Consider the following 906203-nt stretch of genomic DNA (forward strand, 5'->3'; position numbering starts at 1 on the left):
AGAGCACCGGCCACCGATCATGGTAGCTCTTGCCGTCCTCCACGGCACACGGCTCTACCAGCAGACATTTCTCGGCGAGATCTGGCGGCTCGGGAACGGGAACGGGTACAAAGCGGACCTTGCCAAACTCACCAGCTCCAGCTTGGCAACGAGGAGGGACGAGCTGGACAGGCTGGCTGATCTCGGCGCTCCGGAAGCCTCGCTGGATGACGCAATCAACGAATGGTGGCGTGCCAAGGCGGTGGTTGATCGTGCCAAGGAACTGCTCGGCGAAGCCGGGGCGATCGCGATGCTCCGAACCGACGGGTGGACAGTGAAACGCCGCCCCAGAGGTTCGGGCACCCACGACATCGTCGCCGTCAAGAACGGTGAAGTCATGGTGATCGAAGCAAAAGGCGGTGACCCAGGCACCCCGCGGCCAGGCAAGGGGGCGACCGTCTCCGCCGGGCCCGGTAGCGACGAAATCCTTTCCCAGCAGATGACCGACCCGTATCTCTGGCATAAACTCAAGCAGGACGCCAAAAACGATCCCGAGTTCAAGCAGTGGCTTGTCGATCACGGGGTGTGGACAGCCATTGACAGCGAAGACCCTTCCAGGGTGGGTTATCGGCTGATCAAGGTCGAAACCAAGCCCAATGGGATGATTAAGACTATCGTTTATGGCTCCGAGCAGATCCCGACAGAGCATGGTATCCCCGCCGAGACGGTTATCGGCCAAACTACCGGTAATGGACCTGGCCCTAGGCTGCGCGGGGTCGCACTGCCGTTATCGCGGGCCAACACCTTCGTGGGGGCGGGGAACTTCCCGGTCGGTGTGCTCGGTCAGGCCGGTAGCTGGCTCGGTGGCCTGATCCAGGCAGGGTTGCACGATGTCGCCGCGATCGGGCAACTCGCTGTTCCAGTACCTGCGGTGCCTGCCCTGCTACCCGGGTTCCGGCCCCCTCGAACACCGGCAAACGAATCATTGACAGTCAACGTCGTGCAGCACACGCCGCCGCCCGGACAGATCGTCTCGGACGACGAACGACTCCGCGGCATGACTTACCTGTGAGGACTTGGCCCCGTCGTGATGTGGGAGGCTACGACCGCCGTGACGGCCACGACCGAACCACCCACTCTGACTACGAGAAAGAGCTGTAAAAGATGCGAGCAGATATCGAACGCGCTGCCCAGGCGGTGCGCGCGGCCGCTGAGTTCGACTGGACGTGGACCGTCCATGACCTGCCGCCGTTCTGCGGTCAGGTCGGCTGGCAGTTCAGCGGCCTCGATGAGCAGGTGCCGGCAGCGGTGACCAATCTGGAAGTCAATCGCCCGGATGTGAGGGTGTCCGTCGCGGACAGATCGACAACCGACTTGTCGCGAGCGATCAATGAGATCTCCTTCCGTGCCAGTGATGTGGTTCTCGGTCGGAGCGACTTGAAGCCTGAGCTGGATGAAGTTTTCGATGCACTCGTGCAGCGGATGTTCGAACTGCTCGGGCAGCGGCCCACGGATTGGTGGATCGAACCGACCCGCGGCCTGCGCTGGGACCTTCCGGGCGTGGTGGTTACGGCCCAGATCGGCGTCTCATCGGTCAGGGTGTATCTGGTCAGTCCTGCGTACCAGCAATGGTGCGACGAAATCGAGCAGAGCGCCGAAGATGAGTAGACGTGAGGTCGGTTGAGGCTGCGGCCGGCCCGACTCGCTGTCATTCCTGAAAATCGATAGCTTGCGCAGCTCGCACTAGCCTCGATCTTTCGTGAGTCCCGCGTGCTGGCCTGAGCGGCTAGTACATCGCCAATCGGCCCGACGGGGAACTCTGGGTTTGGGGCCACTTGATTTGTGAGGAGGTGTACACGCAGGTATCGCGACGCCACGCTGTCCGGCCTACCTGTGTGCTCCGCCCACCCCGGGCTGATGGGACTGCCCCCGGTTTGGTTGACATCTTGACCTGCCACGCGGGGTGTGTAGTTTCATGCCGCGAGTGGAGCCTGATTGAGGGTCTCATATTCGACCGGGGTCAGTCGCCCGAGCCCCCGTTGACGACGTCGCCGATTGTAGGTCCGCTCGATCCAAGTGGCGATCGCTAACCGCAACTCGTCCCGAGTGTCCCACCGGCGGCAGCGTCGGAGGTCACGTCGGCGCGCTGCCCCGAATCGACCTGCGCCTTGCGGGCCCAGTTGTGGAGCGTCTGAGCACTACCTATCCCGAGCTTGCCTGCGACGGACTAGATTGCCGCCCACCCCGAGCTGTGTCCGTGGCGGATCTCGGCGACCATCCGCATGGCCCGATCACGCAGCTCAGGCGGGTACCTCGTCGACGTCCCTGATGACATGACTCCATCCTTCCCAAGGAATGAAGCCTCCGGATACCTCGGGGTGGTTCAAACCACTATTTACCTGCACTGTTGGTCGTTTTCCGGCCGGTTGTCACACACCCCGTTGTAGGCTTGAGCCACAGGCAAGAAACGAATCGGAACTCCTTCCAACGTTTCTCACCTCTCGATTGCAACAATCTCGACGGGTCTGATAGCCCGTCACTCCCAGCCCATGCGGCTCGCCCCCGAACAACTATCTGGTTGAAAAGCGGGTTGAGAGCGTTCCGCATGCCCCGCCCCTTGCGCGCCCGTCTCCTGCGGGTAGCCCGCGGTCGCAGACGTCGTCGCAGCGCAGGGGCGTCATGGTCCCGCCCCCGGAGCATTCCCCTCGACTCCGGGGGCGGGACTTCTCCAACTCATCGAATGGATTCCCGCACAGGGAGTTCCGCAACACAGAAAGGTCGATGGCGTGATCACTGTTCTGACGTGTAGCGGCACCGGAGAGCGTGTGAGGCGGACCGGGTGAATATGCTCTCGTGCATCACGCGCCGGCTCGACAGCAGCAAATACCTGATCGGCCCCGGCGTCGACTACCCGGCCAGTGTCGGTCCTGCCAATCCGCGGAACCTCTTTGCCGGTCGCTCCGAGGAACAGTCGGTCGCGATGGGCGTTCGGGCGCTGGTCGCGGAGATCCGCGCTACCCCGAACCGTGTGGGGATCCTCGGATACAAGTAGCCCACCACGCAGATGAAATCACCTGCTGCCCTGCCAATTCGCCGCTTCGAACGCTTGCCGACAGCACGTCGGCTTCAGCTTCGCCGTCCTGGGCGGGTGGGGGGAGCGCACTGGCCGACCGTATCCGCTTCGCCCACAACGTCAAATAACGAACTGACGGTTACTGCGACCGGCTCGCCGCGCTGCTCAATGCGCACCGACCCGCGGTCACCGCCTGGAACCAAATGGATGGTCGACAATGTCTTTCGAAGATGTACGAGATGACGCACAGTTCGTGCGTTTCGCCGACGGCGAATGGGAAGGCCGCCGCACCGGCTATGACGATGGCGCACTGTCGGTCTCACGACCCAGCCGCCTGCTTCCCTTCCTCCAGTGGGCGTCGATCGCCAGCAGTGCGCTGAAGGGCCCGACCAAGGCGATGGTCAATGTGAAGGCCTACGCTTCCGGTGGCGAAGTGGAGGACGAACACGGTCCCACCGACGCCGGCGGCTTCCTCTCCACGGCTCCGGTCGGCTCGCTCTTCCCTTTCCTGCAGTGGCACAACTGGTACAACATCTACAAAGGCACGCGGGACGAAATCGTCTCCGCAGGTGGCGAAGCTGCCATCACGGCTATGGTCGGTGCCGTCACCGGCCCGGCCGTAGCCGCCACCGCGGGCGCGGCCACCGCGTTGACCAGCACGGTCAGCACCGTGGTGCAGACCCTGTCTTCCGCATCGCAGAACCTCCGGCAGGACGCCCCGAAGCTGGTGCAGCCCCGATTTCGCACGCCCGTAGGGCGTATGAGCCCGGAGATAGACCGGAGCACCACCATCAACGTGATCAAGACCGCCCCTGACGGCGCGACTTTCACCAACGACCCGTTGCGCGAGCGGATCGCAACCTATCTGAGTCACGTGCGCTGAAGCGCTCCCGCTCGCACGAGCGAAAGGGGGTGATGAGAAATGCTCAGTACCGTCGTCGATGTCCTCGAGACTGTCAGCGTGCTTCCGCTGTTGCTGCCGCTGCTCGGTCTGTAACCCGAAGTGTCAGAACGGGGTTTGTGGAAGCCCCGCTGGGTCCAGTAGTGCAGTCGATGCCGCCGGACCGAATCCGAACTATTCGTTTCCACGGACTACCCGTGAACCCAACATTTGGAGAATCTCGTGCCCAGTTCCGATGATCCCAGCGGTCTCGCCGAACGTATCCAGACCGAAGTGCAGGCCGTGGTCGCGCGACTCGCGATGTTGAAGGCCGATGTCAATGTGCTGTCCGACCTCGCCCAGGGCGTCGCGATGACAGTGGCCGCGGCCATTCCGCCGCCGGAGACCCCCGAGGGTGCGCCCGAGGGCGCTCTCGGCGCCGAGGTGACAGTCGGCCTGGCACCGGAAGCAGCGTAATGCCGACCTATCCCGCACCGGGGGAGTTCCCCGACTTCGAGCAGTTCATGGTCGACCTGTTCACCCCGACCGCGACCACCGTCACCACCTTGCCCGCCACCTCGGCAGACCTGCAGTCCAAGCTGCCCTTGATCTGGGTGCGGACCACCGGGGGAACGCTCGACATCAACGCGATCACCTACAAGGCGAAGGTTAGCGTGGTGGCCTTCGGCACCACTCGCGCTCAGGCGCAGCAGCTTTCGGTGCAGATCCGAACGGCGATGCTCGATGCCCCGGCCAACCGGGTCAACGGTGTGCTCGTCGACTATACCGAGGAGATCGCGGCCGAGGAACCGAAGTTCCATCCGCCGATCTTGCGTCGTGGCCGCGGTCTCACCGAGGTGCCCGACCTCGACCCGCTCAACCAGATGGTCGAGGTTGCGTTCTCGATCGAAGCTCGCCGCCAGTAGGCGGTGGGTGAATCCCGTCCTTGACGGGGCTTTCACCGGCGCCACTCGGTGCCGATTCCTGTTAACCATGCCTGCATTCGCGGGCGCTCGATTGGAGACACATGCCTGCCACCAACCTCACCGCGCTGAAGAACGCGCAGCGGTCGCTGCTGCTCAAGCCGCTCGACGCGGCCGTTTTCATCGCACCGCACTACACCCCGGCGCCGTCCGCGCTGACCGACGCCTCCGGCGTCCTGCAGACGCTGCCGCCGGCCTACCAGCCTGTCGGCCTGATCGACAAGAAGACCGGTGTGGCCTTCGCTCGTGGCATCACCGCCGCGCCGATCGAGTCCTACGGTGAACTGCAGCCGGTGCGCAACGACGTCACCAGCGATATCACCACCATCGAGTTCCAGCCGCAGCAGACGACCGCGCTGACGCTGAACCTGGCCACTGGCACCGCGCTGTCGGCGATCAAGGCCAATGCCGCCTCCGGTGAAGTGTTCTTCGCCCAGCCGGCCTCGGAAGAGATCACCTACTACTCGGCGATCATCATCGGCAAGGACGGCAACGACGCCAACCCGATCTACGTCTACAAGGTGCTGCCGAAGGTCGCGGTCAGCAAGTACGGCGGCGAGCAGTGGAACCCCACCGAGGTCCTCGCCCAGAAGTTGACCATGGTCGCCTTCAAGGACGACACCGCCGGCTACGCCATCGCCCATGGCTTCGGCGGCGCGGGCTGGAAGAAGATCCTGACCCAGACCAACATCCCGAACGCTGCGTAAAGCACCCCCAACCGTCTCCTGACGGTTTCTCGATCTCCCAGGTCCACGGACTTGGGCGTGGGGCGTGTCATGTGTCTCCGGTCATGGCACGCCCCACACATTCCTTATCCATTCTTGCCGGAGAAGAAAGCGGGTCCACCGTGTCCGCCATCCCCACCGAGTACCCCGTCACCATGACCGACGGCGTCGACGACTACATCGTTGCCAACGCGACCGAGTACGTCACCGCGGTCTTCAAGCTCGGCCACGCCGAGAAGGCCGAGGTCGAAGCCGTCGACAAGCCGGCCCGCGGCCGCGCTTCGAAGTCCTAGTAGCACAACACCACCCGGAGAAATAGCATCATGGCATCCACACCCGAAGCGGCCGACCAGGCCGAGGTCGGCGGTCGTTTCTACGAGCTGCAGCAAGAGCTCGCCCCGCGCCGACGCGCGCCCTACCGCCTGACCGACGACATCGCGATCGCACCGGTCACCCGCAGCCAGGTCCTGGCCTTGCGCCGGACCGCCAGCGATGACGAACAGATGGTCATCGTGCTGGGTGACCAGTACGAAGCCGTCGAAGAACTGTTCGCCGATCGGCCGCTCGACGAGTGGTTCGCCTTCCAGAAGGACCTCTACGCCCACCTCTTCGGCCAGGGCTCCTCGGAGCTGCCGGGGGGATCGCAGGGCTCGTAGAGTTCTGGGAACGTTTCGGTGCCGCGCTCGACTACGACTTACTCGAGCGCGGCATCGACATCCGGGAATGCTTCGGGCCCCACACCATTCGCAACCGTGATTGGCGCACGATCTGGTCCCTCAAGGACAGACTGCCGCACGGTTCACAATATCGCTCGGCGCTGGCGATGGATCGCGAGCTGGCCGAGCAGATGCTCGCCGCCGAACAAGCCGAGGCCGATCTCGACCTGTACGAAGAGAAGACCGAACCCGCCGGCCCGACTCCGGAGGGATACACCATCGACAGCTATCTGCTGCTGTCGATCATCGACGCGCTCCAGGGCGTGCAGGCCGCGGTGATCGCCGCCGCCGGTGGCGATCCGCCCCGGATGACGCCGATGCCCCGACCGGTCACCGCGGTGGACATCGTCCGCGACGCACAACGAGACGAGTCGATGCAAGGCCTCATCGACCAGTTCACCGGATCCACCTGGGAGGACGAATGATCTATTCCGCAACGCTGCCGGCCCAAGCCGCCGGCGCGGCCGACACCACAACCCTGGCCGGGGTCTATTCCCCGGCCTTCTACAGCGGCGACACCGTCACCGACGTCCAGCTCGTCGCACCGCCGGGGTTTGCCACTGTCACCGGCGCCGCGACCAGCAACGCCACCATCTCTGTCCGCCAGCTCCGCGATGGCGCTGTGCTGCAGACCTTTGCGAGCCTCACGCTGACCGCCGGCCTGAATCTGGCCGCGGAAATCCCCGTCACCATTCCGCTCACCGCGCCACCGGTACTACGCTCCGGCGATGTGCTGGACGTGCGAATGCACCAGAACGGCACGGGGCAGGCCATCGGCAGTGGACTGTTCGTGTCGGTCTTCGTGAGCTGACGCGCAGACGATGGCAAACGAATCGATATGACTATGAACGAAAATAGTGACGCGAGCAGCAGGCTGCAGAGCTTCTTGCGACAGAGCGGAAATGTGCCCGCTTACGCCTCCGGCGGCGATATCAAGGGGCCGGGATCGTCGATCGGCGACAAGATTCCGGCCTACCTTTCCGACGGCGAATTCGTGATGAACGCCCGATCGACCGCGGCAAACCGCCCGTTCCTGCAGGCATTGAACGCCGATCCGTCCTTCTTGCAGAAGATGCTGGCGGCACGTTCGCCGGGCGGTGGATCCGGCGGCGGTAGCGGCCCGGCCCAGCCGGCCCCCGGTGGGCAGCCTGCGACGGTGAACATCTCGATGTCGAGCAACGAAGACATCATCGGACGATTGAAAATTCTCGCGGCGCAATGGGAATTGTCTCATTAGTCGCCGCCGTAATGATATGGATTGAGGTGAATCTGTGGCGTCCAATGCTGCGATGATCACGGTGACCGGAGTCGATGGTTCACGATGGACCATCGCCGGTCAGGGGAGTGGTCGTGAGGGTGTAGAGCTGGCTACGTCGCCGACCGGGTTGTACGACGCGCCGGTGACGACGATTTGGAATCAGTCGGCGTTTCAGGCCGGTTCCTCGTTCGGTGGTTACCGGACGAACAAGCGCGATGTCGTTTTCGCGGTCAATGTCTTTCAGACCGCGGGTAGTTCGTGGGAAGCGGTGGATTCCGCGTGGCGCAAGGCCTGGGCCTACGACCGCGACGCGACGTTGACGATCACGACCGATTTCGGCACGCGAACGCTGAAACTGCGGATGTCGGAGCAACCAGACTTCAAGCCGGACAAGGATCCGCATCTGAAGTCGATCGGCAAGGTCGTCATGACCTGTACAGCGGGCAATCCGTGGTGGGTCGAGTCCGATGTGACCGGATCCTGGACCTCCACGATCGATACCACCGGCACGAACAAGAGCCAGTCCGGCACGATCACCATCGCCAACCCGACCGATCAGCCGATGTGGCTCAAGTGGGTGTGTTCGGCGCCGGGTCAGTGGACACTGCCGGACTTCTCGTGGGGGGCGGTCGATGGCGACGGCGCGCGGACGATCACCTTGCCGCTGACCGCCGCGGGCAAGGATCTGACGGTCGACACCGACCCGATGGAAGAGATGATCGTCGCCAAGGACGGCTCCCAGATCTGGGCGCTGATGAACGGCGTCAGCTTCCTCTATCCGGTGCCCCCGTACACGCCGGCCACCGCGGTACCGGTCAAGGTGAGTGGTGCGCCGACCGGCGCGTCGGTGCTGGTGGTGCAGCCGCGCAACTGGTCGCGACCGTGGGGGCTGCAGTGACTTCGGTGCTGGACCTCCCCGCGATCTACGCGGATGCGCAATCGGCCAAGACGGTTCGCAAGCAGCAGCGGTTCTCGCGGCCTCTGATCCGCCTGTGGGATGGCGACTGGAACCTGCGCGGTGTGTGCGGCGCGGAGATCAGCGCTGATTTCCGCTGGATTCTGAACCAGGCCGGCACCGGTCTGCTGGTGCTGCCCTACGACTACTACTTGGCGAAGTGGGCGGTCGATATCAATGGCCGCACCAAGAAGAACGTGCACATCACCGTCGACAAGGACGGCGCGCGCTGGGACGGGCGGCTGGAGAAGGCTGTCATCAAGACCGACGGCCACGGTGTCACCACCGTCGAGCTGCTGTTCATGCACTCGTACCAGGATCTCAAGCACATCTACTGTTGGTCGAATCCGTTTCTGCCGGAAGCGGTTCAGTTCCCGCGGCAGTTCCTGCTCGCGGGGCCCAGCGTCTGGGTGCTCAAGACTGCGTTGCATCTGAATCTGCTCCGCCTGCAAGGCGGGCTGTGGACGTTGCCCGACGATCCGATGGACCCCAGTCAGTGGGGCAGCCTTGATCAGTCCACGTGGGGTGTCGTGGTGAAACCTGGTGAGTTCCGATCTGATACGTCGATGTGGACGATCTTCAGCTCTCGCTTCCAGAACTTCCACGAAGCCTCGGCGGGCACATTGGAAACGGCGCAGCTGGCGGTCGTCACGCGGCGCTGGTTGCAGGGTGATCCGCCACCGTGGGAGGGCGCGAAGGTCCGGCACGGCTGCCTGGTTGTCGACATCGTCGACAAGTCCGGCTTTTGGACCGGTACCAGCACCGGCGGCAACATGTGGGATGGGCTCAAGCGCACCAAGCAGGTGCTCGACAACACCATGCTCGACTACAGCCCGGATGAGCTGAAGGATCCGAATGTGCCTGAGCTGTACAGGAACCCGGACAGTCGGGGCTGGATGGGCACGCTCCCGTCCAATCCGTGGGTGGTCTACCGGCAGAACGACAACACTGGCATCCAGACCTCACAGTTCATCGTCAACCCCTCGTCGGCGGTGCAGGTTCTCACCGGCGGTCACTCGATGCCCGGCGTGAACGAGGCGATCTCCTCGGCGATCCAGGTAGTCGGCATGCTGGTCGCCGGCGCCCTCGGTGAGATTCCGTTCGGTGGTTCCATCGCCGGTGGTGTGGTGAACGCCGCCACGGCGGTCGCCAACACGATCGCGACGTCACTGTTGTCGGACACGCTGCTGGCCTGGCAGAAACACAAATCGGGACAGCGCGTCAGCGACGCGGGCTGGTCGCACTACTGGGAGCACTTCGAAAACAGTGCCGACCGGGCCTACACCCTCGGCTCGTTGCTGACCCTGGGTGAGGGGATGTGGAAGACCCGTCAGCACTTCACCCACAAGTTCATCGTCGCCAACGGCGAACCGTATCTGATCGGCGACCAGGGTCAGGGGCACTTCTTCCTCGGCGATCGTGTCGGTTCCACCGTCAAGGGCATGCCCGAAGGCTCGGTGTACGTCGACCAGGTCACCGAACTCGAACTGGCTTGGTCGCGGACCGCGAGCCCGGCCTGGCAGGTCACCGTCGGCTCGGAACGTGACCACGATATGCCCTTCGCCAAGTCCATGCGCGTGGTCGCCGACATTGTCGACGACATCCACGCACTGGCTGTCCAGATGTAGTTCCGCCCGCCGAATCCCTATCGAAACCCTCCGGAGAGAACATGTCCATCCCTTACCTCGAGCAGTGCAACCCCGACGATCCCAGCGAGGCCTTCGTGTGGGCGCTGGTCGGCCTGCCCGGCCCCCAGAACTCACCACTTCTCGTGCACCCCGACGTGCTACGGCAGTGGTCGAAACACCTGTGGGACCTAGGATTTCGCCACTACGCCAGCGAGCAGACCAAGGAATACCACCCGCCCGCGCGCGGTCTGTCGCATTGGCTCAACGGCGCCGGCCAGTGGGCGGAGAAGGGCGCGCCGCGTCCGCCGGAGAGTTCGGCACCGGATGTCACCGAGCTGACGCCGGACGAAAGGGCTCACCTGGTAGAGCAGCTCAGGGAATCCGGTGAACTCAAGCACCTGGTGGACCCGCGTGATCTCGACCTGAACACCGCGAAAGTCGGTTCTGCCGACGAACTCCCGGACGGCAGCTGAGGACAAGCCCGGATGAATCAATTCCCCCGGGTGCGTAAACCGGCGGCTCGATCCGGAACTTGAAGAAGGTCAGCTCGGACTCGGCGCGGGCATCGGCCCTGTCCAGTGTCAGCGCGTCTTTCGTCGGGGTGGAAGCGATCGGTTCGAATCTCAATTCGGCGACCAACCGCGCTCTGAATACGGCCAATACGGCTCGAGTCGGCGCGGCGGGTGCACAATCCACGGCGACCTCCGCGCAGAACACCTCGACGGCGAACGCCGACCTGCAGACCAACCAGACCCGGGAACAGGTGGATGGTGCATCGGCTCAGACAACCTTCAGGCCAGGTAATCCACGAAACTGGCTGTGGACCAGTGGAAACCCGGCGGAGCGAACGTTTCGGGGATCGCTGTTGTCGCGGATCAGGGCCGCCTCCAATTCATTTCTCGCGCCTTCCGGCGCAATTGTCTTCCTAGGAGTTGCTCATGGCTCAGAACGTTGGAGCTTTCGTCGCTCGCAACGCGAAAGCGGTGGTGTCGCTGATCGGCGGCATCATCAGCGTGCTCACCGTTGCGGTGGCATTGCTGCAGTACGCGCCGGCTTCCGCGGTCGGCGTGGGCGTTGCACTGCTCACCGCACTCGAAGTGCTGCGCACCGTCAACGTGTGGATCGTCAAGAACGAGCCGGTACTGGAGGCCGCTGCGGACGCTGCGGCCGAGCTGGTGGAATCGTTCACCGACGCGGTCGGAGTCTCGGACTCCGACCATGCGGTGGCGGGACACCTTTCGACGGGCGGTGCCCGATGACCAGCCCGGACGGGTGGGTACCGTCGGGCGCGTATACCGGCGGCTCGATTCGCAACCTGCAGAAGGTGACCTGGGACTCGGCCCGGGCGCAGATCCTGTCCAGCGTCACAGCGTCGTTCGCCGGTGTGGAAGCGATCGGCTCGAATCTGAACTCGGTGACTAAGCTGGCGTTGAACACTGCCACCGCCGCGCAGTCCGGCGCCTCCCAGGCGCAGGCGTCGGCTGTGGCCGTGGAGAATACCACGGCCCAGAACGCCGTGGACCTGGCGGAGCTGGTCGCCAATCAGTCCGGCCAAACCACGGGCGGTACAGCGTTTTCCGACGCATTCAGCCGCGCTGAGTTGGGTCTGGACTACACCACATTCAAGACCGGCCCGGTGGCGGATCTGGTGGTCATCGACGGCCAGGTGCAACTCAATCGCGTCGGTGACAAGAACACCGGCGATGTTGTCGCCCTGTCCAAAACCGTGACGGGTACCGATGATCAGCGCGTGTCCGTGGTGGTCGGCCGGATTCAGGAGGCCTACAGCGCCGCTGCCCGGATCGTTGTCCGTTCCGCGACGGACCTGTCGACTTTCGTGTACGTCCATGTCTATCGAGACAAGGTCTTTATCGGCCGGGGCACGCGCAGTGGCAACACCACCGTGTACAACAATTGGAAGCCCCCGGTATCGACCGCGGTCAATACCGGCGATACCGTCACGGTTGAAGCCGTGGGTCGCAACTACAAGGTCCTGGTGAACGGCGTTCTCGTCACCGGTCACACGGATAGGGCTACCGACGTACCCCCCGAATCTCCGATCGGAGCGAACAACCGGTCCTTCGGCTTCGGCTGCCAGTACTACTGGACCGGGCTGTTCGGATTCTTCTCGTTCGCGATCAACGCACTCGCCGCGGCCGATCTCTCCTCGCCGCCGATTGTCGGCACCGGGTGGTCGCTGTACCGCCTCAGCCCCACCGCTGTCGCCCAGCCGGCCGGTGAAGCACGCTTGGCGGCAGACACTTTCGATTCCATCGGCCCCAACAAAAACATCGCCGTACCCGATCTCGGACGCGGCCAGGTGCAGATCGAGAAATCGGGCTGGTACGCGATCACGACCGCGTATGCGCTGTCTTCGCCTACCACCGGAGCGCGGGTCGGACTGTGGACCGCGGCGGCGCCCGACGGAACCTGGTCGTTGTCGCGGGTCGGCGCTCGCACGGCCAACGACACATTGTCCAAAAGCGTCGGCAGCTCATTCACCGTCTTTCTGCAGCAGGGATCGGTGGTGGCGCCGGGCTACTACCTCAGTGCCAACAACGGGTTCGTCGGCACGGCAACCTATTTCGATGGCGCCTTGCTGAGCTACTGATGGAGCCTGACTGTGACCTCACCTGACAAATCGGTCCCCGCCGGCGCGTACGTCGGCGACGCGGCGGCCTCGAACAACATCGGCAACCTCCAGAAGCTGACCTGGGAGGGTGCCCGCGAGTCGATGGTTTCCGGTGTCATCGGCTCGTTCGCGGGCGTGACCGCCATCGGCGGCAACTGGAAGGCGATCACCGACAAATCCCAATCCGCCACCACAACGGCGCAAACGCGGTCCTCCGAGGCCAAGTCCACCGCCGCCAGTGCGCAGGTGGTTGCCGATGCCAACAAAGCCACTATCGAGGCACTGAAACCGCCGCCGCCTGGCGAACAGCTCAGTGGCACCACGTTTTCTGATGACTTCGAGCGCACGGCGCTCGGATCCGGCTACACCACCTATAAATTCGGTCAAGTTGCAGACCTGACCATTGTCAGCGGTCAGGTTCAACTGAACCAGCAAGGTGACAAGGGCACCGGCAACGTCGTCGCACTGTCGAAGATGGTGCTGCGAACCGACGACCAAGCGGTCTCGGCGGTCATGGGCCGCGCGAATCAAGCCGGCACAGTCGCCACCTCGCTCTTCATTCGTGCCGCGCCCGACTTGGCCACCTTCGTCTTCGCCGACGTACTTGCCAATGAAGTGCGGCTCGGACGAGGCACCCGCACAACCGGGCTGAACTACATCCGATGGGGCACCGCGGCGGTTACCGTCCGAACCGGCGATACCGTCACCCTGAGCGCGGTCGGAGCGAACTACCAGGTGCTGATCAACGGGGTCGCTGTCTTGGCTTACAACGACAGTGCCAAGAGCTCACCCGTCGGGGTGGGGAACCGGTCTTTCGGATTCGACAGCCAGTACTACTGGTCGGGCTTGTTCGGGTATTTCTCCTTCGCCGTCGCCGCGTTGACGGCTAGCGATCTCGCGTCCCGGCCGGTCACCGGTATCGGCTGGGCGCTGGCCCGCATCAGTTCCACGAACGCGCTCCAGCCAGCGGGGTCCCGTGCCGTCGCGGCAGGTACCTTCGACACCGTTCGGAATAGCTCGGCAGTGACGGTCTCCGCCCTGGGGCTTGGACAAGTTCAGGTGCCGGTCTCAGGCTGGTACCGGATGAGCCTCGGCCTGACCTACGCCAAGGCGCTGACCACCGAGATCGGGGCCGACCTCTGGTGGGCCCCGAGCTCCGGCGCGACCTGGCAGCAGTTGCGCGCCGGGCCCAAGACCGTTCAGCTTCGGATCGAGACCACCCAAAGCGGCGTCGACGGTGACGGCAACCCGATATACACGACCGATTACTACGGGTACGCCTCGAGCGTCGAGGCGACGTTCGTCGTCTACCTGCCCGCGGGGGCAGTCGTCGCTCCTGGCTACAGCTCCAATCTCAACAACAATCTCGTCGGCTCCAACACCTATTTCGACGGGGCCCTGATCAACCGCGCCTAGCCGGTGCCCAACTCAACCCCGATGCCTTCGCAGGGCCGACTTGGTCGAGCCCTCTCCCGTTGGCGACCCTACTAACCCCCTGGAGTCCACAATGGCGCAGAGTCATCACCAGCCGACCGTGCCCAGGTCCGAAGGGACCTGATGCCTCTTCTCGAAACCACGCTGATCAGCGCCGCCACCTTTCTGGGCGGCTCCGGCGCCACCAGCTTCTACTCCTGGCTTCGGGCCCGGAAAGCGCAACCGGCACAAAATATTCGCCACGAAGTGTCCGCTGCCAAACAGGTCAACGATATCGCCTTGGCGACCCTGTCCCGTGTGTCGGAAGAACTGCGGGTCGTCTCCCTGCGGCTCGACGGGGTAGAGGCCGCGCAGGCGGCGTCCATGCAGGAATTGGACCGTGTCACCGGCCTTTTCCGCGAGGCGCTCGCCGTACTGCGCGGCGTAATCGAAGCGGCCCAGCACGGCCGCATCCCGGAACTGAACCTGTCCAGAGAACTCATGGACGAGGTCGAACACAGCGAAGGAATCACATGACATCACCGATCGATCCCGGATACCTCGGCTACCAGCCGAAGATCGAACCACTCAAACTCACCACCGGCGCCGGCTTCGTGCAGACCATTCAGCCCTCCGATGGGGCCGTATTCCCCGCCGGAACAACGGTTTCCATCGTGCTCATCGCGCCCGGCGGCGCATCGCTGGGTACCTGGCCCGCCACCGTCACCCCGACCGCGGCCAGCTGGACCGTACCCGCAGCCACGTCCGATCCGATCCCCACCAACTCGCGCTACACGATGTTGGTCACCTACACGACCACCCCGGCCACCACCTACGCCTGGTACGTCGGCTCCGTCATCCGCAACTGACCTCTTTCGCCGCTCGACAACGGCGCAATTCATTGCAAAGAAACATTTCTCAAGGAGAACATCATGGCTATCGCTGTTACGTCAACCAAGAACGCTCTGTGCACCGCCTACGCCAATACGGGGACCACTCCGACCACTATGTATGTTTCGGTCCATACCAGCGACCCGGGCCCCACCGGCCTCGCTGAAGCCTCGGGTGGTGCGCCGGCCTATGCCCGTGTGGCCACCACCTGGGGTGCGCCGGCCAACGGCCAGATGACCGGCAGCCAGGTCACCGTGAACCTGCCCGCCGGCACCTACACCCACGCCGGTCTGTGGAGCGCCGCCACCGCAGGCACGTTCATCGACAAGGTCGCGATCACCGAGATGAAGCTGAGCGCCCAGGGCACCCTGCTGATCACCCCGACCTTCGCCGTGAGCTGATTCACCTCTTCGATTTGGAGGCTGCTATGCCAGCACCAGCACAGGCGATCGTGGCCGCACTGCCCACGCAACCGACAGTGCTCACCGCGGTCGCGGCGCCACCGACGATGGTGGTGGCACTGCCGGGGTCGCCGGTCAGCCGGGTCGACGGTGCGCAGGTCCCGGTCATCCCGGCATTCGTCTACGCCGCGTTCGGCGGAACCGCCACCCCAGCCGTGACCTTCAAGCCCTCGGCCAAGCTCGCCGCCGAGGCGACCGGGCTCGGGTCTTTGACCTTCGCTACGAAACCCATACTGCGGGAGACTATTTCGCTCGGCAGTGAAGGATCGGCTACGGCTGGTGTCGCTGTCGGGTCCGGCGGCCAGGTTGTCCTGGCCGCGGGCTTCGGCGCCGCGGTGACGGCCCGTACCGCCAACGCGGTCGCCACCGCCACCGGCGAGCTTTCGGCCGTCGCGATCAAACCGTAACTCGGTGCTCATTCCCGCACACCGCGCACTCGGGCGGCACCACATCTAATGGTGTAAAGCCATTCCCGATATCGGGGATCGTGTTCTACATGTGCCGCGCTCAACCTTTGGTTGAGCGCGGCACATGTCTCTTCTCGACTTGTCACAGACCGGTCGACAACTCTCTGCGCGCGCACGCCGAATTGCTCGCCGCCGCTACCCATCCGGGTGCCGCGTAGCTTGCAGCATTTCGAGTCCGGTCGCGACGCGCCTGAAATCTTTGAGGAGGCGACGAGCCGTGTCAGATATCTACGGTCTGCCCGACACCAATGGCCGCCAGGAGGGCGATACGTGGACTACAACGTTGCCCGACGGGCGAACCGTCAAGAACACCATCCCGAAAGGAAACGGCAATCAGACTGTCGATCAGGAAATCACGAATCCTGATGGCAGCACGACCAATTCGCGTGTAGTCGACAACGGAGATGGCGGGTGGCAGCGGTGGAACGACGACTCCACCGGCACCTCCTCCTACGCCAGCAAGGACACGCAGGACTCCGAGGTCTACGGCCAGCACTTCGATCCCGGGACATCGACTACGGGCCAGGCCAGCCACGAGTTCGGGATGTCCAGCGACTACAACAATACCTATACCGCTTCGTACGACGAAGACGGGAACCGGGTGGGCACCGATGTAGGTGTCGCGAACCAGAGCGGTCTGTACGACAACGTTCATGTCGACAACTACGGCAACAAGACATTCTCAGAGACCACCCGAAACGAGGAGGGGGGCTCGTCAGCACATTCACCGGTCAGGTCGATAGCGAAGGCTACGGCTGGCGGGACATCTCGGGTAAGGACGGCCCGCAGCGATGGCAGGTAAGCCCGGACAGCCAAGGCAAGCGGGTCCTGACGCGTACCGAAGAGACCGACTCGCGCGTACACCACTACCGGATGGACGAGAACGGCAAGCTCACCGACGAGTTCCGTGGACCCATGCCTGAGCCTACGTGCCTTGTCGCCGACACCATCTGCCGAACCGTCGAACTCGGGGTGACCATCACCGGCGTCGCGATCGGCGAGAAACTCACCCACATCGAATGTCGGCCTGTCGAGATGGATCCGACGTGCCCGGTGTGCGGACGGACAGGGCAGCTGCGGGACCACGTCGTGCGAGTTTTGACGGACCTGCCTGTGGTCGGGCACCCGACCCGCCTGCAGGTGCGTCTGCCACCGGTTCACCTGCGAGGACCAAGCCTGCGAGGTGACGATCTTCCGGCAGTCCCTCGACCGGGTCGCCGCACCGAAAGCGTCGACGACCAGGCGGTGTGCCCGCTGGATTCTCCAGCGGTTGGCGATCGGCAAAATGCCGGTGTCCGCGGTCGCCCGCGCTCTCGGGTTGGGTTGGGACACCGTCAACGCGTTCACTTACGCAACGCCCTGCACAAGCTCGGATTCACATCCCGGCGTCAGCTGCGGGGAGGCGCCTTGACGGCGACGCCGGCGATCTGGGTGTTGACCTGCAGGAAGGGTGAGCGCAGCCGGTAGGCCTCGACGGTCGTCCCGGCGAATCCGGCGGCCTCGACGTCTGCCCGCAGGTCCCGCTCGCAGGAGCAGCCCTCGAAGGTCCAACTCCACGGCCGGCGCGTGGCCCTCTGCAGGCGGCGGAGCGCTGTGCCGTCCGGAGCGGCGACGTGTTCCAGGAATGCGTAGCGTCCGCCGGGGCGCAGGACGCGGTGGACCTCGGTGAGGACGGCGACGGGGTCGGACACGGTGCAGAGCAGAAGGCTGGATATCACCGCGTCCACCGACTCGTCGGGCAGATCGAGCCGTTCGGCGCCGGTGTTGTGCAGTTCGAGATCGATCCGGGCGCGGGCGGCTCGCGCCCGCAGACGATCGTGCATGGCCGGATTCGGCTCGACGGCGATCAGCCGGGTGCCGGGGCGGAGGTAGCGCAGGTTGGCCCCCACACCGGGCCCGAGCTCGACGACCGTGGGGGGAAGGTTGTCGAAGAGGGATCGTTTGTGTGGCCGAAGCAAGTGATCCAGGTACCGGTCGAGCGCGGTGAAGAACAGCGCGTTGAACGGCCCGCGGAGCGGGTGGGGCCGAAACGTCTCCGGTGTCGGCGCAGGCTCCTTCGGCTCGAAGGACAGCACATCGTGGCTGGTGTCCATCGCTGGCGCTCCTTTCGGGGTTCGCGGTCATCGATGTGACTACGAGCCTCCCGGAGGGGCGCAGCGGTGGATAGGCGGGAATCACCCCTGCCGATACCTCAATCCGGTACCTCGACGTCGGTTCCCGAACCGGCAGAGATGCGTCGGCCCCACCAGGCGGCAACCTGCGCGCGGGACGTCACGCCGAGCCGCAGACGGATCCGCTCGACGTGCCCCTCGGCGGAGCGCTCCTCGATACCCAGCCGCTGGGCGATCTGCCGGTTTGTCATGCCCTCGGCGACCAGCGCCGCCACCTGCAGCTGCCGCGCGGTCAGCTCGCCCGACGGCGGGCCCGGCCGCTCCGCCGACGGCGGGGCGGGGCTGCTCCCCAGGAATTCCAGGATCGCTCGGACGATGGCGGAGGAGTCGCCCACGAACGGGAAATGGCTGGTGCCGGGCAGCGAGAGCAGCCGGGCGCCGGGGATGTGCGCGGCCACCTCGCGGCCCGCGCGGTAGGGGATTGCACGGTCTCCGCGCCGGTGCACCACCAGGGTCGGGGCGGCGACCCGGGCGAGCAGATCATCGACGTCGATTTCGTAGCATTGCGCGAGCAGATCGACGGCGAGGTCGGGCGACGCCGCCTCCCGCTGCAGCCGGGCGAAGAGCGCCTTGGTCGCGGCACTGCCGTCCGGGAGGAAGACGTCGGCCAGCAGCTCCGACCCCAACCCCCAGTGCGCCCGGATCATCCCCAGCATGGCGGTCCGGACCTCCGGCGTCGCGATCTGCGAGCCGTCGGCGTAACCGCCGTACAGGATCAGCCTGCCGACCCGCTGTGGGAACTGCGCCGCGAAGGAGACCGACACCGGTGCGCCCAGGGAGATGCCCAGCAGATCGAAGCGCTCCAGGTCCAGGTGATCGGCAAGGGTCCGAAGCACCACTACATCGGCATCCAGTCCCTGCGTCCCCGGCGAGGGGTCGGACAGCCCGCAGCCGGGCCGGTCGTACTGCACCACTGTCCGGACCGCCGCCAGCGGCGTGAAGAAGGCTCGGTAGGCCGGGTCCTGCCACAGCAGTTCCAGATGGCTGATCCACGCCGCGGGAACCAGAAGCGCCTTTCCCCGTCCCATGCAGGTGTACGCGATCCGCGTGCCGGTCGGCGCCGTGCAGAAGCGGACCGGGCGGCGCGGCTCGAATGCCTCCCGCGAGGACGGTTGGCCCATGTGGGCCTCCAGCCTGTGATGCCTACGTCAAACCATCATGCCCGGTCGCCGACGATCGAGCGGGCCACCGCCTCGACCGAGTCGACGATCCGTCCGGCGCGGGCGCCGCCGGCGGCGAGCGGACGCGCCGCCCCGGCGACCATCGCGAGCAGCAGCACGGCGGTCCCGTCCGGGTCCATGTCCGGCCGCACCTCGGTGATCAGCGCGCTCAGGTGGTCGTACCAGAACCGGTGCAGGTCGTCGGCGCGTTCGTCGGCATCGGAGGCGTCGTATGCGGCGGTGAGTGCGGGGTGGTCGACGATCAGGTGCGCGAAGGCGACGAGGAATGCGACGAGCCGCGCGTCCGCGGGCGCTCCGGGACCGAGTGGCGGTGGCGCGTCGAGGACCGCCTGGCGCAGCGCGTTCGCCTGTTCGTACACGACCGCGCGGACCAGTTCGTTGCGACTGCCGAACCGGTGGAACACCGTCGCCTTCCCGACACCGGCGGCCGCGGCGATCTGGTCGACGGACACCCGGTCCGGGTCGTGCTCGGTGAACAGACGCTGCGCGGCGGCGAGAATCGCGCGCCGGTTTCGGGCGGCGTCGGCGCGTTCCGGTCGCGCGTCGGGCATTACATCTCCTGGAAGCCGTTGTACGAGGGTGACCGAATATATCTTGACCGCCGGTCCAGATCGACGCATGCTTTAACTGAACCGATGGTCCATTTAAGGGGTGATGTGATGCGTGGGGTTCTGTGGTCACAGGCGGGCGGGCCGGACACGCTGGCGGCGCGAGACGGCGACGATGTGCATGCCGCCGGTGGGCAGGTGCGGGTGCGCACCGAGGCCAGTCCGGTGTTGTGGGTGGAGACGCAGATGCGGGCAGGGCTGGTGCCGTCGCCGGCCGCGCCGCCGACGGTCTTCGGCTCCCAGGCCGTGGGGCTGGTCGATGAGGTGGGCGACGGCGTCGATCCGCAACTGATCGGCACCCGGGTCGCGGTGAGTGGTGTGGGGATCGGCGCACACGCCGAGTTCGTCTGCGCCGCGGTCGAGCAGTGCGTGGCGGTGCCGGACGCGATCGGGGCCGTGGATGCGGCCGTCGCGCTCACCGGGCTCCCCGTCGCGCTCGCACTGCTGGAACGGGCGGGTGATCTGAGTGATGCGACGGTGCTCGTGGAGGCGGCGGGCAGCGGGATCGGTGCGTACCTGACGCAGCTGCTGCGAGGCCGGGCGGGGCTGGTGGTCGCAACCGCGGGGAGCGATGAAAGCCGCACCCGTGCAGCATCCTTCGGTGCAGATGTCGTGCTCGATCATGCCGACCTGGACCGACCGGGCGCACTCGCGGCGGCGGCCGGTGGGCGCACGATCGATGCGGCGTTCGACTCGATCGGGGGATCGACCGCACGGCGTGTGCTCGACGCCCTCACGCCGCTGCGCGGACAGTTGCTGTCGTACGGGATGCTCTCCGGGGAGGCGCCCCGGATCGCAGCGGCGGATCTGTATGCCGGTGGGTACACCGTCACCGCCTGCGCCGGGCCCGCCTGGCTCGACCGCGTCGCCGCGCTTCGTTCGATCGCGCTCGATCGCGTCGCCGGCGGCACGGTCCGGCCCGTCTTCGATTCCACGATGCCGCTCGATGCGGTGGCCACGGCCCACCGCCGGATCGACGAGCGAGCGACCAGCGGAACGATCGTGCTCGTGCCGTGACGTTGTGTCAGCCTGCCTCGGAGGCCCTCTCGGTTCGATCCTGAACCGAGACGGCATCCGTCGTCCCGGCCTGCGTGCCGCGACTGATCAGCCAGCCGACGGCCGCGGCCAGTGGGAACATCACGACGCCGTACACGGCGGCGGGGATCGCGATGTCGACGCTGTCGAGGACGCTGATGGAGATCGCGATCGCCAGGGTGCTGTTGTGGACGCCGATCTCCATCGAGCACGCGATCGCCTGACGCTGCCCGACGCTGAGCAGTTTCGGGATCCAGTAGCCCACGGCGAGACTGATGAGGCAGAACAGGATCGTGATCACGCCGACGTCCGCGAGATACGACGGCACGTTCTCCCGCTCGGCCGCGATGGTGCCGACGATGACGAGCACCAGGACGAGGGCCGACGCGATCCGGACCGGGCGGTCCATCCGCTGCGCGAAGTCCTCGCGCTTGGCACGCACGAGCATGCCGATCGCGACGGGGATCAGCACGATCGCGAACACCTGCAGGATCTTGGTGAAGTCGAGGCCCATCGACGTGCCGGTGTCATCGGGGTCGAAGTGGCCGAGCGCGAAATTCGTGATGAGTGGCAGCGTCACGACGGCGATCACCGAATTGACCGCCGTCAGTGTGATGTTGAGGGCGACGTCGCCGCGGTAGAGGTGGCTGAAGAGATTGGCGGTGGTGCCGCCGGGGGAGGCCGCGAGCACCATCATGCCGACCGCGAGCAGCGGCGGCAGGTCGAACAGCAGCACGAGTCCGAACGCCACCGCCGGCAGAATCAGCAGCTGGCAGGCGAGAGCGATCGTCACGACGCGGGGATGTCGTGCGACGCGGGCGAAGTCGGCGACCGTCAGCGACAGGCCGAGGCCGAACATGATGATCGCGAGGGCGGCCGGCAGGGCCACCGTGGCCAGGGCTGAGTCCATGTTGTTCGCCGTTCTGGTGTGCGGATGTGACGCGAACGGTAACGACACTGCACTGCGCGGGTGGGCGAAATGCCCGAATAGATACTGGCGGAATCAGTCTCGACGCCGCCGCAGCGACAGCGTGAACCCCGTAGGCATCAGTGTCAGTCGCTCCTGGATGCGCAACTGGTAGTCGGGGTCGGCGGAGAAGTCGTAGCGGCGCAGGATCGTGCCCAGCACGAGGACCGCCTCGTGCAGTGCGAATTGCCGTCCGATACAGGCGCGTTCACCGGTTCCGAACGGCTTGTAGATGTGCGGTGCCCGGCCGCGAACATTATCGGGGGCGAATCGGTCCGGGTCGAAGCGTTCCGGATCGTCGCCCCATGAAGGATCGCGGTGCAGCGACGGGATCAGCACCAGCACCCAGTCGCCGGCCCGCATCGGGTAGCGGCCGCCCAGCACGGTGTCCTCACGGGCCTCCCGCGCGTAGCCGGGCGCGGTGGGCCACAGTCGCAGTGTCTCGTCGAGCACACGTCGGACGTAGCGCAGCTTTGCGACCTTCTCGAACGGCGGCGTCTCGTCGCCCCACACGGCGTCCACCTCGGCGCGGGCCTTCGCCAGGACGTCGGGGTTGTGGGCCAGGTAGTACAACGCGAACGACAGCGCGCCCGAAGTGGTTTCGTGCCCGGCGACGAGGAACGTCACCACCTGGTGGCGGATGTTGACGTCGTCGAGGCGGTTCGGATCGTCCTCGCGGGCAGCGCGGAGCATGATCTCGAGCAGGTCCTCCGGGCCGGCCGCAGCGGTGTCGCGGCGGCTGCGGATCACCTCGTCCACCACGTCGGCCAGGTACGCGGTGTCGGCGGCGTTCTGTCGATCGGACCTGCGGTAGAGAGCCTTCCCGAGGACCGGAACGGCCCGGAACGTCCGGCGCTGCGCGTGTGTGAGGGCGCGGACCATCGCCTCCACGAACGGGTGCGGCCGCTCGCGGCGGAACGAATCGAACGAGTAACTGAAGCCGGTCCGTCCGATCGTCTCGAGCGTCAGCTTCGTCATGTCCGACGAGACGTCCACCGGTGCGCCGCCGGCGAGGCCGTCCCAGTGCTCGGTGAGCTCGTCGGCCACCTGCACCATGATGTCGTGGTACGACCGCATCGCAGACTGGGTGAATGCCGGCCGCAGCAGGTTGTGCGCCCTGCCCCAGTTGGGTTCCTCGTTGTAGGCGGTGAACAGGCCGTCGCCGCCGATGCCGCGCAGTTCCGCGATCCCGGGTGCGACGTTCTTCGCGAAGCGCGACTCGTCGGACAGTTCCGCGACCATGTCGGCGCCCGAGACGAACACGAAGCGGTGCCCGAGCGCGTTGCGCTCGAAGATCGGCCCCAGCTGTCGACCGATCCTCATCGAGTCCTGCACCGGGGTGTGCAGCGAGACGCCCAGGACGTCGCCGAGCAGAGGAAGGCGCCGGGGCGGATGCGGGACGGCCGTCGCTGCGGTTTCCAGGTTCTCCTCGACGCGCATCCCGCCCCCGTTCGACCGTCCGGTGTCTGATACCGAAAGTACGCGGTAACCGGACCGGGGAACAGCCTTTTGCGCGGCCGGACGCGGGATTACCGTTCGAGGCATGTGCCGAAACATCACTGAGCTGCGAGGGCTCGAGCCGGCCGCCACCCCCGAGGAAATCGAGGCTGCCGCCCGACAGTACGTCCGGAAGGTCAGCGGCATCCACAAGCTGTCCGACGCCAACCGCGCCGCGTTCGAGCGGGCCGTCGAGGAGGTCACCGCGACCACGGCGGAACTGCTCGGGGCGCTGCCGCCGCGCAAGCAGCCGCCCCCGACGGTGCCGCCCCTGCGCCGGCCCGAGGTGCGGGCGCGGATGGCGGCGGCGAAGGGTGCGGCCGCGGGATCCTGACCGTCAGCTGAGACGGTGGGCGAAGAACGCCAGGATCTCGTCGCGGGCCGCGATCGTGGGCTGGCCCGCGTCGTCGATCAGGTGGGCCGTCACCACGCTGTGCGGGCTCCCGATCACGTGCTCGAAGAACGGCGAGGTCGCCGGATTGGCCGCCTCGTCGGGAAGTTCGCGCGCGACGAAGCGGTCGCCCAGCGCCTCGGCGTACGCCGCGAACCGCTGCGCCCGGCAGAATCGATCGCCCCGGAACCGGTAGGCCAGCACCGTCAGATCGTCGTTGTCGAGACGTTTCCGAACGGCGGCGAGCTCATCTGCGGGACTGGCCGTTGCGTCAGGATCGTCGAGCGGGAGCGACGGCTGTGACAGGACCGGCGCGAGCATCGCGGGCTCGAGCATCATCGTCAGCGCGAAGTTGCCCGTGAAACACATTCCGATCGCCCCGACGCCCGGGCCGCCGCATTCCGCGTGGGCGAGCCTGGCGAGGGACCGCAGCCACACGGTCACCGGACTCTGCTCGTCCGCCGCGAACGCGCGGAACTCCGCGCTGACGCACGCCCGCCGTAACACTGCGGTGCCCTCGTCGACGGTGGGCACCGCGCCGTCGCGACCGAACAGCGACGGCAGGTACACGGTGAAGCCCGCGTCCCGCACCCACCGGGCGAAGCGGGCCACGTGCGGGCTGATCCCCGGCATCTCCGGCATGACGATCACCGCCGGTCCCGCGCCGGCCACGTGCACCACCTTCGTCACGCCTTCGAGGTCGATCTGCCGACGCGTGAAGTCCTCGAGGGGATCGTCGACGTTCATGCTCCGGTGCGGCACCGCCGTACCTCCTCATCCCGTGTGTGCGAACGAGATCAGTCTCTCCTCGCCGCGTCGACGGGACGAGAGGCGCGATCGCCACGTTCGGGGGCATTCTCGCCACCTCGCGTGTCGGCGCGGAACCGTCGGCGGTAGTCGGCGGCGCTGACACCCACCTGCTCGACGAACAGTCGACGGAACGTGCCGGCGTCCCGATAGCCGACGAGGCTCACGATCTCCTCCAACGGCCGGTCCGTCGTCTCCAACAGCCGTTTGGCGGCGCGGACCCGCGCCCGCCGCAGGAATGACAGTGGCGACTCGTCGGCCTCGGCACCGAACCGCCGCAACATCGTTCGGGTGCTGACGTGAAACGCCGCCGCGAGACGAGGCAGGTCGTAGGGGTCTGCCAGGTGTTCGACCAGCCATCGGCCGACGTCCTCGACGAACTGCCCGCGGCGCGGCGGGAGCATCGATTCGACGATGTACGGCGCTTGGCTCGAGCGGTTCTCGGCGACGAGGGTGATGCGGGCCGTGGCCCGGGCGACGTCGTCGCCGAGATGCTCGCGGATGATGACCGTCGCGAGATCGAGAGCGGCACTGAACGCCGCCGTCGTGGTGACGCGGTCGTCATCCACGATCAGCGCCTCGCCGCGAACGCTCGCGCGTGGATACCGTTGGGCGAGTTGTGAAGAAAACAGCCACGACGTGGTGCACCGACGCCCGTCCAACAGGTCGGCCTCCCCGAGTAGGAACGCTCCGACACACACCGATGCGATACGAGTGCCTCGGGCCTCGGCGGCGCGCAGGAACGCGGTCTCGCGGCTCAGGCCGGACAGTCGGGCGTCGAGATCCGCCGACGGCGCGAGCTCGAAACCCGGCACGACCAGGCGGTCGAAGTCGTGGTGCCACGCCTGCGCCCCGATCGGGAATCCGCCGGCTGCCGTGACAGGGGATGCCGACGAAGCGATGACCGACACCTGGAACGGATCCTCCGACGCAACACCCGTTTCCCGCGCTACGCGGTTCGCGATGAGCAGCAGATCGGAGAAGAGGAAGATCTCGGCCGCGAGGCAGCCGTCGTAGGCGAGGATCCCGATCCGCATGCTTCCCGTCCCGTCTCCAGGGGTGTACCGAAGTCACCCTGAACCCCTGTTATATTGCCCAATGCAAAGGACCGACCGGGGGCATCGGGTCGGTGGGGGAGGACTTTCGCGATGGGGGCGGCTTTGTTGCCGAGGGGGACGAACGGGCACGTGTGTGCCCACGATCGTGTGTGGGCAGCGTCGGCGCCCGCGATCTCCGAGACATACCCGGCCACGACATCGGTGTACCTCGCGCCCGCCGGCCTGCGGTTCTTCCAGGCCTGATCATCCGCGACGTCTCAGACTCGAGTCAGCTCGACATATCACTAGGGGGTTTCACAGATGGGTAAGCACCGCAAGAGCCGGGCGAGGACGATCGCTCGGGTGGCGTTGGTTCCCTCCGCCGCGGCCGCAGTGGTCGTGGCGGCATCGGGCGCGGCGTCGGCTGCGCCGGACCAGTTGCCGTCGCAGGGCGGTGTCACCTCCGCTCCGCAGACGCAGGGCGGCGTCACCTCCGGACCGTCGTCGCAGGGCGGCGTCACGTCCGCGCCCGCGCAGCCGGAGCCGGTCTACTGGGTGGAGCCCCCGGCCCAGTACCAGAACATCGAGTACCAGCCGCTCGACAACTACGACTACGACACGAACACCTACAACGCGCCCGACAACTACTACGTGGCGCCCGTCCAGTTCGAGGACCTGCACCTGCCGACGTATGTCGAGCCGACCGCGCCGATCATCGCGCCGCGCGAAACCCTGCGCCTGGGTACCTTCCACACGCCGCAGCCCAACTGGATCACCGACGGTGACCTCGCGCGCACCAACAACACGTCCGCCGTCATCGAGGCCGAGGTGTCGACGTTCTGGCGCTCGCTGGGCGTCGAGACCACGCGCGCGAACCGGTTGGCGGCGGCACAATTGGGTATGGGTGCGGCGGGCGCGATCGGGACGGGTGTTGTCGGCGCGCTGGTCGGCGGGACGATTGGCGGCGGCATCGGAGCAGGAATGTGGGGCGGAACCGATCTGCTCATTCCAGGTGGGCAGGTCGTCTTCGTCACCAACGGTGTGGCCGGCACCGCGATCGGTGCTGCCGTCGGCGGAGTGCTCGGCGCTGTGCCGGGCGCTGTGACTGGTGTTATCGCGGGAACCACCATCGGCACTGGTGATCTCGGCGAGCCGCAGGAGCTGCCTGCCGAGGTGCGTAGCTACTTCAACGACGTCGACCAGCCCGCGGTCACGGCGCAGACGCAGGAGACCCTCGCGCAGTGGGAGACCACGCCGATCGGCGGGGCCACCGCGTCGGCCGTGCGGGACGTCGTGAACGCCGCACCCGGAATCGACCGTCAGGCACGTGATTTCGTGGCCGCGCGGCCCGGCGGCTCGCAGGTGCTCGACCAGATCGACGGGGCGCTCACCACATTCGTCGCCGAGTCGTCACTCGGCGTTGCCGCGAACATGATCAGTGGAGCCGTCGGGGGCGGCATCCAGGCATGAGCCACGGGTGGGGCGGACCGGTGTCCGCCCCATCCGTCGACTTCGGGGAGGACATATGGCGACGGACAACCGAGCGGACAATTCGCTGTTCCCGGACGTCACCGAGCACTACGGGACGGAGTCGGTCCCCGAACGCCCGGTGACCGAAGAGATTGCGGCGCTGCCGGTTCCGTCCGAACCGGACCTCGGGCGCCCCTCGGGGCAGGCGCACCCGGCGCCCGAGCCCGCCGTGGTCGCCGAGCCTGTTGCAACTCCCGAGTCGGCCACAACCGCCGAATCGCTCGCCGTACCCGAGCCCATCGAACCGCCCGAGTCCGACGCTGTACCTGAACCGGTCGCCGAGTTCGACCAGTTGCCGACGTGGCTGGTGACCGCCCCGGCGGAGTCACCGGCGGAGAAGCCGTCCGCGAAGAGGAAGCCGCTGCTGATCGGTGGCGGCGCCGCCGCGCTCCTCGTCATCGCTGCGACCGCGACGATCGTCGGGTTCCGCGGCGCAAGCGACGCGATCGCGGGCTCGCCGAATCCCGTCGCCGGCTCCACTGCGGCGTCGTCGTCGGCGGCGGCGGACACGACGGTCGCGGTGGCGCCGGCGCAGTCCGCCGGGTGGTGTGCGGATTCTGTCGCCGACGGGCGGAGCGTCGGTCGCGGACCGGGAAGTGTCGACGACGGCCCGGGCGCGATCAGGGCGTTCGACCACGCGTACTACGTCGACCGCGACGGCGCCAGGGTCGCGTCACTGATGGTGACGCCCAACGCCGTTCCGGACATCCAGAAGTGGATCGACGAGGTTCCGCTCGGTACCGAGCACTGCGTCACCGTCGTCCCCACCGCCGACCCGAACGTATTCGAGGTCGATCTGGGATTGCGGTCGCCGACCGGTTCGGACGGCGTGATCCGCCAACGTGTCACGGTCGCACCGTCGCCGGCGGGATTCAAGATCGCCAAGGTGGAGGACCTGCGATGAACAACGTGGTCTCGCTGCGCCGCACCCCCAGGGTGCCCGAGCCGGAGCGGGTGTCCGCGATGGTGGTCGCCGGATCGGGTGGGGCCGCGACCACCACGACGGTGTACGGGTTGGCCACTGCGCTCCGCCTCGGTACCGGCAAGGACGTCTCGGCGGTCGACGCGACCAGCGACGGCGGAAACCTCCTCGCGCGTGCCGGATTCGGCGCTGTCGATCCCGCCCGATCGATCCGGCAGCTCGAGTCGCGCATGGCGCTCACGTCCGCCGGTGTGGTGGTGGTGGGCAGCGGCAACGCGCAGGCGAGCGACCCCGCGATCGTCGACGAGCTGCTCGCGGCCCGGCACAGCGCTCGCGTCCACGACGTCGGTACCGCGCTGCGCTCGCCGCGACTGGCGCCACTGATCCGCTCCGGTGCGGCACTGGTGGTGGTCGCGCCCGCTCGTTCCGAACCGCTGAGCCGGATGCGTGACGCCCTCACCTGGGTGATGTCGACGTACGGTGCGCAGGTGCTCGGCGGCACCACCGTCGTCGTCTCGCACCAGATGCCCGACGCGCCAGTCGATCTGGGGCCGATCCGGGACGCACTGTCACCGCGGATCGCAGGATTCGTCGAGGTGCCCTTCGACGCGGCCCTCGCGCAGCCCGGAGTCATCGACCACCGCCGTCTGGCGACCTCGACGATCGACGCCTGGACCGACGTCCTGGACGTGCTCGGCGGACTGTTCTCCCGGCCGGAGCAGCCGGGGGAGGCGAGCGAGGAACTCGCCTGAACGGACGAAGGGACCCTTCACGCGCTGGTGGCGCATGATGGGTCCCTTCAGCTGGAGGCCGGCCGATCAGGCCTTGAGGTCTCCAAGTGCATCGATGCGCGCCGTGGCGTCGGCCATGATGCGGTCGATCAGTTCCTGGCAGCTGGGCAGGTCGTCGATCATGCCGACCACCTGACCGGACGCGAGCACACCGGCCTCCGTGTTGCCCTCGACCAGACCGGCCTTGAGCAGCATCGGGGTGTTGGCGGCCATGATGATCTGCTGCCACGTGCGGTCGCCCGACTTCTTCATGGCGAGTCCGTCCTTGGCGAGCGTGGACCACTTCATGCCCGTCATCGCCTTGAACTTCATGGCATTCTTGGTGGCCGCAACGAGTCCCTTTGCGTAGCTGGACTTCTCGAGTGCATTGACCAGTTCGGTGTTGAGCACGCGGTGCGGCATGCCGTCGACCTTCACCGACACCGTGGTGTCCGTCAGGCTGCGCTTGAGGTACTCCTGCTTGACCGAGTCCGGCACCGCCGAATCGCTCGTGAGCAGGAACCGGGTGCCCATCGCGACGCCCGCGGCACCGTAAGACAGCGCCGCGGCCAGGCCGCGACCGTCGAAGAAGCCGCCGCCGGCGACAACCGGGATGTCGACTGCGTCGAGCACGGACGGCAGCAGCAGCGTCGTCGCGACTCCGCCGGTGTGGCCGCCGCCCTCACCGCCCTGCACGATCACAGCGTCGGCGCCCCACGAGGCGACCTTCACGGCGTGCTTGGCGGCACCGATCGACGGGATCACGACGATCCCGTTGTCCTTGAGCTTGGCGATCAGTTCCTTCTTGGGCGCCAACGCGAACGAGGCGACCTTGACGCCCTCGCGGATCAGCAGATCGCAGCGCTTCGAGGCGTCCGACGCGTCGGCGCGCATGTTGACGCCGAACGGCTTGTCCGTCAGCTGCTTGGTCTTGAGGACCGCTGCCTCGAGCTCCTCGTAGGTCATCGTCGCCGAGGCGAGGATGCCGAGGCCGCCCGCGTTGGCGGTGGCCGCGGTGAGGCGCGGGCCGGACACCCAGCCCATACCCGTCTGCACGATCGGATGCTCGACACCGACCAGCTCGGTGAACGGCGTCTTCAGCACGGCGGTCACGCCGAGACCTCGCGGTCACGCAGGCTCTTCGGATCGATGACCTCGCGGATCAGGCGCAGCTCCTCGGCGGTGGGCTCGCGGGTGATGCCGGCCTCGGCCAGGCCCGCGATCTCGAAGGAGGTGTTGGCCTTGACGTCCTCGGCGGTGACGCCGGGGTGCAGGCTCACCGCACGCATCGTCTGGTTCGGGCCCTGGAAGTCGAACACACCGAGGTTGGTGACCACCTGGTGGTTCTTCAGGAAGCGGAACGCCGGGTTCTCCGGGTCCACCTTGTCGTAGCCGACGCCGCACACCACGTCGACCTGCTCGGCGAACACGCGGGTGGAGTGCTTGCCCACCCAGTAGCTGGTGGCGTGGTTGATGGTGTTGCCGGGGGCGCCGCGCAGGCCGAACATCTGGCGGGTCGGCTTGTCCAGCGGGCCGAACGCGGAGAGGTTCTGGTTGCCGAACTTGTCGATCTGGTTCGCGCCCATCACCACGTGGCGACGGCCGGATGCGACCACGTCGAACACCTTGGAGAACGGGATGTAACCCTCGATCGGCGCGCTCGCGCCGATGGCCGGTGCGTCGGCCAGGATCAGGGCCTCACCGTCGGTGATGATCAGGTCCGGCTCGGTGGTGAGCTTGGCCAGGCGGGCACCGATCAGCGGCAGCGTCGCCATGGGGGAGGCGAAGATCTCGCCGGCGTCGGCGAACAACTCGGCGCACGCGATGGCGCAGTACTCCGCGCGGGTTACCTCGGTCATGACTTCTGCTCCTCTGCGAACTTGCGCACGGCGGCCTGGTAGTCGTCCTCGCTGCCGGACAGGTAGGTGTCGGCGAAGGCCTGCCACGCCTCGGGGGTCTTGGCGGACTCGGCGTAGTGGCGCTGGAACTTCTCGTCGCGCTTGTACTCGCCGGCGAAGGTGAAGTGCGCGCCGCCCGGGGCCTCGGTGACGGTGTCGACCATCGCGCGGTTCAGGATCAGGGCCTGATGCGGGACGGACTTGACGAGTTCCTCGGTCGAGACGATCTTGTCGACGCTGAGGATGCGCTGCTCGGCCGCGAGGCAGAACAGGTCGTCGAAGTAGGGGTCGACGCCGGTGTAGGCGGCGTTGCCGCGCTCGTCGGCCAGGTCCAGGTGGACCAGGGCGGCGTCGAGGTTCAGCGCGGGCATCGCGATGAGGGACTCGATGCGGCCGTCGGCATGCGGGTACGGGGATGCGACGGTCTTGAGCTCGTCGCCCCAGACGGTCTGCGCATCCGAGCCGAGGCCGGCACGGATCGGCATGAACGGCAGGCGCGCGGCGGCGGCCTGCAGGCCGGCCTTGACCATGCCCTCGTCCATCTCGCGAGACTCGATGGTCCCGGCGACGCGGGCCTGTGCGAACCAGGGGTCGTAGAACGGCGCCGAGTCCAGGGACACGAAGCCGTAGTAGGCGCGCTTGACCTTGCCCGCGGAGATCAGCAGACCGAGGTCCGGGCCGAGGTACCCGACGACGGTCAGGTCCTTGACGTCGCTCCGCAGCAGCGCGCGCACCAGTGCCATCGGCTTGCGCCGCGAGCCCCAGCCGCCGATGCCGATGGTCATCCCGCTCTGGATGCCGGCGACGGCCTCATCCAGTGAGCGGCGCTTGTCGCGCTTCTCAGCCATTACTTGCTGTCTCCCTTGGGTGCGGTGGTGTTCGACTTCGGCTTGCCCGTGGCGACGAACTCGTCGCGGTGCTCGTCGGCGACGCCGGCGAGGTTGAGCTCGAACGTGAAGCCCTGCTCGATCCGGTAGCTGGTGTGCACGTCCATCACGTCGATGCGGTTGATCGCTTCCTTGGCGCGGCGGATCACTCGGGTGTCCTTGGCGGCGATCTCGCCGGCGATCTTCAGCGCGCATGCGTCGAGCTCGGCGCGCGGGACCACGTCGTACACGGAACCGAAGTGCTTGAGCGTCTGGGCGTCGACGTTCTTGGCCGTGTAGTACAGCGTGCGCATCATGTGCTGGGGGACCAGGCGGGCGAGGTGCGTGGCCGCACCGAGTGCGCCGCGGTCCACCTCGGGCAGGCCGAAGATCGCATCGTCGGACGCGACGATGACGTCCGCGTTGCCGACCAGGCCGATGCCACCGCCGACGCAGAAGCCGTTGACGGCGACCACGACGGGCACCTCGCAGTCGTAGACCGCGGAGAAGGCTGCGGCGCAGCCGCGGTTGGCGTCGATGAGCGCGCCGTGACCCTCGGTGGCCTGCATTTCCTTGATGTCGACGCCGGCGTTGAAGCCGCGTCCCTCGGCGCGCAGGATCACCACGTGCGTGCTGGGATCCTTGCCCGCTTCGAGGATGGCGTCGGCCAACTCGAACCAGCCCTTCGAGGGGATGGCATTCACGGGCGGGTAGTCGACGGTGACCGTGGTGATCCCGGCACCGTCCGAGGTCGAAGTGATGCCCATGGCATGTTCCTTACGTCTGTTGACCGAACCAAGCGATTGCTTGGTAAGTTATCACAGACGGGTGCGAATGACTCGTGCCGCTTCAGGGAGGATGAACGTGGATCTCGGTCTCGAAGGCAAGGTCGTGCTGGTGACCGGCGGAGTGCGCGGAATCGGGGCCGGCATCAGCCGGTCCTTCATGCGTGCGGGCGCGACGGTGGTGACGTGCGCGCGTCGCCCGGCCGACGAACCCGTCGAGGTCGCGGGTCCCGGAGGCGAACTGCGCAGCATCGACTTCATCCCGTGCGACGTGCGCGACGCGGACCAGGTGCAGTCGATGATCGATCAGATCGTTGCGAAGTACGGCCGGCTCGACACTGTCGTGAACAATGCCGGTGGCGCCCCGTTCGCGATGGCCGCCGACGCGAGCCCCAAGTTCCACTCGAAGATCGTCGAGCTGAACCTCCTCGCTCCGCTGCTGATCTCGCAGATCGCGAACGCGATCATGCAGAAGCAGGAGGACGGTGGGTCGATCGTGATGATCTCCAGCGTCAGCGGCAGCCGACCCTCCCCGGGCACCGCGGCGTACGGCGCCGCGAAGGCGGGCATCGACTCGCTCGCGGCCAGCCTGTCCGTCGAGTGGGCGCCCAAGGTGCGGGTCAATTCGATCGTCGTCGGCCTCGTGCAGACCGAGCTGAGCCACCTGCACTACGGCGACGAGGCCGGCATCGACGCCGTCGGCGCCACCGTCCCGCTGGGTCGGATGGCATTGCCCGAGGACATCGGCAACTGTGCGACATTCCTGGCATCACCGTTGGCGGCCTACGTCAGCGGTTCGACCCTTACCGTCCACGGCGGCGGCGAGCGCCCGGCCTTCCTGGCCGCGGCAACAACTTAAGGAGAATCAAGTGAGCGGATTGCTTGACGGCCGAGTCGTCATCATCACCGGCGCCGGCCGTGGAATCGGTCGCGCGCACGCGCTGGCCTTCGCGGCGGAGGGCGCCAAGGTCGTCGTCAACGACATCGGTGTCGGCGGCGACGGCTCCAACACCGGCGAGACCCCTGCCGAGCAGGTTGTCGCCGAGATCAAGGCCGCCGGCGGCGAGGCCGTCGTCAACGGCGACGACGTCGCGTCGTGGGAGGGTGCCCAGAACCTGATCCAGACGGCTATCGACACGTTCGGTGGACTGGACATCCTGGTCAACAATGCGGGCTTCCTGCGTGACCGCATGCTTGTCGGCATGAGCGAGGAAGAGTGGGACGCGGTCATCCGCGTGCACCTCAAGGGCCACTTCGCCCCGCTGCGCCACGCCGCCGCGTACTGGCGTGCCGAGTCCAAGGCCGGGCGCCCGGTGGACGCCCGCATCATCAACACCAGCTCGGGTGCGGGCCTGCAGGGCTCCATCGGCCAGGGCAACTACGCCGCGGCCAAGGCCGGCATCGCTGAGATGACGATCCAGGCTGCCGCCGAGCTGAAGAACTACGGCGTCTCCGTCAACGCGATCGCCCCCGCGGCCCGTACCCGCATGACCGTCGGCGCCGGTGGCGCGATGGCCGAGGCGATGGCCGCTCCGGAGGAGGGCTTCGACGCGATGGCGCCGGAGAACATCTCCCCGCTGGTCGTGTGGCTGGGCAGCGCCGAGGCGAAGAACGTCACCGGCCGCGTGTTCGAGGTCGAGGGCGGCAAGATTACCGTCGCCGAGGGCTGGCGCCACGGCCCCACCCAGGACAAGGGTGACCGCTGGGACCCGAAGGAGCTCGGACCGGTCGTCGCCGACCTGCTCGAGAAGGCCGAGACCCCCACCCCGGTCTACGGAGCCTGAGCAGCGGCATTCTCGCCTGACGAAAACCGCCCGTGCGCTCGATGCGCACGGGCGGTTTTCGCGTTTCGGCGTGTTTATGCCGGGGTACGGATGATCAGGACCGTGCCGGGGAAGTAGGCGGCGAGTTCGCTGCGCGCCTGCTTGAGCGCCGCGGTCCCGTAACCCTGCTTGCGGGCGTCGGGCGCCACCCAGACCGCGACGTCCACCTCGTTGCCGGTGAGCTCGCCGAACACCAGGCCGACACTGCTGGGCTCGTCGCCGGTCGTGCATTCCGCGACGAACCACCCTGCCGACTCGTCGTCGATGCGCTCGAGCCCGTCCCGACGCTCCTGCTCGACGCGGTCCGGGCTCCACGGCGCGCCCGAGTCGTCGAAGCGCTCGGCGGACCGCTTGCGGAACAGGTCGGTGTCCCCGTCCGAATCGGTGAAGGGGCGCAAGCGAACTCCGGCGCCGGTGCTGAACGGACGCTGCTCGGGCAGCCACTGCAGGGTGGCGTCGAGGTCCTCGAGCTCGGTGCGGATCCGGTCGCGTTCCGTGACCGTCAGCCGGTCGAAACGCAGGTTCAGCACGGCCTCGGCGCAGAAGTCGGACGTCTCGAGCAGGTCACGGACGGCCGCGACGGCGGCGGCACGGTCCTTGCTCTCGACGATTGCGTCCAGGACCTCGTGACGACGGTCGAGTGCCTTCAGCAGGGCCGAAGCGATCTCGCGCCGGTCGATCACCTGGTCGTGGTTCTTCACTGTCATGGTGCGACATTCCTCCTCGAGAACGGGGGTCCCGGCGCCGATGTGCCGGGCGTCGACCCTCATTATTCCCGTCTGTGCGCCTGCGGGGGAGTGCCGCGCGCTATTCGCAGACGACGACGGGGATCTGCCGATCGGTCCAGGCCTGGTAATCATCGAACTCGGGATACATCGCCAGCAGCTTCGGCCACAGCTGCGCGCGCTCGTCGTCGTCGGCGACACGGGCTACCAGATTGCGTACCTGTGAACGGATCTGGATCGTCACTTTCGGGTCGGCCTTCAGGTTCAGGTACCACATCGGGTTCATCGGCTGGCCGCCCTGCGAGGCGACGAGGACGATGCGGTCGTCATCCTCGAGGAACACCAGGGGGGTCACCCGTGGCTCGCCGGTCTTGCGTCCGGTGGTGGTGAGCAGGCAGATCGGCAGGCCGTGCTTCGCGGCGCTGCCGATCCGCCACTTGCCGCCGATGCGCCCACCCGTGACCCGGTACACGACGACGTTCGTTTTCGACATCCACTTGACGAGGGATCGGGTGAACTGCGTATCGAGCAACGGTGGGCGCTTCATCGTGGCGTCAGATCCGCTCGATGATGGTGCCCGTCGCGAGTGCGCCGCCCGCGCACATCGTGATCAGGGCGGTCGAGCCGTCGCGGCGCTCGAGTTCGTGCAGCGCGGTGGTGATCAGGCGAGAACCGGTGCTGCCCACGGGATGTCCGAGCGCGAGCGCGCCGCCGTTGACGTTGACCTTGTCCATGTCGGGGCCGTGGACCTGGGCCCAGGACAGGGCGACCGACGCGAACGCCTCGTTGACCTCGAACAGGTCCAGATCGCCGATCTTCATGCCGGCCTTCTCGAGCACCCGCGCGGTGGCCTGTACGGGGCCGTCGAGGTGGTACTCGGGCTCGGCGCCGACGAGGGCCTGGGTGACGATGCGGGCACGGGGCTTGAGGCCGAGCGCGCGGGCGCGGTCCTCGTCCATGAGCATGACCGCGGCGGCGCCGTCGGAGATCTGCGACGACGTGCCGGCGGTGTGGATGCCGCCCTCGAGGACCGGCTCGAGCTTCGCGAGCGACTCCGCGGTGGTGTCGCGCAGGCCCTGGTCGCGGCTGACGACGTTCATCTCGGACGTCGGCTGCTTGTCCTCGCCGATGACCGGTGCGGTCACCGGGACGATCTCGCGGTCGAAGCGACCCTCGGCCCACGCCTGCTTCGCGAGCGCCTGCGAGCGGACACCGAGGGCCTCGATGTCGTCACGGGTCAGGCCACGGCGCTTCGCGATGCGTTCGGCGGCGTCGAACTGGTTGGGCATGTCGATGTCCCACGACGCGGGACGGCGCGGCCCGGCCTCGGTGCCGACGTTGGCGCCCAACGGAACCTGGCTCATCGCCTCGACGCCGCACGCGACGCCGATGTCGATGGCGCCGGTCGCGATGAGACCCGCGATGAGGTGGTTGGCCTGCTGCGCGGAACCGCACTGGCAGTCGATGGTGGTGGCGCCGGTCTGCCACGGCAGGCCCGCGGCGAGCCACGCGGTGCGGGTGACGTTGTTGGACTGCGCGCCGGCCTGCGTGACACAGCCGCCGATGACCTGTTCGACCAGTACCGGATCGATCCCCGCGCGATCGACGATTCCCTTTTGTGCGGCACCGAGGATCTCGGCCGCGTGCAGGCCCGACAACCAGCCACCGCGCTTCCCGATCGGTGTGCGAACTGCCTCGACGATTACTGGTGTGCCCACGGCGGGCTCCTTTCACTCTCTTCTTCGAAAAGTAGAACAGGTTCTCCCGACAGGGCAAGGGGTCCTGCGGCAGATATTTGCCTAGTCTTTCCCTGATCGGCGCTCTGTGATTCAATGCATGTAGAACGTGTTACACATCACTTCGCGGGCTGACCGCGAGGGCAGGAGACAGCAGTGGCGCAGCCCAATATTCCCGCAGGGTTCGACTTTACGGATCCTGACATCTACGCACACCGTATCCCCGTCGAGGAGCTTGCCGAGGTCCGCAAGACTCAGCCGGTCTACTGGGTCGACCAGCCGGACGGCGTCGGTGGCTTCAACGACGGTGGCTACTGGCTGGTCACCCGGCACGAGGACATCCGGGACGTCTCGCAGCGCAGCGACGTGTTCTCCACGTGGGAGAACACCGCGATTCCGCGGTTCGCGGACGACATGCAGCGTGAGGCCATCGAGCTGCAGCGGTTCGTCCTGCTGAACAAGGACGCGCCGGAGCACACCAAGCTGCGCAAGCTCGTCGCCCGCGGCTTCACGCCCCGCGCGATCAACGGGCTCAAGGCCGAACTGAAGTCCCGCGCCGAGGCCATCGTCAAGGCCGCCGCTGCGGAGGGTAGTGGCGACTTCGTCACCCAGGTCGCGGCGGAGCTGCCGCTGCAGGCCATCGCCGAACTCATCGGTGTGCCGCAGGAGGACCGCGGCAAGGTCTTCGAGTGGTCCAACCAGATGACCTCGTACGACGATCCCGAGTTCGCCGACGTCGATCCGGCGGCCGCGTCGATGGAGATCCTCGGGTACGCGTACCAGATGGCCGAGGCCCGCAAGGAGAATCCGGGCACCGACATCGTCACCACGCTCATCGAGGCGGACGTCGACGGCGACGTGCTCAGCCCGGAGGAGTTCGGCTTCTTCGTGATCGTGCTCGCGGTGGCCGGTAACGAGACCACCCGCAACGCGACCACGCACGGCATGAAGGCCTTCATGGACAACCCCGACCAGTGGGAGCTGTTCAAGAAGGAACGTCCGAAGACCATGGCCGACGAGATCATCCGCTGGGCCACCCCGGTCGCGTCGTTCCAGCGCACCGCGCTCGCGGACACCGAGATCGGCGGCGTCGCGATCAAGAAGGGTCAGCGCGTGGTGATGAGCTACGTCTCGGCCAACTTCGACGAGGACGTGTTCGAGAACCCGCACACGTTCGACATCACGCGTGACCCGAACCCGCACCTGTCGTTCGGTGGCACCGGTGCCCACTACTGCCTGGGTGCCAACCTCGCTCGCATGGAGATCGAGTTGATCTTCAACGCGATCGCCGACGTCCTCCCGGACATCACCGAGGCCGGCGACACCCGCCGCCTGCGGTCCGGCTGGCTCAACGGCATCAAGGAGTACCAGGTCGACTACAAGACCTCGGGTTGCCCGGTCTCCCACTAGGTTCGAATCTCTCCCTCCGGCTCGAGCGGAACACCAAGTCGGGCCACACGGACGCAGTAGCGTCAGCGAGATCCCTCATCCCTCGCTGACGCTACTGCTTTGTGTGTAGGAGGGTTTCGTGGGTGGGGCGGGTGTGCCGGTCCCGGTGGTGGGTACACGGCAGCGCGCACACGAGAATGGGGCGGTTACCGGATCCGGTAACCGCCCCATCGCTTTTCGGGAACTGTCGTCGTTTCGGTGAATCAGACCTTCTTCAACGTCTTCATGGCCCGGTCGACCTCCCAGAAGGCCCGCAGCGACTGCAGCTTGCCCGCCGCGTTCACGCGGTAGATGAAGACTCCCTCGGCGTCCACCTGGTTGCCGGCGATCACCGAGCGGATGAAGCCGATGTTGACGTTCTCGTCACCGCACACCAACGAGTCCTTGACGATGAACTCGAGCGAGTCGGTGTTGGCGATGGTCATGTCGTAGAACTTCGAGATCGCCTCGCGCCCATGATGACCCTTGCCCTCCGGATCGAACCCCGACGGACCGACCGGATCCTCGACCCAGCCGTCCTCGGCGAACAGATCCAGCCACTCTTCCTTGCGCTTGCCGCTCGCGGCGGACTGCGACGCGCGTGCCGCGATCCGTGCGGGATGCTCGGCGGTGGACGATTCGGTACCGGCCTGTGTGCTCACGTGCTGCTCCCTCCCTACTTGATGTACTGATCGGCGAACTTGCGCAGCGAGTCCTGCTTGGCCTCGAGCGGTGCGTCGAAGCCGAGGCCGTCGAAGATCCACGGGACGACGATGTTGTCGGTGATGCCGGCGTCGGCCATCTGGGCGTAGCCGTCCTTGCCGAATCGGTCGATGCACACCGCCTGGATCTCGAAAGGCTCCTCGGCCCGGCCGTATTCGGCACGGAGCTCCTTCAGACGGGCCATCGTTGCCACCAGATCGTCGAACTTCATCATCGCCGACGTCCAGCCGTCACCGATGCGCGCGGCGCGGCGCAGCGCGACATCGGTGTGGCCACCCACGTAGAACGGCACCGGCTTGCTCGGTGCCGGGCTGATCTGCAGGCGGCCGAAGTCGAAGAACTCACCGTGGTACTCGACCATGCCACCGGCCAGCACCATCTTGATGATCTCGATCATCTCGTCGACGCGGGCGCCGCGCTTCTTGTAGGGAGCGCCGCACCACTCGAACTCCTCCGGCGCCCAGCCGATTCCGACACCGAAGCCGAACCGGTTGCCGGTGAGGTTCGCGACCGAACCGACCTGCCGCGCGAGCAGCAGGGGATTGCGGGAGCCGAGTTTGAGCACGTTCGTATAGAAGCCGATCGTGCTCGTGACCGCGCCCATGGCGGCGGCGGCGATCAGTGGATCCACCCACGGTGTCTCCTCGTTCCACATCCGGGAACCGTCGGGAGTGTAGGGGTAGTCCGCTGCCGCCGTCTCCATGAAGAACAGTGAGTCGGGCAGCGCGATGTTCGAGAACCCGCACTCCTCGGCGGTCTGGGCGAGCGCGGTGAGCTGGTCGAGCGGGCTCATTGCGATGCCGACGGTGAACTTCATGGCGTTACCCTTCTAGTTGGTCGGACGGTCGGAACTGACCACCCACATCGCGAAGTACTGCGAGCCGCCACCGTAGGCGTGGCCGAAGGCCTTGCGTGCGCCGTCGACCTGGTGGTCACCGGCGCGCTCCATGACCTGCATCGCGGACTCGGCGTAGCGGATCATGCCGGACGCGCCGATCGGATTGGACGAGAGGACTCCGCCCGACGCGTTGACGGGCAGCTGGCCGCCGAGCGCGGTCTCGCCGGCCTCGGTGAACTTCCAGCCCTGGCCCTCCGGCACGAACCCGAGATTCTCGAGCCACATCGGCTCGAACCACGAGAACGGTACGTAGATCTCGGCCGCGTCGATCTCGGTGAGCGGGTCGGTGATGCCCGCGGCCTTCCACAGTGCGGCCGCGGCGTCGCGGCCGGCCTGCGGGTTGGCGACGTTGCGGCCGGCGTACGCCAGCGGCTCGGTGCGCATCGCGGTCGCGTGGATCCACGCCACCTTGCGGCCTTCCGCCAGGACAGCTTCGGCGGCGTCTTCATTGCCGATGACGATGGCGCAGGCGCCGTCCGACGAGGGGCAGGTCTCGTCGTACCGGATGGGGTCCCACAGCATCTGGGACGCCTGCACCGACTCGATGGTGATGTCGGGCTGCTTGAGGTGCGCGTACGGGTTCAACGCGCCGTTGCGGCGGTCCTTGACGGCGACCATCGCGCCGATGTGGTCGGGGGCGCCCGAGCGGCGGATGTACGAGCGCACGTGCGGTGCGAAGAAGCCGCCCGCGCCCGCGCCGACCGGCATCGTGAACGGCACCGGGGTGGACAGCGCCCACATTGCGTTGGACTCGGACTGCTTCTCCCACGACACCGCGAGCACCCGCTTGTGCACGCCGGCCTGCACCAGGCTGGCCGCGACGTTGCCCGTCGACGCACCGACCGATCCGGCGGTGTGCACGCGCAGCAGCGGTTTACCGTTGGCGCCCAACGCATCCGACATCGCCAGTTCAGGCATCATCGAACCCTCGAACAGGTCGGGGGCCTTGCCGATGACGATGGCGTCGATGTCGTCCCAGCCGACGTGGGCGTCGGCCATCGCGCGGTCGACCGCCTCGCGGGTCATGCCGGCCATCGTGACGTCGTGACGCTTGGCGACGTAGTAGGTCTGACCGGTGCCGAGGACCGCGGCGAGTTGCTTGGCCATATCAGTTGCGTCCTTCCATGACGGCGACCAGGTTCTGCTGCAGCACAGGGCCACTGGTGGCGTGGGCGAGGACGCGCTGCGCGTCACCGCTGAAGATCTGTCGGGCCGCGTAGCCGATGCGCTCGAGACCGCCCGCGAACATCGGGTTGCCGGTAAGCGGGCCGCCCGACGGGTTGACGGTGGTGGCGTCGGTCAGGCCGATCGCCTCGCGCAGGATGATCTCCTGGTGCGTGAACGGGGCGTGCAGCTCGGCGATGTCGAGGTTCGAGACGTTGCCGCCGGTCGCGGCACGGGCCGCGGCGGCGGTGGACGGGGACGTCGTCAGGTCGCGCGATCCGAGGCTGGGGGAGTCGATGCGGTGCTCGATCCCGGTGATCCAGGCCGGCCGCTCGCGCAGCTCGCGGGCACGGTCGCCGCGGGCCAGGATGATCGCGGCCGCACCGTCGGTGATCGGCGCGCAGTCGTGCGTGCGCAGCGGGTCGGCGACGTACTCGGACGCCAGCAGCGTCTCGATGTCGACGTCACCGGAGATCTGCGCGTTGGGGTTGCTCATGGCCGACGCGCGGTTGCGCTGCGCGACCCGGGCCATGTCCTCGGCGGTCCACTTGCCGGCGTCGAGGCCCAGACGGGCCTGCAGGCCCGCGACCGAGACCGAGTCCGGCCACAGCGGGGTCACGAGGTACGGGTCCATCTGCATGGACAGGATCTGTCGGAGGTTGCCGGCGGACGACTTGCCGAAGCCGTACACGAGGGCGGTCTCGACCTCACCGGTCATCAGTTTGACCCAGGCCTCGTAGAGCGCCCACGCGGCATCCATCTCGACGTGCGACTCGTTGATCGGCGGCACGGCGCCGATCGAGTCGATCGCGGAGATGAACGAGAAGGAGCGGCCGGCCAGGTAGTCGGACGAGCCGGAGCACCAGAAGTCGATGTCGGACTTGGTGATTCCGAGCTCGGAGTACATCTCCTGGAAGCAGGGGACCAACATCTCGACACCGTTGGTGGTGCCGGTGGTCTCGCGCACATGGGGGGCCTGTGCGAAGCCGACGACTGCAATGTCTGTCATGGTTCTCGAGGCTCCTAGAGGTGGTGCTTGTAGGTGTCGTATTCCGCGTCCGGCTCACCGCTGGGGCGGAAGTGGGAGATGTTCTTGAGCGAGTACTCCCACTCCTCCTTCGGCCGCCACACGGCCTCGACGCGCATGCCCATCCGGACCTCGGACGCGTCGACGTCGAGGATCAGGTGCAGGAACGGGATGTCGGCGCCGTCGAGCAGCACGTAGGCCGCGACGTACGGCGGCTTGATCTGCTGGCCCAGGAACGGCACGTTGACGATGCAGAACGTGGTGATGGTGCCCTTGTCGGACACCTCGACCTGTTCCTTGGTGGGGGCGCCGTCGGTCGGGTTGGCACCGCGCGGCGGGACGTACACCTTGCCGTTCGCGTCGGTGCGGCCGCCGATGATCTTGCCCTCCATCAGGCCGCGCAGGTAGTAGGTCTCCTCGAGCGACGCGGTGTGCGTGTAGTGCAGGTCGATCGGGGTGGTGATCATCGTGACCGGCTCGCCGCCGGAACCGGTTGCGGCGGAGTCGGAGTCGCTCTCGCCGGGTTCGAAGCACGCGATGTCCTGGATGCGTCCGCTGCGCTCGTCGGCCCAACGCACCCGCACCCGCATGCCGGTGCTCATCGCGTCGGGGGAGCCGGCGTCGACGGCGTGCAGGATCGAGGTGTCCGCGCCGTCGAGCTTCACCAGGGCCCACGCGAACGGGTGCGTCAGGGGCTGACCCTCGATGGGCTCGGCCATCCACGACCAGCTCACGACGCTGCCGGTGTCGGCGACGTCGACGAAATCGGTCATCGGATCGTGGGTCACCGGGTCGAACTCCGGCGGCGGCACGTGCACGCGGCCGTCGGATCCGCGGGCGCCGATGACCTTTCGGTCTCGAAGCGCTGTCACGAAGGCACCGATGGTCGGGCCCACCGATCGGGTGTAGTCGAATTTCAGATTAAGTGGTGCTCTCAGTGGCTGCTCGGCCACTCCGCTCTTGCTCGCTGTCTTTCCTTGGGTCACGGATTCGAGTAGAACAGGTTCTTATTACTGTGGCAAGAGTCACTGCGGATATGGGAAAACACGGAGGCAGGCAATGAAGCTCGGGTTACAACTCGGATACTGGGGTGCGCAACCGCCGGCCAACGCGCAGGAACTCGTGAACGAGGCCGACGCGTCGGGATTCGACGCCGTGTTCTCCGCCGAATCGTGGGGTAACGACGCCTTCACGCCGCTCGCCTGGTGGGGCTCGAGCACGGAGCGCATCCGGCTCGGAACCTCGGTCGCGCAGATGTCGGCGCGGACGCCGACCAACTGCGCGATGCACGCACTGACGCTCGACCACCTGTCCGGGGGCCGCGCGATCCTCGGACTGGGCGTCTCGGGCCCGCAGGTCGTCGAGGGCTGGTACGGCCAGCCGTTCAAGAAGCCGCTCGCACGCACCCGGGAGTACGTCTCGATCGTGCGTCAGGTCCTCGCGCGTGAGGCCGCGGTACGCAACGACGGGCCGCACTATCCGTTGCCGTACGCCGGTGCCGGCTCGATGGGGCTGGGCAAGCCGCTCAAGCCCATCACCCACCCGCTGCGCGCGGACCTGCCGATCTGGCTCGGTGCCGAGGGGCCCAAGAACGTCGCGATGACCGCCGAGATCGCCGACGGTTGGCTCGCGATCTACTACACGCCGCGACTGGCGCCGATGTACAACGAGTGGCTCGACGAGGGATTCGCGCGGCCCGGTGCTCGGCGCAGCCGTGAGGATTTCGAGGTCGCCGCGACCTGCCAGGTGGTCGTCACCGACGACCGCGCCGCCGAGATCGCGAAGCTCAAGCCGATCACCGCTCTGTACGTCGGCGGGATGGGCGCACCCGAACTGAACTTCCACGCGCAGGTCTACACCCGGATGGGCTACGGCGAGGAGGTCAAGGAGATCGGCAAGCTGTTCCTGTCGGGCCGCAAGGAGGAGGCCGCCTCGATCGTGCCCGACGAGATGGTCACGGACACAATGATCATCGGCAACATCGACGAGGTGCGCACGCAGGTCAAGCAGTGGGAGGACGCGGGTGTGACGATGCTGCTGGTGACCTGCCGCAGCACCTCGCACATGCGTGAGTTGGCTGCCGCGGTCGGCACCGCCTGACAGATCCGGAACGCGAACGGCGCGGGCCGTGAAGGGATTTCCTTCACGGCCCGCGCCGTTTCTACGCTTCCGGGATCAGCGCGGGATCAGCGCGGGGCCATTCGGATGGCGCCGTCGAGGCGGATGACCTCGCCGTTGAGCATCGGGTTGGACACGATGTGTGCGGCGAGTGAGCCGTACTCGGCGGGGTCGCCCAGGCGCGAGGGGTGGGGCACCTGCTGGCCGAGGGAGGCCTGTGCGGCCTCGGGCAGCGAGCCGAGCAGCGGGGTCTTGAACAGGCCGGGTGCGATGGTGACGACGCGGATGAGCAGCGATGCCAGGTCGCGGGCGATGGGCAGGGTCATGCCGACGACGCCGCCCTTGGATGCGGAGTAGGCGGCCTGGCCGATCTGGCCGTCGAATGCGGCGACGGAGGCGGTGTTGATGATGACGCCGCGTTCGCCGTCGATCGGCTCGTTCTGGGCGATGCGCTCGGCGGCCAGGCGCAGCACGTTGAAGGTGCCGACGAGGTTGACGTTGATGATCTTGGTGAAGTCGGCGAGCGGGAATGCGCCCTTCTTGCCGACGGTCTTGATGGCGTTGCCGATGCCGGCGCAGTTGACCGTCACGCGCAGCGGGCCGAGGGACTCGGCGAGGTCGAGGGCGGCGGTGACGGAGGCCTCGTCGGTGACGTCGCCGGCGGCGAAGCGGACGCGGTCGCCGAGTTCCTTGGCGACGGTCTCGCCGTTGGACGAGGGCAGGTCGAGGATGACGACGCTGGCGCCGTCGGCGAGCAGGGCCTTGGCGGTGGCGAGGCCGAGGCCCGAGGCGCCGCCGGTGACGAGGGCGACGCTATCGTTGACGATCATGTGGGTTCCTTCCGGATGTTCTTGTGCTTCAGGGTCGTTCGATGATGGCGCGTTGGCCGTTCCCGCGCCTTCGCGGATGGTCTGCAGACCGTACCGCTCGCCTGCCGCTTCGAGGTGAATGACGAGTGGCGGGTCCCTTTCCCAACAATCTTACTTATCGATCGCTAAGTGTTAGTACCACGGGGGCCGAGGGAGGTCAACGTGTGGGTCAGTGCTGTTCGACCCCGACCATCTTCGACGCGATCGCCGCGTACTTGGCGGCCACGGCCTGGGGTCCCAGTTTTCCCTCGGTGTGGTACCAGCGGGGAATCGCCTGGCACATGCCCAGGATGGCCCGGGTCGTCTCGGCCGGGTCCTCGACGTCGAAAGCGTCCGCGCGGTTTCCGTCCCGGACGATTCCCAGTACAAGGTTCTCGATGCCCTTGCGGACGGTCCGGTAGCGCTCGTAGGCCTCGGGGCGCAGGTAGCGCGCCTCGCCCTCGACGGCCGCCAGTCGCGCCCGATCGGTCATCCGCAGCACGATTGCGGACACCACGTTCTCGAGCCGACGGGCGGGGTCGTCCTCGCCGGCGTCGTCCGCGGCGTGTGCGCGCGTCAGCACGTCCCTGGTGGACAGCTCGGTCAGGGCGACGAGCAGGCCTTCCTTGCTCTCGTAGTGGTAGTACAGCGCCGGCACCGTGACCCCGACCCGGCGGGCGATCTCGCGCACGGATGCGCCGTGGAAGCCCTTCTCGTAGAAGGCATCGAGCGCCGCTGACAGGATCGGCGTGAGCTCCAGCGGCTCGAGGCGCTGCCACTGAGGCTGAGGTGCGTCACCAGCTGTTGTGCCCATCTACGGTCTCACCTGTCGATCGTCGGTCAATGCTCGTCGAGAATACGCACGGTGCGGGTGTCCCGGGGCGCCCCGCCCTGAGCGCCCCGCGGAAGCGGAAGGGTCCCTTCACGCGCTGACAGCGTGTGAAGGGACCCTCCGCTCGAGCGGTGACCGCTTACTTGCCGGTGAAGTTGGGGGAGCGCTTCTCTGCGAAGGAGCGCGGGCCCTCCTTGGCATCGTCGCTCTTGAAGACCGCCATGCCGATCTGGGCCTCGAGCGCGAACGCCTCCTCCTCGTGCATGCCCTCGGTGACCCGGATGGTCTTCAAGATCGCCTGCACCGCGATGGGGCCGTTGGCGGCGATCTGCTCGGCGATCTCGAGTGCCTTGTCGAGGGCCGTGCCGTCGGGGACGACATGGCCGATGAGGCCGAGTTCCTTGGCCTCGGGGGCGGGAACCGTCCGGCCGGTCAGCAGGATCTCCGCGGCGACGGTGTACGGGATCTGGCGCACCAGTCGGACCGCGGATCCGCCGAGCGGGAACAGTCCGAGTCGCGCCTCGGAGACGCCGAACCGCGCGCTCTCGCCGGCGACGCGGATGTCGGTGCCCTGCAGGATCTCGGTGCCGCCGGCGATGGCCGGGCCCTCGACCGCGGCGATGAGCGGCTTGGTGAGGCGGCGGCCTTTCAGCAGTGCCGGCAACCGCGTCACGTCCATCCCGGCGCCGAACTTGTCGCCCGGGGCGTTGCGGTTCATCTCCTTGAGGTCCATTCCGGCGCAGAACGTGCCACCGGCGCCGGTGAGGATCGCGACGCGAATGTCGGGATCGGAGTCGATCCGGTCCCAGGCGTCGGTCATGATCGCCATCATCTCGCCCGAGAGCGCGTTCCGGGCCTCGGGGCGGTTCATCGTCACGATCATGACGTGGCCACGCTTCTCGATGAGGCAGTGGGGCGATTTCGCCGAAACGTCTGTGTTTTCCGTAGTTTCGGTGGACACTGAGGGCTCCCGCTATGTGTGTGAGTTGAGTCTCAAATTGGGTCTTGTCACCGACAGTAACACGTTCTACTTTGTTGACGTGGCCATTAATATCGCAGATCTCGTAGAACACTCGATCGACCTCAACCCGGACCGCCTCGCCCTCGTGGACGCCGACCGTGAGCTGACGTTCGCGCAACTGGAGGAGAAGGCCAACCGTCTGGCCAACTACCTGCGGGATCAGGGCGTCGAGCCGGGTGACAAGGTGGGCATCTACAGCCGGAACACCATCGAGGCCATCGTGTCGATGGTTGCCATCTTCAAGGCCCGCGCGATCATGGTCAACGTCAACTACCGGTACGTCGAGAACGAGTTACAGTACATCTTCGAGAACTCGGACATGGTCGCGCTCATCCACGAGCGCCGCTACAGCGACAAGGTCGCGGGCGTCCTGCCCGAGACCCCTCTCGTCAAGACGGCAATCGTCGTCGAGGACGGCACGGATCTCGACTACTCGTCGTACGGCGGCGTCGAATTCGAGAAGGCGCTGTCCCAGGGTTCGCCCGAGCGCAACTTCGGTGAGCGCAGCCCCGACGACATCTTCATCCTCTACACCGGCGGCACCACCGGCATGCCCAAGGGCGTCATGTGGCGGCACGAGGACTGGTGGCGGGTGCTCGGCGGCGGTGTCAACTTCGTCACCGGTGAGTACCTGCAGGACGAGTGGGAGCTGGCGAAGCTCGGTGCCGCGCACCCCGCGATGGTCCGCTTCCCGATTCCCCCGATGATCCACGGCGGTTCGCAGTCGGCGGTGTTCCACAGCCTGTTCGGTGGCGGCACGCTCGTCATGCACCCGGAGTTCGACGGCCACGAGGTGTGGCAGGTCATCGACCGTCACAAGATCAACCTCATCTTCATCACGGGCGACGCGATGGCGCGTCCCATGATCGACGCGCTCATTGCCGGCAACCCGGAGACCGGTGAGCCGTACGACCTTTCGTCGCTGTACGTAATCGCCAGCAGCGCGGCCCTGTTCTCGCCCGCGCTCAAGGAGCAGTTCCTCGACCTGCTCCCGAACCGTCTGCTCACCGACTCGATCGGCTCCTCGGAGACCGGATTCGGCGGCCTTGCGACCATCACCAAGGGCTTCGAGCACACCGGTGGCCCGCGCGTGAAGATCGACGCGGCCACGGTCGTCATCGACGACGACGGCATCCCGGTCGTGCCCGGTTCCGGCCAGGTCGGCATGCTCGCCCGCAGCGGCCACATTCCCCTCGGCTACTACAAGGACGAGGAGAAGACCAAGGCGACGTTCAAGGTCCTCAACGGAACTCGCTACTCGATTCCGGGCGACTACGCCACGGTCGAGGAGGACGGCACCGTCACGATGCTCGGCCGCGGATCGGTCTCGATCAACAGTGGCGGCGAGAAGATCTACCCTGAGGAGGTCGAGGGCGCCGTCAAGACGCACCCCGACGTCTTCGACGTCCTGGTCGTCGGTGTGCCCGACGAGCGCTGGGGCAACCGTGTCGCGGCCGTCGTCGCACCGCGCCCCGGAACCAACCCGAGCCTGAACGATATCGTCGAGGCAGCCCGCAAGGAGATCGCCGGCTACAAGGTGCCGCGCAGCCTGTGGCTCGTCGACGAGATCAAGCGCTCGCCGGCCGGTAAGCCGGACTACAAGTGGGCCACCGCGGAGACCCAGTCGCGCGACGCCGACGATCACTACACCAACGGCAAGGACGCTTGATGCACACCGATCTCGCCGAGAAGTTCGGCATCCAGTACCCGATCTTCGGTTTCACGCCGTCCGAGCATGTGGCAGCAGCAATCTCGCGGGCCGGTGGACTCGGTGTCCTCGGTTGCGTCCGGTTCAACGATCCGGAAGAGCTCGAGGCCACCCTCACCTGGATGGACGAGAACACCGACGGAAAGCCGTACGGCGTCGACATCGTGATGCCGGCCAAGGTCCCCACCGAGGGCGCGGCGGTCGACCTGGACAAGCTGATCCCGGCCGAGCACCGCGCATTCGTCAACCGGACTCTCGAGGAGCTCGGGGTCCCGCCGCTGTCGGACGATGTCGAGCGCGCGACGGGAACGCTCGGCTGGCTGCACTCGGTGGCACGCTCGCATGTCGATGTGGCACTCAATCACCGGATCGCGTTGATCGCCAACGCTCTCGGCTCGCCGCCGAAGGACGTCATCGACCTCGCTCACGAGAAGGGCGTGCCGGTCGCGGCCCTCGCCGGGGCCGTCGGGCACGCGCGCAGCCACGTCGAGAACGGTGTCGACATCGTCATCGCGCAGGGCTACGAGGCCGGCGGCCACACCGGTGAGATCGCCTCGATGGTGCTCGTCCCCGAGATCGTCGACGCCGTCGGCGACTCCGCCGCCGTCCTGGCGGCGGGCGGCATCGGCAGCGGCCGTCAGATCGCCGCCGCGCTCGCGCTCGGTGCGTCCGGTGTGTGGATGGGGTCGTACTGGCTCACCACGTCGGAGTACAAGCTCGGCAGTGCCGCCGACGGTCCGTCGTCGATCCAGCGTGCCCTGCTCGGTGCCACGTCGGCCGACACGGTCCGCTCGCGGATCTACTCCGGCAAGCCGGCCCGGCTGCTCAAGACCAAGTGGACCGAGGCGTGGGCCAAGCCCGACGCCCCCGATCCGCTGCCGATGCCGCTGCAGAACATCCTCGTCAGCGAGGCACACCAGCGCATCTCGGCGGGTGACGACCCCGAGGTCGTGGCCATGCCGGTCGGACAGATCGTGGGCCGGATGAACGAGATCCGCCCCGTCGCCGAGATCATGGCCGAACTCGTCGAGGGCTTCGAGTCGACGGTGGCCAGGCTCGACAGTCTGAAGTAGCCTTCGCGGTCACAGAAGAACTGGAGCCCGGAACGACGAAAGTCGTTCCGGGCTCCAGTTCTTCGTCGGAGCTAGGCGTCTGCGGTCTGACGCTCCAACGTGAGCGCGAGCTCCGGTGTGAGGAGTGCGAATTCGTCCTGGCCGCGCTCACGGATCCACACGGGCTCGGGGCAGTGCCAGCGCTCCGCACTGAGCGTGCGGGTGACGACCTTGAACGTTGCGGTGCGCGGGAACTCGCTGCACACCCGCAGCAGGGTCGGGCGCTGCTTGGGCCCCAGATCGGGCTGCCCGTCCAGGAACTCGGCGAAGGCGACCGGATCGAAGTCTGCCGCATCTGCGGTGGGGATGACGGCGGCCATCACGCGGTCGCCGACCTCCCGATCCGGTACCGCGTACACCGACACCTGCGCGAAGCCGGGATAGCGCACCAGGATCCGTTCGATCGGCGCGGCGCCCAGGTTCTCGCCGTCCACCCGGAGCCAACCGGAGCTGCGTCCGGCGAAGTAGACGAAGCCGTCGGCGTCGCGGTAGGCGAGGTCGCCGCTCCAATACATGCCGTCGCGCAGGCGCTCGGCGTCCGCCTCGGGATTCTTGTAGTAGCCGGCGAACGCGCCCGCGCCGGAAACGTTGACCATCTCGCCCGTCGACTCCTCGGCGTTCACGAGGCGGCCGGAGGCGTCGAATTCTGCAGGCGGGCAGACGGCGCCGGTGTCCGGGTGGCGGATCTCCACGTTGTCCGGGAGGAGCCCGAGGGCGCCCGCCGGGGAGTCGGGGTGCGCCGAGATCGACACGCCGCCCTCGGTGCTGCCGAAGCCGTCGATCACGCGCGCCCCGAAGCGACGCGAGAACTCCTTGACCACCGGCGCGGAACCCTCGTTGCCGTACATGATCTTCAGCGTGTTGTCGGCGTCGTCGGAGTGCTCCGGGGTCGCCACGATGAACGACAGCGGCTTGCCGACGTAGTTGGCGTACGTGACGCCGTAGCGGCGCACATCCGGCAGGAAGCCGGACGCGGAGAACTTTCGTCGCATCGCGATACCGGACCGTCCCCGCAGGGCGACGGCCCACGCGGCCATCATCGCGTTGGAGTGGAACATCGGCATCGACATGTAGACGACGTCGTCGTTGGACAGGCCGAACCGGTCCGCGAGCATCACTCCGGGATCGGCGATCTTGGCGTGCGTGCACCGCACGGCTTTCGGATCGCCACTCGTACCCGACGTGAAGATGAGCATCAACAGGTCGTCGGGCGCGGCCGTGGGCGGGATTGCGGGGCTGCCCGCGAAGGGGGACAGGATCTCCGCCCAGTCCGGGGAGTCCACGTTGATCACCCGGACATCGCCGAGGTCGATGTCGTCGAGAAGGTGGGCCTGGGTGTTCTCGGTGAACACGATCTGGCAGTCCGACAGTGCGATGTCGCGGGCCAGGGCCTCACCGCGCCGGGTGGTGTTGAGGCCGGCGAGAACGGCACCGGAGAACGCGGCGGCACCGAGCAGGGAGGAGAACTCGGGGACGTTGTCCATGAGGACACCGAAATGCCGCGGTCGCGCCGGATCGAGGAGGTGGTTCAAAGCGGATGCACGGTCGTACATTCCGTGGACGTGGTCCGTCCACGGAATGTACGCATCTTCGAATCGGATTCCGTGCGTATCGATGTGGCGGACCTGCGCGAGCAGGTCCGCCACCGTGGGAGTCGCTGTCATTCCCACATCATGACGATTGTGACGCCCGTCATGTTTCCCGATTTCACTGTGTGGGACCGATCCGAGTCGTTCGTTTCGGACCGCTTGTGTCCGTGGTGCTTACGCCGGAGTCGTGGCCAGGACGGCGCCGAGGCGGCGGAGTTGATCGGTCGCGGAGCCGAGCAGGAACTCCTGGCGCTTCGCGGCCAGGAAGTATCGGTGCGCCGGATGGTCCTCGTCGAGACCGACACCGCCGTGGATGTGCACGACGGAGTGGGCGACGCGATGGCCCGCATCCGCGGCCCAGAACTTCGCGATCTCGATCTCGCCCTCCGTCGGCAGTCCCTCCGCGAGACGGAAAGCGGCCTGCCACAGGGTCAACCGCACACCCTTGACATCGATGTACCCGTCGGCGAGTCGCTGCGCGACGGCCTGGAAGCTGCCGATGGGCCGATCGAACTGGACGCGTTCGCGCGCGTAGTCGGCAGTGATCTTGAGCCCCTGGTCAAGGACGCCGAACTGGAAGGCACTCGAGCCCACTGCGCCGCGGTCGAGGATCCACTCGACGATCTCGCCGCCCTGCTCGACGGTGCCGAGCACCCGGTCGGCGTCCAGCTGGACGCCGGACAGCTCGACGATGCCGGTGCAGCCGAAGTCCGTCGTCTGCTGGCGCGTGATCGTGACACCCGCGTCGCCCGGCTGGACCAGCAGCAGCACGGTGCCGCTCTCGGTGGCGGCCGGCACGAGGATCAGGTCCGCGATCGGTGCCGCGTCGACGACGATCTTGGTGCCGCTCAGCGTCCACCCGTTCGCCGTCTGCTTCGCCCGGGTGACCGGCGCCGCGGGGTTGTCGTTGAGCTCCTCGGCGAGCCCGACGGCGATGATCTTCGATCCTGCGGCCGCGGGTGCACCCCATTCGGCACGCTGGGCATCAGAACCGAATTCGGCGATCGCGCCGGCGCCCATCACGATCGACGACAGGTACGGCACCGGCGCGACGCCGCGACCGAGTTCGATGAGGATGCTGCACTGCTCGAGAATGCCGAAGTCGTCGCCGCCGACCGACTCGGGCAGTGCTGCGCCGAGCACGCCGGACGACGCGAGCGCGTCCCACAGCTTGCGGTCGAACCGGTCCTCCGCGGAGTCGAGTTCGCGCAGGTGCTCGTTGGTGACGATGTCGGAGACGATGCCCTTGGTGAGACCTGCCAGGTCCTGCTGGGCCTCGGTGAGAGAGAAGTCCATGGTGTGGTCCTTGCTTATCGCTTGGCGTGGGGCTGGCCGAGGGCGGTCATGGCGATGATGTCGCGCTGGACCTCGTTGGTGCCGCCGCCGAAGGTGAGGATCAGTGCCGAGCGGTGCCACCGCTCGAGCCGGCCGCGCAGGACGGCGCCGGGCGAGTTCTGCCGGATGGTGGCGGACGGGCCCATGATCTCCATCAGCAGTCGGTACGCCTCGGTGGCGAACTCGGTGCCGTACACCTTGTTGGCGGACGCGGCCTCGGGGCCGGGAGCGTGGTCGGTGGCCGACGCGATCTCCCAGTTCATGAGCTTGAGGTACTCGGTCTTGGCGTGCACCCGAGCCAGATTGATCTGGACCCATTCCTGGTCGATCACCCGGCGGCCGTCGGCCAGCTTGGTGTTCTGTGCCCACTCGCGCACTTCCTGCAGCGCGGTCATGATCACGCCGGCCGACGTGAGCGCGACGCGCTCGTGGTTGAGCTGGTTGGTGACGAGCTTCCAGCCGCCGTGCTCCTCGCCGACCAGCGAGCTCTGCGGCACGCGGACGTCCTGGTAGTAGGTTGCGCTGGTGTCGGGCCCGGCCATCGTGTGGACCGGCGTGTACGAGAATCCCTCTGCGGTGGTCGGCACGATCAGCATGCTGATGCCGCGATGCTTCTTCGCGGCCGGATCCGTGCGGCACGCGAGCCAGACGTAGTCGGCGTACTGGATGAGGCTCGTCCACATCTTCTGGCCGTTGATGACGTAGTCGTCGCCGTCCTTGACCGCGGACGTGCGCAGCGACGCGAGATCGGTGCCGGCGCCAGGCTCGGAGTAGCCGATCGCGAAGTGCAGTTCACCCGCGGAGATCTTGGGCAGGAAGAACGCCTTCTGTTCGGGCGTACCGAAATGCATGATCGTCGGCGCGACCGAATTGATCGTCAGGAATGGCACCGGCGCACCCGCAATCGCGGCCTCGTCGACGAAGATCAGCTGATCCATCGCGGACCGCTCCTGGCCGCCGTACTCCTTGGGCCAGCCGAGGGTGAGCCACCCGTCCTGGCCCATCTGCTGGACGACCTCGCGGTAGACGTTTCCTGCGCCGTACTCGCCGGTGGTCGCCATCAGTGCTTCGCGACGTTCCGGAGTCATCAATTTCGCGAAGTAGCTTCGCAATTCCTCGCGCAGCTTCTGCTGCTCCGCGGTGTAGGTGATATCCACTTGGTTTCTCCAATCCAGGCTATCGTCGGCGCGGAATCGCGGAATCGCGGGATTCGGCACGGTTTCTGGAAAGATCGCGGGCCACGGCCGTGGTGTTCGAGGCCGTGCAGCGGGCTGTCCGTCACCGAGGCGGAGCCGTGCAGCAGCCGCGTCGAGGATGGTTGTCCGAATCATTGCACAGCAGTGAAACGGGTTCTAGTCTTATGACCGAAGTCGTTGGACCACAGCCCGGTGCAACGCGCTTTCCGCGAGTCTTTCGAACGAATGTGAAAAGAGGAATGGTCATGGAGGTCAGGGTCGACAGGGATCGCTGCGAGGCGAACGGCGTGTGCGTCGGAATCGCTCCCGACATCTTCGATCTGGATGATGACGAGGAGTTGATCATCTCGGCGCCCGTGCCCCCGGCCGACCGGGAGGCCGACGTGCGTTCGGCAATCGCGCAGTGCCCGCGCGCTGCACTGACCGAACACTAGACCGAGCCTTGCGGCCAATGTAGAACACGTTCTACATTGGCCGCGTCGCCGGCAGCCGCAGCGACGAGGCACCGATCGGCACGAGGCCGGTCGACGTCACGGGTACGGGAGTGCGTTCATGAGTGCAGTCAACAGTCGCGAGGTCAGCCTGGAGGGCAAGGTCGCAATCGTGACCGGCTCGGGTTCCGGCCTCGGCCGGGCCGAGGCGATCGGCCTGGCGCAGTCCGGGGCGGCGGTCGTCGTCAACGATCTCGGTATCAACGACGCGGTCGAGTCCACGCTGGACGAAATCCGCACTCTCGGTGGAAAAGTCGAGTTCGTCGCCGGTGACGTCGGCGAGCGGTCCACTGCGGACGCGCTCATGGCCGCGGCGCAGGGCCTCGGCGGCGTCGACATCGTCGTCAACAACGCGGGCATCGTCCGCGACCGCATGCTGTTCGGTATGTCCGACGAGGAATGGGACCTCGTCCTCAAGGTCCACCTGCGTGGACACTTCCTTCTTTCCCGCAACGCCGCCACGTTCTGGCGGGACCAGTCGAAGGCGGCCGGTGCGCCCGTCTACGGCCGGCTGATCAACACGTCATCCGAGGCCGGACTACTCGGCCCGGCCGGACAGCCGAACTACGGCGCCGCGAAGGCCGGAATCACGGCGCTTACGCTGTCGGCAGCGCGTGGCCTGTCCCGGTACGGTGTGCGCGCCAATGCCATCTGCCCCCGTGCCCGGACGTCGATGACGGAGTCCGTCTTCGGTGACGCTCCCGAGGGCGAGATCGATCCGCTGTCGCCCGAGCATGTTGCCGCGCTTGTGTCGTACCTGGCGTCGCCGGCGGCGGACAAGGTCAACGGTCAGGTATTCGTCGTCTACGGCCCCATGGTCGCGCTGATGGCGGCCCCCGTCGTGGAACAGCGGTTCGACGCGGCGGCGCAGTGGACGCCTGCCGATCTCGCGAACGAGATGGGCGCGTACTTCGACGATCGCGATCCCGAACGCATGTTCTCCGCATCCGAGGCGCTGAAGGGTCTCGGCTGATCGAGGCCGCTCCTCGCAACCGTGTCCCGCAATCTCCCCTGTAACGGGAGATTGCGGGATTTTCGATACATGCAGGACGAATGCGGACGAAGATGGGGCGGACGCGCGCGACGTGAGTCGGTGCGTCGGGGGAGTAGTACTTCGGGGGCATGCCGCCGCAGAACGCTGTACTGGTGTCTAGAACGCGTTCCAGTTTTTCTGTCGGCTCCTGCCGGTCCGGGGCGCTCGGGGATGGGGTTGATTGCGGTTCTGGATGAGCGCGGCGATCGGAGTGGGTTGTCGATCCGGGCTATTTCGGGACGTCGGATCGTGGCGCCGGACGGCCATGGCGTCTCCTTCACGGCCGCGGCGAAGGCGCTGTTCAGGCTCGTTTATGGGGTGGATCGACGTTCCGGGCGTTCAGTCGCTCGGCGTCCCGGCCGGCCGTGTGCAACGTCCGGTGTCGCCGCTTCGGGGCGTGGCGCGCGTCGGGGTTTCGGGTCCCGCGAGTGGAATTCTGAGACTCGGACACGGTGGACCTTTGACAGGTGAACACGTTCTAGTTAATATGACCTGGATCACAGGGCGTTTGTGCTGTTCGGGCGCTCTGGGGGATGTGTTGCGTCGCGGAAGCGATCGGCGCACACGCGATCGACAACGTCGAGTTACGAGTACTGGTGAGGAGGAAGAGTGGTCGACCTCCTCGAAGTACCCCTGAGAGCGGCCGGCGGATTCTTCGCGATGTCGGCGGACACGCTCAAGGCCGTCTTTTCGCGTCCGTTTCAACGGCGGGAGTTCATCGATCAGGCATGGTTCGTCGCCCGCGTGTCGATGATTCCGACCGTGCTTGTCGCGATCCCGTTCACGGTGCTGGTGAGCTTCACGATCAACATCCTGCTGAGGGAGATCGGTGCGGCCGACCTCAGCGGCGCGGGTGCGGCCCTCGGCGCGGTCACGCAGGTCGGCCCGATCGTCACGGTGCTCATCGTTGCCGGTGCCGGCGCGACCGCGATCTGCGCGGACCTCGCAGCGAGAACCATCCGCGAAGAGATCGACGCGATGCGCGTGCTCGGCATCAATCCGATCCACCGACTGGTGGTGCCGCGAGTGCTGGCCTCCACCGCGGTTGCGCTCCTGCTCAACGGCCTGGTCTGCACCATCGGTATCCTCGGCGGTTTCCTCTTCTCCGTGTACGTGCAGGACGTCAATCCGGGTGCCTTCGTCAACGGCATCACCCTCCTCACCGGCTTCGGCGAGTTGATGATCTCGATGCTCAAGGCCGGTCTGTTCGGAATGATCGCCGGTCTCATGGCCGCGTATCTCGGGATGAATGTCCGGGGCGGCGCCAAGAGCGTCGGCGACGCCGTCAACCAGACCGTCGTGTTCTCGTTCATGGCGCTGTTCGTGGTCAACGTGCTCATCACCGCCATCGGTATCAAGCTGACGTCCGGATGAGTGACAGGGGGGTGAAGTAGATGGCTCTGGTGGCATCGGGGCGTTTCGTCCGCACTCGGCGGCGGATCGCAAGAACGTCGCGGTCGGTGGACAAGGTTGGCGAGCAGGCGCTGTTCTTCTGGCGCGCGCTCGTGGGGGCGCCGCGCGCGCTGGTGCACTATCGGAGGGAAGTAATCCGCCTGATCGCCGAGATCGGCATGGGTACAGGCGCGCTCGCCGTCATTGGCGGCACCGTCGTCATCGTCGGCTTCCTGACGCTGTTCACAGGCGGTGTGATTGCCGTCCAGGGCTTCAGTTCGCTCGGGAACATCGGCGTCGAGGCCCTCACCGGCTTCTTCTCCGCGTTCATCAACGTGCGCATCGCTGCTCCGGTCATCGCGGGCATCGGCCTGGCCGCCACCATCGGCGCCGGCTCCACCGCACAGCTCGGTGCCATGCGCGTCTCGGAGGAGATCGACGCGCTCGAATCGATGGCCATTCCGTCGGTTCCGTACCTGGTGTCGACACGTGTGATGGCCGGCATCATCGCGATCGTCCCGCTGTATTCGCTCGCCGTGATCGCGTCGTTCGTCGCGAGCCGGTTCGCGACCGTTGTGTTCAACGGGCAGTCGGGCGGCGTCTACGACCACTACTTCTCGACGTTCCTCATACCGACAGACATCCTGTGGTCGTTCGTGCAGGCGATCGTGATGGGCGTGGCCGTGATGTTGATCCACACCTACTACGGCTTCAACGCAAGCGGCGGTCCCGTCGGTGTCGGTGTCGCGGTCGGTAACGCGGTCCGCGCCTCGCTCATCGCCGTCGTGACCGTGACCCTGCTGATCTCGCTGGCCATCTACGGCCAGTCCGGCAACTTCAACCTCTCGGGATAGGGGGGACGATGCCCGAAGCAAGGTGGAAGACGAAACTCGCTGCGGCCGTGATGGTGCTCGGCCTCGTGGCGATCGTCGTGGTGGCGCTGACGATGTTCGTCGGTGGATTCACGAAGAGCGAACCGGTCACGGTGACAGCCTCACGCTCAGGCCTGGTCATGGAACCCGATGCCAAGGTCAAACTCCGTGGTGTCGAAGTCGGTCGGGTGGCTTCGATCGACGAGGTCGACGGCCAGGCCCGGATCAAGCTCGACATGGATCCGTCGCAGCTGCACCTCATTCCCGCGAACTCTCCCGTCGAGATCAAGTCGACCACGGTGTTCGGCGCCAAGTACGTCAACTTCGTTACTCCGAGCGATCCGTCGCCCAAGTCCCTTCAGCCGGGCTCGGTGATCGGCGCCGAGAGCGTCACCGTCGAGTTCAACACGCTGTTCCAGAACCTGTCGACGCTGCTGCAGCAGATCGAGCCGGAGAAGCTCAACGCGACGCTCGGTGCCATCTCGTCGGCGCTCAACGGACGGGGTAACGAGCTGGGAGAGCTGTTGGGCGAGACGGATGCGTACCTGAAGAAGATGAATCCGACTCTGCCGCAGCTGAAGCAGGACCTCAACGCGGCGGCCACCGTGACCAACACGTACGCCGACGTCACACCGGACCTGATGACATTGCTCGGCAATCTGACCGCGACCAGCGGCAGCATCGTCGAGGAGCGGGAGAACCTGCGAATGACGCTGGAGAACGCGGTGGCGCTGGCGAACAACGGCAACCAGTTGCTCACCGACAACGAGGCGAACCTGACTCGGGCACTCGACCTGCTGGAGCCGACCACGGCCCTGCTGTCGGGCTACTCGCCCGCCATCTCGTGCCTCATTGTCGGCCTCAACAAGGCCCGCCCGATGGCCGAGCAGATCGAGGGCGGCGGCCAGGCAGGCTTCGCGATGAGTTCGAGCTTCCTGGCTGGCCTCGAGCCGTACACGTACCCGCGGGATCTGCCGAAGGTCAACGCCACCGGTGGTCCGAGCTGCTGGGGCCTGCCCGACTTCGATCCAAAGCGTGACGGCAACGCGCCGTTCGTCGTGACGGACAACGCGAACACCCCGTACATGCCGTCGACGAAGAGCACCATCAGCATGCCCACTCTGTTCCAGATGCTCTACGGAGGAACCCCGGTTGCGGAGGGTCGGAACTGATGCGCGCGACCACAGTCAAGTTCCTCGCGTTCACCACTGTCATGGTGCTGATCTTCGCCGGTCTGGCAATCGTGTTCAGTCAGGCCCGATTCAGCAGCACCGACGGCTACCGTGCGGTGTTCACCAACGCGTCCGGTCTCAAGTCCGGGGAGAAGGTGCGGATCGCGGGTGTCCCCGTGGGCACGGTCAAGGGCGTCGAGGTGAACTCCGACAACCTCGCCAAGGTGACGTTCGACGTCGATGCGAAATACCCTCTGGTGCAGAGCACCCGGGCCACGGTCCGCTACGAGAACCTCGTCGGTGACCGGTACCTCGAACTGCTCGAGGGCGAGGGCTCGACGGCGCCGCTCGACACGGGCGGGACCATCCCGGAGTCGCAGACAGCGCCGGCCCTCGACCTCGACCTGCTGCTGGGTGGCTTCAAGCCGCTGCTCCGGGGACTCAGCGCCGAGCAGGTCAACGATCTGAGTGGCGCGCTGCTGCACGTCCTTCAGGGACAGGGCGGCACGCTGGTGTCGTTGCTCGGCAACACCAGTTCGTTCACGTCCACGCTCGCCGACCGGGACAAGCTGATCGGTGACGTCATCACGAACCTGAACACCACGTTGACGACCATCAACGACAAGGGTGACCAGTTCTCGTCGACGATCGACCAGCTCCAGCAATTGGTGAGCGGCTTGGCGCAGGACAAGGACCCGATCGGCGCCGCGATCCCGAAGATCGCTACGGCGACCGACGATCTCGCGCAGCTGCTCCAAGGAGCGCGTCCGGATCTGCAGTCGACGATCGCCCACGCGAGCGATCTCGCGACGAACCTGCAGAACGGCCAGGACGACATCAACTGGGTGCTCGAGCGGTTGCCTGAGGCGTACCGGAAGCTGATCCGCACGGGTTCATACGGCGCGTTCTTCCAGTTCTATACGTGCGAAGTGGCGTTCAAGTTCTCCGGGCCCGACGGGAAGGAACTGCGGGTGAACCTGCCGACCACACCGCTTCAGACGACGGGGAGGTGTGCATTCGATGGCCAAGGGTGAGCGGAATCTCACGCGCATCGGCATCATCGGTGTCGCTGTATCGGCGTGCCTGGTGCTGGCTGGACTGCAGTACGACAGACTGCCGTTCCTGTTCGGCAACGTGCGCTACGAGGCGCTGTTCGAGGACGCGGGCGGGCTTATGCCCGGCGACTTCGTGACCCTCGCCGGCGTCAACGTCGGCAAGGTGGAGAATATCGAACTCGACGGTGCCGAAGTGCGGGTCGCCTTCTCGATGAACGAGGGTATTCGCCTCGGCGGCAGTTCGGGCGCTGACATCAAGACCAACACGATCCTCGGACGCAAGTCGCTTCAAGTGACCTCCGAGGGCGAGGACGTCATGAAGGTCGGCAGCACCATTCCGTTGGAGCGCACCAACTCTCCGTACTCGCTCAACGATGCGCTCGGGGACCTCACCTCGACCGTCTCGGATCTCGACACGAACCAGCTCAACGAGTCGCTCAACGCGGTGTCGGAGACGCTCTCCGACACCCCGCCCGAATTGCGCGCCGCGCTCGACGGCGTCACTCGCCTGTCCCAGAGCATCAACTCGCGAGACGAGTCCCTGAAGGACCTGCTGGGCCGGGCCGAGGGCGTGACGAAGATCCTCGCGGACCGCAGCGACCAGATCAACACGCTGATCCTCGACGGCAACCAGTTGCTCGGCGAACTCGACCGTCGTCGCAACGCGATCAGTGAGCTGATCACGAATGTCTCGTCGGTCTCGCAGCAGCTCACCGGTCTGGTTCAGGACAACGAGCAGCAGATGAAGCCGACGCTCGACAAGCTCAACGCGGTCGTCGCGAACCTGCAGAACAACAAGGACAACATCGGCCAGGCGCTCGAGGGGCTGGCGCCGTACGCGCGTTCGCTGGGCGAGGCCGTCGGCAGTGGCCCGTTCTTCATGGCGTATGTCGCCAACTTCAGCGTCAGCGCGCTCACGCAGACGGCGGTCGATCAACTGTTGTGGCCCGAGCATGTGCCGCAGGACCTCACCCAGCTCCCGCCATTGACGACCGAGCTCAAGGACCCGAACCGATGAGCGACCAACAGCAGCAGACAAGTACCAGGAAGAAGTGGCTGACGATCGGCGGCGCTGCCGTCGTCGTGGTTGCCGTTCTCGTGGCCGGGGTGATCTACCTGTTCCCCGGGCTCGGAAAGACCACCATCACGGCGCAGTTCCCCTCCACCACAGGCTTGTACGCCGGCGACGACGTTCGAGTGCTCGGTGTGAAGGTGGGCTCGATCGAGAGCATCGACCCCAACGGAACCGGCGCGACGGTCGTCATGAACGTCGATCGCTCGGTGGACATCCCGGCCGACGCCAAGGCGGTCATCATCGCGCCCAGCCTCGTCGCTGCGCGGTTCGTGCAGATCACCCCGGTGTACACCGGGGGAGAGGCAATGACAGACGGTGCGGAGATTCCGATGGAGCGCACCGCTGTTCCGGTGGAGTGGGACGAGATCAAGACGGAGCTGACGAAGCTGTCGGACGCCCTCGGTCCACAGGGCGGCGCCGATCAGGGCTCGCTCGGTAACTTCATCGACACCGTCGGGGACAATCTCGACGGCAACGGTGACGCACTGCGCAGCACGCTGCGCGAGCTGTCCGACACGATGAAGACCCTGTCCGACGGGCGAACCGATCTGTTCGCGACCATCCGCAACCTGCAGGTGTTCGTGTCGGCACTCTCGTCGAGCAACCAGCAGATCGTGCAGTTCGGCGGACGCCTGCAGTCCGTGTCGTCGCTGCTGGCCGACACCAGTGACGAACTCGGTACGGCGCTGCAGGATCTCGACGTCGCGATCGGCGACGTGAACCGCTTCGTCACCGAGAACCGCGCCTCACTCACCGAGCAGGTCGGCCGGTTGGCGGACGCGACCTCGGTGCTCGTCGAGAAGCGCCCGCAGCTCGAGCAGGTTCTGCATGTCGCACCGAACGCGCTGGCGAACTTCAAGGACATCTACACCCCCAAGCAGGGATCAGTGAACGGTGTTCTGGCCGCGAGCAACGCAAGGAACCCGATCAACATGGTCTGTGGCCTCATCGCGGGGCTCGAAACCAACGATTCGGATCGATCGGCAGATCTTTGCGCTCAGTTCCTCGGCCCGGTGCTCAACTCGATCACGACGAACTACCCGGCGATCCTGACGCGTGTTGCGGATTCCCAGGGTGCTCTGCCGGAGCAGATCGAGTTCAGCCCGCCGAGTCTCGCCGGCCAGGTGCCGGCGCGGGCGCCGTCCGGACCGTCATCCTCCGAGATTGCGCCGCTCTTCACTATGCCGTCGGTCCAGGTGCCCAAGGACCTCGGCGAACTGCTCAATCCGGGAGGTGGGCGATGACCCGGAACCGCAAGCGAACCCGAGTGCTGGCCACGTCGGCCATCGCCCTCACCCTCACCATGGCCGTGACAGGCTGCGAGTGGAACGGTCTCAATTCGGTTCCGTTGCCGGGCACCGAAGGCCGAGGAGACGACTCGTACACCGTTCAGGTTCAGATGCCGAACGTGACGACCATGTCGCAGAACTCACCGGTTCGGGTGAACGACGTGACGGTCGGCGCGGTCACCGGCATCGAGGTACAGGACTGGCACGCCCTCGTCACGGTGTCGCTCAACAAGGATGTGCAGTTGCCGGCCAACACGACGGCGAAGATCGGGCAGACCAGCCTGCTCGGTTCGCAGCACCTCGAGTTGTTGCCCCCGGTGGGCATCGCCCCGCAGGGAACCCTGAAGGACGGGGACGTCATCCCGCTCGAGCGAGCGGGCGCATACCCCACGACGGAGCAGACGCTCTCGTCCCTGTCGGTCGTGCTCAATGGCGGTGGCCTGGCGCAGATCAACGACATCACCCGGGAACTCAACGCGGCCCTCGGCGGGCGCGAGGATTCGATCAGGGACCTCCTACCGCAACTCGATCAGCTTGTGGGCAGTCTCGACGATCAGCGCACGCAGATCATCTCCGCCATGGAAGGGATCGATCGACTGGCCGGCACGGTGAACCAGCAGACCGACACGCTGAACCGCGCTCTGGACGGGATTCCGCCTGCCCTCGAGGTGCTGGTGGCGCAGCGTCAGAACCTGACGAATGCGCTCGTGGCACTGGGTAACTTCAGCGACACCGCGACGCGCGTGATCAACGCGAGTGGCGACGACCTGAAGGCGAATCTTGCTTCGCTGTCACCGCTTCTGGAGCAGCTCGCCGGCACGGGTAACAACCTGACCGAGGTGCTGTCGCTGATGCTGACCTTCCCGTTCACGATGAAGTACATGGATCAGGTGTTCCAGGGCGACTACGCGAACCTCAACATGATGATCGATCTGACCAACGAGCGCCTGACCAGCAACTTCATCGACCAGACGGGCCTCGGTTCGACACTCGCAGGTGTCGAGGGCGCGCTCGGGACGTTGGCGGGCACGGCCGGCCAGACCAACGATCCGCTCAAGATACCCGAGCCGAAGAAGCCTGATCTGATCCAGCCCCAGCCCAAACCTGCGACGGCGAACGATATTCCGTCGCTGCAGATTCCTGGCCTTCCGCAACTAGGAGCGCCGACGCCATGATGCTCTCGAGGTTCGTCCGCATTCAGTTGGTGATCTTCTCGATCCTGACCGTCATCGGTCTGGTCGTGATGGCCACCCAGTACGTGCAACTGCCCGCGCTGTTCGGCATCGGGCAGAACCGGGTGACCGTGCAGCTGCCCTCGAGTGGTGGGCTGTACGTCAACGCCAATGTCGCGTTCCGCGGCACCAATATCGGCAAGGTCGAGGACGTCGTGCTCACCGAGGACGGTGTGGACGCGAAGCTGTCGATCAGCGACAGCTACGACATCCCCGCGGACCTCGACGCGGCGGTCAAGAGCGTGTCCGCGGTCGGTGAGCAGTACGTCGACCTGATTCCGCGCACAGATTCGGAGCCGTACCTTACCGACGGGGACGTGATTCCCGTGGGCCGCACGAGTATTCCGCAGGACGTCGGCGCGATGCTCGACCAGGCGAACACACTCGTTCAGAGCATCTCGAACACACAGTTGCGCACCGTGGTCGACGAGTCGTTCAAGGCGTTCAACGGCGCCGGTCCGGATCTGCAGCGACTCATCGACTCGGCGCGACTGTTCGTCCAGGAGGCCAACGCCAACTCGGACGCCACCAAGACACTGATCGAACAGGCCGAGGGCTTGCTCGACACGCAGGTGGTCACGAGCGACGCGATCCGGGCGTGGACCCAGGACCTGGTGACATTCTCGAACCAGTTGCGTGCCAGCGATCCTCAGATCCGCAGCGTGCTGGCGCAGACGCCGAACGCGGCGAACGAGGCCAACGCCCTGTTCCAGGAGTTGAAGCCGACCCTGCCGCTGCTGCTCGCCAATCTGGTGAGTGTCGGCGAGGTCTCCACGATCTACCACAAGAGCATCGAGCAGGTGCTCGTGATCTATCCGCCGCTGGTGTCTTCGTTGCTGACCATCGCGATGAAGGGACCGATCGACGACGGAGCGATCGTGAACTTCGCGCTGCAGGTGAACGATCCGCCGCCGTGCACCACGGGCTTCCTCCCGGCCGACCAGTGGCGTGCACCGAACGAGAGGACGACTCCGCCCACGCCGTCGGACCTCTTCTGCAAGGTGGCGCAGGACGACCCGACCACAGTTCGCGGTGCGCGCAACTATCCGTGCATGGAGGTCCCGGGCAAGCGGGCCGCTTCGCCCGAGGAGTGCCGTAGCGCAGGTGGATACGTTCCGCTGGGCAACAACCCGCCCAGTGGGCCGCCGCAGGATCCGTCTGTACCCTCGTACACGACGGCTCCGGCGAGCGTCGGGAGCGCGAATGTGCCTGCCACAGCGCGCCCCTACGACCCGACGACGGGCAAGTACGTCGGGCCCGACGGCCTGCTGTACTCGCAGCCGGGGCTTGCGGGAGGAACACCGAGAGAGGACACGACGTGGCAGACGATGATGACACGTCAGCAGGGCTGACACCCGACGAGTACAAGCGGCCGACACGTCGGCGTGCCAGTCGCAGTGCGGGACCGGCGAACGGCGACGGCGCACAGTCGGTGAAGAACGTACAGTCTGCCGACTCGGGTACCAGCCCCACAGGCATTATCACGTTGGAGAAGGCCCGGACGCCGGTCGTGGATGCCTCGGCGACGGAATCCTCCGCGGACACCGAGGCAGCAAACCTCTCGGGTCCGGCGGGGGAGGCTGCGTCGGACGATCGGAACCCGGCCGCCTCGACCGACCCCGGTCGGAGCCGCGGTGCGCTGGCGGCCATGATCGCTGTGGGCTTGGTGATCGTGGCGCTTCTCGGGGTCGGTGGGTGGTTGGTGTTCGAGCGGATGGCCGCCAATGATCGTGACGCCCGGCGAGAAGCCTTCATGGGAACCGCTCAGCAGACGGTCCTCAATCTCACGACGATCAAGCCGGAGACTGCCAAGGAAGATGTCGAGAAGATCCTGGCGGGGGCGAGCGGCGAGTTCAAGTCCGAGTTCGATGGCCGCGAGGACCCGTTCGTCAGCATCGTGAAGGAAGCCGGCGTGACCACGGTGGGCCGGATCGTCGCGTCCGGAATCGAGAGCGACAGCGAGGACACCGCAAAGGTTCTCGTGTCCGCGCGCGCCGATGTGACTACCCCCGACGGAGCGCAGAACGGTACGCGTGACTTCCGGATGCGAGTCACGGTGACCGACAACGACGGGACGTTGACCGCTTCGAAAGTGGAGTTCGTGCCGTGACCGACAAGAGTGTTGAGAACGAGGGCGCTGGTATGAGCACCGACACAGGTTTGCCGCCGACCGAGCTCGCGTCCGAGTCCTTGTCCGTGAAGTCCTCGTTGCCGATGGCGCTCGTGGCCGTCGCCGGCGTGGTGGTTGCAGCCCTGCTGGTGGGCGTCGGGTTTCTGGGCTGGGGCTACCTGCAGGATCGCGCCACCGAACAAGCCAGGACCGACGCGGTCCAGGCGGCAACGGCTCAGGCTACGGCGATGCTGTCCTACAACTTCAACGACGTCGACCAGCAGTTGGCTGCCGCCGGTGACGGTCTCACCGGTGACTTCAAGGCCGACTACGACAAGTTGGTGAAGGAAACGATCGCGCCGGGCGCCAAGGAGAAGAAGATCACCGTCGAAGCCACAGTGCAGGCGGGGGCGATCGAATCGGCGAGCCCTGACGACGCGGTGGTGCTGCTGTACGTCAACCAGATCACAACCAGTGAGGACATGCCGGACGCCGCCACCACCGGCAGCCGGGTGCGGATGGAGATGCACAAGGACGGCGATCGCTGGCTGACAGGGCGACTCGCGCCGGTGTAGCGATCGAACCGAACGACCGAACGACAATGGGCTCCCGCACAGCGCGGGAGCCCATTGTCGTTCGGTGGCAGTCCTATTCGGTGTACTCGCCGTCCGCGGGCAGCAGAGCCGCCCCGGCGACGCCCTGCCGGCTGAGTGCGTCGAGGAAGGATCGGGCCCACCGGTCGACGTCGTGCGCGAGAACCTGGCGGCGCAGGGCGCGCATGTGGCGTCGGCCGTCCTCCCGGTTCTGGTTCAGTGCTTCCTCCATCTTGTCCTTGACGTCGTCGAGGTCGTGGGGGTTGCAGAGGAAGGCCTGGCGGAGTTCGGCTGCGGCGCCGGTGAATTCGCTGAGCAGTAGGGCGCCGCCGAGGTCGCTGCGGCACGCGACGTACTCCTTGGCGACGAGGTTCATGCCGTCACGCAGCGGCGTCACGAGCATGACGTCGGCGGCGACGAAGAACGCGATCAGCTCGTCGCGGCCGATGGGCCGGTGGATGTAGTGCACCACCGGGCGGCCCACCTCGGCGTACTCGCCGTTGATGCGGCTGACGGTCTGCTCGATCGCACCACGCATCTGGACGTAGCTCTCCACACGCTCCCGGCTGGGGGTGGCGAGCTGCACCATGACGGTGTCGGCCGGATCGACCCGGCCCTCGTTGAGCAGCTCGTACAACGCGTCGAGTCGGACGTCGATGCCCTTGGTGTAGTCGAGGCGGTCCACGCCGAGCATGATGTGCTTGGGGTTGCCGAGTTCCTTGCGAATCTGCTTGGCGCGGTCGCGAATCGACTTGCGCCGGGACAGCTCGTCGAGCTTGCCGGAGTCGATGGAGATCGGGAAGGCGCCCACCCGCACGGTGCGGAATCCGACCTGGACGACGCCGAGCTTGGACCGCACACCGACCGTGCCGCGCGAGGTCTGCTGGCCGGCGAGACGGCGCGCGAGGAACATGAAGTTCTGTGCGCCGCCGGGCAGATGGAAGCCGATGAGGTCGGCACCGAGCAGTCCCTCGACGATCTCGCGCCGCCACGGCATCTGCATGAACAGCTCGACCGGCGGGAACGGGATGTGCAGGAAGAAGCCGATGGTCAGATCGGGGCGCAGCATCCGCAGCATCTTCGGCACCAGCTGCAGCTGATAGTCCTGGATCCAGACGGTGGCACCCTCGGCGGCCGCCTCGGACGTGGCCTCGGCGAAGCGCCGGTTCACCTCCACGTAGGCGTTCCACCATTCACGCCGGTACTCCGGCTTGACGATGACGTCGTGGTACAGCGGCCACAGGGTGGCGTTGGAGAAGCCCTCGTAGTAGTCCGCGACCTCCTGCGAGCTCAGCCGCACGGGGTACAGGTCGAGGCCGTCCTCGACGATGGGCTCGAGGTCCACGTCGGGGACGCCCGGCCAGCCCACCCAGGCGCCCTTGTTGTTGCGCAGGATCGGCTCGAGGGCCGTGACGAGACCGCCGGGGCTGCGCTTCCAGCGCGTGGTGCCGTCCGGCAGCTTCTCGAGATCGACCGGCAGACGGTTTGCGACGACGACGAAGTCGGATCCTCCGCGCTCCGCGTCATCGGAGTCGGCGCCCGCAGCGCCCTCGGAACTGTTCGATAATTCCGAGAGCTCAGCCACGGATTTCCTACTCTTTCTCAGTCGTCGTTCGTCAGTCGAGCTTCGCGGCAGGTCCGATGCCGAGCATCGAGAGCAGCATGCGGCACTCGTCGGCGTCCGTGGCATACGCAGCGACGACGCGCTGGGCCTGCCGGGCGGTCTCGTCGGCTACGGGCTCGAGGTCCTCGTCCGCGATCTCGTTCTCGGCGGTCGTCTTCGCGGCCATCTTGTTCCTTCCGGCTTGCTGCTACTTCACGAGCAGGTAGTTCCTGACTGCGACTCTATGAGAACTGCCCCGGTCAGCGCCACTCACCACCGGGTTAGGGTCTACTAACACACGCTGTGGTCGAGGGCTGGAGGGTTGATGGCAGGTGGTACCGCGGTGCTGCGCCGCACGTTGGCACGGAATCGTGCGCGTCTGATCGCGGGCACGGTCCTGGTGAGCCTGCATCAGGTGGCGGAAACGGCGGTGCCGATCGCGATCGGCGTGATCGTCGACCGCGCCATCGAGACCGGCGACGTCACCGCGGTGGTGGTGTGGCTGGCCGCGCTCGCCGCGCTGTTCGTGGTGCTGACGTCGGCGTGGCGTTTCGGTGCCCGATTCATCGTCGTCGCCGTCCAGCAGGAGGCGCATCGCCTCCGCGTCGAGGTCGCAGGACGGATCCTCGATCCGCGCGGGGTCCGCACCGACCTGCGGGCCGGTGAACTGCTGACGGTGTCCACGTCCGACGCGGACCGCGAGGCCTGGATCCTCGACGTGGTCCCGCGCGTCGCGGCCGCGCTCACCGCGTTGATCGCGTCGGCGATCGCGCTGCTGTGGATCGACGTTCCGCTCGGACTGGCGGTGCTGATCGGCACCCCCGTCGTGCTCGGCCTGCTGCAATTGGCGGCGCCGTTGATCACCCGTCGGGTGACGGCCCAGCAGGAGACCACCGCGCGGGCGGTGGGCATGGCGACCGATCTGGTCAGCGGTCTGCGGCCGCTGCGGGGCATCGGCGCGGAGGCCACCGCCGCGCGGCGCTACCGCGACGTCAGCCGCGGCGCGCTGGCCGCGACGATGCGGGCCGCGAAGGCGACCGGTGTGTTCGTCGGGGTGTCGACGACGGTCAGCGCGCTGCTCGCGGTGGCGGTGGCCGGGTTCGCGGGCTGGTTCGCGCTCGACGGCCGCATCTCGGTCGGCGAGCTGATCACCGTCGTCGGCCTGGCGCAGTTCATCTCGGAACCGCTCGGCATGCTCGCGCGGGTGCCCGGCTACTACGCGAACGCGCGGGCGTCGGCGGATCGTCTCGCGTTGGTGCTCGACGCCGAGCCGCTGCTGCCGACCGGGACCGTCGAACCCTCCGGCGCGAGCGACGTGCGGCTGCGGTCGGTCGCGTACTGGTCCCTCGACGGCGTCACCCTCGACGTCGCACCGGGCGAGCTCCTCGGAATCGTCGCGTACCGGCCCGAGGATGCCGAGGCGCTCGCCGAGGTCCTGTCGGGGCAGGTGCCGCCCGACCGTCGCGCGGGCGAGGTGCGGATCGGCGGCGTCGACGTAACGGAGCTGGGGCTCGTGCACGCGCGCCGCACGATCCTCGTCGAACCTCACCACACGGATCTGTTCGCCGGCACCGTGCACTCCAATGTCACGGCCGGGGCCGCGGACGCCGACCACGACGTCGTGCAGCACGTGCTGCGGGCGTCGGCCGCCGTCGACGTCGTGGACGCGCATCCGGACGGTCTCGATCACGAGGTGGCCGATCGGGGCGCGAGCCTGTCGGGTGGTCAGCGGCAGCGGGTCGCGCTCGCCCGGGCGCTGGCGGCGCAGGCCCCGGTGCTGGTGCTGCACGATCCCACCACCGCGGTCGACGCCGTGACCGAACACGCGATCGCCGACGGCATCGCGGCCGGCCGTCACGGTGGCACCCGCGCGCACTCGACGATCCTCATCACCAGCAGCCCGGCTTTGCTGTCCGTCACCGACCGCGTGGTGGTCCTCGCGGACGGCCGCAGCGCCGCCGAGGGCACCCACGCCGGGCTGTCGGCCACCGACGAGAACTACCGGAAGGCGGTGCTGCGATGAGCGCCCCGGAGCGGCAGTTGCTGCCGATCGCGTCGGCCTCGGAGAGCTGGCGCTGGCTGCGCGGCGAACTGGGCCGGCGCAAGGGCCTGGCGACACTGACCCTGCTCGTCGGGCTGATCGCGGCGGCGGCCGCGGTGGTCCCGGTGTACGTGTTCGGTGTCCTCGTCGATCGGGTGCGTGAGGGCGCCCCGGCGTCGACGATCGTCGGGGTCGTCGCCGTCATCACGGCCGCCGCGATCGTGGCGGGCGCGCTCACCGGGTTGGGTTCGTATCTCATCGCGCGCCTGGGCGAGGGCACGCTGGCGCGGCTGCGGGAGCGGGTGGTGGCGCGGGCGCTGCGGCTGCCGATCCCGACGGTCGAGCGCGTCGGCAAGGGGGATCTGCTCTCCCGCGTCGGCGACGACGTCTCGGTGATCGGCAAGGCCGTCGCCGACGTCGTGCCGGGGCTGGTGTCCGCGCTGCTGCTGGTGGTGCTGAGCATGGTGGCGATGGTCGGCATCGACTGGCGGCTGGGTCTGGCCGGGATGGTCGCGCTGCCGATGTACGCGCTCGCGCTGCGCTGGTATCTGCCCCGGTCGGGCCCGCTGTACGCCGAGGAGCGCGTCGCGATGGGGCGGCGCTCGCAGGCGCTGATCAGCAGCATGCAGGGTGTGCGCACGGTCCGTGCGTACGGCCTCGAGGACCGTCATCTCGCGGACATCGACCGGGCGTCGGCGGAGGCGCGTGATGTTGCCGTCGGGGTGTTCGGGCTGTTCACCCGCTTCGCGGGGCGTGGCAACCGAGCCGAGTTCGTGGGACTGGCGGTGATCCTCGCGGTCGGGTTCGCGCTCGTGAAGCAGGACGTTGTCACCGTCGGTCAGACCACCACCGCGGCCCTGCTGTTCCATCGTCTGTTCAACCCGATCGGCACGCTGCTCTTCACGTTCGACGAGGTGCAGTCGGCCGGCGCGAGTCTCGCCCGACTGGTGGGCGTGCTGCGGATCCCGGAGTCGGACGACGAGGGCAGGACCACCGACCCTGCCGATGCGTCACTCGAGTTGGTCGATGTGCGGCACGGCTACGACGACGACCACGAGGTGCTGCACGGCGTGAGCGTGCGGATCGAGCCGGGGGAGCGGGTGGCGCTGGTCGGTTCCACGGGCGCCGGCAAGACGACGCTCGCGGCGCTGGCGGCCGGTTCGCTGCTCTCGACGTCGGGCGCGGTGCGGCTCGGCGGCGTGCCGATCGCCGACCTCGGGGACCGGCTGCGGCGTCACGTCGCGATCGTCAGCCAGGAGGTGCACGTGTTCGCGGGCCCGCTGATCGAGGACCTGCGGCTGGCCCGGCCGGACGCGACCGTGGACGACGTCACCGCCGCACTCGACGCGGTCGGGGCGCTGGTGTGGGTGCGCGCGCTCGACGCCGGCCTCGACACCGTCGTCGGCGAGGGCGGCCATGCGCTGACGGCGGCACAGGCGCAGGAGCTGGCACTGGCCCGGTTGGTGCTGGCCGATCCGCCGGTCGCGGTCCTCGACGAGGCGACCGCGGAGGCCGGCAGCGCCGGCGCCCGCGAACTCGAACGGGCCGCCGATGCCGCGACCCGGGGTCGGACGACGCTCGTGGTGGCGCACCGGCTGACCCAGGCGGCGGCCGCCGACCGCGTCGTGGTGCTCGAGCACGGCCGGATCGTGGAACAGGGCACTCCCGCCGAATTGGTCAGCGCAGGTGGCCGTTACGCACAGCTGTGGGCGGCCTGGGAGGGCGCCGGTTCAGGCGAGCAACTTGGTGCGCAGGGCGTCGACGGTCTGCTGATCGACACCTAGCCCCTTGCGCACATAGTTCTCGACGCTGCCGTACAGCCGGTTCACCTGCGCGAAAGAGGCGTCGAGCCAGGACTTCTCGACGGCGTCGGAGCGTCCGAGGTAGGTGTTGCTGGCGAGGAAGTCGGCGTACACCGTCTCCTTCGGGACCCCGAGCAGCGTCAGCAACACCGCGGTGCCCCAGCCGGTGCGGTCCTTGCCGGCGCTGCAGTGGTAGACCGTGGCGCCGTCGGTGTTGCCGGCGATAGCCGTCAGCAGGTCGCGGAACGCGACGTCGGAGCCGCGGTAGGTGACCATGAACGGGTAGCCGATGGACTGGCCGATGTCGGACGATCCGTTGACCGCCGCGTCGATCAGCGCGCGGCCCAGCGTGAGCGGCACGAACTCGTGGAATGCGATCCCGTGCTCGAACGAGACGACGTCGGCCACCTGATAGCGGACGCCCTCGGGGATCCGGTCGGGGTCGTCCTTGCGCTCCCACATGTTTCGCAGGTCCACGTCGAGCGTGACGTTCGCGGCGGTCAGCGCGGCCTGATCCGCGTCGGTGAGCGAGCTGAGCCTGTTCGAGCGGAACACGAGGCCGGTGCGGACCCGCTTGCCGTCGGACGTCTCGTAGCCGCCGATGTCGCGGAAGTTCTTCGCGCCCTCGAGGCGGATCGCGGTGGTGGGCTCGGTAGCCGGTTCGGCGGATGCGAGCGGAGCGACGAAGGCCGGCGCCACCAGGGCGAGCACGCCCACCACGAGCAGCAGTAGGCGGTTGACGGCGGAGCGGACGGAGCGTGTCGATCCCATGGGGTCCTCACGTCAGACGGGGTAGGTGAGCGGCCCAGTGCCCCTCGCCGATTCGGTGGGAGGGTAGCCGGTCCGGGGCGGTGGCAGCAGGCGAATCGTCGAACCCGGCAGCCTGCCGGCCACATCCGGACCGCGACGCGCTCGATGTTCACGCGTCCTTCACCCGGCGGCCAGCGGGGGCGCACCTCGTACTATCCGGCGCCACCTAGCTTAATTGGTCCAGACCAATTATCGGATCGGGTCTGGTGACCGCGCCGAAGACAAAGGAATTCTCGTGAGACGCAAAACTATCGTGATGGCTGCCGTGGCTGCGGCGCTCGTCGGACGAAGGTGGTCTCGTCGAAGGTGCTCTCGGACTTCTACTTCATGCCGCGCCCCAACGTCCTGGACATCCCCGTCCCGGATGCGGTGGCGGGCAACACGTACGAGGCCAAGGTCGTGGCGGTGGACGCGTACGGCAATGCCTCCCCCGAGGAGACGCTGACGTTCACTCGCTGACCTTCGACCGGAACGTTCCGAACTGGGGAAGACTGTTGCCGCAGGGGTTGTCGTGCTGTCGCACGGGTTGTCGGTACTGAATCGACATGCGGCACTCGCACAAACCCTGCGGCAACTAGCCTGTGCGCGACTCGACGGCGGCTTCGATCACGACCAACTCGACGGATCGGATGATCTGGGCCGCATGGAGACTCCCGACTTCGACGGCGACGTGTGCTGATCGTGTCGAAACAATTCCGCCGCGTGGGGCCGGGATTCGTGGCACACTGGGCGCCCGGAAGTCAGCCACGCGATCAGGAAGGAACAGTCGGATGCGCATCAATGCGTACTCGCAGTGCATGTTGCATCCGCTGATTCAGTGCATGGACCGGCACTCCGAGAATCCTGTCGCCACAGCCGGATTCCGCGTCCTCTGACGCCCCACTTCTCGGGGCGTGCGCGCCCCGACGGTGAAGTCGCCTTCCGGTGATCCACTGGCCGATTCAGGCCGCCACGGGCCGTGCATACCTCGAGAACCCGCCACTCCCTTTGTGAGAGAACGAGGTTGTCGATTGTCATGGCCCGTATATCCCCCAACGCAGTCACCGCGCGCACCTGGATGAACACCCACGTTCGGGTGCTCAACGTCACGTACGAGGACTTCGACGTAGTACCAGCAGCGCGCGCAATCGTGCTGATCGCCGAAGGGCTCGCCGTCACGCTGGTCGAGCGCACCCCGCGATTCGTGGTGCGCTCCCAGCACGTCGCGTTCCCGCTCCCGTGCACGATCCAGCTGCTCGAGTACGTCCACACACCGCCGCGTCCGGTCGTCGACGACGACTCCCGGGCCGCGTTCCCGGCGATCCTGGTGCGCGATCACTACCGGTGCGCGTACTGCGGCCGGACCGGCGCTCGCACGGTCGACCACGTGTTCCCCCGCAGCCGCGGCGGTGGAGACACGTACGACAACCTGGTCGCAGCGTGTGCGGACTGCAACGGCCGCAAGGCGGACCGGACCCCCGAAGAAGCCGGCATGCCACTGCTGTGGATCCCCCGGGCGCCGCGCGAGGACCTCAAGCGTCAGCGTGCGATCTGGCGCGATCTGACCCCGACGGCGTGAATCACCCTTTAAGGAGGCACAACCGATGACCACCGTGATCTTGGCCGATCTGTTGCCGGTCACCGACGACAGCGACGACTGGGATGTCGCCGCCTGCCGCGGCGACAAGCACCCTGACCGCTGGTTCCCGGACCCGAGCGAGCCGCTCGACTACGCCGCCAGCGTCTGCGCATGCTGCCCCATCGCGGCCGCGTGTGGCGACTACGCCGTGGCCACCCACCAATCCGGTGTGTGGGGCGGACGGGAGTACCGGCGCGGCACCATGGTGCGGTAGCCCGGCGGTGGCGCCGGCGGTTTCGAGGCGGTCGCCGGGTGGCCTCGCTGATCACGGGAGTGTTCGTGCACGGCTCAGTCTCGAAACAGCGCCGCGGCCGCGAGTCCGTCGTCCAGGTGCTCGTAATCCCCGATCATCGCAGCGCGAAGGATCGCTTCGTCCATGTCGGACCCGGCGGCCAGCAGTGTCTCGAGTGCCGTGTCGTCTCCGCGCACCGCTGAACCGAACAGGTCCTCGGATGCCTGCTCGAGGAAGTCGGCGAGGGTGGAGAGCGCGGACGTGGGCTCCCGTGACGGGCCCGGTGCCAGCATCATCGGCGCGATGCGCATCGGGTCGTGGCCGACCGCAAACCACCGTCCACTGTCGTACCCGTACGCGAAGTTCGAGATGGCTTCGCTGCATGCTGATTCGAGCCACCAAGGAGTGGATCCGAGGTCCTGCAGCACCTGGCGATTGTCCTCGAGGGGGGGATCGGGGCAGGCGCGATCGAAACCGAAGATCGTCGCCCGACCGTTCGAGAGTCGGGCGAAGTGGAAGTGGGAGCCGCCACCATCGTGGTAGGTGACCCGACCAGCCTCGATGGAGAAGGCGCTCTCGAGTTCCGGCAGGGAGAAGATTGCCGCGTGGACGGCAGCCCATCCCGCGAGCATCCGATGAACTGAATCCGGATCCGGTAGTTCGACCTGAATCTGTTCCATGGGGTGTGCTCTGTCGGCCGGCCCGGACCTACTGGGCGGCGGGGGGCTCGTGCGCGGCGCTCGACGCGGCCAGCAGCTGGTCGAGCAGCGCCGGGATGGCGTCCTTGGGCTCGAACCCGAACAGGCGGCCGATCGAGGTGAGCATTCCCATTCGTGTCTCCTGAGGTCTCGGCCCGGCCGAAGCCGTGCCCGGTGGGGGGAGAGGTGATCTCCGCGGTGCCGTCGGGGACGGTATCAATCGGGTGGGCAGCGCCGACGCGATTCGGCCCAAACCGGGTGTGCGGTGTATTCGAGCAGGGTGACGCCCGGCACCGCCTCACGATCCGGGTCCGGGACGGACTGCGGGGTACCGTTGCCCCAGGATTGGTAGCCCCAGCCCGATCGCAACTAGCCGGAACGTCACGAGGAAGGCCGACATGCCCATCGCCACCATCAACGGGATTCCTCTGAACTACCAGGTCAAGGGTGACGGCGACCTGGTCGTGATGATCATGGGCACCGGAAGCCCCGGCCGGGTGTGGGACCTGCATCAGGTTCCGGCCCTGTTGTCCGGGGGATATCGGGTGTGCACGTTCGACAACCGTGGGATCGCCCCGTCTGGGGAGAGCGTCGACGGCATCACGATCGAGGACCTGGTGGCCGACACGGCGGGGCTGATCGAACTGCTCGGCGGCGGCCCCGCGCATGTCGTCGGCACGTCGATGGGTGCCCGTGTGGCGCAGGAGCTGGCGCTCGCGCGTCCGGAGTTGGTGCGCAAGGCGGTGTTCCTTGCGGGCCACTCCCGGATGGACCAGTTCCAGCGGACCCTCAACGAGGGCGAGCGCGAGCTCGAGGATGCCGGGATTACGCTGCCGTCCAAGTACCGCGCCGCCGTCACGGCCGTCATGAACCTCTCGCCCGCGACGCTCGCGGACCAGCATGCCGCGCGGGACTGGCTCGACGTCTTCGAGTTCTCCGGCGGCAAGACGTCGGCCGGTGTGCGGGCCCAGCTCGCGATGGACCGCGACTTCGACCGGGCCGACGCCTACCGCGGCATCACCCGTCCGTGCCTGTCCGTCGGATTCGCGGACGATCGGATGATTCCGGCCTACCTGTCGAAGGAACTCGCCGACGCCATCCCGAATGCGGTGTACCAGGAGATTCCGGACACGGGGCACTACGGTTACCTCGAGCGTCCCGAGGCCGTGAACAAGGTGGTTCTGGACTTCCTGGCGGACTGAGACCGACGGGCTGAAGAAAGCTGCAGGACATGACCGGCCTATCGGTGACCGCTGCGCAGTCCCGGATCCTGATCGCACAGCAACCGGATCCGCAGAGCCCCGCACACAACCTGTCGCTTGTCGTCGAGGTCGCCGGTCCGATCGATCTGGATCGGACCGCGGAGGCGATCCGCCGCACCGTCTCCCACGCCGAGGCGCTGCACGTGCGGTTCCGGGCGGGGGAGGACGGCACGCCGCGGCAGGTGCCGGTCCCGGCCGACGCCTGGCCGCTCGATGTGGTCGACCTGCGCGAGGCCGCCGATCCGGAGGCGGCGGCGCAGGCGTGGATGGACCGCGACGCCCGCACCCGCGTCGACGTCGCCGGGGCCGACGCGCTCTTCGCGCACGCGCTGCTGCGGCTCGCCGACGACCGCACCGTCTGGTACCAGCGCTACCACCCCGCCCTCGTCGACGGTTACGGGATCGCGCTGCTCGTCGCCGACACGGTCGCCCGCTACGACGACCCGGACCTCGAATCGAATGCGGGGGAGTGGGCGCTGCGCGATCTGGTCGACGCCGACCGCGACTACCGCGGCTCGGCCCGGTTCGCCGCGGACCGCGACTACTGGCTCGCCGAGGTCCTCGGATCGCCCGAGCCGCCGAAGCTGTGCGCCGGTGCCACCGACGCGTCGGCGTCCCCCGAATCGACGACCGTCCACATCGACGCCGGCATCGCGGATGCGTTGTCCGCGTTCGCCGCCGACGTCGGTATCCGCCGCAGCCGGCTGCCGATGGCGCTGCTCGTCGCCTACCTGCACCGCATCACCGGACTGGGCGACCTCACGGTGTCCGTGCCGATCGCCGCCCGCGTGGGACGCGGGATCCGTCGCACGCCGGGCGCCGTGTCGACGGTCCTGCCGGTGACGTTCCACGTGGATCCGGACGCCACCGTCGGCGAACTCGCCCGCGCGATCGACGTCCGACTGGTGGCGGCGCTGCGCCACGGCCGCTTCCCGGGCGGGGATCTCGAGCGCGAGGTCCAGGCGATCGACCCGGACCGCCGGGTGTTCGGCCCCGGCATCAACTCCATGATGTTCGAGCATCCGCCCGCGCTGGGCGGTTCGCCCGCCGGCGTTCGCGACCTGGTCACCGGGCCGGTCCGCGACCTCGACTTCTCCATCCTCGGCGGCGGGGACGGTGAACCCGTCCGCATCGATCTGCGGGTTCCCGCTGGGCGGCGCGCCGACCTGCTCCGGCACCAGGATCGGTTGGTGCACTTCCTGTCCCAGTTCTTCGCCGACCCCATGGCCACGGTGGGCACGCTCGACCCGATGACCGACGACGACCGCAGCCCCGCGCTGGTCCCGGCGGACGGGTCCGGGCCGGTCCCGCTCGCGCCGTCGCAGCGCCTGCACTGGCTGCGGCATCGCGCGGCGGGCAGGTCGGCCCGTGCCGACCACGCGCTGGCGCTGCATTTCGCCGGATCGGTGGATCCCGAGCACCTGTCCCGCGCGCTGGACGACGTCATCGACCGGCACGCCCCGCTGCGGACGGTGTTCGCAACGGACGGGCGGGAGGTGCTCGCGTCCGACGGCCCGCGACCGCGCCTCGAGGTGATCGAGATCGGTGACGACGACCTGCAACGCCGGGTCCACGGACTGGCGCAACTGCGGATCGACCTCACCGAGGAGGCGCCAGTGCGGCTGCACCTCGTGTGCGACGACGCCGGACGGCAGGTGCTGCTCCTCACGATGCACTACCTGGCGGTCGACGACCGGTCGGTGGGTCTGCTTCTCGCGGACCTGTTGTCCGCGTACGCGGCTCGATCCGGTGGCGGCCGTCCGCAGTGGGCGCCGCTCGAGGTGGCGTACCCGGACTACGCCCTCTGGCAGGACCGGTTGCTGGGCGATCCCGCCGACCCGGACAGCAGGCATGCCCGGCAGCTCGACTACTGGCGGAATCGGCTGTCGGACATGCCTACCCGGCTCCACCTACCGGCCCCGGCCGGTGTCCGCGAGCCCCGGCGCGAGACGATCCGGGTCGAGATCGGCGCGGCGCTGCGCGACGGCATCGACCGCCTCGCGGACCGGACGGAAACCAGCACGTTCATGGTGCTGCAGGCGGCGCTCGCCACGATCCTCACGAGACACGGTGCGGGGAACGACATCCCGATCGGTTCGCTGGTCGCGGGTCGTACGGAGGACGCGCTCACCGGCCTGGTCGGGTGCTTCTCCAACCTGGTGGTGCTGCGTACCGACACGAGCGGCTCGCCGAGATTCGACGAGTTGCTCTCTCGCATTCGAGCGTCGAACCTCGAGGCTTTGGATCATCGGGATGTCGGATTCGCCTATGTTGCAGCCGAACTCGGTGGTCGGGCGGGCACCCGCTACCCGCAGGTGCTGCTCGTCCACGACGAGCAGCCCCGGGTCGACGCCCCCGACGGTGTCCTCGACGGACTTCTGCCGGTTCCGGTCGGGATGCCCTCGGCGGAACTGACACTCGGCTTCCGCGAGCCTGCGGGCGCAGGTCCCGTGCACGCGTACTTCGAGTTCTCCACGGGAGTTCTCGATCGGGATACCGTCGAGCGATGGGCGCGAGAGGTGCCGGTACTGCTGGAAGTGGTTACGGACGCCGAAGCGCGGGCCTGAGCGGGGGCGCGAGCGACGAAGCGCGCGGTCGGTCCTCAGTTGGCCACATCCCTGGGTGAGGATAGCCTTTGCTATCTTCTGCAATGCGCCCGACGTGCGGATCACCGCACGCTTCTTCGAGAAGCAGGATCAGTTCGGCTGGCACCAGGGCATGCTGCTCGACGGCGCCACGATGCAGATCGCGTCTCCCGAAGGACCTGGTCACGTTCCGTAATCCGTGCAGCGGAGCGGGTCGAGGCCGACGTCCGCTACGGCACGGTCGACGAACTGCACGCCGCTCCGCCGGAGGAACGCGCCCGACTGCTCGAACTGCACCGCAGCACCAACTATTCGGTGGTCGACATCGAACTGATCAACGAGCTGTACGCGACCGAGTACCGGGAACGGGTCCGCGGTGAGCGGCGCCTGTTCATGTGCCGCGCCTCCGAGATCGACGGCGTCCGCGAAGTAGAGGACGGCATCGAGGTGTCGGTGCGCAGCGCGGTCGACGGGCTCACCGACACGCTGACCTGTGACGCGCTGATCCTTGCCACCGGGTTCTCGGCCGCGCCGCTCGAGTCGCTGTTCGGGAGTTCCCTCCCCGAGGTGAGCGTCGATCGTGGTGTCTGCCGGGACTACCGACTCGAGGTCGGTCCGGCTGTTCGCGGCGGCATCTACCTGCAAGGTGGGACCGAGAAGACCCATGGTCTGACAGCATCACTGTTGTCCGATGTTGCGGTGCGCGCAGGAGAGATTCTCAATTCGATTCTCGCTCATCGAGATCTCGGCGGCAGCCTTGCTAGGCTGAACGCAGACAACCCGTACGCGACAAGCGAGGTTAGATGAGCACCAATCCGTTCGACGACGAAGACGGCCGCTTCTACGTGCTGGTCAACGACGAAGACCAGCACTCACTGTGGCCCACATTCTCCGAGGTCCCGCAGGGCTGGAGGATCGTTTTCGGTGAGGATTCGCGTCAGGCATGCGTCGAATACGTCGAGAAGAACTGGACCGACATGCGGCCCAAGAGCCTGCGTGAGGCGATGGAGCAGGACCAGAAGAACGCCGGGAAGTAGCCACTTCCGGCCCGCCCCGTCGACCTACTGCGTCACGGAATCGGGCACCGAATCGCTCATCACGACGCTGCGTCGTCCGAACCTCGGACGGCGCAGTGTCGTGTTTCGGCGAACTATCGCATTCCGGCGCATCCGGGGCGGCCGCCGTAGCGTCCGGGCGCCCCATTCTCCGAGCGTGACCCCCGCCGCCAGCGCACACCCGATGCCGAACGCGGACAGCAAGGCGCTCAGCCCGATGATCAGTTCGTCGTTCAGCAGCGCGTACAAACCCCGGTAGAGCGACAGACCGGGCAACAGCGGGGTGATGCCCGCGACCGCGACCACGAGTGGCGGTGTCAGGGCGCGGCGTGCCATCAGGCCACCCGCGAAACCGACCACCGTCGCCGCGATCGCGGACGAGATGACCGGGCCGATACCCACGCTCTGGGCAATCACGAAGAAGAGGAGCCCGGCGGCGCCGCCCAGTCCGGCCGCTGTGAGTGCCCGACGCTCGGCGTAGCAGGCCAGCGCGTAGAACATAGAAGCCAGCGCGCCCGCGGCCACCTTGACCGGAAGCTGTGTGAGGTCCGGTTGCGCGGCGTTGCTGATCACCGGCAGGTCCGCCCCCAGCGCCGACGCCACCCGCAGCGACAACGCGACGCCGGCAATGATGCCTCCCGTCATCATCACGACCTCGAAGAACCGGGCGGCCGCCGTGATCGGAGCCCCCGTGATCGCGTCCTGCACCGAGCCGACCAGCGACAGCCCGGACAGCAGCACCACCACACCGGCGGCGATGACCTGGGAGGGTCTGATGACGACCCCCAGGTGGTCCTGGACCGTGTACAGCGCGGTCGCCGGCGCCGCCGCGATCAGTCCACCCATCATCTGTTGGAAGAAGTACGGAAGGCCGAAGCGGTTGAGGACCCGGTTGACGCGGTCGATGACGACGGTGGTGAGGAACGCGACGGCCATGATGAGCGGACCACCGCCGAGCAGCACGGCCACCGCGGCCGCCAGTCCGGCCCAGCCCAGCGTCGCGATCCACCGGTTGTAGGGGTGCGGCGCGGAGACGATCGCGTCGAGCGCGGCGTGCGCCTGCGCGGGGGTGATCGCCTCGAGGCGGATCCGCCGCGTCAGGCGGTCCGCGGCGGCGAGGCGGGTGAAGTCCATCGACCGGTAGTGCACGATGCGCATCGTGCCCGCCGGCGGGATCAGCGGACCGCGGTGCGCGGAGACCACGATCGAGTTGTAGGTGACGTCCACGTCACACTGCGCCAGCCCGTAGGTCGCCGCGATGAACTTCACCTGTGTGGCGGTGTCCATCGCGGCGGTGCCGGATGCGAGCAGCACCTCGCCGACCCGGACCGCGAGATCGAGCACTTCGGCCACTCGCGCATCGTCGGTGAGGTCGATCGGCTGCAGCGGGGTCGGCGCGGCGGTGACCGAGTCGACCGTCGCCCGGCGGTCCTTGACGAGACTGCCGATCGACGCTGCAAACCTGCGCACGTCAGATGTCGGTGACGAGATCCTTCTCGCTGAGATCGGTGGCCTCCAGTGCCTCTTCGAGGGTGTCGTGCCGGAAGACGGTGGTCACCTGGTCGTTCACGACACGGAAGGCGGTCGCCACGGTCTTCGACTGGTCCGGCTGAGAAGCCCAGGTGGCCTGCTCCTCGACGACGATCACCCCGTCGTGCATGAACATCCGGCCGGGAACCAGTGTAAGGCCGGACGATGAGGCCCATTCTCGGAGCACCGTGAGCCCCTGCGCCGCGCCCTCCTCCCCGGCGATGTCGATGTCGTCACTCGAGACCGCGAGGAGAGTGTCGATGTCGGACGAGTTGAGAGCGTCGTGCCACGCGAGGACAGTGGCGATCTCCGAGATGCGCATGGGACAACGCTAACGAAAACGGGCGGTCGCGGCACGGTTACGCACACCACTGTCGGCTATGGATATGATGAGCGCGCTCGAATGCCTCCTTAGCTCAGTGGTAGAGCACTCGCCTTGTAAGCGAGCGGTCGTCAGTTCAATCCTGACAGGGGGCTCCACCAGCGGAAACGCGTCGAAGCAGGTCAGGGGTCGGTACCGGAAACGGGACCGGCCCCAGCCCACTTCTCGCCCACACGTGGGCCTCAGGGGTGCAGTGGCGCCTGGAGGAGCACGTGGTCGTTGCCGGGGGCGCTGATTCCGAGCGTCGTCGCGTCCGACATCGGTAGTGCCACCGCCAGTTGCATCGACATCGTCCGATCGCCGCCCGCGATGAAACTGCCTGCATTCATGCGACTTCCGTCCGGGCGCTGCAGCCAGACGTTGTAGGTGCCCCCTTGCGGGAGTCCGGTGACGTCGAGGCTGATGCCGGTTCCCCAGGCCCGGTTCTCCACCCGTGCGGACGCCTCCACTCCCGGGGACAGCGCGGTGAACGCCACGGCCTGTCCGGGCGGACCGCCCGCGGTGGCGCCGCGGAGCAGGAACCCTGCGGTCACCAGGCCCACGGCGATCACGGCGGCCGCGGCGACCAGTCCGATCCGGCGGTACCGCTGCCGTCCGCGTTCGCGGTCGAGGGCTCCGAAGATCGTGTCGGGCAGAGTCGGTGGCGGCAGTGGCGGCGGCTCGGCGAGCCGATCCGGGTCGGCCTCGGACAGGGCCGCCGCGACGGGCGCCAGCTGGCGCAGCTCGGAGCGGCAGTCCGGACATCCGTCCAGGTGGGCGCGCAGCGCGACGGTCTCGCGGCCGTCGAGGTGCCCCAGCGCGTACATCCCCAGCAGGGGACGCGTCTGCCGGCAGTGCTCACTGGTCACCGTGCCACCCCATTTCCTCCAGTACGAGTCTCAGTGCCTTCAGCCCGTAGTACACGCGACTGCGGACGGTGCCCACGGGTATGCCCAGTTGTGCCGCGACCTCGGCGGCGGGACGATCGCGCAGATGGATCTCCACGAGCACGAACCGATGCTGATCGGACAGCCGTCGCAGCGCCTCCTCCAACTGCAGTCCCACGAGGAGTTGTTCGAGCGGTCGTTCCGCCGTCGGCAGGTCCGGGGGCTCGGCGTCGGCCAGGCGTGGGCGGGCGGCGAGGGCACGACTTGCGTCGATGACGACGTTGCGGCAGATGGCGTACAGCCACGTCCGGACCGTCGAGCGCCGCGGGTCGTATCGGTCGGCGCCGCGCCAGGCCCGGAGAAACGTCTCCTGGACAGCCTCTTCCGCGCGTCCCCGGTCCCCGAGCGAGCGGTAGGCCAGGGCGAAGAGTTCGCCGCCGTGGTCGTCGTACGCGGCCCGCAACACCGTGCCGTCGGCCAAACTGCCGACCGACTCGTCCGTTTGCCGACGCGACCTGCGTAGCCGCACGCCGTCACCTCCTGCCTCAGCGGAAACTCGTCGGTGCGCCCGACGTCCACCGAGGAGTACGTGACCGAGAGCCGCGGCGTTCACGGTCGATCCTCGCATCGGTCCGAGTTGCCGCGTCGAGTTACCCGTGAACGGTCCGGGTGGACGGTCCGTACTCCTGTGCGGCGCCCGCAGCGAGTGGGTGACTGCCCCGAAACCAGACGATGGAGACCCTGATGAAGTCCAAGAAGTCGATCATTGCCGCGGTCTGTGCCGGTACCGCCCTCGTATTGACGTCGGGGTGCGGCGCGAACACCGACGAGCAGGTGGCCGCCCCCGCGACGGTCAGCACGAGCACCGCGCCGGCGGTGACGAGCACTACCGCTGCGCCGACGGGCGGCCTCGAGATCGGCACCGCCGAGACCGCGCTCGGCACCGTGCTGACCGATGGCGACGGCTTCACCCTCTATCGATTCGACGAGGACGTGCCGGGCGCCATCAAGTGCACCGGTCAGTGCGCCGAGATCTGGCCGCCCGCGATCGGGGCACCACAGGCCGCCGGGCCTCTCTCGGGTGCTCTGGGAACTGCCGCGCGTCCCGACGGGGCCACACAGGCGACCTACGACGGCCAGCCCCTCTACAGGTTCGCGAAGGACACCGCGCCGGGCCAGACCAGTGGCGACGGGGTCAAGGGCACCTGGCACGTGGTGAGGGTGGACACCGCCGACGAGTGACGTGGCGGAGCGCTCGCGTTACAGGGCGAAGCCGTCACCCACGCTCGATTCCGCGACGGCGAACAGTGGGTACTTCCCGCCGGCGTCGTGCTGCAGGAGTTGGACGCGCACACCGGACTCGCAACGCCGTCGTCCGACGATCCTGCCGAAGCACCAGTTGCCGCTGTCGAGAGCAACGAGCGTCTTACGTCCGCGACGCATCATGAACTGTTCACCTCAACCGTCGTCCTGAATTGGTCTACTACCAGGGTCTCTCGGGAGGGGATCCGGGGCCACGTCAGAACTACCTGTTCCACTACCTGTATTCGGCCCGTAGGCAGGGGCTTTTCCGGGCCGCGCCGCGCACCGACATGCGCGCGGCGCGGCCCGCCCGACCGGGCGTCACCGAACGAGGACGAATCCGTTCAGGCCACCGGTCGGCTTGATGACCTCCAGAGCTTCGGGCAGGTACGGATCGACATACGTGCGACCGGGGCGAGTGACGTCGTGGTCATGACGCCGAGGGTGGCGAACATGCGTCCGTCGGGGGCGATCGCGAGAATGCCCTCGGTGGTGTCGGTCGCGAAAGCGACTTTACGGCGGCCCTTTCCGTCGCCGGTGAGCCCATAGATCGACCCGTCCGGGGGGCAGGCCCGGGCTCGATCCGCTGCCCGGGCCCATCTGCGCGGCGAAGGCGATGTCGACGCTGCCGGGGGTGGTGCCGGCGGGCGGCGTGACGTCGCCGTACAGCGCGCCCCGGTCCCCGTTCGGTGCTGATGCTGAGCACCACGATGCTGTCCCCGCGTGCACAGGACCTGGCCGGTCGACGCGGGTTGCCGCTCAGCGCAGTCGATTTCGAGAAGAACCTCGTATCGATGGTGACGGCGGCCCTGACCGCGCCGGCGGACGGGTAGCAGGAGTTACGTCGCCGGACCGCGTTCGATCGGATTGCGCGGGTTCGCCGACCACTGCGACCACGACCCGGGAAACAGGGTGATGTCGAGTCCGGCCGTCTCGGCCGCGGCGAGGACGACGGCGGCGGTCACCCCGGAACCGCAGTAGGCGCCGGCTGGCCTCGTTCCGTCCAGGCCGTGCTCGGCGAACAGTGCGCGCAGTTCCTCGCTCGACTTGAACCGCCCGTCGGCCGCCAGCACCCAGGTCGACGGGACGTTGCGGGCCCCGGGGATGTGCCCCGCCACGGGATCGACGGGTTCGACCTCGCCCCGGAAGCGTTCGGGCGCACGCGCATCCAGCAGCCGGCCCGAGCGTGCGAGGGCCGCGGCCTCGCTCTCGGTGAGGGTGCCCGCATACAGGTCCCGACGCGCGAGCGATATCGTTCCGGCGGGCGGTGTCACCTCCCCGGTTTCCACCCGACCCGACGCCTCCCGCCACGCCGACCACCCGCCGTCGAGGATCCGGACATCGCCGAGCCCGGCGGCGCGCAGCACCCACCACGCCCGCGACGATCCGGCGGCGTTCCAGTCGTCGTAGACGACGACCGTGTCGCCGTCGTCCACGCCCCACCGGCGCAGGGCCGCCTGCAGGTCGTCCGCGGAGGGCAGGGGATGGCGGCCCCGATCGGCGACGGCATGGTCACTGAGTTCTCGCTCGAGGTCGACGTAGACCGCGCCCGGGACGTGCCCGGCCGCGTGGGCGGCGCGGCCGTCGGGCTCGGGCAGCGACCATCGGACGTCGAGGACCCGTGTGACTGCGCCCGAGGCCAGTCGGGCGGCGAGGTCCGGTGCGGAGATCAACGTCATGCTGGGTCCTGTCTGAGGTGCTGCCGGATGGATTGCCCTGCCGGGGTGGATGATTAACGCTGTCCGGCCAACTCTGCGGGGGTCGTCAACGGTGGGATCGCGGGTACTCTGCACGGTACCCGTGCCCGCACTGCAAGGAGTGACGAGATGATGCCGACCAGTGGACTGCAGCCTCCTGCGCTGCGCACGGTCTGGCACAGCTGGCGGTTGTATGTGGACCTGTGCCGAGTCGGCGCCCTGCGCTGTCGTAGCTGATCCTTCCCGATCGCCGAGGTGATCGGGGCATTCGGCTCCCGCGTCATCCCGACACACGAAGGTATCTCGTCATGTCCGCTACGTCCTTGTCGTTCCATTGGTTCCTGCCCACCTCAGGCGACAGCCGCAAGATCGTCGGCGGTGGCCACGGCGCAGATCTGCGCTCGTCGGCCGGCGACCGGCCCGCGACGTTGGAGTATCTCGGCCAGATCGTGCGTTCGGCCGAACAACTCGGCTTCGAGGCGGCGTTGACCCCGACGGGCCTGCAGTGCGTGGATGCCTGGGTCACCACCGCAATGCTCGTTGCGACCACCGAGCGGCTCAAGTTCCTGGTCGCGTTCCGCCCCGATGCGCTCTCACCGACCCTCGCCGCGCAGATGGCGACGACCTATCAGCAGCATTCGCAGGGACGCCTGCTGGTCAACATCGTCACTGGCGGCGAGAGCGCCGAGCAGCGGGCCTTCGGTGACTTCCTCGACAAGGACGATCGCTACCGCCGCACCGACGAGTTCCTGTCGGTGGTCCGGCGCCTGTGGCGCGGCGAGCGAGTCGACTTCCACGGCAACCATATTCGGGTCGAGGGAGCCGAGCTCGAGCAACTGCCCGATCCGGCGCCGCAGGTGTACTTCGGTGGCTCCTCGGCGGCGGCGCTGCCGGTGGCGGGTGCGCACTCCGACGTGTACCTGACGTGGGGCGAGCCGCCGGCCGCGGTCGCGGCGAAGATCGCCCGCGTCCGGGCCGCCGCGGCGGAGCGCGGCCGCACCCTCCGGCTCGGTGTGCGCCTGCACGTGATCAGCCGCGACACCTCGGCGCAGGCCTGGGCGCAGGCGCAGCTGCTGCTGGACGACATGGACCCGGCCGACGTCGCCCGGGCGCAGGCCGGGATGGCGGCCAGTGAGTCCGAGGGTCAGCGCCTGATGCGGGAGTTGCACGGCGGGGCCACCTTCGGAGACGGAGACGCCCGCTCCCTCGAGATCTACCCGAACCTGTGGAGCGGTGTCGGCCTGGTCCGCGGCGGTGCCGGGACGGCCCTGGTCGGCAGCCACGCCGAGGTCGCCGCGCTCATCGAGGAGTACCGCGCCGCCGGGATCGACGAGTTCGTGCTCTCGGGTGCGCCGCACCTCGAGGAGGCGTACTGGTTCGGGAGGGCGTGCTCTCGCTCCTCGAACGCAAGGGGCTGTGGACACACCCCGCCTCCGCCACCGCTGTCCCGACCACGGTGCGGCGGCTGGCGGGGGTGTCGGCGTCGTAGGGCCGAGGCCGGAGCACAGGCGGTGGCCCGGTGCTCCGGCCAGGGCCAGGCCGGCGTCAGCGAAGGCGCTGCGCGCGGACGACGCTGTCGTGGATGGTGACCTCGTGGCCGTCGTGCTCGACGGTGCGCGACGTCGCGGCCGCGGTGACGATCTTCCATTCCTTCGGATCGAGCCGGGACACAACGTCTTCCGGCGTGAAGTACAGATCGGCGTGGCGTGGACGCTGCAGGTGGGTATCCAGATCCGACGGGTGATGTCCCACGATCAGCAGGGTGCCGCCCGGCGCGACGAAGTCGGCGAGGCGGTCGTACAGCGCCTCGCGCGGACCGCTGGGCAGGTGCACGTACTGCGACGTCACGAGGTCGTACCGGTCGGTGCCCGGATCCCATTCGAGCAGGTCGGCCTGCTGCCAGGTGATCCGGCCGGCGATGTCGTCGCCGGAGCTCGCTACGTGCTCGGCGGCGCGCTCGACCGCCACGATGGACAGGTCCAGGGCCTTCACCTGCCATCCGCGGCCGGCCAGCCAGATCGCGTCGGCGCCCTCGCCGCAGCCGACGTCGAGTGCCGTTCCGGGATCGAGGTCCGAAACCTCGTTCACGAGACCGCCGTTCGGGTTCCCGCTCCACACACGGTGGCTCGATCGGTAGCGCTCGTTCCAGAAATCCTCGTCGAACTGCACGGTCATGCGTCCACTCCCTTCGATTCGCTTGCGCGGTGTTCCGCGACGGCAAGCTGTGTGTCCTCGGCGATCAGATCGTTGTTGATGGCGACGGCGGCGATCGCGGCGCCCGCCGCGGCCCCGAGCACCTGCAGCTTGGCGTCGGCGACGTTGCCCGCGACCCAGACCCCGGGCACCTTCGTCAGTCCCGACCAGTCGCCCGGCACGAACTGGCCACCACTCATCGGCTCGACCTCGGTCTCGAGGCCCAGCGAGGTGAGCGCGTCGACGCGTGCCACGAACCGCGGCGCCACGACCAGCGCCCGACGGGCGACGACGGTGCCGTCGTCGAGACGGACCCCGGTGAGGCGTCCGTCGTCGGTCACCAGCGACTGCACGTGTCCGGGCACGACGCTGATGCCGCGCGCCGCGAGCTGCTCGTGCTCGTCGGCCGTCGGCTCGGGGCCGGTGTGCTGGAACAGGACGACGTCGTCGCTCCACTGCCGGAACATCAGCGCCTGGTGCACGGACATCGGTCCGGTCGCCAGCACGCCCACCGGCTGATCGGCGATCTCCCACCCGTGGCAGTACGGGCAGTGCAGCACGTGGTGCCCCCACAGTTCCCGCAGGCCCGGGACGTCCGGCAGCTCGTCGACCAGCCCGGTCGTCACCAGTACGCGTCGCGCCTGCACGGTCCGGCCGTCGGCGAGCGCCACGGTGAACCGGGACCCGTCGCGGCGGATGTCCGCGACGGTGCCGTCCACGATGTGCCCGCCGTAGCCGCGGACCTCTTCCCGGCCGATCCTCGCCAGCTCGGCGGGCGGGACGCCGTCCCGGGTCAGGAAACCGTGCACCCCCTCTGCCGGCGCGTTGCGCGGATCGCCCGCGTCGATCACCAGCACGCTCCGGCGGGACCGAGCCAGCATCAACGCCCCCTCGAGCCCGGCCGCGCCGCCCCCGACCACTACTACGTCGTATCCGTCCGACATCTGTTCGCTCATCGATACCTCCCTTGGTGCCACCACCATGCCGACCCTCGGCCGGATCGAGCAAGCTTTATTGCCGAAGTGGCAACTTCCGGGCAGTCTGGAGGGCATGGACGACGTCGAGGACATGGACCGGATTCTCGGGGCGGTGGGCCCGCGGTTGCGGGATCTACGGCAGCAGCGGGCGGTGACGCTGGCGGATCTGTCCGCGGACACCGGGATCTCGGTGAGCACGCTGTCGCGGCTCGAATCGGGTCAGCGCAAGCCGAACCTGGAACTGCTGTTGCCGCTGGCCAGGGCGTACGGGGTGCCGCTCGACGAGCTCGTCGGCGCACCACCGACCGGTGACCCGCGGATCCACATGCGTCCGGTCACCCGGGGGGACAAGACCATCGTGCCGCTCACCCGGCGACCGGGCGGAATCCAGGCGTACAAGCACGTCATGCCGGGCGTCACCGGCCGGCAGGAACCGGATCCGCGGGTGCACGAGGGCTACGAGTGGCTGTACGTCCTCAACGGGAAACTGCGACTGGTGCTCGGCGACCAGGACATCGTGATGCTCCCGGGCGAGGCGGCCGAGTTCGACACGCGCGTCCCGCACTGGTTCGGGGCCGCCGACACGAACCCCGTGGAGTTCCTGGGGCTCTTCGGGCGCCAGGGCGAACGCGCGCACATCCGGGCGCGTCCGGCGCGGGACGAAACGGGGGAGTGATCGAATTGGGAAGGGGCCGGGACTACTTGTCCTGATGGCCGGCGGGGGCGTCTCCGAACATTGCCGCGATGCGTGACTTGATCTCTTCGGTGCTGATGGATCCGGTGCTGATACCGCTCGCGGTGGTCTGGCGAGAGTTCGAGATGAGGTTCATCGACTGCTTCCGTGCCTTTCCAGGTACTTCCAATGCCGTCCGGTGCATTTCGCACCGGTATGACCGGCGGCGCCGCATCCGAGGTGGAGCAACTGCGCCAAGGCCAGGCTAGCGACGGAACGACCCCGCGGGAGGGCCTCGGCGAAGTGGTTACGCAACCGGAATGAAATGGCGGCAGCGGCGGTCGAATCGTTACGAATCCACCGTGTATCCGGGACCGAGGACCCTAGTCTCGGAGGATGTCCACGGTTTCGCTGCCCACACCGGACGGTCCGATCGACGCGGTGCTCGAGACACCCGGGCACGACGGACCGTGGCCCGGCGTGGTGGTCGTCCACGACGCGCTCGGGGTCGGCCGCGACGTCCGCGAGATCACTGCCCGTGTCGCCGCGCGCGGATACCTCGCGCTCGCCCCCGACCTGTATTCCCGTGGGGGTCGAACCCGATGTGTCACCCGGGTCTTCCGCGAGTTGATCCGGCGGCAGGGGCGCGCGGTGGACGACCTGCTCGCCGCGCGGGACCTGCTCGCCGCCCGACCCGACTGCACGGGACAGGTCGGCGCGGTCGGGTTCTGCATGGGCGGTGGGTTCGCACTCGTGCTCGCGCCCAAGGGGTTTGCGGCCTCCGCGCCGTTCTACGGGCCGCTGCCTCGGCACCTCGAGGAGGCCCTCGGCGGGACGTGCCCGATCGTCGGAAGCTACGGCGCACGGGACCCGATCCTGCACGGTGCCGGACGCAGACTCGACGCGGCCCTCACCGGCTTGGGCGTCGCGCACGATGTCGAAACGTATTCCGGGGTGGGACACAGCTTCGCCAACCGCATCGTCTCGGGTCGGGCGAACACGCTCGCGCGGATCGCCGGGATGGGGTACGACCACGAGACGGCCGAGGACGCGTGGCGTCGGGTGTTCGCGTTCTTCGACGCGCACCTGTCAGGCGGGTCCGAGGGTTAGGTCGGGTCCGCGGCCGCCCTTGAGCCAACGTCCGGGCAGGCGTCCGGCGAGGTCGCCGAGCGGTCCGACCGCGGCACTGAGCACCCCCACGGTCTCCTGGAGCAGATCGATGCTCGCGCTCATCCGCTGCAGGTTCGGGGCCAGCGCCGTGAGTGTCTCCGACAGCGCGACGATCTGGTCGAGCGGACCGCCCTCCGCGATGAGTCGCTCGAAGGCGCCGTCCTCCGCGAGCAGCGTCTCGAGGATGCCGTCCTCGGCCAGCGCGCGGTCGACGATCCCGTCCTTCTTCGTGAGCCGTTCGACCGCGCCGTCCTGCGCGGTGAGCCGCTCGAGCGGGCCGTCCTCGGCGGTGAGCCGGTCGAGCAGACCGCCCGGTGCGAGCAGGCGTTCGAGCGGGCCGTCCTCGGACAGCACGCGGTCGAGCGGGCCGTCCTCCGACGTCACGCGGTCGAGCGGACCACCCGGTGCCAGCACGCGATCGAGCGCTCCGCCGGGCTCGAACAGCCGCTCGAGGGTGCCGCCGTCGGACGTGAGCCGGTCGACGACCCCGCCCGGCGCCAGCAGTCGATCGAGCGGACCGCCGGGATGCAGTGCCTGGCCCAGCGGGCGGTCGTCGGAGGCCAACGCCGCCAACTGCTGCACCAGCTGCAGCGGTCCGCGAGGATTGGCGAGTGTTGCCGCGCTGACGCTGGTGACGGTGGTGCTGGACAGCGCCAGCCGGGTCGTGGCCAGCGCCGTCTCGGCGACCTCGAGCGCCGCGTCCGTGATGGCGAGGCCGGCACGGACCGGGAACGTGATCGCTGACACCAGGTTCATCCGATTACTGTAACCCCCGCCACACAGTCAAACGGGGTGTTCGGTACGCGGGGCGCGGGTCCGTCGGGCGGTCAGTGCAGGACCTTCAGGCCGACGACGCAGCCGACGATGCCGAGGATCAGCAGGACCTTGACGAACGAGGCGCTCTCGTCCCCGCTGAGCATCGCGTAGGCGACGGTCAGGGATGCGCCGATGCCCACCCAGACCGCATACGCGGTACCGGTGGGCAGGGTGCGCATCGCGTAGGCGAGTCCGGCCATGCTGAGCGCGATGCCGACGGCGAACACGATCGAGGGGGCGAGGCGGGTGAAGCCTGCGGACTTGCCGAGGGCGGTCGCCCACACGGCTTCGAGAACGCCGGAAATTACGAGAACGATCCAGGCCATGGTGTTTCAACTCTCCAAACACCGTCTTGTCGCTGGCCGGGTACGGTGTGCTCGTCCGGGTGTCGTCTGACCGGTACCAAGGTACCGAATTCGCGCACCGATTCCGAGTTCGGTGGCCGCTCTCACCACCCGTTCAGGCGCTCGCCGGGCATTCACAGGAATCTCGCAGGGAACGTCCAGCATGCGACCAGACATGTGGGGGAGTCTGGAGCTGTGAGTGAGATGTCGCAGGTCCGGGTGCTGATCGTCGACGACGAGCCGTCGCTCGTCGAACTGCTGTCCGTCAGCCTCCGCTTCCAGGGGTTCGAGGTGGAGACCGCGTCCAACGGGGCCGAGGGCCTCGACAAGGCGCGCATCTTCCGACCCGACGCGCTGATCCTCGACGTCATGATGCCCGGCATGGACGGGTTCGGGATGCTGCGCCGCCTGCGGGCGGACGGCATCGACGCGCCGGTGCTGTTCCTGACCGCCCGGGACGCCGTCGAGGACAAGGTCACCGGATTGACGATCGGCGCCGACGACTACGTCACCAAGCCGTTCAGTCTGGAGGAGGTCGTGGCCCGGCTGCGGGTGATCCTGCGGCGCTCCGGTCACGGCGACCAGGACAAGCAGCCCGCCCGGGTCCGGTTCGCGGACATCGAACTCGACGACGACACCCACGAGGTGTGGAAGGCGGGCGACCAGGTCTCGTTGTCGCCCACCGAGTTCACGCTGCTGCGCTACTTCATGGTCAATGCGGGCACGGTGCTGAGCAAGCCACGGATCCTCGACCACGTCTGGAACTACGACTTCGGCGGCGAGGTGGGCGTGGTGGAGTCCTACGTCTCGTACCTGCGCCGCAAGGTCGACACCACCGAGCCGCGCCTGATCCATACCCTGCGCGGCGTCGGCTACGTGATGCGCGAACCTCGGTAGGCGGACGGATGAGGCGCCTGCGCGCGTTACCGCTGCGGATCACCCTGGTCGCGGCGCTGCTGCTGTTGGCCGCGGCCGGGCTGCTCGCCTCCGGTGTCGCGGTGACCTCCGCGATGGAGAGTTCGCTGATCGCCCGCACGGACCGGCAGTTGTTCGACGCGGCGCACGGGTGGGCGAAGCCGCGGGACTCGCGCCCCGGTCCACCAGTCGCCGAGCCAGGACCGAATCGGCCGCCCAGCCCGTTCTACGTCCGCGTCACCGCCCCGGACGGCACGGTCCACCTCGAAGTGAACGACGAGAGCACCAACGCGACACCACAACTCGTCACCGACCCCGGACCGGTGACCGTCGGATCCGCCGGTGGTGGCGACATCCGGTGGCGGGAGATGACGGTCACCACCCCCTCCGGGACGACGACGGTGGCGATCAAGCTCACCGACATCGACGAGACCGTGGACCGGTTGGTGGTGCTGCAACTCGGAATCGGCATCGTGGTTCTGGCGGTACTCGGATTCGCGGGGTACTTCGTGGTGCGTCGCAGCCTGCGACCGCTGCAGGAGGTGGAGGAGACGGCGGCCGATATCGCCGCGGGCGATCTGCACCGACGGGTGCCGGAGCGGGACCAGAGCACCGAGGTGGGTCGGCTGTCTTCGGCGCTCAACGGGATGCTCGCGCAGATCCAGTCGGCGTTCGCCGCGACGGAGGCATCGGAGGAATCGGCGCGTCGGTCCGAGGAACGGATGCGGAGGTTCGTCGCCGACGCCAGCCACGAACTGCGCACGCCGCTGGCCACGATCCGGGGCTTCGCCGAGTTGTACCGTCAGGGCGCGTCGACGGATGCCGAGATGGTTCTGAGCCGGATCGAGAGCCAGGCCACCCGGATGGGTCTGCTGGTCGAGGATCTGTTGATGCTGGCGCGGATGGATGCGCAGCGACCGTTCGAGCGGCATCCGGTGGACCTGCTGACGGTCGCGGCCGACGCCGTCCACGACGCGCGCGCGCTCGCGCCCCGGCGGCGGATCACGTTGGAGGTCTTGCCCGGTTCGGAACCCGCCCAGGTGATGGGCGACGACGCCCGACTGCGGCAGGTGCTCGGCAATCTGATGGGAAACGCGCTCGAGCACACCCCCGGCGCGGCGTCGGTGACGGTGCGCGTCGGCACCGACGGCACCGACGCGGTCCTCGAGGTGTCCGACACCGGACCCGGCCTCGGTGACGAGGACGCGGCCCGGGTGTTCGAGCGGTTCTACCGCGCCGACGAGTCCCGGACTCGGGCGAGCGGCGGCAGCGGACTGGGGCTGTCGATCGTCGCCGCGCACGACGGCACGGTCACCGTCGACAGCGCACCCGGGAAGGGTGCGACCTTCCGGGTGCGGCTGCCGAGAGGCTGACCGGTCAGGCCGGGACGTTCTCGGCGTGGCCGAGGTCGCGCAGCGCGGCCTTGATCTTGGTGGCGGCCTCGTCCATGGACTCGGGCGACGGGTCGGTGTCGGCGCCACTGATGTCGAAGTTCCCCATGGTGTACGCGGGAAAGACGTGCATGTGCAGGTGCGGAACCTCGAGGCCCGCGATCAGGAAGCCGGCGCGGGGCGCGTCGAACGCCTTGCGGACCGCCTTCGCGATCGTGCGGGAGACGGTGGTGCACTTGGTGAACAATTCGTCGTCGACGTCCTGCCACTGGTCGACCTCCTTGCGGGGGACGACGAGGGTGTGGCCCTGGGTGACGGGCGCGATGGTCAGGAACGCGACCACGTCCTCGTCCTCCCACACGAAACGACCCGGCAGATCTCCGGCGATGATGGCGCTGAACACAGAAGGCATATGGCGAGGATAGGTCCCGGCCGTGGCCTCCGGTACTCGGACCGCGATCGCGGCCGCGCACCCGGGCGTGCCCGCCGGCGACCCGGGGAAAATCACGGTTCGTGATGTGCGAGCGCATTGCGTGGGTCACACTGTAATCCGTCTTTCACATCTCGGTCGGGGGACCGTTACGCCAAGGAGCGTCATGTCCGTCCGTTCGTTACGCCCCCGCCGGATCCTCGTTTCGGCCGTCATCGCGGCGGCCGCCGCCGGACTCGCGCTGCCCGGCCAGGCCGGTGCCGAGTCCTCGCTCGGCATCGTCAATGCGGTGTCGCCCACCACGCTCGTCAACGGTGCGCTCTCCGTCGTCGGCGGATGCCAGACGCCGGTCCGGGACCTCATTGTCAGCTGCACCCGGCTCGAGACGCTGACCACGCAGGTCCCGGTGATGCTGGCGATCAATCCGTTCACCACGAACATCGTCGTGCTCGGCGCCGGACTGTTCCCGGACGGCACTATGCGGCCGGTGCTCGAATCCCGTCTGCGGGCGGCCCTCCAACTGGCGCAACAGTATCCGCTCGCGCCGATCATCGTCAGCGGCGGCGTGCCGCAGTCGGGTGTCACCGAGGCGCAGGCGATGCGTCAGTGGCTCGTCGCGAACGGGGTCGTGCCGTTCCGGATCACGGAGGAGAACACATCCCGCTCCACCGTCGAGAACGCGGCCAACACCAACGTGATCCTGCAGCAGCGCGGGGCGGTCGGCGCGGTGGTCGTGACCAGCCCCGACCACTTGCAGCGGGCCATGGTCGACTTCCGGGTCGCGGTGGCCGGCCGCATTCCGATCGCGGGCGTCGTCGCACCGTAGGCGGAGTTCCCCGGAGGTTCGTGGCCGCTTCGCGCAGGCTTCCGTGAAATGTTGACACCCATCACGCGCTGAGCCACTATGTGCACCGAGCGATCGATCGGTCGGCTCGGTGGTGAGGATGGAAGAGGATCGCTTTATGGCGCCGTCGGCGCGTGCTCGGCAGGCTCCGGATGCTCGCGACAAAACTGTCATCGACCGTCCGGAAGGGTGAAACATGCAGCTGCTCATCGTGAGACATGCTCTGCCGGAACGCATCACGGTTGCGGAGGGGCCTGCTGATCCCGGGCTCGCCGAGCTCGGACATCGGCAGGCGGGCCGCCTGCCGCAGGCACTTGCCGAGTACGACATCGCACGGATCGTCACGAGTCCGCAACGTCGGGCACGGGAGACTGCCGCGCCGATCGTCGAGGCGACGGGGCTGACACCCGAGGTCGACGAGGAACTGGCCGAGTACGACTCCCAGATGGACCACTACATCCCGATCCACGAGGCGCGGGACAGGGCTCCGGAGGTGTTCGAGCGGATCCGCGGCGGTCTGCTGCCCGAGTTCGTCGACGAGGACGCCTTCCGGGGCCGGGTGGTCGGTGCGATCGAGCGGGTGGTGGCGGGCTCGCGGCACGAGGACACCGTGGCCGTCGTCGCGCACGGTGGCGTGACGAACGTCTTCCTGCAGCAGGTTCTCGGGCTGCCTCGGCCGTTGACCTTTCCGCTGGACTACACGTCGATCACGCGGGTGCTCGTTTCGCGCAACGGCAATCGACGTGTGGCCTCGGTCAACGAAACCGGACACGTGCGGGACCTGCTGCACCACTGACGGCCGTCCCCGGCACGACCGCCCGCCGTCGCTGTCGGGGTCCGATTGGCAGGTACCTCACAGCTGGGCTCCCGCCGGGCCGCAGGCGCGAGCGCCAACCTGGGCTCCATGACGACCGAACCCCAGCCCTCGGTTGACGTGCAGCGGCCCGAGGCGGTGACGACTGCGCCGGCCCTCGACGTAGTGGAGCCGGTGTACAACGAGCAGCAGTCACTCGAGGGATGCGTGCGGCGCCTGCGCGCCTACCTGTCCACCGAGGTGCCCTTCACCGCGCGAATCACGATCGCGGACAACGCCAGCACCGACCGCACCCTGGAGATCGCGCGGACACTCGCCGACGAGTTCGGCGACGTCCGGGTGGTGCACCTCGCCGAGAAGGGCCGCGGTCGCGCGCTGCGCACCGTGTGGAGCGGCTCCGACGCCCGCGTCCTCGTCTACATGGATGTGGACCTGTCCACGGGACGGTATGGGCGGCGGTCGCGACGGCGTGGGCACGGCGTCGCAGATCTCCGAATGGGTGCAGGCGAACTTCACCGCGACCACCGTCGACGGGATCACGATCTACGACCTGACGCGGTAACCGGACAGCGCTGCCGATCCGGTTTACCCTGAGGTGGGAGGCACACCATGTCCGAGCACGACATCATCGAGAGCATCGACGAACTCGTCCGTGAGGAAAGGGAATTGCGCTCACGGGCCGAGAGGCAAGGGCTCTCGGACGAGGAGAGTGCCCGCCTGACATTCCTCGAGCAGCGGCTCGACCAGTGCTGGGACCTGCTCCGGCAGCGCCGTGCCAAGGTCGAATTCGGCGAGGATGCAGCGCGGGTCGCTCCGCGACCGGTCGACGAGGTCGAGTCCTACCGTCAGTAATCGGCCGGTCGGGATTGTCCGATCGATGAAAGCGGCTGCGCACCAGGATTTCCGGTGCGCAGTCGCAGTGCGCGGCGGTGTGCCTGCCGGTACGGAACGAAGAATCGAACTGCTTGGTGGTGATTGCCATATGACTTTGGTGGAAGACGTGTACACGACCCGGGTTTCGGATGAGCCGCAGGTGATCGGCCGCCCGGATCCGGTGTTCTGGGGCGATCCCATCACCGCGGAGTATGCGGATTTCGACCGACGCGGATATCTGCAACGGGAGAACGTGATCGGCGACGCGGACGTCGGGGCCTGCCTCGCGGAGATCGACCGGATCCAGCACGATTCGACGTTGCGGGATGACGAACGCATCGTCCGCGAGGACGGCTCCGATGCGGTGCGCTCGATCTTCGACATTCTCGAACTCAGCGATGCCGTTCGTCGGGTCGTCGAGTTGTCCGGCGCGTACGACATCGCGCGCGACGTTCTCGGCTCGGACGTCTACGTCCACCAGAGCCGGCTCAACTACAAGCCGGGATTCCAGGGCGGCGCGTTCTACTGGCACTCGGATTTCGAGACCTGGCACGCGGAGGACGGCATGCCCCGTCCGCGCGCGGTGAGCGCCTCGATCGCGCTCACCGGAAACACCGAGTACAACGGCCCGCTGATGATCATGCCCGGCACCCAGCGGTCCTTCGTGCAGTGCTCGGGGGCCACACCGGACGACTTCTATCGCGAGTCGCTCGTGACCACGACGCCCAGGATCGGGGTGCCGTCGGAGCGCGTCATCACCGACATGTGGCAGCGGCACGGCATCGAGGTGCTGACCGGCGGCGCCGGTTCGATGACGATGTTCGACTGCAACGCCCTGCACGCGTCCGGTGGGAACATCTCGCCGATGCCGCGGGCCAACGTGTTCGTCGTGTTCAACAGCGTCGAGAACGTCGTGCAGGCGCCCTACTCGGGTTCGGCACCGCGGCCCTCGTTCCTGGCGAAGCGCCCCCGCTGACGAGGGTGGGGGTGGTCGAGGCGTCGGCGTCCGGCCCGTAGTCTGAGACCCGTGCGCGTACTCGTGATCGGCTCCGGAGCCCGTGAACATGCCCTCCTGTTGGCCCTCGCCCGTGACCCGGGCGTCGACAAGCTGATGTGTGCCCCCGGCAATGCCGGCATCGCCCGCATCGCCGAGACACATGGGGTCGACGTCGCGTCCGGTGACGCCGTCGTCGAGCTCGCGAAGTCGCAGGCCGCCGACCTGGTCGTCATCGGCCCCGAGGTGCCGCTGGTGCTCGGTGTCGCCGACGCCGTCCGCGCCGCGGGGATCGCTTGCTTCGGCCCGTCCGCCGAGGCCGCCCGCATCGAGGGCTCCAAGGCGTTCGCCAAGGACGTCATGGCCGCCGCCGGTGTCCGCACCGCGCACAGCGAGGTCGTCGACACCCCGGCCGATCTCGACGCCGCCCTCGATCGCTTCGGCCCCAACTGGGTCGTCAAGGACGACGGACTGGCCGCCGGCAAGGGCGTCGTCGTCACCACCGACCGCAGCGCCGCGCGCGACCACGCCGCCGAGTGCCTCGAGATCGGGCACCCCGTGCTGCTCGAGTCGTTCCTCGACGGCCCCGAGGTGTCCCTGTTCTGCCTGGTCGACGGCGAGACCGTGGTCCCGCTGCTGCCCGCGCAGGACCACAAGCGCGTCGGCGACGGTGACACCGGCCCCAACACCGGCGGCATGGGCGCCTACACGCCGCTGCCGTGGCTGCCCGCCGAGGCCGTCACCCAGATCGTCGACGACGTCGTCAAGCCGGTCGCGGTGGAGATGGCGAAGCGTGGTTGCCCGTTCACCGGCCTGCTGTACGCGGGTCTGGCCATGGGCAAGAACGGCCCGGCCGTCGTCGAATTCAACTGCCGCTTCGGCGACCCTGAGACCCAGGCCGTGCTGGCGCTGCTCGAGTCGCCGCTCGGCGAGGTGCTGAACGCCGCCGCGACCGGCACCCTCGCGTCGGTCCCGCCGCTGCAGTGGCGCGATGGCTCCGCGGTCACCGTCGTCCTGGCCGCCGAGAACTACCCGGCCACCCCGCGCACCGGTGACGTCATCACCGGGTCCGACGCCGAGCGCGTCCTGCACGCCGGTACCGCCGCCCGTGAGGACGGCGCGATCGTCTCCGCCGGTGGGCGCGTCCTGAGCGTCGTCGGCGTCGGCGCCGATCTGACCGAGGCCCGGGAGGATGCGTACGCACGCCTGTCCGAGGTCAAGCTGCCCGGCGGCCACTTCCGCACCGACATCGGCCTCGCCGCCGTCGAGGGTCGCATCTCGATCTGACGATCGGCCGTACGGCGGTCGTCTGGCCCGCCGCTCTCTTCCTTGTCGTGCCGCGCCCCCGAATGGGGGATCGGCACGACTGTTTCTGGCGCGGCAGCGGGGCCTCCGCCGGTGCGCGGCGGGGCCTGTTCACCCATCCGATCAGCAGCCCTGGTCTCGGAAGATGTACGGGGGAACCCCGGCGGCCTCACCGCGCACAGTCCGATCGCCGCGAGCCGCCGCGTCCTGCTCGACGACTGACCTCGCGACGTCGAATTCCGGTACCTCGTTGCACAAGTTCGGGCCGTTGCTAGCGTCGAAGATGTGCGTACCGAATCCCAGCGATCGTCCATCCCCGCCTTCCACGTCATGGACGTGTGGAAGGCCGCCACCGAGCGGCAGCGCACGCACGGCGATGTGCTCACGCTCGCGGCCGGTCAGCCGTCGACGCCGGCCCCGCAGCCGGTACTGCGCGCCGCGCGGGAATCGCTGGACAACCACCTGCTCGGGTACACCGAGACGTTCGGCATCGAGCCGCTGCGCGAGGCCATCGCGGGATACCACAGCAGCCGGTCCGGGATCTCCGTCGACGCCGACGACGTCGTGGTCACCACCGGTTCGTCGGGCGCGTTCACGCTGCTGTTCCTCGCGGCGTTCGACGCCGGCGACACCGTCGTCGTCGCCCGGCCCGGCTACCCCGCGTACCGCAACACGCTGACAGCGTTGGGCTGCAACGTGATCGAGATCGACTGCGGACCCGAGACCCGGTTCCAGCCGACCGTCGCGATGCTCGAGCAGATGGACACCCCGCCCGCCGGGCTGATCGTCGCGAGCCCCGCGAACCCCACCGGCACCGTCATCGACCCTGCCGAGTTGGCCGCGCTGGCCCGCTGGTGCGAGGAGCACGACACGCTGCTGATCTCCGACGAGATCTATCACGGGATTGGGTTCGGAGCGCAGGTCACGGCATCGGCGTGGGAGACGTCGCGGCAGGCCGTGGTGATCGGGTCGGTGTCGAAGTATTTCTCGATGACGGGCTGGCGTCTGGGTTGGATGCTGGTGCCCGAGAGCCTGCGCCGTCCACTGCAGCGGCTCGCGTCGAACATGACGGTGTGCCCGCCGGCGATCTCGCAGTACGCGGCCGTCGCGGCGTTCACCGACGAGGCGCGTGCCGAGCTCGACGGTCACGTGCAGCGGTATGCGGTGAACCGGGAGCTGCTGCTGACCGGGCTACCCGAGCTGGGGCTCACCGAGCTGGCGCCCGCCGATGGTGCGTTCTACGTGTACGCGGACATCGCGCACCTCACCGACGACTCGACGTCGTGGTGCGCGCGGCTGCTGGCAGACACGGGTCTCGCGCTGGCGCCGGGCATCGACTTCGACACCGTGCACGGCGACCACACGGTGCGGTTGTCGTTCGCGGGTTCCACCGCGGAGATCCGGGACGCGCTGGCCCGGCTCGAGCGGTGGCTGCCCGCGCCGAAGTAGGACCGAGATAGGTCGAGAAGGGTCACTGCCTGCGCTGTTTGGTCGAATTCACTCGGGCGTGTCGCCGTGGCTGGCACGATGGAGGGATGACGTCCGCGGCGACCCCGAAGGGTGAGAGGCGCCGTCAGGCGCTCGTCACCGCCGCGGCCGACCTGCTCCTCGAGGGCGGCTTCGACGCGGTCCGGCACCGTGCGGTGGCCTCCCGTGCGGGTCTGCCGCTCGCGTCCACCACCTACTACTTCGGCTCGCTCGACGAGCTGGTGGCCCTCGCCGTCGAACACAACGGCAACCGGGAACTGGACGCGATGCGCGAACGCATCGACGACGTCACGCAGCGGCGGCGCGGCGTCGAGGCGACGGTCGATCTGATCGTCGACCTACTGATCGGTCCCGACGAGGTCGGCGACGGTGCCCGGGAACGGCTGATCGCACGGTACGAGCGGTTCGTGGCGTCGGCGCGACATCCCGAGCTGCGGGACGTGCAGCTGCGGCTGCGGGCGCAAACCGACGACCTTCTCGCCGAGGTGCTGCGCCGGTCCGGCCGCGTCGTGCGCGAGCCGCAGCTGCGTCGCCTGGTCGCCGTGGTGGACGGGGTGGTCGTGGGCGCGCTCAGCGAGGTGGACCCCGATCCGCGGGGGATGGCGCGCGCGATGCTGCTCGACCTGATCGACGAGTTCGCTCCTCCGAGCACGCACTGACGAGGGGCTTGGGGTCTCGCCGTAAACTGGGATCTCGTGAGCCGCATCCCGAATGTCCTTGCCAACCGTTACGCCAGCCCCGAGCTGAAGGCGCTGTGGTCGCCGGAGTACAAGATCGTGCTCGAGCGTCAGCTGTGGTTGGCGGTGCTGCGGGCGCAGGCCGAGCTGGGGATCGACGTTCCCGCCGAGGCGCTCGCCGACTACGAGCGGGTGCTCGAGAGCGTCGACCTGGACTCCATCGCCGACCGTGAGCGCGTCACCCGCCACGATGTGAAGGCCCGCATCGAGGAGTTCAACGCCCTCGCCGGCCACGAGCACGTGCACAAGGGCATGACCAGCCGCGACCTCACCGAGAACGTCGAGCAGCTGCAGGTGCTCCGCTCGCTCGAGCACGTGTACAACCACGGTGTCGCGATCGCCGCCCGCCTGGGCGAGCGGGCCGCCGAGTACACCGGTTTCGTGATGGCCGGACGCTCCCACAACGTCGCCGCGCAGGCCACCACGCTGGGCAAGCGTTTCGCATCGGCCGCCGACGAGCTGCTGGTGGGTCTCACCCGGCTGCGTGAGCTCATCGACCGCTACCCGCTGCGCGGCATCAAGGGCCCGATGGGCACCGCGCAGGACATGCTGGACCTGCTCGACGGCGACGCCGCCAAGCTCGAGCAGCTCGAGAAGAAGGTCGCCGAGCACCTCGGCTTCGCGCACGTGTTCACCAGCGTCGGCCAGGTGTACCCGCGCTCGCTGGACCACGACGTGCTGTCCGCGCTGGTCCAGGTGGGTGCCGCGTCGTCGTCGTTCGCGCACACCATTCGCCTGATGGCCGGCCACGAGCTGGTCACCGAGGGCTTCCAGCCCGGCCAGGTGGGCTCGTCCGCGATGCCGCACAAGATGAACACCCGCTCGTGCGAGCGGGTCAACGGCCTGCAGGTGGTCCTGCGCGGCTACGCGTCGATGGCGTCCGAGCTGGCGGGTGCGCAGTGGAACGAGGGCGACGTGTTCTGCTCCGTCGTCCGCCGTGTCGCGCTGCCGGACGCGTTCTTCGCGATCGACGGCCAGATGGAGACCTTCCTGACGGTGCTCGCCGAGTTCGGTGCGTACCCGGCCGTCATCGAGAAGGAGCTCACCCGCTACCTGCCGTTCCTGGCGACCACCAAGGTCCTCATGGCCGCGGTCCGCGCCGGTGTCGGACGCGAGACCGCGCACGAGGTCATCAAGGAGCACGCCGTCGCCGTCGCGCTCGCGATGCGCGAGCAGGGCAAGGAGCCGGATCTGCTGGATCGTCTGGCCGCCGACGACCGGCTGCCGCTCGACCGCGCCGCGCTCGACGAGGCCCTCGCCGACAAGTCCGCGTTCATCGGTGCCGCCGGCGCGCAGGTCGACTCCGTGGTCGCCGAGGTGCAGAAGCTGGTCGACGCCAACCCGGATGCTGCGCGCTACGCGCCGGGCGCCATTCTGTGACAACGGGTTCCACGGTGAGGTCACGGACCGTCACGGTCGGTGACCTCACCGCGCACCTCGCGCAGCCCGACGGCGGCAGCGATACCGTCATGCTGCTGCTGCCGATGATCAACGGCGTCGATGCGCAGGTGCGCGATTACGCCGCCGACATCGCCGCGGCGGGGATCACCGCACTGGTGTGGGATCCCTGGCACGGACCGAGCCTGGATGACACCCCGAAGGAGCGCCTCTTCGAGCTCATGGGGCAGCTCGACGACGAGGAATGCCTGTCGGAGATGGGCGCTCTGCTCGACTACGCCCGAGGTGAGCTGGGCGCACGGCGCGTCGGAGTCATCGGCTGGTGTCTGGGCGGCCGGTTCTCGCTGCTGCTCGGCGCGCGTGACCGTGAACTCGCGAATGTCGTTGCCTACCATCCGTCGATCTGGGATCCGGCCGCGGCGAACCACGCGCTCGACACGGTGGCGCTGGCTCCGGCGATCGCCGCACCGGTCATGGTGCTGCACGCCGGCGCCGACACGATCCTGTCGGCCGGAACTTTCGGGGCCTTGCAGTCGGCGCTGCAGTCCCGCGACAGCGGCGCGACGATCGTGCACGCGTATCCGGGTGCCGCGCACGGCTTCAGTGCCCGTGCGCGCCAAGACGATCCGGTGAACAAGGCCGCGTGGGACATCTCCTGGCCGCAGGTGCTCGCCTTCGCTTCCGCATCGATGGCCCGGTAGCGGTCGGGACGTCTGCACCACGCCAGGCGGATCAGCCGGAAGTCGGCGGAGTCAGGGTGCCGTCGACGACTTCAGCGGCAACGTCGTGGAGCGGTCGGCCATGGGTGCGGGCGTAACGGCGGAGCGCGTCGAATGCCACCGCCGGGGTGCATCCGGCACCTTCGGCGAGCATCCCCTTGGCTTGCTCGATAATGATTCGGCTGGTCAGCGCCTGCCGCAGTTGTGCGGCCTCTTCCTGCGCGTTGCGCGCGGTGCGATTGTGCAGTAGCCCGATGGTGGCGATCCGCGCCAGCGCCCGGCTCGTGTCGACGTCCTCCGCTGGGAGGCTGCCGGTGGCGACACAGAACATGTTGAGCGACCCGATCACCTGGTTTCCCAGCTGCAACGGAACGGCATGGACGGCCCCGAAGCCGACCTCTCCGGACAGGTGCTGAAACCGTGGCCAGCGCGCCGAGGTCGCGTCGCGGCCGAGGTTGACGAGGGGGCGCCCCGTGGTGAAGCAGTCGTAGCAGGGGCCACGTGCGTCCGCCACCTCCAACTGTTCGAGGGTGTGCGCCGGCTCGGTGGTGGACGCCACCGAAGCAAGGTGCCCGCGTTCATCGGTCAGCAGGATGCCGGCAGCGTCGATCGCGACCAGTGCCACTGTTCGGTCGGTCAGAGTGTGGAGAAAGTCGGTGGTGTCGAAGCCGGGTACGAGGGCGTCCGCCAGTTCCTCGAACACATGGACCAGTCGTTGTTCACTCATGAGTTTCCGGTCTTTCTGGCGGCTTGTCGCCGCAGTCGGTTCCAGGCTAGCCACGTCTGGCGTTGTCGGCACGGAGCACTTCGAGCGGTTGGCGCGTGTCGAGTGGCTCTGGCAGGATGGGTGAGCGGCCACCAAGTGGCCCGAGACGTCACAGGCGTCATTTCGCCACCCCGGACCCGGTGGCACGGTCGGCACGTTCGAGCGAGAAGACTCCACCGCAGCTCCGATATCGGGCACTCGCCGAGCAGGTCGGCGTCACCGCGCGTCGGCGGTTCGTCCCTCGGGACGTGGTGCGTGACGCGCCACTGCGCCCGCTTGTTCACGGGCCGGTTATTCCACCCGCGACAGCCAGGTCGCGACGACACGACCAGATTGCACTCTGATGGACGAACAGGCGGAGTCGACGTCAACCGGATTCGGGACATCTTCCATGGAAGTTGCTGCTCTGAAACCCTTTCCGCTGTCGTCGGCGCAGTACGAGGTCTGGCTCGCGCAGCGACTGGCCCCGCACCTTCCGTACTGCATCGCTCAGTACGTGGAGTTCCACGGCGACCTCGATCTCGACCTGTTCCGATGGGCGGCCGTGACCGCGGGACGTGAGACCCAGGGCGCCTTCCTCCGGCTGGTCGAGGTCGACGGGGAGCCCAGGCAAGTTGTTGATCCGTCCTTGGATAACTCGTTGGGGTTCATTGATTTTCGTGGAGAGAGTGATCCGGTGGCGGCCGCGGATGGGTGGATGCGCGAGGACCGGTCGAGTCCGGTGGACCCGATGCACGACCCCCTGGGGGTGTCGACCATATTGCAGGTCGGCGATGCGCAGTACCTGTGGTACAGCCGTGCTCACCATGTCGCGTTGGATGGGTACGCCGCGATGACGTTGGTCAACCGCATCGCGGCTCTGTACTCGGCTGCGGCGTCGGGCCGGGACCCGGAACCCAGCAGAGCTGCCGATCTGCGAACGTTGTACGAACTCGACTGTCGGTACCGTGCCTCGAGTCGGTTCGAGGCGGACCGTGCGTACTGGATCGAGCGGTTCCAGGGGCTGGCGGAACCCGTGAGTCTGGCCGACCGAGACGGCACTGCGGTGGCCCGCGACATGCTGGTGGCCACATCACTCGACGAGGACACGGCCACCCGGCTCGAGGACTCCGAGGGTCGGGCGAGCAGAACGTCCGCTGCGGTGATCATCGCGGCGTTCGCCTGCTACCTCTCACGGATGACGGGCCGGGAGGAGGTTCGCGTGGATGTCCCGGTCTCCGGGCGGACCACTGCGGTGTTACGCAGTTCGGGTGGGATGTTCGTCAACGTCGTTCCGCTCCGGATTCGGGTCGGTCCCGGCGACACCGTGGGCGATCTGGTCGAGCGGGTGAGTCTGGAACTGATGGGCGCGTTGCGACACCAGCGCGGCAACCTCGCCGAGATTGCGCGAGAGGTGAGCGTCGGTGCCGAGGCCCACCGGACCGCCGCGCCGATGGTCAACGTGATGCTCTTCCGTCAGGAGCTCGATTTCGGTTCGGTGACGGGTGAATTTCATGTGCTCACCTCCGGTCCGATCGCGGACCTGCTGATCAATGTCTACCAAAGCGGCACACCCGCAAAGACGTTCGTCGAGTTCCGCGGAAATCCGCTGCGATACCGCATCGACGAGCTGAGGCTCCATCACGAGCGGTTCGTCGGCGTGGTCGAGGACTTCGTCGCGGCCGGTCCGGAGTCGCTGATAGCGACGATCCACCCTGACAGTGCCAGGGAAGGCGAGCGCCGGCTGGAGGCGGCCCGGGACCTGGACTATTGGCGACGGACGCTGGCGGGGTTGCCGGTACTGCTCGGGCTGCCGACAGATCGGCGGCGACCGAAACAGCGGTCCCTGGACTCCGGAAGCCTGCAGTTCACGCTCGGCGCGGAGCTGCATCGCAAGCTGCAGCAGCGCGCTCGCGAGTACGACTCGACGATGTTCATGACGATGCATGCGGGGCTGGCCGCACTGCTGGCCCGGGTGAGCGGCTCCGACGACATCGCGGTCGGTGCGCCGATTGCCCGACGGGCCGACGCCGCGCTCGACGACGGGGCGGACGCGTTCGTCGATGGCGTGGTGTTGCGGACCCACGTGGATCCGGGACTCTCGTTTGCGGACCTGTTGGAGCGGGTGAAGCATTGTCAACTCGGCGCATTCGCGCATACGAGGGTGTCGTTCGACCGGTTGGTCGAGGCGCTCGCCCCGGACCGCACGACGCCCTGCCCGCCGCTCGTCCAGGTTGTCCTCGGCCCCACTCGTGCCGAGCCGACCGCGGTCGCCGACGTGTCCGTCACGGCACCCGAGAACTGTTGTCCCGAACGCTGCGATCTGCAGATGACCGTAGGTGAAAGCTTCACCGACTCCGGCCGACCGTCGGGACTGTCGGTCGACCTCGTGTTTGCCACCGATCTGTTCGACTCGGCGACAACGCAGGCATTCGCGGATCGGCTGGTGCGGATTCTCGAGTATGCGGCGGCAGATTCGTCGGCTCCGGTCGGCGACGTCGATGTGCTTGCCCCCGAGGAGCGTGAGCAGTTGATGCCGGTGTCCGGGGCAGCGGCGTTGCCCGCGTTGACTTTGCCGGGGCTGTTCGCGGCATCGGTGGGCGCGGACCCGAATGCGGTCGCGGTTGTATACGGCGACCGGAGCTGGACGTACGGCGAGCTCGACAGCCGGTCGAACCGTCTGGCGCGCTGGCTGATCGGTCATGACGTGGGGCCGGAGAAAGTCGTGGCGGTGGGACTGCCGCGGTCGCTCGAGTCGGTCCTGGCGGTGTGGGCCGTCACAAAGACCGGTGCGGCCTTCGTTCCGCTGGATCCGGGGTATCCGTCGGCTCGGCTCGAGTACATGCTCACCGATTCGGGCGCCGTCCTGGGGCTGACGACGGAGGACGTGTCGAGAGACCTGCCACCGACCGTGCCGTGGCTGGTGCTCGACGACGAAGCGGTCGAGGCGGAGGTGGCGGGGACTCCCTCGACGGCGGTGACCGACGGCGAACGGGTCTCGGCACTGACACCCGACCATCCGGCATACGTGATCTACACATCCGGGTCGACGGGGGTCCCGAAGGGCGTGGTGGTGCCGCATCGGGGTTTGGCGGACCTGGCGGCCGAACAACGCGACCGTTTCGCGACGGGGCCCGGTGCGCGGGTCCTGCACTTCGCATCCCCGAGTTTCGACGCGTCGGTGTTCGAGCTGGTGTGGGCGTTCGCGGCGGGCGGGTGCCTGACGATCGCACCACCGACGGTGTACGGCGGCGACGACCTGGCGGCGCTGCTCGATCGTTGCCGCGTGACCCATGCGATCCTGACACCGTCGGCGTTGTCGTCGGTCGATCCCACGGGTCACGGCTGCTTGCGGTGTCTCGTGGTGGGGGGTGAGGCGTGTTCCCCGGAGTTGGTAGCGCGGTGGGCGCCGGGGCGCGCGATGTTCGACGCCTACGGCCCGACGGAGTCGACAATCATGGCGAATCTCGGAGTGATCGGGTCGGCGGAAGAGCCGGTGACACTCGGCGGCCCGATCCGGGGTTTCGAGGAGTTGGTGCTCGACGGGCGGCTGCGACCGGTGCCGGTCGGTGTGGCGGGGGAGCTGTACCTGGCCGGTCCGGGCCTGGCACGTGGGTATCGGAATCAGGCCGGTCAGTCGGCCGCTCGATTCGTCGCCGATCCGTTCGGTGCACGGGGACAACGCCTCTACCGCACCGGGGATGTGGTGAGGTGGCTGCGCGATCGGGAGGGGGACCTGACGCTCGAGTACCTGGGCCGGACCGACTCCCAGGTCAAGATTCGTGGCTTCAGGATCGAGCCCGGCGAGGTGGACGCGGCGCTGACGGCTCACCCCCATGTGAGATTCGCGGCGACACTCAGTCGTGCCGGCCCGACCGGCGACCCGGTCCTGGTGTCCTACGTGCTTCCCGCCGCCGAGCACGTCCCCGACCCCGCCGACCTGAAGGCCCAGGTTCGTGTGGCGGTACCGGACTACATGGTGCCCGCGGCGATCACAATGATCGACGAGATTCCGCTGACCCCGGTCGGCAAGCTCGATCGCACCGCACTACCCGCACCGGACTTCGGGACGAGGCCCACCGAGTCCCGGCCGCCACGCACGCCGACCGAGGAGACAACCGCAGTCGTCTTCGCCGAGCTCCTCGCGGTCGACCACCTCGGTGTCGATGCAAACTTCTTCGATCTCGGCGGAAACTCCCTCATCGCGACCAAGGTGGTCACGCGGATCAACTCGGCGCTGGATCGGAACATCGATATCCGCGACCTGTTCGAGGCGCCCACCATTGCCGCGCTCGCGGCCCGGATCGACGGGATCGACGGCATCGACGATCGATCGTCGGCCCGACCGGCACTGACCACGGGCACTCGGCCCGACAGTGTTCCGACCTCCCCGGCGCAGCACCGAATGTGGGTCGTCAACCAACTGGATACGTCGTCGCCTGCCTACAACATTCCCATCGCGCTCCGGTTCTCGGGCGATCTGGACACCGGTGCCCTGCGGTTGGCGCTTGCTGACATCGTGGATCGGCATGTCACGCTCCGGACCGTCTACCCCGACTCCACGGACGGTCCCCGCCAGGTGGTGGTCCCGACGGGACAGGTGCATCCCGACCTCACGCCGATGTCCGTGTCCGGCGCGGCAGACCTGCGGGCGCACCTCGTGCGGGGTGCCGCCGCCGGATTCGACGTCACCGACGAGACGCCCATCCGAACGGCACTGTTCCGGAACGGTCCGCAGCAGCACGTGCTGATGATCGTGGTGCACCACATCGCGGCGGACGGTGCGTCGATGGCGCCGCTCGCCCGGGACCTGACGGTCGCATACACCGCCCGCCTGCACGGGCGGGCACCCGACTGGGCGCCACCGGCAGTGCACTACGCGGACTACACCCTGTGGCAGCGCCGCATGCTCGGCAGCGAGTCCGAGCCCGATTCGCCGATCGCACGCGAGTTGGCGTACTGGCGGTGGGCGTTGTCAGGGATGCCTGCGACCGTCGAACTGCCGACGGACCGACCACGACCGGCGCAGCGATCGATGCAAGGGAAGAAGGTTCATTTCGAGATCGGTTCGGATCTGCACGAGCGACTGCAATCCCTTGCTCACGAACATCATTCGACAGTGTTCATGGTCATGCACGCGACGCTGGCCGTGCTGTTGAGCAGGGTGAGCGGGAGCACGGACATTGCGGTGGGTACGCCGACAGCGGGGCGAGGCGAGGCTGCACTCGACGACGTGGTGGGCATGTTCGTCAACACCGTCGTGCTGCGGACGCCGGTGGAGCCCGAGTCCACGTTCGCCGACCTGCTCGATCGGGTGAGGGAGCGCGATCTCGGCGCCTTCGCCCACGCGCAGATGCCGTTCGAGCAGGTCGTGGAGGCCATCGATCCCGTGCGGTCGACGGCGTACTCCCCGCTCTTCCAAGTGATGTTGGAGTTTCGGAACGCCGAGTCGCCACGCCTGGACTTGCCGGGGCTGACGGTCGAGCCTGTCGACATCGATCTCGACGTCGCCCGGTACGACCTGCATCTGAGCCTCGCCGAGAAATTCGACACCGGCGCCGGCGCTCCCCTCGGGATGTCGGCTTCCTTCGGCTTCGCTGCCGACATCCTCGACGCGGACACCGTGCAGCGCCTTGCGGACCGATTCGTCCGCATTGCCGAGGAAGTCGTTTCCTCGCCCTCGATTCGGGTCGCGGACATCGATCTGCTTTCCCGGGCTGAGTGTGGGGAGTTGGTGCCGGTGTCGGGTGGGTCGGGGGTGTCGGGGCGGGTGTTGGTGGAGTTGTTGTCGGCGTCGGTGGTTCGGGATCCGGGTGCGGTTGCGGTGGTGTGTGGGGGTCGGGGGTGGACGTATGGGGAGTTGGATGAGCGGTCGAGTCGGTTGGCGCGGTTGTTGATCGGTCGGGGTGTGGGTCCGGAGTCGTGTGTGGCGGTGGCGGTGGCGCGGTCGTGCGAGTCGGTGTCGGCGGTGTGGGCGGTGGCGAAGTCGGGGGCGGCTTTCGTGCCGGTGGATCCGTTGTATCCGGCTGGTCGGATTGGGCGCATGTTGTCGGATTCTGCTGTGGTGGTTGGGGTTACGGTGGCTGAGTGGCGGGATCGGTTGCCTGGGTCGGTGGGGTGGGTGGTGCTCGATGATCCGGTGGTCGAGGTGGAGTTGGCGGGGTTGTCGTCTGGGCCGGTGAGTGACGGGGAGCGGACGGCGTGCCTGGGTATCGATCATGCGGCGTATGTGATTTATACGTCGGGGTCGACGGGGGTGCCGAAGGGTGTGGTGGTGACGCATCGGGGGTTGGCGAATCTGTTGGCGGAGCAGGGGGTTCGGTTCGGGTTGGGTCCGGGTGCGCGGGTGTTGCATGTTGCGTCGCCGAGTTTCGACGCGGCGGTGCTCGAGCAGTTGTGGGCGTTCGGGTTCGGTGGGCGGTTGGTGGTGGTGTCGCCGGCGGTGGTCGGTGGTGTCGATTTGGCGGGGATTCTGCGGCGGGAGAGGGTGACTCATGCTGCGTTGACGCCGACGCTGTTGGGGACGGTGGATCCGGTGGGGCTCGACGATCTCGGGACCGTTGTGGTCGGTGGTGAGCGGTGTCCGCCGGAGTTGGTGGCGCGGTGGGCGGCCGGTCGGCGGATGTTCAACACTTACGGTCCGGCGGAGGCGACGATCCAGTCGAATGCCAGTGTGTGCATGACGGTTGCGGGTGGGGTGACGATCGGTGGTCCGATTCGGGGTGTCGGGGAGTGTGTGCTCGACGGTTGGTTGCGGCCGGTGCCGGTGGGGGTGGTCGGGGAGTTGTATCTGGCGGGTTCGGCTCTGGCGCGTGGTTATCGAAACCGGGCGGGATTGACGGCGGCGCGGTTCGTTGCGGATCCGTTCGAGGGTTCGGGTCGGCGGATGTATCGGACGGGGGATCTGGTGCGGTGGTTGCGGTTGCCCGGTGGGGGTCTGACGCTCGATTACGTCGGTCGCGCGGATCTGCAGGTGAAGGTTCGTGGTTTCCGGGTGGAGTTGGGTGAGGTCGAGTCGGTTCTGTCGGCGTGTGTGGGGGTGGCGCGTGCGGTGGCGGTGGTGCGTGGGGACGATGGTGCCGGTGATCGGTTGGTCGGGTATGTGGTGCCCGGGGTGGGTGTGGATCTGGATGTGCGTGAGGTTCTTGCGTTTGCGGGGGAGCGGTTGGCTCCGCACATGGTTCCGGCGGCGGTGGTGGTGGTCGAGGCCGTGCCGCTGACGCCGAATGGCAAGCTTGATCGTGCGGCTTTGCCGGCGCCGGATTTTGCTGCGGGCCGAGCAGAGTACCGGGCACCGGACACCGAGATCGAGAAGGTACTCACCGGGCTGTTCGGGGAGGTGCTCGGCGTCGACGTGGTGGGCGTGGAGGATTCGTTCTTCGCGCTCGGTGGCGACAGCATCATGTCGATCCAGTTGGCGGCGCGGGCGAAGGCGGCGGGGGTGGTGTTCTCGCCTCGGGACGTGTTCGAGTGCAGGTCGGTGTCAAGGCTGTCGGAGGTTGCCGTCCGCGGCGACAGTGGTTCGACGCAGTTACTGGAGGAGCTTGCCGGTGGCGGGGTAGGGGAGACCCCGTTGACGCCGGTACTGAGGTGGTTGCTCGAACGCGGAGAGTCCGGGTTCGGTCGTTTCTCCCAGGCCGTGATGCTGAATCTGCCGGAAGGCATCGGAGCCGACGGCCTGGTGAACACAGTGCAGGCGGTGCTCGATCACCATGACATGTTGCGCGCACGGTTGCGCCAGGATGCCGATGGGGTGTGGGCGTGGGAAGTGTTGCCGCGCAGTACGGTCCTCGCCGACGGGCTGATTCGTCGGGTGCCCCTCGACATGTCGCCGGGAACGGTCGAGTTCCACGAGCTGGCGGCGGCGGAGTTGAACGCCGCGGCGGATCGGCTCGACCCGGCGGCCGGGATCGTGGTGCAGGTGGTCTGGTTCGACCCCGAGGACGAGGCGGAACGGGGTCGGGTCCTGGTGGTGGTCCATCATTCGGCGGTCGACGGGGTGTCCTGGCGGGTGCTGGTGCCGGACCTGGCGGCAGCGTGGTCGCGGATCGAGGCGGGTGAAGCGCCCGATCTGGCCCCGGTGGGGACGTCGATGCGCAGGTGGGCGCACGGGCTGGCCGAGGCGGCGCACCGGCCGGAGCGGGTTGCGGAACTCGAGATGTGGCGGGCGCTGGCTGCGGTGGACGATCCGGTGATCGGGTCCCGACTCCTCGACCTCACGATCGACCTGGTCGCCACCACCCGGAGCGTGGAGGTCGACATACCGCCGGAGGTAACCGAGGCCCTGTTGACCACAGTCCCGGGGGCGTTCCACGGCGGGGTGGGCGACGGGTTGCTGGCCGCGTTGGCGGTGGCGGTGACGAAGTGGCGGCGCGAGCGTGGAGATGGTGTTGACGGGTCCCTTCTCGATGACGCGGTGATCCGGCTCGAGGGGCACGGGCGCGAGGAGAGTGTGGCCGCTGGTTCGGACCTGACTCGCACGGTCGGGTGGTTCACCACGAGCTTTCCTCTGCGCCTGGATCTTTCCGGAATCGATCTCGACGATGCGTGCGCCGGTGGGCCGGCCGCGGGGGCGGTGGTCAAGTCCGTCAAGGAGCAACTCCTCGCGGTCCCGGACCACGGGATCGGCTACGGACTGCTGCGCTATCTCAACGAGGACACCGGACCGGTGCTGCGGGACCAGCCTGCGCCGCAGATCGCGTTCAACTACCTCGGCCGCGTCGCCGGCGGGATCCCCGACGGCGGGCGTGGGGCAGGCTGGCTCCCGGTCGACGACGCCAGCGATCTCACCGGTGCGCAGAACCCAGACATGCCGGTGCCGGCGGTGCTCGACATCAACGCTTTCACCCTCGACGACGGAGGCCGACCGAGGTTGCGGGCGATCTGGTCCTTCCCCAGCGGAGTGCTCACCGCCCGTGAGGTGGGTGCGGCGGCCCGGATGTGGCGCAATGCGCTGGTCGCGCTGGTCGCGTATGCCGCGACGCCGGGGGCGGGCGGGCGGACCCCGTCCGATCTCGACCTGGTCGGGCTCGGGCAGGCGGAGATCGAACGGCTCGAGGACCGGTATCCGAACATGACGGATGTGTGGCCGCTCTCGCCGCTGCAGGAGGGGTTGCTGTTCCACACGTCGGTGTCCGAGGAGTCGGTGGACGCCTACGTGGTGCAGTTGGTCGTCGAGCTGCGCGGGGACGTCGACCCGGCGCGTCTGCGGCGCGTGGGACAGGTGCTGCTGGAACGGCATCCGAACCTGCGGACCGCGTTTGTCCCCGGCGTCGCCGGGGGCCCGGTACAGGTGGTTCAGGACCACGTCGTGGCCCCGTGGTCGGCGAGCGACCTGTCGGGTTCGGACGACGATGAACGGAATTGTGCGTGGGATCAACTGATGTCTGCCGACCGGGCGACGCGGTTCGATCCGGCCCAGGCCCCACTGCTGCGCTGGATGCTGGTCACCACCGGACCCGAGCGTCACCGACTGGTGCTGACCAATCATCATCTGCTGCTCGACGGTTGGTCGACGCCGCTGCTGTTGCGCGAACTGTTGCTGCTCTATGCCACCGACGGCGACGGCGCGATGCTGCCTCGTATCCATCCCTATCGGGACTACCTGACCTGGGTAGGTGGGCAGGATGAGCCGAGGTCACTCGAGACCTGGGCTCGCGCGTTCGACGGCGCCGACGAGCCGACCCTGGTGGCGCCGGCCGACCCGGGCCGTCGATATTCGGAATCGCGGGAGGTGCTCGGTGGGCTGACCGAGGAACAGACCGCGGCGCTCACCTCCCTCGCGCGCGCCCGCGGAATCACCCTCAACACCGTGGTCCAGGCGGCGTGGGCGATCGTGTTGGGCACGTGGACATCCCGGGACGACGTGACGTTCGGTGCGACCGTGTCCGGGCGCCCTGCGCAGGTTGCAGGCGTCGAGTCGATGATCGGGCTGTTCGTCAACACACTGCCGGTCCGGGTCCGGCTCGACACCGCAGACAGTCTGGGACAGCTACTCGACCGGGTCCAGGCGGAGCAGGCCGGACTACTCGATCACCACCACGTGAGGCTGGCCGACGTCCAGCGGGCGGCCGGGCCTGGAGCAGTTTTCGACACGATGACCGTGTTCGAGTCCTATCCGGTCGATCGGGGTGGGCTCACCGCCGAGACCGACATAGCCGGAATGCGGGTGGTGGATGTGAGTGGGATCGACGCCTCGCACTATCCGATCGGTCTCGTTGCGCACGTCGACACGCGACTGCACCTGCGAATCAGCTACCTGCCCGAAGTCTTCGACCGCGACACGATGGAGGCGATCCTGCAGCGGGTCCTGCGCGTGATCGATGCCGTCGTCGCCGACCCTGACCTGCCGCTGGCCCGGCTCGATCTGCTTTCCCGGGCTGAGTGTGGGGAGTTGGTGCCGGTGTCGGGTGGGTCGGGGGTGTCGGGGCGGGTGTTGGTGGAGTTGTTGTCGGCGTCGGTGGTTCGGGATCCGGGTGCGGTTGCGGTGGTGTGTGGGGGTCGGGGGTGGACGTATGGGGAGTTGGATGAGCGGTCGAGTCGGTTGGCGCGGTTGTTGATCGGTCGGGGTGTGGGTCCGGAGTCGTGTGTGGCGGTGGCGGTGGCGCGGTCGTTCGAGTCGGTGTCGGCGGTGTGGGCGGTGGCGAAGTCGGGGGCGGCTTTCGTGCCGGTGGATCCGTTGTATCCGGCTGGTCGGATTGGGCGCATGTTGTCGGATTCTGCTGTGGTGGTTGGGGTTACGGTGGCTGAGTGGCGGGATCGGTTGCCTGGGTCGGTGGGGTGGGTGGTGCTCGATGATCCGGTGGTCGAGGTGGAGTTGGCGGGGTTGTCGTCTGGGCCGGTGAGTGACGGGGAGCGGACGGCGTGCCTGGGTATCGATCATGCGGCGTATGTGATTTATACGTCGGGGTCGACGGGGGTGCCGAAGGGTGTGGTGGTGACGCATCGGGGGTTGGCGAATCTGTTGGCGGAGCAGGGGGTTCGGTTCGGGTTGGGTCCGGGTGCGCGGGTGTTGCATGTTGCGTCGCCGAGTTTCGACGCGGCGGTGCTCGAGCAGTTGTGGGCGTTCGGGTTCGGTGGGCGGTTGGTGGTGGTGTCGCCGGCGGTGGTCGGTGGTGTCGATTTGGCGGGGATTCTGCGGCGGGAGAGGGTGACTCATGCTGCGTTGACGCCGACGCTGTTGGGGACGGTGGATCCGGTGGGGCTCGACGATCTCGGGACCGTTGTGGTCGGTGGTGAGCGGTGTCCGCCGGAGTTGGTGGCGCGGTGGGCGGCCGGTCGGCGGATGTTCAACACTTACGGTCCGGCGGAGGCGACGATCCAGTCGAATGCCAGTGTGTGCATGACGGTTGCGGGTGGGGTGACGATCGGTGGTCCGATTCGGGGTGTCGGGGAGTGTGTGCTCGACGGTTGGTTGCGGCCGGTGCCGGTGGGGTTGGTCGGGGAGTTGTATCTGGCGGGTTCGGCTCTGGCGCGTGGTTATCGAAACCGGGCGGGATTGACGGCGGCGCGGTTCGTTGCGGATCCGTTCGAGGGTTCGGGTCGGCGGATGTATCGGACGGGGGATCTGGTGCGGTGGTTGCGGTTGCCCGGTGGGGGTCTGACGCTCGATTACGTCGGTCGCGCGGATCTGCAGGTGAAGGTTCGTGGTTTCCGGGTGGAGTTGGGTGAGGTCGAGTCGGTTCTGTCGGCGTGTGTGGGGGTGGCGCGTGCGGTGGCGGTGGTGCGTGGGGACGATGGTGCCGGTGATCGGTTGGTCGGGTATGTGGTGCCCGGGGTGGGTGTGGATCTGGATGTGCGTGAGGTTCTTGCGTTTGCGGGGGAGCGGTTGGCTCCGCACATGGTTCCGGCGGCGGTGGTGGTGGTCGAGGCCGTGCCGCTGACGCCGAATGGCAAGCTTGATCGTGCGGCTTTGCCGGCGCCGGATTTTGCTGCGGGCCGAGCAGAGTACCGGGCACCGAAAGCGGGCGTCGAATCGGCTGTGGCGGCTGCCTTCGCGGTCGAACTCGGTGTGGCGAGGGTCGGTGCAGACGACAACTTCTTCGCCCTCGGCGGCAACTCGTTGACGGCCACGGGGGTGGCTGCGCGACTGCGGGAATCGACCTCCACGGAGGTACCGGTCGAGTGGATCTTCACACATTCGACGCCCGAGTCGCTGGCACACCGGATCGAGACGCGCGAGGCCGAGACCGTCGAGAACGACGGCGCCGGTTCAGTGGTCGAGGTGCTACTCCCGCTGCGTGCCACGGGCAGTCGGAATCCGCTCTTCTGCATACATCCCGCCATCGGGCTCGCCTGGTGTTACAGCGGCCTGGTGCAGCACGTCGACGACGACCGACCGATCTACGGAATCAATTCCCCCGCGCTGACCGATCCCGATGTACGTTTCGGATCGCTCGACGACCTTGCCCACCGCTACGTCCGGGAGATCCGGTCTGTGCAGCCACACGGTCCTTATCACCTGCTCGGCTACTCGGTGGGCGGGCAGATTGCGCACGCGATGGCGGTCCAACTTCGTCGAGAAGGTGACGACGTGCTCACCCTTGCCATGATGGACAGCCGCGCGCCGTCCGGAGCCGAGACCGACGGTGAGATGCCCACGGCTGCAAGGTTGGTCGCCGAGTTCGGTGGGGTGGAGTTGGCCGACGAGGGGGAATCGGACATGACGACCGAGCAGGCCGCACGGCTGCTGCGTGCGAAGGGGGGACTCTTTGCATCACTGACTCCTGATCACCTCGACACCCTCTACCGGGAGTACCAGGACCTCGTCCATGGCGCTCTCGCGCATCGGCCGTCGACCCTCGAAGGTACCGTGGTCGCGTACTTCAGCGCGGCGACAGACTCGGACGACGATCACGGTCTCGACCGTGAGGCCGGAGCAGCGGGCTGGAGAAAGTACATCATCGGTGAAGTACGCGAGTACCGAATCCCTACGCGTCACGAGCAAATGACGAGCCCGCAGGGCCTTTCGGTCGTGGGCCCCCTCCTCAACCGGCACTTGAATCTGGTCGACCGAGAGCGGGGGGCACCCGAGTAATGCGCAGCACTACACAAACCGTGCACCCGTTGCCCGACTCTTCAGCGCGGACTACCGTGGTGTCGAGCGGGCCGAATGGATGTACAGGTCGTGCTCGATGCCCTTGGCTGCCCCGGACCCGGCAGTCCCATTGGAGGACAGCGATTCGCCGAGAGGGTTCCTCAGGACTGCAGCTGTTCACGGCACTCGCCGAAGCAGTGTCTCTAGTCGGTCTTTCGCCTGATCGCCAGGTGCGGACGCACCGCAGTCGACCCGGAAAGCATGCTTTTGCGTATGGCGCGGAGCGCCACCGGTCCCTTCCTCTCGTCGGCGCCTTTGCGCGTCGGATGGTGGTGCGATGCGAATCGGGTAGGAGGACAAATGACCGCGATTCGGCTCGAGAAGTTGTTCGGAGAGGACGCGGTCGTGGGCTCCGAGCATCGGTGCTCCGAGGTGCTGCGTAGTTGGGTTTGCGACTACCTGATCCGACCGCATCCGGATCTCGGCAGATCGGGTCCGGTCTGCCCGTTCACCAATCCGTCGATCTCGCGAGGACTGTTGTGGGTCGGATTCATCGATGGCTGCGACGTCGGTGTTCAGCAGATGACCGAGGCGGTGGACGAGATGTTCGCTGCTTTTCGCGAGTTGCCGCCGGTTGACGGCGACGATGCGCTCCTGAAGGCCGTGCTCCTCGTGTTCGCCGATGTCTCGGACTACTCGCTGATCGAGGAGGCGCAACGCGAAGGTAAGTCCAAGTTCGTCCAGGAAGGACTCATGCTCGGCCAGTTCTATCCGGGATGCACCACGTCCGGGCTACGGAACAAGGCGTTCCCGGCACTGGACGCGCCGCTTCCCATTCTGGCGGTGCGCAGTATGGTCGGCTCCGATTTTCCGTTCCTGGCGGAGCGGAGCGAGTGGGTCGACGCCTATCTGAAGAAGTTTGCAGACCGGATCCCAGGTCCGGTCCGGAGCAGCATCACAGAGAAGGTGGTCGGGGAATTCGCGGTGGACACCTGCCCGGACCGGTAGACGAGACAGGATTGATCGGGTGTGACAGGTGACTGCCGCGACGCGGTGGCAGAGCGGAGTGCCGGTCACAGAGTCGACAGGTTGCTCCCGAGGGCTGCGTCCCATAATCGGAGTATGGCGATCACCATGCGACGATCCGGGCCGCAGGACCGGGAGGCGATCCTCGCGCTGATGGCGGCCTCGCGCGGTGACGGCCTGTCCGCCCAGGAGCGCGCCGAGCGCGGCTTCATCCAGGGGCGCATGGACGCCGATGTCCTCACCCGGTTCCAGGAGGGCACCGGCGTCTTCATCGCCGAGGAGACCGGCCGACTCGCCGGGTTCGCGATGACGTCGGAGCCCGGCGCGGTCGCCTCGGGTCCGCCGCGCTTGGCGCTGGATGCGCTGGGGGACGGGGACGGCCGCTTGTTCCTGTACGGGCCGGCGGCCGTGGACCCGGGCTTCCAGGGGCGCGGGGTGTTGACGATGCTGCTCACCGCGCTCAGTCGTGAGCTTCGGGACCGCTTCGATCTCGGCGTCGCCTTCGTCGAGGCGGCGAACGCGAAGTCGCTTGCGGTGCACCGGCATTACGGGATGACCGAGGCGGCGACGTTCGTGTTCGACGGGCGCGACTACTTCGTGTTCACGTTCGACCCGGCCGAGTTCGCGGCCCGCCCCAACCCCTGAACGGGAGTTCAGCACACGCCGTCGCGCTCGAACCGTGCCGTGAACTCCCGTTCAGGGGTTCGCGGGGCGCGCGCGGGGTCAGCCGTCGCCGGCGGTGAGCTTGCCGAGGATGCGGCGCAGCTGCGCGCGGTCGTCGGCGTCGAGCGGGGCGAAGAAGTCGGCGGCCTGGGCGTCGCGGGCGTCCGACATTTCGGCGATCAGCTTGCGGCCGGTGTCGGTGAGCTGGACGCACACCGCGCGCCGGTCGCCGCCGTCGGAGACGCGCTCGACGAGCTCGCGCTTCTGCAGCCGGTCGACCACCTCGGTGGCCGACCGGGGCGCGATGCGCAGCGCCTTCGCGACGTCGCCGAGGCGGGGGCGGCCGTCGGACTCGGTGCCGATCACGCGCAGCGCGCGGAACTCGTGGGGAGAGAGCTCCCATGGTTCTAGCGCGGTGAACCACTTGCGCCGCAGGGCGCGGGACGTGGACATCACGAGGTCGCGGAGCTGTTCGGACGATGCCTCGGTCATGGTTTCGGAGCTTACCTCACTTGACAGTCACCTCATGTTGAGGCAACCTCAGTAAAGGCTTGCCCCGACTTCTGAGAGGGGTGGTTAGATGACAAGCCCACCATTCGGTGGACCCGGTGGGGGTCCCATGCGTTCCCGCAAGATCGATCCCGCCGACCGCGCCCAGCTCGAGGATTCCCCCGTGAGTCTGCGCCGGATCGGCTCCCTGTTCGCGCCGTACCGCTGGCAGATCGCCGTGGTGATGGCGCTGATCGTGGTGTCGTCCACGATCTCGCTCGCCAACCCGTTCCTGGTCCGCGAGGTGATCGACCGCGCGATCCCGGAACAGAACGTCAGTCTGCTGGTGTGGGCCGTGCTCGGCATGCTCGCGATCACGGTCGCGGGCTCGGTGCTGGGCGTGATCCAGACCTGGATCTCGACGACGGTCGGCCAGCGGATCATGCACAACCTGCGCACCCGCGTGTTCACCCATCTGCAGCGGCAGTCGCTTGGCTTCTTCACCCGCACCCGTGGCGGCGAGATCCAGTCCCGGCTCACCAACGACATCGGCGGCATGCAGACCGTCGTCACGTCGACCGCGACCTCGATCGCCTCCAACGTCACCACGGTCGTCGGCACCGCGATCGCGATGGCGGTCCTCAGCTGGCGGCTGTCACTGCTGTCGCTGATCGTGCTGCCGCCGGCGATCTGGCTCACCCGCAAGGTCGCGCTGATGCGCCGCGAGATCACCGCGCAGCGCCAGCGCGCGCTCGCCGACATGCAGACCCAGATCGAGGAGAGCTTGTCGATCAGCGGTGTGCAGCTGGGCAAGACGCTCGGCGCCGGCCCGGCGATGTCCGACCGCTTCACCGACACCTCGCACCGGCTGGTGGATCTCGAGGTCCGCTCGCAGCTGTCCGGACGCTGGCGGATGGCGACGATGAGCATCATCTTCTCGGCGATCCCCGCGCTGCTGTACCTGGCCGCGGGGCTGCCGGCGACGTCCGGCGGCATGACGATCGGCACCCTGGTCGCCTTCACCGGACTGCAGACGACGCTCTTCCGCCCGCTGATGGGCCTGCTCGACGTCGGTGTGTCCGTGACGAGTTCGCTCGCGCTGTTCAGCCGGATCTTCCAGTACCTCGACCTGCCCGTCGAGATCGACGACCCGGCGAAACCGGTGCCGATGCCGTGCGAGAAGGTCGACGGCGGCGTGCGGTTCGAGGACGTCGGCTTCCGCTACGAGAACGCCGACCGCGACGCACTCACCGGCATCGCCATCGATGTACCGGCCGGATCGTCGCTCGCACTGGTCGGTGAAACCGGTTCGGGCAAGACCACTCTGGCATCGCTGGTGGCGCGGCTGCACGATCCGACGTCCGGCCGGGTGACCATCGACGGCGTCGACCTGCGCGACATCTCGCTCGCGGAACTGTCCGAACTGGTCGGTGTCGTCTCGCAGGAGACGTACCTGCTGCACGCGACGATCCGGGAGAACCTGCGGCACGCGAGGCCGGAGGCGAGCGACGCCGAGATCGAGTCCGCGGCACGGGCGGCTCAGGTGCACGAGCTGATCGAGTCGCTGCTCGACGGCTACGACACCGTCGTCGGCGCCCGTGGCCACCGGTTCTCCGGCGGCGAGAAGCAACGCATCGCGATCGCGCGAACCCTGTTGCGGGACCCTCGGATTCTGGTGCTCGACGAGGCCACCAGCGCGCTCGACAACGAGACCGAGCGGGCCGTGCAGACCGCGCTCGACGTCGTCAGCCGCGGCCGCACCACGATCACGATCGCGCACCGGCTCTCCACGATCCGGGACGCCGACCAGATCGTGGTGCTCGACCACGGCCACGCCGCCGAGCGCGGCACCCACGAGGAGTTGCGCGTGCTCGGCGGCCGGTATGCGGCGCTACTCGCCCGCGGAAGCGGCGATGCCGGAGCGGCGGCCGAAGAACGTGCCGTCGCCGAGCGAGGTGCCGCTGATGTAGCCCCACGAGTGCAGGCCCGACGTGGCGCGGCCGGCCGCGAAGAGTCCGGGGATCGGGTCGCCGTCGAGGTCTAGGACGCGGCCGTCGACGGTGGTCCGCAGGCCGCCGATCGTGAACACCTCGGCGCCGCCCCCGCCGGTCTCGCCGTCGCCGTACTCCGGCGGGGCCATGCCGCGCTGGACGTCGATCGCGGCGAACGGGGACTGCAGCGGCCGCAGCCACCGGGCGGACTTGTGGAAGTAGGGGTCCTCGCCGTCGGCGGCGAAGCGGTTGTACTCGCCCACGGTGCTGCACAGCGCGCCCTCGGGCATCCCGATCTCGCGTTCGAGTTCCTCGAGTGTTTCGGCGACGAAGTGCGGCTGCACGCCCCAGCGTTCGTCGACCGGGACCTCCTCGTACGCCTGCTCGTCGAGGATCACCCACACCTTCAGGTTGTGCTTGAACAGCGCCGCCTGGCCGACCAGGCCGGGGTAGACGTCCTCGTTGATGAACCGCTGGCCCACGCCGTTGACGATCATGCCGCGCACCATCATTCCCGGCACCAGCGAGATACCGACCTGGCCGGCGGACATGTGCTTGACGGCCGCGCCCACGGCCTGGGCCATGACGATGCCGCGGCCGTCGTCGCCGCCGTCGCTGTTGACGCCCAGGCCCACCAGTTGCGGCGCGTGCTGGGCGAGCATCTCCTTGTTGTCCGCGAAGCCGCCGGTCGTGATGATCACGCCGCGGCGGGCCCGGTACGTCACGGTCTCGTTGAAGTGCCGGGCCACGACGCCGACCACGCGGTCACCGTCGAGGATCAGCCGCAGTGCGGTGGTGTCGGCGTGCACCGCGATGTCGCTCTTACCGACGGCCTCGCTCAGCACCGCCATCAGGACCTTGCCGCCGAAGCCGTCGGAGGTGACGCGGTGACCACGCGGGGCGGGCTTGGCGATCTCGTAGAACGGATAGGCGTTCTCGCCCATCCACATCAGACCGTCGTCGGTGGGCGGCACCCAGGTGGGGGAGTCCCACAGCGACGGCTTGAACGGCACGCCGTGATCGACGAGCCACTGGTAGTGCCCGACGCTCTCGCGGCTGTAGAGGCCCACCTTCTCCTGGTCGGCGTCCGGGCCGAGCGCGGCGAGGAGGAACTTCTCCATGTCGTCGGCGGTGTCGACGAATCCGCACGCCTCCTGGATCGGGGTGCCGCCGCCGAGGTACATCTCGCCGCCGGACAGCGCCGACGACCCACCGCCACCGCTCTGCCGCTCGAGCAGGATCACCTCGGCCCCGGACTCGACGGCCTCGAGCGCGGCCGACGCGCCGGCGCAGCCGTAGCCGACGATCAGGACGTCGGTTTCGTGGTCGTAGGTGTCGATCTCCGCGGCGTCGATCGGTGTGACGGGTACGCGAGCGCTCATCCAGAACTCCTGTGTCCTCGGGGCTTGACCTGCCTGTGGTGCCCGTCATACTAGGGTAGGCGTCCGTGGTCGAGAAGGTGGTTGTCCGTTGAGCGGGACACCGGGTATCGATTCGAATTCGTCTGGGCCGCTACTAATCTCCGCTTCCACAGATCGGTCGAGTTGGCGTTCGGTTCCGGGAGTGGCCTTGCGGTTCTTGCAGCCCTGAGAACGCCCGACGTAGCGACAGTCACCACCGTTGGGGATGTTGCCGAGTTTCTTGACGTCGACGTGGATCATCGAACCCGGATACGGGTGTTCGTAGCGGCGGATCACTTCGCCGGTGCGGATGTCGATGTGGGACAGGCGATTGAGTCGGCAGCGGACCAGGACGGCGTGCACGGTCGAGGCCGGCATGTCCAGCCGCGACGCGATCGCTTGCGGGGACAGTCGGCGTCGCCACCGCAGATCGACGATCTTGCGTTTGGTCGGTTCCGGAGTGCGATTCGGGCTCCGGTGCGGCCGGCTGGATCGGTCGACCATGCCGGCCTCGCCCATCTCCTGATAGCGGCCCGCCCATCTCTTGGCGGTCGGCCGGGACACGTTGAAGTGTTCCGCGGCCGTGCTGATGGGCCAGCCCTCGTCGACGATGCGGCGGGCGAGCAGCAGTCGCCCGCGTGGGGTCAGTGGTGCGTTAGCGTGGACCACGAAGGTCTCCTGTCGGTGAGTGGGCGTCTAACCTCGATCTTTCGTGAGCGCGGCGTGCCGGCCTGATCGAGTTCGGTTTTCTTGTCCCGGTGATGGTTCCGGTTTCCGGACGTGGCGGGGTGGCCGACGCGGTCGGGTTGCGTCGGGGTCCACGGCCCCGAATGATGGTGCTCCTTTCGTCCCGGCGGGGAAGATTTCCGCTGGTCAGGTCACTGTTTTTGGTGTCGTCACGCGTGTGATCGCGGCGACGAGCAGGTCGACGTGGGGTGCGTGGGCGGCGAGTTTGAGGTGGATGCGTCGGGCGTGACGGACGATGCGGCCGGCGATGTGGAACAGCCGGAGTCGGAGTCGTTTCGGTTCCCAGCGTCGGGCGGTTTCGGTGTCGAACGCGAGGAGTTGTGTCCAGGCGATCAGTTCGCCGGCGAGTTGCACGATCTGCAGCCAGATCCGGTTCTGGTCGAACCCGTGTAGCGGAAGGTTCTGCAGGCCAGTGTCTTTCGCGCCCCGGATCCGGTCCTCGCAACGGGCCCGGCGGCGGTGCCGCAGCTCGAGATCCGGGAGTTGGCCGCGGGTGGTGTTGGTGGCGAACGCGGTCAACCGCAGACCCTCGTGGTCGGTGAACCGCAGTTGCGCGCCGGGGTGCGGCCGCTCCTTGCGGACGATGACCCGCATCCCAGCGGGCCAGGTAGACAGGTCGATCAGCCCGGTGAGCTCGGCGACCCAGGCGCCGTCACGGACCTTCCCGTCGGCGTCGTAGGCGGGCGTCCACACGGTCTTCGGGATCAGGTCGATCGCCGCGGTCATGGTGTCGGTGAGCCCGAACCCGATCGAGTACGCCAACCGCCGCTTGGTCAGGTAGTCGAGAAAGTCGTGCGTGCCGCCGGCGCCATCGGTGCGGATCAACACTTTCTTCCCGACCCGGTAGCCCGGATCGAACGGCAACTGCGCCAACGCATCCTTGACCACGGTCACATGGTCTGCAGCGGTGTTCGAGCCGGCATTTCCGGGCCGCAGGAGCATCGCCACCGGCTCACCGGTCCCGCCATCACCGTGGTCGACGAACGCGCACAACGGATGAAACCCGAAGCCACGCTTGAATGTCGGGGCTGCGGATTCCTTCTCCGAGTGCGCGGTCACCAGGGTGGCATCGATGTCGACGACCAGCGGATCCTTCTCGTCGATCCGATGATCGGGTGTCCGGTCTCCGGCCGCGGCCCATGCACGGCGTCGGGCCGCAGCGCGAGCACTCCCGATCGCCGCGAGTGCGGCGCCGGGGTCCGCGGCCAGCGCGGTGACCAGCCTCGATACGGTCGGGTCGGAGGCGACCGGACCGAACACCTGCGGGTGCGCCCGCAACTGCGCGATGTCGGCCAGGCAGTCACCGCCGAGCGCGAGCGTGACCGCGAGATCCAACACGATCTTGCCCGGGTCGTGCGTCGCGAGGGGCTTGCGCCACGGCTCGAGCGCGGCCGACAGGGCGGTGGTCAGGCCTGTTTTCTCGGCGGTACGCAGCAACAAGACCGTCCCGGCATGCGACACGACGCCGGTTCCGGTGGCCGATGCGGACAGGTGTGGGTACGGGGACGTAGACTTGGCCACCTGAAAGGTGCTCCTTGATCACGCGATTGTTCAACCTTAGACAAGTCGAATTGTCGCAGGTCGGAGCACCTTTCTTCGTCAGTGACACAGGTGTTCAGCCGAATTACCGTGAAAGCGGCAGGCTAAGCAGCTCCACATCCGCGACAGGAGACCTTCTTCGTTCAACGACCGGCTACAGCGTGTCGTCGCAATCGTTCAACCAACCTGCCTGGGCAGTACAGCTAGATCGGTCGGTTGGTGACCTGCCTATCTCGGACGTTGACGTCGATGACGTCTATCGGCATTCGCCCAAGCACTTCGTGCAGGAGAGATCTCCACCAGATACACGGGCTGGAGGCCGCCCCGGCTTGCCGGAACTGCACCTAGCGATGCGATTGTGCCGTCGGTGGCCGCGTCAGCTCCTGCAGTCGAGGAGGACTTTGCCGAGGTGTCCTTTGCTGTCGAAGTATGAGTGTGCCGCAGCGACTTCCGAGAGCGGGAACACGTGATCGGTCGTGGTGCGAATCTGGCCGTTCTCGAACAGTGGCCAGACGATCCGTCGGGTTTCGGCCATGATCTCAGCCTTCTGTTCTGCAGACCGGTCCCGTAGGAGCGTTCCAGTGACGGTGGCTTTCTTCTTCAGCAGGAGGCTGAAGTCCAGTTCGCCTGTCCGGCCGCCCTGCATACCGATCGTCACTACCCGTCCGAATGGCCGCAGGGCTTCGATGTTGCGTTGTAGATAGGGGCCTGCAACGGTATCGAGGATAATGTCGGCGCCGCCATGTGCCATCATCCGTTCCGCGAAGTCTTCTGTGGTGTAGTTGATAAGGATGTCGGCGCCGAGTTCTTCGGCGGCGTGGAGCTTTGCGGAGGTTGACGCGGTGACGGCAACTGTTCCTCCCAGCGCCTTGACCAGTTGGATGCCGAAGAAACCAATGCCGCCGGTGGCGCCGTGGATGAGTACGGTCTGCCCTTGCTGGAATCGACCCGTCATGAAGATGTTGGCAACCACAGTTGCTGCGACTTCCGGGATGCCTGCCGAATCGAGCAGGGGTACGCCGGCGGGGCGCGGCAGTACATGTCGGGCGTCGACGGCGACCTTCTCCGCGTAGCCGCCTGAGGCCAGGAGCGCAACCACCTCGTCGCCGACTGCGAAGCTGCTGACGTCGTCGGCGACGTCGCTCACCCTTCCTGAGATCTCCATACCGAAGATGTCGGATGCGTCGTCAGGCAGGTTGTATCGGCCGCGGCGCTGTAGCGAGTCGGCCCGGTTCAGCCCAGCACCGACAATGTCGATGATCAGCTGGCCGTCACTGATCTGTGGATCGGGTAGTTGTTCGACATGTAGCGTTTCGGGGCCGCCTGGCTGGCGGGAACGTACGGCTCTCATTCGGTGATTCCTTTGTGTTCGCACAGTGGAAGGTAGTCGTCGCGGACGGGGGCAAATACGTCGATGTTCAGTGCTCGCTCGGTGCCGATCGGTTCGGCGCAGTGAGGGACGTCGCGTGGGATGTGCAGGACCGCCGGAGCGTGCAGTTCGAACACGTCGTCGCCGACGTAGAAGCGCATCGCACCCACCGCGACATAGCTGAGCTGGTCGAAAGGATGTGAGTGTGGCCCAACGGTCGTGTAGCCGGGCTCGAACCAGTTGACCGTTGTCACAGCGCCGTCGGAGCGGATGCCGCTACGGGAGAAGCCTGGACGGACCTCGTTGAGGACCATTTCGTCAAGCTTGAACGCTTGGGCACCCGAGGGGGAGTTGCCGCCACGTTCCCCGGTCACTGCGCAGCACCGCTGACGGACCGCGAGGCAGCAACACGGAATCCCCGGCGGATGATGCGGCGACGGATCTTCCACCGTCCGTCATCGAGCACGTACTCGTCGTCGTAGTCTCCGACCATGAACGGGGATGTGTTGGTTGTATCGGGGCTGTCGCTGCGATAGACGGTTGCGTAGAGGGTGCCGTGCAGGATGCCGTCTCGCCATTCGAGCCGATGATTCGTTTCGATGTGTCTCGCCGTCCGCGTCATTCGAGCGCGTTGTTCACCCCACTGGGCGATCGCAGCATTCCCGATGAGATCGCGGGGTGGTAATCCGATCAGCTCGCCGTCGTGCGAGTACAACTCATGCAGCGTGTCCGCCGATCCGTGGTCGAGGCGATACGCGTGTTCGGCGGTGAGCGCTTGGATGGCCAATCGTGTTTCGATGTCTGGGACAGTGCTGTCCGATGCGAGGTGCATCTTCAGTTCTCCTGTACTGCGGTCATGATGCCGAAACCGGTCATCCATTCCTTCACTGGCCAGTACCAGCGATTGGTCACGGTGTACGGCCCGCTGGCAGCCAGCGCACTGAATGCCGCTACCCACGTACGGATCTCATGGGCGGAATGTCCGCCCTCCTTTTCCATCCACTCGTTGGACCAGTCGTCGACCCCACCGAGGACACCGGAAGCGAGGGTGTTCATCACTGCAGCGTCAAAGTCGGGGTTGATCTCCTGATAGGTGGTGTTCCCCGCCGCGAACGCTTTCCCGGCCTCGATAACACGCAATTCGCGTTCGGCGCGTAGTTGCGGCGACGGATTCCGGCCGTCGATCAACCGTGCCACGACGTCCGGGGAGGCCTCCTCCAACCGGGGAATGGGCGGATCGTGGGACAGCCCGCCGGATCCGACGACGAGTATCCGCTTGTTCCACGACGACAGTTCACGCCCGATCGACTCGCCGAGCAGGCGGACACGCTGCATCGGCCCTAGCGGCAGTCCAACAGCATTGACGAAGATCGGAACTACCGGGTGGCCGTACCCCTTGCCGAACAAGAACTCGAGCGGCTGGGAAATGCCGTGGTCGACGAGCATCTCTTCGGACTGAGCGGCGTCGAGGCCATCGTTCAGGACCGCTATGGCGAGGTCTCGGGCAGCACCACGATCAACCGTGAGTGCACCTGGACTAGTGCCCCAATCGCCGACCGCTCGTGCTCCGGACCCAATGCAGAATGCCGGCATCATGTCGTAGAAGACCCCGTTGAAGTGGTCCGGACCGAAGACGACGGTCAGCTCGGGATCGAAATCCTCGACGAATCGACGGGCAGTGTCGAATGCCGAGTTCACAGCCTCGAGGGTCTCCGATCCGGGGTCGTTGATCCCGTACAGCGGCGAGTGAGACAAGGTGCAAAGTGCCAAGGACATGGTTCGAATTCCTTCACTTTCTATTCGATGCCGAGGCGGTCAGGGGTGCTTGATGATTCGACTGCCAGATCGGCCTCAGCGACGGAACGAGTCCATCGAGGGTGGTGAAGACCTCGTCTTCTCGCCCGGCCTGGACGACGGCTGCGACGTACCTGTCGGGTCGAACGAGCACGGTGTACCGGTCGCGTACGAGCTCCTTGAAGATGCCTGTGTCATCGTGGACAACCACGCGAGACGAGGCGGCCCCGCCGAGGGGTGTGACCTCGATGGCGCTGGATGCGCCGCCGAAGCCGAGCGAACACCATCCTCTTCCCATCACTTCGTCCAGCGGTACTGCACTTCCGTCGGACGACCGCACTGTCGGTTGGGGCAGTGCACTGCCGACGATATCCGCGACTGCTGTGGGGAGGCCCGTCGCCGGTGGAACGATGCAGCCCTCAGTGAAGCGGGGACGCTTGAGGAATTTCATTGAAGCGATCCAGGACTGCACCGACGGAACTGCTCCGGCGGCGGTGATGATCAGATCACGCAGGAAGGTCACCTTCCGGTCTGTGCTCATCACGATCTGCCCGATTCGGTGGGAGAGCTTCACCATGTCCGCGGCATGCGGTCGACGCTCGGTCTGATAGGTCGAGACCAACTCGTCGGTCCCCGCACCGTGCACGGATGAGGCGACCTTCCATGCGAGGTTGGCGGCGTCGCGAATGCCGGCGTTGAGTCCCTGCCCGGCGAACGGCGGCATCATGTGTGCGGCGTCGCCGGCCAAGAGGATGCGGCCGTGCTGGTATTGCAGAGCGACGCGTTGGTGTGCGACGTAGACCGATGCTCGTCGAATGTCCTCAGGACGGACCGGCTGAGACAGGTACGGTGCCACCAACGCGGCGACTGACGACGGTGTGGTCATCTGTTCGGCAGTCTCGCCGGGCAGGAGCATGAACTCGAATCGGCACCGTCCCTTGACGCCGGGAACGACGACGCTGGGTCTGACTCCGTTGCAGTAGAACTCGGCGAACTTCTCCCGCGCGTTGGTGTTGATCACATCGATGACGATCCACTTCTCGACCTGTGTGGAGCCCTCCATCGCTATGCCGAGCTGAGTGCGAATCGGGCTACGCCCACCGTCACACGCGATAAGCCAGGCAGAACGCACCGTCGCTTTACCGTTCGGACCCAGGACGGTCGTCTCCACATGGGTGCCGTGATCCTTCACCGAGAACGCCTCGGTCTCGAATCGCACCTCAACACTGTCACGACCACGGGCAGCGTCGAGGAGCAAGGACTCCATGACTGGCTGGTCGAACTGGGATTTTCCCGGATGCCCTAGTTGCGAGTTCGCGGGTCGGACTTCTGCCAGTAGTTGGCCCTTTCGGCCGAAGTAGCGCGCTCCAGTATTCATCAGCATCTCTGGACCGAGGCGGTCCATGATGCCGATCTGTTGCATCACCCTGAGGGTTTCGTCCGTAACACTGATCGCGCGGGGTTCATCACTTGTGCTCAGGTTCTTCTCCACGAGCAGTACACGTACACCGTAGTCCGCCAGAAGATTCGCGGCCGCCAACCCGATTGGGCCCGCCCCGATGACAACAACGTCAGTGTCAATTACAGGATCCATCGACTGTACTACTTTCCTTTCACCCGAACGTGATTCGATATCTCGTCGAGTCAGTGTTCTGTCGCCACGGTGTTGCGCAGGACGCCCAGGCCGGTGATCTCCACTTCGACGACGTCTCCGTCCGAGAGCAATCCTTGCGGCTCCATGAAGAACCCAACTCCTCCGGGGGTTCCGGTGACAATCACATCACCAGGCGCAAGCCGGGTGAAGCCTGTGATGTGGGCAATCAACTGGGGGATGGAGAAATACAGGTCGGCAACTGACGCCTTCTGGCGGATGTCACCGTTGACGCGGGTTTCGAGCGTCAACTCGTTGATGTCGCCCAGGTCGTTGGCCGGGACCAGGTACGGTCCGAAGGCGCCGGTTTCGGGGAAGTTCTTGCCCGGGATCCACTGGGTGGTGGCGCGCTGCCAGTCTCGTGCAGTGAAGTCGTTGTAGGCGGCGTATCCGGCGATGTAGTCCCACGCCTCGTCTTCGTTGATGTGGAAGGCCTCCTTGCCGATGACCAACGCCATCTCGCCCTCGTAATCGAACTTCGTTGTCGAAGCAGGCATACGAGCAGGCTGTAGGTGTCCGGTCTGGGTGTCGGCGAAACGCGTGAAGACAGTCGGTGCCTTCTGCTCAGCCCGGTGCTCGGCTCGGCCCGTCTCCTTCTGGTGGCTTCGGTAGTTGACACCAATGCACAAGATCTTCGACGGATTCGTCAGAGCCGGCAGGAATTCGATTTCGGACTCTGGGCGAGAGGGAGCAGTGAGGTACTGAGACCCGACCTGGCCGAAAAGGCCCGACTCGATCGTCGCCTTCAGATCAGGAGCGAGGGCAAGGCCGGACGGGCCGAGGTCGTAGGCGGTGCCGTTGACGATGACACCCCACGTGGGAGATCCGTCGATGGCAGCGAAGCTGGCGTAGTGCACGAGGTTTCCTTTGTTGTTGGTGGGTGGTGTTGCTCGAAGAGCGCAGGAAATCAGGCTGCGATGTCCTTGCGGAATGACTCGCGCGTCAGCATCACAGCGGTCGCGCTGACGGCGAACGCTGCGGCGACGAATGCAGCGACATAGGTTGCGCTCGTGCCACCGGTGGCGTCGAGGAGTGCGACGGCGATCATCGGAGTGAAACCGCCGAAGGTTCCAGCGAGTTGGTAGCCCAGCGATGCGCCTGTGTATCGCGAGGTCGTGCTGAACTGCTCGCTGATGAACGAGCTCAAGGTGCCGAAGAGGGTACCGACGATGCAGCCGTACCCGAGTACGTACCCCAGCATCAGCAGGACAAGATTTCCGCTGCCAACCATCTGCAAGATGGGGTAGACGAGCACGATGCCCGTACCAAATCCCGCCAGGAGGACGGGCCGCCGCCCGATTCGATCCGACAAGGCGCCGGACAGCGGAATGGTGAACACGTTGATCACTGCCCCAACGGAAGCAGCGAACAGGGCGCTGGAGCGGTCAATGCCGCCGAGCGTGGCGTAAGTCAGGCCGAAGGTGGCCATGAGGGATTGGAAGGCCAAGGCTCCAGCGCCGGACAGCGAGGCCAGGATGACCACCTGGGGTCGTCGAAGCACGGCGATCAACGGCAGGGTGCTCGGCTTCGCTCCTTCCAGATCGGTAGCGTCTTGGGCGTGCTTGAACATCGGAGATTCCGAGATACTCAGGCGGATCCAGAGGCTGATGGCCACGAGGACTGCACTGAGCAGGAACGGCACGCGCCAGCCCCAGGAAATGAAGTCGTCCTCGGGCAGCAGTGAGAACAGGCCCATCACTGTTGCAGCCAGTACCGCGCCAGTAGGCGCGCCGGAGTTGACGATGGCGGCGGCAAAGCCGCGCTTGCGCATATCGGAGTGTTCCAGTGCCATGAGCGTGGCGCCGCCCCACTCGCCGCCGACCGCGATGCCTTGGATTATGCGTAACAACACCAGCAGCAACGGTGCGAGTACACCGATCTGCGCTTGTGTGGGTAGCAAGCCGATGAGGGTCGATGCGACTCCCATGAGTGACATCGTCAGCACCAGCATCTTTTTTCGGCCGAGTCTGTCGCCGAAGTGGCCGAAGACGATTCCGCCGATCGGGCGTGCCACATAACCCACGGCCAAGGTGCCGAATGACGCGATTGTCCCCACAACGGGGTCGAGGTCCGCGAAGAAGATCTGGCCGAAGACCAGGCTGGCGGCCGTGCCATAGACGAGGAAGTCGTAAAACTCGACGGCACTTCCGAGATAGCTCGACAACAGAACTCTGCGCATGTGCTTCCGGTCATCGGCCGCCGCCGGCGGCGGCGCAGTTGACCTCGAAACAGGTGAAACCTGGGACATAGATCCACGCTCCGGTGAATGGGCCCGAGAAGTCGGGGAGACGGGTACGCCCTCGGCCCGTATTGGCCGGAGGGCATCGTTGCGTCGATGTGATTGCAGTCACCACAGTAGGAGGCAAAAGTACACAAGTCAATCAAGAATATTTTTTTCTTGATTGGTAGACTATCTGCATGGGAACTGACCAGGGGAAGGGCAAGTCGGAGATTCGACCCATCGATGAGGTTCGCCGGGCGATCCTTGATGGCGAGTGGCGGCCCGGTGAGAAGCTTCCGACGGCAGCCTTGGCCGAACGGTTCGACACCAGTACAACGGTCATGCGCGAAGCGTTAACCCGACTGGCCGGAGATGATCTCGTCGTGGCCAAGCTCAATCGGGGCTTCTTTGTCCGCGATCTGAGCATCCGGGAGCTGTCCGATATCACCGAATTACGTTGCGCCACAGAATCTGTGGCCGTTCGAATCTCACTCGAGCGTGGAGGTCTCCAGTGGGAGTCCGATCTGATCTCGGCTCATCACCAGATGACTCGCATCCCCCGCCGCGACGGATCGGACCCTGCGCACATCAATGAGGAGTGGGCAGCCGCCCATCGTAGGTTCCATCAGACGATAATCGGTGCCTGCGAGTGCGATCCGATGATCAGACTGTCGGCTAATCTCGCCGACTCCACCGAGCTCTATCGCAGGTGGGCTGCACCTTCGACTGCCGCGACGATCCGCGATGTCGAACGCGAGCATCGAGAGATCCTCGACGCTGCATTGGCTCGCGACACGGCGCGTACCGCGGAGTTGGTTTGTGCTCACTACAAGGCCACGGTACAGGTCGTGCTCGACTCCGGCCTGGCGGATTCAGTCGTATCGAGTGCGTCGCACGGATAACCAGGGGCTGGCGATGCCCCCGACTGGTGGGTCCGCGCGACCGTCTACGACCTGATGATGCGAAACCCGCTGCGCTACATCGACCGATCCGAGATCACGCCCGATGAGCGCACTGCAGCTGGGGATGAAGAACGTCGCAACGGTCAGGAAGGTGCCGTCCACCAAGGCGGACTGGGGAAAGAAATGTGTGCGCATCTAGATCGGCGTCGACCCGTATGGGACTGCCCCCACCTTGGTTGACTCGTGGGGTTGAGTAGTTCAGGCCGCGTATGCGGCTCTGTTGATTGTCTCAAACTCGATCGGAGTGAGCTTTCCGAGACGGCGTTGCCGGCGCTTGCGGTGGTAGGTCCGCTCGATCCAGGTCACGATCGCCATACGAAGTTCCGTTCGTGTCGACCAGCGCTGTCGATCGAGGACGTTCTTCTGCAGGAGGGCGAAGAACGACTCCATTGCGGCATTATCGCCGCATGCTCCCACGCGTCCCATCGAGCCACGTAACCCATTGTGCGAGAGTTCATGTACGAACTTCCGTGACCGAAATTGGGCGGATTCAACCGGTCGATGCAACACCGGGCTGTTGCAGTGATCGTAACTGCTCGTCGAGAGCTTCGGCGGGGGTCTTCCACCCGAGTGTCTTGCGGGGTCGCGTATTGAGCGTATGGGCGATCGCGGCGATCTCCTTTCCGGTCCATCGGGACAGATCTGTTCCCTTCGGGAAGTATTGGCGCAGCAGACCATTGGTGTTCTCGTTGGTGCCGCGTTGCCACGGGCTCTTCGGGTCGGCGAAGTAGACCTTCACCCCGGTATCGGCGGTGAAGCGGGCGTGATCGGAGAGCTCCTTGCCTCGATCCCAGGTGACGGAGCGACGCAGGTGGTCAGGAAGCGCTGTGATCGCCTGTGAGAGAGCATTCGTCATCGTCACGGCTCCGTAACCGGCAAGTGCAGGCCCGTTCTTCGTGCGTGGGATAAGCCCGTAGCCGTCCTCGCGGGGCAGAGGGATGAGCATCGTGAACCTCGTCGACCGTTCGACCAGGGTGCCGATCGCGGAACGGTGTAATCCGATGATCAGGTCGCCTTCCCAATGCCCGGGAACGCCACGGTCGTCCACCTCGGCGGGACGTTCGCTGATAAGGGTGTCCGGTGTGACATGCGCCCAACTGCGCTGCTTCGCCCGTGCTCTCGGCGCTCGCAGCGCACGTCCGGTGCGCAGGTGCACGACCCATTCTCGATCGAGTCCGCCACGGCTGTGACGTATAGCGCCTGGTGAATCGCCTCATGGCTGATGCGCATAGACTCATCGTCAGGGAAGTCCACCTCGAGTCGGCGCGAGATCTGTTCCGGGCTCCACGCGGTCACCCACGCCCGATCACCCCGATGTGGCTTGTTTCGGCCCTTCCACTCCGGTGCAGCAGGACCGGCGACCACGCTGCCGTCGACGTCGCGGACTACACCGGCGAGCTTGTCTTGCACGTACTCCCGGAGCTCGTCATTGGAAGCGAGCTTTGCTGTCTTCGGGCGCCGGGCAACGAGTTCGGCTTTCCACTGCGCCACCGAAGCCCGGTAGTCGAGTTTGCCGCCGCGGGTTGCCGCGTTGCGACGCAGCTCCCGTGAGATGGTCGACGGATCCCGTCCCACCGCCCGGGCGATCTCACGCACCCCAGCTCCCTGCGCCTTCAGTAGCGCAATCTCCTCACGCTCCTCGAAGGACAGATACCGACCGATAAGCGGTACGGTCATGAACGTCGGCATCCCGCCACGATCCCGGAACCACCTGGCACCGGCCGCCGGCGACACGCCGACCGCTGCCGCTGCTGCCTCACTCGTCACACCTGTCGCGATCTCACGCCAGAACTGCCGCTCGACCTCCCGTCGATGCGACGGAGCGCCAGGCGACTTCATCGGCGACCGACCCGTGAGTTCCTTCATCCATCCCGCTGGCCTGCCCACCAACACCTCCGTCATCAAGGTGTTGCGACCACCGGTTGAATCCGCCTTGACTCCCTCTGTCGGAGTGGACAATCGTTCCGGCCGGGTGGCGTTGCGCGATGGCATTGCGCAACGCCGTGACTGCCAGAGACGCCTTCATGCGGGAGTCGATCGAGTATCCGACGATCTTGTTCGAGTACACATCTTTGATCGCGCAGAGGTAGAGCTTGCCCTCGTCAGTGCGGTGTTCAGTGATGTCGGTCAGCCAGAGCTCGTTGGGCTGCCCAGCGGCGAACTGGCGGTCGACGAGGTCGTCGTGAACTGGCGGGCCGGCCTTTCTGTTCACGCCTCGCTTCTTCGAGAACACCGACCAGATGCGCTCTTGTGAGCACAGTCGTGCGACGCGGTTCTCGCCGGCGGTGATGCCTCGATCGGGGAGTTCGTCTGCGATGAATCGGTAGCCGAAGGCGGGATCATCGGCGTGGATCTCGCGAGCGGCATCGATCAGATGCGCATCGTCCCAATCACGTTGTGTTACGGGCGCTTTCCTCCATTTGTAGAACGCCTGGGTAGAGAATCCGAGAACCCGGCAAGTCACCGTGACGGGGACACCGTCAGCGGCAAGGTCGAGGACCAGCGGGAACATCATTTTGGGTTGACGTCCCGGGACAAATAGGCGACGGCACGGCGCATGACCTCGGCTTCCTGCTCGAGGAGCTTGATCCGCTTACGTGCTTCTCGCAGCTCCGCCGACTCATCCGAGCTCGTGGACGTGCCAGTGTCTATGCCGTCCTCACGGTTGGCGATCTTCAACCAGCGGTGCAGACAGCCCTCGGAGATTCCGAAGTCCTTCGCGATCTGGCGCAGCGGGGCCTCGCCTTTACGAGCGACCGCGATGACGTCGCGGCGGAACTCCTCAGGGAACGCTTTCGGCATGGGAAACATCCTTCCACCTGTGACGAGCAGTCCTCACAGGTCAAGATGTCAACCAAACCGGGGGCAGTCCCTATCGGGTGACGTCTGTGCAGTCCAGCAGCTGTAGATGACACAGCGCATCCGCCGCGGCGACCTCGTGCTGATGTGGGGCGACGTCACGGAATGGGAAGGGTTCGTGCAGATGCTGGGCGCGCTGATCGTGCCGATGCGCAACGCGATCGCCCTGTTGGTGCCGGTGTACCCGCAATCCTGCAAGCAAGAGGTGTCAATGTGGACGCTGCACCGCGCGGTCCTCAACGCGCTGCGCCGACTTCTCGCGCTCGACGACCCGATCCCCGACAACACCGCCGACGCCACCGCGTGCCGGGGCCGCCTCACGTACGACGCGCTACTCCGAATGCGGCGTTGAACTGCACATATGCGGTGTCTCATGTCGGCACCAGCGGTGCGATGTCCGTGCAGGTGAGCGGGCCGCCGGTGCGGTGCTCGTTGTAAGCATCGTGGCCAGGCGGACTCGCTATGAGAGCGAATCGAGATCCATGATCGGAGGGGGACCGGTGGCGGAGCGGTACGACTAGCTGACGGGTGGGAACCGTCGGGCGCTCGCGGTCGAACGGATCACGGACGCCGCGACCGAGTTGTTCGTCGAGCGTGGGTTCGATCAGGTTGGGGTCCACGACATCGCCGAACGGGCCGGCTGTTCGCGCGCAGCGCTCTATCGCTACGTCGGTGGCAAGCCCGCACTGGTCGCGGCGGTTCGAGCGGATGCGACGTTGTCCTACTGGTTCGCCCACACCCGCACCGGTGACGCCGACGACTACCTGGCGTCCTCGCCGGATCTGAGCCGGGTGGCCACCGCCCTCACCGGTATCGCGCCCGACGAGGCGGGCGGGCAGTGGGTCGTCCGCGTGGTGCTCACCCTGCTCGCGTGGCCCGCCGCCGACACGCGCATGGAGCGACAGATGGTACAACGCTTCGTTGCTCCGGCATTCGACACATAACATCAACCAGTATGAGCCACTGCGTCTTCTGCGCCATCGTCGCCGGCGAGGCCGAATCGAGCCTCGTGTACGAGGACGCGCGCACGATCGCGTTCATGGACATTCGTCCGTTCACGCCCGGCCACCTGCTCGTGGTGCCGAAGAAGCACGCAGCGGATCTCGCTGAGTTGGATCCCGATGACGGAGGACGATTGTTCCAGGTGGGGCAGCAGATCGCGGCAGCGTTGCGAGACAGTTCGGTGGCCGCGGAGGGGGTGAACTTCTTCCTCGCCGACGGCGTGGTGGCCGGCCAGGAGGTGTTCCACGTGCACCTGCATGTCGTTCCGCGGACGGTGGGGGACGGGTTCGGGCTGCGGGGCCGGCCCACGGTTCCACCGAGGCCCGACCTCGATTACCTCGCCGGATCGATCCGCGGTCGGGCTGGGTTCGCGGGATGCCTGACGTGACCACGGCACCGCTTCTGCATCAGCGCTTTCCCGAACTCGCAGAGTCGCTGCCCCATGTTCCCCTCGGTGTACCGCCCACCCCGGTCCGCAGGCTCGACGGGCTGGGCACGCGAAACCGGATCTGGGTCAAGGACGACAGCACGTTCGGCTCCGGTGGCTGGGGCGGCAACAAGGTCCGCAAACTGGAGTGGATCATCCCCGACGTTCTGGCGCGGAAGTCGCGGCGGATCATCACGGTGGGCGGGCTGGGGACCAACTGGGGTCTGGCGACCGCGTTGTACGCCAGAGAGTTCGGCATCGAAACGGCGATCGCGCTGATCGATCAGCCCGTCGACGACCATGTGCGGGCGCAACTGGCCCGGCTGCAGCGCTCGGGCGCGACCCTGCACTTCACCCGGAACAAGGTGCGGACGTTCGCGTCCGCACCGTGGTTGATGCTGCGGCACATTCGCGGCGGACGGCTGCCGTACTACCTGCCGCCGGGCGGTTCGTCCCCGATCGGTGCGCTCGGATACGTCGAGGCCGCACTGGAGTTGGCTGCGCAGGTCGAGGCCGGGGATATTCCGGAACCGGCCCACATCGTCGCGCCGGTCGGATCGGGTGGCACCGTGGCGGGTCTGCTGCTGGGTCTGCAATTGGCGGGCCTGCGCACTGGTGTCGTCGCGGTCGTCGTCAACGACACCCTGCCGCTGGGCGCCGCCGAGATCCGGGACCTCGCGGGTCGGGCCGAGTCCCTGCTGCGTCGTCGTGGCGCGCAGCTGGGCGAGATCGACCTCCGCTCGGCCGGTCTGACCGTGACGCGGGAATATCTGGGGCCCGGTTACGGATACGCCACCGCGGAGGGTCGCGCAGCGCAGCGCGTCGGTACCGAGTACCGCGTCCCGCTCGATCCCGTGTACACGGCAAAGGCATTCGCCGGGTTGCTCGAGATCGACGCGAAGACGCGGGTCGACGACGGTCCCATCGTCATGCTCGACACCTTCGGGCCGCGGCCGGACTGACCGATACCGTGGCGCCATGAAATGGTGGCTCCTGTCCGGTGCGATCGTGTGCGAGGTCGCGGCGACGTTGTCGTTGCGCGCCGCGACCGAACACCCCGCGTGGTACGTCCTGGTGGTGACCGGGTACCTCGCGTCCTTCGCGTTCCTCGCGGTTGTGCTGCGTCACATGGCGGTCGGTGTCGCATACGGGATCTGGGGTGCATGCGGGATCACCCTGACGGCGGTACTGGCCACCGTGCTCTTCGGCGATGCACTGACCGCGCTCATGGGCGTGGGCATCGCCCTGGTCATCGCCGGCGTGCTGACCGTCGAACTCGGTTCGCAGGCCGCCGAGAAGGACAGGGTCGGCGACGGCCGGGAGTTGGAAGCGACGCCGTGACCTGGGTGCTGCTCGTCGGGGCGATCATCGCCGAAGTGACCGGTACCTTGTGCCTCAAGGCATCCGACGGCCTCGCCCGGCGGTGGTGGTTGATCCCCACCGGGGTCGGCTATCTGGTGGCGTTCGGCCTCCTCGCCGTCGTCCTCGACCGTGGCATGGCCGTCGGTGTCGCGTACGGCGTCTGGGCGGCCTGCGGTGTGGCGCTCACGGCGCTCCTCGGTCGCGCGATCTTCAAGGACCCGTTGACGCCGCGGATGGGGTTCGGGATCGCGCTCATCGTCGCGGGGGTGCTCGTCATCGAACTCGGTGCCTCAGCGACCTGATCTGTACCGATTCCACCTGGACCCATGTCCAGAAAGGTGTCGTGGAACGCCCCGGTATGTGGTAGAACACGTTCCAGTTCGTTGTTCGTCCGTGGTGGGTGCGTCGTGTGCTCGTGCTGTACCGGCCACGTCCACCGAAGGATCTCGATGCACTGGTACACCGGCAACACCGTCTACGACACCGTCCTCACATGTGCGTTCGTGTTCGCCGCGTTCGTCATCGTCGGCGGGTTCTTCGCGCAGAGTTCGTACGGCAGGTTCTCCTCGACCAACCTCGGTTTCAACCTCAACCCGAAGCTCGGGTGGTGGCTGATGGAGATCCCCGCCACCGTCGTCTTCGCGATCTTCTACCTCACCGGACCCGACCGGTTCGAGCCCACGTCGATGGTGCTCGCCGCGGTCTGGCTGCTGCACTACGCGAATCGTGGCTGGTTCTTCCCGCTGTCGATCCGGCAGGTGCCGGGCAAGCGCAGCACCTTCAACATCTCGGTCATCGCGATGGGCGTCATCGTGACCTCGATGCACGGCTACCTCAACGGCGCGTTCTTCAGCCACGACTACATGCACCAGTACGACACGGCGTGGCTCACCGATCCCCGGTTCCTGATCGGCCTGGCCGTCTACCTGTGCGGGTTCGCGCTGCTGGTGAACTCCGAATCCATCGTCCGCAACCTCCGGGACAAGAAGAACCCCGGCGCGACCGAGTACCGCATACCGGAGGGCGGAGGCTTCCGATTCGTCTCCAGCCCCGCGTATCTCGGCGAGCTGATCGCATGGGCCGGCTTCGCCCTGCTGACGTGGTCGCTCGCGGGCGTCGTCATCTTCCTCATCACTGCCGGCAACCTCATCCCGCGCGCCCTCGCGACGCACAAGTGGTATCGGGACAAGTTCGTCGAGTACCCGACCGACCGCAAGGCGTTGATCCCGGGCCTCGTCTGATCGATTCGTCAGCCCACGTACAGTGCGTCGATCTCGCGGGCGTACTTGGTGTCGATGGGTTTGCGCCGCAGCTTCATCGTCGGCGTGAACTCGTCGCCGCCGGGCTCCCAGATTGTCGGCAGCAGCGTGTACTTCTTGACCTGTTCAACGCGGGAGAGTTTTGCGTTCGCTGCCGTGACGGCACGGTCGATCTCGCCGCGCACCAGTGGATTCGACGCGAGGTCGCCGGGCGACCCGTCCTCGATACCGTTGCGGGTCGCGAAGGTGGCCGCGGCGTCGGGGTCGAGGGTCAGCAGGGCGGTGACGTAGGGACGGTCGTTGCCGATCACCACCGCGCCGCCGATCAGCGAGCTCGCCGCGCGGATCGCGCCCTCGATATTCGATGGCGACATGTTCTTGCCCGCGGCATTGATGATCAATTCCTTCTTCCGGTCCACGATCCGGACGTAGCCGTCGGCGTCGATGGTCCCGATGTCGCCGGTGTGCAGCCGTCCGTCGGCGTCGATGGTCTCGGCGGTCTTGGCTGGGTTGTTCCGATAACCCTTCATGACGACCGGACCGGAAATCAACAGTTCGCCGTCGTCGGCGAGCTCGAGCGTCACGCCCTTTGACGGCCTGCCCGACCGTGCCGATCCGGACAGCATCCGGTCGGTTGATCGAGACTGCTCCGGTGGTCTCGGACAGGCCCCATGCCTCGAGGCACGGAATACCGAGCCCGAGCACGAACTCCAGCGTGTCCGGTGACAGCGGGGCGGCTGCCGATACCGCGACGCGTACTCGGTCCAGCCCGAGTTTCGTGCGGACGGCGCGGAGTACCAGCCTGTCTGCAACGGTGTGCTGGATGCGAAGGGTCCGCGGCACCGGAGCGTGGTCGGACTCCAGTCGGGCCATGCGGCGGCCGACGCCGATGGCCCAGTCCGCCAGACGCCTCTTCGCCGTGCTCGGTTCGTCGGTGAGCGCCAGCTCGATTGCTGCCTTGACCTTGTACCAGACCTGCGGCACGGCGACGAGCACGGAAGGCCGAACCTCCGGCAAGGCCGTAACCGCCTGCTTCGCGTCCGCGAGGGTGGTGACTTGGAGTCCGCCGACGAGGTTGGCGTAGTGAAAGAGCCGGTTCGCGATGTGTGCGTCGGGCAGGTAGGACACGTACCGGTCGTCCGGACCCAAGTCCACGAAGTCACTCACCGCGTCGTACTCGGCGAGGATGTTCGCGTGCGTGAGCTCCACACCCTTCGGCGGTCCAGTGGTGCCGGAGGTGTAGATGATGGTGAGCACATCGCCCGGTTCGACTGCCCGCCAGGAGGCGTCGAAGTCGAAATCCGGGTCGCCGTTCGCCTCGAGATCCGCCAGGTTCATCGTGCCCTCGGCGTCCGCATCCACGCAGACGATCCGCTCGACGGCGGTGCCCTCGACCGCCTCTCGCACGACCGGCAGGAACTGCTCCTCGCAGACCATGACCTTGTTTCCGGCATTGCCCAACACGTATTTCAACTGCTCGGGGGCGAGCGGGTTGTACACGGAGAACGGGGTCGCACTCGCGTGCAGCGCGGCGGTGTCGACGAGATGGAATTCGGGTCGGTTGGTCAGCATGATGCCCACGGTGTCGCCTTGGCGGACACCGAGTTTCGCCAGACCGGAGGCGATCCGGCGGACCCGCTCGCCGTACCGGCGCCAGGTGATGACGACACCGTCGTCGGGGGTGCGGAGCGCCACGGCGTCCGGGTCGGTCGCGACGGTGGACTGGAATGCCTCACACAGTGTCCGAGGTTTCGTACCAGTGACTGGGGGCATCGTGATCCTCCTCGATGTCGTCGACCCCAGCTTTCTCAGGGCCGGTACAGCCTGCGAATCAGCTTGGCCGCGCGGTCGGTGTAGGGCGGGTAGGCGATCCGGAGATCGGGCTTGAACAGCTTGACCAGCACGGCCTTTCGATGGCTGAGTTCATCGAACCCCCACTTGCCGTGGTACCGCCCCATCCCGCTGGATCCCACGCCTCCGAACGGAAGCTGGGGTGCCACGCGCTGGTAGGTGAGGTGATTGACCACCGCTCCGCCGGAGCTGACTTCGGACAGCACCCTGCGGCCGGTCCGGGTGGACTTCGTGAAGACGTAGGCGGCCAGGGGTTTCGGTCGCGCGTTGACGAAGGCGATCGCCTCGTCCAGCGAGTCGACGGCGAGCACCGGCAGGATCGGCCCGAAGATCTCCTCCCGCATGACCGGCTCGTCGGGGCTCGGGTCCATCAGCACGGTGGGCTCGATCGTCAGCGCGGCTCGATCGGATCCGCCGCCGTGCGCAACCGTGGCCTCGGTGTCTGCGAGGTACCCGGCCAGCCGGTCGAACTGATGCTCGTTCACGATCCGCACGCCTCGCCCAGGTGGTCCCGCCCGGAACTCCTCGAGGCTGCGCACTATGTGATGCACCAGCTCGTCCCGGGCGGCGCGCTCGACCAGCACGTAGTCTGCCGCGATGCAGGACTGGCCGGAGTTGAACACCTTCGTCCAGGCGATGCGACGGGCGGTGACGGCGAGGTTCGCGTCCCGCATCACGATCGCGGGGCTCTTGCCGCCCAGCTCGAGGGTTACCGGCGTCAGGTGCGGCGCGGCCCCCGCCATGATCTTCCGGCCGATCTCGGTCCCGCCGGTGAAGACCACGTGATCGAGGCCCTGAGCGAGCAGGTTCTGGGTGGTGCGCCCGTCGCCCTCGACCACGGCGACGGCATCCGGGTCGAGGTACTCGGGCAGCAGTCGGGCCAGCAGGCGCGACGACGCGGGTACCAGCTCCGAAGGCTTGATCACGGCACAATTGCCTGCCGACACGGCGGCGATCAGCGGTCCCAGCGTGACCGTCAGCGGGACGTTCCACGCCCCTATGATCAGCACCACCCCGAGCGGCTCGTACTGCACCCACCCCAGTGCCGGCATCTGGTGCAGCGGCAGTCGCCGCGGCCTGCTGAGCATCCACCGGCGTACCCGTCTGCGTGCGTACGCAGCCTCGAGCCTGACGTCGAGGACGTCGATCATCCAGGACTCGAAGGTGTCGCGGCCCAGATCCTCGGCGAGGGCGCGGGTGATCTCGTCCTCGCGCTCGTTCAGCATTCGTTCGATGCCGCGGAGCTGTTCGATCCGCCACTGCGCGGTTCTGGTGCGTCCGCTCGCGTGCACCTTCCGAAGCCTGGCGACGACTCCCGCGATCACATTCGTGGTGTCCGAATCGGTTGCGCCGGTTTCTGCCTGATCGGTGGTCATGACGGCCTCAGCTCCATTGTGCGGTGGCACAGCTGTATCAGTGCGGCCGACGCGCGACGGGATCGGCCGTTTCACGGGGTGCGGTATCGCCCCATATGTCTCTGATCAACAGTGGTCGCTGATCGAGTGACCGTCAAGACCTCGAGCTCAGTTGTTGTGCTTGCGATCTGCGTGCCCGAGGTCCCGGTCCGGCACGACCGCGTCACGCACCAGCTTCTTGAGTGTCACGATGTCGGGAAAACCGCTGTCGCGCTTACGATCCCACACCAGTGTGTCGCCCGCGGTGACCTGGAAGATCCCGCCGGTACCGGGAATCATTGCCACCTCGCCGAGTTCGGTGCCGAACGTGTTCAGCAATTCCTGTGCCATCCATCCGGCTCGGAGCAGCCAGTTGCATTGCGTGCAGTACGTGATCGTGACGCGGGGTGAGGCGGAGGTCATGGCTCCAGGGTGGCAGACGGACCGCCGGCTACGATCCCGAGCGCGTTCAACCACAGAGTCGTCAGGTGCTCGGACGCCTCCTCCAACGCCGGGGGCTCGCCGAAGACGAACCAGATGTACGCGCATCGTTCCGTCATGGCGCCGAGCATCGCGGCAGCGGCATCGACGTCGAGATTCGCGTCGATCAGGCCCTCGTCCTGCCAGCGAGTGAACGCGCGGCGGGTTCGCCCTTGGTAGTAGCGGCGCCGGTCGGTGAGCGCCCGGCGTGCCTCTGCGCTGGAGAGTGCGGCTTCGCCGAGTACCTTCCAGAAGTCGGAATTGCGTTGGAAGGCTTCAAGGTACAGCAGGTTCGTCTCGGCTATTCGGGCACGCGGTTGATCCGGTCCGGCGACTGGGGACGAGAGTTCGCCGTAGACCTCGTCCTCGACGTCGATGATCAGATTCGTGAACAGCTCGTTCTTGTCCTCGAAGTACCGATAGAACGTACCGACGGAGACGCCTGCTTCTGCGGTGATGTCCGCAACGCGTGCCTGATGGAAGCCCCTTTCGGAGAAGACACGCCGGGCTGCGCGCAGGAGCGATCCGCGGGTGCGTAGCCCCTGGCGGGTCATGGACGTCTTGTCGCTCATTTCGTCAATCCCTCGGTGGCAGCGACAACGACAACGCGGCACCAGAGGTCGGTCAACTGGTCCGCGGCGGCATCGATCGCTGGAGGGCGGTCATCGAGCACGAACCACTGGAAGGCGCATTGTTCGGTAGTTGCGACGAGAGCGAGTGCGGTGAGGTCGACGGGGACGCCGGGCGTGACCAATCCGGCCTCGACCCAGGCGGCGATCGTGTCGCGCACGTGGGCGACATAGACCTCTCGTCGTGCGGCCAGCATGCGGCTGATGTCGCGATTTCCGAGTGCCGCCTGCTCGACTCGTCGCCAGAAGTCGGCGTGGCGTGCGAACTCCTCGAGATAGTGGTGGGCATTCGTGCGAATCCACTGGTGGACGCCGTGTTCCGGTGACCAGGATGCCGGCATGATCGCGGCGTCCAGTTCGTCGAGCATGGCTTCGAAGACGAGTTCCTTCGAACTGAAGTACGTGTAGAAGCTGCCCGACGCGACTCCGGCTGCCGTCGTGATGTCGGTGATGCGTGTGTCGAAGAAGCCGCGATCGACGAAGACGTCTCGGGCGGCCGTCACGAGGAGAGTTCTGGTGGGCGTCGATCCGGTGGTGGATTCGGCCGCACGGGAGTTGCGCTTGTTGTCCATACCCCGCCCTGGTTTGCGCCCCGATCAGGGGCGTTGTCTGTTGCCGGTGCCCGATCCTACTCGGCGGTTCGCTGCCGACCGCCCGGCCCGATGGGTGCTGAGGTGAGGAATTGTTCAACGTGGCTGGAGGCTCCTCCGTGCAGAGTGACGCGGATGGTTCGTGTCCTTGAACGCTGATGTTTAACACAGTGATTCGGCTACACGTGCAAGATCGCATCGAATTCGTCCAGTCGTTGACAACCGTCGACTCCGGGTGGATAGTCGCCTCACCTGAATGGTTCTTCAATAGGCTCGAATGACCCTGGATGTGAGGGCGGTTCAATTGAGAGATCTAGAGGGATCCGTCGCTGTTGTCACAGGCGGCGCCCGCGGTATAGGTGCAGCGATCGCCAAGCGGCTGGCGGCGGCCGGTGTGGATGTCGCGATCTGGGACGCGCCTGAATGGAACGATCCGCCGCTCGGATACGCCCTCGGCGATGAGGCTGACCTGCGGGATATCGAAACGGAAGTCCGTGCGCACGGGCGCCGTGCGCATGCGATCGCCATCGACGTGCGTGACCCGGACGCCGTCGAGTCCGCGGTGGCCGAGACCGTGTCCGCGCTCGGCGGGCTCGACATACTCGTATGTGCGGCGGGCGTGCGGAGTGCTGTACCCGTTGCCGAGATGACCGACGTGCAGTGGGAGTCGGTGGTCGATACCAATCTGCACGGTGCATATCACTGCATCCGGTCGTCGCTCGCGCACCTCGAGTCGTCCGGTTCGGGCCGCGTGGTGATCGTGGCCGCGGAGGAAGGCAGACGCGGTGCTGCCGGACTCTCCCACTACGCCGCAGCAGCGTGGGGGTTGATCGGGCTGGCCAAGTCGTTGGCGCTCGAGTCCGCGGAGTTCGGGCTCGCGGTCAACGTCCTCGCTCCCGGTCCCGTCGATACGACGATGTCGCGGACCTCCGACTTCTGGGCCCTGGCGCAGGCCGGGCGTGCTGGAAACGACCCGGTGGGAGAGGTGAACGAGGAGTCCGCCCGTAGCGCCCTCGAGCTGATTCACCCCAGCAGATCCGCGTACGTGTCGATCGAATCCATCTGTGATGCGGCGATGTTTGTGATCGGGGCAACGGGGCTGGATATGACGGGATCGGTGCTCGATGTCTCGGCCGGATTGGCCGCAACCAATACGGCGTGAGGAGAGGTGATGAGGAGCTTCGAAGGACGAGTCGTCGTCGTGACCGGTGCCGGCAAGGGCCAGGGAGGTTCCCATGCGCTGTCGTTCGCGCAGCAGGGCGCGTCGCTGGTGCTGTGTGATCTGGGACAACAGATCCCGTGCGCGTCGCCGATGTCGACTCCCGAGCAGTTGTCGGAGACGGCCCGGATGGTCGAGTCGGTCGGTGGTCAGTGCATCTCGATGCTGGCGGATACCCGTTCGAGCGCCGACATGGACAAGTTGGTCGGCGCTGCCGTCGAACGGTTCGGCAGGGTCGACGTCTTCGTCGCGAACGCCGGCCTCGCATCGTTCGGCCCGCTTCGCGACATGTCTTATGACGTTTGGCGTGAGGTGGTCGACGTCAACCTCACCGGCGTCGCGACGAGCATTCGAGCGGTTGTGCCGCAGATGATCGAACAGGGGAGCGGGCGGATCATCGCGACGTCGTCGTCGGTCGCGCGAGAGGGCGGGCCCAACAACGCGAACTATGCCGCCTCGAAGTGGGGTGTCATCGGGTTCGTCAAATCACTGGCGATCGAGCTGGCACCGCACAACATCACGGTCAATGCTTTCGCCCCGATGTCGGTGTCGACAGACATGTGTCACAACCAGTTGACCTATCGGCTGTTCCGGCCGGACCTCCGAGAGCCGACGACCGACGACGTGCGTGAGGTGTTCGCAGGACTCAATCCCATGGGTGTTCCGTGGCTCGAGGTGGCCGATGCGAGTGCGGCAGTGCTGTTCCTCGCCTCGGACGATGCCCGGTACGTCACCGGCAACGCCTTCGACGTCGCCGCCGGATGGAACGCATTCCACGTCGCGTAATCACTTCTCGTGCTCCCCCCCGAATTCAGATCTCAGCAACAACGAAGGAGTTCTTCGATGACGATCGACCCGAAGCATCTTCTGTCGGACCTCGCTCAGGGCGGACCTGCCCTGTTCTTCCCGGACCCGCCGACTGCAGTCACGTTCAACTTCGACCAGGGCATCGCCGCCGAAGAGACGTTTCCCATCGAGGACTTCAAGGAGCTGATGGGTGATGTGCTCGACCGTGACGGCGGGTTGGCGCTGGAGTACATCTCGTTCGATTATGACAAGTCCAACGACCAGATCGTCTATCTGCCCTCCTACATCGAACTGATGCTCGGCCACACCGGTCTTCGGGCGGAGCTGGCAACGTGGCTGGGCCGGACCCAGGGGATCGGCGGTCTCGGCGCGGACAACTTCATCCTGACCTCCGGGTCGGTCCAGGCAATCGCTTTGGCGGTCAATGCATTCGTCAACCCCGGCGACGGCGTTCTCGTCGAAGCGGCAACCTTCCCGTATGCAATGCGGTTCATGCAGATGCGGGGTGCCGACATTCGAACGGTCGACATCGACCAGGACGGCCTTGTCATCGAGTCCCTGGAGGCACGTCTGGAGGAGTTCCGCCGGGACGGCGTGAAACCGAAACTGCTGTATGTGATTCCGACATTTCAGCTTCCGACATGTGTGGTGATGCCGGAGGAACGCCGTCGGCGCCTCCTCGAGATCGCCGAGAAGTGGGAACTGATCGTTCTCGAGGACTCGATCTACGCCGATCTGCGCTACGGCGGAGATCCGGTGCCCTCACTCCGAAGCATGGACACCTCCGGTCTGGTCATCCAGTCTCACGGGTTCTCGAAGGTCCTCGCCCCTGCACTGCGTCTCGGGTGGATGTGCGCATCCGAGCAGATGATTCACGCGTTGGCCTCGGTCCGGCAGGACCTGGGCGTCAGCCAGTGGATGTGCCGGATGATGGCCGACTACCTTGCCCAGAACAAGCTCGATCCGCACATCGAGAGGGCAAACGCCGTCTATCGCCGCAAGCGCGACATCGCGGTGCAAGCCGTGCGTGAGCATTGCGGCGGTCTGGTCGACTTCGATGTGCCTGACGGGGGCTTCTATCTGTGGTTGCGGATCGACGACTCGGTGGACTGGGATCGAGCCCAGCACGCCGCTGCGATGAGTGGCGTCTTCTGTCGACCCGGCGAGAAGTTCCTCGGAAGGGAAGCGGGGCAGGGCTATCTGCGGCTGGCGTACAGCCATGCCCCCGACCACGAGATCGAGCGCGGGATCAAGGCGCTCGGTGACGCCATCACCTCCAACGTCCGGGCCACCGCATAGTCCGAAAACTCTGGAGCCTGCCCCGAGTTCTGCGGTGGGCACTCCATCGACCGAGTGAGAGGGATTGACATGACCGTGTCGGTAACACAGCGATCCACGCGCCGTCGCCTGTCGAGGATCATGCTCGGCGTTCTCGGGGCGGTGACGGCGACCGTCATGCTCGTCGGATGCGCCGGCGCCACCGGTGACACCGCAACCGATCCGGGTTCTGATCCGGCTGGTAGCGAGTGGTTGGCCGCCGCTCAGGATGCGGCGCAGGCCGCCACCACGGTTCCCACCGTCATCCGAGCGGCCCAGCTCGGTCCGGTGACCCCACCTGCGACCCGCACCATCTTCTTCGTCGGGTGTGACCAATCGATACCCGGATGCGTTGCACAGGTGGCAGGGGTTCAGGAAGCGGCCGCTGCCCTCGGATTCACCGTGAAGGTGTGCGACGCGAAGGCCGACGTCGCGTCCTTCCAGAACTGTATGAGCCAGGCGGTGAACGCCAAGCCCGACGTGATCGTCAACAATGCCCGGCCCGCGGCGGATGCCGCCGAGGCGTACGCCGGGGCGCACGCCGCCGGGATTCCCGTCATCGGCCAGTTCACCTCGGAGCAGCCCGATCCCGCCAAGGGAAACACCGTCGAGGTTGGCAACGTCTGCCGTCAGGAAGGCGAAATGCTCGGCAACTTCATCGTCGCCGAAAGCGGTGGTAAGGCCGACGTCGCAGTGTTCGCCGACACCGTCTACGGGTGCAACGGGCAGCGCGCAGAGGGAATCGAGGCCGCCCTCGACAAGTGCGACTCGTGCAAGACCACGATCAAGCGATTCTCGGCGGCCACGGCGCAAACGGACCTACCTCCCGCACTCCAGGCGGCCATCCAGTCGAATCCGAAGCTGAACTGGATTGTAGGAACACCCGGATTCTCCGGTCTGATGGCATCGGACGCGGTTCGTCAGGCGGGCAAGGCCGACTCCATCTCGGTCGGAACCTTCGACGGCGACGAACCGTCACTGGCGCTGGTGCGCAAGGGTGACATCATCAAGGCCGACGTTGCCTCGGGTGTGTACGAGAACGGGTGGACTGTCGTGGACGCGGCCGTGCGTCTCGCCGCCGGTCAGTCGATCCCGGACGGGATCTCGAACCCGACCCAGCTCCTGATGACCCAGTCGAGCGTTCCCCAGAACGGAACCTACGAGGGTGCAACGGGTTTCCGAGAGCAGTTCGAGACGCTGTGGGGTGTCGCGTGATCTCGGATGCGCCGGGTAGAGGTGAGGGTGCGTGATGACGGCTCTCGAAATGGCCGCTATCACCAAGACCTATCCGGGACAGCGCGCGCTCGACAATGTGGACTTCGCGGTCGCAGCCGGGGAGATTCATGCCCTGCTCGGCCACAACGGATCGGGAAAGTCGACGCTCATCAAGGTGATGTCGGGATATCACCTACCGGATTCGGGAGCGGGAGGTTACTCGGTAGCCGGGAAGCCGATCAGGTTCGGCGACGTGGCCGGGATACGCAACGCGGGAATGCGGTTCATCCACCAGGACATCGGGATGGTCGAGGGCCTGACCGTCCTCGAGAATCTGAGGCTCGGTGTCGGGAACTACGACGCCCGCCGCCTCGGTCGCATCAAATGGCGCCGTGAACGTGAACTGGCGAGACGCAGCCTCGAAGAACTGGATCTGGGCCACATCGACCTCGACGCCCCGCTCTCGGATCTGACCGCCGTGGAGCGGACCGAGGTCGCGGTCGCCCGAGCCCTCGGGGACCAGAGTTCGGTGACGGTGCTCATCCTCGACGAGGCGACGGCGGCGATGCCCTCCGAGCAGGTCGGCAACTTGTTCCGCCTGGTCCGTCGGCTCGTCGAGCGCGGCGTGGGAGTCGTCTACGTGACCCACCGGCTGGAGGAGGTCCTCGAAATCGCGGACCAGGTGACCGTCCTCCGGGACGGCAAGGTGGCCCTGCGCTCGCGGGTTGCCGACCTGACGGGAGCGGAACTGGCGCGGGTGATCGCGGGCACGGAGTTGACGCCCGTGCGAAGCCCCCGGAACGAGGGCCGGGTGCGGGGCGATACTCGTCTCGAGTTCGTCGACGTGATTGCAGGCAGGGAATTGAAGGGCGCCAGCTTCTGTGTGCGAGCCGGCGAGGTTGTCGGCATCGCGGGACTCACCGGATCCGGAGTGCACGAGGTAGTGCGACTGCTGCAGGGCGGTGCCCGAGTGGTCTCGGGGGAGGTGAGGGTGGAAGGGCGACCCGTGGGTCGATTCGGAACCCGGCCGATGCGCGAACACGGAGTGGCAGTACTGCCCGGCGAGCGGCGCCTCAAGGCGATCTTCACGATGTCGGTGGCCGAGAACATGACGATATCGAGGCTCCGGCCGCTGTGGCGCAGGGGAATCCTCAGCCGGCGAGCGGAACGGACCGAGGTACTCGCCGGGATCGATCGCTTCGGCATCCGCCCGGGAGACCCGGACCGGCCGATCGAACTGCTCAGCGGCGGCAACGCCCAGAAGGTGTTCGTTCTCCGCTGGCTGCGCATCGATCCGCGTGTACTCGTCCTCGAAGAACCTACGCACGGTGTCGACGTCGGAGGATCAGCGGAAATACTCCGAGTCGTGTCCGAATCGGCAGCGCGGGACGGCATCGCAGTCCTGCTCTGTTCGTCGGATACCGACGACCTCGCAGCAGCGTGTGATCGCGTCCTGGTGTTCCGGGACGGGTCTGTCCAAGCAGAGCTACAGGAGGAGGAGATCACTCGTGAAAGAATCGTTGGACTCTGTTACGCCCCGTCCTGATCTCTCGGCGCGCGACATCGCCGGGACTCGTGCCAGACGCACGTCCGTGAACTCGCTCGCATCGAAATGGGCCGGCCCGGCGCTGCTGCTCGCGATGATCATCGGATTCACGATCGCCCTCCCCGGCGTATTCCTCACCAGCAGCAATCTCGTTGCGGTGGTGAACAACCAGGCGATCGCCGCGATAGTTGCGCTGGGGCTGCTGTTCCCGCTCGCTGCCGGTGTCTTCGACATCTCGATCGGAGGTGTGATCACGCTGTCGGTGATCTCCTCCGCGTCGATGTTCCAGGCGACCTCCGGCAGGATGCCGGTGATCGCGGTCATCGTCGTCACCCTCCTGGCCGGATCGCTGGCGGGATTCGTCAACGGCCTCCTCGTGGTTCGACTCCAGATCGATCCATTCATCGTGACTCTGGGAACCGGCTCGGTCTTCCTCGGGCTGTCCCAGCTCGTCGCGAACGGCAAAGCGGTATCGGAGAACATCCCGACCGCATTCACCGACCTCGGGCGGGGTGAGATCCTCGGGATACCCAACCCCATCGTGTGCGTCATCGTGCTGGCGGCGATCGTGTACTACGTCCTCGAACACACCCCGCTCGGGCGCATGATCTATGCGACCGGCGCCGGTCGTGAGGCCTCGCGGTTGGCGGGGGTGCCGACGGATCAAATTCTCTACCTTGCATTCTGGGCTTCGGCATTCTGCGCAGCCCTGGCCGGACTCGTGTACACGGCCCGCATCGGCACGGGGCAGCCGGATGTCGGCGGACAGTATCTGTTGCCGTGTTACGCGGCCGCCTTCCTGGGATCGACCATGATCAAGCCGGGACGATTCAACGTCCCAGGTCTGCTCGTCGGTCTCGCGATCATCGCAATCGGAATCAACGGACTGCAGCTGTGGGGCATCCCCTTCTGGGTCATCTCCACCTTCCAGGGCGGCGCTCTTGTCCTCGCCGTGGTCCTCACCAAGATTCGCAAGACCCCGAAGACGACCTGACCGGAACGACAGAAGGTACGAGAGGAGAACCCGATGGGCAATCTGGATGGCAAGGTCGCTTTCGTCACGGGAGCCGCACGCGGGCAGGGGCGCTCACACGCGCTGGCCCTCGCGCGTGCGGGTGCAGACGTCGTCGTGTCCGACATCTGCCGCGACCTCGATTCGATCCGTTACGCACTCGCCACCGAGGATGATCTCGCCGAGACGGTCCGCCTCGTCGCAGAGGTGGGGCGGAAATGCCAGCCCTTCGCTCTCGATGTGAGGGACGGCGACGCGCTCGACGACGCGGTGTCCGAGACGGTCGACCGTTTCGGCTCACTCGACATCTGTGTCGCGAACGCGGGAATCTGTGGGCATGGAAAGTTCTGGGAGATAACCGATTCCATGTGGGATGAGATGATCGGAGTCGATCTGACCGGAGTGTTCAAGACGCTCCGTGCCGTCACGCCCACGATGGTGGGGCAGGGACGCGGACGGATCGTAGCGACCGCCTCGATGGGCGGTCGCATGGGCAACCCGAATCTGGCCCACTACGTGGCCGCGAAGTGGGGCGTCATCGGCCTGGTCAAGACCCTGGCGCTCGAAGTGGCCGAACACGGGATCACCGTCAACGCGGTGTGCCCGGCAACTGTCGACACGCCGATGGTGCACAACGCATCGATGTACGAGTTGTTCTGTCCAGGGCTCGATTCCCCGGACCGCAGCGACGTCGAGCCCATCTACTCACGGATGAGTCCCATGCGGACACCGTGGGTCGATCCGCAGGACGTCTCGGACGCAGTGCTCTATCTGGTCTCGGACCAGGCGCGCTACGTCACCGGGTCGACGCTCGACGTCTGTACCGGCGCAACGGCCGGGATGCCCTGATGACGCAGATCTCCGAATCGAGCGGGGTGCAACGAGGGTTCAGCCCACCGCATCTGACGTTTGCCGGGATGTCGCAGTCCGTCCGGTGTGGGGGACTCGTCCTCGTCTCCGGTCAGGTCGCACTGGGCGACGACGGAACGGTGGTCTCCGACGATCCGCGCGATCAGGCCGAACAGTGCTTCGCCAACATCGAGTCGGCCCTCAGCCTTGCCGGTGCGCGCGTCTCCGATGTCGTCAAGCTCGTCTGCTACCTCACCGACGCCTCATATTTCGGTGCCTACAGCGACGCCAGGGCGAAGTGCCTCGGTGACAATTCGCCTGCCGGTACGGCCGTCGTGGTGGCGAGTCTGCTGGATCCGGCGATGCTGATGGAGGTGGAGGCGTGGGCTGTCGTACCGCAGCCCGATTGAGTGGTGACGCGGAGCTACTCGGCGGGGTCCAAGGATCGCCGCGCACCGTGCCACTCGGTGACGGGACGTCCCTCGACGAGGTGCTCGTCGACGAATCGCTCGACCCGGTCGGCGTGCAGTGCGGCGTACCAGGTGTTGTCGGGGTACACCACGGCGACCGGGGCCTGCGAGCACGGGAACAGGCAGCCCGTCTGGGTGACGAGGACGTCGTCGTCACCCAGACCGCGGGCCTCGAGCGCGTGGTCGAGCGCCTGCGCGGCCTCCGGACCGCCGCGGGCCGAGCACCGCGGACCCCGGCACACCAGGACGTGCCGTGCGAAGCCGGGCACCTCGTCCCAGGCAGGGGAGGTCAGGGGAGCGGTGGTGGTGCGCGCCGGGGTGGTGGGGCCCGAGATCGCGGCGTCGAGCAGGTCGGCGTAGTTCGCGTTGTCGGAGAGCGGATTCGCGACCCGCACGTCGGGAATCCGTTCCTCGGAGTGCTCGCGGGAGTGCTCGCGCAGCCAGTGCCCGATGACGCGGCGGAACCACGCGTCGATCTTGCGGTCCAGCACCGTCTGGGCGCTCACCACGACGACCTCGGTCGCGCCGGACGCGGTCGCCTCGTCGAGCGCCGTGGTGACGGATGTTCCCGAGCCGCCGAGCACCGCCGTCACGAAGACGGTGTCCGGGTGCCGGTCCTGCAGGGTGCGCAGCGCCCCGAGTACCTGGTCGCGGGGATCGGCGCCGCGATCGGTGGGCGCGGTGACGACCACCCACCGGTTCTGCGCAATCGTGTTCATGAGAAAGACCTTTCGGCTGCCGCGTCGACGGTGCCGCACAGCACCACCATCGGACGGCCCGTTCGTGGATGGGGTTGCACCAGGGCGTCGAGGCCGTACACGTCCGCCAGCAGTTCGGCGGTGAGTACCGACTCCGTCGGGCCCTCGGTGACGACCTGGCCGTCGCGCAGCACCACAAGGTGATCGCAGTACATGGCGGCCAGGTTCAGGTCGTGCATCGCGGCGACTGTGGTGAGCCCGCGGGCCCGGATCAGTTCGAGCAGTTCCAGCGACGCCGAGACGTCGAGGTGGTTGGTGGGCTCGTCGAGTAGCAGCACACAGGGGCGCTGCGCGAACGCGCGGGCCAGCTGGGTCTTCTGCTTCTCGCCGCCGGACAGGCTCTGCCACAACCGGTGTCGCAGGTCGGCGATGCCGGCCGTCGCGAGGCAGTCGGTGACGAGTTCACCCGTGCCGAGTGCGGCGGGGCGGGCCCAGCCACCGCGGTGCGGAATGGCGCCGAGTTCGACGATCTGTTCCACCGTCAGGTCCAGTTCGGTGGCCGAATGCTGTTCCACCAGTGCGACGGTCCGGGCGAACTCGCGCCGGTGCATCGCGGTCGCCGGGACGTCGCCGATCAGCACCCGTCCGCTGTCGGGACGTTCGAGCCGGGCGATGGCCGACAGCAGCGAGGTCTTGCCCGATCCGTTCGGCCCGATCAGCCCGGTGACCCGACCGTCCGGGGCCGTGCACGACACCCGGTCGAGGATCCGCGTGCCTCCGGCCGACCAGGTGACGTCCTCGACCCGGATCTCGGGAGAGTGGTGCGTCATGAGGTGGCTCCCCGTCGTCGGAGCAGCCACACGAACGCCGGCACCCCGACGACCGCGGTGACGATACTGATCGGCAGTTCCCGCCCGGGCATGACCGTGCGGGCGGCGATGTCGGCCCACACGAGCAGCAGGGCGCCCACCAGAGCGACCACCGGGAGCAGGCGCGCGTGCAGCGGCCCGACGAGCATCCGGGCCGCGTGCGGCACCACGAGCCCGACGAAGCCGATGATGCCGGCCTGCGCCACCAGCGCCGCCGTGCACAGTGACGCCACCGCGTACAGCACCCAGCGCGACCGCTCGACGTTGGTGCCGAGGCTCGCGGCGGCACGCTCACCGAACGCGAACGAGTCCAGTACCCGGCTGTACGCCAGGAAGATCGTCATCGTCGCGGCGACGACGACGACGATGCCGACCAGACCCGACCAGCGCACGCCGGCCACCGAGCCCAGGGTCCAGTTCAGCACCCGGTGGGCGGAGTCGCGGTCGCCGAACAACACCAACGCCGACGTCAGTGCCGCGGTCAACTGCCCCACCGCGATACCGGCGAGGACGAGTCGACCGGGCAGCAGCGCCCCGGACCGGGACGTCGCGATGACGAACACCAGCAGCAGGCTCCCTAGGGCACCGAGGAATGCGGCGGACGACACGGCGCCGAATCCCAAGGCGCCCACCGCGCTCGCGCCGGTCGTCAGTGCCAGGACCGCACCCAGTGACGCGCCCCCGGACATGCCGAGCAGGTAGGGGTCGGCCAGCTGATTGCCGGTCAGCGACTGCAGCACGGCGCCGCACAGGGCGAGCCCCGCGCCGATCGCCGCGGCCGCCAGCACCCGCGGCATCCGCAGGTCCACGACGATGTGGGTGGTGAGCAGATCGGTGCCCGGGCCGATGCCGAGGCGTCCGGCGATCGACTCGACGACCGTGCCGATCGACAGGTCGGCCGCACCGATCGCGACCCCGGCCGCGCAGCTCACTGCGAGCAGCGCGACCAGGATCACCGACCAGCCGGTGCTGGTCGTCGCGGCTACCCGGGCCGGCACCCGGGTCGTCGGACTCATGCCCCGTTGTCGCCCAGCTGTTCGGCGACCAGGCTCGCGCCCTCGATGGTGCGCGGTCCCGGCGTGCTCGCCGAGAACGGGACCACGACGAACGCGTCGTCGCGAACGGCCTTCAGATCCTTCAGGGCCGGGTCGCTCCGCATGTAGTTCTTCTTCTCCTCGGCCGTGTCCCACGACGCGTCCGCGAGGACGATGACGTCGGGGTTCGCGGCCAGCACCGTCTCCCAGCTGCCGTCGAGCCACGCGCCGTCGGCATTCGCGAAGATGTTGGTGCCGCCGACCGCATCGATGATCAGCTGCGGTCCGCCGGCGTTGCCGCCGACGTACGGGGTATCGGTGTTGCTGTCGTACCAGAAGATGCTCTTGCCCTTCGCGGGCGCCGCAGCCTCGATGCCGCTGAGGGTCTCGCGCATCTGTGCGACGACGGCGTCGGCCTCGGAGTTGCGGCCGAACAGGGTCCCGTAGTCGGTGATCTCGGTGCCGATCGAATCCCAGGACACGGCGGGACGGGTCGACTTGTCCTTGCAGCCGAACGGGGAGACGTAGGTGGCGACACCGAGGGCGTCGAACGACTCGTGCGAGCCGACGGCCTTGTCGTCGAACGCGCTCGAGTACGACGCGAGCACCAGGTCGGGCTTGACCTCGAGCAGGGCCTCGCGGCTCGGGTAGTCCTTCTCGTCGAGCGCCGGGACCTGCGCGTAGGCGGAGGCCCACTGCGGCGCGATGGTGTCGTCGAGGTAGGCCGTGCCGGCCATCCGGTCCTGGGCGCCGATCGACAGCGCCGTCTCGGTGGCGCCCTGGTTGAGGGTGACGCCCCGCTCGGCGGGGCCGTCGAGGGTGACGGTCCGACCGCAGTTCTGCAGGGAGATCGCAGCGGTGTCGGCGTCGGAGTCCGACGATCCGCCGCACGCGGACAGCGTGAGTACGGCAGTGATCGACAGTGCCGCGGAGGAGATGACTCGGTGTGAAACAGGGGTACGCAAAGCGACCCGCCTTCCATGACTCGTGGAAAACGTGCTGGTGTGCGTCACGGCCGGTCTCCTGGCTCGGCAGGGATAGCCGCCGGCTACGCCTTCCCGGATGCGTGCGCATCCAGTGGCTGGGGTCGAACCCCTAGTAGTCGACGTACCTGCCCACAGTGGCGAGTACCGCGCCGGCTTCAACCGGACTTCCCGAACACCGTGACAACATCGTGAAGAATAGACGACGGGTCAGGCGGCGCTGTCCGCCTTGTCTGCTTCCTCGGCCTCCTCGGCCTCCTCGGCTTTCTCGGCCTTCGGCATCAGCGCCGACGACACGGTCAGCAGCACCGCGATCCCGAACAGGCCGAGGAACACCAGATGGATGGCTTCGGACAGGTCGCCCGGATCCGGTTCGGCCGTGTCGCCGACCCGCGAGTTCACCAGCGCTCCGAACACCGCGACGCCCACGGCGCTGCCGATCGAGCGCGCGAACATGTTGGTCGAGGTCACCACGCCGCGTTCGGTCCAGTCGACGCTGGTCTGCGCCGCGATCAGCGTCGGGGTGGCGATCAGGCCCATCCCGGATCCGATGACGAAGCATGTCGCGCCCACCTGCCACACCGGTGAGCCGTCCGAGAGCAGCAGCAACAGCGCGGTGCCGACGAGTGCGAGGGCGCTGCCGATCAGCGCGGTGGTGCGGAACCCGACGCGCAGGTACAGCCGTCCGGCCTGGGATGCGGCGATGGGCCAGCCGATGGTGAGCACTGCGAGCGCGAAGCCCGCTACGAGCGCGCCGGTGCCAAGCACGCCCTGCACGAACGTCGGCACGTACGACGTGAGGCCCATCAGGATCGCGCCGACGGACAGCGACACCAGGCTGCTCGCGACCAGCACCCGGCGGGTCAGCATGTGCAGCGGCAGGATCGGTTCGGCGACGCGGCGCTCGACGAGGACGAACCCGACGAGCAGCAGCGCCCCGACGACGAAGATGCCGATACCCATCGGGGACAGCCACTCCCACGACTGGCCGCCCTCGAGCAGTCCGAGGATCATCAGCGCGGCGCCGCCGGTGAGCAGGATTGCGCCGGGGTAGTCGATGCGTCGCCGCGCGGCGGTGGTCTTCTCGGTGAACTTGCGATGCAGCATCCACGCCGCGATCGCGCACAGCGGAAGGTTGACGAGGAAGATCCAGCGCCACGACAGGTACTCGGAGAACACGCCGCCCAGCGTCGGGCCCAGGACGGCGGACATGCCCCACACGCTCGCGATGTAGCCCTGCACCTTCGCGCGTTCGGCCACGGTGTAGATGTCGCCGGCGATGGTGAGGCTCATCGGCTGCACCGCCCCGGCGCCCAGACCCTGGATCGCGCGGAAGACGATCAGCGCCGGCATGCTCCACGCGAGGCCGCACAGCAGAGAACCGATCGCGAACAGCGCGATGCCCAGCAGCATGATCGGTTTGCGGCCGAACACGTCGGACAGCTTGCCGTAGATCGGCACCGAGACCGCCTGCGCCAGCAGGTACACCGAGAACAGCCACGGGAACTGCGAGAACCCGCCGAGATCGCCGACGATGGTGAGCACCGCGGTCGCGATGATCGTGCTGTCGAGCGCGACGAGGGACGTGCTGAGCATCAGCGACAACAGGATCGGGCCGCGTTCCGAGCGCAGTCCCACCGATGCCCTGGCTGCGGCGGTCGTGTCGGTCGCCATCACTCTCCTGTAGATCGATGCCGAGGTGGATCAGCCGACCGTGTCCCGGCGCACACCAAGTCTGAAACAAGGCTAACGATCTTCGGTGCGGTCCTATTCCCGACGCCACCCACCCCGCGTTTCGCGCACTTATCGTGCAAATCCGGTCTCGGAAGGCGCGACAAGTGCGCAAAACGCGGGAGAACGGGGGACGGGGGAGTCGGGGTCGGTCGTCGTGTTCGGTGAAGTCGCGGTCGTGGTCGGCGGCCTTGCCGTACCCGGTCTCGCTGACACCGCGCTTCCAGTGGCCGATGACGAGCGTCGACTTGCGGTCGAGGCCGACGTTGTGGCGCAGGTGGCGGCGCAGGTCGAGCACGACGGCCGACTCGGCGGACACCCACGCGAACACCTTCTCGTCCGGGGCGTCGGGGAACGCGTGACGCCACCACCGGCCGCGGCGCCGATCGTGTCGCCCGGTCGCGCCCGCTCCGCCCAGGCGCTCGCTAGCCCCTCGTCGCCGTCCCGGACCGAGGCGACGGTGATCTCGGCGGGCAGTCGGTGATAGGAGGACGGCATGTTCTGCAGACACTGACCAAGCGGTTGCGTGCTGTGGGGCGCGCCGATTCGCCGGACCGATAGGGTAGCCACGTGCGTCCTTCACTCGATTCCTACACCCACCTGGCCGGCGGCAAGGTCCGCGATCTGTACACGATCGACGACGAGCACCTGCTGCTGGTCGCGAGTGACCGGATCTCGGCCTACGACCACGTGCTGACCACCCCGATCCCGGACAAGGGGCGCGTGCTCACCGCGATGAGCGTCTTCTTCTTCGAGAAGTTGGGCGGCACCAACCACCTCGCCGGTGACCCGCTCGACGAGCGCATCCCCGAGGAGGTGCTCGGCCGCGCGTTGGTGGTGCGCAAGCTGAACATGGTCCCCGTCGAGTGCGTCGCCCGCGGCTACCTCACCGGTTCGGGGCTGCTGGACTACCAGAGCACCGGCGCCGTGTGCGGCGTCGAACTGCCGGAGGGCCTGGTCGAGGCGAGCAAGCTGCCGGATCCGATCTTCACGCCCGCCAGCAAGGCCGACCTGGGTGACCACGACGAGAACATCGACTTCCAGGCCGTCGTCGACAAGGTGGGTCGGGATCTCGCGGTCAAGCTGCGCGAGGACACCCTCGACATCTACTTCCGAGCGTCGTCGTTCGCGGCCGACCGCGGCATCATCCTCGCGGACACCAAGTTCGAGTTCGGTCTCGATTCCGACGGCAACCTGGTCCTGGCCGACGAGGTGCTGACGCCGGACTCGTCGCGCTACTGGCCGGCCGACGGCTACGAGCCGGGCAAGGTGCAGCCGAGCTTCGACAAGCAGTTCGTGCGCAACTGGCTCACCAGCCCCGCGTCGGGCTGGGACCGCGCCTCGGACACCCCGCCCCCGCCGTTGCCGCAGGAGATCGTGGACGCGACCCGCGCCCGCTACATCGAGGCCTACGAGCGCATCTCGGGTCTGTCCTTCGAGGATTGGGTGGGCTGAGATGAGCGCGCTGACTCCGCCGGTCGCCAAGCGGGTGCCGCTCGAGCGGACCCATCACGGGGACACGTTCGTGGACCACTACGAGTGGCTGCGGGCCAAGGAGGACCCGGAGGTCATCGAGTACCTCGAGGCGGAGAACGCGTACACCGCGCAGCAGCTCGAGCATCTGGAGCCGTTGCGGGAGAAGGTGTTCCAGGAGATCAAGTCGCGGACGCAGGAGACCGACATGTCGGTCCCGACGCGGCTGGGCAACTGGTGGTACTACGCGCGCACCGCCGAGGGCAAGCAGTACGGCGTCAACTGCCGGTGCCCCATCTCGGGACCGGACGACTGGACGCCGCCGGAGCTGTCGGCCGACACCGCGATGCCGGGCGAGCAGGTGCTGCTCGACGGCAACATCGAGGCGGAGGGCCACGAGTTCTTCTCCGTCGGCGCGTTCTCGGTCAGCCACGACGGCACGCTGCTGGCGTACTCGGTGGACGTCATCGGTGACGAGCGCTACACGCTGCGGTTCAAGAATCTCGAGACCGGTGAGCTGCTCGCCGACGAGATCCCGAACACCGCACCCGGTGCGACGTGGGCCATCGACCACCAGCACATCTTCTACCTGACGGTCGACGAGTCGTGGCGTCCCGACACTGTGTGGCGCCACAAGCTCGGCACCACACAGGACCAGGACGTCCAGGTCTTCCACGAACCGGACGAGCGGTACTGGGTGGCGGTCGGGTCCACGCGCAGCGAGAAGTACCTGATGATCTGGCTCGGGTCCAAGGTGACCACCGAGGGCTGGATCCTCGAGTCGGCGAACCCCGAGGGCGAGTTCCGGGTGATCCTGCCGCGCCGCGAGGGTGTCGAGTACTCGGCCGAGCACGCGGTGATCGCCGGCGAGGACCGCTTCCTGATCCTGCACAACGACGTGGTCGACGGCGAGAAGGCCGAGAACTTCGTGTTGGCGCAGGCCCCGGTGTCGGAGCCCGGTGCGATGGAGATCCTGATCCCGCACCGCCACGACGTCCGACTCGAGGACATCGACACGTTCGCCGACCACCTGGTGCTCAGCTACCGGCGGGACGTGCTGACGCGCCTGGCGATCTGGCCGCTCACCGCGGACGGCTACGGCTACCTGGTCGAGATGGAGTTCGACGAGGAACTGTTCTCGGTGGGGCTCGGCTCCAACCCGGAATGGGACCAGCCGATGCTGCGCCTGGGGTACACCTCGTTCATCACACCCTCCCGTGTGTACGACTACGAACTGGCGACCGGCGCGCTGCTGCTGCGCAAGTCGCAGCCCGTGCTCGGCGGGTTCGATCCCGCCGACTACGAGCAGCACCGCGAGTGGGCCATCGCCGAGGACGGCACCCGCATCCCGCTGTCGATCGTGCGGCGCAAGGGAATCGGTGGCGACCCCGCGCCGACACTGCTGTACGGGTACGGCTCGTACGAGGCCAGCATGGACCCGGCGTTCTCGGTGGCACGGCTGTCGCTGCTCGACCGCGGCATGGTGTTCGCGGTCGCGCACGTGCGCGGCGGCGGCGAGATGGGTCGGCACTGGTACGAGAACGGCAAGACGCTCACGAAGAAGAACACCTTCACCGACTTCGTCGCGTGCGCACGACATCTCGTCGACGAGGGGCGTACGACACCGGCGCAGTTGGTCGCCGACGGGGGCAGCGCGGGCGGCCTGCTGATGGGCGCGGTCGCGAATCTCGCGCCCGAGTTGTTCGCCGGCATCCTCGCCAACGTGCCGTTCGTCGATCCGCTCACCTCGATCCTGGACCCGGACCTGCCGCTGACGGTGATCGAGTGGGACGAGTGGGGCAACCCGCTCGAGGATCCGCAGGTGTACGAGTACATGCGGTCCTACAGCCCGTACGAGAACGTCGCCGCCAAGGAGTACCCGGCGATCCTCGCGATCACGAGCATCAACGACACCCGTGTGCTGTACGTGGAGCCCGCGAAATGGGTTGCCGCGCTGCGTGCGACGAAGTCGGGTGAGGCGCCGTTGCTGCTCAAGACCGAGATGAGTGCCGGTCACGGGGGCGTCAGCGGACGCTACGAGAAGTGGAAGGAAGTTGCCTTCGAGTACGCGTGGGTGCTCGACACCGCGGGCGCGGCGTAGAGCTTCTTCCGAGGCGAGGGGCGTGGGCACCGACGGTGCCCACGCCCCTCGTTCGTTCAGGCCGGGACGGGTCTGCTGTACGCAGCCCCTGCGGTGGGTGCGGTACGGGGCTCGCTCACCAGCGGCTGGACCGGCTCCGTCCGGTGGTCGGGCCACGCTGCTCTTCACGGTGCTGCGGCAGCTGCGGCGCTTCGACGAGCACGCTCAGCCGGTGGTGGCGACCCAGGCGTAGCGCACCTGGGGTCGTCCAGCCTTGCCGTACTCGGTCTCCCGGCCCACCGCACCGTCGTCGGCGAGCCGTTCGAGGTAACGCCACGCGGTCACCCGGGACACCCCCACAGCCGCGGCGACCTCCGCCGCGGTCAACGGGCGGCCGGCGTCGCGGACGCACGCGCCGATGAGGTCCGCAGTCTGCGGTGCAACACCTTTCGGTGCAGTTGCGCGCTCGTCGGCGCTGCGCAGCACCGCCATCGCGCGGTCGATGTCGCGCTGGCTGGCGGCGGTACCGCCCCGCGACATCGTGGCCCGGAACTCGCGGTAGTGCTCGAGCTTGTCGCGCAGCGCGGCGAACGTGAACGGCTTGAGCAGGTACAGCAGCACGCCGCGGGTGACCGCCGTCCGGACCACCGCGAGGTCGCGGGCCGAGGTGACGGCGATGATGTCGGGGCGGGGCCGCAGCCCGCTCAGCGCGTCCGCCAGATCGAGTCCGTTGGCGTCGGGCAGTCCGATGTCGAGCAGGACGAGATCGATCGGGTCGTCGCCGGCCGCGGCACCCGCGACCGCCCGCATCGCCGCGTTCGCGGTATGGGCGACGGAGTGGACCGAGAAGCCCTCGACCCGTTCGACATACGAGCGGTGCGCCTCCGCGATCAACGGCTCGTCCTCCACGATCAGGACGCGGATCATCGGGTGCCGTCCCGTCGACCCGGCGTGTGCAGGGGAATCTCGACGACGAGCATTCCGGCCAGCGACGGCTCGGTGCGCAGACGGCCGCCGTGCCGGGCCACCACCTGCGCCACCAGCGCCAGGCCCAGTCCGCGTTGCATCGCCGGGCGGCCGTCGACCTGCTTGGTCGAGTATCCGCGGGTCATGGCTCGTGTCAGCGCGTCCGGATCCATCCCCGGCCCGCTGTCGGCGACGCGGATCACCAGGTTCGAATCCTCCTCCGCGACGGTCACTTCCACCCACGGGGCGGTCTCGTCGGTCTCGGTCGAGCGGGCCGCGTCGATCGCGTTGTCGATCAGGTTCCCCACCACGGTCACCATCTCCAGCGGCGTCAGCATGGTCAGCGGACCCATGGCTGTGTCCTCGGTGACCGTCAGTTCCACACCCTGCTGCGCGGCCTCGGTGACTTTCCCCAGCAGCAGCGCCGCCAGCGCCGGTTCGTGCACCGCCGCGATGAGCCGGTCGATCAGCTGCTGCGACGTCGCCAACTCGGCCGTGGTGAACGCGACCGCCTCGTCGTGGTGGCCCAGCTCCACCATCGTCACGATCGTGTGCAGCCGGTTCGCGTACTCGTGGGCCTGGGCGCGAAGGGACTCGGCGACGCTGCGTGTCGAGTCCAGCTCACCCAGCGCGTTCTGCAGGTCGGTGTGGTCGCGCAGGGTCACGACCGTGCCGATGCGTCTGCCGTCCCACAGCACGGGTGCCCGTCCCACCACCAGGATGCGGTCGGCGGTCACGTGCACCTCGTCGTGTTCCTCGTCGGCGTCCGGTCCGATGCGGCGGAGGGTCTCGGGCAGTTGGTCGACGGTGATCGGACCGTCCGGCAGCCACAGCAGCCGGCGGGCCTCGTCGTTGACGACGTCCACGCGAACCCTCCCGTCGCGGTCCCGTCCGAACACGATCAGCCCCTCGCCGATCGAGCGGAGCACCGCGTCGTGATGCTCGTACATCCGGCGCAACTGGTCGGGGTCCAGGCCCAGGGTCTGTCGTCGGATCCGGTTGCTGACCAGGGTCGCGCCGATCGCGGCGATCCCGACGGCGATCGCGGAGATCCTCAGCAGCGACGGCAGGCTGTTCGCGAACTGCTGGCCGATCCGCTCGCGGGTGACACCCACGGAGACAAGACCGACGATCTCGTCGCCGTCGCGGACCGGGGTCACCGCGCGAATCGACGGGCCGAGCGACCCCGTATAAGTCTCGGTGAACGTCTCCCCGGCCAGTGCGCGATCGATGTGACCCCCGAAACGTTGCCCGATCAGTGTCGGATCGGGGTGGGTGTACCGGGTGCCGTCCGGTGCCATCACCACGATGAAGTCGGTGTCCGTCGCCGCCCGGATGCGTTCGGCCTCGGGCTGCAGCAGTGCGGTGGGATCCGGACTGCGCAGCGCCGCGATCGTCGACGCCGACAACGCGTAGGTCTCTGCGATACCGGTCACCTCCCGACGGCTGGCGTCGTCGGAATCACGTCGCTCGTCGAGTGCGATGAGCACCGAGAGCGCGGCAATGACCAGCGTCAACACGACGAGCTGCAAGATCAGCAGTCGCGTCGCGACGCTCATGGGCTTGCGGGTCACGCCCCGGCGCACCTCGGTCCTCTCGTGAAACTAATGAACACAACCTTCACCGGTGCTCGGATCGGTACCAACATTCTCTGACGAGTCGACGTGACCCCGATCACCTGTATCGACTCGTCGAGAATCCACCCGATCAAGAGGACACCCGATGAGCACGAGTGCAACAGGGAGACCCGGCGCAGCGCAACCCGCCCGGGACAAGAAGTCACGTGACCGCACCCACTGGCTGTACGCCGGTGTCGTCGTCGCGGTTATCGCCGGCATCCTCGTCGGCTGGCTGGCACCCGAGGCGGGCAAGTCTCTCGGCGTGCTCGGCACGATGTTCGTGAGCCTGATCAAGATGATGATCAGCCCCGTCATCTTCTGCACCATCGTCCTTGGCATCGGGTCGGTGCGTGCGGCCGCGAGTGTCGGCAAGGTCGGCGGTCTCGCGCTCGCGTACTTCATCGGTATGTCCACCGTCGCCCTCGGGATCGGCTTGGTGGTCGGCAACCTGCTCAGCCCCGGCAGCGGCCTCGACATCACCGCCACCGCGAACACCGGTGCGGCCCTCGCCGAGAAGGCTCATGCGTCCGGCGGCACGATGGACTTCGTCGCGTCGGTCATCCCGACGTCGTTGCTGTCGTCGCTCACCGAGGGCAGCGTCCTGCAGACCTTGTTCGTCGCGCTGCTCGTCGGGTTCGGCGTGCAGGCGATGGGCAAGCAGGGCGCGCCGATCCTGCGCGGCGTCGGCCACGTGCAGAAGCTCGTGTTCAAGATCCTGTCCATGATCCTGTGGCTCGCGCCGATCGGTGCGTTCGGTGCGATCGCGAACGTCGTGGGGCAGACCGGACTCGGCGCCGTCGTCCAACTCGGCGCGCTCATGCTCGGCTTCTACCTGACGTGCCTGATCTTCGTCTTCGGCGTGCTCGGCAGCATCCTGCGCGCCGTCGCCGGGGTCTCGATCTTCAAGCTCGTGCGCTACCTGGCGCGGGAGTACCTGCTGATCTTCGCGACCTCGTCGTCGGAATCGGCCCTGCCGCGGCTCATCGCGAAGATGGAACACATCGGCGTCGAGCGCACCACCGTCGGTGTCGTCGTGCCCACCGGCTACTCGTTCAACCTCGACGGGACCGCGATCTATCTGACGATGGCGTCGATCTTCATCGCCGACGCGATGGGGAAGCCGCTGTCGCTGACCGAGCAGCTCTCGCTGCTGGTTTTCATGATCATCGCATCGAAGGGCGCCGCCGGAGTGAGCGGTGCGGGACTGGCGACCCTCGCCGGCGGCCTGCAGAGCCACCGCCCCGAACTGCTCGACGGCGTCGGCCTGATCGTCGGCATCGACCGGTTCATGTCCGAGGCCCGCGCGGTCACCAACTTCTCCGGCAACGCCGTCGCGACGCTGCTGGTCGGCACGTGGACCAAGTCCGTCGACACCGATCGGGTCCGGGCCGTCCTGGCGGGTGAGCTGCCGTTCGACGAGGACAGCATGGTCGACGACGATGGGCCCGACGAGCCGCAGTCGGCTCCGGTGGAGGGGCAGGTGCATTCCACGCCGATACCCGCTCCCGACAAGCGAGAGTTGGCGAGCGCCTGATGTTCGTGGGACGGATGGCATTTCCGACGCAGGGTGCCCGCGCGTGGCCGAAGCACGAGTCCGAGGCCTTCGCTAGGTTGGTGCACATGACGAGCCCCCTGCAGAACATCACGATCAACACCCTCGGTGGTGTGCCGACCAGCCTCGGTGAGTACGGCGGCCGCGCGGTCCTCCTGGTGAACGTGGCCTCCAAGTGCGGCCTGACCCCGCAGTACACGGCCCTCGAGAAGCTGGCCTCGGGGTACGCGGAGCGCGGCCTCACCGTGATCGGCGTGCCGTGCAACCAGTTCATGGGCCAGGAGCCGGGCACGCCGGAGGAGATCGCGAGCTTCTGCTCCACCACCTACGGCGTCACCTTCCCGCTGACGGAGAAGATCGAGGTCAACGGCGACAACCGGCACCCGCTGTACGCCGAGCTCACCCAGGCCGCGGACGCCGACGGCGAGGCCGGCGACATCCAGTGGAACTTCGAGAAGTTCCTGATCGCCCCCGACGGCACCGTCGCCAACCGGTTCCGTCCGCGCACCGAGCCCGACGCCCCCGAGGTGATCGCGGCGATCGAGGCCGTGCTGCCCCGCTAGGTCTGTCCCCCTCAGGACACCCGACGGCGCCCACACGCACATTCGACCACCGAATGTGTGCGTGGGCGCCGTCCGGCGTTCACCTGCAGCTGCCACCCTCGATGCATGACCGGACAGGTGATCGTGTCGGTGTCGGGGATCAGGGACGAGACGCTCGACGTCGTCGCCGAGTTCGCGGCGGAACTGGACCGCAGATCCGTGCCGCTGTCGCTGCTGGTCGCGCCGCGGCTCAAGGACAAGTACCGACTGGTCTCGGACTCGCTCACGCAGGAATGGCTTCGCGGCCGGCGCGACCGTGGTGACGCGATCGTCCTGCACGGCTACGACCAGGCCGCCACCAAACGCCGGCGGGCCGAATTCGCGCTGCTGCCCGAGCACGAGGCACGGCTGCGGTTGCTGGCCGCGGATCGGGTGCTCGAGGAGGTGGGGCTGCGGACGCGGTTGTTCGCGGCGCCGCGCTGGGTGGCCTCGCCCGGTGCCGTCGCGGTCCTGCCGACCAACGGTTTCCGGCTGCTCGCCGGGATGAGCGCGGTCCGAGACCTCGCGAACGGGACCAGCGTGCGCAGCCACGTGATCGGTCTCGGCGACGGCTTCCGCGCCGAGCCGTGGCGGTGCCGCGCCATGGTGCTCGGCGCGTCCCGCGGCGCCCGGCGGGGACGCCTCGTCCGGCTGGCGGTCTCCGCGAAGCAGTTGGGCAAGGTCGGGCCCCGGCAGGCCGTGCTGGACGCCGTCGACCTGTCGTTGCACCACGGCGCCCGGCCGGACGTGTACCGCTGGCCGCTGCGCGAGGGCGTGCGCGAGGTGGCGTGAGGCGTCAGATCCCCATCGACCGGGCGATCATCGGCCAGTTGTTGTGGAGGTCGTCCTGCCAGTACCCCCACGAGTGGGTGCCGCCCGGCTTGAAATCGAACGTGGCCGGGATGTTCAACTGCGCGAGACGATTCGCGAGGTTGTGGGTGCAGTAGTTGGTGGCCGCCTCGATCACACCACCGACGATCATCTGGTTGGCCAGTGCGATCGGCCGGCCGTCGATGCCGGGCCCGTCCAACGTCTCGTGGTGGCCGGGCAGTCCGGAGCCGGTGGTGATGTAGAGCTCGGTTCCGCGCAGACCTTCGGCGTTGACGACGGGATCGTTGTCGATCCACCCCTGCCCGTCGAGGGGGCCCCACATGTTGGTGATGTCGACGCCGCCGCGCACGCCGGTGACCACCTTGATGGCGTTCTGGCCCGCCCAAGTGCTGGTCTCGGCGCAGCCGCTGTACGAGCCGACGCTCTTGTAGAAGCCGGGCTTGGCGATCGCGTAGTTGAGCACCGAGGTCGCGGTCATCGAGATCGCGGCGATCGACTGCACCCGGTTGGTGTCGAAGGCCTCGTCGATGACCGGCGGCAGTTCCTCGAGCATGAAGGTCTGCCACTTCTGGCGACCGAGTTTCGGATCGTCCTTCACCCAGTCGGTGTAGTAGCTGAACGCACCCTCGAGTGGGGTGACGACGTTGACGTTCTTGTCCTCGAAGAAGTTCATGACATCGGTCTGCCGCTGCCAGGTGGCCCGGTCCTCACCGCCGCCGGTGCCGTTGACGAGGTAGAGCGTCGGGCGCGGCTGACTGGTGTCGGCGGGGAGGATGACCTCGAGTGGGATGTTGCGATCCATCGCAGCCGAGTACACCGAGATGGTGACCTTGCGGTCGGAGTTCTTCGTGGTGCTCACCAGGTAGGGAGCCGAGACGTCCGATGCGGCTGCGGTCTTGACCGAGGTGTCGCCACCGGCGGACGCCGTCGCCGGTACCGCAAGCAGTGAAGCGGACACGACCGCCGCGGCGGCCAGGACGCGGGCGCATCCGAGCGTCGAAGTCCCCATGCGAATTTCCTCCCCTGAGAGCCGAATTCGCCGTGCATCACGAAAGTGCCCACGGCCGGTAGTCCACCGAGATGCCGAACGTCCCCCTGAGCGCGGCATTCGTGCAGCACAGTACCGACGGACAAGCCCCGGGTGTCCCGATCGGAGATACCGGTTCGAGATTCACCCGGGGCTTCACACCATGGCGACCGACGCCTCAGGACACCTCGACGCTCGACTCCTCGGGCAGGACGCGGAATTCGGTTCCGCCCGGGCCCATTTCGGTGAGCCGCCCGTAGTAGATGCCGCGGGCCTCCTTCGCGATCACACCCTGATGGATCGGGACCGCGACCCGCGGGTGCACCGCGCGCAGGTAGTCGACGGACTCGGAGATCTTGAGCCACGGCGCCGCCGCCGGCACCGCGAGAACGTCGACCTTCTGCTCGGGGACGAACAGCGAGTCGCCCGGGTGCATCAGCTTGGCCGGGTTCTCGGCGTCGCCGAGCAGGTACGCGGTGTTGTCGATCAACGGGATCTCCGGGTGGATCACCGCGTGGGTGCCACCGGTGCCGGTGACCTGCACCTCGCCGACGTTGAACACGTCGCCGGGATACACCGCGGTCCACGCCTCGCCCAGCAGCGCCGTCGTCTGCGGGTCGGCGTACAGCCCGGCGCCGGGATTCGCGTCGACCAGCGCGGGCAGCCGCGCCGGGTCGGCGTGATCGGGATGCTGATGGGTGATCAGGATGGCGTCGAGGCCCGTGATCCCTTCGAATCCATGCGAGAAGTTGCCCGGATCGAACAGGATCTTCGCGCCGTCGAGCTCCACCAGGACACAGGAATGGCCGAAGTGCGTCAGTCGCATGAGACGAGTATGCGGGATCACACCGGGCAGCGGGGTGGCGTCCGACGTTCACTCGATGCGGAGTCGCACGGGGCAGCCCGGTAAACTCCTGGATGCCCGGTGCGATCCCGGGCGCAAACCAGCCATAGCGAGGAGCAGCACGTGGCCCGTGTCGTTGTCGATGTCATGCCCAAGGCCGAAATTCTCGACCCGCAGGGGCAGGCCATTGTCGGGGCCCTGTCCCGACTCGGTCATGCCGGTGTGTCGGATGTTCGCCAGGGTAAGCGTTTCGAGCTCGAGGTCGACGACACCGTCAGCGACGACGAGCTCGCCAAGATCGCCGAGTCGCTGCTGGCGAACACGGTGATCGAGGACTGGAAGGTCACGCGAGTCCAGTGAGCGCGCGCATCGGAGTCATCACCTTCCCGGGCACGCTCGACGACGTCGACGCCGCCCGCGCAGTCCGCCTCGCCGGTGGCGAGGCCGTCAGCCTGTGGCACGGCGACGCCGACCTCAAGGGTGTCGACGCGGTCATCGTTCCTGGTGGCTTCTCCTACGGCGACTACCTGCGCTGCGGTGCCATCGCGCGCTTCGCGCCCGTCATGGGCGAGGTCGTCAAGGCTGCGGACGGCGGCATGCCGGTCCTCGGCATCTGCAACGGCTTCCAGGTGCTGTGCGAGGCGGGTCTCCTGCCGGGCGCACTGACCCGGAACGCGGGCCTGCACTTCATCTGCCGCGACCAGTGGCTCAAGGTCGAGTCCAACTCGACGGCGTGGTCGTCCCGCTACGAGGTCGGCGCCGAGATCCTCGTGCCGCTCAAGTCCGGTGAGGGCCGCTACCAGGCGTCCGAGCAGGTGCTCGACGAGCTCGAGAGCGAGGGCCGCGTCGTGTTCCGCTACGCCGGCGACAACCCGAACGGTTCGCAGCGCGGCATCGCCGGCATCGCATCGGCCAACGGTCGCGTCGTCGGCCTCATGCCGCACCCCGAGCACGCCACCGAGTCGCTGACCGGCCCGAGCGACGACGGCCTGGGCATGTTCTACTCCGCGCTCGAGAGCGTGCTGACGGCCTGAGCCGCCGACTTATCGAGACCTGAAGGGACCCTTCGGCCGCTGCGAGCGGACGAAGGGTCCCTTCGTCTGTGCGGAAGTGGGTACGCGAGTCGACCTGGTTCGCTAGCGTCCCGCGCATGATCACCACTGTCGTATGGGGCACCGGCAACGTCGGCCGCGCGGCGATCCGCGCGGTGCACGCCAACCCGCATCTGGAACTGTCCGCGGTCGTCGTGCACAACCCCGACAAGGTGGGACGCGACGCCGGCGAGTTGGGCGACGTCGGCGAGCAGCTCGGTGTCGCCGCGACCGCCGACATCGACGACGTGCTCGCGACTCGCCCCGGCGCGGTCGTCTACGCGGCATCCGGCGAGGTCCGGCCCGACGACGCACTCGCCGACATCGTCCGCGCGCTGCGCACCGGTGCGGTGGTGGTGACGCCGTCGCTGTACGCGCTCTACGACCACCGCAGCGCGCCGCCCGAGCTCCGTGACCCCGTGCTCGAGGCGATCCGGCTCGGCGGCGGGTCGCTGTTCGTCTCCGGGGTGGACCCGGGCTGGGGCAACGACGTGCTGCCGCTGCTGATCAGCGGGCTCGGTTCCACCGTGGATGTGATCCGCTGCCAGGAGATCTTCGACTACGCGGACTACGACCAGCCCGACTCGGTGCGCTACCTCGTCGGGATGGGCCAGCCGATGGACTACGAGCCGCCGATGATCGCGCCGACCGTCCCGACGATGGTGTGGGGCGGCCAGATCCGGCTGATGGCGCGGGCGCTCGGGCTCGAACTCGACAAGGTGGGCGAGACCGTCGAACGGCGCGCCCTCGAAACGGACGTCACGACCACGTCGATGGGGGACTTCTCCGCGGGCACCCAGGGCGCTCTGCGGTTCGAGGTGCAGGGCATCGTCGCCGGCATCCCGCGGATCATCGTCGAGCACGTCACCCGGATCCACCCGTCGTGCGCCCCGGACTGGCCGACGCCACCCGACGGCGGCGCCGGCGCGCACCGTGTGATCGTCGAGGGGCGGCCGCGGATCGAGGTCACCGTCGAGGCCACGGACGAGGGCGGCAGCCGCGCGGCCGGTGGCAACGCCACCGCCGTCGGGCGCCTGGTCAACGCGATCGACTGGCTCGTCGCGGCCGAGCCCGGCCTGTACGACGCCCTCGAGGTTCCGCTCCGTCCGTCTCCGTCGATGCTGCCGCGCCGCTGACCCGCCCCAGATCCACAGCGGGAACGTCAGGATCGACAGGCCCCACACCCACATCGACGCCCGCGGGTGGGACCGCATGTAGTGCACGACGGCCCGCAGGATCGCGCAGAACGCGAGCATGGAAAGTGCCGTCACCCGATCGGCCGTAGGGCCGTTGGTCCTCGTTCCGGCGGCGCCCGCCCGAATCCCGACGCAGTCCGGACTCGATTGCCGAGTGGTGAGAATCTGCACCACACGACGGCTTCGGCGGAGCACACTGGGCGCCATGAACATCGACATTCCAGAGGGCAAGGACCCGGTCGGCTACGTGTGGGGCGAGATGGTCCCCGGAATCGGGATCCCGGCCTCGAAATTCTCGCTGTCCGTGTACGCGAACTCGACGCTCGACCTGCGGGAGTTCGAGGCTGCCCGACTGCGGATCGCGCAGATCAACGGCTGCATCGTCTGCATGGACTGGCGCACCGAGCGCGACGGGCAGAAGGTGGAGGACGACTTCTTCGAGGCCGTCGAGAACTGGCGCACCACCGACGCCTTCGACGACCGTGTCCGGCTCGCCGCCGAGTACGCCGAGCGGTACGCGCTCGATCACCACAACCTCGACGACGAGTTCTGGGCGCGGATGAGTGCTCGGTACAGCCAGGCCGAGATCGTCGAGCTGTCGATGTGTCTGGGCTCCTGGATCGCGTTCGGCCGGCTCAACCACGTGCTGGGACTGGATACCGTCTGCGCGTTGCCGGGCAGCTGAGCCGGGTAAGACGGCCGGGTCAGACGGCCGGGTCAGAGGGCCGGGGTCGGCGGCAGCGCGTCGAGGAAGTCCTCGCTGGGTGCGAAGAACAGCGAACCGGTGACCGCCACCGAGAAGTCCAGCAGCCGATCGTAATTGCCGCGCGGGCTGCCGAGGAACATGTTCTCGAGCATCCGCTCGGTGATCGCGGGCGTTCGGCAGTAGCCGATGAAGAACGTGCCCATCTCGTCGCCGACCCGGCCGTACGGCATGTTGGCGCGCAGGATCTCGAGCGCGTTGCCGTCGTCGTCCTTGATCGCATTGAGGGCGACGTGCGAGTTGGCGGGCTTGACGTCGTCGGTCATCTCGACGTCGTCGGGCTTGCTGCGACCGATCACCCGCTCCTGCTCGTCGACCGGCAGCGCCTCCCAGTCGGCCATCGTGTGCACGTATCGCTGGATGTGCACGTACGAGCCGCCGGCGAACCCCGCGTCCTCCGCGCCGACGGTGACTGCCGCGACCGCCTGCTGTCCGCTGGGATTCTCGGTGCCGTCCACGAACCCGATGAGGTCGCGGTTCTCGAAGTACTGGAATCCGTGCACCTCGTCCACCACCGTGGCCGCGCCGTCGAGACGCTTGACGATCTGGTGGGCGAGCTCGAAACATGCGTCCGGCGTCTGGGCCCGGATGTGGAACAGCAGGTCGCCGGGGGTAGCGGGCGCGACGTGCTTGTCGCCGCGCAGTTCGACGAACTCGTGCAACTGCGCCGGCCGCGGCCCGGTGAACAGCCGGTTCCACGCAGCGGATCCGATCGCGACCACCAGTTCGAGGTTGGAGCCGGGAACCCGCAGGCCCACGGCACGACCCATCCCGGTGACATCGGTGAGTAGGTCCCGGACCGTTGCCTCCCCGCCGGGTGCCACGGTGGCGACGAGGAAGATCGCGGCAGGGGACAGCGGGGTGGCCACCGGCTGGGACTGGGGGAGGGACACGTCGTTCATCGGACTCCGGTTCGTGCGGCGCGGCCGCACGTGCGACTGCAGTCGATCTTGGGGGCGTGGCCAATCTAGCGTCTGCTTCCGACGGCCGAATGTCGGTCCCACGCGCTAACGTCCGGGCATGACGCTGACACTGGGCATGATCACGTTCGATTCGACGGATCCCGGGCCGCTCGCGCGCTGGTGGGCGGACCTGACGGGCGGCACGATCGAGGCGGAGAACGACGGCTGGTTCTACATGGTCGGGGTTCCCGGCTGGGGACAGAAGCTGGGATTCCAGAAGGTCGACGACCCGACCCCGGGCAAGAACCGGCTCCACATGGACATGACCTCTCCCGATCTGGACGCGGAGGTCGAGCGGGTAGTCGCGGCGGGCGCCACCGAGGTGCACCGGGAGAACATGGACGGCTTCCGGTGGGTGGTGTTCGCGGACCCGCAGGGCAACCAGTTCTGTGTCTCGGGAGCACACTGATCCGGGTACTGCATGATTGTCGGTATGCCATCGATTACGCAGGCTGACGCCCAGGGATTGTGTGCCTTCGTCGACGCGTCGCCGTCCCCGTTCCACGTGTGCGCGACGGTCGCGGCCGAGCTGACCGACAACGGTTTCACCGAGCTGCGGGAAACCGAGGCGTGGCCGTCCGCGCCCGGGCGCTACTACCTGATCCGCGGCGGGTCGTTGATCGCATGGAGCACCGAGGACGGGACAGCCGGCGGCGCGTCAGTTCCCTCGTGGCCGTTCCGGATCGTCGGCGGGCACACCGACAGCCCGAACCTACGGGTGAAGCAGCACCCGGACCTGGTGTCGGCCGGCTGGCAGATGGTGGGCCTCGAGCCGTACGGCGGCGCGTGGCTCAACTCGTGGCTCGACCGCGATCTCGGCATCTCCGGCCGGCTCAGCGTCCGCTCCGGGGACGCGGTCGAGGAGATGCTGGTCCGTGTCGATCGACCGATCCTTCGGGTGCCGCAGCTGGCGATCCACCTGTCCGAGGAGCGCAAGGGCGTGCAGCTGGACCCGCAGCGGCACGTCAACGCGGTGTGGGGGACCGGGACCGAACTACGATCGTTCGTCGGTTTCCTCGCCGGTGAGGCGGGAGTGGCGGCCGAGTCGGTGCTCGGTTGGGAGCTGATGACCCACGACCTGGCGCCCAGCACGGTGGTCGGCGAGGACGAGTCCCTGATCAGCGCGCCGCGCCTCGACAACCAGGGCACCTGCTACGCCGGAACGCAGGCGCTGCTCGCCGCGGTCGCCGAGCCGGGCGAGAGCACCCCGGTGCTCGCGCTGTTCGACCACGAGGAGGTCGGCAGCATGTCCGACCGCGGCGCCTTCTCCGATCTGCTCAACTCGGTCCTCGAGCGGATCGTCCTGCTCCGGGGTGGTGGTCGGGAGGACTTCCTGCGGGCGATGTCCGGCTCGGTGTGCGCGTCGGGCGACATGGCCCACGCGACGCACCCGAACTACCCGGACCGGCACGAGCCCGCGCACCGCATCGAGATCAACGGCGGCCCGGTCCTCAAGGTCAACCAGAATCTGCGCTACGCCACCGACGCGAGCGGGTCCGCGGAGTTCGCGCTCGCGTGCGACCGCGCGGGAGTCCCGTTGCAGCGGTACGTGCATCGCGCCGACCTGCCCTGCGGCTCGACGATCGGACCGATCACCGCGTCCCGGACCGGGCTGTCCACGGTCGACGTCGGCGCCCCGCAGTTGGCGATGCACTCGGCGCGAGAACTGATGGGTGCCCGCGACGTCGGCATGTACGCGGACGCACTCGCGGCGTTCCTCACGCCTGTGCAGTAAGAGCGAGTTCTCGCGTTCTGCTGCGAACTGGACAGCGGTTCAGTAAGAAGGATGCGCGACTGTGCCGAGCTGAACCGCTCGGCGCACCGCATGTCGGCTCTGCGGGGAGGTCCGACACGCAGCCGTTACCCCCTTCGATCGGAGATCTGCATGTCTCGTCCTTCGCTGCGCCGCCTTGCGGCCGCCACCGCCGCTGTCACCCTCGTCGCCACCGGAGTCACCGTCGGGCTCGGAGCCTCGGTGGCCCAGGCCGCGCCCGCATGCGCGCTCAACCAGTCGGTCACCGACAGTTGGGCCGGCTCCCTCTGGACGCCGTACACCGTGAGCAAGGAGGTTGTCGGCGACGGCACGGTCGCACCGGGACACACCGTCACGTACCTCACCAAGGTGTCCGGTTCGGGAGCGCTCGTCAACCAGATCCGTGACTTCCACCCGGCAGGTTTCCAGCTGGTGAAGGCTCGCCTGAACGTCAAATGGCTGATCGGGGATCAGCAGTGGGAGGACGTCACCGGTACCGCCGTCGTCGGCAACAACGCCGTCATCGCCAAGGGTGGCGGGTGGACCACCGCGGGTGGCGGCGTGATCGCCTTGGAAACCACCTACAAGGTCCCGGACAACGCCACGGTCGGCTCCAAGCTCGACAGCGGCGCCGGCACCAACATCGTGCTCGCTGCTGGTGACTGGAACATCAACCCGATGGGCGTGTGCGTCACCGTTCGTCCGCCGAACCCCATCGAGGCCGGCTCGGGCAGCCTCGAGGATCTGGGCTTCGGTTCGGTGAACACCGGATCGGGCCAGGTCTTCGGATCCATCACCGATCCGCAGGGTTCGATCACCAACGTGGTCGGCGGAATCCTGGGCAATGTGCTCGGCAACCTGAGCTGACCCAGCGCGCCCGTGACGGGCGCGCTCGGCGCGTGACGACGAGGACCTCCGGTTCGAGCGTGTCGTGTCCCGGACACGACGGTCGACCGGAGGTCCTCGCGTTCGTGTGCGCTGCCTCGGACGCGCCTCGACGGCTCACAGTCGACTGCGAATCAGCTTTCCGGTGACGGTTCTCGGCAGAGCGGCCACGAACTGGACTTCACGCGGATACTTGAATGCGGCCATCGAACGACGGCCGTACTCGATGAGATCCAGCTCGCGGAGTTCCGAGCCGTCGCGGACGACGACGAAAGCCTTCACTGACTCGCCTCGGTAGTCGTCCGGAATGCCAACCACCGCAGCTTCTTTCACGTCGGGATGGTTCAGCAGAACCTCTTCGACCTCGCGCGGCCAGATCTTGTAGCCCGATGCGTTGATGACGTCGTTCTTGCGGTCCAGGACGTAGAACCATCCGCCCCGGTCCATGAACCCGACATCGCCGGTCGGAAACGTGGTTGTGCCGGGGACAGTTTCGCCGTCGTCGGGGTTCGGCCAGTATCCGTGGGCCACCTGTGGCCCCGTGGTCACCAGCTCGCCCACGTCGCCTACCGGAACGTCCTGGCCGGAGTCGTCCACCACGCGTACATCCGTGTTGTACACCGGAATTCCGACCGAGAGCACCCCGGTCTCGGCGTCCACCGGTGCTCGCCGGCCGAACGGTACGGCGTGCGATGGGGAACTCGTCTCGGTCTGGCCGTACATGTTGTGGATGTACTTGCCGAATACGGTTTCGAGTCGGCTCAGAACGGTGGGGGAGACCGGTGCACCGCCCGAATAGAGCGCGGACAACGAGTCGAGGTCGGTGGCGTCCGCCCCGGCATCGGCCAGCGCGATGTAGGCGGTGATCGCCGCCATCGCGAACGTCGGTCGATGCTCTCGAACGGAATCGAGCATCACCTCCGGGTGGAAGCGGTGAGTCAGCACGAGCGGTGATCCCAGGAGAAATCCCACCATCACGTGTCCGACCAAGCCCGAGACGTGGAACAGCGGCGAGAGCCCGAGCACACGGTCGCCCGGACCCAGTTGCGCCCAGTCCCGGTACACCTGCGCGCTGAAGACGAGGTTGCGATGCGACAGCATGGCCCCCTTCGGAAAACCGGTGGTTCCGGAGGTGTACATGATCATCGCCAACTCTCCCGGCGCCGGGCTGTCGGTGATCGTCGGACGGTGCGCGCGGTCGTGGGCGGCAACCAGTTCGTACAGGTCCGTGGCGCCCGTCGCGATCCGGAGGCTCGCGGCGAACAGGCGGGCATCGTTGCGACTCTGGCCGTCGAGTGCCGACACGGTGACGATGTTGTCGATGGGGCATTCACGAAGCGCTGCCTGAGCAACGGTCTCGAACACGTCCTCGAGGATCAGAATTGCCTTGGGACGGCAGTCGTTCACGAAATGGGCGAACTCCCGTTCCTTGCACATCGGGCTGAGCGACACGGATGTGCCGCCCGCTCGCCACGCCGCGACGACACCGATCAGGAACGCCGGGTTGTTCTGCGTGCACACCGCCAGGCGGTCTCCACGGCCGAATCCCCGCTCTTGGAGGTGACAGGCCAGAGCATCCGCCGCCGCGGACAGTTCACTGTAGGTGAGCGTGCCGTCGAAGTAGTGGATGGCGACGTCCGCCGGCGCCCGTTGCACCGCGGCGTCGAACATCGCCAACGCGTTGTCGAAGTCGGGAGTGATCGAATCGGGATGCTCGGCGGGGAAACTGGCGAGCCACGGCCTGTTCGGGGATGTCACCTTCTCACCTCTCTCGATCCCGCACTGCTTGCCGCCCCGGAGGACGCTCTGCGAGACGCACTAAACCCTACGACACGGAGACATCATCGGACGCGGTGATCCGATCGCTACGATGTTCAGCATGGCTGAACGAGCTGCTGTCGCTGTGGGCCCGAATGTGCGCCGCGAGCGAAACCTCGTGGGCGTGACCCTTCGCGAGTTGGCGGCACGGATCGGCGTCAGCGTCGGAACGATGAGCGCGATCGAGAACGACAAGGTCTCGCCCACGCTGATGCGCCTTCAGGAGATCGCCGACGAACTCCAGATTCCGATCAAACGGTTGCTCAGCGGGCCGGTCGCTGATCCGTCGCCGTCGGTCCCGGATCCGGCCGCAACCGACGCGAGCGCGTGGCGTGAGTTCGCGCCGTTGTCGGTTGATCCGGTGTTGCGTTCGGCAATAGATGTCTTCACGGAGACCGGCTACCACGCCGCGACCATGCGGATAATCGCCGACGGCGCCGGCATCAGTGTGGCCGGCGTCTATCACCACTACCGCAGTAAGCAGAGCCTGTTGGTCGCCATCTTCGAGCTGATCATCGAGGAGGTGCGGGTCCGCTTGATCCGAGCCAGGGACGAGGGCGGAGCGGATCCGGTCGAGCGCTACTCGAACATGGTGGAGGCACTCGCGCTCTATTACGTGGTGCGCAGCGACATTGCGGTGGTGGGCACCAACGAGACACGAAGCTTGGAAGAACCGGCAGCTGGCCGCATCGCTGCGGAGCGCCGCGGGATGCAGGACCTGATGGACGCCGAACTCGATCGGGCGGCCGCAGCGGGTGCGGTCATACGTCCCCGGCCGCACACGACCGCGCGGGCCGTCACGACGATGTGTGCTGCGCTGCCCCAGTGGTTCGACCCGACCGGGCCCCTCTCCCCGGAGCAGATCGCGCAGGAGTACGCCGGTCATGCGCGCGCGATGCTCGGCATGCGACCGGCGTACTCCTAGCGTCGATCAGTCGACTTCGGAGTCGGTGACGCGCCGATGTCGCTGCATGCCGGAGATCCAGCGCTCGATGTCGGCGGCTTTCCGGGCTCGGAAGTCGGCCACCTCGGCGTGGGGAAGAACGAGGAACTGGTTGTGAGCGACACCGTCGACCGCTTGGCGGGCAACCTCTTCCGGTGTCATCACTTCCCCCGCACGGGTGATCGTGGCGGCGGCCGATCGCATCTGCCGGTCCGATGATTCGGAGGCGTCACCGATCATCGCGGTCGCGATGCCCATCGGGCACACGCAGGTCACCGATACGCCCAGGTCGCCGTACGTCACGGCGAGCCACTCGGCGAAACCCACGACGGCGTGCTTGGTCACCGAGTACGTCGGCGAACCCAACTGCGTCAGCAGGCCCGCCGCCGAGGCGATGGACACGAACCGACCGCCGCCTCGCTGCAGCCACGACGGGACGAGAAGGCGGGCGGCACGTACGTGTGCCTGTACGTTGACCTCCCACGAGGTACTCCACTCCTGCTCCGTGGCATCCAGGCCGAAGCCTTGGAAGACACCGGCATTCGCGACGTACAGGTCCACCGGGCCGAATGTCGAGTCCGCGAGCGCCAGGGTTCGTTCGATGTCGTGCGAGTCGGCGGCGTCGCCGGCGATCCACTCGACCCGATCGCCGTGTACCCGACGCAGCGTTTCGCCCGCCACCTGCAGGCCGTCTTCGTCCCTGTCGGCCAGGACCACGCGACATCCGCGACCCAGCAACTCGCGCCCCAGTGCGAACCCGAGGCCGTGGGCAGCGCCGGTGACAACGGCGACCGACCCATTCAGTTCGGGCCCCATCACAGCGCTCCCGCCGCGGGAATTCCGTTGTCGCGGAAAGCTCGCCGCAGGATCTTCCCGGTAGCGGTCTTCGGTAGCTCGGAGACCACCACGATCGAGCGCGGATACTTGTATGCGGCCATGCGCTCGCGACAGAACTGGATCAACTCCTCCTCGGTCGCCGACGCGCCCGAGGCCAACGACACGAATGCCTTGACGGTCTCGCCGCGGTACTCGTCGGGAACGCCCACGACCGCTGCCTCCCGCACGGCGGGGTGCCCGTACAACACGTCCTCGACCTCGCGCGGCCACACCTTGTAGCCGGAGGCGTTGATCATGTCCTTCTTGCGGTCGACCAGATAGAACCATCCGTCCGCATCCATGAATCCGACATCCCCGGTACGCAACTCACCGCCCGGCATCGACGCGGCGGTCGCCTCCGGATTGTTCCAGTAACCGGGGGCCACCTGGGGGCCGCTCGCGGCGAACTCCCCGATCTGTCCGGCGGGAACCTCGTTGCCGTTCTCGTCGAGAACCCGTACGACGGTGTTGAACACGGGCACGCCGACCGAGAGGGCGCCGGATTCGTGATCGACGGGTGCACGCATCCCCGCGGGCACCGCGTGCGTGGGCGAACTGGTCTCGGTCAGCCCGTAGATGTTGTGGATGTAGGTCCCGTACATCGATTCCAGGCGGTCTGCGACCGCCGGTGCTACAGGTGCACCGCCCGAGTAGATCGCCCGCAGCGACGAGAAGTCGTCGGGACACGCGCCGTCCGCGCCGGCGAGTGCGATCAGGGCGGTGATCGCTCCGATGGTGAACGCCGGACGGTGCTCTCGGATCGAATCGAGCATGACCTCCGGCTGGAAGCGGTGCGAGAGGACGAGCGGTGACGCGGTCAGGAACGCCACCATGATGTGCCCGACGAGTCCGGAGATGTGGAAGAGCGGGGCGATCCCGAGCACGGGATCGCCGTCACGCAGATGGGCCCAGTCGCGGTATGTCTGGGCGTTGAACGCAAAGTTCGCGTGAGTGTTGACGGCGCCCTTCGGCTTGCCGGTCGTACCCGAGGTGTAGGTGAGGATCGCGAGTTCGTCGCCCTCGATGCTCACCGGGTCGGGCTTCCGTCCGTCGTGGTTGCCGATGATGGCGTACAGGTCATCGGTGGCGAGGCTTCTCCGGGTCGCTCCACCGAACAGGCGACCGTCGTTGCGGCGCTGTCCGTCGAGCGCCGACGTCGTCACGACCAGTTCTACCGCCGTTTCCTCCTGCGCGAGTACGGGTTCCGCCACCGACTCGTACAGGTCGTCGAGGACGAGCAATGCACGCGCGCCCGAATCCTGCAGCAGGTACGTGACCTCGCGCTGCTTGTTCATCGGATTGACGGCGACGGCGGCACCGCCGCACTTCCACGCCGCCAGCAGTCCGATGACGAACGCCGGGTTGTTCTGAACGAAGAGCGCCAGGCGATCGCCACGGCCGAAGCCCCCGCGCTGCAGGTGGTTCGCGAGTGCATCGGAGGCGGCATCGAGTTCGCCGAACGTCGCCGATCCGTCGAAGTACCTGACGGCGGGCATGGCCGACGCGCGCCGCACCGCCGATCCGAACATCTCGAGACCGTTGTGGAACTCGGGGGTGATCTCGGGGCCGAGTCCCTCCGGGTAGAGGCGCAGCCAGGGGCGGTCCCGGTAGGTCACTTGATCACCACCGGGTTGACCGGGGCGCCGGTGGCCTGATGAATCTTGAGCGGGGCCGCGACATAGAAGAACTCGTAGGTTCCGTCCGCGGCGCAGTCGGCGGCGAGACTCTCGAGATCGCAGATCTCGGTGAAGGCCACGCCGAGGTTGCGCATCAGGGCGTTGTGCAGGACCAGCGCCATCCCGTTGTGGGGATCGGTGGTCACCTCGTTCGCGATGGTGTCGGTGACCAGGTTGGGAATCTCCTTGTCCCGGAACCATTCGACGAGTTCGGGGGAGTAGACCAGGCCCGGCTCGCAGAAGTCCGCGTAGAACGCCTCCCGGTCGCGGAAGAACATCTCGAGATGGTTGGTGCGGATGATGATGATGTCGCGGTTGCGGATCTCGATGCCCTGTCGTTCCGCGCAGGCCTCGAGGTCCTTGTGGTCGAACGTCTCGCGTTGCCCGAGGTACTCCTTGTCGAAGTGTCGCGCCATGTCGAGCAGGATCGCTCGGCCGACGATTCCGCGCTGGGCGATCGGTTCCACGCTGGCCTTGGACATGCCGCCGACCGTGCTGCGGGCGTCGTAGCCGTTCCAGATCTTGCCGTCGTACCAGACGTGGCCGAGGGCGTCGTACTGCGTCGAGCCCTGCAGGAAGGCCTCGATCTTGTCGTCGGCGTAGTGGAGTCCGCCCGGGAAGCATGGGCCCGAACCGCCTTCGTCCCAATCCGATTCGTCGTAGATCATCTCGCGCTCGGCCGGCTCGCGGCCGGGCCACACCGGATCGCCCTTCGGGTCGCCGATCAGCCGCTGGAGGGTGAAGACCGACCCCCGTCGGATCAACGCCGCACCGGCGAGGACCTGCTGCGCGGTCAGGTAGTTGAGGCTTCCGACTTCGTCGTCGGCCCCCCACTTGCCCCAGTTGCTGGGCGATGCTGCCAGCAGATCCGTGAGATCTGACAGTTCGATGTCGGTCGACATGCGCTTTCCTTCCTCCCAATGAACTGAACCGAGCGAGCGTTCAGGCGGTTCAGTCAGAGGGTGGCAGGCATGAGGCGGCGTAGTCAACCCCCAAAATTCGTGTCGGGGCCGATGGGCTCCGGCGCGGTGTTCAGGCAGGGTGAACACGTCGCGCCGCACTTGCCGCATGGGCGGTACGGCGTCCCGGGGCGTCCGCGTGCTCGGCAGGGTTCACTGGTGACGCGGGCGTGGGCGGTGTCGGACCGGTCGTGCGCAGCGCGTCGGTGCGCCCGGCTAGACTTTGCCCTGGCAGCGCGCCGCCCGGCCTGCCGATTCGATCCCAGAGGGAAGGGACCATAAGCCCCGTGTCTCCGCAGGTAGATACCGTCACGCACGCTTCCGCGACTCCCGACGTCGCCCAGCCGTTCAAGGAGCTGGGCCTCAAGGACGACGAGTACGCCCGCATCAAGGAGATTCTCGGCCGCCGTCCCACCGACGCCGAGCTCGCGATGTACTCGGTGATGTGGAGCGAGCACTGCTCCTACAAGTCCTCCAAGGTGCACCTCAAGTACTTCGGTGAGACCACCACCGACGAGATGCGCTCGTCCATGCTCGCCGGCATCGGCGAGAACGCCGGTGTCGTCGACATCGGTGACGGCTGGGCGGTCACCTTCAAGGTCGAGTCGCACAACCACCCGTCGTACATCGAGCCCTACCAGGGCGCGGCCACCGGCGTCGGCGGCATCGTCCGCGACATCATGGCGATGGGCGCGCGTCCGATCGCGGTCATGGACCAGCTGCGTTTCGGTGCGGCTGATGCCCCCGACACCCGTCGCGTCGTCGACGGTGTCGTGCGCGGCGTCGGCGGCTACGGTAACTCCCTCGGCCTGCCCAACGTCGGCGGCGAGACCGTCTTCGACGCCTCCTACCAGGGCAACCCGCTCGTCAACGCGCTGTGTGCCGGCGCGATGCGCGTCGAGGACCTGCACCTGGCGTTCGCGTCCGGCGCCGGAAACAAGATCATCCTGTTCGGTGCGCGCACCGGCCTCGACGGCATCGGCGGCGTGTCCGTCCTCGCCTCGGAGACCTTCGACGAGAGCTCGGGCGGACGCCCGAAGAAGCTCCCCGCCGTGCAGGTCGGCGACCCGTTCACCGAGAAGGTACTCATCGAGTGCTGCCTCGACCTGTACAAGGCCAAGCTGGTCGTCGGTATCCAGGACCTCGGCGGCGCCGGGCTGTCCTGCGCCACATCGGAGCTGGCCGCGGCCGGTGACGGCGGCATGCACATCGACCTCGACCTGGTCCCGATGCGTGCCACCGGCATGACCGCCGCCGAGGTGCTCTCCAGCGAGTCGCAGGAGCGCATGTGTGCGGTCGTCACCCCCGAGAACGTCGACGCGTTCATGGAGGTCTGTAAGAAGTGGGACGTCCTGGCCACCGTCATCGGCGAGGTCACCGACGGTGAGCACCTCGTCATCGACTGGCACGGCGAGACCGTCGTCGACGCGCCGGCGCGCACCATCGCCCACGAGGGCCCGGTCTACGAGCGCCCCGTTGCCCGTCCCGACACACAGGACGCGCTGATCGCGAACACCACCGCGGGTCTGAAGCGTCCCGAGACGGCGGACGAGCTCAAGGCCACGCTGCTGAAGATGATCGCCTCGCCTGCGCTGTGCAGCCGCAAGTGGATCACCGAGCAGTACGACCGCTACGTGCGCGGCAACACCGTGCTCGCCGAGAACGCCGACGGCGGCGTGGTCCGTATCGACGAGGAGACCGGACGCGGCATCGCGCTGGCCACCGACGCGTCGGGCCGCTACACCATGCTCGACCCGTACGCCGGTGCTCAGCTGGCGCTGGCCGAGGCGTTCCGCAACGTCGCCGTCACCGGTGCCACCCCGAAGGCCGTCTCCAACTGCCTCAACTTCGGTTCCCCCGAGGATCCGGGCGTCATGTGGCAGTTCCAGCAGGCCGTGCGTGGCCTCGCGGACGGCTGCGCCAAGCTCGGCATCCCGGTCACCGGCGGCAACGTCAGCTTCTACAACCAGACCGGATCCACTGCGATCCTGCCGACCCCGGTCGTCGCGGTCCTCGGTGTGATCGACGACGTGCACCGTCGCATCCCCACCGGCCTGGGCCTCGAGCCGGGCGAGACGCTGATCCTGCTGGGCGAGACCCGGGACGAGTTCGACGGGTCCATCTGGGCCCAGGTCGAGCACGATCACCTCGGTGGCGTGCCGCCGAAGGTCGACCTCGAGCGTGAGCAGCTGCTGGCCGACATCCTGCTGGCCGGCTCGCGTGACGGCCTCATCTCCGCCGCCCACGACCTGTCCGAGGGTGGCCTTGCGCAGGCCGTCGTCGAGGCAGCGCTGGCCGGCGAGACCGGCTGCCGGATCCTGCTCCCGGAGGACGCGGATCCGTTCGTGACGCTGTTCTCGGAGTCGGCCGGCCGCGTGCTGGTCGCAGTACCCCGCACCGAGGAGACCCGCTTCACCGGAATGTGCTCCGCACGGGGTCTACCGTGGGTCCGTATCGGCGTCGTCGACGAGGGTTCCGACTCCGTCGAGGTCCAGGGTCAGTTCTCGGTCTCCATGGCCGAGCTGCGTGAGACGTCCGAATCGACCCTCCCGGCACTGTTTGGGTGATGTGTGACGGACTCGGGGGTCGAGCGGGAGGCGGTCGCTGAGCTGCGGGAGGATCCGCGGCCGGTGACACCTGTCCTCACCCCCGGGTTCGATCAGCGTCACCCGTTCGTCCTGTGGGCGTGGGGCCTGCTCAAGCTCGACTTCACGGGCATCGCGTTCGCTTCACTGTTCTTCTGCTGGTCCCTGACGCCGTCGCTGCTTCCGCGCGACTGGCTGTTCCAGGGACTCATCGGCGGTATCAGCGCTGCAATCGGCTACGCGGTCGGCGCCGCCGTCGGGTGGGTGGTCTACGAGTTCGGCCTCGCACGCCGCCCCTGGTGGCCGCTGCCGGACCGGATCATGCTCGCCGTGAAGGTGTTCGTGCCGGTCGCGTCCGCGCTGGCCGCGGTGATCATGCTCATCTACGCGGCCGGATGGCAGCGTGAGCTGTCGGCGCTGATGAACGCCGAGGGCACCACCACCACGGGATACATCCGCACCGGCGGGCTCAGCCTGCTCGTGGCGGCCGCGCTCATCTCGCTGTGGCGGGTGCTGCGCGACCTGGTCCGCTGGGTCGCGCGCCAACTGAACAAGCGGCTCAAGATCCCGCCACCCGCCGCGTCTGCGGGCGGACTGGCCGTGGTGCTCGTGCTCGTCTTCATGCTTGTGGACGGAATCCTGCTCCGCGCCGGGTACGCCGCCGTGAACTCGATATTCAGTCTGCAGAACAACGAGACCCGGCCCGGTGCCGTGCAACCCCTGCTGCCCGAACGGTCCGGAAGCCCGGCATCGCTGGCATCGTGGGACACCCTCGGGTTCGAGGGCCGCAACTTCGTCTCCGGCGGCATCCACGCCGGCGAACTGACCGCCGCGAACGGCAAGCCCGCCAAGGAACCCATCCGGGTGTATGCGGGTCTCGAGACCGCCGACGACACGGCCGCGCGGATGAACGTCGTGCTCGACGAACTGGAGCGGACCGGCGCGTTCGAACGCAAGGCCCTCGTCATCATTCCCACCACGGGGACAGGATGGGTCAATCCCACCGCGGCGCAGGCCATCGAACTCGTCGAGAACGGCGACAGCGCACTGGTGGCGGCGCAGTACTCGTACCTGCCGAGTTGGATCTCGTTCATCGCCGACCGCGGGAAGGCGGCGGTGGCCGGGAACGCGTTGATCCACGCGGTGCACGACCGTTGGCTCACGAAACCGGAGGCCACCCGCCCCAAGCTGTACGTGTACGGCGAGAGCCTCGGCACCCAGGCCGGCGAGGGCGCCTTCGACGGTCTCGCCGACATCCGCGAGACCGTGGACGGTGTGCTGTGGGTGGGTCCGCCCAACGCCAATCCGCTGTGGAGTGCGCTCACCGACCGGCGTGACCCGGGCACCCCGGAAGTGCAACCGGTGTACGCGGACGGTCTGGTGGTCCGGTTCGCGGACGACGCGTCGGCGATCCCCGGCGATCAGGGGCCGTGGCTCGAGCCGCGGGTGCTCTACATCCAGCACCCGTCGGATCCCGTGGTGTGGTGGTCCACCGATCTCGCGTTCACCCGCCCGGACTGGCTGTCCGAGCCACCGGGATTCGACCGGTTGCCGTCGATGAAATGGTTCCCGTTCGTGACGTTCTGGCAGGTGAGCGCCGATCTCGCGAATGCCGCGGGCGTCCCGGACGGGCACGGCCACAACTACGGCACCGTGATCCTCGACGGCTGGGTCGCCGTCACTGCGCCCGAGGGCTGGACGCCTGCCGACACCGAACGGGTGCGCGCCACCCTCGAGGACCTGCGCGGGCACGACGGGCCCGAGAAGTGAGCCGGGCGGCCGGGCCGGCCACCGCGGCCGCGCTCGTCGCCTGGAACAACGCGGTGCTGCCCGCGCTGCGGCTGTCGTCGCGGGGCCGGGCGACGTCCGGAACCCTGGTGGCGCTCGGCGCCACGGCGGCCGGGCTGGCGCGCGGGCTGCACCGCGACGAACTGGGGCTCGGCAACGTCCGCTCGGGGCTGGCGTGGGGGAGTGCCGCCGCCGCGGTCCCCGTCGTCGGTTATGTGGGCGCGCTCGCGATGCCGTCGCTGCACAGCCGTTTCACGGTGCCCGACGAGGTGCGGCACGACTTCGCCGAGTGGGTGTCGGCGCACATTCCGTTCGGCACCGTCGTCACGGAGGAGTTGCTGTTCCGGGGCGTGCTGACCGCGTTGACCGACCGCGCGTTCCCGCCGGCCGCCGCGACGGCGGTCCGGGCGACGGCCTTCGGGCTGTGGCACGTGCACCCGGCACACGTGGCGGGCGACTCGGTGGTCGGCACCGTCGCTTTCACGGCCGCCGCATCGATCCTCTTCGACCGGCTGCGCGCGGTCAGCGGCAGCGTCCTCGCGCCGGCACTGCTGCACCTGGCGGTCAACGTCGGTGGCGCGCTGCTGCTGCGGCGCATCCGGGTCGTCACCGGCCCGGTCGAGGTGCCGCTGCCGCCGGTGTGACCGGCGGTCAGGGCAGCTGCGCCATGCCGTAGACGTGGTCGGCGCGGACCCGCAGGACCAGACGCCGCTCGGCGACCATCGCCCGACGGAACTCGTCCCAGTCGTCGTGCTCGCCCCCGGTGGCGGCGCGGTAGACCGCGATGAGTTCGTCGACGGTCGCGTCGCCCGGATCGGCGGCGACGGGCGTCAGCTCCGCGTCGCCCTCGATCACCGCGTAGCTCCAGAAGTCGGCGGCGCTCACGTGAAGCGACACCCGCGGATCGCGGGACGCATTACGGGTCTTCGCGCGATCCGCGGTGACCGAGATCCGCGCGGTGCGCGACTCGGGGTCCCACGCGTAGATGATGTTGGACAGTTGTGGCCTGCCGTCGTGCTTGAGGGTCGCGAGGATCGCCCGGTTCTGGGACGCGACGAGATCGAGCAGCGGTCTCTGGGTGTCGGCTGCGATGCTCATGGACTGTGCAACTGCGCTGCCCGGAGGCTTGTTCCGCCGCCGCGGACGGGCTCAGTAGATTTGATGCTCATGCCAGCCCGCCGTGCCGTCGACCCCGCCGAACTCCGCAGTGCGCTGCTCGCCGTCGGGCCGTGGCTGCGCGGCGAGGACGAGACGAAGCCGGCCCGCGCGGACCTGGCCGCCGCGGTGCGGCTGAGTGCCCGCACCCTCGAACAGATCGCGCCCGGGTCGAGTGTCGAGGTCCGGGTGCCGCCGTTCGTCGCGGTGCAGTGCATCGAGGGCCCGCGACACACCCGGGGGACCCCGCCCAACGTCGTCGAGACCGACCCGCGGACGTGGCTGTTGTTGGCGACCGGACGACTCGGATTCGACGACGCGGCGGCCGGCGGGTCGCTGAGCGCGTCGGGCAGTCGGGCCGGCGAGATCGCCCACTGGCTCCCGCTGATCCGCTTGTGAGTTCATGTGACGTGGGTCGCATCGACGTGATCCGACGCACCGACCGTCGAGTGTGCCTGGATCGGTAGTTAGAATGGGGCACGCCCCCCTCACCGAATCCCCTTAGGGAGCGCTTGCCGTGACTCGTGCCGAACTGTCGGTCAACAGTCGGAATCTTCTCGCTACGACCGCACCAGACGAGGACGAGAACGAACCTCGTGAAGAGTGTGGCGTCTTCGGTGTCTGGGCGCCGGGCGAGGACGTCGCCAAGCTGACGTACTACGGGCTGTACGCCCTCCAGCACCGTGGCCAGGAGGCTGCCGGCATCGCCGTCGCCGACGGCGCGCAGGTGCTGGTGTTCAAGGATCTGGGCCTGGTCAGCCAGGTGTTCGACGAGCAGACCCTCGGTGCCATGCCGGGGCATGTCGCCGTCGGCCACTGCCGCTACTCCACCACCGGGTCCACGACCTGGGAGAACGCGCAGCCGATCTTCCGCACCACCGCCGCCGGCACCGGCGTCGCGCTGGGCCACAACGGCAACCTCGTCAACACCGCCGAACTGGCGCAGCGCGCCCGCGAGGCCGGCCTGATCAACGACAAGCGTCCCGGCGCGGCCACGTCCGACTCGGACATCGTCGGTGCGCTGCTGGCGCACGCCGCCGCCGACAGCACGCTCGAGCAGGCCGCGATGAAGCTGCTGCCGACGCTGCGCGGTGCCTTCTGCCTGACGTTCATGGATGAGCACACGCTGTACGCGGCGCGCGACCCGCACGGCATCCGCCCGCTGTGCCTCGGTCGTCTCGACCGCGGCTGGGTGGTCGCCAGCGAGACCGCCGCCCTCGACATCGTCGGCGCGTCCTTCGTGCGCGAGATCGAGCCCGGCGAGCTGCTCGCGATCGACGCCGACGGTGTCCGGTCGTCCCGCTTCGCGAACCCGGAACCCAAGGGCTGCGTGTTCGAGTACGTGTACCTGGCCCGCCCGGACAGCGTCATCTCCGGTCGTTCGGTGCACTCGACCCGCGTCGAGATCGGTCGCCGTCTCGCCAAGGAGCACCCCGCCGAGGGCGATCTGGTGATCCCGGTGCCGGAGTCCGGCACCCCGGCCGCGGTCGGCTACGCACAGGGTTCGGGTATCCCGTACGGCCAGGGGCTGATGAAGAACGCCTACGTGGGCCGCACCTTCATCCAGCCGTCGCAGACCATCCGTCAGCTGGGTATCCGCCTCAAGCTCAACCCGCTCAAGGAAGTCATCCGCGGCAAGCGCCTCGTCGTGGTCGACGATTCGATCGTCCGCGGCAACACCCAGCGCGCGCTGATCCGGATGCTCCGCGAGGCCGGCGCCCTCGAGATCCACGTGCGCATCGCCTCGCCGCCGGTCAAGTGGCCGTGCTTCTACGGCATCGACTTCGCCTCGCCCGCCGAGCTCATCGCGAACGGTGCCGAGGGCAGCGGCGTGAACGCCACGTTCGACGAGATGCTCGACGGCGTGCGCCGGTCGATCGGTGCCGACTCGCTCGGCTACATCTCGATCGACGGCATGGTCGCCGCCACCGAGCAGCCCCGCTCGCGTCTGTGCGCGGCGTGCTTCGACGGCAACTACCCGATCGCGCTGCCGGACGGGGGCATCGGCAAGAACGTCCTCGAGGGGATGTTGGAGTCGGCCGCGGGCGCCGCGGTCAGTCATGACAACGACAACGCGGACGCGCTGTCTCGTCCCTAGTTCGCAGGACCGTCCGGGGATGCCCGAGCAACTCCGGTAGCGTAAGGGCGCAATCGAGGTGATTGCGCATGCGCACATGCATTCGCGACCGCTGCGGATGCTGCAGTTGAGACGTTCACCGAGTATCAAGGCTGGAGCCAGAACCCAATGACCGAGGACAGTACCCGCACGCAGGGCGCTTCGTACGCCGCCGCCGGAGTGGACATCGAAGCGGGCGACCGGGCAGTCGAACTGTTCGCCCCGTTGGCGAAGAAGGCCAGCCGCCCCGAGGTCATGGGTGGTCTCGGTGGTTTCGCCGGCCTGTTCTCCCTCAAGGGTGGATACAAGGAGCCGCTGCTCGCCGCGTCCACCGACGGCGTCGGCACCAAGCTCGCCGTCGCGCAGGCCATGGACAAGCACGACACCGTCGGCCTCGACCTGGTCGCGATGGTCGTGGACGACCTCGTGGTGTGCGGCGCCGAGCCGCTGTTCCTGCAGGACTACATCGCGGTCGGCCGGGTCGTCCCCGAGCGGGTCGCCGAGATCGTCGGCGGCATCGCCGAGGGCTGCATCCAGGCCGGCTGCGCGCTGCTCGGCGGCGAGACGGCCGAGCACCCCGGGGTGATGGCCGACGGTGACTACGACCTGTCCGCCACCGGTATCGGCGTCGTCGAGGCCGACCAGGTCCTCGGACCGGACCGTGTCCGCCCGGGCGACGTCGTGATCGGCATGGGCGCGTCGGGTCTGCACTCCAACGGTTACTCGCTGGCCCGCAAGGTGCTGCTCGAGATCGACCACATGTCGCTGACCGGGCACGTCGACGAGTTCGGCCGTACCCTCGGCGAGGAGCTGCTCGAGCCCACCAAGATCTACGCCAAGGACTGCCTGGCGCTGGCCGCCGAGACCGACGTGCGCACGTTCTGCCACGTCACCGGTGGCGGCCTCGCCAACAACCTCGCGCGCGTGATGCCCAAGGGCCTCGTCGCCGAGCTGGACCGTGGCACCTGGAGCCCCGCTCCCGTGTTCACCATGATCGCGCAGCGCGGTCGTGTCGAGCGCGCCGAGATGGAGCAGACGTTCAACATGGGCGTCGGCATGGTCGCGATCGTCGCGCCCGAGGACGTGGACCGCGCCCTGGCGGTGCTCACGGCCCGCCACATCGACTGCTGGACCCTCGGCAGCGTCAAGAAGGCATCGGACGCCGACGCCGCACGCGCCCTGCTGCTGGGCGATCACCCTCGCTTCTGAGCGGCCGTCCCGAGCCGGGACCGCACGTAGGCGTCGTCCCCGGAACCTCCACGAGGTTCCGGGGACGACGTCGTTCTAGGCGGTGTCGGCCGGTTAGGGCCGGAGATGCCAGAGGCGCCAGACGTGCACCCGGGATGCCGGAGATGCGACGGCATTGCACGCGCGGGCAGGCCGCGAAGTACTCACGGAGATACCACGAATGAGGGGGAGCCGGTCGGGCTCCCCCTCATTCGCGTTTGTCCGACTGGGTCAGGACGACAGTCAACGACGCCAATCGTCGTAGTCGTCGTCCTCCCAGGGAGGGCGGTTGTCCTCGTCGGAGCGCTTGTCGGCGATGACTCCGCCGTTACGGGACGAGCCGGATCCACCGCCGCTCGAGAGCTCTCGTTGCAGGCTGTCGAAATCCGTGGACGGAGAGCTGTATTTGAGCTCCCGTGCAACCTTGGTCTGCTTTGCCTTAGCCCGGCCGCGGCCCATGGCTGACCCCCTCGCGCTTTCGCGGGGCGGCCTGGGGAATTTGGCGGCCCCGCGTGAGTGTTGATGTTTTCCTGACCCACACTCTAGCGTGCAAATGTCGCTTCCGCCTCCACGAATGGTTCCCGGTGGTGTCTGATTTGTCTCAGAGGGCCCGTGAGCTGGAGTGATGGCGAATTTCTGCAGGCTAGAACACACCCGGGACGGCGCGTATCGTCCCCACTCGGGCGCCGCCGCCGAGGACGGGCTGGGACGCCAGTGCGGCGTGGTCCTCCGACCACGTCACGCCGAGCCGGTGGAGCAGCGCCGCGGTCAACGGCAGCCGGGCCCGCTCGTGCCCATCGTCGATCTTGAACGCGAAGGCGGTGCCGTCGGGCAGCGCGCCCGCATGGACTCCGTCGGCGCCGGCCTTGCACAGCAGCCCCGGCACCGCCGGCATCAGGCGGGCGTCGTCGCGACCGGTGCCCGACACGAGGTGCGGGTGCGCGCGGATCGCGTCGGCGACGGATCGCTCGGCCGATCCGGGTTCGGCCGTAGCCAGGCGGGAGAACGCCCGCGCGAGGTTGGTCAGCGACACCGGAATGATCGGCAGCCCGCAGCCGTCGATGCCCAGTTCGGTCTCGGGTTCGCCGCTGAGTTCGGCGATGGTCCCGATCACGGTGCGCTGGAGCGGGTGGGCGGGGTCGAGGTACGTGTCCATCGGCCAGTCGTTGGCCGCGCATGCTGCGAGCATGGCCGCGTGCTTGCCCGAACAGTTCATGTAGACCGTTCGGGGCGGCCGGCCCGTCGCGAGCACCTCGGCGCGCGCCAGTTCGTTCGCCGGCAGGTCCGGAGGGCACTGCAGCTGCCGCTCCTCGAGGCCGTGGCGGTCGAGTAGCTGCTCGACGAGTTCGACGTGCGCGAGCTCGCCCTCGTGCGACGCCGACGCGATCGCCAGCTGCTCGCTGGACTCGGGCACGAACCCGCTGCGGAGCAGTGCGACCGCCTGCATCGGCTTGTTCGACGACCGCGGGTAGATCGGCGTGTGGACCTCGCCGAGGGTCAGCGTGCTGGTTCCGTCCGGCGCGAGCACCACCAGGGAACCGCGGTGCACGCACTCGCGGAATCCGGATCGGACGACCTCGACCAGTTCGACGCTCACGACGGCACCTGCTCTTCCAGACGGTTCAGGAACTTGCGGACCCGGGCTTCGACCGTGTCCGCGAGATCGGGTTGTTCGGCGAGCAGGCGCGCCAGCCGGGCGGCGTCGTCGCCGACGAACACGTCGCGGACGGTCACCCCGTGTGCGGGCACCGACAGGATCTCGACGGCGTCGCCGGCCTGTATGCGGCCGGGGGTCAGCACCCGCATGTACGCGCCGACGTCGGCGCGTTCGGTGAACCGCTTGACCCACCGTGGCTCGCCGGACCAGTGCGCGAACGTCCCGCACGGCACGCGCGGCTCGGTGATCTCGAGTTCGACGTCGCCGATGCGCCAGCGGGTGCCGATCACCGCGTCGGTGGTGGGCACGCCGACCACGCGCATGTTCTCGCCGAACCAGCCCGGCGCGAGGGGCCGGCCCAGTTCCGACGCCCAACGCTCGGCCTCTTCCGTGGAGTAGGCGTAGACCGCCTTGTCGCGCCCTCCGTGGAACTTCGTGTCGCAGACGTGGTCTCCGGTCACCCCGCCGGTTTCGACGCGCACAGGGCCCGTCACGGGCCGTTTGTCGATGGCCGTGCGCGGCGCCCGCTTGCTGGGTGCGTCGCGGTCGGCGAACACGACGCACACCGCATCGAGGCGGCCGGTCGACGCGCCCGTCACCGGCCGCGCAACCGGTCGACGGCCGCCCGGCCCGCCTGCACCTCGTCGTGCCGCGGCACCGAGTCCGCGTCGATCGAGGCGGCGCACGGCCCGGCGACGAGCGCGGTCTCGACGGGCACGGTGCGCTTCACCAGCGCCAGCGCGATCGGTCCCCACTCGAAGTGGTCGACGACGGTGCCCACGCGGCCGACGGTGCGCCCGTCCGCGGTCACGGACTCGCCCGCCTCGGGGCGACCCTCGGCGGAGCCGTCGAGGTGCAGCAGCACGAGGTGGCGCGGCGGCTTGCCGAGGTTGTGGACCCGGGCCACCGTCTCCTGGCCGCGGTAGCAGCCCTTGTCGAGGTGGACGGCGCCGTGCTCGGCCGGCCCACCGATCCAGCCGGCCTCGTGGGGGATGGTGCGGTCGTCGGTGTCGACGCCGATCCGCGGGCGCAGCGCTGCGACCCTCAAGGCCTCGAACGCCCACGAGCCGGCCGGACGCGCGCCGGCCGCGGTGAGGACGGTCCACCAGCGGCTGAGTTCGCTGCGCGGGATCACCAGGTCGAACGAGTCCACGGTGGGCCACGGCATCCGGCGCACGAATCCGCCGCCGGCCAGCGGGACCGCGTCGTACACGCCGGGCAGTGCCGACACGCCGAGCGCCTCCAGGAAGGCGGGGGAGGATGCGACGTCGGGGCCGAGCAGGCTCAGCACGGCCATGTCGTTGCCGTCGCGCGGCTCGGCCTTGGACCAGAACACCATCTTCTGCAGGAAGGTCAGCAACTCCGGGCCGTGGTCGGCCTCGGTGTCGATCCACGTCACGCTGTCGATGTCGGTCTGCACGAAGTGGTGCTCGATGCGGCCGTTGATGTCCAGGCTCAGGTTCTCGGCGCTGGACCGGTCCGGGAGCGCGGCGACGTGCTGGCTGGAGATGGTGTGCAGCCACGTGAGCCGCTCGTCGCCGGAGATCGCGATGACGAACCGGTGGGAGCGGTCGACGACGGCTGCGGAGCGGACCGCGGCGCGTTGCTCGGCGAACGGATCGCCGTAGTGCCATGCGACGCCGGCATCCGGTGAGCCCTCGGGCGGAGGGACCGCGCCGGGCGTGGACAGAAGTGGACTGGGTGCAACGTGCGGAGTGTCGGCCACGGCCCCATTCTAGGAGCGGTGAGCGACGGTGCCGCGTGACACAGGGAACTGCTGGTCGCGCCGAGTTCTGACTATGGTGGGCGGCATGGCTGAGCAGGTTGGACAGGTGCTGGTGACACTGGACGGGCAGGTGCGCGACGCCGACGCCCCGCTCCTGCACGTGGACGACCTCGCCGTGGTGCGCGGCGACGGCGTGTTCGAGACGCTGTTGGTCCGCGACGGGCGGGCGTGCAAGGTCGGGCTGCACCTGGATCGTCTGGAGGCGTCGGCGACCGCCCTCGAGTTGCCCCTGCCGGGCCGTGGGTTGTGGCGCCGCGCCGTCGAGGCGGCGGCCCGGGAGTGGGGACGCGACCGGGAAGGCTGGATGCGTCTTCTGCTCAGTCGTGGCCGGGAGACCGGGGGACCGGCCACCGCGTTCGTGTCGGTGGGTCCGGTCGCGGAGCGTGTCCTGCGTGCTCGCCGCGACGGGGTCTCCGTCATGACGCTGCCGCGCGGGTACTCGGTCGACCTTGCGGCGTCGGCGCCGTGGCAGCTGGCGGGGGCGAAGACTCTGTCGTACGCGACGAACATGGCGGCCCTGAGGCATGCCCAGGCGCAGGGTGTCGACGACGTCATCTTCACGAGCAGTGAAGGACGAATTCTGGAGGGTCCCCGGTCGACGGTCGTGATCGCCCGGGGTAAGACGTTGATCACTCCGCCGCCCGAGCACAGCATCCTGCCGGGCACCACGCAGCGGGCCCTGTTCGAGGTCGCCGGGGCCAAGGGATACACGTGCAAGTACGAACCTCTGAATCCCGTGGATCTTGTTGTCGCGGAGGGAATCTGGATGGTCTCGAGTGTTACCCTGGCGGCGCGGGTGCACACCCTCGACGGGCTCTCGTTGTCGGTGTCGCCGGCGGCCGAGGACGTGGCCTCGATGGTTCAGTTGGCCGTCGAGACGGTGGGGTCGGACTAGATCGGGTTAGGCGCCGACCGAAAGGTCTACTACATTCCGTAGTAGCAATCCGCTGCGGGGAGCTTCTGCCCGCAGTAGCTTTGTGAACAGGGATCGAGCGGACGCCCACGTCTCGACCCCGAAGCCTGTCCTACGGGCCGACTTTTCGGAGTAGCCATGGATGTCTTGGATGTCTCCCGGTGGCAGTTCGGAATCACCACCGTCTACCACTTCATCTTCGTTCCCCTCACGATCGGACTGGCTCCGCTGGTCGCGATCATGCAGACGATGTGGGTGATCACGAAGAAGGATCACTGGTATCGCCTCACCAAGTTCTTCGGCAAGTTCTTCCTGATCAACTTCGCGATCGGTGTCGCGACAGGCATCGTGCAGGAGTTCCAGTTCGGTATGAACTGGAGTGAGTACTCCCGGTTCGTCGGCGACGTCTTCGGTGCCCCACTGGCGCTCGAGGGTCTCGTCGCGTTCTTCCTCGAGTCGACGTTCCTCGGCCTGTGGATCTTCGGCTGGACCCGACTGCCCAAGGGTGTCCATCTCGCGACGATCTGGTTGGCCGCGATCGGTGTGAACGCCTCGGCGTACTTCATCATCGTCGCCAACTCGTTCATGCAGCACCCCGTCGGCGCGCGTTTCAATCCGGAGACCGGACGCGCCGAGCTCGAGAGCATCTGGGCCCTGCTGACCAACAACACGGCCATCGCGGCGTACCTTCACGCGGTTGCAGGTGGCTTCCTCACCGCCGCAACGTTCGTGGTCGGCATCGCCGGTTGGTGGATGGTGCGCAACATGCGCAAGTCCAAGACCTCGGCTCCGGAGGAGGCCGAGACGCTCGTCGAGGACGCGCGTGGAATGTTCCGGCCGGCCGCGCGGATGGGCATGCTCGTGATGATCATCGCCGGTATCGGTCTCATCTACACCGGTGACGTCCAGGGCAAGCTGATGTTCCAGCAACAGCCGATGAAGATGGCGTCTGCAGAGTCGTTGTGTCACACCGAGACCGATCCAGACTTCTCGATCCTCACCGTCGGTACCCACAACAACTGCGAGGGTGTCACGCACGTGCTCGAGGTGCCCTTCGTGTTGCCGTGGCTGGCCGAGGGCAAGTTCAGCGGCGTGACACTGCAGGGCGTCGAGGATCTGCAGGCTCAGTACGAGCAGCAGTTCGGTCCCGGCAACTACCGTCCCAACCTGTTCGTCACGTACTGGTCGTTCCGCGCGATGATCGGTCTGGCTGCCGGGTCGCTGGCGCTGGCGCTGGCCGGACTGTGGGTCACCCGTCGGGGCCGGGTCCCGGACCAGAACTGGTTCAAGTGGTTGTGCCTCATCGCGATTCCGATGCCGTTCCTCGCGAACAGTGCGGGCTGGATCTTCACCGAGATGGGCCGTCAGCCCTGGGTGGTGCATCCCAACCCGACCGGCGTCGACCTGATCCGGCTCACCGTCGACCAGGGTGTCTCCGATCACCCGACCGGGCTGGTCGTCACCTCGCTCGTGGTGTTCACGCTGCTGTACGGCGCGCTGGGTGTCGTGTGGTTCTACCTGATCCGCCGGTACGCGGTCGAGGGACCGTCGCCGCACGATCTGCATCCGCCGGGTCGAGGGCCCGCGCCGAAGGCCGGCGGCCCGGGCGAACCGGGCGAGCCGGAGGCCGAAGAGCAACTGTCGTTCGCGTACTAGGAGACCGTCATGGGACTGCAGGAATTCTGGTTCATTCTCATCGCGGTGCTCTTCGTCGGGTACTTCGTACTCGAGGGGTTCGACTTCGGTGTCGGAATGCTGATGCCCGTCCTGGGCAAGACGGAGAACCGTCGTCGCGTGCTGCTCAACACGATCGGGCCCGTCTGGGACGGCAACGAGGTGTGGTTGATCGTCGGTGGTGGTGCGCTGTTCGCGGCGTTCCCCGACTGGTACGCGACATTGTTCTCCGGGTTCTATCTACCGCTGCTGATCATCCTGGTGGCGTTGATCCTGCGAATCGTCGCGATCGAGTGGCGCGGCAAGATCGACGACGACAAATGGCGGCGGCGTGCCGACTGGGGCATCATGATCGGCTCCTGGGTGCCGGCAGTGCTGTGGGGTGTCGCATTCGCGAACATCGTCCGCGGTGTCGCGATCAACGCGGACAAGAAGGTGACGTCAACCTTCTTCGACCTGCTCAACCCGTACGCGCTGCTCGGTGGCATCACCACGGCGCTGGTGTTCGCGCTGCACGGCGCGGTGTTCATCGCCCTCAAGACCGCCGACGACGTGCGGATCGACGCCGCGGACCTGGCGAAGAAACTCGCCATCCCGACGGTCCCGATCGCCGGTGGGTTCGTGCTGTGGACCCAGCTGGCTCACGGCAAGGGCTGGACGTGGATCCTGGTGGCACTCGCGGCAATTGCCGTGATCGCGGTGGTGTTCCTGACCCGGGCCGAGAGCGAGGGCTGGGCGTTCGCGTTCACGACGCTCGCGGTGATCGCCACCGTGGTGCTGCTGTTCGCGTCGCTGTACCCGAACGTGATGCCGTCGACGACGAGCGAGGCGTACAACCTCACGATCGAGAACGCGTCGTCGAGTCCGTACACCCTGAAGGTGATGAGTTGGGCGGCAGTGATTCTCACGCCGATCGTGCTGTGCTACCAGGGCTGGACGTACTGGGTGTTCCGTAAGCGGATCTCCACCAAGCACATCCCGCCGTCGATCGGGCTGTCCCGCAAGGCTGGATCTACGAAGGTCGGATGAGTACTGATATCGATCGCCCCGCCCGATCGAGTCGACGGGCGGGGCGGCGCGGGGGTCCGGTGGATCCCCGCCTGTGGAAGTACTCCGCGTCGGCGCGCGGCTACCTGATCCTCACGGTCGTCCTGTCCGCGATCAACGTCGCGATGGTGATCGTCTCGGCCGTGCTGATCGGCACGATCCTGGCCGGGGTGATCACCTCCGATCGGCGCAGCCTCGCGGACTGGCGTACCGACCTGATGTGGCTCGCCGTGGCGGTGGCCGTGCGGGTCCTGGCGGCCTGGCTGCACGCGCGGTACGCCCACCGCTCCGCCAACCGGGTGGTCGCCGAACTCGAGGTCGAGGTCCTGCAGGCGGCCGTGCGGATGCCGCCGCGCACCCTCGACCCGCGCCGCGACGAGATCGCGACCGTGCTCACCCGGGGGGTTCGCGCGTTGGCGCCGTATCTGACGGGCTATCTGCCCGCGCTCATCCTGGCGGCGACGCTCACCCCGGCGACGCTGGTGGTGATCGTCATGCAGGACCTGACGGCGGCGATGATCGTCGTGATCACGCTGCCGCTCATCCCCGTGTTCATGATCCTGATCGGCCTGCTCACGAAGGGGAAATCCGAGCAGACGCTCGCCGCGTTGACGCGCCTGTCGGGGCAGCTCCTGGACCTGTTGGCCGGCCTGCCGACGCTGCGGGCGCTCGGCCGCGAACACGGCCCCGCGACGCGGGTGCGCGAACTCGGGGACGCGCACCGCAAGACCACGATGTCGTCGCTGCGGGTCGCGTTCCTGTCGTCGATGGTGCTCGAACTGCTCGCGACGCTGTCGGTGGCGCTCATCGCCGTCAGCATCGGCCTGCGTCTGGTCTTCGGCAACATGGAACTCGAGCCGGGCATTGTCGCGCTGATCCTCGCGCCCGAGGTCTACCTGCCGCTGCGCATGGTCGGTGCCCAGTTCCACGCCGCCGAGGACGGTGTCGCTGCCGCAACCAAGGCGTTCGGAGTGCTGGACGAGGCCGCGGAACAGCGGCCGACCGGCACTCGCGCGGTGGTGGCCGAGGGTGCCGTCGTCGAACTGGCGGGCGTAAGCGTGCGGTCCCGGTCGGGGACGGCGCCGGACCGGTTGGATGCGAGGTGCCTGCCCGGCGCGGTGACCGTGCTGACCGGTGCCAACGGGTCCGGAAAATCCACTGCCCTGCAGGTGGTTCTGGGACTGACCGAGCCCGACGCCGGATCGGTGCGGATCGACGGGACCGACGTCCGTGACCTGGACCCGGCCGGATGGTGGGCACAGATCGCGTGGCTGCCCCAGCACCCCGTGATCGTCCCGGGCACTCTCGCCGAGAATCTCGCCCTCGTCGGCGACGTCGACACGGACGCCGAGCGATTGCAGCAGGCATGTCGGGCAACCGGATTCGACGATGTCCTCGCGGAACTGCCGCGCGGATGGGACACCGTCGTCGGTGCCGGGGGACTGGGGCTGTCGCTCGGTCAACGCCAGCGACTGGCCCTCACCCGGCTGTTGGTGTCCTCGCGGCCGGTGCTGTTGCTCGACGAGCCGACGGCGCACCTGGACGAAGAAACCGAACGGACAGTGTTGAACTCGCTACGTGAGCTCGCCCGCCACGGCCGCACCGTCGTGGTCGTGGGACATCGCCCGACCGTGCTGGCGGCGGGGGACCAGGTGATCGAGGTGGCGGCCCGACACGACGTCGTGGCCGACGAGGACGCGGGAGCGCAGCACCATGAATCGTGACCTGGTGCGGGCGATACGGCTGCTGGATCTGCAGCCACGGCGGGTGCTGGCCGCGATCGCCGCGGGTGTCGCGACGCTGGGCAGTGCGCTGGCGCTCGCGGCGCTGTCGGCGTGGCTGATCACGAAGGCGTGGCAGATGCCGCCCGTGCTCGATCTGACGGTCGCGGTGGTCGCGGTGCGTGCGCTCGGCATCTCCCGCGGCGTCTTCCGCTACCTCGAACGCCTCGCGACGCACGACGCCGCGCTGCGCGGCACCACGTCGGCCCGGACGAAGATCTACCGCCGCCTCGCGGACGGTGATCCGGCGGCCGCCGCAGGACTCCGGCGCGGTGACCTGCTGGCCCGGACCGGCGCCGACGTCGACGCACTCGGCGACGTCGTGGTGCGGGCGCTGATCCCGATCGCCGTCGCGGCGATCATGGCACTGTCCGCCGTCGTCGTGCTCGGGCTGATCTCGCCGCCCGCCGCGCTCGTTCTCGCCGTCGCCCTCGCCCTGTCGGGGGTGCTGGCGCCGTGGCTGTCGGCGCGCGCGGCTCGGATTGCGGAGTCCCGCAGCGCGGCCGCGACGGCACTGTTCAGCGAGACCGCGGTGACCGCACTCGACCATGCCGCCGAGTTGCGGGTGGCCGGACGCCTCGACGACGTCCTCGCGAGTGCGGAGGCCACCAACCACGACGCGGTTCGGGCCACCGACCGGGCCGCCCTGCCCTCGGCGTTCGCCGCCGCCGCGACACCGCTCGCGATCGGGGCCAGTGTGCTGGGGTCGCTGCTGATCGGAATCACGCTGTACGGGCTGGACGGTGGTACGCCGGGCGCGATGACGCCGATGTCGTTGGCGATCCTCGTGCTCGTGCCGCTCGCCGCATTCGAGGCGACCGGTGCCCTGCCGGCGGCCGCGCTCGCGCTGACCCGGGCTCGGATCGCGTCGGGTCGGATCCTGGCGTTGCTGGATCGGGCCGGTGAGCCGCTGCCCGAGGGCGCCGAGGTGCCGTCGGGTCCCGGACGGGTTCGTGCCGAGGGCTTGCGGTGCGGGTGGCCTGGAGGCGAGAGGGTGACCGCGCCCGTGGATCTGGATCTGTCCCCGGGGGCGCGTGTCGCCGTGGTCGGCGGGAGCGGTGCGGGCAAGACCACGCTGCTCATGACCCTGGCCGGGTTGCTGCCGCCGGTCGACGGCACCGTGTCGCTCGACGGCACACCGATCGCACGATTCCAGCCCGACGCGCTGCGCCACGAGATCGGGTTCTTCGCCGAGGACGCCCATCTGTTCGACACGTCGGTCCTCGAGAACCTGCGTGTCGCCCGTGGCGACCTCGACGAGGACACCGCGCTCGAGGCGCTGCGCACCGTGGGGCTGGGGGAGTGGGTGGCGCAGTTGCCGCGCGGCGTGCACACGTCGCTGGGCGGTGGGGCTCGGGCGGTCTCCGGTGGCCAGCGCCGACGCCTGCTGCTCGCCCGCGCGCTCGTCTCCCCTGCGCGGGTGCTGCTGCTCGACGAGCCCACCGAGCACCTCGACGCGGCGGACGGCGCGAGGATCCAGCGGGCCCTGCTCGACCGGGAAGGTGGGCTGGTCGATCGGGAACGGACCGTGGTCCTTGTTACGCACCAGTTGCCGCCGGACGCCCGCGCCGATCGCAACGTGACCGTCGGTAACGGAATCGGCCGGGATGTGGATTGTGTCAGGGAGTCCGCGGGTCTCGACTCGGCTCGGCCCGCCTGACCACGGACGACGCGTCGGCAAGCGCGGTACCCAGATGTGGAACGCGTTCTAATTGTTCGGCCAATCGCGGCTACCGGCCGCGCCGTTACAGGTCGGTGAACCCAAAAGTTGATGCGCCACCTCGTAACTGCCCTGCTGGACGAACGTCCGAAAAACCGGTTAGTATGTGATCGTCTTCACTGCTGTATGGGCGATTTGCCGTGACTTCACGGTCTAAATTGAAACGCGTTCTACATAGAACTGCCTCCCCTCAGGAACGATCGAAGGAGCATCTACATGTCACGCCGCTCACTACGCCACGCCGTAGCCACAACCGCCTCTGTGGCCCTTCTCGCCGCCGGCGTTACCGTCGGACTCGGAGCGTCGGCGGCCCAGGCCGCGCCCGCATGCGCGCTCAGCCAGTCGGTCACCGACAGTTGGGCCGGCTCGCTCGGGACTCCGTACACCGTGAGCAAGGAGGTTGTCGGCGACGGCACGGTCGCACCGGGGCGCACCGTCACCTACCTCACCAAGGTGTCCGGTTCGGGGGCGCTCGTCGACCAGATCCGTGACTTCCACCCGGCAGGTTTCCAGCTGGTGAAGGCTCGTCTGAACGTCAAATGGGCTATCGGGAATCAGCAGTGGACGGACGTCACCGGTACCGCCGTCGTCGGCAACAACGCCGTCATCGCCAAGGGTGGCGGGTGGACCACCGCGGGTGGCGGCGTGATCGCCTTGGAAACCACCTACAAGGTCCCGGACAACGCCACGGTCGGCTCCAAGCTCGACAGCGGCGCCGGCACCAACATCGTGCTCGCTGCTGGTGACTGGAACATCAACCCGATGGGCGTGTGCGTCACCGTTCGTCCGCCGAACCCCATCGAGGCCGGCTCGGGCAGCCTCGAGGATCTGGGCTTCGGTTCGGTGAACACCGGATCGGGCCAGGTCTTCGGATCCATCACCGATCCGCAGGGTTCGATCAGCAACGTGGTCGGCGGAATCCTCGGCAATGTGCTCGGCAACCTGAGCTGACTCGGCTCCGGCAAGAATGCGGGCAGGGCTACCAGCGCATGCTGGTAGCCCTGCCCGCATCGGCATTGTCGAAGAGAGCTTTGATCGTCATCAGCTAGTCCATCCCGAACGGGAATCGTCGGCACGCTGCGCGCGTGAATCCGTGCCGTGAACTCCCATGAGCACTTCGAAAACGAGCCCCGCCCTGGACATCTCCGGGGCGGGGCTCGCTTCGTTGCGCTGAGGGCACCTTCGACCGAAAACCCGTTGCCGAGCGCCGTGACCGGGCGTAGCTTCGGGCGTACACGAGGAAGGAGGTGGTCTGAAGTTGATTGACAAACGGACACGTGAGGTGGCTGTCACCTAGCCACGATGCTCTCGGAATTCACTGACCGCCTCGCGGCTGGCGAATCCCAGGCAGCTACCCGACCCCCGAGCCCTCCGGTCACGTCCAGATCGGAAACCCACGACAAACGAAGCCCCCGGGCATCGTCCGTGGACGGGCCCGGGGGTCGTTGCTGTGTATGAGGCTGTCTCAGCCGATGTAGCGCGACAGACGCGCGGAGAACCGCGGCGCGAGGGGGCCGTCGGCGACGACGCGCTCCTCGACGTAGGCCAGATCGCCGCCTTCGACGATCCCGTACAGGCGCTTGGCGCCGCCGATCAGCTCGCCGGACTCGCTGCGGATGACGACGTCGGTCGCGAGTTCCCACGACGACTGCGTGAGAGCCTGGCCGTAGAACAGCTCGACCACACCGGAGGCGTGCGTGAGCAGGAGCTCGACGACCTCTTCGTTGGTGCTGCCGGGGATGCCGTCACCGGCGACGCGCCAGTAGCCGCTCTCGCGCTGACCGGGTCCCACGTATTGACCGTCGGCGTCCAGGCGCCAGGAACGGGATTCCCACGCCAGGTAGTTGCCGCCGTCGTGTGAGACGACGATCTGCTGACCGAACGGGTAGTCGCCGGTCTCCGGATCGTGTCCTTCACCCTCGCCGCGCCACACGCCGACCAGCGGCAGCAGTGCGAGCAATCCGGGATGCAGGTCCGGCCCGAGGCGCAGATTCGCGGTGTCCTCGGGCAGGGGGAGATCGGGCAGCGTCGGGATGTTGCGTCCCGCCGTTTCCTTCGCGCGCTCTACGGCACCCGCGACCGCGCGGTCGCCGCTGCCACGAGCAACGTGCGACTCGGTGTCGTCAGGCTGCGTTTCCGAGCCCGCGTCCGGATCCTGACTCACGGCTTGTCGGTGACCAACCGGTACACGACGTACAGCGAGAACCAGGTGATCAGGATGGCGGCAAGAACCAGGAGAACCTCGAAGAAGATGACCACGCGCCCATCTTAGACCGCACCCCCGAGGCGTTCGAAATCGGCAGCAACGCGGCAGTTCCGGGCACTGATCTTGTCGATTCCCGATCCGTACCGGATTTGCGGTATACGGTGCTCGCGGAATCGCGAACGAATCACGAACTGTCACGCCTGCGGGGGTGCGCACGGTCGGAGGTGTCGATGGCTCGTCGAGGAATCGTGTCCGCGCTCGGCGGGGTGATCGCGGCGGTGACGCTGCTGTTCTGCGCGGGTCCGGCGGTGGCAGAAGGTTCCGCGGGGGCCGGGGGCTCGGGGGGATCCGGCTCGGGGTCACTGCGCCCGCCCGTGAAGGACCCGAACAACTTCGGCGACGGCTGCCCCGACGTCCTGGTGGTCGCGGTGTCGGGCGCCGGTGACTCGACGGTGGATCGGGACCCGTTCGACGACGGGGAGCGGGTGCCGTGGTCGAACTGGCTCCCCAACATCACCGTCCCGCTCGGCGAGGCGAATCGGGATCAGCCGGGCACGGTGGGCTGGATGTACGTCCCGTACCCGTCCACCTTCGGGCTGGGTCTGCTCGAGGACGTGCCCACCTACCAGGACTCGGTGGCTGCTGGTGTCGCGTCGATGAACCGGATTCTGGACGAGAAGAAGACACAGTGCGGCGACGCGACCCAGTTCGTGCTGCTCGGCTACAGCGTCGGCGCCGAGGTCACCGAGCGGGTCGCCCGCGAACTCGGCCACCGCGGCGGCTCGGCGACCGTCACCGCCGACGATATCGCCGGGGTTGCGCTCGTCGGGGACCCGTACCGTCCCGCCGGCACCCCGTCGCTGGGGGCGCCCGGACCGCGCGGCGGCGGATTCATGTCGTCGGAACCGGCCGACTACGGGGCCCTCGACGGCAAGATCCTGTACGCCTGCCGGCCGTACGACATCGCGTGCGACGCCCCACCGGAAATCGCGGTCCTCGAACTCGCGCTGGGGGTGCTCGGGCAGATGCGGTTCACGGTGCTCAATCCGGTGCAGACGTTCGCCGACTTCGGTCGAGTGATGTCCGAGATGTCGGCGCGGACCATCGCGCACATCGTCACGCGGGACGACTGGTTCACCTCCGACGAGTCCCTGCTCGACGTGCTGCGCAAGGTGGCCGACCAGACCTACCGCGACGGCGCGGCGGCCGCGGAGGCGACGCCGGAGCGCATCGCCGCGATGATGGACTGGGCGCGCGGCCCCGGTGCCGACGTGGTGCGCGCGAAGCTGCGTGCCGAGGGCGCCGGTTTCGTCGAGGACAACCGCGGCGTCGCGAACCTGATCGTGGAGCCGTACATCTTCCTGGGCTTCATCCAGCACATCCTGTACTGGAACTCCAACCCGAACGACCCGTGGTACTGGGACAGCGAGAAGGTGGTCGACTGGATCAGCGGTCTCGCACGCGAGGACGCGCCGGTGACCCCGACGTCCGGCGGATCGACCGGCTCGTCGCTGTCGTCCGGTTCCTGACTACTGGTAGCTCCGGTCCCAGTCACCGGACGGGCACACGGCCTCGAAGGCCTCGCGCAGTGGCCGCCGTCGGACGACGAAAGGGGCGTCACTCCAACAGGAGTGGCGCCCCTTTCGAGGGTCTGGATCTACTTGGCGACCGTCACGTCGACGGCGTAGACGCCGGCGCTGTCCGGGCTGATCGTCACGTCGCCGTTGCCGGAGCTGGAGAGTGCACGCACCTTCCAGGTTCCGGGGGCCGCGAAGAAGCGGAAGTCGCCGGTCGCGGAAGCGACGACCTCGGCGGTGAACTCGTCGGTGCCGTCGAGCAGGCGCACGAACGCGCCGCCCACCGGCTGGCCGTCAGCGGCCAGGACGCGGCCGGTGATGACGGTTTCCTTCTCGACGTCGACGCCCGCGGGCAGGGTCTGGGTCTGAACAGGTGCTCCGCACATATCTCTTATGCTCCCAACTCGATCGGTGCGCCGACCAGCGAGCCGTACTCGACCCAGCTGCCGTCGTAGTTCTTTACGTTCTGCTTGCCCAGGATCTCCTGCAGCACGAACCAGGTGTGGCTCGAGCGCTCGCCGATGCGGCAGTAGGCGATGGTGTCCTTGGTTTCGTCGAAGCCCTTGTCCGCGTACAGCTTCGCGAGGTCCTCGTCGGACTTGAAGGTACCGTCCTCGTTGGCGGTGGTGCTCCACGGGATGTTGATGGCGCCCGGGACGTGGCCGCGCTGCTGCGCCTGCTCCTGCGGCAGGTGCGCCGGCGCGAGGATCTTGCCCGAGTACTCGTCGGGGGAGCGGACGTCGACCAGGTTCGCGGAACCGATCTCGGCGATCACGTCGTCGCGGAACGCGCGGATCGAGGTGTCGGGCGCGGCGGCCTTGTACTCGGTGGCCGGGCGGGTGACGGTCTCCTTCGACAGCGGACGGCCGTCGAGTTCCCACTTCTTGCGGCCGCCGTCGATCAGCTTGATGTCCTGGTGGCCGTACAGCTTGAAGTACCAGTAGGCGTAGGCCGCGAACCAGTTGTTGTTGCCGCCGTAGAGGACCACGGTGTCGTCGTTGGCGACGCCCTTCGCGGACAGCAGAGCGGAGAACTGCTCCTGGTTCAGGAAGTCGCGGCGGACGCCGTCCTGCAGATCCTTGCGCCAGTCGAGCTTGATCGCGCCCTCGATGTGGCCACCGTCGTACGCGGCGGTGTCCTCGTCGACCTCGATGAAGACGGTCTTCGGGGCGGTGAGGTTCTGCTCTGCCCAGTCTGCGGAGACCAGGACGTCGGAGCGAGCCATGGGTTGTCCTTTCGGTGTGGGAACGGCGTGTGTGGAGCGTGGGAGTGCTGTGCGGTTGAGGGCCCGCACGGGTGGAGCGAAGTACTGCGGCTCAGGCCGCGCTGGGGGTCGCGCCGCCGCGCAGGCGGTTGGCGAGCGGGTAGATCTGGCAGCCGAGGCAGATCCCGAACGCGGCGTTGAGCAGGGCCGCGAACAGCGCGAAGCCGGTGGCGATTCCGCCGACGAGGCCGGCGCCGAGCAGGAACGCGACGGTGCCGACGGCCGCGAAGACCAGACCGACGAGCTGCGCGAACCGCAACGGTGCGACGGACTCGCGTTCGACGGTGGGGCTCAGACGCGGCGCGACCAGCGTCGCGAAGAGCCGCCCGTACGGGCTGCGACGCGGGCCGGCGACGGCACCGATCGCGAACACGACCGCCTGTGCTGCCAGCAGCAGGCCGGCGGCGAGGGTCGAGACGGTCGACAGCACCAGCGCCGCGACGAGGACAGCGGTGGTGATCCATGCGGCAAAGCGTGGACCGCGGACGTCGACCTGCTGGTTCTGGAGTGTGGGAGTGGACATCTGGGTGTGCTCCTGCGGGCTACCGAGTGCTGACATGCCGACGTGGGAACGCGGCAGGGACCGGATTTCGGGGTTTCACCGATCACGGACGGGTCCGTCAGCGAGAACGCTGGGAAGAAAGATCGACCGTCTGCGTGATCAACAGCAGGGACAGCAACAACCACCGAGGCGGCACAGATCGACTGCGCGGCGACGGGTGAGCATCAGCTCATGGTTGGCGTACACGTGGTGCAGCGTACCCGGTTTCTCAGGAAATTGAATCCCCGGATGTGAGGAGGGTCTCGATCGACGACTGGAGGTCCGTGGCCGACGGCACACCGGAAATTCGGAAGCGCTCGACCAGTGCTCCGTCGAGAATGAACGTCGTCGGCAGGGACAGGACACCGAGTGTCTTTGCGAGGGAAGGGTGCTCGTCGATATCGAGCTCCACCTCGGTGGCGGTGGGGGAGTCGGGTGAGTCGTCGGTGTCGGCGTCGAGGCGCTCGAGCACCTGCCCGATCACGCGGCGCACCGCGGCGCACGGCCCGCACCAGTCGGCCGAGAAGTGCAGAACGATCGGTCGCCCGGTGGCCGTCACGCCGGCCGCGGCGAGCTGTGCGGTCCACGCGTCGTCCACCGCGTCGGCCGTGGGGGCGGGCGTGGATGCGCGGACCTTACCGGCGCGGCCGCGCAGGATCAGCCCGACGGCGAGCGTCGCGACGACCGCGATGACCAGGATGGTGATTGCGGTCACTGCTTCGTCTTCAATTCGTCGAGGTTGACGACGACGTTGTCGCCGGACCCTTCGATGACGATCTGCGAGCCCTCCGCGTAGACCTCGGTGGGCATGACACCGAACGGGAGCGACTGCGGATCGATCGTCTTGGTGAACAGGTCGAGCACCCCCTGCCGGAGCGGTGCGGGCACCGTGAAGTCGGCCTCGCCCTCCGGCCCGAAATAGAAGTCCGTCGCCACGATCACCAACTGCTCGCCGCGCAGCACCAGGTCGGCCTGCACGCTCACCGACGTCTGCAGCGGACCCACCGGCACCGTGCCGGTCAGCACGATCCCGCCGGTGGTGGGGGAGCCGGAGCCGCCGGAACCCCCGGTGCCGTCCGACTTGCTCGCCGGGGGTGCGGAAACCTGCAGGTCAGGGATGCCGAGGAACCGCCCCAGGTCGGTGGCGTCGATCATCATCCGGCCGTCGAGATGATCGACCGGGACGGTGCGGACCGAGCCGTCGAGCAGGGCCGACGCCGGCACCGACACGCCGTTCAGGGTCGCCTCGATGGTCACCTCGCCGATCATGTCGTTCGGCACCTGCCGGGCGCGGACCTCGACGTTGTCGTACTTGCCGTTCCGCGCCTGGGTGAGGAACGGGAAACCGTGGATGGTGACCTCGGGATCGGCGGTGAGGGAGCCGCCCTCGCGGAGCGCGCGCGAGACGCGGTATTCGGAGTAGGCGGCAGCGCCGAAGTCGACGACGACGACGAGTCCGACGAGGCACACCAGTCCGATGATGAGTTTCCGCACCACATCATTCTTACCGGCCTCGCCGAGGACCGGTGCGGCGGTCCTGCGCAAACTCGCGCTAATCTGTCCCCGAAACAAGAACGTCGGTCCACTCGGTGTCGGCTCTTCCGCCGGCATTCGTGCCGCGAGAGAGGGAGGTGGAGTGGAGCTACTGCTTCTGACCTCCGACCAGAACCCCGAGGCGGTGCTGCCCTCGTTGGCGCTGCTGTCACATTCCGTTCGCCCCGCTCCGACGGAGGTGTCGTCCCTGCTGGAGGCGGGATCCGCGGATGTGGCGCTCGTCGACGCCCGCACCGACCTCGCGGCCGCGCGCGGCCTGTGCCGACTGCTCGGCAGCACCGGGTCGGCGGTCCCGGTCGTGGCGGTCCTCACCGAGGGCGGCCTGGTGGCCGTCAACTCGGACTGGGGTCTCGACGACATTCTGTTGCCGACCACCGGCCCGGCCGAACTCGACGCGCGACTGCGGTTGCTGGTCGGCCGCAACGGGGGTGTGGCGAGTCCGGAATCCGCCGGCAAGATCACGCTCGGCGAGCTCGTGATCGACGAGGGGACGTACACCGCACGACTGCGGGGTCGTCCCCTCGATCTGACTTACAAGGAGTTCGAACTCCTCAAGTACCTCGCGCAGCACGCCGGTCGGGTGTTCACCCGGGCGCAGCTGCTGCAGGAGGTGTGGGGCTACGACTTCTTCGGCGGCACCCGCACGGTCGACGTCCATGTGCGACGGCTGCGCGCGAAGCTCGGCTCGGAGTACGAGTCGCTGATCGGCACGGTCCGCAACGTCGGCTACAAGGCCGTGCGTCCCGCGCGGCCGTCGAACCGGCCGGGGCAGGCCGCCGCCGCGGACGACCTCGGCGACGCCGACTCCGACGACCCCGACCTCACTCCCACCAACGGATCGGCGTATTAGATGGCCACGCAGCAGCTCGACTGGATCGATTCACCGCCGGCGGAGGCCGTGCGGGCGATGATCGAACGGGCCACCGCGGCGGACGGTACGGCGCCGGTGTCCGAGCACGCCGTGCGCGCGCTCACCGCGGCCGGCTCGGTCCGCCACCTGGTGTCCACCTCGGACGGTCGGGTCGTCGGGTATGCGCAACTCGAGCCCGGTCACGGTGAGCATCCCGCGATGGCGGAGGTCGTGGTCGACCCCGCCGAGCGCGGGGCCGGGATCGGTGGACGGCTGGTGGCCGAGGCTCTGGAGGCCGGTGGTCCCGGCACCCGGGTGTGGGCGCACGGCAACCTCCCCGCCGCGGTCGCGGTCGCGCGCCGGCTCGGACTCGTCGGCGCACGTGAGCTGCTGCAGCTGCGCCGGCCGCTCGCGACCCCCGAACTGCCCGACGTCGTCGTGCCGGACGGGGTCACGCTGCGCACGTATCGCGGACCGGAGGACGACGCGGAGCTGTTGCGGGTCAACGCCGCCGCCTTCGCGTGGCATCCCGAGCAGGGGAGCTGGACGCAGCGCGACGTCGACGAGCGCCGCGCCGAACCGTGGTTCGATCCGGCGGGGCTGTTCCTCGCCTACCCGGCAGAGGGGGCTGCGGGGGACCCGAACCGCCTCCTCGGTTTCCACTGGACCAAGGTGCACGCACCCGAGAACGACACCCCGGCGCTCGGCGAGGTGTACGTGGTCGGCGTCGGCCCCGACGCGCAGGGGCGTGGCCTCGGCCGGGTGCTGACGCTGGCCGGGCTGCACTACCTGCGCGACCGCGGCCTGGAGACGGTGCTGCTGTACGTCGAGGGCGACAACACCGCGGCGCTGCACACGTACGAGCGGCTCGCATTCGAGCGGTTCCACGTCGACGTCGCGTACGCCACCCCGTCCCGATAACGGCTGTTCGTGCAGGTTCGGGTGGGTGTGACGATCCCCTCCGAAGATTTCTCTCGGGAGTTCACCTTCCGTTCACCGAACCGGGTCCAGTTGGCTACCGGCGCCCCTTACGTTTCTGGCCTGGGTGGCAGTCGGTCGCCCGGTGCGAGTCACGCGTGATTCGCGCTTCCCATGCCGCCCGGAGTCGGGCGAGACGCTAGACCAGCGGAGGACAAGGGTGAACCTCAAGCGAAACGGCGCACTGCTCGGAATGGTGGCAGTCGGTGCCGTGACGGCGATGTCTCTGACGGCGTGCGGCAGCGACAACAATGCCGCGTCGTCCACCGTCGACACGTCGGCGTCGACCGCCCTGTGCGACGGCAAGGACAAGCTCTCCGGTGCGGGTTCGTCCGCGCAGAAGAACGCGATGGACGAGTTCACCTCGGCCTACATCGCGGCTTGCCAGCAGAAGGGCAAGAACGTCAACGTCGCCTACAACCCCAGCGGTTCCGGTGACGGCCGCACGCAGTTCATCGCGAACCAGATCGACTTCGCCGGCTCCGACTCCGCCATCAAGGGCGAGCAGGCCGATCAGGCGAAGGCCCGCTGCCAGGGCAACGACGCGTGGAACCTGCCGCTCGTGTTCGGCCCGGTCGCGATCGCCTACAACCTCGACGGCGTCGACAACCTGGTGCTCAACGGCGAGACCATCGCCAAGATCTTCAACGGTGGCATCACCAACTGGAACGATCCGGCCATCGCGGCGCTGAACTCCGGCGTCAAGCTGCCCGACGAGAAGATCAGCCCGATCGTGCGTTCGGATTCGTCCGGCACCAGCGACAACTTCCAGCAGTACCTCGAGGCTGCTTCCAACGGTGCGTGGACCGCCGGCGCGGGCTCGGACTTCAAGGGTGGTGTCGGCGAAGGCGCCAAGGGCTCCGCCGGTGTCGCACAGGCCGTGGCCACCGCGCCCGGTTCGATCACCTACGTCGAGAAGTCCTTCGCGGATCAGCAGAAGCTGCCGTCCGCCCAGATCGACACCGGCTCCGGCCCGGTGAAGCTGTCGCAGGAGACAGCGTCGAAGGCCATCGCCAACGCGTCGTTCAAGGGCTCGGGCACCGGTGACCTCACGCTGGACCTGAAGTCGATCTATGGCACCACGGAAGCCGGCGCCTACCCGCTGGTTCTCGCGACCTACGAGGTCGTGTGCTCCAAGGGCTACGACGCCGCGACCACTGCGGCCGTGAAGTCCTTCCTGACCAGCGCCGCCAACGAGGGTCAGCAGACCCTCGCCGAGCAGGGCTACGTGCCGCTGCCGGAGTCGTTCCGCGCCAAGATCAACGAGTCGATCTCCGCGATCGCCTGATCGGACCCGTCGCCATTCGGACCGCCCATCTATATTCAGACAGAGAATGTGAGCGCAGATGACTGACGCGAGCACACGGTCAACACCACGCGCCTCCGGCCCCGCGGACGGCGGGGCCGGGGTGGGCGGTCCGAACGGCACCCCGGAGGTCCCGATCACTTCCCCCGAGACAACGAAGCGCAAGACGGTCACCCGTCCCGGCGACCGGATCTTCGGATCGCTGGCGTCGGGGTCGGCGGTCTTCATCACGTTGCTGGTTGCCGCTGTCGGCTTCTTCCTGATCTGGCGCGCGATTCCGGCGCTGCAGCGCAACGAGGTCAACTTCCTCACCAGCCGTGAGTGGAACACCGACAACATCAACTCGATGGCGTTCGGTGTCCTGGACCTGCTGCAGGTGACGGTGATGGTCTCGCTCGTCGCGCTCGTGCTGGCGATGCCGGTGGCGCTCGGCATCGCGATCTTCCTCACCGAGTACGCGCCGAAGAAGGTGGCTCGACCGCTGGCCTACGTCATCGACCTGCTCGCCGCGGTGCCGTCGATCGTGTACGGCCTGTGGGGCCTGCTGATCTTCGCCCCGGCGATCGCCCCGGTTGCGGTGTGGCTCAACGAGAACCTCGGCTGGATCCCGATCTTCGCGGACGGCTCCGGCTCGATCCGCGGCGGCGGCACGATCTTCACCGCCGGCATCGTGCTCGCGGTGATGATCCTGCCGGTGATCACTGCGGTGACCCGCGAGGTGTTCGGGCAGACGCCCAAGGCACACATCGAGGCCGCGCTGGCGCTCGGTGCCACCCGCTGGGAGGTGGTGCGCACCACCGTCATCCCGTTCGGCAAGTCGGGTTACATCAGTGGCTCGATGCTCGGCCTGGGCCGCGCGCTCGGCGAGACCATGGCGCTGTACATGATCCTGCGCACGACGTCGCAGGCGTTCAGCTGGTCGGTGTTCGACAGCGGATCGACGATCGCGTCCAAGATCGCCCTCGGTTACGCCGAGTTCAACAACAACATCCAGGCGGGCGCCTACATCGCCGCCGGCCTGGTCCTGTTCGTACTCACCTTCTTGGTCAACGCGGCGGCCCGCGCCGCGATCGCCGGAAAGAGGGACTGACCGATGACCAGCGTTCTCGACAAGCCCATCAAGGCGCCCGCATTCCAGGGCGTCGGATTCCGCCGCCGTTTCACCGATGTCGCCGCCACCGTGCTGGTGACCCTGTCCGTGCTCGTCGCGCTCGTGCCGCTGGTGTGGGTGCTGTGGACGGTGATCGTCAAGGGCATCGGTGCCGTCACGTCGCAGACGTGGTTCACGAACTCGCTCAGCGGTTTGTCCGCCTCGGCCGAGGGCGGCGGTATCTACCACGCGCTGATCGGCACCCTGATGCAGGGACTGGTGTGTGCGGCGCTGTCGGTTCCGCTCGGCCTGTTCGTCGCCGTCTACCTCGTGGAGTACGCGGGCAACTCGCGGCTCGGCAAGCTCACCACTTTCATGGTCGACATCCTCTCCGGTGTCCCGTCGATCGTCGCGGCCCTGTTCATCTACGCGCTGTGGATCGCGACGTTCGGCTTCCCGAAGTCGGCGTTTGCGGTGTCGCTGGCGCTGGTGCTGCTGATGGTGCCGGTCGTGGTGCGCAGCACCGAGGAGATGCTGCGAATCGTGCCGAACGATCTGCGCGAGGCGTCGTACGCGCTGGGTGTGCCCAAGTGGAAGACCATCGCGCGCATCGTCGTTCCCACCGCGCTGCCGGGCATCATCACCGGCGTCATGCTGGCCCTGGCCCGCGTGCTCGGCGAGACCGCGCCGCTGCTGATCCTGGTGGGCTACGCGCCGTTCATCAACTTCAACCTGTTCGGCGGGGAGATGGGCACGCTGCCCGGCGTGATGGTCGCGGAGATGAACAACCCGACCGATGCCGGCTCCAACCGGATCTGGGGTGCGGCACTGACCCTGATCCTGTTGATCGCGGTCCTCAACATCGTCGCGAAGACGATCGGTCACTTCGCTTCGGTGCGCAACAAGTGAGCACCGAATCGGAGGCGATCGCCGCGATCGTCGCATCCCCCGAATCTCGTCAGCACATACTCGAGCTAGCGCTCACATCAGTAGGGAGCCGGTAATGGCCAAGCGTCTGGATCTCAAGGACGTCAACATCTACTACGGCAAGTTCCACGCCGTCGCCGATGTCGGGCTGTCGGTGCCCCCGCGCAGCGTCACCGCGTTCATCGGCCCGTCCGGTTGCGGCAAGTCGACGGTGCTGCGCTCCCTCAACCGCATGCACGAGGTGACCCCGGGCGCGCGCGTCGAGGGCTCGGTGCTGCTCGACGGCGAGGACATCTACGGCTCGTCCGTCGATCCGGTGGGCGTCCGCAAGACGATCGGCATGGTCTTCCAGCGGCCGAACCCCTTCCCGACCATGTCCATCCGGGACAACGTCGTCGCCGGCCTCAAGCTGCAGGGCGAGCGCAACAAGAAGAAGCTCGACGAGGTCGCGGAGGAGTCGCTGCGCGGCGCCAACCTGTGGAACGAGGTCAAGGACCGGCTCGACAAGCCGGGCGGTGGCCTGTCCGGTGGTCAGCAGCAGCGTCTGTGCATCGCGCGCGCCATCGCGGTCTCGCCGGACGTGCTGCTCATGGACGAGCCGTGTTCGGCGCTGGATCCGATCTCGACGCTCGCGATCGAGGACCTCATCACCGAGCTCAAGAAGGACTTCACGATCGTCATCGTCACGCACAACATGCAGCAGGCGGCGCGCGTGAGCGATCAGACGGCGTTCTTCAACCTCGAGGCCACCGGCAAGCCGGGCCGGCTCATCGAGATCGACGACACCGAGAAGATCTTCTCCAACCCCACCCAGAAGGCCACCGAGGACTACATCTCCGGCCGCTTCGGCTAGGCCCCGGTCCGCGTTCCGTTCTGCGGCGCAGGGACGGCCGCGGGAACGGCCAACCGGACGTCGGCGACGAGTCCGTGGTGGTCCGATCCGACGATCTCGATGCGCTCGAGGGCGGTCACCGCGGCGCCCTTGGTGATGATGCGGTCGATGCCCGTGAACGCGGGGAGCCGACGGTTGGCCGGCATGGTGGGCAGCAGCCCGGCGCCCACCTGGTCGGCCGCGTCGGTGTAGCCGTCGGTGAGCAGCTCACGGTACTGGCGCTGGGTGTAGCTCGCGTTGAAGTCTCCGCTGACGATGACGTTGTCGCGCGGCGCGTCCGCGAGCATCTCGCCGTGCAGGCCGCGCAGTTCCGCCGCCCACAGCTGCGCCGGGAACAGGTAGGCGGGCGCGGGGTGAACCGCCAACAGGGACACGGGTTCTCGTAGCCCCACATCGAGATCCGCGGTGAGGTTCGCGGACAGGTAGCCCTCCAGATTGCGGGTGTTCGACAGCGGGAAGCGGCTGTAGATGCCGCCGCCCTCGCCACCCGGGCCGTACGACACCACGAACCGGTACGGCAGCAGGTCGTCGAGGCCGGCGGCCTGCAGTCCGTCGATCGACTCGTCGGTGAGTTCCTGGACGGTGAGGACGTCGACGCCGCGGTCGCGCACGGTACGGACCAGGGACGCGGGATCGGCGCGGCCGATCTTGGTGTTGGCCTGCATGACTCGCACCGACGGACCGGACGGGTCCGGCGTCGCGGCACCGTCCGCGCCGGGGATGTACAGCGGGGCGAGAACCCCGACGCCGACGGCGCAGACGACCAGGCAGGCCGCCTGGACGGCCCAGTGCCCGGCGAACGCGGCGACGGCGGCGCCGACCAGTGCGATGACGAGCAGTGTCGGCGTCTGTCCCGCCAGCAGGACCACGAACCGGTTCTCCACGCTCACGGCCGAGGCCAGCAGGCCGAGTGCTCCCGACAGTCCGCAGATTGCAGCGAAGACTCCCGCCGCCAGGCGCGCGGTCCGGTAGTCGATCACCTCTCGATCATGCCCGCCGCCGGCGAGGTCGGCCGCAGTGTTGGCGGGCCCGGAGCGTTCGAGGTGATAACCGAGGATAAGCCTCATGTCTTACTCGGTCGTTTGCAATGGCAGCTATCTGCGCATTCACTGCAATTGTCCGAATCGCCCAAACATTGCTCGAAGTTTCACTACGCTCCTGCGGCAAGCCGGATAGGAGGTGCGGACAGCGCCGAGGGGGACGGTTTCGCGATCCGTGGCTCCACATCTCGTCCGGAAGTGCAGCGCCTATCGAGAAGGACATCACGTGAAACTGAAGACCCTTGCTCCGGCGATCGCAGCCCTCGCCACCGTCGGCCTCGTGGCCTCGGGTTGCAGCAACGACAGTTCCGCCGACGCCGCCGAGAATGCCGCGACGGGCGATCCGATCAAGGTCGGCCAGATCCTCGCGATCGAGGCGGGTGGCGTGTCGGTGGCCAGCCAGGCGGCCGGCATGACGGCGTCGATCCAGGCCCTCAATTCCCGCGGCGGCGTATCAGGTCGGCCACTCGAGCTGATCCAGTGCGACTCGATGGGCGATCCCAACAAGGAGGTCGACTGCGCCAACGACATGGTCGGCAAGGGCGTGACCGCCACGCTGGCCGACTTCACCCCGGCGTCGCCGGAGGCGGTGTCGCAGATCCTCGCGGAGGCAGGTATCCCGCGCATCGGCATGAACCCGATGAACATCGCGGACTTCACCGCGGCCAACGTGTTCACGCCGTTCGCGGGGTCGCTGCTCACGCTCTACGCCAATGTCGACGCGCTCGTCGCGCAGGGCAAGACCAAGCTGTCGCTGATGCGCCCGGACGTCCCGGTCGCGGCCATGCTCAGCCAGATGCTCACGCCCGCGGTGAAGGCGAAGGGGGCCGAGATCGTCAACGAGGTCGCGGTGGGTGCCGGTGCGACCGACTACACGCAGTTCATCGCGGCGGCCGAGCGCAACGGAGCGCAGGGCGTCATCATGGCGCTGCCCGCCACCGAGGCCAACCAGATGGCCGACGCGTTCGAACAGCTCGGGTCGAAACTCGGATTCGCGCTGGCGGCAACCGGATTCACGCAGGCCGACCTGCAGGACCTGGGTACGTTCGCGACGTCGTCGATCTACACCAGCCCGGTGCCGGCGCCGTCGTCGAGCACCGACCAGTTCCCGGGGCTGGTCCCGTTCCTCGACGACATGTCCGCGTCCGGCGAGGAGAACCTGGAACGCGCCAACCTCAACGGCACCGAGATCTTCTCGTGGCTGTCGGTGCGCGCGTTCGGTGAGGTCGCCCAGACCCTCGACACGATCGACGCGTCAGCGGTGATGCAGGGATTCCAGAACGCCACGGACATCGACATGCTGAGCCTGGTCCCGGCGTGGACACCGAACGCGGTGGAGCCGTTCGGCATCTTCCAGCGCGTGTCGAATTCGATGATGTACCGGATGACGTTCGACGGTGACGTCGTCGTCACCGATCCGAACATGTTCGATCTGCGGACCCGGTAGCGCAGACGGCGCGGGGTCCGGCCGGTGCCGGGCCCCGCGCCGATCGTGCTGGGGGGCTCTACAGCTCCGGGTACGACGTGAGGTCGTCGGAGTCGTTGCTCGGTTCGACCGGCATCTTGCCGGTGACGAGGAAGATGACCCGGCGCGCGACCTCGACGGTGTGGTCCGCGAAGCGCTCGTAGAAGCGGCCCAGGAGCGTCACGTCGACGGCGGCTGCGACACCGTGCGACCACTCCCGGTCCATGAGGACGCTGAACAGGTGGCGGTGCAGGTCGTCCATCGCGTCGTCCTCTTCGTGCATCTTCGCTGCACGTTCGGGATCGCGGGTCTCGAGGACTTCCTTGGCGCCGGCGCCGAGCGCGACGGCGATCCGGCCCATCTCGGCGAAGTAGCCGTTGACCTCTTCGGGGAGGACGTGGTTGGGGTGCCGGCGGCGCGTGATCTTGGCGACGTGCAGCGCGAGCGCACCCATGCGGTCGATGTCGGAGACGATCTGGATACCGCTGACGACGGACCGCAGGTCGCCGGCGACCGGGGCCTGCAGGGCAAGGAGGGCGAACGCCCGTTCCTCGGCCACGACACTCAGCTCGGTGATCTTCTCGTGCTCGCCGATGACCTGCTCGGCGAGACCCAGATCGGCGTGGAGGAGGGCCTGGGTGGCCTTCTCCATGGCCGCCCCGGCCAAGCCCGCCATCTCGCCGAGGGTGTCGGCGAGCTCGGTCATCTGTTCGTTGTAAGCGACGCGCATGAGGTCACAGCCTACGGTGCAGCGGAAACCAAGTCACCACGGTCAGGTGAACGGTGGGTGAATGCCAGGCGCAGTTCCGGCGGTCAGGTGCAGGGATTGTCCGTCGCGTTGGTGACTGCGAGGTCGGCGGGCAGCTCGATCTCCTCGTCGGCGCCGACCCGTGCGTGCCCGGCGTCGACGGGCGTGCCGGCCTCGACGGGGGCGACGAGGGTGCGGTCGAACTCGCTGCCGAGAACCACCTCGACGATGTTGCCGAGGCCGGATACCGATTCGAGCACCGCACCGGGGATGGACGACGCCACGGTCGCAGCCTCGGCCTCGCGGCCGGGGGAGAACCGGACGACGGTCTGGCTGCTGGTGCCGGTGTAGTTGCCGACGCTGTAGATCTGGAACCCATACGCGGCGAGCTGGTCGGCGGTCGTGGCGGCCAGCCCGGAGACGCCCGAGCCGTTGGATACCTGGAGCGTCACCTCTTCCGGACTCAGCGCGAGCTGGTCGACGGCGTGGTCCGGGGCGGGCGCGGCGTCCTTCTTGGTGTCCTCGGTGCGCTTCTCGCCCGGGAGGGGCTCGTCGTCGATGATCGCCTTGAAGATGTCCTTGATGTCGTCGAGTCGGGGGATCTCGTTGCCCCACTCGTTGGTTCCGGCGGTCGGGACGGTGATGAACGTGACGGCGCCGGCGTCGACGTTGCGCAGCGACTGGCCGAGCGTGAGTAGCGACTTGGTGTCGATGTTCTCGACGAACGTGGCCCGGGTGAACGCGTTGATGAAGCCGTTGAGCTTGGTGGGATCGAACAGCACCTTGCTCGACATCGCCTCACGCAGCAGCGCCGACAGGAACAGTTGCTGGCGTTTGATCCGGCCGTAGTCGCCGTTGCCCTCCGCCTCGACGTGACGGGCGCGCACGTAGTCGAGCGCCTTCTTGCCGTCGAGGGTCTGGGTGCCCGCCGTCGGCAGGATCGTGCCCAGCTCACCGTCGATCAGTGGTTGCGGGACGCACACCTTCACGCCGCCGACCTCGTTGACCATGTTCTCGAAGCCCGCGAAGTCCATGCCGACGAAGTGGCGGATCTTCACACCGGATATCTTCTGGATCACCTTCACCAGGCACTTCGGTCCGCCGAGTGCGTAGGTGGCGTTCAGCTTGTCGCCGTCGGCGGCGGGGTACGTCTCGTCGGTGTATTCGCCGGTCGTGCTGTCCCAGCCCTGACAGACCGGCCGCTCCACGTCGAGGTCACGGGGGAACGACACCGCGACGACGCGGCTGCGATCGGCCGGGACGTGGACGAGCATGACGGTGTCCGCGCGGGCGCCCTCGGCGTCCTCGACGGTGCCGGCGCCCACCGCTCCGGCGGCTCCGGCGCGGGTGTCGGTGCCGACGATCAGATACGTCTCGTCGCCGGTCTGCCCGCCGGGGTCGATGATGTCGGTGGAGTCGGTGTCGAGTGCGGCGATCTGCGAGAACCGGCCCTCGGTGGTCCTCAGGTATCCCCACACGACGCCGGTCGCGAGCAGCGCCATGACCGCGACGAGCGCGACGGCGGACCGTCCGAACAGCAGTAGCTTGCGTTGCCTGCGGGTCTTGCTCGCGGCGAGCCTGGTCGGCTGGGGGTTGCCGACGGCCTGGGGTGGCGCGGTCGTCACGGCCTCTTCCACCCAGTTCGGGGCGGACGGCTCGGGGTCGTCGTAGGGATCCTCTGTGAACAGGTAGTCGTCGTCGGTGACGGACGGGATGATCTCGGTCGGGTCCTGATCGTCCATCGGGTCGACGTCGGAACCGTAGCCGGCGACTCGGGCGTCGTCCTCGTCCGCTCGGGCGCGCCGCCCGCGGGAGGCCCGGCCCGCGGGCCGGCCCATCTTTTCCATCAGTTCGGCGACGGACAGCCGTTCACTCGTGTCGCCGTCGTCCGCGCGTCGGCCCGCGGATCCGGGCGTGTCGATCGCTCCCGGATCGGACTCGTGACGCCCGTGTCTGCGGGCCTGCGCTTCGCGATAGGTGCTGTCGGCGAGAGGGCGCTCCCAGGGCGCTCGGCCTTCCGGCGCGGCGTGACCGGGATTGTGCTCGTCACCCACCGATTCGCCCTGACCTCTCCGCCTCCAAAAAAGTACCGTCGCTCGACGACGTCGCAATGATACTGATGGATGACCTCCGTGGCATCAGTGCGCGCGCGGGAGTTCGGTTGTCGCAGTTGGAGGCGGGCGCGCGAAGATCAGCGGCTCGAACGCCACCGCCGCGGATCGCACTCGAGCGCGGCGCGATCCCAGTCGGCGTTGTCGGCGGCCGCCTCGTATGTGGTCTGCAGGAATCGTTGCAGCGTCGCGTCGGGGTCGTCCGCGGTCCGGACGGCCTCGTAGGGCAGCAGGAACTGGCGGTGCTCGGTGCTGTAGAACGCCTGGTCGGGCGCCACCGGGTAGTCGGCGAAACCGTCGGGCTCGGGGTAGGCGTACGAGTAGAACGCGCCTTCCTCGCCGCCTCCGGGCCACCACCCGCAGCTCGACAGCTCGTGTGAGTAGCCCTCCACCATCACCCAGTCGCCGCAGTGGGGTGCGCCACCCGGATGCTTCGGCGCGGTGCGTCCCGAGAATCGGGTGCACGCCATGTCGAACGAGCCCCAGAAGAAGTGCACCGGACTGACCTTGCCCAGGAAACGGGACCGGAACTCGTGGATCCCGCGGTCGACCTGGATCAGCTGCCGCCAGAACAGGTTGGCCGCGTGCGCGTCGTAGGACGCGTGCGCGGTGTCCTCGGCGAACGGGATCGCCGTGACCACCTCGTTAGGGGTCGCCGTGATGTGTGTCTCGATGCCCAACTCGTCGAGCGCGCCGGTGATCAGGGTGTAGAACTTCGCGACCGGCATCGGTTCGAGCGCGAATCCCCGCGCCGATCCGTTGCTGTCACGGATGGTCAGGCGGTGGTCGCAGAAGTCGAACTCGATGTCGAAGACGCGGTTGCGGTACGGGATCGCCGACGTCGTCAGTCCCCGCGCGCTCACGTACAGCGGCACCTGCCACCAGTGGTTGACCAGCGGGGTGTGGGCCAGACGGACCTTGCCGACGATCTGCGTCCACATGTGCAGGGTGTCGCGGGTGGGTTCCCAGTCCGAGACCCGCAGTGCGGGCCAGGCATCGGAATCGGTGGGTGAAGCGGCCACGACGTCTCCCTCCGGAAGAATCCTCGAGGATCTGCAGCTTCTCCGGAGTCTAGGCGTCGGTGGTGATCGGCCGGGGCTATCCGCCGGAATGCATGATGTCGGCACCCTCGGGGACGAGGGTGTCCTCGGGGTCGTCGAGCCAGCCGTCGGGCAGCGCGACGGTGCCGGGCGAACCCTGGCGGCCGCGCGGGCCCTCGGCGTCCTTGGGGAAGGGCACCGTCGGGTCGAGCTGGCCGAGGAAGCCCTCGAGTTCGGCGAGCGAGGACACCCGGGCCATCCCGTTGCGCAGTTCCGAGCCGGCCGGGAACCCGCGCATGTACCACGCGATGTGCTTGCGCATCTCGCGCATACCGCGGTCCTCGCCGTGGTGGTCGGCCAGCAGCCGACCGTGCCGCAGCATGATCGCGGCGACCTCGCCGAGCGTCGGCGGCGTCGGGATCTGCTTGTCGTTGAGGGCGGCGCTGAGCTCGGCGAACAGCCACGGTCGGCCCAGGCAGCCACGTCCGACGACGACACCGTCGCAGCCCGTCTCTGCCATCATCTTCGCGGCGTCCTCGGCAGCGAAGATATCGCCGTTGCCGAGCACCGGGATGTCGGTGACGTGTTCCTTGAGCCGGGCGATCTCGCTCCAGTCGGCGGTGCCCGAGTAGCGCTGCGACGCGGTGCGGCCGTGCAGCGCGACGGCGGCGGCACCCTCCGCGGCGGCGATGCGTCCCGCGTCGAGGTGCGTGTGATGCTCGGCGTCGATGCCGATGCGCATCTTCACCGTCACCGGGATGTCGGTGCCCTCGGTCGCCTTCACCGCGGCGGCGACGATCTGCCCGAACAGGCGGCGCTTGTACGGCAGCGCCGAGCCGCCGCCCTTGCGGGTGACCTTGGGGACGGGGCAGCCGAAGTTCATGTCGATGTGGTCGGCCATGTTCTCGTCGACGATCATCTTCGCGGCGGCGTACGTGATCTCGGGGTCGACGGTGTACAGCTGCAGCGACCTGGGCGTCTCGGTGGGGCCGAACGTGGTCATGTGCATCGTCACCGGATGCCGCTCGACCAGTGCGCGCGCCGTCACCATCTCGCAGACGTACAGGCCCGACGTGCTTCCGGCGCGCTCGAGTTCGAGTTCACGGCACAGGGTGCGGAACGCGACGTTCGTGATGCCGGCCATGGGGGCCAGCACGACCGGGCTGCCCAGCTCGAGGGGGCCGATGCGAAGGGGTGACATGAAGACCTCGGGATAACTACTACGGGAGAAAAGACTGTGCCCGGTACCGAATCCGGTACCGGGCACAGGATAGCTGCAACGGGGCAGGTGGCGACCTGTCAGGAGGCCTTCTCGGCGCGCGCGGCCTCGCGGGCCAGCGACCGGTCGCGCATCTCCTCGAACTTGGTGGCCTGCTTCTCGAGATCCTCGAGGAATACCGCCAGTTCCTCGCGGGTGTCCTCGCCGCGCGCAGTGAAGTCGGTGCGATCGAAGACGTTCCACTTGCGGAGCACCGGCATCACGACCTCTTCGAGGTGCTGACGCAGGTCGTAGATGCCGTGCTTGGCCATCAGCACGCCGTTGCGGCGGAAGTTCGGCATACCGGCGCCGGGCATCTGGAAGTTCTTGATGATGTCGGTCACGGCCTTGAGTGTCTGATCGGGTGCGATGTCCATCGCCGCGCCACAGATGTTCCGGTAGAAGATCATGTGGAGGTTCTCGTCGGCCGCGATGCGCTGGAGCATCTTGTCGGCGACCGGGTCCTGGCAGGCCTTGCCCGTGTTGCGGTGCGAGACGCGGGTCGCGAGTTCCTGGAACGTCACGTACGAGACCGAGTGCAGCAGGCCTACGCTGTCGCCGGCCGGTGAGTTGTAGCCGTTGGTCATGTGGATCATGCGGGCGTTCTCGAGTTCCACCGGGTCGACGCCGCGGGTGACAACGAGGTAGTCGCGCATCACGATCCCGTGGCGGTTCTCCTCGGCGGTCCACCGGCCTACCCAGGTGCCCCAGGCGCCGTCGCGCGAGAAGTTCTCGGCGATCTCGCGGTGGTAGGAGGGGAGGTTGTCCTCGGTGAGCAGGTTGGTGATCATCGCGGCCTTGGCGACCTCGCCCAGGCGAGACTGCTCGGGATCCCAGTCCTCGCCGCCCATCGCGGCGAAGTTACGGCCCTCGTCCCACGGGACGTAATCGTGCGGATGCCAATCCTTGGCCATCGAGAGATGCCGATTGACGTTCTCTTCGGCAACAGGCTGCAGCTCCTGCAGCAGCTCGAGCTGGGTGAGATCCCGCGACATCCGATTCTGCCTCCGTAACGAGTTGGGGGACACGCATTCCTCGGGGAACGTACTGCAAACCTACGGTACCGTAGGTTCGAAGGGAAGGGGGCCGGGTGGCAGTGGATGCCGCTGCGTAATCCCCCTGGGGCGGCACGTCCCCTGTGGCCTCGCCGATACCGAGTTCACCGTGTCGTCTGTGTCGGACGTTACACGTCGGTGACCTTCGGGGAGCCCGTTTTCCACGCTTCTCCCCACTGTGAATCTGCTGTGAATCGGAGGAACCGCTCCGCGGCGAGCGGCAGTGGCCGTCCGCTCGCCCAGACGATGCCGATATCGCGTCCGGCGCCGCGCAGGGGGACGAGCGTCACGCCCTCGGGCCAGGCGTGCGGCTCCTGCCACGGCATCACCGCGACACCGAGCGACGCCGACACCAGGCCGCCGATGGTGGCCAGCTCGCTCGACTCGAAGACCACGGTCGGCACGACGCCCGCCTCGGCGCACAACTCGTCGAAGATGCGACGCATCCCGTAGTCCTCGTGCATCCCGATGAACGGTTCGTCGGCCGCGGCGCCGAGGTCCAGGGAGGTGCTGCTGCTCAGCGGGTGACCGGCCGGGACCGCGAGGGCGAGTCGCTGGTGTGTGACCGCGGCCCACTGGACCTGCGGCGTCCGCGGCCTCGGTGACACGAACGCCAGATCGTCGCGGCCCTCCACGACGCGGTCGACGAGGGCCTGGGCGGCGTCCTGGTAGAGGGAGAACGTGACCTTGGGGCGCTCGTCGCGATAGGCCCGCAGCACCTCCGGGACCAGCCAGGTTCCGAACGAATGCAGGAAGCCCAGCCGCACGGTTCCACCGTCGGGGCTGCCCAGTGTCGCGATCTCCCGCTGCGCTGTCGACAGCTCGGTGAGGGCCCGGCGTGCGTGCTCGAGGAGCACCCGCCCGCTGTCGTTGATCTCGAGCCGGCGTCCGTGGCGGTCGAACAGTGCGACGCCCAGGTCGCGTTCGAGCCGGGCCAGGCGACGCGACAACGTCGGCTGGGAGATGCGCAGCATGTCCGACGCGGCCGTGACCTGCTCGGTCTCGGCGAGTGCGACGAACCAGCGCAGGCTCTCGATCAGTTCCACCCTGCAAGCTTATGCACAGGATGCATCACCAGCTGTTGAGAAATGCATTTCCTTTGTCTACGTCGCATCGCGAAGATGGTCGACGGAGGCAGATGCATGAAGAACACGGTCGCGGGGGCGACGAACCCGCGCGACGATCGCCCGACCCGAGGATCGCGGGAGTACCGCGCGATCACCCTCGCGCTGTTCGCGGCCGGACTCACCACGTTCGTCTCGATGTACTCGGCGCAGGCGCTGCTGCCGGCGCTGACGGACGACTTCGGGGTGGCCCCGGCGGTGGCCGCGCTCGCGGTGTCGGTCACGACCGGCATGGTGGCCGTCGCGATCATTCCGGCGAGCGTGCTGTCGGAGCGTTTCGGCCGGACCCGGGTGATGGTGACCTCCGCGGCGGTGTCGAGTGTGCTCGGGGTGCTGGTGCCCCTGAGTCCGAGCATCGAGGTGCTGTTGGTCGGGCGGGCCGTGCAGGGGATGGCACTGGCCGGGATTCCGGCGGTCGCGATGGCGTACCTCGCCGAGGAAGTGGGCTCCCGCGATCTGGGATCGGCGATGGGTCGGTACATCGCGGGCACCACGATCGGCGGTCTCGTGGGCCGGCTCGTCCCGTCGGCGGTGCTCGACGTCGCGTCGTGGCGCTGGGCGATGGAGGCGGCGTCGGTGCTGGCGTTGGTGCTCGCCGTGGTCATGACCCGCAAGCTCCCACCGTCGCGCAACTTCCGGCCGCAGCGCGTGCATCCGCGCATCGTGCTCGCGAATCTGGCTGGACACCTTCGTAATCCGGCGCTCGCGACGCTGTTCTCCTTGGGGTTCCTGCTGATGGGCGGCTTCGTGTCCGCCTACAACTTCCTCGGCTTCCGGCTGCTCGCGGAGCCGTTCTCACTGCCCGAGGCGCTGGTGGGTCTGGTGTTCCTGATGTACCTCGCGGGCACCTACACGTCGGCTGCGGCGGGCGCCGCCGCGGACCGATTCGGGCGTGCGACGGTCCTGCTCGGTGCGGTGGCGGTGATGGCGGCCGGGCTGGTGATCACGCTGACGCCGTTGCTGCCGCTGGTCCTGCTGGGGATGCTGCTGTTCACCGGCGGCTTCTTCGCCGCGCATTCGGTGGCCAGCGGATGGGTGGGGTTGCTCGCCACCGAGCATCGCGCGGAGGCGTCGTCGATGTACCTGTTCTCGTACTACCTGGGGTCGAGTGTCGCCGGGGCCGCGGCGGGTGTCGCCTATGCGTGGGGCGGCTGGCCGGCGACGGTCGGGTTCGTCGGTGTGCTGCTGGTGATCGCAGTAGCGGGAGCCTCAGGGATGTTCCGGCAGTCGCGCCCCGGACCGGGTCGACGCGTCCGGGCGTCGGCCGGCGGGCCGGGACGTCGCGAGCACCGCGACGGCAGCGACGAGTAGCAGCAGTCCGGCGCCCGGTCCGGTGACGGTGCTCGGTGCGACGTCGGTGGCCAGCCCGACGACGAGCGCCACCACCGCGATCGCGGTGACTGCCACGCCCAGCGGGACCAGCCACAGGTCGCCGAACATTCGGGCCAACGGGAAGAAGTGGATACCGACACCGGCGCAGATCCACACCGCGGTCCACGCCCCGAGCCCGAGCGATCCCAGCAGAATCGCACCGGCGAAGAGGACCCCGAACTCGGCGCCCACGACGACGTTGTACCGCCGTCGTACCTGTGGATCGGCCATCGGAGTGTGTTCCCCGGTGCTGCGGACCGCCGTCATGATGCCCACGATCACGACGAGTCCGGCGACCACCTGACCCACCAGGAGCACCGTGCGGAGCCAGTCGGGCGCCTCGGCCGATCCCCAGCCGAACCACATGAAGGCGAAGAACCCCTCGATGACGGCGGTGATGCCGCGAGTGCGCGTGTTCGTGGTCGCCGGTGTTCGAGTCACCGCCCCATCGAACCATCGAGAGACCGCATCGTCCCGTCGAAAGTCTTGCGGCCGTGCGTGCGGGAGGCACACAATCGCGCCATGGTCGCGAACATGAGCCGACTGCAGCGGATCGTCGACGAACTGCCGGAGGCTCAGCGGGTCGATATCGAGGAGTGGGGTGGGCACCCCAGTTTCCGCGTGCGGGGCAAGAACTTCGTCTTCAGCGACGCCGACGCGACGAGCCTGTCGTTCAAGTTGCCTGTGGACGAGGCCGCAGCGGTCGTGGCGACCGAGTCCGGTATCGAGCCGGCCGGCTACGGACTGGGTCGACACGGCTGGGTCTCCACCGCGGTGCCGCCCGACGGCGGCGAGGAATGGTGGGCTCAACTGCGTGAGTGGCTACGCACGTCGTACACGCTGATCGCGCCGAAGACCCTGGCGCGCATCGTTCTCGCCGAGGACGGGGCGCCGACGACGGGAGGACCGAAGTGAGCGACACCTCCACCACCACACCGTCCAAGGCAGGGATGCCTCCGTGGGCGAGGAAGGCGATCTGGGCCGGGGTGATCCTGGCGGCACTGGTCGTCGCGTACTTCATCCTGGCCGCATTCCTGCCGCGCTGGTGGGCGCAGCGTGTCGGCTCGCTGTCGTCGGGCAGCTTTGCCCAGGGCATCACGTGGGGGCTGCTGTACGGGGCGCTGTGCACGGCGGTTCCGCTGCTGCTGTTCTATCTCGCGTGGCGCTCGCGTCATCGCAAGCACGCGCGGGTCTGGGTGTTCACGAGTCTGGTGCTCGGCCTCGTGTTCGCGATCCCGAACCTGCTGACGCTCACAGTGGTCCTGGGTGGCAGCAGTGCCGCGCACGCGGGTGAACGCACGCTGGACGTCGACGCGCCCGGGTTCCGCGGAGCGTCGCTGTGGGGAGCGATCATCGGTGTTCTCGTGTTCGCGGCCGTCGTGTTCCTCAACGTCCGGTACCGCAAACGCGGCGAGGAGTTGACGGAGTTGCGCGCCGATCTTCATCAGCGGGAGCCGGAGTCGTCGGGGGAGGCGCCGGGGCCAGAGATGTGATCGCCCGTCGCGCGAGGTCGGTCGGCGCGCCCTCGTCTTGCACCGAACCCGTCGTCGGCGCAGTCTGGGCAGGGGGCGCGTTTGTGAGGTAGAGCCGTGGATACCGAGGCCACTGAGATCACCGAGATCGCAGCCGACATCTTCCGTCTGTCGACGTTCGTCGACGACGCGAATCTGGTGATGAACCAGTTCCTGATCCTCGGCGAGGAGCCGTTGCTCTTCCACACCGGTCTGCCCGTACTGTTCCCCTCCGTCTCGGTCGCGGCCGCCCGATTGCTACCTGTCGAAACGCTGCGCTGGATCACGTTCGGACACGTCGAGGCCGACGAGAGCGGCTCGATGAACCGTTGGTTGGCAGCGGCTCCCGATGCCGAGGTGGCGCACGGTGCGATGGGGTGTTTCGTCCAGGTCGGATACCTCGCCGATCGCCCGCCCCGACCACTGCAGGACGGCGAGGTCATCGACATCGGTGGCCGCCGGGTGCGGCGTATCGAGACCCCGCACATTCCGCACGGCTGGGACGCCGGCCTGATGTTCGAGGAGACGACGTCGACGTTGCTGTGTGGGGACTTCTTCACCGCATTCGGCAAACTGCCCGCACAGACCGAACACGACATCGTCGAACCGGCGTTGGCCGCGGAGGACCTCGGGCACGCGACGGCGCTGACCCCGGCGCTCGGGTCGACGCTGTCCGAACTCGCCGACCTCGACCCGGCCGTGCTGGGACTGATGCACGGTCCGGCCTTCCACGGCGACTGCCCCACGGCGCTGCGCGAACTGGCGGTCGCGTACGACGAGCGCTTGAACGCCGAATTGGCTCGCCGGCGGCGCTGAGCCGAAATCGTCCGGGACCGTGGGCCCTTCGTCCCTCGTTCGTGGGTCCTTGCTCCCGATATCCGCGTCAGGCCTTCCGTGACCCGGTGCGGTGTGGTGATCTGTTGATGCCTCTTCGCGCAGAGGTCGACCGTCGGTTTCGGGTGCTGTCGACGGTTCTGCTGGACGCCCCGTCAGTCTGGAGACGGGGCGTTCGCCATTTCTTCCCGATGAGGGCCCTTCGTCGAACCCTCGGGGGAGGGCGGTCGTCGGTGTACGGTGCGGCACACTCTCCCTCGCCGGTACACCGACGGCCGGATACTCCGGCGCTGCACCGATCCTCGTCGTGATCGCGATTGTCGGGGGCGAAGTTCCCACGAGCCGGCGGATCCCACTAGACTGCTGCCCGCACGCCCCTATAGCTCAGTTGGTAGAGCTACGGACTTTTAATCCGCAGGTCGTAGGTTCGAGCCCTACTGGGGGCACTCAGACCCCCGCCAGGATCTTCCTGGCGGGGGTTTTCTGCTCTCGGTGTTCCGGGTGATGCGCGGCATCGGTCGACGAGTTGATTCGACGCGCGGTGCGGCCGCTTCCGCGGCCGGAGCTTTCCGCTGCCCGGATACGAGATGCCCGTATGTGCGGCGCCGGGGAATTCCGGCTGTGGAACGGCTCGGGTGCGCACCCCCTGCAGCACACCCGAGCCGGGAAAATTATACCATTCGGTGTGTTTTTGGGCCTGTGTCGTCGAAGCCCGAGGTCAGGGCATTGCTGTTTCGGACCCGGGCACAAGGGGACTAGTCTGGTTTTCGGGCGGGTGGCAGCTGGCCGATCAATCGGCCGGCGTTACGGCTTTCGGAGGCGAGTAGCGCAATGGCACGTCAACAGGAACGTGCGCGGCGGACTCGCGCTGCGATCGTGGAAGCGGCCGCAGTCGAGTTCAGCAAGCGCGGATACGCGGCAGCGTCGGTGAATGCAATCCTCGAGGGTTCGCACGCGACCAAGGGCGCGATGTACTTCCACTTCGAATCGAAGGAGGAGCTCGGGCGCGCGGTGCTGGGCGCCGCTCTCGAAAAGTTCAAGGAGACGACGGACCGGTGGATGAGCCGGACGGATCTCGACCCCTTCGAGGTACTGCACGGTCTCATCGACGACGTTGCGCGGATGTTCCTGTCCGACGCGATCGTGCAGGCGGAGTTCCGGTTGATCATCGAGCCGGAGTTCTACTCCGACGTGCAGAACGGCGGGGCGAGCGTGTGGGGTGGTTCCGCTCACGAGTTGGTGGAGAGGGCCAGCCGCGAGGGGTTGGTCCGGGAGGGCGCCGACGCGGAGAAGTTCACGCGGGTCCTCGCGGCCGGTCTGGCCGGCCAGCGGTACATGTCCGACCTCACGGCGCAGGAGGTCGACCTGCGGGCAAGGTTCGAGGAGACGCTCGAGGTGGTTCTCGCGGGGATGGCGTCGGAGGCGTGGCTGGAGAAGTGGCGCCGTGAGGGATGGCCGGTGGAGACGGTTGCCGCAGGGCCGGAGTGATTCCGCCTTTGCGGCCCCTGATCAGGCGATTTGTGGTTTGCGAAATCGGTGCCCTAAGCTATGCAAGCTCCCAACGGAACGCCGTTGAGGGTACTGGCCGGAGCAATCCGACGGGCCCCCTTCGTCTAGCGGCCTAGGACGCCGCCCTTTCAAGGCGGTAGCGCGGGTTCGAATCCCGTAGGGGGTACGCTTCGCTCGTTGAAGTACGCAGTACAGTTGAATAGCAGTAACAGCAAGGCCCTGTGGCGCAGTTGGTTAGCGCGCCGCCCTGTCACGGCGGAGGTCGCGGGTTCGAGTCCCGTCAGGGTCGCTTTGTCTCACCGGAAACGGTGGGGCGCGATAGGCATTCGGTTCGGGTGCCGTCCGGCCAGGTAGCTCAGTTGGTACGAGCGTCCGCCTGAAAAGCGGAAGGTCGCCGGTTCGATCCCGGCTCTGGCCACCACAGGAAGTCGACAGACTCCGCAACGAGGATGACAACTCGATCGCGGAGTCTTCGCATGCAAGCCCTTGCATGTGCCGGCTCCCGTGGCAGCAGTACAGTTCCACCAGCAGTAACAGCAAGGCCCTGTGGCGCAGTTGGTTAGCGCGCCGCCCTGTCACGGCGGAGGTCGCGGGTTCGAGTCCCGTCAGGGTCGCTCATTCGAGTCGGAAACGGTTCGATGCGACAGACATTCGTTCGGGTGTCTTCCGGCCAGGTAGCTCAGTTGGTACGAGCGTCCGCCTGAAAAGCGGAAGGTCGCCGGTTCGATCCCGGCTCTGGCCACCACTTCGAGTACCGAGCTTGTCCTCGGTCTTCTTCCCTCATCCCTCGGCGATTCGTGCCGAGATCATCCGTGTCGCCCCCGCGAGCAGCGGCAGGGCCCGCTGCAGCTGATCCGTGTGGACCCGGCCGCGCAGCGAGATGCAACCCAGTTGGGCCGAATCGGTTTCGCCGGAGCACATGGCGGCGGCAACTGACAGCACGCCGGACGGATCGGTGTCCCAAGCCCGGCCGCTGCGGGTCCTGATGATCCCCAGTTGCCGATGCAGGTCCGACAGCGCCGCCGGCGCCAGCGCACCCCGATACAGCGCGTCGACGTGCTCCGGGGGCAACAGCGCGAGCATCGAGCGCCCCTCGACGGTGCGATCCGCTCGGCTGCGGTCACCGACGCGTGTGGCGATGGAGTCTGCGCAGCGTCCGCCGACCTTGTCCAGCCACACGATGTCACGGCCGTCGAGCACCGACAGGTGCGTGATCAGTCGCGTCCGCAGATGGAGTTGATGCAGGTGTGGGGCGGCGACGGCCCGAAGTTCGTCGCGTTCGGTGCTGCGCCCGAGGGCGATCGCCCGCCAGCCGAGGCGGTATCCGAAGCGGTTGTGGCGAAGCCAGTTCAGTTGGGTGAGCTGGTCCAGGATCCGATGTGTGGTGGACCGGGGGATGCGGGTCAGCTGGACCAGTTCTTCCGCGGTCAGCCGGGTGCCGGCGCCGTCGAACTGATCGAGGATCAGCGTGATCCGCTCGGCCATGGTCGGTGGCACGCTCGAAGCCGAGACATCCAGGTTGTCGTCGATGACAGTCACGTGTCCTCCAATCGCCGGCCGAGTCGGAGATCCGGTCCATTGAGTAATACCGAGTAATACCGAGTAATACCGAGCAATACCTGAGTTATACCCACCCCGCCGCTGCGGCGCCAAGCTGGGGGCGGCCGCGAGTGTCCGGTCGCCGGTTACTCCTTGGTACGAATTGGTTGTCGAAACCCTCGATGGTGAACAGTGTTTCAGAGTAAACGAGAACATTGTTTCAAATCTAGAGGCTGGGGCGCAGGCGTCGCGCGGGTTGTGTGTCGGCTACCGTGGCCGGGTGCGACCTGAGTGCGAGGCTCCGATGGCGACCGCGGAGATGACGTCGAGCCAGCGGGCGCGGCGAGCGGCGCTAACGGACGCGGTGATCGAGTTGCTGCAGGAGGTGGAACCGGACCGCATCCAGATGCGGGAGGTGTCCGAGCGGTCGCGGGTGGCGCTGGGCACCCTGTACAGGTACTTCCCGACCAAGGCGCACCTGATGGCCGCGTCGATGGTCGCCTGGAACGATCGGCTGTCGCGCAAGCTGGCCGCCGAGCGTCGACGTGCCCGCGAGTCCGACACGAGGGATCCCCGCAGCGTCCGTGATCGCGTGGTGTCGTTGTATCGACGGCAGATGCGGGCATTTCAGCGCGGGCCCAACTTTGCGCGACTCGACCTGGAACTGACGACGTCGTCCGACCCCTACGTGCGCGAGTCCATGCGGCGTCGGGCCGCGGACAACCATGCCGCGATGCTCGAGTTGATGGACGGGGTCCCGGAAGACGTGGCGCGCACGGCGATCCTTGCCATCGACGGGGCCATGCTGTCGGCCATGGCGCTCTGGATCGCCGGGCGCATCAGTTACGCGCAGGCCATGCGCAATGTCGAGGACGTCGCCGGGTTGGTACTCGCCGACTACGGCTGAGCGGCAGACCGGGCGAACGCCCTCTCCTCGGGCGAGAATCTAGAACAGATTCCACCGCTTTTCCGGGACGCGCCCGAGCCGCGACCCGGGGAGACGGTTCCGCGCGCTGAAATGGCTATTTGACCAGTTTGGGTGATGTGTCGAGTGGCTGGTCGGTGATTCGCGACGGGCGCTCGCCGAGCGGTTGCCCGCTCCGATGATCGACAAAATCTGTACCCTGTTCTAATCTCTGGGCCAGTGGAGGTGATCGTCCGAGGTATCGGTCGGTTCGGACGTGGCCGGGATGACCTCGGCGGGGATTGGGGCTCGATGGGTGACCGGCAAGTCGCGGATGTACTGCGCGACATCGAGGCGCTCCTGCCGGAGTTGCGCGAACGGGCCCAGGATGTCGAGGACGCTCGGGAGGTCTCCGTCGGCGTGATCCGCGCACTCACCGATGCCGGGCACTTCCGGTTGCTGCAGCCGAGTCGATTCGGCGGCCACGAGGCCGATCCGCGCGACTACTACGCGGCGGTGCGGGCGCTCGCGAGTGCGTGCGGTTCCACGGGATGGGTCGCATCAGTCGTGGGTGTACACCCGTGGCACCTGGCGCTGTTCGATCCCCGCGCACAGGACGACGTGTGGGGCGAGAACCCGGACACGCTGATGTCCTCGGCGTACGCGCCGATGGGCCGCGCCATCGCTTCCGACGGTGGGTACTTCTTCTCCGGGCGGTGGAGTTATTCGTCCGGGTCGGTGCACGCTGACTGGGTTCTGGTGGGTGGTCTGGTCGTCGACGACGCCGGGGACCCGATCGACTTCCGCACGTTTCTCGTGCCGGCTCGTGACTACACGATCGACGACGTCTGGGACACCGTCGGACTCCGGGGCACCGGCAGCAACGACATCGTCATCGAAGATGCCTTCGTTCCCGAGTACCGCACCCTGAGCTTCGCCTCGACCGTGCAGTGCGTCGGTCCTGGTCAGGGTGTGAATCCTGCTCCGCTGTACCGTCTTCCGTTCTCCGTCGTCTTCTCCACTGCCATCTCGGCGCCGATCGTGGGGATGGCCGACGGTACGTACTCCGCGTTCACCGCGTTGACCGCGGAACGGGTGCAGATGCTGATCGGCGGGCGACTCAACGCCGACGGGAACCACGTGCACACGGCCCTCGCCGAGTCCGCCCGCGACATCGAGCTCGCCTGGATGCAGTTGGACAGCAACATTTCCCGGCTGTCCCTGCTCGCGGAGAACGGTGATCGACTGCCGTTGTCCCTGCGGGCCAAGGTTCGTCGTGATCAGGTGAGCGCCACCGGAATGGCGGTCGCGGCGATCGATCGGTTGTTCGATCATGCCGGTGGTGCCGCGCTGCGGCGGGGGACCCCCATGCAGCGGTTCTGGCGCGACGCGCACGCGGGCCGGGCGCACGTGATCAACGACCCGCATCAGGCTCTGGCGCTCTTCGGGCGCAGCGAACTGGGGCACGACATTCGCGACGCGTGGGTGTGACGCGCCGCGCGAGCGGATCGAGGAGGAGGCGGAACATGCAGGTGCACACTGGGTCCGATCGCTGGGACGGTGAGGCGGACGTGGTCGTGGTCGGCTTCGGTGCGGCCGGCGCGAGCGCGGCGATCGAGGCGTCCGACCGGGGCGCACAGGTACTGGTGGTCGAGCGGTTCGACGGCGGCGGTGCCACGGCCATCAGCGGCGGCATCTACTACGCGGGCGGCGGGACGGCGCACCAGAAGGAGGCCGGATTCGATCACGACACTCCGGCCACGATGTTCGACTACCTGAAGCTCGAGACGTCGGGTGTGGTCTCGGACGAACTGCTCGACGATTTCTGCGAGCGCAGTGTCGAGAACCTGCAGTGGCTCGAGCGGCTCGGGGTGCCGTTCGAGGGCAGCATGGCGCCGCGGAAGACGTCGTACCCGACGAACGATTACTACCTGTACTACTCGGGCAACGAACTCGCGCCGCCGTACAAGGATGTCGCCGAGCCGGCGCCGCGCGGACACCGCACCAAGGGGCGGGGGACGTCGGGCAAGGTCTTCTTCTCCGCGATGGAGAAGGCCGCGCGCAAGCGGCGGATCGACGTACGCCGACAGACCACGGTCACGTCGCTCATCACCGACGACGCCGGCACCGTGATCGGAATCGAGTGCCGGGAGGTGGATCCGGGGGCCACCGCGCGCCGCGCTCTGCACCGGCTGCTCGGCTCGTGGAACCGCAAGATGAACCTGTACTACCGGCCGATCGGCCGGCTCATGGACGGTCCGATCCGCCGGATCGAGCGCGAGCACTCGGTGGTGCGCCGGTACCGGGCCCGCAAGGGCGTCATCCTCGCCGCCGGCGGGTTCGCCTTCAATCGAGAGATGTTGAAGGAGCACGCGCCGCGGTATCTGGGCGGCACCGCGCTGGGCACGATCGGTGACGACGGCAGTGGCATCCGACTGGGGCAGTCGGTGGGCGGCGCGACCGACCGCATGGAGCGGGTGTCGGCGTGGCGGTTCTTCAATCCGCCGATCGCGATGACCGAGGGCATCCTCGTCAACAAGGAAGGCGAGCGTATCTGCAACGAGCTGTACTACGGCGCGAAGATCGGCGAGCACATCGCCGAGCAGACGGATGTGGCCGCGTACCTGGTCGTCGACTCCCGCGTCCTGGCCGACGCCAAACGGCAGGTGCCCGAGCAGACGCTGTGGTTCCAGCGGTTGCAGACCACGTATCTCTTCAGCACCGGACACAAGAAGGGTGCCACCGCCGAGGAGTTGGCCCGTCGTTCCGGGATCGATCCCGCGGGGCTCGCGCGCACACTCGAGCGGTACAACGCGGACCGTCGCGACGGTCGACCCGACGCGATGGGCAAGGACTCCGCGCATGTCACGCCGCTGGTCGACGGCCCCTTCGACGCGTTCGACTGCTCGATCCGCGTGCAGGCAGGTTTCCCGTGTCCGGTGCTCACGTTGGGCGGTCTCGTCGTGGACGAGGTGACCGGCGCGGTGACCGGCGAGGACGGCCGCCCGATCCCGGGACTGTACGCGGCCGGCCGCAACGCGGTGGGGATCTGTTCACAGTCGTACGTCAGCGGTCTGTCGATCGCGGACTGCGTGTACTCGGGCCGTCGAGCAGGGGCCGTCGTCGCGCGGAATTCCACCGTCGCGTAGCCTCCGGACATGTGTCTGGCAATTACGAATCGACCCGCCGCCGTCTGACGTCCAAGCAGGCGGAGACGGTCTCGCGGCTCACCCGGTGCGCGGTGGAGGTGCTACGGGAGAACGGTTTCGCCGGATTGACCGTTCGTTTGGTGGCGGCGCAGGCGGGTGTCGCGCCGGCCACGGCGTACACCTACTTCTCGTCGAAGGAACACCTGGTCGCGGAGGTTTTCTGGCGCCGGCTGTCCGCCATGTCGAGCGACCATGCGCCCTCGGACGACCGCACGACGCGGGTCGTCGAGGTGCTGCGCAGCGTCGCCCTCCTGGTGTCGGACGAGCCCGAACTGGCGGCCGCGGTCACGACTGCGCTGCTCGGCCGCGACCCGGACGTGGTGCATCTGCGGGCGCGGATCGGACTCGAGATCCGGAAGCGACTACTCGACGCCCTCGGCCCCGAGCCCGACGAGGAGCTGCTCGAGGCGCTCGAGATGCTCTACGCGGGCGCGCTGCTGCGGGCCGGCATGGGGTACGACTCGTACGGGCATATCGCGGACCGGCTCGAGGGCTCGGCCCGGATGATCCTGCCGTGATCCAAGGGCCGGTCCCGGGCTCAGACGGTGTAACCGCCGTCGACGTTGAGCTTCTGGCCGGTGACGAATCCGGCCTTGTCGCTCGCGAGGAAGCAGACGGCCTCCGCGATGTCGACGGCAGTCCCGAACTTCTGCAACGGAATGCGGCTCATCGTGACATCGAGGGCCCGCTGGTCGAGGCTCTGCGAGCTGATCAGGCGCTCGGCCATTCCGTCGGTGAGCATGCCTGGGCCGACGGCGTTGAAACGGACACCGTAGCGGCCCTCCTCGGCCGCGAATCCGCGCACGAGTGCCTCGACCGCGCCCTTGGTGCCGGCGGACAGGCCGTCCCGCACCGGGTAGCGGTCGGTGGCGGCGGTGGTCACCGCGACCACGGAGCCCGACGCCTCCCGCAAGGCCGGTAGGCAGGCCTGCACGACGGCGAAGAACGCGGTCGCCTCGTCGTTGAGATGCTGTGCGTACGTGGATGGTTCGACGCGGGACAGGTGGACCATCGGAACGTGCGGTCCGGCCGCGTGGACCAGGATCGAGAGGTCGCCGAAGTCGGCGGTGGTGTTGCGGGCCAGGTCGCCCAACTGGTCGACGTCGCACAGGTCGACGCGGTGCGCGGCGCCGCGCACCCCGAGTTCCTCGATCTCGGTGACGAGCTTCGCGGCGGCCTCGGCATTGGACCGGTAGGTGAGCACCACGTTGTGGCCCTGCGCGGCGAGTCGACGGACGATGGCTGCGCCGATGCCGCCGGTACCGCCGGTGACGAGGGCGGTGGTGGGCGTCGAACTCGGCGATGAGGTGGTCACGGCGTGCTCCTGGGTGTCGTGGTGAATGGCGTTCTCGTGAATCTCCAGGCAACCTAGCACTTGCTTGGTATGGCGGGCCCGGGTTCGCCCGCGGAGTGGGAGAGTGCCGCGTTCAGGCCTCGAGCGCGCGACGGCTCTCGAAGCGGCGTCGCGCACCCGAGAACGGGTCGTCGAACTCGATGCTGCGCGCGAGGAGCTGCAGGGGCGTCGAGTAGTCGTCGCCCGCGACGTCGTAGAACTCCGGGTAGAAGTTGTCGCCGAGGATCGGGAGGCCCAGGGAGCTCATGTGCAGTCGCAGCTGGTGGGTCTTGCCCGTGTGCGGCAGGAGTCGATAGCGGCCGATGCCGTCGCGCGTTCCGATGAGTTCGATTCGGCTCTCGGCGTTCGGCGGGCCGGGAATCTCGCGGGCCTGTAGCACCCCGCGCTCCTTGATGATTCGGCTGCGGACGGTGACGGGCAGCTGCACGGTCGGATCGTGGCGCGCCAGCGCCTCGTACTCCTTCGTCACGCGACGTTCGTCGAACAGCGACTGGTAGGCCCGTCGCGCCTCCCGTCGGATGGTGAACACCAGGACCCCCGCCGTGATCCGGTCCAGGCGGTGGGCGGGAGTGAGTTCGGGGAGGTTGAGGTCGCGGCGCAGGCGGACCAGTGCTGATTCGACGACGTAGGCCCCGCGAGGGGTGCTCGCGAGGAAGTGTGGCTTGTCGACGACGAGGAGGTTCTCGTCACGGTGCAGGATCTCGATCTCGAACGGCACCCGCTTCTCGACCGGGGGGTCGCGGTAGAGGTAGACGAACCCGTGCGGGCGGTACCCGGTGTCGCGGGTGATCGGGGAGCCGTGCTGGTCGACGATCTCGCCCGCGTCGACCTTCTCGAGCAGTCGCGCCGCGTCGTCGGGGAAGCGGTCCAGCAGGTAGGCGAGGGCGGTGGGCCAGGTCTGGGCGTTCGGCAACCGGAGGCGGGTGGGGTTGAGGCCGTCGCGGACGGGCAGGGGGGGCGGCGGGCACATTCCGACGGTACCCGCCGGCGCGGGGGCAGACGTCGACGCCGACGCGAGTTGTGCGCAGGTCGTTGACGTGCACACCTCCTTAACTTACCCTTCAGTAAGTTACGGTGTCCACCGCTCTCGAGGGGTGTGTGGTGGCGCTGTCGTCACGCCGGTGCGCTGCGGTCGCGGATCCGCGCCGCACGCGCCGCCGGCGGCCCGGCAATGGGTAGCACGAAAACGGCCGATTCCGTGAAATCCATCTTGATTCTCAGAGAACTCTCACGAATATGAATTCGAGAGCTTCGCCACACCCTGCGGGTGTTAACGCCGCGACGCGTATCTAAGATCAACACGGTGATCGGATTCAGTTTGTTCGTCGAGATCGGCGGCTCGTGTAGGAAGAAGCATTGATGTATTTCGCCGGAGATCGACAGAGAATCTGGAAGAACCCCGTAGCGCTGGTGCTCGCCGTGCTGCTCGCGTTCGCCGGGGTGGCGGCGGGGGCGGCGCCGGTTGCGGCCGCCGAGCCGAGCCGTCAGGTGCAGCGGGGCGGCTACCAGGAGTTGTGGGTTCCTTCCTCGATGGGGGACATCAAGGTTCAGGTCCAGTGGGCTGCGCGGGGTGGCGGCGCGTCGTTGTACCTCCTGGACGGCATGCGGGCCCGGGACGATCGCAATGCCTGGACCTTCGAGACCAACGCGATGGAACAGTTCGCGCTCGACAACGTCACCGTTGTCATGCCGGTCGGCGGCGAGGCGAGTTTCTATTCGGACTGGTACAACCCCAGTAATTTCAACAACCAGAAGGTCACCTACAAGTGGGAGACATTCCTGACTCGTGAATTGCCGGATTATCTCGCCAATTTCGGCGTGGACCGGACCAATACCGGGATTCTGGGACTATCGATGGGCGGAACGGCCGCGATGACGCTCGCCGCCTATCATCGCGATCAATTCAAATTCGCCGGTTCGTTGTCGGGCTACCTCCACACGACGGCCCCCGGAGGTCGGGAGGCCATCAGGCTGGCGCTGTACGACGCCGGCCGCTACAACGCCGATTCGATGTGGGGCTTCCCCTGGGATCCGGCGTGGCTCCGTAACGACCCGTTCGTATCTGCGCCGCAATTGCAGGGATTGTCGCTCTACGTCTCGGCGGGCAGCGGAATCCCGGGTATGTACGACCATCCGTCCGACCCGGTCGGGTACTGGAATACCACGATGGGCATGGGCCTCGAATTCATCTCGATGATCACCTCGCGGGCATTCCAGGTTCGACTCCACACCCTCGGAATCCCGGCGACTTTCAAGTTCAACGCCACGGGCATTCATGCCTGGCCGTACTGGTCGGCCGAACTGTGGCAGGCCCGGCCGCAGATCCTGAATGCACTGAACGCGTGGTGAGAGAACAACACGCGTAGGTCCGCCTCCGCTGATCGTGATTTCCGTAGTCTGTGGCCATGACCACATGGACCACGCGGGACATCGTCGATCAGCGGGGCCGGACGTTCGTCGTGACCGGCGCGAACAGCGGCCTGGGTGCCGAGGCCGCCAAGGCGCTCGCGAAGGCCGGTGCGCACGTCGTGCTCGCGTGTCGTGACGTCGACAAGGGGAGCGCCGTCGCGGCGGAACTGGGGGAGAACGCCGAGGTTCGCAGGCTCGACCTCGCGGACCTGGCGTCGGTACGCGAGTTCGCGGACTCGGTCGACGGCCTCGACGTTCTGGTGAACAACGCCGGGGTCATGGCGGTTCCGCTGCGTCGCACCGTCGACGGGTTCGAGATGCAGATCGGTACCAACCATCTCGGCCATTTCGTGTTGACCGGGCTGTTGCTCGACAAGGTGCGCGACCGGGTCGTGACGATGTCGAGCGCGATGCACAAGATCGGCACCATCGACCTCGACGACCTCAATTGGGAGCGCAGGTCGTACCGGCGCTGGCCGGCGTACGGGCAGTCGAAGCTCGCGAATCTGTTGTTCGCGTACGAGTTGCAGCGGCGGCTGGCGGCATCGGGGTCCACCGTCAAGTCGCTCGCGTCGCATCCGGGGTACGCGTCCACCAATCTGCAGTCGCACACCGAGTCGATCTCGAGCCGGGTCATGGCCCTGGCCGACCCGTTCATCGCGCAGTCCGCGGAGATGGGCGCGCTGCCGATGCTGTACGCCGCGACGGTGCCCGACGCGATCGGCGGCAGCTACCTCGGCCCGTCGTCGATGTTCGAGACGCGGGGCTATCCCAAAGTGGTTTCCTCGAACCGGAAGTCGCACGACCGGAGCGTTGCACGACAATTGTGGACGCTGTCGGAGCAACTGACCGGCGTCAACTACAACTTCGGAGGCTGACCGCGTTGGCGATCGAGCGACTCAACCATGCCGTGCTGTTCGTGTCGGACCTGCAGCGCAGCCTGGCGTTCTACCAGGATGTGCTGGGGTTCAAGGCACTTCCGGGTGCGTTCCCGGGTGCGGCCTTCCTGCAGGCGCCGGACTCGGCGAACGATCACGACCTGGGCCTGTTCCAGAGCCCGAACCCGAGCAGCGGCGTCACGCCGGGCAACGTCGGTCTCTACCACCTGGCGTGGGAGGTCGACACGCTCGCAAACCTGGCGGAGATGCGGGACCGATTGATCGCAGCGGGCGCGCTGACGGGCGCCAGCAACCACTGTTCGACGAAGGCACTGTATGCGCAGGATCCGGACGGCATCGAGTTCGAGGTGTGCTGGTTGGTGCCGGACGAACTCGCGATCGACGAGTTGGTTCCTGCTCAGCCGCCGACCCGTCCGCTCGACATCGCCGCCGAGATCGCCCGCTACGGTGCCGACACGCACGGCGGCCCGCGCACCGATCGGCATCTGTGGGAGCGGGTGCACGCGGCGCGCGCTCGCCGCTGATCAGCCGGCGGTTGCCTCGACGGCGCGACGGGCCGCCCGGTTCGGCCGGGCGTCCCGCGGCGCGGCCCGCCACGCGGTCCCGCCGCCGACGAGTGCCAGCGCTGCGAAGCTGAACAGCAGCAGCTGCGCCGAGCGCAGCTCGGACTGTCCGCCGAGATTTACCAGCACACCGGCCAGCGCGGTGCCGAATGCATTGGCGATCAACTGCACGGTGTTGATCGCGGCGGAGGCACGGGCACCCTCAGCGGGTTCGGCCACGGCGCTCATGGCACCGACCGCAAGGTGCGGCCACGCGATGCCGATGCCCGCGCCGGCGATGATCAGCCCGGCCGCCCAGAGCGCGACGCGTCCGCTGCCGGCCTGCTCGGCCAGGGCCACCGCCATGATTGCGAGCCCGGCCGCGGCGAGGATCGGTCCGGACCGCACGATCCGGCGGACCACGTCAGGCGCGGCGGCCGACGCGCTCGGAATCTCGCCCACCGTCCAGCCGAGTGCCAGTGCGGCACCGAGGAATCCGGCCACAACGGGGGCCAACCCCGCGAGTTGCTGCCCGAACAGCGGGACGAACGTCTCGACCGTCGACGCCATCGCGAGGACTGTGATGGTCAGGTAGACCCACTTCAGGGGCGACCGGGTGAACGTCGACGGTGGCAGCACCCCGTGCGGGCTGCGCCGGTCCGCCGCGACGAACCACACGACCAGCGCCACCGCACCGGCGACGGCGACACCGGCGATCGCGGCGTCGGCCAGGAGGCCGGCGACGCTCACCAGGAGAGTTGCGGCGGTGAGCAGCGCCAGCGGGACGACCGGCACGGGCGCGACGACGCGGTCGCGATCGCCCGTGCGCCGTGGAAGGACCATCGGTACGAGGACGGTCACCGCGACGGTGCACGCGATCAGCGCACCGAAGGCCCAGCGCCACGCGCCGAACTGGGCGAACACCCCGCCGACGGCGGGACCCACCAGAGTGCCGACACCCCACATGGTGGAAACCAGTGCGGTGGCGCGGGTCCAGAGGTGCCGGGGCAACGCGGAGTTGATCACCGCGTAGCCGAGACCGGCGAGCAGACCGCCGCCGAAACCCTGCACGGCCCGTCCGGCCAGTAGCAGTTCCATCGTCGGGCTCAGCGCGCACACCGCGGTTCCGAAGGCGAAGAGCGCGAGGCCGATCAGGTAGGCGCCGCGGGGGCCGCGGGCGGCGAGCGTGCGGCTGACGATCATGGAGGAGAACACCGATGCGATGAGGAAGACGGTCGACGTCCAGGCGTAGTAGCGGAGCCCGCCGATGTCGTCGATCGCGGTGGGTAGCAGGCTGCTCGTGAGGTAGACGTTGGTCGCGTACAACGCCTCGCCTCCGGCCAACACGGCGGCGGCACCGAGATGTCGTCCGGTCAGCAGCTGATGCCAGGTACCGGAGGCCTCGGTTCGGGTGTTCATGGACCCGAAGGTAGAAGCTCGAGTGCGCTCGAGGTCAAGGCGAGTTCGGCTCGGGCGCCCACGGCCTGTCCGAGGTTCGGCGCCATTCGGTCGGCTCGTCGTCGATGGTGATGACGCCGTCGCGCAGCCAGAAGGTGGCATCCGGGTCCCAGCCGGCGAGCACGGTTGCGCCCGAGTTCGCGACGAGCGGGATCGCGACTCCGGGTGTGCTGAGGTAGCCGTGCACGGTCAGGTGCACCCCGTCGTAGTCGGCGGCGACGGCAACCCGGTCCGGGATGAACCAGTCGAGGTACTGCCCGGTGGTGGAGTACCAGTCGGAGCGCCGCGACGCCGGTACCGGAAACGGATACGTGTCGACCAGGTGTGCCCAGTCCGCCGGACCCCCGATCTCGTACACCCGGGGTGTGCCGTGGACGCGAACGGGCCGGACCCGGGCGCGCGCCTGGGCGATCGAGCGCAGCGCCGCGACGACGTCGGGTGGGCGAACAGTAGATCCTCCTCGTCCGGTGGCTGCCAGTAGCGCGCGAAGTCCACGGCGAGGGCATCGAGCAGTTCGGCTTCCGGCAGTGCGGCCACTGCCCGGACGTCGACCTTGTCGAGGACGGCCAGCACGGCGTCGTGTGTCCGCGGCCGAAAGTGCAGAGAAACCTGCTCCTCGTCGCTGCACAGGTAGCCGACGTTGGCGGCGAAGAACCTTCCGCGCGGGCAGCCCAGAAGCTGCGGCACCGTGGCGAGACCCCTGTCCATGGGTCGACGGTACTTCCGCGCGCAGCCGAAAGTGTGTCGGCTCTCACAGCCGTCGGGTCGTCGGTCGTCGTTGTGGAGAAGCATCGAGGTCAGAGGGCTGGCGGGTTCGGTGGGTGCGGTGTGCGCGGGTGGTCGGACGCTCTCGTGCCAAAGATTCTGGACGGTCGGGAATTGAATCCGATCGAGGCATGTTCCATGAGTCGATAAGACTCAACTTTGGAGGAGGCTGCGAATGCCGGCATTCTTCGGGCCCGAGGGGCCCGGGCGCATCGACATCACCCGGCTCATGAGCAACGAAGCTCAGGTGCTCATGGCGGAGGCCGCGCAGTACGCGGCCGGACGCGGTGATGCGGGCCTCGACGCACTGCATATCCTGCACGTGGCCGCGGTCAAGGACCCGGTGCGCGACATGGTGAAGCGTGTGGGCGGGGACCCGGAGGCGATCTCGAAGGCTGCGGAGGCCCACCTGCCGCGCGGCCGTGAGGCGATCTCGACCCCTCCCGCGGTGACTGCCGCGGGACGTCGGGCACTGCTCGACGCTCACCAGATCGCACGCGCACTCGGCTCGACCTACATCGATCCCGAGCACATCTTCCTGTCGCTGGTCTCCAACGGGGACTCCGCGACCGGACGTGTCCTGGCGTCGGCCGGCGTGACACCCGAGTCGATGCAGTCCGCTGTGAACGCGGGTCCTGCCGAACCCCAGCAGGATTCGGCCACGCCAATTCTGGACAAGTACGGCACCGATCTCACCGAGCGCGCTCGCTCCGGCGGCGTCGACCCGGTGATCGGACGTGCCGACGAGATCGAGCAGACCATCGAGATCCTCGCGCGCCGGACCAAGAACAACCCGGTGCTGGTCGGCGAGGCCGGCGTCGGCAAGACCGCCGTCGTCGAGGGGCTGGCGCAGCGCATCGTGGACGGCGACGTCCCGGAGGTGTTGGCGGACAAGAGGATCGTCCAGCTGGACCTGGCGGGCATGCTCTCCGGTACCCGCTACCGCGGCGACTTCGAGGAGCGGCTGACCAAGGCCGTCGACGAGATCGTCGCGCAGAACGGCCAGGTCATCGTCTTCATCGACGAGATCCACACCATCGTGGGTGCGGGTGCCGGCGGTGAGGGTGCGATGGACGCCGGGAACATCCTCAAGCCCAAGCTGGCCCGGGGTGACCTGCACATCGTCGGCGCCACCACGCTCGACGAGTACCGCAAGCACATCGAGAAGGACTCGGCCCTCGAACGACGCTTCCAGCCGGTGACGGTGAACGAGCCGAGTCCCGAGGACGCCGAGGCGATCCTGACGGGCCTGCGGGAGCGGTACGAGGAGCATCACCGTGTCCGCTACACCGACGAGGCCATCACCGCCGCGGTCGAGTTGTCGTCGCGATACATCGCCGACCGGTTCCTGCCGGACAAGGCGATCGACCTCCTCGACCAGGCGGGCGCGCGAAAGCGCCTGCAGCTCGGCGCATCCAATCCGGATGCGAAGGCGCTGCAGCAGCGGATCGCTCGGCTCGAACAGGACAAGGACAGCGCGGTGCAGGCCGAGCAGTACGAGCGTGCGTCGCAGCTGCGGGACGAGATCGCGGGTGTGGAGAAGCGGCTGGCGGAGGCTCGTGACGGCGAACCCGTCGCGACGGAGGTTCCGGCCGTGACGGCCGAGGACATCGCCGAGGTGGTCGCCCGGGCCACCGGTATCCCGGCCAGCCAGATGACGCAGAAGGAGAAGGAGCGTCTGCGCCGGCTGGAGGACGAGCTGCACCAGCGGGTCGTCGGCCAGGAGGACGCGGTCAAGGCCATCGCACGCGCGGTGCGCCGCAGCCGGACCGGCATGGGCGATCCGCGTCGGCCCGTCGGCAGCTTCCTGTTCCTGGGGCCCACCGGCGTCGGCAAGACCGAGCTCGCGAAGGCGTTGGCGCAGTCGCTGTTCGGTGACGAGAGCAAGATGCTGCGGCTCGACATGAGCGAGTTCGGCGAGCGGCACACCGCGAGCCGACTGGTCGGCGCCCCTCCGGGGTACGTCGGCTACGGCGAGGCCGGTCAGCTCACCGAACAGGTGCGCCGGCACCCGTACTCGGTGATCCTGCTCGACGAGATCGAGAAGGCGCACCCGGACGTGTTCAACGTCCTGCTGCAGGTGCTCGACGACGGCCGGCTGACCGACGGTCAGGGTCGGACGGTGGACTTCAAGAACACCGTCCTGATCATGACGAGCAACCTCGGCTCGGGCATCATCTCGAGCAAGGGCGGGGCGCTCGGCTTCACCACCGGTGACGCCGCCGCGGCCGAGAAGCCGTTGCGCGACAGGGTGATGGGGCGCCTTCGGGAGTCCTTCCGGCCGGAGTTCCTCAACCGGATCGACGAGATCGTGACCTTCCGGAAGCTCGAGGCACAGCCGTTGCACCGGATCACCGATCTGCTGCTGAGCGAGAGCCGTGATCGGCTGCGGGCCAAGGACATCGACATCGAGTTCACGCCCGATGCGGTGGACTGGATTGCCGAGCACGGGCACCAGCCCGAGTTCGGTGCGCGGCCGCTGCGCCGGACCATCGCCCGGGAGGTCGACGATCGCATCGCCGATCTGCTGCTGGACGACGTGCTCGACGCGGGTGGTCGGATCACCGTGACCGTCGCGGACGACGAGCTGGACCTCGTCGTGAGCTGATCGCGGTAGAAGAAGGGGCGGTACAGGCGAATTCGATTCGCCTGTACCGCCCCTTCGTGTGTCTAACGGACCCGCAGTCCGTCGATGAAGATCGACGTGATCTCGTGTGCGAACTGTGCGTTCGACTTCGTCGGGGACTTCCGGAACCACCGGCTGGTGAGCCACACCGCGTCGCGCATCAGCTGGTAGAAGGTGGCGGACTCGACGTCGCTGCGGAGATCGCCCGACGCCTGCGCCTCCTCGATGCACTGCAGCCATAACGTCGCCGCGAAATCGCCCTTGTCGTCGAGGCTGGCCTCGAGCATCTGATCGCGCATGTAGTCCGTCTCGACCTGCCAGATCGCGGTCGCGTGACGGTGGTTCTCGGCGGAGTCGATCGCGACCAGGACGAGGGCCTCGAGCCGCTCGATCGGCGGAAGGCCCTGGCCGATCACCTCGGAGCACTTCTCGTACAGCTCGTCGACGTACACCCGGATGATCTCGGTGACGATCGCGTCCTTGGACGGGAAGTAGTGGTAGAGCGTGCCGGAGTAGACGCCGCACGCGTCGGCGATCTCGCGGACCGTCGTCGCGGAGATGCCCTTCGTTGCGAAGATCTCACCGGAACGTTCGAGTATCTGACGCCGACGTTCCTGCGGATCCATTCGGACTTCCCCCTGTACCTGGGTCGATTCTGTGTCGGTCGAGGCGCCTCATGCTACCTGTGCCCGCACAGCCCGCGCCCGACCCGGCAAGGCAATCCTACATTGATTGAGCGTTTGCTCAATTCGGTGTCTTGGATCACAATGATCGGCGACTTGTGACCGAGTGAGCAGCAGCAGGAGTGATTGATGGGTGTACTCGAGGGTGACGTCGCGCTGGTGACGGGCGCCGGACAGGGGATCGGGCGGGGAATCGCGCTCGCCCTCGCGGTCGACGGCGCGCGCGTCGCGGTCGTCGGCCGGACCCTGTCCAAGGTGGCCGACACCGCCGACGAGATCGTCCGCAGGGGAGGCGACGCGGTCGCCCTCCGGTGCGACGTCACCGACCCCGAACAGATCGACGCCGTGGTCGCCGACGTGGTGGCGCGGTACGGAAGCCTGTCGATTCTGGTGAACAATGCCCAGACGCCGGCGCACGGTACGCTGCTCGAGGTCAGCGAAGACGACTACCGCGGCAGCATGAACTCGGGACCGCTGGCGACCCTGCGGATGATGCGGGCGTGCCACCCGCACCTGAAGGGCCGTGGGTCGATCGTCAACCTGGGGTCGGCGGCCGGGCTGAAGTGGGATCCCACCGGGACAGGCGCGTACGCCGCGGCGAAGGAGGCCGTCCGGGTGCTCACCCGGACGGCGGCCTGCGAGTGGGGCGCCGACGGCATCCGCGTCAACGCCATCCTGCCGCTGGCGTCGACGCCCCTGATGGACGAGTGGGCCGATCTCAATCCGGAGGCGTACGGCGAGTACCTCCGGAGCGTGCCGCTGGGGCGTCTGGGCGACGCCGAAACCGATATCGGGCCGGCCGTGGTGTTCCTGTGCAGCGCCTCCGCGCGGTACATCACCGGCCATTCGCTGCCGGTGGACGGAGGACAGGCTTTCCTGAGGTGATGATCGGTCGAATTCTTTACCGCTCAACGGAAATGGACCAGGAAGAGCGCACTGCCTACTCGTACGCTCGCTGAATACAGTTCCAACGGAAAGGTCGCACAATGCAACCGATCGAATGTGGATCGTGCGGTAACCGGGTACTCGTCGAGAAGTTCAGCCCGACTCACACCAGTACCCAGTGGGTCGACGACGCGGAGAGCAACTGCGCCGAATTCCGCGCACAGGCCGAGAAGGGCGTGCACAGCATGTACGTCCGCACGTGCTACTCGCTGCGTAACACCATCGACGAGGCGGTCGAGAACGGCACCATCGCGGAGTCCTACCGCACCGTGCCGGTCGCGGGATCGACGCAGGAAGTCCGCTCGTACACCTAGTCATCGGAACCAGATTCTCTGTGGTTCCGGGGGTTTTCATGCGGCTTGCACAAGGGCGAGCACGCGAACACATCATTTGAGGAGGCAAGATGACCGAGATCGCCGACGACGTCGAGGTTCGGGAGATCGAGGCGGGCAAGAACCCCGATCGTTTCGCGCGTGGCTGGCACTGCATCGGCCGTGCCAAGGATTTCCGCGACGGGAAGCCGCACCAGGTCAAGATCTTCGGCACCGACCTGGTCGTGTTCGAGGACAGCAAGGGCGAGCTCCAGGTTCTCGACGCGTTCTGCCGTCACATGGGTGGCAACCTCGCGATGGGTGAGATCAAGGGCGACAACATCGCCTGCCCGTTCCACGACTGGCGTTGGAACGGCAAGGGCAAGTGCACGGAGATCCCCTACGCTCGCCGCGTTCCCCCGGTCGCCAAGACCAAGGCGTGGGTCAAGCTCGAGCGCAACGGCCTGTTCTTCGTGTACAGCGACCCGCAGGGCAACCCGCCGCCGGCCGACGTCACGATCCCGCAGATCGAGGGCTTCGACGAGGGCGGCTGGAGCGACTGGAGCTGGAACACCTACTACGTCGAGGGCTCGCACTGCCGCGAGATCGTCGACAACGTGGTGGACATGGCGCACTTCTTCTACGTGCACTTCCAGATCCCGACCTACTTCAAGAACATCTTCGAGGGTCACGTCGCGACCCAGGTGATGCGCTCGGGTGGTCGTGACGACATCCAGACCGGCGTCCAGCTGGGTATGGCCGAGGCCGAGACGATCTCGGACGCTTCGTACTTCGGTCCGTCCTTCATGCTGGACACCGTCTACACGGTTGCCGGCGACATCAAGGTCGAGACCAAGCTGGCGAACTGCCACTACCCGATCACGAACAACTCGTTCCTGCTGCAGTGGGGCACCGTCGTCAAGCGGACCGAGGGTCTGTCGGACGAGGACGCCAAGGCGATGGCGGAGCAGTTCACCGAGGGCGTCGAGCACCAGTTCAAGCAGGACATCGCGATCTGGAACCACAAGAGCCGGATCGAGAACCCGCTGCTGACCGAGGAAGACGGCCCGGTCTACCAGCTGCGTCGCTGGTACCAGCAGTTCTACGTCGACGTCGAGGACGTCACCGAGGACATGACCAAGCGGTTCGAGTTCGAGGTCGACACCACCCGCGCACAGGAGAACTGGCGTGACGTGGTCGCGGACAACGTCGCGAAGGGCGTCAAGCCCGTCGAGCTGGTCGCGGACGTCTAGGTCTGCCGACTGCAACGCCTGTGCCCCTGCCGAATTGTTCGGTAGGGGCGCAGGAGTTTTCAGGTTCGGTGGGGGAGCGGTGAAGATCTACAGCGAGGGTGCGGTTCTCGAAACCCGAGCCGTCTGAGTCGCATCCGTCGCCCGTCTCGCCGCCACCGCCGCAACGAGACGCACCAGGTCGGGTGCTGTCCCGACGTCCAAGCCGGTGAGGGTAGCGACTTTTCGCAGCCTGTAGGCCACCGTGTTCGGGTGTACGTGCAACGCAGCGGCCGCGGCGGAGCGGTCGCAGCCGGTGTCGAGGTAGGACTCCAGCGTTTCGAGCACGACCGGGTTGGACTGCAACGGTGACAGAAGGTCTGCCAGCAGCGGCGTCGCTGCGCTCGGCCGGGTGAGCTGATATTCGAGCGCGACGTCCCGGAGTCGCACGGTGCCGTTGCCGCGCCCGCATCGGCGGGCGACGTCGAGGATCTCTCGAGCCTGCTCGTATGCCTGTGGCACCTTCTGTGGCGCTGCCACCGACACTGCCGTCAGGACCGCGGCACCGATCGTCCGCTCCATGTCCCGCAGGTTCCGACTCAGTTGCGCGTACTGTGCGCTGTCCTGCCAGTCGTCCACCCCAGGGGTGGGCTCGAGAATCGGGATCAGGACACCGCCGCCACTGCTCGTGAGCATGCTCAACGCGTTGTCGCGGCCGACGTTGTCCAACTCGCGCTGTAATCGCCGAACCTTACGACGTTCTGCCACCACCGCGTCGATACCGGCCGACCGCTCGTCCGGATGGGGTTCGACGTGGAGCGACAGCACCCAGTACAAGCGGGGAAGGTCGATACCGAACCGTTCCGCTGTCCCCGTGGTATTCGGGCCGGACGTCAACTCCAGGAACAAGTCTCGCCGCGCTGAGTCCTCCTCGCCGTGAACCGCTGGATCGGAGCCGTATCCTGCCAGCACCGCGGTTGTCGCTGCCAGCAGGTGCCTGTGCAGCAGCGTTCCGGCCCGCGACAGGTCAGTGGTGTCCTCGGGGCCGGCGAGGTCACCGATCACTTTCCACCAGTGATCGACAGCGAGGTGATACGCGTGCAGCACCTCCGCGAGCGGAACCAGTTCCTCTGCCCGCCGCTGCGCCGACGCGCGGATCCGCATCAATCCCTCGTCGTCCGTCGTCTGCAACGACCGCAGGCTCGCGATGAGCACCTCGAAGTTGCACCGGATGATCACCGTGACGTCGCTGCGTACTGCTTCTTCGGGCAGTGACCGATAGAACGGCACCTGCCTCCATACCAACTCGACCGTCGCCGCCACGATTGTGTGGGTGCGCTGGGCGAGCTGATCGGCTATCGGTCGGCCACCGATGGCGATGGGTTTGTCCACAGGCACAACACTCCTCCGATAGTCGGTTTGCTCAAACAACGACGACCTGTCGCTTTCCGGTGAATATGTAATACGCATCACTCCGAAATCGACAAGTCCGACCACAGTGAGCCTGCCCGCCGACCGAAGGAGGTGTCCGCCGTGCGTTCCTTGATCCAGCTAGAAGCGCTGAGCGCGGACACCGACCTCGTCACCGTCACCATCGGCGCCAACGACATCAATCTGGTCACCACTGCACCCCGCTGCCTCAATCCGCTTCCGGAGCGGTACGGCACCTCGTGTGCAGACGCGTTCACCGCCGGTGGTGTCGACCAGCAGCGCCCGCTCGTCGACCAGGTCGCCCCGCAGTGGGGAACGGCGCTCGACGAGATCCGGGCACACGCGCCGAACGCCGAGATCGTCGTCGTCGGCTACGGCACCTACACGCACCCGGGTGGATGCCCAGACCGGCAACCGATGTGGCCGCGCGACGCTGACTACCTGCAGAACGTCATCGATTCCGTCGACGATGCCATGGCGGCCCAGGCACGTTCCCGTGCAATGGCATTCGTCGATATCCGAACGGTGCCCTCCGGGCACGACATCTGCGCCGACGTGAGCCGGGCGCACTATGCCGGCGTCGTGCCCGCTGAATCCGCTGTACCACTGCACCCGACCGCACTGGGTATGCAGGCGATCGGCGCCTACGTCGCCGAACAGATCCGCTGATCCGCCCTTTCGGCCTACACGCCACCCTTCCCCTTCGACACTGAGGACTCCCATGTCGCTGCCTCGAACCGTGACGGGCGCCCCTGCCCCGGACACCGGCCGCACCACAATACTCAGCGGGGCGCTGGTCGCCCTGTTCCTCGCCAACCTCCTCAACTTCTTCGACCGGTCGATCCCTTCGGTCGTCGCCGAGCCGATCAAGCACGAATTCGCCCTCAGTGACTTGCAGTTGGGCCTGATCACGTCAGCCTTCACCGTTGTGTACGCGATCGCGGGACTGCCACTCGGGCGCCTTGCCGACCGCGGAAACCGCCCGGGGATCATCGGTGTCGGACTGCTTGTGTGGAGTGGTCTGACCGCAGCCACCGGGGCCGCTGGCAACTACATGCTCTTTGTCCTCGTCCGACTCGGCGTCGGTGTCGGAGAGGCCGCCTTCACCCCAGCCGCGAACTCGATGATCGGCGACCTCTATCAGGCCGATAGGCGTTCTCGTGCCGTCGGTATCTTCATGCTGGGACTCCCGATGGGGCTGATGCTCGCCTACTTCACGGTCGGCAGGATCGCCGAGGCCTTCGACTCGTGGCGGGCACCGTTCTTCGTCGCCGCGGTCCCGGGCGTCATCCTCGCGCTCGTGATGCTTCGGATGCGCGATCCCGAACGCGGTGGTGCTGAGCAGGTCTCGATCACCGAATCAGGCGCGATTCGGCGTCCGATCCGCCTCCTGCTGTCGATCCCGACCCTGCGCTGGCTGATCCTCGCCGGCCTGACCTTCAACTTTGCGGCCTATGCGGTCAACTCCTTCACAGTCCCGCTCCTGATGCGACAGTACGAACTGAAACTGACGTCCGCGGCCGTCGTCACCGGCGTCATCGTCGGGCTCACCGGGTTGTTCGGCCTGCTGCTCGGGGCTCGCTACGCCGACCGGGCCTCGGCCACCTCGCCGCGGTCCCGGCTGATGATCGGCGTCGTCGCCAGCGCCGTCGCGGCGCCGCTCACCGCGTTGGCGCTGATGCAGAAGGGCGGCAGCGTATTCCTGTTCGCCCTGCTGTTCTCGCTCGGCTGGCTGCTCGCCTACGGCTTCTACATCAGCGTGTATCCCGCGATTCACGACGTTGTCGTTCCGCAGCTACGTGCCACCGCAACCGCGTTGTTCTTCGCCGCGATGTACCTACTCGGAGGATTTGCCGGACCGGTTGTGGTCGGCGGCATCTCCGACTGGTTCGCCGAACGTGCGGCACACAGCGCCGGCGTGCAGGGCGTCGCGCAGTTCGCAGGCCAGGGTCTCAACTCCGCGCTCTACCTGGTGCCGTTGATGCTCGCACTGACCGCGGGTTTCATCTACCTCGCTAGCCGTCGGGTGGATGTGGACTCAATTCGTATGCGGTCCAGTCTCGCCGACTGACCGTGCCGATCAAATTCGAAAGGTAGACCTTCATGCGAAAATCCCTCAATCTGTTCGCGAATGCTGCAACGACGGTTGCGCTGTGCGCGACACTCGGGCTCACGGGCCCGGCCGGAACGGCGGCCGCCGAGACGCCCGGCATCCCGAGCGTCGGGCACGACTGGGCGGGTGCAGGGCCGTACACGCCGAACGTCTCGATCGGGCTGGTACATACTCTGTACTACCCGGGTGAGCTCGGCGCACGCGGCGAGAAGCACCCCGTGGTGATTTGGGGGAACGGGACCGGCGTGCTCCCCGGTGCGTACGCCTCGTTGTTGCGCCACTACGCCAGCCACGGATTCATCGTGGTCGCCGCCAATACCCCGGCGAGCAACTTCGCCGTCACCATGCGGTCGGGAATTGACCTCATCGCAGGCAAGGCAGCCAACCCATCGAGTGTCTTCTTCGGCAAGGTCGACCTGGAACACATTGGTGCGGTAGGGCATTCACAGGGCGGTTCGGCAGCGATCAATGCCGCGATCGACGACCGCGTCGACACCGCCGTCGCGATCCAGCCGGGCCCGCTCAACGATGTCGACCTCATCGACGAGCCCGTTCTCTATCTCGCAGGTGAGGCCGACGCAATCGTCTGGCCGGCAGTGGTGCGGGCGATGTACGAGGACGCCGACCACGTGCCCGCCGAGTATCTGGAACTGCGCGACGCTACGCACTTCGGCACATCGATCACCGGCGGCGATATGCGCGGACCGAGCACGGCGTGGCTGCGGTACTGGCTACTCGACGATCCGAACGCCCGCACCGAGTTCTTCGGCGCGAGCTGCGGGTACTGCACTGACACCCAGCAGTTCTCGGACTTCGACCGCAACGATCTGGCCCGGCAGATCCCGGGCTGACGGTCGAGTCCCGCGCTGGAGGCACTGTGTGCGCTGCGCATGGCGGATGTCACCCCGTCGAAGGCATGGCCTTCGGCGGGGTGACATCCGCTTCGATCAGGCAGCCGTGGTCACCGGATGCCGCTCCACAATTGCCGTCGCTGTGCATGCGGATCCGTCTGCACGGCGGAGACGGTATCGAAGCGCATAGTTGCTCGGTCACGAACGGTGTAAGGCGCCCAGCCGGGATCACCGTGTGTCGCGAATGCGATCCACGCGGCGTGCATGGTGTCGGCCAAATCCTGCGGCGGGCGTGCTCCCACCACGTTCTCGAACCCCTCGAGGCCGAGGTTGTCGAAGACGAACGGGATCTCGGCGGTATGGCAAGCGCCCAGTCGGCCATCGAAGGTCGGTGGTTGCCAAGCGAATTCGTAGGCGTAGGTGCGTCCCCGGCCGTTGTCGGCATGTGCCTCTGCCAGCCGGATGGCGGGTATCCGGTAGAACCAGTCGGTGCCGACGGCCGCGAGTAGGTCTCCGGGACCTGCATTCGGATCGGCTTCTCGGTAAACCGGCAGTGCGACATCGGGGTCGAGCCCGTACGCGGCAACCGCGCCATGCGTCAGCTCGGCTGTGACCGCGTCGATCGCGCCGACCGGAACCAGGAAGTAGCGGAACTCCTCGGTGTTGCATCCGATCAGCACGTCGACGTCGCCGCCCGCGCCGTCCGCTATCGCTTCGGGCGGCGTTACCGGGAGCACTTCGCCGTCCACCACGGGCTCGAACGGCATGAGGTTTCGCGTCACCTCACCCCACCGTTGCGGATTCGGGTCGGCTGACACCGCGGCCCGCAACTGTTGCTGGGCGGCCAGCACCCGGTCCGCGGGCACAGCGGCGAGGGCTTCCTGGGTTGGCGAAATCCCCAGCAGGGAAGCCAGTTCTTCCGAGATCCGCTCGGCGGTCTCGGGCCGTATCGTGTGGTGGGCCGCGCCACTCTGCAGGATTGCGCGCTGGAACAAGCCTTCGGCTGGTGGGGAGGCGAGTAGCGCTCCGATGCTCATGGCGCCGGCGGATTCGCCGAATACCGTCACAGCCGTGGGGTCGCCGCCGAACGCTGCGATATTGTCGCGAACCCAGCGCAACGCCGCGATCTGGTCGCGCAGGCCGAGATTCGTGACCTGCCCGCGTAGCTGTCCGAACCCGTCGACGCCGAGCCGGTAGTTGATGGTCACCAGCACGACACCGTCGCGGGCGAATGCGGTGCCGTCGTAGGCGGTGGTCGAACCGGAGCCGTTGGTGAACGCACCACCGTGGATCCATACCATCACCGGCGCCGTGCCGTTCGGATCCGGTGTCCACACATTGAGGTTCAGGTAGTCCTCGCCCGGGATGAACACTTCGGAAATCAGCGCATCATAGGGAGGTGCATAGGGGGAGGCCGGTGCGGTGGGTCCGTACTCGCTCGCGTCTCGCACTCCGTCCCACCTGGGACATAGCTGGGGTGGAGCGAACCGGCGTGCACCGACCGGTGCAGCTGCGTAGGGAATTCCCTTGAAGGAGACCACACCCGTGGTCGGATCCGTCCGGCCGCGTACCGCTCCGTCGGTGGTGGTGACGACAGCACTCTGCGCGGCGCGTGTCATCGCACTGCTCCTTCGTCCGCTCCGGCGATGCGCAGGGCGTAACGCACATAATTGTCGGCCACCTCGTCCGGGGTGAACGGCTCGTCCGGCCCGAACCACTGAGCTACCTGCATGGCCATCCCGCCGATGGCTATCGCACCCAGTTGGAGGTTCTCGATTCGGAAGACGCCTTCGGCGACGCCGATTTCGAGCGCATCGACCAGCAGTCGGCTGCACGATGACCGCAATTCCAAAGCGGGCGCGGCCACTTCTTCAGGTAGCGCGTGTAGCTCTGAGTTCGTCACCACGGCCAGCAGGGGGAAATCGGTGTGCAGCAGCACATGCGCGCGTACCAGCGCCGACAGCTGGGCCACCGCTGTGGGCTCGGCGGCAGCGAGTGCGTTCGTCAGCCGTGCGTGCAGCGCGCGGTGCCCGATCAGCACCAACTCCGCCAGGATCTGTTCCTTGGATCGGTAGTGCGCGTACAGGCTCGCCGAGGTGATCCCGACCTGGTTGGCGATCTTGCGGATGGATACCGCGCTGTATCCGGATTCGGCGAAGAGTGCCAGCGCGGCTCGAAGTATCGTCCCCCGCGTTCCGGCAGACGCGACGCCCTCGGGTAGTTCCACGGGCACTGATGCCACCCGCCGCGGTTTCCACACTGACATATCCACCTCGGACTCCTTCGTTCTGCTCCGACCGGTTGCCTACCGATCGATCGGTTGACATCGTACGCGAGATGGATCGATAGTTAGGCGATTCTCAGCGACAACCGATCGATCGGCAGGGAGATTAAGTGACGAATCTGGCAACCACGCTGACGGACTCGGCCCGACGGCATCCAGACCGGATCGCGGTGATCTGCGGCGAGCAGCAACTCACCTACGCCGAATTGGAGACAGCCAGCGCCGCACTGGCGCTCGAACTGCGCGAGCGCGGGGTTCGGTCGGGCGAGCGCGTCGCGATGATGGTGCCGAATGTTCCGATGTTCGCGATCGCCTATTACGCGATCCTGCGATCCGGCGCGATTGTGGTACCGATGAATCCGCTGCTCAAACCCCGCGAAGTCGCCCACCAACTCGCCGACAGCACCGCAGCGTTGTTGCTCGCCTGGCACGACGCCGCCGAATCGATCCCCGGTGCGGCGCTCGCTGACGTCGAATGCCTGACGGTGCATCCGGATTCATTCGTGAACCGGTCGCCGGTGCAGGAGCATCAGGGCGCCGTTGCGCTCCGAGATCCGTCGGACACCGCGGTCATCCTCTACACCTCGGGCACCACCGGCAAGCCGAAAGGCGCTGAGCTCTCCCATCGCAACCTCATGCGCAATCAGCAGGTCACGAGCACCAGCCTGCTGCAGCTGACCGAGGACGATGTCGTGTTCGGAGGCTTGCCGTTGTTCCACGCGTTCGGGCAGACCGTAACCCTGACCTCGGCCATCGCTCACGGCGCATGCCTCACTCTTCTGCCCCGTTTCGACGCCACCGATGCACTGCAGGTCCTGACCCGGGACCGCGTCACCGTCTTCGCCGCCGTGCCGACCATGTACGCCGCGCTGCTCGCGCATCCCGATCGTGGCGACTACGACCTGAGCGCGCTACGGGTCTGCGTGTCCGGCGGCGCGGCGCTGCCGGTGGAGACACTGCACGCCTTCGAGGAGCAGTTCGACACGGTGATCCTCGAAGGCTGGGGGCTGTCGGAGACCTCGCCGGTGGCGTGCTTCAGCCATCCGGATGCGCTGCGCAAAGCAGGCAGTATCGGTACGCCGATCGCCGGCATCAGCATGTGTGTGCTCGGCGACGACGGGCGTGAACTGGGCGTTGGGGAGGTCGGAGAAATCGCGGTGCACGGCCACAACGTGATGAAGGGCTACTGGCGTCAGCCCGCCGCCACCGCAGCAGTGCTCTCGGACGGCTGGTTCCGGACAGGCGACCTCGGCCGGGTCGACTCCGACGGCTATTACTGGATCATGGACCGGAAGAAGGACCTGATCATCCGCGGCGGATTCAACATCTATCCACGCGAAATCGAAGAAGTCCTCTACGAACACCCCGACGTCGAAATGGCTGCCGTCATGGGCATTCCCGCACACGCCCTGGGCGAAGAGGTCGGTGCTGCCGTCGTACTTCGGCCCGGCTCGCGAACTACGCCCGAGGAACTGCGGACCTTCGTCCGCGAGCGCGTCGCCCCCTACAAGTATCCGCGCCACATCTGGCTGGTCGATGAACTGTCCAAGGGCGCCACCGGGAAGATTCTCAAACGCGCGATCGTCATTCCCGACAGCGTCGTCGCTGCTGTCTCGGCGTGAAATCACCCTCGCCGGCGGGCGAATGACAACTGAGGGTGGTCGGTCAGGCGGGGATGGGTCGCAGCGTGCGGCTGCTGGTCATGTGCCGCCATGTCGCGAGCGCGGCCATCCGCACCGGTGCGACGAGTGCCGAGCTGTTCATGCCCTTGGTCGGTCCGCACACCGAGATCGCACCGACCGCGTTCTTACCGTCTCCGATAGCTGCTGCGACACAGGAGACTCCGATGGTCGTCTCGTCGCGATCGTGCGCGATGCTCTGCTCCCGGATGCGGGCGAGTTCGATCCGCAGGCGCGCCGGATCGCTGATCGAGTTCTGTGTGGGCCCCGAAATCGACTCGGGAAGAATGGTTTCGGCATCCACGCGCGAGTTCGCGAGCAGTGCCTTGCCGATCGCGGTGCGGTACGCGGGCTGGCGTCCGCCGACGCGGGAGGGGACCGAGAGCGTGAATCGCCCGCCGATCTTCTCGAGGTAGAGCGCGTCGGATCCGTCGAGTACCGCGAGGTGGACGACGAGGCCGGTGGCGTTGTGCAGTTCGTGCAGCACGGGCAGTGCTGCCTGGTGTACGCGGTCGTGGTGCTGTGCCAGCGAGCCGAGTTCGAGCATCTTCATGCCGAGTTCGTATGCATGCCCGTGGCGACGGATCCACCCGATCCGAACGAGCTGGAGGAGCATGCGATGTGTCGAGGACCTGGGGAACCCGGTGCGACGCGACAGCTCCGAGAGCGTCAGTCGTTCCGCTTCCCTGAACGCGTCCAGTAGGAACGCGACGCGGTCGATGACTGCGATCGGGGAGCTTGCATCTGCCGTCGTCATGACGTTCTGAACCTCCATGGGTACGCGTTCCGAGTATATTGAGCAAGCGTTCAATCAAGTGATGCGAACTGTATCAGCGTGAGGCGCGGCGCTCCAGCGCCCTCGCGGAATTCGTTGCATCGCGCGCTGTGTGTACGCAGACGACGACGCCGGGGCCGCGGTGGGCGGCCCCGGCGTCGGGGGGAGGGGTGTCGGTGCAGAAGGCGTAGCCGTCCACGACGGTCGCGACGTGCGAGTTGAGCACCGCGAAGGCGACGACCGGGAACACCGAGGAGATGAGCGACTGGGACACCTGGACCATCGACGACATCGATGCCTGCACCGATGCGGGCACCGACGCGATCACCAGATTCGGGATCGACGCGGTGAACGCGCCCATGCCGAGGCCGAAGATCAGGACCCACACCAGCAGGGGCGCCTTGTCGGTGTGCCAGAACGCGGTGAGGATCGATGCGGCCAGCATCAGCGAGACGCCGACGAACTTGGTTATCGCCGGGTTCACGGTGCGGATCATGCGTCCGACGGCCAGGCCGCCGATGACGCTGCCGACGCCGATGGGGGCCTGCAGGATTGCGAACTGCTTGGCGTCGATGCCGGAGCCGTAGCCCATGCCGGCCGCGGAGCAGATCTTCAGCATCGGACCCTCGCGGAAGAACCGGAGGTCGATCAGCGGCTCACGGCCGCGCAGGCTGGTCAGGACCCACACGACCAGCGGTGCCACGCCGCCGACGAGCAGGCCGAGTGTGCAGGTGGCCGTCCAGCCCCACGTCGGGCCGAAGCTCACGCCCAGTCCAGGTGGTGAATTACCGTTTGCAGCAGGCGATTTCCCTCGCGTGACGGCCGCCGGCCCGTTCGGATGTCCGAGTGTTCGGGCGGACATCCCTGAGGTGAGTCTTTCGATTCGGAACACTTTTCCGCTCACCGGGAAACGATGGAGGTGAGTCGCGTCTCACCTCCTAACGTGCTTGCGGTCACTGTTGGGCACACGACTGGAATGTAGGTAGGAAATGTCAGTCACCGTCTCAAAGGGCGACGAAGCCCCCGTGCGGGACGCCGGTGATCCCGGCGGCTCGACCGGGTACTGGATCCGCGTTCTGCTGATCCTCGTCCTGCTTACCGAGCAGGCGGCACTGGCCTTCGCCCTCTTCACCCCCGCACTGCCGAAGATTGCCGTGAAGTACTCGACGACGCAGGTCGTCTGGGTCATGACTGCACTCGTTCTCGCCGCCGCTATCGCGTCCCCGATCCTGGGCAAGCTGGCCGACGTCTACGGCAAGAAGCGCATTCTCGTGGTGACCGCGGCGATCGCGAGCCTCGGTGCGCTCATCTCGGCCATCGCGCCGACCTTCCCGATCCTGCTGGTCGGCCGCTTCCTGTCCGGTGTCGGCTTCGCCTTCACCGCGCTCGGCTACTCGCTGATCCGTGACATCTTCCCGGCCCGCCTGCAGGCGATGTCCATCAGCATCGCGAACACCGGCGTCGGTGTCGTCACCGTCGTCGCCCCGCTGATCTCGGGCTTCATGCTCGATCGCACCGACGTGTCCTCGGTCTTCTGGTTCTCCTTCGCTCTGTGCGCCGTCGGCGGCCTCCTGACTCTGTTCTTCGTCCCGGAAACTCCGCTGCGTGCAAAGGTTTCGGTCGACTGGCTCGGCGCGTTCCTGCTGACGGTCGCCCTGTTCACCGTCATGCTGGCGCTGTCGCTGGGTGCCGGCTGGGGCTGGCTGAGCGGCAAGACGCTCGGCACGCTTGCCGTCACCGTCATCTTCGCGGTCGCATGGGTGGTCTGGGAGCGTCGCTGCCCCGAGCCGCTCATCAGCATCGATGTTCTGGCCAGCCGCAAGGTCGGCATCACGCTGCTCGCGGGTGGTATCGCCTACGGCGCAACGACGCTCACAGCGACGCTGATCCCGATGCTGCTGCAGACGCCCAAGGAGGCGGCGGACTACGGATTCGGTCTGTCGGTCACCGACATGGCGCTGTGGATGCTGCCCGGTGGCATCCTGATCGTCCTCGGCGGCGTGTTCGTCGGCGCCACCTCGAAGCGAATCGGCTTCCGTCAGCACCTCATCGGCGGATCGGTCCTCATCGCCCTGGGCGCGGCCCTGCTCGCCACCACCCCGGACCAGGCCTGGCAGGTCGTGTTCGGCTACGGCCTGATCGGCTTCGGCTCGATGATCTACGCCGCCATCCCGAATCTGGTGATGATGGCCCTGCCGGCCGACCAGCGCGCGATCGGTGCCAACTTCACCGGACTGTCCCAGTCGATGTTCGGCGGAATGCTGTCGTCGGTGGGCTTCGCCCTGCTGGCCCAGCATGTGATCACCGTCGGTCCCGCCGGCCCGGTGTACAGCTCGGACGGCTTCTTCGTCGGCTTCATGGTCGCCGCCGGCGCGGCCCTGCTCGGTGCAATTTTGGCCTTCGGCATCACCGTCGGACGGCGCGGCCAGGACCTGTAGTCCCACACGCTTGGACGGCCCAGGCACCGAGCCGATTCTCGTGCTGCGACGGTCAGGCCACCACCGAGCGCTGTGGCACGCCGGTGTATTCGCTGAGCGGTCGGATCAGGGCGTTGGACTCGCCCTGCTCGATGATGTGCGCGGTCCATCCGGTGATGCGGCTCATCACGAAGACGGGGGTGAAGACCTCGATGTCGAAGCCCATCAGGTAGTAGGCGGGCCGGGTGGGGAAGTCGAGATTGGGCTCGAGTCCGGTGGCCTCGTTCATGGTGCGCTCGAGGATCTCGTACATCTGGACCCACTTCTCGCCATCGGTCTTCGCGGCGACATCGAAGAATGCCTGACGCATCGTCGGGACGCGCGAGTCGCCGTTCTTGTAGACGCGGTGCCCGAAGCCCATGACCTTTTCCTTGCGGGCCAGCTTGTCCCTCATCCAGGCCTCGGCGCGCTCGGGCTCACCGATCTCGATCATGTCGTGCATGACCGCCTCGTTGGCACCGCCGTGCAGCGGGCCCTTAAGGGTGCCGATCGCGGCGGTGACGGCGCTGTAGATGTCCGACAGCGTCGAGGTGACCACGCGGGCGGCGAAGGTCGACGCGTTGAAGCTGTGCTCCGCGTACAGGATCAGCGAGACCTCGAACGCCTTCACGATCTCCGGCTCCGGGATCTCACCGAAGCACATGCCCAGGAAGCTCTCGGCGAACCCGAGGTGGCTGTGCGGGGCGATCGGATCCAGGCCGTGCCGGCGACGGTGATCGGCCGCGACGATCGTCGGCAGCACCGCCATCATGCGAAGCGCCTTCTCGCGGTTGGCCTTCGGCGAGTTGTCCCACTCCTGCGGGTCTTCCGCGCCGAGGAAGCTGATCGCCGTGCGGACCACATCCATCGGATGGCAGTTGTCCGGCATCTTCGCCACGAGCGAGAGCAGCGACCGGTCGGCGCGGCGGGCCGCCCGCTCACGCTGGCAGAACAGCTCGAGCTGGGCGTCCGAGGGCAGTTCGCCGTTCCACAGGAGGTACGCGACCTGCTCGAAGCTGCAGTTCGCGGCGAGATCCTGGACCGCGTAACCGCGGTAGGTCAGCGAGTTGGTCTCGGGTACGACCTTGGAGATCGCGGTGGTGTCGACGACGACGCCGGCCAGGCCTTCGCAGATCGTCGGGACTGCATTCGTCATTGGTTCCCTCCGAGCATGAAGTTGAAGACTCCGGAATCGAACTCGTTGTAGCGCTCGTACTCGAGCAGTTCGTACAGCCGGGAGCGGGTCTGCATCTGCTGCCGTACCCGCCGGCGTCGTGACCACCCCCACTTCAGGCGCTGACCGGTTGAATGTCTGATTCGATATCTGTCAATATTGAAGGATGTCGAATCAAGATCCGGGCGACGCATGCTGTTCGCCGCTCGCGCGCACGCCACTGACCGAGGACCGGGCCGGTGACCTGGCCCGTATGTTCAAGGCGCTCGGTGACCCGGTGCGGCTGCGGTTGCTGAGCCTGGTGGCCAGTCACGCCGGCGGCGAGGCATGCGTGTGCGACATCTCCGATACGTTCGACCTGTCGCAGCCGACCATCTCGCACCATCTCAAGGTGCTGCGCGAGGCGGGGCTGCTCGATTGCGAACGCCGCGGAACCTGGGTGTACTACTGGGTGATTCCCGCTGCGTTGCGGCAGCTGTCGGAGGTACTCGTGGCGCAGGGTGGGCCGTCGCGGGCCTGTGCGGAGGTCACGGCGTGAGCGGGGCGACCAGCGTCCCGCAGCCCGCCGTGGTCGGCAGGCTCTCGACCCTGGATCGTTTCCTGCCGGTGTGGATCGGCGTCGCGATGGTCGTCGGCCTGCTGCTGGGCCGGATGATCCCGGGGCTCGGCGACGCGCTCGGCGCCGTCGAACTCGACGGGATCTCGCTGCCGATCGCGCTCGGCCTGCTGATCATGATGTACCCGGTGCTCGCGAAGGTGCGCTACGACCGCCTCGACACCGTGACCGGCGACCGCAAGATGCTGATCGGTTCCCTGCTGCTCAACTGGGTGCTGGGGCCGGCGCTGATGTTCGCCCTCGCCTGGCTGCTGCTGCCCGACCTGCCCGAGTACCGGACGGGCCTGATCATCGTCGGACTCGCCCGGTGCATCGCGATGGTCATCATCTGGAACGACCTCGCCTGCGGCGACCGGGAGGCCGCCGCCGTCCTGGTCGCGATCAACTCGGTGTTCCAGGTGCTCATGTTCGCCGTCCTGGGCTGGTTCTACCTGTCGGTCCTGCCCGGCTGGCTGGGACTCGAGCAGACCACGATCGACACCTCGCCGTGGCAGATCGCGAAATCGGTGCTGATCTTCCTGGGCATCCCGCTGCTCGCCGGATTCCTCACCCGTCACTTCGGGGAGAAGACGAAGGGGCGCGAGTGGTACGAGTCGACGTTCCTGCCGAAGATCGGCCCGTGGGCCCTCTACGGTCTGCTGTTCACCATCGTGATCCTCTTCGCGCTGCAGGGCGACCAGATCACCTCCCGGCCCCTGGACGTCGTGCGGATCGCGCTGCCACTGCTGGCGTACTTCGCGATCATGTGGGGCGGCGGCTACGCCCTCGGTGCCGCGATGGGTCTGGGCTACGAGCGCACCACCACGCTCGCGTTCACCGCTGCCGGCAACAACTTCGAGCTCGCCATCGCCGTGGCCATCGCGACGTACGGGGCGTCGTCCGGTCAGGCGCTGGCCGGTGTCGTGGGGCCTCTGATCGAGGTGCCCGTGCTGGTCGGCCTCGTCTACGTGTCCCTCGCGCTCCGCACACGTTTCGCGGGGCACGTGCCCGCAGCAGCCCGGAAGGAGTCCTGATTCGTGTCCACGACCCCGAGTGTGTTGTTCGTCTGCGTCCACAACGCCGGAAGATCACAGATGGCCGCAGCGTTCCTCGTCTACCTGGCGGGGGACAGGATCGAGGTGCGGTCGGCGGGCTCGGCTCCAGCCGAGTCGGTCAATCCCGCTGCCGTCCAGGCGATGGCCGAGGTCGGCATCGACATCTCGCGGCAGAGCCCGAAGATTCTCACGCCCGACGCCGTCGAGTCCTCCGACGTCGTGATCACGATGGGGTGCGGCGACACCTGCCCGGTGTTCCCCGGTGTCAGCTACCGCGACTGGATGCTCGACGACCCGGCCGGGCAGGGCGTGGACGCGGTGCGCCCGATCCGCGACGAGATTCGGGCCCGGGTCGAGGCGCTGATCGCCGAACTGCTTCCGGGATAGCCCAAGTCGTCCATTGATCCCGGTGCACGACCAAACCTCTGCTACCTTACCAAGCAAGTGCTTGCTTTGGGAGATCGAGGGGGATGGGATGCTCACGCTTGTCCGTGCAGTCGTGATCGGGTCGGACGTGCGCGTTCGGGTGGCTGAGGGGGTGCGGTCGTGACACTGAAGACGAGGATCACCGAACTGGTCGGCGTCGAGCATCCGGTCGTGCAGACCGGCATGGGGTGGGTGTCCGGATCCCGACTGGTCACCGCGACCGCTCGGGCCGGCGGGCTCGGCATTCTCGCGTCGGCGACGATGACCTACGACGAACTGGCCACGGCGATCCGGGATGTCAAGGAGCGCACCGATGCTCCGTTCGGTGTCAATCTGCGCGCCGACGCCGAGGATGCACAGAAGCGGGTCGACCTGATCATCCGCGAGGGCGTGCGGGTCGCGTCGTTCGCGTTGGCCCCGCGCGAGGAGATGATCGCTCGGTTCAAAGAGGCCGGCGTGGTGGTGATTCCGTCCGTCGGCGCCGCGCGCCACGCCGAGAAGGTGGCGCGTTGGGGTGCAGATGCGGTGATCGTGCAGGGCGGCGAGGGTGGTGGCCACACAGGTGGTGTCGCCACCAGCCTTCTGTTGCCCTCGGTGCTGGACGCCGTGGACATACCGGTGATTGCTTCGGGAGGCTTCTTCGACGGCCGCGGTCTCGCGTCCGCGTTGGCCTGCGGTGCTTCGGGTATCGCGATGGGGACGCGATTCCTGCTGACGAAGGAGAGCACCGTCCCGGAGTCCGTGAAACGGGAGTATCTGGCCCGTGGGCTGAATGACACCGTCGTCACGACGAAGGTCGACGGGATCCCGCACCGGGTGTTGCGCACCGAACTCGTCGATGCACTGGAACGCACCCGGGGCGCCCGCGCGTTGGCGCACGCGGCCGTCAACACCGTCAGGTTCCGGAAGCTGACCGGCATCTCGTGGCGATCGATGATCGCCGAAGGCCTCACCATGGTGCGATCCGGTGATCGCACCCTGTCCCAGCTGATGATGTCGGCGAACAGTCCGATGCTGTTGCGGGCAGGGCTCGTCGAGGGCAACGCTCGCGCGGGCGTCCTCGCCTCCGGTCAGGTGGTCGGAATGATCGACGATCTTCCGAGTGTGGCCGAGTTGATCGACGAGATCGTGAGCCGAGCCGAGCGATGCCTCGACGAACTCGAGAAGGTCCGCTAGGTCCAGGGAAACCGGCGGTGATGCGATCCGGTCCGATACGTGTTCAGCAACAGGGGGATTCGCCAGCCGGCGCCTCGTCGGCAGAGGTGCCGCAGCACACCCCGCTGTCGGTGTTGGACGGATGCTGCGGGCTCGAGCCGAAGGTGTCCGAGTCGGCGAGGACCGTGTAGACCTCCCACTTCTCGCCCGCCGGACCGGTGACCCACACCTTGTCCTGCGTGGCGAAACAGCAGGTGGTGCCGATCTCCTCGTCGGTGAACAGGCCCTCGCCGGTCAGTCGGGCGATCTCCTCGTGAACCTTGGTGCTGGACTCGACCTCGACGCCCAGGTGGTTGAGGGTGCCGCCCTTGCCCGGATTTTCGAGCAGTACCAGCTTGAGTGGGGGTTCGACGATCGCGAAGTTCGCGTAGCCGGGCTTGACCTTCGCGGGCTCGGTGCCGAACAGCTTGGAGTAGAACGTGATCGCCTCCTGCAGGTCGTCGACGTTGAGAGCGAGCTGGGCGCGTGACATGACAGCCTCCACTTATGCGACATATATCGAATTACCGACTTCGAGAGTGCCCACCTTTTCGACATAAGTCAAGTAAGTGGTTACGATCGTTGTCATGCCCAAGACGCTGCCGATGGTCGATGTCAGTGCCCCGATCTGCTGCGCTCCCGTCTCGGCGGGCCCGATGGGCGACGAGGCGGCGCTGCAACTCGCACTGCGGCTGAAGGCTCTCGCCGACCCGGTCCGGATCAAGCTCATGTCGATCCTGCTCACCGCGGACGGCGGCGAGGTGTGTACGTGCGACCTGGCCACCGGTGTCGGCCTCGCGGAGTCGACCGTCAGTCATCACCTCGGCCAGCTCAAGAAGGCCGGGATGGTCGAGCGCACCCGCCGCGGCATGAATGTCTTCTACCGTGCACAGGCCGAGGCGCTCGACGCGCTGCGAGTGGTGCTGGACCCGAACTGCTGCGTTCGGCCCTGACCGCGGGGTGCGCGCGATCGGGGAGCCCCGGCGCTGCAGCGCGCGTTACAGTGGACCGAGCCGTGTTACCGCGTTTCTCGATCGCGAGGAGTCTGCCGTGGACGTCGGATTTCTGGGCATGGGCACGATGGGGCAACCGATGGCGCGCAATCTCGCCCGCGCCGGACATGCCGTGAAGGTGTGGAATCGCACTCCCGGTAGGGCTGCGGGTGTGGTCGACTACGGAGCCACCGAAGTGTCGGCGGTGTCGGATGCGCTGCACCAGCCGGTGGTGTTCAGCTCACTCGCCGACGACCGGGCGTTCGCGGACGCGGTGCTGTCGGTGCCGTCGCTGCAGGCCGCGCAGCCCGGTTCGGTGCACGTCAATCTGGCGACCGTGAGCCCGGGGATGTCGACGGAGGCGGTATCGGCGTTGGGGGAGAGGGGGATCCGCTACGTCGCCGCGCCGGTGTTCGGCCGGGCGGAGGTCGCCGAGGCGGGAGAGCTCACGGTGCTCGCCGCCGGTGATCCCACCGCGGTGGACGAGGTGGCCCCGCTGCTCGCGGTGATCGGGCGTCGGACGTGGCGGATCGGTGACGATCCGAAGCAGGCCAACGTCGTCAAGATCCTCGGAAACTATCTGATCGCCAACGCGATCCAGGCGATGGCCGAGGCGACGACGGTGGCGGAGAAGGTGGGCGGTTCGCCCGAGCTGTTGATGGAGGTCATGAACGACAGCCTCTTCCCGGGCGGCGTCTACGGCGGTTACGGGAAGATGATCGCGCAGCGCAACTACGAGCCCGCCGGTTTCCGGCTCACGCTGGGCCTCAAGGATGTTCGACTGGCGCTGTCGGAGGCGCGCGATGCCCGGATCGGCCTGCTGTTCGGCAGCGCGCTCGAGAATGTGTTCCTCGACGCGCTCGCGCACGGGCAGGCCGACCAGGACTGGTCCGCGATCACCGAGTCCACCCGGCGCCGGGCCGGTTTGACGAACGACTGAGGCGGTCGCTCAGCCGACGGCCGCGGCCTGCCCCGCCCATGCCGACGCCGGCCCCTCGTCGCCGTGGAGCACGAAGTCGATGTCGATCTCCTGCACGTCCGGGCGGTGCGCGCGAATCGTGTAGGCGCGCATCCACGGACGGATGTCGTCGGGCATCGCGAGATACGTGCGGTGCCAGGTCATGATGTCGTCGTCATCGGGTCGCGGCGGCACCTCGGGCTCGCTGTCGGTGCGGGAGAAGAACAACTTGACCTGCTGGTCGGGGGAGACCGAGCTGAAGCGGTGGAGGTCTGTGCCGCAGAAGGTGAGCCTGCCGTAACTGGGTGTCCGGGCGCACCCCCGTCGGATCGGGGGTGCGCCCGGAGCTACCTAGATCGCGGCGCGCACCACGTGCGCCGCCTCGACGAGGTTGCGCAGCGACGCCTCCACCTCGACGGGCCCGCGGGTCTTGAGGCCGCAGTCCGGATTGACCCACAGGCGCTCGGACGGCACCGCCTTGAGCGCGGCCCGCAGCGACCCGGCGATCTCGTCGACCGACGGAACGCGCGGCGAGTGGATGTCGTAGACGCCCGGCCCGACACCGAGGTCGAAGCCGACCGCGTTGAGGTCGTCGAGCACCTCCATGCGCGAGCGAGCGGCCTCGATCGAGGTGACGTCGGCGTCCAGGCCGGCGATCGCCCCGATCACCTCGCCGAACTCGGAGTAGCACAGGTGGGTGTGCACGGACGTCGAGTCCTCGATGCCCGACGTCGCCAGCCGGAACGCCCCGACCGCCCAGTCCAGGTAGGCCGGCTGGTCCACCGCGCGCAGCGGCAGCAGTTCGCGCAGCGCCGGCTCGTCGACCTGGATGACCTGTGCGCCCGACTTCTCGAGGTCGACCGTCTCGTCCCGAATCGCGAGCGCGATCTGATCGGCCGACTCCGCAAGCGGTTGGTCGTCGCGCACGAACGACCATGCCAGGATCGTCACCGGGCCGGTGAGCATGCCCTTGACCGGCTTTGCGGTGAGGGACTGTGCGTACGACGTCCAGTCGACGGTCATCGGCCGCGGACGGCGGACGTCGCCGAACAGGATCGGCGGACGCACGCAGCGGCTGCCGTACGACTGCACCCACCCGTTCACGGTCGCGGAGAAGCCGTCGAGCTGCTCGGCGAAGTACTGCACCATGTCGTTGCGCTCGGGCTCGCCGTGCACCAGCACGTCCAGGCCCAGCTTCTCCTGCAACGCAACCACATCGGCGATCTCGGACTGCATCCGCCGCACGTACTCGGCGTCGTCGATCTCGCCTTTGCGCAGCGCCGCGCGGGCGACCCGGATGGCGGTGGTCTGCGGGTACGAGCCGATCGTGGTGGTGGGCAGCGGGGGCAGCGGCAGCACCGCGGACTGGGCCGCACGACGCTCGGCGGCCGGGCTGCGCCGACGGTCCGCGTCGGACAGTGCGGCGAGCCGGTCGCGGATCGCCTCGTCGTGCAGACGCGGGTCGGCTACGCGGGTGGCCGCCGCTGCGCGGGCGTCGGTCAGCTCGGCGGTGATGGCGTCGCGGCCCGACTGCACGCCGGTAGCCAGTGTGGCGACCTCCTTGATCTTCTCGGCACCGAAGGTCAGCCACGACCGCAGCGCGCGATCCAGGCCGTCCTCGCCGTCGAGGGTGTACGGGACGTGGAGCAGCGAGCACGACGTGGAGACGGCCACCGAACCGGCGCGCTCGCGCAGGGCCTCGAGGGCGTCGAGCGAACCGTCGAGATCATTGCGCCAGATGTTGCGGCCGTCGACCACACCGGCGACGACGTGCTTGCGCTCGAGGCCCGGGGTCGCGATCACGGAATCGAGCGAGCCCGCGACCAGGTCCACGGCCAGCCCCTCGACACCGGTCTCGGCGAGTACCGGCAGCGCCGGACCCAGGTCGCCGAAGTACGACGCCAGCAGGATCGCCGGACGGCGATCGAGCGCCGACAGGCGGTTGTACACCGCGCCGACCGCGGCGATCTCGGCGTCGGTGCGGTCCGCGACCAGGGCCGGCTCGTCGATCTGCACCCACTCGACGCCCGCGTCCTCGAGACGCGCCAGCAGATCGGCGTACAGCGCCACGATCTCGTCGAGGCGATCCAGCGGAGCTCCGCCCTCGAACTTGGACAGCAGCAGGAACGTGACCGGTCCGATCACGACGGGTCGGACCGGAACACCCAGCGCCAGTGCCTCGTTCACCTCGCCGAGCACCTTCGACGGGTCGAGCGTGAAGACGGTGTCCGGGGTGATCTCGGGGACCAGATAGTGGTAGTTGGTGTCGAACCACTTCGTCATCTCGAGCGGCGTCACGGTCGCGTTGCCGCGGGCGGCGGCGAAGTAGCGGTCCAGTGCGTTGTCGATCCCGGCGACCCGCTCCGGCAGCGCGCCGAGCATGACGGCGGTGTCCAGCATCTGGTCGTAGTACGAGAAGACGTTGACCGGCACGGAGTCGATGCCGGCGTCGACCAGTTCGGTCCAGGTCTGCCTGCGCAGATCCTTCGCCACGGTCTCGAGTGCGGCGGCGTCGAGGTTCCCGGCCCAGTAGGACTCGACGGCCTTCTTCAGTTCGCGCCGGGGCCCGATGCGCGGGGAGCCCAGCACGGTTGCGGTGAAAGCGAATGTCACGGTGTTCTCCAGTTGCTCACAGCGTGGATGGCCACCACCGGCAGACGAGAACAGACCGAGCCCCTGGTGTGCGTCCGCCAACGGGGCAGCACGAAGTACCGAGCTGATCTACTCGCCTTTTCCTCGAGGCGGTGGACCGTCGGGCACGGCGTGCCCGACACAGTCGGCAGGTCTTCGGACTCGTGGACACTTCGGACAGCGCCGAAACCTACTGGCCGTCGCTTCCCAGACCTTCTCGGTCCAGTGCATGTGACGGCGGTCGTTCCCACTCACCGCTGCGGGACAGTCCCGGATTCTCACCGGGTTCCCTCTCACCCCCGTGGTCTCGTGACCGCGGATGCTTCGACGCCGGGCGGTGGTCTTCGGGGCTCCTCACGACCGCGCCTGGCGAACCAGCTGCACCGCCCAGCATAAGCCCTCGAAACACACCGATCGGGCGGGCCCGGTGACAGGCCCGCCCGATCGGGGACGGAATGTTCGCTTGTCGCGCCGCCCTACGACTCCGAATCCTCGGTGAGCCAGGCGTCTCCGAAGAGCAGGATGCCGTCGGCGCTGGGCGTGATCCCGTGGACGTTCTTGCTCCACGGGATGAAGTACTTGCCGGCGCCGGTGACGACCATCGGTGCCGTGTCGTTCACGAGGGTCTGGATCTCCTGGACGACCCCGAGCCGGGCCTCGTCCGTCGGGGCGGTCTGCAGCTTGCCGAGCAGCGCGTCCATCTGCGGGTTCTTGTACCCGAGGGCATTCGAGGGTGATTCGCTGAAGAGATTGCCGTACAGACGCACGAACGGCGACTCGTCGAGAACGTTGAACCCCGAGTACGAGACGTCGTAGTCGTACTGCACGAACGTCTTCTTCACGAGATCGTTGATGTTGGTCGCCCACACGATCTCGACGGTGAATCCGACCGCCTGCAGCATCGACTGGAAGGCCAGGGCGCCGCGCTGGGCCGCCGGATCGTTGAGCCCGACGTAGGTGAGCTTGCCGTCGTATCCGTCGGCCTTGGCCTCCGCGAGGTACTTCTTCGCCGCTTCCGGGTCGTAGGCGGGGCCGGCCACGTCGCCGTGCCACTTGGACCCCGACTGGAACATGTCGCTGCTGGGCAACCCGAAGCCGCCCTCGTAGCGTTCGTTGTAGGACTCGGGGTTGAACGAGGCCACGATCGCCTTGCGAACCCGCTCGTCCGAGCCTGCTCGACCCTCGCGCTGATTGATCAGACCGATGCCACCCATGTTGGCGGTGTAGACGTATCCGGGGTCGCCCGCTTCGAGGGCGCCGTGCACGACGTCGGCCGCTCGCAGGTAGGCCGCCTGGATGCCACCAGTGTGCAGGGCGTCGACCTTGGCCTGCTCATTGACGATGGCGGGGAAGCGCAGCTTGTCCAGGTGCGGCTTGCCGTTCCAGTAGGTCGGGTTCGCGGTCAGGACCAGTTCGTCCTGGGAGGCGAACTTCTCGACTTGGAACGGGCCGGCACCGACCGGAGTGAAGGTGCCGGTCGCCGTCGAGGCCGGCGAAACGATCATGCCGGGCCCGGTGGTGAACATGATCGGGAACTCGTTCCACGCCTGCTTGAGCGTGAACACCACCGTCGCCGGATCGGGCGAGGCGACGTCGGCGACACTCGCCTTCCACACCTGGCTGTGCGTGCCCCTCTTCTCCAGGTAGTGGTTGATGCTCCACTGCACCGCCGCGGCATTCACCGGGGTTCCGTCACTGAACTTCGCGTCGGGCCGCAGCTTCAACGTCCACACCGTGTTGTCGGCGTTCGCGGTCAGCGACTGCGCGAGTTGTGGCTGATACTCCTTGCTTTCGGAGTCGTAGCGCATCAACAGGTCGTAGATCGCCGCCATCTCGCTGCCACCGGTGGCGCCGCCGTCCTGGCGGTCGGCCGGATCGAGACTGCTCACACCGTTGTACGTGGCGTACGAGACCGTTCCGCCGGACTGCGGATCGCCGCCGTCCGGTTGCTCTCCCACGATCCCGGTCCTCACGTCGGAGGCGTCGGTCGACGAACCCGACTCGCCGGCACACCCGGCCAGTAGCACGGTGGCGGTGGCGAGTGCCGTGAACATCGTTCCGGCGCGGGCGAGAGACGATCGTTTCATTCGAACCTTCTTCCGTTTCGAGGCTGAGAGGACCGGGGACCGTGAGCGTGCTACGGCGCCATGGTCTGGGCGGTGAGGAATCCGGACGGGTCGTGGCGGCCGGCGACACCGTGCTCGAACATGCCCCAACCCACGTCGCCGTTGCAGGTGGCGCGGGCGATGTGTTCGACGGTGCCGTGCGGAATCCGGGGCGCGAGTGCGGGATCGGTCAGGTCGTACAGCGAGGAGGAGCTCCAGCTGCGGCCCTTCCACTGCCCGTGATTCCACTCGGGATCACTGCCGTACCCGGAGCCGATCTGCAGGACGACGAATCCGAGCGGGTCGATGTCGACCACGAGGGGATCGCCGGTCGGCGTGGTGAGATGAATGCGAATCGATTCGGGGGTGCGGGTTCCGCTGCGGTAGGTGATGTCGAATCGCGGCCAGCCCAACTGCTCGATTCGACCGTCGGGGAAGATTCTGGTGGCGTGGTTGAGCGTCCGGTGTCCGTCCGGTCCCTCCTGCGCGATGATCATCAGCGCGTAGTCGTCGAATCGCAACGGAACGTACGCCCACCAGAATCCACCGACCGGCTCGTCGGCCATTCGGCCGAGCGGTTCGCGTTCGCCCACCGGCCGGATGCCCCAGGAGCGGTCGCGGGTGCCCGTCCACACCGAGGGATCCACGGTGAGGTCCGTGCCGTCCACGCTGATGGTGCCGGCCCAGCTTCCGACCTGAGCGAAGCGGCTGGCGTCGAGCGACGGCCGGTTGCCCGCCATGAGCTCGTGATGCTCCTCGAGCACCGCGGGGAAGGCGCCCTCCCAGACGAGGTCGGCCGACAGATCCGCGTGGTCACAGATCAGGCGGACGGTCTGCAGGGGTTTGACGACCTCGAGGCGGTACCCGCCGACCTCGGCTTCGATCGAGCGGGCGTCCAGCGCGTCGGAGAACCGGACCGACCTCTGAGTGTCACCGCGGCGGACGGTGACGAACGCGTCGCGGACACCTAGATTGGGGTACACGCCGAAGCCGGACACGAGGAAGATGCCTCCGGTGCGGTCGTGACCGTTGAAGTAGAAGCGGTCGTAGAAGTTCCGGTCGCTGCTGGCGACCCGCGCCATGGACAGCGGCGACTGATGGATGGGGTATTCGTCGAGCGGATCGGGGTTCACATTGTCTCCCAAGAGTATTCGTTGTCGATCAACCGTCGGAGCATTCGATGGTGCAGGACGTATTCGTCGGGGTCGTCGGGCGCAGGGCTGTCGCCGAAGTGGATGGACCGCCGTTTGATCCGGGACATGATGATGCCGTGGCGGATCGCCGCGTACCCGAGGTAGAAGTCGAGGTCGCGTAGCTCGACTCCGGTCGTATTCTCGTAGTGGGCAACCACGTCCGCGCGTTGCAGGAAGCCGGGTAGCCCCGGCCGGCCGAACTGCTCGGCCATGTCCTGGTACATCCGGTGGAAGAAGACGAACCAGCCGACGTCCAGTTCGCGTGGGGCCAGCGTGGCCAGTTCCCAGTCGAGGACAGCCGCGGGTGCGAAGTCGCGGTACATGATGTTCCCGATCCGGGAGTCGCCCCAGCACAGCACCGGCTCGGACGGACTGCTGGGCCAGTTCTCCTCCAGCCAGTCGAAACCTCTCTCCAACAGCGGGATACGCAGTCCGTCGTCCTTCCGCGTCCATTCGTAGTACGCGCGTTCGCCGTCGACGTGCCGACGCAGCGCGTCGTCTGCTGTACCGACACCGAGTTCCGGCAGCAGAGAACGGGGATCGGGAATGGAATGAATGCCGGCCAGTACGTCGACCGAGCCGTGCTGCACGACGTCCAACTGTGCCGCCGTGGCCTCGTGCAGCCAACCGCCGAAGACGTACGGCGGGTTGTCGACCGGGACCACGCCGTCGACGCGATCCATCACCACGAACGGCCGCCCCAGGACTGCGGGCGACGATTCGATCCATCTGACCCGCGGTACGGGCACCGTGCTGTGGTCCGCGACGGTCCGCATCACCGCGGCCTGACGGTCGAGGTCGTAGCCGGGAAACACCGGAAGCGCCGTGGACTCCGGCGCCAGTCGCGCGACGAGATCGGCGCGCTGCCGCGATCCGTCCAGGTCCCACTCGACGGTGAACAGCACGGAGATGCTGGACATCCCGGACTCGGATGGCTTCCTCAGGTCGGAGATCCGGGCGGTCGGGGTTGCGAGCCGGTCCCGGATCCAGCCTTCGAGGCTGCGCTGCAGGCCGGTGACATCGGTAGCGGTGGTGGTGACGGTCGTGTTCACTCCGCGTGGCGGAGCCGGATGGGTGGTCAGCTTCCCTTCTGTCCCGGTCACTGTGCGGCGCTCATAGCGGGTGCGACCAGGGTTCGGAACACGAGAGACCCGTAGCCGCCGTCGACCGGGAGGTCGACACCACTGATCCAGGAGGCCTCGTCGGACGCGAGATAGACGATGGCGTCGGCGATCTCCTCCGGTGCCGCGTGCCTGCCGGCCCAGGCCGCCGCACCGTTGATGACCGCCTCGCCCATTGTCGCGGTGAACTCCGGCAGCAGTGGCGTTCCCACCGTGCCGGGGGAGACGGTGTTGGAGCGCAGGCCGAGGGTCTTGCAGTCCACCGCCAGGTTGCCCGAGTTCACGATGGCCGCTTCCTTGGACAGCGAGTAGCAGAGTTGGTCGATGCTGGGCAGATCGGCGAGCGAGTCCAGGGCCTCGTCCCAGTCGTCGATCGCGAGGAATGCGTTGGCACGGGCAAAGTTCCGCTGCCACTGGAAGCCGGCCTGCGACGCGGTGGTGACCACGACCGGTCGCGGACCGAATTTGGGGAGCAACAGGCGGGTCAGGTCACGAGGTGCGAGCGCGTTGACGGACAGGACCGTCCGCCACGGCTGGGTTGCCGCGACGCCGGCGTTGTTGACCAGGACATCGATCGGTCCGTCGATGGCGTCGGCGACAGCGCGCACGCCGTCGGAGGTGGAGAGGTCGCCGACGACGGTGCGGGCCACGAGCGGCCCGGAATCGGCGGCGGCGCGGTCGACACCGATCACGACAGCGCCGAGTTCGGTCAGTTGGGCGGCCGTCGCCGCCCCGATGCCCGACGCGTGGCCGGTGACGACGACGGTCTTGCCGTTGAGACTGTGCACGAGGGGTCTCCTTGTCGATTCAGTGGGCGACCGGGCAGGAGCCGTAGTCGACGGGCAGTGCCTTGATGCTGTTGAGCCACCCCGAGTGCATTCGCACCGGAGGGCCGAGAACGCTGATGTCGGGAAGGTGGTCGGCGATCGCGTTGAACATGAGATCGACCTCCAGGCGGGCGAGGTTGGCTCCGACGCAGTAGTGCACACCGGTGCCGCCGAAGGACAGGTGCGGGTTCAGGGAACGCGTGATGTCGAATCGCCGGGGATCGTCGAAGACCTGCTCGTCGTAGTTCGCGGATGCGTACAGCATCACGACGCGGTCGCCCTTGCGGATGTGCTGCCCGCCGAGTTCGGTATCGCAGGTCGCCGTCCGCTGGAACGACAGCACCGGGCTCGCCCAACGGATGATCTCGTCGACTGCGGTCGTGGGTCGCTCGCGTTTGTACAGTTCCCACTGCTCGGGGTTGTCGACGAACGCCATCACCCCCTGGGTGATCGAGTTCCGCGTAGTCTCGCTGCCGGCCACGATGAGCAGGATCACGAAGTGCGCGAACTCCTCCGGCGTGAGGGAGCCGTCCGCGATCTGCGCCTGGACCAGTTTGGTGACGATGTCGTCGGCGGGCCGCGCGCGCCGATCGGTGGCCATGGCGTGGGCGTATTCCATGACCTCCCGCACCGCGACGAGGGGGTCGTCCACGACGTCGGGATCGTCGCGGCTCGTCATCGTGTTGGACCAGTCGAAGATCTTGCGTCTGTCCTCTTGCGGAATACCGAGGAGGTCGGCGATCGCCTGGAGCGGTAGTTCACACGCGGCCTGCTCGACGAAGTTGCCGCGGCCGAGAGTCGCTGCCGTACGGGCGATGTCCTCGGCCCTGACGCGCAGGGCGTCGCGGAGGCTCTTGATGGCTCGCGGTGTGAACCCGCGTGTGATGATCCGGCGAAGTGTCGCGTGTTCCGGCCCGTCCTTGTTCAACAGGGTCAGCCGGCCGGCCTCGACCTGGGCCCGGGGGCAGTCGTCCTCGTTGCGCACCAATGCGGTGTTCTCCCACGAGGAGAACACCCCGTCGGAGCGGGACACCTCCTGGACGAGGTCGTGGGTGGACACCACCCAGAATCCGTCGTCCTGGTAGCCGGCGGCGCCGCGGCGCTGGGGATTCCACCACACCGGCGCCGACCGACGAAGTTCGGCGAAGAGGTCGTGCGGTATCCCGTCCTCGAATGTCGACGGATGGGTGAAGTCGATTCCTTCGGGAAGATCTATTGGTGCTCGAAGATCCATTTGCTGATCCTTCAGAGTCGTCGGAGAAGGGACCGTGGAGTTTGGGAACAAGCGTGTGGCGCGGGATCTACGCAGGTGAGAGCGTCGAACCCGGAAGAAAGATCCAGTTAACGGAACCTGTTAAGAGTGATGCGGAACACACTAACGGAGTTTGTTAGGCTGTCAAGCATGGTGGCGGACATTCCCGCGAAAGAGCGATTGATGCGAGCCGGGGAGTACCTGTTCGCGCGCGAAGGTATCGATCGGGCCCGCATCCGGGACCTCAATGATTTGGCCGAGGTTCGCAACGACTCCGCGGTCCACTACTACTTCGGCTCGCGGGAGGGTCTGCTCGAAGCAATCGTTGTTCGCCACATGGGGGACATCAAGGAGCGCATCGAAGAGATGGTCGAGCGATACTGCGTGGGCCGGGAGCCTTCGAAGTCCGCTCTTCGCGACTCGATCGGCGCGCTGACGGTCCCGTTCGCTGCGAAGCTCCTCGACGATCGCGGACGGGACTTCATGCAGATCGTGGCCGAGGTGTACGAGCGGCGCGGCGGTCTGGCCGACGCGCAGTACATACCGACCAGCGAGATCGCGAAGGACCTCGTCCGCCGATCGATGGTCGGTATGAGCGACGCCGTGCGGGAGGAACGCTATCGCCTGACGATCAACTTCATGGTCTCCGGTATGGCCGCGCGGGCCCGAGCGTACGACGCCGAACGTGAGTTTCCGCTCGACCACGACACTTTCGTCGTCAACCTCGTCGAAATGGGCACGATGGCGTGCCTGGCCGAACTGCCCGACGGCCCGCTCTTCCCGGGCTAGAGCCAGCCGTTCGCGTCGGCGATGCGCGCGGCCTCGGTGCGGGTGCCTGCGCCCGTCTTGCCGATCGCCGAGGACAGATGGTTGCGGACGGTGCCCGCGGACAGGAACAGCGCCGCCGCGATCGATGCCACCGGCGCTCCGTCGCGCGCGGCCCGCAGCACCTCGGTCTCGCGTTCGGTGAGCGGCGACTCGCCGCTGACGAGGCTGTCCGCGGCCAGCGTCGGGTCGACGACACGCAGCCCCGCGTGCACGCGCCGGACGGCGTCGGCGAGTTGACGGGCGGGGGTGTCCTTGACGACGAAGCCGGACGCCCCGGCCTGCAGTGCGCGTCGCAGATAGCCCGGCCGGCCGAACGTCGTGACGATCAGCACGCGGGTCGACGGCATCGCCTCCCGCAGCGCCGCGGTGGCCGAGATACCTTCCAGCCCCGGCATTTCCACGTCGAGCAATGCGACGTCCGGGCAGTGTTCGACGGCGGCCGCCACCACCTCGTCACCGCGACCCACCTCGGCGACCACGTCCAGATCGGGTTCCAGGTCGAGTAGAGCGGCCAACGCCCCCCGGACCAGCGCTTGATCGTCGGCCAGCAGCAGTCGGATGGTCACGGGGCCTCCTCGGCGATCACCTGCAGCGAGAAACCGTGCGGCTGGGGATGGGTCATGATCACCCGTGCCCCTGCGGCGGCGGCGCGTTCGCGCAGCCCGGTGAGCCCGTTTCCGCTCCCGGTTCCCGTGGCGCCCACTCCGTCGTCGAGGATCGTGATGCAGCGTTCGTCGACCGTCACGGTGCACTGCCGGGCGCCGCTGTGCCGCAGCACATTCGTGACTCCCTCCCGGACCGACCACGCGAACAACTCGCGCAGCCGTGACGGCACGGCGTCCGTGCTGTTCGGTAGGTCGGCCTCGATCCCCGCGACGCGCAATGCCTCACGGGCGCGGGCAATCTCGACAGGGAGCGAGACCCCGCGGAATCCTTCGACCGTCGAGCGGACGTCGGTGAGGGCGTCCCGCGAGAGCCGCTCGAGGTCGTCGAGTTCGGCCCGGGCTCTGCCGAGGTCCACGTCGAGCAGTCGATTCGCCAGCTCGGCCTTGACGGTGATCACGGTGAGGGAATGCCCGAGGATGTCGTGAAGGTCGCGAGCCATGCGGGCACGCTCCTCCTGCACCGCACGGCGCTCGTCCTCCTCGCGCTGGTTCAGCAGGACGATGTTGCGGTTCATCAACGCGATCACGCCCGCCATCGCGAAGGCGGCGGCGCACACCGCGAGCGGCAGGCTCGACACGTTCCACCCGGCGCGCGACGCGAGCAGTTCCACGACGCCCGCGACGGCGAGCGCGAAAGCGCCGCCGGCGATGGTAGGCAGCAGCGTCACCGCGGAGACGGCGAGGAACACCGTCGAGGCCAGCCCGGATTCGCCGAGCGTGACGGTCATGACGACTGCGAGTCCGGTGAGCACCGCCATGTCGACGACCGCCCGGCGCAGCGGCGGCCGGATCTGGCGCCGCCGGGTTCGGCCGAGCCGGGCGTCGGAGAAGACACGCAGGAAGTACACGGCGAAGGAAACGGTGGCCACGATCCCGAGCCATCCATTCGGCTCGTCCCGCTGCTCCCATCCGCGGGCGAGCGGTTCGAGCAGGAACACCAGCCATACGGCCGCGAAGACGATGCCGAAACGACCCCACCGCTGGACGACGGTGGGCTGTTCGGTGTTGTTCACGCGGAACACGCTATACACGGGCGGTGTCGCGCCGGAACCGCCACACGGCACCGCCGACGAAGATCGTCAACCACACGACGACGTTGACGATCCACGTCCACTGCACCGCATCTCCGGTGAGCGGGGCGTGCACGAGGTTGCCGATGCCGTACATGGGGGTGAACCGGGCGATCGTCGCCCACACCGAACCGCCCTGCAGTGGCACGAACAGGCCGCCGCCGAACGCCAGCAGCGCCAGCCCGGGGCCGAGGATCTGCATGACGTTCTCGCTGGGGAGCAGGTAGCCCATGAACAGTCCGAAGGCCGCGAAGATCGACGAGCCGAGCCACGCGATCGCCGCAGTGGTCAACCACAGCGTGCCGTCCATGTGCGCCGAGGTGAACGCGCCGACCGCGTAGACGACCACGAGCGCGGCCAGTCCGAGCGTCATCGCGACGACGAGCTTGACGGCGATGTATGTGACGGGGGACAGGGGCGTCAGGCGCAGCTGTCGACTCCAGCCGGAAGCACGTTCCACCGAGACCATCGCGCCGCCGCCGGTGGTGGCGATCATCGCGCCGTACAGCGCCATGCTGATCATGATGTACGCGGTGACGTTTCCGCGCCCGGCACTCTCGTCCGCGTAGTCCTGGCCCAGCCCGAAGACGAGGAAGAACACGACCGGCATCACCAGTGTGAAGATCATGGTGCGGCGGTTGCGAAACAGGCGACGCAGTTCCAGGCGCAGCAGTGTGGGGTTGCAACCGCCCCAGCGGACGTTCCGGCATTCGGCGGCGAGGATGGTCATCGAATCTGTCCTTCGGCATGGTCGGTGGTGAGCGCGATGAATGCGTCTTCGAGCCCGCGGGAGACGATCTCGAGATCATGGGCATCGGTGTGGGTGAGCAGGAATCGGGCGACGCCGTCGGTGTCCGACGAGTGCACCACGACGGACTGACCGCGCAGTTCGACGGCGTCGGCGTGCGGGATGGACTGCAGCAGTTCGGTGCTCGCGCCGGGGAGCGTCGCGCGCAGGATACGGCCGGCCGTCAGCGCCTTGATCTCGGCGGTGGCGCCGTCCGCGACCACCCGGCCCTGCCGCACCAGCACGATGCGGTCGGCGTAGGCGTCGGCCTCCTCGAGGTAGTGGGTCGCGAATACGACGGTGCGGCCCGCGTCGGCGTCGGCACGGATCGCCGACCAGAACTCGCGGCGCCCCTCGGCATCCATGCCGGCCGTCGGTTCGTCGAGCATGATCAGCGACGGGTCGGGCAGCAGCGCCATCGCGAACCGCAGACGCTGCTGCTGTCCACCGGAGCACTTGCGGACCGGGCGGGACGCGATGTCGAGGATCCCGGCCCGGCGCAGCACCTCGTCCACCGGGCGAGCGTTCGCGTACAGGCTCGCGGTCAACTGCACCGTCTCGCCGACCGTCAGCTCGGGAAGTAGGCCACCGGTCTGCATCACCGCCGACACCAGCCCGCGTGCGATGGCGGCGCGAGGGGTCGTCCCGCACACCTCGACGGTTCCCGAATCCGGTTGCGAGAGCCCGAGGATCATGTCGATCGTCGTGGTCTTCCCGGCGCCGTTGGGGCCGAGGAACGCCACCACCTCGCCGGGGCGGATCGCCAGGTCCAGGCCGCGAACGGCATGCACCCGGCCGAAATGCTTGTGGACGCCGGCCAGGTGCACCGCGTCGCTGCGGTGTGGGTCCCGTCGGGGCGTGGAGATCGGCTGCGCTGTGGTCATGCCTCCAATCTGCGCAATGCCGACCCGATCGCCCTCACACTTCCGTCACGAGCTACCCATGACATTTGTCAGGGATCGTCGGTAGCTCACCGACCTGCACCTCGGTGGGTCGCGGGAGTGTGATCGTCGTCTCGTTCGAGGGGGTCGGTGTGCGGCCGGCCGGGGCTGCCGCTACCCTGGCAAACGTGTCAGCGACCTATTTCTGGTTTAGCAGGCCGGCCCCGGGTGGGTCGGTCGGCGTAACCACGCGCTGACAATCCACCCCAGAGCCGGATGACAGACCGGCTCGCTGGGATTCTTCACAGTCTTCGAGGGTCGGCCTGAGAACAGGAAACCGAACCCCATGACCGTTATCGCCAATGATCAGCGTCTCGATGATCAGCGCACCGTCAGTATCAGCCCACTGGTCGCGCCGTCCGTCGTGCGTGCCGAGCACACCCCCGACGAGGTGGCCGCCGCCACCGTGCGCTCGGGCCGTGCCGACACCGTCAACATCCTCAACGGCGACGACGACCGCCTCGTCGTCGTCGTGGGCCCGTGCTCGGTGCACGATCCCGAGGCTGCGATGGACTACGCGCGTCGTCTCGCCGCGAAGGCCGAGGAACTGCGCGACGACCTGCAGATCGTGATGCGCGTGTACTTCGAGAAGCCGCGCACCACGCTGGGCTGGAAGGGCCTGCTCAACGATCCGCACCTCGACGGCACCTACGACATCAACACCGGCCTGCGGATGGGCCGCAAGCTGCTGCTCGACATCTCCCGGCTGGGCCTGCCGGTCGGCTGCGAGTTCCTCGACCCGATCATCCCGCAGTACATCGCGGACCTGGTGACCTACGGCGCGATCGGTGCCCGGACCGCGGCCAGCCAGGTGCACCGTCAGCTGTGCAGCGCGCTGTCCATGCCGGTCGGCATCAAGAACTCCACCGAGGGCGACATCCAGGTCGCGGTCGACGGCACCCGCGCGGCGGCCGCCAGCCACGTGTTCCCCGGCACCGATCTCGAGGGCCAGGCGGCGCTGATCCACACGGTCGGCAACCCGGACTGCCACGTGATCCTGCGCGGTGGCACCGACGGACCGAACTACGACGCCGAGACGGTCGCGGACACCCTTGCGCGCCTGCGTAAGTCGGGTCTGCCCGAGCGCGTCGTGGTCGATGCCAGCCACGGCAACAGCCGCAAGGACCACAACAAGCAGGTCGACGTGGTCACCGACATCGCCGAGCGTATCGAGGCCGGCGAGAAGGGCATCGTCGGCATCATGCTCGAGAGCTTCATCGAGGCCGGGCGTCAGGACCTGACCCTCGGGCAGGCCGACGAACTCACCTACGGCCAGTCCATCACCGACGCGTGCATCGACTGGGACACCACCGCAACGACCCTGGATCGACTCGCTGCCGCGGTGGCCGCGCGCCGCTGAGCCGAACACCGCACGCCACGCACCCACCCCGTGCCCGGGGTGGGTGCGGCGGGTGTCTTCCGCACATGGTGGCGGATGCCACCATCGGCGCTTCGCGCGGCCGAGGCCAGCAGGTATCGGCGGTTCGGGGTGGTCGGTATCCCGATCGAGTCGGGCGAATGCCGCGAAGGACCCCTACGTTGGACAAGTGCCTTCTGCCGTCTGCACCCGATTCCGGCGCGCAGATAGCGCGGAAGGGAGTTCGCAGAAGTGAATCTGCGCAATGCTTGGCGTGCGATGAAGAAACCGGTGTTCGTGCCGGCCTCGATCGTGATCTTCGCGATGATCGCGTTTGCGGTGGTGTACTCGAGCGCCGCGGAGGGTGCGTTCGAATCGCTCAATCGGGTGATCTCCGACGGTGTCGGATGGTGGTACATCCTCGCCGCCACCGGATTCGTGGTGTTCGCGCTGTACTGCGGGGTGAGCCGGATCGGCAACATCCGACTCGGGCGGGACGACGAGGAACCTGAATTCTCGGTCCTGTCCTGGTTCGCGATGCTCTTCAGTGCCGGTATGGGCATCGGTCTCGTGTTCTACGGTGTGGCAGAACCGCTTTCACACTACGTGAAACCGCCGGAGGCCGGTCGGGTCGCCGGCTCGTCCGACGCCGCCGCCAACCAGGCCATGGAACTGACCCTGTTCCACTGGGGCCTGCACGCGTGGGCCATCTACGTCGTCGTCGGCCTGGGTCTGGCGTACATGACCTACCGCAAGGGCCGTCCGCTCTCGGTGCGATGGCTGCTCGAGCCGCTTCTGGGTCGACGCCGTATCGAGGGCCCGATCGGGCACGCGATCGACGTGGTCGCGATCGTGGGCACCCTGTTCGGTGTCGCGACCTCGCTCGGATTCGGGATCCAGCAGATCACCGCGGGTCTCGAGTACCTGGGGTGGGTGGAGGTCGACAACTGGCTGATCATTGCGCTGATCGCCGGCGTCACCGCGCTCGCGACGTTCTCGGTGGTGTCCGGGGTATCCAAGGGCCTCAAGTGGCTCTCCAACATCAACATGCTGCTCGCGGTGGCGCTCGCCGTGTTCGTCCTGCTGCTGGGGCCGACGCTGTTCATCATGCAGTCGTGGGTCCAGAACCTCGGCGGCTACATGCAGGCCCTGCCGAAGATGGCGCTGCGGACATCTCCGTTCGCGGAGGACGGATGGGCCGGGGCCTGGACCATCTTCTACTGGGGTTGGTGGATGAGTTGGGCGCCGTTCGTCGGCATGTTCATCGCCCGTATCTCCCGGGGCCGCACCATCCGCGAGTTCGTCTTCGGCGTGCTGCTCGCCCCCACCCTCGTCGGCTCGCTGTGGTTCACGATCTTCGGCGGCTCCGGCATTCTCCGCCAGCGCAACGACGGCGACATGCTCGGCGCCGACGGCGTCGTCGACACCAACACGAGCCTGTTCACGCTCCTCGGCGGACTGCCACTGGCGACCGTGACCTGCCTCCTGGCGATCGCGATCGTGATCTTCTTCTTCGTGACCTCGGCCGACTCGGGTTCCCTCGTCATCGACATCCTGTCGACGGGCGGCGACATGGGCACGCCGGTGCTGACGCGCGTCTACTGGGCGGTGCTCCAGGGGGTGGTCGCGGCGGTGCTGCTGCTGGTCGGCGGCAGCGGATCGCTGACGGTGTTGCAGACGGCGTCGATCGCGACGGCGGTGCCGTTCTCGGTGGTGCTGGTCCTCGCCTGCATCTCGATGCTCAAGGCGTTCCGATACGAGGTGGCCGCCGCACCGCGGTACGTCCGGATCTCGTCGGCCGGCGGGGACCGACCGGCCGAGGAGCGCGGGCGCCGGTCGGGCGTCTCGGCGACGCTGGCAGGGCTGACGGCGCCCCCGGCCGGGCGATCCGGCCCTGCCGGCGCACGGCACCGGGTCTTCGCGGTGCACGAGGTTCCGACCGGTGCGGTGAGCGTCGACCCGGACTCGGGTGCGGTGACGCTCGACGACGCCGCGCGGGCGACCGACCCGCTCGGCGGCGAGGTGTTCGACACCCCGGAGTTCGCGGACTCGGCCGAGGGGCAGTCGCGGCAGCCTGCACGCGCAGAAACGCCGTAGCCCACCACCGGGAGCGACCGGCGTAAGGTGAGCGGCGTTCGGGTCTGTCGACTCCACGGAGTGCGGGCATCACCGATCTCGTGCCCACGCATCCGTGATTCGGAAAGGATGCACTGTGGCGGAAAGTAAGCGGACGATGCGCGCGGCGCGATTTCATGCGGATACGAAAACCAATGTGGTGGAGGATGTTCCGATCCCCGAGCCGGGTCCCGGTGAGGTCCTGGTCAAGGTCGCATTCTGCGGCATCTGTCATTCCGACCTGAGCCTGCTCGACGGTACCTTCCCGGCGATGCTGCCGGTGGTGACCCAGGGGCACGAATCGTCGGGCACCATCGCCGCGCTGGGTCCCGGCGTCCAGGGCTGGCAGGTGGGCGACCGGGTGATCCCGTCCGCCGGCAAACCGGACATGAAGTGCCGCAACTGTCGTCGCGGCGACTTCACCAATTGTCTGAACATCCAGCTGATGGCCTTCGCCTACGACGGCGCCTGGGCCGAGTACACGGTGGCGCAGGCGGGTGGGCTCACGAGGGTGCCCGACAACGTTCCGCTCGAGCAGGCGGCACTGTTGGCCGACGCGGTCTCCACGCCGTTCGGCGCCGTGGTGGGGACCGGCCAGGTCAAGGTCGGCGAGTCCGTCGGAGTGTGGGGTGTCGGCGGGATCGGCACGCACATCGTGCAACTCGCGCGCCTGGTCGGGGCGGTCCCCATCATCGCCTTCGACATCAATCCCGTGGTCCGTGAGCGGGCCCTCGAACTCGGCGCCGACTTCGCATTCGACTCGCGTGACGAAAACCTGCGGGAGAAGGTGAGGGAGGCTACCGGCGGCAAGATGCTCGACGTCGCGTTCGATGCGGCCGGCCTCAAGGTCACCTCCGAGCAGGCCCTGAGCTGCCTGGACGTCGGCGGCCGGCTGGTGGTTGTCGGCATGAGCGGACAGGACGTCTCGCTGGGATCGACCGCGGCGTTGGTGCTGTCCAAGAAGCACGTCATGGGGCACCTCGGCTACAACGTCGCCGACATCGAGACGCTGGCCCAGCTGGTGTCGCGCGGACGCCTGGACCTGTCCCGGTCGGTGAGCGAGATCATCCCGCTCGAGGATGTCGCGAAGGGCATCGAGAAGCTGCTGGGCCACGAGGGGAGCCCGATCCGAATTCTCGTGCAGCCCTGAGTATCGGTCCCGTGCGCCGGATTCTGTCGGTGCCCGGCAGTAGCGTCGGCGCATGGGATACGAAATTCAGATCACAGTCGATTCGAAGGACCCGCACCTGCAGGCCAAGTGGTGGGCGAACGCGCTGGGCTGGCAGGTCGAGCCCAGCGACGAGCAGTTCATCCGAGGTCTCGTGGCGGCCGGTCACGCGCAGGAGTCCGACACCCTGGTGTTCGAGGGCGTACTCGTCTGGAGGGAGGGCGCGGCGATCCGCGACCCCGAGCATCCGCAACGCCCGCGAATGCTCTTCCAGTTGGTTCCGGAGAGCAAGTCGGTGAAGAACCGGCTGCACCTCGATCTCCGCGTGGGGGATCGTCGCGAGGAGGTGGCGACCGAACTCGTCGCCGCCGGGGCGTCGATCCTCCACCGCGGGCAGCAGGGGCCGAGCATCTGGATCACGATGACGGACCCGGAGGGCAACGAGTTCTGCGTGAGCTGAGCGGTCAGGCGGTCAGTCAGTGGCTTCCATGGGGCGCGAACGACAGACCCACCCGCAGGGCGCCGGCCGCCTCGAGCAGCGCGTCGACGCCGGCGCGACCGTAGCCGGTGAGGTTCACGAAGGCGTGGACCAGTCCGCGGTGGACGCGCAGGGTCGTCGGCACCCCCGCTGCGCGGAGTCGCTCGGCGTACTCGAGGCCCTCGTCCCGCAGCACGTCGAAGCCCGAGATCGCGACGTAGGCGGGCGGCAGCCCGGTGAGGTCCGCGGCGAGGATCGGTGATGCGCGCGGATCGGTGCGGTCCTGTTCGTCGGGAACGTAGTGGCCTGTGTACCAATCCATCTGGGCTTCGGTGAGGAAGAAGCCGTCACTGAACAACCCGTACGACGGCCGCTTGGCCGTCATGTCCAGCCACGGGAAGAACAGCATCTGGAACGCCGGCCGGGTCGCGTCGGCGCGGGTGATCTGGGAGACCACCGCGGCGAGATTGCCGCCGGCGCTGTCACCGGCCACCGCAACACGGCCCGGGTCGATGCCGAGCGTGGACGCGTTCTGCACCGCGAAGCGGAATGCGGCCACCGCATCGTCCGCCGCGGCGGGAAACGCGTGTTCGGGCGCCAGTCGGTAGTCCACCGCCAGTACCGCGATCTCGGCGTGCCGGGCGAGGAACCGGCACAGCGAGTCGTGGCTGTCGAGGCTGCCGAGAACGAAACCGCCACCGTGGAAGTACACGAGGAGCGGCGCCGCCGCGGGCAGGCCCGCCGGACGGTACAGACGCGCGGGGATCGGTCCCGCGGGACCGGGAATCGTCACGGTCTCCACCGACGCCATCGGGATCGGGCGCCCGCTGACCAGCCTTGCCTCCATGTCGATCTGGGCACGGGACTGCTCGAGGGGCAGTTCCTCGAAGTCCGAGTCCGGGATCAGCGCGAGCATGCGCAGCATCAACTGGATCTCGGTGTTCAGTTCCTGGCCGTCGACCCGGATCGGACGGCCGGCGAGGGCCCGCTGGATCGGGGAGGGCAGCGAGCCGGCGATCGTGGCCGCGGTGCGGACCGCCGATTCGAGCAGCGACTCCAGCAGTGTCGTCTTCATCGATGTTGGTCCTCTCACGGCGGGGCCCGAACGTCCGGCGTGCGGGTCTGCAAGCGAAGTCTGTCAACTGACCGACTTGGAAACAAGGGTGAAAGTGGACATCGGTCGAGTCGGCACATTCATTGCGCTTAACTCTGGTCCCCGGCGGGACCGGACACTACGCTGCCGACAACATTTGTGCGATGGTCGGGAAGGGTTGCAATGCCATACGTTTCGGTCGAACAACGACGCAGAGACCTGATCGATGCAGCGATCCGCGTGACGGCCGACGTGGGGCTGGCAGCCGCCAGCACCCGGGCGATCTGCGCCGAGGCCGGCGTGCAGCAGAGCGTGTTCCACTACTGCTTCTCCTCGAAGGAGGAGTTGCTGCGAGAACTCACCCGTGAGGTGGTCGCGGGGATGGTCGAGACCGCGGTCGCGACCCTGCCACCCGGTGTCGACGTCCGGGAGTCGATCCACAAGGGGCTCTACGGGTTGTGGCGGATGGTGAGCGTACAGCCCGAGAAACAGTTGGTGTTCTACGAATTGACGGTCGGGGCACTGCGTGAACCCAATCGCAGCGACATCCCCGAGTGGCAGTACCGCGAGTACTACGCGTCGACCGGCACGTTCCTCGAGCGGCTCGCGGAGACTGCGGAAATCGAATGGACCGTACCGATTCCCGTGCTCAGTCGGATGGTTACGACGGCCATCGACGGTCTCATCCTGGGATGGTTGGCAGACCGCCGGGCCGACGAGGTGGAGGCGTCGCTCGAGGCGTTCGCCGAGATGTTCGCCGGGCTGGCGGTTCGGCCCGTGGTGGTCGCCTAGCCGTGTTCTGGGAACGTTGTGATCAAGCTGTCGTGCAGCAGGATTCGGTCGGTGCCGCGACTGTTGCTGTTGCGGGTCGTGACGTTGTTGACGAGAAGGTGCGTACATGCGAGCTCAGCTTGCTGGTCAACGTCCGTATGCGGCGAGGAAGACATCCACGCCCTCAGTAACAACGTGCTCGATATCGGTTGCGGAGGCGATTGAGTTGACCGTGCCGGCGGTGAGTTGGATCAGGTGAACGGCAGCGATCTGGCCATCCTCCACCCTCAGTAGGCGTTGGCTGCTCATGACGAGTAGATGTTCGGCGATGGCGGACCGGACGCGCTCCGGACCGGCATGGCGCCACGCCGCCAGGACGTCCGGGTCGATGTGATCGGCGTCGGCGGCCACCTGCCGGATCATGGCGAAGTGGGACTGCGATGCCGGATCCGGTGTCGCCCAAGCGACACCGAACGCGATCAGGTCACGGCGGAGGTCCGCGATGCGGCCGAGTAGCCGATCCGCCAGTGCGATCTCACGCTCGGCGACGCGGTTGGCGCTGTCGAGGATGACCGCCAGGAACAGCGCTTCCTTGCTGCCGTATCGGTTGTAGATCGTCCGAGTGGAGACGCCGGCCTCGGTCGCCAACGACTGGATGCTTGCCCTGCTGTAGCCATCGCGCGCAAATACGCGCAGGGCTCCGTCGAGCAATGCCCGCTCCTTGTAGCCACTCACACTAGACCTCCCAATCGGGTACAACGAGCATTGTACTAAGTGCAATGTTCGTTGTACTTTGGGTGCATGGATACCCATACCGCAACCACGTCCGTACCCCGAATCGCCGTCATCGTCGGATCCACCCGCCCCCACCGGCGGGCGAGACTCGTCGCCGACTGGGTGCACGAGAACGCTGAAGAACACCTTCGTGGGCGCGCCAAGGTCGAGATGGTGGATCTCGCCGAGTACCACCTGCCTCTGTTGGACGAACCGGTGCCCGCCGCCATTGGCGCCTACGCGAAGCCGCACACTCGTCGCTGGGCCGAACGGATCGCTACCTACGACGGTTTCGTGTTCATCACTCCCGAGTACAACCACTCGTTTCCGGCCGCGTTGAAGAACGCCGTCGATTTTCTGTTCTCGGAGTGGAACGACAAGGCGGCGGGCTTCGTGAGCTACGGCCTCAATGGCGGTGTGCGCGCGGTCGAACATCTGCGCCTGACGCTCGCCGAGGTCAAGATTGCGTGTGTCCGCAGCCAGGTCGCGCTCAGTCTCTTCACGGACTTCGACCTCCCGGAAATTCAGCAGCCGGGCCGGCTCACTCCCGCGCCCCACCACGAGGAGATTCTCGAGCGGATGCTCGAAGAGGTCGCGGACTGGTCCGAGGCACTGGGCGCGCTTCGAGCGGGGCGCAGGCCGTGACCTCGGCGGCGGTGAGCGGCGCCGGAGAGCAATCCGATCGTATCGATGCACGGACGTGGCGGCTGTGCTGGGTGATCGTGCTCGGCGCGTTCGCGAGTGGCCTGGATGCCTCGATCGTCAATGTCGGCATGGACTCGATCAGCCATGCGTTGGGATCTTCGCTGGCGGCCACGCAATGGGTTGCGAGCGGTTACCTGCTGGCTCTGGCTGTCTCTCTTCCACTGGCGGGATGGCTCGCCCGTCGCTTCGGCAGTAGGCGACTGTGGCTGGCATCCCTCGCGGCTTTCACTGTGGCGTCCATCGGGTGCACCGCTGCGCCCACAATCGAGCTCCTCATCGTGGCGCGCGTGCTCCAAGGCCTCGCCGGAGGTGTCCTCATTCCGACCGGCCAAACTGTCCTGGGTCAAGCAGTCGGACCCGACCGTCTGGGGAGGGTGATGGGCACCCTCGGCATCGCCGTCAGCGCGGCGCCCGCAATCGGGTCCCTATTGGGTGGATTCATCCTGCATAGCGCCGCCTGGCCGTATCTCTTCCTGATCAACATCCCCATTGGTGTGGCCGGGCTCCTACTGGGTAACCGCCTGCTCCCCCGAGACGTCGGATCATCGACGACCTCCCCGATACACCGGACCGGGCTCGGGCTGATCAGCGTCGGGCTCCCCGCCCTGGTGTTCGCGGCCAGCCGGTGGGGAGACGCCGGCCAATTGGCCCCCGACATCGTCGCGGCCGCAGGTTTCGCGGCCCTCGCGTTGACGGCGTTTGTCGCTGTCACCCTCACATCCACCCATCCGCTACTCAACCTCAAGATGTTCCGGGTGCCAGGATTCCGTGCCGGTGCCGTGACCGCGTTCTTCTCGGGAGCGCTGATCTTCGGAAGTGGTGTCCTGTTCGCCCTGTACTTTCAGGTCGGTCGCGGGCAGACACCACTCGATGCCGGGGTCAGCCTCCTCGGCTTCGCAGGCGCAACTGCGGTCACTGCCCCGATCACCGGCCGCTGGATCGACCGCAGCGGTCCCAGTCGCGTGGCGCTCGCCGGTGGTGTGCTGGCTGCAGCCACCATCACAGTTCTGACGGCTCTGCCCTTGAATGCGCCGATCTGGGTGCTCCAACCCCCACTCATCGTCTTCGGCGCTGCTGTCAACATGGTGGCGATGCCGGCTGGCATCACTGCCTACAAGTCCGTCAGCGCTACGCATCTCCCCGACGCGATCGCCCAGATCAACATCCTCCAACGTATCGGCGGATCCCTCGGCGGAGCGATCTGCGCGGTACTCGTCGCCAGCAATCAGACAGGTCTCGCAGCAGCTTTCACTCGCGCCCATCTGGCGCTTCTGGTCGCTTCCCTGGGAGCCACCACCGGAGCTTGGCTCATCTACCGCGCAACAAGACCAGCCCGGACCCCACAACCATCGGACAAGGATCACTGGTGACGAGATTGCAAGCAAACGCACCACTGTCAGTCGAGGGACGCAGGCTGCTGATCGAGCGATGCAAAACCAGACCGATCGCACACGTCGCCGCGGAAATGGGCATCTCGCGTGCCTGCGCGAGCAAGTGGGTGGGCTCGGCGGTCGATGGCTTCTCCCGCCTCGCCTACATCGAATCACTGCCCGATGAGAAGTCAGTCACCGCAATCGGTTTCATGCACCGCGCCCGCGCATTCTTCACAGCCCACGGGCATCCTGCACATTCAGCGGATCGTCACCGACAACGGCAGCTGTTATCGGGCCAAGGACTTCGCCAAGGTCCTCCACAGGCCACACTCTGCCGTCGGCGACCGTCCGCCGACCTCGAAACTCCACGTTCGGTGTAACCAACGTCCTGGCTTCATACAACTAGCCGGACTTGTCGGTCACGAGTCGGTAGATCACGTAGACGCAGAACCAAGTCGTCATCAGAACGGCGAGTGCGAGGAGAGCTTCGATCACAATCGCGAGCATGGTTGCCTCCAGGGCATCGGTTGGATTGTGGACTCCGGATGTGGTGTGTGCTGTGGACGGTGCCGGAAGGCCGTGAGACTGGTGGGGCGGAGTCGCGACCACGTGTGCATTCACGACCTCAGTCCCTTCCCGAAACGGCCTCCGATACCCCTGTGGCAGCCGACGCTAGATCCCCGAATCCGATATCTCCAATGCATTCAAACCATCGACCTAATGCATTTACGCTATGGGCGTGACCCTGGATCAATTGGCCTGCTTTGTTGCAGTCACGAGAAGTGGGCATTTCACCCGGGCAGCCGACGAGGTCGGCATCGCTCAGCCGTCCCTCAGCCGCCAGATTGCCGCACTCGAAAAGGATGTCGGCACCCGACTGTTCGACCGAGGGGCGGGAACCGTCACACTCACCGATGCCGGCGAAGCACTGCTGCCCGTCGCTATTCGCATGCTCGAAGACCGCGCGGAGGCATATCGGCAGATCGCGGAACTCAACGGATTGATCAAAGGCAGGCTCCGGCTGGGGGCGACCCCAAGTCTGTGCATCAGCCTTGTCGCCGACGTACTCAGCCAGTTCCATGCGAAGTACCCCGGCATCGAGCTACACCTCACGGAGGCCGGATCGCGCACCCTCGTAACCAAACTCGATCAGGGCGAGCTCGACCTGGCGCTGGTTGTCGCGGAACGAACCGACAAGGGGTCCGGACTCGTCCTGACACCCCTCCTGAGCGAGGAACTTGTGATTGTCTCCTCTGCGAGCAAACCACCGTTGACATCCCACCATTCGATGACGCTCGCGGAGCTCGCCAACGAAGGACTCGTGGCATGTCACGACAACTACGACCTGCGCGTCACCGTCGACCACGCCTTCGCCACCGCTGGACTGCAAACGCACACCGTCGTGGAAGGTGCCGAATTGGATGCAGTTCTACGATTCGTCGCCCACGGAATAGGGGTGAGCGTCGCACCCATGATGGCGGCCCTCCACTACCCGGGCTTGAGGATTACGCGCCTGACCGCACCACAACTGACTCGCACTGTCAGCCTCGCGCACCGCTCGAACCTGGCTCCGACTCGCGTGTCCGCCGCGTTCCACGCCCTGCTCGACGACGCGATCGCTGAAAACACCGCTCGAGCGATCGCGTCGTTCTCGCCGGCATCGTCGTAGTGTGTGGGCGTCAGGGGGAACGACTTTCACGGCATCTTCGGAGATCCCAGCAGCGCCTCGGTTAACCTGTCTTGATGTTCCTCACCAGGATCGTCGCCGGGCGCATGCCGAGTCGGTTGTTGTCTGTGTTCGTACGCAACGCGGAACTGTTGAAATTCCTGACAGTGGGATCGATCGCGTTCGTCGTCACGTGCGTGCTGTTCTTCGGTTTGAAGTGGACGATCCTGGACGGCAAGCCGGTAACAGCCAATGTTGTGGCGGTGCTGCTGGCCACCGTGCTGTCATACGTCCTCAATCGAGAGTGGGCATTCACCGCCCGCGGAGGTCGAGAGCGTCGGCACGAGGCAGCCCTGTTCTTCGTCGTAGCAGCTGTCGGGCTGGTGATCAACCAGCTACCGCTGGCGGTGTCGCGGTATGTCTTCGCTCTCCAGACACCACATGTGTCGCTGGTCGTGGAGAACCTTGCCGACTTCATCAGCGCCATAATCGTGGGCACCCTCCTCGCGACAGTGTTCCGTTGGTGGGCAATGCGCAAGTTCGTGTTCCCGGATCCTGTGACGCCGCAACAGGAGTGTGACGAACCGGTGCTGGAAGCCGGACGCTGACGTCGTCGCCGCAAGCGGCATCGGGGCCGGGGCCGCGGGGGATTCAGTATCGCCTGGCTGTACGACGCGATGAATTCCGTGGCCGGCCCGGGTCAGTACCCGGTGGACACGGGAGCACCCCCGTGCCGTGAATCGAGGAGGCGCGGTCCACATGATCGTCATCGAGGTAGGCCGACCACGCCACGGGAACTGCTCACTTCCCGTCGGACCGGGGACCGGCGGGGCAGCCGACCGGAAGTTACCCTGCAGGGCAGGTGATCCCGATCTGTGGTTCGCCGAGTCGCCGGCCGATCTCGAACGTGCCAAGGGGCTGTGTGGGGGATGCGCTGTCCGTTCCCGCTGTCTGAGTGACGCGCTCGATCGCGCCGAGCCGTGGGGTGTGTGGGGTGGTGAGATCTTTCGACAGGGGGTTGTCGTCGCCCGCAAGCGGTCCCGAGGTCGACCGCGCAGGAACACGGTGGTCGGATGCAGTCGAGTCGGAAGGTCGGGTGTCTCTCACTGCGGTGGCGACTCGGGATCGAGCGGCATCGTGTCGGCGTCCCCGTCCCGAACGGATCGGCGGTAGCGGTCGAGGTACTCGTCTTCGAGTTCCTGCGCGGCGGATTGTCCCTCCCATCGGTCCGGCACGGGAACGCCGTCGTGGGTGCAGCGGGTGCGCCGCGCGGCATCCAGGCTGGGCAGGGAGCCGCGAAACTCGCACCGGTCGAACGTGGTCAGCGGCGAGACGGTGACCCCGTCGAACGTGCAGTCCACGAAGCGCCCGCCGATGAGCGTGGCGTCGGTGAGGTCGGCCGCGTCGAGGGAGCACCGCTCGAACACGGTGTTCTCGCCGAGGGTGAGCTTCCGGAGCGACGCTCCGGTGAAATCGCAGTCGACAAGTCGACGCCCGATCCGCGACTTCGAGAGGCGGGCCGAGCGGAAGCTGCATCGCTCGAATAGTCGGTCCAGCAGGCTGTCCGCCGCCGAGATCCTGTCGAAGCAACTGTCTCGGACCTCCGTCTCGAAGACGTGCAACCGTCCCCGTGCGTGACTGAGATCGAGACGCTCCACGGACAGGTGCCTGATGGACAGATCGTCCACGGTCCCCGGCGTCAGGCCACGCAGGTCCAGCAGGCCCTGCGGTGTGGTGCCCTGTGGCGACGCGATCAGGTGCGGACCCCGGACGATGCGGGCCTGCAACTCCAGTTGCCGCCGCACGTCGGCCAGTTGATCCGGGTCCCACCGGCGGCGAAGCACCGCAGCGCTTTCGCCTGCACTCCTGCGCGTCGTCACGCGCCCACTATAGGAGTCGGAGCGGGATCTAGCGGTAGGCGCCGGGCGTCGATCCGGTCCAGCGTTTGAACGCGCGGCGGAAGGCGCTGGGCTCCGAGAAGCCGAGGCGGGTCGAGAGTTCGTCGACGGGTTCGCCGCGTCGCAGCGCGGCGATGGCGGCGTCGCGCAGCACTTCCTCACGAAGGGTGTTGAGCGAGGTGCCCTCCTGGCGCAGCAACCGGCGCAGGTGCGGCACGCTGATGGAGAGCATTTCCGCGATCTCCTCCGCGGTGCACGTCCGCCCGCGCACACCCATCTCCAGGACCCGGCGGACCTGTGCGGACGCGGTGCTGTCGTAGTCGCGTGCGGAGAGAAGGAGATTCGGCGACTCGCGCAGGTACTCGGCGAGGCTCTGCTCGTCCTGGATGAGCGGCGCGCGCAGGATCGCGTTGTCGAACTCGAGTGAGGCCACGCTCGCGTCGAACGTGACGGGGACACCGAAGATGGTGTCGTAGTGCTTCGCGAACTGAGCCTCGGGCTGCGGGTAGGGGATGAGCACGGACCGCAGCTTGACGCGCCGGCCCACCAGCCAGGCTGCGAACCGGTGCAGCAGGATCAGTTCGAAGTCCGTGACCAGCCGGAAGGCCTCGTCGGCGAACTCGGGGGAGACGGCGCCGTCGCGGACCTCGACGCGTACCTCGAGACGGGTCGACTCGTCGCCGGGGACGAGGGTGAGTGGCGGCACCGGCAGCGCCCGTGTCACGTCGGCCATCCGTTCGAGGGCACTACCGAGATCGGGTCGGTGGATCAGCGACAGGCAGATCAGCCGGAACGTCCCGCGCGGCACCGGCGACACGCCGATACCGAACAGTTCGTCGTCGGTGAGTTGCCACGTGGCCTGGGTGAACGCCGTGACCTGCTCCGGTGTCAGTCGGGTGCGGGGATCCTCGAGCGAGGCCACGTCGATCCCCGAAGCCTCGAGCATGCCGGCCAGGTCGGCCCCGGCCGTTTTGGCGAGATGCAGCGCACGACGGAGGAAGTCTGCCGGGATCGTTGCCAGACTCACCGCGGCACCTCGAGCCGGCGCAGGCGCGACACCGCCTCCGACAGCACGTCCTCGCGCTTGCAGAACGCGAAGCGCACCAGGTGATTCCACTGATCGGGGCGGTCGGTGAACGCACTGATCGGCACCGCCGCGACCCCCACCCGCTGCGGCAGCGTCCGGCAGAACTCGACGCCGTCGCGGGTACCGAACGCGCTGATGTCGGCGCACAGGAAGTACGTGCCGCCGCCCGAATAGACGTCGAATCCGGTGTCCCGCAGCGCCGTCGCGAGCAGATCGCGTTTGCGCTGCAGTTCGTCGCGCATGGACCGCACCCATGCCTGCTCGTGCTCGAGCGCGTACGCGACGGCGGGCTGGAACGGGCCGCCGGCGACGAACGACATGAACTGCTTGGCGGCGCGGACGGCGTCGATCAGTTCCGCGGGCCCGAGCGCCCAGCCGGTCTTCCAACCGGTGACGTTGAACGTCTTCGCGGCGCTCGATACGGTGACGGTGCGCTCGTACATCCCCGGCAGCGACGCCATCGGGGTGTGCGTGCGGCCGTCGAAGACCAGGTGTTCGTACACCTCGTCGCTGATGACCAACAGGTCGTGCTCGCACGCCAGTTCGGCGACCGCCATCAACTCGGCCTCGGTGAGCACCGTCCCGGTGGGGTTGTGCGGCGAATTGACCACCAGCATCCGGGTGTTCGGGGTGATCGCGGCCCGCAGGGCGTCGAGGTCGAGGGCGAAGCTGTCGCCGTCCCGCACCATCGGCACGGCCCGGCGGACCGCCCCGGCCAGCGCGACGGCGGCGGCGTACGAGTCGTAGTACGGCTCGATCAGCACCACCTCCTCGCCGGGCTCGACGAGCCCGAGGATCGCGGCACTGATCGCCTCGGTGGCGCCGACGGTGACCAGGACCTCGGAGTTGGGGTCGTGCGAGATGCCGTACCGGACGGCGCGGTCGGCGACGATGGCCTGCCGCAGCACCGGCATGCCCGGACCCGGCGGGTACTGGTTGAGGCCGTCCGCGATGGCACGGCGCGCCGTCTCGAGCATCGCCGCCGGGCCGTCGGTGTCCGGGTAGCCCTGGCCCAGGTTGATCGCGTCGTGCTCGGTGGCCAGCGCTGTCATCTCGGCGAAGATGGTGGACGCGAACGGTTGCAGTCGCGAGACGGTGCGGGAACGTGGCGCTGCGGGCATTTGTCCAGCGTAGCGGCGTGGACGTCGTCGAACGAACTCGGTGTGTCACGTTCTCGGGTGCTGCATCGTCCTAGGGGTGGACGGGCGCGCACCGGCGCCCGACGACGGTCGAGACCACGGAGGAGATCATGCCTCGTATTGCCCCTGTGTCCCCGCAGGAAGCCGGCCCCCTGATCAAGGCCGCGTACAAGTACGTGGGTCGCCGGTACGGCGAGGTGCCCGAGCCCTTCGCGGTGGTCGCCAACCATCGCAAGCTGTTCGCGGTGTCGGCCGCTCACGAGATGGGCGCCCAGAAGGCCTCGACCGTGCTGCCGCCCAATGTCCGCGACATCGCGGTGTACCGGGTGGCATGGACCGTCGGCTGCTCGTGGTGTATCGACTTCGGCACGATGCTCCAGCGGTTCGAGGGACTGGACGTGGAGCGCCTGCAGCACATCGCCGACTATGCGGACTCGCCCCTGTACACCGAGGACGAGCGGATCGCGATCGCGTACGCCGACGCCATGACCGAGACTCCCACGACCGCGACCGACGAGCAGGTGGCCGAGCTCGAACGGCGGTTCGGACGCGACGGCGTCGTGGAGCTGACCTACCAGATCGGGCTCGAGAACATGCGGTCGCGGATGTACTCGGCGCTCGGCATCCACGACCAGGGGTTCGACTCCGGCGATGCGTGCCGGGTGCCCTGGGCGACGGATCAGGGGACGGCGGATCGGGAACGGAAAGCCTGATCCCGCGCAACTTCTCGCGGTTCGCGATGTCTTGGGCGGCCCACACCCTGCCATCGCCGGCCGTGAACGCGGTGACCAGCCCCGGAGAACCGGGGTGGACGTCGTCGCCGGGGGAGCCGTGGCCGAGGACCCCGGTTGGTCGTCGACCGATACGGGTGCAGCGCGGCGACGACCGCGTCGAGGTCGCCGGCCGCCATCGCGGAGAGCAGTCGGGTGACGACCTCCGCGTGCGCGGCATCGGGGACCGGCGGCGGTGCGGCGGCGACCGCGCGCCGGGCGCGGGACGCGAGCTGCCGAGCGGACGGAACGTTCACCGACAGCACGCCCGCGATCTCGTCGAACGGCACCGCGAAGCCGTCGTGCAGGACGAACGCCACCCGCTGGGCGGGGGAGAGGGCGTCCAGCACGACCATCGCCGCCATACGGTTTGCTTCTTGCCGGACAACCGATTCCAGTGGATCCGGCGGGTTCGACGGCGTCAGGTCGGTGCCGATCGGCTCGGGCGGCCACTGTCCGACGTACCGTTCGCGGCGCGCCGTCGCCGACCGGAGGCGGTCCAGGCAGATTCGGTCGACGACGGTGGTCAGCCACGCGCGCAGGTCGCGGATGGCCGCGGTGTCGGCAGCGGCCAGTCGAAGCCAGGCGTCCTGCACGGCGTCCTCGGCGTCGCTCACGCTGCCGGTGAGGCGGTACGCCGCGGACAGCAGGTGGCTGCGGTGCGACTCGAACGACTCCGCGAGTGGCGCGACGCTCATGCCGTGATCCTACGTCCGCCCCCATGTTGGACAAATGTCCACTTTGTAAGCCCGATCACATTAATGTGAACATCGGTAACGGCTACCGCTAGCGTGTTGTCCGGGTAACAGCAGGGCGGTTCCGGTGATCTCGCCGACATGCTTTGAGTGGCGAGTGGTGGAGGGCCGTCGACGTTGAACACGGTGTCGAAGCTGGCCAGGTGGCAGCTGAGCGCGTTCGTGGTGCTCGCGATCCTGAGCGTGATCTTCGTGGGCGGACGCTATGTTCGGCTCGACAACCTGATGGGTTTCGGGCAGTACTCCGTCTACGTGGACCTGCCGTCGTCGGGTGGCATCTTCACCAACGCCGAGGTGACGTACCGGGGTGTGCCGGTGGGCCGGGTCGGCGACCTCACGCTCACTGCCGACGGGGTCCGGGTGGAACTGCACCTCGACAACGACGGGCCGGACGTGCCCGCGTCCGCGGCGGCGGTGGTCGCCAACCGGTCGGCGATCGGTGAGCAGTACGTGGATCTGCGGCCCGACCGAGACTCCGGGCCGTACCTGCGGGACGGGTCGGTGATCGACGTCGACGACGCCGCAGTCCCGATCCCGGTCGAGGACCTCATCGCATCGGTCGACTCGCTCGCGCGATCAGTCCCGACCGACAGCCTGCACGCCGTCGCGACCGAACTCGGGAAGGCGTTCGACGGCCAGGGCGACAACCTGCGGACCGTCGTCGACTCGCTGGCCGACTTCACCCGCGTGGCCTCCGCCGCGTTGCCGCAGACCCTCGACCTCGTGTCCGACGGTCGCACCGTGCTCGACAGCCAGGCGGACCAGGCGTCGTCGATCCGTTCGTTCAGTTCCGACCTCGACGCGCTCACCGCGCAGTTGCGCTCGAGCGACCCGGACGTGCGCCGGCTGATCGGCACCGGCGCCGCCACCAGTGAGCAGGTGGGGGCGCTGGTCCGTGACAGCGGCGCCGACCTCACCGAGGTGCTGTCGAACACCCGGCAGATCGTCTCGCTCGCGCCGGGGCGCGAGGCCTACCTGCGGACCGCGCTGCAGTTGCTGCCGGCGCTGCCGGTGGCGGCGCGTGCCGTGGCGCCGGGCGACGGCACCATCCACTTCGGCCTCGTCCTCGAGACCAACAACCCGCCGGCGTGCACCCTCGGCTACGAGAGCACCCACGAGACGCTCGCCGAGATGAAGCGTCGCGACCCGGACTTCGGCGACACCCGCGACGACTTCCCGTTCTCCTCCGATGTCCGGTGCCTCGTCCCGCAGGGTAGCGCCACCGGTGTCCGCAACGCCGAGCGTGCGGTGCTCGCCGACCCGACGGTGTCGCAGCCGTGGGACGCGAAGCCCAAGCAGGCCCCGGATGCGTTGAACCTCAACCCGATTGCGTCCGTGCTCGCGACCGTCATGGGCATCGCTCCGCCGCACTGATGACCCGATCCGTGAACGGGACACAGTGGGAAATGCGGAACCGGCCTGCGAAATCCGCCGATGTGCGAGAGACTGAGCTGACCCCCTAGTAGGAGGTCACCTCGTATGGAACTCCGATCGAACGGGTCTCTACCCGGGGAAATTCGTCCAGCCTTGTTGCAGGACTTCGATCTTCGGAGGTCGAACACGATTCCGGCCGTGCTGTGGTGGGTCGTTCTGATGCTCATGGTTGCCGCGGTGCCGGCTGTCGCGACGGTTCTGCTGATGGGTTCGGTGACCCTCGCAATGACAATGGCTCTCGTTACCGTCGGCGGGGTCGGCCTTGCGGCGCTGATGATCTGACGACGTCACCATCCGAATTGGGGTGGGGTGAATCCCATCAGTGCAATTCATTCGGCGGCCCGGCCGAGACCAGTGCAACCAATTGGTTGTTCGATGCCGGAGCGTGGCGCTCACAGTGCGATCGAGTCGAGTCCGTCCGCCTCTATGCCGATGGAGGCTCGATCCAAGGTCGCGTCGAGGACCCGGAAGAGTCGCTCGGCGTCACCGGCCGGCCAGTTTTCTGGAAGCAGCGACATCGGCAACAGTGGGTCGGTCTGTGTGATGGAGAGCCACTCGGCCTGGACCCGGATTCGGGTGGCGAAGGCATGTTCGCGACTCGATCCGGACGTTTCGTCGTTCTGCCACCGCGACGTGAACCCGGTATAGCGGGCAGCGATCTCGTCGAGGTCGAATGCCGAGGTCACGAGCGCTTCGTCGGTGGTGGGCGGGAGGACCCGCCCGACCATCACGGTGAGGTCCACGTCGGCGAACTCGGGGCCGAGGATCGTCGCTACGTTATGCCGGCGGGGTGCCACCCACAGTCCAGAGGCGGTGTTCCCGAAGCCGGCCCAGCTCAGTCGCGACCGTGCCCGGTGGCGAAGATGGCGCGAGTCCTCGGGCACCGACAGCGCGACCGTCGTCCACACGCCGTCCCAGTCCGCGCCACCCATGCTGCGCCAGATCTTCTTCGAGCCTTCCTCGAACACTGACGTTCCGTGTTCGGTGAGGGCGTAGTAGGTCTTGCGACCCACCTTGTGCCGCTCCAGCAGGCCTCGGTCCGTCATTCGGGCGAGCAGCGACCGAGTGGCCGACTGGCCGACATCCAGCCAGCCGAACAGCTCGACAAGGGACGCGCCACTGATGGCGATCGGTTTCCAGAGAAGGTGCATTCCAAGGAACGCGAGAAGGAGCGACTTGGGGGTGATGTCGACCTTGTCGACGGGCTCTGCAGTGAGGTTATACCGCATGCCGTGGAGTCTAGTTGTCGCCTACTGGGGGTGGCCCGCCAAGTCAATTGCAACTCATCTTATTGACGCAACGCAATGAAGATGCATAGTATTCGGCCCGTCAGATGAGTGAGGTGGATCACGGTTCGGCCCGGATTCGCCGTCCGTTCAGAGCACTCCCAGTGAGGTTTTCCCATGGATCAGAGCTATCCCGAGGCTGCAAAGGATCCGGCGATGCTCAAGCGCGCCGCCGCATCCAGCTTCCTCGGCAGCGTCATCGAGTACTTCGACTTCTTCGTCTACGCCACCTGCGCTGCGGTGGTCTTCAAGGACGTCTTCTTCTCCAACATGAGCCCGCTGGCGGGCACCCTCGCGAGCCTGGCCACGTTCGCTGCGGGCTACCTGGCGCGGCCCTTCGGCGGTGTCATCTTCGGCCACTACGGCGACCGACTCGGCCGCAAGCGGATGCTCGTTCTGACAATGTCGATCATGGGCATCGCCAGCGCCCTCATCGGCGTCCTGCCCACGTACGCCACGGCCGGAGCGATCGCACCGATCCTGCTCGTGCTTCTGCGCGTGGTCCAGGGCATAGCGCTGGGCGGCGAGTGGGGCGGCGCGGTACTGATGTCGGCGGAGCACGCAGATTCCCGACGCGGCTTCTGGGCAAGTTTCACCAACGCGGGTGCCCCGACTGGCACGCTGATCTCCACCGTCGTCATCACCTCGACCATCGCGATCCTGGGCAACGACGCCTTCGTCGAGTGGGGCTGGCGTCTGCCGTTCCTGTTCAGCCTCCTGCTTCTCGTGCTCGGTCTCGTGGTCCGTGCCAAGGTCGACGAGTCGCCCGAGTTCATTGCAGCCACCGATCGCGCGCCGGACACCGGCATCCCGCTGCTGCGGCTGCTCAAGGCGCAGCCCAAGGTGCTGTTCCTCTCTGTCGGAGTCGGGCTGGGGGCCTTTGTCTTCCAAGGCGCCTTGACCACCTACTCCATCGCCTACGGCGTACAGTCCGGGGTCCCGCGCCAGGAGATCCTCAACGCGCTCACCATTTCGTCGTTCCTGTCGATCTTCGGCATCATCGGGTGGTCGGCCCTGTCCGACAAGATCGGCCGGCGGCCGATGGTCATCGCCGGCTCCGTCGGCATCATCGCGTGGGGATTCGCGCTCTTCCCCCTGATCGGATCGAAGAGCTTTCCGTTGATCGTCCTCGCCATGGTGGTCGGCCAGGCGATCGTCCACCCGATGGTCTACGGCCCCCTCGCCGGCCTGTACACGGAGCTGTTCAGCACCGAATACCGATACACCGGAGCTTCGCTCGGTTATCAGCTCGCCGGGATCGGTGCGGGTGTCTCCCCGGTACTGTTCGCCGAGATCATGCGCTCGAACGGCGGCACGAGCACCCTCGGGCTGTCTGCGGTCATCGCACTGACCGCCCTGGTGAGCATCGCCTGCATCATCAAGCTCGGTGAGACCAAGAACCGAAGACTCTCGCGCGTCGCCTCCGACGGGGCTGACACGCAGTCCGTCGCCGCCGATGTATCCGCGGCGGGGGTGGCGTGATGCGGGGCGGCTACCGTCCGGGCCTGGCCACACTGTCCGAGCGGCGGGCTCGGATGAGCGGTGACTCGGTGGCGCTGGTCTACCGGGACACCGCGCTCAGCTACCGCGAGGTCCACAACCGCGTCCTCGTCCGGGCCGCACAGCTCGCGCGGTGCGGGGTGGGACAGGGGGACCGGGTCGCCTATCTGGGTCCCAACCACCCGGCATTCGTCGAAACGATGCTCGCGGTGGTCCGGCTCGGGGGCGTCTTCCTTCCGCTCAACCACCGCCTCTCGGCTCCCGAGCTGGACTACCAGCTGACCGATGCCGGGGTCTCTGTGCTCCTCGTCGCCCCCGAGTCGCGGGCGACCGCGGGTTCGCTAGGAGTCGACGGCGTCGTCGTCGAGGACGTGGTGTGGTCGACCGAATCGGTGGATACGCCCGGTGATCCGATCGGCGCCGCCGAGGTCGGCGGGCACGATCCCGCCTTCGTCCTGTACACCTCCGGCACGACGGGTCGTCCGAAGGGCGCGATCCTCACCCACGAGAACCTGTTGTGGAACAGCTTCAACCTCCTCCTCGATCTCGACGTCGCCTCCGACGAGGTGACCCTGGTGTCGGCTCCGCTCTTCCACGTGGCGGCGCTCGACCAACTGGTGCTGACGGTGTACCTCAAGGGCGGTACCAGCGTCCTCGTCCCGAAATGGGAAGTCGATCTCGCCTTCGATCTCATCGAACGTCACAGGGTCACGTGGATGTTCGGCGTCACCACGATGTACGCCGACCTCGCGCAGTCGCCGCGCTGGCCGCAAGCCGACCTGAGCTCCATCCGTAGCGTCATGTCGGGCGGTGCGCCGATCCCGGTGCATCTCATCGACACCTACCGGGCGAAGGGTGTCACCTTCTGTCAGGGGTACGGCCTCACCGAGACCGCGCCCGGCGCAACCTTCCTCGCTCCCGGGGACGCGGTCCGCAAGGCCGGTTCGGCGGGACAGCAGGTGATGTTCGACGAGGTCAAGATCGTCGACGACATAGGTGTGGAGTGCCCCCGCGGCACCGCCGGCGAGGTGATCATCCGGGGCCCCAACGTCACGCCCGGCTACTGGCGGAACGACGCGGCGACCGCTGCGGCCTTCACCGCCGGCGGCTGGTTCCACTCCGGCGACATCGCGTACATGGACGACGACGGGTTCGTCTTCGTCGTCGACCGCATGAAGGACATGTACATCTCGGGCGGTGAGAACGTCTACCCGGCCGAGGTCGAAAGCGTGCTGTTCCAGCACCCCGACGTTCTCGAGGCCGCGGTCGTCGGCGCCCCGGACGACCGTTGGGGCGAGGTGGGTCATGCCCACGTCGTCCGGCGGGAGGGCTCGGATCTCGACCGGGACGCCCTCCTGGCCTTCGCGACCGAGCGACTGGCCCGGTACAAGGTCCCGAAACTGGTGTCGTTCGTTCCTGCCCTACCTCGCACCGGCTCCGGAAAGGTGCGCAAGCAAGACCTCCGCGCCGGCACCGCGCTCGGCGCTCACTCCGATTCCGTACAACAGATCTGCACGATCAGCAAGGCGATGAATTGATATGACCACCGCCATCTCCGAATCCCTCGTCTTCGACCAGCGCGGCGACATCGGCATCCTCACCCTGGATCGACCGCACAAGCGAAATGCCCTCGACGACAAGACCGTTCTCTCCCTCGGCGACTTCTTCCGGACGCCCCCCGAGGGTGTGCGTGCCATCGTCCTGACCTCGTCCGGCGATCACTTCTGCGCCGGCCTCGACCTCTCGGAGCTCTCGGACCGGGACGCCGTCGCCGGACTCCATCACTCCCGTATGTGGCACAAGTCGCTCGGCGAGATGGCGGGCGGCACGATCCCCGTGGTCGCGGTCCTGCGCGGTGCGGTCGTCGGTGGCGGACTCGAACTCGCCAGCGCCGCGCACATCCGAGTGGCGGAGCGAAGCGCGTTCTTCGCGCTGCCGGAAGGACAGCGCGGGCTGTTCGTGGGCGGCGGGGCCTCGGTGCGGGTTCCGCGGTTGATCGGCGTCGCCCGGATGCAGGACATGATGCTCACGGGTCGGGTCCTCACCGCAGACGAGGGCGAACGTGTCGGCCTCGCAACCTATCTCGTCGACAACGGTGGTGGCGACAACCTGGCCTGCGAGCTCGCCGAGAAGATCGCCTCGAACTCTCCTGTCACCAACTACTCGGTGATGCACGCCCTTCCACGGATCGCCGAGGTCGGCCCGGACGAGGGGCTGATGATGGAGTCGCTCATGGCCGCCGTCGCGCAGTCCAGCCAGGAAGCCAAGCATCGGATGAACGAGTTCCTCACCGGCCGTGGGCCAAAGGTCCGCACCGCGGACGGAGGGGCGAACTGATGGCGGCGATCCTGCGGTCCGTGCCCGCCGACGCCCGGGACACCACGCGGGTCGGGGCCTTCATGGACTGGCTCGGAGCCGAGCGCGGTGTGCGGGTGGAGAACTGGGACGACCTCTACCGGTGGTCGGTCGAGGACGTCGAGGGATTCTGGGCGGCGATCTGGGACCATTTCGGCGTCGTCACCCACCGCCCGTACCGCCAGGTGCTCGAGGCCCGGGTGATGCCCGGCGCGCGGTGGTTCACCGGCGCACTCCTCAACTACACCGAGCACTCTCTCGGAACCGAAGTGGACCTGGACGCGGTCGCCGTGGTGGCCACGTCGCAGACCCGCGCCGACATCACGATGACCTTCGGTCAACTGCGCGACGAGGTCCGCCGCGTGCGGGCCGGCCTCGTCGACCTCGGGGTGGGCCGCGGCGACCGGGTCGCCGGCTACCTGCCCAACGCCCCCGAGGCGCTCGTCGCGTTCCTCGCCACGGTGAGCCTCGGCGCGATCTGGGCGGCATGCGCACCCGAGTTCGGCGCCCACAGCGTCGTGGACCGGTTCGGTCAGATCGGCCCCAAGGTGCTGTTCGTCGTCGGCGGCTACACATACGGATCCAAGACCGTCGATCGTCGTGACGAGGTCGCCCACATCCGCGAGAATCTCCCGGGGGTCTCCACGGTGGTCTCGGTCGCCTACGGCGAGCACGTCGTCACCGACGACGTCGTGGCCTGGAACGACCTCGGGCGCGGTGAGGCCGGTGCACCGGGGTCGATGCCCGATGTCGAGCCGGTCCCGTTCGACCACCCGCTCGTGGTGCTGTTCTCGTCCGGCACCACCGGCAAGCCCAAGGCCATCGTGCACGGCCACGGCGGCATTCTGCTCGAGACCCTCAAGAACCACGCCCTCCACTTCGATCTCGGGCCTGGGGACACGTTCTCCTGGTTCAGCACCACGGCGTGGATGATGTGGAACTCCCTGGTCGGCGGACTGCTGGTGCGGTCGTCGATCGTCATGATCGACGGCAACCCCATGTACCCGGACTCGGGTCACCAGTGGCGGGTGGCCGCTGAGACCGGGGCGACGGTGATGGGCATGAGCCCGGGCGTGGTCATGGCGTGCCGACGCGAAGGTCTCGATCCCGCAACCGAATTCGATCTCTCGGCCGTCCGGCAGTTCGGCGCCGCCGGCAGCCCGCTGCCGCGGGAGGGCTACGAGTGGATCTCCGACCGCTTCGGCCCCGGCGTGCTCCTCAACGTCGGTAGCGGCGGCACGGACGTGTGCACCGGCATCATCCAGGCCTCGCCGATGACCCCGGTCTACGCGGGCGAGATGTCCGGGCCGAGCCTCGGTTTCGCGGCAGCCGCGTACGACGGGGACGGCAACGAGGTGGTCGGTGAGCTCGGCGAACTCGTCATCACGCTGCCGGTGCCGTCGATGCCGGTGAAGTTCTGGGGCGACGACGACGGCTCCCGATACCGAAGCGCATACTTCGACACCTATCCGGGGGTGTGGCGGCACGGCGACTGGATCCGCTTCGACCCGGAGGGCGGTGCAGTCATCACCGGCCGGTCCGATGCGACCCTCAACCGTGGTGGTGTCCGGCTCGGCACCGCCGAGTTCTACCGCGTGGTCGAGGAGCTGCCCGGCATCGCCGACTCCCTCGTCGTCCACCTCGAGGGCGCCGACGGCGGGATGGGCCGCCTGGTCCTGTTCGTCGTCACCGACCCCGGCGTGGAGGTCGACGACGCGCTGAGGAGGACCGTCTCGACGACTCTGCGAACGGCGCTGTCGCCGCGGCACATCCCGGACGAGATCCATCCCGTCGCGGTGGTGCCGTACAACCGGACCGGGAAGAAGCTCGAGATCCCGGTCAAACGGATCCTTCTCGGGGCCTCGCCGGACAGCGTCGCGGCACCCGGTTCGCTGGCGCAACCGGAGGCCCTCGACGCGTTCGTCGCGTGGAGCGTCACGGGAGCGATCGGATGAGCGCCCCGGCTGCGGCGCAGATCCGGACCGTCGCGGTGATCGGGACCGGCGTCATCGGCGCGGCGTGGGTGGCAGGCTTCCTCGCCGCCGGTCTCGACGTCGTCGCCACCGACCCGGCCGACGGAGCCGAGGCGCGGCTCCGGTCCTATCTCGACGAAACCAGCGATCTCGTCACCGAACTCACCGGATCCGCGGTGTCCGAGCGTGGTGAGCTCCGGTTCGTCGCGACCGCCGCCGAGGCTGCGCGCGACGCCGATTTCGTCCAGGAGAACGGCCCCGAGAGACTGGACGCGAAGGGTGCGCTGCTCGCGGAGATCGACGCCGCGGCGCGCCCGGGCGTGATCATCGCGTCGTCGACGTCCGGTCTCGAGCCGAGCGCGCTGCAGGCCGCGTGTTCGGTCGATCCCGGCCGTGTGCTGGTGGGCCACCCGTTCAACCCCGCGCACATCATTCCGCTCGTCGAGGTGGTACCGGGCGGGGCCACGCCGCCCGAGACGGCGCAGGTGGCGCTCGACTTCTACCGCCTGGTCGGCAAGAAGCCGATCCTCGTCCGCGCCGAGATCCCCGGGCACGTCACCAACCGGTTGCAAGCCGCCCTCTGGCGCGAGGCCTACTCGCTGGTGGACCGCGGTGTGGTATCCGTCGCCGACATCGACACCGCCATCTCGAACGGGCCGGGACTGCGCTGGGCCATCATCGGACCACTTACCGCACAGCACCTTTCCGGTGGGAAGGGCGGCCTGCGGCATCTGCTGGAACACCTGGGCCCACCCACCCAGAAGTGGATGGACGACCTCGGGACGCCGCAGCTCACCCCGGAACTCGCCGACAAACTCGTCGCCGGCATGGACGACGAGATGGCGGGGGTAGACCAGGCAGGCCTGGTCGCGGACCGCGACCGATTGCTGGTCGACATCATGCGACTCAAACGCGCCGGCCGAAACCTGCCCTGACAGTTCCCACCCGATCCACAGAGGATTAACGATGTACTCTCCCGCAATCGATCTCGACGCCATCACCGCCATCGACGTGCACACCCACGTCGAAGCGGACGGTGCGCACCACTGCTCGCTCGACCAGGAACTGCTCGACGCCTCGGCCAAGTACTTCAAGCCCGGGGTCAACCGCACGCCCACCGTCGACGACCTCGCCGAGTACTACCGCGAGCGCAACATGGCCGCCGTGGTGTTCACCGTCGACGCGCGCACCGCACTCGGCGGGCACCCGCCGGTCTCCAGTGAGGAGATCGCGGCGAAGGCCGCCGAGCACCCCGACGTCCTGATCCCCTTCGGATCCGTGGACCCGCACGACGTCGGCACTGCCGTCGCCCGGATCACGACCCTGGCGAGGGACTACGGCGTTCGGGGCATGAAGTTCCACCCCAGCCTGCAGGGATTTCTGCCCAACGACCCGATCTACTACCCGATCTACGAGGCGTGCGCCGAGCACGGGCTCGTGACGCTCTTCCACACCGGGCAGACCGGGATCGGTGCCGGTCTGCCAGGTGGCCGCGGCATCAAACTGCGGTACTCGGACCCGATGCTGCTCGACGACGTCGCAGCCGACTTCCCGACGCTGACGATGATCCTCGCCCACCCCTCGGTCCCGTGGGTCGACTCCTCGATCTCCATGGCCACCCACAAGGCGAACGTGTACGTCGACCTGTCGGGTTGGTCGCCGAAGTACTTCCCGCCGCCGCTCGTTCGCAACATCAACTCGCTGCTCAAGCACAAGGCGCTCTTCGGATCCGACTATCCGGTGCTGACGCCGGATCGGTGGATGGCCGACTTCGCGGAACTGGGCATCAAGGACGACGTCATGCCCCTGGTGATGAGGGAGAACGCTATCCGGGTGCTCGGACTCGACCGACCCACGGGGCGGTGATGCAGCGGTGAGGACGAGTGCCGAGGCCGAATGGCTCCTCGACGACGAGCACCGGGACCTCCGGGAGATGGCCGCCGAGATAGCGAATCGTCAGGTGGCGCCGCACGCCGCCGCGGTAGACGAGTCGGGAGAGTTCCCGGAGCGGTCACTGGCGGCGGTGACCGCGAGCGGGTTGCACGCGATCGGCATCCCCGAGGCGTACGGCGGGCAGGGCGGAGACCACCTCGCCTCCGCGATCGTCGCCGAGGAGATCGCCCGCGCGTGCGCAACTACGCAGCAGGTCGCCGGCGGCAACGAACTCTTCGCCATCCCGCTCCTGCTCGCGGGCTCGGAGGAACTCAAGGCCCGGTACCTGCCGAGGATCGCGTCCGGCGAGCATCTCGGGGCCTTCGCGCTGAGCGAGCCCGAGGCCGGCAGCGACATCGCGAGCATCAAGGTCCGGGCCAGGCAGACGGACGGCGGCTGGCTGCTGAAGGGCACGAAGCGGTGGATCACCAACGCGGGCCGTGCCGACGTCTACGTCGTGTTCGCCTCGACCGATCCGGCCGCCGGCGCCAAGGGGATCTCTGCGTTCGTCGTGGAGGCCGCGGACGAGGGGATCGTGTTCGGGGCGCCGGAGCGGAAGATGGGCCTGAAGGGATCTCCGACCCGGGAGGTCACGTTCGAGGACGTGTTCGTTCCCGGCGACCGCATGGTCGGTGAGCCCGGCCGTGGCATGCGCATCGCCCTCGGGACGCTGGACCGGACCCGGACGGCCGTGGCGGCGCAGGCAGTCGGTATCGCACAGGGCGCCCTGGACGCCGCGGTGTCCTACGCGGCCGAACGTGAGCAGTTCGGTTCCCCGATCTCCGAGTTCCAGGGCATCCAGTTCATGGCGGCCGACATGGAGACGAAGGTCCGGGCGTCGCGGCTGCTCACGTGGGCTGCCGCGATCGCCTGCGATCGTGGACACCGGGAGATCGGGTCGGCGGGCGCGATGGCCAAGTGCTTCGCCTCCGACACCGCCATGGCGGTGACCACCGACGCTGTTCAAATCCTCGGTGGCGCAGGGTATGTCAAGGACTTTCCGGTGGAGCGAATGATGCGCGACGCGAAGATCACCCAGATCTACGAGGGAACCAATCAGATCCAGCGGATCGTCATCGCCCGCCACCTCTTCCACGGACGAGCTCGATAGCACACAGAATGGAGCAACCAATGTCAGGTACGGCGCAGCACGCACCATCGGCCGTCGCCAAGGCGGCCGTCGCCTTCTCGGTCGCGGCCTTCACACTCACCGCCTGTGGCGGCGCGAACGCATCCGAGCCCGAGTCGATCTCGCTGTCCGCGCCCGCGGGACCGGCCGGGACGACCTTCTGGGACGTCGGGGAGCAGCCGCCCGCCGACGCGAAGCCGGGCGATGTTCACTCGGTCCAGCCCCGGTCCGACGCTCCGGAGGGAAGTCAGGGCTGGAACATCGTCTACGTCTCCGAAATCCAGCCCGGAGTCCGGAAGTACGTATCCGGGGAGATCTACGTTCCGCTGTCCAAGGGCGACGGTCCCCGCGACATGGTGCTGTGGAACCACGAGACCACCGGGCTGGCCGACAACTGTGCCCCGTCCAGACGGAGCTTGGGGGAGGGGGATCAGTCCCGCGTTCCGGCGATCGGCGAACTTCTCGACCAGGGATATGTGGTCGCCATGAGTGACTATCCGGGACAAGCCCTTCCGGGGCCGTCCTACTACATGGCCGGTGAGGTCAACGCCCGGGCTTCTCTCGACGTCCTGCGCGCTGTGCACAACCTCCCCGAGATCGACGCCTCGAACCGGTTCGTCGAATACGGCTGGTCGCAGGGCGGACAGACGACGATGCACGTCGAATCGATCCTGGATTCGTACGCCCCCGAATTCGACGGTGTGGGAGCTGGATTGATCGCGCCGGCGGTCCGCATCCGTGAACTGACCCTCAACTCGATGCAGAGTCCGGAGTTGGCGGGCTACGTCATTTCCACCCTGCCGGGCATCAAGGCGGCCTACCCGGATCTGCGTTACGGCGACTTCCTCACGGCCCCGGCGATGGAGCAGCTTCCGGTGCTCAGTGACGGCTGCTTCGACATCTGGAGCAGCGCTGCATCTTTGCGTGACGCGTACCAGCCGGGCGCGATGTCGCCGGACGGTAGTTGGTGGAAGGCCTTCACCGCCGTCGACGACTTCCGGCCCGCAGGGTCCATGCCGTTCGTCATCTATCAGGGATCGGACGACACGACCACCCCCGTTGCACTGACGTCACGCGAGCAGGAGGGACTGTGCCGCACCGGAACCGAGTCCGACTACCGCGAGTTCCCCGGGCTCGACCACGAGTCCGTCGTTCCCGAGGCGGCGAAGCAGTTCCCCGCATGGGCCGCAGACCGGTTCGCCGGGAAGGCCGCACCGAGCAACTGCCCGCAGCCGTGATCGCCGGTCCCGGACCCGGTTGCTGACGCCCGGTCCGCCCCGTGCCTCTCGGGGGCGGGTCGGACCGGGCTATCCGCGCAGTTCGTTCGGCAGCTCTGCCGGATCGACCAGGACGAACTGGTTGCTCGACCCGCGCACCTTCTCCGACATCGAGATGTTCTTGCGCAGCAGATTCCACTCCACATCGTCGATGCGGGCGGTGGCCTGCGTGAGCACCTTGCTGTCGCGGGTGCCCCAGGCGATCGGCATGAAACTCACCATCTGCCACGTGTCGCCGTTGCCCCGCGAGCTGCGGTCGCCCAGCACCGACACCGACGGGATCTTCTTGCCCACGGTCCAGCCCCGGCCGGGCAGGGCGCGGACGGTGCGGGTCGCGAGCGCGTAGTGCGGTTCGGTGGCGTCGGGCTTGGCGATGTCGAGCAACGAGAGCAGCGTGTACCCGCGGGGGTGGATCTCCGACACCACGGCCGGCACCAGGTTGCCCTTGGCGTACAGCTCGTCGATGCTGCCGACCTTGCGCGGCGTCCACACCACCATCCACAGCGACGTCACCGCGCACACCGCGAGGACGGCGCCGAGGATGTACGACCACGGCTGGCCCAGGACGAACAGTCCGGCGGCGCCGGCGCCGAGGGCGACCGCCATCACCGCGGCCGACCACTGCAGCCGCCGGAGATCTGCGAGGGTCTCGTTGACGGACTTGGCGTGAAGCTTGTCGACGGGGAACTCGAAGCGTCGCACGGGGGTGAAGTCCTATCCGATGGTCGGGCCGAGCAGGTCGTCGGCGTCCGTGATGCGGTACGCGTAGCCCTGTTCGGCGAGGAAGCGTTGGCGGTGGGCGGCGTACTCGGCGTCGAGCGTGTCCCGAGCGACCACCGAGTAGAAGTGTGCCTGACCGCCGTCGTGCTTCGGCCGCAGGAGTCGGCCCAGCCGCTGCGCCTCCTCCTGCCGGGAGCCGAACGTGCCCGACACCTGCACCGCCACCGATGCCTCCGGCAGGTCGATGGAGAAGTTCGCGACCTTGCTGACCACGAGGGTCTGGATCTCGCCGGCACGGAACTTGTCGAAGAGGAGCTCGCGTTCCTTGTTTCGCGTGGAACCCTGGATGACCGGGGCGTCGAGTTCCTCGCCCAGCTCCTCGAGCTGGTCCAGGTAGGCGCCGATCACCAGGGTCGGCGCACCGGGGTGCCGGTCCAGGATCGACTTCACGACGGCGTGCTTGGTCCGGGCCGTCGAGCACAGCTTGTAGCGCTCCTCCGGCTCGGCCGTCGCGTACGCCATGCGTTCGGCGTCGGTGAGCGTGACCCGCACCTCGATGCAGTCGGCGGGCGCGATCCACCCCTGCGCCTCGATGTCCTTCCACGGCGCGTCGTACCGCTTGGGGCCGATGAGGGAGAACACGTCGCCCTCGCGGCCGTCCTCGCGGACCAGCGTCGCGGTGAGGCCGAGGCGTCGACGCGACTGTAGGTCGGCGGTCATCCGGAACACCGGGGCGGGCAGCAGGTGCACCTCGTCGTAGATCACCAGGCCCCAGTCGCGGGAGTCGAACAGCTCGAGGTGCTTGTACTCGCCCTTCGACTTGCGGGTGATCACCTGGTAGGTCGCGATGGTGACCGGGCGGATCTCCTTCTTCTCGCCCGAGTACTCGCCGATCTCCTCCTCGGTGAGCGACGTGCGCGCGATCAGCTCGCGCTTCCACTGCCGGCCCGCGACGGTGTTGGTGACCAGGATCAGCGTCGTCGCCTTGGCCTTGGCCATCGCCGCCGCGCCCACCATGGTCTTGCCGGCGCCGCAGGGGAGCACGACGACGCCGGAGCCGCCGGCCCAGAACGAGTCGGCCGCCATCTCCTGGTAGTCGCGCAGGTGCCAGTGCCCCTCCTCGAACGCGAGGTCGATGGGGTGGGCCTCGCCGTCGACGTACCCGGCGAGGTCCTCGGCGGGCCAGCCGATCTTGAGCAGCATCTGCTTGAGGTGCCCGCGCTCGCTGGGATGCACGATCACGGTGTCGTCGTCGACCATGGCGCCGAGCATCGGGGCGATCTTCTTGTGCCGCATCACCTCGGTGAGCACCGCCCGGTCCAGGCTGATCAGCGTCAGCCCGTGCACGGGACTCTTCACCAGTTGCAGGCGGCCGTACCGGGCCATGGTGTCGACGATGTCGACCAGCAGCGGCTGCGGCACCGCGAAGCGGGAGTAGCTGACGAGGGCGTCCACCACCTGCTCGGCGTCGTGCCCGGCGGCGCGGGCATTCCACAGCGCGAGCGGAGTGATCCGGTAGGTGTGGACGTGCTCGGGGGCGCGCTCGAGTTCGGCAAACGGGGCGATCGCCTGCCGGGCGTCGTTCGCGCGCTCGTGATCGACCTCGAGCAGCAGTGTCTTGTCGGACTGGACGATCAGCGGGCCGTCGGTCACGTGCGCCTCCTAGCAACGGTAACCAGACCATTGTCCAGACGGCGGCGCTGTCCCGCCATACGGCGGTGCCTCGGCGGCCGCGGATCGTGAAGGATTTCCGTCGGCAGCCGCCGGAAATCCTTCACGATCGGATCAGCGTCCGGCGGTGAGGGATTTCTTGGTCTCCATCACCTGGACGAGTGCCTCGGAAATTCCGGCGCGATATCCGACGTCCCGTTCGCTGTGCACGGCGGTGGTGTCGAGCTCGTTTTCCAGTCGCGCCTGAATTTTGTCCAGGGCGAGCAGGGTCCGCTTCACGATAGGGGGTCCTTCACTTTTTTTCGTGCGTCGGCGGGAAAGGAAATCCGGAATGCTGGGCGCGCTCGTCGAGAACGAAAAGTTTCGCCGACGCGATGCCGGACCGGAAGCCGTCGGCGCGGGGTTGCGGCAGGGTGCTGTCGCCGAGCAGATGGTCCAGTTTCCGGTGCAGGTGGTCCAGCACACCCGGTGCGTCACGCGCCGGTGCCTCGCGGGTCATGGCGAGGTCCGTCAGTGGCGCTTACGCTTTTTGATCAACTCACCGGCATCAACAGCGCGCTCGCGCTTTTCCGCCCGCTTTTCCTTGATCGACTGACTTGGTTTCTTCAGATTTTTGCCAGGTTTCTTGTCGGCCATTGTCGCTCCTAATTCGAAGTGGCAATCACTCGATCGAGACCATACGTCATTTCCAGGAAAATGCCAGTCGTGCAGTTCGGAGCTTTTTCCGGGGCGGGAGAAAGTCAGTCGACGAGCGCGACGGAGGTGATGCGGTGCAGTGTGAAGCGACGCATCTCACCGGTCGCCGGGTCGAGCGCGTCGAGCTGACCGCCGCCGACGCTGACCGGTTCCACGATGCGCTGCGACGCGATGCCCTGCGCGTCGACGTAACCGATCGACACGCTGCGCCGGACCTGCGCGGCGGTCTGCAGCAGCGTCATCGTCGCCGCGCTGGACGCGCGCGTGCCGTCGCTGCGCAGTCCGGCACCGGTGGACGCGGCGGCGCGGTCACCGGCGCGGAGCGAGCGGACCAGCGTCGCGAGCTGCTCGTCGGTGGGGACGGCCGGGGTGCGCAGCCGCGGCACCCGGGCCGCCGGCACGCGGGCCCCGCGCGGGCGCAGGTCGACGATCGCGCCGGACGAGTCCTCGCCGGCCGGGGCGAACCCGACCGCACGCAGCTCGGTGAGGACCTCCTTGAGCGGGGCCTGCGAGATGACGACGGTGGGAGCCAGGGCCCGCAGCGCCAGCTGCTCGGCCACGGGGGAGGCCAGAACCTCCGCGAGCAGCGCCGGGTCCTCGCAGCGGATGAACGACGACGCGACCCCGGCCCGCAGCCGGCCGTGGCGGCGGGCGACGTCGTCGATGAGGTAGCTCAGCGACTGCGGCACCGGCGTCTTGGAGCGGGTCGAGAACAGCGTCTGCAGCTCGGACGCTGAGAGCCCGGCGTCGAGCGCGCGCCGGATGCTGTTCTCGCTGACCCGGTACATCGACGCCGCGCCCGCGGACTCGATGTCGGCGACGAGCGTGATCTGATCGAGCAGCTCCGGGATGAGCGGCCCGGGCGCGACGACGGTGAGGTCGGCCTGCACCAGGAAGTAGTCGATGGGCGCGGGCAGCGCGGCGTCCATCTCGGACTCGGGGTCGCCGCCGTGCAGCAGCGCCTTGCCCGGCGAACTGAGGACGCCGTGCGCCACCAGCCCGAGCGTGCGCGCCTCCCCGAGGGTCCGCTCCACGACGCGCGGCCCCAGCCGACCCGCCCAGCGCGGACGACGCCACGCGAGCAGCCGGCTGGCCTCGGACGCGGACACCGACTTCCCGCCGCCCGCCTCGGTGAGCAGTTCCAACAGCAGCCGGCGTTCCAGGGCGGCGCCCGGCGCGCGCACCTCCTCGGACAGCGCCGAGATGGGCTTGTCGGTGGCGTCGCGGCTACCGATGATCCATGGCCGGCGCGGCAGCGTCAGCCATGCCCCGGCGAGGGTGGCCCAGCGCCGGGCGGTGCCCGAGTTGAGCCAGCCGTCCACGGCGACGGTGGGGGCCCAGTAGTCGTCGATGTCGGTGAGCGGTGCGGGGTCGGGGCTGCCGCTCGCGATCAGTCCGGCACCGGCCAGCAGTTCGAGCAGCAGGCCGATGCGGGCCTCGTCGATGCCGGTCGACTTGGACAGCCGCCGCACCTCCCGCACACCCAGGCCGCCGGCCTTGAGCGCGGGCGCCGGCCCGTCACCGAGCGCGGCCACCAGGTCCTCACAGTGCCGCACCAGTTCGAGGGCCTCGCCCGCTGCGGTCGCGTTGACGTCGGAGAGCTTCTGCTTGCGTCCGGTGAGCGGGGGCGGGGTGGGTGACGCGGGATCGAAGACGGCCTCGCCGCGCAGCACCTGACCCACCTGGACGGGCAGCTCCACCGTCTCGGCGTCGATCCAGTGCAGCAGCCCGCGGGCGAGCAGACGTTGGACGGGGCGGTCCGGTGAGGTGCCGGGCGCGGCGTCGCGGGTGCGGCCGATGGGCGACGACCGGGCCAGCGTGGTCAGCAGGTCGCGCTCACCCGGTTCGATCCCGTCGAGCGCGGCCCGGATCTCGTCCTCGGTCATCGCCTCGGACTCGGCGGTGATACGGCCGATGCGCCACGGGATGGCGTCGGCCGCGGCGCGCACGATCCGCAGCCGGTCGTCGTCGCCCCACGTCAGCGCCAGGGCGCGCAGCCGGTCCAGCGCCTTGTCGACGGTCTTGGCCGGCACCCGGCCGCCGAGGGCGTCGTCGACGTGCCGGCGCGCGACCGGCATCTGATCGGCCTGTTCCAGCGCCAGGACCTCGAGGACGGTGAATTCGAGGGATCCCAGGGTGTCGGCGGCCCGCATCACCGACGCGCGCTGCTCGGCGCGCCCGGCCAGCACCGCGGCCGTGGCGGGTGGAGGCACGGCGAGATCCGGGCGCAGCCGCAACAGGTCGGTCAGTTCGGCGTCCTTGCGGGCGCTCAACCAGCCGGTCAGTGTGGGTGCTGCCACGGGGTTTGCGGTTTCCGGGGCGCCCTCGGTGCCATGCGTGGAGGTCATCGACTATGAGATTAGTGACCTGGGCTGTACGGCGGCGAACGCTCCTGTCAAAATGGGCGCGTGGCTAACAATTCGAAGAAGCGCTATGTCGATCCAGGGTGGCCGGAAACTGCGGATGGAGATCACGCGGTGACCGAGTTGTCTTCCAGCCGTGCAGGCAATCTCTCGCCGTTCGGCGAGGACACGGAGTTCCCGCTTCCGGTGGACTCGCTGCCCTACGTGCACCCGCACACCGTGATCAACCGCTGACGCGCAAACACAGAAAAGTGGGCCCCTCGCCATCGGCGAGGGGCCCACTTCGTGTTTCGGGGGGGAGCGGCTCAGCTCTGCGAGAGGTTCGCCACGCCGGCGACGTCCTGCAGGTTCAGCTTGCTGAGGTCGATCGTCTTCGCGACGTCGTAGGCGTCGAGGATCGGCTGGCCGATGACGATGCCCTGATCGGCGGCGGCGTCGATGAGCGAGTCGATCTGGTCGAAGACGCCCTGCGCGGGGTGCACCGGTGCCTGGGCGACCGGGGCGGGAGTGACGACCCGCGGGGCCTCGGTGGCTGGGGCGCTGCGCTGCGACGGCGCGCTGCTCAGGCCGAGCTTGGACGAGCAGGACGGCCAGGCGCCCCAACCCTGGTTGGCGAGCACGCGCTCAGCGACGACGATCTGCTGCTCACGGGTGGCCTGGTTCGCGGTGGCAGCGAACTGTCCGCCACCATGGCTGGTCCAGGTGCTCGGCGAGAACTGCAGGCCACCGTGGTAGCCGTTGCCGGTGTTGATGCCCCAGTTGCCGCCGGCCTCGCACTGCGCGAGCTTGTCCCAGTCGGAGTCGGGGGCCGCGCTGGCCGTGCCGGCGAAGGCGACACCGCCCACGCCCATGATGGCGCCGGTGACGGCGACCTTGGCTACGGTGCGGCCGGTGGTAGACGGCTTGCGATGGCGTCCGCTCATGTCGGTTGGTTCCTCTCCGCACGCGCCTGCGAGGTCAGCTGTCGGGTTCGGACTGAGAGGTCGCCCGGCCTCGCCGCTCATGGATGGAGCGGGTCTGGCTTCACCCCCAGGGAGATTGCTCTCCCGATGCCCTGCGGGGTTGTCCCTTTCGGGACCTTCTACCCCGGAGGACCTTTGGGTCCCCCGTCCCCGTCCATGGATGGTTCGTGGGTGTTCCGGACCCACTGGACGGGGTTTGGCGCGGCGGGCCCGGATGTGGCCGAAGTTCCGGCCGGACACGACGGTACGACGATCGAGCGCCAAACGTCACCGGTTGATAACGCGGCGCGTCTTGTGTTGCTCGACTGCGGGATTCGACTGAGACGGCTTAGCCCCAGCTAGTCGCGTTGGGGCAGGGTTGATCACGGTTCGACACCGCTCCGTTATCGGGGCGTAATGTGAGTGAGATCACACTCTGAACGGGCGGTCTGTCCCACTTTTCGGAACGGTCAGGCCGTCGACCACTGGGCCTGATCGCGGCGGTCGACGTCCACGATCTCCTTACCGAGCGGCATCAGACAGACAGGGATCATCTTGAGATTGGCGATCGCGAGCGGGATACCGATGATCGTGATCGCCATGGCGACGGCGGTGACGATGTGGCCGATCGCGATCCAGACGCCCGCGAGGATGAGCCAGATGACATTGCCGATGAGCGACCCGACGCCTGCGGTGGGTTTGTCGACCACCGTCTTGCCGAACGGCCACAGCGCGTACACCCCGATCCGGAAGGACGCGATGCCGAACGGGATCGTGATGATGAGGATGCACATGATCACGCCGGCCAGGAAGTAGCCGAGCGCCAGCCACAGGCCACCGAAGATCAGCCAGATGATGTTCAGCAGGATCCTCATGGTGATTCCTTCCAATGGTTGGGGAGCCTCCGGCTCAGCGACTCCGGCGTCCGGAGCGGAGGGCGTAGGCGATCGCGAGCACGAAGCCGAGCGGGCACGCGAGCGTGAGGAAGTACAGAACCAGGCCGGGGTCGCCCTCGGAGAGTGAATGGACGAAGAAGATGGCGACGATCGCCGCGATCCCGATCAGGAAGCTGGCGACTGCTGCGTAGAACAGTCCTTTGCCGGCCCGGCCGGGGGTGTCGGTGTCGCTGCGGTTCGAATCGTTCGTCACAACACAACGGTAGGCCACCCGCGGGCGTGAGGCGCACGCGCTTCCCGAAGTGGCGGCCGGAGAAATATCTCCGAATTGGACGTTTGATTACATTCGCTGCCCTAGGCTCCGCGCCATGACTGCTTCCACTCGTGTGCCCGGATCGCTGGCGTGGCAGGGCAAGATTCTGGGTGGGGTGCTGCTCGCGCTCTTCCTCGCGGCCGTCGCCGTGATCGCGGTGCCGTCGCTGGCTCGCGCCGACGAGCCGGCCCCCACCGTCGAGTACTCGTCCGACAACAGTGTCACCTGGGGCGGCATCGGGGAGATCGACTGGAATCTCGGTGAGCTGGTCCCCGGGCGGGAGCTCGCGACCACCTTCCAGGTCCGCAACATCGCCGGCGTGGAGGGCTTCGTCGGCTTCTCGGTGGGCCCGTACACCCTGTCCCAGGGCATGACCGCGACCGCGCGTGTCGACATCGACGGCAAGGCCGGCGACGCAGTGACACTGACCGAGCCCCGCGTGGTGGCTCCCGGAACGCGGATCGGCTCGGTCCACCTCGGTCCGAACGAGACCGCCGCGATCTCTCTGGTCGTCGGAATGCCCTCCAACGTAGGTAACCAGGCGCAGAACGGCCACGTGAAGCCGATGTGGGCGGTCGGCTTCGTGCCCGGGCCCGGCCCCGCCTCCACCGGTCCCCTCGGCTCCCTCGGCAGCGGCAGCTTCGCTTCCTGACCGGGTGCCGGTAGCCCCGACGAACGAACGGGCGGTTGCCTGACTCGGCTCTCGGCCGATGGTCGGACAACCGCCCGTTCGTGTTCCGATGCGAGTTGCCGGCACCGCTGACCGAGAAGCGCCGGCTGTTCTCCGTCTGCGGGAGAACAGCCGGCGCTGTGCGGCGTGCGTCGATCCGGAACGCACGTGCCCGTTTCCCCGCGCACGTCGTCCACCCGACCTCCGGTGCAGGATCGGGGAGTTGCGGGAAGTGGGGGATCAGGGCCGCCCGATGGGAGGGGGGACCGACGGTGGCCCTGAGATTGTGGGGGGGGTTAGGAGAGGACCTGCTCGAGACGAATTCTGAAGTCGCCGAATGTTGCCGAATCCGACTGCCCGACAATGCCTGACGTCTGCGGATCGAAGATGAACCTGGCTGCCACGTCGACAACCGCGTTGTTCTGTGCGGTGTCGACCACGATGCCGGCAGGGCCGGACGGGACGACGGTACCCCCGATGGTCGCGGTGACCTGAGGCTGTAGCTTGCCCTTGAGCTGGCCGCCGCCGGTGAAGGCGATGTCGTCGGCCGTCAGCCGCGCCTGCAGACCGGTGCCGTTGACGGTGAGCCGGTAGCTGCCTCGGTACGTCAGAACGTCGCCGGGTACCACCCGGAACGTCGCGATGTCGATGGGACCGTTCCGGTCGCTCCAGCCCGGCGTCGTCACCTGGGTGAGAGCGAGGGAGCCCGAACCGTTGCCCCCACCACCGATCGTGGTGGGGGGTGCGGTGGTGGTGGGCGCCGACGGCGTCGTGGTCGTTGCGCCACCGGCGCTACCGCTGCCGAGGCTGCCGAAGTCGCACGCGGACAGCATCAGTGTGGAGCCGAGTGTGGCGGCCGCGACGGCGACCCTGAAGCCCTTGGTCTGTGTCTTCATCGGACTACTTTCATTCCCCTCGTGCAAGATTCGCCGGCCCCGACCCGATTGGACTTCCCGGCGGTGAGGCCGGGCAGCAGGAGCGTCATTCGATCAGGGCCGCGATGTCGGCCGGCACGTCGGTGGACGACGGGTCGACGGCGGTCTTGTTCCATGTGGAACCCGTTGCCTTGTAGAGCTTCCCGTTATCCACAATCCACAGGGCGTCTGTGGATGAATCCCACTCGTAGTGGGCCGATGCCGACGCTGGAATCCGCTCCAGTTCTTCACCGTTCGCGTCCTCGATCACGATCGCGGTCTCCGAGGTTTCGGCCGAGTTCACCAACAGCGCCGAGTAGTCGCGGGACTGCGACTTCTCCGACGTGCCCAGGGGGGTGTCGGCGGCAGTGGCCGTCGTAGCCGGAGGCGTGGTTGTAGTGGTAGTGGTTGTCGTGGATTCCGATGTCTCCGACGCCGTTGTCGGAGGCGTGGTTGTCGTGGTGGTGGTGCTTGCCGTCGTGTCGGACGTCGTCGGAGCGGTCGTTGTGGTGCTAGTGGTGGTCTGAGGCGACGTCGTGCTCGACGGTGCGGCGGTTGTCGAGGACGGCGTCGTGGTGGTCTCGACGGGTCCCGCCATCCGGGCGTTCAGCGCTTCGGTTCCGGCGGTTAGTCCCTGCACCTGGTTGCCGTCGGAGGTAGCGCCGTCGCACTTGATGTTCCAGAGGGTGAACGCCCACATGTTCTCGCCTACCCAGCCGGAGCCAATCTGCCCGTCTCGCTTCGCGCGCACCTCGATTCGGGAGGACGAGGCCGTCTCGTAGACGTTGTCGTATGCGCTCACGCTGATGGAGACTACGTCTCCCTTGTTCTGCGGGATCGTGGGATTCCAGGATCCGCCCCATCCGCTCACCAGCTTGACATCATAGGTGTACCCGGGTCCGAGATGCGCCCACTTCATCGTGACGGAGCCACCGCTACCGCTGCACCCCAACCACTTCGGTGCCGCCAACATATCGGCGGGCGTCGAGAACGACGCTGCCGCCGTGGCATTGTCGGTGAGCGCCGCAGCGGTCATCGTGGCCTGGGTGATGCCGAGGACAGACAGGGCGGCGGCGCTGATCGCAAGTATCGATCGAGCGGAGGGGACCGAGAATCGCTTTGTGGGAGACATGGGTTCGACCTTCGACTCGATGACTGGCACGAATTCGGTGGTGGCAGCGTCCTCGATAGACGAACCCGGGCCGGTCGCCTGGTCGTCGTCGCTGTCGTCGTCATTCTTCTTGGCTGGGCGTACCACGATCATCAGTAGAGCGCCGACGAAAGCGCCGCCGAGGAGGAGTGCAGCGGGGCTCGACAGCCACGCCACCACGTAGCCGAGTCCGCCGACGCTCGTGAAGACGCGATCGGCTTCGGTGATTGCGTAGGGTTCGATGTCGGGGTCCTGGTTGGCATCGCCCTTGAGTGTGACGAGCACGGTGCCACCGGCCTGTGGATCGAGCGCGTGCACGCGGTGCGTGATGCGGGTGCCCTGCGTATTCTCGACGCTGACAACGTCACCAACCTTCAGATCGGTGGCTGGGACGTTGCGAGACAACGCGAGTGAACCGGTTGTGATCTCGGGCGACATCGAACCGGACCGGAAGATCAGCGGCTTGACGCCGAACACCATTGCGGCGACGGTCGCCACTATGCAGATCACGCCAGCGACGGCACCGATGGTGAGCGCGGTTTCTCGGCAGAGCCAGCTGATTGATCTTGGCCGGCGCGAAGCCTTCTCATTGTCAGACATTGCTACCTCACGCCGTGGTCGCCGCAAAGGCGAATGAGACGTTGACCGTCTTGTTCTGCGAGGCGACTGTCACGGTGGGGTCGAGTGCGACGCGGAAACACAGTGTCTCCGAACCGGTCGACGGGGCGAGGTTGCGGCCGACGGTGATGATCGGCTTGGCTGCGCTGGTGGACAGGGCCGTGGGGGCGATGATCTGGTTTGCGCACGCGGCGTCGAGGACAGTGACCTTGAGGAATCCGGCCAGGGTGGCGTCGCCGGTTGCAGAGGCCGACATCGTATAGCTGAACGGGGCAGTGCCCTTGTTCTGGATCGGCAGGGCGGCCTGGACACTGTCGCCCGGCATCATGTCGGTCTTGTTCAGCGTTGTGAACGCGTACGCGGGATTGCCCTGATTGTTGTTGAGCTGCAGGTCGATCGAGGCAACGCTGAAAACACCCGACGTCGCGGTTGCGGTGTCACTCCACGCGGCCATAGTGCCGACCGCACCCAGACCGAGCACGATTCCGAGGGAGAGTGCGGCGCGCACTCGGCCGCCACCTAACGCCTTGCGCACGCGGGTACCGGAGGTGGGAGTCGATGAGGAGTGCTCGGGGCGAGGCATCGCGGTCCTTCTTACTTCGTCGTGGCCGGCGCGTCGGCGTCGACAACGGGGATTACGGCAGTGACGGTGGAGTCGTCGTCGGAGGCCGACTCGGGTCGGCGCTTGCGGGCCTTGTCCAGGCCTGAGCTGACGAACATCGACACCGCGTAGATCAGCAGACCGCCGACGACCACCACGAGGAGGACCGAGCGCTGCTTGCCGGTGATGTAGTTGTTGACATACCCCACATAGGACACGGAGTACCAGACCTTGCCCCGAACCTGCTCGGGTACAACCGGTCTCTCGTCGGGTGACGGGTTGTTGTCGCCGTGCGTCACAAACGTCAGTTCGCCCTGAGACGTGCGCCGCACCTGGGTGATCCGGTGGGTCACAACATCCGGCTTGCCGGACTCCCACTGAAAGGTGATGGGGTCGCCGACCGCGAGTGTCTGCGGGTCCTGCGGTCGCACAACGATGAGCGTTCCCGGAGGATACGTGGGCTTCATCGAACCGGTCAGCACCGTATATGGGGTGGCGCCGACGATTCGTGGAATCACGATCGTCAGCGCCAGGATGCCGACCATCGCGATGAGCAGCAGCCAAGAGACGACGGACTTCACCCACCACCAAATGGTGGTGGGCTCGTCCCTCCCGACCGCGTTACTCATCAGGACTCCGAAGCGAAGGTGAATGTTGCCGTGGTGCTGGCGCCTTGAATTGCTGCAGCGCCGACTGTGCCGCGAAGACACAGCACCTCGGACGCACCTGAGCCGAGAGTGCGCCATTGCGGCGACGTGGGAGTCTGCGCACCGACCATCGCCCCGCTGTAAAGCTGCGTTGCCCCAGTCGGGTTGGCGTCTGCGGGGCATGCCGCCTCTGAGCCGACGGTCGATACCGTGAGCGTCAGGGGCACAGCAGCATCGGATTGCGCGACGTTCTGCAGTCGGTACTTCATTGGCACGTTGCCGGAGTTGCGCACCGTCAGCGGAGCCTGCGCGAAGCCTCCGGGTATCAGGTTGGTCTTGCCCAGGGCCGAGAACGCGAAGTTGCTCTGCGTCGTGCCGCCGGCACCGACACCGATGTCGAGGGTTCCGGAGGTGATGGTTCCCCCGGCGAGGCTCTTGGAGTCACTCCACAGGGCGCCGGTCTGCTGGGTGGAGAAGAAGATCAGACCCAGGGCCGGCACCGCTGCGAGTGCCCACCAACGGTGGTTTTTGGACAACTGTCAGGAATCCTGCGTGAGGGTGAGGTTGAAGTTTGCGAGGTTCACGCTCTGGGTCTGCGCCGTCGTGCCGGTCGCGTTGAATGTGAAGGTGACCTGGACGTCGACCGTCTGGCCGTCGTTGTCCTGGTTGATCGCCACTCCCGTGGCACCGGTGGCCAGGGCGTCGCCGTTAAGGGTTGCGGTGGTCTGAGGAGCGAGGGCGGCAAGAAGCTCTGGGTCGCCGGTGATGCTGCTGGCATCTGCCTTGAGCGTCGCGTGCAGGTTGTCGCCAACCGCGCCGATCTTGGCCTTTGCGTTGTAGACGAGGACATCGCCGGGAACGGCCTTGTAGCTGGAGATGGTGACCGGGCTTCCGCCCTTGGTCCAACCGGGAGTTCCCACGGTCTCGAGGGAGAGCTTGCCGGAGGAGATCGTGCCGCCGTTGAGCGTCTCGGTGTCGCTCCACAGCGCGAATGTGCCGGCACCACCGGCGAGGAGCAGCGCCGCTGCGCCGGCGGCGATTGCGCCCTTGGTCTGCTTGTTCATGCGGGTGTTCTCGTTTCTTCTGGCCCCAGGACAGGGGTCGTTACAAGGGGTGGTGCGTCGGCACTCAGACACTTGGACCAGTCAAAACTTTGTTTCACGCATACACCTGGTCGGCGCTTGTCCGGCGCTGGCAGAGCTGGTGGAGCAGATGAACTGGTGGAACAGATCGGCACAACCCCCGCGCTGCGCCGGAGTAATTTGTAGCACCTTCTGCGCCTGGTTGAAGGTGAAACTGGTCAAATGTCCAGTAGAAAGGTTTGTCCTGATCGGTTCAGCTGGTGCGGCAACGCCGACCAGCACCGACAGCCAGCACTGAACCCCCGTCAGTGCCCCTTGAACGCCTCGGCGAGCCACCACGCGCCGCCGTCGGAGGCGACCTTCGCGTCGATCAGCAGCGGACGGGTTCGCGGACCCGCGACCCATGCGCGCACCGCGTCGAGGTCGCCGACCGACCGCACCGTGACCGCCTCGGCGCCGTACCCACGGGCGATGGCCGCAATGTCGGTGTCGGGGAAGGTGACCGCCGAATGGTCGGTGCCGGGAGAGTCGAAGTGGTGCACCTCGGCGCCGTACGCGCTGTCGTTGTAGACCACCAGCACCATCGGCAGTCCCAGGCGCACCACGGTCTCCAACTCGGAGATCCCCATGAGGAATCCGCCGTCACCGAGCGCCGCGACCGGCAGCCGATCCGGTTGTGCCAGTGCGGTGCCGACCGCCGTGGCCAGGCCCAGCCCGATCGACTGGAACGCCTGCGTGAAGCAGAAGCCGAACTCGTCCGGCACCGACAGGTACGCGCTGGGGTAACCCATGAAGTTGCCGGAGTCCACCGACACCGTCCGCTCCCGCGGCAGGATCACGTCCAGCTCCCGTGAGAGCAGGCGCGGGTCGATCGTCGTCGCGGTGGACAGGTCGTCGAACGGCACGTCGTTCCAACGGCCCTGCGCCGCAATGCGCGAGTGCACCTCGTCGCTGCGGTAGCCGCGACCGCCCTCACGCACCCGCTCGAGCGCGACGGCCGCGGTCTCCCCCGGCAGTCGCCCAGCACACCGAGGTCGATCGGCCGGTTCGCGCCCAGCGCCGAGTCCTCGATGTCCACCTGCACGACGGTGGCCTCCGGGCCGATGAGCGACCCGTGCCGCATGGTCCACATGTTCAACGCGCAGCCCCAGCCCACGATCACGTCGGCGCCGGCGATCAGTTCCGCGGTGAGCGGGCTCGAGAAGCCGCCGGAGATGCCGAGCGAGAACGGATCTCCCTCGAACAAACCGTTGGCCACCGCCGACGTCGCGACCAGCGCGCCGACCTCATCCGCGAGCGCCGCGATCTGCGGGCCGGCATCGCGGGCGCCGCGCCCGGCGACGAACACCGGCCGCTGCGCCTTGTCCAGCACCGACACCAGCGCGTGGAGCGCGTCCACGTCGGGTCGGATGCGCTGCACCGGCGGCAGCAGCGGAACCGTCCACGAATCCGGCGCCGGCGCCTCCTGCACGTCCAGCGGCAGGCTCAGTACCACCGTCCGGCGCTCCCGCACCGCCGTGCGGTACGCGCGGACGGTGTCGGCCACCGCCGACGCCGCCGAATGCACCCGCTCGGCGACGGCACCGACGCTGCGCGCCAACGCGTCCTGGTCGATCCGGAAGTTCGACCGCACCGCCGCGCCCGCGGTGTCGGCGGTGCGCACGATCAGCGGCGTGCGGCTCTTGGCCGCCTCACCGATCCCCGTCAGCGCATTGGTCAGCCCGCACCCCTGGTGGGTGGTGACGACCGCGGGCAGCTCCGACATGCGCGAGTACGCGTCGGCCATGGTCGCGGCCCCGCCCTCGTGCCGGGCCGCGACGAACGGCACCCCCGCCGCGATCAGGGCGTTGGTGACCGCGAAGTTGCCGCTGCCCACCACCCCGAACGCGTGACCGATCCCGAGGTCGGCGAGGGTGCGACCGACCAGCTGCGCGACGGTGGAACTCATGCGCGCTCGACCAGTGCGAACACGCGTGCCGGGCTGCCGGTTCCGCCGACGATCGGCAGCGGCGACGCCACCAGCACCGCGCCCAGCGTCGGCAGCTTGTCGACGTTGCGCAGCTGCGTCAGGCCGTACTTGTCGTGGCCCAGCAGGAAGTAGTGCGCTGGGAACATCGGGTCGAAGCCGCCCGCGATGCCGGCGTCGATGCCGACCGTCTCCACACCGAACCCGGTGATGGGGCTCGACTCGGCCAGCCATTTGGCCGCCGCCACCGACAGGCCGGGGGTGTGCGGGCCGTCGGCGTCCGCGTTCGCGAAACGCACCGGGTCGCTGCCCCGCTCGCCCCAGCCGGTGCGCAGGATCGGCCACGCGCCGTCGGGCAGCGGGCCGTGCTCGGCCTCCCACGCCTCGATGTGTTCCACCTCGAGCACGAAGTCCGGGTTCGCCTCCACCTCGGCGGTGACGTCGATGACCGCGACCGGACCGATCAGCCGCTCCGGCGGAATCTGGTCGACGCTGGCGCCGTCCCGCCCGGTGATCCAGTGCGTCGGCGCATCCAGATGGGTGCCGGTGTGCTCGCCGGTGTGCAGGTTGTTCCACGCCCACATCGGGCCGTCGTCGTCGAAGTTGCTGACCGTCTCGAGCGCCGCCGGAATGGTGTTGGCGAACGGCTCCGGCAGATGCAGGACCGGGGTGTCCGAGCAGAGCGGCGCGGTCAGGTCGAGCACCTCGATGCTCTTGGAGCCGATCTTGGTGAGCAGGTCGGTCAGCGTCGTCACTATCTCGTCCCATCGGTCGTGGAGGGGTCGTCGGAGGGGTCGGGCCCGCCGAGCACCCCGACCATCTGCACAGTATCGAGCACGACGCCGACGAACCGACCGCCCGGTCACTCGGTCGAGAGGCCGCCGCGTGCTGGGAAAGGAGGATGCCGGGCAGCTGGCCAGGCGGGTACACTCGGCCATTCACGCGTCCCGCACTCCGAGTGGGGCGCGTTGTTTTGCATGTATCCACGCGCGCGCTCAACGACGAGTGCGGCAGGCAGATGAGCGGGTGAACACGGTGCCTACCGGCAAGGTGAAGTGGTACGACGTCGAGAAGGGTTTCGGCTTCCTGTCCCAGGAAGAGGGGGAGGACGTCTACGTCCGCGCAGCGGCGCTGCCCGAAGGCGTCGAGGGCCTCAAGGCCGGCCAGCGCGTCGAATTCGGCATGGCAGCCGGACGCCGCGGCCCGCAGGCGCTGAGCGTCAAGGTGCTCGATCCGGCGCCGACGCTGCGTCAGAGCGGCGGCGCGCGCAAGGAGGCCGTGGCCCGCAAGCACTCGCCCGACGAACTGCACGGCATGGTCGAGGACATGATCACGCTGCTCGAGGCCAAGATCCAGCCGGACCTGCGCAAGGGCAAGTACCCGGACCGCAAGACCGCGCAGCGGATCTCCGAGGTGGTGCGCGCCGTGGCGCGCGAGCTCGACAGCTGAGTGGACTCACTGCGGTAAGCAGTCGCTGACAGACGAAACGGGAGCCCTCCGATGATCATCGGAGGGCTCCCGTTTCGTCGTTCCTGGGGTCAGGAGGCCGGGGCGACCTGTCCGCCGCCGGGCATCGGGATGGTCTGCAGGGCCCACACCGGTGCCAGCCCGCCCTGCGCGGGAAGCTGGATGATGGCGCTGATCAACTGCTCGCCCGGATTGCCGGGCACCGTCACCGCCCACGCCTCGCCGGGGGTGTAGTCGCGGTAGCCCTCGAAGATCTCGCCGGTCTTCGGGTTACCGATCTGGACGTTGAGACGCCAGTCGGAGTCCGCGACCTCCTTGGGCAGCGACAGCTGCAGCGGGTAGCCCTCGGGCACGTGGAGTTCGACGATCTCGAGCCCCTCGCACTGCAGCGTCTGGTCGCAGAACCCCGGCGTGGCCGAGACGGTCTCCTGCTTCGAGTACGCGGTGATGGTCGGCAGCTTCTCCTCCGACTGACCGACGAGGTAGGCGACGACCCCTGCAAGACCGGCCGCCGCGACCACCACTAGGGCCGCGATCAGCGCGACAATCTTTTTCGTCCGGTCCTGCATCATGGAATCCGTTTCTCGTTCGGTGGATCAGTCGGCACGAGGGCTGTGGCCGACGGTGGTCTCCTGGTTCACGTGCTCCGGTCGCTTGCCGCCCAGTCCCGGCAGCAGCGAGGCGCCGCGGTACGTGAGGACGGTCTGCACCAGCCCGATCGTAAGCACCACCGACACGACCGTGAAACCGATCCACAGTTCGGTGGGCAGCAGGACGCCCATCGCGCCGCCGATGACCCAGCTGAGCTGCAGGACGGTCTCGGACCGGCCGAAACCGGATGCGATGGACTCTTCGGGCAGGTCTTGCTGCAGCGACGCGTCCAGCGACACCTTCGCCAGGGCGCTGGCGGCCGATGCCACGAGCGCTGCGAGCGCCGCGGTGAGCAGGTTACCGGTGACCGCCGCGATGATCGCGACGACCGTCACCGCGATCGTGCAGCGCAGCACCATCACCGCGGGCCGCCCCAGCTCCAGCCGGGCGCCGGCGGCATTGCCGGCGAAGTTGCCGATGCCGGCGGCCGCGCCGACCAGGCCGAGCATCGCGGCCTGCATCAGCGCCGCGTGTTCGGTGCTGGCCTTCGCGACGAACGCGATGTACAGCGTCAGGAATCCGGTGAGCACGCGGATGGTGCCGTTGCCCCACAGTCCGGTGACCACCACGCGGCCCAGGGGTTGGCGTCGCTTGTCCGGTTTGACGCTCGCCACGGCGGACACGTCGATCAGTTCGGTGGGGGAGTCGTCGCCGTGGAAGGTCAGCGTGGCCGGCACCTCACCCTCGGTGACCTCCACCCACGCCGGGATCCGCATGCTCAGGTAGGCGCCGAACGCGGTGATGAGCGCGGCCAACCAGAGCGCCCCGGTGGACCCGGTGACCAGCGCGAGGGCGCCGGCCAGCGCGCCCGCGCCGATGGTGCCGCCGAGCAGGCCGAACACCGTCAGCCGCGAATTGACCCGCACCAGATCGATTTCCGGTGGCAGCACACGAGGGGTCACGGCGCTCTTGAGGACCGAGAACGATTTGCTGAGCACCATCATGCCCAGCGCACACGGGTAGAGCGCCCAGCTGTCGAAGTTGAAGACGAGGACGAGCGCGAGCACCGTCCGCAGCGCGAACGACGACGCCAGCGCGATCCGGCGACCCCGCTGCAGGCGGTCGAGCGCCGGGCCGATCAGCGGGGCGATCACCGCGAACGGCGCGATCGTGATCAACAGGTACAGCGCGACCTTGGTCTTGTCCTCGCCGGTGGCCGCCGAGAAGAACAGCGTGTTGGCCAGCGCCACGGCGATCGCGGCGTCGGTCGCGAAGTTCGCCATCACCGCGTACGTGAGGGCGGTGAGCCCGGACTTGTCGGCGCCGTCCGCGGTCGCAGCCCGCCGGAACGTCGCGATGCTCTTGTTGGTCAGCTCGCGGCTGCGCATCGCGGCGACCCGGGTGACCGTCAGCTTCCGCGGCATCGGCCGCGGCTTGGGTGCCCCGTCGTCGGTGTCGGCCTCGAGCGCCTCCGCGTCCTGCTTGGAGAACCGTCGGGTCGACTGCTCCTGGTGTTCGGGCGGCTGCTCCACGCGCGCGGTCTCGTCGGGGCCCGGCGCGGCCTGCCCGTTCCGGTCCTGCCCGGTGCGGCTCGGCTCGCCCTGGCTGTGTCCGTTCGGTCCCGGCGGGATCCGATCGGTGGGCGCGGACCGGTCGACGGGATGCAGCGGGGGCAGCGGAGTGCGCCGGGCGGTGGCACGTCGCGCGGGCGGATAGTTGTCGTAGCCGGGGTGTCGCGGGGGCGCGGGGATACGCGGGTCCTGCCCACGCCGGTCGGCGTCGTGGGGTTCGCGAGGTCCGGTCACCCCCCAATTCTGTCCTAGTCCCCGGACATTGCACGACACGGGCGGTCTGTTCCAGCTAGTTCGGACGTGTCGGATGCGTCACGCGCTCGTCACGTCCGCCCTCAGGCGACGAACCGGACCTCGAACATGCGCGGCCACAGCTTCCCGGTCACGAGGAAGCGGTCGGTGCCCGGAATCTGGGCGATGCCGTTGAGGACGTCGATGTCGCGGCTCTCACCGGACGGCAGGGCCTCGCGCAGCGCGGCGGCATCGATCCGGCCGACCGCCACTCCGGTCGCGGGATCGATCCGCAGGATGGTGTCGGTCTGCCACACATTCGCGTATACGAAACCGTCACTGCTGCATTCGAGTTCGTTGAGCTGATCGATCGCCCGGCCGTCGAGCGTGACATCCACCGACCCCGTCGGCTCGAACGTCGCGGGATCACGGAACGTCAGGGAGTCCGAGCCGTTGCTCATCACCAGGCGATCCGGTTGCGCGCACAGCCCCCACCCCTCGCCGTCGTACCGGACCTGCTGCTTTTGGGTGAGCGTGTCCCGGTCGCGCGCGACCGCGACACCGTCCTTCCAGGTGAGCTGCCACACCGTGTCGCCGACGACGGTGATCCCCTCGCCGAACATCGGGCGCATCAGATCGGCACGCGCCCGCTCGGCGCCGGTGTCGAACTCGGTGGCCCGCACCCACGACCGGCCCACCCGGCCGGTGCTCTCGTACAGCGTGCCGTCGGAGATCTCGAGGCCCTGCGTGAACGCGTCCGGGTCGTGCGGAAGCTCGCGGACGATCTCCGGGCGCAGCGATTGGGCGATGGTCGCGCCCTCCGGCGGGGTGCCGTCGTCGGTGCTTGCGGTGCAGCCGGCGAGCAGCGCAACAGCCAGCACGGACACTCCGACAGCGACGGGATACGGGGTGCGACGCCGATTCACCGGACCAGCATGACAGCCCGCACGAGCACGGTCCGGACCCAGTGCGGCAAGATGGACATTGTGAGTGTTACGTCGTCTCCAGAGAGCGCCGTCGTGCGCCCCGTCCTCGCCGAAGCCGTCGAGCCTGCCCGAGCGGCACTGACCGCGCTCGGTGAGGGTGGTGTGGGGAAGCACCTGGGCGTGACCGGGGAGGACTTCTGCGCGGCCACCCACCGGTTCGAGGCCGAGCTTCCGGGCTATCGCGGCTGGCAGTGGGCCGTCGTGGTGGCCGCAGCCCCCGACTCCGATCGGGTGACGATCAGCGAGTTGGCGCTGCTGCCGGGACCCGACGCGCTCGTCGCCCCCGAATGGCTGCCGTGGGATCAGCGAGTCCGTCCCGGCGACCTGTCGCCCGGCGACCTGCTGGCGCCGCCCGCCGGCGACCCCCGTCTGGTGCCGGGGTACGTCGCGACCGGCGATCCCGAGGTGGACGACGTCGCGCTCGAGATCGGGCTGGGCCGCAAGCAGGTCATGAGCCGCGAGGGTCGACTGGAGTGCGCCGAGCGTTGGCACGACGGCGACTTCGGACCGGACTCGGACATGGCGAAGGCCGCGCCGTCCACGTGTGACCTGTGCGGTTTCTATCTGCCGCTGTCCGGTTCGCTGCACGCGGCGTTCGGCGTGTGCGGAAACGAGATGGCCGCCGACGGTCACGTCGTGCACGCCGCGCACGGCTGCGGCGCGCATTCCGACACCACCCTGCCGACCGGTGCCGGCACCCCGCGCTACGACGCGTACGACGACGCCGCCGTCGAGGTCGTCGAGATCGAGCGCCCGGTCGCGCCCGAGGCACAGGCCGAGGCGACCGCCGAGATGCAGGCCGACGAGCCCACCGATCCCGAGCCCCCGCTGGACCCGGCATCGACCAGCTGACGGATCCGTTCGGCACCGCGGCGCTGCAGGAGGGGACGCTCCTCGCGTGGCGGAACTCGCCGACGCGTCTGCGTGAGGACGCGGCGGCCGAGGCCGACCTCGTCCGCGCCGGCTACCGCGACCGGCTGCTGACCGAACTGGCGCAGAACGCGGCCGACGCCGCCGCCCGCACCGGGATCCCCGGCGCCCTGCGGGTCCAACTGCACGACGACGTGCTCCGGATCGCGAACACCGGTGCACCCCTCGATGTCGAAGGCGTGCACGCGCTCGCCGCGCTCCGTGCCTCCGGGAAGACCGGAAGCTCCGGAGCGTTCGCGGGGGTAGGACGATTCGGCGTCGGATTCACCGCGGTCCGGGCCGTCAGCGACGAGGTGGAACTGCGGTCCACCAGCGGCTCGCTGCTGTTCTCCGCCGCCCGCACCCGTGCCGCCGTCGCGGAGGAGGGCCTGGAAGTGCCCGACGCGGGTGTCCCGGCGCTGCGCCTGGTGTGGGCCACCGACGAACGGCCGCCGTCCGGATTCGACACCGAGGTGGTGCTGCGGCTGCGCCCCGATGTCGATGCCGCGGCCCTGGTGGCCGGATTCGCCGCCGAGGCCGTCGACCTGCTGCTCGAGCTCCCGGGAATCGCGACGATCGAGGTCGGCGACACGGTGCTGCGCCGTACCGAGCGTGAACTCGACGGTGACCGCGCCGGGCTCACCGAGATCACCGTCGGCGACCGCACGTGGTGGCAGTTCCGGGCCGATGCCGCGCGGTGGCTGGTGCCGGTGGTCGACGGGCGGGTGCGCACCGTGACCGCCGACGTCCTGCGTGCCCCCACCCGCTCCGACGAGGAACTGTCGATCCCGGCGCTGCTGATCGCCGACGTCCCGACGCAGCCCGACCGCCGGCGCGTGCTGCCCGGCGCGCCGTTGGCCGCCGTCGCCCGCGGCTACGCACGGTTCGTCGCGGCGCTCCCGCGCGACCAGCGCCCGGATCTGGTGCCGCAGCCCGGATTCGCGCGCAGCGAGGTGGACGCGGCCCTGCGCGAGGAGTTGCTGCGCGAGTTGCGCACGCAGCCGTGGGTGCCCGCCGCCCGCACCGCTGCCTACCCGGATGCCGCCGACCTGGTCCCGACCCGCGCCACCGTGATCCCCGCACTGACCGACGAACTGGCCGATGCGCTCGCCGATGTCGTGCCCGACCTGGTGGACCCGGAGCTGTCGGGGCCGCGGCACGCCCCGGCGCTGGCGGCGGTGGACGTGCACCGGGTGGGACTGGCCCGTATCGCCGAACTGCTGGGCGGCCATCACCGGGAACCGTCGTGGTGGCACGCCCTCTACGACGCGCTCGAACCGCTGGTGGTGGATGCGCTGGCCGTCGAAGAGCTTGCCGCCGTTCCGGTTCCGCTCGCGGACGGTCGCACCGTCACCGGCCCGCGCACCACCGTCACCGGCACCGACCTGGGGCATGCGGTGGATGCGGCCGTCGCGGCCCTGGACTGGGTGCGGCTGGTGCACCCGGACGCCGCCCATCCGCTGCTCAACCGGTTGGGTGCCGAGCGGGCGACCGCGGGGGACCTGCTGTCCGATCCCGCGCTGCGCGCCCGCATCGAGGACGTCGACTACGACGACCCCACCGCCGCAACCGAATTGGCGACCGCAGTGCTCTCGCTGGTCGGACTCGCGCCGCCCGACGCGCGGCCGGGTTGGCTGGGTGAGCTGCCGCTGCCCGACGCCGACGGCGAACTGGTGCCCGCCGACGAACTGCTGCTGCCGGGCGCCCCGCTCGCCGAGCTGCTCGACGACGACTCGCCGTTCGGCACCGTCGACGCGGCACTGGTCGAGCGGGTGGGGGAGGAGTCGCTGCGCGCGCTCGGCGTCGGCTGGGGCTTCTCCGTGATGCGTGCCGAGTTGCCCACCGGCCCCGAACACGACCTCGACGACGAGCCCCGCTGGTGGGACACCCTTTCCGAGGACCCCGAGACGCTGGTCGCGGTGCGGGACCTGGACCTGGTCGATCCCGCGCGGTGGTCGCAGGCGCTGACGCTGCTCGCCGGCGACCCGCTCACCGCGGCCGCGCTCGCCGACCGCGACGGCTACACCGCGTGGTGGCTGCGCACGCACGCCGAGATCGACGGACGGCGCCTCGGCCTGCTGCGCGCACCCGACGACGACACGTTCGCCGGACTGCTCGACGTCTTCGACCACCCGGCCGCACCCGCGCTGGCCGGTGCGCTGGCACCCACCGCGGTCGACGACACCGGGCTGGCCCGGGTGCTGCTCGACCGGCTCGCCGACCCCGAGCGCACCCCCACCCCGGACGTCGTGACCCGCACCCACCGGCTGCTGGCCGCGGCCGCGGACCGCGGCGTGCTGGATCTCGACGAACTGGGCCTGCCGTCCGGCGTGCGCAGCCTCGCGGGCGCCGTCGCCGATCCCGACGTCGCGCTGGTGCTCGACCGCGCGCACCTCGGCGCCGTCGTCCCACCGGGGCGCCTGGTGCTCGGTGCGCTGGACACCGCCGCCGCCCTCGCGGATCTGCTGGATCTGCCGCTCGCGTCGGCCGCGGTCCACGCACAGGTCCTCGGGGACGGCGAGACCAGCACGTGGGATCGCGAACCGGGGGCCGTGCTGGCGTGCACGGTGCTGGGGCTGCCGCTGCCGAGCGGATCCGTCGTCGTGCACGACGAGCTCGTCGTGCGGCTCGGCGGTGCGCTCGACGGTGACGTCGCCGTCGCATGGTGGGTGGACACCGACGGCCGGACCCACTGCCGTCGCCGTCCGTGAGGGGAGAGACATGACGTTCGACCAGTCGGTACTGGACTGGATGCTCGACATCCGCACGCCCGGGCTCACGGACGCCGTCACGGTCGTCACGAACAGCGGCGGGACGCTCGCGGTGTTCGTCATCTCCGCGGTCGTGACGACCGCGCTGCTCGCGCGGCGGTACACCGCGGACGCCGTGATGGTCGCCGGCGCGATGCTCTCCGGCTGGGCGGCGATGAGTTTGCTCAAACTTTTGTTCGGGCGTGAACGGCCGCCCCTGCCGGAGCGTCTCGTGATGCTCGAGAGCTATTCGTTCCCGTCCGGACACGCGATGATGTCCGCGATCCTCGCGTGCGTCCTGGGTGCGGTGGCGGTGCGGATCCTCGCCGCCGGCCTCCGGCGGAACCTGCTGCTGGTGCTGCTGGCGTGCTACACCCTGGCCGTCGGGCTCTCACGGGTGTACCTGGGCGCGCACTGGCTCACCGACGTGCTCGCCGGCTGGGCGTTCGGTGTGGCGTGGGCCGCACTGTGGATCTGGGCGATCACCCGTCGAAATACCCGTTTGACGCGCGCGAACTCCGTGTGAATTCCCTCACCCCGCGGATCGGGCGGCGGTGACGACGTCCGAGGCTCAGGCGAGGCCGCGCTGCGCGCCCCGGCTGCCGCGCCGCGCGGCCCGGCGCTGAACGAGGAACAACGCGAATCCCAGGAGGCCCAGGGCGGTTCCGGCATAACAGACCGGAAGTGCGTCGCTCCACCGGTCGCCCACCAGTAGCACCACGACGGTCGCCAGAACCCACGCTGCCGTGCCCACCGCGAGCACCGGGCGGGGATCGGACAGGCGGGCCACGAGCGTCGACGTGCTATGGATTTCGGTCACACGATTAAGTTACCCCTGCGTCGGTGCCCTAATCTGCCAGGTGCGAAACCCCACTTCCCGGCGATTGGACCGAAACTCGACATGGCGGTTACCGACAAAACGACCGAGCCCACGCGGCGGTCGGCGCCCTCGCGGTTGCTCGACACCTACTTCAAGATCACAGAGCGTGGCTCGACCATCAGCACCGAGGTCCGCGGCGGCCTGGTCACGTTCGTGGCCATGGCGTACATCGTCGTCCTCAACCCGCTGATCCTCGGTAGCTTCTCGGCCGACGACGCCGCCGCCAAGACCGACGTCCTCGGCAACATCCTGCCGATCAGCCAGGTCGCGGCGGTGACCGCGCTGGTCGCCGGTCTGATGAGCATCGCCTTCGGCATCATCGCGAACTATCCGTTCGGTATCGCCGCGGGTCTGGGCATCAACAGCCTCCTCGCCGTGTCGATCGCGCCGCAGGTCACCTGGCCCGAGGCGATGGGTCTGGTCGTCATCGACGGCATCATCATCGTGGTGCTGGCCGCGACCGGTTTCCGCACGGCGGTCTTCAACGCCATCCCGCGTGAACTCAAGGCCGCGATCGCCGCCGGTATCGGCATGTTCATCGCGTTCATCGGTCTGGTCGACGCCGGATTCGTCCGCCGCATCCCCGACGCCGCCGGCACGTCCGTCCCCGTCGGCCTCGGCATCAACGGTTCGATCGGCGCGTGGCCGACCGCAGTCTTCGTCTTCGGTGTCCTGCTCATGGGCGTCCTCGTGGTCCGGAAGGTCCGCGGCGGCCTGCTGATCGGCATCGTCGTCACCACCGTGCTCGCCGCGATCATCGAGGCCGTCTTCGATGTCGGCGCCTCCAAGGGCGTCGACCCCAAGGGCTGGAACCTCAGCGTTCCCGTGCTGCCCGACGTCGTCGCGCAGCTGCCCGACCTGAGCCTCGTCGGCGACGTCAGCCTGTTCGGTGCGTTCACCCGCATCGGTGTCCTCGCCGCCAGCCTGCTGGTCTTCACCCTGGTGCTCGCCAACTTCTTCGACGCGATGGGCACCATGACCGGCCTCGGCAAGGAAGCCGGGCTCACCGACAAGGACGACAACCTGCCCGGCGTCGGCAAGGCCCTCGTCGTCGAGGGCGCCGGCGCGATCGTCGGCGGCGGCGCATCCGCGTCGTCCAACACGGTGTTCGTCGAGTCCGCCTCCGGCATCGCCGAGGGCGCCCGCACCGGCCTCGCCAACGTCGTCACCGGTGTGCTGTTCCTGGCCGCGATGTTCCTCACGCCGCTGTACTCGGTGGTCCCGATCGAGGCCGCGGCCCCGGCGCTGGTCGTGGTGGGCGCGTTGATGATCGGCCAGGTGCGCGACATCGACTTCGGCAAGTTCTCGATCGCGCTGCCGGCGTTCCTGACGATCGTCACGATGCCGTTCACGTACTCCATCGCCAACGGCATCGGTGTCGGCTTCATCTCCTACGTGGTCCTCGCGGCCGCGGGCGGCAACGCCAAGAAGGTGCACCCGCTGCTGTGGCTCGTTGCGGCACTGTTCGTCGCGTACTTCGCAGTCGGCCCGATCACTGACGCCGTTACGTGATTGGCGGGGCGCGAGTTCCCGTATTGTTTGATTCTGTGACATCGGATACTCGCGCCCTGGCCAGCGACCTGTCCTTAGCGGTTGTGCGTCTCACGCGCCACCTGCGGGGACGGCGTGCGGAGGCCCAGGTCTCGCTGACGCAGCTGTCGGCGCTCGCCACCCTCGCCGCCGAGGGGTCGATGACGCCGGGCGCTCTGGCCGCGCGCGAGAAGGTCCAGCCGCCGTCGATGACCCGGGTCATCGCGTCGCTCGCCGACCTCGGACTGGTCGATCGCACACCGCATCCCACCGACGGTCGGCAGATCATCGTCTCGCTCTCCGATGCCGGTCACGCCCTCATCGAGGGCGAGACCCAGGCGCGCGAGGCGTGGATGACCGAGAAGCTGTCGGGCCTCGACGACGAGCAGATCGAAACCCTGCGCAACGCCGTCACCATCATCTCCGGTCTGGTCTCCGAGAACGGCTGACTCGACCGATTGCGGCCCCGAAGTCGTTCACGCACAGCCTGATCGGGTCCGCGTCATCGCGAAGGTGATGCGGCGCTCGGTATCTTGTCGAGGTGTTGATCGGCGCGGGGCTCCACCGAGACGGTCCGCGCTTCCAGTGTCGTCTCGCAGTGATCGCACACGAGCCGCGGCACGAACGGCCTCCCGCACCCAGTGTGTGTGAAGACGATCGCCTCGCCCTCGGGTGCAGGAAACCAGTGCTGTCCCCACGTGATCATGCACAACACCACGGGGAAAAAGGCTCGACCCTTCTCGGTCAGGTGGTAGGTCACCCAGTCCGTACGGGCGGTGCTGGGCGATTCGCGAAGGACACCGAGTTCGAGGAACGTCCGTAGTCGATCCGCCACAATCGTGGGTGACGCCTGCATCCGCTCTGCGAACTCGCTGTAGCGCTGCGCCCCGAAGAACGCCGCTCCGAGCATCGCCGCGGACCACCGATTGCCGAGCAACTCCATGGTGTGCGGTAGTACTCGCGGCGGCCGGGCCGCGCCGCTGGACCGCCGCCGACTCGACGCCGCGGGCACGCTGCGGGTCCAGCCGCCACTGGGGCCCATCTCGGCGACAACGTCGCGGGCGCTGGCCGGACGACCGCACGCGGCGCAGTGCGTTACCGGTGTGAACTGGTGTCCACAAGGGGAGTGCCGCATGCTCGGCAGAATGCCCTCGTCCGGTGCCCACTGGAGTTCCCACGACCACACCGAGAGCAGAATCGGCCACACGGCGTGCCCGCACTGGGTGCGCCGGTACTCGTAACGCGCGGGTCTCTCCTGGTAGCAGACCCGATCGAACAGTCCGGCCTCCGTGAGCGCGGCCAGTCGGGCCGACAGGACCGCGTGCGAGATCCCGCCCACCGACATCCAGTCGCGGTACCGCAGTGCGCCTTGGAACGAATGGCGGAGAATCCACAGGTTCCATTCGTCGCCGAGCAGACCGAGCGTCACCGCGATCGCGTTGTCACCACCCGGTGCGAGCATGCGCCCGGCGGTCGGAGCGGTCTGCGCCGCGCCGGAGGCATGTTCGTCGGACATCCCACGAACTATAGTCCGGGACGGTCCAGTCCCACCGCGTCCGTCGGGCTGTCCGCCGTACGCCAACGGGGGAGCGCCGACCCCGGCGCCCACGTCGAATGCGTGCCGCTCGAGATCCGTTCGGGCAGGCGGATCCGCGCGATCGGTCCGTCGGCGACGCGCGCGGCGTCGAACACGAGGCACTCGGAGATGTCCCGGTTGACGTCCGAGGTAATGGTCACCAGGTAGCCGTCGTCCTCGGACGTCGACCCGATCCGCGGGGCCATGACGGTCTCGCTGCCGAACACGCCCTCCCCGAACGCGAAGTGTTCCTCGTTCCCCGTGACGGTGTCGTGCTTGACCAGGCCGTTGAACAGGAACCAGCCCGGAAGCCCGGTCGCCGCGTAGGTGTAGCGGTGACTGCGCCCCGCATGCGCGGGGTTGATCATGCCGAACTCCGTCACCGTCTCCGAAAGACGTTCCTCCCGAACCTCTCCCGTGCGCATGTTCAGCCGCCATCGGTGCAGGTGCGTGCCCATGCGGTCGAGCGCGAGGAAGCGGAACATCCGCTGGTAGGGTCCGCCGTCTCCGGTGTCTTCGGGCTCCGGATGCTCCTGGTGGAAGCCTTCGAGGATGATCTCGTCGCCGCTCTCGTACGCGTTGGTCCAGTGCAGGACGTACGTCGGGTCCGCCTCGAACCACCGGATCTGATCCGAGTTTCCGCGGCGTGGGATCACGCCCAGTCGTAGCGGGACGTCCGGATGGAACCGGGAGACGTACTTGCCCACCGCGAGGGCCTCCGGAACCCAGAACAGGGGGCAGTCGTTGAGGATCGCGTAGTTGTCGGTGAACGCCATGTCGTGCGGCAGGCGCGGACCCGGCAACTCGATGTCGACGTAGTGCACGAGGCGGTCGTCGGCGTCGACCACGCCGTAATGCATGTACGGAGCATCGGTGCCGTAGTTGAAGAACAACAACTCGCCGGTGCGTTCGTCGACCTTGGGATGCGCCGAGATGCCCAGGGCCGATGGGAAGTCGCCGTGCCACGTGGCCTTCCCCAGGGTCTCGAGCGTCGTCGGATCGAGCCGGTAGAGGTCGCCGCACTGCCAGAAACTGGTCTGGGCGACGCCGCCGTGGACCACGACATCGGTGCTCGACGCATCCTTCATCCGACCCCGGGCGCCCCAGCCGTCCTGCCGGATCGACTTCTCCGGCCGCTCGGCAATGCCCGCCCACAGCGGGCCACCGGCCTCCTGCTCGGCGAGGAATCCGTCGGTCTTGACGAAACGGTTGCGGTAGAAAGCCTTTCCGTCGCGGAAGCCGACGACGTGAATCATGCCGTCACCGTCGAAGGGGTGGTACCGGCCCTCCAAGGCCGGATGCGCCGGGTTCTCGGTGTTGCGGAGGTAGACGCCGTCGAGGTCGCTCGGCAACTCGCCCACCACCTCGAGATCGTCGGCGCTGCGCTCGACATGTTGGGGGCGCCACGCCCCCGTGCGGTACGGATGGTCGTCGTCGGCCGGCAGCGTCGTCAGGGCGCGCCCGAGTACCTCGATCTCCATGTGGTTCCTCCTACTGTCCGATCACGAAACTGGCTGTCGTTGCGGTGCTTCCGCCGAAGTTCAACATTGCGGCGCGGCGCGCGTCGGGCACCTGGTTCGCGCCCGCCCGGCCGGTCACCTGGCGGTGGCAGTCGAGCAGCATACGAATTCCGGTGGCGCCCACCGGATGGCCGACGCCGAGCAGGCCGCCGCTCGGGTTCACGGGGATTCGGCCGCCGATCTCGAGGTCGCCGTTCTCGACGGCGCGCCAGCTCTCGCCGGGCGGCGTGATCCCGAAATGATCGATGGCCAGGTACTCGCTGACGGTGAAGCAGTCGTGGGTCTCGATCAGATCGAGGGCGTCGACACCGTCGATCCCCGCGCGGCCGAACGTATCCCGGATCGTAGCCCGCACGTGGGGAGCCACGTAGGGGTCGTCGGCGCTGCATGAGAGCTTGTCCTCGAGTGACAGCCCCACGGTCCGGTGCCCCCAGCCCAGGATGCGGGACTGGTTCGACGTCGCCCCGCCGGAGCGGAGCACGGGGTGGTCCGCGCGGACCAGGACCACTCCGGCGGCGCCGTCGGTGAGGGGTCCGCAGTCGGCCTTCCGCAGCCGGCCCTCCACCGGCGGGTTGGCCACGAGGTCGTCGGTGAACGACGCCTCGGTCCGGTCCCAGCCGCGGGTCTGGGCCAGCGGATTGCGGGCCGCGTTGCGGGCATTGAGTTCCGCGATCGACCACAGGTGGCGTTCGTTCAGGCCGAAGCGCCGCTCGTACTCGTCGGCGATCTTTCCGAACATGTAGGGCCACATGAATTTTGCGTCGGATCCCTCGTGGCCTACCCATGCCGCGGCGCCCATGTGCTGCGCACCCAGGTCGCCGGGAACGGTCTTCTCGAGTTCGACGCCGACGACCAGCGCGCAGTCGTACCTGCCGGACTCGAGATCTGCCATTGCGGCGAGGAGTGCAAGTGACCCCGACGCGCAGGCGCCCTCGTGGCGGGTTGCGGGTGCGCCCCACAATCCGGGCACGACCGAGGCCGGCATCGCGCCGAGGTGGCCCTGGCCGGTGAAGAGCTGCCCGAATGCGTTGCCGACGTGCACGACGTCGATGTCGGAGGGGGTGACTCCCGCATCCGCGAGCGTGCCCTCCACGACCTCTCGGGTCAGGTCTGCGACATCGAGACCCTCCTTCGTCAGGTTGCGGGCGAAATCTGTCTGGTAGCCACCGATCACTCTGATCGCGTCTGTGTCCATGTCGGCTGTTGTCTCCTCGGGTCTTGCGGTTCCATGCGCGTCAGACTACAACTAACAGAGTGATGAAGGCCACTCATTCTTTCGAAGTGAGGATGACGACGCGATGAAGACCTCGGAGCCGCGACTGAGCGTGAGCCTCCCGTACTGGCAGGACCGCCCGCCGCTCGATGCGCTGGCCGTCGCCGACGAAACCGCCCGCCTGGGATTCGACCGTCTCTGGGTCGGCGAGATGGCGACCTTCGATGCCTTCGCGCTCGCCACGGCGATCGGCGCCAGGGTTCCGGACCTGCCGCTCTGCGTCGGACCACTGGCGGTGGACGTCCGTACGCCGGTGGCGATCGCACTCGGCGCGGCCAGCGTCGCCGCGCTGACGGGCGCGCGTGTCGATCTGGCGATCGGCACGTCCAGCACGGTGGTCGTCGAGGGATGGCACGGTCGTACGAGGCTCAGTCCCGCAATCCATCTGGAGGAGACGGCCCGCATCGTCCGGCAGGTTGCCGCGGGGCGGAAGGCGGACTTCGACGGTCGTGTCGAGCGTGCCCGCGGGTTCCGGCTCAGGTTGCCGGCCACCGACCCGGCGCTCGTCATCGCGGCCTTCGGCCCGCAGGCGCTCGCTGTCGCCGCCCGCGAGGCGGATGGTGTGGTGCTCAATCTCGTTACACCGCAGCAGGTGTCGCGGTGCGTATCCGTCGTACGTGCGGCGGCGGAGTCGGCCGGCCGGCCCTGTCCGCGAGTCTCGGTGTGGGTCACGGCCGCGGTGGACCCCAGTGCCGCGGACCTCGAGTCGTTCCGCCGCGCTGTCGTCGGCTATCTCGCGGCCCCCGGGTACGCCGAGATGTTCGCCGACGCCGGCTTCGCCACCGCGGTCGAGATCGCGCGTAGTGGAGCAACTCCTAAACAGATCTACGGTGCCGTCACCGACGACCTCGCAGCCGTGATCGGCGCCTTCGGAGACGCCGGCGCCGTGGCTCGACGTCTCGCCGCGTACCGAGACTCGGGTGCCGACGAGATCGTGGTGGTGCCCGCGACCTCGGCCGACGACCCGGGCGGAGCCCGGACGCTCGACGTCGTGGCGCGTGCGTGCGCCCCTGCCGCCGAGATCCTCGCGTGAGCCGGGCGCTGGTGTTCGACGCCGTCCGCCTGCCGCGCGGGCGGGTACGGCGCGGCGGCGGCACGCTGGCGGAGATACCGCCGCACGTTCTGTTCGCGCACCTGCTGCGCGCGCTGGAACTGCGCGGCCTCGACCCCCAGCGGGTCGACGACGTCGTGGTCGGGATCGGCACCGTCACCGGCGAGCAGGCAGGCAACCTCGCGCGCGGCGCTGCGCTGTACACGGGCTGGCCCGACGCGGTCGGTGGTTCGGTCGTGACGCGCCTGTGCTGCTCGGGGCTCGAGGCACTCGGCACCGCCGCGGCGAAGGTCGTCGCAGGGCACGCCGACGTGATCGTTGCCGGCGGCGTCGAGTCGATGTCGAGGGTGCCGATGCTCTCCGACGCCCCCGCGATCGCGACGGACGGTGAACTCGGTGAGCGGACCGGCTTCGTCACGATCGGTGTCTCCGCCGATGCGACCGCGACGGTGCACGGATTCACTCGCGATCAGCTCGACGTCTACGCCGTGGAGTCGCACCGGCGCGCGTCGTCGGCGCCGTCGTCGGAGTCCGTGGTGCCGGTGCGTCGTGGTGACGAGGTGATCCTGTCGGTCGACGAGGGTGCCCGCCACGACGCGAGTGCGGCACAGTTCGCGGCTCTGCCGGCATTGTTCGGGGACGACCCGGCCTGGGGGCTGGTGCAGCGCCGACTGCCCGAGATGCAGCCGCCCACCGAGGGTTTGCACTCCATCGCGACGGCGCCGCAACTCGCGGACGGCGCGTCGGCGGTCGTGATCGGGAGCCCCGGTGCGGGGCCGATGCGCGGTCGTCGGCCGGTCGCCGAGATCGTCGCCGTCTCGCACCGCGCCGTCCGCTCGCCGCTGCTCGATGCTCCGGTCGACGCCGCGCGAGATGCGTTGCGCCGATCAGGAATCGGTGCGCACGATCTGGACGTCGTCGAGGCCAACGAATCGTTCGCGGTGAGCCCGTTGCTGCTGACACGGGAGTTGGACCTCGATCCCGCGCGGGTCAATCCCGTCGGCGGGGCGCTCGCCGTCGGGCACCCGCTCGGTGCGACGGGCGGCAACCTGCTGGTGTCGGCGTTGGACGCGTTGCGCCGCGTCGACGGCGAACACGCTCTGATCACGATCCCGGCGGCGCTGGGCCTCGGCTCCGCCCTGGTCGTGCGTCGCCTCCGATGACGAACATCCCACATTCCAGACCCGTTCCCCCGCTCAGTCGAGGAAGGTAGCCATGCCCCGAGAGTTAACCGCCACAACACTTTCCGGATCGAGTAGTCGCGGCGCCGTGCTGTGCCATTCGGAGAGCAAGATCCGCGACTACGTCGAGAAGGGGTGGTGGCGGACCACCACGCTGCTCGACGCGTTCGACGACTGGGTCGCCACTCGACCGCACGAGGACGCGGTGTCCGATCCGGTGAACCTGCCCGCCCTCACCGGCGCCGTGCCGGAGACCGTGACGTGGACCCGGATGGGGGAACGCGTGGACGATATCGCGGCACGACTGTACGAGAACGGGATCCGGCAGGGCGACGTCGTGGTGGTGCTGCTGCCCAACACGGTGTCGCTCGTGGCGACCTACCTTGCCCTGTGGCGGCTCGGGGCGGTTGCGAGCCCGGCCCCGGTCGCGTACCGGCAGCACGAGCTGTCGAACATCTGCCGTGCGACGGGGGCGGTGGCCATCGTGACGGTGGGCCGGCTCACGGACCGCGACCTCGCGGCCGAGGCTCTCGAGCTCGTCGACTCGGGCGTCGGCCTGGAGACGGTGTTCGCGTTCGGGCCGGATGCCGACGTGCGCGCAGTGCCGATGGACCCAGAAGTGAACGACGCCGCGAAGGCGCAGGCCCGCAGCTACATCGACGATCTGCACGTCACGATCGGCGACCGGATCACGATCTGCTGGACCAGTGGGACCGAGGCCGCGCCGAAGGGTGTGCCCCGGTGTCACGCAGACTGGTTCGCGAGCGGGCAAGCCGCCCAGGACGGGCTCGAGACCGACACGTCGTCGGTGATCCTGAACCCGTTTCCGATGGTCAACATGGCGGGCTTCGCCGGCGCGTTCCTGCCCTGGCTGCTCGGCGGCGGTCACCTCGTTCAGCATCAGCCGCTCGACCTGCCCGTCTTCCTGTCCCAGATCGAGCGGCACCGCGTCACCCATACTGCGATGCCTCCGGCGATCCTGACGATGCTGCTGCAGCGCGACGAGCTCCGCGACTCGGTCGATCTGACATCCCTGCAGCGCGTAGGTTCGGGTGGTGCGCCGCTGCCACCCGCCGTGGTGCGTCGGTGGCAGGAAGAGTTCGGCATCGAGGTCCTCAACTTCTTCGGTTCGAACGAGGGTGTGTGCCTGCTCGGCGCACCCTCCGACATTCCGGATCCGACGGTGCGCGCCCGTCACCTGCCGAACTACGGTGCACCGGGTAAGGAATGGGCAACGCGGGTCGCGAAGATGACGGCGGTCCGACTGGTGGATCCGGTCTCGGGTGCCGATGTGCACGCGGTCGGCGAGCGCGGTGAACTACGCCTCGTGGGGCCGACCGTGTTCGGTGGATACCTCGAAGGCACCGCTACCTCGAGCCCGTTCGACGACCAGGGCTACCTCTGTAGCGGAGACGTGTTCGAGTTGGGCGGCACCGACGGGGAATACCTCGAGTTCGTCGACCGGATCAAGGAGATCATCATCCGTGGCGGCATGAACATCGCCCCCGCCGAGATCGAGGGACTGCTCTTCGAACATCCGGCCGTCGGCGACGTCGCGGTCGTCGGGTATCCCGACGAGGTCCTGGGAGAGAAGTGCTGCGCCGTAGTGGTGCCGGCCGGCGCGTCCGACGTGTCTCTCGCCGATCTTGTCGAACACCTACGTTCCCACCAGGTCGCCTCGTTCAAGCTGCCGGAGCGACTCGAGATCGTCGCGAGCATCCCTCGGAACCCCGTCGGCAAGATACTGCGCCGAGATCTGCGCGACAGGCTGCAGTCGAGGACGTGAGCTGCCCGCCGACCGCCCCCTTCTACGTCCGCCGCTCGACCGCCTTCGCCCGTGCCGGGAACACCGTGTAGCTCAGGGCGATGACGCCCCAGATCCCGAGTACGACGGTGAGGGTGTCGATCCAGTCGGACAGGGCTGCGGTGCGGGTCGGGTCGTCGACCATCGCGATCGCCGCGGACAGCAATCCGCACGCGATGCCCCACGCGATCACGGCCTTTCCGAACTCGCGCCACTCGCGGATCGCCCGGCCCGCGCCGTGCCGCGGCGGCTTCACCGGGGCCGGCCCGCCGGCGAACCGGTACGCGAATCGGGCGTCGGCCCAGCGGATGATGCTGTGCCCGAACGCCACCGAGAAGCCGATGTAGGCGGCCGCCAGGCCGTGACTCCACGACGCCGCACTGCCGCTGTGCAGGTCGATCGTGGTGGCGACGAGGAGCACTACGTCGACCAGCGGTGCGCCGATGAGTAGCGCGGCACCCAGGGCGGGGCGGCGCAGCAGGTAGCGGGCGACGAGGCCAGCGCTGAGGAACACCCAGAAGAGGATCTCGCACACGACGATCAGTTGGACGATCATGCTCGACCCCGTTTCTAGTACGACTGTGTTAGTTGTTCGAAAGCTAGCACAGTCGTGTTAGTTTTGCGATGTGGTGAAGAGGTCGAGCCCCGAATGCAGACGCGAGGAGATCGCCGACGCCGTGCTGCGCGTGATCCGCCGCAACGGCATCGGCGCGGCCAGCGTGCGAACCGTCGCCGACGAGGCGGGCATGTCGACCGGGTCGCTCCGGCACTTCTTCGGCACCCAGTCCGAACTGCTGCTCTTCGCGATGGAACTCGTCACCAAACGGGTCTACGACCGCATCGCCGGGATCGAGTTCAGTGGGGATCTGCGGGCCGACGTGCGCGTTCTGGCCGAGCAGTTCGTCCCCCTCGACGACGACCGTCGCGGCGAGATGGAGGTGTGGCAGGCGTTCACCGTCGCCGCCCAGGCCGATCCCGCGCTCGCCGAGGTGCGCGACCGCTCCGACTTCGCGGTGTACGAGGGCTTCCTGGGAGCCACTCGGTTGCTCGCGGAGGCCGGGGTGCTCGCGGCGTCCGCGGTCGAGGTCGAGGCGATGCGGATGCACGCCCTGGTGGACGGCCTCGCGGCACACGGCCTCAACCACCCCCACCGGATCGGTCCCGACCAGATCCACGCCGTCCTCGACGCACACTTCGCCGCGCTGTTCGCGGCGGGCGGGAGCGCCCGCTAGCCGTCGACCACCCATACGGCACGATGGATCCGTGGTTCACGTCATCGACATCGCAGACCCCGCCGATCCCCGGCTGGACGACTTCCGAGACCTCAACTCGTCGGATCGTCGGCCGGACCTGCCCGGGGGCAAGGGGCTGGTGATCGCCGAGGGTGTGCTGGTGGTCCAGCGGATGCTTGCGTCCCGGTACGCGCCGATCGGCCTGCTGGGTGTGGACCGCCGGCTCGGCGAGCTGTCCGCGGACCTCGAGGGCGTGGACGTGCCGTTCTACCGAACCACGGCCGACGTGATGGCCGAGGTGGTGGGCTTCCATCTCAACCGGGGTGTGCTCGCTGCGGCGCACCGGCCGCCTCCGCTCGACGTCGAGGACGCACTGCGCGACGCGCGGACGGTCGCGGTGCTCGAGGGCGTCAACGACCACGAGAACATCGGCTCGATGTTCCGCAACGCCGCCGGCCTGGGTGTGGACGCGATCCTGTTCGGTGCCGCCGTCGCCGACCCGCTCTACCGCCGCGCGGTACGGGTGTCGATGGGGCACGTGCTGCGCGTACCGTTCGCGCAGGTCCCCGAGTGGCCGCGTGGGCTGAACATTTTGCGCGACAAGGGCTTCCAGTTGATCTCGCTCACCCCCGATCCTGCAGCGGTGCCACTGGCCGAGGCGATGACGGGGGAGAAGGTGGCGGTGCTGCTCGGAGCGGAGGGCCCCGGCCTCACCGAGCACGCGATGCGCGTCACCGACGTGCGCGCCCGCATCCCGATGGCGCCGGGCACCGACTCGCTCAACGTCGCGACCGCCGCTGCGATGGCGTTCTACGAGCGCATCCGGACCGGCTCGTGACGGCAGGTCCGGCGTCGCCACCCACCCCGTGGTGCACGGGACTGCTGGTCAGTGGCTTCGCGGCGCTCGTGACGTTGGTCGCCGTGGTGGCCTTCGGGTCCGCGCTGGCGCACATCCACGTGCTGCTCGCGGTCGGCTTCAACCTGGTGGTCGTCGGCGGCGCCGCCCCCACCGTGTGGCGCTGGCGGCACCGGCCGGTATGGCGCTGGGTGGTGTACGGCGTCGGGGCCGGCGTGGTGTTCGGTTGGGCCGCGCTGTTTTTCGGGGCCCTCTGACGTCGGTCAGTGGTCGCGACGGAACAGGCGGGAGAGCAGCGACGGCCTCTTCGGTGACGGCACCGACTCCTGGTCGCTGCCGTCCTCCGGCTGGCTGTGCTCGTTCGGTTCGCTGTGCTCGTCCGGTGCGCCAGGCTCCTCCTGCTCCCGGGCCGGTTCCGCGCGGCGCGCCTCCTCGAGTCGGAGGACCGACTCGGGAACCTGTCCGGACGGGTGCACCGCGAACCGCGAGACCGTGATCGACGCCGGATCCAGGTCGTCGCCCAGCCAGCCCCGGGGTGCCGCCTCCGCGAACTCGCCGGGATTGAACGGCAGCGTCTGCGGGTCCGGTAACACGTCCAGCGAGGGGCGCACCGGATGCTCCCCGGCCCAGAACGGACGCTCCCACACCTGTGGGAGGCCGAGGTCCTCGATGATGTGAACCGGTGTGGCGCTGAACGATCGCTTCAGTTCCCCGTGGTCCCAGTGCGCGAACGCGCCCCACGAACCGGCCTTCGTCACCGGACTCGACGAGCAGAGAAACGTGTGGCGGAAGCCCGTCGGGTGGATCCAGTGCTCCACCAGTGAAGACGGGACCGGCGGCAGGGATTCGCCCGTGCGGACGACGACCACCCCGGGGTACCAGCCGGCGATCACCTCGCCCGCTTCAGGTTTCGCGGCGTCCGTCAACGGTTCGTCGCCGAGATACGACACCTCGAGCCCTGGATGCAACTGCCCGACGAGGTCGCGGGCGGCGTCCCGGTCCGGTTCCGCGTCACGCAGAACCGAGGCGGGCTCGGTGGCGTCGACGTACCAGATGGTGGATGCGTTGACCCCCAGCACTGACGTCAGCCGCGCCCGTTGCTCCGAACGCCCAGCAGAACGTCGTCCCAGGACGGCAGTGCGGGCTTACCGCGCTTGTCCTTGCCGTGGGTGTGCTGGGGTGCGGTCTTCGGCTCGTCGTGCTCGGCCTCGTCGACGGGCTCCGGCGTGTCGACCTGCTCCGCCGATTCCTCTTCGATGTCGTTGTCCGCCAAGATGATCGACGAGTCTTCCGCGGCCTCGTGATCGTGGTCCTGCTCCATGTCGGCCGGGCCGTAGATGCCGTCGCTGGGGACGGGAGTCAGCCCGCGGAGCGGACGCCCGAAGTCGGGGTCGATAAGCTGGACCGCGGCGTCGTCGAGGGAGTTGATGGTGCCGCCGTGCGCGTCCGGCTGGTAGCGCCAGTGCGCGGCGTTGGTGCTCCGTCCGGCCTGCCACTGCAGCTGGGCCACCCAGTGGCCGTCCTCGTCCTTCCACGCGTCCCACGTGGCGGCGTCCATGTCGTGGCCGCGGGCTCGGAAGGCCTGCGCGACGATCTCGGACAGGGTGTCCACGGCGGGGCCGTCCGGGCGGACCGGGTGACCGGCCTGTGCCATCTCGGCCGCGCGACTGCGTTCGAGAAGCACGGGATGTGCGTAGCGCTCCACCTTGGAGTACGGAATGCCCGCCTGCTCGGCGACTTGTTCGATGGATGCGCCGGCGCGGATACGGGCCTGGATCTCTCGCGGGCGAAGCTGACTGTCCATTTCGATCTCAATCTGGCCGAGTCGAGCGATGTCTCCGCGAGAGGCCGCGCGGAGCTTGTCATCGGCGGGGAGCCGGAACTTTTCGCCGGTATCTGGATCCGAACACACTACGTGCGCGCCGCCAGGTTCGAGACCGATCACTCGCAGCTCTCGCACACTGTCCTCCTCATCGCGCCGACTCGCGATCACGCCGGAATCGACTGTAATTCATCTGTGACCCGTGTGCAGGAAAGACACGCGTGTGAATACGTTTCCTCGCGATTTGCGCACGTATCGGTGTTTCGCGGGCGTCCCCGGGACCGATACGTGCGCAAATCGCGGGGCGGCGGGGCGCGCGGACGACGAAGACGAAAGGGAGGGGCGGTCACGCAATTCGTGACCGCCCCTCCCTTCAGAGGTAGTGCGGGATCAGCCGAGCTGCGAGACGACCCAGTCGATGCTCTTGGTGAGCTGCGAGATGTCCTCGGGATCGATCGCCGGGAACATGCCGATGCGCAGCTGGTTGCGGCCCAGCTTGCGGTACGGCTCGGTGTCGACGATGCCGTTGGCGCGCAGGATCTTCGCGACCGCGGCCGCGTCGACCGAGTCGGCGAAGTCGATGGTGCCGACAACCTGCGAGCGGTATGCCGGATCGGCGACGAACGGCGTCGCGTACTCGGAGGCCTCGGCCCACGAGTACAGGCGCTCCGACGAATCCTTGGTGCGCGCGGTGGTCCAGTCCAGGCCGCCGTTGGCGTTCATCCACGCGATCTGGTTCTCGAACATGAGTAGCGTCGCGAGCGCCGGGGTGTTGTAGGTCTGGTCCTTGGTGGAGTTGTCGACCGCGATCGGCAGCGACAGGAAGTCCGGCGTCCAGCGACCCGAGTCCTTGATCTCGGCGACACGCTCGAGCGCGGCCGGGCTCATCAGCGCGATCCACAGGCCACCGTCGGCGGCGAAGCACTTCTGCGGCGCGAAGTAGTAGACGTCGGCGTCGGCGGCGTTGACCGGCAGACCGCCGGCACCCGAGGTGGCGTCGATCGCGATGAGCGCGTTCTCCGAGCCCGCCGGGCGGGACACCGGCACGGCGACACCCGTCGAGGTCTCGTTGTGCGCCCAGCCGATGAGGTCGACGGAGCCGTCGGCGACGATCGCCGGCGCGGTGCCCGGATCGCTCGAGACGACGATCGGGTCACCGATGAACGGGTTGTTCTTCGCGACCGACGCGAACTTCGACGAGAACTCGCCGTACGTGAAGTGCTGCGAACGCTCACGGATCAGACCGAACGCCGCGGCGTCCCAGAACGCGGTGGAGCCGCCGTTGCCGAGCACGACCTCGTAGCCCTCGGGCAGCGAGAACAGGTCGCGCAGGCCCGAACGCACGCGGGCGACGACGTCCTTGACGGGCTTCTGCCGGTGGCTGGTGCCGAACACCGAGGCGCCGACGTCGACCAGGGACTGCAGCTGTTCGGGGCGGACCTTCGACGGTCCGCAACCGAAGCGGCCGTCTACGGGCTTGAGGTCGGCGGGGATGATCGGAGTGCTCATCGGCGTGAGATGTCCTTCTCGGTTGTGCTCGGTTGTGGTGACGGTCCAACTGGTCTAGCTGTGCGAGATCTGGTCCCAGCCCTCGACCGAGTCGGGGGTGCGGGGCTCGGGGCCGGTGTAGATCGCGGCCGGGCGGACGAGCTTGCCCAGACGCTTCTGCTCCATGATGTGCGCGCACCAGCCGGCGGTGCGGCCACACGTGAACATCGCGGGCATCATGTGCGCCGGGACCTCGGCGAAGTCGAGGATGACCGCCGCCCAGAACTCGACGTTGGTCTCGATCGCGCGGTCGGGGCGACGCTCGCGCAGTTCGGCCAGCGCGGCCTGCTCGAGGGCGGCAGCCGCCTCGAAGCGGGGGGCGTTGAGGCGCTTGGCTGTGGCGCGGAGCACGCGGGCGCGGGGATCCTCGGCCCGATACACCCGGTGACCGAAGCCCATGAGTTTCTCCTTGCGATCCAGGATGCCCTTGACCAGTGCGCGGGCGTCGCCGGTGCGCTCGGTCTCCTCGATCATCGGCAGCACGCGGGCCGGGGCGCCGCCGTGCAGCGGGCCGGACATCGCGCCGATCGCGCCGGACAGCGAGGCCGCGACGTCGGCGCCGGTGGACGCGATGACGCGCGCGGTGAAGGTGGAGGCGTTCATGCCGTGCTCGGCGGCCGACACCCAGTAGGCGTCGATGGCCTCGATGTGCGCGGGGTCCGGGTCGCCCTTCCAGCGCGTCATGAAACGTGCTGTGACGGTGGGGCATTCGTCGATCAGCTTCTGCGGGACGGCGGGCTGGTAGATCCCGCGGGCCGACTGCGCGACGTAGGACAGTGCCATGACGGACGCGCGGGCAGCCTGCTCGCGGGCGGTCTCGTCGTCGATGTCCAGCAGCGGCTGGTAGCCCCAGATCGGGGCGAGCATCGCCAGGCCGGCCTGCACGTCGACGCGGACGTCGCCGGTGTGGATGGGCAGCGGGAACGGCTCGGCCGGGGGCAGTCCGGGGCCGAATCGACCGTCGACCAGCAGGGCCCACACGTTGCCGAACGTGACACGACGACCGACCAGGTCCTCGATGTCGACACCGCGGTAGCGCAGCGCGCCGCCGTCCTTGTCGGGCTCGGCGATGTCAGTGGTGAAGGCGACGACGCCTTCGAGGCCGCTGACGAAATCCTCGGGTACTACAGCGCTTGGTGCCATTGCTCCTGGACTCTCCTCATCCGAGTGCGTCCCGGTGAGGGGTGCACTGCCTTGGACCGAATCAGCCTTCGACTACTGCGGTAACTGTCAGGTGCGGGATGCGCCGCCGGGCCTGGTACCCAAACTTTAGCCGGTGTCACCGGTCACCTGGTCAGCGCATACCCGGGGGTAGCGTCTGAGGCTGTGTCACCAGATTCCCAACGCCGGGGTTCCCGGAAGTCCGACCTCTCCGCGATGCGGGTGAGCTACGGCGAGATCGGACCCGAACGGCCCGTCGTCGACCCCGATCTGGAACCGTCGTGGCTCGACGACGGCTGGCCCGCGCTGGCGCGGCACTGGGTGGAGGACGCCGTCCAGGCCGCACTGCCCGAACCCAACGCGATGGTGCTCGGCACCGTCGACGCCGCCGGACACCCCTGCACGCGAACGGTGCTGTGCAAGGGACTCGACGCCGACGGGGTGCTGTTCTTCACGAACTACGACTCCGACAAGGGCCGTCAACTCGCGGCCACCCCCTACGCGTCGGTGACGTTCACCTGGATTCCGCTGGCCCGGCAGATCACCGTCCGCGGCCCGGTGGAAAGAACCAGCGAGAACACGACCTCCGACTACTGGGCCAGCCGGCCCCGCGGCTCGCAGTTGGGGGCGTGGGCGTCGCAGCAGTCGCGGCCGATCGGCTCCCGGGCCGAACTCGAGGCGGCACTGATCGAGGCGGGCGAGCGGTTCGCCGTCGACGGGGACATCCCGGTCCCGGGACACTGGGGCGGATTCCGGATCCGACCGGAGTCGGTGGAGTTCTGGCAGGGCCGACCCAATCGCATGCACAACCGGATCCGCACCCGTCTGGTCGACGGTGTGTGGATCGTCGAACGCCTCCAGCCGTGATGCGGGGACTGCTCGCCGACACCACACCGCTGCGCAATCCCGACTACCGCCGGCTGTGGACGAGCGGCATCGTCACGGTCATCGGCGGTCAGCTGACCGTGGTCGCGGTGCCGGTGCAGATCTACGCGATGACGCAGAACTCGGCGTACGTCGGCCTCGCCGGCTTGTTCGGGCTGGTCCCGCTGGTCATCTTCGGGCTGTGGGGCGGCGCGCTGGCCGACGTCATGGACCGCCGAAAGCTGATCATCATCACCACGCTCGGGCTCATCGGCACGTCGGTGCTGCTGTGGCTGCAGGCCGCGTCCGGGGTGAACAACGTGTGGCTGCTGCTGTGCCTGTTCTCGCTGCAACAGGTGTTCTTCGCGGTGAACTCGCCCACCCGCAGCGCGATCATCCCCCGCCTGCTGCCGCTGAAGGACCTGCCCGCCGCGAACTCGCTCAACATGACGGTGATGCAGTTCGGTGCGATCGCCGGTCCGCTGCTCGCGGGCGTGCTCATCCCGCACCTGGGCTTCGCGACGATCTACCTGCTGGACTCGCTCGCGCTGCTCGCGACGCTGTGGGCGGTGATCAAGCTGCCCGCGCTGCCGCCGACCGGGGAGGCGCGCCGCGTCGGCCTGCGGGTGCTGGGGGAGGGCTTCACGTACCTCGCGACCCAGAAGGTGCTGCTGGCGTCGTTCGTCGTCGACATCATCGCGATGGTGTTCGGCATGCCGCGCGCGCTGTTCCCGCAGATCGCCGAGGACACCTTCGGCGACCCGAGCGGCGGCGGGCTCGCACTCGGGCTGCTGTTCGCCGCGATGTCGGCGGGCGCGGTCCTCGGCGGCGTCTTCTCCGGGTGGCTGCCGCGGATCCGCTACCAGGGCCGTGCGGTGATCGTCTGCATCGTGCTGTGGGGGCTGGCGATGGTCGGCTTCGGCGTGGTCGTCGGGATCTCGACCCCGGGCAGCTCCGCGGTGCTGTTGTGGCTCGCGCTCGGCTTCCTCGCGTTCGGCGGTGCCGTCGACATGGTCTCGGCGGCACTGCGTTCCACGATGCTGCAGCAGGTCGCCACCGACGACATGCGCGGCCGACTGCAGGGCGTGTTCACCGTCGTCGTCGCGGGCGGGCCGCGGATCGGCGACGTGCTGCACGGCGGCGCGGCCTTCCTGTTCGGCACCGCCGTCGCGTCCGCGGGCGGAGGCGTCCTGGTGGTGATCGGGGTGGTCGGGTCGATGCTGGCGTTCCCGGCGTTCGTCCGGTACCGCGTCAGCCGATCGGGTAGCCCCGAACATGTCTGAGTCGCGAATCGTCGTGTGCGGTGAGGCCCTCGTCGACCTGGTGCCGACGGGGGAGACCACGTTCGCGGCGCACCTCGGCGGCGGCCCGTTCAACGTCGCGATCGCACTCGGCCGCCTCGGCAGCCGCGTCGCCTTCTGCTCGAGGCTCTCCACCGACTCGTTCGGGGAACGGCTGCTCGCGGCGCTGGTCGCGGCGGGTGTCGACGTCTCGATCACGCAGCGGGGACCCGAACCCGCGACGCTCGCCGTCGCTGCCGTCGACCCCGACGGCGGTGCCGGCTACACGTTTCATGCCGACGGCACCGCCGATCGTCTCGTCGCCGATCCCGGACCGTTGCCGGCATCGGCGGCCGCGGTGTCGTTCGGCACGCTCTCGCTCGTGTTCGAACCCGGCGCGAGCGTGTACACGGATCTGTTGCGCCGCAGCCACGGCGAGGGGCGGCTCACGATCGTCGACCCCAACATTCGGCCGGACGTGTTCCCCGCCGACTACCGCCGCCGCTTCACCGAGTTGCTGCCGTCGATCGACATCGTCAAAGTCTCCGACGACGACGTCCAATGGTTGGGACGGGGTGTGGACGGCACGACGCCGGCGCAGTGGCTCGACCGCGGGGTCGCCGCGGTCGTCACCACCCACGGCGCCGACGGTCTGAGCGTGCGGACGCGTCGGTTCCGCGTAGAGGTTCCCGGTTTCCGGGTTCCCGTCGCGGACACCATCGGTGCAGGTGACACCGTTCACGGTGCGCTGCTGCATTGGCTCGACGAGCATCGCGCGCTGGATTCGGATTCGGTCGAGGGCCTCGGCGGGGGACAATGGCAGGACGCCCTGGAATTCGCGGCGCGAGCGGCCGCGGTCACCGTTTCCAGGCCTGCGGCGGACCCTCCGTGGGCATCGGAGCTCACGGGCGGCTAGTTTCTACTTGAATGTTACGAAGTTACTCACTGGTCTGAGTTTGAGAGGGATCCTTCCGTGCCCGCTGAGAATGACAACAAACCCACACTCAGCTACCCCGGTGGCGAGCACACAATGTCCATCGCCAAGGCGACTGAAGGCAATGACGGCATCGAGCTGGGCAAGCTCCTTGCCAACACGGGTTACACGACGCTCGACCCGGGCTTCGTGAACACCGCGTCCACCAGTTCCGCTATTACCTACATCGACGGTGAACAGGGCATTCTGCGCTACCGCGGATACCCCATCGAGGAGCTCGCGCAGCGCTCGACGTTCATCGAGGTCAGCTACCTGCTGATCTACGGGGAGCTGCCCACCGAAGCCCAGCTGGAGTCGTTCACGGACAAGATCCGTCGACACACGCTGCTGCACGAGGACCTCAAGCGGTTCTTCGACGGCTTCCCGCGCAACGCGCATCCGATGCCGGTGCTGTCGAGCGCCGTCAACGCGCTGTCCGCGTACTACCAGGACTCGCTGGATCCGGAGGATCCGGAGCAGGTCGAGCTGTCCACCATCCGACTTCTCGCGAAGCTGCCCACCATCGCGGCGTACGCGTACAAGAAGTCCGTCGGCCAGCCGTTCCTGTACCCGGACAACTCGCTGAGCCTGGTCGAGAACTTCCTCCGCATGACGTTCGGCTTCCCGGCCGAGCCGTACGAGGTCGATCCCGAGATCGCCAAGGCACTCGACATGCTGCTGATCCTGCACGCCGACCACGAGCAGAACTGCTCGACGTCGACGGTGCGCATGGTCGGCTCGTCGGACGCCAACCTGTTCACGTCCGTCTCCGCCGGCATCAACGCGCTGTGGGGCCCGCTGCACGGCGGTGCCAACCAGGCCGTGCTCGAGATGCTCGACGAGATCAAGGCCAACGGCGGCGACGCCAAGGACTTCGTGCGCAAGGTCAAGAACAAGGAAGACGGCGTGAAGCTCATGGGCTTCGGTCACCGCGTCTACCGCAACTACGACCCGCGCGCCGCGATCGTCAAGGAGACCGCGCACTCGATCCTCAGCAAGCTCGGCGGTGACGACAAGCTGCTCGAGATCGCGATGACCCTCGAGGAGACGGCGCTCACCGACGACTACTTCGTCGAGCGCAAGCTGTACCCGAACGTCGACTTCTACACGGGCCTGATCTACCGCGCGATGGGCTTCCCGACGCGCATGTTCACAGTGCTCTTCGCGCTCGGCCGCCTGCCCGGCTGGATCGCACACTGGCGTGAGATGCACGAGGATCCGGCCACCAAGATCGGCCGCCCGCGTCAGATCTACACCGGCTACACCCAGCGCGGTTACGTGGACCTGTCGGGCCGCTGACCCGTCCTGCCCGACTACGACTGATCGGACAACACACCATGAGCACCAAGCCCGAGATCGATTTCCAGGAGGGCCCCGCGCCCACCGAACTCGTCATCAAGGACATTGTCGTCGGTGACGGCCCCGAGGCCACCCCCGGCGCCAAGGTCGAGGTCCACTACCTCGGCGTCGAGTTCGACTCCGGCGAGGAGTTCGACTCCTCGTGGAGCCGTGGCGAATCCATCACCTTCCCGCTCGCCGGCCTCATCGCCGGATGGCAGGAGGGCATCCCGGGCATGCGCGTGGGTGGTCGGCGTCAGCTGACGATCCCGCCGGAGCTCGCGTACGGTCCGGCCGGCGGCGGCCACCAGCTGTCGGGCAAGACACTGGTGTTCGTCATCGACCTGCTCGACGTCGTCGTCCCGCCGCCCGCTCCCGAGATCGAGCCGGCCACCGGCCCGGCCCCGGCCGAGCTGGTCATCGAGGACATCGAGGTCGGTGACGGCGCGGAGGCTCAGCCCGGCGGCGTCGTCGATGTCCACTACCACGGTGTCGAGTACGACACGAACGAGGTGTTCGACTCGTCGTTCCTGCGCGGGGAGTCCGTCGCGTTCCCGCTGAACCGGCTCATCCCGGGCTGGCAGGAAGGCATCCCCGGCATGAAGGTCGGCGGTCGCCGCAAGCTCACGGTTCCGCCGGAGCTCGCGTACGGTCCGGCCGGTGCCGGTCACCAGCTGTCGGGCAAGACGCTGGTGTTCGTCATCGACCTGCTGGGCACCCAGTAGTCCTGTAGAGCAACAGAACTCGGGCCCCGCACCGTTCCTCGGTGCGGGGCCCGAGTCGTGTCCGGGCTCGGTCGTCTCAGGACCGGCGGGTCAGCCGGATGACCGGCAGTTCACGATCGGTCTTCTGTTCGTATTCGGTGAACTGCGGCGCCGCCGCCGTGATCGTCGCCCGGGCGTCGTCGCGCTCGGTGTCCTGGAGTTCGCGTGCCGTCACCGGAATCGACTCGCCGCCCACCTCGATCGTCACCCGGTCGGGGTGCGCGGCCAGGTTCATGAACCTGCCGCCGCGCCGGACCCGGCCCATCGCGAACTTGTCGACCCAGCGCACCATGCGTCCGTGCGGTGGGCGTGCTCCCCGGGTTCCACGTGGGTGGCTGAAGGTCATGGCTGCGTCTCCTCGTTCCGGGTCGGTACGGGACACGACCAGTATGAGCCGCTCGCGGGACTCTGCGGGACGAGAGAGGGCGCCCCGGCCGAAGCCGGAGCGCCCTTGTCGCAGCGTGGTGAAGCTACCGCCGGATGACTACCGCGGGGTGCCCATGGCGTCGGCCAGCATCGGCCACGAGTTGTTCAGGTCGTCACGCCAGTAGCCCCACGAGTGGGTGCCGGCCGGCTTGAAGTCGAAGAACGCCTGCTCGCCCATGCCGTTGGCGTTGACCGCGTTGAACAGTCGGTGGGTGCACTCGTTGGTCGCAGCCTCGATGATGCCGCCGACGACGACCTGGTTGGCCAGCGTCCCGACGTTGCCGTTGATGCCCTGGCTGTCGAGGGTGTCGTGCGGGCCGGGCAGGCCGGACGCGTTGGAGACGTACAGCTTGGGGCCGCCCCTGAGCTTGCCGATGTTGATGATCGGGTCGTGTGCAATCCAGTCCGGGCTGCCGACCGGGCCCCACATGTTCTCGGTGTCGGCGTCGCCGCGGGCCGCGATCACGATCTGGATGTAGGTCTGGCCGACCGGAGTCGCGGTGTCCGCGCAGCCGCTGTACGCGCCGACGGCCTTGTACAGCTGGGGGTCCTTGAGCGCGAGGTTGAACACCGAGGTGCCCGACGTCGAGATGCCCGCGAGCGTGTTGACACCGGTGGTGCCGAGCGCCGAGTCGATGACCGGCGGGAGTTCCTCGGTGAGGAAGGTCTCCCACTTGTTGGCGCCGTGGAGAGACGGATCCGCCTTCTGCCAGTCGGTGTAGTAGGTGAACGCACCCTGCATCGGGGTGACGACGTTGACCTGCTTGCCCGCGAAGAACGTGCCGATGTCGGCCTGCTTCTGCCACGAAGCCGAATCCTCGCCACCACCGGCGCCGTTGAGCAGGTAGAGCGTGGGGGCCGGCTTGGAGGTGTCCGCCGGACGGATCACCTCGAGCGGGATGTCCCGGCCCATCGACTCGGAGCGGACGACCAGGGACATCTTGTTGCCCGTGCCCTGCTTGGCGGAGACCAGCTTGGTGCCGCCGTTCGACTGGGCAGCCGCCTCGACCTTGGCTGCGTCGGTTCCCGGCGCTGCGGCCGTGGCCACCCCGGCCCCCAAGAACACGGGAAGTGCGGCGACCGTCGCCGTCGTGGCGCCGATCAACGCTTTGAGCCGGCGGGACTTCTTGGTTACACGCATACTTACTCGCCTTCGGTGGTCGGCCGGGGAGCGCGGCTGTGCTCCCACGGTGCTGGACGTGTGTATATCACTTTCGCTATCGGGTCTACGTCACGATTTGCTACGGGTTGCCCGAAAGTTCTCGACACGTTCCAGAATTATCGAACACAAACCATCAGACCATGTCGTTTTTCTGCAACCAACGCAAGGTAGGCCAGCCACAGAAGACCGGCAGCCAACACGTCAGGACGCGGTACAGCAGTACGGACGGTACCGCGATCCCCACGGGCAGCCCGAAAGCGGTGAGGCCACCGATGAGTGCGGCTTCCACGGCGCCGACACCGCCCGGCGTCGGCGCAGCCGAGGCGAGGGTGCCGCCGATCATCGTGACGATCGTGACGGTGACGAACGTGGTGCCGCCGCCGAACGCCTCGACGCTGGCCCACAGGGCGAGCGCGGCGCCGAGGGTGGTGCCCGCGCTGCCGAGCACGATCAGCAGGAATCGGCCCGGGCTGCGCGCCAGTTGGGTCAGCGACCCCAGCACCTCGGTGAGCTGTGGGCGGACCTCGTCGTTGAGCCAGCGTCGCGCCTTCGGGATGAACATGAACGTGCCGATCGCACCGAGGGCGATGCCCGCGATGAGGTACAGCGTCGTGCCCTTGGGGACGAAGTGCGACAGGTCGGCGTCGCGCCCGGCCGCCACGCTGAAGAAGATCAGCAGCGCGATGTGGGTGACCACCTGCACGGTCTGCTGCAGCGCCACGGCCGCCGTGGCGCGGACCGTGCCGAGACCGCCCTTCTGCAGGAAACGCACGCTCAGTGCGAGCCCGCCGACGCCGGCCGGGGTGGTGGTGGCGGCGAACGTGTTCGCCACCTGCATGATCAGCAGGTCCCGGTAGCGCACGAGCTCGGATGCGCACGCCCACAGTGCCGCCGCCGCCCCGACGTAGGTGAGTGCCGACACCACCAGCCCGGCCAGTGCCCACCACCAGTTCGCCGTCTTCAGTTCGGTGAGGAACGTGGGGACCTGGCTGATGAACGGGTACGCGACGTAGACCAGGCCGATCAGCAGCACCAGCTGGATGATCTGGTTCCGGGTGAAGCGGGTGACCTGTTCGGGCGCGATCTTCTCGATGTCGGTCTGCCGGCCCACCTCGTCGCGGATCGCCGAGAGCATCGCCGACGAATCGGGGACGTGTTTGCGCAGCCGCGACGGCATCGCCGACTTGGTGAGCCGACCCGACGCGGCGAGGATCCGGTCGCGGCCCTGAGCGTCCAGTGCGGCCCGCACGGCCGGTTCCACGCCGAACAACGCTGCCGTGGTCAGCAGCAACTGCGCGGTGTCGGAGAGGACCTGTGCCTCGGTCGGCCCGAGCTCGGCGTACGCGAACCCGTCGAACAGGGCGCGGCCGTCGTCGATCCGGATCTCGCTCGCCCGCAGGTCTCCATGGGTGATCTGGTTGGTGTGGAGTTCGCCGAGCGATCGCCACATCATCTCGAGCAGGGTGTCGCGGGGTTCCGGGTGATCGGTGGCCAGCGTCGCGACGGGGGCGCCGTAGGAGACGGGGTGCGCGTACAGCTGCCATCCACGGTCCAGGGCGGACACCGCGATCGGCTTGGACGCCGCCAGGCCCGCATCGGCGACCGCGATGCCCATCAGGGCGCGGTGCTCGACGGCCCGCGCGAGCGACGCGTGCACCGGTGCACTCTCGCTGCTGCGCAGCGCCAGCCACTGCGAGACCTGTCGGATCGCGCCGCGGCTGCGCTGATTCTGTCCGTACAGTTCGACGATCAGTTCGGGCTCTCCGTCGTCGCGCGAGGCGCCGAGGATCAGCGGACCGCTGCCGGCCGGGGCGATCACCCGGAACGCGGTGATGCGGTGACCGAGCCGCTCCAGCGATTCCACCGCGGACTCGAGCGGCACCTCCAACGCCGGCGTGCCGACCACCAGGACGATGACGGCGCCGACCAGGTAGCCGACCGCCAGCCCCAGCATCGAGCGCGCGGGCACGATGGAGCTGACGATCAGGTGGATCGGCGCGAACGCCAGCAGCAGCGCCCACCACAGTCGCCGCCACCGCTTCGGCAGCCACGGCCCCGACACCGTCAGGACGGCCGCGAGCATCGCGATCCAGCGGGGGTCGTCGAGGAACTGGGACAGGAACGTGTTGAGGCGGTCCGAGACGTCGAGGTGCCACTGCGGAGCGGCCAGCCCGGTCCCGGTGAACGACAGTGCGAGCCCCGCGATCAGCCCGGCCGCGGCGTAGCCGGCCAGCAGCTTCCAGCGGCGTCCGACGATCAGCTGGATCAGGATCGCGAACGGCAGCGCGAGGATCGCGACCCCGTACAGGAGATAGACGGTGTCCGAGACCCCTGGCGACAGGATGCCGACGATGTCGGACACCGACGTCTCGAGCGCGTCCCATTCGCTGCGGGTGATCACCGAACCGGCGATGACCGCGCCGAGCAGGGTCAGCGCGATGACCACCCGCAGGATGTCGCTCGTGCGCCGGACCAACGGCTGCAGGAGGCTGCCGGTGACCGGGATGTCGCGCCCGTCAACTCGCAAGGGACACCACCAGTCGCACGCCGCCGAGCGGGCTGTCCTCGAACCGCGCCCGGCCCCCGTGGAGGTGGGCCTGCTGAGCTATCAACGCGAGGCCCAGTCCGGACCCGCCCTTCGCGGCGCCGCTGCCGCGTCGGAAGCGTTCGAACACCTCGGTTCGTTCCTCCTCGGGAATGCCGGTGCCGTCGTCGTCGACGGTGACGGTGACGGTGCCTGGCGCGTCCCGGCCTGCGCCGATCGACACGTGTCGCGCGCCGCCGTGACGGAAGGCGTTGGCGATGGCGTTGTCGAGCGCCAGCCGCAGTCCCGCCGGCAGTCCTCGCAGCACGAGACCGGGTGGGGCGTCGACCGTCACGGTGAGGCCGGGGTGCTGACGCTGTGCGTCCTCGGCGGCGAGGTCGCACAGCTCCGTCAGATCGGTGTCGACATGGTCCTTCTCGCTGGACAGTTCGCCCGACGCGAGGCGCTCGAGCGCGGTGAGGGTCGCCTCGACGCGACCCTGGGTGCGGATGAGGTCGCCGAGGATCTCGGCGCGCTGGTCGTCGGACAGATCGAGCGTGTCGAGCACCTCGAGGTCGGTCCGCATCGCGGTGAGCGGGGTTCGCAGTTCGTGTGCGGAGGCGGCCGCGAAGTCGCGCGCGGTGTCGAGGGCGGCGGCGGTGCGGGACTGCGCATCGGAGACGTCCTGCAGCATCGCGCCGGCGGCCGCGGCCAGTTCGTCGGCCTCGCGGACCCCGGACGCGGCGGTGGCGAGGTCGCGGTCGCGGCGGCTCACCCGATGGGTCAGTTCGACCAGGGGCCGCACCGCCCGCCCACCGAAGATCCAGCCGAGGCCGCCCGCGGCGACGATCGCGAGCACACCCACGAGCGCGACCTGCTGCTGTTGTTCGGTCGTCGGATCCTGCGCCTCCGCGAGCGGAACGGCCACAGACAGCAGCGCCGTGGATTCGGGCCCGAGCGGGGCGGTGAAGGTTCGGAACGGGGTGCCGCCGACGTCGACGGTGTGCGACCCGAGGTCGAGCGCGGGAAGCCGGCTCGACGTGCTGGAGACGACCTTGTCGCCCGCCCGGATCGTGACCGCGAACGCTCCGCCGTCGCCGAGGACGTTGAGGAACGGTGCGGCGGCGGGCGCGTTGACGACCAGCACCCGCGACGCGGTCTCGAGGCGTCGGTCCAGTTGCTGCAGGTTGTTCCGCGCGATCGCGAGCGCGAGGTAGACGCCGACGGCGGCGACGATGATCGTCGCTCCCAGTGCCGTCGCCATCGCGACCCGCGCGCGCAGCGAATGCGGGCGACTCACGCCGGTTCCCGGAGAACGAATCCCACGCCGCGCACCGTGTGCAGCAGCCTCGGTGTGCCGTCGGTTTCGAACTTGCGCCGCAGGTAGCCGACGAAGACGTCGACGACGTTGGTGTCGGCGACGAAGTCGTAGCCCCACACCAGATCCAGTAGCCGTTCCCGGCTGAGCACGACGCCGGCGTTGCGGGCCAGCACCTCGAGCAGCTCGAATTCCCGCTTGGTCAGCGGAATCTCGGTGTCGTCGAGCCACACGCGGCGGCCCGAGAGGTCGATGGACAGGGGGCCGACGGTCAGCGGCGGCTCGGTGCCGGGGCCGGCGGCGGCCGAGCGGCGTCGCAGCATCGCGCGGATCCGGGCGACGAGTTCGGCCAGGACGAACGGTTTGACGAGGTAGTCGTCCGCGCCGGATTCGAGGCCCGCGATGCGGTCGTCGACCGAGCTGCGGGCGCTGAGTACACAGATCGGGATGTCGTTGCCCATCCCGCGCAGCGCCGTGACCACACCGGTGCCGTCGAGCACGGGCATGTTCATGTCGAGCACGAGAGCGTCGGGCTCGACGTCGGCGATCACCCGCAGCGCGATCGCGCCGTCGGCCGCGGTGAGAACGGTGAATCCGGACAGCCGCAGCCCACGCTCGAGTGAGGCGAGAACATCCTGGTCGTCGTCCACGACCAGGACCGTCGCGGGTGTGGTCACGTGAGCATTGTGCCTGGAACGAGGGTCCGATTCGTGCATGATCGTCACCGGTCCGATTCCGGTGGCTGCAGGTGTCGGTGCGTGATGAGCACGTCCGCCACGCGCACGAATGCCTCCAGATCCGCGGCGGGGACACCGTCGAAAAGGTCGTGCGCGGCCTGCTGCCGCAGTTCCCGGATCCGCGCGGCGTCGGTGTGTCCGCGCTCGGTGAGGGCGACGATGTGGGCGCGGCGGTCGGTCGGATGGGGGTCACGCCGCAGGTGACCGGACTTCTCGAGCGCGTCGACCAGGGCGGTGACCTGGCGGGTGCTGCAGCGCAGGACGCTCGCGAGGTCGCGCTGCGTCATCGGCGGATTCTCGAGGACGTACAGCAGGGCGCGGGTGCGTGCCGTCGTCAGCCCGAAGGTGCGCATACCTGCAGCCGTCGACGACGACAGGTGCTCGGCCAGAAGGTAGGCGCGAGCCAGCGCATCGCGAGTGTCGGGGGTGTCGGGCACGGCGATGATGCTAATTCATTGTGAACACTGTTCACGAACCGTGCCCGACGGCCGGGTCACTGCACGCAGCGCTGCACCAGGGCGCCGATGCCCTCGATCCGAGTGGTGACGACGTTGCCGGGGACGAGGAAGCGCTGCGGGCTGCGTCCCACGCCCACGCCGGCCGGGGTGCCGGTGAACACGATGTCGCCGGGGCGCAGGGTGCACACCGCCGACAGGTGCGCGATCAACTCCGCGACCGGGAACATCATCTGCGAGGTGCGGCCCGACTGGACCGTCTCGCCGTCGATCTCGCACGTGATCGCGAGGTCGGTCGGGTCGGCGAACTCGTCCGGGGTGACCAGCCACGGGCCGGTCGGCCCGAAGCCGGGGTGCGACTTGGCCAGCGAGAACTGCGGTGCGGGGCCGGTCATCTGGGAGGTCCGCTCCGAGAAGTCCTGTCCGACAGTGAGCCCGGCGACGTGTGCCCACGCATCGGCCGCCGCCACGTCGGTCGCCTCGCGGCCGATGACGGCCACCAGTTCCACCTCCCAGTCGACGGTGTCGGTGGGCAGGCGCAGGTCCGTCTCGGGGCCGGTGAGGCAGCTCGCGAACTTGGTGAAGGTGGGCGGCGCGTCCGGCGCGTCGAGGCCCGTCTCCGCCGCGTGGTCCCGGTAGTTGAGGCCGATCGCGAACACCTGACTCGGCGCCGGAGATGGGGCGCCGAGGTCGCGGACCTCGAACGGGGCGCCGGAGGTGGTGACCGTGGCGGTGTCGGCGGCCGCCCACGTCGTGAAGGCCTCCCACTCGGCGTAGATGGCGGGCAGGTCGGGGCCGAAGCGTCCCGCGCTGGCGGTGTGGATGTCGACGGCCAGGTGTCCGTCGACGAGAACTGCTCGTCCGGAGAGGTTGGCGATGCGCACGGTCGTCACGTCCTGTCTGTGGTCGGGTGTGGACAGTAGATCCGAGAAATATCGGAAAAGCAATATAATTTCGAAACTTGACTCTCGATTCGCATCGTCCTGTACTTGCGGAATGGCACGAGCGAGCGGAACCCGCGCTGACGAGATCCACGCGCGGCTGCGAGCGGACATCCTCGGAGGTGTGCTCGCGCCGGGGGAGAAGCTCGCGTTCGGCCAGTTGCAGGCCCGCTACGACGCGAGCACCGGCGTCCTGCGGGAAGTCCTGCCCCGCCTCGTCGAGCGGGGGCTCGCGGTCTCCGAGGCGCAGCTCGGCTTCCGCGTGGTGCCGGTGTCCGTACCGGACCTGTTGGAGCTCACCGAGACCCGCGTGTTCGTCGAATCCGAGGCGCTGCGGCAGTCGATCGCGCACGGCGACGTCGAATGGGAGTCGGCGGTGCTCGCGGCGCGGCACACCCTCGCGCGGACGGCGGCCGTGGACGCGGACGGCAGGGTCGCCGAGGCGTGGCTGTCGGCGCACGGCAACTTCCACGGCGCACTCCTGCGCGCGTGTCCCAACGGGCGCCTGGTCCGAATCGCCGAATCGCTGCGCGACGTCTCGGAGGTGTACCGCTGCTGGAGTGTTCGCAGTGCAGAGTCCGAGAAACGCGACGTCGACGCCGAGCACGGACGGATCGCCGCGGCCGCCGTCGAACGGGACGTGGACCGCGCGGTGGACGAACTGCGACGGCACATCGAGTCGACGACTGCGCTGCTGATCGCCGGGGTGGACGCGTGATCGGGCTCGGCGACCTCGAGACCGCGGTGATGGACGTGCTGTGGAGCGTGGACGAATCGGTGCGGGTGCGGGACGTGATGGATCGACTGCAGTCGCCGCGGCCGCTCGCGTACACCACCGTGATGACCGTCCTCGACAACCTGCACACCAAGGGCATGGCGTCGCGGCAACGCGTCGGACGGGCCTATCGATATCGCGCCACCCGCAGCCGGGAGGAGACCGCGGCCGATCTGGTTCGTCAGGTGCTCCGGTCGAGCGGTGACGCCGAGCAGGTCATGCTGCACTTCGCGAACTCCGCCTCGGAGGACGAGTCGAGGATCCTGCGTCGGGCCGCGCGGCGTACACAGACGCGCCGACCGGGTGGCGTCGGGTGATCGCCGCGATCGGCCTCACGGTCGCCGCGGTGGTGCTCGGGTTCGCGGCGCCGCACTGGCTCGGCCTGCTCGCGGCACCCCACCGGCACCCACGGGTGGCCCTCGCGGCATGGCTGTCGTCGCAGGCGTTGTTCGTCGGTGTGGTGGCGGCCGTGCCCCTCGTCCTCTGGGTGCGGCCGGGGGACCGCTGGCACCTCCTGCCGTCGTCGACGCTGTCGTGTGTCAACTCCCTGCGCCGGAACGGCACTGTTCCTTGGTTTTCCGCGGTCGAGGCAACGCTCTGGGGCGCCGGTCTGCTGGTGCTCGGACGGATCGTGGTCGTCGTCTCGCGGGCTCTGCTCCGCCATCGCCGAGTCACCGAGGAGCACGCGTCGGTGTTGCGTCTGGTGGGCCGGCCCACCGTGACCGACGGCGACGACGTCTTCCACCTCGTCGGGCAGGGCGTCGCGGCGTACAGCATCGGCGGCCGCTCCCCGGCGATCGTGTTGGGAACCGGTGTACGCGAACTCGATCCGTCGGCCCGGGCGGCGGTCCTGGCCCACGAACGCGCCCATCTGACCGGGCGTCACCACCTGCTGGTGGCGTGGGCAGACGCACTGGATGCTGCCGTCCCGTTCGTCCCGGTGGCGCGGGTGGGGGCAACGTGGATTCGTGTGCTGGTGGAGTTGTCCGCGGACCGTCACGCCGCCGCGTCGTGCGGTTCGGGAGCGGTGTGCGCCGCGCTCGAGAGTTGGCACGGCGAGGCGCGGGACCCTCGGCCGGCGGCGATGTCGGCCGCGGGCTTCGTCGAGGATCGGGTGGTGTGGCTCTCGGGACTGCGCGCGCCGCGTCGTGGAGCGCAGGTCCTGCACTATCCGCTCGCGCTCGCCCTGTCGGCGCTGCCGGTGCTGGCGACGTTCTCCGCCCTGGTCGCGGCGCTCGCGGCCTCCTGCGCGATCTTCGGCGGCTGACCCGTACCGGACCGCTCGGCCGGCGCGGTGCAGGCGGGTCCGCAGAGCAAATACCTCCCGCCGCTGAAGGTTTCGGTCACGGTGTGCCGATCCCGCTCGTCGGCGGAGGCCTCGGAACTACTAAGGATGATAGTAGTTCCATGTACGATCACCGATTGGTAGTCGTGGGCGAGTGTGCATGGAACGAACGGAGGACGGATGGCGTCGCGGAGCAAGCTCTTCGGGATCAGGCGGGACGTATGGCTGCTCGGAGCGCTCGGCGTCGTCGCGCTCGTACTGGCCGGGGTTCTCGTGCTGGAACGGATGCGCACCACGGACGAGCCGACCTCGGCGGCGGTGGCAGCCACCGAAGGTCTCGAGGCCGGAATCGGGCCGGTCGGCGACATGGCCCGCCGGGTGGACGGCGACCCGTTGGCGCGCGGACCGGTCGACGCTCCGGTGGTGCTGGTCGTGTACTCGGACTATCGCTGCCCCTTCTGCGCGAAGTTCAGTCACGACACCGAACCCCAGCTCGTCGACAAGTACGTCGAGGCGGGAAAGCTGCGGATCGAATGGCGCGACCTGCCGATCTTCGGAGAGGAGTCGATGGTCGCCGCGCGGGCCGGCCGGGCCGCGGCCGCGCAGGGCAAGTTCTGGGAGTTCAACTCGGCTCTCTACGCCGCCGCGCCGGATCGCGGACATCCGACCTTCGACCAGGCCGCACTTCGGGGGTTCGCGGAACAGGCCGGTGTGCCGGACCTGGATCGCTTCGCGCGTGACGCCGCGGACACCTCGGTGGACACCGAGATCGCGTCGGACGTCATGGAGGCCAACATGATCGGAGTGTCGAGCACACCGTCGTTCGTGGTCGACGGCTATCCCGTGCTCGGCGCCCAGCCGCTGTCGGTCTTCGAGCAGTTGATCGCGAAGACCGGTGGGCAACTTCCGTGACCGACATCGGACTGCTCGGTGCGCTGTTGGGCGGTCTGCTCTCACTGGTAAGTCCCTGTTCGGCGTTGCTACTGCCGTCCTTCTTCGCCTACGCCTTCGACGGTGTGGGACGGCTCGCAGCCCGGACCGCGGTGTTCTACGTCGGCCTCGCGGTGGTGCTGGTGCCGCTCGGCGCCGGCCTCGGGGCGATGGGATCGTTGCTGACCCAGCACCGCGAGACGGTGACGACGGTCAGCGGTCTGGTGCTGATCGCGCTCGGTGTGATGACGGTGTTCGGCCGGGGATTCGCGTTCGCTCCCGCGCAACGCGCGGCGGGATCCGTCCGCATCTCCGGGACCGTGTCGGTGTTCGCGCTCGGAGCGGTCTACGGGTTCGCCGGGTTCTGTTCCGGGCCCCTGCTCGGCAGCGTTCTCACGATCGCGGTGGCCGGGGGCGGTGCCGGCTACGGCGGACTGCTGATGGCCGTCTACGCGCTCGGGATGACCGTGCCGCTCTTCGTGCTGGCGTTGCTCTGGGATCGATTCGAACTGGGACGGCGTCAGTGGTTGCGGGGCAAGCAGATCGCGCTCGGCCCGGTGCGTCTACACACGACGTCGCTGGTGTCGGGCCTGCTGTTCGTGGCACTCGGGGCCCTCTTTCTCGTCACGGACGGGACGGCGAACCTCGGCAGTGTGATGGGCGTGGACGACCAGTTCTCGCTCCAGGTCACGTTGAGTGAATGGGCCCGGAACGTCTCCGACGCGGGGATCCTGCTGGCGCTCGTGCTGGTGCTGTTCACGGTGGTGGCGGTGCGGGTGGTGCGTCGGCGCCGATCCGAGTCCGCGGCGTCGGAGCCGGATCCGGGCCAGGGCGGCTGAACTACCGTGGGTGGCGCACCGCATGCACCATCGACGGAGAGGACGACGTGGCCGAGTCTCTTGTGTGGTTTCGGCGCGATCTGCGACTGGCGGACCTGCCGACGTTGAGTTCGGCGGGGGAGCGCGCGTTGGGGTTGTTCGTCCTCGACGACCGGCTGCTCGGTCCGTCCGGCGGTCCCCGTCGAGACTTCCTGTGCCGCAGCCTCGTCGCGCTCGACGAGCGGATGGACGGGCGGCTGCTGGTGATGCGCGGCGATCCTGCCGAGGTGGTCCCTCGGGTCGCGAAAGCCGTTGGTGCGCGGGAGGTGCACGTCAGCGCCGACTACGGGCCGTACGGGCGGGAGCGCGACGCGGCGGTGGCCGAGCAGGTCGAGTTGGTGGCCACGGGCTCGCCGTACGCGATCGCGCCGGGCCGGGTGACCAAGGACGACGGCACCCCGTACAAGGTGTTCACGCCGTGGTTCAAGCGGTGGCTCGACCACGGCTGGCGCGGGCCCGCGCAGACCGGCGTGGACACCGTCGCGTGGATCGACCCGGATGACGTTGGCGGGCTGCGTGATCGAGTGGCGATTCCGGCACCGTCGGAGCCGGGCCTCGAGGCGGGCGAGAGCGCGGCACTGACGCGGTGGCGGGAGTTCTGCGACGACGACCTGATCCGCTACGACCACGAACGTGACCGTCCGGACCTCGACACCACCAGCCGGATGTCGGTGTACCTCAAGTTCGGCAACATCCACCCGCGCACCATGCTCGCGGATCTGGCGCGCCGGCGCAGCCGCGGCGCCGAGCAGTACCGGCGCCAGCTCGCGTGGCGAGACTTCTACGCGGACATCCTGTTCCAGCGTCCCGACAGCGCGCGCCGCAACTACGACCGCAGATTCGATGCGATCCGGCACGACGCCGGACTCGACGCCGACGCCTTGTTCGATGCGTGGTGCGCGGGCCGCACCGGGTACCCGATCGTCGATGCCGGCATGCGGCAGCTGGCCGTCGAGGGGTGGATGCACAACCGGGTGCGGATGATCGTGGCGTCGTTCCTCGTCAAGGACCTGCACCTGCCCTGGTGGCGCGGCGCGCGGTACTTCATGCAGCAGTTGGTGGACGGCGATCTGGCGTCGAATCAGCACGGCTGGCAGTGGACCGCCGGGTCCGGCACCGACGCGGCCCCGTACTTCCGGGTGTTCAACCCGATCAGCCAGGGCGAGAAGTTCGATCCGACGGGCGAGTACGTGCGGCGGTGGGTGCCCGAACTGCGCGGCGTCGAGGGCAAGGCGGTGCACGCGTTGAAGGCCGGGCGCCCCGACGACTATCCCGGCCAGGTCGTCGACCACGCCGAGGAGCGGCGCGAGGCGCTGGCGCGCTACGGCGAACTGGGCTGATCGCCCGGGTGTCCCACTGGGTGGACACCCCCACTTTCGAGACCGCTGGCTGCGGTATAGCCTCGGCCCGCCCCTCGACGGAAGGTTTCATGGTGTCCCAGATCGCTCCTCCTGACGTGTTCGCGCCGGCCAAGCTGGGCCCGATCACGCTGCGCAACCGCATCATCAAGTCGGCGACGTTCGAGGGACGGACGCCGCAAGCGCTGGTCACGGACGAGCTGATCGAGTTCCATCGCCAGCCGGCCGCGGGCGGTGTCGGCATGACGACCGTCGCGTACTGCGCCGTGCAGCCCGAGGGGCGCACCGAACGCGGGCAGCTGTGGATGCGTCCCGAGGTGGTGCCGGGACTGCGCAGGCTGACCGACGCCATCCACGCCGAGGGCGCCGCGGCGTCCGCGCAGATCGGGCACGCCGGTCCGGTCGCGAACGAGAAGTCCAACCGGCTGCCGGCGCTGGCACCGTCGACGTCGTTCAACCCCATGAGCATGAAGAAGATCCACGCCGCGACCGCCGCCGACATCGCACGGATCACCCAGGCGCACGCCGACGCCGCCAAGTTCGCGATCGAGGGCGGCTTCGACGCCGTCGAGATCCATTTCGGCCACAACTACTTCGCGAGTTCGTTCCTGAGCCCCAAGCTGAACAAGCGCAAGGACAACTACGGCGGATCGCTCGAGAACCGGGCGCGGATCGTGCTGGAGACTGCGCGTGCCGTACGCGAGGCCGTCGGTGACCGGATCGCGATCCTCGCCAAGCTCAACATGGACGACGGCGTGCCCGGCGGCTTCTGGGTGGACGAGGCGATCCAGGTGGCCCAGTGGCTCGAGGCCGACGGCAGCCTCGACGCCCTCGAACTCACCATGGGCAGTTCGCTGCTGAACCCGATGTACCTGTTCAAGGGCGACGCCCCGGTCCGCGACTTCGCCAACGCGATGCCGCAGCCGATCAAGCTCGGCGTGCAAATGGTCGGCAAGGCGTTCATCAAGACCTACCCGTACGAGCCGCTGTTCATGCTCGAGGAGGCCCGGCAGATCCGGGCTGCGGTGAAGATGCCGCTGGTGCTGCTGGGCGGCGTGACCGACAAGGCCGGCATGGACACCGCGATGGCCGAGGGCTTCGAGTTCGTCGCGATGGCCCGCGCGCTGCTGCGGGAGCCGGACCTGATCAACCGCATCGAGGCCGAGTCGCGCACCCGGTCGCTGTGCATCCACTGCAACAAGTGCATGCCGACGATCTTCTCGGGTGCTCGCTGCGTCCTGGTCGATCCGGTGCCCGTCCGCCGCTAGCGTGCCGGGCGAGCCGTCAGATGCACGCCCACGCGTACTCGACGGCCGCCCGGACGTCGGCGGCCCACTCGCTCCAGACGGACTCGTGTGTCAGCAGGTCGGCCACGGAACACAACGCGTCGGTGGCCTCGCGCACGATCTCGAGCACAAGATGGAACTGGTAGCCGCCGACGGTGGCCAGGTGGACGTAGTCGGTGGCGTGCGGCGACGCGTGCAGCGACTGCACGTCCAGCGGGCCGCCGTCACGCGCGGTGGCGGCGCCCAGTTCGACGAGTTCGACCAGCGCGGCGACCGGTGCATGCGGACCGGGCAGTGGCAGCGGATCGGTTTCCGTCGCAACAAGCTCCGCGGACACCAAGGCGGCCGGGAGGTCCAGGTCGACGTTCTCGGACGCCGCCGCCGCGGTGAGCCGGCCACGGGTGCGCGCCGATGCGGCCGCGAGCTGCGCCGCCACCCGCTCGCCCGCGGATGATTCCAGCGCAGCCAGGATGCGGAGTCGTTCGGCGGCCGACCCGAGCAGTGTCCACACGGTTGTCATGCGTCCGGCCTCGAACGGCGCGACGGCGTCGAGCAGCGTGTTCAGGATCTCGTCGTACTGGGCGATCGACGCGATCAAACGTATGCCCGGTCCGTCGGCCCAGTCGGGATCGGTGGACCGCTCCTTGCGTTCCGACTCGCGGAGGGCGTTCAGGTCCCGCTCCAGGCACGCCTGGACCGTCGCGACGAATTCGCGCAGCAGGGCACCCTGGTTCGACAGCTCCACGCCCTCGGTGTCGTGCAGGAAATGGCGCCGCGGGCTGTTCGCGACGAGATCACGCAGGAGGGCGTGGACGGACGGCGTGGCGACTGCGGACAATTCTCCCCCTCGGGCAAATGCGAATCGGTGGCGTCGAATCGAGGATCGGGTGAAACCCTGTCCGTGAACCTACCGTGATTGTACCGTGATGGTCAAGGATGGCGCATGTCCTGACCTGCGGGTTTGGGTGATTGAACTTATATGTCGTTTGGTCGAATTGATTCGACTGGTCCCATTTATCCGAAATAGGAAAGGCTCCGCACCTTGCGGTGCGGAGCCTTTCCGTCGACGGCGGTTCCTATCCGCGCAGCAGCTTCTCGAGCTCCTCGAGGACCGAGGGATCCTCGATCGTGGACGGCACGGTGTACTCGGCGTTGTCGGCGATCTGACGCATCGTCTTGCGCAGGATCTTGCCGGAGCGGGTCTTCGGCAGCGCCTGCACGACGGTGACGTCGCGGAACGTGGCGACGGCGCCGATCTGCTCGCGCACCATCGCGACCAGTTCCTTGCGCAGCACCTCGTCGTCGATCTCCACACCCGCCTTGAGGACGACGTAGCCGCTGGGGCGCTGGCCCTTGAGTTCGTCGTGGATGCCGATGACGGCGCACTCGGCAACCGCCGGGTGCCCGGCGACCACGGCCTCCATGCTGCCCGTCGAAAGCCGGTGCCCGGCAACGTTGATGACGTCGTCGCTGCGGCCGAGGACGAAGACATAGCCGTCCTCGTCGATGTAGCCGGAGTCGCCCGTGAGGTAGTACCCGTCGAACGTCGACAGGTACGACTTCACGTACCGGTCCTCGTCGCGCCACAGCCCGGCCAGGGTGCCCGGGGGCAGCGGCAGGGCGATCACGATGTTGCCCTCGGTGCCGGCCGAGACGGGGGCGCCCTCGCCGTCGACGATGCCCACCCGGTAGCCGGGGACGGGCACGGTGGGGGAGCCGGCCTTGATCGGCATCGGTTCCAGCCCACGCATGTTCGCGCAGATCGCCCAGCCGGTCTCGGTCTGCCACCAGTGGTCGATCACCGGGACGCCGAGCTTCTCGGTGGCCCAGACGTACGTGTCGGGGTCGAGGCGCTCGCCGGCCGCGAACAGCGTCGTCATCGACGAGATGTCGTACTTGGCAAGCTCGTTCGCATCCGGGTCGGCCTTGCGGATGGCGCGGATCGCGGTGGGGGCGGTGAACAGCGCGGAGACGTTGTGCTCCTGGACGACTCGCCAGAACGCGCCGGCGTCGGGCGTGCCGACGGGCTTGCCCTCGTACATCACCGTGGTCGCACCCGCGAGCAGCGGCGCGTAGACGATGTAGGAGTGGCCCACGACCCAGCCGACGTCGGACGCGGTCCACATGACCTGGCCGGGACCGATGTCGTAGATGTTGCGCATCGACCACGTCAGCGCGACGGCGTGACCACCGTTGTCCCGGACGACGCCCTTGGGCTTTCCGGTGGTGCCGGAGGTGTAGAGGATGTACAGCGGGTCCGTGGCCGCAACGGAGACCGGCGCGGCATCGGTTGCGTCGGCGGCAAGTTCGTCCCAGTCGAACCACGCCGCGCCGCGGTCGCGGTAGTCGGCGGCCGAGCCGGGGATCGTCTCGCGGTTCTTGACGATGACGGTGTGCGGCGGGTGCGCCGACATCCCCAGCGCCTGATCGACCATCGGCAGGTACTCGATGGTGCGGCCGGGTTCGAGGCCGCCCGAGGCGGTGACCAGCACGACGGGCTGGGCGTCGTCGATGCGGGTGGCGAGCTCCTTGGCGGCGAAGCCGCCGAACACGACCGAGTGGACGGCGCCGATGCGCGCGCACGCGAGCATCGCGATCGCGGCCTCGGGGATCATCGGCATGTAGATGATGACGCGGTCGCCGGCGACGACACCCTGCTCGGCGAGCACACCCGCGAAGCGCGCGACCTCCGCCAGCAGTTCGGCATAGGTGTACGTGCGCTGGGCCGGAACCATGGCCGAGTCGTAGATCAGCGCGGCCTGGTCGCCGTGGCCGTCGCGCACGTGCCGGTCGAGCGCGTTGAAGCACGTGTTGAGGGCGGCGTCCGGGAACCAGCGGTACGCGGGCGCGTTCGAGTCGTCGAGGGCGCGGGTCGGCGCGGTGTCCCACTCGACGGCGTCGGCGGCGGCGAGCCAGAACTTCTCCGGCTGCTCCACGCTCTGGCGGAAGGCCTCGGCGTACGCGCCTGTTGCGTGCTCGGCTGGGCTCATCGATTCGTGTCCTCTCGGTAACTGACCACGCATCTGTGATGCACACAACACATTATTCGACCGGTGGTCGTTCGACGTGTCGGTCCGCCCTCCGTGGGTTCGGCGTGCGCCGGACGGTGGGGAACGGTCGGTGAACGGCATGGACGGTTGTCCGAGTCACCGTCGGCGCAGGCTCCGGTAGTGCGCGCGCAGGTCGGTGTCGAGATGCTCGGTCGCGTAGCTCAGCGCGGTCGCGCCCATGTCGGCGGCGTGCTCGTCGAGGAATCCGGTGAGCAGGACGCGGTCCACCCGCTTGCCCACCTCCCGCAACATCCACCCGGTCGCCTTCTGCGTCAGGTCGCGCCGATCCCCGAGGACGCGGGCCGCCATCGCGAGGGTGGTCGACGCGTCACCGTTGCGGACGAATCCGAACGTCGTCAGCAGCGCAACCCGGCGGCGCCACAGGTCCTCGTCGGTTCCCAGCTCGAAGACGAGATCGCGAGGACGGTCGTACAGCCAGTCGCCGAGGATGTACGGGGCGGACTGGTCCACCAGGTCCCAGTTGTTCACCCGTCCCCGTCGGACCGCCGCGAGATAGCTGTCCGCGATCCGTCCACGCGCGGCGTCGTCCCGCGTGCGAGCCGCGCTCGCCCGGCCGAACTGTTCGACCAGGATCAGCAGGCCCGCGAGGCGGTGCTCGTGGACGGGGGAGTCGAGCAGGACGTCGACCTCGGTGAGCGGGAGTGCGGCGAACTGCTTCGCGAGCTTGCGGATCGCGGGCACCCGCACCCCGATGAAGACGTCGCCCTCGCCGTACTCACCGGGGCCGGTCTTGAAGAACCGCTGGAGGTGCTGCGCGTCGCCCGCGTCGGCGTTCTCGGCCAGCGCGTCGGCCACCTGGGAGACATCGGGCATGGTCGGACCCTGCCACATCCGGGATCCGTACGGTGGAGCCATGACGCTCATCGCCGAAGATCTGCTGCTGTTGCTGCTCGACGACGAGTCCGGCACCCCGCTCGTGGACGGCACGAAACTGCCCCGCGTGCTCGCCGGCGCCGTGCTGCTCGAGCTCGCCCTCGACGGCTACGTCACGCCCGCCGAGGCGGGGGAGGACGTCAAGAAGGGTCGCCTGGCCGTGCGACTCGACGGGACCCCCGACGATCCGATCCTCGCTCGCACCCTCGACGTGATCCGCGATGTCGGCCGGCCGATGAAGCCCGAGACCGTGATCGAGAAGCTCGACGCCGAACTGCGGATCGCGGTGTTCGAGCGGGTGATCGGCCGCGGCTGGGTTCGCGAGAGCCGCCGCAAGGTTCTCGGGATCTTCCCCACGAAGACATGGCCGCCGGTCGACGAGAGCCACGAGCGTGCGGTCCGGGACCAGCTGTCCGGCGTTCTGATCGAGGGCCTGGACCCCGGTCCCCGCACCGCCGCGCTGGTCTCGTTGCTGTCCGCCGTCGACGCCGCGGCCAAGGCGTTCCCCGACGCCGATCGCAAGGCGATCCGCAAGCGTGCCAAGGATATTGCGGACGGCGAATGGGCGGGAGCCGCGGTGCGCAAGGCCGTCGACGCGATCAACACCGCCGTCATGGTGGCCGTCATCGTGCCGGCGGCCATGATCGGCAGTTCCTGACCCCTGCCGGCCGGGTTCAACTGCCGAACGGCCACAGCGCCACCCCGTCGATGTTCGCGACGTCGGACGTTCAGATCACTCGCGTCCGGCCGAGATCCACTGCGGTCCATTGAAGGTGAGATTTCTGCCGCCTGCGGCCATGTCGGCCGCACCGTCGAGGCACGTCAGCTGTTCGTCGGACAGCGATATCGACAGCGACGCGGCATTCTCGTCGATCCGTGTCGCTCGCCGAGTTCCTGGGATCGGTACGACGGGTATGCCCATCCGCGTGCCGCGGGAGTAGAGCCAGGCCAGGGCAGCCTGAGCCGGCGTTGCGCCAATCTCGTCGGCGATCGACCGGACGATGTCGACGACCGCTTGGTTCGCCTCGAAGTTCTGATCGAATCGCGACTGTCCGGCGCGCATGGAGTTCGCGACGGACTCCTTCGTCAGCGTGCCGGTGAGAAATCCCCGACCCAGCGGAGAGTACGGAACGAATCCGGCGCCGACCTCGATCGCCGCAGGCACCACGTGCCGTTCCACATCACGCGACCAGATGCTCCACTCGCTCTGAACGGCCGCCACCGGATGTACAGCCGCCGCTGCGCGTAACTCGGTGCCGGTCACTTCCGACAGGCCGACGTGTCGAATCTTGCCCTCGCGGACGAGCTCGGCCATAGCGCCGACCGTTTCCTCGATCGGTCGGTCGAGTTCGCGTCGGTGCATGTAGTACAGGTCGATGACATCGGTTCCCAGCCGCCGCAACGACGCTTCGCAAGCCGACTTCACGTAGTCTCGATCGCCCCTGATCGAGTTGCCGCCCGCGCTGCCCCCGACCGTGCCGGTTATTCCGAACTTCGTCGCCAGCCGCACCTCGTCGCGCCGGTGCCTCAGCACTTCTGCGATGAGTTCCTCGTTGGTTCCGGCGGGCCCCTCGGCGCCCGGGCGGGGTTCACCGTACACATCGGCCGTGTCGATGAAGGAGATCCCGATGTCGATGGCGTGGTTGATGGTTTGCAGGGCCTCTGCCGGATCCGACCGGCCGTAGACATGGCTGAATGCCATAGCTCCGAGGCCCATTCGGCTAACCGAGAGACCATCACCGAGTTCCACGGTTGATACGACATCAGGATTGGTGGGGGAGTGTTCTGTCATGCCGGTTGACCTTGTCTCTCGCGGATGGAGGTATCGGTAATCGGGGTGTCGTCGCAGTCGAGGCCGTCCGCTATGAGTCCGCGGTAATGGCGGATCTTGTCGTCGACGGCAGCGAGGTCCTCGCGCAGCTCGGCGAGCTGACTCGCCACTCGCGCGCGGTGTTCCTCCAGCAATGACATGCGCCGACCGTGACTCGCGGCCCCCTCGTCGTACATCGCGAGGAACCGGCGGACCTCCGCCACCGGCATGCCCGTGCGTTTGAGCCGGACGATGAGCTGGATGATCCGAATGGATGCATCGTCGTATCGGCGTCGTCCGTCGGTGTCACGCGCAACGCGTGGAATGAGACCCTCGCGCTCGTACCAGCGAAGCGTGTCCTGCGTGAGACCTGTGACCTCTGCTACAGATGCGATTCCCAGTGAAGCGGTCATGATTGCGACGCTAGGCGCTGGAGTGCACTCCAACGCAAGTTCGCCGATCTCGTATCACCGTGATCCCACTGGAAGTCGATCTCCAGGAGCGCGGTGGGCGGGAGGATTGGGTGCATACCCGGACTCCAGAAGCTGGAGTGGACTCCAGCACAACCGATTACGTCCGGGTCCGTGAGTGACCCTCCTCCGTTCGACCGCTCCTGCGCGTGCGATCGGGGCCGGATGCCTAGATCTTCACCAACATCTTCCCGATGTTTGCGCCGCGCATGAGCTGGAGGAAGGCGTCGACGGAGTTGTCGATGCCGTCGACGACGGTCTCCTCGAACACCACGTCGCCGGATGCCAGCCAGGGGCCCATCTTGGCGGCGAACTCGGGGAAGAAGTGGGTGTAGTTGCCGAGCGTGAAGCCCTGCAGGGTCAGTCCGCGGGTGATGATGTTGGCCATGTTGTCGGGACCGGGGGTGCGCTCGGTCGCGTTGTAGGCCGCAATGGCGCCGCACAGCGCGGCCCGGCCGCCGCCCCGCATCACGTCGAGGGCGGCCTCGAGGTGGTCGCCGCCGACGTTGTCGAAGTAGACGTCGATGCCGTCCCCGGCGATCTCTCGCAGCTGGTCCCGCACGGGCGCCTGCTTGTAGTCGAACGCCGCGCTGTATCCGTAGCGGTCGGTGAGCAGCTCCACCTTCTCGGCGGTCCCCGCGGAACCGATCACCCGGGCGGCGCCCTCGAGTCGGGCGATCTGCCCGGCGGCCGTGCCCACGGCGCCCGCGGCGCCGGAGATGAACACGGACTCGCCCGGCTTCAGGTGGGCGATGTGCATCAGCCCGACGTATGCGGTCAATCCGGTCAGCCCGAGGATGCCGAGGTACGCGGAGACCGGAACCCCCGGAATCTCCTCCACGACACGGAAGCTCGCGGCATCCCCCTGGGCGACGTCGCGCCAGCCGAAATCGTGCACGACGACGGATCCGACGGGGTGGGCGGGCGACGTCGACTCGACGATCCGGCCCACCGCGCCACCGGTCATCGTCTCGCCCAGGGCGAACGGCGGCACGTACGACTTCACATCGTTCATCCGGCCGCGCATGTACGGATCGACGGAGAGGAACTCGTTGGCCACCCGCACCTGGTTGGGAGCGAGGTCGGGCAGTTCGACGGTCACGGTCCGGAAGTTGTCGGGCGTGGGCCATCCCGTCGGGCGGGCGGTGAGCTGGATCTGGGTGCTGGTCGACATGGGTCTGTCCCTTCGGGGGTGTGCGGGGTTCAGAGGATCAGTCCGAGCGTGAGGAGAACGACGGCGAGGAGGGGGAGGGTGCCCTGTGTGATCGCCGCCCGGGCCTTGTCCGGCGACGACAGCAGCAGCACGAGCGCCGCGAGGAACATGGATCCGGTTCCGGCGAACACGAGTGCCGATCCGACCGCGGTCGCGCCGATCAGCACACCGACGATGCCGGCGGCCGTGACGATCGCCAGGAACAGGTTGTAGAAGCCCTGATTGAAGGCGAGTTCCTTGGTCGCGACGGCCTCCTCGGCGCTGGTGCCGAACGTCGCGCGGGTGCGCGGGGCGGTCCAGCGCATGGACTCGAGGAAGAAGATGTAGACGTGCAGCGCGCCGGCGAGTGCGGCGAGAATCAGTCCCGCGACGACCATGGTCACTCCTCCTTATTTTGAACTGATCGTTTCAATATATACTGCAATGGTCGTTCCATAACGAGAAGTGAGGGTCGTCATGCCGCGGACGCAGGAGTTCGACACCGACACGGTGGTCGGTCGGGCACGGGACCTCTTCTGGGACAGGGGGTTCGGGGAGACGTCCGTTCCGGACCTCGAGCGGGCCACGGGCTTGAATCGGTCGAGCCTGTACAACGCCTTCGGTAGCAAGCGCGGTCTGTTCGACGCCGCCGTGCAGGACTACCTGGACCGCGTCGTGCGCCCGCGACTGCGGATCCTCACCGACGAGCCCACCGCCCCGGACGCCGCGACGCGGTACTACTGCGGTGTCGTCGAGGCGCTCGAATCCCTGCCCGACGACTACCCGGGCCGCGGCTGCCTGCTCCTCAACAGCGCCGCCGGCTTCGCCGCGCACGACGACGCCCAGCGGGCGGTGGTCGACGCCTACCGATCGGAGTTGGCCGCGGCGCTGGCCCACGCGCTGCGCGCCCTCGACCCCGGCACCCCGGCCGACCGGATCGTGCATCGCACCCGACTCCTGACGTCGCTGTCGATCAGTGCGCTCCTGCTCTCCCGCGTCAATCGGGACGAGGCCGCGGCCCTCGCGCGGACCGCACTGGACCAGTTGGCGGAGTGGTCCGCGGCACGGAGCTAGCGGAACCGTCCCGTCGTCGCTTCCTGGTGGCCGAGACCATCCACCGTCGGCGGGACCGTTCGAACGGAGCAGCTTCAGCCACTCCTCGCGCTGAGGGGCTGTCCTGGAAGATCGGCGCATCGTCCATCACCGACGCGAAGTCGACGGTGGTGACGGTGGCCCCGAGCGCGCTGCCCCCGGCGGAGAGATCACCGACGCGGGTCATCAGTGCGTCGACGTCCTCGTCCGTGAGATACATCAGCAGGCCCTCGAGGACCCACGCGGTCGGGACGTCGTCGCGGAATCCGGCGTCGTGGAGGGCGGCGGGCCAGTCGTCGCGCAGGTCGATCGGGATCGGCACCCGGGTCGCATTCTCGTTCGGCGCGGCGTCGCTCACGACCGAGGCCTTGAACTCGAGCATGTCCGGGGTGTCGAGTTCGTAGACGGTCACGGGCGCCGGCCAGCGCAGCCGGTCCTCGCGCTGGCTCTCCAGCGCTCTCGCCGCGGCGACGAACACCGCCGTCGCGCCGAGGCCTCTAGGTTGATTCATGGTGTCCCTTCCTCGTTCCCCGTTTCACGGTCCCGAGCGGGTGTTCACCTCCAGTGTCCTCCGGGTCGACCCCGAGGGAGTCAACTCGCGGGCAACCCCAGCGTGCGGTAGCGGGCGACCCGGGCCGCAATCCGGTCGTCGCCCGACATTCCGCCCAGCGCGACCAGCTCACGCGCGATCGCCGCCCCGACACGCCTCGAGAACTCGACCGGTTCGATCGCGGCGTCCGGGCGCTCGGGGATGACGCCGTCGACGACACCGTCGCGCAGCAGGTCCCGCGCCCGAATGCCCTGAGCCGCCGCCATCTGCGGCGCGTGGCTGGTGTCGCGATGGACGATCGCGCTCGCACCCTCCGGGGGAAGCGGTGCGAGCCAGCCGTTCTGGGCGGCGAGGACGCGGTCGGCCGGGAGCAGCGCGAGTGCGCCGCCGCCGGTGCCCTGCCCGAGCAGCACCGAGACGGTGGGGGTGCGCAGGGTGACGAGATCGGAGATGCACCGCGCGATCTCCGGTGCCAGGCCGCGCTCCTCGGCCTCCTTCGACAGCGCCGCGCCGAGCGTGTCGATCACCAGCACCAGCGGCAACCGCAGTTCGGCCGCCATCCGCATGCCGCGGCGGGCCTCGCGCAGCGCGGCCGGGCCCATCGTGTTCAGGGCCGACTGGCCGGCGCGGTCCTGCCCGAACAGCACACACGGCTGACCCTGGAAACGGGCGAGTGACAGTAGGACCGTCGAATCGACCTCGCCCTGTCCGGTGCCGCTCAGCGGTACCCGGGTGGAAGTGGCGTGACGGACCAGCTCGCGAATGCCGGGGCGGTCGGCGCGGCGCGAGATCATGACGGACTGCCACGCCGGGACGTCCGGAACATCCTGTTCTGCAACAGGATCGGTACTCGTATCGAGCGGGTCGGCCGGATCCACCAGCACATGCAGCGCGCGCTCGACGAGGTCCCGCAACTGCGTCGTCGACGCGACACCGTCGATCACGCCGTTGCGGTACAGGTTCTCCGACGTCTGCACCCCCTCCGGGAACTTCTCGCCGTAGAGGGCCTCGTAGACGCGGGGACCGAGGAACCCGACCAGGGCGCCGGGTTCGGCGATGGTGACGTGCCCGAGCGACCCCCACGACGCGAACACGCCACCGGTCGTCGGGTTCCGCAGATACACGAGGTAGGGCAGGTGCGCGGCCTTGTGTGCCGCGATGGCCGCCGCGATCTTCACCATCTGCACGAAGGCCAGCGTGCCCTCCTGCATCCGGGTACCGCCGGAGGTCGGCGACGCGAGCAGCGGCAGCCCCTCCGCGGTGGCCCGCTCGATCGCGGTGACGATCCGCTCGGACGCCGCCACCCCGATGGAGCCCGCGAGGAACGCGAACTCGCACGCGATCACCGCGACCCGACGACCACCGAGCGTGGCGGTGCCGGTGATCACGGACTCGTCGATGCCCGACTTCACTGCGGCGGCGTCGAGTTCGGCCCGATACTTCGGATCGGGCGAGACGTCGATCGGGACGGTGTCCCACGAGACGAAGCTGTCGGCGTCGAACACCTGGCCGATCAGTTCACGAGCCGAGATCTTCTTGGGGGCCACGGATCTTCCTCCACTTCGTTACGAAGCGGCCGCCGCCGCTCGAGGAGCGGCGGCGGCCGTCACGGCTCCAGACTAGTTACCGGGCGAGAGCCTCACGCCACGAGACCGTCTTGCCCATCCGCAGGATCGACCGCTGATAGATGCGGGCGGCGAGGGCCGACATCGCCACGGTGACGACGAGCATCAGCGCGATCGTGCCGGCGATCTGCGCGGGAGACGCGACGCCCGCGGCGATGCGCAGCGGCATCAGGATCGCGGAGAACGGCGGAATCCAGCTGAGCACGTTCGACAGCGTGCCGTCCGGATCCTGCACGGCGGTGAACGCGGAGAAGAACATCGCCATCACGAGGATGGTCAGCGGCATCGCCGTGGAATTGACGTCCTCCTGACGCGAGACCATCGATCCGGTCGCGGCGTAGAGCACCGCGAAGAACGCGAACCCGAGCACGAACCAGCCGAGCGTGCCGGCCAGTGTGCCCCACGCGGTGCCGCCCAGCGTCAGTGCTCCGGTCGCGACGCCCGTGCCGACACCCGCGACGCCGTACGCCGTCAGCTGCGCGAGCCCGACTGCGCCGATGCCGATCACCTTGCCCCACAACAGCTGCAGCGGACGCAGCGTGGACAGCAGCAACTCGACGACGCGGGACGACTTCTCCTCGACCACGCCCATTGCGACGTACATGCCGAACACCAGGATCTGCATGTAGAGCAGGAAGACGACGGCGGTCGAGAGCGCGATGCGCTGTCCGCGCTCGGGGTCCGGCGGATCGATCGCTTCCACGGTGACGACGGCGCCCTCGGTGGCCGCGGCGAGCTGTGTGGCGTCCACGCCCTGGGCGGCCAGCGCTGCCGACTGGGCCTGCGTCGCGACGGCGGCGTCGAGCACGACCCGCAGCGACGAGTCGATCTCGGACTCGGTGATCGCGGTGACGCCGTTGTCGGCGCCGGGAATCAGTGCGACGTCGAGGTCGCCGCTCTCCACCTGGCTGCGGGCAGTCTGCTCGTCGGCGATCTCGGTCACCTCGACCGGGTTACCGGCCGCGTCCCCGGTCGCGACCAGGGCCGCGCTCAGCGACTGGTCGCCCACGAGTCCGACCTTCGCGCGGTCGTCGTCGTCGCCTCCCGAGAAGAGCGACACAGCGAGGATGCCGCCGACGATGGCGATGAGGATGATCGCGTTGCTGATGACGAAGCTCTTCTTCGACACCTGCGTCAGGAATTCACGGCGGGCGACCAGCGCGATCGCGCGGGCCGGGCTGATCCCTCCCCTCTCTCGAGTGCCGCTCATGCGGACACCACCTCTCGGAACAGGTCGGTCAGGGACGGCTTGCGGACGGTGAACTCGTGCACCGGTCCGGTCTTCAGAGCGGCGTCGAGGACGGCCTGGTCGTCGGCGCCCGCGCCGAGGGAGAGCAGGGTCCGCCCCTCGGTATGGCTCACGGTGGTGACGCCGAAGAGATGGTCGGCCCATCCGGGCGGCGCCGCGGGGGCGTGGACCTCGAGTCGGACATCGCCCCGGCCGCGCAGTTCGTCGACGGTTCCGATCGTGCTCATCCGACCCTTGGCGACGATCCCGACCCGGTCGCACAGGCGCTGCACGAGGTCCAGCTGGTGGCTCGAGAAGATCACCGGGACACCGGTTTTCGCCTTCTCGATCAGGACGTTGCTCATGACGTCGACGGCGACCGGGTCCAGCCCGGAGAACGGCTCGTCGAGGATCAGCACCGCAGGATCGTGGACGAGCGCGGCCGCGAGCTGCACGCGCTGCTGGTTGCCCAGGCTCAGCGAGTCGACGGTGTCGTTCACGCGCTCGGCGATGCCGAGGCGCTCGGTCCACCGGCGCACCGAATCGGCGGCGTCGGCGCGGGACAGCCCGTGCAGCTCCGCGAAGTACGCGAGCTGGCGGCCCACCTTCATCTTCGGGTAGAGGCCACGTTCCTCGGGCATGTAGCCGATCGAGCGCCGCACCTCGAGATCGACGGGCTTGCCGCCGAGGCGGACCTCGCCGCTGTCGGCCGCGAGGACTCCGAGCGCGATCCGCATCGTGGTGGTCTTGCCGGCGCCGTTGCTGCCGACGAACCCGAAGATCTCGCCTGGGCGGACCTCGAAGCTGAGGCTCTCGAGGGCTACGAGGTCGCCGTAGCGTTTCGAGATCCCGTCGAAGGTGAGGGTCTGTCCGGTCATTCGGGCTCCAGATGGTCGTCGGGATCGGGGTCGGGGATGGTCCAGGCGAGGATCATTGCGGGCAGGCACCCGCCGAGTAGCAGTGCGGAGAGAACGGTGCCGCCGCCGGAGTAGGCGAGAGCGCGATGGTCGATCCCGTCGAAGCCCGCACCCCAGGTCAGCGCAAAGATCGGCAGCAACATGAGCCACTGGAGCACGGTCAGTCCGATCGACCGGGCGCTGTTTCGTTCGGCGATCTCACGCTCGTCCAACGCGAACCGGGGCGCATCGGACTGCCGGCTGGACACGATCTGCAGGGTTGTCCAGATCGGAAGGAACAGAACGAGGAGGGCGACCCAGCCGAGGACGATCGTGTCCGAGAAATAGGAGCCGACCGCGGTCACGAACATCCCGGTGAAGACGACGGCCAGCGCCACAACGAGGGCTCGACGGCGCGTCCGGGTGCGCCAGCGCGGCAGCCAGCTCGCGGTCTGGGCTTCGCGACGCAGAAATCGTCGCGTGCGGAAGTCCTCGTACCGTTCGAGCATGCCGGCGTCAGGCATGGCTCTCTCCTTCTCGGGCTCGATCGTTTCGGTACAGCTCGGCGCTGAGGGGTCCGAACTCCGTTCGCGAGAACACGGCCTCCACCGGAAGCTCGAACACCGCGCAGATTCGCAACGCCAGGTCGAGGCTGGGGTAGTGGTCGCCCCGCTCGAGCGCGCCGACGGTCTGAGGGTTCACCTCGATCAGTTCGGCGAGTCGAGCCCGACTGATCTTGCGCTCGGCGCGCAGCACGGCGATGCGGTTGTGGATGGGGAGGTTGGCCCCACGTCGCACCGGACTCATGCAACAGATTGTTGGGAAAACCCAACAACCTGTCAAATCGAGCGAACAGTCCGTGGTGCACCGGGGCAGGCCGATACGACGACCTGTAGTAACCTCGGGGCATGCGTATCGGCCCAGGTGAGGAGCTCGCACGTCAAGTGCGTGGCGTCGCCGTCGCCGGGTCCGGAATCGCGCTGGCGATCGGTGCGCACGGAATCGCCGGTGGCGGCGCCCCGCACGGCGTGACCCTGTTGCTGCTCGCCGGTGTCGCCACGGTGCTGGCCGCGTGTGTGGTTGCGGTGCCCGCCCTCGCCGTCCGGCGGATGTGGCTCGTGCCCGTCCTGGCCACCGGTCAGGTGCTCTCCCATACGGCGTTGTCGCTGGGCGACGCGCACGCCGGGGCTCACGCGGGTTCACACCTGACGGTGCCGATGCTGCTCGCGCACTCCGTCGCTGTCGTGCTGTGTGCGGCCCTCATCGCGGGTGCCGAACGCATCGGCCCCCGCGCCTACGCCGCGCTGCGCCGCATCGTGCCGCGGATACTCGCCGCCCTGCCGGTCCGGCTCGAGCCGGCGTCTCCGCATGTCGTCACCGACATCCGCCCGCCCCTGTCGGTGGTGCGCGTCGGTCCCATCGCGCGCCGCGGACCACCCGTCTTCTGCTGATCGCCTCACCTCACTTCACCGCGTCACGGCCGTCTCGCGCCATCGACGCGTGTCCCCCCACACCCTGCGGGCCGCGCCCGCGCGCCTGACGGCTGCCGCGCGCCCGCACACGAAAGGCACAGATTCATGAAGGCATTCACCCGCGCCCGCACCCTCGCGATCGGCGTGGCGGTCGCCGCCGGCCTCGTTCTCACCGGCTGCAGCAGCGACTCGGACGACTCGAAGTCGAGCGGTACCGACACCGCGGCGATCGCGTTGCAGGACTCGTGGGTCAAGGCGGCCGACACGGGCATGACCGCACTGTTCGGCACCATCGTCAACAACTCCGACAACGCGGTCAACCTCACCAAGGTCACCACGACGGCATCGCCGCGCGTCGAACTGCACGAGATGGCGCCCGACGGCACCGGCGCGATGAAGATGCGCGAGAAGGACGGCGGCGTGACGGTGGCGGCACACAGCACGTACGAGCTCAAGCCGGGAGCCGACCACATCATGCTGTTCGACCTGCCCGCACCGGTCCAGGCCGGCACCGACGTCCCGTTCACGTTCGAGTTCGCCGACGGTGCCACCGCCCAGTTCACGGCGCAGGTCCGTGACTTCACCGGCGCCCGCGAGGAGTACAGCGGTGGCGACCACGGTGCGGCGCCCGCGGAAACCCAGGGGATGAACCACGGTGGCTGATATCAGCCGCCGTCGGCTGCTCGGGGCCGGTGCCGTCGCTGTCGGCGGCGTCGGCCTCGGCCTCGGGGCGGGCGCCGTTGTCGCCCGCCCCGCCAGGGCCGAAGCCGTCTCGCCGGTGGTCCCGTTCCACGGGGAACACCAGGCGGGCATCGAGACGACGCCGCAGGCGCACACCACGTTCGTCGGACTCGACCTGCGTCCCGGCACCGACCGGGCCGCGCTGGTCAGGATGATGCGGGTGTGGACCGACGACGCGGCCCGGCTCACCGCGGGGCGCGGCGCACTCGCCGACACCGAGCCCGGCCTCGCGACGGCACCGGCCCGGCTCACCGTCACCGTCGGATTCGGCCCGGGCGCGTTCCTGGCCGCGGGACTCGAGGATCGGCGGCCGTCGTGGTGCAAGCCGTTGCCGCCGTACGAGATCGACCGACTCGAGGAGCGGTGGAACGACGGCGACATCCTGCTGCAGGTGGGCTCGGACGATCCGGTCACCGTCGCCCACACGCTGCGGGTGCTGCTCAAGGCTGCCCGCAACACCGCGACCGTGCGCTGGGTGCAGCGCGGGTTCCGCCGCGCCCGCGGCAGCGAACCGGACGGCACCACGATGCGGAATCTGATGGGGCAGGTGGACGGCACCGTCAACCCGCAGGCCGGCAGCGACGACTTCGCGCAGGTGGTGTGGAACGACGGTGCGGAGCAGCCGTGGCTGGCCGGCGGGACGTCGGTGGTGATCCGGCGCATCCACCTCGACCTCGACGGGTGGGACGAACTCGACGGTCCCGGCCGTGACGTGGTGATGGGCCGACGGATGTCCGACGGCTCGCCGCTCACCGGTGAATCCGAGCACGACACACCCGATTTCGAGGCCACCGGACCTGGCGGGCTCACGATCATCTCCGAGTTCTCGCACATCGCTCGGGCCCGTCCCGTCGACCCGCGGGAGCGGTTCCACCGCCGGGCGTACAACTACGACGAGGCGCCGGATGGTGTCGGAGTCTCCGACTCGGGGCTGATCTTCGTGGCCTACCAGGCCGACGTCGACGCCCAGTACCTGCCGGTGCAACAGCGCCTCGCCGAGTTGGACATGTTCAACCAGTGGTCGACGCCGATCGGGTCCGCGGTGTTCGCGATCCTTCCGGGATGCCGTGAGGGCGAGTACCTGGGGCAGGTTCTGCTGGGCTGACGCCCAGTCGGTGGCCGGCTCAGCTCTCGCTGAGTCGGCCGCCGTCCATCCGCCACCGTCGGGTGCTGCGCGTCGACTCCAGCATCCGCCGGTCGTGGGTGACCAACAGCAGTGTGCCGGTGAAGGATTCCATCGCCTGCTCGAGCTGTTCGATCGCCGGCAGGTCGAGGTGATTGGTGGGTTCGTCGAGGACCAGGAGGTTCACGCCCCGAGCCTGTAGCAGCGCGAGGGCCGCACGGGTACGTTCGCCCGGCGACAGCGACGACGCGGGCCGCCGCACGTGGTGCCCCTTGAGGCCGAACTTGGCGAGCAGGGTGCGGACCTCGGCCTCGGGCCAGTCCGGGACCTGCGCACCGAACGCGTCGGACAGCACCTCGTCGCCCTCGAAAAGTCCACGTGCCTGGTCGATCTCGCCGACCGCGACACCCGATCCCAGGGTTGCCGTGCCCTCGTCCGGGGCGAGCTTGCCGAGGAGGACGCTCAGCAGCGTCGACTTGCCGGATCCGTTGGGGCCGGTGATGAGGATGCGGTCACCCCAGTCGACCTGCGCAGTGACCGGGCCGAACGTGAAGCCGTCGCGTCGGACCACGGCGCCACTCATCGTTGCCACCACCGCACCGCTACGCGGCGCGGCGGCGATCTCCATCCGTAGTTCCCACTCCTTGCGGGGCTCCTCCACCACGTCGAGTCGTTCGATCCGGCGCTGGGTCTGACGGGCCTTGGCGGCCTGCTTCTCGGTGGATTCCGCGCGGGCCTTGCGTCCCATCTTGTCGGAGTCGCCGCCCTTGGCCTTGCGGCGGGCGTTGCGGACACCGTGCTCGAGCCAGTTGCGCTGCATCTGCGCGCGATCCTCGAGCGCGGAGAGGTTGCCGGCGTACTCGTCGAACGCCTCGCGGGCGTGACGGCGAGCCACCTCCCGTTCCACCAGATAGGCCTCGTAGCCGCCGTCGTACACCGCGATCTGCTGCTGCGCGAGATCCAGTTCGACGATGCCGGTCACGGTGCGCGCCAGGAACTCTCGATCGTGGCTCACCACCACCAGCGCGGTCCGGGTTTCGGCGACGAACTGTTCCAGCTGCTCGAGGCCGGGCAGGTCCAGGTCGTTGGTGGGCTCGTCGAGCAGCAGCACGTCGTAGCGGGACAGCAGCAGCGACGCCAGCCCGGCGCGGGCGGCCTGGCCGCCCGACAGGTCCGTCATGTGGGCGTCGCCGGTGACGTCGAGGCCGAGGTCGGAGAGCACCTTCTCGGCGCGCTCGGCGAGGTCGGCACCGCCGAGGGCGAGCCAGCGGTCGAGGGCGGGGGAGTAGAGGTCCTCACCGCCGTCCGCGAGCGACTCGGCGGCGGCGTTCATCGTGGACTCGGCGGCGGTGACGCCCGTCCGGCGCCCCAGGAATTCGAGCACCGTCTCACCGGCGATCCGATCCGGTTCCTGTGCGAGGTATCCGACCGTGGCGTCCGGCGGGCTGAGCGTGACGGTTCCCTCGACGTCGGCGCTCCCGACCCCGGCGAGTGTGGTCAACAGCGTCGACTTGCCGGCTCCGTTTGCGCCGACGAGTCCGATCACGTCGCCGGGCGCGACGGTGAGATCGAGGTCGGTGAAGAGGGTGCGCTCGCCCCGAGATGCGGACAGGCCGGAGATGCGCAGTGTTGCAGTCACGTGGGAATTATCCCCGGTGGCGGGGTGCCATCGCGGGCCGGTACCGACTCGGGCACGCTGTCCGCACCAGTTCCGCGATTTCGCCGCGAAACAGCTACATAACGTCCTAGCATGAAACGTAATGAGTGAGCGTACGCAGCGGGTGGGTCGACCGCGGGACCCCGGCAAGGATCACGCGGTGCTGGTCGCTGCCCGTCGTCTGCTCGCGGACGTCGGCTACCAGCAGACGACCATTGCCGCGATCGTGCGCCGGGCGCAGGTCAGTGCGCCCGCGATCTATCGGCGCTGGCCCACCCGGGAGGCGCTGATCGAGGAGGCCGTGCACGGCCCCGGCCGGTACGACCTGCCCGCGGACACCGGGGATCTGCGTGCGGACCTGGCGACCTGGGCGCGGGCGTTCCTGGTGCGTGCGGCCAGTCCTGCCGCGCGGGCCGGAGTCCCGGGGTTGCTGTCCGACATGCAGGCGGACGCGGACCGCAGCCGTCTGCTCGCCCGGCAGGCACCGGTCCGCGATGCGTTCGTCGCGCGACTCGACCGGGCCGCCCAGACCGGTGAAGTCCCCGGACCGGTCGATGCGTCGATCCTCTTCGAGATCCTCACCGGCGCGACGTCGATCCGCGGCCTCACCCAGGGCTACGCGGACGCCGAGGCGTTCGTGGAGTCCCTCACCGACGCCCTGTACACACTCGCGTGCCGCGGGGTCGCGGCCGCGTCCGAGACGAAAGCGAGTCACTCGTGAAGATCGACGTGCAACTGGACGGGCGGCCCGAACATGCCGCCCAGCGAGCGCGGGAACTGGTCGACCTCGGGGTCGACGGTCTGTTCACGTTCGAGGGCGCGCACGACGTCTTCGTGCCGCTGGTCGCCGCCGCGTCGGTGGTGGAGGCCGACCTGATGACGAACGTCGCGATCGCGTTGCCGCGCAGTCCGATGCACCTGGCGAACACCGCCTACGATCTGCAGCTGCTGAGCCGAGGACGGTTCCGGCTCGGTCTCGGCTCCCAGGTTCGCCCCCACATCGAGAAGCGGTACGGCTCGCAGTGGTCTCGCCCCGCCGCTCGGATGCGCGAGACGGTACTCGCGATCAAGGCGATCTTCGATGCGTGGGAAGGGAATTCGCGCCTGCGCTTCGAGGGCGAGTTCACGACGCACACGTTGATGCCGCCCACCTTCGATCCCGGGCCCAACCCGTACGGCCCACCGCCGGTCTGTCTCGGTGCCCTGGGCCCGATCATGACCCGCACCGCCGCAGAGGTGGCCGACGGCCTGCTCGTGATGCCGTTCAACAGCGTCCGGCACTTTCGGGAACGGACCCTGCCCGCTGTCGAGGAGGGGCTCGCCCGCGGCGGCCGCACCCGCGCGGACCTCGCGATCTATCCGCAGATCATCGTGGGCGTCGGGCGCACCCCGGACGAACTCGCCGCGGCCTCGCTCGGGGTGCGCGGACTCCTGGCGTTCTACGGTTCCACGCCTGCGTACCGGCCGGTGCTCGAGGTGGAGGGCTGGGCGGACCTGCAGCCCGAGCTGAACGTGCTGTCCAAGCGGGGAGAGTTCGCCGCGATGCGCGACCTGATCGACGACAAGATGCTCGCGACCCTCGCGGTGCACGGTACCCCGGAGGAATGCGCGGCCGAGATCGTCGCGCGCTTCGGTGACCACAGCGACCGGGTGTGCTGCTACTTCCCCGGGTACGACGTCGACGACCGGCACATCGCCGACCTCGTCGCGGCGGTCAAGGCGCTGACGTCGTGAGCGACGTCCTGGTCGAGATCGTCGACGGCGTGGCGGTTCTCACGCTCGACCGGCCGCAGCAGCGCAACGCGTTCACCGGGGCCATGGGACGCACGCTCGGCGATCTCTACCGCGCCCTGGACGCCGACGACGACGTCCGAGTCCTGGTGCTCACCGGAACCCCGCCGGCGTTCTGTGCCGGGGCCGACCTCACCGCCGGCACGGACACCTTCGCCGCACCCACCCACGACGGGTTCTCCGCGTCGCCGGTGAACCCGCCGGCCTTCGACCTCCGCAAACCGGTGATCGCCGCGGTGAACGGCCACGCCATCGGTATCGGCCTCACCCTCGCGATGCAGGCCGACATCCGCATCGTGGCCGACGACGCCAAGTACGCGATCCCGCAGGTGCGGCGGGGGGTGGTCCCGGATGCGATGTCGCACTGGACCGTTCCGCGTGCGGCCGGGATGGCCGCGGCCGCCGAGATCCTGCTGACCGGGCGCACCTTCGACGGCCCGGAGGCGGTGCGGCTGGGAATCGCGAGCCGATCCCTGCCCGCCGACGAGGTGCTCCCCGCGGCGCTGGCGATGGCGCGGGACATCGCCACCAACGTCGCACCGATGTCGGCGGCGCTGTCGAAGCGACTGCTGTGGGACACCGCGCGGTACGGATTCTCCCCGGAACGGGTGGCCGAGTTCGAGACCGAGCTCCACCACCGCGTGATGGGCAGCGCCGACGCGTCCGAGGGTGTGCGCGCATTTCTCGACCGGCGCGACCCGGACTGGTCCGCGCGCGTGTCGACCGACTGGAAGGAACTGCCTTGGGAATGAACGGTTTCGGGCCCGATACCACGACCGACGAGGTCCTCGCCGGGATCGACCTGCGCGGGCGAACCGCGGTGGTGACCGGTGCGACCAGCGGGCTCGGCACGGAGACCGCCCGTGCGCTGGCGGCCTCCGGTGCAGCAGTGATCCTGGCGGCCCGCGACGGTACCGCGGCGGCAGCCGTCGCCGATCGGATCCGAGGCGAGATCCCGGACGCCGAACTGCATGCCGTCGCCGTCGATCTGGCCGACGTGCGCACTGTCCGAGCGGCGGCCCGGCGCATCGACGAGATCGGGAGGCCCCTGGATCTGCTGCTCAACAACGCCGGGGTGATGTACACGCCGTTCGGGCGCACCGCCGACGGGTTCGAGCTGCAGTTCGGCACCAATCACCTGGGCCACTTCCTGCTGACCACCCTGTTGTTGCCACACTTGCAGGACGGGGCCCGACGCTCGGGGACACCCGCCCGGGTGGTGACGGTGTCGTCCGACGCGCACCGGGCCCACGCCGTCGATCTGGGGGACCCGAACTTCGTGGAGCGTCCCTACGACAAGTTCGTCGCGTACGCACAGTCCAAGGCCGCCAACGTCCTCATGACCGTCGAACTCCAGCATCGCTACGCAGACAGTGGTATCCAGGCGTTCGCGGTGCACCCGGGGGTGTGCGCGACGGGTCTGTCGCGGTACATGTCCCGCGACGACTTCGCGGAGATGAAGCGGATGAGTGCCGGAAAGCCCGGCCTGCTCGCGAATCTCAAATCGATCCCGGCCGCGGCGGCCACCTCGGTGTGGGCCGCGACGTCCGCCGACCTGGACGGCGCGGGCGGGGCGTACCTCGCCGACTGCGGCATCGGCCGGGCGTCGGCCCATGCCGCCGACCCGGTCACCGCGGCCGCGCTGTGGGAGCTGTCGGAACGCCTGACGGCCCGCTGACCGAGCGCCGATCCGGGGCCGCCCACGAAGTCGACCCCGGATCGCGTTGTGTTACTTGGATTCCGGCGGCAGCATCGCCTTCGATGCGGCCTGGGCGGCGAGCAGCAGTTCGGCCCGGTTGCCACCACTGCGCTTCTCCACCGCGCCCTCGTTGCCCTTCGCGACCACCACCGGGCCGTTCGACAGGTTTGCGAGAGCCTGCGCCGCCACGTCCGCGGGCTCGGAGACGTTCAGGCCGGGGATGTCCATGTTCAGCCCGGCGCGGGCCATCGCGGGGGTCCGGGTGACACCGAGGACCATCTCGAGGACGTCGACGTCGTACTCGCGCATCTCGAGCCACAGGCCCTCGGCGAAGGTGCGGCAGAACGACTTCACACCTGCGTAGATGCTGATCTGGGCGGAGCCGAGGAATCCCGCCATCGAACCGACCAGCAGGAGACCGCCGCGCCGGCGGTCCTTCATCGGTGCGCCGAAGTGCTGGACGAGCTCGAGCTGGCCGGTGATGTTGAGATCGATGACCTGCTGGAAGCGGTCGAGGTCGCCGGTGACGAACTCGTGGCCGTAGGTGTTGGCGCCGGCGTTGTAGACCAGCAGTCCCACCTCGAGATCGTCGGTGACACTGCGGATCTGGTCGAGCATGTCCGCCGCGGTCAGATCCACGGACAGCGTCCGGACCTCGACGCCCTTGGCTCGGGCCTTCTCCGCGGTCGCCTCGAGCGGCTCCGGCTTGCGCGCCAGCAGCACCAGGTTCAGACCGGCCTCCGCGAGTTGGACGGCGAACTCCTCGCCGACGCCCTCCGAGCCGCCCGCGATGACGGCCCACGGCCCGTACTTGGTCTTGTCGATCATGTATCGATCTCCTCGTCGTTCGTATCCTGTGCGACAGCATCTTTCGTGGAACTGTCCGCGACCCGGTGGGCGCCGGCAACGGCGCAAGGCGGGTCGAGCACTGCGAGTATCCGTCGACGTGGCCTGGATCACATCGCCGATTCCACCGGCCGGGACTTTCCGGACCGATCGGCTCGAGGCTGCTGCGGACGTGACTACGCCGCGATCAGCCGTTCCTGCTCCGGCGTCAGCGGGTTCGCGGCAGCCTCCTCCGGGCTCGGGAACCGGCCGGGATCGCCCGCCCGCAACCGCGCCATCGACAGCTTCATCGGGGCGGCGAGGTAGCGGGCGCGCTCGTCGTCGTCGGCGGCCATCACCGTGACCGTCAGCATCGCGTACGGCTCGTCGAGTACCTCCGACGGCCGGAACGATTCCCGGTACACGCGCAGTGCCGGCATCGTCTGGGCGGGGGAGAAGTGCCGGGCGAGCGCGAACGGCAGACCGAGGATCCCGGCGACCTGCGCGCTGTACGTGCTCGAGCCGAGCAGCCACACCGCGACCTTCGCGCCCAGCCCCGGGACGGCGGTGATCGCCGCGTACGGGTGGTCGGCGGGGAAGTCGTCGTCGAAGAACGCGCGCAGGTGCGCGAGCTGCTGCGGGAACTCGTCGGCGCCCAGCGCGTCGGTTTGGCGGCGCAGCGCGTGCGCGGTCACCTGGTCGGTGCCGGGTGCGCGGCCGATGCCGAGGTCGATCCGCTCCGGGTACAGGGCGTCGAGCGTGCCGAACTGCTCGGCCACCACCAGCGGTGCGTGGTTGGGCAGCATCACGCCGCCGGAGCCGACGCGAATGGAATCGGTTACTGCCGCGACCTGGCCGATCATCACCGCGGGTGCCGAACTGGCGATGCCGGGCATGGAGTGGTGTTCGGCGAGCCAGAACCGGTGGTAGCCGAGTTCCTCGGCGCGTCGAGCCAGCTCGAGCGTGTTGCGGAGGGCCTGGCCGACGGTGGAACCCTCGGCGATGGGGGACAGGTCGAGTACGGAAAGCTTCGGCATCACCCCGACGGCAACCCGTTTGCATTGCGAATTGTTCCGGTCTCGTTCCGGTCGACGGTGGTCAGTCGCGGACGAGTCGGAAGAACCGCGGCTCTGTCTTCGCGAGGATTACCGGCGCGGCCGTGGTGTCCATGGCGTCGTCCCCGACGACGGTCCACTTGCCGAGCGCCCGCTCGACGTCGGAGCGGGACGCGCCGCGTGGCAGTGGACCGCGGTGGCCGGGCGAGAACGAGAACATCAGCAACTGCGCGCCGGATTCGGTGACAGCGGTCAGGCCGTTGCCGTACACCCTGCGCTGCGCCTCACCGAGCCCGTGGAAGCAGCCGACGTCGAGCGCCAGAACGTACCCGCTGTCCACGTACGCGGGCAGATTCGTGACGTCGCCGAGCACGAACGTCACATCCGCGTTCGCGATCGGCAGCTTCGCGCGGGCCCGCTCGATCGCGAGCGGGACGGTGTCGACGGCGGTGACCGACCACCCGCGGATCGCCAACTCGATGGCATGGTCGCCCGTGCCGCAGCCGAGGTCGAGGGCCTTCGCGGCGGTCGCGTCGGTCGGGGCAGGTGCTGCGTCGAACAGTTGGCCCAGTTGGTCCCCGAAGACACTGCGCCCGGCGTTCTCCCACGGTGTGAAGCCGAGCCGATACGCCAGCCGGTACCCGAGGTTCATTGCCCGCCCCTTCCGGGAGATCAGACCACCTGGATCGAACGTATGCCTGCCCGTGCGCGCCGCGCAACGACATCGCGGTGTCCACGTTCTGGGACGCCGGGAACATGTCGGCGCGCCGCCGTGGTTGCCCCGATATGACCTCCACAAGTTCTGTACCTGCCGTTGCTCTCCATGACGGCAACACGATTCCGCAACTGGGCTTCGGGGTGTTCCAGGTGCCCGACGATCAGGCGTATGACGCCGTCGGTGAGGCGCTACGGGTGGGGTATCGCAGCATCGACACCGCTCGCATCTACGACAACGAGGCCGGTACCGGACGTGCCCTCGCCGACTCCGGCGTCGCTCGCGACGACCTGTTCGTCACCACGAAGCTGTGGAACGACGACCAGGGTTACGACTCGACGCTGCGCGCGTTCGACGACAGCCTCGCGCGAATGGGACTCGAGTACCTCGACCTGTACCTCATCCACTGGCCGGCCCCGGCGAAGGGCCGGTATATCGACACGTTCAAGGCGCTCCAGCAGTTGAAGGCCGACGGGCGGGTGCGGTCGATCGGTGTCTCCAACTTCACCGCGGAGAATCTCGAGCGCCTGGTCGAGGAGGTCGGAGAGGCGCCCGTTCTCAATCAGATCGAACTGCACCCCGGCTTCGGGCAGGCGCACCTGCGCTCGGTCCACGCGGACATGGGCATCGTCACCGAGGCGTGGAGCCCGCTCGGACAGGGGACCACGATCGGCGACCCCACGATCGGTGCGATCGCCGAGGCACGCGGTCGCACCCCCGCGCAGGTGATCCTGCGCTGGCACCTGCAGTTGGGCAACGTGGTGATCCCCAAGTCGGTGACGCCCGAGCGGATCGCGAGCAATTTCGACGTGTTCGACTTCGAACTCACCGCCGACGACATGTTCGCGATCGGTTCCCTGGACTCCCCGGACGGTCGTCTCGGACCGGACCCGGCGACGTTCGGCTGACGGCGACTCGCGGCAGTGTTCCTGGTCACAGGCCTCGCAGGGCATTGCCGGTGAAGCCTCCACGGCCGTATATTCCACGCGGAATATTTGGCGCGGAAGTGGGGTGACAGGAATTGCTGCCGCGATCAGTCACACCCCTCGGGGTGTCCGTCCTCGCGCTCCTGTTCGAGCGGCCCATGCATCCGTACGAGATGTACCAACTCCTCGTCACCCGCCGGAAGGACCGGATCGTCAAGGTCCGGCCGGGCTCGCTGTACCACGCCGTCGACCGTCTCGAGCGCGACGGATTGGTGGCGGTGGTGGGTACCGATAGGCAGGGCAACCGCCCCGAGCGGACCACCTACGAGATCACCCCGGCCGGACGTGCCGCGGTCCGTGAGCGCGTGGCCGAGATGGTGGAAGTCCCGGCCTCCGAGTACCCGCAGTTCACCCTCGGCCTGGCCGAGTTGCACAACCTCGGATCGGCTGAGGCCCTCGCGCTGCTCGAACGCCGGATCGCCGCGCTGGCAACCGAGATCGAGGAGCTCGATGCTTTCGCCGAGGCTGCTCGGGGGCGCGAGGTTCCCGACCTGTTCACCATCCCGTTCTCGTACACCCGGGCCATGGCACAGGCCGAACTCGACTGGCTGCGCGCGTTCGCGGCCCGGGTCCACAGCGGTGAGATCCCCTGGGTGACCGACGAACACCTCGAAATCTTGAAACGTGCGGACCAGAAACTCGCAGATCAGAAGGGCAACCAATGAAAACCGAAGTCAAGCCCTGGCCGGCCCTGTGGGCCCTGTGTCTGGGGTTCTTCATGATCCTGGTCGACAGCACGATCGTCGCGGTCGCCAACCCGGTCATCACCGCCGAACTGGACGCCGACGTCAACGCGGTCATCTGGGTGACGAGCGCCTACCTGCTCGCGTACGCGGTGCCGCTGCTGGTGACCGGTCGGCTCGGTGACCGGTTCGGCCCCAAGAACATGTACCTCATCGGCCTGGTCGTGTTCACCCTCGCGTCCCTGTGGTGCGGCCTGTCCGGCGGCATCGAGATGCTGATCGTCGCCCGCGTCTTCCAGGGCCTCGGCGCGGCGATGATGACGCCGCAGACAATGGCCGTCATCACGCGAATCTTCCCGCCGGACAAGCGCGGAGCCGCGATGGGCCTGTGGGGCTCGGTGGCCGGCGTCGCGACTCTGGTGGGTCCGATCCTCGGTGGAGTCCTCGTCGACAACCTCGGCTGGGAGTGGATCTTCATCGTCAATGTCCCCGTCGGTGTCGTCGCGTTCGTGCTCGCGTGGCGTCTGGTCCCGGTGTTGCCGACCAGCAACCACAAGTTCGACCTGGTCGGTGTCGCGCTCAGCGCAATCGGCCTGTTCTGCATCGTCTTCGGCCTGCAGGAGGGCAACTCCTACGACTGGGACGCACGGACCTGGGTGCTGATCGGTGTCGGCGTCGTGGTCATGATCGCGTTCGTGTGGTGGCAGAAGGTCAATCGCAGCGAACCGCTGGTACCGCTCGCCCTGTTCCGCGATCGGAACTTCTCGGTCGCCAACCTCGGCATCATGACGATGGGCTTCTCCATCACCGCAGTCATGTTGCCGTTCATGTACTACGCGCAAAGCGTCACCGGTCTGTCGCCGACACGGTCGGCCCTGCTGATGGCACCGATGGCGATCGTCACCGGCATCCTCGCCCCGTTCGTCGGACGGCTCGTCGACAAGGCACATCCGCGCTTCATCGCGGGACCGGGCTTCCTGACGTTCGCCCTCGCCACCGCCTGGTTGGCGACGCGACTGACCCCGACCACGCCGATCTGGCAGATCCTGGTCCCGATGGCCGTCATCGGTGCGTCCAACGCATTCATCTGGGCTCCGGTCTCCGCGACCGCGACCCGGAACCTGCCCATGGCGCATGTCGGTGCCGGTTCGGGCGTCTACAACACCACCCGCCAGGTCGGAGCCGTGCTCGGTAGCGCCGCGATGGGCGCGTTGATGACGTCGCGGATCACGGCCGAGCTGTCCTCGGTCGGAATCAGCGGCGGTGCCTCGGCAGGGGAGGGCCACTTCATGGGCGGACAGTTGCCCGAGATGGTCCGCGAACCGTTTGCGACCGCGATGGCGCAGTCGGCGATGCTGCCCGCGGCCGTGCTGATGCTCGGCTTCGCTGTCGTGCTGTTCTTCGTCAATCCGCGCAAGGGTGAGCCGGTGCGCGAGGTCGTGGCCGACACCGAGTCGGCCGCTACTTCCAGCTGACGGATTCGGTCGTCGCTCCGGCCGTCGACGGTGCTTTCGCGCCGGTGGCGGCCGGAGCCGTCTCTGTGGGCCGCGTCTGCAACTGTCCGAGCCGGCTCAGGATCCGGTCGATGTCGACGGGCAGATGCTCGGCGCCGGCGAGCGAGTCGACCGTTCGGCCGGCGAGGAACGTCACCACGACGTCGCGGTCGTACAGGACGTCGACGAGATTGGCGAAGCGTTGCGCCGGTTCGCTTCCCGCGTGCACGAGATCGGGGATGTCGCTGATCACCCAGCGTTCGTGCCGTGCGGTGAGCTCCAGATAGTCCGCCGGCGCGGTGGTGTGGCCGCACAGGTCCGCGAAGTCGAACCACAGGCAGTGCGCGTCGGCGCGGAGCGCGACGAGCGGGTGCCCACACGGTGACATCGTCCGTCGTTCGGTCGGTTCGGGGCGCTCGAGCCCGAGTAGAGCGAGTTGCTCAGCGTCTGCAGGGACCACCCAGTGCCCGGCCGCGAATCCGGCGGCGTGGTCCGAGCCGGTGCGATAGTCACGGGGCCCGTCGACCGCGACGACGGCCAGAGACCGTTCGATCAACTCGATGGTCGGAACGAAAGCGTCGTGGAACAGCGGATTGGGCATCAGGCGGTGCGGCGGATAGTTCGACGTCACCACGAGGGTGACGTCGCGGGCGAGGAGCGCGGGCAGCAGTCGCGCGACGAACGTGGCATCGCCGACGTCGTGGACGTGGAACTCGTCGAAGCACAGCACCCGGACGTCACGGAGCAGGTCGTCGAGCGCGGCGTCGAGGTTGTGGCCGCGTCGGCGGATGGCGACGTGGAGGTCACGGAAGAACTCGTGGAAGTGCACGCGCAGTTTGTGTTCCGTCGGCAGGCCGTCGAAGTACGTGTTCAACAGCCAGCTCTTCCCGCGGCCTACGGGTCCCCACAGGTACACGCTGCGGCCGTCGGCTGCAAGCAGGTCGGAGATCGCTTGCCGCTGAGCGTGATCGAGTGCGAATCCGCGATCGGCGGCCGCAGTCTCGAACACTGCGGCGGAAACGTGCAGGGCGGGGAGGGGCGCGCGCCGGAACCATCTCACGGCCGAAACTCTAGCATCGTAGAGTCTGGGAGAATGGGAGACATGAATCACCGTCCCTCACGCCGCGAATCGATCTGTGACGCCGCGCTCGAGCTCGCGGCCGAGGGCGGCAACCACGCCGTCACGCACCAGGCGATCGACAGGCGACTCGGGCTCGCGAAGGGGTCCACGTCGTACTACTTCCGGACCCGTGATGCGCTGGTGGGTGCTGCGGTCCGGCGCCTGTCCGAGCGGTCTCGGCAGGCCTTTGTGGAAGCGCACGCCGTCGACGTGGACCTGTCGGTCGACAGTGCCGCCGATCTGATTGCCGGCCAGGTCGGTCTCTTGCTGACCGATCGGCGCCGTGACGTCCTGGCGCGCTACGCGCTCGCCGTCGATGCCGCCGGCGACGAGGAGCTTCGACCTGCACTCGCTGGGTGTCTCTACTCGGTGGAGAAGGCGACGGGGTTGATGGACGCGCTCGGTGCGAGTGATCCGCGCATGGCGGCGCACGACCTGATCAGCCTGCTGGAGGGGCTGGTGTTCGACGCTCTGTACGGGTCTCGATCGGTGCTCGGCAGCGGATCGGCGTTGGGCGCCGATCGACTTCGGTCGACGGTCCGGTTGTGGCTGGCCGCGCTTGCCGAGTCCTGAAATGCAACCCGCTGTAGCCGGCACCCGATTTGGGCGCCGGTTACAGCGTCATGCGGCGAGTGGTCCTGCGCGATTGTGCGCCGGGATGGGCTTCTTGTAGGGGTCGACCGAACTCGGTGGGGTGAACCACGGATGTCGGTCGGGGCCGATCTCGACTTCCCAGTGCGAGTGGTGGAGTAGTCGGTGGTGGTAGCGGCACAGGAGTACGAGGTTGTCGAGGTCGGTGGGTCCGCCGTCTGCCCAGTGTTCTATATGGTGGCCTTCGCAGTGGGCGGGTGGTTCTCCGCAGCCGGGGAAGGCGCAGCCGTTGTCGCGGGCGGCGAGGGCTCGGCGTTGTTTCTTCGAGACGGTGCGGGTGGTGCGGCCGAGGTCGAGCGGTACCCCGTCCTTCATGACGATCGGGGTGAGGTCGCAGTCGCAGGCGATGCGGCGGGCGGTTGCGACGGTGAGCGGCCCCATCCACGGCATCCAGGCGACGTCCTTGTCTCCCACCATGTCCGCGTGATCGGCGGGCGTGCTGCTGCCTGTGTCGGCGTGGCCGTCAGCGTTCGGCTCGGTGCGTGCGAGGTCGCGTGCGTTCACGTGTAGTGACAGGTGCGGCCGTTCGCCGCCTTCGACAGGAGCTGCGCCGGAGTTGAGGTAGTGGCGCAGGATGTCGGTGAACGCTTCGGCGCGGCGTTGTCCGGGGGTGCGCATGCCGGCGGGGTCGTCGACCGGGTTCCTCGGCTTGGTGAGGGCCGATAGCGCGGTGAGGAGCATTTCGCCTGTGACCGAGTCGAAGTCGCCTTTGACGGCGACGCGCCCGTTCAAAGTTTTGGAGGCGTGGAATTCGTTGCGGTCGGTGTCTTCGCTGGCCGGCAGGTCGTCGGATTCGAAGATGCGCTCGAGTTTGGCGATGGTGCCGCGCAGGGTGTCGGTGGTGGCTGTGGGGCCGGTGGCGCAGTCGAGCAGCACGTTGCGGCAGGAGTCGAGTGCTTCGGCGGGCATGCCGCGGGGCGGGCGCTCGCAGAACTTCGCAATCAGGCTGGCGTGGTCGGCGGAGATGCGGCCTCCTTCGAAGGCGTCGGCGATCTCGGGTTGGCGTCGGAGGGCTTTACCGAGGGCGAGGATCCGGGCGGCGGCGGGTACTTCGAGGAGGGTCGTCGATGCGAGCCAGAGTTTGACGCTGCGGAACCCGAGTGTGTCGAACGAGACTGCGCGCTCGTCGATTTCGGCGACCGCGGCGACGCGGAGTGTTTCGAGTCGTTCGATCTCGCGGGAGATGTCGACCGCGGCGGCGAGGAGTTCGGATTCGGGGAGTCGGCGCACGTCCTTGACGTGCAGCGGTAAGGCTGCTGCGCCTGACTCGATGATTCCCCCCGGATTCATACTGAAAGTCTAGTTCGAACTGATGTTCGAGTCAATGGATTTCTCGTGCGTCAGACTTTCTGGTAGGGGCGACAGCGTCTCGGGGAACAGCCATCCGGCTCGGCCGAGCAGCGGAGCACGCTCGAGGAGCGTCGCCTGCGCAGCGAGAACGGGCAGCTGAAGTTGGCGTTGGCGGAGGCCGACGGTGCAACTGCGGATCTGTCAGCACAGCGCGAAGCTGGTCGATCAGGTCCTTTCCTGGGCCTCGAATCCCTGAGAGAGGCGTCCGGGCTGTCAGTTTCGAGGTTCGCACCACTCGCGCACATTCCCGAACGCACCTACCGACGCCGCCTCGCCCGCGCATCCCTGGGCCTTAGGATCGCGTGCATGGCTCTCGGTGCTGAACTGGTCGCACGCATCGAACGCGCGGTGGCCACCTACGGACCCGGGCGGCCCATTCCCTCCGGCGAGCTCCGGAACGGATTGAGTGCTCTGGGTCTCGTTCCCGACCCGGACTACGAGGAGTTCGTCGGCCGTTGGGGTGGCTGTTTCGTCGGTGTGCCCGTACACGCGTGGGACAACGCCTCGATCCTCGGGCGCGAGAGCAGCATCGAGTTGACCACCTGGGCGCGTGAGGCGTACGGAACCGTTGTCGACGGTGTCGTCATCGCCGACGACGGTTCCGGTAACCCGATCTGGATCGCTGCCGACGGAAGCGTTTGCCTCGTCGATCACGACAACGGTGGCGAAACAGTGGAACTCGCTCCCGATTTTCGAACTCTCCTCGCCGACAACGTCCACGATTGACCCGCCGAGGACGAATCGCGGATGCGACCCATCAGTACTGCGATGGCGACGACATCGGGTACTCCTGGCCTTCGAGGCGGAAGTCTGCGAAATCGAAGCCGGGAACGACGACGCAGCTGACGAGGCCGGCCTCGTCGTCGGCTGGGCGGGCCCGCTGCCATGTGCGTGGCGGCACCACGATCTGCGGGCTCTGCCCGGCCGCGATGTCCGGCCCGACGACGTGCGTGGTCACCGCGTCGGGTGTGTCACCGTCGCCGCCCAGCTCGAGGAGGATCGGGCTACCACGGTGGTACAGCCAGATCTCGCTGCCGCGCACACAGTGCCACGCCGACTGCTGTCCGGGCTCGAGCAGGAACAGGATCGCCGTCCCGGCGGAGCGTGCGCCGCCGTACATGTTCGGCAGCGCGACGCCCGGTAACTCGATATCGCTGCGCCACGTCTCGCGGTACCAGCCGCCTTCCGGATGGGGAACGAGGTCGAGCGAGCGTGCCCACGCGGGGAATTCGGTCACCAGACCATGATGAACCCAAAGTTCGCGGATCGCGAGCGAAGGTGCGCCAACGGTGGTGGAATGAGCCATGACCAATCCGAGCAGCGATTCGGCAGTCAACGTCGAGTCGGCAGTCATGGCGTTCATCTACGGTTTCGCTCCGGTGTTCAACCTGTCCCAAGTGCAACGATTCGTGACGACAGGGGTCGGGGCCAACGCGGCGGCCCCGTTCAATTCCTTCAGCCATGCGACGGATCTGGCGGGTCCCGAGGACACCTTCGTCTCGATCAACAACGACACCGTCTATTCGATGGCGCAACTCGATCTCGGTGTGGGGCCGCTCCTGCTGGACGTGCCCGACACGGCGGACGCGTACTTCGTCCTCCAGTTCGTCGATGCGTGGACCAACAACTTCGCGTACATCGGTAAGCGGGCGACCGGAACGCAGGCGGGAACCTACGTACTGGTTCCGCCGGGCTGGCCCGGCGAACTGCCGGCGGGTGCGACGCCCGTGCACTGCTCGACGCGCATCGTGTCGGTCGTCGGCCGGTGGGCGTGCGACGGACCCGGTGATCTGCCGCGGGTGCAGAAGCTGCAGGATCAGACTTCACTCAGCGCGATGACGTCCACCGATCCGGAGGGACTGCCGGAGCCGGATCCCGCAGTGCCGGAAGAGCTTCTGTTCTGGGAGAAGCTGCGGCTGTATCTGCAGGCTTTCCCGCCGGCACCGCGCGACCTGGCGCTGCAGCACGCCTTCGCGTCGCTGGGACTGCTCCAGACGGGACCGTCGCCCTACGTCGGCGCCGACCCGGCTCTCGCCCAGATCCTGATCGAGGGCGCCGCGCAGGGCCGCGCGAAGGTGGAGGACGCCTTGAAGTCGGGTGCCGGCGACGCCGTGGTGAACGGCTGGCACCAGACCTTCCACGTCTTCGACTACAACGACGACTTCTTCGAGATCGGGACGATCGACGCGCCGGAATGGCGAATCTCGGATCGTGCCAAGGCGATCGGGCTGCGTGCGGCGGCGGCGATGGGTGGGCTGTGGGGTAACCACGGGTACGAGGCTGCCTACAGTCCCATTTACACGGACTCCGACGGCGACCAGTTGACCGGCGACCACACCTACACGATCACCTTCGCGCCCACCCCGCCGGTGGAGGCGTTCTGGTCGATCACCATGTACAGCATGCCGAACTACTACCTGGTGGCGAACCCGTTGGAGCGGTACTCGATCGGTGATCGCACCGACGGCCTCGTCTACGGCGAGGACGGTTCACTCACGGTCACCCTGAGCGCGACCGAACCGGCCGACCCGACGGCGCGTGCGAATTGGCTTCCCACACCGACGGGTTCGTTCCGGCCGTTGCTGCGCATGTATATCCCCGACGAGGCAGTGCTCGACGGCAGCTACCGGATACCGCCGATCGTGAAGTCCGACCGCGGCTGACTCACCCCTTCAGGTATTGCGTCAGCTCCCGGGCCGCGGCGCGCCCCGCGCGATTGGCTCCGATCGTGGAGGCCGACGGCCCGTAGCCGACCAGGTGCACGCGGGGATCGGCTGCCACCTGCGTCGCGAGCCGGCCGGTCATCGTGATGCCGCCGCCGGGGCCGCGCAGGCGCAGCGGTGCCAGGTGGTCGAGCGAGGACCGAAAACCGGTGCACCACAGGATGACGTCGGCGCGTTGCTCGGAGCCGTCGGGCCAGCGCACGCCGGTCTCGGTGATCTCCGCGAACATCGGCAGTCGGTCCAGTACGCCGCGTTCGCGCGCGGCCCGGATCGCGGGTGTGACGGGCAGTCCGGTCACCGACACCGCCGATCCTGGCGGCAGTCCGCGGCGCACCCGTTCCTCGACGAGCGCTACTGCGGCCCTGCCGATCTCGGGCGTGAACGGTTCCTCGCGGAACTGTGGCTCCCGGCGGGTGACCCAGGTGGTGGTGGTGACGCAGGAGATCTCGTCGAGCAACTGCACCGCGGAGATGCCGCCGCCGACCACGATCACGTGCTGCCCCTCGAACTCGCGCGCCGACCGGTAGTCGCGGGTGTGCAACTGGCGTCCGGTGAACCGCTCGGCGCCGGTGACGGCGGGCACGAACGGACGCTCCCATGTGCCCGTCGCGTTGACGAGCCCGCGGGTCAGATAGGTGCCGTCGGGTGTCTCGACGGCCAGCCGCTCGCCGCGATCGCACACGACGGTGGCGTGCGTGGGGCGGTGGACGGGCAGCTCGAAGCGCTTCTCGTAGAGCCCGTAGTAGTGGGGGACGGCGTCGGCCGCCCGGACCGTGTCGGTGTCGGGCCCGAGGGTGTCCGCGAACGGCATCCCCGGGAGGTCGTGCACCCCGTTGACGGTCCGCAGCGTCAGCGACGGCCAGCGGAACTGCCACGCCCCGCCCGGTCCGGGCGCATGGTCGAGCACCACGAACTCCCGTTCGGGGGCGAGCCCGAAACGGCGCAGGTGGTACGCGGTGGACAGGCCCGCCTGCCCCGCCCCGATCACGACAACCTCGAGGTCGGTGTCCATCACGCTCCGATCTGTCATAGCCTGAATCTGCCGCAACGCCTCCGACGGGTCCGTTGTTCCATCGAACTCGGTGTGTCTGTGGATGCTGCGTGACAGGTACTGTTCGGAGCGCACCCGCCGGGGCCCGTCCACACGCGGACGGGGTCCCCGCACCCGAGAAAGCGAGTGGAGCCACATGATCGGGACCAGCCGTGACGGCCACGTAGTCACGCTCGAGCTACAGCGTCCGGATCGACGCAACGCCCTCAACTCCGAGTTGTGCATCGCGCTGCGCGAGGGCCTCGAGAAGGCGGTCGCGGAGGAGGCCCGGGTGGTGGTGCTCACCGGTCAGGGCACCGCGTTCTGTGCGGGTGCCGACCTGTCCGGCGACGTCTACGCCGAGGGATTCACCGACACGCTGCTCGAGATGCTGCACACCATCGACTCGATCCCGATCCCGGTGATCGCCGCGATCAACGGCCCCGCGATCGGGGCCGGTACCCAGCTCGCACTGGCGTCGGACCTGCGCGTGGTCGCGTCCGAGGCGCGCTTCGGGATCCCGGCGGCGAAGCTCGGGATCACGGTGGACAAGTGGACGGTGCGCCGGTTGGTGTCGCTCGTCGGCGGCGGACCGGCGCGGACCATGCTGCTCGGCGCCGAGATGCTCTCGGCGGAAGAGGCTTTCGCGCGCGGACTGGCGAACAAGATCGGTGACCTCGTCGCGGCGCAGGAGTGGGCGCGCACCATCGCGGAGCTCGCTCCGCTGTCGGTTCGGCACCTCAAGCTCGTTTTCAACGACGACGGGACCCGCGAGCCGCAGACCGAGGAGCAGCTCGCCGCGTTGTTCGCGGCCTGGGGCAGCGACGACGCGCAGGAGGCCCGCGCGGCCCGCGCGGAGAAGCGCGCACCGGAATTTCGGGGTAGGTAGAACCAGCGCAGGCAGGGGAGCGGAATGGTCATGATCGGCAGAGGTGTCCTGGTCGCGGCAGCGGCAGCGGCCGCGGGATGGGTGGCACGGGCCGCGTGGGGAGCGGTGCCGGCGCTGGGTGCGTCGCGAGCCGCGATCAAGCCGTATGCCGCGGCGTCACCGCGGTACCGGGACAGCCGGTTCCACAACTCCGATCCCAGTTCATCCCTGCCGGCGGGCTCCCAGTCCGGGCTCGCGAAGGCGTTCCTCACACGCGGAACCACGGGACGCCCGCGCCGGGAGATCCCGCTCGCGACGCCTCTCGCGCCGGCCGCCGCGGGCGAACTCGCGGTGACGTGGTTCGGGCACTCGAGTGTGCTCGTCGAGGTCGACGGTCGTCGTGTATTGGCGGACCCCGTATGGAGCGAACGGGTTTCGCCGTCGTCCGTCGTGGGCCCGGCGCGCATGCATCCGGTGCCGATGTCGTTGGCGGACCTGCCCGCGATCGACGCCGTGGTGATATCGCACGACCACTACGACCACCTGGACCAGGCCACCGTCACCGCCCTCGCCCGCACACAGGAGACCGTGTTCGTGGTTCCGCTCGGGGTCGGGGCGCACCTGCGGCGCTGGAACGTCCCGGACGAACGGATCGTCGAACTCGACTGGGACGAGCTGGCCGAGGTTGCGGGACTGACCCTCACCTGTACCGAGGCCCGGCACTTCTCCGGACGCGGGATCGCCCGCGACACGACGCTGTGGGCGTCCTGGGTGATCGCCGGGCCGCAGCGGAAGGTGTTCTTCGGCGGCGACTCGGGCTACACGCCGCGTTTCGCGGATCTGGGCCGCGCGTACGGGCCGTTCGACGTGACGCTGCTGCCGGTCGGCGCGTACGACGAGCGCTGGCCCGACATCCACATGAACCCGGAGGAGGCCGTGCGGACCCACCTCGACGTGGGCGGCGCGCTGCTGATCCCCATCCACTGGGCCACCTTCAATCTCGCCTTCCACCCGTGGGGGGAGCCGATCGCCCGCGTCGCGGATGCGGCCGCGGCGGCCGAAGTCACGATGGCGGTGCCCATGGTGGGGCAGCGCATCGACGCGCTCCGGCCGCCGACCCAGAAGACGTGGTGGGACGAACTGGGCTGACCCCGGCCCGGACGCGGGGCTACTTGCGGCGCAGGGCCGACACCAGCTTCCGGGTACCGCGCAGCAGTCCACCGTTGCAGATGTCGACGAAGGCCCGCGTCGCCTCGGGCGTGACGGCGCCCTGCGAGAGCATCGTCATCATCCGCGGCGGCAGCTCCTGCAGCGACCGTGCGAACAGCAGCGACAGCGGATCGTCCTCGTCGGTGGCCGGGATCATCGCCGCGACCTTCCGTCGCATCACCGTCGTCAGCAGTGTCGCCGCGGGGTGGCGGATGTCGGCGAGCGGGGTGTCGACGGTGTAGTGCCCGGGCGCGTCGACGACGTTGTCGGGCAGCGGGCGACCGTACAGTTCGGCGAACGCGTCGCGGTCGAACGCCGGTGACCCGTGATACCCGGCCGGGCCGGGTGCGAAGCCCGTGCGGTCCGACTCGAGCGTCACCGTCGCCGACGCCCGGATGTCGCGGGACGACGCTCCGACGCGGATCTCGAAATCGCCGGATTCGATCGACCAGTCGTCGACCGTCGTGTCCCAGAACGCGAATGCTCGGCGATCCAGTTGCACTGTGACGCGGCGTGATTCGCCCGGGACCAGGTGCACCTTGGTGAACCCGGCGAGTTCCTGATCGGGCCGGAAGACGGTGGACTCGACGTCCCGCACGTAAACCTGGACCACGTCGCTGCCCGGCCGGTCGCCGGTGTTGGTCACCCGGACGCTGACATCGAAGCGCTGCTCGGACGCGTCGTCGTTCTCCACTTCGATGATCTCGAGTTCGGTCCAGTCGAACGTCGTGTAGCTCAGTCCGTGGCCGAACGGGTAGCGGACGTCGACGTCGGCGGCGTCGTAGTAGCGGTACCCGACGTACACGCTCTCCCGATACTCCACCTGCGCCGGCCCCGCGGGCCACACGTGCACCGGGTTGTCGGTCACTCGCAGCGGGAACGTCTCGGCCAGTCGGCCGCCGGGCTCGGCGTCGCCGATCAGGACCCGGGCGACCGCGCTACCGGAGGCCTGTCCGCCGAGGTACCCCTCGAGGATCGCGGCGACGTCGTCGTGCCACGGCATCGTCACCGGGGCGCCGTTCGCGAGCACGACCACCACGCGCGGACAGGCCTCGGCGACCGCGGCGATCAGTGCGTCGTGACCGGCCGGCAGATCCAGGTTCGCGCGATCGACACCCTCGGTCTCGTAGCTGTCGGGCAGGCCCGCGAACACCACCGCGACGTCCGCCGCCCCGGCCACCCGGCGAGCCTCGTCGAGCAGCGCGGGTTCGGTGCGGCCCGAGCCGCGCACGTAGCCCGGCGCGTAGGACAGGCGGTCCGCGCCGACCTGCTCCGTCAGGTCGGTCCATGCGTCGTCGACGCGATGCGGGTTGATCCCGGAGCTACCGGCGCCCTGGTAGCGCGGCTGCTTGGCGAACTCGCCGATCACGGCGATGCGTTCGGTGGAGCCGATCGGCAGCACGCCGTCGTTCTTCAGCAGCACCGTGCCCGCCTGCGCCGCACGCCGCGCGAGGGTGTGGTGGGCCGCATGGTCGTAGCCCTTCTCTGCGGTGCGCGCCGGGACCGTGCGCTCGATCAGCCGCCGCACCGACTCGGCGGCCCGGTCGAGGGCGGCGGCACTCAGTTCGCCGGTGCGCACCGCCTCGAGCACCGCGTCGTCGCCGCGCCCGCCGTAGCCGGGCATCTCCAGATCCAGGCCCGCCTCGAGGCAGGTGGACCGCCGGGTCACCGCGCCCCAGTCGGAGACGACCAGACCGTCGAACCCCCAGGCGTCGCGCAGGACGTCGGTCAGCAGGAAGCGGTGCTCGGCGCAGTGGGTGCCGTTCACCCGGTTGTAGGCCGCCATCACCGTCGCCGGCCGGGCCGCGACGACGGCGTGCTCGAAGCTCGCCAGGTAGATCTCCCGCAGCGCGCGATCGTCGACGAGCGCGTCGACGCTGTAGCGGCGGAACTCCTGGTTGTTGACGGCGAAGTGCTTGAGGGAGGCGCCGACGCCGGTCGACTGCACGCCCCGGATCCAGGCCGCGGCCATCCGGGACGACAGGAACGGATCCTCCGAGAAGTACTCGAAGTTCCGCCCGCACAGCGCGCTGCGCTTGATGTTCGCGCCCGGGCCGAGCAGGACGCTGACGTCCTCGCTGCGGGCCTCGGCGCCGAGCGCGACACCCACCTCCTCGAGCAGTTCGACGTCCCACGTCGCCGCGAGGGCAGATGCGGTGGGAAAGCAGGTCGCCGGAACGGATTCCATGGCGTACCCGGCATCGGTGCGCTGCTTGCGGAGGCCGTGCGGCCCGTCGGTGAGCATGATGGCGGGAAGTCCCGTCCCAGCGGGAGCCTGGGTGTTCCAGAAGTCGGCACCCGATGTGAGGGATACCTGCTCGTGTGTCGTCATGTGACCAGCATGCCCGTGGCGCCTCACACAGCGGACTGTCTGTGGCAAACGGGACGGCTTGGAATAGCCTTCGTGTCATGGCAACGGACGACCCCACCGAAGGCGGCGCTGTCGGCACCCTCGAGACCGACCCCCGGCACATCGAGAACGGTCTCACGGCCGTCGAGGTGGCGACGCGGGTCGCGAACGGGCAGACCAACGACGTTCCCGACCGAGCGAGTCGCTCGGTCAAGGACATCATCCGCTCGAACGTGTTCACCCGGATCAACGCGATCCTCGGTGTCCTGTTGATCATCGTGCTGTCGACGGGCTCGATCGTGGACGGAATGTTCGGTCTGCTGATCGTCGCCAACAGCGGGATCGGCATCATCCAGGAGATTCGCGCCAAACGAACCCTCGATCAGCTGGCGATCGTGAGCCAGGCCAAGCCGATCGTGCGCCGCGACGGCACGGCCGCCGCTCTCGCCCCGCGCGATGTGGTGCTCGACGACATCGTCGAGCTCGGGCCCGGCGACCAGATCGTGGTCGACGGCGTCGTGGTCGAGGCGTCGGCGCTCGAGGTGGACGAGTCCATGCTCACCGGCGAGGCCGACCCGGTGCACAAGCCGAACGGTTCGCTTGTGCTGTCGGGCAGCTTCGTCGTCGCCGGCAGCGGCGCCTACCGCGCGACCAAGGTGGGCCGGGACGCGTACGCCGCGAAGCTCGCCGAGGAAGCCAGCAAGTTCACGCTGGTGCACTCCGAACTGCGTTCGGGTATCGACAAGATCCTCAAGTTCATCACCTACCTGATGATTCCGGCGGGTCTGCTCATCATCTACAACCAGCTGTTCTCGAGCGGTCAGGACATCGGTCCCGCCCTCAACGGCATGGTCGCGGCGCTCGTGCCGATGGTCCCCGAGGGACTCGTGCTGATGACCTCGATCGCGTTCGCGGTCGGTGTCGTCAGGCTGGGTCAGCGCCAGTGCCTCGTCCAGGAGTTACCGGCCATCGAGGGCCTGGCCCGGGTCGACGTCGTGTGCGCGGACAAGACCGGCACGCTCACCGAGAACGGTATGCGGCTGTCCGAGGTGCGCACCGCCCGATCCGACGACACCCAGGCGTCGCGCGCACTCGCGGCGATGGCGGCCGACGATCCGCGCCCCAACGCGAGCATGCTCGCGATCAAGGAGGCGCTCTCCGACGATCCGGGCTGGGAGCCCACCGCGGTGGCACCGTTCTCGTCGGCGAAGAAGTGGAGCGGGCAGTCCTACGGCAACAACGGCAACTGGCTGCTCGGCGCCCCCGACGTCCTGCTCGACCCCGACAGCGACATGGCCCGGCAGGCCGAGGAGATCGGCGCCCAGGGCCTGCGCGTGCTGCTGCTCGGCAGCAGTGACCGGGCCGTCGACGCTGCGGACGCGCCCGGCGTCGTCACCCCGCGCGCCCTCGTGGTTCTCGACCAGAAGGTGCGCCCCGACGCCCGCGAGACCCTCGAGTACTTCGCGAGCCAGAAGGTGGATGTCAAGGTCATCTCGGGCGACAACGCCGTGTCGGTCGGTGCCGTCGCGAGCTCGCTGGGACTGGCCGGCGGCGAGCAGGCAATCGATGCCCGGCAGCTGCCCGAGGACCAGGACGAGCTGGCCGACGTGCTCGACGAGTCCACCACCTTCGGTCGCGTGCGACCCGATCAGAAGCGCGCCATGGTCGGCGCGCTGCAGTCGCGCGGGCACACGGTCGCGATGACCGGCGACGGCGTCAACGACGTGCTCGCACTCAAGGACGCCGACATCGGAGTCGCGATGGGCTCGGGCAGTCCCGCGACCCGTGCCGTTGCGCAGATCGTGCTGTTGGACAACAAGTTCGCGACCCTGCCGTACGTCGTCGGTGAGGGCCGGCGGGTGATCGGCAACATCGAGCGCGTCTCGAATCTATTCCTGACCAAGACCGTGTACTCGGTGCTGCTGGCGTTCCTCATCGGCATCTCCGGCGTGGTGGCACAGATCTTCGGTTTCGATCCGCTGCCGTACCCGTTCCTGCCGCGGCACGTGACGATCGCGGCCTGGTTCACGATCGGTATCCCGGCATTCATCCTGTCGCTCGCACCCAACAACGAGCGCGCCCGCAGCGGGTTCGTCGGGCGGGTCATGCGGTTGGCGATCCCGTCCGGCGTCATCATCGGCGTCGCGACGTACGTGTCGTACCTGCTCGCCTACAAGGGCGTGAATGCCACCGAACAGGAGGTGGAGCAGGCCGGCACCACCGCTCTCATCACCCTCATCATGATCGCGCTGTGGGTGCTGGCCGTGGTCGCCCGCCCGTACACGTGGTGGAAGATCGTGCTGCTCGTGGGCTCGGTGCTCGGGTACGTCGTCCTGTTCGGATTCGATTTCACCCGCGAGTTCTTCAAGCTGGATCCCTCCAACGTGGCGGCCACGACCGGTGCGCTCGGGATCGGGCTGGTCGGTGTCGTGTTGGTCGAGATCGCCTGGTGGGTGACCGGCCGGATCCACGGTGAGCACCGGCGCCTGTTCGCGTCGAGCGACGATCTTCCCGGCGTGCACGCAGCGTGATCGGAGGGTGACACGACGGTTCCCGAGTGCGTCTCGGGAACCGTCGGACCGGCTGTTCGAACTATGTTGCGCAATCCCGACAAATTCCGTGATCTCTGTCGTAAAGTCCACCGCGCAGACACGACGGACCAATGGATTTCGGTCGGGATGAAGGGGACAGCCATTTCAGCGCAACTGTTGTCGGAGAAGCATGCCGAAGTGATTCGGGCGACGTTGCCCGTGGTGGGCGAGAACATCGGCGCCATCACTGGGCTGTTCTACACCAAGCTGTTCGATGCGGCTCCGGCGCTCGAGCGCGACGTGTTCAACAGGAGCAATCAGGCTCGGGGCGAACAGCAGAAGGCGTTGGCCGGTTCCATCGCCAATTTCGCGACGCTTCTGATCTCGGAGACCGACGAGGATCCTCGTACGACGATCGGTCGGATCGCGCACAAGCATGCTTCGCTCGGCGTGAGCGAACCCCAGTACGACGTGGTGCACACTTTCCTGTTCGAGGCCATCGTGGAGGTGCTCGGCGACGCGGTGACTCCCGACGTCGCGGAAGCGTGGGACGCCGTGTACTGGCTCCTGGCCAATGCCCTGATCGACGCCGAGAAGCAGCTCTACAAGGACGCCGACGTCGACCCCGACACCGTCCTGCGAGAGGTTCAGGTCCTGGAGGTCGTCAGGCGTACCGAGGACGTGGTCTCGCTCGTCCTCGATGCCAGTGGGTTCCAGGAGCCCGTTCCCGGTCAGTACCTGTCGATCGGCGTGGAACTGCCCGACGGCGCGCGTCAGATCCGCCAGTACTCCATCGTCGACTTCGGCAACGGCAGGATCGAGGTGGCGGTCAAGCGGGACAAGAGCGATCCGCGGGGCGAGGTGTCCAACTTCGTCCATGACCATGTCGCCGGGGGATCCACGGTGATCGCGTCGCCGCCCTTCGGCGATGTCGCCCTCCCCGAGGGCGCCGGCCGAGTCTTCTTGCTGTCCAAGGGCATCGGCAACGCCCCGTTCGTCGGGATTCTCCACGGTATGGTCGCCCAGGGCCGGAAGAATCCGGTTGTCGTGATCCATGCCGATCCGGACAGCGCATCCCACGCCTTCGCCGACACCACCGCGGACCTGGTCGAGAAGCTGGGTGGGGAACACGTCTTCTGCTACTCGGAGTCCGACGACACATTCGCTCGAGCGATCGAGGACCTCGCCGTCGAGGACACCGACAGCGCTCTCATCTGTGGCTCGGTGGACTTCGTCGCCGCCACCCACAAGCTGCTCGACGTCGCCGGCGTCGCGGACTCCCGGATCCATTACGAGGTCTTCGGGCCGGATTCCTGGCTCCGATCCTGATCACTCCATAGGCGTGAATACGTGGTGGGGCCATTCCCGTATGGCCCCACCCGTATTCTGTTCAGCCCTTTCCAGCAGGGGTGGAAGCTCTTTGTGGCAGAGAACGAAGGACTAGAAGGATGACCCTGACCCGGTCTGGGGTGGGTGCGGAATTAGATCATCGAGAATCCCTTCGCTACGAACCGTTCACGAAAACTCGCGAGGTCGCGTCGCTGATGCGGGACGCAGAAATGTGGGGTTCGACGACGTCCGACCTCGATTCGTACCTGGAATCCCTGGAGCTCCAGTACTACCTGAAGGGGGTTCTGGGTGTCTTCCAGGAATCCGACGCCCTGTACCGCCCCCATGTCGCCTCTCCCGACGTTTCCGGGCCGGTCACCCGTCTGATCATCGCCCTCCAGGACAAGTTCGGTCCTCGATTCCACGATGGGGTTTCCGACTCGTCCGTGGAGGTCGCCTTTCATCAGGGGGTCGGCGATGGATTGTCCGCCGTTTTTCATTGGTCTCGAAAGGTCGTGACTATCTGATGTCCGAAGCCGTTGTTGCGCCGAATTCGTCGCTCCTTTCGCCTGCATCCCTGCCCGTCATCGAGGCGACGCTGCCCGTGGTGGGCGCGAATCTGGGCCGGATCAGCAGTGTCTTCTACAAGAACCTGTTCGACAGTCTCCCTGCGCTGGAGAAGGACCTCTTCAACCAGACGAACCAGGAGAGCGGGGAGCAGCAGAAGGCACTGGCCGGCGCGATCGCGGCCTTCGCCACCCTGCTGGTCACCGAGGATGCGCCGCCGGTCGACCACGTCATGTCGCGAATCGCCGCCAAGCACGCCTCGCTGGGCATCGCCCCGGTGCACTACGACATGGTTCACCGCGCGCTGTTCAAGGCCATCGTCGAGGTGCTCGGGGACGCGGTGACCGCGGAGGTCGCCGCGGCGTGGGACGAGGTCTACTGGCTCATGGCCAACTCGCTCATCAGGCAGGAAGCCGCGGTCTACGAGAGGGCCGGGGTGCCCACCGCGCAGATCTGGTCCGCGCTCACCGTCGTCGGTCGCCGCGAGGTCGCCCCGGGCGTGTGGACGTTCACCCTCGCCGGAGACGAGAACTCCCCGATGCATCAGTTCGAGGCCGGCCAGTACATCTCCGTGTCGGTGATCTACGAGGACGGCAGTCGCCAGATCCGTCAGTACACCGCGATGAAGGGCCAGGATCCGGGAACCTGGGAGTTCACCGTCGGTGCGGTGCCGGGCGGCCGCGTGTCGAACAAGTTGATCGCCGAGATCGGCGTCGGGTACCCCCTCGTGGTGTCGATCCCGTCGGGGACGTCGTATCCGATTCCGGCGGACGGTCCGATCGTGCTCGGTTCGTCCGGTGTGGGTTCCGCGCTGACGGTCGCCGTCCTCCAGAAGATGGTCGAGGATGGGGACACCCGCCCGGTGCACGTCTTCCATGTCGACTCCGGCGAGGCGTCCTTCGGCCACCGTGGCCAGGTTCGGGAACTGCTGTCTGCGTACGCGGGCAGGACGTCGATCGAGACCTTCTACGCCGGTGCCCTCGAGGAAGGCATCGCGCAGCTGCGCAAACACGACTGGGATCGCAACGCCGACGTGTACCTGTGCGGATCGCCCCAGTTCATGCGGCAGGTTCGCAAGATCGCGGTGGTCAAGGGGGTCCGTCCGGAGCGCATCCACTACGAGGTGTTCGCCCCGGATTCGTGGCTCGGCTTCGACTGACGGGGAGCCGGTCGACGGTGTCGCTCACATCACGTGCATGATGCATATCGCGTGTGGTCCGTAGTGGGAGTGAGGCAGAGTGACCGATTCGACCGAGCAGCAGAAGCTCCTCTACGTCTTCGACGGGTTGACCGACGACGAGATCGCCCGCGAGGCGGATCTCTACGGCCCGTTGACCGACAGCGTCCGTGAACTGATCGAACTGACCCTCGCCACCGAGGTCGAGGCCGCGGACATCGCCCGGGCCCGCGAGCACATCGAGGCGGCGAAGGAGTTGCTGGGCAAGCGCACCCGGCCCACCCCGTTCGGCGTGCGGTGGGGTGCGTCGGGGACGAAGCGGACGTGGGGCAACGCCGCGGTCGGATTGCGCAACGCCGTCGCGCCGCCGCTGACCGTGAACCGCGACCCCGACGGCCGCGTGTGGGCGGACTTCCACCTCGGGATGCCGTACGAGGGTCCGGCCGGCCTGACCCACGGAGGTGTGTCGGCCCTCGTGCTCGACCAGGTTCTCGGTGAGGCTGCGGAGGCCGGCGGCGCCCCGGGTATGACCGCGACCCTGACCCTGCGCTACCTCCGGCCGACCCCGCTGGGCAAGCTCCACGCGGAGGCGCGCATCGACCGGGTCGAGGGGGTCAAGACCTTCGTCACCGGCCACCTGGCGGGTCCCGACGGCGTGTGCATCGAGGCCGAGGGCATCTTCATCCTGCCGCGCTGGGCGCGTGGCGGCGACGGATCGGGACCGGTGCCGGTGCCGGTGCCGGGACCGGCCTGAGCGGCCGGTGACGGCACCCGCTGTGGAAAACACCGCGACCAGGGTGTGAAACTGGTTGCGCGGCGCAGTGGCCGTGGACGAACCCGAGGAGGATGTCGGTATGGGATTCATGGATTCGGTCAAGGGACTGGTCGACAAGGGGCAGGAGCTGGCTGCCGAGCACTCCGACAAGGTGCAGGACGTGATCGACAAGGCGGCCGACATCGCCGACGAGAAGACCGGCGGCAAGTACAGCGACAAGATCGACAAGGCCGCCGAGGCGGCCAAGAAGGTTGTGCCCCCGAAGGAATGACGGTGTGAGCCGGCCTGCCGGCGCAGGGCGGCGCGGCAGCGAGTGACGGGGGCCCGGTCGGCGGCACAATCGTCGTGTGAACGGAACCCTCGTACTGCTCGTCATCATCGTGTCGATCGCGGTGACGAGCCTGGCCAAGCGGCGGGACCTGCAGGTTCCCCTCATTCTCGTGGCCGTCGGCTCGGCGGCGTCGTTCATCCCGGGCATGCCCCGGCTGGAGCCGTCGTATCGCCGACCGACGCCGTCAGCGCGGTCACCGTGGGACGCAGGCTCGGGCTGCCGAAACGCCTGCTCGCCATCCTCACCGGTGAGGGCCTGCTCAACGACGCGACCGCGCTGACCCTGTTCACCGTGGGTGTCGCGGCCGTCGCGGGGACCCGCGTGGTCGTGGAGCAACCGGTGCTGTTCTTCCTCTACGAGGTGGTCGGCGGTGTCGTCATCGGCCTCGTGACGGCCACCGTCGTGCGCTTCGTGCGCGCGCGGATGTACGACTCACCGCTCGAAACCGTTCTGGGACTGGTCCTGCCGTTCGCGGCCTACCTTGCCGCCGAGGAGATCCACACCTCCGGGGTGCTCGCCGTCGTGGTCGCCGGATTCGTCATGGGCCACCACGCGACCAACGTGTCGATCCCGACCCGGCTGCAGGAACGCTCGCTGTGGGCGACGCTCGACATGCTGCTCGAGATGTTCGTCTTCGCCTACATGGGCCTGCAACTCGAGTTCGTCATCGACGACGTCGCCGACGAGGGACTGCCCGTCCACCACGTCTTCGCGTACGGGTTCGCGGTGCTGGTCGTCGTGATCCTGGTCCGCCCTATGTGGGTGTTCCTGAACTGGGGCGGGATACGGATGCGGTTCGATCCACGACACGGCACCACCGCACAGACCGGAATGAACTGGCGTCAGAAACTCGTCGTGTCGTGGGCGGGCATGCGCGGTGTCGTCACCCTCGCGGCCGCCGGCGGTGTCCCGGTGCTGACAGCGTCGGGGGAGCCGTTCCCGGGGCGCGGCGTCATCCAGGCGATCGCGTTCGTCGTCGCGGTGGGCACCCTGCTGATCCAGGGGTCGACGATCCCGTTCATGATCCGGCGCCTCGACGTCGCCGACCCCGCCGAACTCGAACGCGGGCGGCAGCAGACACTGCTCGCGCGCACGATCGCCGCCGACGCGGCCGACCGTGCGCTCGCCGAGGTCGCCGCGAGGCCGCCGGCCGGTGCGGATCCCGACCAGTTCGAGAAGGCGCTCAATCGCGTCCGGGTCTCGGTCCGCGCCCAGGCCCAGGTCGAGGAGGCCGAAGAGGACGACACCGGCACCGCGTCCAAGATCGAGCGCGCCGGCGCAATGTTCGACGCGGTCCGGCGACGGGCGCTGCAGGCGCAGCGCAGCGCGCTGATCACGGCCCGCGACGACGGTGTCCTCGACGACGAGGTGCTGCGCGCGGAACTCGAATCGAGGGACATCGAGGAAGCCGCCGCGGAGCAGAGAGTGCGCCGCAGGCGTGGATGACGGGCACAATCGAGCCGTGACCCGAACCCGGATGGCGCTCACCGCGCTCGCGTGCGCGGTGCTGGTGGCGGGCTGCTCGGCGACCGCCGACTCCCCGGAACGCGTGACCCCGTCGGCGGCCCCGACGACCTCCGCGATCGCGCTGCCCGATCCCGCCGACCGCGGCAACGTGACCCGTGACGAACCTTTCGCCGGGACCGGGCTGTCCGGCCACCGCATCCTCTACCGGTCCACCTCCGGCATCGACGACCGCGGCACCGAGGTGTCGGGGACAGTGTTCGCGCCGCCCGGGCAGGCGCCGCCCGGTGGTTGGCCGATTGTGACGGTGGGGCATCCGACGACGGGCCTGCTCGACGAGTGTGCGCCGTCCGGGCATCCGAACCTGCTGGGTTCCGACGGGCTGGTCCGGGATCTGCTCGCGCGCGGATTCGTCGTCGCCGTCACCGACTACGAGGGCCTCGGCACCGACGGCCCGCACCCTTACCTCGAGCCGGTCACGGCCGCACGCAACCTGATCGACGCGGTCCGTGCCGCGCGGAACCTCGTGCCCGACACCTCGACCCGATGGACTGCGATCGGGGTCTCGCAGGGCGGTCAGGCGTCGTGGGCCGCCGCGGAACAGGCGGCGCGGTACGGCGACGGACTCGAGTTCCTCGGCGCCGCGAGCCTGTCCCCGCCCGCGGACCTCACGCCGATCGTCTCCGACGGCCCGGTCACCCTCGACGTGCCGCAACAGTTCTTCCTGCCGATGCTGCTCGACGGTCTGTCGGTGTCCCACCCCGACCTGGACGCGAGCGCCTACATCCGGGGCACCCTCGCCGACAACCGCGACGTCATCAGGTCCTGCACCGGGGAGTTGGCGTCACGGAAACTGTCCGTGGCGCTCAATCTGACACCCGCCGACACGCTGCCGCGCAGCACCAGCGACGTCGCGCGGATGCGTCAGTGGCTGGCACACGACGCCCTGCCCCAGCAGCCGGCCGCGGCACCACTGCTGGTGGTGGTCGCGGGCCGGGACAACCTGATCCGGCCCGACTGGACCGTCGCCGCGGTCGGGCGCGCATGCGGGCAGGGGGATGCGATCGAACTGCGGTACCGCGCCGACGACGTGCACGCCGATTCCAAGGCTCTGCCCGGTGCCATCGACTGGGTCGCGGACCGCTTCGCCGGCGCACCGGTCGTGAACACGTGCGCCGGGCAGGCGGCGCCGTGACCGCCATCGTGTGGACGGTGACCGTCGTCGCGCTCGCCGTTGCCCTCACGATCGTCGCGATGCGGACCAGACGCGTGCTCACCACACCGGCCGAACGCGCGGTCCACGACACCCTGCACACGGCGTCGCTGGCCGCACGACCGCTGCGGCGCGGTCTCGACGAGACGTCCGCGCGGGAGGCGGCGCCGCACCTGCGGCTGCTCACCGGAGCGCAGTCGCTCGCCATCGCCGGCCCGGACGGCCATCTGCTGGCGTGGAACGGCCCGCACGACGGGCTGGCGGGGCAGTTCGTGGCCGCCGCCGCCCGCGCGATCGACGGCGAACGCCGGGTCCTCGTCGACCGCACCGACCTCGACCGGAACGGCGACGACCACGACGTGCGGGCACTGATCGCGCAGCCGCTGTCGGTCGAGGGCACCGGCGTCGTCGGGGTGCTGGGGGTCGTGACCACCACCGAACCCGGGCCGGCGATGCTCGGGGCGCTCACCGAAGTCGCGCGGTATGCGTGCAGCCAGATCGAACTGGCCGAACTGGACGCGTCCCGCGCGCGCATCGACCGCGCCGAGGTCCGCGCGCTGCGCGCCCAGATCAGCCCGCACTTCATCTACAACGCGCTCGGGACCATCGCATCGTTCGTTCGCACCGACCCCGACCGTGCGCGGGAGCTGGTGCTCGAGTTCGCCGACTTCACGCGCTACTCGTTCCGGTCGGCGGGCGAGTACACCGTTCTGGCCGACGAGCTGCGCAACGTCGACCGGTATCTCACCCTCGAGCGCGCGCGGTTCGGCGACAACCTGCAGGTGCGACTGCAGGTGGCGCCGGAAGTGCTCAGCGTCGTGCTCCCGTTCCTCGCGCTGCAACCGCTCGTAGAGAACGCGGTGCGGCACGGGCTGTCGGGTAAACGGGGTGGGGGAACGGTCACGATCGTCGCCTCCGACGAGGGCACCGACTGCGTGATCAGCGTCGAGGACGACGGGGTCGGCATGGACCCCGAGTTGCTGCGCTCGGGGGAACTCGACGCCGTCGAGGCCCGTCCCGGCGGGCCCAGTGTGTCCGAGGCCGCCCACGTGGGCCTCGCCAACGTCGACGACCGGCTGCGGGCGGCGTTCGGCAACGACTACGGGCTGGTGGTGGAGACCGCGCCCGGGGCGGGCACCAAGGTCAGCATGCGGGTGCCGAAGTTCCGGCCCGGCATCCGGGCCTGATCACGAACGAGTCGATCGGCCCGCCATGGTCCGACTCGCCGCGGCGACATGGCACGATGGATTCGTTGTGAAAGAGACCTCTGACGGGCCCTCGGATGGCCTCCTGACCGTGCTGGCAGTCGACGACGAGCGCCCCGCCCTCGACGAGCTGGCGTACTTGCTGCGCGCCCGTGAGGACATCGGCGAGGTCCTCACCGCCGGGGATGCGACCACCGCGTTGCGGATCCTGCGTGACGGCGCCGTCGACGCGGCGTTCCTGGACATCAACATGCCGGGCCTCGACGGACTCGAGCTGGCCGGCATCCTGACGCAGTTCGCGAATCCGCCGTCGGTGGTGTTCGTGACCGCGCACGAGGACCGGGCGGTGGCGGCCTTCGATCTCGGTGCCGTCGACTACCTCCTCAAGCCGCTGCGCGAGGAGCGTCTCGCGGAAGCGGTGCGCCGGATCGTCGAGCGCCGCCGCCGCAGCGCCCGCGGCGAGGCCGACGACACGTCGGCGGCCGACGAGGTGATCCCGGTGGAACTGGGCGGGGTCACGACGCTGGTGCCGCGCTCGACCGTCAAGTGGGTGGAGGCCGACGGTGACTACGCCCGCCTGCACACCGCGACCGGATCGCACCTCGTCCGGATCCCGATCTCGTCGCTCGAGAGCCGCTGGACCGACGCCGGATTCCTGCGGGTGCACCGCTCGTATCTGGTGTCGCTGTCCGAGGTGACGGGTATCCGGAGTGTCGGCTCGGGCCTCGTGGTGTGTCTGCGTCCGCAGGGCGGCGCTCCCGCCGTCGAACTCCCCGTCAGTCGCCGGCACACGCGCGAACTGAAGGACAAGCTGATTCGCGGCCCGCGGCAGAACTGGATGTCGAGGTGACATCGCCGGGCGCCGTCCCACCCGCACGCGAGCGGGTGGTGCTCGCGCAGCGGCGCGGGGCCCGGATCGTGCGCACGCGCGTCGAGGTGCAGGAGCAGACCGAGGTCGGCGACGCGATGATCCGCGGGCTGGTCCGGGCCCAGCTCAGCCTGGCGCTGCGGGTCGCGGTCGCGGTCGGATTGGCGTTCGGCGCCGTCCCGGTGCTACTGCTCCTGTTTCCCCGCGTCGCCGATGTCGCGGTGTTCGGCATCCGTCTGCCGTGGTTCCTCGCCGCCGCGCCCCTCCCGATCCTGCTGGCGGCGGGCTGGTTCTACATCCGTGCCGCCGAGCGCAACGAGCAGGACTTCACCGACCTGGTCGACGACTGAGCCGCGGCGCCGATGACCGGACAGCCCATTCCGCTCCTGACGGTGCTGGCGCTCGTCGCCGCGGCGGTGGCCACCGTCGGCATCGGTATCTACGGGGTTCGCCTGGCGCGCACCACATCCGACTTCCTCGTCGCGTCCCGCAGCGTCGGTCCGGGATGGAATGCGGCCGCAATATCGGGTGAATATCTTTCGGCGGCATCGTTTCTCGGAGTCGCAGGCCTGATCGCGAAGTACGGCGCGGACGCGCTGTGGTATCCGATCGGCTTCACCGCCGGCTATCTGGGGCTGCTGCTGTTCGTCGCGGCCCCGCTGCGCCGGTCCGGTGCGTACACGGTGCCCGACTTCGCGGAGTTCCGGCTCGGCTCGGTGCGGGTCCGCCGGATCGCGATGGTGGTGGTCGCCCTGGTGTGCGGGCTGTACATGGTGCCGCAGTTGCAGGGGGCCGGGCTGACGCTGAACATCCTGCTGGGCGTGCCCGGTTGGGTGGGCGTCGTCGTGGTCGGGGTGATCGTGATCGCCAACGTCGTGGGTGGCGGCATGCGCTCCATCACGTTCGTGCAGGGATTCCAGTACTGGCTCAAGCTCACGGCCGTCGCGGTCCCGGCGCTGGTGCTCTCGGTGCATTACTTCGCCGACGCGCGGCCGGTGGGCGCGCCCGCACCACCGACCGTCGCCGCGCAGACGTCGGTGGACATCACCACCGATGTGGTGGTGCAGGTGGCGACCCCGACCGACGTCACGGTGCACGGACAACTCGACGGCCGAGAGGTGGCGGGCGACGTCCAACTCGGCACCGGCCGGCACGAATTCGGCACGGGGACGACGCTGGTGCTGCCCGCCGGATCGCCGGTGCCCGTCGTCGCGGGCGCTCCCGCCGACGGCGCCGGGTGGGCCGATCCGGGCGGCGGTTTCGGTGGTCCGCACCCGCTGTTCCAGGTGTACTCGCTGATCCTCGCGACCTTCCTCGGCGCGATGGGCCTGCCGCACGTGCTGGTCCGCTTCTACACCAACCCGGACGGGCGGGCGGCGCGGCTGACGTCGCTCGTGGTGATCGCGCTCGTGGGTGTGTTCTACCTGTTCCCGGTGCTGTTGGGGGTGTTCGCCCGGCTGTACGTGCCGCAACTGCTCATCACCGGGACGTCCGACGCCGCGGTGCTGCTGCTGCCGGTGTCGGTGTTCTCTGGATGGGGTGGCCAGTTGCTCGCGGCGCTCGTCGCGGCCGGCGCGATCGCGGCGTTCCTGTCGACGTCGTCGGGACTGCTGGTGAGCATCGCCGGCGTGCTGAGCACCGACCTGTTGCGCGGCCGGATCCGTGACTTCCGGGTGGCCGCCGTCCTGGCCGGTGCGGTGCCGCTCGTGCTGGCGTTGGGCGCGACGTCGCTGGACCTGTCGCGTTCGGTGGGCCTGGTCTTCGCGGTCGCGGCGTCCACGCTGTGCCCACTGCTGATCCTCGGCATCTGGTGGCGCGGGCTGACGGCCGCCGGGGCCGCGGCGGGACTGATGGTCGGTCTCGTGGTGGGCGGGGGAGCGGCGATGCTCGCGGTGCTCGGGGTGCCGTCGGACGACGTGTGGCACGGGTGGCCGTCCGTGCTGATCGGGTATCCGGCGGCGGTGAGCGTCCCGCTGTCGTTCGCGGCAATGGTGTTCGTGAGTGTCGCGACCCGACGGCAGGCGTCGGCCGATATCGGCCGGATCTTCACCCGCATGCACGCGCCCGAGCGGCTGGGGATGGGCCGCGACCGCGAGGACGACCTTCGTTCGTTGTGACGCCGGTTCCGGTGGATGGGTCCCGCGATTGACGTGCATCGTCGGTATCGGCGAGCGTGGCCGAGTCTGCGTGCGCTCGGGTGTGCACGCCCGGAAGAAGGAGACCCTGTGTCGGACTGGTACTGCCTCGGATCGGCCGACGACTATCGCGACGGCAAGCCGCACGCCGTGCGGGCATTCGACACCGACCTCGTGGCCTTCTCCGACCGCGCCGGCGTCATCCACCTCCTCGATTCGCGCTGCCCGCACATGGGCGCCGATCTGAGCCGAGGCCGGGTCGTCGGCGACAACATCGACTGCCCGGCCCATCTCTGGCGCTGGAACGGCAAGGGGAAGTGCGTCGGCGGCTCGCCCAAGCTCCTCCCGATCCGCGCGTGGACGACGGAGGAGCGGGAGGGCCTGCTGTACGTGCAGAAGTCCGACGCTGCGCCGACCGGTCGGCCGGTCAGGGCTTCCAACGCCTGGTGGTGAGCGCCGCGGTGACGACACCGAGCGCGGTGCTGATCGCGATGCCGATGGCAATGTGGCGCGCGGCGCCCCGCCGTTCGTCGCGCCCGGGCGACCGTTCGGCGCACACGCCGACAGCTCGGCGTGTGACTGGCGCCACATGCTTCTCCTGTGACCTGGCTCTCACTAGCGTCGCTTCGCACACCCCGCACGAACTAGGAGCGCGCAGTGACCACAACAGATCTCAGCTCGGGAGCGCCGCCGCAACGGCCTGCCCCCGATGCGCAGGCCTTCGTCGAGATGCAGGCGAGCCCCGAGTTCCAGGATCTGCGACGCCGCCTGCGGCGCTTCGTCTTCCCGATGACCGCGTTCTTCCTCACGTGGTACTTCGTGTACGTCCTGCTCGCGACGTACGCGTCGGACTTCATGGCCACCAAGGTCTTCGGCAACGTCAACCTCGGCATCGTGCTCGGCCTCGGCCAGTTCGTGACGACGTTCGTCATCACCGCCCTGTACGTGAAGTTCGCGAACCGGGAACTCGATCCGCGCTCGGCAGCGATCCGCGAGGAACTGGAAGGACCGGCACAGTGATCACCACCCTCGTCCAGGCGGCGCCTGCGGCACCGGCCGCCGATGTCGGCAACCCGCTGTTCAACATCGCGATCTTCGTGACGTTCGTCGTCGGCACCATGACGCTGGTGATCCGGGCCAGTCGGACCACGAAGAAGGCGTCGGACTTCTATACCGGCGGCGGCCAGTTCTCCGGCCCGCAGAACGGATTCGCGATCGCCGGCGACTACCTGTCGGCGGCGTCGTTCCTCGGTATCGCCGGCGCGATCGCCGTGTACGGCTACGACGGCTTCCTGTACTCCATCGGCTTCCTCGTCGCATGGCTGGTCGCGCTGCTCCTGGTGGCCGAACTGCTGCGCAACACAGGACGTTTCACGATGGCCGACGTGCTCAGTTTCCGGCTGAAGCAGCGACCGGTGCGGATGGCGGCGGCGCTGTCGACGCTCGTCGTCTCGCTGTTCTACCTGCTCGCCCAGATGGCCGGCGCGGGCGGACTGGTCGCACTCCTGTTGAACATCAAGGACTTCGCGGGCCAGGCGGTCGTGGTCGCGGTGGTCGGTGTCCTGATGATCGTGTACGTGCTGATCGGCGGCATGAAGGGCACGACGTACGTGCAGATGGTCAAGGCCGTCCTGCTCATCGCCGGCGCCGGAATCATGTTCGTGCTGGTGCTGTTCGCGGTGAAGGGCAACTTCTCGCAGTTGCTCGCCGACGCGCAGAACATGGTCAACGGCTCGGCCAACGAGGCCGTCGCCGGCCGGGACGTGCTCGCGCCCGGTGCCAAGTACGGCATCAGCGACATGTCGCGGCTGGACTTCCTGTCGCTGGGCATCGCGCTGGTCCTCGGCACCGCGGGTCTGCCGCACGTGTTGATGCGCTTCTACACGGTGCCGACCGCGAAGGAGGCCCGGCGCTCGGTGACGTGGGCGATCGGCTTGATCGGCGCGTTCTACCTGTTCACGCTCGTCCTCGGGTACGGCGCCGCGAAGATGGTCGGCCCGGACAAGATCCTCGCCGCCCCGGGCAAGGAGAACTCGGCGGCGCCGCTGCTCGCCTTCGAACTCGGCGGCACGATCTTCCTCGGCATCATCTCCGCGGTCGCGTTCGCGACGATCCTCGCCGTCGTCGCCGGACTGGCGATCACCGCGTCCGCATCGTTCGCGCACGACATCTACGCCAGCGTCATCAAGCGCGGCAAGGCGTCGGAGGAGGAGCAGGTCCGGGTCTCGCGGATCACCGTGGTGGTCATCGGCGTCGTCGCGATCGTCCTCGGCATCCTCGCGATGGGGCAGAACATCGCGTTCCTCGTCGCCCTGGCCTTCGCGGTCGCCGCTTCCGCGAATCTGCCGACGCTGCTGTACTCGCTGTTCTGGAAGAAGTTCAACACCACCGGCGCGCTGTTCAGCATCTACGGTGGACTCATCAGCTGCCTGCTGCTCATCGTGTTCTCCCCGGCGGTCTCGGGTGCCAAGTCGTCGATGTTCCCGGACGCCGACTTCGCATGGTTCCCGCTGGCCAACCCCGGCATCGTGTCGATCCCGCTCGCGTTCGTCCTCGGCATCGTCGGCACCTACGTCGGCCGCAACAAGCTCGAGGACCCGTTCAAGCAGGCCGAGATGGAGGTCCGCTCGCTCACCGGCGTCGGCGTCGAGAAGGCCGTCTCGCACTAGTTCCACCCCGCTGTGCCTCGTGTCGCGCTCGCGGCACGAGGCACAGCTGTCGTGTACGTCACCTTTCTGATTGGTTACGATCCGTCAATGGCGAAGCTGAAGGTGTCGATCGACGTCCCCATGAGTCCCGAGGACGCGTGGACCAAGGCGTCTGATCTCGACGGATTCGAGCAGTGGCTCAGCATCCACGAGGGATGGCGCAGCGAACTGCCCGCCGAGCTGAGCGCCGGCACCACGATCAGTTCGGTCGTCACGGTCAAGGGACTGCGCAATCGGGTGAAGTGGACGTTGAAGCAGTACAACCCGCCACGCAGCCTGGTCCTGAAGGGGGACGGCAAGGGCGGCGTCAAGCTGGGGCTGGTCCTGAGTGTCGATCAGGCGGCCGCGGGTGCCAAGGTCGCCCTCGACATCGATCTCGGCGGTGCGCCACTGTTCGGCCCCATCGGCTCCGGCGTGGCGAAGGCGCTGCGCGGCGACATCGAAAGCTCCCTGCAGAAGTTCGTCACCCTGTACGCCTGATTCGGCGGTACCCGTCCGTTCACCCCGCCCACCAGCGCTCCCTGTGCTTTCCCTGGAGGTCTCGAAGCCATGGCCGGTCGTCACAGCGCGTCGCGCACGAAATCGAAATCGAAATCGAAATCGACATCGCCCGTCGTCAAGTACGGCGCGGTCGGTCTCGCCGCGCTGGTCGTCGTGGGCGCCGGCGGCTACTTCGTATTCGACCGACTGGGCGGCGGCGGATGCGACTCGACCACCGAGTACGTGGTGGCGGCCGACCCGTCGATCGCCCCCGTGCTCACCGCCGTCACCACCGAGGCGTCCGCGGAGGACCTCGGTTGCCGCAGCTTTCGAATCGAAGCGGCGTCCGGCATGGATCCGCTCGGGGCGCCCGGACAGCAGGGCGGACCGGATCTGTGGATTCCGGATTCGACGCAGTGGGTCGCCAAGGCCAGCAGCGGAACGGGAACCCTGTTCGACGTCGCGGCCACATCCGTCGCGGCCACTCCGGTGGTCATCGCGGCGCGCGAGTCGGAAATGCCGTTCTTCGCGACGTGGACGAGCGCGCTGCAACTGCCCGGGCTGCGGATCGGTGATCCGCTGACGAGCAGCGTCTCGGTCGCGCCCATCGTCGGGGCGCTCTCGGAGGCGGCCGCCGGTACCGTCGCCGCCGACGCCGTGCCCGGCGCACTCGTCCCGATCGCACAGGCGCAGGCCGCCAACATGCACCAGACCGACGCCTCCGCGCGGTTCGCGGCCGTCACCGCAGACGGCGGCATCGCGATCGCTACCGAACAGCAGGTGGCGGCGCACAACCAGGACGACGCGCCGACGAAGCTGGCGGTGACGGTCCCGAACACGGGTGCGGTGTTCCTCGACTACCCGGTGGTGGCGACGGCATCGGGCACCGAGCACGCCGACGCGCGAGCGGCCGGAGTCGCGCTGGCCGAGGTGATGGGGACAGAATCGGGACGGGTCGCCTTGTCGCAGAGCGGGTTCCGTGGACCCGATCGGGCTCCGCTCGACGCCGGTCGCGGCGTCGGGGAGGCCACCGTACTGACCGTCTCCGATCCCGCCGCCACGGCCCAGGTGCTCCGGCGCTACGCCGTGCTGGCGCTGCCGTCGCGCGCACTGGTGGTCGAGGACGTCTCGGGTTCGATGGCCGAGACGGCCGGCCCCGACACCCGGATCGCATTGACGGTGCAGGCCAGTGAGACCGGCGCCATGCTGTTCCCGGACAACGCGCAGCTGGGTCTGTGGGCGTTCTCGATCGGGCTCGGCGGAAACGGGAAGGACTACAAGGAACTGGCGCCGATCCGGCGGATGGACGAGATGGTCGACGGGGTGAGTCACCGGCAGCGGATGACCGACGCCGTCCGGATGCTGCCGTCTCTGGTCAAGGGCGGGACCGGGCTCTACGACACCACACTCGCGGCGTTCCGGAACGTCAAGGAGGGGTACGACCCGAGCGCGATCAACAGCGTCATCCTCCTCACCGACGGCGCCAACGAGGATCCGTCGAGCATCTCGCTCGACGAATTGCTGGCGACGTTGAAGCGGGAGCAGGATCCTGCGCGTCCGGTCATCATCGTCACGATCGGCATCACCGACGACGCCGATGCGGCGGTCCTGCAGAAGATCTCGGCAGCGACCGGCGGAACCAGCCACATCGCGCGTACCCCGGCCGAGATCCCCGGGGTCTTCGTCGACGCGATGCGCAGTCGCGCCACGAGCTGAACGCGCGCAGGGTGGGCGGCGAGGGATCGCCGCCCACCCTGACGTCACGCGAGTGGCGCGTCCGTCGCGGCGCGAACCTGCTCCTCGTCGACCCCCGGAGCGCATTCCACGAGAACCAGCCCGGACTCGGTCACGTCGATCACCGCGAGGTCGGTGATGATCCGGTTCACCACCGCACGCCCAGTCAGCGGCAACGTGCACCGTTCGACGATCTTCGACGAGCCTTCCTTGTCCGTGTGCTCCATGAGCACAATGACCCGGCGCGCGCCGTGCACGAGATCCATCGCGCCGCCCATGCCCTTGACCATCTTCCCGGGCACCATCCAGTTCGCCAGGTCGCCGGTGGCGGAGACCTGCATCCCGCCCAGCACGGCGGTGTCGATGTGACCGCCGCGGATCATGCCGAAGCTGGTAGCGGAGTCGAAGAACGACGCACCGTCGTTGACGGTGACGGTCTCCTTGCCGGCGTTGATCAGGTCCGCGTCGACGGCGTCCTCGGTGGGGTAGGGGCCGGTGCCCAGGACGCCGTTCTCGCTGTGCAGGGTGACCTCGACGCCGTCGGGCAGGTGGTTCGGGATCAGGGTCGGCAGACCGATGCCGAGATTGACGTATTCACCGGTGGTCAGTTCCTGCGCGGCACGCGCGGCCATCAGCTCGCGGGTCCACCCGACGGTCTCCACGACTGCGGTCATCGTGCGTCCTCCTTCACGGCCGAGACGGTCCGCTTCTCGATCTTCTTGTCCTGCTGTCCGATATGCACGATGCGGTCGACGTAGATGCCCGGCAGATGTACCTGCTCGGGGTCGAGCTCGCCGGCCTCGACAATGACCTCCACCTGCGCGATACACACCCGGCCCGCCATCGCAGCCAGCGGGTTGAAGTTCATCGCGGCCTTGTTGAAGACGAGGTTGCCTTCCGTGTCCGCGACCATGGCGTGCACCAATGAGAAGTCGGCGACGATGGACTCCTCCAGCACGAACTGCTTGCTGCCGAAGGCGCCACCGAACTCGCGAACCTCCTTCGGGGGAGAGGCGATCGCGACGGAACCGTCGGCGGCGTACCGCCACGGCAGCCCACCCTCGGAGATCGGCGTGCCTACCCCGGACGGTGTGAAGAAGGCCGGGATTCCGGCGCCGCCGGCACGGAGCTTCTCCGCGAGGGTGCCCTGCGGGGTCAGCTCCACCTCGAGTTCACCGGACAGGTACTGCCGTGCGAACTCCTTGTTCTCCCCGACATAGGACGCTGTGACGCGCCGAATCCTTCTGTCTTCGAGGAGTATCCCGAGTCCGTGCCCGTCGGTTCCACAGTTGTTCGAGAACACCTCGAAGTCCGTTGCCGTGTGTGCCGCGAGGGCGGCGATCAGCACGTCCGGGATTCCGCACAGTCCGAACCCACCGACGGCTAGGGACGCCCCGGACGGGATGTCGGCGACAGCGTCGGCCGCCGATGCGTAGATCTTGGTCATGAGTACCTTTCCGTCTCCGACTGTCTCGGTGGTCGCTGGGTCAGGCGGACGCAGTGCTCTGCGATGCGAGCTTGCGCATTCCTGCCGGGTAGAGGCGCTTGCCGACGAGCAGCGCGACGATGGCAGCGATGTAGAAGAGCGGGGCCAGGCTGAGGGACTCGAGAAGTCCCAGTCGATCGGCGAGGATGCCGATGACGAAGGGGCCCAACGCCAATCCGAGAACATTGTTGGCGATGGTGAGTGTACCGAGTGCCGACGAGCGGACAGATTCGTGGGTGAGGCTGGCGACCATGGCCGCAGTCGGGCCCGAGCAGCCGGCCGAGAAGAAGGCGCCGATGCCGAGCAGGATCAGCTGGGGTGCGCCGGTGCCCAACCGGAAGGCGACACCGAGCGCCACGAGTGAGATGACGCAGAACGCGACTGCGGTCATCCACTTGCGTGCCGGGTTGTTACGGCTCACCCGGTCGGTGATCATGCCGCACACGACCATTCCCGTGCCGACCAACAGGACGAACAGTGCGGCGACCCCGGCCGCCTTGTCGAGCGCCATACCGTAGTACCGGTTGAAGAAGCTGGGCGTCCACGACAGCAGGACGGCCGCGGTGAACATCTGGAATCCGCCGGCGAGGTAAGCACACCACACGGCAGGGTTCGTGAACAGCGTGGACACGGGGACCCGGATCACCGGGGCGGACGGCGCGGAGCCGTCGGACGGGGCGACGGGTTCGTCGTGCACGGCGTACTTTGCGAGCCGGGACTCGGTGACCACGGCCCGGAACAGTGCGACGAGGATGAGTCCCAGCACAGCCATCGCGGTGAACGACCAGCGCCACCCGACGTTGACGGCGATTACACCACCGAGCGAGACGCCGACCACAGAACCGAAGGATCCGCCGGCCATGAAGGCGCCGCTCAACGACGAGTGCAGACGCGGGGAGAACACGCTCAGGACGACCGCGATACCGACGCTGCCGTATGCGGCCTCGCCCACCCCGACGAAGAACCGCGCCGCCAGCATCTGCTCGAAGTTGGACGCGATCGCGCAGCACAGGGTTGCGATGCTCCACATCACGGCCATCAGCACCAGGCTTCTGACTCGTCCCCACCGGTCGGCGAGCAGCGACAGCGGGAAGGTCAGGAGCCCGACCATCAGAGCAACCACGCTCGTGAGCGAGGCGAGCTGGGAATCGGACAGCGACCAATCGGCCTTCAGCATCGGGAAGACAGCGCTGAGGACCTGTCGGGACATGTAGTCCGACAGCAGCAACGCGAAGGCGAGGCCGGCCACGATCCACGGGTACATCCGGCTGCGGCGATTGCTACGTCCGGAGTCGACGGTCTCGGTGTGCGGTGCGTTGGTGCTTTCGACCGGCTGGTCGGTCAGAGTGGGAGGCAGTCCCATGGGTGCTCCTAAAGCGACAGGAGTGGTGGAGGCGGGTGTGCGCGACGACGGACGGTTACGTCGGCGGGGGCACGGGAGCGGCGGTATCGGCTGCGGACTCGAAAGCCGCCAGCTGCTGCATACGGTCGATCGCCGGAGGGGGTGTCGGCTCGGGGTTCGTGGTCATGGCGGCACTCGTTTCACGGCGGTCGAAATGGATGTGATGCGAGATACGGCTCGCTTGAAAGGTGGCGCAGATCACGTTATCCGGACTTGGCGGTTCGTGGTTATCCCTCGGGGACGCAGTTCTTTGCATTTCGGGACAGATGTCGGATTTGTCGCGCGCTGTCAGCCGTTTGCCGGCGCTTCCGCCGGCGTGAGGGACTGTCTGCGCCATTCGCGTGGGCTGACGCCGAATTGCTGATGGAACCATCGCGAGAAGCTACTCGGCGTCGAAAACGAGAGCATCTCCGAGATCTCGGTGAACGAGTACCGCTGACCGCTGACCATGCGATTCGCGAGTTCGGTTCGCGTGGCATCGAGCACGGACGAGAACGTCTGCCCCGACTTCGCGAGGTGGCGGTGGACCGTCCGGCGGTCGACGCCGAGGCTGCGCGCAACCTGGTCGATGGAACACCGGCCGGTCGGTAGGAGAAGTTCGACGAGTTCGCGCACACGGTTGGCGATCGTGGGTTCCTCGGGCGTCGTCAGAGTGTCGAGGAACTGTTGCGCGTACGAGCGAAGGTGCGGGTCGGACATCCGGTTGGGTTCGTTCAGATCGGCTGTGTAGGTGATGATTCCGCTGAAGTCGTTGTCGAATGTCAGTGGTGCGCCGAACATCTGTCGGTGCGTCGAATCGTCGATCGGCCGGGTGTGGTCGAAGCAGACCGACACGGGGCGCCAGCGCTCGCCGAGCATGTTGCGGAGCAGTTGGTGGGTGACCGCCACTGCCAGTTCGACTGCCTGTCGGACGATCATCGGTTCACCGGGTTCGATCCGGATCCTGATCGCGGTGAGCCCGTCCTTCTCCGACATGCGGATGTGAAGCGATTCGTTGTACATGTGCTGGTAGCGGATCAGCATGCGAAGTGCGCTGCGTGCGTCGGGTTCCTCCCGGATGCTCACGCTGAGGGGGCCGAGTGTGGAGAACCGGCGGCGCTCGGCGAGTTTGAGGGCGAAATCCTGGCGCCCGGTCGCCGCTGACGACAATTCCAGGAGGCGAGCGACGGACGATGCCGGAATCCACCGATCCTGGAGGTCGAGGCTGGCCGAATCCAGGCCGACGGCCCGCAGGAGTTGGACCGGATCGATGCCCAATGTCCGGCTGACCTCGATGTATCCGGTCAACGCGGCATATCGCGCGAGGGGTCTGGCCACGCTTGTCACCTCGTCTCGACTGTGCCCGACTGCCCCGCAAGGGTAAGTGTGCGGCGGGTCACGTGTCACGGACGGTGTGGTCTGAATCCCGGTTGTCCCGAAATGACAAGAAATATGTCCCTGAGAGGTAAGTGTGATGCCCTCCGAGTCGATACTGTCGTGTCAGCTGAATCACATCGGAACCGAGTTCCGGTTCCAGCGCCGAGTCGAACCGGGACGGCATGGATCGTCCCCGGGGAGGCGGGGTACATGTTCGAAAAGGTTGCGGTCCAGAAGATCCGGCAGCCGTGTGTGCGAGTTCGTCCACTCGGACGAACTCGCGAACAAGGAGATAGCAATGGCAAAGGCGATTCGCTTCTACGAAACCGGTGGTCCGGAAGTCCTGAAGTGGGAGACGGTGGAGGTCGGCGATCCCGGCCCCGGCGAGGTGCGTATCCGGCACGAGGCCGTGGGCCTGAACTTCGCGGACACCTACTTTCGGACCGGCCTCTACCCGGCCGCACTCCCGGCCGGTATGGGTGTCGAGGCCGCCGGCGTCGTCGAGGCCGTGGGCGAGGGCGTCTCCGGCTTCCAGGAGGGTGACCGGGTCACCTACACCGGCAGCCCGCTGGGTGCGTACAGCACCGAACGCGTGATGCCGGCCGAGCATCTGATCGCACTGCCGGACGGAATCGAGTTCGAGACCGCCGCGGCGATGACGATGCGCGGGCTCACGACGTCGTACCTGCTGCGCCGGATCTACCCGTTGAAGGCCGGTGACACGGTCCTGTTGCACGCCGCAGCGGGAGGCGTGGGACTGATCTTCTGCCAGTGGGCGAAGCTGCTGGGCATCAATGTGATCGGGACGGTGTCGACCGACGAGAAGGCGGCTGTCGCCAAGGCGCACGGCTGCAGCGAGGTGATCGTCTACAAGCGTGAGAACGTGGCCGAGCGGGTGCGTGAGCTCACCGACGGCGCGGGTGTACCGGTCGTCTACGACAGCATCGGTGAATCGACCTACGAGTCCTCGCTCGACTCGCTGGCACGCCGCGGTCTGCTCGTCGCGTTCGGCACCGCATCGGGACCGATCCCGCCCATCAACGCCATGCAGTTGGCGGTCAAGGGATCGTTGTTCGTCACCCGCCCGGCACTGGCCGACTACATTGCGGATCCGGCGGAGCGCGCCGAGTTGGCGAACGAGTTGTTCGGCCATGTCGCCGCCGGCCGTATCTCCATTGAGATCAACCAGCACTATGCGCTCGAAGAGGCCGAGGCGGCCCATCGAGACCTCGAGTCCGGCAAGAGCATCGGTTCTTCGGTGTTCTCGTTCTGACCTGAAAAACCCATTCAGCCAACGTCGTTCGGCGTGCCGACGTAGCACGTGACGGCGCTACGACCTACCACTTCCAGCTTGTACAGGAGAGTGCCATGACCACTGTCGAACTTGCGCCAGGAGCCCGGACGACCGTCTCGCCCATGGACGCCCGCCCGCTGACCTGCAGCATCGGTGCGGAACTCCACGGTGTCGACCTTGCCGATGTGTCCCGTGACGCCGACCTCTTCGCCGAACTGCGGTCGCTGCTGCTGAAGCACAAGGTGCTCTTCTTCCGGGATCAGGACATGAGCCGGGCCGAGCACGTCGCGTTGGCGGAGCGTTTCGGCTCGCTCGAGGACCATCCGGTGGTCGGCAGCGACCCCGATCATCCCGGTCTCGTGCAGATCTACAAGGACCTCGACAGCCCGCCGGAGGCGTTCGAGAACTCCTTCCACTGTGACGCGACGTGGCGTGTGAATCCTCCGATGGGGTGCGTCCTCCGCTGTGTCGAGGGCCCTGCCGTCGGTGGAGACACGATCTGGGTGAACATGGCTCTGGCCTACGAGCGGCTGCCCGAGCGAGTCAAGGAGCGGATCGAGGGGCTGCGCGCGCGGCACAGCATCGAGGCGTCGTTCGGCGCGCGACTGCCGATGGAGAGGCGCCTCGAGCTCAAGGAACGCTTCCCGGACGCCGAGCATCCGGTGGTCCGTACCCACCCGGAGACGGGGGAGAAGATCCTCTTCGTCAACAGCTTCACCACGCACCTGACGAACTACCACACCGCCGACAACGTCCGGTGTGGCATCGACTACGCCCCGGGCGCCGGTGAGCTGCTGCGGTACCTGCAGAGCCAGGCGACGATCCCGGAGTACCAGGTGCGCTGGCGGTGGACGAAGAACAGCGTCGCGATCTGGGACAACCGATCGACCCAGCACTACGCGGTCCAGGACTACTGGCCCGCCGTTCGAAAGATGGAACGCGCCGGGATCATCGGCGACCGCACTTTCTGATATCCGCTTTCCCTACCTCACATCTGTCCAGAAACGGAGTTACACAATGCATTTCCACGATGACGCACTGTTCCCGGAGAACCAGGAGAAGCTGGTTATCACTGTCGCGCCGTACGGCCCGGAGTGGGCGGTGGAGGACTTCCCCGAAGACCTGCCGTTGACGATGGACGAGCATGTCCAGCAGGCGGTGGACTGCTACGAGGCCGGCGCGACGGTGCTGCACATCCATGTCCGTGAGGAGGACGGTAAGGGCTCCAAGCGGCTGTCGAAGTTCAACGAGCTCCTCGGTCGCCTGCGTGAGGCGGTGCCGGACATGATCCTGCAGGTCGGTGGTTCGATCTCGTTCGCGCCGGAAGGTGAAGGCGCGGATGCGAAGTGGCTCTCGGATGATGTCCGGCACATGCTCGCCGAGTTGGATCCGAAGCCGGACCAGGTCACGATCGCGATCAACACCAGCCAGATGAACATCATGGAGTTGATGACGCCGGGTGACATCAAGGGCACCTCTCTGGAGAACGCCGAGCTCGCCTCGACCTACCGTGAGATGACGGTTCCCGCCGGCCCCGAGTGGGTCGAGGAGCACCTGCGTCGTCTGCAGGCGGCGGGGATCCAGCCGCATTTCCAGCTTTCGTCGATTCCGCAGCTCGAGACGGTGGAGCGGTTGATCCGTCGGGGCGTGTACACCGGTCCGTTGAACCTGACCTGGGTGGCGATCGGTGGTGGCTTCGACGGCCCGAACCCGTACAACATGATGCAGTTCATCAATCGGGTTCCGGACGGCGCGTGCCTGACGCTGGAGACGCTGATGCGCAGCGTGTTGCCGGTGAACACGATGGCGATCGCGATGGGTCTGCACCCGCGCTGCGGTAACGAGGACAACCTGTGGGCGCCGAGCGGCGAGGTCAAGATCACCTCGGCCGAGCAGGTCCGTCAGCTGGTGCGGGTTGCCAAGGAGCTCGGCCGTGAGGTTGCCACGGGCAAGGAGGCTCGCGACATCTACAAGATCGGCACCACCTACGCGAACGCCGACGAGACCCTCGCCGAGCTCGGTTACGCCCCGAACCGTCGCCCCGGCCAGGTCGGCTTCACCCAGCACTCCTGACCCGCTGTCTCACGTCTGCGACAGCACCTCTCGATGGAGCGGGGACGCCCACAGGCGTCCCCGCTCCGTCTGCCCGCCTCGAGATCTTTTGGAGGAAATGCCTTGAGCAGCTCCGTTTCCCCGACCGTCGTGATCGTTCCCGGACTGCGTGACCACGTCGAGGACCACTGGCAGACCCTGTTGGCCGCCGGCCTGGACAAGGTCCGTACCGTCCCGCCGCTCGAGCACGACAAGCTCAGCCTCGACGCCCGTGTGGCCGCGCTCGACGCCGTCCTGGCCGACATCGACGGCCCCGTCGTGCTCGTCGCGCACAGCGCCGGCGTGATGATCACCGTGCACTGGGCCGCCCGGCACGACCGCCCGGTGGCGGGCGCGATCCTGGCCACCCCGTCGGACCTCTCCACCCCGCTGCCGGCCGGATACCCGGCGCTGGCGGACCTCGAGGCGAACGGCTGGAACCCGGTGCCGCGCAGCCCGCTGCCGTTCCCGAGCATCGTCGCCGCCAGCACCAACGACCCGCTGGCCGATTTCGCCGTCGTCGTCGACCTCGCACACGCGTGGGGCGGCCGTCTCGTCGACCTCGGCGAGGTCGGACACCTCAACCCCGCCTCGGGCTACGGCGAATGGCCCCGCGCGACCGAGCTTCTCGACGAACTGTTCACCACGATCGGCGTCCAGACCGCGCCGAGCCACTGACCTTCACGACCGCTGCCCGAGAGAGACGCCCCGATGCTCAATCTGTCCATGTTCCTGGAAGACTCGGCCCGCAAGTACCCGAGCCGCGACGCGCTGGTGCTGGGGGACGACCGGTTCACCTACGCGGAGACCGACGGTCTCGCGAACCAGGTCGCCAATCTCCTCGTCGCGTCGGGCATCGTTCCCGGTGACCGCGTCGCCATCTCCTGCCCCAACCTGCCGTGGTTCCCGATCGTCTACTACGGGATCCTCAAGGCGGGCGCCGTGGTCGTGCCGCTCAACGTCCTGCTGAAGGGACGGGAGATCGCCTACCACCTGCAGGACTGCGGGGCGGTCGCCTACTTCTGCTTCGAGGGCGGACCGGATCTGCCGATCGGCGAGTACGGACGGGACGGCTTCGACGAGGCGCCCTCGTGTCGAACGATGTTCGTGATCGGCGGCGACGGCAGCGTCGCAGCCGGCAGCGATGTGGGAATCACCGCGCTCTCGACGGTGCTGCCCGACCAGCCGTCGACGTTCGAGTCGGTGGCGCGGGAAGCCACGGACACTGCGGTCATCCTCTACACGAGCGGGACGACCGGCCGGCCGAAGGGCGCCGAGCTGACCCAGTCGAACATGGTCATGAACGCCATCGCCTCGAACCGGTTGTTCGACAGCAGCCCGAGCCTGCACGACACCCACCTGCTGACGCTTCCTCTGTTCCATTCGTTCGGGCAGACGATCAACATGAACGCCGGTTTCTCGGTGGGCGCGACGCTCGTGCTGCTCCCGCGTTTCGAGGCGAGCGCGGCGCTGGACATCATGGAGCGCGAGTCGATCACGATGTTCGCGGGCGTGCCGACGATGTACTGGGGCCTGCTCGGAGCCGTCGACGACTCGGTCGACGTGGGCCGGATCGCCGCCAACCTCCGCAAGGCGATATCCGGGGGCGCGGCGCTGCCGGTGGAGATCCTCGAGCGCTTCGCGAGGCGATTCGGGGTCCAGATCCTCGAGGGATACGGGCTGTCCGAGACCTCACCGGTCGCCCTGTTCAGCGATCCGGAGCAGGCACCGCGAGCGGGATCGATCGGGATCCCGATCTGGGGCGTCGACGTGCGCCTCGTCGATCGTGACTGGAACACCGTCGACGAAATCGGCGCCGTCGGCGAACTCGCGATCCGCGGACACAACGTGATGAAGGGCTACTACGGTCGGCCGGAGGCCACCGACGAGGTGATGCGCGACGGTTGGTTCCGCACGGGCGATCTGGCCCGCCGCGACGACGACGGTTTCTACTACATCGTGGACCGAGCCAAGGACATGATCGTGCGCGGTGGGTTCAACGTCTATCCGCGGGAGATCGAGGAAGTCCTCATGACACACGAGGCGGTCTCGTTGGCGGCCGTGATCGGAGTGCCGCACGAGAGCCACGGCGAGGAGGTCCGCGCCTACGTCATCCCGCACGAGGGCTCCGGGATCTCGGCCGACGAGTTGATCGCCTGGTCGAAGGACCGGATGGCGAGCTACAAGTACCCGCGCGAGGTGCGGATCGTGGATCAGCTCCCGATGACCGGCACGGGGAAGATCCTCAAGCGCGAACTGGTGTGAGCAACCGCAACCGTCCGAAAACTCTTACCTGAGGGTGAGTTTCACGGTTCAGACTCCTGCACGGAGGGTCTGAGCCTAGGCTCTCGGGCACTTGGACGGTTGTACAGGAAGGCTCACCGTGCGCGCGTTGCTGTTGCTTGCCCTGACGGCTCTGACCCTGCAGGCAGTCCCGGCTGCGGAAGCGGCTCCGCTCGGCGACGGGTGGACGCTTCCGCAGCTGACGGTCGACGATCGGACGATCAAGGACGTCGAAGGTCGGACGGTGCTCCTGCGCGGCGCGAATGTGAATCAGCTCAACGACTACGCGCAGAACGGAACCGACCTCCCGACGGTGGCTCCGCTGGATCGAACGGACTTCGCGCGGATGGCCACGCTCGGGTTCGACGTGGTGCGACTGAACGTGTCGTGGTCGGCGCTGGAGCCGACCCGGGGCGCGTTCGACCAGGCCTACGTCCAGCGGATCCGCTCCGCCGTGCAGGACGCGAAGGACCACGGCATCTACACCGTGCTCGACATGCATCAGGACGCGTGGGGTCCGTTCGTCGGAACCCCCGCCGGGCAGACCTGCCCACCGTTGCTCGAGCCGGGTATCGGGTGGGACGGCGCACCGGAATGGGCCACGCTGACCGGCGGATGGACGACGTGCAACATCGGGGGACTGCGCGAGGCGTCACCCGCCGTTGCGCGCGCGTTCCAGGCGTTCTACGACGACGAACAGGGGATCCAGGGCCGCCTGGTCGCGACGTGGGCGCGGCTGGCCGCCGAGTTCGCCGACGAGCCCGCGGTCGCCGGCTACGACCTGCTCAACGAGCCGAACCCGGGACTGCGGGACCCGTTCACGGCCGCCGACCAGATCGGCCGTTTCTACCAGCGCGCGATCGCGGCCATCCGGCAGGCCGAATCCGGCGGCTTTCCGCACCTGATCTTCTTCGAACCGAGTGCCGTCTGGTCGGCGTTCGGGATCGACGCGCTCCCGCCGCGTCACTACCTCGCCGATCCGCTCGTAGTGTTCTCGCCGCACCTCTACAGTCAGTCGATCACCGTCAGTAGCGAGTTCCCCTCCCTGGAGACCGGATTCCGGATCGCCGCCGCGGGAGCCGACTGGTACGGCGCACCGCTGTGGACGGGCGAATGGGGCTGGTTCGGTGAACCCGACGAGCAGTCCTCCGCCGTCGACCGGTTCGTCGACGCCACGAACGAGCATCGGATGGGCGGCGCGTGGTGGTCGTGGACGCAGGCGTGCGGCGATCCGCACGCCGTGCGCGACGGCAACACCGAGAAGCCGCAGGGCAACCTCAATCGGATCGACTGCCCGTCGGGCCGGTCGCTGGGGATGGTGGACGGATTCGTGACTCCGCTGGCCCGGGCGTACCCGCGCGCGACGCCCGGATCTCTGACCGACGTCACGTCGGAGGGCTTCGCCGGCAGCGGTCGCGGACGGGTGGAGGCGTGGTATCCCGGCGCCGAGCAGCCGCAACTGGACACCGTGAATCTCGCGGATGTGGATCTTGCGCGGGTGGACGGCGGCTGGCGCTTCACGGCACACGCCGACGGTGACTACTCGGTGAGCAGCCGCTGAGTCGACTCGGATGGAGCTCGGCCTGAGCGATTGCTTAGGAGGTGGGCGGATGTGTGTTGTCACACATCCGCTTTCACCATTCGTTCCGCGAAGGCCGCGAACGACGCGCCCACCGACTCGGGGGTATGCAGCTCGCGGGACGGGTACCACCGCACCGTGTCGATACACAGCGACAGAACCGCGAGGGTGGTGACGTCGATGTTGTCCACCGCGAACTCCCCGTCACGCGTGCCGTCCGAGATGATCGAACGGACGGTGGCGACGATGTCCCGGCGTAGTTGCACCACCCGCGCGTGGTTCTCGTCGTCGAGCGCGGCGAGTTCGTACTGCACGACCCGGGCGGTCCTGTGGTTCTCGGCGTGCCAGTGAGCGAACGCGTAGACGGCGGCACGCAGGCGTTTCGTCGGAGATCCCGCGGTCTCGGCGCCGGCGCGCAGGGCCGCGTACGCCGCGATGTGCCCCTCGAGGCTCAGCCTGGCCAGCACGTCCTGCTTGGACCGGAAGTGGATGTACATCGCGGCGGGGCTCATGTTCGCCCCCGCGGCGATCTCGCGCGTGCTGGTCCCGTGGTAGCCCTTCGCGGCGAACGCGTCGCGCGCGGAGTCGAGTAGCCGCTGCTCGGCCTCCCCGATGGGGCGGTCCGCGCGCGGTCCTGCTGATTGCGATGACATCTGTCTCCGACCTCCGGCGCATCCGCCGACCCGATGTCGGCGTTTCCGCATTGACTTTCCCACACTCTCGTCGCAAACTAAGCGAGCGCTTAGCCGATGGAGGTTGAGTCGGAAAGGGTACGAAGTGAAGAGAGCAGTTTTCACCGCCGATCACGAGCAGTTCCGCGCGGCGGTCCACGACTTCCTGGCGCGGGAAGTGGTCCCTAACGTCGAGTCCCACAGCGAGAACAAGCTGATCGCGCGCGAGGTGTGGCGTGAGGCCGGCAAGCAGGGCATCCTCGGCCTCGAGATTCCGGAGGTCTACGGCGGCAGCGAGGCCGGTGACTACCGGTTCAACGCGGTCGCGACCGAGGAGTTGGCCGCCGTCAACATGGCCCTCGCGTCGAGCTTCGGGATCCATTTCGACATCGTGACGCCGTACGTGGTCGACCTCGCGTCGGAGGAGCAGAAGCAGCAGTGGCTGCCGCGGATGGCGTCCGGTGACGCGGTGGCGGCGATCGGCATGACCGAGCCGTCTGCGGGCTCGGACCTGGCCAATCTGAAGTCGTCCGCCGTTCGCGACGGCTCCGACTGGATTCTCAACGGATCCAAGACCTTCATCACGAACGGCTACACCGCCGACGTGGTGGTCGTCGCGGCGCGAACCGACCCGACACAGCGTTCCAAGGGCATCAGCCTCTTCCTCGTCGATGCGTCGCTCCCGGGCTTCGAGCGGGGACGCAAGCTCGACAAGGTGGGCCAGCCCGAGTCCGACACCGCCGAACTGTTCTTCGACAACGTCCGTCTCCCGGCCGACGCGCTGCTGGGCGAGCCCGGCACGGGATTCGTGGCGATGATGGAACGCCTCCCGCAGGAGCGCATCGGCGCCGCGGTGACCAATGTCGCGCACGCCAAGCAGATCCTGCTGGAGACGATCGAATACGCCAAGGATCGCAAGGCGTTCGGGAACTCGATCGGTTCGTTCCAGCACAACAAGTTCCTGCTGGCCGAGCTGGTCACGAAGATCGAGGTGGCGCAGGCGTACATCGATGCGGCGGTCGCCCAGCACTCCGATGCCGGGCTCAGCGCCGTCGACGCGGCCAAGGCCAAGTGGTGGTCGGCGCAGGTGCAGAACGAGGTGCTCGACCACTGCGTGCAGCTGCACGGCGGCTACGGCTACATGCGCGAGTACCGCGTCGCGCGCGCCTGGATGGACGCGCGCGTCACGAAGATCTGGGCCGGATCCAACGAGATCATGAAGGAAATCATCGGGCGCGATCTCGCGCTGTGATCCTCGCCCTCCCGATCCGTGGGGCTCGTGCGCCCCGCGGATCGGGAGGCCGGCACCAGTGCGTGTCTCCTGTTCGGCGGCGAGTCCCTCTCCACCTGTGAAAGAGGCCCCCCGCGACAATCGAGGGCCACTGTCGGCCGTCGTATCCCTACATGAAGTTCGCCCCGGCGAAAGTGTGTGAGTCGCCACCGCTTCGGTACCCGATTCGATCCTTCTCGATGGAGAAGGCGTATGCGAGGTCGGCCAGGGAGAAGAAGGCCGCGTGGACCGCCGCCCACCCGGCACGTCTACGGCCGCATCGTCGATGACGCGATACTGCCCGTGCGCCGACAATTTCGTCCCCGCACCGGAATTTGCCTTCAGCGCGCCTTGTGACGGCCGGTGGCGCATCCACCGATCAATAAGCGATTGCTTATTCTGGTGGAGCACATCTAGCTGCTGCAGTGCGGCCCTGGCCGACTGCCCCTCGAGGCGTGACCTCCGTGTTGCACGCGCAAGATCAACTGTTCGAACTGTTGTCGTGCTCGGCCAGAACCAGATTCGGTCCACCTGCTTCCGTCTCCGCGGCTGGGATTGACTTTCGCGAGCAACCGCCCCAAACTAAGCGAACGCTTAGCGATCCGCCCTATGGGCGGAGGTCGAGGCGGAACGGGGACCGACCGCGCGGGCAAGCGCCGCGTCGCGCGCGTGGATGACATGTCTGCCCGCGACGACGCTCCCGGCCGGTTCGACCGAGTTCACGTAGGAAGTCACTCTGGCGCGAGTTGGCGCTGTTACCTGTGCCGGCTGCGGCCGGCGGAACGGGAGTTACGAATCATGACCGAAGCAGTCATCGTCGCAACCGCACGTTCGCCGATCGGGCGTGCGGGTAAGGGATCGTTGGCAGGGGTCCGGCCGGACGACCTTGCCGCGCAGATGGTTCGAGCAGCTCTCGACCAGATCCCCTCGCTCGATCCGAACACCGTGGACGACCTGTACCTGGGGGCCTGGGAGCACACCGGTGAGCAGAGCGAGAACATCGCCCGCCGCGTTGCAGTCCAGTTGGGTATGGATGCAGTTCCCGCCGTGACGGTGAACCGGGCGTGCGCGTCGAGCGTGCAGACCACGCGGATGGCGTTCAACGCGATCAAGGCCGGTGACGGTGACGTGTTCGTCTCCGCCGGTGTCGAGTGCGTCTCGCGGTACCCGCAGCAGAACGGCGTCGGGGCCGGCGACGTCCAGTTGCAGAACCCGCTGTTCGCGCCGGCGCAGGAACGGACCAAGCGGCTGGCGGAGACCAACGAGACCTGGACCGACCCGCGCACCGCGGGCCTGCTGCCCGATGTCTACATCACCATGGGGCAGACCGCGGAGAACATCGCCACCTACCGCGGGATCAGCCGGGCCGAGCAGGACGAATTCGCCGCCCGCTCACAGCAGTTGGCGGAGAAGGCGATCGCCGACGGGTTCTTCGAGCGGGAGATCACCCCGGTCATCCTCGCCGACGGAAGTGCGGTCCGCACCGACGACGGACCCCGAGCGGGCACCACGTTCGAGAAGCTGTCCGGACTGCGAACCGTCTTCCGGGAGGACGGCACCGTCACCGCCGGAAATGCGTGTCCACTCAACGACGGTGCCGCCGCGCTGGTCGTGATGAGCGACCACAGGGCCGCCGAACTCGGGCTCACCCCGCTCGCACGCGTGGTGTCGACCGCCGTGAGCGGCCTGTCGCCGGAGATCATGGGGCTGGGCCCGGTCGAGGCGTCGCGTCGGGCTCTCGCGAAGGCGGGCCTGTCGATCTCCGACATCGACCTCGCCGAGATCAACGAGGCGTTCGCGGCGCAGGTGATCCCGTCGTACCGGGATCTCGGCATCGACATCGACCGACTCAACGTCAACGGCGGCGGCATCGCGCTGGGGCATCCGTTCGGTGCGACCGGTGCCCGCATCACGACCACGCTGCTGCACTCGCTGCAGGAGCGTGACCTCCAGTTCGGACTGGAGACCATGTGCATCGGTGGCGGCCAGGGAATGGCGATCATCTTCGAGAGGCTGAGCTGATGACCGAAACGATTGGGACACAGACAACGTCGAACGTGTCGTTCGACTTCACCGGCCAGTCCGTGATCGTGACCGGCGGTGGACGCGGCATCGGGCTCGAGTTGGGGCGCTTCTTCCACGAGACCGGTGCCACCGTGTACCTCGTCGACTTCGACGGCGATGCGGTGACCGAAGCGGCTGCCGAGGTGGGGTGCCGCTGTGCCGTAGCCGACGTGAGCAACAGCGATTCGGTCCAGTCCGTGGTCGATCGCGTGATCGCCGAGACCGGTCGGATCGACGTGCTGGTCAACAATGCCGGCATCCTCCGCGACCGAGTCCTCTGGAAGCTCACAGACGACGACTACGAGCAGGTCATGGCGGTCCATGCGGGCGGGACGTTCCGGTTCAGCCGCGCCTGTGTGCCCCATTTCCGCGAGCGCGGTTACGGCCGCATCGTCAACGTCACCTCCTACACGGGTCTGCGCGGCAATCCGGGCCAGGCGAACTACGCCATGGCCAAGGCCGGGATCATCGGTTTCACCAAGACCGCCGCGAAGGAACTCGCCCGATTCGGTGTGACGGTCAACGCGATCTCGCCCAACGCCGAGACCAGGATGATCGCCTCCATCCCGGAGGACAAGAAGGCCGAGTTGATCGCACAGGTCCCGATGGGCCGCTTCGCCGATCCCCGCGAGATGGCGGCGGCGGTCGCGTTCCTCGCATCGACGAACGCCGGATACATCACCGGCACCGTGCTTCCTGTCGACGGCGGGATCTCGATATGACGGCTCGCTTCGTCGGCCGCGTCGCCGTCGTCACCGGGGCGAGCCGCGGCATCGGTCTCGCGGTGGCGCAGCGCCTGGTCGACGAGGGCGCGCGCGTCGTGATCACGGCGCGCAACCAGGACGCGCTCGACGCCGCCGTCGAACAGTTGGGCGGCCCGTCGGTGGCGCTCGCCGTCGCTGGGCGGGCCGACGACGAGACCCACCAGGCCGAGACGATCGCGCGGGCCGTCGAGGTCTTCGGCCGGTTGGACGTCCTCGTCAACAACACCGGCATCAACCCGGTCTCGGGGCCGGTGCTCGACACCGACCTGGACGCGGCGCGAAAGATCCTCGGGGTCAACGTGCTCGGCGTGATCGGTTGGGCCAGGCACTTCCGGAAGCAGTTGGATGGGGCGGTCGGCGCGGTGGTCAACGTCGCCTCGGTGGCGGGGCTCCGGCCGGCGACCGACATCGGCGTCTACGGAGTCAGCAAGTCCGCGGTGATCGCGTTGACCGCGCAGCTGGCGGCCGAGAACAGCCCGACGATGCGAGTCAATGCCGTCGCGCCCGCGGTCGTGCGGACACGGTTCGCCGGTCCGCTGTACGAGGGGCGTGAGGAGCAGGTGGCCGCCGACTACCCGCTGGGACGGCTCGGCGAGCCGGAGGACATCGCTGCCGCCGTGGCGTTCCTCGCGTCCGACGACGCGGCGTGGATCACGGGGCAGACTCTGGTCGTCGACGGTGGCCTGACCCTGGCGGGAGGAGTGTGATGGCGGTATTCACCTCTCTCGACGAGTTGCGCTCCGCGGTCGGCACCGACCTCGGCGCCAGCGACTGGGTGACGGTCTCCCAGAACCGGATCGACACGTTCGCAGACTGTACCGAGGACAGGCAGTGGATTCACATCGATCCGGTGCGCGCGGCGGACGGTCCGTTCGGCGGTCCGATCGCCCACGGTTACCTCACGCTGTCGTTGCTGTCACGGTTCTTCGATGATCTGATCCGCGTCGAGAACGTGACCGCGGCCGTGAACTACGGACTCGACCGGGTGCGGTTCCCCTCTCCGGTCCCGGGTGGTTCGCGCGTGCGCGGCCACGCACGGGTGGCGTCCGTCGACGACGTTCCCGGCGGCGTGCAGGTCGCACTCGACGTCTCCGTCGAGTGCGACCGGGCCTGCAAGCCGGTTTGTGTGGCGCGGTCCCTCGCCCGATACCTGGTGGAATAGCCGGGTGGGGCCACGAGCACGTGGGCCTGCCGCGCACGTCGTGCGCGGCAGGCCCGTGGTTCGTTTCGGGGTGTCCCCGGATCAGACCATCATGACTCCGACGAGGGCGATGGCCGCGACCCAGACGGTGGACGCCGCGGCGAGGATGAACGGCCGGATTCCGACCTTCTTGATCGTGGCGATGCGGACGCCTGCACCCAGCGCGAACATTGCTGCGGTCAGCAGCGCAGTCTGCAGTGAGCTTGCAGCCGAAAGAAGTCCGGTCGGGAGGACTTCCGTCGAACGGATGACGACCAGTCCGAGAAACGCCAGGACGAAGAGCGGAATCAGTGGTGGGCGTTTGGTCGTGGTGCCCTGGCCGATGGTCCGTCTGCGTTGCATGATGCTGAGGGCAGCCATGACCGGGGCGAGCATGAGGACCCGGGCCAGTTTCACGATCGTTGCCACGGTGAGGGCTGCACCGCCGATGATGCCGCCGGCGGCGACGACCTGAGCGACCTCGTGGATCGATCCGCCGGCCCACAGCCCGGCTTCGGTGTCGTCGAAACCGATTGCACTCGAGATCAAGGGGATCGTCGGGATCATCAGGGTGCCGAAGATCACGACCAGTGCAACGGCGGTGAGGACCTCCTCCTCGTCGGCTTCGACGACGCCGTCCGCTGCGGCAACTGCCGCGGCTCCGCAGATCGAGAAGCCGCAGGCGATGAGCACCCGCTGGGTCCAGGAGAGGCCCAACAGGCTGCCCACGAACATGGTTCCGACGATTCCGAGGACGACGATCGCCACGACCATTGCGATGACGCCCCACCCGAGGCCGAGGATGTCGCCCAGCACGAGCTGCAGTCCGAGCAGGGAAATGCCTACGCGCAGAAGCTTCTTGGACGAGAAAGTGATTCCGGCGCCGAAGCTCGCCGGCAGAACGACGAGATTGGCAGTGAGGGCGCCCAGCACGATTGCGATCAGCAGCGGGCTCAGCGTGGGGACGAAGTGCCTGACGCCCATGGCGACGACGGCAGCGCCGGCGGACAACGCAATGCCCGGCACCAAGGCGCGCGCCGAGTCCAGACGTGATGGGCCGGATGGGGATGGAGACGCAGCGCTGGAGGCGTCGGATTGGCCCAGTACGGATTTCATACTACGACAATCCTTCGTCGACCGGCTGTTCGGTAGAGACCGATTGAGCAACGGGTCATACCGAATTGATATGTAAGCGCGGTCGGCCATACAGTTGTCGCATGTCGCGTCGGTCGCTCGATCACACTGCTCTCGAGTTGCTGGTCGGCATCGCCGACAGTGGAAGTTTGAGTGCCGCAGGCAGGCTGGTCGGGATGGCGCAACCGAATGCGAGTCGCCATATCACCCAGTTGGAGCGCAAGTTCGGGATGACGTTGGTGCGGCGCAGCACTACCGGTTCGGTCTTGACGTCGAATGGCCTGGTGGTTGCGCACTGGGCCCGAAAGATATTGGCCGACATGGACAAGTTGCTCGAAGCCGTCGACGGCCTGCGGGCGGAGCGATCGCGCGGACTTCGGGTCAGCGCGAGTATGACCGTCGCCGAACATCTGATGCCGCTGTGGCTCGTCCGCTTTCGGCAATCGCATCCCGATCTGACAATTCATCTGGAAGTGCAGAACTCGTTGCGGGTGTTCGAACAGGTCTCGGACGGATCGTGCGAGTTGGGGTTCGTGGAGTCGCCCGAGATTCCCAAACAGATCAGGAGTGTTCCGGTTGCCCGGGATCGTCTGGTGGTGGTCGTCCATCCCGAGCATGTGTGGGCCACACGCGGCCGACCGGTCGGTGCTGCTGAACTGGCCACGACACCGTTGATCGTCCGAGAGCCGGGTTCGGGAACCCGCACCACCCTGGATGTGGCACTCGAAAGGTATCCGCGCTGTCCTCCGCTCCTCGAGTTGGGTAGCTCGGGTGCGATTCGCAGTAGCGTCCTGGCTGGAGTGGGGCCGGCGGTGCTGAGCGCGCTCGCTGTCGCCGACCGCGTCGCGTCGGGCGGCCTCGTGGTGGTCGACGTCGAGGGGCTCGATCTCGAACGGACACTGCGCGCGGTGTGGAGTTCGCAAGGCCCACTGCACCCCGCTGCGGGCGAGCTGATCGGGCTGGCAAGCGATTTCGGTGGGCGTCGCCGCATCGACAGTCGGCGGTGACAAAGCGGATCCGTGCACTCGGGACGAGGTCGCGGACGGGGTGGCCCTGGTCGGTGGAGGAAAGAGCAGGACATGGTGCCTGTCGGCGGCGCACAATGTGGGTATTCCGTGACGGGAGGTACCCCGGATGCCGACGCGCACGATCGACGGTCGACGCTTGACGGTGAGCCGGCTCGACAAGGTGCTGTACCCGGCCACCGGCACCACCAAGGGCGAGGTGATCGACTACTACACTGCGATCGCGCCCGCGCTGCTCCCGCACGCGATCGACCGTCCGGTCACCCGGAAGCGTTGGCCCAACGGCGTGGACGAGCCGTCGTTCTTCGAGAAGAACCTCGCCGAGTCCGCCCCGGAATGGCTCAGCCGAAGGGCGGTGCATCACAAGGATCGGACGGTCCGCTACCCGCTGATCGATTCGACAGCGGCGCTCGCGTGGATCGGCCAGCAGGCCGCGCTGGAGGTGCACGTGCCGCAGTGGCGGTTCGTCGACGACGAGCCGGGGCCCGCGACCAGGCTGGTGTTCGACCTCGACCCCGGTGACGGCGTCGGGCTGGCCGAGTGTGCGCGGGTGGCCTTCGCGGTCCGTGACCTGGTCGCGACCCTCGGGTGGGCGGCGTTCCCGGTCACGAGCGGCAGCAAGGGAATCCACGTCTACGTCCCGCTGGACCGGGCGCTGGCGCCGGGTGGTGCGTCGACGGTCGCGAAAAAGGTGGCGACGAGTCTCGAGCAGATGCACCCCGACCTGGTGACGGCGACGATGGCGAAGTCGGTGCGCGGTGGACGGGTGTTCCTGGACTGGAGTCAGAACAACGCCGCGAAGACCACCATCGCGCCGTACTCGATGCGCGGGCGTTCCGCGCCGACGGTGGCGGCGCCGCGCGCATGGGAGGAACTCGAGGATCCGGATCTGCGGCACCTGCGGTTCGACGAGGTACTCGACCGGTTCCGCCGCGACGGCGACCTGCTCGCCGGCCTGGACCCGCCACTGGATCCGCTCGCCGAGTACCGCCGCAAGCGCGACCCCGACCGCACACCCGAGCCGATACCGCGGACGGAAGAAGAAGGCGGCGAAGGAAACTCGTTTGTCATCCAGGAACACCACGCTCGGCGGCTGCACTACGACTTCCGACTCGAGCACGACGGCGTCATGGTCTCGTGGGCGGTGCCGCGGGGTGTGCCGACGTCGCCGAAGGAGAACCGCCTGGCGGTGCACACCGAGGACCACCCGCTCGAGTACGCGAGTTTCTCGGGCAGCATTCCCCGCGGGGAGTACGGCGGTGGCACCGTGAGCATCTGGGACGCCGGAACGTACGAACCGGAGAAGTGGCGGGACGACGAGGTGATCGTCCGACTCTTCGGCAGCCGAGTGCAGGGCCGGTACGCGCTCATCCGCACCGAGGGTGACCAGTGGCTGATGCATCTGATGAAGAGCGACGGCAACGGCGACGGCGCCCGCACCGATTTGCCGCGCGGACTCGCCCCGATGCTCGCCACCGCGGGCACCCTCGATGGTCTCGACCCCGACGAGTGGGCGTTCGAGGGGAAGTGGGACGGCATCCGGTTGATCGTCGAATTTGACGGCGACGCAATACGATTGCGGGGGAGGGAGGGAAACGACGTCACCGATCGGTACCCGGCACTGCAATCCCTTGCGCGGGCGCTGGACGGGCACCGGGTGGTGCTCGACGGCGAGGTCGTGAGTCTGGACAGCCAGGGGCGGAACAGCTTTCCCGCGCTGCAGGCTGGGGGAGCGCCGCAGTTCTGGGCGTTCGACGTGCTCTACCTCGACGGGATCTCCCTGGTCCGCAAGCGCTACGACGACCGGCGTCGCATCCTCGACGCGCTGGCCGCGGCCGTCGACGGGTTGGTGGTGCCGCCCCAGCTGACCGGGTCGGTCGCCGAGGTCCGCGAGCGCAGTCGTGACCTCGAAGGCGTTGTGGCGAAGCGGCGCGACTCGGTCTATCTGCCGGGCAAGCGGGGATCGGCGTGGATCAAGACGAAGAACTGGCTCACCCAGGAGGCGGTCATCGGCGGGTGGCGACGTGGGCGAGGCGCACGGCACGCGGTGCTCGGTTCGCTGCTGCTCGGTATTCCTGAGGAGGCGGGGCTGCGTTACATCGGCAGGGTCGGCACCGGGTTCAGCGAGCGCGACCTCGACCGGTTGACGTCGATGCTGGCGCCCCTGGAGCGAAAGACGAGCCCTTTCGTCGACGACGTGCCGGACGTCGGCCGCGGCGACACGGTGTGGGTGACGCCGAAGATCGTCGGCGAGGTGCGGTATCGGGAGCGCACCGAGGCCGGCCGGTTGCGGCACCTGAGCTGGCGCGGGGTGCGGGACGACAAGTCTCCCGCGGACGTCCGACTCGAGAACACCTGAGTGTCGATCAGACGTCTCTCGGGGCGGAACGGTCCTCCGCCATGTCTGCGTTCTCGTTGCTCAGGACGGACACCAGGTCCTCGAGCGCGAGGATCTCGCGGATTCCGGTCAGGTTAACGCCCAGTTCGACGAGTTCGGTGATGCGTCGTATCCGATCGAGATCGTCTCGGCTGTACCGGCGGGTGCCTCCCTCCGAGCGGTCCGGGGCGAGCAGGCCGCGGCGTTCGAACAGGCGCAGGGTCTGCGGACCGATGCCGGACAGTTCTGCGGCCACCGAGGTGCCGTACCCGCCCCTGGCGGAAGGCGCCGCGGTAGAGCCAGGGCCGCGGGTCGAGTGCTTGCGGGTATCAGTGCTCATCGAATCCTCCGCTTCGTGCAGTGCTGCGGATCGTGCGTCGGACGTCGATCGCAGCGGTCGGGCTGACGGATCCTGTGATCGAAACCTGTGTCGTCAGTACATAGGTAACCTCCTACGGCGCCATCAGACGGGCCCTGACTTGCGGAAATCGTCGTCGCGGACGCTACGATCGAGCGGGCGAAACGCAACGGGCGGGCCAATTCGAGTCCCATGCGCGGCTGCCACCGTGGGTTCCACGGGGGCCACTTCAAGGAAGAGATGAGGGCAAATGCCCCGCACGCAGGAACACGCCGATCGCTACACCGACGCCCTGATTGCGCTCGCGGCCGCCACGCACCGTCCCGCCAATGTCGTGAACACCGCGGGCCGGTACGCGATCCGCGTCGACTTCGAGTTCAATCGCTATGTTCTTGCGACCAACGCGCAGGACGGGCTGACCAACGACGTCGACGCGATCGAGGCCTGGCACGTGGCCTTCTTCCAGCAGTCCCACAGTGTCACCGAGGACGAACTGCTCGCCGAGGCCGAGAACGAGTGGCTGGTGGACGCCTTCGATCAGGCGCTCGACACGCTGCGCAACTCGGGAAAGTGGATCGAGTCGGACGCCAAGTTCGGCGAGCTCGTGAAGTCACCGGTCGCAGCTGATCAGGACTGACGAGTTCACAGCGTCATGCGGCGCCCTCGACGATGGTGACGGGGCGGTCGAGCGCGACCTCGACGGGCGACCACGAGCCCTCGAATTCGAGGCGCTCCACCGCGCGCCCGTACGCGGCCACCAGGTCGCGGTCGGTTTCCGTTGCCAGTACATCTGCCCCGGTAGGGGTGCTCTCGTGGATCTCGACGGTCCAGGTGTCGAGGTCGGTGCGGGCCTCGGCCAGGCCCTGATCGCCGTTGGTGGCGAGGAGGAAGCGCCCGAAGCCGGCATCGGCGCGGATTGCGTAGCCCGCGGGGGTCCGCACGACGGACGCCGGCAGGTGGGTGAAGGCGGCGAACCCGATCAGGGCGTCGGTGTACAGGTCGGTGAAGTACTCGTGCTTGCGTGCCATGACACTCGTCTCTCTTTCGGGCCACCGAACCTCGCGGAGTGGTTTCGCGGATCTCGGAAGCGATGTACCGAACCTCGGTGGTACCGGGCCGGCTGCTGTTTCCTCTCTCGATGGGAGCATCTTGTCTCCTCCAAAGTGTTTAGTAAATCTATACCAGAAGGCATAGATAGCTGCTCGGCGAAGAAGCCGCCGTAGGTGACCGCACTCGTGTCTGCTGGCGTACGAACTGCCGAAAGTAGTTGGGATGCAAAAGCTTCTCCACTATCGGTATCGTCCGATGCAGCCGGGGCTTCGGCTCTACGCTGGTGCCGAACGATGGAGGTGAGGCGATGACGGACGGGGTGGAACCGGGTCGGCAGTGGTACGACCGGGACGGACGACCGATCCCGCAAGAGGAGGCCGAGCGGCTACTGGGGCGGCCGGGGTACGACCGGATCCGGGCGACAACCGTGATGGACATGTCCGACCTGGACTGGATACGCGACATCTCCACGGTGTGGGTGGGCGTCGACCTCGGGGAGGTGGCCGAACCTCCGCTGATCTTCGAGACCGCAGTGTTCGATCGCGATCACACGACACTTCGACATCGCCGGTACGCCACCGAGGCTCAGGCGTCGGAGGCGCACGAGGCGTTCGTCGTCGCTGCGTGCGAGGAGGCGAACGATCCTGTCGTGCTGGAGACGACCGATTCGGTGACGTGAGTGCACCGCTTCCCGCCGCTTGACACGACCGACGGCCACCCGTGCAAACTGGAATCGGGTGCCTGATCGGGAGTGTCGACGGAGAGGTGCGCGCGATGTCGGACAGTGAGATCGTCGTCAAGCCACTGCCCGGTCTGCGGGTGGCAGAGCTCACCGGGGTCGCGGCCGGCTTCGACCCCGAGCATGTCGGTCCGGTCGTCAAACTGCTGTTCGACGATCTGATGGACCGCTTGGCGCGGGACGAGGTCCGGGGCATCGGGCCGGCGCTGGCCTACTACGAGCGCACCCCGGCAGGGGCGGACGTCGTCGTCCATGCCGCGATTCCCGTCGGGCCCGATGAGCGACCGGGACGAGATTTCGCGGTCGTGGATCTGCCAGAGATTCCGCGTGCGGCGACGCTCGAGCACCGCGGCTCGATGGAGAACGTGCTCCCGGCGTGGGCGTCGCTCGAGCACTGGATCGAGGCGAACGGCTACCGCGCCGACGGCCCGGCCCGCGAGCGGTACCTCGTCTACTCGGAGAACACCGACGACTGGGTCACCGAACTGCAGCGGCCGGTCACGCGGGACTGACAACGATTCGCCCGGGCCCCGATCTCGCTCAACGGAATCGACGCGCAGACATCCAAGCCGCCTGTGAGACGTTCACGATGACGGCGGCCGAGTACCTTGGGCGCACCGATCCGAGGAGGCCGACATCATGCGCGCCGCGTTCCACAACGAGCAGGGCGGCACCGAGGTACTGCGGGTGGGCGAACTTCCCGACCCGGTCCCGGGGCCGTCGGACGTCCTGATTCGGGTGCGGGCGTCGGCGCTGGACCGCGTCGACGTCTATTGGCGCGAGGGCTCCCACGGAATGCGGGTCACCCCACCCCACGTCGGCGGTCGCGACATGGCGGGCACCGTCGTCGCGATGGGGGAGGAGGCGCGCAGGCTGCGGCCCGAGCTCTCGGTCGGCGACGACGTGGTGGCGATGGGCCGGCGCGGCGCGCACTGCGAGCTGGCGGTCGCGCCAGCGTCCTGGACGTTCCCGATGCCCGCCGGGTGTTCGTACGAGCAGGCCGCGGCGATCCCGACCGCCGGCCGCAGCGCCTACGACGCGCTGGTGGGTCGCGCCGCGATCCGCCCGGGCGAGGACGTTCTGGTGTTCGCCGGCGGCAGCGGGGTGGGCAGCTTCGGGATCCAGATCGCGCGGGCCGCGGGCTGCCGGGTGTTCACCACGGTGGGAAGCCCCGAGAAGCGTAAGCGTGCTGTGGAACTCGGAGCCGACGCGGTGATCGATCATCACAACGACGACATCGTCGCCCGCGTTTGCGACCTGACCGCCGGCCAGGGGGTGGACGTCGTCCTCGATCACGTGGGCGCACCGGTGTTCTCGGCGGCGATCCGCTCGCTCCGTCCGTTCGGCCGCTACGTCACCACGGGTGTCACGGCGGGACATCTCGCGGAACTGCATCTGGGACGGGTCTTCGAGAGGGGGCTGTCGGTGCTCGGTGTGGGCCGCCCCGATGAACAGCAGGTGCGGGAGACCCTGACCGCACTGCTGCGGCTGGTGGAGCGGGGATCGGTGACGCCCGAGGTGTTCGCGGTCTTGCCGCTGGAGGAGATATCCGCCGCACACGAGCTGATGGAGTCGTCCGGCTTCTTCGGCAAGATCGTTCTCTCCGTCGGAAAGTGAGCAGCATGTACCGACTCGTCGTGCACGGCTCCCACCTGTTGCAGTTCGCGCGCGCGATCGGCGACCCCGAGCCCGCGTACACCGACGTGGACCGATTGACGGTGTCCGGACCGGACGCCCTCGTCGCCCCGCCCACCTTCCTCATGGCCGCCGACCACTTCGACCCGGCATACGCGCGTCGTCCGCGGCCGGGCGTTGCCTGGATCGCGTCGCGTCGGCGCGAGCCGGACCAGCAGGCGGGCTTCCACATGGAGCAGCACTTCACGTTTCACCGCCCGGTCCGCGCCGGGGACGTCCTCACCGCCGACGATCGCCCCGGTGACACGTGGCGCAAGAGCGGTCGCCGGGCGGGGACGATGACCTTCAGCGAGACCCTCACCGACTACCGCGATGCCGACGGCGCGCTCGTCGCCACCGCGCGATGGGTGCAGGCGATGGTGGAGCACACGCCGCCGGTCGCAGCCGACCCTGTCGCACAGCCGAATCCGAGTCCCACCGCCGAGTCCGAGGGTGTCGACGACGGCGACGACGGCGATCTCGTGGTCGGCAGCGCGTGGAGCGTGCCCCTCGTCGCGGACCTCACGCGGGCCCAGATCGTGATGTACGCGGGCGCGTCCGGTGACTTCCATCCGCTGCACAGCGACGACGTCTATGCCCGCGAGCGCGGCTATCCGGGCGTATTCGCGCACGGCATGCTCACCATGGGGATGAGCGGACGGGCGGTCACCGACCGGTTCGGTCACGCGAACGTGCGGTCCTTCGGCGGGAGGATCAGTTCGCAGGTCTGGCCCGGCGACACCCTCACGGCCCGGGTGGAGGTCACCGGTCGGCGGGCCGAGGACGGGGCGGCCCTGCTGGATCTCGCCGTCGCCACGGTGAACCAGCACGGCGTGCGGGTGTTCGACGGGGCGGCCACGGTGCGGGTGTCGTAGCTGCCGCACCGGTTCTGGCGGCGTCGCGTCGCCGATCGGGGGTGCGGCGCCGCGACGAGGGAGCGGCAGAAGTTCGGGGGTGCCCTCGGCAGGATTCGAACCTGTCATGCCTAGACGCGCTCGGAGCGGGTCTACCAGCGACAATGTCCTATTTGTGCTGGTGATTGGCGACGCTACACTGTGCCTAAAGTGGACGCAAGCGGACACGCGATAACTCCTATTAGGCAGGAGATAGGCACGGACATGGCACGAACCAGACGCGGCTTCGGAGCGCCACGCCAAACATCGTCCGGCCGCTGGCAAGCCCGGTACACCGGCCCTGACGGATTGCCGCATAAGGCTCCTCGCACGTTCGAAACGAAGGACGACGCTGTCGCTTGGTTGGCCGGCGAGCGCCGCAAGATCGACCTTGACGCTTGGACGCCGCCGGAACTCGATGCTGAGCCGAAGGATGTCCTTACGGTCAAGAAGTACGCGGAACGCTGGTACACCGAGACGAAGGGGCGGCACAAGCCGCGAACCCGGCAGCTCAACCGTGGCTATCTCGACAACGTCATCCTGCCCGAACTTGGATCGGTGCCACTCGAGAGCTTGACTGTGCAGGATGTTCGGAGGTGGTACGCGAGTCTGGATCACTACCCGACGCGCAACGCCAACGCCTTCTCGCTCCTGCGGACCATATTCAACCAGGCCGTTGATGACGAGCTGGTGCCGGCGAACCCGTGCCGCGTCAAGCGTGCTGCGGTGAAGACGCGGGTCATCGAGCCTGTTGCGTTGACTGCCGCCGAGATCCGCCAGTTGGCCGATTCCATGCCGGCGCAGTGGCGCGCGCTGGTGTTGGTGGCTGGCTTCGGTGGCCTTCGATGGGGTGAGCTGACGGCGCTACGGCGGTCTGATTTCACGTTGACCGAGTCGGATTGCTCGGTGACGGTCGCCCGTGCGGCGGTGCGGATGAAGGGTCATTTCGTGGTTGGCCCGCCGAAGTCGAAGGCGGCGATGCGTACGGTGCCATTGCCGTCTGCTCTTCGTCCCATCTTGGTTGCGCATATCGCGGAGCACGCTGCCCCTGGTCGTGGTGGCTTGATGTTCCCGGCGGATACTGCGGACCTTCTGCACGACAACACGGTGCGTCCGAGGTTTAAGCGTGGTGCGGCGGCCCTTGGGCACCCGAAGTTGCGGTTCCACGATCTGCGGCACTCTGCGGCCACGTTGTTTGCGCAGGCTGGTGCAACGTTGGCGGATCACATGGTGTTGATGGGTCACACGTCGTCGGCGATGTCTGCCCGGTATACGCACAGCACTGCGGCGCGGAACCGGTCACTGGTGGAGGGCATCTGGGAGTAGCCGAGAGTGCAGATGGTGAACTCCGATGGCATGTCGGCTTGGATTCTCTGGGATCGCAGAAGACGGGCAGTCAACCTGCGAATATCGGCTATGTCGCTCGCATGATCTCGGGTTGTGCGTTTCTGGTGGCCTCTAGGTGTACCGTCTTCAAATTAGTCGAACGGAAGTTCGAAGCCGAGGGGGGCCGTGGTCCTATCAGAAGAAGAAATCCGGAAGCTGCGGGCGCAGGTTGACGCTGCCCACGGTTGTGGGGTCGCTGAGCGGGCAGTCCGGCAGGAAACGGATGCTGTGATCGCTGCGGCGTACCGGCGCGCTCAAGATGCTGGTGACAGCGCGCGAGTGCGGGCGCTTGACCAGGATCGGAAGACCTGGATGGACGAGTTTCGGGCCGCGCGCTTCATCGGCCGGAAGCCATCAACGTTGCAGCGTTGGCGTCGGCAGGGGATCGTCCGGGCTGTCAGTAAGCGGGACGAGTTCGGCGTCCGCTGGTCATACAACCGGCTCGATATTCGAGCGGCCCTACATGTCTCGCACAAGGGTCGGCATGTCAGTCGACAGGCGGGTCCGGGTCGTCCGCAGAAGGTAGAGGCTCGCGCTGAGACTCTCCGGTTGCTGGAAGAGGATTCGACAGCGAGTAATCGGGCGATCGCTCGGCAGGTCGGAGTGTCACATACGTTTGTGGCTTCCGTGCGTCGCGAGTGGCAAGAAAACACTGTGTCATGACGACTGTCTAAGATGGTTTTTGAAGTCATGGCCAACGTCGGCCAACACTAATTCTGGGAATCACATCGTGGTTCTGTCATGCCTTGGGGGAGGTGAATTGTGGAGTGGCTGAATGAATCCCAAGCCTGCCTGCTTGTGGGTACGTCGGCGCGGTCTCTCCGCCGTTGGCGTCAGCGGGGCGACCTTCCAGAGTATCGGCAGTGCGTTGGTCGAACGATGTACCGACGTCGCGACGTCGAGGCGTGCGCAGAACTCCAGCGGAGGCGGTACATGGACCGACCGTTGCAGGGCAGGCCGAAGCTCACCGTCTGACCGGTCAACCGAACGCACCATAAAGGCCCCCAGCTTCCACGCTGCCGGGCTGAATCAGCATGCCCGAAGGGAAGTTCCACATGAATGCTCGTCTCGTCACGATCGGAGACGCCGCCGCCTACCTCGGCTGCTCGACGCGAACAGTACGCCGGTACATATCTGCCGGCCGAATCGAGGCCTATCGCGTCGGTAACCGAATGATCCGAGTCGATAGCGCCGAACTTGACCGACTGCTCCGGCCGCTTGCTCACATGGCCTGAACACACCGAGAGGAACCGAGAGATGAGTTACCGCAACAGTACATACAACGTGCTCGAACACTACTCGCCGAGGGCGGACCGAACTCTGTACCGGGTGGTCCCGACCGCCATCACCCGCGAGTGGCGACTGAACGAGGACGAGATCCGAGCCCTACATGGGGCGCTGGGTGAGGCGATCGAGCGTTACGGCCTGTAGGCCACCGGCATAGCTGACTGATTGAGACATGGTGCCGCATAACTCGCGGACGACGAGAAGAGGAACTATTGATTGACGCGAACTGGAATGAGATTCCAGACCCCCAGGTGTGGAAGGCCACCGACCTAGAAGGCTCACGCCGAATGGAATGGCTCGCCACCGGGCGGCTCCCATCAGGCGCAGTCACTTACATGCTGGGTCCCGAGGGGATCGGCAAGAGCCTGTTCCTTGTCTGGCTGACGGCGATCATCACGACCGGGCGGGAGTTCAAGGCGTTCGGCATCCCGCAGCGGCCACCGAGCAATGTTGTGCTCGTGCTCACCGAGGACGACTGGGCGACCATCGCGCGTCCCCGCCTTGAGACGGCAGGCGCTGACCTGGACTACGTGCGGGTGATCTGCACGGATAGTGACGGGTCTGGCTCTCCGGAGTTTCCTCGTGACATCGAGTTGGTCGAAGGGGCTGCTGAGGATGCAGCGTTGGTGATTGTCGACGCGTGGGCGGACACGCTGCCATCGAACCTGTCGGTGAAGGATCCGCAGCAGGCTCGGCAGGCGTTGCATCCGTGGAAGGAAGTGGCGTCGAGGACTGGGGTGTCGATCTTGCTGTCGGGGCATACGAATCGTGAGAAGGGCGGCAACGTCCGCAACGCGTACGGCATGACGGCGGAGCTTCGCAAGAAGGCGCGAATGACGCTGCTCGCACAGCCTGACCCAGATGAGGACGGTGTACTGGTGATCGGGCCGGAGAAGTCGAATGTGACTGCCCCAGTGGTGGCATCCCGATTCCGCATCGAGTCGGTCCAGGTGTTCGAACCGTCTGACGATGGTGATGGGACGGTGCCGCGAATGGACTGGGCTGGAGACGCCGAGCAGTCAGCGCGCGAACTGTTCGTAGCCGCTGCCGCTGCCGAGAGTGGGGAAGTCGGCGATGACCGCGACGACATCGACGCGTGGCTGAAGGCGTTCCTGTCCGAGAATCCTGACTGCCGCCAGAAGGCGAACGACGTGTTCACTGCGGCTGACGCTGCCGGCTATTCGAGGGACAAGGCGAAGCGGGCGAAGGCGCGGCTGAATGTTGATGCAGTCCGGGAGGGCTCGTGCTGGTACTGGGTTCTGCCGGTGGAAGGGAGCACTAGTTGTACTGCCCATGGACGTTGATCAACCTGCTGAAGGGAACGTTCCTGCCGATGGCGGAGTGCTGCCGGTGGTGATTGTAGGTGTGCAACCATCCCGGCAGTGCTGCCCGTCTGGCCTGTTCTGACTGGTAGTGGCGGGCGAAGGCCCATTCGGCGGCCATGGTGCGGTGGAAGCGTTCGATCTTGCCGTTGGTTTGAGGCCGGTACGGGCGGGTGCGTTTGTGGATGACCGCGAGCTCGGTGCAGGCCTGCTTCCACAGGTGCGAGCGGTAGCAGCCGCCGTTGTCCGACAGGACCCGTTCGACCGTGACGCCGCGGGCGGCGAACCACGACACTGCCCGTCGTAGCACTCCGACCGCGGTGGCGGCGGTCTCGTCGTCGTGGATCTCGGCGTAAGCGACGCGGGAATGGTCGTCGATCACGGTGTGCACGAATGCGTGCCCGAGGAGGACATCGCGATGGCGGCTGCGTTTCGTGCCGGGAGTGGTCTTGCGGTTCTGCCAGCCCTGTGGACGCCCGACGTAGCGCCAGCCACCACCGTTGGGGATGTTGCCGAGTTTCTTGACGTCGACGTGGATCATCGAACCCGGATACGGGTGTTCGTAGCGGCGGATCACTTCGCCGGTGCGGATGTCGATGTGGGACAGGCGATTGAGTCGGCAGCGGACCAGGACGGCGTGCACGGTCGAGGCCGGCATGTCCAGCCGCGACGCGATCGCTTGCGGGGACAGTCGGCGTCGCCACCGCAGATCGACGATCTTGCGTTTGGTCGGTTCCGGAGTGCGATTCGGGCTCCGGTGCGGCCGGCTGGATCGGTCGACCATGCCGGCCTCGCCCATCTCCTGATAGCGGCCCGCCCATCTCTTGGCGGTCGGCCAGGACACGTTGAAGTGTTCCGCGGCCGTGCTGATGGGCCAGCCCTCGTCGACGATGCGGCGGGCGAGCAGCAGTCGCCCGCGTGGGGTCAGTGGTGCGTTAGCGTGGACCACGAAGGTCTCCTGTCGGTGAGTGGGTGTCTAAGCAACTCCACTTCACGACAGGAGACCTTCTTCGTTCAACGACCGGCTACAGCGTGTCGTCGCAATCGTTCAACCAACCTGCCTGGGCAGTACAACTAGTACCCCTATCTCCTCTTCATGCTCTCTTACTCCCTTGCAGGTCAGCAATGCACCCTTGCACAGTGAAGAGAGCAAGGGAGCAAAGGGGGCAAGCGTGGAGACATACCAAGGGCGCACCCTTGGCCACTGGCGAATGTCTGGGGAACCGGTGATCGCCAATGTCTGACACCTCCTACATCGAACGAATCCCAACCGACCTCACCATCCACGGCACGCTCGAACCATGCCAGATCCCACGGTGCCGAAGATCAAGACGCGCCCCAACCGAACGGTGCTGCCTCCAAGACGGGGACGGCTGGCAGCACTGGACCCGGCGAACCTGCATCGCCGACTAAGTAGAAGCCACAGGGGCATCCACTGATGGGTGCCCCTTCGTCATGTCAGGAGCCAGATGCGGATAACCACAACCGCCGAAGAGTTGCGGGTTCTCCTCGCTACCTCTGAACTATTCGTCAGCCGCGACTCGAAGCACCCCAGCCTCCACGTCGTCATCCTCGAACGCCACAAGGGCAAAGTGCTCGCCGCGTCCACCGACCGATTCCGGTTCGCACTGACCGCCATCGAGGCCGACTTTGACCACGTGCCCGAGGACTGGCGGATCGCGCTCGATGTCGCGGACATACGCACACTCACGACATCACTGAAATCGCTAGGCGGTGTACGCCAGCGCCGGCAGATCGAGACAACCATCCACGATCAGGACGGGAAGCTCACAGTCTCGACACCGACAGCAGAGTGGACGTTCGACCGTGCCGAGAACCAGGTGCCCGACTGGCGTGGCCTATTCAGTGCGACACCATCCGCATCTGGTGGTGTGCCGGCACTCGTGAACCCTGGTCTGCTCGCCGATGCTGCACGTGCCGCTCGCGGCTCAAAGGACATGGCGCTCATCGAATTGTCTGCTAACTCGACACGCCCAGCTCGAATCACCATCGGTGACCACACCACGATCCTGCTCATGCCCGTTGGCCCAACCAGAGAGAACACGGTCGGCCGGCGTCTACACAAGGAACTCGGAATCGAATGCCAGTGACAGTCATACGAAAACAATCAACGATCAGGGAGGGGACAGTGGCGAAGCCACGAGTGACGGACAGCGACGAGCGCACCGCTGAGGAGATGGTGCAGGCGCTACGCGACGGGGACGACGCGGCGTTCAGGCGTGCACAGGACAGTTGCTTCGAACGCTGGTATGGCGTCGAGGGAACGATGTTCGCTCTCGCATCGAAGCTGTCCAAGTTGGACAGTCGGACAGACGAACCAGAGCCGGCCAAGTCCCGACCAGGCACCTACGGGAAGCAGCCCAAGCCAATCACTACAGAGAAAGAGAACGTCACAGTGACAGAACAGCAGAAGCAGATAGACAGCCTCGCAGCGAAAGTCGAAGTACTACGAGACGCACTGAAGGAAACCGACAATCGGATCGACCGAATCGTAGGTGCCCTCGAAGCGTTCGCGGATGTCCTCGAAGAGGATCCGGAGGCACTGGCGTGAGTGAGCAGAACACCGAGGTGGAGCAGGTCGACACCGGACAGCCCAACGAACAGATCGTTGAAGACGGCACCGAACCCGACCTCGCCGCGCTCGAACACCAACGACAGATCGCCGACCTCACCGAACAACTCGAAGCCGCGAACCAGGCGCTCGCCCGCCGTGATGAGCAGATCGAGAAGCACCGGGTGGCCGAACTGAAGAAGCAGATCGGCACCACCCACGAAGTCGACCCAACTCTGCTCCACGGCAGCACCGTCGAAGAGTTGGAGGCACACGCTATCCAGCTCACAGCATGGCGCAAGACCGTCGAGGCGAAGGTCGTACCCCAACGGCGCGTCCCACTTCGATCCGGCTACGTCCGGGAGTCGAACTACATGAACGCCCGACAACGCGCCGTGCACGGCGCCCGCAACTCCTTCTAACTAGCAAAGGACCACCAATGACCTCAAACATCAACTTCCATCCCATCCCGCAGAGCCAGCAGGCGACAGTGGAAAACTTCAAAGCCAGCATCGGACGCTACGTGGACACCAACCGCGTGGACAGCATCAAGGCCTCGCACAAGGCCCAACTCGAAGCCATCCGGAAGGACCCTCGCCTCACCGCAGAAGGCAAGCGGAGCGAGCTAGCCAAGGCGCACGTCGCGTCCAGAGATCAGATGAACGAACTGCGAACCCAGTTCAAGACTGGACTCGCCGCCGACAAGCTTCGAATCCAACGGCGACTGTTCGGATCCGTCACCGCAGACCCGACCGACATCGTGTCAGCCCGAGACGCACACGAACGGGCAAGCCGAATCAGCAGCCAGCAGGACGCCATCACGCTCCTCGAGCGGGCACAAATCACAGGCGACACTGCACTGAGCCGGGCCATCTTCCACCAGGCGGCCCGACACAACTGGAACGAGGCCATCACCACCCACGCAGAGACCAGCCCCGGCGCGGCAGACGGGCTCAAGGAGCTACGAGACCTTCCCGAGGGCGACATGACCGAGAACCTCGCCTTCGCACTCCCACTGCCCAACGAGTTCGTCGGCATGACCGCTAAGGGCGTGGACGCCGAGCTGCGGAAGTACGCGGACGAATGATCAGGCCGGCACAAGGCAAGCCAGGCACCAGCACGACGCCGTCCAGCCCTCAGGGGTGGGGGAGGGGTCTCGACAAGACCGATGGCGGCCCCTCAGGCATTGCTGCCAAAACCTACTTAACCCGAATTTTCCACACCTGGAATCTTGATGGCTGACGGTGGATTGGTGGCTGCATCGCTGACGGGAGACCACATGACGGCGCTCAGGGCATTGCGGCGTCGGTTGGCTACGGCGATTGATGAGTGTGGGTCGAAGCGGGATCTGGCGGCTTTGTCTCGGCAGTACATGCTCGTGATGAAGGCAGTGGATCGACGCTGCGCACCCATACGGATCAATCTGTCGCCTGCCGAGGTGATCGCTGCACGGAGGGCTGCACGGTCGGGTGTGAAGGCCGTGAGTCGGGGTGTGAAGCGCTAGGGGCGTTTCGGTGGTGTTGGGGCTGTGCCGGCTTGGTGCGGCCCCTTTTTCATGCCCGGATTACGGGCGGAAGTGGAGATAGACGATGGGGAACAACGATCCGTTCAACGCGGAGATTCAGGCGGCGGCTGGCGAACTGTGGGGATCGCTGATCGCGACAGACGGCGACCGGGATTGGGCGCTGATGCTGATCGCTGCTTCGGCAATGAAGTATCAGGAGCGGTTCAACGAGGTGGCGTCGCTGGCGCTGGTTCTGATGGCGTCTCAGGGTTGGCGCACTGCGCTGAAGATGCTCGCCGAGAAGGGGGTTGATGCGGAAGCGGTGCGGCAGCGGGTTGTGGGTGATGTGTTCACGGATCTTCTCGCGGAGGTTGTTGCGGCGCAGCAGCAGTCGGTGTAGCAGCAACTCGGTCTACCGGCGGTTCCCCATCTCGGGGGGCCGCCTTCTTTGTTTGTTTACAGGGGAATTGGGGGTGCGGAATGGCCGGTGTTGAGTTGGCTACCGCATATGTCAGCCTAGTTGCTGACACTAGTAAGTTGCCGAAGCAGGTTGGTTCGGCGTTCAAAGATATTCAGACCCAAGCTGGTGTTGCCGGTCAGGGCATGGGGTCGAAGATGGCCGCCGGGCTTGGTAACACGCTGAAGGCCGGCGCGCTTGGTGTGGCTGCTGCTGCGGGCGCGACCGCCGGCGTGGCATTCGCGAAGGGCTTTCAGCGTCTATCGGCGATCGATGGTGCTCAGGGCAAGCTCCGTGGTCTGGGGCATGACGCGGGCACCGTGCAGACGATCATGGACAACGCCCTGGCGTCGGTGAAGGGCACGGCGTTCGGGCTCGGCGACGCGGCCGGTATCGCAGCGGGTTCTGTGGCTGCAGGGATCAAGCCGGGTCAGGATCTTGAGCGGACGCTGAAGCTTGTCGGTGATGCTGCGGCGATCGCAGGCACCGATCTCGGGTCGATGGGCGCGATTTTCAACAAGGTTGCAGCGTCGAACAAGATTCAGGGCGATGTGATCGCCCAGTTGTCTGATGCCGGTATCCCAGTGATTCAGATGCTGGGCAAGGAACTTGGCAAGTCCTCAGAGGAAGTCGTCAAGCTGGCCTCTGACGGCAAGATCAACTTCGAGACGTTCCAGAAGGCGATGGAGAAGGGGCTCGGCGGCGCTGCCCTGGAGTCCGGCAACACCGTCTCTGGTGCCTTTAAGAACATGAATGCGGCGCTTGGGCGGCTGGGTGCTGAGGCTCTGAAGCCGACGTTCGCTCGTCTCGGTGGCGGGATCGGTGGGGTCACAAGCGCGATTGACCTTGCAGCGCCGAAGGTATCCGAGTTGGCGAAGGCGCTGGATGACAAGGTCTTTGCACAGGGTGTTCCAAAGCTGACCGACGCTTGGAAGGAACTATCAAAGTCCGACCTTGCGCAGGGCTCGCTGCACTCGCTCGTGACTATCGGCGGGAACCTCAAAGACACGTTCGAGGGTGTCGTGCCACCCGCGAAGCGGATAGCCGAAGAGCTGGGACGGGCATCGGCTGCTATCGGTGTGAGCGGTTGGCAGACTCTGCTTGCAACTGCCGAGGCGCTGTCGTCGGTTGCGGCATCGGTCCTCGTGCCGGCGCTTGAGACTGTCGCCGGTTTGATGGAGAGCAACACAGGCATCGTGACAGGTCTGGTCGCAGCCTGGCTGGCGTTCAAGACGATTCCTGGCCTGATCAGCCGCACTGGTGCGCCATTGTCGACGTTGAACGGACAGGCCGTGTCTGTGTCGGGGGCATTGCGGGGAATCGCCACGGCAACAGGTGGTATCACCCAGGTCGCCGGCTATGGAGCGGTTCAGATGGGCCGGTTCGGTTCGGCGGTGCAGCAGCTCGGCACCCACTCGCCTCTGATCGGCCGGTTGCAGCGAACGTTCATGGATGCTGCTGCGGGCGCGGACAGGTTCGGTCGCATGGCTGGTACGGCGGCGGTCGCGGGGCAGGGTTTGGCTACTGCCGGCGGTGGTCTGATGTCTGCGCTGGGCGGCCCTTGGGGTGTTGCGATAACGGGTGCGACTGTGCTGGTCGGTGGTCTCGCGAGGAAGCACGCGGAAGCGGCTGCAGAGGCACGCGCACAGGAGCAGGCGACCAAGGATCTTGCTACGGCACTGGATCAGGGTTCTGGTGCGATCACTGCGGCGGTATACGGAGACAAGGCCCGTGAACTCGCCAACAACGGATCCGTCGATCAGGCGGAAAAGCTGGGTATCACCGGTAAGGAACTCACTGCGGCCAGCCTTAACATGGGCGACTACCTTCCCGCGTTCACAGAGAAGGTCAAGACCGCTGGTGTCGCTGCTGTGGAGGCGTCTCAGTTTTTCAAGACGAACTCCGACAAGATGTCTGAGCTTGGTCTGACGGCTCAGGTGGTGTCGGGTGCGTTGGCGGGCAATGCCGATGACATCGCACTGGTGAATGCGCAGTTGCCGACACTTGGTGCGATGACTGCCGGCGGCGCGGCCACTATGGACGGTCTAGCGCATTCGCTGAAGGGCGGCGCGGAGGAGAACTACAACCTGGTTCAGTCGGTCGCCAAGTCCAATCAGGCGCTCACCGATGCACAGAAGATCCAGGCTGATTTTCAGTCGGCGGTGCGTGGAACGGCTGCCGAGACGCGCACCATGTCGGGTGATGTGGCCGAGCTTGGATTGCAGGTCCGCGAGGTACCCGATGCGAAGTCGGTCGTTGTCGACATTCCGACCGAGGATCAGAGGAATCGGCTGCTCGGGCTCGGGATGACTATCACGGACATTCCTGGCACGAAGACGGTCACAGTGACGGCTCCGACTGAGGAAGCGGCAGCCGGGTTGACGAACTTCGTCAATCAGCAGCGGACGATCACGGTCAAGGTTCGTGCGGAGGCTGCAGCGGATGCGTACGCGGCGAATCTTGCGGCTGACATCGCGAATGGTGGCTATGTCCACTATGCGGATGGCGGTATCCAGAACCTGCCTGGGCAGGCGAAGATCCAGCCCGGTAGCGGTGCAGGGCTGGTGCAGTGGGCTGAGGGTGAAACCGGTGGCGAGGCGTTCATTCCGCTAGCACAGTCGAAGCGGGGACGCTCCACGTCGATCCTCGCGGACGTTGCGGCACGGTTCGGGTATGGGCTGACTGCGTTCGCTGAGGGTGGAATCAACGGCATCCAAGCAGCACTCAATGCTGGGCGCTCGAACAATGGTGTGAAGTACCTGTGGGGTGGAACCGGTCCGAACGGTTGGGACTGCTCAGGTTGGGTTGGATGGCTACAGCAGATCGCTATGGGCATCGTCGGATCAACGAAACGCCTGTACACCACCTATTCGCTGCTTGATGGTTCGTTGGCTGGTTTGCAGCGCGGACTCGGTCCTGCTGGGACTCAGTTCCAGGTGGGCGTGTCGCAGGAGCACATGGCGGCAACCGTTGGTGGGCAGCCTGCCGAGTCTGGTGGCTCACACGGCGATTCCCGCATTGGGGCTCCGGCAGTTGGGGCGACAGATAGCCAGTTCACGAACTGGTTTCATCTGCCCAACAGCATGATTGCTGGTGGTGTCGCTAACTCGTTCACTCCAGGCGATCGGAGGGCCGTTGAGTGGACCGAGGACGATGACCTTTACCTCGAAGAGGCGGGCATCAATGTCCGGCAGGAGCAAGATCGCCGCAACGAAGTCCAGGAGAAGCTGAACAAGGGCGAAGCCACGCAGGCGGAACTCGACAAGGCCGATCTGGACGTGAAGAAGGCTCAGAAGAAGGTTCTGGATCTTCAGAAGCAGAAGGAAGCGGCAGGTGCTGGCAAGTATGTGGCTCCTGAGGCTCCGGGTATCGCGAAGGCATACACCGAACGGGAGATGGAACGTCTCGACGCCCAACTCTCGGTTGATGAGGCGAACGAGCGGCGTAACGAGGTGTACGACGACCCGGAGGCATCGGAGCGTGACCGTCTGCGGGCTGACATGGACCTGGTTCGCGCCCAGAACTCGCTTGCTGAGGCGATCAAGGGCACGAAGGACGGCAAGGATTATTCGGCGCGGGGGATCGCGAAGACGTTCCTTGATCGGGCGTCGGATGCTGCGCTGGATGGTGTGTTCGGGCAGATCCCGTTCGGTGTCGGTGACTCTCGTTGGGTGACCACGGACTGGAACTCGCTGATCCCTGAGGGCGATTGGACTCAGGAGCAGGTTGATTCGCAGCTTGGTGTGACGCCGGGTCAGGGTGACTGGATGTCGGCACTGTCCAAGAATCTGGAGGGTGCGCCGGCTGAGGTTGGGGACCTGTTGAAGCGGGTCAAGGTGTTTGACAATGGTGGCTGGTTGGAGCCTGGTGAGTTGGGTATCAATTTGTCGTCGCGTCCGGAGCCGATCTTCAATACCCGGGACTGCTGCAAGATCGGGTGACAGGTTCGGTCACGCAGCCTGAGTGGCTGGTGTGGTCATGATGGTCTCGTATTCGACGGGGGTCAATTTGCCGAGCCTGGCTTGGCGTCGGCGGCGGTGGTAGGTCCGTTCGATCCAGGTGACGATCGCGATCCGAAGGTCGTTACGGGTCGCCCATGGCTGGCGGTCGAGGACGTTCTTCTGCAGCAGGGCGAAGAACGATTCCATCGCGGCGTTGTCGCCGCAGGCGCCGACTCGGCCCATCGATCCGACCATCGCGTGCCGGCCGAGGGCGTGGACGAATTTCCGTGAACGGAACTGCGATCCGCGGTCGCTGTGAACCACGCAGCCGGCCACCGGATCACCGGCCGCGGCCCGGCGGGCGACGGCCGAGTCGAGGGCGTCGACCGCGAGTCGGGCCTTCATCTTCGAGTCGATGGAGTAGCCGACGATTCGGTTCGAGTGCACGTCCTTGATCGCGCACAGGTAGAGCTTGCCCTCGCCGGTGTGATGCTCGGTGATATCTGTGAGCCACAACCGATTCCGCTCATCGGCGGTGAAGTTCCGGGCGACGAGATCGGCGTGGACCGGCGGACCGGAACGGACGTTTTTGGTGCCGCGCTTCTTGCCGAACGAGCTCCACCACTTGTTAGCCGAACAGATCCGCCACCCGGTGCGCGGTGCCATCGTCTGGCCTGCGTCGGCGGCTTCGTCGACGAGGAACCGGTAACCGAATTCGGGGTCGTCGCGGTGAGCGTCGAACAGTGCGTTGGCCCTGTACGCCTCGTCGAGCTCGGCAGCGGTCACCGGTGCGGCCAGCCACCGGTAGTAAGGCTGACGTGCGATTCTGAGGACCCTGCACGTCACCGCGACGGGAATGCCGTCGGCGGCCAGTTCACGGACGAGCGGGTAGATCATTTTCCCGGCAGGTTCGCCTGCGACAGATACGCCGCGGCCCGGCGCAGGACCTCGTTCTCCTGTTCGAGCAGCCGGATCCGTTTCCGAGCCTCGCGCAGCTCGGCGTTCTCACTTGTGGTGGTTCCTGGCTTGACGCCGTCCTCGACGTCGGCGGCCTTCATCCAGTTCGCCAGGCAGGACTCGCTGATCCCGAAATCAGCGGCGATCCGCTTCAGCTGCTGGCCCGGTTCGCGATTGCGGGCCACGCGGACGATGTCGTCACGGAACTCCTTGGGATACGGCTTCGGCACAGGGCACATCCTTCCAGCAGTGCCTTCCGGCACCACAGATCAGATGTCACCTATTCGTGCAGCAGTCCCCCGGATCAGTTGCGGCAGTTCGCTGGCGGGTTGAACCCGGCGCAGCAGCAGCGGCAGACAGTCGATGCTTCTGTCCACTTCCACGCCCCGGTGACGACCGCCGACATCAATGAGTTCAGGGACACGATTCGCGCCGAACAGGACTGGCGCACGCGCGGCCTGGTGAGGAGGTGAGCATGACGGTTGAAGAAGAAGTTGATGGTGCTCGCGCGCTCGAACTGTGGCGTGCGTCGATAAAGGGCGGCCCCCCTCTACCGGACGGACCGGGCTGGGGTGATGTCTCCCACGAGGACGCCGCCCTCGACTGGTGGCGGACCAAGGAAGCCAAGGAACGGGCTCTTCCAATGTGGGTGGGCGGCAACGCCATGTGAGGTGATGGTGTGCCCCTCAGTTAAATTGGCTGAGGGGCATCACACCCGCCACCTATAATCGTGTCGATGGACTGGATTGGCGTATCTGACGAGCTGCTGGATGAGGTCGAGCAGCTAGTGAATGCTGCCGGCCGCTCTGATGCCGGCCGGACGATCGTCGACAACCTTCTGGGGGAGGGTGAGTTTGATGCGGCTTTCGAGTCGCTGGTTGCGCAGGCGGCATCTGTGGGTGTTCGGTTCCCAGCTGGGCTGCTCGACCGGATCGAGGCTGAGGTTGTCGATGCAGACGAGGAAGCATTCACTGGCGAGTTTGATGATGATCTGCGGAAGCTGCGGCTGATCGCTGAGTGACGCTGTGCCCCCTCGGTTACCCTCAAATACTGAGGGGGCATCCATCATGGACACACCAGACCCACACATCGCGGAGATGCGGCTGTATGAGCGCATCCTCGATGAGCTTGATGGCGATCTGGGCAGCGGCGATGTCGCTGCTGGTAGTGCCGCGGATGCAGGCGAGTTCGATGTTGCGGCGTGGCTGGCGGTTGAGGCCGCCTACCACGATCAGCGGCCGTTGAGTCGCTCGTTGATGGATCGGTTCCGTGTGGAGCATCCGTTGCGAGTTGAGGATCCGGGTCTGTGGCGGCAGGTTCTGAAGTGGCTGGATGGTATTCCGGTGAAGGGCTGACCTGCTCTAGCTCTCGAGTACCCAGTTGCAGCCGAGGGTCTGCACGATCTGCCCTTCAGCCAACTGCATGTACGTCGGACCGAACGAATTGTTGCCGCCATCGGCTTCGCCCAAGCTCGCTCCCTTGTACGGCAGGTAGGTGTAGGCGCACATCGGTACGTCTGGGTTGGTTGGGCCATCCGAGTAGTAGGTGCCGGCAGCTACGTCGGTTCCGCCGACATACACACCACCGCCGAACTGGGTCTTCAGTCCTGCCTTGGTGGTGACGACCGGAACCTGTGTGGTGGTTGTGGGTGGGGCGGTCGTTGTTGGCGTCGCTGTGACGGTAATGGTCTTGTATTCGGTGACGGTCTCGGGAATTGCGGATGGTGTGTCGTTGCTGCCACATCCTCCGACAAGTAGGAGTCCCCCGACCGCGAGTGCGGTGATCATGCGTTTCATGCGGATAGGTGTATCAAACTGGACAGACACGGCGGTTTGGTATGCCGGAATGCGAAGTGCCCCACCTGGCCTTAGGCTGGGTGGGGCACTTTTCGTCGTTTACAGGCTCACCATGGGTCTCCGACCGCCCGGGTGTTGTTCTTCTCGTATGTCTGTACCCCTTCCTCTGAGAACCTCACTGATTCGCCGATCCGAATACTCGCGATCTCGCCGGCTTGAGCCAGGCGGTAGACGGTCCTCTGCGAGATCTGCCAGCGTTCGGCTACTTCGGATGCCTTCAGGAGTGTGTATCGACTGGGTGTCTTGTCTCTGGGGTGGTTTGCCACGTCACAGATTGTCGCGTGGCTGACGTGGCGTCGTGATGCGGGGGTTCCATTGCGGGACAGAAGGTCCCAGCTAGTGGATGAAGTTTGCCTACTACACCAGTTGAGGAGTGGTGGTTGGCAAGAGTTGGGCGGTAGGTCACCCACACGCGCTGCGGACACCTGGCGGTGGCAGGAGCTGTAACCCCTCCCCAAGATTTCCCACGAACCATGCCCCGATATCGCGTCTCGGCCAACACAAGTAGCCCGACCACGGATGTGGACGAGCTTGTGTCAGACCCTCACGGCGTCAGGCCTGACCCACTGTGAGAGCGCCTGTGCCGGTTCACAGGATTAGGAACACCGGGCTGTCTCGGTTTGCGTCGGAGACGGCAGGAGCGACGTGCTGCAGGGTTTTTCCCGGAGGTGGGAAGAACCCGGCTGGCAAGGCGCGGGCACCTACGAGAGATGCCCGGCCCAACCAGTCGGGAACTAAGCAGCAGCCCTAACAGACGTTGCCGCCAACCACTTCGAATGCATCACCCGAAGACTCTCGATCAACTCCGGAATATCCTGCGGACGTACAGCAGTCGACTGATCGTTGCGAAACCACACCGACCACTGCGTGTAGTCGACAGCCCCGTCCTCACCGTGCGTTGTCAGCAGATCCAGTTCGACAGTGGTGGGGGAATCACCCTCGCCCGGATGCTGAAAGGTGCCGGTGCCGAAGTTCTCGAAGTGTCCATCGCAGCCATGGACGAAGAGGTCGAACTCGATGCTGGTTCCCGTGTGCTTGTACGTGGCGCGGATTCCGGTATCGGTCTGTTCGAGTTCGCATGGTCCGAAGGCGTGCCCGATCAGCTCGAGCTTGTTGTGGACAGTGCGGGTCATGAGTGAATGGGTGCGGTAGTTGCCCAGGTAGTCGTGGGCTTTCCCTGCTTTCATGATGACGCCGTAGCCGCTGCAGGGGTGTCCGTGGAGGTTGGGGTGGTTAGCGATGAGTCGGTCGATGATGTTCACGCTGCACCGCCGATGAGCCACAGGCCGATGCGGAGGGCTTCGATGGTGGCGAAGTAGCCGGTGGTGAGGATGGCGACGACTGCGGCGATGTCACGCAGGGTCGTCTTGTCGGTGGTGCTGGATACACTTCTTGCACGGTTCATGCGGAGTCTCATTCCGTGTGTGCCGGAGGCCCCGGATGAGAGTTGGCGCTCTCACTGGGGCCGTTCTATTTGGCGACACGAACCAAGCCATCTGGCACGAATTAGGCAAGAAGCCTGACTGTGAGAGGCGAAAAGCAGCCCTGAGCTGCTGAAACGTGAGTGCCCTCGGCAGGATTCGAACCTGCGACACCGGCTTTAGGAGAGCCGTGCTCTATCCCCTGAGCTACGAGGGCGGGGGCGAAGCGAACGCGTGGTCGAACATCGTTCGCGCTGTTCCGCAGTAGGGAGTGTAGCGGCCGGGGGCGGTCCGGGATGAATCGGTCGCACGGTCGCAGGATCGGCGGGTCGGACATCGCAAGCGCCGACACGCCGGAGCTTGCGGACCGCCCGGGAAGCCCGATCGTCCTGCGTACGCGCACACCGGGCCGGAGCAATCCAGATAAAGATCCGGTAACGCTGGTCACGGCCTATATGAATTTGTTACCTTGGCCCGGCAGCAAGATCGAGTGCACTCCGGAGTGTGCGGCCGAAGAAACCGATTGACGAGGTAATTGACTGTGGGACGCCATCACCGGACGTCAGCCGACGCTGTTCTCATCGAGCTCGACCCGACACTCCGGCAGGGGCGTCACCGCGGCGAGAGCACAGGCCCCGGTGCAGGTCTGAAGGCCGCCACGGTCGCCGCCGCAACGGGCGCGATCCTCACCGCCGGTGCGCAGCTCGGCGCGGGCAGTGCCGCTGCCGACCCGGTGGCCGCGCCCGCCCAGGTCCAGCTTCCCGAGGGGCTGCTCCCCGCAGGGCTCGAGCTCCCGGCCCTGCCCCAGCTCCCGGCCCTGCCGCAGCTGCCCACGCCGGATCAGGCGATCGACTCGTTCAAGGCCGTGCAGTTGCCGGCGGAGCTGCCGCAGCCGGTCCAGCAGGCCGTGCGCGACCTCACCGCCGCCGCCGAGGCCAACTTCGGATCGCTCGACAAGGTCACGAACCGCGCCGTGAAGCCCGTCTCGGGCACCCTCACCTCCGACTTCGGTCCGCGTTGGGGCAGTCATCACGGAGGCCTCGACATCGCCGCCCCCATCGGTACGCCTGTCTACGCCGCCGCCGACGGTGTCGTGGTCGACGCCGGGCCGGCCTCGGGATTCGGGCTGTGGGTGCGCGTCAAGCACGACGACGGCACCACCACCGTCTACGGCCACGTCAACGACTACCAGGTGTCGACCGGCCAGCACGTGGTCGCCGGTCAGCAGATCGCGACCGTCGGCAACCGCGGCCAGTCCACCGGACCCCACCTGCACTTCGAGGTGTGGAACGCCGCCGGCGCCAAGGTCGACCCGTCTGCGTGGCTCGAGGAGCGCGGCGTGGCGGTCACGTGGCGCGGCGCCTCGGCCACCATGTGAGTCGACCTCCGAAACGAGCAAAGTCCCCGTCGGGTGTGGTGAGGGCGGTTTCAAGGGGTCGTCGCAACACTGCCTGGTTTTAGGCGGTAAGTAGATCACGCAGACGCTCGGCTGGGGTATCCCAGTCGAGCGTTTTGCGTGGACGGCCGTTGAGTTCCTGGGCGACGTGTTCGAGGTCCTCGGGTCCGAACACGCTCAGGTCGGTGCCCTTGGGGAAGTACTGCCGCAGCAGTCCGTTGGTGTTCTCGTTGGTGCCGCGCTGCCAGGGACTGGCGGGGTCGCAGAAGTAGACCGCCATGTCGGTGGCCATCGAGAACTGTTTGTGGCGGGCCATCTCGCTGCCCTGATCCCAGGTGAGCGATCCCCGCAGGTGTGCCGGCAGGGTCGAGATCGTCGCGACCAGCCCGTCCCTGACGGTTTCGGCGTCATGGCGGCCGGGAAGGTGCACCAGCATGGTGTAGCGGGTGGAGCGTTCGACGAGCGTGGCGATCGCGGACTTGTTGCCTTCACCCATGATCAGGTCGCCCTCCCAGTGGCCCGGCACGGCACGATCGTCGGCCTCGGCGGGCCGGTCACTGATCATGATCATCGGGTCGACGAACCGGTGGGTGCGCCGATCCGGGGCGCGGCGCGGTATCCGCCTCGCTCGCCCAGACCGAAGCGTCTGCTGCACTTCACGTTTGAGGCCGCCACGGGCCTGGAAATACAGTGCCTGGTAGATCGTTTCGTGGCTCACTCGCATGCTCTCGTCGTCCGGAAAGTCCTTCACCAGGCGGTGCGAGATCTGTTCGGGAGACAACCGCTGCGACAGCCCGTCGGTCACCGCCTCACGCAACACCTGGCTGGTGACCAGTTTGGACTGTTTCGGCCGGGCACGAGCGGCCGCCGCGGCCCGGTCGGCCTGATAGGGCAGATACGTTCCCGCGATACTGCGGGCGCGGACCTCCCGCGAGACCGTCGAAACGTCCTTGCCGATCCCGGCCGCGATCGCCCGCAACGACCGACCGGTCAACAACCCGTCCGCGATCGCCAACCTGTCCGGCAAGGACAGATACCGGCCGCTGATCGTGGCGGGGCCGGCCCCGCGAGGCGTGGTCACAGGCACCGAGTATCGGGCACCACGGCCGTAGTCCACGACCGTCCCGTCGCGGTGGATACGTTTGTTGCCGACCTTGCGGGTGCCGTCACGCCAGTCCCGTCCGGTGCGTTCGTGGACCCCGACCTCCCGGGCGGCACGCCTGACCGACCAACCCGACCCGACGAGTTCGAGGAACCGGCGTCTGGCCTCCGCCTTGCCCACCGGCGCCTTCGCCTCGTCGGCCAGGCCTTCGGCCACCAGGATCCGCCGGGCGACCGAATGCGACACCCCGCACGACTTCGCCGCCTGGTTGATCGACCCGGTCACGGTGAACACCGCCGCGACCTGCCGCCGATCGACCGCACGGCGGGGGCCACGCGACCGACCTGCGGGGCGTCCGGTCGCCCGCAGAATCGAGTAACACCGTTGCCGCGCAATCCCCAACGCCGCCGCGGCATCCTTCACCGACACACCGGAATCAACCAAACCCACCAACCGATCACCGAACCGAGCACAGTCCTCCGAAAACGACACGGTCGCCGCAACCCCTCACATCGAGAGTGTTGCGACGACCGCGTGAACCCAAGGAGCACCAGGCGGGGACTTCTCGTTGTTCGGGTTCGGGTTCAGGCGGCGGGGGCGGCGGTCCTGCGGGCGGCGTAGGACAGGCCGCATGCGGTCATCACCTGGCCGAGGCTCAGTTGCCCCTCGTCGCCCTGCGCTCGGGAGAAGCGGCCGTCCGGGCGCACCCACAGCCGGATCGACGCGTTCACGGCGTCCACCCGCCCGAGTACGTACTCGTCGCAGCCGTCGGGGCAGGGGAGCGTCTCGCGCACGACGTGCCGGGAATATGCGAGTTCGATCAGGTCGTCGATCACGAAGCTGCTCCTAACACCCCGGTTGCGCGGGGACCCGACGTCACCGTTCGGTAACGATGATTAGGTTAGCCTTCGCTCCCGTCCTGCTGTCAACCCCTCATTCCGTGCGTGTGAGCAACAACTCCGGCGGCGACCTAGCTGGTCGACAGCGCCACCGAGGCCTCGCCGGTGTACGTGAGGAACGTCAGCGACTCCTGGAAGTACAGATCGACCGTCTCGGAGTCGTGCGACAGGTAGCCGATCGACAGGTCCTGGCCGATCTGCAGATCGAAGTCGCCACCACGGGAGGTGAGCACGAACGCGCCGTCGATCGCCGGCGCCCAGATGATGTCCCCGTCGATGAGTCGCTTGATGTGCTCCCGGATCGGGTAGCCGTGATCGGACGTCTCGCTCACCTGCGTGTAAGCCTCGGCGCTCAGCAGCACCGAGTACGGGCCGTCGACGCCGGCCAGGCGCAGCTCGGACAGGGCCTGGCTGATCACCTCGGGCACGTCCCGCACGTCCTCGGGCAGTCGCAGCGGCGGATTCGACGAGCTCGCCCGGATGCCCTCGATGCCGGCGGCGGCGTAGCCCTCGAAGATGGCGCGGTCCTCGGCGAACGCGATCTTCTTCGCGGCCTCCTTCACGGCGTCCCAGTCGGAGTCCTGCGCGCCGCGCTCAACGTTGTCGATCTCCTCGCGGGACAGCGTGAACGGCACCCGCAGCTCCACCAGCGGCGCGACGCGGCGCTGGCGGGCCAGCACGCCGGAGCCCGGAGCCTCGATGGTCGTGGTGCGGCCGAGGCCGACCGCGGAGAAGTCGGTGCCGTGCGGACCCGAGACGTCGACGACCGTGCGTCCCGCGATGTGCCGCTTGAAGGTTCGGGTCGCCTCCTCCTCGATGGACGCCCACGCGGCGTCGGTGATGGGGGCGAGACCGCGATAGAGATTGTTCATCTTGTGGAACTCCTTCTCAGACTGCCAATTCCGAGTGATCCGTCAGCGGCGGGGGACGGGCTCGTGTCGTCGTCGGCCTGCCGGATGCCCGGCGCCGGCGGGAGGTCGCCGAGGAACTCGACGGTGGGGGAGAAGAACAGGCCGCCGGTGACGGCGGTGGAGAAGTCGAGGATGCGGTCGGTGTTGCCCTCGGGCTTGCCGATGAACATGTTCCGGAGCATCTCCTCGGTCACCGACGGGGTGGCGGCGTAGCCGATGAAATAGGTGCCGAACTCGGCGTCGCCGAGGCTGCCGAACGGCATGTTGACCCGCAGGATCTGCCGTTCGTCGCCGTTCTCGTCGGTGATCGTGTTCAGTGCGACATGGGAATTGGACGGCTTCACGTCGTCGTCGAATTCGATGTCGTCGAGCTTGGTGCGGCCGATGACCCGCTCCTGCTCCTCGGTGGAGATCGCGTTCCAGGAATCCATGTCGTGCAGGTACTTCTGCACGATCACGTAACTCCCGCCGACGAAGTCGGGGTCCGCGTCGCCGACGAGAGCCGCCTGTGCCGCCTCGATGTCCTCGGGGTTCTCGGTGCCGTCGACGAAGCCGAGCAGGTCGCGTTGCTCGAAGTAGCGGAAGCCGTGCGTCTCGTCCACGACGGTCGCGCCGCCGCGCAGGCGTCCGACGATCTTCGACGCCAGTTCGAAGCACAGGTCCATCGACACCGCGCGGATGTGGAACAGCAGATCGCCCGGCGTTGCGGGGGCGCGGTGCCGGGCGCCGTCGAGTTCGACGAACTCGTGCAGTTCGGCGGGGCGAGGGCCGTCGAAGAGTCGGTCCCATGCGGACGAGCCGATCGAGGCGACGCACACGAGCCCCGAGTCTGGGACCCGGAATCCGACCGCCTTGCGCAGGCCGTCGAGATCGGAGAGTAGATCGCGTGTCACGGACTCGCCACCCTCGTCGATCGTGAGCACGAGAAAGATTGCCGCGGGTGTCAATGGCGTCAGGATCAACTGGGGTCGGGCCACACCTCACGGTAGAACACTCGCACCCCGCCTGCCCGGGAACGGCGGCCGTCGGCGACGTGATGTCGCCGACGGCCGCCGTTCGCTCGCTCGGGCTACGCGGTCGCGCCCGCCCAGCTGTCCGGGCCGAACACCTCGTAGTGGATGTTCTCCGCCGGCACGTCCCGTGCGATGAGCGACTCCTTCATGGCCAGCATGAACGGCAACGGGCCGCACAGGAATGCGCGGGTGCCGGGCTCGAGTGTCACCTCCGACAGATCGGCGCGCCCCACGCGGGTCCCCGCGAACGCCTCGCGCGCACCCAGATCCTCGTACCAGCGGTGCATCACGCCGGACGGCAGGCGATCGACCAGTTCGGTCAGCTCCGTGCGGTGGGCGTGCTGCGCCGCCGAGCGGTCGGCGTGCAGCACGGAGATGCTGCGACGGTCGCCGGTGGCCGCGAGGTGGTCGAGCATGCCGATCATCGGCGTGCAGCCGATGCCGGCCGAGACCAGCAGCAGCGGCGCATCGTCCTCGGGCAGGACCAGATCGCCGAACGGCAGCGATACAGTCAGGTCGTCACCCTCGAAGACGTTGTCGTACAGGAAGTTCGACACCTCGCCTGCCGGGGAGAGGGCGCCGTCGGGCAGTGCCTGGGCCGAGATCCGCTTGACGGTGATGCGCCACTGGTCGTCGGCGGGCCCGCACGCGAGGCTGTACTGCCGGATCTGACGGGCGCCGTCGGGCAGGTGTACCGCGACCGAGATGTACTGTCCCGGCGCGAATGACGGGAGCGTCTCGCCGTCGGCGGCGGCGAGCGTGAACGACACGGTGTCCGCGGACTGGTGTGCCCGCCCGGTCACCCGGACCCGACGCCACACGTCACCGGCCTCGACGCCCGCCTTCTCGTACAGCCCGGCCTCCATCGCGATGAGGGTGTTCGCCATGAGCCAGTAGACCTCGTCCCATGCCGAGGCCACGTCCGGGGTGACGGCCTCGCCGAGGACCTCGACGATCGCCTCGAACAGGTGCTTGTGCACGATCCAGTACTGGTCCGCGGTGATGCCGAGCGATGCGTGCTTGTGCGCGATCCGGGACAGGATCGTCTCCACCCGCGCCGGATCGGGGTCGAGCTGCAGCGTCGCGAACGCGGCGATGGCCCCGGCGAGCGCCTTCGGCTGCTCGCCCTGCTGCTGGTTGCCGCGATTGAACAGATCGCGCTCGAGCTCGGGATGTGCGTCGAACATCTTGCGGTAGAACAGCGTCGTGATGTCGCCGATCGCGGCGCCCACCGCGGGCAGCGTGGCGCGGACGGTTTCCTTCGAGGCCTCCGAGAGCATCGGATTCTCCTGTCGTTCGGGGGAGTTACGGTTCGACCACTGCCGGCACGGCGGGTGTCGGCAGCACGGTTGCGGGGACGGACGGCGTGAGGTCGCGGACCGTCATGGCGTCCAGTGCGGTGTAGAAGGCTTCCTGTGCATCGCGCAGTGCCGAGCGCAGGCGGCAGCCGCGACGCAGCGGGCACGGCTTGTCGCCCTCGCACGTGACCACCTCGCCGTCGCCCTCGAGTTGCCGCGTCAGCCAGCCCACCGACGCGGTCCGGCCGAGTTCGGTGATGGCCAGGCCGCCGCCGCGTCCGCGTCTGGTGGTGACGACGCCGAGTTCGCTCAGCCGTGCAACCACTTTCGTCGCGTGCGTGTACGACACCGCGAGCTGCTCGGCCACCGCGCGGGTGCTGGGAGCGTCGGACGCGGGCTGTTCGGCCGCCAGTCGCATGACGATCCGCAGGCCCAGGTCGGTGAACTGCGTCAGTTGCATGACTCGACCATAGAAAATTGGAATCCTGGATTCCAATTAAATGTGATCCACGTCGCGGGCCTCCGGCCGAAGTCCCGACCTTCGGCATCGGGCTGTAGGGGCTTAGGTCCCGAACCACTCGGGACCGAAGCATCCCCGCGCAAACCGGTTCGAGTGACTACCGTCGGAAGCGGCACCTCGACGTGCGGTCCGGGGCCGGACCGCACGCGAACGCCGCACCGATTCGTCGCTAACGGAAGAGGGTGAGCGGGATGACCGCACAGGGCACGGAGAAGGGCACCAAGGAGCCGTCGATCGCACGGGACGCGAACTCGGTGGTGGTCGGCGTGGACGGGTCGCCGGCCGCGGAGGCGGCAGTGGTGTGGGCCGCGCGGACGTGCGCGGCACGGGATCTGTCGCTGCGGATCATCCATGCCCTCAACTTCTCGCCCTACACCTACGGGGCGCCGTACCTCGACGTCGCGGGCATCTACGACTGGATGGAGGACGAGGGCAAGGAGATCCTCGGCCGTGCCGCCGCGGTGGCCCGGGAGGTGTCCGGTGATCTCGACATCTCCACCGAGATCTCCACGATGGGCGGCGCCCGTTGGCTGGTGTCGCTGTCCGAGGACTCGCGCGCGCTGGTCCTCGGTGCGTCCGGCAGTGGCGCGGCCGGCGGCATCGGATCGACCGCCGTCAACGCCGCGAGCCACGGTGTGTGTCCGGTGGTCGTCGTCCACGAGCGTGACGGCAAGGTTCCCGACGAGGGTCCGGTCGTCGTGGGCATCGACGGCAGTCCCACCAGCGAGCGTGCCACCGGGGTCGCGTTCGAGGAGGCCGCGCAGCGTGGGGTTCCGCTCGTTGCCATCCACGCCTGGAGCGACACCCCACACGGGACGCTCGCCGGCGGGCGCAGTGCCATCCGCGATCCACGCGCGTTCGAGGACGCCGAACGGGAGGTGCTCTCCGAGCGGCTCGCCGGATGGTCCGACCGGTACCCGGACGTGGACGTCCAGCGCGAGCTCTACATCGACGGCCCCCGCACCCATCTGCTCGCGTGGTCGCAGAAGGCGCAGCTGGTGGTGGTCGGCAGCCGCGGTCGCGGTGGTTTCCGCGGCCTCCTGCTGGGGTCGACCAGCAACGAGCTCGTGCAGAAGGCGCAGTGCCCGGTGATGGTGGTTCGGCCCGAGCGGTCGTAGAGTCCACTTTGTCGTAACGTCCGTCACAGGTAATACGGAATGGGGTCGCCGAAGTGCGCATCGGTATGGGCTTGAACTACAGCGGAGGTTTCGCGGAGACCGTCGACGAGGTCGCCGACCTGGAACGGGCCGGGCTGGACATCGTCTTCGTCCCCGAGGCCTACTCGTTCGACGCCGTCAGTCAGCTCGGCTTCCTCGCCGCGAAGACGTCGACGATCGAACTGGCGTCGGGCATCTTCCAGATCTACACCCGCACCCCGAGCCTGACGGCGATGACGGCGGCCGGTCTGGACTACGTCTCGAACGGCCGGTTCGTGATGGGCATCGGGGCGTCGGGCCCGCAGGTGATCGAGGGCTTCCACGGTGTCAAGTACGACGCCCCGCTCGGCCGCACCCGCGAGCTGATCGACATCTGCCGCCAGGTGTGGCGCCGCGAGAAGGTCCAGTACCAGGGCAAGTACTACCAGGTCCCGCTCCCCGCCGATCAGGGCACGGGTCTCGGCAAGCCGCTCAAGCTGATCAATCATCCTGTGCGTGAGCGGATTCCGATCGTCATCGCCTCCCTCGGTCCGAAGAACGTCGCGATGACGGCGGAGATCGCCGAGGGCTGGGAGCCGATCTTCTTCCACCCGGAGAAGGCGGAGTCGGTGTGGGGCGAGGCGCTCGCCGCGGGCAAGGCCAAGCGTGACCCGAGCCTGGGCGACCTGCAGATCTACGCGGGCCCCGCGCTGGCGATCGGCGACGACGTCGAGCCGATGCTGCAGTGGATCAAGCCTCATCTCGCGCTGTACATCGGCGGCATGGGCGCCAAGGGAAAGAACTTCTACAACGACCTCGCGTGCCGCTATGGCTACGAGGAAGAGGCCGAGAAGATCCAGGACCTGTATCTGGCCGGCAAGAAGGAAGAGGCCGCCGCGGCCGTGCCCGACGAGCTGGTGCGGGCGGTCTCCCTGATCGGGACCGAGAGCTTCGTCAAGGAGCGCGTCGCCGCCTTCGCCGCGGCCGGCGTGACGACCCTCAACGTGACGCCGATGGCGGCGGACCGCGCCGGGCGAGTGAAGCTGATCGAGCAGTTGCGCGCCATCGTCGACTGACGGCAAACACCTCGGCGAGAGCCCCGGAGTCCTTCTCGGACGTCCGGGGCTCTCGCGTCTGCGCCGGGCGCCGTGCTGCGCGTCACCCGCGGCACGGGACCGAAGACCCACACGCCGGACCATCGAAACCGGGACAATGGTCCTCGACCGGTCCGTAAGGGTGAAGGAGAAGCTGAATCCAATGAGCGCAACCGAAGCGATCGTCGTCGCCGTCGACGGATCCGAGGCGGCATCGAACGCGGTGGTGTGGGCGGCTCGTGCCGCCTCGGTGCACCAGCGGCGCCTGCACATCGTGACCGCCGTGCACATCCCCGCGTTCTACTACTCCGAGCCGTACCTGGCCCGCAGCTTCCAGGACGAGCTGCGCGACACCGCGCGCTCCCGCCTCGACAGCGCACAGGTCCTCGCCAAGCAATCCGTCGAGGACCTGCCGTCGATCGAGGTCACCACCGAGCAGCTCGAGGGCCGGCCCGCGCCCATGCTGATCGACCTGTCGGAGCAGGCGTGGATGGTGGTCCTCGGCTCGCACGGGCACGGCGAGATCACCGGCCTGGTCGTCGGCTCCGTGACCGCCGCGGTGGCCGCGCACACCGCCTGCCCCATCGTGGTCGTCCGCGGCCGCACCCTCGACGGGCGCCCGCCCACCGAGGGGCCGATCGTCGTCGGCGTCGACGGCTCGGAGTCGTGCAAGCCGGCCGTCGCGGCTGCGTTCGAGGAGGCCGCGATGCGCGATGCCGCGTTGATCGCGGTCAACGTGTGGAGCGATGTGAGTGTGCAGCCGTCGCTCGGCGCCACCCCCGACGATCCGCACTGGAGCAGCATCCAGACCGGGGAGGAAGTGGTGCTCTCCGAGCGGCTCGCGGGCTGGCAGGAACGCTACCCGGACGTCGACGTCGAGCGCGTCGTCGCGCGTGACCGTCCGGTGCGCGTGCTCAGCGAGTACGCCGAGCAGGCGCAGCTGATCGTGGTCGGTACCCGTGGTCGCGGTGGTTTCAAGGGCATGCTGCTCGGCTCCACCAGCCGCGCGATGCTGCACACCGCCGACTGCCCGGTGCTGATCGTGCCGTCCGGAAACGTCGACTAGAACTACCGACTCCGACACTGGGGCCGTGGAACCGTCGGTTCCACGGCCCCAGTGTCGTTGCTGCCTCGCCCCATCCCATTGCCACGGTTTGGCTCGAAGCCGTGCACGACACCGCTCGCCCCATCCGCCCGAGCGTCGCACGATTGCTCGGTACTGCCGAGGATTCGATCGCGACCACAGTCGCGGCGGGGCAGGTCAACTCGCCCGCAACCGCGGGGCGCGGGTAGTCGGCACCGAGTCGCCGCGAAACCACGAGCACCTGGCCGCCTTCGGTGCGACCCCGATCGACTACACCGGTGACTGGGAGCAGGCTGCGATCGACGCGGAGATCGCCGCGGCGCAAGATCTCTCCGCCGCCGGACACGTCCGCGGCAAGCTGCTCCTCGAGATCGTCCCGCAGTAGGACCCACCTGCCGTACCGGGGCTGCCGGGGTCGACGAGTGGTTCGTCAGGTCCCGGACAGCGCGAGCATCCGATAGCCCGACTCGTTGAGCGAGTGGTGGTGCGGCCAGCGGGTCGCGGTCCACTCCGGATCGTTGTGAGCGGCCACCAGCGCGGCGGTCGTCGCCGAGTGCAGATCGAACTCGAGTCCGCGGCGTAGTTGGCGTGCCTCGCCGGGGTCGGGTGCGGCGTCGATCTGTTCGATCGTGGCCGCGACCCGGGCGTCGGCGTCGTCGAGGATCCGGCGGTACGACATCGGCAGCACCGTCCACAGCACGACGACGGCGACGACGACGCCGATCACCGTCTCGAGCAGACGGTCGCGGGTCACTCCGGTCAGGTCGTCCGGCGACCCGAGCCCGCCGAGCAGCAGGGCGAGGATCGTGATGAACACCATCGCCAGTCCGTAGTTGCGGACGAGGTACGCCTGGATTCCTGCCATCGACGCGGCCAGCACGAGCACGAGCGTCACGCCGTTCGGGTCGATCGGGGTCAGCGCGGCGAGGATCACCAGGCCCAGCACGGTTCCCGCGAAGCGGTGCACGGCTCGATAGGTACCCAGGATTCGGTCCGGGCCCTGGTGCAGGATCATCGCGGCGGTGATGACCGCCCAATCCGGCCGGGCGACACCGAGAACCATTGCGAGGGCCCCGGCCGCAGGACACGCGACGAGCAGGCGCACGACGATGAGCGCCGACCGGCCCCGCAGGTGTGCCGCCCGGCCGAGCCGGAATCGGATGGTCGGGCGCGGGGCAGGGACTCGTCGCGACAGATCCTCGGCGTCGGCATCGAGAATCGCCGCGCTGCCGTGCAACAACGAGACGCAGCGGTCCTGGGCTGCGAGCAGATCCCGGGTGTGGGGGTGATCCCGGGCGGCGATGCCGGCGTCGTGCAGACACTGCCATGCCGCGTGGACGGCCTTGACGGCTGCGTGCCGCCGCGCCGCCGATCCCTGATCGTGGTCGAAGGCATCGACCGCCGCGATCGCCGATGCGATCGCCGCGCGTTCGGGTGTGCGCGGCCGCAGCAGGCACCCCGACATCGCGATGGGCACCGCGGTGGCCGCTCCGACCGCGGTCCAGGCGACGACGTGGCCGGCGGGAACACCGGCCGCGGGCAACGCCGACGCGATCTCCACGGCGAGCAGCGGGAGGAACGCGCCCGGTGCACCGATCCGGAGCGCGTCGACCGTGAAAGCGGCAACGGCCACGAACACCGACATCGCGAGCACCAGCGCCATCGGCCACAGTGCGGACCCGCCCGAGGCGGCCGCATCGTGGACCGCGCTGCCGACGACCGCGCCGAGGGCGGCCGCGACCACCATCACGCCCGCAGCCGCCGAGACCGCCCGCCACCGCACCCGGTACGGCCGGCCCTCGCCGTACACCACCGCGAAGGCGCCGAGCGTCGCCGTCGCGGCCGCCAGGTCGTGGCCGAGCGCGATCCCGGCGAGAGCGGGCAGGGCGACGGCCACGGCCGCCCGCATCGTCCCCGGCCAGTGTCGTCCGACCCGCGGCACGCGCACCAGCGCGGGCCACGCGCGGGCCGGCGTGGGAATCGGGGGAGGGACTTCGATCGACACGGCTGCTTACGTTACGAAACGATCCGGGCAGTGATCGAATCAGACAAAACGGCGCCCTCGGTCGGTGCCCGCGGGCACCGGTGACGGGAGTCCGTTCGGATGGTGTGTGCCGGGGCGTGCGCGAGCCTCCCCGCCTTCGTGATTCCTCCCCTCATCGGACCGGATCGGAGTTAAATAGATTCGGCCAGGCGCAAGGGATTTCGACACGAGCAAGCACAGCCAAGTCCACCGCCCACCCGCACCGGTCCGGTGCCACCTGCGGGAGGCAGATCGTTTCGGGGATGCGCGATGAACGAAGCAGCCTTGGGAGTCCACGCGAGCGGTAGCAAGCCCGCCGTGACCCGACCGGAACCGTCCGAACCGATCGACGACGACTCGGGTGGCGGTCTCGATGTCAGCGGTGCCGGCGTCACCTTGCCGACACTGCTCGCGGTCGCGCGACTGACGCCCCCGCAGGCCGCGCAGCTGGTCGCGGACCTGGTCGGGCAGGTCGAACTCGCGGGCACGCGCCGGGGCCGCCCGGTGACATTGCAAGACGACGCCGTCATGGTGTCCGACGGTGGACGGCTCACGATCGACGGCGTCACGTCCCGCATCGAAGTGGACGACGCGATCGTCGGCCTGATCCGGAGTATCGCGACCAATTGCCGGGGGTCGGGTTTCGGTGACCTTCTGTCCGAATCCGTTTCGGGTGCAACGGATCCGGAAGGACTGATTCGCCGGGTTCGTCGGGTGATCGATCCCGAGCTCGACCCGGTCGGCGAGTCCCGGCGGAGGCGTCAGATCGGCGAACTCGTCCGGGCGACGACGGGACGGTCGCGGCCGGGAAGTCGGGCAGTGGACGATCGGGAAGCTTCGACCGATGTACCGGACGGTCCGTCCGTGCCGGCCGGATCGCTCGTGACGAGTACCGGTTGGTATCCGCCGGTCCGAAGCCCCTGGCACAGTCGTCGGCGTCGGCCTTCCCGTCGTCAGGGCCTGTACGTCGTGCTTGCCCTCGTCGTTCTCGCCGGGTCGGCCGCGGCGGCTCCGCGCGCCTGGGACCAGTTGAGCCGGGGCTGGGACGCCTTGGTCCATCCGGTGAACACCTCGTCCGCGCAGAACCGCATCGAGCCGGTGTCGCCGCCGCCGCCCGCGCCGGCGGACCCGGCCGCGGGAGGCGGTGTCGCGCCGGCGCTCGTCGACATGGGTGCTCCGCCCGCCGCTGGTCAGATAACCAGGGTCACAGCAAGTTTCGCCGACGGGTCGTGCAGCCCCGGCAAGCCGTGCGCGGTACGGGTGGACGTCGGTCTCGATCCGTCGACGGTCGGTGCGGTCACCTGGAAGCTGAACGTTTACGACCGGTGCACCGGTGAGGTGCGCGAGGGCGGGGACGTCACCATCCCGGCCGAGCCGGGGCGGGACGGTGTCTACGGTCTGAGCCGGACCACGCTGCCGGACGCTTCCGCCCTGGGCATCGCCGCGGTCACGAGCGCGCCGGCGGTCGCCGCGTCGGAGCCGCTGTACGTGCCCGCCGAGAACGCGGTCTGCCGATGAGCGGCGACGGCGGCCGGGTGCGGGGACACGATCGCGAGTCCGACCCCTGGATCGTTGCGGCGGCGGTCGTCCTCGCGGTCCTCGGCCTGCTCAACCTGGTCTCGATCGGGTTCACGTCGCAGGCGATCCGCCATGCGTTGTTCACCGTGATCGGACTCGGGTTGATGTGGGTCGTCTCGCGCATGCGGGTGAACAATCTGGCCCGGTTCGGATGGGTGACCCTCGGGGTCTCGGTCGTGATGCTGGCGGCCGTGCCGCTCGTCGGCGTCGCGGTCAAGGGCGCTCAGCGATGGCTGGACTTCGGCCTGTTCACCGTTCAGCCGTCCGAGATCGCCAAGCTCGGTCTGGTCGTGGTGTCGGCAACCATCCTGGCCGGCGGCTACACGTTCGGCCGGTTGACGGCGGCGTTGGCGATCGCGGGTGCCGTCGTGGCACTCGTCGCGTTGCAACCCGACCTGTCGAGTGCCGTGGTGCTCGTCGCGATCGCGCTGTTGATGCTGGTCCTGGCAAGGGTGCCGGCGGCGCCGCTGATGCCGTTGTTCGCGCTGGGGATCGCCGCGCTGCCCATCGCCGTGCTCTTCCTCCGCCCGTACCAGCTCGAACGGATCCAGACGTTCATCTCGAGCGATGCCGATCCGAGCGGGTCGGGTTGGGCGTCGATGCAGGCCGACATCGCGATCGGCAGCGGTGGTCTGTGGGGCCTGGCGCGCGACCCCATCTACGACCTGCGAGCGGCCTACCTTCCCGAAGCCGAGCACGACCTCGCGTTCGCGAGCGTCGTGTACGGGTGGGGGCTGTTCGCCGGTATCGCCGTCATCGCGGCCAGCCTGGTGATCACGTGGCGTGCCGCGCTCGCCGCGCGCCGCGCCCGGACCCGGGAAGCCGCACTCGTGGCGGCGGGCGTCGGCGGGCTGTTCGGGATCCACGCGGTGCTGTCCATCGGGGCGAGTCTGTCGGTGCTGCCCCAGACCGGCATGCCGCTCCCGATGTTCAGCTACGGCGGCACCGTCGCGGTCGTCGGATTCGTCGCGATCGGGCTCGTGCTCGCGGTGCGCCGCGACGGTGTCGGCCGGCCGCTGTGGTCGCAGCCGTCCACCCGTCGGCGCCGGCCGCGGGGCGTCACGGCGGGTTCCCTCGCGGTCACCGCGCTCCTCGTGGCGATGTCGGTGTTCGCCTGGCAGTTGCAGAGCGACCGCGGTCCGGAATTGCGCGCGTTGAGCGATACCCAGATGACCCGCTGCATCCGTCTGCCCGCCGAACGGGGCGAGATCCTGGACCGGAACGGTGTGCCGCTGGCGACCAACGTTCCCGAGTACTCCATCTCGGTGGTCAGTCGTATGTTCGACGAGGACGACTCCGGGGAGCGCAGCTTGCTTGCCGGGCTGCTGGGTGAGCCCGACACCGAGCTGGCGACAACCCTGGCGGACGGCGGCGAAGGGGAGATGCAGGCCGTCGTCGGCCAGGTTCCGCCCGATCAGGCGCGTCGGATCATCGATGCGAAGCTGCCCGGCGTGCTCGTCGTCCCCTCCGGGAAGCGGCACTATCCGTACGGCACCACACTCGCCTCCGTCCTCGGCTACGTCGGCGTCGGTGATCCGCAGGACATGGAACGTTGGCCGCAGCTCGCACTCGGGTCGAGGGTCGGCCGAGCGGGTCTCGAGAAGCAGTACGACGCGCTGCTCCGCGGCACCGACGGCAGGCAGTGCGTCTACGTCGATCCCGCCGGAAACCTGGTCGGACCCGCCGAGCGCGTGGATCCGGTACCGGGCCACGACCTGCGCCTCCATCTGGACATCGGGCTGCAGACCCTGGCGACGGATGCACTGGCCCAGGCGGTCCGCAGCAGCGGAGGCGACCTCGGCGCGGCGGTGGTGATGGACGCGCGCACCGGTGGGGTGCTCGCGCTCGCCAGCGTGCCCGGGTACGACAACAATGTCTACGGTCCCCCCGTCGACGCCGTCGCGCTGGCCGCCCAGACCGAGGGCGCCGGGCCCGGACGGATGCTCAACCACGCCTACCAGACCGCCGCGCCGCCCGGCTCGACCTTCAAGATCGTCGTGGCGTCGGCGAACCAGGAGGATCAGGTTCTGGACCCGGAGCAGGTGATCGAGACCGGCGCCGCCTACAGCTACGGCGGGCACACGTTCGCGAACTGGCAGCCGATGGGGCCCAACAAACTGTTGGGCGCGATCCAGTGGTCGGACAACGTGTACTTCTACAAGCTCGGCGAGCTCCTCGGTCCCGAGCGGATGGCGAAGACCGCCTCCGAACTCGGAGTGGGCAGCCGATCCGGGATCGACCTGCCCGGCGAGTCCGCGGGGTTCCTGGGCACACCGGAGAACGTCGGCGACATCGGTGGCACCTGGTATCCCGGCTCGACGCTGTTGATGGGTATCGGGCAGGGCACGGTGATCGCAACCCCGATCCAGGTGGCGCGGTGGACGTCCGGCATCGCGACCGGAGCGATCGTCACCCCGCAGCTCGCCGCCGCCGATGCGACCGGCGACGGGGCACCGATTCCGACGGGGGAGCCGCAGCGGCTTCCCTTCGCCGACAAGCTCGGTCCCGTCCGCGCGGGGATGCGGGCATCCGCCTCCGCAGGCACGGCCGGACAGCTCGCCACGCTGCCGGTGACGGCCGGCGCCAAGACCGGCACGGCGGAGGATCCGTCGGCGCCAGGCGGTCTCAACGCCTGGTTCTCCGCGGTGGTGCCCTTCGAGTCCCCCGAAATCGTTGTCACGGCGCTGGTTCGTGGCGGTGGATTCGGATCGGCGACGTCCGGTCCCGTGGTCAAGGCGCTCCTGGAGCGTTACCTCGCGGGGCGACCGGCACCGGCGCCGGGTCGGTGATAGCTGTTGTGGGTGATCCCCCGCTGCGGATCGGACGCTGCGGGGGATCAGAGGATGTGGGAGATCAGCCGCTGTAGGCGGCGACGACCTCGGGGTGATCCAGGCAGGCCGTGGCGCCTTCGGCGACGCATGTGAGCGGTCGCTCGGCGGTCTTCACCGGGAGACCGAACGATTCTTCGAACAGTTGGGACAGCCCGCGGAGCATCGCTCCGCCTCCGATCATCAGGACGCCTTCGGACATGACGTCGCTGATCGCTTGCGGGGGAAGGTCTTCCAGGCAGGCGGTCAGCGTCTGCACGATTCCGGTCGTGGTCGGTCGTAGCGCTTCCACGATCTCCTCGACGTCGAGTGAGATCAGTCGTGCGCGGCCTGTGACGGCGTCGAGTCCCTCCACCACGAGCGACTGTTCGTCGGCTGTGTCGGGTGCGCCCATCTTGGCGCGCTCCGCGGTCAGCTCGCCGACCATGATCTGGTGCTCCTCGCGCAGGTAGTGGTGCAGCGCCTCGGTCAGTTCCTCCCCGGCCAGTTGGCAACTGCGGTGCGAGATCACGCCGCCGAAACAGATGGCGGTGACCTCCGAGACACCGCCTCCGACGCTCACGACGAGATGGGCGCGAGCCTCGAGTGGATTGACCCCGCACCCGAGTGCACCCGCCACCGGTTCCGGGATCAGCCCGACCTTGCGCAGGCCGACCTCGTGCCCGACCTCGAGCAGTGCGCGGCGCTCGAGTGGGGTGGCCCCGGCGGGCGCCGAGAAGACGGCCGTCGGCCGTCGACCGTACCGTCGGTGTGGGGCGACCTGCTCGATGACGGCCGTGACGAATGCCCGGGCCGACTCCAGATCCACGATCACCCCGTCACGCATGGGGCGAACCTGTGTGATGCCCGCAGGTGTGCGGCCGACGAGGTTGCGCGCATCCTGGCCGATCGCGAGGGCCCGGTGCGGATCTTTGTTCCGAACCAGCATGAAAGACGGTTCGTTCAGGACGATTCCGCCGTCCAGGGTTCCGACGACAGTGTTCGTAGTTCCGAGATCGATGCCAAGTCCACGCACGTCGGCCTCCCGAAGGGAATCGAACGAGATGGGTTAGATGCTACGCATGCAGTCGACGTTCATGGCCGGTTTCGCGAGGCAGTGCTCGGTGCGGTGGGCGATTCGCGAGCATTTTTGCGAAGTGTGCCGGATCTTCCAACTCACCGACCTCCGCGAGAAGCGCGGTGCCGTAGAGCAATTCGTCGGTCTCGGCGAGGCTCGGGTCGTCGGTGCCCTCGGGGTGCGCAGCCCGTAGCCCCCACCAGCGGGTGCGTCGGGTTGAGTTCGAGGATCCGCTTGAAGTGCGGGACCTCCTGGCCCGAGGCTCGGTACATGCGCTCGAGCGCGGGCGTCATGGCGAACTCGTCACCGACGATGCACGCGGGGGATTCGGTGAGGAAATCGTGACCGAGCGTGACACCGACGAGACCCGGCAGCGTCACGGCGACGGCGCCCCGCGCCGTTCCCGGCCAGCGGCGGCCGTCCCTCTGTACCCGAACCAGCGCGGGCCACGCCCGGGGCCGGCGTCGGGATCGGTGGAGTTGATCCCCGGTGTTCTTCGATCGACACGAAGACTCAGGGTGCGAAGCGGACGTCAGCGGTTGGTCGGCGGGCCGACTCGGCTTGCCCGGCGCCGCGGCCGAATCAACCACGCCGCGCCGCGTCCGCACTCGTAATGCTAATTCCACCTTCCGTTGCCTGAGTGAGATGTTAGATTTCCTTCGCCTATATGCAAGGGGGGCGCCCACCCATTCAGTCGGGGTCTGGTGGAGTTCGCGCAGGGTAATGGCGGCGCCATGATTTCTATGTCTTCATGCGATTAGGCGGAATGTCAATAGATTGTTGCGCAGGCCAATCGAGGAAGGTCGTACAGCTATGCCAACCCACAGGGCTACAAACGTCCGCACTCTGAAGATGAAGACCCGCATCATGATTGCCGCGACGGCGGCCGCCGCGCTGGCGATCGGTTCGTCCGCAGTCGGGCAGGCTGCCCCTGCCGAACCTGGCGCCGGCGCTGGCAGGGACGCCGGAAACGCCGGACTGGGGAGTCTTGGGGCAGCGATGGATCTGCAAGGACTCGCTGACCTGGCGTTGAGCAGCCTCGGCCTCGGCAGTTCCGGCGCTGCGCCTGACGCACGTGGCGGCGGTGAGCATGGCGGCGGTGAGCATGAGGGTGGGGGCGGCGAGGGCAGTCTCGACAAGGGCAGCCTCGGGAAGGGCAGTCTCGGTAGTGAGCATGGGGGCAGCGGGGGCGAGGGCAGTCTCGACAAGGGCAGTCTCGAGAGTTTCGGTAGTGAGCATGAGGGCGGGGGCGGCGAGGGCAGTCTCGACAAGGGCAGCCTCGGTAGTGAGCATGGGGGCAGCGGGGGCGAGGGCAGTCTCGACAAGGGCAGCCTCGGTAGTGAGCAGGGGGGGCAGCGGGGGCGAGGGCAGTCTCGACAAGGGCAGTCTCGAGAGTTTCGGTAGTGAGCATGAGGGCGGGGGCGGCGAGGGCAGTCTCGACAAGGGCAGCCTCGGTAGTGAGCATGGGGGGCAGCGGGGGCGAGGGCAGTCTCGACAAGGGCAGCCTCGGTAGTGAGCATGGGGGCAGCGGGGGCGAGGGCAGTCTCGACAAGGGCAGCCTCGGTAGTGAGCATGGGGGCAGCGGGGGCGAGGGCAGCCTCGACAAGGGCAGCCTCGGTAGTGAGCATGGGGGCAGTCTCGGGAAGGGCAGCCTCGGCAGCATCGTGGATCTCGGAAGTTCGGACCTGGGCAGTTTGTTCTTGCCGTTGCTCGGTAGCTCCGGAGGCGCCGGCGGCAGCGCTCTGCTCGGCAGTGCCTTACTCGGTAGCGCCGGACTGGGCAGCTTGTTCGTCGGCTCCGGCGGCTCCGGCGGCTCCGGCGGCTCCGGCGGACCGGGTGGACCGGGTGGGCCGGGTGGGCCGGGTGGGCCGGGTGAAGAAGGGGGACCTGGCGGCCCGGGTGAGGAGGGTGGACCCGGCGGGCCGGGTGAGGAGGGTGGACCCGGCGGCCAGGGAGGCCCGGGCGGGGAAGCGCTTCCAGCTGCGCCGCACGGTGGAGGGCAAATCGGTGTTGTCCCCGTCGGTAGCGTCGAAGCGGGCGGCAAGGGGACGCCCGACGACGCCGCTGGCAACGCATTGCTCATCGGTGGCGTACTGCTCCTCGCAGCGGCGGCGGGTACGACGGCGGCCGAGAGGCATCGTCGTCGGTCGTAGGGGCACGACCCTCGCCGGAGGGACCAGACAGGCCGTCGCCGGTACCACCGAGACGACGGCCTGTCTGGTCTCGGCGTTTCACCGTCCCACCAGCAGCCGGCACCACCGCACGATCTGGGGGGCGTTATCCGCCCTCTCGGTCGTTTGATTTGAGTGCTGATTCGAATTCACTCCGAAACCGCGGTCCAGGATTGTCGTGACAGTGCAGCGAGAAATTGCCGGTATTTGCCGAACCTCGCGCGCATGCGGCCGGTGATATCGGATGAATTACATCACTTGGAATTATGATTCCTTTAATGATTGATTCGTCCGGTTGGTTGCGATCCCGTATTCGGGGAACCGGGTAGTGGGTGTGAAAAGCATGCCGGCGGGGCTTCGCATGTGGTTCGGTGTCCGGTGCTCTGCGACGCGGACGCCCACGGAACGGCACCCGCGGGAGTGGAACTCCCGCGGGCGCGCTGAGCCGTGATCCGGTCCCCCGAAATCGTTGTCACGGCGCTGGTTCGTGGCGGTGGATTCGGATCGGCGACGTCCGGTCCCGTGGTCAAGGCGCTCCTGGAGCGTTACCTCGCGGGGCGACCGGCACCGGCGCCGGGTCGGTGATAGCTGTTGTGGGTGATCCCCCGCTGCGGATCGGACGCTGCGGGGGATCGGAGGATGTGGGAGATCAGCCGCTGTAGGCGGCGACGACCTCGGGGTGATCCAGGCAGGCCGTGGCGCCTTCGGCGACGCATGTGAGCGGTCGCTCGGCGGTCTTCACCGGGAGACCGAACGATTCTTCGAACAGTTGGGACAGCCCGCGGAGCATCGCTCCGCCTCCGATCATCAGGACGCCTTCGGACATGACGTCGCTGATCGCTTGCGGGGGAAGGTCTTCCAGGCAGGCGGTCAGCGTCTGCACGATTCCGGTCGTGGTCGGTCGTAGCGCTTCCACGATCTCCTCGACGTCGAGTGAGATCAGTCGTGCGCGGCCTGTGACGGCGTCGAGTCCCTCCACCACGAGCGACTGTTCGTCGGCTGTGTCGGGTGCGCCCATCTTGGCGCGCTCCGCGGTCAGCTCGCCGACCATGATCTGGTGCTCCTCGCGCAGGTAGTGGTGCAGCGCCTCGGTCAGTTCCTCCCCGGCCAGTTGGCAACTGCGGTGCGAGATCACGCCGCCGAAACAGATGGCGGTGACCTTCGAGACACCGGCCGGCGCCGAGAAGACGGCCGTCGGCCGCCGACCGTACCGCCGGTGCGGGGCGACCTGCTCGATGACGGCCGTGACGAATGCCCGGGCCGACTCCAGATCCACGATCAAGGCGTTTCGCGACAAGGACCTCGAAGCCGACACATCGGATCTGCACATCGAGCTCGACACCGACGCCCGCACTCTCACGGTGCGCTACAGCGGCATCGGCATGTCCCGCGACGAGGTGATCGACCTGATCGGCTCCCTTGTCAATACCGGGACCGCCGAATTGCGCTACTACACGGCGCTTCGCGCTGAAGGCGGCGAGCTGGAGCACCCTGCGCACTTCGCGAAGCCTGCTCGCGAACCGAGCTCGAGCTTGTCGAGCGCGTCGGACGCGTTGGAGGCGAGCGCGCGGAGGGAGGTACCCCGTCGCACATGGGGCGAACCTGTGCGATGCCTTGTCTTTGTTGGAGTACACCGAATGGATCATCAGATCCAGGATCTGGCGAGTCTCGGTTTGGAAGCGGATTCGTAACTGGCACAAACCACTCCAAACCCCAGAATGCGGCAAATCGCATATGGCAATTTCGGCTTCCGCTACCCAATCGAAATGCTAGGTTGACTTCGCCTACACGCATGTGAGGCGTCAACCGTCAGTCGGGGGTCTGGCGGAGTTTCGTAGGGGCGATGGTTGCGTTTCAATGAATTTGATTGCATGCGGTTTGGGCGGATCGTCTTAAATTCTGCATAGGTCAATCGAGGAGGTCGTGAAACAATGCCAACCCACGGGAGCGGAAATCCCCGCACTCTGAAGATGAAGACCCGCATCATGATTGCCGCGACGGCGGCCACCGCGCTCACGGTCGGCGCGCTTGCGGTCGGGCACGCTGATCCTGAATCTGGAAGCCATGGATCAGTGGAATCCCTCGCCGCCCCGGTGTCGGGCAGCCTCGACGGCTCCGGAAGTCACGATGGCAGCTCTGGCAGCAAGGACGGCAGCCACGATGGCAGTTCCGGCGGCAGCCTGGGGAGCCTCGCTTCCGGTAGCAAGGATGGCAGCAATGAGGGGAGCCATGACGGCAGTTCCGAAGGCAGCCACGATGGCAGTTCCGATGGCAGCCTGGGGAGCCTCGGTTCCGGTAGCAAGGACGGCAGCAATGACGGGGGCCACGGTGGCAGCCTGGGGAGCCTCGCTTCCGGTAGCAAGGATGGCAGCAATGAGGGGAGCCATGACGGCAGTTCCGAAGGCAGCCACGATGGCAGTTCCGATGGCAGCCTGGGGAGCCTCGCTTCCGGTAGCAAGGATGGCAGCAATGAGGGGAGCCATGACGGCAGTTCCGAAGGCAGCCACGACGGCAGTTCCGATGGCAGCCTGGGGAGCCTCGGTTCCGGCAGCAAGGACGGCAGCAATGAGGGGAGCCATGACGGCAGTTCCGAAGGCAGCCACGATGGCAGTTCCGATGGCAGCCTGGGGAGCCTCGGTTCCGGCAGCAAGGACGGCAGCAATGAGGGGAGCCATGACGGCAGTTCCGATGGCAGCCTGGGGAGCCTCGGTTCCGGCAGCAAGGACGGCAGCAATGAGGGGAGCCATGACGGCAGTTCCGATGGCAACCTCGGGAGCCTAGGGGCCCTGGGGAGCCTCGGCGCACTGGGAAGCCTCGGAGCCCTGGGGAGCCTCGGGGCCCTGGGAAGCCTCGGTTCAGGCAGCCACGACGGCAGTATGGATGGCAGCCACGACGGCAGTAAGGATGGCAGCCACGACGGCAGTAAGGATGGCAGTAAGGATGGCAGCCACTGGGGGTGACCGTTTTTGAATTGCTTCGTAGGCCTATCCCGAAGGTCATGAAGCGATGTCAATTCACGGGAGGGGGAAATCTCCCGCACTCCGACGATGAGGACCCGCATCATGTTTGCTGCGACGGCGGCCGCGCTCGCGATCATCGCGCCTGCGGTCGGACAGGCTGATCCTGTCGACCTCATGAGGAAATGAATTTCTCCCCAATGGTGCCGGCGGTTTGTTGCCTTGCCTCGTGCGACAACAAACTGCCGGCACCAGCGTTTCACGCTGATGCGAGCCGAGCGGAACTTTGATCGTTTGATCGTTTGATCGTTCCGCGGCCGCAATTGTTTCGATGCACAACGCGCCCGCGGGAGCAGGACTCCCGCGGGCCGCTGCCTCGAGTTGATAACGCGTCTAGATGGTGCGTGCCAGGCGGTTCGCGAGCATCTTCGCGAAGTGCGCCGGATCCTCCAACTCGCCGCCCTCCGCGAGAAGTGCGGTGCCGTAGAGCAATTCGGCGGTCTCCGCGAGGCTCGGGTCGTCGCCGCGCTCGGCGTGCGCAGCCCGTAGACCCTCCACCAGCGGGTGCATCGGGTTGAGTTCGAGGATCCGCTTGAAGTGCGGGACCTCCTGGCCCGACGCCCGGTACATGCGCTCGAGCGACGGCGTCATGCCGAATTCGTCGCCGACGATGCAGGCAGGGGAGTCGGTCAGCCGAGTCGACAGGCGCACCTGCTTGACGTGGTCGTCGAGGGTGGAGGTGAGCCAGCCGAGGACGTCGGCGAACTGCTTGTCCTGTTCCTCGCGCTTGGCTTCGGCGTCCTTCTTCTCGTCCTCGGTGTCGAGATCGACCTCGCCCTTCGCGATGGACTGGAGCGGCTTGCCGTCGAACTCGGGGACCGACGTCACCCACATCTCGTCGACCGGGTCCGTGAGGAGCAGCACCTCGAGGCCGCGGGCGCGGAAGGCCTCCATGTGCGGCGACGCCTCGAGCTGCTGGCGGGACTCGCCGGTGAGGTAGTAGATCTGCTCTTGGCCGTCCCTCATCCGCTCGACGTACTGCGCCAGCGTGGTCTGTTCGTCCTCGCTGTGCGTCGACGGGAACGAGGAGATCTCGAGCAGGGTGTCGCGGTTGTCGAAGTCCGACAGCAGACCCTCCTTGAGGACCCGGCCGAACTGCGACCACACGGTCCGGTACTTGTCCCGCGACGTGTCGTCATCGTGCGTCATCATTTCGCGGATAGTGGTGAGGACCTTCTTGGTGAGCCGGCGCCGGATCGCCCGGATCTGCCGGTCCTGCTGCAGGATCTCGCGGGAAACGTTGAGCGACAGGTCCTGTGCATCCACGACACCCTTGACGAAGCGCAGGTACTCGGGCATGAGTTCCTCGCAGTCGTCCATGATGAAGACACGCTTGACGTACAGGTGGATGCCGGCGCGGTGCTCGCGCGAGAACAGATCGAACGGCGCGTGCGACGGGATGAACAGCAGCGCCTGGTACTCGAACGTGCCCTCCGCCTTCATCGGGATGACCTCGAGCGGGTCGTCCCACGAGTGGCTGACGTGCTTGTAGAACTCGTTGTACTCGTCGTCGGAGACCTCGCTGCGGGGCCGGGCCCACAGCGCCTTCATCGAGTTGAGCGTCTCGGTCTCGACGACGGTCTTCGGGGCGTCGTCGGTGTCGTCTGCATCGTCACTGCTCTTCGGGGCCGGCTTCTCGACGTCCATCCGGATCGGGTACGCGATGAAGTCCGAGTACCGCTTGACGATTTCGCGGAGCTTGCGCTCGGCCGCGTAGTCGTACAGGTGGTCGTCGACGTCCTCCGGCTTGAGGTGCAGCGTCACCGATGTGCCCTGCGGGGCGTCGTCGACGGTCTCGATCGTGTACGTGGACTCGCCGCTCGAGACCCACCGCGTCGCGTGGCTCTCGCCGGCCTTGCGGGTCAGCAGCGTGACCTTGTCGGCGACCATGAATGTCGAGTAGAAGCCGATACCGAACTGACCGATCAGTTCTTCGGAGGCGGCGGCGTCCTTCGCCTCGCGCAGCTTGCGGCGCAGCTCGGCGGTGCCCGACCTGGCGAGCGTGCCGATGAGGTCGATCACCTCGTCGCGCGACATGCCGATGCCGTTGTCGCGCACCGTCAGCGTGCGCGCCTCCGTGTCGACGTCGAGCTCGATGTGCAGGTCGGAGGTGTCGGCCTCGAGGTCCTTGTCGCGGAACGCCTCGAGCTTCAGCTTGTCGAGTGCGTCCGACGCGTTGGAGACGAGCTCCCGGAGAAAGGTGTCCTTGTTGGAGTACACCGAGTGGATCATCAGATCCAGAATCTGGCGAGTCTCCGTCTGGAACTCGCGTTGTTCGATACCTGTGGTCATTCCTGGTTCCCTTCGGCAGCAGAACGTTCGACGCAAATGTTAGGACGAGGCCCGTGGTTTCCGCGAGGAAGGGCGACACCGACGTATCTTGGAATCGGGCTTTCCGCGTCCGGACCCCGAGCGCTCGGGCTCTGTTGCAGCGCGTCGACCTGGGCGGAGGGACTGAGATGGCGCCTTCCGCGACAGCACACCCTCTTCGCGGCCGTGAACAGGGAAATCTGCCCGAGGACGTCAGCAGCTTCGTGGGCCGCAGTTTCGAGGTGAAGGAGACGCGGCGGTTGCTGTCCGAATCGCGCCTCGTGACGCTGACCGGCCTCGGCGGGGTCGGTAAGACGCGACTGGCTCTCCGGGTCGCAAGGGATGCGCAGCGGACATTCGTCGACGGAACCTGGTTCGTCGACCTGAGCGAGCTCCACGATGCCGACCAGCTGGCGCAGGCAGTGGCGAGCACCCTGGGACTTCAGGACTGGTCGGTTCGGTCACCGCAGTCGGTGTTGATCGATCACCTGGCAGACCGGCGAACCCTCCTGTTACTCGACAACTGTGAGCATCTCGTAGGTCCTGTTGCCGCACTGGTGCAGACGCTGCTCAGGGCCTGCCTCGGATTGTCCGTGCTGGCGACGAGCCGTGAACCCCTCGGCATCGGCGGCGATGCGGTGGCCCTGTTCGAGCAGAGAGCCAGGGCCGTGGTGCCCGGATTCCGGCTCACCACCGAGAACAGCGCCACGGTCGCCCGGATCTGTGCGCGACTCGGGGGCCTGCCCCTGCCGATCGAGCTGGCGGCGGCCCGGCTCCGAGCGCAGTCCGTCGATCAGCTGCTCGAACGACTCGACGACCGCCTCCGCCTGCTGACCCGGGGCGACCGCACCACACCGAGCCGCCAGCAGACCCTGCGGCTGTGTATCGACTGGAGCTACGGCCTGTGCACCGATCGAGAACAGCGGTTGTGGGCTCGCCTGTCGGTGTTCGCCGGCAGCGTCGCGCTCGACGCGATAGAGGGCGTCGTGGCGGACGACGGAGTAGACGGTGACCTGCTCGACGTCGTGACGTCCTTGGCCGACAAGTCCATCCTGATCCGGGAGGAGGTGGATGCGGCCGTGCGCTCGGCTTCGCCTGGTGCTTCGACGAACTCGCGTGGACCGCTGGCACGGAACGGCCCGAGCGGGCCGCGATGTTACTGGGCGCGTCCGACGCCCTGTTCACGGCGACCGGCAGCCCGTCGGCAACCTTCCAGGCCCTGGTCTCCTATCACGACGCGTGCGTGCGGGCGGCGCGTGAGGTGCTCGGGGACAAGGTATTCGATGCAACACTCGAGCGAGGAATGGCCATGAACCTCGACGAGGTCGTCGCCTGGGCCCTGGACTAGCGGAGACCGGAGACGCCGCTGCCGTCGCCCGCCGGTAGCAGCGCCACGCTGACCCCGCGCGAACGGTAGGTGGCCGCACCCCGTGGCCGAGGGCATGACGAACAAGGCGATCGCCGAGCGACTGGTGATCGCTCCGCGCACAGTGGAGGGACATGTCGAGCACATACGCGACAAGCTGGGATTCAACTCGCGCGCACAGATCGCTGCCTGGACCGTCGAGAATCAGGCGGACGGTTGATCTCCGGCGACCGGCACCGGTCGGTCCCGACCCAGGACCGGCCCGTCGATCGCGCAGAAGCTGTGGCACAGACCGGTGACGATCCGGTGCGCGCGTTCGGGGTCGAACCAGCGGTCGACGTGCGCCCAGTGGTAGGGGTGGGTCATGTAGGGGCCGGTCAGCCCGTCCACGCTCGCGTACTCCTGTTCCCACACGTGGGTCCACCGGGTGCCGCACGACTCCCGCACGCGGCTCAGTTGGGAGGCGCCGATCGACGGTATGTAGTCCGGCATCGCGGCCGTCTCGGCCTCGAACTGCGCCACCAGGTCGGGATCCGTCGCGGGGTCGACCGCGACCAGCAGCGTCCGGTAGACCGTGGGCGTCGACGCGACGCTCGCCGGTCGCACGGCGCCGGTGTAGGTGACGCCGTCGATCTGGTCGACGGTCGGAACCCACAACAGGAAGTCCACGGCGTTCTCGACGCCGCGCCAGTCCGATTCGCTGTCGAACCGGAACTTGGCGACGAGGTCCCCGCCACGGATCCCACCCGGCAGGGTCGGCCGGACGAGGACGCTGCGGGCGTGCGGTTCGACGGCGTCGCGCAGGCCCGCGACCACGGCGTCACGTGCGGCGTCGTCGGCGGTGTCCGTGAAGCTGATCAACCTGATGACCTCAAACATCGGTCACCACCGGAAGATCCGCGGCGGCGCAGGCAGTGGAGCGTCGACGGCTGGTCAGCGACCGGTCGGCGGACGCCCACCACTGCGCCACGTCCGGGTCCCGGCCCGCGGCCCACCGCTGCTGCCACCAGGCGTCGGCGCCGTGGACCGTCCAGGTGACGGTCACGGTGTTCGACTGGTCGTCGAGCCAGACCGGTGGGCTGACGAGGATGCGGTCGAGGGTGAGGCCGCGTGCACGGGCACCGGGTGCGTACTCCTCGAGGTACGACGCGAGGAACGCGCGGCCTTGTCCGGGCGCGACCACCATCTCGTCGACGACGTAGACGACCGGCTCCAGGGTCTCAGCGGTCTCGGGGGAGGTCACGGGCTACACCTTCTGGGTGAGACCGGCGTCGACCACCAGTTCGGTGCCGGTGACGAAGCGGGACTCGTCGCACGCCAGGAACAGCACCGCGTTACTCACGTCCACGGCGTCGACCCACGGTACGGGGATCAGGTTCCGATCCGACAAAGCTTGCCTCGCATCGGCTTCGGTCGGTGCAGCGAGATCGGGACGTAGTCGCGCGATCGCCTCGGCGGCGAGTGGCCGCCCGCTGCCCACCGCGCCCGGATGCACCGAGTTGACGCGGATCGAGCGCGGACCCAGTTCGATCGCCAGCGTGCGCGCCAGACCGACGGCGCCGTGCTTGGCGGCCGCGTAGTGCGCGCGGTTCGCGTTCCCGCGGATGCCGGCGGTGGAACCGACCACGACCACCGATCCGCCGTCGGGCATGTGAGGAACGAAGGCGCGCACCGTGTTCCAGACGCCGCTGAGATTGATGTCGAGGGATCGCTGCCACGTCAACTCGTCGATGGTCAGGGCCGGGCCGGGGGCGTCGCACAGCCCCGCGTTGGCGACTACGACATCGACGCGTCCGAACTCGGCCACCGCGGCGTCGGCGGCGGCGCGCAGGGCGGCGACGTCCCGGACATCGGCGGTGCGGGTCAGGACCCGGCGCCCCGCCGGGACGCTCGCGGCGGTCTCTGCCAGGGCCTGCTCCGACAAGGTGCCCGGCAGGTCCAGCGCGACCACGTCGGCGCCCTCGTCGGCCAGCCTCCGGACGTGGACCCGGCCCGTACCGTTTCCTGCCCCGGTGACCACTGCCACCTTGCCGGTCATGCGACCCGCCACGCGCGTCATCCAACTCCCTCCGTAGTGCTCGGACAGGACGCTAGGGCCCCGCCGAGCGGGGTGCCTACGGCCGATTCCACGGAGCGGGAGGGTCCGCCACCGCCCGGGTGCGACCGGCGCGGTAGCGTTTTCCCGACAGCTACGGAGGTGCACCGATGACACGGGTCTTTCTCGTCGACGATCACGAGATCGTGCGGCGCGGACTGGTGGATCTGCTGGGCAGCGCGCCTGACCTCACTGTGGTCGGCGAGGCCGCCTCGGTGGGGGAGGCGCTGGCCCGGATCCCGTCCAGCGGCGCCGACGTCGCGGTGCTCGATGTCCGGCTGCCCGACGGCAACGGCGTGGAACTGTGCCGCGACCTGCGGGCCGTGCTGCCCGACCTGCGCTGCCTGATGCTCACGTCGTACGCCGACGACGAGGCCCTGTTCGACGCCGTCATGGCCGGCGCGTCGGGTTTTGTGCTCAAGCAGATCCTCGGCACCGACCTGATCTCGGCCGTGCGGACGGTCGGCGCGGGCGGCTCGCTCCTCGACAGCCGCGCCACGGCCGCCCTGATGCAGCGGATCCGCTCCGAGCGCACCACCGACCCGCTCGCGGAGCTGTCCGACCAGGAACGCGCGGTCTTCGACCTCATCGGACAGGGTCTGACGAACCGGGAGATTGCCGAGCGCCTGTTCCTCGCGGAGAAGACGATCAAGAACTACGTCTCGCGCCTGCTCGCCAAGCTCGGCATGCAGCGGCGCACCCAGGCGGCCGTCCTCGCCACGGAGCTGCGGAACAGCCGGCGCCGCTAGGTACGGGGTGCCGGACTTCGATCCCAGCTGAGTGTCGGCTGTCCCCGCTACTCTCCTACGGTCGCGATCAACAAGGTCGGACTCGTGGACGAATGGAGCGATGATGGGCATCCAGGGATGCGGCGAGAGCGGAACCCCCGATGGTGCAGAAGCAGCGGTGACGAGTATTCCTGCACCGCTGCTTCGGGATTACCGCCACATCGGAGGAATCGAATCAATCGCGGTCGACGGTCATCGGTACTTCTTCGGCTACGACTTCAGTGAAGATCTGGTGCTTTCCCCACTGATCGACGACAACGAACTCATGTCGGTCTTCGCGGAGGCGCACATGGAGCAGCGGGACGGCCTGCACGATCGCGAGTACTGGCGGGATCTCGTTGATGGATCACTCGAATTCTCAGGGTTGGCGGAGCCGGAATCTTGCTCCTTCGAGTCCGACCAACTGCGCTTGATCGTCACCTCGCTGAAGAATATTGCCGAAACCGGAGTGCCGGCGCCTGACTTCGACTACCCCTATCACCTGAGATTCCTGTTGTCCTCCGCCGGGCAGTGGGAAGAGCAATTCACCGCAACCGAAGAGGGCATGACGGCCCTCCAGGGCATCGAGAGCTCTGCCGGAGGGGCCACGCTCGAGCAGATCGCTCGGGATGTTCTCCTCGAGACTCGGAATGCGATGAATGTTGCTGGAGGAAACTGGGCAGAGGTCTTCGACGCCCTCGGCCAATGACACCTCGCGGTACTGCTCCCTGACGTCGAAGCCACCCAACTGACGCAACGTGGGACGAGCGAAACGGGTCGTCACCTCACCGCAGCGGCACCCGCCACGTGAGTTCGGTTCCTCCGCTGAGGCCGGGCAGGAGGGCGCAGCTGCCGCCGCACTGCTCGGCCCGGCGGGCCAGGTTGTCGAGCCCGCTGCGGCGCGTCGTCTCGGGCAGGCCGACGCCGTCGTCGCAGATCCGGATCGTCAGGTGATCGGCGGCGTCGATCGCCACCGTGATCGTCGTCGCGTCCGCATGCCGCAGCGCGTTGCTCAGGCCTTCGCGCAGCACCGCCTCGGCGTGCGGATGGATCCGCGGCGGCACGAGGGTGTCGATGGCGCCGGTGAACTGCACGTTCGGGACCAGCACCGAGCGGGTCGTCAGATCGCCGATCGCGTCGAGCAGCCGTCGCCGCAGGCTCGTGGGGGCCTGTTCGCCGGTGGTCTGCAGGTCGAAGATCGTGGTGCGGATCTCGTGGATCATCCGATCGAGTTGGGACACCGACTTGGTGATCGTGCCCGACGCGGACTCCGGCACGGGCGCGTTCTCGTCGAGCAACAGGCTCTGCAGGCTCATCCCGGTCGCGAACAGTTGCTGGATGACGTTGTCGTGCAGGTCGCGGGCGATGCGGTCGCGGTCGGCCAGCACGTCGAGCTGCCGTCGCCGGTGCTGCTGGTCGGCGAACTCGACGGCCAGCGCGGCCGAGTCGGCCATCGACCCCAGCCGGGTGATCTCGTCGGGCGCCCACCCGAGGCCCTCGCGCGTGACGACGAGCATCCCGGCGACGCCGGACGTCGTGGACAGCGGCAGCGCGGCCACCCGAACGTCGCTGCCGGTGGCGAACGGTGCCACCCGATCCCGCTCGGTGAGCAGCGCGGGCCGTCGACCACGGACCACCGGCAGCAGGCCGGAGTCCGACAGGTCGATCCGGCTGCCCGGCCGCGGGCCGTCGCCGCGGGAGGCCGCCTCGACGATCGCGTCATCCTCGTCCTCGACCACCAACACGTACGCGCCGGTCGCTCCGCACAGATCGCGGGTGCGCGTCACCAGAAGCTCCAGAGCCTCGTCGATGGACCCACCGGAGAGCAGGCGGGCGTTGGACGACGCGAGGGCCGTCAGCCAGCGTTCCCGGGTGCGGGACTCCTCGAACAGGTGGGCGTTGTCGATCGCGACGCCCGCTGATGTGGCGAGGGCGTCGAGGATGGTCTCGTCCTCGTCGGTGAACTCCGGACCGGTCCGCTTCTCGGTGAGGTAGATGCTGCCGAACACCCGCCCCCGCACGATGATCGGCATGCCGAGGAAACTGTCCATCGGCGGATGGTTCGGCGGGAAGCCGACCGACGCCGGGTGCGCGCCCAGGTGTGCGACGCGCACGGGTCGCGGATGCTCCATCAGCAGGCCGAGCAGCCCGTGGCCCTCCGGCAGGTGCCCCATCCGCGCTCGCTCCTCCGCGGTGATGCCCTCGTACACGAACTCGGACAGTCCACCGTCGGGGTCGCGCACGCCCAGCGCGCCGTAGCGCGCATCGAGCAGCGTGGTCGCCGCCTGCACGATCCGCTGCAGGATCGAATCGAGTTCCAGTCCGGCGCCCACCACCAGGACGGCCTCGAGCAGTTCCCGCAGCCTTGCCGGGGTCGCGACGCTGTCGACGAGCCGACTGCGCATGTCGGCGAGTAGTTCCTCCAGGTTGTCGAACTCCCCGAAGCCCCAGTTACCGCCGTTCACCATGCACGCAGCATAGGTGGCGAGGAATTTGTCCGACACGGGTGTAACACGTTGCAGTCGCGCCTCGATGCATTCGGTGAAGTTGTCGTGAGCGAGTTGTGGTGGCTCGCCGGCGACATCACAACTGTCCGGCGTCGATCCTCGGGGGAGGGGGTCGACGCCGGACTCCCTTTCGGCCGCTCTGTGCGGCCCGCCGGGTCAGACCAGGAGGTCGTCCAGCGCGAACGGTGGCGCGCCCACCCCGGTGATCCGGAAGTGACCCCACGGATCCCGCTCGGCGAGGATCGCGTCCACGACGGGCCCGTCCCCGATCCGGAGCGTCGGCACTCCGGCGTCGGGACGTTTCAGGTCGGCGATGCGATCGTCCCCCGCGACCTGCCCGTACCAGTGGTAGTGGCCGTCGAGCGGGTCGAGGTGCCCGGTGAGGTGCACCTCGACGGCCAGTCGCAGCCCGGCGCCCTCGAGAACCGCGGGGCCGCGGAAGTCCTCCTCGTCGCGGTCCTCCGCGGAGCTGAGGTCGAAGTCGTCGACGCCGGGGCGGCGCATGCGCAGCCAGTACGACGCGCTCGACCCGGGCCAGACCGCCCGGTTGCGTCCCGTCCGGTCGAGGTACCAACTGTCGCAGCCACCCGAATTCCACACCGAGCCCGCGAGCTTATGATGGATCCGACGATTGAAGTCCCGCTGGGTGCCGCCGCGCACCTCGATGCGGGTGGCATCGTGGCCGTCCATCAGCTTCAGGCACTCGAGGATGTAGTGCGCCTGTGCCTCGATGACGAAGACGATGGACTGGTTTCCGCCACCCGAGTTGGGGCCCATCATGAGGAAGAAGTTCGGGAAGCCGCTGACGGCGACCCCGAGGTAGGCCTCCATGCCGTCGCGCCACGCCTCCTGGATGCTCAGCCCGCCGCGTCCGACGATGTGTTCGCTCGCGAACCGGTCGGCGATCTCGAACCCGGTCCCGAACACGACGACGTCGGCGTCGTGCTCGGCGCCGTCGTCGGTGCGGATCCCGGTCTCGGTGAACTCCGCGATGCCGGACGTCACCAGGTCGACGTTCTCGCGCTGCAGCGTCGGATAGTAGTTGCTGGACACCAGGATTCGTTTGCAGCCGATCGTGTAGTCCGGGGTGAGGGTCGCGCGCAGCGCAGGGTCGCGGACCTGGTGGCGCAGCAGACTGCGGGCGGCGCGTTCGAGCGCGCCCATCAGCCGCGGGTGCATGAACCCGGCGATCAGCGATTCGTGACTCCAGTAGATCGCGCCGCGGTAGGTCTTCTGCACGCCCGGCACCGTCCGGAACAGGTGCTTCTCGGTGGGGGTGATGGCCCGGTCCAGTTTCGGCAGCACCCAGTGGGCGGTGCGTTGGTAGACGTCCACGTGCGCGGCCTGCTTCGCGATCTCGGGGACGAACTGGACGGCGCTCGCGCCGGTGCCGATCACCGCGATGCGCTTGCCGGTCAGGTCCACCGAGTGATCCCACTCGGCGGAGTGAAAAACGTTTCCCGTGAAGCGATCACGGCCGGGGAACGCGGGGATGCTGGGCTTGTGTAGCGGGCCCGGGCCGGCCGCGACGATGCGCGGTCGGTAGACGTCGCCGGCGGCGGTGCGGACCGCCCAGCGGTCGGTGGCCTCGTCGAAGTCGTAGGCCACGACCGCGGAGTCGAAGCGGATGTGCGGGGCCAGGTCGTAGTCGTCGACGATCCGCCGGATGTAGTCGAGGATCTCGGGTTGGCGGGCGTACATCCGCGTCCACCGCCGGTTCGGGGCGAACGAGAACGAGTACATCAGCGACATCACGTCGCACCCGCACCCGGGGTACGTGTTCTCCCGCCACGTACCGCCCACCTCCGACGCCTTCTCCACGATGACGAAGTCGTCGATTCCCGCCTCCTTCAAGCGGATCGCCATGCACAGCCCCGAGAACCCGGTCCCGACGATCAGGACCCGGGGCGCCGCGACGGTCTTCACAGGAATCCCGCTCGACGCCACATCGCGCGCGAGGGTCGGCGCATCAGGCCGGTCTCCTCGAGGAACGCGGCAAGGTCGGCGAACCCGCGACGCTGGTTCACCCGGAAGTGCGGATTCGCCAGGGCCTGTCGGCGAGCCTCCCGCGGGTCGAGGCCGGCCCGCTTGTACATCGCCGGATTGGTGAACAGTCGCGCGAGCAGCAGTCCGCCGAGTCCCTGGGCCGTACCGACCCAGACCCTGTCGATCCGATGGGTTCCGGCGATCCTCCGGCGCACGCCGGCCCGCGCGAACTGGATGTGTCGGGCCTCCTCGGTGACGTGGATCCGCATGAGCCGGGCGATCAGGGGTTGCAGTTGGGGATCGTCGACGACGCGACGTTGGGTGGCGTCGAAGATCTCCTCGCCGATCAGCGCGGCCACCCACAGCATGGTGCCGCGAAAAGTCTTGGGCAGCACGTTGACTGCGGCCGCCTGATACCAGCGCAGTCGGTAGGGCTTGGCGCCCATCCGTTCGATCGCCCGGCCGAACATGGCCATGTGCCGGCACTCGTCGCCCATCTCGGTGAGCGTGTAGCGGGTGTGCAGCGATCCGGGATCGTTGTGCAGCAGGTGCCGCAGCAGCGCCTGGTTGAGAATGTTCTCGAACCAGATCCCCACGCTGAGGATGTTGGCGGACTCCTGCCGGGACAGTTCGATCCGCTGCGCTTCGCTCATCGAGTCCCACAACGGCGTGCCGTACAGCGACAGCACGTGGGGCGGGAGGAAGTACTTGCCGTCCTCGAGCGGTGCGTCCCAGTCGATGTCCACCACCGGGGCGTACGAGCGCTTGACCGATCCGTTGAGCAGTCGGTCCGCGACCGACTCCCGATCGGGTGGACTCGTCGTCTGCGTCATGACCGTCCCTCCTGGGCGTACCCTGCGGGACTCGCCGCAGGGGCGGGAACGAACGCCGTAGCCGATACGGCGCAGTGTTTGTCGTTTGCCGATATCACCTAAAACGTAAGCGCATCCGCGACGGTCGTCAATGGTGTCTGTGATGCTGCGGAACAGTAATCGCGTCGTGACTGCCCCGGCGCGATCGGCGAGCCGCGCTACTAAACTCCCTGCGGTGAATTCCCGTGCACAAGATCTGAGCCCCACCGCGTTTCGCGAACGCATCCTCGACGCAGCGGAGGCGTGCCTGATCGACGTCGGCTACAGCCCGCGACTGCACGCCCAGATCGCCGAGCGGGCGGGGCTGTCGCGCCCGACGGTCTACAAGTACGTGGGCGACCAGACCGCGATCTTCGAGGCACTGTTCCAGCGCGAGATCACCCGGTTCTTCGCGGTGCTCGATCCGGTGCTGCGCGGGCGCGATCAACTGCACGTCGGATTCGTCGACTGCATCGTCTTCGCGGTGTGTTACGCGCGCCGGCACACGCTGCTGCAGAAGGCACTTCGAGACGATCCGGACATCGTCCTGCCATGGTTCACGGTGTGCGCGAGGCCACTGATCGAGCGAGGCGCCGATTTCCTGGTGCCGCACTTCGAGCGCCTGTTCACCCCGCAGCAGTTCGTGGCGGTGAGTCCCCGCGCGATCTGCGAGTGGGCGTTCCGGTTGGTGGCCTCGCTCATCGTCACCGAGGGAGTCGTCGACACCACGGACGAGGCCGCGGTGCGGGGGTTCGTCGGCGGTCTGCTGTCGATCGCGGTCGTGCCCGCGACCGACGCGCAGGTGGTCTGACTACTTCGCGACCGTCAGCAGGAACGCAACGTCCTCGAGCGCCTCGACGCTGTGTCGCGCCGCAGGCATGATCAGCAGGTCGCCGGCCGACCCCTTCCACGAGTCCTCGCCGCAGATGAGCGCCAGTTTGCCGCTGAGCACCAGCAGCGTGGCCTCGCCGGGGCTGTCGTGCTCGGCCAGGCTCTTGCCGGCGCCGAGCGCGATCACGGTCTGACGCAGGCTGCGTTGATGGCCGCCGTACACGGTCTGCGAACTGCGTCCACTGGACGACGTGGACGCCAGTTTGAGCTGCTGCCGGGCGAGGGCCGTCAATGAGGTCTTGTCCATCAAATGTCACTCCTGGTGACTGCAGGGGCGGTGTCCCCGCAGTATGACCCACCGCGCCGGAGATGACCGGGTTATCGGCCTAACGGTTCGGCCACCGTCCGACAGTGGCCCGTCAGCCGCGGACGTACGTGAGGAACCGGTAGCGCAAACCGGACTTCTCCGAGATGTGCCAGTCTCCGGTGTCTCCGACGACCCACTCGTCGCCGATCTCGGGCGCGAAGGCGTCGCCCTCGATGTCCGCGTCGATCTCGGTCACCGACAGCAGGTCCGCGAACGGCATTGCCGCGGTGTAGATCTGCGTACCGCCCACGACCCAGGCGGTGTCGCCCACGAGCGCGAGGGCCTCTTCGATGCCGTTCGCGGTGTCGGCGCCGGCCGTGGTCCAGCCGCTCTGACGGGTGACGACGATGTTCCGGCGGCCCGGCAGGGGGCGGAACTTCGGCGGGAGCGAGTCCCACGTGAGCCGGCCCATCACCACGGGGTGACCCATGGTGGTGTCCTTGAAATGGGCCATGTCCTCGGGGACGCGCCACGGGATCGTGTTGTCCCGGCCGATCACGCCCGCGGTGGTCTGGCCCCAGATCAGGCCGATCATCAGATCGCCACCGGCGCCTTGATCGCGGGGTGGTGGCGGTAGTCGACGATCTCGACGTCCTCGAAGGTGTAGTCGAAGATCGAGTCGCGCTTGTTCAGCTTCAGCGTCGGGTAGGGGAGCGGCTCCCGGGAGAGCTGCTCGGTGACCTGGTCGACGTGGTTGTCGTAGATGTGGCAGTCGCCGCCGGTCCAGATGAAGTCGCCCACCTCGAGCCCCGTCTGCTGCGCCACCATGTGGGTGAGCAGCGCGTAGCTGGCGATGTTGAACGGCACGCCGAGGAACAGGTCGGCACTGCGCTGGTACAGCTGGCAGCTGAGCTTGCCGTCGGCGACGTAGAACTGGAAGAACGCGTGGCACGGCTGCAGTGCCATCGCGTCGAGGTCCGCGACGTTCCACGCCGAGACGATGATGCGGCGCGAATCCGGATTGGTCTTCAGCGTCTCGATCACCTTGGTGATCTGGTCGATGTGCTCGCCCGACGGGGTGGGCCACGACCGCCACTGCACGCCGTAGACCGGGCCCAGCTCGCCGTCCGCGTCGGCCCACTCGTCCCAGATGGTGACGCCGTGTTCCTGCAGCCACTTGACGTTGGACTCGCCGCGCAGGAACCACAGCAGCTCGTACACGATGGACTTGAGATGCACCTTCTTGGTGGTGATGAGCGGGAAGCCCTCGCCGAGGTCCCAACGCATCTGGTGCCCGAAGACACTGCGCGTACCGGTGCCGGTGCGGTCAGCCTTCGCGGTGCCGGAGTCCATCACCAGGCGCAGAAGATCCTCGTAGGGCGTCGGCACAATCACGGACCCTAGCTTAGGCTGCGCACGATCGACCGTCTTCGGCGGCCGACGATACCGGCTGGGTCCTGTGTGTATCGGGTGCAGCAATGACGATAGCGTGCCCCGCATGCGTGAGCTTCTCGTGATCGGCATCGGTGCCGGCGACCCCGACCAGGTGACGATCCAGGCCGTGAAGGCCATGAACCGGGCCGACGTGTTCTTCGTCATCGGCAAGGGCGACGAGAAGCAGGAGCTGGTGGACCTGCGCACCACCATCCTCGCCGAGCACATGGAGCGCGAGTACCGGATCGTCGACATCGTGGACCCGCCGCGGGACCGGACCCCGTCCGACTACGCCGGCGTAGTCGACGACTGGCACGACCGCCGCGCCGAGGTGTTCGAGGAGAAGTTCGCGGCCGAGGACGGCGTCGGCGCGATCCTGGTGTGGGGCGATCCGTCGCTGTACGACAGCACGCTGCGGATCGTCGAACGCGTCCTGGCGCGCGGCAACGTGCGGTTCGAGTACACCGTGATCCCCGGCGTCACGAGCATCCAGTCGCTGGCCGCGCAGCACCGCATCGTGCTCAACCGGATCGGCGAGCCCGTCCATGTCACCACCGGACGCCGGCTGCGCGAGGGGCTGCCCGACGGCGTCGGGACCGCCGTCGTGATGCTCGACGCGGACTGCAGCTTCACCCACGTCCCGGACCCCGGCAACGAGGTGGAGATCTGGTGGGGTGCGTACCTCGGTCTGCCCGACGAGGTACTGATCTCCGGCAAGCTGCGCGAGGTGGACGACGAGATCGTGCGCGTGCGCGCCGAACTGCGCGAGCGCAAGGGCTGGATCATGGACATCTACCTGATCCGTCGCTGACAGGCCCGCCCACCCCAGGGTGGGATTTCCTCACCCCTACGAGTGTGTGGGTCCACCCTCGGGTTGCTGTTCAGCGGGACGCCGTCGGACGAGGTTGGAAACCGGGAGATTTGGACATCCGACCTTGGAGCGTCACCCTCGCTCCGAGCCCTACACCTGGACGGCGGTGGAGGAGATATGAGGTTTCTCGAAACTGACCGCGGCGTGCTGCAGCGCAGTCTGCCCGGTCTGGACGAGGCGCTGACGCCGATACCGCCGGGCGACCTGGAACGGCGGGGCAGCCCCGGCACCGCGGTGTTCCGGGAGGCCGGTGGGCCGGGCCTCCTCGTGCCCGCCGATCTGGGCGGCATCGGGGCAAGTCCCCTCGAGGCCGTCCGGGTGCAGCGCGCGATCGGCTCGCGGTCACCGTCGCTGGCGGTCGCCACCACGATGCACCACTTCTCGGTGGCGAGCCTCGTTGCGGTGAGCGAGACGAACACCGGTATGGACTGGATGCTGCTGCAGGCCATCGCCGCCGACAGTCTGCTGCTCGCATCCGGCTTCGCGGAAGGGCGCCCGGACGGGCAGATCCTGAAGCCGACCATGACCGCCACCCCCACACCTGACGGCGTCCGGCTGAGCGGGGTCAAGAAGCCATGCAGCCTGTCGCGCTCCATGGATCTGCTGACCGCCAGCGTCATGCTCCCTCGGCCGGACGGCCCGGGAGAACAGCTCGCGGTCGCGCTCATCCCAGCGAAGGACGACGGCGTCTCGGTCAGCTCGTTCTGGTCCAGTTTCGCGCTGGCCGGTGCCGAAAGCGATCAGGTCACCATCGACGACGTGCTGGTTCCGTCGGATCTCGTCGTAACCACGTCGGTGAGCGAGGGCGAACAACTCGACGACATCCAGAATGCCGCCTTCCTGTGGTTCGAACTGCTCATCACCGGTTCCTACGTCGGAGCCGCCAGCGCCCTGGTGGAGTTGGCGCTCGGTTCGGACCGGATCAGCGAATCCGACCGGCTCCGACTGGTCGTCACGTTGGAAGGTGCGATGGCGTCGGTGGAGAACATCGCCCGCCGGATGACCGACGAGCTGAACAGCCGGCAACTGCTCGTGGACGCGCTCCTGGTGCGGTACGCCGTGCAGGATGCGATCGCGGCCGCCGTGCCCCGGGCAGTTGAGCTGCTCGGCGGGATGAATTTCATCACCTCGGACCGGATCGGCTACCTCGCGGCCGCGGTCAACGGACTGGGCTTCCATCCGCCGGCCCGAGCCAAGATGGCCGGCCCGTTGCTGGGTTACTTCGCCGGGAACCCGCTGGCCATCGCGTAGCGCCGATAGCGTTGCCGCGCAGCGTGATTCCCCGGAACTATCGAAGAAATCGAAACGCATCGAAGGGGTGCCGACATGAAGATCGAACAGTTCGATCACGCTTCCCGTCACGGCCCGAAGGGTGGGGTCTTCGCCCCTGATTCCCGATGACCCGGAGCAAGCGAACTCTGCTGCTCACCGGTGGCTCCGGAGTCATCGGCAGGGCCGTGCTCGACGCGATGGCCGAGGACTTCGACATCGTGTGTCTGCGCGGCAGACGCCCGATCGACGACCCACGGGTCAGCGAGTTTGCCGGTGATTTCACGCACCCCACGCTGGGCTTGCCGGCCACGGACTACGCCGCTCTGGTGAACCGGGTCGATGTCGTGCTGCACGGAGCAGCGGTCACCAAATGGAACGTGGATCCGGAGCGCCTCCGGGCGGTCAACGTCCAGGGTCCCGCGTCCATGCTGCGTGTGGCGGCCGACGCCGACGCCCCGCTCTACTACCTGAGTACGGCCTTCGTGATTCGTCAGGCCCCGGCCGACGAGCGTTTCGCCGGACTGGCCGCCTATTTGGAATCCAAGACGGAGGCGGAGGAGTTGATCCGCGCCGGTTCGGTTCCGGCCGTCATCCTCCGGCCGTCGGTGGTGACCGGAGACTCCCGTGACGGTCGAATGGCCGCCTTCCAAGGGTTGCACCGCATGTTGGGTAACGCGGTCAGGGGCAATCTCCCGGTGGTCCCGGGGGAGATCGAATCCCTGGTCGACACAGTTCCCCTGGACATCGTCGTCGAGGCCGTCGGCAAACTGATTCGTGAGGACGTGACCGAGGGCGAGTACTGGCTGACCGCGGGAGATCAAGCACTCACGTTCACCGATATCGCCGAGCTGTGCGAGTACGTGTCCCGGCTCGCCTGGATCGGCGCGGTGCGGCCACGGTTCATGCCCTTCGAGTCCGTCGACCGGTTGTTGTTGCCGCTGTTGGACGACCTGATCTCGGACGGACGACGACGGATGTTCATCGACTTTCTCGAGTCCGTGTGGGTGTTCCAGTCCAGCGATGCCATGCCCAGTGACCTGGACAGGCTGGGATTCGGTGATCGGGCCACCAAGGACGCCCTCACCGAGGCGCTCAGGCGCTCGCTGATCTACTGGGCCCAGGTCAAGAAGCTGTTGCCGGCGGAGCCGCCGGTGGTCGAAAGCGCAGTCCGATGAGCACCGGCATGCTGCTCGATTCCGATGTGCTGACCGACCGATACCGGAGGCACTTCGGCAGCGGCCGGGCGGCGCTCGGGCGGTTGATCGGTGACCTGGTCGAGGTCGAGTCGTCGGGTGCCTGGATCACGGTCGCGGACGGCCGTCGGGTCCTGGACTTCGGTGGCTACGGCGTCTATCTGCTGGGGCATCGTCACCCGGCAGTCGTGGAGGCGGTGTGCGATCAGGTTCGGCGGCACCCGATGGCCTCCCGGGTGTTCTTGGACCCCGTCAGTGCCGGTGCCGCCGCCGCCCTGGCCGAGATCACCCCCGGTGATCTGGACCTGGTGCACTTCGTCAACTCCGGTGCGGAAGCCACCGAGTGCGCGCTGAAGTTGGCTCGCGCGCAAGGCAAGACGGCTGTGATCACAACCCGCGCTGGGTTCCACGGCAAGACGCTCGGCGCGCTGAGCGTCACGGCGAACGGCGTGCTGCAGCAGCCCTTCCGACCGTTGCTTCCGCACATCATGGAGGTCGCCTTCGGCGATCCGGCCGAGCTGGAGGTGGCGTTACGCGCAACCGGCGGCCACGGCTGCTTCATCGTCGAACCGGTGCAGGGGGAGGGCGGCGTGAACGTGCCGCCCCCGGGCTACCTGCGCGACGCCGCCGAATTGTGTCGCCGCTACGAGGCGTTGCTGATTGTGGACGAGGTCCAGACCGGTCTCGGTCGGCTGGGTCGCTGGTGGGGTGTGGACGCCGACGGCGTGGTGCCCGACATGATGTTGGTCGGCAAGGGCCTCTCCGGGGGCGTGATGCCGATTGCCGCGGTGGTGGCCACGCGGGAGTCCTACGAGCCCTTCGCCCGGGACCCCTACCTCCACACCTCCACGTTCGCGGGGTCGCCGGCGGTGTGTGCGGCCGCCCGTGCCGCCATCGGCGTGATCCGCGACGAGGACCTCACGGCTCGCGCAGCAATGCTCGGCGAGCACCTCCTCGCGGGCATCCGGACGGCTGTGGCCCGGTACGGCGGCGGCCGCGTGGCCCACGTGCGTGGCCGCGGGCTGTTGCTGGGCCTCGAGATGGCCTCGAGCGGCCTGGTCGGGGAACTGTTCCTGAACCTTCTGGAACGTGACGTCCTGGCCAACCACTCACTGAATGCGGCCAACGTGCTGCGCTTCACCCCGCCGGCGATCCTGACCACGGACGAGGTCGAACTCTTCCTCCGCGTCCTCGCCGAAGCCCTCGAGGACCTGACCCTCACCTGAACACGATCCTTTGGAGTTCTCATGCGCCACGTAGTCATGCACATCCGCGCCGAGCACGTGCAGCCCGAAGCGGCCTACGCCCGGATCAGCGACTTCGCCCGCTATCCCGAACTGACGGAAACCGTCCTCGCCCTCGAACTCGAACCCGCGCAGGCGGACGGGTCGGTCATCTCCAGTTGGCTGGTCCGGTTCCGCAAGGGCACCTTGCGCTGGACCGAGCGGGACGTGCTCGACCCGATCGCCCGCCGCATCGAATTCGCCCAACTCAGCGGGGACTTCCTGACGATGGAAGGGTCCTGGCAGCTCGACCCGGAGCCGGATCGTGACGGTGTGCTGATCCGCTTCGAGACCCGATTCGACCTCGGGATACCGAGCCTGGCGGAGATCCTCGACCCGGTTGCGGAGTCCACCTTGCGCAGCAACATCGTGCTCATCCTGACAGGCTTGCTCGGTTCCGTGGTCGACGTCGGGCCGCTCAACGAACCTGTCTGACCCCGCCCGGCTGTCGGCGCCGGCGCCTACGCTGAGCGCATGCCCGAACTGCCCGAGGTGGAGGCCCTGGCCCAGTTCCTGCGTGACCATGCCGTGGGGGCGGTGGTCGGTCGCATCGACGTCGCCGCGCTGAGCGTGCTAAAGACGGTCGATCCGCCGATCACGGCGCTGCAGGGCCGCGACGTCACCGGGGCGCGGCGGTTCGGCAAGCACCTCGCGATGGACTGCGACGGGCTGTGGCTGATCACGCACCTGTCCCGCGGTGGCTGGTTGCGCTGGGCCGACAACCCCAGCACGGCGCCGCCGAAGCCGGGGAAGGGCCCGCTGGCGCTGCGGGTGCACTTCTTCACCCCCAACGGCGCGACGCCGGCCTTCGACCTCACCGAGGCCGGTACCAAGAAGCGGCTCGCGGTGTGGGTGGTGACCGACCCGCATCAGGTGCCGGGCATCGCCCGCCTCGGACCCGACGCGCTCGAGGTGGCCCGTCCAGAGTTCGGGGAACTGCTCGCCGGGACGTCGGCCCGGATCAAGACCGCGCTGGTGGACCAGTCCCTGCTCGCGGGAATCGGGAACGCGTACTCCGACGAGATCCTGCATGCCGCCCGGCTGTCGCCGTTCGCGACGGCGTCGAAACTGACGTCCGACGAGGTCGACGCGCTGTACGACGCGATGCGGTCGGAACTGTCCGACGCCGCGGCGCGCTCGGTGGGGCAGGAGGCGGCCCGGCTCAAGGGCGAGAAGCGGGCCGGGATGACGGTGCATGCGCGAACGGGAATGCCGTGCCCGGTGTGCGGCGACACGGTACGCGAGGTGTCGTACGCGGAGCGGTCGTTCCAGTACTGCCCCACATGCCAGACCGGCGGCAAGATCCTCGCCGACCGGCGGATGTCACGACTGCTGAAGTAGCGGCTGCCGGCGGCCGAACACCCAGCCGCGCAGTGCGATGAACCGGAGCCCGCCGACGACGCCGCTCACGGCGATCACCAGCGCGATCGACACCAGGCCGCCGACGTCGGGGAAGAAGAAGTGCAGCAGCGCCAGGGCCAGGGAACTGATGAGCAGGCCTAGCAGGGCCAGCGCGCCGCCCTCCCACTGGGCGGCGAACCAGGGCACCCGGTCGGCGGCGCGGAAGGTGCGGCGTCGATGCAGCTCGTTGGCCAGCACCGTGCTGGTCGCGACACCGACGGCGTTCGCCAACAGCGTCCCGTAGGCGTCGAGAACGAGGAACGACAGCGCGTACAGCATATTGCTGGATCCGCCCACCAGGGCAAACCTGGTGAGCTGGGCGGCCCATCCGTCGCCGCCCAGACGCCTGTCGAGCACGGACATCGAGGTCTCCCACAGCCTGAGATTTGGTTGCAGTTCGCAACCGTAGCTCACGGGGGATTCAGTGACGGTGCCGGTATCCGAGCCAGGCCTCGCGGCGGGTGCGCAGCGGATCGGTCTCCACGCGGGACTCCGCGTCGATGATCAGGGTGTCACGGCGCTCCAGCGAGTAACGCGGCCACGTCCCGAGCGGCCGCCCACCGCGCGCGAAGCGGAGCCAGTGGCTCTGCATCGTGTCGGTGACGACGCGCAGGTCGCGGCGGCCGCCGAGCGAGGTGAGGGTGCGCGCCGCGGGCCCCCGTGCACCGAACACCGCGAACAGTTCCGTCGCGTGCGTCGCCCCCAGGCCGGTCAGGCGCAGGAGGCGGGGCGCGAAGTCGTACCGGTACATGTAGGTGTCGCTGTGGCGCGTGTGCGCGTGTGCGCAGCGCACCGACGGCTCCCAGAAGACGACGTCGCCGCCGAGATCCGCGGCGGCCCGCCGGCCGGGGTATCCGGGATACGCGCCGATCGCGCGAGCCTTGATCGCGGGATCGGTGTCTTCGAACATCTTCTCGATCCGATCCCGGTTCGTGGGAAGGATGTCGAGGAAGCGCGGGAAGATCCGGCCCTCGTGCGCGTTGGTGCCGATCAACAGTGGCACCCGGTGTTCGGTTCCCGCCTCGAACGCATTCAGTGGGTGCTCCGGCAACAGGTCACCGTCGGCGACCGCAGCGAACGGACGGGTGCCGGGCACCTCGTCGGCCCCACGGGTACTGAGCGTGGTGGCCGCCTGCACGAGGAGTTCGGGTGCGGCGGTGGTCAGGAACTCGGTCACGTCGGACCCGCAGACGCCCGCGATGTCGAGGAACTCGCGAGCCCACAGCGCCGCCAGTTCCCGGCCGTTCGAGGTGGCCGGGGGCGGGCTCTGGGCGATGGCGCGCGCGAACAGGCCCTTCGCGGCGGGCGTGCACATCAGGGTGACGACCGCGTCGGCGCCGGCGGACTCGCCGAACAGTGTCACGTTGGCGGGGTCGCCCCCGAACGCGGCGATGTTGCGCTGCACCCACTGCAATGCGGCAACCTGGTCGCGCAGGCCGAGGTTGGTATCGAATGGTCGTTCGGGCGTGGAGAACTCGGAGAAGTCCAGGTAGCCGAGGGCGCCGAGCCGGTAGTTCAACGAGACGAACACGACGTCGCCGCGGCGGACCAGCGAGGCGCCACTGTACAGCGGCGCCGACGAGGTTCCGGCCGTGTGTGCGCCGCCGTGGATGAACACAATGACCGGCCTGGCGGCGCTGCTCGGGTCGGCCGACCTCAGCACGTTGATGGTCAGGCAGTTCTCGTCGCCCTGTCTGCGCTGCTGCGGCGCGGAGGGACCGAACTCGGTGGCGTCGCGGACGCCGGCCCACGGCTGTACCGGTTCCGGAGCGCGCAGCCGGAGCGCTCCCACCGGCGGTGCAGCGTACGGAATTCCCCTCCACGACAACAGATCCGGAAGTCGGCGCCCACGGACCACGCCTTCGGCGAGGGTGACCTCGACCTCGAGGCCGCCCCCGGTCATGCCCGGTGCTCGGGTACGGCAGGGTGCCTGTCCCCGTCCTCGTCGAGGTATCCGCGATAGTCCGCCCACGCGAGTCGGCGTTCCCGGCCCGGATCGCGTTCGACGCGGGTGGGAACGTCGAGGATGAGGGTACGGCGCATGTCGGTGTCGTACCGTGGCCACCACGGCGCAGGGATTCCGTTGCAGGCGAAGGAGATCCAGTGCTCCTGGACCCGGTCGGTGACCACGCGCAGTCCGCGTCGACCACCGGGGGCGGTGAGCGCACGTCCGGCGGCGGAGTCGCCGTAACCGAACACCGCGAACATCTCGAACGCGTGTGTGGCGCCGAGGTCGAGCCAGTGCATGAGGCGCGGCGCGAAGTCGAAACGGTAGCTGTAGGTGGGGGCATGGACGGAGTGAGCCTCGGCGATCTGGACCGACGGCCTCCAGAACGTCAGATCGCCGCCCAGATCGATCGCCGCTGCCGGACCCGGGTAGCCGGCGTATGCGCCGACGACGCGCGCCCGGGCCTCCGGATCGGTGAGCTCGAACATCGCGTCGATGCGTGCCTCGTCGGTGGGCAGACCGTCGAGGAACTTCGGGAAGAGGGTGCCCTCGCGGGCGTTGGTCCCGATGATCAGCGGTACTCGGTGCGCGGTGCCGTCAGTGAATGCCTGCAATGGCGCCACGGGCAGGAAGTCGCCGTCGACGGTCGGCCCGAACGGGTGCAGGCCGGGAGTCTCGGCGAGCACCTTGGCACCCAGCCGATGCCCCGCCTTGCCGAGTTCTGCCGAGGTGGCGTCGTCCAGGGCGCGGGCGGCCGCCGCGGGGTCGTCTGCGTTCGATCCGAGCAGCGACACGAACTCCCGGGCCCAGCGTCGCGCCCGCGGTGCGTCGTTCACGAGGACGGGTGCGGAACTCTGGGCGATGGCGCGGGCGAACAGTCCACGGGCGGCCGGCGTCGCCATCAGCGTGGTCACCGAGGTGGCGCCGGCGGATTCGCCGAACAGCGTGACGTTCTCGGGATCGCCCCCGAAGGCGGCGATGTTGCGCTGCACCCACTCCAGCGCGGCCAGCTGGTCGCGCAGGCCGAGATTGGCGTCGAACGGCCGCGCGGGCGTGGAGAACTCGCTGAAGTCGAGGTATCCCAGCGAGCCGAGCCGGTAGTTGACCGACACGAACACCACGTCGCCCCGGCGCACCAGACGGTCCCCGTGGTAGATCCCCAAGGCCGTGGTGCCCATCGTGAAGGCGCCGCCGTGGACGAACACCATGACGGGCCGCGGCGTCGAGCTGGGCGCCGCCGGGGCGAGCACGTTGAGCGTGAGGCAGTCCTCGGACATCGGCTGGTACTTGCCCGGTCGCAGGGCGGTGCCCATCCGGTGCTGCGGTGCGGCATTGCCGAACGCGGTGGCGTCGCGGACGCCGGTCCACGGCTCTACCGGTTGCGGTGCCCGCAGGCGCAGCGGGCCGACGGGTGGAGCGGCGTAGGGGATACCGCGCCAGGCCAGCAGATCGCCGACCCGTCGGCCCCGAACGACGCCGTCGACGGTGGTTACGTCCAGCCCGGGGGTCATGGTCGCGACTATACGACGGATCGCGTGCCCGGCGGCCGCCGAGCACGTCGACGTCCCGAGGTGGCTCGTCACCGAGCCTCGAGGAACCTCCCGGTCCGTGCGCTGCCCAGGGTAGGCGCGGGCTGCCCGTCGCCGAAGACGTACTCGCCGCCGACGAAGACGGCCGAGACGGTGTCGTCGTTGCGGTTCACCATCCGGGAGAGGTTGTCGTACTCGGGGATCGGGCACTCGGCGTACGTGTCGAGCGAGGCGTCGAGATGCTCGGGGTCGACGACCACCAGGTCGGCGCGGTCGCCCTCCCTGAGGTGACCCGCGTCGAGGCCGTACCAGTCGGCGAGCTCACCGGTGACCCGATGGACCGCCTGCTCCACCGACAGGAACGGCGTACCCGCCCGCTCGGCGTCGCGCACGCGTCGCAGGAAGCGCAGTCCGAAGTTGTAGAACGCCATGTTCCGCAGGTGCGCGCCTGCATCGGAGAAGCCCAGCTGCACACCGGGATCGGCGGCGAGCGTATTCAGCACCTCGGGGCGGTGGTTCGAGATCGTGGTCCGCCAGCGGACCTTCGGTCCGTACTCGACCACCAGGTCGAGGAACGCGTCGACGGGATGCACGCCGCCGCGATCCTCCCCGACCTGACCGAACGTCTTCCCGATGACCGATTCGTCCGGGCACTCGACGATCTCGGCGTCGAAGAAGTCGCGGTGCCACACCCGGGGCCCGTACTTCTTGTCGTAGTCCTTGCGGAAGCGCCGGCGATAGTTCTCGTCGGCCAGCAGATCGCGGCGCGCGTCGATCTGGTTCGACAGGTGCAGGGCCGCCGCGCCGGAACCGAATTCCTCGAACACCGGCAGGTCGATGCCGTCGGAGTACACCTCGAACGGGACCGGCAGGTGCTGCCAACGGAAGTCGCCGCCCAGGCCGTTGATGACCTTCGCCATCAGCGGAAAGACCTTCACCACACCGGGGATCGCCTTGACGTCGGCGGCCGATAGCAGGCTCGTCTTGAGCGGCTTGCGGAAGATGCCGAGGCTGCTGAGTGCCATCACCACCATGCTCTGCGGGCGGGCCACATCCGGGCCGCCCTGCAGCGCCCGGCGGCGGCGTCGCAGGATCGCGTTGAGTCGGCGACGCTCCTTGGCGGTCGCGTACGTCGACGGCAGCGTGCGGGACCGGCAGACCTCGCCGTCGAGCTTGTCGAACATCAGCTGCTGCGAGGACATCCCGACGAAGCCGGCGTCGAGCGCCTCGGTCAACTGCTGCTCCATCGCGGCGAGTTCGGACGCGGTCGGCTTGATCTCCTTGCGAGTGGCCCGGTCCAGGCCCATCAGCGCCGCCCGCATGTCGGAGTGGCCGATGAACGCCGCGACGTTCGCTCCCAGCGGCAGCGATTCGAGCGCGTCGACGTACTCGCGTGCCGAGTTCCACGTCTTGCGCTCCTCGAGCCCGTCGACGACGTGGCGACGGGGGATCGCCTCGACCCGGCCGAACAGGTCACCGGCGTCCGACGGCCCGACATGGACCGTCGACAGCGAGCACGAGCCCACGAACACGGTGGTGACGCCGTGCCGCACCGACTCGTCCAGTTGGGGACGCAGCAGGACCTCGACGTCGTAGTGCGTGTGGATGTCGAGCATGCCCGGGATCACCCACTTGCCGGCCGCGTCGATCACCCGCGGGCAGTCGGTCTCGTCGAGCGCGGCGGCCGAGACTGTGGCCACCCGGCCGTCTCGGATACCGAGGTGTCGGGTTGCGGACGGGGCGCCGGTGCCGTCGAACCACCGGCCGTTCTTGACGATCGCGTCGTAACTCATCGGGATCTTGCCTCTCTCACCGCTGGGAGCGGGGAACGTGTTCGCTCACAGAGCGATTCGTGTGCGGATCGTCTTTCCGGTCGCGTTGCGCGGCAACGAATCGGTGGTGATCTTCCATCGGGTGGGCACCTTGAAGTACGCGAGACGCTCGGACGCGAACTCCCGCAATTCGTCCTCGGTCACCTCCATCCCGGGCCGGACGACCACGATCGCGCCGACCTCCTGCCCCAGGTCGGGGTGGTCGACTCCCACCACCGCGGACTCCGCGACCGCCGGATGCTCGTCGAGGCACTGCTCGATCTCCACCGGGTAGACGTTCTCTCCGCCGCGCAGGATCAGATCGGAGCGGCGTCCGGTGAGCCGAACCATCCCGTTCTCGATCACCCCGAAGTCGCCGGTGTGCAGCCAGCGTCCGGGACGGATGGCCGCGGAGGTGGCCGCGTCGTCGTTCCAGTAGCCGAGCATCACGTACGGGCTGCGCGCGCAGATCTCGCCCTCGGTCCCGTCGGGCACCGGCTCGCCGAACGGGTCGCGGATCTCCACGCTGACACCGATGATCGGCCGGCCGAGCGTGCCGGGGAACGCCTGCAGATCCATCGGCGTCGCAACCGAGATCGCGGTACTGCACTCGGTGAGCCCGTAGCTGTCGACCAGTGCGTTGCGGGCGAACGGCAGCTTCTCCCGCAGGCGCTGCTGGAAACCCGGCGACGACGGCGCCGAGGCGAGCGCGAACGAGGTCAGCGACGACAGGTCGTAGCGAGTCACATCGTCGTGTTCGAGCAGGCGACCCGCCATGGTGGGGACCGCGCCCCAGTTGGTCACCTTCTCGCGCTCGATCAGACGCAGCACCCGGTCCGCGTCGAACGAGCCCTGATAGATCACCACGGCGCTGCCCGTGCCCAGACGCGGGACGACGAGGTTGTGCAGGCTGGCGATGTGGAACAGCGGCGACGTGAGCAGGTAGCGCAGATCGCTCGGCGCATCGGAGCTCGGGTCACCGCCCGTGAAGGCCGCGACGAGGCCGTCGCTGTAACGGTGATAGCCGATGACGGCCAACAGGTTCCGGTGCGAGTGCACCGCGCCCTTCGGGCGGCCGCTGGTGCCGCTGGTGTAGAGGATCACCGCCGGATCGTCCTCGAGAACGGTCGTGTCCGGCAGGTCGGCGCCCGCGAACTCGGCGATCAGCCTCGGCAGGTCGTCCTCCATCGTGAGGACGGGGACGTCCAGGTCGAGCCCGTCGAGGAGCGCGGCGCGCTTCGCGTCGACGATCAGTACCGACGGCTGGGCGTGGCCGACCCCGTACTCGATCTCGCGCGTCGTCCACCACGCATTGAAGCCCACCGCGATCGCGCCGAGCGCCTGCGCCGCCCAGAACGACAGGACCCACTCGGGAGTGTTGGCGGCGAGGATGCCGACACGGTCGCCCTTGTCGACGCCGTACCGCTCCCGCAGGGCGCGGGCCAGTGCCGCCGCGGCGGCACCGTGCTCGGCGTAGCTCATCCGGCGGTCCTCGGTGACCAGGTAGTCGCGGTCGCCGAATGCGATCGAGGCCGCCAGGGCGTCGCCCAGGGACCGATCGCGGTTCTTCATCACCGGCATGCGGACGCCGAGGACATCCTCCTCGTGGAGTTCGAACGGCCCGCCCGGGCCCGTCAGTCCGGCCATGACGGACGCGATGTAGGCCTGCGGGTCGACAGACTTGGTCACGGGTAGTTCCTTTCGATGCGGGCAAGGATCGTCGCCGTGCTCGACACCGGCGCACATCTATAGTGATGTGCGTCATACTTTCTGATTGACTGACGATGTGTCAAGTGAATGACGATCCGTCCTTCGAGCGGCGATTCGACTTGCCTGCGCCCGTCCGGGTGCGCCATCGTCTAGGGCGTGGGAGTTGCTGCGGACGAGATCAAGAGCCGGCGCGGAAGTCTGCGAGAAGAACAGAAGCGGTGGACCCGGACCAAGCTCATGGAGTGTGCTCGGGAGTTGTTCTGCGCGCGCGGCTACGCGGCGGTCACCGTCGACGACATCGCCGCTGCGGTCGGCTGCAGCCGCGCCACCTTCTACCTGCATTTTCCCGGCAAGGTGGAGATCCTGCGAGCCATCAGTGCGGAGAAGATGGTGCCGAGTGTCTTCGCGTTCTACGAGGACCTCGATCGGGTGCTCGAGACCGGATCCCGCGCCGAGTTCACGGCCTGGGTGAACCGGGCCATCGACTGGTTCGACGAGTGCAAGGACATCCTGCCCGCGTGGGACGAGGCGGTCGCCCTGGAACCCTCGTTCCGCGAGACGTCCCGTGACGGGATCCTCGCCCTGCCCAACTCGATGACGCAGTACCTGGCGCGCTGGCCGCAGGACCGGCAGGACGAGGCCCGGTTGCGTATCGAACTACTGGTCGCGCAGCTCGAACGGTTCTTCACCCGATGGGCCCTCCAGGGGACGATCGAGGTTCCCCGCGAACAGGCGGCGGAGGTCCTCACCGACATCTGGTTCCCGGCGCTCAGCGCCCCGGGCGGTGACTGACGCCGGCGCTCGTCCCCTGGGGGTGCGCGGTCAGGCGGGCTCGCCCGACAGCATCCCCGCGGGGGACGGCTCCACCGGTGCGGGTGTCGTCTTCTTCGATTCGGACTGCAGTCTGCTGACCGCGATCGCTCCGAGGATAAACGCGCCGGCGACGAGGATGTACAGCTGTGTGGGCGTCCAGTCCAGATCCAACAGCTTGCCTGCGACGATGGGCGAGACGATGGCGCCGATCCGTCCCACGCCGATTCCCCAGCCGACGCCGGTCGCTCGGACGGACGGTCCGTACACCGACGGGGTGATCGCGTACAGCCCGGCGACGCAGCCGTTCACGAAGACCCCGATGAGGGCTCCGAGCGTGAATCCGACCACGATGGAGCTGGTGGCGGGCACGAAGACGACCAGGAGAACACTTGCGATCACCATGTAGGCGGACAGGACCGATCGCAGCGCGAACCTGGCGGACAGGGCGCCGAGCAAGGTGGCCCCGAAGATTCCGCCGAGGTTGAGCAGCACGCCGCCGGTGATCCCCTGGTTCGCGGAAAGTCCCGCGGCCACCAGCAGTTTCGGCGTCCAACTGGTGACGAAGTAGAAGCCGAACATGATCATGAAGAACGCGAACCAGATCAGCAGGGTGGGACGAAGCAGTTCAGGCGAGAACAGTTGCCGCAGTTTGCCGGCCGACTCGGTCGGCGAAGTGCCGTCCTCGGTCGGGTCCGGAAGCTCGGACAGTTGCGGCTGCCCGATTCGCGCGGCGAACTTGTTGATGCGCGCGAGTGCGTTGGCCGGCCGCCGGGTCAGCAGAAAGTCGAGTGACTCGGGCAGTCGCAGGAACACCACGGGAATGATGGCCGCGGTGCAGACGCCGCCGAAGAGGAAAACGGAGCGCCACCCGAAACTGTTCTGCAGCACCACGGCGATGATGCCGCCCGACGTGGCGCCGATCGCGTAGCCGGTCGAGTTCAGGCTCACCGCGAGTCCGCGCCAGCGGGACGACGCGTACTCGCTCGCAATGACGTTGCTGCTGGCCAGGATTCCGCCGATTCCGACTCCGGTCAGCGCGCGGAGGAGGCCCAGTGCGAGGGCGTTGGGGCTCAGCGCCGACAGGGTCATCCCGGCGCTGGCGATGGCCAGGCAGAGCAGGATCATCCGGCGTCGGCCGATCGTGTCGGCCCAGGGCGCGAGTAGCAGTGATCCGCCCGCCATTCCGAACAGTCCGGCGCTCAGGAGTAGTCCGACCTCGGAGCCTGATAGTCCCCATTCCTGAGATACCGACTGTGCGGTGAAGGCCATCACCAGCACGTCGAAGCCGTCGAGGACGTTGAGCAGGACGCAGATCGCCACCGCGCCCCATTGGAATCGCGACATCGGACTGGAATCGATGCGCTCCCGCAGATCAATACTCATGTTCGGTCCCTTGATCGAGTGATGTGATGTGAGCCGGATCACTCGGCAGAACATTTGCGGATCGCCTCGTCTCGATTCCACCCCCATTCCGGATATCGGAAGACGGCACACAGTCTTCCGATATCCGGAAGTCGAGTGGTCTCGGTCATATCGGTTCCGTGACAGTGGATGCAGTCACCGGGCCTGCCGGCCCCACCCGAAGTCGAGGTGCGCGAGACGCGCCGCCCAGTTGGGAGCACACGATGACATCGATAGCCCGAAACCAGTGGTACGTGGCGGCCTACGGTTCGGAGGTGGGGCGCGAGTTGTTCGCCCGAACCATCTGCGGTGAGCCGATCCTGTTCTGGCGCACCGAATCCGGAGAAGTCACCGCGATGTCGGATCGCTGCGTGCACCGCAGGTTTCCGCTGTCCCAGGCGCCGAGTCGCCTCGAGGGCGACACGGTGGTCTGCGGTTACCACGGATTCACCTACGGCCGTGACGGGGGCTGCGTGGCGGTGCCCGGCCAGAGTCGGATCCCGCGTACTGCGCGCTTGAAGAGCTTCACCGTCGTCGAGCAGGACTCTTTCGTGTGGATCTGGATCCCGGACCCGCACGATCCGACGGAGCCCGATTCGGCCGAGATTCCCCGTGCCCCATGGCTGGACAGCCCCGACTACGCGGTCGTGCGAGGCATGGAGCCGCTGCGGGCGCGATACGGCCTCCTGGTGGACAACCTGATGGACCTGTCCCACGAGACCTATCTGCACGGCGGATACATCGGTACACCGGAGGTCGCGGCGACACCGATCAGCACCGAGGTGGACGAGGATGCGGGCGTCATCTGCATGAGCCGGCACATGGACGATGCGGAGTGCCCCCCGTTCTACGCCGAGTCGACCGGCATCGAAGGGCGCATCACCCGATGGCAGGACGTCGAGTACACCCCACCATGTCTGTACCTGTTGCACAGTCGTATTGCCCCCGTCGGTGTGATGCCGCCCGAGGAGGGTCCCGACAGCCAGGCCTTCCACGTCGAGGTGGTCTACGCCATCACCCCCGAAACCGAACACTCGACGCACGACTTCTGGTCGGTGGCGAGAGATTTCGCGCTCGATGATCAGGACGTGACCGACTTCCTGCGGGAGAACAACCGCACCGTGGTGCTCCAGGACGTGGTCGCCCTCGATCTGCTCGAGACGGTGATCGCGGGCGAACCCTCGGGTTATCAGGAACTGAGCATCAACATCGACGCCGGTGCGCTGGCCGCGCGCAGGATGCTCGAGCAGATGGTGAAGCGGCCCTCTCGATCCGTCCCGGTCGGCTGACGAGAGCGCATCGATGGCCACCGAACCCGCCGTAAGGCCGAAGGGCCGCAACGTCGTACGAATCGTCTGGGTGCCGGGATCCGACAGCCTCGAAGGCACGTGTCACTGCGGCGCCACCAGGGTCGCCGACGATCCGATCGAGCTGTGGAACTGGTTGCTCGGCCACCCGACCGGCCACACGACCGGCTCCGGGACCAACGAGACAGCGACCCCCTACATCCCTCCGAGAGTGTTGGTGAACTCATGACAGTCCGGTCACACGAATTCGAGGCCGACCTCGAAGTGCATCGCAAGAGCGACGTCGTCGACGGCGTCGCCGTCCTCGAACTACGCCACCCAGCGGGGGTTGCGCTGCCGCAATGGACTCCGGGCTCGCACATCGATGTCGTATTGCAGCCGGACCTCGTGCGGCAGTACTCCCTGTGCGGCGATCCCTCCGACCCCGGCTGTTGGAGGATCGCGGTGCTCCGAGAGCCGGACGGCCGCGGTGGGTCACAGTACGTGCACGACAAGCTCGATGTGGGTGACTCGGTCCGGGTCCGCGGTCCCCGGAACAACTTCGAACTACGCGACGCGCCGCGGTACATCTTCATCGCCGGCGGCATCGGAATCACCCCGATGCTGCCGATGGTCGCTGCCGCGCACGCCGCGGGATCCGACTGGACGCTCACGTACGGCGGCCGCCGTCGTGGCTCGATGGCGTTCGTCGACGAGCTGACGACGCTCTACCCGGACAGCGTCGAGGTGTGCGCGCAGGACGTCTCCGGGCGGCCCGACCTCTCGGCGATCCTCGGTACACCGCTTCCGGACACCCTCGTGTACTGCTGCGGTCCAGCCGGCCTCCTGGATGCGGTCGCCGAGAGGTGTGAGCAGTGGCCCGCCGGAACGCTGCACGTCGAGCGTTTCGCGGCAAGGGAACTCGGCGCCCCGGTCCTCGACGAGCCGTTCGAGGTGGAGCTCGCGCTCAGCGGCACGACCGTGACCGTGCCACCCGGTACCTCGATCCTCGAGGCGGTCACCGCGGCGGGAGTCCAGGTGCTGTCCTCCTGCCAGGAGGGTACGTGCGGGACCTGCGAGACGTCGGTGCTCGGCGGCGTCGTCGAGCACCGGGATTCGTTGCTCACCGACGAGGAACGAGCGGCCGACGACACGATGATGATCTGCGTTTCGCGAGCAGCGTGCCCGCGACTCGTTCTGGACCTGTGAGGAGAGCGGACACATGACCACCGAGACCTCGACCGTGCGGCTGGACCTGCCCGGCCTCGACGACGACCCGTTCGACGATGCGACCCTGGCGAATCCGTACGAATTCCATGCCAGGCTGCGAGCCGCCGGACCGGTCGTACGCCTGCCCCGATACGACGTCCTCGCGATGGGCCGCTACACGGATGTGCACGCCGCGCTCACCGACTGGCGCACGTTCGTTTCCGGCCGGGGCGTCGGTCTGAGTGACTTCCAGCATGAGAAACCCTGGCGAACACCGAGTTTGCTGCTCGAGGCCGACCCGCCGGACCATACCCCGGTGCGGGCGGCGATGAGTGCGATCCTGTCGCCGCGATCGGTCCGCCAACTGCGAGACCACCTCCAGGAGCAGGCGGATCTGCTCGTGGACGCGTTGGTGTGTCGTGGCGAGTTCGATGCGGTCACCGACCTGGCCGAGGTGTTCCCTCTGCAGGTGTTCCCGGATGCGGTGGGCGTGCGCGCAGAGGGCCGCGAGAATCTTCTCCCGTACGGCGCGATGGCCTTCAACGCTTTCGGCCCCCGCAACGACCGGGTGACGAGGGCGCTCGAGACCGCCGAGCCGATCCAGGCGTGGATCTCGGAGAGCTGCGAGCGTGCCAACCTGTCGGCCACGGGATTCGGTGCGCAGATCTGGGCAGCCGCCGACCGCGGCGAGATCACACATGCTCAGGCGCCGATGCTGGTGCGCTCGCTGCTCACCGCGGGTGTGGACACCACGGTGTTCGGTATCGGGAACGCCCTGCACGCGCTGGCCGCGCACCCCGCCCAGTGGGGCATCCTGCACGAACGGCCCAACCTGGCGAAGTTCGCGTTCGACGAGGCGCTGCGCTTCGAGTCCCCTGTGCAGACGTTCTTCCGGACCACCGCCGCGGACACCGAGTTCGCCGGTCACCGGATCGCGGAAGGCCAGAAGGTGCTGCTGTTCCTCGGATCCGGAAACCGCGACGAGCGGCACTGGGGCGACCGGTCAGAGGAGTTCGACATCCAGCGCGCCGCGAGCGGCCACGTCGCCTTCGGAATGGGCATTCACCAGTGCGTCGGACAGCCCATCGCGCGGCTCGAGGCCGAGACGATCCTGACTGCCCTGGCACGCCGGGTACGCCGGATCGAGCCGACGGCCGCCGCCGTCCCGAGGCTGAACAACACCCTCAAGGGCTGGGCTAGCATTCCGGTGCGGGTGCATCCCGTCTGAGTCGATGAAGGCCTTGAGTGGGGTGTTGGACATGTCCGTGGTCGGGAGTCGCCGGGGCCCAACCGGTTCCGTCACCGTGCGGGCACTGAACCTGCTCGAGGTCTTCTCTCCGGACCAGCCCGTTCTGACGCTCAGTGAGATGTCCCGCCTGACGGGCTTCCCACTCACCACCGTGCACCGGCTGGCCGCGGACCTGACCGGGTGGGGCGCGCTCGAACGGGACGGTTCGGGCCGGTACCGGATCGGGCTGCGGCTGTGGGAGGTCGCGTCGCTCGCGCCCCGCGGCACCATGCTGCGCGAGCTCGCCATGCCGGTGATGGAGGACCTGTCGCAGATCACGCAGGAGAACGTTCAGCTGGGGGTACGCGAGGGTTCCGAGATCATCTTCCTCGAACGAATCGGCGGCAAGCGCGCCGTTCCTGTCCGAACCCGGGTCGGAGGACGATTCCCGATCCACGCATCGAGCATCGGACTCGCGCTGTTGGCCTTCGCGCCGGTCATGGTGCAGGAGGAGGTGCTGTCGAGACCGCTCGAACGGTTCACCGAGAAGACCATCACCTCCGCGGACGAGCTGCGTCGAACACTCGCGGAGGTTCGCAAGCGGGAACTGGCGATCAGTGACCGTCAGGTCACGATGGAGGCGCTGTCGATCGCCGCACCGATCTTCGGACGCCCGGGTGTGGCCACGGCCGCCCTCGCGATAGTCGTCAACGCCGAGACCGCGCAGACGACTGCACTGTCCCAGATGGTGCGCGCTGCGGCGCGGTCGATCGGCCGTTCGTTGCAGCCGGGCGGCCTGACGGCCCGTGGTTACGGAGGCGGGCTGCCGGACTGAACGATGTCGGGCACGGGCGTCACCCGTGTTCGACGATCCCGGCGAGCCGATCGAGCGCCTCATTCCAGCCGAGTTCGTTGTCCGCGGGATCGACCCCAGGCGGAATGCCTGTGTGCAGGACGTCCAGTTCGGTGCCGTCGGCGTGGTCCCACAGCTTGATCGACACGTTCATCATTCCGCGCATGTCAGGGTCGTCGGTCTCGAACTCCATCTGTTCCTTCACCTGCTTGCCGTCGGTGATGGACTGGAAGTAGCCGTGGTACGTGTCGGTGTGGGCCGTGGTCTTGCCGGCCACGTCGGGGGAGTCGTAGGTGAGTGAGATGCGGTAGTGCCCGCCGACGTGGGCGTCGAACCGGTGCACCTGCGCGGTCATGTTCGCCGGGACGCGCCAGGTCGCGATCGCTTCCGGATCCAGCAGGGCGCGGAAGACCCGTTCCCGCGGGGCGTGCAGGACCCTGATGGTTCGCGTCGACGACACACCGTGAGTGTCGCACTCGTGCGGTCCCGGGCGGGCGTGATCAGGGCGCGAGAGCGGCATTGTGGGCGGTGAGTAGCGCCCCGAGAAGGTAGTGCCCGTCCGCCGAATCGAGCGGAACGACGCCGCCGACCGCCGTGACCGCGGGGTGCGCGATGGTGGTCGGGGAGCCGGCGAGCATCCAGGCGAGGTTGTTCTCGTCGTGCCGGGGCCGGTATTGCAGGCCGTCGATGCCGGGATTGGCGGCCAGGACGGCTGCGGCCCAGCGCCGGGTGTGGAGGTAGCCGGACGGGTCGCACTTGGTGAGCCAGACCCCCGCGTTCAGGCGCGCCGACCCGGTGCCGGTCAGGTCGGCCACCCGCACCGGGCGGGTGGTTCGCAGTTCGCTCAGTACGCGTCCCCGGATCTGCACCCGCGGAATCAGTCTGGGGGACTGGTCGACCGGCAGGTTCCGGCACAGCGTCTCCGCGACCGCGGCTGCGGGACTGTCCCCCAGATACAGGTAGGCGTAGGAGCCGTCGAGACTGTCGAACCTGCCGCCGGCACGCGGGCGTGGTCGTGGGGTGGGGTTGAGGTCGGCGGCGCCGCGCACGGCGCTGTGAATGCGCCACACCGACGTGTCGGCGGGAAGCGTGGTGATCAGGGCGGGTGGCAGCAGCGCCGGCGGATCCGGGTAGATCACGCGATGCTCAGCCGTGGATCAGGTCGTCGGCCATGTCCCGCAGATCCTGCTCGTGCCCGCCCGCGACGGCGAGCTCGGCAGGGGAGCGCGGGTCGTCGGCGAAGGCGGTGGGGGACAGCCACCACGACGCGGTGCCCCATGGATCGTCCTTGGCGCCGATCATTCGGTTGATCTCGGCGACGATCGGGCGCACCTCGCGGCGTTCGGCGTCGAACTGGAAGGCAGGGAAGAGATTGTGCCCGGACGCGGGCAGTGCGATGACGGTGCCCGCCGCCGCCAGACGGCTGGCGGTGTTGCGGCTGGTGGCCGACTTGCCGAGGGCTCGGCTGACGGTGGTGGAGTCGAACATCTCGTGCTCGTCGACGAGCGACCGGAGAGCGGATGACACGATGCGGGTGCGCGCCACCGCGGCTGCGGCGGGGTTGGCGACGGCGCGCTCGTGCTGCAGCGCCAGCGCCGGCCCCATCGCCATCAGCGCGGTCACGTCGTCGCGGACCGGCCGCAGGTTGGGCCGACGGGAGAACTCCTCTGCCAGCAGCTCGACCAGATCCTGATCGGACAGCGCGTGGATCGTGTCGCGGGCACGGTCGCGGTCGACGAGCATGGTCACACCTCCGTATGTGCCACCAGCGTACCGCGTACCGACCGTGTCGGCCAGGAGGTGGGGAACGTCCTCGCGGTGCTCACGACGGATTGCGTCTCGCCTCGAGCAACCGCAACCACACCTCGCTGACCGTCGGATACGACGGGACCGCGTGCCACAGCGTCTCGACCGGGACCCGGCCCACCACCGCGACCGTCGCCGCGTGCACCAGTTCCGCGACCCCGGATCCGACGAACGTCGCGCCCACCACGGTGTCGGTGGCCCGGTCGATCACGAGCGCCGCGCGCCCGGTGTAGTCGTCCCGCGACAGCGCGGCACCCGCGACGTCGATGTCGACCGCCAGCACCTCGACGTCGAGGCCGTCGTCACGGGCCTGTTCTTCGGTGCGGCCCACCGCGGCGATCTCGGGCGTCGTGAACACCACCTGCGGCACCTGCCCGTGATCGGCGGACGCGACGAACCGGGGCCCGTCGAGCGGCCGGCCCTCCGCTCGCGCCGCGATCACGTCGCCGCACACCCGCGCCTGGTACTTGCCCATGTGGGTGAGCAGGGACCGACCGTTGACGTCGCCCACCGCGTACAGCCAGTCACCGTCGACGCCCGCCACAGTGAGGTGATCGTCGACGGTGACGTAGCCGTGAGAATCAAGATCGGGCAGACCGAGCGTCTCGAGCCCCAGCCCGGCGGTGGCGGGGGTGCGTCCGGTCGCGACGAGGATCTCGTCGGCCTCGAGTTCGGGGTCCGAGCCGTCGCCGCTCAGCGCCAGCGTGACGGGTCCGCCGTGGATCCGGCCGATGCCGGTGTCCGACGGGGCAATGCGAGTCACCGACTCCACGTTCGCGCCGAAGCGCAGGTTCACGCCGTGCTTGCGCAGTTTCTCGGCGACCATCTCGCCCGCGAACGGTTCGGTGCGTCCGAGCAGCCCGGACCCGCGGACGACGAGCGTCACCTCGTCGGCGCCGAGTTCGTGCAGCCACGTCGCGGCCTCGCACGCCACCACGCCACCGCCGATTACCGCGAGTCGTCTGGGGATCTCCCGCACGTTCGTGGCGTCGCGCGACGTCCACGGCAGCGCCTCCTGCAGGCCCGGTGTGCCGGGGACGGAGGCGGTCGTGCCGGTCGCGAGGACGACCGCGTGCCGGGCCCGCAGCACCCGGTCGCCGACGGTCACCTCCCGCGCCCCGGTGATGCGGGCGCTGCCGCGGATGACGTCGATGCCGACCGAATCCGCCCACAACACCTGTGACGAGTCGTCGAGGTTGTGCACGAAGCCGTCGCGGCGCGTGAGGACCGCCTCGACATCCAGTCCGTAGGCGTTGACCTTCTCCTCCACACCCGGCATGTGCCGCGCGGTGCCGAGCACCTCCACCGGTCGCAGCAGTGCCTTCGACGGCATGCACGCCCAGAACGAGCACTCGCCGCCCACCAGTTGGTGCTCGATCAGCGCCGCGGTGCGGTCGCTGCCGGCAATGGCGTAGGCCGCCGCGTTCTCGCCGGCCGGCCCGCCTCCGATCACGATGACGTCGAACTCTTCGGGAGCCATGAATCCACGGTAGGCCCGACCGGGCGGTTTCGCGCCGCTTCCGGTCGGGCCAGGGGGTGGGGATCAGCGTATCGAGCGACGCTCGAACCGGCGCTTCGCCCACACGTACCCGAAGAGGGCGATTGCGGCGGACCAGGCGACCGCCAAGGCTGCGTCGGCGCCGATCGGACCGCCCAGGAGAAGCCCGCGCAGGGTGTCGATGACCGGGCTGAACGGCTGGTACTCGGCGAACCAGCGCAAGCCGGTCGGCATGGAATCGGTGGGGACGAAACCGCTACCCAGGAACGGCAGCAGGATCAGGAACATCGGTAGGTTGCTCGCGGTCTCGACGCTCTTCGACACCAGCCCGAGCGCGACGGACAGCCACGTGATCGCGAACGTGAAACCCGCCAGCAGCGCGATCGCCGCGATCCACTCGACGACCCCGGCCGTCGGGCGGAACCCGACGAGAAGTGCCACACCGGTGACCAGCAGCAGGCTCAGCATCGTCTGGATCATCGTGCCCACGACGTGACCGGTCAGCACCGACGCGCGCGATATCGCCATCGTGCGGAACCGGGCGATGATGCCCTCGGTCATGTCCGTGGCGACGGAGATCGCGGTTCCCTGAGCGGCGCCGGCCACCGTCATCAGCAGGATGCCCGGGGTCACGAAATCGACGTAGGCGGAGCGCCCGCCGGTCGGATCTCCCAGGCCTGCACCGAGAGTCCCGCCGAACACGTAGACGAAGAGCAGCAGGATGACGATCGGCATCCCCACGAGCAATACCGTCATCGACGGGTACCGGACGATGTGCCGGAGGCTGCGCCGCAGCATGGTCGCCGAGTCCGTCAGTGTGTACGTCATCGTGGTCATCGCACTGCCTCTTTTCGTGTTTCGGGTCGGCCGGTGAGTGCGAGGAAGACGTCGTCGAGGTCGGGCGTGTGGATCGACAGGTTCGCGACCTCGATCGAGTCTGCGTCGAGTCGGTCGAGAATCGACCGCAGTGACCGGATGCTGCCGTCTCCGGGAACCTGCAGCGTGAGGGTGTCGTCGTCACGAACGGCGTCGGCGAGTGATGTTGCAGCCGAGTCCAACTCGTCCGGATCGATGAACTGCAGGCTGACGTGACCGCCCGGCACGAGGCGCTTGAGTTCGGTCGGCGTGCCTGCCGCGACCACGTGGCCGCCGTCGAGGACGGCGATGTGATCGGCGAGTTGGTCGGCCTCCTCCAGGTACTGCGTCGTGAGGAAGATCGTGACGCCGCCCGCGACGAGTTCGCGGATGATGTCCCACATCGTGCGTCGACTGCGCGGATCGAGTCCGGTCGTCGGTTCGTCGAGGAAGATGATCCGGGGACTACCGACCAGCGTCATCGCGAGGTCGAGTCGCCGCCGCATCCCACCCGAGTAGCTCCCGGCAGGTTTCGAGGCCGCATCGACCAGGTCGAACTGCTCGAGCAGTTCGCTCGCCCGGCGCCGACCGGCGTCCCGGCCCAGGTGGTGGAGATCGGCCATCAGGATCAGGTTCTCGCGGCCCGTGAGGAGGTTGTCGACCGCGGAGAACTGCCCGGTGACGCCGATCGCGCGGCGGACGGCGTCGGGTTCCTGTGCCAGATCGTGGCCGCCGACCGTCGCGTCACCCGCGTCGGGGCGGACGAGAGTGGACAGGATGTGGACCGTGGTGGTCTTGCCCGCCCCGTTGGGACCGAGGAGGGCGAAGACGCTTCCCTCCGCGATGTCGAGGTCGATGCCGTCGAGCACTACATTGTCTCCGAAGGACTTTCGAAGCGAGCGAACGCTGATCGCCGATCGGGTGCTGACCGATGTCGTCATAGCTCTGCCTTTCCGGTAGTTGTCTGCCCGACCTCTGCGCGGTGAACGATGATGTCGCCGAAGCCGGTGTGGGCCTGGAGTTCCAAGGTTTGGTCGGTCGATGCCGGTCCGGCCGTCTCGGCGAGCCTGTTGTGGACCTTGCCGAACGAGGTGTGTACGTCGAGGCGCGCGGCCGTGCCGGACCGGATTCCCACCTCGATCTCGCCGTGTCCCGTCCGCAGGGACGCGGTGCCACGGGTGACCTCGCCGATCCGGATGTCGCCGTTCGCGGTCGCGGCGGTGACGTCGGCGCCGGCGTGGTCGACGGTGACGTCGCCGTTCGCCGTCTTGACCCGGAGACTTCCCGTGACGCTGCCGATCCGGTTGTGCCCGTTGGCATTCTTGACGACGAGGCTGCCGTCGACGCGGGGCAGTTCGACCTTGCCCGAGCCGGTGCTCACGTCGGCGTCGCCGGACACACTCTCCACCACGATCGCGCCGGCACCGGAATGCGCGGTCAGTGCGGCGGTGGCACCGAGGCGGACGTCGCCGGTCGAGGTCTTGATCCGGCAGTCGCCGAGTCGGCCCGTCGAGCGGAACGCCGCCACCGACGCGTCGGCCTCGACCGCCGATCCGGAGGGCAGTGCGACCGTGATGTCGACCGATCCGACCTTGCCCCACACGCCGAGCACTCGGGGCTTCGGTGCTCGTACGAGCAGTCGGCCCGAGGCGAACTCGACGCGGGTCTGTTCGGCGGCGCGCACGTCCGTCTCGCGGTTCGGGTCGCTGGGGCGGACCTCCACGACCGTGTCGTCACGATCGCTCGCGGTGATGGTGGCGTCGCCGACGGCGAACTGGAGGGTTGCGGTGATCGGTTCTGTGCTGGCGAAAGTAGGCATTGGTGATCCTCGGGGGTTCGATGGTGTGCGGGGTCAGCCGGGGTCAGCGGACCCAGCCGGTGTAGCGGTCGCCGCCGGTCGGGGCGCGCCGCTCGGGCCGTCGGGCGCCGCTGCCGTCGTCGAGCGCGGCGGCGGCCGACCGGACCAGCCAGGCGTTGACGGACAGCCCGGCGGTACGGGCCGCGTCCTCGACACGGTCCTTGAGGTCCTGCGGGAGTCGGAGATTGATGCGGGTCATCGGCCCCTCGTCGGTCTCTGCGGGACGAGGCGTCGGAGGCTCGGATTCGGAGGCCTCGCCGGGGTCGGTGAACGCCGGCGGCGCGGGCGGCGGGGTCACGACGAAGCTGGGCTCGCGTCCGCGCAGGCGCAGATCGACCGAACCGGGGGCCAGTTCACTGGTGATCTCGCTCGCGGCGGCCGAGAGCGCGTCCAGCAGTGCCAGTCGGATCGCCGAATCCAGCGGTGCCGTCAACCGTTCCGCGAGTGCGCGGGCGTCCGGGCCGCCCGCCTCGGCCGCGACGGCGAGATCGTTGTGGAGTGCGGAGACGTACGGTGTGAGGTCCATGGCACCACTATGGCACCAAAGTGATGCCAATGGGAAGGGTTTGGCATCAAATTCTTGTCCACATGGCGCCGAGTGGTGCCATGTGGCTCACCAGGTCTGCGCCGACAACCCCCGCTTCGCGAGCTGTGCGACGGCGAGTTCACGCAGTTCGTCGGCGCTGTCGAAGTACGCGGGATCGACCCCGACCAGCGACAACGAGTACGTGTCGCCGTACGAGCACAGGTACGCCGACAGCCGCGTCATGGTGCCGGCGTCGTGGTCCACGGCCAGGCGCGGGTGGACGGCACGGGTCGCCACGCCGGTCGTGCGGTGCGGGCCGAGTGACCCGACGGAGTCGGGCAGCCGCCCGATGTTGGAACAGAGTGCATCGCGTTCGCCCGCGCCCGCAGTCAGGTGGTGCGCCAGTCGGTCGGGGAGCAGTTGGGAGATCTCCTCCGGGAACCCCGACGGCGCGCCCATCGGCGGGCGGGAGTACGCCTCCCGGCTCAGTTCGCGGATGTCGGCGAGTGAATCCTCCGGTCCGACAGTCACATCCGTCATCACGATGGAGTTGTCGGCCGTCTCGGAACTGCGCATGTCGACCGGCAGGCAGATGTTCAGGGGCATCGGAACCCCGGCGGCGTCGGCGATCGCGGTGAGCACCGCGATGAACAGTCCGTTCGCGGTGCCGTCCTGTTCGGCGGCCACCGCGTCCCAGGCGGTCGCGTCGATGTCGAGAATCGCGCTGCACATCGCCGACGGCCTGTGGGCCTGGCCCGACCCGGGCTCCGGAGTCTGGTCGACGAAGTCCCGCAGTTCACGGCGCCGGCGCTCGCTGAACGCCAGCCCCAGCGTCGCCGCCAGCCCGCGCCCGACGACGGTACCGACCAGGCGCGCCGCGTCCGCCACGTCCGACGTGCGCGAGATGGTCGGTGGGGTCGAGCGGCCGGTGAGGGCCGCGTCGACCGCGGAGATCAGTCCGCGGGCGTCGGCGATCACGTGCGAACACACGAGGGAGATCACGGTGCCACCGTCGGCGACCGGCGCCGCCGACAGCGCCCACCCCGGCCCGAACTCGGGGTCGACGTCGACGGCGGCCTGCCCGTCGGCCCACCGGAGCACGTCGTCGACCGGCACGGTCTCGGTGTCGTACCGCAGGGGATAGCAGTCGGTGCTGGTCACCCAGCGCAATCGGGCGCCGGGCACCCGCGGACGGACGACCCGCCGGGCCAGGGCCCCGTGCCTCAGCCCGTCGTGCACCGACGCGAGGACCGCGCCATCCATGACGTCGGCGGTGCGCCACAAACCCTGCATCACGATCGGCAACCCGTAGCCGTGATGTCGGCGCAGGAAGATCTCGTCCACCATGGTCAACCGGTCCATGGGATCGGACGTTACCGCCAAGCGGGCCTCAGCTGCCGAAACTGCCGTGCCTGCCCTCGCCGGCCGCGAACCGGGCGGCGCCGCCGAGCGCGTCGACGGTGACCGCCACCATGCCGTGCCGGAACTCGGACGCCAGGGCATTCTCCTCGGACAACCCCTCCTGCTCGAGCGCCGACATCCGGTCCTCGCGGAGGCAGGTTTGCGGGAATCGGGCGAGTTCGGTCGCCAACTCCTCGGCGGCGGCCCGCGACTGCCCCGGCGGCACCACCCGATTGACCAGGCCGATCGCGAGGGCCTCGTCGGCGTCGACCGCGCGGCCGGTCAGTATCAGGTCCATTGCGCGTCCCGCGCCGATGAGGCGGGGCAGGCGCACGGTGCCACCGTCGATCAGTGGTACACCCCAGCGCCGGCAGAAGACGCCGAAGACGCTGTCGGACTCCGCGACTCGCAGGTCCGCCCACAACGCCAGTTCGAGACCGCCGGCCACCGCGTGCCCCGCGATCGCGGCGATCACCGGCTTGGACAGTCGCATGCGAGTAGGTCCCATCGGTCCGTCGCCGTCGGGTGTGACGTGGTTGGACCGGTCCGTGCCGAGTGCCTTGAGGTCGGCGCCCGCGCAGAACGTGCCACCGTCGCCCCACAGGACCGCGACCGCGGCATCGGGATCGTTCTCGAACTCGCGGAACGCCTCGGCCAGCGCGGCGGCGGTGGGCCCGTCCACCGCATTACGCACCTCGGGCCGGGACAACACGATGGTCGTCACGGGCCCGGTTCGTTCAGTGCGCACCGGCATGGTTCGACGCTACCCGGGGCCGCTGCGCCGGAAGGGTTGAATCGTGGGTTCGCGGGCCGTACTGGAACACTGACCACCATGGCCTACCGTCGAACCCCCGCCGTCGAGGCGCGTCTCGCGGCCCAACGCGACGCCATCTTCCAGGCCGCGGTCGCGGTGCTGTCGGAGGAGGGCTATCAGGGGCTGACGATCGCGGCCGTCGCCACCCGCGCGGGGGTGGCGACCGGCAGCGTCTACACGCATTTCTCGGGCAAGTCGGACCTCGTGGTCGCGGTGTTCCGAGAGATCGTCGGTCGTGAGGTTGCCGAGGTGAACGCGGCTGCGGGACCTGGTCGTTCGGCCGCCGAGCGGATCGCGGCGGTGATCGAGACCTTCGGCGGTCGGGCCATGCGAAACCCGAAGCTCGCGTACACGCTGCTCGCGGAACCTGTCGACGCGGCGGTCGACGCCGAGCGTCTCATCTTCCGCCGCACCTTCGCCGACGCGTTCGCCGCGGCCGTCGCCGACGGTATCGCCGACGGCGAACTCGAGCCGCAGAACGTTCCGCTGGCGGCGGCGTCGCTCGTCGGCGCCACCGCCGAGGTACTGGCCGGCCCACTGGCGTCCGGCGGTGCCGATCCCGGCGTGATCGAAGACCTGGTCCGGTTCGCCCTCACCGCGGTCGGTGGTGTCCGCTCGACGCGTTGACCAGTGCGTTTGCCGTGCAGGCGCATACTGGGTGCAGCGAATTTCTCGATTCACGGAGCACGTCATGCTTGTCGACACGAGATGGAGCGCCTGGAACGAGGAGATCGAGGTCCAGGTCACCGAAGCCGCGGCGCTGGGACCCGCGGCGGGGCTGGTCGGTGCGGTCCTGTCCGAGGCGGAATCCGCCTGCAGCCTCCACCGCGGCGACGCCGAGATCCACGCCGTCAACCTGGCACAGGGGCTGCCGGTGCGAGTCAGTGTCCGGTTGGCCGGGCTCCTGCGATCGGCGCTATGGGTGGCCCGCATGACCGACGGCGTGGTCAGCCCGCTCGCCTTCGACGAGCCGCCGTCGAGTGTTCCGTCCATCCACCCGGAGCCCACGTTCGCGGACGTCCAGATCGACGACGCCACCGTGCTCGCACCGTGGGGGGTGTCGTTCGACATCGGCGACACCGCGAAGGCGGATACCGCGGATCGGGCGGCCGCGCTGGTCGCCCACGAACTCGAGTGCGGTGTGCTGGTCCGCGTCGGCGGCAACGTCGCCACGGCCGGACACTGTCCGGCCGGGGGATGGCAGGTTCCCGTCCCGGGCGACGGGGCGGTGGAACTGCCGGCGGGTACCGCGCTGGCGACCGCCGGCGCAGATCGCACCCGGGCGAGCGAAGGTGTGGGAGGCGGCTGGGAACAGGTGTCGGTGATGGCCGGGGACGCGTTGTGGGCCTACGCGGCCGCGGCGTCGTCGCAGCGACGGAACCTCGGTGCGGTGGCCTGGCTCGAGCAGCAGGAACTGGCCGCCCGACTCGTCGACTACGACGGGCGCGTCTACACCACGTGCGGATGGAGTCATCCGCACGCGGCGTGAGGGTCGCCGACGTCAGACGGTGCGGCCGCGCTGCTTCCGGTACCAGCGCACCAGTGCGTCGGTAGACGAATCGTCCTGCTGCGGAGGCGCTTCCGTCGACGTCAGGACCGGACCGAGCTCGAGGGCCTGGGCCTTGCCGAGTTCGACACCCCACTGGTCGAACGAGTCGACGCCCCAGATCACGCCCGCCACGAACACCTGGTGCTCGTACAGCGCGATGAGCTGACCGATCACGGCCGGGGTCAACCGCGGAGCCAGGATCGTGGTCGACGGCCTGTTGCCCGGCATCACCTTGTGCGGCACGAGTTCCGGCGCGGTGCCCTCGGCGGCGATCTCCTCGGCCGTCTTGCCGAATGCGAGCACCTTCGTCTGCGCGAACAGGTTGCTCATGAGCAGGTCGTGCATGCTGCCGGTGCCGTCCGCGGTGGGCAGATCGTCGGTGGGCTCGGCGAAGCCGATGAAGTCGGCCGGCACCAGGCGGGTGCCCTGGTGGAGCAACTGGTAGAAGGCGTGCTGGCCGTTGGTGCCAGGCTCGCCCCAGAAGATCTCGCCGGTCTTGGTGGTGACAGGGGAGCCGTCGGCGCGCACCGACTTGCCGTTGGACTCCATCGTCAGCTGCTGCAGGTAGGCGGCGAACCGGGCCAGGTCGTTCGAATACGGAAGCACCGCACGGGATTCGGCGTCGAAGAAGCTCGAGTACCAGACGCCGATCAGTCCCAGCAGTACCGGCGCGTTCCGCTCGAGCGGTGCTGTCCGGAAGTGCTCGTCGATCGCGTGGAACCCGGAGAGGAACTCGGCGAACCGTTCCTTGCCGATCACCGCCATCACTGCCAGGCCGATAGCCGAGTCCACCGAGTAGCGGCCACCCACCCAGTCCCAGAACCCGAACATGTTGGCGGTGTCGATACCGAACTCCGCAACCCGCTGCGCGTGCGTGGACACCGCGACGAAGTGCTTGGGCACCGCGCTCTCGCCGAGCTCGTCGACCAGCCACCGGCGCGCGGCCGACGCATTGGTGAGCGTCTCGAGCGTCGAGAACGTCTTGGACGCGACCACGAACAGCGTGGTGGCCGGGTCGAGGTCGGCGAGCGTTCCCACCAGATCCGACGGGTCGACATTCGAGACGAACCGCGCCGAGATCCCGGCGTTCGCGTAGTGGCGCAGTGCGCCGCACACCATGACCGGTCCCAGGTCGGAGCCGCCGATGCCGATGTTGACGACCGTGCGGATCCGTTCGCCGGTGGCGCCGCGCCACTGCCCGGACCGCAGCCGGTCGGTGAAGTCGCCCATGCGACGCAGGACATCGTGCACGTCTGCGACGACGTCCTGGCCGTCGACGGTCAGCTGCGCGTCGGCCGGCAGCCGCAGCGCGGTGTGCAGCACCGCGCGGTCCTCCGACGTGTTGATGTGGGCGCCGGCGAACATGTCGTCACGACGCTGCTCGACGCGCGCTGTACGAGCGAGTTCGACCAGCAGGTCCAGAGTTTCGCGGGTCACGCGGTGCTTGCTGTAGTCGACGTACAGGTCGGCGGCGGTCACCGTCAGCGCGGTGCCACGATCCGGATCCTGCGCGAACAGGTTTCTCAGATGGGCAGATTCGATCACTCGATGATGCGCATCCAGGTTCTTCCAGGCTGCGGTACCGGTGATGTCTGTGCTCATGGAGGCAGCTTATCGGCACTGGACCCGAACATCTTGTCGGCTCTCATTCTCTGGAGAGGCGGCGCATGATGGAGGTCATGAACCCAGCCGAATTGATTCGTGCCGTTCCTACCAAGCTGTGGATCGGCGGCACCCCCGTCGACGCCGAGAACGGCGCCACGTTCCCCGTTCGGAATCCCGCGACCGGTGACGTCCTCACCGAGGTCGCCGACGCCAGCCCCGGTGACGCCGTCAAGGCGCTCGACGCGGCGGTGGCCGCGCAGGCGGACTGGGCCGCGACCCCGGCACGCGAGCGCGGCGAGCTGTTGCGGTCGGTCTTCGAGAAGATCGCCGCTCGCGCCGAGACGTTCGCGCAGTTGATGACGCTCGAAATGGGCAAGGCCCTGCCGGAGAGCCGCGCCGAGGTGAAGTACGGCAGCGAGTTCTTCCGGTGGTTCGCCGAGGAGGCGGTCCGGATGGAGGGCCGCTACCAGTCGGCGCCGGCCGGCAACGGGCGCATCCTCGTCGGCAAGCAGCCCGTCGGGCCGTGCCTGGCGATCACCCCGTGGAACTTCCCGCTCGCGATGGGCACCCGCAAGATCGGACCCGCGCTGGCCGCCGGCTGCACCATGATCGTCAAGCCCGCGTCCGAGACGCCACTGACGATGCTCGCGCTCGCGGAACTGTTCGTCGAGGCAGGCCTCCCGCAGGGCGTGCTGTCGGTGCTGCCGACATCGCACTCGGGTGCCGTCACCGAACTGCTGCTCGAGGATCCCCGTCTGCGCAAGCTCACGTTCACCGGTTCCACCGCGGTGGGCCGGATGCTGGTCGAGAAGTCGGCGAAGGGCTTGCTGCGTACGTCGATGGAACTCGGCGGGAACGCTCCGTTCGTCGTGTTCGACGACGCCGACATCGACGCCGCCGTGGACGGCGCGATGCTCGCGAAGCTCCGCAACGGCGGCGAGGCCTGCACCGCTGCCAACCGTTTCCACGTCGCGAACGCCGTCCGGGAGGAGTTCACCGCGAAGCTCACCGAACGCATGGCAGCGTCGAAGATGGGCCCCGGTATCGACCCCGAGACGACACTGGGGCCGCTGATCAACCGGGACCAGCTCGAGACGGTCACCGACCTCGTCGAGGACGCCGTGAAGGCCGGCGCCGAGGTCCTGCTCGGCGGCGACGCGCCGGAGGGTCCGGGCTGGTTCTATCCCGCGACCGTACTCGCCGACGTGCCCGCGTCCGCTCGGATCCTGCGCGAGGAGGTGTTCGGCCCCGTGGCCGCGATCACCGGCTTCGACACCGAGGCGGAGGCTGTCGCCGCCGCCAACGACACCGAGTTCGGTCTGGCCGCGTACATCTACACCCGCGACCTCGACCGGGCCCTGCGCGTGTCGGACGCCCTCGAGACCGGGATGGTGGGCGTCAACCGCGGTGTCATCTCCGACACCGCCGCACCGTTCGGCGGCGTAAAGGCATCCGGGTTCGGGCGGGAGGGCGGCAGCGAAGGCATCGCCGAGTACCTCGAGACCAAGTACATCGCGCTGACCTGACCCCGGCATACGAGAACCGCCCGGTCGCAGGACCGGGCGGTTCTCGTAGGACGTGTCGGTGCCGGTGAGGTCAGTGCCCCAGTCGCCCGCGCCCGAGGCGCAGCAGCAGCATCGCGAGGGTATGGCCCTCCTGGCCGAGTTCGCTGAACCGCTCGAGGACCTTCATCTCCCGGCTGTGGACCAGCCGCGGGCCGCCCGACGCCATGCGGGTGCGGCCGATGATCTGGGACACCTCGCTGCGGCGCTTCACCGCCGCGAGAATCTCGGCGTCGAGGCGGTCGATCTCCTTGCGGAGTTCGTCGATCTCGGCTTCGCTCGCGGGAACGGGTGACTCGGATGAAGGAGGTGCGGTCGGACTGCTCATGTTCTTCTCCTCGTGTCAGAACTAGGTTCGTTCGGTGCCCTCGAGTCGTTAGGAATCCGGGTCCAGCTCACAAGAACGCCCCGGGATCCGGTGTGGACCTCGGGGCGCGCGGGGGATCAGGCCGCGGGCACCATAGGCCGGTACCCGCTGGGAAATCGCCAGTGCTCGCGGGGCGAGCGCCATCGGGCACCCGGCTGGTGCCCCTGCGTGGCAATGATCATTACTCCAGTTTGCCACGCGAATGAGACCAGCCCAAGCAGGGGTGACTGCCTTCACCGTCGACGGGATCGGGTAGCTGCCGAAGTGTCGGACTTCGCCGGTAGCGTTGACAGGCGATGAACACTATTTCCGGGTCCACGATCGGCGCTGCAGGTATGTCGTCAGGTATGTCGTCAGGTATGTCTCCGGGCGGTGCCCACGGTTCGACCGACGCCCTCCTCGACGGTCTCAATCCGCAGCAGCGAGAGGCCGTCCTGCACGCGGGATCGCCGCTGCTCATCGTGGCCGGTGCCGGGTCCGGCAAGACCGCGGTGCTGACCCGACGGATCGCGTACCTGCTGGCCGAACGCGGCGTGATGCCCGGCCAGATCCTGGCGATCACCTTCACCAACAAGGCCGCCGCCGAGATGCGCGAGCGGGTGGCCCAACTGGTCGGCCCCCGCGCCAACAGCATGTGGGTCTCGACGTTCCACTCGAGTTGCGTGCGGATCCTGCGGGCACAGTCGGCGCTGCTGCCCGGCCTGAACTCGAACTTCTCGATCTACGACGCCGACGACTCCCGGCGCCTGCTGACGATGATCTCCAAGGATCTGGACATCGACACCAAGCGCTTCTCCGCGCGGCTGCTCGCCACGCACATCTCGAACCTCAAGAACGAGCTGATCGATCCCGAGGAGGCCGCGGCCACCGCGGACCGGGATCCGGCGGAGATGCCCAAGCTGGTGGCCCGGGTGTACGCGCACTACCAGCAGCGCCTGCGGGCCGCGAACGCGATGGACTTCGACGACCTGATCGGCGAGACCGTCGGGCTGCTGCAGGCGTTCCCCCAGGTCGCGGAGTACTACCGGCGCCGGTTCCGGCACGTGCTGGTCGACGAGTACCAGGACACCAACCACGCGCAGTACGTGCTGGTTCGAGAACTGGTGGGGGAGGCCCCCGAGGGCGCTGTCGATCCGCACACGGTGCCGCCGGCCGAACTGTGCGTCGTCGGTGACGCGGACCAGTCGATCTACGCGTTCCGCGGGGCCACGATCCGCAACATCGAGGAGTTCGAGCGCGACTACCCGGACGCGCGGACCATCCTGCTCGAACAGAACTACCGGTCCACGCAGAACATCCTGTCGGCGGCGAACTCGGTGATCTCCCGGAACACCGGCCGCCGCGAGAAGCGCCTGTGGACCGACTCCGGCGAGGGTGAGCTCATCACCGGGTACGTCGCCGACAACGAGCACGACGAGGCACAGTTCGTGGCGTCGGAGATCGACCGCCTGGTCGACGCCGGCGACGCGAAGTTCGGCGACGTCGCGGTGTTCTACCGGACCAACAACTCCTCGCGTGCGCTGGAGGAGATCTTCATCCGCCTCGGCATTCCGTACAAGGTGGTCGGCGGCACGCGGTTCTACGAACGCAAGGAGGTACGCGACATCGTCGCGTACCTGCGGGTGCTCGCGAACGAGGACGACACGGTGAGCCTGCGCCGCATCCTCAACACTCCCCGCCGCGGGATCGGTGACCGCGCGGAGGCGTGCGTGTCGGTGTACGCCGAGCAGAAGGGGGTCGGGTTCGCGCAGGCCCTCCGCGCCGGCGCCGAGGGCGTCGTCCCGCTGCTGAACACCCGCTCCCAGAAGGCCATAGCATCGTTTCTCGAACTGATGGACGGGCTGCGGGCGTTGATGGTGAGCACCGACGCCGACGGCAACGATCTCTCCGACATCGGTGAGATCATCGAGGCTGTCCTGGACCGCACCGGGTACCGCCGCGAGCTCGAGGCCAGCAGCGATCCGCAGGACGGCGCCCGGCTCGACAACCTCAACGAGTTGGTCAGCGTTGCAAGGGAGTTCAGCTCCGACGCCCGCAACGCCGCAGCGTTCGCGGAGGACGAGTCCGCCGCCGGTGACGAGTCCGGCGAGGCCGGTGAACGCGACGACGAAGGCCTGCCCGACCCCGGTTCGCTGGCGGCGTTTCTCGAGCGGGTCTCGCTGGTTGCCGACTCGGACCAGGTACCCGACTCGGGTGAGGGTGTCGTGACGCTCATGACGCTGCACACTGCGAAGGGGCTCGAGTTCCCGGTGGTCTTCGTGACCGGCTGGGAGGACGGGCAGTTCCCGCACATGCGCGCGCTCGGTGACCCGGCGGAACTGTCGGAGGAGCGCCGCCTGGCGTACGTCGGTATCACCCGCGCCCGGCACCGGCTGTACCTGACCCGTGCGATTGTGCGCTCGGCCTGGGGGCAGCCGGTCACCAACCCGGAATCGCGTTTCCTGCAGGAGATTCCGGCGGATCTGGTGAACTGGCGCCGCGAGGATCCCGGCGTACTCGGTGCCGGTGGAGCCATCGGAGGTGGCCGGGCTCGCGGCCAGGGATACGGTGGATCCGGTTACAGCGGTTCGGGATTCGGCGGCGGTGGTGGCCGAGGGGCCGGTACGACGCCGAGCTTCGGCGCTCCCCGGGGGCGCAACAACAATCTCGTGCTCGCGGTCGGCGACCGGGTCAGTCACGACAAGTATGGGCTCGGCAAGGTGCTCGAGACGAAGGGTGCCGGACCGACCGCGACCGTGACGATCGACTTCGGTTCGGCGGGCAAGGTCCGCTTGATGCTGATCGGTGGCGTGCCGATGGTCAAGCTCTGACGCAACGAGGCCGGTCGGCAGGCTGGATATTCGACTCCGTGGCTGGGTTGCTTCTGGTCGGGGCTGCTCGGTAGGCAGGTCATCGCCTGAGGAGACCAGCGCGTTCGGCACGGTAGAGGATGTCTGCGCGATCGGCGCTCTGGAACTTCCGGTAGATGCTCTTCAGTCGGTATTTCACGGTGTCCTGTGAGATGAACAGCTCGGCCGCCGCTTCCCGGGTGGTTCGCCCGTTTCGGAGTGCCTCGAGGGTGCGTCTCTCTGCCTCCGTGAGCGGGGGAACCAGCGACACCTGCAGCACTGCGGGCAGCCCGTCGAGGTTTCCCGGCACCCAACGGTCCGCGCAGGATGCGGAGCCGCGGCTGCCGGGCCTCACCCTCGACCAGACGGATCACCCGGTCACGCACCAGCACCTGTGTACGAGCCTCGCGACTCGCACGGGAAAGCCGGCGTCCGGCATTCCCAATCATGCATGCATACTCTCGGTCTCGGAGTTACCTTTCACCAGCACTCGTCAGGCGCCATCGCGGGTTGGCTGCGGCCGCACGACGGCCAGAAGTGTCAGGCCGCAGACCAACCCGTGAACCTGGTCCGTGACGTGTCGGTGATGGACAGTTGAGACGCGCGCGGCTCGTTCAGATGTCCGACTACTCGGCGCAGCCACTCGCCTCGAATGCGGACTTGGCCGTGTACTGTCCTTCCGGCAAGTACTGCCCCATGACGGCCTTTTCATCGCCGGGAGTCTCGGTATCATGCGCGGCATGGCTGAAGTCCTTGGACGGCAGCATGTTCCGCATGATCAGGAGGGAATCGTCGGGATGCCCGGCGCCATCGCCAGTCGGCGAGAGCGGCAGCCATGACACCCCGCACTCCTTGGTGGCATTTGAGGGTCGGTCTTCAGGCAGCGACGCGACGATTGTGTAACGACCGGCCGCATCAGTGGTCACCTGCTCGTCGTACAGGCATGCGATCACCTTCGTCGTTGCCAGTGATTCGTTGTTGCACATCGACCAGAACCGCATGTCGACATTGCCGTTCATATGCTGCGTGCCCGTCGTCGTCTTCGGAGTCCGCGGCAGTTCGCCACGAAGTACCAGAACGTCGCCGAACCCGCGGTTGACTTCGGCCGTGACGTAGCTGTTGTCGATGTTGGAGTACTGTCCGCCCACCCGCTGGGGTGTGCCATCACACTTGCCGAGATAGGTACACCCGAGAGTGAACTCGGCGCTGTAGTAGGCCCGCCACACAGGTGTCTGGTCCGCAGGGAATGTCGCCGGCTTGCCCGGCTGGTCGCGCAGAGCCTTGTACGTGTCCAGCGGCAGTGGAGTGGGCTTCAAGATCGCATTGTCCGCGTCGACCGCCGAACACAGTGCTTCGCCGCGCAGCACCTGACCGTCGGCGAGGTGCAACTCTGGATCCGGTAGTCCTACGCCGCCGGTGAGATCACGTCCATTGTCGGGAAGGTAAATGCGGTAGAGGAGGCTGATCCGATCCTGTCCTGGCACACCGGCATACAGAGTGTTGTGTCGCGGCTCAGCCGGCGGCGTCTCGTCGAGCACAGAGACCGTATACGACCTGCCGTCTTCATTCAGACGGTCGGCGCCCGGAAGATAGGTGTTCTGCGAACCGGCGTCCGGGGCGGTCGAAATGTCGTTGAGGACGGCGGTCGGCATCGCGGTGCCGGCGTTGTACGAGTTCAACGACTGGTAGCGCGCGTGCGCGTACTGCCCCCGGATGACCAGTTCGGCATCCTCCGGGATAGTGAACTGCGCAGCCCAATAGACCGCCGCGGTGTCGGGGAAGGCGTAGTTGAGCTGCGGGTCTGCGAGCTCGGGATTGACTGGCACGGACCAGAAGCAGGTCGACACCGGATACTCGGGATCGGGGCCGCTCGAACCGGGATCGACGGATCCGAATCCGGATCCGCTCGACGAGCCGAGATCGACGGACCCGAATCCGGATCCGCTCGACGAACCGAGATCGGCCGATCCAATCGCCGGCGCAGCGACCGCGGACCCGGTCCCGGGCAACGCTGTGATCGCGGTCAGCGCCGCCGCAGCTACGAACGTTTTCAATGAAGGCATCTCGCTCCTTGTGAGGTGGCTGACGAATTGTGGTAGATCCCCGTTCAGGTCTGTCTCGCACGCGCTCGGTCCTCTGACGAGGTTGCCGGAAGAGCGGTGCTCGGCGAGGGGACGGTGCTGCTGGGCGGTATGAGTGACGGCGACTTGTGAAGGGCACCAACTCCAGTGGTGTCTGCGCGGGCCTGGGTATCGATGGTGAGTCCGAGTGGGATCGCATGCCGGTGCTGCCCCACCCGGTGGGGCAGTGGCCCCGCTCCCCGCTAGAGCGCTTCGGGACGCGGCGCCGTCCAGGTGCCGTCGAGCACGGAGGGCCGGGGGCGGTACAGCCGCAGCACGTAGTTCCAGCCCGGCATGATGGGCAGGGCGTTCGCGACACCGTCGAGGTGTACGCCGAAGCGGATGGTGGTACCGCCGTCGGCGTCGGGGGTGGCGGTGAGGCTGTTGATGCTGTTCACGCCCAGGGCGTTCTCCTCGAAGTAGCCGGCCGCGTTGTACAGCGACACCGACCAGAACGCATCCACCGGAACGTCGTTCAGACGGAGACGGTATTCCGCGACAGGGAGGCGTTCGTCGACGCTGACGTAGGTGGCCTCCTGTTCAGGGAGGCCACCCCAGCCGGAGGCGGTGCCGAGCAGGTGCATGATCGGATCGACTTCTGCTGCGGTGCCGAATGATCGGTCGTACTTGCTGACGCCGCGAGCGAGTGCGAGGATCGCGTCGCGGGTCTCGTTCTGCGACTGCTCGTCGTAGCCGGGCAACGGGAACTCGCCTGTTCCGCCGCCGTCGATGGCGAGGACGTCCTGCAGCCGGTTCACCTCGGCGACGTCTTCGGGGCTGTTCGGATCGACGAGGATGCGCACGATGAGTGCGGCGTAGTCGGTCCCGACCAGTTCGCGCGTGAGCACGTGCTCTCCCGGATCGCGCAGGATGACCGGACCGTAATGATCTTGACTGATCACCCACACGGAGATGTAGCGCTTGCCGGTATCCGGCACCGTGATCGTGACGTCTTCGCACACGTCGATGATGCTGCTGCTGTACAGGGTGTCGCGGTTCTGGCGGATGATCGGCTGGTTGTCGAGCGGCTCGAGCTCACGAGTGTGGTTCCAGGTGCCCAGGCCGCCGCCCGCGGCCAGGCGAGCGAACATGAGATCGGATTCTGCCCGATTGAAGTTCAGGATGTTGACGGGAATCGCGGACATGGCGGGTTCCATTCGGTGTCGGGTACGGCACGGGAGCGGGTATCCCTCGCCCCGTCGGGGAATTCAGCCGAGCAGTCGCGCTTTCGCGGCTTCGAACTCGGCATCGCTCAGCAGGCCTTGTGATTTGAGATCGCCGAGTTTCTGCAGCTCGGCGACGAGATCGACCGGGGCAGCGGGCGCGCGTGTGGTCATCGCGCGTGCTGCCTGCTGCTGGGCCAACTCGTACTGGGCCTGCTCGTACTCGGCCTGGGCCCTTCGCTGCCGGCGGGTGGCCATACCGTCGCTGACGGCGGTCGCGGTACCGGTCACGATCGCGGTGCGCGCGGCAAGGCCCAGCAGTCCGGGGCGACCGGTTCTCGGGATGAAGGGCATGTCAGACCTCCAGTTTCGGGGTGATCGTGTCCATGAGGGCGTTGACGATCGGGGCGGGAATCCGCTCGTAGCCCAGTAGCACCGCGCCCGACTCGGCGGTCCGGGCGGCGAGCTCACGCTGATAGACCAGCTCGAGCGCGACCAGCAGCGCCGCAGCGCCGGCGGGGATCGCCGCCGCGAGTTCGGTGATGTCTTCATGCCCGAGGAGACCGGACGCGCCGAGCATCTCGACATTGATCTCGAAGCCGTTCGGCAACTCCTCGACCTCGATGAGGGTGAGTTCGCCGTCCTCGGACTTGGAGATGACGATCAGATCGAGCAGCTGCACCAGGCCGGTATCTGCAAGGTCGGTGAGCGCGGAGAGTGCGGCCGGGTCGAGGCTCTCCCCGGGCAGGCCGAGAAGATAGAAGTCGACAGGTCCGAAACGCGCAGCACTCACCACGTCGCCGCTCACGAGAGGACCTTCAGCTTCAGTGCGGTGAACTCGTCCTCGTTGATGGCTCCTGCTTCGAGGAGTGCTGCGGCTGTGGCGATCTCCTCGCTGGGGCTCTTCCCTGCGACCTCGCGGATATACGATTCGGCAGCGTTCTCCGCGTCGCGTGCGGCCTTGTTGCTGCGTTCCGTCATCCCTTCGCCGCGGGCGACGAGATAGACGAGCGCTGTCACGATGGGCAGGAAGAGCAGGAAGAACACCCAGAGGGCCTTCAACCAACCGTTCAGCTTATGGTCGCGGAACAGGTCGGCGATGATCGCGAACAGCGCGAAGAGATATCCGATGAAGACGGTCGCCGACAGCATCCAGCCGAGGCTTTCCCAGAAGTTCATGTGTGTTGTCCGATTCGTGTAAGGGGCCGCGGGGTTCGCGGCCGATTGATGAGGGAGAGTGGCGAAGCAGAGGTCAGAGGGAGGCGATGGCCTTGCCGAGGATGAGTGCCGCCATGAATGCCATGAGTACGGTCATGACCACGTTGTTCTCGCGGACGAGCCACCGGTGCAGGGCATCCAGCGGTCCCCGGAGCTGCTCTGAAGCGACGATGAACGCCGAGACCAGCACCCACACCGTCGAGGTGGCGCACAGGACGAAGACCCCCGTCGCGATACTTGCCGGGAGGGCGGCGAGACCGGCGTCTCCGATGGTCACTCCGGCGCTCGCGGCGATGAGGAGGTTCTTCGGGTTGAGTGCCGAAAGCAGGAGGCCGAGGCCGAATGCGCGCTTCAACGTGAAGCCGTCGATGGCGGCCATCCATTTCGGGAGTGCGGGATCCACGCCGGGCTTCGGTCGGCCTCGCCATTGCCTGACCGCGAGCAGCAGCAACAGGGCCGAGAGCAGGAGCTGCACGATTACACGCGGCACGTTCGATCCACCCGAGTCGCCGTGGGGTGTGAGCAGGCCGGCGAGCAACACGAACGCCGTCACCGCGATGGCGATCCCGAGGATCCAGCCGATCAGGAATCCGGGGCCGGTGCGGCGAGCGCTCGAGGAAAGCAGCATGAGAATGGCCGCGATGATCGTGAAAGGGCTGATCGCGATGCCAAGCGCGAGCGGCAGCGTCTCCCCGATGACAGAACCCAACATGGTCAGTTCCCCTACGTAGCAGTCGCGTCGGTGGGAGCGGTTGCGAGTTCGGCGACGGAGGCCCGGTTCGTCGGGTGGATCGGATCTCCTTCGCGCACGACCTCGAAACGGCCCAGCCGCGGAAGCGCGCCGCTGCGCACCCAGCTGAACGCGAGCAGCGTGACTCCGGCAAGGAACTCCCGCCCGACATTCCGCCGGCTCAACCCGGCAATTCCGTTCATTGCGGCAATTCTCGCCGGTTCCTGCAGGCTTCGATCGCGGTCTCATCCGCAGCGGATGAGACCGGATTTCTATGGCCGATGAATGCTCGTCTCGAGTATCTTCGACACATGATCGAAGCCGTGCGTGAGGCACTCGCCTCCGGTGAGGCAGAGCAGGCTCGAAGCGTCCTACGGAAGAACTGGCTCCGTCTGATTCTCGAATCTCACACGAGGGAACTCGAGCAGCTCTGCCTTGCCCATCCTGATCCGCACGACCCGCACATCCTGCTGATACGGGCGTGCTGCCGCGACCTCAGTGGCGACCCGTACGGTGCGGAGTTTCTCCGCGGACAGGGTTTACGGGTTGCGTCTGACGATTTCGTCGTCTGCTTCACTGACCTGCTGCTCGCTCCAGACTCCTCGACCAAGGCCGTCATCGCCGATCGCGCGCGCCACGCGCTCGCCCAGTGCGAACCGGAGGACGATTACCCATCCGCGCTTTTCCTCCTCGGATGGACCGAGGTCAGGCTTCGTCGTGATCTCCCTCGTGCTATCGCGCTACTTCGCTCCGCCAGCGATGAGGCGCAGTTGCAGTCGCGTGCGGAGACGTTGCGTCTCGCGCAATCCAATCTGGCCTTTGCGCTCACCCACGCGGGAGCATTCACCGAAGCCGAACAGATCCTCGACGGGCTCCCTTCCAGGGAGGTGGCGTCCGACTGGGAACGCTTCGAAGGTGGTCTCCCACAGTCGAATCGAGGGTGCATCGCTTTCTGGCGCGGCGACTTCGAGGAGGCGATAGCTCACTTCGACTCCGTCATCGTAGAGGGCAGCCCCGGAACCAACTTCGAGGCGCTCGCCCGTCTCTACTTGGTGATGAGCCTGATCGCTCTGAACCGGGAAGACCGATACCACACCGCGGCGCGTTTGCTGCGAGGCGTGAGCACTGCGGACAAGCATGGCATTCCTTGGGATACGCTGCGGCGCGTCACCACGGCCTGGCTCGCCCACGCGCAAAGGCAGGACGAGCAAGCTCGCCGTATCGCCAGGCCTGTTCTTACCCGCACAGGTGCTGCGGTTGCTCATGCGCTTCTCGCGGAACTCTATCGAGTCTTGGGGGATCCGGAACCGTCGGCTCGAGCGCTTCGCCTCGCAACATCGGCCGGGCTGCCGCGATATGCGCTGGTGAGCACACTCGTCACCTCAGCCGCACTGAACTCCGTATCAGGGCATGGTCTCCAAGCGCATGAGCAGCTGGATCGTGCGCTGGAGGCTGCACTCCCCGAACGGATTCTCGCCCCATTTCTCTCTGACGATCCGGTGATTGTCGATCTCTTGAACGCTCACGCACTACGGGGGTCGAGACATCACGAGCTCTTGTGCACGATCCTGGAACGACGGAACCAACTGTCGGTACTCCTCGCGGGAGTCCTGACGGAACGAGAAAAGGAGATACTCACATATCTGCGTACCGCGATGACTGCAGATGAGATCGCAGCGCACCTCGGCATCGCTTACCCCACGGTGAAGACGCACATTCGCTCGATCTACCGCAAGCTGGGCGTGACCAAACGTCGTGCTGCTGTTCAAGCAGCCGACAGCAGATAGGTTGCGGGGCGGTCCGACTCGTCAACGGAGTACTTCAACGGGGGCGCACTCGGCGGGTAGAAACGCGGGTAGTGGTTTCGGCTTCCTCGCCGCGACGCCTCGGACCGATGATCGTCGGAGGGCAAACCCATTATTGTTCCGAGAACACCGGGTAGTCGCCGGGTGGCTCGACTGATCAAGGAGACACGACGTATGCGTCTGCTGTTCCAGCTCTTTTCGCAATGCGTACTCGGTGTGGTGGCGTTGATCGTGGTGCATTTCGTTTTACCCGGGGTGGATCTGAGCTTCACCGGATTCTTCGTGGCAATCGGCGTATTCACCTTGGCCCACATGATTCTCGGCCCGTTCGTGCTCAGCGTGGCGCAGCGCTATGCCGCTCCGCTTGCGGGTGGTATCGGGCTGGTCGCCACGCTGCTCGCGCTGTGGGTTGCATCCCTGTTCCCCGATGGCATTCAGATCAGCGGCGTCCAGTCTTGGATCTTCGCACCGATCATTGTCTGGGTGATCACGGCACTCGGCGGGTGGATCTTCATGGCCTTCGTCATCGACAGGTGGCTCAAACGACGCAGTGCAGAGAAGCTCGTGCGCAGTGTGAATCAGGCGTGACGGTTGATACTGCTCCTTGTCGCAGCAGTGCTGACCGTGGCGATCGTCCTCGTCGGTGTCGCGCGGTTCGACGGTCCCTCACAATTGCCTCCACGCTCCGCCGAAATATCTTGTCCTGGAACCAACCCAGTAGGAGTCAGCTATGACCGCTCACCCGCTCGACCGTCGTGTTCTCCTGAAGAGTGCCCCGAACTTCCGTGACCTCGGCGGTATTCCCGTTGCATCCGGCACCGTCCGCCCGGGCGCGCTGTACCGCTCGGCGACGCTCGCGAAGCTCGACGACGACGACCTCACCGCATTCGAGGTCCTCGGTGTCGCAACTGTGTACGACTTCCGCACCGCTGCCGAGCGCGACGGTGCCTTCGATCGCCTTCCCGACACGGTGCGTACGGTCTGGCTCGACGTGCTGGCCGACAATGCCCAGAACGCCGCGGCCACCGGACTTCTCATGACGGACCCGGTCGCATACGCCGGGACGATCAACGACGGGCGCGGGATCGGGCAGATGGAGGAGGCGAACCGAAACTTCGTCAGTTTGCCCTCAGCGCTGAGCGCATACCGCGCGTTCTATCTCGACCTGATCGACGAGAAGCGTGCCGGGGCTGCCCTCTTCCACTGCACCACCGGCAAGGATCGCACCGGATGGGCCGCGACTTCCTTCTTGCTCCTCCTCGGCGCCGACGAGACCGACGTGCGCGCCGATTACCTCGAAACGAACACCGATCTGGCGCCCATGACCGATCCGATCCTCGCCTTCGTCGAGAGCAAGGGTGTCGACCCGGAGCTGATCCGTCCTCTCCTCGGTGTCCGTGAGAGCTACATCGATGCCGCTCTCGACGAGATGCGCACCCACTTCGGCACCGTCGAGGACTACGCGCGTGACGGGCTCGGACTCACCGCCGAGCAACTCGCGACGCTGCGCGAGCGGTTCACGCAGTCTTCGTAGAAACATCCAGTCGGAGTGGGTCGCACAGCGCGGGAACCGATTCGCCCCAGCCGATTGCCGGTGTCGTCGAGGGCTGCACTCAGGATCCGTTGCGACACTGTAGAAGTCGGCCGGTGGGCGCAGTACGGCTCGAACGAGATTTCGGTTCGGAACCCAGTTCCCTGCTCCAGGGTTCGCCTCGGGTCGAACCGACGACGAGTGTCCGACGGGGCCCACTCGTCCACGCCCTCATCGGTGCGGGCGCTGCAGGAGCTTTCCTGAATCGTGAGCAACCGCAGAGGCGTTCGAGCGGGCCGGTCGCCGGGGACGGGCTCGGCACGTCCGCTCAGTGTGGTGACGCAGGCCGTGATCGTGGGATCGAGCGTCAGGGCTGCTCGACGCCGAGGCTGATGCCGCGGGTGGCGAGCCAGGGGAGCGGATCGATCTTGTTCTCGCCGGCCAGGTGCACTTCGAAGTGCAGGTGCGGGCCGGTGGAGAAGCCGCGGTTGCCCATCGTGGCGATCTGATCGCCGGCCATGACCTTCTGGCCCACCGTGACCAGCGTGGTGTCGATGTGGCCGTACACGGTGATGGTGCCGTCTGCGTGCTGGACGCGCACCCACATGCCGAAGCCGGAGGCCGGACCCGAATCGATGACCTCGCCGTCGGCGACCGCGTAGATCGGGGTGCCGATGGCATTGGCGATGTCGACACCGGCGTGCAGTGTGCCCCAACGTGCCCCGAACGACGAGGTGTAGGTGCCCTTGGCGGGGAGGACGAACAGCGGGCGGCGGGCGGCGGCCTCGCGGGCGGCGCGCTCCTCGCTGAAACGCTGGCCCTTCGCGAGGAGGTTGGAGAACTGCCCCAGATCGGTGGGGTTCGCGACCGCGAGCACCTGGGGTGCCGAGCTGTCGGAGGAGGGATTCTCGGCGACGTCGCTGAACTGGGCGGCCTGCGGAACGGCGGTGGTCGCGGCGGCGCCGGAAGCGGTGAGGGAGACCTCGGAGTGATCGGAGTCCTTGGCCGGCGAACTGATTGCTGCCTGGCCCGCGGCGACGACTGCGCCGGCGGCTACCGCGATGACTGCGGCGCGGCCCTTGAGGGCGGAGGGGGGAGTGGGGAGGCGGTGTAAGCCGCCGCGTCGCGCCGGGGCGGCGACATCGCGGGCCGCGTCAGCGGATCCGGCGGGGGTGAAGGCGTCGAAAGGAGTCGAGTCTTCGAGGTTTTCGGACTTGTTCTCATTGTGGAGCATGGCGCTGCAAATCTCAGAACTTTCGGCCTCGGAGTAACGAACCTCCGGGGGCGTCGGATAGCTGGGCGTGACGCCGTCGTCCACTCGGTGTAGCAGCGTGACCGGAGACGGCTCCGCTGCTGGATTGCAACGCTCGAACTCGTGATCTGCCGCGGTCCGAAATGCCTGCGAAGGCTCGATGGATTCCGGGTCGGCGTGTTGTTTCACAAATCGACTGGCCGTGAACTGAGCGCGGTGGTGCATGTGCCCTGCCGTCCTCCTGCCCGTGACCTGCCTGTGACTTAGACCTTGGCGACGGTAACGAAACGGTTGCGGCGGGGCAACCTGTAGCCCATGACGAATCGACAGATGTGACCGGCGTCACAAGCTGAACTGGGCGGATGTCGAACATCCCGAATGGTCTCGTTCATATATCGGGATGACACGGCGGTGTTACACACCACGCGGTGACGTGTTCACGAGATAGCGTCGCGCGGGTGGAATCCCCAACCCAGTCGCGCGCGGTGTCCGCAGTAGCCCACCCCGATGCGGCCCGGCGCGAGCCCGCCGTCGGGTCGTCGCCCAGCATCGCTGGGAAGCTGTCGATCGCCGCCGTCACGATCGCGGCGATCGGCGCGATCGCGGTCGCTGCGGGCTCCCTGACGGCGGTGGCACGGACCGCGGACGGCACTCGCATCCCCGCAGTGGGTGGCGCGACCCTGATCGCCGTGATGGTCGCTCTCGCGGTTCCGGCCGTCGCCGCCGCGCTGATGTCCCGGTGGCCCGCCGCGGCGGGCGCACTGCTGGCCGGCGCCGGCGCGGTGACGGTCGGGCTGTGCGTCCTCGACATCCAGTTGTGGACCGATCCGATCGACGCCAACCGGCTGGAGCTGTTCCGTCCCGCGACTGCCGCCGGCATCACCACCGGACCCGGCGCCGCGTTGATCCTGGCCGGTCACATCGGCGCCGTGGCGGCGGGTGCGCTCGGCCTCCTGACAGTGCACCGGGCGTCGCACGCCGACGGGCACGGCGCATCGCCCGATCCGGACGCGGTCGGGCGTCCCGCGGGCTCGCGGATCGGATTCGGGCTCACTGCAGGCGTTCTCGTGTCCGCGGGTGCGCTGGCGCTCGCGCTGCTCGTGCGCCCGCTGGCGTCGAACGACCCGGTGATCCTGGTGCGTGCCGCGATCGCCTCGGACGGAGCCACCGCGATCGGTGCGGTGGTCGTCGCCGTGGCCGTTCTGATCGTCGTCGCCGCTGCGCTGGCGTCGACCGACGTCGCGGTGGCCGCCGGGGCGATCGGGGGAGCCGGTGTGGCGGCACTCGGGCTGGTCGGCAGCCGGCTCGCCGCCGGGCTCGTCGACGACCGCCTCGCTCCCGGCCCGGGCGCGGTGTGGGGCACGGTCGGCGCCGTGCTGCTGATCGCTGAGGCGGTGTCGATCCCCGTCGCCGCGCGACGCCGCGAGCAGCGCGCGGCGGAGTTGTCCGTCGCGGGGCACCGGGATCGTGCGGTAGCCCGGTCGACACCGCGGGAAACCGTCGGCCGATGGCACACCGCCACGGGCGTCGCGGGAATCTGCGCCGGGTTGCTGGCCGGCGCCGGCGCGCTGCTGCCCGTGCTGACAGTCCCGGATCCGCTCCCGGCTCCCGAGTTGCCCGCGACCCGAGTCGTGCTGGTCGCCGCGGCGCTGATCGCGATCGCGGCCGTGTGGCTGCTGATGTCGGAGTTCGCGGCCCTCGTCCGTCCCGTCGTCGGCGTGCTGTGGGTGTCGGTGGTCGCCGCGGTCGCGAGCGTCGCGCAGAGCGCGCTCACGGCCCTCGAGATCCCCGGAGTCGGACTGGGTGCGGGGAGCTGGCTCATGGCCGCCGCGGCGCTCGTCGCGGTCGTGACGGGGCTGCTGGCGGGATTCGCGGGCGCGGCCGAACGCGACGACGTCGACACGTCGCAACGCGTCGACCCGGTCCGTTCGGTGGTGGTCGTCGGCGTCCTCGCAGCGACCGCGGTTGTCCTCGCCTACGTGCTCCCGCTGTACCGCGGGGCCGACGGAACGGCCGCGTCCCTCGGGCGGTTCCCATGGGGATGGGACGCGTGGGGACAGGCGTTGTCGGCCGTGGTCGTCGTCGTTGCGGTGCTGGTCGCAGTGCATGCCCGCGCGGCCCGCGCGGCCGCTCTTCTCGCAGGTGCGGCCGTGGTCATGGCCTGTCATCTCGTGGCGTGGTCACTGTCGGCGGGTCGTCTGACGGATCCGGTCGCAGGCCCGGGCGTCGCACCTGCAATCCTTGCCGTGGTGCTCCTCGCCGGGACTGCGACCCTCGCCGGGTATCGCAACCCGCGGTGAGTCGTGCCGCGACGACTGTCGACGCGTGACATATGCCACATAGCATGTGGGCGAGCGATAGTCGATTGATTGAACTAGTTAAAGTCCGACACGGACCCGCTCCTACCCCTCGAGCGGGCGTCAACGCAGACGAGACGGTGAGCAGATGGATCTCTTCGAATACCAGGCGAAGGAACTCTTCGCCAAGCACGACGTGCCGACGTCGGCCGGCCGTGTTACCGACACTGTCGCCGGTGCCCGCGAGATCGCCGAGGAAATCGGCAAGCCCGTGATGGTCAAGGCACAGGTCAAGGTCGGCGGCCGCGGCAAGGCCGGTGGCGTCAAGTACTCGCCCGATGCGGATGCCGCGCAGGCGAACGCCGAGGCGATCCTGGGCCTCGACATCAAGGGCCACGTCGTCAAGAAGCTGCTGGTCGCAGAGGCGAGTGACATCGCCGAGGAGTACTACATCTCCTTCCTGCTGGACCGCACCAACCGCACGTACCTGGCCATGTGCTCGGTCGAGGGTGGCGTCGAGATCGAGGTCACCGCCGAGGAGAACCCCGACGCCCTCGCGAAGATCCCCGTGGACGCCGTCAAGGGTGTCGACCTCGCGTTCGCGCGCAGCATCGCCGAGGCCGGCAAGCTGCCCGCCGAGGTGCTCGACGCCGCGGCCAACACGATCCAGAAGCTGTGGGAGGTCTTCATCAAGGAAGACGCTCTCCTCGTCGAGGTCAACCCGCTCGTCCGTACGCCCGACGACCAGATCCTGGCCCTCGACGGCAAGGTCACGCTGGACGAGAACGCTGCGTTCCGTCAGCCCGGCCACGAGGCTTTCGAGGATCGTGACGCCACCGATCCCCTCGAGCTCAAGGCCAAGGAGAACGACCTCAACTACGTCAAGCTCGACGGCGAGGTCGGCATCATCGGTAACGGCGCCGGCCTGGTCATGTCGACCCTGGACGTCGTCGCCTACGCAGGCGAGAAGCACGGCAACGTCAAGCCCGCCAACTTCCTCGACATCGGTGGCGGCGCCTCGGCTGCCGTCATGGCTGCCGGCCTGGACGTCATCCTGAACGACGCGCAGGTCAAGAGCGTGTTCGTCAACGTCTTCGGTGGCATCACCGCGTGTGACGCGGTCGCCAACGGCATCGTCGGTGCGCTGCAGACGCTGGGCGACGAGGCCAACAAGCCGCTCGTCGTGCGCCTGGACGGCAACAACGTCGAAGAGGGTCGTCGCATCCTCGCCGAGGCCAACCACCCGCTGGTGACGGTCGTCGCAACCATGGACGAGGCTGCCGACAAGGCTGCCGAGCTCGCCTTCGCAGCGAAGTAAGGGACACACAACAATGGCTATCTTCCTGACCAAGGACTCCAAGGTCATCGTCCAGGGCATCACCGGCGGCGAGGGCACCAAGCACACCGCCCTGATGCTCAAGGCCGGCACCCAGGTCGTCGGTGGCGTCAACGCTCGCAAGGCCGGCACCACGGTCTCGCACACCGACAAGGACGGCAACGCCGTCGAGCTGCCGGTCTTCGCGACCGTCGCCGAGGCCATGAAGGAGACCGGCGCGGACGTCTCCATCGCGTTCGTCCCCCCGGCCTTCTCGAAGGACGCCATCGTCGAGGCCATCGACGCGGAGATCCCGCTGCTCGTGGTCATCACCGAGGGCATCCCGGTCCAGGACTCCGCTTACGCGTGGGCCTACAACGTCGACAAGGGCAACAAGACCCGGATCATCGGCCCCAACTGCCCCGGCATCATCACCCCGGGTGAGGCGCTGGTCGGCATCACCCCGGCGAACATCGCCGGCAAGGGCCCGGTCGGCCTGGTCTCCAAGTCGGGCACCCTGACCTACCAGATGATGTTCGAGCTGCGTGAGTACGGTTTCTCGACCGCCATCGGCATCGGCGGCGACCCGGTCATCGGCACCACCCACATCGACGCCATCGAGGCGTTCGAGAAGGATCCCGAGACCAAGGTCATCGTGATGATCGGTGAGATCGGTGGCGACGCCGAGGAGCGTGCCGCCGATTACATCAAGGCCAACGTCACCAAGCCGGTCGTCGGCTACGTGGCGGGCTTCACCGCTCCCGAGGGCAAGACCATGGGCCACGCCGGCGCCATCGTCTCCGGTTCCTCGGGCACCGCGCAGGCCAAGAAGGACGCCCTCGAGGCGGCCGGCGTCAAGGTCGGCAAGACGCCGTCCGAGACCGCTGCTCTCGCTCGGGAGATCCTGAAGAACCTCTGATCGACGTCCGATCACACGAACGGCGCTCGCAGCCAAGGCCTTCCGCCTGGCCGCGAGCGCCGTTCGCGTTCGGTGGGCGGCACAGTCAGACGTCCACCCACTGAACCCCCGCAGGCGTGAGTTCACCTGCGCCGGAAGTCAGTTCGGCGACGATCGACGCGAGCTGGGTGGGATTGCGGGTCGCGAGCGTGAAGGTGACCGCGGCGCCGTACGCGGCGTCGACGACGCTCACCCCGCGGGCGCGGAGTTCGGACTCCATGCGTCCGGCCGTGTCGTGGCCCACCTCGACGGACACCAGTTCGAGGCGTTCCCGGCTCAGCAACGCCGACGCGGCGACCGCCTCGTCGACGGCGGCGACCACAGCGCCCGAGTACGCGCGCACCAGCCCGCCGGCACCGAGCTTGATGCCCCCGAAGTAGCGCGTGACGACCACCGCCACGTCCACGAGGTCCCGGGCCCGCAGGACCTGGAGCATCGGAATCCCCGCGGTACCGCCCGGTTCGCCGTCGTCGTTCGACCGCTCGATCCGGTCCGACGGGCCGTTGCCCGTGATGTACGCCCAGCAGTGGTGCCGCGCGTCGGGATATCGGCGGCGCCGCTCGTCGACGAATTCCTGGGCGTCGGACGGGCCGTCGATCCGCCGGAGCACCGCGATGAAGCGCGAATGCTTGACCTCGGTCTCGGTCTCGACGTCGGAACCGGCTGGCAGCGTGAAGGGCATGAGCCCATTTTCCCGTGCGGTGCAGCGCGACCGGACACGCGGCGTGTCTGCCACCGGAGTCGTCGCGGTCTCGCCGACACCTTTCCCGATGATTCGCGTGGATGATCAGGGTAGCGTTCATGGGGTTTGATACGTCGACTAGGAGCAGACATGACTTACACCGACGGAGGGTCCGGCTTCGGTCAGCCCTCGCAGCCGCCGGCGGCGAACGGCACGAAGAGTTTGTCGTTCTATCTCGGTATTGCGGTCCTCGCGCTGGGTGTCGTCAACTTCCTCCTCGGGTTCGCTCCCTACCTGAAGAACTCGACGAGCTCCAGGTACGGCCTCGAGTTCTCGGCGAACGCGTTCGAGAGCGACGGCACACTCCCGCTCAGCTTCCTGCTCCTCGGCGGACTGCTGGCCGGTCTGACGCTGCTGCCCAAGCAGTCCTACGCCGGCCCCGCTGCGGCGGCCTCGCTCGTCGGCTTCCTCGTGTCGTTCGTCCTGATGCTCAACATTCCCACCGGCGGCGGCCTCGCCGGCGGCGGCGTCATGATCCTGATCCTGGCGTTCATCCAGGCGGTGATCGCGACGGCGGTGTTCCTGTTCGGTGCCGGACTCGTCAAGCAGCCGCAGGGTCGACCGACGCGCACCCACGTCCACCCCGCCGCCTACGGTCACCCGCAGGGATACCCGGGCCAGGCACCCCAGCAGGGGTACGGAGTTCCGGGTGGCCAGCAGGGCTACGCCCAGGGGTACCCGCAGCAGCCGACCTACGGTCAGGCCGGTCAGCCGCAGCCGGGCTATCCGCAGCAGGGGTACGCGCAGCCTCAGCAGTCGCAGCCCACGGCCGGCTACGGACAGTTCCAGGCCGGTCAGCAGCCGTACCAGGCGCAGCAGCCGACGCAGCACATTCCGCAGCAGCAGACGCCGCAGCCCGAGGCGCCGTCGGCGCCCCCCGCCGCACCGGCCGGTTCTCCCGATTCGCCGGGCGCGCCCACCCAGGCGTTCGGTGCCCAGACCGAGAACCCGGACGACGAGAAGAAGTGATCGAGTGGGCCATGCCACGCCTCGGCGCGCCTGAACGCCGCCGCCGGGCACGGGTGCGACCCTCGAACCGATGACTTCTCTGCTTGGTCGCGGTGTTCGCCGCGACATCTCCGACCGACCCGATCCCGACACCGATCAGGTGCGTGCGCTGCTCGGGGTGGCGCTGCGCCCGACCGGTGTCGCGATCGTCCTGATCAGTGCGGTCGTCATCGTCACGCTGGTCGCGTCGAACAGCGACCTGACCGGGGTGGTCGGGGCGATCGCCGCGTGCTGGCTGGCGCTGCACCAGGTTTCGCTGACCATCACGGACGCTCCGCTCGGGGTACTTCCGCTGTTGCCGACGGCCGTGATGATGTGGGCCGTCGCCCGCGGATGTGCCCGCGCGGTCACCGCGCGCTCGACGCTGCGTGACGCCGCACGGGTGGTTGCCGCGGCGGTCGCGGGACCGTTCGTGATGACGCTCATCGCGCTCGCGGTGGTCACCGACGCGACGTCCGTCGTCGCGCTCGAGGCGCCGAACGCGGCCGAGGCCCTCGCATGGGTCGTGGGCATCCACCTCGTCGCGGCGGTGGCCGGTGTCGTCGCGACGACGGGGCGTGCGGAATGCGAGCGCCGAGGCGCCCCGTCCTGGGTTCCGGAGGTGGGACGCCCGGCAGCGCGAGCAGCGCTGGCCCTGTTCGCGGTGGGCTCCGCGGTGACGGTCGCATCGCTGGTGTGGTCATGGTCCGACGTCGGGACGCTCCTCGGTGACGGTTCGGATCCGGTCGGCGTGCTGGGGCTCACCGTCCTGTCGGTGCTGTACCTGCCGAACGTCGCTGTCGGGGCGGTCGCGGTCCTGGTGGGCGGTACGGCGCACGCCGGTGGCACCTCGGTGAGCGTGTTCGACATCGTCGCGGGCCCGGTGCCGCCGGTCCCGGTGCTCGGTGGGGTCCCCGGCGAACTCGTCGGGACCGCGTGGCCGGTGCTGCTGATCGTCCCGCTCGCGATCGGCGCACTGCTCGGACGGGACTGCGGTCGTCTGCGCCTGCCCGTGCAGGAGACCGCGTACACCGTGGGGTGCGCCGCCGCCGGCGTCGGTGTGGTGGTTGCGGCCGTCGGTTTCGTCGCGGGCGGCGAGCTGGGGGCGTACGGATTCGTCGGCGTCGAGCCGCTCGCGCTGGGATTGATCACCTTCGGGTTCCTGGCACTGCCCGGTCTCGCAGTCGCGACCCTCATCGCGCGGCGCGACGGCGTCGAGTCGGACGGCGGAGACGAGACCGAACGAACCGAGAAGTCCGACAAGTTTGCGGAGACCGCAGCGTTCGAGGACACCGGAGCGGACGACCCGGCACTCGCATTCGAGGTGAAGCGCCTCGCGTTGCCGTCGATGCGCTACCGGTCGGAGCCGGAAGCGGGCACGGACGCGGATGCGGAGTCGGGACCGGAATCCGAGCCGGGATCGGCGGCCGGGCCGGCCGCTCCCGATACCTCCGACGGCTCCGGGGAGACGGTGCTCGAGGGCGAACTCGTCGACGACTCCGCCGCCGGCCCGACCGATGTGGCCGACACCGACGTGATCGACGTGGAGGTCGAGGCGGTGCCGCAGGATCAGGACGAGCCGGGCGAGCCGGAGACCTCGCCGGGGACGGACGAGACGGAGACGACCTCGGACGAGGCAGCCGAGGCCGCGGAAGGCGACCTGCCGGACGGTCCGCTGACCCCCAGCGACTAGGCTCTAACCCGGCCCGTGATGCGGCCCGACCGTCTCGAAAACCAGGAGTAGTGCGCTGACTGCCACGCGTGACCAGCTGCGGCCCACGGTGCCCGCTCGGATCGTCGTACTCGCCTCGGGGACGGGCAGCCTGCTGCAGGCGCTCATCGCCGCCACGCGCACCGACGGATACCCTGCGACCATCGTCGCGGTCGGCGTCGACCGCGACTGCGGAGCAACGGCTCACGCCGACGACGCGGGCATCGACCACTTCCGTGTGGCGCTGCGCGATCACGCGGACCGCGCCGCATGGGACGTCGCGCTCACCGAGACCGTCGCATCGCACCGCCCCGATCTGATCGTCAGTGCCGGCTACATGAAGATCCTCGGCCCCGCGTTCATCGAACGCTTCGGCGGCCGGATCATCAACACGCATCCCGCGCTGCTGCCGTCGTTCCCCGGCGCGCACGCGGTGCCCGACGCGCTGGCTTACGGCGTCAAGGTCACCGGCTCCACGGTGCACCTGGTCGACGGCGGCATCGACACCGGCCCGATCCTGGCGCAGGAGCCGGTGGTGGTGCTCGACGGCGACGACGAGGCGACGCTGCACGAGCGCATCAAGATTGTTGAACGGCGACTGCTGGCCGAGGTCGTGGCCTCCGTCGCCCTCCGAGGTGTTGTTTCCGACGGACGAAAGGCCGTGATCCCAAGTGAGTGAACGCAAGGCAGTGCGCCGTGCACTGGTCAGCGTCTACGACAAGACCGGCCTGGTCGAACTGGCCACCGGCCTGCACCAGGCGGGTGTCGAACTGGTTTCCACCGGTTCCACCGCCGCCAAGATCGCCGACGCCGGCATCCCGGTCACCAGGGTCGAGGACCTGACCGGATTCCCCGAGTGCCTCGAGGGCCGCGTCAAGACGCTGCACCCCCGAGTGCACGCCGGTGTCCTCGCCGACACCCGGAAGCCGGAGCACCTCGCGCAGCTCGAGGAGCTGGGCATCGAGGCGTTCCAGCTGGTGATCGTGAACCTGTACCCGTTCACGCAGACCGTCGCGTCGGGCGCCACCCCGGACGAGTGCGTCGAGCAGATCGACATCGGTGGTCCGTCGATGGTGCGCGCTGCTGCCAAGAACCACCCGTCGGTCGCGGTCGTCGTCGACCCGAAGAAGTACGAGGGTGTCCTCGCTGCGGTCGAGGCCGGTGGCTTCAACCTCTTCGAGCGCACCGCCCTGGCCGCGCAGGCGTTCCAGCACACCGCGTCCTACGACGTCGCGGTCGCCACCTGGATGACGTCCACGCTGGTCGAGTCCGTGACGAGCGAAGCGACGGAAGATTCTGCACTGTCGCAGTTCCCGCGGTGGGTCGGTGCCACGTGGGACCGCTCCGCGGTGCTGCGCTACGGCGAGAATCCGCACCAGGCTGCTGCGCTGTACGAGAACCCCTCCGAGCCTGCGGGCCTCGCGCAGGCGAAGCAGTTGCACGGCAAGGAGATGTCGTACAACAACTACACCGACGGTGACGCCGCGTGGCGGGCCGCGTACGACCACGCCGAGCCGGCCGTCGCGATCATCAAGCATGCCAACCCGTGCGGCATCGCGGTGGGCGCGGACATCGCCGAGGCGCACCGCAAGGCGCACGCCTGCGACCCGGTCAGCGCATACGGTGGCGTCATCGCCGCCAACCGCGAGGTGACGGTCGAGATGGCCGAGCAGGTCGCCGACATCTTCACCGAGGTCATCATCGCGCCGTCGTACGCGGACGGGGCCATCGGTGTCCTCCAGCGCAAGAAGAACGTGCGCGTTCTCGAGGCCGCCGCTCCCACCGAGACGGGCATCGAGCTGCGCCCGATCTCCGGTGGCACGCTGCTGCAGGAGCGCGACGTCCTGGACGCGGACGGCGACAACCCGGCCAACTGGACGCTCGTCGTCGGCGAGGCTGCGGACGAGAAGACCCTCGCGGATCTCGAACTCGCGTGGCGCGCATGCCGTGCCGTGAAGTCCAACGCGATCCTGCTCGCCAACGACGGCGCCTCGGTGGGCGTCGGCATGGGCCAGGTCAACCGCGTCGACTCCGCGCATCTCGCGGTGCAGCGTGCCGGTGACCGCGCCAAGGGTTCGGTGGCCGCGTCCGACGCGTTCTTCCCGTTCCCCGACGGTCTGCAGGTCCTGCTCGACGCCGGTGTCCGCGCCGTCGTCCAGCCCGGTGGCTCGGTCCGCGACAACGAGGTCATCGAGGCCGCTCGCGACGCCGGTGTCACGCTGTACCTGACCGGTGCGCGCCACTTCGCGCACTGATCGACTGCTCTACTGCGCTCCCTCGTCCGGGGTTCGCGTGCCGCTCAGGCCGCGAGCCCGGACGGGGGAGCGTTGTGCTGTGCGGACTCGACCAGCGCGCGGGCGTTGGCGTCGTCGGTACCCGAGATGACCAGTCGGGCAGCGCCGCGGGCGAGTAGCCGGCTGATCAGTTCTGCCGCTGCCGCATTCTGGTCGGCGTCGATGTGACTGAGGTCGAGGGTGACGACCTGTCCGGTGAGGTCACCGGGCAGGTCCTGCTGGGGGGCGCTCAGAGCGCCGAGTCGAAGCTTCATGGTGGTTCTCCTGAACTGTGTATGGGTGAAAGAGGCAAAAGAAAAGGCACCCGAGGCGGTGTGCCTTCGGGTGCCCGAGAATGGTTCCGGTTACGGGTGACTCATTCTCGGTGCCGTCGATCGAAGGCTGCGGGGCTGCGCCACGCGGGTACGGCTGCAAATACGTGATCGTGAGAAAAATGCTTGCTGCAAAGCTGCATTGCATACTTCGCGGGGCTTTCGACGCGCATCGTGACCGTACCCTTCTCGTGTGTGCCCGTTGGTTAACGGAGAACCATACAGCAGTGACCGCTCGGCGACATCTCGTTTTTGCGACAGCGTGTCGCCGGCGGCCCCGCAGGGTGTCTAGCGGAGGGTTGCGAGCCAGCCCTCGAAACCGGTGGTGAACTCGGCGGACCACGGCAGCGGCTCGATGTAGTCGGCGCCGGTGGAGGCGGCATCGCCGATCTCCTTGAGCACGTGGTTCGCGGTCGTCATCCGCACCGGCGTCAGCGTGGTGTGGGCGAGTGCGACGTCGAGCGCGTCGACGTCGGCGCAGTCGAGCTGGATGTCCTTGGCGGAGCAGCTGGTGATCACCGGCATGCCCGTCGGCAGCTGGGCGGCCAGCTCGCGGGGGTCGAGCGCGTCCTCCTCGGCGAGCGCGCGGGCATTCGCCGGGACGAGGCCGGCGGCGCGCAGCGGGTCCGGCAGGTCGTCGCTGAGCGTCGCGTCGGTGCGCAGCGACTCGACCGCCCCGGCGAGCGCCAGACGCAGCTCGTCGGCGAGATGGACCGGCAACTGTCCGGCCCCGACGACCGCGGTGAGCTGGCCGTCGATCTGGGTGGTGAGCAGGTCCAGCAGCCGCACGCTCAGCGGCTCGAGCAGGCCCAGGCCTGCGACGTTCGCGCCGTTGGCGGCCAGCGCCAGGGCGATCAGGGCACCTTCGCTGTGACCGATCGCGAACACCCGGTCGGCGTCGACGGCGGACCGGCCGGCGAGGAAGTCCAACGCGGCGGCGGCGGAGTCGGTGAACACGGAGAATCCGAGGTCACCGATGTCCTCGACGTCGTACGGGCCCAGACCGGTGGAGCCGCTGCCGAGCTTGTCGTAGCGCAGGCTCGCGAAACCGTGCTCCTCGAGGACGTCGGCAAGGAACTCGAGGGTGCCGATCGAGCCGGGCAGCAGCGCGCTGTCCCCGTTGCGGTCGGTGGGGCCGCTGCCCGCGAGCAACAGCACCGCGGGTGCCGAGTCGGCGCCGTCGGGGATGCGGAGGCTTCCGTGCAGCGTGATGTCGCCGGCGGCAAAGGTGATCTCGGTATCGGCCATGCCCCGTGTTTATCAGAGCTGGGCACCCACTTCGTACGCGACGGCGGTACCGCGTGCCGAATCGCCCGAACACTCGTAACTTGGAGTGGTGACTGCCACATCGCCTGCCGATCTGCCACGGACCCTCGCCGAGCTCCGCGCGTCCGGGCACGTCCAGCGTCCGGTCAAGGACGAGATGCGCGAGAACCTGCTCGCGGCACTGCGGGACGGCCTCGACCCGTGGCCCGGGATCGTCGGTTTCGAGGAGACGGTGCTGCCGCAACTCGAGCGGGCGATCATCGCCGGGCACGACGTCGTCCTGCTCGGTGAGCGCGGGCAGGGCAAGACGCGGTTGCTGCGCACGCTGTATCTGCTGTTGGACGAGTGGACGCCGGTGATCGCCGGGTCCGAGCTGGGCGAGCACCCGTACGAGCCGATCACCCCGATCTCGGTGCGCCGGGCCGCCGAACTGGGCGACGCGCTACCGGTCGAGTGGCGGCACCGCAGCGAGCGCTACGCGGAGAAGCTCGCGACGCCGGACACCTCGGTGGCGGATCTGGTGGGCGATGTCGACCCGATCAAGGTTGCGGAGGGGCGCAGCCTGGGTGATCCGGAGACGATCCACTTCGGTCTGGTGCCGCGCGCGCATCGCGGGATCGTCGCGATCAACGAGCTCCCCGATCTGGCTGAGCGGATCCAGGTGTCGTTGCTCAACGTGATGGAGGAACGAGACATCCAGGTCCGTGGGTACACCCTGCGGCTACCGCTCGACGTCGTGCTGGTGGCCAGCGCCAACCCGGAGGACTACACCAACCGCGGACGCATCATCACCCCGCTCAAGGACCGCTTCGGCGCCGAGATCCGCACGCACTACCCGTCGTTGCTCGAGGACGAGATCGCCGTGATCCAGCAGGAGGCGAACCTGCAGGCGCAGGTGCCGCACCACCTGCTCGAGGTGCTGGCCCGGTTCACGCGGCTGCTGCGCGAGTCGACGTCGGTGGACCAGCGGTCGGGCGTCTCGGCCCGGTTCGCGGTGGCGGGCGCGGAGACCGTCAGCGCGGCGGCGGTGCACCGCAGCGCCGTCCTCGGGGAGGCCGATCCGGTGGCGCGGCCCATCGACCTCGGCACCGTCGTCGAGGTGCTGCGCGGCAAGGTCGAGTTCGAGTCCGGTGAGGAGGGGCGCGAGCTCGAGGTCCTCGAGCACCTGCTGCGGCGAGCCACCGCGGACACTGCGCGGATCCGCCTCGGTGGCATCGACCTCGCCCCGTTGGTGACGGCGGTGGAACTGGGGCAGCCGGTGGTCACGGGCGAGCGGGTCACCGCGAAGGCGCTACTGGGCGAGCTGCCCGACCTCGAGGTGCTCGACGAGGTGGCGGGCCGGCTCGGCGCCGCATCCGACGGCGAGCTGGCGTCGGCCGCCGAACTCGCGCTCGAGGGTCTGTATCTCGCCCGGCGGATCTCGAAGAACCCCGACGAGAACGGCCAGGCCGTCTACTCGTAGTCGGCAGTGGTGAAGGGAGACAGGATGTCTCGCGGTGCGCGTTACGGCCCGTACGAGGGTGGCGATCCACTGGCCCCGCCGGTGGATCTGCGTGACGCGCTGGCCGCGATCGGCGACGACGTCCTCGAGGGTGCGTCGCCGCGGCAGGCGCTGCGTGAGTTCCTGCGGCGCGGCGCCGGTGACCGGCGCGGGCTCGACGACCTCGCCGCGCAGGCGAATCGGCGCCGACGGGAACTGTTGGAGCGCAACAATCTTGCGGGCACCCTGGACGAGATCCGTGAGCTTCTGGACCGCGCGGTGCTCGAGGAACGCAAGACCCTCGCCCGCGCTCTCGACGACGATGCGCGCTTCGCGGAGATGCGCATCGAGGAGCTTCCGCCGTCGACCGCGCAGGCGGTGTCCGATCTCGTCGACTACGACTGGCGGAGCAGTCAGGCGCGCGAAGACTACGAGAAGATCCGCGACCTGATGGGGCGGGAGCTGCTGGATCAGCGGTTCGCCGGAATGAAGCAGGCCCTGGAAGGGGCCACCGACGCGGACCGTGAAGGGATCCGCGAGATGCTCGAGGATCTGAACACGTTGCTGGACAGTCACGCTCGTGGCGAGGACACCACGCAGCAGTTCCGGGAGTTCATGGACAAGCACGGTGAGTACTTCCCCGAGAACCCGCGCAACACCGAGGAACTGCTGGACTCGCTCGCGCGTCGGGCGGCCGCGGCCCAACGTCTGCGGAACTCGCTCACCCCGGACCAGCGCGCCGAGCTGGACGCGTTGGCGCAGCAGGCGTTCGGTGATCCGTCGTTGATGGGCCAACTGGACCGGCTCGACGCGCACCTGCAGGCCGCGCGTCCCGGCGAGGACTGGACCGGCAGCGAGAAGTTCCGCGGCGACGACGGTATGGGGTTGGGGGAGGGCACGTCCGCCCTCGCGGACGTCGCGGAGCTCGAGCGACTGTCCGATCAACTGTCGCAACAGTATCCGGGTGCCCAGCTCGACGACATCGACACCGAGGCATTGGCCCGGCAACTCGGCGACGGGGCCGTCGCCGACGCGAAGACACTCGCCGATCTCGAGCGGGCACTGCAGCAGCAGGGCTTCTTCGACCGTGCACCGGACGGCCAGTGGCGGCTGTCGCCGAAGGCGATGCGGCAGTTGGGGCAGACCGCGCTGCGCGACGTCGCGGGTCGGCTGTCGCACCGCGGTGGTCAGCGGGAGACCCGTCGCGCGGGGGCGATGGGCGAGCCGACCGGGGCGTCGCGGCCGTGGGAGTTCGGGGACACCGAGCCGTGGGACGTCACCCGCACGCTCACCAACGCGGTGCTGCGCGATCCGGGCCGGGTGCCGGTTCGGATGTCGGTGTCCGACGTCGAGATCGCCGAGACCGAGCAGCGTGCGCAGGCGGCGGTGGCGCTGCTGGTGGACACGTCGTTCTCGATGGTGATGGACGGCCGCTGGGTGCCGATGAAACGTACCGCGCTGGCTCTCAACCACCTGGTGACGACGAGGTTCCGCGGGGATGCGTTGCAGCTCATCGGTTTCGGGCGGCACGCCGAGGTACTGACCGCGGCGGAGTTGGCCGGCCTCGACGGAGCGTGGGATCAGGGCACGAACCTGCACCACGCGCTGCTGCTCGCGGCCCGGCACCTGCGCCGGCATCCCAACGCACAGCCCGTCGTGCTCATCGTCACCGACGGCGAGCCCACCGCGCACCTCGAGCCCGACGGGCAGGCGTTCTTCGACTATCCGCCGAGCGTGCGGACCCTGGGACTGACGGTGCGCGAACTCGACACCCTCGCCCGCCTGGGCGCGCAGGTGACGATCTTCCGCCTCGGCGACGACCCGGGCCTGGCCCGCGTCGTCGACCGGATGGCGCAGCGGGTCGGCGGCCGGGTGGTGGCTCCGGACCTCGACGGCCTCGGCGCGGCAGTGGTCAGCGACTACATGCGGATGCGCCGACCACCGCGGTGATCCGGCTCAGGCCTGACTCGCGATCTGGATCAGGTTGCCGCAGGTGTCGTCGAACACCGCGGTGGTGACCGGACCCATCTGCAACGGAGCCTGGGTGAACACCACACCCAGCGCCGTCAGCCGTTCGTACTCGGCCTGCACGTCGTCGACGCCGAAGGACGTGATCGGGATACCGTCGGCGACGAGTGCCCTCATGTAGGCCTGGGCGGCGGGATGCGCGTCGGGCTCGAGGACCAGTTCGGTGCCGTCCGGCGCGTCCGAGGAGACGACGGTGAGCCACTTGTGCTCGCCCAGCGGGACCTCGTGCTTCTTCACGAAGCCGAGGATGTCGGTATAGAACGCCAGCGCCTTGTCCTGGTCGTTGACGTGCACGCTGGTCAGGTGAATCTTCACGGTGCCTGTCCTTGCCTGTCGCGGTCCGGGTCGGGTACGGGCCACCGGTCGGCGATGGCCCGCAGGGGAGTGGTGTCGAGATGGTGGAACTTGTAGCGGCCTTCCCGGCGGGTGTGGAGCAGTCCGGCGTCCTCGAGGACCGCGAGGTGCTGCGAGACGGCCTGCCGGGACGACCCGAGCCCGTACTTGGTGACGAGGCGGGCGCACAGCTCGAAGAGTGTCTGCCCGTCACGGTCGACGAGTTCGTCGAGAATCGCGCGCCGCGTCGGGTCTGCCAGAGCCTTGAACAGATCACCCACAACCGAACGATAGGCAAGTGGTTACTTGCGTGTCAATGGTGCGGGTGGCACCGAGCCTGTTCGGTCATCTCGAGGAACCCGCCGTCATCTCCGGCGCGACGGTGGTGGCGTGTCGTACGGTGGCCAGCAGCGCCGCATCGTCGTCCCGACGCGGCCGACGACGCCGGTGGTGATCAATGAAGCCGAAGGATCGAGCCTGGGATCTCGGGTACGCGGCCGGTTGGCGCCTGGTGCGCGCCCTGCCCCAGCGGTGGGCGAGGCGCCTGTTCGACGCTGCGGCCGATCGCGCGGCCCGCAACGGAGGTCCGGATCAGTTGCGGCGCAATCTGGCCCGAGTGCTGTCCGCCACGCCGGCGCAGGTGCCCGACGACCTCGTGCACGCGAGCCTGCGCTCCTACGCCCGCTACTGGTGCGAAGCCTTCCGGCTGCCGTCGATGGATCCGGTGCGGTTGGCCGAGAGCATCGAATCCTCGGCCACCGGGCTCGAACACATCCACGAGGCGGTCGCGTGTGGCAGCGGGGCGGTGCTGGCCCTACCGCACAGCGGCAACTGGGACCTGGCGGGAGTATGGGTGGCGCAGCGGGTGGGCCCTCCCGTCGTCGTCGCCGAGCGGCTCCGTCCGGAATCGCTGTTCAAGCGCTTCGTCCGGTTCCGTGAGCAGCTGGGTTTCGAGATCATCCCACTCACCGGCACCGAGACGCCGCCGATCGAGCAGCTGACCGCGCGGCTGCGGCAGGGGCGGATCGTCGGGCTGCTCGCCGAACGCGACGTGACCGGCACGGGCGTGCCGGTCTCCTTCTTCGGCGAATCCGCCCGGATGCCGGCCGGCCCGGCCCGGCTCGCGATCGACACCGGCGCACCACTGCTGCCGGTGAACTGCTGGTTCACCCCGGACGGCTGGGGCTTCCACGTCGGTGCCCCGGTCGACACCGTCGGCGGGGTGCAGTGCACGACACAGGCATTGGCAGACCGCTTCGCCGCAGGCATCGCCGCGCACCCGGCCGACTGGCACATGCTGCAACGGGTGTGGACCGCCGACTTCGATCGCATCGAGTGACGCTGCGGGCGTCAGGTCAACAGCGCTGCCACGAGGGCGATCGCGGGAATCGACGCGAGGGTGGTGACGAAGGCGGCGTCGCGGGCCAGGACCATGCCGCGTTGGTAGCGGCTCGCATAGACGAAGACGTTCTGCGCGGTCGGCAGGGTGGAGACGACCACGATCGCGAACAGCTCGTGCCCGTCGAGGCCCAGCAGGAAGCGGGCCATCACGTACGCGAGGACCGGTTGCACGCAGATCTTGAGGACCGACGCGAGTGCCACATCGCGGCGCGGACTCGCACCCTTCTCGAGCACGCGCACGCCGTACAGCGACAGCCCGAACGCGAGCAGCGCGCCGGGGACCGAGGCGCCGCCGATGAGCCGGAACGGCTGCATCAGTGCCTCCGGGGGCGTCCAGTTCGACACCGCGACAGCCAGTCCGGCGGCGCCGGCCAGCACGATCGGGTTCTTGAACGGCGCGGTGATCGTCTCGAGCCGGGAGCTGCCCTCGCGCATCGTGCTGACGTCGAGAACCGTCAGGGCGATCGGCGAGAAGATCATGATCTGGAACAGCAGCAGGGGTGCGACGAACGACGCGTCGCCGAGGACGAACACCGCGATGGGAATGCCGAGGTTCGCCGAGTTCACGTACGACGACGCGAGCGCGCCGACCGTCAGTTCGGGAAGCGGTCTGCGTAGCCACAGCCTCGCGATGACGAGATAGATGCCCGCGACCGCGAATGCCGTGGCCGCGGCCACCGCGAGGGTCGGCGAGAAGACCACCGACAGGTCGGAGTTGGCGAGGGTGTCGAACAGCAGCGCCGGTGTCGCGACGAAGAACACCAGTCGGCTGAGGACGAACTGCCCGTGCTCGCCGAGCGTGCCGGTGCGCCCCAGGAAGAACCCGATAGCGATGACGACGAAGATGACCGTGAACCCTGCCACCACGCCCGACACGCCTACATCCTTCGCTTCAATTGTGGCGCCGACCTGCATGATCAACCCAGTTCGAGAAGCTTACCGCCGCTAATCGCCGGTCGTGCGTCCGCCCGTCGAGTCACCGATTCGCCGGTCTGCGACACGACAACCGAGCCCCCACCTCATCGGCGCGCCGACGAGGTGGGGGCCTACTTGTCGCGCAATCGGATCAGGAACCGAGCGAACCGGTGTTCAGCGAGCCGAGGTCCAGCGAACCGAGCGAGCCGGTGCTGGTCGACCCCAGGGAGCCGAGCGAGCCGGTGTCCAGCGAGCCCAGCGAACCGGACGCGCTCGGCGCCGGATCCTCGAGCGCGAAGTTCGTGGTGCAGCCGTTGAACTTCACGGCGTCGACCAGTGTCGAGGTCGCCTCGGATCCGCGGCCGATGCTCACGCCGTAGTGGTCGACGACCGCGTTCGGGTTGGCCGCGGCGATCTCGGCGAGCGGCACCAGCGCGCGGTCCTTGGCGCCGGCGATGCTCTTCGTGCTCCACCACTTGCCGTCCTGCAGGTTCACGTGGGTGCCGCCGTCGGACGTGTCGACAGCGCCGGCGTCCGGGACCCAGACCAGGGTCGTGAAGCCGTTCGCGAAACTCGTGTTCTCGCTGGTCCCGGTCAGCCGGAGCTGGAACGCGGCCGTCGGGTTCTCGGCGCGTTCGGAGAAACCGATCTCGTGCTTGACGGCGTCGGACAGCTTGACGCCCCCGGCCTCGTGGTAGCTGACCGACCGGTCGGCGGGGCCGTTTACCTCGAGCTTCAGCGAGCCGTCGTCGTCGAGGACCTTCTCGGCGGAGTGGTAGGCAATCTGCCTCTTCTCGTCGTCGAACGGGATTCCCCAGCCATTGGGGGCGGTCGCGGTCGACAGCTCTGCGCAGGCGATTCCTTCCGGCGCCTCGCTCGAGCCGAGCGATCCGGTGGAGCCGAGCGATCCGGTCGACGAGGCGCCGGCGAGGGCGGGTGCGACGAGGGCGGCGGCGCCGAGGATCGCCGCAGCGGATCCGATGCGGAATGCGTTCTTGGACATACTTCACTCACCTCTGTGGGAGTAGTGGACATGGTTCGACGCCCCGGTCGGATGCGGCCGAAGGCCGGTCCGGGATGTCATTAGTCGATGCGGCGTCGTCGCTGTCGAAAAATTACGACGCCACCCCTGTGATCCCCCCATGGGTACAGGCGTCGCCCCCTCGTCCATGTGCTGAACAGTTGAACGACTTTGCTGAGCGTAAACAGCCGGACAAGAAAATACAAGACCGGTCGGTTTGTTATCACCCGTACCTGTTGCTCTGACCTCGCGCATGCAAGTTAGCTATGCGAACCACCTCAGATTCCTTGTGGGCGACGCTGATACCGTTCGTCGCGTGGGAATCCAATCGCCGGATGAATCGACCCGGTCGAAGCGTGGTGTGTACGGCATCTCGGTGACATCCGAACTGGCCGGTATCGGCCCGCAGACGTTGCGTCTGTACGAGAGTCGCGGCTTGATCGCGCCTTCGCGCACCGGTGGCGGTACCCGCCGCTACAGCGAGGACGACCTGCATCGACTCGCTCGGATCAGCGAACTGGTCTCCCTCGGTGTGAATCTCACCGGCATCGGGCGCATTCTCGAGCTCGAGGACGAGCAGGAGAAGTTGACGGCCGAGAACGCACGTCTGCGGTCGGCCGTCGAGGCGATCGGGTCGGCTGTGTAGCGTTCAGTTTGCACCTCGTCTGAAGTTGCACCTACCCGAAGGACGATCGCCAGTGCCACGCACGCAGGAATACTCCGACCGTTACGCCGACGCGATGACCGCGTTGGCGGCTGCGACGCATCGGCCGACCAGCGTCGTCAACATCGGCGGCGAGTACGCGATCCGCGTCGACTTCGCCTTCAGCATGTACGTGCTGGCCACCAATTCCGAGCACGGTCTGAACAACGACCCGGACGCCCAGGACATCTGGCTGGTGCGCTTCTTCGAGGAACAGACCGGCGGAGACGTCGCGCTCGTCGAGGCCCGGCACGAGTGGCTCGTCGACGCGTTCGACCTCGTGATCGAGGAACTCGTCCGCACCGGCAAATGGGTCACGTCCGACGCGATGCTGCACGAGATCGCGCCACGACCGGACGCCGAGAACGGTTCGGGCGCTTAGCTTTCGCCGAGCCGGAAGATGCCGTCGGTGGGGTCGAAACGGACCCGCCGCGAGTCGAAGGCCCGCCGGATCGCGCCCGAGTCGATCAGGGCGGTGGGGGTGCCGTCGACCACGGTGCCGTCTCCGGCCGCGAGCCAGACGTGCTGTGCGGTTCGCAGGACCAGTTCGACGTCGTGCGTCGACAGCAGCACCGTGATGCCGGCGTCGGTGGCGATCTCCTCGAGCAGTGCCAACAGTTCCACGCGGGCTGCGACGTCGAGGAAGGCGCTGGGCTCGTCGAGCACCAGCAGTGACGGTTGCTGCACGAGCGCGCGTGCGATCAGCACCCGCTGGCGCTGGCCGTCGGACATCTCGTGGAGGCGGACGTCGGTGAGGTCTGCGGCGCCCATCCGGTCGAGGCTGTCGGCGATCAGCTGCCGTTCGGCGGAGCTGAGGCGGGACGCGAAGCCCTGGTGGGGGAGTCGTCCGAGTGCGGCGATCTCGCCGCCGGTGAGCAGTCCACCGTCGACGCGGTCGGTGAGGACCACCGCGACTCGACGGGCCCGCTCGGCCGGAGACAGCTTCGTGATGTCGACGTCGTCGAGTCGGGCCGACCCGTGGAGGATCCGCTGCAGACCGGCCACCGAGCGCAGCAGTGTCGACTTGCCGGCGCCGTTGGGGCCGAGCAGTGCGGTGACCTGCCCGGAATGCGCGGTGAGATGCAGTCCGCTGAGGATCTCTCGCGGTGGCCGCCCGGGGTAGCCCACCGTGACGTCGTCGAGCACGAGGGTCATGCCATGCCCGCCTTGGTCTGCCGCGATCGCATCAGGACGAGGATCACGACCGGCGCCCCGACCAGTGCCGTCACGACGTTGAGGGGCAGCACCCCGTCACGACCCGGCAACTGCGCCACCACCGAGCACAACAGCGATACCGCGGCCCCCATCAGAACGGCGCCGGGCAGCAGCACCCGGTGATCGGACGTGCCGAGCGCGAGGCGCGCGAGATGCGGGACCGCGATGCCGAGGAAGGCGATGGGCCCGCAGAATGCGGTGACGGCGCCGGCCAGCAGTGCGGCGGACGTGATCGCGACGGTGCGGGTGCGCAGTAGGTGCACGCCCATCGAGTTGGCGTAGTCCTCGCCGAGCAGCATCGCATTGAGCGGGCGCACCAGGGTGGCTGCCAACACGATCCCGACGGCAACGGCGGGGATCAGCACGCGCAGATCGGACCACGACGCGCCGGAGTACGACCCCAGACTCCACAGGATGAACTGCTGCATCTGCGCGGGCTGCGAGAAGGCGACGAGCAGGGACACGACGGCGCTGGTGACCGAGCCGACCATGACGCCGACGATCAGCAGCGTCACGACCGATCGGATCCATCGCGAGATCGCCAGCACCACGAGCAGCACCACGAGCGCGCCGATGGCCGCGGCCGCCGCGATCCCCAGGCGTCCGGTGCCGGCCACCGCCGCGAACACGCCCGCACCGGCCCCGGAGCCGAGCACGACCAGCGCGACACCGAGACTCGCGCCGGATGACACCCCGAGGATGTACGGGTCGGCGAGCGGGTTCGCGAACAGCGTCTGCATCAGCAGGCCCGCGACGGCGAGCGCGGCGCCCGCGCACGCCGCGGTGACGACGCGGGGGAGGCGGATGTCCGCGATGAGCGTGGTCCAGCGCGCGTTGCCCGCATCCCCGGTGAACAGGTACCGTGCGGTGGCGCCGAACGGGATGGTCACCGAACCCACCGACACCGCGAGCACGACCGCGACGAAGACGAACGCGGCCAGTGCGGTCAGCGCAGCTGCGGTGCGGTTCACTGCAGGCGGCTGTAGAAGGTGAACTCGTGGCCGGGCATCAGGTCCGGATGGGCGATCGCGATCAGGTCGGCCAGCACCAGGTCGGGGCGCAGGACGCCCTGCTCGTAGATGTCGATGGCGCCGGCGTCGGTGATCCGCTTCGACGACGTCCACACCTGCCCGTCGCGGAAGGCCGCGAACTCGGCGAGCCGCGGCTCCGCGGCGATCGCCTCGGCCTTGGTCCTGTTGGAGGAGTTGCTGATCGCGACCGGTGCGTCCCCGGCGCGGGCGAAGACCGTCTCGAGGTCGGTCTGCAGGCTGCCGGTGCCCGGATCGGTCATCCACGGGTGGGTGATGCGGGCCGTCGCGTACAACTCGTTGGAGTAGCTCGCGAGCGGCACCGACCACGCACCCTGGTAGGGCAGGCCCGGCACGATCGAGACCGGCGTCTGGTTCGCCGCCAGCGTCGTGTACTTGTCGTAGTCCGTGACGATCCCGTCGAACGTCTCGGTGGCCTGCTTCTCCGTGCCGGTCAGGGCCGCGAAGAACTTGATCCACTCGGCGTGGCCCCGCGGATCGGTCTCGAGCCAGTCGTAGTTGTCGAGGACCGGGATGCCTGCCCGCTCGATCACGGGAAACGCCGGATCCTCGAAACCGCCGGTGACGAACGCCTGCGGGCCCTGTGCGACCACGGCCTCGGCGTCCACCTGTCCGGCGGTCGCGAACTGGGTGACGTCGTCGTCGGCGATGTGAGCCCGGGCGGTCTCGCTGTAGACGTAGTCGGCGCTCGCGAAGCCGGTGAGGGCGTCGAGCTTGCCGAGGGCTTCGAGGCTGGGCAGGTGGGTCGTCGACTCGGCGAACAGGTCGGTCACCGGCGTCGCGATCTGCTGAGCGCCGGCGAGGTCGCCGGTCAGCTCCGGTTTCGGGGCGCCGCAGCGGGTGAGCACGTACGACTCGTCGGCTTGCCCGGGCTGGCGGACGGTGACCACCTGGTACGAGTTGTGGTACTCGATGTCGAAGTTCTCGGCGTAGTCGACAGTCTGCTTGTCGGGGAAGTAGTCGGTGTTCGCATCGAAGTCGGTGATGCAATCGGCACGGCCACCGTCGCCGGTGGTCGTCGACGAGTCGGACGAGCAGGCTGCGACACCACCCACGGTCAGGGCGGTCGCGGTGAGGAGAACGGCGGTACGGAGCGAGAACGACACCCGGAGAATCTAGCGCGGCCCCCGGACGGCGGTGCGACCACGCCGGAAACGACGAAAGGCCGCACAGTCGCCTCGACTGCGCGGCCTTTCGGCAGAGCGGGTGTGCTACCGGTTGGTGAAGGGCAGCAGTGCCATCTCGCGGGCGTTCTTCACCGCGACGGCCACCTGACGCTGCTGCTGCGGGGTGAGGCCCGTGACGCGGCGGCTGCGGATCTTGCCGCGATCGGAGATGAACGTGCGGAGCAGGTTGATGTCCTTGTAGTCGACGGTCTCGACGCCCGCGGTGATCAGCGGGTTCTTCTTGGGACGGCGGCCCTGTTCGCTGCGCGCCTTCTTCGACGGTGCTCTCTTGACTGCCATTGCTCTTCCTTACCAGCTCGACTTGTGTACGCCTGGCAGTTCCCCACGATGTGCCATCTCGCGCATCCGCACGCGGGACAGACCGAACTTCCGCAGGTGACCGCGCGGACGTCCATCCGCAGCGTCTCGATTGCGCAATCTTACCGGACTCGCGTCCCGGGGAAGCTGCCGAAGCCGGTACTGGGCTTCGGCGCGTTCCTCGGCCGAGCTGGACGGTCGGCGGATTGTCTCCTTCAGTTCGGCGCGCACCGGCGCGTACCGCGCGACGACGGCCCTACGGTGTTCGTTCCGTGCGATCTTCGACTTCTTTGCCACCGCGTCAGCGCTCCTCTCGGAAATCGACGTGCCGACGGATCACGGGGTCGTAGCGCCGCAGCACCATCCGGTCGGGGTCGTTGCGGCGGTTCTTGCGGGTGACGTACCGATATCCGGTCCCCGCGGTCGAGACCAGCTTGATGACGGGGCGGACCTCGTTGCCTGCCATGGTCAGACCTTCTCTCCTGCGGCCCGCATGCGGGCGACGACGGCCTCGATGCCGTCCCGGTCGATGGTGCGGATGCCCTTCGGGGTCAGCGTCAATGTGATTCGTCGGCCTCGGCTGGGCACGAAGTACGTCTTCTTCTGGATGTTGGGGTTCCAGCGGCGGCTGGTGCGCCGGTGCGAATGGGACACGGACCTGCCGAATCCCGGGGTGCGTCCGGTGACCTGACAGCGAGCGGGCATGGGACTTCCTCTCCGGTCCATGAGGGCCGAACTCGAACGATTAATGAAAACGATTGTCGACAAGCGCGTTCGAAGTGTAGCCTCGTGAATCGGTAATGACAATCGTTTTCGAAGGGGGTGGCTGTGGCTGACGTGCCGGACGGCCGCACACCGTTGGTTCTCGTCGCGGGCTGGAGCGGGCCGGTCCATCGGACGGCCCTCTCGCTGCTGGGTGACGGTCGGGTGGGCACGGTCGTGATCCATCACGACCTCGGGCAGCTCCGCGAGGGGGTGGTCCGCCGCACCGTGACGACTGGATCGGTCGAGGCCCCCGAGGTGCGGACCGAGATCCTCGAGCTCGCGCACGGGTGCGTGTCGTGCACGCTGCGTCACGACCTGTTGCCGCTGTTGCGCCGTCTCCACGCGCGCAGTTCGGTGGACCGGATCGTGCTCGAGCTCGACCACGCACTGGAACCGGAGGCGGTGTGTTGGGCGATCGAACACGTCCCGGTGGTCGGCGTGGTCGGACAACTCGACGGGCCCGCGGTCCGCGACGTACGCGTGGATGCGGTTGTGACGTGCCTAGACGCCGGGGAGTGGTGGCTTGCCGCCACCGGCGACGATGACCTCGACGATGACCGGACCGTGGCCCAGGTGGCGGTCGGGCAGGTGGCGTTCGCTGACGCGCTCGTGGTCGACGACGACACCGGCGAGCCGTGGCTGTCGCACCGGCTGCGTGCAGTCCTCGCCCGTCTCGCACCGGGTGCGCCGATCTCCGGGACGCCCGACGCAGCTGCGTTGCTGCCGCTCATCCCGGCGGACGCCCGACGCGGCCGGATCTTCGGCACGCACGCGCCGCTGTTGCGGGGTGGCCCGCCACTGCACGCCGAGCACGGGGTGTCACTCGTCGAGTTCACAGCCCGACGTCCCTTTCATCCCGGGCGGCTGCACGAGGCGATCGACGTCCTGCTCGACGGTGTCGTCACGGCGCGTGGGCGCATGTGGCTCGCGACCCGATCCGACGTCGCGCTCTGGCTCGAATCCGCCGGTGGGGGCCTGCGCGTGGCGAGTGCGGACCGTTGGCTGGCTGCGATGACGGAGGACGAACTCGCGGCCGCCGACGACGAACGGCGTGCGATGGCGGCGCTGGGCTGGGACGAGCGGTTCGGCGACCGGGACACCTCGCTCGTGGTGCTCGTACACGACGCCGACCCGGACGCGGTGACGGGCGCCCTCGACTGGGCGCTGCTCACCGAGCGGGAGCTGGCCGACGAGTCGGCATGGTCCACGTGGGAAGACCCGTTCGGGGAGTTCCACGAGGACCCGTGCGCGGACCCCGATCCGGTCGGTCGGATCGCCGGCGCGGGCCTCGGAACCGAACAACGAAGCGCCGAAAACCGAAACACGAACGGAGAAACGAAGCGATGAAACCAGGTATCCACCCCGAGTACCGGCCGGTGGTCTTCCAGGACTCGACGACCGGGCATGCCTTCCTCACCCGATCGACTGCGGCGACCGACCACACCGTCGAATGGGTCGACGGCACCGTCCGGCCGCTCGTCGTCGTCGACGTCACGAGCGATTCGCATCCCTTCTGGACCGGGACGAGTCGTCTGGTCGATCGGCAGGGGCGGGTCGAGAAGTTCGAGCGGCGGTTCGGCCGCCGTGTCGGCCGCGGACCCCGGGAGGGCTGAACGATGGCGGTACCCAAGCGGCGCATGTCGCGTGCCAACACCCGCAGCCGACGGTCCCGGTGGAAGGCGATCGCCCCGGACCTGGTGACGGTGACCGTCGACGGCCGGACTCATCGCGTCCCCCGACGTCTGGTCCGTGCGGTCCGGCTCGGCCGGATCGATCCCGGCCGACTGTGACCCCTGGCGCGCCGGTCCGTGCGACGCTGTCCGCGTGCTGCTGAAGATCCTCGAGCTCGCGGGCATCGCCGTGTTCGCCGCGTCCGGCGCGCTGGTCGGGGTCACCAAGCGGTTCGATGTCTTCGGGGTCTGTGTCGTCGGCGTGTTCACCGGCATCGGCGGCGGCATCGTGCGCGACGTGCTGCTCGGCATCCACCCGCCGACGTCACTCACGAGTTGGCCGCTGTTCGGGACCGCGGCGGCGACGTCAGTGATCGTGTTCTTCGTGCATTCGGCGATCGGGCGGCTGCGACGCGAGATCCTCGTGCTCGACGCGCTGGGGATGGGACTGTTCGCGAGCACGGGTGCGACGATCGCGCTCGGGGCGGGCGCCGGTGCCCTCGCATCCGTGCTGATCGGTGCGACCGCGGCCATCGGCGGCGGCATCCTGCGCGACGTGCTCGTCAACGAGGTGCCGTTGCTGCTGCACCGCGACTTCTACGCGATTCCCGCGCTGCTCGGTGCGACGCTGGTGGTCGCCGGGTCCGAGGCGGGCCTGACCGGCAACACCGCGTTGGTGGTCGGCACCGTGGTCGCGACGACCGTTCGGTTGGCAGCGTTGTGGCGGCACTGGAGCCTGCCGGGACCGAGGCTGCCGCGTGACTGACGCGACACGCCGGTCTGGTGAACGGGATCCTCTCAGCGGGATCTCAGTCGGTGGGGCCAAAATGGCCGCATGCGCATTTTGGTGGTCGACGACGACCGGGCTGTTCGGGAGTCACTGCGGCGTTCCCTGAGCTTCAACGGGTACACGGTCGATCTCGCCGTCGACGGCGTGGATGCGCTCGAGAAGGTGTCCGCATCGCGTCCCGACGCCCTGGTGCTCGACGTCATGATGCCGAGACTCGACGGATTGGAAGTGTGCCGGCGCCTGCGAAGCACGGGTGACGATCTTCCGATTCTCGTTCTCACGGCGCGCGATTCGGTGTCGGAGCGGGTGGCCGGCCTCGACGCGGGTGCCGACGACTACCTGCCCAAGCCGTTCGCGCTCGAGGAGTTGCTGGCTCGGCTGCGGGCCCTGCTGCGCCGCGCGTCCCCGGCTGCCGGTGAGGATTCCGAGGCGATGACGTTCGAGGATCTGACCCTGGACCCCGTCACCCGCGAGGTGACCCGCGCCGGTCGGTCGATCAGTCTCACGCGCACCGAGTTCGCGCTCCTCGAGATGCTCATGGCGAACCCCCGGCGGGTGCTCTCCCGCAGCCGCATCCTGGAAGAGGTGTGGGGATACGACTTCCCGACGTCGGGGAACGCGCTCGAGGTGTACGTCGGTTACCTGCGTCGGAAGACCGAAGCCGAGGGCGAGCCCCGACTGATCCACACGGTCCGCGGCGTCGGATACGTGCTGCGGGAGACTCCTCCGTGATGGTCACCCCCTTCGGGCGCGCGGGCGCCGACCCGAACCCGACCGGTCCGCAGATCGGTCCCATGCCCCCACCCCGGCACGAGATGCGGCCACCGATGCCGCTCACCCGGTCGGTGTCCCTGCGGTGGCGCGTGACGTTGCTCGCGGCGTCCGTCGTGGCCGTCGCGGTCGCCGTCATGGCGCTGGCGGCGTATGCCGTGGTCTCGCGCGCCCTGTACGCCGACGTCGACAACCAGCTGCGTTCGCGGGCATCCGCGATCGTCGACAACGACCTCATCACCTTCGACCCGCGGTACATCGCCGGCGCGACGCTATACACCAGCGATATCAGTGTGGCGCTGATCTTTCCGGACCTGAACAAGTACATCCCGCCCGGCTCGGTGGTTCCGATCGGCCCGGCCGAGATGGCGGTTGCCCGAGGACAGCGCGACTTCTCGCTGCGCACCGTCGAGGGCAACCGGGTGCTCGCCGAGCGCACGCGTGACGGCAGCACCCTGGTGATCGCGCAGCGGCTCGAGCCGACCGAGGACGTGCTGGACCGGCTCGCCTGGGTGCTGTTCGTGGTGGGTGGATGCGGCGTCGTCCTCGCCGCGGCGGCCGGCACGACAGTGGGCCGAACGGGTCTGAGACCCATCGGACGACTGACCGCAGCGACCGAACGCGTGGCCCGCACCGACGATCTCACCCCGATTCCGGTCACCGGCAACGACGAACTGGCTCGCCTGACAACCAGTTTCAACACGATGCTGCGCGCCCTCGCGGAATCACGGGTCCGGCAGAGTCGGCTCGTGGCCGACGCCGGACACGAGCTGCGTACCCCGCTCACCTCGTTGCGGACCAACATGGAACTGCTCATCGCATCGAGTCGCCCGGGGGCTCCGAGCATTCCGGCCGAGGACATGGCGGACCTGCGCGCCGACGTCGTAGCCCAGATCGAGGAGCTCTCCACGCTCGTCGGGGACCTGGTGGATCTCGCGCGCGAGGATGCCCCCGAGACCGTCTTCGAGCTGGTCGATCTCAGCGAGGTCGTGGAGCGGTCCCTGGAGAAGGCCCGTCGCCGACGGAACGAGATCGACTTCGAAGCCGTCACCACTCCGTGGTTCATCTACGGCGACCAGGCCGGGCTCTCGCGGGCCGTCCTCAACGTCCTGGACAACGCCGCGAAGTGGAGTCCGACGGGGGAGCGTGTGCAGGTCACGATGCGACAGATCGGTGACCGCCTGCTCGAACTCGTCGTCGACGACGCTGGCCCCGGCATCCCGTTCGAGGATCGGGAGTTGGTCTTCGAACGGTTCTATCGGTCGACGGTGTCACGTTCGATGCCCGGATCGGGTCTCGGCCTGGCGATCGTCCGGCAGGTGGTCGTCAAGCACGGCGGCACCATCGCGGTGGAGACGTCCGACCGAGGCGGTGCCCGTATCCGAATCGTCCTGCCGGGCGAACCCGAGGCCGACAGCCGCTGATCCGAACGTCCGGGATGTGATCCTGGCCACTTCGTCAGGAACACGGGAAACTGAAAGCAGCGTCTCAGCGGCTTCTCAGCCGTGCCGGGCAATCTGGATTCAGCGACCGGACCGGATCCGGGATCTCGGTGAGTCGGATCGCCGCTGCAGTTTCTCGGCTTCTGCGGCAGCGGATCGACCACCGATCGAGACACTGCGACCGCCCCATCCCCGGCGGTCACGAATGAAGGCGGTGCGATGACCGACGACCGTAACCCCCACGGCGACCCCAATCCCAACCAGGGAACTCCCCGACACGGTGATCCCCAGCAGGGTGCGCCCTACCAGGCCGGACACCAGCCCGGCCCGCAGGACCAGTGGCGTTCGGGTGGCGGCTACTACTCCCAGAACCCCCAGAACCAGGGCTACCAGGGCGCAGGACAACCCGGCTCGGGCTACCCCCAGCGCGGATACCAGGCCGGTTACCAGCCCACCGAGCAGATTCCGGGCATCGGCACGACGGGCACGCTGCCCACGACCGGGGCGCCGTCGCACACCGAGCCGCGCAAGTCGGGTCGGTCCGCGCTGGTCGCCGGCGCAATCGCCCTCGCGCTGGTGAGCGGCGGCATCGGCGGGGCGGTCGGATCGATCGCCACGTCGTCGAACGGTGGCAGCAATGCTCCGGTCTCGAATGCGCTCGACGTCCCCAAGCCCGAGACCAGTCCGGCGTCCAATGCGCCGGCGGGTTCGGTCGAGGCGGTCGCGAACAAGGTGCTGCCGAGCGTGGTGCAGATCCAGGTGGCCGGAACCCGCGGCGAGGGCGAGGGCTCGGGCGTCGTCATCTCGTCCGACGGCCTGATCATGACCAACAACCACGTGGTTGCCGGTGGCGGGCCGGACGGCAAGCTGCTGGTCGCGTTCGCCGACGGGACCACCGCGCCGGCCACGCTGGTCGGCACCGACCCGACCTCGGACATCGCGGTCATCAAGGCGGACGGCAAGTCGGGTCTGACCCCCGTCGAACTGGGCACCTCCGAGAACATTCAGGTGGGTGAGCAGGTCGTCGCGATCGGTTCGCCGCTCGGACTCGCGGGCACCGTCACCTCCGGTATCGTCTCGGCGCTCGACCGGCCGGTGTCGACCACCGGTGAGACGGGCAACCAGAACACCGTCATCGACGCCATCCAGACCGACGCCGCGATCAACCCCGGCAACTCGGGCGGCGCGCTCGTGAACATGGACGGCCAGCTCGTCGGCATCAACACCGCGATCGCGACCGCCGGCGGCCAGGGTGGCTCGATCGGCCTCGGCTTCGCGATCCCCGTCGACCAGGCGCGCCGTATCGCGGACGAACTGGTCAAGACGGGCAAGGCCACGCAGGCGATCATCGGCGTGCAGGTCTCGGCCAAGGAGTCCACGGGCGGCGCGACTGTCGTCGACGTCACCGCGGGCGGCCCGGCCGAGAAGGCGGGCATCCCCAAGGGTGTCGTCGTCACCAAGGTCGACGACCGGATCATCACGAGTGGCGACTCGCTGATCGCGGCGATCCGCTCCCACGCGCCCGGTGACAAGGTGACCGTGACGTATCAGGACGCCTCGGGTAACTCGAAGACGGTCGACGTCCAGCTCGGCACCGCGCCGACCACGGGTGGACGATGATGATGACCGGAAACCGTCCGGTGCTGACACGGATTCTCCGCCGGGTCCCGACTGACTCGGATGCGGCCATTACGGTAGGGACCATGGAACTCGAAGCACCGTTGGCCGGACGAGCGCTGGTCGTGATCGTCGACGATCGGACCGCACACGGCGATGTCGACTCGACGGGGCCGCTCGTCACCGAACTGCTCACCGAAGCCGGATTCCTGGTGGATGCCACGATTGCCGTGACCGCCGACGAGGTGGAGATCCGCAACGCTCTCAACACCGCGGTGATCGGTGGTGTCGACCTGGTGATCTCGGTCGGCGGGACGGGCGTCTCGCCGCGTGACGTGACGCCGGACGCCACCGCCGAGGTCCTCGACCGGGAGCTGCCGGGAATCAGTGAGGCGCTGCGGTCTTCCGGGCTCGCGGCGGGCGCTGTGGATGCGGTCATCTCGCGGGGACTCGTCGGGATCTCCGGCAGCACCCTCGTGGTCAATCTCGCGTCCTCGCGGGCCGCGGTGCGCGACGGGATGGCGACGCTGACTCCGTTGGCTAGCCACGTCATCGGGCAGCTGTCGAGCATCGACGAGTAGGAAGGGTGCACACCCCAGCCATGTCGGACGAGACGGATACCGGGTCGACGTCGGAGGCGAAGGCCACGTCGGGGCCTCGTGGGCGGTCGCGAGTCGACCGGGCCCGACTCGAGGCCATCTTCGGTACCGTGCTGCCCGAGCAGACTTCGGACGAACGGTCCTCCGACGGGGCCTCGACGTCGAGTGGTGGTCAGGACGAATGGCTGCGGCGTCAGGTACCCCCTCACCACGGCTGACGCGCCACCTTCAGTTCAATCAATAGATTGTTTTCGGAATAGTCCGGAATGCGCCGGGTATGTGTGATTCATCACGCATACCCGGCGCATTCTCGTGTGCGCGGTGAGCGTTCCGCGTTGCATCGGTCGTCGGCCGCCGGATCAGCTCACACGCAATGCGCAGCGTGATTTCGGCCCCTTCCCAGTTGAGGGGGTGTGATGCACCATAGCGATCTTGGTCCGAAGGGATTGGCTACGCCGTCGAACTGCCTTTACAAACTGACCGGTTCAAATGTTCGTATGGTGAACCCGTTTCGACGGGAACTGGCGTCTGGCGGCCGGGCGACCGGTCCGTCCAATCTCGGCCGGGATCCGCTCGGAAATGCCGAAGTCCGAGTGCTTTCGGCGCAATTGGAGTGATCCCGGTGGCCGTTCGGATTTAGGGCCGCCGAAAAGATCGAGGGTTCCGGCGCCGACAAGTACAAGGGCAGCGAGATCGTCGCCGGCTACCAGGTCGCGTACCCGGTCTCGCTGGGCGGCAAGCTCGAGATGAACTTCGTCCCCAAGCTCGAGGCGAGTGGTGCGGGCGTGTCGGTCGCGTTCGGTCCGAGCCTGGATCTCGAGCTCGCGCCGGGCGGGGGAGTGAAGACCGTCGAGGTTGCCAAGGGCAAGTTCGACGGCGCGGCCACCGAGATCCAGTTCGCGAATGCTCACGGCAGTGCCACGGGCGTCGTCGGTCCGGTGACGATCCGGCCGTACGTGACGGTCAAGAGCGCCGCCGGCGACGTCGTCACCACGTTCGGCAAGCCCTTGGTTCTCTGAGCACTCCGAATCGCCTGACTTCCAACGGGGTTCGCTGACAGCACTCGAGCCCGCCCGGTTATTACCGGGCGGGCTCGAGTGGTGATGATGTTGCTGTCCTGTTTCCCAGGGAAACAGGACGGAACGGGGTCGGAACGGGCTATTCCGGGACGCGGGAGTGCTTGCCGTCCGGATCGATCGAGTCGGCTGCCTCGCCGATCCGTCCCTCGGCGAGGATGTCGCGGATCTGGATGAGGAGATCGGCCTCGCTGGCCTTCGTGTCCTCTTTCTCCGTCGCGAAGCGAGCCTTGACGGCGTTCGCCGGCACGATCAGCACGAAGTACACGACGGCGGCGATGATGACGAAGTTGATGATCGCGGTCACCACGGCGCCGACGTCGACGAACGTCGCGTCGTTGCCTGGAATCACCGGGAAGCCCCAGCCCAGTTCGTCGGATCCGCCGACTGCGGCCACGAGCGGATTGATGATGTTGTTGGTGAACGCGGTCACGATCGCCGTGAAAGCCGCGCCGACGACAACGGCGACGGCAAGATCCAGAACGTTTCCTCGGAGCAGGAAGTCCTTGAACCCCTTCAGCATATGGATCCCCTCTGATGTCGGTGTCTCGAGGTCGTGTCGAGACTAGCCTCGATCTTTCGTGAGCGCGGCGTGCCGGCCTGATCGAGTTCGGTTTTCTTGTCCCGGTGATGGTTCCGGTTTCCGGACGTGGCGGGGTGGCCGACGCGGTCGGGTTGCGTCGGGGTCCACGGCCCCGAATGATGGTGCTCCTTTCGTCCCGGCGGGGAAGATTTCCGCTGGTCAGGTCACTGTTTTTGGTGTCGTCACGCGTGTGATCGCGGCGACGAGCAGGTCGACGTGGGGTGCGTGGGCGGCGAGTTTGAGGTGGATGCGTCGGGCGTGACGGACGATGCGGCCGGCGATGTGGAACAGCCGGAGTCGGAGTCGTTTCGGTTCCCAGCGTCGGGCGGTTTCGGTGTCGAACGCGAGGAGTTGTGTCCAGGCGATCAGTTCGCCGGCGAGTTGCACGATCTGCAGCCAGATCCGGTTCTGGTCGAACCCGTGTAGCGGAAGGTTCTGCAGGCCAGTGTCTTTCGCGCCCCGGATCCGGTCCTCGCAACGGGCCCGGCGGCGGTGCCGCAGCTCGAGATCCGGGAGTTGGCCGCGGGTGGTGTTGGTGGCGAACGCGGTCAACCGCAGACCCTCGTGGTCGGTGAACCGCAGTTGCGCGCCGGGGTGCGGCCGCTCCTTGCGGACGATGACCCGCATCCCAGCGGGCCAGGTAGACAGGTCGATCAGCCCGGTGAGCTCGGCGACCCAGGCGCCGTCACGGACCTTCCCGTCGGCGTCGTAGGCGGGCGTCCACACGGTCTTCGGGATCAGGTCGATCGCCGCGGTCATGGTGTCGGTGAGCCCGAACCCGATCGAGTACGCCAACCGCCGCTTGGTCAGGTAGTCGAGAAAGTCGTGCGTGCCGCCGGCGCCATCGGTGCGGATCAACACTTTCTTCCCGACCCGGTAGCCCGGATCGAACGGCAACTGCGCCAACGCATCCTTGACCACGGTCACATGGTCTGCAGCGGTGTTCGAGCCGGCATTTCCGGGCCGCAGGAGCATCGCCACCGGCTCACCGGTCCCGCCATCACCGTGGTCGACGAACGCGCACAACGGATGAAACCCGAAGCCACGCTTGAATGTCGGGGCTGCGGATTCCTTCTCCGAGTGCGCGGTCACCAGGGTGGCATCGATGTCGACGACCAGCGGATCCTTCTCGTCGATCCGATGATCGGGTGTCCGGTCTCCGGCCGCGGCCCATGCACGGCGTCGGGCCGCAGCGCGAGCACTCCCGATCGCCGCGAGTGCGGCGCCGGGGTCCGCGGCCAGCGCGGTGACCAGCCTCGATACGGTCGGGTCGGAGGCGACCGGACCGAACACCTGCGGGTGCGCCCGCAACTGCGCGATGTCGGCCAGGCAGTCACCGCCGAGCGCGAGCGTGACCGCGAGATCCAACACGATCTTGCCCGGGTCGTGCGTCGCGAGGGGCTTGCGCCACGGCTCGAGCGCGGCCGACAGGGCGGTGGTCAGGCCTGTTTTCTCGGCGGTACGCAGCAACAAGACCGTCCCGGCATGCGACACGACGCCGGTTCCGGTGGCCGATGCGGACAGGTGTGGGTACGGGGACGTAGACTTGGCCACCTGAAAGGTGCTCCTTGATCACGCGATTGTTCAACCTTAGACAAGTCGAATTATCGCAGGTCGGAGCACCTTTCTTCGTCAGTGACACAGGTGTTCAGCCGAATTACCGTGAAAGCGGCAGGCTAGTTCAGAGAGGCCGGGACCGGCGCGCCGTGCGCCTCTAGTGCAGCGTCACGGTGATCGCATCGGTCAGCGACGCCGCGGCAACCGCGCCCGCCGCGGGGGCCGGAAGCGCCAGCATCACGACGCGATCCCGTCGCTCGGTTCCCGATGACCGCTCCGGGGACACCAGGACGACGGTGGCGCCGGAGGCCAGGATCTCTGCCGAGGGTGGTCGTGAGTCGGTGGTCTGCCGCGACTGGTCGACGGTGAGGACGTCCACCCGGTCGCCTTCACGGATGAGCGCGGCGAGTCCGGAGTCGGACAGTCGCACGGGCACGATCCGTGCGTCGGCGGATCCGACGGCGGCCTCCGCGAGGCGGGGACCCAGGAGTCGGACATCGGTGAGGATCTCGCCCTCCCGGACGGGCGACGACACCGTGCGTCCGAGTGCGGCATCTGGTGCGGGGACGGAGCCTGCAGGGGTGTCGGCTCCGGGGCGATCGACCGTGCGCAGGTCGTCGTCGGACAGGACTTGGCCGGGTGTGAGGTCCCGGGCAGCGACGACGACAGGTTCACCGACATCATCGGGATTGCCCCGGACCAGGAGTATCCCCGCGGCGACGACGAGCACCACCGCGGTGGTGCGCCGCGCGGCGTCGGTTCGTGCCCAGCCCGGACGCGTCATCCGGCCGAGTCGGTCACCGAGCGTCGGGGCCAGCGGTCCGTTGCGGTCGGACACGCGTCGGCGAAACGGGATGGTCAGCATGACGGGAAGGCTAGGCCGGGGTGCGGAGACCCGATCCCGTCACGACGGCGACGCGAACCCGCCTGTGGATGAGCGGCGGGCTGTGGACAGACCGACCCCTGGTCAGCTGGCGGCGGCGGGGGCGCTGGACGGCGCGGGTGCAGCCGAGGACGACGAGGAAGACTCGGACTTCTTTGCGGGCTCGCTCGCCGTGCTCGATCCGCCGCGGCTGTCCGTGCGGTAGAAGCCACTGCCCTTGAAGACGATGCCGACCGAGTTGAACAGCTTGCGGAGCTTGCCGGAGCACTCCGGGCACACGGTCAGGGTGTCGTCGGTGAACGACTGCACGATGTCGAACCGGTTGTCGCATTCGGTGCAGGCGTACGAATAGGTGGGCACTGGGTTCCTCCGCATTGTGTAGTCAAACCGCAGGTGTTGGCACTCTACAGTCGACAGTGCCAACAGTGCGAACCAGATGCCTATTCCTGCGCAGCCCCCGGATCCTCGGTATCGCGCGCGGCGAGGCGCACCAGGCCACGCCCCGGCGTGAGCGCCCACCCCATCGCGACATCGTGCGGATCGGCGGGCAGTCCGGCCACCAGTTCGCTGTCCCGGACCACGGCGACCAACGCCGCCGTGGGATCCGCGAGCCCGAGCGTCCGGTCGTAGAAGCCGGCCCCGCGACCGAGTCGGACACCGTGCTCGTCCACTGCCAACGCCGGTATGAACACCACCGAAGCGGCGCCGACCTCGGCCGACGGCAGAACGGGGCCGTTCGGTTCGCGGAGCCCGTAGCCGGCCGCGACGAGGTGGTCGCGGCCGGTGAACTCGGCCCACGCAAGGGGGCCGGGGTCGCCGGTAACCGGCACCAGCACTCGCGATCCCGCCTGCCGGAGGGCCTCGAGCATGTCGACGGACCCGGGCTCCGTGCCGACGGGGACATACGCGCACACCGTGAGATCGGGCCGTGCCCCTGCCAGAGTCGACACGGCGGATGTGACGAACGAGACCAAGGACGCGTCCTCCGAGACTCGGGTTCGGTCGTCCACAGCTCGGCGTTCCCGGAGGATGTGGCTCCGCCATTCGGTCTTGGACAGCGATTTCATGATCGCCACCATAGGATCGTGCGACCGGCCGCGGGGGCCGGTGGATAGGGTGGTGAGTTATGACAGATGCCGTCACCAACGACAACAGGTGCTTTCGGACGGCGGTTGTGCCCGCTGCAGGGATGGGAACGCGGTTCCTACCTGCCACGAAGACTGTTCCGAAGGAGTTACTCCCGGTGGTCGACACCCCGGGCATCGAATTGGTGGCGGGGGAGGCGGCCGACTCCGGAGCGAACCGACTGGTCATCGTGACCTCGCCGGGCAAGGACGGTGTCGTTGCTCACTTCGTCGAGGACCTGGTGCTCGAGAGCAAGCTCGAAGCCAGTGGCAAGTACCACCTGCTCGAGAAGGTGCGGAAGGCTCCGGGCCTGCTCGAGGTCGATTCCGTCGTGCAGGAGGAGCCGCTCGGGCTCGGGCATGCCGTCGGGTGTGCCGAGGCCGTCCTCGACGACGACGAGGATGCGATCGCCGTCCTGCTGCCCGACGATCTCGTGATGCCGCGCGGCGTACTCGAGACGATGTCGCGGGTTCGTGCGAAGCGCGGTGGTTCGGTGCTGTGCGCGATCGACGTACCGAAGGACCAGGTCAGCGCCTACGGCGTGTTCGACGTCGAGACCGTCCCGGATGCCACCAACCCGGATGTCCTGAAGGTCGTCGGCATGGTGGAGAAGCCTGCGATGGAGGACGCTCCCTCCACGTTCGCCGCGGCCGGTCGCTACCTGCTCGATCGTGCGATCTTCGACGCGCTGCGCCGGATCACTCCCGGTGCGGGTGGTGAGTTGCAGCTCACCGATGCGATCGCATTGCTGATCGCCGAGGGACACCCGGTGCATGTCGTCGTCCACCGCGGATCTCGACACGATCTGGGAAATCCCGGCGGCTACCTGCGTGCTGCGGTTGACTTTGCGTTGAACAGCGAGGAGTACGGCCCCTCGCTGCGCGAATGGCTGGTCGAGCGGCTGAAGCCGGCCGGCGAGTAGACGTCAGCAGTACGCGGTCGGGTCGACAGGGTCGGGAGGACGAGGAACCACATGCGCTCGGTTGAGGAGCAGCAGTCGAGAGTGACTGCTGCCGCGGTGGCGCCCCGGCCGGTCCGGGTGGCGATCTCCGAGGCACAGGGATTGCTGTGCGCCGAAGAAGTGGTGACCGAACGGCCACTGCCAGGCTTCGACCAGGCCGCGATCGACGGCTACGCAGTTCGAAGTGTCGACGTTCTCGCCGCGGGTACCGATATCCGCGGCGAGGACGGCGAGCCCACCGAACTCACCCTTCCCGTGGTCGGGGAGGTGACGGCGGGTTCGCGTCAGCCGATCCGGCTGCAGCCGCGTCAGGCCGTCCGAGTCGACACCGGTGCTCCGCTGCCGACCCTCGCCGACGCGGTCCTGCCGATGGACCGCACCGACGGCGGCCACGCCCGAGTCAAGGTCTACAAGCCGGTCCGCTCCGGTGACTACGTCCGCCGGGCCGGTGACGACGTCCAGCCGGGCGATGTCGCGGTGCGGGCGGGCACCATCATCGGCGCCGCGCAGGTGGGCCTGCTGGCCGCGGTGGGCCGCGACAAGGTCCTGGTGCATCCGCGGCCGCGTCTGTCGGTGATCTCGGTGGGCGGGGAACTGGTCGACATCGACCGCACCCCGGGACCGGGCCAGGTCTACGACGTCAATTCGTACGCGCTCGCGGCCGCGGCGCGTGACGCCGGCGCCGACGTCAACCGGGTCGGCATCGCGACGATGGATCCGCGCCGACTGCGAGAGGTCGTCGAGGGCCAGCTGATCCGGTCCGAGATCGTCGTCATCGCGGGCGCGGTCGGTGGTGGGGCGTCGGACGAGGTCCGGGACGCGCTGGCCGATCTCGGTGACCTCGAGGTCGAGCGGGTCGCCATGCACCCGGGTTCGGTCCAGGGTTTCGGGCAGCTGGGGCGCGACGAGGTCCCGACCTTCCTGCTGCCGTCCAATCCGGTGAGCGCGCTCGTCGTGTTCGAGGTGATGGTGCGGCCGCTCATCCGGATCGCGCTGGGGCGCCGTCAGCCCATGCGCCGGATCGTCACCGCCCGCACGGTCGCTCCGATCACATCCATCGCCAATCGCAAGGGATTCCTGCGCGGCCAGCTGATGCGTGACGAGTCGACGGGGGAGTACCTCGTGCAGGCGCTCGGCGGAGCGCCCGGAGCGTCGTCACACCTGCTTGCGACGCTCGCCGAGGCCAACTGCCTCGTTCTCGTCGAACCGGACGTCACTGAGGTTCGCGCCGGTGAAGAGGTGGAAGTCGCTTTCCTTGCGCAGCGGGGCTGAAAGAACCGTGTCTGTGCATCCGGGGTGGCCGGCTCGGCTCGGACCGTTGGGGGTTGTCGGCGGTCGCGTGACGGTGCGGCCCGTTCGTCTGCGGGATGCTGCCGTGTGGAGTCGGCTCCGCATCGCCAACCAGGAACACCTCGAGCCGTGGGAGCCGACCGGTCAGGCTCCCTGGGCGGACCGGCATCACATCACGGCGTGGCCGGGGTTGTGTTCGAGTCTTCGCTCGGAGGCCCGCAAAGGTCGCATGCTGCCGATGGCCATCGAGTTGAACGGCAGCGTGTGCGGTCAGATCACCGTCGGCAACATCGTCCGCGGTGCGCTGTCGTCCGCGTGGATCGGTTACTGGGTCTCGAAGGACGTGGGCGGGCAGGGCATCGCGACGGCTGCACTCGCGCTGGGGCTCGACCATTGCTTCGGTCCGATGGGGTTGCACCGGGTGGAGGCCACCGTTCGTCCGGAGAATCTGGCGAGTCAGGCGGTACTGCGGCATGCAGGTTTCCGCGAGGAGGGACTGCTGCGGCGGTACCTCGACGTCGACGGTCAGTGGCGCGATCATCTGCTGGTCGCGATGACCGTCGAGGAGGTACCCGGTTCGGTGTCCGATCGTCTGGTGCGGGCCGGACGGGCCACCTGGAGCTGATGGGCGAGCGCCCGGACAGCCGAACGGCCCCGCCGGGGCCCGAGCCCGACGAGGCCGTTCGGCCACAGGTCACACGATGACCGGCGGACCGTAGCTGACGACGACGTCGTCCGCGACATCGGTGGATGCCGTGAAGATGGCGTAGGAGCGGACCGACACCGAGCCGAGGGCGTGGTTGACCTCGAGATGGACATCACGCAGCGTGATGGCGCACTGGGTGGACTTGCACTCCTTCTTCTGCACCGGAACCGTCGCGATGGTGCCTGGCGCGACCTGCGTGGACAGGTTGCCCTCGACCGGGGTCTCGATACCCAGCTCGAGTGCCTGACCGTTGAACAGGTCGACGACCGGCGGGATGTTGGGGTCCGCGGTGAGGTGCACGGTCTCCGCCTGTTCCGGGATGTAGACCACGCCCGGGGTCAGCCCGGCATTGCCGGTGATGACGGCACCGTTGGAGACGTCGGCCTGGTAGCCGATCTGGTATCCCACCTCGAGCACGCCGCCGGTGTAGGGGGAGCCGCCGTTACCGCTGACAGTCGCGAGCGCTCGTCCGCTCGCGAAGATGTCGCGCGTGAACTGATTGCCGGACAGCGGGGCGACGCTGTTGAGCGATTGACCGGTCTGGTCGATGTGGAGCTCCCAGCCGTCGAAACTGACGGCGTGGGCGGAGGTGTCCTGCTGGAATGTGGCTTCGGCGCCCGCCGAACCGACGGAAACCGTGAGCATCACGGCGGCTGCTCCGGCAATGACGGCAGAAGCGGATCGCGTAAGCCTGCGGCGAAGAAAAGACCGGTGATTCACGTGCATGGGAATTCCTCGTCTTCGATTGTTCGCGACCGGAGCGCGCCGGCCTCGGGCAGAGTTCGGGACGACTACGACAATCGTGGACGCCCGGTTGCAGTATTGGTTCTCTGTCACTGATCCGTAAGGTTTTGGCGACTTGTTTTCTCAAATTTGATAAAGAGACGCTAACGATTCTGTTTCGACGGCGAATTGTCGCTGTTATCACTTTCGCGTGAACGGTCGGGAAAAGGCGGGTCCGGGTGTGTGCCCACGCGCCGGCCCGGTTCGGGCGCCGGGCGCAGTCGGTCGCCGGGGTCCGTATCGGGCGGCGTCGCAGGCGGCCGAGTGCCGGCGGCGACGCGGGTATGCGGGGAGTGGTCTTGGGCTCACTTGAATCTCGAGGCTGCAATTTCCTTCTCGAGAGGTGATAATCGAGTGACGGGTGTGACACCTGCGAAACCTGAGTCGGCGCGCCTGCGACGGCAACGGTGCGGATGCCACTAGCCTGAGCAGGTCATTGGCGTCATCAGTGCTGGTAGACGAATGGGAGGAGGTCGTCGGTATGCCGAGTTCCTCGATCATCTGGATCGCGCTGGTTGCCGTCTGGCTGTTCGTCCTTGTTCCGATGCTTGTCAGCAAGCGGCCCCGGATCCGGCAGACGACGGATGCGGCGCTCGCGACTCGAGTGCTGCATCGTGGCGACGCGGAACGCCCGGCACGCGGGCCCGCGGCCGGACATCGGAGCGATCCGAACTGGCGCCCGGCGTCGGTACGGCTGCGCGGTGACACCTACGGCGACGACTCATACGGCACGGATGCGGAGGATCGAATGGACGCTCACGCCGACGAGAACATGATGGACGATGCGATCGACCGCACGCGCGGCACAGCCCGGGACTACGTCCCGAATCGGCGCGGCCGGGGTGGATTCGATCCCGAGGCCGACGCGATCGCCAGCGCGGCCCGGTACCAGTTCCGTCAGCGCACGGTGCTCGGGTTGATATTCGCGACGATCCTGACGGCCGCGCTCGCCGTGGCGTTGACCCCCGTGATGTGGTGGGTCTCCGCCTTCTCGGTGGTCGCCCTCGTGGGCTATCTCGCCTACCTGCGTCGGCAGGTCCATCTCGAGCAGGAGATCCGCGGTCGCCGCATGGCCCGCCTCGGTCGTTCGCGACTGGGCGTCGAATCGGACTCCGACGAGGAGCTGCGACTGGTCCCGGCGCGGCTGCGCCGGCCCGGCGCTGTGGTTCTCGAGGTCGACGACGGTGACCCGGCGTTCGATCATCTCGACCACTACGACGCGGAGTTCGTCGAGCGTGGCGACCGTGGCCGGCACGACGACTACGAGGTGTCCTACCGCGACGACGGTATGAGGCGCGCGTCCGGGCAGTGATTTCCCGGCAAATTCCCCTTCCGGCTTCAGGGCGCCCGATCACCACGGTGATCGGGCGCCCTGCCGTTTTCGACCATTTTTGCCGCTGGCCAGGCGATTCGTTATCTCGGAGCATGTCCTGTTAGAGTTGCCGAGCGGTCAGCGAAAGCGGATCGTGGTTCGGGGCTGTGGCGCAGTTGGTAGCGCGCTTCGTTCGCATCGAAGAGGTCAGGGGTTCGATTCCCCTCAGCTCCACAATGAAGAGGCCCTCTCCTTCGGGAGAGGGCCTCTTTCGTGTTCCGGTACTTCTCGTGTCGCGTACCGCAGGTTCCGTCAGCGCGAGGCGTCCGGCGGGATCTCGGGCAGGCCTTCCGCCGCCCGCAGCTTCTCCGCGAGCGTGGTCAGCAGCGTCTGCGATTCCTCGGACAGATCGAATGCCCGGGTCGCCAGCCGCCGCAGCCCGTAGCCCTGGAGCTGCGTGACCAGTTCGAGGTCATGGTCGACCTTCGAGGCGTAGATGTCGTTGAAGAAGTACGCCGGCTTCACTTTGAAGAACTTCGCGAAGGCCGCGACGGTCTCGTCCGAGGGATTGCTTCTCTGGCCGGAGCGCAGCTGCGATATGTACGGCTTGGATATCTTGTGGCCGTCCGCGATGAGGGCGTTCGCCACTTCCGCATTGGTATGCGGCTTCCGGCCCGGTGGATGGACGGTTTCGAAGAGCTTGTTGAGCCGTGCGGCGAAGTCAGACATCGCGACGATCTTAACACCGGAGATAACCGGCGGGTAGCTCGAATGTATTGATTGATCAATCGTTCGAAACCTGCCGCCGTGGCGCCGTTCGGGACGGTGGAACGCTGCCTTGGCATACGAATAACCTTGTGGTAGCTCACGGCCAACCGCTTGGTCTCGAATCGCTACCACCAGCGCGCGACGCCTGGAAAATGGCGCCCGCGACGGGGAAACTGGGAGGCATGGACCGCAGAATGAGCGACAACGAATTGCGCCGGGCGATTCACGTGCTGCGTGACCGGGCCGACGAGGCCCGCAGCCACGGTCGTCCCGAGGACGCGGAGGGGCTCGAGAAGACCATCCGCGACTACCAGGACGAGATGGCGCAGCGTCTCTGACGCGGCTCCACCGAACCTGCCCGAATCGGCGCCGCAGATCGTCCGGCGCCGATTCCGGTGTGCGCCACGTACACTGCCGAAACGGACTGAACCTGAACCGATCGAAGGCGGGGAACTGCAGGCGATGGCGATCAAGACGCTCGACGGTAAGAAGTGCCTGATCACCGGGGCGGCCAGCGGAATCGGTCGGGCCACGGCTCTCGCGGCGGCCGCGGAAGGTGCCCGGTTGTTCCTCACCGACATCGACGCGGTGGGACTCGAGGAGACCGTCGGCCTCTGCGAGCACGCCGGCGGCACCATCGAGTGTTCGCGGGCCCTCGACGTGTCCGACTTCGACGCGGTCACCGCGTTCGCCGACGAAATCCACGAACAGTTCGGCAGCCTCGACGTCGTCATGAACATCGCGGGCATCTCGGCCTGGGGCACCGTCGAGAATCTCGAGCATCGCCACTGGAAGTCGATGGTGGACGTGAACCTGATGGGCCCGATTCACATCATCGAGCGGTTCGTGCCCCCGATGATCGCGGCCGGGCGCGGCGGACACCTCGTGAACGTGTCGTCGGCCGCCGGCCTGCTGGCGCTGCCGTGGCACGCGGCTTACAGCGCCAGCAAGTTCGGTCTACGCGGGGTGTCCGAGGTCCTGCGGTTCGATCTCAAGCGGCACGGTATCGGCGTGAGCCTGGTGGTGCCCGGTGGCGTGAAGACGCCGTTGGTGGGCACTGTGCAGATTGCCGGTGTGGACCGCGACGATCCCCGCATCCGTAAGCTCACGCACCGATTCGAGAAGCGCGCCGTGACTCCGGAGAAGGTCGCCGACTGCATCATCGCCGGAATCGAGAAGAACCGGTATCTGGTGTACACGTCCAACGACATCCGATTCGGCTACTGGTGGGCGCGAAAGTTCGCTCCGCCGTACGAGTTCGTGATGCAGAAGGCGAACGACCAGTTCAGTAAGCTGCTGTAGCTGTAGCTGTAGCTGTAGCTGTAGCTGTAGCTGTAGCGATCCCAGCGCCGCGGGGACGCAATGCACCGCTGTGCATCTCGTAGGCGGCATCCACCAGGTCCAACTGGCTGAGATCGTGCGTCACCATCACCGTCGCGACCGAACGCTCGCGGCTCAGCTCGGCGAGCAGCGCGACGATCTCGCGGCTGCGTTCCTCGTCCAGCGCCGACGTCGGCTCGTCGACCAACAGGACCGCGGGATCGTTCACGATCGACCGGGCGATCGCGACGCGCTGACGCTGGCCGCCGGAGAGCTGGTTCGGGCGTCGGTCGAGCTGGCCCTCGAGTCCGAGGCTGCACAGGAGTTCCCGGGCCCGCTTGCGGCTTTCGCGCACCGAACCGCCGTTCAGGTGCGTGATCATCTGCAGCTGCTCGGTCGCGGTGAGCGACGGCAGCAGGTTCGACTGCTGGAAGACGAAGCCGAGCTTCTCCCGGCGCATGTCGGTGCGCGCTGCGCGATCGAGGCCCGTGACGTCGGTGCCGTCGATCGCGACGGTGCCCGACTCGGGCGAGATCAGCAGTCCGGCCACCGCGAGCAGGCTCGACTTTCCCGAGCCCGATGGCCCGGTGACGGCGACCAGTTCGCCGCGGTTCACGTCCAGGTCGACGTCGTCGAGGGCGCGCAGGCGGGTGTCTCCGTCGGGGTAGGTCAGTACGGCGTTGCGGAGCGAGATGCTCATGGGAGGTCCTTTCGAGTTCTGTCGGACGCCGGGCTCAGCGCGCGTTCGCGAGCGCGGTCAGCGGATCGATCGAGACGATCCGGGCCAGTGCTGCCGTGGCGCCGATCATGCCCATCACGATCAGTGCGACGAACGGGACGAGCGTGCCCGAGACGGTCAGCGTGAACGGCACGAACTTCGATGCGATCGTGCCCAGTCCCAGGGCGGCCAGGCTGCCGAGGCCGGCGCCGAGCGTCAGGACGATGAGGGACTGCCCGAGGGCGTCCTTGAGCAGGTACTTCGTGGAGGCGCCGACAGCCTTGAGGATGGCGAGGTCCTGGCTGCGTTGGATGGTCCAGACGGTGAAGAAGGCGCCGACGACGAGGGCGCTGACTGTCATCAGCATCGCCTGCATCAGCAGCAGGGATCCGCGCTCCGACGTGTAGGAGCCGATCGCGTTGAGGGCGCCGCCCTCGTCGGTGATCGACGTGCCGGTGGCGGCTGCCGCACTGTCGGCGTCGAAGCCGCCGGAGGTGCGCATCGCGATCACGGTGCCGTCGCTGCCGCCTGCGGCCGGGAGCTGTGTCCACACGTCGTGGTTCATCCACACGACCGGCTGGTGACTGTAGAGAGAGTCGTCGACGAGGGCGCTGATGGTCAAGGTGTCGGCGCCGATGGTGATCTGGCTCCCGACGCCCCAGCCGTTGTCCTTCGCCAGGTCGGCGTCGACCGCGACCGAGGCGGCGTCGAGCGGCACGGGGGCGGCGAACGAGTGTCCGTCCACACCGAACGCCGAGGCCGCGACCTCACGGTCTCCCGCGGAGATCCGGACGGGGGCGATTCCGATGACGGCGGCCTCGTCGACACCGGCGGTCGCGGCGAGGGCGTCGCGCTGCTGCTCGGTTACGGTGGACTCCCCGAAAGACAGGGACTGCCCGTCGGCCGGCTCGCCGAACGCGAAGTTGTCGGCGCCGAGGTGCTTGACCGCGGCGATCGATTGGTTGCCCAGTCCCGTGGTGAGCCCCGACAGCATCACGACCATCAGGGAGATCAGGAACAGCGCCGAACTCATCAGGGTGAATCGGCCCTTGGCGAAGCGGAGATCTCGAATGCTGAGGAACATGTCATCCAGCTTCGCGTGAAGGGGGTGGTTGGGGCATCGCGCATCGGTTGACTTCGCCGGTCCATCGAAAGTTGGAGACAGCGGTTCACGGCGGCGGCGGGTGGTGCCGCGGTGTTAGCGTGAATGCAATGCAGACCCACGACGTGTCCCTTCCCGGTGGCGTCGCGCCGGTGTTGCGCGCGATGCAGATCGGCGCCCACGTCCTGTTCGTTCTGCTTCTCGCGGTGGGTATCGGCCGGGTCCTCGTGTCGCAGGGCGCGCACGAGGCCTGGATTCTGGTGCTAGCGCTCGCGGAGCTCGCCTGGTACATCGGCGGCGTGTCGTTCGTGCGCCGCCGCGGTGTCGTGCAGCGCTCGACGGGCCAGGTCTGGCTGGCGGTGCTGGTGGCGGGCTGGCTGGCTCTGGTGGCGTCGAATCCCAACTTCGTGTGGGTCGTCTTCGCACTGTTCTTCCTGTGCTTCCACCTGCTGTCGGTCCCGGTGGCGCTGATCACGACCGTGGTGCTCACGGTCGTCTCGATCGCCGCGAGTCTGCTGCACGGCGACAGCAACACGGTGGCGTCCATCCTCGGTCCGACCTTCGGTTCGGCTGTGGCCGCGGGCATGGCGATGGTGTACCAGCAGTTGGCCCGTGAGGCGGCGCAGCGTCAGCAGTTGGTCGACGAGCTCACCGACGCGCACCGCGAGCTGCTCGATGCACAGGACGAACTGGTCGCGTTGCAGCGCGAGTCCGGCGCCGTCGCCGAGCGCGCGCGCCTGGCCCGCGACATCCACGACACATTGGCACAGGGTTTTTCGTCGATCCTTCTGCTGGCTCGTGCGGGCCTGCGTGGCACCGATACGGCCCCGACCTTCACCCAGATCGCCGACACGGCACAGCAGAACCTGGTGGAGGCGCGACGGGTGGTGGATGCGCTGCGGCCGTCGGATCTCGAGTCCGCGCCGCTCGAGTCGGCGCTGCGGCGACAGCTGGAGCAGCTGGAACAGCACACCGGGATCGTCGGAGAACTGTTCACCGACGGCGATCCGGTCCCGCTGCCGATGGACTACGATGTCGCGTTGTTGCGGGTGGGGCAGAGCGCTCTTGCGAACGTGCGCCTGCACTCGCATGCTCGGCGCGTGCGGCTGACCCTGACGTACGCCACCGACGAGGTACGTCTCGACATCGTCGACGACGGCATCGGATTCGACGAACGCGAGGCCGGCGGATTCGGGCTGCGGGCGATGCGCGATCGTCTTGCACTGTTAGGAGGAACACTGGTGGTCGAATCGGCTCCGGGCGACGGAACTGCCGTGGCTGCAACACTTCCCGTCGGGCGTCCCCTGTGAGCGTCGTGCGGGTCCTGCTGGTCGACGATCACCCGGTGGTCCGCGCCGGGCTGCGCGCGCTGCTCGCGTCGCACGACGATGTCGAGGTGGTGGCCGAGGCGTCGTCGGGCGAGGAGGCGGTGGCGTTGGCCGCGACCGCGAAACCCGATGTGGTGCTGATGGATCTGCGTCTGGGCGCCGGGATCGACGGCGCCGGTGCGACCGCCGAGATCGTGGCGCGCCCGAACCCGCCGCGGGTGGTGGTGCTCACGACGTACGACACCGACGCCGACATCCTGCGGGCCGTGGAGGCGGGCGCCGCGGGGTACCTGCTCAAGGACACCGCCCCGCACGTGCTGATCGACTCGGTGTTCGCGGCGGCTCGCGGCGAGACGGTGCTCGATCCCGAGGTGGCGCAGCGGCTCTACCGGCGGATGCAGCAACCGCGCGCCGACCTCAGCGCGCGGGAGACCGAGGTGCTGGCACTCGTGGCCGAGGGGCTGTCCAATCGGGCAATTGCGAAACAGTTGTTCGTCAGTGAGGCGACGGTGAAATCGCACCTGGTGCATGCGTTCACGAAGCTCGAGGTCGACAGCCGCACGGCCGCGGTGGCCGCGGCCCGCGAACGGGGCTTGATCGCCTGAGCGGTGCGGTAGCGTCGGCAGAATGCCGAAGCGATTCGAGTTCTCGGCCGATTTCGACCACCCCGTCGACCGGGTGCACGCACTCCTGACCGACGAGGGCTACTGGCGTTCGCGGATGCCGCCGCAGTCGCGCGGATCGGTGCGGGTGGACCGGACGTCCGACGGCGACGGGCAGTCGCTCGTCACCGTGACGATGACCGAGGCTGTCGATACCGACACGTTCCCCGCACTCGTGCGCAAGGTCATCCGCGGTGAGATGCGGATGGAGCGGATCGACACGTGGCGCGCCGTGCACGACGGCCGGGCGTCGGGGACACTCGCCGGGTCCGCCACCGGCATTCCCGTCACGATCGACGGAGAATACACGCTACGTCCGGGCACCAGCGGCTCCGTGCTCGATGTCCGCGGCACGGCCACAGTGCGAATTCCGCTGGTGGGTAGCCAGATCGAGCTGTTGGTGCGTCAGATGGTGTCACAGGTGGTCGAGCGGGACCGGGCCGAGGCCCACCGTCGGCTCGACAACGGCTGACCGGGCGTCAGTCGATCTCGACGTCGATCACCCGTGCGCCCGGACCCTCGGTTCCCAACTCGTCGTGCGGGTTGGCCAGCGTGCAACTCGCGAGGGACAGGCACCCGCATCCGATGCAGTTGGTGAGGTCGTCACGCAACCTGGTGAGCTGCTCGATCCGCCGGTCGAGATCGGCGTGCCACCGGCTCGACAGCCGCGCCCAGTCGCTGCGCGTCGGGGTGCGGCCGTCCGGCAGCGTGGAGAGCGCGTCGCGGATCTCGGCGAGGGGGATGCCGACCTTCTGCGACAGCCGGATGAACGCCACCCGGCGCAGCACGTCGCGCTTGTAGCGTCGCTGGTTCCCGCTGGTACGTCGGCTCGAGATCAGGCCCTCACGCTCGTAGAAGTGCAGCGCGGAGACCGCCACACCACTGCGCTCGGAGAGCTGTCCGGGCGTGAGTTCCCGGGTGTTCCAATCGGGCATGTCCACGGTGCTCGCCTTCCCTGAGCCGACAACCTGAACAATACTCGAGGATCTGGGTGCGGGGTGCCGACCGTCGTCCACGGGACTACCGTTTACGCATGAGCGTGCGGGAGCCGTCCGAACTGGGTGTCGACACCGAGGTGGGTGCGCTGCGGTCGGTGCTCCTGCATCGCCCCGGCGACGAGCTACGGCGTCTCACTCCCCGCAACAACGATCAACTGCTGTTCGACGGTCTGCCCTGGGTGGATCGTGCGCAGGACGAGCACGACGCGTTCGCGGACGTCCTACGCGGCCGCGGCATCGAGGTGCTGCTCGTGTCCGACCTGCTCACCGAGACCCTCACGACCAGCGGCGCCGCCCGGATGCAGGGCATCTCGGCTGCTGTCGACCCCCGCAAACTCGGGCACGTCCTGGCGCAGGACCTGGCGGCGCACCTGCGCGGCGTCCCGGCCGCCGAGCTGTCGACGATCCTCACGTCCGGGATGACGTTCGACGAGTTGCCGATCGGGACCGGTGCGGCCACCCCGTCGCTCGTGCGGCTGATGCACCACGGCGCGGACTTCGTGATCGACCCGTTGCCGAACCTGCTGTTCACGCGGGATTCGTCGTTCTGGATCGGCGGCCGGGTCGCGATCACATCGCTCGCACTGCCGGCGCGGGTGCGTGAGGCGTCACTGACCGACCTGATCTACGCGCACCATCCGCGGTTTCGTGGGGTGCGGCGGGCCTACGAGTCCCACACCGCCCCCGTCGAGGGCGGCGACGTCCTGCTGCTCGCGCCGGGGGTCATCGCGGTCGGGGTGGGGGAGCGGACCACCCCGGCAGGTGCGGAGGCGTTGGCGCGCAGCGTGTTCGAGGACGAGCTGGCGCACACCGTCCTGGCTGTACCGATCGAGCAGCGGCGCGCGTCGATGCACCTCGACACCGTACTGACGATGGTCGACTCGGATGCCGTCGTGATGTATCCCGCGGTGCGGGACACCTTGTCGGCGTTCACTATTCGACGTGAGGACGGCGTCGTCGGGATCGGGGGACCGGAACCGTTCCTGGACGCCGCGGCGGCCGCGATGGGGATCGGCAAGCTACGGGTGATCGACACCGGGTTGGATCATGTGACCGCAGAACGTGAGCAGTGGGACGACGGCAACAACACCCTCGCGCTGGCCCCCGGCGTCGTGGTTGCCTACGAGCGCAACGTCGAGACGAACGCGCGGATGGAGGCGGCAGGCATCGAGGTGTTGCGCATCTCCGGGTCCGAGCTGGGGTCGGGTCGGGGCGGACCGCGCTGCATGTCGTGTCCGCTCGCGCGCGGTCCGCTGGACTGACCGGGAACTAGAGGATCTCGCGCACCTTCTCGTACGGCCGCGCCAGGACGGTGCCGCGGTCGGTGACGACGATCGGCCGCTCGATGAGGATCGGGTTGTCGACCATCGCGTCGAGCAGTTCGTCCTCGGACGCCTCGGCCAGCCCCAGTTCCTTGTACAGCGCCTCCTTCTTGCGGATCGCCTCGCTCGGGCGCAGGCCCGCGTCGTCGAGCAGCTTGCGCAGGCCGTCGCGGGACGGCGGCGTCTCGAGGTACTTGACGACGGTCGGCTCGATGCCGGCCTCCTCGATGAGCTTCAACGTGTTCCGCGACGTGCTGCAGCGGGGATTGTGATAAATCGTTGCGGTCTTCGCCATGAGAGCCATTCTGCACGGGGACAATGGCAGGGAACGCGTATGCATGTCGAATCCGAGTCGAATCGAATGCGAGGAGTCCGCAATGACAGGTCGACGCATCGTCATCGCCGGAGGGCACGGCAAGATCTCCCGGCACCTGACCAAACTGCTCACCGCATCGGGAGACCGCGCGGTGGCGCTGATCCGAAATCCCGACCACGAGGGGCCGGTGCGCGCGCTGGGCGCCCTGCCGGAGATCGTCGATCTGGAACAGGCGACGGCCGACCAGGTCGCCGAGTTGCTGCACGACGCCGATGCGGTCGTGTTCGCCGCGGGCGCGGGTCCGGGCAGCGGTGTCGCACGAAAGGACACCGTCGACCGCGGTGCGGCGGTTCTCCTGGCCGACGCCGCCGAACTGGCCGGTGTCAGACGGTTCGTCCAGATCAGCTCGTTCGGTGCGGGCGAGCCCGTGCCTCCGGGTACGGACGAGGTCTTCGCTGCGTATCTGGCGGCGAAGACGGCCGCCGAGGACGACCTCCGGCGGCGGGAGGGGCTGGACTGGACGATCCTGCGACCCGGCGGGCTCACCGACGACGACCCGACCGGGGAGGTGACGCTCACCGACCCGCCGCTCGAACGCGGCACCGTTCCGCGCGCCGATGTCGCGGCGGTGATCGCGGCGTTGCTGGAGCCCGGTGCGGACGGCCGCGCACCTCGGGCGGTCGGCCGCACGTTGATGCTGACGAATGGCTCGATTCCGATCAGGGACGCTGTAGCCGCGTTACCGTGAGTTCAACCAGCGTGAACGGCCGCAGGGCGATGAAAGGGATGCAGTGGACATCGAGATCGACCACGACTCGACGACGCCGCCGTTCGAGCAGCTGCGGGTGCGCATCCTCGAACTCGTGCGGAACGAGGAGTTGGTGGCCGGCGCCAAGATTCCGACGGTCCGCAAGCTCGCGTCCGATCTGGGCATAGCGCCGAACACGGTGGCCCGCACCTACCGTGAGCTCGAACAGCTCGGCGTCATCGAAACCCGCGGACGGCTCGGTTCGTTCATCGCGGCATCCGGGGATCCGACGCGGACGAAGGCGCAGCAGGCAGCCACGGAGTACGTCGCAGCCATTCGCCGCATGGGGATTTCCGACACCGATGCCGCGGCGTTCGTGGCGACGGCGCTGAGGGGGGCGTGACCCGGTTTGGTTGACGCTTCAACTTAAACCTGTCAGAGTGGGACTACCCGAGAGCGCGTGATCCTGTTCTTCTCGCGCGTCCCACCACCTCCGAGGACCCTCATGAATTCCACCGCATTCCGCGACGCCACCCTGCTCATCGCCCGGATCGGCATCGGTGTCATCTTCATCGCCCACGGCTGGCAGAAGTTCTTCGACTGGGGCATCGACGGCACGCAGGCCGCGTTCGCGGGCATGGACATCCCGCTCGCCGACGTCTCCGCCATCGCGGCCGCCACCATCGAACTGGTCGGCGGTATCGCGCTGCTCATCGGCTTCGCAACCCGCATCGCCGGTGTGCTGCTGTTCCTGGACATGGCCGGGGCGTTCTTCCTCGTCCACGCCGACAAGGGAATCTTCGTCGGCGACGGCGGCTTCGAACTGGTCCTCGCGCTCGGTGTCGCGTCGCTGCTGATCGCGGGTGTCGGCGCCGGGCGGCTCAGCGTCGACGCGGTGGTCGGCAAGAACTCGCGGGGCGTGCTGTCCGCCGGTTGATCCGTCTACTACAGGCACCCGGGACGTCGCCACGACGCCCGGGTGCTTGCTTTTGCCGGTCCGGGTGAGCACCGTGTGAGGAATGGCAGGCGCACGCGAGCTGTCCGGGACCGATCGTGTGGTGTTCGGCGTGGCCGCGAGCGCCGTCGCCGCCATCGTCGTATGGGGGCTCGTAGCCCCCGACAACCTCGAATCGGTCACCGGCGCCATGCTCGAGTGGCTCGTCACCAACCTGGGCTGGCTGTTCGTCATCGCCGCCTCCGGGTTCGTGATCTTCACCCTGTGGCTCGCCGCGAGCCGGTACGGGCGCATCCCGCTCGGCAAGGACGGTGAGAAACCCGAGTTCACCACCGTCAGCTGGATCGCGATGATGTTCAGCGCCGGCATGGGCATCGGATTGATGTTCTTCGGTGTGGCCGAACCGCTGGCCCACTTCGTCGATCCGCCGCCGGGGACCGACGGCGGAGTCGGAACGGCCATGGCCACCACGATGTTCCACTGGAGCCTGCACCCGTGGTCCATCTACGCGGTGATGGGTCTGGCCATCGCGTACGGCACCTACCGGCGGGGCCGACCGCAGCTGATCAGTGCGGCCTTCTTCCCGCTGCTGGGCAGGCGGAGCGACGGGCCGATCGGCCGCGTCATCGACATCCTCGCGATCTTCGCCACGATGTTCGGCACCGCCGCGTCCTCGGACTGGGCGCCCTGCAGATCGGATCCGGGCTCGAGGTGGTCGGCTGGATGGGCGAGGTCGGCACGCTGCTGCTCGTCGCGGTGGTCGCCGTCCTCACTCTCGCGTTCGTCGCGTCGGCGGTGTCCGGGGTCGCGAAGGGAATCCAGTGGCTCTCCAACACCAACATGGTGCTGGCGCTGATCCTCGCGGTGTTCGTGTTCGTCCTCGGGCCGACCGTCCTGATCCTCAACCTGATCCCGACGACCATCGGTAACTACGCCGCCGACCTCGCCGCGATGTCCGCCCGCACCGCGGCGTCGAGCAATCCCGAGACGGCGGAGTGGCTGTCGTCGTGGACGATCTTCTACTGGGCGTGGTGGATCTCCTGGACCCCGTTCGTCGGGATGTTCCTCGCCCGGATCAGCCGCGGTCGCAGTATCCGGCAGTTCGTCGTGGGGGTGATCCTGATCCCCAGCCTGGTCAGTCTGCTGTGGTTCGCGGTGTTCGGCGGTGCCGGAATCAACGAACAACGCGAAGGCATCGACCTCGCCGGCCGCGACACCACCGAGAGTCAACTGTTCGGGATGCTCGAGAACCTGCCGCTCTTCGGCATCACGACGGTCCTCGTGATGGTCCTGGTCGCGATCTTCTTCGTCTCCGGGGCGGACGCCGCCTCGATGGTGATGGGCACCCTGTCGCAGCGCGGTTCGCTCGCGCCCGCGCGCTGGGTGGTCGTCTTCTGGGGCATGCTCACCGGTGGTGTCGCCGCGTTGATCCTCTGGACCGGGGGCGCCGACGCGCTGAACGGACTGCAGACCATGACGATCATCGCCGCCGCGCCCTTCGTGATCGTGATGATCGGGCTGTGCATCTCGCTGTACCGGGACCTGGCCCGCGATCCGCTGATCCTCGCCGAACGGCAGGAACGGCGACTGTCGGTGCGGGCCCGTCGGCGCTGGACCTGACCGCCCGGCCGTCAGGACCGATCGACGACCATCGACAGCACCTGCGGAAGTGGCGTCCAATCCGTGGACACGACGCTCGCCGAACGCGCCGCGAGTTCCGTGACGCGCCCGCGCGCGGCGTCCTCGGCCGGCGCGACCGGGTCGAGTGCCGGTGCCACGTTGTGGGCATCGGTCATCACCACCAGGTACCCGTTGTCCCGGTACCAGCGCATGTCGATCCCGTCGGCGGCGAAAGCGCTCGCGTCACCGTCGAACACGACGAACCACGGCCGCAGATCCGCGTCGTACCGGGCCACGCGGGGATCGCCGGGCTGCGCCTTGTGGACCGCCGGGAACGCGGTCGCCAGGCCCAGGCCGCCGACGCGTGCCAGGTCGCGCAGGTGGGTCGCGTACGCCCGGTCGGTCCACCAGTGGTCGAGGGGGTTCACTTCCTGCACGGTGCCGGGGATCAGCTCGAACAGGAACTTGCCGCTCAGTTCGCTGCGGTCCGGCCAGCCGCCGGTGCGGACGGCGTCGTCGAGGGTCGTCGATCCGGCTCGGTCGGCGAGGTCCGCCGGCCCGAACACCGCGTCGCCGAGATGGCTGCGCACCAGGGCGTCGAACTCTCGGGGACCCCGGCCCAGCGGCGCGGTGAAGCCGTCCTTCATCTCGACCTTGACCATGACCGGCGGATGCGCGGGGTTCGCGTCGTGCCACGCGCGCAGATCTGCGAGACAGCCACCGAGGAACTGGTCGCGCGGGCCGGTCCGCAGCTGTGCCGCCGACGTCGCGCCCGCACAGTTGTTGTCGTTGCCCACCGGATTCGAGTGCGACACGCGCCAATCCGGTCCGACGGCGTTGGTCCACACGTCGAGTTCGATCATGCCCGTGCCGGCGTCCAACGCGTCCGCGAGGAACGCGTAGCGATGCTTCTCGAACGTGTTGTGCACACCCACCGACGTGACGTCGGAGTATCGCGGGTGGCTCGCCTGGCCGGAATCCGCCTGCGCGATCGGTGCGGCAGCCGGAAACAGCATGGCGACAACGGCAAACACGGTCCCGGCGAGGGATATCCGAAACCTGGACATTCGGTGCACACTACCGATCCGTGCGCGTGTGCGGACGTCATTTGCGGGAACGAAGAATCCGGAGGTCAGCGCCAGCTCGGCAGCCACAGCTGCTGCTGCCACAACTCCGGGCTGATCGGCACGGCCGTCAGGATCGGCCACAGCCACACGAAGTTCGCGACCACCAGGCCCAGGTACAGACAGACCGCGAGCAGTCCGGTGCCGCGGCGTTCGGCGGAATCCTTCGCGGTGCCGAGGATCTCGCCGAGTATCAGGGCGATCGCCATGACGAGGAACGGTGCGAGCGCCACCGCGTAGAAGTAGTACATCTGCCGGTCCAGGGTGACGAACCAGGGCAGGAACGCGGCCGCGTAGCCGGTGAGCACCGTCGCGTACCGCCAGTCGCGGCTCACGAACGTCCGCCACATCGCCCACGCGAGAACAGGCAGCGCGAGCCACCACATCGCGGGGGTGCCGATCAGCATGACGGCCTTGACACACGTCGGGCCACCGCAGCCGGACACCTGCTCGCCCTCGGCGTAGTAGTAGAGCATCGGCCGCAGGCCCATCGGCCACGTCCACGGCTTCGACTCCCACGGATGGTGATTGCCCGCCGAATTCGTCAGTCCCGAATGGAACTCGAGGACCTTGGCGCTGTAGTACCAGAGCGATCGCAGCGCATCGGGCACGAACGAGAACGTGCTGCCCGTGCCGATCTGATTGCCCGTCGCGTGCCGGTCCACGCCGGTCTCGCTCGCGAACCACGCCCAGTACGTCGCGAGATACACGCCGATCGGGACGACCACCAGCGCATAGAGAGACGGGCCGATATCGCGGACCGCCGTCCCGACCCACGGCCGACGAACCCCGTACGCGCGCCGGGCCGAGACGTCGAACGCCACGCAGAGCAGGCCGAAGAAGGCGATGATGTAGAGCCCGGACCACTTGGTGCCGCACGCGAGTCCGAGCATGATCCCCGCTCCGAACCGCCACCAGCGCACCCCGAGACGAGGACCGAGGTCGCTGACACCGATCCGGCCCTCCGCCCGCACCCGGGCCATCCGCTCGCGCACCTGGTCGCGGTCGACCACAAGGCAGCCGAGGGCCGCGACGGTGAACAGGGCCAAAAAGATGTCGAGCATGCCGAGTCGGGACGACACGAACGACACGCCGTCGACGATCATCAGGAGGCCGGCGATCGCGCCGACCAGTGTGGAGCGGGCCATGCGCCGCACGATCCGGACCACGAGCAGCACCAGGATCGTTCCGGCGACCGCCGACGCGAACCGCCATCCCCACGCGTTGTAGCCGAAGATCGCCTCGCCCAACGCGATCAGCTGTTTGCCGACGGGGGGATGCACGACCAGGCCGTAACCGGGGTTGTCTTCGATGCCGCCGCCGGTGAGGACCTGCCAGCCCTGGGGCACGTAGTGCTTCTCGTCGAACACGGGCGTGCCGGCGTCGGTCGGGTAGTTCAGCATCGTGAACCGGGTGATCGCCGCGAGCGCGGTGATCACCAGCGACACGACCCAACCCCGCAGTCGATCCGTCGGACCGAAGTCCGGGTCCGGCGCGAGCGGCGCCGGACTCACGGAGCGGACACTGCCGGACGGCGGCGTGGGGCGCTCGTCCGTCAGTTGGGTCACGGGTCGATCGTAGGCTGTCTCCCATGACTGGTCGCCTCGTCCTTGCCGCAACTCCGATGGGCGACGTCGGTGACGCCTCCGAACGACTGCGCGGGGCGCTCGGCTCCGCCGACGTCGTCGCAGCGGAGGACACACGACGGACCAAGTCGTTGGCCTCCGCGCTGGGAGTCACGATCACCGGTCGGGTGGTCAGTTTCTACGACCAGGTCGAGGTCACCCGGCTGCCTGCGCTCGTTGCCGACATCGAGGAGGGGAAGACGGTCCTGCTGGTGACCGACGCCGGCATGCCGTCGGTCAGCGACCCCGGCTACCGACTGGTGGCGGCGTGCGTCGAGAAGGACCTGCCGGTGACGTGTCTGCCGGGTCCCTCCGCCGTCACCACCGCGCTCGCGTTGTCCGGGTTGCCGGTGGAACGGTTCTGCTTCGACGGGTTCCCGCCGCGCAAGCAGGGACAGCGACGCACGTGGTTCGAAGGACTCCGCACCGAGGCTCGCGCGTGCGTCTTCTTCGAGGCGCCGCACCGACTGGCCGCGTGTCTGGCCGACGCCGTGGCGGTGCTCGGCGGCGAGCGCCGGGCGGCGGTGTGCCGCGAACTGACCAAGACGTACGAGGAGGTTCGTCGCGGCACCCTCGCCGAACTCGCGGAATGGGCGATCGACGGCGCGCGTGGTGAGATCACCGTCGTTCTGGAGGGTGCACAGCCGGTGTCGGCGGATCCGGAGGACCTCGTCGCGGAGGTGGAACGGCTCGTCGCCGACGGGATCCGACTCAAGGATGCGTGCGCGCAGGTCGCCGCGGAGACGTCGCCGGGAGTGTCGAAGCGAGAGTTGTACGAGACGGTGCTCGCGGCCCGGCGGGACTGAGTCCTACCGCCGGTCACGCGGGGTGAGGAATCCGAGCTGCCCCCGCCGACCCCCGACGGGCCCTTACCTGTGGGTGGGAGCTTCGACCGAAGTCGAAGTCCCACCCGACAGGGTCGCGGCCGCATCGGCGGGGGCCGCACCCAACAGCACCATCAGGCCCACTGTTGCGCCGATGATCAGACCTGCGGCGATTGCAGGCGGCGTCTTCGCCGTCAATCTCGTCGCTCGTTCGATCATCTCGCGCTCCTTCACCGTGGCGTGCACCGGCAGGGACTACCCCTCGTCAAACTCAGCCCCAACCGGCGACCGCGCCGCCGGCGCAGGGCCGTTGTGCGTCGATGTCGACTTTGCCCCGCTTCGCCCTACAGGAAAACCGAAGGGTCCGCATTTGGGGCTATCATCGCAGTTCGCGGGTGGTGAGGAATTAATCCGCAGCGGAATTCCGCAGGCCCGCGGAAGCGGCAAACAGGTCGAATAGGTGGAAGCGGTCGGGGACCGAGGGAGGGTGCACGGGCGATGACGTCCGAGACGGGACAGACGCCGGACGCGGAGCGGTCCGGTGCGCAGGCACGGCTGTTCTTCGCCGACCAGCTGCGTTTGTTGTTCGCGACCGCGGGCGGCCCCCCGCTCAAGAAGGTCGTCACGGAGGCATCCACCCTGACGCGGTCGTTGGGGGGCGACAAGCCCGCTTCCGTCCAGCGCGTGAGCGACTGGCGTTCGGGCAAACGAATGCCCGCCACGTTCGAATCCGTGCGCCCGGTGCTGGCGGTGCTGATCCGGATGGCCCGACCACTCCACGGGGGACCGCCGCCGACCGACGGGCTCTTCTCGATGCGTCAGTGGGAGACGTGGTGGCGTAGCGCGAACGCGGTCCAGCAAGGACGCGCGACCGGCGCCGGCACCGAGTCGTCGGCGCCCGCCCTGCCCGCCGGTGTGCGTCCCTACCGCGGTCTGGCGCCGTACCGCGAGAAGGACGAGCGGCTGTTCTTCGGTCGCCGCCACAGCGTGAGTGCACTCGTCGGGGCGGTGCTGTCGGCACAGGGCCAGGGACTGGTCGTCGTCACCGGGGCCTCGGGTGTCGGCAAATCGTCGTTCGTACAAGCGGGGCTGATCCCGGAGTTGCGGGGTCACGATCGCGAGGGCGGCAGGGCCACCTTCGCGCCGGTGGTCTTCACGCCCGGCGCCCATCCACTCGCGGCACTGGTCACCGCGGTTCCGGAGCTCGGCGACTGGGGGGAGGAGCCGGACCACCAGCACATCGAGTCCGCGCTCGCGCGAGCCGCGGTTCGGATGCAGGCGAACCAGCTTCTTCTCGTCGTCGACCAGATCGAGGAACTCTTCACGCAGTGCGCGGATCCGGGCGAGCGGGCGCGGTTCCTCACGATTCTGGACTTCGCGGCCACTGCTCGTGCCGGCGCGGAGCCGTCCGAGACCGCGTCGGTGGTCGCGACGATGCGTTCCGACTTCTACGCTCAGGCGCTCGCCTACCCGGTGCTCGCACGAGCACTGGAACAGCGCAGCAAGGCGGTGTCGCCGCTGCTGCGGGAAGACGTCGTCGAGGTCATCACCCAGCCGGCGCGGATGATCGGGCTCAAACTGGAGCCGGGACTGGTCGACCTGATCCTCAACGACCTCGGGGTGCTGACCGCCGGTGAGGGCAGCGGCACCGTCCTGCCACTCGTCTCGCACCTGCTCGACACGATGTGGGAGCGGCGGCGTGGTGGTCAGCTGACGATCGCGAACTACCGGGCCACCGGGGGAGTGTTGGGCTCGATCGCCGCGGCCGCCGAGCGCGCCTGGGGACAGCTCGACGAACAGGGCCGCGTCCTGGCGCGGGCGATGATGGTCCACCTCGTGTACGTCACGAGTACCGGCACCGACGTCAAGATCCGACGGACCCTGAGCCAGCTCGTGGCGTTCGAGAGCAACGACACCGGGGCCGCGCGGCGCGTCATCGACCACTTCGTCAACGCGCGGGTCCTCGTGGTCGACGGCGACGATGTCGAGCTCATCCACGACGCGGTCATCGACACGTGGCCCCGGCTCAAGACCTGGATCCAGGAGGACCGGTCGTACTCGGCGCTGCGGCAGCAGGTCGAGACCGATGCGGTGCACTGGGAGCACGCCGACCGCAATCACAGTCTGCTCTACCACCGTGGTCGTCTCGACCTGCTGGCCGAACACGCGGCCAACCGGGCGGACAGCGCCGCCGCTGCGGAAGCCGGTGGGATCGCGGCGGTCGCGGCGTCGTTGACGCCCGCGGCCGAGGACTTCCTCGAGTCGTCGGAACGGCAGGTCCGTCGACAGGCGTGGATGCAGCGGACCGTGATGGCCGCGCTCGCGTTCTCCACCGTCGTCGCCATCGTGATGGGTGCGATGGCGCTCGGGGCGAAGTCCCGTGCCGAGAACGAGCGCAGCACCGCCCAGTTCCAGCAGGTGGTGGCGTTGGCGGATGCCCTGCGGGACACCGATCCGACGACTGCGGCGCAGTTGTCCCTCGCGGCCTGGCAGATGCGGCCCGACAACGCCGACGCGTTCACCCGACTGGTCGCGACGGAGAACACGCCGATCTCCCGGGCCCTGCCCGGTCACGCCGGTCCGATCTACGGAGTCGCGATCTCGTCCGACGGGCGCACACTGGCCACCGCGAGCGACGATCGATCGGTGCGGCTGTGGGACTTCACCGATCGCTCTGCGCCGGTGCAGCTCGGCGCCGAACTCACCGGGCCCGAGCAGTACATGTCGTCGGTGTCGTTCAGCCGCGACGGCCGGCTCCTCGCGGCGGGCAGCGGTGACGGCACCATGTGGATCTGGGACGTCAGCGACCGCGCGGCGCCGCGGCCCCTGGTCTCGGGACTGCGAACCGCGCCGGGTGCCGTGCACAACGTGCGCTTCAGTCCCGACGGTCGGCTCCTCGCGGCGCCGCACGACGACGGCACCGTCACCCTCTTCGACACGTCGGCGCCGGATTCCGGACAGTTCCCGGCGTGGACCCTGCGGGGGCATTCCGGCGCCGTGCGGACGGTGTCGTTCCGCGACAACGCGGTGCTCGCGACGTCGAGCGACGACCGCACCGTCAAGGTGTGGGACATCGCCGATCCCGCCAAACCGGTCCAGCTGGGGGCCGAGCTGTCGGGCTTCGACGACGTCGTGCACTCGGTGGCCTTCAGCCCGGACGGCCGAAATCTCGCGGCCAGCAGTGACGACGGGCTGATCCGGATGTTCGATGCGACCGACATCGCCGCGATCCGTCCGGTCGGCGCTCCCGTCCAGGCGCACACCGGTGGCATCTGGACCATCGCCTTCGCGGCCGACGGCGGAACACTCGCGAGCGCGTCGTGGGACGGGACGACGAAGTTGTGGTCGGTGGACCCGAGCACCCGGACTCTCCACGAGCTGCGGCCCGCGCTGAGCGGGAACGGCGGCGGGGTCCCGGCGCTGGCGCTGTCGCCGGACGGCGGCACGATCATCACCGGCGGACAGGATTCGCTGGTGCGGGTGTGGACGCTGCCGGGCGGCACGGTCCCGGTGTCGGACTCGTCGATGACGTTGCCGTCGATGAATCGTGACGGATCACTGCTCGCCACCGCGGGATACGACTCGGCGGTGCGGCTGTGGTCGGTGGACCGGCACGGTCAGATCGAGCGGGCGGGGACGATCGACGTGCCGCGCCCGTTGGGCGGTGCCAACGTCGCGGTGCTCTCTCCGGACGGTCGGGTCCTCGCGACCACGCAGACCGCGGGCGGGCGCGTCCAGCTGTGGGACGTGCAGAACCCGGCGCGGCCGGTGCCGATGGGCCCGCCGATCGCGACGGCGACCCGTTTCACGTGGGAAATGGCGTTCAGCCCCGACGGCCGGACCCTCGCGATCGGGGACGACGACTTCCGGGTCGCGTTGTGGAACATCCAGGATCCGTATGCCCCCGTGCTGCGGGGGCCGAGCCTGCCGGGCCCCCACAACCTGGTGCGCAGCGCGGTGTTCAGTCCGAGCGGTGACGTCCTCGTCGTGGCCAGTGCCGACGGCGAGATCCATGCGTGGGATGTCACCGATCCGTCGGTGCCGCAGTCTCGTCCGGTCGGCGAGGGCGGTCACGACGGCGGCGTGAACTCGCTCTCGTTCAGTCCGGACGGCTCCACGTTGGTCACCGCGAGCGACGACCACACCCTGCTGCTGTGGGACAGGAACGCCGAGGGTGGGTTCAACCCGCGCGGCACGGCGATGAGTGGGCACACCGGGACGGTCTACAGCGTCGCGTTCAGCGCGGACGGTACGCACGTCGTCAGCGGCAGCGACGACGGTTCGGTCCGGCTGTGGAGCGTGGACGGGGACAACGGCGGCGAGGCGGTCGGTGGTCCGCTCACGACGATCGGAACGGGTCGCTGGCAGGTCAACTTCCTGCCGCACTCGTCCATCGTGGTCGCGGGTGGAGGCGACGGTGTGCTCCGCACGTGGCGACTCGACGCGGACGCGGTGACCGAGCGGATCTGTTCGGCTACTTCGGAACTGACTCAGGACCGGCCGGCACACTTCGAGATGCCGGAGTCCGGTCGGGGTGCGTGCGCGACGTCGTGAGCGTGACGATGCTCGCGGCCTTGTCGAGGCATTCCTGCCATTCGGCGTCGGGATCGGAGTCGATGGTGATGCCGCCGCCCACTCCCAGTCCGACGCCGCCGGTCGCGTCGAACTCGACGGTGCGGATCGCGACGTTCAGTTCGAGCCCGGCGATCGGGCTGTGCATGCCGACCGTGCCGCAGTAGACGCCGCGGGGTTCGGGTTCCCAGCCGCGGAGTAGTTGTCGGGCAGAGTGTTTGGGGCAGCCGGTGACGGAGGCCGGGGGGAAGGCCGCGTCGAGCAGTTCGGGGGTGCCGACCGTCTCGGGCAGGGCGGCCGACACCGTCGAGACCAGGTGCCACACGCCGGGCGCCGGCTTGACCCGCAACAGGTCGGTGACCCGTACCGAGCCCGGCTCGGCCACCCGGCCCAGGTCGTTGCGGACCAGGTCGACGATCATCACGTTCTCGGCGACATCCTTGACCGAACGGCGAAGCGCGGCAGGGTCTTCGCTCAGCGGGAGGGTGCCCTTGATGGGGCTCGACGTGACGGTGCCCGAGCGGCGGGACAGGAACAGTTCCGGTGACAGCGACGCGACAGCGCCCCACGTTCCCTCGACGAACGCGGCCCGGCTGGGTCGCGTCTGGTCGACGGCGTCGGCGAAGAAGTCCACGGGGGCACCTGAACTCGTCCCGTGGAATCGCGCGCACACGCACGCCTGGTAGACGTCACCGCGCGCGATGGCGTCGAGGCAGGCCTCGACGCCGTGGCGGTGCGCGCGCCGATCCGGGTCGATCCAGTCGATCTGCCACGGCTGCGGTTGCGCGACGGGCTCACGCACCGCCGCGGTCAGGTCGTCGGGGCAGGACAGGTCGGTGAGGCTCTCGAACCACCAGCATCCCGAGGTGTCCAGCCGCAGAACGTGATCCGTCCAGCCACCGGCGGCCGCCGGCAACGCGCCCGATCGGTCCGGGTAGGCGCGGTAGCCGATCCAGCCGCCGCCGATCAGCAGACCGTCGGGTACGGGTGTTTCACGTGAGACGGACGCCGGGAACGTGAATGCGTCGTCGGGCCGACACGAACTCGCGTGCACGCTGGGTGCGATCACGGCGGCGGCGTCGAACCAGCTGCCGATCAGGCCGGCCGGCGGTGGAAGCTGCCGCGTGACAGCCCGCCGAGCCAATGCGCGGAACACGGCGGCGGCGGTGCCGCCGCTTCCGAGTCGCTCGATCCGCATTGGTCCAGCTTTCCATGGGGCCGTGCCTCAGACGACATCGGTCCGCGGTGATCTGTATCCGGTCGGCACCGGGGGTGTGGGCGGTGCCTCATCGCGCGATCGCCCGGTCTGCGGGCGACAACGAGGCGTCGTCGGCGGCGGACTGTCCGGCATACCAGCCGTCGGCATCGACGGATCTGCTCCGCGATGCCTTGGTGCTCGGGAACAGGCGCTCGAACTCGGCGTCGACGGCCTCCGATCGCGCGGCGAGGACGGGCAGCAGGTCGTCGATGCGCACGTCGGCGTCGACCGCGGCCTCGGCGGTGGCCCGGCTGTCGGTCTCCTTGAGTCGCTGCCCGATGCGGACCGCGAACCCGAACAGGAATGCCTTGCGGAAGGACGTGGTGCGCGAGCCCCTGAAATTGTCAGCGTCGTCAGCGTCGCGCGCACCCGCCGACTGCATCGCCCGGGTGGCCTGGATCAGCAGGGACGTGAACAGCAGGTCGACCTGCTCGAGGTTGAGCGGGCTGCCGACGACGGTCGCGATCGCGAACCTGTCGAACCACACCGTCCGCGACCGGTTGGCCTCGCCGATCGCGGTGAGGAGGTGGACCTTTTCTCGGACATACGGGTTGTCGAGGTGGATGCGGCGGCTCGAGACCGCGGTATTCGCACCGTCGGTCGGCCCGGTTCCCTGCAGCAGGGCCGAGTTGATCGCGTACCGGGTCATGAGGGCCTGGGCCTTGGCGGTGAACGTCTCGGCCTCCTCGACGAAATCGGTGGCCTCCGCCTTGGCCAGCAACCCGCGGATCCTGTTGAGTACCTTCGGGTCCGCGCACCGTGCGTCGTCCACCACATCCGTGGTCTCGGGTCGGGTGCCGCCACGCGGCCACGTCGACGGCGGATCGCACAGCCGGGTCAGGCGGGGGAGTTCGAGCCACTGCACCGTGAGCGCGACCCACTCGCGCACCCCGATCTGCCAGCCCACCGCGTCCAGCGCCGTCGCGAACTCGTCGGGGTCGCAGTAGGCCGGGAGCCCGGCAGCGAATCGCCCCGCTTCGGATTCGCGGTCGGCGATCTGCTCGAGCTGTGCCCGCCACTCGCGCGGCGCGCGTCCGTCGACGTCCGTCGCGCGTGCCTGGTAGAGCACGGCGGCGGCGGCCGTGGGCACGGCGCCGGAGCCGAGGGCCCGACGCGTCACGTGCATGACGTCCGCGGGCTGCCAGCCGCGCTCGTACGCGTCCGCGAGTGCCGTGATCAGCCCGGCCGCCGACCGCTGCCGTGGAGGCATGCAGTCGCCGGCCAGGCGGTCCTGCGTTCGAAAGTATGTTCTATTGCTCCCCATGGCGTGCAGTGTGCACCAGGGGGCCGACAACTTTCGGTGGGCGCTACTCCTCGACCGTCTCCTCGACGTATCGCGGGAACACGCCGACCGGCTTCGGGAGCGGCGTACCTGCGACGATGCGGGTCTCGAGGTCGGTGAACGTGCGCGCTTCGGGCGTCTGCCCCAGGAGGTCGAGGATCTTCTCGGCCGAGCCCGGCATCACCGGCTGGACGAGGATGCCGACGATGCGGACCACTTCGAGGGTGACGTACAGGACCGTGGCCATCCGAGCAGGATCGGTCTTGCGCAGCACCCACGGTTCCTGCTGTGAGAAGTACCGGTTGGTTTCGCCGAGCACGTGCCAGATCGCCTCGAGCCCGAGGTGCAGCGCCTGCACGTCGAACTCGGCGCGGACCTTCGCGAGCAGCGCGTCGGCCTGCGCGAGCAGCGCACGGTCGTCGTCGGTGAGTTCACCCGGCGTCGGCACCTGGGCATCGCAGTTCTTGGCGACCATCGACAGTGAGCGCTGTGCCAGGTTGCCGAGCTCGTTCGCGAGGTCGGTGTTCATGCGGGTCACGATGGCCTCGTGGCTGTAGCTGCCGTCCTGGCCGTAGGAGATCTCGCGCAGCAGGAAGAAGCGGACCGCGTCGAGGCCGTACTGCTCCACCATCGCGAGCGGGTCGACGACGTTGCCGACAGACTTCGACATCTTCTCGCCCTTGTTGTAGAGGAAGCCGTGCACGAAGACGCGCTGCGGCAGCTCCACACCTGCGGACATCAGGAACGCCGGCCAGTACACGGTGTGGAACCGCGTGATGTCCTTGCCGATGATGTGCAGGTTCGCCGGCCAGTACTTCCGGAACTCGTCCGAATCGGTGTTCGGGAATCCCGCGCCGGTGAGGTAGTTGGTGAGCGCGTCCACCCACACGTACATGACGTGCTCGGGGTCGCCGGGCACCGGCACGCCCCAGTCGAACGTCGTGCGCGAGATGGACAGGTCCTTGAGTCCGCTCTTGACGAAGCTGAGGATCTCGTTGCGGCGGGTGGACGGTGCGATGAAGTCGGGGTTCTCCTCGTAGTGGGCGAGGAGTCGGTCCTGGTACTTCGAGAGGCGGAACGTGTAGTTCGACTCCTCGGTCCACTCGACCGGCGTGCCGGTCTCGGTGGCGATGCGGGTGCCGTCCTCCTGGAGGGTGGTCTCGTCCTCGGAGAAGAACGCCTCGTCGCGCACCGAGTACCAGCCCGAGTACGTGTCGAGGTAGATATCGCCGGACGCCTTCATCCGCTCCCAGATCGCCTCGCTGGCCTCGAGGTGGTCGGCGTCCGTGGTCCGGATGAACCGGTCGTACGAGATGCCCAGGACCTTGTCCATGGTCTGGAAGACATCCGAGTTGCGCGCGGCGAGGTCGCGGACGTCGATGCCTTCCTTGGCCGCAGTCTGCTGCATCTTCAGGCCGTGTTCGTCCGTGCCGGTCATGAAGAACACGTCGAATCCGTCGAGACGCTTGAAGCGCGCGATCGCGTCCGACGAGATGTACTCGTAGGCGTGCCCGATGTGCGGGGCGCCGTTGGGGTACGCGATCGCGGTCGTCAGATAGAACGGGGTCCGGGAGGGCTGGGCAGGCCCGGCCGGCGGAGTAGGCGAGGAAGGCACAGTCATGGTGCGCCTACTCTATCGACGTGAGTAAGGATCGTCCCGCCCCGGACCTGCCCGAGCCGCTTTTTCCACTCGTCGACGCCCACACCCACCTCGATGCGTGCGGCGCGACGGACGCCGCGAGCGTGCGCGAGATCGTCGACCGCGCGGCGTCGGTCGGTGTCGAGCGGGTGGTCACGGTGGCCGACGACCTGGACGCCGCGAAGTTCGCGGTCGACGCCGCGAACTGGGACGACCGTGTTTTCGCCGCCGTCGCGATCCACCCCACGCGTGCCAACGTCCTCGACGAGGCCACCAAGGCGGAGATCGGGCGTCTGGCGTCCGATCCGCGCGTCGTCGCGGTCGGTGAGACCGGGTTGGACCTGTACTGGCCCGGCAAGCTCGACGGCTGCGCCACCGTCGAGGAACAGGAAGACGGCTTCCGCTGGCACATCGACCTCGCGAAGCGGCTCGGCAAGCCGCTGATGATCCACAACCGGGACGCCGACACCGACCTGCTGCGCGTCCTGCACGACGAGGGTGCGCCGGAGACGGTGATCTTCCACTGTTTCTCGTCCGACGCCACGATGGCGCGGGCCTGCGTCGACGCCGGCTACGTGCTGAGCTTCTCCGGCACGGTGAGCTTCAAGAACGCGAAGGCGCTGCGTGAGGCGGCGCCGCTCGTCCCCGCCGGACAGCTGATCGTCGAGACCGACGCGCCGTTCCTCACGCCGCACCCGTTCCGCGGTGCACCCAATCAGTCGTACTGCCTGCCGTACACGGTCCGCGCGCTCGCGGAGCTGCGCGGCGAGGATCCGGCGGAGCTGGCCAAGTCGTCGACCGTGACGGCCGAGCGCGTCTACCGCCTGCCGGCCCGCGACTGACCTCGGCCGCAGCGCCCACTCCCGACCCGGGTGCGCGGGATCCCGCGCACCCGGGCCGAGGAATGGTCACTCAGGCCGACGGCGGATTCGTCCGGGGCTTGATCCGCGCGTTCGGCAGCGGCGGTGCCGGCAGCCGCGCCACGTCGCCGGTGTAGCCCTGCACCGCGCCGAACCGCTCGGACTCGGCCTGCCACGCGTCGCGGAACGCCTCGATCTCCTCGTGGCTGCGGCCGACGAAGTTCCACCACATCACGATCTCCTCGCCGAACGGCTCGCCGCCGAGCAGCACGACGCGGGCTGGTTCGTCGGTGAGGTTCGTCAGGGTCAGCTGCGACGCCCCGATGCCGGCGTAGCCGAGGTCGGCGCGGGCAAGATCGACGCCGTCGATGTCCTCGAGCCGCACCGATCCGGTGTCGACCAGGACGCCGTGCTCGAACGTCGGATCCACGTCCAGCCGGACCGAGGCCCGCGGTTCGAGCGTCAGTTCCGCGCCGAGCAGCGGAGTGAAGGTGTGCACCGGTGACGACGAACCGGCCACCGAGCCGAGGAAGACCCGAGCCGACCCGCCGTCGACGGACACGACCGGCGGTACGTAGTGCTCGAAGTTGCGGGGCGCGTCGCGGGCCGCGTCGGGCAGGGCCACCCACAGCTGGACGCCGTGCAGGATCGTGGTCTCCGGGGTGGAGACCTCCGAGTGACAGATGCCGTGGCCGCCGGTCATCAGGTTGACCTCGCCGGGGCGGACCATCGCGTGCACGCCCTTGCTGTCGCGATGCTCGATCTCGCCGGTGAACAGCCAGCTGACGGTCTGCAGCCCGGTGTGCGGGTGCGGCGCGACGTCCATACCGCCGGTGAGCGCGACGTCGTCGGGGCCGTAGTGGTCGGCGAAGCACCAGGCGCCGATCAGCGACCGCGCACGCTGCGGCAGGGTGCGGCGCACCGGCATCGCGCGCGGCCCGCCCAGCGGCACCTCGCGGGAGGAGATGACCTCGAGCAGAGGACGGCCCGCGGACCCCGGTGCATCGGGGCCGTGCTCGCACTCGATCTCGACGGGCTGGGTTTCGACATTGCTCATGGAACCACCCTCCCACGCGGCGGCAACACGCCCGGGCGGACATTCTTTTCCACTGGGCCCGTGACCGATTCGTGATCGACCAGCGGCGATTCCGAGATGATTGTCGCAGCGTATGTGCTGATCGACACGTTGTAGTTGCCAGATCACAGCCTCGCCGTTACCGTGCTGTGATCGAACCTGTCGTCAGCCTTGGGACTCCTCGTGTCGCCTTTTGCTCGGATCAACACCGCCAAGTCGCCTCTTCTCTACGTCGTGGTCGCCGCTCTCTTCGCGACCCTGCTCGTAGGTGGCGGACTGGTCGTCACGCAGCACAAGAAGGTCACGCTGGACGTCGACGGCGAGACGATCGCGCTCAGCACGCTGCGCTCCGAGGTCGGGTCGGTTCTGGACAGTGCGGGTTACCCGCTCGGTGAGCACGACGTCGTCGCGCCGGGCCCGGACGCCAAGCTGTCCGACGGCGACACCGTCGTCCTGCGCCGCGCCCGCGAGATCGTGTTGACGGTCGACGGTGAGCGCCGCACGGTGTGGTCGACGGCGCTGACCGTCGACGACGCGATGCGTCAGCTCGCGCTCGCCGGGGACGCGTACGTGTCGGCGTCGCGCGGTCAGCGGATTCCGCTCGAGGGTGTCGAGCTCGACGTGGTCAACGCCAAGACCGTGAAGATCTCCGACGGTGGTGCGCCGCCGGCCGAGGTCCGCGTCGCGGCGCCCACGGTGGGTGAGTTCCTGGCCGCCACCAATGCGACGCTCGAGCAGGCCGACAGTGTCGTTCCGGCACCCGAGACCCCGCTCGCCGACGGGCTCGAGATCGTTGTCACCCGCAGTCGCACCGAGACCCGCACCGAGACGCAGCCCATCGCCGCGCCGGAGCGCCGGGTCGACGATCCACAGCTCACCGAGGGCAAGACCGCGGTGGACAACCACGGTGTGCCGGGCGAGCGCACGGTGACCGTGACCGTCCAGACCGTCAACGGGGTCGAAACCGGCCGCCAGGAGTTGTCGTCCGCCGTCGTCCGCGAGCCCGCCCCGACGGTTCTCCGAGTGGGCACCAAGCCCGTGCCCACCGTCCCGGCCGTCAGCAACGGATCCACGTGGGACGCGATCGCACAGTGCGAGGCCACGGGCAACTGGGCGATCAACACCGGCAACGGCTACTACGGCGGCCTCCAGTTCAGTCAGAGCACGTGGGCGGCGTACGGCGGCACGCAGTATGCGCCGACGGCCGACCGCGCGACACGCGAACAGCAGATCGCGGTCGCCGAGAAGGTTCAGGCCGCGCAGGGCTGGGGTGCCTGGCCGTCGTGCACCAGCAAACTAGGTCTCCGGTAAGGAATCCCGATGTCACCGCTGTCGAAGATCAACTCGAGTCGCTCACCCATGCTGTACGGCGTGGTGGCAGCGACCCTCGTGACCCTCACGGCCGGTGGCGGGATCGCCATCGCGCAGCACAAGACGGTCACCGTCGACGTCGACGGTGAACTGGTCAGCGTGGGCACGATGTCGTCCGATGTCAACGGTGCGCTTGCGGCCGCCGGCTACTCGCTGGGCGAGCACGATGTGGTCGCCCCCGCGGCGGAATCGGGTCTGCACGACGGCGACACCGTGGTGTTGCGCCGCGGCCGCGAGGTGATGCTGACCGTCGACGGCGAGCCCCGTACCGTCTGGACCACCGCGCTGACGGTGGACGAGGCGCTCAACCAGTTCCGGCTCGCGGGTGACGTGCACGTCTCGGCGTCCCGCGCGCAGCGTCTGCCGCTCGACGGCGCCGACATCGATGTGCTGAATCCGCGGACCGTGCGCCTGGTCGACGGCGCGTCCGCGCCCGCCGAGGTCCGCCTGGCGGCGCCGACGGTGGGGGAGTTCCTCGCCGCGAACGGAACCCCGCTCGAGCAGGCCGACACCGTCGAGCCCGCGGCGGACGCCGCGCTGGCCGAGGGCATGGAGATCACGGTCACCCGGGGTCGTGTCGAGGAACGCGTGGTCACCGAGCCGGTCGCGCCGCCGGAGCAGCGCATCGAGGACCCGACGATGAACATGAGCCGCACGGTCGTGGAGAACCCGGGTGTCGCCGGGGTGCAGGACGTCACGTACACGGTCAACTTGGTCAACGGCAACGAGACGGGTCGCGAGCGCGTGTCCGCGACGGTGACGGTGCCGGCCCAGCCCAAGGTGGTGCGGGTGGGCGCCAAGCCGGGCACCGAGGTGCCGCCGGTGGAGAACGGCGCGACGTGGGACGCGCTCGCACAGTGCGAGGCCACGGGCAACTGGGCCATCAACACTGGTAACGGCTTCTACGGTGGCGTCCAGTTCGACCAGAACACGTGGGAGCGGCAGGGCGGCCTCAAGTACGCGCCGCGCGCCGACCTCGCGACCCGCGAGGAACAGATCGCGATCGCCAGCCGCACACAGGCGACGCAGGGCTGGGGTGCGTGGCCGTCGTGTACCAGCAAGCTGGGCCTGCGTTGATCGCGACCCGCGTGCGTTAGGTTCTTCAGGTGTCAGACGCCGTGCCGCCCCCCATTCGCCCACGAGGCCAGGCTGCCCTCCTGGGCCCCGCCGAGGTCCGCGCCCTCGCCGAAGAGTTCGGGGTGCGCCCCACCAAGCAGCTCGGTCAGAACTTCGTGCACGACGCCAACACGGTGCGTCGCATCGTCACGACCGCCGGCGTCGGCCCGCAGGACACCGTGCTCGAGGTCGGTCCGGGTCTGGGATCGCTGACGCTGGCGCTGCTCGACGTGGTCGACAAGGTGATCGCCGTCGAGATCGACCCCAAGCTGGCGGCGCGGCTGCCCGCGACGGTCGCGGACCGCGCGCCCGAGTTGGCGGACCGGCTGTCGGTCGTCGGCGCCGACGCGATGCGCGTGATGCCCGACGAGGTGCCGGGCGAGCCCACCGCGCTGGTCGCGAATCTGCCCTACAACGTCGCCGTTCCAGTGCTGCTGCACCTGTTCGCGGAGTTTCCGAGCCTGCGTACCGCGTTGGTGATGGTGCAGTCCGAGGTCGCGGACCGTCTCGCGGCGGTTCCGGGCAACAAGGTGTACGGCGTGCCGAGTGTGAAGGCCAACTTCTTCGGTACCGTCCGGCGCGCCGGACACGTCGGTCGCGCGGTGTTCTGGCCGGTGCCGCAGGTCGAGTCCGGTCTGGTGCGGGTGGACCGCTACGAGAACGCGCCGTGGCCGATCGACGCCGACCACCGCCGCAAGGTCTTCGCGGTCATCGATGCGGCATTCGCGCAGCGCCGCAAGACGCTCCGCGCGGCGCTGGCCGGCTGGGCCGGATCGCCCGCCGAGGCCGAGCGACGCCTCGTCGCCGCCGGCATCGAGCCCTCCACGCGCGGTGAGAAGCTCGACGCTGCCGCGTTCGTGCGGTTGGCATCCGTGCAGCCCTGACCAGCCCACGTCCGGTCTGCTCCGGAGCGTGATTGGCGGCACCGTTTCGGGCGATCGGTCGGTCTGTTTTCGCGGCGTCCAGTCCAGTGGGACAGAATGCAACGGTGGTCCGGCCCGTCGGGCCACCGGGAGATCGCTCCCGGACAATCGATTGCTTCGAGGAATGTGGTTGTGAACAAGGGAATTCGGGCGGTAGTGCGGCGGTCCGGTGCTGTCGTGGTCGCGCTTGCGGCGTTGACGGTGGCTGGATGTGGATCCTCGGTCGAGGGCAGCGCTGCCGCTGCCGACGCCACGTCCTCGACGGTGGCTTCGACCTCGGTCTCGGCCCCGACATCGGTGGCTGGTCAGCAGGGTAGCGACCGCGGTGGGTCGGTCGACATCGACGTCGAGATCGGCGACTGCGTGCGGCTGGGGGGGACCACGGACGACGCGACCATCGACGAAGCAGTCTGCGGCAGCGAGCAATCCAACTACCGAGTGGTCGCCAAGGCGGCGAAGAACGCGCAGTGCGCGTCGGACGTCGACCAGGTGTACTACGAGACCAAGTGGGGCAGCGAGCGTGGGGCGCTGTGCCTCGACATCGACTGGGTGATCGGCGGATGCATGAGTCTGCCGGACGGCGAGGACGAACCGCAGCGTGTCGACTGCGACGACTCGACGGCCGTGAGCGTCGAGCGTGCGGTGGAGATCATCGAGGGCGCGACGGATGTCGACCAGTGCTCGGAGGGCGGCTTCGTCCACGACGAGCGACTGTTCACGGTGTGCACGGAGACGGTGCGCCCGTAGGGCGGGTTCCGTGACGGCCGGCCGGGTCTGTCGGGAATCCGGCCGGCGTCGCTGACACGGTCGAAGTTCCTGCTCGAGGCAAATTCTCACTCAATGGGAACGGGCATTCCGTGCGTTCCGTCACCGGTTAACGTCTGCGCCAATGTGTGGCGGGCGTCACACCTGGGTGACTGGAGGGTGCGTGGGTAGCAGGACGAGGTTCGGCAAGAGCCTGACAGCGGTGTTGATTGTGGGTGCGCTCGCTCTCGCGGGCTGTGCGAGTGCGGAGAGCAGCGGCGAGAGCGGCGACACCCGAACCCCACCCGCGGTGGGCATGGTCGGGGAGCAGGCCTCGGACACCACGGGGTCGGTGGCGCAGCTGACGTTCAGCGTGCAGGCGCTCGCGGCGGTCCTGGACCCGACGAAGACCGCGGCCCGTGGCGGAAGCGGCGGCGACGAACTGGCGGCGGTCTACGACGTGCTGCTGCGCTACGACGGAGACAGCAACGAGTATGAGCCGCGGCTGGCGCAGTCGTTGACGGCGAACGACGCCGGCACGGTGTGGACGCTGAAGTTGCGTCCGGGCGTGACGTTCAGCGATGGCACGCCACTCGACGCGAACGCGGTGGTGGCCAGCATCGACCGATACAACAACGGCCGCGGCAACGGTGCCGCCGTGTGGCTCGAGGCTGTCGAATCGACGACGGCGGTGGATCCGCAGACTGTCGAGTTCCGCCTCCGCACCGCGTGGCCGACCTTCCCGTCGATGCTCGCGCTGGGGCACGGCATGATCGTCGCCCCCGGCGCCGGTGAGGGCGAGGCCTTCAAGCCGATCGGTGCCGGCCCGTTCGTGCTCGACCGTTACGCCCCCAACGAGGAGCGGGTGCTCACCGCGCGCGCCGATTACTGGAACGGCAAGCCGAGCGCCGAGAAGCTGAAGTTCGTCGCGCTCAGCGGTTCGCGCGAGAACCTCGAGTCGATGAAGACGAACGGCATCGACATCGGCTTCCTGCGCGGTAACCCGTCGGCCATCTACGACGCGATCGACGCCGGTTACCCCGGCTACTTCAGCATCCTCGACAGCGGCGGCGCCGAACTCGTGAACAACCGCGAGGGCCGCCCCGGCGCGGATGTCCGGGTGCGCAAGGCGATCGCGCTCGCGATCGATCCGGAGCTCGTCGGCCAGCGCGGCGACGACGGTCTGGGTCTGCCGGGCAAGGCGTTGTTCGACGAGCGTTCGCGGTGGGCCACCGACGTGGATGCCCTGCCGTACGACCCGGATGCTGCACGCAAGCTGCTCGACGAGGCGAAGGCTGACGGCTACGACGGCCGCCTCGATTACGTCGTGCTGCAGGTGCCGAACGAGCAGGCGATCGGCCTCGCGGTGCAGTCGCTGCTGCAGGCGGTGGGCTTCACCGTGAACATCATCAACGCGAACAACGCGGGCGACATCGTCAAGCAGGTGTACGTCCAGCACGACTACGACATGGCACACGCGGGAATCGGTCTTTACGAGTCGATTCCGTTCCTGGGCCTGCAGACGACGCTGGACGGCAGTTCCACGTCGAACTTCTCCGGCTACTCGAACCCGGCCATGGATGCGCTGCTCGACAAGCTGCAGGCCGCGGACGGCGACGATGAGATCCGGGGCGTGCTGGGCGAGATCCAGACGGAGTGGAACGAGACGATGCCGAGCGTGCCGACCAGTTCGGTCATGATCTACGTGTCCTGGCAGAAGGACGTGCACGGGGTGGTCCCGACCGCCACCGGCATCATGCTGCTCGACAAGGCCTGGCGAGGCTGACCTCCGACGGCCAAGGGGCCCGGCGCGTCTCGATGACGGCGCCGGGCCCCTGTCGTGGGCGGGGTGCGTTCAGCTCGACGGACGGAACCGTCGCAGCCGCAGGCTGTTGCTGACCACGAACACGCTCGAGAACGCCATCGCGGCACCGGCGAGCATCGGGTTCAGCAGGCCTGCCGCGGCCAGCGGGATCGCCGCCGCGTTGTAGGCGAAGGCCCAGAACAGGTTTCCCTTGATGGTGCCGAGGGTCCTGCGGGACAACTCGATCGCGTCGGCGGCCGATCGCAGGTCGCCGCGCACGAGGGTGATGTCGCTGGCCTCGATCGCGACGTCGGTGCCGGTGCCCATTGCCAGACCCAGGTCGGCCTGGGCGAGTGCTGCGGCGTCGTTGACGCCGTCGCCGACCATCGCGACCACCTTGCCGCGCGCCTGCAGGTCCTTGATGGCGTCCACCTTGTCGCCGGGCAGTACCTCGGCGATGACGGTGTCGATGCCGACCTGTGCGGCGACCGTGCGGGCCACCGTCTCGTTGTCGCCGGTGAGCAGGACCGGGGTCAGCCCCAACTCCTTGAACCGCCGGATCGCGTCGGCGCTGGTGTCCTTGACCGCGTCGGCGACCACGAACACGGCGCGAGCCTGTCCGTCCCAGCCGGCCGCGATCGCGGTCTTTCCCAGTTTCTCCGCACTCTGCTTCGCTTCTGCGAGATCCTCCGACAGGTGCAGCGACCAGTCGGCGAGCAGGCTCTCGCGTCCGGCGACCACGGCGTGACCGTCGACGACGCCCTGCACGCCCTTGCCTTCGACGTTGACGAAATCCTCTACGCCGGGCAGGGTTCCGACCGCATCGGCGGCACCGGCGGCGACCGCCTGTGCGATCGGGTGCTCGGACGCGTTCTCGAGCGCACCCACCAGACGCAGGGCCTCGTCGCGGTCGACGCCGTCGGCGGTCACCACGTCGACGAGGGTCATCTTGCCGGTGGTGACGGTGCCGGTCTTGTCGAGCACGATCGTGTCGACACCGCGGGTGGTCTCGAGGACCTCGGGTCCCTTGATCAGCACGCCCAGTTGGGCTCCGCGGCCGGTGCCGACCAGCAGTGCCGTCGGCGTCGCCAGGCCCAGGGCGCACGGGCACGCGATGATGAGCACCGCGACGGCCGCGGTGAACGCCACCTGCAGCGGGTTGCCGGTACCGATCCAGTAGCCCAGGGCGGCAACGGAAATCGCGATCGCGATCGGGACGAACACGCCGGCGATGCGGTCGGCGAGCCGCTGGACGTCGGCCTTGCCGTTCTGCGCGTCCTCGACGAGGGCGGCCATCTGCGCGAGCTGGGTGTCACTGCCGACGCGGCGGGCGCGCACCACGAGGCGTCCGCCGGCGTTGACGGTGGCGCCGACGACGTCGTCGCCCGCCCCCACCTCCACGGGTACCGATTCGCCGGTGAGCATGCTCATGTCGACCGCGGAGCTGCCCTCCACGACGACGCCGTCGGTCGCGACCTTCTCTCCCGGGCGGACGACGAACAGGTCGTCGACACGCAATTGTTCAGCGGGGATGCGGGATTCGACACCGTCGCGCAGTACCGAGACCTCCTTCGCGCCCAGCTCGAGCAGGGCACGCAGCGCGGCTCCGGCGGTTCGCTTGGACTTGGCTTCGAAGTACCGTCCGGCGAGGACGAACGTGATGACACCGGCCGCGACCTCGAGATAGATGTTCGCGGCGCCGTCCATCCGGCCTATGGTCAGCTCGAAGGCGTGCGTCATGCCGGGGGTGCCGGCGGTGCCGAAGAACAGTGCGTACAGCGACCAGAGGAAGGCCGCCGCGGTGCCGAGCGAGATCAGCGTGTCCATCGTCGCGGCGCCGTGGCGAAGGTTGGTCCAGGCGGCGCGGTGGAACGGCAGTCCCGCCCACACGATCACCGGCGCGGCCAGGGTCAGCGAGAGCCATTGCCAGTTGGTGAACTGCAGGGCCGGGATCATCGCCATCGCGATCACGGGGACCGACAGCACGGCCGAGACGATCAGTCGGGTGCGCAGCGAATCCAGTTCGCGGTCCCGCGGATCCTCCGCCGGCCCGGATCCGTCGGAGGTCGGGGGAGTCGGTAGCGTCGCGGTGTAGCCCGCCTTCTCGACCGCGCCGACCAGATCGTCGGTGCTGACCGAGCCGTCGAAGGTCACCTTGGCCTTCTCGGTGGCATAGTTGACGGTCGCGGTCACGCCCTCGATCTTGTTGAGGCGCTTTTCGATTCGCGCGGCGCACGACGCGCATGTCATGCCGCCGATAGCGAGTTCGACGGTGCCGTCACGGCCGGTTGCGAGATCTGCCGTAGTCATCAGTGCCCTCCTTCGTGGCCGTCGGTTGTGGGTGCGGGCTCGCTGGCGCCTACCGGCACGGTGAAGTCGGCGGTGTGGACGGTGCCCTCGTGCTGGAAGTCGAGGAACAGTCGGTAGGTGCCGCTGCTCGGGGCTTGCGCGTGGAATGTCACGTCCGGCCCGGGCGCGGTGACGCCGTCGCCGGGTTCGCCCTCGGGATGCACGTGCAGATAGGCGAGGTCGCCGGTGCGCAGCGCGACCAGGTGGCCGTAGGCGCCGAGGTACGGATCGAGGTCGGTGACGGGGACGCCGTCTTGCGTGACGGTCAGCGTCAGCGGGCCGCCCGCGGTGGTGAGGTCGCCGTCCAGGGTTACCGTGTAGCCGTCGACGGTCGCGGCGCGCGACGCGGTCGGCAGCGGCGCCGGCTGCAGTTCGCCGGCGACGTCGACGTCCCGCCCCAGTGTCAACTGTGCGGGGGCGCCGCTGGCCTGGAAGTCGGCGAACACCCGGTAGGTGCCGCCGGTGGGCCACGTCCAGTCGATCGACCACGTGCCGTCGGCGCCGAGCGTGGGATGGACGTGCCGGAACTCGCTGGTGTCCGAGCGGACGACGATCAGGTGGAGCTGCTTCTCGTGCAGGTCGTCGTACTCGGTGACCGGGGCGCCGTCGGCGTCCTCGATACGGAAGCTGAGCGTGCCGGCTTCACCGGCGCGGGTGGGAGAGGCGATCTCGCCGAGGGTGTAGCCGTCCTGCGAGACCTGCAACCCCGCGGGGAGGCTCGGCGCCGATTCGGTGTCGGCGGCCGCGTGGCCGCCGGTGTGTGTGCTCGTCATGTCGATCGGGCTTCCCGTGACGGTCCCCACGCCGAGGGCCGCAGCGAAGACGACCGCGAGACCCCCGGCGTAGGTGATGAGCGTGGTGGACGTGCGCATCGGATTCCTCAGATCGGCTGGGCTGCGTATCCCGCTTCCTCGACCGCGGCGGTGACCACGGCGTCGGCGAGCGGGGCGGCGGACGTGACGGTGAGGCGGCCCGAGGGCAGATCGACGGCGACGTCGGAGACGCCGTCGATCGCGCCGACCTCCTCCTTGACCGAGGAGACGCAGTGTCCGCAGGTCATGCCCGTGACGGTGTATTCGGCGGTGCTCATGGTGGTCTCCCTCTGTGGTACCACTACCCCCTGTGGGTATTGGTCGAACAGTTCGAAAGGTACCCCTAGGGGGTATGGATGGCAAGGGGCTGATTCGAGATGTGCGACACGTCTGGGCCGAGCCGATGCGTATCGGCGCTGGTTGTGGTTGACTGATGGCGGTCGTAGTTTTTGTGTTTGTGTTAGTCCACGCTCGCAAATCCTGAAGTTGCGGGCGGACGAGTTCTCTCCTGAGAGCGACGTAGCCGCCGAGTAACACCGGCCCGGGAATCCCTGACCTGGAGTTTCCCGAGTTTGCACTGTGTAAGAGGAGAGAAAGAAACATGGCAGAAGGCACCGTGAAGTGGTTCAACGCTGAAAAGGGCTTCGGCTTCATCGCGCCCGACGACGGCTCCGCCGACGTCTTCGTCCACTACTCGGCCATTCAGACCAACGGCTTCCGCACCCTGGAAGAGAACCAGCGCGTGCGCTTCGAGGTCGGCCAGGGCAACAAGGGCCCGCAGGCCACCGACGTCACCGCTGTCTGAGCTGACTCGGATCTGCCCGGCTGAGCCGGGTTGACGACGAGAACGGGGCCCCACACCTTCGGGAGTGGGGCCCCGTTCCGTGTGTCCGGGCCCGAATCGTCGCCTCGGCACCGAATCGGAAGTAAGGTTCGGCAACCGCGCCCGCGCGACGGAAGGACCGAGGTGACGCCCTACGAGTTTCGTGCGCTCAGCGATCGAGCCGAGATCGGTGATGTGCTCCACCGCTACTATCGCGGCGTCGACCGGCGCGATTGGGCCCTGGTGCGCTCGTGCTTCTTCGACGACGCCCACAACGACTACGCCCCCTTCTACCAGGGCGGGGTCGACGAATTCATGGACTTTCTCCGTGACCCTGCCGGCTTCGGCCTGTTCGACCGGACGTTCCACTTCGTCGGGAACATGCTGATCGAACTCGCCGGTGATTCGGACCTGGACACTGCAGACGCCGAGACGTACGTCATGGCGCAGCACACCAGCGCGGCCGACGCCGGCAACACCACCCGCAACTTCCTGACCGTGTGGCTGCGGTATCTCGACCGCTTCGAGCGCCGGGAGGGCCGGTGGGCCATCGCGGACCGGCGGATCGAGGTCGAGTGGATCCGCAACGATGTCGGTGGCATGTGGATGGACGTGCCCGGTCAGGCGCCGCGGTAGCGCTCGGCGACCAGGGCGTGCCGTTCGGCTCGGCGCCGGCACTCGTCGCGCAGCTCGGGCGGATCGAGCACGGTGAAGTCGACGTCGAACGCGCTGAGCCATCGCGCGATCGAGGCCAGCGAGTCGCCGCCCAGCGCGACGACGCAGCGGTTGTCCGGCGCGTGCTCGAGCGTGCCCCACGCGGCGTCCACCATCGGGGCGATCTCGTCGATCGGCGCATCGAGCAGTACCCGCGCCCGGACCTGCGTTACGGCCCGGCTGACGCCGCGCGCGACGAACTCCGCGGCGCCACCCGGCGGCAGTTCGCGGGGCGTGAATCGCGGGCCGGTCGGAATCTTGGGTTCCATACGGTCGACGCGGAACGACCGCCAATCGTCGCGCGTGACATCCCACGCGACCAGGTACCAGCGCAGCCCGGAGCGGACCAGCCGGTAGGGCTCCACCTCACGGCGGCTCTCGCTGCCGCCGTGGGCGCGGTAGTCGAACCGGAGCCGCTCGTGGTTGTGGCACACCGACGCGATCGCCGACAGCACCGATGCGTCGACGGCGCTCGGTGCAGGCTCGCGGTGCACCACGTCCACCTGCAGTGACTCGAGGCGGTGCCGCAGCCTCGACGGCATCACCTGCCGCAACTTGGTCAGTGCCCGCACCGACGATTCGCCGATCCCGACGACCGACCCCGTCGCGCCGGACTGCAGGCCGAGGGCAACTGCGAGGACCTCGTCGTCGTCGAGTAGCAGTGGCGGCATCTCGGCGCCCGCGCCGAGGCGGTAGCCGCCCCCGACGCCGACCGTCGCGTCCACCGGGTAGCCGAGGCCGCGCAGCTTGTCGACGTCGCGCCGCACGGTGCGCGGCGTGATGTCGAGCCGTTCGGCCAGTTCCTCGCCCGACCAGTCCCGGCGGGTCTGGAGCAGGGACAGCAATCGCAGCAATCGTGCCGATGTTTCCCGCATGCATCGCAGCATCCCATCGATTGCGGACGTTAGGTGTCCGCAATTGCTCCTAGTTTTCGTGGCGAGAGGGAACGAACCACGAAAACGGGGAGGTACGGACCGTGCACGCGATGATCCGCACGGAGGCGTTGACCAAACGCTTCAAGCAGGGCAAGAACACGGTGGACGCGGTGGTGGACGTCGATCTCGAGGTCGCCGACGGCGAGTTGGTGGCGCTGCTGGGCCCGAACGGGGCCGGCAAGTCGACGACACTGCGGATGCTGACGACACTGCTGGCGCCCACGTCGGGCCGCGCGAGCGTCGCCGGATTCGACGTCAGCGCCGACCGCGACGAGGTCCGCCGCCGGATCGGCTACGTCGGGCAGGGCAGCGGGGCCGGCCACAACCAGCGGGTGCGGGACGAGTTGGTGACCCAGGGCCAGTGCTACGGCATGACGAAGGCGGCGTCCGGGATCCGGGCCGACGAACTGCTCGACGCCCTGGACCTCGCGGACCTCGCCGTCCGCAAGGTGAGCACGCTGTCGGGCGGTCAGCGCAGGCGCCTCGACATCGCCCTCGGGCTGGTCCACCGGCCGCCGCTGCTGTTCCTGGACGAGCCCACCACCGGTATGGACCCGCAGAGCCGGGCCAACCTGTGGGAGCACATCCTGCGGCTCCGGGCACAGATGGGCACGACGATCGTGCTCACGACGCACTACCTGGAAGAAGCCGACGCGATGGCCGAGCGGGTGATCGTCATCGACCGCGGCACGGTGATCGCCGACGATACAGCGACCGCCCTGAAATCCGATCTCGCCGGTGACCTGCTGACGATCGGGCTGGACGAGCCGGCGGCGGCGAGCCGGGTCGCGGGTCTCGCGGAAACGCTCGTGACGGTCCGCGACGTCGAGGTGACCGGTGCCACCGTGCTGGTGCGGACACGGCAGGGCGACGTGACCCTGCCCGAGCTGCTGCGGGTCGCCGAGGAGCGCGGCCTGCGCGTCGCGACCGCGGAGATCACCCGCCCCACCCTCGACGACGTGTTCCTCGGCCTCACCGGCCGCAGCCTGCGCGAGACCGCTGCGGCGTGACCGCCGATCCTTCGACTCGATCCGACATCCAGACCCGACCAAGGAGACCACTCATGCCCGGCATCGTCCGCGACAGCGGCATCGTCATGGCCCGCGAACTGCGACCCACGCTGCGTGACCCGGTGAGCGTCGTGTTCAGCCTGGCCCAGCCGCTGATCCTGCTCGCCCTGTTCGGCCCGCTGTTGAAGAGCGTCCCCGGGATGGGGGAGAGCGTGTGGAACTGGTTCATCCCCGGCGTGCTGGTGATGATCGCGATCTTCGGCACCTCGATGACCGGTTCGAACCTGCTGATGGAGATGCAGCAGGGCTCGCACGAACGGATGCTGGTGACGCCACTGCACCGCTCGTCGCTGCTGATCGGGCGGGCCGCGAAGGAGATGGTTCCCCTTGCCGCGCAGGCGATCCTGATCATCCTGGTGGCGCTGCCGCTGGGCCTGGACGTCGATCCGCTCGGCGCCGTGATCGGCATCGTGTTGCTCGGGGTGTTCGGTGTGGGGCTCGGTGCGCTGTCCTACGCGCTCGCGCTGGCGGTGCGGAACCAGGACTGGATGTTCTGGGTGGTGCAACAGACGTTGATGTTCCCGATGCTGATCCTGTCGGGCACGATGCTGCCACTCGACGACGCCCCGGGGTGGATGCGCGCCCTCGTCACGATCAACCCGCTCGGCTACGTGGTCGACGCGGAGCGGGCCCTGTTCGCGGGCGATCTCGCATCCGGAGCCGTGCTCTCGGGGGTGGTCGCGGCCGTCACCGTCGCGGTCGTGGGACTCGGCGTCGGCGTCCGGTCCGTGCGATAGGCGGAAGTGGCGTCTGAGGTGCGTTTTCGTGACCCCGCGCCGAGCGCCTATTGTTGGAAATTGTGCTTTCCGTCGTCCCACGCCCCGTCACGGTCCGGGCCCCGTCCAAGGTCAATCTGCACCTTGCCGTCGGCGACCTGCGCGAGGACGGCTACCACGAACTCAGCACGGTCTTCCAGGCGCTCTCGCTCAGCGACGACCTCTCGGTGGTGCCCGCGGAGACCCTGACGGTCCGGGTGCGCGGGGAGGGCGCGGCGGCGGTGCCGACCGACCGCACGAACCTGGTGTGGAAGGCCGCGGAACTGCTGGCCGCCGAGGCGGGCATCACTCCCGACGTCGAGATCTCGATCGTGAAGGGCATCCCGGTGGCCGGCGGCATGGCGGGCGGCAGCGCCGACGCGGCCGCCGCGCTGGTGGCGCTCGACGAGCTGTGGGGCCTGGGCCTGAGCCGTGATGAGCTGAGCGGTTTCGCGGCCCGGCTGGGCAGCGACGTCCCCTTCTCGCTGCACGGTGGGACCGCCGTCGGCACCGGCCGCGGCGAGAAGCTGCTGCCGGTGCTCTCCCGCAACACGTTCCACTGGGTGCTGGCGCTCGCGAAGGGTGGGCTGTCGACGCCGACGGTGTTCCGTGAACTCGACCGTCTCCGCGACGAGGGCGATCCGCCGCGGGTCGGTGATGTCGCGGACCTGATGCACGCGCTCGCGGCCGGAGACGCCGCGGCGCTGGCTCCGCTGCTCGGCAACGACCTGCAGGCGGCGGCGCTGGCGCTGGCTCCCGACCTTCGGCGCACCCTGCGCGCCGGGGTCACCGCGGGCGCCCTCGCCGGGATCGTGTCGGGCTCCGGCCCGACCTGTGCGTTCCTGTGCGAGGACGCCGACGCGGCCGTCGCGGTGGGGGCGGAACTCTCGGGTGCGGGAGTGTGCCGCACCGTACGCGTCGCGAGCGGGCCCGTGCCCGGCGCGCGCATGATCGACCCCGAGCCGGAAGAAGGCAGCCACTGATGGCGAATTTGATCAATCTCGAACAGGTTTCGAAGTCCTTCGGCATCAAGCCGCTGCTCGATTCCGTCTCGCTCGGCGTGCAGGAAGGTGAACGCATCGGTGTCGTCGGCCTCAACGGCGGCGGCAAGACCACGATGCTCGAGGTGCTCGCGGGCATCGAGGAACCCGACTCCGGTCGGGTCAGCCGCGTCGGTGGGCTGCGAATGGCGGTCGTCACCCAGCGCGGTGTCCTGCCCGAGGGGTCGACGGTCGGCGACGTGGTCCTCGGACCGCTCGGTGTCGCGGACCACGAATGGGCGGGCGACGCACGGATCCGCAGCATCCTCGCGGGCATCGGGATCGACAACCTCGGCCTCGATGCCGGGGTCGACGGACTCTCCGGCGGCGAGCGGCGGCGTGTCGCGCTGGCCGCGGCGCTGGTGCAGGACCTCGACCTGCTGGTGCTCGACGAGCCCACCAACCACCTCGACGTCGAGGGCGTGCAGTGGCTGGCCGAACACCTGGTGTCGAGGCGCTCGGCCCTGGTCGTCGTCACCCACGACCGCTGGTTCCTCGACACCGTCGCGAACCGTACGTGGGAGGTGGTGGGCGGCAAGGTCGAGAGCTACGAGGGCGGCTACAACGACTGGATCTTCGCGCGCGCCGAGCGATCCCGGCAGGCCGACGCCGCCGAGGAGCGCCGGCAGAACCTGGCGCGCAAGGAACTCGCGTGGTTGCGGCGCGGACCGCAGGCGCGCACGTCCAAGCCCAAGTACCGGGTGGAGGCCGCCGAGGCGTTGATCGCCGATGTCCCCGCCCCGCGCGACAGCATCGCGCTCGCGTCGTTCGCGAAGCGCCGGCTGGGCCGGGTCGTCATCGAACTCGAGGACGCCAAGCTCACCACGCCGGACGGCCGCGAACTGGTCCACGACCTCACGTGGCGGCTCGCGCCCGGCGAGCGTGTCGGCCTGGTCGGGGTCAACGGCTCCGGTAAGACGACGCTGCTGCGCACCCTCGCCGGCGAGCTCGAGCCGGCCGAGGGCAAGCGGATCGAGGGCCAGACCGTGAAGATCGGGTGGCTGCGCCAGGAACTCGACGACCTGCCCACCGACATGCGCGTGCTGGACGCGGTCAAGGATGTCGCCGAGCGGATCACGCTGGGGGACAAGGAAGTTTCGGCCGGCCAGCTCGCCGAGCGGCTCGGCTTCGCGCCGGCCCGCCAGCGCACCCCGGTGGGCGACCTGTCCGGCGGCGAGCGTCGTCGTCTGCAGCTCACCCGCGTCCTGATGGCCGAACCCAACGTGCTGCTGCTCGACGAGCCCACCAACGATCTCGACATCGACACCCTGCAGCAGCTCGAGGATCTGCTCGACGGCTGGGCCGGCACGATGGTCGTCATCTCCCACGACCGCTACCTCATCGAGCGCATCTGTGACACCACGTGGGCGCTGTTCGGGGACGGCAAGCTGACGAACCTGCCCGGCGGTATCGAGGAGTACCTGCGCCGGCGCGCGGTGCTGGCGCAGAAGCCGGAGAACGTGGCGCAGTCGGTGGCGTCCACTGCCGGGGCGTCCGCGCCGAGGGTGGCCCGCGACGGGGCGGCCGATCGGGCGGCCCGCAAGGAGCTCTCGCGGCTCGAGCGCGCGGTCGCCAAGCTCGACGAGCGCGAGGCGAAGCTGCACGCCCAGCTGGCGGAGGCGGCGACGGATCCCGCGAAGCTCATGGCGCTCGACGCCGAGCTCAAGCAGGTGGTGGCCGAGAAGGAGGCCACGGAGGAGCAGTGGATGGAGCTCGCGTCCGAGGTCGACTGAGCCGCGGCGGTGTAGCTGCCCTGCAACGATAATCGCACTACGGACCCCATACGTGCGTGGTGACGGTTAGCCTGCACTTGTACCGTACGGGTCTGGGCGGAGGGCGGGCATCGTGGATCTGGAGGCGATAGCCGAGATCAGTCGGCTCAAGTACCGATACGTGCGTGCCCTCGACACCAAGTCGTGGGTCGACTTCGCGGACACCCTCCTGCCCGATGCCACGGCCACGTATGCCGAGCACCTGCGGTTCGATTCGCGGGATGCGTTCGTGTCCTTCCTGCAGGACACCCTCGGTCCGCACGTGATCACCGAGCACCACTGCGGGCACCCGGAGATCGACGTCAGCGGTGATACCGCGACCGGGATCTGGTACCTGTCCGACACCGTCGTGGTGCCGGGCGACCAGATGCTGATGCACGGCGCGGCCTTCTACGAGGACACCTACCGGCGGGATGCCGCCGGCCGGTGGAAGATCGCGCACACCGCGTACGAGCGCACCTACGAGTCGGTGTACTCGCTCGCGGACATGCCGAGCTTCCGCCTCACGTCGAACCGGTGGGCCCTCATCGGCTCGCCGCAGTCCGGAACGGCGTCCGGGATCGTCCCGTGACGGATCTCCCCGCTGCCGGCGTCCTGCCGTATCTCACGGTGCGCGGGGCGGGGCAGGCGATCGAGTGGTACCGGAAGGCGTTCGGCGCCGAGGTGGTGGGCGAGCCGATCGTGATGGACGACGGCCGGATCGGGCACGCGGAGCTGCGGCTGCAGTCCGGGATGATCTATCTGGCCGAGGAGTTCCCGGAGATGGGGCTCAGCGCGCCGGAGTCGGGCGCCACGTCGGTGAGCCTGATGCTGCCGGTCGACGACACCGACGCGGTGCTCGAACGGGCCCGCGACGCCGGCGGCAGGGTGGAGCGGTGGATCTCGGAGAACCACGGCCGCCGCAACGCGACGCTGATCGACCCGTTCGGGCACCGCTGGATGCTGTCGGGTCCGGTCAAGGACTGACGGGTTCGCGGGTGCCCGGTCGTGGGGCCGGTCGGCTGGTCCGTACCAGGGTTTCCTTGGACAGGAATACTGCGAGGGCGGACAGTGCAATGAGCCCGATGAAGTACCAGGCGATGTTGTCGGTACGGCCGCCGTTCCCGAGTCCGACGAGCCAGTTCGCCATCAGCGGTGCGGTCCCGGCGCCGAGGACGGAGCCGAACTGGAAGGTCAGGGAGACACCCGTGTAACGGTCCTGCGTTTCGAACTTCTCGGCGAGGAAAGCGCCGATGGGGCCGTACATCGACGCCTGGATGATCGGATTGCCCACCAGGAAGCCGATCGCGACCAGCCAGTAGCTGTCGGAGTTGAACAGCGCGAACATCGGGAAGACGAGCACGACGGAAACCAGCCCGCCGGCGAGCATGATCGGGCGGCGTCCGTATCGATCCGAGAGCCAGGCGAAGAAGGGGATCGCGAAGATGTGGACGACGCTGGAGAAGGTGAGCATGTAGAGGGCGTCCTGGCGCGGCACCACACCCTGGGCCGCGACGTACGGAACGACCCAGACGGCGAGCAGCGCCTGCATGAACAGCGGTCCGGCCGTGGCCAGGATCCCGTACACCGTGGACGCGGGGTACTTCTTCAGAACGCGGAGGATCGGTGTGCCGGTGTGCACTTCACCGGCTGCGCGAGCCTTGGCGAAGTCCGGGGACTCTGTCACGCGGTAGCGCATGAACAGTCCGACGATCACCAGCGCAGCGGACATCAGGAACGGTACGCGCCAGCCCCAACTGAGGAACTCTTCGTCCGGAAGCCCTGCAAACAGGGCCAGAATCAGAGTCGCAAGGACAGACCCGGTGGGACCGCCGGTGACGGCGATCGATGCGGCGAGGCCGCGACGATCCTGCTTCACGTGTTCGGCAGCCATGAGGGTGGCGCCCGCCCACTCGCCGCCGACGGCGAGGCCCTGGATGACGCGGAGGGCGACCAGGATCAGCGGAGCGGCCACTCCGATCGTCTCGTAGGTCGGCATGAGGCCGATCGCGACGGACACGAGCCCCATCATCATCAAGGTGATGACGAGAATGTTCTTGCGCCCGAACTTGTCGCCGAAGTGCCCGAAGAGGATGCCGCCGATCGGGCGCGAGATGTAACCGGCGAGCAGGATGATGAACGAGAGCGTCGACCCCAGTACCGGATCCATCGTCTCCGGGAAGAACAGCGCAGGAAACACCAAACCTGCTGCGGCGCCGTAGAGCAGGAAATCGTAGTACTCAACCGTCGATCCCAGAAAGCTCGAGACCAGCGCGCGACGCGAATCCTTCGGCGAGGGATCCGTGTGCGCGGTGTGCGGAAGATGCATGGCACTCCTTCGATGTGGCGACGTCAATCGACGAATCCACAGGTTCGACTGTGTGACGCATCACAGCAATCGAGCGTGCCGTACGGCGGCACGCTCTGGCAGACGACTAGGGTTCCGCGTATGTCCGCCAGGCAGATCCGCGCGTCGTATCCGGACACTCGTAGTTGGATCCGTGCCATTCCCGGTGCGTCGGCCACCGCGCCCGCCACCGGACTCCCGATGCCCGGCGCCACGGGCGCCGCCGCGCTGCCCGCCGACCCGGTGGCCCAGTTCCTGGACTGGCTCGAGGAGGCTGTCGTGGCCGGCGTGGTCGAACCGCACGTCGCGACGCTGTCGACGGTGGACGAGGCGGGCGCGCCCGATGCCCGCACGCTGCTGCTCAAGGACGTCACCGAGGCGGGATGGTGGTTCTCGTCCGACCGGCGTTCACCCAAGGCGCGGCAGTTGGACGCTGATCCGGTTGCGGCGCTGACCTTCTACTGGCGGGAGCAGGGCCGTCAGGTGCGGGTACGGGGTTCGGTGGTGCGCGGCGACGCGGACGTCAGCGCACGGGACTTCCTGGAGCGTTCGGTGACGGCGCGTGCGGTGGCCGCGGCGAGCCGGCAGAGCGAGATCCTCACCGATGTCGCGGAGTACGACGCCGCGGTGCGGGAGTCGGTGGCCGAGGTGGAGGCCGATCCGTCCTACGTCGAGGACACCTGGCAGGCTTGGTGTCTGGTCCCGGAGACGGTGGAGTTCTGGCACGCCGATCCGGGCCGCCGGCACCTGCGGGTGCGGTACCGGCGCAGCCTGGAAGTCGAGGGTGTGAGCTGGGCCCGCGACGCGCTGTGGCCGTGAACCGATCGAGAAGAACATAAGGAGGTCCGGTGACGTCGTTCATCCAGACCCGGGTACACGGGAACGTCGCAGAGATCGTGCTCGATCGGCCCAGGGCGCTCAACGCCCTGGACGCGAGCATGATCCGAGACATACACGCGGCACTGGTGCAGTGGCGCGACGACGACGCGATCGCCGTGGTGCTGGTGACCAGTTCGTCCGAGCGCGCGTTCTGCGCAGGCGGCGACATCAAGTCGGTGCGGCAGTCTGCACTGGACCGTGACCACAACGCCGTCCACAAGTTCTTCTCCACCGAGTACCAGCTCAATGCGCTCATCGCGAACTACCCCAAGCCGTATGTCGCGCTGATCGACGGACACGCGATGGGTGGTGGGCTCGGCATCTCGGTGCACGGATCGATTCGTGTGGTGACCGAGAAGGCCGGCCTCGCGATGCCCGAGACCGCAATCGGCTTCTTCCCCGACGTCGGTGCCAGCTACTTCCTGCCCCGGCTCACCGGCGCGACGGGAATGTACCTGGGCCTCACCGGTGCCCGGGCGTCGGGCGCGGACGCCGTCGTCGCCGGTCTGGCTACCCACTTCGTGCCCAGCGACAAGCTCGACGCGCTCGCCGACGAGATTCGAGCGATTCGCAGCGGCGGAGATGTCGTCGCCACGATCGAGCGTCACGCCACCGAGGCGCCGGCATCGGAGATGGCGGATCAGCTCGACGAGATCGACCGTGTCTTCGGGTCGGGCAGTGTCGCCGACATGGTGGCGCGGCTGACCGGCGACGACGAGTGGACCAAGGCCACCCGCGAGGCGCTGGCCACGGTTGCCCCCAGCAGCCTGTGGATCACAGCCGAGTTGGTGCGCCGGGGCGCGGACCTGACCCTCGAGCAGTGCCTGGATCTCGAACTGGCACTCGGCGCCGAGGTCACCCGCAACGCGGACTTCATCGAAGGTGTGCGGGCCGTTCTGGTCGACAAGGACCGCAATCCGTCGTGGAATCCGCCGTCGGTCGACGACATCGACGCCGAGGCGATCGAGGCGCTGTTCACCGAGGTCACCGCCGAACCGGCGGAGTAGCCGCGGTCAGACGGTCACGGGCAGGTCGAGTTGCAGGCGTGCACCGCCGAGCGGACTGTCGGTCAGCGCGGCGGTGCCCCCGTGCAGTGACGCCTGCTGCGCGATCAGTGCGAGACCGAGCCCGGATCCCTCCGGGTGCGCGGACGATCCCCGTGCGAAGCGCTCGAACAGCGTCGCGCGTTCGTGCTCGGGCACACCGATCCCGTTGTCGTCGACCGCGATCGTGACACCACGGTCGCCGTTGTCGGCGACGGTGATCCGGACCCGGTCGGCGCGCCCGTGCCGGACGGCGTTGGTGACCGCGTTCTCGAGTACCAGGCGAAGCCCCGACGGTAGCCCGCGCATCGGCAGGGACGGTGGGGTGGAGAGTTCGACAGCCACGTCGGGCAGGCGTCGGGCCGACTCCTGCACGCATCGGTCCGCCAGTTCCACCAGGTCGAGGTCTTCGTGATCGTCGGCGTCGGACAGCTCACCGACGGCCAGGCTCTCGAGGTCCGACAGGGTGTTCTCGATCTGTCGCTCGGTGGCCAGCACGTCGCGGACGATCTCGGCGCGCTGCTCGTCGGACAGGGGCATCGTGGCGAGCACCTCGAGGTCGGTGCGCATCGAGGTGAGCGGGGTGCGCAGTTCGTGGGCGGAGACGGCCGCGAAGTCGCGTGCCGACCCGAGGGCAGCCTCTGTTCGGCTCTGCGCCTTACCGATTCGGGTCAACATGTGTCCGATGGCTTCGGCGAGCTCCTCCGCCTCGCGTGCCCCGCGGATGTCGGGGAGGGCGGCGGGCAGTTCGTCGCCGACGGTGTGGGTGGCCGCGGCGAGCCGCTGCAGGGGGCGCACCGCCCGCCCGGCCAGCAGCCAGCCGAGCCCGGCCGCGACCGCGATGGCGACGATCGCGGCGCCGGCCACCTGCCACTGCTGATCGCGGATGGCGCGGCTGAGCGCGTCCTCGGGAACCGAGACGGCGACCAACGTGCCGGCCGCGCCGATGATCGGGACGTCCTTGGCGCGGACGGCAGCACCGTCGATCGTGGTCGCACGGACAGAGTCGGTGACTTCCGCGGCGGGGGTCGAGACGACCGCCGGGTCGCTCTCGACGAGGGGTGAAGTGGGTGCGGCGCCGAATCCCGAGATCGCCGACTCGGACGGCACAGTCAGCGACACCGAGTCCAGGGTGCGATCGAGTTGTTCGGAACTGTTGACGCGCAGGAACACCGCGAAGGCGAATCCGATCGCGGCGATCACGATGGTGGCGGCGAGCGCCGCGACGAGCGCGACGCGGGCCCGCAGGGACAATGAGCGTCGGCGCGGCCTCACGGCTGATCCCGTAACACGAATCCGACTCCTCGCACGGTGTGCAGCACGCGGGGCATCCCGTTCGCCTCCAGCTTCTTTCGCAGGTACGTCACGAAGACGTCGACGACGTTGGTGTCCGCGTCGAAGTCGTAGCCCCACACCAGTCGCAGCAGCTGAACCCGGCTGAGGACGATCCCCGCGTTCTCCGCGAGGACGGCGAGCAGGTCGAACTCGCGTTTGGTCAGCTCGACGCGCTCACCCCTCGCGCGGACACGTCGACCGGGCAGATCCACCTCGAGCTCGCCGACGGTGACGACACCTGCCGGGACGTCCTTGCGGGGTGCCCTGCGCAGCAGTGCGCGCAGTCGGGCGACCAACTCACCCAGCTCGAACGGCTTGGTGAGATAGTCGTCGGCGCCGGCCTCGAGTCCCGCGATCCGGTCGCCGACCGTGCTGCGGGCGCTGAGGACACAGATCGGGACGTCGTTGCCCATCGCGCGCAGAGCGGTGACGACGCTGACCCCGTCCAGGCCCGGCATGTTGACGTCGAGGACGATCGCGTCCGGGTTCGACGAGCTCACGGCCCGCAGCGCGGAGGCCCCGTCCGGCGCGGTCTCGAGGTCGAAACCGGACAGGCGGAGCCCCCGCGTGAGGGATGACAGGACCTTGGGGTCGTCGTCGACGAGCAGGATGCGGGCGCTATCGGTCACTGGATCCATAGTGCCCGGTCCCTCAGGTTGCTCAGCAGGCGCGCGCTGTGATCATCACCGTGTCGGCGCTGTCGGTCGACGACGTGACGGCGGGTGCGGCGTCGGCCTCGACGTACGCGGCTTCGCTGAGCTCGGCAGCGGCAGTGCTTTCCGTGGACGCGCCGGCCTCGGTGACCACCGGACCGTTCTCGGCACCGTCCGCGATCAGCTTCTGGATCTCCTCCTCCGACAGGTTCTCGGTCGAGCACGCTTCGGTCATTACCGCGGCGGGGGCGGAGTCGGTCGGGGAGGTGACGGCCACCGGCTCGCCGGAGGGAAGGGAGTTCTGCGCCCAGGCGACGCCGGGGACGGCAAGAGCGCCCGCTGCAGCGATGCTCGCGGCGGCGACGGCGACCTTGCGGCGTGTGACGTTGCGGATGAGGGACTTGGTCATGGTCGGACTCCTCGCTCGGTGTCGGAGCCCCGGTGGCCCCGACACCAGCCAAGCTATGGGCGCAAAACTCGGCTCCCGTTAGCGAAGTCTTAGGGGTTGATTAGAGAATCACGAGCGCGCGATCCCGAGCGCCGCGGCCAGCTCCCGCAGCGCAGGAAGCGGATCTCCGGCCATCGGCAGTACCTGGATCGCAACGTGATCGGCGCCTGCATCGAGATGCTCGGTGAGCCGGGGCGCGATGGAGGCCGCGTCGCCGTGCGCGACGAGGGCGTCGATGACGCGGTCGCTGCCGCCGTTGTCGAGTTCGGCGGTCGGGAAGCCGAGACGTTCGAGGTTGCGGCGGTAATTGCGCAGGTGCAGGTACGGGTTCTCGACGGCCTCGCGGCCGGTCGCCCGGGCGGCGTCCGAGTCGGTACCCAACACCACCTTCTGTTCCGGTGCCAGCAGCGCGTCCGGGCCCAGCACCTCGCGGGCCTCGCGGGTGTGCTGCGATGTCGTCAGGTACGGGTGCGCCCCGGCGGAGCGGTCCGCGGCCAGCTTCAGGACCTTCGGACCGAGCGCGGCGAGCACGCGCCGCTGCACCGGGACGCCGGCGTCGTCGAGGACGTCGAGGTAACGGACCAGGGCCTCGTAGGGCCGCTCGGCACCCATGCCGGGCACCTCCGGGTGGCCGACGCCGATCCCGAGCACGAACCGTCCGGGATGGCGAGATTCGATGCGGTGGTACGACTTCGCCACCTCGTCGGCGGGTGCGGCGAAGATGTTCACGATGCCCGTCGCGACCGTGATCTTCTCGGTGCCCGCCACGAGGTCCTCGATCACCTGCAGATCCGCCGGGGGAGACCCGCCCGCCCAGATAGCGCCGTATCCGAGGCGCTCGATTTCCGCGCCCACCTCGGGTGGCAGACCGAAGGCGTGACGCCAGACGCCGAACGCGCCGAAGTGCAAGGGCTCTGCTGTGTCCTGTGTCATACCCGCTGCAACGGGACCGGTCGGTGGTTCATTCCTGACGCGGCGCGACGTCGGTGGTTTCCGGCTGGGCGACGGTCCGCCGCTGGATCCGCAGCCACACCGCGAAGCCCCACAGTACGAAGCCCGCGTAAACCAAATACAGCAGCGCCGACGGGTAGTAGCCGCCGCTGAAGAGCAGCGGCACGCCGACGGCGTCGACCCCGATCCAGATCAGCCAGAACTCGGTCCAGCCGCGGGCCATGCCGTACGTCGCGAGGATCGACCCGGTGAAGATCCACGCGTCGGGCCACGGACCCCACGACCCGAGCGCCTCGAAGACCTTCGCGAACACGACGGTGCCGATCGCCATCGTCGCGATCATGCCGATACGCGCGCGGGTGGACGCCCAGTGCGGGAGTACCGCCTTGCCGGAGTCGTTGCGCGACTGCAGCCAGCGTGTCCAGCCGTACGCGCTCACGGTGATGAACAGCAGCTGGCGGCCGGCCTGGCCGTACAGGTTGAGGTCCTGGGGGGTGTGGAACAGCGCGCCCATGAACACCGTGAACAGCAGGGCGTTGCCGATGATGCCCACCGGCCACGCCCACACGACGCGCTTCATGCCGCCGATCGCGGACGCGATGCCGAAACCGTTCCCGATGATCTCGCGCCACAGGATCGTGGCGCCGCCGATGTGCAGTTCGGCGTCGAACAGCGTCTGCAGAACGCTCACTAGTCGCCTGCGGCCACGAGCGGCTCGAGCGTGAGCTCCGGCATCTCCTTCTGGATGTACTGCAGGCGCCACTTGTCGCTGAACAGCGCGAGCAACACGCCGTCGGTGCGGGTGAAGACCTCCACGCCGCGCTGGCGGCCCAGCTCGACGGCGGACTCGGCGTCGGTGCGGCGGCACAGCGCGTAGCCGAGCGGCTCCATCCGTGCCTCGACGTTGAACTCGGCCTTCATTCGGGCCGCGACCACCTCGAACTGCATGGGGCCGACGGCCGCCATGACGGGCGACGCGTCGCCGCGGATGTCGTTTCGCAGGATCTGCACGACGCCCTCGGATTCGAGCTGGTCGACGGCGCGGCGGAACTGCTTGTACTTGCTGGCGCTCTCGGCGCGCAGCACCGAGAAGTGCTCGGGCGCGAACGACGGGATCGGCGGGAACTCCACCTTCTTGTCGGTGAACAGCGTGTGGCCCGGCGCCAGCGCGTTGGCGTTGACGAGGCCGACGATGTCGCCGGGGTAGGCGTTCTCGACAGTGGTGCGGTCGCGCCCGAAGACGGTCAGCGCGTACTTGGTCGCGAACGGCTTGCCGGTCTGCGCGTGCGTGACGACCATGCCGCGCTCGAACACACCGGACACCACGCGCATGAACGCGAGGCGGTCGCGGTGCGCGGTGTCCATGCCGGCCTGCACCTTGAACACGACGGCGCTGAACGGGTCGGTGACTTCGCGCGGCTTGTCGGCGATGTCCTTGCGCACACCCGGCGGCGGCGCGAGCGCGACGAGGGTGTCGAGGATCTGACGGACGCCGAAGTTCAGCATCGCCGACGCGAAGATCACCGGCGAGGTCTGGCCCGCGAGGAACAGTTCCTGGTCGTGATCCTGGCCGCTCGCCGAGAGCAGTTCGCTCTCCTCGGCCGCGGTCACCCATTCGTCGCTCTCGCGAGCCGCGGCCGCGTCGGCGTCGAGGATCTCCTCGGGAGCGATCTTCGCGCCACCGGCGGTGCGGGTGAAGCGGATGTACTCGACGGGCTCGCCCGCAGCGTCTCCCAGGCCGCGGCGCAGCAGACCGCGGAAGTCGCCCGCGATGCCGACCGGCCAGTACAGCGGGGTGGGGACGAGGCCGATACGGTCGTTGATCTCGTCGAGCAGTTCCAGCGGCGTGCGGCCCGGGCGGTCCCACTTGTTGATCACGGTGATGACCGGGATGCCGCGGTGGCGACAGACCTGGAACAGCTTCAGGGTCTGCGGCTCGAGGCCCTTGGCGGCGTCGATGAGCATCACGGCCGCGTCGACAGCGGTGAGCACGCGGTAGGTGTCCTCCGAGAAGTCGGAGTGACCGGGGGTATCGACGAGGTTGATGACGTTGATCTGGTCGTCGGGGGTCTCGTCGGAGTGGTAGTTGAACTGCAGCGCCGTCGACGACACCGAGATGCCGCGAGCCTTCTCCATCTCCATCCAGTCGGAGACGGTCGACTTACGGCCGGCCTTGCCGTGCACGGCGCCGGCCTCGGAGATCATCTTCGCGTGCAGCGCGAGAGCCTCGGTCAGAGTCGACTTACCGGCGTCGGGATGAGAGATGACGGCGAACGTGCGCCGCCGGGTGGCCTCGGCCTTCAGGGACTTGGGAACGGCACCCGCAGTGGACGCCGTCTCGGCGGTGGTGAGCTCGGCCGAGTCGGGCGCGCTAGTCAACGGGTGAGCCTCTCAGGTTCGTGGTCGGAGTCCGGGCGATGAAGCGGTGGTGAGAAACCGATACCAGGGTACGCGGGCGCTGTGCTGGTCCGAGGTCGGCACCGCCGACGTGGTCCGAGGTCGGCACTGCCGACGTGGTCCGAGTTCGGCACCGCCGACGGGTAACAGGTCGGCACCGCTTGTGGATATACGTGTCGGGAACCGGGGGAGACAGTCGTAGTGTCCCGACAGGGACCGGCAGGAGTTTGCGATGAGCAAGTTCACCGACGAGATGTATTCCACGGCCGCGACGAGTTCGCAGGCCCTGATCACCGGCGAACCCGACGCGCCGCTGCGCCAGGAGTGGGGCGAGGTCCACGCGATTGCGCGCCGCATGGCCGGTGCGCTCGCCGACGCCGGGATCGAGCACGGCGACGCGATCGGCGTTCTGGCCGGCATGCCCGTCGATATCGCCCCGGCCTGTCAGGCGACGTGGATGCGGGGCGCGTCGGTGACGATGCTGCACCAGCCCACGCCGCGTACCGACCTGCAGGTGTGGGTGCAGGACACCGAGATGATCATCAGGATGATCGCGGCGACCGCGGTGATCATCGGGTCGCCCTTCGAGGCGGCGGTCCCGTTGCTGATCGAGCGCGGGATCAAGGTCGTGACCATCGACGAGATGCGTGCGGGCGGTGAGATCGACCCGGTCGACACGTCCGAGACCGACATTGCGTTGCAGCAGTTGACCTCCGGGTCCACCGGTTCGCCGAGGGCCGTGCAGCTCACGCACGGCAACTTCTACGCCAACGCCTACGCGATGATCGACCGCGTCAAGTTCAACCCCGACCGCGACGTCATGATCAGCTGGCTGCCCCTGTTTCACGACATGGGCATGATCGCCTTCCTCGCCGTGCCGATGCAGATCGGCGCCACCACGGTCCACATCACCCCGCTCGACTTCCTGAATGCGCCGCTGCTGTGGGCGGAACTGATGGGGAAGTATCGCGGAACACTCACCGCGGCACCGAATTTCGCGTACTCTCTGCTCGCCCGCCGGTTGGCGCAGGCGCCCGAGGGCGAGTACGACCTGTCGACCATGCGGTGCCTGCTCAACGGGGCCGAGCCGGTCGATCCCGACACGATGATCGCGCTCGCCGAGGCCGGCGCCCGATTCGGCCTGGATCCGATGGCGCTCGCCCCGACGTACGGGATGGCCGAGGTGACCCTCGCGGTGTCGGTGCCCGAACCCGGGCAGGGCATGGTGCTCGACCACGTCGACCCGGACCTCTTGGAGGCCGGCGGAATGGCGGTGCGCTCCAACCGAAGTAACGCTCGACCCCTCCCGACGCTGGGGCCGCTGGTGCCGGGACTCGAGGGGCGGGTGGTCGCGCGGGACGGGTTGGAGTTGCCGCGCCGCGCCGTCGGCGTGATCGAACTACGTGGAAAGTCCGTCACGCCCGGCTATCTCACCGTCGACGGGCCGGTGCCGACGCAGGACGACGACGGCTGGATCAACACCGGCGACATCGGCTACTTCACCGAGGACGGGCTGGTCGTGGTGTGCGGACGCGTCAAGGACGTCATCATCATGGGCGGCCGCAACATCTATCCCACCGACATCGAGCGCGCCGCCGGATCGGTCGCGGGGGTGCGCCCCGGCAACGCAGTCGCGATCCGCCTCGATGCCGGCGACAAGCGGGAGAGCTTCGCAGTTGCTGTGGAGACCAACGCAATCGACGACGAGGACGAGGTGAAGCGGATCGAGCGGGAGGTCGCGCACGCCGTGGTCTCCGAGGTCGGCGTCCGCCCGCGCAACGTCGCGGTCCTCGGGCCCGGGTCGATCCCGAAGACCTCGTCGGGCAAGCTTCGACGGTCGAGTTCGATCAGCCTGCTCTGAGGGCCTGAATCAGGCTGCGGCGAGGACCGGTTCGACGATGCGCTCCGCGACGGCCCGGCGAATCTCGGTCGGGATCTGCGCCTCGTGGGCGCGTCGGACCGCCACGGCGAGCCGATCGGCGGTCTCGTTCAACAGGTGCCCACTGTGCCCGCGCACCCAGGAGAAACGGACGTGTCGACCGACTAACGAGTGCCTGATGCGGTCCGCAACCACCGCGGCCTCCCCATCGCGTGGCAGCGGCCAGTTCGACTGCAGCACCCCGAGGTGCTGCAGTGCCGCCTGACTGTCGGTGAGAATGTGGAGCCGGCGGTCGGTGAACCGGTCGATCGCGAGTTCGATCGCGAGCAGTTCACCGGTGAGCACCGTCTTGACGTTCGGGACCATCCGCTGATGACGATTGCCCTCTTCGCTCACACAGGCCACGCCGACTCCCCGGCGGCGTGACTTGGAGGCATCCGTGGCGACCGTCAGCTCCGGCAGCGCCGCGATTCGCAGGCGCTCGAGCTCCTCGCGTGCGGTCGTCCGTGCGCCGGCATCGGCATCGAGGGCATCGAGACCAACGCGTGAGAGATCCGCGACGGCGCCCCGGGCCACCCCGACGATCGTGATCGACGGGAATGCGTCGAGGACGTGATCGATCTCTTTGCGGAGGGTGTTGTCGGTGAGGTGGAGCAGGATGGGCTCCGCGCGGGTGGCGGAGAGGTCGAGGAGGAACGAGAACGCATCGAGCGCCGCCGCGAAGTACGACGCGTCGGTTGCATCGTCGCGGACGAACAGGCGCGTGTGCGTTTCGTCGTTCGCCTGCCACACGGCGACGGCGCGGGCGAGACCGCCGTCGAGGCAGCGGTTCTTGCGGGCGTGGATCACGGCAAGCACGGGCTTTCTCCTTCGTTCGGATCCTTTGTTCGGGTAACACCGAACAGAATGCCCGGTACGTACGACAGCAACGTGATGAAGATTGATAACCGGGGTTATCGACGCTCGCTCGTGCATTTGGGGCGGGGCGATCGGCCCGATCGGATAGATTGCTCGGGCGGCCGTCGACCGAGGCCGGATCGAGGTGGGGGGAGTCCGACGCATGCGCGAGTCAGAACAGTCACCCCTTCTCCTCACCCGGCCGGACATCGCGAAGCTCGCCAAGGTGCAGCGCCCGGTCGTCACCGCATGGGCACAGAGGTACTGCGGCGATGATCGCCCTTTCCCGAGGCCGACCGTCGTCGACGGTGTCCTGGACAAGTTCGATGCCGACGAGGTGGTCGAGTGGCTGCGGTCGCGAGGCCTCGGTAACAACATCTCCTTCGCTGAGGACGTCGCGATCCATGCCGCGCTGGACCACAAGACCTCAATGCACCCACACGCGGTGATCGACGGCATCACGGCCCTGCTGGCCGTCAAAGTGATGTTGGGGGAGCGTCTCGGTGATCTCACGCCCGACGACCTGCTCGACGAGGTCGAAGAGCTCGACCCCGACAACGAGTTTCTCTGTGATGAGCTCGAGGCCCTCGGCGACGAACTCGCCACCTTTGCGCGGTACACGGATCGGATGTCCGACGCCGCGTTCACTTCGGTCGATGCGTTCGAGGCAGTGATGGCGCGCCGTTTCCGGATGCAGCGACCCGAACTGTCCGACAGTGCCCTCGGCGCTGCGGCGTTGTCTCTGGGAGCACGAGTGAGTGTCGCACTCGCGGAAGACACCGACACGCTGTTCATCGATCCGGCGCCGGCGAGTACCGACTTGCTGATCGCGCTGCGAGCCGCATTGCCCGAGTACGCGGAGCCGACCGTCATGACGGGAGGTTCGTCCACTCCGACTGCGCGCCTGGCGCTGCGGCGGCTCGCGGTGCACGGGTTGCGGCGCGAGAGTCTGCCGGAGGAGGGGTTCGGGGCGGACTTCAGCGTCGACCGTCCGGCGGTGTTTCTGACGCAGTACCCGTCGTCGTCCACGACTGGCTACACGGACGTCGACATCCTCGCGGAGATCGAGAACATCTCGTTGCAGATGGGTCCGGGGCAGAGCGCGGTGATCATCGGCCCGGCGGCGACGTTTGCCGACCCGCTACGTGAGCGGGAAGCCGAAGCGCTGCGTTCGGATCTGCTGCGCTCGGGTCACCTGCGTGCAGTCGTCCGGCTGTCGGAGGGGTTGCTTCCCTCGCGGCCGGGTCTGTCGATGGCCCTGTGGGTACTGGGCGCGGTGGACCGAACGATTCCGGCCGCCGCTCGGCGCACGGTGTTGGCCGATCTCAGCGCTGTCGAGCTCACCGACGACGTCATCGACGGAGTGATCGCCGACGTCACTGCCGCGATGGGTCCGTGGGAGTCCGTGCGTGCACACGCCTTTCGCTTTGGCCACTTCTACAAGACTGCGGAACTGCTCGCCGCAGGCGGGGTGCTCACGGCGAAGCCGAAGGTGCATCGTCCTCCGGTCGACGCCGGTGAGGCCGCGGCACGTGTGCTCGAACTGGTGGGTGCGCTCGACAGCGCTGCCGGACTTGTCGATGGTGGGCTCGATCTGCGGGTCGAATACCGGACGACGAGGCGCCCGCGGTTCCAGACGGCCGGAGAACTGGCCGCCGCGAAGGAGCTCCGGGTGCTGCCCGGTAACCGGATCGATGCCATCGATATCGAGGCGCGCGGTTCGGTGCCGGTGATCGGTACCGACGAGATCCTCGGTCGCTGTGAAGTCGGATCGCGGGGCATCGACCGTCTGACGTTCGTCACCGACTACCCCAGTGGCCGCTACACCGAGCCGGGCGACATCGTGTTCTGCACTAGCCCGTCGTTCGGGGTGATCGTCGACGTCGAGGGGTCGTCGGTGGTGATGTGGCCGGCCCGGATCCTCCGAATCGCGGACGTGGGCGCTTCCGGGCTGGTACCCGAACTCGTTGCGCGGCATCTGCAGAGCCGCAGGGTGGGGGCCAAACCGCCGGGCGCGATCCGCAGCGGATCGGCTTGGAAGACCTGGGAGATCCCGCGAGTGCAGGCCGATCAGGTGGGTGCGGTCACTGCCGCGCTCGCCGACCTCCGGGAGCGTCGGGCGGCTGCCCGACGGCTGCTCGGCACCCTCGAAGACTTGACCACCACGCTGGTGGACGGCGTGGCGCACGGAGCGCTCACCGTCGCACCGGCACCACAGACCGTCACAGAGAAAGGCTGACGATGCCATCGAGGAAGAAGTCTGCGGTCTCCGCGCCGTCGACGATGAAGGAACTCAAGGACACTCTGTGGAAGGCCGCGGACAAGCTGCGCGGGTCCATGGACGCCTCGCAGTACAAGGACGTGATCCTCGGGCTGGTGTTCCTCAAGTACGTCTCCGACGCGTTTGACGAGCGCCGCGGCCAGATCCGTGAGGAGCTGCTGGCGGAGGGGATGAACGAGGATCAGATCGCGACGCTGATCGACGACGAGGACGAATACCTCGGCAGCAGTGTCTTCTGGGTTCCGGAGCCGGCGCGGTGGAGCTTCCTTGCGGAGAACGCGAAGGGCATTCAGGAAGCTGTCGGTGTCGAGGGACGCACGGCCGGTGAGCTGATCGACGCTGCGATGCGTGAGCTGATGGCAGCCAATTCGACTTTGGCGGGCACGCTTCCGACGATCTTCAATAACCAGAGCGTCGACCAGCGCCGGCTCGGTGAACTGATCGACCTGTTCGGCGACACCCGCTTCACCGGTCACGGCGCGACGAAGGCGCGGGACCTGCTGGGTGAGGTGTACGAGTACTTCCTCGAGAAGTTCGCGCGTGCGGAGGGTAAGCGCGGCGGCGAGTTCTACACGCCCGCCGGGGTGGTGCGGGTACTGGTCGAGATGCTCGAGCCGTACAGCGGTCGTGTGTACGACCCGTGCTGTGGTTCGGGTGGCATGTTCGTGCAGACCGAGAAGTTCGTGGAGCGGCACGGCGGCAACCCCACCGAGGTGGCGGTGTACGGCCAGGAGCTCAACGAGCGCACGTGGCGGATGGCGAAGATGAACCTCGCGATCCACGGCATCACCGGCAACCTCGGGGACCGCTGGGAGGACACGTTCGCCCAGGACAAGCATCCGGACCTGTTGGCAGACTTCATCCTTGCCAATCCGCCGTTCAACATCAAAGACTGGACACGCAAGGAAGACGACAAGCGCTGGAAGTTCGGCGTTCCCCCGGCGGGCAACGCGAACTACGCGTGGATCCAGCACATCATCTCGAAGCTCGCCGAGCGTGGCAGCGCCGGTGTCGTCATGGCCAACGGGTCGATGTCGTCGAATTCCGGTGGCGAGGGCGAGATCCGGGCGCAGCTGGTGGAGGCCGACCTGGTCTCGTGCATGATCGCGCTGCCCACACAGCTGTTCCGCAGCACCGGAATCCCGGTGTGCGTGTGGTTCTTCGCGAAAGACAAGGCTGTCGGGCCGAAGGGCAAGATCGACCGCCAGGGCCAGGTTCTGTTCATCGATGCCCGCAACCTGGGCTACATGGTCGACCGCGCCGAGCGGGCGCTGAGCGACGACGACATCGCCAAGATCGCTGGCACGTTCCATGCCTGGCGCGGAACGGGATCTGCTTCCGGTGCTGTCTATGAGGACGAACCCGGCTTCTGCTACTCGGCCACTCTCGCGGAGATCAAGGAAGCGGACTACGCCCTCACTCCGGGCCGGTACGTCGGCGCTGCTCCGATTGAGGACGACGGCGAACCGATCGCAGAGAAGCTGGAGCGGTTGACCAAGGAACTGTTCGAGCAGTTCGACGAGTCGGCGCGATTGCAAGCCGTCGTGCGCGAGCAGTTGGGGAGGGTGTTGTGAGTGCTCCTGTCTTGGCTCGCTACTCCCTCCCGGAGTTGTTGTCGGAGATCGTTGATAACCGTGGAAGATCCTGCCCAACAGCGGATTCGGGGATTCCGTTGATTGCAACCAACTGCCTGAAGGAAGATCAACTTTATCCTGTTTCTGAGAACATCAGGTATGTCGATCGCCAGACGTATAGCGAGTGGTTTCGAGGCCACCCGGAGCCGAACGATATTCTGTTCGTATGTAAAGGTAGTCCGGGACGGATTGCGATGGTGCCTGACCCGGTACCGTTCTGTATTGCGCAGGATATGGTCTCGCTACGGGCCGATCAGGCGAAGGTCACGCCTCGCTACCTCTACTATCTACTGAAGAACCCTGACACTCGACGCAAAATCGAGAACATGCATGTGGGGACGATGATTCCGCATTTCAAGAAGGGCGATTTCGGCAAGCTGCATCTGGATGTCCATTCGTCCCTCGCGCAACAGTGTGCTATTGCCGGAATCCTCGGTGCCCTCGACGACAAGATCGCCGGGAATCGCAAGCTGACCGAGAAGGTTGAGGAGCTGGCTTCGATCACGTTTGCTCAGATGCTCGAAGAATCGTCGACTGTTCCTCTCTCGGCGACTGCTGACTTCGTCAACGGAAAGGCGTTCACCAAGGGTGCGAGTGGAACCGGCCGTGTTGTGGTTCGGATTGCTGAACTGAATTCGGGTATCGGCGGGTCGACTGTGTTCAGTGACATCGAGGTCGACGACAAGTTCGTCGCGCGGGCAGGAGACATCCTTTTCGCTTGGTCGGGCTCGTTGACCCTGCATCGGTGGTTCCGTGACGACGCCATTGTGAACCAGCACATCTTCAAGGTGATTCCTGCAGAGGGATACCCATCGTGGTTGGTCTATCAGCTGATTCAGCGGAAGCTGCAACAGTTCAAGGACATTGCCGCGGACAAGGCCACGACGATGGGACACATCCAGCGCCGCCACCTGGACGAGTTGGTCGAGGTCCCCTCCCGCTCTGTCATTGAGCAGCGCGATTCGTTCATGACTGCGTTGTGGGAACGTGCGCTGCTTGCTGAACAGGAATCCGAGACCCTCGCCGCCACCCGCGACGCGCTGCTTCCACGTCTGATGTCTGGGGAACTTCGCGTCCGTGATGCGGAACGTCAGGTCGAAGCGGTGCTGTGAGCGACGAGGCGCGAACGGACGCGGGGCAGCCAGGGATCGTCGAATCCGGGGCCCCACAAGTGATCGCCGACCTCGACCGAGAAGCCTGGGCGCGCGCAGCTTCGGTCGCTTGTCGAGCGGATCGATACGCGTTGGCCCGCGGACGGATCGAACTTCCGCGCCGCCCCGTGGGACCGTGAAGACGTACCCGATCCGCTCGTGGAAGAGGTCGTGAGCTTTCTCCATGACCACGATCTGATCGTCACCGATTTCGATCGGGCCGCGTTGAATCGGGTGGGAAACCGGCTGGACCTGATGGGCATGCGGAATCTTGCCCCGCAACTCGGTCCCACCGAGATTCTCGGGATGATCGCCAGCACCATCGGCGTCGATCGCACATCGGAGCGGGCGACCCACAACGCGCTGGAGTTCGGCTTGCTGCCGCCGCTCCTGGAACGTCTGCTCGACTTCCGACCAGAAGAGAGTCGCTGAACGTTCGGGGTACTCGCTGATTGCACACTGAGAGGTGGGGGGGACAGGCAATGACCGATCAGAACTTCCGGACACCGGAAGGCGTCCTGGCCGCACTGCACTCGCAGGACATCGCGGAGTTGCGGATGCTCGTCGAACGAATTCGACTGCACGAAGGCGAATTCGGATACGTGAAGCGTTCAGAGCCGACCCGGGCGGGCGCCCTGGGATTCGGGTACACGGTCGAGGACCCGCTGGTCGATGAGTCGGTGAGGTGGCTCGACTCGAAGGGTCTCCTGGATCGCGCTTTCGTCGGTGCTGCCGAGCCGGCGGTCGGGCGGCTGCCCGAGCGCGGAGACGTCGGCCCAGTCGTGGCTGCTTTCGATGTCGCCGAGGTGCTGGGTCTTCTGACGAGACTGGTTCTCGCTGATCGATTCTGCGAGGGAGCGCTCGTCGGCGTCTTTGACAACGGAACGATGCCGGCTCTGTTCGATCGTCTGGTCGTGTTGGTCACGGAGTCGTAGGCGCGACACCCGCGCGAAATGTCAGTGGCGCCTGTCACAATCACATCCGAATCGAAGGGCAATCTAGCCCTTCCCTGCGCAGCACCAGGAAGATGATGAACGCCGTAATTCCGTATCTTCGCGTCCTCGCCGGATTCTTCGCCGGAGTCGTGACCTGGCTGGCGATCGTCAGCCTCGTGCAACTCGACTTCGGCTCCGTCGGGATCTCCCTGATCATGGCGGCGGGCCTGTGGTATCTCGCCGTCGGTCGACCGATTCGCAACCACTTCGCCAGGATCAAGGCCGAGAAGGACGCCCTGGCCGCCCGCGCCCAGGCCGGGCACGAGGCGTTCCTTGCCGGCGATACGTCCGCGGCCTTCGCCCCGCCGCCGGAGGCGCCAACGAAGCAGCCTGTTCGCCGGGGTGTCGTCATCGCATCCGCAGTGGCTGCTGCGTTCGTCCTGATCGGGATCATCGGCGACATCAGCGATGGACTCGACCATGACTCGTCGACGGAGGACACCAGCAGAACGCCCGCGACGCTGGCACCGCCACCCGCGGTCCCCGCCGCCCCGGCCGGGCTGGCGCCGCTCGCACCGCAGCCGACCTCGGCGGCGTCGGCCGGTCGGGGAGCTGCCCAGGCATTGATGCCGAACGTGAAGTGCATGAATCTGCAGAAGGCGCAGGACACGATCCAGGAGGCCGGAGTCTTCTACTCCCGGAGCGAGGATGCGACCGGTAAGGGCCGGATGCAGATCTCGGATCGCAATTGGGTGGTCGTGGAGCAACGCCCCGCAGCGGGCACTCCGATCGCCGAGGGTGATGCCGTGCTAGCGGTGGTCAAGTACGGGGAGCCCGGGGACTGCTCCTGAGGCGTCCCGTTGACGAAGCTGGCACCAACACAGGGGGGATTGAGGATTGGCAAGTTCGATGGACGATCTGGATGAACTGCTGAGTCGGGCGCGAGGTGCCGCGCGGGCATTGTCCGACGAGCTCGAGTTTGCGCTCGCGCTCGTCCTGGAAGAGGAATCCCTCGAGGTCGACCTCCAGTCGCGCGTACGGGCCTGGAACCGTGCCCGCACCGAACTCGCGATGGCCGTGTTCGGCGAATCCACACTGCCGGCGGGCGGGCTGGCGGCCTGTGAGACCGCCATCGTCGACCGTCGTCGCGCGGTGCAACTCGAAGAGGAGTATCAGCAGGCGAAGGCGGAGCTCGTCTATCTCGAGCAGTCTCCCAGTGGGCTTGCGAGTGAACTCGCGGCGCTGCTCGACAGCAAGAGTGAGCGGGTAGCGAAACTCGAAGCCGAACTGTCTGCCATTCAGCCGCCCAAACCCGTGCAACCGCCGAAACCCGTGCAACCGGCCAGGCCTGCTCCGGTGGTGCAGTCGAATCCCAAACCGGCCCCGCCGGTACCGGTTCCACAGACGCAGGCGAAACCGACGACGACGCCGGTGCCGAAGCCCGCTCCGGCGCCGCAGCCGAAACGGTGTGGAGTGTGCCTGGTCGTCAAGAACCTGTCGCGGTTCGAGTCCGGCTGGCGCTGTGCCACATGCCTGCACCTGGAGAAGGAGATCGCTTCGGCCCGAAGAGCCCTTGCCGCGCTCGGAGCGCCGCCGTTGGAGAAGGCGGTGCCGAGCGAGGTTCCTGGGATGGCGAAGATCCGCGCGGAGGGTCGCGACGCGATTCATGCACTCGCCTCAAGACACCGCCAGCTACCCACACCCGTGCCGTCCCGGGCGGTGACCGGCCCGCCGCGGAAGATGCCGCAGAAGGCGGCAACCGCGCTCGGCAAGCAACGGCGGAACGGGTCTCGCTGATCGAGAACCGGCCCGGCCAAGGATAAGTGGGGGACAGGTTGGACGAAGCTGACGATCGCCGCACCGATGCCGAAGCGCTCGCCGCGGGCATGCACGTCGACAAGGAGCGCGTCGCCGAGATCGCGCGTCGAGTGGCGCAGCGCTCGGCAGAACTGAACCGACGCCTCGCCCAGGGGTCGGGCGAGTGAGAACGCGGCAAACGCCTGAGATTGTCGGAGGGCTCCACTAGAGTCGAAAGCATGTTCGATACGGGGGTGTTGGCTGAGGCGGCGGACGCGGATGTGGCCGCCGTCCTCGTCGAGCGGCACGCCCGTATCGCGCGTGAACAGTTCAGTGAGATCGATGCGGTGACAACGCTGTTCGTCACCCGCTGCGAAGAGGATGCGCGTCTCGGTAGGAACGAGGCGCACCACGGCGAGTTCGCGCACGTCGAGGTGGCCGGCCTCCTCGGGCTCACTGAGGTGTCCGCCCGGCGAATGATCGGGCTCGGCTGTGACCTGCGGTGGCGACTGCATCAGGTTCGTGCCCAGTTCCAGGCTGGGCGGATCGACCTCGCGAAAGCCCACGCGCTGTCGGAGGCGCTGGCGAATGTCTCCGACGACAAGCTGGAGAAGATCGAGCGCTGCCTGCTCGACGGTGCGGCGCAGTCGACCACCACGCGACTGAAGGAGCGTGCCCGACGTCTGATTGCGAGGCTCGACCCTGACGGCGCGCGAGAACGGCGCCGACGTGCTGTCGAGGACCGCGACGTGAGAGTAATTGCTGGCGACCACGCGATGTCGCACCTGGACGGACTGCTGCCCGCCGAGGGCGGTCGCATCCTCGCAACCCGACTCCGGGCCATGAGCTTCGACGTCTGCGGACACGACCCACGGACCCATGCGCAGCGCCGGGCAGACGCGCTCGTCGCTCTCGCCGCCGGCCACACCCACCTCGAGTGCCGCTGCGGCAGCGTGGATTGCACCGCCCGCACCGACACCACAGCGAAGAACCGCGCCGGCGTCCAGGTACAGGTGCTCGTCGGAGTCGATGCGTCGACACTGCTGGGACTCGACGACGCCCCCGGGTACCTGTCGGGACACGGCGCGATAGACGCCGATCTGGCCCGCGAACTCGCTGCGGACGCCACGTGGAAGCAGGTCCTGACGCTTTCCGCGGCAGATCGAGCCAGGCTCACCGGCGACAGCAACACCGGGCCGGTGCTCGGGATCGGACCGACACTTCCGTCCCCCGAACAATCTCCACAATCGCTCGCTTCCAGAACGCGAGAACGATTGCGGGCAACAACCTATCGTCCGAGCTCCCAATTGGCGGACATCGTCAGGACACGGGACGGCGTGTGCCGCTTCCCGAACTGCGCCGCGCCCGCCACCGCATGCGACCTCGACCACACGGTCCCGTTCGATCATGAGAACCCGGATCGCGGCGGGCTCACCGTCGAGTCGAATCTCGCGTGCCTGTGCCGGACCCACCACCGGATCAAGACCCTCGGCTACTGGACCGTCCGCCAAGTCGGGCAAGGCCGGCTCGAGTGGATCGATCCCACCGGTCGGACCAGCGTGACATATCCGCAAGGACCGTTCTCCGATTCGGACCCGCAACCGACTCTCAGCGCCGGGCTCGATTCCCGACTCGTCGATCGGCTCACCGACTCACGAACCCTTGCACGGCTCCGGTACTCGAAAGCCGAACTCGACCTCGACTATCTCGTCGAAAGCTGGTTCCCCGCAAGCCTTCGAGGGCGTCGAGCCGCGCCGCCACCGGAGCCGCCCACGGTCGTCGAGTGCGACGACACCGCGCCCTTCTGAGCCCGGTGCATCGAGCCGCGGAAGGGCCGAGGCGACTCCCTATCCGCCGCGACGATTTCCTATCAGCCCAGCCATCCCTGGGGGCCCCACACCGAACCCGGGTGATCGCGCTCCGCCAGCGCCGAGAACACGGCGGTCAGCTCCTCGTAGTCGGCGTCGTCGAAGAACCTATCGAAGATGAGCTGCGCGACGTTGTCCATGAGGTCGAGCGGCAGCGCGATACCGTGCACGGTCGCCACATGCAGGCCGGCGAGGATCGCCTCGTACGGTTCGCCGCAGGATGCGGTGTTCCGGACCAAGCGCACCAGCTGATCCGGCGCCGAATCCACTGCCTTGCACAGGTCGTTCGCCGTCGGAATCACCAGATTCCTCGGATAGTCGTCAGGCAGTTCGTTGAACACCACTCCGTCGCCGCTCAGCGGATACGCGGTGACCACACGTGGCTCCTCGTCCGGCCGGCGCCGCCACACCACGCACACCCAGACACCGTCGAACTCGCGTTCGTCGAACACCGTCCAGCCGATGACCGTCCGCGATTGCGGTTCTACCGTCGTCGACTCGATCCGGGCCATCACCGTCTCCCGGGACCAGGTGGCGGGAAACTCCGTCTTGCCGGGAAGCCCGACCCCCGATCCGTGCCCGCCGGCGGGAGGGCGGTGCAGGGCTGCGACGAAGTCCTCCGCGAGTTCCCGCGACGTGGGGGTCGCGACGGGCTCGGGGTGTTCCTCGGTCCAGTCCTCCACAGAGTTGCGCCGCAGCCATTCCTGCGGTCCGAGATCGGCGATCTCGTCCGCGAACAGGCTGACGACCGGCAGCGGGTGCGCGTGCGCGGGTGCGCCCAGTCGGTCGCAGAGAGCGCGGATGCCCTCGTGCGGCACGACCACGCGATACACCGGTTCCGACAGCACCGGGACGGAACCGGAGTCGTACGCCGCAAACTCGAACCCGTCCCTGCCCGCGCCGATGAAGAGCTTCCGGCCGTCCGGATCCGGACCGATCCCGTGGAAGGTGGCGTCCACTTCGGCGGGGCACTGCACGCCGAGCGTGTCGTGCCGCGTCGTCCTCGGATGGGCGCCGGATGTTCGATCCGCCTGCCAGAGAACCAGATCGAGGAAGAGCTCGCGGACCAGGCGTCGATCGTCCGCGTCGAGATCCTGTGCCTGCACTTGCGCGAGGACTGGACTGTCGTCGACCCCCGACGGCCGAAACAGCGCGTCGTGAGCATCGCACCACCCCGCGACAGTGCCACCGGCGCTGTCGATCACCGCCTGGATGACTGCCACCCGATCGGCCTCTCGAAAGTTGTTCCGGCCCAGCGGCTCGACGCGCACGGAGGACTCGGGAATCAGCCTCCAGCCCGTGTATGGCCCGATACTTTCCCGCACCCGAGGATCGGTCCGTTCGTCAGGCTTGACGAAGTGATCCCAGATGTCGTGCGCACTCGCCGGCCGGGCATCGAGCAGGCCACTGTGATCGTCGAGCCTGTCGAGCAGTTCGTCGAGTACTTCCCGGGTCGGGACTGCGGTATAGCGGCGTGGATCCTCGCCCCGGGGCCAGACGCCGTCGACGCCGGTGAGGTGGTAGACGACCTCCGGGTCGGGTGAGGCTACCAGCGCGTCGTCGTTGAGCATTGTGATCTCGATGCGGTCGGCCGCCGGCTGCGCGAGATGCAGCCAGAGCGCGCAGGCGTCGGAATAGTGGAACGCCGATGCCGCAGATTCGACGGCCGCAGCATGCGGCGCGGAGATCGAACTGGGCCGCACCGCTCCGCTGGCACCCCAGCGCGCAGGATTGTGTGTGTGGACGATTCCGCGCCGCGGTCCCACGGCGTACTCCAGTGTGGCGATGCGTTCGGCGGCCGAGCCGGTCATGCTTGTTCCTCCCCTTGATCTGCTTTACGAAATATGTCGGTGCGGGCGCGGGCACCCCCCAGCGCTCGCGCCCGCCCGATCGGGCCCTCTACTGGAGGGCGACTCGTGAGCCGCTCGAGAACATCGAGTCGTGCAGTTCCATCTCGGCCGGCGCGGTGTCGGCGGGCATGTCGTAGACGACCTTCATCGTCACCTTGTTGCCCGGGTTGATTTCGTCCCAGACCGAGACGTCCGAGTCGAGGGCGATTCCCGCCGACGTGTCGGCGGTGAACTTGCGCCCCTGGGAGTCGTACAGCTCCTGGTCGCTCGGGCTCAGTCCCTTCGGCTTGTCCGAGGTGTTCTGCACAGTCATCGTCACGATCACGAACTGTCCCTGCGCCTTCTTGGTGAGGAACGGGTTGTCGCCGACAGTGCCGAGCCCCGTCTCGACGTCCGTGACGACGAACTCGAACTTGCCGTCACGGACCGGTGCGTTCAATCCGGGCAGGGCCTTCTTCGCGGCCGGTGCCGGTGCCGGTGCCGGTGCGGGTGCGGGTGCCGCCGGAGCCGCGGGTGCTGCCGCGTCGACCGCGACGACGTCTGCTGCCGCTGCCTGACCGTCGGCGGGTGTCGCGTCGTCCTTGCCGTTGCTGATCGCGCTGATCACCACGACGGCGGCGATGGCACCCACCACCCACGGCCACTTCTTGGACTTCTTCTTCGGCGGCTGGACCGCCGGGGGAGTGGCCGGGAACTGGTTGGGCTGTCCGGGCAGGGGATTCTGGGGAGCGGTCATGGTCGACCTTTCTGATGGATGTCGAATGGGATGGAAGCTGGGCGTCAGTCGCCCAGTGAGAGCGCGACGCCGTTCTCGGCTTCGGCTTCGGTGAAGGACAGGCCGCCGCGGTGGGCGATCTCGACCTCGTAGAACTTGCTGCCGCGCGGGACATCGGTGACGGTGAAGTCGAAGATGCAGTAGCCGGAGCTGCCGCTGCTGCCGGTGAAGTGGCCCTTCGCCAGCAGGGTTCCGGACTCGTCCGAAACCGTCACCGCCGCAGAGGAAGACAGATCGCTGTATCCGCCGGCCCCGGCACACGTGAATCCGGTCGGAAGTCCGCTCGAGGTGGTCTTGCCCGTGAGCGTGATCATCCCGGTGATGTCGAACGAGCCGGGTGCGCTCGCGGCCCGGACGGCGGTGACGACACCGAACGCGATGCCGACTGCCGCCGCGGTCGCGGCGACGCCGGCACTCAGTCCGATCCAGAACGGCCGCTTGCCCGACGGCTGCGTCGACGGGGTGTCGACGACGGTCGTTCCAAGCGGATCGGACGAGGGCTCGGGCCCGAGAAAAGCGGTCACAACGGACTCCCTGGTTCGGTTGAGGTGATGACCACATCGTGAGGACCGGAGAAGCGCAATGCCAAAGAGATTCCTGATAACTGGGGTTATCAGAGGTGGCGATTTGACCTTCGATGGCCATTGCGGGTGCCCGGTACTGTTTGCCCTGTTGTGTTGTTGTGAGGGAGGACATAGCAGTGATCGAAAGCCGCGCGCTGACCGAGAACGACTGGGAGCAGATGGCCCTCGACGTTCTCGGTGAACTCGGGTGGAGGCCCACTGCGGGAGCGGACATCGCGCCCGGTTCGGGTGAACGGGCATCGTGGGACGAGCTTCTGATCGTGCCGCGCCTGCGCGCGTCGATCGCGCGGTTCAATCCGCAATTGCCCGACCACGTCGTGGACGAGGCCGTCGCCGCCGTCGCGACGGCAGGGTCGACCGATGCCATCGCGGAGAACGAGGCGATCCACCAGTTCCTCACCGAGGGGCTCCGGAAGATCACCTACGTCGACGAGTCGGGTGAGGAGATCACCCCGACCATCCGGCTGCTGTCGGCGGAACCCGACGACAACGACTGGCTCGCGGTCAACCAGGTGACGCTGGTGAAGGGCGACTATCACCGGCGATTCGACGTCGTGCTGTACCTGAACGGGATGCCGGTCAGCGTCATCGAGCTCAAGAAGGCCGGAGCCGAGAACGCCGGCCTGGTCCAGGCGCACGCACAGCTGCGGACGTATCTGAAGGAGTTCCCGCTCGCCTTCAGGTTCGCTGTCTTCAACGTGATCTCGGACGGAATCACCGCGCGGTACGGAACGCCGTTCACGCCCTTCAACCACTTTTCGCCCTGGAACGTCGACGACTACGGCACCCCCGTCACGACCGAGACCCTCACCGACGGCACGACGCCGCTCGACACCGCGCTGTACGGACTGTTCAACCAGGAACGCTTCCTGCAGCTGCTCCGCCACTTCACCGCCTTCGACCGGGACGAGAACGGTCTGCTGAAGCGGATTGCCAAGCCGCACCAGTACTTCGCGGTGAGCAAGGCGGTCGGCAAGACGGTGCAGGCGGTGGCCAGCAACGGCAAGGCCGGCGTCGTGTGGCACACCCAGGGCTCGGGCAAGTCCATGGAGATGGAGTTGTACGCCAACCAGGTGATCCGACACCCGGCGCTCGCCAACCCGACGGTCGTGGTGATCACCGACCGCACAGAACTCGATGGCCAGCTCTACGAGACGTTCCTGCGGTCGCGGCTGCTTCCCGAACAGCCGCAGCAGGTGCGCAAGCGCGAGGAGCTCCGGCAGGAACTGTCCGGCCGTACCACCGGTGGCATCTACTTCACCACGTTGCAGAAGTTCGGTCGCACCAAGGACGAGCGGGATTCCGGTGCCAGCCATCCACTCCTGACCGCCCGCCGCAACGTCATCGTCGTCGTGGACGAGGCGCACCGCAGTCACTACGACAACCTCGACGGCTACGCACGACACCTGCGCGACGCACTGCCTCACGCCACGTTGATCGCGTTCACCGGTACGCCGATCTCGTTCGAGGACCGCAATACTCGCGACGTCTTCGGCGACTACATCGACATCTACGACCTGACCCGGGCCGTCGAAGACGGCGCCACCGTTCCGGTCTACTTCGAGAGCCGGCTCGTGAAGGTGTCCTTCGCCGAGGATGTTTCGGAACAGGATCTGGATGCGTCGGCCGACGAGGCGACCATCGGGCTCGACGACACCGAACGTGATCGCATCGAGAAGAGCGTGGCGGTCATCAACGCCGTCTACGGTGCCCCTGCCCGGCTGAAGAAGCTCGCAGCGGACATCGTCGAGCACTGGGAGATCCGGCGGGCCGCGATGCGTGCCTTCGTCGATTCCGAGGACAACCCGACCGCCACGGGCAAGGCGATGATCGTCGGAGCCACCCGCGAGATCTGCGCCAACCTGTATCGGGAGATCGTGGCGCTGCGTCCCGACTGGCACACCGACAGTCTGTCCACCGGCAGGATCAAGGTCGTCTACTCCGGAAACCCCAGCGACGAGCCGCCGATCAGCGACCACGTGCGTCGCGACTCCGAGAACGCCGCGATCAAGAAGCGCATCAAGGACATCGACGACGAACTCGAACTCGTCATCGTCAAGGACATGATGCTCACCGGCTTCGACGCGCCGCCGCTGCACACGATGTACCTCGACCGGCCGCTCAAGGGCGCCCTGCTGATGCAGGCGCTGGCGCGGGTGAACCGCACCTTCCGCGGCAAGCAGGACGGCCTGCTCGTCGCGTACGCGCCGTTGGCCGACAATCTCGCGCACGCGCTGGCCGAGTACACGGAGACGGATCAGCAGCAGAAGCCCATGGGGCGCGACATCGACGCCGCCGTCGACACCGCGAAGAACCTCATCACGATCATCGAGAACATCCTGCACGGCTTCGACTGGCGGTCGCAGCTTCAGAAACCCGGTCCGCGAGCCTACTTCGATGCCGCCAATGCGACAGTCAACTATCTGAGGGATCCGCGCAATCCCGAGAACCAGGTGGGGGAGGGTGAGGAGACCCTCGCGGCCCGCTACCGCAAGTTCGCGTCGCAACTCTCGCGGACCTGGGCCATCTGCGGTAGCCACGAGGCGCTCCGCGAGCAGGCCCCGATCGCGCAGTTCTTCGAGGAAGTGCGCATCTACATGGCCAAGTGGGATGCGGAGGAACGCTACGCGCGTGGTCAGGCCGTGCCCGAGGACGTCCAGCGGGCACTGCGGCAGCTGATGGCGGCGTCGGTCGAATCCGGTGAGGTCCTCGACATCTACGACGCGGCCGGGATGCCGAAGCCCTCGTTGGGTGACATCAATGTCGATTTCATCCGCAAGGCGCAGGAAGCGAAGAACCCCAACCTCGCGATCGAGGCGTTGCGGAAGCTGATCAACGACGAGGCGCAGAAGGCCGCCAAGCACAACGTGATACGGCTCCGCGCCTTCTCGGAGAAGCTCCAGTCGTTGATGGTGAAGTACACCAACAGTCAGCTCACCTCCGCCGAGGTGATCGCCGCGCTCGTCGAGATGGCGAAGGAGGTGGCCGCCGAATCGGATCGAGGCAACCGATTCACGCCGCCGCTCGACGACAACGAGCTCGCGTTCTACGACGCTGTCGCACAGAACGAGTCGGCCGTCGAGGAACAGGGGGAGGGCAAGCTCGCGGACATCGCCCGCGACCTCGTGGCGGTGATGCGTCGTGACGCGTCGACCGACTGGACCGTCCGAGAGGACGTCAAGGCTCGCCTGCGATCACAGATCAAGCGCCTGCTGACCCGGCACGGCTATCCGCCGGATCGCCAGCCGGCCGCGATCAAGCTCGTCATCGAGCAGATGGAGGCCATCGCCCCGACGATGGCGGCGTGAGCGGCGGACCGGCTGCGCCCTCAGTGCAGCCGGTTCTGTGCGGCCTCCAGGCCGAGCTGGAGGACCAGTTCGGCAGCGTCGGCGGCTTCCTCGCAGACCAGGTCGAGTTCCTTGCGTTCGACGCTCGAGAACGGCTTGAGCACGTAGTCGGCGGGATCCTGACGTCCCGGGGGCCGGCCGATGCCGACGCGGGTGCGCAGGTAGTCCTTGGTGCCGAGGGAGTTCGAGATCGAGCGCAGCCCGTTGTGGCCGCCCTCGCCGCCGCCGAGCTTGAGGCGGATGGTGCCGAAGTCGAGGTCGAGCTCGTCGTGCACGACGACGATGTTCTCCGGCTCGACGGAGAAGAACCGGGCCAGACCGGATACCGCACCGCCCGACAGGTTCATGTACGACCGGGGCTTCGCGAGGATCACCTGCCGCCCAGCGATCCGGGTCTGGACGATCTCGGCGCCGCTGCGCTTGTGGGCGCTGAACTTTCCGCTCACTCGCCCGGCGAGCAGGTCGGCCACCATGAATCCGATGTTGTGGCGGGTCTTCTCGTACTGGGGCCCGGGGTTGCCCAGGCCGACCACCAACGCGGTGCCGTTCTCGTCGCTCACCGAGGTGTCCTTTCACGATCCGTGTCGTACGACGGCAGCGTCATACGACTGCAGCGCTACAAAGCAACGGCGCGCCGAACCCGAATCGGGTTCGGCGCGCCGCACGACGTTCAGTGTGGAGCTGCTCAGGCCTCTTCGGCCGGAGCCTCGGCAGCGGCCTCGGTGGACTCGGCAGCCTGAGCGGCAACGATGTTGACGAGCAGCAGATCCGCATCGTCAGCCAGGGTTGCACCCTTCGGCAGCGTGACGCCACCGGCGAGGAACTGGGTGCCGATCTCGGCGCCCTCGATGGAGATCTCGACATTCTCGGGGATGTGCAGCGCCTCGACCTCGAGCTTGATGGTGTTGGCCTCTTCGGTGACGAGCGCGCCGGGAGCAGCGACACCGGTGAGGACGACGGGAACCTCGACCGAGACCTTCTCGCCCTTCTGGACGATCAGCAGGTCGGTGTGCTCGATGTAGCGGCGGATCGGGTGGACGACGACCGACTTGGTCAGCGCCAGCTGCTCCTTGCCGTCGACCTCGAGCGTCATGACGACGTTGGTGCCGTGTGCGCGCAGGATGGCGGCGAACTCACGAGCCGGGAGGTTCAGGTGCTGCGGGTCGGTGCCGTGGCCGTACAGGACGGCGGGAACCTGGCCATCGCGACGAGCACGACGGGCGGCACCCTTACCGAACTCGGTACGCGCGGAGGCTACGAGGCGATTGGCGTCAGACATTTTGAACGGCTCCTACAACTCACGTGAGATTTCGCTGGCGGTCGGTCGTCGTCGCGGGGAGAGGCGGACGGACACGGACGGCCGGGGAGCAGTGCAGACTGCTCGAGCGGAGCCGTAGCCGCGTCGATCACGGTGATTCAGCGTGAAAAAGTTCTTCGCGAATCGCCCTCGCCGAGACAACTTGAAACACTCTACCGGACGGCCTGCGGAAACGGGAATCGGCCCGGTCGACGGCGATGCGTCGACCGGGCCGATTCGGCGAGGGGTGGAGCGTCAGGCCTTCGCGGCGCTCTGTCCGGCGCGACGGCCGAAGAAGCTGCCGTCACCGAGGGACGCGCCGCTGGCGTAGCCGCCGGCCGAGACGCCGGAGGTGCAGCGACCCGCGGCGAACAGGCCCGGAATCGGCTCGCCGGAGACGTGCAGGACCTCGGAGTCGACGCTGGTGCGCAGGCCGCCGAGCGTGAAGCCGCCGGTCATGCCGCGCAGGTCGATGGCCGCGACGGGCGAACCGATCGGCTTGACCCACTCGGCCTTCTTGCCGAACAGCGGATCCTCGCCGTTCGCGGCGTGGCGGTTGTAGACGTCGACGGTGGCCTGCAGCGCGCCGGCGGGCAGACCCATCTCGGCCTCGAGTTCCTCGACGGTCTCGGCCACCCACTTGGGCTGGTGGCGCAGCTGCGGGCTCGACGTCGGACGGGTCATGCCCTCCTCGTACGCCTCCTCGTCGATGACCAGGAACGACTGGTTCTGGTTCTCGATCAGCGTGGCCTGGCCGACGCGGCCCGGGTAGGTGTCCTCGTTGATGTAGCGCTGACCGCGGCCGTTGACCAGGATGCCGCGGATGAACAGCTGCGGATCGCAGAAGAACGCGACCTCGGTGGCGTCCATGTGGGCCAGGTCGGCGCCGAGCGCCTGGGCCATGCGGATCGCGCGACCGTCGTGCTCCTCGATGGAGGCGGCCGGGCGGCCGATCAGACGCGGGGCGTACGCCGCGAGCATGTCGTCGTTGTACGCGAAGCTGCCGGTCGCGAGCACGACACCCTTGCGGGCGCGGACGGCGACGTCCTTGCCGTACTGCTTGGCCTGCAGGCCGACGACGCGGCCGTGGGCGTCGACGATCAGGGCCTGCACGCGCATGTCGTACTCGGCCTTGACGCCCAGTTCGGCGGCCTTGTCGGTGAGCGGCTTCATGAGCATGTAGCCGCCGCCCTTCTCGCTGCTCACGTGCTTGTCCTGCATCTGCGGGACGTGGCCGCGCGGCGCCGGCGGGATGGTCGCGTTGAACGGGGCGGAGTTCTCGCCGCCGGTGTACTGCAGGCCGTCGTCGCCCGGCGGCTCCCAGCCCGGCTCGCCCCAGAAGCTCATCTTGAACGGGACGCCACACTCGTCCGCCAGCCAGTGGTAGTGGTCGACGCTGCCCTCGCAGTAGGCGTCGATCTTGGCCTCGTCGACGCCCGGGCCGAGCGCGGCCGTCATGAACGCCTTCATGTTGTCGACGGTGTCCTCGAAACCGCACGCCTTCTGCAGGGGGGTTCCGCCGCCCATGTAGATGAACCCGCCGGCCATCGCCGCGGCGCCGCCCCAGCCGCCGGTGCGCTCGAGCACCAGGACCTCGGCACCCTCCGTGGCGGCAGCGACCGCAGCGGAGGCACCGGCGACACCGAATCCGGCGACGACGACATCGGCCTCGTAGGCCCATTCGGTGACTTGATCAGCCTGGATCGGTCGGATCGGTGTGGCGTCAGCCATGTGGTCGTCCTCTCACGAATGAATGTGTGACACAGATCATTTACACGCGCAAAAGGTTCGACGGCACACACATCCCGCCCAGCGGGAACCCAACTCCGGTACGCCGACGGGCCGGCCGCGACGCACCACCCTCGAGGGGGAGTGCGCCGCGGCCGTTCGGTCAGCCGTTCGGCTGATCGTTCTTCGGGGGATCCCCCTCACCCTTGTCGCCGCCGTCCCCCTTGTCTCCTCCGGTATCGGTGTCGCCCGTGCCCGGATCCTTGGTGCCGTCCGGGTCCGTCCCCTCTCCGGTTGCGCCGCCGTCCCCGCCGGGGGCGGAACCGGGATCCGTCTTCTCCTCGTCCACGGGATTGCCGGAGTTCGGATCGGCCGGCGGTTGCTGCTGATCGCCGACCGGTGCGGGTGACGGCGGCGGGGGCGGGGTTCCCGGCCCGGCGTTCTGGCCGCCGCCGGAGCCGCCGGTACCGGTACCGGCGGCCGGTTGGTTCGCGCCACCTCCGGCACTACCGGCGGACCCACCGGCGCCCGCTTCGCCCGCCCCCGTAGGCGTTGCCTCCGCGCTCGTCGTCGGCGGCGCCGAGGTCGTGGTGCTGGGCGCGGTGGACGTGGTTTCGGGCACCGGCGTCCCGTCGTCGTCGTTGCATGCGGCGAGCAGGAGACCCGCCGCGAGGATGCCCGCCGACAGAACGGCGGCCTTGGTGCGCTGCATAACTCAATTCCTCCCCAGTGATCGGTTGATGCCAGTCATGTGACTACCGGCGCGTCGGGGGAGTTATATGAGCATTGCGAAACAGTTGTCCGAAATGTTACTCGAGGGTCAGATGTGGCCGAAGTGGCCGAAGTGGCCGATGCGCTATCGGAGCGTCGACAGCGTCCTGAGGACCCACTCGATGTCGCCGTCGGAGACGAAGTAGTGCGGCGACGCGCGGACGACGGCGTCGAGACCGCGTGCGCTCATGTCCAGCAGGGTCGACGAGCGACCGCTCACCGTGACGGTGATCCGGTTGTTCGCGAGGTGTTCCCGGACCAGCGCGGGATCGACGCCGTCGACGGTGAAGGTCACGATGCCGCTCCGGTCGACGCCCAGGTCCCGGACCTCGACGCCGGGCATCGCGCCCAGTCCCTCGCGGAGGGAATCGGCGCGATCGGTGATCGCCCTTGCGGCGTAGTCGATTCCGATGCCCAGGAGGTAGTCGACCGCGGCGCCGAGGCCGAGCCTCGCCGCGACGTCGCACTCCCACAGTTCGAAGCGGGTCGCGTCCGGCGCGGGCCGGTAGTCGTCCGCCGAAATCCATTCCGCACCATGAAGATCGAGGGCCGACGGCGTCAGTGATCCGGCAAGTTCGGTCCGCAGGTACAGGAATCCGGTTCCGCGTGGGCCCCGCAACCACTTTCGCCCTGTCGCCGACAGTGCATCCACCCCGAGGTCGTCGACGTCGATCGGAACCTGCCCGATCGACTGGCACGCGTCGAGCAGCACCAGCGCGCCGTGCCGGTGCGCGAGTTCGACGACCTCACGTACCGGGTTGATCAGCCCGCCGTTGGTGGGCACGTGGACGAGCGAGACCAGTCGTACCCGGTCGTCGAGCATCCGGTCGAGGGCGTCGAGATCGATCCGGCCACTGGGATCGCTCGGCACCACCTCCACCGTCGCCCCCGCCGCGCGGGCGCGGTGCAGCGCGGTGATCGCGTTGCTCGCGTACTCCACCCGTGAGACCAGGATCCGGTCGCCGGCGCGCAACGGGACGGCCCCGAAGAACTCGCACCACGCCCGCGTCGCGCTGTCGACCAGGGCGATGGCGGCCGGTGTCGCGCCGATCAATCGGGCGATCGAGCCGCGGACGGCGGCGAGGTCGTCGGCGCGCTCGTCGGCCGCGACGTACCCGCCGACCTCGGCCTCGCGGCGCAGGTGCCCGATGACGGTCGAGAGGACCGGCTGCGGCGGTAGCGACGATCCGGCGCTGTCGAGGAACACCCGCTCGAGGCATCCCGGGGTGTCCTGCCTGAGCCGTTCGAGATCGAGCACGGCAATTCCTCCTCATCGGTAGCCACATCGGGGAGCGGGCTCTACCCTCGAGAAGGACGCTCGACCGCCCCCGAGGGGAGGATGGCATGGTTGTCGCTGTCGAGTCCACCAGTCTGACGTCGCGCCCCGCAGCGGAGTCGTACGTCGGCGGTGTCTGCTTCAAACTGGGTCCGCCGAGGCTGATCGGCGCGGAGCTCGAGTGGCTCACCGCGCACCACAGTCCTGCTCCCACGCGCCCCGGGCTGGCTGCCATCGCCGCAGCTCTCGGCCCCCACGCACCCCGATCGCTCGTGCCCGATTCCCCCGCTCTACCACTGCCGGCAGGCAGTCTCGTCACCGTCGAACCCGGCGGTCAGATCGAACTCTCCAGCGCTCCCCGTGACAGCGCCTTCGCGCTCTGCGAAGCCCTCGCCTCCGACGAACGGGTTCTGCGCCATCTCCTCGCCCGCCGCTCCATCGCCGCCCATTCGGATGCCGCCGATGCGCGCCGCGCGGCTCACCGACTCCTCCAGCTGCCCCGATACCGGGCGATGGAGGAGCGCTTCGAGGACATCGGCCCGTTCGGCAAGCTCATGATGTGCAACACCGCCGCCGTGCAGGTCAGCGTCGACGCGGGTGCCGATGTCGACGAGGTGGCCCGTCGGTGGAACCTCCTGCACGCCGTCGGGCCCGCGCTGCTCGCCGCGTTCGCGTGCTCGCCGCGGCTGTGTGGCATTCCGCCGGGGGACTGGGCGTCGCAGCGGATGCGTACGTGGCTCGAGTTGGACCCGCCGCGCACCACCGGAACGGCCGACGTGACGCTCGATCCGGTCGGTGACTACGCGCGCTGGGTCCTCGACGTCCCGCTGCTGTGCGTGATCCGGGACGGGCCGTGCTGGACGGCGCCACCCGGCGCGACGTTCGCGGACTGGATCGACGGCGTGCTCGACGACGAACTGGACCGCCGGCCCACCCACGCCGACCTGGACTACCACCTCACCACCGTGTTTCCGCCGGTGCGCGCGGTGGGTCACCTCGAGGTGCGGTATTTCGACGCCCAGCCGGGGGACCAGTGGCGGTTCCCGATCGCGGCGATCGAGGCGCTGTCGACCTCGCCGGACGCGGCGCTCGCGGCCGTGGGTGTGGGAACCACGACGCGCGGCCGGTGGTCCGACGCGGCCCGCTTCGGGCTCGGGGACGGTGAACTGCGCACCGCTGCGGGCGATCTGCTCGAGCTCGCCGCCGAGTACGCACCCGACCGGGGGTTGGCGTCGGGCCTCGGTGCCGCCGCCGCGCGATGTCGCCGCGGGCAGTGCCCGACGGGGGAGCGGTCGTGACGGGGGTGCGCGAGCAGTTGGAGGCGGCGCTGCTGCGGGCCCGGGGACGCAGCAACTCCCTGATCGAGTGCGTCGACGATGCCGATCTGGTGGCCCAGCACTCGCCGCTGATGAGCCCGCTGGTGTGGGACCTGGCGCACATCGGCAATCAGGAGGAGCTGTGGCTGGTCCGCGACGTGGGCGGCCGCGAGCCGGTGCGCCGCGACATCGACGAGCTGTACGACGCGTTCAAGCACGCGCGATCCGCGCGTCCGACGCTGCCGCTGCTCGGGCCCGCCGAGGCGCGGCACTACGTCGGTCAGGTTCGCCGCAAGGTATGGGATGTTCTGGACGCGAGCAGTTTTCGTGGGCGTCGGCTCGAGCAGGACGGTTTCGCGTTCGCGATGATCGCGCAACACGAGCAGCAGCACGACGAGACGATGCTCGCGACCCACCAGTTGCGGAAGGGACCCGCGGTGCTCACCGCGCCGCCGGTCCGGGCCGCCCGCCGGCCGGTGACCGAGCGCGAGGCGGTGATCCCCGCGGGGGAGTTCACGATGGGGACCTCGGACGATCCGTGGGCGCTGGACAACGAGCGTCCCGCGCACCGGGTGCATGTCGAGGAGTTCGCGATCGACACCGTCCCGGTCACCAACGCCGACTACGCGCACTTCATCGAGGACGGCGGCTATCGGCGGCGGGAACTCTGGAGCGAGCGTGGGTGGCGGCATCGACGCGAGTCCGGGCTCGAGGCGCCGCTGTTCTGGACCGGTGATGGCGGCGGGAACTGGTGGCGGCACCGTTTCGGGATCCTCGAGCCCGTTCCCCCGGACGAGCCGGTCGTGCACGTCTGCTGGTTCGAGGCCCAGGCGTACGCGCGATGGGCGGGCAAGCGGCTGCCGACCGAGGCCGAATGGGAGAAGGCCGCACGGTGGCACCCGGTGAGCGGGCGCTCGCGCCGCTTCCCGTGGGGCGACGACGAACCCGACCGGACCCGGGCGAATCTCGGGCAGCGCCATCTGGGCCCTGCGCCGATCGGCTCGTACCCCGCGGGCGCGTCCGCGCTCGGGGTGCAGCAGTTGATGGGCGACGTGTGGGAGTGGACGTCGTCGTCGTTCACCGGCTACCCGGGGTTCGCGGCGTTTCCGTATCGCGAGTACTCGGAGGTGTTCCTCGACGGCGACTACCGGGTGCTGCGCGGCGGCTCGTTCGGCACCGACCCGATCGCGTGCCGGGGCACCTTCCGGAACTGGGATCATCCGATCCGGCGTCAGATCTTCGCCGGTTTCCGTTGTGCCCGGGACGTGTGATGTGCCGGCACCTGGGCTACATCGGACCGACACGATCCGTTCGTGAGGTGGTCTCGGCGGGGGAGTTCTCGCTGCTACGGCAGTCGTGGTCGCCGCGGGACATGCGCGGCGGCGGCACCATCAATGCGGACGGGTTCGGCGCGGCGTGGTGGGGGCCGACGTTGTCGCGGTACCGCAGCGCGATGCCGATCTGGTCGGATCCGGCGTTACCCGAGATGCTTTCGCGGGTCCGCTCGCATGCGGTGCTGGCCGCGATCCGCTCGGCGACCGTCGGGATGCCCGTCGAGCGCAGCGCGTGTGCCCCGTTCGTATCCGGGCATTGGGCGTTCAGCCTCAACGGCCGCATCTCGAACTGGCCCGAGTCGATGATCGGTCCCGCGGCCGGGCTTCCCACCGTGGATCTCCTGGGGCTCGAGGCGCCCACCGATTCGGCGCTGCTGTGGTTGCTCGTGCGCCACGCCCTGCGCGACAACAGCCCCGAGGTGGCGCTGATGCAGGTGACGACGGCGGTCACCGAGGCGGCGCCCGGGTCGCGGCTGAACATGCTCCTCTGTGACGGCCGGCAGCTGTGGGCGACCACGTGGGACCACTCGCTCTCGGCCCTCGTCGACGACGACCGTGCGGTCGTCAGCTCCGAGCCCTACGACCGTAACCACAACTGGAAGGAGATTCCGGACGCGTACATCGTCACCGCGCGTCCCGGCCACCTGATCACGACTCCGCTGTGAGCGTCATCCGAGAAGGTTCTGGAGATCGGAGAGGTATGAGAGCACCGACCCTGGAAGTCCACATCACACCCGACGAACTGGCGGCCGCGCTGCGCGGCGACGCGGCCCGGGGGCTGACGGCGACCCCCAAATGGTTGCCGCCCAAGTGGTTCTACGACGCGCGGGGCAGCGAGCTGTTCGAGCGGATAACGCGGCTGCCGGAGTACTACCCGACGCGGACCGAACGGGCCCTGCTCGAGGAGCATGCCCGCGAGATCGCGGCCCTCGCGGCTCCGCAGGTCCTGGTGGAACTGGGGTCGGGTTCGTCCGAGAAGACGCGACTGTTGCTCGATGCACTGGGCACCCGGGGCTCGCTGGAGAAGTACGTCCCGCAGGACGTGTCCGAGAGTGCCCTCCGCGATGCGACGCACCGGATCGCGGCGGAGTTCCCGGAGATCGACGTCCACGGGGTGGTGGGGGACTTCACCGACTCGCTGCACCACCTGCCGGGCGGCGGACACCGGATGATCGCGTTCCTCGGTGGAACGCTCGGGAACCTCGTGCCGGACGAGCGCCGCGTCTTCCTGGCCGGTATCGCCGACGTCCTCGACCCGGGCGAGCATCTGCTGCTCGGCGTCGCGCTGGTGACGGATCCCGCGGTGCTGGTGCCGGCGTACGACGATGCCGCCGGGGTCACCGCCCAGTTCGACCTCAACGTGCTGTCGGTGTTGAACAAACAATTGGGGGCGGATTTCGACCTGGACCGGTTCCGGCACATCGCGCTGTGGGACCCGGTCGAGGAGTGGATCGAGATGCGACTCGAAGCCGACACCGCGATGAGCGTCCGCGTGGCCGACCTCGGTCTGACGGTGCCGTTCGCGGCGGGCGAGCAGATCCGTACCGAGATCTCGGCGAAGTTCCGCAAGAACGGCATCCGCGCGGAACTCACCGCGGTCGGCTTCGACGACGTCCAGACCTGGACCGACGCGGACGAGCGGTTCGCGCTGGTGTGTGCCCGCCGGGGCTGACTACTCAGCGGCGTACGGATCGGGCAGCGTCAGCTGCATGTAGGTCATGTCCAGCCAGCGGTCGAACTTTCGCCCCACCTCGGGCATCTGCGCGACGATCCGGAACCCGAAGCGCTCGTGCAGGGCGATGGATGTGGTGTTCGACGACTCGATGCTCGCCACGATCACGTGGATGCGCGCGGCGCGGGCCCGGTCGATCAGCTCCGCCATCAGCGCAGTGGCGATACCCCGCCGGTGATAGTCGACGTGCACGTACACCGAGTTCTCGACGGTGTGGCGGTACCCGCTCTTGGGCCGCCACACCCCGTACGACGCGTAGCCCGCGACCGTGCCGTCGATGTCCGCGACGAGGATCGGGAAGCCGAGTCGGCGGCGGTCGTCGAGCCACCGCCGCCGCTCGTCCAGATCGGCCGGCGCGTCGTCCCAGTTCGCCGTCGTGTTGGCGATCGCCTCGTTGTGGACCTCGAGGATCCCCGGCAGATCGCCCTCGACCGCGTCGCGAATCAGCATGCCGACCGATCCCTGTCTACTCGCCCGCGCTGCGGCGCGCCTTCTCGAGCGCCGCCAGCGTGCGGAGGATGGTGGCCTTCTGGCTGTTGAGGTCGTTGAGGCGGGCACGTGCCGCCAGACCCTGGGCGGCCTCGGCCAGTCCGATCTGTGTGTCCACCTTGGTGAGCTGGTCGAGCAGGCCCGTCACCCGCTCCTCGAGCGCGGCGACGTCGAGCTTCTTCGCCGGTGCAACGGCAGCGGTCGGGGCGGGGGCCGGCGCGGACGATGCGGTGCGGGGACGCGCGGGTGCCTTGCGGGCCGGAGCCGACTCGGCCTCGAACGCGGTCACGATGCGAGCGGCCTTGGGGCGCATCGACTTGCGGATGAGCGCCGGGTCCGGCGGCTCGGGCAGACGGATCTGGTTCAGGGCCGCGCGGGCGTCGCGGGCGTTGACTCGCCATTCGCGCTCTTCGTCGTCGTCGGACTGCAGCGTGCCGCCGATCGGGCGCAGGCCGTACATGCCCATGAACTTGCGGGCCTCGTCGATGACGGTCTCGTGCTCACGGCAAACCTCACAGCGCGGTTCGTTGCGGAACACTTCGATCGATTCGGCGCTTCCACACCACACACAAGACCCGGGAGTCCATCGGCGAACCGGTTGCGGATTCGGAACAGAGGCGGCGGCGGGGTTTTCCAGGGTCTGCGCGTCGATCACGACGAGCCACAATAAGGCACCGCTCCGACCCCGGCTACACCGAGGTCCACTTTTCTCGTCGCGCGTGACCAAACTCATGTTCGGGAGCACTGGATCTCGGCAAAGTCTTGTGGCACATCAACTCTCCGCGTCGGCCGAGTCCGGCTCACACCACCCCGAAAGCGTCGGCGAACCAGTCCACGAGGGGGCGCATCGCCCGCCAGGCATGCCGGACCTCGTCGGCCGTATCGGCGGTGCCGAGCCAGTCCGGGCACCCGTAGTTGCGACCGGCCGTGAGCGATCGATGACGCAGCAGGTCGAGGCGGGGATGGTCGGCCGCGACACCACGGGGCCGGGTCGCGAGACGGTCCCCGCCGATGTCGTAGCCGGCGGACTCGAGCTTGCGCACGATGCGTTGCAGGGAGCGGCCGCGGCGCTCGTCGTCGACCGTCTCTCGGTAGCGCGCGAGTTGCTCGGGGGTGTGGGCGTAGTGGCCGCCGGCCAGGAACAGCCCGGACGCGTCGATCTGCACGTAGAAACCCACGCCCGAGCAGACCTCGACGAAGCCGCCCTGATGAGTCTTGTACGGCGACTTGTCCTTCGAGAACCGGACGTCCCGGTACGGCCGAAAGACCTTGCCGGAGCCGAACTCGGGCTCGAGGTCGGTGAGCAACTCGACCATCGGCGCGCGGACGTCGGTGTCGTAGACGGACTTGTGCGCCGTCCACCAACTCTTGCTGTTGTCGGCCTCGAGGTCCTCGTAGAAGTCCAGTGCGGCCGTCGGGAATCCGGAGAACACACTGGAAAGGCTACGCCCGTGCCCGGCTCGCGAAGCGCGAATCGGGCACGGGCGCAGTAGACCGCCTAGGCGATGCCGTTGAAGAGGGAAGTCACCGAGCCGTTCTCGAAGACCTCCTGGATGGTGCGGGCCAGCAGCGGCGCGATGGACAGCACCGTCAGCGTCGGGAACCGCTTCTCCTCGGGGATCGGCAGCGTGTCGGTCGCGATGACCTCCTTGGCGCCGCAGTTCGCGAGGCGCTCCGCGGCCGGATCCGAGAACACACCGTGCGTGGTCGCGATGATCACGTCACCGGCACCGGCGTTCTTGAGGACTTCGACGGCGCCGGCGATGGTGCCGCCGGTGTCGATCATGTCGTCGATCAGCACGCAGGTGCGCCCGCTGACGTCACCGACGACGCGGTTGGACTTGACCTGGTTGGGCACCAGCGGATCGCGGGTCTTGTGCACGAACGCCAGCGGCGCGCCGTCGAGGGCGTCGGCCCACTTCTCGGCGACCTTCACGCGGCCCGCGTCGGGGGAGACGACGCAGATGTTGTCGGTGCCGTAGTTCTCGCGCACGTACTGGGCGAGCTGGCCCTGCGCGTGCATGTGATCGACCGGACCGTCGAAGAAGCCCTGGATCTGGTCGGTGTGCAGATCGACCGTGATGATCCGGTCGGCGCCCGCGGTCTTGAGCAGATCCGCGATCAGGCGGGCCGAGATGGGCTCGCGTCCGCGGTGCTTCTTGTCCTGGCGGGCGTACGGGTAGAACGGCAGCACCGCCGTGATCCGCTTGGCGGATCCGCGCTTGAGAGCGTCGATCATGATCAACTGCTCCATGATCCACTGGTTCAGCGGTGCCGGGTGGCTCTGCAGCACGAACGCGTCGCTGCCTCGCACCGACTCTTCGAACCGGACGAAGATCTCGCCGTTGGCGAAGTCACGAGCCGTCTGCGGCGTGACCTTGATGTCCAATTCCTTGGCCACCTGCTCCGCCAGTTCGGGGTGTGCGCGGCCCGAGAAGAGCATCAAGTTCTTCTGCACGTCGCTGGATATCGCGCTCACTGGTCTTCGCCATCCTTTGGTTCTAGCTGATCGGTTTGTTGCTGGGCTGCTAGTGCCGCTGCCTCGGCAGCGGGAGTGCCGGGTCGATTCCGCTCGACCCAACCCTCGATGTTGCGTTGTTTGCCACCCGAGACGGCGAGCGCCCCCGGCGGCACGTCGTTGCGCAGGACCGTGCCTGCACCCGTGTAGGCGCCGTCACCGACACGGACGGGTGCGACGAACATGGTGTCGGATCCGGTGCGCACATGCGAACCGACGACGGTGCGGCTCTTGTTCACGCCGTCGTAGTTCACGAAAACACTGGATGCTCCGATGTTGCTGTGCTCGCCGACCGTCGCATCGCCGACGTAGGTCAGGTGCGGCACCTTCGAGTGTGCGCCGATATCGGCGTTCTTGGTCTCGACGAACGCCCCGAGCTTGCCGGACGCGCCCAGGGCGGTGCCGGGCCGCAGGTAGGTGTACGGGCCGACGGTCGCGGACGGGCCGATCTCGGCGCCCTCGCCGTGCGTGCGGATCACCGATGCGCCCTCCCCGACGGTGACGTCGGTGAGCGTGGTGTCGGGGCCGATGACGGCGTCCTCGCCGATCGTGGTGGCGCCGCGGAGCTGGACGCCGGGACGCAGCGTGACGTCGCGGTCCATCGTGACGTCCACGTCGATCCACGTGCTCGACGGATCCTCCACGGTCACCCCGGCCCGCATGTGCCGCTCGAGGATGCGGCGGTTGAGCTCGCCGGCGAGCTGGGCCAGCTGGACCCGGTCGTTCGCCCCGGCGACGAGGAGGTTGTCGGTGATGTGCTGGGCCCGAACGGTTTTCCCCGCCTGTCGGGCGATCGCGATGACGTCGGTGAGGTACAGCTCGCCCTGCGCGTTGTCCGCGCTCAGCGACGACAGCGCGGCGCGGAGCGTGGCGGCGTCGAAGGCGTAGACGCCCGAGTTGACCTCGGTGATCGCGCGCTGGGACTCGGTGGCGTCGGCCTGCTCGACGATCGCGGCGACCTCGCCGTCGGTGGTGCGCAGGATCCGCCCGTACCCGGTGGGGTCCGGCGCCGTCGAGGTCAGGACGGTCACCGCGGCCGCAGGCTCGGCGGTGTGGGTTCCGACCAGCGCGCGCAGCGTCCCGGCGTCGAGCAGTGGGACGTCGGCGGCGGTCACCAGCACGGTGCCGTCGAAGTCGTCCGGCAGTGCGGTCAACCCGCATCCGACGGCGTGCCCGGTGCCGTTCTGCTCGTGCTGGACGGCCGTCGCGACGGCGCGCCCCAGGTCCTTGGCGACCTCGTCGACCGCGGCACCGACCGCGTCACGATCGTGTCCGATCACCGTTACCAGTTCGGTGGGCTCGACGGCCGCCGCGGCGTGCAGGGAGTGCGCGAGCATTGAGCGCCCGGCCAGAGTGTGCAGCACCTTGGGGGTCTTCGACCGCATTCGCGTCCCGGCACCGGCGGCGAGGACGATGACGGCGGTCTTCGGTGGCATGAAGCTCCCTCGAGTTTCGATCTACGCTTGGCCGCTTGCGCGGGCGGACTCGTCGCGCACGTTCCGACAAAGAATATCGCGACGAGTTCTCGTGATGGCAACGCGCCCGACACTAGCCGCGGGGGAGCACGGTCGTCCGGAGAACCGGGCGGCCCGGGATCGGGCAACCGTGCAAACCCCCGCTCTCGCGCGGGAGCGAAAGTTAACGGGACGGTAGCAACATCGAACTTACCGGTCGGTAGGTGGTGTCGGGAATCACATTCGATCGGGTGAATGTGAGGGAGGGAAGAGAGCTCGGGAGAGCTCCGCCGCCAGGACTCGAACCTGAACTATCTGAACCAAAATCAGAGGTGCTGCCATTACACTACGGCGGATTACCGCGACCACGAGCTGTCGCTCGTAATGCGGGAACGATCCTCGCATGTCGACGCGCCGCGCGTCGAACCGTAGGCGAAATTCGTTCGCCGGGGAGCTATAAGCTGGCCTCTACCAGCGCCGTCGGTGTTCCGCGCGGCGTGTCGGAAAGGACGGTTACCTCGAGTGTCGCGACCATCACGAGAATCCCAGGGTGCCGAACGCGCGCCGCGCACACGGATGACGGGCACCCAGCGTCGGGAGCAGTTGATCGAGATCGGACGCGCGCTCTTCGCCGAACGCGGGTACGAGGCCGCCTCGATCGAGGAGATCGCCGCGCGGGCCCAGGTGTCCAAGCCGGTCGTCTACGAACACTTCGGCGGCAAGGAAGGCCTCTACGCCGTCGTCGTCGACCGTGAGATGTCCAAGCTGCTCGAGATGATCACGTCGTCGCTGACCCAGAACCGCTCGCGCATCCGCGTCGAGCGGGTGGCACTCGCGCTGCTCACGTACATCGACGAGCGGACGGACGGCTTCCGGATCCTGGTTCGGGACTCGCCGGTCGCCGCCGACGAGGGCACCTACTCGAGCCTGCTCAACGAAGCGGTCCGGCAGGTCGGGCATATCCTCGCCGGCGACTTCGCCAAACGCGGATTCGATCCGGAACTCGCGCCGCTGTACGCGCAGGCCCTCGTCGGCATGGTCGCCACCACCGCCACGTGGTGGCTCGACGAGCGCACCCCGTCGAAGGAGGTCGTCGCGGCGCACCTGGTGAACCTCTGCTGGAACGGGCTGACGAACCTCGAGGCCGACCCGCAGCTCGGGCAGTGATCCGGCGCGCGGGCGCGGGCGCGGATCGGGCGGTCGGCCCCCGTGTCGGCACACGCGCATAGAATCGAACGGTCTGCATTTCACGACATCAGGAGCGCCGTCGTTGTCTTCCGTGTCCTCTTCAGCTCCGTCCTCGGCTGCCTCGGCCCGGGCGGTCTCGGCCGGAGTGGCCACTCCGCTCGCCGGGCTCGCGAGGACCGCCCTCGCGGACAGCGCCATCGGTCGCGTGCGCGAGTACATCGGCCGGTCGGCCGTCGACATCGTCGCCCCCAACCCCGTGCGGCCGTTCGTCGCCGCGGCCCTGGCCGAGCAGACGCAGCTGTTGCTGGTGACCGCGACCGGTCGTGAGGCCGACGACCTCACCGTCGAGTTGCGCGAGATCATCGGTGACGCGGTGGCCCAGTTCCCGTCGTGGGAAACGCTGCCGCACGAGCGGCTGTCGCCGGGCGCCGACACGGTCGGTCGCCGGCTCCAGGTGCTCCGCCGGCTCGCGCGGCCCGAGGATCCCGACTACGGCCCGCCGCTGCAGGTGATCGTGACGACGGTCCGCTCGCTGGTGCAGCCCATGGCGCCGGGCCTGGGCGAGATCGAGCCCGTCCTTCTGCGGGTCGGGGCCGAGCACGAGTTCGAGGGCCTGATCTCGAGGCTCGTCGAGCTGGCCTACACGCGTGTCGACATGGTCGGCAAGCGGGGCGAGTTCGCGGTGCGCGGCGGCATTCTCGACATCTTCCCGCCCACCGCGGACCACCCCGTGCGCGTCGAGTTCTGGGGTGACGAGGTCACCGAGCTGCGCGCCTTCTCGGTCGCCGATCAGCGGTCGCTGCCCGAGCTCGAGGTCGCCACCGTCATCGCGCCGCCGTGCCGCGAACTGCTGCTCACCGAGCAGGTGCGCGACCGGGCCGCACAGCTCGCGGCCGACAACCCGGCCGACGCGGCGCTGGTCGAGATGCTGGACAAGCTCTCCGCCGGCATCCCGGTCGAGGGCATGGAGGCGCTGCTGCCGCTGCTGCAGCCCGGCGAACTGCAACTGCTCTCGGACGTCCTTCCCCGCGACGCGCACGTGCTGCTGTGCGATCCGGAGAAGATTCGCACGCGCGCAACCGATCTCGTGCGCACCGGGCAGGAGTTCCTCGAGGCGTCGTGGACGGCGGCCTCGATCGGCGGTGCCGCACCGATCGACACGTCCGTGCTCGGGGGCGGCATCGATCTGGGCGCCTCCGCGTACCGGTCGCTGCGCCAGGTGCGGGAGAGCGCCGAGGCGCAGGGCCGGCCGTGGTGGACCATCAGCCCGCTGGCGTCCGGCAGCGACGACGAGACGGTGCTGCCGGTGCAGCCGGCGCCCGAGGTGCGCGGTTCCGACGAGTTGCTCTCGATGCTGTTCGCGAACCTGCGTGCGCATGTCACCACCGGTGGACGCGCGGTGGTCGTGGTGGCGGGTTCCGGTACCGCACACCGGGTCCTGGAGCGGCTGCGTGACGCCGACGTCCCGGCGGGCGAACTGGCGCCGGGCGCCGAGCCGGCCCGCGGACTGGTCGGTGTCCTGTGCGGATCGCTACACGAGGGGCTGGTGCTGCCCGGCGACGACACCGACGGTGTCCCCGGGCTGGTGATCGTCACCGAGTCCGACCTCACCGGCAATCGAGTCGCGGCCGCGGGCGACCGGAAGAAGATGCCCGCCAAGCGCCGGAACCAGGTCGATCCGCTCGCGCTGCACGCCGGCGACATGGTGGTGCACGACCAGCACGGCATCGGTCGCTTCGTGGAAATGGTCGAGCGCACCATCGGAGGCGCCCGCCGCGAGTACCTCGTCATCGAGTACGCCGCGAGCAAGCGGGGTCACCCCGGAGACCGGTTGTTCGTGCCGATGGAGGCGCTCGATCAGCTCTCGCGCTACGTCGGCGGTGAGTTGCCCGCCCTGAGCAAGCTCGGCGGCTCCGACTGGGCCAACACGAAGCGCAAGGCGCGCAAGGCTGTTCGTGAGATCGCGGGTGAGTTGGTCCAGCTGTACGCGGCTCGACAGGCGGCACCCGGTCACGCCTTCGGCGCGGACACGCCGTGGCAGAAGGAGATGGAAGACGCCTTCGCCTTCACCGAGACCCACGACCAGCTGACGGTGATCGACGAGGTCAAGGCCGACATGGAGAAGCCGGTCCCGATGGACCGGGTCGTGATCGGTGACGTCGGCTACGGCAAGACCGAGGTGGCGGTCCGCGCCGCGTTCAAGGCCGTCCAGGACGGCAAGCAGGTCGCGGTGCTCGTGCCGACGACGCTGCTGGCTCAGCAGCACCTGCAGACGTTCACCGAGCGGATGGCGGCGTTCCCGGTGAAGGTGCGCGGGCTGTCCCGGTTCACCGACGCTGGCGAATCCAAGGAGATCATCGCGCAGTTGGCGGAGGGGGAGATCGACATCGTCGTCGGAACCCACCGACTGCTGCAGACCGGCGTCCGGTGGAAGGATCTGGGCCTGGTGATCGTCGACGAGGAGCAACGCTTCGGCGTCGAGCACAAGGAACACATCAAGGCGCTGCGCACGCACGTCGACGTGCTGACCATGTCGGCGACGCCGATCCCGCGAACCCTCGAGATGAGCATGGCCGGGATCCGGGAGATGTCGACCATTCTCACCCCGCCCGAGGAGCGTCACCCGGTGCTCACGTATGTCGGTGCGTACGCCGACAAGCAGGTTGCGGCCGCGATCCGACGCGAACTGCTGCGCGACGGCCAGGTGTTCTACGTGCACAACCGGGTGAGCTCGATCGACAAGGCCGCCAAGCGGATTCGTGACCTGGTCCCCGAGGCTCGGGTGGTGGTGGCACACGGACAGATGAACGAGGACACGCTCGAGAAGACCGTGCAGGGCTTCTGGCAGCGTGAGTTCGACGTGCTGGTGTGCACCACGATCATCGAGACCGGCCTCGACATCTCCAACGCCAACACGCTCATCGTCGAGCGGGCCGACTCGCTCGGTCTGTCGCAGCTGCACCAGCTGCGTGGCCGCGTCGGCCGCAGCCGGGAACGCGGCTACGCGTACTTCCTGTACCCGCCGGAGAAGCCGCTCACCGAGACCGCGTACGACCGGCTCGCGACCATCTCGCAGAACTCCGACCTCGGCGCCGGTATGGCCGTCGCGATGAAGGACCTCGAGATCCGCGGCGCCGGTAACGTTCTCGGCGCCGAGCAGTCCGGGCACGTCGCGGGTGTCGGCTTCGACCTGTACGTGCGGCTCGTCGGCGAGGCCGTGGAGGCGTACCGCGCGGTCGCCGACGGACGCCCGGTCGTCACCGAGCAGGAGACCAAGGAGGTGCGGATCGACCTGCCGGTCGACGCGCACATTCCGCCCGACTACGTCACCAGCGACCGGCTCCGTCTCGAGGGATACCGCAAGCTCGCCGCGGCCACCGACGCCGAGGCGATCGCCGCCGTGGTCGAGGAGTTGGTCGACCGGTACGGACCGCTCCCCGAGGAGGTGGGGCGCCTGGTCTCGGTCGCGAAGCTGCGGCTGCTGTGCCGTGAGTACGAGATCGAGGAAGTGGCCGTCACCGGCACCCAGCTCAAGATCTCGCCGATGAGTCTGCCCGACTCGAAGCAGTTGCGCCTCAAGCGGATCTACCCCAGCGCGCAGTACCGTGCCACCACCGGACTGGTGCAGATGCCCCTGCCGCGTGCCGGCTCCGGTGGCATCGGATCGGATCGGGTGCGCGACGTCGAGCTGCTGCAGTACATCGCCGACTTCCTGCTCGCGATGGACGGCAAGGCGGCGGGTTCGGTCGACGTGAGCACCCCCAGCGGTGTGCAGGCGGGGGTCTGAGCCCGATGAGTGCCGGGGGCGAGCGCGGCGACCAGTGGCGCGCCGGCGACGCGCTGATCGAGGCCGTCGAGGTGATGGATCGGCTGTGGGGATTCGGCGGCTGGGAGGTGACCCAGACGCACGACTCGCTGCGGCCGTACCTGCTCGAGGAGGCGTACGAGCTGCTCGACGCCGTACAGGTCGGTGACCCTGTCGGTGTTCGCGAGGAACTGGGGGATCTGCTGTTGCAGGTGCTCTTCCACTCCCGGATCGCGGAGGCGGCAGGTCAGTTCACCGTCGACGACGTCGCCGCGACCCTGGTCGCCAAGCTCGCCCACCGCAGCCCACACCTGACCGACGGTGTCACCGGGCCCATCGACGTCGCGGAGCAGGAACGCGCGTGGGAAGTGCGCAAGGCCGCCGAGAAGGCCCGGCAGTCGTGCATCGACGGCATCGCGTTGATGCAGCCCGCGCTCGCGCTGGCCGAGAAGGTGATCTCCCGCGCCCGCAAGGCCGGGCTGCCCGACGAGTTGGTACCCGACGAACTGCGCGTGATCCGACTCGGCGGTCCGGGGAGCGCCGAGGACGAACTACGCAAGGCGACATTGCGATTCGTCGAACGGATCCGGGCCGCCGAGTCCGCCGCGCACGCGGCCGGCGTGCCGTGGGGCGGACTCGACGCCGAGGCGTGGCGAACCTACTGGGTGTAGAACGGCGGGCGGTGTGCATGGCACGGCCGCCACGTCGCTCTCGTTCGGCACGGGTGGTCCCGGTTGGCGTCAGCCCTTGCGGCAGTTCAGTATCGCCGCATGGGGCTTCTCCCAGTAGCCGCGCAGGAGAGACGCCGCAGCGTCCGCTTCCGGGGAACGTACCTGCGCATGATCGACCCACTGTGCCAGTTGGAACCCCGAGATGTGCATTGCGTCGTCGATGCTCTGCCTCGTCCAGACGTAGGCAGTGACGGTGTCCTCGTTTTCGGGGGCGGCAGGGTCGAAGAGATCGAGCTGCACCTGCCCGCCGTCCACATCGGGTCCGATCGGAGTGAGCCGGAAGCCGAACCGTTCGTAGTACGACGGATCGCGCTCGTAGTCCGGATGGATCGGAAGGGTGACCAGACGGCCACCGGGCCGAAGCGGTCGCGCCATCTGCGCGCACATGTCGTGGAGTTCTTCTCGTGTCGTGGCATAGGGCAGCACGTAGACGGCCAATACCAGGTCGAATTGGCCTTCGAGGTCGGGTGTCAGTTCGGAAGTGAACGTGATTCCGCGAGGGCTGTTCTGTTCCCACGTGCGCGCATAGCCGAGCATGCCGTCCGAGACGTCGTAGCCGACTACCCGGCCTGCGCCCTGTTCCTTGAGCCATCGCGAGTACATCCCGTTGCCGCAGCCGAAGTCGAGGACGTCGCGTCCCGTCAGATCTCCGAGTGTTGCGAGCACGTTCGGAATCTCCAGATGTCTTCTGAACGGCCAGGCGGCCATGTCCTCGTAGAGATCGGCAAGCTCGTCGAATTGGCTCTGCATACGCACCTCTCCTGTTCAGCGTGGTGTGATGCCTCGAGCCCTCCGGATATGAGGGGGAGACCACACGCTCGTCACGCTAGGCCGAACAGGAGCTACCCGCAGGTACGTTCTGCGCGTCGGGGCGTGCGTTACCGCTGCGCCTCGAACAGCGTCGACCCCCAGTAGCCGCCGTCGCCGACGCCCGGCGGTACCGCGAACACCGCGGAGCCGACGTGCTTGATGTACTCGTTGAGCGCGTCGTTGCGGGCGAGGTTCTGCTGCATCGGGACGAACTGCTTCTGCGGATCCCGGCAGTACGCGATGAAGAACAGCCCCGCATCGAGGTGGCCGAAACCGTCTGTGCCGTCGGTGAAGTTGTAGCCGCGGCGCAGGATCTGGATGCCGCCCAGTTCCTCGGCCGACGCCAGACGCACGTGGGCGTCCCGGTCGATCACCGGCTTGCCACCGGCACCCTTGGCCTCGAGGTTGAGGGGATCGAACTCGTCCTTCTCGCCGAGCGGTGCGCCGCTGCCCTTGGTGCGTCCGAACACCCGCTCCTGCTCGTGCAACGTGGTGCGGTCCCACGGCTCGATCAGCATCCGGATGCGCCTGGCCACGAGGTACGAGCCGCCCGCCATCCACGCCTGATCGTCCTGCGGGTCCACCCACACGAACTCCGAGACGGCCGACGGATCCTCGGCCTTGATGTTGCGGGTTCCGTCCTTGAATCCGAACAGGTTTCGTGGCGTCGTCTGGCTCGTGGACGTCGACGACGTGCGACCGAACCCCAGCTGAGACCAGCGCACCGCGACCACACCGAAGCCGACGCGGGCGAGGTTGCGCACCGCGTGGACCGCGACCTGCGGGTCGTCGGCGCACGCCTGGATGGCGATGTCGCCACCGGAGCGGGCCGGTTCGAGGGCGTCGCCGGTGAACTTCGGCAGGTCCACCAGCGCGGCCGGCTTGCGGCCGGCGATACCGAATCGGTCCTTGCCGTTCACCTCGAACAGCGACGGCCCGAACCCGATCGTCAGCGTGAGCTTGGACGCGTGCAGGTCGAGCGCCTCGCCGGTATCGCTGGGCGGGTTGTACTCGCCGGCACCGACGGCACCGTTCTCGGTGGCATCGTCGCCGGCGGTCATCCGCTCGGCCATCTCGGTCCACTTCTTCAGCATCGTCACCAGCTCGTCGCGCGAATCGGTGATGACGTCGAACGCGACGAAGTGCATGCGATCCTGTGTGGGCGTGACGATTCCGGACTGGTTCGCGCCCCGGAAGACCACCGTCTGCGTGGTCGACTCGGCCGCCTCGGGTGCGGTCAGTCGGCCCACCGCGACACCGGCGCCGGCCAGCACCGCGCCCGCCCCGACGGCGCCGAAGAGACGCCGCCGGGACAGGCCCGGACGAGGCTCGGGCCTGGAGTTCCCGTCCTGCGGGTTGCTGTCCCGCTGGTTGCTGTCCCGCTGGTTGCTGTCCTGCTGGTTACTGTCCTGCGATGACACCCTGCACCTGGCTCACTTCTGCGGACAACGCATCGATCTTCTGCGACAGGGCCTGTCGCTGCGGTTCGGTCACCGTGTCGTACGAGACGAAGCCGTCGCCCCGGCGGTACTGCGCGAGTGCCTGGTCGAGCTCCGCGAACCGCTGGTCGATGCGTCCGGCCAGCTCGGGGTTGCGCGCGTCGAGGATGGGGCGCAGCGATGCGATCGCGGCCTGCGAACCGTCCGCGTTGGCCTGGAAGTCGTACAGGTCGGTGTGCGAGAAGATGTCCTCCTCGCCGGTGATCTTGGTGCGCGCGATCTCGTCGAGCAGGGTCTGCGCGCCGCCCGCGACCTGGATCGGGTCGATCTGGAAGTCGGGTGCGGCCACACCGTCCGCGAGTTCCTGGATGTCGGTGAGGAGCTGGTCGGCCATCGCGTTGGTGTCGGGCTGCAGGCCCTGCACCCACAGGTCCTTCTCGAGTCGGTGGAAGCCGGTCCAGTTCCAGCCCGGTTCGACGTCCACCTCGCGCAGGTCGATGCGCGGATCGAGATCGTCGGGGAAGCTCTCGGCGATCGGTTCGATGCGCTCGTAGTAGGTGCGGGTGAGCGGGTACTGGGCCTTCGCGCCGGCGACGTCGCCGGCCTTGATCGCGGCGACGAACGAGCCCGCGGTCTCCTGCAGCGCGGTGAGCTGGCTGTCGACGTAGCGCTTGTATCCGGCGGCGGCCTCCTCGAGGCGGCCGTCCTGGTCGGTTGCGGCCACCGAGTCGCCGGTGACGGTGAACTCGGTCCGGATGCCGTCGCCGACCATGCCCGGCTTGCACGCGGTGTGGTAGGTCCCGGCCTCGGCGAGGTTGACGATGAGCTGACGCGTGAGGCCGGGGCCGACGTTCTCGACCTCGCCCATCACCCGGTCCCCGTCACCGAAGACGTAGAACTCGGTGACCTTGGCGCCGTTGTTGGTGATCGAGAACGTGGTGTTCCCGGTCTCGGCGGTGTTGCCCGAGATCTCGCACGAGGTATCGGTGGCGGTCACCGTGATCGCCTCGTCGCCCGCAGCCGACTTGGATGTGCACGCCGCGAGGGCGAGGGGAGCGATCGCGAGCAGGGCGAGCGCGGAGGTGGAACGACGCACGGGCGGAACCTTTCAGGAAACGGTGATCGAGGAGTCTTGTTCGGCGGCAACCGACTTCGGTCGTGCGGCCACCGGGCGCAGGAACAGCGGCAGCACGATCACGAGGTACGCCACCCACGCGACGAGCTGGAACACTGTCGGGTCCGGCCGGAAGTTGAAGATGCCCGAGAGGACGGTGCCGTACCAGCTGGAGCTGTCGAACACCGACGAGATGTCGAACGCGACGGTGGAGCCGCCGGGAAGCCAACCGGCGATCTGCAATGCGCGGACGCCGTAGGCGAGGATGCCCGCCGCGACGACCACGAGGAACGCGCCGGTGTAGCGGAAGAACCGGGCGAAGTCGATGTGCACGGCGCCGACGTACATCAGCACGGTGAGCACGGCCGCGACGGCGATTCCGAGCAGCAGGCCGATCAGCGGCCACGCACTGCCGGCGGTGTTCTCGGCGTAGCCGACGAGCAGCAGGGCGGTCTCGACGCCTTCGCGGCCGACGGCGAAGAACGCCATCGCGGCGACGGCCACCGGGCCGACGGTGAGGGCCCGGTCCATGCCGGCCTTCAGGTGCCCGGAGATCGATGCGGCTGCGGTGCGCATCCACAGCACCATCGCGGTCACGATGCCGACCGCGACGAGCGACGCGAGGCCACTGATCAGTTCGGCGGCGGTGCCGGTGACGGTGGAGGTGCCGAAGTGGATCGCGACGAAGATGCCGACCACCATCGCGACGGCCGCACCGACGCCGGCCCACACCCACTTGAGTGCGTCACGGCGCTCGGACTTGACCAGGAACGCGACCAGGATCATCACCACGATCCCGGTCTCGAGTCCCTCTCGGACGCCGATCAGACCGCTGCCGAACAGCTGTGTCGCGATGGACGGTGCATCGGCGCCGGCGGCGAGGACTGACACTTCATGTCTCCTGATCAGAGTCGGAACGGCCGCCGTGAGATAGGCAAGGCAAACCTGGAGTGGCCACGCCGAAAGTAGCATCCCCTAAGCCCGTCGGGAAACCGCCCCCTACCAGGTCTTTTTTGTCCGAAATGGGGCGTTGGTCCCGATTCCGGCAAGCGTCACAACCGTGCGGTCTGGATGATGGACGACGTGATGAGAGATGCCGCGACGCGCACCGGGGTGCCGCGAACGCCAGCGACGGGACTGCCGCCGGCCCCACCGCCGAAACGGCGGCGTCCGTTCCGCACGTTCCTGATCGTGACGTCCTCGCTCCTCGTCGGGACCGCGGTCGTGACGCTCGCGGTGGGACTCGACGAGCTGGACCAGAGGAAGCCGCGGATCGAGATCCCCGAGGGAATTCCCCCGGGGCCCGGTGCGCCGCTCCCGCCGATCGACGTCGACGCGCCCGGACGAACCGCGAACGTGCTGGGGGACTGGGCGGCGCCACTGGCGGACGCCCTGGCGATTTCCCCGACCGCACTCGAGGCGTACGGCTACGCCGCCGCGGTCATGGCCGCGACACGCCCCGAATGCGGCATCGGGTGGACCACCCTCGCGGGCATCGCCGCTGTCGAGAGCAAGCACGGCACGCACGGCGGCTCCCGCGTCGACGACGGCGGGAAGGTGACTCCACCCATCCGCGGCATCCCGCTCGACGGGTCGCCCGGAGTCGCGGAGATCCCCGACACCGACGGGGGAGCGATGGACGGCGACGCCACCCACGATCGCGCCATGGGGCCGCTGCAGTTCATCCCCGAGACGTGGAGCCGCTGGGGCGTCGACGCCAACGGGGACGGGGCGGCCGATCCGGACAACATCGACGACGCCGCGCTCACCGCGGCGCGCTACCTGTGCGCGCGTGGCGGCGACCTCACCACCGCAGACGGTTGGACCGCGGCGCTCATGGCCTACAACCTGTCCGGCGAGTACCTGCTGGATGTCCGGGATCGTGCCGCGGCCTACTCGGTGGGGGTGCGCCGGTGACCGCCGCCGGGACCGCGGTGACGAGGGCCACGCCGCGCGCGCCGCGGGACGGGAGTCGGTTACTCCGGTTAGGCTCAGACCTGGCACTATGCATCCGGCGGCTCACCGTGGTCGCCTGCCCGTAGACAACCCAGACGCTGCCTGTCCGGACCGGCATTTCACTGTCGTCCCCAGCAGCCGTACGAAGCCGCCGAAGGAGAACCATTCGTGGCCATCATTGAGCAGGTAGGAGCTCGCGAGATCCTCGATTCCCGTGGCAACCCCACGGTGGAGGTCGAGGTGCTGCTCGAGGACGGCAGCTTCGCCCGCGCCGCCGTTCCCTCCGGTGCCTCCACCGGTGAGCACGAGGCCGTCGAGCTGCGTGACGGTGGCGACCGCTACCTGGGCAAGGGTGTCGAGAAGGCCGTCGAGGCCGTCCTCGGTGAGATCGCGCCGGCCATCATCGGCCTGGACGCCACCGAGCAGCGCACCGTCGATCAGGCGCTGCTCGACGCCGACGGCACCCCGGACAAGTCCCGGCTCGGCGCGAACGCCCTGCTCGGTGCGTCGCTGGCCGTGGCCCGCGCCGGTGCCGAGTCGTCCGGTCTGGAGCTGTTCCGTTACGTCGGTGGCCCCAACGCCCACGTGCTGCCCGTCCCGATGATGAACATCCTCAACGGTGGCGCGCACGCCGACACCGGTGTCGACGTCCAGGAGTTCATGGTCGCCCCCATCGGCGCACCGACCTTCAAGGAGTCCCTGCGCTGGGGCGCCGAGGTGTACCACTCGCTCAAGTCGGTGCTCAAGGCCAAGGGCCTGTCCACCGGTCTCGGTGACGAGGGCGGCTTCGCCCCGGATGTCGCCGGCACCAAGGAAGCGCTGGACCTGATCATCGAGGCCATCGCCAAGACGGGCCTCAAGCTCGGCACCGATGTCGCGCTGGCGCTCGACGTCGCGGCCACCGAGTTCTACACCGAGGGCACCGGCTACAAGTTCGAGGGCAAGATCCGCACCGCCGAGGAGATGGGCGCGTTCTACGCGGAGCTGCTGGGCCAGTACCCGCTCGTCTCGATCGAGGATCCGCTCAGCGAGGACGACTGGGAGGGCTGGGTCGCGCTCACCGAGCAGATCGGCAACAAGATCCAGCTCGTCGGCGACGACCTGTTCGTCACCAACCCGGAGCGCCTCGAAGAGGGCATCGCCAAGGGTGCGGCCAACGCACTGCTGGTGAAGGTCAACCAGATCGGCACCCTGACCGAGACCCTGGACGCCGTCGACCTGGCCCACCGCAGCGGCTACAAGACGATGATGAGCCACCGTTCGGGTGAGACCGAGGACACCACGATCGCCGACCTGGCCGTCGCGGTCGGCAGCGGCCAGATCAAGACCGGCGCCCCCGCTCGCAGCGAGCGCGTCGCGAAGTACAACCAGCTGCTGCGCATCGAGGAGAGCCTCGGCGACGCCGCCCGCTACGCCGGTGAGGTGGCGTTCCCGCGCTTCGTCTTCGAGGGTTCCGCCAGCTGATGAATCAGCGCGGTAGGTCGCGGTCGGGTCGCCCCTCTCCGGGTGGGCGTCCCGGTCGCCGCGGTGCCGGGTCGGATCAGGGGCCACGTCGGCCCCGCCGGGTCCGCTCCGGCGCCACTGCCGCGCCCACCGGCCGCGTCGAGCCGGCGGCACCCGGTGAAGCCGGTGCCGCCGCCGCGGCCGATGTTCCCGCCCCGTCCCGGGCCCGCTCCAAGCGAGCCGGCCCGGGACGCAGGACGTCCCCGGAACGACCCGAGCGCACGTTCTTCGGGCTCTCGACGGGACGTGCCGTGATCCTCGGCGTCGTGATCTGCGCGTTGGCGCTCACCCTCGCGATGCCGCTGCGCACCTACCTGACGCAACGCTCCGAAGCGGACCGCCTCGCGTCCGAGCAGCGCGATCTCGAACAGCAACTCGACGATCTGCAGCGGCAGAAGGAGCAGATCGAGGATCCCGCGTGGGTCGCCACGCAGGGCAGGGAACGCCTCGGCCTGGTCCGGCCGGGGGAGACCCCGTACAAGGTGCAACTGCCCGGCGACTACAAGCCGCCGGAGAAGGATGCGCCGCCGCCACCGCCGTCCACCGGGGCGTGGCACAGCGACCTGTGGCAGCGGCTCACCGAACCGCCGCCGTCCGTCGAGCCCGAACCAGAGTCACCGCCGGCGGCCCCCGTGGTGCCGGCTCCCGCACCAGAAGAACCAGGAGTACCCACCGGGTGAGCGAATCGTCCGTCCCCCAGGAAGACCTCGACGCCGTAGAGGCCCAGCTGGGTCGTGCCCCGCGGGGCGTCCTCGAGATCGCCTACCGCTGCCCGGACGGGCAGCCCGGCGTCGTGAAGACGGCCCCCCGGCTGCCCGACGGCACGCCGTTCCCCACCCTCTACTACCTCACCGACCCCCGGCTCACCGCCGAGGCCAGCCGGCAGGAGTCCGCCGGAGTGATGCGGGAGATGACGGAGCGACTCGGAACCGATCCGGAGCTGGCCGCGGCGTACCGCCGTGCCCACGAGTCCTACCTCGCCGAGCGTAATGAGATCGATTCCCTGGGAACCGATTTCACGGGTGGCGGCATGCCCGATCGGGTCAAGTGCCTGCACGTGTTGATGGCGCACTCCCTCGCGAAGGGGCCGGGTGTCAACCCGTTCGGCGACGAGTCGGTCGCCCTCGCCGCGCGAGGCAAGCTGCGGGGCACCGCGATTCCCGCGGACTGGCCCGAGTACCGCGGACCCGGCGAGGCGGGAGACGGAGAGTGACCAGGGTCGCCGCGATCGACTGCGGCACCAACTCGATCCGACTGCTCGTCGCGGACGCCGACGAGCACGGCCGGCTCACCGACGTCGCCCGGCTGATGCGGATCGTGCGTCTCGGCCAGGGCGTCGACGCCACCGGGGCGTTCGCGCCCGAGGCGATCGAGCGGACCCGCGTCGCGCTCGTCGAGTACGCCGACATCATCCGCGAGACCAGGGCGACGGCCGTGCGGATGGTCGCCACGTCGGCTACCCGCGACGCCTCGAACCGCGAGGACTTCTTCGCGATGACCCGTGAGGTGCTCGGTGCCGTGATCCCCGGCGCCGAGGCCGAGGTCATCACCGGCGACGAGGAGGCGCGGCTGTCCTTCTCGGGTGCCGTCGGTGAACTCGATCCGGCCGCGGGGCCGTTCGTCGTGGTCGATCTGGGCGGCGGGTCCACCGAAGTCGTGCTCGGCGACGCCGCCGGCGTCCACGCCGCGTATTCCACCGACGTCGGCTGTGTGCGAGTGACGGAACGCTGCCTGCACGACGATCCGCCCACCGCGGAGCAGATCGAGTCCGCGCGCTCGTTCGCGTCGGACCGGCTCGAGCAGGCGTTCGCGAAGGTGCCGGTCGAGCAGGCCCGCACGTGGGTCGGTGTCGCCGGCACCATGACGACGCTGTCCGCCGTCGCGCAGGATCTGCCGGAGTACGACGCCGAGCGGGTGCACCTGTCGCGGCTCGGCATCGACCAACTGCACGAGGTCGCGCACCGCCTCGTGACCATGACGCACGACCAGCGGGCCGCCCTCGGCCCGATGCATCCCGGTCGGGTCGATGTGATCGGTGGCGGGGCGATTGTCACCGCCGTTCTGGCCGACGAGCTTTCCAGGCGTGCCGGAATCGATGAGCTCGTCGTCAGCGAACACGACATCCTGGACGGGATTGCAATGTCAGTCTCGCTGGGCGGGTCGTGAATTAGCTCACTGTTTGTTCCGCCTACACTGTTCCTTGGTTTCCACTGTCGTGGCCACCGGAGTCGGGCCGGTGGTGGGCCCCCATAGCCCAATTGGCAGAGGCAGCAGACTTAAAATCTGCAAAGTGTGGGTTCGAGTCCCACTGGGGGCACCTCCGTCCCGCCGCCCGCCGGCACATGGCATCGCAGGTCCCGCCCATCGCAATCCGGTGGGTGGGACCTCCGCCGTTGAGCACATCACGAACCGTCGGGCCATTCGCGGTATCCGCCGCTGACGTCACTGCGCTGCAACCCATTGCGATGACTCCTTATCGGAGTGGCTCGCCTGAGCGTGCTCGACGGTCGGGCTAGCGGCAGTGCCAGTGTCCGTACGCCTGTGGGTTCTGCCAGCGTCGGCACGGGGCGGTGTGGTCGACGCCTGCCTGTGTCGCCGCGACCGCAGTCGGTCGATCTGCGGTGTATGCCGTCTCGGCCGCTGCCGGAGCCGTGGAGATGCTCAGCGGAATTGCCGCGAGTGCGGCCGCCGCCAGGATGTTCGCGAGCATTCGCCCTCCGTGCGTGGCGCTGTGGTGTGGGTCGTTCTCCTGTGTCATCGGTCGATCCTTTCCACGCGGACCAGTGGGCGCCGTCACCGCGAGAGCGCGGGTTCGAAAGGCGCATCGCTCCTGTTCCACTACCCATGTTAGGGCGGGCCACCGCCGGGACGGGAGGTCTGGCGAGGATCGGGGGAGCGCCGGGCGCGGGGGTGACGGTCGCCTTTCCCTGCGCATGCCGTACAGTGGGTCTGTCAGGTGCGCCATCGAGGCTGCATGCCGGCTCGGACACTGGTCCTGAGCCGCCGGACGACGACACCGTCGAATCCCTGACCTCCTCACGAACTCACAGGTCGAGCGCTCGCGAGTCGGGCCCATCGTCGACCGAAAGATCACAGTCAGGCGCGAAGGCGCCGATACGTGTTGTCGCCGAGGCGAACTCGCGACGACCACGAAGGAATTTCATGCACTACAGCACTGTCCATTCGCCGGTCGGGATCCGTCCGGCCTCCTCGGGAGCGCGTCGAGAGCACGCACGCGGCCGGTCCGCGGCGCTCCGGGCGCGCGCCCTGGAGATCGTCGGCATCCTCTATCGGTGTGAACCCGACGCCGCCGCGCAACTGCTGATGCGGCACTCGCAGGAGAACAACCTCAAGGTTGCTGCTCTCTCGGAGGCGTTGGTCGCCGTCGTCGACGGCGCGTCGGATGAGCCGGACGCCTGTGCGCAGACGACGCTCGCGGCGCACTTCTGGCTCCGCGAGATCCGTCGGCTGGGCCGCACGCACCGCCGCAGCGATCGCTGGGTGCGCCACGTCGCGGCGTCCGGCGGCTGCGTTTCCGGGTCGCGGACCGAGGCCCGGAAATCTTCTGTCCGGCAAAGTGATCCGAATCGCGTCGACTTCTTGACTCAAGTGTGATTGACTGAAAGTGGTCATAGTGTTTTGTGGTTGCATGTTTGTGCGCTCGCAATTCCTTTAGTTGTGGGGGATAGATCTCCTCTTCGGGTATCGCTTTCGGCAGTACCGGCCCGGGTCGCTCGAACATCGGCGATTCGTGATCGGCAAGCATGAGGAGTACAAAATGGCAACCGGCACCGTGAAGTGGTTCAACGCTGAAAAGGGCTTCGGCTTCATCGCTCCCGAGGACGGCAGCGCTGACGTGTTCGCGCACTACTCGGAGATCCAGGGCGGCGGCTTCCGCAGCCTCGACGAGAACCAGCGCGTTTCCTACGATCTGGGCCAGGGCGCCAAGGGCCCCCAGGCCACGAACATCAACGCGATCTGATCGCGCGTCGCCCGAATCGGGTGACGACTGACGACAGGCCCCGCTCCGGAAACGGAGCGGGGCCTGTCGTGTTGTCTGGGGTCAGATAACCAGCGCGGCGATACCGACGGGTAGCGCGGCCAGCGATCCCACTGCGACTCCGGTGGCCGCGGTGCCGGTGACGGCCCAGTCGACCACGCCGGGCGGGACGCCGGCCGCGGCCACGAGCGAGGGTCGCCCCGGACGCCGTCGGACCTCGACGGGGTCCTCGGATGCGACGGTGCACAACTGGTGTCCGGGCCTGCTCGACGGCGGCAGGGACGAGGTCAGGAAATCGGGACCGGTACGGTCCGGACTCACTTCGGTGCGGACGCCGGGTGGTCACCGGTCAGAGTTGTGAGTCGATGACCGCCTGCTGGGCGGCGGGCGTGACGGCGTCGACGTAGCCCTTGAAGTCGTCGTGCTTCTCCAGGAATCCGGCCACGAACGGGCAGATCGGCACGATCCGCTTGTCGTGCGCCACGGTGTCCTCGAGTGCCGCGCGGATCAGCGTGCTCGCCACACCCCGACCGGCGAAACGCTCGCCGATCTCGGTGTGGAAGAAGATGCGCTGGTCACCGCTGTCGACGAATTGGGTGAATCCGGCGGTGGCATCTCCGACGCGTACCTCGTAGCGGCGGAGGTCCGGTGCGGCATTCACTTCGGGCTGTGCGTCCAGTTCGTCGGCCATGACTCCACTATGACAACGCGGACGCCTCGGTGCGAGCGTTCCGGCGTCCTCATCGTCGGCGGACACTGGGTCGTGGGCGCCGATCTGCAGCCGACGCGGACGGCCACGACGGTCCGCAAGTCCGACGGCGGTGCGGCTTCGGTGACCGGGTCGGCATGCTTCGTGCCGAAAGCCACTCTTGCCCAGCGGATAACGCGGGCCGAACGGAAGATCCGTCTGGCGTGGTGCGCTACGCCCGGCGCTCGTGCGTGACGGCCTCGTCCCCGAGTCGGTCCAGCGTCGTCGTCATGCCCTGTCGCAGATGCTCGGCGCGATCGGTCACCCCGGTCCAGCGCTGGATCATCCGGACGGGCAGCGGCGACGGCACACCCTGTTGCATCGCCTCGGTTACCAGCGTGCCGCCCTCGGTGGCTTCGAAGGTGTACGTCCACAACGCGCCCGATCGCCCCGGCACCCGGAACGCGAAACGGTGTCCCGGCTCTGCGGTGACGACCTGCGGTTTCGTCGACCACCGTGCGCGGCCGATCCGGTTGGAGCCCTCGAACCGAGCCCCGACCCGTGGGCCGGTGGCCCCGTCGAGCCAGTGGGCCGACACGGTTTCCGGACTGTAGTCACCCATTCGAGTGATGTCGCTGATCAGGGCGTACAGCGTGCTCGGCCGTGCCTCGATCATCTTGCTGACGGATACGCACACGGGTGAGGGACGGGACATGAGTGGCCTCTCAGGAACCTACTTTGGGGGTCGCACGGTCGATGATCGGGGCCAGATCCAGGCCGGTCGGCAGGGTGCCGAACACGGTGCCCCAGTCGCCGTCCAGGCGGGTCGCGCAGAAGGCGTCTGCCACCGCGGGGTGCCCTTGCCGCACCAGGAGGGCGCCCTGCAGCGCCAGCGCCATGTCGCCGACCACCCGCCGCGCACGGTGCTGCAGCGTGTCGAAATCCGTGAACGCGTCCTTCAGATTCGCGACAGCGGCGTCGAGGCGGGCGTCGGCACCGGCACTGTCGTCGAGTTCGTCGAAGAACGCCTCCACGGACTCGGGCTGGCGGCCCATCGCGCGCAGGACATCGAGGGCAGCGACGTTGCCGGAGCCCTCCCACACCGACAGCAGCGGCGCCTCCCGGTACAGCCGGGGCATCCGCGACTCCTCGACGTAGCCGTTGCCGCCCAGGCATTCCAGGGCCTCGGCTGCGTGCGCGGGGCCGCGCTTGCACACGTAGTACTTGCTCACCGCGAGGGCGACGCGGCGCAGGGTCGACGCCTGCGGATCGCCGTTGTCGGCGCGGTCGGTGAGCGCAGCGAGCCACAGCGCGACGGTGGTGGACGCCTCCGACTCGACGGCGAGATCGGCGAGCACGTTGCGCATGAGGGGCTGATCGATGAGGTGGGCGCCGAAGGCGCTGCGGTGCACGGCGTGGTGGGTGGCCTGCGCGACGCCGACGCGCATCCCGGTCGCGGTCCCGATCGTGCAGTCGAGCCGCGTCATGTTGACCATCTCGACGATGGTGCGGACGCCGCGGCCCTCGTCGCCGACCCGCCACGCGACGGCCTCGTCGTACTCCACCTCGCTGCTCGCGTTCGAGTGATTGCCGAGCTTGTCCTTGAGCCGCTGCAGGTGCATCGCGTTGCAGGTGCCGTCGGGCAGGATCCGGGGGAGCAGGAAGCACGTGAGTCCGCCGGGCGCCTGCGCGAGGACGAGAAAGACGTCCGACATCGGCGCCGACGTGAACCACTTGTGCCCGGTGAGCAGGTAGGACCCGTCCGATTGCGGGACGGCGCGGGTGGTGCCGGCGCGGACGTCGGAGCCGCCCTGCTTCTCGGTCATCGACATACCCGCGATCAGCCCGGGCTTGGTGAGCGGGGCGCGCAGCTCCGGGTCGTACACGCGGGCGGTGAGCAGCGGCTCGTACTGCAGCGCGAGTTCGGGATTGTGGCGCAGTGCCGGCACCGCGGCGTACGTCATCGAGATCGGGCATCCGTGGCCGGCGTCGACCTGCCCCCACACCGCCATCTTCGCGGCGCGCACGAGATGCGCGTGCGGTCGGGGATCCCCCCACGGGGCGCCGTGCAGCCCCAACTCGACGGCGGTGTCCATCAGCTGGTGGTAGGCCGGGTCGTAGGTGACCTCGTCGATGCGGTGGCCGTACCGGTCGTGGGTCCGCAGGACGGGCGGATGAGCCTCCGCGAGATCGCCGAGCGCCTGCGCGTCGGCGCCGCCGGCGAGCCGTCCGACGTGGTGCACCTCGTCGAGCGCGTGGTGGGCGCCCTCGCGCTGCAGGGCTTCGAGGATCGGCGGGTAGTCGGCGGCGTCGTAGTCGATCAGCGGCGGAGCCTGGTTGGTGACGTCGTGCGTGACCCTCATACGACCCCCTGGTCGGTGGTGACGGCGATCCTTGTCAGCAGTCAATGACGGTTGGGGGCGATCGTCAAGCAGATCGGTGGAATATCGGGGAGTCGCCCGCGGTTGGTCGCATATAGTTGAAACTTGAAATACTTTGGAGGTAGGCATGCAGTTCGGAATCTTCACCGTCGGTGACGTGACCACGGACCCCACGACCGGCCGGACCCCGACCGAGGCTGAGCGCATCAAGGCGATGGTCGCGATCGCGGAGAAGGCCGAGGAGGTCGGGCTCGACGTGTTCGCCACCGGCGAGCACCACAACCCGCCGTTCGTGCCGTCGTCGCCGACGACGATGCTCGGCTACATCGCCGCCCGCACCGAGCGGATCATGCTGTCGACGTCCACGACGCTGATCACGACCAACGACCCGGTGAAGATCGCCGAGGACTTCGCGATGCTCCAGCACCTCGCGGACGGTCGCGTCGACCTCATGCTCGGCCGTGGCAACACCGGTCCCGTGTACCCGTGGTTCGGCAAGGACATCCGCGAGGGCATCCCTCTGGCGGTCGAGAACTACGCGCTGCTGCACAAGCTGTGGCGTGAGGACGTCGTGAACTGGCAGGGCCGCTTCCGCACGCCGCTGCAATCGTTCACCTCGACGCCGCGTCCGCTCGACGACGTCCCGCCGTTCGTGTGGCACGGGTCGATCCGCAGCCCGGAGATCGCCGAGCAGGCCGCGTACTACGGCGACGGCTTCTTCGCCAACAACATCTTCTGGCCCCGCGATCACTTCGTCCGACTGATCGACCTCTACCGTCGTCGCTTCGAACACTACGGTCACGGCTCGGCCGATCAGGCGATCGTCGGCCTCGGTGGCCAGGTGTTCATGCGCAAGAACTCCCAGGACGCGGTCCGCGAGTTCCGGCCGTACTTCGACAACGCCCCGGTCTACGGGCACGGGCCGTCGCTCGAGGAGTTCACCGATCAGACGCCGCTCACCGTCGGCAGCCCGCAGGAAGTCATCGACAAGACCCTCTCGTTCCGGCAGAGCTTCGGCGACTACCAGCGTCAGCTGTTCCTGATGGACCACGCCGGACTCCCGCTGAAGACCGTCCTCGAGCAACTCGACCTGCTGGGCGAGGAGGTCGTGCCGGTGCTGCGACGCGAGTTCGACGCGCTGCGCCCCGCACACGTCCCCGAGGCTCCCACGCATGCGAGCCTGCTGGCCGCGAAGAAGACGGAGGTGCTGTCGTGACCGGCGCGAAAACCCGTACGCTGACGGTGATCTCGGCCGGACTGACGCAGCCGTCGTCGAGCCGGTTGCTGGCCGACCGGCTCGCCGCGGCCACCGTCGACGCCCTCGCCGAACGCGGCATCACCGCGGATGTCGAGATCGTCGAACTGCGCGACCACGCGCACGCCCTCACCGACAACCTGCTCACCGGGTTCGCGGTGGCGGGTTGCGGGCGGTCATCGACCGGGCGGCGAAGTCCGACGGACTGATCGCGGTCACGCCGATCTTCAACGCGTCGTACAGCGGGCTGTACAAGTCGTTCTTCGACGTCCTCGAGCGGGGGACGCTCGACGGCATGCCGACCCTGCTCGGCGCGACCGGCGGGACCGGTCGGCACTCGCTCGCACTCGAGCATGCCGCCCGGCCGATGTTCGCGTATCTGCGGGCCGCGACCGTCCCGACCGCGGTCTACGCGGCATCCGAGGACTGGGCGGGGTCCGGCGACCAGGGTCTGGCCCAGCGGATCGAGCGGGCGGCCGGCGAGTTGGCCGCGGCGATGATCGCGCGTGAGAACGTCGGCCCGGCCGATCCGTTCGCGAACTCGGTGCCTTTCGAGGAGTTGCTGTCCCGGCAGGCGCACTAACTGACTCGCGAGTAAGATTCCCGCAACGAACGTCGTCGTCGATCGATACGGGGGAACGGGCTGTGCGGGAATCGGACTGGGAAACGCGGTTGAACGTCGCATTGCGCAACGCGTGGGGGCTGACGTTCGGTGACGGCGTCGGGTCGTCGGAGCGGACGCCGTCCGAGCTGATTCATCAAGAGCCGCATCGGGATCTGCACCGCTACGGCCCCGTCGACTCCGGTGCGCCGGTGCTGCTCGTGCCACCGCTCGCGGTCCCGATGCACTGCTACGACCTGCGGCCCGGGCAGAGCCTCGCGGCGCACCTGCTCGGGTCCGGTCGCACGCCCTACGTCGTGGACTACGGGACGATGGGCTACGCCGACCGGAACCTCGGATTCGAGGACTGGACCGACGACATCGTGCCCGGCGCGGTGCGACGGGTCAGCGAACTGCACGGCGGCGCACCGGTGGACGTCGTCGGCTGGAGCCTCGGCGGCACGCTCGCGCTGCTCACGGCCTCGGCGCATCCCGATCTGCCGATCGCGTCGGTCACCGCGCTCGGCACGCCGATCGACTACTCGAAGATTCCGACGATGGCCGTGGCGCGCGCCGTCGCCCGCGTCACCGGACACCGCCCGGTCACCGAACTGACCCGGCTGATGGGTGGACTGCCGGCGCCCCTGGTGCAGGTGGCCTACCGCGCGACGGCGCCGTCGCGGGAACTCCTCAAGCCGTGGTTCGTCGCGCGCAACCTGCACGACACCGAGACCCTCGCCCGGATGGAAGCGATCGATCGGTTCATGGCCGAGATGCCCGGGTACCCGGCCCGGCTGTTCTATCAGATGGCGGAGGAGTTGGTGCTCGGCAACGGACTCCTCGAGGGCCGGGTCACGGTGGGCGGCACCACGATCAAGCTCGCCGAACTCGCCGTTCCGGTGCTGGCGGTCGGTGGTACCGGTGACGTCATCGCCACCGCCGACTCGGTCGGTGCGATCGTCGACGTCCTCACCGGGTCGCCGTCGGTGCGGTTCGAGACCGCGCCCGGCAGCCACCTCGGCCTGCTCGCCGGACCGGGAGCGCGCGACACCACGTGGCGGCACATCGACGCGTTCCTCGGTGAGCGACCGGCCGGCTGAGATTCAGCTTCCGAACAGTGGGCCGAGCGAGGCGAGCGATCCGGTGGCGGGTGACGTCGACAGCCGGGCCGGTATGCGCTCGTGGACTCCGTCGACCAGGTAGGCGGCGCCGTTGTCGACGGCCAGACCGCCGATCTGATTCTCCGCGGTGAAGGGCAGGACGATCGGCGTCGATGCGATTCCCGCTACGCACCTGCTCCTGAACGCCATCGAATCCCGTCACTGTTTGTCCGGTATGCGCCTTCGGGCGGAGCCTAGCGGCAGGAGGAGACCCGAAATTGCGATTCGCCGGGATTCGGGACGGTCCCCGATCCGGCTGCCGTCACGGGGTACGCGCACACTTACAGCCATGCTCTCCGCCGAAAACCTGTTCACCCTCATGCGTCGATTCCCCGACGTCGAGGCCCCCAACCTGTTCGCCGTCGACGCGGCGGACCGTCTGATCCTCGACGAGGCGGCGGACGCCCTGGGCTCGGTCCCGGGCGATTCGATCGTCGTGATCGGCGACCATTACGGCGCGCTCACCCTCGGCACCGCCGTCCAGTACGAAGTGACCGGGATTCGTGTGCACCAGGATCCGCTCACCGGGGAACGCGCGCTCGCGAACAATGCGTCGACGTTCGAGTTGTCCGACTGCTACCGGTCGTGCGGCCTGGGGGAGGAACTGCTGGCCGGCGCCCGCGTCGTCCTGCTGCAGCTGCCGCGCAGCCTCGACGAGCTCGACGAGATCGCCGACGCGATCGCCCGCTACGCCGACCCCGGCGTCGTCGTGTTCGCGGGTGGACGCGACAAGCACATCACCCCGACGATGAACGAGGTGCTGGCCCGGTCCTTCGTCAACGTGCGTGCCAGCCGCGGGCGGCAGAAGTCACGCGTGCTGATCGCCGACACGCCGCGGGAGATCTCGACGGCAGCACGGTTCCCGAATTCCGAGCACCTCGACGAACTGGACCTCGACGTCTTCGCACACGGTGCGGTCTTCGCCGGCACCAAACTCGACATCGGCACGCGATACCTGCTCGAGTTCCTGCCGCGGGCGCTGCCCGACGCGCGAACCGCGGTCGACCTCGGCTGCGGCACCGGCATCCTGGCCGTCGCGCTCGCGTCGTGGCGCCCCGAGATCGAGGTCGTCGCGACCGACCAGTCGGCGGCGGCCGTTGCGTCGGCCGAGGCGACGGCCCGTGCGGCAGGCGTGGGCGATCGGGTCCGGGGACTGCGCGACGACGCCATGGCATCGCTTCCGGACGCGAGCGTCGACCTGATCGTCTGCAACCCGCCGTTCCATGTGGGCGCGGCGGTGCACACCGGCGCGGCTACCAAGATGTTCGCCGAGGCCGGACGCGTCCTTCGTCCCGGCGGCGAGATGTGGACCGTCTTCAACTCGCATCTCGAGTACAAGAGCGGCCTGGCCCGTGCGGTGGGGCGCACCGAGGTGGTCGGGCGCAACCCGAAGTTCAGCGTCACGCGGTCCGTCCGCGCGCAATAGCAGGGGGACTACTGGACCGGTCCGCCGCCGGCTGCGTCCCCGTCAACCTGGCCGCGGTGGAGTCCGATGTCCTCGACGATGACCCCGTCCACGATCTCGGCGCCCTGCAGTTCGTCGTCGTCCTCACGGTCGGGGCCCGACGGCGGCGTGTCCGGCTCCTCCTCGGCGAGGCGTTGGTCGAGGCTCTCGCCCTGCTCGGCCTCCCTGAGGGTGGTGCCGAAGCGGTCGGCCTCGCTCCACTCGTCGGGGGCGTCGACGACGTCGTCGCCGTCGGCGTTGCGGACCTCGTCAGAATCGAGGCTCTCGCTGACATCCAGTGTCTCGTCGAATCCGTCTTCGATTCCCATGCGCCCATTGTCGGCCGAATCGTGGTTTTCCGCTGGATTGCGGCCGAACGACGTTACCGTTGATCAGGTGCTCGTATAGCGGTGGCAGACGCGTCCCCGGTACAGTCCGAAATGTCCAACTCGGCTCGGCGCGCGGGAACTTTCCCCTCGGTGCCGGACGTTTCACGGACAACGACGCCGGTCCGACCCGGCCGAGACGGGCCCCGACGGGCACGACAGACGACCACGAGAAGGGATGTGCACGGTGCGCACCACCAGCAACCCGGTATTCAAGAACCTGCCCAAGCAAGAGGGCAGCGGATACGCCACCTTCGGATCCGCGCAGGCCGGCGCCGCGCAGGTCACGCAGGAATACGGGCAGCAGTACCAGGCGCCCGAGCAGTACCAGACCACCCAGCGGGCCATGACGATCGACGACGTGGTCACCAAGACCGCGATCACGCTCGGCGTGCTGACCGTGGCGGCGATCATCTCGTTCTTCCTGGTCAACAACAACGAGGCGCTGGCCGCACCGTTCGTCATCGTCGGCGGCCTCGTCGGCTTCGTCCTCGTGATGGTCGCGTCGTTCGGCCGCAAGATGGACAACCCGGCGATCGTGCTCGCCTACGCGGCGTGCGAGGGCGTGTTCCTGGGTGCTTTCTCCTTCATATTCACCAGCTTGGTCGTTGCGGACAGCGTTGAGGCGTCCGTGCTGATCGGCCAGGCCGTGCTCGGCACGTTCGGTGTGTTCTTCGGCATGCTGGTCGTCTACAAGACCGGCGCCATCCGCGTGACCCCGCGCCTGACCCGCATGATCATCGGCGGCCTCATCGGCGTCCTGGTCCTGATGGTCGGCAACCTGATCGCGAGCTTCTTCACCGACGGCGGCTTCGGCCTGCGTGACGGCGGCACCATCGCCATCGTCTTCAGCCTCGTCTGCATCGCGCTCGCCGCGTTCAGCTTCCTGCTCGACTTCGACGCCGCCGACCAGCTGATCCGCGCCCAGGCGCCGGAGAAGGCCGCCTGGGGCGTCGCCCTCGGCCTCACCGTCACCCTGGTGTGGCTGTACGTCGAGATCCTGCGCCTGCTGAGCTACTTCAACAACGACTAGCCTCACGCGCCCCACGAACGGGCGGTTTTCTGACAGGCCACGCGGCCGATTGTCAGAAAACCGCCCGTTCGTCGTCGTCGGCCTGGGGATAACTCGCTGGCGGTGGCGGTCCTGCCGGTCGGGGTGGGTGATGCTGCACGGATGGGGGAGTACGACGAGCCATTCCTGCGATCGACTGTGGCCGGCAGGCTGACAGATCACCAGCTCTATCACGACTTCGTCCGGATCTACCGTGGCGTGTACCTGAGCAGGCACGTCGAACTCACGCCGGACAAACGGGCCCGAGCCGCGGCGCTGTTCGCCGGCCCCGATGCGGTGCTGACCGGATTCTCGGCCGCTGCGCTCCACGGGGCGAAGTGGATCGGTGGCCATGAACCTGCCGAGGTGATCCGTTCGGGTCACTGGCGGCCGCCGTCCGGGATGATCACTCACAACTGTCGGATCGAACCGGACGAGTTTCGCCTTCTTGGTGGGATCGGGGTGGCAACTCCGGCCCGTACCGCATTCGATCTGGGACGCAGGTTGCCGCGGCTCGAGGCGATCGCGGCAGTCGATGCGCTGTGCAATGCGACGGGCTTGAAGCCGATCGACGTGTCGCGGTTGGCCGACCGGTACGCCGGCATGCGCGGGATAGCTCGGCTCCGAGGGATCCTCGACGACGTGGACGGTGGTGCGGAGTCGCCGCCGGAGACCCATACGAGGCTGGTTCTCGTCGATGCGGGACTCCCCCGGCCGCAGACTCAGATACGTATCCGGAACCGGAGTGGACGTGTCTTCGCGCGGTCGGATCTGGGCTGGGTCCAGTGGTGGGTCCTCGTGGAGTACGACGGTGCCGATCACTGGAACCGAGGGTAGCGCGCGAGGGACATCGAGCGGCTTGCCCAACTCGAGGCGCTCGGATGGACGGTAGTTCGGGTAGGTGCAGAGCTGTTGTACGACCGGCCGGAGGCCATGGTCGCCCGCGTACGGGAAAAGCTCCGAGCCGCCGGTGCTCCTGTCTGACGACGAACGGGCGGTTTTCTGACGGGCCTCTCGGCCGACGTTCAGAAAACCGCCCGTTCGCGGAATCAGGTGAGGACTAGCTCAGGCGCTCCAGCACCATTGCCATGCCCTGGCCGCCGCCGACGCACATGGTCTCGACACCGAACTGCTTGTCGTGGGTCTGCAGGTTGTTGATCAGCGTCGCGGTGATGCGGGCGCCGGTCATGCCGAACGGGTGGCCGACGGCGATGGCGCCACCGGAGACGTTCAGCTTGTCCTCGTCGATCTTCAGCTCGCGGGCGGAGCCGAGGACCTGCACGGCGAAGGCCTCGTTGATCTCGAACAGGTCGATGTCGCTGACCGACTTGCCGGCGAGCGCGAGGGCCTTCTTGGTGGCCTCGATCGGGCCCAGGCCCATGATCTCGGGGGACAGGCCGGAGACACCGGTGGAGACGACGCGGGCCAGCGGGGTCAGGCCCAGCTCCTTGGCCTTGGTGTCGCTCATGATGACCAGCGCGGCAGCGCCGTCGTTGAGCGGGCAGCAGTTGCCGGCGTTGACGGTGCCGTCGGGGCGGAAGACCGGCTTGAGCTGGCTGACGGCGTCGTACGTGACGCCGGCGCGCGGGCCGTCGTCGGTGCTGACGACGGTGCCGTCGGCGAGGGTGACCGGGGTGATCTCGCGCTCGAAGAAGCCGGCCTTGATGGCCTCCTCCGCACGGTTCTGCGAGCGGACGCCCCAGCGGTCCTGGTCCTCGCGGGAGATGCCGGTCAGCTGCGCGACGTTCTCGGCGGTCTGGCCCATCGCGATGTACGCGTCGGGGACGATGCCGTTCGACCGCGGGTCGCTCCACTGGACGCCACCCTGGGCGGCGGTCGCGGTGCGCTCCATGGCCTCGGCGAAGAACGGGTTCTTCGTGTCCGGCAGCGAGTCCGAGTTGCCGGCGGCGAAGCTCGACACCGACTCGACACCGGCGGAGATGAAGACGTCACCCTCGCCGGCCTTGATCGCGTGCAGGGCCATACGGGTGGTCTGCAACGACGACGAGCAGTAGCGGGTGATCGTGGTGCCGGGCAGGGTGTCGTAGCCGAGCTTGATGGCGACGATACGGCCCATGTTGAAGCCGGCCTTGCCGCCGGGCAGGCCACAGCCGAGCAGCAAGTCGTCGATCTCGGTGGGGTCGAGCTCAGGAACCTTGGCCAGCGCGGCGGCAACCATCTGCGCGGCGAGGTCGTCCGGACGCATGCTCGCCAGCGAGCCCTTCATGGCGCGGCCGATGGGCGAGCGGGCAACGGAGACAATGACTGCCTCGGGCATGGAAACTCCTTCGTACGTTGGTCTCTTCGACCATGAACTTACGTTGCCTGCGCCACATCACCACGCGGCAGTCAGTCGTCGGCGGCCCGGAACTCGTCCTACCGCGGGTTTTGCCCGGCCGCAGGGGCCGCGACCTGGTCGGATGCACGCGGTTCTGAAACACGTTCCCGGAAGTCGAGTGACGAACGCCCGTCCCACTCAGCGAGAGCCCGTGCCGGGGCGGTTTCGCGCAGGTAAGGACCCTTCGCGACACGTGTCCGAATCGGATCTGGAAGCATGGGGTCATGCGCATCGCGGATCATGTCGTCGATCTCATCGGCAACACCCCTCTGGTCAAGCTGTCCTCCGTCGTCGGCGAGAACTCCGGGCTGGTTGCTGCCAAGGTCGAATACCTCAATCCGGGCGGCAGCTCCAAGGACCGCATCGCGGTCAAGATGATCGACGCCGCCGAGGCGTCGGGCGAGCTGAAGCCGGGTGGCACCATCGTCGAGCCCACGTCCGGCAACACCGGCGTCGGCCTGGCCCTGGTCGCGCAGAAGCGCGGCTACAAGTGTGTGTTCGTCTGCCCCGACAAGGTCAGCGAGGACAAGCGCAACGTGCTGCGTGCATACGGCGCCGAGGTCGTGGTGTGCCCCACCGCGGTCGCTCCCGAGCACCCGGACAGCTACTACAACGTCTCCGACCGTCTGGTGAAGGAGATCCCCGGCGCCTGGAAGCCCAACCAGTACGCCAACCCGGGCGGACCCGACAGCCACTACGAGACCACCGGGCCCGAGATCTGGCGGGACACCGAGGGCAAGGTGACGCACTTCGTCGCCGGCGTCGGCACCGGCGGCACCATCACCGGCACCGGTCGCTACCTCAAGGAGATCTCGGGCGGCAAGGTCAAGGTCATCGGCGCCGATCCCGAGGGCTCGGTGTACTCGGGCGGCACCGGACGGCCGTACCTGGTCGAGGGTGTCGGCGAGGACTTCTGGCCCACCGCCTACGACCCGTCGGTTCCGGACGAGATCATCGCCGTCTCCGACGCCGACTCCTTCGAGATGACCCGTCGTCTCGCCCGCGAGGAGGGCCTGCTGGTCGGCGGCTCGTGCGGCATGGCCGTCGTCGCGGCGCTCAAGGTCGCCGAGCGTGAGGGCCCCGACGCCGTCGTCGTCGTGCTCCTGCCCGACGGTGGCCGCGGCTACCTGTCGAAGATCTTCAACGACGAGTGGATGTCGTCGTACGGCTTCCTGCGCAGCCGCCTCGACGGCTCGACCGGCGAGCAGACCGTCGGCGACGTGCTGCGCGGCAAGTCCGGTGAGCTGCCGGACCTCGTGCACACGCACCCGTCCGAGACCCTGCGCGACGCGATCGAGATCCTGCGCGAGTACGGCGTCTCGCAGATGCCGGTCGTCGGCGCGGAACCGCCCGTCATGGCGGGCGAGGTCGCGGGCAGCGTATCCGAGCGCGACCTGCTCAGTGCGGTCTTCGAGGGCCGGGCCGCTCTCGCCGACCCGGTGGAGAAGCACATGAGCAAGCCGTTCCCGCTGATCGGTGCGGGCGAGCCGGTGTCGTCGGCGACGAAGGCCCTCGGCGACACGGATGCGCTCATGGTGGTCGACGACGGCAAGCCCGTCGGCGTGATCACCCGGCACGACCTGCTCGGTTTCCTCAGCGCCGGCGCGTAACGCCGCGAGTTTCACGGAGAATCCCCGACGGCCACCGTCGGGGATTCTCCCGTTTCGGGGCTCGGTTACGCTCTCGGCATGCAATGGGGGAGAGCAGTGGGGGCTGCCGCATGTCTTGCGGCGGTGGTGATGTCGGGTTCGGCGTGCGGGAGCACGATCGAGGGGACGCCGCAGGCACAGGGCGACAGCATGGTCGTGGCGGGACCGCCCGACAGCGATTCGGGGTCGCCGGCGACCGAGCCGCGGGTGCCGGGCGGCGCTGCCGTCCAGGTGTCGAAGCCGCCGACGTGCGCCGAGATCGAGAAGCCGGTGCTGGGCGTGCTGAAGGGCTACCGGTTGGACCGGACTCCCTCGGTCGACGGCGGATCGACCATGTGCTGGTTCAACCAGTCCGGTGCCGGGGGCTTGACGAAGGCGGTCACCGTCTCCGTCAACTCCGTGGACCAGACCGCCGAACAGCTGGCCCGGACCCGGGACTACATGGCGAAGGAGCGGCCCGACAGGTTCGTGTCGTCTCCTGCCGCGGAACGGCTGGGTGGCTACGTCTCGACCCCACTGGGTGGTCGCGATGTGGCGTTGTCGTTGCCCGGCGCGCAGATTCTCCTCATCGTTCCCGACGGGGCGGACGTGTCGAAGGAGCAGGCCGTGGAGGTCGTTCTCGCGGTCGGCGCGGCCATGTCGAACTGAGGCGGGTGGGCCGACGGCCGGAGGACGGGTGCGGCGGCCCGGGTCGCTAGGCTGGTCGCCATGAGCGAGCAGGGATTCTCCAGCGGTTTCTCCACCAAGGCCATCCACGCGGGGTACGAGCCCGACCCGCAGACCGGTGCGGTCAACGTGCCGATCTACGCCAGTTCCACCTTCGCCCAGGACGGCGTCGGCGGGATGCGCGGCGGCTTCGAGTATGCGCGCACCGGCAACCCGACCCGTCGCCCCCTCGAGGCGAACCTCGCGGCGCTCGAGTCGGGCACGTTCGGGCGGGCGTTCGGTTCGGGGATGGCGGCCACCGACTGCGTGCTGCGGTCGATGCTTCGCCCGGGCGATCACCTGGTGATCCCGAACGACGCCTACGGCGGCACGTTCCGGCTCATCGACAAGGTCTTCACCCAGTGGGGCATCGAGTACACCCCCGCCGCGGTGTCCGACGTCGACGCCGTCCGCGCCGCGATCCGGCCGAACACGAAGCTGGTGTGGGTCGAGACCCCCACCAACCCGCTGCTCAACATCGGCGATATCGCCGCCATCTCCGAGGTGGCACACGCCGCCGGGGCAAAGCTGGTGGTGGACAACACCTTTGCGTCGCCGTACCTGCAGCAGCCGTTGCAGTTGGGTGCGGACATCGCGTTGCACTCCACGACGAAGTACATCGGCGGACACTCCGACGTCGTGGGCGGCGCGCTCGTGACGAACGACGAGGAACTGGATACGAAGTTCGCGTTCCTGCAGAACGGCGCGGGTGCGGTCCCGGGACCGTTCGACGCCTTCCTGACGATGCGCGGCATCAAGACCCTCGCGCTGCGCATGGAACGGCACAGCGACAACGCCGAGAAGATCGTCGATCTGCTCACCGGCCACGCCGCGATCTCCCAGGTCATCTACCCGGGCCTCGAGTCGCACCCCGGCCACGTGGTGGCGGCCAAGCAGATGCGGCGCTTCGGCGGCATGATCTCGGTGCGACTGAAGGGTGGCAAGCAGGCCGCGCTCGACTTCTGCTCGCGCACCCAGATCTTCACGCTCGCCGAGTCCCTGGGCGGCGTCGAGTCGCTTATCGAGCATCCGGGCGCGATGACGCACGCGTCCACCGCGGGCTCCGCGCTGGAGGTGCCGGAGGATCTGGTGCGCCTGTCCGTGGGTATCGAGGATGCGGCCGATCTGCTCGCCGATGTGGAGCAGGCGCTCGGCTGATCCCGCGCTGATCTCGCGTTTCGCGCACTTGTCGTCGTGTTCGGTGAACACCGGTCGACGACAAGTGCGCGAAACACTGAGGGTTTCCTGAATCCCGCCCGCGGCAGTCTGTTTGCCCGTTACCGTGAGTCCTCGGACAAGCACGACCCCCAGGAGCGGTGTATGACATGGGAGCCCGCAGCCGCGATCGTGGCTGTCGCAGCAGTAACAGGTGTCGCGTTCCCCGCGGTTGCGAACGCAACACCCGACCCGGCTCCCGAAGCCCCACAAGCGCCCGCCGCCGTGCAGTCCGCGCCGCAGCTCGTGGAACCGGTGAACAGCATCGTCGCACTGCTCCCACCCGAAATGCGGGAGCAGGCGGCGACCGATCTCGTCAGGGTGATACCCGCCCTCGAAGCTCCGAAGGCCCCCGACTCGCTGCCGTCCACCGATGTGGTCCCGACGCCGGAGGCTCCCGCGCCCGAACCTGCCCCGCCGGTCGCCACACCCCCCGCGGCGGTGCCGACCGTGATCCCTCCCGCTGTCGGCGCGAACACCGCTCCCACGATCACGCTGCCCGGTGTCGGCGGTCTGACATTGCCGTCGCTGTCGGCGGTACTCCCGCCCGGCAATCTCCTCGGGCAGGTCGGTTCGATCGCGGTGTTCGCGCCGTGGCTGCGTCAGGCCGGCGAGATCTGTGGGGGCGTCAAGGCGCCCACCCTCGCGGCGCTGTTCTCGGTGGAGAACGACTTCCGCTACGGTCCGACGGCTCCGGTCTCGCTCGCCGGTGGGCGTGGTCCCGCGAAGTTCATGCCGAGCGAGTGGGCCAAGTACGGCAAGGACGCCGACGGTGACGGCACGGCCGACATCCTCGGTGTCGCCGACTCGGTGATGGCCGCGGGACACATGCTGTGCGACAACTATGCGCAGGTCGACGCGTGGAAGCAGGAGGGCCTGGTCCAGGGCGACACCCTCGATCTCGCGCTCGCCGCGTTCAACGCCGGCACCCGCGCGGTGCGCAAGGCGGGTGGTGTGCCGTCGGGTGTCGACGACGCGGCCGACCAGAGCGGGCCGTACGTGCAGAAGATCCGCGCGTCGGAGGGCCAGTTCGAGCAGTTGCTGTCGCCGTTCGCGAACCTCGACCTCGGCAACATCACTCTCCCGACGTCGGGCATCGGGGGCGCGGTCGTGCAGCTCGCGATGCGCTACCTCGGTCTGCCGTACGTGTGGGGCGGCGGCAATATCAGCGGACCGTCGATGGGTGGCTTCGACTGCTCGGGTCTGACGTCGTTCGCGGTGTTCGCCGCCAGCGGCGGCAAGGTCGCACTGCCGCGCACGTCGGAGACGCAGTGGGGGGTCGGCACCGAGATCCCGATGGCCGCGGCGCAACCCGGCGATCTGGTGTTCGGTAATTGGCAGGCCGGGGGCCCCGGACACGTCGGCATCTACATGGGCAACGGGATGATGGTCCACGCCCCGACCTTCGGCGATGTCGTCAAGGTCGGGCCGGTCTTCGGCGACATGAAGGCACGCCGGGTCATGTGACGGTCCGCGCCTCGGCGTGGCATTCGCGGTCACGGGAATCGAATACGATCGATCCCCGTGACCGAGCCCGATCCCCGTGACCGCATCGCCGACGCCGCGATGACCATTCTTCGTGAGCACGGAGCGCTGACCACCGAGGAGTGGGGGCGGCGTCTGGCCGACGCGGGGTACGGCTCCGCCCGCGAGATGGAGGACGTCGTCGAGGCACTCGACGACTACGATCTCGGTTTCCTCCCCGATGGGCGGAACCTTGCGCTCGGTCCGCTCCTCGAGGGCCGGACGCTGACCCATCGGCTCACGGATGCGGAGATCGCCGCCGGCATCCTCGACGCCAACCCCGACCTGACGCCGCTGACTGCCTTTGCATTCGACTCCGAGCAGGGGTTCCGTGTGGTCTTCGAAGGGCTGGACGACGACGTCTTCGCGGAGCGGGGTGTCACCGATCCCGATTTCCTGTACGACGAGGGGCTGCTGCTCGAGCCGGGGGCTCTGGCCGGTTACGCGGCGGGGGACCTCGTCGCGATCACCGCCGTCGACGGTGGGCTGGAGTTGCGAAGGGTGACCGGCGAACCGGCTTCCGCGCCCGACCTCACCGCGGCCCTGCGCCGGATCGTGCCCGAGGATGCCGCCGAGCACCTGGACGCCCTGGTCTGGCAGCTGATGATCGACGACCCGGCGTTGTTCGTCGCCCCCACCGTCCCACTCGCCGAGCTGATCGACGCCGCCGGCTACGTGCGTGACGGTGACTACCTCGCGGTGCGCGGATTCGATTTCGCCACGCACCGCCTGGCCGTGCAGATCGGGATGGTCGCACGCGAGCACGAACTGCACCCGGACGAGGCCCGCGCGGTGGTCGAGTTCCTGAACCTGGTGCGGCAGACGCAGGAGCAGGCGGCGCTCGGTGCCGATCCGAGAACCTATGCGCACGAACAGATCTCCGCCGACGTCGACGCGTTCGTGCTGCTGTCGGATCCGGTGGTGGCCGCCGCCGCGCTGGAACTGGTGAGCGAGTTCGACGACCGGACCGAGGCGCTGCACGCGGTGGCCGTCGGACTCGTGGACCTGGCGCCGCGTCGTGCGAAGGCCGCGGCCTGTTGGCTGGCGGGTAAGGCCGCCGACCGGCTCGGCGACGTCCTGGCCGCGCGGTCGTACTACGACGAGGCTCTCTCCCACGATCCCGACTGGATCCCCGCGATCTTCGACCTCGCACTGCTCGCCGCCGACGGCGGCGACGTCACCCGCGCGCAGTCACTGCTCGGCCGGATCGAGGGCGGGGAATCGGAGGCATTGCACGACGTGCTGCAACGCTTCGCGCCGCGCGAGCACCCCGAGTTGGGACGCAACGACCGCTGCTGGTGCGGATCGGGCCGCAAGTACAAGGCGTGCCACCTCGGTCGGTCCGAGCTGACCTCCGACGACCGGGCGGCATGGCTGTACAGCAAGGCACAGCTGTTCATGCGGTCCCCGGAACTGTTCGACATCCTCTTGGATCTCGCCGAGATCCATGCGGCGCCCGGGGCGGACGACGGTGAACTGTTGCGTGCGATCGAGGGCGGACCGGCCGTCGATGTCGCGCTGTTCGAGGGCGGCCTGTTCGAGTTGTTCGTCGGTCGGCGCGGCGCGTTGCTGCCGGCGGAGGAACTCGAGCTCGCCGGGCAGTGGGTGCGCACCCGGCGGTCGGTGTACACCGTGGTCGCCGCGGCCGACGACGTGGTGACGCTGCAGGACCTGCGCGGAGACGACACCGTCGAGGTCACGCACGAGGGTGCCGGTCGCGATCTGAACGTCGGGGCAGTGGTCTGCGCCCGACTGTTGCCGACCGGATCGGCGACGCTGCTCGCGCTCGGTGGGATGGAGCCGGTCGAGGCGTCCGCCGCGGACGACCTGGTCGCGCTGCTCGCCGAGCATCCCGAACCCGAGGCGCTGGTCGAGTTCCTCGGCGCGCACTCCCTGCTCCGGAGCTGAAACGAGAGAACCCCGGCCGAGGAATCCTCGGCCGGGGTTCTGCGTCTGTGCGCCTGTATCAGGCGTGGTACGGCTCTGCGCTGACGAGGGTGACCTTCATCAGGCTGCCGTTGGGCAGGGTGTACTCGCGGGTCTCGCCGACCTTGGCCTGGAGCAGCGCGGCGCCCAGCGGGGAGTTCGGCGAGTAGACCTCGAGTGCGTTGTCGCGGGCGCCCTCTTCGCGGGTCGCGATCAGGAAGGTCTCGGTGTCGGTCTCGTCGCCGTCGTAGTAGACCTTGACGACCGAGCCGGGCAGTGCGACGCCGGACTGGGTGGGGGCCTCGCCGACCTTCGCGCTGTTCAGCAGCTCCTGCAGCTGGCGGATGCGCGCCTCCTGCTGGCCCTGTTCCTCGCGAGCGGCGTGGTAGCCGCCGTTCTCCTTGAGGTCACCCTCTTCGCGACGCTCGTTGATCTCGGCGGCAATGACCGGACGATTGGCGATGAGCTGGTCGAGCTCATTCTTGAGCCTGTCGTGAGACTCCTGAGTAAGCCAGGTCACCTGGGTCTCGGTCATTCTCGATCACTCCCTTGTAGTTGAAGTCCGGGTGGACTCCCTCGGCAGATCACTGCGAACAGCAGCGATCAACGGCCAGGGCCGCTCTCGTCCGTAGCGAATGTCCGGTGGCGAAGACCCCCGGCTCGCCCATCTCGTGAGCAGACTCGTCCTGCCGTCAATGCAGCAATACACGGCTCCGAGTGGAACCGTGTATTGACTCATTTTAGCACGATGAGGGGTATCGACCGATCCGAACGAAGACCGATCGGTCCACTTGTCAGCCTGCGTGAAGGTAGTCCGGAACGTCCAGACTGCAGCCGTACAGATCGCCCATAGCGGGCGGCTGAGATGCGCGAACGGGGGCCGTGATCTCGACGGTCCCCGAGTCCGACGGCCCGACGTAGACCTCGCGGCGGCCCGTCTCGGAGCCGTCCTTGGAGCGGGTACGGATGATGCAGACGGCGGGCTCGGACGGGTCGTCGCGCGTGACGGTGAATCGGATGTTCATCGTCGTCTGGTCGACGACGTCGAACGCGACCTGCTCGCCCTCGATCTCCTTGACGGCGAACTTGGTGTAGGCGATGTACGCGAGGCCGACGCCGGCGAGGACGACGAGACCGGTGAGAATCCACTTGGCCCAGGGGATGGGGCCGGACGTGCGGCGGGTGGACCCGTAGCGGTCCGGGGAAGGCGTACTGCTCATCACTCTGCTCTCGCCGGTGGTGGTGCTCTGCACGGCCGTCGGAGTCGCCGTTTGCCGCGCGTAGCGGGGGTACGACAGACGGTCGTATGTGTCAGGTGGAACTATAGGGGAAGGACGACGACGACCGACGAGTGGTAGTGGTCGACGACTGCAGGCGACACGCCACGCCGGTGACACGCGAAGCTGAGGTGAAGACACACGTGAGCGGATACCGACTCATGGCCGTTCATGCCCATCCCGACGACGAGTCGAGCAAGGGTGCGGCGACGATGGCCCGTTACGCCGCCGAGGGCAACGAGGTACTCGTCGTGACCCTCACGGGTGGCGAGCGCGGTGACATCCTCAACCCGGCGATGGACGTCCCGGGCATCCGGGAACGGATGCACGAGGTTCGGCAGGAGGAGATGGCCGAGGCTGCGCGCATCCTGGGTGTGCAGCAGACGTGGCTCGGGTTCGTCGACTCCGGCCTGCCGGAGGGCGACCCCAAGCCGCCGCTGCCCGAGGGTTGCTTTGCGCTCGAACCGCTCGAGATCCCCACCGAGGCGCTGGTCCGGGTGATCCGCGAGTTCCGTCCGCACGTCATGACCACGTACGACGAGAACGGCGGCTACCCACACCCCGACCACATCAAGTGCCACGAGGTGTCGATGGCCGCCTACGACGCGGCCGGCGACCCCGAGCAGTTCCCCGACGCGGGCGAGCCGTGGGAAGTGCAGAAGGTCTACTACTCGCACGGCTTCATCCGGAAGCGCCTGGTGCAGTTCCAGGAGGAGTACGAGCGCCGCGGGGAGGAGTTCCCGATGGCCGAGTGGCTCAAGAAGTGGAAGACCGAGCAGGGCGACCTGATGGCGCGCGTCACGACGCAGATCGCGTGTGGCGACTACTTTCCGCAGCGTGACGACGCCCTGCGGGCCCACGCGACGCAGATCGATCCCAACGGGTCGTTCTTCGCGGTCCCGCTCGACATTCAGCAGAAGATCTGGCCCACCGAGGAGTTCGAGTTGGCCAAGACCCGGGTGCACACCGCCATCCCGGAGAACGACCTGTTCGCGGGCATTGTGGAGGATGAGCAGTAGTGATGACGACGTTGGCCTGGGACTTGCTGGCGCAGGGGACCAGCACCCCGAGTAGCCCGCAGGGTCCCGAGTTCGGCAAGGCATCCCCGCTGGGGCTCGTCCTGATCGTGGCGCTGCTGGTCGGCACCGTTCTGCTCATCCGCTCGATGAACAAGCAGCTGCGGAAGCTGCCGGACGACTTCGAGCCGGAGCATCCCGAGGCCGATCAGGCGGCGGACGAGGGCACGGACCGCGGCGCTGCGATCGCCGAGGTCGTCGAGCCGAGTCGGCCGGACGAGGACCCGCAGGCCAAGCACGATCCGCCCGCGAAACCGGCGAGCTAGGACTTCCGTGACCGGGCCGGGGCCGCGCGAGCGCAACACGCTCGGCGATGCGACCAGTCCGTATCTGCGTCAGCACGCAGACAATCCAGTGCACTGGCACCAGTGGGGGCCGGAGGCCCTGGAGTGGGCGCGGGAACGCAACGTGCCGATCCTGCTCTCCATCGGGTACGCGGCGTGCCACTGGTGCCACGTGATGGCGCACGAATCGTTCGAGGACCCCGAGACGGCGGCCGTGATGAACGAGAGCTTCGTGTGCATCAAGGTCGATCGGGAGGAACGCCCGGACCTCGACGCGGTCTACATGAACGCGACGGTCGCGATGACGGGTCAGGGCGGCTGGCCCATGACGTGCTTCCTCACCCCGGACGGCAGCCCGTTCTACTGCGGCACCTACTACCCGGCGCAGCCGCGCGGCGGGATGCCGTCGTTCACCCAACTGCTGCACGCGATCACCGACACCTGGCTGACGCGGCGCGGTGACGTCGACGACGCAGCGGCGTCGGTGGTGGCCGAACTGCGCCGCAGCGCCGGTGCGTTGCCGCTCGGCGGGGTGCCGGTCGACGTCCCGCTGCTGTCGGGCGCGGTCGCGAGCGTCCTGCGCGACGAGGACCGCGAACGCGGCGGATTCGGTGGTGCGCCGAAGTTCCCGCCGTCCATGTTGCTCGAGGGGCTGCTCCGCTCGTACGAGCGGAGCGGGGTCGAGCCGACGCTGCGTGCCGTCGAGCGCACGGCCGACGCGATGGCGCGCGGCGGAATATACGACCAGCTCGGCGGGGGTTTCGCGCGCTACGCGGTGGATGCGGAGTGGGTGGTTCCGCACTTCGAGAAGATGCTCTACGACAACGCGCTGCTGCTGCGGTTCTACGGGCACCTCGCTCGCCGCACCGGATCCGAGCTTGCGTACCGCGTCGCGGAGGAGACCGTCGAGTTCCTGTTGCGCGACCTGCGCACCGCCGCGGGGGCGTTCGCGTCGGCGCTCGACGCCGACACCGACGGCGAGGAGGGGCTCACCTATTCGTGGACGCCGGGCCAGTTGGTCGAGGTCCTCGGTGCCGAGGACGGCGCATGGGCGGCCGAGGTGTTCGCGGTGACCGACGTCGGGACGTTCGAGCGGGGTGCATCGGTCCTGCAGTTGCCGGTGGACCCGTCCGACGGCCGGCGCCTCGCGGCGGTCCGGGCCCGACTGCTCGCCGCGCGTGCCCGACGTCCGCAGCCCGGCCGTGACGACAAGGTGGTCACGGCGTGGAACGGGCTGGCCGTCACGGCGCTGGCCGAGGCGGGTGCGGCGTTCGGACGGTGGGAGTGGGTCCGCGCGGCCGAGGAGTGCGCCCGCGTCCTGCTCACGACGCATCTGGTGGACGGACGTCTGCGGCGCGCGTCGCTCGCCGGCGCGGTGGGGGAGCCCGCCGGGATCCTCGAGGACTATGCGGCCCTGGCGACGGGGCTGCTCGCGCTGCACCAGGTGACCGCGGCGGCCGAGTGGCTGGACGCGGCGACGTCCCTGCTGGACACCGCGATCGAGCGCTTCGCCGATCGCGACGAGGCCGGCAGCTGGTTCGACACCGCGGACGACGCCGAAACGCTGGTGGCCCGACCGCGTGATCCCCTCGACGGGGCGACGCCGTCGGGGGCGTCGGCGATCGCGGAGGCGCTGCTGACCGCGGCGGCGTTGGTGGAGGCGGACCGGTCGTCGAAGTATGCAGCGGCCGCGGAGGATTCGCTGGCCCGTGCGGCGGTGGTCCTGCAGCGCGCGCCGCGTTCGGCGGGGCACTGGCTCGCGGTCGCGGAGGCGTCGGTGCGGGGGCCCATCCAGATCGCGGTGGCAGAGATGGCGCCGTCGGACCTGGCCGAAGCGGCCCGACGACTGGCGCCCGGCGGTGCCGTGGTGATCGCGGGCCCACCGGATTCGGCTCCGCTGCTGGCCGATCGGCCTCGGATCGACGGTGCACCGACGGCCTACGTGTGCAGGGGATTCGTGTGCGCCCGGCCGGTGACCGGGGTCGATGATCTGCGGGAGCGGGTGGACTCGGACTGACGCGAAAAGGGCCGTGCGGTCCTACCGCACGGCCCTGCTGCGATTCCCGTCCGGGAATCCCTCGGTGTTACAGGCTGCCGCCGAGGCTGCCAGTGACGCCACTGAACCAGGCGGAGATGCCGGCGAGGGCATCGTTGGCGGCCGTGATGTAGCCGGTGAGAACGGTGTCGACACTCCCGACGGGGATTGCGATGAGACCGGTGATCGAACCGAAGTCCATGGTGTACCTCCAAAAGAATTGTGGGGCGGCCAGGCCGCCCCACACGGTGGGGAAGCTCCTCGGTGGGAGCGGGTGTTCGTGTCGACAGCGTCAGCTGTTGAAGATGCCCGCGACCGAACCGGTGATCGTGGTGAACAGGCCCTGGAGCGCGTCCAGCGAGCCGAGTCCCTTGAAGATGTCCTCGATCGAAGCCATGTAACTCTCCTAACGTGAATGCGGGTGGCGCAATTGTCCGCAGCTGTGTGCGGGCATGCGTCTATGTTCAATCGCAAGCATGTGCTTGTGACCGGAGTGAAGGTAGCAACCCATTGATGCCAGTGTGGTGAATTTGGTGAATCTGATCGACGCGGTTTCGCGGTGCAAAATGCCGGGGGAGCGCCGAATTCTGCCACTTCAAACAAATATTTGATCACTTGCCCGTTCGTCGGGTCGGGGAATGCCCGCGCGACCGAAGGGGCGACGTCGCTCTTGGGTCGACGAGGTGAATGCGCCAGGGGCCCGCGCATGGACGCACGGGCCCCTGGAATCGCACTCACGGAGTCTTGAAAGTTGCGACGTGCCTCAGCTCAGTGCGAGACCGGCGTAATCGATCAAGTTACGGAGCGACTGAAGCACTCCCACGCCGAGAGCGTCGAGGCTCATGACGGGAATCTTGATCAGGTCTGCGAGCGAACTCATGTCTTGCCTCCAGGTAGATGCAGGCCTCGTGGAGGCTCTGCCAGTCGAATGATTCGAATCAGGGCAGGACCGCGGGCCAGGTCAGGCCTCGCTGCTCGTGACGATGTCGCCGAGCCAATCGAGAATGGTCTTGACCGTGTTTCCCGCCAGTTCGATCGACTGGATGGAATCGAAGATGTCCGCTAAGGAACCCATATCTACTCCCGACAGGTTGCGGCAACACACTGCTGTCGAGCTCCCGACAGTAATGCGAGTGCCGAGTTCTGCACGAGCAATTGCGCGTGCCAGTCGACTGTAACAACGACTGGTCGGTTCGTCCGGGTAACACCAAATGGTCGATCGGTGGCTATCGAAGAGCCGCCTCGATGGTGGGCCACGAGCGACCGAGTTCGTCGCGCCAGTACGGCCACGCGTGCACACCCACCGGTTGGGCACTGCGGGTCACGTCGGCGCCCGCGTCTCGAAGAGCCTGCGCCAGTTGGTCGGTACACAGATTGGAGCCGGCCTCGAGCAGTCCGCCGACGACGACCCGGTCCTGAATGCCCTGTTGGTCGAGGGATTCGTGAGGGCCGGGTAGTCCGTTGCCGGACGAGAGATACACCTTCTTCCCGGCGAGGGCGGACGCGTTGCGGAACAGATCGTGTTCACGCCAGACGTCGTTGCCCTCCGGGCCCCACATCATCTCGGAGTTGGCCATGCCGTTGAGCACGACCAGATCGGTCAGCGCGCGCCCGACGGGACCGTCGGTGACGTAGCAGCCGCTGTAGCCGACGACTCCGTCGTACAGCTGTGGTTCGCGTGCGGCCAGCATCACGGCTCCCTGTGCCCCGGAGGAGATTCCGCCGATGACGTTGCGGCCGTTGGTGTCAAGTTGGGCATCGATGAGTGGGGGCAGTTCCTTCGACAGGAACGTCTCCCACTGGGTCCGCCCGAACTTCGGGTGGTCCTGGGTCCAGTCGGTGAAGAGAGTTCCGGTACCGCCGACCGGTAGGACGACATTGACGTTCTTGTCGGCGAAGAAGTCCTCCGCGTTGCCCCTGGTTCGATCGAGCCAGTTGCTGCTCTCGACCTGGCCGGAGTTGCCGTCGAGGAGGTAGAGCGCACCGCGGGGTTGACTCCGCTCGGCGGGCAGCAGCACGTTGACCGGCACTTCGCGGCGCATAGCCGGAGACGCGACCTGCAGAAGTAGTAGTCGATCGTCCACCGTCGTGATGCTGGTGATCGACGGTTGCGCGTCCGCGGCCACCTGGACGTATTCCGGTACGACCGTCCCGATCTCGGGTTCGGCTGCTGCCACTGAAGGAAGCGCCGTGAGGAGTCCTACAGTCAGCAGTCCCGCGGACAGTGCTCGAATATTCTTCCGCTGCATACTTGTTCGATCTCCCCAGCTCGACGCGTTCAGATGCCTGGTGGCCGTGCGATCATCGGTCACGAGTGCATGCAAGTTCTCATCGCAGTATCCCTCCACGAGTGGGAGGCTGCGGGACGGAGGTCGGTGCGGCTCGGGTCCTGCAGGCGATTGCTTCCCCGTGGGTCCGTCGCCATGCATTTCCGGTGCCGTACAGACACAATCGGGGCCCGCGCACACAGCGCGAGCCCCGATGAGGTGCCCAGGGCACCAGTGTCTTACTGCTTCGGCAGTCCGTCGGGGTAGCCGCTCAGCGTGAAGAGGGACCCGATGCCCTTCATGATCTGCGCGCTCAGGCTCCCGGTCACATTTCCGAGTACTTCGTAGATGGATCCCATGACTCTCCTTAGATCAGACGATTCCGAGCGATTGTCAAAGCTGGATCGAGGCGGGCCGTATCACTCGATGCTGCCCGCCGCGGCTAGTAATCGCGGGGTTGGTAGGCCCGGTTCAGCTATTAGCCCTTGGCCGGAGGCGCCGAGAAGCTGTCGATCGAGCCGAAGCCGATGGTGACGAGGTCACCCAGCGAGCCGAGGGCATCGGTGATGCTGGTCTGAGCGGAGCCGAGGAATGCGGGAAGCAGGCCATCGGCCGCGAGGGAGTTGAGCCCACCGTTTCCCAAGATCGCTCCCATAAGTCCTTCGAGTGAACCCATTTGTGCCTCCTGAAGACGTTATGTGTTGCCCGGTACCGAATCCCGCACGCAATTCGGATCGCACACCGGTTTTCCGTGTATCACGAGCGGATTGCCTGTGATCAAACGAACGGTAACAACGTGTCACGGGATGGCGGGTCGGTTTCGAGAAAGTTCTCGGGAATCGGAGGAAGGTCCTTCGGTCTCTGGGAGCGTTGCGCGCTCGACCAGTGCGCGGAACGACTCGGTGAGGAGGGCCTTGTAACGATCGGTGTCCGGCATCATCGCGGTGTCGGTGCAGAACGAGATCTCGATCTCGTCGCCGTGGTGCGACACGATCAGATGTCTCAGTCCGACCTTGTCGATGATTCCGAGAATGCCGAAGCTCTTGACGAGAGGCGCACCGCGCAGGACCATGTCGTTACCGGTCCATGGGATGTTGCTGACCATCGTGTTGATGGTTTCGACGGTTCCCTCGGGCTGTTTGCGTAGACCCATCAGGCTTATGACGAGCTTCAGGAGCCAGGCCGGCGATGTGTCGATCCTGGACGCGGCTTCCTGGACATCCGGGTTCCGGTGCCGCTCCTTCTCGGCGCGGACCGATGCGTTGATGGCTCGGAGTCGTTGCACCGGGTCGTCGATATCGGTGTGGAGATCCACCGCCATCAGCGCGAGATGGTTCGCACGGTTCCCGTCCGGATGGTCGGCCACGCCGGGGCGAGTGCCTCGCAGCGACATCGGCACCAGCGTCGATAGAGAACTCGGCGGGGTTTCGCCCTTCTCGGCCAGGTAGGCGGCGAGAGCGCCGGAAATCGTAGCCAGGAGAACGTCGTTGAAGGTGACGCCCTCGACCGCTGCCTGCACGGCGCGGATGTCCTCGGGCGGGAAGCTCACGACGTCGAACGTGAGGTCAGGGGTGATGGCCGTGTTGAAGCGGGTTGCGGGTCGCCGTGGCGGTGCCGGGGCGATCGTGCCGGCCTCGACCTGTTCGGTGACTCGGCGCGCCGCCTCGCCCGACGTCGTGAGCCCCTGGCGGAAGTCGCGCCACTGCTGGGGGAGCCGGCCGATGGCCTTGACGAATTCTGCGGGCGTGAACCAGTTCGCCGACGTCGTCGGAACGGGCGGGTGAGTCTCCGAGCGACCGAAGATGCGCAACGCCAGGTCGCGGGCGGCCAGGCCGTCCCCGGAACTGTGATGGCAGCGCAGGACCGCGACGGTCATCCGGTCGGGCAGTCCGTCGATGCCGGTAACACCGGTGAGGAAATGCAGCTTCCACGGCGGCCTGGTGAGGTCGAGTGATTTGCCCGAGAATCGGGCGATGTGGTGTCGCAGGGCATCCCATCCCGGCCCGTCGACCGGCTCGACGATCACGTGCTGTGCGAGATCGAGGGTGGGGTCCGGAACCCAGAATGGATAGTCCAGCGCCAGAGGAATGTGCCGCAGACGTCGGGTGAAGACTCCGCTGTAGCCAAGGCGCGGGCGCATCCACTCGATAGCCTCGGCCTGTGTGATCGGCGCGGCCTCGCCGGTGGTGTCGAACAAATAGATGCCCGTCGAGTTCGAGATGTGGTTCTCGCCCTCGTGGTAGACGAAGTCGGCATCCTGCGGTGCCAGCCGGGTGATGCCACCCACTTCTCGCTCGGTCGTCGTCACAACGGTCCCTCCCAGGTCAGATCCGCCCAGGGTAAGCAGGTGAACCCGGATCTCGGGGTGTTTCGGGGACCTTCCGCGCATTCTCCGCAAAGGGGAATCTGGGTAATCCCTCTACCCGAACACGACCAGGCAGACCGCGACGAAGTGGCACAGCGCCGCGACCGCGGTGGCGGCGTGGAAGAACTCGTGATGGCCGAACGTCTGCGGCCACGGGTTGGGCCACTTGGTGGCATAGAGGATGGCGCCGACGCTGTAGAGGACGCCGCCGATCGCGAGCAGGACCAGGGGCAGAACGCCGGCCTCGTGGACGAGATCTCCGGCCACGGGGACGATGGCCCAGCCCAGCAAGAGGTAGAGCGGGACTCCGACCCAGCGAGGGGCGGTGGGCCACAGCATCTTCAGCGCGATCCCGGCGAGGGCGCCGCACCACACGACCGTCAGCAGGATCGCGCCGGTGCGCGGCGGGAGTGCCAGCAGGCCGAACGGGGTGTAACTGCCCGCGATGAACAGGAAGATCATCGAGTGGTCGGCACGCTTCATCCATGTGCGGGCGCGCACGGTGTGCCAGTGGATGCGGTGGTAGGTGGTGCTCACCGCGAACAGGCCGCACACGGTGACGCTGTAGATCAGTGTGGCGAGGCCGGCACGTGGCGATTCCTTGGCATAGGCGAACGAGACCAGCACGGCGCTCGCCAGGATCGCGACCACCAACGACCACGCGTGGATCCAGCCACGCATGCGTGGCTTGACCGGCAGGTCGTCCAGTCCGAGTGCCGTCATGTGGTGCCCCTGTCGTTGTTCCGCCTGGTGGAACCGTCCGGGCCACCAAACCTACGCAACCGTAACCTACGGAAGGGTAACTACTGTAGCGGTGGCGAACGTCTCCGAGGCGACACTGTGACCGCCGTCGCGGGTGCGCGGGGTTCGCGGCGTAGTCTTTCTTCTCGTGGTGATGTCCAGGTGAAGTTGCGCGGCCTGCTGTACAGCATCTACGAGCGACGGCTCCTGCGCCGTCTCGACGGTTTACAGCATCCGCGCCATGTGGCGGTGATGTGCGACGGCAATCGCCGGTGGGCGCGGGAGAATGGATTCACCGACGTCAGTCACGGGCACCGGATGGGTGCGCGCAAGATCGCCGAACTGCTGCGCTGGTGCGACGCGGCCGATATCGAGATGGCCACCATCTACCTGCTGTCCACCGAGAACCTGCGTCGCGAACCCGAGGAACTCGACACGCTGCTCGAGATCATCACCGACGTCGTCGAGGAGATCTCCGCTGCGGGCCAGAACTGGAGCGTCAAGATCGTCGGCACCCTCGACCTGCTCCCGGAAGCGCAGGCCCGTCGGTTGCGGGAAGCGGCGGAGAGCACCCGCGGGCGCACCGGCACACACGTCAATGTCGCGGTCGGGTACGGCGGCCGGCAGGAGATCGCCGACGCGGTGCAGTCGTTGCTCCGCGAGAAACTCCATGAGGGACTGGCCGGGGACGACCTCGTCAAGGCGATGAGCGTCGAGGGCATCGACAGTCACCTCTACACGTCGGGTCAGCCCGATCCCGATCTGGTGATCCGGACGTCGGGGGAGCAGCGGCTGTCGGGATTCCTGTTGTGGCAGAGCGCCTACTCCGAGATTTGGTTCACCGAGGCCTACTGGCCCGAGTTCCGGCGCGTCGACTTCCTGCGTGCGCTGCGCGATTACGCCGCCCGGCATCGCCGGTTCGGCGCCTGACCGACCGCTACCGCGCCGGCGGCGTCATCGCCGGGAACCAGACGTCGGTGAGGATTTCCGCGGCCTGCTCGCGGGGAACCTCGATGGTGCCCTGCACTGCCCATCGCGTGAAGAACCGTTCGAGTTGGGTGACGAGTAGTTCGATCCGCAGCCGGGCTTCCTGTTGGCGATCGTCTCCCCACCGCGCCAGGTACGACGGCATCGCGTCCGGAAGTGCCGAGATCGCATCGCGCGCCGCCTCGCGGAACTCCGGTTCGAGCACCAGTGCCTCGTCCCAAGCCGGCAGGATCGCGCGGTTGCGGTCGAACCAGTCGATCGCCCGACCGACCCAGCGTGCGAACTCGTCGCGAGATCCGCTGTCGAGAACCTCGTCGAGGTCGGCGTAGACCGACGCCGCACGCGGCTCCATCGATTCGGAGCCGATCTTGCGCAGGACGTCGGTTTTTCCGGTGAAGTGCAGGTAGAAGGTGGCGCGGCTGCAGCCGGCCGCGGACGTGATGTCGTCGATCTTCACGGCCGCGTAGCCGCGCGCCGAGAACAGTTCGCGCGCGCAGTCCAGTAGCCGGAGTCGGGTGATCCGTTTCTGTTCGTCGCGCTGTGTCGGCCTTCTGTCGGCCTCGGTCCTGACCTCGATCTCGTTCACCTCACACCTCCGGTCGCATCGTACGGACCCGTTCCACATCGGCCCGTGGAAGCTGTCGCTTGACAGTGTGTCAGTGAATCCGGTTCTATGACGCAGATCACGTTCTGTCAGGTTTGAGATCAGATCAAGCGCGGGAGAGGAACGTCCATGCCCCAACTGCCCAAGGTGTGCATCATCGGTGCCGGCTGCTCGGGATTCACCACCGCGAAGCGCCTCAAGGATCACGGCATTCCCTACGACTGCTTCGAGGCCTCCGACGACGTCGGCGGCAACTGGTACTACAAGAATCCGACGGGCATGTCGTCGTGCTACGAGAGCCTGCACATCGACACCTCGTCGACGCGGTTGCAGTTCGAGGACTTCCCGGTGCCGGCGGATTGGCCGCACTTTCCGCACCACTCGCTGATGCACGGCTACTTCCGTGACTACATCGACAAGTTCGGTCTGCGCGAGACCATCACGTTCAACACGATGGTCGAGAAGGCCGTTCGCAACGCGGACGGGACCTGGGCGGTCACGCTGGATACCGGCGAGACCCGCAACTACGACGCGCTCGTCGTCGCGAACGGTCACCACTGGGATCCGCGGATGCCGGAGTATCCCGGCAAGTTCGACGGCCGGATCATCCACAGCCACGACTACCTCAATGCGTTCGACCCGATCGACATGCGCGGCAAGAACATCGTCGTGGTCGGGATGGGCAACTCGGCCCTCGACATCGCCTCCGAACTCTCGCACCGGTCTATTGGCAAGCACGTCTGGGTCTCCGCGCGCCGCGGAGTGTGGGTCCTCACGAAGTACCGCGAGGGCAAGCCGGCCGACAAGATGATGATGCCGCCGTGGATGCCGAAGAAGCTGGGCCTGAAGATTGCCCGGCGCAAGATCAAGAAGTCGCTGGGACGGATGCAGGACTACGGCCTGCCCGAGCCCGATCACGAGCCCCTCGGTGCGCACCCGTCGGTGAGCATCGACTTCCTCGCGAAGGCCGGATCCGGTGACCTGACATGTGTTCCGGCGATCGAGTCGCTCGACGGCGACCACGTCCGCCTGGTCGACGGCCGCAGGATTCCCGCCGACGTGATCGTGTGTGCCACCGGGTACAACATGAGCTTCCCGTTCTTCGACGACCCGTCGCTGCAACCCGATGCGCAGCACCGGTTCCCGCTGTTCAAACGGATCATGCAGCCCGGCGTCGACAACCTGTTCTTCATGGGTCTAGCGCAGGCGTCGCCCACGATCGTCAATCTCGCCGAGCAGCAGAGCAAGCTCGTCGCCGGTGTGCTCGACGGCAGCTATGCGCCGCCGTCCGTCGACGAGATGCGCCGGATCATCGGGGTCGACGACGCCGCGAGCCTGGCGCAGTACTACGAGACGCCCCGCCACACCATTCAGGTGGACTTCGCGCGCTATGTCCGGGATCTCAAGAAGGAGATGGTTGCCGGGGAGAAGCGGGCGCAGAGTGTGCCGGTGGGGGCGCGGTGACGCCCGTCGAGGGGTTCGCGGATCCTAGCTACGCCGGGCTGCGAGAGCTGTTGCAGCGCAATCTCGACGACGGTACCGATGCGGGCGCGTCGGTATGCGTGGTGCGTGACGGCGAGATCGTCGTGGATCTGTGGGGTGGCGTCGCCGACGTCGATACCGACGCCCCCTGGGTCAAGGACACTGTCGTCAACACGTACTCGCTGACGAAGACCATGACCACGCTTGCGGCCCTGCTGCTCGTCGACCGCGGCCTGCTTGACCTCGACGCACCGGTCGCCCGGTACTGGCCGGAGTTCGCCGCGAACGGCAAGGACGGTGTCCTGGTGCGACACGTCCTCGGGCACACCTCGGGAGTGAGCGGTTGGCAGCAGCCGGTGACGATCGCCGACATCTGCGACGACGTCCTTGCCGAGAACCTGCTCGCCGAGCAGGCGCCGTGGTGGGAGCCCGGGTCCGCGTCGGGTTACCACGCGACCAACTACGGGCACCTCGTCGGCGGACTGGTCCGCCGGATCGCCGGGCGCAGTCTCGGCGAGTTCTTCGCAACCGAGATCGCGGAGGTCTGCGGTGCCGACTACCTGATCGGCACACCCGCCGACGTGGATGCACGGGTCGCGCCCCTGATTGCGCCGCCGCCCACCGGATTCGACTACGGCGCACTGCCGGCCGACAGTGTCTTCGTCAAGACGATGACCAATCCGGCGATTCCGATCCCGGAGACGTCGAGCAGACAGTGGCGTGGCGCTCAGATCGGCGGCGTCAACGGTCACGGCAACGCCCGGTCGGTGGCCCGTGTCCAGTCGGTCGTCTCGCACGGCGGGCGGGCCGTCTCCGGCGTGGAGGTCTTGCGACCCGAGACCGTCGAGCGGGTCTTCGACGTCCAGGCCGACGGCGTCGACCAGGTGCTCGGGGCCGCGCTGCGGTTCGGGCTCGGGTACGCGCTGCCCGCTCCCGCGATCCATCCCTCGATCCCCGACGGGCGGGTGTGCTGGTGGACGGGTTACGGCGGATCGATCGTCGTCAACGATCTGGACCGTCGGATGACCTTCGCGTACGTGATGAACAAGATGACGCCGCAACTCCTCGGTGCGCCGCGCACCGAGGAATACGTCGCCCAGGCGTACGCGGCGCTGTGACCTCGGGTGTCCTTTGCGCCGCACGGGGGACGCAAAGGACACCCGGACCCTCAGAGCTTGCGCAGGCGCAGGCGGTTGATGGTGTGATCGGCGTCCTTGCGGAGCACCAGCGTGGCACGCGGACGTGTCGGGAGGATGTTCTCGACCAGGTTGGGCCGGTTGATCGAGTTCCAGATGTCCTCGGCCGCCAGGGTCGCGTGCTCGTCGGACAGCGCCGCGTAGTGGTGGAAGTGCGCGTTGGGGTCGGCGAACGACGTCTTGCGCAGCGCCAGAAAACGTTTGATGTACCAGGCCTCGATGTCCTCGATGCGGGCATCGACGTAGATCGAGAAGTCGAACAGATCCGAGACCATCAGCCGGGGACCGGTCTGCAGCACGTTGAGGCCCTCGATGATGAGGATGTCGGGCTGGCGGATGAGGTGGTACTGGCCCGGGATGACGTCGTACGAGGTGTGTGAATAGACCGGGGCGGCAACTTCTTCCGCGCCGGACTTGACCTCGGTGACGAACCGCAACAGCTTGCGGCGGTCGTAGCTCTCGGGGAAACCCTTGCGGTGCATGATGCCGCGGCGGGTGAGTTCGGCGGTGGGGTAGAGGAACCCGTCGGTGGTGACGAGGTCGACCCGCGGGTGATGTTCCCAGCGGGCGAGTAGTGCCTGCAGGACGCGGGCGGTGGTCGACTTGCCGACCGCGACGCTGCCGGCGACACCGATGACGAACGGCACCTGACGGTCGGGGTGCTTCTCGCCGAGGAAGGTTGCGGTGGCGGCGAACAGACGCTGCCTCGCGGCGACCTGCAGGTGGATCAGACGAGCGAGCGGGAGGTAGACCTCGGCGACCTCGTCGAGGTCGATCTGTTCACCGAGACCGCGGAGCCCGACGAGCTCTTCCTCGGTGAGCACGAGCGGCGTCGACTTACGCAGCTTGCGCCACTGCTTGCGGTCGAACTCGACGTAGGGGCTGGACTCGCTCACCCGTGCCATCGGTGCATCTCTCGAGAGAGCGGCTTCGACTGCGATCGGTGCATGCGCGTGCTGGGGGGAGGCAGGTGCATGAGGCAGATTGTGCTCGCAGCCACACACCGCCGATGCGCCGGGTCCACTTCGCAGCGAAAACGACTAGTGTCAGCCGCCATGGAGCTCGACACACTGGTGCGTGAATACCTCCTGCTGGGTCTGCGTTTCGACCGCCTGGAGGAGGGTTTCGTCGACGCCTACACAGGTGATCCGGCGTTGCGCCGTCAGGTGGACAACGAGCCGCGGCCGGACCCGCGCACACTCGTCGGTAGTGCACGCGCGCTGCGGGCCGAACTGCCTTCCGCGGGACTGACCGACGAGCGAACGAGGTTCCTCGACGCGCACCTGACAGCGCTGGAGTGCTCGGCGCGCAAGTTCGCCGCCGACGACATCGGCTTCGTCGACGAGGTCGCCGCGTACTTCGACGTGCGGATCGCGCCCGGCGACGAGGAGCGCTATCGCGACGCGCACCGCCGGATGGATGCCGTCCTGCCCGGTCCGGGCACCCTCGCCGAACGCATGGAGGCGAACCGCGCGGCCGATCGGATCCCGCCGGATCGGTTGCAGGACTGCGTCGAGGCGTTCAACAGCGCGCTGCGCGACCGCGTCCGCGCCGAGTATGCGCTGCCCGAGCACGAGCAGGTCGACTACGAGGTGGTCGGCGACAAGCCGTGGTCCGGGTTCAACTACTACCTCGGCGGCTACCGCTCCACGGTCGCGATCAACTCCGATCTCGACCAGCACATGTCGAACCTGCCGCGCCTCATCGCCCACGAGTCCTATCCCGGTCACCACACCGAGCACTGCCGCAAGGAGGCCGGGCTGGTCGGGGCGGGCCAGCTCGAGCAGACCCTGTTCGTCGTCAACACCCCGCAGTGCCTGATGGCCGAGGGCCTGGCGGACCTGGCGCTGGAGTCGATCGTGGGGGCGGGATGGGGGACGTGGGCGCAGGAGATCTACGCCGACCTGGGTCTGCGGTTCGACGGCGAGCGGGCGGAAGAACTCGCGGACGCGTCGAGCGGGCTGCTGTCGGTGCGACAGGACGCCGCGCTGCTGCTCCACGATCGTGGGGCGAGTGCCGACGACGTCGCGGCGTTCCTGCAGCGGTGGACGCTGTCGAGTCCCGAGCGGGCACGGCAGAGCCTGCGGTTCCTGTCGTCGCCGCTGTGGCGCGCGTACATCAGCACATATGTCGAGGGATATCGCCTGCTCGGCGGCTGGCTGGCGCAGGCTCCGGTCGGTCCCGAACGGTCCGAGCGGTTCCGCCGACTGCTCGACGAACCCCTCACTCCGGGTGCGCTGCGCGACGACACTCCGGGTGCGCTGCGCGACGACACTCCGGGTGCGCTGCGCGACGACGTCGTGAGCGCTGACGGAGCCGCCTCGATGCTCGGCCGAGGTCGTCCTTAGACTGGTAGCGATACTTCCGCAATCCAGCCTGGAGATTCGCTGATGACTGCTGTGCCTGCCACCGACGTGAACACCGCGTCCCTCGCCGAACTGGACCCCGAGGTCGCCACCGCGATGGCGGGTGAGTTGTCGCGTCAGCGTGACACTCTCGAGATGATCGCGTCGGAGAACTTCGTTCCCCGCGCGGTGCTCGAGGCCCAGGGCAGCGTGCTCACCAACAAGTACGCCGAGGGCTACCCGGGACGCCGCTACTACGGCGGCTGCGAGTTCGTCGACGTGGTCGAGGACCTGGCCCGCAACCGCGCCAAGGACGTCTTCGGTGCCGAGTTCGCGAACGTGCAGCCGCACGCCGGTGCGCAGGCCAACGCCGCCGTGCTGATGGCGTTGATGAACCCGGGCGAGAAGCTGATGGGCATGGACCTGGCCCACGGCGGTCACCTCACCCACGGCATGAAGCTGAACTTCTCCGGCAAGCTGTACGAGGTCGCGTCGTACGGCGTCCGTGAGGACACCCACGTCGTCGACATGGACCAGGTCCGCGAGACCGCGCTCGCCGAGCGTCCTCAGGTACTCATCGCCGGCTGGTCCGCGTACCCGCGTCACCTGGACTTCGCGGCGTTCCGGTCGATCGCCGACGAGATCGGCGCCAAGCTGTGGGTCGACATGGCGCACTTCGCCGGTCTGGTCGCCGCGGGTCTGCACCCGTCGCCCGTCCCGCACGCCGACGTCGTCTCCACCACCGTCCACAAGACCCTCGGTGGGCCCCGTTCGGGCATGATCCTGGCGAAGAAGGAGTGGGCGAAGAAGCTCAACTCGGCGGTGTTCCCGGGCCAGCAGGGCGGACCGCTGATGCACGCGATCGCCGCGAAGGCCGTCGCGATGAAGATCGCCGGCACCGACGAGTTCAAGGCGCGTCAGGAGCGCACCCTGGCCGGTTCGAAGATCCTCGCCGAGCGTCTCGGTGGCGCCGACGTCGCCGGCAACGGCATCTCGGTCCTCACCGGTGGCACCGACGTGCACCTGGTCCTGGTCGACCTGCGGCACTCGCAGCTCGACGGCCAGCAGGGTGAGGATCTGCTCCACGAGATCGGTATCACCGTCAACCGCAACGCGGTGCCGTTCGATCCGCGTCCGCCGATGAACCCGTCGGGCCTGCGGATCGGTACCCCGGCGCTGGCCACCCGTGGCTTCGGTGATGCGGAGTTCACCGAGGTCGCCGACATCATCGCGACCGCGCTCGCCAATGGCGCCGACGCCGATGTCCCGGCCCTGCGCGCCCGCGTCTCCAAGCTGGCGCAGGACTTCCCGCTGTACGACGGCCTCGAGAACTGGGGCCTGCTGCCCAAGGCCTGATCCCTCGGATCGCAGAACGGCCCGCACCCTCCTCGGGTGCGGGCCGTTTCGGCGTCATGGCGAGTCTTAACGCGGCGTTCACTCGACACGCCGCGCGCGAGCGTCGCGCTCCTCCTGGACAGGCGTAGCGTCCCGGATAACAGGCAGCAGGGGTAGCTGACTGTACGGGAGGTCCTGATCGTGGCTGATGCAGTCAGTGCGAGAGGGCCGGCGCCCGGCCCTCGTGTCGATTGACACTCAGGTTCGGACCGGTCCAGCGAACACGTTTGCGCGGGTGCCACGCAGACAACGAGGAGCCTCACGTGACCGCAATCAGCTCCGTCCGCACCTACGTCCTCGACACCTCGGTCCTGCTCTCGGACCCGTGGGCTGTCAGTAGATTCGCCGAACACGAGGTGGTCCTACCGCTGGTCGTGATCAGCGAACTCGAGGACAAGCGTCACCATCACGAGCTGGGATGGTTCGCCCGCGAAGCACTGCGGATGCTCGACGACCTTCGTCTCGAGTTCGGTCGGCTCGACCGTCCGGTGCCCATCGGCTCCGAGAACGGCACCCTTCAGGTGGAGCTCAACCACACCGATCCGTCGGTACTTCCTGTCGGATTCCGCACGGACAGTAACGATTCCAGGATCCTCGCCTGTGCCCTCAACCTCGCCGCCGAGGGCCGGGACGTGGTGCTGGTCAGCAAGGACATCCCGCTGCGTGTGAAGGCCGGCGCCGTAGGTCTGCCCGCCGACGAGTTCCGCGCGCACGACGTCGTCCCGTCCGGTTGGACCGGGATGACCGAGTTGGATGTCGAGTCCGGCGTCATCGATCAGCTGTTCTCCGAGGGGATCGTCGATCTGGACGAGGCCCGGGAGTTGCCGTGCCACACGGGTATCCGACTGCTGGGCGAACGGTCGAGCGCGCTGGGGCGGGTCACCGCGGACAAGCGGGTGCAACTGGTGCGGGGCGAGCGGGAGGCGTTCGGCCTCCACGGCCGCTCCGCGGAGCAACGCGTCGCACTCGATCTGCTGCTCGACGAGAGCGTCGGCATCGTTTCGCTCGGCGGCAAGGCCGGCACCGGCAAGTCCGCGCTGGCGCTGACGGCGGGGCTCGAGGCGGTGCTCGAACGGCGCAGCCACCGCAAGGTCGTCGTGTTCCGGCCGCTGTACGCGGTCGGCGGCCAGGAACTCGGCTACCTGCCCGGCAGCGAGAGCGAGAAGATGGGGCCGTGGGCGCAGGCCGTCTTCGATACCCTCGACGGCCTCGCGAGCCCCGAGGTGATGGAAGAGGTGCTCAGCCGTGGCATGCTGGAAGTGTTGCCGCTCACGCACATTCGTGGCCGCTCGCTGCACGATTCGTTCGTGATCGTCGACGAGGCGCAGTCGCTCGAACGCAACGTCCTGCTCACCGTGCTGTCCCGGCTCGGCAGCGGTTCGCGAGTGGTGCTTACCCACGACGTCGCCCAGCGTGACAACCTGCGCGTCGGCCGACACGACGGCGTCGCGGCGGTCATCGAGAAGCTCAAGGGACACCCGCTGTTCGCGCACGTCACCCTCACCCGCAGTGAGCGTTCGCCCATCGCGGCCCTGGTGACGGAGATGCTCGAGGAGTTCGGTCCCACCGCCTGACCCCGACCGGCCGAATGTCACACACGTTCAGCTGGATTGAACGTGTGTGACATTCGGCCACGGCGCCCGGGCCGGAGTGGTAGTCAATATCAGTCCGTGAGTCCGGATCGCCGAAGGGATAAGGCCAGTTCAGGCTAGGTTTCTGCGCCAAATCGTTGATCAATAGTGAAACGTGTTCTAGATTTTGGGGCACTCTATTTCACACTCGGATCAGGAGCGGTCATGGCAGCGCAGACGGAACGGGACGAACAGTTCGACGTGGTCGTGGTGGGTGCCGGCGGGGCCGGTATGTCCGCTGCGATCACGGCCGCCGCACAGGGCCTGAAGGTCGTCATCGTCGAGAAGTCCGAGTACTGGGGCGGCTCGACGTCGCGTTCGGGCGGCGGCGTGTGGATCCCCGGCAACTCCGTGCTGAAGCGGGAGGCGCCCGCCGACGACGTCGCGGCCGCCCGCACCTACCTGCACAGCATCATCGGGCCCGGAGTGGATCCGGCCCGGATCGACACCTACATCGACCGTGGCCCCGAAGCCCTGCAGTTCCTCATCGACCACTCGGCGCTGAATCTCGAGTGGGTGAAGAACTATTCGGACTACTACCCGGAGGCGCCGGGCGGCCTGTCGACCGGGCGGTCCTGCGAGCCGAAGCCGTTCGATGCCGCCAAGCTGGGGTCCGACCTCGGCACCCTGCACCCGACGTACAGCAAGGCTCCGCTGAACGTCGTAGTGAAGCAGTCGGATTACCGGTGGCTCAGCACCGGACTGCGGCACTGGCGCGGGCCGGTTCGGATGGTCCGGGTGGGCATGCGAACCTTCGTGGCCAAGGCGCGCCGGCAGAAGCTCATCGGCATGGGCGGCGCACTGATGGCCGAGTTGCTGCTGGGGGTGCGTGAGGCCGGAATTCCGTTGCGCCTGAACACCGGACTGGTCGACCTGGTCGTCGAGGACGGGAAGGTCACCGGTGTGGTGGTCGAGTCCGGCGGTCGGACATCCACGCTGCGCGCCGAGCACGGTGTCGTGCTGGCCTGCGGCGGATTCGACGCCAACGACGAGATGCGCAAGAAGTATCAGCGGGCGCCGATCGGTGCGGACTGGACCATCGGCGCCCCGTCCAACACCGGCGACGGCATCAATGCGGGTCTGAAGGTCGGCGCCGCAATCGATTTCATGGACGACGCATGGTGGGCCCCGTCCATTCCGCTGCCGCGGGGACCGTGGTTCGCGCTTGCGGAGCGGTCGCTGCCGCGCAGCATCATGGTCAACGACCGCGGCGAGCGCTTCATGAACGAGTCACTGCCCTACGTCGAGGCGACGCACCGCATGTACGGAGGCGAGTTCGGTCAGGGTGACGGTCCGGGCGAGAACCTGCCCTGCTGGCTGATCTTCGACCAGACCTACCGCGACCGCTACCTGTTCGCCGGGGTGACCGCGCGCAGTCCGCTGCCGCGCAAGTGGCTCGAGAGCGGGGCGATCGTCAAGGCGTCCACCGTCGAGGCGCTGGCCGAGAAGATCGGGATCCCGGCCGGCACGCTCGCCGCGACGGTCCGACAGTTCAACGGCTTCGCCCGCACCGGCGTCGACGAGGACTTCCACCGCGGCGAGAGCAAGTACGAGCACTACTACGGCGACATCACCAACAAGCCCAATCCCAGTCTCGGTGAGCTCACCAAGGCGCCGTTCTATGCCGCGCAGATGGTGCCCGGCGACCTGGGTACCAAGGGTGGCATCGTCACCGACGTCGCGGGACGGGCCCTGCGTGAGGACGGCTCGGTGATCGTCGGGCTGTACGCGGCCGGTAACACCAGTGCGCCGGTGATGGGGCACACGTACGCCGGACCGGGCGCCACCATCGGCCCCGCACTGGTGTTCGGTTACCTTGCGGCCCTGGATATTGCGGCGAAGGCGGGCCGGTCCGTCAGTCCTCGCTGAGCGGCCCCAGTTCGGCCTCGAGGACCTCCTGCACGACGCGCATCGCGGCCAGTCCGGCGGGGGCGCCGCAGTAGGCGCTCGCGTGGATGACGGCCTCGACGATCTCGTTGCGGGTCAGCCCGTTCCGCAGCGCGCCGCGCACGTGGCCGCGCAGTTCGTTCTCGGCGCGCAGCGCGATGAGCATGCCGAGGTTGATCAGGCTGCGGCTGCGGCGGTCCAGGCCCGGCCGCGTCCACACCGAACCCCACACGTGTTCGGTGATGAATTCCTGGATGTCCTCCGAGTCCGTGCCGCGGGTGCGCTCGAAGGCCCGTTCGACGAAGTCGGCGCCCATCACCTCGGTGCGGACGTCGAGTCCGGCCTGGAATGCGGGGGAGGTGTTCTGGTGCTGTTCGGTCATCGCCGTCGGCTTCCTGTGTGGGGTCTGGCAGCACGCATCGCCGGTACCGCACGGACTGCGAGCCTACTAGGTCTGGTGTCAGCTGGTGCTCGGCGTGAATCCGCTTCCGACGACGCCGCGGGGGTTGAGATCCGCGAGGATGTTCTTCGCCGACGTGTTCACCCACGGCATCAGCACGGTCCCGTCGGCGGCCGTGATGATGCCGACCCACTGTCCCGTCCCGCGCAGAGCCACCGGGCCGCCCGAATCGCCGGGAACGAATGCCGCGCCCGAGCGGAACAGTCCGCCGTCCATGGCTGCGCCGACTACGCCGGAACTAGGGGCGCTGGCCTGGAACAGAAGATCGTCTGCCCACCCCGTGAATCGTTCTTCGATGGTGCGGCGGTCCGAGGACGACCCGAAGTTCTCCACGTACTGTGGGTTCGTCGGCACGGCGACCGCGCCACTGGCATCCCGGAAGATCGAGTCGATCTTGAACTTGGTGTCCCCGGTCGTGCTCATCACCTCATGGCCGTTTTTGTCCTTGACCTGACTGGTCAACCGCATGCGCGGCGCGAACTCGATGACCATGTAGTCGGTCGTGCTGTCGGGATCGGTGTGGTCCACTGCGGGAGTCTCCGCGCCGGTGACGGGGTCCTTCAGGACACACTTCGCGCCGTTCGGAAAGACGTCGATCGGATCGGTATCGCAGGTGTTGTCGTCCACCCAGCGGATCCAGCCGATCGGTTCTGCGCCGTTCGCGGTGCGGGTGTTGAACACCGGATGGTTGTTCTCGAGGTTCTCGACGCCGCGGGTCGCGCCCGGGTGCTTGGGATTGAGGTCCCAGAGCGCGGTGCCGGGGTTGCAGTGCCCTGCGGTGATGCCGACGTTGCGTCCCGCGGAATCGGTGCCGACGACCCCGAGCGTGCAAACTCCCGATGTCCCCTTCCTGCCGTCGCCGAGGTCGCTGCCCAAGTACCCCTCCTGGCCGTCGAAGTTGATCCGCATCCCCGGGAATGCCTCGTCCAGGTTCACCTCGGAAGGTCCGTCGCTGCCAGTCCCGAGGGAGCGGAGACTGCCGGTCCCGATGTTCCCGAGACTGTCGGTCCCGACAGACCCGAGGCTGCCGGTCTGGGCTGACGCGACCCCGGTCAGGGCCGTCAGTACCGCTGCCGACGCGACTGCGCCGGTGAGAAGTCGAGCAATCCTTGCCAACGAACACTCCTTCGGACGGTTGGAATCGGCGCGTGAAGCCGCGCCCGGCGGAGGATATCGACGCGATTGCCGACTTCGAGCGTTAATCGGAAATTTGGCCGAAGATGTTCAGGATTCAGGGGTTGTCCGAATCTGCATGCACTACGCCGGAACTCGGCGGTCGAGCAGGTGCCGTTCGCGGGAGGGCTGCACTTCGGACCGCTACCGCCGAAGGAGGGAGCGGGCCGTCGCCGTCACGGTGCCGACGGCGAGGTTGCCCCAGCTGAAGCGGTCCCGCCAGAGCGCGATCCGGCCGTCGCGCATCTCGAACGTTCCGCACACCCAGAACGTGGACCGCAGCGGCCCGATGTAGAGCGTGTCGGTGCGGTCGCTGAGCACGGTGTCGCCGTCGCTCGCGACGTGGTGCATCACGGCGTCGAATCGGCACGCCGGGCGATTCGCGAACGCGAGCGCCCGGGTCACCGCGGGCAGGCCGCGCAGCGTCGGCAGTGTCCGGTTCTGCCAGACGATGTCGTCCGTGAGGTGTGCGACGGCGCGGTCCACGTCCATGTCGGCGAGTGCCGAGAAGAAGTCCTCGACCACTCGGACGGCAGCGTCGCGGCGGTCGGCGTCCGATGTCGTGTTCATGGTGCACTCCTGGTGAAGGTGCCGAGGTGGTCGGTGTCGAAGGACTCGAGCACGACGGTGTTCCCGGTGAAGGTGGCCTTGGAGATCGATCCTTCCGGGGCGTCGAACTCGGAGAACTTCTCCTTGTACAGCGCCGTCCAGTCCTCCCGGATCTCGCCGAACTGCACCAGATCCGCGAATTCGGCGGTGAGAGTCTCCGGTACGCCGACCGGCGCCGCGTTGGTGAGGGCGGCGATCTCGACGTCGGCGGAGGGGATCGCGACGAAGTTCGTGGCGGCGCCCAGCGAGAAGGCCCCGGAGTGGCTGAGCGTGACCCGTCCGGCGGGGCTCGTGCCGACGTTGAACCCGAACCCGTAGAAGCCGGCGCGCGCGTCCGGGCCGGTGGGCGGCGACGAGACGCTCTGCGGGGAGATCGCCGGCAGCAGCGCCTCGGCGGGAATCAGTTGCCTCCCGTCGACCTGCCCGTCGGCCAGCAGCATCTTCAGCCACGCGGTGAGATCGGTGACCGACGAGCTGACGCCGCCGGCCGGGGACTGGGCGTCGGGCTCGCGCACCGCCTGCGCGGCGTACTTGCCGTCGACCTTCATGTGACCCACGGCCGCTGTGAGTCCGAAGTTGGTGTAGGCGTAGGAATCCCGGAACGGTTCGAGCGGCAGCAGTCGTCGTCGCTCGAGGCTGCGCGACGGCGTCGGCCACCGAGGCCTCGGACAGCGGAGGCGCCGCCGTATTCTCGTTCGGAGCGGAACTGCATGCGGTCGCCAGCACCGACACGACCGCGACCGCGAGTGCACCGCGACGGAATACGCGCATGGTGGGCCCTTCTCTCCAGTCGGATGGTAGGCCGGTGCGCCGTGCACCGCGGGGGAATCCGCGGGCCTCGGTCTACTCGGTGGGCTCCACCTTCGTCATGGCGAGTACATCGAGCCGCCGATCCAGTTCGGCCTCCGTCAGCCCGTCGCCGATCAGTCCGCGGTCGATCACCGTCTGGCGGATGGTCTTCTTCTCCCCGAGCGCCTGCTTGGCGACCGCGGCCGCCTCCTCGTAGCCGATCGCCGAGTTGAGTGGGGTGACGATCGACGGCGACGACTCCGCGAGAGTGCGCAGGTGCTCCTCGTTCGCCTCCAATCCGACGATGCAGCGGTCGGCGAACAGCCGGGAGACGTTGGCCAGCAGCCGGAACGACTCGAGCAGGTTGCGGGCCATCACCGGGATGTAGACGTTGAGCTCGAACGCGCCCGCGGCGCCGCCCCACGCGACGGTGGCGTCGTTGCCGACGACCTGGGCCGCGACCTGTGTGACCGCCTCGGGCAGAACGGGATTGACCTTGCCGGGCATGATCGAACTGCCGGGCTGCAGGTCGGGCAGCCGGATCTCGCCGAGACCGGTGAGCGGCCCCGACCCCATCCAGCGGATGTCGTTGGCGATCTTCGTCAGGGACACCGCGACGGTGCGCAGCGCGCCGGACGCCTCGACCAGGCCGTCGCGGGCGGCCTGCGCCTCGAAACTGTTGCGGGCCGGGGTCAGGGCGTCCAGCCCGGTGCTGCGGACGAGTTCGGCGACGACGAGCGGGCCGAACCTGTCGGGCGCATTGAGCCCGGTGCCGACGGCGGTGCCGCCGATGGGCAGTTCACCCAGGCGGGGGAGCGTCGCGAGCACTCGCTCGATTCCTGCCTCGATCTGGTGGGCATAGCCACCGAACTCCTGACCCAGGGTGACCGGGACGGCGTCCATCAGATGCGTACGGCCGGACTTGACCACCGTCTTCCACTGGGTGGCCTTGTCGAACAGGGCGAGCCGCAGGTGATCCAGCGCGGGCACGAGGTCCTTGACGGCGGCCTCGGTGGCGGCGACGTGCGTGGCGGTGGGGAAGGTGTCGTTGGACGACTGCGACATGTTGACGTCGTCGTTGGGGTGCACGGTCACGCCGGCGTTCGCGGCGAGGCTCGCGATGACCTCGTTGGCGTTCATGTTGGAGCTGGTGCCCGAGCCGGTCTGGAACACGTCGATCGGGAACTGGTCGTCATGGCGACCGTCGGCGATCTCGGCGGCAGCGGCGATGATCGCGTCCGCCTTCTGCGGTTCGAGTAGCCCGAGATCCTTGTTGACCTGTGCGCAGGCGGCCTTGAGGAGACCCATCGCGCGGATCTGTGCGCGTTCGAGGCCGCGGCCGGAGATCGGGAAGTTCTCGACGGCCCGCTGCGTCTGCGCGCGCCACAGCGCGTCGACCGGGACGCGGACCTCGCCCATCGTGTCGTGCTCGATGCGGAACTGGGGATCGGTGCTGTCGGTCATGGACCCAGCTTGCCACCGCCACAACGGCCGAAGGGTCCCTTCGTGCGCTCGCAGCGCACGAAGGGACCCTTCAGCTGGTGTATTGCAGGAGAACCCGTCAGAACGACGGCGGGATGGCTCCGTCGACACCCTGGAAATCGATGGCCGAGTACTCGCTCAGCTTCTCGAGGCGGTGGTAGGCGTCGATCATGCGGACCGTGCCCGACTTCGAGCGCATGACGATCGACTGGGTCGACGCGCCGCCGCCGTAGTAGCGGACGCCGCGCAGCAGATCACCGTCGGTGACACCGGTCGCGCAGAAGAAGACGTTCTCGCCGGAGACGAGGTCCTCGGTGACGAGCACGCGGTCCAGGTCGTGGCCGGCGTCGATCGCCTTCTGACGCTCCTCGTCGTCCTTCGGGGCCAGCTTGCCCTGCAGGACACCGCCCATGCACCGCATTGCGGCCGCGGCGATGATGCCCTCCGGGGTGCCGCCGATGCCGACGAGCATGTCCGTGCCGGACTCGGGGCGGGCCGCGGCGATGGCGCCGGCGACATCGCCGTCGGAGATCAGGCGGATGCGCGCACCGGTGTCGCGGACCGACTGGATCAGCTCGGCGTGGCGCGGACGATCCAGGATGCACACCGTGACGTCGGAGACCGACGCCTTCTTGATCTTGGCGACGCGCTTGATGTTCTCGGCGATCGGATCGCTGATGTCGATGACGTCGGCGGCCTCGGGGCCGACCGCGATCTTCTCCATGTAGAACACGGCGGACGGGTCGAACATCGCGCCGCGCTCGGCGACCGCGAGCACGGAGATCGCGTTCGGCATGCCCTTCGACATCAGCGTCGTGCCGTCGACCGGGTCGACCGCGAAGTCGCAGTCCGGGCCGTCACCGTTGCCGACGTGCTCGCCGTTGTACAGCATCGGCGCTTCGTCCTTCTCGCCCTCACCGATGACGACGACGCCGTTCATCGAGACGGAGGAGACGAGTTCACGCATCGCGTCGACGGCGGCGCCGTCGCCACCCTCCTTGTCGCCACGTCCGACCCACCGGCCGGCTGCCAGGGCGCCCGCCTCGGTGACGCGCACCAACTCGAGTGCGAGGTTGCGGTCGGGGGCCTCGCGGCGACTCGATGGGGTGCTGGCCGTCATGGGCAGTGCCTCCTGCTGCAGTCACGGTCGGCGCGATGTGGTGGCCGACACGATGGGACGGCCGACCGCAGTGCGGCCGTGCCGTCGATTCGGTGGACGAATCTCGAGATGATTCTTTCAGAACCCCCACGATGAGTGGGCTGCTGGGCCACCTCGACGGCGGAACAGGAATACTGGACACCGTGCCAGAGAAGAAGCCCCGCATTCTGCAGAACGGCCACGACATGGCGTGGTCGCTCATCCCGCTCGTCCTGGCGTGTCTGCTGATCGCGGCAATCGCGAGCCAGTGCTCGTTCAGCCCGGGTGGCCCCAAGCCGGGTCCGATCCCCAGCTTCGACGCCGACGCCGCGTTCAAGTACGACTCCCGCGAGCTCGGGTTCCCGATCCGGCAGCCGGAGATCCCCGAGGGCTGGACCCCGAACTCGGGCAGCCGGAGCATCGTCTCCGGTGACGGTGGCGGCGACTCGAGCAACATCGGGTTCATCACCGAGGTCGGCCGCTACATCCAGCTGACCCAGAGTGATGCCACCGTCGAGGCACTGGTCCCGTTCATCGCCGGGGAGCCGCGCATCCAGACCGGCACCGAGCAGATCGGCGGCCGCACGTGGGACGTGTTCGACGACGGTGACTCCGAGGCGATCTGGATCTCCGACTTCGGAGACGCCCGCGTGCTTGTCACCGGGCCGGCCCCGGCGGAAGACTTCACACAGCTCGCGACCGCGATCAGCGGCGTCGAGCCGTTGCAGCGCTAGGACCGCGGCTCGCGGCAGACACCGCTGTCGGCTAGTCGTCGTCGGTCGCGTCTGCCGCGTTGTCGGAGTGGGCGAGCGCGTCCTCGACCCGCTTGCGGGCACCGGCGAGATGCTCCTCGCAGCGCTTCGCCAGCGCCTCGCCGCGCTCCCACAGCGCCAGCGATTCGTCCAGGTCGAGGCCACCCAGCTCGAGGGTCTTCACGACGACGACCAGTTCGTCCCGGGCCGCCTCGTAGCCGAGTTCGGCGACATCAGAGTTGCTCATGGTTGCTCAGGACTCTCTTCCCATCACGGCGGCACGGACGGCGCCGTCTGCCAATCTGACTCGAATCTGCGTTCCCGGCGGCGCGTCGTCCACCGACCGCAGCACCTCGGGTTCGGCGTCCCCCAACACCCGCTGGACCACCGCGTAGCCCCGCGCGAGGGTCGCGGCCGGCCCGAGGGTCGTCAGTCGGGCCTGGAGATGTTCGACGGTGGTCGACTCGGTGGCGATCGCGCGCGTCACGTCCCGGCGCGCGGCGTCACGCAACCGTTCGACTTCCTCGGCCCGACGGTCGACGGCCTGCAGCGGGTCGGCGAGTACCGGGCGGCTGCGGAGTTGCGCGACCAGATGAGACTCGCGCTGCACCCAGTTCCGCAGTGCGGCGGCGCTCCGCTGCCGCAGATCGGACACCAGTGCCTGCTCGGCGACGGCGTCCGGCACGACCCGCTTGGCGGCGTCGGTGGGCGTGGCCGCCCGCAGATCGGCGACGTGGTCACTGAGCGGGCTGTCCGGTTCGTGGCCGATCGCGCTCACCACCGGGGTGGTGCACTTGACGATCGCGCGGCACAGCGTCTCGTCCGAGAACGGCAGCAGATCCTCGACGCTGCCGCCGCCGCGGGCGAGGATGATCACGTCCACGCGTGGGTCGCGGTCCAGTTCCTCGAGCGCTTCGATGATCTGCGGCACCGCGGTGGGGCCCTGCACGGCGGTGTTGCGAACCTCGAACCGCACGGCCGGCCAGCGGCGCTCGGCAACGCTGAGCACGTCCCGTTCGGCAGCGCTGGCCCGTCCGGTTACGAGGCCGATCGTGCCGGGCAGGAACGGCAGCGGACGCTTGAGCCGCGGGTCGAACAGGCACTCTGCGGCCAGCAGCGCGCGCAGCCGCTCGATCCGGGCCAGCAGTTCGCCGATGCCGACCGCGCGGATCTCCGTCACCCGCAGCGAGACGCTGCCGCGGCCGGTGTAGAACGACAGCTTGCCGAACATCACCACCCGGCTGCCCTCGGTGAGTGGTACGGGGGCGTCCCGCAGCAGTTGCGGCGAGCACGTCACCGACAACGACATGTCGACCGACGGATCGCGCAGGACGAGAAACGCGGTCCGTGTCCCCGGCCTGGCGTTGATCTGGGTGATCTGACCTTCGACCCACACACTGCCGAGTCGATCGATCCACTGCGCGACCTTGGTGGAGACGGTCCGGACCGGCCAGGGCTGTTCGGCCGTGCTGGGCGACGGGCCGCTGGCGGCGGAGGCGGGGCGCGCGGAAGTCACTTGGCTTTGGCGGAGGTGATGCGGTTGGCGAGCATGGTCTGGAACGGCGCCCGGGCCGCGGTGCGCTCCTCGTACTCGAGCAGCGTCGTCAGATCCTCCACCGACAGCGACCGCAGGCGAGAGCGCAGTTGGGCGAGCGTCAGCGCCGCGTAGTCGAGTTCCTCGGCGATCTCCGGAACCGGGATCTCGTCGGAATCGTCGGTCGTCTTCTCCGGGGTCGTCTTCGCGGTGGGGGCCGCCGGGTTCGACGCCGGTTCCCCCGCGTCGCCGTTGTCGGCGGGCGTCATCGAGTACAGCGCGAACCTGCCCGGTGCCGCGGGCCGGTCGTCGTCGACATCGACTTCACCGTCGGTGTCGAAGTCGGAGGTGTGGTCCTCGTCGAACACCGCCCACGACGGTTCCTCCTCGGCTCGGTTGAGCAGGCAGAACGCCTGGTCGCCCTTGATCGCGAGCGCAGTCATGGACTGCTGCATCCGCATCGTCGTCTGCAGGACCTGGCTGACCGCGGTCATCGGCAGTGTCACGGCCGTGGACGGCAGCTTGAGCGCCTCTTCGTAGGCCGTGATGGCCATTCCGGCGGCGACGCGCGCCACGAACGGGGGACGGATCATGCAAACAGCCTGCCTCACGATGGCGCTATTTGGTAGCTGACGGGACCGAACGTCGGCGAGTGGCCGTGTGCTGCGGGGGTGGGCGACGACCTGCCCCGTAGGCTGGGGTCATGTCTTCGGCAGTTCCTCTCAATCTGGGTATCGCACGATCTGCGGGTTCCGACGCGGCCGGTGCGGGCAAGCGGATCCTTCTCGCCGAGCCGCGTGGCTACTGCGCGGGCGTCGACCGCGCGGTCGAGACGGTCGAGAAGGCACTCGAGAAGCACGGTGCTCCGATCTACGTGCGCAAGGAGATCGTGCACAACCGGCACGTCGTGGACACGCTCGCGGAGCGGGGCGTCGTCTTCGTCGACGAGACCGACGAGGTGCCCGAGAACTCGGTACTCGTGTTCTCCGCACACGGGGTGTCCCCGGCCGTGCATGCGGCGGCCGCGGAGCGCAGCCTGCACACCATCGACGCGACGTGCCCGCTGGTGACCAAGGTGCACCAGGAGGCCAAGCGGTTCGCCCGCGACGACTACGACATCCTGCTGATCGGCCACGAGGGTCACGAGGAGGTCGAGGGCACCGCCGGTGAGGCACCCGAGCACGTGCAGATCGTCGACGGTCCCGACTCGGTGGACTCGATCACGGTTCGCGACGAGGACAAGGTGATCTGGCTGTCGCAGACAACGCTGTCGGTCGACGAGACCATGGAGACCGTCGAGCGCCTGCGGCAGAAGTTCCCGAAGCTGCAGGATCCGCCGAGCGACGACATCTGCTACGCCACCCAGAACCGTCAGGTCGCGGTCAAGGCGATGGCCCCCGAATGCGATCTGGTGATCGTCGTCGGCTCGCGGAACTCGTCGAACTCGGTGCGCCTGGTCGAGGTCGCGCTCGGTGCGGGCGCCCGGGCCGCGTATCTGGTGGATTACGCCCGTGAGGTGGACCTCGCCTGGCTCGACGGGGTCCGCACGGTCGGCATCACGTCGGGTGCCTCGGTACCGGAGATCCTGGTCCGAGGCGTCATCAACCTGCTCGCCGAGCACGGTTTCGACGACGTACAGCCGGTGACCACCGCCAACGAGACGCTCGTGTTCGCGTTGCCGCGTGAGCTGCGGGCCGCCCGCGCATAGCGGCCACCCAGCGAACGAAGACCGCCCCTGGACGAGGTTTCGTCCCGGGGCGGTTTTTCGGTTTCGGCTACTGATCGATCGGGGGTTCGCGGCGCTGGCGGTAGCGGACCTGCGGCATCGGGTGCGCGGGGGCATCTGCCACCGGGCGGGCCGTGCGGACCGGGATCGGATCGCGATCGAGGGGCTCGCGGTTCCTGGCGATCGGCTCGTCGTACACGTTGTCGCGACGCGCGTTCTCCCTGCGTGCCGTGTCGCGATAGACCGGCTCCCGGCGGATCGGCTCGTGACGAATCGGCTCGCGGGGAACGGGGTCGTGATACCCGTCGCGTCCGCGACGCTGGTCGGGGCCCGCGTAGGTGCCGTTGTACGACGGCGCATGCGCCGTGGCGGGGTCGTGGGACGGGCGCGAGACGCGAGGATCACGGATGGGTTCGCGGTCGGGCTCACGGGCATCACGGCGGGGGCGCGAACGGCGGGCGGCGGGGGCCTGCTCGTCGCGGCGATCCGTGCGCGCCTCGGTGCGGGCGGGACGGGCGGACGTCCGCCGACCACGGGAACGAGCGGGTGCACTCTTGCTCTGCTGGACGAGGAACGTCCGGGCGCCGGCGATCAGCGCCACCACGACAGTGGCGGCCAGCATCAACGGGAAGCGGTTGACCAGCGGAATCGCGACGTTGAACGCGAGGTCCTTGAGTCCGGTGCCGGCATTGTCGGTGAGCACCTGCTGACCGATCGGCACCGCGACGAACAGGAGCAGCGGCGGCTGCACGACCGCGGTGAACAATCCCCGCTGGCGGACGGCGAGGACCGCCAGCACACACCCGAGGAAGTACATCGTCGAGAAGGTCGAGGTCAGCTCGTTGCCCGACATACCGTCGAATGCGAAGCCGAGGAAGGTCAACCCAGCGGCGACTGCGACAGCTCCCCAGGCGGGTATGCCGGGAATGGTGGGGAGGGCCGATCTCTGGTCGAGCGGCACCCCGGATCTAGCACGTTGGGTTGCGGACACACTTCGACAGTAGTCGCTAACGGTCGGGTTGATTCGTTGGCGGGACCGTCGGAAGCCGAGAAATCGGCCGATGCGAAGGCTGCCGGCCGGCGCTCGAGCATCCTCGTGACACAGCCGAGACTGCCACGTCCACATCGGCGTGGTGTCGGCGGTGTGCTCTACCGTCTTGCGGCATGAGGATCCTGCACACGTCCGACTGGCACATCGGTCGCACGTTCCACGGCGTCGACCTGCTCGACGACCAGGCGCGGGTGCTCGATGCGATCGCGGAGACGGTCACCGCGCGCGATGTCGACGTCGTGGTCGTCCCCGGTGACGTGTACGACCGTTCGATCCCGAGTGCGGACGCGGTCACGGTCTGCAACCGGGGCTTCGAGGCGATCCGGGCAGCCGGTGCGGTGATTGTCGCCACATCGGGTAATCACGACTCGCCGGTGCGCCTCGGCGCGGGTGCGGCGTTCGCGGCGGCCGGTGGCCTGCACCTCCTGACCCGGGTGGGGGAGTTGGATACCCCGGTGCTGCTCGACGACGAGCACGGCCCGGTCGCGTTCTACGGCATCCCCTACCTCGAGCCCGAGATCACACGAGTGGAACTCGACGCGCCCCACGCGCGTTCGCACGCCGACATCCTCGACGTCGCGATGGCCCGCGTCCGCGCGGATCTCGATACGCGCAGAGCGGATGCGTCGGGGCTGCGCTCGGTGCTGCTCGCCCACGCCTTCGTCGTCGGCGGCGAGGCGACCGGCTCGGAGCGCTCGATCTCGGTCGGTGGCGTCGAGACGGTGTCGGCGTCCGCGTTCGACGGTGTCGACTATGTCGCACTCGGGCACCTGCACTCGCCGCAGACGCTGGCCGAGCACGTCCGCTACAGCGGCTCGCCGCTGCCGTACTCGTTCGGGGAGCGCTCGCACCGCAAGTCGGTGTGGTTGGTCGACGTCGACGCGGACGGGCTCGCCGCGGTGGAGCGGATCGATCTGCCGGTCGTGCGGGGGCTCAGCCAGCTCGTCGGAACGCTCGACGAACTGCTCAGTGACGCGGCGTTCGCATCCGCGGAGGAGCACTACGTCTCCGCGGTGCTCACCGATCCGCTCCGGCCGGTCGACGCGATGCGCGCCCTGCAGACCCGGTTCCCGTATGCCGTGCACATGGAATGGCAACGCCCCGAAGGAAATCCGGAGCTCAAGTACCGTGACCGGGTGCGCGGGCGCTCGGACCTGGAGGTGGCGCAGAGCTTCGTCTCCGATGTCCGCAGCGGCGCGACGGTGGGGGAGGTGCGCCTGCTCGAGCAGGCGCTGCGCAGTTCCACTGCGCCGGAGGAGTCGGTGTCCGGCGGCGCCCCGCGCGCCGACGCGATGGAGGTCTCGGCGTGAGGCTGCACAACCTGGAGGTGAGCGCGTTCGGGCCGTTCGCCCGGACCGTCGAGGTCGACTTCGACGAGCTCGGCTCGGACGGACTGTTCCTGCTGCACGGCCAGACCGGCGCGGGCAAGACGACGATCCTCGACGCGGTGGCGTTCGCGCTGTACGGCACGGTGCCCGGCGCCCGCAAGGACGGCAAGCGACTGCTGTCGGACCATGCGCCGGAGGGCTCGGTGCCGACCGTCCGGCTCGAGGCGACCATCGGGGGACGCCGGCTGCGCCTCACCCGCTCGCCCGAGTACCAGCGAGCCAAGAAGCGCGGCGCGGGAACCATCACGGAGAACGCGAAGGCGACGCTCGAGTGGTTGGACGGCAACGGCGAGAACCTGTCCCGGATCCCCGACATCGCGCGGGAGGTCGAGCGGCTGCTGGGGATGACCTCGGATCAGTTCTTCCAGGTGGTGCTGCTGCCCCAGGGGGAGTTCGCGAAGTTCCTGCGGGCCGACAACGAGGACCGCGGCAAGCTGCTCGAGAAACTGTTCGACACCATTCGGTTCAAGTCCGTCGAGCAGTGGTTCGTGGACCGGCGGCGGGCCAGCGCGGCCCGGGTCGAGGAGCATCGCAAGCAGGTGGACCTGCTGCTGGCGCGGGTCTCGACCGCCGCGGGCATCGAGGTGGGCACCGAAGGCGACCCACTGAGCTGGTCGAGGAAACTGCTGGAGCAGGCCGCCGAGACGGTCGACCTGGCGTCGGTGGAACTCGCACGTACCCGCACGGTCGAGGAGAAGGCGCGCGCTGCCGCCGCCGAGTCACGTCGCGTGCACGACCTCCAGCTTCGACGGGCCCGCGCGAATGCCGAACTGGCGCAGCTCGAGTCGGGTGCAGCCGAGCGTGACGAACTCGCCGCCGAGGTCGACCGCGCACGTCGCGCCGCCGCCGTTGGTGCCGTCGCCGCGGATGCCGAGTCCGCCGCGCGGGACGCCGAGACCGCGGTCTCGCGCGCCCGTGCCCTCGCCGACGGCCTGAGCGCATCCGCGGACGGTGCCGGTCTGGTCGCCCCGCTGTCGTGGCCGCAGACCGAGACGGACCGGGACACGATCCGGGCGCAGGCGCGGGCCTGGACCGCGGAGGTGGTCCGCCTGGACGCCCTGCTCGCGGAGGCCCGGACCGCCGATCAGCTCGGTCGCGATCTGGAGGCGATGCGTGGCCGCGGCGTCGAGCTGTCCCGCCGCGCGCAGGAGCTGGCGAGCGCCCGCGTGCAGTGGCCGGAGGAACTGCGCGCGGCGGAGGAGGCGGTGCGGTCCGCCGAGCATGCGCAGGCGGCACTGCCGGCCCTGGAGGAGACCTGCGCCCGCGCCGCGGACGCCGCGGCCGCGGCGACCGAGTTGATGTCGACCCGCGCCTCCCTGGGCGAACGACGCCAGGGCGCCGCGAACGCCAGGACCCGCCACCAGGACGCTCGGGACCGATTGCTCGACCTGCGGGAGCGGCGCATCGCCGGCATGGCTGCCGAGCTCGCCGCGGAACTGGTCGACGGCGACAAGTGTGCGGTCTGCGGCTCGGTCGAGCATCCCGAGCCCGCGCGTCCCGGCGACTCCACCGTCACCAAGACCGACGAGGACGCCGCACGGGTCGCCGAACAGAAGGCCGCCGCCGCGTTCGAGGCGGAGACCGAGCGGGTCACCCAGCTCGAACGGACCGCGGATCTGCTGATCCAGCGTGGCGGCGACGGGGACCGTGACGCGCTGCGGCAGGCGCATGCTGTCGCGACCGCCGACGTCGAGCGCGCGCGGGACGCAGCGGCCAGGCTCGCGCGGGCGACCGGTGCGGTAGACGAACTGCGTTCCCGCGGTGTGCAGTTGGAAGAACAGTCGCGCGCGGTGGACAACGAGCGCACCGCGCTCGAGACGCGCATCGAGTCCGCCGACGAACAGGTCCGCCGGATGCGCGACCGGATGGTGGAGGCTGCCGGGACCGATCGGAGCGTGCCGGCCCGGCGGGAGCGGTTTGATGTCCTCGCGACCTGGGCCGCCGAATTGCTCGACGCCCGCGATCGCGCCGCCACGCTCGACACCGCCGCACGTGAACTGTCGGACCGGGCACAAACGGCAGCGGCCGACGCCGGCTTCGCCTCGCTGGCCGAGGCGCTTGCGGCGGTGCGGCCCGCGGCGCGGATCGAGCAGATCGATGCGGTCCTGACCGCGGCCCGGGACCGGCTCGTCGCCGCCAACGCGGTGCTGTCCGAACCCGACGTCCAGGCGATCGCGGCCCTCGACCCGGTGGACCCGTCGGTGCCGGAAGCGACGGCGCGCGAGGCCGCGACGGCGGTGGAGGTTGCCGCCACGGTGGTGGCCGAGGCGGAGACCCGCCGCACCAACGTCGAGCGGTTGACGACCCAACTCGCGGCCGCGATGAAGGGCCTGGGGCCGGTGCTGGCGCAGCACGACGAGCTGGCCGGACTGGCCGACGTCGTCGAGGGGCGCGGCCAGAACTCGCGCAAGATGTCGCTGCGGTCGTACGTCCTGGCCTCTCGGCTCGAGGAGGTCGCGGTGTCGGCGTCGGTGCGGCTGCGCCGGATGTCGGCCGGACGCTACGAGTTCGTGCACTCCGACGAGGCCGGTTCGCGTGGCCGCCGCGGCGGGCTGGGCCTGGACATCCGTGACGACTACACCGGCGTCGTCCGCTCGGCGAAGACGCTCTCGGGTGGCGAGTCGTTCCTCGCGTCGCTGTCGCTGGCACTCGGTCTCGCCGACGTCGTGGCCGCCGAGTCCGGCGGTGTGGTGCTCGACACGATGTTCATCGACGAGGGCTTCGGCACCCTCGACGCCGACACCCTCGACCTGGTGATGGGTGTGCTCGACGAACTACGCGAGGGCGGCCGCGTGGTCGGCATCGTCAGCCACGTGGACGAGATGCGGCAGCGGATCCCGAGCCGGCTGCACGTGGTGCGGGGCCGGACCGGGTCCACCGTCGAGATGATCGCCGGCTAACTCTGCGCGGACTCCGCTGTCGGCCCCGAGGAGTTCCCGCTCGGGAGTGCCGGTTGGAGCGGGCTCGGTTCCTCCGGCGCCGGCTCCGGGTTCGCGGTGGCGGTGCCGTCGGCGGTCGCCTCGGCGGCGTCGAGCAGCGCGTCGTCCTCGAGGCGGTGGTCGATCTGCTCACCGAGGTACCGGATGACCACCGCGCCGACGGCCGCGACGGGCACGGCGAGGAATGCGCCGACGATGCCGAACAGCGAGCTGCCGGCCGCGACCGCCAGCAGCACGATCACGGCGTGCAGCTTCATGCTCTTGCTCTGCAGCACCGGCTGCAGCACGTTCCCCTCGATCTGCTGGACCGCGATGATGATGGCGAGCACGATCAGCGCGGTGGTCACGCCGTTGGCCACGAGCGCGACCAGGACGGCGAGTGCGCCGGCGACGAAGGCACCGACGATCGGGATGAAGCCGCCGATGAACGTGAGGATCGCGAGAACCGGGGCGAGCGGCACACCGAGGATCAGCAGTCCCGCGCCGATGAAGACGGCGTCGATGAGGCTCACGAGGGCCTGGGTGCGGATGAAGCCGCCGAGGGTGTCCCACATCCGGCCGAGGACTTCTTCGAGATGCCGTCCCGCCCGGCCACCGCCCACGCTGTGCAGCCACGGGATGAATCGCGGGCCGTCCTTGACGAAGAAGAACGCCAGCACCAGGACCAGGCCGAGCGTGACGATCATCGATCCGGCGGTGGTGACGCCGCTGAACACGCCCGAGGCGATCGCGGTGCCGCTCTCTTGCACCTTGGCCGTGATGGCGTGGACCGCGGTGTCGATCTGCTCGTCCTGCAGGTTGATCGGCGGACCCTTGAGCCAGTCCTGAACCTGCTGGATGCCCTGGGTCGCCTTGTTCGCGAGTTCCGGGGCCTGGTCTACCACCGACGGCACGACCAGAGCCACGACGCCGCCGAAGAGGCCGAAGAAGACGAGCAGCGTGATCGCTGCCGCGCCGGCCGGGGGCACGCCGCGCTTGGTGAGGGCACGGGTGGGCGGCCACAGCACGGTGCAGACGACGATCGCGAGCAGCACGGGCAGGACGATCACCCACAGCTTCTGCAGGATCCAGCCCAGCACCAGCGCTCCGACGGCGATCGCGGCGATGCACAGCGACCACTTCGCCAGCCACAATCCGCCGGCCCCGATCACCTCGCCACGATCACGCATGCGCGGGCGCGCGGTGGGCTGGGCGGTCTTCTTGGCGCTCACAGGTCGAGGGTCCTTCCGGCGGACGGTGATGGTCGACGTTGAATCTACGCATTTCTCCCGGAGTGGGCTCGAGTAATCGATCCGGTCACGACGCGGTGAAACCCGGAGTTCGCCGCCGGAACCGTCCGTAGGATCCGGCGCATGGGGAGAATCTGGAAAACCACGGGCAAGACCACAGCCACGATTGTCGCCGCAACCACAGCCGTGTTCGTGATCACCGCGTGCAGCAACGACGGCGGCACATCCCAGGAAACCAAGGAGAAGATCAGCTCCGCCGCCACGTCGGAGCCTGGACCGGGCGAGGCGCTGCGCTCGAGCATCGAGTCGACCGCGTCGAGCGCGGTATCGGGCATCAGCGGTGCCTGGGACCAGGCGAAGCTGACCGCGTTCACCGCCACGTTCCGGACGGCCTACCCGAACCTGTCGAGCGACCGCGACGACGAGTCGATCGAGTCGATCGTCAAGGAGACGTGTACGGCCATCGACTCGGGCGCGAGCGACCAGGATCTGGTGGCGAAGGTCACCGAGGTCGCGACCAACGACGGCACCGTCCCGACCGAGGATCAGGCCAACCGGATCCTGCAGATCGTCCGGCCCGCCTGCCCGTAGACCCGCCGATCAGAACCGGGACGGGTCAGCGGTGCGCCAGTCGCGCCGCCAGGACTCGCGGGCGTGGTCGAGCAGTTCCTTCGGCTCGAGCCAGTCGTAGAGCTCGTCGTACGTGCGGGTGGTGACGCCGTCGACCCGGCGGTGCAGCATCGACGGGTCCAGCTCGTCGAAGCCGTCGAGGCCCATCGACGCGACCATCTGCTGGGCGCTGGCGACGGTCGCCTTCTGGAACCGATAGACCCGCGCCGTCTTGTCGGGCACGTCGAGAGCCTGTGCCCGGGCCGGATCCTGGGTGGCGACGCCGACCGGACACCGGTTGGTGTGGCAGCTCTGCGCCTGGATGCAACCGACCGCGAACATCATCGCGCGGGCCGCGAGGGTGAAGTCCGCGCCCTGGATGATGCGCTTGACGATGTCGGATCCGCTGGCGACCTTCCCGGAGGCGCCGATCTTGATGCGGTCGCGCAGGCCGACGCCGACGAGCGCGTTGTGCACCAGCATGAGCCCCTCGGTGAGCGGCATGCCCATGTTGTCCTCGAACTCGACGGGGCCGGCGCCGGTGCCGCCCTCGGAGCCGTCGACGATCACGAAGTCCGGCGTGACGCCGCGCGCGAGCATGGCCTTGCAGATCGCGAGGAACTCGACGCGCGACCCCACGCAGAGTTTGAAGCCGACGGGCTTGCCGCCGGAGAGCGTGCGCAGACGCACGACGAAGTCGATCAGCTCGTGCGGTGTGCCGAACTCGCGATGCGCGGGCGGTGAGATCACCGTCTGCCCGATCGGGACGCCGCGGGCCTCGGAGATCTCGGCGGTCACCTTGGTGCCGGGCAGGACACCGCCGAGACCGGGCTTGGCGCCCTGCGAGAGCTTGATCGAGATCGCCTTGACCTGGTCGTCGGCGGCCTTGGCGGCGAACTGTTCGGGATCGAATCGGCCGTCGGGGGTGCGGCATCCGAAGTAGCCGGACGCGATCTCCCAGATCAGATCGCCGCGGTGCTTGCGGTGGTGGCGGCTGATGCTGCCTTCGCCGGTGTCGTGCGCGAACCCGCCGCGTGCGGCGCCGGCGTTGAGTGCCTCGATCGCGTTCGCCGACAGCGACCCGAAGCTCATCGCCGAAACGTTGAGCAGCGCGATGTCGTACGGGCGGCCGCAGTCGGGGCCGCCGATGCGCACCGAGGGCGTGGCCGCGGGTGCGGTCCGGGCGCGCAGCGAGTGCGTCATGAATTCGTAGCCGATCGCGTGCACGTCCCGCTCGGTGCCGAACGGCTCCTCGTCCAACGTGCCCTTCGCGCGCTGGTACACCAGATCTCGCGTCTCGCGGTCGAACGGTGTTCCGCCGGTGGGCGTTTCGATGAAGTACTGCTGAATTTCGGGGCGGATGTGTTCCATGAGGAAGCGCATGTGGCCGAGGATGGGGTAGTTGCGCAGCACATTGTGGCGCCGCTGCAACAGATCCCACGTCCCGACGAGCGCGAGTGCAACCAACGGAACCGTGGCGACGAGCCACCATGGCGAGAAGACTGTGGACGCGACCGCCGCGGCCGCAGCGAGGACCCAGACACCGACGACGATCGACCAACGGACCATGCGGCGATGGTAGGCGCCGGACGCGCGCCGTACCCTGTCGGGCGTTGCGGTCGGTGTGTCCACCGGCACCGGTCGACACGAAGGGATGCCCACGAACATGAGCACGGATCCGATCACCGAGCTGGAGGCCGAGCTGGTCGACATGTGGCGGCGTGGACGGATTCAATCACGTGCGCAGGCCCGTGCGATCCATCCGAAACTCGACCCGGCCTGCTATCCGCTGCTCGTGATCCTCACCCGCGCCGACGCGGTCCCGATGTCGGATCTGGTCGCCGAGCTCGGGGTCGAGAAGTCGACGCTGACCCGTCAGATCGACGCTCTCGTCCGCCTCGGCCTGGCCGAGCGCCGGCCGGATCCGCAGGACGCCCGCGCCCGGCTGGTCGCGCTCACCGATCCCGGGCGCGGCAGGCTCACCGAATCGCGGGAGGCCGTCATCGCGCGGTGGCACGAGCGGCTGTCGCGATGGGATCCCGAGGACGTCCGTCAGCTCGCGACGCTGCTGCGGCGCCTGGGCGACTGCTCCGACTGAAGCACCACTCGAATATTAGTTGCGCGATACAACCATTAGCTCTATAGTTGTACTACTCAACTAATTGGGAGGGGTCATGGTCGCCACGGATACGGCGGACGCGCTGCTCGACAGTCTGCGCGATCTCGTGCGTCGTGGTCGTGAGGTCTCCGCCTCGCTGGCCCGCGAATCCGACGGCGACATGCTCACCGAGCCGATGGGGGCGGTGCTGTCGCACGTCGCCACCGGTCAGGGGAGACGCTGCAACGTGCTCGCCGAGCGGATGCGGATCACTCCCTCGACGTTGAGTCGGCACATCGCCCATGCGGAGGATCTCGGCTACCTGATGCGAGTTCCCGATCCCGCCGATCGCCGGGCCACCCTGCCCGCGTTGACCGACGAGGGGGAAGCGGTTCTACGTCGGCACCGCGAACGGCAGAGGGAATGGTTGCTGGCCTCGATCTCGGACTGGACCGACGGCGAGGCGCAACAGCTCGTGGACGGGCTCACGCGTTTGCGTATGTCGGTCCCGGACGCGATCTCGACACTTTGACGTCGAGTTATTCAATTCACTTTTTACGCAACTGTTTTCGGGGTCACTCGAACAACTCGTGAGGTTTCTGCATGAGCACATCTGCCACCCGGGACACCGGGACATTCGATCCGTCATCCGATTCGCCGATGACCCACAAGCAGCGCATCCAGGCGCTCGTGGGCCTGCTGCTCGGCATGTTCGTCGCCTTCCTGTCGTCGACGATCGTCTCGAACGCGCTGCCGACGATCATCACCGATCTGCACGGCACGCAGGACCAGTACACCTGGGTCGTCACCGCGACGCTGCTGGCCTCCACGGCCACCACCCCGATCTGGGGCAAGTTCTCCGACCTGGTCAGCAAGAAGCTCCTGGTCCAGCTTGCGATCGCGATCTTCACGATCGGGTCGATGCTGGCCGGTCTGTCGCAGTCCGTCGGCATGCTCATCGGATTCCGTGTGATCCAGGGCATCGGACTCGGCGGTCTCCAGGCGCTGGTCGTCATCGTGATCGCGAGCATGTTCAGCCCGCGTGAGCGTGGCCGCTACCAGGGCCCGATCGCTGCCGTGATGTCCGTCGCGACGGTCGCCGGGCCGCTGATCGGTGGCGTCATCGTCGACACCAGTTGGCTGGGCTGGCGCTGGACGTTCTTCGTCGGCGTCCCGCTCGCGGTGATCGCGTTGGTCTTCGTCCAGCGCACCCTCAACCTGCCCGTGGTCCGCAAGGACGTCAGCATCGACTACCTCGGTGCGGTGCTGATCGCGTCGGGCGTGAGCACCCTGCTGATCTGGGTGACGCTGGCAGGCAAGAACTTCGACTGGGCGTCGGGAGTGTCGTACGGCCTCGTCGCGCTCGGTGTGGTGCTGCTCGGGCTCGCGGTCTTCGCCGAGTCCAAGGCGAAGGATCCGATCATCCCGCTGCGGCTGTTCCGTGACCGCACCACCGCCCTCGCAACCCTCGCGAGCGTCGCGGTCGGCATCGCCCTCTTCGGTGGCGCGGTGTTCCTGGGCCAGTACTTCCAGATCGCGCGCGGTTACTCGCCGACGGCGGCCGGTCTGCTGACGCTGCCGATGGTCATCGGTTCGATGGTCTCGTCCGCGGTGTCGGGTTCGCTCATCACCAAGTTCGGCCGTTGGAAGGGCTTCATCGTCGGCGGCTCGATCATGATGACGGTCGGCTTCTTCCTGCTCTCGACGATCGACCACCAGACCAACATGGTGCTGCTGGGCAGCTTCCTGTTCGTGTTGGGCGTCGGCATGGGCATGACGATGCAGAACCTGGTGCTGGCGGTGCAGAACACCGTGAGCCCGGAGGATCTCGGTTCGGCCAGTTCGACCGTCGGGTTCTTCCGCTCGCTCGGCGGCGCGGCCGGCGTCTCCGTCCTCGGCGCGGTGCTGTCGAGCCATGTCGCCGACCTCACCACCAAGGGCCTGGCGGCGGTCGGCATCGACGTCGGTGCGGGCGGCGGCTCCGGAGCGGGACTGTCGAACCTCAACGAGCTGCCCGGTCCCGTCGCGGACATCGTCCGCGGCTCCTACGGTGATGCAACCGCGCGGATCTTCCTGATCTCCGGCATCGTCTCGCTGCTCAGCCTCGCCGCGGTCCTGTTCATCAAGGAGGTCGCGCTGCGCACCTTCAGCGCCGACGACCAGCGCCGGGCCGAGGCGGACGGCGACGACATCGACGCCGAGCTCGCCGAGATCGTCCAGGGCGACCCCGTCCTGGTGGACCCGCTCCCTGTGAAGCCCGGCGACCCCGGAAAGCAGTAGGAGCAGGTCCGACTCACCCAGAGGGTGGCGTGGGCAGCGGATTCACCGAATCGCTGTCCCACGTCACCCTTTGTGTGTCGAGGACCGGCAGCGCCTCGACGTCGGGGCACTCCAGGACCGCACGGATGCACGCGGCGCTGCCGCCGACGTAGGTGCTCATGAGGTCCACGTCGGTCGCGACGCACCACGCCCGGTCATCGGGCCACCACAGGCTCGCGCCGTGGCCGAAGGACGAGAACCGTGCGTCGGCCGCGGCGAGCGGTCCCCGGAACACGATCATCGGTCGTGCCGGCATCACGAGCCGTTCGATTCCGGGCGGGACGTCCAGCACGTTGAGGATCTCGCACAGCGCGAACCGGCACGCGTCCGGCGAGTTGGTGAAGCCGGCGAGCACCGCTGCCAGCGCGTGGGCCTGCGGCGCCGGAAACGATCCGATATCGGGGTCGTCGTCCCACAGGCCGGGCTGGCCCGTCCAGATCCCAGGACCCGACGATCGACCCCCACTCCATCACCGGATGCGCGACGGTGCCGTTCGCCGCCGCGACGTCGTGCCACCGCACCGGGATTTGGTCGTCGTACCCCGGTCCGGTGTGGAGGGTGGCGGGGTGGAAGATTCGCCCGTACGCCTCGAACACCGGTGGCACCAGTGAGCCGACGTCGTACTCGAAGTTCCGGACGGCGTCCGTGATCCAACGACCCGAGTCGGCGTCGGTGCACATCGTCAGCCCGCGGACTCGCCAGTCGCCGTCGTCGAGGTCGGTCATCGGGCCAGGATCACACGGAATAGGCTCGTCGGCATGGCCGACACCCGCTGGCAGCGTGAACGATCCGCGTCCGACTCCCGTCAGTACATCGAGCGCTTCGCGCAGCTCGAGGCCGAGGGCACGGACCTGCACGGGGAAGCCCGTGCCGTCGATGCGATGCTGCCACGTGGCGCGCGTGTGCTCGACGCCGGTTGCGGCACAGGGCGACTCGGTGCCGAACTGGCGAGGCGAGGACACCGCGTGACGGCCGTCGACTTGGATCCGATCCTCGTGGCGGAGGCCCGGAAGCATTCGGAACTCACCGTGCACGAGGCCGATCTGGCGACGCTCGACCTGCCGGGGGAGCGGTTCGACGCCGTCGTCGCGGCCGGCAACGTGCTGATCTTCGTCGCCCGCGGTACCGAGCGCCGGGTGGTCCAGCGGCTCGCCGACCACCTCGTGCCCGGCGGCATCCTGGTGACGGGCTTCGCGACCGACTACGAGTACACGGTGGACGAGTTCGACGCCGACCTCGCCGCCGCGGGCCTGGTCCGGGAGCACCGCTTCGCGACGTGGGATCTGCGGCCGTGGCGCGACGGCGCCGGTTGGGCCGTAACCGTCGCCCGCAAACCTGGGGACTGACCGACTCGTCGGTTTCGGTTACGGTCTCTGCCGACACACCGTCGTCAGACCCAGGGGGATCCCATGGCCGAGCCGACCTACAACCCGGGCCCGAGCTCGCAGTTCGGGGGCGCGCCGGGCTACCCGCAGCAGCCGTACCCGTCCGCGCCGCAGTATCCGGTGCCGCCGGTCCCCGGCCAGTACGGCGGGCAGCCGCCGCTGCCGCCGTCGAACGCCGGTTGGGCCGTCGCGGCGCTCATCTTCTTCTGGCCGGTCGCGTTCTCGGCGTTCGGACACCTGCACGACATCTTCCCGAAGTGGTCGATGGGCGACTACCAGGGAGCGCAGTACGCGTCGGACCGCGTCAAGGCGCTCGGCAAGATCGCGCTGTGCATCGCCGCCGGCCTCATCGTGCTGTACGTGATCTTCATCATCATCCTGATCGCGGTCACCGCGAACGACGTCAGCTCCGGCTACTCGTACAACTACTGACCCACCCGGTGGTCGGCCGAAGCGTGGCCGACCACCGCCGCGGTGCCGGGACGCCGTAGAATCCCTATACCGTGAGCCTTACCCTCGGAATCGTCGGCCTCCCCAACGTCGGCAAGTCGACCCTTTTCAACGCGCTGACCAACAACGATGTGCTGGCCGCGAACTACCCGTTCGCCACCATCGAGCCCAACGTCGGGCTGGTCGAGCTGCCGGACGAGCGGCTGAAGAAGCTGGCCGAGATCTTCGGTTCCGAGCGCATCCTGCCCGCCACAGTGTCGTTCGTCGACATCGCCGGCATCGTCAAGGGCGCCTCCGAGGGCGCGGGCCTGGGCAACAAGTTCCTCGCCAACATCCGCGAGGCCGACGCCATCTGCCAGGTGGTCCGCGTCTTCGCCGACGACGACGTGGTCCATGTCGACGGTCGCGTCGATCCGGCGTCGGACATCGAGGTGATCGAGACCGAGCTCGTCATCGCCGACATGCAGACCTTGGAGAAGGCGCTCCCGCGTCTGGACAAGGAAGCGCGCAAGAACAAGGAACTCAAGGCGCAGCACGACGAGGCGCTCAAGGCTCAAGCGTTCCTCGACGAGGGCAAGACGCTGTTCAGCGTCAAGGACAAGCTCGACTTCTCGCTGCTGCGTGAGCTGAGCCTGCTCACCACCAAGCCTTTCCTGTACGTCTTCAACGCCGACGAGGCCGTCCTCACCGACGAGGCCAGGGTCGCCGAGCTGCGCGCCTCCGTCGCGCCCGCCGACGCCGTATTCCTCGACGCCAAGGTGGAGCAGGAACTGCTCGAGCTGGACGAGGAAGATCGCCAGGAGATGCTCGACTCCATCGGTCAGTCCGAGCCCGGCCTGCACGCCCTCGCCCGCACCGGATTCCACACCCTCGGCCTGCAGACCTACCTCACCGCCGGTCCCAAGGAAGCGCGCGCCTGGACCATCCACAAGGGCGACACCGCCCCGCAGGCCGCCGGCGTCATCCACACAGACTTCGAGCGCGGCTTCATCAAGGCCGAGATCGTGTCGTTCGACGACCTCGTCGAGACCGGATCCATGAACGCCGCCAAGGCCGCCGGCAAGGTGCGCATGGAAGGCAAGGACTACGTCATGCAGGACGGCGACGTCGTGGAGTTCCGCTTCAACGTCTAGATCCACTGGTCAGAGGCTTGATTTCACTCCTCGGTACGCACTGGAACCCGCAGGGCTCGGAACATTTCGTTCCGCGGCCCTGCGGGTTCTGTCGTCTGCATGTGTGTGAGCCGGGTTACGCTCGGCCGGCGGGTGTCGACGGTGAAGAGCCGTCGGTGTTCGAAGGACCGCTCCGCCGCGACAGCGCGCCGAACGTGTGGTTCCATGCCCGTACGCGAGGAAGCCCGGGAACCCCCGTGTCCACACCGGCACGGTGATCGGAGGAGTCGGACACGATGGCAGGTTCCGAAAGCGACGCGATATTCGAGACCCTGTTGGAATCTGCCAAGCGACTGTCGTTCGATTCGAGGAGTCCGTTCGTGTACCGGCCCGAACCCGGCGACGACGAACGCCACGGCATGACGCCGCAGTGGTCACCGCTCTACGGAACCCCGCTGTGGGACGGCATGTCCGAGGAGGAGCGCGTCCGGCTGACCAGGAGCGAGGTCGCGCAGTTCCTGGGCATCGGCATCTGGCTCGAAGTGGGTTTGCAGGTGGCTTTGCTGAGGGCGAGCCACAGCGCGGATCCGGGACGCCCGGACATCAAGTTCCTCTTCAACGAATGCGCGGACGAGAACCTACATTCGTTGATGTTCGCCAACGCCATCGAGAGCATCGGATCCCACTTCTATCCGCGCGACCGGATGCTGGACTTCTTCGGTTGGCTGTTCCGCCACGTCGTGTGGGACGAAGTCGCGTACGGAATCGTCCTCGCCGGCGAGGAGATCTTCGACGTCATGCAACGTGACTGGATGAACAGTGACGACGTCGCGGCACCCATCCGCCGGTCCGCCTACATTCACGTCGTCGAAGAGTCCCGGCACATGGCGTTCGCGCGTCGGAAGATCCGCGATCGATTGGTCGGACGCTCCCGCTTCCGGCGATTTGTCAGCACCATGATCATCGCGGCAGGAATGCACCTCGTCGCGAGAAGCCTGATCAATCGCCGGGTGTACGACGAGCTCGGCCTCGACTGGGATGTCGTGAAGGCGAACATCGACGGCAACGAACACCATCGGATGATGTTCCGGAGGGCAGCGGAACCGTTCGTGGAGTTCCTGAGCAGAGAAGGGCTGCTGAATTCCGGCGCTCGATGGATCTATCGAAAGTCGAACCTTCTCTGACTAGGAGTTGTCGTGGCCCACGTCATCCTGGGACATTGCTGTAAGGACGCCTCGTGTGTGCGGGTGTGCCCGCAGAACTGCATCCATCCCGCCCCCGGCGAGGACGGCTACGCGTTCACCGAGACGCTCTACATCGACCCCGACTCGTGCATCGACTGCACCGCATGCGTCGAGGCATGTCCGGCCTCGGCCATCAAATCCGAGCACGCGCTGACCTCGACCGAACTCCCGTACGCCGCCCGCAACAGGGAGTACTTCGTGCAGACCCCCGCCGCACCGCGCTCCCGCCCGCACGCGGTCTTCGAGCTGCCACTGGCCGGCCCGCGCGACCGACTCGAGGTTGCCATCGTGGGATCGGGTGCTGCCGCGATGTACACCGTCCGCGAACTCCTGCAGCGATCGTCGTCGATCCGTGTCACCGTCTACGAGCAGTACGACACGGTCGGGGGCCTGTTGCGTCGGGGTGTGTCCCCGGACCATGTCGGCGTGCGCGAGATGATCCGACTGTTCGACGTGCCCTTCGGCGACGACCGCGTCACGATCGTTCCCGGAACCGAAGTCGGCGTGGATATCTCGATCGAAGAGCTTCGGCGGGGATTCGATGCCGTGATCCTCGCCTGCGGGGCCTCGCAGCCGCGTCAGATCGGCTCCTCCGGTGCCGGTGCCGAGATCCACCAGGCCATCGACATTCTGGTTGCCGAGAACTGCGGCACATCCCCGCCGCCCGCACCTGCCGGACCCCGATGCGTCGTGATCGGCGCGGGCAACGTCGCCTTCGACGTCGTCCGCTGGGTCGCGAAGACCCGCGACCGGGTGGCCGCGAGCGAACAGCTCCGCGAACTGGTGATCCTGTCGCGGTCGGCCCCGGACGGCGCCGCCTTCACTCCGTCGGCGTTCTACGAGCTTCTCGACCTCGAGCCCACCGAGGTCCTGATCGACCGCGCCGGCAGCGCACCCCGCGCCGCCGCGGACAGCCCGCTGCTGCACGCGTTGTCGCACCTGCCCTCAACCGATGTCCGCGCCGTGCCCGCCGCGGCGACCGGCGCTGCGGGGCCCCTGCGCATCGTCCTGTCGTTCGGACAGGAAGTGGCCGACCTGGCGAAGACCGAGCACGGCGCCGTCGCGGTCACTACGAACGCCGGCCGGACCTTCCACACCAACTCGGCGATCTGCGCCACCGGATTCACCACCAAACCGATCGACGGCGTCCCGCTCGGCACCCGCGGTGTCGTGCCCAACCGTCGCGGACAGGTGATCTCCCACGAGAGCGGCGATCCCCTCGAGGGGCTGTACGTCGTCGGCTGGGCGAAGCGAGGCGCGTCCGGCGGCGTCGGCGACAACCGCACCTGCGCGGCCGAAACCGTCACACAACTCGCCGCGGACCTCCGCTCACGGGTGTGACGTAACGGCGACGTCAATCTCCGAACTCGACGAGCGCCTCACTCAACGTCCGTCAGGTGACGAACCACCGCGGCACCAACTGTCGCCGAGGATTCCGACGCCGGACGCTGCCAGGTACACGCGAAGCTGGTGCATTCGTCCGGCGTGCGGGCGCAGGATCGTGTGCAGCACAGCACGTCCCGAGGCGCTCACGCCGGTGCCACACACCTCGATCAGCGTCTCGGAGCTGGGTTCGCGGGAGTCGACGTGCGGGATGTCCTCGTGGAATGGCGCCGGTTTCCTCCTATGTGGGCCACTCGCTCGTGTTCGGCAGAGCGGCGTCGCCGCGTCGTCGGTAACGATCTGCTAAGGCCTGTGGCCGAAGCTGGGCGTGGTGCGCCTGCTGTCATGGATGCTGCAGAGGTGACATTCGCCAAGCGAAGCTGTTCCGCCCTATGGGTGGTGATGCTGTGTGTCGCAGGCTTGTTGGTCGCGGCGTCGGGGAGCAGCGGGGCCGCACCGCCGCCGGGTTGGCGATACACGATGGTGGCGTTCAGTAACACCAGTGACCACGACATGGATGTGTTCGAGTCGGGGGACGGCTCCCAGTTCCAGCTCGTCCAACCGTCGGCGTATCGGCCCCCGTCAGGACTTGTGCGTGACCCGAGCATCTTCCGGAACGCGGACGGGCTGTACTACGTCACGTACACGACGGGCGGCGGGGCGAGTATCGGCTTCGCGCGCAGCAGTGACCGCGTCAACTGGACGCACATGGGCAACCTTCCGGTCCCGTTCTGCTGCGCCCTCATGCCGGGGACGGGAGACGGCACGGGTTCGGCGAGCCCGCCCGGCTCCTCCGGGTCGGCGGGGTCGGCCGACGGGCCGTCGCTGTCGCCGTTCGTCAGCAAGGCGTGGGCGCCTGAATGGTTCGTGGACGGCGACCGCGTCAACGTCATCCTGTCGATGTCGACCGGTGGGGGATTCGTGCCGTATCTGATGTCGGCGCTGGAACCCTCGCTCCGGCAGTGGAGCCTGCCCGTTCCTCTCGCCGGGATCGGAGCCGACCACATCGACACCACCGTGGTCAAGGTTGGATCGACATATCATGCGTTCACCAAGAACGAGACGACCAAGGTCATCGAGCACGCGGTCGCCTCGTCGGTGACCGGTCCCTACTCCTTCGTCCCACCCGGAAACTGGGGCACGCTGGTGGAGGGCCCAGCCGTCGTCCAGCTGCCGAACGGTGCCTGGAGGATCTACCTCGACGCCTACACCGAAGGAAAGTATCTTTATTCCGACAGCACGGATGGTCTGAGTACCTGGTCGCCCGTGCAAGAGCTTCCAGGTTCTTCCGGGAAGGTGCGCCACATCAGTGTGATGCGAGAGCCGGTATGACACCGACCCGATGACAGGCGCTCCGGGTCCTCCACCGGCAGATCGCGGTAGTACCAGGTGAACTGGTGCGCACCCGATGCCGTGCCGCGGCGGGGGGCGCTCCGACCGACGATCCCGGCATCGCGGCGGTGGCAGCGTCAATCGGACCGGACGGGTCGATACCCGAGATCCGATCGGCCTCGCCCGTCAACGATGTAGCGAGTGAACGCAATGCGTCGGTATCGACACCCAGCTGATCTCCCAAGGAAATTCTCCCCGTCCTTCTGCCCCGAGCGGCGGTACCGGCCGCGGCCCGGTCCGGGGCTCACAGCGGAGCCCTGTGTGGTTTGACGCACGCAGGCGGTGAACGGTTCTCTCACGATTGCTGCGGGTTGGTGCCCCCTGTTCGGTCGTGGTCCGACGGAAAGGCGACAGTCGGTTTGCGCGGGGGATGACCACGCAACTCTAGGGAACACTGATGGTTCCGAATCCTGGGTTGACCTGAACCTGGAAGCCTCCCGGGGCGACGACCGAGTCGGTGTCGGCTGTTGCGGTCAGGGTGCCGCTGCCGGTGACCGCAGTGGCCGGGGTGTATCGGCACCATTCGTCCGCGGCGACGGGGCGGCTGTAGTCGACGGGCGTTCGGCGAAGCGCCGTGGTTCCGGTAGCGCCCGTGGTCAGATTCAGCCACCTCACCGACACGTCGGGGCAGGCGTAGGCCGTGCCGAAACTCTCGCGGAGAAGGTTGCCTCGCCGAGTCCACTGGTGGTTGCCGACGGCGTGACGGTCGTCAGCGTTGGTAGGCAAACCCAGGCAGTGAGTGTGCATGCTGTGCCGAACCTGGCCGGAACCTGGAACTCCGTTGTCGTCGCTGGGGGCGGCTGCGGTTCGGCCGACGCCATGGCCGGGGTGCCGAGCGCACCGAGGACGGCCATCGATGCGACGGCACCGGCGACGACCGGTCTAGGAAGCTGGACACAGCGCAAGGCGTGAACCTCCGAAGCGGAACCTGTCCCGACCTGCCGCGGTGTCAGAGTAGCTCGGGAACAGCCTGTGGCGGAACGGATGCCGTGGATTCCCGGTACGTCCGTTGCCTGGTGTCCTCACGGCGGCCGGCTGCGAGCCGGCCGCCTGAGCTGTTCGCGTTTCTGCGATCAGGAGCCGGTCTATTCGTTCGCGAGTGATCCGTTGATGATGGAACCGGTGGCGAGGGAACCGCCGAGCGACCCTGCCGCAGAACCGACCTCGAGAGACCCGACCAGAGGGTCGACCAGGGAGCCGACGTCGAGCGAGCCGAACAGGGAATGGAGAAAGCCGCCGTCCAGCTGGGTATCTTGCGTCCACTCGCCGCACCCGGAGGTGATGAACACGTCGTCGGTTTCTTCGATCTTCACCGTGGTCGGGCCCTTGGTCTTACCGGACGCGATCGGTTCCATGCGGAGCGTTTTCATGGTTCCGCGTACCCAGGTGCAGGTCTGGCCCCCGTCGACGAGTGCGCCTTCGGTGGAGTAGATGCCGGGTCGGATGTCCTTGTTCACGTAATACATCCCAGTCCCTTCGGGGATGGTCTTGGATGCTGCGGAGGCGATTCCCGTGCCTCCGAGGATGATTCCGACCGATGCTGCTGCGACGACGCCGGCAGCGATGGACTTGCGCATTCCGTCTTCTTCCTGAGGTTCCGTGGTGGGTCCCGGCGACTGTAGTGGGCAGTGCCGACCTGTCGGGCGGGTTTGAACACATGTCCTGACGACGCGCTCGCCGAGCGGTGCGCCGCTCGCTCTGCTCGGTCCGACGCAGGTCGGACGTGAATGGTTCCATCACGATTGCTGCGGGTGGTGACAGACGGTGCCGCGTGTCAACGCCCCGACGCGGGCGCCTCATCCAACGTCCGGCGGGTGACGAACCGCCGCGGCAGCCCCGACAGCGGATCGGTGAATTCCAGTTCCCGGGCGAGCAGTTGGAGTGGGAGGGCATGATCGTCCGGCGCCTCGGGCAGCAGTTCGGGATACCAACTGTCGCCCAGGATCCCTATGCCGAGCGCTGCCAGATGCACCCGCAATTGGTGCATCCTTCCGGTGTGCGGGCGCAGGATCGTGTGCAGCACAGCGCGTCCGGAGGCGCTCGAGCCGGCGCCACGTACCTCGATCAGCGTCTCGGAGTTGGGCTCGCGGGAGTCGTCGACGACGACCCGTAGCTCGCCGCGCCGCGCCTCGATGTGGCTGCGGTAGACGACGGGAACGGCGCGCCCGGCGAGCGCCGGTGCGTCCGGGTCCCACCCGGGCGGTAGCGCCGACACCGCCTCGTAGACCTTCACGACCCGCCGCTTCTCGAACAGTGACTGGTAGGCGCCGCGCGTCGCGGGGCGCGCCGAGAACATCACCAGGCCGGCGGTCGCGCGGTCGAGTCGATGGATCGGCGTCAGGTCCGGGTTGTCGAGGCGGGTCCGCAACCGGACGAGCGCGGACTCGCGCAGGTAGCGCCCGCCCGGGGTGGTCGGGAGGAAGTGCGGCTTGTCGATCACGACGAGGTCGTCGTCGACGTGCAGGATCTCCTCGTGGAACGGCACCGGTTCCTCCACCGGCAGGTCGCGGTAGTACCAGACGAACCGATGCGCGCTCAGCGTCGTTCCGCGACCGATCGGACGGCCGTCGGCGCCCACGATCTCGCCGGCGTCGAACCTCCGGTACAGGTCGTCGGCGTCCAGGTGGTCGAACCTCGCGACGACGTAGTCCGCGATCGTCACCCACGGCCCGGACGTCGGGACGCGCAGCCGCGTCGGTCCGACCCCGTTCTTGACGGGTAGCGGGGAGGGCATCGGCACCCGCTCATCATCCCACCGGCTGATCGCTCGGCCGCGCCGCGGGTCGCGACGAGGCACCCCACGACGGGCGGTTGCTGCGACAACGGCCGAGAGACGACCGCAGTAACCGCCCGTCGTCGTTGCCGCGTGTCTCAGTGCGCCGGGCGGGGGGATGCAGGAGGGCCCTGGTGTCCTCCTCCGAACGGGTGTTTCCAGCTGCGCTCGCCATCGGTGTGGGCGCTGTCGGGGGCGGCGGGGGCTTCCGCGGTGGTGTCCGCCGCGGCGTGACGGGCGGTGGTTGTCTGCGTCCCGGTGGCGGCGAGTTGGTCGCGTTCCTGGGTGAGTGCCGCCTCGTTGCGGCGCGATTGCTCCAACTCGTTGCGTGCGGCCCGTCCTCGTCTGGAGGCGCGCCGGGCACCCGTGAGTACGAGGCCGAGCCCCAGGAAGCCGACCGCCCCGACGACGATTCCACAGAGGAACAGGGCGCCGGTGGATCCGGTCACGTGGTAGCCGAGCACCGAGAAGTCGTCGGTCAAGGCGTGCTCGACGCCCCCGTTGGAGAGGACGCCGGCAACACCGACGACCACTGCCGCGATGAGAATGATCAGGCCGATGACGATCATGGCAACTCCAGGTGGGCGAGAAGGGTCCGTCCGGGTGGGAGTACCCGTTCCGGGCTCGCCTCACACCTGGACTGCTCAGTTCGGTTGCGTCAGCCGACGTGCTGCCGCACGACGTCCGCGATGGCCGTAGCGACCCTGTCCGCCTGGGTTTCCGGAAGGCACGCGTAACCGCAGACCAGGCCACGGGGACCGTCCGGGTCGGCGCGCAACGACGAGAGCGGCGGCAGGGTGATGCCGCGACCGCGGAGGGCCGACGCGATCGCGGTGTCGTCGGTGTCGTCGGGGAGCCTGAGCACCAGGTGCAGTCCCGCCTCGACGCCGACCAGTCGGGCATCGGTGCAGTGGCGCTTCAGCGCGCCGACCAGCGCGCCCCGGCGGGCGGCGTAGGTGCGGGACGCCCTGGCAAGGTGTCGGGTCAGGGCGCCCGACTCGATGAACCGGGCGAACGCGAGTCCGGTTACGGTACAGACGCTCTCGCCGCTTAACGCGAGCGCCTCGGCGACCGGCTAGCGAAGCCCCCGCGGCGGCAGCAGCCAGGTCAGGCGCAGCGAGGGCGTGAGCACCTTCGAGGCCGTACCGATGTAGGCGACGCAGTCGCGTCCACCGTCCAGGCTGCGCAGTGCGGGCAGGGCGGACACGTCGTAGCGGAACTCGCCGTCGTAGTCGTCCTCGATGAGCAGCCTGCCGGCCTCGGTTGCCCACGCGACGAGTCGGGCGCGCCGAGGAGCGGGGAGACGCGCACCGATCGGATACTGATGCGCAGGAGTGCAGTACACGGCCGCGTCGGAGTCACGCAGTGATCCGGGATCGAGGCCGTCGGCGTCGACATCGACGGAACGCGTTCGGGCGCCGGACATCTGGAGCACCCGGCGTGCCTCGACATAGCCGGGTTCCTCGAAGGCGACGTCACGTCCGGCGCGCCCGGCCGCCGCGGTGACGGCGCGCAGTGCGGAAGTCACGCCCGGCACGATGATCAAATCATCTGGCTCCGAGACGATTCCGCGGGTGCGGCGCAGGTGCCCGGACAGGGCGAGCCGGAGCTCGGCGTGCCCGTCGGGGCCCGCCGGCGCGGACGCGACGGGTGCCGCGGCGGCCGCCCGCCACGCGCGGCGCCAGTCGGTGGTCGAGATCAGGGCGGTGTCGGGGTGGCCCGGGGTGAGATTCCATATCGGCGGGGTCTGCCGTGGCGCGCGAGGCGGCGCGGTCGCCGGCGTAGCCGTGGGGACGTGCGGCGCGGCGCCCGCGGAGGCCGCGGTGTCGGCGCCGTCGGCAATCCGGGTGCCGGAACCCGGCCGCGCTACGACGTAGCCGGCCGCCGCGAGTTCGTCGTACGCGTCGACGACGGAAGCCCTGGCCACGGCGAGTTCCGCGGCGAGTGTGCGGGTCGACGGGAGCGCGTCCCCGGGCTGAGCCTGCCGAGCCGGATCTGCTCGACGATCGCCTCCGCAATGCGATGTCGCAGTGGGGAGGTGCTGACGGGCAGTCGCAACGCAAGGTGCATGTCGGGGGAGATGCGGGACACGACGGTCAGGATAGTGGTCTGCCTGTTCGATGCAGTTCTGGACCTACTGGGTAGTCCGGAAATCGTGGACGATTCGTTGCATGGATCGGATCAGGAGATACCCAGAACTCGCCGGCGACCACCGGCGCGATCTCGACGCGGTGCTCGACGCGGCAGCGGTCGGCACCCTCGCGACGGCCGTGGACGGACTGCCGTGGGTTGTGCCCATGCTCTACGCACGCGACAGTGACCGCATCGTGTTGCACGGATCGACGGGTGCCGGGGCGCTGCGGCAGGTCGCGGCGGGTGCGCCTGCCGCGTTCTCCGTCACGATGCTCGACGGGATCGTGGTGGCGGACACCCTGTTCGACTCCACGGCCAACTACCGGTCGGTCGTGGTCCGCGGGTGCCTCACCGACTTCAGTGGAGACGATGCGGTGCACGCCCTGGACCTGATGTCCGACTCGCTGATCCCCGGTCGCAGTTCGGAGGTGCGGACTCACACGAAGAAGGAACTCGCGGCGACCCTGGCGATGGCCCTGCCCATCGAACCCGGATGCTGGACGGTGAGGGTGCGGGACGCGCCACCGCCCGAACCGTCCATGGATTCCGTCGGATGGGCGGGCGTGGTTCCGCTGCGGACGTCGGCGTGCGAACCGATCCCGGCACCGTGGGTGGGCGCGGACATGCCGGCACCCGAGTCGGTCCGGCGTCTGGTCGCGAACGGGAGCCCCTAGGCGCTCGATCGGGCGGTTGTCGGAACAGACGTCGAGTGACGATCCCGACAATCGCCCGTTCGGCGTCGAATCCGGGCGGTGGTCGCGCCCGCACGGCGTATGCTCGCGCAGCACAGGACGGGTCGGCGGCGCAGGCTCCATCGCGTGGCTGGCCCGATGTGCGATGTGAGGGGACTCGATGGAAAACGTCACGAATCCTTCTGTGGTTGAAGACGGCCCGGGCCGGGTCCTGGTGCGCAGCGAGTTCGCCCCGTTGCACACGGTGGCGGTGTCCCGATCGCAGTTCGGTGCCCCGGACGCGATGATCGAAGGCTGTCTGCGCTTGCCGCACCGCCGGCTCGAGGTGCTGGCCAGCCGAGAGATCCTCGCGGACAGGGCGCTCGGAGGCCGCTGCATCTATGTGGGCGCTACCGCAGCCGGCCGTGCCGGACGGTGCGGCCGACGACCTCGGAGCAGGGCCGTTCCTTGGGGGGCGATCGCGGGATATGGCGTCACCGTCGAGTACGTCGACTTCGCGGTTACCCGCAGCTTCGGCGGGGCGTTCCGGTGCACGACGCAGGTGCTTCACCGGGAATGAACTACCGACCCGAGGCGTCTCCCCGATAACCCAGAGCTCGAGCCGCTTCCAGACGCTCAACGGGTGGTTACTGCGACAACGGCCGAGAGCCGATCGCAGTAACCACCCGTTCTCCGCTGTGAGTCAGTTGGCCGACGACGCGGCCCGGGTCTTCCACCACGACCAGGCGGCCGTGACGATGATGGCGCCGGCGAGGGAGCCGATGATGCCGCTGGGGCGCAGTGCGAGTCCGTCACCGGCGAGGAGGCTGATGACCAGGCCGCCTACCAACGAACCGCCGAGGCCGGCGGCGCAGGCCAGAGCCCAGTCGATTCCGTTCCTGGATCTGCCCATGATGAGCTGGGCGACGACGCCGACAAGCAACCCGAACAGGATGATCCCGATGATCAGCATGGCGGGAGTATAGGCAGCCATATCCGGCGGATTCTCTGTTTTGTCGCAAAGACACGGTCTCCCGATGGCAACAATCGCGGCGGGTATCGAACTGGAGTGATTCAAACTCTTGAACCGCCTGCACAGGCGGGGGCCGGCCGTCGGTGACCGCCCGGGAGCCGTTGACGACCGCAGCGGTGGGGCACAGGATTCGCGGCATGACATTCAGCGTCGACACCCGGGCACACCGGCACGCCGTTCCGGCCTGCTGCGTGGCCGCCCCCTGTCCGCGCTCCTGTTGATGTCGCCGGCCCTCGGGAACTAGGGGCCGTCACTCTGCTCGCCCGCCGGTCGTCCACGACCGCTCGGGATCGTCTGTGCACTCCCCACGTACGTATCGGAGGTTTTCCATGCGTCGTTCGACGCGTCTACGCTTCTCCCTGACCGCCGCCGCGGTCATCGCATCCCTCGCTCTGACCGCCTGCAGCAGTTCCAGTGCCTCGGAACCGTCTGCCACGGCCGGAAACCCGCGGTCCGATGTCACCCTCCGGATCGGTGACCAGGTCAAGAGCACGCAGTCGCTCCTCGAGGCGGCCGGCGAGCTGGACGGCCTCGACTACGGCATCGAGTGGTCCACGTTCGAGGCGGGACCGCCGCTACTGGAAGCGCTGGGCGCCAACAAGATCGACGCCGGTGGCACGGGCGACGTGCCGCCGGTGTTCGCCCAGGCCACCGGGAATTCCGGCCGTATCGTCGCGGTGCAAGCGCGGACCGGCGCCAACGACTTCCTGCTGGTGCCCGCGAACTCGACCGCGTCGTCCATCGCCGACCTGAAGGGCAAGAAGATCGCGGTCACGCAGGGCTCGAGCTCGCACGGCCTCGTCCTCGGCCTGCTCGATCAGGCGAACCTGCCGGTATCGGACTTTCAGTTCCAGTTCCTCAGCCCTGCAGATGCATTGAGCGCGTTCACCTCCGGCCAGGTCGACGCATGGGCGGTGTGGAACCCCTACGCGACCATCGGCACGAACACCGCCGGCGCCGAGGTGATCGCCGACGGCAGTGAGGTCACAACCGGCCAGTCCTACTTCTCGGCCGCGTCGGAGGCCTTGGCGGACCCGGCGAAGTCGGCGGCGCTGGCCGACTTCTTCCAGCGGTTGTCCCGCGCCCAGGTGTGGGCCGACGCGCACCCGGAGGCGTGGGTGCCGATCTTCGCGAAGCTGACCAAGCTCCCGCAGGACGTTGCCGCGGCGTCGTTCGACACGTCGAAGGGCTCCTACGTTCCGATCGACGACCAGCGCATCGCGAAGCAGCAGAAGCTGATCGACCTGTTCGCCTCGGCGGGACTGCTGAAGCAGGCTCCCGTCGCCGGTGAGTACTTCGACGCCCGGTTCAACCCGCAGATCGAGGAGGGCAGGAAATGACCGCGGTCCTGACGAAGAATGTCGTGACCGTCGCCGCAGCGGATACGGCCGCGCCGACGCGCCGACGCCGTTCGTGGACGCCGCTGCTGCGACTGATCTCCCCGCTGGTACTGCTGGTGCTGTGGCAGGTGCTCAGCAGCGCCGGAGTGGTGTCGGACAAGACGATTGCCTCGCCGGCGCAGGTGATCTCGGCGGCCGCGGAACTGTGGTCGGACGGCAGCCTGGAGGACGCACTCGCCGTGTCGGTGCAGCGGGTGCTCCTCGGTGTCGTGCTCGGGGTTGCGCTCGCCGTCGTGCTCGGCGTGCTCGCCGGGTTCTCCCGGATCGTCGAACTCGCCATCGATCCGCCCATCCAGATGCTGCGGACGGTGCCGTTCCTCGGGCTGATCCCGCTGTTCATCATCTGGTTCGGGATCGGCGAGGAGCCCAAGGTGCTCCTGGTGGCGCTCGGGGTGATGTTCCCGCTGTATCTCAACCTGTTCGCCGGCATCCGGAGCATCGACGGCAAGCTGATCGAGGCCGCGGAGACGCTGGGGCTCAGCAGGTTCCAGCTCGCGGTCCATGTGGTTCTGCCCGGGTCACTGCCGCAGGCGCTCACCGGGCTGCGGCTGTCCCTCGGCGTCGCGTGGCTGGCGCTGATCGTCGCCGAACAGATCAACGCGGACGCCGGGCTCGGGTATCTCGTCAACAACGCCCGCATCTACTTCCGCATCGACATCGTCATCTTCGGCCTGCTCGTGTACGCGTTCCTCGGTCTCGCAACCGACGCGATCGTGCGGGCCCTCGAAGGGAGGCTCCTGACATGGCGCAAGACGTACCAGGGGGCGTGAGCGACGCCGTCGTCACCGCCCGCGGCGTGCGACGCATTTTCGGCTCCGACGTCGTCCTCGACGGCATCGACCTGACCCTGCGCCGCGGCGAGATCGTCGCGCTCGTAGGACGCAGCGGCTCGGGCAAGTCGACGCTGCTGAGGACCGTCGCCGGGCTCGACCTCGGACACGACGGCAGCATCGACGTCGACGGTTCGGTGGCCGTCGCGTTCCAGGAGCCGCGGTTGCTTCCGTGGAAACGGGTGCACCGCAACGTCTCGCTCGGACTGCCGGGTGCCGACGGCAGGCAGCGCGCGGTCGATGCCCTCGCGGAGGTGAACCTCGCGCACCGTGTCGACGCGTGGCCGCTGACGCTCTCCGGCGGCGAGGCCCAGCGGGTGTCGTTGGCTCGGGCCCTCGTCCGCGAGCCCGAGCTGCTGCTCCTCGACGAACCGTTCGGTGCGCTGGACGCGCTGACCCGAATCACCGCCTACGAGTTACTGATCCGGTTGTGGAAGCGGCGCGGCTTCGCGGTCCTGCTCGTCACCCACGACGTGGAGGAGGCGGTGCTGCTCGCGGACCGGGTGCTCGTCCTCGACGGCGGCCGGATCGCCCACGACGTCGCGGTCTCGGCGCCCCGCCCTCGGCTGCGTGCCGACCCCGACGTGGTCGGCCTGCGCAGCACAGTTCTCACTCATCTCGGCGTTCTCGAAGGGATTCCCGCATGACTCTGCATTTCCATTGGTACCTGCCCACCTCCGGGGACGGGCGGGAGGTGATCGGCGCGCTCGACCCGCAGGAGGCCGCGGGGCGCGCGTCTGCGTTTCGTCCGCCGTCGCTCGACTACCTGTCCCTGGTCGCCAGGACTGCGGAGCAGTTGGGTTTCGAAGCGGTGCTCACGCCGACCGGCACGTGGTGCTCTGATGCGTGGATCACGACCGCGGCGCTCATCCGGGAGACCCGCACGCTCAAGTTCCTCGTCGCGTTCCGGCCCGGGTTGATCACCCCGACGCTGGCCGCGCAGCAGGCCGCGGCGTTCCAGCAGTTGTCCGGCGGTCGGTTGCTGCTCAACATCGTCACGGGCGGTGACGCGGAGGAGCAGCGCCGGTTCGGCGACTTCCTCACCAAGGCGGAGCGCTACCAGCGGACGGGGGAGTTCCTCGAGATCGTCCGCGGTGCGTGGAGTGGGACGCCGTTCGACTTCGCGGGTACCCACTACACAGTCGAGGGTGCGGCGGCACTCCCCACGCCGTCGCCGGCGCCGGGGATCTTCTTCGGTGGGGCCAGCGAGCCTGCCCTGGACGTCGCCGCCCGGCACGTCGACACCTACCTCACCTGGACCGAGCCGCCTGCGAGGGTGGGCGCCCTGATCGACGACGTCCGCCGCCGCGCCGCGCTGCACGGACGGACCCTGAGCTTCGGGATCCGCGCGCACGTGATCGCCCGCGACACCTCGGAGGAGGCGTGGGCCGAAGCACACAAGCTGGTCGAGCGAATGAATCCCGCGCAGATCGAGCTGGCACGGAACCGCCTGGCGCAGAGCGAGTCCGAAGGCCAACGACGTCAGCTCGGCCTGAGTGCCGATCTGCGCAACCTCGAGGTGTACCCGGGGCTGTGGGCCGGGTACGGGCTGGTCCGCGGCGGCGCCGGAACCGCTCTCGTCGGCAGCCACGCGGAGGTGGCGTCGCTGATCCAGGAGTACGCGGCGGTGGGCGTCGAGCACTTCGTGCTGTCCGGTCAGCCGCACATCGAGGAGGCGTACTGGTTCGGTGAGGGGGTGCGTCCGATCCTGTCGCGGCAGGGGGTGCTGCAGGTCGCGTGATCGGTGCACGGCCGAGGACCGGGCGCCACTTCACGTGGCGCGCGGATCCGCGGACTCGGTGATCACACCATCTCGGGCACGTGCAGGTGGGCGATCGCGAGCTCGAACTCGCACACCTCCAGCACCTCGGCTCGGGCCTCACTCAGGGTTGCGTTCCGGATGGTCTCGCCCTGCTCGCGGCTGGCCGCCATCTGCTCGACGCTGTCGAAGGTCACCGAGGACACCGCGCGTCCGGCCGCATGGTCGGCCATCAGACTCGCGCTGCAGAACCCGTCGACCTCGCCCAGCGCGGGCAATGCCGCCAGCTTGTAGACGTCGACAGCGCGCGCCATCGTGCCCGGCTCCACCTTGAACCAGGCCGCGCGGACGCACGCGCCGTGGTGGGACGGATGATCGCGGTGCAGGACCTCGATGTCCCACCGCTCGACGTGCCAGGTGCCGTGGAAGACCTCGGCGGCCCGATCGCGAAGCTGCATGACGGGCCCCTCGCTCTGGCGGAGAGCGTCCTCGTCCATCCACGAACTGGTGGCGATGCAGCGCCCGGAGTCCCGGTCGACCAGCAGCGACAGTCCGGCGCAGCCTTCGATGTCGGCGAGTTCCGGCATCACGGTGTCGCGGACGTGCTTGATGCCGGCGTCGATGAACGAGGGATGCGCCTGGATAGTTGTAGAACGTGCGTACACGATCCACCTCTTTCTGCTCGAGGTGGCGCCCGGGGGCGCCACCGGCCCCATTCCTTACCCCACCTTCCTCCCGCGCGCGGGGCATGGCAATGGCCGGTCAGCGCCGTGCGGTAACCGGTCTCTCAGCCGGGCAGCGCCAGGCCGAAGTCCACCGAGCCGTCGGGGTTGACGTCGTAGATCTCGACACCGTCGGTGATGTTGGCCTGATCGGTCCCCGTCGACACCGCGATCTTGTTGCACGAGTTGCGCATCGTGTCGAGCACCAACTCCACCGCCTCGGCGGGTGAGAAGTGTTCGCGCACAGCCGCGATCGCCTGCGGATCGAGATGGCCGGGCTGCCAGGTCAGCCCCTCGGCGAGGCCCAGCCCCGCCTTGTGGCGCGGGGACAGCCCGCCGCTGCGGTAGTCGTCGATCTCGGCGTAGACGGCTTCGTCGCCGCCCGCCAGCAGTGCGGTGCGGTTGCGCAGGGACTTGCACAGCCGGCAGTTGTGCTGGCGGGCCTGGTACAGGCGCACGACCTCGGTGGTCACCGGGTCGAGTTCGCGGAGCCGGGCGACGTCGACCAGCGTGCGCTGGATCAGCGGCCACGGTTCACCCTCGGTGGCCCACTCGATCGGGATGCCCCAGTCGGCGTCGGCGCCCTCGAACAGCGCGTCGAGTCCGGCGCGGACGCGCGGCACCCAGTCGGCGACGTAGAGCGACTGCACGAAGGTGCCGGTCCGGTCGCCGAGCGCCGACGCGAGCGCGCCCCGCATGGCGTCGTCGATCATGGACACGTCGGCGCTGAACTGCTCGGCGAACTCGAGCGGCACCTGGGTGGTCCCGTCGGCGTTCGCGGGTGCGGAGGTCACGGGCGGCGCGGGCAGCGGCGGGAGTGACAGCGTCCGCCCGCACACCTCGCGGGCCCGCGCGACGACGGAGCCGTCGCCGATGGGTGGGACGAGGGCGACCAGACGGTCGAGCGTGGACGCAACCTCGGGAGCGTGGCGTCGCAGGGCGGCGGCTCCGTGATCGCGAGACCAGTCGTCGTGTCCTGTCATGCCTACCACCGTCCTGTGGATGCGCTCGCCGGTCCCGATCCATTGAACGCCGTCGCGCGGATATTCGCTTGCCCGGTCCCGAAATCGCTCTACGGTGGGACTACCAATCATTCGGACGACGCCGCGGGCGATCCCCGCGCGATCGTCCACGACCGGAGTAGGACAGTGACCCCCACCGAGCACGGCCACAACCTGTTGAACTTTGCCAGCCACGTCGACGACACCGCCCTTGCACAGGCGCGGGAAACCGCGTCCATGCCGTTCGTGTACCCGCACGTGGCGCTGATGCCGGACGCGCACAGCGGCAAGGGATCCGCGGTCGGAACGGTGATCCCGACCCGCGGCGCGGTGATCCCGGCGGCGGTCGGCGTCGATATCGGCTGCGGAATGATCGCTGCCCGAACCCAGTTCGACGCCGGTGACATCGAACGAGCCGGCGCCCGCGGCCGGACGCTCCATGCACTCCGCCTGCGGCTCGAGGATGCAATTCCGTTGTCCCCGGGCAACTACAACCTCACGGCATCCCTCGGGGAATGGTTCGCGGAGCCGAAGATCGCGGAACTCGAGGAGCGCGCGGCGAAGGACGGCGTGGACCTGTCGCACTCCCCGAAGTGGCGTGAGCAGTTGGGGTCCCTCGGTGGCGGCAACCACTTCATCGAGCTGTGCCTCGACGAACAGGATCGGGTGTGGATGTTCCTGCATTCCGGGAGCCGAGGAGTGGGCAACAAGATCGCACAGAAGCACATCGCGATCGCCCAGAAGCTGTGCCGGACATGGCACATCGAGCTGCCCAACCGGGACCTCGCCTACCTCGCGGAGGGTGCGCCCGAGTTCTGGGCGTACATCCGGGAACTGCGGTGGGCGCAGCGGTTCGCGCTCCTGAACCGGGCCGAGATGATGGACCGCTACAGCGCGGTACTGGGGGAGTGGATCGGTGAGGGGGTGGTCGAGGCTGAGCGGATAAACAGTCACCACAACTACACCGAGCAGGAGGAGCACTACGGCGAGAAGGTGTGGCTCACTCGCAAGGGCGCGGTCAACGCCCACGAAGGAGTGGACGCCGTCATCCCGGGTTCCATGGGCACCCGCTCCTACGTGGTCCGGGGGAAGGGCAGCAAGCCCGGACTGTGCTCCGCCCCGCACGGCGCCGGCCGCAGGTTCTCCCGCACACAGGCCCGGAAGCGGTTCACCGTGGCGGACCTGGCCGAGCGCATGCAGGGGATCGAGTACCGGCACGGCGCCGAATGGATCGACGAGATCCCCGACGCCTACAAGGACATCGACGTCGTCATGGACGACGCCCGTGATCTCGTCGAGATCCGCCACGAGTTGCGGCAGATCCTCAACCTGAAGGGCACCTAGAAGGTTCGTCGACCAGGGGCCCGGGATCGTTCCCGGGAACGATCCCGGGAACGTTCCCGTCTGTTCACTCAGCGGTGCCGATCGCGCCACCGCCGTGTCGGTTCGACCATTGACGATCACTTTCGGAACGAGGTCCCCGAGAGTGAGGTCGTGTGATGGTGAAGCGGTCGGTGTTGGCAGTGGGTGCAGCTGCCTTGGCGGGTGTGCTCGCACTTGCTGGGTGTTCGTCGGGTGGTGGAGGGGAATCGAGCGCGGATTCGATCCTGGTCTATTCGCCGCAGGGCGAGGGGCCGCGAGGTGAGTACATTGCGTCTCACGCCAAAGATGCTCTCGGTCTCGATGTTTCGTTCGTCTCCGGTGGCGGCGGCGAGCTGACCGAGCGGCTGCTCGCGGAGAAGAACAATGCCCAGGCCGACGTCGTTCTCGGGCTCGGCGAGGCACAGCTGAACCAGATCGGGGCTGCCGGTGTGCTGGCCGACTACTCGCCCGTCTGGCGAGATCTGGTGCCCGGCGAGTTCGACTCGGGCACCGGGGCCTTCACCCTGTTCTCTCAGACTCCGATCGTGATGGCGTACAATCCGGCAGCTCTCGACGCGGCGCAGGCGCCACGCAAGTGGGAGGATCTGGCGGACGAGCGGTTCGCGAACAAGTTCGTGTTCCCGAGCGTGACGAGTCAGACCGGGCAGGCTGCGGTCGCGGGGATCTTGTGGCCCCACACCGACCGCGAATCGGGTGAGGTCACGGATGCGGGCTGGGACCTGCTGACTCGGATTCTGCGGAATGCGGTACCGGTCGCATCGGGCCAGAAATTCGACTGGAACCGGGTCACCTCCGGAGAACAGCCGGTGGTCGTGAACTGGCTCGGCGGCATCGAGACCGGCGCGAAGGACAACGGGCTGGATCTGCGTGTGGTCGATGCCGAGGGTGGTTCGCCCTTCGTGTCGACCGGCATCGGTCTGGTGGCCGGCAGCGATCGCGCAGATGCGGCGAAGCGCTTCATCGATTGGTTCGGGTCGGCCGAGGTCCAGGCGGACTTCGTGAAGACGACCGGCAGCGACACCCCGGTGAATCCGCAGGCGCTGGCGCAGCTACCGGAGGCCGAGGCGGCACTGGCGGAGATCGGCAAGCAGGACATCGACTGGGGCGTCGTGGCGCCGCGAATGTCGTCGTGGCTCGAGCGGATCCAGCTCGACATTCTCGGCGGCTGAGCGGTGCCGGTGCAACGGGGAGTGAGTGTCCGACGATGATCGGTATCAAGGGTGTACAGGTCCGGTACGGCGACAAGACAGTGATCCCCCCGCTCGACCTCGAGGTCGGCAGTGGCGAGTTCGTGGCGCTTCTGGGGCCGTCCGGGTGCGGTAAATCGACGCTGCTCCGGGCCCTCGGGGGATTCGTCCCGATCTCGTCGGGCTCCATCGTCGTCGACGGTCGCGACGTCACCGCGGTCGAACCGGAGCGGCGCGGAATCGGCTTCGTGTTCCAGAGCTACGCGCTGTTTCCGCACCTGACGGTGGTGCAGAACGTGCAGTTCGGGTTGAAGGTGCACAGGCTGCCCAGATCCGAGGTCGTCTCGCGCACCTCGGAAGTCCTTGAACTGACGGGACTGGACGCGTTCGCGAACGCGACGCCGAGTGAACTGTCGGGGGGTCAGCAGCAGCGGGTCGCGATCGCCAGGGTCCTGGCAACGAAGCCGTCGGTGATGCTGATGGACGAGCCCCTGTCGAATCTCGATGCACGGCTGCGGGTCACGTTGCGCGATGAGATCAAGCGCCTGCACCGCGAGCTGGGTGTGACGACCGTGTACGTCACCCACGACCAGGAAGAGGCGTTGGCGCTGGCAGACCGGGTGGCGGTGATGAACTCCGGCCGCATCGAGCAGGTAGACAGCCCGCACGCGGTCTACCACTCGCCGGTCAACCGCTACGTCGGCGAGTTCGTGGGCTCGATCGACGTGCTCGAATCCGGGACCAGGGCATTGTTCGGCGTGGCCCGGGGAGGTCAGCTGGCGCTACGTCCCGAGCGGCTGCGGCTTGCCGACGGAGCCGGGCTCGACTGCGTGGCCGGCGGCACCGTCACCGACGCCGCGTTCCTCGGCTCGACGACGCGCTACCGCGTCGAGATCGGCGGGCAGGGACTGACGATGCTCGCCGGCTCGGACCGCAACGCGGTTCTCCACGTCGGTGACGAAGTGCGGTGCGGTTTCGACCTGCCCGATCTGATCGAGCTGTCGGCATGACCGGGACGACGGCGACGCCGACCGCGACGACGACCTCGCGGTCCGGTGGCCTCACCCGCCGTGTGAAGCGACTGTTGTTCGCCGCTGCGGTCGCCGCGTTCGGGTGGTTCGTCGTGACGTTCCTGTTCTTTCCGAATCTCAGCGTGATCGATGCGGTACTGCGCTCGGACCACGGATCCGTCGGACAGGTCGCGTCGAGGTTGATCGACTCGGGCCGGGTCGTGGGTGCCGTGCGCGACACTCTGGTGATCGCGGTGATCTCGACGGTCACGGCGAACGTGGTCGGGATTGCTCAGGTGTTCTTCCTCGAAGCCTTCGCGATCCGTGGAAGGGGTTTTCTCACAGTCGCCTACGCGGTGCCGCTGGTGTTCGGATCCATCGCGGCAGTGACCGGATACGCGATGGTGTACGGCGAGAACGGGCTCATTACCCGAACTCTGCAAGCAGTGATCCCGGGCCTGCCCGATGACTGGTTCTCCGGGATGGGCGCGGTGATCTTCGTGCATACCTTCACCATGACCGGGTACCACTTCCTGTTCCTGCGGCCGGCGATCCGGCGTGTCGACTTCTCGATGGTCGAGGCGGCCCGGTCGCTGGGAATGCGGCCGCTTCCGGCTCTGTTCCGGGTGGTGCTTCCGGTGCTGAAGCCGACGATCCTGGCGTCGGTGCTGATGGCCTTCATCTCGACTCTCACATCGTTCGCGGCGCCGACCATCCTCGGTGGGGCCGAGTTGACCATGATCGCCCCGATGATCCAGTCCCTGTCGGGGCTGGGGCGCATGGACATGGCCGCGCTGCTCGGACTGCTCCTCGGCGCGGCGACGACGGTGCTGCTGGTGTGGGCGCTGCGTCAGGAGCGCCGCAGCGGTGCCGTGATGTCGAGCAAGACGCCGCGGCCGTTCGAGCCGATTCGGCTACGCGGTCGGGGTACGAAGTTCCTCGCCTATGGGGCCGCGTACCTGCTGGCGATCGTCAATCTGGCCCCGCTGGTGGTGACGGCGCTGCTGTCGCTGGCTCCGGTGGAGGCGATCCGTCGCGGCGAGATCAGTCCCGAGCTCACGGTCGAGCACTACGTCCGGATGCTCACGAACCCGACCGCCTATGAGCCACTGGTCAATTCACTCACACTCGCCGTACTCGCCATCCCGCTGGCGCTCGTCATCGGAACAGTCGCTGCGCACCTCTCGTATCGGTCGCGACGAAGGTTCGTCGGTGACGTCATCCAGCTCACGATGTTCCTGCCGTACTTTCTCCCCGGAATCCTCGTCGCGTTGGGGTTCCTCATCGCCTTCGGTGCGGGGAGTGCGCTCGTCGGCGGTCAGGTCCTGGTCGGCACGTACTGGATCCTGCCGCTGGCGTATACCGTCCTGCTCCTACCGGTGGTGTCGCGCTTCGTCACCGCCACCTACGCCGGTCTCGATCCATCGCTCGACGACGCGGCCCGGTCGCTCGGCGCAAGCCCGACGAGAAGGTTCCTGACGGTGATCCTGCCGGCGTTGACGCCAGTGCTCCTGCAGGTCGCAGCGTTGGGGTTCAACGACACCCTCTCCGAGTACACCGTCTCGGTGATGCTCTACAACATCAACAACAAGCCGCTCGGTGTCACGCTCGGAACGCTGGCTGCCGAACAGGATCCGAACCTGGTGGGCCTGACCACCGCCTACGTCGTCACCATCACGGCGCTCTCGATCGTGGTCGTGCTGTTCGCCGATCGCATGGCGCTGCGGGCATCCAGACGTGGGGTCGGCCGACGATGATCCACCAACTATCCAGACGAACAGGAGCTGTCCTCCCGTGCCCGTGAGTCCCGCACCCACCCCCTGCGTCGGAGGGGTTCAGAGTGCCGAACCCTGCGCCCTCGTGGAGCTTTCCGGGGAGAACGCCTACGCGCAGGAATGGTTCATCGCGCCGAAGAGTGCCGTGTCGGCGTGCGAGGACGCTCTCGTCGTCACCGAACACTTCGCCGCCGTCGTCGACGGAATGTCGAGCCCGCTGCGCGACAGGGGACAGGCCCCGAGCGGTCGGCTCTACGCCGAGACCGTCGCCAGGGAGATCGCCCGGCTGGAGCCGAACGTGTCGGCCCGCCGTGCCGTCGACACGATCAGTCAGGCGCTCACACACATCCGGCCCGATCACGCCGGCCCGTCCGGTGCCGTCGCCGCGGTCTACTCGCGGGCGCGCCGCGAGATATGGAGGATCGGCGATATCCACCTGCGCATCGGCGACCGGGTAGTCCCGGGCGAGAAACGCGTGGATCAGGCTATGACCTTGTTCAGAGCGGCAGTCGTTGCGGCCCATGCGGCGGCCGGCGAGTCTCTCGACGCGCTGCGCGATCAGGACCCGGGGTTGGCGGCGAGCCGGCCGTTACTCGAACTGCAACACCACCTCGCCAACCGGGACGCCGCCTTCGGCTACGGAGTGCTCGACGGCAGTGCCGTCCCCGACTGCCATATCGAGGTGTTCCCGGTCGCCGGCGCCGCAACCGTGGTCTTCGCGAGCGACGGGTATCCGGGGCCGGCGGCCACGCTCGCGTGCGCCGAACGCGAACTGTTCGCCGCCATTGCACACGACCCGGCCTGCATCGGCGAGCTGGCAGCCATGGGCAAGCCGCTCCGACCGGGCGCCGAGACCCCCGACGACCGTACCTACCTCCGGTTCGACCCATCGAGTTCGTACGCCGGTTTCGACACAGAGAGAGAGTCCTGACGATGAGCACACTGCGCGTGGTGACCTGGAACGTCCTGCACACGAACCGCCATCAGCGGGTCGGGCTGCTGGCGGCAGCCGTGGCGACCCGCCGCCCGGATGTCGTCCTCCTGCAGGAATCGAACCCACGGCACGCCGAGGACCTCGCGGCGGAGCTGGGCATGCACGTCGCCGCCGTCCCGGACGACGCCGCCGACCTCGTCAGCGTCCCCGCCGTGCTGTCCACACGGGAGCCGTCGGAGGTCCGCGTCGATTGTCTTGCCGGGGACGACGGCCGCAACTACTACCTCACCACCGCGGTGCTCGAGGTGGACTCGACGCGGATCAGAGTCGGCTCGACCCATCTGCGCCACACCCCGTCGGCATGGCAGATGACCGAGACCGGCAGGCGGTTCGCCCGAGATTCGGGGATTCGAATCGACTTCGGCGCAATCGAAGCCACCACTGCGGTGCGGCTGCGGCAGCTGGCCGAGATCGGTGATCTCCTGCATCGGAAGATGGAACCGGTGGATCACGAGATCCTGGGAGGGGACTTCAACCTCGTCCCCCCGACAGCCCCGAGTACGCCGCGATCATCGAGGACCGGCTTCGGGACAGCTGGAACGGCGCCACCGCGGCCGCCCGGGCGACGGTGCTCGCCAGGAACCCACTGGTCGGCGACACGCCCGCGCACCTCCGTTCGGACGGCCCGGCGGCGCGGGCGCTCGACTACACCCTCGACTACCAGTTCCATTCGTCCGGAATGGAAGTGGTTTGCGCCGAGGTGATCGGCGAACCGGACGGTGAGGGCGCCTGGCCGAGTGATCATCTCGGACTGAGCGTCGACTACACGCCGGCGGACCGGGGCGCATCGGGCACCGGACATGGCTGACCGCATCACCATTGCGGATGTCGCGGCCGCAGCGGGGGTGTCGAAGTCGGCGGCCAGCCGTGCGCTGCTGGCGCAGCCCGGCGTCTCCGACGATGCCAGGCAGCATGTCGAGGCGGTCGCGGCCCGGCTCGGCTATATCAAAGATGTACGCGCCCAAGCATTGAAAGCGAAGAACACCAAGATCATCGGAGTGTTCGTCCGATCCGTGCGGCTGTCGTTCTACGGGGAGATGATCGCTCACCTCCAGGAACATCTCGAGGAGGCGGGATTCTCCCTCGCGGTCGGTACGGCATCGGCCGGTACCACGCCCGGCGATGTGCTGGCCGGACTGCTCGGACTGCGGCCCGAAGCCCTCGTCATCGCCTCCGGACGGATGCCCGAGGCGCAGATCGTTCCGGTGGCTCAGCGCCTCCCGACCGTCCTGATGGGGCGCGCGAGCACCTCGCCGTCGATCGGGTCGGTCTGCGACGACGGTCGTGGAGCGGAGGTCCTGGCGGGGCTGATCGCACATGCCGGCCACCGCGCTGTCGGGGTGCTGCATGTGGCCGCGGAGCATTCGACGACACTGCACCAACGATCGACCCGGATGCAGCGGGCCCTGACCGAGGCGGGCATCGACACCGTCGCGATCCCTCGGGCGGCCGCGGGTGACCATCCCGAGCCGGATATTCTTGCCCGCTGCCTCGACGACGTCTCGGTCATCATGTGTCCCAACGACCCCACCCTGCTGAGTACGTGGGAACAACTCACTGCGCTCGGCGTCCGGGTGCCGGACGACATTGCTCTCACCGGATACGACGGGATCGGACAACTCGCCAGCCCCGTTCTGGGGCTGACCACCTGGAGGCAGCCGATCGAGCAGATAACCGCAGCCACGGCCCGGCAGGTTCTACGCCGATTGACCGGTGACAGTCCACCCGAACGCATCGAGCTCCCCGGCGATCTGATCCGTGGACGAACGCTGCCCACGTACCTGCCGCTGGGATGACCCGGCGGATGGCGGTCAGGCCGCCGGGAGCCCGCTCGAAACGACGAACACCCCGGGATCGTCCCGGGGTGTTCGTCGACTATCGGATCAGCTGAACTCGATGGTGCTGCCGAAGTTCAGCAGGTTCCCGATCGTTCCGATCAGCGGGAACAGTGAGATGAGATTGAGGTTCATGGCGGACTCTCCCCTGACCAAGGTTTCGTCGAGCGATTGTGATCGAAACGAAATATAGGCCACGGGTCGCCTCGGATACGGCGTTTTCCCGAAATTCATTTGGACGATCGTCCAAATGAATTTCGTTACGCGGTGCGGGCGAGCATCGCGTCGAGGGCCGCGAAGCTCTCGTTGAGGCCCTGTTCCATGCCGGACTCGATCATTCCGTCCCGGTCCTCCGCCGTGAGGAAGATCGAGTCCAGCACCAACTTCGTGCGGCCGTCGCCGAGGTCGACGAAATCGATGGTCTCGACGGATACGTGAGTAGGCATCCCGTCCCATTCGAACGACCACACGATGCGGTCCTTCGGAGTGACCTCGCGGAAGCGCCCCTCGAAGCCGGAGCTCCCGCCCTCGTGGTGCTCGACGAAGCGCCAGTGCCCGCCCCGCTCGAGTTCCCACTTCTCGATGTCGAGCCTGTTGCCGCGGCCCCACCACTGCGCGAGCAGCTCGGGTTCGGTGTACGCGGCCCACACGCGATCCCGGGGCGCATTCAGCGTGCGTTCGATGTGCAGGCCACGGTCGCCCGGGCTGGTGACAGTCGTGGCGGATGTCTGGCTGGTCATCGATCCTTCTCCGTTCGGTTGGGGTCGTCGTTCTCCAGGAATGCCTCGAGACGGTCCAGTCGCGCCTCGACCTCGCGGTGGTATCCGAGCATCCAATCGAGTTCCTGCCGAAGTGGATTGGTGCCCAGTCGGCAGAACCGGACCCGACCGCGCTTCTCGCTCACCACCATGCTGGCTGCCTCGAGGAGTGCCAGGTGCTTCCTGATCTTGATGCCCCCGGTCGATTGTCCCTAGTACGGAAGGGTTGTGTCGGTGAGCTTTTCGGCCACCGCCCACAGTGACGGTGCGAGGTCGACGCCACGCGAGCTGCGGGGCTGGTCGAGTCGGCGGGTCGGGCCGATCAGTCCCATTCGTCCGCCGGGCCCGTAGTACCCGCCCTGGGCGGCATCGGGACTGGTCGCGGCGAACAGGAGGGGTTCGGCGCCCTGCTGGACATCCTGGGACGGCAGGATCGTGCGGTCGCTGCCCGAGAACACACCGTGCCGCGCCCGGTCCCGGCCCAGGCTCGCGCCCGCGGTCTGCAGGTTGGTGCGGGTGTAGCCGGGATGCGCATACGTGCTGAGCAGATTCCATCCGCGCTCGACCGCGACGCCGGCGAGGTACTGCGCCATCAGCATGTCGGCAAGCTTGGACTGCGCGTAACTCAACGCCGGGCTGTACCGGTGTGCGGAGTGCAGGTCCCGGAAGTTGATTCGTCCGTAGTGCGCCGTGCCGCTGGTCATCGTGGCCACCCGGGGGGCCGGCGCGTCGAGCAGCAGTGGCAGCAGGAGATTGGTCAGGGCGAACGGGCCCAGGAAGTTGGTGCCGAACTGCAGCTCGAATCCGTCGACGGTCTCGAACCGCTCGGGCGGCGACATGACCCCGGCGTTGTTGACCAGGAGGTCGAGGGGGCGTCCGTCGTCGAGGAAACCGGCGGCAAATTCGCGGACGGATCCGAGATCGGCCAGGTCGATCCGGCGGATCTCCAGTTGCGCGTGCGGAAGGTCGTGCATGATCTCCGCGCACGCGGCCTCGCCCTTGCGCGGAGTGCGGCAGGCCATTACGACATGGGCGCCCGCCGCGGCCAGCCGTCGGGTGGCCTCCTTACCGGTGCCGCTGTTGGCGCCGGTGACGATGACGTACCGGCCCTGCATGTCGGGAACGTGGTACATGCGAACTCCCTGGCGATCGATGATTCGCGGGTGGCGTTCGCGTTCCAATCTACCGGTGTGCGCTGACGAGCGAGTGCGTCATCGGGGAGAGAAGCTGCTCGGTGGTGTGCCGAGCAGCTTGGTGAACATTGCCGTGAACGACGCCGGGCTGGCGTAACCGAGGCGGGCCGCGACAGCTGCGACGGGGCGTCCCGTTACCAGTTCGGGGAGTGCGGCGAGGACGCAGGCGCGTCGACGCCAACTCGCCGAACTCATCCCGGTCTCGGAGGAGAACATCCGATCGAGGGTTCGGGTGCTGACGTGCAATGTGTGGGCCCACGCCTGGTTCCGGTCGTGGATGTCGGGGGCGTCGAGGAACGCCTGGCACAGTGCGCGAAGTTCGGGGTGTCCGGGTAACGGTAGTTCCAGCGGCAGCGGCGCGGTGTCGGCGATCTCGTGCAAGAGCAAGGTCATCAGTGCGCCGTCACGGCCGAAGTGGTCGTACCGGAGGGGGACGTCGACCGCGGCGAGGAGCAGTTCCCGCAGGAGTGGACGTACGTCGACGACTCGGCACGCCCGGGGAAACCAGGGCGCCGCCCCAGGCTCGATGTAGAGGCTGCGCGTACTGACGTCGAGCATCGTGACGCGATGCCGGGTGCGGGGAGGAATCAATACCGCTCGGTCCGGCGGTACGGTCCATGTGCCGCAATCGGTTTCGACCTGCATGACGCCGGAGGCGCCGAAGAGGAACTGGGCGCGGCGGTGCCGGTGCCAATCCAGCAGGTGGCGCGGCGGGTAGTCGGTGCCGATGGCGAGGACGGCGCGATCGGTGGTGTCGAGATCGTCGACCGGAACGTTGCGCACCAGAAGACGGTACGCCGGAAGGTGGCGGATTCGCGATAGAGGATGACGGGTCATCGATTGTGCGCCACTCGTGGGGTTCGTAGCGTCGGAGCCGTGAGTATTGCGGTTCTTCTTCTCTTCGGGTGCATCACCGGAATCACCACCGTCGCCTTCGGTTTCGGGGTCGGATTCGTCACGGTTCCGGTCGTGTACTGGTTCGTCGGACGGTCGGCGACGGCGCCCGCGGATACGGCGATGCATGTTGCCGTCGCGACCTCGGCGGCGGTGATGGTGGTCAACGCGACGATCGCGACCTACACATATCGCCGGAACGGCGGACGCCGACTGGCGGGAACGGCGACGCTGCTTCCCGCCCTGGCGATCGGTGGACTGCTCGGCGCACTTCTGGCGACGCGCGTCGACGGGGCGGTCGTTCACGCGTTCTTCGTGGTCTACCTCGTCGCCACCGTCGTCGACGTGTCTGTCAGGCGCGGCTTCCTCGCCGCGCCGGCGACATACCGGCGGTCGCCGGGCGGCGCCGCGACCACGATCGGCGGAGTCGTGGTCGGATCCGTCGCGAGCTTTCTGGGAGTCGGTGGCAGCGTGATGACCGTGCCGATCCTGCGCCGACGAGGGATGTCGATGATCGACGCGACAGGCCTGGCCAACCTGCTGACGCTGCCGGTCGCACTGGCCGCGTCGGTGATCTACGCAACCACCGGCCCCGCAGCCGTCGCGTCGGCGACGGGGCTGCGAGTGGGGCTCGTGGATGTGGCCGCAGCAGGGGCGCTGCTGGCGGGTGCCCTACCGGCCATCGCGATCGTCCGACGGTCGATCGGGCGGATTCCGGACCGGGTCCACGCGGTCGGATACATCGGGCTCCTCGTCCTGGTCGCGGCGCTGATGACGGCTCTCCGATGAGTTTGCCCTGCACAAGCGGTCTGAATATATGAGTATTGGGTGGCCCGTATTCGTCAGGCTGTCGAAAGGGACCATGTCATGCAGAAGATCACTCCGTGCCTGTGGTTCGACACCGAAGGGGAGGCGGCCGCGCAGTTCTACACCTCGGTGTTCAAGAACTCGAAGATCCGGAACATCTCCCGTTACGGCCCCGACATGCACCGACCGGAGGGCCTCGCGCTCACGATCGAGTTCGAATTGGACGGGCAGAACTTCACGATCCTCAACGGGGGGCCCGAGTTCACCTTCGACGAGGCGATCTCGTTCCAGGTGAGCTGCGCCGACCAGTCCGAGGTCGACGCATACTGGACCCAGCTCACGGCCGCTGGTGGGCAGGAGAGCCAGTGCGGTTGGCTCAAGGATCGGTTCGGGGTGTCGTGGCAGATCATTCCTGCCGCCCTGGGTTCGTACATCGGGGGCCCGGACTCCGAGGGGGCGCAGCGGGCCACGCAGGCGATGCTGGGGATGCGCAAACTCGACATCGGTGTCATCCGCGCGGCCTACGAGGGATCCTGACGGTTTGGCCCACACCTGACCGGTGCGGTTCGCTGTCCCCATGGGATTCAGCCGCGCCGAACTCGAGTCGTTCCGGGACAAGGAGGTCCCGGACCTGATCGGTCCGGGGTGTCGCCTGCTGTTCGTGGGCATCAACCCGGGGCTGTGGACGGCCGCCACCGGGGCGCATTTCGCGCGCCCGGGCAACCGCTTCTATCCGGCGCTGCTGCGGGGCGGGCTCGTCGACCGGCCGATCGATCCCACCGCCGGCATGTCCGACGCCGACCGCGACCTGCTCGTCCGGCGCGGCGTCGGCATCACGAATCTTGTTGCGCGCGCGACGGCCCGGGCCGACGAGCTCACCGCGGCGGAGTTGCGGGCGGGCGGACAGCGGCTACGCGACGTGGTGGCGACGGTGCGCCCGCGGGTGGTCGCGGTCGCCGGGATCACCGCCTACCGAGCCGCGTTCGGCGCGCGGGCGGCGCAGAAGGGCCGGCAGCCCGACGGCTTCGAGGGTGCCGAGTTGTGGGTGGTGCCGAACCCGAGCGGGCTCAACGCGCACGACACCGTCGACTCCCTTGCACACGCGTATCGCGCCGCGGCCGTCGAGGCAGGGGTGATCGTGGACTGACGTTTTCCGGTGGAGACCGGTCTCGTGCCGTCCTCGCGAATCGGGACACAGTGGGGGCGCCGTCGAGGCACACTCGGAGGATGGCGGAGATCCGGCGCGGACGGTGGCATCGGCTGTGGACCAACGGTCTGATGGTGCTGATCGCGTTGGCGTTCGGGCTGGTGGGAGCCCCCCGCGCGGGCGCGGCGGTCGATTCGGTGATCTTCGCCGGCACCTCGAACCAGGTCATCACGGTCTTCGCCCCGACACCGGAGGCAACAGTCGCGGAACTCACGGCATGGGAGCGGGGCGCCGACGGCGTCTGGCACGCGGTTGCCGGGCCGGTGGTCGCGCAGGTCGGCGCGGAAGGGATCGGGGCGGCGAGCGAATTCTCGGTCCGCACCCCGGCCGGGGTGTTCCCGCTGACCGGGGCCTTCGGCCGGCTTCCCGATCCGGGCACCGCGATGCCGTACTTCCGCACCGATGTGCAGGACTGGTGGGATTCGAACCCCGCCTCACCCGGTTACAACACACACGTGCGGCAGTCGGTCAGCCCGGGCGCCGCCAGCGAGAACCTGTACGCCGCCGGTGCGGCGTACGACTACGCTGCGGTGATCGGATACAACTCCGCGCGCACGCCCGGCGCAGGATCGGCAATCTTCCTGCACGTCACCGACGGCGCTCCGACGGCTGGTTGCGTTGCGATCGACCGTGATTCGCTGGCGTCGATTCTCGGCCGACTCGACCCCGCACGGCACCCGTTGATCGCCATCGGCGTGGGGGAGGCGCCGCGGCCGTGACCGGCGAGGGTTCGGCCCTGCCACTGTTCGCCACCGAACCGACCGCGGCGGTGATCCTCGCATTCGCGTTCGTCGCGTTGCTGTACTCCGAGTACCGGATCGGGCGAACTCATGCCGGCGGTGGCTCACACCGTGACGGATGGACCGGTCCCGCTGTCGGGCTCGGCCTGATGGTCTCGTATGTCGGTGGGGCGGCGGTGAGCGTGCTGGTGTCGACGACGGTGATCACGACGGGCGCGTGGTGGTACTTCTGGATCGGCCTGCTGGTGGCCGCGGCCGGGCAGGGACTGCGGCTGCGGGCGGTCCACGAACTCGGGGCGTCGTTCACATTCCAGGTGCAGACCGCACCGGGGCAGTCGGTGATCGACACCGGTCTCTACCGGCGGATCCGGCATCCGTCGTACACCGGTGCACTGGTGTGCGCGTTGGGATTCACGGTCGCCTATACGAACTGGCTCGCACCGCTGACGGTGCTCGCCCTGGCCGCCGCGTACGTGGTCCGGATTCCACACGAGGAGCGGGTGCTCGTCGACGGGCTGGGGGAGCCGTACCGCCAGTACATGCGCCGGACCAAGCGGCTGGTTCCGTACGTGCTGTAGCCGCGGGACGCCGAAGGCCCGGCGGAGCGAATGCTCCACCGGGCCTTCGGTGTTCGACGCGCAGGCTCAGATGCCGGGGCGCTTGCCGATCGTGAGGGTGACCTCGCCGGTGTGGGCGAAGAAGTCGTTGCCCTTGTCGTCGACGACGATGAACGCCGGGAAGTCCTCGACATCGATCTTCCAGACCGCCTCCATGCCGAGCTCTTCGTACTCGACGATCTCGACGTTCTTGATGCAGTCCAGCGCCAGACGCGCCGCCGGGCCGCCGATGGAGCCGAGGTAGAAGCCGCCGTGCGTGTTGCACGCGTCGGTGACCTGCTTGGACCGATTTCCCTTGGCCAGCATGATCATCGATCCGCCCGCCGCCTGGAACTGCTCGACGTACGAGTCCATGCGGCCGGCCGTGGTGGGGCCGAAGGAACCCGATGCCATGCCCTCGGGGGTCTTGGCCGGACCGGCGTAGTACACCGGGTGGTCCTTGAGGTACTGCGGCATCTCCTCGCCGGCGTCCAGGCGCTCCTTGATCTTCGCGTGCGCGATGTCGCGCGCGACGACCAGCGGGCCGGTCAGTGACAGCCGGGTCTTGACCGGGTGCTTGGACAGCTCGGCCAGGATCTCCGGCATCGGGCGGGTGAGGTCGATCTTGACCGCGGCGCCCTTGCCGGTGCCCGAGATGCCGTCGGTCTCGGCGTCGAGCTGGGTGTCGGTGACCTCGGGCAGGAACTGGCCGGGGTTGAACTCGAGCTGCTCGAGGAAGACGCCCTCGGGGGTGATCTTCGCCTTGGCCTGGCGGTCGGCCGAGCACGAGACGGCGATCGCGACGGGCAGCGAGGCGCCGTGGCGGGGCAGGCGGATGACGCGGACGTCGTGGCAGAAGTACTTGCCACCGAACTGCGCGCCGATGCCGATCTTCTGGGTGAGCTCGAAGACCTGCTTCTCGAGCTCGTGGTCACGGAAGCCGCGGCCGGTGATCGCGCCCTCGGTCGGCAGCTCGTCGAGGTAGTGCGCCGACGCATACTTGGCCGTCTTGAGCGCGAACTCGGCGGACGTGCCGCCGACGACGATCGCGAGGTGGTACGGCGGGCAGGCCGCCGTGCCGAGCGAACGGATCTTGGCCTCGAGGAACTGCATCATCGAGTCCGGGTTCAGGATGGCCTTGGTCTCCTGGTACAGGTACGACTTGTTGGCCGATCCGCCGCCCTTGGCCATGAAGAGGAACTTGTAGGAGTTCTCGTGGCCCTTCGCGGTGTCCGCGTACAGCTCGATCTGCGCGGGCAGGTTGTTGCCCGTGTTCTTCTCGTCCCACATCGTGATGGGGGCGTTCTGCGAGTAGCGCAGGTTCAGCCGGGTGTACGCGTCGTACACGCCGCGCGCGATCGACTCCTCGTCGTCGCCCGGGGTGAGCACGTGCTGGCCGCGCTTGCCCATGACGATCGCGGTGCCGGTGTCCTGACACATCGGCAGCACGCCGGCCGCCGCGATGTTGGCGTTCTTCAGCAGATCTAGTGCCACGAACTTGTCGTTGTTCGACGCCTCGGGATCGTCGAGGATGCTCGCGACCTGCTTGAGGTGATCGGTGCGCAGGTAGTGCGAGATGTCGTGCAGAGCCGTCTCGGTGAGGAGCCGCATGGCCTCGGGCTCGACCTTCAGGAAGGTGCGGCCGTCCGGTCCTTCGACGGTGGACACCCCCTCGGTGGTGAGCAGCCGGTACTCGGTGGGGTCTTCACCGATCGGCAGCAGGTCCTCGTAGAGGAATTCGGCCATCATCTCTCCTGAACACGGGGGTGCGAAGTTCGACGTTCAGGCTAGCCGCGTGGCGCGAGCGGCCCGAATCGGGGCGTCCGGTGCGCGCATATCATCGAGGTGTGCCGAACATCGTGTGTTCGAGGTCACCGCAGTGGACCCGCAGATTTCCGTAGGCTTGTATAAATAACAACCGGATAACGATCTGCAGCGCGTCGTCTCGTGACGAGCCGCAGGGGTTGGGGGCAGCACCGCATATGACTGTCGAAACTGTGGGCGTGGGCCATTCCGTGAATTCCGGCCTCGGCCACACGTCGGGACTGCATCGGATCCGAGCAGCGCACGCCTGGCTCGACGTGGCCGTCGTCGTCGCGGTGCTCGTATCGACCAATCTCATCGCGCACTTCACCACGCCGTGGGCGAGTATCGCGACCGTGCCGATCTCCGCGGTGATCCTGGTTGCCCTCACTCGCCGCCGTGGCCTGGGCTGGGCCGAACTGGGGCTCTCGCCCCGGCACTGGCGCAAGGGTTCGCTGTACGCGCTCGCGTCCGTCGGGCTGGTGCTCGCGGTGGTCGGGATCGGGATCGCGCTGCCCCTCACCCGCCAGTTCTTCATGGCCGACCGCTACGCCACCATTTCCGGTGCCCTGATCGCGTCGATGATCGTGATCCCGCTGCAGACGGTCATCCCGGAGGAACTCGCGTTCCGCGGTGTGTTGCAGGGGACGCTGTCCCGGGTCTCCGGCGCCCGCGGCGTCTTCGCGGCCGGTTCGCTCATGTTCGGCCTGTGGCACATTGCGTCGTCGCTGGGGCTGACCACCAGCAATCGTGGTCTCACCGGGATCCTGGGTGGCGGGTTCGTCGGCCAGGTCCTCGGTATCGCGGGTGCGGTCGCCGTGACCGCCGCGGCCGGCTTCGTCTTCACGTGGTTGCGCCGCCGCAGCGGCAGCCTGCTGGCCCCGATCGCGCTGCACTGGTCGCTCAACGGCATCGGTGCCCTCGCCGCGGCCCTGGTCTGGCACGCCTCCCTGGGCTAGGCCTTCTCGGTGACGCCCGCGAGCGTGACGCCTCGGAACTCCGCGAGCGCCGCCGCCTGCTCGTCCAGCGAGCGGCGATCGGATTTCGACAGCTTCTCCCACGGCGTCACCTCGATCGAGAGCTTCTTGCCCGATGTCCGCGGCCGCCACAGTCCGACGATCTCGCCGCCGATCGCGATCGCGCCGGGACGCCCGAGCGTGGGCCACAGCGCCTTGCGGCGCGCCTCGTCGGAGACGAGGAGTTCGCGATCCTTCAGCTGCAGATAGGGGTCGAACGGGCCGAGCAGGCGCGCGGATCGATCCGGTGGCGCGGCACCCAGCCCGTCGCGGTCGGAGGCGAGCATCGAGCGCGGCGCGCCCCCGACGACCACGTTCACCGTGTCGTCGGGCCAGTGCGCCTTGACGTCCTTGACCGGGGCGTCGATGTAGGCGGCGACGGCCTTCGGGTCGGCGGGGCCGAAGAAACGCAGGTAGCCGCGGATCACGTCGAACCGCGGATCCGCGTCGGCACCGGTGCGGGTGTACGGCTTCGATCCCCATCCGGGGATGCGTTCGAGAACCGGCGGCGAGGTGTTCGGGCGTAACTCGAGCCCGGCCTGCAGGGCCGCGAGCCGGAACGGCATCTCGTACATGTGGGTGGCGTTGCACGGCCGGCAGAACCGCAGGTACGGCTCGCTCATCCGGGCGGTCAGTGCCGCCGACATCTCGCCCTTGACGGTGGGGGCGTCGACGATCTCCCGCATCGCACCCGCGACCTCCCGCAGCGCGTCGAGCGTCCCGATCCCGGCCGCCTTCAGCGGACGGTTGGCGTCGAAGATGCGTTTGGCGGCGTCGGCGTCCGACAGGGGCGCGGTGGCGACGGCGACCTGCGGCAGGTCCGCCCGCCGGTAGCTGTGCGGGGCGCCGCGCAGCGTCCAGGCGAGCGCCAGGTCGCCGGGGGAGGCCTGCGGTGTGCCGCGCACGAACAGGGCCCACGCGGCGCCGTCGGGTCCGGTGTTCTGGATCCCGAGATCGAGGATGTCGCAGTCGGTGGGTCCGGTGGCGATCCCGCTGCCACGATCGAGTTGCTGGACGTGCCAGCGATACGAGAGCACCTGAGCGCGTGTGACTTCGACAGTCATGGCGCGAGTGTAAGGCCGGTCACTGACAGCTATCGGCTGTCTTTAGACTCCCGGTATGGGAACTGAACCCGCCGAGCAGTTGTCGTTGCGTGAACTGCAGAAGCGTCAGAGTCGAGCGCATCTGCTGGAAGCGGCGGCACGGCTGATCGGTGAGCGTGGGTTCCGGGAAACCACGATCGACGACATCGCCAAGGCCGCCGGGGCGAGTCGGGCCACCCTCTACGCCTACTTCCCGAGCAAGGACGCGATCGTCCAGGCCGTCGTGGAGGAGATGTGGGATCGGGCCGAATCGCTGTACCGGGACTTCGGACGGCTGCCGGATTGGTCGCGGGCCACGATCCGTGCCTGGGTGCAGAGCGTGGTCGACGCGTGGGAAGTGAGCCGCGACAAGCTGCGGGTGCAGGCCGCCGGACTGGTGCGGTTCGACGAGTTCTATCTGGACTACCACCGCCGGTTCGTCGACGCCCTCACCGCGAACGCCGAGCTGTGGAGTCGATTCGATGCCGCCGACGCGGAGCGCCGGGCGCTGCTGCTGATCAGCGGACTGGAGCTGTTCCTCAACACGTGGCTCGTCCGCGGCTGGGACGCCGACCGTGACGGTGCCATCGACACCGTCACGGACGTGTGGTGCGCCGCCCTCACCCGAACATGAACTTGGCCCGCATCAGGCCGCCGATCTCGGCGAGCGCCAGACGGGCACGGACGTGACGGTCGGCGTGCATCAGGAATCCGTGTGCGACACCGGGATAACGTAGAACGGCAGTCTGCACACCGGCGTCGCGCAGCCGGTGTCCGTACTCCTCGGCGCCATCTCGGCTGGGGTCGTGCGACGCGGTGACGATGATGGCCGCGGGCAATCCGGACAGGTCCTCGGCGAGACTGGGCACACCGTACGGATGGTCCGCGCCCGGATCGTCGCCGAGATACAGGTTCTTGGTCCACGCGAAGTCGCCCGCGGTGATGATCGGGCCGTCCGCGAACTCCAGAACCGACGGCCGGGTGTCGTCCCGGTCGATGCCGGCGTAGATGTGCAGCTGGAACACCAGTGGCACCCCGCCCTCCTCGCGGATCTGCAGCGCGGCGCCGGCCGCGAGCGTCGCGCCCGCGCTGTCCCCGGCCACGGCGATCCGCGCCGGATCGGCCCCGAGGTCGGCGGCGTTCGCGCCGAGCCACTGCACCGAGAAGTAGGCCTCGTCGGTGGCGACCGGATACCGGTGCTCGGGGGCGAGCCGGTAGTCCACGCTGACTACGACCGCCTCGGCGGCCTGCGCGAGCATCCGGGCGAGGATGTCGAACGTGTCGACGCTCCCGATGACCAGTCCGCCGCCGTGGAAGTACACGATCGCCGGGAGATCCGGCGCGTCCACCGGACGGTAGATCCGGAGCGGCAGGGGCCCGTGCGGTCCGTCGAGGACGCGGTCCTCGACGCTGTGCATGTCGGGTCCGGGGCGTCGAGGTAGGGCGTCCAGTGCCGCGCGTGCGGCCTCGACGCCGGCCTCGTGCATGGGTACCCAGTTGTCCTGGCGGGTGCCCAGATAGGAAGCCACATCGGGATCGAGCTCGAGCATGATGGGATTCTCCTGGTGATCGGGGGTCAGGCCTGGACCTTGCCGGTGACGTCGGGCGCGATCTTCACCGCGGCCCAGTCCGCGCGCGCCTGGGGGCTCATGCGGCCGACGAACGCGTCGAGGTGCGACCACATGGACGGCGGGATGATCATGTCGTCGGGTTGCATCACCTGATCGATCAGCGCGGGCCAGCTCTCGGGGGAGTGGTCGGAGGCCAGTGCACCGGCCGTCTCGGCCTGAACGACGCGGGCGACGAGACCGCCGCCCACGGCGAACGCCTCGCCGGTGATCGCCGTGTCGGCGTGGAGCAGGTAGGTCGCGAATGCAGCAACGGCTTCGGGCGGGAAGTGCGACTGCAGGAACTCGCCGAATCCGGGCTGCTCGATCCCGGCGGTGGAGCGCGTCCACGCCGACGGGAGGATCGCGTTGGACCGGACACCGTCCCGCGTCCCGAGGATCGCCTGGGTGCGGGTGAGCGAGAGGATTCCGCCCTTCGCGGCGGCGTAGCCCGGCATGGCCGGAGCGCCGAAGCTGCCGCTCGACGAGATGTTGAGGATGCGTCCGTTTCCGTTGGCGGACAGGTGCGTCCAGGCCGACTCGCTGATCCGGTTGGCGCCACGGAGGTGCACGTCGATCAACGTATCGAAGTTGCCACCGGCTCCCGCGTTGTTGATGACGATGTCCAGGCGCCCGAACGCGTCGACGGCGGCCTGGACGATCGCGTCCGCCTCGGTCACGACGTCGCCGGTGACCCCGATCGCGGAACCGCCGTCCTCGGTGATCAGCCGCACGGCCTCCTCGGTGCCGGGGGTGCTGGCCGACCCGCTCCAGTCCCGGCCGAGGTCGTTGACGACCACCGCACAACCCCGGGCGGCGAGGAGGCGGGCGTATGCGAGCCCGAGTCCGAACGTGGACACGCCGGTGATGAGGGCGACTTGTCCGTCGAATCGCAGAGGGTCCATGACAGGCAACACCTTTCGTGTGGTGAATCCGCGGATGCGGGCTCCGCGCGGGTGGCGATGGTGGGACGGTAGCCCACCCGGGACGTCTTCGGTAGACCTTTGGGCAAAAAGTCAGACTGACAGTCTGCTAAACGGGATATTGGTATGGACACGGGCTGTCGGGTGGCCTAATGTCCCGATTCACGCCGCCGCCGGTCCCGGTCATGCGGTAGGTACTCCTGCTCCACGACGAACGCCACCAGGCCTCGGACATTCAGGCCTGCAAGGAGATTCCCATGACATCAAGTACCACTGCACCACGGTTCGCGGCAGACGACTCGGTCGATCCCGGGCTGCTGCGGGCCCACCTTCGCCTCGCTGACCCGGCCGTCCTGTTGGCGGTGCTCGCGCAGCTCACGGGTGATCATGCGGTGCTCGATCACCACGTCGACGCCATCTCGCACATCTCGGACCCGCCCGAGATGGCGGCCGTGGCGGACAGCGACACGGTCGCCGAGATCATCGAACGTTTGGTGGACGTGCTCGGGTCGGAGGAGCGGCCCGCGCCGGACCTCGCGCCCGACGACCCGGCCTTCTTCGCCCGGCTCGCCCCGCTCGCACTTGGGGTGGCGATGGGCGAGGAGTTCTTGCCGATGCTGCTCGAGCAGGGCGGATTCCACTCCGCCCGACCTGTGCTCCCGCGCACGACGCCGCTGCCCGCCGACCTGGACGTGGCGATCATCGGTGGCGGCCTGGCGGGGATCGCGGCGGCCGTCGCCGCGACAAAGGAGGGCATCGCGTACCGGATCTACGAGCGCAACGAGGACGTCGGCGGAACCTGGCTGATCCAGAACTATCCCGGCGTCGGGGTCGACACGCCGTCGTCGTACTACTCGCTGTCGACCGAGCTGAACCCCGACTGGACCAGCTACTACCCGAAGGGCGGCGAGTACCAGGACTACCTGCGCGGCGTCGCGGACCGGCACGGGATCCGCCGCCACACCCGCTTCGGCACCGAGGTGGAATCGCTGGTCTGGGACGACGCGTCCTACCGGTGGAACATCCACGTGCGCAGCGCGGACGGCACTCGATCGACCGAGCACGCCGCGGCGGTGATCACCGCCGCGGGCTACCTCAACCGCCCGCAGTTCCCTCCGGTGGAGGGTCGGAAGACGTTCGCGGGCATCAGCATCCACTCGGGGGAGTGGGATCCGGCCCTGGACCTGACCGGCAAGAGGGTCGCGGTGATCGGAGCCGGCTGCACGTCGGCCCAGATCGTCGATTCGATCGTCGACGACGTGCGACACCTGACGCTCTTCCAGCGGCAGCCGCACTGGGTCGCGCCCCGCAAGCGGGACAGCGACGACGTACCCGAGCATCATCGATGGCTCTCTCGGCACGTGCCGTACTACGCGAACTGGCTGCGACTCAAGGCGTTCTGGGGATCGGCGGACAGCGCCTACCCGGTGGTGATCGTCGACCCCGAATGGGCCGCGTCGCACCTGTCGATCTCCCGCGCCAACGACATGCTGCTGCAGGACTGCCTCGCTTACATCGACCGGACCTTCGGGGCCGGGTCGGAGCTGGCGACCAAGGTGACGCCCGACTTCGCGCCGTTCGGCAAGCGCATCATCCGGGATCCGGGCGGCTACTACCCGGCGCTCACCCGCGAGCACGTCGAGGTGGTCGCGGCCGAGCCGGCCCGCGTCACACCGGAGGGGATCGTGACCCCCGACGGGGATCTGATCGAACTCGACGCCATCGTCTATGCCACCGGCTTCCACCTGGACTTCCTGTCCACCATGGAGATCCGGGGACGGGACGGCAAGTTGCTCACCGAGGAATGGGCCGGTAACGATCCGCGCGCCTACCGCGGTGGGACCGTGCCCGGGTTCCCGAATCTGTTCATCACCTCGGCGCCCAATGCCAACCCGAGCCATGGCGCCGGCAACAACTTCGGTATCGAGGTGGCGGTCCACTACATCGTCGAGTGCCTGCACCTGCTGGCCGAGCGCGGGGCACGATCCCTCGAGCCGACCTGCGCGGCGTACGACGCGTACGTCGAGGAGATCGATCGCGCCATGGAGAAGACGGTCTGGACGCACACCCCCGGCGCCCACACCTACTACCGCAACGACAGCGGCCGCGTGATCGTGGCCAGCCCGTGGCGCCTGGTCGACGTCTGGCAGCAGCACCGGACTCCGATCGAGGAGCACTTCGTCATTCGCTAGCCCACGAGTGAAAGGGAGTCATGTCATGTCTGTTTCGACCTCTGCCGGCGGATCCGACGAACCGCAGGTGTCCACGCGCACTGCCGCGACCGAACGGCCGACCCGATACTGGGTTCGCACGCTTCTGATCCTGCTCCTGCTCACGGAGCAGTCGGCGCTGGGCTTCTCGCTCTTCGCGCCGACCCTGCCGAAGGTTGCCGCCGAGTTCCAGACCACCCAGGTGGTGTGGGTGATGACGGCCTTCACGCTCTCGGGCGCGGTGGCCTCACCCATCATCGGCAAACTCGCCGACCTGTACGGCAAGAAGAGGATGCTCGTCGTCACCGCCGCGATCGGTGCGCTGGGCGCGTTGATCTCGGCGATCGCGCCGACATTCCCGATCCTGGTTGCCGGACGCTTCCTCTCCGGTGCCGGCTTTGCTTGTCTCGCGCTGGGGTACACCCTCATTCGGGACACGTTCCCGACCCGGTTGCAGCCCATCTCGATCAGTATCGCCAATACGGGTGTCGGTGCCGTCGGTGTCGGTGCGCTGCTGCTCAGCGGTGTGCTCATCGACCACCTGGGTATGCGGTCTGTGTTCTGGTTCGCGTTCGGATTCTGCGCGGTCGGCGCCCTGCTGACGTTCTTCTTCGTGCCCGAGACCCCGATTCGTGCACACGCACGCATCGACTGGTTCGGCGCGGTTCTGCTCGCGGCGAGCATGTTCGTCGTCCTGGTCGGACTGTCCCGCGGCAAGGAGTGGGGCCTCACCGACGGTCGCACACTCACGTGCGTCGGTATCGCCCTCGTCGGATTCGCGGTGTGGGTGTGGTGGGAGCGACGCACCGAGGAACCACTGATCCGTCTCGACCTGATCACGAAGCCCGCCCTGCGGTACACCCTCATCGGCGGTGGCATCGCGTACGGTGCCACGACCCTGCTGGCCAGCCTCACCCCGATGCTGCTGCAGGCCCCGGAGAGCACCCCGTACGGCTTCGGGCTGTCCGCCACCGAGATGGCGGGGTGGTTGCTGCCCGGCCAATTGATGATCGTGGCAAGTGGATTCATCGTCGGGGCCACCGCGCGCTCGATCGGCTTCCGCAACCACCTCATCTTCGGCGCGGTGTTCATCGCGATCGCGGCCGCCGTCCTGTCCGCCGTTCCGACGGTTCCTGCGGTCATCGTCGTCGCGTGGATGCTGTTCGGCCTCGGCTGCATGATCTACGCCGCCGTCCCCAATCTCGCTCTGCTGGCGCTCCCGGAGACCGAGCGCGCCGTCGGATCGAACTTCGTCGGTGTCGCGCAGACCCTGGCCGGCACGCTGATCTCCACGATCGGCTTCACCGTCCTCGCCCACTACGTGCTCGCGACCGACGGACAGGGTGTTGCCTACGAATCCGCCGGATTCCGAGGTGCGTTCCTCGTCGCGGCGGGCGCTGCGGCACTCGGCGCGCTGGTGTCCATCGCCGTGCCGAAGATCAAGCAGTCCGTCTCGTCCCTCAATTAGTCTCCCGGAGACATCGAATGCTTCCCGAACCGAGATTCGTCGACACCAACGGCGTCCGCCTCGCCGTCTTCGAGGTGGTGCCCGAACAGGTCACCCGCGACCTGTGAGCACTGGTGGACCAGGATGCCGAGCGCTTCTTCCGGCTCTTCATGCGCCGCGACACCGGTGCGGGTACGAACCTGTCCCGCACTGGCCGGCACGATCCGGAGTCGACGAGCTACATCCACTGGCTCGCCGACGACGAATCCACCTGGCCCGGTGAGGTGGTGCTCGACGCCGAGGAACTGCGGTACTACGAGGACACATACTCGTGGACTCGCTCATCCGGTACTTCTGATGGGGACTGGCGCCCAGGTTTCGGTGCGCCACATTACGCTCAGAGATTGACCTGACATCCGATGGCAGTTCGAGTGTGGACGAAACAAGGAGCCAGCCTTCACTCGATACTCTCGCCCGAAGGCTGCCTCACACCCGTTCGGTGTGGTCGGACCCGATCGTGATGGTGAAACCTGACGTCAGGATCCACCATCACGACGGGCTTCTTGCGTTCGCTACTCCGGGAGTTCGTACTTGTCGATCACGGACTCGAGCAACTCTGTGGCTCGGGAACCGCTGATGACGTCCTCAGGCGCAACCTTGTTGACAGTCTTGGAACTTGCATCCTCGTAAACGTGCTCTCCGATCAATCGGACGTCGTTGTCGTAGTGCCAGACGAATGCGAGCGTGCGACGGACCAGGTAGTACGCGTCAGCGTCGTACTCCGAAGCACTGCTGGACGTGCTCTCATCGAGACTGCCGAAGACGTTGTCACCAAGCATCTTTCCCGGAACAAACTGACTGAATTCCGCCTCGCCGGCGAATCCCCAGTCCGCGACCGCCATCTTCTGCTTGCCCGTCCACATCACCAGCATGTCCATGCCGGCCAGTGTCTGGTAGAAGCCGCGAACCTCGGTCATTCCGTCGAGGATCACACCTTGGCCGCCTTCGAAGACCCGGTAGTGAGGCGAGTCGACGGTCATATTGGGAGCGAGCAGTTCGTCGTAGCGTCCCGACACCTCCAACAGGCCGTGGCGGCGGTAGTTGACAAGAATCTTGCGGTGGATGGGATTGGTGGTGCTGTCGATGAGGGTGTCGATGTCGTCCATCATGTGGACGAACTCCTCCTCGTACGAGGTTCGGGGGGCTGCTGCCGGCAGGTCGGAAAATGCTGTGCTCATTGTTGTTCTCTCCCTAAAGGTACTTGCTGAGGTCGGGGTAGCTGCCGACTTCGTAGCCGCCGTCGACAACAAGGCTGGTGCCGGTGATGTAACTGGCGCCCGCTCCCGCCAGGAAGATTGCGGGAGCGGCGAGCTCTGCGGGCTGTGCAGGACGCTTGAGAACGGCATTCGCATAGAACTCGTCCATGATGCCTTCGTTCTCGAGGATGAAACCCGCCATCGGAGTCTCGACGAGTCCGGGAAGCACAGTGTTGACGCGGATTCCGTGCCGGGCCAGCTCCAGTGCGGCGTTCTTGCCGAACATCTCCGCGCCGGCTTTGCCCGCGGCGTAAGCGCTTCCGCCGTACAGGGGTAGGTGTGCGTTGACCGAGGAGATGTTGACGATCGCGCCACCGACTCCCGTCCGGATCATGGACTGCGCGACGTATTTGGTACAGAGGTAGACGCCAGTGAGCACCACGTCCATGGTGAAGTGCCAGTCGGCTTCGGCGAGATCAGTGATGGGGGCGGGGCGCAGTCCGCCCGCGACGTTGAACAGGCTGTCGATTCCCCCGAGGGAAAGTTCGGCCTTCTCCACCGCGGCTTTGACGTCGTCTGGTTCAGCGACGCTGCCGGAAAACGTTGTGTAGGAACTTCCGAGCTTCTCGGCCGCCGCGGCCAGACCGTCCTTGTCCAGATCGAAGGCAAGGACGGAGGCTCCGGAGGCGATGAGTTGCTCGGCAATCGCATAGCCGATTCCGGATGCGGCGCCGGTGATGAGTGCTCGTTGAGGAGACTTCGCAGTTGCTGACATGGGTTCCCGTCTTGGATGGCTTTCGGGTGGTTGAAGGCCCGATCATGTTCCGGCTCTTGGATTTCTTCCGGTCTCAAACACCTTGACACCGTGCGGCTGACCAGTAAATTGAGATCCACGACACAGGGTTAAGTAGTTGCTTCATCGGAGGAGTCGGTTGTGTCCTCGTTCTTGAATCTGGCTTTGGTCAATTCGTTGGAGGTGCTGATCGAAGAGGGAAGCTTCGCGCGTGCGGCGGCGCGATTGTTCGTCACACCGCCGGCGATGACCCAGCAGATCCAACGCCTGGAGGGCGCCGTGGGTTACAAGTTGGTCGAGCGTGGCACCACCCCGATCCGGCTCACCGACCGTGGCAGGAAGTTCATGGTGCATGCGGGCGCCGCGCTGGCGTCTTCGCGCATCGCGCTGGGAGAAAGGACCGACCAGGAGGTCCTGCGAATCGGGTTCATCAATGGCTTTCCCGGCCGGAGAGACGAGGGTTTTCTGGCGGACTTCGCGGCGAAGAACCCCGGTGCTCGGCTGCAGTTCATCCAACTCGAGTGGGGTGATCAGCTTTCGCGACTGGCTCGTGGTGACGTCGATGCGTCTCTCGCCCGTCCACCCTATCGAGAGATGGCGGACAAGTTGGACCGCATTGTTGTGCATCGAGAGAAGCGGGTGGCGGCGGTGCCAGTCGACTCGCCACTCGCGACGTATGGGGTATTGACCCTCGGGGACCTCGACGGCTACGCGGTCGTCGGCGCAAAAGGCATCGCCCGTGAGTGGACGAAGGAGTGGGTGGTAGACCCTCGTCCCAGCGGGCGGATCGTTCAGTATGGTTGCTGGGCAGCAACAATGGAGGAGGCGATCAACGGCGTTGCGCTCGGCGGCAATGTCATGATCACCGCGCAATCGGTGGCCAATCGCTATCAACACGACGGCGTCACCTACCGAGACATTGCTGACGTGGACCTTTGCCAGGTTGATCTGATTACTCGATCCGCAGACCGTAGACCACTCACCAAAGAGTTGCGCCGCGCAGCTCTTGCTCGACTTGACGACTTGACGACTTGACGCCCATCCCCGCCCAGTGTGCGTTACTCGAGCCCCTCTGGGGTGTCGATTAGGATGCCAGCCCCAGTCGGTCGGAGTGCTGAGTGTCAGAGCGATGAGTATTGATTGGTTACAACCACTTTGGCGGCCTTTCCATACCCGATATCGAGTGGTTGTCGGATGGAATCGAAGGGCGCTGCGCTTGTCGCATCGGCGCAGCTCGTCCGTGTCACCGCGCCCGAGGTGTGACGCTACGGATCAGCGTGCCGCGGCCTTCGCGGGTCGGCGCGTCCGCGTCCGCCGGGCGACGGTCGGTTCGGCCGTTTGGCGGATTCGTGCATCGAGGGCTTGAACTCCGCCGACGATCAGACCGACGACGGCGCCCCAGATCGCCGACACGACGAGACCGAGCAGTAGCGCGAGCGCGTAGGTGCCGATCCCCTGATGGGTTTCGAAGCTGAGGAACACGATCCGCACCAGATTCCCGACGGCGACGCCGACCACGGTGGCGAGAAGGCCGGCGAGAAACGGGCGGCGGACCTCGCACTGCAGTCGCGCCCAGACCGCGGCAGGAGGCCACGGTCACGCTCACGCCCCGCGGCTGATCCTCACGCCCCGGGACGCGGCGCGAACTCCCGGCGCAGGGCGTCGCCGCAGTCGTCGAGCGTCGGCGACGGAATGGTCGATCCCAGCGAGTCCCAGGTCCCGAACTTGAGCGGCGTGCCGGGGACGTCGAAGCCGCCGACGTTCTTGATCATCCCGCGTACCGCGATCTGGTCCAGCTTGCGGGTGTCGTCGACGTTGAGCACGATCCCCACCGGCACGCCCGCCTCGATCAGCCGTCCTCGCCATGCCTCGCCGGTGTCGGACTTGAGCACGTCCTCCATCGCGGTCTTGAGTTCCGCGTGATTGGTGCAGCGGTCGACATTGGTGGCGAACCGGTGGTCCGACGGAAGATCGGTCAGTCCCATTGCCTCACACATGAGTTCGAAGAGGTGGTCGTTGCCGACGGCGATCGCGATGGGGCGGTCGCGGCACTCGAACGTGTCGAACGGGTACATGAAGGGGTGCCGGTTGCCGAGCCGTGTCGGCCGCACGCGTGGGCCGAGGGCGTCCATCAGTCCGTGCTCCATAATCGCGAACGTGCTGTCGAGTATCGCGACGTCGATGGTGGTGCCGCGGCCGGTGCGTTCGCGGGCGACGAGGGCGGTGACGATGCCGCAGTAGCCCATGACCCCCGCGATGATGTCCGAGATCGACGTGCCGACCCGGGTCGCCGGACCGTCCGGCCAACCCGTGGCGTCCATGATTCCCGACAACGCCTGGATCACGGTGTCGTAGGCCGACTCCTGGTGCATCGGGCCGTACTGGCCGAACCCCGACACCGAACACACGATCAGCCGCGGATGCTCGGCGACGAGATCGTCGGGAGCCAGGCCGAGGCCCGCCATCACCCCGGGCCGGAAGTTCTCGACCACCACGTCGGCGTGCGCGATCATCGTCCGGACCACCGCTATGTCGTCGGGATCCTTGAGATTCAGTGCGATGCTCTCCTTTCCGACGTTCGCGAGGCGGTAGTACTCGGAACTGCCGTCGTCGGCGAACGGGCCCATCTGCCTGGTGTCGTCACCGATGCCGGGCCGCTCGATCTTGATCACTCGTGCGCCGGCGTCGGCGAGCATGCGCGTGCAGGTCGGTCCCGACAGCACGTGCGTGAAGTCGACGACGGTGATGCCCTCGAGGGCTTGTGGTTTGGTGGGATCGAGATGGCCGCCGGGATCGTGTTCGGTCATGTTTCCTCCTCGTGCACCGGACGATTGAGCTTCTGTAGATGCCCGCTCTCGGTGCCGGCCGCGGGATCGATGACACAGTGGATGAGGGCCGGATCGGTCGTGGTGAGGGCGGAACGGAGCGCGGACGCCACCTCGTCGGGGGTCTCGGCGTGGTAGCCGACGCCGCCGAAGGCCTCGATCAGCGTGTCGTAGCGGCTCGAGTGCAGCAGCACCGTCGGGGCCGGATCCGCTGAGCGCGTATTGATCTCGTCACCGCGGTAGACGCCGCCGTTGTCGAACACGATGACGATCACGCGAAGTCGGTAACGGCAGATCGTCTCGATCTCCATGCCGCTGAAGCCGAAGGCGCTGTCGCCCTCGATCGCGACCACCGCCGCGCCGGTCTCCACGGCCGCGGCGATCGCATAGCCGAGGCCGACGCCCATCACGCCCCACGTTCCGGTGTCGAGTCGATACCGGGGACGGTGGATCGGAATGATGTTGCGCGCGTTGTCGAGAGTGTTGGCGCCCTCGCTGACGACGATCACGTCGCGGTGTGTGTCCAGCACGTCCCGGATCGCGCGGAGCGCTACCGCGAAGTTCATCGGATGCGCGTCGGCGTACAGTCGGGCCTCCATCTTCTCGGTGTTGACGCGCTTGCGTTCGTCGATCTCGCGCAGCCAGTCCGGTGCCGGGGTGATCCGTCCCGGGCGCAACGCCGCCAGCAGCGACGCCGTCGACGACGCGATGTCGCCGAGGACCGGGGCCGCGATCGGACGGTTGCTGTCGAACTCGGTGGCGCTGATGTCGAGTTGTACGAACCGGGCGTCGGGCGACCATTGCGGTGGCTCGCCGTGCTCGAGCAGCCAGTTGAGGCGCGCGCCGACGAGCACCACGACGTCGGCGCTGCGCAGGACCAGGGAGCGGGCCGCGGCCGCGGACTGCGGGTGATCGTCGGGCAGCAGACCCTTCGCCATCGACATCGGCAGGAACGGTGCGCCCGTGGCCTCCACGAACGCGCGGATGTCGGCGTCGGCGCGGGCATATGCCGCACCCTTGCCGAGGACGATCAGCGGGCGCTGCGCCTGCTCGAGCAGGTCGATCGCGCGCGTGACCGCGTCGGGTGCCGGTATCTGACGCGGCGCCGGATCGACGATGGGGGGTCGGGGCGTGCGCGGTGCCGACGCCGTCAGGACCCGCGCCGGCAGATCCAGGTACACCCCGCCGGGGCGGCCCGAGACCGCCGCGCGGATCGCACGTCCGACGCCGACGCCGATCATGGCGGGGGAGTCGACCCGGTAGGCGGCTTTGGCGAACGGTCGCGCCGCCGCCAGCTGGTCGAGTTCCTCGTAGTCGCCCTGCTGCAGGTCGACGATCGAACGGTCACTGGACCCGCTGATCTGGATCATCGGGAAGCAGTCGGTGGTGGCGTTCGCGAGCGCGACGAGGCCGTTGAGGAAGCCGGGCGCGGACACGGTGAGGCAGATGCCGGGACGCGCCGTGAGGTAGCCGGCGGCCGCCGCGGCGTGCCCGGCGGCCTGCTCGTTGCGGAACCCGAGATACCGGATGCCGCGGGCCTGCGCCGTGCGGGCGAGGTCGGTGATCGGGATGCCGACGACGCCGTAGATCGTAGTGACGCCGGCGGCTTCGAGCGCGTCGACGACGAGGTCGTTCCCGTCGGCAGTCTGGGAGTCGGCCATGTGAACATCCCCGAACGGTCGGACTCCGCCTCGATGGGCGGCGGTCTTCTCCGAGTATCCCCCCGCGGGGTCCGCAGGTCAGCCCGCGCCGACATGCCGGACCGAAACGTCCGTCATGTCCACCACGCGAGCACCCCGACCGGACGAAGTCTGCGCACCTCGACAGAATTGGTCATATGACCTATTTTTGATCTCATGAACGACGAACTCGCGCACGACCCCGCCGGACCGGTCCTGATCGTCGGCGGATACGGCACCGTGGGAGCGGCCCTGGCCGACCTCGCCGGACCCGAGTGGCCGTTGCTCCTCACCGGTCGCAACCCGGACAGGGGTGCCCTCCTGGCCGAGCGGCACGGGGCGTCCGTGCGGCGCTGGGACCTGTCCGACCCGGAACCCTTCGCAGCGGGTGTCCGCGCCGTGGTCGGTGCGGTCAACGACCCGGGCGATCGGGTGCTCCGGGCTGCGGTGAGGGGCGGCGTGCCCTACGTCGACATCACGCGGTGGACCTCTCGCCTCACGCGCGCGGTCACGGTCGCAGCCCTCGCCGAACCGACTGCACCGGTGTTGCTTTCGTCGTCCTGGATGGGCGGCGTCACGAGTATCGTGGCGGCCGCCCTCGTCGCCGAACGAGGCGGTGACGCGACGTCGGTCGACATCGCGATCCGATATGACGTGAAGGATTCTGCCGGGATCGACTCTGTGGACTTCATCGATCGGCTCGGCTACGACTACGAGGTGCGGCGCTCCGGCGTTCCGGTGACCGTGGCGCCGCTCTCCGACACCCGATGGGTGGACATCGGCGGTTCGCGGACCAAGGTCGCGCGCCTCGACACCCCCGAGCAGTTCACACTGCCGTTGACGCTGGGGGTGGACACCGCGACGACGCGGATCGGTTTCAGCTCGAACTCGGCCACGACCGCCCTCCTTGCGGCGAAGAAGGTCGGGTTGTTTCGGTGGGGCCGCGGCGAACGATGGACCTCGGTGCGCCGATCCCTGCTGTACTCACCGGGCGACGGGGGTAGCGCACAGATCCGCATCGACGTGGCCGGTGATGCCACCGCCACGTCCGCGACCATCGTCGATCCCCGCGGACAGGCGCATCTCACCGCGGTCGGTGGATTTCTGGGGCTCCGCCGGGTGCTCGCTGCCGACGCGGTCGCCGGAGTCACCTTCCCAGAACTGCATCCGCGTCTCGACTCCGCGCTGCGGGAGCTCGAGGAGCAGGGGGTGGAAGTATTGACGTCATGACCATGTCCAAGGGCGCGCAGCGGCAGGCCGAGCTGCTCGACGCCGCCGAACGTGTGCTCACCACGCGGGGCAATGCGAACGCCGCGCTGCGGGACTTCGCCGCGGAGGCCGGGGTGCGGATCGGCCACCTGCAGCACTACTTTCCCACCCGCGCCGACCTGATCAGGGCGGTGCTCGACCGTGCACTCGATCGTTCGCTGGCGCGCCTGTCCGCCGCCACGGGGCAGCCGGTCGGCGGCGGTGACGCGAGAACCGTGACACGCGAGGACACCACGCGGATGCTCCGGGTGCTCCTGTCCGAGCAGGACGACCCGGCCTGTCTACGGCTGTTTCGGGAAATCTGGGCGATCGCCGGGGGGGACGAGCAGACCGCGGCGGTGGTGCGCGCCTTCTATCGCACGTACGTCGGACACGTCGCCGACCTGATTGCATGTGCCCGGCCGGCGTTGCCCGCGAATCGGCGAACAGCGTTGGCGGAGAACGTTGTCAGCCTCCTCGAAGGATCCGCCGTCGTGCGTTCGGAGATCGGGGTGCGGCGGACGAAAGCGGGAGACGTCGAGATGGTTCGAGCCGCGGTGATGCTGATCCACGGCGACGGAGGCCGCCCGGCGTGACCGCCGGGCGGCCTCCCCGTCGTCCGACTGTCAGCCCTTGGCCGCGCTGATCCCGGCCCGACGGCCGAAGAAGCTGCCGTCGCCCAGAGACGTGCCGCTCGCGTAGCCCCACGCACAGACACCGGCGGTGCAGCGTCCGGCCGCGAAGAGCCCCGGGATGGGATCGCCCGACACGTGCAGCACCTCCGAGTTGGTGTTCGTGCGCAGGCCGCCGAGCGTGAAACCCGCGGTGAAGTTGCGCAGGTCCAGTGCAGCGATCGGCGAACCGATGGGCTTGACCCACTCGGGCTTCTTACCGAGGACCGGGTCCTGACCGTTCTCGGCGTGCTTGTTGTAGACCTCGACCGTCGACTGCAGGGTGCCCTCCGGCAAGCCCATCTCGGACTCGAGTTCCTCCACCGTCTCGGCCACCCACTTGGGCTGGAAGCGGAAGAACGGTGTGGACGACGGCGTCGTCTTCGCCTCCTCGTACGCGTCCTCGTCGATGATCAGGTACGCCTGATTGTCGTTCTGCAGCAACGTGAGCTGACCGATGCGGCCCGGGTAGGTGTCCTCGTTGACGTAACGCTGGCCGCGGCCGTTGACGAGGATGCCCCGCACCATCATCTGCGGGTCGCCGAAGAACGCGACCTCCGTGGCGTCCATGTGCGCCAGGTCGGCGCCGAGGGCCTGCGCCATGCGGATCGAGCGGCCGTCGTGCTCCTCGATCGCGGCGCCGGGACGCCCGATCAGCCGCGGTGCGAACGCCTCGACCATGTCCTTGTTGTACGCGAAGCTGCCGGTCGCGAGGACGACACCCTTGCGCGCGCGGACCACGACATCCTTGCCGTACTGCTTGGCCTGCACACCCACGACGCGGCCGGAGGCGTCGGTGATCAGCGTCTGTACCCGCATGTCGTACTGGGCGCGGACGCCGAGCTTCTCCGCGGTCTCCACGAGCGGCTTCATCAGCATGTAGCCGCCGCCCTTCTCGCCCACCTTCTTGTCGGCCATCTGCGGGACGTGCCCGCGCGGGGCCGGGGTGGCGATCGCGTTGAACGGCGCCGCGTTCTCGCCGCCGGAGTACATGAGTCCGTCGTCGAACGGCGTCTCCCAACCCGGCTGGCCGTAGAAGCTCTCCTTGAACGGGACGCCGCACTCGACCAGCCAGTTGTAGTGGTCGACGCTGCCCTCGCAGTAGTCGGTGATCTTGGCTTCGTCGGCGCCGGGCCCGAGGGCCGCCATCATGAACGTCTTCATGTTCTCGGGGGTGTCGTCGAACCCGAGTGCCTTCTGCAGCGGGGTGCCGCCGCCCATGTAGATGAACCCGCCGGCCAGCGACGCCGCGCCGCCCCAGCCGCCGGCCCGCTCCAGGACCAGGACTTCCGCACCGGCGCGGGCGGCCTCGACGGCGGCGCTGACGCCGGCGATGCCGTAGCCGGCGATCACGACGTCGGCCTCGTAGTCCCAGGTCTCGATGCTTTCGGCGGACAAGGGACGAACGGGGGTTGCCTCGGACATTGGGGTAGATCCTTTCGACGCGCAACGGGTAGAACGTGTTCTATAAATTAGTATCCGCGCCGAGGACGGTCGCCGTGCCCGAATCGCCGGACTATCCGTCTCGCTGCTTCTCCGCCGCGCGTGCCGCCTTCCTCCGGTCGGCCTTGACCGAGATCAACGCGTTGTTCAGCCCGGTGCCGAGGGGCCAGCCCACGTAGTGACAGAGGAAGATCGCGGCCTCCTCCACCTGCTGCTCGGTCAGCTCCTCGTTGTGGAGGGCGGCGTTGATCTGGATCTTCGCGACGTCGCTCTGGCCCTGCGCCGCGATCGCGCCGAGGAGGAGCAGGCGCCGGTCGCGGATGCTCAGCCCGGGCCGGGTCCAGATGTCGGCGAACAGGTGGTCCGCGGTGACGGCGAAGAAGTCGCCGGGCACGTCCGACGGCATCTCCCAGCCGTACACCTGGTTCATCATCGCGACTCCCCGCGCGCGAGTCTCCGCCGCGGCCGCGTCGCCGTTCGGGTGGGTCATGCGTGCTCCTTCTGATCGGGGGTGGAATGGTCCGCGGCGGCCCCGGTGCCGACGCCCAGTCCCGGGCCGAGTCCGGTCAGGGCGCGCCGGGCGAGGGGCAGGTCCACGTCGAAGCGGTCGCCGAGGCCGAGCGCGAGCGCCAGGTCCTTCTCGCCGAGGTTGCGGACGTGGGAGAGGATCGAGAACCACGGGTCGTCGTCGGAGACGGGGGCCGTGGTGTCGCGCAGCATGATCGCGCCGGCGCCGCCGGTGATGGCGTCGGTGTGGCGCACCACCTTGCCCAGTGCCCGGATGTCCAGCCCGGCGGCCTCGGCCAGACGCTGGGCCTCGGATGCGGCGGTGAACGAGACGAAGTGCAACAGGTTGCGTGCCAGCTTCATCCGGGTGCCGGCACCCACCGGTCCCGCATGGATCACCAGTTCGGCGAAGTGGCCGAACGGCTCCCGCACCGACTCGAACGCGTCGTCGCTGCCGCCGACCATGACCGCCAGTCGTCCCTGCCGGGCCCCGGGAGCGCCCCCGCTGACGGGAGCGTCGACGAGGTCGACGCCACGTGCCCGGCAGGCGTCGGCGAGTTCGACAGCGGTCACGTCGCTGATGGTCGAGTGCACGGCGATCACCGTGCCTGGGCGGGCGGTGGCCAGGATGCCGTCCGGCCCAGTGACGACGTCGCGGACCTGGGTGTCGTCGAGGACGGTCACCGAGATGACCGTCGTCCGGTCGGCGACCTCGGCCGGCGTGGCCGCGGCGATCGCGCCGGCCGTGGTGAACGGTTCGAGTGCCTCGGCACGGGCATCGCACACGACGAGTGTGCCCGGCCGTTCGAGCAGGCGGGTCGCCATCGGCGCGCCCATATTGCCCAGGCCGATGTAACCGACGGTGGGAAGTGCGGTGCTCACGACCGGATCACCTGCCCGCCGTCGACGTTGAAGATCTGGCCGGTGATCCAGCTCGCCTCGTCGGAGAGCAGGAACAGGCACATGCCCACCAGGTCGTCGGGGGTGCCCATGCGCTGCAAAGGAATCCGCTTGACCATGTCCGCGACGATGTTGCCGGGCGTGACGGTGCGGGTGGCCTCGGTATCGATCGGACCGGGTGCGATGGCGTTGATCCGGATGTTGGACCAGCCCAGCTCGAACGCGAGCTGCTGCGTGAGACCGTTGATGCCGACCTTCGCCAGCCCGTAGAAGTTGGAGTACACCCAGGCGGCGGAGGACGACTGGTTGACGATGGAGCCGCCGCTCGCCCGCATGTGTGGCACGACGGCCCGGCACACGTTCAGTGCGCCGTCCATGTTCACGCTCATGAACTTCTTGTAGTAGTCCCACGGCACCGTCAGCAGCGAATCGAGCTTCATGCCGCCGTAGATCGCGGCGTTGTTGACGAGATGGTCGATGCGGCCGAACTTCTCGATCGTGAACGAGGCCAGCTCGAGCGCCGAATCCGGCTCGGCCACATCCACTTCCTTGAACACCGCCGATCCGCCGTCCGAGGAAATCTGTTTGGCGACGGTCTCGCCGAGCTCGCGGTTGAGGTCGGCGACGACCACGTCGGCACCCTCGGAGGCCAGTGCGCGGGCGTAGCTTTCGCCGATGCCCTGCGCGGCGCCGGTGACGATGGCGGTGCGTCCGTCGAAACGTCCCATGTCCGTTCTCCTTACGTCGACTCGCTCTATGCCGTTGCGGGTTCCGCGACGAGCTTGGTCTCCAGGTACTCCTCGAATCCGGCCACACCCATCTCGCGGCCGATACCGGACTGCTTGTACCCGCCGAACGGTGCGTCGGCGGCGTACCAGACGCCGCCGTTGACAGCGAGGGTGCCGGTGCGCACGCCCGCAACAACTCGGTCGACACGTCCTCTGTCGGTGCCCCACACCGAGCCGGACAGCCCGTAGGGGGAGTCGTTCGCGATGCGCACGGCGTCGTCGTCGCCGTCGTGGGGGAGGATCACCAGGACCGGCCCGAAGATCTCCTCCTGAGCCACCCGCGAGGAGTTGTCCAGCCCGGAGATCAGGGTGGGTTCGACGAAGAATCCGCGCTCGTGCTCGGCGGGCCGGCCGCCACCGACGACGATCGTCCCGCCCTCCTCGACGGCCAGCTCGAGGTAGCTCTCCACACGGGCGCGCTGGCGCGCGGAGATCAGTGGTCCGCAGACGGTTCCCTGCGCGGCCGGGTTGCCGGGACGGATCCTCGACATCGTCTTGGCGGTGGCGGCGACGGCCTCGTCGTAGCGTTCGCGCGGCACCAGCAGCCGGGTGGTGATCGCACAGCCCTGGCCGGCATGGGTACAGACGGTGAACGCGGCGACCGCGCACGCCGCGGCCAGGTCGGCGTCGTCGAGGACGACGAACGCGGACTTGCCGCCGAGCTCGAGGAAGACCTTCTTGAGGGTCTCCGCCGCCGCGGCCATGACCGCCTTGCCCGTCGCCGTGGAGCCGGTGAACGAGATCAGGTCCACCCGCGGGTCCCGAGAGAGCTGGGCGCCGAGCCGGTGGTCGGTGGAGGTGACGATGTTGACCACGCCGGCCGGGATGTCGGTCTCCTCGGCGATCACCGTGCCGACCAGCGCCGCACACCACGGGGTGTCGGGCGCGGGCTTGAGCACCAAGGTGTTGCCCGCGGCCAGGGCGGGGCCGATCTTCGCGAAGTTGATCTGGTGCGGGAAGTTCCACGGGGTGATCGCGCCGACGACGCCGATCGCCTCCTTGAGGAGCCGACGATGGGTCCGGATGCCCATCGGCGACGCCACCCCGAGATCGGTTTCCCAGCAATAGGACTCGGCCAGGTCCGCGAAGTACCCCAGGTCGGCGATCGGACCTTCCAACTGGGGGCCCGCGGTGAGCATCGTGGGTGCACCGACCTCGGCGACGGTGATCTCGCGGAGTTCCTCGACGTGCGACTGCAGGGCGTCGCGCAGTTGCCGCAGACACCGCGCGCGAAAGGCGTGATCGCGGGACCACGTGGTGTCGTCGAACGCGTGTCGCGCCGCCGCGATGGCCGCGTCCATATCGGATTCGGTGCCCTCGGCCGCGTGTCCCAGGACCTCTTCGGTCGCGGGATCGATCACGTCGAACACGCCGCCCGCGCCGGGGACGAGCTTGCCGTCGGTAAGAAGCGCGGAACTGTCGGTAGGTCGAAGTGTCATGAGGGTGCCACTCCTGCTGTCGTCGCGAGCTGTCTGGACATGTGTCTGGACGCTAGTACGGGAAGGTAGTAATGTCCAGACATGTGTCCAGTTATGTGCACTTCGAATCGACACGCCGTCGCCTCAGTGAACGGCAGGCCGACACGGTCGACCGCCTCACCGCGTCGGCGGTCGCGGTGCTGCACGAGGAGGGGTTCGCGGGACTCACGGTCCGCGCGGTGGCGTCGAGGGCCGGGGTGGCGCCGGCCACGGCCTACACGTACTTCTCCTCCAAGGAACATCTTGTCGCAGAGGTGTTCTGGCGGCGTTTGGCGCAGGCGCCGGAGCCCGACCCGGTCGACGGCGGTCGCATCGATCGGGTCGTCGCGGTGCTGCGCGGGATCGCACTGCTGATGGTCGACGAACCCGCACTGGCCGGCGCCGTGACCAGCGCGCTGCTCGGCCGGGACCCGGACGTGGAACATCTGCGGACCCGTATCGGAATCGAGATCCGTCGGCGCCTCGGCGACGCCCTCGGTCCGGGTCCCGATCCCGATCTGGTGGAGACGCTCGAACTTCTCTACTCGGGGGCGCTCGTGCACGCCGGCATGGGATACGGCTCCTACCAACGACTTGCCGATCGACTCGAAACTTCCGTCAAGCTGATCCTGGAGTGACTCGATGACCACAGCGTCCACATCCGGGGCGTCACTCGACCCCGTGACGTTCAACCCGTACGACTACGACTTCCACAACGACCCGTATCGGGTCTACGCGCGACTGCGGGACGAGCACCCGCTGTACCGCAACGTCGACATGTCCTTCTGGGCGCTGTCGCGCCACGCGGATGTGATGGCCGGTTTCCGTGACAGCAAACGTCTTTCGAGCGCGAACGGTGTCTCGCTGGACCCGGCCGCGTACGGGCCGCACGCGCACCGGACGATGTCGTTCCTCGCCATGGACGATCCGCGGCACATGCGGATGCGTCAGCTGGTCTCGCGTGGGTTCACACCGCGGCGTGTCGCCGAACTCGAGGGCCGGATAACGGAACTCACGCGCCAGTACCTCGAGCCCGCGCTCGATGCGGGGGAGTTCGACTGGATCTCCGAGTTCGCCGGCAAGCTACCGATGGACGTGATCTCGGAACTGATGGGCGTGCCGGAATCGGACCGCGCGGAACTGCGCCGGCTCGCCGACCTGGTCGTCCATCGCGAGGACGGCGTCCTCGACATCCCGCCCGCCGCGTTCGAGTCGTCGATCAAGCTGATCACCTACTACGTCGAGATGCTCGGGCAGCGGCGGCGGAACCGGGCCGACGACCTCACGTCGGCGCTCATCGACGCGGAGATCGACGGCGACAAGCTCACCGACGAGGAGATCATCGGGTTCATGTTCCTCATGGTGGTCGCCGGCAACGAGACCACCACCAAGCTCCTCGGCAACGCGCTGTACTGGGGTGCACGTCATCCGGACCAGGCGGCGGCGGTGCTGCGCGACCGCGCCCTCGCCCCGCAGTGGGTCGAGGAGACGCTGCGTTACGACACGTCGAGCCAGATCCTCGCGCGCACTGCGGCCGTCGACCTCGAGTTCCACGGGCAGACCATCCCGGCGGGCGACCGTGTTCTGCTGCTCGTCGGATCCGCCAATCGGGACTCCCGGGCGTTCGAGGACGCCGACGAGTTCCGCATCTCCCGGGACAGCAGCAACAAGCTCGCCAGCTTCGGCAGCGGCACCCATTTCTGCCTGGGCGCGCATCTCGCGCGGCTCGAGGCCAACATCGCCCTGGCGAAGTTCGCCGACCGTGTCGAGGAGTTCGAGATCGACGAGTCCCGTTCGGTACGAGTCCATTCCACCAATGTTCGAGGATTTGCCTCTCTCCCCACGAAAGTGAAGGTGCGCAGTGCCTAGATTCGAACCCCATCCGGAACGGCGACCGGCGTTGATAGCCGGCGCATCGTCGGGCATCGGGACCGCAACCGCCTACGCCCTCGCCGAACTCGGCCATCCGGTGGCGCTCGGTGCCCGCCGAACCGAACAGTGCGAGGAGATCGCGGACAAGATCCGAAGCAACGGTGACGAGGCGGTCGCGCTGCACCTCGACGTCACCGACACCGCCTCGGTGGACCGATTCGTCACCGGCGCCGAGGAGCGACTGGGCCCCGCCGAGATCGTGCTCTCCGGCGCCGGCGACCTGGTGTTCTCGGAGGCCCACGAGATGGATCCCGACAGCTTCCTCGCGCAGGTGAACGTCCACCTCGTCGGCGCCCAGCGGCTGGTCAACCGTGTGCTGCCGGGGATGATCGAGCGCCGTCGCGGCGACTTCGTCCTCATCGGATCCGACTGCGCCGACATGCCGCGGCCGGGGATGGGCGCCTACAACGCCGCCAAGACCGGGCTCGAAGCGATGGGGCGGCAGATGCGAATGGAACTCGAGGGCACCGGGGTTCGCGCCTCGATCGTGCGACCCGGACCGACCCTGACCGGGATGGGCATGGACTCCACCCCCGAGGTCGTCGGGCCGATGCTCGAGGCCTGGTCCAAGTGGGGCTTCGCCCGCCACCCCTACTTCCTGCGGGCGTCGGACATCGCGGCGGCCGTCGTCGCCGTCGTGTCGACCCCGCGCGGTGCCCACATGGTGCTCGTCGAGGTCCAGCCCGAGGCGCCCCTGCGGAAGGACGACCAATGACCACCATCGTCGAACCCCGGCGCGTGTCCGGGGGCGAACACGAACACGGCCACCTCGAGGAACTGCGCGCCGACCCGATCGCGCTGATGCGCCGGGTGCGTGCGGAATGCGGGGACGTCGGGTCGTTCCGGCTCGCCGACCGCAATGTGGTGCTGCTGTCGGGGGCGGAGGCCAACGAGTTCTTCTTCCGCTCCTCGGACGAGGAGCTGGACCAGCAGGCCGCGTACCCGTTCATGAAACCGATCTTCGGCGAGGGTGTGGTGTTCGACGCCAGCCCGGAACGGCGCAAGGAGATGCTGCACAACTCGGCGCTGCGCGGCGAGCAGATGAAGGGGCACGCCGCGACGATCTCGCACGAGGTCGCCCACATGGTCGAAGCGTGGGACGACGAGGGCGAGATCGACCTGCTCGAATTCTTCGCGGAACTGACCATCTACACGTCGTCGGCGTGCCTGATCGGCAAGAAGTTCCGCGACCAGCTCGACGAACGGTTCGCGCAGCTCTACCACGAGCTCGAGCAGGGCACCGACGCGATCGCCTTCGTCGATCCGTACGCGCCCATCGAGAGCTTCCGTCGCCGCGACGAGGCCCGGATCGCGCTGGTGGCGCTGGTGCAGGAGATCATGGCGGAGCGCATCGCGAATCCTCCACGCGGCAAGGAGGATCGAGACATGCTCGACGTGCTCGTCTCGATCAAGGACGAGAACGGCACCGAGCGGTTCAGCGCCGACGAGATCACCGGCATCTTCATCTCGATGATGTTCGCCGGCCATCACACGACGTCCGGGACCGCGGCATGGACGCTGATCGAACTGCTCCGCCACCCCGACTCCATGCAGAGGGTGACGGCCGAGCTCGACGGTCTGTACGGCGACGGCTCCGACATCACGTTCGCCGGGCTGCGGCAGATCCCGATCCTCGAGTCGGTGCTCAAGGAGACGCTGCGGCTGCACCCGCCGCTGATCCTGCTGCTGCGGGTGGCCCGCGGCGACTTCGAGGTGGCGGGTCATCGCATCGCCGAGGGTGATCTGGTGGCGGCCACGCCGGCGATCTCGAACCGGATCGCGGAGGACTTCCCGAATCCCGACGTGTTCGATCCCGGTCGTTACATCGACCCCAACCAGGAGGACATCGTCAATCGGTGGACCTGGATCCCGTTCGGGGCCGGGCGGCATCGCTGCGTCGGCGCGGCCTTCGCGCTGATGCAGCTGAAGGCGATCTTCTCGATTCTGCTGCAGGACTTCGAGTTCGAGATGGCTCAGCCGGCCGACAGCTACCGCAACGACCACAGCAAGATGGTGGTCCAGCTCGAGCAGCCGTGCCGCGTGCGCTACCGCCGGCGGACGCCGGGAAGCGAGGGGTGATGAGGGTCGAAGTGGATCTGGACCTGTGCCAGGGGCACGCGATGTGCGAGCTCGAGGCGCCCGACATCTTCCGTGTGCCCAAGCGCGGGCAGGTCGAGATCGCCGACGGTGAGATCCCCGACGACATGCGCGCGGACGTCGAACGGGCAGTGCAGTACTGCCCGACGGCCGCGCTCCGGCTCGTGAACCAACGCAGTGCCCAGACCACGGAAGGTGATTGAGAAATGACCCAGTTCGATCGCGCCGAACTCGACGAGATGGTCCAGCGATGGATCGAGGAGAACAAGCGCTGCGAGGCCAACGGCGATTGGAAGCCGTTGGCGCAGATGTACACCGAGGATGCCACCTACGGCTGGAACTACGGCCCGCAACAGGATTTCATGGCCGTCGGCCGTGACGAGATAAAGGAACTGGCGCTGGGGCAGGAGATGCTCGGACTCGAGGGGTGGCAGTACCCGTACCAGCAGTTCGTGATCGACGACCGCACCGGTGACGTCATCGGACTGTGGAAGCAGATCGCGGATCGGACCCGCGACGACGGCAGCCACTACCAGGTTCACGGCATCGGCGGCAGCTGGTTCCGCTACGGTGGCGACTTCCAGTGGGCGTGGCAACGGGACTTCTTCGACTTCGGCAACGTGTCGGCACTGTTCGTCGAGATGATCACGAACAACGCGCTGTCCGAGGGCATGTCCGCGCGGATCCAGCGGTCGGTCTCGGGGGAGAAGCTGCCGGGGTGGTTCCCTGCCGGCCAGTCACCGGTGGAGCTGTGGTGAGCGAGACCCGCCGCCGATCGTCGTTCGAGGCACTGTCCCGCGCGGACCTGGCGGTGCTGGTGCCCGAGCTGCTGCTGTGCGGGCAGCTGATCGACCGCTCCGGGATGGCGCACCTCATCGTCGCGTTCGGGCGAGAGGGAATGACCGAGGTCGCCATCGAGGAGTGGCAGGCGTCGAGCCCCTGGTACACCCGGCGGATGCAGCGCGCCCTGAACTACGAGGGCGACAGCGTCGAGACCATCTTCAAGGGCCTGCAGCTCGACATCGGGGCGCCGCCGCAGTTCATGGACTTCCGGTTCCGCGTCGACGACCACGACCACGGCGAGTTCTGGCTCGACCACTGCGGCGCGCTCATGGACGTCGAACCGATGGGCGACGCCTTCGTCACCGCGATGTGCCACGACATCGAGGATCCGACCTTCGACGCGACGGCGCTCGCGACCAACGTCCACGCGCAGGTGCGGCCCATCCACCGTCCACCGCGCGTGCCCGCCGACCGGCATCCGCACTGCGCGTGGACCGTCACGATCGATCCGTCGCATGTGCCACCGGTCGTTCAGCCGCACACCGAGGCCATCGGCCGGACGGCCGCCGTCGCGACGGAGCTGACCCCCATCGACGCCGGCGACGACGGCCGGGCCGACTACGCGGGTCCGCTGCTGTCGGACGTGCGGTTCGCCGACTTCTCCCGGTCCGCGCTGGCGCGGATCGCGGAAGAGGTGTGCCTGCAGCACCACCTGCTCGCGCTCGGCTTCCTCATCGGGGTCCGCAAGCGCACCGATGAGGTGACCGCGCGGACCATCACCCGCAAGCAACTCACCGGCATCGCCGGTCTGGCGGCCGAGCGAATCCGGGACGCGCTGGGGCTGCCCGACGACCTGGAGGGTCTCGCCGCAGTGCTGTCGGTGCATCCGCTGTTCGCGCCGGAACAGTACGTCGACAGCGAGATCCGGTTCGACGACGGACGCCTGCTCATCGCACTCGGGCGGCAGGGCCGCGCCGACGCCGACGGGGCGTGGCCGACGCTGATCGACGGCGACCACCTCGAGCCGCTGCAGGCCTTGGTGCGGGGCGTCAACGCGCGCTTCACCGCGCACGTCGTGTCCGAGGACGGCGATGCGCTGGTCGTCGACATCCGGACCGAGGACGGCCCGACGAAGGAATGCAGCGAGGTGGCCATCACCCGTTTCAGCACCGGGGCGGACTTCGCGTTCGCGGACAGAGGTATCCCATTGCCGCTCACCGTCGTGTGAGCGAACTCCATCGGAAGGACGTCCCGCGTGGCCTTCAACCTTGCCGACCTGTTCGAGCACGCCGTCGACGCGATGCCGGACCGGATCGCGCTCATCAGCGGCGACCGTGAGCTCACCTACCGCGAACTGGACCAGCGTGCCAACCGGCTGGCCCATCACCTGCTGGCCGAGGGGTTCGGGGCCGGTTCCCACATCGGCATCCACCTCCACAACTCGTTGGAGACGATGGAGTCGCTGATCGCGGTGTTCAAGATTCGCGCGGTGCCGGTCAACATCAACTACCGCTACACCCGCGACGAACTTGCGTACGTGTACGACAACGCCGATCTGGAGGCGGTGATCCACCACCGGGTGTACGCGCCACGGATCGATGAGGTCCTGCCGACGCTGCCGAGGATTCGGCACACCATCGTCGTCGAGGACGACCAGGGTGAGCTCGGGTTGCACTGTCGCGGTGTGGAGTACGAGTGTGCACTCGACGGACGATCCGCGGAGCGCGACTTCGACGAGCGCCGCAGCGACGACCTGTTCCTGATGTACACCGGAGGGACCACGGGACGGCCGAAGGGCGTCGTGTGGCACCACGAGGACATCTGGCGGGTACTCGGCGGCGGCATCGACTTCTACAGCGGTGAACCGGTCGTCGACGAGTATCAGCAGTCCCGGGTCGGAACGGCCGGAGAGCCGATGCGCTGGTTCGCGCTGCCGCCGTTGATCCACGCGGCCGCGATGATGCCCACGTTCACCGCGATGTTCACCGGCAACACGGTGGTTCTTGATCCCAAGTTCGACGCCCATCGGACGTGGAAACTCGTGGAACAGTGCAACGTTCAGGTTCTCATCATCGCCGGTGACGCGATGGGGCGCCCGCTCATCGAAGCGTTCGCCGAATCGACGGCCGACGTCTCCAGTCTCGCGGTGGTGGCATCGGGCGCAGCGCTCTTCTCGCCGACGATCAAGACAGCGTTCCTCGACGCCTTCCCGAACCTCTTGGTCTCCGACTCCGTCGGATCATCCGAAACAGGTTTCGGCGGTATCGGATTCGCGTCGAAGGACGGTCCGGACAGTGGTGGTCCCCGGGTGCAGCCTGGTCGGGCCTCCTTCGTTGTCGACGACAAGGGCGATCGCGTCGCACCCGGGTCCCCGGCCGACGGGTGGCTGGCCAAGGGCGGCCACGTACCTGTCGGCTACTACAAGGACCCGGAGAAGAGCGCCGAGATCTTCCGTGTCATCGACGGCGAACGGGTGGTCGTTACAGGTGACCGTGCCAAGGTCGAGGTCGATGGCTCGATAACCCTGCTGGGCAGGGGAAACATGGTCATCAACACCGGCGGGGAGAAGGTCTTCGCGGAGGAGGTCGAGAGCGTCGTCAAGGCCCATCCGGACGTGTACGACGCCATCGTGATCGGGGTGCCCGACGAACGTTGGGGCCACCGTGTGGCCGCGGTGGTGCAGGCCCGGGACGGTGGTGCCATCGATTTCGGCGACGTGGAGCGGCACGCGCGCGATCGTTTGGCCGGCTACAAGATTCCGCGCTCGATCTGGGTTGCGGATCGCGTCGAGCGCACACCTAGCGGGAAACCGGACTACCGGTGGGCGAACACGTACGCCGATGCCGTGGAACCCGATCACCGGATCTGAGCGGCACCGGGGCACAGCAACTTTGCCGATGCGGTGAGGTGACACGCTCGTTCCCAAGGTGAGTTGCGGGGTGAATTCAGCACCCCGCTCACCCCGGTCTCCAGAGCGAAAATGCCAGATCGGTGGGTGGATTGCGCCGCGTCGGGCATCGCTGCAACTGGACGAATGACAAGGTGCGGTGAAGATTTCGTAATCGATACCTGTTCGAGATGTTATCGTCGTTGCGCCTGTATGCATGTGGCCGGGGAAAGTTGCTATCCGTTCGATCGGGGGATCGAACGGATTCTTGGGGGGCGTCGTTCGTCATTTCTGTCGTCATGCGGTTGGGCTGAATGTCTTTGCATTTGCTGTGCATGCCGATCAGGAGGTCGTAAAACGATGTCTACCCATAGGGGCAGAAACATCCGCACGCTGAAGATGAAGAGTCGCATCATGATCGCCGCAACGGCGGTCGGTGCCTTGACGATCGGAACGCCCGCCGTCGGTCAGGCAGATCCGGCGCCGGGCAACGGCGTCGGAAGCAGTGCCAATGGGGGCGCGAACGGAGGGCTGGCGGGTCTCGGCAGCAGCGCGGGCGGAAACGGCCAGGCCGGACTCGGCAGCAGTGCCGGACCAGGTGGCGCCAACGGCGGCGTGAACGCCGGGAGCGCGGGCAACCTCGACCTCAACGGTCTCACCCAGTTGGTGCTGGGCAGCCTCGGTAACGCCGGCGGCGGCAGCTCCGGCGGCGGTGAACTGGGAATCGGCAGCCTCGAGGACGCCGTGCAACTCGTGACCGAACTCGCGGCCGGCAGCCTCGGCAACGTAGACGGCGGCAGTGTCGGCGACACCGGCAGCGCCGGCGGTAGTGCCGAGAGCGGCAGTACTGACCTGAATCTGGGCAGCCTGGCCGACCTGGGTGCGGGTAGCGATTCCGGCAGCACCGACACGGGCAGCGATGCCGGCAGCGTGGACGGTGGCAGCGCGGATGTGAATCTCGGCAGTCTGGGCGACCTGGCGCTCGGTAGCCTCGCGGCCCCGTTGGGGAGCTTGGCGACGGGCAGCGAGGGTGAGGCGGGGCTGGATCTGGGTAGCCTGGCCGATCTCGGTTCGGGCAGCGATTCCGGTAGTGCTGATTCGAATAGCTCGGGCAGTGGCGATGTCGATCTGGGTAGCTTGACCGACCTTGTGCTCGGCAGCCTCGGGTCCGGCAGTGACAGTGGCGCCGGCCTCGATCTAGGCAGCCTGAGTGACCTGGCGCTCGGTAGCCTTGCGCTCCCGTTGGGGAGCTTGGCGGCGGGCAGCGAGGGTGAGGCGGGGCTGGATCTCGGTAGCCTGGCCGATCTCGGTTCGGGTAGCGATTCGGGCAGCGCGGATTCGGGAAGTGCTGGTGGTAGCGCGGGCAGTGGTAGCACCGATCTGGATCTCGGCAGCTTGGCCGACCTGGCCGCGGGCTCTACCGATTCCGGTAGTGCAGGCGGGCTTGATCTGGGCAGCCTGGGCGAGCTGGCGCTCGGCAGTCTTGCGCTGCCGTTGGGTAGCTTGGCGGCCCCGTTGGGGAGCTTGGCGGCGGGCAGCGAGGGTGAGGCGGGGCTGGATCTCGGTAGCCTGGCCGATCTCGGTGCGGGCAGCGCCGATTCCGGCAGTACCGATTCCGGCAGCGCGGATTCGGGTAGTTCGGGGAGCGGCGACCTCGATCTCGGCAGTCTGGCCGAGTTTGCGCTCGGCAGCCTCGGGTCGGGTAGTGACAGTGGCGGCTCGGGCAGCGGTAGTGCCGGTCTGGATCTGGGCAGTCTGGGCGAGCTGGCATTGGGAAGCCTGGCGCTTCCGTTCGGTAGCCTGGCGCTTCCGGTCGTGGGTAGTGCGGCGGCTCTGGGGAGCACGGGCGACTCCGGAAGCGCAGGAGGTATCGATACCGGTAGTGCGGGGTCCGGAAGTGATTCCGGTAGTGCCGATTCCGGTAGCTCGGGGAGCAGCGATCTCGATCTGGGTAGCCTGGCCGAACTTGCGCTGGGCAGCCTTGGTTCGGGTAGTGACAGTGGCAGCGCGGGAAGTGGTAGCGCCGATCTTGATCTGGGCAGTCTGACTGATCTGGGTGCCGGGAGTGCCGATTCCGGTAGCTCGGGGAGTGGCAGCGCGGGAAGTGGTAGTGCCGATCTGGATCTGGGTAGCTTGGCCGAGCTTGCGCTCGGTAGCCTTGGTTCGGGTAGTGACAGTGGCAGCGCGGGCAGCGGTAGTGCCGGTCTGGATCTGGGCAGTCTGACTGATCTGGGTGCCGGGAGTGCCGATTCCGGTAGTGCGGGCGGGCTGGATCTGGGCAGCTTGGGTGAGCTGGCGTTGGGTAGCCTTGTGCTTCCGTTCGGGAGCTTGGCTCTTCCGGTTGTGGGTAGTGCGGCGGCTCTGGGGAGCACGGGCGACTCGGGCAGCGCGGGCGGTATCGATTCCGGTAGTGCGGGGTCCGGAAGTGATTCCGGTAGTGTCGATTCCGGTAGTGCAACCGGCAGCTCGGGGAGCGGCGATGTCGATCTGGGTAGCTTGGCCGAGCTTGCGCTGGGCAGCCTTGGTTCGGGTAGTGACAGTGGCAGCGCGGGCAGCGGTAGTGCCGGTCTGGATCTGGGCAGTCTGACTGATCTGGGTGCCGGGAGTGCCGATTCCGGTAGTGCGGGCGGGCTGGATCTGGGCAGCTTGGGTGAGCTGGCGTTGGGTAGCCTTGTGCTTCCGTTCGGGAGCTTGGCTCTTCCGGTTGTGGGTAGTGCGGCGGCTCTGGGGAGCACGGGCGACTCGGGCAGCGCGGGCGGTATCGATTCCGGTAGTGCGGGGTCCGGAAGTGATTCCGGTAGTGTCGATTCCGGCAGTTCTGATTCCGGTAGCTCGGGTGGCATCTCGGGGAGTGGCGATATCGACCTCGGCAGCCTCACCGACCTCGCGCTGGGCAGCCTCGACCTGGGTAGCGCGGACGGCGGCAGCGTGGCACCGGACAGCGGCAGCGAGGGCGGATCGGGTAGCGCCGGCGACGCCGGTAGCTCGACGCTCGGCGGTGCAGGACTGGGCAGTGCGGCACTCGGCAGCGCAGTGCCCGTGCTCGGCAGTGCGGCGATCGGTGGCTTGACCCTCGGCAGCGCGCTCGCCGGCGGAGCGACCATCGGGAGCGTGGCACTCGGCAGTGCCCTCGCGGGCGGTGGAACCCTCGGTAGCGGCGGTGCCGCCGGAACCGGAAGCGGTGAAGGCTCCGCACGGGGCGAGGCCGCCGACAGTAACATTCAGGACATCGTCCTTCGCGCCACGGCGCCCGGTGATAGCTTTGCTGCGCAAGGCATCAGCGCGCCGACCGCTCAGACCGAAGTCGGTGTGGCTCGTACCGGTGGCCAGATCTCGGCTGTGCCGGTCGGTGGCGTCGAAGCCGGCGACAAGGGGCTCGCCGACGACGCGCCGGCGCGCGGAGCGCTCCTCGGCACCGCCCTGCTGCTTGCCGCGGCGGCCGGCACAACGGTGGCCGCCGGACGGCATCGTCGCAAGTCGTAGGAGGGTCGCAGTTTCATGACCGACAGATCGACAGGCCGTTGCCCGCGCTCGCGGCGCAACGGCCTGTCGGCGGCTGTCGCAGCCTGCGCCACAGCCGCACTCGTTCTCGCCGGATGCGCAAGCACCGAACCGGGGAACGAGCAAGTGTCGGCGACAACGCAATCGGCGACCACAGCGGCAACCGGCGCGGGCGCCAACCTGGCCGACCCCTCGGCCCTGCATCCCGTGAGCATCTCGATTCCGGCAATCGGCGTCACGTCGGATCTCATGATGCTCGGCCTCGAACCCGACGGTGCGCTCGAAGTGCCCCCCGGAGGGCATCCCGCGGGATGGTATTCCGGCTCACCGGTTCCCGGCGAGATCGGCCCGGCCATCGTTGCCGGGCATGTGGATTGGGAGGGCGATCCCGGCGTCTTCTATCGACTCCACGAACTCACGCCAGGCGACGAGGTCACCGCCACCCGAAGCGACGGCGTCACCGCCGTGTTCCGGGTGGCGAGTGTCGAGCGTTTCGCGAAGGCCTCGTTCCCGACGAGCAGGGTGTACGGAGACCTCGACCATCCCGGCCTCAGACTGATCACGTGCGGGGGAGAGTTCGACGACTCCGTTCGCAGCTACCGCGACAACACCGTGGTATTCGCAGATCTCATCGACCAGCGTGACTCGATCTCGGATGCCCGTTGACGCCTCCGGCCACCCGATCATGCGGATGTGCGCCGGCCCCAGCGGAAGTAGGACAGCGGGCCGATGAAGTTCACCGCGATGATCGCGGCCCACTTGCCCTTGCTGCCGTTGACCTGCTCGGGGTCGCGCGTGGCAAGATCCGTCCACGCGGTAGCAGCGAGACTCAACTGCACCGAGCCCAGCACGAGTATCACCGCACGCCGGCGCGGGCTCAGCTCGGCCCATCGTTTCTTCGCCATGTCGCTCTCCTCTTCCTTCGCGTCGATCGAACGTACCCAGGTCCTTCCTACCCGATTCCACGTTTCCGACACGACGGCGTTCGACGCGCAGAAAGGACGGTCGGTCGGTAGCGTGTCGCGTGCGAGATCTCGGCCGTCCGGAGGCCCGAGCGAAACGGGAAGTGGCGGGGTGTGTCAATGGCGGATCTGGTGCTCTTCGGCGACGTTGTGACCATGGACGACGCGAAGCCGCGGGCCTCAGCCGTCGCCGTCGAGAACGGCCGTATCGTGGCCGTCGGTTCGGACGCGGAGGTCGCCCCGCACATCGGACCGGGCACCATCGTCCACGATCTGGGCGCCGCGTGCATCATGCCCGGATTCATCGAGGCGCACGGCCACCCGTTGAACGAGGCGGTGGTGCTGGGTGAGCCCGTCGTCGACATCCGGCCGGTGACGATCCCGGACGCAGCCGGAGTGCTGGCCGCCATCGAACAGGCCGTCGCCTCCGGTGGTCCGGAAGGCGCTCTTCTCAACGGTTGGGATCCTCTGCTGCAGAAGGGATTGTCCGATCCCACGCTGCAGTGGATGAACGAGATGTCGCCCGACGCACCTCTGGTGATCCTGCACAACTCGGGGCACGCCGCCTACTTCAATTCCGCCGCCGCCGTCGCCGCCGGTATCACCCGCGACATCCCGGATCCGGAGGGCGCGCGCTTCGGCCGCGACGAATCCGGGGACCTGGACGGCGTCGCCTACGAGATGGCGGCCGTGCTCGCGATCGCCAGTCCCCAACTGCTGTCGAACGCGGACCGCTTCCCGCAGCTCCTGGCCGCGGAGTGCGCCCGGATGAACGCCGCCGGTGTGACCACGGTCAGTGAGATGGCGTTCGACCCCGCGATGCGTCCGGCGCTGGAGGCCGCGGCCGAGGCAGGCGTGCTCACCACGCGGCTGCGGCTGTACGAGACGTCCGGTCCGCGACGGTCCTCCGACGTCGCCCCGGGCGCCGGCAACGACATGGTCCGGCAGGTGGGCATCAAGATCTGGTCCGACGGGTCCCCGTGGATCGGCAACATCGCGCTCAGCTTCCCGTATCTCGACACACCGGCCACCCGGGCGCTCGGTATGGCGTGCAGCCACGGCCACGCGAACTACACGAAGGACCAGATCGTCGAGATCAGCACACCCTATTACGAGCAGGGGTGGCAGATCGCCTGCCACTCGCACGGCGACGAAGCGATCACGATGGTGCTCGACGCGTGGGAAGAGATGCTGGGCGACAATCCCCGCCCCGACCACCGTCTGCGGCTCGAACACGTCGGAGCCATGCGGCCCGATCAGTTCCGTCGGGCTGCCCGGCTGGGGGTCACGTGCAGCCTGTTCGTGGACCACCTGTACTACTGGGGCGACGTCCTGGTCGACGACCTGTTCGGTAGTGACCACGGAGCACATTGGGCCGCAGCCGGTTCGGCGGTCGCGGCCGGTCATCGGATCTCGTTCCACAACGACGGTCCGGTCACCCCCACCAACCCGATCCGGAACATCGCGGACGCGGTCACGCGGCGCTCCCGCAGCGGCCACGTGCTCGCCCCCGAGGAGCGCATCCCGGTCGGTGCGGCTCTGCGGGCGCAGACGATCGACGCCGCGTGGCAGCTGTTCAGCGACGAGAGCATCGGATCACTGACGCCCGGTGCGCACGCGGACATCGTCGTCTTGTCGGCGAACCCGCTCACGGTGGATCCCGACGCGTTGGCCGACCTCGAGGTGCGGGCCACGGTCTTCGCGGGAAAGACGGTGCACGGCAGCCTCGGCTGATCAGTTCGGGCGGATCCGTGCGGTCGCCTTGATCTCGACGAGGATGCCCGGCTTGCCGAGCGCGGCCGCACCGATGGCGGTCCAGGCCGGCCGCGCGGCACCCTGGAATCGGGCCTTGGCGGCCATGAACTCCACCATGTGGTGGGGGTAGTCGACGTGGAAACTCGTCAGCTCCACGAGGTCGAGCGGAGACGCGCCGTGCTTCGCGAGCAGGGCCCCGAGTGTCGCGAACGCCAGGTCGTACTGGCGTTCCGGGTCCGCGGGCGGGGTGCCGTCCGAGTCCAGACCCACCTGGCCGGAGCAGAACAGCAGATCTCCGCTGAGCACGGCATCCGAGTAGCCGTACTCCTCTTCCCAATCCGTACCTGACGACATCGACACTCCTCGACTGTTCGGGGACGACGTACGCCGCCCGGGACGATGATGTCCCGGGCGACGGGGAGGGTGGGACATCTTCCCGCCCAGTGGGATTCGTCAGGCCGCGAGGTGTTTAGGACGCCAGCACGCCGATCACCGACATCGCGCCGAGCACGCCCAACTGCTGGCGGAGGCGGTGCAGGCCGCCGCCACCGAACTGTTCGCCGAGCAGGGCTTCGCCGCGCTGCAGGTGCTGATAGACGGCCGGCCGGAGTGGTGTTCCGCTGGATGGGAAGCCCCGCGCGCCCACCGGCCGCACCCCTCGACAATGACCGGGGTCACACCGAATCGCGGTAGCGACTCGGGTCACATCAGATTCGGGTCACATCAGATTCGGGTCACATCAGTCGAGAGGGGCGAACGTGGGCGTTGCGGGTTTCGATGAGGAATTCGACGTGGTCGTTGTCGGATCGGGGGCGGCGGGTTCGGCCGCGGCGCTCGGTGCACACCACGCGGGAGCGAGCGTTGTGGTCGTCGAGAAGTGCGACGAGGCCACCGCGGGCGGCAACACGCGAGTCTCCGGCGGCGGCTGGTGGGTCAACCGCGACCCCGAGCGGGCGCGCGCCTTCCTGAACTCGCTGTGCGGCGCGTTCCCGGTGGCCGACGACGTCGTGGCGGCGTGGGCGTCGGAGACCGCCGAGAACTCGCGGTGGCTCGAGGAACTCGGCGCCGACGTCGCGCTGAGCCCGGACTACCACACGGAGCCGGAGTATCTCGAGCTCGACGGCAGCGACTGCTACGCCGGCATGGACACCGTCGCCGGGCGGATGGGCAATTCGCTGCTCTACGACTTCCTGCGCGGTGCGCTCGACGAGCGCGGCATCGAGACCCGTTTCGGGACACCGGCAGTCGAGCTGATCACCGATGGCGGCGCCGTCGTGGGCGTCGAGGTCGAGGGTGTCGAGGGGCGGCGCCGGATCGGTGCGCGTGGCGGGGTGGTGCTGGCGACCGGCGGATTCCAGGCCAATGCCGCGATGGTCCGCGACTACCTGCGGGTCGAGGACCACGTGCTGTGGGGCTCGCCCGCGTCGACCGGCGACGGCCACCGCATGGCGCAGTCGGTCGGTGCCGATCTGTGGCACATGGGCAACATGATGACCATCACCGGTGTGCGCGGCGACGACGAGTTCGGCCACTACCTCGCGCTGTGGAACGCGCACAACTACCTGTGGGTGTCCGAGGACGGCCGCCGCTTCGTCGACGAGGCTGCCGATCCCAAGCACGGCCACATCCTCCGGAACGGGACCTACGAACTGTTCCCGCTGCGGCCCTTCCACCTGATCTTCGACGAGCAGATGCGCACCGCCGGCCCGCTCAGTCCCACACCCGACGTGCTGCCGGTCGGGTGGAACCTGCTCATGACCGAGAATCGGTGGAGTCTGGACAACAGTGACGAGATCGAGAAGGGCTGGATCCGGCGCGCGGACTCGATCGCCGAGCTCGCCGAGCTGGTCGGACTGGACGCCGCGACGCTCGAAGCGACCGTCGAGCAGTACAACGCGGCGTGCGCCGCCGGCTCCGACGACCACTTCGGCCGCGACCCGGAGAAGCTCGGCGCCGTGTCACAGGCGCCGTTCTACGTCCTCGACGTCACCCCGCTGCTCGGATGGAGCAACGGCGGACCGCGGCGCGACGGCCGCGCTCGCGTGGTCGACACCCGCGGTGTCGCCATCGACGGCCTGTACGCGGCCGGGGAGATGAGCTCGACCTACAGCTGGACCAAGGACGGCGGCTTCCACGTCGCCGACGCGCTCGCATTCGGTCGGGTGGCCGGACGCGACGCCGCGGCCCGTGCCTGACCAGTCCCGGTGGTTCCGCCACACGGGCGGAACCACCGGATTCGGGGCGGCGCGCAACACCGGATAACATCCAGGTCGGCTGGCCGATCCGGTGTCGAGCGGCCTCCGACGGACGGTGCGATGGGAGCGGGTGTGCAGGTGCAGGAGCCACAGCGTGGGGATGTCGCCGGTCAGGAGGCTCTGATTGCACAGCTCCCGCCGTACACCGAGCTGCTGTGGCCCACCCTCCAGGCGTTGATCGCGCTGGGCGGGTCGGCATCCAACAACGAACTCGACAGCGCCGTCGTCGAGCGGGAGGGCTGGTCGCCGGAGCTGCAGGGGGTGCTCCACGGCGACGGGCCCGGAACCGAGGTCGAGTACCGATTGGCTTGGGCGCGTACGTATCTCAAGGGTATGGGCCTGTTGGCGAACAGTCGTCGTGCCGTGTGGAGTGTGACGAAGCGGGGGCGCGAGGCGACCGAACCCGAGTTGCGCCCGCTGTTGGCGGCCTTCACCGCCGACAAGCGGCGTCAGCGCCTGAACCGCAAGGCCAACACACCTGGTGCGCAGGCTCTTCCGCTGTCGGACACGGAGGCGGAGTCCGAGTCGACGGCGGACACGTCGTACGGCGACGCCGCCGATGCGGTCGCGTGGAAGTCGACTCTGCTGGACTCGCTCCTGCGGATGTCATCGACCGCCTTCGAACGCCTCACGCAGCGCCTGCTCCGCGAGGCGGGCTTCTCGAGTGCCACCATCACCGGGCGCACCGCCGACGGCGGCATCGACGGGATCGGAATGTGCCAGATCTCGTTGCTGAGCTTCCCGGTCGCGTTCCAGTGCAAGCGGGTCAGTGGCAGCGTCGGGGCCGGCGCCGTCCGGGATCTCCGAGGCGCCATGGCCGGCCGCGGAGAGAAGGGCCTGCTGATCACGACGGGCACCTTCACGAGCGAGGCCCGCGCCGAATCACGTCGCGACGGCGCACCCCCGATCGACCTGATCGACGGGGACCGGTTGTGTGCACTGCTCAAGGAGCATTCGCTCGGCGTGAAGACCACGACCCGGGTCGTCGAGGACGTGTCCGTGCGTGCCGACTTCTTCGCCGGCCTCGAGTCGGACTAGGGGACGAAGTCACCGATGTGACTGACGAAACCAGAGTGACTGTGGTGAAATAGGCATCGAATCCCACAGGGCCCGCGGCGAATACGCCACGGATGCCCAGTCAGAGCGATGCCGGAATCCGCCGGTGATGCGAGGTTTGCAGTGCAGGTTTCCAGACGAGAACTATTCAAGATTGCCGCGGCCGGCACCGCGGCAGCGGGCATCGCGGCCGTCGCCGGCCCGGCGATCGCGAACGCGGGCCCGGCGACACTGATCGACTACTCCGCCGGCGTCCCGTCGCCCGTCGGTATCCGCCTGGCCGGGCACGTCGGCGCCATCCGGTACGTCTCGGACCGCCGCCCCGACGCCGCGTGGATGCTCGGCAAGCCGATGCAGTTCGGCGAGGCCGCCGCGATGGCTGCGGTCGGCCTGCAGATCGTCTCGTGCTACCAGTTCGGCAAGGGGGCGACGTCGGACTGGCGGGGCGGATACGACGCCGGTGTGCGTCACGCCCGCCGCGGCGTCGAATTGCATCGCGCCGCAGGCGGGCCGGAGAACTGCCCGATCTACGCCTCCATCGACGACAACCCGTCCGCCTGGGAGTTCGACAACCTCATCGCCCCCTATCTGCGCGGGTGGGAGAACGTCATGGGCCACCGCAACGTCGGCGTCTACGCGAATTCGCCGACGATCGACCGCTGCCTGCGTGCCGGTGTCGGCGCATGGTTCTGGCAGCACAACTGGGGTTCGCCGGCCGGCTTCGTCCATCCGTCGGCACACATGCACCAGTTCGAGATCGACAAGCGCCAGATCGAGGGGATCGGCATCGACCTCAACTCGATCCTCAAGCCCGATTACGGACAGTGGTCGCTTCGTAAGCCGCTCTTCCTGTCCTGATTGCACTCCCCGGCACGGAGGTCAGCCGACCTGTGTCGTCGCCGACGCGGTGTCCGATTCGTGCACCGTCCCCGCGTAGCGCCGGGTGAATGATGTGCCGTCGTCGGTCGTGACGGTGACGTCGTAGCGGCCCTCCACGATGGGCCAGCGGACGCTCGCGCGGCCGTCCGGTCCGACCTCGCAGACGCGCGATTCCCCGCCGAATTCCCGCGGTGCGATCGTGAAGGACAGCGTCGTCGCACCGTGGTTTGCCAGCTCGAGCTCTACCCACGCGTCCGCGGGGCAGCTGCCGTGCAGCGCCGCCCTGACGTGGGGTGCGGCCCCGTCGTCGGTCTTGGGTAGGACGCCCGCGAAGTGGCACAGGAATCCATCGGCTCCGTAGACGGTGAAGTCGTAGCGACCTGCCGTGCGGACAGCGTTCCACTCGTAGACCGCCGTGCCCTGCGGCGCGACCGTGAACGGAGTCCCGGCGAATGGCCGGTACGCGTTGGGGAACACCGTGTAGTGGAACGCCACGCTCCCAGCGTTCGTCAGCTCGGCGCGAACCCGGCCGGTGGCGCTATCCACCACGATGTCGGCCCAGGGCCGGTAGGGCAGCGGCCGCTGTGGACGGGCCCCCGGCTCCTGAGTCGGCATGACCTGGGCGCCCGGGGCGGGCAGCGGCACCGGGGGCAGGTCCACCGCCGCATCGGCCGCCGCCATCAGCGCCCTCGTATCCGGTAAGTCCGGGATCGAGTAGTCGGGATTGCCGAAGTCGAAGCAACTCGTCAGGTCACCGCACACCGCTCGCCGCCACGCACTGATATTGGGCTCGCGCACACCGGTGACGAGTTCCAGGAAGCGCAGTACCGAGGTGTGGTCGAACACCTGGGAGTTCACCCATCCGCCGCGCGACCACGGGGAGACCACGAACAGCGGCACCCGGTTGCCCAGCCCGATCGGCTGCCCGTCGACGAATTCCTCCGGGGTCCCGGTGGGCGGGAAGGGCGGCACGACATGGTCGAAGTAGCCGTCGTTCTCGTCGTACATGACGAGAAACACGGTGTGCCGCCACACCTCGGGGTTGGCGAACAGCGATTGGAGGGCGGAGTCGACCCAGTGCGCACCGTACGCGGGGCTGGCGTTCGGGTGCTCGCAGAACAGGTACGGCGACACGAGCCACGACACCGTGGGCAGCGTCCCGTCCTTGCAGTGCGCGTCGAAGTCCGTCAGGTCCCACCTCGTCATCGCGTCGATGTATCGGGGATCGTCCTCGGCAAAAGCGTGGAACTGGGGGAAGTACTCGAGGGCGTTGTCCTCGTAGTTGCCGTCCCGCTCGTCCAGGCCGGGCGTGTGGTACACGCGCCAGGAGACGCCGGCGTCCGAGAGACGCTCGGCATACGTCGTCCAGTCGCACACCGGGCTCTCCGGCAGCGGCGTGTTGTCGATCCACGGCCCGGTCGTGCCGTCGCGACCCGGTCCCACCGTTCCGGTCCACAGGTAGAGGCGGTTGGGGCTGGTGGGGCCGGCCATCGAGCAGAAGTACGCGTCGCCGATCGTGAACGCGTCCGCAAGCGCGTACTGATAGGGGATGTCCTCCCGGGTGAGGTATCCCATGCTCTGCTCGCCCTTGGCCGAGGTCCAGCGGTTCATCGCACCCTGGTTGATCGCATCGTGACCGCTCTCCCAGTCGTGCGGCAGACCCTCCGCATTCTGGGCGTTGTACCGAGTGGAGTCCATCCGGAACGGCAGGAGCACACCACCGTCGCCCCGGGACAGCGTGGGCTGCCGGAAGACGCTGTCGCCGTTGGGAAAAGTCAGGGTCTGCCGGTCCTCGAACCCGCGGACGCCGCCGAGCGTGCCGAAGTAGTGGTCGAAACTGCGGTTCTCCTGCATCAGAATCACCACGTGGCGGATGTCGTCCATGCTCAGTACCTTTCGACCGAATGCAACAGGGAGGCGAGGAAGGCGACGTCGGCCCCCTCGAGTGAGTCCAGGATCGTTCGACCCGCCGCCGGCGGGACCGCGACGGAAGGAACGACGAGCACGGCGCATCCCGCAGCCTCGGCCGCCGCCACACCCACGGGCGTGTCCTCGACGGCGACACATGCGCGCGGGTCGACCCCCAGGGCCGCCGCGGCCGCGAGATAGGGGTCCGGCGCCGGCTTGGAGCAGACCGTGTCCTCGACGGCGATCGTCGTGGTGAACCGCGTCGCGCCGAGCGTCTCGCGCACCACGTCGACGACACGTCGTGGTGATGCCGTCACGATCGCGGTGGGAATCCGCGCGCGGACCAGTTCATCGAGCAGCGACAACACGCCGGGACGCGGAACCACGTCGTTGGCGACCAGGGCCGCGAACGCCTCGTCGAGCTCGCGGGCAAGCGCATCCGGGTCGGGCGCCGCCGGCCCCAGTGCCCGGCACAAGTGGGCCGCGGTGTGATCGGCGGGCCGCCCCACGACCGCCGGCGCGTCGGCATCGGAGAGGGGGCGTCCGAGCCGTGCCGCGACCTGCTCGACGGCGTCCCACCACAGTCGCTCGGTATCGACCAGTGTCCCGTCCATGTCGAAGAGGACGGCTGCCGGGGCACCGGGGAGGGTATCAGGGCTCATCGGGCGCGCCTCCAGAATCGACGACTGGACGAAACGGATTGCTGAACTGCACTTCTGACCGGTTCGGCGGTCCCGCTCGGACGGTCCACCAGCACCGGACGGTCCGGTAGTGCGAGGGTCACGGCGGTGCCCGCGCCGAGCGCGGCGGCGGCGGTGGTCGACACGTCCGCAATCACCACGCGGCCGTCCGGCAGCTGCACGGTCAGCCGCGTGCCGGCGCCGCGGAATGCTGCACCGGTGATGCGGGACGTTCCGTCGTCGGACGCCGTCACGCCGAGGGATTCCGGGCGCACGAGCACATCGACGTCGCGGGCTCCGCTTCCGGACTCCGCAGAGCCCGGAAGTTCCCCATGGACGGGCAGCCTGCGGCCGAGGACGTGCACCGCCCGCCCGCCCGCCTCGAGCCGTCCCGGTAGTCGGCTCATGACCCCGACGAACTCGGCGACGAACGCCGTCGCGGGGCGCTCGTAGAGCTCGGTCGGAGGTGCGCACTGCTCCATCTGCCCGGACCGCATGACCGCAACCCGGTCGGCCATGGAGAGGGCCTCCTCCTGGTCGTGGGTCACGAACAGCGTCGTGATGCCCAACTGCTTTTGTAGACGGCGGATCTCGTCCCGCAGAGTCTGTCGCACCTGCGCATCGAGCGCGGACAGCGGCTCGTCCAGCAGCAGGACCCGGGGCTGCAGCGCGAGGGCACGCGCCAAGGCGATCCGCTGCTGCTGCCCGCCGGAGAGCTGGCTCGGGAACCGCGCGGCGTGCTGCGGCAGCCCGACCAGCTCCAGCAACTCCATCGCGCGGGCACGCCGGGCGGACTTGCCCGTCCCCTGCATCCGCAGACCGAAGGCGACGTTGTCGACGGCGGTCAGATGCGGGAAGAGGCTGTAGGACTGGAACACCATGCCCACGTCCCGCCGGTGCGCGGGAATCCTCGTGATGTCCTCGCCGTCCATGCGCACCGTGCCCGCGTCCGGGCGTTCGAAGCCGGCGACGGTGCGCAGCGCGGTTGTCTTGCCGCAGCCGGACGGGCCGAGCAGGGCCAGCAGTTCGCCGGGGTGGACCTCCAGGTTCAGGCCGTCCAATGCCGTTGTGGCGCCGAAGGTACGGCGCAGTCCGCGGAACTCCACGGTGGAACCGGCTCCCGCAGTGGCGGCGGGCGTCCGATCGGTCAGTAGTGCGGTCATGAGGCCTCCTCGAGGCGTTTGGTGCGTCCGGCTGCGGCGACGAGCATGAGCAGCGCCCAGGTGCCGAGCAGGCCGACGATGGACACGGCCACCGACATCTGCGCCTCGGAACCGCTGATGACGACGGTCCACACCGCGAACGGCTGGTACCCGAGCAGTGCGGCGACGGCGTACTCGCCGAGGACGAGGGCAAGGGTCAGGAAGGCGGCGTTGAGAAGCGCGCCGCGCAGATTCGGCAGCACCACGTGGATGAGGGTGCGCGGCCACGAGGACCCGCAGGACCGCGCGGCTTCGACGAGGACCCGCAGATCGAGTGCCGACAGGCCGGCGTCGAGCGTGCTGTAGGCCAGCGGCAGGGCCATCACGGCAAAGGCGAGCACCAGGATCACGGGAAAGTCGGGATCCTGCAACGCAACCAGGCCGTCGAACAGCGGCGTGCCGTAGTAGCGATCCGCGCCCCACCTCAGCAGCGTGGTGATGCCAGCGCCCAGGGCGACGGCCGGGACGACCAGCGGCAGCAGACAGACCGCCTGGACGAGCGTGCGCAGACGTGGTGCGGCGATCCGCACCGCCAGCAGCGCCGGCACCAGCAATCCGAGTACGACCGCGATCGTTGCCGCGGCCACCTTCAGCGTCAGTGCGAGGCTGCCGGCCAGGCCCGTCGCGCTGCCGATGCCGGTGTAGGCGTCGAGGCTGACCTGCCGGCCCGGCGACCCTATGCCCACGCTGAACGCGAACGCGCACACGATCGGGACCACGAAATAGATACCGGCGACCAAGAGCACGACCCTGCGACCGAGTCCCGGCCTGGACATCGTCAGGCCAGCCATCGTGCACTCCTTCGCTGCAGCGGCAGGTAGATGGCCATGACGATCGCCGCGATCAGCACCATGTCCAGGCCGAGGGCAAGGGCGACGTTGCCCTGCCCCACCAAGACGTCGCCCGACAGGCCTGCCGCGATCTGCACCGTGACCAGTTGCACGCTGCTGCCGGCGATCGCCGCGGCCGTCGCGTAGGTGCTGAATGCCGTCCCGAACAGCAGGACGAACCCGCCGAGCAGCGACGGCAGCAGGATCGGCAAGGCCACGTGCCGCCAGTACTGCGCCGTGCTCGCGCGATTGTTGGCGGCCGCCTCACGCCACTGCACGCGCAGACCCTCGAGTGCCGGGGTGAGGGTCAGGACCATCAGCGGGATCAGGAAGTAGAGGTAGACGACGGTCAGGCCCCGCATGTCGTAGAGGCTCCAGCCGAGGTCGCCGAGATGGAAGGCGTTGGTGAGGACGCCCGCGTTGCCGAGGGTCGCGACGAACGCGAAGGCCAGGGGAACTCCGCCGAAGTTGGCGAGGACTCCGGCCGCCGCCAAGACTGCCTCGCGCAGGGCCCGGAACCGCGACGTCACGATGGCGTGCGCGATCGGCAGTCCGACGATCGCGCCGATCGCCGCGGCCGTCGCCGAGAGCTTCATGCTGCCGATCAGGCTCGACCGGTACGGATCCTGCAGCGTCGCAGTCATGTTGGCTGTGGTCAGCCCACCCTCGCCGGAACCGGTCGAGGGCGTGGTGAACGCGCCGATCACCATCGTGGCGACGGGCAGACCCAACGCGATTGCCGCGAACAGCAGCAGCGGGAGGACGCCGAGCCAGCCCCCCATGGCCACCCGGTGGCGACGCCGGGGGACGGGCTGGGTGTCAGCGGCGGGGACCGGGGTGCTCCCACTCCCGGCAGTGGTCATCTGGATACTCATCTGGCGAGCACGCCGCCCCAGCCTTGGCTGACGACTGCCTTGGCCTGCGTCGACTGTACTTCCGTCGGGAAGACCGGCGCGGCGGCGTCGACCTCGGGCAGCCTGGCCGCCGCGGTGGCGTCGAGCGTTCCCGCCTTCTCCATCGCGGGCATGAGCGCCGGACGGGCGTAGCCCTTCAACCACAGGTTCTGGCCCTCAGGGCTGTAGAGGAACTCCTGCCAGAGCCGCGCCGCGGCCGGGTGCGGCGCCCACTTCACGATTGCCTGCGAGTAGAACTGGGCGAACAAGCCGTCGGCCGGGATCGCGACCTGCCAATCGACCCCCTTGTCTCGGAGCGAGTCGCTGTAACCGGCGTTGAGGTAGTCCCAGTTGACGCTGATGGGGGTCTCGCCCTTCTGGATGGTCGCGGGCGTCGACTCGACCGGGTTGAAGTTGCCGACTTCGCTGAGCTTGGCGAAGTAGTCCAGGCCCGGCTGGATGTTGTCGTAGGAGCCGCCATTGGAGAGAGCGGCCGCGAAGACGGCAGCGAATGCTGAACCGGACTGCGTGGGGTTGCCGGTCAGCGCGACCATGCCCTTGTACTGCGGGTCGAGCAGGTCGGCAAAAGTCTTCGGGCACTTCGCAACGCGCGCGTTGTCGCAGCCGATCGAGACGTAACCGCCCATGTCGTTGTACCACCGCGCGTCGGCGTCCTTCTGGCCCTCGGGGATGTCGCCGAACGCCTGCACGCGGTACGGCGCCAGCAGGCCCTGCTCGGCGGCGCTGATTCCGAAAGTGTGGCCCACGTCGAGGACGTCCGGCGATCGGTCCTGCCCCTTGCGCGAGGTCGCGGCGTTGATCTCGTCCTGACTGGACGCGTCCGGATTCTCGACCTCGACGTCGATCCCGTACTTCGCCTCGAAGGTGTCGATGATCTCGCCGTAATTGGCCCAGTCCCGCGGGAGGGCGATGGCGTTCAACTTGCCCTCCTGCTTCGCGGCGGCGATGAGGCCGTCCATACCGCCGAAGTCTTCGGCCGAGGTGGCGGTCGAGGACTTGCCGGTGTCGCTGTCCGTCTTCGTGCTGGTCAGTCCGCAGCCTGCGAGTGTCGACAGGGCGATCGCCAGCGAGCAAGCAAGGCTCGCCTGGCGAAGGTGGTGCATTCGCATCGTGTCTCCTGATCAATGTTGGCTATACAACTTCGCCATCATTCCGCCAGAGCGACGTTGCCATGAGGTGAACGATTCGGAATCGAGTCGTGAAGATTGACCGGCCGAGAACCGTCGATCTCTCGCCGAGGGACGCCTGTGACCAGTGGGAAGAGTTCTGAGAGCTACGATCGGGTCAAAGAGCACCGGGTGCCGGAAGGAGACGGACATTGGCTGATTCGGGGGGCAAGCGCCCGCGCGCCGAGTATCGAAGGTTGGCGGCCGAGTTGAAGGAGGCGATCACGTCGGGAGAGTTCGGTTCCGGGGATCGGCTGCCCAGCGAGGAGAGTCTCGCCGGGCAGTACGGCGTCTCCCGTGGCACCGTCCGCCAGGCCCTGGCCGTCCTGCGCGCGAACGGACTGGTCACCTCACGACGTGGTACACGCCGCGTCATTCTCGGCACTGCGCGCACGCAGAGCTTCTTCGAGTTGCTCAGCTTCACGGGCTGGGCGCACTCGATCGGCGAGGATCCCGGAAGTCGAACGGTCGAGATCGAGCACCGGGCCGCGGTGCCACTCGAGTGCGAGCAGCTCCAGCTCGAACCGGGATCGCACATCTACCGGGTGGTGCGTCTGCGGACTCTCTCGCGGGTTCCCGTCATGCTCGAGCGCGCCATCTACCCCGAGCGGATCGGAAAACTGATAGCCGCCTTGCCTCCGGATGCCCCCTCTCACGCGAACCCCCTGCTGGAGGAGGGTGTTGTGTTCACCGATGCCGATCACACCATCGACCTCGTCGACGCAGATGCGGACGACGCCCGTCTCCTGGGTTGCGCCGAGGGCTCACCGCTGCTCCGCGAGCGCAGGCGTGTCACCGACCCCGCCAGCACCCCGTTGCTGTGGTCCGACGACCGCTTCCTTCCCGGCACGGTCTCGTTCACCGTGCACAACTCCGTAGCCACAACGGCCCTGTCGCGCCGCCGTGGCTAGTCTCGGTTGGGTGGCGACGTCCCTGCCGCAGCTGCGGCTGAGTCTCCCCGCGGTCCAGCACAACGTCGATCTCATGGCGGCGTGGTGCCGCGACCGCGGCGTCGAGCTGTGCCCGCACATCAAGACGACGATGACCCGGCCCATCGTCCAGAGACAGCTGGACGCCGGCGCGTGGGGCGTCACGGTCGCCACGGTTCGTCAAGCCTCCATTGCCCTCGAATGGGGGGCGCGGCGCATCCTCATCGCCAACGAGGTGATCCACGGCCCCGATCTCGAACAGCTCCGGGCGTGGCTGGACGCGGACCCGTCGTTCGAGCTCTACCTGCTGGTGGACTCGACGGCGGGCCTGAGCCTGGCTGGAACGGTCATGCGGGGCGCTGCCAATCCACTGAGGGTCCTCGTCGACGTCGGGACCCCGGGCGGGCGAACCGGAGTCCGGGACGCCCGGGCGGCGCTGGGCCTCGCCCGGGAGTGTGAGAACGCGCCGGGAATCGCCCTCGCGGGCGTCGCGGGGTACGAGGGCGTTCGCCCCAACCGGCGGGACTCGGACATCGTCGCGCAGGTCGATGCGCATTGCCGGGAGACGGTGGACGCCTTCCGTGCGGTGTCGCCGTGGATCCAGACCGAAAAGCCGGTGTTCAGCATGGGCGGCTCGGCCTTTCCGGATCGGGTCATCGAGGCTATCGCGGACCTGCCGGAACGGGGCGGGCGTGTGATCCCGGTGTTGCGGTCGGGTTGCTACGTGACGCACGACCACGGAACTTACGCGGAGGTGTCACCGGTGCCAGGCCTGCGTGCGGCGCTGACGGTCCGGGCTGTCGTCCTGTCCGCGCCGGAGCCGGGGCGGATCGTGGTCGGCGCCGGAAAACGCGAGCTTCCCTACGACGCCGGCCTGCCGGTGCTGGTGTCTGCCACCGATGCCCAGGGAACCGCCCGCCGGTCGGCGAAGGCGACCGCGACCCAAATCTACGACCACCATCTCGTCCTCACCGATACGGTGGGGCTGGATGTCGGTGACATAGTCGATCTCGGCATCTCCCACCCGTGTTCGGCCTTCGACCGCTGGCCCGACATCACAGTGGTCGACGACGGCCGTGTGGAGGCGGTGTGGCACCCGCAGTTCCGCTGAATCCATCCTTGGATGGATTTCTCGAGCAGAGTTGTGAAGCCGCCGGATCCGTAAAGCTAAGGTAATAGCATGTCTGTCGTCTACAACATCCTCGTTGCCGTCCACCTGCTGGGCATGGCCGCGATCGTCGGTGGTTACCTCTCGGTCCTGAAGGCCCCCCGCGTCAGCGAGGTGATGGTCTGGGGCGCTCGAATCCAGTTGCTGTCCGGCATCGTGATCGTCGGGCTCGGCGAGTCGATCGACTCGCTCGGCAAGGACTACGACATGGCGAAGATCGGCGTCAAGCTGGTGATCACCCTGATCATCGTGGCTGTTGCCGAGATCGGCCGGGCCCGGCAGAAGCGTAGCGAGGGCAACCCCAACTTCGCGCACATCGTCGGAATCCTGGCGATCGTCAATGCGCTGATCGCGGTGCTCTGGACGAGCTACTGACATCCGACTCGAACACACGACGGGCGTCCTCCACACGGAGGGCGCCCGTCGTCGTAGGCGGCGGCGATCAGCCGGGGACGTTCGCCATCTTGCCGAGCCAGATGCGGGCATCCTCGGGCAGATTGCCTGACGCCTCCGCGTGCTTGCACCACTTCTTCGCCATCGACAGGAAGTTCATCGGGTTGTAGGCGTCCTCCTCGTGCGACCACAGGTTGTCGCCCGCGTAATGCAGGATCGTGATGTTCGCGGCGCCGTGATCGGTGCCGTCGCCGGGATCCTCCATCGGGTTCTGCACCTCGCAGATCACCCAGCCCCGCTCCTCGTCGATGACGTACCAGGAGACGGGGAACTCGGGCATACGGTTGCCGGGGAAGGCTGTCATCGTCCGGGTGACCCAGCGGCGGATCTCCTCGCGGCCGGTGAAGCTGCCGAACGCGTGCTCGAGGTAGGTCGCGTCCTCGGTGAACTGGTCGGCGAAGGCGTTCCAGTCGCGGGTCTGCGTCGCCTGCACGACGGTCTTCTGGTAGTTCTCGAACGCGGCTTCGAGTTCTTCGCGGGTCCACGCCATCGCTGCGCTCCTCCTGGTCGGTTGCGGGACGACTTCACCTGCAACCTAACGCAGGGCTGGAACGTGTTTCAGTTTTTCGTCGCAATCGACCAGATTGTCAGGTTCCGTGGAGTTCGGTCCATATGCCGAACGGCGGTGGTCCCTCGCCGAGCACCTTGACGCCGTGCGCCGGCGTGCCGGTCAGGGCGTCGGCGTGCTTGACGTGCATCCACTGGTAGCCGGCGAGGAGGTGCTCTTCGGACGTCGCCTTGTTGACGACCACGTTGTCGCCGTTGGCGCGTTGTTCGAGGTACCAGCCGCTGTCCGGGCCCGCCAGGACCCACCACTTCTCTCTGCTCATGGTCGTTACTCCCGTCCTGGAGCGACTACGCGATGCCCCTCTCAACGCTACCGCTGCGGTGGGGTGAAACAAGTCGTCCCGAATGACCGATATGTGGATGCGGTCCGGGCCTCGGATCGGCTTCGGATACCGTTAGCGGTCCGAAATCAGCTACGACGCGGAGGGTCTCGTGGAATTCCTCATCAACCTGTTCTATACGATCGCTGCGAATCTCTACATGGGCTCCTCGGGGGCAGTGAACGGCGGATCGTCGGGCGGGGGCCAGACGACGCAGACGCCGTAGCCCGCGGGCTCGAACGTCGAACGCCCGCCCCGATGCATATCGGGGCGGGCGTTCGTGTCTGTGCGCCGGAAGCCGCGTGTCAGGCGTGGCGCTTGCCCGCGGCTCCCGGCGTCGTGGCTTTCGGGATGAAGAACGCGAACACCAGCGACACCACGGCGGCCACGATGGCGATGACGAACGTTGCGCGGAAGGCGTCGAACGACGGAATCGTCGCCGTCCCGAGCGTCACCGTCATGCTCGCCAGCACGACGCTGATGACCGCCGCGGCACTGGACGTGCCGACCGACCGCATCAGCGAGTTCAGACCGTTGGCCGCCGCGGTCTCCGAGACGGGGACGGCGCCGATGATGAGGGCCGGCATGGAGGCGTACGACAGGCCGACGCCGGCACCGATGATCATTCCGCCGACGACGATCATCCACACCGAGGACGACAGGAAGTAGACGAACCCGTAGCCCAGGCCGACCACGACCGAGCCCACCATGAGGGTGAAGCGCGGGCCGCGCCAGGCCGAGATCTTCGCGGACACGGGTGACAGCGCCATCATCACGAGACCGCCCGGCGCCAGTGCGATGCCGGCGGTGACCATCGACAGGCCGAGCCCGTAGCCGGTGGACTCCGGTGCCATCAGCAGCTGGGGGAGCGTCAGCGAATTGCCGTACATCGAGAAGCCGATCGCGATCGACGCCAGATTCGTGAACAGGACGTTCGGCCGTGCGGACACGCGCAGGTCGACCAGCGGACGAGCGGTCCGCAGCTGCACGAAGCCCCACGCCACGAACACCACGACGGACCCCGCGAGCAGGCCCAGGGTCAGTGGATCGCTCCAGCCCCACGTTCCGCCCTTGGTGATCGGGAGCAGGAACAGGATCAATGCCGTGCTCAATCCGACGGCGCCGACGAAGTCGAAACGTCCGGGATTGCGGACCGTGGACTCGGGGATCACGATCACGGCGAGCGCGACACACAGGAGCCCGAGTCCGGCCGACATCCAGAACAGCACATGCCAGTCCGCGACCTGTGCGACGGCCGCGGCGACCGGTAGCCCGATCGCACCGCCGACGCCGAGGGTGGCACTGACGATGGCCATCGCGCCGGCGACCTTCCGCGGCGGAAGTTCGTCTCGCAGGATGCTGATGCCGAGCGGGATCACACCGACCGACGCGCCCTGCAGTGCGCGACCGACGATCAACGGAATCAGTGAATTGGCGAAGGCGCAGACCACCGAGCCGATCACGACGAGCAGCAAGCTCGCGACCAGAATCCTCTTCTTGCCGAACATGTCGCCGAGGCGTCCGCTGATGGGTGTCACCACCGCGGCCGCGAGAAGCGTCGCGGTGACCGCCCACGAAGCGTCGGCCGGCGTCGCCGAAAGAAGGTGCGGCAGTTGCGGAATGATCGGAACGACCAGTGTCTGCATAAGGGCGACGACGATGCCGCAGAAACCGAGAATCGCGACGATGGCGCCGCTGGATCTGGATTTCGCGGTGTCCGTCGACGGGGACGCGACGGTTGCACTCAAAATGGGGCTCCTCGGATTTACTGCTACACAACAAATTTGCAAGAATGTGTACGGTACACATGGATGTGCACGATGCACAAAGCGGACATTGCGGGCAATGTCGGAGCGAGAGGGTGACGGGTGTCCGACGGAGACCGGACGATGACGGACATCGAGTACGAGTTGACGCTGTTGTCGCGCTACCACGCCCTCGCGCAGCAGCGGGGCGGGCAGAAGCTCGACAGGTCCGCGTACCTGATCCTCGCGAGGCTCGAACTGGAACCGCCGATGAGCCTCAAGGAACTGGCGGAGGCGTTCGTGCTGGACATCTCGACGATCAACCGGCAGGTCGGCGCGCTCGAACGCCACGGCTTCGTCGAACGCGTCGCCGACCCGGACGGCGGTGTGGCGCGCAAGGTACGGCCGACGGAGTCAGGGCTGGACCGGCTGCACCTCGACCGCGACCTGAACCGCACCGGGATCGGTCGGGTGCTCGGCGGCTGGGACGTGGACGAGATCCGGCTCCTCAGGGACATGCTCGTCCGGTTCAACCGGGGTGTCGAGGAAATCGAGGGGCAGCCGTGGCCCCGTCCGGCGGCAGGCTAGGACTGGACGTGCCGCGTCGTCGACTGGACCAGGTCGGGTTCGTCGGGCATCACCACGAGCGTCGGGCGCTGGTCGGGGGAGTGACCCACCGCGCGCCACGACAGCAGTGACCACCGGGACAGTCCCGACAACGCGGAGCCCACGCTCGCGAACGACAGTGAGGACAGTGCGGAACCGGCTGACCCGATGGATCCGATCGACAGGATCGAGCCGACGCTACCGATGGACAGGATCGAGCCGACGCTGCCGATCGAGAGGATCGAGCCCTCCGAACGGATCGAGAGGATGGATCGTCGGGAATGCTGGGAACGGATCGACTGCGTGTTGTCGGCCATTCCCCGGTCTACCACGAACGGACGCGGTGTGAACAGTGAAAGGCCCCACCGAATTCTCGGTGGGGCCTTCACTGTCGGACGGTGAACCTACGCGACGGTGAACATTCCGATCGTCGGCAGGAAGTTGCACGTGAGCGGCGCCGCGCCCTCGGGCTCGGTGGTGAGGTCGCCGGAGATCACCGCGAGCACCCGGCCCGGGCCGGTGTTCGAGATGACCGACAGCGTCGCCGGGCCGTCCGGGTTGATCCGCGCCTCGGTGGTGAGGGTCTGCGTCTCACGACGGCCGTTGTCGACGTTGATCCAGGTGACCGTCATGCCCTGGGTGGGGGCGGCCTTCGCCGTGCCGAGCGCAGTGAAGACGAAACCGGCCTGGCCGGCAGCCGGCCCCGGCGGGGGCAGGTGCGCGGGGCCCGGCACCGCGAGGGCGGTGCCGACCGCGTCGCTCGACGGGGCGATGCAGCCCTTGCCGACGGTGGGGTAGAGGAACTGGGCGATCGCGGGCCCGTCCTGGGGGATCTCGGGTCCGCCGCCGCCGCTGCCGTCGAGGAAGGTGATGACACGCTCGAGGGTGGACTTGAGTTCGGGCGGCAGGTTGGCCGACTCGAGCAGTGCACGCGCCTGAGCGAGCAGGTCGTTCTTGGTGTCGACGTCGGCGATGTCCGCCGGAACGGCGGCCGCGCCCAGGATGGCGGGGGCGAGGGACGCCAGCGCGTCGATGGAGACGTCCTCGGGGACACCCGGAAGGGTCGGTTGCGCGACCGCGTTGGCCGGAACGGCGAGCGCCGCCGCGGCCGCAACTGCACACGCGGTGAGTGCTCGTCGCATTCCTCGGTTACGAATCACGGTTTACCCCATCCTTGTCGTTCAGACGCGTGCGGAGCAGCGTCGGTCTGCCGAGCGGGCGCCACGGCCCATCACGGTCGCGGGTCACTCTATGGATCGACCCCCGATGTGTACAGACTCTTCTGTACGACCCATTCGTGACCTGCGTCCCGAGGAGTCTATGCAAGCTGTGACGTGACTGCCATCGCTTGGTGACCATATCGCGTGACTTATGGGGAAAATGTGAACCTTGATGCAACTGTTACTGATGAGCAAGGTATTTTCTGTGCCCGTCGGCGTCGGGTTAGGCTGACGCGACACCTGGTCGTTCCCCCGCTGCGTCACACTGGGTGCTTACTGCCAGCACACGATCACGGGAGAGCACCAGCCAGTGTCTCAGCTTGCACGTGCCGGGCGGCGGCCACGCGCGCACGCGGCGTATCGCACACTCGTCGGCTGGGCGCCCGCGCTGCTCGCACTGTCGGTGCTGGCCAGGCTGCTGTGGATGGTCCTGACGCCCAACGGTCTCAATCTCGTCGACCTGCACGTGTACGTCGACGGCTCCGCAGCGCTCCTGAGCGGTGACCTGTACGGATTCACGTATTCGGAAGAGACACCCGAGTTCCCGCTGCCCTTCACATATCCGCCGTTCGCGGCGCTCGTGTTCCTGCCGCTGCACTACCTGCCATTCTCGGTCGTCGGATTCTGTTGGCAGCTGTGCACCGTCCTCGCCCTGTACTGGGTGATCCGAATCAGCCTCGAGCTGCTGGTCGGATCGGCCGCCGTCGGGGACCGGCACTGGAAGTACCTGGCGATGCTGTGGACCGCGATCGGGGTGTGGACCGAACCGGTGCGCACGACGCTCGACTACGGCCAGGTCAATGTGTTCCTCGTCCTCGGTGCGATGCTGGCCGTCCGCAGCACCCGCTGGTGGGTGTCCGGTGGCATCGTCGGGATCCTCGCCGGCATCAAGCTGACCCCCGCCGTCACCGGCCTGTACTTCGTCGCTCAGCGCCGCTGGCGCGCCGCGGTGTTCTCGGCGATCGCGTTCTTCGGAACCATCGGGCTGAGCTACCTCGTGATCAGTGCACAGGCTCGTGACTACTTCACGTCGAAGTTCGGTGACGCCGACCGGATCGGACCCGTCGGGTCGGCGTGGAACCAGTCGCTGCGCGGCGCCCTCAGCAGGATCGTCGGCCACGACGTCGAGTCGGGTCCCGTGTGGCTGATCGCGGTCGCGCTGTCGGCCCTGCTCGCCTTCCTGGCGTGGCGCGCCCTGGCCCGCGACGACAGGCTCGGCACGCTGGTCCTGGTGCAACTCTTCGGACTGCTGATCTCCCCGATCTCGTGGGTCCACCACTGGGTGTGGGTGTTGCCGATGCTCATCTGGCTCGTCCACGGTCCGTATGCGCGGATGGTCGGCACCCGCGTCGTCGCGTCGCTGTGGCTGATCGTGACCGTGATCGGTGTGCCGTGGGTCCTCAAGCAGGTCGAGGACGACGCGATCTCACGGCCCGGCGCGCTCGCGTGGGCGGGCACCGTCAACGTCGCCGGCGCGCTCGTCGTGTTCGCGTGGGTCGCCTATGCCGGCCGACGCGTGCGCGCTACGCAGACGCGGCCAGATCGTCGATCCGCCGTGCCAGCTCCAGATCCAGCGCAGTGATCCCGCCGGCGGAATGCGTGGCGAGGGAATACGTCACTTTCCGCCAGCGGATGTCGATGTCGGGATGGTGGTTCATCGACTCCGCGGCCTCCGCAACCCGATCCACCAGCGTGATGGCGGCGGGAAAGCTGGCGGATTCGACGGTGCGGACCAAGGTGTCGCCGTCGCGTCGCCAGGTCGGCAGGTTCGTCAGTGCGGAGTCGATCTCGGTATCGGACAGCAACTCGGCCATACCTCATGATGGTGCGATGGGGAGGGGACCGCAATGACCGGCGCACCTGAACGTGAGGTCGGGGAGGTCGGGGAAGTGGTGGCCGCGGCCGTGATCCGCGACGGCCGCCTACTGCTCGCGCAGCGCACCCGCCCGCCGGAGCTGGCGGGGCTGTGGGAATTGCCCGGCGGAAAGATCGAACCGGGCGAGACCCCCGCCGACGCGGTGCGTCGCGAACTGCGGGAGGAACTTGGCGTCGAGGTGACCGCGGGCGAGCGGATCGGCGTCGACGTGCCGCTGCGCGACGGACTGGTGCTGCGCGCATATCGCGCCGAGCTGATCAGTGGCGTCCCGCAGGCACTCGACCACTCCGCGCTGCGCTGGGTGGACGCGACGGATCTGCGCGAGATCGCACTGGTCGCCAACGACCGCGCATGGCTGCCGGACCTGACCGCACTGCTCGACGCCGACTGACCGGTCTCAGGCCGCGCGGGCCTTCTTGAGGCCCTTCTTGAGTTCCTTCTTGGTCGCGCCCTCGTTCTCGAGTTTCTTCATGCGCATGATGACGACGGGGCACTTGAGGCAGCGCGTCTTCTTACGGCAGCACTTCTTCTTGGGCTTGAGGCCGGAGACCTTGCTGGCCTTGACCTTTCCCTTGCCTTTGCCCATTGCCGAGCCCGGCCTTCCTCCCGAGTGCGGTGCCCAGGATCGGATCTGTCCGCACGCGAGTGAGCGTACCCTCATCCGTTGATCCGGCAAGGTGGTCCGGGGGCTGTCGATGCCCCACCGGGGCCGGCACCGGAGGGTCGTCGGGATGGTTTGCGCAGATGCCGTCACCGGCCAGTGGTGCAGATCACTATTGCCTGGTCAGAGGTATCGATCGGGGGTCACGATGCGAGGTTTCGCGCTGCGGGCGGGTAGGGTATTCGCTGGCCGCAATCCCGGCGCTGACGCGAACATCGTGAACCTTCAGTGACGCGGGGTCGCGAATGGGAATCACGCATGCGCGTAGCGGCAGCCAGAAGCCGTGCGACATCAAATTCGTGTGGCCCCGTCAGCAGCCAGGAGAACGCCCCGCGTGAGCACCACCAATTTCCGTAACGTCGCCATCGTCGCGCACGTCGACCATGGCAAGACCACCCTCGTCGACGCCATGCTGCGCCAGTCCGGCGCCTTCGCCGAGCGCGCCGAGCTGGTCGACCGCGTCATGGACTCCGGTGACCTCGAACGCGAGAAGGGCATCACCATCCTCGCGAAGAACACCGCTGTCCACCGTCACAACGCCGACGGCTCGGTCACCGTCATCAACGTCATCGACACCCCCGGCCACGCCGACTTCGGTGGCGAGGTCGAGCGCGGCCTGTCCATGGTCGACGGTGTCGTCCTGCTCGTCGACGCGTCCGAGGGTCCGCTGCCGCAGACCCGCTTCGTGCTGCGCAAGGCGCTCTCCGCGTCGCTGCCGGTCATCATCGTCGTGAACAAGACGGACCGTCCCGACGCCCGTATCGAGGAGGTCGTCACCGAGGCGCAGGATCTGCTCCTCGACCTGGCTTCCGATCTGGACGACGAGGCTGCCTCGGCCGCCGAAGCGCTCCTCGATCTGCCGGTCCTGTACGCCTCCGGGCGTGAGGGCAAGGCCTCGATGAACCGTCCCGAGGACGGTCACGCTCCCGACACCGAGAACCTCGATGTCCTGTTCGACGTCCTCATGGAGCACGTGCCGGCCCCCAAGGGCGATTCCGCTGCCCCGCTGCAGGCACACGTCACCAACCTCGACGCCTCCGACTTCCTCGGCCGCCTCGCGCTGGTGCGTATCCACAACGGCGAGCTGCGCAAGGGCCAGAACGTCGCGTGGATGCACGCCGACGGCGTCAAGAACGTCAAGATCACCGAGCTGCTGAAGACGGTGGGCGTCAGCCGTGAGCCCGGCGAGGTCGCCGTCGCCGGCGACATCGTCGCCGTCGCGGGCATCCCCGAGATCATGATCGGCGACACCCTCGCCGACATCGAGAACCCGGTCGCGCTGCCGACGATCTCCGTCGACGAGCCCGCGATCTCCGTCGTCATCGGCACCAACACGTCGCCGCTCGTCGGCCGCGTCAAGGGCCACAAGCTGACCGCTCGCATGGTCAAGACCCGGCTCGATTCCGAGCTGGTCGGCAACGTGTCGCTGCGCGTCCTCGACATCGGCCGCCCCGACGCGTGGGAGGTGCAGGGTCGTGGTGAGCTGGCGCTGGCCATCCTCGTCGAGCAGATGCGTCGCGAGGGCTTCGAGCTCACGGTCGGCAAGCCGCAGGTGGTCACCAAGCAGGTCGACGGCAAGCTGCACGAGCCGTTCGAGGAGCTGACGATCGACACCCCCGAGGAGCACCTCGGCGCGATCACGCAGCTGCTGGCCAACCGCAAGGGCAAGATGGTCCAGATGACCAACCACGGCACCGGCTGGGTTCGGATGGAGTTCATCGTCCCGTCGCGTGGCCTGATCGGTTTCCGTACCGACTTCCTCACCGAGACCCGCGGCACCGGCATCGCCAACGCCGTCTCGCACGGCTACGGCCCGTGGGCCGGCGAGATCCGCGCCCGCCACACCGGCTCGCTGGTCTCCGACCGGACCGGCTCGGTGACCCCGTTCGCGATGATCCAGCTGTCCGACCGCGGCACGTTCTTCGTCGACCCGGGCGCCGACACCTACGAGGGCATGGTCGTGGGCATCAACCCGCGCGCCGAGGACCTCGACATCAACGTCACCAAGGAGAAGAAGCTCACCAACATGCGCTCGGCGACCGCCGACGCCACGGAGACCCTCGCGAAGCCGATCGAGCTGACGCTCGAAGCCGCGATGGAGTTCTGCGCCGGCGACGAGTGCGTCGAGGTCACCCCCGAGGTGGTTCGCGTGCGCAAGCTGCACCTGTCGCAGACCGACCGCGCGCGCGAGCGTTCGCGTGCGAAGTCGCGTGACAAGGCCGCACTGTAAGTGTGTGACGCGTTCCGTGCGCGTTGTGCGAGTCTGAACACTCGCGCAACGCGCACGGGCGGGGGAGCCGCTCGCGGACGGGAGGACCGATAGTGGCGCAGGTCTGGCACGGGTTCTCCCGTGAGTTCGGTCGGCGGTTGCTGGGGGCAGCCGCCGCGGTGTCGGTGTTGACGGTGGCCGCGTGCACCGCCAATCCGCCACCGCCGGTGGAGAGCACCGACAGCCCCAAACCGACGACGGCCGTCCCGACGAAGAACACCGTCGTCGTCGCGATCGACGACGTCGGTATCGGGTTCAACCCGCATCTGCTCGCCGACCAGTCGCCCGCGAACTCCGCGGTGAGCGCCCTGGTGTTGCCGAGTCCGTTCCGCCCCGTGGTCGATCCGGCGCGGCCGGGCGTCACCACGTGGATTCCGGACCCGTCGGTGCTGGTCTCGGCCACAGCGACGCCCGAGACCCCTGCAACTACCGACACGGCCCCCGAGACGCCCGACGTGGCTCCCGCGGTGCCGACCACGATCACCTACCAGCTGCGCAACGAGGCCCAGTGGTCCGACGGCGCCCCGATCGCCGCCGAGGACTTCCGCTACCTGTGGCAGCAGATGATCAGCCAGCCCGGTGTCGTCGATCCCGCGGGATACGGGTTGATCGAGGACATCGCGTCGTCCGGTGGCGGGAAGACGGTGACGGTCAAGATGTCCGCGCCGTACCCCGCGTGGCGGGAGTTGTTCACCGATCTGCTGCCCTCTCACCTCGTGAAGGATTCGCCGGGCGGATTCGCGCGCGGTCTGGCGGACAACATCCCCGTGTCGGGTGGCCGGTTCCACATCAAGTCGGTCGATCGAGGTCGGGACGAGATCCAGCTCGAACGCAACGACCGGTTCTGGGACACCCCCGCTAAACCGGACCAGATCCTCATGCGGCGTGGCGGCTCGCCCGCGCAGCTCGCCGACTCGATGCGGTCCGGCGATGCGCAGGTGGCCCGCGTCCACAGCGGTGCCGCGACGCTTGCCCAGCTGTCGGTGATCCCGGACGTGCAGACCGGCACCGAGCTCCAGCCCCGCGTGCTGTCGGTGACGCTCAACGGACGGGTCCCCGCCCTGGCCGACCGGCAGGTCCGCAGGGGGCTCCTGGGCCTGCTGGACCCGAATCTGCTCGCGACGGTCGGTGCCGGCAGCGAGTCGGCGGCGGTGCCGGCGCGAGCACAGATTCTGGCTCCGTCCGACCCGGGTTACGCGCCCACCGCACCGCCACCGCCGACGCGTGAGCAGGCGTTCGGGCTGCTGGCCGCCGCCGGCTACCAGTTGCTTCCCACCACCACCACCGAGGGCGCTGCCCCCGAGACCCTGACGGAGGGCCGGATGGTGCACGACGGCGAACAGTTGACGCTGGTGCTGGGCGCCCCCGAGAACGACGACACCGCGGTCGCGGTCGCGAACACGGTGGCCGACCAGTGGCGTGGGGCCGGTATCGCCGCCTCGGTCCTGTCGCTGCCCGCCGAGGAGCTGTACGGGGAGGCGCTGGCGTCGGGCCGGGTCGATGCGGTCGTCGGCTGGGAACGCGCCGGATCGGATCCGGCGACCTCCCTCGCCTCCCGTTTCGGATGCCTGCCGTTGACGGCTTCCGAGGCCGCCTCCGCGACACCGGAACCGGGTTCCACGTCGGCCCGCGAGTTGCGGTCGCCGAGCAATCTCTCGGGCCTGTGTGAACCGGCGCTGCAGCCGGCGATCGACGAGGCGCTGCGCGGCCAGGGTGACGTGGCGCGGGTGATCGCGGACGCCGAGCCCAAGCTGTGGGATCTGGCGGCGGTACTGCCGGTGCTCCAGGACAACACGGTGGTCGCGGTGGGCCCCGGCGTGCAGGGCGTCGTGATGGGCGGTCCGGTCCAGGTCGGCATCTTCACGGATGCCGGAGCGTGGACGCGGACGAAGTGAGCGAGAGAAACGAGTGGTTGTGAACGGTCGGCGCATCCTGTTCGTCCATGCGCATCCCGATGACGAGACCCTGACCACGGGCGGCACCATCGCGCGCTACGCGGCGGACGGGGCCGAGGTGACGGTGCTGACGTGCACCCTCGGCGAGGAGGGGGAGGTTATCGGTGACCGGTGGGCCGGTCTGGTGGCCGACCGCTCCGATCAGCTGGGGGGCTTCCGGATCCTGGAACTGACCCGCGCACTCGAGGCCCTCGGCGCCTCCGAGCCGCGATTCCTCGGCGGCGCCGGGCGGTGGCGCGATTCGGGCATGGCCGGGACGCCGTCGGCGGCGAACCCGCGCGCATTCGTCAACGCCGATCAGGACGAGGCGGTCGGGGAACTGGTCGCGGTCATCCGCGAACTGCGTCCGCAGGTCGTGGTCACGTACGACCCGGTCGGCGGGTACGGGCATCCGGATCACGTTCGGGCGCATCACCTCACGACCGCCGCGGTGGAGGCCGCGGGCACCGACGCCTTCCCCGAGGCGGGCGGGCCGTGGGAGGTCGCGAAGTTCTACTGGACGGTGACCGAGGAGTCCGCGCTCGAAGCGGGGATCGCCGCGATCGATGCCGTGCCCGAGGGCTGGCGGTTGCCCGAGCCGGGCGAGCTGCCACGCGTGCCGGACTCGACGGTCACCGCGGTGGTGGACGTCGCGCCGGTGATGGCGGCGAAGCTCGCGGGTCTCCGCGCGCACCGCACCCAGGTGACGGTGGCGCCGTCCGGCACGGAGTTCGCGTTGTCGAACGATGTCGCGCAACCGGTCCTGTCCGAGGAACACTTCGTGCTGGTCCGTGGACAGTCCGGTCCCGTCGACGAGCGTGGGCGTGAGACGGACCTGTGCGCCGGACTCGGGTCCTGAGGGCGGTCCAGCCGAGTGGGATGTCCGGACGGTGTCGGCGCATCCAGGCCCCGACGGTGCCGTCACGCCAGTTCTCCTCGAACTTCGACGGGAATACCGCTGCGGTAGAAGTGCGGTAGGGCTGTCGCTCCCGCAGTCGGGACCCCATCGCTCGGTCGGTGGTGTCGCGAACGTGCTGCGACGCCCCGGCACCGGATACACCACGCCACGGGATCTCCGTGACCGTCGAGCGGTCGGACCTGGTGAACCTACCCGGGCTCGTCGCCGCCCCACTCGCCGTATGCTGTGATCTACGCCACGTTCGTGGGGGTCCGTTCGTCGGCGCATGCAGCTGTCGAACGGGAGGGTGCGGCGGATGTACAACTGGGAACTCCAGAATGCGATCACGGCGTTCGTGGACAGTCTGCGGCCGATGGCCCCGTACTTCCACGACCTCTACATCGGGTCGTTGCACGCGTTCGTGCATCAGCAGAGCGAGCTGCTCACGATGCTCGGCTACCCGCCGGTCCCGTGACCCGGACCCCGCCGTGGCGGCGCCGTCGCGAATAGACCACGATCGGTGACATGACCGTCGAGAGCCACCCCGTCGAGCCGCCCGTGTCCACCGCCGAAGCCCGCACGACACTGGCGTTGCTCACGTTCGACGGGTTCCTGTGCGCGGTGCTCTCGGTGCTGTTCCTGCCCGCCTACCTCGGGACGACACCGTTCCCGGTGAGCATCCTCGTCGCGGCCGTGGTCAACCTGCTGCTGGTGCTCGGTGCGCGCAAGTTCACGGAGCGGCCGATCCTCGCCGCGCTGCCGATCTTCGGCTGGCTGTTCGGGTTCGGCCTGTGCGTGATCGGCGGACCGGGCGGCGACGTGCTGGTGTTCGAGGACTGGCGCACGCTGCTGCTGTTCGTCGCGGCGGTGCTGCCGGCCGGGGTCTACCTGTTCCGCGTCCAGCTCGACTCGATCGTGGCCCGGGCCCAGCAGGGCTGATGCCGTCCGGACCGTCGGCGGGCACGGCCGCTCGGTGAGGCCGTGCGCGGGTGGGAATTCCTGCCCGTGCACGACCCCGAGCGCGGCTATTTCTTGTAGAACGCGGTCACGTCGTCGTTCCCGATCAGATCCGGAACGGTCCAGCCGTCCAGGTCGTACTCGCTCATGAACTGCTCGGCCAGACCCTTCATCGCGGAGACACCCCCGCGATTCTCCGCCGCGAACAGCAGTTCGGCCTTGACGTTCTCGTGGTTGCCGGAGTAGTTGCGCTCGTAGAGTTCGTGCCGTCCGCCGAACTCGGATCCGATCGAGTCCCACAGTGCCTTCATGACCTTGACCCGGTCGACGGCCGTGATCCCGTCGCTGCCGCGGACGTACTTGTCGAGGTACGGACGGACGTCGGGGTTCTTGAAGTCCGCCGCCGACGACGGCAGATAGATCAGGCCGGAGGCGACGTCCTGTTCGATGATCTCCTTGATCCGCGGGTAACCCTGGATCATGAACATCCGGTAGGTGAGCCCGTACTCGAGCTTCGGGATGACGGTGTCGCCGATCCACTGTTCCGGGTCACGCGCCATCGATTCGCTCAGCGACCAGAACAGGTTGCGCCAGCCGATCACCTCACCGACGCGGGTCTGGACGCCGCGGAAGCCGCCGGCGCCGGTGGCGTCGAGGGCCTTCATCAGCAGTCCGGCGATGAAGTCGAGCTTGACCGCCAGCCGGGTGCAACCCTGGAAGGTGAACCGCGGCAGGAAGCCGGACTGGGGGAAGAAGGCGTTGATCTTCTCCACGTCGCCGTACATGAAGACGTTCTCCCAGGGCACCAGCACCTTGTCGAAGATGAAGATGGCGTCGTTCTCGTCCATCCGGGACGAGAGCGGGTAGTCGAACGGGGAGCCGACGACGGCGGCGTTCTGCGAGTACGACGCGCGCGAGATCAGTTTGATACCCGGCGCGTCCATCGGCACCGTGCAGATCAGCGCGTATTCCTTCTTCTTGATCGGCAGCCCGTAGTGCGCGATGAAGTTGTAGTTGGTGATCGCCGATCCGGTGGCGACGACCTTCGCGCCGGAGACGATCAGACCGGCGTCGGTCTCCTTCTCGACCTTCATGAACACGTCACCGACCTGGTCCGGAGGCAGCTGACGGTCGACCGGCGGGTTGATGATCGCGTGGTTCCAGTACAGGACCTTCTCCTGCGACTCGTGGTACCAGCGCTTGGCGTTGTCCTGGAACGGCGCGTAGAGCTCGCTGTTGGCGTTGAGAGTGCCGAGGAAGCTGGCCTTGTAGTCGGGGGAGCGGCCCATCCAGCCGTAGGTCATGCGGGCCCAGGTGGCGATCGCGTCGCGTTCGCGGAGCAGATCGTCGGAACTGGTGGGGGTCTTGAAGAACGGCATGGTGATGCCGCCGTTGCCGGTGTCGGTGGGGCAGGTGAGCGTGTCGACGTGCTCACCGGTGTGCAGCGCGTCGTACAGGCGTGCCGTCATCCGGATCGAGTTGCGGAAGGCCGGGTGGTTCCAGAACTCCTTGACCTTCTCGCCGTGCAGGTAGATTTCGCGGCCGTCCTTGATCGACTCGATGTACTCGTCGCCGGTCATGGGGCGGGATGCGAAGTTCGTGGTCCGGTTCGCGTCGGAGTCGGCCGCGACATTGACCTGCGAACGGTCGACGTCCGTGTCGGTGGGGCGGGGCTCGGTGGTGGTCATCGTTTCTCCTGCATCGGGGATGGGGTCAATTGGTTGCACCGGACAGGTGCAGGGGTGTGAAAGTGGTCTCGGAGTCGAACCATCCGCGGTGCGGATCGTCCATCGATCCGTTCCAGGCGGCACTCCCGCTCGGTGCTCCGAGATCGTGGAATGTGCTGCGGTAGAAGAGCAACGGATCGGTGTCACGGAACTGGGCATCGACGATCTCGCCGATGAAGATCACGTGGTCGCCGCCGTCGTACTCGCGCCACGGAACGCACGACAGGGTGGCGGCGCTGCCGGCCAGCACGGGCGCGGTGGGCCCCTGGGCCCACACCGGTTCGGGGGACTGCGGGCGACCGGCGAAGTGAAGCGCGACGTCGGTCTGGTCCGCGGCGAGGATGTTGACCGCGAACGGTGCGCCGGACAGGAACGCGCAGGCTTTGGACGTGCGGGTCAGGGTTACCTGGCACAATCGCGGTTCGATCGAGACTGCGGTGAAGGCCGTCACCGTTGCGCCGTGGGGCGTACCGTCCTGCCGGGTGCAAGTGATGACGGTGACCCCACTTGCGAACTGTCCGAATATGTTTCGCAGTCGACGCGAATCCATGTCGGGGCTCCTTGCTGGTGGTCGTTGGCTGTGACGGAGACCATAGGTCGATCGGATCGCGGTAGGCGATCCGCTGAGCGGCCTCACTATCCGGATTGCGCGACGGGTTCGACCACCCGTTATTGCCAGAGGAGGTGTTCCCGATCACACTGGGGCCGAAGTCCCGAACTGGACGGGATGGGAAGGGTGCGAGGGTATGGCGATGAACGTGGCCGCCGATCCGGGGGATTGGGACGAGGCGGAGAACGTGGTCTCGAATGCGTACTTCCCGCACGACCTGATGCCGCTGTCGGCCGGATCGGAGCCGCATCTGAACGTGCGGGCGATGCAGATCGGGCCGCTCCGTCTGGCGCGGATCGGTTGGGGAGCCGAGGTTTCCGTCGACACGGAGCATCCCGGCGGGTATGCGGTGAACATCCCGCTGTCGGGTCGGATCGAATCCGTGACCGCCGGCGGTGACGTGATATCGGGTGTCGGGAAGGCGTCCGTGTTCCGGCCGGACACCCCGGCCGTGATCACCCGGTGGACCGCCGACTGCGAGATCGTCGGTGTCAAGGTGGACCGGGACTACCTGCACCGCGAGCTGGGGCGTGTCCTCGGCCGTCCCGACCGCCGACTGCCCGATCAGGTGGACCTGTCGACGGAGGCCGGGCAGACCTGGATGGCGTTGTTGCGCTCGATCGTCCAGCAGGCCCGGGGCGGCGAGGGGCTGTGGCAGACCCCGGTCGTCGCGGAGCAGTTGTCGGGGGCCATCACGGGCGCGTTCGTACTGGCGGCGATGCCCGACGACGCGGCCGCGGCCCCGCGGCCGCGGATCGTCAAGCGGGTCCTCGACCGGATCGACGACGACCCGTCCCTCGCCTGGACTGCGAGCGACATGGCCGAGGCCGCGGGTGTGAGTGTGCGCCGGTTGCAGGAGGGATTCCGGGAGTACCTGGGCATGTGCCCGCGGGACTACCTGCTAGACGTCCGGCTCTCACGCATCCACGACGACCTGGTGACCGGGGATCCGTCGGTCACGTCGGTGACCGACGTCGCCCTGCGCTGGGGTATTACCCACACCGGACGGTTTGCGGCGGCCTATCGACGCAAGTACGGGTACGCGCCCTCGGAGACGTTGCGTTCCTGATGTTCTCGTATCGGGTCATCCGCGGTGGCCGAGGTCGGCGCTGAGCGCGTCCGCGGCGGCGACGACGTGCTGTGCGGCCGCGTCGCGGAACTGTTCGGGGGTGTGTCGTCCGGAGGAGGTGGAGCACGCGGTGACGGCGACGACGGTTCCCGCCGCGTCCCGCACGGGGGCGGCGATCGAGATCAGGCCCTCCTCGAGTTCGGCTGCGGTCAGCGCGTAGCCCTGGTCGCGGACCCTGGCCAGCTCTGCGCGCAATTCGTCGGGCGTTCCGAGGGTTGCCGGCGCCAGCTTGTCGAATCGGGTTGTGGCGATCACCCGGTCGACGGTCTCGTCCGGCGCCCAGGCGAGCAGTGCACGCCCCATCGACGTCGCGTAGGCAGGCACGCGGGTGCCGACCGAGACGTTGATGCTCATGATCCGGCGCACGGGCACGCGGGCGGCGTACACCACGTCGCCCCCGTCGAGTACACCCAGCGAGGCGGATTCGCCTGTGCGCTCGGACAGTTGGACGAGCCGCGGCATCGCGGACTCGACGAGTGCGTGGGACGCGGAGTAGTGCTGGCCGATGCTGAGCACGCGGGGAGTGAGCGACCACCGGGTCCCGTTCGCGGCGACATAGCCGAGCTTCTGCAGGGTGAGCAGGATGCGGCGTACCGCCGGGCGGGACAGGTCGGTCTTGGCGGCGAGTTCGGCCAGCGACGGGGTGGGGTCCTGCTCGTCGAATGCGAGCAGGACGGCGAAGCCCCGTTCGATGCTCTGGATGAAATCCCGGTCTTCGTTCGGCATCTGATGCTCCTGGCTGCGGGTTCGGTGTGACTTCGAGGTCGGGTGTTGACAACGGCTGTGACTCGACGCACAGTATGGTGTGTACGCATTGCGACGTGCATGTACGCACAGCGTACAACTTCGGTGGGGGACGCGCCTGCCCCGCGTTCACCGCCGCCACAACTTTCTCGACCGTCACTGTTCGAGCCTCGACGAGGAGGACCCATGACCAGCACCGAAACGGCGACCGCGCACGCATCGGGTAATGCCGCCACCGACAAGTTCAAGTCCGAGCGCGTGTCGGCGGACACGTCGAAGGAGCGGGCGGCCGCGATCTACCGCGACGTGCTCGCGGCGTTCGGGGAGATCATCCACAAGCACGGTGTCACCTACGACGAGTACCGGGTGGTCAAGCAGTGGATCATCGACGTCGGCGAGTACGGCGAGGTGCCGCTGTGGCTGGACGTGTTCGTCGAACACGAGATCGAGGACGTCAACTACAGCCGCAACGGACTCGCCGGCACCAAGGGCAGCATCGAGGGCCCGTACTACGTCGCCGATGCGCCGCAGCTGCCGTCCACGTGCACGATGCCGATGACCGACAAGGACGCCGAGGCAACCCCGTTGGTGTTCTCCGGCCAGGTCACGGATCTGGCGGGCAACGGTCTCGCCGGCGCCACCGTCGAACTCTGGCACGCCGACGAGGACGGCTTCTACTCGCAGTTCGCGCCGAACCTGCCCGAGTGGAACCTGCGCGGCACCATCGTCTGTGATGGCGAGGGCCGTTACGAGATCACCACGCTGCAGCCCGCGCCGTACCAGATCCCGCACGACGGGCCGACGGGCTGGTTCATCGAGTCCTACGGCGGTCACCCGTGGCGTCCGGCCCACCTGCACCTGATGGTGAAGGCCCCCGGCAAGGAGACCATCACGACCCAGCTGTACTTCGCGGGCGGTCAGTGGCTCGAGAACGACGTCGCGACCGCGACCAAGCCGGAACTGATCCTCGATCCGAAGGCCGGGGACGACGGCAAGAACTACGTGACCTACAACTTCGCCCTCGACCCCCAGGCCTGAGTCGAAGCGAATGCCGGTGTCCCACTGGGGCGCCGGCATTCGGTGCTTCCCGATCCGATTGAGAGCTGTTCGATGCCCGACCCTGATCTCGCAATCGTCTCCGTCGAGACGACCATCATCGACGTGCCACTGGTGCGTCCGCACAAGTTCGCCACCACCACCGCGGAGAAGCAGTCGATTCTGCTGGTCGCGATCACCACTGCCGGCGGCGTCACCGGCCACGGTGAGGGCGTGGTGCCCGGTGGGCCCTGGTGGGGTGGTGAATCCGTAGAGACGATGAAGGTGATTGTCGACCGTTACATCGCGCCGTACATCATCGGGCGTGGTGTCGACGAGATCACCGGCATCATGGTGGATCTCGAGAAGATCGTCGCCAATGCCCGGTTCGCGAAGGCTGCCGTCGACGTCGCGCTGCACGACGCGTACGCCCGGCACCTCGGCGTGGGGGTGCACACGCTGCTCGGTGGCGCGTTCCGGACCGGCGTCGACGTCCGCTGGGCTCTCGGAGCCGCTCCGGTCGAGGAGATCCTCGAGGAGGTCGCGCACAGGATGGAGGCGCGCCTGAACTTCTCCTTCAAGCTCAAGATGGGTGCGCTGGACCCGGCCGTCGATACGGAGCGGGTGGTCTCGATCGCACAGTCGCTCAGCGGCAAGGCGGGCGTGAGCATCGACGTCAACGCGCGATGGGATCGGTTCACCGCGTTGCGTTTCGTGCCCGAACTCGTCGACGGCGGCGTCGAACTCGTCGAGCAACCCACCCCCGCCGAGCAGATCGAGGTGCTCGCCGAGCTCAACCACCTCGTCGCCGCACCGGTCATGGCCGACGAATCGGTGCACACGCCGCACGACGCCCTCGAGATCGCCCGCGCCGGTGCCGCCGACGTCATCGCCCTCAAGACAACGAAATGCGGTGGGCTGCAACGCAGCAAGGAGGTGGTCGCGGTCGCGAAGGCGGCCGGCATCCGTTGCCACGGCGCCACGTCCATCGAGGGGCCCATCGGCACCGCCGCGTCGATCCACTTCGCCTGCGCCGAACCGGGTATCAACTTCGGAACCGAACTGTTCGGCCCTCAGCTGTTCGCCGTCGAACTGCTGCAGACACCACTCGACTACTCCGCCGGCCAGGTCCACCTGCCATCCGGACCCGGGCTCGGCGTCGAACTGGACATGGACGTCGTCAGGCACCTCGCCCGCGACTGATCACACGCACGGAGAGCACGGAGAACGAGGAGAACTTCATGGCACTGTTCCACGTCCGGATGGACGTCGACATTCCCCGCGATCTGGATCCCGGGGTGCGCGACGAGACGATCGCGCGGGAGAAGGCGTATTCACAGGATCTCCAGCGTCAGGGCAAGTGGGCGCATCTCTGGCGAATCGTCGGGCAGTACAGCAACATCAGCATCTTCGACGTGGACTCGGCCGACGAACTCCACGAGCTCCTGTGGAGCTTGCCGCTGTTCCCGTACATGACGATCGAGGTCACGCCGATGACGAAGCACGGCAGCTCGATCCGCTAGGAAGGCCTTCGCCAGATCCCGCCCGCACCGGGCGTGACGGCGTCGACCAGCGCCCACGCCTGCTCGACCGGGAGGTCGTGGACGACGTACTTGCCGGTGCCCGCGGGTGTCGCCGCGATCACGGTGGCGACGCCGGCGCGGCGCTGGAAGAACGTCTGGCGCACCGTCCAGCCGATGATGCCGGCGGCCTCGATGCTGTCGCGGCGGCGGTCCAGCGATCCGCTGCGGGTGATCAGCCAGCCGGGCAGCACCGCGTGCCCGAGTCCGCGGTAGCGGTCCCACGCGAGTCCCGCGCCTGCCAGCGCGAGCACGACGACGCCCGCCCACGCGGGCCACGGCACGTGACGGCCCGCGACGACGAATCCGGCGGCGATCAGCGCGGTGAGGGCGGCCGGCCACAGCGCGCGGGTGTAGCGGCGCCGATGCGCGGCCGGTCCGTGCGGGAGCAGCGCGACGTCCGCCTGCCGGTCGTCGCCGAGAACGGTCGCCATCACCCGCGTCGCGTCCGCCCGCGGGCTCTGCGGCAGCAGCAGTGACGACTCACGGTGTTCGGCGCTGACACCGGTCATGATCGCGTCGAGGGACGCCCCGCCGGCGACGCGAAGCAGCAGCGGCTCCTTGAGCGTCGTGCCGCGGAGCCGGGCCCGGTCCAGGGTGGTCTGCCGGGTGCGCAACAGTCCGTGACTGACGTGCAGCGTGCGGCCGTTGTCGGTGACGCTCATGCGGCCGTACACCACCAGATAGCGCCCGCACGCGAGGACGCTCGCGGCGACAAACAGGATCACCAGCCCGGCCAGGCCGAGTACGGCGAGGCCCAGTGCGCCGGCCTGTTCGGCGGAATCGAATCCGTCCGCGAGGGCGGGGGAGCGGGCGATCCGGTCGGCCAGCCCGTACTGGAACACGATGCCGACCAGCGCGCCGATCGCGATCAGCCCGGTCACCGAGAACGGCGCGTACCGCACCCATGACGGCGACCAGTGCCCGATCTCGACGCCCGGCCTCCCGGGCGGTGCGGTGTCCGAGGCAGCATCGGTGCCCGCCTCGGGCCGGAGCTCCCGGTGTCCGGCGAGCAGCGCCGCGCGCAGGTCCGGGACGAGGGTGGCGTCGAGCGCATTGAGTTCGAACCTGCTCTCGCCGCGCTGCGCCTGCTGGCCGGTGCCGATCCGGAGCACCGCCAGCCCGAGGAGCCGGTGCAGCACCCCGGCCTCGACGTCGACGGAGCGGATGCGGGTGCGCGGCACCGACAGGACCTTCTTCTCGAAGACGCCGTGCCGCAGCTGCACGTGGACCGGACCGATGCGGTAGGTGGTGGTGAACCAGCGGAGCACGCCGTAGACGACGAGGACGGCGACGGCGACCAGCCCCCAGTAGTGGTTGCCGTTCCGGCTGCCGACGATCCACGACACCGCGATCACGGGGAGCAGTTTGAGGACCTCGTTGACCGGGTGGACGAGCAGCATCCGCTTGTCGAGGCGCAGCCACGGCTGTTCCTCCTCGGCGGCCAGGGCGGCGTCACCGGACTGTTCGAGGGGCACGCTCACGTCGCATCCCCGGCGTTGCGGGCGGCGATCTCGGTGAGGTGTTCGACGGTGCGGTCGGCGACGTCGAGGTCGAGTGCGGTGATCTTCACGGCGCCGGCCGACGACGCCGTGGTGACGGTGACCGTCGCGAGGCCGAAGAATCGGTCCAGCGGTCCGCGTTCGGTGTCGACGGTCTGGATGCGGGTGATGGGTGCGATCCGGCGCTCCTGGTTGAACCAACCGGTGCGTGTGTAGACGGCGTCGTCGCTGATCTCCCAGCGGTGCACGCGGTAGCGCCACCGCGGCACGACCACGATGTCGACGACCGCGACGACCGCGGTGAGCGCGAAGACCAGCACGTGCGGCCACGTGGTCCAGCGTCCGTCGACGACCGCCCACACGACCTGCGCGACGAACACCGGCAGCCAGATCAGGGTGGCCGTCGTCGCCCACAGTCGCGGGGCGCGGACGCTGGGGCGCCACTTCGGTTCGGCCATCGTCACCGTTCGCTCGAACGGTGCGGGGTCGGGAGGGAAGCTCACGATCTCATCCTGCCCGAGTCGACGTCCCGCGTCCTATGGTGGAGGTGGCCGCGAGTGTCTGCCGAGACGGAAGGTGGTCGTCATGGAACGATCCGGAACCGACAACACCCGGGACGCCGAGGGCTCCGAGGAGGCCGAGGACGTCGTCCGCCCGACGGACGTGCCCGAAGCCGATCTGGTGGAGCAGATGACCCCGGCCGAAGGCGACGACGAACGCGAGGATTCGGACCGGATCGAGCCGCCGCTGGAAGTGAACGAGGCGGACGCGGCCGAGCAGCGCCGCAGCGTCCCCGTCGACGAGGACTATCCCCGCGGCTGAGCGGATCGACCGGGACCCGCGGTGGCAGGTACCGGGGCGGGTGACGCATGATCGACGGGTGACCCACTCAGGCGATGACACCGACCGGTCCATGATCCTGCCGATTCCGTCGGTACCGCGGCCCCCGGTGAAGACCGAAGCGCCCTCCGCGAGTGCGATGCGGCGGGTACTGCGTCGCGCCCGGGACGGGTCCACCCTCAACGTCGACGAGGCGACCACCGTGCTGCACGCGCGTGGCACGGACCTCGAGGACCTGTGCGCGTCGGCGGCGAAGGTGCGTGACGCGGGACTGGTCGCGGCGGGCCGTCAGGGGACCGTGACGTATTCGCGGAAGGTCTTCATCCCCCTCACCCGCCTGTGCCGCGACAAGTGCCACTACTGCACGTTCGTGACGGTCCCGGGCAAGCTGCGGGCCGAGGGTCACAGCGTGTACCTGGAACCGGACGAGGTGCTCGAGATCGCGCGGCAGGGCGCCGAGATGGGCTGCAAGGAAGCCCTGTTCACGCTCGGGGATCGCCCGGAGGACCGGTGGCCCGAGGCCGAGCAGTGGCTCGACGAGCGGGGCTACGATTCCACACTGGACTACGTGCGCGCGATGTCGATCCGGGTGCTCGAGGAGACCGGTCTGCTGCCGCACCTCAACCCCGGCGTGATGAGCTGGGAGGAGATGTCCCGGCTCAAGCCGGTGGCGCCGTCGATGGGGATGATGCTCGAGACCACCTCGAAGCGTCTGTTCACCGACAAGGGCGAGTGCCACTACGGCAGCCCCGACAAGGACCCCGACGTCCGTCTGCGCACACTGACCGAGGCGGGCCGACTCTCGATACCGTTCACGACCGGGATTCTCGTCGGCATCGGCGAGACGCCGGCCGAGCGTGCCGACTCCATCATGGCGATCCGAAAGGTGCACAAGGCTTTCGGTCACGTGCAGGAAGTGATCGTGCAGAACTTCCTCGCCAAGCCGGATACCGCGATGCGGGATGCGCCCGACGCGAACCTCGAGGAATTCCTGGCGACCATCGCGGTGACCCGGCTGCTGCTGGGCCCGGGTATGCGGATCCAGTCGCCGCCCAACCTCGTCTCGCACGCCGAGTGCCTCGCGCTGATCGGCGCCGGCGTCGACGACTGGGGCGGCGTCTCGCCGCTCACCCCGGACCACGTCAACCCGGAGCGGCCGTGGCCCAACCTGGACACCCTTGCCGAGATCACGGCGCAGGCCGGGTTCACGCTCACCGAGCGGACCGCCGCGCAGCCGCAGTACGTGCTGGCCGGACACCCGTGGATCGACCCGCGGATCGGCGCACACGTGCGGGCGCTGGCGGACCCCGAGACGGGTCTCGCGCGGGAGGGCGTGAAGCCGGCCGGGTTGCCGTGGCAGGAACCGGACGAGGAATGGGTGTCGACCGGTCGTGTCGACCTCAACACCGAGATCGACACGCAGGGCCGCAACACCGAGACCCGCTCCGATCTGGGCAGCGCGTTCGGCGACTGGGAGACGGTCCGGGAGCAGGTGCTGGAACTGGGCCGCGCCGCGCCGACCCGGGTGGACACCGACGTTCTGTCGGCGCTACGCAGCGCCGAGCGCGATCCCGCCGGCCTCAGCGACGACGAGTACCTCGCGCTGGCGACGGCGGACGGTGACGGGCTCGAGGCCGTCGTCGCGCTCGCGGACGCGCTGCGCAGGGAGGCCGTCGGCGACAACGTCACGTACGTCGTGAACCGGAACATCAACTTCACCAACATCTGCTACACCGGCTGCCGGTTCTGCGCGTTCGCGCAGCGCAAGGGTGACGCGGACGCGTTCACGCTGTCGGCCGAGGAAGTGGCCGACCGGGCATGGGAGGCGCACGTCGCCGGTGCGACCGAGGTGTGCATGCAGGGCGGCATCGACCCCGAACTGCCGGTCACCGGGTACGCCGATCTGGTGCGGGCGGTCAAGCGCCGGGTGCCGTCGATGCACGTCCACGCCTTCAGCCCGATGGAGATCGTCAACGGCGCTTCCCGTGGTGGGCAGAGCATCCGGGACTGGCTCACCGAACTGCGCGCGGCCGGACTGGACACGATTCCCGGCACGGCCGCCGAGATCCTCGACGACGAGGTCCGCTGGGTGCTCACCAAGGGCAAGCTGCCGACGTCGGCGTGGATCGACGTGATCACCACCGCCCACGAGGTGGGCCTGCGATCGAGTTCGACGATGATGTACGGCCACGTCGACAGCCCCAAGCATTGGGTGGGGCACCTGAACGTGATCCGTGGAATCCAGGACAGGACAGGCGGATTCACCGAGTTCGTGCTGCTGCCGTTCGTGCACCAGAGCGCGCCTCTGTACCTCGCGGGCGCGTCCCGGCCGGGCCCGACGCAGCGGGACAACCGGGCCGCGCACGCGCTGTCGCGGATCATGCTGCACGGGCGGATCCCCAACATCCAGACCAGCTGGGTGAAGCTGGGTATCGCCGGCACGCAGGCGATGCTGCAGGGCGGTGCGAACGATCTCGGTGGCACGTTGATGGAGGAGACCATCTCCCGGATGGCCGGTTCGCAGCACGGATCGGAGAAGACCGTCGAGGAGCTGCGGGCCATCGCCGAGGGGATCGGACGTCCCGCCCGCGAGCGGACCACGGGCTACGCGTTGCGCGAGCACGCGCCGGCCCTTCCGTTGATCTGAGTGCCGCGATGAGCGACGACAGCCGCCCGAGCGACCGGACCGTGGCGGTCCTGCTCGACCAGGCGGCGTGGGGCATCAGCCCCATGCTCGACGTGCTGCACCTCGATCCGCTCGGCATCAAGGCCCGCACGTTCGAGCCGCCGAGCGCGGCCGACCGGGCCCTGGCCGAGAAGGTGCTCGACGCCGCGGCGTGGGTGCTGGACGAGCTGACGGTGCCCGGCACCGCGGCCTGGGAACGGTCGAGCGCGGCGGACCGGGCCGACTGGTGGGTGACGCGGCTCGGTGCGCTCAACACCGTCGCGGTCGCGTTCCCCAGCGTTCTCGGTGCGCTGGTCGGCCGGCTGCCGATCCAGGACCTGCTCGGCTTCGCGAACCAGGCGCTGGTGTTGGTGGCGGTGGCGCGCGAGTACGGCGTCGAGGACCGGGCACGGCAGGTGGATCTGCTCGCGGCGGTGCTGTGCCGACGCGAGCTCGATGCCCGGCCGATCCTCGAGTGTTCCTCCCGCCACGAGGATGCCGAGCGTGACCACATTGCGGGATGGCGACCGTTCGCGGTGGTCGGATCGATGTGGCGTACGGCACACACGGTTCGCGGGCTGCTGTCCGAGATCGAGCGGCGGCCGCGCGGCAGTGGGCCGTACCGCGTCCTCGGTCGGCTCCCGGTGGTGGGTGCGCTCGCCGAATACCTGGGTGAATGCGGCGCGCTCGCGGAGGTCGCGAGCGAGGTGCGGGACCGGATCGACGCGGGTCGGCCCGCCGCCCGCGCGGTTCGCTGAGGCGACCCTTACCTGACTGTTGCGGTCGGGGAGATTCATACTGGACACTCCGGAAGTTCGTCGGGTCGAGGACCCGACCAGCCGGGTCGTCGAGGCGCCTCGGCGCCCGGGTCAGAAAGGCAGGGAGAGCAGCAGTGACCTACACGATTGCCGAACCGTGCGTCGATGTGCTGGACAAGGCATGTATCGAGGAGTGCCCGGTCGACTGCATCTACGAGGGTGGTCGCATGCTCTACATCCATCCGGACGAGTGTGTGGACTGCGGTGCGTGTGAGCCGGTGTGCCCCGTCGAGGCCATCTTCTACGAGGACGACGTGCCGGATCAGTGGACCGGATACGTGAGCGCGAACGTCGACTTCTTCGACGATCTCGGTTCGCCGGGCGGTGCCGCGAAGCTCGGCAAGGTCGACTTCGACCCGCCGCTGATCAAGGCGCTGCCCCCCATGGGCGAGGAATAGGTCGAGGAAGAGCGTTGCCCCGTAACCCGGTAGCCAAGTCCCTGCCCGATTTCCCGTGGGATTCCCTCGTGTCCGCGAAGGAGAAGGCGCAGTCGCATCCCGACGGCATTGTGAACCTGTCCGTGGGAACCCCGGTCGATCCGGTGGCTCCGGCCATCCAGGCCGCATTGTCGTCGGTGGCGGCCGAGCCCGGCTACCCGACCACGCACGGCACCGATGCGCTGCGCGAGGCCACGGCCGCGTCGGTGGCCCGCCGCTACGGGATGACCGGGGTGGATCCGGCGGCGATCCTGCCGGTGATCGGCACCAAGGAAGCCATCGCGTGGCTGCCGCGCCTGCTCGGTCTCGGGGCCGGCGACCTCGTGGTGATCCCCGAGGTTGCCTACCCGACGTACGAGGTGGGCGCGCTGCTCGCCGGTGCGCGGGTGCTGCGGGCCGACGGGACCGCGCAGCTGGGCCCGGAGAATCCGGCACTCATCTTCGTCAACTCGCCGTCGAATCCCACCGGCAAGGTGCTCGGGGTCGAACACCTGCGCAAGGTCGTCGCGTTCGCGCGCGAGCGGGGAGCGATCGTCGCGTCCGACGAGTGCTACCTGGGTCTGACGTGGGACGCCGACGCGGTCTCGATCCTCGACCCGCGGGTGTGCGACGGCGACCACACGGGCCTGATCGCGATCCAGTCGCTGTCGAAGACGTCGAACCTCGCCAGCTACCGGGCCGGCTTCCTCGCGGGCGACCCGGCGCTGATCGCCGAACTGCTCGAGGTCCGCAAGCATGCGGGCATGATGATGCCGACGCCGATACAGGCCGCGATGGCCGCTGCGCTCGCCGACGACGAGCAGGAGGCCGAGCAGCGTGAGCGGTACCGGCGTCGTCGCGACGTCCTGCTCGCCGCAGTCCGTGGAGCAGGTTTCACGGTCGACGACTCGGAGGCCGGGCTGTACCTGTGGGCCACCCGCGGTGAGGACTGCCGGGACACCGTCGACTGGTTCGCCGAGCGCGGCATCCTCGTCGCGCCGGGAGACTTCTACGGCCCGCGCGGGCAGAAGCACGTGCGGATCGCCCTCACCGCGTCCGACGAGCGGATCGCCGCGGCGGCAGCGCGTCTGTCCTGACCACACCGGGCACCCGGGTCCTCACGTTTTGCGCACTTCTCGCGCGCGTGGGGCCCGCGTTCTCGCGTTTTGCGCACTTGTCGCGGAAAGTGGGGCGCAGGTTCCGACGCTTCGCGCACTTGTTGCGGGGCGCCGGAGGCAGTGTCGGGCGTAGCCTGAGCTTGGTTGCAGTCACCCAGCTCGAGGGCAGGAGGGCAGCATGGATGCCGTCACGCAGGTACCGGCGCCGCACAACGAACCGGTCCACTCCTACGCGCCGCGGAGCCCCGAACGCGATCGTCTGAGGAAGTCGCTGGCGGATCACATGTCCGCCGCGATCGAGATCCCGCACGTGATCGGTGGCAAGCACCGACCTGGCAGCGGTGAGCCGATGGAAGTGGTTCAGCCGCATCGGCATTCCTCGATCCTCGGCACGATCACCAACGCCACCTACGACGACGCCCGCGCGGCGATCGACGCCGCGACCGCGGCCGCGCCGGCCTGGCGGGACCTGCCGTTCGACGAGCGGGCCGCGGTGCTGCTGCGGGCGGCGGACCTGCTGTCCGGTCCGTGGCGCGAGACGCTGGCCGCCGCGACGATGCTGGGTCAGTCCAAGTCGGTGCAGCAGGCCGAGATCGATGCCCCGTGCGAGTTGGTCGACTTCTGGCGGTTCAACGTCCACTTCGCCCGGGCGATTCTCGCCGATCAGCCGGTCTCGTCGCCCGGGGTGTGGAATCGGCTCGAGTACCGGCCGCTCGAGGGGTTCGTGTACGCGATCACGCCGTTCAACTTCAGCGCGATCGCCGGCAATCTGCCGACCGCGCCGGCGCTGATGGGTAACACCGTGATCTGGAAGCCGTCGCCCACCCAGACCCTGGCCGCGTACTGGACGATGCGCCTGCTCGAGGCCGCCGGACTGCCGCCCGGGGTGATCAACCTGCTCACCGGTGACGGCCTCGCGGTGTCGGATGTGGCACTGAGCGATCCGCGACTGGCCGGCATCCACTTCACCGGATCCACCGCCACCTTCCACCGTCTGTGGCGCGAGGTCGGCGCGAACATCGACCGGTACCGCAGCTATCCCCGACTGGTGGGCGAGACCGGCGGCAAGGACTTCGTGGTGGCGCATCCGTCCGCCGATCCCGCGGTGTTGTCGACGGCGCTGATCCGCGGCGCGTACGAGTACCAGGGGCAGAAGTGTTCGGCGGCGTCGCGCGCCTACATCCCGCGGTCGCTGTGGTCGCGGATGAAGGACCAGTTCCTGGCCGAGGTGGACGCACTCACCTACGGCGACGTCAGCGATCTGGAGAACTTCGGCGGCGCGGTGATCGACCGGCGCGCCTACGACAAGAACGTCGCGGCGATCGAGCGGGCGCGGGGCGCGGCCGGAGTCGAGATCGCGGTGGGCGGCAAGTACGACGACGGCGTCGGCTACTTCGTCCGGCCCACCGTGCTGCTGGTGGACGATCCGCGCGACGAGGCGCTGTCCAAGGAGTACTTCGGCCCGATCCTTTCTGTACACGTGTACGACGACTCGGCGCCGAACGCGTTCGCAGACGTGCTGACCGCGGTGGACACGTCGTCGGCCTACGCGTTGACCGGCGCCGTCGTCGCCGACGATCGGGCCGCGATCGAACAGGCCTCGGCCGCATTGCGATACACGGCCGGGAACTTCTACGTCAACGACAAACCGACCGGGGCGGTGGTGGGTCAGCAGCCGTTCGGGGGTGCGCGCGCGTCGGGCACCAACGACAAGGCCGGCTCGCCGCTGAACCTGCTGCGGTGGGTCTCGGCCCGCACGATCAAGGAGACCTTCGTTCCGCCGACCGACTACCGCTACCCGCACATGGAACCCGGGACCGGTCGATGACACCGTCGGTCCTGTCGAATCCGCTGCGGCCGGCGATCCTCGCCGCCGCCCGGTCGGCGCGGGTCAAGAGCGCGGTGACGCGCGCGCCGGTGACGAAGTCGATCGTGCGACGTTTCGTCGCGGGGGAGACGCGCGCCGACGCGATGGCGGCGTCGTCGACGCTGCTGGCGGTGGGACGGGCGGTGAGCATCGACTACCTCGGCGAGGACACGCTCGACCCGGCCCAGGCGCGCGACACCGTCGTCACGTACCTCGAGCTGCTGGCCGAACTGGGCCGCCTGCCGCAGGCGCGGGACGCCGTCGTGCGCCCGATCGAGGTGTCGGTGAAACTGTCCGCGCTCGGACAGGGCCTGCCGGTGGACGGGGAGAAGATCGCGCTCGACCACGCCCGGACGATCTGTGCGGCCGCGCGCGAGCACGGGGCCGCGGTCACCGTCGACGCCGAGGACCACACCCGAACCGACTCCACACTGGCGATCGTGCGCGAGCTGCGGGCCGACTTCCCGTGGCTCGGGACCGTCCTGCAGGCGTACCTGCGACGCACGGAGGGCGACTGCCGGGACCTGTCGGGGGCCGGCTCACGGATCCGGCTGTGCAAGGGTGCGTACCGCGAACCGGAGTCGGTGGCGTTCCGGTCCCGGGCGGACGTCGACGCGTCGTACGGGCGGTGTCTGGCGATCCTGATGCGCGGGGACGGCTACCCGATGGTCGCGACCCACGACCCGGCGATCATCGCGTCGGTGGACGACCTGGTTCGCGAGACGGGCAGGGGGCCGGACGATTTCGAACACCAGATGCTGTTCGGGATCCGGGACCTGGAGCAGGCTCGCCTGGTGGACGCCGGACGGCGCGTGCGCGTCTACGTGCCGTACGGCGGGCAGTGGTACGGCTACTTCATGCGCCGGCTCGCGGAGCGGCCGTCGAACCTGACGTTCTTCCTTCGCTCGACGCTCACCCGGGGCTGACGCGCGATGTGAGACAGTGGGCGTCGTGCTGCTCAGTTCGCTGAATCCTCTCGCAGTCGCCCGCGGCGACGACATGCCCGACGCCGTCCGGGTCGGCGACGCCACACTCTCGCGCACGGACATCCTCGGTGCTGCCGGAGCGCTGGCCAAGCGCATCACCGGCGCCCAGCGGGTCGCTGTGCTGGCCACGCCGTCGGCCTCGACGGTGGTCGCGATCGTCGGCTGCCTGCTCGCCGGCGTCACCGTCGTCCCGGTGCCACCGGATTCGGGCCCGGACGAGTTGGCGCACATCCTGTCCGACTCCGGGGCGCAGGCGTGGCTGGGGCAGGCATCCGAGGGGAGCGACCTGCCGGTAGTGCCGGTCCGGGTGCACGCCCGTGACTGGCACTCGCATCCCGAACCGCACCCCTCGTCCACCGCTTTCGTGCTCTACACGTCCGGCACGACGGGCCCGCCGAAGGGTGTGCTGCTGAGCCGCCGCGCGATTGCCGCGGGCGTCGATGCCCTCGCCGAGGTATGGGGCTGGACATCGAAAGACATTTTGGTGCACGGCCTTCCGCTGTTCCACGTGCACGGACTGATTCTGGGTGTGCTCGGCCCGCTACGCATCGGCAGTCGGCTGATCCACACCGTCAAGCCGACGCCGCAGGCGTACGCGGAGGCGGCGAAGGCGGGCGGGTCGTTGTTCTTCGGGGTGCCGACCGTGTGGTCGCGCGTGGTCGAGGACGAGGAGTCGGCCCGCGCGCTGAGCGGCGCCCGGCTCCTGGTGTCGGGCAGCGCGGCACTGCCGGTGCCGGTGTTCGAGCGGCTGCAGGAGCTGACCGGCATCGCCCCGGTCGAGCGGTACGGCATGAGCGAGAGCATGCTCACCCTCAGTACCCGCGTCGACGGCGAACGCCGGCCCGGTTGGGTGGGCACCCCGGTGCGCGGCGTCGAGACCCGGCTGCGCGACGAGCAGGGCGGCGACGTCCCGCACGACGGCGAGAGCATCGGCGGCCTGCAGGTGCGCGGGCCGATGCTGTTCGACGGTTATCTCGATCGCCCCGACGCGACCGCCGAGTCGTGGACCGAGGACGGGTGGTTCAAGACCGGTGACGTGGCGGTGATCGACGAGGGCGGCTTCCACCGCATCGTCGGCCGCGAATCCACCGACCTGATCAAGTCCGGCGGCTACCGCATCGGCGCCGGCGAGGTCGAGACCTCGCTCCTCGGGTATCCGGGCGTGAAGGAGGCCGCGGTGGTGGGACTGTCGGACGCCGACCTGGGGCAGCGGATCGTCGCGTACGTCGTGGGGGAGGGCCTCGACGAGGAGGCCCTCATCGCGCACGTGGCGGGACAGCTGTCGGTGCACAAGCGGCCCCGCGAGGTCCGCATCGTCGACGGCCTGCCGCGCAACGCGATGGGCAAGGTGCAGAAGAAGCTGCTCGCCTGAGGCGACGCTGCTACAACAGGTACGTCACCTTCGACTCCCCGAGGAAGTCACCGGGGTGGGTGACCGGGGCGCCGAGCATGCCCGCGCAGGCGTCGATGAGGAAGTAGCCGAGGCCCGTCCAGTCCGCTGGGGTGGGTTCCACCTGGACCCGGGATTCGTACTCCGCGCACGCGTCGATCACCGTGCGTCCGAGCATCCAGGATCTTCCGTTGAAGATCGGTTCGGGGACCGCGGAGAAGTGCGCCCGGATCCGGTGGATCAGGTGGTCGGTGAGCGGATCTGCCGTGACGGACTCGGCGACCGAGGCGGCCACGGACGGCACCGTGCGTAGTTGCTGCAGAAACCGTGCCCGCCAGCTGGGGGCGGGACGCGCGGCCAGCAGATCGGTGAACGGCAGGATCAGGCAGGCCAGCAGGCCGGTGATCGGGGCGTCGTCGCCGAGTTCGGCGACCAGTTCGGCGCGCCGAGCCCGCGCGTACTCGGTGTGGCGATCGAGCAGTGCCCGCACCAGTTCGTCGCGGCCGCCGAAGTGATAGCTCACCGCTGAATGGTTGGCGTTGCCGGAGTGTTCGGCGATACGCCGGTTGGAGACCGCGTCGATGCCGTCCGTGGCGTACAGCTCCTCGGCCGCGTCCAGCAGGGCATTGCGCACCCGGTCGCCGTGCTGTCCCAATGTGGTTCCCCTCTCGCCGTGACCGTGGGCCGAGTCGCGGCTGCGGTGCCCTGGTGGGACGAACGTCACCGCCTCGATCATTGTCTAATTTAAGTCAGGCGGCGTAATTTTTGGGTGTCGGTTCGGATCGACGCGTTCATGCACGGACAACGAGTAGCGGGAGCACGACTGTGACATCCACATCCACGGCGACCACCGACGGTCCTCCGGGGCACACCCCCGAGACCGAGGCCGATCCGGCCCGGGCCAAGAAGGAGAGGATCGGTCGCTACGTCGCGATGGTCCTGCTCCCGTTCCTGATGGTCGGGATGATGATCACGGGCTACCTGGCGACCATGCACGCGCCGACGCCGCACGACATGCCGATCGCCGTCGCGGGTCCCGCGCCGCAGGCCGAGCAGTTCGCCGACGCCCTCGCTGCCGAGAACCCGTCCGCGGTCGACGTTCGGGTGGTCGCCACCGATGCCGACGCCCGGCAGTTGGTCCTCGACCGCGAGGTCGCGGGATCGGTGGTGCTCTCGGACCCGGGTGAGGGCAGCGCGACGGTGTACACCGCCACCGCGGCCGGTGCGTCCCAGGTCGGCACCGTCACCGGACTCCTGGCGCCGGAGGTGGTGGGGCAGGGCCTCACGTTGCAGACCGAGGACCTGGCCCCGCTACCCGACAACGACAGCGCCGGCCTCACTGCGATGTTCATGACGACGGCGCTGATGCTGGCGGGCTACATGCCGCTGAGCCTGATGCTGTCGAACTCGCCGGAACTGCTGCGCTTCCGCCGGTTCGTGCCCATCCTCGCGGGCTGGTCCGCGCTGATCGCCGGGCTGGTGTGGCTCGTCGCAGGGCCGGTCCTCGGTGCGGTGGAGGGGAACACCGCGGTGATCCTGGGCATCTCCTGGCTCGCGGTCTTCGCGGTCGGCTCCGTGCAGCTGTTCCTCACCCGGATCCTCGGCCCGATGGCCGTCCTGGCCGGCATGTTGTTCCTGATGGTGCTCGGCGTGCCCGCGTCGAACATGGGCATGTCGGTCCACACGATGCCGTCGTTCTACACGACGTTGCACAGCTTCCTGCCGACACCGGCCACCGGTGAGGCGCTGCGCTCGGTCCTGTACTTCGGTGGCGACGGTGTCGGCACACACCTGACGGTCCTCGTCGTCGGCACACTGCTCGCGCTGGCGGCGACGCTCGGCATCGACGCGCTGAAGCGTCGTCGCAACCCGGACGCCGGGACGCCGGAGGTGACCATGCAGTCGCTGACCGCGGGCCCGCGTCCCGCCAGCAACCGGATTCGCTACGCCACGCTGGCGTTCTTCCCGCTGGGCATGGTCGTGATGATGATTTCGTTCATGCTCGGCGCCATGTACCAACCGGCGCCGCAGGACATGCCCGTCGCGGTGGTCGCGGCGAATGCCGAGCAGGCCGAGCAGGCAGTGGGCGGTCTGGATCGGAGCATGCCCGGCCTGTTCGACCTGCATGCGTCCGACTCGGTCGATGCGGCCCGCGCGCAGGTGGAGGACCGGACCGTGGTGGCCGCCTACGTGCTGCCGTCCGCCGAGAATCCCTCCGCGACCCTGATCACCAACGAGGCCGCCGGTGTCAGCCAGAAGCAGGTCGTGGAGCGCGTGTTCGGTCAGATCGCGACGGGACAGCAGGTGCCGATGTCCGGTGAGACCGTCGCCTCGCTCGATGCCGGGGACACGATGGGCACGGTGAGCCTGTACGTCGCGATGGGTTGGATCATGGCCGGCTTCATGATCGTCATCGTCGCGTCGAGTGCCGCGCCGATGGTGATGGGGCTGCGCAAGCTGCTGCCGGTGATCGCCGGGTGGGCGGTGTTCATGTCCGTCGTCGTCTGGCTGATCGCGGGCCCGCTCGTCGGCGCCGTCGACGGGCACTTCCTGCCACTGGTCGGCGCCGGCATCGTGGCGATCGTCGCGACGGCGCTGTTCACGACCGTCTTCGTGCGTCTGCTGGGCTTACTGGCGGTGCTGCCCGTCGTCGCGATCCTGATGTTCCTCGGTGTCCCGGCCTCCGGTGGTGCGCTGTCGATCTACATGGAGCCCGCGGTCTTCCGGTTCCTGCACGACGTCCTGCCGATGCCGGCAGCCGTCGAATCGGTGCGGTCGATCCTGTACTTCGGCGGCGACGCCGTCGGCTCGCACCTGATCACCTTCGCGATCTGGGGTGTCATCTCCCTGCTGTGCGTCGTGGTCATCGACAGGGTCCGCCCGCTGCCGGCGGCGGAGCCGGTGCAGGCGCCCGCACCTGACGACGACGCCGTCGAGGTGGCCGTGCGGATCTGACCGGGGCAAGGCGAGCGGGCGTACCGTTCGGTTATGAGCGCCGTCACGAGCACCCGCATCGTCCTCGCCTCACGTCCGCACGGCGAGCCGACCGCCGACAACTTCCGCACCGAGACCGTGGACCTGCCCGCGCTGCAGGACGGCCAGGTCCTGCTGCGCACCGTGTATCTGTCGCTGGATCCGTACATGCGCGGCCGGATGAGCGCCGCCGAGTCGTACGCCGCGTCGGTGGAGGTCGGCGACGTCATGGTGGGCGCCACGGTGTCGCAGGTGGTCGAGTCCCGGCACCCGCGGATCGAGCCCGGCGCCTACGTGCTCGCGTACTCCGGCTGGCAGTCGCACGCCGTGGTGGACGGCGACGCGGTGCGGATCCTGGATCCGGACCGCGCGCCGCTGTCCACCGCGGTCGGTGTGCTGGGCATGCCCGGATTCACCGCGTACTCGGGCCTGCTGAAGATCGGGCGCCCGCAGCCGGGGGAGACCGTCGTGGTGGCCGCGGCGTCGGGTCCGGTCGGGTCGGCCGTGGGTCAGATCGCGAAGATCCACGGCGCGCGGGCGGTCGGGATCGCCGGGGGTCCGGACAAGTGCGCGTACGTGCGGGACGAACTCGGGTTCGATGCCGCGATCGACCACCGCGCACCGGACTTCGCCGAGCAGTTGACCGCGGCGGTCCCCGACGGCATCGATGTCTACTTCGAGAACGTCGGCGGCGCCGTCACCGCCGCGGTGCTGCCGCTGCTCAACCTGTATGCGCGAATCCCGGTGTGCGGGTTGGTGGCCCAGTACAACGCCGCTGCCGTGCCGGAGGGGCCGGACCGGCTGCCCGGATTCATGGGGCTGGTTCTCGTCAAGAGCCTCACCGTCCGCGGCTTCATCCAGTCCGAGTTCGTCCGGGAGATGTACGCGGACTTCGAACGCGACGCCTCCCGGTGGATCGGAGAGGGCCGGCTGAAGTACCGGGAGGACGTCGTCGACGGACTGGAGAATGCGCCGACCGCGTTCCTGGGAATGCTGCACGGCACGAACTTCGGCAAGCTCGTCGTCCGGGTGGGCCCGGACGACGAGTGACGGTCAGGCCGGGATGCCGACCGGCTTGTCGCCGACGATCGAGATGCGGTCCATGACCCGGCGGGCCGGGTAGTAGTCGCTGGCCGCGTAGTGCTGGCAGGTCCGGTTGTCCCAGAACGCGATCGTGTTGGTCCGCCACCGCAGCCGGACCTGGAACTCGGGACGCTGCACGTGCCGGTACAGCATCGTCAGCAGTTCGTTGGACTCCTGCTCCGACACACCCAGAATGCGCTGCGTGAAGCCGATGTTGACGAACAGCACGCGCCGGCCGGTCTCCGGGATGACCCGCACCACCGGGTGCGTCACCGCGGGGAAGTTCGGTCGGAGCATCTCCACGGCCTCCGGCGGCATGCCGCGGCCGAACGAGTTGATCCAGTCGTGCTCGGCGTCGAGGTGGTCGATCCGCGCCCGGATGTCCTCGGGGAGGAGATCGTAGGCCGCGGCGGTATCGGTCCACAGCGTGTCGCCGCCGACCGGTGGGATCTCGACCGCGCGCAGAACGGCTGCGAACGAGGGGAATTCGTGCCAGGTGACGTCGTTGTGCCACAGGTTCTCGACACCGATCGCCATCGCGTCCTTCGCGAGGGTGGCGACGTCCGTGTCGCTCTGGCCGGGCTGGGTGTACTTGAAGAACGGGTGCTGTTCCAGATCGCCCCATCGGGCCGCGAACGCGCGGTGGTCGGCGCGGTCGATGTCCTGGTCGCGGAAGAACAGCACCTTCCACTCGAGCAGCGCGCGGCGCAGTTCGGCGAGCACCTCGTCGGACAGGTCGCCGTCGAGTCGGATCCCGGAGATCTCCGCACCGATCGTGGGGGTCTGCGGATCGAGCGAGAACAGTTCGTAGGGCCGGTCTTCGGTGGTCGGCGCGGCCCCGGCGGTCCGGGGTGCCACGAGCGGGCCGAAGGCGGCCAACGGATCCGTCGGCCGGGGCGCGATGTTGGTGTGGAACGCCTGTGGTGTGGACGAGACGGTCATGGCGGACTCCTCAGGAATCGAAGGTGGCGGGGTCTCCGGTGATTTCGGTGGTTTCCGGCGACATCGGTGCGGTCAGCACGGCCACGCAGATGTCGACGAGATCCGAGACGATCGCGGCCGTCTGTCGCGGCGTGCGATCCTGGCCCTCCCGCATCGCGAGAGTGACCATGGCGAGGGTGATCGCGTCGGACGCCCGCCAGGCCGCGACCTCCCGGGGAACCTCGGCGAGGTTGACGAGCAGGTCGTGCACGTGCCGGAAACTCTTGGCGCTCATGTGCTTCTGGATGATGTCGGCGAGCGCGGGATCGAAGGTGGCCTGGACCAGGAATCGGGCGTAGCGGCTGCCGGGGCGGCCGAGGGTCTGCGCGGCCAGTGGCTGGACGAGGGCCTCGACCGCCTGACGCGGCGTGGGCGACAGACCCTGCCGCGCCCACTCGTCGAGGATCTCCTGGCGGCACCGGTCGACCGGCGACATGCGGGCCTCGACGACGGCCTCGATGAGCCCGTCGCGGGAACCGAAGTGATACTTCGCGGCCGACTTGTTCGACTGGTCGGCCGCGATCTGGACGTCCTTGAGTGTCATCGCGGGCATGCCCCGTTCGGCGACGAGGCGTTCGGCCGCGTCGATCATCGCCTGGCGGGCAGTGGTCCGAGTCACAGTGACGACATTAAGGCCGTGGCCTTAAACCGTCAATACTCGTCGACGGCTAGGTGGCATTCTTCTGTCACGGCGGAACCTACCTGGCGTCGCGGAAGACCGGATCCCGCTTCTCGCGCCGTGCGAGGGTCGCCTCCTCGAAGTTGTCGGTCATCAGCCGGATGAGCAGCTGCCCGAGCCCCTCCTGGTTCATGTGTTGCGCCATCGACGACGCATCCAGGCTCGACCACAGCGTTCGTTTGGTCAGCTCGATGCCGGGGCGGGAGAACGACGCGATCCGCTGCGCCAGGTCGAACGCGTCGTCCAGTAGATCCTCCTGCGCGACGATGCGCGACACCAGTCCGATCCGTGCGGCCTCGTCGGCGTCGATGTCCCGGCCGGTGAGCATGATCTCGAACGCGCGCGACGATCCGATCGCGCGGGGCAGCAGGTAGCTCAGGCCCAGCTCGCTCGCGGTCAGACCGTTGTTGATGCCGGCCGCCCGGAAGTACGCCTCCGGCGCGGCCAGCCGGATGTCCGCCGCCATCGACAGACAGAAGCCGCCACCGATCGCGGCGCCGTTGACCGCCGCGATCACCGGCTGGTGCATGCGGCGCAGCGTGAGCACGACGTCGTCGAGCATCTCCATCGACCGCAGCGCGATCGACGGTCGGGTGAGCCCGTCGATGTGGGGCGGGCTGCCCGCGGACGTCTGGTCGGCGCCGGAGCAGAAGCCGTGGCCCGCCCCGGTCAGCACGAGGGCGCGCACCGAGTTGTCGCTGCTGATCGCCTCGAGCGATTCCTTGAACGGGACCATGACGTCGAACGCCATCGCGTTCATGCGTTCCGGACGGTTGAGGGTCACCAGCGCCACGTTCTCGCGCGGCCGTTCGACGAGGATGAAGCTCAACGGATCTCCTACGGTCCCGGGGGCGATTGTGCGCCGACCCTACGCCGCAGGAGCGTCCGGTGTGCCCGTTCTCGCGACCTAGATCGCGGGGTCCTCGACGGCCGCGTCCTTCCGCGCCCGGCGGCGCGAATTGATCACCGACAGCAGCAGAATGAGGAGGAACAGCCCCGCCGTGGCGATCAACTGGTCGCGGGCGTCGTCGTCGAACATCATCAGCACGGCGAACGCGGCGAGCAGTGCCAGCGTGAGGTAGCTCAGGTACGGGAACAGCCACATCTTCACGGTGAGCTTGCCCTCGCGCTCGAGCTGCGGCCGCAGCCGAAGGTGCGAGATGACGATGAACACCCAGATCACCAGCAGCGCCGCACCGACCGCATTGAGCAGGATGCCGAGCAGGTCGTCGGGCAGCAGCCAGTTCAGCAGGACACTGACGAAGCCGAAGAACACCGACAGCACCACCGCATTGGTGGGCACGCCGGTCGTCGAGAGCTTCGCGAGCGGTGCCGGGCCGTCGTTCCGCCGGGCGAGCGAGAACGCCATCCGGGAGGTGCCGTAGACGTTCGCGTTGAACGCGGACAGCAGCGCGATCACCACGACCAGTTCCATCAGGCCGGAGACGTACGGGAGATTGGCCCGCTCGAGCACGGCGACGAAGGGGCCGTCCTGCAGGCCGGGATCGTTCCACGGCAGGACAAGGACCATGATGCCGATCGCGCCGATGTAGAAGACGCTGATCCGCCACATGACGGTGCGGACGGCCGTGGCGATCGAGCGCTCGGGGTCCTCGGACTCGGCCGCGGCGATCGTGACGATCTCGATGCCGCCGAACGCGAATGCCACGACCAGCAGGCCCGCCGCGATACCCGCGAATCCGTTGGGCATGAATCCGCCCTCACCGAGCAGGTTCGTGAATCCGACCGGATCGGTGTCCGGGAGCAGGCCGAAGACGAGCAGCACACCGACGACGAGGAAACCGATGATGGCGGCGACCTTGAGGGCCGCGAACCAGAACTCGAATTCGCCGAAGTTGCTGACCTTGGCGAGATTGACGACCGCGAAGAACGTCACGAAGACGAGGGCGATCACCCACTGCGGCACACCGGGCATCCAGTCGTTGACGATCGCCGAGGCGCCCGTGATCTCGGCGCCGAGCACCATGATCAGCATGAACCAGTACAGCCAGCCCATGACGAAGCCGGCCCATTCGCCGATGCCGATGCGCGCGTAGTGCGAGAAGGATCCGCTCGCCGGCAGCGCGGCGCCCATCTCGCCGAGCATGCGCATGACGCACACCACGACGAAACCGGCGATCACGTAGGAGATCAGGACCGCGGGGCCGGCCTTCGCGATCCCGACGCCGGTCCCGAGGAAGAGACCGGCGCCGATGGCCGACCCCAGGCCCATCATCGTCAGATGACGGACCTTGAGGCCGTGCCCTAATCGGACTGGGGTTTCGGTGGAGCTCACAAGCTGCGGATCAGTCGTTGGCGTGCAGTGCTGCGTTCAGTTCCACGCCCGTGCCCTTCCACGGCACCACCTCGACGGCGCCGGAGACGGAGTTGCGACGGAACAGGATGTTCGACTGGCCGCTCAGGTCGGCGGCCTTGACGACGGTGCCGTCCGGGCCGGTGACCTTGGTGCCGGCGGTGATGTAGAGGCCCGCCTCGACGACGCAGTCGTCGCCGAGCGAGATGCCCAGGCCGGCGTTGGCGCCGAGCAGGCAGCGCTCGCCGACGGAGATGACCTGCTTGCCGCCACCGGACAGCGTGCCCATGATCGAGGCGCCACCGCCGACATCGGAGCCGTCACCGACGACGACGCCCGCGGAGATGCGGCCCTCGACCATCGAGCTGCCGAGCGTGCCGGCGTTGAAGTTCACGAAGCCCTCGTGCATGACGGTGGTGCCGCTCGCCAGGTGGGCACCCAGGCGGGCGCGGTCGGCGTCGGCGATGCGCACACCGGCCGGGACGACGTAGTCGACCATGCGCGGGAACTTGTCGACACCGAACACGGTCACCGCGCCGCGGATCCGCAGCCGCGAGCGGACCAGCTCGAAGCCGTCCACGGCGCACGGGCCGAAGTTGGTCCACACCACGTTCGCGAGCAGACCGAACTGACCGTCGAGGTTGACGCCGTGCGGCTGCACCAGGCGGTGCGACAGGAGGTGCAGACGCAGGTAGACGTCGTGCGCGTCGACCGGCGGCGCGGACAGGTCCGTGATCGTGGTGCGCACCACGACCTGCTTGACCTCGCGGGCTTCGTCGTGGCCGGCGAGCAGAGCGAGGTCCGACGGAATGTCGGTGCCCTCGAGCGCGACGGTTCCGGCGACGGTGCCGTCCTCGTACTCGCCCAGCTCGGGGGCCGGGTACCAGGTGTCGAGAACCGTGCCCGACTCGGTCACGTTGGCGACGCCTACTGCAGATGCTCCCTGTGCACTCACGGGTGCACAGGTTACGCGAGGTGTGCGAGGCCGTCCGGGGCGGTGAGCCGATTGTGATCCCGACCGCGCGTTCCGACCGGTCGGGTGCCCTGGTGGACAGGGCACCTAACCTGGAAGCCGTGAGCATCCTCGATCTGCACGCCGACCCCATCGACCTCACCGCCGCGCTCGTGGACATCCACAGCGTGTCGCAGGACGAGGGCGTCATCGCCGACGCCGTCGAGGCCGCGCTGCGCGAACAGACATCCGGGTTCGAGGTGATCCGCAGCGGCAACGCGGTGCTCGCCCGCACCGCCCGCGGGCTGCCGAGCCGGGTCATGCTCGCCGGTCACCTGGACACCGTGCCGATCGCCGACAACGTTCCGAGCCGGCGCACGACCGACGAGCGGGGCGACCTGCTGCACGGCTGCGGCACCGTCGACATGAAGTCCGGCGACGCGGTCTTCCTGCACCTGGCCGCGACGATCTCCGACTTCGCGCACGATCTGACGCTGGTGTTCTACGACTGCGAGGAGATCGCCGCGCAGTACAACGGGCTCGGACGCATCGAGCGTGACCTGCCCGAGTGGCTGGCCGCGGACGTCGCGATCCTCGGCGAGCCCACGGCCGGGTTCATCGAGGCGGGGTGTCAGGGCACGCTGCGGGTGCGCCTGACGACGTCGGGTGTGCGCGCGCATTCGGCGCGATCGTGGCTCGGCGACAACGCGATCCACAAGTTCGCCCCGGTGCTGGACCGGTTGTCGGCGTACGAGGCGCGGTCCGTGGACATCGACGGCTGTGTCTACCGGGAGGGGCTGTCCGCGGTGCGGATCGCGGGCGGGGTCGCGGGCAACGTCGTGCCCGACGCCGCCGAGATGGACGTCAACTTCCGCTTCGCGCCCGACCGCAGCGTGGAGCAGGCCGTCGAGCACGTGCGCGAGGTGTTCGAGCCGTCGGCGCTCGGCGGTCTCGAGCTCGGCTTCGAGGTCACCGACAGCTCGCCCGGCGCGTTGCCGGGTCTGTCGAACCCCGCGGCCGCGGCGCTGATCGAGGCCGCCGGCGGGCAGTATCGCGCCAAGTACGGCTGGACCGACGTATCCCGGTTCTCGGCGCTCGGTATCCCCGCGGTCAACTACGGTCCCGGCGATCCCAACCTGGCGCACAAGCGGGACGAGCACGTCCCGGTGGAGCAGATCACCGACGTCACGCGGGTGCTGCGCGGGTACCTCAGCGCGTAGGTGTGCGCCGCGGGTGAACGGCTAGCCTTGCCCGCATGGCACCAGACAGGAAGACCGGGGCCGCCCGGCGCAGTAGTTCCTCGGTGAAACACCGCGGTCCGATCATGTTGCGGCGCGACCGCAAGGTGGAGGCGACCACCACCGACCAGCGGCTCCTCGACCAGCGCGGGCCTACGGACTGGGTGCACACCGATCCGTGGCGGGTACTGCGGATCCAGAGCGAGTTCATCGAGGGCTTCGGCGCGCTCGCCGAGGTGCCGCGCGCCGTGACCGTGTTCGGGTCGGCCCGGACGGGGGAGGGCACCTCCGAGTACGCCGCCGCGCGCGAACTCGGCACGGCGCTCGCGGCGGCCGGATTCGCGATCATCACCGGCGGCGGACCCGGTGTCATGGAGGGCGCCAACCGCGGCGCCAGCGAGACCGGCGGATACTCGATCGGCCTCGGCATCGAGTTGCCGTTCGAGCAGGGACTCAACGAGTGGGTCGATCTCGGCATCAACTTCCGCTACTTCTTCGCGCGTAAGACGATGTTCGTGAAGTACTCGCAGGCGTTCATCTGCCTTCCCGGCGGATTCGGCACTCTCGACGAGCTGTTCGAGGCGCTGACGCTGGTGCAGACCCGCAAGATCACCCGGTTCCCGATCGTGCTGATCGGCACGGAGTTCTGGGGCGGGCTGATCGACTGGGTCCGCGGCACTCTCGAGCGGACCGGGAAGATCTCGCCCGGGGACGCCGATCTCATCCATGTCACCGACAGTGTCGAGGAGGCGGTCCGGATCGTCGTCGAGTCGCAGCACGGCGTGGACGAGGCGGCACTGCTGGGAGACGAGGACGAGTGGTGAGCACGAGCGACAAGAAGTTCAGCGTCTGCGTGTACTGCGCGTCGGGGCCCGTGGATCAGCAGTTCCTCCAGCTGGCATCCGAGGTGGGCACGGCGATCGGCCGCCGGGGATGGCAGTTGGTATCCGGCGGCGGCAACGTCTCGATGATGGGCGCCGTCGCGACCGCGGCCCGCGAAGCGGGCGCGTGGACCGTCGGCGTCATCCCGAAGGCGCTGGTGCACAAGGAGGTTGCGGACGTCGACGCCGACGAGCTGATCGTCACCGACACGATGCGTGAACGCAAGCGCATCATGGAGGACCGCGCCGGCGCATTCATCACGCTGCCCGGTGGGATCGGCACCCTCGAGGAACTGTTCGAGACCTGGACCGCCGGATACCTCGGTATGCACGAGAAGCCGGTGGTGATGCTCGATCCCGTCGACCACTTCCGCGGACTGCTGCACTGGCTCGAGGGGCTGCGCGGTCAGGGGTTCGTCGCGCAGCGTGCACTTGACGGGCTGATCGTCACGGGCGACGTCGAATCCGCGCTGGACGCCTGCGTGCGCTGAAAACGGTTCCTGTCGAGGGGTTCCGGGGGCGGGTCGTAAAGGTTACTGTGGAGTAAGAAACGTCCCCTTTCGACCCTCCCTGCCCCTTCCGACAAGGATGCCGATGAGTTCAGACGCCACCGCTTCGACGATCAGTCTCGTGCAGCTCGCGCTGCAACTGCCGCGGATGGCGACCGAACTCCCCAGCCTGGCGCGCGGGGCGCTGGGGATGACCCGCAAGCCGGAGTCGCGCGAGTCGATCGGCCGGGTGTTCCAGGAACTGGCCCGCCGCCAGCCGGATCAGCCGTTCATTCGCTTCGAAGGCGAGTCGATCGGCTACGGGGATGCCAATTCTCGGGTCAACCGCTACGCCGACGTCCTCGTACGGCACGGCGTCCGGCGCGGCGACGTCGTCGGGATTCTCATGAAGAACCGGCCCGAGACGTTGCTGCTGACCCTGGCGGTGGTCAAACTCGGCGCGGTCGCGGGCATGCTCAACCACAATCAGCGCGCCGATGTGCTGGCGCACAGCCTGTCCGTGCTGGACAGCCGGGTGCTGGTGGTGGGGGAGGAGTGCGGCGAGGCGATCGCCTCACTGGGGAGCGAGGTGCACGCGAAGGCTGTGTTGGCCGCAGTCGATCTGGACCGACTCGCGCAGGATGCGGACTCGTCGAACCCCGCTGTGTGCGAGCACATCCGGGGCACGGAGCGTGCCTTCTACATCTTCACCTCGGGCACGACCGGATTGCCGAAGGCCAGCCTGATGAGCCACTTCCGGTGGCTCAAGAGCATGTCCGGGCTGGGCGCGATGGGAGTTCGACTGCGCCGCAACGACACTCTGTACTGTGCGTTGCCGCTGTACCACAACAACGCGTTGACGGTGTCGCTGTCGTCGGTGCTCTCCGCCGGAGCCGCGATCGCGATCGGACGCACCTTCTCCGCCTCCCGGTTCTGGGACGACGCGAAGGCCAACCGGGCCACCGCGTTCGTCTACATCGGTGAGGTCTGCCGGTACCTCCTCAACCAGCCGCCCAGGGCGAACGACCGCGACAACGGAATCCGCCTGATGGTCGGCAACGGGCTCCGGCCGGAGATCTGGACCGAGTTCACCGAGCGCTTCGGCATCGAGCGAGTCGCCGAGTTCTACGGCGCCAGCGAGTGCAACATCGCGTTCGTCAACGCCCTCGGCGTCGACCGCACCGCAGGGGTGTGCCCGCTGCCGTACGCGGTGGTGGAGTTCGACCCCGAGACCGGGCGTGCGCGCCGCGACCCGAAGGGGAGGCTGCGGCGCGTCGGCACCGGCGAGGTGGGGCTGCTGCTGTCGAAGGTGACCGATCGGGCGCCGTTCGACGGCTACACCGACCCGGAGGCCAGCGAGAAGAAGCTGGTGCGGGACGGATTCAAGGACGGCGACTGCTGGTTCGACACCGGCGATCTCGTGCGCAGCCAGGGCTTCATGCACGTCGCGTTCGTGGACCGTCTGGGTGACACGTTCCGGTGGAAGGGCGAGAACGTCGCGACCACCGAGGTGGAGGGGGCGCTGTCCGCGCACCCCGCGATCGAGCAGTCGGTGGTGTACGGCGTCGCGGTGCCCGGCACGGACGGCAAGGCGGGGATGGCGGCGGTGACGGTGCGCTCGGGTCACGCGCTCGACGGCGTTCGGCTCGCCGAGGAGCTGTACACCCGGCTGCCGGCGTACGCGATCCCCCTGTTCGTGCGTGTCGTCGACTCGCTCGAGACGACGTCGACTTTCAAGAGCCGCAAGGTGGAACTGCGCGAGGAGGGGTACTCGTCGACCGTCGACGAGCTGTACGTGCTCGCCGGCCGGGGTGAGGGTTACCGGCCCGCATACGACGGATACGTGCGTGATGTCGCCGAGGGCAATGCTCCCCGGGCGTAACGTCCTCCCGCTCATGCGACTATGGGGGCATGGCACCGCGCCCCGCCTCCGGCGACGACTCGGCCGTCTCGGCCCCCGGACACGTCCTGCCCACCCTGTGTGGCAGGCCGGTCGTGACCGATCGCGCCCTCGTGATGGCGATCGTCAACCGCACCCCGGACTCCTTCTACGACCGCGGTGCGACGTTCTCGGACGAGGCGGCGATGGCGGCGGTCGATCGCGCGGTCGCGGAGGGTGCCGATCTCGTCGACATCGGGGGCGTGAAGGCGGGCCCCGGCGCGCTCGTCGACGCCGCGGAGGAGACGCGCCGCGTGGTGCCGTTCGTGGAGGCGATCCGGGCGCGCTACCCGGACGTGATCATCAGCGTGGACACGTGGCGCAGCGAGGTCGCCCGACTCGCGTGCGGTGAGGGTGCCGACCTGATCAACGACACGTGGGCGGGGGCCGACCCCGAACTGGTGGAGGTCGCGGCCGAACTCGGTGCCGGGATCGTCTGCTCGCACACCGGGGGAGCGGTACCGCGCACGCGCCCGCACCGCGTCCGCTACACCGACGTGGTCGCCGACGTCGTCGGCGAGGTGGTCGCCGCGGCCGAACACGCGTCGCGGCTGGGGGTGCGGGCGGACTCGATCCTGATCGATCCCACCCACGATTTCGGGAAGAACACCTTTCACGGGCTCGAATTGTTGCGTCGCGTGGAAGATCTCGTTAAGACCGGATGGCCCGTGCTGATGGCGCTCAGCAACAAGGACTTCATCGGGGAGACTCTGGGTGTGGAACTGGCCGAGAGGTTGGAGGGAACCCTGGCGGCGACTGCTCTGGCGGCCGCCGGTGGGGCCCGCGTATTCCGCGTCCACGAGGTTGCCTCGACCCGGCGTGTGGTCGACATGGTCGCCGCGATCATGGGAACCAGGCAACCCGTCCGCACCGTACGGGGGTTGGCATGAGCATCACCGAAGCGTCGCGCACCTGGACGGACGCCAACAGTTGGGACCACCCGGTCTGGAGCATCGCGGAACTCGAGCGGGCCAAGGCCGGGCGCACCGTGTCGGTGGTGCTGCCGGCCCTCAACGAGGAGAAGACGGTCGCCGGTGTCGTCGACACCATCCACCCGCTGCTGGGCGGACTCGTCGACGAGCTGATCGTCCTGGACTCGGGCTCGTGCGACGCGACGGCCGAGCGCGCCGCGGCCGCCGGGGCGACGGTGATCAGCCGGGAGGACGCCGTCCCGGGACTCGCTCCGGTGCCGGGCAAGGGCGAGGTGCTGTGGCGTTCCATCGCCGCGAGCACCGGTGACCTCATCGCCTTCGTCGACTCCGACCTGGTCGAGCCCGATCCGGCGTTCGTCCCCAAGCTGCTGGGTCCGCTGCTCACGGTCGACGGGATCCATCTGGTCAAGGGCTACTACCGACGTCCGTTGCGGGTCAGCGGCACCGAGGACGCCAACGGCGGAGGGCGGGTGACCGAACTGGTGGCCCGGCCGATGCTCGCGGCGCTGCGTCCCGAACTGACGTGCGTCCTGCAGCCGCTCGGTGGCGAGTACGCCGGCACGCGTGAGCTGCTGTCGTCGGTGCCGTTCGCGCCCGGCTACGGCGTCGAGATCGGGCTGCTGCTCGACACCTACGACCGTCTCGGGCTCGGCGCGATCGGCCAGGTCAATCTGGGTGTGCGCAAGCACCGGAACCGGCCGCTGTCCGAACTCGGCGTGATGAGCCGCCAGATCATCGGCACGATGCTGCGCCGGTGCGGTGTCGAGGACACCGGCGGCGGTCTGACCCAGTTCCTGGTGGACGGAGACTCGTTCGTGCCCGCCCGGACCGACGTCGCGCTCACCGATCGGCCGCCGATGAACACGATCCGTCCCTGACTGCCGCGCGCGGCGACGTTCCTGTCGGTGGTTCGTGACAGTATCGGGGCATGCTGACGGTCCTTCTGTACCTGTTGATCATGGTGCTGGTCGGTGGCCTGCTGTACTTCGCCGCGAGCATGGTGTTCGGCCGTTCCGAGGAGTTGCCGCCGCTGCCGGCCGGCACCACCGCGACGGTGCTCCCCGCCGAGGGCGTCACCGGCTCCGACGTGCGCGCGCTCCGATTCCAGCAGACGCTGCGCGGGTACAAGGCGAGTGAGGTGGACTGGGCGCTCGACCGTCTCGGTCGGGAGATCGATTCCCTGAGAGCGCAATTGGAGACTCGGGTAGGCCCTGCGCCGGCCGATCGCGGCGAGGCCGCGGACGGGTCCGACAGTGCGGAGCCGGAGCGGTGAGCGCCGTCGGGATCGACGTCGGCGCACCGCCGGAAGAGCGGGTGCGTTGCCCCTGGGCCACCGACACCGACGGCTCCCGAATCTACAGCGACTACCACGATTTCGAGTGGGGGCAGCCGCTGCACGGCCGCGACGAATTGTTCGAGCGGCTGTGCCTCGAGGCGTTCCAGTCGGGGCTGTCCTGGATCACCATCCTGCGCAAGCGGCCGGCGTTCCGGGACGCGTTCGCGGACTTCGACCCCGAGATCGTCGCGGCCTACACGGAGTCCGACGTCGACCGCTTGCTGGGCGACGCACGGATCGTCCGGAACCGGGCGAAGATCGAGGCCGTGATCGGCAATGCCCGTGCGGTCCTGGATTTGGCCGACACCGATCTCGACACGCTGTTGTGGTCGTTCGAACCGCCGCGGCGCGCGCGGCGGTTCGAGCGAGTCGACGATGTTCCGGCGGTCACGCCCGAGTCCACCTCGATGGCCAAGGAACTGAAACGTCGGGGCTTTCGTTTCGTGGGCCCTACCACGGCATATGCGCTCATGCAGGCCACCGGGATGGTCGACGACCACATCGCGGCGTGCTGGGTGGAACCCGGCCTGTGACGCTGTCTGATTCGGGTGGTTTTGTGCCTCAGCTTCCCGGCAACCCACTCGATAGGGAAGAATGGACTCCAGAGCCTCGCTAATTGCTGGCGAGGTATCCACGGTAACCCGAGGCGCTAGAAAAGTCCGGCGCAGATTTGGAGGGAGCAGAGGATGGCGGCCATGAAGCCCCGGACCGGGGACGGTCCCCTCGAGGCAACCAAAGAGGGACGAGGAATCGTCATGAGGGTTCCACTCGAGGGCGGTGGACGTCTGGTCGTCGAACTCACCCCGGAGGAAGCAGCAGCGCTCGGGGACGAACTCAAGGGTGTCACCAGCTAGCGGATCAACCCTCTTCGGCGTTCCGGCCGGGTCGGCAAGACGACCCGGCCGGAGACGTTGATGCGTGATCGGACGAACGGGTGATCTCCGGAAAGGGCACGGCGGTACAGGTGCTGGCGGATGTGTGCGCGCTACTCGCGTGCCCGCAGTGCGGCGACGAGTTGGATCTGGCCGATCGTGCCCTGGTGTGCGCGCGTGGCCACAGCTTCGACATCGCGCGGCAGGGATACGTCACGTTGCTGACCGGTGCCGCGACCAAGTTCACCGGGGACAGCCCCGAGATGATCGCTGCGCGCTGCGATTTCCTCGACGCAGGGCACTTCGACCCGCTCATGACCGCGGTCGCCGAGGCCGTCGTGCAGACGACGGACGATGGTGTCGATCCCCGCATCCTCGAGATCGGTGCCGGCACCGGGCATTATCTCGCCCGCGTCCTGGACGCGTCGGCGTCCGCGCAGGGCATCGGGCTCGACGTCTCCAAGCCCGCGGCGCGGCGACTGGCCCGGGCGCATCCGCGTGCCGCCGCCGTCGTCGCCGATGTGTGGCGGCAACTGCCCGTGCAGGACGCCGCCCTCACTCATGTCCTCTCGATCTTCGCGCCGCGCAACGCCGCCGAGATCGACCGGGTTCTGACGGACGGGGGCACCCTCGTCGTGCTCACACCCACGGACCGGCACCTCGTCGAGCTCGTGGAGCTGCTCGGCATGGTCAGGGTCGACGACCGCAAGGTCGAGCGGCTGGGAGAGACCGTCGCCGGACGGTTCGAACGGGTTCACCGCACGCCCGTCGAGACCCGGATGATGCTCTCGCACCGGGATCTCGAGAACCTCGTGGGAATGGGGCCGTCCGCCCGTCATCTCACGGCCGAGCGCCGAACCGATGCGATCGCGGCGCTGCCCCAACCGTTCCCGGTGACGGCATCGGTGGTCGTCTCGACCTATCGGCGGTCGAGGACCTCGGTGTAGACGTCCAGGGTCTGCTGCGCGATACGGGCCCACGAGAACTCCGCCGTCGCCCGCAGCCGGCCCGCCCGCCCCATCTCCGCGGCTCGGTCCGGATCGGTCGCCACCTCGTTGACGGCTGCCGCAAGCGCGTGCTCGAACGCCCCCGGCTCGTACGAGTTGTAGTGGACCAGCCGACCGGTGACGCCGTCCTCCACCACTTCGGGAATCCCGCCGACGTCGGAGGCGACCACCGCGGTTTCGCACGCCATGGCCTCGAGGTTCACGATCCCCAACGGTTCGTACACCGACGGGCACACGAATACCGTCGCGGCGGAGAGCATTTCCCGCACCTGCGTGGTGGGGAGCATGTCCCGGATCCAGAAGACCCCGCCGCGTCGCGCGGTGAGGCGCGCGACGGCCGCCTCGGTTTCCGCGGCCAACTCGGCGGTGTCGGGTGCACCCGCGCACAACACCAGCTGGATCGCCGGGTCGAAGTCGTGTGCCGCGGCGACCAGATGGCCGAGCCCCTTCTGCCGGGTGATCCGTCCGACGAAGACCACGATGGGCCGCGCGGGATCGATGCCGTGTGTCGCCAGCACCGAGACGGCGTTCGGCTCGGCCGGACCGGGATACCACGCGCCGGCGTCGATGCCGTTGTGCACCACGTGCACCCGGGCCGGATCGATCGCCGGATACGTGTCGAGGACGTCGGCACGCATGCCCGCGCTGACCGCGATCACCGCGTCGGCGTGCTCCATCGCGTTGCGCTCGGACCACGATGACACCCGGTAGCCGCCACCGAGCTGCTCGGCTTTCCACGGCCGCCGCGGCTCCAGGGAGTGCGCGGTGACGATGTGCGGGACGTCGTAGAGTTCGCCCGCCAGATGCCCGGCGAGACCGGTGTACCAAGTGTGCGAGTGCGCGACGTCGGCGCCGCCCACGGCGTACGCCATCCGCAGTTCGGCCGACAGGGTGCTCAGGGCCGGATTGGCGCCGGCGAGGGCGGGATCGGGGCCGTGGACGAACGCACCGTCGCGGGGCGCACCCATGCAGTGCACGTCGACATCGCACAGCCGCTGCAGGTGGGTGACCAGTTCGGTGACGTGGACACCGGCGCCACCGTAGATCTCCGGGGGGTACTCCTTCGTCATCATCGCGACCCGCACCGGCTAAACGTAACCGCCGGAACCCGTTCCGGCCAGCACGACCCCGCCTGTTCGGGGCAATGCTGGCGGCGGTCGGGGCTGGCCGATAGGTTGACGGGTGTGAGGAGTCAGCCCCATGTGCTCGGGATCGTGCTCGCCGGTGGCGAGGGTAAGCGCTTGTACCCGCTCACCGCTGACCGCGCCAAGCCCGCAGTCCCCTTCGGTGGCGCCTACCGCCTCATCGACTTCGTGCTCAGCAATCTGGTGAATGCGGGGTACCTACGGATCTGCGTGCTCACCCAGTACAAGTCGCATTCCCTCGACCGGCACATCTCGCAGACGTGGCGGCTGTCCGGATTCGCCGGCGAGTACATCACCCCGGTACCTGCGCAGCAGCGGTTGGGCCCCCGCTGGTACACGGGCAGCGCCGACGCGATCTTCCAATCCCTCAACCTGGTCTACGACGAGGATCCCGAGTACATCGTCGTCTTCGGTGCCGACCATGTGTACCGGATGGATCCCGAGCAGATGGTGCAGCATCACATCGACTCGGGCGCGGGGGTCACCGTCGCCGGGATCCGGGTACCGCGCAGCGAAGCGTTCGCGTTCGGATGCATCGACAGCGACGAGACCGGCCGGATCACCCAGTTCCTCGAGAAGCCCGCACACCCGCCGGGAACGCCCGACGACCCCAATGTGACGTTCGCCTCGATGGGCAACTACGTCTTCACCACGAAGGTTCTCGTCGACGCGATCCGCGCCGACTCCGAGAACTCCGATTCCGACCACGACATGGGCGGCGACATCATTCCGGCGCTCGTCGACGCCGGGCTCGCGTCGGTCTACGACTTCAAGAACAACGTGGTCCCCGGCGCGACGGACCGTGACCGCGGGTACTGGCGGGACGTGGGCACCATCGACGCGTTCTACGACGCGCACATGGACCTCGTCTCCGTCCATCCGGTGTTCAACCTCTACAACCGGCGCTGGCCGATCCGGGGCGGTGCCGAGAACCTGGCGCCGGCGAAATTCGTCAAGGGCGGACTGGCACAGGAGTCCGTCGTCGGTGCCGGGTCGATCCTGTCCGCGGCCACCGTCCGGAACTCGGTGCTCAGCTCCAACGTCATGGTCGAGGACGGCGCCACCGTCGAGGGCAGCGTCCTGATGCCCGGCGTCCGGGTCGGCAAGGGTGCCGTGGTACGCCGCGCCATCCTCGACAAGAACGTCGTGGTCGGCGAGGGCGAGATCATCGGTGTCGACCTCGAACGGGACCGCCAACGGTTCGCCGTCAGCAACGGCGGCGTCGTCACGATCGGAAAGGGCGTGTGGATCTAGCCGCCGCCGGACCGCGCGTCCAGGCCGGTGGCCTGGGCGTCAGTGCCGGGCGGCGCAGAGCAGACCGTCGCCCACCGGGAACAGCACGCGGGTGAGCCGGTCGTCGTCGGCGATGGTCCGCGCGGCCTCCCGGACCGCGACCGTGGTGGCATCGCGCTGGCCCGGATCGGCCACACGGCCGCCCAGCAGCGCGTTGTGGAGCACGATCACGCCACCCGGGCGCAGCAACCGCACGCCCTCACGGACGAAGTGCGGGTGGTCGGCAGGGCAGTTGTCGACGAACACCAGGTCGTAGGCCGAATCGGCGAGGCGCGGCAGAACATCGAGGGCGCGGCCGTTGATCAGGCGGGTCCGGGACGGCGCGATGCCGGCCACTCGGAACGCCTGCTTGGCGGCACGCTGATGTTCGGGTTCGCTGTCGATCGTGGTGAGGACGCCGTCCTCGCGCATGCCACGGAGCAGCCACAACCCGCTGACGCCGGCGCCGGTTCCGACCTCGACAACGGTCTTCGCATCGAGCATCCTGGTGAAGAGCGCGAGTGCGGCACCGACCGGCGCAGGTACCGGCTCGGCACCGAGTTCCGCGGCTCGGTCCCGTGCGGTGGTCAGCATCTCGTCCTCGAGGATCGTGTCCTCGGTGTGGGTGAGAATCCGTTCGGCGTTCGTGTGCACGCAATAGAGGCTAGCCGCGCCGCGTTCCCGATTCCTCGAGGCTCGCTCGTCTGGACCCGTCGAGGCTCGCCTCGGCGCCATTGTGAGGCCCACCTCGGTGACATCGCGAGGCTCGCCTCGGCAGAATTCTCAGCCCCCGCTCAGCTTGTTCATAGTGCGCACATATCGGGGTACGACAGGCTGAGTGCAACGCCGGACGACTAGACCGCACGGCGTGAAGATCACGCTCCTCGCGGGCGGTGGGAACAATTCCGAGTTCTCGGTAGTTGAACCTCCGCAATCCCGTGTCTCGTGATCAGCGGTCCTGAGTAGGAGGATCCACCCATCCTGATGATCAATGCCGAACGCACACCCACCGACACCGCCGAAGGAATCGCGGCGGGCACAGATTCTGGTGTGTCCGCAGTCGGCATCGATGTCGAATGCCCCGAACCGACCGGCACGGCCGCGTTCGACGCTACGGGTGACCGGGCCGCGATGCCGTCGTGGGACGAGTTGGTCCGCGAGCACGGCGACCGCGTCTACCGGCTGGCCTACCGCCTCTCGGGCAACGCGCAGGACGCCGAGGACCTGACGCAGGACACGTTCATCCGTGTCTTCCGGTCGCTGCAGAACTACCAGCCCGGCACGTTCGAGGGTTGGCTGCACCGGATCACCACGAACCTCTTCCTGGACATGGTGCGTCGTCGCAACCGCATCCGGATGGAGGCGCTGCCCGAGGACTACGACCGGGTCCCGTCGGATTCGCCGAACCCCGAGCAGATCTACCACGACGCGCGTCTGGCACCCGACCTGCAGTCGGCGCTGGATTCGCTGGCTCCCGAGTTCCGTGCCGCGGTGGTCCTGTGTGACATCGAGGGACTGTCGTACGAGGAGATCGGTGCGACACTGGGAGTCAAGCTGGGTACTGTTCGCAGCAGGATTCATCGCGGACGACAGGCATTGCGTGACCACCTGGCCGCGAATGGGAAGGTTGACTCCGATCAGATCGGTGTCGGGTAGTGGTGCAGGAGGGTTTGATGACGCAGGCGCGCAGACCTCGTCAGTTCGGCTCCACTGAACACCTGGCGAGCGAGGCGATCGCCTCGTACGTGGACGGCGAACTCCGCATGAATGCGTATCTGCGTGCCTCCCAGCACCTGGCCTTGTGTCCCGACTGCGCCGCGGAGGTCGATGCCCAGCAGCAGGCGCGGATCGCGCTGCGGCATGCCGGCGAGGTCGCCATGCCCAGTTCCCTGCTCGGTCTGCTGAGCCAGATTCCGCGCTGTCACGTGCCCGACCCCGAGGACACGCCCGCACGGGATTCCGCTCCGGGCATCATCTCGTTCGACCGGGACAGCGACATTTCCCGTCGCTGGCCGTTCCGTCGGCGCCGCTGACGGTGCCTCCCGGCACACCGCTGTCCTGATCGGTGATACTGGCATGCGTGACTGACGCACACGAGGGGGACATGCGCGCGTGACGGCTGATTCGAGCACGCCGGGGACGGCTGACGGCGACACCCCGGACACCGGCGGGCACGCGGGTTCCGCCCGTCAAGACGGGCCGCGGCTGGCTCCCCGCCCTGTGTATCGCCCCGACGTCGACCCCACGGCACAACACGCGTTCGGGCGTCCCGCGGGCGTGAGCGGTTCCTTCGTGCCGGAGGCCGAGCACCGCGCCACCGGCGCGCCCACGCTCCGCCTCGGTGCGCCCGACGCGGTCATGGCGGAGGCGTTCGGTCGTCCCGCCGGTGAGCCACATTCGCTGCAGCGCGGCCCCGAGGGCCCACCCGACGTCCCCGAGGACGCACCGGACGGCGATCCGTGGCGCGATCCCGAGGCCCCCGTCCGGCTCGGCGCTCCAGCTGAGGCCGCCACCGGTCCCGCGCCGCTGTCGGACGCCCCCAAGCTCGGCATCCGTGACGTCCTGTTGGGCGAACGCATCGAACGGAAGGCGCTCGTGGCCCTGGCGGCCACCGCGCTCGCGATCGGCCTGGTGGGCGGCCTGATCGCCACCGCGGTCACGTCGGACCGGGGGTCCCTCACGAGCGATCGGGTGACGCTGTCGCAGTCCGGCGGCGGCGAAGACGCCCCGCAGGGGCAGATCGCCACCGTCGCCGACGCCGTCCTGCCGTCGGTGGTGTCGATCCAGGTGGCACAGGGTGATCAGTCCGGAACCGGTTCGGGCGTCGTCGTCGACGGCGCGGGCTACGTCGTCACCAACAATCACGTCATCTCGATGGCCGCGACCAATCCGGGGGACTCGACGATCCGCGTCACGTTCTCCGACGGCACGAAGGTGCCGGCGCAGATCGTCGGCCGCGACATCAAGACCGACCTCGCGGTCCTCAAGACCGAGGCGGAGAACCTGACCGTCGCCGACCTCGGCCGGTCCGACGACGTGCGGGTGGGCCAGGACGTCGTGGCGGTCGGCTCCCCGCTGGGTCTGAACAAGACCGTGACCCGGGGCATCGTGAGCGCACTCCAGCGTCCGGTGCGGCTCAGCGGCGAGGGCACCGACACCGACGCCGTGATCGACGCCGTCCAGACCGACGCCGCGATCAACCCCGGCAACTCGGGTGGCCCCCTCGTCGACATGGAGGGCCGCGTGATCGGCATCAACTCGGCGATCCGATCCGAGAGCGGCGGCTCGGTGGGTCTCGGCTTCGCCATCCCGATCGACGACGTCACGGCGGTCGCGCAGGAACTGATCCGCAACGGCGTGATGCACCATCCGGAGATCGGCGTCAACGCCCGCACGGTCATCAACGACGCGACCAGCGGTGCCCAGGTCGCCAACGTGCAGTCCGGAAGTCCGGCGGAGGAAGCCGGCATCGTCGAGGGCGACGTGATCGTCAAGGTCGGTGATCGGACCGTGGCGAGCGCCGACGAGCTGGTCGTGGCCGTGCACGACCAGACGGTCGGTCAGCAGGTTCAGGTGCAGCTGGTCCGCTCCGGGCGGCTCGTCGACGTCCAGGTGACGCCCACATCGGACTGATGTGAGCGTCCAGTATGTGACGGGCATGTGATATTTGCGGATCACACGAGCGATTCCGGCGTCGGGCACGTACTCTGAACCCGTGTTTGGCAACATCGGCTGGGGCGAGTTCATGGTGCTCCTCATCGCAGCGCTCGTGATCCTCGGACCCGAGCGGCTTCCTGGCGCCGTCAGCTGGGTCACCAAGACGATGCGTCAGGTCCGGGACTACGCGGGCGGCGCCAGCCAGCAACTCAAGGACGAGCTGGGACCGGAGTTCGACGATCTCCGCAAGCCGCTGTCCGACCTCAACCAGCTGCGCGGCATGACGCCGCGCGCGGTCATCACCAAGCACCTGCTCGACGGTGACGACTCGATCATCAGCGGGACCTTCGGCGGCAAGCCCTTCGCGAACGGGTCCACGGGCCCGTCGTTGTCGAAGCAGGCGCCCTCGTCGCCGCCCCCTCGCGGCGAACGAGCGCCCGCCGGTCGACCCGGACGCCACGTAGCCGACCGGCCGCCACGTACACACGAGTAGGGCCCCCACGCGGATCGCGTGGGGGCCCTACTCGTCGGAGAAGCGCCTACAGGTGCCGGGTGGTGTCGATGCCGAGGGACATCCCGGCGAGGCCGCGGGCACGCACGGACAGCTTGTCGGCGATGTCGCGCAGCGCGCTGCCGGCCGGGGAATCGGGGGCGCTGAGCACGATCGGCATGCCGGCGTCGCCACCCTCGCGGACGGCCTGCTCGAGCGGAATCTGTCCCAGCAGGGGAACCTTCGCGCCGACGGCCTTCGTGAGACGGTCCGAGACGGCCTGCCCGCCACCCGAGCCGAACACCTCCATACGGGTGCCGTCGGGCAGTTCCATCCACGACATGTTCTCCACGACACCGGCGATGCGCTGGCGGGTCTGCAGCGCGATCGCGCCGGCCCGCTCGGCGACCTCGGCCGCGGCCTGCTGGGGCGTCGTGACGACGAGGATCTCGGCGCCGGGGATGAGCTGTGCGACGGAGATCGCGACGTCACCGGTGCCGGGCGGCAGGTCCAGCAGCAGCACGTCGAGATCGCCCCAGAAGACGTCCGCGAGGAACTGCTGCAGCGCGCGGTGCAGCATCGGTCCGCGCCACACGACCGGGGTGTTGCCCTGGGTGAACTGGGCGATCGAGATCAGCTTCACGTCGTGGGACTGCGGCGGCATGATCATCCGCTCCACCTGGGTGGGCTTGGCATCGGTGCCGAGCATGCGGGGCACGGAGTGGCCGTAGATATCGGCGTCGAGCACGCCCACCGACAGGCCCTTCGCGGCCATGGCCGCAGCGAGATTCACTGTGACGCTGGACTTTCCGACGCCACCCTTGCCGGACGCGACCGCGTAGACGCGGGTGAGCGAGCCGGGCTGGGCGAACGGGATCACCGGCTCGGTGGTGTCGCCGCGGAGCGAGCGGCGCAGCTCGGTCCGCTGCTCGTCGCTCATCACGTCGAGGTCGACGCGGATCGTGCCCGCGCCCTCGACGTCCGCGACGGCCTTGGTCACGCGTTCGGTGATCTCGGTACGCAGCGGGCAACCCGCGGTGGTGAGGTAGATGCCGATGTCGACACTGCCGTCGTCGCCGATCTCGATGCTCTTGACCATCCCGAGTTCCGTGATGGGTTTACGGATCTCGGGGTCCTGCACCCGCGACAGTGCGGTGCGGACGGCGGTCTCGCTCAGGGCTGCCATGCCCCCATGGTAGGCGGCGCCGTTATGCGACCGGGCCCGGTGGGGGTGCGGGTGCCTCCGCCGGTGCGGCGGGCGGGCAGAAGACGAGGCACGGCAGCGGCGGAAGCCCGGGGATGACGGGGAGGGGCATGGGCGCGGGCGCAGGTGCGGGGACCTGCTCGGCAGGCGGTGCCGCGGGTGCGGTGGGCGGTGTGGCCGACGTGGACTCGGGAGCCACGGCGGCCACCGATGCCGCCTCCGAATCGGGGGACCGCTCGGGCGGTGCGGGGGTGACGGGAACCGACGGGGCGGCTGTTCCGCCGGTCCGATAGGCCGCCGACCATCCGAGGACGTTCGCCATGTACGAGGCCGAGTTGTTGTAGCGCAGCACGGCGCGCGACGCCTGGGCCGGGTCGTTCAGATCGAGGCCGCCGGCACACAGGTACCGCGCCGCCGCGAGGGAGGCGTCGAAGACATTGTTGGGGTCCGCGACGCCGTCGCCGTTGCCGTCCGACGCGTAGCGCGCCCAGGTGCTCGGAATGAACTGCATCGGCCCGACGGCGCGGTCGTGCGTCGGATCACCGTCGAGCAGACCGCGATCGGTGTCGGTGATGATCTCGTTGCCGGCCAGGTGTCCGTTGAGGGTGGGGCCGAGGATCGGTGTGACGGTGGTGCCGGCCGCGTCGGTCTGGCCGCCACCCGCGTGGCCGGATTCGATCTTCCCGATGCCGGCGAGGAGGTTCCACTGCAGTCCGCAACCCGGCTGGGTGCTCGCCATCGTCAGCTCGGCCGACCGGTAGGCGTTGAGGACGATCTCCGGGATGCCGAGCGGGCCGACCACCACGGGGACCGGGACCGAGCGCGGCGCGGCGCCGGGCAGCAGGCTCGCCGGGTCCGGGATCGTCGGCGTCGCGGCCGGCTTCGCGGTGCGCAGTTGACGCTCGGGCCGGGGTGCGGCGGGGACCAGCCCCACGGTGGGGATGAGGGCGGCCTGCGCGGCCGGAGGCTCGGTGGTGGGATCCAGGTCGTGGGTCGCCGCGGCCGACGCGGACTCGGTGGGGGGAGCCTCGAACACGCCACCTATCGATGACGCTGCTGTCACGAATCCGGCAAGGACGAGGGCCGACACTCCGACAGTTCCACGCACACGCACTCGACAACCCCTCCTTGCAGGAACCCTGCATCCACGCTCACGTACCTCGTTCCGAGCGTTCCGTCGGATACATCTCGAACGATGTGACACACGTTACATATCGGTGACGGGTCGTGTCGGGGAACCGTGGCACCCGCGGGGATCGTCCGCTGTGTCCGGGCTACTTGCGCGCGGGGCGAGCCTTCGGGGATGGACCGGGTTCGCCGTCGTCGTCCTGTCGGGCGTCGCGTTCGGCGAGGATCTGCTTGAGGTCGTCGAGTTCGCGGCGCAGGTAGTCCCGGGTCGCGACCTCGCCCACCGCCAGCCGCAGCGCGGCCAGCTCGCGGGCCAGGAACTCGGTGTCCGCCTTGGTTTGTTCGGCGCGCGCCCGGTCCTCCTCGAGCGAGACGCGGTCGCGGTTCTCCTGCCGGTTCTGAGCCAGCAGGATCAGCGGCGCGGCGTACGCGGCCTGCGTCGAGAACGCGAGGTTCAGCAGGATGAACGGGTAGGGATCCCACTGCAGGCTCACCGCGAAGATGTTCAGCGCGATCCACACGATCACGATCACGGTCTGGATCAGTAGGTAACGGCCGGTGCCGAGGAACCGTGCGATGCTCTCGCTCACCCTGCCCACGGCCTCGACGTCGAAGTGCATGCGCAGCCCGCGAGTCCCGCGGGGGGTCTCGAGGCGCTGGCGTCCGGTCGGCTCACTCATCGCCGGCCTCCTCTTCACGCCAGTCCGTCGGCAGGAGGTGGTCGAGCACGTCGTCGACGGTCACCGCGCCGAGCAGATGGTGCTCGTCGTCGACGACGGGCGCGCACACCAGGTTGTAGGTGGCGAAGTACCGCGTGACGGTGGCGAGCGAGTCCTCGGGATCGAGTCGGGGCAGGTCGTCGTCGAGCACGCCGCCGACAAGGCTCGCGGGCGGCTCGCGGAGCAGCCGTTGCAGGTGGACGCACCCCAGATATCGCCCGGTCGGCGTCGCGGTCGGTGGCCGCACCACGAAGACCATGCTGGCGAGCGCGGGGGTCAGGTCGGCGTTGCGGGCGCGGGCCAGCGCCTCGGCGACCGTCGTGGACGGCGTCAGGACCACCGGCTCGGGCGTCATGAGACCGCCCGCGGTGTCGGGGGAGTGCTCGAGGAGACGACGGACCGGGGCGGAGTCCTCCGGATCCATCAGCTGCAGCAACGACTCGGCGTCGGTCTCGGGGAGCTCGCCGAGGAGGTCGGCGGCGTCGTCGGGGTCCATCGCCTCGAGCACGTCCGCCGCGCGTTCGACCTCGAGGTGGAGCAGCAGGTCGGTCTGGTCGTCGGCGGGCAGCTCCTGCACGACGTCGGCGAGGCGTTCGTCGTCGAGCGCGAATGCCACCTCGTGGCGGCGCTTCTCGGGCAGCTCGCGCATCGCGTGCGCGACGTCGGCGGGGCGCATGCCCTCGAACTGCATCAGCAGCTGGGAGACGCCCTGGCCCGGCATCGACAGGGCGGTCGGGGTCAGCCCGTGCACGTGCTGCCAGTCGACGACGTGGATCGCGGAGCGGCGGCCGAGTCGCCCGCGCGGAGCACGCACCGCGACCCGGGAGACCACCCAGTCGCGGGTGCGGGTGAGCTCGATCCCGAGGTCGACGATCACCGCATCGGTTCCGATGGTCTCGGTGACCTCCGGATCGTCGATCCGGACGCGGGAATCGAGAACCTGGGCGAGTGCCAGGATCTCGGTCGGACGCTGGGTGAAGCGGCGCAGACTGACGTTGCCGGTCTTGAGGGTGACCGACGCCGGTTCGATCGCGGTGACGCGGAGCATGGGCACGAAAATTCTCTTGCGCGTGAACATTTCGATGACCAGACCCAGCACCCGGGGCGGTTGTCGGCCTATTCGGATTGTCAGGACCACGTCCCGCACACGCCCGATCGACTCGCCGTCCGGTCCGAGAACCACCAGGCCGGCGAGCCTGGCTGCGAATACCTTGTTCACAGCTGCCATGATGAAAAGGCTAGATCCTTGCTGTGTGATCCACTGAATTCGGAGGGCCGTCGGTCATGACTTCTCGTATCAGGCCGCGTCGGTCCGTCCTGGCGGTGCCGGGTTCGAGCCGGAAGATGATCGACAAGGCGAAGGGTCTGCCTGCCGACGAGATCTTCCTCGACCTCGAGGACGCGGTGGCGCCGATCGCGAAGGCCGAGGCGCGGGCGCGGATCGTCGACGCGCTCAACGAGGACGGGTGGGGCGAGCAGATCAAGGTGGTGCGGGTCAACGACTGGACCACCGAGTGGACCCACGCGGACATCGCGACCGTGGTCGGCGGCGCGGGCGCCAATCTCGACGCCGTGCTGCTGCCGAAGGTGCCCGACGCCAGTCACGTTCAGGCCCTCGACCTGCTGCTGACGCAGATCGAGAAGGCCAACGGCCTCGAGGTGGGCCGGATCGGCATCGAACCGCAGATCGAGAATGCGATCGGCCTGACGAACATCAACGCGATCGCGACCGCCAGCCCGCGCGTCCAGACGCTCGTGTTCGGTCCGGCGGACTTCATGGCCAGCATCAACATGCGCACGCTCGTGGTCGGCGAGCAGCCCGACGGGTACGACCGCGGCGACGCCTACCACCACATCCTGATGACGATCCTGATGGCCGCGCGGGCGCACGACCTGCAGGCCATCGACGGCCCGTACCTGCAGATCCGGGACGTCGACGCGTTCCGTCGCTCCGCGCAGCGGACGGCCGCACTGGGGTTCGACGGCAAGTGGGTCCTGCACCCCACCCAGATCGACGCCGCGAACGAGGTCTTCAGCCCGCGGCAGCAAGACTTCGACCAGGCGGAGATGATCCTCGACGCCTACCAGTTCCACACCTCCGCGGAGGGTGGCGGACGCGGTGCGGTCATGCTCGGTGACGAGATGATCGACGAGGCGAGCCGCAAGATGGCCCTGGTGATCTCGGCGAAGGGGCGCGCGGCCGGCATGGCGCGCACGTCGGGGTTCACGCCGCCCGCGAACGGGTAGGCGCTCGTCGCTCGGTGCGGGCACAATTGATATCAAGAACCGGACATCGGTAGAACCGGACATATCGCACGCCCCCGAGCAGAAGAGACGAAGACGATGACGAATCCACTCTCGCAGCCGAACCGACAGGGCCGCGGGCTACCGACGCCGCCCACCGGCTGGCCCATCGGTTCGTATCCGACGTACGCCGAGGCGCAGCGCGCCGTGGACTACCTGTCGGATCAGGAGTTCTCGGTCGAGGACGTCACGATCGTCGGCGTCGACCTGATGCAGGTCGAGCGCGTGCTCGGCAGGCTGACCTGGGCCAAAGTCATTGGTGGCGGCATCGTTTCGGGTGCCTGGCTGGGCGTGTTCTTCGGCCTCCTGCTCGGCATCTTCACCGGCGGATTCCTCGGACCGTTGCTGGTGGGCGTGTTCGGCGGCATCATCTTCGGGCTGATCTCCACCACAATCCCGTACGCGGCGGCCCGTGGCACGCGCGACTTCTCGTCGACGATGCAGTTGGTGGCCGGACGTTACGACGTGCTGTGCGACCCGAAGACGGCGGAGTCCGCCCGCGACATGCTGGCCAAGCTTGCGCTCTAGCCGACCGGCGC

Annotated in this window: 879 protein-coding genes, 11 tRNA genes, 28 pseudogenes and 4 riboswitches (2 of these 922 cut by a window edge); of the genes and pseudogenes, 512 read left to right on the forward strand and 406 right to left on the reverse strand. The window is 68.0% G+C overall.

All coding sequences use genetic code 11. The features are described 5' to 3' along the window. Positions 1-1051 carry the final stretch of a hypothetical protein gene (locus HUN07_RS04255; protein WP_174908124.1) on the forward strand. 1988 nt of this gene lie to the left of the window's left edge, so the window shows 1051 of its 3039 coding nt (coding positions 1989-3039); the start codon falls outside the window, past its left edge; the stop codon is at positions 1049-1051. 92 nt (positions 1052-1143) lie between these two features. Continuing rightward, positions 1144-1647: a DUF6301 family protein gene (locus HUN07_RS04260; protein WP_174908126.1), complete on the forward strand. Its 504-nt coding sequence runs from the start codon at positions 1144-1146 to the stop codon at positions 1645-1647. A gap of 305 nt (positions 1648-1952) precedes the next feature. On the opposite strand, the pseudogene HUN07_RS04265 reads toward HUN07_RS04260, so the two are convergent. Next, positions 1953-2102: pseudogene (locus tag HUN07_RS04265) on the reverse strand (IS3 family transposase); the annotation flags it as partial. Between the two features lie 716 nt (positions 2103-2818). Here HUN07_RS04265 and HUN07_RS04270 point away from each other — a divergent pair. The 22 genes from HUN07_RS04270 to HUN07_RS26605 all read left to right on the forward strand — a co-directional run bounded on the left by HUN07_RS04270 (position 2819) and on the right by HUN07_RS26605 (position 17472). Then, a complete protein-coding gene (locus tag HUN07_RS04270; RefSeq protein ID WP_174908130.1) occupies positions 2819-3031 on the forward strand; it encodes a hypothetical protein in 213 nt (70 codons plus the stop codon). Between the two features lie 238 nt (positions 3032-3269). Continuing rightward, complete coding sequence (locus HUN07_RS04275) at positions 3270-3935, forward strand: hypothetical protein (RefSeq protein WP_174908132.1); 666 nt, start codon at positions 3270-3272, stop codon at positions 3933-3935. A 240-nt stretch (positions 3936-4175) separates the two neighbouring features. Further along, positions 4176-4409 carry a hypothetical protein gene (locus tag HUN07_RS04280; RefSeq protein WP_174908134.1) on the forward strand — a complete coding sequence of 78 codons (234 nt, stop codon included), beginning with the start codon at positions 4176-4178 and terminating at the stop codon, positions 4407-4409. After that, complete coding sequence (locus HUN07_RS04285) at positions 4409-4858, forward strand: phage tail termination protein (RefSeq protein ID WP_174908136.1); 450 nt, start codon at positions 4409-4411, stop codon at positions 4856-4858. The genes HUN07_RS04280 and HUN07_RS04285 overlap by 1 nt, the downstream gene beginning before the upstream one ends. Before the next feature lie 101 nt (positions 4859-4959). Beyond that, a complete protein-coding gene (locus tag HUN07_RS04290) occupies positions 4960-5622 on the forward strand; it encodes a phage tail tube protein (RefSeq protein ID WP_174908138.1) in 663 nt (220 codons plus the stop codon). A 140-nt stretch (positions 5623-5762) separates the two neighbouring features. Further along, positions 5763-5933 (forward strand): hypothetical protein, encoded by a 171-nt coding sequence (locus tag HUN07_RS04295; RefSeq protein WP_174908139.1) that lies wholly within the window; start codon positions 5763-5765, stop codon positions 5931-5933. A gap of 30 nt (positions 5934-5963) precedes the next feature. After that, positions 5964-6296 carry a hypothetical protein gene (locus HUN07_RS04300; protein ID WP_174908141.1) on the forward strand — a complete coding sequence of 111 codons (333 nt, stop codon included), beginning with the start codon at positions 5964-5966 and terminating at the stop codon, positions 6294-6296. Positions 6297-6463: 167 nt separating this feature from the next. Then, positions 6464-6781 carry a hypothetical protein gene (locus tag HUN07_RS04305; protein WP_174908142.1) on the forward strand — a complete coding sequence of 106 codons (318 nt, stop codon included), beginning with the start codon at positions 6464-6466 and terminating at the stop codon, positions 6779-6781. Beyond that, a complete protein-coding gene (locus HUN07_RS04310) occupies positions 6778-7167 on the forward strand; it encodes a hypothetical protein (protein WP_174908144.1) in 390 nt (129 codons plus the stop codon). The genes HUN07_RS04305 and HUN07_RS04310 overlap by 4 nt, the downstream gene beginning before the upstream one ends. A gap of 27 nt (positions 7168-7194) precedes the next feature. Continuing rightward, a complete protein-coding gene (locus tag HUN07_RS04315) occupies positions 7195-7593 on the forward strand; it encodes a hypothetical protein (protein ID WP_174908146.1) in 399 nt (132 codons plus the stop codon). Positions 7594-7627: 34 nt separating this feature from the next. Then, a complete protein-coding gene (locus HUN07_RS04320) occupies positions 7628-8512 on the forward strand; it encodes a phage tail protein (protein WP_174908148.1) in 885 nt (294 codons plus the stop codon). After that, entirely contained in the window at positions 8509-10197 is a 1689-nt protein-coding gene (locus HUN07_RS04325; protein WP_174908150.1) for a Gp37-like protein, read from the forward strand. The genes HUN07_RS04320 and HUN07_RS04325 overlap by 4 nt, the downstream gene beginning before the upstream one ends. Before the next feature lie 41 nt (positions 10198-10238). Beyond that, positions 10239-10670 carry a phage gene 29 protein family protein gene (locus tag HUN07_RS04330; protein ID WP_174908152.1) on the forward strand — a complete coding sequence of 144 codons (432 nt, stop codon included), beginning with the start codon at positions 10239-10241 and terminating at the stop codon, positions 10668-10670. Between the two features lie 465 nt (positions 10671-11135). Continuing rightward, a complete protein-coding gene (locus HUN07_RS04335) occupies positions 11136-11456 on the forward strand; it encodes a hypothetical protein (RefSeq protein ID WP_174908154.1) in 321 nt (106 codons plus the stop codon). Beyond that, positions 11453-12808, forward strand: coding sequence for a hypothetical protein (locus HUN07_RS04340; protein ID WP_174908156.1), 1356 nt, complete (start codon positions 11453-11455; stop codon positions 12806-12808). Before HUN07_RS04335 ends, HUN07_RS04340 begins: the two co-directional genes overlap by 4 nt. A gap of 12 nt (positions 12809-12820) precedes the next feature. Next, the gene (locus HUN07_RS04345) at positions 12821-14245 is read left to right on the forward strand and encodes a DUF7257 domain-containing protein (protein ID WP_174908158.1); all 1425 of its coding nucleotides are present in this window, start codon (positions 12821-12823) and stop codon (positions 14243-14245) included. A 141-nt stretch (positions 14246-14386) separates the two neighbouring features. Next, the gene (locus HUN07_RS04350; RefSeq protein ID WP_174908160.1) at positions 14387-14779 is read left to right on the forward strand and encodes a hypothetical protein; all 393 of its coding nucleotides are present in this window, start codon (positions 14387-14389) and stop codon (positions 14777-14779) included. Next, positions 14776-15111 (forward strand): LtfC-like domain-containing protein, encoded by a 336-nt coding sequence (locus tag HUN07_RS04355; protein WP_174908162.1) that lies wholly within the window; start codon positions 14776-14778, stop codon positions 15109-15111. Before HUN07_RS04350 ends, HUN07_RS04355 begins: the two co-directional genes overlap by 4 nt. 63 nt (positions 15112-15174) lie before the next feature. Beyond that, positions 15175-15534: a phage tail fiber protein gene (locus HUN07_RS04360; RefSeq protein WP_217487183.1), complete on the forward strand. Its 360-nt coding sequence runs from the start codon at positions 15175-15177 to the stop codon at positions 15532-15534. A 26-nt stretch (positions 15535-15560) separates the two neighbouring features. Beyond that, entirely contained in the window at positions 15561-16001 is a 441-nt protein-coding gene (locus HUN07_RS04365; RefSeq protein ID WP_174908164.1) for a hypothetical protein, read from the forward strand. Between the two features lie 277 nt (positions 16002-16278). Next, a complete protein-coding gene (locus tag HUN07_RS04370) occupies positions 16279-16863 on the forward strand; it encodes a hypothetical protein (protein ID WP_174908166.1) in 585 nt (194 codons plus the stop codon). 381 nt (positions 16864-17244) lie between these two features. Then, the gene (locus tag HUN07_RS26605; protein ID WP_217487184.1) at positions 17245-17472 is read left to right on the forward strand and encodes a transposase family protein; all 228 of its coding nucleotides are present in this window, start codon (positions 17245-17247) and stop codon (positions 17470-17472) included. Here HUN07_RS26605 and HUN07_RS04380 read toward each other — a convergent pair. From HUN07_RS04380 to HUN07_RS04390, 3 genes are all read right to left on the reverse strand, one after another. After that, positions 17450-18154, reverse strand: coding sequence for a class I SAM-dependent methyltransferase (locus HUN07_RS04380; protein WP_174908168.1), 705 nt, complete (start codon positions 18152-18154; stop codon positions 17450-17452). The genes HUN07_RS26605 and HUN07_RS04380 overlap by 23 nt on opposite strands. Before the next feature lie 98 nt (positions 18155-18252). Continuing rightward, on the reverse strand, positions 18253-19353 hold the full coding sequence (locus tag HUN07_RS04385; protein ID WP_174908170.1) for an alpha/beta fold hydrolase: 1101 nt from the start codon (positions 19351-19353) through the stop codon (positions 18253-18255). 35 nt (positions 19354-19388) lie between these two features. After that, positions 19389-19964: a TetR/AcrR family transcriptional regulator gene (locus HUN07_RS04390; protein WP_114723616.1), complete on the reverse strand. Its 576-nt coding sequence runs from the start codon at positions 19962-19964 to the stop codon at positions 19389-19391. Between the two features lie 108 nt (positions 19965-20072). Here HUN07_RS04390 and HUN07_RS04395 point away from each other — a divergent pair, with 108 nt between their 5' ends. After that, on the forward strand, positions 20073-21038 hold the full coding sequence (locus tag HUN07_RS04395) for a quinone oxidoreductase family protein (protein ID WP_174908172.1): 966 nt from the start codon (positions 20073-20075) through the stop codon (positions 21036-21038). A 7-nt stretch (positions 21039-21045) separates the two neighbouring features. Here the strand turns inward: HUN07_RS04395 and HUN07_RS04400 are convergent, their stop codons facing one another. Continuing rightward, entirely contained in the window at positions 21046-21966 is a 921-nt protein-coding gene (locus HUN07_RS04400; RefSeq protein WP_174908174.1) for a bile acid:sodium symporter family protein, read from the reverse strand. A 93-nt stretch (positions 21967-22059) separates the two neighbouring features. Next, the gene (locus HUN07_RS04405) at positions 22060-23463 is read right to left on the reverse strand and encodes a cytochrome P450 (RefSeq protein WP_114723613.1); all 1404 of its coding nucleotides are present in this window, start codon (positions 23461-23463) and stop codon (positions 22060-22062) included. Between the two features lie 103 nt (positions 23464-23566). Between HUN07_RS04405 and HUN07_RS04410 the strand changes: the two genes are divergently transcribed. Then, the gene (locus tag HUN07_RS04410; protein WP_114723612.1) at positions 23567-23854 is read left to right on the forward strand and encodes a DUF2277 domain-containing protein; all 288 of its coding nucleotides are present in this window, start codon (positions 23567-23569) and stop codon (positions 23852-23854) included. Between the two features lie 3 nt (positions 23855-23857). Here HUN07_RS04410 and HUN07_RS04415 read toward each other — a convergent pair whose 3' ends face one another. Further along, a complete protein-coding gene (locus HUN07_RS04415; RefSeq protein WP_174908176.1) occupies positions 23858-24673 on the reverse strand; it encodes a dienelactone hydrolase family protein in 816 nt (271 codons plus the stop codon). 35 nt (positions 24674-24708) lie between these two features. After that, positions 24709-25755, reverse strand: a complete 1047-nt coding sequence (locus HUN07_RS04420; RefSeq protein WP_174908178.1) for a GlxA family transcriptional regulator — start codon at positions 25753-25755, stop codon at positions 24709-24711. A 321-nt stretch (positions 25756-26076) separates the two neighbouring features. Here HUN07_RS04420 and HUN07_RS04425 point away from each other — a divergent pair, with 321 nt between their 5' ends. From HUN07_RS04425 to HUN07_RS04435, 3 genes are read left to right on the forward strand one after another with little or no spacing between them, the layout of a single operon-like run. Beyond that, positions 26077-27225, forward strand: a complete 1149-nt coding sequence (locus HUN07_RS04425) for a hypothetical protein (RefSeq protein WP_114723609.1) — start codon at positions 26077-26079, stop codon at positions 27223-27225. 55 nt (positions 27226-27280) lie between these two features. Next, on the forward strand, positions 27281-28189 hold the full coding sequence (locus HUN07_RS04430) for a hypothetical protein (protein WP_174908180.1): 909 nt from the start codon (positions 27281-27283) through the stop codon (positions 28187-28189). After that, a complete protein-coding gene (locus HUN07_RS04435) occupies positions 28186-28959 on the forward strand; it encodes a hypothetical protein (protein ID WP_114723607.1) in 774 nt (257 codons plus the stop codon). Before HUN07_RS04430 ends, HUN07_RS04435 begins: the two co-directional genes overlap by 4 nt. A gap of 66 nt (positions 28960-29025) precedes the next feature. Here HUN07_RS04435 and HUN07_RS04440 read toward each other — a convergent pair whose 3' ends face one another. The 4 genes from HUN07_RS04440 to echA20 are packed head-to-tail and all read right to left on the reverse strand — an operon-like array spanning position 29026 to position 32508. Then, positions 29026-30090, reverse strand: coding sequence for an NAD(P)H-dependent flavin oxidoreductase (locus HUN07_RS04440; RefSeq protein WP_174908181.1), 1065 nt, complete (start codon positions 30088-30090; stop codon positions 29026-29028). Then, positions 30087-30836, reverse strand: coding sequence for a CoA-transferase subunit beta (locus HUN07_RS04445; protein ID WP_174908183.1), 750 nt, complete (start codon positions 30834-30836; stop codon positions 30087-30089). Before HUN07_RS04445 ends, HUN07_RS04440 begins: the two co-directional genes overlap by 4 nt. Next, positions 30833-31723, reverse strand: a complete 891-nt coding sequence (locus tag HUN07_RS04450) for a CoA transferase subunit A (protein WP_174908185.1) — start codon at positions 31721-31723, stop codon at positions 30833-30835. Before HUN07_RS04450 ends, HUN07_RS04445 begins: the two co-directional genes overlap by 4 nt. Next, positions 31723-32508, reverse strand: a complete 786-nt coding sequence (echA20, locus tag HUN07_RS04455) for a (7aS)-7a-methyl-1,5-dioxo-2,3,5,6,7,7a-hexahydro-1H-indene-carboxyl-CoA hydrolase (protein ID WP_114723603.1) — start codon at positions 32506-32508, stop codon at positions 31723-31725. Before echA20 ends, HUN07_RS04450 begins: the two co-directional genes overlap by 1 nt. Positions 32509-32605: 97 nt before the next feature. Here echA20 and HUN07_RS04460 point away from each other — a divergent pair, with 97 nt between their 5' ends. Both HUN07_RS04460 and HUN07_RS04465 read left to right on the forward strand, forming a co-directional pair. Then, a complete protein-coding gene (locus HUN07_RS04460; RefSeq protein ID WP_174908187.1) occupies positions 32606-33385 on the forward strand; it encodes an SDR family oxidoreductase in 780 nt (259 codons plus the stop codon). 10 nt (positions 33386-33395) lie between these two features. Further along, positions 33396-34310, forward strand: coding sequence for an SDR family oxidoreductase (locus HUN07_RS04465; protein ID WP_114723602.1), 915 nt, complete (start codon positions 33396-33398; stop codon positions 34308-34310). 74 nt (positions 34311-34384) lie between these two features. On the opposite strand, the gene HUN07_RS04470 is transcribed toward HUN07_RS04465, so the two are convergent. The 3 genes from HUN07_RS04470 to HUN07_RS04480 all read right to left on the reverse strand — a co-directional run bounded on the left by HUN07_RS04470 (position 34385) and on the right by HUN07_RS04480 (position 36792). Next, on the reverse strand, positions 34385-35056 hold the full coding sequence (locus HUN07_RS04470; RefSeq protein WP_114723693.1) for a GNAT family N-acetyltransferase: 672 nt from the start codon (positions 35054-35056) through the stop codon (positions 34385-34387). A gap of 100 nt (positions 35057-35156) precedes the next feature. Next, a complete protein-coding gene (locus HUN07_RS04475; RefSeq protein WP_114723601.1) occupies positions 35157-35621 on the reverse strand; it encodes a nitroreductase family deazaflavin-dependent oxidoreductase in 465 nt (154 codons plus the stop codon). Between the two features lie 7 nt (positions 35622-35628). Continuing rightward, entirely contained in the window at positions 35629-36792 is a 1164-nt protein-coding gene (locus HUN07_RS04480) for a steroid 3-ketoacyl-CoA thiolase (RefSeq protein ID WP_174908189.1), read from the reverse strand. Positions 36793-36966: 174 nt separating this feature from the next. Here HUN07_RS04480 and HUN07_RS04485 point away from each other — a divergent pair, with 174 nt between their 5' ends. Then, complete coding sequence (locus HUN07_RS04485) at positions 36967-38220, forward strand: cytochrome P450 (RefSeq protein ID WP_114724602.1); 1254 nt, start codon at positions 36967-36969, stop codon at positions 38218-38220. A gap of 242 nt (positions 38221-38462) precedes the next feature. On the opposite strand, the gene HUN07_RS04490 is transcribed toward HUN07_RS04485, so the two are convergent. From HUN07_RS04490 to HUN07_RS04510, 5 genes are read right to left on the reverse strand one after another with little or no spacing between them, the layout of a single operon-like run. Continuing rightward, entirely contained in the window at positions 38463-38900 is a 438-nt protein-coding gene (locus HUN07_RS04490) for a nuclear transport factor 2 family protein (RefSeq protein ID WP_114724603.1), read from the reverse strand. Between the two features lie 14 nt (positions 38901-38914). Further along, a complete protein-coding gene (locus HUN07_RS04495) occupies positions 38915-39778 on the reverse strand; it encodes a TIGR03619 family F420-dependent LLM class oxidoreductase (RefSeq protein WP_114724604.1) in 864 nt (287 codons plus the stop codon). 12 nt (positions 39779-39790) lie between these two features. Further along, the gene (locus tag HUN07_RS04500; RefSeq protein ID WP_174908191.1) at positions 39791-40966 is read right to left on the reverse strand and encodes a thiolase domain-containing protein; all 1176 of its coding nucleotides are present in this window, start codon (positions 40964-40966) and stop codon (positions 39791-39793) included. A 1-nt stretch (position 40967) separates the two neighbouring features. Further along, positions 40968-42032 (reverse strand): thiolase domain-containing protein, encoded by a 1065-nt coding sequence (locus HUN07_RS04505; protein ID WP_174908193.1) that lies wholly within the window; start codon positions 42030-42032, stop codon positions 40968-40970. Positions 42033-42046: 14 nt separating this feature from the next. Beyond that, positions 42047-43003: a Zn-ribbon domain-containing OB-fold protein gene (locus HUN07_RS04510; RefSeq protein ID WP_114724607.1), complete on the reverse strand. Its 957-nt coding sequence runs from the start codon at positions 43001-43003 to the stop codon at positions 42047-42049. A gap of 106 nt (positions 43004-43109) precedes the next feature. Between HUN07_RS04510 and HUN07_RS04515 the strand changes: the two genes are divergently transcribed. Further along, positions 43110-44150, forward strand: coding sequence for an LLM class F420-dependent oxidoreductase (locus HUN07_RS04515; protein ID WP_174908194.1), 1041 nt, complete (start codon positions 43110-43112; stop codon positions 44148-44150). Positions 44151-44236: 86 nt separating this feature from the next. Here the strand turns inward: HUN07_RS04515 and HUN07_RS04520 are convergent, their stop codons facing one another. The 3 genes from HUN07_RS04520 to HUN07_RS04530 all read right to left on the reverse strand — a co-directional run bounded on the left by HUN07_RS04520 (position 44237) and on the right by HUN07_RS04530 (position 46809). Continuing rightward, positions 44237-44998: a 3-hydroxyacyl-CoA dehydrogenase gene (locus HUN07_RS04520; RefSeq protein WP_174908196.1), complete on the reverse strand. Its 762-nt coding sequence runs from the start codon at positions 44996-44998 to the stop codon at positions 44237-44239. A 208-nt stretch (positions 44999-45206) separates the two neighbouring features. Beyond that, a complete protein-coding gene (locus HUN07_RS04525) occupies positions 45207-45830 on the reverse strand; it encodes a TetR/AcrR family transcriptional regulator (protein WP_174908198.1) in 624 nt (207 codons plus the stop codon). Between the two features lie 157 nt (positions 45831-45987). Continuing rightward, positions 45988-46809: a crotonase/enoyl-CoA hydratase family protein gene (locus tag HUN07_RS04530; protein WP_174908200.1), complete on the reverse strand. Its 822-nt coding sequence runs from the start codon at positions 46807-46809 to the stop codon at positions 45988-45990. Positions 46810-46888: 79 nt separating this feature from the next. Here HUN07_RS04530 and HUN07_RS04535 point away from each other — a divergent pair, with 79 nt between their 5' ends. Together HUN07_RS04535 and HUN07_RS04540 are read left to right on the forward strand one after the other, a co-directional pair. Next, positions 46889-48538, forward strand: a complete 1650-nt coding sequence (locus HUN07_RS04535; protein ID WP_174908202.1) for an acyl-CoA synthetase — start codon at positions 46889-46891, stop codon at positions 48536-48538. Then, positions 48538-49650 carry an NAD(P)H-dependent flavin oxidoreductase gene (locus tag HUN07_RS04540; protein WP_114720507.1) on the forward strand — a complete coding sequence of 371 codons (1113 nt, stop codon included), beginning with the start codon at positions 48538-48540 and terminating at the stop codon, positions 49648-49650. Before HUN07_RS04535 ends, HUN07_RS04540 begins: the two co-directional genes overlap by 1 nt. Before the next feature lie 71 nt (positions 49651-49721). On the opposite strand, the gene HUN07_RS04545 is transcribed toward HUN07_RS04540, so the two are convergent. The 3 genes from HUN07_RS04545 to HUN07_RS04555 all read right to left on the reverse strand — a co-directional run bounded on the left by HUN07_RS04545 (position 49722) and on the right by HUN07_RS04555 (position 53770). Continuing rightward, positions 49722-51353, reverse strand: a complete 1632-nt coding sequence (locus HUN07_RS04545) for a long-chain-fatty-acid--CoA ligase (RefSeq protein WP_174908204.1) — start codon at positions 51351-51353, stop codon at positions 49722-49724. A 99-nt stretch (positions 51354-51452) separates the two neighbouring features. Then, positions 51453-52574, reverse strand: coding sequence for an acyl-CoA dehydrogenase family protein (locus tag HUN07_RS04550; RefSeq protein ID WP_174908206.1), 1122 nt, complete (start codon positions 52572-52574; stop codon positions 51453-51455). A 14-nt stretch (positions 52575-52588) separates the two neighbouring features. After that, positions 52589-53770, reverse strand: a complete 1182-nt coding sequence (locus HUN07_RS04555) for an acyl-CoA dehydrogenase family protein (protein WP_114720513.1) — start codon at positions 53768-53770, stop codon at positions 52589-52591. A gap of 284 nt (positions 53771-54054) precedes the next feature. Here HUN07_RS04555 and HUN07_RS04560 point away from each other — a divergent pair, with 284 nt between their 5' ends. From HUN07_RS04560 to HUN07_RS04615, 12 genes are all read left to right on the forward strand, one after another. Continuing rightward, the gene (locus HUN07_RS04560; RefSeq protein WP_114720967.1) at positions 54055-54243 is read left to right on the forward strand and encodes a ferredoxin; all 189 of its coding nucleotides are present in this window, start codon (positions 54055-54057) and stop codon (positions 54241-54243) included. A 118-nt stretch (positions 54244-54361) separates the two neighbouring features. Next, positions 54362-55273, forward strand: coding sequence for a 3-oxoacyl-ACP reductase (locus HUN07_RS04565; protein ID WP_114720515.1), 912 nt, complete (start codon positions 54362-54364; stop codon positions 55271-55273). Positions 55274-55942: 669 nt separating this feature from the next. Continuing rightward, entirely contained in the window at positions 55943-56707 is a 765-nt protein-coding gene (locus HUN07_RS04570; protein ID WP_114720517.1) for an MlaE family ABC transporter permease, read from the forward strand. A gap of 20 nt (positions 56708-56727) precedes the next feature. Next, entirely contained in the window at positions 56728-57579 is an 852-nt protein-coding gene (locus tag HUN07_RS04575; protein WP_114720519.1) for an MlaE family ABC transporter permease, read from the forward strand. 8 nt (positions 57580-57587) lie between these two features. Beyond that, positions 57588-58769, forward strand: coding sequence for an MCE family protein (locus HUN07_RS04580; protein ID WP_114720521.1), 1182 nt, complete (start codon positions 57588-57590; stop codon positions 58767-58769). Next, positions 58769-59803: an MCE family protein gene (locus HUN07_RS04585; RefSeq protein ID WP_114720523.1), complete on the forward strand. Its 1035-nt coding sequence runs from the start codon at positions 58769-58771 to the stop codon at positions 59801-59803. The genes HUN07_RS04580 and HUN07_RS04585 overlap by 1 nt, the downstream gene beginning before the upstream one ends. After that, positions 59790-60842 (forward strand): MCE family protein, encoded by a 1053-nt coding sequence (locus tag HUN07_RS04590; protein WP_174908208.1) that lies wholly within the window; start codon positions 59790-59792, stop codon positions 60840-60842. Before HUN07_RS04585 ends, HUN07_RS04590 begins: the two co-directional genes overlap by 14 nt. Continuing rightward, positions 60839-62143: an MCE family protein gene (locus HUN07_RS04595; RefSeq protein WP_174908209.1), complete on the forward strand. Its 1305-nt coding sequence runs from the start codon at positions 60839-60841 to the stop codon at positions 62141-62143. The genes HUN07_RS04590 and HUN07_RS04595 overlap by 4 nt, the downstream gene beginning before the upstream one ends. Next, positions 62140-63363, forward strand: a complete 1224-nt coding sequence (locus HUN07_RS04600; RefSeq protein WP_174908211.1) for an MCE family protein — start codon at positions 62140-62142, stop codon at positions 63361-63363. Before HUN07_RS04595 ends, HUN07_RS04600 begins: the two co-directional genes overlap by 4 nt. Further along, on the forward strand, positions 63360-64772 hold the full coding sequence (locus HUN07_RS04605; RefSeq protein ID WP_174908213.1) for an MCE family protein: 1413 nt from the start codon (positions 63360-63362) through the stop codon (positions 64770-64772). The genes HUN07_RS04600 and HUN07_RS04605 overlap by 4 nt, the downstream gene beginning before the upstream one ends. Continuing rightward, complete coding sequence (locus HUN07_RS04610; RefSeq protein ID WP_147283493.1) at positions 64739-65530, forward strand: hypothetical protein; 792 nt, start codon at positions 64739-64741, stop codon at positions 65528-65530. Before HUN07_RS04605 ends, HUN07_RS04610 begins: the two co-directional genes overlap by 34 nt. A gap of 32 nt (positions 65531-65562) precedes the next feature. Further along, entirely contained in the window at positions 65563-66105 is a 543-nt protein-coding gene (locus tag HUN07_RS04615) for a h domain protein (protein ID WP_174908214.1), read from the forward strand. Between the two features lie 73 nt (positions 66106-66178). Here HUN07_RS04615 and HUN07_RS04620 read toward each other — a convergent pair whose 3' ends face one another. Further along, positions 66179-67708 (reverse strand): alpha,alpha-trehalose-phosphate synthase (UDP-forming), encoded by a 1530-nt coding sequence (locus tag HUN07_RS04620; RefSeq protein WP_114720535.1) that lies wholly within the window; start codon positions 67706-67708, stop codon positions 66179-66181. A 31-nt stretch (positions 67709-67739) separates the two neighbouring features. Then, complete coding sequence (locus HUN07_RS04625; protein WP_174908216.1) at positions 67740-67913, reverse strand: hypothetical protein; 174 nt, start codon at positions 67911-67913, stop codon at positions 67740-67742. Positions 67914-68051: 138 nt separating this feature from the next. On the opposite strand from HUN07_RS04625, the gene HUN07_RS04630 reads away from it, so the two are divergent. Further along, positions 68052-69749 (forward strand): ABC transporter ATP-binding protein, encoded by a 1698-nt coding sequence (locus HUN07_RS04630; RefSeq protein WP_174908218.1) that lies wholly within the window; start codon positions 68052-68054, stop codon positions 69747-69749. Then, a complete protein-coding gene (locus HUN07_RS04635; protein WP_114720539.1) occupies positions 69746-71551 on the forward strand; it encodes an ABC transporter ATP-binding protein in 1806 nt (601 codons plus the stop codon). The genes HUN07_RS04630 and HUN07_RS04635 overlap by 4 nt, the downstream gene beginning before the upstream one ends. Here HUN07_RS04635 and HUN07_RS04640 read toward each other — a convergent pair. Beyond that, complete coding sequence (locus HUN07_RS04640; protein WP_174908220.1) at positions 71498-72340, reverse strand: tyrosine-protein phosphatase; 843 nt, start codon at positions 72338-72340, stop codon at positions 71498-71500. The genes HUN07_RS04635 and HUN07_RS04640 overlap by 54 nt on opposite strands. Positions 72341-72670: 330 nt before the next feature. Between HUN07_RS04640 and HUN07_RS04645 the strand changes: the two genes are divergently transcribed. The 3 genes from HUN07_RS04645 to HUN07_RS04655 all read left to right on the forward strand — a co-directional run bounded on the left by HUN07_RS04645 (position 72671) and on the right by HUN07_RS04655 (position 74211). Then, entirely contained in the window at positions 72671-72838 is a 168-nt protein-coding gene (locus HUN07_RS04645; protein ID WP_254622797.1) for a hypothetical protein, read from the forward strand. Between the two features lie 556 nt (positions 72839-73394). Then, positions 73395-73937 (forward strand): HNH endonuclease, encoded by a 543-nt coding sequence (locus tag HUN07_RS04650; RefSeq protein WP_174908222.1) that lies wholly within the window; start codon positions 73395-73397, stop codon positions 73935-73937. Positions 73938-73962: 25 nt separating this feature from the next. Beyond that, positions 73963-74211 (forward strand): WhiB family transcriptional regulator, encoded by a 249-nt coding sequence (locus tag HUN07_RS04655; protein ID WP_114720543.1) that lies wholly within the window; start codon positions 73963-73965, stop codon positions 74209-74211. Between the two features lie 74 nt (positions 74212-74285). On the opposite strand, the gene HUN07_RS04660 is transcribed toward HUN07_RS04655, so the two are convergent. After that, on the reverse strand, positions 74286-74909 hold the full coding sequence (locus HUN07_RS04660) for a hypothetical protein (protein ID WP_174908224.1): 624 nt from the start codon (positions 74907-74909) through the stop codon (positions 74286-74288). Positions 74910-74937: 28 nt separating this feature from the next. After that, positions 74938-75060: a hypothetical protein gene (locus HUN07_RS27245; RefSeq protein WP_302675473.1), complete on the reverse strand. Its 123-nt coding sequence runs from the start codon at positions 75058-75060 to the stop codon at positions 74938-74940. Positions 75061-75325: 265 nt separating this feature from the next. Between HUN07_RS27245 and HUN07_RS04665 the strand changes: the two genes are divergently transcribed. The 5 genes and pseudogenes from HUN07_RS04665 (at position 75326) to HUN07_RS04680 (ending at position 79811) form a co-directional block, all read left to right on the forward strand. Then, positions 75326-76129: an alpha/beta fold hydrolase gene (locus HUN07_RS04665; RefSeq protein ID WP_174908226.1), complete on the forward strand. Its 804-nt coding sequence runs from the start codon at positions 75326-75328 to the stop codon at positions 76127-76129. A gap of 29 nt (positions 76130-76158) precedes the next feature. After that, positions 76159-78756 (forward strand): condensation domain-containing protein, encoded by a 2598-nt coding sequence (locus HUN07_RS04670; protein ID WP_174908227.1) that lies wholly within the window; start codon positions 76159-76161, stop codon positions 78754-78756. 94 nt (positions 78757-78850) lie between these two features. Beyond that, positions 78851-78970: a SidA/IucD/PvdA family monooxygenase gene (locus HUN07_RS27570; RefSeq protein ID WP_441346815.1), complete on the forward strand. Its 120-nt coding sequence runs from the start codon at positions 78851-78853 to the stop codon at positions 78968-78970. A gap of 41 nt (positions 78971-79011) precedes the next feature. Next, a pseudogene (locus HUN07_RS04675) lies at positions 79012-79581 on the forward strand (SidA/IucD/PvdA family monooxygenase); the annotation flags it as partial. After that, on the forward strand, positions 79578-79811 hold the full coding sequence (locus tag HUN07_RS04680) for an MbtH family protein (RefSeq protein WP_031937199.1): 234 nt from the start codon (positions 79578-79580) through the stop codon (positions 79809-79811). The pseudogene HUN07_RS04675 and the gene HUN07_RS04680, both read left to right, overlap by 4 nt. A 24-nt stretch (positions 79812-79835) precedes the next feature. On the opposite strand, the gene HUN07_RS04685 is transcribed toward HUN07_RS04680, so the two are convergent. After that, positions 79836-81299, reverse strand: a complete 1464-nt coding sequence (locus tag HUN07_RS04685) for a threonine/serine ThrE exporter family protein (protein WP_174908229.1) — start codon at positions 81297-81299, stop codon at positions 79836-79838. 1 nt (position 81300) lies between these two features. Continuing rightward, a complete protein-coding gene (locus HUN07_RS04690; protein ID WP_114720553.1) occupies positions 81301-81681 on the reverse strand; it encodes a nuclear transport factor 2 family protein in 381 nt (126 codons plus the stop codon). Between the two features lie 83 nt (positions 81682-81764). Between HUN07_RS04690 and HUN07_RS04695 the strand changes: the two genes are divergently transcribed. Continuing rightward, positions 81765-81839, forward strand: a tRNA-Thr gene (locus tag HUN07_RS04695). Between the two features lie 84 nt (positions 81840-81923). On the opposite strand, the gene HUN07_RS04700 is transcribed toward HUN07_RS04695, so the two are convergent. Beyond that, a complete protein-coding gene (locus HUN07_RS04700; protein ID WP_254622798.1) occupies positions 81924-82589 on the reverse strand; it encodes a zf-HC2 domain-containing protein in 666 nt (221 codons plus the stop codon). Beyond that, on the reverse strand, positions 82579-83136 hold the full coding sequence (locus HUN07_RS04705; RefSeq protein WP_174914437.1) for a sigma-70 family RNA polymerase sigma factor: 558 nt from the start codon (positions 83134-83136) through the stop codon (positions 82579-82581). The genes HUN07_RS04700 and HUN07_RS04705 overlap by 11 nt, the downstream gene beginning before the upstream one ends. A 215-nt stretch (positions 83137-83351) precedes the next feature. Here HUN07_RS04705 and HUN07_RS04710 point away from each other — a divergent pair, with 215 nt between their 5' ends. Next, positions 83352-83849 (forward strand): COG4315 family predicted lipoprotein, encoded by a 498-nt coding sequence (locus tag HUN07_RS04710; protein WP_174908231.1) that lies wholly within the window; start codon positions 83352-83354, stop codon positions 83847-83849. A gap of 18 nt (positions 83850-83867) precedes the next feature. On the opposite strand, the gene HUN07_RS04715 is transcribed toward HUN07_RS04710, so the two are convergent. Beyond that, positions 83868-84053 (reverse strand): enoyl-CoA hydratase, encoded by a 186-nt coding sequence (locus HUN07_RS04715; protein ID WP_114720557.1) that lies wholly within the window; start codon positions 84051-84053, stop codon positions 83868-83870. A 551-nt stretch (positions 84054-84604) separates the two neighbouring features. Here HUN07_RS04715 and HUN07_RS04720 point away from each other — a divergent pair. Continuing rightward, positions 84605-84742, forward strand: coding sequence for a hypothetical protein (locus HUN07_RS04720; RefSeq protein ID WP_174908233.1), 138 nt, complete (start codon positions 84605-84607; stop codon positions 84740-84742). Positions 84743-84748: 6 nt separating this feature from the next. On the opposite strand, the gene HUN07_RS04725 is transcribed toward HUN07_RS04720, so the two are convergent. Next, positions 84749-85588, reverse strand: a complete 840-nt coding sequence (locus tag HUN07_RS04725) for a sulfurtransferase (protein WP_114720559.1) — start codon at positions 85586-85588, stop codon at positions 84749-84751. Positions 85589-85914: 326 nt separating this feature from the next. Between HUN07_RS04725 and HUN07_RS04730 the strand changes: the two are divergent. Further along, positions 85915-87095: pseudogene (locus HUN07_RS04730) on the forward strand (LLM class flavin-dependent oxidoreductase). A gap of 56 nt (positions 87096-87151) precedes the next feature. On the opposite strand, the gene HUN07_RS04735 reads toward HUN07_RS04730, so the two are convergent. Together HUN07_RS04735 and HUN07_RS04740 are read right to left on the reverse strand one after the other, a co-directional pair. Beyond that, positions 87152-87781 (reverse strand): class I SAM-dependent methyltransferase, encoded by a 630-nt coding sequence (locus HUN07_RS04735; protein WP_174908235.1) that lies wholly within the window; start codon positions 87779-87781, stop codon positions 87152-87154. Beyond that, the gene (locus tag HUN07_RS04740; RefSeq protein ID WP_217487207.1) at positions 87778-88743 is read right to left on the reverse strand and encodes an NAD(P)/FAD-dependent oxidoreductase; all 966 of its coding nucleotides are present in this window, start codon (positions 88741-88743) and stop codon (positions 87778-87780) included. Before HUN07_RS04740 ends, HUN07_RS04735 begins: the two co-directional genes overlap by 4 nt. Before the next feature lie 106 nt (positions 88744-88849). Between HUN07_RS04740 and HUN07_RS04745 the strand changes: the two genes are divergently transcribed. Further along, positions 88850-89452: a helix-turn-helix domain-containing protein gene (locus HUN07_RS04745; protein ID WP_174914441.1), complete on the forward strand. Its 603-nt coding sequence runs from the start codon at positions 88850-88852 to the stop codon at positions 89450-89452. A gap of 22 nt (positions 89453-89474) precedes the next feature. On the opposite strand, the gene HUN07_RS27250 is transcribed toward HUN07_RS04745, so the two are convergent. Next, positions 89475-89606 carry a hypothetical protein gene (locus HUN07_RS27250; protein ID WP_302675474.1) on the reverse strand — a complete coding sequence of 44 codons (132 nt, stop codon included), beginning with the start codon at positions 89604-89606 and terminating at the stop codon, positions 89475-89477. A 239-nt stretch (positions 89607-89845) separates the two neighbouring features. Between HUN07_RS27250 and HUN07_RS04750 the strand changes: the two genes are divergently transcribed. Continuing rightward, on the forward strand, positions 89846-90559 hold the full coding sequence (locus HUN07_RS04750) for a dienelactone hydrolase family protein (protein ID WP_174908239.1): 714 nt from the start codon (positions 89846-89848) through the stop codon (positions 90557-90559). Here HUN07_RS04750 and HUN07_RS04755 read toward each other — a convergent pair. Both HUN07_RS04755 and HUN07_RS04760 read right to left on the reverse strand, forming a co-directional pair. Further along, positions 90539-91375 (reverse strand): ABC transporter, encoded by an 837-nt coding sequence (locus tag HUN07_RS04755; RefSeq protein WP_174908241.1) that lies wholly within the window; start codon positions 91373-91375, stop codon positions 90539-90541. The genes HUN07_RS04750 and HUN07_RS04755 overlap by 21 nt on opposite strands. A gap of 71 nt (positions 91376-91446) precedes the next feature. After that, a complete protein-coding gene (locus HUN07_RS04760; RefSeq protein WP_174908243.1) occupies positions 91447-91761 on the reverse strand; it encodes a DMT family transporter in 315 nt (104 codons plus the stop codon). A 15-nt stretch (positions 91762-91776) separates the two neighbouring features. Then, positions 91777-91837: riboswitch (guanidine-III (ykkC-III) riboswitch) on the reverse strand. Between the two features lie 146 nt (positions 91838-91983). Here HUN07_RS04760 and HUN07_RS04765 point away from each other — a divergent pair. Both HUN07_RS04765 and HUN07_RS04770 read left to right on the forward strand, forming a co-directional pair. Next, positions 91984-92676 (forward strand): response regulator transcription factor, encoded by a 693-nt coding sequence (locus HUN07_RS04765; protein ID WP_174914442.1) that lies wholly within the window; start codon positions 91984-91986, stop codon positions 92674-92676. 8 nt (positions 92677-92684) lie between these two features. Next, on the forward strand, positions 92685-94067 hold the full coding sequence (locus HUN07_RS04770) for a sensor histidine kinase (RefSeq protein ID WP_174908245.1): 1383 nt from the start codon (positions 92685-92687) through the stop codon (positions 94065-94067). 4 nt (positions 94068-94071) lie between these two features. On the opposite strand, the gene HUN07_RS04775 is transcribed toward HUN07_RS04770, so the two are convergent. Beyond that, positions 94072-94497 carry an HIT family protein gene (locus HUN07_RS04775; RefSeq protein WP_114720580.1) on the reverse strand — a complete coding sequence of 142 codons (426 nt, stop codon included), beginning with the start codon at positions 94495-94497 and terminating at the stop codon, positions 94072-94074. Positions 94498-94681: 184 nt separating this feature from the next. Between HUN07_RS04775 and HUN07_RS04780 the strand changes: the two genes are divergently transcribed. The 10 genes and pseudogenes from HUN07_RS04780 (at position 94682) to HUN07_RS04825 (ending at position 103669) form a co-directional block, all read left to right on the forward strand. Next, positions 94682-95341, forward strand: coding sequence for a YdcF family protein (locus tag HUN07_RS04780; RefSeq protein ID WP_174908246.1), 660 nt, complete (start codon positions 94682-94684; stop codon positions 95339-95341). A 214-nt stretch (positions 95342-95555) separates the two neighbouring features. Further along, entirely contained in the window at positions 95556-96155 is a 600-nt protein-coding gene (locus tag HUN07_RS04785; protein ID WP_114720585.1) for a histidine phosphatase family protein, read from the forward strand. Between the two features lie 108 nt (positions 96156-96263). Beyond that, a pseudogene (locus HUN07_RS04790) lies at positions 96264-96614 on the forward strand (glycosyltransferase); the annotation flags it as partial. A 168-nt stretch (positions 96615-96782) separates the two neighbouring features. Further along, entirely contained in the window at positions 96783-97025 is a 243-nt protein-coding gene (locus HUN07_RS04795) for a DUF2630 family protein (protein ID WP_174908248.1), read from the forward strand. A 130-nt stretch (positions 97026-97155) separates the two neighbouring features. Next, positions 97156-98022: an ectoine hydroxylase gene (gene thpD, locus HUN07_RS04800; RefSeq protein WP_174908250.1), complete on the forward strand. Its 867-nt coding sequence runs from the start codon at positions 97156-97158 to the stop codon at positions 98020-98022. 51 nt (positions 98023-98073) lie between these two features. Then, complete coding sequence (gene purD, locus HUN07_RS04805) at positions 98074-99327, forward strand: phosphoribosylamine--glycine ligase (RefSeq protein WP_174908251.1); 1254 nt, start codon at positions 98074-98076, stop codon at positions 99325-99327. Between the two features lie 303 nt (positions 99328-99630). Next, on the forward strand, positions 99631-100794 hold the full coding sequence (locus tag HUN07_RS04810; protein ID WP_114720599.1) for a pyridoxal phosphate-dependent aminotransferase: 1164 nt from the start codon (positions 99631-99633) through the stop codon (positions 100792-100794). 86 nt (positions 100795-100880) lie between these two features. Further along, on the forward strand, positions 100881-101492 hold the full coding sequence (locus HUN07_RS04815) for a TetR/AcrR family transcriptional regulator (RefSeq protein ID WP_114720602.1): 612 nt from the start codon (positions 100881-100883) through the stop codon (positions 101490-101492). A 36-nt stretch (positions 101493-101528) separates the two neighbouring features. Continuing rightward, positions 101529-102950 (forward strand): adenylosuccinate lyase, encoded by a 1422-nt coding sequence (gene purB / locus HUN07_RS04820; protein ID WP_114720605.1) that lies wholly within the window; start codon positions 101529-101531, stop codon positions 102948-102950. After that, on the forward strand, positions 102947-103669 hold the full coding sequence (locus tag HUN07_RS04825) for a dienelactone hydrolase family protein (RefSeq protein WP_174908253.1): 723 nt from the start codon (positions 102947-102949) through the stop codon (positions 103667-103669). The genes purB and HUN07_RS04825 overlap by 4 nt, the downstream gene beginning before the upstream one ends. Before the next feature lie 31 nt (positions 103670-103700). Here the strand turns inward: HUN07_RS04825 and HUN07_RS04830 are convergent, their stop codons facing one another. Further along, the gene (locus HUN07_RS04830) at positions 103701-104414 is read right to left on the reverse strand and encodes a GAF and ANTAR domain-containing protein (protein WP_174908255.1); all 714 of its coding nucleotides are present in this window, start codon (positions 104412-104414) and stop codon (positions 103701-103703) included. 430 nt (positions 104415-104844) lie between these two features. On the opposite strand from HUN07_RS04830, the gene HUN07_RS04835 reads away from it, so the two are divergent. From HUN07_RS04835 to HUN07_RS04845, 3 genes are all read left to right on the forward strand, one after another. After that, a complete protein-coding gene (locus HUN07_RS04835) occupies positions 104845-117468 on the forward strand; it encodes a non-ribosomal peptide synthetase (protein WP_174908257.1) in 12624 nt (4207 codons plus the stop codon). Between the two features lie 360 nt (positions 117469-117828). Further along, entirely contained in the window at positions 117829-118476 is a 648-nt protein-coding gene (locus tag HUN07_RS04840; protein ID WP_174908259.1) for a DUF6875 domain-containing protein, read from the forward strand. Positions 118477-118590: 114 nt separating this feature from the next. Beyond that, positions 118591-119139 (forward strand): GNAT family N-acetyltransferase, encoded by a 549-nt coding sequence (locus tag HUN07_RS04845; protein ID WP_174908260.1) that lies wholly within the window; start codon positions 118591-118593, stop codon positions 119137-119139. A 78-nt stretch (positions 119140-119217) separates the two neighbouring features. On the opposite strand, the gene HUN07_RS04850 is transcribed toward HUN07_RS04845, so the two are convergent. Continuing rightward, on the reverse strand, positions 119218-119649 hold the full coding sequence (locus HUN07_RS04850; RefSeq protein WP_114720622.1) for a MarR family winged helix-turn-helix transcriptional regulator: 432 nt from the start codon (positions 119647-119649) through the stop codon (positions 119218-119220). A gap of 127 nt (positions 119650-119776) precedes the next feature. On the opposite strand from HUN07_RS04850, the gene HUN07_RS04855 reads away from it, so the two are divergent. Continuing rightward, positions 119777-121690, forward strand: coding sequence for an ABC transporter ATP-binding protein (locus HUN07_RS04855; RefSeq protein WP_441346799.1), 1914 nt, complete (start codon positions 119777-119779; stop codon positions 121688-121690). Here the strand turns inward: HUN07_RS04855 and HUN07_RS04860 are convergent. From HUN07_RS04860 to HUN07_RS04905, 10 genes and pseudogenes are all read right to left on the reverse strand, one after another. Next, positions 121610-123019: pseudogene (locus HUN07_RS04860) on the reverse strand (FAD-dependent oxidoreductase); the annotation flags it as partial. The gene HUN07_RS04855 and the pseudogene HUN07_RS04860 sit on opposite strands and share 81 nt — an antisense overlap. A 156-nt stretch (positions 123020-123175) precedes the next feature. Beyond that, positions 123176-123706 (reverse strand): annotated as a pseudogene (locus HUN07_RS04865) (helix-turn-helix domain-containing protein); the annotation flags it as partial. 204 nt (positions 123707-123910) lie between these two features. Beyond that, complete coding sequence (locus HUN07_RS04870) at positions 123911-125305, reverse strand: IS1380 family transposase (RefSeq protein ID WP_174907620.1); 1395 nt, start codon at positions 125303-125305, stop codon at positions 123911-123913. Between the two features lie 394 nt (positions 125306-125699). Continuing rightward, positions 125700-126674: an NAD(P)H-quinone oxidoreductase gene (locus HUN07_RS04875; RefSeq protein WP_174908266.1), complete on the reverse strand. Its 975-nt coding sequence runs from the start codon at positions 126672-126674 to the stop codon at positions 125700-125702. Further along, positions 126671-127006 (reverse strand): cupin domain-containing protein, encoded by a 336-nt coding sequence (locus HUN07_RS04880; protein ID WP_174914444.1) that lies wholly within the window; start codon positions 127004-127006, stop codon positions 126671-126673. The genes HUN07_RS04875 and HUN07_RS04880 overlap by 4 nt, the downstream gene beginning before the upstream one ends. Positions 127007-127062: 56 nt before the next feature. Next, positions 127063-127524: a nuclear transport factor 2 family protein gene (locus HUN07_RS04885; protein WP_174908268.1), complete on the reverse strand. Its 462-nt coding sequence runs from the start codon at positions 127522-127524 to the stop codon at positions 127063-127065. Positions 127525-127526: 2 nt separating this feature from the next. Beyond that, complete coding sequence (locus HUN07_RS04890; protein WP_174908270.1) at positions 127527-128468, reverse strand: 3-carboxyethylcatechol 2,3-dioxygenase; 942 nt, start codon at positions 128466-128468, stop codon at positions 127527-127529. Positions 128469-128481: 13 nt separating this feature from the next. Then, positions 128482-130212 carry an FAD-dependent monooxygenase gene (locus tag HUN07_RS04895; protein ID WP_368077045.1) on the reverse strand — a complete coding sequence of 577 codons (1731 nt, stop codon included), beginning with the start codon at positions 130210-130212 and terminating at the stop codon, positions 128482-128484. Next, a complete protein-coding gene (locus tag HUN07_RS04900) occupies positions 130131-130994 on the reverse strand; it encodes a fumarylacetoacetate hydrolase family protein (protein WP_174908274.1) in 864 nt (287 codons plus the stop codon). Before HUN07_RS04900 ends, HUN07_RS04895 begins: the two co-directional genes overlap by 82 nt. A gap of 50 nt (positions 130995-131044) precedes the next feature. Beyond that, positions 131045-132385, reverse strand: a complete 1341-nt coding sequence (locus HUN07_RS04905) for an MFS transporter (RefSeq protein ID WP_174908275.1) — start codon at positions 132383-132385, stop codon at positions 131045-131047. A gap of 170 nt (positions 132386-132555) precedes the next feature. On the opposite strand from HUN07_RS04905, the gene HUN07_RS04910 reads away from it, so the two are divergent. Then, positions 132556-133260, forward strand: coding sequence for a GntR family transcriptional regulator (locus HUN07_RS04910; protein WP_174908277.1), 705 nt, complete (start codon positions 132556-132558; stop codon positions 133258-133260). Between the two features lie 258 nt (positions 133261-133518). Here the strand turns inward: HUN07_RS04910 and HUN07_RS04915 are convergent. The 3 pseudogenes from HUN07_RS04915 to HUN07_RS04925 all read right to left on the reverse strand — a co-directional run. Continuing rightward, positions 133519-133806, reverse strand: a pseudogene (locus HUN07_RS04915) (IS3 family transposase); the annotation flags it as partial. Between the two features lie 4 nt (positions 133807-133810). Next, a pseudogene (locus HUN07_RS04920) lies at positions 133811-135186 on the reverse strand (IS30 family transposase). 63 nt (positions 135187-135249) lie between these two features. Further along, positions 135250-136122: pseudogene (locus HUN07_RS04925) on the reverse strand (IS3 family transposase); the annotation flags it as partial. Positions 136123-136228: 106 nt separating this feature from the next. Between HUN07_RS04925 and HUN07_RS04930 the strand changes: the two are divergent. From HUN07_RS04930 to HUN07_RS04960, 7 genes are all read left to right on the forward strand, one after another. Continuing rightward, positions 136229-136531, forward strand: coding sequence for a hypothetical protein (locus tag HUN07_RS04930; protein ID WP_174908279.1), 303 nt, complete (start codon positions 136229-136231; stop codon positions 136529-136531). A 208-nt stretch (positions 136532-136739) separates the two neighbouring features. Further along, complete coding sequence (locus tag HUN07_RS04935) at positions 136740-137123, forward strand: helix-turn-helix domain-containing protein (RefSeq protein WP_368077046.1); 384 nt, start codon at positions 136740-136742, stop codon at positions 137121-137123. 11 nt (positions 137124-137134) lie between these two features. Next, positions 137135-137569, forward strand: coding sequence for an HIT family protein (locus HUN07_RS04940; RefSeq protein WP_114720979.1), 435 nt, complete (start codon positions 137135-137137; stop codon positions 137567-137569). Continuing rightward, positions 137557-138570 carry a 1-aminocyclopropane-1-carboxylate deaminase/D-cysteine desulfhydrase gene (locus tag HUN07_RS04945; RefSeq protein ID WP_174908281.1) on the forward strand — a complete coding sequence of 338 codons (1014 nt, stop codon included), beginning with the start codon at positions 137557-137559 and terminating at the stop codon, positions 138568-138570. The genes HUN07_RS04940 and HUN07_RS04945 overlap by 13 nt, the downstream gene beginning before the upstream one ends. Positions 138571-138586: 16 nt before the next feature. Beyond that, positions 138587-138949, forward strand: a complete 363-nt coding sequence (locus HUN07_RS04950) for a DMT family transporter (RefSeq protein WP_174908283.1) — start codon at positions 138587-138589, stop codon at positions 138947-138949. Further along, positions 138946-139272 carry a DMT family transporter gene (locus HUN07_RS04955; RefSeq protein WP_174908285.1) on the forward strand — a complete coding sequence of 109 codons (327 nt, stop codon included), beginning with the start codon at positions 138946-138948 and terminating at the stop codon, positions 139270-139272. The genes HUN07_RS04950 and HUN07_RS04955 overlap by 4 nt, the downstream gene beginning before the upstream one ends. A 147-nt stretch (positions 139273-139419) precedes the next feature. Then, on the forward strand, positions 139420-140211 hold the full coding sequence (locus tag HUN07_RS04960) for a methyltransferase (RefSeq protein WP_174908287.1): 792 nt from the start codon (positions 139420-139422) through the stop codon (positions 140209-140211). Positions 140212-140219: 8 nt separating this feature from the next. Here HUN07_RS04960 and HUN07_RS04965 read toward each other — a convergent pair. From HUN07_RS04965 to HUN07_RS04985, 5 genes and pseudogenes are all read right to left on the reverse strand, one after another. After that, positions 140220-142002 (reverse strand): annotated as a pseudogene (locus HUN07_RS04965) (AMP-dependent synthetase/ligase). A 35-nt stretch (positions 142003-142037) separates the two neighbouring features. Next, positions 142038-143456, reverse strand: coding sequence for an aldehyde dehydrogenase family protein (locus HUN07_RS04970; RefSeq protein WP_174908289.1), 1419 nt, complete (start codon positions 143454-143456; stop codon positions 142038-142040). Positions 143457-143603: 147 nt separating this feature from the next. After that, positions 143604-143897: a SelT/SelW/SelH family protein gene (locus HUN07_RS04975; RefSeq protein WP_174908291.1), complete on the reverse strand. Its 294-nt coding sequence runs from the start codon at positions 143895-143897 to the stop codon at positions 143604-143606. Next, entirely contained in the window at positions 143894-144526 is a 633-nt protein-coding gene (locus HUN07_RS04980) for a TetR/AcrR family transcriptional regulator (protein ID WP_174908292.1), read from the reverse strand. Before HUN07_RS04980 ends, HUN07_RS04975 begins: the two co-directional genes overlap by 4 nt. Then, positions 144523-145155 (reverse strand): TetR/AcrR family transcriptional regulator, encoded by a 633-nt coding sequence (locus tag HUN07_RS04985; RefSeq protein ID WP_174908294.1) that lies wholly within the window; start codon positions 145153-145155, stop codon positions 144523-144525. The genes HUN07_RS04980 and HUN07_RS04985 overlap by 4 nt, the downstream gene beginning before the upstream one ends. A 295-nt stretch (positions 145156-145450) precedes the next feature. Between HUN07_RS04985 and HUN07_RS04990 the strand changes: the two genes are divergently transcribed. The 8 genes from HUN07_RS04990 (at position 145451) to HUN07_RS05025 (ending at position 153548) form a co-directional block, all read left to right on the forward strand. Further along, entirely contained in the window at positions 145451-146335 is an 885-nt protein-coding gene (locus HUN07_RS04990; protein ID WP_254622802.1) for an SDR family NAD(P)-dependent oxidoreductase, read from the forward strand. A gap of 9 nt (positions 146336-146344) precedes the next feature. Next, complete coding sequence (locus tag HUN07_RS04995; RefSeq protein ID WP_174908298.1) at positions 146345-147178, forward strand: mycofactocin-coupled SDR family oxidoreductase; 834 nt, start codon at positions 146345-146347, stop codon at positions 147176-147178. A gap of 57 nt (positions 147179-147235) precedes the next feature. Continuing rightward, positions 147236-148498: an aminotransferase-like domain-containing protein gene (locus HUN07_RS05000; RefSeq protein ID WP_114720655.1), complete on the forward strand. Its 1263-nt coding sequence runs from the start codon at positions 147236-147238 to the stop codon at positions 148496-148498. 69 nt (positions 148499-148567) lie between these two features. Beyond that, the gene (locus HUN07_RS05005; RefSeq protein WP_114720657.1) at positions 148568-149731 is read left to right on the forward strand and encodes a sugar ABC transporter substrate-binding protein; all 1164 of its coding nucleotides are present in this window, start codon (positions 148568-148570) and stop codon (positions 149729-149731) included. Positions 149732-149765: 34 nt separating this feature from the next. Further along, entirely contained in the window at positions 149766-151277 is a 1512-nt protein-coding gene (locus tag HUN07_RS05010; protein WP_174908300.1) for a sugar ABC transporter ATP-binding protein, read from the forward strand. Between the two features lie 46 nt (positions 151278-151323). Beyond that, complete coding sequence (locus HUN07_RS05015; RefSeq protein ID WP_174908302.1) at positions 151324-152271, forward strand: ABC transporter permease; 948 nt, start codon at positions 151324-151326, stop codon at positions 152269-152271. Between the two features lie 33 nt (positions 152272-152304). Next, entirely contained in the window at positions 152305-153138 is an 834-nt protein-coding gene (locus HUN07_RS05020) for a mycofactocin-coupled SDR family oxidoreductase (protein WP_114720665.1), read from the forward strand. Further along, on the forward strand, positions 153138-153548 hold the full coding sequence (locus HUN07_RS05025; RefSeq protein WP_114720668.1) for a RidA family protein: 411 nt from the start codon (positions 153138-153140) through the stop codon (positions 153546-153548). Before HUN07_RS05020 ends, HUN07_RS05025 begins: the two co-directional genes overlap by 1 nt. A gap of 14 nt (positions 153549-153562) precedes the next feature. Here HUN07_RS05025 and HUN07_RS05030 read toward each other — a convergent pair whose 3' ends face one another. The 6 genes and pseudogenes from HUN07_RS05030 to HUN07_RS27370 form a co-directional block, all read right to left on the reverse strand. Then, positions 153563-154327: a (2Fe-2S) ferredoxin domain-containing protein gene (locus HUN07_RS05030; RefSeq protein ID WP_114720671.1), complete on the reverse strand. Its 765-nt coding sequence runs from the start codon at positions 154325-154327 to the stop codon at positions 153563-153565. Then, on the reverse strand, positions 154324-155136 hold the full coding sequence (locus HUN07_RS05035; protein WP_114720673.1) for an ABC transporter ATP-binding protein: 813 nt from the start codon (positions 155134-155136) through the stop codon (positions 154324-154326). The genes HUN07_RS05030 and HUN07_RS05035 overlap by 4 nt, the downstream gene beginning before the upstream one ends. Continuing rightward, on the reverse strand, positions 155133-156191 hold the full coding sequence (locus HUN07_RS05040; RefSeq protein WP_114720676.1) for a FecCD family ABC transporter permease: 1059 nt from the start codon (positions 156189-156191) through the stop codon (positions 155133-155135). The genes HUN07_RS05035 and HUN07_RS05040 overlap by 4 nt, the downstream gene beginning before the upstream one ends. Then, positions 156188-157132, reverse strand: a complete 945-nt coding sequence (locus HUN07_RS05045) for an ABC transporter substrate-binding protein (RefSeq protein WP_174914446.1) — start codon at positions 157130-157132, stop codon at positions 156188-156190. The genes HUN07_RS05040 and HUN07_RS05045 overlap by 4 nt, the downstream gene beginning before the upstream one ends. 73 nt (positions 157133-157205) lie before the next feature. Then, a riboswitch (cobalamin riboswitch) is annotated at positions 157206-157390 on the reverse strand. 12 nt (positions 157391-157402) lie between these two features. Then, entirely contained in the window at positions 157403-158866 is a 1464-nt protein-coding gene (locus tag HUN07_RS05050; RefSeq protein WP_114720679.1) for an MDR family MFS transporter, read from the reverse strand. Between the two features lie 331 nt (positions 158867-159197). Then, a pseudogene (locus tag HUN07_RS27370) lies at positions 159198-159506 on the reverse strand (hypothetical protein); the annotation flags it as partial. Between HUN07_RS27370 and HUN07_RS05060 the strand changes: the two are divergent. Together HUN07_RS05060 and HUN07_RS05065 are read left to right on the forward strand one after the other, a co-directional pair. Next, complete coding sequence (locus tag HUN07_RS05060; RefSeq protein WP_114720682.1) at positions 159494-160378, forward strand: phosphoribosylaminoimidazolesuccinocarboxamide synthase; 885 nt, start codon at positions 159494-159496, stop codon at positions 160376-160378. The pseudogene HUN07_RS27370 and the gene HUN07_RS05060 sit on opposite strands and share 13 nt — an antisense overlap. 1 nt (position 160379) lies before the next feature. Beyond that, a complete protein-coding gene (locus HUN07_RS05065; protein WP_174908304.1) occupies positions 160380-162497 on the forward strand; it encodes a S9 family peptidase in 2118 nt (705 codons plus the stop codon). Positions 162498-162701: 204 nt separating this feature from the next. Here HUN07_RS05065 and HUN07_RS05070 read toward each other — a convergent pair whose 3' ends face one another. Continuing rightward, complete coding sequence (locus HUN07_RS05070; RefSeq protein ID WP_114720688.1) at positions 162702-163403, reverse strand: response regulator; 702 nt, start codon at positions 163401-163403, stop codon at positions 162702-162704. After that, positions 163400-165001: a sensor histidine kinase gene (locus HUN07_RS05075; RefSeq protein WP_174914448.1), complete on the reverse strand. Its 1602-nt coding sequence runs from the start codon at positions 164999-165001 to the stop codon at positions 163400-163402. Before HUN07_RS05075 ends, HUN07_RS05070 begins: the two co-directional genes overlap by 4 nt. A 163-nt stretch (positions 165002-165164) precedes the next feature. Between HUN07_RS05075 and HUN07_RS05080 the strand changes: the two genes are divergently transcribed. The 3 genes from HUN07_RS05080 (at position 165165) to HUN07_RS05090 (ending at position 167986) form a co-directional block, all read left to right on the forward strand. After that, positions 165165-166595, forward strand: a complete 1431-nt coding sequence (locus HUN07_RS05080; protein ID WP_254622803.1) for a cation:dicarboxylate symporter family transporter — start codon at positions 165165-165167, stop codon at positions 166593-166595. Between the two features lie 86 nt (positions 166596-166681). Further along, the gene (locus tag HUN07_RS05085; RefSeq protein WP_174908305.1) at positions 166682-167176 is read left to right on the forward strand and encodes a glutathione peroxidase; all 495 of its coding nucleotides are present in this window, start codon (positions 166682-166684) and stop codon (positions 167174-167176) included. 105 nt (positions 167177-167281) lie between these two features. Then, positions 167282-167986, forward strand: coding sequence for a DUF2334 domain-containing protein (locus tag HUN07_RS05090; protein WP_114720693.1), 705 nt, complete (start codon positions 167282-167284; stop codon positions 167984-167986). Between the two features lie 4 nt (positions 167987-167990). Here HUN07_RS05090 and HUN07_RS05095 read toward each other — a convergent pair whose 3' ends face one another. After that, positions 167991-169034 carry an alpha/beta hydrolase gene (locus tag HUN07_RS05095; RefSeq protein WP_174908307.1) on the reverse strand — a complete coding sequence of 348 codons (1044 nt, stop codon included), beginning with the start codon at positions 169032-169034 and terminating at the stop codon, positions 167991-167993. 196 nt (positions 169035-169230) lie between these two features. Then, on the reverse strand, positions 169231-169878 hold the full coding sequence (locus HUN07_RS05100; RefSeq protein ID WP_114720698.1) for an MBL fold metallo-hydrolase: 648 nt from the start codon (positions 169876-169878) through the stop codon (positions 169231-169233). A gap of 141 nt (positions 169879-170019) precedes the next feature. On the opposite strand from HUN07_RS05100, the gene purS reads away from it, so the two are divergent. The 4 genes from purS to HUN07_RS05120 all read left to right on the forward strand — a co-directional run bounded on the left by purS (position 170020) and on the right by HUN07_RS05120 (position 172868). Then, entirely contained in the window at positions 170020-170256 is a 237-nt protein-coding gene (gene purS / locus HUN07_RS05105) for a phosphoribosylformylglycinamidine synthase subunit PurS (protein WP_114720701.1), read from the forward strand. Further along, positions 170253-170930 carry a phosphoribosylformylglycinamidine synthase subunit PurQ gene (purQ, locus tag HUN07_RS05110; RefSeq protein ID WP_174908309.1) on the forward strand — a complete coding sequence of 226 codons (678 nt, stop codon included), beginning with the start codon at positions 170253-170255 and terminating at the stop codon, positions 170928-170930. Before purS ends, purQ begins: the two co-directional genes overlap by 4 nt. Positions 170931-171046: 116 nt before the next feature. Then, complete coding sequence (locus HUN07_RS05115; RefSeq protein WP_114720706.1) at positions 171047-172123, forward strand: NAD(P)H-dependent amine dehydrogenase family protein; 1077 nt, start codon at positions 171047-171049, stop codon at positions 172121-172123. Positions 172124-172388: 265 nt separating this feature from the next. Further along, complete coding sequence (locus HUN07_RS05120; protein WP_114720709.1) at positions 172389-172868, forward strand: carboxymuconolactone decarboxylase family protein; 480 nt, start codon at positions 172389-172391, stop codon at positions 172866-172868. Between the two features lie 32 nt (positions 172869-172900). Here the strand turns inward: HUN07_RS05120 and HUN07_RS05125 are convergent, their stop codons facing one another. Continuing rightward, positions 172901-173848 (reverse strand): Dyp-type peroxidase, encoded by a 948-nt coding sequence (locus tag HUN07_RS05125; RefSeq protein WP_429517605.1) that lies wholly within the window; start codon positions 173846-173848, stop codon positions 172901-172903. A gap of 118 nt (positions 173849-173966) precedes the next feature. On the opposite strand from HUN07_RS05125, the gene HUN07_RS05130 reads away from it, so the two are divergent. From HUN07_RS05130 to HUN07_RS05140, 3 genes are all read left to right on the forward strand, one after another. Further along, entirely contained in the window at positions 173967-174317 is a 351-nt protein-coding gene (locus HUN07_RS05130) for a VOC family protein (protein ID WP_114720712.1), read from the forward strand. Between the two features lie 24 nt (positions 174318-174341). Further along, complete coding sequence (locus HUN07_RS05135; protein ID WP_174908311.1) at positions 174342-175643, forward strand: M18 family aminopeptidase; 1302 nt, start codon at positions 174342-174344, stop codon at positions 175641-175643. Between the two features lie 150 nt (positions 175644-175793). Further along, positions 175794-176528 carry a hypothetical protein gene (locus HUN07_RS05140; RefSeq protein ID WP_174908313.1) on the forward strand — a complete coding sequence of 245 codons (735 nt, stop codon included), beginning with the start codon at positions 175794-175796 and terminating at the stop codon, positions 176526-176528. Positions 176529-176663: 135 nt separating this feature from the next. Here the strand turns inward: HUN07_RS05140 and HUN07_RS05145 are convergent, their stop codons facing one another. Continuing rightward, positions 176664-178304 carry a class I adenylate-forming enzyme family protein gene (locus HUN07_RS05145; RefSeq protein WP_254622804.1) on the reverse strand — a complete coding sequence of 547 codons (1641 nt, stop codon included), beginning with the start codon at positions 178302-178304 and terminating at the stop codon, positions 176664-176666. Positions 178305-178425: 121 nt separating this feature from the next. On the opposite strand from HUN07_RS05145, the gene HUN07_RS05150 reads away from it, so the two are divergent. Continuing rightward, entirely contained in the window at positions 178426-179289 is an 864-nt protein-coding gene (locus tag HUN07_RS05150; RefSeq protein ID WP_174908314.1) for a TetR family transcriptional regulator, read from the forward strand. A gap of 6 nt (positions 179290-179295) precedes the next feature. Here HUN07_RS05150 and HUN07_RS05155 read toward each other — a convergent pair whose 3' ends face one another. From HUN07_RS05155 to HUN07_RS05165, 3 genes are read right to left on the reverse strand one after another with little or no spacing between them, the layout of a single operon-like run. Continuing rightward, positions 179296-180123, reverse strand: a complete 828-nt coding sequence (locus HUN07_RS05155) for an SDR family NAD(P)-dependent oxidoreductase (RefSeq protein ID WP_174908316.1) — start codon at positions 180121-180123, stop codon at positions 179296-179298. Beyond that, the gene (locus HUN07_RS05160) at positions 180123-181799 is read right to left on the reverse strand and encodes a class I adenylate-forming enzyme family protein (RefSeq protein ID WP_254622805.1); all 1677 of its coding nucleotides are present in this window, start codon (positions 181797-181799) and stop codon (positions 180123-180125) included. Before HUN07_RS05160 ends, HUN07_RS05155 begins: the two co-directional genes overlap by 1 nt. Further along, positions 181796-182761 carry a cyclase family protein gene (locus HUN07_RS05165; RefSeq protein ID WP_174908318.1) on the reverse strand — a complete coding sequence of 322 codons (966 nt, stop codon included), beginning with the start codon at positions 182759-182761 and terminating at the stop codon, positions 181796-181798. Before HUN07_RS05165 ends, HUN07_RS05160 begins: the two co-directional genes overlap by 4 nt. A gap of 344 nt (positions 182762-183105) precedes the next feature. On the opposite strand from HUN07_RS05165, the gene purL reads away from it, so the two are divergent. From purL to HUN07_RS05180, 3 genes are read left to right on the forward strand one after another with little or no spacing between them, the layout of a single operon-like run. Beyond that, positions 183106-185385, forward strand: a complete 2280-nt coding sequence (gene purL / locus HUN07_RS05170) for a phosphoribosylformylglycinamidine synthase subunit PurL (protein ID WP_114720729.1) — start codon at positions 183106-183108, stop codon at positions 185383-185385. 3 nt (positions 185386-185388) lie between these two features. Then, positions 185389-187173 carry an alpha/beta hydrolase gene (locus HUN07_RS05175; protein ID WP_174908320.1) on the forward strand — a complete coding sequence of 595 codons (1785 nt, stop codon included), beginning with the start codon at positions 185389-185391 and terminating at the stop codon, positions 187171-187173. Further along, positions 187170-187835, forward strand: a complete 666-nt coding sequence (locus tag HUN07_RS05180; protein ID WP_174908322.1) for a CPBP family intramembrane glutamic endopeptidase — start codon at positions 187170-187172, stop codon at positions 187833-187835. Before HUN07_RS05175 ends, HUN07_RS05180 begins: the two co-directional genes overlap by 4 nt. Before the next feature lie 7 nt (positions 187836-187842). Here the strand turns inward: HUN07_RS05180 and HUN07_RS05185 are convergent, their stop codons facing one another. Beyond that, complete coding sequence (locus HUN07_RS05185; protein WP_174908324.1) at positions 187843-188289, reverse strand: PPOX class F420-dependent oxidoreductase; 447 nt, start codon at positions 188287-188289, stop codon at positions 187843-187845. A 69-nt stretch (positions 188290-188358) separates the two neighbouring features. Here HUN07_RS05185 and HUN07_RS05190 point away from each other — a divergent pair, with 69 nt between their 5' ends. The 3 genes from HUN07_RS05190 to purM all read left to right on the forward strand — a co-directional run bounded on the left by HUN07_RS05190 (position 188359) and on the right by purM (position 191671). After that, the gene (locus HUN07_RS05190) at positions 188359-188745 is read left to right on the forward strand and encodes a sterol carrier family protein (RefSeq protein ID WP_114720741.1); all 387 of its coding nucleotides are present in this window, start codon (positions 188359-188361) and stop codon (positions 188743-188745) included. A gap of 118 nt (positions 188746-188863) precedes the next feature. Further along, a complete protein-coding gene (gene purF, locus HUN07_RS05195) occupies positions 188864-190444 on the forward strand; it encodes an amidophosphoribosyltransferase (protein ID WP_114720743.1) in 1581 nt (526 codons plus the stop codon). A 147-nt stretch (positions 190445-190591) separates the two neighbouring features. After that, positions 190592-191671 (forward strand): phosphoribosylformylglycinamidine cyclo-ligase, encoded by a 1080-nt coding sequence (gene purM / locus HUN07_RS05200; RefSeq protein ID WP_174908326.1) that lies wholly within the window; start codon positions 190592-190594, stop codon positions 191669-191671. Positions 191672-191932: 261 nt separating this feature from the next. Here the strand turns inward: purM and HUN07_RS05205 are convergent, their stop codons facing one another. From HUN07_RS05205 to ygfZ, 4 genes are all read right to left on the reverse strand, one after another. Next, positions 191933-192148, reverse strand: a complete 216-nt coding sequence (locus HUN07_RS05205) for a DUF3073 domain-containing protein (protein WP_114720753.1) — start codon at positions 192146-192148, stop codon at positions 191933-191935. Positions 192149-192332: 184 nt separating this feature from the next. Next, entirely contained in the window at positions 192333-193286 is a 954-nt protein-coding gene (locus HUN07_RS05210; protein ID WP_174908328.1) for an asparaginase, read from the reverse strand. Further along, complete coding sequence (locus HUN07_RS05215; RefSeq protein WP_174908329.1) at positions 193283-193945, reverse strand: MOSC domain-containing protein; 663 nt, start codon at positions 193943-193945, stop codon at positions 193283-193285. Before HUN07_RS05215 ends, HUN07_RS05210 begins: the two co-directional genes overlap by 4 nt. Beyond that, the gene (gene ygfZ / locus HUN07_RS05220) at positions 193942-195072 is read right to left on the reverse strand and encodes a CAF17-like 4Fe-4S cluster assembly/insertion protein YgfZ (protein ID WP_174908331.1); all 1131 of its coding nucleotides are present in this window, start codon (positions 195070-195072) and stop codon (positions 193942-193944) included. Before ygfZ ends, HUN07_RS05215 begins: the two co-directional genes overlap by 4 nt. A gap of 85 nt (positions 195073-195157) precedes the next feature. Between ygfZ and HUN07_RS05225 the strand changes: the two genes are divergently transcribed. From HUN07_RS05225 to HUN07_RS05250, 6 genes are all read left to right on the forward strand, one after another. Further along, positions 195158-196027: an aminodeoxychorismate lyase gene (locus tag HUN07_RS05225; protein ID WP_174908333.1), complete on the forward strand. Its 870-nt coding sequence runs from the start codon at positions 195158-195160 to the stop codon at positions 196025-196027. 156 nt (positions 196028-196183) lie between these two features. Beyond that, a complete protein-coding gene (locus HUN07_RS05230; RefSeq protein ID WP_174908335.1) occupies positions 196184-197701 on the forward strand; it encodes a cytochrome ubiquinol oxidase subunit I in 1518 nt (505 codons plus the stop codon). Positions 197702-197710: 9 nt separating this feature from the next. After that, positions 197711-198748 carry a cytochrome d ubiquinol oxidase subunit II gene (cydB, locus tag HUN07_RS05235; protein WP_174908337.1) on the forward strand — a complete coding sequence of 346 codons (1038 nt, stop codon included), beginning with the start codon at positions 197711-197713 and terminating at the stop codon, positions 198746-198748. Next, positions 198745-200490: a thiol reductant ABC exporter subunit CydD gene (gene cydD / locus HUN07_RS05240; protein WP_174908339.1), complete on the forward strand. Its 1746-nt coding sequence runs from the start codon at positions 198745-198747 to the stop codon at positions 200488-200490. The genes cydB and cydD overlap by 4 nt, the downstream gene beginning before the upstream one ends. After that, positions 200480-202207, forward strand: a complete 1728-nt coding sequence (gene cydC, locus HUN07_RS05245) for a thiol reductant ABC exporter subunit CydC (protein WP_174908341.1) — start codon at positions 200480-200482, stop codon at positions 202205-202207. The genes cydD and cydC overlap by 11 nt, the downstream gene beginning before the upstream one ends. Positions 202208-202528: 321 nt before the next feature. Next, entirely contained in the window at positions 202529-203218 is a 690-nt protein-coding gene (locus HUN07_RS05250) for a hypothetical protein (protein WP_254622806.1), read from the forward strand. A 514-nt stretch (positions 203219-203732) separates the two neighbouring features. Here the strand turns inward: HUN07_RS05250 and HUN07_RS05255 are convergent. Further along, the gene (locus tag HUN07_RS05255) at positions 203733-204431 is read right to left on the reverse strand and encodes an FABP family protein (protein ID WP_114720778.1); all 699 of its coding nucleotides are present in this window, start codon (positions 204429-204431) and stop codon (positions 203733-203735) included. 272 nt (positions 204432-204703) lie between these two features. On the opposite strand from HUN07_RS05255, the gene HUN07_RS05260 reads away from it, so the two are divergent. After that, on the forward strand, positions 204704-206002 hold the full coding sequence (locus HUN07_RS05260; RefSeq protein WP_174908345.1) for a cutinase family protein: 1299 nt from the start codon (positions 204704-204706) through the stop codon (positions 206000-206002). 128 nt (positions 206003-206130) lie between these two features. Here HUN07_RS05260 and HUN07_RS05265 read toward each other — a convergent pair whose 3' ends face one another. The 6 genes from HUN07_RS05265 to HUN07_RS05285 form a co-directional block, all read right to left on the reverse strand. Further along, a complete protein-coding gene (locus HUN07_RS05265) occupies positions 206131-206436 on the reverse strand; it encodes a DUF1416 domain-containing protein (RefSeq protein ID WP_114720781.1) in 306 nt (101 codons plus the stop codon). A gap of 5 nt (positions 206437-206441) precedes the next feature. Continuing rightward, positions 206442-207275: a sulfurtransferase gene (locus HUN07_RS05270; protein WP_174908347.1), complete on the reverse strand. Its 834-nt coding sequence runs from the start codon at positions 207273-207275 to the stop codon at positions 206442-206444. A gap of 91 nt (positions 207276-207366) precedes the next feature. After that, positions 207367-207837, reverse strand: a complete 471-nt coding sequence (locus tag HUN07_RS05275; protein ID WP_174908348.1) for a DUF4395 domain-containing protein — start codon at positions 207835-207837, stop codon at positions 207367-207369. A 138-nt stretch (positions 207838-207975) separates the two neighbouring features. Then, a complete protein-coding gene (locus HUN07_RS27375; RefSeq protein ID WP_368077031.1) occupies positions 207976-208155 on the reverse strand; it encodes a putative leader peptide in 180 nt (59 codons plus the stop codon). Beyond that, entirely contained in the window at positions 208085-208570 is a 486-nt protein-coding gene (locus HUN07_RS05280) for a thioredoxin family protein (RefSeq protein ID WP_174908350.1), read from the reverse strand. Before HUN07_RS05280 ends, HUN07_RS27375 begins: the two co-directional genes overlap by 71 nt. Further along, entirely contained in the window at positions 208567-209349 is a 783-nt protein-coding gene (locus HUN07_RS05285; RefSeq protein ID WP_174908352.1) for an LmeA family phospholipid-binding protein, read from the reverse strand. The genes HUN07_RS05280 and HUN07_RS05285 overlap by 4 nt, the downstream gene beginning before the upstream one ends. Positions 209350-209491: 142 nt before the next feature. On the opposite strand from HUN07_RS05285, the gene HUN07_RS05290 reads away from it, so the two are divergent. The 6 genes from HUN07_RS05290 to pstB all read left to right on the forward strand — a co-directional run bounded on the left by HUN07_RS05290 (position 209492) and on the right by pstB (position 215413). Continuing rightward, positions 209492-210259 carry a winged helix-turn-helix transcriptional regulator gene (locus HUN07_RS05290; RefSeq protein ID WP_114720795.1) on the forward strand — a complete coding sequence of 256 codons (768 nt, stop codon included), beginning with the start codon at positions 209492-209494 and terminating at the stop codon, positions 210257-210259. Continuing rightward, a complete protein-coding gene (gene mshD, locus HUN07_RS05295; RefSeq protein ID WP_174908354.1) occupies positions 210260-211180 on the forward strand; it encodes a mycothiol synthase in 921 nt (306 codons plus the stop codon). Between the two features lie 217 nt (positions 211181-211397). Then, positions 211398-212525 (forward strand): phosphate ABC transporter substrate-binding protein PstS, encoded by a 1128-nt coding sequence (gene pstS / locus HUN07_RS05300; RefSeq protein ID WP_114720801.1) that lies wholly within the window; start codon positions 211398-211400, stop codon positions 212523-212525. A 58-nt stretch (positions 212526-212583) separates the two neighbouring features. Next, a complete protein-coding gene (gene pstC / locus HUN07_RS05305; protein WP_114720803.1) occupies positions 212584-213633 on the forward strand; it encodes a phosphate ABC transporter permease subunit PstC in 1050 nt (349 codons plus the stop codon). Between the two features lie 3 nt (positions 213634-213636). Further along, positions 213637-214542, forward strand: a complete 906-nt coding sequence (gene pstA / locus HUN07_RS05310; RefSeq protein ID WP_114720806.1) for a phosphate ABC transporter permease PstA — start codon at positions 213637-213639, stop codon at positions 214540-214542. Between the two features lie 94 nt (positions 214543-214636). Next, positions 214637-215413 carry a phosphate ABC transporter ATP-binding protein PstB gene (pstB, locus tag HUN07_RS05315; RefSeq protein ID WP_114720809.1) on the forward strand — a complete coding sequence of 259 codons (777 nt, stop codon included), beginning with the start codon at positions 214637-214639 and terminating at the stop codon, positions 215411-215413. Here the strand turns inward: pstB and HUN07_RS05320 are convergent. After that, positions 215410-216519 (reverse strand): endonuclease/exonuclease/phosphatase family protein, encoded by a 1110-nt coding sequence (locus HUN07_RS05320; RefSeq protein WP_174908356.1) that lies wholly within the window; start codon positions 216517-216519, stop codon positions 215410-215412. The genes pstB and HUN07_RS05320 overlap by 4 nt on opposite strands. Positions 216520-216718: 199 nt before the next feature. Here HUN07_RS05320 and HUN07_RS05325 point away from each other — a divergent pair, with 199 nt between their 5' ends. Beyond that, entirely contained in the window at positions 216719-217939 is a 1221-nt protein-coding gene (locus HUN07_RS05325; RefSeq protein ID WP_174908358.1) for an ABC transporter substrate-binding protein, read from the forward strand. A 58-nt stretch (positions 217940-217997) separates the two neighbouring features. Here the strand turns inward: HUN07_RS05325 and phoU are convergent, their stop codons facing one another. The 6 genes from phoU to HUN07_RS05355 form a co-directional block, all read right to left on the reverse strand. Next, positions 217998-218687, reverse strand: coding sequence for a phosphate signaling complex protein PhoU (gene phoU / locus HUN07_RS05330; RefSeq protein WP_114720818.1), 690 nt, complete (start codon positions 218685-218687; stop codon positions 217998-218000). A gap of 83 nt (positions 218688-218770) precedes the next feature. After that, a complete protein-coding gene (locus HUN07_RS05335; RefSeq protein WP_174908360.1) occupies positions 218771-220759 on the reverse strand; it encodes an LCP family protein in 1989 nt (662 codons plus the stop codon). A 137-nt stretch (positions 220760-220896) separates the two neighbouring features. Next, entirely contained in the window at positions 220897-221838 is a 942-nt protein-coding gene (locus tag HUN07_RS05340) for a DUF5996 family protein (RefSeq protein WP_174908362.1), read from the reverse strand. A 76-nt stretch (positions 221839-221914) separates the two neighbouring features. Continuing rightward, positions 221915-223057: a tRNA dihydrouridine synthase DusB gene (gene dusB / locus HUN07_RS05345; RefSeq protein ID WP_114720827.1), complete on the reverse strand. Its 1143-nt coding sequence runs from the start codon at positions 223055-223057 to the stop codon at positions 221915-221917. 98 nt (positions 223058-223155) lie between these two features. Then, entirely contained in the window at positions 223156-224109 is a 954-nt protein-coding gene (locus HUN07_RS05350) for an acyl-ACP desaturase (RefSeq protein ID WP_114720830.1), read from the reverse strand. Between the two features lie 188 nt (positions 224110-224297). Beyond that, on the reverse strand, positions 224298-225215 hold the full coding sequence (locus HUN07_RS05355; protein WP_174908364.1) for a LysR family transcriptional regulator: 918 nt from the start codon (positions 225213-225215) through the stop codon (positions 224298-224300). A gap of 96 nt (positions 225216-225311) precedes the next feature. On the opposite strand from HUN07_RS05355, the gene HUN07_RS05360 reads away from it, so the two are divergent. Further along, positions 225312-226604 carry an MFS transporter gene (locus HUN07_RS05360; RefSeq protein WP_174908365.1) on the forward strand — a complete coding sequence of 431 codons (1293 nt, stop codon included), beginning with the start codon at positions 225312-225314 and terminating at the stop codon, positions 226602-226604. Here HUN07_RS05360 and HUN07_RS05365 read toward each other — a convergent pair. After that, positions 226503-227105 (reverse strand): hypothetical protein, encoded by a 603-nt coding sequence (locus HUN07_RS05365; protein WP_174908367.1) that lies wholly within the window; start codon positions 227103-227105, stop codon positions 226503-226505. The two genes, HUN07_RS05360 and HUN07_RS05365, sit on opposite strands and share 102 nt — an antisense overlap. A gap of 81 nt (positions 227106-227186) precedes the next feature. Between HUN07_RS05365 and HUN07_RS05370 the strand changes: the two genes are divergently transcribed. From HUN07_RS05370 to HUN07_RS05415, 10 genes are all read left to right on the forward strand, one after another. After that, entirely contained in the window at positions 227187-227579 is a 393-nt protein-coding gene (locus HUN07_RS05370; protein WP_174908369.1) for an MmcQ/YjbR family DNA-binding protein, read from the forward strand. A 35-nt stretch (positions 227580-227614) separates the two neighbouring features. Beyond that, positions 227615-228157, forward strand: a complete 543-nt coding sequence (locus HUN07_RS05375; RefSeq protein WP_114720999.1) for a hypothetical protein — start codon at positions 227615-227617, stop codon at positions 228155-228157. Between the two features lie 96 nt (positions 228158-228253). Then, the gene (locus HUN07_RS05380; RefSeq protein ID WP_174908371.1) at positions 228254-228991 is read left to right on the forward strand and encodes an MBL fold metallo-hydrolase; all 738 of its coding nucleotides are present in this window, start codon (positions 228254-228256) and stop codon (positions 228989-228991) included. Between the two features lie 391 nt (positions 228992-229382). Further along, positions 229383-229455: transfer RNA gene (locus tag HUN07_RS05385), tRNA-Lys, on the forward strand. Between the two features lie 385 nt (positions 229456-229840). Continuing rightward, positions 229841-230497: a TetR/AcrR family transcriptional regulator gene (locus HUN07_RS05390; protein ID WP_114720842.1), complete on the forward strand. Its 657-nt coding sequence runs from the start codon at positions 229841-229843 to the stop codon at positions 230495-230497. Positions 230498-230611: 114 nt separating this feature from the next. Further along, positions 230612-230684: transfer RNA gene (locus HUN07_RS05395), tRNA-Glu, on the forward strand. A gap of 49 nt (positions 230685-230733) precedes the next feature. Continuing rightward, a tRNA-Asp gene (locus HUN07_RS05400) sits at positions 230734-230807 on the forward strand. 55 nt (positions 230808-230862) lie between these two features. Further along, positions 230863-230939: transfer RNA gene (locus HUN07_RS05405), tRNA-Phe, on the forward strand. Between the two features lie 119 nt (positions 230940-231058). Continuing rightward, a tRNA-Asp gene (locus tag HUN07_RS05410) sits at positions 231059-231132 on the forward strand. 54 nt (positions 231133-231186) lie between these two features. Then, positions 231187-231263: transfer RNA gene (locus HUN07_RS05415), tRNA-Phe, on the forward strand. A 35-nt stretch (positions 231264-231298) separates the two neighbouring features. Here HUN07_RS05415 and HUN07_RS05420 read toward each other — a convergent pair. Next, a complete protein-coding gene (locus HUN07_RS05420) occupies positions 231299-232057 on the reverse strand; it encodes an IclR family transcriptional regulator (protein WP_174908373.1) in 759 nt (252 codons plus the stop codon). 304 nt (positions 232058-232361) lie between these two features. On the opposite strand from HUN07_RS05420, the gene HUN07_RS05425 reads away from it, so the two are divergent. The 4 genes from HUN07_RS05425 to HUN07_RS05440 all read left to right on the forward strand — a co-directional run bounded on the left by HUN07_RS05425 (position 232362) and on the right by HUN07_RS05440 (position 236688). After that, a complete protein-coding gene (locus HUN07_RS05425; protein ID WP_114720848.1) occupies positions 232362-232964 on the forward strand; it encodes a TetR family transcriptional regulator in 603 nt (200 codons plus the stop codon). Between the two features lie 309 nt (positions 232965-233273). Then, a complete protein-coding gene (gene hsaA, locus HUN07_RS05430) occupies positions 233274-234452 on the forward strand; it encodes a 3-hydroxy-9,10-secoandrosta-1,3,5(10)-triene-9,17-dione monooxygenase oxygenase subunit (RefSeq protein WP_174908375.1) in 1179 nt (392 codons plus the stop codon). 35 nt (positions 234453-234487) lie between these two features. Beyond that, positions 234488-236110: an FAD-binding protein gene (locus tag HUN07_RS05435; RefSeq protein WP_174908377.1), complete on the forward strand. Its 1623-nt coding sequence runs from the start codon at positions 234488-234490 to the stop codon at positions 236108-236110. An 11-nt stretch (positions 236111-236121) separates the two neighbouring features. Continuing rightward, the gene (locus HUN07_RS05440; protein WP_174908379.1) at positions 236122-236688 is read left to right on the forward strand and encodes a TetR/AcrR family transcriptional regulator; all 567 of its coding nucleotides are present in this window, start codon (positions 236122-236124) and stop codon (positions 236686-236688) included. Between the two features lie 20 nt (positions 236689-236708). Here HUN07_RS05440 and HUN07_RS05445 read toward each other — a convergent pair whose 3' ends face one another. Then, positions 236709-237485, reverse strand: coding sequence for an SDR family NAD(P)-dependent oxidoreductase (locus tag HUN07_RS05445; RefSeq protein ID WP_174908381.1), 777 nt, complete (start codon positions 237483-237485; stop codon positions 236709-236711). Between the two features lie 112 nt (positions 237486-237597). Then, positions 237598-238494, reverse strand: a complete 897-nt coding sequence (locus HUN07_RS05450) for a pseudouridine synthase (RefSeq protein WP_174914455.1) — start codon at positions 238492-238494, stop codon at positions 237598-237600. A 389-nt stretch (positions 238495-238883) separates the two neighbouring features. Here HUN07_RS05450 and HUN07_RS05455 point away from each other — a divergent pair, with 389 nt between their 5' ends. The 3 genes from HUN07_RS05455 to HUN07_RS05465 are packed head-to-tail and all read left to right on the forward strand — an operon-like array spanning position 238884 to position 241356. Continuing rightward, positions 238884-239873: an alpha/beta hydrolase gene (locus HUN07_RS05455; protein WP_174908383.1), complete on the forward strand. Its 990-nt coding sequence runs from the start codon at positions 238884-238886 to the stop codon at positions 239871-239873. 56 nt (positions 239874-239929) lie between these two features. Then, positions 239930-240811, forward strand: coding sequence for an oxidoreductase (locus HUN07_RS05460; protein ID WP_174908385.1), 882 nt, complete (start codon positions 239930-239932; stop codon positions 240809-240811). Between the two features lie 5 nt (positions 240812-240816). Then, complete coding sequence (locus tag HUN07_RS05465) at positions 240817-241356, forward strand: VOC family protein (RefSeq protein ID WP_114720862.1); 540 nt, start codon at positions 240817-240819, stop codon at positions 241354-241356. Here HUN07_RS05465 and HUN07_RS05470 read toward each other — a convergent pair whose 3' ends face one another. Together HUN07_RS05470 and HUN07_RS26820 are read right to left on the reverse strand one after the other, a co-directional pair. Next, entirely contained in the window at positions 241357-242793 is a 1437-nt protein-coding gene (locus HUN07_RS05470; RefSeq protein ID WP_174908387.1) for an MFS transporter, read from the reverse strand. Positions 242794-242827: 34 nt separating this feature from the next. Then, positions 242828-243190 (reverse strand): hypothetical protein, encoded by a 363-nt coding sequence (locus HUN07_RS26820; protein WP_254622807.1) that lies wholly within the window; start codon positions 243188-243190, stop codon positions 242828-242830. 582 nt (positions 243191-243772) lie between these two features. On the opposite strand from HUN07_RS26820, the gene HUN07_RS05480 reads away from it, so the two are divergent. Next, positions 243773-246205 carry an ATP-dependent Clp protease ATP-binding subunit gene (locus HUN07_RS05480; protein ID WP_174908389.1) on the forward strand — a complete coding sequence of 811 codons (2433 nt, stop codon included), beginning with the start codon at positions 243773-243775 and terminating at the stop codon, positions 246203-246205. 62 nt (positions 246206-246267) lie between these two features. Here the strand turns inward: HUN07_RS05480 and HUN07_RS05485 are convergent, their stop codons facing one another. After that, positions 246268-246849 carry a TetR/AcrR family transcriptional regulator gene (locus HUN07_RS05485; protein WP_114720873.1) on the reverse strand — a complete coding sequence of 194 codons (582 nt, stop codon included), beginning with the start codon at positions 246847-246849 and terminating at the stop codon, positions 246268-246270. Between the two features lie 186 nt (positions 246850-247035). On the opposite strand from HUN07_RS05485, the gene HUN07_RS05490 reads away from it, so the two are divergent. The 3 genes from HUN07_RS05490 (at position 247036) to HUN07_RS05500 (ending at position 249415) form a co-directional block, all read left to right on the forward strand. Next, positions 247036-247791 (forward strand): SDR family NAD(P)-dependent oxidoreductase, encoded by a 756-nt coding sequence (locus tag HUN07_RS05490; protein ID WP_174908391.1) that lies wholly within the window; start codon positions 247036-247038, stop codon positions 247789-247791. A gap of 101 nt (positions 247792-247892) precedes the next feature. Next, the gene (locus HUN07_RS05495) at positions 247893-248165 is read left to right on the forward strand and encodes a hypothetical protein (protein WP_114720878.1); all 273 of its coding nucleotides are present in this window, start codon (positions 247893-247895) and stop codon (positions 248163-248165) included. A gap of 89 nt (positions 248166-248254) precedes the next feature. Further along, the gene (locus HUN07_RS05500; protein ID WP_174908393.1) at positions 248255-249415 is read left to right on the forward strand and encodes a Rieske 2Fe-2S domain-containing protein; all 1161 of its coding nucleotides are present in this window, start codon (positions 248255-248257) and stop codon (positions 249413-249415) included. Positions 249416-249502: 87 nt separating this feature from the next. On the opposite strand, the gene HUN07_RS05505 is transcribed toward HUN07_RS05500, so the two are convergent. Continuing rightward, the gene (locus HUN07_RS05505; RefSeq protein ID WP_254622808.1) at positions 249503-250888 is read right to left on the reverse strand and encodes a PucR family transcriptional regulator; all 1386 of its coding nucleotides are present in this window, start codon (positions 250886-250888) and stop codon (positions 249503-249505) included. 36 nt (positions 250889-250924) lie between these two features. Between HUN07_RS05505 and HUN07_RS05510 the strand changes: the two genes are divergently transcribed. The 3 genes from HUN07_RS05510 to HUN07_RS05520 are packed head-to-tail and all read left to right on the forward strand — an operon-like array spanning position 250925 to position 253786. Then, complete coding sequence (locus HUN07_RS05510) at positions 250925-251491, forward strand: GDSL-type esterase/lipase family protein (protein ID WP_254622809.1); 567 nt, start codon at positions 250925-250927, stop codon at positions 251489-251491. Positions 251492-251543: 52 nt separating this feature from the next. Continuing rightward, a complete protein-coding gene (locus tag HUN07_RS05515; RefSeq protein ID WP_174908395.1) occupies positions 251544-252893 on the forward strand; it encodes a spinster family MFS transporter in 1350 nt (449 codons plus the stop codon). Positions 252894-252925: 32 nt separating this feature from the next. Then, complete coding sequence (locus HUN07_RS05520; RefSeq protein WP_174908397.1) at positions 252926-253786, forward strand: alpha/beta hydrolase family protein; 861 nt, start codon at positions 252926-252928, stop codon at positions 253784-253786. A 110-nt stretch (positions 253787-253896) separates the two neighbouring features. On the opposite strand, the gene HUN07_RS05525 is transcribed toward HUN07_RS05520, so the two are convergent. Then, a complete protein-coding gene (locus HUN07_RS05525; RefSeq protein ID WP_174908398.1) occupies positions 253897-255405 on the reverse strand; it encodes a carboxylesterase/lipase family protein in 1509 nt (502 codons plus the stop codon). Then, positions 255402-256028: a TetR/AcrR family transcriptional regulator gene (locus HUN07_RS05530; RefSeq protein ID WP_217487185.1), complete on the reverse strand. Its 627-nt coding sequence runs from the start codon at positions 256026-256028 to the stop codon at positions 255402-255404. The genes HUN07_RS05525 and HUN07_RS05530 overlap by 4 nt, the downstream gene beginning before the upstream one ends. A 152-nt stretch (positions 256029-256180) precedes the next feature. Between HUN07_RS05530 and HUN07_RS05535 the strand changes: the two genes are divergently transcribed. After that, entirely contained in the window at positions 256181-257692 is a 1512-nt protein-coding gene (locus tag HUN07_RS05535; RefSeq protein WP_174908400.1) for a long-chain-fatty-acid--CoA ligase, read from the forward strand. A gap of 43 nt (positions 257693-257735) precedes the next feature. On the opposite strand, the gene HUN07_RS05540 is transcribed toward HUN07_RS05535, so the two are convergent. Both HUN07_RS05540 and HUN07_RS05545 read right to left on the reverse strand, forming a co-directional pair. Next, entirely contained in the window at positions 257736-258506 is a 771-nt protein-coding gene (locus HUN07_RS05540; protein WP_114720897.1) for an IclR family transcriptional regulator, read from the reverse strand. Between the two features lie 73 nt (positions 258507-258579). Then, the gene (locus HUN07_RS05545; RefSeq protein ID WP_174908402.1) at positions 258580-259290 is read right to left on the reverse strand and encodes a hypothetical protein; all 711 of its coding nucleotides are present in this window, start codon (positions 259288-259290) and stop codon (positions 258580-258582) included. A 223-nt stretch (positions 259291-259513) separates the two neighbouring features. Here HUN07_RS05545 and HUN07_RS05550 point away from each other — a divergent pair, with 223 nt between their 5' ends. Beyond that, positions 259514-260962: an MFS transporter gene (locus HUN07_RS05550; RefSeq protein WP_174908403.1), complete on the forward strand. Its 1449-nt coding sequence runs from the start codon at positions 259514-259516 to the stop codon at positions 260960-260962. A gap of 52 nt (positions 260963-261014) precedes the next feature. Here HUN07_RS05550 and HUN07_RS05555 read toward each other — a convergent pair whose 3' ends face one another. Next, entirely contained in the window at positions 261015-262136 is a 1122-nt protein-coding gene (locus tag HUN07_RS05555) for a bifunctional 2-methylcitrate synthase/citrate synthase (RefSeq protein WP_174908404.1), read from the reverse strand. Beyond that, positions 262133-262234: pseudogene (locus HUN07_RS05560) on the reverse strand (methylisocitrate lyase); the annotation flags it as partial. The gene HUN07_RS05555 and the pseudogene HUN07_RS05560, both read right to left, overlap by 4 nt. Positions 262235-262320: 86 nt before the next feature. Here HUN07_RS05560 and HUN07_RS05565 point away from each other — a divergent pair. From HUN07_RS05565 to HUN07_RS05580, 4 genes are all read left to right on the forward strand, one after another. Beyond that, on the forward strand, positions 262321-262692 hold the full coding sequence (locus tag HUN07_RS05565) for an ArsR/SmtB family transcription factor (RefSeq protein ID WP_114720905.1): 372 nt from the start codon (positions 262321-262323) through the stop codon (positions 262690-262692). Further along, entirely contained in the window at positions 262689-263783 is a 1095-nt protein-coding gene (gene arsB / locus HUN07_RS05570) for an ACR3 family arsenite efflux transporter (protein WP_174908405.1), read from the forward strand. Before HUN07_RS05565 ends, arsB begins: the two co-directional genes overlap by 4 nt. A gap of 3 nt (positions 263784-263786) precedes the next feature. Then, positions 263787-264191 carry an arsenate reductase ArsC gene (locus HUN07_RS05575; RefSeq protein ID WP_174908406.1) on the forward strand — a complete coding sequence of 135 codons (405 nt, stop codon included), beginning with the start codon at positions 263787-263789 and terminating at the stop codon, positions 264189-264191. A gap of 159 nt (positions 264192-264350) precedes the next feature. Then, positions 264351-265406, forward strand: coding sequence for an NAD(P)H-dependent flavin oxidoreductase (locus HUN07_RS05580; protein WP_217487186.1), 1056 nt, complete (start codon positions 264351-264353; stop codon positions 265404-265406). A 43-nt stretch (positions 265407-265449) separates the two neighbouring features. On the opposite strand, the gene HUN07_RS05585 is transcribed toward HUN07_RS05580, so the two are convergent. Beyond that, positions 265450-265917, reverse strand: coding sequence for an ArsI/CadI family heavy metal resistance metalloenzyme (locus HUN07_RS05585; protein ID WP_174908407.1), 468 nt, complete (start codon positions 265915-265917; stop codon positions 265450-265452). Positions 265918-266011: 94 nt separating this feature from the next. On the opposite strand from HUN07_RS05585, the gene HUN07_RS05590 reads away from it, so the two are divergent. Together HUN07_RS05590 and HUN07_RS05595 are read left to right on the forward strand one after the other, a co-directional pair. Then, the gene (locus HUN07_RS05590) at positions 266012-266377 is read left to right on the forward strand and encodes an Rv2640c family ArsR-like transcriptional regulator (protein ID WP_114720912.1); all 366 of its coding nucleotides are present in this window, start codon (positions 266012-266014) and stop codon (positions 266375-266377) included. Positions 266378-266474: 97 nt separating this feature from the next. Beyond that, positions 266475-267356: an NAD(P)-dependent oxidoreductase gene (locus tag HUN07_RS05595; RefSeq protein ID WP_174908408.1), complete on the forward strand. Its 882-nt coding sequence runs from the start codon at positions 266475-266477 to the stop codon at positions 267354-267356. A 9-nt stretch (positions 267357-267365) separates the two neighbouring features. On the opposite strand, the gene HUN07_RS05600 is transcribed toward HUN07_RS05595, so the two are convergent. From HUN07_RS05600 to HUN07_RS05630, 7 genes are all read right to left on the reverse strand, one after another. Further along, positions 267366-267704, reverse strand: coding sequence for a siderophore-interacting protein (locus HUN07_RS05600; protein WP_174914463.1), 339 nt, complete (start codon positions 267702-267704; stop codon positions 267366-267368). Positions 267705-267725: 21 nt separating this feature from the next. Continuing rightward, a complete protein-coding gene (metE, locus tag HUN07_RS05605) occupies positions 267726-269987 on the reverse strand; it encodes a 5-methyltetrahydropteroyltriglutamate--homocysteine S-methyltransferase (RefSeq protein ID WP_174908409.1) in 2262 nt (753 codons plus the stop codon). A gap of 164 nt (positions 269988-270151) precedes the next feature. Continuing rightward, a riboswitch (cobalamin riboswitch) is annotated at positions 270152-270321 on the reverse strand. Positions 270322-270481: 160 nt separating this feature from the next. Continuing rightward, on the reverse strand, positions 270482-272092 hold the full coding sequence (locus HUN07_RS05610) for an ABC transporter substrate-binding protein (protein WP_174908411.1): 1611 nt from the start codon (positions 272090-272092) through the stop codon (positions 270482-270484). A 50-nt stretch (positions 272093-272142) separates the two neighbouring features. Next, positions 272143-273243 carry a DUF7064 domain-containing protein gene (locus HUN07_RS05615; protein WP_174908413.1) on the reverse strand — a complete coding sequence of 367 codons (1101 nt, stop codon included), beginning with the start codon at positions 273241-273243 and terminating at the stop codon, positions 272143-272145. Then, positions 273240-274406, reverse strand: coding sequence for a phosphotransferase family protein (locus HUN07_RS05620; protein ID WP_254622810.1), 1167 nt, complete (start codon positions 274404-274406; stop codon positions 273240-273242). Before HUN07_RS05620 ends, HUN07_RS05615 begins: the two co-directional genes overlap by 4 nt. Continuing rightward, complete coding sequence (locus HUN07_RS05625; RefSeq protein WP_174908415.1) at positions 274403-275212, reverse strand: SDR family oxidoreductase; 810 nt, start codon at positions 275210-275212, stop codon at positions 274403-274405. Before HUN07_RS05625 ends, HUN07_RS05620 begins: the two co-directional genes overlap by 4 nt. Before the next feature lie 19 nt (positions 275213-275231). Beyond that, entirely contained in the window at positions 275232-276485 is a 1254-nt protein-coding gene (locus HUN07_RS05630; protein ID WP_174908416.1) for a cytochrome P450, read from the reverse strand. Positions 276486-276653: 168 nt separating this feature from the next. Between HUN07_RS05630 and HUN07_RS05635 the strand changes: the two genes are divergently transcribed. Further along, positions 276654-277292, forward strand: coding sequence for a TetR/AcrR family transcriptional regulator (locus HUN07_RS05635; protein ID WP_254622811.1), 639 nt, complete (start codon positions 276654-276656; stop codon positions 277290-277292). On the opposite strand, the gene HUN07_RS05640 is transcribed toward HUN07_RS05635, so the two are convergent. Genes HUN07_RS05640 through HUN07_RS05655 form a run of 4 tightly spaced genes read right to left on the reverse strand, consistent with a single transcriptional unit; the run spans position 277289 to position 280737 of the window. After that, complete coding sequence (locus HUN07_RS05640) at positions 277289-277897, reverse strand: response regulator transcription factor (protein ID WP_174908418.1); 609 nt, start codon at positions 277895-277897, stop codon at positions 277289-277291. The genes HUN07_RS05635 and HUN07_RS05640 overlap by 4 nt on opposite strands. Continuing rightward, a complete protein-coding gene (locus HUN07_RS05645) occupies positions 277894-279009 on the reverse strand; it encodes a sensor histidine kinase (protein WP_174908420.1) in 1116 nt (371 codons plus the stop codon). Before HUN07_RS05645 ends, HUN07_RS05640 begins: the two co-directional genes overlap by 4 nt. Before the next feature lie 10 nt (positions 279010-279019). Further along, a complete protein-coding gene (locus HUN07_RS05650; protein WP_174908422.1) occupies positions 279020-279796 on the reverse strand; it encodes an ABC transporter permease in 777 nt (258 codons plus the stop codon). Next, positions 279793-280737, reverse strand: coding sequence for an ABC transporter ATP-binding protein (locus HUN07_RS05655; RefSeq protein ID WP_174908424.1), 945 nt, complete (start codon positions 280735-280737; stop codon positions 279793-279795). The genes HUN07_RS05650 and HUN07_RS05655 overlap by 4 nt, the downstream gene beginning before the upstream one ends. Positions 280738-281080: 343 nt before the next feature. Here HUN07_RS05655 and HUN07_RS05660 point away from each other — a divergent pair, with 343 nt between their 5' ends. The 4 genes from HUN07_RS05660 (at position 281081) to HUN07_RS05675 (ending at position 285894) form a co-directional block, all read left to right on the forward strand. Further along, positions 281081-282154 (forward strand): 3-deoxy-7-phosphoheptulonate synthase, encoded by a 1074-nt coding sequence (locus HUN07_RS05660; RefSeq protein ID WP_174908425.1) that lies wholly within the window; start codon positions 281081-281083, stop codon positions 282152-282154. A 276-nt stretch (positions 282155-282430) separates the two neighbouring features. Then, on the forward strand, positions 282431-284248 hold the full coding sequence (locus tag HUN07_RS05665; RefSeq protein ID WP_174914469.1) for a BCCT family transporter: 1818 nt from the start codon (positions 282431-282433) through the stop codon (positions 284246-284248). Positions 284249-284384: 136 nt separating this feature from the next. Continuing rightward, positions 284385-285416 carry a zinc-binding dehydrogenase gene (locus HUN07_RS05670; RefSeq protein WP_174914471.1) on the forward strand — a complete coding sequence of 344 codons (1032 nt, stop codon included), beginning with the start codon at positions 284385-284387 and terminating at the stop codon, positions 285414-285416. A gap of 52 nt (positions 285417-285468) precedes the next feature. Further along, positions 285469-285894: a VOC family protein gene (locus HUN07_RS05675; RefSeq protein WP_114720949.1), complete on the forward strand. Its 426-nt coding sequence runs from the start codon at positions 285469-285471 to the stop codon at positions 285892-285894. Positions 285895-285910: 16 nt separating this feature from the next. Here the strand turns inward: HUN07_RS05675 and HUN07_RS05680 are convergent, their stop codons facing one another. Continuing rightward, a complete protein-coding gene (locus HUN07_RS05680; protein ID WP_174908427.1) occupies positions 285911-286987 on the reverse strand; it encodes an alpha/beta hydrolase in 1077 nt (358 codons plus the stop codon). A 201-nt stretch (positions 286988-287188) separates the two neighbouring features. Between HUN07_RS05680 and HUN07_RS05685 the strand changes: the two genes are divergently transcribed. Beyond that, positions 287189-287797 (forward strand): TetR/AcrR family transcriptional regulator, encoded by a 609-nt coding sequence (locus HUN07_RS05685; protein WP_174908428.1) that lies wholly within the window; start codon positions 287189-287191, stop codon positions 287795-287797. 126 nt (positions 287798-287923) lie between these two features. On the opposite strand, the gene HUN07_RS05690 is transcribed toward HUN07_RS05685, so the two are convergent. Beyond that, complete coding sequence (locus tag HUN07_RS05690; protein ID WP_174908430.1) at positions 287924-288511, reverse strand: TetR/AcrR family transcriptional regulator; 588 nt, start codon at positions 288509-288511, stop codon at positions 287924-287926. A 66-nt stretch (positions 288512-288577) separates the two neighbouring features. On the opposite strand from HUN07_RS05690, the gene HUN07_RS05695 reads away from it, so the two are divergent. The 7 genes and pseudogenes from HUN07_RS05695 to HUN07_RS05720 all read left to right on the forward strand — a co-directional run bounded on the left by HUN07_RS05695 (position 288578) and on the right by HUN07_RS05720 (position 293467). Next, on the forward strand, positions 288578-289195 hold the full coding sequence (locus HUN07_RS05695) for an NADPH-dependent FMN reductase (RefSeq protein ID WP_114720961.1): 618 nt from the start codon (positions 288578-288580) through the stop codon (positions 289193-289195). Beyond that, positions 289192-290625: a DHA2 family efflux MFS transporter permease subunit gene (locus HUN07_RS05700; protein WP_217487187.1), complete on the forward strand. Its 1434-nt coding sequence runs from the start codon at positions 289192-289194 to the stop codon at positions 290623-290625. The genes HUN07_RS05695 and HUN07_RS05700 overlap by 4 nt, the downstream gene beginning before the upstream one ends. A gap of 5 nt (positions 290626-290630) precedes the next feature. After that, positions 290631-290756, forward strand: a pseudogene (locus HUN07_RS26825) (IS481 family transposase); the annotation flags it as partial. Further along, a pseudogene (locus HUN07_RS26830) lies at positions 290757-290934 on the forward strand (IS481 family transposase); the annotation flags it as partial. A gap of 433 nt (positions 290935-291367) precedes the next feature. After that, on the forward strand, positions 291368-292297 hold the full coding sequence (locus HUN07_RS05710; protein WP_174908431.1) for a LysR family transcriptional regulator: 930 nt from the start codon (positions 291368-291370) through the stop codon (positions 292295-292297). A 74-nt stretch (positions 292298-292371) separates the two neighbouring features. Beyond that, a complete protein-coding gene (locus HUN07_RS05715; protein WP_254622812.1) occupies positions 292372-292902 on the forward strand; it encodes a GtrA family protein in 531 nt (176 codons plus the stop codon). A gap of 151 nt (positions 292903-293053) precedes the next feature. Beyond that, complete coding sequence (locus HUN07_RS05720; RefSeq protein WP_174908432.1) at positions 293054-293467, forward strand: WhiB family transcriptional regulator; 414 nt, start codon at positions 293054-293056, stop codon at positions 293465-293467. Here the strand turns inward: HUN07_RS05720 and HUN07_RS05725 are convergent. From HUN07_RS05725 to HUN07_RS05735, 3 genes are read right to left on the reverse strand one after another with little or no spacing between them, the layout of a single operon-like run. Continuing rightward, positions 293398-294174 (reverse strand): pentapeptide repeat-containing protein, encoded by a 777-nt coding sequence (locus tag HUN07_RS05725; protein WP_174908433.1) that lies wholly within the window; start codon positions 294172-294174, stop codon positions 293398-293400. The genes HUN07_RS05720 and HUN07_RS05725 overlap by 70 nt on opposite strands. A gap of 28 nt (positions 294175-294202) precedes the next feature. Beyond that, on the reverse strand, positions 294203-295219 hold the full coding sequence (locus tag HUN07_RS05730) for an AraC family transcriptional regulator (RefSeq protein ID WP_174908434.1): 1017 nt from the start codon (positions 295217-295219) through the stop codon (positions 294203-294205). After that, positions 295216-296400, reverse strand: coding sequence for a pyridoxal phosphate-dependent aminotransferase (locus tag HUN07_RS05735; protein ID WP_174908435.1), 1185 nt, complete (start codon positions 296398-296400; stop codon positions 295216-295218). The genes HUN07_RS05730 and HUN07_RS05735 overlap by 4 nt, the downstream gene beginning before the upstream one ends. A gap of 128 nt (positions 296401-296528) precedes the next feature. Between HUN07_RS05735 and HUN07_RS05740 the strand changes: the two genes are divergently transcribed. Continuing rightward, a complete protein-coding gene (locus HUN07_RS05740; protein ID WP_174908436.1) occupies positions 296529-297131 on the forward strand; it encodes a carboxymuconolactone decarboxylase family protein in 603 nt (200 codons plus the stop codon). Here HUN07_RS05740 and HUN07_RS05745 read toward each other — a convergent pair. Continuing rightward, positions 297098-297886, reverse strand: a complete 789-nt coding sequence (locus tag HUN07_RS05745) for a sigma-70 family RNA polymerase sigma factor (protein WP_174908437.1) — start codon at positions 297884-297886, stop codon at positions 297098-297100. The two genes, HUN07_RS05740 and HUN07_RS05745, sit on opposite strands and share 34 nt — an antisense overlap. Before the next feature lie 174 nt (positions 297887-298060). Here HUN07_RS05745 and HUN07_RS05750 point away from each other — a divergent pair, with 174 nt between their 5' ends. Next, positions 298061-299317 carry an MCE family protein gene (locus HUN07_RS05750; protein ID WP_174908438.1) on the forward strand — a complete coding sequence of 419 codons (1257 nt, stop codon included), beginning with the start codon at positions 298061-298063 and terminating at the stop codon, positions 299315-299317. Positions 299318-299515: 198 nt separating this feature from the next. Continuing rightward, a complete protein-coding gene (locus HUN07_RS26835) occupies positions 299516-299659 on the forward strand; it encodes a hypothetical protein (RefSeq protein WP_254622813.1) in 144 nt (47 codons plus the stop codon). Between the two features lie 110 nt (positions 299660-299769). On the opposite strand, the gene HUN07_RS05760 is transcribed toward HUN07_RS26835, so the two are convergent. Continuing rightward, the gene (locus HUN07_RS05760; RefSeq protein WP_174908440.1) at positions 299770-300606 is read right to left on the reverse strand and encodes a PaaX family transcriptional regulator; all 837 of its coding nucleotides are present in this window, start codon (positions 300604-300606) and stop codon (positions 299770-299772) included. Positions 300607-300780: 174 nt separating this feature from the next. Between HUN07_RS05760 and HUN07_RS05765 the strand changes: the two genes are divergently transcribed. From HUN07_RS05765 to HUN07_RS05800, 8 genes are read left to right on the forward strand one after another with little or no spacing between them, the layout of a single operon-like run. Continuing rightward, positions 300781-302145: an MFS transporter gene (locus HUN07_RS05765; RefSeq protein WP_174908442.1), complete on the forward strand. Its 1365-nt coding sequence runs from the start codon at positions 300781-300783 to the stop codon at positions 302143-302145. Continuing rightward, positions 302145-303701, forward strand: coding sequence for an acyl-CoA synthetase (locus HUN07_RS05770; protein ID WP_174908444.1), 1557 nt, complete (start codon positions 302145-302147; stop codon positions 303699-303701). Before HUN07_RS05765 ends, HUN07_RS05770 begins: the two co-directional genes overlap by 1 nt. A gap of 1 nt (position 303702) precedes the next feature. Then, a complete protein-coding gene (locus tag HUN07_RS05775) occupies positions 303703-304500 on the forward strand; it encodes a crotonase/enoyl-CoA hydratase family protein (protein WP_174908446.1) in 798 nt (265 codons plus the stop codon). Next, positions 304500-306473 carry an acetoacetate--CoA ligase gene (locus tag HUN07_RS05780; RefSeq protein ID WP_174908447.1) on the forward strand — a complete coding sequence of 658 codons (1974 nt, stop codon included), beginning with the start codon at positions 304500-304502 and terminating at the stop codon, positions 306471-306473. The genes HUN07_RS05775 and HUN07_RS05780 overlap by 1 nt, the downstream gene beginning before the upstream one ends. Next, on the forward strand, positions 306470-307426 hold the full coding sequence (locus HUN07_RS05785; RefSeq protein ID WP_174908449.1) for a 3-hydroxyacyl-CoA dehydrogenase NAD-binding domain-containing protein: 957 nt from the start codon (positions 306470-306472) through the stop codon (positions 307424-307426). Before HUN07_RS05780 ends, HUN07_RS05785 begins: the two co-directional genes overlap by 4 nt. Positions 307427-307472: 46 nt before the next feature. Next, on the forward strand, positions 307473-308357 hold the full coding sequence (locus HUN07_RS05790) for an amidohydrolase family protein (protein ID WP_302675487.1): 885 nt from the start codon (positions 307473-307475) through the stop codon (positions 308355-308357). 7 nt (positions 308358-308364) lie between these two features. Beyond that, complete coding sequence (locus tag HUN07_RS05795; protein WP_217487188.1) at positions 308365-309534, forward strand: acyl-CoA dehydrogenase family protein; 1170 nt, start codon at positions 308365-308367, stop codon at positions 309532-309534. A gap of 20 nt (positions 309535-309554) precedes the next feature. Beyond that, positions 309555-310790, forward strand: a complete 1236-nt coding sequence (locus HUN07_RS05800) for a lipase family protein (RefSeq protein WP_174908453.1) — start codon at positions 309555-309557, stop codon at positions 310788-310790. Between the two features lie 69 nt (positions 310791-310859). Here the strand turns inward: HUN07_RS05800 and HUN07_RS05805 are convergent, their stop codons facing one another. From HUN07_RS05805 to HUN07_RS05825, 6 genes are all read right to left on the reverse strand, one after another. Continuing rightward, on the reverse strand, positions 310860-311531 hold the full coding sequence (locus tag HUN07_RS05805) for a DUF3239 domain-containing protein (RefSeq protein WP_114722901.1): 672 nt from the start codon (positions 311529-311531) through the stop codon (positions 310860-310862). Between the two features lie 12 nt (positions 311532-311543). Further along, positions 311544-313202 (reverse strand): DNA repair helicase XPB, encoded by a 1659-nt coding sequence (locus HUN07_RS05810; RefSeq protein ID WP_114722902.1) that lies wholly within the window; start codon positions 313200-313202, stop codon positions 311544-311546. A gap of 132 nt (positions 313203-313334) precedes the next feature. Next, positions 313335-313499, reverse strand: coding sequence for a hypothetical protein (locus HUN07_RS05815; protein ID WP_174908455.1), 165 nt, complete (start codon positions 313497-313499; stop codon positions 313335-313337). 13 nt (positions 313500-313512) lie between these two features. Next, positions 313513-313719: a hypothetical protein gene (locus HUN07_RS05820; RefSeq protein ID WP_114722903.1), complete on the reverse strand. Its 207-nt coding sequence runs from the start codon at positions 313717-313719 to the stop codon at positions 313513-313515. An 11-nt stretch (positions 313720-313730) separates the two neighbouring features. Beyond that, on the reverse strand, positions 313731-313856 hold the full coding sequence (locus tag HUN07_RS27255) for a hypothetical protein (protein WP_258557998.1): 126 nt from the start codon (positions 313854-313856) through the stop codon (positions 313731-313733). A 104-nt stretch (positions 313857-313960) separates the two neighbouring features. Next, a complete protein-coding gene (locus tag HUN07_RS05825) occupies positions 313961-316264 on the reverse strand; it encodes a helicase-associated domain-containing protein (protein WP_174908457.1) in 2304 nt (767 codons plus the stop codon). A gap of 60 nt (positions 316265-316324) precedes the next feature. Here HUN07_RS05825 and HUN07_RS05830 point away from each other — a divergent pair, with 60 nt between their 5' ends. After that, entirely contained in the window at positions 316325-316513 is a 189-nt protein-coding gene (locus HUN07_RS05830; RefSeq protein ID WP_114722905.1) for a hypothetical protein, read from the forward strand. 71 nt (positions 316514-316584) lie between these two features. On the opposite strand, the gene HUN07_RS05835 is transcribed toward HUN07_RS05830, so the two are convergent. From HUN07_RS05835 to HUN07_RS05845, 3 genes are all read right to left on the reverse strand, one after another. Beyond that, positions 316585-317202: a resuscitation-promoting factor Rpf1 domain-containing protein gene (locus HUN07_RS05835; protein WP_114722906.1), complete on the reverse strand. Its 618-nt coding sequence runs from the start codon at positions 317200-317202 to the stop codon at positions 316585-316587. A 7-nt stretch (positions 317203-317209) separates the two neighbouring features. Further along, a riboswitch (cyclic di-AMP (ydaO/yuaA leader) is annotated at positions 317210-317366 on the reverse strand. 324 nt (positions 317367-317690) lie between these two features. Then, positions 317691-318095: a YccF domain-containing protein gene (locus HUN07_RS05840; protein ID WP_114722907.1), complete on the reverse strand. Its 405-nt coding sequence runs from the start codon at positions 318093-318095 to the stop codon at positions 317691-317693. 34 nt (positions 318096-318129) lie between these two features. Beyond that, on the reverse strand, positions 318130-318369 hold the full coding sequence (locus HUN07_RS05845; protein WP_174908459.1) for a hypothetical protein: 240 nt from the start codon (positions 318367-318369) through the stop codon (positions 318130-318132). Positions 318370-318484: 115 nt separating this feature from the next. On the opposite strand from HUN07_RS05845, the gene HUN07_RS05850 reads away from it, so the two are divergent. Further along, positions 318485-319081, forward strand: a complete 597-nt coding sequence (locus tag HUN07_RS05850) for a hypothetical protein (protein WP_174908461.1) — start codon at positions 318485-318487, stop codon at positions 319079-319081. A gap of 314 nt (positions 319082-319395) precedes the next feature. Here HUN07_RS05850 and HUN07_RS05855 read toward each other — a convergent pair whose 3' ends face one another. The 8 genes and pseudogenes from HUN07_RS05855 to HUN07_RS05890 all read right to left on the reverse strand — a co-directional run bounded on the left by HUN07_RS05855 (position 319396) and on the right by HUN07_RS05890 (position 326832). Continuing rightward, positions 319396-319995 (reverse strand): alternate-type signal peptide domain-containing protein, encoded by a 600-nt coding sequence (locus HUN07_RS05855; RefSeq protein WP_174908463.1) that lies wholly within the window; start codon positions 319993-319995, stop codon positions 319396-319398. Between the two features lie 85 nt (positions 319996-320080). Further along, positions 320081-321673: a signal peptidase I gene (locus tag HUN07_RS05860; RefSeq protein ID WP_254622814.1), complete on the reverse strand. Its 1593-nt coding sequence runs from the start codon at positions 321671-321673 to the stop codon at positions 320081-320083. Positions 321674-321770: 97 nt separating this feature from the next. Further along, positions 321771-322364, reverse strand: coding sequence for a TasA family protein (locus HUN07_RS05865; protein ID WP_174908467.1), 594 nt, complete (start codon positions 322362-322364; stop codon positions 321771-321773). A gap of 11 nt (positions 322365-322375) precedes the next feature. Continuing rightward, positions 322376-323011 (reverse strand): signal peptidase I, encoded by a 636-nt coding sequence (locus HUN07_RS05870; RefSeq protein ID WP_174908469.1) that lies wholly within the window; start codon positions 323009-323011, stop codon positions 322376-322378. Beyond that, positions 323011-323565, reverse strand: a complete 555-nt coding sequence (locus tag HUN07_RS05875; RefSeq protein WP_254622815.1) for a hypothetical protein — start codon at positions 323563-323565, stop codon at positions 323011-323013. The genes HUN07_RS05870 and HUN07_RS05875 overlap by 1 nt, the downstream gene beginning before the upstream one ends. A 3-nt stretch (positions 323566-323568) precedes the next feature. Continuing rightward, on the reverse strand, positions 323569-324093 hold the full coding sequence (locus HUN07_RS05880; protein WP_174908471.1) for an alternate-type signal peptide domain-containing protein: 525 nt from the start codon (positions 324091-324093) through the stop codon (positions 323569-323571). A 323-nt stretch (positions 324094-324416) separates the two neighbouring features. Then, a pseudogene (locus tag HUN07_RS05885) lies at positions 324417-326059 on the reverse strand (thiamine pyrophosphate-binding protein). Next, on the reverse strand, positions 326056-326832 hold the full coding sequence (locus HUN07_RS05890; RefSeq protein ID WP_174908473.1) for a cyclase family protein: 777 nt from the start codon (positions 326830-326832) through the stop codon (positions 326056-326058). The pseudogene HUN07_RS05885 and the gene HUN07_RS05890 overlap by 4 nt, the downstream one beginning before the upstream one ends. Before the next feature lie 280 nt (positions 326833-327112). Here HUN07_RS05890 and HUN07_RS05895 point away from each other — a divergent pair, with 280 nt between their 5' ends. Further along, the gene (locus HUN07_RS05895) at positions 327113-327526 is read left to right on the forward strand and encodes a cold-shock protein (protein WP_174908475.1); all 414 of its coding nucleotides are present in this window, start codon (positions 327113-327115) and stop codon (positions 327524-327526) included. Positions 327527-327615: 89 nt separating this feature from the next. Here HUN07_RS05895 and HUN07_RS05900 read toward each other — a convergent pair whose 3' ends face one another. The 3 genes from HUN07_RS05900 to HUN07_RS05910 form a co-directional block, all read right to left on the reverse strand. Then, complete coding sequence (locus HUN07_RS05900) at positions 327616-328116, reverse strand: DUF2771 family protein (RefSeq protein ID WP_114722917.1); 501 nt, start codon at positions 328114-328116, stop codon at positions 327616-327618. Between the two features lie 24 nt (positions 328117-328140). Further along, positions 328141-329940, reverse strand: coding sequence for an MFS transporter (locus tag HUN07_RS05905; protein WP_217487189.1), 1800 nt, complete (start codon positions 329938-329940; stop codon positions 328141-328143). A gap of 101 nt (positions 329941-330041) precedes the next feature. After that, positions 330042-330863: a glutaminyl-peptide cyclotransferase gene (locus HUN07_RS05910; RefSeq protein WP_174908477.1), complete on the reverse strand. Its 822-nt coding sequence runs from the start codon at positions 330861-330863 to the stop codon at positions 330042-330044. A gap of 51 nt (positions 330864-330914) precedes the next feature. Between HUN07_RS05910 and HUN07_RS05915 the strand changes: the two genes are divergently transcribed. The 3 genes from HUN07_RS05915 to HUN07_RS05925 are packed head-to-tail and all read left to right on the forward strand — an operon-like array spanning position 330915 to position 335108. Next, a complete protein-coding gene (locus HUN07_RS05915; protein ID WP_254622949.1) occupies positions 330915-331775 on the forward strand; it encodes a DUF3027 domain-containing protein in 861 nt (286 codons plus the stop codon). Beyond that, a complete protein-coding gene (locus HUN07_RS05920; protein WP_174914480.1) occupies positions 331772-334543 on the forward strand; it encodes a sacsin N-terminal ATP-binding-like domain-containing protein in 2772 nt (923 codons plus the stop codon). Before HUN07_RS05915 ends, HUN07_RS05920 begins: the two co-directional genes overlap by 4 nt. Positions 334544-334553: 10 nt before the next feature. Beyond that, positions 334554-335108, forward strand: coding sequence for a phosphatase PAP2 family protein (locus HUN07_RS05925; RefSeq protein ID WP_114722919.1), 555 nt, complete (start codon positions 334554-334556; stop codon positions 335106-335108). Positions 335109-335153: 45 nt separating this feature from the next. Here HUN07_RS05925 and HUN07_RS05930 read toward each other — a convergent pair whose 3' ends face one another. Continuing rightward, positions 335154-335402: a DUF2530 domain-containing protein gene (locus tag HUN07_RS05930; protein WP_114722920.1), complete on the reverse strand. Its 249-nt coding sequence runs from the start codon at positions 335400-335402 to the stop codon at positions 335154-335156. Between the two features lie 81 nt (positions 335403-335483). Between HUN07_RS05930 and HUN07_RS05935 the strand changes: the two genes are divergently transcribed. Both HUN07_RS05935 and HUN07_RS05940 read left to right on the forward strand, forming a co-directional pair. Next, a complete protein-coding gene (locus tag HUN07_RS05935) occupies positions 335484-336974 on the forward strand; it encodes an NCS2 family permease (RefSeq protein WP_114722921.1) in 1491 nt (496 codons plus the stop codon). A 35-nt stretch (positions 336975-337009) separates the two neighbouring features. Beyond that, complete coding sequence (locus tag HUN07_RS05940; protein ID WP_174908478.1) at positions 337010-337441, forward strand: MarR family winged helix-turn-helix transcriptional regulator; 432 nt, start codon at positions 337010-337012, stop codon at positions 337439-337441. Between the two features lie 53 nt (positions 337442-337494). On the opposite strand, the gene HUN07_RS05945 is transcribed toward HUN07_RS05940, so the two are convergent. The 3 genes from HUN07_RS05945 to HUN07_RS05955 are packed head-to-tail and all read right to left on the reverse strand — an operon-like array spanning position 337495 to position 341283. Further along, entirely contained in the window at positions 337495-338508 is a 1014-nt protein-coding gene (locus tag HUN07_RS05945; RefSeq protein ID WP_174908480.1) for a winged helix-turn-helix transcriptional regulator, read from the reverse strand. Positions 338509-338516: 8 nt separating this feature from the next. Continuing rightward, a complete protein-coding gene (locus HUN07_RS05950) occupies positions 338517-340049 on the reverse strand; it encodes a carotenoid oxygenase family protein (protein ID WP_174908482.1) in 1533 nt (510 codons plus the stop codon). Positions 340050-340059: 10 nt separating this feature from the next. Further along, positions 340060-341283 carry an acetyl-CoA acetyltransferase gene (locus tag HUN07_RS05955; protein ID WP_174908484.1) on the reverse strand — a complete coding sequence of 408 codons (1224 nt, stop codon included), beginning with the start codon at positions 341281-341283 and terminating at the stop codon, positions 340060-340062. Between the two features lie 103 nt (positions 341284-341386). Between HUN07_RS05955 and HUN07_RS05960 the strand changes: the two genes are divergently transcribed. The 3 genes from HUN07_RS05960 to HUN07_RS05970 are packed head-to-tail and all read left to right on the forward strand — an operon-like array spanning position 341387 to position 345379. Beyond that, the gene (locus HUN07_RS05960) at positions 341387-342394 is read left to right on the forward strand and encodes an LLM class F420-dependent oxidoreductase (protein WP_174908486.1); all 1008 of its coding nucleotides are present in this window, start codon (positions 341387-341389) and stop codon (positions 342392-342394) included. Beyond that, the gene (locus tag HUN07_RS05965; RefSeq protein WP_174908488.1) at positions 342391-343575 is read left to right on the forward strand and encodes a thiolase family protein; all 1185 of its coding nucleotides are present in this window, start codon (positions 342391-342393) and stop codon (positions 343573-343575) included. Before HUN07_RS05960 ends, HUN07_RS05965 begins: the two co-directional genes overlap by 4 nt. A 52-nt stretch (positions 343576-343627) precedes the next feature. Then, a complete protein-coding gene (locus HUN07_RS05970; protein WP_174908490.1) occupies positions 343628-345379 on the forward strand; it encodes a class I adenylate-forming enzyme family protein in 1752 nt (583 codons plus the stop codon). A 22-nt stretch (positions 345380-345401) separates the two neighbouring features. Here the strand turns inward: HUN07_RS05970 and HUN07_RS05975 are convergent, their stop codons facing one another. After that, entirely contained in the window at positions 345402-345953 is a 552-nt protein-coding gene (locus HUN07_RS05975; RefSeq protein ID WP_174908492.1) for a hypothetical protein, read from the reverse strand. A gap of 70 nt (positions 345954-346023) precedes the next feature. On the opposite strand from HUN07_RS05975, the gene HUN07_RS05980 reads away from it, so the two are divergent. From HUN07_RS05980 to HUN07_RS05990, 3 genes are read left to right on the forward strand one after another with little or no spacing between them, the layout of a single operon-like run. After that, positions 346024-346629, forward strand: a complete 606-nt coding sequence (locus HUN07_RS05980; RefSeq protein WP_174908494.1) for a TetR/AcrR family transcriptional regulator — start codon at positions 346024-346026, stop codon at positions 346627-346629. Positions 346630-346660: 31 nt separating this feature from the next. Beyond that, positions 346661-347467, forward strand: coding sequence for a TrmH family RNA methyltransferase (locus HUN07_RS05985; protein WP_174908496.1), 807 nt, complete (start codon positions 346661-346663; stop codon positions 347465-347467). Then, complete coding sequence (locus HUN07_RS05990) at positions 347464-347742, forward strand: DUF2537 domain-containing protein (protein WP_174908498.1); 279 nt, start codon at positions 347464-347466, stop codon at positions 347740-347742. Before HUN07_RS05985 ends, HUN07_RS05990 begins: the two co-directional genes overlap by 4 nt. Positions 347743-347748: 6 nt before the next feature. Here the strand turns inward: HUN07_RS05990 and HUN07_RS05995 are convergent, their stop codons facing one another. The 4 genes from HUN07_RS05995 to HUN07_RS06010 form a co-directional block, all read right to left on the reverse strand. After that, positions 347749-348564 carry a DUF6928 family protein gene (locus tag HUN07_RS05995; protein WP_174908500.1) on the reverse strand — a complete coding sequence of 272 codons (816 nt, stop codon included), beginning with the start codon at positions 348562-348564 and terminating at the stop codon, positions 347749-347751. Between the two features lie 5 nt (positions 348565-348569). Beyond that, positions 348570-349445, reverse strand: a complete 876-nt coding sequence (sepH, locus tag HUN07_RS06000; protein WP_174908502.1) for a septation protein SepH — start codon at positions 349443-349445, stop codon at positions 348570-348572. A 252-nt stretch (positions 349446-349697) separates the two neighbouring features. Further along, complete coding sequence (gene serC / locus HUN07_RS06005; protein WP_174908504.1) at positions 349698-350816, reverse strand: phosphoserine transaminase; 1119 nt, start codon at positions 350814-350816, stop codon at positions 349698-349700. 54 nt (positions 350817-350870) lie between these two features. Beyond that, the gene (locus HUN07_RS06010) at positions 350871-351998 is read right to left on the reverse strand and encodes a citrate synthase 2 (protein WP_174908506.1); all 1128 of its coding nucleotides are present in this window, start codon (positions 351996-351998) and stop codon (positions 350871-350873) included. A gap of 234 nt (positions 351999-352232) precedes the next feature. Here HUN07_RS06010 and pdxH point away from each other — a divergent pair, with 234 nt between their 5' ends. The 6 genes and pseudogenes from pdxH to HUN07_RS26845 all read left to right on the forward strand — a co-directional run bounded on the left by pdxH (position 352233) and on the right by HUN07_RS26845 (position 357196). Beyond that, positions 352233-352883, forward strand: a complete 651-nt coding sequence (gene pdxH, locus HUN07_RS06015) for a pyridoxamine 5'-phosphate oxidase (protein WP_174914482.1) — start codon at positions 352233-352235, stop codon at positions 352881-352883. Then, the gene (locus HUN07_RS06020; protein ID WP_174914484.1) at positions 352883-354163 is read left to right on the forward strand and encodes an MFS transporter; all 1281 of its coding nucleotides are present in this window, start codon (positions 352883-352885) and stop codon (positions 354161-354163) included. The genes pdxH and HUN07_RS06020 overlap by 1 nt, the downstream gene beginning before the upstream one ends. After that, positions 354156-355076: a carbohydrate kinase family protein gene (locus tag HUN07_RS06025; RefSeq protein ID WP_174908508.1), complete on the forward strand. Its 921-nt coding sequence runs from the start codon at positions 354156-354158 to the stop codon at positions 355074-355076. The genes HUN07_RS06020 and HUN07_RS06025 overlap by 8 nt, the downstream gene beginning before the upstream one ends. Before the next feature lie 57 nt (positions 355077-355133). After that, positions 355134-356432: a citrate synthase gene (locus HUN07_RS06030; protein WP_114722932.1), complete on the forward strand. Its 1299-nt coding sequence runs from the start codon at positions 355134-355136 to the stop codon at positions 356430-356432. A 38-nt stretch (positions 356433-356470) separates the two neighbouring features. Beyond that, a pseudogene (locus HUN07_RS26840) lies at positions 356471-356827 on the forward strand (FKBP-type peptidyl-prolyl cis-trans isomerase); the annotation flags it as partial. Beyond that, the gene (locus tag HUN07_RS26845; RefSeq protein ID WP_254622950.1) at positions 356816-357196 is read left to right on the forward strand and encodes an FKBP-type peptidyl-prolyl cis-trans isomerase; all 381 of its coding nucleotides are present in this window, start codon (positions 356816-356818) and stop codon (positions 357194-357196) included. The pseudogene HUN07_RS26840 and the gene HUN07_RS26845, both read left to right, overlap by 12 nt. A gap of 76 nt (positions 357197-357272) precedes the next feature. Here the strand turns inward: HUN07_RS26845 and HUN07_RS06040 are convergent, their stop codons facing one another. The 7 genes from HUN07_RS06040 to HUN07_RS06070 all read right to left on the reverse strand — a co-directional run bounded on the left by HUN07_RS06040 (position 357273) and on the right by HUN07_RS06070 (position 364741). Next, on the reverse strand, positions 357273-357581 hold the full coding sequence (locus HUN07_RS06040; protein WP_174908510.1) for a nitroreductase/quinone reductase family protein: 309 nt from the start codon (positions 357579-357581) through the stop codon (positions 357273-357275). 138 nt (positions 357582-357719) lie between these two features. Beyond that, entirely contained in the window at positions 357720-358802 is a 1083-nt protein-coding gene (locus HUN07_RS06045) for an alpha/beta hydrolase (RefSeq protein ID WP_174908512.1), read from the reverse strand. Between the two features lie 154 nt (positions 358803-358956). Beyond that, positions 358957-361350 (reverse strand): lysylphosphatidylglycerol synthase transmembrane domain-containing protein, encoded by a 2394-nt coding sequence (locus HUN07_RS06050; protein ID WP_174908514.1) that lies wholly within the window; start codon positions 361348-361350, stop codon positions 358957-358959. After that, positions 361340-362647 (reverse strand): sensor histidine kinase, encoded by a 1308-nt coding sequence (locus tag HUN07_RS06055; RefSeq protein WP_174908516.1) that lies wholly within the window; start codon positions 362645-362647, stop codon positions 361340-361342. The genes HUN07_RS06050 and HUN07_RS06055 overlap by 11 nt, the downstream gene beginning before the upstream one ends. Next, positions 362644-363381 (reverse strand): response regulator transcription factor, encoded by a 738-nt coding sequence (locus HUN07_RS06060; RefSeq protein ID WP_114723010.1) that lies wholly within the window; start codon positions 363379-363381, stop codon positions 362644-362646. The genes HUN07_RS06055 and HUN07_RS06060 overlap by 4 nt, the downstream gene beginning before the upstream one ends. 5 nt (positions 363382-363386) lie before the next feature. Continuing rightward, positions 363387-363839 (reverse strand): MarR family winged helix-turn-helix transcriptional regulator, encoded by a 453-nt coding sequence (locus HUN07_RS06065; protein ID WP_254622816.1) that lies wholly within the window; start codon positions 363837-363839, stop codon positions 363387-363389. Positions 363840-363895: 56 nt separating this feature from the next. After that, the gene (locus tag HUN07_RS06070) at positions 363896-364741 is read right to left on the reverse strand and encodes a fumarylacetoacetate hydrolase family protein (protein WP_174914486.1); all 846 of its coding nucleotides are present in this window, start codon (positions 364739-364741) and stop codon (positions 363896-363898) included. Between the two features lie 112 nt (positions 364742-364853). Here HUN07_RS06070 and HUN07_RS26850 point away from each other — a divergent pair, with 112 nt between their 5' ends. From HUN07_RS26850 to HUN07_RS06100, 7 genes are all read left to right on the forward strand, one after another. After that, complete coding sequence (locus HUN07_RS26850; protein ID WP_114722938.1) at positions 364854-365516, forward strand: GntR family transcriptional regulator; 663 nt, start codon at positions 364854-364856, stop codon at positions 365514-365516. Then, positions 365516-365890, forward strand: a complete 375-nt coding sequence (locus HUN07_RS26855; protein WP_258558012.1) for a BlaI/MecI/CopY family transcriptional regulator — start codon at positions 365516-365518, stop codon at positions 365888-365890. The genes HUN07_RS26850 and HUN07_RS26855 overlap by 1 nt, the downstream gene beginning before the upstream one ends. Then, positions 365887-366840: a M56 family metallopeptidase gene (locus HUN07_RS06080; RefSeq protein ID WP_174908519.1), complete on the forward strand. Its 954-nt coding sequence runs from the start codon at positions 365887-365889 to the stop codon at positions 366838-366840. The genes HUN07_RS26855 and HUN07_RS06080 overlap by 4 nt, the downstream gene beginning before the upstream one ends. A gap of 198 nt (positions 366841-367038) precedes the next feature. Next, positions 367039-367770, forward strand: a complete 732-nt coding sequence (locus HUN07_RS06085; protein ID WP_114722941.1) for a DsbA family protein — start codon at positions 367039-367041, stop codon at positions 367768-367770. Next, positions 367767-368627: a cytochrome c biogenesis CcdA family protein gene (locus HUN07_RS06090; RefSeq protein ID WP_174908521.1), complete on the forward strand. Its 861-nt coding sequence runs from the start codon at positions 367767-367769 to the stop codon at positions 368625-368627. The genes HUN07_RS06085 and HUN07_RS06090 overlap by 4 nt, the downstream gene beginning before the upstream one ends. Before the next feature lie 47 nt (positions 368628-368674). Then, positions 368675-370006 carry a cryptochrome/photolyase family protein gene (locus HUN07_RS06095; RefSeq protein ID WP_174908523.1) on the forward strand — a complete coding sequence of 444 codons (1332 nt, stop codon included), beginning with the start codon at positions 368675-368677 and terminating at the stop codon, positions 370004-370006. An 89-nt stretch (positions 370007-370095) separates the two neighbouring features. Further along, entirely contained in the window at positions 370096-371292 is a 1197-nt protein-coding gene (locus HUN07_RS06100; protein ID WP_174908525.1) for an NADH:flavin oxidoreductase, read from the forward strand. A 16-nt stretch (positions 371293-371308) separates the two neighbouring features. Here the strand turns inward: HUN07_RS06100 and HUN07_RS06105 are convergent, their stop codons facing one another. The 3 genes from HUN07_RS06105 to HUN07_RS06115 form a co-directional block, all read right to left on the reverse strand. After that, positions 371309-372148 carry a hypothetical protein gene (locus HUN07_RS06105; RefSeq protein WP_174908527.1) on the reverse strand — a complete coding sequence of 280 codons (840 nt, stop codon included), beginning with the start codon at positions 372146-372148 and terminating at the stop codon, positions 371309-371311. Positions 372149-372386: 238 nt separating this feature from the next. Continuing rightward, entirely contained in the window at positions 372387-374300 is a 1914-nt protein-coding gene (locus HUN07_RS06110) for a propionyl-CoA synthetase (RefSeq protein ID WP_174908529.1), read from the reverse strand. A 156-nt stretch (positions 374301-374456) separates the two neighbouring features. Beyond that, positions 374457-375194 carry a DNA alkylation repair protein gene (locus HUN07_RS06115; RefSeq protein ID WP_174908531.1) on the reverse strand — a complete coding sequence of 246 codons (738 nt, stop codon included), beginning with the start codon at positions 375192-375194 and terminating at the stop codon, positions 374457-374459. Between the two features lie 40 nt (positions 375195-375234). On the opposite strand from HUN07_RS06115, the gene HUN07_RS06120 reads away from it, so the two are divergent. Next, a complete protein-coding gene (locus HUN07_RS06120) occupies positions 375235-375912 on the forward strand; it encodes a GOLPH3/VPS74 family protein (RefSeq protein WP_174908532.1) in 678 nt (225 codons plus the stop codon). A 75-nt stretch (positions 375913-375987) separates the two neighbouring features. Here HUN07_RS06120 and HUN07_RS06125 read toward each other — a convergent pair whose 3' ends face one another. The 4 genes from HUN07_RS06125 to HUN07_RS06140 form a co-directional block, all read right to left on the reverse strand. Then, positions 375988-377046, reverse strand: coding sequence for an aldo/keto reductase (locus tag HUN07_RS06125; protein ID WP_174908534.1), 1059 nt, complete (start codon positions 377044-377046; stop codon positions 375988-375990). Continuing rightward, positions 377043-377477 carry a MerR family transcriptional regulator gene (locus HUN07_RS06130; RefSeq protein ID WP_174908535.1) on the reverse strand — a complete coding sequence of 145 codons (435 nt, stop codon included), beginning with the start codon at positions 377475-377477 and terminating at the stop codon, positions 377043-377045. The genes HUN07_RS06125 and HUN07_RS06130 overlap by 4 nt, the downstream gene beginning before the upstream one ends. Positions 377478-377703: 226 nt before the next feature. After that, positions 377704-378708 (reverse strand): NADP-dependent oxidoreductase, encoded by a 1005-nt coding sequence (locus HUN07_RS06135; RefSeq protein ID WP_114722950.1) that lies wholly within the window; start codon positions 378706-378708, stop codon positions 377704-377706. A gap of 29 nt (positions 378709-378737) precedes the next feature. Further along, positions 378738-379124 carry a DUF1304 domain-containing protein gene (locus HUN07_RS06140; protein WP_114722951.1) on the reverse strand — a complete coding sequence of 129 codons (387 nt, stop codon included), beginning with the start codon at positions 379122-379124 and terminating at the stop codon, positions 378738-378740. Positions 379125-379203: 79 nt separating this feature from the next. On the opposite strand from HUN07_RS06140, the gene HUN07_RS06145 reads away from it, so the two are divergent. Continuing rightward, positions 379204-379800, forward strand: coding sequence for a TetR/AcrR family transcriptional regulator (locus tag HUN07_RS06145; protein ID WP_114723015.1), 597 nt, complete (start codon positions 379204-379206; stop codon positions 379798-379800). Here the strand turns inward: HUN07_RS06145 and HUN07_RS06150 are convergent. The 6 genes from HUN07_RS06150 to HUN07_RS06175 form a co-directional block, all read right to left on the reverse strand. Next, positions 379724-380329, reverse strand: a complete 606-nt coding sequence (locus tag HUN07_RS06150) for a class I SAM-dependent methyltransferase (protein WP_174908537.1) — start codon at positions 380327-380329, stop codon at positions 379724-379726. The two genes, HUN07_RS06145 and HUN07_RS06150, sit on opposite strands and share 77 nt — an antisense overlap. An 80-nt stretch (positions 380330-380409) precedes the next feature. Beyond that, complete coding sequence (locus HUN07_RS06155; RefSeq protein WP_174908542.1) at positions 380410-381915, reverse strand: acetyl-coenzyme A carboxylase carboxyl transferase subunits beta/alpha; 1506 nt, start codon at positions 381913-381915, stop codon at positions 380410-380412. Between the two features lie 76 nt (positions 381916-381991). Continuing rightward, the gene (locus tag HUN07_RS06160; RefSeq protein WP_114722954.1) at positions 381992-383203 is read right to left on the reverse strand and encodes an ABC transporter permease; all 1212 of its coding nucleotides are present in this window, start codon (positions 383201-383203) and stop codon (positions 381992-381994) included. Next, entirely contained in the window at positions 383200-384099 is a 900-nt protein-coding gene (locus tag HUN07_RS06165) for an ABC transporter ATP-binding protein (protein ID WP_174908544.1), read from the reverse strand. Before HUN07_RS06165 ends, HUN07_RS06160 begins: the two co-directional genes overlap by 4 nt. Continuing rightward, the gene (locus tag HUN07_RS06170) at positions 384096-384641 is read right to left on the reverse strand and encodes a hypothetical protein (protein WP_174908546.1); all 546 of its coding nucleotides are present in this window, start codon (positions 384639-384641) and stop codon (positions 384096-384098) included. The genes HUN07_RS06165 and HUN07_RS06170 overlap by 4 nt, the downstream gene beginning before the upstream one ends. Then, positions 384634-384924, reverse strand: coding sequence for a helix-turn-helix transcriptional regulator (locus tag HUN07_RS06175; RefSeq protein ID WP_114722957.1), 291 nt, complete (start codon positions 384922-384924; stop codon positions 384634-384636). The genes HUN07_RS06170 and HUN07_RS06175 overlap by 8 nt, the downstream gene beginning before the upstream one ends. 101 nt (positions 384925-385025) lie before the next feature. Here HUN07_RS06175 and HUN07_RS06180 point away from each other — a divergent pair, with 101 nt between their 5' ends. The 3 genes from HUN07_RS06180 (at position 385026) to HUN07_RS06190 (ending at position 387435) form a co-directional block, all read left to right on the forward strand. Further along, positions 385026-385568 (forward strand): hypothetical protein, encoded by a 543-nt coding sequence (locus HUN07_RS06180; protein WP_174908548.1) that lies wholly within the window; start codon positions 385026-385028, stop codon positions 385566-385568. A 126-nt stretch (positions 385569-385694) separates the two neighbouring features. Beyond that, entirely contained in the window at positions 385695-386252 is a 558-nt protein-coding gene (locus HUN07_RS06185) for a copper chaperone PCu(A)C (protein WP_174908550.1), read from the forward strand. Next, positions 386245-387435 carry a Dyp-type peroxidase gene (locus HUN07_RS06190; protein WP_174908552.1) on the forward strand — a complete coding sequence of 397 codons (1191 nt, stop codon included), beginning with the start codon at positions 386245-386247 and terminating at the stop codon, positions 387433-387435. The genes HUN07_RS06185 and HUN07_RS06190 overlap by 8 nt, the downstream gene beginning before the upstream one ends. A 19-nt stretch (positions 387436-387454) precedes the next feature. Here HUN07_RS06190 and HUN07_RS06195 read toward each other — a convergent pair whose 3' ends face one another. Further along, positions 387455-389092, reverse strand: coding sequence for an ABC-F family ATP-binding cassette domain-containing protein (locus HUN07_RS06195; protein WP_174908554.1), 1638 nt, complete (start codon positions 389090-389092; stop codon positions 387455-387457). Between the two features lie 121 nt (positions 389093-389213). Here HUN07_RS06195 and HUN07_RS06200 point away from each other — a divergent pair, with 121 nt between their 5' ends. From HUN07_RS06200 to HUN07_RS06215, 4 genes are read left to right on the forward strand one after another with little or no spacing between them, the layout of a single operon-like run. Then, positions 389214-389831 (forward strand): TetR/AcrR family transcriptional regulator, encoded by a 618-nt coding sequence (locus tag HUN07_RS06200; protein WP_174908556.1) that lies wholly within the window; start codon positions 389214-389216, stop codon positions 389829-389831. After that, positions 389828-390844 (forward strand): TIGR03617 family F420-dependent LLM class oxidoreductase, encoded by a 1017-nt coding sequence (locus HUN07_RS06205; protein ID WP_174908558.1) that lies wholly within the window; start codon positions 389828-389830, stop codon positions 390842-390844. Before HUN07_RS06200 ends, HUN07_RS06205 begins: the two co-directional genes overlap by 4 nt. Further along, positions 390841-391653: an enoyl-CoA hydratase/isomerase family protein gene (locus HUN07_RS06210; protein WP_114722964.1), complete on the forward strand. Its 813-nt coding sequence runs from the start codon at positions 390841-390843 to the stop codon at positions 391651-391653. The genes HUN07_RS06205 and HUN07_RS06210 overlap by 4 nt, the downstream gene beginning before the upstream one ends. Then, positions 391650-392579, forward strand: a complete 930-nt coding sequence (locus HUN07_RS06215; RefSeq protein WP_174908559.1) for an SDR family NAD(P)-dependent oxidoreductase — start codon at positions 391650-391652, stop codon at positions 392577-392579. The genes HUN07_RS06210 and HUN07_RS06215 overlap by 4 nt, the downstream gene beginning before the upstream one ends. 51 nt (positions 392580-392630) lie before the next feature. Here the strand turns inward: HUN07_RS06215 and HUN07_RS06220 are convergent, their stop codons facing one another. From HUN07_RS06220 to HUN07_RS06230, 3 genes are all read right to left on the reverse strand, one after another. Then, positions 392631-393428: an SDR family NAD(P)-dependent oxidoreductase gene (locus HUN07_RS06220; protein WP_174908561.1), complete on the reverse strand. Its 798-nt coding sequence runs from the start codon at positions 393426-393428 to the stop codon at positions 392631-392633. Between the two features lie 194 nt (positions 393429-393622). Further along, positions 393623-394462, reverse strand: a complete 840-nt coding sequence (locus HUN07_RS06225) for an LLM class flavin-dependent oxidoreductase (RefSeq protein WP_174908563.1) — start codon at positions 394460-394462, stop codon at positions 393623-393625. A gap of 61 nt (positions 394463-394523) precedes the next feature. After that, positions 394524-395132, reverse strand: a complete 609-nt coding sequence (locus HUN07_RS06230; RefSeq protein WP_174908565.1) for a class I SAM-dependent methyltransferase — start codon at positions 395130-395132, stop codon at positions 394524-394526. 134 nt (positions 395133-395266) lie between these two features. On the opposite strand from HUN07_RS06230, the gene HUN07_RS06235 reads away from it, so the two are divergent. From HUN07_RS06235 to HUN07_RS06245, 3 genes are all read left to right on the forward strand, one after another. Then, a complete protein-coding gene (locus HUN07_RS06235) occupies positions 395267-396103 on the forward strand; it encodes an aldo/keto reductase (RefSeq protein WP_114722969.1) in 837 nt (278 codons plus the stop codon). 113 nt (positions 396104-396216) lie between these two features. Next, positions 396217-396846: a PadR family transcriptional regulator gene (locus HUN07_RS06240; protein ID WP_174908567.1), complete on the forward strand. Its 630-nt coding sequence runs from the start codon at positions 396217-396219 to the stop codon at positions 396844-396846. Continuing rightward, positions 396843-398339: a DHA2 family efflux MFS transporter permease subunit gene (locus HUN07_RS06245; protein WP_174908569.1), complete on the forward strand. Its 1497-nt coding sequence runs from the start codon at positions 396843-396845 to the stop codon at positions 398337-398339. The genes HUN07_RS06240 and HUN07_RS06245 overlap by 4 nt, the downstream gene beginning before the upstream one ends. On the opposite strand, the gene zapE is transcribed toward HUN07_RS06245, so the two are convergent. After that, complete coding sequence (gene zapE / locus HUN07_RS06250) at positions 398326-399417, reverse strand: cell division protein ZapE (protein WP_254622818.1); 1092 nt, start codon at positions 399415-399417, stop codon at positions 398326-398328. The two genes, HUN07_RS06245 and zapE, sit on opposite strands and share 14 nt — an antisense overlap. A 42-nt stretch (positions 399418-399459) precedes the next feature. On the opposite strand from zapE, the gene HUN07_RS06255 reads away from it, so the two are divergent. Then, complete coding sequence (locus HUN07_RS06255) at positions 399460-400050, forward strand: TetR/AcrR family transcriptional regulator (protein ID WP_174914490.1); 591 nt, start codon at positions 399460-399462, stop codon at positions 400048-400050. A 48-nt stretch (positions 400051-400098) separates the two neighbouring features. Here HUN07_RS06255 and HUN07_RS06260 read toward each other — a convergent pair whose 3' ends face one another. Then, entirely contained in the window at positions 400099-401418 is a 1320-nt protein-coding gene (locus tag HUN07_RS06260; RefSeq protein WP_174908571.1) for an HNH endonuclease signature motif containing protein, read from the reverse strand. Between the two features lie 366 nt (positions 401419-401784). Here HUN07_RS06260 and HUN07_RS06265 point away from each other — a divergent pair, with 366 nt between their 5' ends. Beyond that, positions 401785-402204, forward strand: a complete 420-nt coding sequence (locus HUN07_RS06265; protein ID WP_174908572.1) for an SMI1/KNR4 family protein — start codon at positions 401785-401787, stop codon at positions 402202-402204. A 31-nt stretch (positions 402205-402235) separates the two neighbouring features. Here HUN07_RS06265 and HUN07_RS06270 read toward each other — a convergent pair whose 3' ends face one another. Beyond that, positions 402236-402715: a cupin domain-containing protein gene (locus HUN07_RS06270; protein ID WP_174908574.1), complete on the reverse strand. Its 480-nt coding sequence runs from the start codon at positions 402713-402715 to the stop codon at positions 402236-402238. A 67-nt stretch (positions 402716-402782) separates the two neighbouring features. Between HUN07_RS06270 and HUN07_RS06275 the strand changes: the two genes are divergently transcribed. Next, entirely contained in the window at positions 402783-404141 is a 1359-nt protein-coding gene (locus HUN07_RS06275) for a DUF1254 domain-containing protein (protein ID WP_174908576.1), read from the forward strand. Between the two features lies 1 nt (position 404142). Here HUN07_RS06275 and HUN07_RS06280 read toward each other — a convergent pair whose 3' ends face one another. After that, the gene (locus HUN07_RS06280) at positions 404143-405213 is read right to left on the reverse strand and encodes an NAD(P)-binding domain-containing protein (RefSeq protein WP_174914492.1); all 1071 of its coding nucleotides are present in this window, start codon (positions 405211-405213) and stop codon (positions 404143-404145) included. Between the two features lie 175 nt (positions 405214-405388). Between HUN07_RS06280 and HUN07_RS06285 the strand changes: the two genes are divergently transcribed. Further along, the gene (locus HUN07_RS06285; RefSeq protein ID WP_114722979.1) at positions 405389-406120 is read left to right on the forward strand and encodes an enoyl-CoA hydratase; all 732 of its coding nucleotides are present in this window, start codon (positions 405389-405391) and stop codon (positions 406118-406120) included. A 30-nt stretch (positions 406121-406150) separates the two neighbouring features. Further along, positions 406151-407248, forward strand: a complete 1098-nt coding sequence (locus tag HUN07_RS06290; protein WP_174908578.1) for an MBL fold metallo-hydrolase — start codon at positions 406151-406153, stop codon at positions 407246-407248. A gap of 19 nt (positions 407249-407267) precedes the next feature. Here the strand turns inward: HUN07_RS06290 and HUN07_RS06295 are convergent, their stop codons facing one another. Further along, a complete protein-coding gene (locus HUN07_RS06295) occupies positions 407268-409640 on the reverse strand; it encodes a glycoside hydrolase family 3 C-terminal domain-containing protein (RefSeq protein ID WP_174908580.1) in 2373 nt (790 codons plus the stop codon). Between the two features lie 77 nt (positions 409641-409717). On the opposite strand from HUN07_RS06295, the gene HUN07_RS06300 reads away from it, so the two are divergent. From HUN07_RS06300 to HUN07_RS06355, 13 genes and pseudogenes are all read left to right on the forward strand, one after another. Further along, a complete protein-coding gene (locus tag HUN07_RS06300; RefSeq protein WP_174908582.1) occupies positions 409718-412189 on the forward strand; it encodes an HAD-IC family P-type ATPase in 2472 nt (823 codons plus the stop codon). A gap of 198 nt (positions 412190-412387) precedes the next feature. Continuing rightward, positions 412388-413518, forward strand: a complete 1131-nt coding sequence (locus tag HUN07_RS06305) for a globin domain-containing protein (protein WP_254622819.1) — start codon at positions 412388-412390, stop codon at positions 413516-413518. A gap of 119 nt (positions 413519-413637) precedes the next feature. Beyond that, positions 413638-414045 (forward strand): hypothetical protein, encoded by a 408-nt coding sequence (locus HUN07_RS06310; RefSeq protein ID WP_174908583.1) that lies wholly within the window; start codon positions 413638-413640, stop codon positions 414043-414045. After that, positions 414045-415244, forward strand: a complete 1200-nt coding sequence (locus tag HUN07_RS06315) for a globin domain-containing protein (RefSeq protein ID WP_174908585.1) — start codon at positions 414045-414047, stop codon at positions 415242-415244. The genes HUN07_RS06310 and HUN07_RS06315 overlap by 1 nt, the downstream gene beginning before the upstream one ends. 79 nt (positions 415245-415323) lie before the next feature. Then, positions 415324-416016, forward strand: a complete 693-nt coding sequence (locus HUN07_RS06320) for a PaaI family thioesterase (RefSeq protein ID WP_174908587.1) — start codon at positions 415324-415326, stop codon at positions 416014-416016. Between the two features lie 100 nt (positions 416017-416116). Then, on the forward strand, positions 416117-416308 hold the full coding sequence (locus HUN07_RS06325; RefSeq protein WP_031938790.1) for an antitoxin: 192 nt from the start codon (positions 416117-416119) through the stop codon (positions 416306-416308). Between the two features lie 76 nt (positions 416309-416384). After that, a pseudogene (locus HUN07_RS06330) lies at positions 416385-417814 on the forward strand (cation:proton antiporter). Between the two features lie 31 nt (positions 417815-417845). Beyond that, entirely contained in the window at positions 417846-419027 is a 1182-nt protein-coding gene (locus tag HUN07_RS26860) for a lipase family protein (RefSeq protein ID WP_114722985.1), read from the forward strand. After that, on the forward strand, positions 419003-420232 hold the full coding sequence (locus HUN07_RS06335) for a sensor histidine kinase (RefSeq protein ID WP_254622820.1): 1230 nt from the start codon (positions 419003-419005) through the stop codon (positions 420230-420232). Before HUN07_RS26860 ends, HUN07_RS06335 begins: the two co-directional genes overlap by 25 nt. Before the next feature lie 109 nt (positions 420233-420341). Beyond that, positions 420342-421100, forward strand: a complete 759-nt coding sequence (locus HUN07_RS06340; protein ID WP_254622821.1) for a LytR/AlgR family response regulator transcription factor — start codon at positions 420342-420344, stop codon at positions 421098-421100. Continuing rightward, positions 421097-421468, forward strand: a complete 372-nt coding sequence (locus HUN07_RS06345; RefSeq protein WP_114722987.1) for a hypothetical protein — start codon at positions 421097-421099, stop codon at positions 421466-421468. The genes HUN07_RS06340 and HUN07_RS06345 overlap by 4 nt, the downstream gene beginning before the upstream one ends. 12 nt (positions 421469-421480) lie before the next feature. Next, a complete protein-coding gene (locus HUN07_RS06350; protein WP_174908593.1) occupies positions 421481-423235 on the forward strand; it encodes a sodium/solute symporter in 1755 nt (584 codons plus the stop codon). A 108-nt stretch (positions 423236-423343) separates the two neighbouring features. Continuing rightward, complete coding sequence (locus HUN07_RS06355) at positions 423344-423706, forward strand: Rieske 2Fe-2S domain-containing protein (protein WP_114722989.1); 363 nt, start codon at positions 423344-423346, stop codon at positions 423704-423706. Here the strand turns inward: HUN07_RS06355 and HUN07_RS06360 are convergent. Further along, positions 423681-423842, reverse strand: coding sequence for a hypothetical protein (locus HUN07_RS06360; RefSeq protein WP_174908595.1), 162 nt, complete (start codon positions 423840-423842; stop codon positions 423681-423683). The genes HUN07_RS06355 and HUN07_RS06360 overlap by 26 nt on opposite strands. Before the next feature lie 68 nt (positions 423843-423910). Here HUN07_RS06360 and HUN07_RS06365 point away from each other — a divergent pair, with 68 nt between their 5' ends. The 4 genes from HUN07_RS06365 (at position 423911) to HUN07_RS06380 (ending at position 428157) form a co-directional block, all read left to right on the forward strand. Beyond that, positions 423911-424273, forward strand: a complete 363-nt coding sequence (locus HUN07_RS06365) for a DUF485 domain-containing protein (protein ID WP_174908597.1) — start codon at positions 423911-423913, stop codon at positions 424271-424273. Beyond that, positions 424270-425922, forward strand: coding sequence for a solute symporter family protein (locus HUN07_RS06370; RefSeq protein ID WP_174908599.1), 1653 nt, complete (start codon positions 424270-424272; stop codon positions 425920-425922). The genes HUN07_RS06365 and HUN07_RS06370 overlap by 4 nt, the downstream gene beginning before the upstream one ends. A gap of 87 nt (positions 425923-426009) precedes the next feature. Next, positions 426010-426441, forward strand: a complete 432-nt coding sequence (locus tag HUN07_RS06375) for a type II toxin-antitoxin system Rv0910 family toxin (RefSeq protein WP_114722992.1) — start codon at positions 426010-426012, stop codon at positions 426439-426441. A gap of 69 nt (positions 426442-426510) precedes the next feature. Further along, a complete protein-coding gene (locus tag HUN07_RS06380; protein ID WP_174908601.1) occupies positions 426511-428157 on the forward strand; it encodes a VWA domain-containing protein in 1647 nt (548 codons plus the stop codon). A 44-nt stretch (positions 428158-428201) separates the two neighbouring features. Here HUN07_RS06380 and HUN07_RS06385 read toward each other — a convergent pair whose 3' ends face one another. The 4 genes from HUN07_RS06385 to HUN07_RS06400 form a co-directional block, all read right to left on the reverse strand. Continuing rightward, positions 428202-428849, reverse strand: coding sequence for a CoA transferase subunit B (locus tag HUN07_RS06385; protein ID WP_114722994.1), 648 nt, complete (start codon positions 428847-428849; stop codon positions 428202-428204). Beyond that, the gene (locus tag HUN07_RS06390) at positions 428846-429622 is read right to left on the reverse strand and encodes a CoA transferase subunit A (RefSeq protein WP_174908603.1); all 777 of its coding nucleotides are present in this window, start codon (positions 429620-429622) and stop codon (positions 428846-428848) included. The genes HUN07_RS06385 and HUN07_RS06390 overlap by 4 nt, the downstream gene beginning before the upstream one ends. A 40-nt stretch (positions 429623-429662) precedes the next feature. Beyond that, the gene (locus tag HUN07_RS06395; RefSeq protein ID WP_174908605.1) at positions 429663-431024 is read right to left on the reverse strand and encodes an MFS transporter; all 1362 of its coding nucleotides are present in this window, start codon (positions 431022-431024) and stop codon (positions 429663-429665) included. Between the two features lie 327 nt (positions 431025-431351). Further along, a complete protein-coding gene (locus HUN07_RS06400; RefSeq protein ID WP_114722997.1) occupies positions 431352-432380 on the reverse strand; it encodes an AraC family transcriptional regulator in 1029 nt (342 codons plus the stop codon). A gap of 337 nt (positions 432381-432717) precedes the next feature. On the opposite strand from HUN07_RS06400, the gene HUN07_RS06405 reads away from it, so the two are divergent. From HUN07_RS06405 to HUN07_RS06430, 6 genes are all read left to right on the forward strand, one after another. Then, positions 432718-433692: a quinone oxidoreductase family protein gene (locus HUN07_RS06405; protein ID WP_174908607.1), complete on the forward strand. Its 975-nt coding sequence runs from the start codon at positions 432718-432720 to the stop codon at positions 433690-433692. Between the two features lie 95 nt (positions 433693-433787). Next, positions 433788-434684, forward strand: coding sequence for a TauD/TfdA dioxygenase family protein (locus tag HUN07_RS06410; RefSeq protein WP_114722998.1), 897 nt, complete (start codon positions 433788-433790; stop codon positions 434682-434684). 46 nt (positions 434685-434730) lie between these two features. After that, positions 434731-435786, forward strand: a complete 1056-nt coding sequence (locus HUN07_RS06415; protein WP_174908608.1) for a 3-keto-5-aminohexanoate cleavage protein — start codon at positions 434731-434733, stop codon at positions 435784-435786. A 102-nt stretch (positions 435787-435888) separates the two neighbouring features. Next, entirely contained in the window at positions 435889-436482 is a 594-nt protein-coding gene (locus HUN07_RS06420) for an RBBP9/YdeN family alpha/beta hydrolase (RefSeq protein ID WP_114718099.1), read from the forward strand. A gap of 33 nt (positions 436483-436515) precedes the next feature. Then, a complete protein-coding gene (locus HUN07_RS06425; RefSeq protein WP_114718100.1) occupies positions 436516-438069 on the forward strand; it encodes a long-chain-fatty-acid--CoA ligase in 1554 nt (517 codons plus the stop codon). Positions 438070-438187: 118 nt separating this feature from the next. Beyond that, complete coding sequence (locus tag HUN07_RS06430; RefSeq protein WP_114718101.1) at positions 438188-439648, forward strand: glycoside hydrolase family 5 protein; 1461 nt, start codon at positions 438188-438190, stop codon at positions 439646-439648. 59 nt (positions 439649-439707) lie between these two features. On the opposite strand, the gene HUN07_RS06435 is transcribed toward HUN07_RS06430, so the two are convergent. Beyond that, positions 439708-440319, reverse strand: coding sequence for a TetR/AcrR family transcriptional regulator (locus tag HUN07_RS06435; protein ID WP_114718102.1), 612 nt, complete (start codon positions 440317-440319; stop codon positions 439708-439710). A gap of 124 nt (positions 440320-440443) precedes the next feature. Between HUN07_RS06435 and HUN07_RS06440 the strand changes: the two genes are divergently transcribed. From HUN07_RS06440 to HUN07_RS06460, 5 genes are all read left to right on the forward strand, one after another. Next, positions 440444-441589 carry an acyl-CoA dehydrogenase family protein gene (locus tag HUN07_RS06440; RefSeq protein WP_114718103.1) on the forward strand — a complete coding sequence of 382 codons (1146 nt, stop codon included), beginning with the start codon at positions 440444-440446 and terminating at the stop codon, positions 441587-441589. Between the two features lie 816 nt (positions 441590-442405). Continuing rightward, on the forward strand, positions 442406-443629 hold the full coding sequence (locus HUN07_RS06445; protein ID WP_174908612.1) for an acetyl-CoA C-acetyltransferase: 1224 nt from the start codon (positions 442406-442408) through the stop codon (positions 443627-443629). Continuing rightward, the gene (locus HUN07_RS06450; RefSeq protein ID WP_114718105.1) at positions 443629-444393 is read left to right on the forward strand and encodes an SDR family NAD(P)-dependent oxidoreductase; all 765 of its coding nucleotides are present in this window, start codon (positions 443629-443631) and stop codon (positions 444391-444393) included. The genes HUN07_RS06445 and HUN07_RS06450 overlap by 1 nt, the downstream gene beginning before the upstream one ends. Next, on the forward strand, positions 444390-445142 hold the full coding sequence (locus HUN07_RS06455) for an SDR family oxidoreductase (protein WP_174908614.1): 753 nt from the start codon (positions 444390-444392) through the stop codon (positions 445140-445142). Before HUN07_RS06450 ends, HUN07_RS06455 begins: the two co-directional genes overlap by 4 nt. After that, entirely contained in the window at positions 445142-445597 is a 456-nt protein-coding gene (locus tag HUN07_RS06460) for a MaoC family dehydratase (RefSeq protein ID WP_174908616.1), read from the forward strand. The genes HUN07_RS06455 and HUN07_RS06460 overlap by 1 nt, the downstream gene beginning before the upstream one ends. Before the next feature lie 81 nt (positions 445598-445678). Here the strand turns inward: HUN07_RS06460 and HUN07_RS06465 are convergent, their stop codons facing one another. Beyond that, positions 445679-446731, reverse strand: coding sequence for a YeiH family protein (locus HUN07_RS06465; RefSeq protein ID WP_174908618.1), 1053 nt, complete (start codon positions 446729-446731; stop codon positions 445679-445681). Between the two features lie 101 nt (positions 446732-446832). On the opposite strand from HUN07_RS06465, the gene HUN07_RS06470 reads away from it, so the two are divergent. Then, a complete protein-coding gene (locus HUN07_RS06470) occupies positions 446833-447756 on the forward strand; it encodes a LysR family transcriptional regulator (protein WP_174908620.1) in 924 nt (307 codons plus the stop codon). A gap of 127 nt (positions 447757-447883) precedes the next feature. Beyond that, entirely contained in the window at positions 447884-450133 is a 2250-nt protein-coding gene (locus tag HUN07_RS06475) for an ATP-dependent DNA ligase (protein ID WP_174908622.1), read from the forward strand. Positions 450134-450140: 7 nt separating this feature from the next. Here HUN07_RS06475 and HUN07_RS06480 read toward each other — a convergent pair whose 3' ends face one another. After that, positions 450141-450491 carry a MerR family transcriptional regulator gene (locus HUN07_RS06480; protein WP_174908624.1) on the reverse strand — a complete coding sequence of 117 codons (351 nt, stop codon included), beginning with the start codon at positions 450489-450491 and terminating at the stop codon, positions 450141-450143. 268 nt (positions 450492-450759) lie between these two features. Between HUN07_RS06480 and HUN07_RS06485 the strand changes: the two genes are divergently transcribed. Then, positions 450760-451146: a hypothetical protein gene (locus HUN07_RS06485; protein ID WP_174908625.1), complete on the forward strand. Its 387-nt coding sequence runs from the start codon at positions 450760-450762 to the stop codon at positions 451144-451146. Between the two features lie 13 nt (positions 451147-451159). On the opposite strand, the gene HUN07_RS06490 is transcribed toward HUN07_RS06485, so the two are convergent. After that, the gene (locus tag HUN07_RS06490) at positions 451160-451537 is read right to left on the reverse strand and encodes a hypothetical protein (RefSeq protein WP_174908627.1); all 378 of its coding nucleotides are present in this window, start codon (positions 451535-451537) and stop codon (positions 451160-451162) included. A 329-nt stretch (positions 451538-451866) separates the two neighbouring features. On the opposite strand from HUN07_RS06490, the gene HUN07_RS06495 reads away from it, so the two are divergent. The 5 genes from HUN07_RS06495 (at position 451867) to HUN07_RS06515 (ending at position 456191) form a co-directional block, all read left to right on the forward strand. Next, the gene (locus HUN07_RS06495) at positions 451867-452238 is read left to right on the forward strand and encodes a hypothetical protein (RefSeq protein WP_174908629.1); all 372 of its coding nucleotides are present in this window, start codon (positions 451867-451869) and stop codon (positions 452236-452238) included. Between the two features lie 95 nt (positions 452239-452333). Beyond that, positions 452334-452810, forward strand: a complete 477-nt coding sequence (locus tag HUN07_RS06500) for a GyrI-like domain-containing protein (protein ID WP_174908631.1) — start codon at positions 452334-452336, stop codon at positions 452808-452810. Between the two features lie 127 nt (positions 452811-452937). Next, complete coding sequence (locus HUN07_RS06505) at positions 452938-453915, forward strand: quinone oxidoreductase family protein (RefSeq protein ID WP_174908633.1); 978 nt, start codon at positions 452938-452940, stop codon at positions 453913-453915. A gap of 5 nt (positions 453916-453920) precedes the next feature. After that, positions 453921-454847: an FAS1-like dehydratase domain-containing protein gene (locus HUN07_RS06510; protein WP_174908635.1), complete on the forward strand. Its 927-nt coding sequence runs from the start codon at positions 453921-453923 to the stop codon at positions 454845-454847. Positions 454848-455090: 243 nt separating this feature from the next. After that, positions 455091-456191 carry a tyrosine-type recombinase/integrase gene (locus HUN07_RS06515; RefSeq protein ID WP_174908637.1) on the forward strand — a complete coding sequence of 367 codons (1101 nt, stop codon included), beginning with the start codon at positions 455091-455093 and terminating at the stop codon, positions 456189-456191. Positions 456192-456386: 195 nt separating this feature from the next. Here the strand turns inward: HUN07_RS06515 and HUN07_RS27260 are convergent, their stop codons facing one another. Next, the gene (locus HUN07_RS27260; protein WP_302675475.1) at positions 456387-456509 is read right to left on the reverse strand and encodes a hypothetical protein; all 123 of its coding nucleotides are present in this window, start codon (positions 456507-456509) and stop codon (positions 456387-456389) included. A gap of 504 nt (positions 456510-457013) precedes the next feature. Here HUN07_RS27260 and HUN07_RS27380 point away from each other — a divergent pair. From HUN07_RS27380 to HUN07_RS06535, 4 genes are all read left to right on the forward strand, one after another. Next, positions 457014-457226, forward strand: a complete 213-nt coding sequence (locus HUN07_RS27380; RefSeq protein WP_217487191.1) for a helix-turn-helix domain-containing protein — start codon at positions 457014-457016, stop codon at positions 457224-457226. Positions 457227-457306: 80 nt separating this feature from the next. Beyond that, entirely contained in the window at positions 457307-457486 is a 180-nt protein-coding gene (locus tag HUN07_RS06525; RefSeq protein ID WP_254622822.1) for a helix-turn-helix domain-containing protein, read from the forward strand. A gap of 22 nt (positions 457487-457508) precedes the next feature. After that, positions 457509-457682, forward strand: coding sequence for a hypothetical protein (locus HUN07_RS06530; RefSeq protein ID WP_174908641.1), 174 nt, complete (start codon positions 457509-457511; stop codon positions 457680-457682). A 68-nt stretch (positions 457683-457750) separates the two neighbouring features. Then, complete coding sequence (locus tag HUN07_RS06535; protein WP_174908643.1) at positions 457751-458842, forward strand: AAA family ATPase; 1092 nt, start codon at positions 457751-457753, stop codon at positions 458840-458842. On the opposite strand, the gene HUN07_RS06540 is transcribed toward HUN07_RS06535, so the two are convergent. Further along, positions 458817-459809 carry an IS481 family transposase gene (locus tag HUN07_RS06540; RefSeq protein WP_174908645.1) on the reverse strand — a complete coding sequence of 331 codons (993 nt, stop codon included), beginning with the start codon at positions 459807-459809 and terminating at the stop codon, positions 458817-458819. The two genes, HUN07_RS06535 and HUN07_RS06540, sit on opposite strands and share 26 nt — an antisense overlap. 520 nt (positions 459810-460329) lie before the next feature. Between HUN07_RS06540 and HUN07_RS06545 the strand changes: the two genes are divergently transcribed. The 6 genes from HUN07_RS06545 to HUN07_RS06570 all read left to right on the forward strand — a co-directional run bounded on the left by HUN07_RS06545 (position 460330) and on the right by HUN07_RS06570 (position 467334). Continuing rightward, positions 460330-460971 carry a hypothetical protein gene (locus tag HUN07_RS06545; protein ID WP_174908646.1) on the forward strand — a complete coding sequence of 214 codons (642 nt, stop codon included), beginning with the start codon at positions 460330-460332 and terminating at the stop codon, positions 460969-460971. Further along, positions 460962-461432, forward strand: coding sequence for a hypothetical protein (locus HUN07_RS06550; protein WP_174908648.1), 471 nt, complete (start codon positions 460962-460964; stop codon positions 461430-461432). The genes HUN07_RS06545 and HUN07_RS06550 overlap by 10 nt, the downstream gene beginning before the upstream one ends. Further along, positions 461429-461854, forward strand: coding sequence for a hypothetical protein (locus HUN07_RS06555; protein ID WP_174908650.1), 426 nt, complete (start codon positions 461429-461431; stop codon positions 461852-461854). Before HUN07_RS06550 ends, HUN07_RS06555 begins: the two co-directional genes overlap by 4 nt. A gap of 17 nt (positions 461855-461871) precedes the next feature. Then, a complete protein-coding gene (locus HUN07_RS06560) occupies positions 461872-462519 on the forward strand; it encodes a hypothetical protein (protein WP_174908652.1) in 648 nt (215 codons plus the stop codon). Between the two features lie 502 nt (positions 462520-463021). Next, positions 463022-463336: a hypothetical protein gene (locus HUN07_RS06565; protein WP_174908654.1), complete on the forward strand. Its 315-nt coding sequence runs from the start codon at positions 463022-463024 to the stop codon at positions 463334-463336. A gap of 137 nt (positions 463337-463473) precedes the next feature. Further along, positions 463474-467334 (forward strand): tape measure protein, encoded by a 3861-nt coding sequence (locus tag HUN07_RS06570; RefSeq protein WP_174908656.1) that lies wholly within the window; start codon positions 463474-463476, stop codon positions 467332-467334. Between the two features lie 9 nt (positions 467335-467343). Here the strand turns inward: HUN07_RS06570 and HUN07_RS06575 are convergent. Then, a protein-coding gene (locus HUN07_RS06575) for an IS3 family transposase (protein ID WP_174908658.1) occupies positions 467344-468521 on the reverse strand; the annotation gives its coding sequence in 2 pieces (ribosomal slippage) (positions 467344-468234 and positions 468237-468521; 1176 coding nt in all). Positions 468522-468766: 245 nt separating this feature from the next. Between HUN07_RS06575 and HUN07_RS06580 the strand changes: the two genes are divergently transcribed. The 3 genes from HUN07_RS06580 to HUN07_RS06590 all read left to right on the forward strand — a co-directional run bounded on the left by HUN07_RS06580 (position 468767) and on the right by HUN07_RS06590 (position 469646). After that, positions 468767-468961 (forward strand): hypothetical protein, encoded by a 195-nt coding sequence (locus HUN07_RS06580; protein WP_174908660.1) that lies wholly within the window; start codon positions 468767-468769, stop codon positions 468959-468961. 66 nt (positions 468962-469027) lie between these two features. Continuing rightward, complete coding sequence (locus tag HUN07_RS06585; protein WP_174908662.1) at positions 469028-469312, forward strand: hypothetical protein; 285 nt, start codon at positions 469028-469030, stop codon at positions 469310-469312. Positions 469313-469358: 46 nt separating this feature from the next. Next, positions 469359-469646 carry a hypothetical protein gene (locus tag HUN07_RS06590; RefSeq protein ID WP_174908664.1) on the forward strand — a complete coding sequence of 96 codons (288 nt, stop codon included), beginning with the start codon at positions 469359-469361 and terminating at the stop codon, positions 469644-469646. A 6-nt stretch (positions 469647-469652) separates the two neighbouring features. Here the strand turns inward: HUN07_RS06590 and HUN07_RS06595 are convergent, their stop codons facing one another. From HUN07_RS06595 to HUN07_RS06615, 5 genes are all read right to left on the reverse strand, one after another. Next, positions 469653-470087: a hypothetical protein gene (locus HUN07_RS06595; RefSeq protein WP_174908666.1), complete on the reverse strand. Its 435-nt coding sequence runs from the start codon at positions 470085-470087 to the stop codon at positions 469653-469655. Between the two features lie 107 nt (positions 470088-470194). After that, positions 470195-470572 (reverse strand): helix-turn-helix domain-containing protein, encoded by a 378-nt coding sequence (locus HUN07_RS27385; RefSeq protein WP_368077033.1) that lies wholly within the window; start codon positions 470570-470572, stop codon positions 470195-470197. Positions 470573-470881: 309 nt separating this feature from the next. After that, positions 470882-471409 (reverse strand): hypothetical protein, encoded by a 528-nt coding sequence (locus tag HUN07_RS06605; protein ID WP_174908670.1) that lies wholly within the window; start codon positions 471407-471409, stop codon positions 470882-470884. After that, positions 471406-471552: a hypothetical protein gene (locus HUN07_RS06610; RefSeq protein ID WP_174908672.1), complete on the reverse strand. Its 147-nt coding sequence runs from the start codon at positions 471550-471552 to the stop codon at positions 471406-471408. Before HUN07_RS06610 ends, HUN07_RS06605 begins: the two co-directional genes overlap by 4 nt. A gap of 160 nt (positions 471553-471712) precedes the next feature. Beyond that, positions 471713-471785, reverse strand: a tRNA-Arg gene (locus HUN07_RS06615). 324 nt (positions 471786-472109) lie between these two features. Here HUN07_RS06615 and HUN07_RS06620 point away from each other — a divergent pair. After that, positions 472110-472946: a M23 family metallopeptidase gene (locus HUN07_RS06620; RefSeq protein ID WP_174908674.1), complete on the forward strand. Its 837-nt coding sequence runs from the start codon at positions 472110-472112 to the stop codon at positions 472944-472946. A gap of 79 nt (positions 472947-473025) precedes the next feature. Here HUN07_RS06620 and HUN07_RS06625 read toward each other — a convergent pair whose 3' ends face one another. From HUN07_RS06625 to HUN07_RS06650, 6 genes are all read right to left on the reverse strand, one after another. Further along, positions 473026-474246 (reverse strand): IS30 family transposase, encoded by a 1221-nt coding sequence (locus tag HUN07_RS06625; protein WP_174914500.1) that lies wholly within the window; start codon positions 474244-474246, stop codon positions 473026-473028. A 404-nt stretch (positions 474247-474650) separates the two neighbouring features. Beyond that, the gene (locus HUN07_RS06630; RefSeq protein WP_114718121.1) at positions 474651-474902 is read right to left on the reverse strand and encodes a hypothetical protein; all 252 of its coding nucleotides are present in this window, start codon (positions 474900-474902) and stop codon (positions 474651-474653) included. Between the two features lie 134 nt (positions 474903-475036). Beyond that, positions 475037-475837, reverse strand: coding sequence for a family 1 encapsulin nanocompartment shell protein (locus HUN07_RS06635; RefSeq protein WP_174908676.1), 801 nt, complete (start codon positions 475835-475837; stop codon positions 475037-475039). After that, positions 475834-476853 (reverse strand): Dyp-type peroxidase, encoded by a 1020-nt coding sequence (locus HUN07_RS06640; RefSeq protein ID WP_174908678.1) that lies wholly within the window; start codon positions 476851-476853, stop codon positions 475834-475836. The genes HUN07_RS06635 and HUN07_RS06640 overlap by 4 nt, the downstream gene beginning before the upstream one ends. A 92-nt stretch (positions 476854-476945) precedes the next feature. Then, the gene (locus HUN07_RS06645) at positions 476946-478169 is read right to left on the reverse strand and encodes a globin domain-containing protein (RefSeq protein WP_174908680.1); all 1224 of its coding nucleotides are present in this window, start codon (positions 478167-478169) and stop codon (positions 476946-476948) included. Positions 478170-478194: 25 nt separating this feature from the next. Continuing rightward, positions 478195-478647, reverse strand: a complete 453-nt coding sequence (locus HUN07_RS06650; protein ID WP_114718125.1) for an RrF2 family transcriptional regulator — start codon at positions 478645-478647, stop codon at positions 478195-478197. A 251-nt stretch (positions 478648-478898) separates the two neighbouring features. Between HUN07_RS06650 and HUN07_RS06655 the strand changes: the two genes are divergently transcribed. The 4 genes from HUN07_RS06655 (at position 478899) to HUN07_RS27575 (ending at position 482406) form a co-directional block, all read left to right on the forward strand. Further along, complete coding sequence (locus HUN07_RS06655) at positions 478899-479825, forward strand: universal stress protein (protein WP_114718126.1); 927 nt, start codon at positions 478899-478901, stop codon at positions 479823-479825. Between the two features lie 53 nt (positions 479826-479878). Next, positions 479879-480919 (forward strand): LLM class F420-dependent oxidoreductase, encoded by a 1041-nt coding sequence (locus tag HUN07_RS06660; protein WP_174908682.1) that lies wholly within the window; start codon positions 479879-479881, stop codon positions 480917-480919. A gap of 181 nt (positions 480920-481100) precedes the next feature. Then, positions 481101-482003, forward strand: coding sequence for a universal stress protein (locus tag HUN07_RS06665; protein WP_114718522.1), 903 nt, complete (start codon positions 481101-481103; stop codon positions 482001-482003). Between the two features lie 88 nt (positions 482004-482091). Beyond that, positions 482092-482406: a hypothetical protein gene (locus HUN07_RS27575; protein WP_174908684.1), complete on the forward strand. Its 315-nt coding sequence runs from the start codon at positions 482092-482094 to the stop codon at positions 482404-482406. A 45-nt stretch (positions 482407-482451) separates the two neighbouring features. Here HUN07_RS27575 and HUN07_RS06675 read toward each other — a convergent pair whose 3' ends face one another. Next, positions 482452-483930: an FUSC family protein gene (locus HUN07_RS06675; protein WP_254622953.1), complete on the reverse strand. Its 1479-nt coding sequence runs from the start codon at positions 483928-483930 to the stop codon at positions 482452-482454. Positions 483931-484314: 384 nt separating this feature from the next. On the opposite strand from HUN07_RS06675, the gene HUN07_RS06680 reads away from it, so the two are divergent. After that, the gene (locus HUN07_RS06680) at positions 484315-485562 is read left to right on the forward strand and encodes a hypothetical protein (RefSeq protein ID WP_174908688.1); all 1248 of its coding nucleotides are present in this window, start codon (positions 484315-484317) and stop codon (positions 485560-485562) included. Continuing rightward, positions 485559-488411 carry an FtsW/RodA/SpoVE family cell cycle protein gene (locus tag HUN07_RS06685; protein WP_174908689.1) on the forward strand — a complete coding sequence of 951 codons (2853 nt, stop codon included), beginning with the start codon at positions 485559-485561 and terminating at the stop codon, positions 488409-488411. Before HUN07_RS06680 ends, HUN07_RS06685 begins: the two co-directional genes overlap by 4 nt. Positions 488412-488475: 64 nt before the next feature. On the opposite strand, the gene HUN07_RS06690 is transcribed toward HUN07_RS06685, so the two are convergent. Both HUN07_RS06690 and HUN07_RS06695 read right to left on the reverse strand, forming a co-directional pair. After that, on the reverse strand, positions 488476-489465 hold the full coding sequence (locus tag HUN07_RS06690) for a rod shape-determining protein (protein WP_114718132.1): 990 nt from the start codon (positions 489463-489465) through the stop codon (positions 488476-488478). Between the two features lie 40 nt (positions 489466-489505). Next, positions 489506-489842, reverse strand: a pseudogene (locus tag HUN07_RS06695) (hypothetical protein); the annotation flags it as partial. 517 nt (positions 489843-490359) lie between these two features. Here HUN07_RS06695 and HUN07_RS06700 point away from each other — a divergent pair. Next, complete coding sequence (locus tag HUN07_RS06700) at positions 490360-490911, forward strand: hypothetical protein (RefSeq protein WP_174908691.1); 552 nt, start codon at positions 490360-490362, stop codon at positions 490909-490911. A 59-nt stretch (positions 490912-490970) separates the two neighbouring features. Continuing rightward, on the forward strand, positions 490971-491660 hold the full coding sequence (locus HUN07_RS06705; protein ID WP_174908693.1) for a hypothetical protein: 690 nt from the start codon (positions 490971-490973) through the stop codon (positions 491658-491660). Positions 491661-492327: 667 nt separating this feature from the next. Here HUN07_RS06705 and HUN07_RS06710 read toward each other — a convergent pair. Continuing rightward, a pseudogene (locus HUN07_RS06710) lies at positions 492328-492969 on the reverse strand (rod shape-determining protein); the annotation flags it as partial. Between HUN07_RS06710 and HUN07_RS26865 the strand changes: the two are divergent. After that, a pseudogene (locus HUN07_RS26865) lies at positions 492956-493126 on the forward strand (hypothetical protein); the annotation flags it as partial. The pseudogenes HUN07_RS06710 and HUN07_RS26865 overlap by 14 nt on opposite strands. A gap of 74 nt (positions 493127-493200) precedes the next feature. On the opposite strand, the pseudogene HUN07_RS27580 reads toward HUN07_RS26865, so the two are convergent. Then, positions 493201-493324 (reverse strand): annotated as a pseudogene (locus tag HUN07_RS27580) (hypothetical protein); the annotation flags it as partial. Between the two features lie 324 nt (positions 493325-493648). On the opposite strand from HUN07_RS27580, the gene HUN07_RS06720 reads away from it, so the two are divergent. Continuing rightward, the gene (locus HUN07_RS06720; protein WP_174908694.1) at positions 493649-494638 is read left to right on the forward strand and encodes a hypothetical protein; all 990 of its coding nucleotides are present in this window, start codon (positions 493649-493651) and stop codon (positions 494636-494638) included. Positions 494639-495028: 390 nt separating this feature from the next. On the opposite strand, the gene htpG is transcribed toward HUN07_RS06720, so the two are convergent. Next, positions 495029-496987, reverse strand: coding sequence for a molecular chaperone HtpG (gene htpG, locus HUN07_RS06725; RefSeq protein WP_174908696.1), 1959 nt, complete (start codon positions 496985-496987; stop codon positions 495029-495031). A 167-nt stretch (positions 496988-497154) separates the two neighbouring features. On the opposite strand from htpG, the pseudogene HUN07_RS06730 reads away from it, so the two are divergent. Further along, a pseudogene (locus tag HUN07_RS06730) lies at positions 497155-498090 on the forward strand (ATP-binding protein); the annotation flags it as partial. 345 nt (positions 498091-498435) lie between these two features. Continuing rightward, positions 498436-498591, forward strand: a complete 156-nt coding sequence (locus HUN07_RS27395) for a response regulator transcription factor (protein WP_368077035.1) — start codon at positions 498436-498438, stop codon at positions 498589-498591. Here HUN07_RS27395 and HUN07_RS06735 read toward each other — a convergent pair. The 3 genes from HUN07_RS06735 to HUN07_RS06745 are packed head-to-tail and all read right to left on the reverse strand — an operon-like array spanning position 498576 to position 500409. Beyond that, positions 498576-499250: a Dabb family protein gene (locus HUN07_RS06735; protein WP_174908698.1), complete on the reverse strand. Its 675-nt coding sequence runs from the start codon at positions 499248-499250 to the stop codon at positions 498576-498578. The genes HUN07_RS27395 and HUN07_RS06735 overlap by 16 nt on opposite strands. After that, the gene (locus HUN07_RS06740; protein ID WP_114718523.1) at positions 499243-499557 is read right to left on the reverse strand and encodes a hypothetical protein; all 315 of its coding nucleotides are present in this window, start codon (positions 499555-499557) and stop codon (positions 499243-499245) included. The genes HUN07_RS06735 and HUN07_RS06740 overlap by 8 nt, the downstream gene beginning before the upstream one ends. A 60-nt stretch (positions 499558-499617) precedes the next feature. After that, on the reverse strand, positions 499618-500409 hold the full coding sequence (locus HUN07_RS06745) for an SDR family oxidoreductase (RefSeq protein ID WP_174914502.1): 792 nt from the start codon (positions 500407-500409) through the stop codon (positions 499618-499620). A gap of 167 nt (positions 500410-500576) precedes the next feature. On the opposite strand from HUN07_RS06745, the gene HUN07_RS06750 reads away from it, so the two are divergent. Further along, entirely contained in the window at positions 500577-501215 is a 639-nt protein-coding gene (locus tag HUN07_RS06750; protein ID WP_114718137.1) for a response regulator, read from the forward strand. 100 nt (positions 501216-501315) lie between these two features. Continuing rightward, positions 501316-501942: a hypothetical protein gene (locus tag HUN07_RS06755; RefSeq protein ID WP_254622824.1), complete on the forward strand. Its 627-nt coding sequence runs from the start codon at positions 501316-501318 to the stop codon at positions 501940-501942. 76 nt (positions 501943-502018) lie between these two features. On the opposite strand, the gene HUN07_RS06760 is transcribed toward HUN07_RS06755, so the two are convergent. From HUN07_RS06760 to HUN07_RS06770, 3 genes are all read right to left on the reverse strand, one after another. Then, positions 502019-503701: a sensor histidine kinase gene (locus HUN07_RS06760; protein WP_174908700.1), complete on the reverse strand. Its 1683-nt coding sequence runs from the start codon at positions 503699-503701 to the stop codon at positions 502019-502021. Between the two features lie 195 nt (positions 503702-503896). After that, entirely contained in the window at positions 503897-505666 is a 1770-nt protein-coding gene (locus HUN07_RS06765) for a DUF4873 domain-containing protein (RefSeq protein WP_302675476.1), read from the reverse strand. Beyond that, positions 505663-506559 (reverse strand): AurF N-oxygenase family protein, encoded by an 897-nt coding sequence (locus HUN07_RS06770; RefSeq protein WP_174908702.1) that lies wholly within the window; start codon positions 506557-506559, stop codon positions 505663-505665. Before HUN07_RS06770 ends, HUN07_RS06765 begins: the two co-directional genes overlap by 4 nt. Positions 506560-506773: 214 nt before the next feature. On the opposite strand from HUN07_RS06770, the gene HUN07_RS06775 reads away from it, so the two are divergent. Continuing rightward, positions 506774-507388: a TetR/AcrR family transcriptional regulator gene (locus HUN07_RS06775; RefSeq protein ID WP_254622825.1), complete on the forward strand. Its 615-nt coding sequence runs from the start codon at positions 506774-506776 to the stop codon at positions 507386-507388. On the opposite strand, the gene HUN07_RS06780 is transcribed toward HUN07_RS06775, so the two are convergent. From HUN07_RS06780 to HUN07_RS06790, 3 genes are all read right to left on the reverse strand, one after another. After that, positions 507389-507715, reverse strand: coding sequence for a cupin domain-containing protein (locus tag HUN07_RS06780; protein WP_114718140.1), 327 nt, complete (start codon positions 507713-507715; stop codon positions 507389-507391). A 112-nt stretch (positions 507716-507827) separates the two neighbouring features. Beyond that, on the reverse strand, positions 507828-508310 hold the full coding sequence (locus HUN07_RS06785; protein WP_174908706.1) for a dihydrofolate reductase: 483 nt from the start codon (positions 508308-508310) through the stop codon (positions 507828-507830). Beyond that, positions 508310-509110 carry a thymidylate synthase gene (locus HUN07_RS06790; protein ID WP_174908708.1) on the reverse strand — a complete coding sequence of 267 codons (801 nt, stop codon included), beginning with the start codon at positions 509108-509110 and terminating at the stop codon, positions 508310-508312. Before HUN07_RS06790 ends, HUN07_RS06785 begins: the two co-directional genes overlap by 1 nt. 103 nt (positions 509111-509213) lie before the next feature. Between HUN07_RS06790 and cobF the strand changes: the two genes are divergently transcribed. From cobF to HUN07_RS06820, 6 genes are all read left to right on the forward strand, one after another. Further along, a complete protein-coding gene (cobF, locus tag HUN07_RS06795; RefSeq protein WP_174908710.1) occupies positions 509214-509960 on the forward strand; it encodes a precorrin-6A synthase (deacetylating) in 747 nt (248 codons plus the stop codon). Between the two features lie 177 nt (positions 509961-510137). Beyond that, entirely contained in the window at positions 510138-511271 is a 1134-nt protein-coding gene (locus HUN07_RS06800; protein ID WP_174908712.1) for an acyl-CoA dehydrogenase family protein, read from the forward strand. A 146-nt stretch (positions 511272-511417) separates the two neighbouring features. Further along, complete coding sequence (locus HUN07_RS06805) at positions 511418-512467, forward strand: SDR family oxidoreductase (protein ID WP_174908714.1); 1050 nt, start codon at positions 511418-511420, stop codon at positions 512465-512467. Beyond that, positions 512464-513711, forward strand: a complete 1248-nt coding sequence (locus tag HUN07_RS06810; protein ID WP_254622826.1) for an aspartate aminotransferase family protein — start codon at positions 512464-512466, stop codon at positions 513709-513711. The genes HUN07_RS06805 and HUN07_RS06810 overlap by 4 nt, the downstream gene beginning before the upstream one ends. A 21-nt stretch (positions 513712-513732) precedes the next feature. Continuing rightward, entirely contained in the window at positions 513733-514203 is a 471-nt protein-coding gene (locus HUN07_RS06815; RefSeq protein WP_174908716.1) for an SRPBCC family protein, read from the forward strand. 39 nt (positions 514204-514242) lie between these two features. Continuing rightward, positions 514243-515109, forward strand: a complete 867-nt coding sequence (locus HUN07_RS06820; RefSeq protein WP_174908717.1) for an Fpg/Nei family DNA glycosylase — start codon at positions 514243-514245, stop codon at positions 515107-515109. Here the strand turns inward: HUN07_RS06820 and HUN07_RS06825 are convergent. The 5 genes from HUN07_RS06825 to HUN07_RS06845 form a co-directional block, all read right to left on the reverse strand. Further along, positions 515092-515532 carry a GtrA family protein gene (locus HUN07_RS06825; protein WP_174908719.1) on the reverse strand — a complete coding sequence of 147 codons (441 nt, stop codon included), beginning with the start codon at positions 515530-515532 and terminating at the stop codon, positions 515092-515094. The genes HUN07_RS06820 and HUN07_RS06825 overlap by 18 nt on opposite strands. Before the next feature lie 58 nt (positions 515533-515590). Next, the gene (locus HUN07_RS06830; protein ID WP_174908721.1) at positions 515591-517072 is read right to left on the reverse strand and encodes a carboxylesterase/lipase family protein; all 1482 of its coding nucleotides are present in this window, start codon (positions 517070-517072) and stop codon (positions 515591-515593) included. Next, positions 517069-518628, reverse strand: coding sequence for a carboxylesterase/lipase family protein (locus HUN07_RS06835; RefSeq protein WP_174908723.1), 1560 nt, complete (start codon positions 518626-518628; stop codon positions 517069-517071). The genes HUN07_RS06830 and HUN07_RS06835 overlap by 4 nt, the downstream gene beginning before the upstream one ends. Before the next feature lie 68 nt (positions 518629-518696). Then, entirely contained in the window at positions 518697-520439 is a 1743-nt protein-coding gene (locus HUN07_RS06840; protein WP_174908725.1) for an N-acyl-D-amino-acid deacylase family protein, read from the reverse strand. A gap of 45 nt (positions 520440-520484) precedes the next feature. Further along, a complete protein-coding gene (locus HUN07_RS06845) occupies positions 520485-522146 on the reverse strand; it encodes a class I adenylate-forming enzyme family protein (RefSeq protein ID WP_174908727.1) in 1662 nt (553 codons plus the stop codon). A 177-nt stretch (positions 522147-522323) separates the two neighbouring features. Between HUN07_RS06845 and HUN07_RS06850 the strand changes: the two genes are divergently transcribed. Then, entirely contained in the window at positions 522324-522959 is a 636-nt protein-coding gene (locus tag HUN07_RS06850) for a TetR/AcrR family transcriptional regulator (protein ID WP_254622827.1), read from the forward strand. Between the two features lie 30 nt (positions 522960-522989). Here HUN07_RS06850 and HUN07_RS06855 read toward each other — a convergent pair whose 3' ends face one another. Next, entirely contained in the window at positions 522990-524363 is a 1374-nt protein-coding gene (locus HUN07_RS06855; RefSeq protein WP_174908729.1) for an MFS transporter, read from the reverse strand. Between the two features lie 242 nt (positions 524364-524605). Between HUN07_RS06855 and HUN07_RS06860 the strand changes: the two genes are divergently transcribed. From HUN07_RS06860 to HUN07_RS06875, 4 genes are all read left to right on the forward strand, one after another. Beyond that, positions 524606-525670 (forward strand): aromatic ring-hydroxylating dioxygenase subunit alpha, encoded by a 1065-nt coding sequence (locus HUN07_RS06860; protein ID WP_114718153.1) that lies wholly within the window; start codon positions 524606-524608, stop codon positions 525668-525670. A 243-nt stretch (positions 525671-525913) separates the two neighbouring features. Further along, positions 525914-526876 carry a PDR/VanB family oxidoreductase gene (locus HUN07_RS06865; RefSeq protein ID WP_174908730.1) on the forward strand — a complete coding sequence of 321 codons (963 nt, stop codon included), beginning with the start codon at positions 525914-525916 and terminating at the stop codon, positions 526874-526876. Positions 526877-526889: 13 nt separating this feature from the next. Then, entirely contained in the window at positions 526890-528104 is a 1215-nt protein-coding gene (locus HUN07_RS06870) for a cytochrome P450 (RefSeq protein ID WP_174908732.1), read from the forward strand. 31 nt (positions 528105-528135) lie between these two features. Continuing rightward, complete coding sequence (locus HUN07_RS06875) at positions 528136-528939, forward strand: IclR family transcriptional regulator (RefSeq protein ID WP_114718157.1); 804 nt, start codon at positions 528136-528138, stop codon at positions 528937-528939. 19 nt (positions 528940-528958) lie between these two features. Here HUN07_RS06875 and HUN07_RS06880 read toward each other — a convergent pair whose 3' ends face one another. The 10 genes from HUN07_RS06880 to HUN07_RS06925 all read right to left on the reverse strand — a co-directional run bounded on the left by HUN07_RS06880 (position 528959) and on the right by HUN07_RS06925 (position 537655). Then, entirely contained in the window at positions 528959-529417 is a 459-nt protein-coding gene (locus tag HUN07_RS06880; protein WP_217487192.1) for an SRPBCC domain-containing protein, read from the reverse strand. 40 nt (positions 529418-529457) lie between these two features. After that, the gene (locus tag HUN07_RS06885) at positions 529458-530096 is read right to left on the reverse strand and encodes an RES family NAD+ phosphorylase (RefSeq protein WP_254622828.1); all 639 of its coding nucleotides are present in this window, start codon (positions 530094-530096) and stop codon (positions 529458-529460) included. Positions 530097-530103: 7 nt separating this feature from the next. Continuing rightward, positions 530104-530700 (reverse strand): hypothetical protein, encoded by a 597-nt coding sequence (locus HUN07_RS06890; RefSeq protein ID WP_174908735.1) that lies wholly within the window; start codon positions 530698-530700, stop codon positions 530104-530106. A gap of 79 nt (positions 530701-530779) precedes the next feature. After that, on the reverse strand, positions 530780-532243 hold the full coding sequence (locus tag HUN07_RS06895) for a dihydrolipoyl dehydrogenase family protein (RefSeq protein WP_114718159.1): 1464 nt from the start codon (positions 532241-532243) through the stop codon (positions 530780-530782). A 63-nt stretch (positions 532244-532306) separates the two neighbouring features. After that, positions 532307-533098, reverse strand: coding sequence for an ABC transporter permease (locus tag HUN07_RS06900; RefSeq protein WP_114718160.1), 792 nt, complete (start codon positions 533096-533098; stop codon positions 532307-532309). Beyond that, complete coding sequence (locus HUN07_RS06905; protein WP_114718161.1) at positions 533095-534057, reverse strand: ATP-binding cassette domain-containing protein; 963 nt, start codon at positions 534055-534057, stop codon at positions 533095-533097. The genes HUN07_RS06900 and HUN07_RS06905 overlap by 4 nt, the downstream gene beginning before the upstream one ends. Beyond that, the gene (locus tag HUN07_RS06910) at positions 534054-534935 is read right to left on the reverse strand and encodes a DUF4097 family beta strand repeat-containing protein (protein WP_114718162.1); all 882 of its coding nucleotides are present in this window, start codon (positions 534933-534935) and stop codon (positions 534054-534056) included. The genes HUN07_RS06905 and HUN07_RS06910 overlap by 4 nt, the downstream gene beginning before the upstream one ends. A gap of 43 nt (positions 534936-534978) precedes the next feature. Continuing rightward, positions 534979-535500, reverse strand: a complete 522-nt coding sequence (locus tag HUN07_RS06915; protein ID WP_114718163.1) for a hypothetical protein — start codon at positions 535498-535500, stop codon at positions 534979-534981. An 87-nt stretch (positions 535501-535587) separates the two neighbouring features. Then, positions 535588-536862, reverse strand: a complete 1275-nt coding sequence (locus tag HUN07_RS06920) for a hypothetical protein (protein ID WP_174908737.1) — start codon at positions 536860-536862, stop codon at positions 535588-535590. A gap of 28 nt (positions 536863-536890) precedes the next feature. Continuing rightward, positions 536891-537655, reverse strand: a complete 765-nt coding sequence (locus HUN07_RS06925) for a crotonase/enoyl-CoA hydratase family protein (RefSeq protein WP_114718165.1) — start codon at positions 537653-537655, stop codon at positions 536891-536893. Between the two features lie 78 nt (positions 537656-537733). Here HUN07_RS06925 and HUN07_RS06930 point away from each other — a divergent pair, with 78 nt between their 5' ends. Both HUN07_RS06930 and HUN07_RS06935 read left to right on the forward strand, forming a co-directional pair. Beyond that, entirely contained in the window at positions 537734-538342 is a 609-nt protein-coding gene (locus HUN07_RS06930; RefSeq protein WP_114718166.1) for a TetR/AcrR family transcriptional regulator, read from the forward strand. Positions 538343-538406: 64 nt separating this feature from the next. Further along, on the forward strand, positions 538407-539204 hold the full coding sequence (locus HUN07_RS06935; protein WP_114718167.1) for an FAD:protein FMN transferase: 798 nt from the start codon (positions 538407-538409) through the stop codon (positions 539202-539204). Positions 539205-539216: 12 nt separating this feature from the next. Here the strand turns inward: HUN07_RS06935 and pgi are convergent, their stop codons facing one another. Beyond that, positions 539217-540866, reverse strand: a complete 1650-nt coding sequence (gene pgi / locus HUN07_RS06940; protein WP_174908739.1) for a glucose-6-phosphate isomerase — start codon at positions 540864-540866, stop codon at positions 539217-539219. Positions 540867-540943: 77 nt separating this feature from the next. On the opposite strand from pgi, the gene HUN07_RS06945 reads away from it, so the two are divergent. Next, positions 540944-542395 carry an NAD-dependent succinate-semialdehyde dehydrogenase gene (locus HUN07_RS06945; protein ID WP_174908741.1) on the forward strand — a complete coding sequence of 484 codons (1452 nt, stop codon included), beginning with the start codon at positions 540944-540946 and terminating at the stop codon, positions 542393-542395. Between the two features lie 70 nt (positions 542396-542465). On the opposite strand, the gene HUN07_RS06950 is transcribed toward HUN07_RS06945, so the two are convergent. Continuing rightward, on the reverse strand, positions 542466-542759 hold the full coding sequence (locus HUN07_RS06950) for a chorismate mutase (protein ID WP_114718170.1): 294 nt from the start codon (positions 542757-542759) through the stop codon (positions 542466-542468). A gap of 386 nt (positions 542760-543145) precedes the next feature. On the opposite strand from HUN07_RS06950, the gene pcrA reads away from it, so the two are divergent. Next, positions 543146-545608, forward strand: coding sequence for a DNA helicase PcrA (gene pcrA / locus HUN07_RS06955; protein ID WP_441346800.1), 2463 nt, complete (start codon positions 543146-543148; stop codon positions 545606-545608). Between the two features lie 79 nt (positions 545609-545687). Here the strand turns inward: pcrA and HUN07_RS27400 are convergent, their stop codons facing one another. The 8 genes from HUN07_RS27400 to HUN07_RS06995 form a co-directional block, all read right to left on the reverse strand. Further along, positions 545688-545981, reverse strand: a complete 294-nt coding sequence (locus HUN07_RS27400) for a response regulator transcription factor (RefSeq protein ID WP_368077036.1) — start codon at positions 545979-545981, stop codon at positions 545688-545690. 271 nt (positions 545982-546252) lie between these two features. After that, positions 546253-547452: a hypothetical protein gene (locus HUN07_RS06965; RefSeq protein WP_254622829.1), complete on the reverse strand. Its 1200-nt coding sequence runs from the start codon at positions 547450-547452 to the stop codon at positions 546253-546255. Between the two features lie 497 nt (positions 547453-547949). Next, positions 547950-548891, reverse strand: a complete 942-nt coding sequence (locus HUN07_RS06970; protein ID WP_174908746.1) for a DUF1214 domain-containing protein — start codon at positions 548889-548891, stop codon at positions 547950-547952. A 63-nt stretch (positions 548892-548954) separates the two neighbouring features. Next, the gene (locus tag HUN07_RS06975; protein ID WP_174908748.1) at positions 548955-549263 is read right to left on the reverse strand and encodes an SHOCT domain-containing protein; all 309 of its coding nucleotides are present in this window, start codon (positions 549261-549263) and stop codon (positions 548955-548957) included. Between the two features lies 1 nt (position 549264). Continuing rightward, positions 549265-549717 (reverse strand): DUF6325 family protein, encoded by a 453-nt coding sequence (locus HUN07_RS06980; RefSeq protein WP_254622830.1) that lies wholly within the window; start codon positions 549715-549717, stop codon positions 549265-549267. Beyond that, positions 549714-550088 carry a PLDc N-terminal domain-containing protein gene (locus HUN07_RS06985; protein ID WP_114718176.1) on the reverse strand — a complete coding sequence of 125 codons (375 nt, stop codon included), beginning with the start codon at positions 550086-550088 and terminating at the stop codon, positions 549714-549716. The genes HUN07_RS06980 and HUN07_RS06985 overlap by 4 nt, the downstream gene beginning before the upstream one ends. A gap of 73 nt (positions 550089-550161) precedes the next feature. Then, positions 550162-550839: a GAP family protein gene (locus HUN07_RS06990; RefSeq protein WP_254622831.1), complete on the reverse strand. Its 678-nt coding sequence runs from the start codon at positions 550837-550839 to the stop codon at positions 550162-550164. 11 nt (positions 550840-550850) lie between these two features. Then, complete coding sequence (locus tag HUN07_RS06995; protein ID WP_114718177.1) at positions 550851-551060, reverse strand: hypothetical protein; 210 nt, start codon at positions 551058-551060, stop codon at positions 550851-550853. A gap of 108 nt (positions 551061-551168) precedes the next feature. Here HUN07_RS06995 and HUN07_RS07000 point away from each other — a divergent pair, with 108 nt between their 5' ends. The 3 genes from HUN07_RS07000 (at position 551169) to HUN07_RS07010 (ending at position 554196) form a co-directional block, all read left to right on the forward strand. Then, on the forward strand, positions 551169-552644 hold the full coding sequence (locus HUN07_RS07000) for a LuxR family transcriptional regulator (protein WP_174908750.1): 1476 nt from the start codon (positions 551169-551171) through the stop codon (positions 552642-552644). 192 nt (positions 552645-552836) lie between these two features. Next, positions 552837-553250 (forward strand): phage holin family protein, encoded by a 414-nt coding sequence (locus HUN07_RS07005; RefSeq protein ID WP_174908752.1) that lies wholly within the window; start codon positions 552837-552839, stop codon positions 553248-553250. Between the two features lie 142 nt (positions 553251-553392). Beyond that, positions 553393-554196: a tyrosine-protein phosphatase gene (locus HUN07_RS07010; protein ID WP_174908754.1), complete on the forward strand. Its 804-nt coding sequence runs from the start codon at positions 553393-553395 to the stop codon at positions 554194-554196. Between the two features lie 364 nt (positions 554197-554560). Here the strand turns inward: HUN07_RS07010 and HUN07_RS07015 are convergent, their stop codons facing one another. Further along, positions 554561-555670 (reverse strand): M23 family metallopeptidase, encoded by a 1110-nt coding sequence (locus tag HUN07_RS07015; RefSeq protein WP_441346801.1) that lies wholly within the window; start codon positions 555668-555670, stop codon positions 554561-554563. Between the two features lie 233 nt (positions 555671-555903). Between HUN07_RS07015 and HUN07_RS07020 the strand changes: the two genes are divergently transcribed. The 3 genes from HUN07_RS07020 (at position 555904) to sucD (ending at position 559976) form a co-directional block, all read left to right on the forward strand. After that, positions 555904-557745, forward strand: a complete 1842-nt coding sequence (locus HUN07_RS07020; RefSeq protein ID WP_174908758.1) for a hypothetical protein — start codon at positions 555904-555906, stop codon at positions 557743-557745. A 145-nt stretch (positions 557746-557890) separates the two neighbouring features. Beyond that, entirely contained in the window at positions 557891-559060 is a 1170-nt protein-coding gene (sucC, locus tag HUN07_RS07025; RefSeq protein WP_114718182.1) for an ADP-forming succinate--CoA ligase subunit beta, read from the forward strand. A 13-nt stretch (positions 559061-559073) separates the two neighbouring features. Continuing rightward, positions 559074-559976 carry a succinate--CoA ligase subunit alpha gene (sucD, locus tag HUN07_RS07030; RefSeq protein ID WP_114718183.1) on the forward strand — a complete coding sequence of 301 codons (903 nt, stop codon included), beginning with the start codon at positions 559074-559076 and terminating at the stop codon, positions 559974-559976. Positions 559977-560061: 85 nt separating this feature from the next. Here the strand turns inward: sucD and HUN07_RS07035 are convergent, their stop codons facing one another. Next, a complete protein-coding gene (locus HUN07_RS07035; RefSeq protein ID WP_114718184.1) occupies positions 560062-560697 on the reverse strand; it encodes an IMPACT family protein in 636 nt (211 codons plus the stop codon). A 150-nt stretch (positions 560698-560847) separates the two neighbouring features. Here HUN07_RS07035 and HUN07_RS07040 point away from each other — a divergent pair, with 150 nt between their 5' ends. The 4 genes from HUN07_RS07040 (at position 560848) to purH (ending at position 565710) form a co-directional block, all read left to right on the forward strand. After that, entirely contained in the window at positions 560848-561726 is an 879-nt protein-coding gene (locus HUN07_RS07040; RefSeq protein ID WP_174908760.1) for a DUF5336 domain-containing protein, read from the forward strand. A gap of 70 nt (positions 561727-561796) precedes the next feature. After that, on the forward strand, positions 561797-563437 hold the full coding sequence (locus HUN07_RS07045; protein WP_174908761.1) for a cell division protein PerM: 1641 nt from the start codon (positions 561797-561799) through the stop codon (positions 563435-563437). Between the two features lie 88 nt (positions 563438-563525). After that, a complete protein-coding gene (purN, locus tag HUN07_RS07050; protein ID WP_174908763.1) occupies positions 563526-564134 on the forward strand; it encodes a phosphoribosylglycinamide formyltransferase in 609 nt (202 codons plus the stop codon). Next, positions 564127-565710 (forward strand): bifunctional phosphoribosylaminoimidazolecarboxamide formyltransferase/IMP cyclohydrolase, encoded by a 1584-nt coding sequence (purH, locus tag HUN07_RS07055; RefSeq protein WP_174908765.1) that lies wholly within the window; start codon positions 564127-564129, stop codon positions 565708-565710. Before purN ends, purH begins: the two co-directional genes overlap by 8 nt. 44 nt (positions 565711-565754) lie before the next feature. Here purH and HUN07_RS07060 read toward each other — a convergent pair whose 3' ends face one another. Next, positions 565755-566003, reverse strand: coding sequence for a hypothetical protein (locus HUN07_RS07060; protein WP_114718189.1), 249 nt, complete (start codon positions 566001-566003; stop codon positions 565755-565757). Between the two features lie 345 nt (positions 566004-566348). After that, a complete protein-coding gene (locus HUN07_RS07065) occupies positions 566349-567308 on the reverse strand; it encodes an alpha/beta hydrolase family protein (RefSeq protein ID WP_174908767.1) in 960 nt (319 codons plus the stop codon). 88 nt (positions 567309-567396) lie between these two features. On the opposite strand from HUN07_RS07065, the gene HUN07_RS07070 reads away from it, so the two are divergent. Both HUN07_RS07070 and HUN07_RS07075 read left to right on the forward strand, forming a co-directional pair. After that, positions 567397-568788, forward strand: coding sequence for an ATP-binding protein (locus tag HUN07_RS07070; protein WP_174908769.1), 1392 nt, complete (start codon positions 567397-567399; stop codon positions 568786-568788). Positions 568789-568812: 24 nt separating this feature from the next. Continuing rightward, complete coding sequence (locus HUN07_RS07075) at positions 568813-570756, forward strand: vWA domain-containing protein (RefSeq protein ID WP_174908771.1); 1944 nt, start codon at positions 568813-568815, stop codon at positions 570754-570756. A gap of 6 nt (positions 570757-570762) precedes the next feature. Here HUN07_RS07075 and HUN07_RS07080 read toward each other — a convergent pair whose 3' ends face one another. Next, entirely contained in the window at positions 570763-571149 is a 387-nt protein-coding gene (locus HUN07_RS07080) for a VOC family protein (RefSeq protein WP_114718192.1), read from the reverse strand. Beyond that, entirely contained in the window at positions 571146-571448 is a 303-nt protein-coding gene (locus HUN07_RS07085; RefSeq protein ID WP_174908773.1) for an ArsR/SmtB family transcription factor, read from the reverse strand. The genes HUN07_RS07080 and HUN07_RS07085 overlap by 4 nt, the downstream gene beginning before the upstream one ends. A 176-nt stretch (positions 571449-571624) precedes the next feature. Between HUN07_RS07085 and HUN07_RS07090 the strand changes: the two genes are divergently transcribed. Continuing rightward, positions 571625-572506 carry a phosphatidylinositol mannoside acyltransferase gene (locus tag HUN07_RS07090; RefSeq protein ID WP_174908775.1) on the forward strand — a complete coding sequence of 294 codons (882 nt, stop codon included), beginning with the start codon at positions 571625-571627 and terminating at the stop codon, positions 572504-572506. An 11-nt stretch (positions 572507-572517) separates the two neighbouring features. Here the strand turns inward: HUN07_RS07090 and HUN07_RS07095 are convergent, their stop codons facing one another. Next, positions 572518-573444, reverse strand: a complete 927-nt coding sequence (locus tag HUN07_RS07095) for an AEC family transporter (protein WP_114718537.1) — start codon at positions 573442-573444, stop codon at positions 572518-572520. Positions 573445-573634: 190 nt separating this feature from the next. Beyond that, positions 573635-574486 (reverse strand): hypothetical protein, encoded by an 852-nt coding sequence (locus HUN07_RS07100; protein WP_254622832.1) that lies wholly within the window; start codon positions 574484-574486, stop codon positions 573635-573637. A 334-nt stretch (positions 574487-574820) separates the two neighbouring features. Between HUN07_RS07100 and HUN07_RS07105 the strand changes: the two genes are divergently transcribed. After that, positions 574821-575150: a MerR family transcriptional regulator gene (locus tag HUN07_RS07105; RefSeq protein ID WP_254622833.1), complete on the forward strand. Its 330-nt coding sequence runs from the start codon at positions 574821-574823 to the stop codon at positions 575148-575150. Between the two features lie 52 nt (positions 575151-575202). Further along, on the forward strand, positions 575203-575589 hold the full coding sequence (locus HUN07_RS07110; RefSeq protein WP_174908779.1) for a hypothetical protein: 387 nt from the start codon (positions 575203-575205) through the stop codon (positions 575587-575589). On the opposite strand, the gene HUN07_RS07115 is transcribed toward HUN07_RS07110, so the two are convergent. The 7 genes from HUN07_RS07115 to rpmB all read right to left on the reverse strand — a co-directional run bounded on the left by HUN07_RS07115 (position 575586) and on the right by rpmB (position 579660). Further along, complete coding sequence (locus HUN07_RS07115) at positions 575586-576362, reverse strand: ABC transporter ATP-binding protein (protein WP_174908781.1); 777 nt, start codon at positions 576360-576362, stop codon at positions 575586-575588. The two genes, HUN07_RS07110 and HUN07_RS07115, sit on opposite strands and share 4 nt — an antisense overlap. Beyond that, complete coding sequence (locus HUN07_RS07120) at positions 576359-577393, reverse strand: iron ABC transporter permease (protein WP_114718198.1); 1035 nt, start codon at positions 577391-577393, stop codon at positions 576359-576361. The genes HUN07_RS07115 and HUN07_RS07120 overlap by 4 nt, the downstream gene beginning before the upstream one ends. Then, positions 577390-578577, reverse strand: a complete 1188-nt coding sequence (locus HUN07_RS07125) for an ABC transporter substrate-binding protein (RefSeq protein WP_174908782.1) — start codon at positions 578575-578577, stop codon at positions 577390-577392. Before HUN07_RS07125 ends, HUN07_RS07120 begins: the two co-directional genes overlap by 4 nt. A 105-nt stretch (positions 578578-578682) precedes the next feature. Further along, positions 578683-578937, reverse strand: coding sequence for a 30S ribosomal protein S18 (gene rpsR, locus HUN07_RS07130; RefSeq protein ID WP_174908784.1), 255 nt, complete (start codon positions 578935-578937; stop codon positions 578683-578685). A gap of 9 nt (positions 578938-578946) precedes the next feature. After that, positions 578947-579252 (reverse strand): 30S ribosomal protein S14, encoded by a 306-nt coding sequence (rpsN, locus tag HUN07_RS07135; protein ID WP_114718201.1) that lies wholly within the window; start codon positions 579250-579252, stop codon positions 578947-578949. Positions 579253-579256: 4 nt separating this feature from the next. Beyond that, on the reverse strand, positions 579257-579421 hold the full coding sequence (gene rpmG / locus HUN07_RS07140; protein ID WP_114718202.1) for a 50S ribosomal protein L33: 165 nt from the start codon (positions 579419-579421) through the stop codon (positions 579257-579259). A 2-nt stretch (positions 579422-579423) separates the two neighbouring features. Continuing rightward, positions 579424-579660 (reverse strand): 50S ribosomal protein L28, encoded by a 237-nt coding sequence (gene rpmB, locus HUN07_RS07145; protein ID WP_114718203.1) that lies wholly within the window; start codon positions 579658-579660, stop codon positions 579424-579426. A 117-nt stretch (positions 579661-579777) separates the two neighbouring features. Between rpmB and mrf the strand changes: the two genes are divergently transcribed. From mrf to HUN07_RS07195, 10 genes and pseudogenes are all read left to right on the forward strand, one after another. After that, positions 579778-581067 (forward strand): ribosome hibernation factor-recruiting GTPase MRF, encoded by a 1290-nt coding sequence (mrf, locus tag HUN07_RS07150; RefSeq protein WP_441346802.1) that lies wholly within the window; start codon positions 579778-579780, stop codon positions 581065-581067. Beyond that, entirely contained in the window at positions 581064-581333 is a 270-nt protein-coding gene (locus HUN07_RS07155) for a type B 50S ribosomal protein L31 (RefSeq protein ID WP_174908788.1), read from the forward strand. The genes mrf and HUN07_RS07155 overlap by 4 nt, the downstream gene beginning before the upstream one ends. Positions 581334-581336: 3 nt before the next feature. Beyond that, entirely contained in the window at positions 581337-581510 is a 174-nt protein-coding gene (rpmF, locus tag HUN07_RS07160) for a 50S ribosomal protein L32 (RefSeq protein ID WP_114718206.1), read from the forward strand. A 34-nt stretch (positions 581511-581544) separates the two neighbouring features. Then, a complete protein-coding gene (locus HUN07_RS07165; RefSeq protein WP_174908790.1) occupies positions 581545-582156 on the forward strand; it encodes a trimeric intracellular cation channel family protein in 612 nt (203 codons plus the stop codon). 69 nt (positions 582157-582225) lie between these two features. Beyond that, positions 582226-582912, forward strand: coding sequence for a response regulator transcription factor (locus tag HUN07_RS07170; RefSeq protein WP_114718207.1), 687 nt, complete (start codon positions 582226-582228; stop codon positions 582910-582912). Then, on the forward strand, positions 582912-584375 hold the full coding sequence (locus tag HUN07_RS07175; protein ID WP_254622955.1) for a HAMP domain-containing sensor histidine kinase: 1464 nt from the start codon (positions 582912-582914) through the stop codon (positions 584373-584375). The genes HUN07_RS07170 and HUN07_RS07175 overlap by 1 nt, the downstream gene beginning before the upstream one ends. A gap of 237 nt (positions 584376-584612) precedes the next feature. Continuing rightward, positions 584613-586013 (forward strand): S1C family serine protease, encoded by a 1401-nt coding sequence (locus tag HUN07_RS07180; RefSeq protein WP_174908792.1) that lies wholly within the window; start codon positions 584613-584615, stop codon positions 586011-586013. An 83-nt stretch (positions 586014-586096) separates the two neighbouring features. Beyond that, a complete protein-coding gene (locus HUN07_RS07185; protein WP_254622834.1) occupies positions 586097-586591 on the forward strand; it encodes a MogA/MoaB family molybdenum cofactor biosynthesis protein in 495 nt (164 codons plus the stop codon). A 20-nt stretch (positions 586592-586611) separates the two neighbouring features. Then, positions 586612-586827, forward strand: a complete 216-nt coding sequence (locus HUN07_RS07190) for a hypothetical protein (protein ID WP_174907144.1) — start codon at positions 586612-586614, stop codon at positions 586825-586827. A gap of 432 nt (positions 586828-587259) precedes the next feature. Further along, positions 587260-587628 (forward strand): annotated as a pseudogene (locus HUN07_RS07195) (MspA family porin); the annotation flags it as partial. Between the two features lie 139 nt (positions 587629-587767). Here the strand turns inward: HUN07_RS07195 and mscL are convergent. The 5 genes from mscL to HUN07_RS07220 all read right to left on the reverse strand — a co-directional run bounded on the left by mscL (position 587768) and on the right by HUN07_RS07220 (position 591775). Continuing rightward, positions 587768-588208, reverse strand: coding sequence for a large-conductance mechanosensitive channel protein MscL (gene mscL, locus HUN07_RS07200; protein ID WP_174908794.1), 441 nt, complete (start codon positions 588206-588208; stop codon positions 587768-587770). 219 nt (positions 588209-588427) lie between these two features. Beyond that, the gene (locus HUN07_RS07205; RefSeq protein ID WP_174907620.1) at positions 588428-589822 is read right to left on the reverse strand and encodes an IS1380 family transposase; all 1395 of its coding nucleotides are present in this window, start codon (positions 589820-589822) and stop codon (positions 588428-588430) included. 160 nt (positions 589823-589982) lie between these two features. Next, positions 589983-590690 (reverse strand): SAF domain-containing protein, encoded by a 708-nt coding sequence (locus tag HUN07_RS07210; protein WP_174908796.1) that lies wholly within the window; start codon positions 590688-590690, stop codon positions 589983-589985. Between the two features lie 102 nt (positions 590691-590792). After that, entirely contained in the window at positions 590793-591068 is a 276-nt protein-coding gene (locus tag HUN07_RS07215) for an FmdB family zinc ribbon protein (protein WP_174908798.1), read from the reverse strand. A gap of 80 nt (positions 591069-591148) precedes the next feature. Then, positions 591149-591775 (reverse strand): 5-formyltetrahydrofolate cyclo-ligase, encoded by a 627-nt coding sequence (locus tag HUN07_RS07220; RefSeq protein WP_114718540.1) that lies wholly within the window; start codon positions 591773-591775, stop codon positions 591149-591151. 59 nt (positions 591776-591834) lie between these two features. Between HUN07_RS07220 and HUN07_RS07225 the strand changes: the two genes are divergently transcribed. The 3 genes from HUN07_RS07225 to HUN07_RS07235 are packed head-to-tail and all read left to right on the forward strand — an operon-like array spanning position 591835 to position 594709. Continuing rightward, on the forward strand, positions 591835-592755 hold the full coding sequence (locus HUN07_RS07225) for a UTP--glucose-1-phosphate uridylyltransferase (protein ID WP_114718215.1): 921 nt from the start codon (positions 591835-591837) through the stop codon (positions 592753-592755). Positions 592756-592806: 51 nt separating this feature from the next. Beyond that, a complete protein-coding gene (glp, locus tag HUN07_RS07230; RefSeq protein WP_114718216.1) occupies positions 592807-594066 on the forward strand; it encodes a molybdotransferase-like divisome protein Glp in 1260 nt (419 codons plus the stop codon). 7 nt (positions 594067-594073) lie between these two features. Next, entirely contained in the window at positions 594074-594709 is a 636-nt protein-coding gene (locus HUN07_RS07235; RefSeq protein WP_174908800.1) for a GNAT family N-acetyltransferase, read from the forward strand. Between the two features lie 69 nt (positions 594710-594778). Here the strand turns inward: HUN07_RS07235 and HUN07_RS07240 are convergent, their stop codons facing one another. Continuing rightward, positions 594779-595435, reverse strand: coding sequence for an MspA family porin (locus HUN07_RS07240; protein ID WP_254622835.1), 657 nt, complete (start codon positions 595433-595435; stop codon positions 594779-594781). A 619-nt stretch (positions 595436-596054) separates the two neighbouring features. Here HUN07_RS07240 and sepX point away from each other — a divergent pair. Both sepX and HUN07_RS07250 read left to right on the forward strand, forming a co-directional pair. Beyond that, a complete protein-coding gene (sepX, locus tag HUN07_RS07245) occupies positions 596055-596885 on the forward strand; it encodes a divisome protein SepX/GlpR (protein WP_174908804.1) in 831 nt (276 codons plus the stop codon). Positions 596886-597046: 161 nt separating this feature from the next. Further along, a tRNA-Ala gene (locus tag HUN07_RS07250) sits at positions 597047-597119 on the forward strand. A 78-nt stretch (positions 597120-597197) separates the two neighbouring features. Here HUN07_RS07250 and HUN07_RS07255 read toward each other — a convergent pair. Beyond that, the gene (locus HUN07_RS07255; RefSeq protein ID WP_114718220.1) at positions 597198-597614 is read right to left on the reverse strand and encodes a helix-turn-helix domain-containing protein; all 417 of its coding nucleotides are present in this window, start codon (positions 597612-597614) and stop codon (positions 597198-597200) included. Between the two features lie 233 nt (positions 597615-597847). Between HUN07_RS07255 and HUN07_RS07260 the strand changes: the two genes are divergently transcribed. Beyond that, the gene (locus HUN07_RS07260; protein WP_174907146.1) at positions 597848-597991 is read left to right on the forward strand and encodes a hypothetical protein; all 144 of its coding nucleotides are present in this window, start codon (positions 597848-597850) and stop codon (positions 597989-597991) included. A 124-nt stretch (positions 597992-598115) separates the two neighbouring features. Continuing rightward, positions 598116-598955 (forward strand): SDR family oxidoreductase, encoded by an 840-nt coding sequence (locus HUN07_RS07265; RefSeq protein ID WP_174908806.1) that lies wholly within the window; start codon positions 598116-598118, stop codon positions 598953-598955. Here the strand turns inward: HUN07_RS07265 and HUN07_RS07270 are convergent. Then, positions 598939-599673, reverse strand: a complete 735-nt coding sequence (locus tag HUN07_RS07270) for an ABC transporter ATP-binding protein (protein ID WP_174908807.1) — start codon at positions 599671-599673, stop codon at positions 598939-598941. The two genes, HUN07_RS07265 and HUN07_RS07270, sit on opposite strands and share 17 nt — an antisense overlap. Positions 599674-599707: 34 nt before the next feature. Further along, on the reverse strand, positions 599708-600775 hold the full coding sequence (locus tag HUN07_RS07275; RefSeq protein ID WP_174908809.1) for an ABC transporter permease: 1068 nt from the start codon (positions 600773-600775) through the stop codon (positions 599708-599710). 128 nt (positions 600776-600903) lie between these two features. Between HUN07_RS07275 and HUN07_RS07280 the strand changes: the two genes are divergently transcribed. Genes HUN07_RS07280 through HUN07_RS07290 form a run of 3 tightly spaced genes read left to right on the forward strand, consistent with a single transcriptional unit; the run spans position 600904 to position 603255 of the window. Continuing rightward, positions 600904-602103: a sensor histidine kinase gene (locus HUN07_RS07280; protein WP_114718225.1), complete on the forward strand. Its 1200-nt coding sequence runs from the start codon at positions 600904-600906 to the stop codon at positions 602101-602103. Continuing rightward, entirely contained in the window at positions 602100-602726 is a 627-nt protein-coding gene (locus HUN07_RS07285; protein WP_114718226.1) for a response regulator, read from the forward strand. The genes HUN07_RS07280 and HUN07_RS07285 overlap by 4 nt, the downstream gene beginning before the upstream one ends. Before the next feature lie 22 nt (positions 602727-602748). After that, positions 602749-603255, forward strand: coding sequence for a DUF2505 domain-containing protein (locus HUN07_RS07290; protein WP_174908811.1), 507 nt, complete (start codon positions 602749-602751; stop codon positions 603253-603255). A gap of 7 nt (positions 603256-603262) precedes the next feature. Here the strand turns inward: HUN07_RS07290 and soxR are convergent, their stop codons facing one another. Then, entirely contained in the window at positions 603263-603724 is a 462-nt protein-coding gene (gene soxR, locus HUN07_RS07295; RefSeq protein ID WP_114718228.1) for a redox-sensitive transcriptional activator SoxR, read from the reverse strand. A gap of 92 nt (positions 603725-603816) precedes the next feature. Between soxR and HUN07_RS07300 the strand changes: the two genes are divergently transcribed. Beyond that, positions 603817-605043 (forward strand): arginine deiminase, encoded by a 1227-nt coding sequence (locus tag HUN07_RS07300; RefSeq protein WP_174908813.1) that lies wholly within the window; start codon positions 603817-603819, stop codon positions 605041-605043. A 7-nt stretch (positions 605044-605050) separates the two neighbouring features. Here HUN07_RS07300 and arsC read toward each other — a convergent pair whose 3' ends face one another. Continuing rightward, entirely contained in the window at positions 605051-605398 is a 348-nt protein-coding gene (gene arsC, locus HUN07_RS07305; RefSeq protein WP_174908815.1) for an arsenate reductase (glutaredoxin), read from the reverse strand. 82 nt (positions 605399-605480) lie between these two features. Here arsC and HUN07_RS07310 point away from each other — a divergent pair, with 82 nt between their 5' ends. The 4 genes and pseudogenes from HUN07_RS07310 to HUN07_RS07325 all read left to right on the forward strand — a co-directional run bounded on the left by HUN07_RS07310 (position 605481) and on the right by HUN07_RS07325 (position 608742). After that, complete coding sequence (locus HUN07_RS07310) at positions 605481-606167, forward strand: NAD(P)-binding oxidoreductase (protein WP_114718231.1); 687 nt, start codon at positions 605481-605483, stop codon at positions 606165-606167. A gap of 43 nt (positions 606168-606210) precedes the next feature. Beyond that, positions 606211-606570 (forward strand): GntR family transcriptional regulator, encoded by a 360-nt coding sequence (locus tag HUN07_RS07315; protein ID WP_114718232.1) that lies wholly within the window; start codon positions 606211-606213, stop codon positions 606568-606570. A gap of 102 nt (positions 606571-606672) precedes the next feature. Next, positions 606673-607104, forward strand: coding sequence for a DoxX family protein (locus HUN07_RS07320; protein WP_174908817.1), 432 nt, complete (start codon positions 606673-606675; stop codon positions 607102-607104). An 82-nt stretch (positions 607105-607186) separates the two neighbouring features. Beyond that, positions 607187-608742 (forward strand): annotated as a pseudogene (locus HUN07_RS07325) (BCCT family transporter). Positions 608743-608753: 11 nt separating this feature from the next. On the opposite strand, the gene HUN07_RS07330 reads toward HUN07_RS07325, so the two are convergent. Together HUN07_RS07330 and HUN07_RS07335 are read right to left on the reverse strand one after the other, a co-directional pair. Then, entirely contained in the window at positions 608754-609809 is a 1056-nt protein-coding gene (locus tag HUN07_RS07330) for a phosphatidylinositol-specific phospholipase C domain-containing protein (protein WP_174908819.1), read from the reverse strand. Between the two features lie 65 nt (positions 609810-609874). After that, complete coding sequence (locus tag HUN07_RS07335) at positions 609875-611434, reverse strand: dolichyl-phosphate-mannose--protein mannosyltransferase (protein ID WP_114718235.1); 1560 nt, start codon at positions 611432-611434, stop codon at positions 609875-609877. Between the two features lie 23 nt (positions 611435-611457). On the opposite strand from HUN07_RS07335, the gene rsmI reads away from it, so the two are divergent. The 3 genes from rsmI to HUN07_RS07350 all read left to right on the forward strand — a co-directional run bounded on the left by rsmI (position 611458) and on the right by HUN07_RS07350 (position 616869). Further along, positions 611458-612297 (forward strand): 16S rRNA (cytidine(1402)-2'-O)-methyltransferase, encoded by an 840-nt coding sequence (rsmI, locus tag HUN07_RS07340; RefSeq protein WP_114718236.1) that lies wholly within the window; start codon positions 611458-611460, stop codon positions 612295-612297. 172 nt (positions 612298-612469) lie between these two features. After that, positions 612470-612775 carry a hypothetical protein gene (locus HUN07_RS07345; protein ID WP_174908820.1) on the forward strand — a complete coding sequence of 102 codons (306 nt, stop codon included), beginning with the start codon at positions 612470-612472 and terminating at the stop codon, positions 612773-612775. A gap of 38 nt (positions 612776-612813) precedes the next feature. After that, positions 612814-616869, forward strand: a complete 4056-nt coding sequence (locus tag HUN07_RS07350) for an nSTAND1 domain-containing NTPase (RefSeq protein ID WP_174908822.1) — start codon at positions 612814-612816, stop codon at positions 616867-616869. On the opposite strand, the gene HUN07_RS07355 is transcribed toward HUN07_RS07350, so the two are convergent. The 3 genes from HUN07_RS07355 to metG all read right to left on the reverse strand — a co-directional run bounded on the left by HUN07_RS07355 (position 616790) and on the right by metG (position 621048). Continuing rightward, the gene (locus HUN07_RS07355) at positions 616790-618085 is read right to left on the reverse strand and encodes an aminodeoxychorismate synthase component I (RefSeq protein WP_114718238.1); all 1296 of its coding nucleotides are present in this window, start codon (positions 618083-618085) and stop codon (positions 616790-616792) included. The two genes, HUN07_RS07350 and HUN07_RS07355, sit on opposite strands and share 80 nt — an antisense overlap. 88 nt (positions 618086-618173) lie before the next feature. Beyond that, positions 618174-619409, reverse strand: coding sequence for a DUF2786 domain-containing protein (locus HUN07_RS07360; protein ID WP_174908824.1), 1236 nt, complete (start codon positions 619407-619409; stop codon positions 618174-618176). A gap of 43 nt (positions 619410-619452) precedes the next feature. Continuing rightward, positions 619453-621048, reverse strand: a complete 1596-nt coding sequence (gene metG / locus HUN07_RS07365; protein WP_174908826.1) for a methionine--tRNA ligase — start codon at positions 621046-621048, stop codon at positions 619453-619455. Positions 621049-621068: 20 nt separating this feature from the next. Here metG and HUN07_RS07370 point away from each other — a divergent pair, with 20 nt between their 5' ends. Further along, complete coding sequence (locus HUN07_RS07370) at positions 621069-621908, forward strand: TatD family hydrolase (protein ID WP_174908828.1); 840 nt, start codon at positions 621069-621071, stop codon at positions 621906-621908. 70 nt (positions 621909-621978) lie between these two features. Here HUN07_RS07370 and HUN07_RS07375 read toward each other — a convergent pair whose 3' ends face one another. After that, on the reverse strand, positions 621979-622983 hold the full coding sequence (locus HUN07_RS07375) for a pirin family protein (protein ID WP_114718242.1): 1005 nt from the start codon (positions 622981-622983) through the stop codon (positions 621979-621981). A 201-nt stretch (positions 622984-623184) separates the two neighbouring features. Here HUN07_RS07375 and HUN07_RS07380 point away from each other — a divergent pair, with 201 nt between their 5' ends. The 5 genes from HUN07_RS07380 to HUN07_RS07400 all read left to right on the forward strand — a co-directional run bounded on the left by HUN07_RS07380 (position 623185) and on the right by HUN07_RS07400 (position 628941). After that, positions 623185-624312, forward strand: a complete 1128-nt coding sequence (locus tag HUN07_RS07380) for a resuscitation-promoting factor (protein WP_114718542.1) — start codon at positions 623185-623187, stop codon at positions 624310-624312. A 9-nt stretch (positions 624313-624321) separates the two neighbouring features. Continuing rightward, a complete protein-coding gene (locus HUN07_RS07385; protein ID WP_114718243.1) occupies positions 624322-625449 on the forward strand; it encodes a resuscitation-promoting factor in 1128 nt (375 codons plus the stop codon). Between the two features lie 29 nt (positions 625450-625478). Then, a complete protein-coding gene (gene rsmA / locus HUN07_RS07390) occupies positions 625479-626372 on the forward strand; it encodes a 16S rRNA (adenine(1518)-N(6)/adenine(1519)-N(6))-dimethyltransferase RsmA (protein ID WP_174908830.1) in 894 nt (297 codons plus the stop codon). Between the two features lie 165 nt (positions 626373-626537). Further along, positions 626538-627158 (forward strand): LppU family putative lipoprotein, encoded by a 621-nt coding sequence (lppU, locus tag HUN07_RS07395; protein ID WP_254622836.1) that lies wholly within the window; start codon positions 626538-626540, stop codon positions 627156-627158. Between the two features lie 181 nt (positions 627159-627339). After that, on the forward strand, positions 627340-628941 hold the full coding sequence (locus HUN07_RS07400; protein WP_174908832.1) for an ABC transporter substrate-binding protein: 1602 nt from the start codon (positions 627340-627342) through the stop codon (positions 628939-628941). Positions 628942-629010: 69 nt separating this feature from the next. Here HUN07_RS07400 and HUN07_RS07405 read toward each other — a convergent pair whose 3' ends face one another. The 3 genes from HUN07_RS07405 to HUN07_RS07415 are packed head-to-tail and all read right to left on the reverse strand — an operon-like array spanning position 629011 to position 632398. Continuing rightward, positions 629011-631269: a heavy metal translocating P-type ATPase gene (locus HUN07_RS07405; RefSeq protein WP_174908833.1), complete on the reverse strand. Its 2259-nt coding sequence runs from the start codon at positions 631267-631269 to the stop codon at positions 629011-629013. Continuing rightward, on the reverse strand, positions 631269-632180 hold the full coding sequence (locus HUN07_RS07410) for a hypothetical protein (RefSeq protein ID WP_174908835.1): 912 nt from the start codon (positions 632178-632180) through the stop codon (positions 631269-631271). Before HUN07_RS07410 ends, HUN07_RS07405 begins: the two co-directional genes overlap by 1 nt. Before the next feature lie 8 nt (positions 632181-632188). Then, positions 632189-632398, reverse strand: a complete 210-nt coding sequence (locus HUN07_RS07415) for a heavy-metal-associated domain-containing protein (protein ID WP_114718544.1) — start codon at positions 632396-632398, stop codon at positions 632189-632191. Positions 632399-632721: 323 nt separating this feature from the next. On the opposite strand from HUN07_RS07415, the gene cspE reads away from it, so the two are divergent. Together cspE and HUN07_RS07425 are read left to right on the forward strand one after the other, a co-directional pair. Then, on the forward strand, positions 632722-632925 hold the full coding sequence (gene cspE / locus HUN07_RS07420) for a transcription antiterminator/RNA stability regulator CspE (protein WP_031940068.1): 204 nt from the start codon (positions 632722-632724) through the stop codon (positions 632923-632925). Positions 632926-633087: 162 nt separating this feature from the next. Beyond that, on the forward strand, positions 633088-633579 hold the full coding sequence (locus tag HUN07_RS07425; RefSeq protein ID WP_114718248.1) for a nuclear transport factor 2 family protein: 492 nt from the start codon (positions 633088-633090) through the stop codon (positions 633577-633579). On the opposite strand, the gene HUN07_RS07430 is transcribed toward HUN07_RS07425, so the two are convergent. After that, positions 633564-634532 (reverse strand): helix-turn-helix transcriptional regulator, encoded by a 969-nt coding sequence (locus HUN07_RS07430; protein WP_114718545.1) that lies wholly within the window; start codon positions 634530-634532, stop codon positions 633564-633566. The genes HUN07_RS07425 and HUN07_RS07430 overlap by 16 nt on opposite strands. Before the next feature lie 110 nt (positions 634533-634642). Here HUN07_RS07430 and HUN07_RS07435 point away from each other — a divergent pair, with 110 nt between their 5' ends. The 6 genes from HUN07_RS07435 (at position 634643) to HUN07_RS07460 (ending at position 640195) form a co-directional block, all read left to right on the forward strand. Beyond that, the gene (locus tag HUN07_RS07435; protein ID WP_174908837.1) at positions 634643-635602 is read left to right on the forward strand and encodes an ATP-binding cassette domain-containing protein; all 960 of its coding nucleotides are present in this window, start codon (positions 634643-634645) and stop codon (positions 635600-635602) included. A gap of 53 nt (positions 635603-635655) precedes the next feature. Then, on the forward strand, positions 635656-636399 hold the full coding sequence (locus tag HUN07_RS07440) for an ABC transporter permease (RefSeq protein WP_174908839.1): 744 nt from the start codon (positions 635656-635658) through the stop codon (positions 636397-636399). A 62-nt stretch (positions 636400-636461) separates the two neighbouring features. Next, a complete protein-coding gene (locus HUN07_RS07445; protein ID WP_174908841.1) occupies positions 636462-637400 on the forward strand; it encodes a 4-(cytidine 5'-diphospho)-2-C-methyl-D-erythritol kinase in 939 nt (312 codons plus the stop codon). Further along, the gene (locus HUN07_RS07450) at positions 637400-639190 is read left to right on the forward strand and encodes an ABC-F family ATP-binding cassette domain-containing protein (protein WP_174908842.1); all 1791 of its coding nucleotides are present in this window, start codon (positions 637400-637402) and stop codon (positions 639188-639190) included. Before HUN07_RS07445 ends, HUN07_RS07450 begins: the two co-directional genes overlap by 1 nt. 112 nt (positions 639191-639302) lie before the next feature. After that, the gene (locus HUN07_RS07455; protein ID WP_114718252.1) at positions 639303-639800 is read left to right on the forward strand and encodes a nuclear transport factor 2 family protein; all 498 of its coding nucleotides are present in this window, start codon (positions 639303-639305) and stop codon (positions 639798-639800) included. Continuing rightward, positions 639797-640195, forward strand: coding sequence for a VOC family protein (locus HUN07_RS07460; protein WP_174908844.1), 399 nt, complete (start codon positions 639797-639799; stop codon positions 640193-640195). The genes HUN07_RS07455 and HUN07_RS07460 overlap by 4 nt, the downstream gene beginning before the upstream one ends. On the opposite strand, the gene HUN07_RS07465 is transcribed toward HUN07_RS07460, so the two are convergent. Then, a complete protein-coding gene (locus HUN07_RS07465; RefSeq protein WP_174908846.1) occupies positions 640185-641537 on the reverse strand; it encodes an MFS transporter in 1353 nt (450 codons plus the stop codon). The two genes, HUN07_RS07460 and HUN07_RS07465, sit on opposite strands and share 11 nt — an antisense overlap. Positions 641538-641657: 120 nt before the next feature. Here HUN07_RS07465 and HUN07_RS07470 point away from each other — a divergent pair, with 120 nt between their 5' ends. Both HUN07_RS07470 and HUN07_RS07475 read left to right on the forward strand, forming a co-directional pair. Next, positions 641658-642374 (forward strand): pyridoxine/pyridoxamine 5'-phosphate oxidase, encoded by a 717-nt coding sequence (locus HUN07_RS07470; protein WP_174908848.1) that lies wholly within the window; start codon positions 641658-641660, stop codon positions 642372-642374. 29 nt (positions 642375-642403) lie between these two features. After that, positions 642404-643441: an enoyl-CoA hydratase/isomerase family protein gene (locus HUN07_RS07475; RefSeq protein WP_174908850.1), complete on the forward strand. Its 1038-nt coding sequence runs from the start codon at positions 642404-642406 to the stop codon at positions 643439-643441. A gap of 6 nt (positions 643442-643447) precedes the next feature. Here the strand turns inward: HUN07_RS07475 and HUN07_RS07480 are convergent, their stop codons facing one another. The 6 genes from HUN07_RS07480 to HUN07_RS07505 all read right to left on the reverse strand — a co-directional run bounded on the left by HUN07_RS07480 (position 643448) and on the right by HUN07_RS07505 (position 649243). Beyond that, complete coding sequence (locus HUN07_RS07480; protein WP_174908852.1) at positions 643448-644752, reverse strand: sensor histidine kinase; 1305 nt, start codon at positions 644750-644752, stop codon at positions 643448-643450. After that, positions 644749-645450 (reverse strand): response regulator transcription factor, encoded by a 702-nt coding sequence (locus HUN07_RS07485; protein WP_174908854.1) that lies wholly within the window; start codon positions 645448-645450, stop codon positions 644749-644751. The genes HUN07_RS07480 and HUN07_RS07485 overlap by 4 nt, the downstream gene beginning before the upstream one ends. 22 nt (positions 645451-645472) lie before the next feature. Next, the gene (locus tag HUN07_RS07490; protein ID WP_174908856.1) at positions 645473-645874 is read right to left on the reverse strand and encodes a hypothetical protein; all 402 of its coding nucleotides are present in this window, start codon (positions 645872-645874) and stop codon (positions 645473-645475) included. Between the two features lie 108 nt (positions 645875-645982). Next, on the reverse strand, positions 645983-646846 hold the full coding sequence (locus HUN07_RS07495; protein ID WP_174908858.1) for an LLM class F420-dependent oxidoreductase: 864 nt from the start codon (positions 646844-646846) through the stop codon (positions 645983-645985). Between the two features lie 28 nt (positions 646847-646874). Next, positions 646875-647555, reverse strand: coding sequence for a nicotinamide riboside transporter PnuC (gene pnuC / locus HUN07_RS07500; RefSeq protein WP_174908859.1), 681 nt, complete (start codon positions 647553-647555; stop codon positions 646875-646877). Further along, positions 647555-649243, reverse strand: a complete 1689-nt coding sequence (locus HUN07_RS07505; protein ID WP_174908861.1) for a peptide chain release factor 3 — start codon at positions 649241-649243, stop codon at positions 647555-647557. Before HUN07_RS07505 ends, pnuC begins: the two co-directional genes overlap by 1 nt. Positions 649244-649493: 250 nt before the next feature. Between HUN07_RS07505 and HUN07_RS07510 the strand changes: the two genes are divergently transcribed. Then, complete coding sequence (locus HUN07_RS07510) at positions 649494-651122, forward strand: fatty acyl-AMP ligase (RefSeq protein ID WP_174908863.1); 1629 nt, start codon at positions 649494-649496, stop codon at positions 651120-651122. A gap of 9 nt (positions 651123-651131) precedes the next feature. On the opposite strand, the gene HUN07_RS07515 is transcribed toward HUN07_RS07510, so the two are convergent. Further along, complete coding sequence (locus tag HUN07_RS07515) at positions 651132-651998, reverse strand: ribonuclease H family protein (protein WP_174908865.1); 867 nt, start codon at positions 651996-651998, stop codon at positions 651132-651134. A 202-nt stretch (positions 651999-652200) separates the two neighbouring features. Here HUN07_RS07515 and HUN07_RS07520 point away from each other — a divergent pair, with 202 nt between their 5' ends. From HUN07_RS07520 to HUN07_RS07560, 9 genes are all read left to right on the forward strand, one after another. Further along, a complete protein-coding gene (locus HUN07_RS07520) occupies positions 652201-654276 on the forward strand; it encodes a hypothetical protein (protein ID WP_174908867.1) in 2076 nt (691 codons plus the stop codon). A gap of 2 nt (positions 654277-654278) precedes the next feature. Continuing rightward, complete coding sequence (locus HUN07_RS07525) at positions 654279-655892, forward strand: class I SAM-dependent DNA methyltransferase (protein ID WP_174908869.1); 1614 nt, start codon at positions 654279-654281, stop codon at positions 655890-655892. Beyond that, positions 655889-657064 carry a restriction endonuclease subunit S gene (locus HUN07_RS07530; RefSeq protein WP_174908871.1) on the forward strand — a complete coding sequence of 392 codons (1176 nt, stop codon included), beginning with the start codon at positions 655889-655891 and terminating at the stop codon, positions 657062-657064. The genes HUN07_RS07525 and HUN07_RS07530 overlap by 4 nt, the downstream gene beginning before the upstream one ends. Positions 657065-657262: 198 nt before the next feature. Continuing rightward, positions 657263-657535, forward strand: a complete 273-nt coding sequence (locus HUN07_RS07535; RefSeq protein ID WP_174908873.1) for a hypothetical protein — start codon at positions 657263-657265, stop codon at positions 657533-657535. Between the two features lie 50 nt (positions 657536-657585). Continuing rightward, positions 657586-658038, forward strand: a complete 453-nt coding sequence (locus tag HUN07_RS07540) for a DUF6508 domain-containing protein (RefSeq protein WP_174908875.1) — start codon at positions 657586-657588, stop codon at positions 658036-658038. A 92-nt stretch (positions 658039-658130) separates the two neighbouring features. Further along, positions 658131-658889 carry a PASTA domain-containing protein gene (locus tag HUN07_RS07545; protein WP_254622837.1) on the forward strand — a complete coding sequence of 253 codons (759 nt, stop codon included), beginning with the start codon at positions 658131-658133 and terminating at the stop codon, positions 658887-658889. Positions 658890-658947: 58 nt separating this feature from the next. Beyond that, positions 658948-659835 carry a hypothetical protein gene (locus HUN07_RS07550; protein WP_174908877.1) on the forward strand — a complete coding sequence of 296 codons (888 nt, stop codon included), beginning with the start codon at positions 658948-658950 and terminating at the stop codon, positions 659833-659835. 26 nt (positions 659836-659861) lie between these two features. Further along, a complete protein-coding gene (locus HUN07_RS07555) occupies positions 659862-660023 on the forward strand; it encodes a hypothetical protein (RefSeq protein WP_174908879.1) in 162 nt (53 codons plus the stop codon). Between the two features lie 21 nt (positions 660024-660044). Continuing rightward, positions 660045-661643, forward strand: coding sequence for an HNH endonuclease signature motif containing protein (locus HUN07_RS07560; protein ID WP_254622838.1), 1599 nt, complete (start codon positions 660045-660047; stop codon positions 661641-661643). A gap of 62 nt (positions 661644-661705) precedes the next feature. Here the strand turns inward: HUN07_RS07560 and HUN07_RS07565 are convergent, their stop codons facing one another. The 3 genes from HUN07_RS07565 to HUN07_RS07575 all read right to left on the reverse strand — a co-directional run bounded on the left by HUN07_RS07565 (position 661706) and on the right by HUN07_RS07575 (position 664852). After that, a complete protein-coding gene (locus HUN07_RS07565) occupies positions 661706-663514 on the reverse strand; it encodes a hypothetical protein (RefSeq protein ID WP_174908881.1) in 1809 nt (602 codons plus the stop codon). A gap of 88 nt (positions 663515-663602) precedes the next feature. After that, positions 663603-664289, reverse strand: a complete 687-nt coding sequence (locus tag HUN07_RS07570; RefSeq protein ID WP_174908883.1) for a DUF4352 domain-containing protein — start codon at positions 664287-664289, stop codon at positions 663603-663605. Between the two features lie 44 nt (positions 664290-664333). Continuing rightward, positions 664334-664852 carry a hypothetical protein gene (locus HUN07_RS07575; RefSeq protein ID WP_174908885.1) on the reverse strand — a complete coding sequence of 173 codons (519 nt, stop codon included), beginning with the start codon at positions 664850-664852 and terminating at the stop codon, positions 664334-664336. A 176-nt stretch (positions 664853-665028) separates the two neighbouring features. On the opposite strand from HUN07_RS07575, the gene HUN07_RS07580 reads away from it, so the two are divergent. Next, complete coding sequence (locus tag HUN07_RS07580) at positions 665029-668220, forward strand: type I restriction endonuclease subunit R (protein ID WP_302675477.1); 3192 nt, start codon at positions 665029-665031, stop codon at positions 668218-668220. A 20-nt stretch (positions 668221-668240) separates the two neighbouring features. Here the strand turns inward: HUN07_RS07580 and pth are convergent, their stop codons facing one another. The 5 genes from pth to HUN07_RS07605 form a co-directional block, all read right to left on the reverse strand. Then, positions 668241-668819, reverse strand: coding sequence for an aminoacyl-tRNA hydrolase (pth, locus tag HUN07_RS07585; RefSeq protein ID WP_114718270.1), 579 nt, complete (start codon positions 668817-668819; stop codon positions 668241-668243). A gap of 125 nt (positions 668820-668944) precedes the next feature. Then, positions 668945-669538: a 50S ribosomal protein L25/general stress protein Ctc gene (locus HUN07_RS07590; protein WP_174908889.1), complete on the reverse strand. Its 594-nt coding sequence runs from the start codon at positions 669536-669538 to the stop codon at positions 668945-668947. Positions 669539-669811: 273 nt separating this feature from the next. Further along, entirely contained in the window at positions 669812-671287 is a 1476-nt protein-coding gene (locus HUN07_RS07595; RefSeq protein WP_174908891.1) for an FAD-dependent oxidoreductase, read from the reverse strand. A 160-nt stretch (positions 671288-671447) separates the two neighbouring features. Next, the gene (locus tag HUN07_RS27585) at positions 671448-671996 is read right to left on the reverse strand and encodes a hypothetical protein (RefSeq protein WP_174908892.1); all 549 of its coding nucleotides are present in this window, start codon (positions 671994-671996) and stop codon (positions 671448-671450) included. 144 nt (positions 671997-672140) lie between these two features. Beyond that, positions 672141-673313, reverse strand: a complete 1173-nt coding sequence (locus tag HUN07_RS07605; RefSeq protein ID WP_174908894.1) for an aminotransferase class V-fold PLP-dependent enzyme — start codon at positions 673311-673313, stop codon at positions 672141-672143. Positions 673314-673399: 86 nt separating this feature from the next. Here HUN07_RS07605 and egtA point away from each other — a divergent pair, with 86 nt between their 5' ends. From egtA to egtD, 4 genes are read left to right on the forward strand one after another with little or no spacing between them, the layout of a single operon-like run. Further along, positions 673400-674629, forward strand: a complete 1230-nt coding sequence (egtA, locus tag HUN07_RS07610) for an ergothioneine biosynthesis glutamate--cysteine ligase EgtA (RefSeq protein ID WP_174908896.1) — start codon at positions 673400-673402, stop codon at positions 674627-674629. Next, positions 674590-675918, forward strand: a complete 1329-nt coding sequence (gene egtB / locus HUN07_RS07615; protein WP_174908898.1) for an ergothioneine biosynthesis protein EgtB — start codon at positions 674590-674592, stop codon at positions 675916-675918. The genes egtA and egtB overlap by 40 nt, the downstream gene beginning before the upstream one ends. Next, entirely contained in the window at positions 675918-676646 is a 729-nt protein-coding gene (egtC, locus tag HUN07_RS07620; protein WP_174908899.1) for an ergothioneine biosynthesis protein EgtC, read from the forward strand. Before egtB ends, egtC begins: the two co-directional genes overlap by 1 nt. 35 nt (positions 676647-676681) lie before the next feature. Further along, positions 676682-677653: an L-histidine N(alpha)-methyltransferase gene (gene egtD, locus HUN07_RS07625; RefSeq protein WP_174908901.1), complete on the forward strand. Its 972-nt coding sequence runs from the start codon at positions 676682-676684 to the stop codon at positions 677651-677653. Here egtD and HUN07_RS07630 read toward each other — a convergent pair whose 3' ends face one another. The 6 genes from HUN07_RS07630 to HUN07_RS07655 form a co-directional block, all read right to left on the reverse strand. After that, positions 677654-678163: a GNAT family N-acetyltransferase gene (locus HUN07_RS07630; protein WP_114718279.1), complete on the reverse strand. Its 510-nt coding sequence runs from the start codon at positions 678161-678163 to the stop codon at positions 677654-677656. Positions 678164-678179: 16 nt separating this feature from the next. Next, positions 678180-678857, reverse strand: a complete 678-nt coding sequence (locus HUN07_RS07635) for a hypothetical protein (protein WP_114718547.1) — start codon at positions 678855-678857, stop codon at positions 678180-678182. 145 nt (positions 678858-679002) lie between these two features. Beyond that, positions 679003-679635: a DUF2461 domain-containing protein gene (locus HUN07_RS07640; RefSeq protein ID WP_114718280.1), complete on the reverse strand. Its 633-nt coding sequence runs from the start codon at positions 679633-679635 to the stop codon at positions 679003-679005. A 65-nt stretch (positions 679636-679700) separates the two neighbouring features. Continuing rightward, positions 679701-680681 carry a ribose-phosphate diphosphokinase gene (locus tag HUN07_RS07645; RefSeq protein ID WP_114718281.1) on the reverse strand — a complete coding sequence of 327 codons (981 nt, stop codon included), beginning with the start codon at positions 680679-680681 and terminating at the stop codon, positions 679701-679703. Continuing rightward, on the reverse strand, positions 680678-682156 hold the full coding sequence (gene glmU / locus HUN07_RS07650) for a bifunctional UDP-N-acetylglucosamine diphosphorylase/glucosamine-1-phosphate N-acetyltransferase GlmU (RefSeq protein WP_114718282.1): 1479 nt from the start codon (positions 682154-682156) through the stop codon (positions 680678-680680). Before glmU ends, HUN07_RS07645 begins: the two co-directional genes overlap by 4 nt. A gap of 303 nt (positions 682157-682459) precedes the next feature. After that, positions 682460-682530 (reverse strand) — tRNA-Gln (locus HUN07_RS07655). A 220-nt stretch (positions 682531-682750) separates the two neighbouring features. Here HUN07_RS07655 and HUN07_RS07660 point away from each other — a divergent pair. The 3 genes from HUN07_RS07660 (at position 682751) to HUN07_RS07670 (ending at position 687838) form a co-directional block, all read left to right on the forward strand. Beyond that, the gene (locus HUN07_RS07660) at positions 682751-683341 is read left to right on the forward strand and encodes a TetR/AcrR family transcriptional regulator (protein ID WP_114718283.1); all 591 of its coding nucleotides are present in this window, start codon (positions 682751-682753) and stop codon (positions 683339-683341) included. A gap of 166 nt (positions 683342-683507) precedes the next feature. Beyond that, a complete protein-coding gene (gene mfd / locus HUN07_RS07665) occupies positions 683508-687149 on the forward strand; it encodes a transcription-repair coupling factor (RefSeq protein ID WP_174908903.1) in 3642 nt (1213 codons plus the stop codon). A 5-nt stretch (positions 687150-687154) separates the two neighbouring features. Then, positions 687155-687838, forward strand: coding sequence for a MazG family protein (locus HUN07_RS07670; RefSeq protein ID WP_114718285.1), 684 nt, complete (start codon positions 687155-687157; stop codon positions 687836-687838). A gap of 69 nt (positions 687839-687907) precedes the next feature. On the opposite strand, the gene HUN07_RS07675 is transcribed toward HUN07_RS07670, so the two are convergent. The 4 genes from HUN07_RS07675 to efeU form a co-directional block, all read right to left on the reverse strand. Further along, entirely contained in the window at positions 687908-688648 is a 741-nt protein-coding gene (locus tag HUN07_RS07675; protein ID WP_174908904.1) for a class I SAM-dependent methyltransferase, read from the reverse strand. A 128-nt stretch (positions 688649-688776) separates the two neighbouring features. Further along, positions 688777-690024 carry an iron uptake transporter deferrochelatase/peroxidase subunit gene (gene efeB, locus HUN07_RS07680; RefSeq protein ID WP_254622959.1) on the reverse strand — a complete coding sequence of 416 codons (1248 nt, stop codon included), beginning with the start codon at positions 690022-690024 and terminating at the stop codon, positions 688777-688779. An 85-nt stretch (positions 690025-690109) separates the two neighbouring features. Then, entirely contained in the window at positions 690110-691243 is a 1134-nt protein-coding gene (gene efeO, locus HUN07_RS07685; protein WP_174908908.1) for an iron uptake system protein EfeO, read from the reverse strand. A gap of 12 nt (positions 691244-691255) precedes the next feature. Next, the gene (gene efeU, locus HUN07_RS07690) at positions 691256-692152 is read right to left on the reverse strand and encodes an iron uptake transporter permease EfeU (RefSeq protein WP_174908910.1); all 897 of its coding nucleotides are present in this window, start codon (positions 692150-692152) and stop codon (positions 691256-691258) included. 195 nt (positions 692153-692347) lie between these two features. Between efeU and HUN07_RS07695 the strand changes: the two genes are divergently transcribed. From HUN07_RS07695 to HUN07_RS07720, 6 genes are all read left to right on the forward strand, one after another. Next, a complete protein-coding gene (locus HUN07_RS07695) occupies positions 692348-693178 on the forward strand; it encodes a lytic transglycosylase domain-containing protein (protein WP_174914528.1) in 831 nt (276 codons plus the stop codon). Between the two features lie 207 nt (positions 693179-693385). Continuing rightward, positions 693386-694681, forward strand: a complete 1296-nt coding sequence (gene eno, locus HUN07_RS07700) for a phosphopyruvate hydratase (protein WP_114718290.1) — start codon at positions 693386-693388, stop codon at positions 694679-694681. Then, entirely contained in the window at positions 694681-695400 is a 720-nt protein-coding gene (locus tag HUN07_RS26875; protein WP_254622840.1) for an FtsB family cell division protein, read from the forward strand. Before eno ends, HUN07_RS26875 begins: the two co-directional genes overlap by 1 nt. Continuing rightward, positions 695397-695933 (forward strand): DUF501 domain-containing protein, encoded by a 537-nt coding sequence (locus HUN07_RS07710; protein ID WP_114718291.1) that lies wholly within the window; start codon positions 695397-695399, stop codon positions 695931-695933. The genes HUN07_RS26875 and HUN07_RS07710 overlap by 4 nt, the downstream gene beginning before the upstream one ends. After that, entirely contained in the window at positions 695930-696886 is a 957-nt protein-coding gene (locus HUN07_RS07715; RefSeq protein WP_174908912.1) for a Ppx/GppA phosphatase family protein, read from the forward strand. The genes HUN07_RS07710 and HUN07_RS07715 overlap by 4 nt, the downstream gene beginning before the upstream one ends. Before the next feature lie 77 nt (positions 696887-696963). Further along, positions 696964-697037: transfer RNA gene (locus HUN07_RS07720), tRNA-Leu, on the forward strand. A 195-nt stretch (positions 697038-697232) separates the two neighbouring features. Here the strand turns inward: HUN07_RS07720 and HUN07_RS07725 are convergent. Continuing rightward, positions 697233-697478, reverse strand: coding sequence for a hypothetical protein (locus tag HUN07_RS07725; protein ID WP_147283438.1), 246 nt, complete (start codon positions 697476-697478; stop codon positions 697233-697235). Between the two features lie 404 nt (positions 697479-697882). Here HUN07_RS07725 and HUN07_RS07730 point away from each other — a divergent pair, with 404 nt between their 5' ends. Both HUN07_RS07730 and HUN07_RS07735 read left to right on the forward strand, forming a co-directional pair. Further along, entirely contained in the window at positions 697883-698335 is a 453-nt protein-coding gene (locus HUN07_RS07730) for a hypothetical protein (protein ID WP_114718294.1), read from the forward strand. 163 nt (positions 698336-698498) lie between these two features. Continuing rightward, positions 698499-698702 carry a cold-shock protein gene (locus tag HUN07_RS07735; protein ID WP_114718550.1) on the forward strand — a complete coding sequence of 68 codons (204 nt, stop codon included), beginning with the start codon at positions 698499-698501 and terminating at the stop codon, positions 698700-698702. An 81-nt stretch (positions 698703-698783) separates the two neighbouring features. Here HUN07_RS07735 and HUN07_RS07740 read toward each other — a convergent pair whose 3' ends face one another. From HUN07_RS07740 to HUN07_RS07755, 4 genes are all read right to left on the reverse strand, one after another. Further along, positions 698784-699041: a hypothetical protein gene (locus HUN07_RS07740; protein WP_174908914.1), complete on the reverse strand. Its 258-nt coding sequence runs from the start codon at positions 699039-699041 to the stop codon at positions 698784-698786. A gap of 28 nt (positions 699042-699069) precedes the next feature. Beyond that, on the reverse strand, positions 699070-699411 hold the full coding sequence (locus tag HUN07_RS07745; RefSeq protein WP_174908916.1) for a GNAT family N-acetyltransferase: 342 nt from the start codon (positions 699409-699411) through the stop codon (positions 699070-699072). Positions 699412-699640: 229 nt separating this feature from the next. Next, positions 699641-700123 carry an SRPBCC family protein gene (locus HUN07_RS07750; RefSeq protein WP_302675478.1) on the reverse strand — a complete coding sequence of 161 codons (483 nt, stop codon included), beginning with the start codon at positions 700121-700123 and terminating at the stop codon, positions 699641-699643. 10 nt (positions 700124-700133) lie between these two features. Beyond that, the gene (locus HUN07_RS07755; protein WP_174908919.1) at positions 700134-701771 is read right to left on the reverse strand and encodes an acyl-CoA dehydrogenase family protein; all 1638 of its coding nucleotides are present in this window, start codon (positions 701769-701771) and stop codon (positions 700134-700136) included. A 145-nt stretch (positions 701772-701916) separates the two neighbouring features. Between HUN07_RS07755 and HUN07_RS07760 the strand changes: the two genes are divergently transcribed. The 4 genes from HUN07_RS07760 (at position 701917) to HUN07_RS07770 (ending at position 704745) form a co-directional block, all read left to right on the forward strand. Then, positions 701917-703005, forward strand: coding sequence for an LLM class flavin-dependent oxidoreductase (locus HUN07_RS07760; RefSeq protein ID WP_174908921.1), 1089 nt, complete (start codon positions 701917-701919; stop codon positions 703003-703005). Next, a complete protein-coding gene (locus HUN07_RS26880) occupies positions 703002-703253 on the forward strand; it encodes a hypothetical protein (protein ID WP_254622841.1) in 252 nt (83 codons plus the stop codon). The genes HUN07_RS07760 and HUN07_RS26880 overlap by 4 nt, the downstream gene beginning before the upstream one ends. Then, complete coding sequence (locus HUN07_RS07765) at positions 703211-703627, forward strand: CE1759 family FMN reductase (protein ID WP_254622842.1); 417 nt, start codon at positions 703211-703213, stop codon at positions 703625-703627. The genes HUN07_RS26880 and HUN07_RS07765 overlap by 43 nt, the downstream gene beginning before the upstream one ends. Before the next feature lie 62 nt (positions 703628-703689). Next, a complete protein-coding gene (locus tag HUN07_RS07770; RefSeq protein WP_174908923.1) occupies positions 703690-704745 on the forward strand; it encodes an alpha/beta fold hydrolase in 1056 nt (351 codons plus the stop codon). Positions 704746-704748: 3 nt separating this feature from the next. On the opposite strand, the gene HUN07_RS07775 is transcribed toward HUN07_RS07770, so the two are convergent. Continuing rightward, positions 704749-704955, reverse strand: coding sequence for a hypothetical protein (locus HUN07_RS07775; protein ID WP_174908925.1), 207 nt, complete (start codon positions 704953-704955; stop codon positions 704749-704751). A gap of 139 nt (positions 704956-705094) precedes the next feature. Here HUN07_RS07775 and HUN07_RS07780 point away from each other — a divergent pair, with 139 nt between their 5' ends. Then, positions 705095-706231, forward strand: a complete 1137-nt coding sequence (locus HUN07_RS07780; RefSeq protein WP_174908926.1) for a class I SAM-dependent methyltransferase — start codon at positions 705095-705097, stop codon at positions 706229-706231. Positions 706232-706239: 8 nt separating this feature from the next. Here HUN07_RS07780 and HUN07_RS07785 read toward each other — a convergent pair whose 3' ends face one another. Then, complete coding sequence (locus HUN07_RS07785) at positions 706240-706578, reverse strand: hypothetical protein (RefSeq protein WP_114718302.1); 339 nt, start codon at positions 706576-706578, stop codon at positions 706240-706242. Positions 706579-706822: 244 nt separating this feature from the next. On the opposite strand from HUN07_RS07785, the gene HUN07_RS07790 reads away from it, so the two are divergent. Next, entirely contained in the window at positions 706823-707668 is an 846-nt protein-coding gene (locus tag HUN07_RS07790; protein WP_174908928.1) for a Bax inhibitor-1/YccA family protein, read from the forward strand. 141 nt (positions 707669-707809) lie between these two features. Then, positions 707810-708670 (forward strand): annotated as a pseudogene (locus HUN07_RS07795) (DUF559 domain-containing protein). A 76-nt stretch (positions 708671-708746) separates the two neighbouring features. On the opposite strand, the gene HUN07_RS07800 reads toward HUN07_RS07795, so the two are convergent. Continuing rightward, the gene (locus HUN07_RS07800; RefSeq protein ID WP_114718304.1) at positions 708747-709964 is read right to left on the reverse strand and encodes an acetyl-CoA C-acetyltransferase; all 1218 of its coding nucleotides are present in this window, start codon (positions 709962-709964) and stop codon (positions 708747-708749) included. A 284-nt stretch (positions 709965-710248) separates the two neighbouring features. On the opposite strand from HUN07_RS07800, the gene HUN07_RS07805 reads away from it, so the two are divergent. The 5 genes from HUN07_RS07805 to HUN07_RS07825 all read left to right on the forward strand — a co-directional run bounded on the left by HUN07_RS07805 (position 710249) and on the right by HUN07_RS07825 (position 717025). Further along, complete coding sequence (locus tag HUN07_RS07805) at positions 710249-711634, forward strand: cystathionine beta-synthase (protein WP_174908930.1); 1386 nt, start codon at positions 710249-710251, stop codon at positions 711632-711634. A gap of 78 nt (positions 711635-711712) precedes the next feature. Then, entirely contained in the window at positions 711713-712321 is a 609-nt protein-coding gene (locus HUN07_RS07810) for a hypothetical protein (RefSeq protein ID WP_174908932.1), read from the forward strand. Positions 712322-712381: 60 nt separating this feature from the next. Further along, positions 712382-713536 (forward strand): cystathionine gamma-synthase, encoded by a 1155-nt coding sequence (locus HUN07_RS07815; protein ID WP_174908934.1) that lies wholly within the window; start codon positions 712382-712384, stop codon positions 713534-713536. A gap of 162 nt (positions 713537-713698) precedes the next feature. Beyond that, entirely contained in the window at positions 713699-715060 is a 1362-nt protein-coding gene (locus HUN07_RS07820; RefSeq protein WP_174908936.1) for a C40 family peptidase, read from the forward strand. 57 nt (positions 715061-715117) lie between these two features. Beyond that, the gene (locus tag HUN07_RS07825) at positions 715118-717025 is read left to right on the forward strand and encodes an SEC-C metal-binding domain-containing protein (protein WP_254622843.1); all 1908 of its coding nucleotides are present in this window, start codon (positions 715118-715120) and stop codon (positions 717023-717025) included. Positions 717026-717083: 58 nt separating this feature from the next. On the opposite strand, the gene greA is transcribed toward HUN07_RS07825, so the two are convergent. Beyond that, positions 717084-717578 (reverse strand): transcription elongation factor GreA, encoded by a 495-nt coding sequence (gene greA, locus HUN07_RS07830; RefSeq protein WP_174908938.1) that lies wholly within the window; start codon positions 717576-717578, stop codon positions 717084-717086. 259 nt (positions 717579-717837) lie between these two features. After that, positions 717838-718263: a DUF4307 domain-containing protein gene (locus tag HUN07_RS07835; protein ID WP_174908940.1), complete on the reverse strand. Its 426-nt coding sequence runs from the start codon at positions 718261-718263 to the stop codon at positions 717838-717840. A 200-nt stretch (positions 718264-718463) separates the two neighbouring features. Between HUN07_RS07835 and mca the strand changes: the two genes are divergently transcribed. From mca to HUN07_RS07850, 3 genes are read left to right on the forward strand one after another with little or no spacing between them, the layout of a single operon-like run. Beyond that, positions 718464-719339 (forward strand): mycothiol conjugate amidase Mca, encoded by an 876-nt coding sequence (gene mca, locus HUN07_RS07840; RefSeq protein ID WP_174908942.1) that lies wholly within the window; start codon positions 718464-718466, stop codon positions 719337-719339. Between the two features lie 2 nt (positions 719340-719341). Further along, on the forward strand, positions 719342-719662 hold the full coding sequence (locus HUN07_RS07845) for a hypothetical protein (RefSeq protein ID WP_114718554.1): 321 nt from the start codon (positions 719342-719344) through the stop codon (positions 719660-719662). A gap of 7 nt (positions 719663-719669) precedes the next feature. Beyond that, positions 719670-721697: a thioredoxin domain-containing protein gene (locus tag HUN07_RS07850; protein WP_174908944.1), complete on the forward strand. Its 2028-nt coding sequence runs from the start codon at positions 719670-719672 to the stop codon at positions 721695-721697. Between the two features lie 67 nt (positions 721698-721764). Here HUN07_RS07850 and HUN07_RS07855 read toward each other — a convergent pair whose 3' ends face one another. The 5 genes from HUN07_RS07855 to trhA form a co-directional block, all read right to left on the reverse strand. Next, positions 721765-721917, reverse strand: coding sequence for a hypothetical protein (locus HUN07_RS07855; protein WP_174908946.1), 153 nt, complete (start codon positions 721915-721917; stop codon positions 721765-721767). Between the two features lie 1024 nt (positions 721918-722941). Beyond that, the gene (locus tag HUN07_RS07860) at positions 722942-723892 is read right to left on the reverse strand and encodes an alpha/beta hydrolase (RefSeq protein WP_254622844.1); all 951 of its coding nucleotides are present in this window, start codon (positions 723890-723892) and stop codon (positions 722942-722944) included. Between the two features lie 568 nt (positions 723893-724460). After that, on the reverse strand, positions 724461-724658 hold the full coding sequence (locus HUN07_RS07865) for a hypothetical protein (protein ID WP_147283441.1): 198 nt from the start codon (positions 724656-724658) through the stop codon (positions 724461-724463). A 123-nt stretch (positions 724659-724781) separates the two neighbouring features. Then, complete coding sequence (locus HUN07_RS07870; RefSeq protein WP_174908950.1) at positions 724782-726290, reverse strand: wax ester/triacylglycerol synthase domain-containing protein; 1509 nt, start codon at positions 726288-726290, stop codon at positions 724782-724784. A 111-nt stretch (positions 726291-726401) separates the two neighbouring features. Continuing rightward, entirely contained in the window at positions 726402-727070 is a 669-nt protein-coding gene (gene trhA / locus HUN07_RS07875) for a PAQR family membrane homeostasis protein TrhA (RefSeq protein ID WP_174908952.1), read from the reverse strand. 180 nt (positions 727071-727250) lie between these two features. Between trhA and HUN07_RS07880 the strand changes: the two genes are divergently transcribed. Then, positions 727251-728018 carry an isoprenyl transferase gene (locus HUN07_RS07880; protein ID WP_174908954.1) on the forward strand — a complete coding sequence of 256 codons (768 nt, stop codon included), beginning with the start codon at positions 727251-727253 and terminating at the stop codon, positions 728016-728018. Between the two features lie 7 nt (positions 728019-728025). Here HUN07_RS07880 and HUN07_RS07885 read toward each other — a convergent pair whose 3' ends face one another. Next, the gene (locus tag HUN07_RS07885) at positions 728026-728661 is read right to left on the reverse strand and encodes a TetR/AcrR family transcriptional regulator (protein ID WP_254622845.1); all 636 of its coding nucleotides are present in this window, start codon (positions 728659-728661) and stop codon (positions 728026-728028) included. Positions 728662-728808: 147 nt separating this feature from the next. Between HUN07_RS07885 and HUN07_RS07890 the strand changes: the two genes are divergently transcribed. Both HUN07_RS07890 and HUN07_RS07895 read left to right on the forward strand, forming a co-directional pair. Continuing rightward, complete coding sequence (locus HUN07_RS07890) at positions 728809-730143, forward strand: flavin-containing monooxygenase (protein ID WP_174908956.1); 1335 nt, start codon at positions 728809-728811, stop codon at positions 730141-730143. Further along, entirely contained in the window at positions 730140-731279 is a 1140-nt protein-coding gene (locus HUN07_RS07895; protein ID WP_174908958.1) for a serine hydrolase domain-containing protein, read from the forward strand. Before HUN07_RS07890 ends, HUN07_RS07895 begins: the two co-directional genes overlap by 4 nt. A gap of 50 nt (positions 731280-731329) precedes the next feature. Here the strand turns inward: HUN07_RS07895 and coaA are convergent, their stop codons facing one another. Then, a complete protein-coding gene (gene coaA, locus HUN07_RS07900; protein ID WP_114718318.1) occupies positions 731330-732262 on the reverse strand; it encodes a type I pantothenate kinase in 933 nt (310 codons plus the stop codon). Between the two features lie 150 nt (positions 732263-732412). Here coaA and HUN07_RS07905 point away from each other — a divergent pair, with 150 nt between their 5' ends. The 4 genes from HUN07_RS07905 to kstD all read left to right on the forward strand — a co-directional run bounded on the left by HUN07_RS07905 (position 732413) and on the right by kstD (position 738597). Next, positions 732413-733705, forward strand: a complete 1293-nt coding sequence (locus HUN07_RS07905) for a DUF885 domain-containing protein (protein ID WP_174908960.1) — start codon at positions 732413-732415, stop codon at positions 733703-733705. A gap of 42 nt (positions 733706-733747) precedes the next feature. Further along, positions 733748-735058, forward strand: coding sequence for a serine hydroxymethyltransferase (glyA, locus tag HUN07_RS07910; RefSeq protein WP_114718320.1), 1311 nt, complete (start codon positions 733748-733750; stop codon positions 735056-735058). A gap of 302 nt (positions 735059-735360) precedes the next feature. Next, positions 735361-736671, forward strand: coding sequence for a PhoH family protein (locus tag HUN07_RS07915; protein ID WP_114718321.1), 1311 nt, complete (start codon positions 735361-735363; stop codon positions 736669-736671). 222 nt (positions 736672-736893) lie between these two features. After that, entirely contained in the window at positions 736894-738597 is a 1704-nt protein-coding gene (gene kstD / locus HUN07_RS07920; RefSeq protein WP_174908962.1) for a 3-oxosteroid 1-dehydrogenase, read from the forward strand. On the opposite strand, the gene HUN07_RS07925 is transcribed toward kstD, so the two are convergent. From HUN07_RS07925 to glpX, 6 genes and pseudogenes are all read right to left on the reverse strand, one after another. After that, positions 738584-738997, reverse strand: a complete 414-nt coding sequence (locus HUN07_RS07925) for a carboxymuconolactone decarboxylase family protein (protein ID WP_114718323.1) — start codon at positions 738995-738997, stop codon at positions 738584-738586. The two genes, kstD and HUN07_RS07925, sit on opposite strands and share 14 nt — an antisense overlap. A gap of 78 nt (positions 738998-739075) precedes the next feature. Beyond that, the gene (locus tag HUN07_RS26885) at positions 739076-740191 is read right to left on the reverse strand and encodes a hypothetical protein (protein ID WP_174908964.1); all 1116 of its coding nucleotides are present in this window, start codon (positions 740189-740191) and stop codon (positions 739076-739078) included. Positions 740192-740392: 201 nt separating this feature from the next. Then, on the reverse strand, positions 740393-740818 hold the full coding sequence (locus tag HUN07_RS07935; RefSeq protein ID WP_114718325.1) for a limonene-1,2-epoxide hydrolase family protein: 426 nt from the start codon (positions 740816-740818) through the stop codon (positions 740393-740395). Further along, a pseudogene (locus HUN07_RS07940) lies at positions 740815-741492 on the reverse strand (serine hydrolase); the annotation flags it as partial. The pseudogene HUN07_RS07940 and the gene HUN07_RS07935, both read right to left, overlap by 4 nt. A 208-nt stretch (positions 741493-741700) precedes the next feature. Next, positions 741701-743110 carry a class II fumarate hydratase gene (locus HUN07_RS07945; protein WP_174908966.1) on the reverse strand — a complete coding sequence of 470 codons (1410 nt, stop codon included), beginning with the start codon at positions 743108-743110 and terminating at the stop codon, positions 741701-741703. A gap of 97 nt (positions 743111-743207) precedes the next feature. Next, complete coding sequence (gene glpX / locus HUN07_RS07950; RefSeq protein WP_114718328.1) at positions 743208-744248, reverse strand: class II fructose-bisphosphatase; 1041 nt, start codon at positions 744246-744248, stop codon at positions 743208-743210. Between the two features lie 131 nt (positions 744249-744379). Here glpX and HUN07_RS07955 point away from each other — a divergent pair, with 131 nt between their 5' ends. Next, positions 744380-745000 (forward strand): DUF4245 domain-containing protein, encoded by a 621-nt coding sequence (locus tag HUN07_RS07955; protein WP_429516519.1) that lies wholly within the window; start codon positions 744380-744382, stop codon positions 744998-745000. A 31-nt stretch (positions 745001-745031) separates the two neighbouring features. Here the strand turns inward: HUN07_RS07955 and HUN07_RS07960 are convergent, their stop codons facing one another. The 3 genes from HUN07_RS07960 to HUN07_RS07970 are packed head-to-tail and all read right to left on the reverse strand — an operon-like array spanning position 745032 to position 747145. Continuing rightward, positions 745032-745265 (reverse strand): exodeoxyribonuclease VII small subunit, encoded by a 234-nt coding sequence (locus HUN07_RS07960; protein ID WP_114718329.1) that lies wholly within the window; start codon positions 745263-745265, stop codon positions 745032-745034. A 6-nt stretch (positions 745266-745271) separates the two neighbouring features. Continuing rightward, entirely contained in the window at positions 745272-746534 is a 1263-nt protein-coding gene (gene xseA / locus HUN07_RS07965; protein ID WP_174908968.1) for an exodeoxyribonuclease VII large subunit, read from the reverse strand. Then, entirely contained in the window at positions 746531-747145 is a 615-nt protein-coding gene (locus HUN07_RS07970) for a lipid droplet-associated protein (protein WP_114718331.1), read from the reverse strand. The genes xseA and HUN07_RS07970 overlap by 4 nt, the downstream gene beginning before the upstream one ends. A gap of 110 nt (positions 747146-747255) precedes the next feature. Between HUN07_RS07970 and HUN07_RS07975 the strand changes: the two genes are divergently transcribed. Next, entirely contained in the window at positions 747256-748260 is a 1005-nt protein-coding gene (locus tag HUN07_RS07975) for a 4-hydroxy-3-methylbut-2-enyl diphosphate reductase (protein WP_174908970.1), read from the forward strand. A gap of 67 nt (positions 748261-748327) precedes the next feature. Here the strand turns inward: HUN07_RS07975 and HUN07_RS07980 are convergent, their stop codons facing one another. Next, positions 748328-749269, reverse strand: coding sequence for a DUF6542 domain-containing protein (locus tag HUN07_RS07980; protein WP_114718333.1), 942 nt, complete (start codon positions 749267-749269; stop codon positions 748328-748330). A gap of 173 nt (positions 749270-749442) precedes the next feature. On the opposite strand from HUN07_RS07980, the gene HUN07_RS07985 reads away from it, so the two are divergent. Continuing rightward, entirely contained in the window at positions 749443-750639 is a 1197-nt protein-coding gene (locus HUN07_RS07985; RefSeq protein ID WP_174908972.1) for a metallophosphoesterase family protein, read from the forward strand. Further along, positions 750636-753617 (forward strand): AAA family ATPase, encoded by a 2982-nt coding sequence (locus HUN07_RS07990; protein WP_174908974.1) that lies wholly within the window; start codon positions 750636-750638, stop codon positions 753615-753617. Before HUN07_RS07985 ends, HUN07_RS07990 begins: the two co-directional genes overlap by 4 nt. Here the strand turns inward: HUN07_RS07990 and HUN07_RS07995 are convergent. Continuing rightward, positions 753614-754825: an AI-2E family transporter gene (locus tag HUN07_RS07995; RefSeq protein ID WP_254622960.1), complete on the reverse strand. Its 1212-nt coding sequence runs from the start codon at positions 754823-754825 to the stop codon at positions 753614-753616. The two genes, HUN07_RS07990 and HUN07_RS07995, sit on opposite strands and share 4 nt — an antisense overlap. Positions 754826-755008: 183 nt before the next feature. Here HUN07_RS07995 and HUN07_RS08000 point away from each other — a divergent pair, with 183 nt between their 5' ends. Further along, entirely contained in the window at positions 755009-755476 is a 468-nt protein-coding gene (locus tag HUN07_RS08000; RefSeq protein ID WP_309473061.1) for a hypothetical protein, read from the forward strand. 9 nt (positions 755477-755485) lie between these two features. On the opposite strand, the gene HUN07_RS08005 is transcribed toward HUN07_RS08000, so the two are convergent. Next, positions 755486-757063: an FMN-binding glutamate synthase family protein gene (locus HUN07_RS08005; protein WP_174908976.1), complete on the reverse strand. Its 1578-nt coding sequence runs from the start codon at positions 757061-757063 to the stop codon at positions 755486-755488. Between the two features lie 97 nt (positions 757064-757160). On the opposite strand from HUN07_RS08005, the gene HUN07_RS08010 reads away from it, so the two are divergent. From HUN07_RS08010 to HUN07_RS08020, 3 genes are all read left to right on the forward strand, one after another. After that, positions 757161-757592 carry a MarR family winged helix-turn-helix transcriptional regulator gene (locus tag HUN07_RS08010; RefSeq protein ID WP_174908978.1) on the forward strand — a complete coding sequence of 144 codons (432 nt, stop codon included), beginning with the start codon at positions 757161-757163 and terminating at the stop codon, positions 757590-757592. A gap of 76 nt (positions 757593-757668) precedes the next feature. Next, positions 757669-758124: a MarR family winged helix-turn-helix transcriptional regulator gene (locus HUN07_RS08015; protein WP_114718337.1), complete on the forward strand. Its 456-nt coding sequence runs from the start codon at positions 757669-757671 to the stop codon at positions 758122-758124. 71 nt (positions 758125-758195) lie between these two features. Continuing rightward, on the forward strand, positions 758196-759872 hold the full coding sequence (locus HUN07_RS08020; RefSeq protein WP_114718338.1) for an MDR family MFS transporter: 1677 nt from the start codon (positions 758196-758198) through the stop codon (positions 759870-759872). Between the two features lie 13 nt (positions 759873-759885). Here the strand turns inward: HUN07_RS08020 and HUN07_RS26890 are convergent, their stop codons facing one another. Next, entirely contained in the window at positions 759886-760266 is a 381-nt protein-coding gene (locus tag HUN07_RS26890) for a hypothetical protein (protein WP_254622847.1), read from the reverse strand. 403 nt (positions 760267-760669) lie between these two features. On the opposite strand from HUN07_RS26890, the gene HUN07_RS08030 reads away from it, so the two are divergent. From HUN07_RS08030 to HUN07_RS08050, 5 genes are all read left to right on the forward strand, one after another. Next, positions 760670-761257: a class I SAM-dependent methyltransferase gene (locus HUN07_RS08030; protein ID WP_174908980.1), complete on the forward strand. Its 588-nt coding sequence runs from the start codon at positions 760670-760672 to the stop codon at positions 761255-761257. 63 nt (positions 761258-761320) lie between these two features. Beyond that, entirely contained in the window at positions 761321-761728 is a 408-nt protein-coding gene (locus HUN07_RS08035; RefSeq protein ID WP_174908982.1) for a CD225/dispanin family protein, read from the forward strand. A gap of 71 nt (positions 761729-761799) precedes the next feature. Beyond that, positions 761800-762879 (forward strand): redox-regulated ATPase YchF, encoded by a 1080-nt coding sequence (ychF, locus tag HUN07_RS08040; protein ID WP_174908983.1) that lies wholly within the window; start codon positions 761800-761802, stop codon positions 762877-762879. 275 nt (positions 762880-763154) lie between these two features. Further along, positions 763155-764042: an AurF N-oxygenase family protein gene (locus tag HUN07_RS08045; RefSeq protein WP_174908985.1), complete on the forward strand. Its 888-nt coding sequence runs from the start codon at positions 763155-763157 to the stop codon at positions 764040-764042. Positions 764043-764054: 12 nt separating this feature from the next. Beyond that, on the forward strand, positions 764055-765443 hold the full coding sequence (locus HUN07_RS08050) for an FAD-dependent oxidoreductase (protein WP_174908987.1): 1389 nt from the start codon (positions 764055-764057) through the stop codon (positions 765441-765443). 75 nt (positions 765444-765518) lie between these two features. Here the strand turns inward: HUN07_RS08050 and HUN07_RS26895 are convergent. After that, positions 765519-765686: pseudogene (locus tag HUN07_RS26895) on the reverse strand (pseudouridine synthase); the annotation flags it as partial. Positions 765687-765830: 144 nt separating this feature from the next. On the opposite strand from HUN07_RS26895, the gene HUN07_RS08055 reads away from it, so the two are divergent. After that, entirely contained in the window at positions 765831-766817 is a 987-nt protein-coding gene (locus HUN07_RS08055; protein WP_174908989.1) for a glycoside hydrolase family 43 protein, read from the forward strand. Between the two features lie 444 nt (positions 766818-767261). On the opposite strand, the gene HUN07_RS08060 is transcribed toward HUN07_RS08055, so the two are convergent. The 5 genes and pseudogenes from HUN07_RS08060 to pdxR all read right to left on the reverse strand — a co-directional run bounded on the left by HUN07_RS08060 (position 767262) and on the right by pdxR (position 771741). Further along, complete coding sequence (locus tag HUN07_RS08060) at positions 767262-767603, reverse strand: hypothetical protein (RefSeq protein WP_254622848.1); 342 nt, start codon at positions 767601-767603, stop codon at positions 767262-767264. Positions 767604-767962: 359 nt separating this feature from the next. Further along, the gene (locus HUN07_RS08065) at positions 767963-768454 is read right to left on the reverse strand and encodes a hypothetical protein (protein ID WP_114718346.1); all 492 of its coding nucleotides are present in this window, start codon (positions 768452-768454) and stop codon (positions 767963-767965) included. 197 nt (positions 768455-768651) lie between these two features. Next, entirely contained in the window at positions 768652-769611 is a 960-nt protein-coding gene (locus tag HUN07_RS08070; protein ID WP_174914539.1) for a pseudouridine synthase, read from the reverse strand. Positions 769612-769748: 137 nt separating this feature from the next. Then, the gene (locus HUN07_RS08075; RefSeq protein WP_114718348.1) at positions 769749-770219 is read right to left on the reverse strand and encodes a hypothetical protein; all 471 of its coding nucleotides are present in this window, start codon (positions 770217-770219) and stop codon (positions 769749-769751) included. A gap of 89 nt (positions 770220-770308) precedes the next feature. After that, a pseudogene (gene pdxR / locus HUN07_RS08080) lies at positions 770309-771741 on the reverse strand (MocR-like pyridoxine biosynthesis transcription factor PdxR). Between the two features lie 80 nt (positions 771742-771821). Between pdxR and HUN07_RS08085 the strand changes: the two are divergent. Further along, the gene (locus HUN07_RS08085; RefSeq protein ID WP_174908991.1) at positions 771822-772457 is read left to right on the forward strand and encodes a pyridoxamine 5'-phosphate oxidase family protein; all 636 of its coding nucleotides are present in this window, start codon (positions 771822-771824) and stop codon (positions 772455-772457) included. Between the two features lie 178 nt (positions 772458-772635). Then, the gene (locus HUN07_RS08090) at positions 772636-773034 is read left to right on the forward strand and encodes a hypothetical protein (protein WP_174907148.1); all 399 of its coding nucleotides are present in this window, start codon (positions 772636-772638) and stop codon (positions 773032-773034) included. A 123-nt stretch (positions 773035-773157) separates the two neighbouring features. On the opposite strand, the gene HUN07_RS08095 is transcribed toward HUN07_RS08090, so the two are convergent. Beyond that, positions 773158-773427 (reverse strand): GlsB/YeaQ/YmgE family stress response membrane protein, encoded by a 270-nt coding sequence (locus tag HUN07_RS08095; RefSeq protein WP_114718351.1) that lies wholly within the window; start codon positions 773425-773427, stop codon positions 773158-773160. 389 nt (positions 773428-773816) lie between these two features. On the opposite strand from HUN07_RS08095, the gene HUN07_RS08100 reads away from it, so the two are divergent. The 4 genes from HUN07_RS08100 to HUN07_RS08115 are packed head-to-tail and all read left to right on the forward strand — an operon-like array spanning position 773817 to position 777458. Beyond that, positions 773817-774827, forward strand: coding sequence for an ABC transporter substrate-binding protein (locus tag HUN07_RS08100; protein WP_174908993.1), 1011 nt, complete (start codon positions 773817-773819; stop codon positions 774825-774827). Beyond that, the gene (locus HUN07_RS08105; RefSeq protein ID WP_174908995.1) at positions 774824-775657 is read left to right on the forward strand and encodes an ABC transporter permease; all 834 of its coding nucleotides are present in this window, start codon (positions 774824-774826) and stop codon (positions 775655-775657) included. Before HUN07_RS08100 ends, HUN07_RS08105 begins: the two co-directional genes overlap by 4 nt. Beyond that, complete coding sequence (locus tag HUN07_RS08110; protein ID WP_174908997.1) at positions 775630-776364, forward strand: ABC transporter ATP-binding protein; 735 nt, start codon at positions 775630-775632, stop codon at positions 776362-776364. Before HUN07_RS08105 ends, HUN07_RS08110 begins: the two co-directional genes overlap by 28 nt. Continuing rightward, on the forward strand, positions 776361-777458 hold the full coding sequence (locus tag HUN07_RS08115; protein ID WP_174908999.1) for an LLM class flavin-dependent oxidoreductase: 1098 nt from the start codon (positions 776361-776363) through the stop codon (positions 777456-777458). Before HUN07_RS08110 ends, HUN07_RS08115 begins: the two co-directional genes overlap by 4 nt. Before the next feature lie 62 nt (positions 777459-777520). Here HUN07_RS08115 and HUN07_RS08120 read toward each other — a convergent pair whose 3' ends face one another. Together HUN07_RS08120 and HUN07_RS08125 are read right to left on the reverse strand one after the other, a co-directional pair. Next, a complete protein-coding gene (locus HUN07_RS08120) occupies positions 777521-778192 on the reverse strand; it encodes a hypothetical protein (RefSeq protein ID WP_114718356.1) in 672 nt (223 codons plus the stop codon). 71 nt (positions 778193-778263) lie between these two features. Beyond that, positions 778264-779181: a carboxymuconolactone decarboxylase family protein gene (locus HUN07_RS08125; protein ID WP_174909001.1), complete on the reverse strand. Its 918-nt coding sequence runs from the start codon at positions 779179-779181 to the stop codon at positions 778264-778266. Between the two features lie 165 nt (positions 779182-779346). Between HUN07_RS08125 and HUN07_RS08130 the strand changes: the two genes are divergently transcribed. From HUN07_RS08130 to HUN07_RS08160, 7 genes are all read left to right on the forward strand, one after another. After that, entirely contained in the window at positions 779347-780543 is a 1197-nt protein-coding gene (locus tag HUN07_RS08130) for an RtcB family protein (RefSeq protein ID WP_174909003.1), read from the forward strand. A gap of 179 nt (positions 780544-780722) precedes the next feature. Beyond that, entirely contained in the window at positions 780723-781751 is a 1029-nt protein-coding gene (locus HUN07_RS08135; RefSeq protein ID WP_174909005.1) for an extracellular solute-binding protein, read from the forward strand. Between the two features lie 35 nt (positions 781752-781786). Continuing rightward, positions 781787-782779 carry an ABC transporter ATP-binding protein gene (locus HUN07_RS08140; RefSeq protein ID WP_174909007.1) on the forward strand — a complete coding sequence of 331 codons (993 nt, stop codon included), beginning with the start codon at positions 781787-781789 and terminating at the stop codon, positions 782777-782779. Next, on the forward strand, positions 782776-784536 hold the full coding sequence (locus HUN07_RS08145) for an ABC transporter permease (RefSeq protein ID WP_114718360.1): 1761 nt from the start codon (positions 782776-782778) through the stop codon (positions 784534-784536). Before HUN07_RS08140 ends, HUN07_RS08145 begins: the two co-directional genes overlap by 4 nt. A 103-nt stretch (positions 784537-784639) precedes the next feature. Then, positions 784640-785485, forward strand: coding sequence for a hypothetical protein (locus HUN07_RS08150; protein WP_174909009.1), 846 nt, complete (start codon positions 784640-784642; stop codon positions 785483-785485). Between the two features lie 2 nt (positions 785486-785487). Next, the gene (locus tag HUN07_RS08155; protein ID WP_174909010.1) at positions 785488-786252 is read left to right on the forward strand and encodes an endonuclease/exonuclease/phosphatase family protein; all 765 of its coding nucleotides are present in this window, start codon (positions 785488-785490) and stop codon (positions 786250-786252) included. Between the two features lie 96 nt (positions 786253-786348). Beyond that, positions 786349-787344: a LacI family DNA-binding transcriptional regulator gene (locus HUN07_RS08160; RefSeq protein WP_114718361.1), complete on the forward strand. Its 996-nt coding sequence runs from the start codon at positions 786349-786351 to the stop codon at positions 787342-787344. Positions 787345-787431: 87 nt separating this feature from the next. Here the strand turns inward: HUN07_RS08160 and HUN07_RS08165 are convergent, their stop codons facing one another. The 5 genes from HUN07_RS08165 to HUN07_RS08185 form a co-directional block, all read right to left on the reverse strand. Then, complete coding sequence (locus HUN07_RS08165) at positions 787432-787617, reverse strand: hypothetical protein (RefSeq protein ID WP_174909012.1); 186 nt, start codon at positions 787615-787617, stop codon at positions 787432-787434. Positions 787618-787643: 26 nt separating this feature from the next. Beyond that, complete coding sequence (locus HUN07_RS08170; RefSeq protein ID WP_174909014.1) at positions 787644-788123, reverse strand: SRPBCC family protein; 480 nt, start codon at positions 788121-788123, stop codon at positions 787644-787646. Continuing rightward, positions 788120-788293 (reverse strand): hypothetical protein, encoded by a 174-nt coding sequence (locus tag HUN07_RS08175; RefSeq protein ID WP_174909016.1) that lies wholly within the window; start codon positions 788291-788293, stop codon positions 788120-788122. Before HUN07_RS08175 ends, HUN07_RS08170 begins: the two co-directional genes overlap by 4 nt. Before the next feature lie 60 nt (positions 788294-788353). After that, positions 788354-789274 (reverse strand): SDR family oxidoreductase, encoded by a 921-nt coding sequence (locus HUN07_RS08180; protein ID WP_114718364.1) that lies wholly within the window; start codon positions 789272-789274, stop codon positions 788354-788356. Positions 789275-789352: 78 nt separating this feature from the next. After that, positions 789353-790117, reverse strand: coding sequence for an AraC family transcriptional regulator (locus tag HUN07_RS08185; RefSeq protein WP_174909018.1), 765 nt, complete (start codon positions 790115-790117; stop codon positions 789353-789355). A gap of 99 nt (positions 790118-790216) precedes the next feature. Here HUN07_RS08185 and HUN07_RS08190 point away from each other — a divergent pair, with 99 nt between their 5' ends. From HUN07_RS08190 to HUN07_RS08210, 5 genes are all read left to right on the forward strand, one after another. Then, entirely contained in the window at positions 790217-791017 is an 801-nt protein-coding gene (locus HUN07_RS08190) for a sulfite exporter TauE/SafE family protein (RefSeq protein WP_217487210.1), read from the forward strand. A 78-nt stretch (positions 791018-791095) separates the two neighbouring features. Next, on the forward strand, positions 791096-791572 hold the full coding sequence (locus HUN07_RS08195) for a VOC family protein (protein ID WP_174909022.1): 477 nt from the start codon (positions 791096-791098) through the stop codon (positions 791570-791572). Between the two features lie 40 nt (positions 791573-791612). Next, positions 791613-792182 (forward strand): mismatch-specific DNA-glycosylase, encoded by a 570-nt coding sequence (locus HUN07_RS08200; protein WP_174909024.1) that lies wholly within the window; start codon positions 791613-791615, stop codon positions 792180-792182. An 80-nt stretch (positions 792183-792262) separates the two neighbouring features. Then, positions 792263-792961 (forward strand): L,D-transpeptidase family protein, encoded by a 699-nt coding sequence (locus HUN07_RS08205; RefSeq protein ID WP_174909026.1) that lies wholly within the window; start codon positions 792263-792265, stop codon positions 792959-792961. Beyond that, entirely contained in the window at positions 792958-793560 is a 603-nt protein-coding gene (locus HUN07_RS08210; RefSeq protein WP_174909028.1) for a methyltransferase family protein, read from the forward strand. The genes HUN07_RS08205 and HUN07_RS08210 overlap by 4 nt, the downstream gene beginning before the upstream one ends. A 66-nt stretch (positions 793561-793626) precedes the next feature. On the opposite strand, the gene HUN07_RS08215 is transcribed toward HUN07_RS08210, so the two are convergent. After that, positions 793627-795324: a fumarate hydratase gene (locus tag HUN07_RS08215; RefSeq protein WP_174914541.1), complete on the reverse strand. Its 1698-nt coding sequence runs from the start codon at positions 795322-795324 to the stop codon at positions 793627-793629. Positions 795325-795560: 236 nt separating this feature from the next. On the opposite strand from HUN07_RS08215, the gene HUN07_RS08220 reads away from it, so the two are divergent. Further along, positions 795561-796340: a CPBP family intramembrane glutamic endopeptidase gene (locus HUN07_RS08220; RefSeq protein ID WP_174909030.1), complete on the forward strand. Its 780-nt coding sequence runs from the start codon at positions 795561-795563 to the stop codon at positions 796338-796340. On the opposite strand, the gene HUN07_RS08225 is transcribed toward HUN07_RS08220, so the two are convergent. Continuing rightward, entirely contained in the window at positions 796337-797461 is a 1125-nt protein-coding gene (locus tag HUN07_RS08225; protein ID WP_174909031.1) for a winged helix DNA-binding domain-containing protein, read from the reverse strand. The two genes, HUN07_RS08220 and HUN07_RS08225, sit on opposite strands and share 4 nt — an antisense overlap. A gap of 55 nt (positions 797462-797516) precedes the next feature. On the opposite strand from HUN07_RS08225, the gene HUN07_RS08230 reads away from it, so the two are divergent. Beyond that, on the forward strand, positions 797517-798113 hold the full coding sequence (locus HUN07_RS08230; RefSeq protein ID WP_174909033.1) for a TetR/AcrR family transcriptional regulator: 597 nt from the start codon (positions 797517-797519) through the stop codon (positions 798111-798113). Here HUN07_RS08230 and HUN07_RS08235 read toward each other — a convergent pair. Both HUN07_RS08235 and HUN07_RS08240 read right to left on the reverse strand, forming a co-directional pair. Continuing rightward, positions 798100-799029: an alpha/beta hydrolase gene (locus HUN07_RS08235; RefSeq protein WP_174909035.1), complete on the reverse strand. Its 930-nt coding sequence runs from the start codon at positions 799027-799029 to the stop codon at positions 798100-798102. The genes HUN07_RS08230 and HUN07_RS08235 overlap by 14 nt on opposite strands. A 26-nt stretch (positions 799030-799055) precedes the next feature. Beyond that, positions 799056-799991, reverse strand: coding sequence for an SDR family oxidoreductase (locus HUN07_RS08240; RefSeq protein ID WP_174909036.1), 936 nt, complete (start codon positions 799989-799991; stop codon positions 799056-799058). A 275-nt stretch (positions 799992-800266) separates the two neighbouring features. On the opposite strand from HUN07_RS08240, the gene HUN07_RS08245 reads away from it, so the two are divergent. The 3 genes from HUN07_RS08245 (at position 800267) to HUN07_RS08255 (ending at position 804079) form a co-directional block, all read left to right on the forward strand. Next, entirely contained in the window at positions 800267-802201 is a 1935-nt protein-coding gene (locus tag HUN07_RS08245; RefSeq protein WP_174909038.1) for a flavin-containing monooxygenase, read from the forward strand. A 25-nt stretch (positions 802202-802226) separates the two neighbouring features. Continuing rightward, on the forward strand, positions 802227-803687 hold the full coding sequence (locus tag HUN07_RS08250; RefSeq protein WP_114718376.1) for an MFS transporter: 1461 nt from the start codon (positions 802227-802229) through the stop codon (positions 803685-803687). A 113-nt stretch (positions 803688-803800) separates the two neighbouring features. Further along, positions 803801-804079, forward strand: a complete 279-nt coding sequence (locus HUN07_RS08255; RefSeq protein WP_174909040.1) for a hypothetical protein — start codon at positions 803801-803803, stop codon at positions 804077-804079. A 159-nt stretch (positions 804080-804238) separates the two neighbouring features. Here HUN07_RS08255 and HUN07_RS08260 read toward each other — a convergent pair whose 3' ends face one another. Together HUN07_RS08260 and HUN07_RS08265 are read right to left on the reverse strand one after the other, a co-directional pair. Beyond that, the gene (locus tag HUN07_RS08260) at positions 804239-804904 is read right to left on the reverse strand and encodes a hypothetical protein (RefSeq protein WP_174909042.1); all 666 of its coding nucleotides are present in this window, start codon (positions 804902-804904) and stop codon (positions 804239-804241) included. Positions 804905-804917: 13 nt separating this feature from the next. Next, positions 804918-805697, reverse strand: coding sequence for an SDR family NAD(P)-dependent oxidoreductase (locus tag HUN07_RS08265; RefSeq protein ID WP_174909044.1), 780 nt, complete (start codon positions 805695-805697; stop codon positions 804918-804920). 159 nt (positions 805698-805856) lie between these two features. On the opposite strand from HUN07_RS08265, the gene HUN07_RS08270 reads away from it, so the two are divergent. Then, a complete protein-coding gene (locus HUN07_RS08270; protein ID WP_174909046.1) occupies positions 805857-806750 on the forward strand; it encodes a LysR family transcriptional regulator in 894 nt (297 codons plus the stop codon). A gap of 237 nt (positions 806751-806987) precedes the next feature. On the opposite strand, the gene HUN07_RS08275 is transcribed toward HUN07_RS08270, so the two are convergent. From HUN07_RS08275 to oxc, 3 genes are all read right to left on the reverse strand, one after another. Then, a complete protein-coding gene (locus HUN07_RS08275) occupies positions 806988-807233 on the reverse strand; it encodes a hypothetical protein (protein WP_254622849.1) in 246 nt (81 codons plus the stop codon). 104 nt (positions 807234-807337) lie between these two features. Further along, complete coding sequence (locus HUN07_RS08280; RefSeq protein ID WP_174909048.1) at positions 807338-808522, reverse strand: CaiB/BaiF CoA transferase family protein; 1185 nt, start codon at positions 808520-808522, stop codon at positions 807338-807340. Further along, entirely contained in the window at positions 808519-810201 is a 1683-nt protein-coding gene (oxc, locus tag HUN07_RS08285) for an oxalyl-CoA decarboxylase (RefSeq protein WP_174909050.1), read from the reverse strand. The genes HUN07_RS08280 and oxc overlap by 4 nt, the downstream gene beginning before the upstream one ends. 195 nt (positions 810202-810396) lie before the next feature. On the opposite strand from oxc, the gene HUN07_RS08290 reads away from it, so the two are divergent. Together HUN07_RS08290 and HUN07_RS08295 are read left to right on the forward strand one after the other, a co-directional pair. Continuing rightward, positions 810397-811449 (forward strand): saccharopine dehydrogenase, encoded by a 1053-nt coding sequence (locus HUN07_RS08290; protein ID WP_114718383.1) that lies wholly within the window; start codon positions 810397-810399, stop codon positions 811447-811449. Next, positions 811446-812063 carry a TetR/AcrR family transcriptional regulator gene (locus tag HUN07_RS08295; protein WP_174909052.1) on the forward strand — a complete coding sequence of 206 codons (618 nt, stop codon included), beginning with the start codon at positions 811446-811448 and terminating at the stop codon, positions 812061-812063. Before HUN07_RS08290 ends, HUN07_RS08295 begins: the two co-directional genes overlap by 4 nt. A 30-nt stretch (positions 812064-812093) precedes the next feature. Here HUN07_RS08295 and HUN07_RS08300 read toward each other — a convergent pair whose 3' ends face one another. The 5 genes from HUN07_RS08300 to HUN07_RS08320 all read right to left on the reverse strand — a co-directional run bounded on the left by HUN07_RS08300 (position 812094) and on the right by HUN07_RS08320 (position 817215). After that, positions 812094-813563 (reverse strand): FAD-dependent oxidoreductase, encoded by a 1470-nt coding sequence (locus tag HUN07_RS08300; protein WP_174909054.1) that lies wholly within the window; start codon positions 813561-813563, stop codon positions 812094-812096. 91 nt (positions 813564-813654) lie between these two features. Then, positions 813655-814071: a carboxymuconolactone decarboxylase family protein gene (locus HUN07_RS08305; protein WP_114718386.1), complete on the reverse strand. Its 417-nt coding sequence runs from the start codon at positions 814069-814071 to the stop codon at positions 813655-813657. Then, complete coding sequence (locus HUN07_RS08310) at positions 814068-814970, reverse strand: NAD(P)-dependent oxidoreductase (protein WP_302675479.1); 903 nt, start codon at positions 814968-814970, stop codon at positions 814068-814070. Before HUN07_RS08310 ends, HUN07_RS08305 begins: the two co-directional genes overlap by 4 nt. Then, entirely contained in the window at positions 814967-815716 is a 750-nt protein-coding gene (locus HUN07_RS08315; RefSeq protein WP_174909056.1) for an SDR family oxidoreductase, read from the reverse strand. Before HUN07_RS08315 ends, HUN07_RS08310 begins: the two co-directional genes overlap by 4 nt. 26 nt (positions 815717-815742) lie before the next feature. Continuing rightward, positions 815743-817215 carry an aldehyde dehydrogenase gene (locus HUN07_RS08320; RefSeq protein ID WP_174909058.1) on the reverse strand — a complete coding sequence of 491 codons (1473 nt, stop codon included), beginning with the start codon at positions 817213-817215 and terminating at the stop codon, positions 815743-815745. A 95-nt stretch (positions 817216-817310) separates the two neighbouring features. On the opposite strand from HUN07_RS08320, the gene HUN07_RS08325 reads away from it, so the two are divergent. The 10 genes from HUN07_RS08325 to HUN07_RS08370 all read left to right on the forward strand — a co-directional run bounded on the left by HUN07_RS08325 (position 817311) and on the right by HUN07_RS08370 (position 829099). Then, positions 817311-817871, forward strand: coding sequence for a TetR/AcrR family transcriptional regulator (locus HUN07_RS08325; RefSeq protein WP_114718564.1), 561 nt, complete (start codon positions 817311-817313; stop codon positions 817869-817871). 4 nt (positions 817872-817875) lie between these two features. Beyond that, entirely contained in the window at positions 817876-819102 is a 1227-nt protein-coding gene (locus HUN07_RS08330) for a cytochrome P450 (RefSeq protein WP_174909060.1), read from the forward strand. After that, complete coding sequence (locus HUN07_RS08335; RefSeq protein ID WP_174909062.1) at positions 819095-819880, forward strand: SDR family oxidoreductase; 786 nt, start codon at positions 819095-819097, stop codon at positions 819878-819880. The genes HUN07_RS08330 and HUN07_RS08335 overlap by 8 nt, the downstream gene beginning before the upstream one ends. Next, positions 819877-821244: a cytochrome P450 gene (locus HUN07_RS08340; RefSeq protein ID WP_174909063.1), complete on the forward strand. Its 1368-nt coding sequence runs from the start codon at positions 819877-819879 to the stop codon at positions 821242-821244. The genes HUN07_RS08335 and HUN07_RS08340 overlap by 4 nt, the downstream gene beginning before the upstream one ends. Further along, positions 821244-821465, forward strand: a complete 222-nt coding sequence (locus HUN07_RS08345) for a ferredoxin (RefSeq protein ID WP_114718565.1) — start codon at positions 821244-821246, stop codon at positions 821463-821465. The genes HUN07_RS08340 and HUN07_RS08345 overlap by 1 nt, the downstream gene beginning before the upstream one ends. 3 nt (positions 821466-821468) lie before the next feature. Next, positions 821469-822020, forward strand: coding sequence for a nuclear transport factor 2 family protein (locus HUN07_RS08350; protein ID WP_114718392.1), 552 nt, complete (start codon positions 821469-821471; stop codon positions 822018-822020). Further along, complete coding sequence (locus HUN07_RS08355) at positions 822014-823273, forward strand: hypothetical protein (protein ID WP_174909065.1); 1260 nt, start codon at positions 822014-822016, stop codon at positions 823271-823273. The genes HUN07_RS08350 and HUN07_RS08355 overlap by 7 nt, the downstream gene beginning before the upstream one ends. 27 nt (positions 823274-823300) lie before the next feature. Further along, positions 823301-824914: an acyl-CoA synthetase gene (locus tag HUN07_RS08360; protein ID WP_174909067.1), complete on the forward strand. Its 1614-nt coding sequence runs from the start codon at positions 823301-823303 to the stop codon at positions 824912-824914. A gap of 432 nt (positions 824915-825346) precedes the next feature. Further along, positions 825347-828415, forward strand: coding sequence for a beta strand repeat-containing protein (locus tag HUN07_RS08365; protein ID WP_174909069.1), 3069 nt, complete (start codon positions 825347-825349; stop codon positions 828413-828415). A gap of 144 nt (positions 828416-828559) precedes the next feature. Further along, positions 828560-829099, forward strand: coding sequence for a class F sortase (locus tag HUN07_RS08370; protein ID WP_254622850.1), 540 nt, complete (start codon positions 828560-828562; stop codon positions 829097-829099). 17 nt (positions 829100-829116) lie between these two features. Here HUN07_RS08370 and HUN07_RS08375 read toward each other — a convergent pair whose 3' ends face one another. Beyond that, a complete protein-coding gene (locus tag HUN07_RS08375; protein WP_114718397.1) occupies positions 829117-829338 on the reverse strand; it encodes a PLDc N-terminal domain-containing protein in 222 nt (73 codons plus the stop codon). Between the two features lie 177 nt (positions 829339-829515). On the opposite strand from HUN07_RS08375, the gene HUN07_RS08380 reads away from it, so the two are divergent. Then, positions 829516-831129, forward strand: a complete 1614-nt coding sequence (locus HUN07_RS08380; protein WP_174909072.1) for an amidohydrolase — start codon at positions 829516-829518, stop codon at positions 831127-831129. Here the strand turns inward: HUN07_RS08380 and HUN07_RS08385 are convergent, their stop codons facing one another. Both HUN07_RS08385 and HUN07_RS08390 read right to left on the reverse strand, forming a co-directional pair. Then, the gene (locus tag HUN07_RS08385) at positions 831130-831504 is read right to left on the reverse strand and encodes a RidA family protein (RefSeq protein ID WP_114718566.1); all 375 of its coding nucleotides are present in this window, start codon (positions 831502-831504) and stop codon (positions 831130-831132) included. A 115-nt stretch (positions 831505-831619) separates the two neighbouring features. Further along, positions 831620-831796, reverse strand: a complete 177-nt coding sequence (locus HUN07_RS08390; protein WP_174909074.1) for a hypothetical protein — start codon at positions 831794-831796, stop codon at positions 831620-831622. 112 nt (positions 831797-831908) lie between these two features. On the opposite strand from HUN07_RS08390, the gene HUN07_RS08395 reads away from it, so the two are divergent. The 3 genes from HUN07_RS08395 to HUN07_RS08405 all read left to right on the forward strand — a co-directional run bounded on the left by HUN07_RS08395 (position 831909) and on the right by HUN07_RS08405 (position 835319). Beyond that, on the forward strand, positions 831909-833345 hold the full coding sequence (locus HUN07_RS08395) for an FAD-dependent oxidoreductase (RefSeq protein ID WP_174909076.1): 1437 nt from the start codon (positions 831909-831911) through the stop codon (positions 833343-833345). Positions 833346-833465: 120 nt separating this feature from the next. Continuing rightward, positions 833466-834443, forward strand: a complete 978-nt coding sequence (locus HUN07_RS08400) for a restriction endonuclease (RefSeq protein ID WP_174909078.1) — start codon at positions 833466-833468, stop codon at positions 834441-834443. A 108-nt stretch (positions 834444-834551) separates the two neighbouring features. Next, the gene (locus HUN07_RS08405; protein WP_174909080.1) at positions 834552-835319 is read left to right on the forward strand and encodes a DUF1906 domain-containing protein; all 768 of its coding nucleotides are present in this window, start codon (positions 834552-834554) and stop codon (positions 835317-835319) included. A 21-nt stretch (positions 835320-835340) separates the two neighbouring features. On the opposite strand, the gene HUN07_RS08410 is transcribed toward HUN07_RS08405, so the two are convergent. From HUN07_RS08410 to HUN07_RS08435, 6 genes are read right to left on the reverse strand one after another with little or no spacing between them, the layout of a single operon-like run. Continuing rightward, on the reverse strand, positions 835341-837224 hold the full coding sequence (locus tag HUN07_RS08410; RefSeq protein ID WP_174907150.1) for a phosphocholine-specific phospholipase C: 1884 nt from the start codon (positions 837222-837224) through the stop codon (positions 835341-835343). Between the two features lie 2 nt (positions 837225-837226). Further along, positions 837227-837910 (reverse strand): HAD family hydrolase, encoded by a 684-nt coding sequence (locus HUN07_RS08415; protein WP_174909082.1) that lies wholly within the window; start codon positions 837908-837910, stop codon positions 837227-837229. Then, positions 837907-839091, reverse strand: coding sequence for an ABC transporter ATP-binding protein (locus HUN07_RS08420; protein WP_114718404.1), 1185 nt, complete (start codon positions 839089-839091; stop codon positions 837907-837909). The genes HUN07_RS08415 and HUN07_RS08420 overlap by 4 nt, the downstream gene beginning before the upstream one ends. Beyond that, complete coding sequence (locus HUN07_RS08425; RefSeq protein ID WP_217487193.1) at positions 839088-839921, reverse strand: ABC transporter permease; 834 nt, start codon at positions 839919-839921, stop codon at positions 839088-839090. Before HUN07_RS08425 ends, HUN07_RS08420 begins: the two co-directional genes overlap by 4 nt. Beyond that, positions 839909-840823: an ABC transporter permease gene (locus tag HUN07_RS08430; protein WP_174909084.1), complete on the reverse strand. Its 915-nt coding sequence runs from the start codon at positions 840821-840823 to the stop codon at positions 839909-839911. Before HUN07_RS08430 ends, HUN07_RS08425 begins: the two co-directional genes overlap by 13 nt. Positions 840824-840831: 8 nt before the next feature. Then, positions 840832-841983 (reverse strand): ABC transporter substrate-binding protein, encoded by a 1152-nt coding sequence (locus tag HUN07_RS08435; RefSeq protein ID WP_114718406.1) that lies wholly within the window; start codon positions 841981-841983, stop codon positions 840832-840834. 209 nt (positions 841984-842192) lie between these two features. Between HUN07_RS08435 and HUN07_RS08440 the strand changes: the two genes are divergently transcribed. The 3 genes from HUN07_RS08440 (at position 842193) to HUN07_RS08450 (ending at position 844512) form a co-directional block, all read left to right on the forward strand. After that, complete coding sequence (locus HUN07_RS08440) at positions 842193-842951, forward strand: GntR family transcriptional regulator (RefSeq protein ID WP_114718407.1); 759 nt, start codon at positions 842193-842195, stop codon at positions 842949-842951. Positions 842952-842961: 10 nt separating this feature from the next. Next, a complete protein-coding gene (locus tag HUN07_RS08445; RefSeq protein ID WP_174909086.1) occupies positions 842962-844080 on the forward strand; it encodes an alanine racemase in 1119 nt (372 codons plus the stop codon). Positions 844081-844149: 69 nt separating this feature from the next. Next, a complete protein-coding gene (locus tag HUN07_RS08450) occupies positions 844150-844512 on the forward strand; it encodes a hypothetical protein (RefSeq protein ID WP_174909088.1) in 363 nt (120 codons plus the stop codon). A gap of 67 nt (positions 844513-844579) precedes the next feature. On the opposite strand, the gene HUN07_RS08455 is transcribed toward HUN07_RS08450, so the two are convergent. The 3 genes from HUN07_RS08455 to HUN07_RS08465 form a co-directional block, all read right to left on the reverse strand. Further along, a complete protein-coding gene (locus HUN07_RS08455) occupies positions 844580-845080 on the reverse strand; it encodes a nuclear transport factor 2 family protein (protein ID WP_114718409.1) in 501 nt (166 codons plus the stop codon). Positions 845081-845177: 97 nt separating this feature from the next. After that, a complete protein-coding gene (locus HUN07_RS08460) occupies positions 845178-845420 on the reverse strand; it encodes a maltose regulon activator MalT (protein WP_114718410.1) in 243 nt (80 codons plus the stop codon). A 362-nt stretch (positions 845421-845782) separates the two neighbouring features. After that, the gene (locus HUN07_RS08465) at positions 845783-847225 is read right to left on the reverse strand and encodes an MFS transporter (RefSeq protein WP_114718411.1); all 1443 of its coding nucleotides are present in this window, start codon (positions 847223-847225) and stop codon (positions 845783-845785) included. A 141-nt stretch (positions 847226-847366) separates the two neighbouring features. Between HUN07_RS08465 and HUN07_RS08470 the strand changes: the two genes are divergently transcribed. Beyond that, complete coding sequence (locus tag HUN07_RS08470) at positions 847367-847810, forward strand: MarR family winged helix-turn-helix transcriptional regulator (protein WP_174909090.1); 444 nt, start codon at positions 847367-847369, stop codon at positions 847808-847810. On the opposite strand, the gene HUN07_RS08475 is transcribed toward HUN07_RS08470, so the two are convergent. Continuing rightward, positions 847807-848145 (reverse strand): hypothetical protein, encoded by a 339-nt coding sequence (locus HUN07_RS08475; RefSeq protein WP_174909092.1) that lies wholly within the window; start codon positions 848143-848145, stop codon positions 847807-847809. The genes HUN07_RS08470 and HUN07_RS08475 overlap by 4 nt on opposite strands. Positions 848146-848232: 87 nt before the next feature. Then, positions 848233-848970, reverse strand: a complete 738-nt coding sequence (locus HUN07_RS08480) for an Rv1157c family protein (protein ID WP_114718414.1) — start codon at positions 848968-848970, stop codon at positions 848233-848235. Between the two features lie 388 nt (positions 848971-849358). Between HUN07_RS08480 and HUN07_RS08485 the strand changes: the two genes are divergently transcribed. Then, positions 849359-850630 carry a mannosyltransferase gene (locus HUN07_RS08485; protein ID WP_114718415.1) on the forward strand — a complete coding sequence of 424 codons (1272 nt, stop codon included), beginning with the start codon at positions 849359-849361 and terminating at the stop codon, positions 850628-850630. On the opposite strand, the gene HUN07_RS08490 is transcribed toward HUN07_RS08485, so the two are convergent. Continuing rightward, positions 850572-850862: a 4a-hydroxytetrahydrobiopterin dehydratase gene (locus HUN07_RS08490; RefSeq protein ID WP_114718416.1), complete on the reverse strand. Its 291-nt coding sequence runs from the start codon at positions 850860-850862 to the stop codon at positions 850572-850574. The two genes, HUN07_RS08485 and HUN07_RS08490, sit on opposite strands and share 59 nt — an antisense overlap. Positions 850863-850895: 33 nt before the next feature. On the opposite strand from HUN07_RS08490, the gene HUN07_RS08495 reads away from it, so the two are divergent. Then, positions 850896-851315 (forward strand): (deoxy)nucleoside triphosphate pyrophosphohydrolase, encoded by a 420-nt coding sequence (locus HUN07_RS08495; protein ID WP_174909094.1) that lies wholly within the window; start codon positions 850896-850898, stop codon positions 851313-851315. A 6-nt stretch (positions 851316-851321) separates the two neighbouring features. Here the strand turns inward: HUN07_RS08495 and HUN07_RS08500 are convergent, their stop codons facing one another. Then, positions 851322-851510: a hypothetical protein gene (locus HUN07_RS08500; RefSeq protein WP_031940253.1), complete on the reverse strand. Its 189-nt coding sequence runs from the start codon at positions 851508-851510 to the stop codon at positions 851322-851324. A 409-nt stretch (positions 851511-851919) separates the two neighbouring features. Between HUN07_RS08500 and typA the strand changes: the two genes are divergently transcribed. The 5 genes from typA to HUN07_RS08525 all read left to right on the forward strand — a co-directional run bounded on the left by typA (position 851920) and on the right by HUN07_RS08525 (position 857625). Next, the gene (gene typA / locus HUN07_RS08505) at positions 851920-853815 is read left to right on the forward strand and encodes a translational GTPase TypA (protein WP_114718417.1); all 1896 of its coding nucleotides are present in this window, start codon (positions 851920-851922) and stop codon (positions 853813-853815) included. A gap of 92 nt (positions 853816-853907) precedes the next feature. Further along, complete coding sequence (locus HUN07_RS08510) at positions 853908-855749, forward strand: ABC transporter family substrate-binding protein (RefSeq protein WP_174909096.1); 1842 nt, start codon at positions 853908-853910, stop codon at positions 855747-855749. 19 nt (positions 855750-855768) lie between these two features. Then, complete coding sequence (gene mshB / locus HUN07_RS08515) at positions 855769-856647, forward strand: N-acetyl-1-D-myo-inositol-2-amino-2-deoxy-alpha-D-glucopyranoside deacetylase (RefSeq protein WP_254622853.1); 879 nt, start codon at positions 855769-855771, stop codon at positions 856645-856647. 325 nt (positions 856648-856972) lie between these two features. Next, entirely contained in the window at positions 856973-857161 is a 189-nt protein-coding gene (locus HUN07_RS08520) for a hypothetical protein (protein WP_147283446.1), read from the forward strand. Between the two features lie 50 nt (positions 857162-857211). Beyond that, a complete protein-coding gene (locus HUN07_RS08525) occupies positions 857212-857625 on the forward strand; it encodes a hypothetical protein (RefSeq protein ID WP_174909100.1) in 414 nt (137 codons plus the stop codon). 86 nt (positions 857626-857711) lie between these two features. On the opposite strand, the gene HUN07_RS08530 is transcribed toward HUN07_RS08525, so the two are convergent. After that, complete coding sequence (locus HUN07_RS08530) at positions 857712-859331, reverse strand: 4-hydroxyphenylacetate 3-hydroxylase family protein (protein WP_174909102.1); 1620 nt, start codon at positions 859329-859331, stop codon at positions 857712-857714. A 25-nt stretch (positions 859332-859356) separates the two neighbouring features. Continuing rightward, positions 859357-859920 (reverse strand): flavin reductase family protein, encoded by a 564-nt coding sequence (locus HUN07_RS08535; protein ID WP_114718421.1) that lies wholly within the window; start codon positions 859918-859920, stop codon positions 859357-859359. Positions 859921-860122: 202 nt separating this feature from the next. On the opposite strand from HUN07_RS08535, the gene HUN07_RS08540 reads away from it, so the two are divergent. Next, positions 860123-861049: an AraC family transcriptional regulator gene (locus tag HUN07_RS08540; RefSeq protein ID WP_114718571.1), complete on the forward strand. Its 927-nt coding sequence runs from the start codon at positions 860123-860125 to the stop codon at positions 861047-861049. A 15-nt stretch (positions 861050-861064) separates the two neighbouring features. Here HUN07_RS08540 and HUN07_RS08545 read toward each other — a convergent pair whose 3' ends face one another. Beyond that, positions 861065-861835, reverse strand: a complete 771-nt coding sequence (locus tag HUN07_RS08545; RefSeq protein ID WP_114718422.1) for an IclR family transcriptional regulator domain-containing protein — start codon at positions 861833-861835, stop codon at positions 861065-861067. A 204-nt stretch (positions 861836-862039) separates the two neighbouring features. On the opposite strand from HUN07_RS08545, the gene catA reads away from it, so the two are divergent. The 3 genes from catA (at position 862040) to catC (ending at position 864411) form a co-directional block, all read left to right on the forward strand. Continuing rightward, on the forward strand, positions 862040-862891 hold the full coding sequence (gene catA / locus HUN07_RS08550) for a catechol 1,2-dioxygenase (RefSeq protein WP_114718423.1): 852 nt from the start codon (positions 862040-862042) through the stop codon (positions 862889-862891). 72 nt (positions 862892-862963) lie between these two features. Then, complete coding sequence (locus HUN07_RS08555; protein WP_174909104.1) at positions 862964-864091, forward strand: muconate/chloromuconate family cycloisomerase; 1128 nt, start codon at positions 862964-862966, stop codon at positions 864089-864091. A 38-nt stretch (positions 864092-864129) separates the two neighbouring features. Continuing rightward, on the forward strand, positions 864130-864411 hold the full coding sequence (catC, locus tag HUN07_RS08560; RefSeq protein ID WP_114718425.1) for a muconolactone Delta-isomerase: 282 nt from the start codon (positions 864130-864132) through the stop codon (positions 864409-864411). On the opposite strand, the gene HUN07_RS08565 is transcribed toward catC, so the two are convergent. Together HUN07_RS08565 and HUN07_RS08570 are read right to left on the reverse strand one after the other, a co-directional pair. Then, a complete protein-coding gene (locus HUN07_RS08565; protein WP_441346803.1) occupies positions 864408-865952 on the reverse strand; it encodes a PH domain-containing protein in 1545 nt (514 codons plus the stop codon). The genes catC and HUN07_RS08565 overlap by 4 nt on opposite strands. Beyond that, a complete protein-coding gene (locus HUN07_RS08570; RefSeq protein ID WP_174914546.1) occupies positions 865949-866428 on the reverse strand; it encodes a PH domain-containing protein in 480 nt (159 codons plus the stop codon). The genes HUN07_RS08565 and HUN07_RS08570 overlap by 4 nt, the downstream gene beginning before the upstream one ends. A 127-nt stretch (positions 866429-866555) precedes the next feature. Between HUN07_RS08570 and HUN07_RS08575 the strand changes: the two genes are divergently transcribed. The 8 genes from HUN07_RS08575 to HUN07_RS08610 all read left to right on the forward strand — a co-directional run bounded on the left by HUN07_RS08575 (position 866556) and on the right by HUN07_RS08610 (position 876052). Beyond that, positions 866556-866792: a hypothetical protein gene (locus tag HUN07_RS08575; RefSeq protein WP_174907152.1), complete on the forward strand. Its 237-nt coding sequence runs from the start codon at positions 866556-866558 to the stop codon at positions 866790-866792. A 91-nt stretch (positions 866793-866883) separates the two neighbouring features. Continuing rightward, positions 866884-869457, forward strand: a complete 2574-nt coding sequence (locus tag HUN07_RS08580) for a bifunctional FO biosynthesis protein CofGH (protein ID WP_174914549.1) — start codon at positions 866884-866886, stop codon at positions 869455-869457. A gap of 8 nt (positions 869458-869465) precedes the next feature. Next, positions 869466-870233, forward strand: coding sequence for a hypothetical protein (locus HUN07_RS08585; protein ID WP_174909105.1), 768 nt, complete (start codon positions 869466-869468; stop codon positions 870231-870233). A 134-nt stretch (positions 870234-870367) separates the two neighbouring features. Continuing rightward, on the forward strand, positions 870368-870691 hold the full coding sequence (gene fdxA / locus HUN07_RS08590) for a ferredoxin (RefSeq protein WP_114718430.1): 324 nt from the start codon (positions 870368-870370) through the stop codon (positions 870689-870691). A gap of 14 nt (positions 870692-870705) precedes the next feature. Then, positions 870706-871806, forward strand: a complete 1101-nt coding sequence (gene dapC / locus HUN07_RS08595; RefSeq protein WP_114718431.1) for a succinyldiaminopimelate transaminase — start codon at positions 870706-870708, stop codon at positions 871804-871806. A gap of 199 nt (positions 871807-872005) precedes the next feature. After that, entirely contained in the window at positions 872006-873655 is a 1650-nt protein-coding gene (gene pruA, locus HUN07_RS08600; protein ID WP_174909107.1) for an L-glutamate gamma-semialdehyde dehydrogenase, read from the forward strand. Beyond that, on the forward strand, positions 873652-874620 hold the full coding sequence (locus HUN07_RS08605) for a proline dehydrogenase family protein (RefSeq protein ID WP_174909109.1): 969 nt from the start codon (positions 873652-873654) through the stop codon (positions 874618-874620). The genes pruA and HUN07_RS08605 overlap by 4 nt, the downstream gene beginning before the upstream one ends. A 25-nt stretch (positions 874621-874645) precedes the next feature. Further along, positions 874646-876052 carry an acyl-CoA synthetase gene (locus tag HUN07_RS08610; protein ID WP_174909111.1) on the forward strand — a complete coding sequence of 469 codons (1407 nt, stop codon included), beginning with the start codon at positions 874646-874648 and terminating at the stop codon, positions 876050-876052. A gap of 10 nt (positions 876053-876062) precedes the next feature. Here HUN07_RS08610 and HUN07_RS08615 read toward each other — a convergent pair whose 3' ends face one another. Beyond that, positions 876063-876806: a TetR/AcrR family transcriptional regulator gene (locus tag HUN07_RS08615; protein WP_254622854.1), complete on the reverse strand. Its 744-nt coding sequence runs from the start codon at positions 876804-876806 to the stop codon at positions 876063-876065. A gap of 89 nt (positions 876807-876895) precedes the next feature. Between HUN07_RS08615 and HUN07_RS08620 the strand changes: the two genes are divergently transcribed. Both HUN07_RS08620 and HUN07_RS08625 read left to right on the forward strand, forming a co-directional pair. Beyond that, complete coding sequence (locus tag HUN07_RS08620; RefSeq protein ID WP_254622855.1) at positions 876896-879025, forward strand: ABC transporter permease; 2130 nt, start codon at positions 876896-876898, stop codon at positions 879023-879025. Between the two features lie 33 nt (positions 879026-879058). Further along, entirely contained in the window at positions 879059-880093 is a 1035-nt protein-coding gene (locus HUN07_RS08625) for an NADP-dependent oxidoreductase (RefSeq protein WP_174909113.1), read from the forward strand. 3 nt (positions 880094-880096) lie between these two features. Here HUN07_RS08625 and HUN07_RS08630 read toward each other — a convergent pair whose 3' ends face one another. From HUN07_RS08630 to dapD, 5 genes are all read right to left on the reverse strand, one after another. After that, positions 880097-881068, reverse strand: a complete 972-nt coding sequence (locus HUN07_RS08630; RefSeq protein ID WP_114718436.1) for a TauD/TfdA dioxygenase family protein — start codon at positions 881066-881068, stop codon at positions 880097-880099. Between the two features lie 10 nt (positions 881069-881078). Beyond that, a complete protein-coding gene (locus HUN07_RS08635; protein ID WP_368077038.1) occupies positions 881079-881726 on the reverse strand; it encodes a TetR/AcrR family transcriptional regulator in 648 nt (215 codons plus the stop codon). A 79-nt stretch (positions 881727-881805) separates the two neighbouring features. Further along, on the reverse strand, positions 881806-882615 hold the full coding sequence (locus HUN07_RS08640) for an enoyl-CoA hydratase (protein WP_174909115.1): 810 nt from the start codon (positions 882613-882615) through the stop codon (positions 881806-881808). Positions 882616-882693: 78 nt separating this feature from the next. Then, positions 882694-884082 carry an amino acid permease gene (locus HUN07_RS08645; protein ID WP_174909117.1) on the reverse strand — a complete coding sequence of 463 codons (1389 nt, stop codon included), beginning with the start codon at positions 884080-884082 and terminating at the stop codon, positions 882694-882696. A gap of 10 nt (positions 884083-884092) precedes the next feature. Continuing rightward, the gene (dapD, locus tag HUN07_RS08650) at positions 884093-885055 is read right to left on the reverse strand and encodes a 2,3,4,5-tetrahydropyridine-2,6-dicarboxylate N-succinyltransferase (protein WP_174909119.1); all 963 of its coding nucleotides are present in this window, start codon (positions 885053-885055) and stop codon (positions 884093-884095) included. 119 nt (positions 885056-885174) lie between these two features. Between dapD and dapE the strand changes: the two genes are divergently transcribed. The 10 genes from dapE (at position 885175) to HUN07_RS08700 (ending at position 893685) form a co-directional block, all read left to right on the forward strand. After that, on the forward strand, positions 885175-886272 hold the full coding sequence (gene dapE / locus HUN07_RS08655; protein WP_174909121.1) for a succinyl-diaminopimelate desuccinylase: 1098 nt from the start codon (positions 885175-885177) through the stop codon (positions 886270-886272). A 35-nt stretch (positions 886273-886307) separates the two neighbouring features. Continuing rightward, positions 886308-887114: a TIGR00730 family Rossman fold protein gene (locus HUN07_RS08660; protein ID WP_174909123.1), complete on the forward strand. Its 807-nt coding sequence runs from the start codon at positions 886308-886310 to the stop codon at positions 887112-887114. After that, complete coding sequence (locus tag HUN07_RS08665) at positions 887108-887662, forward strand: TIGR00730 family Rossman fold protein (protein ID WP_174909125.1); 555 nt, start codon at positions 887108-887110, stop codon at positions 887660-887662. Before HUN07_RS08660 ends, HUN07_RS08665 begins: the two co-directional genes overlap by 7 nt. Before the next feature lie 103 nt (positions 887663-887765). After that, positions 887766-889541 carry a long-chain-acyl-CoA synthetase gene (locus HUN07_RS08670; protein ID WP_174909127.1) on the forward strand — a complete coding sequence of 592 codons (1776 nt, stop codon included), beginning with the start codon at positions 887766-887768 and terminating at the stop codon, positions 889539-889541. A 29-nt stretch (positions 889542-889570) separates the two neighbouring features. Further along, on the forward strand, positions 889571-890488 hold the full coding sequence (folP, locus tag HUN07_RS08675; protein WP_174909129.1) for a dihydropteroate synthase: 918 nt from the start codon (positions 889571-889573) through the stop codon (positions 890486-890488). Then, entirely contained in the window at positions 890485-891408 is a 924-nt protein-coding gene (locus HUN07_RS08680) for a glucosyl-3-phosphoglycerate synthase (protein WP_114718444.1), read from the forward strand. Before folP ends, HUN07_RS08680 begins: the two co-directional genes overlap by 4 nt. Before the next feature lie 50 nt (positions 891409-891458). Further along, positions 891459-891803, forward strand: coding sequence for a DivIVA domain-containing protein (locus tag HUN07_RS08685; RefSeq protein ID WP_114718445.1), 345 nt, complete (start codon positions 891459-891461; stop codon positions 891801-891803). Next, a complete protein-coding gene (locus HUN07_RS08690; protein ID WP_254622857.1) occupies positions 891800-892399 on the forward strand; it encodes a DNA-3-methyladenine glycosylase I in 600 nt (199 codons plus the stop codon). The genes HUN07_RS08685 and HUN07_RS08690 overlap by 4 nt, the downstream gene beginning before the upstream one ends. A 153-nt stretch (positions 892400-892552) precedes the next feature. After that, positions 892553-892720: a DUF3117 domain-containing protein gene (locus HUN07_RS08695; protein ID WP_003931055.1), complete on the forward strand. Its 168-nt coding sequence runs from the start codon at positions 892553-892555 to the stop codon at positions 892718-892720. Positions 892721-892830: 110 nt separating this feature from the next. After that, complete coding sequence (locus HUN07_RS08700) at positions 892831-893685, forward strand: putative RNA methyltransferase (protein WP_174914555.1); 855 nt, start codon at positions 892831-892833, stop codon at positions 893683-893685. On the opposite strand, the gene glgA is transcribed toward HUN07_RS08700, so the two are convergent. After that, positions 893658-894830 carry a glycogen synthase gene (glgA, locus tag HUN07_RS08705; protein WP_174909131.1) on the reverse strand — a complete coding sequence of 391 codons (1173 nt, stop codon included), beginning with the start codon at positions 894828-894830 and terminating at the stop codon, positions 893658-893660. The two genes, HUN07_RS08700 and glgA, sit on opposite strands and share 28 nt — an antisense overlap. 99 nt (positions 894831-894929) lie before the next feature. Here glgA and glgC point away from each other — a divergent pair, with 99 nt between their 5' ends. Next, positions 894930-896144, forward strand: coding sequence for a glucose-1-phosphate adenylyltransferase (gene glgC / locus HUN07_RS08710; RefSeq protein ID WP_114718447.1), 1215 nt, complete (start codon positions 894930-894932; stop codon positions 896142-896144). Between the two features lie 39 nt (positions 896145-896183). Here glgC and HUN07_RS08715 read toward each other — a convergent pair whose 3' ends face one another. Then, positions 896184-896816, reverse strand: a complete 633-nt coding sequence (locus HUN07_RS08715; RefSeq protein ID WP_174909133.1) for an O-methyltransferase — start codon at positions 896814-896816, stop codon at positions 896184-896186. 330 nt (positions 896817-897146) lie between these two features. Between HUN07_RS08715 and sigE the strand changes: the two genes are divergently transcribed. From sigE to tatB, 4 genes are all read left to right on the forward strand, one after another. After that, entirely contained in the window at positions 897147-897818 is a 672-nt protein-coding gene (sigE, locus tag HUN07_RS08720; RefSeq protein ID WP_114718449.1) for an RNA polymerase sigma factor SigE, read from the forward strand. Positions 897819-897835: 17 nt separating this feature from the next. After that, the gene (locus HUN07_RS08725) at positions 897836-898195 is read left to right on the forward strand and encodes an RNA polymerase subunit sigma-70 (protein ID WP_174909134.1); all 360 of its coding nucleotides are present in this window, start codon (positions 897836-897838) and stop codon (positions 898193-898195) included. 79 nt (positions 898196-898274) lie between these two features. After that, on the forward strand, positions 898275-899795 hold the full coding sequence (locus HUN07_RS08730; protein WP_174909136.1) for a S1C family serine protease: 1521 nt from the start codon (positions 898275-898277) through the stop codon (positions 899793-899795). Between the two features lie 82 nt (positions 899796-899877). Continuing rightward, positions 899878-900312 (forward strand): Sec-independent protein translocase protein TatB, encoded by a 435-nt coding sequence (gene tatB, locus HUN07_RS08735; RefSeq protein WP_174909138.1) that lies wholly within the window; start codon positions 899878-899880, stop codon positions 900310-900312. Between the two features lie 46 nt (positions 900313-900358). Here tatB and HUN07_RS08740 read toward each other — a convergent pair whose 3' ends face one another. The 4 genes from HUN07_RS08740 to HUN07_RS08755 all read right to left on the reverse strand — a co-directional run bounded on the left by HUN07_RS08740 (position 900359) and on the right by HUN07_RS08755 (position 904588). Next, complete coding sequence (locus HUN07_RS08740; RefSeq protein ID WP_114718452.1) at positions 900359-901495, reverse strand: Mrp/NBP35 family ATP-binding protein; 1137 nt, start codon at positions 901493-901495, stop codon at positions 900359-900361. 22 nt (positions 901496-901517) lie between these two features. Further along, positions 901518-902549 carry a lytic transglycosylase domain-containing protein gene (locus HUN07_RS08745; RefSeq protein ID WP_254622858.1) on the reverse strand — a complete coding sequence of 344 codons (1032 nt, stop codon included), beginning with the start codon at positions 902547-902549 and terminating at the stop codon, positions 901518-901520. Positions 902550-902787: 238 nt separating this feature from the next. Continuing rightward, positions 902788-903321, reverse strand: coding sequence for a DUF1003 domain-containing protein (locus HUN07_RS08750; RefSeq protein WP_114718454.1), 534 nt, complete (start codon positions 903319-903321; stop codon positions 902788-902790). After that, positions 903314-904588, reverse strand: a complete 1275-nt coding sequence (locus tag HUN07_RS08755) for a magnesium transporter MgtE N-terminal domain-containing protein (protein ID WP_114718455.1) — start codon at positions 904586-904588, stop codon at positions 903314-903316. The genes HUN07_RS08750 and HUN07_RS08755 overlap by 8 nt, the downstream gene beginning before the upstream one ends. Before the next feature lie 56 nt (positions 904589-904644). On the opposite strand from HUN07_RS08755, the gene HUN07_RS08760 reads away from it, so the two are divergent. Then, a complete protein-coding gene (locus tag HUN07_RS08760; protein WP_174909142.1) occupies positions 904645-905607 on the forward strand; it encodes an HpcH/HpaI aldolase/citrate lyase family protein in 963 nt (320 codons plus the stop codon). Between the two features lie 96 nt (positions 905608-905703). Then, positions 905704-906192: a general stress protein gene (locus HUN07_RS08765; RefSeq protein WP_114718457.1), complete on the forward strand. Its 489-nt coding sequence runs from the start codon at positions 905704-905706 to the stop codon at positions 906190-906192. Here the strand turns inward: HUN07_RS08765 and HUN07_RS08770 are convergent. After that, positions 906189-906203: the final stretch of an MFS transporter gene (locus HUN07_RS08770; protein ID WP_174909144.1), read on the reverse strand. It continues 1413 nt past the right edge of the window; only the last 15 of its 1428 coding nucleotides appear in the window; its start codon lies off the right edge, out of view — the gene reads right to left on this strand; its stop codon occupies positions 906189-906191. The genes HUN07_RS08765 and HUN07_RS08770 overlap by 4 nt on opposite strands.

The organism is Rhodococcus sp. W8901 (assembly GCF_013348805.1).
Lineage (GTDB): Bacteria > Actinomycetota > Actinomycetes > Mycobacteriales > Mycobacteriaceae > Prescottella.

Bases quoted from the DNA above. Each gene is read 5' to 3' on its own strand.
- HUN07_RS07595 (WP_174908891.1), bottom strand. From the start codon at position 671,287: ATGGCTGACGCCACACCGATCCGACCGATCCAGGCTGATCAAGTCACC.
- HUN07_RS06120 (WP_174908532.1), top strand. From the start codon at position 375,235: ATGACGCTCATCGCCGAAGATCTGCTGCTGTTGCTGCTCGACGACGAG.
- HUN07_RS04725 (WP_114720559.1), bottom strand. From the start codon at position 85,588: ATGACGTTGATCTCCGCACCGGACCTCGCCGCCCGACTGGCCTCGGGC.
- HUN07_RS04340 (WP_174908156.1), top strand. From the start codon at position 11,453: ATGACCAGCCCGGACGGGTGGGTACCGTCGGGCGCGTATACCGGCGGC.
- HUN07_RS06755 (WP_254622824.1), top strand. From the start codon at position 501,316: ATGATGGGCATCCAGGGATGCGGCGAGAGCGGAACCCCCGATGGTGCA.
- HUN07_RS04515 (WP_174908194.1), top strand. From the start codon at position 43,110: ATGAAGCTCGGGTTACAACTCGGATACTGGGGTGCGCAACCGCCGGCC.
- HUN07_RS08280 (WP_174909048.1), bottom strand. From the start codon at position 808,522: ATGACCGAACACGATCCCGGCGGCCATCTCGATCCCACCAAACCACAA.
- pruA (WP_174909107.1), top strand. From the start codon at position 872,006: ATGGATGCCGTCACGCAGGTACCGGCGCCGCACAACGAACCGGTCCAC.
- sucD (WP_114718183.1), top strand. From the start codon at position 559,074: ATGGCTATCTTCCTGACCAAGGACTCCAAGGTCATCGTCCAGGGCATC.
- HUN07_RS05185 (WP_174908324.1), bottom strand. From the start codon at position 188,289: ATGAGCATCGCAGCCGACACCCAGAGACCGCTGCTCGATCTCGTCGCG.
- HUN07_RS05740 (WP_174908436.1), top strand. From the start codon at position 296,529: ATGCCTCGTATTGCCCCTGTGTCCCCGCAGGAAGCCGGCCCCCTGATC.
- HUN07_RS06230 (WP_174908565.1), bottom strand. From the start codon at position 395,132: ATGAACCTCGGGTACCGGCTGGCGTATCGGCTCGGCTTCACACCGTGG.
- HUN07_RS05540 (WP_114720897.1), bottom strand. From the start codon at position 258,506: ATGACGACGGCAGATGCAAGCTCCCCGATCGCAGTCATCGACCGCGTC.
- HUN07_RS08015 (WP_114718337.1), top strand. From the start codon at position 757,669: ATGGTCGCCACGGATACGGCGGACGCGCTGCTCGACAGTCTGCGCGAT.
- HUN07_RS07925 (WP_114718323.1), bottom strand. From the start codon at position 738,997: ATGACCGAACAGCACCAGAACACCTCCCCCGCATTCCAGGCCGGACTC.
- HUN07_RS07955 (WP_429516519.1), top strand. From the start codon at position 744,380: ATGAGTGGGCTGCTGGGCCACCTCGACGGCGGAACAGGAATACTGGAC.
- HUN07_RS05800 (WP_174908453.1), top strand. From the start codon at position 309,555: ATGTCAGGTACGGCGCAGCACGCACCATCGGCCGTCGCCAAGGCGGCC.
- rpmB (WP_114718203.1), bottom strand. From the start codon at position 579,660: ATGCCCGCTCGCTGTCAGGTCACCGGACGCACCCCGGGATTCGGCAGG.
- HUN07_RS05275 (WP_174908348.1), bottom strand. From the start codon at position 207,837: ATGTCCACTCCCACACTCCAGAACCAGCAGGTCGACGTCCGCGGTCCA.
- HUN07_RS06840 (WP_174908725.1), bottom strand. From the start codon at position 520,439: ATGAGTTACGACGCGATCGTCAAGAACGGCCGGTGGTTCGACGGCACC.
- HUN07_RS07255 (WP_114718220.1), bottom strand. From the start codon at position 597,614: ATGTCTGACTTCGCCGCACGGCTCAACAAGCTCTTCGAAACCGTCCAT.
- HUN07_RS04880 (WP_174914444.1), bottom strand. From the start codon at position 127,006: ATGGTCCTCAACGAGGTCCGTCCAGGCTTCTCCCGTAGCGGCATCCGC.
- HUN07_RS04390 (WP_114723616.1), bottom strand. From the start codon at position 19,964: ATGCCCGACGCGCGACCGGAACGCGCCGACGCCGCCCGAAACCGGCGC.
- HUN07_RS08450 (WP_174909088.1), top strand. From the start codon at position 844,150: ATGTCTGTCGTCTACAACATCCTCGTTGCCGTCCACCTGCTGGGCATG.
- HUN07_RS08205 (WP_174909026.1), top strand. From the start codon at position 792,263: ATGGCGGAGATCCGGCGCGGACGGTGGCATCGGCTGTGGACCAACGGT.
- HUN07_RS05515 (WP_174908395.1), top strand. From the start codon at position 251,544: ATGTCGCTGCCTCGAACCGTGACGGGCGCCCCTGCCCCGGACACCGGC.
- HUN07_RS05550 (WP_174908403.1), top strand. From the start codon at position 259,514: ATGTCAGTCACCGTCTCAAAGGGCGACGAAGCCCCCGTGCGGGACGCC.
- HUN07_RS04835 (WP_174908257.1), top strand. From the start codon at position 104,845: ATGGAAGTTGCTGCTCTGAAACCCTTTCCGCTGTCGTCGGCGCAGTAC.
- HUN07_RS06100 (WP_174908525.1), top strand. From the start codon at position 370,096: ATGGTGTCCCAGATCGCTCCTCCTGACGTGTTCGCGCCGGCCAAGCTG.
- HUN07_RS07115 (WP_174908781.1), bottom strand. From the start codon at position 576,362: ATGACCCTCGTGCTCGACGACGTCACGGTGGGCTACCCCGGGCGGCCA.
- HUN07_RS04600 (WP_174908211.1), top strand. From the start codon at position 62,140: ATGACCCGGAACCGCAAGCGAACCCGAGTGCTGGCCACGTCGGCCATC.
- HUN07_RS05390 (WP_114720842.1), top strand. From the start codon at position 229,841: ATGGCACGTCAACAGGAACGTGCGCGGCGGACTCGCGCTGCGATCGTG.
- HUN07_RS07360 (WP_174908824.1), bottom strand. From the start codon at position 619,409: ATGGGGAGCAATAGAACATACTTTCGAACGCAGGACCGCCTGGCCGGC.
- HUN07_RS08410 (WP_174907150.1), bottom strand. From the start codon at position 837,224: ATGGACGACATCCGCCACGTGGTGATTCTGATGCAGGAGAACCGCAGT.
- HUN07_RS08750 (WP_114718454.1), bottom strand. From the start codon at position 903,321: ATGAGTGAGCCGACCGGACGCCAGCGCCTCGAGACCCCCCGCGGGACT.
- HUN07_RS05870 (WP_174908469.1), bottom strand. From the start codon at position 323,011: ATGAGTAACGCGGTCGGGAGGGACGAGCCCACCACCATTTGGTGGTGG.
- HUN07_RS07525 (WP_174908869.1), top strand. From the start codon at position 654,279: ATGCCATCGAGGAAGAAGTCTGCGGTCTCCGCGCCGTCGACGATGAAG.
- HUN07_RS08300 (WP_174909054.1), bottom strand. From the start codon at position 813,563: ATGTCCGAGGCAACCCCCGTTCGTCCCTTGTCCGCCGAAAGCATCGAG.
- HUN07_RS06020 (WP_174914484.1), top strand. From the start codon at position 352,883: ATGCGGGGACTGCTCGCCGACACCACACCGCTGCGCAATCCCGACTAC.
- HUN07_RS05900 (WP_114722917.1), bottom strand. From the start codon at position 328,116: ATGATGCAGGACCGGACGAAAAAGATTGTCGCGCTGATCGCGGCCCTA.
- HUN07_RS08195 (WP_174909022.1), top strand. From the start codon at position 791,096: ATGCAGAAGATCACTCCGTGCCTGTGGTTCGACACCGAAGGGGAGGCG.
- HUN07_RS05975 (WP_174908492.1), bottom strand. From the start codon at position 345,953: ATGATCGTCCAACTGATCGTCGTGTGCGAGATCCTCTTCTGGGTGTTC.
- HUN07_RS06735 (WP_174908698.1), bottom strand. From the start codon at position 499,250: ATGTTTGAGGTCATCAGGTTGATCAGCTTCACGGACACCGCCGACGAC.
- HUN07_RS06490 (WP_174908627.1), bottom strand. From the start codon at position 451,537: ATGGCACGCAAGCACGAGTACTTCACCGACCTGTACACCGACGCCCTG.
- HUN07_RS06770 (WP_174908702.1), bottom strand. From the start codon at position 506,559: ATGACGCAGACGACGAGTCCACCCGATCGGGAGTCGGTCGCGGACCGA.
- HUN07_RS08100 (WP_174908993.1), top strand. From the start codon at position 773,817: ATGCGTCGTTCGACGCGTCTACGCTTCTCCCTGACCGCCGCCGCGGTC.
- folP (WP_174909129.1), top strand. From the start codon at position 889,571: ATGGCACCGCGCCCCGCCTCCGGCGACGACTCGGCCGTCTCGGCCCCC.
- HUN07_RS07060 (WP_114718189.1), bottom strand. From the start codon at position 566,003: ATGAAGCTTCGACTCGGCGCTCTGAGCGCCCCCCAGCAGGACCTGCCC.
- HUN07_RS07495 (WP_174908858.1), bottom strand. From the start codon at position 646,846: ATGACACAGGACACAGCAGAGCCCTTGCACTTCGGCGCGTTCGGCGTC.
- HUN07_RS06405 (WP_174908607.1), top strand. From the start codon at position 432,718: ATGGCAAAGGCGATTCGCTTCTACGAAACCGGTGGTCCGGAAGTCCTG.
- HUN07_RS07410 (WP_174908835.1), bottom strand. From the start codon at position 632,180: ATGCGCACGTCCACCACGCTCATCACCTACGCCGGGGGTCTCGCGGTC.
- HUN07_RS06970 (WP_174908746.1), bottom strand. From the start codon at position 548,891: ATGTCCGCGATTCCCGTCAACATCCTGAACTTCAATCGGGCAGAATCC.
- greA (WP_174908938.1), bottom strand. From the start codon at position 717,578: ATGACCGAGACCCAGGTGACCTGGCTTACTCAGGAGTCTCACGACAGG.
- HUN07_RS06280 (WP_174914492.1), bottom strand. From the start codon at position 405,213: ATGGACACCGACCTCGAGGTTGTCGTGATCGGGGCGGGGCAGGCGGGC.
- HUN07_RS06425 (WP_114718100.1), top strand. From the start codon at position 436,516: ATGCTCAATCTGTCCATGTTCCTGGAAGACTCGGCCCGCAAGTACCCG.
- HUN07_RS06985 (WP_114718176.1), bottom strand. From the start codon at position 550,088: ATGAACTTCTGGGAAAGCCTCGGCTGGATGCTGTCGGCGACCGTCTTC.
- HUN07_RS05030 (WP_114720671.1), bottom strand. From the start codon at position 154,327: ATGAACACGATTGCGCAGAACCGGTGGGTGGTCGTCACCGCGCCCACC.
- HUN07_RS06450 (WP_114718105.1), top strand. From the start codon at position 443,629: ATGACCGAAACGATTGGGACACAGACAACGTCGAACGTGTCGTTCGAC.
- HUN07_RS06835 (WP_174908723.1), bottom strand. From the start codon at position 518,628: ATGACCCCCGGGCTGGACGTAACCACCGTCGACGGCGTCGTTCGGGGC.
- HUN07_RS04990 (WP_254622802.1), top strand. From the start codon at position 145,451: ATGACCCTGGATGTGAGGGCGGTTCAATTGAGAGATCTAGAGGGATCC.
- HUN07_RS08580 (WP_174914549.1), top strand. From the start codon at position 866,884: ATGATCCTGCCGATTCCGTCGGTACCGCGGCCCCCGGTGAAGACCGAA.
- HUN07_RS07435 (WP_174908837.1), top strand. From the start codon at position 634,643: ATGATCCGCACGGAGGCGTTGACCAAACGCTTCAAGCAGGGCAAGAAC.
- HUN07_RS04830 (WP_174908255.1), bottom strand. From the start codon at position 104,414: ATGAGTGAACAACGACTGGTCCATGTGTTCGAGGAACTGGCGGACGCC.
- HUN07_RS08500 (WP_031940253.1), bottom strand. From the start codon at position 851,510: ATGGGCAAAGGCAAGGGAAAGGTCAAGGCCAGCAAGGTCTCCGGCCTC.
- HUN07_RS04385 (WP_174908170.1), bottom strand. From the start codon at position 19,353: ATGGGCCAACCGTCCTCGCGGGAGGCATTCGAGCCGCGCCGCCCGGTC.
- HUN07_RS06505 (WP_174908633.1), top strand. From the start codon at position 452,938: ATGCGCGCCGCGTTCCACAACGAGCAGGGCGGCACCGAGGTACTGCGG.
- HUN07_RS08760 (WP_174909142.1), top strand. From the start codon at position 904,645: ATGACTTCTCGTATCAGGCCGCGTCGGTCCGTCCTGGCGGTGCCGGGT.
- HUN07_RS06390 (WP_174908603.1), bottom strand. From the start codon at position 429,622: ATGACCAAGATCTACGCATCGGCGGCCGACGCTGTCGCCGACATCCCG.
- HUN07_RS04655 (WP_114720543.1), top strand. From the start codon at position 73,963: ATGACCACCGTGATCTTGGCCGATCTGTTGCCGGTCACCGACGACAGC.
- HUN07_RS07630 (WP_114718279.1), bottom strand. From the start codon at position 678,163: ATGCTGATTCGCGACGCGGTCGAGGGCGATCTGCCGGGGATCCTCGAG.
- HUN07_RS07565 (WP_174908881.1), bottom strand. From the start codon at position 663,514: ATGACCGGCTCGGCCGCCGAACGCATCGCCACACTGGAGTACGCCGTG.
- HUN07_RS04475 (WP_114723601.1), bottom strand. From the start codon at position 35,621: ATGAAGCGCCCACCGTTGCTCGATACGCAGTTCACCCGATCCCTCGTC.
- HUN07_RS06325 (WP_031938790.1), top strand. From the start codon at position 416,117: ATGGGATTCATGGATTCGGTCAAGGGACTGGTCGACAAGGGGCAGGAG.
- HUN07_RS05775 (WP_174908446.1), top strand. From the start codon at position 303,703: ATGACCACCGCCATCTCCGAATCCCTCGTCTTCGACCAGCGCGGCGAC.
- HUN07_RS06825 (WP_174908719.1), bottom strand. From the start codon at position 515,532: ATGTCCGTGCTCGACAGGCGTCTGGGCGGCGACGGATGGGCCGCCCAG.
- HUN07_RS07890 (WP_174908956.1), top strand. From the start codon at position 728,809: ATGCCCCAACTGCCCAAGGTGTGCATCATCGGTGCCGGCTGCTCGGGA.
- HUN07_RS04745 (WP_174914441.1), top strand. From the start codon at position 88,850: ATGGACGACGTCGAGGACATGGACCGGATTCTCGGGGCGGTGGGCCCG.
- HUN07_RS06590 (WP_174908664.1), top strand. From the start codon at position 469,359: ATGGACACACCAGACCCACACATCGCGGAGATGCGGCTGTATGAGCGC.
- HUN07_RS04690 (WP_114720553.1), bottom strand. From the start codon at position 81,681: ATGCGCATCTCGGAGATCGCCACTGTCCTCGCGTGGCACGACGCTCTC.
- HUN07_RS05260 (WP_174908345.1), top strand. From the start codon at position 204,704: ATGGCTCGTCGAGGAATCGTGTCCGCGCTCGGCGGGGTGATCGCGGCG.
- dusB (WP_114720827.1), bottom strand. From the start codon at position 223,057: ATGTCACCCCTTCGCATCGGCCCCCTCGAGCTGGGCAGCCCGGTCGTG.
- HUN07_RS06185 (WP_174908550.1), top strand. From the start codon at position 385,695: ATGAAGGCATTCACCCGCGCCCGCACCCTCGCGATCGGCGTGGCGGTC.
- egtC (WP_174908899.1), top strand. From the start codon at position 675,918: ATGTGCCGGCACCTGGGCTACATCGGACCGACACGATCCGTTCGTGAG.
- HUN07_RS06800 (WP_174908712.1), top strand. From the start codon at position 510,138: ATGAGGTTTCTCGAAACTGACCGCGGCGTGCTGCAGCGCAGTCTGCCC.
- HUN07_RS08145 (WP_114718360.1), top strand. From the start codon at position 782,776: ATGACCGGGACGACGGCGACGCCGACCGCGACGACGACCTCGCGGTCC.
- HUN07_RS04585 (WP_114720523.1), top strand. From the start codon at position 58,769: ATGCGCGCGACCACAGTCAAGTTCCTCGCGTTCACCACTGTCATGGTG.
- HUN07_RS04890 (WP_174908270.1), bottom strand. From the start codon at position 128,468: ATGTCCTTGGCACTTTGCACCTTGTCTCACTCGCCGCTGTACGGGATC.
- coaA (WP_114718318.1), bottom strand. From the start codon at position 732,262: ATGGCACGGGTGAGCGAGTCCAGCCCCTACGTCGAGTTCGACCGCAAG.
- HUN07_RS05720 (WP_174908432.1), top strand. From the start codon at position 293,054: ATGATCGTCATCGAGGTAGGCCGACCACGCCACGGGAACTGCTCACTT.
- HUN07_RS06860 (WP_114718153.1), top strand. From the start codon at position 524,606: ATGACATCGATAGCCCGAAACCAGTGGTACGTGGCGGCCTACGGTTCG.
- HUN07_RS05360 (WP_174908365.1), top strand. From the start codon at position 225,312: ATGAAGAACACGGTCGCGGGGGCGACGAACCCGCGCGACGATCGCCCG.
- egtD (WP_174908901.1), top strand. From the start codon at position 676,682: ATGAGAGCACCGACCCTGGAAGTCCACATCACACCCGACGAACTGGCG.
- HUN07_RS08245 (WP_174909038.1), top strand. From the start codon at position 800,267: ATGACATCAAGTACCACTGCACCACGGTTCGCGGCAGACGACTCGGTC.
- HUN07_RS05010 (WP_174908300.1), top strand. From the start codon at position 149,766: ATGACGGCTCTCGAAATGGCCGCTATCACCAAGACCTATCCGGGACAG.
- HUN07_RS06475 (WP_174908622.1), top strand. From the start codon at position 447,884: ATGCCGACGCGCACGATCGACGGTCGACGCTTGACGGTGAGCCGGCTC.
- HUN07_RS08420 (WP_114718404.1), bottom strand. From the start codon at position 839,091: ATGACCGCACTACTGACCGATCGGACGCCCGCCGCCACTGCGGGAGCC.
- HUN07_RS05715 (WP_254622812.1), top strand. From the start codon at position 292,372: ATGTTCCTCACCAGGATCGTCGCCGGGCGCATGCCGAGTCGGTTGTTG.
- HUN07_RS06435 (WP_114718102.1), bottom strand. From the start codon at position 440,319: ATGTCATCGCAATCAGCAGGACCGCGCGCGGACCGCCCCATCGGGGAG.
- HUN07_RS08530 (WP_174909102.1), bottom strand. From the start codon at position 859,331: ATGACCACCACCGAGCCCCGCCCCACCGACACGGACGTCGACCGTTCG.
- HUN07_RS05880 (WP_174908471.1), bottom strand. From the start codon at position 324,093: ATGAACAAGCAGACCAAGGGCGCAATCGCCGCCGGCGCAGCGGCGCTG.
- HUN07_RS06905 (WP_114718161.1), bottom strand. From the start codon at position 534,057: ATGACGACATCGGTCAGCACCCGATCGGCGATCAGCGTTCGCTCGCTT.
- HUN07_RS07490 (WP_174908856.1), bottom strand. From the start codon at position 645,874: ATGACCAAGTCCCTCATCCGCAACGTCACACGCCGCAAGGTCGCCGTC.
- HUN07_RS06125 (WP_174908534.1), bottom strand. From the start codon at position 377,046: ATGACAGAACACTCCCCCACCAATCCTGATGTCGTATCAACCGTGGAA.
- HUN07_RS08165 (WP_174909012.1), bottom strand. From the start codon at position 787,617: ATGAATTTCGGGAAAACGCCGTATCCGAGGCGACCCGTGGCCTATATT.
- HUN07_RS05450 (WP_174914455.1), bottom strand. From the start codon at position 238,494: ATGTGCCCGCCGCCCCCCCTGCCCGTCCGCGACGGCCTCAACCCCACC.
- HUN07_RS07385 (WP_114718243.1), top strand. From the start codon at position 624,322: ATGTCACCGCTGTCGAAGATCAACTCGAGTCGCTCACCCATGCTGTAC.
- HUN07_RS08105 (WP_174908995.1), top strand. From the start codon at position 774,824: ATGACCGCGGTCCTGACGAAGAATGTCGTGACCGTCGCCGCAGCGGAT.
- HUN07_RS05485 (WP_114720873.1), bottom strand. From the start codon at position 246,849: ATGGATCCGCAGGAACGTCGGCGTCAGATACTCGAACGTTCCGGTGAG.
- HUN07_RS07590 (WP_174908889.1), bottom strand. From the start codon at position 669,538: ATGTCTGACGCCAATCGCCTCGTAGCCTCCGCGCGTACCGAGTTCGGT.
- HUN07_RS05480 (WP_174908389.1), top strand. From the start codon at position 243,773: ATGCCGGCATTCTTCGGGCCCGAGGGGCCCGGGCGCATCGACATCACC.
- HUN07_RS04720 (WP_174908233.1), top strand. From the start codon at position 84,605: ATGCTGAGCACCACGATGCTGTCCCCGCGTGCACAGGACCTGGCCGGT.
- HUN07_RS04410 (WP_114723612.1), top strand. From the start codon at position 23,567: ATGTGCCGAAACATCACTGAGCTGCGAGGGCTCGAGCCGGCCGCCACC.
- HUN07_RS04715 (WP_114720557.1), bottom strand. From the start codon at position 84,053: ATGATGCGTCGCGGACGTAAGACGCTCGTTGCTCTCGACAGCGGCAAC.
- thpD (WP_174908250.1), top strand. From the start codon at position 97,156: ATGACTTTGGTGGAAGACGTGTACACGACCCGGGTTTCGGATGAGCCG.
- HUN07_RS05590 (WP_114720912.1), top strand. From the start codon at position 266,012: ATGCCCAAGACGCTGCCGATGGTCGATGTCAGTGCCCCGATCTGCTGC.
- HUN07_RS07510 (WP_174908863.1), top strand. From the start codon at position 649,494: ATGAGCAAGTTCACCGACGAGATGTATTCCACGGCCGCGACGAGTTCG.
- HUN07_RS05765 (WP_174908442.1), top strand. From the start codon at position 300,781: ATGGATCAGAGCTATCCCGAGGCTGCAAAGGATCCGGCGATGCTCAAG.
- HUN07_RS04750 (WP_174908239.1), top strand. From the start codon at position 89,846: ATGTCCACGGTTTCGCTGCCCACACCGGACGGTCCGATCGACGCGGTG.
- HUN07_RS06380 (WP_174908601.1), top strand. From the start codon at position 426,511: ATGGCCGGTCGTCACAGCGCGTCGCGCACGAAATCGAAATCGAAATCG.
- HUN07_RS05435 (WP_174908377.1), top strand. From the start codon at position 234,488: ATGCAGGTGCACACTGGGTCCGATCGCTGGGACGGTGAGGCGGACGTG.
- HUN07_RS07045 (WP_174908761.1), top strand. From the start codon at position 561,797: ATGACTTCTCTGCTTGGTCGCGGTGTTCGCCGCGACATCTCCGACCGA.
- HUN07_RS07845 (WP_114718554.1), top strand. From the start codon at position 719,342: ATGACGACGTTGGCCTGGGACTTGCTGGCGCAGGGGACCAGCACCCCG.
- HUN07_RS05050 (WP_114720679.1), bottom strand. From the start codon at position 158,866: ATGGCGACCGACACGACCGCCGCAGCCAGGGCATCGGTGGGACTGCGC.
- HUN07_RS04505 (WP_174908193.1), bottom strand. From the start codon at position 42,032: ATGACAGACATTGCAGTCGTCGGCTTCGCACAGGCCCCCCATGTGCGC.
- HUN07_RS04785 (WP_114720585.1), top strand. From the start codon at position 95,556: ATGCAGCTGCTCATCGTGAGACATGCTCTGCCGGAACGCATCACGGTT.
- HUN07_RS06040 (WP_174908510.1), bottom strand. From the start codon at position 357,581: ATGACCTTCAGCCACCCACGTGGAACCCGGGGAGCACGCCCACCGCAC.
- HUN07_RS05150 (WP_174908314.1), top strand. From the start codon at position 178,426: ATGGCTGAACGAGCTGCTGTCGCTGTGGGCCCGAATGTGCGCCGCGAG.
- HUN07_RS06130 (WP_174908535.1), bottom strand. From the start codon at position 377,477: ATGACCGCTTCACTGGGAATCGCATCTGTAGCAGAGGTCACAGGTCTC.
- HUN07_RS08140 (WP_174909007.1), top strand. From the start codon at position 781,787: ATGATCGGTATCAAGGGTGTACAGGTCCGGTACGGCGACAAGACAGTG.
- egtB (WP_174908898.1), top strand. From the start codon at position 674,590: ATGTCGCCGCGGGCAGTGCCCGACGGGGGAGCGGTCGTGACGGGGGTG.
- HUN07_RS07280 (WP_114718225.1), top strand. From the start codon at position 600,904: ATGCAGACCCACGACGTGTCCCTTCCCGGTGGCGTCGCGCCGGTGTTG.
- HUN07_RS08605 (WP_174909109.1), top strand. From the start codon at position 873,652: ATGACACCGTCGGTCCTGTCGAATCCGCTGCGGCCGGCGATCCTCGCC.
- HUN07_RS05785 (WP_174908449.1), top strand. From the start codon at position 306,470: ATGAGCGCCCCGGCTGCGGCGCAGATCCGGACCGTCGCGGTGATCGGG.
- HUN07_RS06855 (WP_174908729.1), bottom strand. From the start codon at position 524,363: ATGAGTATTGATCTGCGGGAGCGCATCGATTCCAGTCCGATGTCGCGA.
- HUN07_RS04425 (WP_114723609.1), top strand. From the start codon at position 26,077: ATGGGTAAGCACCGCAAGAGCCGGGCGAGGACGATCGCTCGGGTGGCG.
- HUN07_RS05140 (WP_174908313.1), top strand. From the start codon at position 175,794: ATGTCTCGTCCTTCGCTGCGCCGCCTTGCGGCCGCCACCGCCGCTGTC.
- HUN07_RS04910 (WP_174908277.1), top strand. From the start codon at position 132,556: ATGGGAACTGACCAGGGGAAGGGCAAGTCGGAGATTCGACCCATCGAT.
- HUN07_RS06580 (WP_174908660.1), top strand. From the start codon at position 468,767: ATGACGGTTGAAGAAGAAGTTGATGGTGCTCGCGCGCTCGAACTGTGG.
- HUN07_RS27585 (WP_174908892.1), bottom strand. From the start codon at position 671,996: ATGCAGCGCACCAAGGCCGCCGTTCTGTCGGCGGGCATCCTCGCGGCG.
- HUN07_RS05080 (WP_254622803.1), top strand. From the start codon at position 165,165: ATGAGCACGAGTGCAACAGGGAGACCCGGCGCAGCGCAACCCGCCCGG.
- HUN07_RS04735 (WP_174908235.1), bottom strand. From the start codon at position 87,781: ATGACCGTGCAGTTCGACGAGGATTTCTGGAACGAGCGCTACCGATCG.
- HUN07_RS06415 (WP_174908608.1), top strand. From the start codon at position 434,731: ATGCATTTCCACGATGACGCACTGTTCCCGGAGAACCAGGAGAAGCTG.
- HUN07_RS04850 (WP_114720622.1), bottom strand. From the start codon at position 119,649: ATGACCGAGGCATCGTCCGAACAGCTCCGCGACCTCGTGATGTCCACG.
- HUN07_RS06160 (WP_114722954.1), bottom strand. From the start codon at position 383,203: ATGAGCGGCACTCGAGAGAGGGGAGGGATCAGCCCGGCCCGCGCGATC.
- HUN07_RS04450 (WP_174908185.1), bottom strand. From the start codon at position 31,723: ATGGCTGAGAAGCGCGACAAGCGCCGCTCACTGGATGAGGCCGTCGCC.
- HUN07_RS06085 (WP_114722941.1), top strand. From the start codon at position 367,039: ATGGCGTCGCGGAGCAAGCTCTTCGGGATCAGGCGGGACGTATGGCTG.
- HUN07_RS06685 (WP_174908689.1), top strand. From the start codon at position 485,559: ATGAGCGGCGACGGCGGCCGGGTGCGGGGACACGATCGCGAGTCCGAC.
- HUN07_RS08400 (WP_174909078.1), top strand. From the start codon at position 833,466: ATGGGAGCGGGTGTGCAGGTGCAGGAGCCACAGCGTGGGGATGTCGCC.
- HUN07_RS06865 (WP_174908730.1), top strand. From the start codon at position 525,914: ATGACAGTCCGGTCACACGAATTCGAGGCCGACCTCGAAGTGCATCGC.
- HUN07_RS07820 (WP_174908936.1), top strand. From the start codon at position 713,699: ATGACATGGGAGCCCGCAGCCGCGATCGTGGCTGTCGCAGCAGTAACA.
- HUN07_RS05525 (WP_174908398.1), bottom strand. From the start codon at position 255,405: ATGACACGCGCCGCGCAGAGTGCTGTCGTCACCACCACCGACGGAGCG.
- HUN07_RS04960 (WP_174908287.1), top strand. From the start codon at position 139,420: ATGCACTGGTACACCGGCAACACCGTCTACGACACCGTCCTCACATGT.
- HUN07_RS07405 (WP_174908833.1), bottom strand. From the start codon at position 631,269: ATGACTACGGCAGATCTCGCAACCGGCCGTGACGGCACCGTCGAACTC.
- HUN07_RS07470 (WP_174908848.1), top strand. From the start codon at position 641,658: ATGTCCGCCAGGCAGATCCGCGCGTCGTATCCGGACACTCGTAGTTGG.
- HUN07_RS07835 (WP_174908940.1), bottom strand. From the start codon at position 718,263: ATGAGCAGTACGCCTTCCCCGGACCGCTACGGGTCCACCCGCCGCACG.
- HUN07_RS05770 (WP_174908444.1), top strand. From the start codon at position 302,145: ATGCGGGGCGGCTACCGTCCGGGCCTGGCCACACTGTCCGAGCGGCGG.
- HUN07_RS04650 (WP_174908222.1), top strand. From the start codon at position 73,395: ATGGCCCGTATATCCCCCAACGCAGTCACCGCGCGCACCTGGATGAAC.
- mshD (WP_174908354.1), top strand. From the start codon at position 210,260: ATGGCCACGCAGCAGCTCGACTGGATCGATTCACCGCCGGCGGAGGCC.
- HUN07_RS08320 (WP_174909058.1), bottom strand. From the start codon at position 817,215: ATGACACTTCGACCTACCGACAGTTCCGCGCTTCTTACCGACGGCAAG.
- HUN07_RS06760 (WP_174908700.1), bottom strand. From the start codon at position 503,701: ATGGTGAACGGCGGTAACTGGGGCTTCGGGGAGTTCGACAACCTGGAG.
- HUN07_RS07995 (WP_254622960.1), bottom strand. From the start codon at position 754,825: ATGCGTGATCGTGGCGAGGTGATCGGGGCCGGCGGATTGTGGCTGGCG.
- HUN07_RS05630 (WP_174908416.1), bottom strand. From the start codon at position 276,485: ATGGATCTTCGAGCACCAATAGATCTTCCCGAAGGAATCGACTTCACC.
- HUN07_RS04945 (WP_174908281.1), top strand. From the start codon at position 137,557: ATGCCTGACGTGACCACGGCACCGCTTCTGCATCAGCGCTTTCCCGAA.
- HUN07_RS07090 (WP_174908775.1), top strand. From the start codon at position 571,625: ATGAAGCCGAAGGATCGAGCCTGGGATCTCGGGTACGCGGCCGGTTGG.
- HUN07_RS07730 (WP_114718294.1), top strand. From the start codon at position 697,883: ATGCACTACAGCACTGTCCATTCGCCGGTCGGGATCCGTCCGGCCTCC.
- HUN07_RS07935 (WP_114718325.1), bottom strand. From the start codon at position 740,818: ATGAACACGACATCGGACGCCGACCGCCGCGACGCTGCCGTCCGAGTG.
- HUN07_RS07805 (WP_174908930.1), top strand. From the start codon at position 710,249: ATGCGCATCGCGGATCATGTCGTCGATCTCATCGGCAACACCCCTCTG.
- HUN07_RS08695 (WP_003931055.1), top strand. From the start codon at position 892,553: ATGGCGGCCATGAAGCCCCGGACCGGGGACGGTCCCCTCGAGGCAACC.
- HUN07_RS07065 (WP_174908767.1), bottom strand. From the start codon at position 567,308: ATGGCCGATACCGAGATCACCTTTGCCGCCGGCGACATCACGCTGCAC.
- HUN07_RS06650 (WP_114718125.1), bottom strand. From the start codon at position 478,647: ATGCAACTGACGCAGTTCACCGACCTGGGCCTGCGGATCGTCATGCGA.
- HUN07_RS06285 (WP_114722979.1), top strand. From the start codon at position 405,389: ATGATCGGGACCAGCCGTGACGGCCACGTAGTCACGCTCGAGCTACAG.
- HUN07_RS06460 (WP_174908616.1), top strand. From the start codon at position 445,142: ATGGCGGTATTCACCTCTCTCGACGAGTTGCGCTCCGCGGTCGGCACC.
- HUN07_RS04755 (WP_174908241.1), bottom strand. From the start codon at position 91,375: ATGAACCTGGTGTCAGCGATCACGTTCCCGGTCCGTGCCGGCCTCGCC.
- HUN07_RS04275 (WP_174908132.1), top strand. From the start codon at position 3,270: ATGTCTTTCGAAGATGTACGAGATGACGCACAGTTCGTGCGTTTCGCC.
- HUN07_RS06935 (WP_114718167.1), top strand. From the start codon at position 538,407: ATGCTTGTCGACACGAGATGGAGCGCCTGGAACGAGGAGATCGAGGTC.
- HUN07_RS04635 (WP_114720539.1), top strand. From the start codon at position 69,746: ATGAGCGCCCCGGAGCGGCAGTTGCTGCCGATCGCGTCGGCCTCGGAG.
- HUN07_RS06215 (WP_174908559.1), top strand. From the start codon at position 391,650: ATGAACGGTTTCGGGCCCGATACCACGACCGACGAGGTCCTCGCCGGG.
- HUN07_RS08035 (WP_174908982.1), top strand. From the start codon at position 761,321: ATGGCCGAGCCGACCTACAACCCGGGCCCGAGCTCGCAGTTCGGGGGC.
- HUN07_RS08575 (WP_174907152.1), top strand. From the start codon at position 866,556: ATGGAACGATCCGGAACCGACAACACCCGGGACGCCGAGGGCTCCGAG.
- HUN07_RS07970 (WP_114718331.1), bottom strand. From the start codon at position 747,145: ATGATCCGTCCCCCGTTCGTGGCGCGCGTCGCCGCCGGAATGGCCATC.
- echA20 (WP_114723603.1), bottom strand. From the start codon at position 32,508: ATGGGCATCACTTCGACCTCGGACGGTGCCGGGATCACCACGGTCACC.
- HUN07_RS04355 (WP_174908162.1), top strand. From the start codon at position 14,776: ATGACATCACCGATCGATCCCGGATACCTCGGCTACCAGCCGAAGATC.
- kstD (WP_174908962.1), top strand. From the start codon at position 736,894: ATGGCAGCGCAGACGGAACGGGACGAACAGTTCGACGTGGTCGTGGTG.
- HUN07_RS06115 (WP_174908531.1), bottom strand. From the start codon at position 375,194: ATGCCCGATGTCTCCCAGGTGGCCGACGCGCTGGCCGAGAACGCCGAC.
- HUN07_RS08230 (WP_174909033.1), top strand. From the start codon at position 797,517: ATGGGAACTGAACCCGCCGAGCAGTTGTCGTTGCGTGAACTGCAGAAG.
- HUN07_RS05270 (WP_174908347.1), bottom strand. From the start codon at position 207,275: ATGGCTCGCTCCGACGTCCTGGTCTCCGCAGACTGGGCAGAGCAGAAC.
- HUN07_RS05115 (WP_114720706.1), top strand. From the start codon at position 171,047: ATGATCACCACTGTCGTATGGGGCACCGGCAACGTCGGCCGCGCGGCG.
- HUN07_RS08430 (WP_174909084.1), bottom strand. From the start codon at position 840,823: ATGACCACTGCCGGGAGTGGGAGCACCCCGGTCCCCGCCGCTGACACC.
- HUN07_RS06565 (WP_174908654.1), top strand. From the start codon at position 463,022: ATGGGGAACAACGATCCGTTCAACGCGGAGATTCAGGCGGCGGCTGGC.
- HUN07_RS07945 (WP_174908966.1), bottom strand. From the start codon at position 743,110: ATGACCGACAGCACCGATCCCCAGTTCCGCATCGAGCACGACACGATG.
- HUN07_RS05610 (WP_174908411.1), bottom strand. From the start codon at position 272,092: ATGAAACGATCGTCTCTCGCCCGCGCCGGAACGATGTTCACGGCACTC.
- HUN07_RS07960 (WP_114718329.1), bottom strand. From the start codon at position 745,265: ATGAGCAACTCTGATGTCGCCGAACTCGGCTACGAGGCGGCCCGGGAC.
- HUN07_RS07075 (WP_174908771.1), top strand. From the start codon at position 568,813: ATGTCTCGCGGTGCGCGTTACGGCCCGTACGAGGGTGGCGATCCACTG.
- HUN07_RS08095 (WP_114718351.1), bottom strand. From the start codon at position 773,427: ATGCTGATCATCGGGATCATCCTGTTCGGGTTGCTTGTCGGCGTCGTC.
- HUN07_RS06295 (WP_174908580.1), bottom strand. From the start codon at position 409,640: ATGACGACACACGAGCAGGTATCCCTCACATCGGGTGCCGACTTCTGG.
- HUN07_RS07670 (WP_114718285.1), top strand. From the start codon at position 687,155: ATGAGTGCCGGGGGCGAGCGCGGCGACCAGTGGCGCGCCGGCGACGCG.
- HUN07_RS26850 (WP_114722938.1), top strand. From the start codon at position 364,854: ATGGCACGAGCGAGCGGAACCCGCGCTGACGAGATCCACGCGCGGCTG.
- HUN07_RS08000 (WP_309473061.1), top strand. From the start codon at position 755,009: ATGGGGAGAATCTGGAAAACCACGGGCAAGACCACAGCCACGATTGTC.
- HUN07_RS07275 (WP_174908809.1), bottom strand. From the start codon at position 600,775: ATGTTCCTCAGCATTCGAGATCTCCGCTTCGCCAAGGGCCGATTCACC.
- trhA (WP_174908952.1), bottom strand. From the start codon at position 727,070: ATGACGGCACTCGGACTGGACGACCTGCCGGTCAAGCCACGCATGCGT.
- HUN07_RS05370 (WP_174908369.1), top strand. From the start codon at position 227,187: ATGGTCGCGAACATGAGCCGACTGCAGCGGATCGTCGACGAACTGCCG.
- HUN07_RS04670 (WP_174908227.1), top strand. From the start codon at position 76,159: ATGACCGGCCTATCGGTGACCGCTGCGCAGTCCCGGATCCTGATCGCA.
- HUN07_RS05820 (WP_114722903.1), bottom strand. From the start codon at position 313,719: ATGACCCGCGAGGCACCGGCGCGTGACGCACCGGGTGTGCTGGACCAC.
- HUN07_RS04595 (WP_174908209.1), top strand. From the start codon at position 60,839: ATGAGCGACCAACAGCAGCAGACAAGTACCAGGAAGAAGTGGCTGACG.
- HUN07_RS26875 (WP_254622840.1), top strand. From the start codon at position 694,681: ATGAATCAGCGCGGTAGGTCGCGGTCGGGTCGCCCCTCTCCGGGTGGG.
- HUN07_RS06235 (WP_114722969.1), top strand. From the start codon at position 395,267: ATGACCTCCACAAGTTCTGTACCTGCCGTTGCTCTCCATGACGGCAAC.
- HUN07_RS06785 (WP_174908706.1), bottom strand. From the start codon at position 508,310: ATGATCGGCCTGATCTGGGGCCAGACCACCGCGGGCGTGATCGGCCGG.
- HUN07_RS04560 (WP_114720967.1), top strand. From the start codon at position 54,055: ATGGAGGTCAGGGTCGACAGGGATCGCTGCGAGGCGAACGGCGTGTGC.
- HUN07_RS04885 (WP_174908268.1), bottom strand. From the start codon at position 127,524: ATGCACCTCGCATCGGACAGCACTGTCCCAGACATCGAAACACGATTG.
- HUN07_RS08350 (WP_114718392.1), top strand. From the start codon at position 821,469: ATGACCCAGTTCGATCGCGCCGAACTCGACGAGATGGTCCAGCGATGG.
- HUN07_RS06705 (WP_174908693.1), top strand. From the start codon at position 490,971: ATGGGGGGCAGCGGGGGCGAGGGCAGTCTCGACAAGGGCAGCCTCGGT.
- HUN07_RS05735 (WP_174908435.1), bottom strand. From the start codon at position 296,400: ATGCCCGCAGCGCCACGTTCCCGCACCGTCTCGCGACTGCAACCGTTC.
- HUN07_RS05000 (WP_114720655.1), top strand. From the start codon at position 147,236: ATGACGATCGACCCGAAGCATCTTCTGTCGGACCTCGCTCAGGGCGGA.
- HUN07_RS05950 (WP_174908482.1), bottom strand. From the start codon at position 340,049: ATGGAGATCGAGGTACTCGGGCGCGCCCTGACGACGCTGCCGGCCGAC.
- HUN07_RS04575 (WP_114720519.1), top strand. From the start codon at position 56,728: ATGGCTCTGGTGGCATCGGGGCGTTTCGTCCGCACTCGGCGGCGGATC.
- HUN07_RS04470 (WP_114723693.1), bottom strand. From the start codon at position 35,056: ATGACAGTGAAGAACCACGACCAGGTGATCGACCGGCGCGAGATCGCT.
- HUN07_RS05960 (WP_174908486.1), top strand. From the start codon at position 341,387: ATGAAGACCTCGGAGCCGCGACTGAGCGTGAGCCTCCCGTACTGGCAG.
- HUN07_RS06485 (WP_174908625.1), top strand. From the start codon at position 450,760: ATGCCCCGCACGCAGGAACACGCCGATCGCTACACCGACGCCCTGATT.
- HUN07_RS05130 (WP_114720712.1), top strand. From the start codon at position 173,967: ATGACGCTGACACTGGGCATGATCACGTTCGATTCGACGGATCCCGGG.
- HUN07_RS05095 (WP_174908307.1), bottom strand. From the start codon at position 169,034: ATGGGGACTTCGACGCTCGGATGCGCCCGCGTCCTGGCCGCCGCGGCG.
- HUN07_RS08170 (WP_174909014.1), bottom strand. From the start codon at position 788,123: ATGACCAGCCAGACATCCGCCACGACTGTCACCAGCCCGGGCGACCGT.
- HUN07_RS08340 (WP_174909063.1), top strand. From the start codon at position 819,877: ATGACCACCATCGTCGAACCCCGGCGCGTGTCCGGGGGCGAACACGAA.
- HUN07_RS05075 (WP_174914448.1), bottom strand. From the start codon at position 165,001: ATGAGCGTCGCGACGCGACTGCTGATCTTGCAGCTCGTCGTGTTGACG.
- HUN07_RS08375 (WP_114718397.1), bottom strand. From the start codon at position 829,338: ATGGCGAAGAAACGATGGGCCGAGCTGAGCCCGCGCCGGCGTGCGGTG.
- HUN07_RS07190 (WP_174907144.1), top strand. From the start codon at position 586,612: ATGTCGGACGAGACGGATACCGGGTCGACGTCGGAGGCGAAGGCCACG.
- HUN07_RS05555 (WP_174908404.1), bottom strand. From the start codon at position 262,136: ATGACGAATGCAGTCCCGACGATCTGCGAAGGCCTGGCCGGCGTCGTC.
- HUN07_RS05085 (WP_174908305.1), top strand. From the start codon at position 166,682: ATGACGAGCCCCCTGCAGAACATCACGATCAACACCCTCGGTGGTGTG.
- HUN07_RS08415 (WP_174909082.1), bottom strand. From the start codon at position 837,910: ATGAGCCCTGATACCCTCCCCGGTGCCCCGGCAGCCGTCCTCTTCGAC.
- pdxH (WP_174914482.1), top strand. From the start codon at position 352,233: ATGCGGGTGAGCTACGGCGAGATCGGACCCGAACGGCCCGTCGTCGAC.
- HUN07_RS05855 (WP_174908463.1), bottom strand. From the start codon at position 319,995: ATGAAGACACAGACCAAGGGCTTCAGGGTCGCCGTCGCGGCCGCCACA.
- HUN07_RS07855 (WP_174908946.1), bottom strand. From the start codon at position 721,917: ATGGACTTCGGTTCGATCACCGGTCTCATCGCAATCCCCGTCGGGAGT.
- HUN07_RS08555 (WP_174909104.1), top strand. From the start codon at position 862,964: ATGCCCGACCCTGATCTCGCAATCGTCTCCGTCGAGACGACCATCATC.
- HUN07_RS06805 (WP_174908714.1), top strand. From the start codon at position 511,418: ATGACCCGGAGCAAGCGAACTCTGCTGCTCACCGGTGGCTCCGGAGTC.
- HUN07_RS06995 (WP_114718177.1), bottom strand. From the start codon at position 551,060: ATGAACGGAATTGCCGGGTTGAGCCGGCGGAATGTCGGGCGGGAGTTC.
- HUN07_RS04660 (WP_174908224.1), bottom strand. From the start codon at position 74,909: ATGGAACAGATTCAGGTCGAACTACCGGATCCGGATTCAGTTCATCGG.
- HUN07_RS07015 (WP_441346801.1), bottom strand. From the start codon at position 555,670: ATGCACCACCGCGCTCAGTTCACGGCCAGTCGATTTGTGAAACAACAC.
- HUN07_RS05675 (WP_114720949.1), top strand. From the start codon at position 285,469: ATGGGATACGAAATTCAGATCACAGTCGATTCGAAGGACCCGCACCTG.
- HUN07_RS05225 (WP_174908333.1), top strand. From the start codon at position 195,158: ATGGCTGAGCAGGTTGGACAGGTGCTGGTGACACTGGACGGGCAGGTG.
- HUN07_RS07240 (WP_254622835.1), bottom strand. From the start codon at position 595,435: ATGCTCACGGTTTCCGTCGGTTCGGCGGGCGCCGAAGCCACATTCCAG.
- HUN07_RS04815 (WP_114720602.1), top strand. From the start codon at position 100,881: ATGACGTCCGCGGCGACCCCGAAGGGTGAGAGGCGCCGTCAGGCGCTC.
- HUN07_RS06260 (WP_174908571.1), bottom strand. From the start codon at position 401,418: ATGAATCCGGGGGGAATCATCGAGTCAGGCGCAGCAGCCTTACCGCTG.
- HUN07_RS08240 (WP_174909036.1), bottom strand. From the start codon at position 799,991: ATGGACCCTCTGCGATTCGACGGACAAGTCGCCCTCATCACCGGCGTG.
- egtA (WP_174908896.1), top strand. From the start codon at position 673,400: ATGGTTGTCGCTGTCGAGTCCACCAGTCTGACGTCGCGCCCCGCAGCG.
- serC (WP_174908504.1), bottom strand. From the start codon at position 350,816: ATGAGCACTCCGATCATCCCCGCCGACCTCAAGCCCGTAGACGGCCGC.
- HUN07_RS04665 (WP_174908226.1), top strand. From the start codon at position 75,326: ATGCCCATCGCCACCATCAACGGGATTCCTCTGAACTACCAGGTCAAG.
- HUN07_RS07265 (WP_174908806.1), top strand. From the start codon at position 598,116: ATGGCGATCAAGACGCTCGACGGTAAGAAGTGCCTGATCACCGGGGCG.
- HUN07_RS05120 (WP_114720709.1), top strand. From the start codon at position 172,389: ATGAACATCGACATTCCAGAGGGCAAGGACCCGGTCGGCTACGTGTGG.
- HUN07_RS08055 (WP_174908989.1), top strand. From the start codon at position 765,831: ATGGATGCTGCAGAGGTGACATTCGCCAAGCGAAGCTGTTCCGCCCTA.
- HUN07_RS07815 (WP_174908934.1), top strand. From the start codon at position 712,382: ATGAGCGAGCAGGGATTCTCCAGCGGTTTCTCCACCAAGGCCATCCAC.
- HUN07_RS06515 (WP_174908637.1), top strand. From the start codon at position 455,091: ATGGCACGAACCAGACGCGGCTTCGGAGCGCCACGCCAAACATCGTCC.
- HUN07_RS04400 (WP_174908174.1), bottom strand. From the start codon at position 21,966: ATGGACTCAGCCCTGGCCACGGTGGCCCTGCCGGCCGCCCTCGCGATC.
- HUN07_RS04615 (WP_174908214.1), top strand. From the start codon at position 65,563: ATGAGCACCGACACAGGTTTGCCGCCGACCGAGCTCGCGTCCGAGTCC.
- HUN07_RS07310 (WP_114718231.1), top strand. From the start codon at position 605,481: ATGACAGGTCGACGCATCGTCATCGCCGGAGGGCACGGCAAGATCTCC.
- HUN07_RS08470 (WP_174909090.1), top strand. From the start codon at position 847,367: ATGACGGACATCGAGTACGAGTTGACGCTGTTGTCGCGCTACCACGCC.
- HUN07_RS07290 (WP_174908811.1), top strand. From the start codon at position 602,749: ATGCCGAAGCGATTCGAGTTCTCGGCCGATTTCGACCACCCCGTCGAC.
- HUN07_RS06255 (WP_174914490.1), top strand. From the start codon at position 399,460: ATGAATCACCGTCCCTCACGCCGCGAATCGATCTGTGACGCCGCGCTC.
- HUN07_RS04950 (WP_174908283.1), top strand. From the start codon at position 138,587: ATGAAATGGTGGCTCCTGTCCGGTGCGATCGTGTGCGAGGTCGCGGCG.
- htpG (WP_174908696.1), bottom strand. From the start codon at position 496,987: ATGACCACAGGTATCGAACAACGCGAGTTCCAGACGGAGACTCGCCAG.
- HUN07_RS04330 (WP_174908152.1), top strand. From the start codon at position 10,239: ATGTCCATCCCTTACCTCGAGCAGTGCAACCCCGACGATCCCAGCGAG.
- HUN07_RS04930 (WP_174908279.1), top strand. From the start codon at position 136,229: ATGACACAGCGCATCCGCCGCGGCGACCTCGTGCTGATGTGGGGCGAC.
- HUN07_RS06010 (WP_174908506.1), bottom strand. From the start codon at position 351,998: ATGGCACCAAGCGCTGTAGTACCCGAGGATTTCGTCAGCGGCCTCGAA.
- HUN07_RS08475 (WP_174909092.1), bottom strand. From the start codon at position 848,145: ATGGCCGACAACACGCAGTCGATCCGTTCCCAGCATTCCCGACGATCC.
- HUN07_RS05865 (WP_174908467.1), bottom strand. From the start codon at position 322,364: ATGCCTCGCCCCGAGCACTCCTCATCGACTCCCACCTCCGGTACCCGC.
- HUN07_RS04430 (WP_174908180.1), top strand. From the start codon at position 27,281: ATGGCGACGGACAACCGAGCGGACAATTCGCTGTTCCCGGACGTCACC.
- HUN07_RS06780 (WP_114718140.1), bottom strand. From the start codon at position 507,715: ATGGACAAGACCTCATTGACGGCCCTCGCCCGGCAGCAGCTCAAACTG.
- HUN07_RS06060 (WP_114723010.1), bottom strand. From the start codon at position 363,381: ATGCACGAATCGGACCCTCGTTCCAGGCACAATGCTCACGTGACCACA.
- HUN07_RS06680 (WP_174908688.1), top strand. From the start codon at position 484,315: ATGAACGAAGCAGCCTTGGGAGTCCACGCGAGCGGTAGCAAGCCCGCC.
- HUN07_RS06170 (WP_174908546.1), bottom strand. From the start codon at position 384,641: ATGCCTGACGCCGGCATGCTCGAACGGTACGAGGACTTCCGCACGCGA.
- glpX (WP_114718328.1), bottom strand. From the start codon at position 744,248: ATGACGGCCAGCACCCCATCGAGTCGCCGCGAGGCCCCCGACCGCAAC.
- HUN07_RS04545 (WP_174908204.1), bottom strand. From the start codon at position 51,353: ATGACAGCGACTCCCACGGTGGCGGACCTGCTCGCGCAGGTCCGCCAC.
- HUN07_RS05265 (WP_114720781.1), bottom strand. From the start codon at position 206,436: ATGTGCGGAGCACCTGTTCAGACCCAGACCCTGCCCGCGGGCGTCGAC.
- HUN07_RS07210 (WP_174908796.1), bottom strand. From the start codon at position 590,690: ATGCTGACCATCCCGTTTCGCCGACGCGTGTCCGACCGCAACGGACCG.
- HUN07_RS06610 (WP_174908672.1), bottom strand. From the start codon at position 471,552: ATGAACCGTGCAAGAAGTGTATCCAGCACCACCGACAAGACGACCCTG.
- HUN07_RS06310 (WP_174908583.1), top strand. From the start codon at position 413,638: ATGACCCTGACCCGGTCTGGGGTGGGTGCGGAATTAGATCATCGAGAA.
- HUN07_RS07675 (WP_174908904.1), bottom strand. From the start codon at position 688,648: ATGCAGAGCCAATTCGACGAGCTTGCCGATCTCTACGAGGACATGGCC.
- HUN07_RS04980 (WP_174908292.1), bottom strand. From the start codon at position 144,526: ATGAGCGACAAGACGTCCATGACCCGCCAGGGGCTACGCACCCGCGGA.
- HUN07_RS07520 (WP_174908867.1), top strand. From the start codon at position 652,201: ATGCGCGAGTCAGAACAGTCACCCCTTCTCCTCACCCGGCCGGACATC.
- HUN07_RS08455 (WP_114718409.1), bottom strand. From the start codon at position 845,080: ATGGCGTGGACCCGCGAAGAACTCGAAGCCGCGTTCGAGAACTACCAG.
- HUN07_RS05350 (WP_114720830.1), bottom strand. From the start codon at position 224,109: ATGTCGCGGGATCTCACCCAGCTCGAGCTGCTGCAGGAGCTGCAGCCT.
- HUN07_RS06720 (WP_174908694.1), top strand. From the start codon at position 493,649: ATGAAGACCCGCATCATGATTGCCGCGACGGCGGCCACCGCGCTCACG.
- oxc (WP_174909050.1), bottom strand. From the start codon at position 810,201: ATGGCCGACTCCCAGACTGCCGACGGGAACGACCTCGTCGTCGACGCG.
- HUN07_RS06585 (WP_174908662.1), top strand. From the start codon at position 469,028: ATGGACTGGATTGGCGTATCTGACGAGCTGCTGGATGAGGTCGAGCAG.
- phoU (WP_114720818.1), bottom strand. From the start codon at position 218,687: ATGCGCGTCGCTTACAACGAACAGATGACCGAGCTCGCCGACACCCTC.
- HUN07_RS06525 (WP_254622822.1), top strand. From the start codon at position 457,307: ATGAATGCTCGTCTCGTCACGATCGGAGACGCCGCCGCCTACCTCGGC.
- HUN07_RS05320 (WP_174908356.1), bottom strand. From the start codon at position 216,519: ATGAGGCTTATCCTCGGTTATCACCTCGAACGCTCCGGGCCCGCCAAC.
- HUN07_RS04360 (WP_217487183.1), top strand. From the start codon at position 15,175: ATGGCTATCGCTGTTACGTCAACCAAGAACGCTCTGTGCACCGCCTAC.
- HUN07_RS06830 (WP_174908721.1), bottom strand. From the start codon at position 517,072: ATGACCGGGGGCGGCCTCGAGGTCGAGGTCACCCTCGCCGAAGGCGTG.
- HUN07_RS04380 (WP_174908168.1), bottom strand. From the start codon at position 18,154: ATGGACACCAGCCACGATGTGCTGTCCTTCGAGCCGAAGGAGCCTGCG.
- HUN07_RS06560 (WP_174908652.1), top strand. From the start codon at position 461,872: ATGACCTCAAACATCAACTTCCATCCCATCCCGCAGAGCCAGCAGGCG.
- HUN07_RS04775 (WP_114720580.1), bottom strand. From the start codon at position 94,497: ATGCCTTCTGTGTTCAGCGCCATCATCGCCGGAGATCTGCCGGGTCGT.
- HUN07_RS04365 (WP_174908164.1), top strand. From the start codon at position 15,561: ATGCCAGCACCAGCACAGGCGATCGTGGCCGCACTGCCCACGCAACCG.
- HUN07_RS04500 (WP_174908191.1), bottom strand. From the start codon at position 40,966: ATGGCCAAGCAACTCGCCGCGGTCCTCGGCACCGGTCAGACCTACTAC.
- HUN07_RS08570 (WP_174914546.1), bottom strand. From the start codon at position 866,428: ATGGCCGAACCGAAGTGGCGCCCCAGCGTCCGCGCCCCGCGACTGTGG.
- HUN07_RS05670 (WP_174914471.1), top strand. From the start codon at position 284,385: ATGCGCGCGGCGCGATTTCATGCGGATACGAAAACCAATGTGGTGGAG.
- HUN07_RS07260 (WP_174907146.1), top strand. From the start codon at position 597,848: ATGAGCGACAACGAATTGCGCCGGGCGATTCACGTGCTGCGTGACCGG.
- HUN07_RS04395 (WP_174908172.1), top strand. From the start codon at position 20,073: ATGCGTGGGGTTCTGTGGTCACAGGCGGGCGGGCCGGACACGCTGGCG.
- HUN07_RS06140 (WP_114722951.1), bottom strand. From the start codon at position 379,124: ATGGTCGTCGCGGGACTGATTCTCGCCGCACTCGCCGGCGCGCTGCAC.
- HUN07_RS08615 (WP_254622854.1), bottom strand. From the start codon at position 876,806: ATGATCGAGGCGGTGACGTTCGTCCCACCAGGGCACCGCAGCCGCGAC.
- HUN07_RS04795 (WP_174908248.1), top strand. From the start codon at position 96,783: ATGTCCGAGCACGACATCATCGAGAGCATCGACGAACTCGTCCGTGAG.
- HUN07_RS04605 (WP_174908213.1), top strand. From the start codon at position 63,360: ATGATGCTCTCGAGGTTCGTCCGCATTCAGTTGGTGATCTTCTCGATC.
- HUN07_RS06925 (WP_114718165.1), bottom strand. From the start codon at position 537,655: ATGCCGGTGCGCACTGAACGAACCGGGCCCGTGACGACCATCGTGTTG.
- rsmI (WP_114718236.1), top strand. From the start codon at position 611,458: ATGACTGGTCGCCTCGTCCTTGCCGCAACTCCGATGGGCGACGTCGGT.
- HUN07_RS27245 (WP_302675473.1), bottom strand. From the start codon at position 75,060: ATGGGAATGCTCACCTCGATCGGCCGCCTGTTCGGGTTCGAGCCCAAG.
- glyA (WP_114718320.1), top strand. From the start codon at position 733,748: ATGACTGCTGTGCCTGCCACCGACGTGAACACCGCGTCCCTCGCCGAA.
- HUN07_RS04420 (WP_174908178.1), bottom strand. From the start codon at position 25,755: ATGCGGATCGGGATCCTCGCCTACGACGGCTGCCTCGCGGCCGAGATC.
- HUN07_RS08250 (WP_114718376.1), top strand. From the start codon at position 802,227: ATGTCTGTTTCGACCTCTGCCGGCGGATCCGACGAACCGCAGGTGTCC.
- HUN07_RS06665 (WP_114718522.1), top strand. From the start codon at position 481,101: ATGAGCGCAACCGAAGCGATCGTCGTCGCCGTCGACGGATCCGAGGCG.
- HUN07_RS06245 (WP_174908569.1), top strand. From the start codon at position 396,843: ATGAAAACCGAAGTCAAGCCCTGGCCGGCCCTGTGGGCCCTGTGTCTG.
- HUN07_RS06410 (WP_114722998.1), top strand. From the start codon at position 433,788: ATGACCACTGTCGAACTTGCGCCAGGAGCCCGGACGACCGTCTCGCCC.
- HUN07_RS07775 (WP_174908925.1), bottom strand. From the start codon at position 704,955: ATGGCGTTCAGGAGCAGGTGCGTAGCGGGAATCGCATCGACGCCGATC.
- rpmF (WP_114718206.1), top strand. From the start codon at position 581,337: ATGGCGGTACCCAAGCGGCGCATGTCGCGTGCCAACACCCGCAGCCGA.
- pgi (WP_174908739.1), bottom strand. From the start codon at position 540,866: ATGAGCACAGACATCACCGGTACCGCAGCCTGGAAGAACCTGGATGCG.
- HUN07_RS08225 (WP_174909031.1), bottom strand. From the start codon at position 797,461: ATGACTGTCGAAGTCACACGCGCTCAGGTGCTCTCGTATCGCTGGCAC.
- HUN07_RS05460 (WP_174908385.1), top strand. From the start codon at position 239,930: ATGACCACATGGACCACGCGGGACATCGTCGATCAGCGGGGCCGGACG.
- purM (WP_174908326.1), top strand. From the start codon at position 190,592: ATGACCGAGGACAGTACCCGCACGCAGGGCGCTTCGTACGCCGCCGCC.
- HUN07_RS07300 (WP_174908813.1), top strand. From the start codon at position 603,817: ATGAGCGTGCGGGAGCCGTCCGAACTGGGTGTCGACACCGAGGTGGGT.
- HUN07_RS06025 (WP_174908508.1), top strand. From the start codon at position 354,156: ATGTCTGAGTCGCGAATCGTCGTGTGCGGTGAGGCCCTCGTCGACCTG.
- HUN07_RS08425 (WP_217487193.1), bottom strand. From the start codon at position 839,921: ATGGCTGGCCTGACGATGTCCAGGCCGGGACTCGGTCGCAGGGTCGTG.
- HUN07_RS08540 (WP_114718571.1), top strand. From the start codon at position 860,123: ATGAACGTGGCCGCCGATCCGGGGGATTGGGACGAGGCGGAGAACGTG.
- HUN07_RS08155 (WP_174909010.1), top strand. From the start codon at position 785,488: ATGAGCACACTGCGCGTGGTGACCTGGAACGTCCTGCACACGAACCGC.
- HUN07_RS27250 (WP_302675474.1), bottom strand. From the start codon at position 89,606: ATGAACCTCATCTCGAACTCTCGCCAGACCACCGCGAGCGGTATCAGC.
- HUN07_RS07185 (WP_254622834.1), top strand. From the start codon at position 586,097: ATGGAACTCGAAGCACCGTTGGCCGGACGAGCGCTGGTCGTGATCGTC.
- HUN07_RS04315 (WP_174908146.1), top strand. From the start codon at position 7,195: ATGACTATGAACGAAAATAGTGACGCGAGCAGCAGGCTGCAGAGCTTC.
- HUN07_RS06350 (WP_174908593.1), top strand. From the start codon at position 421,481: ATGACCGGACAGCCCATTCCGCTCCTGACGGTGCTGGCGCTCGTCGCC.
- HUN07_RS04905 (WP_174908275.1), bottom strand. From the start codon at position 132,385: ATGTCCCAGGTTTCACCTGTTTCGAGGTCAACTGCGCCGCCGCCGGCG.
- HUN07_RS06700 (WP_174908691.1), top strand. From the start codon at position 490,360: ATGAAGACCCGCATCATGATTGCCGCGACGGCGGCCGCCGCGCTGGCG.
- HUN07_RS06745 (WP_174914502.1), bottom strand. From the start codon at position 500,409: ATGACCGGCAAGGTGGCAGTGGTCACCGGGGCAGGAAACGGTACGGGC.
- HUN07_RS08175 (WP_174909016.1), bottom strand. From the start codon at position 788,293: ATGGTGGTGAGCGAGAAGCGCGGTCGGGTCCGGTTCTGCCGACTGGGC.
- HUN07_RS05040 (WP_114720676.1), bottom strand. From the start codon at position 156,191: ATGAGTCCGACGACCCGGGTGCCGGCCCGGGTAGCCGCGACGACCAGC.
- pstC (WP_114720803.1), top strand. From the start codon at position 212,584: ATGACTGACGCGAGCACACGGTCAACACCACGCGCCTCCGGCCCCGCG.
- HUN07_RS04770 (WP_174908245.1), top strand. From the start codon at position 92,685: ATGAGGCGCCTGCGCGCGTTACCGCTGCGGATCACCCTGGTCGCGGCG.
- HUN07_RS06910 (WP_114718162.1), bottom strand. From the start codon at position 534,935: ATGCCTACTTTCGCCAGCACAGAACCGATCACCGCAACCCTCCAGTTC.
- HUN07_RS08125 (WP_174909001.1), bottom strand. From the start codon at position 779,181: ATGACAGGACACGACGACTGGTCTCGCGATCACGGAGCCGCCGCCCTG.
- HUN07_RS08405 (WP_174909080.1), top strand. From the start codon at position 834,552: ATGCCGGAATCCGCCGGTGATGCGAGGTTTGCAGTGCAGGTTTCCAGA.
- HUN07_RS05135 (WP_174908311.1), top strand. From the start codon at position 174,342: ATGCCATCGATTACGCAGGCTGACGCCCAGGGATTGTGTGCCTTCGTC.
- HUN07_RS05470 (WP_174908387.1), bottom strand. From the start codon at position 242,793: ATGAACACCCGAACCGAGGCCTCCGGTACCTGGCATCAGCTGCTGACC.
- HUN07_RS06150 (WP_174908537.1), bottom strand. From the start codon at position 380,329: ATGAATCAACCTAGAGGCCTCGGCGCGACGGCGGTGTTCGTCGCCGCG.
- HUN07_RS08480 (WP_114718414.1), bottom strand. From the start codon at position 848,970: ATGCGACGAGCACTCACCGCGTGTGCAGTTGCGGCCGCGGCGGCGCTC.
- HUN07_RS06530 (WP_174908641.1), top strand. From the start codon at position 457,509: ATGAGTTACCGCAACAGTACATACAACGTGCTCGAACACTACTCGCCG.
- HUN07_RS08495 (WP_174909094.1), top strand. From the start codon at position 850,896: ATGACCGGCGCACCTGAACGTGAGGTCGGGGAGGTCGGGGAAGTGGTG.
- HUN07_RS07225 (WP_114718215.1), top strand. From the start codon at position 591,835: ATGACAGATGCCGTCACCAACGACAACAGGTGCTTTCGGACGGCGGTT.
- HUN07_RS07155 (WP_174908788.1), top strand. From the start codon at position 581,064: ATGAAACCAGGTATCCACCCCGAGTACCGGCCGGTGGTCTTCCAGGAC.
- HUN07_RS07345 (WP_174908820.1), top strand. From the start codon at position 612,470: ATGATCAGACCTGCGGCGATTGCAGGCGGCGTCTTCGCCGTCAATCTC.
- HUN07_RS07040 (WP_174908760.1), top strand. From the start codon at position 560,848: ATGACTTACACCGACGGAGGGTCCGGCTTCGGTCAGCCCTCGCAGCCG.
- HUN07_RS04780 (WP_174908246.1), top strand. From the start codon at position 94,682: ATGTCCGTCCGTTCGTTACGCCCCCGCCGGATCCTCGTTTCGGCCGTC.
- HUN07_RS05655 (WP_174908424.1), bottom strand. From the start codon at position 280,737: ATGACCACAGCGCAGCCGATCTCCACGCCCCGACGGGACCCACACCGC.
- HUN07_RS08520 (WP_147283446.1), top strand. From the start codon at position 856,973: ATGCAGCTGTCGAACGGGAGGGTGCGGCGGATGTACAACTGGGAACTC.
- HUN07_RS08075 (WP_114718348.1), bottom strand. From the start codon at position 770,219: ATGATCGTCATCGGCCTGATCATTCTCATCGCGGCAGTGGTCGTCGGT.
- HUN07_RS06225 (WP_174908563.1), bottom strand. From the start codon at position 394,462: ATGCCGAAGCTTTCCGTACTCGACCTGTCCCCCATCGCCGAGGGTTCC.
- HUN07_RS04445 (WP_174908183.1), bottom strand. From the start codon at position 30,836: ATGACCGAGGTAACCCGCGCGGAGTACTGCGCCATCGCGTGCGCCGAG.
- HUN07_RS06290 (WP_174908578.1), top strand. From the start codon at position 406,151: ATGATCGGCAGAGGTGTCCTGGTCGCGGCAGCGGCAGCGGCCGCGGGA.
- HUN07_RS04995 (WP_174908298.1), top strand. From the start codon at position 146,345: ATGAGGAGCTTCGAAGGACGAGTCGTCGTCGTGACCGGTGCCGGCAAG.
- HUN07_RS06375 (WP_114722992.1), top strand. From the start codon at position 426,010: ATGGCGAAGCTGAAGGTGTCGATCGACGTCCCCATGAGTCCCGAGGAC.
- HUN07_RS05065 (WP_174908304.1), top strand. From the start codon at position 160,380: ATGAGCGCGCTGACTCCGCCGGTCGCCAAGCGGGTGCCGCTCGAGCGG.
- HUN07_RS08065 (WP_114718346.1), bottom strand. From the start codon at position 768,454: ATGCGCAAGTCCATCGCTGCCGGCGTCGTCGCAGCAGCATCGGTCGGA.
- HUN07_RS08160 (WP_114718361.1), top strand. From the start codon at position 786,349: ATGGCTGACCGCATCACCATTGCGGATGTCGCGGCCGCAGCGGGGGTG.
- HUN07_RS04525 (WP_174908198.1), bottom strand. From the start codon at position 45,830: ATGGGCACAACAGCTGGTGACGCACCTCAGCCTCAGTGGCAGCGCCTC.
- HUN07_RS08005 (WP_174908976.1), bottom strand. From the start codon at position 757,063: ATGGTCCGTTGGTCGATCGTCGTCGGTGTCTGGGTCCTCGCTGCGGCC.
- HUN07_RS05660 (WP_174908425.1), top strand. From the start codon at position 281,081: ATGACCGTTATCGCCAATGATCAGCGTCTCGATGATCAGCGCACCGTC.
- HUN07_RS04405 (WP_114723613.1), bottom strand. From the start codon at position 23,463: ATGCGCGTCGAGGAGAACCTGGAAACCGCAGCGACGGCCGTCCCGCAT.
- HUN07_RS05155 (WP_174908316.1), bottom strand. From the start codon at position 180,123: ATGGGGCCCGAACTGAATGGGTCGGTCGCCGTTGTCACCGGCGCTGCC.
- HUN07_RS08260 (WP_174909042.1), bottom strand. From the start codon at position 804,904: ATGAGCACAGCATTTTCCGACCTGCCGGCAGCAGCCCCCCGAACCTCG.
- HUN07_RS06915 (WP_114718163.1), bottom strand. From the start codon at position 535,500: ATGGACCTCACACCGTACGTCTCCGCACTCCACAACGATCTCGCCGTC.
- HUN07_RS05165 (WP_174908318.1), bottom strand. From the start codon at position 182,761: ATGTCGACCGACATCGAACTGTCAGATCTCACGGATCTGCTGGCAGCA.
- HUN07_RS04840 (WP_174908259.1), top strand. From the start codon at position 117,829: ATGACCGCGATTCGGCTCGAGAAGTTGTTCGGAGAGGACGCGGTCGTG.
- HUN07_RS06175 (WP_114722957.1), bottom strand. From the start codon at position 384,924: ATGAGTCCGGTGCGACGTGGGGCCAACCTCCCCATCCACAACCGCATC.
- HUN07_RS07660 (WP_114718283.1), top strand. From the start codon at position 682,751: ATGACGGGCACCCAGCGTCGGGAGCAGTTGATCGAGATCGGACGCGCG.
- HUN07_RS06975 (WP_174908748.1), bottom strand. From the start codon at position 549,263: ATGCCCTTCATCCCGAGAACCGGTCGCCCCGGACTGCTGGGCCTTGCC.
- HUN07_RS06180 (WP_174908548.1), top strand. From the start codon at position 385,026: ATGCGTATCGGCCCAGGTGAGGAGCTCGCACGTCAAGTGCGTGGCGTC.
- HUN07_RS08085 (WP_174908991.1), top strand. From the start codon at position 771,822: ATGGATCGGATCAGGAGATACCCAGAACTCGCCGGCGACCACCGGCGC.
- HUN07_RS07545 (WP_254622837.1), top strand. From the start codon at position 658,131: ATGATGAACGCCGTAATTCCGTATCTTCGCGTCCTCGCCGGATTCTTC.
- HUN07_RS05495 (WP_114720878.1), top strand. From the start codon at position 247,893: ATGCAACCGATCGAATGTGGATCGTGCGGTAACCGGGTACTCGTCGAG.
- HUN07_RS07350 (WP_174908822.1), top strand. From the start codon at position 612,814: ATGACGTCCGAGACGGGACAGACGCCGGACGCGGAGCGGTCCGGTGCG.
- cobF (WP_174908710.1), top strand. From the start codon at position 509,214: ATGCGTGAGCTTCTCGTGATCGGCATCGGTGCCGGCGACCCCGACCAG.
- HUN07_RS05070 (WP_114720688.1), bottom strand. From the start codon at position 163,403: ATGATCCGCGTCCTGATCGTGGAGGACGAGCCGTTGATCGCGGAGGCG.
- HUN07_RS04760 (WP_174908243.1), bottom strand. From the start codon at position 91,761: ATGGCCTGGATCGTTCTCGTAATTTCCGGCGTTCTCGAAGCCGTGTGG.
- HUN07_RS06990 (WP_254622831.1), bottom strand. From the start codon at position 550,839: ATGTTGGGTTCTGTCATCGGGGAGACGCTGCCGCTCGCGCTTGGCATC.
- HUN07_RS08385 (WP_114718566.1), bottom strand. From the start codon at position 831,504: ATGTCGTCAGGTACGGATTGGGAAGAGGAGTACGGCTACTCGGATGCC.
- HUN07_RS07810 (WP_174908932.1), top strand. From the start codon at position 711,713: ATGCAATGGGGGAGAGCAGTGGGGGCTGCCGCATGTCTTGCGGCGGTG.
- HUN07_RS04630 (WP_174908218.1), top strand. From the start codon at position 68,052: ATGGCAGGTGGTACCGCGGTGCTGCGCCGCACGTTGGCACGGAATCGT.
- HUN07_RS07430 (WP_114718545.1), bottom strand. From the start codon at position 634,532: ATGCGGGAAACATCGGCACGATTGCTGCGATTGCTGTCCCTGCTCCAG.
- HUN07_RS08345 (WP_114718565.1), top strand. From the start codon at position 821,244: ATGAGGGTCGAAGTGGATCTGGACCTGTGCCAGGGGCACGCGATGTGC.
- HUN07_RS04435 (WP_114723607.1), top strand. From the start codon at position 28,186: ATGAACAACGTGGTCTCGCTGCGCCGCACCCCCAGGGTGCCCGAGCCG.
- HUN07_RS05925 (WP_114722919.1), top strand. From the start codon at position 334,554: ATGACGTTCGACCAGTCGGTACTGGACTGGATGCTCGACATCCGCACG.
- HUN07_RS06810 (WP_254622826.1), top strand. From the start codon at position 512,464: ATGAGCACCGGCATGCTGCTCGATTCCGATGTGCTGACCGACCGATAC.
- HUN07_RS08315 (WP_174909056.1), bottom strand. From the start codon at position 815,716: ATGGGACGTTTCGACGGACGCACCGCCATCGTCACCGGCGCCGCGCAG.
- HUN07_RS08215 (WP_174914541.1), bottom strand. From the start codon at position 795,324: ATGGCCGAATTCCTCTACGAGGACCTGCTGCCGATCGGTGAAGACCCC.
- HUN07_RS05665 (WP_174914469.1), top strand. From the start codon at position 282,431: ATGAAGAAACCGGTGTTCGTGCCGGCCTCGATCGTGATCTTCGCGATG.
- HUN07_RS05680 (WP_174908427.1), bottom strand. From the start codon at position 286,987: ATGAAGACGACACTGCTGGAGTCGCTGCTCGAATCGGCGGTCCGCACC.
- HUN07_RS08295 (WP_174909052.1), top strand. From the start codon at position 811,446: ATGACCATGTCCAAGGGCGCGCAGCGGCAGGCCGAGCTGCTCGACGCC.
- HUN07_RS05585 (WP_174908407.1), bottom strand. From the start codon at position 265,917: ATGTCACGCGCCCAGCTCGCTCTCAACGTCGACGACCTGCAGGAGGCG.
- HUN07_RS06950 (WP_114718170.1), bottom strand. From the start codon at position 542,759: ATGAGCAGTCCGACCGCACCTCCTTCATCCGAGTCACCCGTTCCCGCG.
- HUN07_RS07570 (WP_174908883.1), bottom strand. From the start codon at position 664,289: ATGACCGCTCCCCAGAATCCCCTGCCCGGACAGCCCAACCAGTTCCCG.
- HUN07_RS05825 (WP_174908457.1), bottom strand. From the start codon at position 316,264: ATGACCTCCACGCATGGCACCGAGGGCGCCCCGGAAACCGCAAACCCC.
- HUN07_RS05935 (WP_114722921.1), top strand. From the start codon at position 335,484: ATGGCGGTTACCGACAAAACGACCGAGCCCACGCGGCGGTCGGCGCCC.
- HUN07_RS07005 (WP_174908752.1), top strand. From the start codon at position 552,837: ATGCGTCTGCTGTTCCAGCTCTTTTCGCAATGCGTACTCGGTGTGGTG.
- HUN07_RS04520 (WP_174908196.1), bottom strand. From the start codon at position 44,998: ATGATCGTCAACGATAGCGTCGCCCTCGTCACCGGCGGCGCCTCGGGC.
- HUN07_RS06635 (WP_174908676.1), bottom strand. From the start codon at position 475,837: ATGAACAATCTCTATCGCGGTCTCGCCCCCATCACCGACGCCGCGTGG.
- HUN07_RS05005 (WP_114720657.1), top strand. From the start codon at position 148,568: ATGACCGTGTCGGTAACACAGCGATCCACGCGCCGTCGCCTGTCGAGG.
- HUN07_RS07550 (WP_174908877.1), top strand. From the start codon at position 658,948: ATGGACGATCTGGATGAACTGCTGAGTCGGGCGCGAGGTGCCGCGCGG.
- HUN07_RS05125 (WP_429517605.1), bottom strand. From the start codon at position 173,848: ATGAACGACGTGTCCCTCCCCCAGTCCCAGCCGGTGGCCACCCCGCTG.
- HUN07_RS05090 (WP_114720693.1), top strand. From the start codon at position 167,282: ATGACCGGACAGGTGATCGTGTCGGTGTCGGGGATCAGGGACGAGACG.
- HUN07_RS05520 (WP_174908397.1), top strand. From the start codon at position 252,926: ATGCGAAAATCCCTCAATCTGTTCGCGAATGCTGCAACGACGGTTGCG.
- HUN07_RS06740 (WP_114718523.1), bottom strand. From the start codon at position 499,557: ATGGTGGTCGCGCCCGGACAAGGCCGCGCGTTCCTCGCGTCGTACCTC.
- HUN07_RS08545 (WP_114718422.1), bottom strand. From the start codon at position 861,835: ATGCCGAACGAAGACCGGGATTTCATCCAGAGCATCGAACGGGGCTTC.
- HUN07_RS06945 (WP_174908741.1), top strand. From the start codon at position 540,944: ATGAACCCAGCCGAATTGATTCGTGCCGTTCCTACCAAGCTGTGGATC.
- HUN07_RS07330 (WP_174908819.1), bottom strand. From the start codon at position 609,809: ATGTCCAGGTTTCGGATATCCCTCGCCGGGACCGTGTTTGCCGTTGTC.
- sigE (WP_114718449.1), top strand. From the start codon at position 897,147: ATGATCAATGCCGAACGCACACCCACCGACACCGCCGAAGGAATCGCG.
- HUN07_RS06495 (WP_174908629.1), top strand. From the start codon at position 451,867: ATGACGGACGGGGTGGAACCGGGTCGGCAGTGGTACGACCGGGACGGA.
- HUN07_RS04305 (WP_174908142.1), top strand. From the start codon at position 6,464: ATGGATCGCGAGCTGGCCGAGCAGATGCTCGCCGCCGAACAAGCCGAG.
- HUN07_RS04565 (WP_114720515.1), top strand. From the start codon at position 54,362: ATGAGTGCAGTCAACAGTCGCGAGGTCAGCCTGGAGGGCAAGGTCGCA.
- HUN07_RS08030 (WP_174908980.1), top strand. From the start codon at position 760,670: ATGGCCGACACCCGCTGGCAGCGTGAACGATCCGCGTCCGACTCCCGT.
- HUN07_RS07485 (WP_174908854.1), bottom strand. From the start codon at position 645,450: ATGGATCCAGTGACCGATAGCGCCCGCATCCTGCTCGTCGACGACGAC.
- HUN07_RS05500 (WP_174908393.1), top strand. From the start codon at position 248,255: ATGACCGAGATCGCCGACGACGTCGAGGTTCGGGAGATCGAGGCGGGC.
- HUN07_RS07180 (WP_174908792.1), top strand. From the start codon at position 584,613: ATGACCGACGACCGTAACCCCCACGGCGACCCCAATCCCAACCAGGGA.
- HUN07_RS05020 (WP_114720665.1), top strand. From the start codon at position 152,305: ATGGGCAATCTGGATGGCAAGGTCGCTTTCGTCACGGGAGCCGCACGC.
- HUN07_RS04300 (WP_174908141.1), top strand. From the start codon at position 5,964: ATGGCATCCACACCCGAAGCGGCCGACCAGGCCGAGGTCGGCGGTCGT.
- HUN07_RS04710 (WP_174908231.1), top strand. From the start codon at position 83,352: ATGAAGTCCAAGAAGTCGATCATTGCCGCGGTCTGTGCCGGTACCGCC.
- HUN07_RS06300 (WP_174908582.1), top strand. From the start codon at position 409,718: ATGGCAACGGACGACCCCACCGAAGGCGGCGCTGTCGGCACCCTCGAG.
- HUN07_RS08330 (WP_174909060.1), top strand. From the start codon at position 817,876: ATGACCACAGCGTCCACATCCGGGGCGTCACTCGACCCCGTGACGTTC.
- HUN07_RS08090 (WP_174907148.1), top strand. From the start codon at position 772,636: ATGGAAAACGTCACGAATCCTTCTGTGGTTGAAGACGGCCCGGGCCGG.
- HUN07_RS08660 (WP_174909123.1), top strand. From the start codon at position 886,308: ATGGCACCAGACAGGAAGACCGGGGCCGCCCGGCGCAGTAGTTCCTCG.
- HUN07_RS04310 (WP_174908144.1), top strand. From the start codon at position 6,778: ATGATCTATTCCGCAACGCTGCCGGCCCAAGCCGCCGGCGCGGCCGAC.
- HUN07_RS07010 (WP_174908754.1), top strand. From the start codon at position 553,393: ATGACCGCTCACCCGCTCGACCGTCGTGTTCTCCTGAAGAGTGCCCCG.
- HUN07_RS07985 (WP_174908972.1), top strand. From the start codon at position 749,443: ATGAGGATCCTGCACACGTCCGACTGGCACATCGGTCGCACGTTCCAC.
- HUN07_RS05850 (WP_174908461.1), top strand. From the start codon at position 318,485: ATGACTGCTTCCACTCGTGTGCCCGGATCGCTGGCGTGGCAGGGCAAG.
- HUN07_RS08460 (WP_114718410.1), bottom strand. From the start codon at position 845,420: ATGAGCAGAGAGAAGTGGTGGGTCCTGGCGGGCCCGGACAGCGGCTGG.
- HUN07_RS06135 (WP_114722950.1), bottom strand. From the start codon at position 378,708: ATGTCGACCAGCACCCAGATCCAGCTCACCGCCCGCCCGACGGGATGG.
- HUN07_RS08305 (WP_114718386.1), bottom strand. From the start codon at position 814,071: ATGACCCACCCGAACGGCGACGCGGCCGCGGCGGAGACTCGCGCGCGG.
- HUN07_RS06200 (WP_174908556.1), top strand. From the start codon at position 389,214: ATGAGTGAGCGTACGCAGCGGGTGGGTCGACCGCGGGACCCCGGCAAG.
- cydB (WP_174908337.1), top strand. From the start codon at position 197,711: ATGGGACTGCAGGAATTCTGGTTCATTCTCATCGCGGTGCTCTTCGTC.
- pstB (WP_114720809.1), top strand. From the start codon at position 214,637: ATGGCCAAGCGTCTGGATCTCAAGGACGTCAACATCTACTACGGCAAG.
- HUN07_RS06470 (WP_174908620.1), top strand. From the start codon at position 446,833: ATGTCGCGTCGGTCGCTCGATCACACTGCTCTCGAGTTGCTGGTCGGC.
- HUN07_RS06930 (WP_114718166.1), top strand. From the start codon at position 537,734: ATGGCCTACCGTCGAACCCCCGCCGTCGAGGCGCGTCTCGCGGCCCAA.
- HUN07_RS08625 (WP_174909113.1), top strand. From the start codon at position 879,059: ATGAGCGCCGTCACGAGCACCCGCATCGTCCTCGCCTCACGTCCGCAC.
- HUN07_RS08680 (WP_114718444.1), top strand. From the start codon at position 890,485: ATGAGCATCACCGAAGCGTCGCGCACCTGGACGGACGCCAACAGTTGG.
- HUN07_RS07905 (WP_174908960.1), top strand. From the start codon at position 732,413: ATGGAGCTCGACACACTGGTGCGTGAATACCTCCTGCTGGGTCTGCGT.
- HUN07_RS08235 (WP_174909035.1), bottom strand. From the start codon at position 799,029: ATGCTCGAGCTCGATCCCGATGTGGCTTCCTATCTGGGCACCCGCCAG.
- HUN07_RS05945 (WP_174908480.1), bottom strand. From the start codon at position 338,508: ATGTCCGACGAACATGCCTCCGGCGCGGCGCAGACCGCTCCGACCGCC.
- HUN07_RS07270 (WP_174908807.1), bottom strand. From the start codon at position 599,673: ATGAGCATCTCGCTCCGCAACGCCGTACTGACCTACCCCGACGGAGAC.
- HUN07_RS06655 (WP_114718126.1), top strand. From the start codon at position 478,899: ATGACCGCACAGGGCACGGAGAAGGGCACCAAGGAGCCGTCGATCGCA.
- HUN07_RS04765 (WP_174914442.1), top strand. From the start codon at position 91,984: ATGTCGCAGGTCCGGGTGCTGATCGTCGACGACGAGCCGTCGCTCGTC.
- HUN07_RS04970 (WP_174908289.1), bottom strand. From the start codon at position 143,456: ATGACCACCGATCAGGCAGAAACCGGCGCAACCGATTCGGACACCACG.
- HUN07_RS05635 (WP_254622811.1), top strand. From the start codon at position 276,654: ATGGTGGCGGACATTCCCGCGAAAGAGCGATTGATGCGAGCCGGGGAG.
- HUN07_RS06890 (WP_174908735.1), bottom strand. From the start codon at position 530,700: ATGCTCGTCGACCGCGACCGTGCCCGCGACACGATCCACGCGCTGTCC.
- HUN07_RS08765 (WP_114718457.1), top strand. From the start codon at position 905,704: ATGACGAATCCACTCTCGCAGCCGAACCGACAGGGCCGCGGGCTACCG.
- hsaA (WP_174908375.1), top strand. From the start codon at position 233,274: ATGGGTGACCGGCAAGTCGCGGATGTACTGCGCGACATCGAGGCGCTC.
- HUN07_RS08220 (WP_174909030.1), top strand. From the start codon at position 795,561: ATGACTGTCGAAACTGTGGGCGTGGGCCATTCCGTGAATTCCGGCCTC.
- HUN07_RS08685 (WP_114718445.1), top strand. From the start codon at position 891,459: ATGCTGACGGTCCTTCTGTACCTGTTGATCATGGTGCTGGTCGGTGGC.
- HUN07_RS07415 (WP_114718544.1), bottom strand. From the start codon at position 632,398: ATGAGCACCGCCGAATACACCGTCACGGGCATGACCTGCGGACACTGC.
- HUN07_RS08365 (WP_174909069.1), top strand. From the start codon at position 825,347: ATGATCGCCGCAACGGCGGTCGGTGCCTTGACGATCGGAACGCCCGCC.
- catC (WP_114718425.1), top strand. From the start codon at position 864,130: ATGGCACTGTTCCACGTCCGGATGGACGTCGACATTCCCCGCGATCTG.
- HUN07_RS06875 (WP_114718157.1), top strand. From the start codon at position 528,136: ATGTCCGTGGTCGGGAGTCGCCGGGGCCCAACCGGTTCCGTCACCGTG.
- HUN07_RS07375 (WP_114718242.1), bottom strand. From the start codon at position 622,983: ATGAGCAATGTCGAAACCCAGCCCGTCGAGATCGAGTGCGAGCACGGC.
- HUN07_RS06265 (WP_174908572.1), top strand. From the start codon at position 401,785: ATGGCTCTCGGTGCTGAACTGGTCGCACGCATCGAACGCGCGGTGGCC.
- rpmG (WP_114718202.1), bottom strand. From the start codon at position 579,421: ATGGCAGGCAACGAGGTCCGCCCCGTCATCAAGCTGGTCTCGACCGCG.
- HUN07_RS05190 (WP_114720741.1), top strand. From the start codon at position 188,359: ATGCCAGCCCGCCGTGCCGTCGACCCCGCCGAACTCCGCAGTGCGCTG.
- HUN07_RS06500 (WP_174908631.1), top strand. From the start codon at position 452,334: ATGTCGGACAGTGAGATCGTCGTCAAGCCACTGCCCGGTCTGCGGGTG.
- HUN07_RS05650 (WP_174908422.1), bottom strand. From the start codon at position 279,796: ATGACCATCCTCGCCGCCGAATGCCGGAACGTCCGCTGGGGCGGTTGC.
- HUN07_RS05565 (WP_114720905.1), top strand. From the start codon at position 262,321: ATGTCGAATCAAGATCCGGGCGACGCATGCTGTTCGCCGCTCGCGCGC.
- HUN07_RS05745 (WP_174908437.1), bottom strand. From the start codon at position 297,886: ATGAGCGTCGCGCCACTCGCGGAGTCGTTCGAGTCGCACCGCAGCCAC.
- HUN07_RS05035 (WP_114720673.1), bottom strand. From the start codon at position 155,136: ATGACGCACCACTCTCCCGAGATCCGGGTCGAGGACGTCACCTGGTCG.
- HUN07_RS08740 (WP_114718452.1), bottom strand. From the start codon at position 901,495: ATGGCAGCCCTGAGCGAGACCGCCGTCCGCACCGCACTGTCGCGGGTG.
- HUN07_RS07450 (WP_174908842.1), top strand. From the start codon at position 637,400: ATGGCGAATTTGATCAATCTCGAACAGGTTTCGAAGTCCTTCGGCATC.
- HUN07_RS07800 (WP_114718304.1), bottom strand. From the start codon at position 709,964: ATGCCCGAGGCAGTCATTGTCTCCGTTGCCCGCTCGCCCATCGGCCGC.
- HUN07_RS06145 (WP_114723015.1), top strand. From the start codon at position 379,204: ATGCCGCGGACGCAGGAGTTCGACACCGACACGGTGGTCGGTCGGGCA.
- HUN07_RS05915 (WP_254622949.1), top strand. From the start codon at position 330,915: ATGGACATTGTGAGTGTTACGTCGTCTCCAGAGAGCGCCGTCGTGCGC.
- HUN07_RS08120 (WP_114718356.1), bottom strand. From the start codon at position 778,192: ATGGGGCCGGTGGCGCCCCCGGGCGCCACCTCGAGCAGAAAGAGGTGG.
- HUN07_RS06815 (WP_174908716.1), top strand. From the start codon at position 513,733: ATGCGCCACGTAGTCATGCACATCCGCGCCGAGCACGTGCAGCCCGAA.
- HUN07_RS04680 (WP_031937199.1), top strand. From the start codon at position 79,578: ATGAGCACCAATCCGTTCGACGACGAAGACGGCCGCTTCTACGTGCTG.
- HUN07_RS07760 (WP_174908921.1), top strand. From the start codon at position 701,917: ATGCAGTTCGGAATCTTCACCGTCGGTGACGTGACCACGGACCCCACG.
- HUN07_RS08490 (WP_114718416.1), bottom strand. From the start codon at position 850,862: ATGGCCGAGTTGCTGTCCGATACCGAGATCGACTCCGCACTGACGAAC.
- HUN07_RS04740 (WP_217487207.1), bottom strand. From the start codon at position 88,743: ATGTCGGACGGATACGACGTAGTAGTGGTCGGGGGCGGCGCGGCCGGG.
- HUN07_RS07745 (WP_174908916.1), bottom strand. From the start codon at position 699,411: ATGGCCGACGAACTGGACGCACAGCCCGAAGTGAATGCCGCACCGGAC.
- HUN07_RS06395 (WP_174908605.1), bottom strand. From the start codon at position 431,024: ATGGGACTGCCTCCCACTCTGACCGACCAGCCGGTCGAAAGCACCAAC.
- HUN07_RS06545 (WP_174908646.1), top strand. From the start codon at position 460,330: ATGCGGATAACCACAACCGCCGAAGAGTTGCGGGTTCTCCTCGCTACC.
- HUN07_RS04285 (WP_174908136.1), top strand. From the start codon at position 4,409: ATGCCGACCTATCCCGCACCGGGGGAGTTCCCCGACTTCGAGCAGTTC.
- sucC (WP_114718182.1), top strand. From the start codon at position 557,891: ATGGATCTCTTCGAATACCAGGCGAAGGAACTCTTCGCCAAGCACGAC.
- HUN07_RS06595 (WP_174908666.1), bottom strand. From the start codon at position 470,087: ATGAAACGCATGATCACCGCACTCGCGGTCGGGGGACTCCTACTTGTC.
- HUN07_RS04260 (WP_174908126.1), top strand. From the start codon at position 1,144: ATGCGAGCAGATATCGAACGCGCTGCCCAGGCGGTGCGCGCGGCCGCT.
- HUN07_RS07000 (WP_174908750.1), top strand. From the start codon at position 551,169: ATGATCGAAGCCGTGCGTGAGGCACTCGCCTCCGGTGAGGCAGAGCAG.
- HUN07_RS06550 (WP_174908648.1), top strand. From the start codon at position 460,962: ATGCCAGTGACAGTCATACGAAAACAATCAACGATCAGGGAGGGGACA.
- HUN07_RS05205 (WP_114720753.1), bottom strand. From the start codon at position 192,148: ATGGGCCGCGGCCGGGCTAAGGCAAAGCAGACCAAGGTTGCACGGGAG.
- HUN07_RS08585 (WP_174909105.1), top strand. From the start codon at position 869,466: ATGAGCGACGACAGCCGCCCGAGCGACCGGACCGTGGCGGTCCTGCTC.
- HUN07_RS06220 (WP_174908561.1), bottom strand. From the start codon at position 393,428: ATGATCGACAAGACCAAGTACGGGCCGTGGGCCGTCATCGCGGGCGGC.
- HUN07_RS07355 (WP_114718238.1), bottom strand. From the start codon at position 618,085: ATGCGGATCGAGCGACTCGGAAGCGGCGGCACCGCCGCCGCCGTGTTC.
- HUN07_RS04625 (WP_174908216.1), bottom strand. From the start codon at position 67,913: ATGGCCGCGAAGACGACCGCCGAGAACGAGATCGCGGACGAGGACCTC.
- HUN07_RS04550 (WP_174908206.1), bottom strand. From the start codon at position 52,574: ATGGACTTCTCTCTCACCGAGGCCCAGCAGGACCTGGCAGGTCTCACC.
- mscL (WP_174908794.1), bottom strand. From the start codon at position 588,208: ATGCTGAAGGGGTTCAAGGACTTCCTGCTCCGAGGAAACGTTCTGGAT.
- cspE (WP_031940068.1), top strand. From the start codon at position 632,722: ATGGCAGAAGGCACCGTGAAGTGGTTCAACGCTGAAAAGGGCTTCGGC.
- HUN07_RS04985 (WP_174908294.1), bottom strand. From the start codon at position 145,155: ATGGACAACAAGCGCAACTCCCGTGCGGCCGAATCCACCACCGGATCG.
- HUN07_RS06750 (WP_114718137.1), top strand. From the start codon at position 500,577: ATGACACGGGTCTTTCTCGTCGACGATCACGAGATCGTGCGGCGCGGA.
- HUN07_RS08265 (WP_174909044.1), bottom strand. From the start codon at position 805,697: ATGTCAGCAACTGCGAAGTCTCCTCAACGAGCACTCATCACCGGCGCC.
- HUN07_RS07175 (WP_254622955.1), top strand. From the start codon at position 582,912: ATGGTCACCCCCTTCGGGCGCGCGGGCGCCGACCCGAACCCGACCGGT.
- HUN07_RS08630 (WP_114718436.1), bottom strand. From the start codon at position 881,068: ATGACCGTCTCGTCCACACCACAGGCGTTCCACACCAACATCGCGCCC.
- HUN07_RS06510 (WP_174908635.1), top strand. From the start codon at position 453,921: ATGTACCGACTCGTCGTGCACGGCTCCCACCTGTTGCAGTTCGCGCGC.
- HUN07_RS05685 (WP_174908428.1), top strand. From the start codon at position 287,189: ATGCCATACGTTTCGGTCGAACAACGACGCAGAGACCTGATCGATGCA.
- HUN07_RS04335 (WP_174908154.1), top strand. From the start codon at position 11,136: ATGGCTCAGAACGTTGGAGCTTTCGTCGCTCGCAACGCGAAAGCGGTG.
- HUN07_RS04495 (WP_114724604.1), bottom strand. From the start codon at position 39,778: ATGAAGTTCACCGTCGGCATCGCAATGAGCCCGCTCGACCAGCTCACC.
- HUN07_RS08755 (WP_114718455.1), bottom strand. From the start codon at position 904,588: ATGGCAGCTGTGAACAAGGTATTCGCAGCCAGGCTCGCCGGCCTGGTG.
- HUN07_RS05760 (WP_174908440.1), bottom strand. From the start codon at position 300,606: ATGCGGTATAACCTCACTGCAGAGCCCGTCGACAAGGTCGACATCACC.
- HUN07_RS08380 (WP_174909072.1), top strand. From the start codon at position 829,516: ATGGCGGATCTGGTGCTCTTCGGCGACGTTGTGACCATGGACGACGCG.
- glmU (WP_114718282.1), bottom strand. From the start codon at position 682,156: ATGCCACCGAAGACCGCCGTCATCGTCCTCGCCGCCGGTGCCGGGACG.
- HUN07_RS07035 (WP_114718184.1), bottom strand. From the start codon at position 560,697: ATGCCCTTCACGCTGCCAGCCGGTTCCGACGTCGAGACCGAGACCGAG.
- HUN07_RS06820 (WP_174908717.1), top strand. From the start codon at position 514,243: ATGCCCGAACTGCCCGAGGTGGAGGCCCTGGCCCAGTTCCTGCGTGAC.
- HUN07_RS05025 (WP_114720668.1), top strand. From the start codon at position 153,138: ATGACGCAGATCTCCGAATCGAGCGGGGTGCAACGAGGGTTCAGCCCA.
- HUN07_RS07220 (WP_114718540.1), bottom strand. From the start codon at position 591,775: ATGAAATCGCTGTCCAAGACCGAATGGCGGAGCCACATCCTCCGGGAA.
- HUN07_RS06480 (WP_174908624.1), bottom strand. From the start codon at position 450,491: ATGAGCACTGATACCCGCAAGCACTCGACCCGCGGCCCTGGCTCTACC.
- HUN07_RS26860 (WP_114722985.1), top strand. From the start codon at position 417,846: ATGGCGCTCACCGCGCTCGCGTGCGCGGTGCTGGTGGCGGGCTGCTCG.
- HUN07_RS08535 (WP_114718421.1), bottom strand. From the start codon at position 859,920: ATGGATTCGCGTCGACTGCGAAACATATTCGGACAGTTCGCAAGTGGG.
- HUN07_RS08725 (WP_174909134.1), top strand. From the start codon at position 897,836: ATGACGCAGGCGCGCAGACCTCGTCAGTTCGGCTCCACTGAACACCTG.
- pcrA (WP_441346800.1), top strand. From the start codon at position 543,146: ATGTCGTCAGGTATGTCTCCGGGCGGTGCCCACGGTTCGACCGACGCC.
- HUN07_RS07170 (WP_114718207.1), top strand. From the start codon at position 582,226: ATGCGCATTTTGGTGGTCGACGACGACCGGGCTGTTCGGGAGTCACTG.
- cydD (WP_174908339.1), top strand. From the start codon at position 198,745: ATGAGTACTGATATCGATCGCCCCGCCCGATCGAGTCGACGGGCGGGG.
- HUN07_RS08045 (WP_174908985.1), top strand. From the start codon at position 763,155: ATGGCAGGTTCCGAAAGCGACGCGATATTCGAGACCCTGTTGGAATCT.
- HUN07_RS08670 (WP_174909127.1), top strand. From the start codon at position 887,766: ATGAGTTCAGACGCCACCGCTTCGACGATCAGTCTCGTGCAGCTCGCG.
- HUN07_RS08290 (WP_114718383.1), top strand. From the start codon at position 810,397: ATGAACGACGAACTCGCGCACGACCCCGCCGGACCGGTCCTGATCGTC.
- HUN07_RS04540 (WP_114720507.1), top strand. From the start codon at position 48,538: ATGCACACCGATCTCGCCGAGAAGTTCGGCATCCAGTACCCGATCTTC.
- HUN07_RS05100 (WP_114720698.1), bottom strand. From the start codon at position 169,878: ATGCGACTGACGCACTTCGGCCATTCCTGTGTCCTGGTGGAGCTCGAC.
- HUN07_RS05375 (WP_114720999.1), top strand. From the start codon at position 227,615: ATGCCTCCGTGGGCGAGGAAGGCGATCTGGGCCGGGGTGATCCTGGCG.
- rpsR (WP_174908784.1), bottom strand. From the start codon at position 578,937: ATGGCAGTCAAGAGAGCACCGTCGAAGAAGGCGCGCAGCGAACAGGGC.
- HUN07_RS07695 (WP_174914528.1), top strand. From the start codon at position 692,348: ATGAGAGATGCCGCGACGCGCACCGGGGTGCCGCGAACGCCAGCGACG.
- HUN07_RS04940 (WP_114720979.1), top strand. From the start codon at position 137,135: ATGAGCCACTGCGTCTTCTGCGCCATCGTCGCCGGCGAGGCCGAATCG.
- HUN07_RS07785 (WP_114718302.1), bottom strand. From the start codon at position 706,578: ATGGGAATCGAAGACGGATTCGACGAGACACTGGATGTCAGCGAGAGC.
- HUN07_RS04845 (WP_174908260.1), top strand. From the start codon at position 118,591: ATGGCGATCACCATGCGACGATCCGGGCCGCAGGACCGGGAGGCGATC.
- HUN07_RS06165 (WP_174908544.1), bottom strand. From the start codon at position 384,099: ATGACCGGACAGACCCTCACCTTCGACGGGATCTCGAAACGCTACGGC.
- HUN07_RS08010 (WP_174908978.1), top strand. From the start codon at position 757,161: ATGAGCACGGATCCGATCACCGAGCTGGAGGCCGAGCTGGTCGACATG.
- HUN07_RS05970 (WP_174908490.1), top strand. From the start codon at position 343,628: ATGCCCCGAGAGTTAACCGCCACAACACTTTCCGGATCGAGTAGTCGC.
- cydC (WP_174908341.1), top strand. From the start codon at position 200,480: ATGAATCGTGACCTGGTGCGGGCGATACGGCTGCTGGATCTGCAGCCA.
- HUN07_RS04350 (WP_174908160.1), top strand. From the start codon at position 14,387: ATGCCTCTTCTCGAAACCACGCTGATCAGCGCCGCCACCTTTCTGGGC.
- HUN07_RS06870 (WP_174908732.1), top strand. From the start codon at position 526,890: ATGACCACCGAGACCTCGACCGTGCGGCTGGACCTGCCCGGCCTCGAC.
- sepX (WP_174908804.1), top strand. From the start codon at position 596,055: ATGCCGAGTTCCTCGATCATCTGGATCGCGCTGGTTGCCGTCTGGCTG.
- catA (WP_114718423.1), top strand. From the start codon at position 862,040: ATGACCAGCACCGAAACGGCGACCGCGCACGCATCGGGTAATGCCGCC.
- HUN07_RS08110 (WP_174908997.1), top strand. From the start codon at position 775,630: ATGGCGCAAGACGTACCAGGGGGCGTGAGCGACGCCGTCGTCACCGCC.
- HUN07_RS07100 (WP_254622832.1), bottom strand. From the start codon at position 574,486: ATGTCCAAGAACGCATTCCGCATCGGATCCGCTGCGGCGATCCTCGGC.
- pstA (WP_114720806.1), top strand. From the start codon at position 213,637: ATGACCAGCGTTCTCGACAAGCCCATCAAGGCGCCCGCATTCCAGGGC.
- HUN07_RS07465 (WP_174908846.1), bottom strand. From the start codon at position 641,537: ATGCATCTTCCGCACACCGCGCACACGGATCCCTCGCCGAAGGATTCG.
- HUN07_RS07725 (WP_147283438.1), bottom strand. From the start codon at position 697,478: ATGACACAGGAGAACGACCCACACCACAGCGCCACGCACGGAGGGCGA.
- HUN07_RS05425 (WP_114720848.1), top strand. From the start codon at position 232,362: ATGGCGACCGCGGAGATGACGTCGAGCCAGCGGGCGCGGCGAGCGGCG.
- HUN07_RS05835 (WP_114722906.1), bottom strand. From the start codon at position 317,202: ATGAGCGGACGCCATCGCAAGCCGTCTACCACCGGCCGCACCGTAGCC.
- arsC (WP_174908815.1), bottom strand. From the start codon at position 605,398: ATGGCGAAGACCGCAACGATTTATCACAATCCCCGCTGCAGCACGTCG.
- HUN07_RS27255 (WP_258557998.1), bottom strand. From the start codon at position 313,856: ATGGCCGACAAGAAACCTGGCAAAAATCTGAAGAAACCAAGTCAGTCG.
- HUN07_RS07975 (WP_174908970.1), top strand. From the start codon at position 747,256: ATGTCTTCGGCAGTTCCTCTCAATCTGGGTATCGCACGATCTGCGGGT.
- HUN07_RS05695 (WP_114720961.1), top strand. From the start codon at position 288,578: ATGGATACCCATACCGCAACCACGTCCGTACCCCGAATCGCCGTCATC.
- HUN07_RS04590 (WP_174908208.1), top strand. From the start codon at position 59,790: ATGGCCAAGGGTGAGCGGAATCTCACGCGCATCGGCATCATCGGTGTC.
- HUN07_RS07540 (WP_174908875.1), top strand. From the start codon at position 657,586: ATGACCGATCAGAACTTCCGGACACCGGAAGGCGTCCTGGCCGCACTG.
- HUN07_RS08020 (WP_114718338.1), top strand. From the start codon at position 758,196: ATGAGCACATCTGCCACCCGGGACACCGGGACATTCGATCCGTCATCC.
- HUN07_RS06275 (WP_174908576.1), top strand. From the start codon at position 402,783: ATGACCAATCCGAGCAGCGATTCGGCAGTCAACGTCGAGTCGGCAGTC.
- HUN07_RS08525 (WP_174909100.1), top strand. From the start codon at position 857,212: ATGACCGTCGAGAGCCACCCCGTCGAGCCGCCCGTGTCCACCGCCGAA.
- HUN07_RS05490 (WP_174908391.1), top strand. From the start codon at position 247,036: ATGGGTGTACTCGAGGGTGACGTCGCGCTGGTGACGGGCGCCGGACAG.
- HUN07_RS07755 (WP_174908919.1), bottom strand. From the start codon at position 701,771: ATGAGGGTCACGCACGACGTCACCAACCAGGCTCCGCCGCTGATCGAC.
- HUN07_RS06385 (WP_114722994.1), bottom strand. From the start codon at position 428,849: ATGACCGCAGTCGTGGAGACCGTCGGGTGGACCCGCGAGCTGATGGCC.
- HUN07_RS05840 (WP_114722907.1), bottom strand. From the start codon at position 318,095: ATGAGGATCCTGCTGAACATCATCTGGCTGATCTTCGGTGGCCTGTGG.
- HUN07_RS04875 (WP_174908266.1), bottom strand. From the start codon at position 126,674: ATGAGAGCCGTACGTTCCCGCCAGCCAGGCGGCCCCGAAACGCTACAT.
- HUN07_RS07865 (WP_147283441.1), bottom strand. From the start codon at position 724,658: ATGGGTTCACTCGAAGGACTTATGGGAGCGATCTTGGGAAACGGTGGG.
- HUN07_RS07780 (WP_174908926.1), top strand. From the start codon at position 705,095: ATGCTCTCCGCCGAAAACCTGTTCACCCTCATGCGTCGATTCCCCGAC.
- HUN07_RS06645 (WP_174908680.1), bottom strand. From the start codon at position 478,169: ATGCTCTCGGAGGCCTCGAAGGAAACCGTCCGCGCCACGCTGCCCGCG.
- HUN07_RS07735 (WP_114718550.1), top strand. From the start codon at position 698,499: ATGGCAACCGGCACCGTGAAGTGGTTCAACGCTGAAAAGGGCTTCGGC.
- HUN07_RS06465 (WP_174908618.1), bottom strand. From the start codon at position 446,731: ATGAAATCCGTACTGGGCCAATCCGACGCCTCCAGCGCTGCGTCTCCA.
- HUN07_RS08180 (WP_114718364.1), bottom strand. From the start codon at position 789,274: ATGTACCACGTTCCCGACATGCAGGGCCGGTACGTCATCGTCACCGGC.
- HUN07_RS06315 (WP_174908585.1), top strand. From the start codon at position 414,045: ATGTCCGAAGCCGTTGTTGCGCCGAATTCGTCGCTCCTTTCGCCTGCA.
- HUN07_RS08435 (WP_114718406.1), bottom strand. From the start codon at position 841,983: ATGCGAATGCACCACCTTCGCCAGGCGAGCCTTGCTTGCTCGCTGGCG.
- HUN07_RS05230 (WP_174908335.1), top strand. From the start codon at position 196,184: ATGGATGTCTTGGATGTCTCCCGGTGGCAGTTCGGAATCACCACCGTC.
- HUN07_RS04975 (WP_174908291.1), bottom strand. From the start codon at position 143,897: ATGACCTCCGCCTCACCCCGCGTCACGATCACGTACTGCACGCAATGC.
- HUN07_RS04640 (WP_174908220.1), bottom strand. From the start codon at position 72,340: ATGGGATCGACACGCTCCGTCCGCTCCGCCGTCAACCGCCTACTGCTG.
- HUN07_RS04580 (WP_114720521.1), top strand. From the start codon at position 57,588: ATGCCCGAAGCAAGGTGGAAGACGAAACTCGCTGCGGCCGTGATGGTG.
- HUN07_RS06675 (WP_254622953.1), bottom strand. From the start codon at position 483,930: ATGCGGGCGGCCGTGGCCGTCGCCCTGCCCGCTCTCGCCGGGATCGCG.
- HUN07_RS06445 (WP_174908612.1), top strand. From the start codon at position 442,406: ATGACCGAAGCAGTCATCGTCGCAACCGCACGTTCGCCGATCGGGCGT.
- HUN07_RS06455 (WP_174908614.1), top strand. From the start codon at position 444,390: ATGACGGCTCGCTTCGTCGGCCGCGTCGCCGTCGTCACCGGGGCGAGC.
- HUN07_RS05780 (WP_174908447.1), top strand. From the start codon at position 304,500: ATGGCGGCGATCCTGCGGTCCGTGCCCGCCGACGCCCGGGACACCACG.
- HUN07_RS06900 (WP_114718160.1), bottom strand. From the start codon at position 533,098: ATGACCACGATGACGTACACACTGACGGACTCGGCGACCATGCTGCGG.
- metG (WP_174908826.1), bottom strand. From the start codon at position 621,048: ATGACTGTGCCTTCCTCGCCTACTCCGCCGGCCGGGCCTGCCCAGCCC.
- HUN07_RS07750 (WP_302675478.1), bottom strand. From the start codon at position 700,123: ATGTCCCGTCCCTCACCCGTGTGCGTATCCGTCAGCAAGATGATCGAG.
- HUN07_RS08070 (WP_174914539.1), bottom strand. From the start codon at position 769,611: ATGCCCTCCCCGCTACCCGTCAAGAACGGGGTCGGACCGACGCGGCTG.
- HUN07_RS08115 (WP_174908999.1), top strand. From the start codon at position 776,361: ATGACTCTGCATTTCCATTGGTACCTGCCCACCTCCGGGGACGGGCGG.
- HUN07_RS06045 (WP_174908512.1), bottom strand. From the start codon at position 358,802: ATGCGTGTAACCAAGAAGTCCCGCCGGCTCAAAGCGTTGATCGGCGCC.
- HUN07_RS06920 (WP_174908737.1), bottom strand. From the start codon at position 536,862: ATGGACCGGTTGACCATGGTGGACGAGATCTTCCTGCGCCGACATCAC.
- HUN07_RS04290 (WP_174908138.1), top strand. From the start codon at position 4,960: ATGCCTGCCACCAACCTCACCGCGCTGAAGAACGCGCAGCGGTCGCTG.
- HUN07_RS07440 (WP_174908839.1), top strand. From the start codon at position 635,656: ATGCCCGGCATCGTCCGCGACAGCGGCATCGTCATGGCCCGCGAACTG.
- HUN07_RS05955 (WP_174908484.1), bottom strand. From the start codon at position 341,283: ATGGACACAGACGCGATCAGAGTGATCGGTGGCTACCAGACAGATTTC.
- HUN07_RS08200 (WP_174909024.1), top strand. From the start codon at position 791,613: ATGGGATTCAGCCGCGCCGAACTCGAGTCGTTCCGGGACAAGGAGGTC.
- HUN07_RS05455 (WP_174908383.1), top strand. From the start codon at position 238,884: ATGTATTTCGCCGGAGATCGACAGAGAATCTGGAAGAACCCCGTAGCG.
- glp (WP_114718216.1), top strand. From the start codon at position 592,807: ATGCGCTCGGTTGAGGAGCAGCAGTCGAGAGTGACTGCTGCCGCGGTG.
- HUN07_RS07320 (WP_174908817.1), top strand. From the start codon at position 606,673: ATGAATTCCACCGCATTCCGCGACGCCACCCTGCTCATCGCCCGGATC.
- HUN07_RS06110 (WP_174908529.1), bottom strand. From the start codon at position 374,300: ATGAGCCCAGCCGAGCACGCAACAGGCGCGTACGCCGAGGCCTTCCGC.
- HUN07_RS06895 (WP_114718159.1), bottom strand. From the start codon at position 532,243: ATGGCTCCCGAAGAGTTCGACGTCATCGTGATCGGAGGCGGGCCGGCC.
- HUN07_RS04855 (WP_441346799.1), top strand. From the start codon at position 119,777: ATGCGTTCCCGCAAGATCGATCCCGCCGACCGCGCCCAGCTCGAGGAT.